This is a genomic window from Pseudomonas sp. Pme6b (assembly GCF_058129925.1).
In genome coordinates this window covers 4398905-5312875 of record NZ_CM176704.1, presented here as the reverse complement: position 1 = coordinate 5312875, position 913971 = coordinate 4398905, and the positions used below count along the sequence as shown (strand labels likewise).

The window sequence follows — 913971 nt, the reverse complement described above, 5'->3', positions numbered from 1 at the left end:
CTGATCGACGAGCTGGTTGCTGTGCGTCACTTGAACGAATTCACCGTCAAGGCACCAGCCGATGTCACCCTGATGGACGTTTCGCCCAAGCAGGTTGTGTCGGTAGCCGCATCGCTGATCCCGTTCCTCGAGCACGATGACGCCAACCGCGCATTGATGGGTTCGAACATGCAGCGTCAGGCTGTACCGACCCTGCGTGCCGACAAGCCGCTGGTAGGTACTGGCATGGAGCGCAACGTTGCCCGCGACTCCGGCGTTTGCGTCGTGGCTCGTCGTGGCGGCGTGATCGACTCTGTCGACGCCAGCCGTATCGTTGTTCGCGTTGCTGATGACGAAGTAGAAACAGGTGAAGCAGGTGTAGACATCTACAACCTGACCAAATACACCCGTTCGAACCAGAACACCTGCATCAACCAGCGTCCTCTGGTGAGCAAGGGTGACCGTGTTCAGCGTAGCGACATCATGGCTGACGGTCCGTCTACCGATATGGGTGAGCTGGCTCTGGGTCAGAACATGCGCATCGCGTTCATGGCCTGGAACGGTTTCAACTTCGAAGACTCCATCTGCCTCTCCGAGCGTGTAGTTCAAGAAGACCGCTTCACAACGATCCACATTCAGGAACTGACCTGTGTGGCTCGTGACACCAAGCTTGGGCCTGAAGAGATCACCGCCGACATCCCGAACGTGGGTGAAGCGGCTCTGAACAAGCTGGACGAAGCCGGTATCGTTTATGTAGGTGCCGAAGTTGGCGCTGGTGACATCCTGGTGGGCAAGGTCACTCCGAAAGGCGAGACCCAGCTGACTCCGGAAGAAAAACTGTTGCGCGCGATTTTCGGTGAGAAAGCAAGCGACGTTAAAGATACTTCCCTGCGCGTGCCGACCGGCACCAAGGGTACTGTCATTGACGTTCAGGTCTTCACCCGTGATGGCGTCGAGCGTGATGCGCGTGCCCTGTCCATCGAGAAGTCGCAACTCGACGAGATCCGCAAGGATCTGAACGAAGAGTTCCGTATTGTCGAAGGCGCTACTTTCGAACGTCTGCGCTCTGCGCTGGTGGGCCGTGTAGCTGAAGGCGGCGCTGGCCTCAAAAAGGGCCAGGAGATCACCAACGAAGTGCTCGATGGTCTTGAGCATGGTCAGTGGTTCAAACTGCGCATGGCTGAAGATGCTCTGAATGAGCAGCTTGAGAAAGCTCAGGCCTACATCGTTGATCGTCGCCGTCTTCTGGATGACAAGTTCGAAGACAAGAAACGCAAACTGCAGCAAGGCGATGACCTGGCTCCAGGCGTTCTGAAAATCGTCAAGGTCTACCTGGCAATCCGTCGTCGCATCCAGCCGGGCGACAAGATGGCCGGTCGTCACGGTAACAAGGGTGTGGTCTCCGTGATCATGCCGGTTGAAGACATGCCGCACGATGCCAATGGCACGCCGGTCGATATCGTCCTCAACCCGCTGGGCGTACCTTCGCGTATGAACGTTGGTCAGATTCTCGAAACTCACCTGGGCCTCGCGGCCAAAGGTCTGGGCGAGAAGATCAACCGCATGCTTGAAGAGCAGCGTAAAGTTGCTGAGCTGCGTAAGTTCCTCAACGAGATCTATAACGAAATCGGCGGTCGTCAGGAGTCTCTGGAAGACCTCACCGACAACGAGATTCTGGACCTCGCGAAGAACCTGCGTAACGGCGTACCGATGGCTACCCCGGTTTTCGACGGTGCCAAGGAAAGCGAAATCAAGGCAATGCTCAAGCTGGCAGATATGCCGGAAAGCGGCCAGATGCAGCTGTTCGACGGTCGTACCGGCAACAAGTTTGAACGTGCTGTAACGGTTGGCTACATGTACATGCTGAAGCTGAACCACTTGGTGGACGACAAGATGCACGCGCGTTCCACTGGTTCGTACAGCCTGGTTACCCAGCAGCCGCTGGGTGGTAAGGCACAGTTCGGTGGTCAGCGTTTCGGGGAGATGGAAGTGTGGGCGCTGGAAGCATACGGCGCGGCGTACACTCTGCAGGAAATGCTCACAGTGAAGTCGGACGATGTGAACGGTCGTACCAAGATGTACAAAAACATCGTGGACGGCGATCACCGTATGGAGCCGGGCATGCCCGAGTCTTTCAACGTGTTGATCAAAGAAATCCGTTCGCTCGGTATCGATATCGATCTGGAAACCGAATAACACGTGACGCGAATCGGGGGCAGGGCGGTATTGCCTGCTCCCTGCTCCGCCAGGAGGAAAAGCCTTGAAAGACCTACTGAATTTGCTGAAAAACCAGGGTCAAGTCGAAGAGTTCGACGCAATCCGTATCGGACTTGCATCGCCTGAGATGATCCGCTCTTGGTCGTTTGGTGAAGTTAAAAAGCCGGAAACCATCAACTACCGTACGTTCAAGCCTGAGCGTGACGGTCTGTTCTGCGCCAAGATCTTTGGCCCGGTAAAAGATTACGAGTGCCTGTGCGGTAAGTACAAGCGCCTGAAGCACCGTGGTGTCATCTGCGAAAAATGCGGTGTTGAAGTAGCACTGGCCAAGGTTCGTCGCGAGCGCATGGCTCACATCGAGCTGGCTTCGCCGGTTGCTCACATCTGGTTCCTAAAATCGCTGCCGTCCCGTATCGGTTTGCTGATGGACATGACCCTGCGTGATATCGAACGTGTTCTCTACTTCGAGAGCTATGTCGTTATCGATCCAGGCATGACTACCCTTGAAAAAGGTCAGCTGCTGAACGACGAGCAATACTTCGAAGCCCTCGAAGAGTTCGGTGATGACTTCGACGCCCGCATGGGTGCCGAGGCTGTCCGCGAACTGCTGCACGCTATTGATCTGGAGCACGAAATTGGCCGTCTGCGTGAAGAAATTCCGCAAACCAATTCCGAAACCAAAATCAAGAAGCTGTCCAAGCGTCTGAAATTGATGGAAGCCTTCCAGGGTTCCGGCAACCTCCCTGAGTGGATGGTGCTGACCGTTCTGCCGGTTCTACCGCCAGATCTGCGTCCTCTGGTTCCGCTTGACGGTGGCCGTTTCGCGACGTCCGACCTCAACGATCTGTATCGTCGAGTGATCAACCGTAACAACCGTCTGAAGCGTCTGCTGGATCTGTCTGCTCCCGACATCATCGTGCGCAACGAAAAGCGCATGCTGCAGGAAGCGGTCGATGCGCTGCTCGACAACGGTCGTCGCGGTCGTGCGATCACGGGTTCGAACAAGCGTCCTCTGAAGTCCCTGGCTGACATGATCAAGGGTAAGCAGGGTCGTTTCCGTCAGAACTTGCTCGGTAAGCGCGTTGACTACTCGGGCCGTTCGGTAATTACCGTAGGTCCGACCCTGCGTCTGCACCAGTGCGGTCTGCCGAAAAAAATGGCTCTCGAGCTGTTCAAGCCGTTCATCTTCGGCAAGCTGGAAATGCGTGGCCTGGCCACGACTATCAAAGCTGCCAAGAAGATGGTCGAGCGCGAGCTGCCAGAGGTCTGGGACGTTCTTGCTGAAGTAATTCGCGAACACCCGGTGCTTCTGAACCGCGCGCCAACGCTTCACCGTCTGGGCATCCAGGCGTTTGAACCAGTACTGATCGAAGGTAAGGCTATTCAGCTGCACCCGCTGGTCTGTGCTGCGTACAACGCCGACTTCGACGGCGACCAGATGGCCGTTCACGTACCTTTGACGCTGGAAGCCCAGCTCGAAGCGCGTGCACTGATGATGTCGACCAACAACATTCTGTCGCCAGCCAACGGTGAGCCAATCATCGTTCCTTCGCAGGACGTTGTACTGGGTCTGTATTACATGACTCGTGAAGCGATCAACGCCAAGGGCGAAGGTCGTGTGTTTGCGGACCTGCAGGAAGTCGACCGCGTATTCCGCGCCGGCGAAGCGGCTCTGCATGCCAAGGTCAAGGTTCGTATCCACGAAACGGTCAACGACCGTGACGGTGGCAGCGTCAAGAACACCCGTATCGTCGACACCACTGTCGGCCGTGCGCTGCTGTTCCAGGTGGTTCCGGCCGGCCTGTCCTACGACGTCGTCAACCAGCCTATGAAGAAGAAGGCGATCTCCAAGCTGATCAACCAGTGCTACCGCGTGGTTGGTTTGAAAGAGACCGTGATCTTCGCTGACCAGTTGATGTACACCGGTTTTGCCTACTCGACCATTTCGGGTGTTTCCATCGGCGTTAACGACTTCGTTATCCCGGATGAAAAAGCTCGCATCATCGACGCGGCCACCGAAGAAGTTAAAGAGATCGAAAGTCAGTACGCCTCCGGCCTGGTAACCCAGGGCGAGAAGTACAACAAGGTGATCGACCTCTGGTCCAAGGCCAACGACGAAGTGTCCAAGGCAATGATGTCGAACCTCTCGAAAGAGAAGGTCATCGATCGTCATGGCGTCGAAGTTGACCAGGAATCCTTCAACTCGATGTACATGATGGCTGACTCCGGTGCGCGTGGTTCTGCTGCCCAGATTCGTCAGTTGGCTGGTATGCGTGGTCTGATGGCCAAGCCTGACGGCTCCATCATCGAAACGCCGATTACTGCGAACTTCCGTGAAGGTTTGAGCGTACTTCAGTACTTCATCTCCACTCACGGTGCTCGTAAGGGTCTTGCGGATACCGCACTGAAAACCGCTAACTCCGGTTATCTGACTCGCCGTCTGGTAGACGTTGCTCAGGATCTGGTCGTTACCGAGGTGGATTGCGGTACCGAGCACGGTCTGCTGATGACTCCGCACATTGAAGGCGGTGACGTTGTAGAGCCGCTGGGTGAGCGCGTACTGGGTCGGGTTATCGCCCGTGACGTGTTCAAGCCGGGCACAGAAGACGTCATCGTTCCTGCTGGTACACTGGTAGACGAGAAGTGGGTCGAGTTCATCGAGCTGAACAGCATCGACGAAGTGATCGTTCGCTCGCCAATCAGCTGTGAAACGCGCTACGGCATCTGTGCCAAGTGCTACGGTCGCGACCTGGCTCGCGGTCACCAGGTTAACATCGGTGAAGCTGTCGGCGTAATCGCTGCACAGTCGATCGGTGAGCCGGGTACCCAGCTGACAATGCGTACGTTCCACATTGGTGGTGCGGCAAGCCGGACCTCGGCAGCCGACAGCGTTCAGGTGAAGAATGGCGGTACTGTCCGTCTTCACAACCTGAAGCACGTTGAGCGTGTTGACGGTCACCTGGTTGCGGTATCCCGCTCCGGTGAACTGGCCATCGCTGATGACTTCGGTCGCGAGCGTGAGCGTTACAAGCTGCCATACGGTGCAGTGATTTCGGTGAAGGAAGGCGACAAGGTCGACGCTGGTTCGATCGTGGCCAAGTGGGATCCGCACACTCACCCAATCGTTACCGAGATGAAAGGTACTGTTACCTACGTCGGCATGGAAGAAGGCATCACGATCAAGCGTCAGACAGACGAATTGACCGGTATGACCAACATTGAAGTGCTTGACGCCAAAGACCGTCCGGCTGCCGGCAAGGACATCCGTCCTGCTGTGAAGATGGTCGGTCTGGATGGCAAGGATCTGCTGTTGCCGGGTACTGACGTACCTGCTCAGTACTTCCTGCCGGCAAACGCCCTGGTCGGTGTGGCTGACGGTGCGCAGATCGCGATCGGTGATGTTATCGCACGTATTCCGCAGGAAACTTCGAAGACTCGTGACATCACCGGTGGTCTGCCGCGTGTTGCCGACCTGTTCGAAGCCCGTCGTCCGAAAGAGGCGTCGATCCTTGCAGAAGTCAGCGGTACCATCGCATTCGGTAAAGAGACCAAGGGCAAGCGCCGTCTGGTCATTACCCCGAACGACGGTAGCGATCCGTACGAAGAGCTGATTCCGAAGTGGCGTCACCTGAACGTCTTCGAAGGCGAACAAGTGAACCGCGGCGAAGTTATCTCCGACGGTCCTAGCGATCCACACGACATCCTGCGTCTGCTGGGTGTGAGTGCGCTGGCCAAGTACATCGTCAACGAGATTCAGGATGTATACCGCCTGCAAGGCGTGAAGATCAACGACAAGCACATCGAGACGATTCTGCGTCAGATGTTGCGCAAGGTTGAAATTGCCGAGTCTGGCGATTCCAGTTTCATCAAGGGCGACCAGATGGAATTGACTCACGTACTGGTAGAAAACGAGCGTCTGAGCACGGAAGACAAGTTTGTCTCCAAGTTCACTCGCGTGTTGCTGGGTATCACCAAGGCATCGCTGTCCACCGAGTCGTTCATCTCCGCGGCCTCCTTCCAGGAGACAACCCGCGTGCTGACCGAGGCGGCTGTGACTGGCAAGCGCGATTATCTGCGCGGCCTGAAGGAAAACGTGGTTGTGGGTCGTCTGATCCCGGCCGGTACCGGTCTGGCTTATCACAGCGAGCGCAAGCGTCGTCGTGAAATGGACAAACCGACCCGTGTCAGCGCGAGCGAAGTAGAAGCCGCTCTGACTGAAGCGTTGAACTCCAGCGGTAATTGAGACTAAAGCCTCGGCATTTTCATCTGGCAGACAGCACGTTTTCGTGTTGTTTGCCTCTTGAGGATGTCGGGGCTTTGTCTTGACTGGGGGCGGGATCCTCTTTAGACTCTTGTACCCCTAAATTTGGCGGGGCTTGTGCCCTGTCATTTGCTTTTCTTGTAAGACAATAGCGTCGCAAGACAACAGTGGAGCTAGTAGATGGCAACTATCAACCAGCTGGTACGTCAGCCGCGTAAGCGTATCGTCGAGAAATCCGACGTGCCTGCGCTGCAGAACTGCCCGCAACGTCGCGGTGTGTGCACTCGTGTGTATACCACCACGCCGAAAAAACCTAACTCGGCATTGCGTAAAGTCTGCCGTGTGCGCCTGACCAACGGTTTCGAGGTTTCCTCGTACATCGGTGGTGAAGGTCACAACCTGCAAGAGCACAGCGTGGTACTGATCCGTGGCGGTCGTGTAAAAGACTTGCCAGGTGTTCGTTATCACACCGTTCGTGGTTCTCTGGATACTTCCGGCGTTAAAGGCCGTAACCAGGGTCGCTCGAAATACGGTACCAAGAAGCCTAAATAGTTTTTGGCTTCTGTGTGAAATTGCAGATTTCTATTTTTCTGAGTCGATAAGAGTAAGGTCGGGCGCATCCCTTGCGGGATGGTGGTCCCGAGCTAACCTGAAGACCGTTTGAGGGCTTATCCATGCCAAGAAGACGCGTAGCAGCCAAGCGCGAAGTGCTTGACGATCCAAAATACGGCAGCCAGATCCTGGCCAAGTTCATGAACCACGTTATGGAAAGCGGCAAGAAAGCCGTTGCCGAGCGTATCGTTTATGGCGCGCTGGAAAAGGTTAAAGAACGCAAGAACAGCGACCCCCTGGAAATCTTCGAGAAAGCTCTCGACGCCATCGCTCCGCTGGTCGAAGTAAAGTCGCGCCGTGTAGGCGGTGCTACTTACCAGGTTCCTGTCGAAGTTCGTCCGTCCCGTCGTAATGCTCTGGCAATGCGTTGGCTGGTAGACTTCGCGCGCAAGCGCGGTGAGAAGTCAATGGCGCTGCGTTTGGCTGGCGAACTGCTGGACGCCGCCGAAGGTAAAGGTGCTGCGGTCAAGAAGCGTGAAGACGTGCACCGTATGGCTGAGGCCAACAAGGCTTTCTCGCACTACCGCTTCTAATTTCAGCGTCACTAATTTTGCGAGGGCTTTATGGCTCGTACTACTCCGATTGGCCGCTACCGTAACATTGGTATCGTTGCTCACGTGGATGCTGGTAAAACTACCACCACCGAGCGCGTCCTTTTTTACACCGGCAAAAGCCACAAAATGGGCGAGGTGCATGACGGCGCCGCGACCACGGACTGGATGGTTCAGGAGCAGGAGCGTGGTATTACCATTACTTCTGCTGCTATTACTGCCTTCTGGCAGGGTTCCGAGAAGCAACACAAAGACCAATACCGTTTCAACGTTATTGACACCCCGGGCCACGTTGACTTCACCATTGAAGTTGAGCGTTCCCTGCGTGTACTCGACGGCGCGGTCGTTGTGTTCTGTGGCACTTCCGGCGTAGAGCCGCAGTCCGAAACCGTATGGCGTCAGGCCAACAAGTACGGTGTTCCACGTATCGTTTACGTGAACAAGATGGACCGTGCTGGTGCAAACTTTCTGCGCGTAATCGCTCAGATCAAGCAGCGTCTGGGCCACACCCCGGTGCCGATCCAGTTGGCCATTGGTGCCGAAGACAACTTCCAGGGTCAGATCGATCTGATGTCCATGGAAGCTGTTTACTGGAACGATGCCGACAAGGGTATGGTTCCACGTCGTGAGCCTATCCCTGTTGAACTGCAGGAACTGGCTGACGAGTGGCGCAGCAACATGGTTGAGGCTGCTGCCGAAGCCAGCGAAGAGCTGATGAACAAATACCTCGAAGGTGAAGAGCTCACCAACGAGGAAATCAAGGCCGCTCTGCGTCAGCGTACTATCGCTGGTGAGATCGTTCTTGCTGTTTGCGGTTCTTCCTTCAAGAACAAGGGTGTTCCCCTGGTTCTCGACGCCGTGATCGACTACCTGCCGGCTCCGACCGACATTCCAGCTATCAAGGGTTCCGATCCTGATAACGAAGAAGTCCTGATGGAGCGTCATGCAGACGACAACGAGCCGTTCTCGGCTTTGGCGTTCAAGATCGCTACCGACCCATTCGTGGGTACCTTGACTTTCGTCCGCGTTTACTCGGGCGTGTTGGCATCCGGCGACGGCGTGATCAACTCGGTGAAAGGCAAGAAAGAGCGTGTGGGTCGTATGGTGCAAATGCACGCAAACGCCCGCGAAGAAATCAAGGAAGTTCGCGCTGGTGACATCGCGGCCTTGATCGGCATGAAGGACGTCACCACTGGTGAAACCTTGTGCAACGCTGACAAGCCAATCATCCTGGTTCGCATGGACTTCCCGGAGCCGGTTATTTCGGTTGCCGTTGAGCCAAAAACCAAGGATGACCAGGAAAAAATGGGTATCGCTCTGGGCAAACTTGCTCAGGAAGACCCTTCTTTCCGCGTCAAGACTGATGAAGAGACTGGTCAAACGATCATCTCTGGCATGGGCGAGCTGCACCTGGACATCCTGGTTGACCGGATGCGCCGTGAGTTCAACGTCGAAGCCAACATCGGCAAGCCTCAGGTTTCCTATCGTGAGCGCATCACGAAGAATTGTGAAATCGAAGGCAAGTTCGTTCGTCAATCCGGCGGTCGTGGCCAGTTCGGTCACTGCTGGATCCGTTTTGCACCTGCTGACGAAGGTCAGGAAGGTCTGCAATTCGTAAACGAAGTGGTAGGTGGTGTTGTTCCCAAGGAATACATCCCGGCTATCCAGAAGGGTATCGAAGAGCAGATGAAGAACGGCGTTGTTGCCGGCTATCCGCTGATCGGCCTGAAGGCTACCGTGTTTGATGGTTCCTACCATGACGTCGACTCGAACGAGATGGCGTTTAAGGTGGCTGCTTCCATGGCGACCAAGCAACTGGCCCAGAAGGGCGGTGGTGAGTTGCTTGAGCCGATCATGGCGGTAGAGGTTGTTACGCCTGAAGACTATATGGGTGACGTGATGGGCGACCTTAACCGTCGTCGCGGCATGATCCTGGGTATGGAAGATACGGTGTCCGGCAAAGTAATTCGTGCCGAGGTTCCGTTGGGTGAGATGTTCGGTTATGCGACCGACGTTCGCTCCATGTCCCAAGGTCGCGCAAGCTACTCTATGGAATTCAAAAAATACAATACAGCTCCGTCGCACATCGTCGAAACTGTAACCAAAAAACAAGGCTGATTCAGCGCCTTTAGGCTAGGAGTTATTTGTCGTGGCTAAAGAAAAATTTGATCGTTCCCTCCCGCACGTCAACGTTGGCACCATTGGTCACGTTGACCACGGTAAAACCACGCTGACCGCTGCTCTGACTCGCGTCTGCTCCGAAGTTTTCGGTTCGGCTCGTGTTGACTTCGACAAGATCGACAGCGCACCGGAAGAAAAAGCTCGTGGTATCACCATCAACACTGCGCACGTTGAATACAACTCGCTGACCCGTCACTACGCTCACGTTGACTGCCCAGGTCACGCTGACTACGTGAAGAACATGATCACCGGTGCTGCCCAGATGGACGGCGCTATCCTGGTTTGTTCGGCTGCTGATGGTCCGATGCCACAAACTCGTGAGCACATCCTGCTGTCCCGTCAGGTAGGCGTTCCGTACATCGTGGTCTTCCTGAACAAGGCTGACCTGGTAGACGACGCTGAGCTGCTGGAACTGGTTGAGATGGAAGTGCGCGATCTGCTGAGCACTTACGATTTCCCGGGCGACGACACTCCGATCATCATCGGTTCTGCTCGTATGGCTCTGGAAGGCAAAGACGACAACGAAATGGGCACCACTGCCGTTCGTAAACTGGTTGAAACACTGGACAGCTACATCCCAGAGCCAGTTCGTCTGACCGACAAGCCATTCCTGATGCCAATCGAAGACGTGTTCTCGATCTCCGGTCGCGGTACTGTTGTGACTGGTCGTGTTGAGCGCGGTATCGTCAAGGTTCAGGATCCACTGGAAATCGTTGGTCTGCGTGACACTACCGTCACCACCTGCACCGGTGTTGAAATGTTCCGCAAACTGCTCGACGAAGGTCGTGCTGGCGAGAACTGCGGCGTTCTGCTGCGTGGTACCAAGCGTGACGACGTTGAGCGTGGCCAGGTTCTGGTCAAGCCAGGCACCGTCAAGCCGCACACTCAGTTCGAAGCTGAAATCTACGTTCTGAGCAAAGAAGAAGGCGGTCGTCACACTCCGTTCTTCAAAGGCTACCGTCCACAGTTCTACTTCCGTACTACCGACGTAACTGGTAGCTGCGAACTGCCGGAAGGCGTAGAAATGGTTATGCCAGGTGATAACGTTAAAGTTTCCGTTACCCTGATCAAGCCAATCGCAATGGAAGACGGTCTGCGTTTCGCAATCCGTGAAGGCGGTCGTACCGTCGGCGCTGGCGTCGTGGCCAAAATCATCGCGTAAGCGTTGATTCCCAAAAAGAGCCCCCGCAACGCGGGGGCTTTTTTATTGGGTTGACACCTAGTGAGGTCGTCTATAGAATTGCGCCTCCTTTTAACGGGCGTATTGCGCTCGGTGGGAACAGCAATCTGGAGTCTGAATCCAATGCAAAACCAGCAAATCCGTATCAGGTTGAAGGCTTTTGACCATCGCCTGATCGACCAATCAACCCAGGAAATCGTGGAAACCGCGAAACGTACTGGTGCACAGGTGCGTGGTCCGATTCCACTGCCGACTCGTAAAGAGCGGTTCACCGTTCTGGTTTCTCCGCACGTCAACAAAGACGCGCGCGACCAGTATGAGATCCGTACTCACAAGCGTGTTCTGGACATTGTTCAGCCAACGGAAAAAACCGTTGATGCGCTTATGAAGCTTGATCTTGCGGCCGGTGTGGAAGTTCAGATCAGCCTCGGCTAAGACTTGGGTCTTAGTCGTGTAACGCTCTGAAATGGGCGGCCATAGCGGGTGAAAGCCCCGTACACTCATGAGGTTTACAACATGACTATTGGTGTAGTCGGTCGTAAATGCGGTATGACCCGTATTTTCACCGAAGAAGGTGTCTCCATTCCGGTCACGGTCATTGAGATCGAGCCGAATCGCGTCACTCAGTTCAAAACCGAAGAAACCGATGGCTATCGTGCAGTGCAAGTCACTGTCGGCGAGCGTCGTGCTTCGCGTGTTACAGCCGCTCAGGCTGGCCACTTCGCTAAGGCGAACGTTGCCGCCGGTCGTACCGTCATGGAATTCCGTCTTGAAGAAGGCGACTACCAGGCTGGCGATCAGATCAACGCTGAAATCTTCGCCGCTGGTCAACTGGTTGATGTAACCGGTCAGTCCAAGGGTAAAGGCTTCCAGGGTACGATCAAGCGTTGGAATTTCCGTGGTCAAGACAATACCCACGGTAACTCCGTCTCCCACCGCGTCCCAGGCTCTATCGGCCAGTGCCAGACTCCTGGTCGTGTATTCAAGGGCAAAAAAATGTCCGGTCATATGGGCGCTGAGCGCGTGACCGTGCAGTCCCTGGAAGTAGTGCGCGTGGACGCTGAACGCAATCTGTTGTTGGTCAAGGGTGCTGTTCCTGGCGCTACTGGCGGCAACCTGGTTGTACGTCCGGCAGCCAAGGCTCGCGGTTAAGGGGAAGCTGACATGCAATTAAATGTAAATGACGCTCAGGCAATCGAAGTTTCCGAACTGACATTTGGCGGCGAATTCAACGAGACGCTGGTTCACCAGGCAGTCGTGGCCTACATGGCTGGCGGTCGTCAGGGCAGCAAGCAGCAAAAGACCCGTTCCGACGTTCGTGGTGGCGGTAAGCGCCCTTGGCGTCAGAAAGGTACTGGCCGTGCTCGTGCCGGTACTATCCGTAGCCCAATCTGGCGTGGCGGCGGTGCCACTTTCGCAGCTCGTCCTCAGGATCACACTCAGAAGCTCAACAAGAAGATGTATCGCGCTGCTTTGCGCTCCATCCTTGCTGAACTGGTTCGTACTGATCGTCTGGTCGTGGTTCAGGACTTCGCTGTTGAAGCACCGAAAACCAAAGATCTGCTTAACAAGCTGACTGGCATGGGCCTGACTGACGTCCTGATCGTGTCTGACGCTGTTGACCAGAATCTGTACCTGGCTGCTCGTAACCTGCCACACGTTGATGTACGTGATGTTCAAGGTTCCGATCCAGTTAGTCTGATCGCATACGACAAGGTGTTGATCACCGTGTCGGCCGTGAAGAAATTCGAGGAGCTGCTGGGATGAACCAGGAACGCGTATTTAAAGTTCTGCTTGGTCCGCACGTTTCCGAAAAGGCTACGGTTCTTGCAGACAAAAAAGGTCAGTTCGTTTTCAAGGTTGCTACTGACGCAACCAAGCTGGAAATCAAGAAGGCCGTCGAAAGCCTGTTCAGCGTGAAAGTAGAGCGTGTTACTACCCTGAACGTTCTGGGTAAGAGCAAGCGCACTGCTCGCGGTCTGGGCAAGCGTAATGACTGGAAGAAGGCAGTTATCTCCCTTCAGCCAGGCCAAGATCTCGATTTCAGCAGCAGTGCTGAGTAAGGAAGGGGTGCATCATGGCAATCGTTAAATGCAAACCGACTTCCCCTGGCCGCCGTTTTGTGGTCAAGGTGGTCAACCAGGAGCTGCATAAAGGCGCTCCTCACGCACCGCTGCTCGAGAAAAAATCGAAGTCTGGTGGTCGTAACAACAATGGTCGTATTACTACCCGTCATATCGGTGGTGGCCATAAGCAGCATTATCGTCTGGTCGACTTCCGTCGCAACGACAAGGATGGCATCGCTGCCACCGTCGAGCGTATCGAATACGATCCAAACCGTACTGCTCACATTGCTCTGCTGCTTTACGCAGACGGCGAGCGCCGCTACATCATCGCCCCTAAAGGCGTGAGTGCTGGCGACCAGCTGATTGCAGGTGCTCTGGCACCAATCAAGCCGGGCAACGCTCTTCAACTGCGCAACATTCCAGTTGGTAGCACCGTACACGGCATCGAACTGAAGCCAGGTAAAGGCGCACAGATCGCTCGTTCCGCTGGTGCCTCGGCACAGCTGATCGCTCGTGAAGGTGTGTACGTAACCCTGCGTCTTCGCTCCGGTGAAATGCGTAAAGTACTGTCTGAGTGCCGTGCAACGCTGGGCGAAGTCTCGAACTCCGAGCACAGCCTTCGTTCGCTGGGTAAAGCGGGTGCCAAACGCTGGCGTGGCGTTCGCCCAACCGTTCGTGGTGTTGCCATGAACCCGGTTGACCACCCACATGGTGGTGGTGAAGGTCGTACCTCTGGTGGTCGTCATCCGGTATCGCTGTGGGGCTTCCCGACTAAGGGCGCGAAGACTCGTGGTAATAAGCGTACCGACAAAATGATCGTCCGTCGTCGCAAGTAAATAGAGGGATACGACAGTGCCACGTTCTCTGAAAAAAGGTCCTTTTATTGATCTTCACCTACTGAAGAAGATCGAAGTGGCGGCGGAAAAGAACGATCGCAAACCAGTTAAAACCTGGTCGCGTCGTTCGATGATCCTGCCACAAATGGTCGGTCTGACCATTGCAGTGCATAACGGTCGTCAACATGTTCCAGTTCTCGTGAACGAAGACATGGTCGGCCATAAACTAGGCGAGTTTGCCGGTACCCGCACATATCGTGGGCACGTGGCAGACAAGAAAGCCAAGCGTTAAGGGGTAAGGAACGATGGAAGTAGCCGCTAAGTTGTCGGGCGCTCGAATCTCCGCCCAGAAAGCCCGCTTGGTCGCCGACCAGATCCGCGGGAAGAAGGTGGGCGAAGCGCTCAACCTGTTGGCTTTCAGCAGTAAGAAAGCCGCCGAGATCCTGAAGAAAGTGCTGGAGTCGGCTGTAGCCAACGCCGAGCATAACGAAGGCGCAGACGTTGATGACCTTAAGGTCTCCACCGTTTTCGTCAACGAAGGGCGTTCGCTGAAGCGCATCATGCCACGTGCTAAAGGCCGTGCTGATCGCATCGTCAAGCGGTCTTGCCATATCACTGTCAAGGTTGCTGACAAGTAACGGAGTCGAAGAGATGGGTCAGAAAGTACATCCCATTGGCATTCGCCTGGGAATCGTCAAGGAGCACACCTCCGTCTGGTACGCAGACGGTCGGACTTATGCGGACTATTTGTTCGCTGATCTGAAAGTGCGTGAGTACCTCCAAGACAAATTAAAAAGCGCGTCCGTCAGCCGTATCGATATCCATCGTCCGGCTCAGACAGCACGTATCACCATCCACACCGCTCGTCCAGGTATCGTTATCGGGAAGAAAGGTGAAGATGTTGAGAAACTGCGTCAGGACCTGACCAAGCAAATGGGTGTGCCTGTGCACATCAATATCGAAGAGATCCGTAAGCCGGAGCTCGACGGTATGCTGGTTGCGCAGAGCGTAGCTCAGCAGCTGGAGCGTCGTGTAATGTTCCGTCGCGCTATGAAGCGCGCTGTTCAGAACGCCATGCGCATTGGTGCCAAAGGCATCAAAATCCAAGTGAGCGGTCGTCTCGGCGGTGCTGAAATCGCACGTACTGAATGGTATCGCGAAGGTCGTGTGCCACTGCACACCCTGCGTGCCGACATCGACTATGCCAACTACGAAGCTCACACCACTTACGGTGTGATCGGTGTAAAGGTTTGGATCTTCAAAGGCGAAGTAATTGGTGGTCGCCAAGAAGAACTGAAACCACAAGCACCAGCGCCTCGTAAAAAAGCTGCTAAGTAAGGGGTACGCCAAATGTTGCAACCAAAGCGTACGAAGTTCCGCAAGCAGATGACCGGCCACAACCGTGGTCTGGCACTGCGCGGTAGCAAAGTCAGCTTCGGCGAGTTCGCGCTGAAGTCTGTTGCTCGTGGTCGTCTCACCGCTCGTCAGATCGAGTCAGCGCGTCGTGCTCTGACCCGTCACGTTAAACGTGGCGGCAAGATCTGGATCCGTGTGTTCCCGGACAAGCCTGTTACCAAAAAGCCACTCGAAGTTCGGATGGGTAAAGGTAAGGGTAACGTGGAGTACTGGGTTGCCCAGATTCAGCCAGGCAAAGTCCTGTATGAAATCGAGGGTGTTACTGAAGAGCTGGCGCGTGAGGCTTTCGCCCTGGCTGCTGCAAAGCTGCCGCTCGCCACCTCCTTTGTTAAGCGGACGGTGATGTGATGAAAGCGAATGAACTTCGTGAAAAATCAGCACAGCAGTTGAACGAGCAACTGCTCGGCCTGCTGCGCGACCAGTTCAATCTGCGTATGCAGAAAGCAACTGGCCAGTTGGGGCAGTCTCATCTGCTCTCGCAAGTTAAGCGTGACATCGCTCGCGTGAAAACTGTGCTCAACCAGCAGGCAGGTAAGTAATCATGGCTGAAGCCGAAAAAACTGTCCGTACGCTGACTGGCCGTGTTGTCAGCGACAAGATGGACAAGACCATCACCGTTCTGATCGAGCGTCGCGTAAAGCACCCGATCTACGGTAAATACGTTAAGCGTTCGACTAAGCTGCACGCGCACGACGAAACCAACCAATGCCATATCGGCGACAAGGTCACGATTCGTGAAACTCGTCCGGTAGCCAAGACCAAGTCTTGGGCGTTGGTTGATATCCTCGAACGCGCTGTGGAAGTCTAAGGGCTAGGGGTCGGAGAAATTATATGATTCAGACTCAATCCATGCTCGATGTGGCCGATAACAGCGGCGCACGCCGCGTTATGTGCATCAAGGTGCTGGGTGGCTCCCATCGTCGTTACGCTGGTATCGGTGACATCATCAAAGTGACCGTCAAGGAAGCAATTCCGCGCGGTAAGGTGAAAAAAGGCCAGGTGATGACTGCAGTTGTAGTCCGCACTCGCCACGGTGTTCGTCGTGCAGACGGCTCCATCATCCGCTTTGACGGCAACGCTGCTGTTCTGTTGAACAACAAGCAAGAGCCGATCGGTACCCGTATCTTTGGGCCAGTGACCCGTGAACTTCGTACTGAGAAGTTCATGAAGATCGTCTCGCTCGCCCCTGAAGTGCTTTAAGGAGATCCGACATGCAAAAGATTCGTCGTGACGACGAGATCATCGTGATCGCCGGCAAAGACAAAGGTAAGCGCGGTAAGGTGCTCAAGGTTCTCGCTGACGACCGTCTGGTCGTTGGTGGGATCAACCTGGTGAAGCGTCATACCAAGCCAAACCCGATGTCGGGCGTACAGGGCGGTATCGTCGAGAAAGAAGCGCCACTGCACGCTTCCAACGTCGCCATTTTCAACGGCGCAACCAACAAGGCTGACCGCGTTGGTTTCAAAGTTGAAGACGGCAAGAAAATTCGTGTCTTCAAGTCGACCCAAAAAGCGGTTGATGCTTGAACACTGCTAGGTAGAAGACCATGGCACGACTAAAAGAGATTTACCGGAAGGAAATCGCTCCGAAACTTAAGGAAGAACTTAAGCTTTCGAACGTGATGGAAGTTCCGCGCGTTACCAAAATCACCCTGAACATGGGTCTGGGCGAAGCGATCGGCGACAAAAAAGTCATCGAGCACGCTGTTGCTGACCTGGAAAAGATCACCGGTCAAAAAGTCGTTGTGACTTACGCTCGGAAATCCATCGCTGGCTTTAAAGTCCGCGAAGGTTGGCCGATCGGCGTCAAAGTGACTCTGCGCCGCGATCGTATGTATGAATTCCTGGATCGTCTGCTGTCGATCTCCCTGCCTCGGGTTCGCGACTTCCGCGGCCTGAATGCCAAGTCCTTCGATGGTCGTGGTAACTACAGCATGGGCGTGAAAGAGCAGATCATTTTCCCGGAAATCGACTACGACAAGATCGATGCTCTCCGCGGTCTGGACATTACCCTGACCACCACTGCCAAGAACGATGACGAAGGCCGCGCATTGCTGCGTGCTTTCAAATTCCCGTTCCGCAACTGATTGGAGTAGGAAAATGGCCAAGAAGAGCATGAAAAACCGTGAGCTGAAGCGTCAGCTTACCGTTGCCAAGTACGCCAAGAAGCGTGCAGAGCTGAAAGCTATCATCGTTGATCTGAACGCAAGTCCAGAAGCACGTTGGGAAGCGACCGTAGCCCTGCAGAAGCAACCACGTGACGCAAGCGCTGCGCGCATGCGTAACCGTTGCCGCATCACTGGTCGTCCACACGGCGTCTACCGCAAGTTCGGCCTCGGCCGTAACAAGCTGCGTGAAGCAGCAATGCGTGGCGACGTTCCAGGTCTGGTTAAAGCCAGCTGGTAAGGCGCACCTCTCGCGCCCTCCCGCCGGCTACGCAAGTCACCGGTCGGGATGGTGCCTGAATTTGAATCAAGCCCCTTTTGGGGCTTGATTCATTTCCGGGGTAGGACTAGAATTGCCGGCTCGCCTGAGCCCGTGTTTTTACTTGCCCGGAAGTTCTCGGCGATCAAGCTGTAGCCGCAAGGCTAATTATTTTGTTTTAGGAGCGTCTAGCCCATGAGTATGCAGGACCCGTTAGCGGACATGCTAACTCGTATCCGTAATGCCCAGATGGCTGAAAAGCCCGTCGTAAGCATGCCATCTTCCACGTTGAAGGTTGCTGTAGCAAAAGTCCTGAAGGACGAAGGCTACATTGCGGGTTATCAGATCAGCAGCGAAGTTAAATCCTCGCTGTCCATCGAGCTTAAGTACTTCGAAGGCCGTCCGGTCATCGAAGAGGTTAAGCGCGTCAGCCGCCCAGGCTTGCGTCAGTACAAGTCCTCCGATGATCTGCCGAAAGTTCGTGGCGGTCTTGGTGTGTCTATCGTCTCCACCAGTAAAGGTGTGATGACGGATCGTGCTGCGCGCGCTGCCGGTGTCGGTGGCGAAGTGCTTTGCACTGTGTTCTAAGGGGGGATAAGCATGTCACGCGTCGCTAAGAACCCCGTTAAGCTGCCATCCGGCGTCGAAGTCAAACTCGTCGGCCAGCTGCTTTCGGTGAAGGGTGCCAAGGGCACTCTAGAACTGAACATCCATTCGTCCGTTGAGATTGTTGAAGAAGCTGGTGAGCTGCGTTTCGCTGCTCGCAATGGCGATCAACAAACCCGCGCAATGGCAGGCACCACTCGTGCACTGGTAAACAACATGGTCCAAGGCGTGAGCCAAGGCTTCGAGCGCAAGCTCCAGCTGGTCGGTGTTGGTTACAAGGCGCAAGCAAAAGGCACGGTACTGAACCTTGCACTTGGCTTCTCGCACCCAGTGGACTACGAATTGCCGAATGGCATCACCGCTGAGACCCCCAGCCAGACCGATATCCTGATTCGCGGTATCGATAAGCAGTTGGTTGGTCAAGTGGCCGCTGAGATCCGCGACTTCCGCTGTCCTGAGCCTTACAAAGGCAAAGGTGTGCGTTACGCAGACGAAGTCGTCCGCCGTAAAGAAGCCAAGAAGAAGTAGGGCATAGCAAATGACCGTCAAAAAAGTTACCCGACTGCGTCGCGCTCGCAAAGCACGCCTGAAAATGCACGAGCTAGAAGTCGTGCGTCTCTGCGTGCACCGCTCTTCGCAGCACATTTATGCCCAGGTCATCTCGGCCGACGGCAGCAAAGTCCTGGCAAGCGCCTCGACTTTGGACAAAGAACTGCGTGATGGCGCCACTGGCAACATCGACGCGGCCACTAAGGTTGGCAAGCTGGTCGCCGAGCGCGCGAAAGCCGCGGGTGTATCGCAAGTCGCTTTCGACCGTTCTGGCTTCAAGTACCACGGCCGTGTCAAAGCGCTGGCTGATGCTGCTCGTGAAGGCGGGCTGGAGTTCTAAGTTATGTCAAATCACGACCAAAAACGCGACGAAGGCTACATCGAGAAGCTGGTTCAAGTTAACCGCGTGGCCAAAACCGTAAAAGGCGGCCGTATCTTCACTTTCACTGCGTTGACCGTAGTGGGTGATGGTAAAGGGCGCGTTGGCTTCGGCCGTGGCAAGTCACGTGAAGTGCCTGCTGCGATCCAGAAGGCGATGGAAGCTGCTCGTCGCAACATGATTCAGGTTGATCTGAACGGCACTACCCTGCAGTACGCAATGAAGTCTGCTCATGGCGCCTCGAAGGTGTACATGCAGCCTGCTTCTGAAGGTACCGGTATCATCGCTGGCGGCGCTATGCGCGCAGTGCTGGAAGTTGCTGGTGTCCAGAACGTATTGGCCAAGTGCTACGGTTCGACTAACCCGGTAAACGTGGTTCACGCCACTTTCAAGGGTTTGAAGGGCATGCAGTCTCCTGAGTCCATCGCTGCCAAACGTGGCAAGCGTGTTGAGGAGATCATCTGATCATGGCTACCGTTAAAGTAACGCTGATCAAAAGCATGACCGGCCGCATCCCTAATCACAGATTGTGCATTAAGGGTTTGGGTCTGCGTCGCATCGGTCACACTGTAGAAGTCCTGGATACTCCCGAAAATCGCGGGATGATCAACAAGGCTTACTACATGCTGCGAGTCGAGGGTTAATCGATGAAACTCAATGATCTGAGTCCAGCGCCGGGTTCCCGTCGCGAAAAGCATCGTCCGGGCCGTGGTATCGGTAGCGGTTTGGGCAAGACCGGTGGCCGTGGCCACAAAGGTCAAAGCTCCCGCTCCGGTGGCACTATTGCTCCGGGCTTTGAGGGCGGCCAACAGCCGCTGCATCGTCGCCTGCCAAAATTCGGTTTCGTTTCCCTGAAAGCCATGGACCGCGCAGAAGTGCGTCTGTCCGAGCTGGCTAAAGTGGAAGGCGACATCGTAACTGTGCAGTCCCTGAAAGATGCCAACGTGATTAACCAGAACGTTCAGCGTGTGAAAATCATGCTGTCGGGCGAAGTTACTCGCGCTGTCACTATCAAGGGTATCGCCGCCACCAAAGGTGCGCGTGCGGCTATCGAAGCAGCTGGCGGCAAGTTCGAGGAATAAATGGCTAAGCAAGGTGCTCTCTCTGCGCTCGGCAAAGGCGGTATGTCTGAACTCTGGGCTCGTCTGCGTTTTCTGTTCCTGGCGATTATCGTCTACCGAATAGGCGCACACATCCCGGTTCCAGGTATTAACCCTGACCGACTCGCAGAACTGTTTCGACAGAATGAGGGGACCATTCTTAGCTTGTTCAACATGTTTTCCGGTGGCGCGCTGGAACGGATGAGCATCTTTGCGCTGGGGATCATGCCGTACATTTCGGCATCGATCATCATGCAGTTGATGACCGCCGTCAGCCCGCAACTGGAGCAGTTGAAGAAGGAAGGTGAAGCTGGCCGTCGCAAGATAAGCCAGTACACCCGCTATGGCACCGTTGTCCTGGCTCTTGTTCAAGCTATCGGCATGTCCGTTGGTCTGGCGAGTCAGGGCGTCGCGTTTTCTGGGGACCTGGGTTTCCACTTTGTGGCCGTAACTACCTTCGTGGCAGGTGCGATGTTCATGATGTGGCTGGGCGAGCAGATTACCGAGCGCGGTGTCGGCAACGGTATCTCGATGTTGATCTTCGCAGGTATCGTCGCTGGTCTTCCGAGAGCAATTGGGCAGTCTTTCGAGTCTGCGCGTCAGGGTGATATCAACATCTTCGCTCTGGTTGCTATCGGTTTGCTGGCGGTAGCGATCATCGGTTTCGTGGTGTTTATTGAGCGTGGTCAGCGTCGTATCGCTGTTCACTACGCCAAGCGTCAGCAGGGCCGCAAGGTCTTCGCTGCACAGACAAGCCACTTGCCGCTGAAAGTGAACATGGCTGGCGTTATTCCAGCCATTTTCGCGAGCAGCATTTTGCTGTTTCCGGCTTCGTTGGGGTCCTGGTTTGGTCAGTCTGAAGGTCTGGGCTGGTTGCAGGACATCTCGCAGTCGATCGCTCCTGGTCAGCCGTTGAATATTCTGCTGTTTAGTGCAGGGATTATTTTCTTCTGCTTCTTCTATACGGCGTTGATGTTCAATCCGAAAGACGTAGCGGAAAACCTGAAGAAGTCCGGTGCCTTTATTCCGGGTATTCGTCCAGGCGAGCAGTCGGCGCGCTATATTGATGGCGTTTTGACTCGCTTGACCATGTTCGGTGCTCTATATATGACGGCCGTGTGTCTGCTTCCCCAGTTTCTGGTGGTTGCGGCAAACGTACCGTTCTACCTTGGCGGGACCTCGTTGCTGATCGTGGTCGTGGTTGTGATGGACTTTATGTCGCAAGTGCAATCTCACCTCGTTTCGCACCAGTATGAATCCCTGATGAAGAAAGCCAACCTGAAGGGCTACGGTGGCAGCGGCGGTATGCTGCGCTGAAGCACCCCTAAGGTTCGAGGAGTTGGTGATGAAAGTTCGTGCATCGGTGAAAAAGCTGTGCCGTAACTGCAAGATTATTCGCCGCGAAGGTGTGGTTCGAGTAATTTGCAGCGCGGAACCACGTCATAAGCAGCGCCAAGGCTGATTGTGATTTGTGCTTAAGCCCAGCAGCTAGTGCGCTGCTGGGTTGATTATTTGTTACTACAGCGATATTATCTCGCGCCCTATTTCTTGGCTTCCGGGGCGTAGGTAGCTGTCAATTGGAGTCCCACTGAATGGCCCGTATTGCAGGCGTTAACATTCCAGATAACAAGCATACTGTTATCTCGCTGACCTACATCTATGGTGTTGGTCGCACCACTGCACAGAAAATTTGTGCAACCACCGGTGTAAACCCGGCGGTGAAAATCAAAGATCTGAGCGACGAGCAGATTGAACAGCTGCGTGGCGAAGTGGCGAAGTTCACCACTGAAGGTGACCTGCGTCGCGAAATCAACATGAAAATCAAGCGCTTGATGGACCTGGGCTGCTACCGCGGTCTGCGTCATCGTCGTGGTCTTCCAGTACGCGGTCAGCGTACCAAGACCAACGCGCGTACTCGCAAAGGTCCGCGTAAGCCGATCCGCAAGTAATCGCACCAGCGCAACGACAGGAATTTAGTCATGGCAAAACCTGCTGCTCGTCCTCGTAAAAAAGTTAAAAAGACAGTGGTTGATGGCATCGCCCACATCCACGCGTCGTTTAACAACACAATCGTCACCATTACCGATCGTCAAGGTAACGCTCTTTCGTGGGCTACCTCCGGCGGTTCGGGTTTCCGTGGTTCGCGCAAGTCCACCCCGTTCGCTGCTCAAGTAGCTGCTGAGCGTGCTGGTCAAGCTGCGCTGGAGTACGGTCTGAAGAACCTCGACGTCAATGTCAAGGGTCCAGGCCCAGGTCGTGAATCCGCTGTCCGTGCATTGAACGGCTGTGGCTATAAGATCGCCAGCATCACCGACGTGACGCCAATCCCGCACAACGGGTGCCGTCCGCCGAAGAAGCGCCGCGTGTAATCCAGGAGACTGTAAGAAATGGCTCGTTACATTGGTCCAAAATGCAAACTTGCTCGTCGTGAAGGCACCGATCTCTTTCTGAAGAGCGGCGTTCGCGCTATCGAATCCAAGTGCAACATCGAAGCAGCTCCAGGTATCCACGGCCAACGCCGCGGTCGCCAGTCCGATTACGGTACTCAGCTGCGTGAAAAGCAAAAAGTCCGTCGTATCTACGGCGTTCTCGAGCGTCAGTTCAGCGGCTACTACAAAGAAGCCGCCGGCAAGAAAGGTGCAACAGGCGAGAACCTGCTGCAACTGCTCGAATGCCGTCTGGACAACGTTGTATACCGCATGGGCTTCGGCTCGACGCGTGCCGAATCCCGTCAATTGGTTTCGCACAAGTCGGTCAGCGTAAACGGCAAAACCGTTAACGTTCCTTCTTATCAGGTTCGTGCTGGCGACGTTGTTGCTATCCGCGAAAAAGCTAAGAATCAGCTGCGTATTGTCCAGGCTCTCGATCTGTGTGCCCAACGTGGCCGCGTAGAATGGGTAGAAGTAGACACTGAGAAGAAATCGGGCGTTTTCAAGAACGTTCCAGCTCGCAGTGATCTATCCGCCGACATCAACGAAAGCCTGATTGTCGAGCTCTACTCCAAGTAAGGGCTAGAAAATAGGTGCATCCATGCAGATTTCGGTAAATGAGTTCCTGACACCCCGCCATATTGATGTGCAGGTTGTCAGTCCAACCCGCGCCAAGATCACTCTCGAGCCTCTCGAGCGTGGTTTCGGCCATACCCTGGGCAACGCGCTTCGCCGCATTTTGTTGTCCTCCATGCCCGGCTGTGCAGTAGTCGAGGCCGAGATTGACGGTGTACTCCATGAGTACAGCGCCATCGAAGGTGTACAGGAAGACGTCATTGAAATCCTGTTGAACCTTAAAGGTCTGGCTATCAAGCTGCACGGTCGAGACGAAGTTACGCTGACCTTGTCGAAGAAGGGTTCGGGGGTGGTTACCGCTGCCGATATTCAGCTGGATCATGATGTCGAGATCGTTAACCCCGATCACGTAATCGCTAACCTGGCGTCTAACGGCGTCTTGAACATGAAGCTCACCGTAGCTCGTGGTCGTGGTTATGAGCCGGCAGACTCGCGTCAAAGCGATGAAGACGAAAGCCGCAGCATTGGTCGCTTGCAGCTTGATTCTTCGTTCAGCCCGGTTCGCCGTATCGCATACGTGGTGGAAAACGCCCGTGTCGAGCAGCGTACTAACCTGGACAAGCTGGTTATTGATCTGGAAACCAACGGTACTCTGGACCCTGAAGAGGCTATCCGTCGCGCTGCAACCATCCTGCAACAGCAGCTGGCTGCGTTCGTGGACCTCAAAGGCGACAGCGAACCAGTGGTAATCGAACAGGAAGACGAGATCGATCCGATCCTGCTTCGTCCGGTTGACGATTTGGAACTGACCGTGCGTTCGGCCAACTGCCTTAAGGCGGAGAACATCTACTACATCGGCGATCTGATTCAGCGCACCGAAGTAGAGCTGTTGAAGACTCCGAACCTGGGCAAGAAATCCTTGACCGAGATCAAGGACGTTCTGGCTTCTCGTGGTCTCTCCCTCGGCATGCGCCTCGACAACTGGCCGCCGGCAAGTCTTAAGAAGGACGACAAGGCTACGGCCTGATCGTCGTAATCACCGAACGCGAGTTTGGTAAGGAATGAACCATGCGTCATCGTAAAAGTGGACGTCACCTGAGCCGTACCAGCTCTCACCGTAAAGCCATGTTTCAAAACATGGCGGTGTCGCTGTTCGAGCACGAGCTGATCAAAACTACCCTGCCGAAAGCCAAGGAACTGCGTCGCGTTGCCGAGCCGCTGATCACCCTGGCCAAGGAAGACAGCGTTGCTAACCGTCGTCTGGCTTTCGACCGTACTCGTTCGAAAGAAATCGTCGGCAAGCTGTTCAACGATCTGGGCAAGCGCTATGCAACCCGTCAGGGCGGCTACCTGCGTATCCTCAAGTGCGGTTTCCGCGCTGGCGACAACGCGCCAATGGCGTACGTCGAGTTGGTTGATCGTCCTGTCGGTGGCTCTGTAGAAGCCGCTGAATAAGACATCAGTTTGAACAAGAGACCGGGCCTTGCGCCCGGTTTTTTGTTGTCTGGGATTAAAAAAACCTATCGATAGTCATGGCTTAATGAATTCGATGCTGCAATAGTTTTCCACAATACTTCCTCTCAAGCCAATTAACCGGCTATACACGCCAGAGGAAGACTTACATGAGCCAGAAGACCCTTACGACCGCCAGCGGTGCACCAGTCGCCGACAACCAGAACTCCCGCTCGGCAGGCCCACGTGGTCCTTTACTGCTCGACGATTTCCACCTGATCGAAAAGCTTGCTCACTTCAACCGTGAGAATATTCCGGAACGTCGTGTACACGCCAAAGGATCGGGTGCTCATGGCACATTCACCGTTACCCGTGATATCAGCCAATACAGCAGCGCCAAGCTGTTCGATACGATCGGCAAGCAGACCCCGATTTTTCTACGTTTCTCCACTGTAGGTGGTGAGCGTGGCTCGGCGGATACCGAATGTGACCCGCGCGGCTTTGCAATCAAGTTTTACACCGAGGAAGGTAACTGGGACATCGTGGGTAACAACACGCCAGTGTTCTTTATCCGTGACCCGCTGAAATTTCCTGACTTCATCCACACGCAGAAACGTCTTCCGCAAACCAACCTGAAAAGTCCGCAAATGATGTGGGATTTCTGGTCGCACTCGCCTGAGGCGCTGCACCAGGTCACTATTCTGTTCTCGGACCGAGGCATCCCGGACGGCTATCGTCACATGCACGGCTTTGGTAGCCATACGTACAGCCTGATCAGCGCTGCAGGTGAGCGTCATTGGGTGAAGTGGCACTACAAGACCCGGCAGGGCATCAAGAACCTCACGCCAGCCGAGGCTGCGCGCATTGCGGGCACTGATCCCGATTACGCCCAGCGCGACCTGTTCACTGCTATCGAGAGGGGCGACTTCCCCAAGTGGCAGGTTTGCATTCAACTGATGAGCGAAGCCCAGGCTGCGAACCACCACGAGAACCCGTTCGACGTGACCAAGACCTGGTCGCAGAAAGAATATCCGCTGATTGAAGTCGGTGAACTGGAGCTGAACCGTAACCCGCTCAACTACTTTGCCGAGGTTGAGCAAGCAGCGTTTGGTCCCAGCAACATGGTGCCCGGTGTTGGTTTGTCGCCGGACCGCATGTTGCAAGGACGCGTGTTTGCGTACGCTGATGCACATCGTTATCGCGTAGGTACCAATCACCAGCAATTGCCGATCAATGCACCGAGGAACCCAGTGCATAGCTACCAGCGCGACGGGTCGATGGCCTTCGGTACCAATGGCGGGGCGGCTCCGAACTATGAGCCAAACAGCTATTCGGATGCACCGAAAGAAGATCCACGCTATGCAGAGCCTATGCTGACTTTGAGCGGTGCCGCAGTTCGTCATGATCATCGCGTGGACGGCGATTACTACAGTCAGACGGGCAAGTTGTTCATGAACCGCCCCGGGTTTCTCGGAGACCCTTTTGTTTGAGTCATGCCACCTGGGCAGACTCGGTGAGTTGCTGATAATAGATTGCTTCTGCTTCGACCGGTGGAATATGACCGATTGGCTCCAGCAGGCGGCGGTGATTGAACCAGTCCACCCATTTCAGGGTTTCCAGCTCCACCGCCCCCCGTGTGGGCCAAGAGCGTCGATGAATCACTTCAGCCTTGTAAAGACCATTGATGGTCTCAGCCAAAGCATTGTCGTAAGAGTCACCGACACTCCCGACCGATGGCTCAATACCGGCTTCGACAAGACGCTCGGTATAGCGAATGGACACGTACTGCACGCCACGGTCACTGTGGTGAATGAGTCCACCCTGCTTGACTGGGCGACGGGCGTAAAGGGCTTGCTCCAGTGCATCGAGTACAAAATCGGTACGCGCTGAACTGGACACCTTCCAACCGACGATGAATCGGGCAAAGACATCAATGATGAAGGCCACGTAAACAAAACCCTGCCAGGTACTGACGTAGGTAAAGTCCGATACCCATAGGGCGTTCGGGCACTCAGCCACAAACTGACGGTTGACATGATCCTGCGGGCACGGCCTGGCTTGGTCGCTGACCGTCGTCTTGACGGGCTTGCCGCGTACCACGCCTTGCAGGCCCAGCTCTCCCATCAGACGTTGCACCGTACAGCGGGCGACTTGCAGTCCGTCACGCAGCAATTGTCGCCAGACCTTGCGCACGCCATATACCTGGAAGTGCTCATCCCAGACTCGCTGGATGTGCTCACCCAGTTCCTGGTCACGCTGCGCACGCGCTGACTGCTGGCTGGGGTCAGCCTGCTGAGCAGCGTACCGGTAGTACGTCGACGGGGCGATTGGCAACACCTTGCAAATCGGCTCGACCCCGTAAGACTGGCGGTTTTCATCAATAAACGTCTTCATCGTTTGAATGGGCGGTCGAGCTCCGCCTGGGCAAAATAGGCTGAGGCCTTACGCAAGATCTCGTTAGCTTGACGCAACTGACGGTTCTCACGCTCCAAGAGCTTGACTCGCTCACGTTCGACTGTGCTCAGCCCATCACGCTGGCCGCTGTTGCGCTCAGATTGGCGAACCCACAGCCGTAATGTCTCGGGCGTGCAGCCGATCTTGGGGGCAATGGCACTGATGGTGGCCCACTGCGACTCGTACTCAGGAAGGTGTTCGAAAACCATCCTGATGGCCCGCTCACGGACCTCTGGGGAATACTTCGGTAGTTTTTTCATCGCTCCATCCTCTCAAAGGTTGGAGTCTCCGAGAAACCCGGGGCGGTTCATCAACCTGATGAGCGCTGATCAAAAAGCGCTGCTGATCAGTAACATTGCCGGCGCGATGGGTGGTGTTTCCAGTGACATCGTGCAGCGTCAGTTGCAGCATTTCTACAAGGCTGACCCGGCCTACGGGGAAGGCATTGCCAACGCTCTGGGTATAAAACTGGGCTGAGTCGAAGTGAGAAACAGAACCGCCCTCATTTGGGCGGTTTTTCGCTTCTTAACGGCGTAATTTCGCCACTTTTCGTCGGTTTATTGCGTTTTTCTCAGTGACCTTGCGCGGCGCTTGGTTCAAACTATCGGCTTTGAAGCAGGAGTCTGGTGCGATGCAAGGCCACCCCGAAGTAATCGATTATCTCAACACGTTGCTCACGGGCGAACTGGCGGCTCGTGACCAATATTTCGTTCACTCGCGCATGTACGAAGACTGGGGCTTTTCGAAGCTCTATGAGCGTATCAACCACGAGATGGAAGAAGAGGCACAACACGCTGATGCGCTGATGCGTCGTATCCTGATGCTTGAAGGCACGCCACGCATGCGTCCGGATGACTTGGATGTCGGCACCACAGTGCCTGAGATGCTCGCCAGCGATCTGCGTCTGGAATACAAGGTTCGTGCTGCGCTGTGCAAGGGCATCGAGCTTTGTGAGCTGCACGGTGACTACGTGACCCGTGAAATCCTGCGTGTGCAACTGGCCGATACGGAAGAAGACCACACTTATTGGCTTGAACAGCAGATGGGCTTGATCAAGTCCATTGGCCTGCAGAACTACCTGCAATCGCAGTTCTGATTCGATAGCCATAAAAAAGCTCCTGCACTTACGTGACAGGAGCTTTTTTGTACCTGGGTCTGACCGAAGCCAGACCCGTTTTCGCAACGCCGGTTAAGCCCTGTCTCTGATCAACAGAGGCTTCAGGTAATGCCCGGTGTACGACTGCTCCATCTCGGCGACCTGTTCAGGTGTGCCGGTCGCAATGATCTGCCCGCCTCTTGAACCGCCTTCCGGCCCCAGGTCCACCAGCCAGTCCGCCGTCTTGATGACATCCAGGTTGTGCTCGATCACCACCACTGTGTTGCCGTGGTCGCGTAGGCGATGCAATACATCCAGCAACTGCTGAATATCCGCGAAGTGCAGGCCCGTGGTCGGCTCGTCGAGGATGTACAGCGTTTTGCCAGTGTCACGCTTGGACAGCTCACGCGACAGCTTGACCCGCTGCGCCTCGCCGCCTGACAGGGTTGTCGCCGATTGCCCCAGCTTGATATAGGAAAGTCCTACATCCATCAGGGTTTGCAGCTTGCGCGCCAGTGCAGGAACGGCGTCGAAGAACTCACGCGCTTCCTCGATGGTCATCTCCAGCACTTCGTGTACGTTCTTGCCTTTGTACTTGATCTCAAGCGTTTCGCGGTTGTAACGCTTGCTCTTACACACATCGCAGGGCACGTAGATGTCCGGCAGAAAGTGCATCTCAACCTTGATCAGCCCGTCGCCCTGGCACGCCTCGCAGCGTCCGCCCTTGACGTTGAACGAGAACCGTCCCGGACCGTAGCCCCGTGAACGCGATTCCGGTACACCGGCAAACAGTTCACGAATCGGCGTGAACAGCCCGGTATAGGTCGCCGGGTTGGAGCGCGGCGTACGACCAATAGGGCTCTGGTCAATGTCGACGACCTTGTCCAGATGCTGCAGGCCATTGATGCTATCGTGGGCGGCCGCCTCAAGCGTCGTGGCACCGTTCAACGCCGTAGCGCTCAGCGGAAACAGTGTGTTGTTGATCAGCGTCGACTTGCCCGACCCGGAAACACCCGTCACGCAGGTCAGCAGACCAATCGGAATATCGAGATTGACGTTCTGCAGGTTGTTGCCACGCGCACCTTTGAGCGTCAGCGACAGCTTCTTGTTACGCGGCGTGCGCTTGGCGGGTACAGCAATCTTCACACGGCCCGACAGGTACTTGCCGGTCAGTGAGTCGGGATGCGACATCACTTCGTCCGGCGTACCTTCGGCAACGATATGACCACCATGCACACCCGCGCCCGGGCCGATGTCGACCACATAGTCGGCCAGGCGAATCGCATCTTCATCGTGCTCGACCACAATCACGGTGTTGCCTATGTCGCGCAGGTGCTTGAGCGTGCCCAGCAAACGATCGTTATCGCGCTGGTGCAGGCCAATGGACGGCTCATCGAGGATGTACATCACCCCGACCAGGCCCGCACCGATCTGGCTGGCCAGGCGGATACGCTGAGCCTCACCGCCGGACAGGGTGTCCGCGCTGCGATCCAGTGTCAGGTAATCCAAGCCCACGTTGACCAGAAACTGCAGACGCTCACGGATTTCCTTGAGAATCTTGTCGGCAATTTCGCCGCGCCGTCCGGTCAGCTTGAGCGTTTCGAAGTAATGCGTGGCATCGCCAATCGGCAGATTGGTCACCGCAGGCAAGGTCTTTTCACCTACCCACACATGGCGCGCCTCACGACGCAAGCGGGTACCTCGGCAATCAGGGCAGGGCTGCGTGCCCAGAAACTTGGCCAGCTCTTCACGCACAGTCGCTGATTCGGTTTCCCGGTAGCGACGTTCCAGATTCGGCACGATGCCTTCGAACGGGTGCGCGCGCTTGACGATATCGCCGCGGTCGTTCAGATAGCGGAAGTCGACACTCTGCGAGCCGCTGCCGTTGAGCAGAACTTTCTGCATGTCGGCCGGGATTTCTTTGAACGGCACTTCCAGACTGAAACCGTAGTGCTTGGATAGCGACCCCAGCATCTGGAAGTAATAGACGTTACGCCTGTCCCAGCCTCGTATCGCGCCTTCGGCAAGCGTCAACTCGGCATTTACCAGCCGCTTGATATCAAAGAACTGCTTTACGCCCAGACCGTCGCAGGTCGGGCATGCGCCGGCCGGGTTGTTGAAGGAGAACAGCTTCGGCTCCAGCTCGCTGATCGCATGGCCACAGATCGGGCAGGCGAAGCGGGCAGAGAAAATCACTTCTTCGCCCGGTTCATCGTCCATGGGCGCGACCAGCGCAATGCCGTCGGCCAGCTTCAAGGCGGTTTCAAAGGATTCCGCCAGGCGCTGCTGCAGATCGGCGCGGACCTTGAAACGGTCCACTACCACATCAATCGAGTGCTTCTTCTGCTTGTCCAGCTTCGGCAGCTCATCCAGCTCACACAGCTTGCCGTTGACCCGCGCGCGAACAAAACCTTGCGCGCGCAGCTCTTCAAAGACCGACAGATGTTCACCCTTGCGCTCACGGATAACCGGCGCAAGCAGCATCAACTTGCTGCCTTCGGGCTGGGTCAACACGAGATCGACCATCTGGCTGACGGTCTGCGCTTCCAGCGGGATATCGTGGTCCGGGCAGCGAGGCTGGCCGACGCGCGCATACAAAAGACGCAGGTAGTCGTAGATTTCGGTGATCGTCCCCACGGTCGAGCGCGGGTTATGCGAAGTAGACTTCTGCTCGATGGAAATCGCCGGCGACAGACCTTCGATCGTGTCGACGTCCGGTTTTTCCATCATCGACAGGAACTGCCGGGCGTAGGCAGACAGCGACTCGACATAACGGCGTTGCCCTTCGGCGTACAGCGTATCGAAAGCCAGTGAAGACTTGCCTGAGCCGGAGAGCCCGGTGATAACGATCAGTTTGTCGCGGGGAAGTGTCAGGTCAATATTTTTCAGGTTGTGGGTTCGTGCCCCACGTATCAGGATCTTGTCCACTGCGGCCTCGCTTGGCGGGCATAAACGACGGAGTATAAGGCTCCGAGCCATTACGCGGCAAAGCGTCGCGTATGTGCTGTACCACGATGGGACTGGTAGAATCGCCGCCGGTTCACACGAGGTTATTCCATGCACGATACCCACAGCGAGCGTATGAGTAGCGGCGAGACCCGCGCAGCAGGCGGTCTGGCCCTGGTGTTCGCGTTCCGCATGCTTGGCATGTTCATGGTTTTGCCGGTTCTGGCAACCTATGGCATGGACCTGGCGGGCGCGAGCCCTGCACTGATCGGTCTGGCGATTGGCGCTTATGGCCTGACCCAGGCAGTGCTGCAGATTCCGTTCGGGATCATTTCCGACCGTATCGGACGGCGACCGGTTATTTACCTTGGGCTGATCATTTTTGCGATTGGCAGCGTGGTGGCGGCAAATGCCGATTCGATCTGGGGAATCATCGCCGGGCGCATCCTGCAGGGTGCCGGCGCGATTTCCGCCGCGGTCATGGCCTTGCTCTCTGACCTGACCCGCGAACAGCATCGCACCAAGGCCATGGCCATGATCGGCATGACCATTGGTCTGTCGTTCGCCATCGCCATGGTGGTCGGCCCGGTGATCACCGGCATGTTCGGTCTTTCGGGATTGTTCCTGGCCACAGGCGGTATGGCCTTGCTTGGTCTTCTGATCGTCGCGTTTGTGGTGCCCAAGGCCAATGGCCCGTTGATGCACCGCGAATCCGGCGTTGCCAGACAGGCCCTTGGGGCGACCTTGCGTCATCCCGACCTGCTACGCCTGGATTTGGGTATCTTCGTGTTGCACGCCATGCTCATGTCGAGCTTCGTGGCGTTGCCGCTGGCGCTGGTCGAAAAAGCCGGTTTGCCCAAGGAAGAGCACTGGTGGGTCTACCTGACCGCCTTGCTGGTTTCCTTCTTCGCGATGATCCCGTTCATCATCTATGGCGAGAAGAAACGTCAAATGAAGCGCGTTCTGCTGGGCGCCGTCACAGTTTTAATGCTGGCTGAGCTATTCTTCTGGGCCTACGGCGACACGTTGCGGGCACTGGTCATCGGGACAGTGGTATTCTTCACTGCGTTCAACCTGCTGGAAGCGTCGTTGCCGTCGCTGATCAGCAAGGTTTCACCGGCCGGCGGAAAAGGCACGGCAATGGGAGTTTATTCCACCAGCCAGTTTCTTGGTTCGGCCGCAGGTGGGATACTGGGCGGCTGGTTGTTCCAGCACGGTGGGCTCGATGTGGTGTTCCTGGGTGGTGCAGCCATGGCCGCCGTCTGGCTCGCCTTCGCAGTGACCATGCGAGAACCGCCTTACGTGACCAGCCTACGTCTGCCGTTGTCGCCGCAGGCGCAGCGTGAAGCAGGCCTGGCAGAGCGTTTAATGTCCGTAGCAGGCGTGACAGATGCAGTGGTGGTTGCGGAAGAGGCAGCCATCTACATAAAACTCGACACAAAATTATTGGATCGTGCCTCTCTCGAAAAGCTGGTCAATCCAGCGTCAGAAGCGTGCGAAGCCTAGGAGAACGTTATGGCCCGTGGGGTTAACAAAGTCATATTGGTCGGTACATGCGGCCAGGATCCCGAAGTTCGCTACTTGCCTAACGGTAACGCCGTGACCAACCTGAGTCTGGCAACCAGCGAACAATGGACTGACAAGCAGAGCGGTCAGAAAGTCGAAAAGACCGAATGGCACCGCGTATCGATGTTCGGCAAGGTCGCCGAAATCGCTGGCGAATACCTGCGCAAGGGTTCGCAGGTGTACATCGAAGGCAAGCTGCAGACCCGCGAATGGGAAAAAGACGGCATCAAGCGTTACACCACTGAAATCGTCGTCGACATGCAGGGCACCATGCAACTGCTGGGCGGCCGTCCACAAGGCGACTCCCAACAAGGTCAGGGCGGCGGCAACTACAACCAGTCCGCACCGCGTCCACAGCAGTCGCGCCCTCAGCAATCGGCGCCGCAGCAGTCTGCACCTCAGCAGAACTACAACCAGCAGCCGCCACAGCGCGACTCGCGCCCGGCGCCGCAACAACAAGCGCCGCAGCCAGCTGCTGACTTTGATAGCTTTGATGATGATATTCCGTTCTGAAGTGTAGGTTCTTCAGAACAGTAAACATGTGAAGCGAAGCCATTGATTTGGCTTCGCTTTTTTATTGTTTACAGATTTTTGCGGGATAAGAGCTACATTTGTTAAGCGTTTACCTTTAGAAGGTGTAAACAAATGGCCCTCAATCCCTACGCGGTAAAGACACTCGTGTTGACTTCCGGGGAGCGCTTACCGGTGCTGATTGCAATGGCCACGGGTGCTCCCCTATTCGAGCCGTCTGTTTACGTGCTCAGCGAGATTCGGGCTACCAACAGAGCGAGCAATACGATTGACCAAGTCTTGCGGTCGATCATGGTATTGCAGCTATTCCTCGACTCGAGTGGGATTGATATTGAGCAGCGGATCCGACAGAGCAGAGTTTTTCGTCTAAGCGAGCTCGACGAACTTGTCCGGCACTGCAAGCGGCCTGTCGCTGATCAACTGAAGCGAAATTCAATTCCTCCTTCCCAGAAATCCGTTCGAAGAATCTCCGGGGAAAGTGTGCGCCTTGTTCAACGACAACCTGCACCAACTGAGGTGGCGGGCCATACCGCAGCTAACCGTATTCGGGTCATCCGCGACTATCTTGATTGGCTGGTGAGATACCACATGGCTCGCTATCACTCGGGTGCGGCTGAGGGTGAGCGGCTTTGGAATGAATGGACGTCCTGCAAAGATGCTCTGGACGCGCGGCTGCCACGTCATAAAGGCCGGAATACCGTCGGGCAGCGGGAAGGGCTTCAGCCACAGGTGGCGGAGCGACTTCTCAATATTACGTCGCCAACATCGCCGGAGAATCCTTGGAAAGGAGAAGGCACATGCATTCGAAACGCTCTGCTGGTGCGGTGGTTCTATGAGCTTGGCCTTCGTCGCGGCGAAGTGTTGAACGTAAAGATTCCCGACATTAACTTTCAGTCGGAGGAGCTGACGGTGGTCAGGCGAGCAGACGATCCGGAAGACCCTCGAAAGGACCAGCCACTGGTCAAGACCCGTGATCGAAAGATTCCGTTGTCCCCCGGCCTTTGCAAACTGACGTACGAATACATAACGAACACACGCCGAACCACTGAGGGCGCAAGACTTCACCCATTCCTGTTCATCGCCATGGGCACAGGTGCGCCTCTGTCGCTCAGTGCCGTAAATGCGATCTTCGCCGAACTTCGGAATGCATTTAATGGCGAGTTCGATGCTGTGACTCCGCATGTCTTCGCCACACGTGGAATGATCGCTTCTCGGAGATAATGGACATAGCGAAGGTCTCCGAAGCCGAAGAGGAGCGCATGCGTTCGTTCTTGATGGGGTGGGCACCGACCTCGAAGACCTCTGTCAATTACACCCGTCGGCACGTCCGGCTGAAAGCTCAGCAAGTGTCTTTGGCGATGCAAACTAAGCAAGTTGAGGGTGTACTGAGTGATGCCTGAAAAACCAGCGATTACCAGCCAACCGTTGGGTAGTCTGACCCTGCCACACACCGTGAAGGCGCTCAGCGGAGCAGTTTTCGATCCGAGAACCAAGCGCTGGACGTTCCATGATGGTCTCCACTCAATCAGTGTGAATTTCGAGAGGCTAAGGGAATGTGCGACAGATGAGTTAATCGCAGCTGCGAAATTTCCCTTGATGTGGTATGCCGAAAACGCGGAGGCGATGACGGTTGTAAGCCTGTTTGACCATTTTAGGCGATTGCTGGAATCGATATCTGCTGCTCAGGGTCGGCCGGTCAGCATCATCGATGCGCCGCCGCTCGCTAGCTTTCGAGCTTCCCTAACAAAGGAAACCGAGTGGAAGTTGGGAGCCTTGAGCGCCTTTTTCAAGAAATGGGAGGGTTTGGGCGTCCTTGGCGTGACGAAATCTGCCGTGCACTTTCTGAAAAGTATTCGCCTCAAAGGGAACCGCAAGGGCACTGCAGTCCTGACGATGGACCCGCTCAAAGGACCGCTTACTGAAATTGAGCGCTCGGCCACGCAAGTGGCACTGAACGATGCCTTTGCCGCCAGGACGATTGCTCTGGATGACTATCTTTTGGCCTGGCTTTGTTTGCTCTTGGGACAGAGGAACATCCAATACGCAATGTTGAAGGTAGGCGATGTCAGGGAAATTACGAAGGCTGATGGGGCTACCGAGTATGTACTTCGTGTGCCTAGGGTTAAGCAGGGGCGGGCGGAGGCCCGACGGGAGCAGTTCAAGGAGCGACTGATCACCCCCAGCATCGGAAAAATGCTCATAGACTACGCGAGTAGTGTGCGCACACGATTCGGGGATGGCGACGAGTTCACCATTGGGCCATCGCAAGCGCCGCTGTTTCCCCAAAAGAAGACGACAAAAAAAGTTCGTCCAGGTTTTCAGCAACACACTTCACCTAAGGAAATCGGTAACAGAGTCAGATCGGTTTTTGAGGCTTTGCGGGTGTATTCGGAGCGAACCGGCGAGCACATCAAAATTACCTCGAAACGGCTACGACATACAGTGGCAACGTCTGCGGCAAGAGAAGGCCATGGCGAGCTGATCATCGCTGAATTGCTCGACCACAGCGACACTCAAAATGTCGGAATCTATGTAAAGGCTACGCCGGAAATCATCGAGCGGATTGATCGTGCCGTGGCGCTTCGAATGGCTCCGCTCGCCCACGCCTTTGCGGGCGCCGTCATTATTAGCGAGTCAGCGGCAACCCGTGGCGATGACCCAACGAGCCGCATTGTCGACCCCCGCTTCGACGAAACTATGAAGCCAATGGGAAACTGTGGTCGCGACGGACCGTGTGGTTTTATGGGGCACTTACGTATAAAACCAGACGAAGTTCTTTTTCCTGAGGATTAATTCTATAGATTTGTCAGGTTGTGTCGAAAAGATAGGAATTTAAGCTCGATAGTTGCCACAGTCGACAGCCTTCAGTCGCAATTAATCCTGCTCGGCTGTGCTCGATTGCAGGTCGAAGCGGATGGGGGCAGGTCGAGGCCATTTCGATTGCAGGTCGTTACAACTACGCCCCAGCAGACGAGCAATCTCTCGCTGACTGAGATCTCGGTATTGTCCGATTTGAATGGCGACGCGTTCTTCTATGCTGAGTTCGGTATAAGACATTGCCGCACCTTACCTGAGGTAGGGGTGTTGCACTCAGTTTTTGCGGCCGCCTTTCCTTTTGAGTAGAGAACTATAATTCAATTACCGGGTTTTAGTGGTATCTCATTGGCATGAAATGCGGTATGTGATAGTTTAAATCTGAACGGTTTTTGCTAAAACCTTTGACTTTAAGGATAATCCAATGTGGAAGTTTAACAACTGGAGCAACAATCTAGATGCATACCGGAGACTCCAAGAGGCGCAAATCGGGACTGAAGAACTCCCTCCACTCGATAGCACTTTGACAGTTCATGCCGAGGGTATAGAGTCACAGGACCGGCAGAAAAGTCATCGGCACCTCATTCAGCAAGAAGAATACCGCGGCCGACATCTAGTTGAACAAGCAGAAATACAGGCTTATGCTCAGCACGTGCATTCAAAAACGCCAGAGATAATAGCAGGGATGCATTCTGTTCCCGAACACCTTGAAAATATATCGTTTAGAAATGGCGGCAGAAAAAATCCATATCCGGAGGATGAGGAACTCATCGCAAGGTTTCATATAAGCGCCGACGCTGGTGAGAGTAACGAGAACACCGTGCTAATTTACAAAAAACCCCTGACTAAGTTTAGCACTTGGCTCAGGATGGCCGGCAAGCCTGGTTTGCATGCCCGGCTGTTTGATGATGGACTAGCGGAGGACCTAAAAGAATTTGTAGCGCGGACGCAAAAATGGCATTTTCCATTAACGGTATTGAACTATCTTAGGGAGTCGGTCACTAACAAAAGTGGAGCGGTGACTATCCAGGGCTTCGATCGGGAGTCTATTCAAATTACAAATGAAGATGAATGGCTAATCAGTGAGGCTTTTCCCGAAGATGATGTGACCTCTAAAGGTTACTTAGGGAATCTCCGAACAAGTCCCGGTTATGCGAAAATCGCCTGACCACCTGATCCGAGCCTCCCATGAGCCAGATGAGCTTTTCCGATTTCGAATATGCCAGCAAGCGCAAGCAGACACGCCGCGAACGCTTCCTCGCCGAGATGGATCAGGTCGTCCCCTGGACAGGTCTGCTGGGCCTGATCGAACCGTTCTACCCCAAGGCCGGCGGTGGCAGAAAACCTTATCCGCTGGAAACCATGCTGCGCATTCACCTGCTGCAGAACTGGTTCTCCCTGAGTGATCCGGCCATGGAAGAAGCGCTCTACGAAATCACCCCCATGCGCCAGTTTGCACGCCTGACGTTGAGTGCGCCGATACCGGAAGACACCACGATCATGAACTTCCGGCACCTGCTGGAGAAACATCAACTGGCTCCTGCAATCCTCGCGGTCATCAACGGTTATTTGCAGGAAAAAGGCCTGTCGCTGCGCCAGGGCACCATCGTCGATGCCACCATTATTCATGCCCCAAGCTCGACCAAGAACAAAGACGGCGAGCGTGATCCCGAGATGCATCAGACAAAGAAGGGTAACCAGTATTTCTTCGGTATGAAGGCCCACATCGGCGCTGACGTTGAGTCTGGACTGGTTCATCACGTCCATGGCACTGCGGCCAATGTGGCCGATGTCACTCAAGTCGCCGAACTGCTCCACGGGGAAGAAAACGCGGTCTATGCGGACGCTGGCTACACCGGTGTCGAGAAGCGTGAAGAGCACGAAAATCGTAACGTGATCTGGCAAATCGCGGCGCGGCGCAGCACGTATTCCAAGCTGAACAAACGCAGCCTGTTGTACAAAGCCAAGCGCAAGATCGAGTACTGCAAAGCGCAGACACGCGCCAAGGTCGAGCATCCGTTTCGGGTCATCAAGCGCCAGTTTGGTTACGTGAAAGTACGCTTTCGTGGGCTGATGAAAAACACGGCCCAACTGACCACGCTGTTCGCCCTGTCGAACCTGTGGATGGCTCGAAAGCGACTAATGGGTTTGGGTGAGTTGCGCGCTTAACACGGAAAACCGAGCGAAAAACGCGCTCGACTCACACTGCATCAGACCGTTTTCAGAAAAATAGCGCTATGTGCCTGGCAAATTACGGCTTGCCACCGCTGCGCGGCAAGTTGATCGGAGCATCCTTAGATCACTTGAAACGCTTTAGCACATGGCTCGGTGAAAGGGGCGAACAAGGGTTGTGCGAAGAGGATAGCCTGCACTCGGGCCATTTGACAGCCCTGGCTAGAATGTACACCAAAGAAGCAACGGGCCGTGACAAGCTGGTTCCGGCACTGAAGCATCTGCGACACTTTGACCTTACAGGAGTTAAGGTGTATGCCGTCAAGAGAAACACCCGTGTGCTTCCAGAGGCCGATCGGCTACTCAGTGAGCGATTTGCAGTTTGGTTGAGAACGCAGGGATATGGCGGGAAGGTTAACCGTCGCGGTAAAGAAGATGGCGCCTCCGTGCAGGCAAGCTCATTGCGTTCGTTTAGTGCTTGGCTGCAACAGGAAAGGCACGCGCCGATATCCTTGGCGTCCCGTCTTCAAAACAGGGACGAAGGCTTGGATATCGAATTGGATCTCTATACGCATGCAAAGAGCGCGAGCTTTGCCAGGACTATGAGAACAACACTACGTCGAGCTCGGCAAATGGTGGCCGACTCCCAGACTGATTCCATCCACCATGTCTCCGGCTTTACCGGCTTCAGCCAATTGAGCCTGCATCCGTCTTGGCTTGAAAGCCAAGGTGGAGCGGAGCCATCCGCTTCGGGGGGATCCGTAAACCAGTACCCTGATTCACCAGCGAAATCCTCCTATTCTTCAATGTTTCCGCCCACACCTTTGAGTGGTTGGCCCCTGGTACCTCAAGACTCGTGGTCAGCCCAACTTGAGCACTCATCTGTTACGTTGCCAAATTCAGATTGGTCAGGTTGGGGCTGGGATCCAGATACGCCGCAGGCAATAACCGGGCCTTTACAGCAGCCTGATACAGAAATGTCGGACTCTATATTTGGCGATCTTTCTTCAATCAATTCCTTATCTTACCAGGACGTCACAGGTCCCTCTCAACAGCATGAAGTTTTAGATGTGGACAGTTCATCGTCTAGGGCTACCATTGACATTATCCAACGTTTGGCTAACGATCCTTGGCTTTGGGACAGTGACATCGTTAGATACACTAGATACGTTGAGGCAGAATTGCAAGGTCACCCTCGGGCGGCTCTACTGAATTTCGTTGATCCTCAACAAGTTCGACTTTTGGTAGAAGGAGACCAACGGCTACGCAATGAAGTTCTTCCTCATCTCACAGGCCGCAATACGCCACCGATTCTGCTAATGCCTGTAAATAATAATCAGCACTGGTCGCTGCTTTGCGTCAATAGACAAACAGGACAAGCCTTTCACTATGACTCAATGGTTTCCCCCGAGACAGCCCATCTCGCCACTAATACATCTCAGTACTTCTTGGCAAGACGAATAGCAATGAGTATGGGTGTAGCAAATGCCCCAATGGGCATGCCGATTGCTCGGCAGAGAGACACATACTCGTGCGCTGACCATGTTCTCACTGGAATTGAGGCATTAGCGCGCAGGACGGTTAGCGGCCAGATATTTCAACCTGAAGGTATGGACCTCAAAGGAGTTAGACCAAATCGGGATCATGTCGTCGAGATATTGAAACGAACCGAATAGTGCGCTGTGGAGGAAGATTTCGACCATTACGACGACTGAAATCAGCTTAAAGTACTTTAAAATCCGTTTTCTCAGGCGTCCCCTTGTATGCTCCCGGTTTTACGTTGAGTTCCAACGCGGACGATTGACCTAGGGTCTGTTCCCGTTTCACATTGGTAGCCACAGAAAAGCGCAGGCCATTGCTATGACGCTTTCATAGTTTCTCTTGAGTTTGTCAAATTGAGAAGCCACCGCCCGGAAATGCTTCAACCGGGCGAAGGCGTTTTCTACGAGATGTCGATTGCGATATAACCCTTTGTCCAGATCTGCGTTCCCTTTCAGAGAATTGCGCTTTCGTGGAATCACCACTTTGCTGCCTTGCTGCTCGACCTGAGCGCGTATCGCTTCAGTGTCGTAGCCCTTGTCCGCAATGATCACTTCTGCATCGGGCACCTTGGCAATCAACGAGGCCGCCTGCGAACAATCATTGGGCTGGCCTGTGGTCACGTCAAATGCAATAGGCAGCCCACAAGCGTCTACAGCCAGGTGAATCTTGCTGGTGTACCGGCTCGGCTTTTTCCGATGGCCTGGTCCTGCGTGCTGGCAGCACCTGCGCTGTGCTGATGAGCCTTGGCATAGCTGCCATCAATGAAGACCCACTCCATGAATCGCCCCGGATTCTCTAGACACCTTGCAAGCTCATTGCGTAACGTTTTTCAAACTCTACCGGTGACAGCTGATTGTTGAAACCATGGCGGCGTTTTGGGTTGTAGAACATCTCGATGTAATCGAACACATCACTACGAGCATCTTGCCGTGAGGTGTAGATTTTCCGCTTGATTCGTTCCCGTTTCAGAAGCTGGAAAAAGCTCTCAGCCACGGCGTTGTCATGATAATTGCCTCGGCGGCTCATGCTGGCAACCAAATTGTTTGCCTTCAAAAAACTGCGCCAATCGGAGCTGCTGTACTGGCTGCCCTGGTCGGAGTGAACCATCACCTCTTGTTTCGGTTTTCGCCTCCAAACCGCCATCAATAACGCATCAATGGCCAAATCACTGGTCATCTGCGACTTCATTGACCAGCCAACGACCTGACGAGAAAACAGATCCAGCACCACCGCCAAATACAGCCAGCCTTCATACGTACGAATGTAGGTGATGTCGGTGACCCAAACCTTGTTGGGTTCCACGACATCGAACTCGCGCTTCAGTAAATTGGGTGAGGCGACCGCTGGCTTACCGCCGTACTTTCCAGGGCGACGTCGATACCCTGTCTGAGAGCGCAGACCTTCAAGACGCATCAACCTCGCCACACGATGCCGACCACAATCTTCACCGACCTCGCGCAGGTCGTCATGGATTTTGCGATAGCCATAAACTCCGCCGCTCTCCAGCCACGAGTGCTTGATCAAACCGAGCAATCGCTGGTCGTCTTTAGCGCGTGCAGATTGCGGCTCAGACAACCAAGCGTAATAACCACTGGGATGGACTTTCAGCGTCAGGCAAAGCCGTCGAATGGAGTAGTCGCCCGCGCGCTGCTTGATAAAGGCGTACTTCAGCCGCACTCCTCGGCAAAGTACGCGGCGGCCTTTTTTAAGATGTCTCGCTCTTCAGTGACCCGCTTGAGTTCCGCTCGCAGACGACGCAGTTCAGCGTGCTGATCATCGTCTTGCTGCCGTTCTGCCTGAGGTTTGCTGTAGCGCTTTATCCAGGCATAGAGGCTATGCGTCGACACGCCAAGACGCGCCCGCCACATCAGCGACAGGCAGCTTCTTTTCGGTCACTTGATTGACCGCTTGGATTTTGAATTCTTCGGGATAACGTGGGTTGCTCATGGCACCTCCTGATTGGCCTCAGTTTAAGGCATGGAGGTGTCTACAAAACCCGGGGCGATTCAGAGGTGTCGTCTATCTTCACGGACACGTGTATGTATCGATTGGTTCCAGCTTTTCTATGGTCATCAACTTCTGCAGACTTTTTTAGTGCGCTGGTGTAGCTGCCTCTGGTTGAGCCAACTTTTGCTTTAACTTGGTGGGCGCTCAGAAGTTTTCCGTCTTTATATATTGCGAAGTCGTCGGTGCTGTCTAACTGTAGCTCGAAGTCTCTTACGCCTTCAGTGAGTAATTTTAAAGAGTAGTAGAGGGCAACTTTACCCTGATATACGAAACCACTCCATGATGAAATTGCGCTGTTTGGCTCTGCTAACTCGCTCAACGTGAAATCCCTTCGGTTGGTGCCTAGTGTCGCGATGATATCATTATGGGCGTAGCTGCCATACTCCGCTTTGATTGCATTTCTGGGCCCTGGCGCTTGGTTTTCTAGGCTCCGAGGAGGGCACCAGACTACTCACGGATTCGCGCTCTAACGCTTTCGAGTGGATTTCAACGCTTGGCCAGATCAGCGTTTGCTGAACGCAATTCGTAGGGTTGCGTTGTTGGGGTGGTTTTCCAACTACCACTGGATGCCAAAAGATGGTGGAGGAATTCTACCTCGCTTGGGAAACCCATTGCGACAAATGTGCGCCCGGGAATCCCATGGCCTGCTCCTGCAGTTGAAAAGGTCATTAACCGGGTGAGCGTGAGCGCGTTTTTGTGTCGTCTAGGACCGCCCAGACTTGGCAGTCGCGGTCCGGTTGCGGGCTAGCGGGCGACGAACTGAATCAGGAATATGTAAACAACTCGTGCCTCAAGTCTCGCTGTGTTTACGGTTTTTTGAAAGCTGTCACGCTGCTGAACTCTACAGGCCTGATCTAAAAGGAAATCTGCGTTGTTGACAGTTTTTTAGTGAGTAGAACCGTTCTAGGATATCGCTGGACCCTGCTGTTCAGGTCCAGACCCGGAGCCCCCGTTTATCGGGGGCTTCGTCGTTTTCAGGTATCAGAAAGCGCTGAACCACTATGGCAGCACTGCTGCCTTGACGCCTAAAACCGCGCATCCTTCTGTGTTTGCGCGTTTTCGAAACAATGCGCGATCACCCAGCTCGCCGGCTTCACCTCACCTCGCGGGCCAAACGCTAATGCCCGCTGTGCCAACGGCCCGTTGCTGGCCGTGGCGCCTGCAACATGCGGGCTGTCCCAAACACCCCACGTAACAACGGTAGATACCGAGCGCGTGGCAAGCACCACGTCGAGATACCGCTTATAAGTCGCTGCAACTGATCCATCACGATCTGCGATGGACCCCGTGAAGAGGCTGTCGTCGACGTCCAGTTCCGTGATGTGGATCGACAACCCCATATCACGCACTGCAAGAATAAAAAGGGAAAGGCCCGGACCAAATGTGTCGCCTGCACGCAGATGGGACTGAATGCCAAGGCCGTGTATCGGAATGCCGCGCTGCTTGAGCCCGCGCAGCAGGGCGAGCACGGCAGTGCGTTTGCTTTCGCCGTAATGGGTATCCTTTTCCAGGCCGTAATCGTTGTAGCAGAGCAGGGCGTCCGGGTCGGCCTTGTGCGCAGCCTTGAAGGCTATGTCCAGATAGCGAGGCCCGAGCATCTGATACCAGAATGAATTGCGCAGCCCGTCAGGCTGGCCATCCTCCAACTGGATGGCTTCGTTGACGACGTCCCATGCGCTGATGAGACCGCGATAATGGCTGGCGACGGTACTGATGTGCGCCGTCAGCACCGCTTCGGCGTTCTTCGGGGTGACGGTTTGGTGAACCCAGTCGGGTAAAGAGCGATGCCAGCAGAAAGTGTGGCCGCGCATACGCTGTTCATGCGCTTTCGCAAACCCCGCGATTGCGTCGGCGGGTGCGAAGTTGTAACGCTCTGGTTCGGGGTGGACGGTCTGCCACTTCAAGGCGTTTTCTGGCGCTACGATGCTGGCCTGACGGGCGACCAGTTGCCGATAGGCCGCATCGTCATTCAGCTTTGCCGGATCAACCGCAAAGCCGAACCGGATACCTTTCTCGGCTGCAGGCTGGCGCAATGCGGGAAAGGTTTCTGCCGCCAGCAGCCTGCTGTTGACGAAGGGCAGGCACGCCAGCAGCCGGACAAACGCAGTCAGAAAACTGCGTCGATTAGCCCGGCGCATTACGCACCAAAAATCTCCATCAACTCCTCACGCCCGACCATCACAGTCATTGACCCTTGCTTCTGCTCGCCTTCAATCGTGCACAGCAATCCAGCTTCTCGACAAATCACTGCGCCTGCCGCGATGTCCCACAGGCTGGTGAATTTCTCCATGTACCCATCCGTTTGCCCCAACGCGGCGAACGCCAGGCCTATGGTTGCGCAGCGATAGCCTGCCAGGCCCCAGCCCTGTCGGCGCAGGCTCAGGTGCAGTTTGCCCATCTCTTCGGCGTCCCAGCGGGTGTTTTCGCCGACGCCGGCGATGCGCAGGTGCTCGGGTGGTCGAGGGCGGACAAAAGGGACGCCGTTGCGCAGCAAGCCATCGCCCGTGCGGGCTGCGAGGGTGTAGCCCAATGCCGGGTAGGCGACGACGCCGATTTCGGGTTCACCTGCCGACATGTACGCCACCGCGATTCCCCACAATGGGGTGCCGCGCAGGTAGTTGCCGGTGCCGTCAATGGGGTCGATGACCCAGCCGTCGGTGATGAATTCGCCGCCCATTTCTTCGCCGAGGATTGTATCGTCGGGGAAGTGTTTGCTCAGTTCTGCACGCAGCAGTTGTTCCACTTCAAAGTCGGCACGAGAGACGAGGTCTTGCGCGCTTTTGGTGGTGATGTCGAGGGTGTGGCGGTCGTTAAAATACGCCATGGCCAGGCCAGTGGCCTTTTCTACAGCTTGCATGGCGACGCTGAGTCGGTTGTTCATTGCAGACAGCCTCCGTTCGGCAGGTTCAACAGGTCCGGGTAATCACTGAGAATCGACTGCGCGCCGTGTTCCAGCAGGTAACGCGCGCGTTTCGGGCTGTTGATGGTAGCCACGGCGAATTCGACGCCGCTGCTTTTCAGGCGAACAAGGTGATGGTCATCGAGCATGTCGTCAAGTACGTGAAGTATTCGGCAGTCATATTCGGCCAGCAAAGCGACCGGGTCAGCAGGCGCGACCACCGAGGCGATGGCCAGTGGTACGTCGTTCCACAAGCGGCGGGCGGCAGTTAGCGAGCGCACCGAAAAGCTGGAGACGAACAACCGATCATTGTCGGCGGGCCACAGGCTTTTGAGGATTGGCATCACCACTTCCGCCGTCTCGATATCGTCGCCAATGGTCGGTTTGAGTTCGACTTGCAAACCCAGATTGAGGCGCAGCGCGCAGGCCACGATCTCTTCGAAGGTCGGGATCTGCAGGCCCGCGAATTCAGGCGCGAACCAGCTGCCTGCGTCCAGTTTGCGGATGGCCTCAAGTTCGTGAAGCACGACAGCGCCGCGCCCGTTGGTGGTGCGGTCCAGCAAGTCGTCGTGAATCACGACAGGCTGGCCATCGCGGGTCAGCTTCACGTCGATCTCGACCCACTCGGCGCCGCACTCGGCGGCTTTCTCCAGGGCCAGCAGGGTATTTTCCGGCACGTAAGCCTTGGCACCACGATGGGCAATCAGGGACGAGCGGACGAGGGGCGCAGGTTTGAGCATGGCGGGTCACTTGGTGGTTTGGGAGAAGGAAACGAGCTGGCGTTGGCCACTCTCGATATCGAACAGCAAGGGCGCGGGATGGATGGTGAGTCGAATCTGGGTGCCGGGCATCAGATGCTGCCGTTCGGCGAGACTTACAACACAGCGTGTTCCGGCCAACTGGCAATACAGCAGGCTGTGGCTGCCGAGATTTTCGGAGGACTCCACGGTGGCGGTGACGCCTGTCTGGGCGAGCACGACGGTCTCGGGGCGCAGGCCCATCAGCCATTTGCCTGTCCGGTTGCTGGCAATGCCGAGTTTGATGGGCAGGCGTTGTCCGTCGGCCAGTATCAGAACATTGTCGTCCAGGCAGTGCACAGGCAGCAGGTTCATGGGCGGGGTGCCGATGAAGCTGGCGACGAATATGCTGGCGGGTTGATCGTAGATGTCGGTGGGCGTGCCGATCTGCTCGACATGGCCCTTGTTGAGAATCACCACACGCTCGGCGAGGGTCATGGCCTCGGTCTGATCATGGGTGACATACAGAATCGTCGCACCGGTCTGCTGGTGCAGATTACGAATCAACAGGCGCATTTCATGGCGCAGCGCGCTGTCCAGATTGCACAGCGGTTCATCGAATAGCAGCACCGGCGGTTTGCGGATCAGCGCCCGACCGATCGCAACGCGCTGACGCTGACCGCCGGAAAGCTCTCCGGGCTTGCGTTGCAGCAACTCCTCCAGCCCCAGCGAACTGGCACACTCGCGAATACGCTGTTCGCGCTCCTTGCGTGAGATGCGTGCCAGCTTCAGCGCGTAACCGATGTTGTCGGCGACGCTCATGTGCGGGTAGAGCGCGTAGTTCTGAAACACCATGGCGCAGCCGCGTTCTTTGGGCGGCAGACGCGTCACGTCGCGGCCACCCATCAGAATCTGCCCTTTGCTGACGTCCTCCAGCCCGGCGACCATGCGCAGCAACGTGGACTTGCCACACCCGGATGGGCCGAGGATGACGTTAAGCTCGCCCGCCTTGAAAACCAGATCGAGCCCATGAAGGATGTGCCCTGAGCCATAGGTTTTGTGCAGGCCCTTGAGGACGATATCCGGCGCGCAGGCAATAGGGGTGAGCGCGTTCATTTACCGACTCCGATCAGGCCTTTGACAAACCATCGCTGCATGAGCGCAATGACGAGGATGGGGGGTAGCATACTGACCACGGCGGCGGCCATCAGCAGGTTCCATTCGGGGACCTGGGTTGCATCGGTCGGCAGAAAGCTGGCGACGCCCAGCACCAGCGTGCGCATGTCCTCGCGATTGGTCGCGACCAGCGGCCACAGGTAGTCTTTCCACGCGCCGATGAACACCAGCGTGCCGAGTGCCGCGAAGTTGGTCTTCGACAGCGGCAGCAGAATGTCGACAAAAAAACGCCAGGGCCCGGCACCATCCATACGTGCAGCCTCGACCAGTTCGGCGGGCAGCGTCTGGTAAAACTGCCGGAACAGAAAGGTGCCGGTGGCTGAGGCAATCAGCGGCAAGGCGAGCCCGGTGTAGCTGTCGAGCAGGTTGATGGTCGGCACCGGCAGCCACTGGATGCCCAGCCATTGCAACAGGTTGCGTAGCGGTCCGAGCAGGTCGCTGGCCACCGCATACGTGGGGATGATGCGTACTTCCAGCGGCAGCAGCAGAGCGCCCAGCACGGCAAAGAAGATCACCGAGGTGTAGCGGCTGCGAAAGTACACCACGGCAAATGCTGTCAGCGCCGAAAGTGTCAGCTTGCCGATTACCACGAGCGTGGCGACCAGCAGGCTATTGCCCAGCAAGCGCAGCAGGTCGAGGCGTCGGGTGACTTGTTGCAGGTTCTCCAGCAGTTGGTCGCCGGGTATCAGCGCAAGGCCGTGGGCGAACAGTTGTGGGTTGCTCACAGTTGCCGAGCAGACTGCGACGTACAGCGGCCCCAGCGCGAACACCAAACCGAGCGTCAGTAGCAGATAAGCGCCCGTATCGAGCAAACGGTGACGCTCGATCATGCTTTCACCCCACGGCGCTGGAAGCGGGACAAGAGTTTGAACTGAGCGATGCTCAGCGCTACGACTGCAAGCAACATGAGCACTGACAGTGTCGACGAACCTGCCAGATCCAGGCCCATGAAACCGTCGGTGTAAATCTTGTAGGCCAGCACATTGGTGGTATCGCCGGGCCCGCCGTGGGTGAGGGTGTCGACCAGTCCGAAGCTGTTCGACAGGCTTTCCAGCAGGTCGATGACAAACATGAACAGCAGATAGGGCGCAATCAGCGGCAGCTGTATGTCGAGCATGCGTCGCAACGGGCCTGCTCCATCCAGTGCGGCGGCGGCGAGGTAGCCATCGGGGACGGACTTCAAGCTGGCGACCAGCATCACGAAGTTGAACGGCACCAGGCACCACGCATACGCCACGATCAGCAACAACATGCTCTGCATCGGGCTGGCGTAGGGTGCCCAGGTGCCGGGGGCAATCGCGTTAAGCCAGGCGAAAATACCCATCACCGGATTGGCCAGCACGTGAAAGACAATGCCGATGGTGGCGCCCGATACCGCGTAGGGCCAGATCAGCAGATTGCGAAACACTGCGTTGCCGCGCAGTTTCAGTTCAAGGCACAGCGCAAGCACCAGTGCGATGAGGATCGAAAGCACAACGCTCGACAGGCTGAACACCAGCGTCGAGCCTAGCGACGCGAGCACACCAGGGTCTTTCAACACTCGCCAATAGTTGCTCAGGCCGACAAAGATTTCGTTACCGCCGAAGGGCGGCACCAGATGAAACGACCACCAGATTGCCTGGACTGCAGGCCAATAAAAGAACAACCCGAGTACCAGCAATTGGGGCAGGGCAAACAGCTGCGCCAGGCGCGGTTGCGGAAAATGCGCACGAGGCTTCATGGCGTTGCCTCGTCTGACTCGTTGCTGGCCTGGGCCTGATGCATCTGCTGAAACAGACTGAGCAATTCGTTGGCACGCAGCGTTGTCTGACGCAGGGCGTGTTCAACGCTCTGGCGACCGGCGAGCGCGTTTTCCATTTCCTGCGACCAAACAAGACGCATCAGCGTGATAAAGCCGCAGCGCAAAGGCTTAGAAGGCTGGCCGTCAATGTCGTGAAGTGCCGCAAGCCCGACCATTACGGCCGACGGCTCTCTGCCTGCGGATTGCAACCGTGCCGCTGCCGCCTGAGTAACTGGCAGGTAGCCGGTCCGGGCACTGAACACCAACTGATTATCCGGTTGCAGTACGAACGCCAGAAACTCCGAGACCAGCCTGTAATCCCGAGCTGCATGCCCACGCATCACCCACAGCGAGGAACCTCCGGGAGCGTTGGTACGACGTTGGGTGTTGGCGTAAATCGGCAGTGCTGTGACATCGATATCGGATTTGAGCGTGCTGTGCACGATATTCCAGGCACCGGTGGAGTCGATCAGCATGGCGCAGTCGTCGGTGGCGAAAGCCAGCGCCTGTTGGCCGCTGCGGGTCGAATCCTCGTGCACCACCAGACCTTCGGCGGTCCATTGCGCCAGGTCGTTCATCAAGCGCAGGTGGGCACCTTTGTCGAACTGATAGCGTTCGGTGCCAGCGGCGCGAACCGCAACTTCGGTGCCTTGCGCTGCACTGGTCTGCTCCAGCCAGATCCACGGCGAAAATTCGCTGACGACAGGGCATGCGTGGCCGTTTTTCTTTAAGGCCCGCAAGGCGGTAGCAAATGCTTCCCAAGTGGCGGGGGGCTCGCTGATACCTGCCGCGGCCAGGGCATTTCGGTGCGTGTAGAGCACGGCGGTGGACGCCGCAAAAGGCTGGGCCGCCAGAGCGCCGTGATCATCGGAGTAATAGCGGCGCAAGGCTGGCAGAAAGGTGTCGTCGGAATAGGCCCTTTGATGACCGGCCATGATGGCCTCGACAGGCAGAGTGGCACCGCCCAGCAGCATGTCAGGCGTGGCCACGTCGTAAATTTCGACCAGCGCCGGGCCTATGCCTGCGCGGTACGCTGCGACGGTCTTCTGCAGCGTCTGCTCATAACTGCCCTGGCGGATACAGTGCAGGCGATCCCCATCCTCACGCTGCGCATTGAAGCTTCTGCACAAATCTGCGATGGCACTTCCGGCCGCGCCGCCGTGGCTATACCAGAACTCGGCGGGGGCGGCGAAGACCTGAGCAGCGAACGGCAGCAGCGCCAGCATGGAAAGCGTCTTACTGATGAAAGGCATGAGGACACCCACGAGAACTCAGTGCCATTTAATACAGCTTGTGTGTAGTATTTGTGACCTGCGCGACTTTTATTAAATTTTCATGATGGAAGTGTGCAATGGGTGGCGGGCGATACACTGCTTTACACGCCCACTGTTTTAATCCTCCCCTGATTTGTAGATTCCATGCCCCTCGACCTCGATACGCCACTTCATGCGCACCAACCGCTGAGCCTGAATGAACGCAAATTGCTGGATATCCTTCGCCGTCGAGGTGTGATCACCCGCGCCACGGTTTCGACCGAGATGGACCTGGCTCAGCAGTCGGTGCACCGCCTGATCGAAGAACTGATCAGCCGAGGCCTGCTGCGCAGCGGCGAGCGAGTGAAGAACGGCCGTGGTCAGCCCAGCCCGCGCATTGAGCTGGTCAACGAGGCGGTGTATGTCATCGGCGTATCGATCAATACCGATTCGGCAGTGGTCTGCATCGCCGATCTGGGCTGCAATGTGCTGGAACAGGTCACCTTGCGTACGCCGCCGTTGAGCCGCAACAGCACGCTGGATTCGTTTGATCAGACCATCGAACGCATGCTTCAGCGCAATGGCATCGAGGCGCAACGAGTGATTGGCATGGGCTTCGCCATCGCCGGTTTTTTTCTTGAGAACCGCCAGATCAACGCACCCGAACCGCTGCGCGATTGGTCATTGATTGACTTGCAACCGATACTCGAAGAGCGCTTCGGCATGCCGGTCTGGCTGGAAAACAACGCCACCACTGCGGCCATCGGTGAAAGCCTGGTGGGCGTGGGGGCCTGGGCCAGCAACTTCATCTACCTGTCGTTCAACTTCGGTTTCGGCGCAGGCGTGGTGATCAACGGCAAACCGTATTTCGGCAGCCACGGCAACGCGGGCGAGATCACCCTCTACAACGACGAAGAGTCGATAAACCGTCCGGCCTTGCGTTACCTGCTGGATGAATTGCATCAGAACGGCGTACAGGTAGATTCAATCGAAGACCTGCGCCTGCGCTTCGACCCTGACTGGCCCGGCGTGGACACCTGGCTGGCACGCGTCAAACCAACCCTGGATCGTCTGGTTAACGCACTGGCGGGCCTGTTCGATCCACAGGCGGTAGTGTTTGGCGGGCAATTACCGCCAGAGCTGGGCAGACGCCTGATTGCGGCAACGACTTTCTGGGGAGCCCACCGCTACAACGCGCCACCGCCTCGGCCTCAGTTATTGCTGAGTGAGACCAATGGCGATGCGGCGGCTATCGGTGCGGCACTGGTGCCGTTGAAAGAGCGGTTTTTTGTTTGATCTGTCGTCAGCAATAGCTCATTGCTGGGTACTGCACGTTGCGGCCAAGGCAATGGTCATGCAGAAGAAGCCACCTCGGCCTGTACAGTTCAAGACTATCGCGCAGCCGCGGCAGGCAGGTGTATGGGCTGGCCGATTAATATTTCTTCATGCAGTCGGTGCTTAAGATTCAAGGTTGTCGGCCGATCATACTGTATTACTGAGCTTAAGTTATTGCTCATCACCGTTGGGTAAGACGTTAGTCTGCATGTGGAGTTGACAAGTGAAGTTATGCCTGGGCTGCAAAGCTATAATGGTTGTCCTGTCGTTTTCCTTGTCAAATGTGGCCGCGTCTGAAGAACTTAAGGTTTACAATTTTTCGCCTGTCAATCAGTACAATCTTAATCTTTCAGCCAGTTTTTGGAATCCAATCATAAAGTATGTGTCCGACAAAAGCGGCGTGAATCTCACGCTGAAATTAGGGCGGACATCCTCTGATACAACAAGTTATGTGCTCGCGCAAGAAGTTGATTTCGCTTTTACTAACCATCTTTTTAGCCCGGAACGCGACAAGATGGGCTGGACGGTGTTTGGTCGCCGTGACGCGCCTGCCCTCGAGGGGCAGATCGTGGTACCTGCCGACTCGCCCATTCATAGCCTTTCGGAGCTAGAAGGCAAGGAAGTTGTGTATCCGGGACCGGAAGCGTTCATCGCTTATAAAGTCACAAACTCGGAATTGGTAAAGAAAGGGATCAGTACGTCTACCGTGTTTGCCGGAAACATGGATGGCGCTTTCAGCCAACTCTTTAGTGGCAAGGCTCAAGCGATGGGGGCCAACTCACAGCTTGTAAGTGGCTACACTGAGAGAGAAGGCAAGTCGTTCCGCGTGCTGTGGAGTTCGGCCTCGTTCAATGACCTGGCCCTCATGGCATCCCCTCGGGTTTCTAAAAAAGAACGTGATGCGGTAGCCAACGCATTTTTTAATATGCAAAACGATCCCGACGGTAGCAGGGTTCTTCGTGAGGCGACCGAGCTGGTCCATGCACCGGCACCGATTACCTTCATTCCTGCGACGGAAGCGGATTATGCGTCCTATCGTGATTTTTATAACAGTTTGCCAGCAAACCTTAAGTAAATAATTTCAACTTTAGCTGGAGAGGCTGTTAATGAATTTCTTTAAAAGCCTGCTGCCCAAATCACTGACGTCGCGAATACTGGCGATGTTGTCCATTCTGATACTGACTTTTTTGACGTCAGGGCTGGGGCTGTTTTATAAAAACCAGCTGCTTCAGCATATTGAAGAGATACAAGACACCGCTAACATGCTCATTGAGGTTGCCGCGCAAGCTGTAGAGGAAAGTGTTGTCATCGGTGATTACGACACCATCAAAAGGACCCTCGAAAAAACCTTGGCTCGCTCGCCGTTCAAGTCGGCCGTGTTCATTGACCTGTCGGGTGGCGTCATTCGCCTGCAGGCAGCCAGTGCGCCTGTTGGAAGGGGCCCTGCGTGGATAGAGTCCGAAGTCGCTGCGAGATTATTCGATGTCAATCGCCCGATTACGGTCGGCGGGAAAGATTATGGCGTGATGCGTCTGTCTTTTAATGCCGAGAGAATTGCTACCGAACTCTATAGCCTGGTGATTCAGGCGACACTGTTTGCAGTATTTTTTTTACTGATCAGTCTGATTTTAATGGGGTTCATGATCAAGCGTTCGCTTGCCCATCTGGGCAAACTTCATTCGTATGAGGCAGAAATCGCTTCAGGCGCAGTGGCCGCTGAAGCTATGTTGGTCGCTGATGCCCCCATGGAAATACAGGAGGCTATAAAAGCGGTAAACCGCACTGCCGCCAGTATGCGCAATCACTTTGGCCTGCGTATCGACTCGCTGATGAATACCTTGGTGCAGCATAAAAATGCCCTTGATGAAGTTTCAATCGTTTGCGAAGTTTCGGCCTCCGGACGTATCACCTACGTTAACGAACGATTCGTAAAAAGCTCGCAGCATTCGCGAGCTGAGCTTTTAGAGCTGAAGATCGATGAAGTCTGGACCGGCATGTCTTCAGCCTCTGAGCCGTGGCGATGGGTACCTGAAAATGAGGTGTGGAACGGTGAGGTCAGGCTTTCGGGGCGTACCGGTAAGGACGCATGGCATCGACGCACCATAATACCTATTCTCGATGACATGGGCGGCGTTGAAAAATATATTTGCATCGATATCGATATTACTGTTCGAAAGGAGTTTGAGGTCGCGATTCTGGATAACTCCAGAAGGCAAAACCTTATCGCCTTGTTTGGTCAGCAGGCATTGACAGAAGAAAACGTCAGTGCGCTGGGTGAGCTGGCAGCACTGACTGCTGCGCAAGGATTAACATTGAGCAAGGCGGCTTTATTAGTCGTTGATCGAGTGAGTCATGGGGTCATCCTCAACGCGGAGGTTGGCTTGAACCACGTGGAAGTCCGCAGTGGTTATCACAATGATTTTTTGAACGGTACAGCTTCTTCCACCGGGTGTGTCATTAATTCTGATACACCTGATAACAGGTACACGCTGCTGCCGGGTGAAACAGTGGAGGCTTGCGGTATTAGAAGTGGTCTAGAGATTGAGATATCCTGCAGGGAGGTTTTCAAGGGCGTTCTTGGGGTGTATGCCAGCACTGACTACTCCTTTACACGTGAAGATGTGAGCTACCTTCAAACACTTGCTAACCTGTTGGCCGCCGCGCTTGAGCGGTATGACGCCAAGAAAAAGCTAATCTATCTGGCCGAAAATGATTCGCTCACCCATCTGCCTAATCGCTGGTTTCTTAGCAATTATCTGCGCGAGATAATCAGTCGGAAAACGTCAGTGCCAGATGCAGTCAGCGTCATATTCATCGATTTGGACAGATTCAAAGCAGTGAATGACACCCTGGGGCATTCAGTGGGCGACCAATTGCTTATACAGGCGGGTCGACGCTTGAAAGACTGCATTGATGAAAACAGTGTGGTTGCGCGGCTGGGAGGCGACGAGTTTTCTATCGTCGTTACCCATCATGTTTATTCCGAAAGCCTTATAAAAGCCCTTGCGAACCATGTTGTTGAAGCGTTGGGGAAACCATTCAATCTGGGCGGTCAGGATGTATTTGTTTCAGCGAGTGTCGGTATTGCCAATTATCCGTTTGATGGGCGTGACACTGGCGTTATCCTGAAGAATGCGGATACCGCCATGTACCATGCGAAAAAAAGTGGCCGTAATAACTACAAGTTTTACAACGCCACAATGAATGAAAGTTTGGTTCGGCGCTTGCAAACTGAAACGCTATTGCGGGGTGCGCTTGATCGTGATGAGTTTATTCTACATTTTCAGCCAAAGGTCAGCCTCACCGATGGCAGGATAAGTGGTTTGGAGGCTTTGCTGCGGTGGAATCACCCGGAGCAGGGTATGGTTTCTCCGGCTGAGTTTATCCCTATTCTTGAGGACACTGGCCTGATAATTCCTGTCGGCGAGTGGGTTATCCGCAACGTCTGTGAAACCATAAAAAGCTGGGAAGAAAATAATGTCATGCAGGTACCGATCGCCATCAATCTGTCCGTCAGGCAGCTTCAGGTAAAAGGCCTGGCTGAGACCATCAAGCACATTGTTGAGGGGTACGGTATCAACCCCGCTCTTTTAGGGATGCTCCGATCAACTTGCCGCGCAGCGGTGGCAAGCCGTAATTTGCCAGGCACATAGCGCTATTTTTCTGAAAACGGTCTGATGCAGTGTGAGTCGAGCGCGTTTTTCGCTCGGTTTTCCGTGTTAAGCGCGCAACTCACCCAAACCCATTAGTCGCTTTCGAGCCATCCACAGGTTCGACAGGGCGAACAGCGTGGTCAGTTGGGCCGTGTTTTTCATCAGCCCACGAAAGCGTACTTTCACGTAACCAAACTGGCGCTTGATGACCCGAAACGGATGCTCGACCTTGGCGCGTGTCTGCGCTTTGCAGTACTCGATCTTGCGCTTGGCTTTGTACAACAGGCTGCGTTTGTTCAGCTTGGAATACGTGCTGCGCCGCGCCGCGATTTGCCAGATCACGTTACGATTTTCGTGCTCTTCACGCTTCTCGACACCGGTGTAGCCAGCGTCCGCATAGACCGCGTTTTCTTCCCCGTGGAGCAGTTCGGCGACTTGAGTGACATCGGCCACATTGGCCGCAGTGCCATGGACGTGATGAACCAGTCCAGACTCAACGTCAGCGCCGATGTGGGCCTTCATACCGAAGAAATACTGGTTACCCTTCTTTGTCTGATGCATCTCGGGATCACGCTCGCCGTCTTTGTTCTTGGTCGAGCTTGGGGCATGAATAATGGTGGCATCGACGATGGTGCCCTGGCGCAGCGACAGGCCTTTTTCCTGCAAATAACCGTTGATGACCGCGAGGATTGCAGGAGCCAGTTGATGTTTCTCCAGCAGGTGCCGGAAGTTCATGATCGTGGTGTCTTCCGGTATCGGCGCACTCAACGTCAGGCGTGCAAACTGGCGCATGGGGGTGATTTCGTAGAGCGCTTCTTCCATGGCCGGATCACTCAGGGAGAACCAGTTCTGCAGCAGGTGAATGCGCAGCATGGTTTCCAGCGGATAAGGTTTTCTGCCACCGCCGGCCTTGGGGTAGAACGGTTCGATCAGGCCCAGCAGACCTGTCCAGGGGACGACCTGATCCATCTCGGCGAGGAAGCGTTCGCGGCGTGTCTGCTTGCGCTTGCTGGCATATTCGAAATCGGAAAAGCTCATCTGGCTCATGGGAGGCTCGGATCAGGTGGTCAGGCGATTTTCGCATAACCGGGACTTGTTCGGAGATTCCCTAGCTACATGTTATGCCCGAACACAAAATTTCTGACAGTCTCGGCCCTCGCCTTAAACTATCCGCCGAGGGCCGTAAGTCAGAGCTAAGTGCTAACGCACAACCCCATCAACCCGAGCCCGCCCTTTAAACCGCCTTCTAACCCCAACAACCACAATCACCACCAACAACCCCACCACCACAAAAAAGATCGTATTAAACACCGGAAACGGCTGATCACGGCTCGTCACCGCTTCAACTTCGGTCACGTTGGGAAACATCGACAGGATCGTTATGCGCCAGCCGTAATAACGAATCAGTGCCAGTTGCTGGGAATCACGCGAGTAGCCCTGGGCTTTGGCCTGGATGTCGGCGGAGTCGAATTTGAAGTACCACGGGAAGCTCCAGCCGGTGTCTTCGTTGCGGTAGACCACGACTTTCTTGGTGTCCGGGTCTTCGGTGTTGATGAAGTACACGTCGCGGGTCGGGCCGTCTGCCGGGTTTTCGGCGTTGATGACGCCGTCGGCGTCCATTCTTTTGACTTCCACGCCGGTGATCATCACGACATCATGGCGCGGCAGGACGTAATAAAGGCTTAATGCGCCGATCCCGAGTGCCACGAATACCACAAGCCAAATCGACCTTCTCAGCCACTTCATACCAGCGTCCTCTGTTTAAAATTGCGTGACTTTGCCCTAATCCGAACATTTCGAAGCAAAACAGTTATTACAAAATTCGACAAGGCCGTTGCAGATGGCGTTGTCTTCCGGAGATTTACATGATTTGGTTCCTTGAAGGGCAGTCCAGCCAGCGTGAAGTGATCATGGGCGCGCGCGATGCGCTGCCTGCGTCGGTGCAGATTATCGCCTCCCATCGCCAGCAGCGCTCCGAAATTACCGGGCAGGCCCATGTGGCACTGCAAGAGCCGGTCGATAATGAAGAGCGTATCGACTGGGTGCTGGAGACCGCTCGCTCGCTGGGCGTCCGGACTATCGTCGCCGGGCGTATAGGCAGCTTTTACGAAGCGCAGCGTGCACGTTTTGTTGCCGAAGGTTTGGACCTCGTCACGGGCGGAACGTCCCAGCAGACCTTCATGGATGTCGATGACAAGAGCCGCTTCACTGCGGCGGCCGAGGCGGCGGGTCTGGCGTGCATTCCGGGAATCGCCGCGAGCAGCGCCGAGGAGTTGCAGGCGGCTTACGATTCGTTGTCGGTGTCTGGCGAGGTCTGTATCAAGCCGGTGGTCGGGATTTACGGACGGGGCTTCTGGCGCTTCAAGGCCGATGTCGATGATTTTCGCTGTTTCGCCAATCCGGATGCGCGTGAAACGACTTTTCAGGCGTACCTTAACGCTTACCGTCAGGCCGAGGGCGTTCCGGCGATGCTGTTGATGCCGTATATGCCCGGCAGTGAATGCTCGGTGGACATGGTCTGTGAGCACGGCAAGGCGGTTGCCTTTGTCGGGCGGCGCAAGGTAGGGCTGAATCAGACCTTCGAGCGTGACAGCGAGGCGGTGCAACTGGCGGTGCGCGCAGCGGAGCATTTTGCCTGCGACGGGCTGATCAATGTACAGACCCGTGACGACGCTGACGGCAAGCCGCGTTTGCTGGAAATCAACCCGCGTTACTCCGGCGGGATCGGTTATACGCGTGAAACCGGCGTCAACCTGCCGGGTATTTTTGCGACACGCCGTCTCGGCTTGAAAGAACCGGAAACACATTGGCTTGAGGATATCCGCGTGAAGGCCATCACGGTCGCTGTACGGGCCACGGTTTGATCGGGATAATAGATTTTTGCTATCACTAATCGCTCTTATCAGGGAGGATCGGGCATGAAGCTTCTTGCGCCAGGTGCAAACACTGCTTTAGCAAACGCCCACTGCACCTGGAATCTGGAGAGCGGCAAATCTTTGGTTTTTGGTGAGTACGCAGCGGTCGCTTTGCTGGCGGTCAACGACAAGCGCCAGCCCATGGGCGACCCGGCGCTGCTGCACCAGGAACAGAGCTGGATGGAGTGGAGCGGCGGCCCTCAGGATGTTGGCTGTACGCTTCGGCTGGACAGGCTCCCGGCTGGCAGTGATCGCGTGTTGTTGATGGTCTATGTATATGCAGCCATGGGGCCGGTCCGTGACGTTTCCAGCCTGCATCTCAAAGTGGATGCCGACATCGAGCATCGGCTGGATCTGCGCGATAACGGCGAAGCGGCGATCATCATCGGCGAGTTCTACAAGCGTAATGAACAGTGGAAATTCCGCGCGCTGAGCGAAGGCTCGGCGTATGGGTTGTCGGCGTTCGGGCGCAAGATCGGCCTGGACGTTGATGACCGTCACCCGCGCCACCCGTCCGGTGGCTCCAGTGGCGGGCCTCGGCATGAGTCGGCGACCGGCACGGCATTTGTGGTCGGCCCGGCGCACGTCATGACCTGTGCCCATGTCATCGAAGACATGGGCGTGTTCTACATCACTTCACTGGAAGGCCGTTACAAGGCCGAACCAGTGGTGATCGACCGTCGCAACGACATCGCGCTGCTGCGGGTGCAGGGCGCGCCGCCGTTGTCTCCGGTTACATTCCGGGACGGGCAGGGCTGTGAGCCGGGTGATACCGTAACGGTCCTGGGTTACCCGTTGGCGTCCATTTCCGGTGGCGGGCTGCAGGTGACGCAGGGCGGGATCTCCGGTCTGTTCGGTCTGCACAATGACGCCAGCCTGTTCCAGTTCACGGCACCGATTCAGCCAGGGTCCAGTGGCAGCCCGCTGTTTGACAACGGTGGCGCGGTGATCGGCATGGTGACATCCACCGTGCCGGACGGGCAAAACATGAACTTCGCAGTGAAGTCCGCACTGCTGCTGTCCTTTCTGCAGGCATGCCGTATCGATGCGCCGCATGCCCGCCCGGAAAGGTCGTACACCACCACAGAAATCTCACGCGCCGCACAGTCATCGTTATGGCTCGTTGAAGCTTCTCGCCAGTGACGTCGGTGTTGCCTGCTCAAGTGGCAGGCGTCTGGGGCTTCGGCCCCGTTACTCAGGAATTTATCAATGGACAGCAGCGCAGCTTTTTCCAACTCTACAAAGCTTCGTGCTGACCTGCTTCGTGGTCGTCTCGACGTCAGCGTCGACTCGTCCACTATTGCCCCGGATTCTCTGTTCGGCTTCGCTGAACGGCGCAACCCCAAGCGTGCATTTCTGTTCGTGTCCCGGGTGCTTGGGCGTCATATTCCCGCGCGTCCGGGCGTGATGCTGAAAAGTTTTCAGGACCTGGCGCACAAGATTCCGGCAGACCTGCCCGGCCCGGTGCTCGTCATCGGCATGGCCGAAACCGCAGTCGGTCTCGGTGCCGGCGTGCACCGTGCCTACAGCGCAACGCGATCTGATGCCTTGTATCTGGTCAGCACGCGCCATCCTACCGGCAGCGAGCTGTTCGCCCGCTTTGAAGAAGAGCACAGCCACGCCAGCGCTCACCTTATCCATCTGCCTGTCGATCCGGCGCTACGCGAGATGATGCTCGGCGCACGTTCGCTGGTGCTGGTCGATGACGAGGCGTCGACGGGCAAGACCTTCATCAATCTCCATCAGGCACTGGTCGAGGCCGGGCTGAGCAACATCGAGCGGGTGGTGACGTGTGTGCTTACCGACTGGTCGGCAGGTGCAGTCAGCACGTCGATGGGCGCAGTGGCCGAGCAGGTCTCGCTGTTGCAGGGGTCGTACTCTTTCGATGAAGACGTGAGCGCGCCATTGCCGGACATGCCTGAGGTTGGCACCGTGGCAATGGGCGACTGGTCGCTGGTGACCGCCAATGACTGGGGCCGGATGGGGGTGTTATCGGTTGCCGATACCCTGGCGCCAGGGCTTACCGTGCAAAAGGGTGAACGCGTTCTGGTGGTAGGCACCAGCGAGTTCGTCTGGCGGCCGTTTCTGCTGGCCGAGCGTCTGGAAAAAGCCGGTGCCGATGTGCATTTCAGCTCTACCAGCCGTTCACCGATTGCACTGGGGCATGCCATCGACCACGCACTGTCGTTCTCCGACAACTATGGCCTAGGCATCCCCAACTTCCTTTACAACGTGCGGCCGGGTCAGTTTGACCGGGTGCTGATCTGCACCGAAACCCCAAGGCAGGCCGTACCCGCCGAGCTTATCGAAGCGCTGAACGCCGAGGTTATCTGCGATGAGTAACGACCGCCCGCTGATCTTCGTCGATCTGGACGACACACTCTTCCAGACCGCCCGCAAAACGCCCGCGAACATTGAAAAACATGTCGCAACGCTGGATATCAGCGGTAACGCCAATGGCTACATGACTAACGTGCAGAAGTCCTTCGCGCACTGGCTGCTGGCGCATTCCGATGTGGTGCCGGTGACGGCGCGCAGTGTCGAGGCCTACAGCCGGGTCAAACTGCCGTTCACCGCAGGCGCAATCTGTTCGCACGGCGGTGTGATGCTCGATGTCATGGGGCGGCTGGACCAGGACTGGAACGAGCAGATGAAAAATACCCTGGCCAGCTATCAATCGCGGTTGCATGAATTGTCTGCCGCCACACTGGCGATTGGTCATGAGCTGGGCTTTTCACTGCGCGGCTGGGTGGTTGAAGAGGCGCAGCTGTTTCATTACGTGGTGACAAAGCATAACGAGAGCGATGACAGCGTGCTCAGCAAAGTACTGGCCGAAGTGCAGGCCCGCGGCTTGCTCGATGGCATGCACATCCACGGCAACGGCAACAACCTGGCCTTTCTGCCCGAGGGGCTGGCCAAGCGCTACGCGGTTCAGGAATGGCTGCGGCGCGACAAGGCCATCAATGGCGAACGCCCGGTGCTCGGTTTTGGCGACAGCATTACCGACCTGGGTTTCATGGACGAGTGCCACTGGTGGGCGACACCTGCCCGCAGTCAGTTGGCGAAAATGTTTGTCGGAGCAGAGCATGAGTGATCCCGTTCACGGGCTCGATACGGTCGGCAGTGGCAGTTATCTGTACGACGACGTGCATTTTCTGCTGCGCAGCGTTGCGATGCAGGCCACTAGCGTGGCGGAGAAGGAGCGCCTGATCCAGACACACCAGAAGCACTACTCGGAAATGATCAGCGAGGAGTCGCCTCCCAGCGCCGCTCACAAGGCGTTGTATGAGCGTGCACTCAGCCAGAACGGTTTGCGCATGGCCGATGACGTGCAAGCCCTGGCACAGGCGCTTGACCGCGAATGCACCGGCGCTGAAATCGTTCTGGTGTCGTTCGTGCGTGCCGGTTTGCCGCTGGGTGTGTTGTTGCGTCGGGCACTGATCGATCTGCACCGCGAAGCGCATCACTACGGCATCAGTATCGTGCGTGATCGCGGTATCGATAAAGTCGCGCTGGAGGCCATCATTCTGGCCCACGGCGCGCAGAACATCGTGTTTGTCGACGGCTGGACCGGCAAGGGCGCAATTTCGGGTGAAATCCGTCGCAGTCTGGCAGGTGACACGCGCTTCCCGAAAGAACCACGACTGGTAGTGCTGGCCGATCCCTGCGGCAGTGCCTGGCTGGCGGCGTCGGCAGAAGACTGGGTGATTCCGTCCGGTATTCTTGGCGCGACCGTGTCCGGGCTGGTGTCGCGCTCTATCTGGCCGACGGACGGCGGGCTGCATGGTTGTGTGGTTTACGAGCAATTGCAGGGCCACGACGTCACGCAGTCTTTTATTGAACACATCGACAGCCAGCGTCGTCAAAACAGTTCTACGCTCACGCTGACACCCTGGACGCTGACGCAGCGAGCCGGGCTCAAGGACGCTGCAACGCAGGTGGTCGACCGCTTGGCCGAGCGCTTTGATATCACTAACTTCAATCGCATCAAGCCGGGCATTGCCGAAGCCACTCGCGCGGTCATGCGCCGTGTTCCAGACCATGTGCTGGTACGCAATCGGGCGGACAGCGATGTGCAACTGCTGCTGCACCTGACCGAAAAAGCGGGGATTCCCGTTGAAGAAGTCGGCGATGTGCTGGGGCCTTATCGGGCAGTGACCATCATTCGGAGTCTGAGCTAATGGCCTTATTTTCGCCTTACGCGCTGGGGGCAACGCTGTACATGCCCGCCACCCGCGATGACATCGTCGATGTGGTGTTCGGTGAAAAGATTCCCGAACTGCGTTCGCTGGTCGTGTGCCTGGAAGATGCGGTGGCGCTGATTGATGTCGATACAGCGCTGGTCAACCTTCGCCAGGTGCTGACCCGCATTCAGGACCGTGGCGGCCGCCCGGCCAACGGTCCGCTGTTGTTCGTTCGTCCGAGAGATGCCGCAATGGCGCGGATTCTCAATGACTGGCCGCTGATGGCGCACGTTGATGGGTTCGTTGTCCCCAAGCTTTCGCTGAAAAGTCTGACGAGTTGGGAGCAGTCCGTTACCAACCCGGCGCTGGCGTTGATGCCTACACTGGAAACGCCGGAAGTGTTCGATCCGTCGGCAATGGTCGAACTTGGGCAAGCGCTGAAAGCCAGTCTATACGAGCGGATCATTGCGTTACGTATCGGTGGCAATGACCTGATGGGCTGTCTGGGGCTGCGCCGCAATCCGGCCATGACCCTGTATTCGACGCCCATGGGCTATGTGATCCCGATGCTGGCGGGAGTGATGGGTTCGCAGGGTTTTGCACTCACAGCGCCGGTGTTCGAGCAACTGGCCACACCTGACATTCTGGAACATGAACTGGCGCTGGATATTACCAATGGGTTGGTCGGTAAAACGGCAATTCACCCCTCGCAGGTCAATATCATTCAGAATGCACTACGCGTCAGTCTGGAGGACATGAACTCCGCCCGGATGATTTTGAACTCTGTGGCCCCCGCAGTGTTCAAGTACAACGATGCGATGTGTGAACCGGCTACCCATTACAAATGGGCAACCCACATCATGGAGCGCGCCAAATGGCATGGAGTGTTATCCGCACCCGCTTCGATCATGGATGCCAGCATTCGACTCGCTGAGGCAGTTAGCTAGATGATAGAACCTGACCTTGAAACCGTAGAACCTGATCTTGAACCTGTAGGACCTGATCTTGAAATCGAAGTGGAACAACGCCTGCTGGCTGTTTTCGATTTCGACGGAACCATCACCCGGCACGACAGCTTTGTGCCTTTTCTCAAGTTCGCCTTTGGGCAACGTGCGTTTTCCGTGCGCATGGCCCGCCTGGTGCTACCGAGCATCGGCTATCTCGCCAAGCGTGTGACCCGCGACGAACTGAAGGGCCGCCTTATAAAGGCGTTTCTCAGCGGCGTTGAAGTGCAATGGCTGCAGCAAAAGGCCGAGGCGTTCTGCCAGTCGCACTGGAACCGCCTGATGCGCCCGGCTGCGCTGGAGTCCATCGCCGCCGAAATCGAGAAGGGCGCCATTGTCACGCTATGTTCAGCATCGCCTGCTATGGTTCTGCAACCCTTCGCTGATCGCTTGAAAGTAGAGCTGATCGGCACCAATCTGGAAGTCATCGACGGCAAACTGACTGGATTGATCGAAGGCAGCAACTGCCGTTGCGATTCGAAAGTCGCACGCCTTGAAAGTGTTTATGGGCCGCTCACGCAGTTCCGGGTTCGTGCCTGGGGCGACACGCGGGGTGACCACGAATTGCTCGCCGCTGCTCAGGATGCGCACTGGCGTCTGTTCCATCCGACGTGGCGTCGAGGCCGTTATAAAGGCCCCGTTAACGCCAAGTTACACAATCCTGATGGCAATGATGGGCCAACACGGTAAGGCTGTAACACTTTTATCCGAATTCCGACGTTCACATGGAGCGAAAAATGGCACTCACTTTGGCAAAGAACCAGACGATCTCACTGGAGAAAACCGCTGGTACCGGCCTCAAGAAAGTCAGTATGGGCCTTGGATGGGACCCTGAAAAAGCCAGCGGTTTCTTCGGCAAGTTGCTCGGCGGTGGCGGCGGCGATATCGACCTGGATGCCTCCTGCATCATGCTCGACGCCGACAAGAAGCCCCTCGACCTGGTCTGGTTCCGCCAGTTGCAGTCGCGCGACGGTGCCATTCAACACTCGGGTGACAACCGTACCGGCGAAGGCGCGGGCGACGATGAAACCATCAGCGTTGATCTGGAAAAACTGCCGGCCACGGTCAAATACCTGGTGTTCACCGTCAACTCGTTCACCGGTCAGAATTTCGAAAAAGTCGCCAACGCCTACTGCCGCATTGTCGATCTGGGCAGCCGCAACGAACTGGGCCGCTTTGATCTGTCCGAGAAAGGCCAGCACACCGGCGTTGTGATGTCCTACCTGGCGCGCACCCCCGCAGGCTGGGATTTCACCGCAGTTGGTCAGGTTACCAACGGCCGTACTGCAGATGATCTGGTCGAACTGGCCATCGGAGCTGTACGCGCATGACCCAACTTGTCCCAGGCGCCAACGCGCCAGTCGCTGCCGGTCCGTTGACGGTCGAGGTCAGCTATTCCCCGCTGGCGGATGCGGATATCGACGTGTCTGCATTCCTGCTGACCGCCTCCGGCAAGGTGCGTGGCGATCAGGACATGTGTTTCTACGGCCAGAAAAGCGTCAACGGCGGTGCGGTCCAGCAGACGGAAGCGTCGGCCGGGCGTGCTGTGTTCAGCCTTGACCCGAGCCGTCTGGATTCAGTCATCGAGAAGGTCGCCCTGACGGCAACCATCTACGAGAACAAGGCCAGCTTTGGCAGCGTGTCACGGTTGGCGCTGAGCATCACTGGCGGTATCGAAGCCGATATCCCTACCAGCGGCATGAAAGAAACCGCATTGATTCTGGGCGAGTTTTATCTGCGTCAGGGCGCGTGGAAATTCCGCTGCGTCGCCCAGGGTTTTGCCGGCGGGCTTGAACCGCTGGCAAAAAACTTTGGCGTAGAGGTCGCAGCGCCCCAGGATCAACCTGCACCTGCACCTGCACCTGCACCTGTTCCCGCGCCTGCACCCAAGTCGACCGTCAGTTTGAGCAAGATCACGCTCGACAAGACCCGTGCTTCGATCAGCCTGGAGAAATCCAGCGCCGGTTTCGGTGAGATTCGGGTCAACCTGAACTGGAACCGTCGCAGCGACAGCAAGGGCGGCGGCTTCTTCTCGATGAAGAAGAGCAATGCCATCGACCTTGATGTAGGCTGCCTCTTCGAACTGCAGGATGGCCTGAAAGGCGCGGTCCAGGCGCTGGGCAATTCGTTCGGTTCGCTCAACACCGAGCCTTTCATCAAGTTGATGGGTGATGACCGTACCGGCTCGGTAAGCGATGGTGAGTGGCTGCATATCAATGGCGCGCACTGGAGCAAGATCCGTCGCATTCTGGTTTATGCGTTCATCTATGAAGGCGCGCCGAACTGGAAAGAAACCGACGGGGTTGTCACCATTCATGCGCCGGGCCAGCCACCCATCGAGGTTCGCCTCAACGAAGAGGGTGGTCGTCAGGGCATGTGTGCAATTGCCTTGCTGGAAAATGACAACGGCGCAGTCAAGGTGACCCGCCGGGTGGATTTCCACAATGGCCACAGCAACATGGACAAGGCCTATGGCTGGGGCATGCGCTGGGCTGCCGGTTCCAAGTAAACAATACCGTGGTATTTCTGGGCTGGCTGTGCCGCCTCATGGGAGATAGACATGCTGGACTGGTTGAAAACAAACGCAACGGCTGCTCGCGACAAGCTGGCTTCGGAAGTTTCGAAGTTCAAGAACCGCGAATTCATGGAAGCTGTGGTTTCCGGCTGTGCGCTGGTATCGGCCGCTGACGGCGATATCAGCTCCAGTGAAAAGCAGAAAATGGCTGGCTTCATCCAAAACTCTCAGGAACTGAAAGTTTTTGACATGAAGGAAGTCATCCAGGGTTTTCAGGAAGCGTGCTCCAAGTTCGAGTTCGATTTTGAAATTGGTCGTGCCGAAGCGTTGAAAACCATCGGCAAGATCAAAAAGAAAGAAGATGCCGCCCGTTTGCTGGTGCGCGTCTGCTGTGCTATCGGTGGCGCTGATGGCAGCTTCGACGAGAAAGAGCGGGAAGTCTGCCGCACGATCTGCCGAGAGCTTGGCCTGAACCCGTCCGATTTCGACCTGTAATTTTTTACCCTAAGGAACGCAGTTAAATGGAAAGCACCTCTCTAGGCTTCCCTCCACTCACGATGGCGGTTTTCGTCGGCCTGGCCATTACGGCCATGGCTATCGACATGTTCTCCCACCGGGGAAACAAGCCGATCACCCTCGCGCAAGCCTCGGCGTGGTCGATTTTCTGGGTCGCCATTTCGCTGGCTTTTGCCGGTTTCCTGTATGTGCAGCACGGCTCCGAAGTCGCCACGCTGTTCGTTACCGGTTACGCGCTGGAAAAAGTGCTGAGCGTCGACAACCTGTTTGTGTTCATGGCGTTGTTCTCCTGGTTCAAGATCCCGGATGGCCTGCGCCACCGCGTTCTGTACTGGGGCATCATCGGTGCCATCGTCTTCCGCGGCATCTTCGTCGCCATTGGTACAGGCCTGCTGGCTTTGGGGCCGTGGGTCGAAGTGGTGTTTGCGGTCATCGTTGCCTGGACCGCCATCATGATGCTCAGAGCGGGTGATGACGACGACGAAGAAGTCGACTACTCGCAACACATGGCGTATCGCTTCGCCAAGAAACTGTTCCCGGTATGGCCGAAGCTGCACGGCAGCAACTTCTTCGTCCGTCGCTCGGTACTGGAAGAAGAAGTCAAAAAACCGGAAAACGCCGGTATCACCCTGGCCGCCAAGGGCGCTCTGTTCGCGACCCCATTGTTCCTGTGTCTGGTTGTGGCTGAAATCTCCGACGTGCTGTTCGCGTTCGACTCCGTGCCGGCAATCATTGCAGTGAGCCGCGAGCCGCTGATCGTGTTCTCGGCCATGCTGTTCGCGATTCTTGGTCTGCGTACTCTGTACTTCGTTCTTGAAGCCCTCAAGCGCTATCTGGTGCATCTGGAGAAAGCGGTTATCGCCTTGCTGTTCTTCATCGCCATCAAACTGGGCCTCAACGCAACCAACCACCTGTTCCACCACGGTTACGAGATCAGCGCCAATACCAGCCTGCTGGTTGTGGTCGTCGTGTTGATCATCGGTATCGTTGCAAGCCTGCTCTTCCCGGGTAAAGAAGAATCCGCTGAAGAAAAAGCGTAAACACTGGATAAAGGAGATAACCGAATCATGGCTTTGACTCTGCAAAAAGGTGGCAACCTTTCGCTGTCGAAAACCGACCCTACCCTGACCAATGTACTGATTGGCCTGGGCTGGGATCCGCGTGCCACTGACGGCCAGGAATTTGACCTGGACGCCAGCGCATTTCTGCTGGGCGCCAATGGCAAGGTCCGCAGTGAAGCTGACTTCATTTTCTACAACCAGCTCAAGAGCGCCGATGGTTCCGTCGAACACACCGGTGACAACCGTACCGGTGCTGGTGATGGCGATGACGAAGTGCTCAAGGTCAATCTGACCAGCGTTCCTGCTGACGTGGACAAGATCGTCTTCGTTGTGACCATTCACGACGCTGACAGCCGCAAGCAGAACTTCGGTCAGGTGGGCGGCTCGTTTATCCGTGTGCTGAATGAAAAATCCAGCTCGGAAATCGTTCGCTACGACCTGGCGGAAGACGCCTCGACTGAAACCGCGATGATCTTCGCCGAGCTGTATCGCAACAATGGCGAGTGGAAATTCCGCGCAGTGGGTAGCGGCTTCGCCGGTGGCCTGAAAGCTGTGGCCAACTCTTTCGGCATGAATTTCTGATTCGCGCCTAACCATTTTTCCAGAAAGGATTACGAACATGGCAGTAAGTCTGAGTAAAGGCGGTAACGTTTCGCTGTCGAAAGAGGCTCCGGGCCTGACAGAAATCACCGTGGGCCTGGGCTGGGATCCACGTGTTACCGATGGCACCGAGTTCGACCTGGACGCATCGGTCTTCATCGTTGGTGAAAGTGGCAAGGTGTTGGATGACAACAGCTTCATTTTCTACAACAACAAGAAATCGGCCGATGGTTCGGTCGAGCACCTTGGCGATAACCGTTCCGGCGCTGGCGATGGTGATGACGAGTCGGTAAACGTCAAACTCACCGGTCTGGCTGCTGCGGTCAAGAAGCTGGTTTTTGCGGTCACTATCCACTCGGCTGAAGAGCGCAAGCAGAGCTTTGGTCAGGTGTCCAACGCTTACATTCGCGTTGTGAACAAGGCTGACGGCAAGGAAATCGCTCGTTACGACCTGTCGGAAGACGCGTCGACCGAAACCGCGATGATCTTCGGCGAGCTGTACCGCAATGGCGACGAGTTCAAGTTCAAGGCCATTGGTCAAGGCTTTGCAGGCGGTCTGAAGCCGTTGGCAGAAGCGCACGGCGTGGCAATCGGCTAAACCCCGAGCAGCGCACGATAAAAACCCCCGCCAGCAATGGCGGGGTTTTTTTATTGGGGCTGGTTACGAGGCTATCGTTGCGCACGCTCCAGCGTATGACGCATCTTGCGACGCTCTGCATCGCAAAGAGGACGCAGAGCGTCCGGAACGGCATGCGACGCGGAGCGTCGCACGATGGTTGAGATAGTTGAGATAGTCGTTCCGCAGGCTCCGGCTGGGAAAGCAGTTCTCGACGCTCTGCGTCGTACGATAGTTGAGAGCTCGATGCGCTACAAAATCCCTGCACCCTTTGCCGCTTTCAGCCAGTCGGGAAACTCTTCCATCAGCAGGTCATAAAGCTTTTCTTCCGGGATCTCGTCCAGCCGGTCGAGGGCGAAGAAGTTGCAGTTGTCGACAACGCGACCGCCCATGTCATCAAGTTTTCCAGAATGCCGTAACCGCGTCCGCCAAGGCCGACGAACTGCCAGAAGATCGGCAGCTTCGCCGCTTCGGTCATCAACCTGGTAATTTCGCGATCCTGATGCACGCCGCCGTCGCTGATGAACAGGATGTAGACCGGAGTCTTGTCACCGGACTTCTTGTAGTAGTCGATGACCATGCGCATTGCCTTGGGCTCATCGTTGATGCGTGCGCCCAGTTCCCAGTCTTTCCAGCCGCCATGATCGGTTTTGATGAAGTTCTGGAAGTTGCTCAGCGTCACCGCACTTAACTGCTGGGGCTTTGCTCCGAAGGCCCAGCAGTCCAGTGCGCCGTCGTCGTCGAAATGCACGGCAAGCGGAATCAGGCGATCTACCACTTCCTGAACATGACCGCGGGTGTACTGCGGGTTCATCGAACCGGACGCATCCAGTACCAGACCAACCCTGGCCTTGGTATCGGTCAGTCTGGCTTTTTCCAGGCTGACCTGAGCCTTTTTGGCCAGGCTTATCAATTGCGGTGCGGCGTCAGCGATTTTCTTTTCCAGCGAAATACGCGGGGGGGCTGCTGGCGGGGGTGCTGGAGCATCAGCCACTTCGCCGCCGAAATGCACCACCAGCGCGTCCAGCCCGGCGTTATAGCCCTGCAGATTGGAGGCGATGCGCCACTCGCCGTTCTTGCGATAGATATCGGCGACCATGATGGCTTTTTCGGCGGTGAAGGTTGCACCGGAGAACTCGCCGCGAACTACTTCGCGGCCCTGACTCTGGATGCTGAAATGGCTCGCCTGAATCTCGCTCATGGTGCCAGCGCCATCGATGGACGCAGTAAATACCAATCGCTCTATCGAGGCAGGCAAGCCCGCGAGCGATAGCTGAAAATCTCCGCCATTGACTTGTTTGACGCTGTTGCAGGGGCTGCTCGGCTGATTGAAGAAAACCATGTAGCGGTCGTCCGACAGCTTGCCGTTGGCATCGACGCCGAAGCAGACGTAATCAATGACCTGTGCGGACTTGATGGCAATCGACAGGGTGAGATCAGAGCCCTGAATCAGGCTGGACAGGGGAACACGTTGACCTTGAGTAATCTGCATGTCTCTTCCTTGGCAGTGAGGGCGCAGCATAGCCCTCGGTCGAATGACGAAGTGCTGACGTTAACGTTCGCTTCTGCCCACCCCTGCAGGCCCTGCTGCCAGCATGCGCCCGGCCAGTCGAGAGAAAGGCAGGCTTTGCAGCCACACAGTGCCAGGCCCGGTCAGCCTGGCGAAAAACACGCCTTCGCCGCCGAACAGCATCGACTTGATGCCGCCACCAACCATGCGGATATCGTAATCGACTGTCTGCGTCATGGCCGCCAGACAGCCGGTATCGACATCCAGCGATTCACCTGCCGCCAGCTCGATCTTGCGCACTGTGCCGCCCATGTGCACGAATACCCAGCCGTCGCCTTCCAGCTTTTGCAGAATGAAACCTTCGCCACCGAACAGGCCAGTGAGGATTTTTTTCTGAAACTGGATACCAATGGATACACCTTTAGCACCGGCCAGAAAGCTGTCCTTCTGGCAGATCAGTTTGCCGCCGAAATCACGCAGGTTCAGTGGCAGGATGGTGCCGGGGTAGGGCGCTGCAAACGCCACGCGTCCTTTGCCCGAACCCTGTTGCGAAAACACCGTGGTGAACAGGCTTTCGCCGGTCAGCATGCGTTTGCCTGCACCGAACAGCGAGCCCAGCAGCCCTGAAGACTGGTTTCTGCCGTCGCCGAAGATGGTTTCCATCTGCACGTCGCAGGTCTTGTACATCATCGCCCCGGCTTCGGCGACGGCGCTTTCGCCGGGATCAAGCTCCAGCTCGACAAATTGTGTTTCCGCACCATACAGCTTGAAGTCCACGCCATCGGTGGTCTGCGCCAGGCCATAGCCGCCCGAGGCGTTCGGGTCTGGCGTGAATGAGGGACGCTTGGCAGGAGGTGCAGGTGCCGCAGGTGTGGATGCCGCCTGTGCGGGCAGCCCGGACGGCCTCGGCTGGATCATGTCTGGCGTCGGGTCCGGGAAGGGCGTCACGCCGTCCTTCTTCATAGCGCGCACCTGCGCCACCTGATAGATCGGTTGCCAGTCCGGCATGCCCTGTTTCCAGCACCATGCGCCGGGTGACTCACGGGCAATCAGCCGTGCAGCGTCCGCATCCATCGGGCCAAGCTGTCGGCCCGCATTCATCACAAACCATTGTTCCAAAGCGTCTACTCCCGAGCGAATCGTGACAGTCGTTTGTGCGCGCGTTTTTGCGCGATATCAGAGGCTCAGGCGCATGGACAGGTCCACGGCCTTCACGTCCTTGGTCATCGCACCAATGGAAATGTAATCCACACCGGTCTCGGCAATCACCCGCAGGGTGTCGTCATTGATGCCGCCGCTGGCTTCCAGACGGGCGCGGCCTGCGGTCAGCCGCACGGCTTCGCGCATGTCATCGAGGCTGAGCTCATCGAGCATGATGATATCGGCACCTGCGTCCAGCGCCTGCTTGAGTTCACTAAGGCTTTCCACCTCGACTTCCACAGGCTTGCCCGGCGCAATCCGGTGGGCTGCCTCTACTGCCTGGGCAATGCCGCCACAGGCTGCGATATGGTTTTCCTTGATCAGAAACGCGTCGTAAAGACCGATGCGATGGTTATGACAGCCACCGCAGGTGACGGCGTATTTCTGCGCCAGGCGCAGGCCCGGCAGTGTCTTGCGGGTGTCCAGCAATTTGACCTGGGTGCCCGAGACCATGTCTGCGAAGTACTGCGCACGCGTGGCCACACCCGAAAGCATCTGCAGAAAATTGAGCGCGCTGCGTTCGCCGGTTAGCAGCGAGCGAGCCGGACCTTCCAGGTGAAACAGCGCCTGATTCGGGCTGACCCGGTCGCCATCGGTCACCTGCCAGTGCACCGCCACGCGAGGGTCCAGTTGGCGGAAGACCGTATCGACCCATGCGGTGCCGGCGATCACCGCTGCATCGCGGGAAATGATGGTGGCCTTGGCCAGCCGTTCCGCCGGAATCAATTGGGCGGTGATATCGCCGCTGCCGACATCCTCAAGCAATGCGCGGCGCACATTGGCTTCGATCTCGGCGGTCAGGTCGGCAATTCGTAAATTCGGCATAGCGGGCTCCAGTAGCAAAGTCGTCCGAGTATAAGGCACCGCACACCGCTAACCCACCTGCGGCGATGCTCCGGTGCAGCGTTGAGAACATGCAGTTGGTCGGTTTGGCAAATTCGTTTGCGATGGAAAGCGAATATCGCGGTCTATCGCAGCATATGAGTGCCTTGTCACAGTTCCAACGACAACCATAGAAGTGTCACTGGCGTTGATGACAAGTTTTGAAAGATAATCCGACTTGTAATTGACGTCATGACTTTGACGTTTTGCAAGGCCAAGCGGGTCGCTTCACAGTGCGAGGGTAGCAAGCCACGTTTGTGATGGGGTTCAGGTTGTTTCCTGTCAGGGGGTGTAATGCCGAACGACGAAAAAGTAGTGCCGTTGAGCAAACTGCTCCCCGCGCAGGGGGCCGGTACTCCTTTGGCCCGATTACCTGTTGTGTTGTTGCAGGTCCGCGACAAGGCGGCCCAGCAGCTCAAGGATGCGTTGCAGGCGCTGTTCGACAACGCCGACGATACGCTGTTCGAAATGGCTGACCGCGCCCGCAGCAATACTGATCAGAACATCTTCTTTGAAGCCATGCGCGACCTGCGCCTCAAGCGCAAAAGTATCGAGCGTGGCTTCCTCGACAAGTTTTATGAGTCTTTTCTGGCTTTGGGCCAGTATCAGATTCACGAGCCCGTGCTGCCCACCGCCGTGTCGTTCGATAAGCTGGCGCTGGTGCATAACGATGATCTCGAGAAGACCGTGGCTGTGGATGCTATGGTCAGCAAGGTCATGAGTCGTGACAGCCTCGCGCTGGGCCAGCTCACTGCACGCCTGAATGTTCTGATTCCGCAAGCTATCGCCGAGGATTCCAACCCGTTGGGTCCGGCAATGCTGTGCCGGTTTTTCCTCGATGCAGGACGTAGCCTTGGCGTCGAGATCAAGGTCAAGCTGATCATTCTCAAACTATTCGAGAAATACGTCCTGGCCAATACTGACCACCTTTATAGTGAAGCCAATCAACTGCTGATTGCCACGGGTGTGTTGCCGGACATGAAAGCACTGCCGGCCCGTCGATCGTCTGATCGGGCGGCTCCCAGGAATCGCGTCTCCGAGATGTCCGATCCTGCGCTGAATGAAGCCGCCGACAAGCTCGACAAGGGGGTGCAGGAGGTTTTCTCTGCCCTGCAGGAATTGTTGCTGCAGGTTCGCGGCAACCTTGCTCCGCGTCATGAGCCCAATGCCGAGGTTCGGCCGATTTCCAGCAGGGACCTGCTGCGCCTGCTTTCTCACCTGCAGCAGTACGTCCCGTCTCAAGACACCGCAGACGATTTTGACCTGCGCAATCAGCTGGAACAGTTGCTGACCCGAGTCAACGTCAAAACCGGCAAATTCAGGATTGTCGGCGGCGGCGACGAGGATGTGATCAACCTGATTGCCATGCTCTTCGAGTTTATCCTTGATGATCGCAACCTGACGCCTTCATTGCGTGCGCTGATCGGGCGCTTGCAGATTCCGATGCTTAAAGTAGCTGTGCTCGATAAAAGCTTTTTCAGCCGCGGCAGCCATCCGGCCCGCCGCCTGCTCAACGAAATTGCCACTGCCGCGCTGGGTTGGGGCAGCCGTGATGACTATCAGCGCGACTCGCTTTATCAGCGCGTCGAGCAGATCGTGCAGCGCCTGCTCAATGACTTTGTCGATGATCCGGCAATCTTCTCTGAATTGCTGGCGGATTTTCTGGCGTTCACCAGTGACGAACGTCGTCGCAGCGAGCTGCTTGAACAGCGCACCCGCGATGCCGAAGAGGGGCGCGCTCGTGCCGAACTGGCACGGCAGCAGGTGCAGCATGAGTTGAATCAGCGCCTGCTGGGCCGCACATTGCCGGAGATGGTTGTGCGTCTGCTGCAGGAAGCCTGGAGCAAGGTGCTTCTGCTGACCTGTCTCAAGCATGGCGAAGAGTCCAGCGAATGGCAGGCCGGACTGGCAACCATGGATGAGCTGATCTGGAGCGTCGAACAACATGACGACCCCCAGGCGCTGCAGCGCTTGCTCGAGCTGGTGCCCGGGCTGCTCAAGTCCCTGCGCGATGGCCTGACCAGCGCTGCGTTCGACCCGTTTGCCACCAGTGAATTCTTCAGCCAGCTGGAATCGCTGCACGTTCAGGCGTTCCAGCACTTCTCGCGCTTGCAGGAAGGTGGTGATGATGCACAAGGTGGTGATACGTCGTTGACAGGCGCACAGCTCGTTGAAAGCCCGCCGATGATGGCCGTTGTTGAAGAAATCGTTCTGGTCACCCCCGAAGAGCGGATGCTCAATGAGCCGACTGTGCAGCTGCCTGCCGACGATGCCGGTCTGCAGATGGTCGACAAATTGCGCGTCGGTTGCTGGGTCGAGATTCAGGAAGATGAAGAGCACAAGCTGCGCTGCAAACTGACCGCGATTGTCGAGCCGACCGGGCGCTATGTGTTCGTCAACCGAACCGGCATGAAGGTCCTGGAAAAGACCCGTACCGGTCTTGCCATCGAGTTTCGGCGCGGTGCCGTGCGGATTCTCGATGATGCGCTGCTGTTCGACCGGGCACTGGAATCGGTCATCAGCAACCTGCGCAAGCTCAAGGGTGCCTGATCGTTATCTGATTGACCGTCTTGCCGACGCTCCGCATTGGCATGCAGTTCGACGATCTGCGTCACACGTCTCTGGTGTATAGAGCGTGTTCCTACACCGCGGGTCAACGGCTAAACCTCCACATCCATTCCTGTCGCGGGCATAATCAGCGCCACTTATCCGCCCGTTCAAGGAGCGCTCATGCAACTGGACTCCGCAAGCGGCTGGTGCGATGGCGTACAGCATTGCCCTTCACCCAACTTCAATGCGCGGCCCGAAGGCGAAATCTCGCTGCTGGTCATCCACAACATCAGTCTGCCGCCTGCGCAATTCAAGACCGGCAAGGTGCAGGCTTTCTTTCAGAACCAGCTCGACAGCACCGAGCATCCCTACTTTGTGGGGATTGCCGATCTGCGCGTTTCAGCGCATTTTCTGATTGAACGTGATGGCGAGGTCATTCAGTTCGTCTCCTGTCTTGATCGCGCGTGGCACGCAGGGGTTTCCAGTTTTCAGGGTCGTGAGGGCTGTAATGACTTCTCTGTCGGCATTGAGCTGGAAGGAACTGACGAGCAGCCGTTCACCGAGGCGCAGTACCACGCTCTGATCGAGCTGACGCGTCAATTGCGTCAGGCTTTCGTGGCAATCACCCCCGAGCGCATCTGCGGTCACAGTGACATAGCGCCGGGACGCAAGACTGACCCAGGCCCCTTTTTCGACTGGGCCAGGTTTCAAGCGGCTTTGCTGGATTGATGTGAGGGACGAACAATGAGTTTTCTGGTGCTACTGCTGGCCGTTCTTGTCGAGAAGTTTTCGGCGCTGCGTCAGCGCGTTCAGCGTGACGGGCCCTGGCTGAAGGAACTGGCCAGGCTCGAAGCCAGCCCGCGGACGGCGGCACGTCCCTGGGTCATGCTGGCGCTGCTGGTTCTAGTGCCTGTCCTGCTGCTGCAACTGGCGCTGACCATCATCGGCTCGGTGGCTTATGGCTGGCTGGTCCTGCCTATCCACCTGCTGGTGCTGATCTACAGCCTGGGTCGGGTTGACCTGATCGCGGTACTCGGGCCGTTTCGTGATGCCTGCAGGCGTGGTGATACGCAGGCCGCGGTGCACGTGGCCGGGCGCGACATGGGTGTACAGGCAGATAACGGCGAGCAATTGCTGCACGGCGTGCAGGGCTACATGCTCTGGCAGGCGTTTCAGAGTTTCTTCGCCGTTATTTTCTGGTATTTCGTGCTCGGCCCGGTAGCGGCATTGGCCTACAGGCTGTTGGCGCTTGCCGCTGAACAGGGTACGACACCTGCACTGGTAGAGCGGGCAGGGCAACTGCGCCACGCCTTTGAATGGGTGCCGGTCAGGCTGCTCGCCGCAAGCTTTGCGCTGGTCGGCAACTTTGTAGCCGTGAGTCGCGTGATGTTGCACGAACTGCTCAACTGGAACATCAGCGCCGCACAGCTGATTACGCGTGTGGGTTGCGCTGCCAGCGAGGTGCCGCCGCCGGTGATCGGTCCGCAAGGTGTTACCGGTCTCGACATGCTCTGGGAGCTGCTGGTTCGTGCTGCGATTGTCTGGTACGCAGGGTTTGCGTTGTGGACCCTGTTGCGCTGATCGGCTCGGCAGTTTTGACCTAACGATTTTGACTTATGCGCTGGCCGTACGAGGCCAGCCGAACAGCTCGCAGGCGTTCTCGGTGCTCGCTTGGGCCAGGCGCTCAGAGGGGATCTTCATCAGGTCGGCGAGCGCTTGGCAAATGTCAGGCAAGTGCTGCGGACTGTTGCGCGTGTAGGGGTGCATGGCAGGTGCCATGTCCGGTGAGTCGGTTTCCAGCACGACGCTGTCCAGCGGCAGCTCGGCGATGACACGATGCATGCGCAGCGCCTGCGGCCATGTCGCTGCGCCGCCAAGGCCCAGTTTGAAGCCCAGCTTTATGTATTCACGCGCCTCTTCACGACTGCCTGCAAAGGCGTGAACGATGCCGCTGCGTTTGAGTTTGTGGCGTTTGAGAGCGGCAATTACGTCAGCGTGACTGCGGCGCACATGCAGCAGGGCGGGCAGCTTGAAGTCTGATGCCAATTGCAGTTGTGCTTCAAAGAGCTTCTGTTGACGTGGCTTGTCCGGATGCTCGACGTAATAATCCAGACCGATCTCGCCCACTGCACACAACTGCGGATGGCCTTGCAGACGCGTCAGCCAGTCCGCCAGCTCGTTCAGGTGTTCGGTCCGGTGCTCATCGATGTACACCGGATGCAGCCCGAAAGCTGCGTGCAGGGCAGGGTTTGCTTCGGTCAGCTCCCACAGCCGCTGCCAGTTGCGCTGATACACGCCGAGCACCACGATGCGCTGCACGCCGAGTGACAGACAGCTATCCAGAACCTGGGCGCGGTCGGCATCGAAGTCCGCAAAGTCCAGGTGGGTGTGGGTATCGATCAGCGTCACATTCACACCTCGTGAATACGTTGCTTGAAGGCGCGTGCAATGGCATGGACGCCAGGCTGATAAGTATCCTTCTCGATAGCGGCCAGGGCTAGTCGCAGCGCCGTGTCGGCGATCAACTGATGCTGCTGGGCCATGGCATTGACGGGCAACGGCAGGAAGTCCAGCAGTTGTGTATCGCCAAAGGTGCCCAGGTGCAATTGAGTCGATTGCAGTGCCTGACTTTGCAGCACATCGAACACGCCTTGCAGCAGCACATAGGACGTGGTGATCAGCGCATCGGGAAAATGCCCCTCACGCTGTAGCATCTCGGTCATCAAACGCTGGCCACACTGACGGCTGAACGCTTCGCCGTGCTCGATGATGGTGGCCCCGGTAAAGCCGTCGAGTGCATGTTCGAAGCCTGCGGCACGTGCGCGACTGATGCTCAGCTCAGGGCGTGCTCCGATCAGGGCGATGTGTCGCGGTCGGGTTTGCAAGAGGCTGCGAGTCAGTTGCAGGCTTGCGTCATGGTCGTCGCTGACTACCGAGCAGAAAAATTCGGGATTCATTTCCCGGTCGATGGCGATGATCGGCATGCCCTTGAGCTGCAAGTCGCGGTAGCTGTCGTCATCAGGTGGCAAGCAACTGGCGACCAGCAGTGCATCGCAACGTCGCGCACGGAAAAGCTGCAAGAGCTGCAGTTCGCTGACAGGGTCGTCATCGGAGCTGGCAATCAGCAGTTGATAGCCGAGACTGCGTGCGCCTTGTTCAAGCAGTTTGGCGATGCGCGCATAGCTGGGGTTTTCCAGGTCCGGCAGGATGAAGCCCAGCGTTTTGCTGTGACGGCTGCGCAGGCCCGCCGCTTGCGGGTTGGGTCGGAAGTCATGCTGCTCGACCACTGCCTTGACGCGCTCGACCGTTGCCGGGCTGATGCGTTGTTGTTCGGCCTTGCCATTGATCACGTAACTGGCCGTAGTGACAGAAACACCTGCCAGACGTGCGATATCGCTCAGTTTCACCCCGAAATTTCCTTTAGTCAGGTAAGTGGCTCTGGACAGTCGAATTATTTTTGCTATGACGATGATCTTTACACCAGACCGTAGGAAATTCCCATGTGCTTCAAGTATTTTGGGAAGTGTCCCACAGTGATCAGCCCGACTGGGCTTCAATGAATCCCTAGAATCGAGTAACGTGCCGGGCAATTGTAGATTAAACGATTCAGCACGCCTGTTGTCTGCTGCAATCGAGATGAAAGTGATGTGCGATACGATGTCCGGACAAGCATCGCTTGCATCCCCCCAAGCTGTCGATCACGTGATCGTCATTAAAACAAGAATCAGGTGGCGCCTTGGCGCTGCACAGGAGTCAAGGCAATGCTCGAACTCACTCTGGAGCAAATATCCATGGCCCGGTCGGCTGTGGATAAAACTGCCGCACTTAAGCTGATTGCCGACCACCTGGTCGCTGATGGCCTGGTTGCCGAGGGCTACCTCACCGGGCTGATGAGCCGTGAGCAGCAGGGCTCGACCTTTCTCGGTCAGGGCATCGCCATCCCGCACGGTACTCCCGAAACCCGCGATCTGGTGGTTACCACCGGTGTGCGTCTGATGCAGTTCCCCGAAGGGGTGGACTGGGGCGACGGGCAAATGGTCTATCTGGCGATTGGTATTGCGGCCAAGTCCGATGAGCACTTGCGTCTGCTGCAACTGTTGACCCGCGCATTGGGTGAAGAGGATCTGGGCCAGGCGCTGCGCGAAGCCAGGACGCCGGAAGACCTGCTCAAATTGTTACAGGGCGCACCTCAGGAACTGGCGCTCGACGCACAGATGATCAGCCTCGGCGTATCGGCCGACGATTTTGAAGAACTGGTCTGGCGCGGCGCACGCCTGCTGCGCAAAGCCGACTGCGTGAGCAACGGGTTCGCTGCCGTGCTGCAGCAGGTTGAAGCGTTGTCGCTGGGTGATGGCCTGTGGTGGCTGCACAGCGAGCAAACCGTCAAACGTCCGGGTCTGGCGTTCGTCACGCCGGACAAACCTATCCGCTATCTGGGCCAGCCGCTGACCGGTCTGTTCTGTCTCGCCAGTCTGGGTGAGGCGCATCAGGCGCTGCTGGAGCGTCTGTGCCTGTTGCTGATCGAAGGCCGTGGTCATGAGTTGGGCCACGCCACCAACAGTCGCGTTGTGCTGGAAGCTCTGGGCGGCGAAGTGCCTGCCGAATGGCCGACCCAGCGCGTCCAGCTGGCCAACGCCCACGGCCTGCACGCCCGCCCGGCGAAGATACTGGCGCAACTGGCCAAGGAATTTGACGGCGAGATCCGCATGCGCGTGCTGGAAAGCGGCGAATCTGCGGTGTCGGCCAAGAGCCTGAGCAAGCTGCTCAGCCTCGGCGCACGCCGTGGTCAGACGCTGGAGTTCATTGCCGAACCGACGATTGCCAACGACGCGTTGCCTGCCCTGATCGCCGCAGTGGAGCAGGGCCTGGGTGAAGAAGTCGAACCGTTGCCCGTTGCTTCAGAGGCTCAAGCTGCGCCAGCGCCTGCTGCTGTAGCCAAGCCGCTCAACGCCCCGGCTGCCGGCAGCGTGTTGCAGGCCGTGCCTGCTTCGCCGGGCATTGCTATCGGCCCGGCCCACGTTCAGGTGCTGCAAATCTTTGATTATCCGCAGCAGGGTGAGTCTGTGGCTGCCGAACGCGAGCGTCTGCACAAGGCGATCGGTGAAGTCCGCAGCGACATCGAAAACCTCATTCAGCGCAGCAAGTCCAAGGCTATCCGGGAAATCTTCATCACCCACCAGGAGATGCTCGAAGACCCGGAACTGACCAACGAAGTCGAGGCGCGCCTCAACAACGACGAAAGTGCGGCTGCGGCCTGGGCCACGGTCATCGAGACCGCTGCCGTTCAGCAGGAACAACTGCAGGACGCGCTGCTGGCCGAGCGTGCCGCCGACCTGCGTGATGTGGGGCGGCGCGTGCTGGCGCAGATCTGCGGCGTCGAAACCGTCGCAGCCCCGGACGAACCTTACATTCTGGTGATGGACGAAGTCGGCCCATCCGACGTAGCCCGTCTGGACCCGGCGCAGGTCGCTGGCATCCTCAATGCCCGTGGCGGCGCGACCGCGCACAGTGCCATCGTGGCGCGTGCGCTGGGCATTCCTGCCCTCGTCGGTGCCGGTGACGAAGTGCTGCTGCTCAAGCCGGGTACCGTGCTGCTGCTCGACAGCCAGCGCGGGCGGCTGACCGTCGCACCTGATGAAGCAACCCTGCAGCGCGCCGCTCAGGACCGCGATGCCCGCGAAGAGCGTCTCAAGGCCGCAGCGGCAGCGCGTATGGAGCCTGCTGTGACGCGTGACGGGCATGCCGTCGAAGTCTTCGCCAATATCGGCGATAGCACCGGGACGCCAGCGGCTGTGGAGCAGGGCGCGGAAGGCGTTGGCCTGCTGCGCACCGAGTTGCTGTTCATGGCGCATTCTCAGGCCCCCGATGAAGCGACGCAGGAAGCTGAATACCGTCGCGTGCTGACTGATCTGGGCGGCCGTCCGCTGGTGGTGCGTACGCTGGACGTGGGTGGCGACAAACCACTGCCTTACTGGCCGATCGCCAAAGAGGAAAACCCGTTCCTTGGCGTACGCGGTATCCGTCTGACCCTGCAACGCCCGGATGTGATGGAAAGCCAGTTGCGCGCCCTGTTACGCGCGGCAGACAGCAGCCCGTTGCGCATCATGTTCCCGATGATCGGCACGCTTGAAGAGTGGCGTCAGGCGCGGGAAATGACCGAGCGGTTGCGCGAGGAAATTCCGGTCAGCGACCTGCAACTGGGGATCATGATCGAAGTGCCATCGGCGGCGCTGATTGCCCCGGTGCTGGCCAAGGAAGTGGACTTCTTCAGCATCGGCACCAATGACCTGACGCAATACACCATGGCCATCGACCGTGGTCACCCGACGCTGTCGGCCCAGGCTGACGGCCTGCATCCATCGGTGCTGCAACTGATCGACATGACCGTGCGCGCTGCGCATGCCAACGGTAAATGGGTGGGCGTATGCGGCGAACTGGCCGCCGACCCGCTGGCGGTGCCGATTCTGGTCGGGCTGGGCGTGGATGAATTGAGTGTATCGGCGCGCAGCATTGGCGAGGTCAAGGCCTGCGTCCGTGAACTGACCCTGAGCAGCGCGCGCCAACTGGCGCAAAATGCGCTGACGGCGGGCAGCGCTGCCGAAGTCCGCGCGCTTGTGGAGGCTGTGTAATGGCTAAGATTCTTACCCTGACCATGAACCCGGCGCTGGACCTGACTGTGCAGTTGGGCCAGTTGGAGCTGGGTCAGGTCAACCGCAGCAATGCAATGCTCACTCACGCAGCGGGCAAAGGCCTGAATGTGGCGCAGGTGCTGGCTGACCTGGGTCATGACCTGACTGTTGCCGGTTTTCTCGGTGTCGACAACCAGCAAGCGTTCGAGGCGTTGTTCGAACGTCGCAACTTTGTTGACGAGTTCGTCCGCGTGCCAGGAGAAACCCGCAGCAATATCAAGCTGGCCGAAGGCAGTGGCCGCATCACCGACCTGAACGGCCCTGGCCCGCAGGTCAGTGAAGAGGCACAGCAAGCGCTGTTCGCCCGTGTGCAACAGATTGCATCAGGTTTCGACGTTGTGGTGGTTGCTGGCAGCCTGCCGCGTGGTGTCACGCCGGAGTGGCTGCACAAACTGTTGGTGATGCTCAAGGACCTCGGTCTGAAAGTAGCGCTGGACAGCAGCGGCCTGGCCCTGCGCGCCGGTCTTACCGCCGGGCCGTGGCTGATCAAGCCCAACACCGAAGAACTGGCCGATGCGCTCGACGCACCGATCATTTCCATCGCCGCGCAAGCCGAAGTGGCTGCTCGCCTGCACACGCAGGGCATCGAGCATGTGGTGATCTCTCAGGGCTCTGAAGGCGTGCACTGGTTCAGTCCAAGTGTGGCGCTGCACTCGCTGCCGCCCAAGGTCACAGTGGCCAGCACGGTAGGTGCTGGCGATTCGCTTCTGGCCGGCATGGTGCACGGGCTGATCAGCGCTCACGAGCCACAGAAGACCTTGCGCACTGCCACAGCGATTGCCGCCATGGCAGTGACCCAGATCGGTTTCGGTATCACCGATGCCGCGCAACTCAAACGGCTTGAAGGCGGCGTCACTGTACGCAGCCTTTCAGAACAATAAGAGAGGATCGTCATGAAGTTAGCCATAGTTACGGCCTGCCCGAACGGCAAGGTCAGCAGCGTACTCAGCGCACGATTGCTCGAAGCGGCGGCATTGCGCCAGGGCTGGGAAACCAGCGTCGAAATCATCGATCCCAACAAATCGGACCAGCAGTTGTCCGCTCAGGACATCGAAGCCGCCGATCTTGTCCTGGTGGTCAATACCGGTCCGGTGGACCTGAGCCGCTTTGTCGGCAAACGCCTGTTTCAGAATTCGCCTGCGCATGCGTTGCAGGATGTCGACAGTTTTCTGCAGCGCGCCGAGCGAGAAGCGCAGGTGCATGTGGCTTCCGAAGCCGCGGCGCCTCAGGCAAGCGGTGATACGGGCGCGCAACCGCGCATCGTTTCGATCACGGCTTGTCCGACCGGCGTCGCGCACACGTTCATGGCGGCCGAAGCGATCCAGCAGGCTGCCAAGCGTCTGAATTACGACCTGCAAGTCGAAACCCAAGGCTCGGTCGGCGCGCGCAACCCGCTCAGCGCCAAGGCCATTGCCGAGGCCGACGTGGTGCTGCTGGCTGCGGATATCGAGGTCAATACTGATCGTTTTGCCGGCAAGAAAATCTACCGTTGCGGCACCGGGATCGCGCTCAAGCAGTCCGAAGCAACGTTGAAAAAAGCCTTGGCAGAAGGCCAGGTCGAGTCCGACGAGGCTGTTGCCAAATCACCTGCCAGGCAAGAAAAGGCAGGTGTGTACAAGCACCTGCTGACCGGCGTGTCGTTCATGCTGCCGATGGTCGTGGCGGGCGGGCTGTTGATCGCTCTTTCCTTCGTGTTCGGTATCACCGCGTTCAAAGAGCAAGGCACGCTGGCGGCGGCCTTGATGCAGATCGGCGGGGAAGCTGCGTTCAAACTCATGGTTCCACTGCTGGCCGGTTACATCGCGTATTCGATTGCTGATCGCCCGGGGCTTGCGCCTGGCATGATCGGTGGTCTGCTGGCGAGTACGCTGGGTGCCGGCTTCATTGGCGGTATCATTGCCGGTTTTCTTGCCGGTTACAGTGCTACCGCGATCAACCGCTACGCACGCCTGCCAGCCAGCGTCGAAGCGCTCAAGCCGATTCTGATCATCCCGTTGCTGTCTAGCCTGTTCACCGGTCTGGTCATGATCTATGTGGTCGGCAAGCCGGTTGCGGGCATGCTGGAAGCCTTGACGCACTTCCTCGACAGCATGGGCACCACCAACGCCATCCTGCTGGGCGTGGTGCTCGGTGCAATGATGTGCGTCGACCTTGGTGGGCCGATCAACAAGGCGTCCTATGCGTTCTCGGTCGGTCTGCTGGCGTCCCAGAGCTATGCGCCGATGGCCACTGCCATGGCTGCCGGTATGGTGCCGCCCATCGGTATGGGCATCGCCACGATCCTGGCCCACCGCAAGTTCGCCCAGAGCGAGCGAGAGGCAGGCAAGGCGGCGTTCGTGCTGGGGCTGTGCTTCATCTCGGAAGGTGCCATTCCCTTCGCTGCAAAGGACCCGTTGCGGGTGATTCCGGCCAGTGTCGTGGGTGGCGCGCTGACCGGTGCATTGTCGATGTACTTCGGCTGTAAGCTGATGGCGCCACACGGCGGCCTGTTTGTGATGCTGATCCCCAACGCCATCAACCATGCGCTGTTGTATCTGCTGGCGATTATCGCCGGTAGCGTGCTGACCGGCGTGGTCTACGCGCTGATCAAGCGTCCAGAGCCGGTGGACATGGAAGTGGCGCCCGCAGGCGCCTGATTACCGGTTGCAAGCGCCCTCAGCGTGCCAGCGCGAGGGCAACCCCCTGGCCACCGCCGATGCACAGCGTGGCCAGGCCCTTCTTGGCATCGCGCCTGATCATCTCGTGCAGCAGTGTCACCAGCACGCGGCAGCCTGACGCGCCAATCGGGTGGCCAAGGGCGATGGCACCACCATTGACGTTGAGCTTTTGCGGGTCCAGCCCCAGTTCCTTGCCGACCGACAGCGACTGTGCGGCAAATGCTTCGTTGGCTTCGATCAGATCCAGTTCGTCCAGCGACCAGCCAGCCTTGTCCAGGCAGCGCCGGGTTGCACTGACCGGGCCGATGCCCATGATGGCCGGGTCTACACCTGCGTTGGCGTACGCGGCGACGCGCGCCAGCACTGGCAGGCCCAACTGCTCGGCTTTGGCCGCGCTCATCAGCATCACGGCGGCGGCACCGTCGTTGAGCGAAGACGCATTACCGGCGGTGACGGTGCCGTCCTTCATGAACGCAGGTTTGAGTTTGCCGAGTGTTTCAGCCGTGGTGCCAGCGCGAGGCTGTTCGTCAGTGGCGAAGGACAACGGCTCGCCCTTGCGCTGAGGGATCAGGATCGGAGTGATTTCATCGACAAAGCGTCCGCCTTCAATGGCCGCAATCGCTTTTTGCTGAGACAGGGCAGCGAACTGATCCTGGGCTTCACGGCTGATGTCGTACTGCTGCGCGAGGTTCTCGGCGGTGATGCCCATGTGGTAATCATTGAATGCATCCCACAGACCATCAGTGATCATGGTGTCGACCATGCTGGTATGGCCCATGCGCAAACCGGTGCGTGCGCCCGGCAGCGCGTAGTTGGACAGGCTCATGTTTTCCTGGCCGCCAGCAATGATGATTTCGGCATCACCGCAGCGAATCGCCTGGGTCGCCAGGTGCAGTGCCTTGAGGCCCGAGCCGCAGACCTTGTTCAGGGTCATGGCCGGTACCGAGAAGGGCAGGCCCGCCTTGATGGCAGCCTGTCGCGCCGGGTTCTGGCCTGCGCCGGCGGTCAGCACCTGGCCCATGATGACTTCATCGACTTGCGCGCCGTCCACGCCGGTTTGCGCCAGCAGTTGGCGAATGACTGCAGCGCCAAGATCTACAGCAGCAACGGCAGCCAGAGAACCCTGGAAACTGCCGACGGCGGTACGGGTGGCGGCGACGATAACGACGTCCTGCATGGTGCTGATCCTCATTGTTATTGAGGGCTCATGTTGGCACAGATAGGCAGGCAGGTTCCAACCGTGAACCGCTCGGTCACGTTTTGCCGAAAACCTTTAGGTAACGTCCATGCGGCGTCTGGCACGTTGCGCTGATCCGTCCTGCACGGCCCAACGCAAAATGGGCGCGGTGTTGTTGACGCCCAGGCGGATTATCCGGCGCTGCACGGGGCCTTGGGTAATGTCGAGCATTTCGCTCGCCCAGTCCGGCAGCAAGTCGATACCGGCACGCATCATCAATACACCGAAAGGCTTGGCCAGCCAGTTGGGCGCGGGGGCATCAAGCAGTAGGCGCAGCACTTCGTGACTGCGTTCGTCACACACCAGTTGCCCGCGAATGTCTGCCAGATAATCAGCGATGGCCTGACGTGAGCGCGGAACATTACCTGCCCCGAGCCGTTCGGCAACCAGCGCTGTTTCAGCGTAGTACGCGTCCTGATCGGTGAGCGACATATCCGGGTTGAGGTAGCGCAGATGGGCTGCGAGAAAGCTGCTGACTTCGGCCACATGCACCCAGGTCAGCAAATCCGGATCGCTGGCGGCATACGGCCGGCCATCGGGCGCGGTGCCGACGATATTGAGGTGAATGTTGCGCACCTTGTCGATCAGCCAGTTGGCATCTTGAGTGGAGCCGTAGGTGGTGCCGGACAGAAACTGCCCTGTACGCCGCAGGCGGCCGAGCATGTCCTGACGAAAGTTGGAGTGGTCCCAGATACCCGCCAGTGCCAGTGGGTGTAGCGCCTGCAACATCAAGGCGCTGATGCCGCCGACCAGCATGCTGGTGAAATCGCCGTGTACCTTCCAGCACACTGCCTGAGGACCAAACAGACCGGGGTCGCCCTTGGGGTTCTCCAGATCCAGCTGGCCCAGGGCTAGGCCGGTAAGGCTGATGACCTGGGTTTCGATGCGGGTGCGGATGAATTCCATGTCGTGCTCGTGCATCGGGAGGGCTTGGATAAAGCTGACTGAGGCTCGTTCGAAGCGCGGAGCGCTCATCGCCTGGCTGACTATCGTGCCGACGCTCCGCGTCGGCATGCAGTTCTGGACGCTTTGCTTCCTCTTTATGACGCAGAGCGTCACGTACGGCATTCCCACGCGGATCGTGGGAACGATGGTCATAACCATGAGAGGGACAAATCAGCCGCGGTGACGGCCGCGGAAGTAGTTGATCAGCCCTTGGGTCGATGCATCGTCAGCCGGCTCTTCGGTGCCGCCGGTCAGACGCTGGTACACGGCCTTGCCCATCTCCTTGCCCAGTTCCACGCCCCATTGGTCAAAGGCATTGGTGCCCCAGATCACGCTCTGCACGAACACCTTGTGCTCATACATCGCCACCAGTGCGCCAAGACGACGAGGGCTGATGCGTTCGACCACCAGGGTGTTGCTCGGACGGTTACCGGGGATGACCTTTTGCGGTGCCAGTTTCTGCACCTCTTCCTCGCTCATGCCCTTCTCGCGCAGCTCGGCTTCGGCTTCAGCGCGGGTCTTGCCCATCATCAGAGCCTGACTTTGTGACAGGCAGTTCGCGTACAGCCACTGGTGATGGTCGGCAACCGGGTTGAAGCTGACGATCGGCACGATGAAGTCGGCCGGAATCATCTGTGTGCCTTGATGCAGCAACTGGTGATAAGCATGCTGACCGTTGGCACCCACGCCGCCCCAGATGACCGGGCCGGTGTCGGTGGAGGTTGGCGTACCGTCCTGACGGACGCTCTTGCCGTTGGACTCCATGTCCAGTTGTTGCAGGTGTTTGGTGATGTTACGCAGGTAGTGGTCGTACGGCAGGATCGCGTGGCTTTGCGCATTCCAGAAGTTGCCGTACCAGACACCCAGCAGCGCCAGCAGCACCGGCATGTTCTGTTCGAAAGGGGCGCTCTGGAAATGCTGGTCCATCGTATAGGCGCCGGACAGCAGTTCCTTGAAGTTGGACATGCCGATAGCCAGCGCGATAGGCAGGCCGATGGCCGACCACAGCGAATAGCGACCGCCAACCCAGTCCCACATCGGGAAGATGTTTTCTTCACGGATGCCGAAGGCTACGGCCGCCGCGTTGTTGCTGGAAACCGCGATGAAGTGGCGATGCAGTTCAACTTCGGAGCCGCCCTGCGCCAGGTACCATGAGCGTGCAGCCTGAGCGTTTTTCAGGGTTTCCAGCGTGTTGAAGGACTTCGACGAGACGATGAAGAGTGTGGTCTCGGCGCGAATTTTCATCGACAGTTCATGAAACTCGCTGCCATCGATGTTCGCCAGGTAATGGCAACGCACACCTTTGTGCGCGTAGGCCACCAGCGCTTCGGAGACCAGCTCCGGGCCGAGGAACGAGCCGCCGATGCCGATGTTCACCACGTCGGTGATCGGCTTTTCAGTGTAACCGCGCCACAGGCCGTCATGGATGCGGCCGACCAGTTCGGTCATCTGATTGAGTACGCGGTGTACGTCCGGCATCACATCGACACCGTTGACTTTCAACTTGTCGCCGACCGGCCGGCGCAGAGCGGTGTGCAGCGCCGGGCGACCTTCGGATGAGTTGACCAGCTCGCCATCGTATTGAGCCTTGATAGCGTCCTTGAGGTTCACTTCGCCCGCTAGGCTGACCAACAGATCACGAGTTTCGGTGGTGATCAGGTTTTTGGAGTAGTCGAGAAACAGGCCGGCGCTGCTGAGGGTGAATTGGCTGAAGCGCTGCGGATCAGAATTGAACGCTTCGCGCATGCTGAAATTCTGCATGGACTGGCGGTGTTTGCTCAACGCTTGCCAGGCGGGCAGAGCGGTCACATCGGAAGGATTGCGGTAGTACGCCATCGCTGCGGGTTTCCTTTAACTGGTTCTGTCTTTGGATATTCTTGGGGCGAGGTCGCAAGCTTTCTCACGGGCTATACATAGCAGACTACCCTTCGCGTACCCGTTTGTCTGCGCCTCGCCTTACATGACCCCGGTACTTTTTCGCACACAAGAAACCGGGGCTTGCGCTCAAATGCTGTCGGTTGTGGTTCAGGCAACCTGTACCGGTATGGCATTGCCGGTGCGGCTTAGTTCATTGCCCCGGCGCATCCCGTCAGCTTCTGGTCAGGTGCAGATTGTCGATCAGGCGGGTTTTACCCAGGAATGCGGCGGCGAGGATGACCAAGTCGCGATTTTCGGCAGTGGTCGGACGCAGGCTGGTGGCGTCACGTATTTCCAGATAATCGATACGAAAACCGGCTGCCTCCAGTTGCTGCTTCTTGCTTGTCAGCAGTGCGTCGAAATCCTGCTCGCCTGCGCTGATCGCGTCGGCGGTCTGGCGGATGGCCTGATACAGCGCGGGTGCCGCAGCGCGCTGAGCTTCATTCAGATAACCGTTACGCGAGGACAGCGCCAAACCGTCGTCGGCACGCACGGTAGGTTCTCCGATGATCTGGATCGGCATGTTCAGGTCACGGACCATGGCGCGAATCACCGCCAGCTGCTGGAAGTCTTTTTCGCCGAAAATCGCCAGGTCTGGCTGCACCATATTGAAGAGCTTGCTGACGACCGTAGCAACGCCCTCGAAATGGCCGGGACGGCTCGCACCGCACAGGCCTTGCGACAGGTGTGGCACGCTGACCAGCGTCTGATCGGCCATGCCGTGCGGGTACATTTCCTCGACGCTGGGGGTGAACAGCAGGTTGCACCCGGCCTGCAGGAGTTTTTCCTGATCGGCCGCCAGGGTGCGAGGGTAAGTGGCCAAGTCTTCGTTGGGGCCGAACTGCAGCGGATTGACGAAAATGGTGGCGACCACGAAGTCGGCACGTTGGGCCGCCTTGGCGACCAGTGCGGCGTGGCCGCTGTGCAGGTTGCCCATGGTCGGCGTCAACGCGATCCGTTTGCCTTCGCTGCGTGCCCGCGCAACGGCGGCACGCAGTTCCTGTACGGTCTTTACTGTGTTCATGCCGAGAATCCGTGTTCAGTTGCTGGAAAGCTGACGTCTTTGACCGCGGCCACGTAGGCCCGGATAGCTGACTGGATATCGGGCTGACCGGTCATGAAGTTTTTCACGAACTTGGGCACGCGCCCGGTGATGGACAGGCCCAGCATGTCGTGCAGCACCAGTACCTGGCCGTCGGTAGCGCTGCCTGCGCCAATACCGATGACCGGAATTTTCACCGCCTGGGTGATTTCTTCGGCGAGTTCACTCGGCACGCACTCCAGAAGGATCATCGCTGCGCCCGCCTGTTCCAGCGCGATCGCGTCGGCACGCATCTGCCGTGCCTGTGCTTCCAGTCGACCCTGAACCTTGTAGCCGCCCAGTACGTTGACTGCCTGCGGCGTCAGGCCCATGTGTGCGCACACCGGGATGCCGCGTTCTGCCAGCAAACGGATCGACTCGCCAAGCCATGCAGCGCCTTCGACCTTGATCATGTGCGCACCTGCCTGCATCAGCGTCGCGCTGTTGATGAAGGTTTGCTCCAGCGTGGCGTTGGCCATGAACGGCAGGTCAGCGAGAATCATCGCGCCCTGATTACCGCGTTTGACACAGGCAACGTGGTACGCGGTTTCGGCGGTCGTGACGGGCAGGGTGCTGTCGTGACCTTGCAGGACCATGCCCAGCGAGTCGCCTATCAGCAGCACTTCGACACCGGCCTGGCAGGCGGTGTGGGCGAAGGTTGCGTCGTAGCAGGTCAGCATGGTGATTTTCTCACCTTTCTGTTTCATGGCCAGCAGCGACGTAACGGTTATGTTCGGCATGTAAGTCCTCCATCAGGCGCTGTGAAGACGGGTGTTCAGCGCGTGAGAGTCATCCTGGAAAAGCAGGCACACCGTCGTGTCGCGGTGTTTTGCAAAGGCCTGTTTCGCGCCCGTTCGCCTGTGGTGCGGCGGCGGGAGGCCTATCTTCGTGAGGAGGGGGCGTGAAGTCAATTGAAGGTGTTACCTGTGCGTCGGACCGGTTACACATGTGCGGTGACAGACAGGCTTTATGCCTCGGCGGGCAGGCGTTCAAGGCCCGTAAACGGGCAGTCGTCAAGTAGACGATCGAGTTCGCGTCCGTCGGCCAGCGTCAGGCCTGGGGCCAGCTCTGCCAGCGGGTACAGCACGAATGCCCGCGCCTGCATGTGGTAATGCGGTACCTTGAGGCGCGGTTCATCGATCAGGCGATTGCCGAACAGCAGAATGTCTAGGTCCAGCGTGCGAGGCCCCCAGCGTTCGTGGCGTTCGCGGCCCTGATCCAGCTCGATGGCCTGTAGCGCGTCAAGCAGGGTCAGTGGTGCCAGAGCAGTGTCGAGTGCTGCGACGGCGTTGGTAAAGCGCGGCTGGCCGGGCAGCAGCGAGTCGCTGACGTAGAACGATGACACGCCAGTCAGTTCACAGCCGGATAACTGCGCCATTGCCTTGAGGGCACTGCGCAGTTGCTCGGCCGGGTCAGCAAGATTACTGCCCAGGCCGATGTAAACGCGTTCAGTGGTCAACAGCGGTTTATTCACCGCTTTGCGCCTCGCCGGTGGTGCGCTTGCGTTTGGCACCGCTGTTACGACGACGCTTGCGTGGCGCTGCGCCCGCAGCTTCGGGCTTGTTGCTCAGGTCACGAATCATGTCGCGGCGTTCGCTGTCGTTGCAGTCCTGATAATCGGTCCACCACTGGCCCAGACCATCGGTCTGCTCGCCCGCAGTTTCACGCAACAGCAGGAAGTCGTAACCCGCACGGAATCTTGAGTTGTCCAGCAACAGGTCTGCACGTTTGCCCGAACGGCGCGGCAGGCGCTCCTGCATATCCCAGATCTCGCGGATCGGCAGCGTGAAGCGCTTTGGAATCGCGATGCGCTGGCATTGCTCGATAATCAGTTCGTGAGCGGCCTCCTGCATAGCTGCAATCGGTGGCATGCCGCGCTCCTGGGCGCGCAGTACCTTGGCCGGCAGGGCAGGCCAGAGCAGCGCGGCAAACAGGAATGCCGGCGTGACCGGTTTGTTCTGCTTGATGCGCAGGTCGGTGTTGATCAGGGCATTGCTGATCAGTGTATGGGTGTAGGTCGGGTTGTATTCCAGCGCCTTGGAACTGGCCGGGAACAGCGGTTCGAACAGCTCCAGGTCCACCAGCATTTCAAAGGTGGGAGCAGCATGCCCGGAGAGGAACAGTTTGAGCACTTCTTCGAACAGGCGTGCCGACGGAATATCGCGCAGCATCGGTGCCAGCGAGCGAATCGGTTGGGCGCTGTGCTTTTCGATGCCGAAGTCCAGCTTGGCAGCAAAGCGCACCGCACGCAGCATGCGCACCGGGTCTTCCTTGTAGCGTTGCTCGGGGTCGCCGATCAGGCGGATCAGACGGTTACGAATGTCGTGTACGCCATTGGCGTAATCCAGAACACGCTCGCTGACCGGATCGTAATACAGCGCGTTGATCGTGAAGTCGCGACGCTGGGCGTCCTCTTCAAGCGTGCCGTACACGTTGTCACGCAGAATGCGCCCGCTTTCATTGCGCGAGGACTGGTTGCTGTCCTCTTCTTCGTCATCCTGGGGATGATTGGCGCGGAAGGTCGCCACTTCGATGATTTCACGACCGAAATGGATATGCACCAGCTTGAACCTGCGGCCAATGATTCGCGCGTTGCGGAATTCGGCACGCACTTGTTCTGGCGTGGCGCTGGTGGCGACGTCGAAATCCTTGGGCGTGATGTTGAGCATCATGTCGCGTACACAGCCACCGACCAGATAGGCCTGGTAGCCAGCGTTCTGCAGGCGCTCGACGATATTAACGGCATAACGGCTGAACTGGCTGCGTTGCAGCGAATGCTGGCTGCTATTGAGCACTTCAGGCGTGGTACGCGTATGTTGCTGCGGTTTGCGCAGTGGGGAACGAAATGACTGGAACAACTTCTTCAGCATGGGATGCACTGTTTGAAGGAATATTCGGCCAAAAACGTGGAATGACCGCATGATGGGTGGGGATTCTAGCATTTAGTCGGGGGATGGTGTAGGAAGCTGTCGCGGAAGGGCAAACGATGGCGCGTATTAACGCTGGGGAAGCTACTGGGGGAGCCGAAGCTCCCCCAAAGTGTGTGCTCTTTATTATTGTTTTCTGTATGGGCTTCTTGTTTTTGTTGAGTGCCCATTCACGAGACCTTCGTCTGTGAAACCTCCCAATCGGGAGTCAAGAGCAAACGGATTGCTTTGGTCGCTGCGTTGCAATGATCATCCGATCCAACCAGTTCAGGCTCTACCTAAGGGTAGTTTTTGTTGTTCTCGGCCTGGTTGCGGGGCAAGCCCCAAATACAACTCCTCTCCAAAAGAATCAGTTAGCTGCGCCTCCGCCGTGTTGTTCTTGTTATGCGTGAGTCGATTCGTGTTGTTTTTATTATGGGTGTCGTACTGCTTGTTGTTTTTCTTGTACTAAGCATATAGCAGAAGCTGTGCCAACTTTTGCGAAGCCCCGTAAACCGGGCGTTTGCGGGCGAAAGGCGGTTGTTGTTGGCATAAAAAAGCCGGGTCTGCGTTACCGTAAGACCCGGCTTTTGTTACGTGAAGTGTTTGCGGTAACAGTTTCTACCCGCTCTGCGCACCGCGTGCCAGAGCCTTTACCGCTTTTTACGTCTCGTTGGCGACGCCCTTGCGACGCGGAATGCCCAGACGTTGCCGACGTTCCCACAGACACTTGCGACTGACGCCCAGTTTGCGCGCCAGCTCGGTTTCAGTCATGTGGTCCTGATGCTCCAGAACGAAGTGCTGGAAATAGTCCTCAAGCGACAGGTCTTCGGCCGGCTCATTGCCCGTCGAGCCGGAAGACCCCGGCAGCGGTGCCATGCCCATGTACTCGTCGTCATCCAGACCGTCGAGCTCGATGTCGATGCCCAGCAGGTCTGCGGTGATTTCCGGGTTTTCGCACAGGATCACCGAGCGCTCCACCGCATTTTCCAGTTCGCGTACGTTGCCTGGCCAGCTGTAATGGCGAATGGCTTGTTCGGCGTCGGGGGAAAACTTCAGGTCGTCGCGACCGACCTTGGCGCTCTGACGTACCAGAAACGCACGGGCGATTTCCAGAATATCGCTGCCACGCTCGCGCAGCGCGGGGAGTTTCAGGGCGATGACGTGCAGGCGGTAGAACAGGTCTTCACGAAACTCGCCATTTTTGGCCAGTGTCTTGAGGTCGCGGTGGGTTGCGGCAATCAGGCGTACGTCGACCTTTTGCGATTGCACCGAGCCGACACGACGAATCTCGCCTTCCTGCAAAACGCGCAGCAGGCGTGCCTGGGCTTCCAGAGGCAGCTCGCCGATTTCATCGAGAAACAGCGTGCCTCCGTCAGCAGCTTCGACCAGACCAGCACGACCTGCACTGGCTCCGGTGAATGCGCCTTTCTCGTGACCGAACAATTCAGACTCGATCAGCGATTCAGGGATGGCCGCACAGTTGACCGAGATCATCGGCGCCTTGGCACGGCGTGACAGGTTGTGCAGGGCGCGGGCGACCAGTTCTTTGCCGGTGCCCGACTCGCCCTGAACCAGAACATTGGAATCGGTCGGGGCCACTTTGCGGATCTTGCTGTAGAGATCCAGCATGGGCGGGCAAGAACCGATGATGCCGATCTCGCCATTATTATTCTGTGCCGGGCCTTTTTCAGCGCCGTTAGCCTTGGCAAGGGCGTTACGCTCGTCCTGAAGCCCCTTGACCGTCTGGCGATCACGCAGAATTCGTGAGACCGCCTGCAGCATTTCATCGTGATCGAAGGGTTTGGCGATGTAATCCACAGCCCCCATCTTCATCGAATCGACCGCTGAGCGCAGGCTGGCGTAACTGGTCATGATCAGCACCGGTTTGCCTTCGCCGAGCTTGATCAGTTCGGTACCCGGCGCGCCTGGCAGGCGCAGGTCGCTGACGATCAGATCAAAAGACGAAATGCTGAAGCGCTCCTGAGCTTCCTGAACGGAGCCGGCTTCACTGACTTCATACTGATTGCGTTCAAGCAGGCGACGCAGGGCTGAGCGGATAATCGTTTCGTCTTCGACGATCAAAATATGCGGCATTGATTCAGTTCTCTCGACGGTCTCGGTTCACGGTGGACGTCGCGTCGACATGACGTGGCAAGGTCACCCGAATACGGGTTCCACGCTGCTGCTCGGGATCGGCCGGGCTGTCGATAGTGATTTGTCCATAATGCTCTTCAACGATGGAATAGACCAGCGCGAGGCCAAGTCCGGTTCCTTCGCCAGGCTCCTTGGTAGTGAAGAACGGCTCGAACAATCGGTCCATGATTGCCTTTGAAATCCCACTGCCTTCGTCTTCGACGATCAGGTCCACCGTGTGCTCGGATACTTCGCTTCTGACCCTGACCGCACTGCCTGCAGGGGACGCATCGCGGGCATTGGAGAGCAGGTTGATCAGCACTTGTGCCAAGCGCTGCGGGTCGCCGACAGCCCAATGTTCGGGGTTGCACAGGTTATAGAAGTGTACTTCGAAATTGCGCCGGTTCAGCGCCAGCAGACCAATAGCATCCTGAGCCACCACAGCCAGACAAACGGCCTCGTCGCTGTGCTGATGAGCCCCCGCGTGGGCAAAGCTCATCAATGACTGGACAATGCGCGACACACGTTTGGTCTGTTCAAGTATCTGACTGCTGATTTCTTTCAGTTCGCCGTCTTCTTCACGCTCTTCACGCAGGTTTTGCGCGAGACAGGCAATGCCGGTGATCGGGTTGCCGATCTCGTGCGCCACGCCTGCTGCCAGTCGACCAATGCTGGCCAGCCGCTCTGAGTGCACCAGCTTGTCTTCAAGCATCTGCGTGTCGGTCAGGTCCTCGACCAGCACCACCAGGCCACTGTTGCCAGGGGCGAGAGGCTCGTTGATGGCCGCCTTGTGCAGGTTTAGCCAGCGGGTCTGGCCGTCCAGACCGAGTTTCTGCTTGTGCAGGTGCTCATCGGGCAGGCTGGCAAAGCCGGTCAGCAGGCTTTTCCAGGGTTCGGCAATGGTTTCCAGTCGCGAACCGACCACGCGCTGGGCGACGATGCCGGTCAGCTCTTCCATCGCCCTGTTCCACATCAGGATCTCCTGATCTTCGGCCAGCGAGCACACACCCATCGGCAGTTCCTGCAGGGTCTGGCGGTGGTAGCGGCGCAGGGCGTCGAGTTCGGCAGCAAGGCCGGTCAGGCGCGAGTGGTAGTCCTCAAGACGGCTTTCAATAAAATGTATGTCTTCGGTGACATATTTTTCGCTGCCCGATTTGTACGGCAGGAAGGTTTCCACCATGTCCTGGGCGACACTTGGCCCCATCAACCCGGACAGGTTGGCCTCGATCCTGTCGCGCAGGCGGCGCAGGGCATAAGGACGGCGCTCGTCGAATGGCAGGTACAGATCGCGCAGCGCCTGTTCGACTTCCTTCTGTGCGGCTTTCGCGCCCAGCGGCTTGGCCAGTTGGGTGGCGAATTCCTGGGGTGACACGGCATGCAATTCACGGCGTTGCGGGCGGCGCACGTTATCGACCGCGCAGGCCTCGGCGGCTCCGACTTCTTCAGGGCTGGCATTGGTGAACAGGGATATCAGGGTGAACAACAACACGTTGGCCGCGAGGGACGCGATAGCTGCCATGTGCCAGCTGGTGTCGTCCAGCACGTAGATCATGTTCAGCCAGGGGATATAAAAGCCCTGCAGGTTGCCGATCAGCGGCAGCAGCATGCTGACTGCCCAGACCGCAATGCCGGCCAGCAGGCCTGCGATGAAGCCTCGCCGGTTGGCGGTCGGCCAGTAAAGCACCGACAGTACGCCCGGCAGGAATTGCAGCGTCGCAACGAAAGCGACGATGCCGAGATTGGCCAGATCCTGCTGGGCACCGAGCAGCAGGTAGAAGCCGTAACCCAAGGCAATGATCGCCACGATCAGCCCGCGTCGCGTCCACTTCAGCCAGCGGTAGATGTTGCCCTCGGCTGGCGGCTGATAAAGCGGCAGCACCAGATGGTTGAGGGCCATGCCGGACAGCGCCAGCGTAGTCACGATGATCAGCCCGCTGGCCGCCGACAGCCCGCCGATATAGGCGAGCAGGGCCAGCGACTTGCTGTTGGCCGCGATACCGATCCCGAGGGTGAAGTATTCCGGGCTGGTCGTGGCCCCGAGTTTGAGCCCGGCCCAGAGGATCAGTGGGACAGCGAGGCTGATCAACAGCAGAAACAGTGGCAGCCCCCAACTGGCGCTGACCAGCGAGCGCGGGTTGAGGTTTTCAGTGAAGGTCATGTGATACATGTGCGGCATGACAATCGCCGAGGCGAAGAACACCAGCAGCAGGGTGCGCCAGGGGCCTTCCTGCAACGGCGTGTGCAGCGAGGCGAGGGCGGTCTGGTTCTGCAACAGCCACAGTTCCAGCTGTTGCGGGCCGTCGAACACGCCATACAAGGCGTACAGCCCGACACCGCCCAGTGCGATCAGCTTGATCAGCGATTCAAAGGCGATGGCGAATACCAGCCCTTCGTGCTTCTCACGGGTTGCGATGTGCCGTGAGCCAAAGAAAATAGTGAACAGGGTGATCAGCGCGCAAAACGCTACGGCCACCCGATCCTGCACCGGTTCGCGGGTCAGAATGCCGATGGAGTCGGCCACTGCCTGAATCTGCAAGGCCAGCAACGGCAGTACGCCGATCAACATGAATACGGTGGTCAGCGCACCAGCCCAGGTGCTGCGAAAGCGGAAGGCGAACAAATCGGCCAGCGATGAAAGCTGGTAGGTGCGGGTGATTCTGAGGATCGGGTAGAGCAGCACTGGCGCAAGCAGGAATGCACCGGAAACCCCCAGGTAGCTGGACAGAAAACCGTAGCCATACTGATAGGCCAGGCCGACCGTGCCATAAAACGCCCAGGCGCTGGCGTACACGCCCAGTGACAGGGTGTAGGTCAACGGATGACGGATGATCCAGCGTGGAATAAGGCCGTGCTCGCTGACCCAGGCTACACCGAACAGCACCAGCAGGTAGGCGGCGCTGACCATCAGCATCTGCGTCAGACTAAAGCTCATCGGCATCTCGCTGGCTCTGCAGAATGAAAGTCACCACGATCAGGATCAGCCACAGCATGTAGGGGCGATACCAGGCACCGGTCGCATCGATCCACCAGTCCATGATGGCTGGAGAGAACAGATAGATGCCTACCACCAGAAGCAAAACCAACCGGTATATGTACATCTGGTCTCCCTGTGCTGGTAGATGAGGAGCGGCATGTTAACGGATGCCGGATAACCTGAAAGCATACTTGCGTCGCAGTTTGCGGCGACCGCTCTGGATCAGTCTATCCGGGCTTCTTCAATATTGCGCAGTCTGGGGATCAGGTCGGCGTTCCAGTGGCGGATTCCCCAGGCAAGCACTTCCTGCGCGGTGCCATCGGTCATGTGCGTATCGAGTGGTTGCCCCAGTGCCCGCAATGCCCGAATCAGCAGAGGGGTGGCCTGTTCGGCCGGCAACGGTGGCGAGCGATAGGATTTGCCGAGCTTGTGGCCATCCGGCTGGGTGATCAGCGGCACATGCAGGTAGCGTGGCTGGGGCAAGCCCAGCAGTTCCTGCAAGTACAACTGGCGGGGCGTCGAGTCCAGCAGGTCGGCACCGCGCACGATATCGGTCACGCCTTGCCAGGCGTCATCGATTATCACGGCGAGCTGATAGGCATACAGGCCGTCGCGCCTGCGGATCACGAAGTCACCGCTTTCGCGTCCCAGGTGCATTTTGAATGTGCCCTGCACACGGTCTTCGAAGCGATATTCAAGCTCCGGGACCCGGATGCGGATTGCGGCATTCTCGGGCGCATGTCCCGCATTGCGGCAAAAACCGGGATACACGCCTTCAAACGGCTCGAGCTGTTTGCGCGAGCAGGTGCAGGCATAGGCCAGGCCATGATTGAACCAGCGCTGGAGTATTTCGGCGTAGGCATCATGGCGCTCGCTCTGCCGAGCCATCTCGCCATCCCATTCAAAGCCGTAGCGCTCAAGGGTTTCAAGAATCGCGGCTTGCGCGCCGGCCACCTCGCGCGGCGGGTCCAGGTCTTCCATGCGTAACAGCCACTGGCCGCCGACTGCGCGAGCGTCCAGATAGGACGCCAGCGCTGCGACCAACGAGCCAAAATGCAGATAACCACTGGGAGTCGGCGCAAAGCGCCCGATATAGGCCGGTTTTTTCATGGGCGGGATGTTACGGGTGGCTAGCTTGAGTGAGCAAGCGAAACGCGGTTGGTCTTCACGCGGACTCTCGTGACGATGTTCACTCTGCGCCGCGTTGCTCGTCCAAGACCGGACGCAGAGCGTCCAGAACGGCATGCGACGCGGAGCGTCGCACGATAGTTGAGATTATCGTTCCTCACGCTCCAGCGTAGGAATGCCGTGCGTGAAGCTCGGCGTCACAGATCTTTGCCGCACCGCACATTCAAGATCGGACGCAAATCCGGAACGACGAACCGAAGTGAAGCGTCGGCACGATAGTCAACGCGCGTATTGGCACGAGGGGCGTGATTCCAACAGGCACAAAAAAAGACGCCGAAGCGTCTTTTTCAGTCAAAGGCGGCCCCAGGTCACTTACCGACCTGTTTTTCCTTGATTTCAGCAAGTGTCTTGCAGTCGACGCACTGGTCGGCAGTCGGGCGCGCTTCAAGACGGCGAATGCCGATCTCTACGCCGCACGATTCACACCAGCCGTATTCTTCGTCCTTGATCAGTTGCAGCGTCTTGTCGATCTTCTTGATCAGCTTGCGTTCGCGGTCACGGGCACGAAGTTCGAGGCTGAACTCTTCTTCCTGACTGGCACGGTCGGCCGGGTCGGGAAAGTTGGCTGCTTCGTCCTTCATATGGTCTACCGTTCGGTCGACCTCTTGCATCAAGTCCTGCTTCCACTTGTTCAGGATCTTGGTGAAGTGCGCGCGCATGGGCTCGCTCATGTACTCCTCACCCTTTGTTTCCGGGTAGGGTGCAAAGCCGCCGATTAGATGGCTGTGTTGCTTTTCTGGGGTGGGCATGTCTGGACCGCCTCTCACTCTTCTAATCTATTGCGCAGGATTGTTCCATCACCGACACCCGTCGGCCCTGCAGCTGCAAGCGGGCGAACTTACCAGATCAAATCGGAGTGCGCTACTCCCGGTTGTCGAGCATGACGACGCCGTCCGCTTATAGAGATGGCTATTTCACATCTGCCCTTCACTTAAATGAACTCTAGTCGATGCGTACCGTCGTAGCTTTCTTTTATTCAGCATTCGACGGCTGGGTTTTTCAGCCCGTTAAAGCACCGTAGTGCGGTCGGTTCGGTAGAATCATGCCGCGTCGTCATGACAATCATGTTTTTAATACCCGCACCCATAAAGGAATATCCATGCCCCAGCCTTACAGTGCACGTAGTCGCGCCATCGAACCTTTTCATGTCATGGCGCTGCTGGCGCGTGCCAATGAACTGCAGGCAGCGGGTCATGACGTTATTCACCTTGAAATCGGCGAGCCCGATTTTACGACTGCGCAGCCCATCATCAAGGCTGGCCAGGCGGCGCTGGCAGACGGCAAGACTCGCTACACCGCCGCTCGTGGTCTTCCGCAACTGCGCGAAGCCATTTCCGGATTCTACGCCCGACGCTACGGCGTTGATATTGATCCCCAGCGCATTCTGGTCACTCCGGGCGGTTCGGGCGCGTTGTTGCTTGCCAGCAGCCTGTTGGTCGATCCGGGCAAGCATTGGTTGCTGGCCGACCCTGGCTACCCTTGCAATCGACACTTCCTGCGTTTGATCGAGGGCGAGGCGCAACTGGTGCCGGTCGGTCCGCAAGAACGCTATCAACTGAATCCCGAACTGGTGGCGGCTCACTGGAACCAGAACAGTGTCGGCGCACTGGTGGCATCGCCTGCCAATCCTACCGGCACGCTGCTGAATCGCGACGAACTGGCAGCCTTGTCACAAGCGCTGAAAGCTCGCAACGGCCACCTGGTGGTGGACGAGATCTACCATGGCCTGACCTACGGCGTGGAGGCCAGCAGTGTGCTGGAGGTGGATAACGAAGCGTTTGTTCTTAATAGTTTTTCAAAGTATTTCGGCATGACGGGCTGGCGCCTCGGCTGGCTGGTTGCACCACAAGACGCCGTGGCCGATCTGGAAAAACTGGCGCAGAACCTTTACATCAGCGCGCCAAGCATGGCGCAACATGCCGCGCTTGCCTGCTTTGAGCCTCAGACACTTGAAATATTCGAGCAGCGGCGCGCCGAGTTCGGCCGTCGCCGGGACTTCCTGTTGCCTGCGCTGCGCGAACTGGGTTTCGGTATTGCCGTCGAGCCGGAAGGGGCATTCTATTTGTACGCCGACATCTCGGCGTTTGGCGGCGATGCCTTCGCGTTCTGCCGGCATTTTCTGGAAACCGAGCATGTCGCTTTTACGCCAGGCCTGGACTTTGGTCGCCATCAGGCTGGGCATCATGTGCGCTTTGCCTATACACAGAGCCTGCCGCGCCTTCAGCAGGCAGTCGAGCGAATTGCTCGCGGTTTGCGTAGCTGGGGTGCCTGATGCGCTTTGCTCCGCAGCTTGAACAGGGTCGTCTGCTGACCCGTTACAAACGCTTTCTGGCTGATATCGAAACCGACAGCGGCGAGCTGTTGACCATTCACTGCCCCAACACCGGTTCGATGCTCAACTGCATGATGCCCGGTGGGCGTGTGTGGTTCAGCCGTTCAAGTGACCCGAAGCGCAAGCTGCCGGGCACTTGGGAAATCAGCGAGACGCCGCAGGGCAGGCTGGCCTGTATCAACACCGGGCGAGCCAATACGCTGGTTGAAGAGGCCTTGCGCGCCGGGGTTATCAGCGAACTCGAGGGGTTTACGACGCTCAAGCGCGAGGTGGCCTACGGGCAGGAAAAGAGTCGTGTGGACTTTCGCCTTGAATACCCTGATGGCTATCTGTATCTGGAAGTGAAAAGTGTCACGTTGGGTTTCGATGATTCCAGTGTCGCTGCGTTTCCCGACGCGGTTACCCAGCGTGGTGCGCGGCACTTGCGTGAACTGGCCACGCTGGCGCGCGGGGGCGTGCGGGCCGTGTTGTTGTATTGCGTCAACCTCACCGGTATCGACGCCGTGCGACCCGCAAAGGAGATCGATCCGGTTTACGCGGCTGCGTTGCGCGAAGCCATTGACGCTGGTGTGCAAATTCTTGCCTACGGTGTGGACCTGACGCCAGACGAAATTGTTATTGACCGACGACTGCAGGTGCACTGGCTGGATTGAAGCGTTCTGGGCGTGACGAGTCAGCCCTCGTCATCCTCCATGGACAGCGACACCCAGATCCCCTCAGCATCTTCACGGCTCTGGATTGCCGTCAATGACTGGCCTTCGCAGGGGCCGGCAACGCATTCGCCATTCTCGATCAGAAACAACGCCCCATGCGTAGCGCACCGGATCAGGCTGGCGCTGCTGTCGAGGAATTGATCCGGCTGCCATTCCAGGGCGATACCGCGATGCGGGCAGCGGTTTTTGTAGATGAACACTTCACCCTGACGACGTACTGCCAGCAATGCGTGTCCGCCTAGCTCGAAACCCCTGCTTTGGGCTTCGTGCAAGTGACTTGAGGTGCAAAGGAATTTCAAGAAGCCTCCACAGGCCTGTTTTTTGGGTAGACGCCTGACCTGGGTAGTCTGACAGCTTCTTTGGATTGTCGCGTTGTCGTACGCCGGGCTTGTTACAGGCTGCGTCAGTTTTTTCCTGTCTTCCTGTGGCTTTTTTCTCTGAGCATGGTGCTCACGCCTGCTGGCCTTCAAGCCCGTATATCGTTCTGCCTATGTTTTGCAGAGCGAATACGCCATGAAAGAGATGACAGCAGATGATGAGCGGCTGGCGCGTCAGGTCATAAGGCTGCTTGAGCTGTTTGCCCTCAATGCCGACGACACGGAGCAGCGCATCGTCGGCATTTGTCAGCGCGCATGGACGCCTGTGGGGCAGGTTGCCGCGGTCTGCGTGCAGCCGCGTTTCGTGTGTCTGGCACGTACCACCCTGGACCGTATGCAGGCGCATGACATCAAGGTTGTCGCCATAGTCAATTTCCCCCACGGCAGCAGCAACATTCAGTCAGTGACCTCGCAAGTTCGCGCTGCGCTGCTGTCCGGCGCGGACGAAATAGATGTCGTGTATCCCTTTCGCGCACTGCTCGGTGGGGACAGGCAGCCCGGTCTTGAGATGATATCGGCGTGCAGCTCATTGTGTGCAGGGCGGGTCAAACTCACCGCGACACTTGAAACCGGCGATCTGCGCGATTCCCAAATGATCCTCAATGCTTGCCGCGATGCGATTGTTTCGGGTGCCGACTTTATCAAGACCAGCACAGGCAAATCAGCCACCCACGTTACACCGCAGGCTGCACGGGTGATGCTCGAGTCCATCGCGGATGTCGGCGGGCAGGTTGGGTTGAAGGTTGCGGGAGGGATCCGGACGTTCGACGAGGCACGTTTTTACATGATGCTGACGCATGCCCGTTTTGGTCGGCAATGGATGAATGCCGGGCGCGTGCGGTTGGGTGGCTCAAGCTTGCTGGATGATTTGCTGGCCAGACTTGGCCTGTATGAGTCGTATGGCAATGGTTTTTGAGAGGCGGGTAGTTTTTTGAAGGACAAAAAAAGACCCGGCAAAGAGCCGGGTCAAAAACCGTGATTAGCCTGATGAGGAGATAATCTGAAAGTCCGAACCAAGGTCTTTCAGTTACCGTCCAGTCTCGCGACCGGATGTGATAATCATAACGATTCTCATTTGTAAGTCAACAGTTCTTTTGACCCTGTCCATGCTCTTCACCTGACAGCTATCCATAGGCCAAAAATGCCTTGCACGGCATAACGGCTGGCTGCGCATGGCCACGATATTTAGAGGGGGAGAGTTTCAGAAATGAAGCGACACAGCGCCAGCCTGACATGCATTGCGCATGCAGGCTGCGACGGTTTTACAGTTTTAGCGGGTGCGATAGCGCAGGCGCGTACCGAAATTTACCGACATCAGAATCTCGTCAGCCGAGAGCTCGGCGGGGAAGAACACGCCTGAAATCTGTGCGTGAGCGATGCTCGCACCTTCCATCGGCGTGTGCCGCAGGTCCAGGCCGCGAAGGTCGGCAGACCGGAAGTAGGCGTCGGTGAAATCGATACCGGCGGTGTCCAGTGCCCGCAGGTCCAGCCCTCGAAAGTCACCCCCGGCCATATCGATTGTGCCGGTTCGCGGTTTCTCCTGGTTGAAACCTTCGACATCATCTTTGCGCAGCAGCATATAAAGCGGTGAGTCGATCTGTTTGGGCTGGCTCATGATGGCCTCGGACATGTGGTTGCGTTGGAATTATGGCGCCATTATATCGCCATCATTGTGGGGCCGTGAAGCATTACCCGCTCAACGGCCATGTACCGGTTTTACAGCCCCGGCAGGCGCTGGCGCAGGTTGTCGATGAGACTGTCCAGCTCACTGCTGATGTGGGTGGCAACCTTCTTGCTGCGCAGCGTTTCCTCTGCGCTGAGCGGTTCGCGATTGGCCTGCTGGGCCTCGATGACTTCCAGGGTCGCGTCGGAAGGATCATTGTTCTGTGCCTGACGCTGGGCAAGCCAGCCAGCGATCACTGCCTGTGGAGCTTCGCAATCGAGGATCAGAAACGGCACGCCGGTGTTTTCGGCGACTTTCGCCGCTGCATCGCGCTGCTCATGCTTGAGGTAAGTGGCATCGATCACCACCGAGAAGCCCGCACGCAGGGTTATACCGGCAAGCTCGTGCAGGTGAGCATAGGTTGCATCGTTGGCTTGCGCGCCATACATCTCTTCAGCTCGCCCGGCAAACAGACGCTTGCGCTCTATGTCCGAACGCAGGCGAATGGCACCCAGCGATTCCACCAGGCGCATTGCGACATGACTTTTGCCGACGGCTGATACACCGTGGGTAATTGTCAGGAACGGTGAGGGAATGGCGCTGTAGCTTTCGGCCAGATTGGCGTAGTTGCGGTATTGACGAAGCGTCGCTGCGCGCTGTACACCGTCGGCGTCGGATGGCTGGCTGAACAGGGCCACTTTGGCACGAACCATCGCCCGATAAGCCTTGTAGAAATTCAGCAGTTCCAGGCCTGCGTAGTCGCCGGTGACTTCCAGGTATTGGCTGATCAGGCGCCGAGACAATGATTTCAGGCCACGGTCTTCAAGGTCCATTGCCAGGAAGCCGATGTCGGCGTACACGTCGGTCTTGCGGAACGGTTCGTTGAACTCGATGCAGTCAAACAGCACGACCTTGCCGTCAATCACTGTCGCGTTGCCCAGATGGATGTCGCCGTGGCATTCGCGGATGAATCCGTCGGCCTTGCGCTGAGCCAGCAGTGGCTTGAGCCGCGCAAAGCTCGACTCTGCCCACGCCTGCAGGGCATCGAGCTGTGCCAGGTCGGATTTTTCGCTGATCAGTGGACGAATCTGCTCAAAATTCTGTACCACAGGGGCCATCACGCTGTCTGGCGAGCCCAGTTCGCTTTCGGTTCCGACCTGCGGCGAGCTGAGGTGGAAGCCTGCGATCTGGCGCGCCAGTTCGTCGATATGCGCAGTGGTCACCTCGCCGTTGGCCTGCAGGGTGCTGAGCAGGCCGTCCTGTGAAAACTGCTTCATCTTCAAGGCGTATTCGATGACTTCGCCGTCGCCGCCCAATTGCGGCGCGTCGACGGTGCCGGTGATCGGCAGCACTTCGATGTAGAGGTCGTCGGTCAGGCGCTGATTGAGGCGCAGCTCTTCGTGGCAGAAATGCTTACGCAGAGCCAGCGTAGTAAAATCCAGGAAACCGAAGTTCATCGGCTTCTTGAATTTGTAGGCATACGGGCCAGTCAGCAGAACCCACGAAATGTGCGTTTCGATGAGCTGGAAATTCTCCACCGGATGTGGGAAAAGAGCAGGGTTCTGCAGGGCAGCGATCAAAGACTTGCTCACGGGCGATCCTTCAGGAATGTGTTCAAAATGTAAGTACGCGATGCCGCCATTATGGCCGCTTGGCGCGAGGCTGCAAACCGCTGACTCGGGCGTCTGTCGATCCTTGCTAAAGTGCGTATAATCCGCGCCCATGACTCGATCCCGCACCTCTCGTTCTCCTAAAAAGCAACCTCCTCGCAGCCTGAACAAGTGGCTGGGCTGGGCGTTGAAGCTCGGTATTGTCGGCCTGGTTCTGCTGGGCGGCCTGGCCATTTACCTCGATGCAATCGTTCAGGAGAAGTTCTCCGGCAAGCGCTGGACCATTCCGGCCAAGGTCTATGCACGACCGCTGGAGCTGTTCGTCGGACAGAAGCTGAGCCGCGATGATTTTCTCATCGAACTCGACGCCTTGGGTTATCGCCGCGAAAGCGTCGCGAATGGTCCTGGCGCTGCGGCGGTGAATGGCAATACCGTCGACCTCAACACGCGGGGTTTCCAGTTCTACGAAGGCACTGATGCGGCGCAGCAGGTGCGCGTGCGCTTTTCCGGTGATTACGTCGCCGACCTGTCGTCGGGCAATGGTGCCAAGCTTGCCGTGGCGCGGCTTGAGCCCTTGCTGATCGGCGGGCTTTACCCGAAGAACCTCGAAGACCGGATCCTGATCAAGCTTGATCAGGCACCGCCGTATCTGCTCGACGGGCTGGTGGCGGTCGAGGACCGCGATTTCTATCACCACTTCGGCGTGTCGCCCAAGTCCATTGCCCGGGCTATCTGGGTGAATACTTCGCAAGGGCAGATGCGCCAGGGCGGCAGTACGCTGACCCAGCAGCTGGTCAAGAACTTCTACCTGACCAACGAGCGCAGCCTGACCCGCAAGCTCACCGAGGCCATGATGGCGGTCTTGCTGGAGATCCATTACAGCAAGCAGGAAATTCTCGAGGCTTACCTCAATGAAGTGTTTGTCGGTCAGGACGGTCAACGTGCAGTGCACGGTTTCGGTCTGGCCAGTCAGTATTTCTTCAGCCAGCCGCTTTCCGAACTGAAGATTCATCAGGTGGCGATGCTGGTCGGGCTGGTCAAGGGGCCGTCCTTCTACAACCCGCGCCGCAATCCCGAGCGTGCTCTGGAGCGTCGTAATCTGGTGCTTGACCTGTTTGAGCAGCAAGGTGTGGCAACCCCCGAAGTGGTGGCCGCCGCGAAGAAATTGCCACTGGGTGTGACCAAGACCGGCACGCTCGCCGACAGCTCGTTCCCGGCTTTTCTGGATCTGGTCAAGCGCCAGTTACGCGAAGACTATCGCGATGAAGACTTGACCGAAGAAGGGCTGCGGATCTTTACCAGCTTTGATCCGATCCTGCAGATGAAGTCCCAGGCCGCTATGGACGACACGTTCAAAAAGCTCGCCGGGCGCAAGGGTGTTGATGAAGTAGAGGCGGGTATGGTCGTCACCAACCCGGAGACCGGTGAGGTGCAGGCGCTGATTGGCGGTCGCGAGGCCGGGTTCTCGGGTTTCAACCGGGCGATCGATGCAGTGCGTCCGATAGGCTCGCTGGTCAAGCCGGCTATTTACCTGACCGCACTGGAACGTCCGAGCCAGTACACGCTGACCAGCTGGATTGCCGACGAACTGTTTCAGGTCAAAGGCGCTGATGGCCAGATCTGGAAACCGCAGAACTACGATCACAAGTCGCATGGCAACATCTTTCTGTATCAAGGGCTGGCGCATTCCTACAACCTGTCGACTGCCAAGCTGGGCCTTGAACTGGGTATTCCAACTGTCTTCAAGACACTGGCCAAGCTGGGTGTAACGCGTGAGTGGCCTGCTTATCCGTCGATGCTGCTGGGTGCGGGCGGCTTGAGCCCGATGGAAGTCGCCACCATGTACCAGACCATCGCCAGCGGCGGGTTCAATACGCCGATGCGTGGTATTCGCAGTGTGCTGACCGCCGAAGGTGAACCGCTCAAGCGTTATCCGTTCAAGATCGAGCAGCGTTTCGACCCAGGTGCCATTTATCTGGTACAGAATGCGATGCAGCGGGTAATGCGCGAAGGGACGGGCAAATCTGTTTACAACGTGTTGCCAAGCTCGCTGAATCTGGCGGGCAAGACCGGCACCAGTAATGACTCGCGCGACAGCTGGTTCGCCGGTTTCAGTCAGGATCTGCTGGCCGTAGTGTGGATGGGCCGTGATGATAACGGCAAGACACCGTTTACTGGCGCCACTGGTGCCCTGCAGGTCTGGACCAGCTTTATGCGCAAGGCCAATCCGCTGCCGCTGGACATGGCGATGCCGGATAACGTCGTTCAGGCATGGGTCGATGCGCAGACAGGCCAGGGTTCTGATTCGAGCTGCCCGAATGCAGTGCAGATGCCGTATATTCGCGGCAGTGAGCCCCAGCCCGGCGCGACATGCGGCGGCGCTCCGGCACCTGCCACTGAGGTGATGGACTGGGTCAAGGGTTGGTTGAACTAGGCAATCGAGGTTTTGAAGTGAATAAATGGTGGATTCCAGCTTTAACGGCACTGGCCTTGCTGAACGGCTGCGCCAGTGTGGAACGCGGCTCGATTCCGGTCGTGGATTCGAGCTCCAAGGTGTCCAACGGCGAGCGCGCGGCAGCGTCGCGTAATGGCACTTACCGAACCAACACCGCCCCGGTTCAGCAGCCGCAAGCCGTGCCGCAGGATTCGGGTGTCGTGGTGATGGTGCCGGGCGCGGGTGGTGCCGATGCAGGGCAGAGCTTCTCTGCGCCGACCAGTCAGGCGCCGTTCAGTGTCAACACGCCGCCTGTCGACGCCGCTCCGGTCAATCAGGCCCCGATCAGCCCGGCTCCGGCGAACAACAGTTACAGCATGCCGGCTGCCTCTGCACCGACCGGGATTCCGTCCAGTGGCGGCGGTCTGTCAGAGGACGAGCAGCTTGACGGGCCGGTACTGGCGTTGCTGACCACGGCACAGCAACAGCAGAGCAGTGGCGACCTCAACGGCGCATCCTCAAGCCTGGAGCGCGCGCAGCGTGTCGCCCCGCGTGAGCCTCAGGTGCTTTATCGTCTGGCTCAGGTGCGTCTGGCTCAGGGCGACGCAGCCCAGGCCGAGCAACTGGCTCGTCGCGGTCTGACCTACGCCAACGGGCGTACCAGCCTTCAGGCCAGCCTTTGGGGGCTGATCGCCCAGTCTCGCGAAAAGCAGGGTGACGCGGCCGGTGCTGCGCTGGCTCGCCAAAAGGCTCGCTGATGGACGTACGTTTGCCTGAGGTGGCCGAGCAGTTGCTGTTGATAGAGCGCGAGTTGCGCGCGCTGGGCTGGTGGGATACGACGCCGCCCAGCGAGCAGGCGCTTGCCAGTCAGGAACCGTTCAGCGTCGATACGCTCGAGTTCGCGCAGTGGCTGCAATGGATCTTCCTGCCGCGCATGAAAGTCATCCTCGAGCGTGACCTGCCGCTGCCCAATGCGTCCGGCATTCTGGAGATGGCCGAGATGGTCTATGCCGGGCGCCTGAGTGAAACCCGGCTGCTGCAGCAGCATCTGGCACGGTTCGACCAGTTGATTACGGCCGCTCGCTGAGCCAATCCTCTAGCGACAGAATTCGCTGATGGCTTTCTCGGTTTCTTCGGTACGCGTCTTGCGGTTTTCTTCCGTAAGACGCCTCGATTCTCCTCCAACCTGCTCGCGCACTCGCGGATTGTTCTGCAACTGCGCAAGATTGGTGCGCAGGGTTTCGCAATTTTCCGCGCGTTTCGCTTCCTGAGCCTTCACCTGACTTTTGACTTTCTGGTCAATAGCGCGTTGCTGTGCAGCTCCGTCGTCCGCAGGAGTGCTGGGCGCAGAGGCTGGTGGCGGCGTCTGCACATTGATTTCCTGCACATGCTGGCCGGTGGGGGGTTGAGCATCAAAATGCGTCACGCCCTGAGCGTCGACCCACTTATAGATTGAGGCGGCCTGGCTGGTTGTGCTGAGGGCCAGTGCGGCGGCGAGAATCATCCAATGCATGTCGTGTCCTTGAGAGTCTGTGCTCACAGAAAACTACCATAACGGTGCATTTCAGTCCGAAACGGTGCGATTTCCCCGGTCCTCTGTCAAGAAAGCGCACGGATCACTTGACTTGAAGGGGGGGAATCACAACAATCCAAAGTTCGCTGTAGAAGGACTGCCAGAAGCAGACCCTCTCAGTAGATCATGAGGCGCACACCCGCGCCGACCTGTAACACCCGCAACGCGTTACCTCGCGCTGGGTGGGAATGTTCCGCAACACTCAGGGACCTCCCAATACTTGCTCAGTCAGTGCTGACGTAGTCGGCGACCACCGTCGCTCATGCTCTGCTGGCAGTAAACCTATTAAGACCCGTCCCGGAGTGGGCGGTATTCTGGCGTTTTAGAGGTGAACAACGTGGAGCTTTTATCTGGCGCTGAAATGGTCGTCCGCTTTTTGCGTGACGAAGGCGTTGAGCATATCTATGGGTACCCGGGCGGTGCCCTCCTGCATGTCTACGATGCCCTGTTCAAAGAACCGGCGGTAAGCCATATCCTTGTTCGCCACGAGCAGGCTGCCACGCACATGGCCGACGGCTATGCGCGGGCTACCGGCAAGGCGGGCGTGGTGCTGGTGACGTCCGGTCCAGGTGCAACCAATGCCATTACCGGTATCGCCACGGCGTACATGGACTCCATTCCGATGGTGGTTCTGTCTGGTCAGGTAGCGAGCACGCTGGTGGGTACCGATGCCTTCCAGGAGACCGACATGATCGGTATCTCCCGACCGATCGTGAAGCACAGCTTCATGATCAAGCACCCGTCGGAAATCCCGGAAGTCCTGAAAAAGGCTTTCTACCTGGCGCAGTCCGGTCGTCCGGGCCCTGTAGTAGTCGACATTCCGAAAGACATGACCAACCCGGCCGAGAAATTCGAATACGTCTTTCCAAAAAAAGCCAAGCTGCGCTCCTACAGCCCGGCGGTTCGTGGCCATTCCGGCCAGATCCGCAAAGCCGTCGAGATGCTGCTGGCGGCCAAGCGTCCTATCGTCTACGCCGGTGGCGGCGTGATCATGGGCAATGCGTCGGCGCAACTGACCGAACTGGCACAACTGCTCAACGCTCCGGTCACCAATACCCTGATGGGGCTTGGCTGCTATCCGGGCACGGATCGTCAGTTCGTCGGCATGCTCGGGATGCACGGCAGCTACACCGCCAACCTCGCGATGCACCACACCGATGTGATCCTGGCAGTCGGCGCGCGCTTCGATGACCGTGTCATTAACGGCGCCAGCAAGTTCTGCCCGAATGCCAAAATTATCCACATCGACATCGACCCGGCTTCGATCTCCAAGACCATCAAGGCGGACGTGCCTATCGTCGGTCCTGTCGAAAGCGTGCTGACCGAAATGGTCGCCACTTTGAAAGAGATCGGCGAGACACCTGACAAGGCATCCGTTGCCGCGTGGTGGAAGCAGATTGACGAGTGGCGCGGTGCGGGTGATCTGTTCCCGTACAACCGTGGCGATGGCACGGTCATCAAGCCGCAAGCCGTTATCGAAACGCTGTGCGAAGTCACCAAGGGCGACGCTTACGTCACCTCGGACGTTGGCCAGCATCAGATGTTCGCTGCGCAGTACTACCGTTTCAACAAGCCGAACCGCTGGATCAACTCGGGCGGTCTGGGCACGATGGGCTTTGGCTTCCCGGCTGCGATGGGCGTCAAACTGAGCTTTCCGGATGCGCACGTTGCCTGTGTGACCGGTGAAGGCAGTATCCAGATGAACATTCAGGAACTGTCGACCTGCCTGCAATACGGCTTGCCGGTGAAGATCATCCTGCTCAACAACGGTGTTCTGGGCATGGTCCGTCAGTGGCAGGACATGAGCTATGGCTCGCGTCACTCGCATTCCTACATGGAATCGCTGCCTGATTTCGTCAAGCTGGTCGAAGCCTATGGCCACGTTGGCATGCGTATCACTGACCTGAAGGACTTGAAGCCGAAGATGGAAGAAGCTTTTGCCATGACTGATCGTCTGGTGTTCATGGATATTCAGGTCGATGTGACCGAGCACGTCTACCCGATGCAGATCAAGGACGGCTCCATGCGCGATATGTGGTTGAGCAAGACGGAGCGGACATAATCATGCGCCATATCATTTCCCTGCTGCTGGAAAACGAACCGGGTGCATTGTCTCGCGTCGTCGGTCTGTTCTCCCAGCGCAACTACAACATCGAAAGCCTGACCGTTGCGCCGACCGAAGACCCGACCCTGTCGCGTCTGACGCTCACCACCGTAGGCCATGATGAGGTGATCGAGCAGATCACCAAGAACCTCAACAAACTTATCGAAGTGGTCAAGCTGGTCGACCTGTCGGAAAGCGCTCACATCGAGCGCGAACTGATGTTGGTCAAGGTCAAGGCCACTGGCGCGCAGCGTGCCGAGATCAAGCGCACCACGGATATTTTCCGCGGGCAGATCGTCGACGTGACCGCCAGCGTTTATACCGTGCAGCTGAGTGGCACGAGCGACAAACTGGACAGCTTCATTCAGGCCATCGGCACCGCCGCTATCCTGGAAACAGTACGCAGCGGCGTAACGGGCATTGCCCGTGGCGACAAAGTGCTGAGCATTTAAATCAATTAAGCAAATGGCCTGAACGGCCAAGATAACAGGGGATTTCCATGAAAGTTTTCTACGACAAAGACTGTGACCTTTCGATCATCCAGGGCAAAAAAGTCGCCATCATCGGTTACGGTTCGCAAGGCCACGCTCAAGCGTGCAACCTGAAAGACTCCGGCGTTGATGTCACTGTTGGCCTGCGTAAAGGTTCGGCTACTGTCGCCAAGGCCGAGGCTCATGGCCTGAAAGTGACTGATGTTGCTTCTGCCGTTGCTGCTGCCGACCTGGTCATGATCCTGACCCCGGACGAGTTTCAGTCCCAGCTGTACAAGAACGAAGTCGAGCCGAACCTGAAAAAGGGCGCAACACTGGCGTTCTCCCACGGCTTCGCGATTCACTACAACCAGGTTGTACCGCGCGCTGATCTCGACGTGATCATGATCGCGCCAAAAGCTCCAGGCCACACCGTACGTACCGAGTTCGTCAAGGGCGGCGGTATTCCTGACCTGATCGCGGTTTATCAGGATGCTTCCGGCAACGCCAAGAACGTTGCCCTGTCCTACGCTTCGGGCGTTGGCGGCGGCCGTACCGGCATCATCGAAACCACCTTCAAGGACGAGACTGAAACCGACCTGTTCGGCGAGCAGGCTGTTCTGTGCGGCGGTACTGTCGAGCTGGTAAAAGCTGGTTTCGAAACACTGGTTGAAGCTGGCTACGCGCCGGAAATGGCCTACTTCGAGTGCCTGCACGAACTGAAGCTGATCGTTGACCTCATGTACGAAGGCGGTATCGCCAACATGAACTACTCGATCTCCAACAACGCCGAATACGGCGAGTACGTGACCGGCCCTGAAGTCATCAACGCTGAATCCCGCCAGGCCATGCGCAACGCTCTGAAGCGCATCCAGGACGGTGAATACGCGAAGATGTTCATCAGCGAAGGCGCTACCGGCTACCCATCGATGACCGCCAAGCGTCGTAACAACGCTGCCCACGGCATCGAAATCATCGGCGAGAAACTGCGCTCGATGATGCCTTGGATCGCTGCGAACAAAATCGTCGACAAAGACAAGAACTAAGCTTTAGCTTCGCAAAAAAAAACGCGGCCAATCGGTCGCGTTTTTTCGTTATGGGTCAGGCTCTGGTATAAAGCTGCATCGTTTGCCGCCGAACCCTCGCGGCAGACCTCTGTCGAACCTTTTCATACCGCTGCAAGGTAATCTCCATGAGCGAACGTCCCGAGGAGCCCAACAAGGCCTCCGACGCTGAAAGTCTGCTACCTATCGATGAACATGTAGAAGAAGGGCATGACGCCGAAGGCCGGCAGGTCCGGCATCGCGGTATCTATCTGCTGCCCAACCTGTTTACCACTGCGAACCTGTTCGCTGGCTTTTACTCCATCATCAGTTCCATGAGCGCACAAAGCGCGATGAGCGCGGGTGATACCGCCGGCGCGAGCAAGTATTTCGCGTTCGCTGCCATTGCGATCTTCGTCGCCATGGTTCTCGACGGGCTGGATGGTCGCGTTGCGCGCATGACCAATACCCAGAGCGCGTTTGGTGCCGAGTACGATTCCCTCTCCGACATGGTCGCCTTTGGTGTGGCACCCGCGTTGCTGGCATTCGGTTGGGCATTGGGTGACATGGGCAAGGTGGGCTGGATGGTCGCCTTCATCTATGTGGCGGGCGCGGCATTGCGTCTGGCGCGCTTCAACACTCAGGTCGGCAAGGCTGACAAACGTTACTTCATCGGTTTGGCTAGCCCGGCTGCGGCAGGTGTTGTGGCCGGCACGGTCTGGGCGTTCAGTGATTTCGGGATTCAGGGTTCGAAGCTGTCGTTCCTGGTGGCCTTGCTGGTTGCGGCGGCAGGCATGCTGATGGTCAGCAACATCAAGTACAACAGCTTCAAGGAGCTGGACCTGAAAGGGCGTGTACCTTTTGTTGCGATTCTGGCCGTGGTGCTGGTGTTTGCCGTGGTATTCAGCGATCCGCCACGTATTCTGCTGCTGATATTCCTCGCCTATGCCCTGTCTGGACCGATTCAGTATCTATTGCGTCGCCGCAAGGCCTAGTCAATGATCTAATTTCCACCATACTCCGTAGTCTATTGGTGCATCAGTTCCCTGGCCTGCGGAGTCATCATGCTAATCAAGCTTCCTTCTTCGTCCGACTCCAAAGAGTCGGACGTCACGCCTGAATCCATCTATCTCTCGCGACGTACATTGCTCGGCGGCTCGCTTGCGGGTCTGGCCGTCACGGCACTGCCACGCTGGGCAAGCGCTGCAGACGCTTCGCGCTATGCGGATGTAGAGCCCGGGAAAGCGCCGGGCTGGTTTGCCGACAAGCTGCCTTCTACAAAATGGCAGGCGGTCAACGTCAAGGATGAGGCGATCACGCCGTTCAAGGACGCGACCCACTACAACAACTTCTACGAGTTTGGTACCGACAAGGGCGATCCGGCAAAGAATGCCGGTTCCTTGCAGACCGAACCGTGGAGCGTCGTGATCGATGGCGAAGTCGGCAAGCCGGGCCGCTATGTGCAGGAAGACTTCATGAAGCCTTATCAGCTGGAGGAGCGGATCTACAGGCTGCGCTGCGTCGAAGCCTGGTCGATGGTCATTCCCTGGATGGGCTTTCCTATATCTGCACTGCTTAAGCAGGTAGAGCCGACCTCTAAGGCCAAATACATTCGCTTCGAAACGCTTGAAGACCCAAAGTCCATGCCTGGGCAACGCTCTGACTTTGCCCTCATCGACTGGCCGTATGTAGAAGGACTGCGGCTGGATGAGGCGATGAATCCATTGGTGATTCTTGCGGTGGGCATGTATGGGCGTGAGTTGCCTAATCAGAACGGCGCGCCGCTGCGTTTGGTGGTGCCTTGGAAGTATGGCTTCAAGAGTGTGAAGTCAATTGTGCGTATCAGTCTGGTCAGTGAGCAGCCGAAGACCACATGGCAAAGCATTGCGGCAAATGAGTACGGCTTCTATGCCAACGTTAACCCAACGGTGGATCACCCTCGTTGGACTCAGGCCCGAGAGCGTCGCTTGCCGAGCGGCCTGTTCAGTCCGAATCTGCGCGACACGAAAATGTTCAACGGTTATGAGGAGGAGGTGGGTGCCTTGTATGCCGGTATGGATTTGCGGAAGGACTATTGATGCGATACCCGTTCTGGCGTCTGGCTGTATTTCTCGCCGCGTGCGTTGCGCCGGTCTGGTGGCTCTATCAGGCATGGATCTTTGCCTTGGGGCCTGATCCGGGCAAGGTTCTGGTAGAAGATTTCGGGCTAGCGACTCTGGTGATGTTGCTGATCACAATGTCCATGACGCCTTTGCAGCGCCTGACCGGCTGGCCGGGATGGATCGTTGTCCGTCGTCAACTGGGGTTGTGGTGTTTTGCTTATGTAGTGCTGCACATGACGATGTATGCGCTGTTCATCCTCGGGCTGGATTTAGGCCAGTTGGGCGTAGAGTTGGTAAAGCGTCCCTATATCATCGTGGGTGCGTTGGCGTTTCTCGGGCTGCTGGCTTTGGCTGTGACGTCCAATCGCTATAGTCAGCGTCGACTCGGAGCGCGCTGGAAGAAGCTACACCGGCTTATATATGTGATTCTGGGGCTGGGCTTGCTGCACATGTTCTGGATTGTCAGGGCTGACCTTAAGGAATGGGCGCTGTATGCGGGGATAGGCGCGTTCCTGTTGCTGCTGCGGATTCCAATGATTACAAGGCGAATCCCGCGTCCTGGAGGCTCTGCCGGGACAGGATCGAAGAAAGTTCAAAATAACGGTTGACGCCCTCTGTGATCTGTCTATAATTCGCCCCACTTCCGGCGCAGACGGAAACGAAAAATCCTTGTAGATCAATAGTTTACAAGGATTTGGAGTGAAGAGTCAGCGAGGAAGTAGGTCGAGTCAGCAGTGATCGACAGCGGTGAGAAAAAAGAGTTTGACACGCGGTTGTAACGCTGTAGAATTCGCCTCCCGCTGATGAGCAACTGAAGAGTTGATCGAAGCGCAAGTGGTTGAAGTTGCAAAGGAAACTTTGAAAGCTTCTTAAAATAACCGCTTGACAGATACAAGAGACGCTGTAGAATGCGCGCCTCGGTTGAGACGAAAGCTCTTAACCACCCGCTCTTTAACAACTGAATCAAGCAATTCGTGTGGGTGCTTGTGGTGTCAGACTGAAGTCAACAGATTATCAGCAGCCCAAGTTACTCCGCGAGAAATCAAAGATGTAACCAACGATTGCTGAGCCAAGTTTAGGGTTTTCTCAAAACCCAGTTAGATGTTTGAACTGAAGAGTTTGATCATGGCTCAGATTGAACGCTGGCGGCAGGCCTAACACATGCAAGTCGAGCGGCAGCACGGGTACTTGTACCTGGTGGCGAGCGGCGGACGGGTGAGTAATGCCTAGGAATCTGCCTGGTAGTGGGGGATAACGCTCGGAAACGGACGCTAATACCGCATACGCCCTACGGGAGAAAGCAGGGGACCTTCGGGCCTTGCGCTATCAGATGAGCCTAGGTCGGATTAGCTAGTTGGTGAGGTAATGGCTCACCAAGGCGACGATCCGTAACTGGTCTGAGAGGATGATCAGTCACACTGGAACTGAGACACGGTCCAGACTCCTACGGGAGGCAGCAGTGGGGAATATTGGACAATGGGCGAAAGCCTGATCCAGCCATGCCGCGTGTGTGAAGAAGGTCTTCGGATTGTAAAGCACTTTAAGTTGGGAGGAAGGGCAGTTACCTAATACGTGATTGTTTTGACGTTACCGACAGAATAAGCACCGGCTAACTCTGTGCCAGCAGCCGCGGTAATACAGAGGGTGCAAGCGTTAATCGGAATTACTGGGCGTAAAGCGCGCGTAGGTGGTTTGTTAAGTTGGATGTGAAATCCCCGGGCTCAACCTGGGAACTGCATCCAAAACTGGCAAGCTAGAGTATGGTAGAGGGTGGTGGAATTTCCTGTGTAGCGGTGAAATGCGTAGATATAGGAAGGAACACCAGTGGCGAAGGCGACCACCTGGACTGATACTGACACTGAGGTGCGAAAGCGTGGGGAGCAAACAGGATTAGATACCCTGGTAGTCCACGCCGTAAACGATGTCAACTAGCCGTTGGGAGCCTTGAGCTCTTAGTGGCGCAGCTAACGCATTAAGTTGACCGCCTGGGGAGTACGGCCGCAAGGTTAAAACTCAAATGAATTGACGGGGGCCCGCACAAGCGGTGGAGCATGTGGTTTAATTCGAAGCAACGCGAAGAACCTTACCAGGCCTTGACATCCAATGAACTTTCCAGAGATGGATTGGTGCCTTCGGGAGCATTGAGACAGGTGCTGCATGGCTGTCGTCAGCTCGTGTCGTGAGATGTTGGGTTAAGTCCCGTAACGAGCGCAACCCTTGTCCTTAGTTACCAGCACGTAATGGTGGGCACTCTAAGGAGACTGCCGGTGACAAACCGGAGGAAGGTGGGGATGACGTCAAGTCATCATGGCCCTTACGGCCTGGGCTACACACGTGCTACAATGGTCGGTACAGAGGGTTGCCAAGCCGCGAGGTGGAGCTAATCTCACAAAACCGATCGTAGTCCGGATCGCAGTCTGCAACTCGACTGCGTGAAGTCGGAATCGCTAGTAATCGCGAATCAGAATGTCGCGGTGAATACGTTCCCGGGCCTTGTACACACCGCCCGTCACACCATGGGAGTGGGTTGCACCAGAAGTAGCTAGTCTAACCTTCGGGGGGACGGTTACCACGGTGTGATTCATGACTGGGGTGAAGTCGTAACAAGGTAGCCGTAGGGGAACCTGCGGCTGGATCACCTCCTTAATCGACGACTCAGCTGCGCCATAAGCACCCACACGAATTGCTTGATTCATTGAAGAAGACGATTAGAAGCAGCTTTAAGCTCCAAGCTGATAGCTCAACGCTAGCGGCTACAAGCTCGAAATTGGGTCTGTAGCTCAGTTGGTTAGAGCGCACCCCTGATAAGGGTGAGGTCGGCAGTTCGAATCTGCCCAGACCCACCAATTTTGTGTGGGAAACGCCTGTAGAAATACGGGGCCATAGCTCAGCTGGGAGAGCGCCTGCCTTGCACGCAGGAGGTCAGCGGTTCGATCCCGCTTGGCTCCACCACTTACTGCTTCTGTTTGAAAGCTTAGAAATGAGCATTCCATTGATCCTGACGATCAGTGCATGAATGTTGATTTCTAGTCTTTGATTAGATCGTTCTTTAAAAATTTGGGTATGTGATAGAAAGAAATAGACCGGGCACCTCTTTCACTGGTGTGTGTCCGGGCTAAGGTAAAGTTTGTGAATGCAAACTTTCGGCGAATGTCGTCTTCACAGTATAACCAGATTGCTTGGGGTTATATGGTCAAGTGAAGAAGCGCATACGGTGGATGCCTTGGCAGTCAGAGGCGATGAAAGACGTGGTAGCCTGCGAAAAGCTTCGGGGAGTCGGCAAACAGACTGTGATCCGGAGATGTCTGAATGGGGGAACCCAGCCATCATAAGATGGTTATCTTGTACTGAATACATAGGTGCAAGAAGCGAACCAGGGGAACTGAAACATCTAAGTACCCTGAGGAAAAGAAATCAACCGAGATTCCCTTAGTAGTGGCGAGCGAACGGGGACCAGCCCTTAAGTTGTATTGAGATTAGCGGAACGTTCTGGAAAGGACGGCCATAGTGGGTGATAGCCCTGTACGCGAAAATCCCTTTGCAATGAAATCGAGTAGGACGGGGCACGAGAAACCTTGTCTGAATATGGGGGGACCATCCTCCAAGGCTAAATACTACTGACTGACCGATAGTGAACCAGTACCGTGAGGGAAAGGCGAAAAGAACCGCGGAGAGCGGAGTGAAATAGATCCTGAAACCGTATGCGTACAAGCAGTGGGAGCCCACTTTGTTGGGTGACTGCGTACCTTTTGTATAATGGGTCAGCGACTTATTTTCAGTGGCGAGCTTAACCGAATAGGGGAGGCGTAGCGAAAGCGAGTCTTAATAGGGCGTCTAGTCGCTGGGAATAGACCCGAAACCGGGCGATCTATCCATGGGCAGGTTGAAGGTTGGGTAACACTAACTGGAGGACCGAACCGACTACCGTTGAAAAGTTAGCGGATGACCTGTGGATCGGAGTGAAAGGCTAATCAAGCTCGGAGATAGCTGGTTCTCCTCGAAAGCTATTTAGGTAGCGCCTCATGTATCACTGTAGGGGGTAGAGCACTGTTTCGGCTAGGGGGTCATCCCGACTTACCAAACCGATGCAAACTCCGAATACCTACAAGTGCCGAGCATGGGAGACACACGGCGGGTGCTAACGTCCGTCGTGAAAAGGGAAACAACCCAGACCGTCAGCTAAGGTCCCAAAGTCATGGTTAAGTGGGAAACGATGTGGGAAGGCTTAGACAGCTAGGAGGTTGGCTTAGAAGCAGCCACCCTTTAAAGAAAGCGTAATAGCTCACTAGTCGAGTCGGCCTGCGCGGAAGATGTAACGGGGCTCAAACCATGCACCGAAGCTACGGGTATCATCTTTTGATGATGCGGTAGAGGAGCGTTCTGTAAGCCTGTGAAGGTGAGTTGAGAAGCTTGCTGGAGGTATCAGAAGTGCGAATGCTGACATGAGTAACGACAATGGGTGTGAAAAACACCCACGCCGAAAGACCAAGGTTTCCTGCGCAACGTTAATCGACGCAGGGTTAGTCGGTCCCTAAGGCGAGGCTGAAAAGCGTAGTCGATGGAAAACAGGTTAATATTCCTGTACTTCTGGTTATTGCGATGGAGGGACGGAGAAGGCTAGGCCAGCCTGGCGTTGGTTGTCCAGGTTTAAGGTGGTAGGCTGAGATCTTAGGTAAATCCGGGATCTCAAGGCCGAGAGCTGATGACGAGTGTTCTTTAGAACACGAAGTGGTTGATGCCATGCTTCCAAGAAAAGCTTCTAAGCTTCAGGTAACCAGGAACCGTACCCCAAACCGACACAGGTGGTTGGGTAGAGAATACCAAGGCGCTTGAGAGAACTCGGGTGAAGGAACTAGGCAAAATGGCACCGTAACTTCGGGAGAAGGTGCGCCGGTGAGGGTGAAGCATTTACTGCGTAAGCCCACGCCGGTCGAAGATACCAGGCCGCTGCGACTGTTTATTAAAAACACAGCACTCTGCAAACACGAAAGTGGACGTATAGGGTGTGACGCCTGCCCGGTGCCGGAAGGTTAATTGATGGGGTTAGCGCAAGCGAAGCTCTTGATCGAAGCCCCGGTAAACGGCGGCCGTAACTATAACGGTCCTAAGGTAGCGAAATTCCTTGTCGGGTAAGTTCCGACCTGCACGAATGGCGTAACGATGGCGGCGCTGTCTCCACCCGAGACTCAGTGAAATTGAAATCGCTGTGAAGATGCAGTGTATCCGCGGCTAGACGGAAAGACCCCGTGAACCTTTACTATAGCTTTGCACTGGACTTTGAATTTGCTTGTGTAGGATAGGTGGGAGGCTTTGAAGCGTGGACGCCAGTCTGCGTGGAGCCAACCTTGAAATACCACCCTGGCAACTTTGAGGTTCTAACTCAGGTCCGTTATCCGGATCGAGGACAGTGTATGGTGGGTAGTTTGACTGGGGCGGTCTCCTCCTAAAGAGTAACGGAGGAGTACGAAGGTGCGCTCAGACCGGTCGGAAATCGGTCGTAGAGTATAAAGGCAAAAGCGCGCTTGACTGCGAGACAGACACGTCGAGCAGGTACGAAAGTAGGTCTTAGTGATCCGGTGGTTCTGTATGGAAGGGCCATCGCTCAACGGATAAAAGGTACTCCGGGGATAACAGGCTGATACCGCCCAAGAGTTCATATCGACGGCGGTGTTTGGCACCTCGATGTCGGCTCATCACATCCTGGGGCTGAAGCCGGTCCCAAGGGTATGGCTGTTCGCCATTTAAAGTGGTACGCGAGCTGGGTTTAGAACGTCGTGAGACAGTTCGGTCCCTATCTGCCGTGGACGTTTGAGATTTGAGAGGGGCTGCTCCTAGTACGAGAGGACCGGAGTGGACGAACCTCTGGTGTTCCGGTTGTCACGCCAGTGGCATTGCCGGGTAGCTATGTTCGGAAAAGATAACCGCTGAAAGCATCTAAGCGGGAAACTTGCCTCAAGATGAGATCTCACTGGAACCTTGAGTTCCCTAAAGGGCCGTCGAAGACTACGACGTTGATAGGTTGGGTGTGTAAGCGCTGTGAGGCGTTGAGCTAACCAATACTAATTGCCCGTGAGGCTTGACCATATAACACCCAAGCAATTTGAGTGGACTTCCTGACAGGAGCATCAGATTGCGGTGACTGTGAAGATGACATGAACCGAAGGTTTGCGTCACAACCGCACCGAGCTATCACATACCCGATTTGCTGAAGCGCGCCGCATGGCACGATTCGGTACCCGAATTTCTTGACGACCATAGAACATTGGAACCACCTGATCCCATCCCGAACTCAGCAGTGAAACGATGTATCGCCGATGGTAGTGTGGGGTTTCCCCATGTGAGAGTAGGTCATCGTCAAGATTGAATTCCAGAAACCCTCATCGCTTATGCGTTGAGGGTTTTTGTTTGTCTGGGGTTCCACAAACCTCTGCATTGGAGCCAGGGATTCCCTCAGCTCAGTTGAACGCCCCCATGCCTGCCAATCTGCTACCGGGGCGCAGATGGAAGCTGCTCAGCACTGGCAGACTTCCATCCAACTGACGCGGCGCCCAACCAGTGTCCGAGACATCTTCAAAGTCAGCGTCGGTTACAGGCGTTGGCAATGCCCATGAGTTGTGGGCCATATCCAGTCCTTCGCTGTTTACGGTCAACCGTCCCTTGTAGGCAATATTGTTGAGCAGGTGGCCGAGAGGGATCAGCGAGCCGTCTGGCGCGATACCCGCCATGTTGTAGTTTGCGCCATTGGAAAAAGCCGTGTTGTTGATGAAGTCCAGTGCCAATGTATGGTGATTGGCGTAGAAACCGGCGGATTTGTTGTCGAAGGCAACTGAATTACGGACGATATGTTTCACACCATTGGGCACATACTTGCCACCGTATCCGCCCGCTTTGATGCCATTGCCGTTGCCCGCTTCGAGTTTGGTGTGCGTGCCAGGCAGGTAGCCTTGCTGCCATGTCCACGAGTTTTCGATGGTTACCGGCGAGAAGGCATTGATCAGGTCAAAGCCGTCGTCGGAATTGGCCCAGGCTCTGCAACCGCGAAATACGTTACCTGGATGCCCCGCCTTGATGTGTGCGCCGAAGCCGTCAGCGCTCTGACCTGCGCCGTTTGAGGTGTAAGGATCGTAGTTGTGGTGGGAGTCGGTATTGAGTACCAGGTTATAACCGCCGTTCTGAATGAACAGGCCTGGCCCCATGTTGTGATGCAAGTTGAGTTGCTCGAAAGTGTTGTGGCTGCCGCTGTTCCAGATACCCCAGGACTCGTGATTGAGATGGTTATCCGGCTGCTGCGGCACGCCCGTTACCTCCAGCCCCTTCAGGTGCAACCAGCTACCGGTAACGTTGAAGCCTTTGACGCGACAATCGTCTTTCATGGCCGAGAAATCAAACACCGGTGTTTCGCCCGGATAGGCCCAGTAACGTATAGGTTTGTTTTCGCTGCCGCTGTTGTTCAGGGTGATGGCATTGACGGTGTCTGTACGGGTAGCGCAGCTGTTGATGCCTGCTGTGTAGGTGTAGATTCCGCCGCGAAAATACACCGTGTCGCCGGCTTTTGCGGTTTGCTGCGCACGCATGATGGATTGCAATGGTGCGGCTTTTGTACCGGCAGCGTGATCATTGCCATTTGGGGCAACGTAATAGTCGGTTGCATGCGCTGTTGCAGCAACGGTCAGCAAGACCGTCAACAGTATGGTTTTCATGAGGTCACTCCAGGCCAGCGTCTCGTAATCGTATGCGTGTTTGCTGCACCCCATTGTGAATTCAATGAATAAAGAGTCTGTTTGTGCAAGGCCTGCACTATGGCCTCACTCAATTCGAAGACAATAAAAAAGGCCGCATTCTCATGCGGCCTTCTGACTACAGCTAACGACCCTTACGAAGCCAGCTCTGGAACCGCTGGTTTCACATCATCACGACGCTGAATGTATTTCCAGTCAGCCTCATCGATGTATATCCCGTTAGGCCCGCTGCCGCCTTCCAGGTCGATGGCAACGTGAGCCGAGACCTGTGGCTTCACACTTGCCAGAATCGGAACGAAGCCCAGTTGCAGGCTCGTTTCCAGCAGCGCAGCCTGGTTCTTCTCATCGATGTCTGCTGCTTCGTCCAGGTAATAAGGCAAGCGCACCCGACCAGCCTGATCCCGATCCATCAAGTGCAGCAACAGGTACATGTTGGTCAATGCCTTGATGGTCATCGTCGTGCCGTTGGACGCCGCGCCGTCGATATCGGTGTGGATAACCGGCTGACCATTGACCTTGGTGATCTCGAATGCAAGCTCGAACAAGTCCTTCAAGCCCAACTGGTTATGGTTGGCAGCCACAAGTCGCGCCAGATACTCCTTGGCCTCTTCGTTCTTGTTGTCCTGCTCGGCGCTCTGGCTCAGGTCGAAGACAGACAGCGTCTCGCCTTCTTCATATTGCCCGGCGCTGTGGATAATCTGGTCGATGTGCTTGAGTGCTTCCTTGTTCGGCGCGAGCACGATACGGAAGCTTGCCAGGTTAGAGACTTGACGCTTGTTGATCTCGCGGTTGAACAGCGCCAGTTGATGCTCAAGGCTATCGTAGTCGCTACGAATATTGCGCAGGGTGCGGGCGATGTCAGTAACCGCAGCGCGACGAGCCTTGCCCAGCGTAAGTGCCTCATCGGTACGGTGTGCGTAGGCATTGATCAGCAGTTGCAGGCGACGCTCCATGTCGTCCTCGCTGTCGAATTTGGCCACGCCCTTGAGGCGAACCTGGGCATACAGCGCTTCGATCTGCCCATCGCTGCGCAACAGACCTTGCCAGCTGTCCTGATAATCGTTGAGCAGTGGCAACAGGTTATCCATGGAATCATCAGTCGGGTCCATGAACGGCGTGCCGAACGGCAGATCCGCAGGCAACAACTGGCGGCGACGTAGCGCGTCGTCCAGCGTGCGTTGCTTGGATTCCATGTCACCAATCTGACGGGCGATCAGTTGCAGCTTGGCCGAGAGCTGCTGGACGCGTTCGGTGAATGCATCGCTGGAGCGTTTCAGTTCATCCTGAGCGGCTTCCATCTGCGCCAGCTCTTCCAGCTTGCCTGGCTCCTCCGCGCTCAAGGTCTGGCAGCGGCGGAAGTCTTCAAGTGCTTTTTGAGCATCCAGCACCTGTTGATACAGCGCCTCGGTGCGGGTCTTGCTCGCCGCGCGGTCGGCGGCCACAGCCTGCTGGGTTTTCAGTTGTTTGAGTTCTTTTTCCAGACGCCCTTTCTGATCGCGCAGCGCAGCACGATCGGCCAGCGCCTGCAGGGCAGGAGGCTCGATACTCGACAGGTTGATTGTCAGCCCCTGTACTGCAAACTGATCGCCCTTGAAGCCATCCAGAATGGTCTCCAGCGACTTGACCCACGCATCGCCATCATCCAGCGCAATACCTTGCTCACCCAACGGCAAGCTGAACAGTGCGCTGTTGAACAGACGCATCAGACGTTCTACGTCCGGCTGGGAGAACTCTTCACGCAGACGGGCGTAACTGTTGTTGTCCGCGTGGTCGAGCTGTTGCTTGACCGACTTGAGGCGTTTCTCCAGGTCGCGCAAACGCTCGTCCAGGTCTTCGGCGCTGAACTGCCGGGACTGGGCCAGCGCACCGGCCAGCTCATCGTGAGCATCCTTGGCTGCGAGCAGTTGCTGCTCCAGCACCTTGACGTCATCGACCAGCGCGAAACGATTCTTCAGCACCGACAGCTCGCCGACCCAGCGCTGGATACTGCTGATCTCGCGCTCCAGACGCATCAGTTCCTGAGTGCTGCTGCGCTGATCGTTCTGCATCTCATCCTGCTGAGCACGGTAATGCTCGGCCTGAGCGACCAGTTCTTCCTTGCGCGCGCCAGAGTAGTCCGACCAAGTGCCAAGCAGTGAATCAAGGATCGGCGACAGACGATGCAGTTTGCCGCGCAACAGATCACGCTGTTTGACCCCGGAAGCCAGTGCCTCGACCAGCGGGCCAGCCAGTACCAGCGAGTTGTAATCCTGTTCCATGCGCCGCACGTCGCGGAAAGCTTCTTCACAGGCGGCGATGTAGTCGACGCTGCCCGAACGCAGGCTGTGCTCGAACGCATCGAGAAACAGCTGCTTGAGTTTGGCTGCCGTGATTTCACGCATGTGCAGCAGGTTGATGAACAGCGCGCGGAAAGTCTTCAGGCTCTGCTCGCTGGTGGAGCGTAGCGGGATCAGGGTCAGGTCCAGCGGGATCGAGGTATGACCGCCGACCAGCAGGCGGCGCAACTCGTCCGGCTTGAGTTCGTAGGCTTTCAGGCCCTGGCTTTCCAGGTTGCTGAACAGCTCTTTCTGACGCAGGCAGGTGTCGTTCTTCTGGTAATGACCCAGGTCCAGCTCGCCGGCATAGGCAAAGAACTGGTGGCCGAAACCGCCACCCGGGCCGCGGCCTACCACGCCAATCACATGCGGGCCGTGGGGCAGGGAGACTTCCACCAGAATGTAACTGGTGTCGGTGGCAAAGTAGAAGCGCCGGGACTGCTCAAGGCTGTACTTGCCGAAGCTCATGTCCGACATGCGTGCCAGAATCGGGAATTGCAGAGCGTTGATCGAGGCGCTCTTGCCGAGGTTATTCGCGCCGTACACCGACAGCGGGTTTTCCAGCGGGAACAGGCCGAGGCTGTAACCGGCGGTGTTCAACAGGGCAAAGCGGCGGATGCCATAACGTTCCTGGCTCATGTGTCCATCTCCTGTCGTTGCTCATCGGCGATTGCCCGGGCAAGTGCCTCTTCCTCGGTTTCTTCACCGAATTCAGCCAGGTCCAGCGGGTCATCGGTTTCCAGCAGCTTCTCGTCGCTGTCGTCATCGATGAGCACAGGCGTTGGCAGTGGCAGGGCGCTATGCAGGCTGGCCGCCAGATCGCGGTCCTGTTGCACCGACAGGCATACATCGAGAAAACGGTGCATCGGCGGCAGGAAGCGGTAGATACCGACCTCTTCACTGGCAAAACCCAGTTGCGTCATGCGGCGCATGATCTTCTCTTCAAGCTCTTCCTGGGTCTGCACTTCCGCCTGAAGAAACAGGTCCCGGTACTTTTCCAGCATCGAAGGCAGTTCGTCACGGCCCAGACTGCCGCCATCCAGCACGGCCATCGGGTCGCGGCCCTGATCGGCCAGATGCTCGACGAGGATGAAGGTGAACAGCGCCAGACGCTGAGCGGTCTTGTTGACCTGCGCGGCAGCCAGTTCAGGCACGAAATAGTAGAAGCCACGGGTGTCGCAGATCAGTTCGTAGCCCAGTGCCTTGAACAGCGCGCGGTACTGGTCCTGGCAGTTGGAGAGTTGGGCATACAGCTCCGGGTCGCGGCGGCTGATGTGATAGCCCTTGAACAGCTCGCGAAAGATCGGCGCGAGCTGGGACATTTCGGATAGATCAAGATGCATGAACAGGGCTCTCGGAATGCTCTGGCTGCTCGTCTTTTGCGGCGAGCAGGGCAAAGGAGCGCAGGCTGACGCGGTGCTCCCGGGTGAAATATTCGCGACGCTCGAGGCGTTCACGGGCGAAGCGCTTGTCCCGCGACAACCGCGAGAACCAGTACAACAGCTCGTCGGTTTCGCCAGTCGGTTCCTGCTCCAGCAACCAGACCATCAGGTCAGGCATCGGCAGGGCGCTTTCGCAGCGTTCGAGCATTTCCTTGACCGTACGTGGCGCGCGGGGCGGTTCGCCCTTGCGTGTACCACTGGCCTTGGGGAATTTCGCAGGCTTGGGTTCAAAGCGCGCCAAGGCATAGACGTAAGCCTCGACCTGACTCGCGCTGCCCAGAAAGGTACTTTGCGGGCGGGTAAACAATGGCATGGCAGCCTGTGGCACTGCGTCCAGACCCTTGCGCCGAATCGCCGACAGGGCCAGCGCCGCGCCACGAGTCACCGCGTTGTGGCGACGTGCTTCCTCGCGCAGCGGCAACAGCAGCTCGCGTGCATGACGCAAGGTCAGCTGGGCGCTGGTCTGCATCTCCAGAATGCGCGCATGGGTGCGCAGCAGCATGTCGTCATCGACCAGATGACCGAGGCGTTGTTGCTCGGTCAGCAGGCGCAGCAGCACATTCTCGACCTTGCGCACACCCTGTTCGAAAGCGCCGTCGGCATTGACCAGTTGAATCATCGGCTCGACGTATTCATCCCAGGTGGCCAGAACTTCTGCATACCGCTGGCGCAAGGGGATCTGCCGGTCGCTGGTCTTGGCCCGGTCGGCGACCGCGACCAGTGCCTGTTCGTCGTTGGCGAGCTTCTTGAGAACGTCGCGCACGCGCATGTCCAGCAGCCGCAGCTGCCTGGCCAGATCATTGGCATCGCGAATATCGAACGCGTCCTGAATGTAACCGGCCAGGCGCTCCAGATGGCGCAGATAAGCCTCGATTTCCAGGCACAGGCCCAGCCGGTGCTCGCGGCGCAGGTAGGACAGGAAGTCATGGATCTGTGCGTTGAGCTCAAAGCGGTTCGGACTTTTCGCGACGGGCACCAGAATGTCCAGACGAATCCACACGTCCAGCAGGTTGGTGATGTCTTGCGGGGTGCTGTCCTGCTGCTGAGCGCCCAATTGCAGGCGCAGCTCGCTCAGGCTCAACGTACCCTGGTCGAAGTGTTCGCATAAGGGCTCGAGTAGCGCCCAGTGCTCGGCAAGGGCGCGCAGGACGCGCTTGGGTTCGATCATCGTTAGGCCGACTGTTGGCAAGTGAAAAGCGGCAATTGTACTGCATCAGTCGCCTGATATTTCACCTGCGGGCGATATGCTGCAGCGCAAAAAGGCGAACAACGCTAGAATTGCGCGCTTAACTTATCCACAGGTGGCTGACCCTTGCTCAACGAGTCCCGTCGCCGCGCTTATTTGACCGCCATGCAGGTGGTCAACTGGCTGCCGCGCACAGAACTGCCATTCGCCGCGCCCTCGCGTCCGGAGCTGCTTGCGCCGTTACCGCCGCCGGTCGAGGTGCAGAACATTGCGCCTGCTGCCGCGCCATCTGCGCACGCTGCGCCGGTCGAAGCTGCGAACGTGGTGCCGATCGCCCGGCAGCCCGAGCGCCCGAAGGTCGAGGTGCCGCGTCCGTCACTGGCCAGCACGCGCACAGTTGCCGCGGTCGAAGAGGTCGCGCCTGCGCAGCCAAAGGCTCCGGTTGTGCCGCCACCGCGTTTTGCCCTGCAATTGCTGCGTGCCGGCCGTTGCCTGCTGCTGGTAGAACTGACCACCGGCCAGCCGTTTCAGAGCCGCGATCCGTCCTACCTGCTGCTCAAGGACATGCTGCGCGCTGCCGGTCTGCCCGACAGCCCGCAGATTATCGGCGAACCGGTGCGCTGGCCGTTGCTGGTGCGCGGCCAGATGGATCAGGGCCCGGAAGCGGCGCGCGACTTCGTGCAAGGCTTTGTCGGTGCCCGGCTTGAGGACGAACCCTGTGCGTGCCTGTGGCTGATCGGTTTGCCTTCGATGAAGTTCGCCGGTGAAGCCGACGCCGAATCCTATAACCGCGAATTGCAGATCGAAGGTCTGGGCACTGCCTGGGCGTTGCCGGGTCTTGAATTAATGATGGACGAGCCTGAGCGCAAGGCCGATGTCTGGAAAGCCATGCGTCGGCTGATGACGCGCTGGAAATCGATCGATGAGTGATGCCGTAACCTTCCGCCCCATGACCGAAGCCGATATGGATGCGGTGCTGAAAATCGAATACGCAGCATTCAGCCATCCCTGGACACGCGGCATCTTTCTCGATGGCCTCAAGTCCTACGAGATCTGGCTGATGTTCGAAGGAGCGCAGCAGGTTGGACATGGTGTGATTCAGGTCATCATCGATGAAGCACATCTGCTCAACATCACCGTCAAACCTGAAAATCAGGGCCGTGGTCTTGGCTTGCTGCTGCTGGATCATCTGATGAAACGTGCTTATCAGCTAAACGCTCGGGAATGCTTTCTGGAGCTGCGTGACAGTAATCGTCCAGCCTATCGTCTGTATGAAAACTACGGTTTCAACGAGATAGGCCGGCGTCGCGATTACTACCCGGCAGTCGGCGGCCGCGAAGACGCTGTGGTCATGGCCTGTACGCTTTTCGAATAGTGCTGGCTGTCAGCGCTGGGTGTTGCCATCCAGCGGGTCAAGAATGGCCATCTCCTCTTCGTCGAGCCCGTTGCCACCACCGATGTCATCTTCATCGACTACCGTCAGGTCCAGGTCGGCAGGATCGTCTTCGCCCTGCTCGTTCGGTGAACGGGCACCGTCTTCGCGGATCAGGGTTTCCGGAGACAGATCGTCATCGGTCGAATGGTGATCGTCAGTCGAGGCACCGGTCAGGCCTGCCTCACGCACACGCTGATCCGGAATTTCATGTTGCAGTTCGTCTTCAGGGATAAGATCACCGATACGGGCAGGATCTTCTTCGTCGAAGTCGAGTGTTTCCATGGAGCCCATACGGTCTTCGTTATCGTCGATGGGGTCCGGTTCGGTAGCACCGAACGGACGGCGTGAATCGTTCATGGGAAATCCTCATTTCAGGTGGTCGTAAAAAATGGACCGGCCACGACTTTGAAGATTCCTTTTTGTTGACCGACGAGCTTCGGTGAATTTTGTCAGTAGTGGCAAATAGGCGTGACTTGAAGGATTCGACTCCAGTCCAAGGCTGGGCATCATTATCGAGGCGTCAAAGCATGAACGAGCTACAAGACCTGATTGATAACAATGCACGCTGGGCCGATGCGATAAAGCAGGAAGACCCAGAGTTTTTCGCCAAGCTGGCCCGCCAGCAAACACCTGAGTTCCTGTGGATCGGTTGTTCGGATGCACGTGTCCCGGCCAACGAGATCGTCGGCATGCTGCCCGGCGATCTGTTCGTCCATCGCAACGTGGCCAACGTTGTGTTGCACACCGACCTCAACTGCCTGTCAGTGATCCAGTACGCAGTGGACGTGTTGAAGGTCAAACACATTCTGGTGACGGGCCACTATGGTTGCGGCGGTGTACGCGCGTCCATGCAGGACCGCCAGTTCGGCCTGATCGACGGCTGGCTGCGCACGATTCGTGATTTGTATTACGAAAACCGTGAAGTGCTGGCCAAGCTGCCGACCGAGGAAGAACGTGTCGACCGTCTGTGCGAGCTGAACGTGATTCAGCAAGTGGCCAACGTCGGTCACACCAGCATTGTGCAGAACGCCTGGCACCGTGGGCAGAGCCTGTCTGTGCATGGCTGCATCTACGGCATCAAGGACGGTCGCTGGAAAAGCCTCGACGTGACCATCAGCGGTTTCGAGCAGTTGCCGCCGCAGTACCGTCTGCGTCCGCAGGACTGACAGCCGCCCTCAGGCTGCAGCATCGCCAGCCAGTCTGTTTTTGCGACGGCTGGTTGGCGACAGGCAGGTCATCACAGCACGAAGCGCTGCACCATCAGGTTCAGATCAGCCGCCAGCATCGACAGCGAATTGCTCGCCACGGTGGTCTGCTGCGCGCCTGACGCTGTCTGGCTCGACAGGTCGCGGATACTGCTCAGGTTGCGGTCTACTTCAGTCGCGACCTGAGCTTGCTGTTCTGCTGCACTGGCAATCAGCAGGTTGCGGTCGTTGATGGTGCCCGTTGAATGGATGATCACGGTCAATGCTTCGCCAGTTGATGCAGCTTGCTCAAGCGTCAGGCTGGCTTGCGTTGCCGTGTGGCGCAACGAGCTGGCCGTTTGCTGAGTGCTTTGCTGCACGCCGTTGATCAGCCCTTCGATTTCTGCTGTCGAGGCGCTGGTGCGTTGCGCCAGGGAACGAACCTCATCAGCCACCACGGCAAATCCGCGCCCGGCTTCGCCTGCCCGCGCTGCCTCAATGGCGGCGTTCAGGGCCAGCAGGTTGGTCTGGTTGGCGATCGCGCGAATCACATCGAGGATGCTGCTGATGCTCTGTGTGCGCTCGGCCAGTCCTTCAGCCTGATGCGAGGAGTCCAGCACGTTTTCAGTCAGTTGCTTGATCGAAAGAATCGTCGCCGACAGTTTTTCCTGCCCTTGCGCTGCCGCCTGGGTCGACGCCTTTGATTCGGTCACGGTGCTGCTGGCGTTGCCTGCCACTTCGATGGCCGCCTGACTCATCTGGTTGACGGCGACTGCGGCCTGCTCGATTTCGTTGTTCTGCAATTGCAGATTGAGCGCACTGGCTTCGGCAATGGTGCCCATCTCCTGAACCGACTGCGACAGCTGCGTCGCCGCTGCGTAGATCTGATCAATCGTGCCGTGCAGGTTGGTGCGCATGCGCCCCAGGGTGATCAGCAACTGCGCGGTCTCGTCCTTGCCATCCGGTATCCGGTGCTCTGTCAGATCACCATCGGCGATGGTGCTGGCAATGTGCAAAGCCTGGCGGACCGGGTGAATGATGCTGACGCTCAGACGCCAGGCCAGCAGCAGGGTCAGAGCCAATACGACGGCGATGGCGCTCAGCGCAATGATTCTCGCCTGCTCGTAACGGGTGCCTGCTGACTCTACGGCGGCGGCAGCGCTCTGTTTGTTCAGCTCGCGCAGCAACTGCACCTGCATGTCCATCAGGTCGCCTTGCAGCGCGAGCATGGTATTGGCCAGCATTCGGGCCTCATCCAGCTTGTTCTGCTCGATCAGCGTGATCTGATTCTGCAAGCCGGGCATGAACGCCTTATAGGCATCCTGCAACGCGACGATAGAGTCATGCTCAGTGCCCGATTGAACACGCGCAAGGTATTCCGAGAAACCTTTCTCGACTTCGTTCTTGAGCTGTTCGACATTGATCTTGCTGTTGATGACCGCACCTGGATCGTCGGCATTGGCGATCAGCCGGGTGGTCTCGCTGCGCAGTTTGACCAGGCCGATGGCGATGGCATCGGCCATGGCGATACTGGGCAGCGCACCACTCTCGACAGCTTCGCCCTGATTGCGGATCTCCTGCATCTGCAGCAGGCAGAAAGCCCCCAGCGCGACCATCAGCAGGGAAGTGAGGCCGAAACAGATCACTAGGCGCAGGGTAATCCTGAAGCGGCGCAATAGTGTTGGCGTTGTGGATTGCCGACGCAGGAAACGAGGCATAAATCTTTTCACGGCACACAACCCCTATAAACACGCAGACCTTCTCGGAGAGCCGTTTATAGGGAAGTTGTGTGATGTCTTTATGACATCTGATGTTTATATCGGAAACAGGTAACCCATCATGGCTGAGGCGCGCCGATTTCCTCCATCAGTTCATCCAGAAAACGCTTCAGCCGGTCGTGCCTGATCTTCGCCATCTGTGTCCCGGTGTCGGTTTGAAAGCTGTCGGCGAGGTGCAGCAGCTTGGTATGAAAATGGTCGGAGGCGAAGTTCCTGTCGTCATACGGGCGCTGGCTGGCATGCGGGTCGTTCGGTTCGTAAAGCTGTCTGCCCATCCGCCCTGATACGTAAAAGGTTCGAGCCACGCCGATCATGCCCAGAGAATCCAGGCGGTCGGCGTCCTGCAGAATTCGGGCTTCCAGCGTCAACGGAGTTATCGCCGCCGAGAAACTGTGCGCTTCGATAGCATGGGCAACTGAAGCGATACTTTCTTCGTCCCACCCCATCTCGGTAAGCAATTCGCTGGCCCGTGCTGCCGCCAGTCGCGAAGCGCTGGAGCGAAACGGTGAATCTTTCTCGACCGAAACACAGTCGTGTAACAGCGTGGCAGCGATCAGTACACGGGCATCGCCGCCTTCCCGGTCACGGATAGCGCAGACGTTTTTCCAGACGCGCAGCAAGTGCGAGACGTCGTGCGCGCCATCGATTTTCTCTGCATGAGTGTGCGGGATCAGCAGGCTGGCCAGATCCTGAAACGGGGCGAAGCTGGCGGCGGTCATGCGATGGTCCTCAGGCGTCTGTGCGGGTATCAGCATTACAGACAATGCCGCCCGATAAAACCCTGTCACTGGTCAAGAATATGACTGATCTGACCGGCAAGCAGCCCTGCGCCCTTGGCGTTGAGGTGATTGAAGTCCTTGTAGTACGAGTTCATATCGCCAATCAGGCATTGCTTGTCCTTGCAAAAGGCGTCATCCAGCGTGATCAACCTGATCTGCTTCGCCTGGCTGGCGTGCAGGAACAGCTCGCGAGTGAAGCGTTGCAACAGAGCATGTTTTTCGACTGGCACCGACAGTTCACTGATCCGCTGCAGTTTCTGCGCATCACTGTCCGAGGCGTCCCGGGCCAGGCGGTAGTAGAGACTCTCGGGGTTGATCAATTGCTGCGGCACCTGTGCGACGATGAATACCTCGGTGCCGATATCGCGGTAGGCCTTTATCGTGGTTTCAAGCGCCTGCCGGAACACTGCTCGCGAGGTTTCCCGATTTTTTTCCGGGTGGCTGCGGGAGGTCAGGAAATACTTGCTCATCTTCCGTTCGCCGTAATCGCCGTCGGTGTACAGCGTCCAGCGTGCCACCAGCACGACCTTTTTGATCTGCCGCTGCTTCACGTATTCAAACTCGCGATTGGCCAGCGCCTCGCATACCCCGGCAGGGTAGTTACCCTTGGCGATGTCCACGCCGAGCAAGGGCAGGCAACCGCCCAGACCTATGTGCGCGACGGTTCTGCCCAGATCCCGCGCGGCGGCGTCAAACGTCGATAACGGGGCCTCTGAGTGGCTGTCACCAAACAGAGCCATCTCCGGTACGACGTTGCTGTCGGCAAGACCAAACAGGCAAAAATCGACATTCCAGCCTTGGCTATCAAGGTTCCGGTCGCATTTTTCGCGTATCTGCGGGTCGACAAATGCCTGATGCATCGCCGGATCGACAGCGAAGCGCTGGCTAAAGCCGTTATTGAGATAGCCGACCAGCCCCAGCACGACAAATAGCGTGGAAGCAACGCCTGCCGAGGCGAAGATCTGACGGCGGTTGAATGCACCTGCCTTGCGAAAGGGCTGCTCGACGAAGCGCCAGCTCAGCCAGGCCAGCAGCAGCGAGAGCACGGTCAACGCCAGCATCTGCGGCAGGCCTGGCTCAATCAGGCTGCGCTGACGAGCGAAGGCAAAGACGGGCTGATGCCACAAATAGGCGCTGTAACTGATCATGCCGATCAGGACCGTTACCCGTGAACTCAGCGCGTTGCCGACCCAGGTCTGGCCATTGGCGAAGACAATGATCAATGCCGTACCCAGCACAGGCAGCAGCGCGTTGAGGCCAGGGAAGGGTGTACTGCTGTCGAAACAAACCACGGCATAACCAATCAGCAAAATCCCCAGTAGCGTCGCCGCCTGATCGAGATGGCTGGCGCTATCAACGCTACGCGGGCGCCAGACAAAGTAGAAGGCGATGAACGAGCCCGTCAGCAATTCCCAGGCGCGTGCAGGCAGCAGATAAAAAGCGTTACTGGCGTTATGACGCGCCCCCAGCTCCGCCAGCGCCAGGCTTGCCAGGGCAGCTGCGATCAGCAGCACAATCAGCCACTTGCGACCCATGCTCCAGGCCAGCATCAGTAGCGGTGGGAAAAACAGGTAGTACTGCTCCTCTACCGCGAGCGTCCAGGTGTGCAGCAAGGGTTTGAGTTCAGCGGTTGCGTCGAAATAGCCGCTTTCCAGCCAGAACAGTAGGTTGGAAGAGAAGGTCGGCACCGCCACCAGGCTTTTGGCGAAGTATTTCAGGTCAGACGGATCGAGCGTCAACCACGCGACAGGCAGGCAGACCAGCATCATCACGAACAGCGCCGGCAGAATGCGTCGGGCGCGCCGTTCGTAGAAATCGATCAGCGAGAATCTGCCGCTGAGCATCTGCGCAAGAATGATCGAGGTGATCAGATAGCCAGAGATCACAAAAAAGATGTCGACCCCCACGAATCCACCGCTGAATAACGGCAAACCCGCGTGATACAGGATGACCGGTATCACCGCGAGCGCGCGCAGGCCATCGATTTCGGGTCGATAGCCGAGCGCCGGGTTATGAGGAATGCCCATGAAGTGTGCTCGATACAGGAAGTGGTGAATGGCGGTAAATGCGCGCTGCAATAGCTACCGCCAACGCAGGGCGCAGGCGTTGGGGATGAAGGATCAGAAGGGAATCGAAGGAGAGAGTGATGTATTTTTTAGCTCAGGTATTCGCTCCTGTCCAATGGCTGAAGCCGGTTTATATCGACAGGTTTGCACCAGCGGATCAGCGTCTTCCAACCTGAAAGTGTAAAAGCCCTTTATAATTCATGGTTTTTACCCCTCGATGCGAGAACCATTGTGAGCTTACCGTCCTGCCCGAAATGCAATTCCGAATACACCTACGAAGACGGCAGCCTGCTGATCTGCCCGGAATGCGCCCATGAATGGTCTGCAGACGCTGCTGCAGCCGACGACGTGAAAGTCATCAAGGACTCCACGGGAAATGTGCTGCAGGACGGCGATACCATTACCGTGATCAAGGACCTGAAGGTCAAAGGCTCTTCGCTGGTGGTCAAGGTCGGTACCAAGGTCAAGAACATCCGTCTGGTCGATGGCGACCACGATATCGATTGCAAGATCGACGGCATCGGCGCAATGAAGCTGAAGTCGGAGTTCGTCCGCAAGGTTTGATTCTGTCGGGCAATGGCTTTAGCCTGAACGCCTCGCCGGTCCTTCGACTGGCGGGGCGTTCATGTTTCCGGGCGCGCCAGGGCTGTTTTTCCTGAACAGGTGAATACCGTGCCGACGACTACCCCCGCCCCGTACCTGAAACCCGATGAATGTGTCGTGCTGTTCGATGGCGTCTGCAAACTGTGCAATGGTGTGGTGAAGTTTCTGATTCGCCATGATCCGCACCAGCGTCTGCGCTTGGCCGCCGTACAGTCGGAGCAAGGGCAGGCATTGCTGAAGTGGGCCGGGCTGCCGCTCGACGATTTTCATACCATCGCAGTCATCGTTAACAATCGGGTGTTCGTACGCTCGGATGCCTTTCTGCACATCATGGGGCTGCTGCCTGCGCCTTGGCCGCTGCTGAAAGTGCTGGGTATTTTTCCACGCTTTCTAAGGGACTGGGCCTATAACCGTATCGCGCTCAACCGATATCGCCTGTTCGGGCGCTATGATCACTGTCTGTTGCCGTCGCCCGAGAACCGCCAGCGCTTCCTTGACGGCTGACGACCGGCGGTCATTTGTAAAGTCTGTCATGACTGTACGGGTTGTGATCCACTCTGGCGGTCCGTAGAATTCGTGTCATCTGGCTTCACTCCCCATATCCACAATAATCCACTTTGCACACTGCGCCCGATTCTGAAGGTCGAGCGGAGCGTTTTTGCGTTGGTTTTTCAGTGGGGGGCGAGCCGCGGTTTTCCATACAGGTGTCAGGCGTGCATGTTCATGCGTGGCGATCGGCCTTCGGGTCGGAACATTTTCAGGGCGTTGCGACTCTTGATAACTTCACCTCCAAACGAGCAAGCAGGTAGCTGGCTTGGCGTATTCGCGCTGGCCTTGGCGGCCTTCATTTTCAATACCACCGAGTTCGTGCCGATAGGTCTGCTGAGTAACATCGGCCAGAGCTTCGAGATGACCCCCGCCCAGGTCGGGCTGATGCTCACGATCTATGCCTGGGTTGTGTCGCTGATGTCGTTGCCGATGATGCTGGCGACGCGCAACATCGAGCGCCGCAAGTTGCTGATGTTCGTGTTCGGCCTGTTTGTGGTCAGCCATGTACTCTCCGCAATCTCCCCCAGCTTCGCGATCCTGCTGGTGAGTCGGGTCGGTATCGCCTTTGCACATGCGGTGTTCTGGTCGGTCACGGCGTCGCTGGCCGTGCGCATCGCACCGCCCGGCAAGCAGGTTCAGGCGCTTGGCCTGCTGGCGACCGGTACATCGCTGGCGATGGTGCTGGGTATTCCGCTGGGTCGCGTGCTGGGTGAAGCCCTGGGCTGGCGGACTACCTTTCTGGGCATCGCCGGCATCGCTGCGCTGGTAGTCTTCCTGTTGGCTCGCGCGCTGCCTTTGCTGCCCAGCCAGAACTCCGGCTCGTTGCGCAGCCTGCCGATCCTGTTCAAACGCCCACGGTTAATGGCGATCTACCTACTGACCGCGATTGTGGTGACCGCTCATTTCACCGCCTACAGCTATATCGAGCCGTTCACCCAGACTGTGTCCCGACTCAGCGGCGAAATGACCACGATTCTGCTGCTGGTCTTTGGCGGTGCAGGAATCATGGGCTCGATCATCTTCAGCCTGTTCAGCGACCGCTTCCCTAACGGGCTATTGATCACCGCCATTGGCACGCTGACCGTTTGCCTGCTCATGCTATTGCCACTCTCCGGCGATGCGACAGCGCTCGGCACGCTGACCATTATCTGGGGCATGGCGATCATGTGCTTCGGGCTGACCTTGCAAGCGCGTGTACTCTCGCTGGCACCGGATGCGACCGATGTGGCAATGGCGCTGTTCTCGGGCATCTTCAATATCGGTATTGGTGGCGGTGCGCTGCTCGGCAGCGTGGTCAGCAGCCATCTCGGGGTTGCCAATGTCGGTATTGTCGGCGGCCTGCTGGCCTTGGGCGGGTTGGGGTTGTGCTGCTTTACGACGCATTACTTCGGCAAAATCCCGCCTGCTACCGAGGTGCAGGCCGAGAGCAAATAGGGCGCGCATAAAAAAGCTCGCTGACCGCGCAATGCGATCAGCGAGCTTTTTGTTCTGGCCTCGGCGTCAGGCTTTAAGCCGGCCCAGCCACTCCAGCGACGTTCTCCAGACACAAATTCCGAGAAAATACGCCGACATCGCCAGCCACAGCCCCATGACCACAGGGCCGTTGTGCGGGTGGTTGATGATCAGCAGCGCGCTGGACAACAACCACACGGTGGTGACTGCGATGTTGATCGGCATGAAACGACGCACACGGAACGGGTGCAGAAACTTCATGCGCGTCAGGGTCAGCAATGCCAGGGCGATAATGGTGATAAACGTCAGCCACGGCGCGGGCGACAGAATGTAAAGGCACAGGGCAACTACGTTCCATGCCGCGGGAAAGCCCTGAAAGTAGTTGTCCTTGCTTTTCATGTCGACGTTGCAGAAGCAGAACAGCGACGACACCAGAATCACCGATACGCTGAGCAGCAACGTGTAATCCGGCACCGGTATGTAGCGATAGATGAACAGTGCCGGAATGAACACGTAGGTCAGATAGTCTATGACCAGGTCCAGCACCGAGCCATCGAAGTGCGGCAGTACCGATGTGGTATTGACCTTGCGAGCCAGTGAGCCGTCTACGCCATCCACGATCAGGGCAGCGCCCAGCCACAGCAGGCAGGCTTTGGGTTCGTTGTTGAACAAGGCAATGGTAGCCAGGAACGCAAGGACGACGCCGGTGGCGGTGAAGCCATGCGCGCCCCAAGCGTTGAGTCTGGCTATGCGTTGATTGGTTATCACGGGGGCGCTCTCCAGGAAATAATGCTTGCCAGGGTGTGCCGCAAACCTGACCGGTAGCAACTATCGACCCGGCAATTGCCGATAAGTTTAGCGGTGACTATCCCTTGTTTCCCGGTTACTTTCCAGAAAACCGCGATCTGTGTCAGACCGCTCGTCTCTGGAGTCTTGCGGTTCGACGAAACAGGTAGGCGCGTCACCGTTGGCATTGAGTTGGTTGATCAGGGTCGGCTGGCCCTGTTCATTGAACATTACCTGACCGACACCTGCCGAGTTCCATAAGCGTTCACCGGCCTTGCTGTGCTCGGGCATGCGCGGAACAACCTTCATAAGGCGGCGCTTGGTGAACCAGTTAAGAGGTGAGCGGGGGGAGTATAACCAGCGATTCAGCCGATCAAAAGTGTCCAGCAGACGACGGGGGAATTCATTCTTGATGCCACTGCTGGTGATTTGCCAGATGTGAGGCCCGCCACTGCGCTGACGGATCAGGATTTCGTAGACGAACGAGTAATGCACATCACCCGAGAGGATCACGTAATTGCCTGGGGTTCTGGAATGGCGAAAGATGTTCAGAATGACGTTGGCTGCGCCACGATGCGCCATCCAGTTTTCCGCATCGACCAGCAACGGGTAGCCGCACCAACTGAAGACACGCTGTATCGCCTCAATCAACTTGACGCCGAACACGGGGGCAGGTGACACGATAATCGCCGATTTATGGTCGATCAGCTCCTGTTGCAGTTCACTGAGCGCTTCCCAGTCCAACAGGCCGGACGGGTGATTGAAATTCGATTCACTGCGCCAGCGTCGGGTGCGCGTATCCAGTACCACCAGCGCCGGGCTGGTCGGCAGAACGTAATGCCACTGTTGAAACTTCAGCAAATGATCGATCAGCGCGTCCTGGGCCGTGCTGTCCAGCCAGTTATCCTTGCGCACAGCCGCTGCACTCAGTTCATGTACCTGCCGGACCAGGTCGTTGAGTGCGTCGGGATTGTTACCCCAGCCCTGGCAGAGCAGATAGGCGAGCAGGGCATTGCCGATGATGCGTTTCGAGAAGGGATGGCCGTACGCGGTTTCTTCCCAGTTTGCCGACAGGTTCCAGTCATCGGTGATGTCATGGTCGTCAAAAATCATCATGCACGGCAGGTGAGCCATCGCACGCGCCACGCCCTCAAGCCCCGCAGTGAAATCCTCGACCAGTTGCTGCTCTCTGGCATAACGCTCGACTTCGTCGGCTTCCAGATGCGGCTTGCCTGGCTCGATCAGGGTCCAGGGCGTGGGTGACCAGACCAGCAGGTACATCGCCACCACTTCCGCCAGAGTGACCAAATGGTTATCCGCGGTGCTGCTGGTAAATACCGGCTTGCTGGTGCCACCAAAGAACCGCTCACGCAGCGTGTCGTTGCTTTTCAGGGCGGGTAGCAGGTCGGCACGCTGGTAATAGCTGGCCGGGTGCGCATAAAGGCTGGTGCTGTCGTCGACAACAGCACCGTCGAGTTGCTCATCGAACAACCCCAGCCGTTCGATCAGCACATGAATGGCGCGCAGCATCGGCCCGGCGACATCGTCGGCGTAGATCTGATCGCCGCTCATCATCAACAGCGCAGGGCGTTGCAACGGGTCCTGGTTGTCGGCCAACAGGCGATCCACGCAGAGCAGACCCTCGGCCGCGCTGTGATGTGGCTTGCGACACGAGCCATGCAAGAGCTGATCAATGCTGCTGCGCACTACGAAATTCGGATAACGGGCACCGTCGTACAGCAGGTGCGGCGCCCACTCGGCGATACCGCCCGGTTCGCCATCTACCAACAGGTCGTAATCGATCCAGGTGTCCAGGGGCAGCTCGGCCTCCAGTTGCAGGTCGATCAGATGAATGAATGCGTGGCGACCTACTGCGACGATCTGGCATTGCTGATCGGTCAGTGAATGGTCGTTGAAGTCATCTGCTGCATTCTCAACGCCATGACGCAGACGCAGTATCAGCTTGAGCGGGCGCGAGCCCACCAGCCACAGTACCAGGCGGCCGGCTTCCTGGCGGCGTAACAGCGGACCGGCAAGGATGGACGGTAATGGACGTTTTTCGGCGGGCGAAGACGGCATCCTGATTCGTGGCTCTGACTGATCGTAGGCGGGAAATACTAACGCAGTCAGTGCGGGAAGTTCTTGTTACACCGCTGGGCCGTTACCTTAAGCCTGTTTCAAAGCATTGCGCCATTAGCCCTGAGCCCTTGGCGGCCAATCGGATGAATGTCACTTCAGTGGTGCTTGATGCTGCCGATAGACGCTTTATACAGAGCCTGAAGCTGCCGGTCCTCGAGCACCGCAGCCCAGCCTCAGCCAGCTGTTAAAACTAGAGATTTCTCCATGAACTGGTTCTACAACGCCAAGCTTTCCACCAAGCTGTTTATCTCATTTGCACTCTGCGCGGTTATCACCCTCGCGGTGGGCATGGTTGCCAGCCGGGGGATCGGTGAGCTTGCCAGCAACCTGAAACTTGCGTTCTCCAACAACCTGGTGTCGGTGTCGAAAACCAACGAGGCCACCATCAATGTTGTCGAGCAGAATCGTGATTTGTATCGCTTGCTTTCGGTCGCCGCCAGCGATGCGTCGCAAAGCGCGAAGGATGAAGTTCTCGCCAGCATGAAAAACAATCGCGCAGAAGCAGAAAAAGCTTACGCGACCTATCGTGCGACACCGCTTGAAGATGACGAGCGCGCTGCAGGTGATCAGATGGACAAGGACTGGCCCGTCTATCAGACGCTGGTCGATCGGGCTGCGGCTGTTGCCTTTTCCGGAGACGTTGCAGCCGCGAGGGCGCTGGTCGAAGGCGACGTTCGCAAGGCCTATCTGACCGTGATGGGTGAGCTGAACATCATAGTCGGCTCCAACAACCGTCAGATAGGCGAAGGTGCAATCGCCGCTGGAAAAACAGAATCATCGGCCAATCTCAATCTGTATATGGGTATCGGCATTGCCTTCGTGGCTGCTTTCCTTTTGGCACTGTTTATCAGTCGTGTGATCAGTTCGCCCATTTCCTCTGCCCTTGTCAGTGCGCAGCGCATTGCCGGTGGCGATTTGACCCAGCCGATCGTCAGCACTCACCGTGATGAAGCAGGCCTGATGCTTACTGCGCTCAGTGATATGCAGAACAGCCTGAAGAGCACTATCGGACAGATCTCCAGCGCTGCCGATCAGCTTGCTTCGGCTGCTGAAGAACTCAATGCCGTTACCGAAGAAGGCAGCCGTGGCCTGACGCGACAGAACGACGAGATTCAATTGGCTGCCACGGCGGTCACCGAAATGACCGCTGCGGTCGAAGAAGTGGCGCGTAACGCCATGTCTACCTCTGACGCCTCAAAGCGGACCAGTACCGAAGCGGCTACCGGGCGTGATCAGGCGCGTGATGCGGTCAGTGCGATCAATAACGTCAGCGCCGAGATCAGCAGCTCCACCTCAATGGTTGAAGAGCTTGCCGGGCGGGTTCGTGAGATTGGTCAGGTGCTGGACGTGATTCGTGGTATCGCCGAACAGACCAACCTGCTGGCCCTCAACGCCGCCATCGAGGCTGCGCGCGCCGGTGAACAGGGCCGCGGCTTTGCCGTGGTGGCCGACGAAGTACGTGCGCTTGCCGCTCGTACTCAGGCGTCCACAGGTGAAATCGAAACCATGATAGGCAGCGTGCAGGCCAGTGCCGATCAGGCTGTGCGAGCCATGGGTAACAGCCGTACCCTCGCCAGCAATACTCAATCCCTGGCTCAGGCCACCGGCCAGTCGCTGGAGCGCATTGCGCAGAGCATTGCCGAAATCAACGATCGCAACATGCTGATTGCTACCGCGTCCGAAGAGCAGTCGCACGTTGCGCGCGAGGTGGATCGCAACCTGATCAACATTCAGGACCTCTCCACCCAGACCGCTGCTGGCGCTCACCAGACCAGCGCTTCAAGTCAGGAGCTGTCTCGTCTGGCGATTTCCTTCAACAACCTGGTAGGCAAGTTCAAGGTCTGACGCAAGCGTCAGGACGCTGATACCGGCAGACGCTTCTGGAAAAAGAAGCGCTTGCTGCCGGGCGGATAGTCGTCAATCTGCCCGAACTCGGTGTAACCGTGGCGGCGATAGAAATCCGGAGCCTGGAAGTCGAAGGTATCCAGCCAGATCCCTGCACAGCCTTTCTCGACCGCAAGATCCTCAGCCATCTGCATCAAACGCGAGCCCATGCCTTGCCCCCGGGTTTGCTCCGGCACCACCAGCAACTCGATGAACAACCATTGATAAAGAATGCGTGCGTGCAGGCCACCGAGAATTTCCCGGGTCTGATCATCGCGAATGAACATCGCCACTTTCTCTGACTTGCCGTCACCCGCTTGCTCGGCGTTAAAGCGCTTCAGTGGTTCCAGAATCGCCAGGCGATCTTCTTCTGTAGGGTTGTTATTGACATCAATGTGAACGCTCATGCGCTGGCTCCTGGCCTTGGTTTGCGCGACGAGCTTAAAGCGGCCTGGATGTGGGGTAAAGCCGGGCCCTGCAAAGCGTCATTTCACGCAAAGCAAACACAGTTACGTCCGGCGCGCTTGGCGGCGTAGAGGGCATTGTCAGCAGCGCTGATCAGGTGGTCGGCAGTGGTCTGCGGCGCGGTTGCACACGCTACCCCCAGGCTTACAGTAACGAACGCGCTTTCGCCCAGCACCGGGTGCGGCAACTTGAGCGCCGCGACAGCGGCCTGCAGGGCGTCGGCCATTTCTCTGGCCTGTCCGGCATCGCCATTCATCAGAACCAGAACCTCTTCACCGCCAAAACGAAACGCCACGGCTCCATTTTCATGCGCGCTTTGCTGGATTTTCTGACAGAGCAACTTGAGGCAGGTATCGCCTTGTGGGTGTCCATAGTTGTCGTTGTAGGATTTGAAGTGATCGATGTCCAGCAGGATGATGGCCACGTCCGCCGGTGTTTTACGCGCGCTTTCCCAAACCGAGGTCATCACTTCGTCCTGATAGCGTCGATTGAACAGGCGGGTCAAACCATCGGTGCGTGCGAACTCCATCAACTGCACTTGCAGCAGGCGTCCGCGAAGCGCGAACAGATAGCTCATGCGGCTGGCGCGCTCCAGAAAATACGAAGCCATTAACAGCAGCGCTACCGTGGAGACGAACAGCACTGCATTGGCCTGCCAGATCACAAAGTCCGCGAAATTGGCAATGTAGGTTGTCACCAACTGGATGATCAGCATGCATGACATCGCGGCGGCTGCATGGCGCAGGGGCAATTGCTGGATCATGGTGCAATAGGCCATGATCAACAGCATGCCCAGTTGATAAAAGATTTGATACGGGCTCTGGCTGTGAATCATCACCAGCATGGGCATGAGCGAGCACAGTACCGTCGCGGTCGCAGCTGTCGTTTCCATTGCCCAGCGAGTGGAAAAGCGTTGCGCCAGCACTAACAGCACAATAAACATCGGCGTGATCAGGCACAGACGCCCCAGCGCCACATAGACAAATACATCCCGCAGAATCAACCAGTCACTGATCAGAAACAGGTTGTAGATCAGGCTGCCACCAATCCCCACCGCCGTCAGAAATTCGCGCCGCTGTGGCCTGGTTTCCGCCTGGTAGCGTCGCTCAAGCACACGGCTGAAGCGCAACGCACCCACACCTGAAGTAATCGTCTGCTCTACCTCCGCAAGGAGTTGTGCATCTTCAGGATTGGGGCGTTCAAGGGCGGAAACGAGCATGTGACACCGGTACATTAACATCGAGAGACATTAGGACATCACGAATGATGTCTTAGTGCTATTAGTGTGTAGTGTGTGGGTCTTGAAGGCGACCGGCGGTTCCTGTCGACTTTCCGGCAAGGCGTCAGGACGACTGCTGTTCTCCTTTTGGTCATCTGCGCTAGGGTAACCGCACGGTGAGAGTGGTAAACCGCACGGCCTACTTATCCTGTTCTGATATTTGTTCGGAGCAGCTCGCAAACATAACTTACTGAAAATGACTGCTTGCACATCAGATTCCGCATCTATAGTGATCATATGCTTCGACTCAAGCGCTGTGGGTTGCCTTCGAAGCGAGCGTGCCGAGCGTCATGAATGCACCTCGGCGTAATAAATGAAGTCGCGTCAGCCCGGACCGGAATCCCCTATTTATGAATGCACCTAGAGAATCTGTAATTATCACGGGTATCACTGGCCAGGATGGCGCTTACCTGACTCAGTTGCTGCTGGAAAAAGGTTATACGGTTTACGGCACCTACCGCCGTACCAGCTCGGTCAACTTCTGGCGTCTTGAAGAACTTGGCGTGGCCAGCCATCCGAATTTGCACCTTGTTGAACACGACCTGACTGACTTGAGTGCCAGTATTCGCTTGCTGCAAAAAGCCGAGCCCACCCAGATTTACAACCTGGCGGCGCAGAGCTTTGTTGGTGTTTCCTTCGACCAGCCGATAACGACTGCTGAAATTACCGGCCTGGGCGCAGTCAACCTGCTTGAAGCGATACGCATAGTGAACCCGAAAATACGCTTTTATCAGGCGTCCACTTCTGAAATGTTCGGCAAGGTGCAAGAAGTCCCACAGGTCGAAAGCACCTCGTTCTATCCTCGCAGTCCTTATGGTGTGGCCAAGCTTTACGCGCACTGGATGACGATCAACTATCGGGAGTCGTATGGGATCTTCGGTGTCAGCGGCATTCTGTTCAATCACGAGTCTCCTCTGCGGGGAAAAGAGTTTGTCACCCGCAAAATTACCGATTCTGCCGCACGTATTTCACTGGGTATGTCACAACTTCTGGAATTAGGCAATCTGGATGCCAGACGTGACTGGGGTTTTGCCAAGGAGTATGTCGAAGGCATGTGGCGCATGCTGCAAGCTGATGAGCCCGACTCATTCGTACTGGCCACCCATCGATCCGAAACCGTTCGAGACTTTGTGGCAATGGCCTTCAAGGCTGTCGATATTGACCTGGAGTGGAAAGGTAGCGCAGAGAACGAACAGGGCATTGATGCGGCCACGGGCAAAGCCCTTGTTCAAGTTAACCCAAGATTCTATCGCCCCTCTGAAGTGGAGCTGCTTATCGGCAACCCTGAAAAAGCCAGGAAGGTGCTTGGCTGGGAAGCGAACACTAGTCTCGAGCAGCTATGCCGGTTGATGGTGGATGCCGATCTGAAGCGTAACCAGCAGGGAACATCGTTTTAAGCGTCCCTCTTTCATACTCTAGTAGGTGTAGGGTGGGTGTTTCAGGCGTTGTTGATCGCAACGCCCCTCACGCATAAAACCGTTAGCTCAAGCCGTTGCAGCTATCTCATCGCGCCAGTAATTCAGCAGTGTTGTGAGTGTAGACTGCAGCGTTGTGGTGGGCGTCCAGCCAGTGACTTTCTGGATAGCGGAGTTATCACCGAACGCGCAGGGGATGTCAGATAACCGCATTCGTTCGGGATCGTTTATCACATCGATCCTCTCTGAGCTCAGTGCCATGAGCTGACTCAGTATTGCCTCGATACGGACGGGCTCGCCGCTGCAGATATTCAGGCATTGAGGATAGGCTTCCTGCCTGGTGGCCATGTCCAGCAGGGCGACGTAGGCATTGCACACATCACGCACATCGAGAAAGTCTCGCGCCGCTTGCAAGTTGCCGACTTTCAACTGTGGTGCTTGCTTGCCTGCTTCTATCAAGGCGATCTGACGAGCAAATGACGCGGTCGCGAAATCAGCCGATTGCCTGGCACCAATGTGATTGAACGGACGTACGACAATACCGTTCTGGCCACGACGAAAGTACTCATGAAAGGCCGCTTCGGCGGCAAGTTTGCTGGCGGCATAGGGATTCATGGGTTTGCAGACACTGTTTTCGTCGAGCGCAATACCCTGCTTGAATGCCTCGCCGTAGACTTCCGATGAGCTGACAAACAACACAAATGCCTGAGGGGCCTTGCGTTGCAATGCCTGTAGAAGGTTCACGCTGCCCATGACGTTGGTTTGCCAGGTGGCCAGAGGGTCCTGGAAACTGGTAGGCACATGCGTAATAGCCGCCAAATGCACAACGTGAGTGGGATTTGCCTGAGACACCACTTGCTCAAGGCCAGCGGCGTCGCGAATGTCACAATGCAGCGATTCGGCAGCATAAGCGGAGCGGGGAGAGTCAGGGCTCACCAATGCAACAATATGGTGCCCGGCGTGCTGCAGCTTACGGCACAGCATCTGCCCGACAAAACCGTTTGCACCGGTGATCAGAATGCGTCGCATCATTGAGGGTCCTTAATGGCGTTGCTGCAAGTAAGTGAGTCTAGCAGGCAATAGCTGGTCAGCCCGTTGTGACCTATGGCTCCTGCATTTTGTTTCGCCTTGCACATTCGTTATCAGCCTGCCCATTCAAGGTTCCGCAATTGCAGGCCCCGGTTATGCGGGGAACCCACATCAATTCAATCTGCCATCATCAGACGAAACGCCTTAATCCCGTCTACGCTTAGGCCGATACATACGTACAACCCACTACTGGTGCCGTCATGTTCAACACTCGCTTGAAAAAGGAATTACAGGCACAACACGCCGAGTTATCGATGTATCGGCAAATGCAGAAAGGGATGGACGCGCGTATGGTGTCGCTGAGTCTGGACGCCAACAACCGTATCGTCCATGCCAATGACAACTTCTTAAGGGCGCTTGGTTATTCTACCGACCAGTTGCTGGGCAAGGATCTGGACCAGATGGTGCCGTCCTACGTCAAACAGCTCGATTGCTACCGTAACCTCAAGCTGGCGGTGCAGAAAGGTGAGTCGGTGATCGACAACTACCGTTTTCTGCATGCCAACGGCAGTCTGGTGTGGATTCGTGCCATGTGGCAGCCGGTTTTGGATGACCAGGGCAAACTGGTGACCTTGCAATGCTACGGGTCGGACATCACCCAGACCGTCGAGACCGCTGCCGAGAACTCTGCGTTCATTCAGGCATTGCTGCGCTCTACCGCCGTGATCGAGTTCGATCTTGGCGGCCACGTGCTCACGGCCAATGATCAGTTTCTGCGTGGCATGGGTTACAGCCTGGCGCAGATCAAGGGCAAGCACCACAGCATGTTCTGTGATCCGGCTGAAACTTCACTGGCACCGTACCGGGAGTTCTGGGCGATGCTCAACCGCGGCGAGTTCGTCGCAGGGCGCTTCAAACGTATCGACAGCAGCGGGCGTGAGGTCTGGCTGGAGGCTACTTACAACCCGGTTCATGATGCTCAGGGCAAACTCTACAAGGTCGTCAAGTTCGCCACGCTGGTGACCGATCAGGTCGCCCGCGAAGATGAAGTCAGCCAGGCGGCCAGCGTGGCGTTTGAAATCTCCCAGCAGACCGACGTCAGCGCCCAGCGCGGCGCGGATGTGGTGCAGAACACTGTGCAGACCATGCGCAAGATATCCGAAGAGATGCAGTCGGCATCGTCGGGCATCGAAGCACTGGGCAAGCAGTCTCTGTTGATCAGCTCCATCGTGCAGACCATCGGCGGCATCGCCCAGCAGACCAACCTGCTGGCGCTCAATGCCGCCATCGAGGCCGCGCGCGCCGGTGAGCAGGGCAGGGGCTTTGCCGTGGTCGCCGATGAAGTCCGCCAACTGGCCGGCCGCACCAGCGCCGCGACCGAAGAGATCGTCAGCGTCGTGCAGCAAAACCAGTCGCTGGCCGATGAGGCGGTACGCGGCATGGCCAACAGCCGCACTCAGGCGGAACAGGGTCTTTTGCTGGCCAACGAGGCGGGCGCGGTGATCGTCGAGATTCAGGAGGGGGCCAAACAGGTGGTAGGCGCAGTGGGTCGGTTTGCCAATCAGTTGAAGTAGCAGCTGACGTCACTGTCGGTATTTCAGGTGTTGCAGGGCACGGACGACCGGCAACACCTGATAGCTCTGGCATCATTTTTGGACGGCAGGCAGAATGCGCCGCAGTTGGTCAGTGATCACCTTCGCACTCAAGTGTTGTGAATCACTGGTTCCACTCTGACAAGGATTGGTTGGATGCTGCTTGCTGTACTTACCGTTCTCAATGCCCTTTGCCTGATCGGTGGCTTGCTGTTCAACGCAGAGTTGTTGAACAAGGCTGGCGCCGATATTCCCCTCAAAAACCTGCAGGCGCTGGAAATATACGGGCAGAGCCTTGCCGCAGTGAGCGTGTGCCTGGCGGCCTGGCGCCTGTGTATCTGGGCTCATGGGAAATGGGGACATCAGCAGCATCTCATGCGCTCCATCCTGCTCAGTACCGTGGTACTGGCCCCGTTGACCTGGTGGGTTCAGGGTGTGGTCCCGGACGCGATTGCTGAAGCGTTTCCGGCCGATCTGCGGGTTTACAGCCTTTACGCCTACGTGACGAAAAAAGGCCTGCTCTACGATTCGGTGCAGATACCCGGCATTCCCTATCAGGAATATCGCGACAAGGGCGAGGGCAAGGCCTTCATCGCCAATCTTGGCGTACTCATGAGTGTTCAGGGCTCGTACGTCGAGCAGATTGGCCACAATTTTCAGGGCTTCGCCCAAACCGTCTTCAAGGGCTATACCCGACGCAACGCCGATAGGCTCTACAGCCGGCTGCAAGCGGAAGTCATCCCGGTCTTTGACGATATCGCCCGTGAATACGCAAAGGTAGAAGCCTTGCGGCGCTCTGGCGTAGCGGGCAATAAACGCAAACCGCTTGCCCTCCCGAACGCAGCCCTGCAACAGGACCCGCCGAGCGCCGAAGACTACGCGTTGGCGATGCCTTCAGGCCTGCGTACCCGTCAGGCGATGGCCAACACTGCGCAGGTGCGCGGCATGGCGCGTCAGGTCCTGGGCCCGCTCTACGTGGAAGGAATGGACCTGCTTGTCACGCCCAATCAGTTCAACACGTACCTCAATGGCATCGCCAGCAACATGGCCAGCGACGTTGCGCGCACTGATGTGCATGGCGCACAGAGCCTGAGCGTCCTCAAAAACATGTGGTTCGTACCCTGGTCGTTGCTGAGTGGTCTTTTCATGGGCGCGCTCAATATCGTCGGGTTGTTGTTGTCGACCGTCGAGCAGCGCGCGTTCATACAGAAGAGGCTTGTCGCCGTCAGAGCGGCAGCGGTGGCCCTGATCGTGATGGTTCCATTGCTCGCCGGCAACGCAATCATTCAATCGCCAGGCTATCGCACTGCGTTCAAGGACATCGAGGCCGGCCCGACCCTCATGGCCGGTGTCTTTCATTGGGCGATGTCTGCAGAAGCCATGTTGTACAACTTGACCAGACCTCTGCTCGACGCCGAGTGAAACGTTTCAAAAGGGAGCAAGCCCCGTGCGCAAGAAATTCGTTGCATCAATTCTGGCGGTAAGCATCGCCACCTCAGTCACCGGATGCGCGCAGATGGGCATCAGCAAGGAACAGGCGGGTACTGTGATCGGCGGTATCGCCGGTCTGGCGGTCGGTGCAACGATGGGCAAGGGTAACGGTCAGATCGCAGCCGCGCTGATCGTTGCAGGCATCGGCGGCTATATTGGTAACCGCATCGGTCAGTTGCTCGACGACAGGGATAAACAGGCACTGGCGCTGCGCACTCAGGAAGTTCTGAGTCAGCCCGCAACTCCTGTAGCGCAGCCCACGGCCATCTGGCGTTCCGATCACTCCAATGCAAGCGCCCGGATCACGCCAGGCCCGGAGTTCAAGGCGGTCCGGACCATCGATGTCAAACGCACGCCCAACATTCAGGGCGTGCCGTCGATGAAGCTTATCAATCAACCCTATGTCACCCGGTCTACTCAACGTGCGCTCTGCACCGAACATGAACGCTGACAAGGTGGGCAGCCTGCCGGGCAATACGCAATTCACTGCCGTGGGTTCTACCGGTGACTGGATTCTGGTGGGGCGCAAGGGCGTGACCGTGGGCTACGTGCACAAGGACTACGTGATGACGCAGTCCGATGCCGATACCAGAAAGAGGCTTGCTGCAGTCAGGTTCGATGATATGAATGTGTCGGCCAGCAAAGAGACTGAAGCATTCGATCTGGGCTCAATCTCTTCCTTGCCCTCTGGCAAAACAGCGGCCGAGACTACTTGTCGACCGCTTTCTGTAAGCCTGGAAGCCAACGGTGGCACCACTGAAAAGCAGGAGAACACATTCTGCAGGCAGGCCAATGATACGTGGGAGTTGATTTGACGCAGGGCCTCTACCGGGCAGTCAGTGCCGAATAACTGTTCATCAGGTTACGGTAGTTCGGGATCCGCTCGGACAGCAGGTTGCCCAGCCCTTCGATATCGTTGCGCCAGTCACCTTGCAGCTCACAGGCCACCGAGAACCAGTTCATCAACTGCGCACCTGCCTGGGTCATACGCGACCAGGCGGCTTGCTGGACAGTGGTGTTGAAGGTGCCGGATGCATCGGTGACCACGAAAACTTCAAAGCCTTCAGCCAGTGCCGACAGGGTCGGAAAGGTCACGCACACGTCAGTCACTACCCCGGCGATGATCAACTGCTTGCGGCCGGTCGCCTTGATCGCCTTTACAAAATCTTCGTTGTCCCAGGCGTTGATCTGGCCTGGACGGGCGATGTATGGCGCATCGGGGAACATGGCCTTGAGTTCCGGCACCAGCGGGCCGTTGGGGCCTTGTTCGAAACTGGTGGTGAGGATGGTCGGCAGTTCGAAGAAGCGGGCCAGGTCAGCCAGGGCCAGGACGTTATTCTTGAACTCGTTCGGCGTGAAGTCCTGTACCAGCGAGATCAGGCCTGTCTGATGATCGATCAGCAGCACGATGGCGTCATCTTTGTTCAGGCGGCTGTAAGGGGCGTTTTTCATGGTCAAGTCCTTTCGTTTGGGTAGGTGAGGTGTGGCGTTCAACGTGGGTTCAGATTAGTAGCTCACCGGAAAGGGAAAAAGCGCCTGACGCGCGTTTTACTGTCTCTTCACAGTGGACGATACTGTCCCAAGTGCTGCCCTCCCTACGAATCGCCTACCCAGAAACCGCCCCGGCCTTGCCAGCCTCCACCGCAAAGCGTTTGAGCGTCGACACACTGGCAGCGGGGTCGAGCACATCCGACACCACCTGGAAGCGGGTCAGCATCTGCTGCTCGCTGAGGTCCACCGCCACGTAGCCACGCTGGCGGCTGTCAAAGAACTTCACATGGGGGTTGAGCCCCAGAATGCTGTTGAAGGCGTCGAATGGCGGTCCGCTGGATGTCACCGAGGTGCCGACGAATTCAGTGGCGACGACGGCTGAGTCCGGATTGCCCGCATCGGCGTGCAGGTCGGTGGTCCAGAACGAATGGATATCGCCACCCCAGAACACCGGGTTGCGGGTCTGCTGGCGTTGCAGGGATGCCAGCATGCGCTCGCGGGTCGCCGCGTAGCCGTCCCAGCCGTCGGTCCAGTGGCCCAGCGCCTGCGTTTTGAGATTGCGCTGTTCCAGTGGAGCGACCAGCAAGTCCTGGGCAATGACATTCCATTGTCCAGGTGATTCAGCGAAGCTGCGGTCCAGCCAGGCTTCCTGTTCCCAGCCGAGCATGGTGCGTTTCGGGTCACTCAGATCCGGGCAGTCGCTGGGCGCTACGTAGCCTCGACGGCTGCCGTTGGCCTGGATGCATGCCTGTTCGGAGCGATATTGCCGACCGTCGAGTACATGGAAACGTGCCAGGCGGCCATAGTCCAGGTTCCGGTAAATACGCATGTCCGGTCCTTTGGGCAGGCTGCTCGCGCGCAAGGGCATGTGCTCGTAAAACGCCTGATAAGCGGCGGCTCTGCGACGTAGAAAGCTGTCCACCGGAACATTCGGGTCCTGGGACCACTGCGCCGCGTAGTCATTCTGTACTTCGTGATCGTCCCAGGTGGCCACGCTCGGCGCGCAGGCATGCAGCGCTTGCAGGTCAGGGTCGGTCTTGTACTGCGCGTATCGGTTGCGATAGCCCGCCAGGTCCATCGGGTCTGAGGTGGCATGGCGGCGCGGGAACTGTATGTTTGTGGGAGAAACGTTCATTTCATAGATGTAGTCGCCGAGAAAGAACACCATGTCAGGTCGCTCCGCAGCCAGGTGCCTGTAGGCGCTGAAATATCCCGCCTCCCAATGTGAACACGACACGAAGCCGAACCGTGCCGAGACCATGGCGGTTGCCAGCGGCGCAGTGCAGGCCTGACCCACGGCGCTTTGCGCGCCCAGACTTTCGAACTGATACCAATAGGGACGTCCAGGCTGCAAACCGCCCACTTCAATATGTACTGAATGAGCAAAGCGCGGTTGAGCGGTCGCTTGCCCCGTACGTACGACGCGAGTCATCGCTGCATCGCTGGCGATTTTCCAGCGTACTTCGACGGGTTTTTTCAGGCCGCCGTCGCCCGTGGCTGTCATCACCTGTGGCGCCAGGCGTGTCCAGATCACGAAGCCGTCAGGCAGCGGGTCGCCGGATGCCACGCCCAGCGTGAACGGATAATCGACACCTGCGCTGCGGGCAAACGGGCTGAGGATCGATAGCAGCGTGGCACCGGCCACGCCGGTAATGATGCGTCGGCGATCCGGATTGAAGTCAGTCATTGCGCGGCCTCTGCTGGTTCGTACTGCGAGCGCAACAGCCCGAACAGCAACATGTCTTTGAAAACACCGTTCTTCAAAAATGCTTCTTTCATACAGCCTTCATACGACAGTCCGCACTTCTCCAGCACCCTGGCGCTGGCCATGTTGTCGGCAAAGCACTGACCGGCGATGCGGTTGAGGTTCATGACGGTGAAGCCATGCATCAGCAAACCCTGCACCGCCTCGCTGGTGTAGCCCTGATTTCGGTAATCGGCACCGATCCAGTAACCCAGGTTGCCGCTGCGATGCGAGGTTGACAGGCGCAGTGAGACGACCCCGGTCAGTTCCCCGGTTTCCTGGGCATGAACCCCCAGGCTCAATGTTCGTCCAGCGGCGAATTGTTCCGGTGCATCGGCAATGAACGCCTGTGCATGCTCCAGGGTATAGGGCGAGGGGACTGTGGCCGTCATGTTCGCAATCACGGGGTCGTCAGCCAGTCGCGACAAGGCGCTGGACTGCTCGGCTCGCAACGGGCAGAGCAATAGTCGTGAGCTGCGGATACTGGGCATATCGAGACGCATCCCGGGTTTTCCGTTGAGTTGAATACTCAAGAATTGCCGCGTTTCCATGGCGTTTTTATGACGGCTGCGAGAAACATTTTAGTGCCATCAAAAGAGCTTACAAAGGCCATGTAACAGTCATGTAAACCTAACTGATCGGTCATATTCGGTTGCTAGATTCTCGGCCTCTGACAAGAAGGGCGGATGGTATGAGAACGTGGGACGAACCTAAAAAACGCAAGGCGCACATCGAACTGATCCCGATGATCGACGTGATGATGTTTCTGCTGGTTTTTTTCGTACTGGTCAGCCTGAACGTGATTCCGGCTCTGGGGATGAAAACCCAGCTGCCGAGCGCCAGCAGTTCACAGCAGCTCAAGCCGCAGAACAAATCGATCCTGACCCTGGGCCTCAACGGCGAATTACAGCTTGATGGCAAGGCGACCACAGTCGAGGCTCTGGTGCCTGCCTTGAAGGCGCTGGAAAAGCCCGATACTAAAACCACCATTATCGTCAACAGTGACAAGGGCGTTGAGGTCGCACGTCTGGTCGAGATCATGGACACCTTGCGTCTGGGTGGCTTTACCTCGGTCTCCATTGCCACGCGTAAATCCTGACCATGTATGTCCTGTTTCGTGTACGTCAGTGGCTCGCAGGCCTGCCAGCGCTGGTGGCGCTCATCGTGATTGTGATGGGGGTGCAGACGCGGGCCCTTAAGGTAGAGCCGGTTTATGACCAGTCAGCCGTGGAGCTGGCGTTGATCGAGCCTGAGCCTCCAGCGCCAGAGCCCGTGGTGCCGACCGAGCCGCTTCCGGTTCAGCCTGAAGAGCCGCCACCAAGGCCGCCCGTGGTGGAAAGCGAAGACGCCGAGCCTGCTCCGCCACCGCCCAAGCCCATGCCTAAACCTGTGCCCAAGCCCGTGCCCAAGCCCAAGCCGGAACCCAAGCCGCGCCCGGAACCGGTGCCCAAGCCAGCCCCGGCGCTAGTAAAGCCCGCCGAGCCGGTCCAGGCCCCCAGTAAGCCTGTGGCCAGCGCTGCCGTCGCGCCGCCTCAGCCACCGGCGCAGCCGAAAGTAGACACGCAGGGCCTCGAAGGCGGCTACCTCAAAGGGCTGCGTAACGATCTGGATGGCTACAAACAGTACCCGACCGGACGCCAGGCCTCACTGGAGCGTCCGAGCGGCGAAGTGGTGGTGTGGTTATTGGTTGATCGCCAGGGGCGAGTGCTGGACTCCGGCATTCAGACCCAGGCGTCCAGCATGCTGCTCAACCGCGCAGCAGCCAACAGTCTGCGACGCATCAAGCAAGTCAAACCGTTTCCCGAGCAAGCCTTCGGCGGGCGTAGCGAACAGCGCTTCACCGCCACCTTCAACTACAGCGTGCAATAGCACTGACAAGGAACAGAGTGATGAAGCTTTCCAGAATTCACCTTGCGTTGGTCGCCGCTGGCATGAGCCACGGCATGGCCATGGCTGATTCGAGTGCCAGTGACGTCGGCACCATTGGCGTACAAGGGAAGGCGACGGTTGGCGGTGGCTACATGGTTCAGGAGGAGAGCATCAAGGCGCGCTCCACGGTGACCAAGGAGGCGCTCGACAAGCAGACCGCAACAGGTAACGCGATCGATAAACTCAAGTACACGCCGGGCCTGAATATCTCCAGTGAAGATGCCACCGGCCTGTCGGGCTTTCGCTTTACCATGCGCGGCCTCAACTCCGATCAGGTCGGCATGTCGGTAGACGGTATGCCGATCAACGACTCTGGCAACTATGCACTGTAGTAAGTTAGGTGGAATGCTTCTGGGCTACGCTTATTCTGTCGACGTTCTGGGGGATTGGCCATGGCCTCTACTGCCTCTTATGAGCACGTGCTTCACCGCTACCCTAGCGTTCAGGAATGGCTGGAACTGCTCGGGAACCTGGGAAGAGCGCCGGCTACCTTGGAGGCGTATGGCCGGGGGTTAGCGCACTACCTGCTCCACTGCGAGGCCTCCAGTCTGGAGGCTGAATCCATCACATTTGAGCAAGTCACGCTCTACATCCGTCGGCTACTGCCCGGGCAAGAAAACGCGGTGGCGAACTCGACCTTGCACCAGCGCCTCACCGCGATCCGCCTGTGGTACGACCACCTGGTGTTTCAGGGGCGTTGCGCACAGAATCCGGTACCTCGCGGCCAGCACGGCCGCCTGTGTCAGATCCCTGGACATTCAGGGTTTGTGAGAGGGCTGGTGCCTCGCCTGATAAAGCTGCCCGACATCCCCACGGATGAGCAGTGGCGTTACTTTCTCAGCATTGCGGCCAGGTCGTCTATTCGTGATCGACTTATGCTCTCGTTGGCGTACTGCGGTGCGCTCCGTCGTGCCGAACTGGTGGGCCTGAGAATCGAAGACCTGGATCTCGCCCATCGACTCATTTCAGTGCGCGCAGAAACGACCAAAGGCCGACGCAGCCGTGTCGTGTGCTACAGCCCTGACATTGCGCCGATACTTGGGACGCATCTTCATGCCCTTCGTCTGGCCGGTCGGTCGAAAGGAGCCCTGTTTCGATCCGAGTCTGATCGCAATCGAGGTTCGGCACTCACGCGGTGGACGTGGAGTAAAACGGTAGAAAGATGGGCCAGAGACTCAAATCTGTCATGCCTTAGCACACACACTTTTCGTCATCTGCGACTCACGCATTTGGCTCGTGCGGGGTGGAAACTGCATGAGTTGACGGCCTATGCAGGTCACCGGGATCCGAAGACCACCTTGATTTATGTGCACCTGTCGGGCGCGGACCTGACTGCAAGATTGGCGCATTCGGTGGGTAGTCTGGACGCCCGACTGTTCGCTGAACTCTTCAAGTCGGAGTAATCGTCACGGGAGCATTATTGACCATGAGCTACGTGCCATTTGATGTGGATCATTATGAGCGTCAAGAGGAATTGTCGGATCTGGAGCGCACCGTACTCTCGAATCATCTCTGCCGTTCCGACTGGCCCTATCTGCGATCGATAATGCCTACGCTTATAAAGCCCTTGATTGACCTCGTCGCCCACAGCGGTGTTTCGGATCGATTAGCCGTTCCTTCAGTGGCGGCCATTCTTTGGCAGGTCAGCAAAACCGGTATGCCTTATTGGTGCTGGTCAGAAACGCAATGGCTCACTTTGCTTAACACCCGTGCCGGTTCTCGTCCCTATCTTGCTACAGTCGCTTACCATCTGGGCGGTTTCCATACGCCTCAACGCATTGCTAAATTTCGCCAATCTGCAATTTACGCATCATTTATTTTTGGACACGAGATATTCGAATCTGAACATGCTCGTTTAAGCGCGGAGTTAAAATCGCTGGGGTATAAGGCCCGTCACCTCGACCAATTCGTGACCAGTGTGCTCGGTGCACTGATGTTGGAAAACGGCGACCCCCGTCTTGAAACCTTCACCGAGGCGCTTTTGCTAAAAGGCCAAGCGCATCGAAGCGACGGTGTGGCAAGGTTGGTTGGAAAAGTTTCACACGGACTCGCCGCACTTGGGATTTTGGAAAAGCCATTGCGCATGCGCGGCTACGTGAGTTGGCGTGAAAAAAGTATTGAGGGTATCGATCCTGCCTGGGCGCGATGGTGTCGTCGATGGCGAGACACCTCCACCTTGCGTCCCCGCACTCGAGAAAGTAACTATAGCTTTATTTTGAGAACCGGCATCTGGCTAGCGCGTGAACAGCCTTTGGTGAGTTCACCTTTCGACTGGAGCATGTCGACCTGCGCCGCGTTTATTGCAGCAGTTGATAGGATGACGGTCGGTGAGTGGGCCCTGGAGTCGGCTCGTGATACTAAGTTAAAGGGGTTAGGTCAACCGATTGCTGCCAACTCAAAACGCCATTTTCTTCATGCCCTGCGGCGATTTTTTATCGACTGTGAGCTATGGGGATGGGGGCGTTTAAATTTCAGTCCGCGTCATCATTTGGCTACCCCGCTTACCGTCGCCTTCAATTCAGCGATCAACCCACGTGTGATTGACGACTCAAGCTGGCTCAAGTTGATTTGGGCCAGCCTGAACTTGGAGCGTAAGGACTTACTCTCGGAAATTCACTACCCCTTAGCGATGATGCAGGCTGTGGCTGTGGTGTGGACACACACCGGGCTACGCAATAATGAAATTATGCGACTGTCCATAGGGTGTGCGCATGCCCAGCCCCATGAGGTGGTACACGACGACGGAACCACAATTCCACCAGGGACCTTGTGCTACCTCGATATTCCAGCCAGCAAGACGTTCAAGGCTTTTGTCAAACCCGTGGCGGTGGTGGTTAAAGAGCGAATCGACGCCTGGCTTCAAGAAAGACCGGTGAACCAGGCACCGCTTATGGATGAACGAACCGGGGAGAAGGTTAGTTACCTGTTTCAATTTCGGGGCAAGCGCATGGGCGCGGGAGTCATCAACCGTACGATTATCCCGATGCTATGTGCAAAAGCAGGTGTCCCGCTAGACGACAGTCGGGGTCGTATTACCAGCCATCGGGGGCGCGCCTCGGTCGTGACTGCATTGGCGAGCGTTCCGCAGGGTATGTCGCTAATGGAGCTGATGCAGTGGTCTGGGCACAGTTCGCCCAGTTCTACGCTCCACTACATCCGCATCCGCCCCACCAAGCTGGCGGCAGCATTTGTTAAAGCGGATCAAATGTCGCACATGGTGTCAGTGCTTATCGACCACGACGTAATCGCGCGCCATTCATCTGATCCCTATACCTTTTATGATCTGGGCGATTCGTACTGTTCAAATCCGTTCTGGAGCAGTTGTCCCCATCGAATGGCGTGTGCCGGCTGTGATTTTAATGTTCCTAAAGCCAGCGCCCGAGCGCAGGCGTTGGAAAGTAAAACCTCCATCGGACATTATCTGGAGGCCGTGCCCCTGACGGCCGATGAGCGGGCTATTGTTGAAGGTGACCTGGCAAAATTGGATGGACTTATACGCAAGCTCGATGATGTGCCGACGCTGGATGGCAGAACACCCAGTCAAATCGAGGCGAAAAAAATTCGATAATCATGGGCGTCCTAATTCGGCGTTTGTCTTGATTCCTTTTGTGCGGAATGAGATGTAATTGTCCATACTTATCTCTCAAAGATATGCAAGCTCCGCCCGTAATCCCCCTGCGGGATCGGGAACAACAGAGACAGATAAGGCAGTAAAAAGACAGTGATCGGCGTCTTTCAACTTCTTTCAAATCCTCTGGACAACTCCCAATCAGTAATGCATCGATCATGTTCTGCTTGTTCCCACTGTGCCGCGTGAACATAGTGGTCCACAACCTCGTTTCCCAAAACCTCGCGCAGCCAGGCCGACTTCGAAGCAACTTCAGTAGCTGCTCGCAGCGTTTTGGGAATTTCTGGTAGCTGAGCATCCCGATAGCCATCCCCGACGAACGGCGATGGCAGATTCAGGTTCTCTTCAATACCCGACAGACCTGCGGCAATAAGGCCTGCGAACGCAAGGTAAGGGTTCAGATCCGCACCGCCTATACGGCACTCTGCTCGGACTGCGCTTGAACCTTCGCCACAGACACGGAAGCCAACTGTACGGTTGTCGTGGCTCCAGGCGACCTTGGTCGGTGCAAAGGTGTCCATCTGAAATCTCTTGTAGGAGTTGATATAGGGGGCCAACAAGAGGGTAATGTCTTTCGAATATTTCAGCAGACCTCCCAAGTAGCTTTTCATCAACGCAGACATACCGCTGGGGGCTGACGCATCGTAAAAAAGCGGCTTTCCGTCCAGAGACCAAAGTGATGAATGGACATGGCACGAGGAGCCGGCGAGCTCATAATTCCACTTGGCCATGAAGGTGATCGCCTTGCCATGCTGCGCCGCTATCTCTTTGCTACCGTGTTTGATGAGGACATGGTGATCTGCCATTAGCAAGGGATCAGCATAACGTACATTGATTTCTCCTTGACCCGCCCCGCCTTCTCCTTTGGTGCATTCAACTGAAACGCCTGCCCCGTAAAGTCCATTTCTAATCGGACGCATAACAGACTCTTGACGTGTCGTCGACAGGATATGGTAATCCTGATTATAGGTTCCGAATGTCTCCAGATTGTTGTAATTCTTTTTTGTTATTGCATCGTAAGTTTCATCAAACACATAAAATTCCAGCTCCGATGCGAAACCGGCGCACAGGCCCAAATCAGCTAATCGGCGCAACTGTTTCTGCAGAATTTGTCTAGGCGAATGAGCCGTAGGCTGGCCAGCGGCATCAAATATATCGCAGATTACTAGTGCGGTTGCATCCAGCCACGGCAGTGACCGCAGGGTTGACAAATCTGGCTTGAGAAGGAGATCTCCGTACCCTCTTTTCCAACTGGCACTGCTGTAACCTGGCACAGGCAGCATCTCCAAGTCATCGGCTAACAAGTAATTGCATGCGTGAGTTTCCTGATAGCCGTGCTGGACAAAAAATTGTGCGTGACAGCGCTTTCCCATAAATCTGCCCTGCATGTCAACCATGCAAACAAGTACCGTATCGATTGAACCAGAGGTAACTGCGCGTTGTAATTCTTCAAATGTCATATTTGTAATCCCACCAAGTGACCAAGGACGAGTTCTTATTTAAACTGGTTTTGCCAAGCGGCATTTGCAGGAAAAGCAGTGATACCCCTTCGACCAGGCCTTACGTTCCGGATCGCGAAACTTCCCCGATTGAAGGCGTGCGAGAGCTATCTTGACCAATGTCGTTCAAGTCGGCCGGTGTCGTTTGAGAAATCTGATTGATCCAATTTCCGAACAAGAGATGGGCGTGGCTGCGCCACTGATTTTTGGGGAGTAACGCTTCACAGTCCTCGGGAAAATAGTTTCTCGGACGATGAACGCATCTGCCTGCCTCTCTGTCGCGAAAATATTCATCCGCCAGTGAGTGCGAGTCATATTCGATATGATTGAAGAAATGAAGGGCGTGATGATTGGGGTCATCGAGCAAACATAAGCCAGTGTCTGGCGAGTCAATCAGAACGGATATACCGCTGTTGGTCGGGATATCGGTGTACCGCATCTCCGTCCAGCGTGAGACCGGGATGTTGAAGTCGTCAGATAACCCCTTCAGGTAAGGAGACTTGTTTTCGACGCCGTGATGCTTGAATACGCCAAAGGCTTTCTCATTCAGTGTGTACTTGGGCATGCCATGAAAATAATGCATAGCTGCCTGAGCCCCCCAGCAAATATTAAAGCATCGGTGAACGTTGGTTTGCGTCCACCGAAAAATGTGGGTTAGTTCATGCCAGTAATAAACTTGCTCGAAAGGAATCGTTTCGACCGGTGCTCCGGTCACAATGAACCCGTCAAACTTCTGTGCCTGGATATCGTGCCAATCTTGATAAAACGATGCTAGATGCTCGTGCGGCGTGTTTTTGGGTGAATGGCTAGTTATTTTGACCAGTGTCAGTTCGACTTGCAGCGGGGTAGACCCCAGCAAACGTGCGATCTGTATTTCTGTATCTATCTTGTTTGGCATAAGATTCAGCAAGCCTACGCGCAACGGCCGGTGAAGCGGACAGACCGTGCTGTCATTATTCATCACCATGACGCCTTCTGTCGCGAGTGTGTAACCTGCGGGTAAACCTTTGGGAACTATGATCGACATGGGCTTCCAGCCTCCTTTAGGTTTCGTGCCGTACACCGATAACTCATCGGCATTTCCATTACCGCCATCAGGAAAGCATCACCAGACAAAGCGCGACCGAGGCGTAAATAACTCCAGTTATCCGATTGATTATGGATTCGTTATTGAAGGCTGCGCGTGCCTTTTGCGCGAGGAACATGTAGCCGCCGTAGATCATCAGTGAAATAATCATGCCGACCAGGCTCAACGTTATCGCTTGATGGATGTACGACACATGTGGGCTGATGAAGGTAGGGTAAGTAAGCAAGGTCGCTAACCAGCCTTTCGGGTTGGTTAAAGCAACGAGCAGCGAATCGATAAACATCTGCCTTGGACTCGAAACGATAACATTTGTCTCGCTCGGAGACGGCTTTGCAAAGAAAGTGCTGATCGCAAGGTAGGCAAGATAGATTGCCCCAAGCCATCGCAGGTAATTCAGAACCCAAGGGTGATCGCGAATGATCAATCCGACACCCGAAAGCGCGACTACCGCGTGGATTGCGGTTGCCAACCCGAAACCAAATGAACAGGGGACTACCGTTTTTGTTCCATATTTGAGAGCTTGGGCGACGGCAAACGCGACGTTTGGGCCGGGCACAGCAACGGCCGACGTGAAAGCAACAATAAACAGGACCAGCAACTGTAAATCCATAAGTCCGCCAGACTCACACTGAATACATAATTAAAATAGATAAAGTACGCAACTCATTGAGTTGATTCACCCGATCCCCTTGGCGGTGGCCTTGTTGACTGGTAAGCCTGGCATGCACTTCCAAATGCTTTGAAAACCTTCTGACTTGTGACGTCGGTGGTCGCATGCCATTCAGGGTGCCATTGCACTGCGAGCTGGAATGTTGATGACGTCTTGTATGAAAGCGCTTCGATCACGCCGTCCGAGGCGACCGCCTCTATCTGCACACCGGCGCCTACTGTGGTGATGCCTTGGTTGTGCAATGAGTTAACGTATAGTTCAGAGCTTTCTACAATTGGCGACAGTCGTCCGACTGGCATGACGCTGATTGTATGTGTGGGAAGGTACTGTTGATCACGGGGCACGTTAGGCAGCTCACTGTGTGAAACGCTTTGAGTTAACGCCGATAAGTCGGGATGCAGCTTGCCGCCACGATGAACACTCATCTCTTGCAAGCCACGGCAGATGCCGAGAATCGGCATATCGAATTCGATCGCAACAGACAATGCAACACTCGAAAGACGATCCCTCGGCCGGTCCCGCTCGCCTGGAACAACATCGTCTGCGGTGCAATGCCAGGCCAGTTGTTTGTCGAAGATGTTCGGATCAAGATTCGATTCGTCGCCGGTCAACACGAGACCGTCAAGACGCCACATCACATCACGGAATTTGCGCAGGGTTTCTTCCCTGGACAGGTTGCCGTCGATGGTAGGGATGATCACGCACTCAACGGACGCGTAGCGTTCTAGTGCCTCAATATAACGCCGCCGCAACCAGTCACGGTGAACACCATCATGGAGTTGCCGATTTGCCGACACGCCGACTACAGCACGGGTCGCATCAAAATATTTGTTAGTCATTATGCCTGCTCCGGTGTGTCAGGCGATGCATGTTGCGCTTCGTAGAGACGCTTATTGCGGTCGAGCAATTGACTGATCACGCTGGGCTGCCCATTAGGCCCTGATACAAACAAACCGCCCCAGCACTTTGCGATCTCTGCATATTCCGGATCGCGCATACGGATCTCTTGTGCTCGTTTTAGCAGCCAAAATGGTACGCCTGGCGAAAGATGGTGCTCCAGATGATATTCGTCGAAGTTGACACCAAAGAGTACTCGCTCCATCAAGTTACCTTTTCTGTTTCGAGTGAGATAAATATTTTGGTTCTCTGTTTCGCACATTGGAGAGTGTTCGGCGATTTCAGTAAACCAACCCAGTATTTGAAACGTGGTCAAATAAGGAACCAACCAGAACAGAAGCAGCAGGTGCACGTTATCAGTCATGACGAAGCCAGCGATAACGGTTACCCAGAAGGCCACGAAGCCATAGGTGTCAATAACGGCACCGTGTTTATTAACGCTCTTGTCTTGCTTGTTCGAAATCAGAAAGCGGTTGTGCCACAGGTATTTCAAATAGCGCAGTGTGGCCCCGCCTAAAATAGCCTTCCAGACAATAGAAAACTTGTACTCCCGAGGCTTTCGAACCTCATAGACACCGGAAGCGATGAAGAATTGCAAATCCGGATCTTTTTCGGGATCGCCCAGATGCGGATGGTGAAGATGCACATGAGAAACGCGATAAGCCCAATGCCGCTGAAAAATCGGGTAGGCCGCAAATATTGTGCCTAGAAAGTGGTTCCACCACGTGTTTTTCGCGAGTATTCGATGTGCAGCATCATGCGAGATCGTCGTAAGTCCTCGCTGATGCGCGCCAATCATTAGCACAGCAATCGGGTAAAACCACTCACTGATGTTCAGCGTGACAAACACACAAGTCAGTATGACTAAGTAGTCTTTTAGTATATACAGCGCGCCGGTAATATTATCAGGCCTTAGTTTAGCCAACTCGCGCATGATGTCGCGAGAAAACTGAAATGTATTAAACCGTTTGTTGCGTAGCTTCCAGAAATCAGACGTTTCCATGAAGTTATCCTCCCTGCCGGATTGGCTGTCAAACGGCGTCGAGACCGCGCTTGATATCCTCAATCACGTCATTCACATTTTCGATACCGATGCAAAGACGGATTGATCCGTCAAATATACCTGCGGCTTCGCGCTGTGTTTTCGGAACGGTGGTGTGGGTTGTAGAGACGGGGTGCGTCACCAGTGTTCGCGCATCACCGACGTTCGATACGTGGTACATGAGCTTGATATTCTGAATGAACGTCCGACCTGCCGCCTCGCTGTCCAATTCAAACATGATCATTGCCCCATAACCGACATGAACGTCTACTAATTCATCCGTCATTTCGCGATCTTGTCCGGTGAAGAGTCCTGGATACGAAACACTCCTGACTTTGGGGTGCCGTTGCAGAAAATCTGCCACTATTGTGGCGTTTTCGCAGTGGCGCTGCATGCGTAAATGAAGTGTTTCCAAACCTTGAATTAATTGGAAACTCGAAAGCGGGCTAATCGCGGCACCGGTATCGCGAAGCCATGTCATGCGTGCTTTCAACAGGCAGGGGCTCCCACTCAGGTCGTCCAGTTGTTTAACAGCCTCACGCCAGAGTATTCCCCCGTGCGCCTCATCCGGCCCATTGAATAACGGGAAACGGTCAGAGTCGTCGAAGTCGAACGTGCCGTTATCGGTCACTAACCCACCGAGAGTAGTGCCATGGCCGCATATATACTTTGTCGCAGAGTAGGTTGTAATGGCGGCGCCAAGCTTAGCGGGACGGCACACCAGAGGCGTGGTCGTGTTATCCACGACTATGGGAATACCTAGGCGCTTGCCGATGTCGGAAAGTTTTCTGAGCGGTAAAGGTACAAGACACGGATTGGAAAAAATCTCGCCAAAGAAGGCAATGGTTCTATTATCGGCTTGCTGCTCAAACGACGAAGGCTCACGTGGGTCTGCTGATCGCGCTTCAATTCCAAGTCTTTTGAAGGTGTTAAATAATAAATTCCATGAGTTTCCATATAGATACTTTGAAACGACTATGTTATCGCCTGGACGCCCACTGCACAAATTTACCAGAGCAAGAAAAGTCGCAGCCTGCCCTGAGGCCACGGCCAAGGCATCAACTGCACCGTCGACAACTGCATACCGCTGTTCAAGAATGCGCGTAGTAGGGTTAATGATGCGTGTGTAAGTAAAACCGTCACTTTTTACATTGTAAATGTCTGCAATTCGGGCCAAGTCACCGTCAAGTTCGTAAGCTGTCGTTTGGTAAATAGGCACCGCGACGGCCTTGGTAGTGGGGTCGTGACGATAGCCCGCATGCAAAAGCGCCGTTTCCACAGACATACTGTTATCGTGAATAATGCGTGACATATTACAAGCTCCTTCTGACGAGTGCTGATCCAACACGTTCCGGTGCCATGGGTTTACTATTCGTTTTATCAAAAAACTCCCGAAATGCATCGCCTAGCAAACGTATCCACAGGGGTTTGATTGCTCCGATACATCCGACCCTAAAGCTGCGCGTCTGAGCATGCATTTTTGAATAGATGTAGAGGTTGTAATCTACGAGGTGCAGGTAAAGTTTATTGAAGTCTTTAGGGGTATCAATAATACCATTCGCAGTCAGCGCCAGACAAACGGGGGAGCGCACTTCAGCGCTCAACAGTGGCGACGCATAAGGTGTGGTTACGCGAATTATTTCGTCCCGCACTGAGCAGTAACGTTGCCCCCGATTAGCCACGCCTTCCAGACTCAACTCTTCCAGAGCTTTCGTACATGCCTGGACCACGTGCGTGGGAGGCGTCGATCTCCACTCTCCGGTCTGCTCAAGGCTTTTCCAGTGGTCACGGACATCAAGAACAAACGAACTCATTGAATGCTCTTTGGCCCTGAGCAAGTCGAGATTCGCTATGACGAACGCCACACCTGGCGGACCCTCAATGCATTTATTGCTGGACGTTATGAGTACATCGAAACGGGCTCTTTTTGCGCTGATATCGACGGCGCCGAAAGAACTCATTGCATCTATAATGGTTTTTATACCCCGCTGCGTTGCCAGATTAACGATGGCTTCGAGTGGATTGAGCACACCGGTGGTTGTTTCACAATGAACGAAACAGATGTGTGTAATCGATAGATCCTGCTCTAAGTAAGCGGCGATGTCGATGACTGACAGCGCCTCGTGACTCGGGGCTCTGATACAAACCGCCTGAACGCCCCGTAATTTCAGAATTTTCAGGATCCGCTCACCATAGATGCCGTTGATGCATACGAGCGGTCGATCAGACGACGAGATGAACGACGTCAATGCGGCCTCAATACCGTAAGTACCGCTACCCTGGACTGGCACTACCGAGTGCGAGCCACAGCCATCGATCAGATCTAAAATCCGCTCACGCATCAGAGCGGTAATGTTTTTGAACGCCTGATCACGTGATCCCATATCAAACTGCATCTGCGCTTTGACGTCGTCGGTTAACGACAATGGACCCGGTGTCATTAAGTAATGATGCTGCGTAGACATATAACATTCCTTATTATATGAGAGTCTGATCTTGGTTCAGCGTCAGTAGTCTTAATATGTATCGCGCATCTATTGACTAATAAAAGTAGAGCGCCCTCAAAAAGCTATCACCCTTAGAGACTTTCGAGAACGCGAATTTCCTCTGTATGTTAGCATGACCGATGCATGCTATTGGATCCAACTGCCCTTTGGTTACATGAACTTATTTCCTAAAGGTCTCCAGGTCAAGCTTTTCTATAGAACGTTTTTTCATATAGGCCAGTTAATCTGCCTGCAAGACTTGGCAACGAGCATCTTAGTATGTCGAATACAATATGATAGTTATTGAGCTAACTATGCTGCCTCTCTGATATCACAGCTTTCGCTTCGATGGTGAGCGGGGAATGCAATCTTTGTTCAAAAACCTTGACTCGTCGTATTTGAGGGGATAGCCTTAATCTGAGCCTGATATCGGATCCGATTTATGCGGGTATTTAGCTCTAACAACTAGGTAGGCGGAATATTGCGTTGGAATGATCGACGCGGTTGTATTTTGATGGTGGTTAAAGTCATGCTGATTGGCTTATTTGTTGGGCATATTTTCTTTCCCTGACAGAAATTTGGCTGTGCTTTGGAGCCTTAGGGTTGCTCTGAAGTAGGCATCTTGGATTTGGCGACTGCTGTGCACAGCTGTCGTTTCAGCTTTAGTTTAAAAATCGTAACCGGGCAGCACGTCAGGTTGAAGAGGATAGCGTCAGGTTATGGATGACCATTTTAATTCGCCCAGTATTGATATTTTGTACGACTACGGTCCCTTTCTGAAAAAGTGTGAAATGACGGGAGGCATAGGCAGCTATTCATCCGGAACTCCCACCCCTCGGGTAGCGATAGTCGGTGCCGGCATCAGTGGGCTGGTCGCTGCAACTGAACTATTACGCGCGGGAGTCAAGGACGTTATTTTATATGAATCGCGTGATCGGATCGGGGGGCGGGTATGGTCTCAAGTGTTCGATCAGACTCGTCCGCATTACATAGCAGAAATGGGTGCGATGCGCTTTCCTCCCAGCGCAACTGGCCTTTTCCACTACCTGAAAAAGTTTGGTATTTCAACGTCGACCACCTTTCCGGATCCTGGTGTGGTGGACACGGAGCTGCATTACCGTGGTAAACGCTACTACTGGCCAGCGGGCAAAAAGCCGCCCACATTATTCAGGCGAGTTTATGAGGGGTGGCAGTCTTTATTGCGCGATGGTTACCTCCTTGAAGGCGGTTCTTTAGTTGCCCCGCTGGACATTGCCTCCATGCTCAAGTCGGGTCGTTTGGAAGAGGCAGCGATCGCATGGCAGGGATGGCTCAATGTATTCCGAGATTGTTCATTCTACAACGCGATTGTCTGTATTTTCACCGGCCCCCACCCGCCAGGCGGTGACCAATGGGCTCGCCCTGAAGACTTTGAGCTGTTCGGCTCGCTTGGCATAGGCTCGGGTGGTTTTCTGCCAGTCTTTCAGGCTGGCTTCACGGAAATACTCCGGATGGTCATCAATGGATACCAAAGTGATCAGCGACTGATTCCGGACGGGATATCCAGTCTGGCCACGAGACTCGCTGATCAGGCATTTGACGGCAAAACGTTAAGGGAGCGCATTTGTTTTAGTCGGGTAGGCCGCATTTCCAGAGACTCTGAAAAAATCATCATCCAGACAACAGCAGGAGAACAGGGCTTATTTGATCGAGTGATTGTCACTAGCAGTAATCGAGCCATGCAAATGATTCATTGCCTCACGGACAGCGAGCGCTTCCTGAGTCGTGACGTCGCTCGTGCTGTCCGCGAAACCCACCTGACCGGATCATCGAAGCTTTTCATTCTCACCCGTACCAAATTCTGGATAAAAAACAAACTTCCGACCACCATCCAGTCGGACGGCTTGGTGCGCGGCGTCTATTGTCTGGATTATCAGCCCGATGAACCTGATGGCCACGGAGTTGTTCTGCTCAGTTACACGTGGGAAGACGACGCTCAAAAAATGCTGGCGATGTCTGACAAAAAGACACGTTGTCAGGTACTGGTTAATGACCTCGCTGCGATACATCCGACGTTCGCCAGTTATCTCCTGCCTGTTGAGGGGGATTATGAGCGGTATGTATTGCACCATGACTGGCTCACCGATCCCCATTCTGCGGGCGCTTTCAAACTCAATTACCCCGGCGAGGATGTTTACTCGCATCGATTGTTCTTTCAACCGATGACAGCGAACAGTCCCGATAAAGACACGGGGCTCTATCTGGCTGGCTGCAGTTGCTCTTTTGCCGGAGGGTGGATCGAAGGTGCTGTCCAGACAGCATTGAACAGTGCCTGTGCCGTGCTGCGCAGCACCGGAGGGCAGGTGTCAGAAGGCAACCCGCTTGACTGTATTAACGCCTCCTATCGCTATTAGCAGTCCTGAGAGAAGCGCTTATACAGGGAGAAGAGTATGCGCGAAATGATCACACTTGAATCGCTGTGCCGGGCATTGGCCGATGAACAGATTGCGGCTGAAGAGCTGCGCGGGCGGGCGCTCGACACTGAGACCCGCTTGACCCTTTTGAACTGTTTCATACGCGAGGGTGATGCGGTCAGCCAGTTTGGCGAGGCTGATCAAGCAAGGAAGGGTACTTCACTCTGGGGCGTGCCAGTTTCCTTCAAGGATAATATCTGTGTTCGCGGTCTGCCGTTGACGGCCGGGACGCGAGGGATGTCCGGTTTCATAGCTGATCAGGATGCTGCGATTGTCAGTCAACTCAAAGCCCTCGGGGCTGTGGTTGCTGGCAAGAACAATATGCACGAACTTAGTTTCGGGGTGACATCCATCAATCCTCATTGGGGAGCCGTGGGAAACCCCGTTGCCCCCGGGTATTGTGCCGGGGGCAGTAGTGGTGGAAGTGCCGCCGCAGTGGCAAGTGGAATCGTTCCGCTGTCGGTGGGGACCGATACGGGGGGCTCGATAAGAATACCGGCGGCTTTTTGCGGCATTACGGGCTTCAGACCCACTACTGGACGCTTGTCAACGGCAGGCATTATCCCTGTTTCTCATACAAAGGATTGCGTTGGGTTACTGACACGAACAGCAGGCGACGCCGAATTTGTGTATGGGCTGTTGTCAGGCAAGCAGCAGTCTTTTCCTCTGAGCAGGACGGGTCCCTGTCGAATCGGCCTACCGGTCTCCATGTGGTCTGATCTGGATGGCGAGGTGGAGAGGGCATGCGTTAATGCACTCAGCCTGCTGCGCAAGACAGGGTTCGAGTTTGTTGAAATTGATGATGCCGATATTGTGGAACTGAACCAGACACTCACGTTCACCGTTCCGCTTTACGAATTCTTTGCCGACTTTGCTCAGTCATTGCTCTCCTTGGGCTGGAAGCACGGTATCCATCATATTTTTGCGCAGGTTGATGATGCCAACGTAAAAGGCATCATCAATCACCATCTTGGAGAGGGCGCTATAAAACCGGCTCACTATTTGAGTTCACTGCAAAATGGCGAGCTGTTGAAAAGAAAAATGGATGAGCTATTTGCTCGTCATCATATCAAGCTCCTGGGGTATCCCACGGTACCTTGCCGGGTACCTCATCTGGATCATGCTGACCGACCAGAGTTTTTCAGTCAGGCCATTCGCAATACCGACCTGGCCAGCAACGCGATGCTCCCCTCTATAACGATTCCCGTCGGGCCGGAAGGGCGGTTGCCGGTCGGCTTGAGCTTTGACGCGCCCAGAGCGCGAGATGCTTTTTTACTGAGCAACGTGAGTCTTATAGAGAAAGTATTAAAGGGTTGAGGTTTCAGTTGCCGACGCTTGTTGACGGGGTGTCGCGGTGTCGGCGTTTATCTACGCAAACCGACGTCAGGAGTTTCGATGAGCGTTTCCGAAAGACGCGTCTCTAGGTTGTTTGATCCAGGTAGTTTCAAGGAGGACCTCGAGGGCCAGAACACCCATTTCATCTGCGGGGCAGGAACGATCCACTCAATCAAGACCTATGTTGCGATGAGTCGCGGTCGTGACTGCGAGTTTCAAAGCAGTCGGCAATGGAGTACGGCTCAGCAAATTATAAAAACGGTAGGTTTGGCACGAGCTGCTGAAGCCCCGCTTATCTATATTCAAGATAAAATCGGGGGTAATAATGATACTGAAGGCTTTGATACAGCCAGGGTTTTTTCTTCAGATATGTCAAGTTTGCTTCTTTCCCCGTCCGGGATGGGCAGCGTCAGCGCATCGCTGGCAGAGTTGGCAAAACTCAATTTGCTGATGTCCGTGATTTTAGGGCCGACATCAGGGCCTTTGGCGTTACCTGTGATGCTCGCCGATCTGGTGCTGATGACTCGTCGAGGAGCTCTGTGTATGGGACGACCTGACATGGTCAAGGCGATGCTCGCTCAACAGACCGATCTTTATTCCCTCGGCGGGTCCGATATCCACAGTACCGCGTCTGGGTCCGTGCACTTGGTTTTTGACGACGAGGCTGATCTGTTCGCCGATCTGAGAAAACTGCTCTTATATCTGATTGCTGGAAAAAGCTCGACGTACGGTGAGTTTTCAACCCCACTTGAAGTGGATTTCAACCGCCTGCTGCCCCCGTCTCATAATATTCCTTTTGATGTGCAGCATCTGGTACGTTCATTTGTCGATAGCGACAGCCTGATCGAAATCGGTGCCTCTCATGCGCCTGAGGTTTTAGTCGGGCTGGCCACCTTGCAAGGGCAGGTTTTTGCCGTGGTTGCCAACAACTCCGCGCATGGCGGCGGCGTCATCTACAAAAGGACCGCCCGTAAAATGATTCATGTCATTGAGCTGGCTGGGAAAATGAGCTTGCCCATTTTGTTTATCGCAGATATTCCTGGGATCATGATTGGGGAAGAGGCTGAACGCGATGGGATTTTTGCCGCTGTGGCAGATTTATTCAGAGCACATACCCGATGCAAGGTAAAAAAATTATTGTTGGTTGCTCGGAAGGCGTACACCGGTGGTGTTTATGCCATGAGCGGGCCAGGCTTTGAACCTGTCGCCGTGCTGGCCTATCCTGACGCCAATATAGGCGTTTTCAGTACCCTTACCATGGAAAAGATCATCAAGTCCTCAAGCATGACCGATGCGCAGAGAGCTGTGGTGTCCGCATTGGATGAAGAAATCAGATCTCCGCTATTGCTCAAAGAAAAGGGCTTGATTACCGATGTCATCAGTGTGCGAGATACACGGGAAGCAGTGTTCAAGTATCTGTTTCATTAGGAGTGTTCCCATCGACTTGCGGGCGCAGCACGGTGAGTCAAAATTTCTCAACTCGCGCCTACGCGCTGAAAGGCGAGCGATACATCGTGCAGTGGGGGCCTTGTCGCCTGGTCTACGTTGTCAAGCTCGAAACTTGCTCATACGGCAAAGCGAACAGCTTGGTCAGAGGGGCCTGTTTTTCATATGGAGGTCCTCAGGTTACGGACTGCGTCAAGTTGATTTTCCATTCCACATAAATTCCAACCTGCTGGGGGACCCGGAAAACATCGATCAGATCTTCGTCACCCAGGGCTCTGCCGAGAGTGACGGCCCGCACATCGGTTCCAGCGGTGGCAACATCGGTATTGTCACCATTCGGCCCACCAAGGAAACCGGCGCATTCGTCAAACAAAGTGCAGGCAGCAACGGTACTTACAAGACCTTTGCGCGGCTCAATACCGGTGAAATCAACGGGCTGAGCAACTGGCTGTCGATGTCTCACACCGAAGGCCAGAAATGGCGCGGTGACGGTGCCGTGCGCGCTGACAAGGTGGAGTGGAACAGCTTCTTCGACATGGGCTCGGGCAATACGGCCAACCTGATCCTCAAGTACCACGAGCAGGATAACAACAGCTACAGCCAGCTCACCAAGAGCCAGTTCCAGCAGAACGGGCGCAAGTTTGACCCCTATCCTTCGACTCCCGCGCTGGGCAGCAACGGCAAGCTGTCCAGTTATTACGAACTGGCGCAAAACCCGTTCCAGACGTTCACCGCCGTGCTCAATACCCAATTCAAACTGGCCGACAATCTGGCGCTTTCAGTCATCCCCTATTACTTCTGGGGCAACGGCAGCGGAGTAAACAGTTCCTCCTATGCGCTCAACCGCGGCTCGAATCAGAACGGTGTATTCGACCTGAGCAACTTGCCGACGGCTGCCGCTTATAACGCTGATGGCTCATCGACCACCGGCGTGTATTACCGACCTTCGCGCACCCAGACCTGGCGTCCGGGGATCACCACCAAGCTCAATTGGGATGTCAACGACGAGCACAGCGTGCAAGTCGGCTACTGGTATGAGCGTGCGCGTCAGTTGCAGACTCAGCCTTTCATTCGCCTGAAGAGCAACGGCAAGCCGGAAAGCATCTGGCCAGACTCGGATTACATGGTCGATGCCAACGGCAATGAGATCCAGGGCCGTGATCGCTATACCGTGACGCCTGCACAAAAAGTATGGGCTCAGGACACCTGGTATTTCGCCCCGGACTGGACGCTGATAGGCGGCCTGGCCTACATGAATGTCGAGCGTGAAGGCAATAACCACGGCAGCCTTACCGAGCGGCCGGAAAAACGTGACCAGACCTACAACAAGCTGCTGCCGAACGTAGGCCTCAAGTATCAGTTGGATGAGCGTGACCAGTTGTTCTACAGCCTGTCGCGCAACATGCGCATACCGCAGAACTACGTCCTTTATGACCCGGGCACCGGTTCCATCAACAGCAAGCCGGAGACCAGCTGGAACCATGAACTGGGCTGGCGCTTTACCGAACAGGACATGACGCTGGCCGCCACCCTGTTCTACATGCAGTTCAAGGACCGTCAGGTGTCATCAAAAGACATCAATGGTGACTTTGCCGACATCAATGCCGGTGCAGTCGATAACAGCGGGCTGGAACTGGAGTGGAGCGGCCTGCTGCCGCACCATTTCAATTACTACACCTCGTACACCTACACCCGTGCCAAACAGAAGGATGACCTGACCGTTTTCAATAACGGTGCCGCCATCGAGCTGCCTACCAGCGGCAAGCAGTTTGCCAACGTGCCGAAGAACATGCTGGCCGCCAACATCGGCTACGACGACGGCAGTTATTACGGCACCTTCGGAGCCAAGTTCACCAGCGAGCTGTATGGCGACCTGACCAACGACGAAAGCATTCCGGGGCGCACCATCTTCAATCTGGGCGCGGGCATCTATCTGCCGGTGAACAAGAAAATCGTCAAGGATGCCACCTTGCGTCTGAACGTCGACAACCTGTTCGACAAGGAGTACCTGGACGGCGTGTACACCACCAAGACCAACGCAGGTACATACAGCGGCTTCCGCGATGGCGACCCGGCGTACATCGTCGGCGTCGAGCGTACCGTTACCGTTTCTCTTGAAGCCAATTTCTAATCTTCATTGACCAGAGGTCTGTGCCATGGACATGAATCAGCTTCACGACATCACCTTCTATGTGATGTACGCCGCCATCGCGGTAGCGATCTTTGTCGCGATCGAACGGGGTATCTACTTTGCTTATGTACGCCGTCAGGCACGGGCGCTGCAAACGGCACTCAGTGCTTCGGTGAACAGTGAAAAGGATCTGCCGGAGGCGCTGACACGCCGGGCCGGTTTGCCGCTGAGCATGGTCCTGCCGGTGCTTGCGCAAAAAAATGCTCAGGGCTCGCGCAGGGATCTGGATGATGTCATCGAAACCCAGTACCTGAGCACTCGCGCGCCGCTGGCCCGCAGCCTCTGGCTGATCGAGACCATCACTACCGCTGCACCTCTGTTGGGGTTGCTGGGCACCATTCTGGGCATCATCGACACGTTCAAGGCGCTTGCCAGTGCCGGGGTGTCCGATCCCGGGCAGATTTCTGCCGGTATCGGCACGGCGCTGTTCGCGACCGGGCTGGGTATTGCCATCGCCTTGTTCTGCGTGGTCTTTCATAACTACTTTCAGGACAGCCTGGAACGCATCAACGATCAACTCAAGATCCTGTTGATCCGCGCTTCCAGCGGCGCACGGGTGCAGGATGAAACCGAGCATTCGGCTGCCCCGGTCCAACCGAAATACCGCACTGCCTGATCAACCTGCCGGCGTGTGCCCTTGGCATGCGCCTTCCTGCCTGCGTCCGGCGATGAGGCCCGCATGTTCTTTGATCTTCCAGGCCGTAGGGTACTTACGCGTTCCCGCGTCGTGATCGCAGCGTTACTGCTGACGAGTTCGTTTGCGCAGGCCGACTTCGCTATTCCAGGTTTCGAGCTGGTACACACCGTTCCGCTCGGAACCGACCTGCAGACGCCTGACCTGCGAGCGCCCGGCGAGGTCTGGCGTGAACTGTTCGATGGAGCCCGCAAGGGTATCGATATCGAGCAGTTCTATGCCGCAGACCATGCCGGTTCGGTGATGGACAAGGTGCTTGAAAGCCTGACTGCAGCGGGGCAGCGCGGGGTGAAAATCCGTTTTCTGCTGGAGGAAAAAGGCCTGAAAATGTCCGATCCGCAGACCCTTGAGCGGTTGCGGGCGATACCCAACCTCACCTTGCGCGTACTGCCATACGCCAAGCTCACGGGCAGCGGCATCATTCACGCCAAATTCATCGTCGTGGATGGCCGGCAGGCGTTCATAGGCAGTCAGAATTTCGATTGGCGCTCACTGGAGCACATCCATGAAACCGGCCTGCGCATCGACGAGCCGAATGTCGTGCGCCAGACGCAGGCCGTGTTCGATCAGGACTGGCTAGCCCAGGCCGCCATCGCCGAAGGCAAACCGATTCCGGTGCCACACTCGAACAAGAACGCTTTGCCCGCTGGCAACTATCTGGTCGCCAGTCCGCAGCGCTATAACCCGCCCGGCGTACTCGACTCCCAGACCGAGCTGCCGCGTTTGCTGGCGCAAGCCAGCCGCGAGGTTCGCGTCCAGTTACTGGATTACGCGCCCTTGTCCTACGGGCCTGACAAAACCCGGCCTTACTATGCGGTCATCGATAACGCCATACGTAGCGCCGCCGCTCGTGGCGTTTCGATCAAGCTCATGGTGTCGGACTGGAACACAGGCATGCCCGAAGTTGCCTATTTGAAGAGTCTGGCCCTGGTGCCCAACGTGCAGGTGCGCATCGTCACGCTGCCCGTAGCCGCCGAGGGTTTCATCCCGTATGCCCGCGTGATCCACAGCAAGACCATGGACATTGATGATCAGGTCGCATGGGTTGGCACCAGCAACTGGCTCGGCGGTTATCTCGACAACTCGCGCAACCTGGAAGTGGTGATGCACGACAGCACAATGGCCGAGCGCATCGGCGCTCTGCATGAGCAGCTATGGGATGGGCCGTATGCCAAACCAATCGACATCAACCGCGACTATCCGGAACCGCATCCGGGCCGGCCTTGACAGTAAACAGAGGGGCAGCCGGAAGGGCGACGCCGGGCGTTAAGCATGGCGGGTTGTATCGACAATCAGAATGCGTCTGGGTCCGGACGGAACAGGTCTGGCAAGGAGTCTGAAATGAGTTTGATCGTTCGTGCGATGGCAGACAGTGACTGGTCTTCGCTGGCTCAGATTTTTGAACAGCCGGTGTTCCGTTGGTGGACGCTTCGGATGCCATACCAGTCAATCAGCGACATAAAAAACTTGTTGAAGGTCGCAGCGCTTCAGGCCTTTCCCTGGTTGCCGAGCGCGATGGCATCGTTGTCGGGTGCGCCATGCTCTATCGCTTTCAGGGACGAAGGCAGCACGTAGCTGATTTCTGGATGGGGGTCGCAGACGGTCATCATCGCCAGGGCATTGGCGACGAATTATTGAAAGAGCTGTCTGCAACCGCCTGCCGATGGATGAATGTAAAACGCCTGGAGCTTACCGTCTTCGTTGATAACGAGCCTGCTATTGCGCTTTATAAAAAGAATGGCTTTGTCATAGAGGGGACGCACCGGAAATTTGCCTATCGGGATGGTGAGTACATAGATGCTTTCAGTATGGCGGCAGTCTACTGAAGTGCTCTGAATGGGGTGGCAGGAGCGGCCTTCAATAAACCCGCTCTTGATAGCAATATGCCCGGCTTTGGTGATGAATGAAGCTCCCCACTAGGCCCCTCTGCCCGCTTCAGCCACAATGACGCCTTTTACCCTCCAGCCTGCTGTGGGCTGTAAAAGGATTGCTGCTGATGATGCTCTCTTTCAAGCCATGGTTTCGGGGGCTGGCGCTGGCTTTGCCGCTGGCTGCCCTGCTGACCGCGTGTGACAAGTCCGATAAGCCGGTGACGCCGCCTGCACCGCCACACACCACTTATAGCCAGGCTGGTTGGGACGCGCTGCCAGCCGTGTCGGACGCCGACTTGCAAGCCGGGTTTGCCTCATGGCGCAGTGCGTGTGTTCGTCTGAAGGCTGATGCCGTGTGGGGACCGACCTGTGCGGCGGCGGGCAGCCTTGTGGCGGCTCCGGATGCGGCGCAGATCCGTACGTTTTTGCAGAGCCAGTTGCAGGTCTACAGCCTGCGCGCTGATGGCGGCAGTGCCGATGGCCTGATCACCGGTTATTACGAGCCTGTCTACCCTGGCAGCCTGACTCAGACCGCCACGGCTAACGTGCCGGTTTACGGCATTCCGGACGATCTGATCGTGGTCAATCTGGACAGCATTTATCCCGAACTCAAGGGCAAGCGCTTGCGCGGTCGGCTTGAGGGGCGGGTGCTCAAGCCTTACGACGATGCCGCGACGATCAACGCGCAGGGGTTGAATGCGCCGGTGATTGCCTGGCTGACCGACCCGATGGATGTGCAGTTCCTGCAGATTCAGGGCTCCGGGCGGGTGAGTCTGGAGGATGGCTCGCAGCTGCGTCTGGGCTATGCCGATCAGAACGGCCGCCCTTATCGCGCGATTGGTCGCTGGCTGGTGGAGCAGGGCCAGTTGAAGAAGGAAGACGTAACCATGGGCAGCATCGCAGCCTGGGCCAAAGCGCATCCGGAGCGGGTCAGCGAGTTGCTGGCCAGCAACTCCAGCTATGTGTTTTTTGCCCGTAACCCCGACAGCAATGAAGGCCCGCGCGGCTCGCTCAACGTGCCGCTGACACCGGGCTACAGCGTAGCCATCGATCGCAAGGTGATTCCTCTGGGTAGTCTGCTCTGGCTCTCCACCACACGGCCGGATGGAAGCAGCGTGGTGCGTCCGGTCGCGGCGCAGGACACGGGCGGTGCGATTGCCGGTGAAGTGCGCGCTGATCTGTTCTGGGGCACTGGCGATGAGGCCGGGAAGCTGGCAGGTGACATGAAACAGAAAGGCAATATCTGGTTGCTGTGGCCCAAGGGTATGGCGTTGCCGCAGACTGTCGATGCAGTATCTGCGCCCGCTGGCCACTGATTTAATTCGATCCTTCCCATTAGCGGCTATATATCCGATCCACTGGATATATAGCTGCTGGTGCGAAAAAACCTCGATTCAGCCCCGTTTGCCGCCGATTGTGTCCAGATCCACAATTTTCTAACGCCAATAAAATGTCGAAAAACGAGTGATTTACCGCTCATCGGTAAATTGTGGACGTCATATATCGGTTTTCTGACACTGTCACAGTGATATTGCACATTAGTATTAACGCTTTTCCACAGGGGGTGTGCTTGGCGGCCCCATTTGAGGTCGTACAGAATGAGTCGTGCTGACGATGTGGCCAATCTGTTTCAACGTTTCGGCGCGAGCTCTGACGGTTATCTGGAGATAGACAACAGCCTGGATTATCAGGAATCGTCTGTTTCCAGAACCCCGTCTGCTGCACTGCAGCGCGCGACCTCTCAGCCGTCTCTTGAGCAACCTTGTTCAACGCTGCCGGCGCAAAACAACTCGACTGCACCTGATTTGATAGCGCCCGATAAAACCAGGCGCATAGCCGCTGACACATTGGCGAAACTGCTCGCCGAGGCTGCTCAGGCGCGGCAGGCCGAGGCGCAGGCGCGTAACAACGAGGCACTGGCTCAGTCGATGGGCAAAGGCCAACTTTCCAGAACCCCGGCACACGTCATCGCGGTGGTGTCAGCCAAAGGCGGGGTGGGTAAAAGCACCTTGAGCGCGGCGCTGACCAGCCTGGTCAAAGTGCCAGGCGGGCAGACGCTGGCCATCGACCTCGACCCGCAAAACGCCTTGCAGCACCATCTCAACGCCAGCCCGGATGTGGCAGGCCTCGGTGGTGCCAGCCTGAGCGGCGAGAACTGGCGGGCCCTGTTACTGAGCGGGTCTGCTGACACGCAGCTGCTGGCGTATGGCGCGCTGCAGCTTGACGAGCGTCGTTCTCTGGAGCGTTTTCAGGAAAGTGACGCGCACTGGCTGGTTCGCCAGATTGCGCGCATGCAATTGAGTGCGCGCGACGTGGTGGTTCTCGACGTGCCGTGTGGTGATTTGCTCATGCTGGAACAGGCACTGAATGCCGCCAGCCAAGTGCTGGTCGTGCTCACCGCCGATGCGGCGTGCTACCTGACGCTGGACCAGATGCAGGGCTGGCTTGAGCCTGTGCTGGCCGGTCCGCAGCCGCCGGTCTGTCATTACGTCATCAATCAGTTCGATGCATCGCGCACGTTCAGTCGCGACATGCGCGATGTCATGGCAAAGCGTCTTGGCGGGCGTTTGCTGGGCATCGTGCACAAGGATAACGCGCTCGCAGAAGCGCTGGCTTACGGACACAACGCGGTACAGGTTCCGAGCGCCTCCCCAGGCACTCAGGACCTGCGCGTGCTGAGTCACTTGCTGATCACCAAACTGCTGACTCAGGACGTAGAAGAGACCCGATTGTCATGACTAACCTGTCGCTCGACGCGTCCCCACCCCGGACGCGCTCATCGCTGTGGCTGAATGCTTTGTCGGCAAGGTTCGGCCAGCAGTCCAGAACCCTGCGCCGCGCACTGAAAACCGTGGCCATTGTTGTCGGCCTGCTGCTGATGGCGCTGGTCGTCACCGTGCCTCTGGACCTCTACGCGCAGTGCTTTTTTGCCTTGGCCTGTTTTGCCGCGATGCTGGTGATTCGCAAGATGCCGGGGCGCATTTCGGTGCTGGCGCTGGTGACGCTGTCGTTGCTGGCGTCGTTTCGGTACATGTACTGGCGGCTGACCTCGACTCTTGATTTCGATAACTGGCTGGACAGCCTGCTGGGCTACGGGCTGATCGTCGCCGAGTTCTACACGCTGATCGTCATCGTGCTGGGTTATGTGCAGACCGCCTGGCCGCTGCACCGCAAGCCTGTGATCATGCCGAGCGATTCCAGTCAGTGGCCGACTGTGGATGTGTTTATCCCTTCGTACAACGAAGCGCTGAGCATCGTCAAACTGACCATTTTTGCGGCGCAGTCCATTGATTGGCCGCGAGACAAACTGCGTGTCTACGTACTTGATGACGGCCGCCGAGAAGACTTTCGCGAGTTCTGCGAGCAGATCGGTGTTGGCTACCTGACCCGTGAAAACAATTACCACGCCAAGGCCGGTAACCTGAACGAAGCGCTCAAGTCCACCGATGGCGAATACATCGCCATGTTTGATGCCGACCACGTGCCGACCCGCTCTTTTTTGCAGGTCGCCATGGGCTGGTTCCTCAAGGACCCGAAACTGGCGATGCTGCAGACGCCGCACTTTTTCTTCTCGCCTGACCCGTTCGAAAAGAACCTCGATACATTCCGCAGCGTGCCTAACGAGGGCGAGCTGTTTTACGGCCTGCTGCAGGACGGCAACGACCTGTGGAACGCGACTTTCTTCTGCGGCTCCTGTGCGGTGTTGCGGCGCTCGTCGTTGCTGGACATCGGTGGTGTGGCCACTGAAACCGTGACCGAGGATGCGCACACAGCGCTGAAGCTGAACCGGGCCGGCTACAACACGGCGTACCTTGCGATTCCCCAGGCGGCGGGGCTGGCGACGGAAAGTCTGTCACGTCATGTTGCCCAGCGTATTCGCTGGGCGCGGGGCATGGCGCAGATCTTTCGCACCGACAACCCGCTGCTGGGCAAAGGTCTGTCGCTGGGCCAGCGGCTGTGCTACGCCAACTCGATGCTGCACTTCTTTTACGGCTTGCCGCGTCTGGTATTTCTCACTGCGCCACTGGCCTACCTGCTGTTCGGCGCCGAGGTCATGCACGCCTCGGCGCTGATGATCACCGCCTATGTGTTGCCGCACCTTGCCCACGCCAGCCTGACCAATTCGCGGATTCAGGGCCGCTTCCGCCATTCGTTCTGGAACGAGGTCTACGAGGCGGTGCTGGCGTGGTACATCATGGGCCCGGTGCTGATGGCGCTGGTCAATCCGAAATTCGGTGGCTTCAACGTGACCGACAAGGGCGGAGTGGTCGAGGAGAAGTTTTTCGACTGGACGCTGGCGCGGCCTTACATCGTGCTGCTGACGCTGAACGCAGTGGTCTTCGCACTCGGTATCTATAGCCTCTACCAACTGGGCTGGAATAACGATGCGATCACCCTGACCATCGTCATCAACATGGCCTGGACGATCTACAACATCATCATCACCAGCGCTGCGATTGCGGTGGCCAGCGAGATCCGTCAGGTGCGCACCGAGCCCCGGGTCCAGGCCAGACTGCCGATTCGCGTTACCCGCGCCGATGGCGTGGTATTCGACGCCGTGACTCAGGATTTTTCCCAGACCGGCCTCGGACTGGTGATGCCCGCCGATTCGGGCATCGACAGTGGCGACAGCATCACGGTGTCGCTGTATCGCGGTACGCAGACCAGCCATTTCCCTGCCACGGTGATGTTCTGCCGCGACGGTTATCTGGGCACTCGTTTCGATGATCTGTCGCTGCGTCAGCAGAGCGAGCTGGTACGCCTGACCTTTGGCCGTGCCGACACCTGGGCCTCGACCTGGGGCCGCGGCAAGCCGGACACACCGCTGTCTGCGCTGCGCGAAGTCAGCCACATCGGTGTTCGTGGCGTCGTCGAGTTGCTCAAGGCCACTCGCAAGGATTTCAGCCGGTTACTGCCGACCCGTAAAAAAATCTCCCCACCTCCCGCAAATTGATGGATTGAGTAGTCATGACTAAACGGTATTTTCTCGGTGCCGAACGCTTCGCCGTTCGCCGCTCATGGGCCCTGTTGGCTTGTGCGTTGTCCGTGCTCTCCACCGGGATGTGGGCAAGCGCTGCTGAAACCACGGGTGCCAACGAGGGTTACAGCGTGACGCTGCAACAACTGGGGCGCAATTACCCGATGAACCTGCGCGGTGTGGAAGCCACCGACAGCGTCAACTTCAATGTGCGTGCCGATCAGGTGGTGACCGGCGCAAGCCTGTCGCTGAGCTACAGCTATTCGCCGGCGTTGCTGGCGGACCTGTCGCAGATCAACGTCATGATCAACGACGAAGTGGCCGCGACCCTTCCGTTGCCCAAGGAAGGTGCCGGCAAGCCGCAGACGCAGGTGATCGAGATTCCGCCGCAGATGATCACCGAGTTCAACCGCCTGAGCCTGCAGTTCATCGGCCATTACACGATGAGCTGCATTCCAGCCTCTGGGCACGGATCAACAACGACACGCGTCTGGATATCCGCGTGACGCCGTTCGCGTTGCCCAACGATCTGGCCATTTTGCCGCTGCCGTTCTTCGACCGTCGCGATGACCGTGACGTAAACCTGCCGGTGGTGATGGGCGCGGCACCCGATAACGCGACGCTCGAAGCTGCAGGCGCGCTGGCTTCATGGATTGGCGCGGCCAAGACCCGCTCGCGCATGGCCAGCTTCCCGGCGCACTTCAATGAGCTGCCGGCCAAGGGCAATGCGCTGGTATTGCTCAAGGGCGATGGTCCATTGCAGCTCGGCGCGCTGACGATGCCTGCGCCGAAAGGCCCGACCCTGACGATGGTGACCCATCCCAACGACCCGAACAGCAAGCTGTTGGTAATCACCGGGCGTGACTCGGCGGAACTCAAGCGGGCGGTCAATGCGCTGGTGGTCGGCGGTCAGAGCCTGGTCGGCAGCAGCGCATTGATCGAGCGTGTCGACCTGCTCGCGCCGCGCAAACCGTATGACGCGCCGAACTGGCTGCCCAGTGATCGGCCGATCAAACTGGGCGAGCTGATGCCTGCCAACAAACTCAACGTCTCCGGTTACGACCCGGGTGACATCACCGTGCCGTTGAACCTGCCGCCAGACCTGTTCAGCTGGCGTGAAGACGGCGTGCCGTTGAACCTCAAATACCGCTACACACCGCAGGAACGCTCGAACAATTCGTCGATCATGGTCAGCCTCAACGACACGCTGATCAAGGCCGAGCCGCTGCCGTCGATCGAGAACCTGAACAACTCGATCGTCTCGCGACTGACGGGCGGCGATGACACGATCAGCCGTGAAGCGCATGTGTACCTGCCGCTCAACTCCGTGGCCCTGCAATCGCGCCTGCAACTGCGCTACATGTTCGATTACCTCAAGCAGGGCGAATGTGGCGACATCATCATCGATAACATGCGCGGCAGCATCGATCCGGAATCGACGCTGGATTTCAGCGGTTACGACCACTTCATGGCCATGCCGAACCTGGGTGTGTTCAAGGATTCCGGGTTTCCGTTCACACGCCTGGCGGACCTGTCGCAGACCGCTGTGGTGCTGGCCGATCAGCCGAGTACTGAAGATGTCAGCGCTTACTTGAGCGTATTGGGCCGTTTCGGCGAATCGACCGGTTACCCGGCGACCGGTGTGTCGGTTATTCACGCTGCACAGATCGCCAGTGCCGCCGACAAGGACATTCTGGTCATGTCCTCGGGCAGCGATCAGCCGTTGCTCAAACAGTGGGCCGACCGTTTGCCGATTTCCGGCAATGCTCAGCAACAGGGCTTCGAGCTTTCCGATCTGGCCTTCCGTCTGCGCGACTGGATGAGCCCGGACCCGGATGAAAACCAGCGTCGGGCGCGGGTGGCCATGGCGTTTTCCAGTGACGCGCGCAGCACCTTCCTGACCGGTTTCGAATCGCCGCTGCACAAGGGGCGCAGTGTCGTGTTGATCTCCAGCGGTCAGCCCGGCGGCATGAGCGACGTTGCCCGTGCGCTGAGCAGCAGCGACAAGGTACAGGGCAGCCTGGTAGTGGTACGCGGCGATTCGGTCGAGGCGCTGGTTGCCGAGCAGAAGTACTACGTCGGTGACCTTGGGCCGATCAAATACGTGCAGTGGCTGATGTCGCGCAACGTGCTGTGGCTGCTGCTGGTGGTTGCTGTGGGTGTGGTGCTGGTGACCGGAGTTGCCTACCTGACCCTGCGCTCGCTCGCCAAGCGCCGTCTGGAGCAGGAATAAGCCATGCCGCTCCGTGCACTGAAACTGCGCCGCGCCTCGGGCTGGCTGGTCGGCCTGCTGGCGTCGGCGACCCTGACGCCGGTGTTGGCGAACAGCGCGTGCGATGCTGTGGCCTGGCCGTTCTGGCAGGACTATGCCACGCGCTATGTGCAGGCCGACGGCCGTATGCTGGAGTCGAGCCTGAAGGTCAACCACAGCACCTCCGAAGGTCAGTCCTACGGCATGCTCTTTGCTCTGGTGGCCAATGACCGCGCGCGCTTCGACGCGCTGTGGACGTGGACCGCCGCGAACATGATGGGGGCTGATGTCAAAACGCGTCTGCCGGGCTGGTTGTGGGGGCAGGGCAAGGATGGCAACTGGACGCTTCAGGACGCCAACTCCGCGTCCGATGCCGACCTGTGGATCGTCTACGCGCTGCTCGAAGCGGCGCGCGTCTGGCAGCACCCGGCCTATAGAGACGATGCGCTGGCCTTGCTCAAGAACGTGGAGTCGCGGCTGGTGGTCAATCTGCCGGGGCTCGGCAAAATGCTCCTGCCCGGCCCCGAAGGTTTCGCGCAGCCTGACCATCTATGGCGCTTGAACGCCAGCTACCTGCCTATTCCGCTGCTACGGCGCCTGGCGAAAGAAGCACCCGGCGGCCCATGGAAGGAAATTGCCGACAACACCGCGAAGCTGATCGACGCATCGAGCCCCAAGGGCTTTATCGCCGATTGGGTTGGCTACCGCGGGACCTCCCCGAAAAGCGGTCTGTTCGTGGTCGATCCGGTCACCGGCGAGCTGGGCAGCTATGACGCGATTCGCGTCTACCTCTGGGCGGGCATGACGCCTGCGTCCGACCCGTTGGCCGCGCGCTTGCTGGCGCGTCTCGACGGCATGGCGGTCAGCACGGCCTCCAGCGGCACGCCCCCGGAAAAAGTCCAGGTGATGAGTGGCATGAGCCAGGGCCAGGCTCCGTTTGGTTACTCGGCAGCGTTGCTGCCGTACTTCCAGGCCAAGGGTCAGACCTGGCTGGCCGAGCAGCAACAGCGCAGGGTCGAAGCCGGGGTCAGCCAGGCGCTGGCCCGTGACCCGAAAGACCGTACTGAACCGGCCTATTACAACCTCATTCTCAGCCTGTTTGCCTTGGGCTGGGTCGAAAAACGCTATCAGTTCCGTGAAGACGGAACCCTCAAATTATCCTGGGAGACGTCATGCCCGCGCGCCGCCACACGTTAGTCATCGGGTTGGTTGCCGCGATCGCAGCCAGCGTTTCTCAGGCTCAGGCCGCCACCGCCGAGGCGCAGTTGATCGAGCAGGGCCAGTACTGGCAGGCTCGCTCGAACCCGGTGCGGGCTGCCGAGGTCTGGCAGAAGGTGCTGCAGATCGACCCCAATCAGATCGACGCGTTGTATGGCATGGGGCTGATCGGCGTCAAACAGAACAAGCCGCAGCAGGCGCAGACTTACCTGGCTCGTCTGCAGGCCCTGTCGCCAGTGCCGTGGCAGTCGGTGCAACTGGAGCAGGACATCGCCCTCGCTCAGCCGCAGAATCAGGCCTTGCTGGATGAGGTCCGACGCCTCGCCGATGCCGGTGAGCGCGACAAGGCGACCGGGGTCTTTCGCCAACTGTTCAACGGCCGTTTGCCCGAGGGCACGATCGGGCGCGAGTACTACACCAACCTGGGGTTCAACAGCGCGGACTGGCCCGAAACGCGCAAGGGCTTTGAACGCCTGATGCGGCAGAACCCGGACGACTCGATTCTGGCGCTGTTCTTCGCCAAGCACCTGGCCCGCCGCGAAGACACCCGGGCCGAAGGGATCGCTGCGCTGGCGCGCCTGAGTAAGCACCCGGACATCGCCGGGGACGCCGATCAGAGCTGGCGCATGGCGCTGGTCTGGATCGGCCCGCCTGCGGCTGCGCAGGTGCCACTGTTCGACGCGTTTCTCAAGATTCATCCCGACGATCAGGAAATCCGCGACCAGTTGAACAAGGGCCGCCAGCAGAACACTAGCGGCGCTGCCTCAGGCTGGCAGCAGGACCCGTTGGTGGCGCGTGGCTTGAAGGCGCTGGAAAGAAATGATCACGCGGCGGCCGAAGAAGCCTTTGCCGCCCGCTTGAAAATCAAGGCGGACGATGTCGATGCGCTGGGCGGACTGGGCGTGGTGCGTCAGCAGCAGAACCGGCTGCCTGAAGCCGAACAATTGCTGACCCGCGCCACGCGCCACCCGGGCGGTGCGCGCTGGAAAAACGCGCTGGAAAACGTACAGCTCTGGACCTCGCTGCAACAAGCCCGTGATCTACAGGCCAAAGGACAGACCGGCAAGGCTCAAGCGTTGCTGGCGCAGGCGCAGCGGGAAAACCCTGACAACATCGACGTGCGTTTGACCCTGGCCGACGTGCAGGTGCAGGCAGGGCAACTGGACGCCGCGCAGGCAGGCTATCGTCAGGTGCTCGCGAGCCAGCGCGGCAATCCGCAAGCAATACGCGGGCTGATCAACGTGCTGGCCCAGCGTGGTCAGGCCGATGAAGCGCTACGCCTGCTCGACACATTGTCGCCGGGCGAACAGGCCAAACTGGGCGACAGCGGTCGCTTCAAGGCGCTGCGCTCCACACAAGTGGCGCGTCTGGCCGAGCAGCGTGGCGATGTTCGCGCTGCTCAGACGGCCTTGAAAGACGCGGTGAAGAGCGACCCGGACAATGTCTGGACGCGTTTTGACCTGGCGCGCCTGTACCTCAAGACCGACGAAGCGCCCAAGGCGCGCGTGCTGATCGACGAGCTGCTCAAGGCCCAGCCCAATAACATCGATGCGCTCTACACCAGCGCACTGCTGTCGGTGGAAATGGGCCAGTGGCAGGACGCGCAAACCACGTTTGCGCGCATCCCGGTGGATCAGCGCACGCCGGACATGAAAGCGCTCGCTGACGAAATCACCATGACCGTGCAGATCAATCTGGCCATCGGCATCGCCCGGCGCCGTCGGCCGATCTGATGCTGCAATACGCCGGTCTGCTGCTCGCAGCGGGTGATGATGTGCAGGTCAATGCGATCCTGCGCAACGTGCAGGGTCAGCCGATGAGCGCGCAGACCCGCAAACGCTTCGATGACCTTTTGTACCGCTACCGCATTCGCCAGGCCGATCTGCTGCGTGAGGGTGGAGATCTGGCGGGCGCGTACGACACGCTGGCACCGGCTTTGGCGCAGCGCCCGGACGACATTCAGGCGGTGTCGGCGTTCGCCCGGATGTACACCGCCAATGGCGACAGCGCTCGCGCGTTCGAGCTGTACAAACCGTTGTTGCAGCGTCAGCCCAATGACCCGCAAGTGCTGCTGGGCGCAGCTGATGCGGCGGTCAAAGCGCATGATTATGGCTTTGCCGAAAAAGCCCTGAGCCAGTTCCGCAAACTGGAGCGCAACGACCCGCAGACCCTGACCGAAGCCGCACGTATCTACCAGAGCATGGGGCAGACTGGCGCGGCCACCGAGTTGCTGCGCAAGGCCGTGGCCATCGAACAGAGTGAAAAGCAGCGCGTGATGGCTGCGCAGGCTGTGCCGACCAGCATAACGTCGTCCAACCCGTTTGCGGCGGGCGGTTCACGTAGCCTGGCGGCGGCTTCGGCGATTCCCGCCCCGGCTCAGGTGTCGTTGAGCGGTGGGAGAGCACTTGAAACAAGCAATGCGCTTGAAACATCTGCACCGCGTGACACGGCTTACCCCGGCCAGATCGCCGCACAACAGCCGCTGTCTGCCGCACGTGCGCAAAGCGTGCGCGGCAATCCGTTCATGGCAGCCACCGACCGCGATCAGGCCAGCAGCGCGCAGCAGGCGCTCAATCGTATTCTTGAGCAGCGCAGTGGCTTCGTCAGTCAGGGCCTGAGCGTGCGTAGCAATAACAGCGAGGCGGGTCTGAGCAAACTGACCGTGGTCGAGACCCCGCTTGAGATCAACGTGCCTGCCGGTGATAACCGGGTGGCCGTGCGCGTCACGCCGGTGTCGCTGAATGCTGGCAGCGTGAAATCCGATGCAAGTGCCCGTTTTGGCGGTGGCACCAGCGGTGCTGCAGGTTCGCAGAGCGACAAGGGTGTCGGTCTGGCGGTAGCGTTCGAGCGCCCCAAAGAAGGCCTCAAGGCCGATATCGGCACCACGCCGATGGGCTTCAAATACACCACGGTCGCGGGTGGCGCGAGTGTCGACCGGCCGTTGGGTGACAACCCGGACCTGCGCTACGGCCTCAACGTGTCACGGCGTCCGGTGACGGACAGCGTGACCTCGTTTGCCGGTTCCACCGACGAGCGCAGCGGCCTGTCCTGGGGCGGCGTCACGGCCAACGGCGGGCGTGGCCAGATCAGCTATGACGACCAGACCATCGGCGGTTATGGCTACGGCTCGTGGCACAAGCTGGTCGGCAACAACGTGAAATCCAATACCCGAGGCGAAGTGGGTGGCGGCGTTTACTGGTACCTGCGCAATGCCGAGGACAGCAAGCTGACCGCAGGCCTGAGCCTGATGGGCATGAGCTATGACAATGACCAGAGCTACTTCACTTACGGCCACGGTGGCTATTTCAGTCCGCAGAGCTTCTATGCCATCGGCGTGCCGGTGATGTGGGCACAGCGCACCGAGCGTTTCAGCTATCAGGTCAAGAGTTCGGTCGGGGTCCAGCACTTCAAGCAGGACGGTGCCGAATTCTTCCCCGACGACAGCACGCTGCAGGCCGCGTCCGGCCAGCGCTACACAGGGCAGAGCAAAACCGGAATTGGCTACAACCTGAGCGCGGCAGGCGAGTACAAGCTCGATTCCAGCCTGTTCATGGGGGCCAATCTGGGCCTGGACAATGCCCGTGACTATCGCCAGTTCAGCGGCGCGCTTTACCTGCGTTACATGTTCGAGGACATGACCGGCCCGATGGCACTGCCGGTCAGCCCTTACCGTTCACCTTATTCCAACTGATTTCTGGAGAATTCGATGCCTTCCGTTCTTGCCGGTATGACCCTTCTGGTCCTGGGAGAAAGCCACATGAGTCTGGCCGATCATCTGATGGAACCGCTGCACGACAACTTGACCAGGCAGGGCGCTATCGTGCATTCGATCGGTGCCTGTGGCGCGAGTGCCGGTGACTGGTTGATCACCAAAAAGGTCGATTGCGGGGCCGAGCAAAAAGGCAACGGCAAGATCGTCATCAAGGGACGTGACGCCACGACCACGCCCATCGGCGAGCTGATCGCGGCCGACAAGCCTGATCTGGTGGTGATCGTGATCGGCGACACAATGGCTTCCTATGACAAGCCTTCGTTTCCAAAGGCCTGGGCATGGCAAAGCGTCACCGGCCTGACCAAGGCGATTGCGGCCACGGGCACCAAGTGCGCCTGGGTCGGCCCTGCGTGGGGCAAGGTGGGCGGCATGTACCAGAAGAACGATGCACGTACCCAGTTGATGTCGCAGTTTCTGGCCAGCAACGTGGCGCCCTGCACGTACATCGACTCGCTGAGCTTCTCCAAACCGGGACAATGGATCACCACCGACGGTCAGCACTTTACCGTCGCCGGTTATAAATCCTGGGGCACCGCGATTGGCGATGCCTTGGGCAAACTCCCGGTCACCAGCGTCAGCGCAGCCGGAGCGAAGCAATGATCGCCCTGCGCCTGATGGCCGCTAGCGTCGCGGCCCTGTTGATCGGTGCTCAAGCGCAGGCGGCCGACATCGCCCTGTACCCGACAGGCCCGGCGCAGGATTCGGCGTTCATTCGCTTCGTCAATGCCACTGCCGCGCCGCTGCAAGTGGTTGCCCGGGAAGGCCAGGCACCGTTGCAACTGGACGCGGCAAAACCGGTGTCGCTGTTCTTTGCGGTGCAGGCCAGCAGCTCGATAAAAGGCACATTGATCAGCAGTGAGAAAAAGCTGCCGATGGACGTCAGCGTCGAGCCGGGCGAGTTCGCCACCGTCGTCCTCACCGTGCAGGCTGATGGCAGCCTTGCGCCGGTGACAGTGCGTGAGCAGCCTGATGATTTCAACGGTTTGAAGCCTTCGCTGGCGTTTTTCAGTCTGGATGCCGGTTGTGTGGAGGCAAGCCTGCGTCCGGCCGGTCGCACGGCTGATTTGTTCAAGGCGATCCCGACCGGTACGTTGCAGCGCCGCTCGATCAATCCGGTGAGCCTGTCGGTACAGCTGGTTTGCGCCAACGCCACTGTCGGCGCACCGCTGGATCTGGGGGAACTCAAGGCCGGTGAACGCTACAGCGTTTTGCTGGTGCCGTCCGCCACCGGACCGCGCCTGTTGTCGGCCACGGACACGCTGTCCAACTGATCGGGTTCTGTGGTCGTTATGGTATTCGCCTCGCTCGAGTTTCTGATGGTGTTCCTGCCGGCTTTTTTGCTGGCCTATGCCGCAAGCCCTGCGGCGTGGCGCAACGTCGTTCTGTTGATCGGCAGCTGGCTGTTCTACGGCTGGCTGAGCCCGCTGTTTCTGAGCCTGCACATCGTGTTGACGATCGTGGCCTGGGTCGGCGGTTTGCTGGTCGATCGGGCGCGGCAAGGCTCAACAGGGCGGGTGCGTCTGCTGGTGGCACTGATCGTGTTCAACACCGCCGTGCTGTGCTGGTACAAATACGCCAACATCGTCGCCGGCAGCTGGAATCAGCTGATCACGTATTACGGAGCTATGCCGCTGCAATGGCAGCGCGTGGCGTTACCGGCCGGGCTGTCGTTCATCGTGTTGCAGGCGATTTCCTATCTGGTGGATGTACATAGGCACACCGTGCCGGTCGAGCGCAGTTTCATCAATTACGCGACCTACATCTCGATGTTCGGCCACTCGATTGCCGGGCCGATCATCCGCTATGACTGGGTGCGCCGCGAGTTGGTGCAGCGTCATTTCAACCGCCTGAATTTCGCTCGGGGCGCACGCCGTTTCATGATCGGCATGAGCATGAAAGTGCTGGTGGCCGACACCTTGTCACCGTTGGTCGATGTGGCGTTTCACTTGCCCGAGCCGTCGCTGGCCGATGCCTGGATCGGCTGTCTGGCGTACTCGCTGCAACTGTTCTTCGACTTTGCCGGTTACAGCGCCATGGCCATCGGTCTTGGGCTGATGCTGGGCTTTCACTTTCCCGAAAACTTCAACCGGCCGTACCTGGCCAGCAGCATTCAGGACTTCTGGCGGCGCTGGCACCTGTCGCTGTCCAGCTGGTTGCGCGACTACCTGTACATTGCCTTGGGCGGCAACCGGCATGGCGTCTGGAACACCTATCGCAACCTGTTTCTGACCATGGCCATCGCAGGTCTGTGGCATGGCGGCGACAGCTGGAACTACCTGTTGTGGGGCGCGGCACATGGCGTGGCGCTGTGCGTGGATCGCGCCTGGTCGCGCTCCAGCCTGCCCACTGTTCCCAAACCATTGGCGCACGTGTTGACGCTGCTGTTTGTGTGCCTCGCCTGGACGCTGTTCCGCGCCCCGGACTTTACCACTGCGCTGACCATGTATGCCGGACAGTTCGGCCTGCATGGCCTGGGGCTGGGCGATGCACTGGCCGTAACCCTGCGCCCGGCGCACGGCATGGCGGCGCTGCTGGGCGTGGCCTGTGTGCTCGCGCCGTTGTTGCTGGTTCGCGTTGAGCAGCGTTTCGCCAGCCACCCTCTGTTCATAGCGGGCGCCCCATTGTGGCCGGTGGCCGGCTTTCTGTTGTCGTTCGCGCTGATTGCCAGCCGCGAGACAGTTCCTTTTCTTTACTTCCAGTTCTGAGGTCAGTGGCCATGACTGCTCCGTCTGCTGTACCGCCTCCGCCCAGCGAACTGGCCGTGCGCACCTGTGGCGTGGCGGGAATCACGCTGGTGGCTTTCATCGGCGTCGGCTTGCTGGCCTCGTGCATGCTGCTGGCCAGCGGCAAGGTCGAGTTGCTGCCCAAACCCCTGACCCTCGATGCAGCGCTGCATGGCGAGGTGACTCACAAACTGGCCAAGCAACTGTCAGGGACTTTTCTGGCGCAGCGCGCAGCGAATATCGAGCGTGGCGCAAGCTGGTTGCTGTTTCACGACACCGGTCCGCGGGTCCGTCAGGGGTGTCCGGGCTGGCTGTTCCTGACCGATGAATTCAGGCTCAATCGCGACGCGCAGGCCAATGCGCAACACAAGGCGCAGGCGGTTATCGATGTGCAACGAAGCCTGAAAAAGCGCGGCATCGACCTGCTGGTCGCCGTGGTGCCAGACAAAAGCCGCATTGCTGCCGCCCAACTGTGCGGGCTTTATCGCCCCGAGGTGCAGCAGGCCCGTGTTGTGCAATGGACCAACAGCCTGAAGGAAGCCGGTGTTGATACGTTGGACCTGACCACTACCCTGCAACCGCTGGGTGACACAGCGTACCTGCGTACCGACACACACTGGAGCGAAAGCGGTGCCAACGCGGCCGCCAGAGCGCTGGCACTGCACCTGCGCAAAGTCGGCTTTCAGGCCACTCCGCAACGGCAGTTTCAAACCAGCATCGCCCCGATTGCCGAGCGCCCCGGTGATCTGGTGCGTTTAGCGGGTCTCGACTGGCTACCGCTGTCGTTGCAACCCGTGCCGCAAAGCGTAGCCGCCACGCAAATCACCGAGCTTGCCAGTGAAGCAGCGGCAGGCGGCGACAACCTCGACGACCTGTTTGGCGACAGCAACCTGCCCAACGTCGCCTTGATCGGCACATCGTTCTCACGCAATTCGGGCTTTACCGGTTTTCTACAGCGCGAACTCGGCGCACCGATCGGCAGCTTCGCCAGGGACGGCGGCGAGTTCTCGGGTGCAGCCAACGTCTATTTCGACAACCTGGCCTTTCGCCAGACCCCGCCAAAGCTGGTGATCTGGGAAATCCCGGAGCGGGATCTGCAAACGGTTTATGAGGTGATCAACCTTCGGCCATAACGCTATCAAATTCGCACCTGACGCTATCGAACAACTGGCTGCCCTGTATCAATCTCATTTCAAACGCGGATCAACCACAAACTCCAGTTCCTTGGCCGTTGCCACAACGGCCAGGAATTCCGGGTGCTGGACGTTGAGCAGGTAATTCGATTCACGCGGGATGATCACGCTTGGCACGGCCAGTGCCAGGCTCTGACCCGAGGCAAGCCAGTCGTCGCCGAACGAGGCTGTTGCCGGTGGTGCGGGCTCTTCGCGCCAGTCTGGAGGCAGGGTGTCCGGCCGTGCATTGAGGATGTGCTCTTCGCCAATCTGCAGCTCAAGCATCGCGTAATGCCGGGCCACGCCAGCGTTGCCCAGGTGCACCAGCACTTCCAGCAGCGCCAGCGATTCGCTGCCTGCGCAGTACACGCAGGTGTTGCCTTTGCTGTTCCAGCGTCCGCCATAGAGCTTGGCGCCTTCACCGTCGAACGCCTGAGCCAGCCATTTGCGCTTTACCAGTCGATAGACTGCAATCACGCCACGACACCGTGTTCCAGCCGACCGATCAGGTCGAGCACTGCCTGCGCCTCGGCCGAGGTAGCGAGCATTTCCAGCGGCCTGCGATTGCCCAGCCCATAGACCGGGTTGGCCAGCCACAGACGGGTCGCTTCGGCATCGTCTTCGAACAGGTCCAGCGCCGCTTTGTAAAGCGCTGCCAGGCGGAACAGCCGATCGCTTTCCTCGGCATTGAAGCGGCGCACCTTGAGGCGTCGCTGCAAGGTGGCGGGAGCGATGCCCAGATGCTCGGCCAGGGTCGAGCGGTTCAGGTCGGTGTAATGCGCCAGACGCTCGAATACTTCATACGGCAAACCGTCGTGCAGCGCCGAGTACAGGCGCGTGCCACGGGCCGGAATACCCAGATGCTGCCAGAAATCGTCCTGCCGGGGCAGGGCCGGATGGTAGTCGCTTATGGGCAGAGACATGGACACACCTGTCTATCGAGTGATTGCTATTAAATCTATCACTTGATAATAGGCTGGTTTGGGTGGTCGCGGTAGTGATTTGCAGCAACAGAAAGCGACTTAAATTACAGAAACTGCAAACATCGCCGACTTAAGGCTATAGGTTTAGTTTGAATGTTGCTGATCGAGCGTTATAGGCTCAGTGTCAGTCGATTTCGATAGTGCTGTCGAACGTATACGTGCTGTCCGCCGTTGTCAGCCTGATTTTTTTGCAGTGAGAACCACACGATGTCCACGCTTGCACTATTGATATGCGATGACTCGAACATGGCGCGAAAGCAGCTTTTGCGTGCCCTGCCTGCTGATTGGGATGTATCGGTAACGCTCGCTACCCAGGGGCAGGAAGGTCTGGAAGCTATCCGTAAAGGCCAGGGCCAGGTGGTGCTGCTCGACCTGACCATGCCGGTGATGGACGGTTACCAGACCTTGACGGCGATTCGTGCCGAAAACCTCGACACCAAGGTGATTGTGGTGTCGGGTGACGTGCAGGACGAAGCGGTGCGCCGGGTCATGGAGCTGGGCGCGCTGGCGTTTCTGAAAAAACCTGCCGACCCGGACGAACTCAAGAGCACGCTGGAACGCCTGGGCCTGCTGGGCAAGCCGGCGGTTTCACCTGTTGCGCTGCCGGCCCTCAACAACAAGGGCGGGGTGATCAGCTTTCAGGATGCCTTCCGCGAAACCATCAACGTTGCCATGGGCCGCGCTGCTGCGTTGCTGGCCAAGGTGCTGGGCGTGTTCGTGCAGTTGCCGGTGCCCAACGTCAACATGCTCGAAGTCGGCGAGTTGCACATGGCGCTGGCCGATGCCCATGCTGATCAGCGTCTGACGGCGGTGTGTCAGGGCTACATCGGTGGCGGCATTGCAGGTGAAGCACTGCTGATTTTCCATGACTCGGAAATATCCGGCATGTCGAAACTGATGGGCGACGATAACTCCGACAGCTCCAACATGGAGATGCTTCTGGACCTGTCCACGATCCTGGTCGGTGCCTGCCTGAGCGGTATTGCCGAGCAGATCGACATCGCGTTTTCGCAAGGCCATCCACAGTTGCTGGGCGCGCAGGGTGGCATCGACGAGCTTATCCGCATCAATCAGCAACGCTGGAAAAAGACCCTGGCGGTTGAAATCAGTTACAGCGTGGAAGGCCACAACATTCATTTCGATCTGTTGATGCTGTTCACCGAAGATTCGGTCGAGCTGCTTACCAAAAAACTCGCCTACATGATGAGCTGACCCATGAGCAACGCTATCGAAATCAACGAGCTTCATTGGTTGCTGGCCGTCACGCAGAACATTGACGTAGGCATTGTGGTGCTGGACCTGAACTACCGGGTGACGGTCTGGAATACCTTCATGGAAAACCGTTCTGGCGTGGTGCCCTATGTGGCCATCGACAAGACCTTCTTCGAGTTGTTTCCGGAGGTTAACCGTCAATGGCTGAGCAAGAAAATCGATAACGTCGTGACCCTTGGTACACCGGCGTTCACCATCTGGGAACAGCGGCCGTATCTGGTGCGCTTCAAGAACTACCAGCCGATCACCGGGCACGAAGAGTTCATGTACCAGAACACCACGCTGTTTCCGCTGCGTTCAACCACCGGGGCGATCAGCCATGTGTGCCTGGTGATCTATGACGTCACCGACGTGGCAGCCAACCGCAATCAATTGCAGGCAGCCAATGACAAGCTGCAGCAACTGTCGGGTGCTGAACAAAAGTAAACGGCTGTCTGGCTCGTCGGGGCAGCAAAACCGCACTGCGGGCTTGATCCCGCTCGTGCTAGGATCGCGATTTTTCCGCTGACGCTCAGGGACATCATGCGACCTCAAGCCACCCTCACTGTTTTGCCTGTCGAGCGCCCGCTGGTCGGGCGCGTCAGCCCGCCGGGCTCCAAGTCGATCACCAACCGCGCATTGTTGCTGGCCGGGCTGGCCAAAGGCACCAGCCGCCTGACCGGCGCGCTGAAGAGTGACGACACCCGCGTGATGTCCGAAGCACTGCGTCTGATGGGCGTGCAGGTCGACGAGCCGGATGACAGCACCTTTGTGGTCACCAGCAGCGGGCACTGGCAGGCACCGCAGCAGGCGCTGTTTCTCGGCAACGCCGGGACCGCAACGCGCTTTCTGACCGCTGCACTGACCAACTTCGAAGGCGACTTTGTGGTCGACGGCGACGAGTACATGCGCAAGCGCCCGATCGGCCCGCTGGTCGATGCCTTGCAGCGCATGGGTGTGGAAGTCAGTGCGCCCAGCGGTTGCCCTCCGGTGGCGATCAAGGGCAAGGGCGGCCTGGAAGCCGGACGTATTGAAATCGATGGCAATCTGTCCAGCCAGTACGTGTCGGCGTTGCTGATGGCCGGAGCCTGCGGCAAGGGCCCGGTCGAAGTCGCCCTGACCGGCAGCGAGATTGGCGCACGTGGTTACGTCGACCTGACCCTGGCGGCCATGCAGGCCTTCGGCGCCGAGGTTCAGGCCATCGGCGAAACCGCCTGGAAAGTCTCGGCCACTGGTTATCGCGCTACGGACTTCCATATCGAGCCGGATGCATCGGCGGCCACCTACCTGTGGGCCGCGCAAGCATTGACCGAGGGCGATATCGACCTCGGCGTGGCCAGCGACGCATTCACTCAGCCTGATGCCCTGGCCAGTCAGATCATCGCTAGCTTCCCGAACATGCCTGCCGTGATCGACGGTTCGCAAATGCAGGACGCGATTCCGACCCTGGCGGTACTCGCCGCCTTCAACCGTCAGCCAGTGCGCTTTGTCGGCATCGCCAACCTGCGGGTCAAGGAATGTGACCGTATTTCAGCGCTATCCAACGGCCTGTGCGCCATCGCACCGGGCCTTGCGGTAGAAGAGGGCGACGATCTGCTGGTGCACGCCAACCCGGCGCTGGCAGGCACTACGGTAGATGCATTGATCGACACCCACTCCGACCATCGCATCGCCATGTGTTTTGCGCTGGCAGGCTTGAAGATCGCCGGTATCCGCATTCTCGACCCCGATTGCGTCGGCAAGACCTACCCGGGTTACTGGGATGCACTGGCTTCGCTGGGGGTGAGTGTTCAGCGCTGAGAGCAACTATGGAGCCGTTTTTCAGATCCCGAAGAACGGCTGCATCATCCGCGCCAGCAGCCCGTGAAAGCGCAGCCTTGATTCCGTCGCCAGTACGCAGATGCATTCCCGGTCAGGGTAGGCGACGGGCTGATGCTGGATGTGGCTGTCCAGATCGGCTACGTCATTGAGCCCGAACGCTCCCTGTATGTCGTGGTACGCGCCCTTGAGCACCATGGTCATCTCGCCGCTGTCGTGGCTGTGCACCGGCATGCTGACGCCGGGGGCGATTTTCAGCAGCATCAACTTGCCTTGTTCAATACCTTGCGCACGTACTCGTTGCACGCCAGGAACCAGTGTCTTCCACTTCAGTGTGCTCAGCTGTCGACCGAAATGCGCGTGCAGGCAGGCAGGTAGCAAGTCCGGGTCCTGATTGGCTGCCGGCATCGAATACATTGCCGGTTCAGCGCCCGTGTGCTGTTCATCGAGACGCGCGAGCATTGCCGACCTGCCCTTGAGTGGCACCACGCTGCTGATGTGCTGCTGCATCAACACACCGCCAATCTCTTCGGCCTGCCTGAGTCGCGCGCGGCACTCGGCACAGCGTTCGAGGTGCGCCGCAGTCACCACCGCGAGGACCTGCGACAGCGCTCCCGCTGCATAGCTGACCAGAGTCGCGTCATCCGGATGATGTCGTGGGCTCATCATTATTCCTCTATCCGCGAACGCAATTTTTGAAACGCCAGGCGCAGGCACGATTTCACCGTGCCCAGTGGCATACCAAGGCGTTCGGAAATTTCCCGATGGCTGAGCGCTTCGAAATACGACATGCGCAACACCCGGGCCTGATCGGGAGGCAGGTTCTGAATGGCAATGTTCAGTTGTTGCTCCTGACGCTGGCTATAATCGAGCGTTCGATCTACCGGGGCCTCCAGGCGCTCGAGTTGTTCCAGCGAATTCTGCACCTGCACCCAGCCGCGGTCCTTGCGCACGCTGTCGATGTAAAGGTTGCGGGCAATGCGAAACAGCCATGTTCCCAGGCTGGCCTTGGTCGGGTCGAAGGAGTCGGCCTTGTGCCACAGCTTGAGCAGCACTTCCTGCACCAATTCTTCAGCCTGCCCCTCCGGCACATTCAGCCCGGTCAGATAACGCAATAAGCGCGGCGCGAAGTAATCGTAGATGCGCATGAAGCTTTCGCGGTCCCTCTGGCGGGCCACGGCGGCGACTTCATCAATCCAAAGTCGGGTTATTGTCGATTCGCTGTGAGGGGGGGGCAAGTGACAGAAGATCCTGAGACTGGCAGTAGTGCGCATGATCCACCTTCTGATCACCATTGTCTGGTTTTGGTTCGCAATGCAGAGGTGTTACGCAACGGGATGGGGAGTGGATCACAGGATATGACGAGCGGCGTGGAGGAATTTTACAGGTGCGACCATGACAATGACCACGGGCCAGTCATGCAGACAGTCGCTGTCATTTCTGCCAGTAGCGCTATGAGCAGCTGGCTGCTTAACCTGTGATCTGGATGCTATCAAGGTCAGGGAGACCATTATGGACACTCACGTTGCACGTGCTTCATCTACGCTGGCCAAGCTGGCCTGTGTACTGCTGGTTATCATTTGTATGGGGCTTCTTTTTGCACCTTGGCGAGCTCAGGCTGAGGCTGTAAATCTGGTTACCTGTACAGGAACCCATACTACAAACTGGTCGCCAGGATTGACCAACACCAGTCAGACGATTGTTGTATCGACGACGAGCAGTTGGAACCCGTGTGTTTCGCTCTCATTCCCTTTGGTTACCAGCGCTTCGTCCAGCGAAAGCTTCCAGTCTACGTTTTCCTGCGAGTCGTTACTGCTACCAACATCCAGCAGAACATGGGTCATTAGCTGGAGCGATGGAGTCACCAGCACTTACAAGTTCAACGCGACGATCAATAATATTGGTACTTTGAACACGACCATTGTTGGTGTCGGGGTAATTGTGGATGGCCGTTATAAAGGCGCCAATGCGACAAGTACATTTTTACTTGGCAATCTTCAGTCAACGTTGAACGACAGCTGCAACACCGCCACCGGCGTTACCCGCGTCAGCGGTCTTTCAACGCTGTTGATTACCCCGTAACGACAGGCATGGAGCATGCACGCATAAAGCCTGCTACAAGGGCTTGTAGTGCAGACTGATCGTCAACTCCATCGACTCCCCCTGACGTAATAGGCTCAATCCCGGCCGCCCGGGCAAATGATGTGCGTTGACTGGGTGGCTTACCGGCTCAAAGCAAAAGAAACCCAACCCTGGCGGGCAGAACACCAGAAAGTAGTCGCTGCCGGTAGCCTGGCAGTGCAGTTCATAGCCCAGGTCCGGCTGGCTGATGAGGCTGCCGCCATCCCAACCGGTGAAACCGTTGTCCAGACGTGTGTCGGGCAGCGCGTTGCCGTGTCGGAAATCCCATTCTGCTGGCAGGTCCTGCAAGGCGCTGGGCAAACCGGCTTCGTCGCACAGCCATACCTGCGCAGCCTTGGCCTGCAAGCGTGTGTGAGGCGTGCGCGGCAGGTAAGGGTGCAAGCCCAGCCCGTGCCAGGCGGCACGACTGTCCAGGTGGGTAGTGGTCAGTTCGATGCTCAGCTTGCCGTCTTGCAGGGTGTAGCGCAGTTGCGCGCGGTAGGCGAACGGCGTCTGGCTGTCGAGTTGCAGGCAGACCTGCTCTGCGGTCTGCTCGATAACACTCCAGACCTGTTGCCAGGCGCTGCCATGAATCGGCAATGGGTCGTTGGCGCTGTTGGGGGCCAGTGCGAGCCAGCCATCCGGGGTGTCGAAACCGCCGTTGCCTATCCGGTTCGACCAGGGCGCCAGCGGGTAGCAGGCCAGTCGGCGAGGTGTACCGGCAGCCAGTGCCTGTTCGTCGCTCGGGCGCAGCAAGGGGTGCCCGCTGGCCAATATGGTCCAGTTGACGATACTGCCGCCGATGTTGGGGGCCAGTGTGAGGCGGGTCAGGCCATCTTCAAGGGTCAGTACGTTCGCGGGCATGATGCAAAACCTTCTTGGATGACGGGCTGGATGGTTGAGAGGCAGATGGCGTGGCGCGCCGCCAGGTCAGCAGGACGATACCGCTGACGACGATCAGCCCGCCGATGACCTGGCCGCTGCTGAGCAACTGATCGAGAATTAGCCAGCCGAACAGCAGGCTCGCCACCGGCTCGATATTCATCACCGGCGCATTGCGGGCGATGTCCAGCCGCGCCATGCAGATGAACAGCAGCGAAAAGCCCAACCCGTACAACACCACCAGACTGGCCAGCGCAGTCCAGCCGATGCGGCTTGCCGGCAGATCCACGCCACCGGGCAACAGGCCACTGGCACCGGCCAGCGCAGCCGCCGCGAACACCACGACCATGGTCAGCATACTGCGCACCGTGCCGCGCATGCTGGCCAGTTTGTTGTCGGTGATCCACAGCGCAAAGGCGAACACCACTGCTGCGGTAAACGCATAGGCGATACCTTCCAGCCACTGCGGTTCGTTGCTGCCAGGGTTTGACAGCCGCTGCGGCACATCCAGCGCCAGCGTCAGGCCGAACAGAATCAGTGCCATCAGACCAGCAGCACGTCGCGTGGGCCTGGCACCGCCGAGTGCCCAGGTCAACAGCGCCAGCAGAATCGGCGAGACGTTGACCACCAGCAATGCCAGCGCCAGGTGCTGGCAGGAAGACTGAGCTTTTCACGTTGCCAGAGCACCAGACTGACCAGCACCAGCAGGGTGACGCCGGAGCGGCAAAGAATGGCCAGCAGCAAGCCGGTGTCATGATCGAAAGCGATGCGCGCCGCAATGTGGTTGCCGGCAAACGAGCAGGCCAGCAATGCCAGGATCAGCACGGCGATGTGGCGGGGGAACAGGGCAGGGGCAGACATACGCAACCAGCCTCCTTGGCTGGACAACAGAGGTGCGTACCGGAGCGGTTTCAAGCGCTCCGGTAGCGTTGCAGCTGGAGACGTTAGAGCACGACGCTCGGCAGCCACAGTGAGATTGCGGGAATGTAGGTGACCAGCATCAGCACCACAAACAGCGCGACATAGAACGGCAGCAAGGCTTTCACGGTGGCTTCAATGGTGACTTTGCCCACCGCGGCACCGACGAACAGCACCGCACCCACCGGTGGTGTTATGAGCCCGATCCCCAGATTCACCAGCATGATCATGCCGAAGTGCACCGGGTCGACGCCGACACCGACGATGACCGGCAACAGGATCGGAGTCAGGATCAGAATCAGCGGGGCCATGTCCATCACGGTGCCCAGCAGCAGCAACATGACGTTAATGCACATCAGGATCACGTAGCGGTTATCTGACAGGGTCAGGAATGCCGTGGTGATCTTCATCGGGATTTCCATCAGCGTCAGGATGTAACCGAAGCTGGCGGCAAAACCGATGAGGATCATCACGATGGAAATGGTCCGTGCGGCCCGGTGCATCAGCTTGGGCAGATCGCGCCATTTGTAGTCGCTATAGATGAACATGGTGACGAAGAACGCCCAGAGCACGGCAATGGCTGCCGACTCGGTGGCAGTGAAAATCCCCGATAGAATGCCGCCGAGAATAATGACCATGGCCATCATGCCCCAAAGCGCTTCACCGGCAATTTTTAGTGCCTGGCGCAGCGGGATCACTTCACCGTTGGGGTAGTTGCGCTTGCGCGCGAAGATCATGCACAGGCCCATCATCACTGCGCTGAGCAACAGACCCGGCATGATCCCGGCCATGAACAGCGAAGCAATCGATACCGTACCGCCTGCCGCCAGTGAATAGAGCACCGAGTTATGGCTGGGTGGCGTCAGCAAGGCCTGAACCGAGCCGCTGACGGTCACTGCCGTCGAGAAGTCCCGAGGATAGCCGTTGCGTTCCATTTCCGGGATCAGCACTGAGCCTACCGAAGCGGTATCGGCCACCGAGGAACCCGAAATCGCGCCGAAGAAAGTGGATGCCACAATGTTGACCAGCGACAGCCCACCGCGCACGAAACCCACCAGCACAGCAGCAAAGGCGACCAGCCGTCGTGACATGCCGCCTTCGGCCATGATTGCCCCGGCCAGCACGAAGAATGGAATCGCCAGCAGCGAAAACTTGTTCACGCCGCCTGCAATCTGAATCATCAGCGCATCGGCCGGAATATCGATCCACCAGGCGCCTATCAGGGCCGAAAGCCCCAGCGCATAGGCAACAGGCATGCCGATTAGGATCAATGCTATGAAGCTGCCCAGCAGTATAAAAGCGTCCATTTATGCGGCACCTTCGCTTTCTTCAATGACATCGAAGCGCATCACCGCGCGATGACTCTGGTCGCCCAGAAACAGTCTTTCCAATACGAAAATCAGGGTTACGATGCCGCCGATGGGGATTGGCAGGTAAGTGATGCCGACCCTCAGAAACGGTAGCTCGCCGACAAACTGATTCCACGTGGTAGCGCACAGCTTGAAGCCCTTGAAGATCATGAACAGGGCCACGATTGCCATCAGGATCTGCACGACCATCGAGGCGCTGCGACGCACCTGTTGCGGCATACGGTCCACGGCCATCGAAACGGCCATATGTGCACCGGCGCGGTAACTGGCGGCAGCGCCGAAGAAGGTAAATACCACCATCAGCAAAATGGCCGTGGGTTCCGGCCAGCTGGAGCCGCTGCCGAGTATGTAACGGGCAAAGATGCCCCAGGGGATGATCAGGGTCATGATCAGCACCGACAGACCGGCAATGCCGATGCAGACCCGATAAATCGTGTCGTTGATGCGCAATAGCGTATTTTTCATTGGGCTCACCACTGCGGCGGCGAACGAGCTTTCACTCATTCGCGCAGCATAATCGGACAGGCTTATTGGGCCGCTTGGGTGCTCGGTGCAGCCAGTGCCGGATTGGTCTGGACCGCTTCGATGCGGCTGATCAAATCCTTGTAGGGCGCACCGAATTTGTCACGCACCGGCTGGGTGGCGTCGTAGAAGGCTTTCTTCTGCTCCGGCGTCAGGGTGATGAACTCCACGCCAGCAGCCTTGAGCTTGGTTTCGGCATCGGCTGACGACTTGTCCCACAGCGCGCGCTCCTCCATCTGCGCTTCACGCGCGAGCTTTTTCACCAGCGCCTGTTGCTCCGGCTTGAGCTTCTCCCAAGTGGCTTTCGCCATCACGATGGGCTCGGGCAGAATCAAGTGCTCGGTAATCGTGAAGAACTTCGCGTTCTGGTAGTGGTTGTGCTGGAAATAGGTCGGCGGGTTGTTTTCCGCACCATCGATCACGCCGGTTTGCAGGGCGCTGAAGATTTCGCCAGTGGCCATGGCGATGCCGTTACCGCCCATGTCGTTGATGGTTTCGATGAATACCGGGTTGCCCTGAACACGGATCTTCATGCCTTTGAGGTCGGAAATCTGGCGTACCGGTTTCTTCGTGTACAGGTTGCGGGTGCCGCCATCCATCCAGGCCAGTGCGACCATATTGAATTGCGAGTTGGTGATCTTGTCGAGAATTTCCTGGCCGATCTCGCCGTCGATAATCGTGCGCATGTGCGCTTGATCACGGAACACGAACGGCAGGTTGAAGACGTTGACGTCCGGCACGACCGGGCCGACGATGCCCAGGCTGACACGGGTCATCTGCACGGCACCACTCTGGACCTGTTCAACGACTTCCTTCTCGGAGCCGAGCACGCCGCCAGCGTACATCTTGAAGGTAATCTCGCCCTTGGATTGCTCTTCGAGCTTCTTGCCCATGTTCTGTTCCGCCACGACCGGCGCATAGCCTGCGGGGTGAACCTCGGCGAACTTGATTTTGACTTCTGCCTGAGCCATGCCTGACACGCAGAAGGCCAACGGAAGTGCAGCGATGAGAAGCTTGCGTTTGAAATCCATGGATATCTCCGATTTTGTTATTTTTGGTCGAGCTATGGGATTTTCGTTGGGCACTGTCAGCCCTGAAACACGGGTTCCTCCAGGCCTTTGACACCAGGGCGCAAAGCGAACAGACCACCGGCGAATGGGTGGTCGCTGATATCGCCACCCGGGCGAATGGACGTTACGAATAAGGTATCGAGATTGGGGCCGCCAAAAGCGCACATGGCCGGTTTTTTAACCGGCACGACCAGCGAGCGGTCGAGTTTTCCGTTGGGCGTAAAACGGTGGATCAGGCCCGCGTCATTGCCGCAGATCCAGTAGCAGCCATCGGTGTCGATTGCTGCACCGTCAGGGCGGCCCAGGTGGTGGTTCATGTCCACGAACAGGCGACGGTTGTGCGGCGTGCCGCTATCGGTGTCGTAATCGAAAGCCCAGATCTTCTGCACGCTGGGATGCGAGTCGGACAGGTACATGGTCTTGCCGTCCGGGCTGAACGCCAGGCCGTTGGGGACAATGAAGTCCTTTAAATGTGCATCGAGTGTCTTCTGCCCGGCGCTGTAGCGATACATCGCACCTACCACTGCGCCTGCTGCCATGTCCATCAGCATGGTGCCGGCCCAGAAGCGTCCTTGTCGGTCGCATCGGCCATCGTTGAAGCGCATGCCTGTCTGTGCATGTTCGACGCTTGCCAGAAGAGTACTGATCAGGCTGCCGTCTTCGCAGGGCTGCAGATGATAAATGCCGTCTTCCATCCCCGCAATCCAGCCGCCGCGGCTGTCGGCTGCGATGCAGGCCAGCATCTGCGGCGCTTTCCAGGTGCGTATGCTGCCGTCGGCGAAACTCCAGCGCTGCAGCGTACCTTTCGGAATATCTACCCAGTACAACGCCTGGTCACGTGCGCTCCAGACCGGGCTTTCGCCTGTGGCGTTTTGTGCATCGACAATCAGTTCGGCATCCATGACAGGTCGTATCTCCAACGTCTGCAAGCAGAGTTCTTCAACAGGTAGGGGCTGTTTATTGATCGCCGAAGGGGCCTGAGGCCACAAACGCACCGCCCTGATAAACCATCGCCGGGTCGTCAGCCGCAGGCTCCGGTTGGGCTTCAACCTTGGCGCGGAAAACTTCCGAGCTGTCTTTGGGGGTGTAGTCCAGTTTGCTGGCGAAACGGTTGTCCCACCATACGGTCTTGTTGTCCGAAACACCGTAGACCACGGTATGACCGACGTCTGGCGTGTACAGGGAGCGCTCGATCAACTGGGTCAGGTCGCCAAAGCTCAGCCAGGTGCTCATCATTCGACGGTTCTGCGGTTCAGGGAACGACGAGCCGATGCGGATGCTGACGGTTTGGATGCCGTAACGATCGAAGTAGAAGCTGGCCATGTCTTCGCCGTAGGACTTGGACAGACCGTAGTAGCTGTCCGGGCGGCGCGGGGAGTGCGCGTCGATGGTTTCGGTCTGCTTGTAGAAACCGATCACGTGGTTGGAACTGGCAAAGATCACGCGTTTCACGCCATGACGACGGGCCGCTTCGTAGATGTGGAACACACCGCAGATGTTGGCACCGAGGATTTCCTCGAACGGCCGTTCGACTGATACACCGCCGAAGTGCACTATCGCGTCCACACCTTCGATCAGGCGGTATACGGCGTCCTTGTCAGCCAGATCGCAGACCTGAACTTCTTCACTGTCGTCTACCGCCGGTGCCATCTCGGCAATGTCGGACAGGCGTAGCACGTTTGCGTAGGGGCGCAGTGTTTCGCGCAAGACCTTGCCCAAGCCACCTGCCGCACCGGTCAGCAGGAGGCGATTGAAGGGAGTTTGAGTGGTATGAGCCGATGCCATGAGAAAAGTCCCGATTGTTATTTTTGTCATCTGTTGTCGTATGACTTGCCGAATTATCGACACCGCATACGCTGATTGTCAACGCGGCCAAAGTATAAAAACGACCTGTGTGCCCGCCTGTGCAGACACATTTGTAACAAGGCAAAACCTGCCCCTGTAGATGGGCTTTCAGGCAGGCTTTGCCACAGGTTTCACAGCAGCGAAATAGGGTAGCTGATGAATACGCGGTTCTCGTCGAACTCATTGGTGCTGAAATCGCGACGCAGGCTGGAGTTGCGCCATTTGACGTTCAGGTTCTTGAGTGCACCGCTTTGTACGGTATACGCCAGTTCAGACTCTCGTCCCCATTCCTTGCCGTCGGTGATGTTGCCGGTATGCACATTGTCGCCGCTGATATAGCGGTTCATCAGGGTCAGGCCGGGTACGCCGAGCACTGCGAAGTTATAGTCATGGCGTAACTGCCAGGACTTCTCCTTGGCGTTGTCGTAACTGGAGTTGTAACTGTCGTTGGCCAGCGTGCCGCCGCTGGTGCCGTTGACGCGCATCCACGCCGTATCGCCGGTGAGCTTTTGCAGGCCGACATAGAACGTGCTGCCGCCATAGCGCGCCGAGAGCAATGCGTAAGCGGTCTTGTTGTCGAGGTCGCCGGCCAGTTTGTTTCCGTCTTCCTTGCCGATGAAGTAACCCAGGTTGGCCCCCAGGGTCCAGTCGCCGACCGGCTGGCTGTGCAGCAGGTTGAAAAACTGCTGCTGGTAGATGTCCTGCAGCTCCGAGTACCAGACACCTACCTGGGTATGCTTGTCGTTGAAGACATACTCGCCGCCGCCGAAGTTGAAGCGATCGGACGTGAACGCGCCTCGGCCGTTCATCGACATGTCTTCCATGCTTGCATCGTTGCGCGGGCTATTGCCGCGGAATTGCCCGCCATACAGCGTCAGGCCGTCGATTTCCTTGGACGTCACCTGGCCACCGCGGAAAGTCTGCGGCAACGAACGACCGTCATCGGAGCGCAGAATCGGCAGCACCGGCATCCATTCGCCGACTTTCAGTTCGGTTTTGGAAACCCGCGCCTTGCCTGCAACGCCGAGACGGCCGAAATCATCGGCCGGGCGACCGTCGCTGTGGATCGGCAGCAACTGAGTGCCCCCTGTGCCTTTGCCACCATCGAGCTTGAGCGAATACAGGCCCAGCACGTCAACCCCGAAACCGACCACTCCTTGGGTGAAGCCCGACTTGGCGTCGAGAATAAAGCTTTGTGTCCATTCCTCGGCTTTGCTCTGCGGAGCTGCGCTGTTGGGAAAGGCCGGGTTGGTGAAGTTGCGGTTGAAGTACGCATTACGCAGCGTAAGTGTGGCTTTGGTATCGTCGACGAAACCCTCTGCCATGCCGAGCATCGGGAAAATCAGTGTCATGCCGCCAACACCCATCAGGATGCGTGAGCGGGAGGTGTGAAATGTCATTATTGTTTTGCTCCCTTGTTTATCGAAACCGTCCTCTTTTCTGGCCGCGCGCAAGCAGCAGCCGACACCTTTGAGGATTACGTGATGCCTGTTGCCAGGCATGGCCTCGACCGACAGACGGCCGAGTACCGTTCGCCATGTATCAGCGAATGTTATGAATCTGAAAGGATGTCGGGTGCTGCGAAACTGTCGGAACAGATGAAGCTTCGATAATCGGTGGAGCAGACGTACAGACGAGAGTTTTCATGGTTGGCCCAGTCTTGTTTTTATTTTTGGCGTTATAGGTTGTCGTACAACCGCAGTGATATTTGCAGCGCAGTCTCGATTTGTCAACGCGCTGTTAGTCGAGGTTTACCGATTCACCTGATTTTAACCCCTCATAAAGCAGTGAATGATTTGGACTGAACGCTGCGTGCAACCGGGCAGTCCACCTCATAACCCCATTATTTTTTTGGAGCTGCTGCATGAATCGTTTTACCCAGAAAGTTGTTGTGGTGACCGGGGCCGGTTCCGGAATCGGCGAAGCCACCGCCAAGCGTTTTGCCCAAGAGGGTGCAAGAGTTGTACTGGTAGGCCGTAATCGCGACAAGCTGGACAAAGTCGCCGCGCAACTGGCGGGCGAAGGTCATTTGGTCCGTGCTACCGATGTGGCGGACCCAAGCGATGTGGAAGCGCTGTTCAAGGAAGTCGCCACGCACTTTGGGCGTCTGGATGTGCTGGTCAATAACGCCGGTATCGTCAAGTCCGGCAAAGTCACCGAGTTGGGCGTAGATGACTGGAAAGAACTGATGTCAGTGGACCTGGATGGCGTGTTCTATTGCACCCGTACCGCCATGCCGGCGCTGATCGCCAGTAAAGGCAACATCATCAACGTCTCGTCGGTTTCCGGCCTGGGCGGCGACTGGGGCATGAGCTTCTACAACGCGGCCAAAGGCGCAATCACCAATTTCACCCGCGCGCTGGCGATGGACCACGGTGCCGACGGTGTGCGCGTCAACGCCGTCTGCCCGTCACTGACTCGCAGCGAGCTGACTGAAGACATGCTCGGCGACAAGGCACTGATGGCCAAATTCATGGAGCGCATCCCGCTGGGACGTCCAGGCGAAGCTGAAGATGTCGGCGATGTCATCGCCTTTCTGGCAAGTGAAGACGCACGCTTCGTGACTGGCGTGAATTTGCCGGTGGATGGCGGATTGTCAGCGTCCAACGGACAGCCGCCGCAGGCGTGACTGTCAGGAGTGCAGAAACAATCAAGCCCGGTAAAGACCGGGCTTGATGTCAACGCTGGGTGATCAGATCCGGAAGTGGCTGACCATCGTTTGCAATTGCCCGCCCAGGCGCGCCAGTTCGACGCTGGAGGCAGCGGTTTCTTCGCTGGCCGAAGCGGTCTGCTCGGAGACATCGCGCACGTTGACGATGCTGCGGCTGATTTCCTCAGCTACGGCACTCTGCTCCTCGGCGGCGGCAGCGATCTGCTGGTTCATTGCCTGAATGTTGGAGACCGTCTGGGTAATACTGCCCAGCGATGTACCCGCCTGACGGCTGAGCTGTACGCTGCTGACGGTCAGTTCGCGGCTGCTGAGCATGATGCTGGACACTTGGCGCGTGCCGCTTTGCAGGGCTGCAACCAGTGTTTCAATCTCGACTGTGGACTGCTGCGTGCGTTGTGCCAGGCCGCGGACTTCGTCGGCAACCACGGCAAAACCACGCCCGGCTTCCCCGGCACGGGCCGCTTCGATGGCTGCGTTGAGGGCCAGCAGGTTGGTTTGTTCGGCCACAGCCTTGATGACGTCCATGACCTTGCCGATCTTGTCGCTTTCCTGCTCCAGCTGGTTCATGGCATCGGCCGAGCGACCCACTTCGTTGGCCAGACGCTCGATCTGCACAATCGCTTCGCCCACGACTTTGTCACCGTCGCGCGCTTCGCGGTCGGCGTTGGACGCTGCCTGCGAGGCCTGTTCGGCGTTACGAGCCACTTCTGCAACCGTTGCCGACATCTCATGCATGGCGGTGGCCACCTGGTCGGTTTCGACTTTCTGGCTGTTGACGCCGGCGCTGGTCTGCTCGGTAACCGCTGACAGCTCTTCGGCGGCACTGGCAATCTGCACAACGCTGTCGCGGATACCGCCAATCAGCTCGCGCAACGTGCTGCCCATGCGTTGAATGCCTTGCTGCAGAACGCCCAACTCGTCACGACGAGTGACTGCCAGGGTCTGGGTCAGGTCACCTGATGCAATACGGTCGACCACTGCCAGAGTTTCCTGCAATGGACGGGTAATCTGCCGGGTGATTATCACCGCTGCAATCATGCCCAGAATAATTGCCAGCAGCGTACAGGTGATCTGCGTGGTGCGAGCCTGTGCGCTTTCCTGATCGCGGCGATCCAGTTGCAGTTGGTACATGGCTTCGCTGATCTTGACGATATCCTGGCCCTGTACGGTCATCTCCTTACGAGCCTGAGCGATGTCGGCAGTTGCGGCCTTGAAGCTCTGCAGGGCTTTGCGGTACGCGGCCAACGAGGTTTCCAGCTGCTTGAGCTGATCAGCCTGGGTGCCGCTGAACGTCGTTTTCAGCGTGTCCAGATCCTTGATGGCAGAATCCAGCATTGCAACGGCGGTCTGTTCAGTTTCTGCCGTAGGGTTGGTGGTGTAGCCACGCACCTCATAACGCGCGAGCCTGAGGTTTTCCTTTGCATCGGTGACGATCTGGTATTGCTCGAACCGATTGGCATCGGCAGGGTCCATTTTTTTCACTTCAGCCTGAAGCAGCTCAAACACATCAATGCTTTTGTCAGCATTCGTGCTCAGCTCATCACGCGCCACAATGCTGGCCTTGTACCCGCCGCGCATGCTGTTCAGCGATTTCTGGTAGTCAGCGATCACCACTCCCAGTTGCTCGAGCATTTTCACGTTTTCGGGACTTTTGAACGAGGTCAGCAGCTTTTGCTGATAGTTCTTGAAGCCGTCCAGCGAGACCTGAACGGTCTCTGCGACTTTCTCGTCGCCGTCAGCGACCATGTATTGCAGACGGGTCACACGCAGTTTGGTCAACTGGGAGTTGAGCGAAGTAATGTCACTCATCCAGTTGCTGCGATTGATCAGTCCGCTCATGCTGGTCCAGCCAGTCAGCGCAAGAATCGCAGTAAAAACAAGTACTAGACGAAACCGAGGGCCAGTTTCATATTGACGCTGATGTTTGCAAACCAGCTACTCATTGAATTCTCCAACAACAGCCATTTAAAGCAGTAGAGCCCCTGAAAGGCATGGCATACAGGTCAGGGGCAGGGGGTGGTATACAGACACTATCGGCAGGTGGTGGCCAAGCTGAAATAAAAAAAAGAGAAAGTTTCAAAACGCTTGAAATACTTTTTCAGGCCCTATCGTTCACGGCAATGCACCGCTATAAAGAATCGCTGAAAAGACTGAAATAGAGCGCCGCCTCTCATAGGGTGCGGCAAAATATTGTCTATGCTCGCGACAGTGGAAACCTTACCCGCTTCAGGTTCATTGCTTTTGCAGTGCGTGACATTTTTACGTCACAAGTTGTTCTGGCATCTGAGCCTTCTTCCCGTCACGTTGAGATGCTTTGTCATGAATTTGAAGTTTCGTCATAAAATTCTTCTGGCTGCGGCCGGTGTTGTGGTGTTGGCCTTTGCCTTGTTCACCCTTTACAACGACTACCTGCAACGCACCACCATCAATCAGAACCTTGAGTCCTCGGTGGGCCAGGCGGGTCAGTTGACGGCCAGCAGCGTGCAGAACTGGCTGAGCGGACGCATTCTGGTGCTGGAAAACCTCACCCAGAACGTAGCCTTCCAAGGGGTCAATTCCGACCTGAGCGGACTGGTGTCGCAGTCTTCGCTGGTGTCGACCTTTCAGTTCACCTACGTCGGTGACAGCAAAGGTGTGTTCACCCAGCGGCCCAATGTCGATATGCCGGCTGGCTACGATCCACGTCAGCGGCCCTGGTACAGGTCCACCGTCGACGCCGGCAAAACCATTCTCAGCCCGCCTTATCTGGCTTCCGTGGGCGGCCTGGTGGTGACTATCGCCAGCCCGGTCAAGACTGCAGGCCAGATAACTGGCGTGGCTGGCGGTGACCTGAGCCTGGACACGCTGGTCAAGATCATCAACTCGGTGGAGTTCGGCGGGCTCGGTTACGCCTTTCTGGTCAGTGGGGACGGGCAGATCATTGTCAGCCCGGACAAGGAACAGGTGATGAAAAACCTCAAGGACGTCTACCCGGGCCAGCCCCTCAGTCTGGATGCGCGCCTGCGTGAGGTCACGCTCAATGGTCAGCAGAGGTTGCTGTCGTTTACCCCGATCACCGGGCTGCCTTCGGCCGACTGGTACATTGGTCTGTCGATCGACAAGGACAAGGCTTATGCACCGTTGAGCCAGTTCCGCAGCTCGGCGATGGTCGCCGTACTGATTGCGGTGGCCGTGATTGCCTTGCTGTTGAGCCTGCTGATCCGTGCGCTGATGCGGCCGCTGACCGACATGGGTCGTGCGATGCAGGACATCGCCCAGGGCGAGGGTGATCTGACCCGCCGTCTGAGCATTCAGGGCAAGGACGAGTTTGCCGAGCTGGGTGGCTCGTTCAATCAGTTCGTGGAGCGCGTGCACGCGTCCATCGCTGAGGTCTCCTCCGCAACACTGCAGGTGCATGACCTGTCGCAGCGAGTGGTCAATTCCTCCAACTCTTCAATCGTCGGCTTTGACGAGCAGAGCGCCCGTACCAACAGCGTTGCCGCTGCGATCAACGAACTGGGCGCGGCCACTCAGGAGATCGCCCGCAACGCCTCGGACGCTTCGATTCAGGCCAGTGAGGCCCGCACCCAGGCTGAAGACGGTCAGGTGGTGGTCGAAAAAACCATCCACGCCATGAGTACGTTGTCCGCCAAAATCAGCGACTCGTGCACGCAGATCGAGCAGCTTAACGCCAGTACCGACAACATCGGCCACATTCTGGACGTGATCAAAGGCATCTCGCAGCAAACCAACCTGCTGGCGCTCAACGCTGCCATCGAAGCGGCCCGTGCAGGTGAAGCCGGACGTGGTTTTGCCGTGGTTGCCGACGAGGTGCGCAACCTTGCTCATCGCACGCAGACATCGGCTGATGAAATTCACAAGATGATCGGCGGGCTGCAAACCGGGTCTCAGCATGCCGTGCTCAACATGAATGAAAGCCAGGTGTCGAGTCAGGAAAGTGTCGAAGTTGCCAATCAGGCGGGCAGTCGTCTGCGCGATGTAACGCGCCGCATTGGTGATATCGATGGCATGAACCAGTCGGTTGCTGCTGCCACGGAAGAGCAGACCGCGGTTGTGGAAACACTCAATATCGATATCAACCAGATCAACACACTTAATCAGCAAGGTGTGGCCAACCTTAATGAAACCCTCAAGGATTGTGCCGCGCTTTCGCAACAAGCCGGTCGTTTGAAGCAACTGGTCGACAGTTTCAAGATCTGACCGTACATCCAGTAACAGAGGTCGGACCCTTTATACGGGGTCCGACTATAAAAGCCTGCTCGGTGGCAGGCTTTTTTTCACAGATCTTTTTTAACCTCTTTATCGACATGCTTGTCAGCCTTGTGACGTTCCTTGTCATCATGCTTTGCACCTTTGTCGACCTCGTCAGCATCATGCTTGACGCCCTTGTCCACTTCTTTGGCGTCATGATCAACACCCTTATCCAGTTCACGGTTATCGTGTCGGACGCCCTTTTCCAACTCACTCTCTGCAAACGCCGCGGGCGCCACAGCGCCAGCGAGGAAGAGAGCGGCAGTCATTGAGAGTACGAGTTTGCGCATGTTTTGCTCCTTGTGAAAAATGCTGGCCCTTCATTAACCATCAATTTCCAGCATAGACCAGACAGACGACGTTGAGGGCTGTGATTCAGCTTCGCAAGCCAAGAAGTTTAAGCACCGTCAGTCCACATAAACATTCGGACTGTAGCTTCATTGCATCCTCGGGAATGCTATTGGTTTCAATCGACGAAATAGCCCTCCTTCAAAGTTTGATTTATTTTGGAAACGGCTCATCTGCCAATGGCGCAGCTTTCAAGGTGGCCCCATACTGACGGGCCTTACACTTACACGTGCTCTCACATTTTCCCTTGAGGCTAAAATGACTCTACCTCGTCCGATTGTCTCGACGGGCAATGCCGGATTTGACTCGATCCTTAAGGGTGGTCTACCGAGCAACAGGCTTTATTTACTCGAGGGTACGCCTGGAGCAGGAAAGACGACGCTGGGTCTCCAGTTCTTGCTCGATGGGGTGAAGGCCGGTGAGTCCGTGTTGTACATCACGCTTTCAGAAACCAGCGAAGAGCTTGAAAGCGTCGCTCACTCACATGGCTGGTCATTGGACGGCATTGATTTGTTTGAGTTTTCCTCAACAGAGGAAGTACTGGGCGATGAGTACGAGCAGTCTATCCTGCATCCGTGGGAGGCGGAGCTGGGCGATACCATCAAGCTTATTCAGCAGCGAGTCGATAAACTTCAGCCCAGACGGCTAGTCTTCGACAGCCTCTCCGAGATGCGGCTTCTGGCTCAGGATCCTCTGCGTTATCGTCGCCAGGTGTTGGCGCTCAAGCAATATTTTGCAGGTCGGGATATCACGGTCCTGCTTGTGGACGATCTCACGGCTTCTTCGGGTGAACGCGATAACCATCTGCATAGCTTATGCCACGGTGTGATCACGCTTGAGAGGCTGACGCTGGATTTCGGTGCCGCCCGCAGGCGACTTCAGGTGCAAAAGTTACGAGGCGTTGACTTTGTCGCAGGCTTTCATGACTTCACTATTCGCAGAGGTGGATTGGAGGTGTATCCGAGGTTGATTGCGGCCACTCACCATGTCCCATTCAGAGCGGAGCCTGTGCCTAGCGGTGTCAAGGAACTGGACGACTTGTTGGTCGGTGGCCCGCTCAGGGGAACCAGTACCTTGGTCACAGGGCCTGCTGGCTCTGGAAAGACCACCGTTACCCTTGCCTATCTGGCGGCAGCCTGCGCACGAGGTGAAAAATGCACCATCTACGAATTCGATGAGCGCATTGCTACTTTGATCTCCCGGGCAGACAGCATGGGCATGGAGTTAAGTCGCCACGTATCGAGCGGTCAGTTGATCATCCAGCAAATCGATCCTGCCGAGATTTCTCCCGGGGAATTTGCGTGGCGGGTTCGCACAGAGGTCGAAGAGCGCGGCAGTACCATGATCGTTGTCGATAGACTTAACGGCTACATGGCGGCGATGCCACAGGAACAGCAACTGATCTTGCAGATGCACGAGTTGCTTTCATACCTGAGCCAACTGGGCGTCGTTACGTTCTTGATCAATCCTCAGCATGGGCTGGTAGGGTCGATGTCAACCAACCTGAATATTTCCTATGTCGCGGACTCTGTCATCCTCATTCGTTTCTTCGAGGCGCAGGGACGTTTGCGCAAGGCCATCTCTGTTCTGAAACATCGCACCGGAGCCCATGAGGATGCGATTCGCGAACTCCGGATTGATTCCAGGGGTATTCGCGTCGGTGCGCCATTAGTCGATTTCCGCGGCGTGTTGACGGGTACTCCAGAGTATTTCGGTGCCAACCTTCCGCTGATGGAAGAGCGCAAGCGTGGCGACTGAGCAATTCTCTGAACGCAAAACCCTGATGATTGTGGCTCCCTTCAAGGGAGATGCAATCAGCCTCGGTAAACTGCTTGGCGATATTTACCCCGTTCAAGCTCACCACGACCTGGCCTCGCTTTCAATCGCTCTGGGTGAAAGCACTGGTCTGGTGATACTCACGGAGGAGAGCCTTTCCGGGGATGTGCTGAGTTTCGGAAACGCTTTGGACCGGCAACCGGGATGGTCGGAGATCCCCGTCATCTTGCTCGCGTCGAATAAAGGTCGTTCTGGGCGAGACACCGAGATGGCCAGGCGCAGGCTGCCAAAATCGGCAGGACATGTGATCGTCCTGGAGCGCCCTCTCAGCTCATCCTCGTTATTGAGCGCGATCGCCGCGGCCTGGCGAGCCCGTGAGCGTCAGTTCGAGATGCGGCAAAGTCTCACTCAATTGGCTGAAGAAAGAACCCGGTTGCAGATCCTGCTCGAAAATATTCCGGTTGGAGTGTGCTTCATGGACACACAAGGGACCTCCCTGGTGAGCAATCCTTTGTATCGCCAATATGTGCCGGAGAATGTGATTCCTTCCAGACAGACAGATGGCGCTGCACGATGGGTAGGGCTCGATGCGCAAGGTCAGCGCCTGGAGCCCGACATGTTCCCTGGTGCCAGAGCTCTGAGAGGCGATGCGGCAACCGGCGTGGACTTTTATCATCGCCAGGATGCAGGTCGGGAATCATGGATGCGTGTCAGTGCTGTACCTCTGTATGACGAAAAACTGAACCGCCCCGGGTTTCTCGGAGACTCCAACCTTTGAGAGGATGGAGCGATGAAAAAACTACCGAAGTATTCCCCAGAGGTCCGTGAGCGGGCCATCAGGATGGTTTTCGAACACCTTCCTGAGTACGAGTCGCAGTGGGCCACCATCAGTGCCATTGCCCCCAAGATCGGCTGCACGCCCGAGACATTACGGCTGTGGGTTCGCCAATCTGAGCGCAACAGCGGCCAGCGTGATGGGCTGAGCACAGTCGAACGTGAGCGAGTCAAGCTCTTGGAGCGTGAGAACCGTCAGTTGCGTCAAGCTAACGAGATCTTGCGTAAGGCCTCAGCCTATTTTGCCCAGGCGGAGCTCGACCGCCCATTCAAACGATGAAGACGTTTATTGATGAAAACCGCCAGTCTTACGGGGTCGAGCCGATTTGCAAGGTGTTGCCAATCGCCCCGTCGACGTACTACCGGTACGCTGCTCAGCAGGCTGACCCCAGCCAGCAGTCAGCGCGTGCGCAGCGTGACCAGGAACTGGGTGAGCACATCCAGCGAGTCTGGGATGAGCACTTCCAGGTATATGGCGTGCGCAAGGTCTGGCGACAATTGCTGCGTGACGGACTGCAAGTCGCCCGCTGTACGGTGCAACGTCTGATGGGAGAGCTGGGCCTGCAAGGCGTGGTACGCGGCAAGCCCGTCAAGACGACGGTCAGCGACCAAGCCAGGCCGTGCCCGCAGGATCATGTCAACCGTCAGTTTGTGGCTGAGTGCCCGAACGCCCTATGGGTATCGGACTTTACCTACGTCAGTACCTGGCAGGGTTTTGTTTACGTGGCCTTCATCATTGATGTCTTTGCCCGATTCATCGTCGGTTGGAAGGTGTCCAGTTCAGCGCGTACCGATTTTGTACTCGATGCACTGGAGCAAGCCCTTTACGCCCGTCGCCCAGTCAAGCAGGGTGGACTCATTCACCACAGTGACCGTGGCGTGCAGTACGTGTCCATTCGCTATACCGAGCGTCTTGTCGAAGCCGGTATTGAGCCATCGGTCGGGAGTGTCGGTGACTCTTACGACAATGCTTTGGCTGAGACCATCAATGGTCTTTACAAGGCTGAAGTGATTCATCGACGCTCTTGGCCCACACGGGGGGCGGTGGAGCTGGAAACCCTGAAATGGGTGGACTGGTTCAATCACCGCCGCCTGCTGGAGCCAATCGGTCATATTCCACCGGTCGAAGCAGAAGCAATCTATTATCAGCAACTCACCGAGTCTGCCCAGGTGGCATGACTCAAACAAAAGGGTCTCCGAGAAACCCGGGGCGGTTCAATCGAAGGTCAACTAGGTCGTGTGAGTCAGTCTTTGACTTGGTACCACTTATCTCAACTTGTCTCTCAAGCGGTGGATGAAAAGCTGTGGACAGAAAATCAGAAAATGAATTATGAGGTTCTGATTGGTCAGCTATTTCTCAATGCTAATTTTTCAGACGTTGAAAAAATAGCCTGGCTGCCGGACAAGCTGAATCAGTTGGATCTAGGGCTCAGCGCAGATGCGCTATTGGTATGCTTAGGCCATGAAGATAAAGCGGGGCCTGAGGGTGAGCCAATTGATTTTCACCTCATGAACATGTGGCGCAGTATCGATATGGGCGCTCCGGTGGCCCCGCTCGACCTTTATCTGGATCGCTGGACAACCATAAGCTCCTGTATCCTGGGTTGTAAGGTGTCTGTGTCCTTCCCGGTAAAGTCTCCATGCATTGAGTTAGCGCAGCAATTGCTTGCTGTGCTGGAGAGCTTCTGCGCACCGATGATGGCAGATCATGCAACGGCTACAGTACCCGCCGTGAACATTGATATCTTATTGGAAGATGAGGATGGCTTCATACTGCAGCACAGCTTCGACACCGCTGCGCAGGTGACCTCTGCTGAGATCCTCTGTTCACCGTTCAGCATTGCCAGTTTGACCGATGAACAACGAGATACGATCAGGCAATTTTACAGTGAGTTTTGCCTTCACTTTGTGTCCATTATTTGCCCTCAAATAAGCTGGTCGAAAATCGAAGAGATGCTGCGGAAAGACAAGGCCTTGGAGCGATCAGTTATCTTCAATTGTAATATTGGATTGGACAGCTATTTTATGGGGCGTAATGCTGTACTTGGCATCGAGTCTCATCAGGATGACGCCTTAGAATTTTACAAGCCAACTCGGCGCGTAACTTGGCATGAGCACCACAATATAGAACCTATGGACTGGCCCTCTAAATCTGATGAGCCTGAGGAGCGTCCAAAACATCCGTTTCAGTTTTCAACAATGAAGCATAGAGAGCTTAAAGTTGTTTCTATAATCCAAGAAAGCCTGTGGAGTCAAGCCGGCTGGAGGGGTTTAGGCTTTCAGACATGCGAAGGCGAAGTTCCAGTGCTGATATTCGGCTTCGAAAATGCCGCTATCGGACATAAGATATTTGAGAATATCGCAAAAACTATCGGAGACAAAGATTCCAACAATACCTTGCGCATCGCATTGATACGGGGTATTGACAGTCAGAACCCTGCGCATTATCGCGTGGCTGTTACAAGTAATCTTGAACGATTTTGTGATGGGGCTTCAAAAATCCAAACTGCACTGTCTAGGCTACATACCATGACGCCGAGTTCTTCTGGAAATATTGAAAGATTTTTGAAGGATTACGAAGTGCATAAGAAGTGTCATGTTGCTACGGTGAATGCCAAGGGTAAGCTCGTTAGCCATTTGATAACTTCTGGGGTTGTTGTCATGCATGCCTGGGAGATCGACGAAAACGACCAGGAGATTTCGGCTATTCAGCCTGACGACGATGTCTTTATTCCGATAAGCATGGAAAACCCTCCAATCAGCCGTGCGCTGGCGAAGATTCGATCATTTGAAGGCAGATGAGGGGTTGTGATCTGCCCCATGCATCCCATCAACGGCGCCGGGGAGCCTTGTGCCTTTGTGACGAACGACGTATTCAGATGAAGCCAGACTGATCCGAGCATCCGCTAATGGCCGAGAGCAAACTGTGACTAGATAGGTAGAGAGCCGCACATCCTGTGGAGCATTATCTTGATGCGATGGGCAAGGAATATTTTGTATTTCCAGTAAAGCGTCGACATCAAAAAGGGCCCGTCTGGGCCCTTTTTCAGGTGAAGCGGCTTTATTTCTTCAGCCATACCTCGACGACATCAGCGCCGTGTTGTTCACTGCTTTCATCTGTTCGTTACTCCAGTTGGCTCACGAGTGCAACCTGTTGATGTGTCGAGATATTGTTGAGCTGAAGCAGATCCTGCGCGCCGTAGTTGCGCGCTCGGCCGGATAGTTCATGCCACGTCCAGTTCCCGACAGTTTCGCCTTCCTGCGGAACCGCCAGTTTCAACAGGCTCACTTGATCAAGGCCGAGCAGGTTGTAATTTGCCCACAGCCTTCCGCCCACATCGAAGAGTGCCTTAGCGGCTTCGTTCCATTTCTCTTCCAGCACTGTTTGAGAAAGCCACAGGGCGTCGCGCTCTATGCCTCTGTGCTTTTCCTGTGCTTCGGCGATGTATCGATCCACGGTGAGCAGCTCCTGCTCCAGCGCGGATAGAATCAGGCCTTGTCGACGATCATGTTCGGCAGCGGTTGCCAGGTTTTTTGCGGCTTTTTGCGCATCGGCGTTGGCGGTCTTTTCGCCTTCGGTGTCGCCCCATGCGACGGCCTGTGCATACGCAGTCGCGGCGTTCGTTTCGGCCTGCCGGGCTTTGGCCATGTCCTCTACGGCCTGTTGTTTGATCTGTTCAAGACGGGTGCTGAGGCTCTGACGTTTTTCATTCAGCTCCTGCTCATCGGCTTTCCAGGTGTTCATGGCCTCGATGTAACCCGCCATCAAGGAATGGCTGTTGATAAGGGTCTCGCGGCGATTGATCTTCCGATCCAACAGGTCCGCATTGTGCTTGCGCGCATCGAAACGCGTTTTCAGCTCGTTGTACTTGTCGCGCAGTTCGCGCTCCTGGGCAGGCTCAATGGACTGCTCATTTTCCAGCGCTGCTTCAAAAGGCAGCATCTGGGTATGCAACTGATCAGCCTCTTTCAGCAGTTGATCGCGGCGGTCTTTCAGTTCTTGGATCTCGTTCATGTGTCTGGTCTCTGTTCAATTCGATAGGGAGTTGGTTGTGTGGCTGGCGAGGCCGGGAATCAGCCGGCGCTACCTCGATCAGCGGGGATGCACTCAGGCAGCCCGAGCCTCGCTTTCAGCCAATCCCGGAATCGTCTTCACGATGTAGCAACGTTGCGTGCCCAGCCCGGGCAAGCGCACCAGACTCGATGCCTTGCCGTCGTTCCCCGGCTCAATGACACCGCGCTGCAGCAGCTCCTTGTTCACCGCATTGATGTTCATGCCCCGGAAGATCTCCGAGCGCCAGGACTCGGGCAGCACGTAATACGTGTTGGTGGTGTGCAGGGCGTCGCCCAGACCGTGTTCCATCGTCTTGCGAAAGCCCAGCCGGTCGATGGTGCGCGGACCGTGTTCATCGATCTTTGCCGCTGCCGATTCCCAGCGGGTAAATCGGCTCTCGCCGAACCGCTCGATGACCTGGCGCAGTCGCGACACGATTGCGTCACCTTCGAAGTTACCGACGCCGCCACGCTCGTTCATCCATGCATTGAGGCACACCCGAGCAGCGGTGGTGGCTGTGCCGTCGGGCCAGCCAGTTATCCCCATCGCGGTGGCCAGCTCACCCGCTGCGGCGGCGAGGCCAAAGCGAGCGGCGGCACGGTGAGCTTGTCCGCTGGCCGACGCGGGTAACGATTGGGCGATAAAGCCTTCCAGCGTGCGGCGCAGGATGGCGGACCAAGCGTGGCGTTTGTCGGGCTCACACAGCGCTGTGAGAAAGGCGGTGAGCGGTGTGCCGTAGTATTTCGCGACTCGTGCTTTGAGTGCGTCGGACAGCGCTGCTGCATCATCGAAACCGTTCAGGGTATCGAACATGCCCAAGCCTTTGCTGGCATCGGCGGGAACGGCGAGCATGCGTACTTCCATGCCCGCTTTCAGCTCCTTGTTCGCTTCGGCCATGTGCTGGGCCAGCGTCTTCTCGCCAGTGGAGAGGAACAGCAAACGCCACTCCTGTACCTGCCGACCGGCCTGGCCTCGATCATTAGCCCGTGCCTTGCCAGTGCCATTGCCGAGCATGTAAACCGTCTCGCCGATGATGCGCGGATCGCACATGCCGATCTCATCCAGTACCAGAAGCCCGTCCGAGTGCGCAGCGGCGATGGATTCGAGTGCGTTGTCGGTCGAGCGCCAGGAACGTACCAGGCGCGGTCCGCCGTAGATCGATGCAGCGACCTGCAGGTGTGTGGTCTTGCCGCCCGAGCTGTCACCGTACAAGTGAAAGCCGCCCGACTCATGACCCAGCATGTGCAGCAGCGGGCCAGCGAGGGCCACGCCGACCACAAATGCCAGACGATGGTTTCCGATGCACAATGCGCCGATCTGCTCTTGCCATTGCTCAAGCGTGCCCGCCTCGCTGATCGGCGGAAGCTGAGAACCGGCCTCGTAGAAGTGCAGGTGTTCGCTGTGTACGCCGACCTGTTGTTCCGGCAGGAGAAAGGCGCTGTCGTGCCAGCCCAAGCGAGTGACCAGTCGAGCCCGTTGCGCGCTGTCGAAACCGCCGAGGTAACTCTGCAGGTCGTTACGTGCATTGCGGCCTGATCGACTGCCAGCCAGGCGCAGGCCCATGTCCACCAACGGGCCGAGTACGTCCTTGCCAAAATCGCCGGTCATGGTGCGCGCCGGAATGTTCCAGCGTTTCTTGGCTCCGTCGGGATCGTCGAACTCCACGAGCAAGCCCCAGTTGTGGCCTTTGTCGTCTCGGGTCCGGGCGAGGATTTCCAGAGGCGAACACACCGGGCGCGCTTCGCCGTCGTCGCCTGCGTAAAACACACCTTCGGGTGTCAGGCGAAAGCCACCGGGCATAAGGTCGTTTTTTGATTTCGCAGGGCGCTTGGCCGCTGGCTTTGCCTTCGCTTTCGGAGTGTGTTCGGGCTCCTCTGCTGCTGGTGTTTTCTCTTCCGCTCCAAACAGCTCGCCACTGCGCTCCAACTCGGCGAAATGGGCGGCTGTCCAGTCTTTGCCAGCGGCATCGGCGGCATCATCGCCGTCGTCCCATTGGCCACCTTTGGCGAAAGCGGCGCGTTCGTTTTTCATCGTAGGTTTGCGCTTGAATACCTCCAGCGCCATGACCCGGACTGAGCCTGCGCCTATTTCGCGCAGCTTGGTGGCGACAGCGTCCATGCAGGCTGTGCCGCTGGCGTCGTTGTCCGGCCACAACAGCACGTCGCGACCCTTGAGGGGTGTCAGGTCGGCTTTGTGCCAAGAGTTGGAACCGTTCGGCCAGCAGGTGGCCACGTAGTTCGGCATCAAATCAGCAGCTGCATCTGCGGCTTTTTCGCCCTCGCACAAGACCACCGGCGCATCGGCGCGCAGCGCCAGTTCATCCCGACGCAAAAGCGGTCGAGGTTCGGGCAGCCCTTGCCAGCGCCATTGGGTCGTTTCGCCGTCGCTGCGTTTGCACCAGGTCAGCGGCGCAAACACTTTCTTCGGTTTATCGTCTTCATCGGGGGCCAGGTCAAACCGGTACAACGCCATGAGCGGCTGGCCCTGATCATCGCGGTAAATCCAGACCTTGGACGGAGTGCCGTGCTGCCGATGTTTAACCGGGCACTTGTTCATCGCCTCAGTCGGGATCGGCTGAATGGCGATCCAGTCGGGGGCTTTGCTTTTGGCCGGTTCGGGCTTGGTCGGCGCGGAGTCAGCGGTTACGCCAAGCAAATCCGCCAGTTTGTTACAGGCCTCGACGTCAGTGCCGCCGTCGATGTAACGCACCAGGTCGATCAAATCGCCGCCCTTGTCGCCTGTTGCGAAGTCAGACCAGGTGCCTTTGCTAATACTGATTTTCAGAGAGCCCGCACGCTTGTCTGCGCGAGTGGGGTTTGCTGCGGTGTACTCCTTGCCGCCGTCTACTCGCTTCCCGTTGGGCAGCCAGTGAGCAAGGACCTTATCGATGTTGCGCAGTGCGGCAGTCTTTACCTGTGCGAACGAAGGGCGCTTTTTCGTGCCGGAGGCGCTCATGGGCGATCCTCCGTCGGGAACTGCAGGCTGGTGGTCACGTCATCAATGATGGCCTTGACCATATCGCCCAGGTAATGGGCAGCCCATGCAGCGCTGCTGTCGTCGTTCATCCCGGCTTGGAGCGTGAGTTTGTTGATGCAGTCAGTCAGCAGGGAGGCATGTTCCAGTGCCTCTTCGCACGAAATACCCGCATTGACGCTGAACAGTGCCTGATTTTGTGAGTTGCATTTGGCAAAGGTGGTGTGGCCTGCGGTGTTGCCTTGGAAAGCGCTCACAAGGCACCGCCTTGCGCAGGCTTGCGGCCCAGATCGTCCGCATGAAGCGCCAGAGTGCGTATCAAACCCAGCGTGCCGCGCACGTCCCAGAGGGCGGCGGCGATGACGTGGTTGGCCAAGCTCGGCCCGTCGTTTTCAAACTGATCTTCTAGCAGCAACAGCACCGAGCTGGCCCGGTCGACGGCGCAGGTGATGGCGTCGATGGGAATACCAGCGTCGGCTGCTGGGTTAACACAGAGCAGGTCTTCGGGCAGGGAGAAACTCAGGGCATTGTTCATTGGGCACCCCCTGCGGTTTCCAGAGCGCGTGCTTTGGTCATGTGAGCGTTGTAGCGGGCAAGGCGTGTAGCGAGGCTGGAATTGGCGTGTAAAGCGGCGAGAGCCATTGCGCGATGGGCAGCGGCGCGATTTTTGAACGGATTGAGACTGGGCATCTGGCAAAACTCCTATTGTTGAGGAGCTGCCACGGTTCGCCGTCAAACGAATTAGGGTGGCAGCTGTGTGTAGGTTGACGGACCGGGACAATAGGAACCCGGCAGACCCGAAGGTCTCCCACACACAGCCGCCATAAAACAGGAAAGCGGGCACAAAAAAAGCGCCTGCAATCGTAATGGGGGCGCCTGTGCGCCTATTGTTCATCGGGCCGTCAAACCCGGTCGCTGATTTTGCAGCGACGGCCAGAGAATAACGTCCGGTTTTGGGATGTGCAACTGTTTGAGCGACTTGCACTCGCGCTCGATGCGAAATACATTTGACGTGCATGTAGATTTACCTCAACGCCTCCGGTTGCCCCCGGAGGCGTTTTCATTTGTGCGTGCGCCGAACCTGCGACGTGATAGCCCGGTGTTCTGGCTCCAGATCGGGGCGAGCAGATTGGGGCGGGGAGGGCTCAAGCCACCTTTACTTCGGTATCAAAACAGCGGAGCGGGGACTTCGCCTTTCAGCCAGGCGAGAATTTTTCGATCTTCGTTACATCGGCGGCGGTGCATGACCGTCAGGTAGTCACGACGCTCGGCAATGCTCTGTTCGATGTAAGTCGCCCGGTCGTCTTGCAGACGCATTTCGCTGTGCAGCTTTTCGCTGTTGGCCTGTTCGGTGGCGAGATCGGTGGCCACGTAGTCCTGCCAAAACTTCGACTCATTGGCGAAGCCGCCAGACTGGTCGACCAGCCAGTAAGTCACCCAGTCATTGAGGCCGACCGTTCGCAATGCCCTACGGCGACCTTCCTTCATCGCGAAATGGCCAGTCCCATGCACGCTGGCGAACTCGCGGCGGATCGCATGCTTGCGAATCCACTCGGGCACATTCCAAGGGTTGGGTCTGAGAGGAAGAGCCAGGCCGTCTGCATTGAAAAAGATCGCTTCTTGCTCCAGGCCATTCCAGCTGACGCCCGCAATGGTGCGACTTTTCCAGTTGAGCTCGTCCGGCCTGTAGAGCTGGAACCCGATGCTGTAGGAGTCGATGAAAGGTCCGTCACCTTTTGGGATGCGATTGTTCATGCGGCCACCTGGTCGCGAGCAGCGATGCGGCCGCGCGCCCATGCCTGGACTTCGGAAAGCACCCAGGCGACAGGTGCGCCCCTTGATGTGCTGTCGCTGAGCTTGACGGGCTGTGGAAAGCAGGAGCCGGGCTGCTGCATGAGCTTGTAAATGGTTGAGCGCTTCATGCCCACAATTCCCTCTACCTCGCGCATGCGAATCAAGGTTGAGGCAGCGTCGAACAGCAGCGGAGCGTTGGCAGGTGTTTCGCGAGAGAACTCGGTTGCAGAGGTACTCATAGGGACAGCTCTCGATAGGTTTGGACTGACGAGAGCAATGATCTAGGCGAGGGATTTTAGCGGGCAGTTCACTTCCATTTGAAATTCTGGCTACAGGAGGTTGTGTTGCTTGAGAATCTCTTCAATCCTTTTACGTGTCAGCGGTTTCGACATTTCGAGAGTGGCCCAATCAGGACGATCGCTTTCCGGCTTGGTAACTTCTCTCTCAAACCAACGGTGCACGGTTGTGGTGACATAGCGACGCGACATGCCATTTTTCAGCAATCCAAGCGCGTAGTTCACGATAGCTTTATCACGCTGACTCATTTCGATTTTCCGATCTTTACCGCTGAGTACTCCCCCTTTTCGCCGAGTCGCCGCCTTGATGGCCTCAGCTACTGCGGGAGTTAGCTCGTCGTTGCGTAAGCTCGCCAGGTTCGTGATCGGCTCAAGGAATAGCGTATACAGATCAAGGGCGTTGATCCGTTCGTCTGGGCTCGCTTGCGATGACACGTACTCGCAGTAGAACTCCCACGGCCAGTCCGGCACCTTGCATGCCGGAGGGAAGGCATCTTGCTCGGCTGAGCGCATCCATTCACTTAGAGCTTCAAGTGCCTTTGCAGCGCAGGCCATTACATAGGCCGCGTGAGCTTGGTTATCTGTGGCGGAATCGCACCCGGTGAAATGACGAACCCAGTGGGCTACACGGGAGGACGCATCAGTCGAAGCGTACTGGAAAATTTGTTCTTCATGCTTGGTTGTGCGGATACACAAGGTGTCCAGGTCGCTATCGAACTCATCTGTTTGAATTCTTCGGCAGCATTTATCAATCAAGTTGCAGGCATCGATAATCTGCTCATCGCAAAGGCTGTAAAGTGGCTGAGCAGATAGATACCTGATCAGACTCGCCGTTGGTTTTGGCAGGGCATCTAGTTTTTGAACATGGTCTAACACCATGAGACCTGAACCTACGTCCATATCCCACGCCCTTTATTTGCGCAGTTAAGCCAGCGTGCAGCACGCTCTGTGCGACTCAGGAAGCGGCAGGCCACCAGCGGCAAAGGGGTCCCGGTCGTGTTACACGATTCAGCTACGTTACACACCGGGCGTAACTCTGATGCGATACGTGTAACTCTAAATAAATTCAATAAATTCAGATGGTTATGGTCTTTCGTTACACCTGAAACACGAGTTACACCGGTTTTGAGACGGGCACGGGTGTGGCCAATCATACTGCTTTCCCGAATTGTCCCTGAACAACATTACCCGCCGCGAGCTCATCAAGATGGTCGGCGTACCACTGCATCATTACAGCCCGTTGCTCCAGGTATTGAGCTTTGTTGTAAACGCCTCGTACGCCAGGCGCCTTGTGGCTCAGTTGAGACTCCACATGATCTGCGGGAAATCCGTGCTCATTGAGGATCGTGCTTGCGATATGTCGGAAGCCGTGTCCGGTCTGTCGGCCTTCGTACCCAAGACGTCTTAAGGCCATCAGGAAGACAGTATCGCTTCGGGGTTTGGTGCGGTCGCTTCGGCCAGGAAATAGAAGAGTGTATGACCCGGTGATTACGTAAAGTTGCTTGAGCGCGTCGATTGCCTGACGACTCAGTGGGACCAGATGCTCACGTCCCTTTTTGCGACCTTTTCGCTCAATCGGAACTGTCCATAGTTTTTTGGTTAAGTCGAACTCGGACCACGTCGCTTCGCGAAGCTCGCTAGGTCGAACGGCAAGTAACGTCAGAAGCTGTAGGCCAAGTTGAACGTCCTTTGCATGAGGATATGAGCTTATTGCCCTGAGCAGGGCGGGAAGCTCATCAGGCGAAACGTGGGCGTAGTTTTCAGCTTTACCAGAAGACAGAAATTTGTGAACACCTTCCAATGGGTTGTTCACGGCTCTGCCTGTCACACGAGCCAGGTCATAGACGTCTTTGCAATAAGCCCTGACCCTGCTCATCTGCTCAAGAATCCCTTGCTTCTCGAGACCTCTCAGCAGATCCATCCATTCCATCGACATAATCGAGATGAAAGGTCTTTTACCGAAAGATGGAAAAACGTGGCGCTCCAATGCGCCCATGACTCTTTTCGCTGTTCCTGCATCCCAGCTACTCATTCTGGATGCGTGCCACTCTCGTGCCATAGCCTCGAAGGTGTCGTTCGCGGCTTCAACATCAGCAGCCTTGCGGGCTTTTTTTGAGACGATGGGATTCTTCCCTTCGGATGCATCTGCTCGGAGCTCGCTCGCCTTCTGGCGTGCGAGGGCACCGCTGACTTCGGGGTATCCCCCTAGTCCAAGCCACGACCATTTGCCATCCGGTTTTTTGTAGCGCAGCTCCCATGACTTTTGACCATTTGGCTTGACCCTAAAGTAGAGACCAGAGCTATCCAGCTCTCTATACGCGCCAGCCTCAGGCTCAAGGCCTGCAAGGGTGGTGTCTGCGAGAGGGCGGCGTTTAATATCTGCGCGTTTCATCCATGTATGCCTCAGTTCAATTAATATTGAAGCATACACGTGGGCATACACGGCTGGGAAGGATAAGGGTAGACAGGGGTGGACAGCCAGACACAAGAAAGCCCGCACTGGGCGGGCTTCTTGGGGTGATTCATAGACTGCTGTGGACATCTATGGATCGGTACTTGGTGGCTACACAGGGACTTGAACCCCGGACCCCAGCATTATGAATGCTATGCTCTAACCAACTGAGCTATGTAGCCAAGTGGCGCGCATTATTCTCGGAGAACGCATATGTGTCAAGCGTTGTTGTGAAAAATAATTGCGTGCGATCAACCGGTTAGCTGGCTGCCCTCGCGCAAGGCAGGTTTTTCGGGCTTTTACCGGAACAGGGTGTCCATCAGCTCCATATCATCGAATTCTTCTACCCGCTCCAGCATCTCTGCCATGTCGCGCTGATCCCTGAGCCAGGCTTTAAGGCTTTTCGGGTCAGTCAGTGCGTCCAGTTCATCCTGTGCGTCGTCGAGGTGTTCACGTATGGCCTTGAGCTGCTTCACACATTTTGCATTGACCGTCTTGGGTCGGATGTCCTCATAGGGGTCCATCAGGAATTGTTCCCGGATCAGCATTTTGCGGTCGTGGATCTCGTCTTCCAGCTCTCTGAGTTGTTCGCTCAGGATACGGTTGAAGTGCTTCAGGCGTTTGTCGGTGATGTTGTCGATATGCGTCTGGTCGATCTGCTCGATCTCCATTTGCATTTGCAGCAGCGCCAGCAGGTTGTCATTTTCGTACGCTTCGTTGACCCGTTGCATGAGCGCCGTTTTCCGCTCGCGCTCATCGGCATCCTGCTCGCGGTCCGGGTGCAAGGCGCTGGCCAGTTTGCGGTAGATTTCGCGCAATGACTGGCTGCCTTCCGCCTCTTCCTGTTCACGGCGTATTTCGCTGGCAGTGGGCTTCTTCGGCTGTTGGGTGCTTTGCGCCTGTTCGGCCTGCTCGCGCAGTTTCTCTTCAATGTGCTGGGTCACATCATCTATGGAGTTCAGGTCGACATCGTCTCCCAGTTCCACGCCCAGCTCTTCTTCCAGCGAGGACTTGAACAGCTGGTTTTGCAGGCGCTCATCCTCGTCGTAATCGCTGCCGGTGTATTTGAGGTAGAGCTGCTTCAGTTCTTCATCGTGTTCGCCGCCCATGAGCGACATCGTCATGACACAGATGATTTCCAGCAACGTGGCTCTGTCTTTCTTGCTCAGACGGAACTGATCGAAGGCCACGTCGAGCAGGCGCAGCTTGGTAATTTCGTTTTCGGCCTGCTCGCTGAGCATCGGGACCAGCTCTTCGACCCAGAGCTTTTCGCAGGTTGTTGAAATAACAAGCCATTGCTGCAGAAGTTTGCGCCTGGTTTCGAGCTTTTCCATCAACGTGTTGAATTTCTTCTGACCGGCGCTCAGTTGAGGCCTGGACGGTTGCGCGACGATACGCGGTGAGGCGGGCGGTGTGGTCATGGCAAGACCTCCTTGACGAGGGGACCGCTAAGACGGGGTCAATCGGTTTGCCGAAGTTTACGTTTCCAGTGCTCTGTTAGGGATGAATATTTTGCTGCCCTGAAAGAGCCTTTCCAGCCTCGTGTACGGTCCGGTTCTTGCTTCAGTGTCGGCGGTACGTCAATTGCTGCGCCATATGGTACGAAAACCCATCATCGGCCGTGCTTTTCGTACCAATGTGAGGCGACACGTATCGCCATTGAAACAAGAACATGGCATTTTGCTGTTAGCGTTTTTTAAAAAAAAGCATCGCCTCTGTTTGCTCAGATCCGGCAGGTGTTCACGGGGAGTCGCAGGACATGAACAGTCTTCTGTCACCAGGCATGCGCCTGATGGGACATTTTGGTTTCGCTCGCAAGTTTCAGGTCTTGTTCCTGCTGTTCATGTTGCCGCTGGCGGGCAGCGCATGGGTCATCACCAAGGAGTACAGCAACAAGCTCGATGTCATTTCCGGCGAGCAATCGGGCGTGCGTCAGTTGCTGGCACTTGATGATCTGAATATTGAACTGGCTGCCCAGCGCGACCATGCCGCACGCTGGAAAGCTGCCGACATTCTGCGTGAACCGACCCCGGCTGCGAAAGCTGCGATGGCCAACGTCGATGCAGGCATCCCGCGTATCAGCAAAGCCCTGGAAGGCGTTGATGCCGCATTGAAGCGCGAAAACGCGCCTGCCGACACGATTAACCGTTTCAAGGCGCTTCAGGCGGCTGTTACCGGTCTGGACACTGCGTCATTGCGTACGGTGGGCTGGTGGCCCGATGGTTACGAGCGCTTCACGACGGTGCTGAACCTGGTTCAGGCGCTGCGCGAGCAAATCGCAATGGACAGCGGGTTGATTCTCGACCCCTGGCTTGAAACCTACATGCTCATGCAGCTTTCCACCCAGCAAGTACCGAATCTGATCGAGCGTATCGGCCGCCTGTCGAGTGTGGGGCAGACGTCAGTGGCATCGGGTCAGTTCAGCCTGCAGAGCCGCTTGCAGATGCGCGATCTGCGCGGTCGTATCGATGATTCCAAGGATCAGATGCAGAAGGCTGCCAGCCTGCTGTTATCCAAGCTCCCCGAACAGTTGCAGCCTTGGGCCGACAAGTACGCTGCGGTCAAACAGGTGCTGGAAACCGAACTGAAGGTCATTGATGACGGGGTTTTTGGCGGCAGCATCAAGCTCAAGCCGGAAGAGTTTGAAAAGAGCATCGACACCTTGACCGGCAGCACGGCGGATCTGCGCAGGCAGTCGCTTGATGCGCTCAATGGTCGCCTCGATTACTACCATGAAACCTCCAATATGGAGTTCATCCCGATGGCGGTGATCTTCTGTGTTCTGGTGATCATGGCTATCTATCTGTTCGCCTGCCTGCAATCCTCGATTCGTAACAGCGCCAGCGGCATTACCACGCTGGCTGAATCCATGCGTGACGGCAATCTGTGTGTCGAAGTGGCTGTGCAGGGGCGTGACGAGCTTGCCGCTATCAGCAGGGCGCTCAATGTTGCGGTTGTGCAGCTGCGTACCAGCCTGCTGGGCGTCAATCAGGAGACCGTACGCGTCGGCGATGCAGTGCTGACGCTGAATGCTCAGTCCAGTGGTACGCTGACCGAGGTCGAAGACCAGCAACAGCAGATCAGCCAGATCGCTGCGGCAGCAACCGAGCTGGCCGCTACTTCTCAAGGTGTGGCCAGAAGCTGTGAGCAGGCATCTGAAAGCGCAAGGCATACCCGGCGTATTGCCGAGCAAAGCAGCCAGGACAGCCAGCGCACCACCGATAGCATCCAGCAGCTCAATCAGCGTCTGACCGAAACCGCCGCCGCCCTGGGCCGGGTCAGCGAGCAGGGCCAACAGATTCAATCGGTGGTGGACGCCATTCGCGGTATCGCCGAGCAGACTAACCTGCTGGCGCTCAACGCGGCGATCGAAGCGGCGCGGGCAGGTGAGCAAGGGCGCGGGTTCGCGGTGGTTGCCGATGAAGTGCGCAGTCTGTCGCAACGCACGCAGGCCTCGACCGCTCAGATCGCCGGGACGGTCGACAGCTTGCGCTCCACCGTGACTCAGGCGGTGAACCTGATGGAAGCCGCCTGCGGACAGGCCGTCAACGATGCGCAGTCGGTAACCGGCCTGGGTGTTCGTCTGGGTGAAATCGCCACGGCAGTGCAGGGCGTTACCGATACGCTGGCGCAAATATCGACGGCCGTGGAGGAACAGGCATCGACCGCCGACGAGGTCAGCAGCAACATCCAGCAGGTCGATCAGGCAGCCGGGCGTTTGCTGGAAGGTGCGCGAGCGGTCAATCAGGCAGCGGATACCCTGAGCCAGGGCAGTCGGGCGTTGAATGACAATACGGCGCGGTTTCGATTGGGGTGATTGCGCGGCTTGCCACGTTAGACTGAAAACCCGGTGTGGCCATACCCAGCCGGTTTTTCCGTTTTTGTGGCCGTGATCTAAAAAGTTGGATCAGCGGATATGTATTCAACCATTTGATGACTGACGGGAGTCGACACAAGGCGTAAAATGCGCGGATTTTGCAGGCGAAAGGTTTCTTGAGAACGCAGCTCACCGAAAAACACAGGGCAGATGGTGTCAGCCCGCTAAAACGTCGAGGTTTATCCGAGTCGTCAGGCCATCCTCGCGTCGCTATATTGATGTGCACTTACAACGGGGCCGCGTACCTCCGTGAGCAGCTTGAATCGTTTTCCGCCCAGACCTTTCGCAACTGGGTTGTTTATGTTTCCGACGATGCATCGACTGATGACACCCTTGGCATACTTTCCGACTACCAGGCCCGCTGGGGGCGCGAGCGGCTGGTCATTTTCAGCGGGCCTTGCATGGGCTTTGCAGAGAATTTTGTCTCGCTGGTTCAGCGTTCTGAAATAAAAGCCGATTATTTCGCGTTCAGTGATCAGGATGACGTCTGGTTCAGCGACAAGCTAGAGAGAAGCGTAGGGCACCTTGAGCTACTGAAGCCCGATACACCGGCGCTTTACTGCTCCAGAACCCGGCTGGTCGATGCAGACTTGAAGGTCATCGGGGTTTCTCCGCTGTTCAAAAAAACGCCGTCTTTTAAAAATGCCTTGGTTCAGAGTCTGGCAGGTGCCAATACGATGCTGATCAACCAGGCGACCCGTGGTTTGTTGGCCAAATTGCCTGAACACGCTCCCCTGATCGCCCATGACTGGCTCACGTATCTTCTGGTTACAGGATGCGGCGGCCAAGTGTTCTACGACGCCGCCCCCTGCCTTTACTATCGCCAACACCGCGGAAACCTGATCGGGGCCAATGCGAGCACTCGAGAACGGTTGATACGATTTCGAAAAATGCTTTCGGGGCGATTTGCCAAGTGGAACGATGCCAATGTGGCGATCCTCAAGGACATGGAGTGTGTACTCACTGAGGAAAGCCGGCACGTACTGGAGTATTTTGAAAACGGTCGTAAGCAGCGTTTTTTCAAGCGCGTGTACACGCTTCGAAAATCCGGAATTCACCGGCAGACTGTGCAGGGCAATCTGAGCCTGATCCTGGCGGTGTGCCTGGACAGAGTTTGAGGTTGGATAACAATCTCCCTCAGCCGTTACGACCATTTAATGCTAGCGGAACGAGTTTCGGCGTTTACGTAAATCAGTAAGCCTCTGTTTTATCGGGTGCCTTGTATATCTGATAAGCCGAGTTAGGTGAATCCGTGACCGCTTCAAAATGGGTGTGAATGTATTCTTCAATCCATCGATGCGAATTTGAGAATCTGAGTTCTTCTCGTCCATCCATCGCCATGTTGAAGACTAATGCGAAACCGGGATCAGCCTTCTTTATGCGTTGAATTTCAGCTCGTTGAAAAGCCTCGCTTCGAGGCGAGAGTGCGTAAATTTCCCAGAGCGGCGCATCGCGCCCCAGCAAGGGATAAGCTCCCGGCCAGAAAGGTAACACCAGTACGCTTCTGCCCGCTGGAGCATAGCGATCGGTCAGATCCCTCAGAAGATGTACCGCTTCAGCCGTGCTGGGGTCCATGGACAGGCTCGATCCGGACACCTCTACCGAGGTCCATCCGTCTTGGGTGCGAGCAAGGACCCCGGGTTGCCAAGCGGCAAGAATGAATAAACTGACGACACTCGTAAGCAGGGCCAGTGCCCACTTTAAAGTTTCTGAGTGAAGTGTCCCTAGAGTAATAAAGATACCCAAGAGTAAAGGGTATATTCCCTGTGCGAGATGTCCCACGTCTGCTCGGGCGAAGGCATAGTGAGCATAAGGCAGCGTTGCGCAGGCAACGGCCACAAGTCCTGGAGGCACAGCGCGCCCCTTGATTCGCTCTTTGAATACCCACGCCAGTGCACCACTTCCAAATACTATCAACCCCATGAAGCACAGCCCGATCAGGAACCATCTTGTTTCGATGACGACTCCGGCAGTACCAAAACCCACCGTCCAGGGCCAAGGTATCGGAAGAGGTAAGTTCGTATTACCCTGCTCAAGCATGAAAACAATCGTATCGATGAACGCTGTAAAGTAGCCTGGTATAAAAAGGCACATGGCTAATACGGGAAGATAGCCAACTACTACACCCGCGGCCCAAGCCGCAGCGCCAGTCAAGCGGTTCTCGGGCGTCGGTGATTTAATTGCCAGCCAACCCATGGCTATCAGACTTGCCACAGCGGCATACACACCGTGGTTACGGCCGAACACGGCAGCGAGGCCGACGATGGCGCCGAGAAAAAAATAACGTTTTGTGTAAGGACTCAACAGCAGATAAGTTAGGCTGGCGACTATGATCATCGAGAGGGACATGTCAATGATCTTATGCCGCGGATACATCCAGGCCATGAGTGTGATAGCCGCGATGCACAGATAAGCAAGTCTTCTTGTCGTGTTAGATCTTAGCGCGATGGAAATTGTCCAGAGCCCTGCATAGACACCTAGCAGTTGAAACACTGCAACGGCTGCACGCAGGGCTACGATGCCTGTGTCACCCATAAGCGCAAAGAATCCCGCGGACCAGTAGTAGCGACCTGGGTCATAGGCCATGAAATCTCGAACTGGTACTTCTCCTTTGATGATCTGTTGAGCGCCGTACCACAGGTACCCTTCATCCCAAAGGTTAAATCCATCATGGCCCTGCCACAGAAAATTCCCCACGACAAAAGTAGCCGATATCAATAGCAGCATAAAGCTGTTTAGGGTTCGCTCTTTTGTTGCATTGTCCATAGTTTTCGGCCTTGAAGGTATAGCTGTCGTAAGGAGGCGAAGTGCTTTCTGGTTATTTGATGACTAGCAAGACTTTAGATTGACATAGGCTAGACGAGTTTTCTCCTGGTATTTCTAAAACCACGCTGTAGCCGCCTGATTCAAATGAAGACAGGTCTGCTTTGAATGAGAATCCGGACTTCAGAAGTTTATCGTTTTTGAATGCCTTTACCAAATCGGGACGATCAATAATGATCGGGTCTTTGAACGTGTCGGGAGCGCCTTTGTAGCCCGTCAGGCGGAGCCTGATTTCTTTGGGGGCTTCATTTTTTAATGGGTCGAAAGCCCACCCATTAAATTCAACCACTTCTCGATTGACGTAGATGCTCGCCCCTGTTTTTCCCGCGATCGAATCAATATTGCATTTGTCGAATGAATAGTGAGTGACTTTGGCATTTGGCGAGCTTGATGCATTATCTGATTTCTTATCACACCCAGAGATGATGGCTGATAGAAGGGTAAGAAAACAGATGGCCGTAAGGGTTTTGTACATGGTTTTTCCTTAGAGATATAGGGGTTGGAGTATGGGTTTATAAACGAGCCAACTTTTTTGCACATCTCGAATCCTGAACGGCCAATCCAAAGCAGTTGGTGCTTCTCCCTTGGGCATTGGCAGTAGTGTAGACGCATCAAGGTTTTATGGGGTTGCACGCTCTTCAAGGTGAAATACAGAGTGTGTGGGATCTACGTTTAGAAGACTTGCACTATCGTGACGCGGGTCCGGCTGAAAAGGCAAGTTTTGAAAGGATAAACGTAACGGGAAGTGTCAGTGCTATCGCTGCCAATGGTGCCAACCTTGCATCCAGTTTAAGTTGTTCGACCCAGCACCAAAGTATGGCCAGGCTCAAGCAATACTGGAAAGCGTATATAAGCGGCAATAGAATGACTGAACGCAGTCCCTGATGGCTCTTGAACACAAAAAAACGATTCATAATGTAGGCTAGTAATATTCCAGACACATAAGAAATCGTATAGCTTATGTTGTAGGATAGGAACATTAACAGAACAAGATAGAGTCCGTATGTCAGGGCGGTGTTGAAACCGCCTGACATCAGGAATCGGGCAAAATCCTGTTTTAAGAATTTTGAAACAGCCTGATTCATCATCGTGCTATTATTCAGCGTTTGCGATGAGGGTTTTAAATTCTTCGTAATTACGAATGTAGTCCCCTGCATCATAGTAATGTGAAGCAAATACTAACAGCACAGCATCCTGAGAGTAGCGATACTGAATACCCCATGTCATCGGCGGCAGGTGGATGCCCTGATTCGGCTTGTCGAGAATAAACTCTTCACGATTGACACCATCATCCGCTACAACATGAACAGAGCCCTTTACGGCAACCAGAAACTGGTGACAGAGACGGTGCGCGTGCTCGCCTCGGGTCTCGGCAGTCGGCACATCGTACACAAGAAAGTAACGCTCGGACTTGAAGGGCACCGATCGCTCGAATTCGCCCGCCGACAGACTACCGCGAATATCTGCCACTTCATTCATGGTGTGCAGGGTAACGTTTTTCACCGACGTGGCAGTTACGCCTGGCGCGACTTTTTCCGGACGTGTTTCGCTACTGGCATTGACAGGTTTGGCGTCCACGTAACCAATGATCTTGGCCGGATTGCCCACGACTATCGCATTGGGTGGTACAGAGCGTGTTACTACAGCGCCTGCACCGACCATGGCGTTGATGCCGATGGTGATACCCGGAAGAATCGTGCAGTTAGCGCCCAGTGAGGCACCTTTTCTGATGATGGTTCGGGCGAAACTCTGTGGATAGACCTTGCTGCGTGGGAACAGGTCATTGGTAAATGTGGCGTTAGGGCCGATGAAGACATCGTCTTCAATGGTGATGCCGTCCCATACCTGTACGCCGCATTTCAACGTCACCCGATCGCCGATGATAACGTCGTTCTCAATGAAAACGTTGTCACAGACGTTGCACTCACTACCAAGGCTTGCGCCTGGCAGGATATGCGCGAACGCCCACACTCGCGAATCTTTCCCGATATTCTCGGACTCGCACAGCGCGTGGCTGTGAACAAAGAAATCCTTACCGCTGCTCATGTGTTTCTCCAAATCCCTCGATCCGCATCGGGATAGCCAAGGGTCTATTCTTTGTATTTTCGTATGTGCGCCATGCATAAGAGCCGACGATTCCCAATCCCAGCAGGTTTAAACAGCCGAGGAAGGTAATGGCCAGCATGATCATTGCGTAGCCGGGTACTTCAATCCTGCCTTCAAGCTTGGCGATCAGTGTGAATACACCGAACAGTGCCGCAAATGTAGAGCCGAACGCGCCGACGCGGGTCAATATACGAATAGGCATATCCGTGAAGGAGAATACGCTGTCCATCAGGTAATTGACTTTTTTACGCAATGTCCACGCAGAAGTACCGTGGACCCGTTCCTGTCGGGTATAAGTGACTACCTCGCGGCGATAGCCCATCCAGAATATCTGTGCGATGAGAGAGCTGTGACGCTCTTCAAGGGTCAGCAGAGTATCCCGAAAAGCCTTGTTGCAGGCGAACATATCGACGCCGCCTGGCGGGATTTCAGGAATGACATAGCGACGATAAAAGCCCCAGAAAATCTTTGACGCCGTACGTGTTGCCCATGGGTCCTGACGACCTTCACGTACACCAACCACAACGTCGATATCGCCGCGCATCAGTACCGTGTTCATTTCCAGAACCAGTTCTGGCGGCTCCTGAAGATCTGCAGCCATTACCGCAAAACGGTCGCCAGTGCCATGCTGCAAACCCGTACGGATCGCCATGAATGATCCAAAGTTTCTGGACAGCAGGATCAGCTTGGACTTGAACGATTGTGACGGCAGTTGTTCCCTGAGTATTTCGTAACAGCGATCAGGGCTGCCGTCCACAACGAACACGACCTCCAGATCGTGTCCTAGCTGCTTATCAAGCGCCGTCACAGCAACGAGCAAGTCGGGCAGATTGCTCTCATTACGATAGACGGGAATGACCAACGTCAGCAAAATCATATCTCCTTGGAAAAGTGCGCAGTGACCGCAGCGATGACGCGATTGACTTCTTCATCGGTCAGGCCAGGGAAGCAGGGCAGGGAGATGACGGTATCGCATGTACGCTCGGTTACGTCCAGAGCCACGGACGGAACCACCGAGTAAGCCGGCTGCTTATGGTCGGCAATCGGATAGTGGATATCAGTGCTGACGGACTTCTCTTTGAGCGCAGCAGCCAGAGCAGTCCGATTTTTCGCGCGAATCACATAAAGATGTGCAACGTAGTCTTCCGATACTGAGGCTGGAAGTTCAATATCGAGCCCGGCGAAGGCTTCATTGTAGCGCTTGGCGATCGAGCGACGCTGCTCGTTCCAAGTATCCAGATGCGGCAACTTGATGCGCAGAATTGCGGCTTGCATCTCGTCGAGCCGGCTGTTGCGACCGCCTGGGATGGCAATGCGATACTTCTGGTCCCAGCCGTACTGGCGAAGCTGCCGAATGCGTGCTGCAAGAGCGTCATCACCGGTAACCACTGCGCCGCCGTCACCGAGAGCACCCAGGTTTTTAGTCGGGTAGAAGCTGAAGCAAGCAATTGTGCCGAAGCTACCAGCCTGCTTACCATTGCGTCGCGCGCCATGGGATTGTGCGCAGTCTTCAAGAACAGGAATACCGGCGGCAGAGGCGATCTTAACAATCTCTTCAATGTTTGCCAGTTGGCCGTACAAGTGCGTGACAATAATAGCCGCCGGCTTTTCCTTGGCAATCACTGCTTCCAGAGAGTTTTTGCACAGAGTCAACGTTGCTGGATCGACATCCGCATACACAGGAGTCGCGCCAACTGCATGAATAGCGGTGCTGCCGTAGAAGCCGGCGTTTGCTACGGCGACAACATGGTCACCCACGTCAACGCCCAGACCCTTGAGGGCAAGTTCCAGTGCATCAGAGCCGTTCGCCACGCTGATGCAATGTTGCACGCCTACGTAGGCAGCGAATTCTTCTTCGAACAGCTTTACTTCATTGCCTAAAACGTACCAGTGGCTGTCTAGCACGGCCTTCAGCGGCGTGGCGAAATCAAGTCCAGCGTTAGCTTTGATGGCCGAGAAAAGCGGAATATTTTCCATTGGGATTTCCATGATCAGTGAGACAAACGGCTGATGAATTCGCAGACATCAGGCATTGTAAAAATTTTGAAGGTCGAGGTGACAGTATAAAGTTTCAGGTCGCATTTGTCGGGAGGCAAGGCTGCGGGAATAATGCCTTCATAGCCGCTGCGAAGGGCCGTCTTGTCAGACAGCGCGCTGGCGACATCTGGCCGCTTGATCTCTATCCTGATTGCACCGACAACTTTTCCGCCCTCTACAGCGACGACGTATTCCGGCGAACCTTCAGATGCCGGTGGCACACTCCAGCCTCTCAGCAGCCAACCGTCAGACGTCTTTCTAACTTCGTCGATGGTGCCCGCCGCGGCAGACTGTCCGAACGGAGTCTTGATGAAAAACTCGCCGTTGGTAACCGCCAAACGTTCTGTCAACTGCGTGGCACTCAGGGTATCAGTATTCGAACTTCTACCCGCACCGCTTGCCAGAACTGCTTCTGTGACTGTTTTGCCAATGGCTGATTTCTGAATGTTCTTTGAACTCAGCGTGTTTTCATTCCAGGCAACCATGTTCGTCCACGCCATCCATGCCGCCACTACGATTAGCCATTTCAGGTGAAAACGGCTTGACCTGACATCTCTTGCAGACGACGCAGAGTTTTTGGCGCGAGCGTGGCTCATTGTGGCAAATGCTATGAGCAAGGCCAGAAACGGAATCGTGACGAACAGATACCGACCTTGCGGTTGAGGCAAAGAATTCTGCGATGCAACCAGACTGAGCAGGGTGATCGAAGGGAATAAGCCCAACATCATGACCAGTGGCAGCAGATAATTCAGTAGAAATATCCGCTTCTTATCACGTGAATATAAGCGCGCCGTCTGGATTATGGCTGCTGTCACGAGCAAAATAAATAATAGCGCCGCGCCCATATAATAGGTCGACGGTAAAAATATGCTCATCCAGCCGGTAGTTGAAAAATAGCTCGTTAGCGTAAGGCTGAGCCACGGAAGGACATTTTCCATATTGAACAGATGCCCGGAGCACCCGATGTAACATGTTCCGAAACCCGCAGCAGGGTTGTTCTTGTGCAAGGCAACGAAGTCAATCTGACCGGATATCCCTGATATCTCACCATACTTCATTAAGGTGACAAGCAGCATGGGCACGGAAACGATAGCCGCAACGATTACCATCGTCGGGAGATGGCGTCTCAGGCTCTTGCCACCCCAAAGGTGATGTGCGACAAGCATGACCACGACGAAGACCAAAGCGGGCAGCAAGTAGAGCTTTGCCAGGAACATCAGGCCGATTGCACCGCCCAGGTACAGCGCGGCCAGCTTGCTGGGTGCTTTCAAAAAGCCTAGAAGCGCACTGATCAGCAGCGCCACACTCATCAGCCCGAATGCGTCGCTGTTGAAATATGAAAAGACAAAAGAAACCTGAGGAATAAGGGCTATAACAAGCGCTGCAAGGGCTGCAGCTTTTTTTGGCATTCCAGCGCGATGCGCAATACGGAACAAGGCGCAAATAAATACTGCGCCCAGTATCCAGTTAAAACATCTTGCAGCCAGGTAACCCAGTTCGCCAGGTAACATCCAGCCTAAGCCGTAAGAAGTAGCCAGTGCGCCTAAGACATGGGGGAAGGGCAGGCCGTGGTACCAGAACTCGCCATGTTGCCAAGTATATCCCGAGATCGTTCCAGTGAACGCTTGAGCCGGCTCCGTAGCGCCCGGCAGCGAATGGAACGTTTTCAGGTATTCCAGCAAAAAGAAGTGCGTTGACTCATCAGGTGCACCATTAAAGGCAATTCCCGCCGACCAAACCGCCAGAAGGATGAAATAGGTAATGGCCAGCACTCGTTGGTAACGAGTGCTGGACCAGCCTGTTTGATGATCTGAATGATTAGTTTCAAACACGGGCGACCCTTAAGGCTGCAGAAAATGTCACAGCGCTGTATTGAGTGTTTTTGGCAACTGCGATCAATTTTTGAACCTTGGAGGCCAAGCCAGACCGAAATCTTCGTGATCAAGGGTTAAGTTCGGGCTATAGGCGTAATCCACCTGGATGTTCGGCCAGCGATTTTTGATGTAGCGAATCTCATGCCCAAATCGTTCCTGTTTCTGAGGCGTGTCCTCTAGACCGCGCGTCGCCGATTCATGGTGGTACAACTCAGAGAAAGGTGTCCAGACATTGAGATACCCTGCTTCCTGAACCCGTAAGCAGAAGTCCACATCATTGAATGCTATCTTCAAATGCTGCTCATCTAGCCCGCCTACCTCATCAAAAGTTGACTTTTTAATGATCAGGCATGCGGCCGTGACCGCCGAGAACTCCTGAATTAGCTCCGCTCTACAGAAATAGCCATGTGCACCTTTTGGAAGATACTTGTGTGCATGGCCGGCAACACCACCTATGCCCACCACAACACCACCATGTTGTAGTCTGTTGTCTGGGTACCAAAGCCTTGCGCCTACCGCTCCTACCTTCGGCTGCAACGCAATGGACACCATCTCGCTGAGCCAATCAGGTGTAATCACCTCAATATCGTTGTTGATGAGACCAATCAACTCACCTTTGGCGATACGCACAGCTCCGTTATTGAGAGCAGAGTAGTTAAACGGTCCATCATCTCGAAGTACGCGAATATTTTCTTCCTGATCGATTTGAGCAAAGTACTCCCGCGATTCGGGATCGTCAGAGCCGTTATCAATCAGAATGATTTCGTAATTTTTGTACGTCGTCAGGCTTTTGATGCTGTCGATACACTGCTTGACCAATGCGTGAGCATTCCTTGTCGGTATGACAAGTGTCACAAGAGGCAGCGTTGTCGGCAGGTTGTAGTGCACCCGGTACTGACCGGTAGGTAGCAACTCTGTCGAGCCAATCCGACCTTGACGTTCCAAATGCTCATCTAGAGCTTTAACGCCCGCCAATGCAGCATAAGGTTTTTCGTCGCCAGCCATCGCTGTACTGCCAGCGTGTATACGCCAGTGATAAAGCACGCGAGGAATGTGAATAATCTGGTCGCGCTTGAGTTTTTCTATGCAACGTAAGGCCAGGTCATAATCCTGAGCACCTTCGAAGCCTACCCGGAACTGCCCTACCTCGTTGACGAGATCACGACGATAGGCTCCGAGGTGACAAATCATATTTTGCGAACGAAACAGGAACTCGTTCCAGTCTGACTTGAAGTAGGGCGAGCTACGGTTGCCTTCGGTGTCAATCTTGTCCTCGTCCGAGTAAATCAATCCTGCATCCGGGTTTTCGCGAATGGTGCGAGCAATCCAGTAAAGCGCATGAGCAGGGAGAAGGTCATCATTGTCCATTAACGCAACAAAAAGACCTTTAGCGACGCCCAGTGCCGAGTTGCTGGCCTGCGAGATGTGACCATTGCTGCCACGGAAAACAACTTTGATGCGCTTGTCTTGCGCCTTCAAAGATTTCAGGTACTCGATCACCGCAGGATTTGTCGATGCATCGTCAGCGAGGCATAGCTCCCAATTGGTATAGAGCTGCGAGCGCACGCTGTCCACTGCTTCACGCAGAAGATCCAGTGGTGGGTTATACACCGGCATGATGATGGAAATGAGCGGGTACTCAATCCAGCGATTCATGTGCTCGTTGATACGATTGATTTCGGCTTCGCCCAACGTGTCGTAATATTGGACCCATCGAGAATAATCGTGTCGATCGGGCACTTCACGCGTCTCGCTTCCGACGAACGCATGCTGAGCTTCACCTTGAACCCAGCGAGCCTGTGCGATGACACCTGCGAGTCCCCTGAGACGCCAGACTTGGTAGGCCTTCTTTGCTGTACTGGAAAGTCCGCCTCCTCGCTGAACAATCAGTGGAATCGACGAAGCAAGACGTTTTGCACGGAAAAATGACCTGGTTATCTTCCTCAGCGGGGCAGTGGCTTTCCAACTGTACGAAGATTGCATCGCGATGATATGCAGGTTCAGGTTGTGAACATGCGTATCTTTGTCTACAAGTGCCAGACGGTGATTTTCCTGAGCTGCCAAAATCGCAATTTCAAGCTCTGTTAACTTGGCCTTATGCTTCTCTTGCGCCTCTCGGGTAGCGGCATCAATATCCGCTAGGGCCTGACGGTGCTCTGCCTGAATCTGAAGGTTTGCCGCTTCAAGATTTTCCATAGCAATACGGTGGTTTTCTTGAATCGCCAGATTTGCAGCCTCCCGTTCCTCCAGCGCGACTCGATGGTTTTCTTGAGAGGCAAGCTGTGCAGCTTCGAACTCTTCAAGAGCCAATCTGTGATGCTCCTTGGCCGCTTGGTGCGCAGCTTCGAGCTCTTCGAGGGCTAACAGATGCTTGTTTTGCACGGCCAGATTCTCAGCCTTGAGCTCTTCCAGAGCCAGGCGATGATTTTCCTCTATCGCAAGGTTCGCTACCTCGACGGCGTCTAAAGCTGAGCGGTCTTTAAGATTCAATCCCGATATAGACCCAAGCGCTAGCTTGAGCTCCTCTTCCTGTTGAAGGAGTCGCCCAGCGACCTGACCTTCAGTGAATAAAGTGAACGTAATCTGTATTTTGAACGACTTCCCCGCTAATAGCGAATTGAGATCAATGGGAAGCACAAGGTGCGGGTCATTGTCCAATGACATAAACATTGTACTGTCGTTCAGGTCATTAACGAATGTGGTCGTGCCCGCAGAGTCGAGAGGTGCACTGGCACTGTCACGCCACGACCATACTTCCGAATTGGCGTCATAAATAGCAATTGCGTCTACCGAAAAGGACTGACGAATATTGGTTGGGTCAAAACGAAGTGCCGCGCATCGGTAGGTCGCTGGGACTGTGAACACTAAGGTCTGGCGCCCATCGTGTACAAATTGACTGATCGTCCGCTCTTCTTTGAAGTCGCCCGCTGCATCACCTATATACAGCGTCGCCAGTCTAGGTGTCTTGTCTCCCAAGGCCCCCATTTTCTGAATGGTCGCTTCGGGTGACCAATTAAGAAAGCTCACAGCTTCACGGCCAGTGACTTTTTCTTGGAACATGGCCTCTAGTAGCGCATAGCGGTTCAGCGCTTGCTCGGTGATTTCAAGGCCCGCACTGCCAATCAACTCAACAATAAAATCACGCCTGTTGATCATGGCCGTGCTTGGGTGAAAGGGGACTTTATTCGCTATCAGCAGCAGCAGACCCCGCATTAGCAGATGACCGAGTTCGACGCCTCCCTTCATTTCCCATTCGATATCTATGAGATGTGGGTTGCCTTCACTGTCAATAATGATGTTTTGTGCAACTGCGTCAATATAATGGCCCGGTAAAAAAACGTCTACACTGTCCAGTTCGGTAGTACTGCCTTCAGTGGCCAAGAGCTGGCTTAGGCAATTTAGATAGGTCTTCAGAAAAGGGGTAAACGTTTCAACTGTCCAGTCTTCGGTTGTTGAGGCTTCAAGAAATTGCAGGCTGAGCAAATTGCCTTTTGCGTAGCCATGCGCTGCAGGAAGGATGAATCTGAATGGGTCATCCAGGCCGTCTGCTGCTTCAATAGTGCTGAGACGTTGGTATTGAACTTCAATGCCTGCAGGGGTGTCGACGAAAACCGCTGCCTTGCAGTACTCTGCATTGCGCCCTGTACTGTAGTGATACGCTAGGACATTGCTGGGGACTGCGTCGTACGGCTGGCATGAAGCGACGACCATAAACGAATTCGCGAGGTCCATGCCCAGATGATTCTCGATCACCACCGGCCAGGCTTTTTCAAGATTAAATGTGGTGTTCGAGGGTAACTGTGGATCTTTCCGAGTGTTCTGGCAGGCCAATGCAGCAGCGTCGAAATTATTGGCTTTGAAACCGTTTTCTGTGATCAGAGAATTGGGGATCTTGTAGTCCGGATAAGGAGATAGAAAGCTTGATGATGCAAAGCCAGCGAGGGCTATTAACTCATCCAGACCTTTGCGGCCAAATGTCTTAGGTTGGCGGCCTACATACCGGCCCTCAATACCGTACATAGCGACACCCACGTGATCCTCTGGCGCGCCGGCAAAATATTTGAGGCCAAGTTGGTTCTCAATGGCAATAAACAGATGTCCGTCAGGTTTGAGCAGCTTTTTAACTCGTTTCAGCATTCCCAGTGCAGGATCTTCATCATTGCTGAACATGCTGGCGTATTCGAGTACGCCGATGAGCGTTACTACGTCAAATTGCCGATCAATCTTCAGGTCATCGAATCGTTCAGCAAGCACCGTGACGTTATCCAGATCACGTGTTCTGCTCGCCGCGATTGCAGCTCGGCGTGGGCTACCTTCCAGCGCGAGCACGTCAGCACCCGCTTCGCCGAGGTAGCGGCTGATCGCACCGCAACCCGCGCCGATTTCGAGAACTGATTTACCTTTCAGAAGATGCTCGAAGGGGCGAAAGATATTTCCGCGGGTGGAACTAAGGTGATAGAGCTTTGGCCAGTCGGTACAGTAGTGCGGAAGCTCGCTCGACAGCACGGAGACATCGCTTGCGTCACGAACGATCTTCGCCAGCTCATTTTCCGAGCTATCGCCGTCACTGTAGGCAATGCCCTGATAATCAGTCCGCACCCATACAGATGTGTCTGTATCACGGAGGTAGCCATATCTATCAAGCTCAAACATCAACACGTACCGGTTCAATTTCCATAGAGGCACCCAGGTCTATCAAACCCAGAAGCTTTGGAGTGGGTTCTACAACGAAATGTATCGAATCATAGCGCCGGTCGTGAGGCACGATGTCTTCGCTTTGCCGAGAGGCGATACCGATGGAGATGAAGTAATCACCGGTCGCGAGCGCGTTTCTGAATTTCACACGCGCTTTTGCCTGTTTGCCAGCGCTGCCTATCAGGCCTGTGCCTTCGCAATCCTGCATGTAAGAGTTGGTGCCGTATACGGTGACACCCTCTTTGGTCTTGATCGTAAAGCCGATAATCGGGTTGACCACTGTACGATTGAAGTGCAAGGCCAGATCAAGAACGATTTCCTCGCCCGATTCAACGCTGTTGGGGAACTCCCTTCCCGATGCATTCATATGGAAGTCGAGCAGTGTTGCAGCTCCATCCCCCCAACGGTACTCATGAGGGTTGTAACCAGGCCTGCTCGCGTACACGTCTTCATCAAAACGCAACGCTATCTTGTCGGTTTCGACTGGGGCGGTTTCCACTCGCTCGGCTTCGGCGAGGTCCAGACTCTTGTCGGTGATAGGGCTCTTCTCACGCCCGAACAGAAGGTCCGTGTAGCGATTGATGACCGGGCGCGATTCGCCAATCATCTCGATCCTGCTCTTTTCCAGCAAAATAGCGCGATTACAGTGAGTGACCACTTGCTCGCTGGAGTGCGTGACGAGCAGGATGCTGGTGCCATTTTCTTTCAACTGCCTGAGGCGCTCGAAGCACTTGGCCTGAAATCGTGCATCGCCAACGGAAAGTGCTTCGTCCACGACAAGGATTTCCGGGTCGACCTGAGCCTGGACCGCAAATGCCAGGCGCACGGCCATGCCGCTTGAGTAGGATTTGACCGGCTGATCAAGGAACTCGCCAATATCGGCAAAGCCGGCGATCGCGTCAAAGCGCTCGTCTACTTCGTCACGCGTCAGTCCAAGCACTGCGGCGTTCAGATAAACGTTTTCACGGCCGGTAAACTCGGGGTTGAAGCCCGAACCTAGTTCTAGCAAGGCCGCTACCCGGCCGCGCGTATGAATCTCGCCGACAGTCGGGTTCAATGTTCCGCAGATGATCTGCAGCAAGGTTGACTTGCCTGAACCATTGCGGCCCACGATCCCGACTGTTTCGCCTTTGCCGACGTCGAAGCTGACGTCGCGCAGGGCCCAGAACTCCTTGCCATAGGTAGTGGTCGGCTGCCCTGACCAACGCTGAATTCTAGGCACCAAGGCTTGTTTCAAGCGGTCGTGGGGCTTGTCGTATGTGTAAAAACACTTCGAGACGTTTTGTACGCTGATAACCGGTTGATCAGATGACATCAGCGAATCCTTTACGTGTTTTTTGGAAAAACCAGAACCCCATGACAGCAATTACTGCGCCAATCAAGATGGCGAGACCCAGGCTGTCCCAATGCGGGAGGTTGCCGAACAGCAGTACGCTACGGCTCTCTTCGATAATGTAGGTTAGCGGGTTCATCTGCAGCCAAGGGCGATAGACTTCAGGAAGCGCCGCCACCGGGTAAAGAACCGGCGACAGAAACAGCAGAACGGTTGTCAGAACCGTAATGACCTGCGCGACGTCGCGCAAGTACACACCCAGGGATGCGAGAAACCAGCTGATCCCCAGCGTGCCAAGAATGAGCGGCACCAGAATCAGCGGAAACAACAGCGCCGTCCAGAAAAGCGTGTGCGAGATCAACAGTTGTGCGATCACCAGCACAATAAGGCTGATGCAGCTGTGGAAGAGCGCCGAACCCAAGGTGATAACCGGCAAAATCTCCAGAGGAAACACCACCTTCTTGACGTAATTGCTGTTACTCATCACCAAAGAAGGTGCTCTGTTCGCACACTCTGCAAACAACCCATGCACGATCATCCCGACGAACAACAGAATAGCGAAGCCACCTTTGCCGGTGTCGACTCCAACCCAACGCGCACTAAAGATTTCGGAGAATACGAAGGTATATACCGCCAGCATCAATACCGGATTAAAGAATGACCAAGCCAAGCCCATCACTGAGCCGCGGTAGCGGCCAATGACTTCTCGCTTGGTCATTTGCGAGATCAATGAGCGGTTGGTCCATAGACTGCTGACTAGCCGCAAAGGGCCCGCAGAAGGAGTTTTATGAGGGTTCATTAAGCGAACACCTCGGCGTCTTCGAATACGACGGCTTTCTGATCTTTGGCGGACAGGGAGGGCGCTTCGCTGAATGGCCAGTCTATGCCCACGGTGACGTCGTTCCAGGCGAGGCTGCGCTCATGTTCAGGCGCCCAGTAATCGGTGGTCTTGTAAAGGAACTCGGCGCTTTCGGACAGTACGACGAAGCCGTGGGCAAAGCCTTCCGGAATCCACAGTTGTTTTTTGTTTTCGGCGGTAAGATGCAGTCCCACCCATTTGCCGAAAGTTGGGGAGCTCTTGCGCAGGTCGACCGCAACGTCAAAGACTTCTCCAGCGGTGACTCGGACAAGCTTGCCCTGTGGTTGTTGAATTTGGTAATGCAAACCGCGAAGAACGCCCTTCACCGAACGCGAGTGATTGTCCTGAACGAACGTTACAGGCCGCCCAACGACCTCTTCGAATGCCTTCTGGTTGAAGCTTTCAAAGAAAAAACCGCGATCGTCGCCGAAAACCTTTGGCTCGAATACGATGACGTCTGGAATGGCGAGGCGTGTTGCATTCATAGGTAACGTATCTCCGGGATGCTCATCAGGGTCTGCTCATAAGGCCCTGGCTGGGGCAGGCGTGTGTTAAAAATCGCCTGCGCCATGGAATTTGATTGCGCCATTAAAACGCGCTTTACGACATCGAGGCTCATGGGCGTCGAGTGCGCCATAGACTGCCCACCTGGGCGGGAAATGTCTGCGCTGGATAAGGGGGTAGGCCTGTTATTACCGAGGGAGCGGGGCATGCATCGTCTATTTGTAGTTTTCCGACGTAGGTTCCGACGATGAGCAACACGAGGTCTTCATGGCAGGACGGTTTTACGAATTGAAGCACGTCCGGTATCTGAGCTCATGGCCGGGTGGGTGACTCGAGCCTTGTCATCCTTGGTTGGGCGGTACAAGTGACCCCACGTTCCGAGGCTGGTTCCTTTCACCCCGGTTACACTGCCTTCTTTGCGCTTTTGATACCGAAAACAAAGGTCTGCACATTAACATAAGCCGCCGCTGGAGAACATTCGGTGTCCTGCGAAATTAAGTGGTTTCAATGCTGTGAACGATACCCGGCCACGCGGCGGCTAACGACCTCTCTTGCTTTGGGCACAGATGTTGAAAACCAGTATTTTCAGAAGGTTGCGATGCCTGATCACTGGTTTAATCAGGCTATATCGCGCTGCCTGGGCCAGATAGGATACGAGTGGCTAATTGACGGTCAACGCTTGCTTAGCATTGCTGTAAGGCACGCGATAATGAAGAGGATCTTGTCTCTCGGTCTCCTGCGGCATTGCGGTGCCTTGAACGCGAGCTTCAGGAACGACAGCCGCGTACTCACGTGCTTTCCCGCAGGATGCAGTGGGCTGTCTCCGATCAACTGGCCAATCAGCAATACCTGTCCGGCCCACCAGCCGTCAGCAATTTTTTTCAGTCGACTGATGAGTGGAGCAAGTCCGGTATTGGCTCCAACCTGATTGTTGGCATGTTGACGGTAGTCCATGCTGGAAACCGGATCGATATGCCATCGGAAGCCGTGACTGCGGGCAAATGCGTAACAGTACCAGTCATGCAGACTCACAGCCTGAGCTGCATCCCAGTGGGAAAGGAGGGATGACTTGAAGGCATCTGCAAGCCGGCGATTCATCACATAGGTGCAGCCGGGACCGGCAGCTTCGAACAGATAGTCCCATTGAACCTGAGGCTGAGCCTTGTCCAGCAGTACGCGCTGCCCATCCGGCCAGAATGCGGTGACATTGCTTGAATAGGCATCATGATGACCCGGCACCAAAGCCGCTACGGCGCGCTGAAGCTTGTCCCGATCCCAGATATCATCCTGATCGGAGAACGCTATGTAATCGAATGTCGAGAAGTCGACATCCCGGATCAAGCGAAAGAAGTTACGTGACGCTCCGCCAAATCGTCCGGCCGGCGGTAGCAGGGAGATATTCGTATGGTGCTGAGCGTAGTCGGCACACCATGCTTCAGTGCCGTCCGTGGAGGTATCGACACTGATGAACACGCTGACGCAGATGTTTGTCTGCGTCAGGATTGAATCAAGTTGCGCCTTTATCCACGCCATACCGTTATAGGCTGCCAATAGCACGGCTACCTTGGGAAAAACAGATGACATACTGTTCGCAGCCTTGCGGTATGGGATAGAGGTTTGCAGTCTTAGAACGAGCCCAGATCCAGCAACTTCTGCAGATACTGGCCATACCCGGTCTTCTTCAGCTTCTGAGCCTGTTCACCCAACTGAGCGGCCGTAATCCAGCCGTTGGTGTAAGCGATCTCTTCCAGGCAGGCAACTTTCCAGCCCTGACGCTGCTCGATGGTGTGTACGAAATGGCTCGCTTCCAGCAGCGACTCGTGGGTGCCGGTGTCGAGCCAAGCGAAGCCACGACCGAGAATTTCTACGGTCAGGCTCTTTTGTTCGAGGTAAGCACGGTTCACGTCAGTGATTTCCAGCTCGCCGCGCTCGGAAGGCTTGATATTCTTCGCGATTTCGACAACCTGATTGTCGTAGAAGTACAGGCCGGTTACGGCATAGCTCGACTTCGGCGCTGCAGGCTTTTCTTCAATGCTCAAGGCGCGACCGGTTTCGTCGAACTCTACAACGCCAAAGCGCTCAGGGTCGGAAACGTGGTAACCGAAGACAGTAGCGCCGCTGGTCTGTTGGCTCGCCGAGCGCAGGTTGTCGGAGAAGTGCTGACCGTAAAAGATGTTGTCGCCCAGGATCAGGCAGCAAGGATCTTCACCGATGAACTCTTCGCCGATGATGAATGCTTGTGCCAGGCCATCAGGCGTTGGTTGCTCTGCGTAGGTGAGCTGAATGCCATATTGGCTGCCGTCACCCAGCAACTTGCGGAAGCTCGGTAAGTCTTCTGGTGTGGAGATGATCAGGACTTCACGCATACCTGCCAGCATCAGCACAGACAGAGGGTAGAAAATCATCGGCTTGTCGTAGATAGGCAGCATCTGCTTGGATACGCCAAGGGTAAGCGGGTGCAGACGAGTGCCCGAGCCGCCGGCCAGGATGATGCCTTTACGATTAATGGTGGTCATTTGTTCAGAGTTTCCATGAGCATTCGGGCTACACCACTTTGCCAGTCAGGCAGGTGCAGGGAAAAATTGTGGCGCAGCTTTTCTGTGTTCAGACGCGAATTCAGAGGGCGTTGCGCGGGTGTAGGGTATTCGATCGTGCCAATGGGATTGATCGTTTCTACCGCCAGGGGTTCCCCGTTGGCACGGGCGAAATCAATCACATACTGCGCGTAGGCATGCCATGACACTTCGCCGGCAGGTGCCAAGTTGTAGATGCCACACAGCTCCGGCTTAGCCAGCGTTTGAAGCAGGGCAGCCGTCGCTATGTCGGCCAGCAACTCTGCACCTGTAGGCGCTCCAATCTGATCGGCGATCACATTGAGCGTTGGGCGATCTTTCGCGAGGCGTAACATGGTTTTGGCAAAGTTGTTACCACGTGCCGCGTAAACCCAGCTGGTACGGAAGATCAGGTGCTTGCAGCCTGAGGCAGCTATAAGTTGCTCGCCTTCAAGTTTGGTTGCGCCGTAATAGTTGACCGGCGACACGACATCGCTTTCTTTCCATGCGGTGTTGCCCGAACCGTCGAACACATAGTCGGTCGAGTAATGAACCAATAGCGCGTCCAGCGTGCGAGCTTCTTCTGCCAGGACCTGACTGGCCAAGGCATTGACCCTGTGCGCGAGCTCACGCTCGGTTTCGGCCTTGTCGACAGCGGTATAGGCTGCGGCGTTGACGATAACCTGAGGTTTGACGCTGCGAATGGTATTGCGCAGGCTTTCCAGGTCAGACAGATCGCCACAAAGTTCGCCATAGGCCGTCGATACGGTATGGCGGTCAAGAGCAACTACTTCACCCACTACAGCGAGTGAACGTTGCAACTCCCAACCCACCTGGCCATTTTTGCCCAGCAGAAGAATTTTCATCATTTATCGGCGCGCGCTGTGTAGTTCTTGTCGATCCATTGCTGGTAGCTTCCGCTCTTTACATGAGCAACCCATTCAGGATTATCGAGGTACCACTGTACTGTTTTGCGAATACCCGATTCGAAGCTTTCTTCCGGCGTCCAGCCCAGCTCGCGCTGAATCTTGCTGGCATCGATAGCGTAGCGCAGGTCGTGGCCCGGGCGGTCCTGAACGTAAGTGATCAGGCTGGCGTGCGGACGATGGACTGAATCCGGGCGCAGTTGGTCGAGCAGCGCGCAAACGGTGTTGACCACCTCGATGTTCTGTTTCTCGTTGTGGCCACCAATGTTGTAGGTCTCGCCGATCTCGCCTTCGGTCACAACTTTGTACAGTGCGCGGGCATGGTCTTCGACATAGAGCCAGTCACGAACCTGATCGCCTTTTCCATAGATAGGCAGCGGCTTGCCTTCCAGTGCGTTGAGGATGATCAGTGGGATCAGCTTCTCCGGGAAATGGCATGGACCGTAGTTGTTCGAGCAGTTGGTTACCAGGGTCGGCAGGCCATAGGTGCGGCTCCAGGCGCGTACCAGGTGGTCGGAGCTGGCCTTGCTGGCCGAGTAGGGCGAGCTTGGCTGGTAAGGCGTTGTCTCGGTGAAGAGATCTTCCGGGCCTTCCAGGTCGCCATACACTTCGTCAGTCGAGATGTGGTGAAAGCGGAAGCTGGCTTTGCGCACTTCGTCCAGCTGGCTCCAGTAGCTGCGTGCTGCTTCAAGCAGTACATAGGTGCCTATGATATTGGTCTGGATGAACTCCGACGGACCCGTGATGGAGCGGTCTACGTGCGATTCGGCTGCCAAGTGCATCACAGCGTCAGGCTGGTGCTCTTTGAAAACCCGGTCCAGGTCTTCACGGTTGCAGATGTCCACGTGCTCAAAGGCATAACGCTCGCTTTGATCGGCCGACTGAAGTGATTCAAGATTGCCTGCGTACGTCAGTTTGTCGACATTGACGACTGAGTCGGCTGTATTGGCAATGATGTGCCGAATCACTGCCGAACCGATGAAACCAGCACCGCCTGTTACTAAGATCTTCAAAAGAGTATCTACCTTGGGTTATGACAAGGCTCTGCCCGGTCCGTGGAAACGATCGCTGATCAGTCGCCGTCTTGAAACATCTGCCTGCGTTAAACATGAATGTTTAAATGACGTGGATGAGCGGCGGTAAAAAAACGACATTTTACATAGAAAAATAGACATCCCCATCAAATAATTTGAGGGCGTCTGCAATCGTGTAGCCAACCGACGGTGCCAATGCCTGAAACGCGAAAGCCCCAGATAATGGGGCTTTCGTGATAGAGGAATCTGCACTTGCCGAGATCCCGCTGGACGCTGCCTATGGCCTACACATTAAACCTGAAATGCATCACATCACCATCCTTGACGATGTATTCCTTGCCTTCCAGACGCCACTTACCCGCTTCCTTGGCACCGGCTTCACCCTTGAACTGGATGAAGTCGTCATAGGCCACGACTTCGGCACGAATAAAGCCTTTTTCAAAGTCGGTGTGGATGACGCCTGCGGCCTGTGGTGCGGTGGCACCGACGCGGACGGTCCAGGCGCGGACTTCTTCGACACCTGCGGTGAAGTAGGTCTGCAGGTGAAGCATTTCGTAGCCAGCGCGAATAACGCGGTTCAGGCCGGGTTCTTCGAGGCCCAGCGCTTCGAGGAACATGTCTTTTTCTTCGCCGTCATCCAGTTCGGCGATTTCGGCTTCGATCTTGTTGCAGACCGGCACCAGCATTGCGCCTTCTTCTTCGGCGATGGCGCGGACCACGTCCAGCAACGGGTTGTTCTCGAAACCGTCTTCGGCAACGTTGGCAATGTACATGACCGGCTTGGTGGTCAGCAGGTGGAAACCACGGATGGTGGCCTTCTCGTCGTTGCTCATGCTCTTCATCAGGCTGCGTGCTGGCTTGCCTTCGCTGAAGTGGGCGATCAGTTGTTCAAGCAGGCCTTTCTGGACCACTGCGTCCTTGTCACCGCCCTTGGCATTGCGCGTGACCTTTTGCAGTTGCTTCTCGCAGCTGTCGAGGTCAGCGAAGATCAGTTCCAGATCGATGATCTCGATGTCGCGCTTGGGGTCGACGCTGTTGGAGACGTGAATCACGTTCTCGTCTTCAAAGCAGCGCACCACGTGAGCGATGGCGTCGGTCTCGCGGATGTTGGCGAGGAACTTGTTGCCCAGGCCTTCGCCTTTTGAGGCACCTGCCACCAGGCCTGCGATGTCGACGAACTCCATGGTGGTCGGCAGGATGCGTTTCGGGTTGACGATGGCTGCCAGGGCCGCCAGGCGCGGGTCAGGCATCGGCACGATGCCGCTGTTCGGTTCAATGGTGCAGAAGGGGAAGTTCTCGGCCGCAATACCAGATTTGGTCAGGGCGTTGAACAGGGTGGACTTGCCGACGTTAGGCAGGCCGACGATGCCGCAATTGAATCCCATGGTGTTTCCCCTCGAGTGATGTCAGGCCTTCTGGCTGTGCAGGTTTTTCATCGCCCGGTTCCATTCACCGGCGAAGATATCCGGCAGCACGCCGAGGGCAAAGTCGATACTGGCGTCCAGTTTTTCCTGTTCGGCGCGTGGCGCTCGACCCAGGACAAAGCCGGATACCTTGCTGGCATCGCCCGGGTGGCCGATGCCAAGCCGCAAGCGATGAAATGTGTTCTGGTTGCCGAGCTGCGCGATGATGTCGCGCAGGCCGTTATGACCGCCATGGCCGCCACCCACTTTGAGTTTGGCAACGCCCGGAGGCAGGTCCAGCTCGTCATGCGCCACCAGAATCGACTCAACCGGAATACGGTAGAAACCGGCGAGTGCCGCGACGGCCTGGCCGCTACGGTTCATGTAGGTGGTGGGGATCAGCAGACGAACGTCCTGACCCTGATGCGTAAAACGCCCGGTCAGGCCAAAGAATTTGCGCTCGGGAACGAGATTGACTCGCTGCGCCGCAGCAATACGCTCAACAAAGAAAGCCCCTGCGTTATGCCGGGTCTGTTCGTATTGAGCGCCTGGATTTCCCAGGCCCACGATCAGTTGTATGGCGGTCACGACAGGGGCTCTTCCTTTGGAGTTGAGGGTTAAACCGCTGACGACAGCGGCAATGTGGGCGAAAACTGCTCATTTACCATGATGTAAACTCAGCGATCTCGCCCGCTTTGCCTGCTATCGCTCGCGATGTTTCCTGAGCAACTCCGACGTTACCAAGTAATGAATTACTCGGCTGCGCCTTCTTCACCTTCTTCTGCTTCGTCTTTGACGATGCGCGGTGCGTGGACGTTGGCGATTGCCAGGTCAGTACCGTGTGCCAAGGCAACGAACTCGACGCCTTTAGGTGCTTTCAGCTCGGACAGGTGAACGTTGTCGCCCACTTCCAGCGCGCCCAGATCAACCTCGATGAACTCAGGCAGGTCTTTAGGCAGGCAGGTCACTTCCAGTTCAGTAGTAGTGTGCGAGATCTCGCCGCCTTTCTTGACTGGAGCTTCTTCGTTCAGGAAGTGGATCGGCACGATTGCGGTCAGTTTCTGGCCGGCAATAACGCGCACGAAGTCAGCGTGCATCACGTGGCCTTTGGCCGGGTGACGTTGCAGCGCCTTGATGATGACGTTCTGCTTCTGGCCGCCAACGTTCAGCTCGATGATGTGGCTGTAGGCCGCATCGTTTTCGAGCAGTTTGGCAACTTCCTTGGCCAGCATGCTGATGGACTCAGGGGCTTTGTCGCCACCGTAGACTACAGCTGGAACCAGGCTGGCGAGACGACGCAGGCGGCGGCTCGCACCTTTCCCCAGGTCGGAACGCTGTTCTGCATTCAGGGTAAATTCGTTCATGTTGTATCTCCAAATTAACCACATCCGCCGTTGCGTTTGCGACCAGCGCTTGGGCGGTATGGGCAAAAAAGCCCCGCCCTGACCGGATGTCAGGGCGGGGCGCTTTTCGTCTGCGTGATGTCAGTTAACGGAACATCGCGCTGATCGATTCTTCATTGCTGATGCGGCGAACCGCTTCGGCGACTACCGGCGCAATATCCAGTTGACGGATACGGCTGCAGGCTTGTGCTGCTGCGGACAACGGGATGGTGTTAGTGACCACCAGTTCGTCCAGCACGGAATTTTCAATGTTTTCGATCGCCCGGCCCGACAGCACAGGGTGTGTGCAGTAGGCAAAGACCTTGGCTGCGCCATGCTCTTTCAGGGCCTTGGCCGCGTGGCACAGGGTGCCGGCGGTGTCGACCATGTCATCGACCAGAATACAGGTACGCCCTTCGACATCACCGATGATATGCATCACTTCAGAGTGATTGGCTTTCTCACGGCGTTTGTCGATGATACCGAGATCGACACCCAGGGATTTAGCGACAGCACGTGCACGCACGACGCCGCCGATATCGGGGGAAACGATCATCAGGTTTTCAAAGCGCTGGTCTTCGATGTCATCCACCAGAACGGGGGAGCCGTAGATGTTATCTACCGGAATATCGAAGAAACCCTGGATCTGGTCAGCATGAAGATCAACCGTGAGAACACGGTCGATTCCCACCACGGTGAGCATATCAGCAACAACTTTCGCGCTGATGGCAACACGTGCGGAGCGCGGACGGCGATCCTGGCGGGCATAACCAAAGTAGGGAATCACAGCAGTGATTCGGGACGCTGAGGAGCGGCGGAAGGCATCAGCCATCACAACCAGTTCCATCAGGTTATCGTTCGTTGGTGCGCAAGTCGGCTGAATGATGAAGACGTCTTTACCGCGGACGTTTTCATTAATCTCAGTGCTGATTTCGCCGTCGGAAAATTTTCCGACAGAAACATCACCGAGTGGGATATGCAGCTGACGTACTACACGCCGAGCGAGATCGGGGTTGGCATTCCCCGTAAAGACCATCATCTTGGACACGCGCAGTACCTAGAGGCTGAGGGTAACCTGGATGAGTATAGAAAATGGCAGGGGCGGCTGGATTCGAACCAACGCATGGCAGGATCAAAACCTGCTGCCTTACCGCTTGGCGACGCCCCTGTATTGAATCAATCGAGTGCCTTGCACTCAATTCCTGTTACAGAATTTGCAGCTTGCGATGCAACATCGAAATGTTACTTCCTTTCGCTACGAACCCCGTAAGGGTCTCTGCAAGAAGGGCCGAGACTTTATCAGCTTCAGCTTTGTTTGGGAAGGCCCCAAACACACAACTTCCAGTTCCGGTTAATTTTGCTTCGGTAAAATTACCTAACAAATTCAAAGCGTTACGTACTTCTGGGTAACGCCTCTCTACAACCGCCTTACAGTCATTTCGACTGTTTCCCTTGGGAACGGGGCGCACTTTAATGGGCGGCGTGTCGCGTGTCAACAACGGATCTGAAAAAATTTCTGCTGTACTTACAGCGACTTGCGGAACGAGCACCAAATACCAGGGTTCTTCGGGGTCAACCGGGGTGAGAATTTCCCCGACACCCTCAGCAAATGCGGCGTGTCCACGGACAAAAACCGGTACATCAGCGCCCAGAGTCAGGCCCAGTTGCGCCAGACGATCTTCATCCCAGCCAAGCTGCCATAAATGATTCAGCGCCAGCAGTGTGGTGGCTGCATCCGAGCTGCCGCCGCCGATGCCGCCGCCCATGGGCAGGCGTTTTTCCAGCCAGATATCCATGCCCAGTGTGCAACCGGACTGTTTTTGCAGCGCGCGGGCGGCTTTGACGATCAGATTGCTGTCATGCGGGACGCCGGGTACATCGGTCTGCAGACAAATTTCGCCGTCCTGGCGAACGGTAAAGCCCAGTTCGTCACCGTAATCGAGAAACTGAAACAGCGTTTGCAGCTCATGGTAGCCGTCCGGACGGCGTCCCAGAATGTGCAGCATCAGGTTCAGCTTTGCCGGAGCAGGCAAAACCAGCTGGGCCTTGGCCATATCCTGTAATGCAGTCATGGTCATTGCCCCAGTTTGCGAGGCTGCCAGTCCTTGATGACCAGCGTGACATCGAGGTCCTGACCGTGCAGCTTGACGCGTTCGGGCAGCCAGTAGCCATTCTGTTCGACATAACTGAGGTATTCCACCTGCCAGCCGTCCTGTTCAAGGCTGGCCAGACGGCTGTCACCGTCGAGTGTCACGCTACTTTTGCTGTCCGGTGCCGGCAAGCCACGCACCCACCATACGAGGTGGGAAACCGGCAGTTTCCAGCCCAGTTGATCCTGAAGCAGTGTTTCCGGCGTTGTGGCTTCGTAGCGGCCTTGGTTGGCGACTTCAAGCGCGACAGTGCCGGGCCTGCCGGTCAGTCGTGCTGCGCCACGGCCAAGCGGACCGGACAAGCGGATATCGTAGTAATCCTGACGCTGCAGCCAGAACAGGGTGCCGCTGCCGGAGTCCTTCGGTGCACGAATACCGACCTTGCCGTTGATCTGCCAGCCATCGAGGCTGCTCAGTTGCTGTTTGTGTTCGCGCCATTGCGCGGGGTCGCCCTTGCCCTGAACGGCTTCGCGGGAAGTGAGACCGGCACAGCCGGTGAGCAGGGCGATGAGGCTGAATACGATTACGTGGCGCAAAAACATAACGTCAAAGGGTCTCTGAACCGGTCAAGCGTCGCAGTGTGCTGCGCAGGACGGTGCTGTCGGGTTGTTGTTCCAGGGCCTTGGCCCATACTTTCCGGGCTTCGCGCTGTTCGCCTTTGGCCCAGAGTACTTCGCCCAGATGTGCGGCTACTTCGTGGTCAGGGAAGCGTTCGAGCGCCTGGCGCAGGTAGCGTTCGGCAGCATCCAGATTGCCCATGCGGTAATTCACCCAGCCAAGGCTGTCGAGAACTGCCGGATCGTCGGGGCTGATCTGATGGGCTTTCTCGATCAGTTCGCGGGCTTCGGCGTAACGCGTGGTGCGATCGGAGAGGGTGTAGCCCAGTGCATTCAGCGCCATGGCGTTTTCCGGCTCGCGCTTGATGATGCTGCGCAGGTCTTTTTCCATCTGCGCCAGATCATTGCGCTTTTCAGCCAGCATGGCGCGGGTATAGAGCAGGTTGGCGTCGTCCGGGTATTGCTTGAGTGCCGTGTTCAGCACCTGCCAGCCGCGATCCAGTTGATCATTGCTGGTCAGGGTTTCGGCCTCGATCAGGTACAGCTGAATGGCGAAATCGGGCTGTTCGGCACGTGCTTCAGCCAGGCGTTTGGCAGCTTCTGCGCCGTTGCCATTGCTGACCAGAATATCGGCCTGGCGCAATTGAGCCGCCAGGAAGTCCGGGCCCGGTCCGACCTGAGCGTATTCGTTGAGCGCGCTTTGCGGGTCCTCGCGCTCTTCGTGGATGCGGCCGAGATTCAAATGCGCTGAGTCGACGTGTGCACCACGGGCGATCAGTTCTTCCAGGTAGCCAGCCGCTTCGTCCCAGGCCTTGGCTTCAAGGCACACCAGAGCCAGCGAGAAGCGCAGCTCGTCGTCGTCCGGATATTGCTGCAAAAGGGCGGAAAACTGCACTTTGGCGTCTTCCATGCGGTTTTGCTCGACGAGCATGCGCGCATACGTCAGGCGCAGGCGTTTGTCGTCCGGGTATCTCTTGAGGCTTTTTTCCAGCAGGGGCACCGCTTCCTTGCCTCGGTTCATGCTTTGCAGCAAGCGGGCATGCAGCAGGATGGGCGCGATTTCACCTTCTTTGGGCGGGTTGTCTTCCAGCAGCTTCAACGACTGTTCGGCGTCACCATTCTGCTGAAGCAACAGCGCCTTGCCGAAAATCAGCTGGCTGTTGTTCGGGTATTTGCCCAGCAACCGATCAAAACTTTTGAGCAGGCCGTTGCGGGTGTCCGGATCGGTTTCGGCCGCGGACAGTGCCAGAAAGTCGAAGTGCGTGTCGCCCTGACCCTGCAGGACTCTCTCCATGTACACCAGAGAATCGTCGTAACGTCCCGCGCGCGCCAGTTGAATGGCTGCGGCGCGTTGCGCTTCAAGGTCGGTCGGTGCGTTTCTTGCCCAGATCAGCGCGGTTTCCAGCGCAGACTGATCAGCGCCCATGTATTCGGCGATCTGATAGGCACGTTCGGAGACCCCCGGGTCCTGAGTCTTGATCGCCTGGGTCACGTAGTTATCCAGGGCGATGTCGAAGCGGTTGCGCTGGCCGGCCAGCTCCGCGCTCAACAGGCTGACCAGGGTGTCCTGAGTGAACGAACCATAGACCTTCGGCTTGGCTTCAGGAGCGGGAGGGGCGTCTTTCTGAGCGGGCACGGGCTGTGACGAGGCGGGGGCCATTGACTGGCAGCCGCCTAGAAAGGCAAGAGCAAGGAACAACGCGGAGGATCTATTCATATATAAGAAGGGCGGCTTACCTGCGGTGGGAGCATCATGACACAAGGCTGTTGGCAAAACCCACAGCCGTCGGAAAAACTGATGCAATGCGTGTGTTTGCAGTGTCGCGAGCCTGAAAACGCAGGCTGCGACGATCGATTGTAGTGGGACAATAATATGTGGTGGTTGTTCTGAGCTTATTGAAGTAGGACAATTACCGGCTTCACGTCACCACCTGCGACCCTGAATGGCCTTCCTTGCACTCGGTATCAATCATAAGACCGCCTCGGTCGACGTTCGCGAGCGCGTGGCATTTACCCCGGAACAGTTGGTGGAGGCGTTGCAGCAGCTTTGCCACCTGACCGAAAGTCGCGAGGCTGCGATTCTTTCAACCTGTAATCGCAGCGAGTTGTACATCGAGCACGAGCATCTCGGTGCGGACAGCATTCTTGCCTGGCTTGCCAATTACCATCACCTCAGCCTGGAAGAACTGCGCGCCAGCGCTTACGTCCATGAGGACGATGCCGCCGTGCGACACATGATGCGTGTCGCCTCGGGGCTCGACTCCCTGGTGCTCGGCGAGCCGCAGATTCTCGGCCAGATGAAGTCCGCGTATGCCGTTGCGCGCGAGGCCGGAACGGTCGGGCCGTTACTGGGACGTCTGTTTCAGGCCACGTTCAGCGCTGCCAAACAGGTGCGTACAGACACTGCAATTGGTGAAAACCCGGTGTCCGTGGCCTTCGCCGCGGTCAGTCTGGCCAAACAGATTTTCAGTGACCTGCAACGCAGTCAGGCCTTGTTGATCGGTGCGGGCGAGACCATTACTCTGGTCGCCCGGCATCTGCATGACCTGGGCGTCAAGCGTATCGTGGTTGCCAACCGTACGCTGGAGCGCGCCAGCATGCTGGCTGCCGAGTTCGGTGCCCATGCGGTGTTGCTCTCGGATATCCCGGCCGAGCTGGTCAACAGCGATATCGTGATCAGTTCCACCGCCAGCCAGTTGCCGATCCTGGGCAAGGGGGCCGTGGAAAGTGCGCTGAAACTGCGCAAGCATAAACCGATTTTCATGGTCGATATTGCCGTACCGCGGGATATCGAGCCTGAAGTCGGCGAACTGGACGACGTTTACCTGTACAGCGTTGATGATCTGCACGAAGTGGTGGCAGAAAATCTCAAGAGTCGCCAGGGGGCTGCACTGGCTGCCGAGCAGCTGGTCAGCGTGGGTGCCGAAGACTTCATGTCGCGGCTGCGCGAACTGGCGGCGGTCGATGTGTTGCGCGCCTATCGTCAGCAAAGCGAACGGCTGCGTGACGAAGAACTGAGCAAGGCGCAACGTATGCTGGCCAACGGTAGCAATGCCGAGGACGTATTGATCCAGCTGGCACGTGGTCTGACCAACAAATTGCTGCACGCACCCAGCGTGCAGCTCAAGAAGCTGTCTGCCGAAGGTCGCGTCGATGCGCTGGCCATGGCCCAGGAACTTTTTGCCCTCGGTGAGGGCTCGACGGATAAAACCCCGCAATGAAAGCTTCACTGCTCAATAAGCTGGATGTCCTCAGCGACCGTTTCGAGGAACTGACCGCGCTGCTCGGCGATGCCGAAGTGATCAGCGATCAGACACGCTTTCGCGCCTATTCCCGTGAGTACGCCGAAGTGGAGCCGGTCGTTGCGCTTTACCAACAGCTGATCAGGGTGCAGGGTGATCTGGAGGGCGCGCAGGCGCTGCTCAAGGACAGCGACCCGGACATGCGCGAAATGGCCGTCGAGGAAGTTCGCGAAACAAAACAGCAACTGGTCGAGCTGGAAGCGCAATTGCAGCGCATGTTGTTGCCCAAGGACCCGAACGACGGCCGCAACGTGTTTCTGGAGATCCGTGCGGGCACCGGCGGTGATGAAGCAGCGATCTTCTCCGGCGACCTGTTTCGCATGTACTCGCGTTACGCCGAGCGGCGTGGCTGGCGGGTGGAAATTCTGTCCGAAAACGAAGGCGAGCATGGCGGCTACAAGGAAGTCATTGCGCGCGTCGAGGGTGACAGCGTCTACGGCAAGCTGAAATTCGAGTCCGGCGCGCACCGTGTGCAGCGCGTGCCCGAGACCGAGTCGCAGGGTCGCATCCACACGTCTGCCTGTACGGTTGCAGTGCTGCCGGAGCCTGACGAGCAACAGGCGATCGAGATCAACCCGGCCGACCTGCGTGTCGACACCTATCGCTCCTCAGGGGCCGGTGGTCAGCACGTCAACAAAACCGACTCGGCGATCCGAATTACCCACTTGCCATCGGGTATTGTCGTCGAGTGCCAGGAAGAGCGTTCGCAGCACAAGAACAGGGCCCGGGCAATGTCCTGGCTATCTGCCAAACTGAATGATCAGCAGACCAGCGCGGCGGCCAACGCCATCGCCAGCGAGCGCAAGCTGCTCGTGGGGTCGGGTGATCGTTCCGAGCGTATTCGTACGTATAATTTCCCTCAAGGGCGAGTGACGGATCACCGCGTGAACCTGACTCTGTATTCGCTGGATGAAGTTCTGGCGGGCGGGGTCGATGCAGTGATAGAGCCGCTACTCGCTGAATATCAGGCTGATCAACTTGCGGCACTGGGTGAGTAAATGACCATCATCGCAAGTTTGTTAAGAAGCGCCGAGCTTCCCGATTCACCGACCGCGCGGCTCGACATAGAGCTGCTGCTGGCGGCAGCGCTGGGCAAACCGCGCAGCTTTCTGCACACCTGGCCTGAGCGCATCGTCAGCACCGAGGCTGCGCTGGCCTTTGCAGGTTATTTGCAGCGTCGACGCACGGGCGAACCGGTGGCTTACATTCTCGGTCAGCAAGGTTTCTGGAAGCTTGATCTGGAAGTAGCGCCGCATACCTTGATCCCGCGGCCAGAGACCGAAATGCTGGTCGAGGCGGCGCTGGAACTGGCGCCTGCGTTCGCGCCCGCCAAGGTACTTGACCTGGGCACCGGCACTGGGGCGATTGCGCTGGCGCTGGCCAACGAGCGCCAACAATGGAAAGTCACAGCGGTCGACCGTGTGCCTGAAGCGGTCGCGCTGGCCGAACGCAACCGGCAACGTTTGCAACTGGATAACGCCCATGTGCTCAACAGCCACTGGTTCAGTGCGCTGGAAGGGCGTCAGTTTGATCTGATCATTAGTAACCCGCCGTACATCGCCGACGCTGATCCGCATCTGTCGGCCGGTGACGTGCGCTTCGAGCCGAGCAGTGCGTTGACTGCCGGTTCCGACGGGCTGGACGATTTGCGCACGATCATTGCCGACGCGCCGGTGCACCTCAGCGCCGATGGCTGGCTGCTGCTGGAGCACGGTTACGATCAAGGCCCGGCGGTGCGCGAACTGTTGATCCGTCATGGTTTCGAGCGCATACAGACCCGCCGTGATCTGGGTGAGCACGAGCGCATCACGTTCGGATGCAAGCCGTGCTGAGTGATCAGGAGCTGCTGCGCTATAGTCGCCAGATTCTGCTGCAACACGTTGATATCGACGGCCAGCTGCGCCTCAAGCAAAGTCGCGCGCTGATCGTCGGCGTCGGCGGGCTTGGTTCGCCGGTGGCCCTTTATCTGGCCGCCGCAGGGGTCGGTGAACTGCATCTGGCGGATTTTGATCACGTCGACCTGACCAACCTGCAACGCCAGATCATTCATGATACCCAGAGCATCGGACAGGCCAAGGTAGATTCGGCTCTGGCCCGGCTCAAGGCGATCAATCCCGAGATCACTCTCGTCGCTCATCGCTCAGCGCTGGATACCGACTCACTGGAGGCGGCGGTGCAGGCTGTCGATCTGGTGCTGGATTGCTCGGATAATTTCGCCACCCGCGAAGCGGTCAATGCCACCTGTGTCGCTGCCGGCAAGCCGTTGGTCAGCGGTGCTGCCATTCGGCTTGAAGGGCAGTTGTCGGTGTTCGATCCGCGTCGTGCGGACAGCCCGTGTTATCACTGCCTGTACGGTCACGGCAGCGAAGCCGAACTGACCTGCAGCGAGGCCGGTGTCATCGGGCCGCTGGTTGGTCTGGTTGGCAGCCTGCAAGCACTGGAAGCCTTGAAGCTGCTGGCCGTTTTTGGCGAGCCAATGGTCGGGCGACTGTTATTGATTGATGCCTTGACTACCCGTTTCCGTGAACTGAAAGTCAAGCGCGACCCGGCGTGCAGCGTTTGCAGTGCAGCAAGCGGGCAGGGCGAACATGCCTGACATGCAGATGAGCCATGCCAGCGATGCGCCTGTCGCAATCTTCGATTCCGGGGTCGGTGGCCTTTCAGTGCTCAATGAAATCCGCCAGTTGCTGCCCAGCGAGTCACTGCTGTATCTGGCGGACTGCGGGCATATTCCTTATGGCGAAAAGACCCCTGAATTCATTACCGAACGGTGCCTGACAATTGCGGGATTCTTCCGCGAGCAGGGTGCCAAGGCACTGGTCGTCGCCTGCAACACCGCGACTGCGGCGGGCGTGGCGCACATTCGTCAACGCTACCCGGACTGGCCAATTGTGGGTATGGAACCTGCTGTCAAACCTGCTGCCGAGGCGACCCGCAGCGGTGTTGTCGGTGTGCTGGCGACTACCGGAACGCTACAAAGCGCCCGCTTTGCGGCGTTGCTGGACCGATTTGCCAACGATGTTCGGGTCGTGACCCAGCCGTGCCCAGGGCTGGTCGAACTGATCGAAACCGGTGATCTGCTCAGTCCGCAAATCCGTCAATTGCTGCTGCATTATGTCGAGCCGCTGCTGGCAGCGCGCTGTGACACGATCATTCTGGGCTGTACTCACTACCCGTTTCTCAAACCTTTGTTGCGGGAGATGCTTCCCGAATCGGTCACCCTGATCGACACCGGGGCTGCGGTAGCGCGTCAGTTACAGCGTCTTTTGTCGCGTTCCAGCCTTCTTGCCACTGGCGACGCGCGAGATACTGTGTATTGGTCTAGTGACATTCCGGACAATTTCAGAAAAATCCTACCTTTTTTGTCGCAAAGTCCTGGCAATGTGAGAAGCTTCCGTTTGTAAAAAAAACGTGAAAAAAGGCGCTTTTGGGGTGAACTAACGTCGCCTCCGCAGCTTCTATAAAAGCGGCTGATGAATTCCAACACTTTTCGTACAATTTAATATATTTAGGACGTTTCTCATGAAGAGACTCTTTTGCCTGGCCGTGATTGCGGCCGCTTTGGCAGGGCAAGCTTCAATCGCGCAGGCTGATGGTGTTGAGTTTTCGGTCGGTCAGACCGGCGAGTCGACCATGACTTATCGTCTGGGCGTGCAGTTCGATTGGGATAAAACCTGGCTGCAAAGCGACATCGGCCGTTTGACCGGCTACTGGGATGGCGCTTACACCTATTGGGATGGCAAGGACTACAAGGATAACCACAGCCTGTCGTTCTCCCCGGTTCTGGTCTACGAGTTCGGCAACGGCAACGTCAAGCCTTATGTAGAAGCCGGTATCGGCGTCTCGGTGTTCTCCAACACCCAGGTTGAAGATCGCAAGTTCGGTTCTGCCTTCAACTTCGAAGACCGCATTGGTTTCGGTCTGCGCTTCGCGGGCGGGCATGAAGTCGGCATCCGCGCGACTCACTATTCCAACGCCGGCATCAAAGAGCCGAACGACGGTATAGAAAGCTACGCACTGCACTACAAGATGCCGTTCTGATACATCAAGTTGACTATCGTGCCAATGCTCCGCGTTGGCACGCCGTTCGTGACGCTCTGCGTCACAGGTCTCCAGTCGGGCGCTGGCGGCAAGTGTAATGAGGTCAAGGCCTGAACGATGCTTGTATCTCGTACAGCTTGAAGTCGGCGTCCAGGCTTCGGAGTGTGACGCGGAGCGTCACGAACTGCATTACCACGCGGAGCGTGGGAACGATAATGAACGTCAAGTCAGCAGTATTTATTACAGATAAGCCGTCGCAATCCCTTTGCGTTCGTTCAGGCAGTCTTCTGCTCCGGCTTCGAACTCACGGCAGATCAGCGGGCGTTTCTCGTAGATCGTGCACATCATGGTGTTGCGATCCAGTGCTGCACACCAGCCGTCGTCCAGACGCAGCATGACCTCGCCACCCCACTCGTCGGTATCAATGTAGCGCTCAGGCACGCCCGTGTCGGTGATGAGCATCACTTCCAGTTGGCAACAGCAAGCTGTGCAGGTCGAGCAGGTGACTTCCGTTTCGCTGTGAATGTCTGCGAGCGGAATGAGCGTAGCGTTCAGAGCGTTTCTCCCGATTGTCTGGCTGCGCGTGCTGCCAGCCATTGCAGCAAGGGAAACAGCCCCGCCCAGACCAGCCCCAGCACCAGCATGCCAGGCCACACTCCGAGGGGAAGGTGGACCTGAGCCAGTTGTGAGCCGGCATAGTACGACATCGGGCCGCCAATAGCGCCCAGCACGGCGGCGCGCCATAGCGGCTTTGCGGTCCACGCCAGGCAATGATTGAGCGTCGTGCCCAGCACCGCCCACAAAACCGCCAGCCACAACGGCAGCAGGTAGCCGCCGCTGCCAAAGTCGAAAACACCGAGTGTCATCAAGGCACTGTCGAGCACGATACCGATTAACGTAACCGTCAGGATCAGCCGGCCTTCCGCTGCCCATGAGCTGGTCCACAGAAAATGCACCGCCAGCACGCCGACTGCAATCAGCAGCCAGTAACTGTTACCGCCCAATACGCAGGCGAACCAGCCGATCTGAAAGAGCAGCGCGTTGGCGATTGATTTAAGCATTGAAGCGCCCAAGCAAGGGTTCTCGCAGGGCATCGGGTTTGGCCAGGAGCAACTGCGCCGTACCGATGGTCCGCTCCAGAAAGCCGCCTTCGCAGTAGCACAGATAGAACTCCCACAGACGCAGAAAGTGTTCGTCGTACCCCAGTTCTGCCAGTTTGCCGTGGGCGTGTTTGAAGTTGTCGTGCCACAGGCGCAGCGTGCGCGCGTAGTGCAGGCCGAAATCTTCCATGTGCAGCAGGTTCATGTCGGTATCGCTGCCGACAATGTCCAGCATCTTCGCCACCGAGGGCAGAGCACCACCGGGGAAGATGTAGCGCTGGATGAAGTCCACATTGCGTTTGGCCTGAGCATAACGCTGCTCGCGGATGGTGATCGCCTGCAGCAGCATCATGCCGTTGCTTTTGAGCAGGTTCGCGCATTGCTTGAAGTACGTCGGCAGAAAACGATGGCCGACCGCTTCGATCATCTCGATGGACACCAGCTTGTCATATTCACCGGTCAGGTCCCGGTAGTCGGTCAGCAGCAGCGTGACGCGTTCCTGCAGGCCCAGTTCGATCAGGCGCTGCTCGGTGTAGGCGAACTGTTCTCTGGACAGGGTCGTGGTGGTCACCCGGCAGCCGTAATGCTGCGCAGCATAAATAGCCATGCTGCCCCAGCCGGTGCCGATTTCCAGCAGGTGATCGGTGGGTTTCAAGGCAAGTTTCTGGCAGATACGCTCAAGCTTGTTCAACTGCGCCTGTTCCAGCGTGTCGTCTTCGCTGAGGAACTGCGCGGCCGAATACATCATCGTCGGGTCGAGAAATTGCTCGAACAGCGTGTTGCCCAGGTCGTAATGGGCAGCGATGTTTTTCTGCGAGCCTTCGCGTGTATTGCGATTTAGCCAGTGCAGGGCATGAATGAACGGACGGGTCAGGCGAGCCACGCCGCCTTCCATTGCATCCAGCACGTCCAGATTGCTGACAAACACCCGCACCACTGCCGTCAGGTCCGGGGTAGTCCAGTAGCCGTGAATAAACGCCTCGCCAGCGCCGATGGAGCCGTTGCTGGCAACCATGCCCCATGCTGCCGAATCAAGAATGTGGATTTCAGCCTGAATCAGCGCGTTGTTCTTGCCGAACACATGGCGCTCACCCCGTTCGATAACCACCAACTGGCCGTTGCGCAGTCCTGCTAATTGCCGTAACACACCTCGGCGCAGGATATTGGCCGTCAGACCATTGGTGCCCAGATTGGCAGAAAAACTACTGCTACTGCTTTTCATGGCGTGAGTCCTTGGTTTGCGCGGCGGCAGCACGGTACTCGCCGTCGGCGGCCTGATGAGAAAAAATGGGTATGCGCTTGACCAGCAGACGCATCGCCTGCCAGTAAATCGCCAGACAGGTTTTGGCGGTCATCCACGGGTAAGCGATCAGGTAACGATGCAGCGTCTGGCGGCTGAGGTTCTGGCGGGTCAGGTTGAGCGTGGCGTCGAACATTTTCAGCTCGCCTTGCCAGTCAGCCATGTGCACACCAATCCGCTCGGCGGGCTGGCTGAAGCTCATACGGTATTCAAGGTCGCGCGGCAAAAACGGTGAAACGTGAAAGGCCTTGGCCACCGCGAAATACTGATGTCCTTCACCTGTCGCGGGCAGCACATAGCTGTAGCGTTCGCCCCATGGTGTGTTGGTGACTTCACAGAGAATGCCTGCCAATGTGCCGTCTGCCTCATGGCAGTAGAAAAAGCTTACCGGATTGAACGACAAGCCCCAGCTGCGTGCCTGGGTCAGCAGGCAGACACGACCTGATGGTACGCGGCCCAGCGCTTTGCCAACCTGCTCGCGGACCGCCTCTATGAGGCTCATGCCTTGCCCGGTCAGCGCTGGCAGGTAGTCACGTTCGCGGAACGAGAAGGGCGCGAAACGCTTTCTGCCAGCCAGCGGCGAAAGCCCCAGCACGCTGTCCTGCTCATCCAGATCCAGATAAAGCAGGCCTATCCGATAGGTGAACTCATGGGCACGCGGCGCAAACCGCCGGTGGCTGATCCAGCCACTGTAGAGCGCACTATTCAAAGCGTTTCACCAAACGCCTGAGCGACACGCAAGCCGCTGACCACGCCGTCTTCGTGAAAACCGTTGGCCCAGTACGCGCCGCAGTACCAGGTGTGGTCGACGCCATTGATTTCTTCCCAGCGCGCCTGCGCAGCGATTGCACCAAGGCTGTATTGCGGGTGCGCGTAACGGTAGCGGCCGAGGATTTTGGCCGGGTCGATGGCTGCGGTCTGGTTGAGGCTGACGCAGAAGGTTGTGTCGCTGTCGATCCCTTGCAGGATGTTCATGTCATAAGTGACGGCTGCCGATTGCTGTTCACTGCCGCCCAGCCGGTAGTTCCAGCTGGCCCAGGCCAGTTTGCGCTTGGGCAGCAGTCGCGTGTCGGTGTGCAGCACCACGTCGTTTTCGGCATAGCGCAGCGCGCCGAGAATCGACTGCTCGGCACTCGATGGCTGCGCCAGCAGGGCCAGTGCCTGATCGCTGTGGCAGGCAAACACCACCTTGTCGAAGCGTTCGATGCCCATGGCGCTGTGCAGCGTCACACCTTCGCTGTCGCGCTCGACCCGTGTAACCGGGCATGACAGACGAATCCGCTCGCGGAACGAGGCTGTCAACGGTTCGACATAACTTCTGGAGCCACCTTCGATCACGCACCATTGCGGCCGATGGGTGACCGAGAGCAGACCGTGATTCTTGAAAAAGCGCACGAAGAACTGCAGGGGAAAGCCGAGCATGTCGGCCAGCGACATCGACCAGATGGCCGCGCCCATGGGCACGATGTAATGATCGATGAAGCGCTGCCCGTAGCCGCCGCTCTTCAGGTACTCGCCCAACGAGGTGTCGGCCGCGATACGCTGGTTTTCCAGGTCGTCGACCGATTGACGATTGAAACGCAGGATATCGCGCAGCATGCCCCAGAACCTGGGCGACAGCAGGTTGCTGCGTTGGGCGAACAGACTGTTAAGGTTGTTGCCGTTATATTCCACGCCAGTGCGCGGATCATGCACCGAAAAGCTCATTTCGGCGGGCTTGAAGCCAACACCCAGCTGACTCAGCAGGCGAATGAAATTGGGGTAGGTCCAGTCGTTGAAGACAATGAAACCGGTGTCAATGGCGTAAGCCCGGCCTTCGACCTGCACGTCCACCGTATGGGTGTGCCCGCCGACCCAGTCGGAGGACTCAAACACTGTCACCTCATGCGCACGGTTGAGCAGGTAGGCACTGGTCAGGCCAGCGATCCCGCTACCAATGACGGCGATTTTCATTGCGCATCCTTATTCGACGACCCGGTCCGCGCCATACGTTTGCCGAGGGCCAGTCTGGCGCGTGCCGGGAGCATTGCCAGCGCGCGCATGCTGAAAATGAACAGCGCCGGGAACGCGATATCCAGTGGGCGTTTGTTGCGCCCCAGTTTGCTGGCGATATGTTTGGCGGCCTTCTCGACAGGCCAGCGCATCGGCATGGGGAAATCATTTTTCTGCGTCAGGGGCGTGTCGACGAATCCTGGGCTGACCACGGTCACGTCGATGTTCTCGCTGGCCAGGTCCAGACGCAGCGCTTCGAACAGATAACGCAGGCCGGCTTTCGAGGCGCCATAGGCTTCTGCGCGAGGTAGCGCCAGGTAGGTCACCGCACTGGCCACGCCGACCAGATGCGGCTGATGCCCCTTGCGTAGCAGCGGCAGTGCTTGCTCGATGCAATAACTGCTGGCCAGCAGGTTGGTGCGCACCACGCGCTCGACCATTGCCGCTTCGAACTGCCGCACGTCGATGTATTCACAGGTACCCGCGTTGAAGATGGCGGTGTCCAGCGCGCCCCATTGCTGCGCGATCAGGTCGGCCATGGCCTTGACCTGCGCAGGCTCGGTGATGTCGCCTGTCACCAGCAGCACCTGGGTCGGGTAAACAGTCGCCAGGTTCTGCAGCGGTTCAAGCGTACGGGCGGTCAACGCCAGCCGATGTCCGGCGTTGAGCAGTTCTTTGGCCAGCGCCAGACCAATGCCGCTGCTAGCTCCGGTCAACCAGATGCGTCGTGCAACAGGAGTGCTCATCCCAACCTCTTCTTCAGCCAATGGATGACTCGACCCATGACGGGCAGATGTTCGTAGAGCAATGCACCGGCATCGAAGTAATCCCGGTGTCGATAAACCTTGTCGTGCCACTTCAGGTGCGAACAGCCTTCGACACGAATCGTCCGGCCCCCAGCCAGACGCGGGTGCGAATAGCTCATGGTCCAGACCAGATAGCCCTCGCCGGGGCGCACTTCATCGAAGGCATGAAAGTCGAAGTGCAGATCCTGAACGTTGGCATACAGCTCGTCGAAATAACGTCGCATGGCGGCGAGGCCGTGGATGTCATGCATCGGGTCGCTGAACGACACGTCGTCGCTGTACAGCTCGGCGATCTGATCAAGGTTGTCCTTGTTCAGCGCGGCAAAACCTTCGGCGAAGCGATGCAGGAAATCAGTCATGTTCGATTCCCGCAGCGGGTTGGCGGGCCGGAAGCGCTTTGAACGCTGCCAGGGCGCGGGCGCGGCTTTTGCTCAGATCGACGATAGGTTTCGGGTAGTCGGCAGCATCAAACAGGCCGCCGATGGACGCGGGGTCATGAATCTGCTTTCTATTCAGATCCGCCAGTTCCGGCAGCCAGCGTTTGATGAACAGGCCTTCTGGGTCGAAGCGTTCCGACTGCGACAACGGATTGAAAATACGGAAGTAGGGCGCCGAGTCGGTGCCGGTGGACGAGCTCCACTGCCAGCCACCATTGTTCGACGCCAGGTCGCCGTCGATCAGGTGGCGCATGAAAAACCGCTCGCCCTCGCGCCAGTCGATCAACAGGTTTTTGGTGAGGAACATCGCAACGACCATCCTTAGCCGATTGTGCATCCATCCGGTTTCCAGCAACTGGCGCATCGCTGCGTCAATAATCGGCAGACCTGTACGCGCCTCTTGCCACGCCAGCAGTTCTTCGGGGGCATCGCGCCACTTCAACGCCTCGGTTTCCGGGCGGAAGGCACGATGCCGTGATACACGAGGGTAGCCGACCAGCGTGTGTTTATAAAACTCTCGCCATAATAGCTCGTTGATCCAGGTCACAGTGCCAACGTCGCCGGTCTCGAATTCCCCCTGGTTGCTGCCCAGCGCCGCATGCAGGCACTGGCGCGGCGAAATCACCCCTGCCGCCAGATACGCTGACAGCTGACTGGTGCCGGGTTTGGCGGGAAAGTCGCGTTCGGTCTTGTAGTAACTGATTTGCGCGTCGGCGAAGGTCGCCACGCGCCGCCTGGCTTCGGCCTCGCCTGCTGGCCACAGGTCACGTAATGCTTTCGAGGGCGTGGCAAAGCCCTCGACCTGATCAGGGATCGAGTCGCTCTTGATCGACAGTGATTGCTGCGCTTTGGGTGTGCGCACCGGCTGCGGCATGGCCTGGTGCATCCGGTTGTAGCAGACTTTCTTGAACTGAGTGAACACCTGGAAATAATTGCCGGTCTTGGTCAGTATGCTGCCCGGCTTGAACAACAGCTGATCAAGGTAACTGGTGACCTGCACACCGGCTTTTTCCAGCGCCTTTTGCACCGCCTGATCACGGCGTGTTTCGTTGATGCCGTATTCCTGATTGAGGTGCAGGCCTTCGACCTTGAACTGCGTGCACAGTGTCGACAGCACTTCAGGTGCCTGATCCCAAGTATCGGCCTCGCGAATCAACAGCGGTACGTTCAGCGCGCCCAGTGCCTTTTCCAGCTCGACCAGATTACGCAGCCAGAAATCCACCTTGCAGTCAGCGTCGTCGTGGCTGCGCCACTGTGCCGGGCTGAGCAGGTAAACCGCCAGCGTCGGACCGCGCTCCATGGCAGCGGTCAGGGCTGTATTATCGTGAACGCGCAGGTCGCTACGCAGCCAGATCAGTTGCATGAGAAGTCCTTAGATAAGTCCGAGCTTGCCCAGCTCGATCTGCGCGCTGAGTGCGTCGTGGGCAAGGGTCAGTCCAGCTATCTCGCTAGCCTGTACGAGCAGCTCGGCGTTATGGATCTGCACCGTTGGTCCGCTAAGCACCACAGGGCAGGTGATATTGGCCAGTAAACGGGGCAGTTGGGCCACATTCAGGGCTTTGCTGGAATACAGCAATATGCCACGTGGCTTAAGGTATTCCGCGGCCAGCGCCAGCTCACCGACCGGCAATGGCCAGTCGAACACCTCGACCGGGCAGTCGGCACTGCTCACCAGCCAGGCCGCGAGCCACAGGTGTGGTTCCAGCGGCAGATCGGACTGATTGACCAGCAGCAACGGGCTGCCATTGAGCTGGCGATTGTTGTGATAGATCCGCGCGCCAAACTTGCTGCGTAGCCAGGAGTAGAAAAATGTGCGCTCCAGTTGTGCGCCGAACTTGCCTTGCCAGCGCTGCTCCAGTTCGGCCAGCAGCGGCAACAGCAGCTGTTCGCACAATGTGCGCGGCGGGTACAGCGACATCGCCTGATTGAACACGTCATCGACCCGGCGTTCAGCCAGTTCGCCGATCGCCACCAGCAGGGTCTGACGCAAGGCGTCCCAGTCGTTGGTCGGCGGCAGGGCGTCCTGACGGTTGTCATCGATCAGGCCTTTGACCTGGCTCACGGAGACGCCACGGTTGAGCCAGGTCAGAATCTTCATGACGCGCTGCACATGCTCGTCCGAATACAGCCGATGGCCTTTGGCGGTGCGGTGCGGAACGATCAGTCCGTAACGGCGTTCCCAGGCACGCAAGGTAACGGCGTTGACGCCTGTCTGCCGTGCGACCTCGCGGATAGGCAGCCAGTCGCCCGGCACCTCTGTGTCTGTTTCATTCATGAGTCAAATCGCATTACGCAGGCTGAGGTTTTCCGGATGGGGCTGCATGTACACCTGCAGCGCTACATACGGATCCGGATGTTGGCGAAAGTGATGCTTGAGCAGGGTCAGCGGTACGATCAGGGGGACGATGCCCTGGTGATACTGGCTGATCACTTCCTGAATTTCCTGCTTGTCCTCGGCACTGATGGTTTGTTTCAAGTAGCCGCACAGGTGTTGCAGGACGTTGGTATGAGTGCGACGCGTTGCGCACTTCTTCAGCGCCGCCATCAGCTCGCTGAAATACAGCGGTGCGATTTCGTTCGGGTCGGTGCGGCCCATGCTGCCAAGCATTTTGCCCAGTGCCTTGTATTGCACCGGGTCATTGGCCATCAGCTGGTATTTGTAGCGCGAGTGAAATTCGGTCAGTGCACGCCGGGTGACGCCGTCTTTCAACAATTGCTGCCAGGCGGCATAGGCAAACACGCGGGTCACGAAATTTTCCCGCAGCACAGCGTCATTCAGACGCCCGTCTTCCTCGACCGGAAGGTTGGGGTGGCGCTCGCAAAAGGCCTGTGCGTAGATACCACGACCGCCACCGTCTACCGGGGCGCCGTTTTCGCGGTAGACCTTGACTCGCTCCAGGCCGCAGGACGGGGATTTCTGCATGAAAATGTAACCACAGATATCACCCAGCTCCTCGGCCATCTGTATGCCGTAATTGGCGAGCGCCTCGGTAATGTCCAGCTCACGATTGACGGTGCCCAGTGCCTTGGGGTTTTCCGCGTCGCCCACCAGCCTGATCGGCTCGCGCGGGATGCCCATGCCTATAGCGACCTCGGGGCACGCCTGGACGAAATCAAAATACTTGCTCAGTGCCCGCGTGCACAGATGGGACTCCTTGTGGCCGCCATTGAAACGAACCTCGGCACCTATCAGGCAGGCACTGATGCCGAGCTTGGGTTTTTCGATTGCGGACATTGGCATCGGTCACCTCTACAGAAGACTTGTACAGATATTTAGCGCTGTACAACTTGTCTTCATCATAGGGGGATAGGTGTACAAGTCAAATTCTTTGTAGAGGGTTTTGAAGACTGCTCTGAACTGGCCAGTGCCAAAGCTGCGTTCGCACGCATCCTGTGATGCAGAGCGTCACGAACTGCATGCCGACGCGGAGCATCGGCACGATAATCATCTGAATCCGGGCAAACCCGCTACTTCCAGCCCATCCGCCATGTATCCGCCTGCTGCAGCACCTGCCACGGCAGTCGTTCGCTGCGCTGGGTCAGCACGGCCTGCAGTTCGATTTCCAGCACAGTGCCTTCTTCATCCTTGAACAGCTCAGTCACCAGAAAATGTTTCTCCCGGTTGAGCGGGGTGGCTGCGGTCCATTTCGACAGCAGCAGTTTTCGAGGGTTGATCTGATTCATTGCAGGTGTTCCAGCAGTCGGCGTGCCGCTTCCTGACCACTCAGCCAGGCGCCTTCGACGCGACCCGAGAGGCACCAGTCGCCACAGACATAAATGCCCAGGTCGGCATCCGACAGCGCGCCCCATTCATGAGAGCCGGCAGGTCGTGCATACAGCCAGCGGTGCGCCAGGCTGAATACCGGCGCGGGCATGGCGCAATCGATCAATTCCGCAAATGCGCCGTGCAAGTGTTCGATAACCTGTTCTCTGGAGGCGTCGAGGTTCTGCCGGCTCCATTGGCTGGTGGCGTGCAGGACCCAGCTATCGAGCGTATCGTCGCGCCCCGGTTTGCTGCGGTTGCGGGCCAGCCAGTCAAGCGTGCTGTCCTGCACGAAGCAACCCTGCATGGGCGTTTGCAAGGGTGTTTCGAAGGCCAGGGCCACTGCCCAGGTCGGGTCCATCTTGACGCCTGCCACCACACTTGCCAGCTTCGGTGCGGCAGCCAGCAGAGCAGTGGCCTGCGGGGCCGGGGTGGCGATGATCACATGGCTGAAAGGGCCGTGGTTTTCGCCTTCGGCATCCAGCAGGTTCCAGTGCTGCTCCCCGCGAAACACATCGGTGATGCGGCACGAAAATGACACTGGCAAGTCGCCGCGCATGGCCCGGGTGATGGCGCTCATGCCTGGCTCGCCCACCCAGCGCACCTGCTCATCCGGCGATGGGCTGAGCCTGCCGCCGTGAAAGTTGTAGAGCAAGGGCGTCCACTCGGCGACGTGCCCTTGAGCCTGCCATTGCTTCACGGCGGTGGCGAAACGCCGGTCACGAGCGGTGAAATATTGTGCACCCATGTCCAGCGAACCTGCGTCGCTGCGCTTGCTGGACATTCGACCGCCGCTGCCGCGGCTTTTGTCGAAAAGGTGCACCTGATGCCCGGCTGATGTAAGCGCCTGGGCTGCTGAGAGTCCGGCGATACCGGTACCGATGATTGCGATAGGGACAGTCATAGGGGCCTCGTTACCTTGTCTGTACAGACTACGCCGTAGTTAAAACCTGTACAATCTTCTTCTTTGGTATAACTTGCAGTGGTTTTGGAATTTGCCTGTTGAGTCACATTGCTGCTTTGAGGGTCGAACGGGGCAGCCATAAAGGCAAGGGCCTCATGGCTGCGCTCCATTAAGCTGTGGCCTATGGTTCAACTGACAGTTTCGTTTTCCGGACAAGCGTCACGGAGATCGTCACTGGTAAAAATAAGACTACTCAATTGTCACGTACGCCACGCGAGGTTATCTGCCATGCACATATTGCTGACCGGTGGTACTGGTTTGATAGGACGAGCGCTCTGCCGTTTCTGGTCTGCTCAGGGCCATGAACTGACGGTATGGAGCCGAAAACCCGCCGATGTCGCCGAGCTATGCGGCGCCTCGGTGCGTGGCATTGCCAGCCTTGATGAGCTGGGTGCGCAGCCGGTGGATGCAATCGTCAATCTGGCGGGCGCGCCTATTGCGGATCGCCCCTGGACCCGCAAGCGTCGCCTGCTGCTGTGGGACAGCCGCATCGGGCTGACCGAACAACTGCTGACCTGGCTGGGCACCCGCTCGCAAAAACCTGCGCTGATGATTTCCGGTTCTGCGGTCGGCTGGTACGGCGACAGCGGCGAGCGTGAAATCGATGAAACTTCACTGCCTGCCAAAGAAGATTTTGCCAGTCAGCTGTGCAACGCCTGGGAGGAAACCGCGCAACGTGCCGAGTCGCTGGGTGTGCGCGTGGTGCTGATCCGTACCGGGCTGGTGCTGTCGGACCGCGCCGGCTTCCTGCAACGCCTGTTACCGCCCTTCAAATTCGGCATGGGCGGACCTATTGGCAATGGCAGGCAGTGGATGCCCTGGGTTCATATTGACGATCAAATTGCGGCGATTGATTTTCTGTTGAATCTGAATGAAGCAAAGGGTCCTTATAATGTTTGTGCGCCATCACCGGTGCGCAATCGTCAGTTTGCCAAGGCACTGGCAGGTATTCTGCATAGACCGGCATTCATGCCTATGCCTGCGCTGGCCCTGAAAGTATTGCTGGGCGAACTTTCGGTGCTGCTGCTCGGTGGTCAGCGTGCCCGGCCAGAGCGTTTGCAGAAAGCCGGTTTCACATTCAAGTACACCGAACTCGACACTGCCCTGCAGGATTTGCTGGGTCGCCACTGAACGCTTTGAAATAGGATGTTGCATGACCGATCACGCTTTGTTGCTGGTCAATCTGGGTTCGCCTGCTTCTACTCAAGTGGCAGATGTGCGCAGCTACCTGAACCAGTTCCTGATGGATCCTTATGTGATCGACCTGCCGTGGCCCGTTCGCAGGCTGTTGGTCTCGCTGATTCTGATCAAACGACCAGAGCAGTCCGCGCATGCCTATGCGTCCATCTGGTGGGATGAAGGTTCGCCGCTGGTGGTGCTGAGCAAGCGCCTGCAGCAGGCGATGAAAAAAGAGTGGTCGCACGGGCCGGTCGAGCTGGCGATGCGCTATGGCGAGCCGTCTATCGAAACGGTGCTGACGCGCCTGTCAGAGCAGGGCTTCAAGAAAGTCACTCTGGCGCCGCTCTATCCACAGTTTGCCGACAGCACAGTGACCACTGTGATCGAAGAGGCCAAGCGCGTGGTGCGCGCCAAATCGTTGAAGATGCAGTTCTCGGTTTTGCAGCCGTTCTACGATCAGCCTGAATACCTGAGTGCGCTGGTGGAGAGCGTGAGGCCGCATCTGGAACAACCTTACGACCACTTGTTGTTGAGTTTCCATGGTTTGCCCGAGCGGCATCTGCACAAGCTCGACCCGACCGGCAAGCACTGCCTCAAGGAAGATTGCTGCATGACCGCGCCGGCCGAAGTGCTTGCCACCTGCTACCGCGCCCAGTGCATACAATCGGCGGCGGCGTTCGCCAAGCGCATGGGCATTCCTGACGGCAAATGGTCTGTGTCGTTTCAGTCACGTCTGGGGCGTGCCAAGTGGATCGAACCCTACACCGAGGCGCGTCTCGACGAACTGGCTGCGCAGGGCGTGAAAAGGCTGCTGGTCATGTGCCCGGCATTTGTGGCTGACTGCATCGAGACCCTGGAAGAGATCGGCGACCGTGGTGCCGAGCAGTTCAAGGAAGCGGGGGGAGAGGAGCTGGTGCTGGTGCCGTGCCTGAACGACGACCCCAACTGGGCGAAAGAGCTGAACAGGCTTTGCGAGCGAGCGCCGTTGATGCTGTGATGCGCCGCACGCAATAGTCGCAGAACTATCGTTCTTCACGCTCCAGCGTGGGAATGCCTTGGGTGACGCTCTGCGTCACAGATCTGTGCAGCGCCACAGCTTCAAAATCGGACGCGAAGCGTCCAGAACGGCATGCCGACGCGGAGCGTCGCACGATAGTCAAACTATCGTGCCTCACGCTCCAGCCATTACAGCAACTGATCATCCGGCTTGTTGCGCTTCCAGCTGTCATGCCCCGGCAGGACCAGGTTGAGGATGATCGCGGTGATGGCGCACAGGGCGATGCCCTTCAGGCCAAAGTCGTTCGGGCCGTTGCCGGTGCCGATCAGTACGCCGCCGATTCCGAATACCAGCGTCACCGAGACGATGACCAGGTTGCGGGCTTCGGCTAGGTCGATCTTGTGGCGGATCAGCGTGTTCATCCCCACCGCTGCAATCGAACCGAACAGCAGGCACAGAATCCCGCCCATTACCGGCACCGGAATACTCTGCAGCAACGCACCGAACTTGCCGATGAATGCCAGTGTTATGGCGAAGAACGACGCCCAGATCATGATCTGCGGGTTGTAGTTCTTGGTCAGCATCACTGCGCCGGTCACTTCTGCGTAAGTGGTGTTGGGCGGACCGCCAAACAGGCCTGCGGCCGTCGTGGCGATGCCATCACCGAACAGCGTGCGATGCAGGCCCGGCTTTTTCAGGTAATCGCGCCCGGTCACACTGCCGACTGCGATCACGCCGCCGATGTGCTCGATGGCCGGGGCCAGAGCAACCGGGACGATGAACAGAATCGCCTGCCAGTTGAATTCCGGTGCGGTGAAGTGCGGCAGTGCCAGCCAGGCCGCGTCAGCAATCTTTTTCGTGTCGACCACGCCAAAGTAGAACGACAGCGCAAAGCCCACCAGCACACCTGAGATAATTGGCACCAGACGGAAAATCCCTTTGCCGAACACCGCCACGATCAATGTGGTCAGCAACGCTGGCATCGAAATCAGCATGGCGGTCTGATAAGGAATCAGCACTACGCCGTCGCCGGTCTTGCCCATCGCCATGTTGGCTGCAATCGGGGCCATGGCCAGACCGATGGAAATAATCACCGGCCCGATTACTACCGGAGGCAGCAGCCGGTCGATGAAACCGGTGCCCTTGATCTTCACCGCCAGACCGAGAAAGGTATAGACGAAGCCTGCCGCCATCACGCCACCCATGGTCGCGGCCAGACCGAACTGGCCCTTGGCGAGGATGATCGGGGTGATGAACGCAAAGCTCGAGGCCAGAAACACTGGTACCTGACGCCCGGTGACAATCTGGAACAACAATGTGCCAAGACCTGCCGTGAACAGCGCCACGTTTGGATCGAGCCCGGTGATCAGCGGCATCAATACCAGTGCGCCAAAGGCCACGAACAGCATTTGCGCGCCGGAAAGAATCGTGCGCCACAGTGGATCGTTGAACTCCTGCTGCGTCATCGGGTTACGCGTCCTTCTGTTTGGTGCCGAAAATCTTGTCACCGGCATCGCCCAAGCCCGGAATGATGTAACCGTGTTCGTTCAAACGCTCGTCGATGGAGGCGGTGTAGATCATTACATCCGGGTGTGCCTTCTCTACGGCCGCGATGCCTTCAGGTGCCGCGACCAGAACCATCGCGCGGATTTCCTTGCAGCCAGCCTTCTTCAGCAGGTCAATGGTGGCGACCATCGAGCTGCCGGTGGCCAGCATCGGGTCGATGATCATTGCCAGGCGCTCGTCGATTTCCGGCACCAGCTTTTCCAGATAGGTATGCGCCTGCAGGGTTTCTTCGTTGCGGGCCACGCCGACCGCGCTGACCTTGGCACCCGGAATCAGGCTGAGGACGCCGTCGAGCATGCCGATACCGGCGCGCAGGATCGGCACGACAGTGATTTTCTTGCCCGCGATTTTCTCGACTGAAACCGTACCGGCCCAGCCCTGAATGTCGTAGTTTTCCAGGGTCAGGTCGGCGGTGGCTTCGTAGGTCAGCAGTGCGCCGACTTCCTGAGCCAGCTCACGAAAATTCTTGGTGCTGATGTCGGCACGGCGCATAAGGCCGAGTTTGTGGCGGATCAGTGGGTGACGGATCTCACGAATAGGCATGGGGAAAGGCTCCAGCGGGGCAAAAATCGGTCTAGGTTAATCTATTCAGCTGTTACTGTCTTAAAGCACGTGCAGTATCGTTACGGAGCTTCGACGTTCGCGGCTTTTGCAAGACACTCGCAACGTTAGTCCAGAATCACTTGCTCTGGCTTGAACGGATGCGTACCTTTGCCCGCTTTTCTCAAACTGCCTTACCTGGAGAGCGTCATGTCCGCTGATCTCGAGCATATCCGTCAAATCATGCGCGAAGCCGACTGCCTGTACACCGAGGCCGAAGTGGATGCTGCCATTGCCCGCGTCGGCGCGCAGATCAATGCCGAACTGGCCGAACGCAACCCGGTTGTGTTCTGCGTGATGAATGGCGGCCTGATTTTCTCTGGCAAGCTGCTGACTCATCTGAATTTCCCGCTGGAAGCGTCCTACCTGCACGCAACACGCTATCGCAACGAAACCACTGGCGGCGATCTGTTCTGGAAAGCCAAACCCGAAGTCTCGTTCATCGACCGTGACGTGCTGATCATCGACGACATCCTCGATGAAGGCCACACCCTGGGCGCCATCATCGACTTCTGCAAACACGCCGGTGCCCGTGCTGTGCACACTGCCGTGCTGATCGATAAAGACCACGACCGCAAGGCCCGCCCGGACCTGAAGGCCGACTACGTAGGCCTGCCATGCATCGACCGTTACATCTTCGGTTTCGGTATGGACTACAAAGGCTACTGGCGTAATGCTGCCGGCATCTATGCCGTCAAAGGGATGTAAGGCATTCTGACGACCGCTTCTGCGAACAGGGGCGGTCGTCGATTCGCAATTATCTGGAAACCCTCAATGAAGCTACTGATTCCCGGCGCCGTGGCGTTGGTGCTGTTGTCTGGTCTGGCAGTTGCCGCACCTGCTGCGCCGGTTTCGGCCAGCCCCATGCACGATCAATACCTGCCGCCTGACGACCTGAGCCTGCGCGAAGGTGTGCCCGAGCAGCAACAGTTGATGCGTGTCACCGAGTACACCATCGTTGCCGGTAACCAGCGGCAATCCAGCCAGCAGCCGATTCCGGTTACTTCCCCTCTGTCGTTGCGCCTCAAGGGCAAGTCGCTGAACAAGGGCGCGTCCATTTCACAGGTGCTTGTGCACTTTGATGGCGGCGACAGCAAAAGCCTGAAAAAACCGACCTACGACGAGCCAACCAGCACCCTGACGCTTTATTACCCACTGGCCCAGTACCGCGTGCTGGTCGACTTGCTTCGCAACGAGAAGGTTTATTGCCAGTTCCTCAGTTACGCCAACGGGCATATCTGGGCCGATTTGCATACCACCTCTGCACGTGCGCGTTGAGCGCTGTGCTTGCCGAGGGGTAAACTGCCCGCCCGTGAAAGTGTCTGCGACCTGCTGGAGCCTGTAATGCGTAAAGATAAGAAGCAGCTGATTGGCGATGAGATCGGCGATGAGCAGATCAAACTGTTCCTCGACTTCGAGCCATATGATGCTACCTCGCCGTCGCTGCACAAACTGATCAAGGCCTACCGTGGGCTGCGCATCAACGATTTTGAGCGCTTTCTGGTTTTTTTCAGGGAAGCGGGCCACGACTTCGATGGCAAGGACGAGCACGGCAACGACTTCATTGCCCTGATCAAGGATCAGCGTAATGCCGATGAATACATCGAACTGATCGAAAAAGCCCGTAGTTGAAACCTGAATTTGGCTGAAACGCTTTTCAGGTGGGAGCGAACTTGTTCGCGAAGGCTTTATTTCGGACAATAAATCCTTTGTGAATGACGCGCCTCTTCGCGAGCAAGCTCGCTCCCACAGTAATATGTATTATCAGTTAATCAACCAACGTTTCAGCCCTATTTGCGCGCCTGATACGCCTTGCCGTAGTGCCGCTCCAGCCTGGACTGCAACAGCTCCAGGCCGATCGACATGATCCAGTACAGCACCGCTGCGGTGGTCAGCATTTCGATGTATCGATAGCTGGAGCGGCCATACGACTGGGCCAGAAACATCACCTCCCAGACGCCCATCACTGAAATCAGTGACGAATCCTTGAGCATGGAGATGAACTGGTTGGTGGTCGGCGGAATGATCGTGCGCATGGCCTGGGGCAGGGTGACGCGCCAGAATATCTGCGCCGGGCGCAATGCCAGGGCCAGTGCGGCTTCTCGCTGTCCGGCTGCGACGCCGATGATTCCAGCGCGAAAAATCTCGCTCAGGTAAGCCCCGTAGTTGAGCGACAACGCGATGACGCCCGCCGTGATGGCGCCGGGCACGATGCCCAGTTGCGGCAAGCCGAGATAGATCAGCAGAATCTGGATCAGCAGCGGCGTGCCGCGAAAGAACGACGCATAAAAGCTGGCGATGCCGAACGCCACGGCACTACTGGACAGCCTCGCCAACGCGGTGACAAAACCCAGCAGCACTGAAACCACAATCGAACACAGCGACACAAAAAGCGTCAGCGCAGCGCCTTGCAGGAAACCGTTGGGAGCCAGGTGCAGGCCGATCAGGTTGGGCAGTTTGTCGAGGATGATCGCAAGCTTCAGGTCGAAACTCAGAAAGAAGCCGGCGAACAGCACAAACATGACCAGCCAGGTCAGGTACAGCCGCGTACGGAAACCGAAAACTCGCTTGAGCAGGCCTTGATCAGCCTGCTCGGGTGGGCGCTGGGGCTGGAAAGAAGTCATTTGCTGATATCAGCACCGATCCACTTTTGCGACAGCTTGCTCAGCGTGCCGTCTTTCTTGAGTTCGGCGAACACTTCGCGAACCTTGGCGTCCCATTCCGGGTCGTCCTTTTCGATGGCCACGGAGTTGGGTTCTTCGTACAGCGTTTCGCCCGCCAGCTTGAAGCGCTTGTCCTGGTCCAGACGCGGTTTTGCCGTCACCAGATTGGTCAGTATGGCGTCCAGCCGCTTGCCAGCGCCCAGCCCCAGGTCTTGAAACGCCACATTGTCGTTGTCGTACGGGGCAATCTGCACGTCGTCGAACGGGTACTGCAATGGCTTGTCTTCCGCGCCATCAATGACCAGATTCTTGTTCAGGTAGCTTTCGTAGCTCGAGGCGCTGGTCAGGCCGACTTTCTTGCCGCTCAGGTCCTTGGCCGAATGAATGCGATCATCCGAGGCATTGACCACAATCACCGCAGGCGATGCGTAATACTCGACCGGGAAGTTGAAGACTTCAGCGCGTGCCTTGCTCGGGGTCATCGAGCAGACGCAGATGTCGTAACGGCCACTCCAGTGACCTGCTGCGATAACATCCCAAGAGGGTGTTTCGAGGCGCAACTTGACGCCCAGTTTCTGCGCCACAGCCTTGGCGACATCCACGTCGAAACCGTCCAGTTCGTTCTTGTCATTCAGGAAAGAAAAGGGCGGGTAACTTTCCATGAGGACGTTGACCAGCTCTTTGTTTTTCTGCACGCGATCCAGCGTGGCACCGGCCAGGGCTTGAGTGGAGGCAGCCAGAGTGACCAGGCCAATGCCCAGCAGAGCGCGATAATTCACAGATATCCCCTGAAAAAAGTTTTTGTAGTTTGATTAAAGGGCCGTATTAAATACGTTATACAAGACTGACTCATAATGAGTTTTTTTCATATACATATAAGCAGATCACATATGACGCAAGGCACAACTGTAATTCTTGATGGCGGCATGGGCCGTGAACTGCAGCGCCGCGGTGCCCCGTTTCGCCAGCCTGAATGGTCGGCTCTGGCATTGAGCGAGGCACCTGAGGCCGTCAGTGCGGTACACGCCGCTTACATCGAAAGTGGTGCTCAGGTCATCACCAGTAACAGCTATGCCGTCGTGCCTTTCCATATTGGTGAAGAGCGCTTTGCCCGTGAAGGTCAGGCACTGGCAGCGCTGGCCGGGCGACTGGCGCGTGAAACGGCCGACGCTTCCGGCGGGCGTGCACAGGTGGCAGGTTCCATTCCGCCATTGTTCGGCTCCTATCGCCCTGACCTGTACAAGCCGGAGCTGGCCGCCGATGTCCTGAGGCCGCTGGTGGCCGGCTTGTCGCCGTATGTCGATCTGTGGCTGGCCGAGACGCAAAGCTGCATTCTTGAAGCGCAAACCATCCGCGCCGGGCTGCTCAATGACGGCAAACCCGTTTACCCTTCAGGATGAAGACACCGATGAGGTGCCGCGGTTGCGTTCAGGCGAGTCCGTTGCCGACGCGGCAAAGGCTGCAGCCGGGATGGGCGTGGCGACGCTGCTGTTCAACTGCAGCCAGCCAGAGGTGATCGGCGGTGCAATCGATGCGGCGCGTGAGGTGTTCAAAGCCCTGAACGTCGACATTGCCATTGGTGCCTACGCCAACGCTTTCCCGCCGCAACCCAAGGACGCCAAGGCCAACGACGGTCTGGATGAGCTGCGCGAAGACCTTGACCCGCAGGGTTATCAACAGTGGGCGGCAGACTGGGTAACGCGCGGTGCCACGCACATCGGCGGCTGCTGCGGAATTGGTCCGGAGCACATCGCCGTATTGTCCAAAAGCCTCTGACTGACATTCGCAACAAAAAGCCCCGTGACTCGGCAGAGCCACGGGGCTTTTTGTTTATACAGCGTGTCAGATGCGCAGGGCTTTCATGACACCGCAATCAGCTCAGGCGAAACTCTGTTCCTGACTGCTTTTCTCGACCAGTTCCAGCGCCTCGTCATTCTGGGCGCTGACGCGGTTATACAACTGCGCGTCGGTTTCGAGGATCTTTTCCCGAGCCGGGAAAATCTCGTCGAGTTTGGCAGCCCACTCGGTGCGGGTTTTCTCCGGGAAGCAGCGTTCCAGCAGTTCCAGCATGATCGACACGGTGACAGAAGCCCCCGGCGAAGCACCCAGCAGGGCGGCCAGTGAGCCGTCCTTTGCGGACACCAGCTCGGTACCGAATTGCAGCACGCCGCCTTTTTTTGCATCTTTCTTGATGATCTGCACCCGCTGGCCGGCAATTTCGAGACGCCAGTCTTCGGCTTTCGCTTCCGGATAGAAGCGGCGCAGCGATTCCAGGCGTTGCTCCATCGATTGCATCACTTCGCTGACCAGGTACTTGGTCAGGTCCATGTTGTCACGGGCCACTGCCAGCATCGGTTTGATGTTGGCGACGCGTACCGATAACGGCAGGTCGAGAAACGAACCGTGCTTGAGGAACTTGGTGGTGAAGCCGGCATACGGTCCGAACAGCAGGGACTTCTTACCGTCGACTACGCGGGTGTCCAGGTGCGGCACCGACATGGGCGGCGAACCCACGGCTGCCTGGCTATAGACCTTGGCCTGATGGTGTTTGACCACTTCCGGGTTGTCGCAACGCAGCCACTGGCCGCTCACCGGGAAGCCACCAAAACCCTTGCTCTCTTCGATGCCCGACAGTTGCAGCAGCGGCAATGCTGCGCCACCTGCACCGAGGAATACGAATTTGGCATCTATCTCACGTGTGCCGCCACCATTCACGTCCTTGACGCTCACGGTCCAGCCTGCGCCATTGCGGGTCAGGTTGGTGACCCGGCTGCGGTACTTGATCTGCGTGCCCGGAGCGCTGGACAGATGGCTGAGCAGTTGATTGGTCAGTGCGCCAAAATTGACGTCGGTGCCGTTCATCATGCGTGTTGCGGCAATTCTTTCATCAGCAGGCCGCCCAGGCATCATCAGCGGCATCCACTCGGCCAGCTTTGCCTTGTCTTCGGTGTATTCCATCGACGAGAAGGCGTGATGCTTGCTCATGGCTTCAAAACGGGTCTTGAGGAACGAGATGCCGTTTTCGCCTTGCACAAAGCTCAGGTGCGGGACCGGATTGATGAAGGAACGGGCTGAACCGAAGGTGCCTTTGCGCGCCAGGTAAGCCCAGAACTGTTTCGAGACTTCGAACTGGGTGTTGATGTGCACCGCTTTCTTGATGTCGATGGAGCCATCAGCCGCAGGCGGCGTGTAGTTCAGCTCGCAAAGACCAGCGTGGCCGGTACCGGCGTTGTTCCACGGGTTGGAACTCTCCGCAGCACCGGAGTCCATCAGCTCAACGACTTCCAGCTTGAGGCCGGGGTCGAGCTCCTTGAGCAATACCGCCAGAGTGGCACTCATGATGCCCGCTCCGACCAGTACTACGTCGACTGCTTCGTTATGCGCCATTAACGCGTCTCCAAAATCTGCAGCACCAAATTGACGGCATACGATCCTGAGGCTGGTTGCCAGGTGTTCGGGGTCTGGATCAAAAGGGTGCCCTCGCTTTCCTGGCCAGGATCGCCTGACCGATTCTTCGCAATTTTCCGCATCTAAAGCGCAGGTCCCGGTCAGGCCCGGTCATGGTTCATCAATGTTTCATGAACGCATTTCCAGGCCCGCAAGGCCATTCGACCATCGTCAGGGAGCCCATCGCCCGATGGGCTCCTGTCGATGGCGTCAGGCTCCGGTCATGGAGGCGCAGTCGCGGTCAGTCCTGTTCAAGAGAGCCGGTTCAGAGGCTGATGGTGCATTTACAAACGCGTACCTATTCATTTGCTCGCCACACTCTTGTGAAGTAGTGAAACCCGTTTTTCACGTCCTTTTGGGAACGTGAACCAAACCTCAAAATGGCTGCGATGACAGCGCTGGCAGGTCAGGGGCACCAATAGTGAGGCGCTGGCGGGCGAGAAAGGTTCGATACGATTCGAGCATTCTTCACCTTTCATCGAGCACACTCGTGCGCACATGACCTGTGTGGGCGGCTCTCTGTGGGCAGTACGAAGGCGCTAATACGGCGATTAGCAATGCTGCGAGGCCCGATCAGGAGACGTCCTTATAATCGGGGGGAGATTATAGCGATGAAATGGCAGGAATTGATCGCTTTAAATGACTTTTATTCGCTGTCGGGTCAGGCGGTGAGCAACTTGCCGCGCGTTGAACGCGCGCTACGCTGCGCCACTCGGGCGCTGGCGGGCAGTGGCTGGTTCAGCCAGGCAAGTCGTTGCTCGTTCACTTCAACCCATTCGACGCCAGACGGTCGTTGCGCACAATGCTTGAATGCGCGGCAGATGCCCGTCTGATCAATGCGTGCGTAATGGCGATGCTGGTGGCGTGTGGTGAACAAAGACCGGAACAGATTCATGGCGCAGCTCCTGTGACGTGGGTGAGCGTCTGTGCGATGAGGGCGAGTCTGCCGACTGGATGTGACGCCCTGATTACATTGCGCTGCACGAATCATTGCCTGAGCTGCTGCCTGAACCCCGAGACGTGCCGAATGTCCGAGGCTTGACGGTCAGCGCCCTCTGGTTAGCGGCTGTTGCTGGCCGCTATACTGCGGCACATTCAGTGTCTGGCCCATGGAGAAATGAGCATGCTGCGTCGCATTTTGTTCGGTTTGCTTGCTGTAAGCAGTTTGACCCTGGTGGGCTGTGCCCACAGTCCGCAACAACTCAGCCCCACTCCCAAGCTCAACGCACAGCTTGCGGCCGTAGGACGTGGTCAGCCTGTAGTGGTGCGCGTAGTCGACGGCCGTCCTGGCCCGACGCTGGGCACGCGTGGCGGCATGTACCCGGAAACCAGCGCCATCAGCGTCAACGGTGCGGATATCGTTCCCAAGCTCCAGGCTCAGGCCGAGGCGGCAGTACGCCTGTTGGGCTTTACGCCGACTCAGGGTGGCAACGCTCCGCAGTTGACCGTGACCCTGGCAGACTTGAAGTACCAGTCGCCCAAAGAAGGTCTGTACGTGACTGAAGCCACCATCAGCTCGACATTCCGCGCTGACGTACGCAATAACGGTCGCAGCTACAGTGGGCGTTACGCAGCATCGCTGGATCAGCGTTTCGGCATGGCTCCGAATCAGGAAACCAACACCAAGCTGGTGAGTGACGTGTTGAGCGATGCACTGACCCGCGTCTTCCAGGACCCGACCATCGGTTCGACCCTGGCGCAGTAAGCTTCAGCGCTAGACAAAAAGCCCGGCCCTTGTTGAAGGGGCCGGGCTTTTTGCTTTATTCGGTATAGGCCGTGAGGCCGTTGTCAGGCTCAAGCTGCCTGCTGATAAAAATCCAGAAAACTGAAACCGGTGTTCTGATCCATATCCGGCAGGTCATGATGAACGTGCCCGCCCAGTGCACAATAGACCAGCCAGTGGCGGTCCTGAACGTTGAAGGCCAGACCGTCGATCAACTCCTGCTGTTCATCGCTCTGGGCGATGAGGTAAAGGCGATCCTGATTTTTTGCGTGCAGCATGACAAGCTCCAAAAAGAGGGAAGTCCGTTTCTCGAGGAGCCACACAATGAGGGTGTCACGTTACGCTTGGGTGACAGCAGCAGCGAATTGTCATGCAGGATGTTTCTGGGGCTGCATGAATATGCGGAGCACGGACCTGATACGTGCTCTCCCGTACACCTATCGTTCCTCACGCTCCAGCGTAGGAATGCCTTGGGTGACGCTCTGCGTCACGGCGCGCTGACGAGCGTCCAGAACGGCGTACCCACGCGGAGCATGGGCACGATAGACGTTCCGGTTCTTAAAGCGCCAACCCGGCCTTGACCCGATATTGGTTGCGTACCGGTATCGCGTACTGCTGAATCAGGTAAGGGCGATGCTCGGTCGGCACGCCTGCCAGGCGGCCTTCCCATTCATCTTTGGCGCGTTCGAGTTCGTCGGCCGCAAACACTGCGGACGCTGGCGGTACGTCGAGGCTCGGGTCGGCGTCGCTCCATTGCGCGTACGCCAGGTAATGCACCGGGAACAGACGATAGCCGCCGAGAATCTGCCGGTCCATTTCGATAGCCAGTTGCTTGGTGTCCTCGAAGTGCTCGGTGATCGGCGGCGCGAAGTTCACATGCACGCGACCTTTATAACCGGTGATGCCCAGTGCAATGCTCACGTCGTCTTCGCCCGGCGTCTTGGTGTATGAGCCGGTGGTCGCACGAATGTACAGCTCGCGCGCTTTGGCGCTGTCGCACGGATCGTACTCATAGCTGATCGAAACCGGGATCAGGTTCAGCGAACGAATCACGTCGCCAAACGGTTCATCCTTGCGGCTCATGTGAAACATCTTGAGGATCGCCGACTCGGTGCGGTCGTCACCATCCTTCGCGCGGCCTTCGGCCTGGGCGATCCAGATGGACTGGCAATCCTTGGTGATCGAGTGGTTGATATACGCCGACAGCAATTGGTAAGCCGCCATTTTCTCGCGCCGCCCGATAATCGAGCGGTGCACGATGAAGCTCTTGTTCAGGCGCATCAGATCGCTGACAAACGGCTTCTGCAGCAGGTTGTCGCCAATGGCAATGCGCGGAGTTGGCAGGCCTGCGTGGTACACGGCATAGTTGACGAACGCCGGGTCCATGACGATATCGCGGTGGTTGGCCAGAAACAGATAGGCACAACCGGACTTGAGCTGCTCGACGCCGGTATAGGTGACTCCGTCCGTAGCGCGCTCGATGGTGTGGTCGACGTAATATTCGACTTTGTCCTGCAGCGTGGCGACCGAGTCGATACCGGCAAACTCGCGACGCAGCTTGCGCGCCAAAGTCGGCTGCAGCAGCCAGCCGAATGCGCCCGCCAGGCGGGGAAAACGGAATCGGGTCAGAATTGCGAGAAAGGCTTTGTCGCTCAGCAGGCGTGCCAAGACGGCGGGGACTTCTGCATCGTTGTACGGTCGGATGGCATCAAATTCGCCCATCATGCTCTCTTGTTGGAATCGGATAGGGTAAAAAGAAGACGTACTTGTTAAAACAGCCTTCTGAAGAATGGGGCAATTATACGCATAACTGATCCCGGAGACCGTGATGCAGGAATTACAGAGTTACGACTGCCCTTATTGCGGCGAACCTGTCGAGGCCGTACTGGACCTGTCCGGTGGCGATCAACAGTACATTGAAGACTGTCCGGTCTGTTGCCGCCCGATCATTTTCGATCTGCAGACCGACGGCGAAGACTGGAACCTGGATGTTCGCAGCGAGAACGAGTGATGCAAAAGATCTACGAGCCCGAGAACCTCATGGAGGCCGAGTTGCTGCTGGCGATGCTCGCCAGCGAAGGCATCGAGGCGCATCTGGCCGGTCGCGACCTGCTCGGTGCGATGGGCGAGCTGCCGGGGCTGGGGCTTCTGGCGCTCAAGGTCGACGACGCACAGGTCGAACAGGCACGCGAGCTGATCACTGCGTACAATAGCGCTTCGCCCTTGTCTGGCGATGAGCCGGACGACTTTCCCGATGTACTGGTGTGCTGAGCACCTTCAATAGAGTCTGATTAGCCCCCATGTGTGGACGCTTCGCCCTGTTTCGCTGGACCCCTGCCTTTGCCGCCTTGCCCGGTTTTCCCGCCGACCAGCAGGCGCAATGGAACATTTCGCCAGCCGACTGGGTGTTGATCATGCGTGCCGCTGAAAACGAGGGCGGGATCGAGCTGGTGCGTGCGCGTTGGGGTTTGACCCCGGCCTGGCTCACCGATCTGTCGAAAACACCTGCCCATGCACGCGCCGAAACCGTGGCCGAGCAACCCATGTTTCGTGATGCCTTTACCCATCGCCGCTGCCTGCTGCCCGCCAACGGCTTTTACGAGTGGCGCGGCGCACTGCGCAAGCGTCCGTTCTGGCTGACGCCGGGGGAGGGCGCCGCGCTGTTTTTCGCCGCCATCTGGGAAGCCTATCCGGTGCAGGGGCATACGTACCTGAGCGTGGCGGTGGTCACGCAGGCGGCTGCGACTCAGCGTCGCCCGCTGATTCTGGATGCCAGCGGCCAGAAAGCCTGGCTGGCTGCCGACACACCGCTGCCGACCCTGCAAGCGTTGCTGGCAGCTCCGCAGACCGCATTGCGAGAGCGACCACTGGCCAATCTGGTCAACGATCCGAAGCTCAATGCACCTGAATGTCTGACGCCATTGAGTTAGACGGGCAGGGATAAGACCGATGAATCAGACAAATCCGATATCCGCCTTGAAGCGCATCTGATACAAACTGGACATACCTGCGGGAACCATCCACCTCTCTCAAAGACCAAGATGCCAGTTGGCCGGTATCTGGCGCAGAGATCTGCCCCGCAATGGCCGTTTCACAAACAAGGAGATTCACCATGCGTCAGTCATTTGCCCTCTGTGCCTTGAGCGCTGCGTTGCTGCTCGGCGGGTGTCAGGCAGTCAATACCACCAGTGGTGACTCGGTTGGTGTGGAGCGCAAGCAGTACATGTTCAGCATGCTCTCCACCGATGAAGTCAACAAAATGTACGCCCAGTCCTATCAGCAGACCGTCGGCGAAGCGACCAGCAAAGGTGTGCTGGATACCACCAGCGCCAACGCCAAACGTGTTCACGCAATCGCTGATCGGCTGATCGCCCAGGCCCCGAAACTGCGTCCTGATTCGGCTCAATGGCAGTGGGAAGTCAACCTGATCAAAAGTGACGAACTGAACGCCAACTGTGGTCCGGGCGGCAAGATCTTCGTTTACACCGGTCTGATCGACACCCTCAAGCTGAGCGACGATGAAATCGCTGCGGTCATGGGGCACGAGATCGCCCATGCCTTGCGTGAGCACGGGCGTGAGGCGATGTCCAAGGCTTACGGTGTGGCGATGGCCAAGCAGGGGGCGGGTGCCTTTCTGGGGCTTGGGCAAGACAGCCTGGCGTTGGCCGACACTGTGGTCAATTACAGCCTGACACTGCCCAATAGCCGCAGTAATGAAAACGAAGCCGACCTGATTGGCCTGGAGCTGGCTGCGCGTGCGGGTTACAACCCGAATGCGGCCATTACCCTGTGGCAGAAAATGACCCAGAACTCCGGGGGTTCGCAGCCAGAGTTCATGAGTACTCACCCGGCGTCGCAGAGTCGCATTGCTTCGCTGCAGGCCGCGATTCCCAAAGTGATGCCGCTGTATGAGGCAGCCCCCAAATCCTGATCGGCTGAAACACCCGTGGCGTTGCGTGTTTCGCAACGCCACGGGAATGCATCACACCCAGCCGCTGACCTGCATTGCCTTGTACACCGCCACCAGTGCCAGCACGAAAAACGCACAGGCAGCCAGGCGGCGAATCAGGGTCAATGGCAATTTCTCGGCGGCAAAATTGCCCGCCAGCACCACCGGCACGTTGGCCAGCAGCATGCCCACCGTGGTGCCGAGAATCACCAGCCACAGGTAGGAATACTGCGCTGCCAGCATGACTGTGGCGATCTGCGTCTTGTCACCGATTTCGGCGATGAAGAAGGTGATCAACGTAGTCATGAACGGGCCGAATTTACGTGCCGTGCTGGCTTCGTCATCGTCCATCTTGTCTGGAACCAGCGTCCACAGCGCCGTCGCCGTAAAGCTGGCCGCGAGGATCCAGTGCAGCACTGCGTCTGACAGGAAGCTGCTGAACCATGCACCTACAGCGCCTGCTGCCGCATGGTTGGCCAGCGTTGCGGCGACAATGCCCGCAATGATCGGCCAGGGTTTGCGAAAGCGTGCGGCGAGAATGAGTGCGAGCAATTGCGTCTTGTCACCGATTTCGGCGAGCGCAACCACAGCGGTAGGGATTAAGAATGATTCCAGCATCAGGTTTCCTAAGGGGCGGGTCGACACGGCTATGACACGTACGACCTCCCCGCCCCGGGTAAGGTGTTCGTGTCATAGGTCTTGTCAAACCACCGATCCGTCTGAGCGGATTCCGGGTCGCACGTACCATGGTCTGAGGACCAAGTATGTTGATACGTGCCGGACGAGCATGGCGCTCGTGGGAGACTACTCCCCTAGGACGGAGCGGATTTTGCCTCCGCAAAAACGTTTCGGCAAGTGCTTATTTCAGGAGCGTTTGGCGCTGTAGATTTTAAAACCGCTGCCCTGAGCCCTGACTTCACATTGCCCGACGTGCTCTTCGATCAGTGGCTGATAACGCAGAAAGTTATTCGCGACAAGGCGTAGTTCACCGCCTGATTTAAGATGTTGGCGTGCTTTTCTCAGCAGGTTTTCCGTTGCCATGTAGTCGGTATGAACCCCCACATGGAACGGCGGGTTGCTGAGAATCGTGTTCAAACCCATTGGCGCTGCGTCGATTCCGTCACCGGTCAGCACCTGGGCTTGCAGGCCATTGGCGGCGAGGGTCAGGCGCGAACTTGCGGTTGCGAACGCATCCACGTCCAGCATGATGACGTCGTTGTGCGGGTAGCGACGCTTGACCGCTGCACCGAGTACGCCGGCACCACAGCCGAAGTCGAGCAGGTTGCCGCTCGGCAGCTTGTCGATGTTTTCCAGCAAAAGCGCCGAACCACGATCAAGTCGGCCATGGCTGAAAACGCCGGGCAGGCTGACGACTGTGAGCGGGCCGTCCTGCAGGTCGATCTGGTAGGGCCTGGCGAGGCTTTCCAGCGTAACGGCTTGTGGTGCGTTCTCGACAGTGACCTGCCAGAGCTGGCAGTGGCGGGCACTGTCGAGCTTGCGCGCGCGGCCGAAGGGGCTCAGTTGCTTTGCAGCCGCTTCGATACCGCCACGTTTCTCGCCGACCAGAAACAACTCGCGCCCGGCCAGGCGTGAGGCCAAGGCGTTGAGCAGGTAGTCTGTCAGATCGCGGGCTTTGGGCAGGAACAGCACGGCGGCTTCGAAGGCGGCCTCTGGCGCTTCAACGCCGAAATCCACACGGCCCTCGAACCGCGCGTCCAGCGCGGCCTGATCACCGGCATGCCAGCACCATCCACGCGCGTCCGGCAGTTTTCCGAGCAGGTCATCGGCGGGCAGCCCGACCAGCAACAGCGAGCCCTGAAACAGCTCGGCCTGACGGAGTAACACTTCACTGCGCGGGTCCATGGAATGGCTCCTGAAAAAGCGCGCAGTCTAACAGGATATGGGGCAGGAGGACGCGGAGCGTCCGGAGCGGCATGCGACGCGGAGCGTCGCACGATATTCGAGATGATCGTTCCGCACGCTCCAGCGTGGGAATGCAGGTCTCGACGCTCTGCGTCGTCAAGAGGACGCAGAGCGTCCAGAAAGGCATGCGACGCGGAGCGCCGCACGATAATTGCGATGATCGTACGATAGTTGAGATTATCGTTCCGCACGCTCCAGCGTGGGAATGTAGTTCACGACGCTCTGCGTCGTCAAGAGGACGCGGAGCGTCCGGAACGGCATGCGACGCGGAGCGCCGCACGATAGTTGAGGTGATCGTTGCCAGTAACTGTTGCGCAGACATCAGACAGCGTAATCTGCCGGGTCTGACGTCAATCCTCCAGGAGGTCCCACATGTATTGGGCAGAATTTCTTACCGTTGCGCTGATCCACCTGCTGGCCGTCGCCAGCCCCGGTCCGGACTTCGCGGTGGTGGTGCGCGAAAGCGTCACGCATGGGCGCAAGGCCGGTACCTGGTCAGCGCTTGGTGTCGGCTCGGCTATTTTTCTCCATGTGGGCTATTCACTGCTGGGTATCGGGATTATCGTTTCCCAGTCCATCGTGCTGTTCAACGCGCTGAAATGGGCGGCAGCCGCGTACCTGCTGTACATCGGTATCAAGGCCCTGCGTGCCAGACCGGCTGCGGCGACGGGCGATGCCGCCATCAAGGCGATCCCGGGCGAGCGCACAGCAAAGAGTGCCTACATCAGCGGCTTCGTCACCAACGGCCTTAACCCCAAGGCCACGCTGTTTTTCCTCTCGCTGTTCACCGTAGTGATCAATCCGCACACGCCGCTGCTGGTGCAGGGCGGTTATGGGGTCTACCTCGCAGTGGCGACGGCCGCGTGGTTCTGCCTGGTGGCGCGGCTGTTCAGCCAGGCGCGGGTACGCGCGGGTTTTGCGCGCATGGGCCACTGGTTCGATCGGGCCATGGGCGGAGTGCTGGTCGCGCTGGGTATCAAACTGGCGTTCACTGAAGTGCACTGAAGCCTGCATTCAACAACGCTTTTGCCGAGCGTATACCGAGTATGAGTGCCTCTTTCAGGCAGCGAGAGGCGCTTCGAAAAAACATCCCTTTTACTGATTTCACTGGCAGGCGAGGGCTCTAGAGTCCATATTTCCAGCTCCGCCTGTGGACTTTGAAAAGGGACTCATATGTTACAGACTCGCGTTCTTGCGCCCGCCGATGGCGCTTACCAGTACCCTCTGTTGATCAAGCGCCTGCTGTCGTCCGGCAGTCGTTATGAAAAGACGCGTGAAATTATTTACCGCGACTCCGTTCGCTACACCTACCCGACCCTCAGCGAGCGCATCTGCCGCCTGGCTAACGTACTGACGGCGGCAGGCGTGAAAGCTGGCGACACCGTGGCGGTCATGGACTGGGACAGCCATCGCTATCTGGAATGCATGTTCGCCATCCCGATGATTGGCGCAGTGATCCACACCGTCAATGTGCGGCTATCGCCCGAGCAGATCGCCTACACCATCAATCATGCCGATGACCGGCTGGTGCTGATCAACAGCGAATTCACGGGCCTGTATCAGGCGATGTCCGGACATTTGACTACCGTTGAAAAGACCCTGTTGCTGACGGACCTGCCCGACAAGACCGCCGACCTGCCAAACCTCGTCGGCGAGTACGAGACCCTGCTGGCGGCAGCCAGCCCCGAGTACGCTTTCGAGGATTTCGACGAGAACTCGGTCGCGACCACGTTTTACACCACAGGCACCACGGGCAACCCCAAAGGCGTCTATTTCACCCATCGCCAGTTGGTGCTGCACACCATGGGCGTGGCGGCCATCCTGGGATGCGTCGAAAGTCCGCGGCAGTTGGGCAACGATGACGTCTATATGCCAATCACTCCGATGTTCCATGTGCATGCCTGGGGCATTCCCTATGTAGCGACCATGCTGGGCCTGAAACAGGTGTACCCCGGCCGCTACGAGCCCGAGTTGCTGGTAGAGCTTTGGCGCAAGGAGAAAGTGACCTTCTCGCATTGCGTGCCGACCATCCTGCAAATGCTGCTCAACGCCAAGTCTGCTCAGGATGCGGACTTTGGCGGCTGGAAAATCATCATTGGCGGCAGCTCGCTGAACCGCAGCCTGTATCAGGCAGCCAAGGCCAGAGGCATCCAGCTCAGCGCCGCGTATGGCATGTCTGAAACCGGGCCACTGATTTCTGTCGCGCACATCAACGACGAACTGAAGGCCAGCAGCGAAGACGAGCAGATTACCTACCGCATCAAGGCCGGTGTGCCTGGCATGCTGGTAGAAGCAGCCATCGTCGATCAGCAAGGCAACTTCCTTCCGGCCGATGGCGAAACCCAGGGTGAGCTGGTCCTGCGTGCGCCCTGGCTGACCGAAAGCTATTTCCGCGAGCCTGAGAAAGGTGCTGAGTTGTGGGCAGGCGGCTGGCTGCACACTGGCGATGTGGCAACGCTGGACGGTATGGGCTTCATCGATATTCGCGACCGTATCAAGGATGTGATCAAGACCGGCGGTGAATGGATTTCCTCGCTGGAGCTTGAAGACCTGTGCAGCCGGCATCCTGCTGTGCGCGAAGTAGCTGTGGTCGGTATCGCCGACCCGCAATGGGGTGAGCGGCCTTTTGCCTTGCTGGTGATTCGCGACGGCCATCAGCTTGATGCCAAGGGCTTGAAGGAGCATCTCAAACCGTTCGTCGAGCAAGGTCACATCAACAAGTGGGCAATTCCCAGCCAGATCGCGCTTGTTACTGAAATTCCCAAGACCAGCGTCGGCAAGCTCGACAAGAAGCGCATGCGTCTGGACATTGTGGAATGGCAGAACAGCAACAGCACATTCCTTTACACGCTGTGACACCTTCTTGTCTTGCCGCGCCCATCGGGCGCGGCAAGTGTCTGCGTCGCAGGTCCTGTTCTGCGACTTGCCAAATTTCCAATTTAATCCATCCTCCCCGCCACAGGTTTTTTAGCGGCCTTCCGGAAACGGGCGGGCCAGAGGCGTTGGTCCTGCAAATCACACTTTAGAGGGATCTAGCGTCAGGGCGTGCTGGATATAGTCAGCACAGGGAATGTGCAAGAGCGGAGCTGGCTGTGTGTAGTGATTCGAAGACAGAGTCGTTTTTGGATTTCCCCACTGCCATAACAATAAAACACAAGGAGTAGCGTCGATGACAAGCATACCCCCATTCTGGCGTCGGGCCAGGTTGCCTCTGGCCGTCAGCCTTGCTTCCTCGCTCGCCGGCCCGGCCTTTGGCGTGACCTTCAACGTCGGTGAGATCGAAGGCAGTTTCGACTCATCGCTGTCGGTAGGTGCCAGTTGGTCGACTGCAAACCCCAATAAAAACCTGATCGGTGCCAACAATGGCGGGCGTGGTCTGTCGCAGACCTCCGATGACGGCCATTTGAACTTCAAGCGTGGGGAAACGTTTTCGAAGATTTTCAAGGGCATCCATGACCTGGAACTCAAGTACGGCGATACCGGCGTGTTCCTGCGTGGCAAATACTGGTACGACTTTGAACTCAAGGATGAAAACCGCGAGTTCAAGGACATCAGCGACTCGGGCCGCAAAGAGGGCGCCAAGTCGTCCGGGTTCCAGTTGCTGGATGCGTTTGTGTACCACAACTATTCGATCGCTGATCAGCCAGGTGCCGTGCGCTTCGGCAAGCAGGTCATCAGTTGGGGTGAAAGTACCTTTATTCAGGGCGGCATCAACAGCGTCAACCCGGTCGATGTCTCGGCCTTTCGGCGTCCAGGCTCTGAAATCAAGGAAGGCCTGATTCCGGTCAACATGTTCTACCTGTCGCAAAGCCTGACCGACAACCTGTCTGCCGAGGGCTTCTACCAGCTGGAGTGGGACCAGACTGTCGTCGACAACTGCGGCACCTTCTTCTCGCAGCCGGACGTGATCGCCGATGGCTGCAACAACAACCTCGCGGTATTGCGCAGCCGCAGCGGCCTGAACAGTTCGCTGACGGCTGCCGGTTTGCCAGCAGGCGCACGCGGCGCGGTGTTCAACTCGTTGTCGCAGCAGGGCGTAGTGTTCGGTAACCCGGATGAGGGCGCTGTGGTGCGCCGTGGGCCTGACCGCGATGCGCGTGACAGTGGCCAGTTCGGCTTTGCCTTGCGTTACAACTTCGAGCCGCTGGATACCGAGTTCGGTGCCTATATGATGAATTACCACAGCCGGGCGCCGATCTTCAGCGGACGCGGCGGCTCGGCTGCTTCGTTCAGCCCTCAAGGCCTGGTGGGCTCGCTGGTCCGTAACGGTATACCGGCAGCAACGGCGACGCGACTCGCACCCACGCTACTGCCGGTTGTCGTGGCAGGCAACTCCAGTTACTACGTCGAATACCCGGAAGACATCCGTCTGTACGGTCTGAGCTTCTCGACCACCTTGCCTACCGGCACCGCGTGGAGCGGCGAGATCAGCTACCGCCCGAATGCACCGATTCAGGTCAACACCACCGACATCCTGTATTCGGGTATTTCGCCGCTCAACCCCAACGTTTCGCTGCTGAGCGGGCAGCCCAATACCGATCAGCCCGGTTATCGCCGCAAGGAAATCACTCAGTTGCAAACCACGTTCACCCAGTTCTTCGACCAGGTCATGGGCGCAGAGCGTCTGACGGTGGTCGGTGAAGTGGGCTGGACCCACGTGGGTGGCCTGGAAAGCACTTCCAAAATTCGCTACGGCCGTGACCCTGTGTACGGTCCTGGCCCGCTGCCTGGCGGCCAATGCGCGACGCTCAACGCAGGCACGCTGACCGGTGCCGAGCAGAACAACCTGACCCGTTATTGCGAAGACGACGGCTTTACCACGGCCAACTCCTGGGGCTACCGCGCCCGTGCCATCTGGGATTACAACAGTGTGTTTGCCGGGGTCAACCTCAAGCCGAGCGTGGCCTGGTCGCACGACCTCAAAGGCTATTCGCCGGGCCCTGGCGGCAACTTCGAAGAGGGACGCAAGGCCGTCAGCCTGGGGCTCGATGCCGAGTACCAGAACACCTACACCGCGAACCTTTCCTATACCAACTTCTTTGATGGCAAATACACCACGGTTGATGACCGGGATTTCGTGGCGCTCAGCTTTGGCATGAACTTCTAAGAGCATGGTTTTCAGGATGACGATGAATATGAAAATAACAAAAAGTCTGTTGCAAGCCGGGGTTCTGGGCATGTCGTTGCTGGCGACCAGCGTGATGGCGGCGGTCTCCGCCTCCGAAGCTGCAAAGCTGGGTACCTCGCTGACGCCGATGGGCGCTGAAAAGGCCGGCAATGCGGCCAACACCATCCCTGCCTGGAGCCCGCTGCCGAAAAATGCCGGAGCGGTGGACAGCAAAGGGTTCCTCGCCAACCCGTATGCCAGCGAAAAGCCGTTGTTTACCATCACCGCGGCCAATGTAGAGCAGTACAAGGACAAACTCGCACCGGGCCAGTACGCGATGTTCAAACGTTATCCGGACAGCTACCGGATTCCGGTCTACCCGACCCATCGCGGTGCCACCGTGCCGGATGAGGTGTTTGCCGCCATCAAAAAGAACGCGACGACCACCAAACTGGTCGGTGGCGGCAGCGGTCTGGAAAACTTCGATACGGCCATCCCGTTTCCGATCCCGGCCAGTGGCGTCGAGGTTATCTGGAACCACATCACCCGTTACCGGGGCGGCAGCGTCAAGCGTCTGGTTACCCAGGCCACGCCACAGCCCAATGGCTCGTACAGCCTGGTGTATTTCTCCGATCAATTCGTGTTTCGCGACAAGATGAGGGATTTCGATCCGAAAAACCCGGGCAACATCCTGTTCTACTTCAAACAGGAGGTGACCGCCCCAGCACGTCTGGCGGGCGGTGTGCTGCTGGTGCATGAAACCCTGGATCAGGTCGCCGAACCGCGCTCGGCATGGCTGTATAACGCCGGTCAGCGCCGTGTAAGGCGTGCGCCGCAGGTTTCGTATGACGGGCCGGGCACCGCGTCGGATGGTCTGCGTACTTCCGACAACCTGGACATGTACAACGGCGCGCCTGATCGCTATGACTGGAAACTGATCGGCAAGCAGGAAATGTACATCGCTTCCAACAGCCACAAGCTGGACGATCCGACGCTCAAGTACGCTGACATCATCAAGGCTGGCCATATCAACCAGGACTTGACCCGCTATGAGCTGCGTCGCGTCTGGCACGTGACCGCCACCCTCAAGGAAGGTCAGCGTCATATCTACGCCAAACGTGACTTCTTCATCGACGAAGACACCTGGCAGGCCGCCGTTATCGACCACTATGACGGCCGTGGCCAGCTGTGGCGCGTTGCCGAGGCACACTCGGAAAACTACTACGACAAACAAGTGCCTTGGTACGCGATTGAAACGCTGTACGACCTGCAATCCGGTCGCTACGTGGCACTGGGCATGAAAAACGAAGAGAAGAGGGCGTATGAGTTCGGCTTCACTGCCGGCACCAGCGACTTCACCCCCAACGCGCTGCGTCAGGAAGGGGTTCGTTGATACCTGACCGATACACGCTGTAAATCAATGTCATGGCCATGTGCTTGAAAAGCCCCTTTAATGGGGCTTTTTCACGTAGAGGACATGGTCTTATAAGCTGTAGGAATTTTGTTACAGTCTTTTCCGTGATGACCTTTCAAAAGAGGCGATTTACCCGCTAGTCTCCGAACACCGCTATGCCGCAACAACGATTTTCACACGAGCCGGCCATGACTGATCTGTCCCGAATGCAAGGGTTCGCAGACAGCGCGATTCCTGCGTTGGAGGGGCGATTTTTTCGCCCGCCACTCCCTGAGGGTTACGTCCCTCGTTCCCGCCTGTGCCAACGCCTCGAGGACGGGCTGAGCGGCAGGCTGCTGCTGGTATGCGCCCCGGCCGGGTTTGGCAAGAGTTCGCTGGCCGTCGAGTTCTGTCAGGGCTTGCCGGACAAATGGCAGAACGTATGGCTGGGGCTGAGCGCGCGGGACAGCGACTCGGGTCGTTTTCTGGAGCGTTTGCTGGGCAGCCTGCAGCAGTTTTTCCCGCAACTGGGCACGCAGGCAATGAGCCTGCTGAAAATGCGTCAGCGCCATCAGCCGTTCGCGTTCGAGGAATGGCTCGACGGTCTGCTCGACGAACTGGCCATGCACCTGATGCTGAGCAAACCGCTGCTGTTGGTGCTGGATGATTATCATCTGGCCCAAGGCCCGGTGCTTGACCGCTGCCTGCAGTTTTTTCTCAATCATTTGCCGGTTGGGCTGGTGGTCATGGTGACCAGCCGACAGCGCCCGGACTGGCACCTGGCACGCCTGCGTCTGACGCGCCAGTTGCTGGAAATCAACGAGCAGGATCTGCGCCTGACGCACGCGGAATCAATGGCAGTGCTGGACCGCCATAGCAGCTCGCTCGACAGTGAGGTGCTGCAAAACCTGATTCAGCGTAGCGAAGGCTGGGTGGCCGGGTTGCGATTCTGGTTGCTGGCAGCGTCTGAAGCGGGTGATGAAAGCGCCTTTTCGCAGGCGCTGCGCGGCAGTGAGGTGCTGATTCGCGAGTACCTGCTTGAAGAGGTGATCGACTGCCTGCCGACCGATGTTCAGGCGTTTCTTTATGACACTGCGTGTCTTGAGCGTTTTTGCGCCGGGCTGTGCGACGCCGCGCGGGACAGCCATGACAGCGTCGAGATGATCCGTTATCTACAGGCGCATCAGGTCTTTTTGGTGCCGCTGGACGAGCAGGGCCGCTGGTTTCGCTATCATCATCTGTTTTCCGAGCTGTTGCGCGCGCGTCAGGCTGGCGGCGCGCAACCGACCCGGCTGCACCTTAACGCCTGTCGCTGGTTCAGCACTCAGGGCCAGCTGGATGAAGCGGTGGAACAGGCATTGCGCGCCGGGCATCTGGATGTGGCCGCCAATCTGGTGCAGAGCCTCTCTGAAGAGCAATTGCTGGCCGAGCAGAATGTCGGCATGTTGCTGCGCTGGAAGATGGACTTGCCGGATGATCTGTTGACCAGCACGCCACGCTTGATTGTGCTCTACGCCTGGGCGCTGGGGCTGGCCTGCCAACTGGACGCCGCCGAGGAACTGGCCAATCAATTGAGCCGGTTCCTGCCAGCGCCCTCGGCGACTGCGCAAAAATCCATGCTCGCCCAGTGGCTGGCGCTCAGCGGCATCATCGCGCGTGGCCGTGGAGACAGTGAAAAGACCGAACGCTATTGCACTGAAGCCCTGCTGACCTTGCCGGAAAAACGCTATGGCCAACGGCTTGTCTGCCTGTCGACGCTGGCCAACCTTGCGGTTGCCAATGGTGATCTGTGGCGCGCCCGCGTGTTGAATCGTGATGCGCTGGAGCTGGCACAGCGGGTTGCCAATCCACTGTTCGAAGCGCTGGCGCATTACGATCGCGCCAGGGTCTTGCAGGCTCGAGGCGAAATTCTGCGTGCGCTTGACGAAGTACGCCGGGGGCAGCAGCGCCTCAAAGGGTTGTCCACCGTGCGCTTGTACGCAGTTCGCGCGCGCCTGACGCTGTATGAAGGCTATTTGCTGACCCTGCGCCTGCAAGTGGACCAAGGGCGGGTTTTATTGCTGGCCGGGCTGGCCGAAGCGCGCGCCTGTCGCGACATCAGTGTGCTGATCGGCCACTGCGTGATTGCCACCATGGAGGGCTGCGCCGGTCGGTTTGCCGAAGCTTTCGCCGAACTTGCCGAGGTCGAACGTTTGATGCACATCTGGGATGTGCCACCGATCTACTATCTGGCGATGGTGACTCTGGTGAAATGCGAATTGTGGCTGCTGCAAGGGCGCATGGACCTCGCCGAAGCCTGGTTGTTGCGCCTGACTCAGGCCTACAACGGCGAGCCGGGCGCTGCGGCCCCCGAGTGTCATCCGCAACTGCCACAACACATCGAATTGCAGCGTGCGGTGCTGGATCGACTGCAGGGTGATGATGTTGCCAGCGAGCAACGTTTGCAGGCGCTGGAGCGGCATGCCCGGGAGGTGGGCGCGCCACTGCTCGGGCTTATCGCGATGACTCAGCAGATAGGTCTGCTGCTGAGCCAGACGCGTCGCGACGAAGCGCGAGAGCTGCTGCTGCGCAGCCTGCAGTCAGCGGCCGGAGGGGCTCTGATCCCCTTCAAAACGCTACTGGGCGAGCACTCCCAGTGGCTGCATGAGCAACTGCTGCAACTGCCGTCCTGCAAGGTTCGCGAGGCCTTGCTGGAAGAGCTCCCGGCCTCCTGCACACCGACACCCGAGCCTGCGCATGACAGCGACTGCCTGAGTGTGCGTGAGCTGGGCGTACTGCATTTGATTGCACAGGGCTGTTCCAACCAGGAGATCAGCGAGCAACTGTTCATTTCCCTGCACACCGTCAAGACTCACGCCAGCCACATCAACAGCAAGCTAGGCGTCGAGCGGCGTACCCAGGCGGTGGCGAGGGCGAAGGCACTGGGCTTGCTGGGTTAGCCGGCAGGGCGACTCATCAACTGATCAGGCCGGGCTGCCCGCCCACAGCGTATCAACCTCTTCCATACCCCAGTCGGTCGGCGTTTCGATTTTGACGATCGCGTCCGGGTCGGCAAAACTGCCCAGATCGATGATCTGCGCGGCGAACGTCTTGCCGGTCCGCGCCGACATGAAGACCTTCACCCTCGGTTTCAGCAGCGACGCCTCACTTTGCTCGACCACAACGCCGAGACGCCCGCTTTCCAGACGCACCAGCGTACCGGTCGGGTATATGCCCACGGTCTTGACGAAGCTTTGAAACACCACATCATCAAAATGGCCTTTCCATGAAGCCATCTCGCGAATCGAATGGGCAACGCCCCAGCCCTTTTTGTAGGGGCGGTCGGAGGTAATGGCGTCATACACATCGCAGACTGCGGCCATGCGCGCAAAGATGCTGATCTGGTCGCCTTTCAGGCCGTGGGGATAGCCCGAGCCGTCGACCTTCTCATGGTGGTGCAAGCACACATCCATCACCGTCGCCGCCACGGGCTGATTTTCCTTGAGTATCTTCAGACCCAGTTCGGGGTGAGCCTTCATGATCTCGAATTCGTCATGGGTGAGGCGGCCCGGTTTATTGAGTACGTGCGGAGCAATCATCATTTTGCCGACATCGTGCATCAGCCCGGCCACACCCGCTTCGCGCACCTGATCATCAGGCAGGCCCATGCGTCTGGCGAGCGCGACCATCAACGCGCAGACCGCCACCGAATGCATGTAGGTGTACTCGTCGGACGTTTTCAAGCGTGACAGGCTGATCAGCGCATGCGGGTGGCGCAGGATCGAACTGGAGATTTCTTCCACCAGCAACTGCACGTTGTCGACATCCATCGCCTGGCCCATGCGGGCTTCGGTAAACATGGCCATGACGGCGTTTCTGGCTCTACCGCAAATGGCCCGGGCGCGCAGGACTTCCTTGTCCAGACTGGCTGGTGCGGTGTCATCTATGGAGGGTGCTGGTGCTGTTTGAGGTGCCTGTACACGGGTTTTTCCGGTTTCGATCCAGACTTCCCGGGTGCCCGATTGCTGGATGCGCTTGAGCACCTCGACGTCATCAAGCATGACTTCGACCAAGCCTATCCAGAATGGATCGTTGGTCCAGCGGCGACAGATTTTATGGATGTACATGCCAAGGGCAAGCTCAGCGACAGGGATTTTTTTCAGCATGCTTAGTCACCCGGGTGTGTTGGCACGGCAGGCAACGGGCAAGCGAAGAAAGCAGACGGCCAACTGCCAGATGAGGCCAGCAGAGTGCAAGGGCTACCGATCGACATGATTTCACCTCGTTGACTGCAAGGATCATCCTGATCTCAAGGTGCCAGTATAGGGCGCTGCCTGCGAAAAAATCTTGTCTATTTGTTGTGTCAGCAACCCGTCAGGCAGCCCGCAGTGCCCTGTGCAAAACAGGCGCAGTGTAGATTTCCTGACGCGTTCAAGTGCTGAAAAGCATCTTCAGGCAGCGGGTGCCGCACCTGGCAAGTGATGATACTGACGGGCAAAGTACACCAAGGCGTCTGACTCACCCTGATGCCTGATATCCAGCACTTGGCAAAAGAGAATGTCATGTGTGCCGACGCTGACGGATTGGGTCACCTTGCAGTCGAGGGCCAGTTTGGCGCTGTTCAGTATCGGCGCACCCGTCACTCCGCTTTCCCACTGGCCACCGTCAAAACGCTCCTGCTGTGAACGCTTGCCGCCGAACAGGTTGGAGAGGTCCTGCTGACCGTTGCCCAGTGTGTTGACGCACAACAGGCCGTTCTCGATGAAGGTTTCGTATACCGATGCGCTGCGATTGATACAAACCAGTAGCGTGGGAGGCTGGTCGGTCACGCTGCAAACCGCTGTCGCAGTAAAACCGGCGCGGCCGCCGGGGCCATCGGTGGTAATGACGTTGACGGCTGCAGCAAGGCTGGACATCGCATCGCGAAACGCCAGCTGGCTGACCGGGGCAGCAGGGAGGGTGGCAAGGGTTTCAGAGTCGGCATGCATGGTATGAGTCCTTTCAGGTCTGTGCGTTGAGAAAGTCGAGCAGGGTGCGTTGGAAGGGCAGTGGGTCGGTGATGTTCGAGGCGTGGCCGCCATATTCCAGCAACACCAGCCTGGCGTTGGGCAGTGCCTCGGCCAGATGTTGCGATTGTTGCCAGGGCACCAGCATGTCGTCGCGGTTGGCAATCAGCAGGGTCGGTGTCTGGATACGAGCCAGACTGGCCTCCACGTCGAAGGTTTGCAGTGCATGAATACGTCGCAGCAGGTTGTCGGTGTCGGGAAAATGCGCCAGCGCATGGGCCTCGTCATCGGCCAGCCGGGCACCGTTGGCGGCGATCCAGTCTGCCGGGTACAGAAACAGTGCCTGCGCTTGCACGTAGGCGTCCGGCCCGCTGTTCAACAACAGTTTTTTGCGCACTGAAAAGCAGCGCGCGCTGTGCGGGTTGGGGCTGCTCCACGCATTGATCAGCACCTGACTTTGCAACAATTCGGGGCGCAACAGCGCAATCTCCAGGCCCACCAGCCCGCCCAGCGCATGACCCATGAAATGGCAACGCTGGATATCGAGCGAGTCGAGCAGGGTCAGCAATTCCATGGCCATATGGCGGATCGAATAGTCTGCCGGCAAATCCGCAGGGCTGCGTCCAGTCCCGGCATGATCGTAGACCAGTACGTCATGGTCGCGGGTCAGCGCAGCCAGGTCATCCGCCCAGTAACGGCTGGATCCGCCCAACCCGGAACTGAGCACCAACAGGGGCGCATCGGCATGCTGACATCGATGAATTTCATGAAACATGCACGTTCTCCGGGTGGGCTTCAGGTCGGTTTTTAAGTCAGTGCTCAGCCAATGTGGGCGATGCTGGCGATCTCGATCAGGGCCTCGGGTTTCACCAGGCCGCACTGGATGCAGTAACGGGCCGGTTTCTCGCCCGCGAAGTATTCGGCGTACACCTCGTTGACCTTGGCGTAATCGGCCCAGTCGCGAATCATGATCATGTTGAAGGTGACATCGTCCATTGTCCCGCCAGCGGTTTCGACCACGCTTTTGATGGTTTCCAGCACATGACGGGTCTGGGCGGTCGCATCGCCGACATGCACCACATTGTTGTCCTTGTCGAACGGCAGGGTGCCGGAAACGTAGAGCACGCCATCGGCCATTGAACCCGGCACAAATGGAGCAATGGGCTTGGTGGTGCCAGCGGGAATAATCGCTTTCTTGGTCATGCGTATGTCCTCACGAAGGTTGCCCGACAGGGCTGAAAGTGGTGCAGAAGTCATCGACACTGGAAACCCAGCCGAAGAAGGTTTCGATGTTGAACAGCGCGGCTTGCTGAGCGAATTCGGGGCCTGCCTGATGGGTTGCATCCGCCAGCACCACGCCGAAGTACTCCAGGTGGAAACCGTCACGCAGGGTGGATTCAACGCAGACGTTGGTGGCGATGCCGGTGAACACCAGATTGCGAATGCCGCGGCTGCGCAACACGCTGTCGAAACTGGAATTGAAGAAGCCGCTGTAACGGATTTTCGGCACCACAATGTCGCCAGGCTGTGGCTTGAGTTCATCGACCAGTTGATAGTCCCATCCGCCTTTGGCCAGCAGTTGCCCTTCGAGCTCCGGGCGCTTGCGCATGGTTTTCAGGGCATTGGACTTATGCCAGTTCGGCGAGCCGGGCCCTCCCGCCTCGACATAGGCCGGGTCCCAGCCATTCTGAAAAAAGATCACCGGGATGCCTGCTGCACGCGCTGCGGCACAGGCCTTGTTGATATTGGCGATAACCGGCCCGGTGCTGCTGACATCGAACCCCGCAAGGTCCAGATAACCCCCCAGCGATGCGTAGGCGTTCTGCATGTCGACGACCACCAGCGCTGTTTCGCCGGGTTTCATGCGCAGCGGCTCGGGACGGGCGGGCAGCACACGGGCGGGTTGCCCGTCCGGCAGGTCGACGCCTGCGACAGTTGCCGAAGCATTCATCAGACCACCTCCTTGAGCTGCGCGATGTGCTTGCGACTGGTCATCAGCGGCTGGATTTTCTCGCCGAAATCCTCGACGCCTTTCACGAAGTCATCGAAGGTCAGCATCACGCCCTGAGTCCCCGGCACACTGGCGACTTCATCGAGCATTCGCGCCACGGTGGCCCAAGAGCCGACCAGCGTGCCCATGTTGATGTTGACCGCCGAGGTCGGGTCGGCCATCTGCCGCAGGTTCGAACCGGCGCTCTTATCCGCCGAGCCCTTCTCGCTCAACCAGGCGATGGCCTCTTCGTCGGCACCGTCCTTGATGTGCTCCCAGCGAGCCCTTGCCGCTTCATCGGTATCGTCGGCGATGATCATGAACAGCACGCAGGAGGTAACGTTGCGGCCGGTCTTTTCGTTGGCTTCGATCAGTTTCTGTGCGGTGGGCGCAAACGCAGTAGGGGTGTTCACGCCCTTGCCGAAGCAGAAGTTGTAATCGGCGTACTGCGCTGAGAAAGCCATGCCTGCTTCGCTTTGACCGGCGCAGATCAGCTTCATGTCGGCCTTTGGACGAGGGCTGACGCGGCAGTCCTGCATGCTGAAATGCTCGCCCTTGAAATCACTGCTGCCGGTGGCCCACAGGTCGCGCAGAACCTGGGCGTATTCGGCCAGGTATTCATAGCGGGTATGGAAGAACTCATCGCCGGGCCACAGGCCCATCTGCTCGTATTCGGGTTTCTGCCAGCCGGTGACCAGGTTGATCCCGAAGCGGCCATTGGAGATCGAATCGATGGTCGAGGCCATGCGTGCCGCGATGGCAGGTGGAATGGTCAGAGTGGCCACGGTGGCGAACAACTGGATCTTGCTGGTCACTGCCGCCAGCCCCGCCATCAGCGTGAAGGACTCCAGGTTGTGCTCCCAGAACTCTGTCTTGCCGCCGAAGCCGCGCAGTTTGATCATCGATAACGCAAAGTCGAAACCGTAGCCCTCGGCCGTCTGCACGATCTGTTTGTTCAGCTCGAAAGTCGGCATGTACTGCGGTGCGTTGCTGGAAATCAGCCAGCCGTTGTTGCCGATGGGGATGAAGATACCGATGTCCATATAAGGCCTCTCTGCGTTGGTCGATGCGTGCAAGAGCACTTGATTCATCTCTTAATTCGCCATTGCATTAAGCGGGCCATAAATTTTTATTGTTTTTATTCAATCGCTTAAAAATAAAACTCATTTTTTGCAGACCATTTGGTCTGAATCAGAGCACTTGGTTTGTGCAGGGCGCACGCAGATGGGGCAGAGCCGACCGGCTGGGTAACCCATATCGACAAAACAGCTGCGCCCGTTAAGATGCCCGCTCATTTCGGCATCACTGGATGGATGTGCGTGAACAAGAAACCTCCTGTGACGGAGCCCGCGAGCAAGCGCGGACGCAAGGTCAAGCCCGAAACCGTGGTCAAGACCACTCGCGAGCCCAGTGCTACTTCCCTGAAGCGGCGCATGCGCCTGATGGAAGGCAAGCGCACGCTGATTCTCGATGCGGCGCTGGAGATATTTTCCCGCTATGGCGTGCACGGCAGCAGCCTGGATCAGGTCGCGAGCCTGGCGGATGTTTCCAAGACCAACCTGCTGTATTACTTCAGCAGCAAGGATGATCTGTACCTCAACGTACTGCGTCAGTTGCTTGAAGTCTGGCTGAGCCCGCTGGTGCATTTCACTGCCGACAAGGAGCCGGTGCAGGCTATCGGTGCCTACATCAAGGCCAAGCTGGAAATGTCTCGCGATCACCCGGCCGAATCACGGCTGTTCTGTATGGAAGTGATGCAGGGCGCGCCGCTGATTCAGGGCGAGTTGCAGCACCCGTTGCGCGACACGGTGCAGGCCAAGGTGGCAGTCATTCAGCACTGGATCGACAATGGCCAGTTGGCCCCGATTAACCCGCACCATCTGATTTTCACCCTGTGGGCGACCACTCAGCATTACGCCGATTTCCGCACTCAGGTCGAGGCCGTGACCGGCAAGACGCTGGACGACCCGGTGTTTTTCGAAGAAGTGCTGGCGAGCCTGCGCAGCATGATCCTGGACGGCATCCTGCCGCGTACTGCCTGAAAAATTGCGCGGGCCCCGACACGCGCACCCTGGACGCGCAGCGAATGCAGGTCATGCACAAACCAAGTGCTCTGATTCAGACCATTTGATCTGTTCTGCGCGGTGAAATCGAGTCAGGCCGTTGTTCCATAGCGTTTTCCCGGTAGTGGCATGGATGCTGCTACGGCCTGAGAGTCGGCCAGGTGCTGCCCTCATCGGCCATTACCCTCAGGAAAACGTCTATGTACAAGAAACTGTTGCCCGGGACATTGTGTGCGGCTGTAGCGTTCGGGGCCGCCGGCTTCGCTCAGGCCGAGGGCTTGACCCTGAAGGGACCTGCGAAAATCGCCATGGTCTACATTAGCCCGCGCAATGATGGCGGCTGGACTCAGGCATTCGATGAGGCGCGCGTGAAGCTTGAAAAGGATCTGGACACAAAAATCCAGTTCGTTGAAAGCGTGCCCGAGAACGCCGCTGCCATTACCCCAGTGGTCGACCGGCTCATCGCGCGCGGTGCCAATATCATCGTCGGTACTGCATTCGGTTACTCAGATACCTTCCTTGCGCTGGCCAAAAAATACCCTGATGTCGCGTTCCTGAACGGCTCGGGCACCACCAACGCGGCGAACCTCGAATCGTTTTATGGCCGTACCTACGAGAGCCAGTACCTGTGCGGCATGGCCGCTGGTGCTGCGTCGAAAACCGGCAAGCTGGGCTTCGTCGCCGCCAACCCGTTCGGCCAGGTCAACTGGACCATCAACGCCTACGAACTGGGTGCCCGGCAGATCAATCCGAAAGCCACCGTCACTGTGGTTTATACCGGCGCCTGGAATGACCCGGTCAAGGAGCGCGCGGCAACCATGGCATTGATCGACAACGGCGTCGATGTGGTCGGCCAGCACGTCGACAGCCCGACACCGCAGATCGTCGCTCAGGAGCGCGGCATTCATGGCACCGGCCACCATCGGGATCTGAGCGAGTTTGCCCCCAAGGCAACCGTCTGTTCTTCGTTGTGGGTCTGGGACCGCTTCCTGGGGCCAGAGCTCAAAAAGGTCATCGCGGGCAACTGGACCCCGCCTGCCAACGGTGCACTGCTGTCGATGCAGCAGGGCGGCACCGATATCACGCTGAGCAAAGACCCGATCATTTCGAAAGACAATCGCAAGAAGATCATGGCCGAGCGTGACGAACTGCTGGCAGGCAGGAAAATCATCTACAGCGGACCGCTGGCGGACCGTGACGGCAAGGAGCGGGTTGCGGCCGGTCAGCAATTGTCTGACCCGGATCTGTGGAAAATGGACTGGTTTGTCGAAGGCGTGAAGACTCAGCAATGAGTCAGGTCAACGCGCTGCAACTCACTGGCATCAGTAAATCGTTCGATGGCTTCAAGGCGCTGATCGATGCCGACTTCACCGCCTGTTGGGGCGAAGTGCATGCGTTGCTGGGCGAGAACGGTGCAGGCAAGTCATCACTGATGAACATTGCAGCCGGGCTGTACGCACCGGAAACCGGCACGCTGCTGCTGGACGACAATCCGGTTCAGCTTCAGGGGCCCAGGGACGCCAGTCGTTACCGGATTGGCATGGTTCACCAGCATTTCAAGCTGGTGAAGCCCTTTACAGTGGCGCAGAACATTCTGTTGGCGCTGCCTGAGCAACCGGGCGAAGGCAGCTATCGAAAGCGTCTGCGTGCGCTGGAGCAAGAGATTGTCAGCAAGGCGGACGAACTGGGGTTTGCGATTGACCCGGCCCGGACCGTCGACAGCCTGTCGGTTGCCGAGCAGCAGCGCGTCGAGATTCTCAAGGTGCTGCTGGCCGGTGCGCGCATTCTGATCCTTGATGAGCCGACCGCAGTCCTGACCGATCAGGAGGCCGAACGTTTGCTGCTGACCGTTCAGGCCTTTGCGCGGCAGGGCGCTGCGGTGATTCTGGTGACGCACAAGATGGCCGACGTCAAACGCTATGCCGACCGTGTGACCGTGATGCGCGGCGGGCGCACCGTGCAGACTGTTGACCCGCAGAAGGTGAGTGTCGAGCAACTGGTGCAACTGACCGTGGGCGAGTCGGTGCCGGTCGCAGAACATCATTGCGCAACGCCTGGTGAGGTTCGTTTACAGGTACGCGATTTGCGCAGCGTCGGCAGCGGCGCACTCAACGGCGTGAACATGACCCTGCACGCCGGGCAGATCTACGGTATTGCAGGCGTTGGCGGCAATGGTCAGGCCGAACTGGCCAACGCATTGATGGGGCTGCCGCAGGCCACCGAGGGCGAAATCCACATGGCCTCTTTTGGCGACCTGCGCAGTGCGTCGGCTGATCAGCGTCGGCAACTGCGCATCGCTTCCATCCCGGCGGACCGCTACGGCGCGGCGCTGGCCGGATCGCTGTCGGTAGCCGAGAACTTCGGCATCGGCAACATCCATAGCGGGCAATACGGTTCTTTCTGGCGTCTGGGCTACAAGCGCCTGAAACAGGACGCGCAACGCGCAGTGGCGGACTTCGATGTGCAGGGCGTGCGCTCTCTCGATCAGAAAGCTGCACTGCTGTCGGGCGGCAACGCACAGAAACTGGTGATCGCCCGTGAATTCAGCCGCGACCCGCAATTGGTGCTGGTGCATAGCCCGAGCCGTGGCCTGGACGTGCGTGCCACACAGGCAGTGCATGCCCGCCTGCGCGCGGCACGCGATGCAGGCGCTGCGGTGCTGGTGATCAGCGAAGACCTGGACGAAGTATTGAGCCTGGCTGACCGTATCGGCGTAATGAACGGCGGGCGTGTCGTCGCCGAGTTCGATTACCCCGCTGACCGTCAGGCTATCGGCAAAGCGATGGTGAGCCATGAGTGACACAACTGCATTGCAACACACTGTTCCGGCACGCCAACCGTTGCTGTCGCGCCGCTACACGCTGGAACTTCGTCAGCAGACTGGCTGGCCCTTGCAGGCGCTGATCATAGCCCTGGCGTTGCTGGTCGGCCTGGCGATCTGTACCACTATCCTGATTCTTGCCGGGGTGCCTGCTGACGAGTTGCTCAACGAATTCGTCGTTCAAACGGTGTTCGATGCCCAAAACTTCAAGGCTGTGCTGTTTCAGGCGTCGCCGATGATTATGGTCGGCCTGGCCGGGTGCATGGCGTTTCGTGCGCGCTTCTGGAACCTGGGGCTGGAGGGCCAGATGATCTGGGGAGCGATTGGTGCCACGGCGATTTCGCTGTTCCAGGTGGGGCCGGAAGTTCTGCGCCTGCCGCTGATGATGGCGGCGGCTGTGATCTGCGGGTTGCTGTGGAGCCTGGGGCCGGTACTGTTGAAGCTCAAGTGGCAGGTCAACGAGATCATCTCGACCCTGATGCTCAATTACATCGCCGCCAACTTCCTTCTGCATCTGGTTTATGGCAGTTGGAAGGACCCGCGAGACAACTTTCCCTACTCGCCTGCGTTTCAAAGCTTTGAGCGTTTGCCTGATCTGTTTGCGGGGTATAACGCAGCGATCCCCCTGGCGCTGTTGGTCACCGGCCTGACCCTGTGGTTTGTCGGTGTCTCGCGGGCCGGGCTGTACCTGCGCTTCGTCGATGCCAACCCGAAGGTCGCCGGGGCTGTGGGTGTGCCGGTGCGCAAGATGATCATCGGCACTGTGCTGCTTTCAGGTGCACTGGCAGGGCTCGCAGGTTTCGTTGTGACGTCCGGGCAGGAAGGGCGCCTTACCCAGTCGTTCTATCAGGGCTACGGTTTTTCCGGGATTCTCATCGCCTTTCTGGCCCGCAATAACCCGGTGGCCGCCACCGTGGTCGCGCTGCTGATCGCCATGCTGTTCGTGGCCGGGCGCAACCTGCAGGTGTTCTATCAGATTCCGTTTTCGATGGTGCAACTGATCCAGGCAATCCTGGTGATCTGCGTCGCGTCGTCGGACTTTTTCATCCGCCATCGCCTGCGGCGCATTCAGGCAGGAGAACGTTGATGGAGCTTATTTCCCACTGGTTGGGCAGCGCACCGGATTTCGCCGTGCCGTTTGCGCTGGCCGCACTGGGCCTGATCCTCATCGAGCGCAGCGGTGTACTGGCGCTGGGCGTCGAGGGGCTGATGCTGGTCGGCGCATTGGCAGGCATCGGTATGCAGTTGAGCCTGGGCTCGCCTGGTCTTTCGCTGCTGGCGTCGATGGTGGCGGCAGGTCTGGTTTCGTTGCTGTTTGCGCTGATGGTGTTGGTGCTGCGGATCAATCAGGTGATTGCCGGCCTGGCGCTGGTGTTCTTCTGTCAGGGTTTGACCGGGCTGCTGGGTACGCTGCTTGGCTGGACCAACCGGCCAGTCAGCGGCTTGCAGGCGGTCGAGCTGTGGCCGTTGTCCGAGCTGCCTGTGGTGGGCCGGGTCTTTGTGCAGAACCCGTTGGTGTACCTGACCGTGGTGATTTTCATCGCGGTGGTCTGGCTGCTCGATCGTACGCGCACCGGGCTGCGTCTGCGCGCGGTCGGCGAGAACCCGCAGGCCGCCGATGCCGCAGGCATTTCTGTGTTGGGTTACCGCCTGGCGGCAATTGTCGCCGGTTCTGCATTGATGGGGCTGGCGGGCGGCTTCATTGCCGTACTCAGTACCAAGATGTGGATCGCGGACATGACAGGCGGACGCGGCTGGATTGCGGTTTCGCTGGTGATCTTCGCGCGCTGGTCGCCCTGGCGTGCGTTGGCCGGTGCTTTGCTGTTCGGTGGCATCGAGGCGCTGATTCCGCAATTGGCGGCTACGGGGGTGCGCCTGCCTCAGTATTTCGTCTTGATGACGCCCTACGCGGTCACGTTGTTGGTGATGGTCTGGGTGGCAAGCGTCAAGCGTCAATCCAGCAGTCAGCCGGGTGCGTTGGGCGAGCCTTATATTCGTGAGGAACGACGCTGAGCAAAACACGTCAAGCGCCGTAATACGGGCGGTTCAGCAGGGGTTAAGGAATTTTTGACAGCCGGCATGCTCTAATCCGGTTACCAGCGTTCGTCAAAACCAGGAGCTCCTGAATGTTTACCTCGCGTCGTTTGATCATTGTTGCCACCGCCGTAGCCATGCTGTCGGGCTGTGCAACATCCAATCCCTATGACAATCAAGGCCAGGCGCAAAGCTCCGGTGGCATGAGCAAAACAGCCAAGTACGGCGGACTCGGCGCATTGGCCGGTGCAGTAGCAGGTGCCGCCATCGACCACAATCATCGTGGCAAGGGCGCATTGATTGGTGCTGCCGTTGCGGGCGCTGCATCGGCGGGGTATGGCTATTACGCAGACAAGCAGGAAGCAGCATTGCGCGCGAGCATGGCCAATACTGGCGTCGAGGTGCAGCGTCAGGGCGACCAGATCAAACTGATCATGCCGGGTAACATCACGTTCGCAACGGACTCTTCGGCAATCGCCAGCAGCTTCTATTCGCCGCTCAACAACCTGGCGAATTCGCTCAAGCAGTTCAACCAGAACAACATTGAAATCGTCGGTTACACCGACAGCACCGGCAGCCGCCAGCACAACATGGACCTGTCGCAACAGCGCGCACAAAGCGTTGCGACGTACCTGACTTCGCAGGTCGTTGATCAATCGCACCTCTCCGTGCGAGGCGCGGGCCCCGACCAACCGATTGCCAGCAACGCCGATGTCAATGGCCGCGCCCAGAACCGCCGTGTCGAGGTAAACCTCAAGCCGATTCCGGGTCAGCAGTACTGATCAACAACGTTGCGTCGCGGGTTGGTTGAATGCGGGGCAAAGTGGGAGCGAGCTTGCTCGCGAAGGCGATGGCTAAAACGCTAGTTTTGCGGCGGCCTTTATGGCCTTTTCGCGAGCAAGCTCGCTCCCACGAGTCACTATCAATGCTGTGCTGGATACTGCTCATGCAGCCGGTCCAGCAGCCGGTCTTTTTCTTCCCATAGCGCATTGATCCACTGCTGGAATTCCAGGCGGTACTCGCCGTCCTGGTCGTAATTTTTGCCGAGAAACTGCTGCGGGATTTTGATCTCTTCGAAGTGGGCAACCACTTCCCTCACGTTACCGCACAGCAGGTCCCAGTAGCCGGGTTGTCCGCCAGGGTAATGGATGGTCACGTTGATGATCGACTCCAGCTGTTCGCCCATCGCATCGAGCACGAAGGCAATGCCGCCAGCCTTGGGTTTGAGCAAGTGGCGGAAGGGCGAGTTCTGCTGCGCGTGCTTACCGGCGGTGAAGCGCGTGCCTTCTGCGAAGTTGAAAATCCCCACCGGGTTGTGACGAAACTTCGCGCAGGTGCGGCGGGTGGTTTCCAGATCCTTGCCTTTCTTTTCCGGGTGTTTCGCAAGGTACGCCTTGGAGTAACGCTTCATGAACGGAAAACCCAACGCCCACCACGCCAGACCGATGATCGGGACCCAGATCAACTCCTGCTTGAGGAAGAATTTCAACGGACGAATGCGTCGGTTGAGCACGTATTGCAAGACCATGATGTCGACCCAGCTCTGGTGATTGCTGGTGACCAGATACGAGTGTTTGTAATCGAGCCCTTCCAGCCCGCTCAGGTGCCAGCGGGTGTGGCAGAGCAGTTTGATCCAGGCATTGTTGTTGCCTATCCAGGTTTCATGGATGTGGCTCATCAGCCAGTCGGTAAAGCGCTGTGCCGCAGAGAAGGGCAGGCAGATCTTGAGGATCGTGACCGCGAACAGCACCGTGCAACAGACGATGGTGTTCAGCGCCAATAACAGCGATGCGATGACGCCGCGCAACGGGGCAGGCAGGAAATCCATGAAGGAGATGGCTCCGGAAGTTGTCGAAAGCCGCAGATGGGTCTGCGGCATCATGAGTAGGCATCAGGACAGCGTGTCGGCCTGTATCGCCGTCAGTGCGATGGTATAGACGATGTCATCCACCTGTGCGCCACGTGGCAGGTCGTTCACCGGCTTGCGCAGGCCTTGCAGCATCGGGCCAAGGCTTACACAGTCGGCACTGCGTTGCACCGCCTTGTAGGTGGTATTGCCAGTATTGAGGTCCGGGAACACGAACACGTTGGCACGTCCTGCCACCGGGCTGTCCGGGGCCAGCTGTCGGGCGACATGTTCGTTGGCGGCCGCATCATACTGCAGCGGCCCGTCGATCAATAGATCGCGCCGGGTTTCCCGTGCCAGTTGCGTTGCTTCGCGGACCTTCTCCACTTCTTCGCCGCTGGCCGAGTTGCCGCTGGAATAGCTGATCATCGCTACCCGTGGCGAAATGCCGAACGCAGTGGCTGAGTCGGCGCTTTGCAAGGCGATCTCGGACAGCTCGCTGGCACTCGGATGCGGGTTCATGATGCAGTCGCCGTACATCAGCACCTGCTCGGGGAACAGCATGAAAAATACCGAAGACACCAGCGTGCAGCCCGGCGCGGTCTTGATCAGTTGCAGGGCCGGCCGGATGGTGTTGGCGGTGGAGTGAATGACGCCCGATACCAGCCCGTCGACTTCGTCCAGCGCCAGCATTACGGTGCCGATGACCACCGGGTCTTCGAGCTGTTGCTCGGCCATGGGCGCGTTCAGGCTTTTGTTTTTGCGCAGTTCCACCATCGGCGCAACATAGCGCTCGCGAATCAGCTCCGGGTCAAGAATCTCCAGCCCCGGTGGCAGCTCGATACCGTGTGCCTGAGCCACGGCCTGAACTTCCTCGGGTCTGGCCAGTAACACACAGCGCGCGATACCGCGCGCCTGGCAGATGGCCGCCGCCTGAATGGTCAGCGGTTCGTTGCCTTCGGGCAGGACAATACGCTTGTTGGCTGCCTGCGCTCGCTGGATCAGTTGATAGCGAAACACGGCAGGCGACAGGCGCAGCTCGCGGGGTGTTCCGCAGCGCTGGTGCAGCCAGCCGGCGTCCAGATGGCCGGCCACGAAATCGGTGATGTTTTCCGCGCGCTCGCGGTCATCGATGGGGATTTCCTTGTTTAACTGATTGAGCCGGTTTGCCGTGTCATAGGAACCGCTGCTGACCGACAGCACAGGCAGACCGGCCTGGAATGCACCTCGGCACAGTTCCATGATGCGCGGGTCGGGCACGGTATCGCTGGTCAGCAACAGGCCCGCCAGCGGTACGCCATTTATTGCCGCCAGGCTCACTGCCAGAATGATGTCGTCACGGTCGCCCGGCGTCACGACCAGCACGCCCGGCTTGAGCAGTGGAACGGTATTGAGCACCGTTCGGGCACAGATAATGATTCTGGACATGCGCCGCTGATCGTAATCGCCTGCGTTGAGTACCTGCGCGCCTAGCAATTCGGCCACATCACGAGTGCGCGGCGCATTGAGTTCAGCGCGATAGGGAATGCAGCCCAGCAGTCGGAAATCGCCACTGCGCAGCAGTGGAGAGTGCTCTTTCAGGCGAGAGGAGAAGACTTCCATGCTCTCTTCGGTGCGCACCTTGTTGAGTATCACGCCCAGCACCTTCGGGTCCTTGGGGCCACCAAACAGCTGGGCCTGCAATTCGACCCTGCCCGACAGCTCGGCAAGCACTTCGTTTTCCGGGGCAGAGACCAGAATGACGTCAGCATCCAGGCTCTTGGCCAGATGCAGATTGACCCGCGCGGCATAGCTCGCGCTGCGGGTCGGGACCATGCCTTCGACCACCAGCACGTCCTTGCCGACAGCTGCCTGTTGATAAAGATTGATGATCTCTTCGAGCAGTTCATCCAGTTGACCATCGCCGAGCATGCGCTCGACATGCGCCAGCCCCAGAGGCTTGGGCGGCTTCAGGCCGTGGGTGCGGGCCATCAGTTCGGTCGAGCGCTCGGGGCCCAGATCGCCGGGGTGCGGCTGGGCAATCGGTTTGAAAAAACCTACTTTCAAGCCTGCGCGCTCCAGTGTGCGCACCAGGCCCAGGCTGATAGAGGTCAACCCCACGCCGAAGTCAGTGGGGGCGATAAAAAAAGTCTGCATACTGGCTTCTCGATTGAGCAGTGCAAGGGTCGCAGCACATAGGGAACAGCTGCTGACCAAAAAAGTCCGGAAATCGTCTAACGCGATTTCTCTGCGGCAAGACTATCGTTATCTGCGGCGTTAGCACACCAGCCGCAGCGAAAGGCCTGACCTGTCATCTGTTGGCGTTTTATCGGGTCAAGAACCCAGGCTCGCGACTGCCATGGCGGCTGATGGCGCAGGTGCTGAGTGTGGCCGCAGGACAGCACGGCAATCCAGTGCCCTTCTTGATCCTGTTGCAAGTTGATAACAGTTGAACCTTCCATTCTGGGCCGTTTGTCAGAGTTGCGTTCGCTTTCGGGCGATTGCTTGGTTAAACTTGCTCGTTCTTCAATCTTAAGCAAAAGGTCTTGTCCCCATGCCGATCGCCGCCAATAAGGCTGTCTCCATTGACTATACCCTGACCAACGACGCTGGTGAGGTCATCGACAGCTCTGCCGGTGGTGCGCCGCTGGTTTACCTGCAAGGTGCAGGCAACATCATCCCGGGCCTGGAAAAGGCGCTGGAAGGCAAGGACGTCGGTGACGAGCTGAAGGTAGCCGTCGAGCCGGAAGATGCCTATGGTGAATACTCCGCCGAACTGGTCAGTACCCTGAGCGCCAGCATGTTCGAAGGTGTCGACAAACTCGAAGTCGGCATGCAGTTCCACGCATCCGGTCCGGACGGCGGCATGCAGATCGTGACCATCCGCGATCTGGACGGCGATGACGTTACTGTTGACGGCAACCACCCGCTCGCGGGCCAGCGCCTGAACTTCGACGTAAAGGTTGTGGCTATCCGCGATGCCAGTGAAGAAGAAATGGCTCACGGCCATGTTCACGGTGAAGGCGGTCATCAACACTGATTTGTGCTGCTAAGCTCAGGTCACTGAAAAGGCGCCCTGGCTGTTCTGCGATGACGACTTTCGTTACGCGTGCGGTCACGGTGCCTTTTTTCAGGCTGTGGCTTTGGGTTACTTGTTTCAAAAGGGGTTCTCATGAGTGCTTTTCACGACATCAAATTGAAAGCGCTGGGTGGTCAGGAACTGCCGATGGCGGGTTTTAAGAACAAAGTGGTTCTGGTGGTCAACGTCGCGTCCAAATGCGGGCTGACACCGCAATACGCAGCACTTGAAAACCTCTATCAGCAATACAAGGACAAGGGCCTGGAGATTCTCGGGCTGCCGTGCAACCAGTTTGCCGGGCAGGAACCGGGCAGCGAAAAAGAGATCGCCGAATTTTGCGAACTCAATTACGGCGTGACCTTTACGCTGGGTGAAAAACTCGACGTCAATGGCCCTGACCGGCATTCGCTTTATCGCCTGCTGGCTGGCGAAGGCGCCGAGTTTCCCGGGGATATCACCTGGAATTTCGAAAAGTTTCTGGTCGGCAAGAACGGTGGCGTGAGCGCGCGTTTCTCTCCGCGTACTGCACCGGATGATCCCGCAGTGATTCAGGCCATTGAAAAGGCCTTGGCACAAAGCTGATCACCTCGTCGAGGTAGCACCGGGTTAGCGTGTGCTTGCCCGGCTGTCTTGCGCCTTGGCGGCTTTTGCACTCAAATCAGCCAAATCAATAGTACTGGGCCAGCGCTGATGCCCAGCGATATTCTGCGCGCTTGATCCGGCGCTTGTCGCCGTATTGCAATCGACCATTTTTCCGGAGTTTCGCATGTCGGTAGAAGCCTTGTTTACGCCTTTCCGTCTGGGCAGCCTGGAATTGTCGTCGCGGGTGGTGATGGCACCCATGACCCGTTCGTTCTCGCCGGGACATGTACCCAACTCAAAGGTGATCGAGTACTACCGGCGTCGCGCGGCGGCAGGTGTCGGGCTGATTGTCACCGAAGGAACGACGGTCAACCACAAGGCTTCCAACGGCTACCCGAACGTTCCGCAGTTTTTTGGTGATGCGCCACTGGCGGGCTGGCGCAAGGTTGTTGAGGCGGTGCACGCAGAGGGTGGCAAGATCGTCCCGCAACTCTGGCACGTCGGTGCGGTTCGTCGTCCCGGTACCGAGCCGGACGGTAGCGTGCCTGCCTATGGGCCGATGGAGAAGGTCAAGGACGGTCAAGTGCTGGTGCATGGCATGAGCAAACAGGACATTGATGATGTTGTGGCCGCTTTTGCCCAGGCCGCTGTCGATGCCAAGGCGATTGGCATGGACGGTGTCGAAATTCATGGGGCCCACGGTTATCTGATTGATCAGTTCTTCTGGGAGGGCAGCAATCAGCGCAGTGACGAGTACGGTGGCAGCCTGGCCAACCGTTCGCGGTTTGCCATCGAGCTGATCAAGGCAGTGCGCGTCGCGGTAGGGGCGGACTACCCCATCATCTTCCGTTTCTCACAATGGAAACAGCAGGATTACACCGCACGTCTGGTGCAGACGCCCGAGGCGCTGGGCGAATTCCTGCAACCGCTGGCTGACGCCGGAGTGGATATCTTCCATTGCTCTACGCCTCGTTTCTGGGAAGCCGAGTTTGAAGGCTCTGACCTGAACCTCGCAGGCTGGACGCGCAAACTGACCGGTAAACCGACCATTACCGTCGGCAGTGTCGGGCTGGACGGTGAGTTTCTGCAGTTCATGGTCAACACCGATAAGGTCGCACAGCCGGCCAGCCTGGAAAATCTGCTGAAGCGGCTGGGCAACGACGAGTTTGATCTGGTTGCGGTGGGACGTGCCTTGCTGGTCGACCCGGACTGGGCATTGAAAGTGCGTGAGGGGCGCGAGCAGGACATCCTGCCATTCAGTCGAGAGGCACTGACGACACTGGCCTGATCTTATTGGTAGCTGCCTGCCTGGTCTCTTTGGTATTTACAGGTTTTTCGCCCGGGCAGGCCTCACGCAGTTGTCGTTCGAACTGATCGATGATCGCCGTCCAGCCCTGGCGACTGGCGTGTTGACGGGCATTGAGGCGCACCCGGCGCAACGTTTCGCTGTCTTCCAGCAACCAGCGTGCTGCGTCGATGAACGCCGCCTCGTCACCCGGCATGGCCAAGGCCCCATTGTGGCCATGACGAATATGCTGTCCGGCAGCGGCTTCGTCGTAAGCAACCACACCCAGCCCTGAGGCCAGCGCTTCAAGGACCACGTTGCCGAACGTTTCGGTCAGGCTGGGGAACAGAAACATATCTGCCGAGGCATAGTGCATGGCCAGCACTTCACCGCGCTGAGTGCCGCAGAAGATCGCATCCGGGATCTGCTGCTCAAGCTGCTGGCGCTGAGGCCCTTCGCCGACAACAATCAGTTTGATATTACGTTGCGGGTAACTGTCCTTGAGCGTTTCGAAGCTGACTTTGAGCAAGCCCAGGTTTTTCTCGGGTGCCAGGCGGCCGACGTGTATGACGCCGATATCACCTGCTTGCAGGCCCCAGCTTTCGCGCAGAGTCTGCGAACGCCTGGACGGGGTGAACAACTGGCTGTCGACGCCGCGAGACAGCAACTCGATCCTTTCAAAGCCGCGCCGCTCCAGTTCCACCTTCTGGCTGATGCTCGGCACCAGCGTCATGCGCGAGCGGTTGTGGAACCAGCGCAGGTAGTGGGTCAGCAGCCGGGTGATAAAACCCATGCCGTATTGCTGTGTGTACTGTGGAAAGTTGGTGTGAAAGCCACTGATCACCGCTATACCCAGACGCCGCGCTGCCCGTAGCGCCGACAGCCCCAGCGGGCCTTCAGTGGCGATGTACAACACATCCGGTCGACGCCGCTGCCAGCGGCGCAGCAGTTTGTGCATCGAAGACTGACCCCATTGCAACCCTGGATAGCCCGGTATCGGCCAGCCCCGGCACAGCAACAGGTCTTCTGCGGCACCTGCATGGGTCTCGTCATTCTGGCGCGGCCGAACCAGCTCGACCCGATGCCCGCGCAACCGCAACCCTTCACAAAGACGCCCCAGGGTATTGGCAACGCCGTTGATCTCGGGAATGAAGGTTTCAGTAATCAGGGTGACGTTAAGAATTTTGCTCATGAGAGCAGTTTCGGCTGGTTACATTTCGGTTATGTGGCGGTTGTGTGAACTTCAAGTGGCTTCACATCAACCGCCCCGATTCATCTCAATCGGCGATTTTCAGGATCGGCGATTCGCTCCATGGCTGCAGGTTTTGGCAGAAATCTCTGGTCGTCGACCACAGATCTGAGCTGCTCAAGGCTCATGTTTTCCATAAAAAAGGTCGAGCGGGGCTGGATATGTTTGCCTAGAGTGGCAGGTTCGGCCGCTGTAAGGTCTTCGACCCTCTGGCTCAATATCTGAGCAAACCTGCCTGATCGCGATTGCGGGAGTGTTTCAAGACCTGCAGGTCGGTTGGTATTGATGGGTTTGACTGTTGCGGTGTTTACGATGTTTTCCATTGCTCTATGGCTCCTGTTGTCTAGACGCAACAGAGCAAGCGCAATGCCAATATTGATATATTAGTTTGGTCCTACACGCTTGAGCCGAGTGGGCAGGGTGTTAATTTTTTTGGCCTACAGAGACGGCCTACATGAGATTTTTTGAAACGCTGGCAACGTTTGTTCTTTAGCGGCAACCGCTTGCCGACTGTCAGGTAGACGAGTTTGGTCATGGTTGTAAGGCTTGAGGTTTTTGTTTGTAGGAAGCTTCTTTATAGCTATATTTTTTGCAGGGTTTTGATTCGTCTGATAGCATTCGCTCTCTTTTCAAAGGGATATGAAATGTCAGATTTAATATATGCGCCACCGAAAGCCAGCCTGGAAAAAGATGAAACGGACAGTAGAGGTCCGGAATTTTATGTCGTGTCTCTAAAGAAATTCTTCATTCTGTATCTTTTGACATCGGGCTTTTTCGCGATTCACTGGTTTTATCGAAACTGGTCGCTGAACAAGAAATTTTCAGGCAGTAAGGTGTGGCCCGTTGCGCGTGTGATCTTCGCCGTTATTTACGCCTTTCCACTATTTCGCACTGTGGACAAAAGTCTGCGGCGACAGGGGCGTGGTCACATGGCGTACTGGGCGATTAGCGGCCTGGTGTTGCTGGCGTTGACTATTGCGGGGATGGTGCTTTCGCAAGGTGTTTCCGGGAATGTGCAATTCAAACCGGTCGGCGGCTGGCTGGTATGGGCGGTTCTGCTGGCCACTGCGCAAACATTTAATTTAATGCTGGTGCAGTCGAAGATGAATGCCGCGGCGCTTGATCCAGACGGAAGTACCAACTCAAGATTGACATGGGCCAATGGCCTATGGATTCTTGCCGGGTGTGCTATCTGGTTGATGAGTATACCGACCTACCTCTCTGCGTCTGCTGCAGCGTAGATACTACTGACGCCAATTGAAGTGCCGAACAGATCATTCATTACCTATTCGGCACTCTTTCAGGCTTTGTCGTCACTCAGCCAGTCAATCAGAGTAATCAGCCCAGGTCATTGACCAGTTGGCCGATCACTTCACCTACCTTGGCCAGGTCCGGAGCAGCCAGGCGATGTTCGTCGGCATACGAATACGCCACGCTGAACAGACCTGCTGTACGTGGGGAGTAAGACGGAGCGTCTTTCTCGAAAACACGATTGGTTGCTTCGGCGGTCAGGGAGCTGGAACTGATGACCAAACGTTCTTCCGGGTTATTTACGCCGTTGATGTAAACGTTGTCTGGATTGATCGACCATTCGGCCAGTTCACTGACCAGAAACGCACGAATTTTTTCTTCGATTGTGGCGTGTTTAGCGGCAAATGCAGCAGGGTTTACTGGAGTATTCATGATTTAACTTCCTTGTTAAGTTCATGTGTCGCATGTTCGATGGAAGCGGACTTCACATGAACGGGTTGTTTGAGGCTCTATTGAGCCTCAGTTGACAGGGCCTTGTGCGGTAAATATATATAGCGAGTGATTTTTATCAGATAGTCCGGGCCGTATTGCGCGGCCCGGTGATATTTCGGGGTTCAGCCTCGTGCCTGCGTCACCGGCAATGCATCCGCCCCGCGTTCGCGCACCCAGAACAATGTCGCACCGGCCACTGCGGCGGGCATCATCAGCAGGTTGACCACCGGGATCAGCAAGGCGACGTAGACAATGCCGCCGAAGCTCAGGCTTTGCCAGCGCTTGCTTTTCAGCCAGCCGAGCATTTCGTTCCAGCCCAGTTTGTGGTTGTCGGCGGGGTAGTCAATGTACTGGATCGCCATCATCCACACGCCGAACAACAGCCACAGCGGGGCGGCTATTATATTGGCCACAGGGATGAACGACAGAATGAACAGCCCGAGCATGCGCGGCAGCATATAGCCCAGCTTGCGGGCTTCGCGGGCCAGGGTACGTGGCACCATGGCCACCAGTTCGGCCCAGCTGAAATCCGGTGAATCGTCCACGCCACAAACCACGGCTTCGACTTTTTCGGAGAGAAACCCATTAAACGGCGCGGAGATGATGTTGGCGACCACGGTGAAGGTGAAAAACACCATCAGCAGGACCAGCACCACGAACAGCGGCCAGAGGATATAGCTGAGAAAGCTCAGCCAGTGAGGGAGCGTAGGCATGAAGGTGTCGACCCACAGCTCGAACTGGTGCACCGCCAGATAGATCAGGCCGCAGAACAACACCACATTGATGCTCAAGGGCAGCAGGACGAACAATCGCAAACCAGGACTGAGGACCAGTTTCAGTCCCTCTCTGAGGTATTGCGGGCCGGTAAGGGCGGGCGCGGGCATGGCAGTCTCCAGGTGCTTGAAAGGCGTGACCTTACCGGCTTTGTGATAGCCATGAAAGAGTTGATGGCTGTCGGCGCTCAGCACCATTCCCCGAGCCCTGAACGCGCTTGCCGGGGCCGGATGTTCGCGCGAGTACACTGCTGTCGGTCAGTCACCCTATAGAAGTGACCTATGGGGTGGATTGTGAAACGATATTTCCTTAACCTTTGCTACCCCGATAGGCTTGGCACCAATTTCAGGACCTGTCTCAGGAGTCAGAACTTTCAGGATCCGCCGAGTGAATGGCACTTCCCCAAGTGTTTCGGCGGTCCTTTTTTATCCAGCTGTTTCGATTGCGGCTTGAACAGTCGGTCGACAGGAGTGTGTCATGTCAGACGTACGTCATTCCCGAGTGATCATTCTCGGTTCCGGCCCTGCCGGTTACAGCGCTGCGGTTTACGCCGCCCGCGCCAACCTCAAGCCTCTGCTGATCACCGGCATGCAGGCTGGTGGTCAGTTGACCACCACCACTGAAGTCGACAACTGGCCGGGCGACCCCCATGGCCTGACCGGTCCGGCTCTGATGGAGCGTATGCGTGAGCATGCCGAGCGTTTCGAGACTGAAATCGTCTTCGACCACATCAACTCCGTTGATCTGGCCGGCAAGCCGTTCAGCCTTCAGGGCGATAGCGCAACCTACACCTGCGATGCACTGATCATCGCCACCGGTGCCAGCGCCCGTTACCTGGGCCTGCCTTCGGAAGAAGCGTTCATGGGCAAGGGGGTTTCTGCCTGCGCCACATGCGATGGCTTCTTCTACCGCAACCGTGAAGTCGCGGTAGTCGGTGGCGGTAACACGGCGGTGGAAGAAGCGCTGTATCTGGCCAACATCGCCAGCAAGGTGACTCTGGTTCACCGTCGCGAAACCTTTCGCGCCGAGAAGATCCTGATCGACAAGCTGCACGCACGTGTCGCCGAAGGCAAGATCGAGCTCAAGCTCAATGCCACGCTGGACGAGGTATTGGGTGACAACATGGGCGTGACCGGTGCGCGTCTGAAGAAGAATGACGGGACCAGTGACGAGCTGAAAGTCGACGGCGTATTCATCGCCATCGGCCACACGCCGAACACCTCGCTGTTCGAAGGGCAACTGGCTTTGAAAGATGGCTACATGGTTGTGCACGGTGGCCGTGAAGGCAATGCGACTGCTACCAGCGTTGAAGGTGTATTCGCGGCCGGTGATGTGGCTGACCACGTATACCGTCAGGCCATCACCTCGGCTGGTGCAGGCTGCATGGCGGCACTGGACGTCGAGCGTTATCTGGACGGTCTGGCAAACGCCACGTTCTGATTGGCGTCCCTCCAGGCCTCTGCAACCAGGTTCTCGTGCCAATGCGTTGGCACGAGAACCTGTCAGCTCAAGCCTTGCGCTTGAGCGGCTTTCACACCTGCCAGCCCATACTCGATCAGCGCACGGATATTGCCGTGGTCGCTGCCTTCAGGTGTGGCTTGCACCGAGCGGTAGTGCTCGCCAAATGCCAACAGTGCCTCTTCATCGCTCAAACCTTCCAGCAATGCCAGGCCTAGCGTCTTGCAAGACCCTTCGTTTTGCCCGGCAGCATTGTCGACGGCGCCGTTTCTGAACGGCCGAGGCTGATAATCGTAACTTTCTGCGATAAAGGCCAGGGTATCAGCGAACACATGCTCGCCGCTGCGCAGGCTGGTGCGCAGCGAGTTCAGATCAGTCATGTTTGGGTTCCTTGGCGAACGCCGCTTGTTGTTCGGCGTTTGCTTCTTTCTGGTATTGAGCTTTCCACTCGCTGTACGGCATGCCGTAAACCACCTCGCGAGCATCATCGAGGCTGATGTCGATGTGCTTTTCATCGGCGGCGGCCTTGTACCACTTGGACAGGCAGTTACGGCAGAAACCGGACAGGTTCATCAGGTCGATGTTCTGGACATCCTTGCGGCTGTCCAGATGCGCGACCAGGCGACGGAATGCTGCAGCTTCGAGTTCGAGGCGTTCTTGCTCGGTCATGACGGGCTCTTTTCAATAGACGGTTCGCGTCATGATAAGAGTTTCAGCGTTGACCGGCGAGCGTGATCGATACCGATTCGGCAAAGCGCAGCGCATGCGGCTTGTCGACTTCCACTTCTGCGTAGGTCACGGCCTTGTGGCTCATCACCAGGTCCAGCACTTCCTGTGTCAGTCTTTCCAGCAGAGCGAAGCGGTTACCCTCGACATGCTGAATGATGGCCTTGGTGATGGTGCGATAGTTGAGAGCATGCTCGATGTCGTTGTCGCGAACGGCTTCCTGTGCGGCGTAGAGAATAGTCAGATTGATCAGCACATCCTGCTTGTTGACGATTTCGTCTTCGTTGATACCGATATATGTGCGCAGGCGCAGGTCCTTGACCCGGATGCGCGCGGTGCCAGGTTCGAGTCTTGCCATTATTGTCTGCTCCGTCCGATCAATTGCAGAAACTCCATGCGGGTGGTGCTCGAGTCACGGAAGGCCCCCAGCATCACTGAAGTGTTCATGGTCGAATTCTGTTTTTCGACACCGTGCATCATCATGCACATGTGCTTTGCCTCGATGACCACGGCTACACCTGCCGCCCCCGTGACTTGCTGAATGGCATCGGCAATCTGCTTGGTCAGATTTTCCTGAATCTGCAGGCGGCGGGCAAACATGTCCACAATGCGCGCGATCTTCGACAGGCCCAGCACTTTGCCGGTAGGGATATAAGCCACATGCGCCTTGCCTATGAATGGCAACAGGTGGTGCTCGCAGAGTGAATACAGCTCGATATTCTGGACAATGACCATCTCATCATTGTCGGATGCGAACAGGGCGCCATTGACGATTTCGTCGACGCTCTGGGTGTAGCCGTGACACAGATACTGCATCGCTTTGGACGCGCGTTTCGGGGTGTCCAGAAGGCCTTCGCGGTCTGAATCTTCACCAAGGCCGAGCAGAATGTCTCGATAGTGCTGGGGCAGGGACGAACTCATCAGAATGTTCCTCGGGGCGGCTTACTTGACGTGCCGTCCGCCGTTTACGGTCAGTGTTGTGCCGGTGACATAGGTGCTGTCCAGAAGGTAACGCAGGCTCTGGTAGATCACTTCTGCACCAGGCTCTATGCCCAGAGCCGATTTGGCCAGGGCGTTGGCGCGGTAGGCCGCATCGTCCTTGGGTTGAAACATCAACAGCGCCGGTGCTATGCCGTTGACTTTGACAAGAGGGGCGAACCGGGCAGCGAAGGACAGCGTCAGGCTTTCCAGGCCGGCCTTGGTTGCGCAGTAGGCGATGTGCTTGCTGCTGCCCTTGCGGGTCACGTCATCGCTGATATGCACGATGTCAGCGACTTCACTGGCGGTCAGCAACGGCTCACAGTGCAGATTGATCAGGTAGGGTGCCAGCATATGTACGCTGAACATACGCGTGAAGTTATCCGCTTCCTCGCCCGGGGTTTCTGCCAGCCACTCGGATGCATTGTGTACAACGGCACGCAGGCTTGAAGTCTGGGTTTTCAGTAGATCGATGAACGCCATGATCCCGGTTTCGCACGAAAAATCGCCGTAGAGGGCCACCGCTCCGGCCTGGCGCAGTTCCGTCACGCTTGCGTGTTCAGTGCGATAACTGATGATAACCCGATGCCCATGCTCAAGCAGTCGCAAGGCGCAATGCAGGCCTACGCGCTGGCTGGCTCCGGTGATCAGAATCGGTGCAGAAGATAATGTCATCGACAGCTCATGTATCGGTTATCCACAGTGGACGGGGATTGTACGGTCGATTGCTTCTTCCGGTTTACAGGAAAAGTTATACCAGAGAATTTTTTTGTACAACCCTGGGCGGGAGCAAGCCTTTGCAAGGCAGCGTTGCAAGGCACTGCCCAAGGGCATGATGAAGAGGTGAGGTTGTCAGAGGCGGCGAAGACCTGTACCTAAGTGCGGGGGTGTACAGGTCTTTTCGATATTACCGAGGGGATGGCGACTGTGCCGGGCGCGCAGGTGCCGCTGGCGTGCTCTGCAGCCAGGGTGCGAGCAGGCGCGTGGACAGGGGAATGAACAGGTAGACCATCAGCGGGGTAAGCACCGCTGTACTGATCATGATGCGCGGCAACAGGTCCAGATGATTGAGCAGCGGGCCAAGCAAGAAATTGAAGATCAGTGACACGGGAAAAAACGCCAGCCAGATCGCGACAGCCTGTTTCCAGCGTGGCGGGCGCTGATCGATTGCGCCGAACCAGCCATCAATACCACTGACGCGATGTTCCGAGGGTTGCGCGAAAAGACCGCTGCCGCGCACCAGCCAGGAGCGTCGAGAGGCGGAATGCTCCCAGGCGTGCATGGTGTGCTCATCGGTAAAGCGGAAAATGATCTGAAATTCATCATCGCCAGGCGGAGGCGCCAGCACCCCGGAACCCAGATACCCCGGGAAATCCGTGGCCAACTGTTCGCCTTCGTGCAGCCAGGCCATCATTTCATGGTAACGACCCTGTGCCACGCGGCGGGCAACCATCAAGGTGACGGGTGAGGTAGACATTGTGTATCTCCGGTAGAGGCGTGAGATTCCCGGGTAGGGAGGTCACATGCCGCGATCCGGGGTGGTGGGTCGCGACAGCTTCACTTGAAAAGCAAGCAAGGATTATTCCTGAAACGCTGACGGACCGGTAGAGCTTTGCGGTGTTGGCTGATTACTTGTGCAGGGAAGGGTGCTTGCGGCGATGCTCTTGGAGGATGTACTGACGCAAGCGCTCGGCGTCGTCCTTGCCATGCTTGCTGAAGTGATAGGCACCGAAACTGTGTTCGGTCATTCGCTCCAGCTTGCCGCGCATTGGAATAGGGGCCTGACCTGGCGGGTTGAACCAGGCGGAAAAGTTTCTCGGCAGCTTGCCTTCCTTGCGGTACTCAAGCAGCACCCCCTTGAACGACAGCTCGTGAACCCAGAGCGCCGTCAATGCACCCTTTTCGGTCTCAAGCGGGATTGGCTCTTCAAGCACGAGCCGCCAGGGGCGAATCTTCGGGCCTTCCTCGAAAATACTCGGTGCGCCCAGTTCCAGATGCAGCGCATGGAATTCGTCCTCGACCAGATGCAGAGGGAAATTCATCTGCTGGTTTTCGAACTGCGCATGGATCGTGACCTGCTCGTGAGCAGCCAGACGTGTCAGCAGATCCTGAATCTGAACCCCGCCATTGACCAGAAGGCTACGCGTGCTGTCGCGCACGTTCAGCTTCGGATTGCGCTGCATGCTCTGGATAAAATCCAGTTCAGCCTGTGTGAGGAGAGAATCAGGTTGCATTGGCGGAAAGCTCGGTCTGACCGGTTATTGAGAACAAAGACCATTGATTCCGCAAGTTGTTCGGACCGCTCATCATATTTTTCCATTTTAATATTTCAACTTGGCTGTGCTTTTTCCGTGCCGGCCAAAGGCAAAAGGGTCCGTAGAAAATTCAGATGGCATTCTAGGGCATAATGTTTCACTTTTTTTCAGCTGCTGCAGGAATAGCCATGAAAGTTGCCATCGTGTGTGGAACGGTTTACGGATCGGCCGAAGAAGTTGCCAGACACGCCTCTGCACTGTTGCGTGCCGCTGGTCACGAAACACTCGTCAACCCTAGGCTCGCGTTGCCTGATGTGCTGGCTTTCGAGCCTCAGGCCATCCTTGCGGTGACGTCGACCACCGGGATGGGTGAGCTGCCCGACAACCTCATGCCTCTCTATTCAGAGCTTCGTGATCTTTTGCCTGGCCAACTGCGTGGCTTGCCGGGTGGTGTGATCGCATTGGGTGATGCCAGCTACGGCGACACCTTCTGTGCAGGCGGCGAGCAGATGCGTGAATTGTTCGCTGAACTGGGTGTGAATGAAGTGCAGGACATGCTGCGTCTGGACGGAAGTGAAAGCGTAACCCCGGAAACCGACGCCGAGCCTTGGCTGGCAGCGTTCATCAAACACCTGGGCTGAAATCATCCCGCTGCTTTATTGCGCATGATTCAGCACTGCGCGTGTTGATTGTGACTGGCAGGTACCTGGACGACACTCATCGCAACGTTTCCTTTGATCCTGGAGCCTGCGATGAGTGAGTCAGTGCGTTTTGAAGATAAAGTCGTGATTGTGACGGGCGCAGGAGGCGGGCTGGGAAGGGCTCATGCGCTGCTGTTTGCAAAGCACGGCGCGCGAGTAGTGGTCAACGACCTGGGCGGTTCTGCCCATGGCGAAGGGGCCAGCGCTTCTGCTGCTGATCGCGTTGTGGCCGAGATTCGTGAAGCCGGTGGCACCGCTGTGGCCAACCATGACTCGGTGACCGACGGCGGGCGCATAGTGCAACACGCGCTCGATGCCTTCGGTCGCATAGATGTGCTGGTCAACAACGCTGGCATCCTGCGCGACAAGACCTTCGCCAAAATGGAGGACGCCGACTGGGACCTGGTTTACCGCGTCCATGTCGAGGGCGCCTATAAGGTCACACATGCCGCCTGGCCATACCTGCGTGAGCAGAACTACGGGCGGGTGATTTTCACTTCATCGACATCCGGCATCTATGGCAATTTCGGCCAATCCAATTACGCAACCGCCAAGCTCGGGCTTTACGGACTGACTCGCACCCTCGCGCTGGAAGGCCGCAAGCACCGGATTTTCGTCAACGCCATAGCCCCGACCGGGGGCACGCGCATGACCGAGGGGCTTATTCCTGCCAACGTATTCGAGCTGCTCAAACCTGAACTGATCAGCCCGTTGGTGGTGTATCTGGGCAGCGAACAGTGTCAGGACAGTGGCGATCTGTTTGAAGTGGGCGGCGGCTGGATCGGCAAGGTCCGTTGGGAGCGCAGTCAGGGAGCATGCTTCGACCCCCAGGCGGGCTTCAGCCCGGAGGACGTTGCTGCACAATGGCAGACGATTGGTGATTTCGATCAAGCCGCGCACCCCGCCGACAATATCGAGGCGTTGAAAGAAATGATGGCCAATCTGCAAAAATACGCTAATTAAGCAGGTTCTGAGATATGCGGCGGCTTTGGAAAAGAAGTCTCTGTTTGGTGCACGACTTTATAACTGGTTAATTATTTATCGGAATTTTTACCGTGTTCTGTAAGAACTGTCTTTTGGCTTTGTAGGTTTGGTATGGATTTCTGTACAACTATTCATTAAGCAGCTTTTACTCCGATATGAAGTTTGAACACATTCATATAGGGAGTATCACGTGGGAAGAACAATGTGGGGTGACCTGCCACCGGTCACTGTTGCTGCGCCGCCTGAAAGACTCAAGCTCAAGAAGGCCGCAGCGCAGGTCAGTCAGGTGTTGCAGGAGGTCGGTGAGAATGCCGTTGCGCTCAACTCGCTGGCGATGGAAAAACGCAAGATGAAGCCACTGTTCAAGGGTTTCAACCCCGAACAGATTACGCCCAAGGATCTCAACAGGGCAGGAATGATCTTGTACAAGTTCGGGATGATCGACAATCATACGGCCGAACTCATGAGTCGAGCGGGCGATGAGTTCGACAAGAAAGGCAAGCTGGTCGACCCGAGCAAGGAAATCAATGCGCTGGAGTTCTTTGCCAATCGGATCATTGAAATGAAAGAAAAGGCAATGAGCGGAGACCCGTACGCCAAAGTGTTATTGCCTGATTACATTCGAACGATTCATATCATGCAGAATCTTCAAACGTTTGCCGAGTCTGGCGACAGTCACGAGATGCGCAAGATCAAGGATATGGAAAACAAGGGGCTGGTCAAAAAAACACCAAACGCCAAAGCGTGAGGGTGTCTTGATACTAAAACGTCCGGCAATAAAAAAGGCCGCTGCATGGATAGCCACGCAGCGGCCAAACAAAACGCAGGATCAAGGGAGCTTGCAAATCCACGTCGATTTAACGGGCGCAGGTTACCCGCCATCACTGTTCTGAAAAATCCCCGTACAGGATATGCAGCATTACCCGACAGGTAACAATTCGCGGGGAGTGTGCCAGTGGCTCAATGAACGCTGTGGTTCGCTGGCAACCGACTCAGGCGCTCGGCAAGCTCGATTCGTTGCAGTGGGTCTTCGCTGAGCAACAGCGCGCGTTCCAGGTCGAAACGTTCGGCCTGCGGGCATTCAAGGAGTTGATACAGGCTGGCACGGGCCAGGTGATCTCCGCTGGTTGCCTGACCCAGCTCGACGATGCGGTCGGCATCTTTGAGCGCAGCGAGAAAATCATCGTTGATCTGATGCAGATGCCGCAGGTTACGCGATAATCGCTGCAGCATGCTGGTGGGTGTGGCGCGTGTCATGTGTTCGGCGCGCAATTGCATGGTCGGGCCGAATTGCCGGATCAACAGCTCGCGGCAGTCTCTGGGGTAAAGCCTGCGCCCGCTGCAGGGGTCGAGCAAATGATCGGCACCTGGCACACGCAGCAGAAAGTGGCCTGGAAAGTTCACGCCCTCCAGCGCAATCTCCAGCCGCCGTGCTATCTCCAGCGCGATCAGTGCCAGCCCCAATGGCTGGCCGCGACGCTGCTGCACAACCTTGTGCAGCAGCGCCGAGTCGGGTTTGGGCGGGTTCCAGTCATCTTGCTGAAAACCCAGTGCATTGAGTTGTCGCAAAAGCAGTTGCGCGAGTTCGGGGGCAGGCAGGACCGGCAGCGCAGCGTCGATCTGGCGCTGTAACTGGTCCATGTCACTGATCACCGCATGCCGGGCAAAGTGTGCGTCATGCTCGCTCGACACCCATAGCGCTGCTTCAAACACCGAGGGCGGTGTCTGTTGCAGGCAGGCCAGGCAATGCTGACGTGGAGTCATCGACCGCTCCGTGCAACTGAAAATCCAGTAGGAAGACTCTTTGTAGCCCCGCGCGGGAATTTCGTCCAGCGCCAGTTGTTTCTACTTGTTCAGGGCTTTTATCAAGTCGGGCGTCACATAGTGCGGACCGTCGAACAGGTACAGCGGATAGCCATCGAAAGCCGCTATTTGCGGTTTCAGTTCGGCAGCCGTCGCCGGTCGGAAACCTCCACCCACTTGCGGGCGAAACGCTTCGACGATGATTCTGACGCGATTTTTGCCCAGCCGTTTACGTAACGCGTCTGCGTAGGTTCGGGCAACCGGAGCGGTGCGCGCATAGACACCCACACCGTCCTGAAAGAACACGCCGATATCGTCCGGCAGCCAGGTTTTCAGCCAGTCCGCAGTGGCGGCGGGGCCGATGTTGGCACCATCGTAGACGCTGATCCATAACGGCCTGGGCAGCTTCGCCAGCAGCGCGGGTAATTCCTTGGCACGACTCCAGCTGGGGTCGACCTCGGCCGGGAAATACCAGCCAGTGACATTAAGCGGCGTTTTCACTTTGGCCAGCTGTGCCGAAAGCACCGCCAACTGTTCGATATTGTCCCGTGAGCGGTTTTCGCTGAAGTACCCCGCCAGCCCGAGAATCACCTCCTGCGCCCAAGGCTCCTTGGCGATCCGCGCCCAGTCCGGCAGCACCGGCACGTTGGTCATCTGAGTACCTGGTATGAACGACTGGTCATCGACCGCCGTCCACTGCACGAGCAATTGCCGTGCGCCGAGTTTGTCCCAGTTGCCGCTTATGCCCACCGTTGCGTTATCCGGTTGCCAGACGATGCCGACAATTCCCGGCCCGCTGGGCTGTATCAGTTGATACAGCTCGCTGGAGGCGAGGGTCAGCGCACCTACCAGGGCGGCTGCCAGCGAGGTCTTGATCAATATTGTCTGTCGTAGCAGTGCGGCCAAAGCCTTCAAACATTACTCCCTGATGGATGACTCGCGATTGTCACCACGAGAATGTCATACGTGCGAACACGCCTTGTGCGCGGTCGTCGCCAAAGACTTTCTCGCGGTATTGCACCGAGAAGTCGACATACGACTGTGGCGCCTTGTACGTGTCCTCGCGAAACCAGTAGCGTACGCCGGTACCAACACCCAGCCCGCCAGCGTTACCGGATGACGTACTGCTGCGGCCCAGGCTGTCGACTTCGCTACGCATCTTTGAATCGTAGTCCACTGCGGCGACCACATGTGGAAACACCACCAGCCTGGGGCTGATGCTGTCCAGACGAAAGCTGCGTCCGACCTGCCATTCACTGTTGAAATAGTTGCGCTTGTCCTGCAAATAACGCCCACCTTCCGCATACAGCTGCGAGGTCCACCAACTGGGCACGTCGACACGCAAGTCAGTGCCGATGCTGGAGCCGTAGCCCAGACGTACCAGCCAGTCGCCATCGGCGTTGGAATTACCCAACGGAAAGGTGCGCTCAAAGGCACCGATGACGTTGACTGAGCTGAACGGCTTGACCCTGATCCCCAGCGCTCCCTGCAATGCATCCGCGCCGGTGTCGGAGTCGCCGTCCTTGCTCCACAACGTGTCGGTCACGCGCCCGTAAAGTTCGACGAAGCGTGCATTGCGGTAGCCCAATGGGCGCCAGAACACTTCGGTGCTGTTCTGCACACTGTCAGTGTTGCTGCTCGGTGCGCTGTTCAGGCCGCTGCCGCTGCTGGTGCTGGCACCGCGATACGTCGTGGTGTTGGTCAAACCCCATTCACGGGACAGGTCGGAGACGGCGCGTCGGGTATCGAACACCTGTTGCGCCGGCATCTGCAAATCACCGGCCTTTTGATAATCGAGCACGCGTTTGAAGTAGGCGATGGCCTGTGCATCGTCCGGTGTACGCATGGCGCTGTAGGCTGCGTCCTGAACTTCACGCGGCTTGAGTCCGGAGCTGCGGTCGACCCGTTTGAACTCGTCCAGCGCGCCACGATCGTCGCCCGCCTGGCTGAGGAAATAGGCAATCTGCACTTCATCGCCGGGTTGCAGTTCGCCCGCATCGCGAGCTTTCTGCAGACGTTGCAGTGCCTTACTCGGCTGGCCCATCGCTGCGTACAAGGAAGCTTGCTCGCGCAGGGGCAGATTACCCACGGCGAGTGCCTGAGCGAAGTCCTGACGCGCACCGTCCTGATCGCCCAGGCGTTGACGCATTTGTCCGCGCTGGACGAGCAGGGTGGCGTCGTTGCCATTGAGCGCCAGTGCTTCGGTAGCCGCAGAGCGCGCTTCGGCATATTGCCCCTGGGCAATCAGGGCGCTGACCAGCAGCTTTCGGTAAGCCATCTGTTTCGGAAAACTGCGAACAGCCTCCCGCGCCTCGCTGACAGCGGTGTCGTTATCTCCGCGTGCCAGTGCCTTATAACCCGAGGCTGCCTTATCGACTGCTGCCTGTTCCTGAATCGCTGCCAGCTGTGCTTCGTCCAGACGCTGCTGACGTTGCAGCGCCTCGATCAGCATCATGCGGTAATCAAGATTTTTCGGTGCCTGTGCGATGGCCTTGCGCGCATGGTTTGCCGAGCCGTCGTAGTCGCGATTGGCATACGCACGCAGCGCCTGATTGCCCTCCAGATAGCCCGGTTTTGGGCGAGCCTTGGGGAAGCGCTGAGGGTGATCTCGTCGGTATTTGTCGCGTTCGGCCAGGGCAATCAGATCGCGCAACTGATCGGCATCCGCACGCTGACGCAACGCTTCGCGCGCCTTGGCGATGGCCAGGTCGTAGTCCTTGCGGTTGTAGGCCATGTAGGCTTCGTTGGCGATGGCATAGGCGGGTCCGGTCAACGGCAGGGGCAGTGTTTCCGCCTGGCTGAGCGGTGCAACAAGACCCAGGCCGCTCACCAGCAGCGACAGGATGAAGGGGCGCTTCATAGTGGCTGCTCCGTTTGATCGTCAGATCGGTAATGGTTGTGCTGACGTGCCACAGCCTGTTCGATGGTTTCTCTGGACAGCACGCCGATGTCGACCAGGTAATCGCCGATCCGGCCATGCACATGCGGGCGGTAGCCGAGCATGGCTTTCTGGAACACTTCGCGGTCCAGCAGGCCTTGCTCGATCAGCAGATCGCCGAGCAGTGGCGCTCTGGCTGGAAGCGGCTGACCCTCGACCACCTGAAGCTGACGCAATTGCGCGACGATGTCGCTTTCACGGGCAATCAACTGCACCGGCTCGGCACCCAGTTGCTCGGTAATCTGTTGCAGACCGTCAGGCGGCAGCGGGCTGGCCACGGCAATTTCCTGGCGACCCAGCGCATTCATTTGCAACGGCACGACACGCCAGCGCAGGCAGAACTCATCGGCCAGCACATCGTTTGTCGCACGTTTGCCGGCAATGTCGAATACCCGTGGCAGGTCGTTCTGAAAAGCGATGGCCTCAGCCAGGGTTTCATCGTCGAGCCAGCCGTGGCTAAGCAAAATCCTGCCCAGCGGCAGCTGACGGGTCTGTTGTTCAGCCAGTGCGGTCTGCAGTTTTTCGTCGTTGATGGCCTGCCATGAGATCAGCACGCTGCCCAGACGACGTGGCGCGACGGCGACCAGATCGGTAGACGGAAAGTCATGCATGGTCTTGTCCCAGACCAGCTTGCGGTTGAGCACTTTGCCCACCAGAAACATGCGCCAGGCGCGTGCCGCAGCCATGAAGTTGACGAAGTTGCCCACCACCATGCGCGGTATGGACAACAAGCCATGCTGCCAGCCGTACAGAACAGTGGTGAAGTAGCAGCGGTGCAGAATTCGCCACAGCAATGCGATGCCGTTGGCCACCAGCAGGTACTGAATGAGGCCACTGGTTTCAAACGGTGTCGGAAAACTGGTGTTCCACAGGCCGCTGGAGCGCAGAACTATCAACGCCAGCAACTGAATCAGAATCGCATAAGCCAGGATACTGACGAACGAAGTCACTACGCCCTTGCGGTCCCGAAACAGCAGGTAACGGTTGGCCAGCGACCCGGTCCAGCCCATTTGCTCCCAGCCCTGCAGGCCGATGCCCAGAGTCCAGCGTGCTTTCTGGCGAAAGGCGGTACGGAAGGTGTCCGGGAAAAATTCACGCACACACAGCGGCATTTCCAGCATCGACTCATACGGCTTGCGGAACCACGATTTGCGCAACACCCGAAATTGCACAGGGAAGCGCACAAAGATCGCCTGCATGCCGTATTTCGCCAGCCGAGCGCCTACATCGTAGTCTTCGGTCAGGCTTTCGGTATTGAAGGGCTGGTTCTGGTTTTCATCGGCCAGCACCATCAGTGCACGTCGCGAGAAACAGGTGCCGACGCCCGCCGAAGGCACGGTGTCAGTCATGCTTTCGCGTACCACCAGATCCTTGCCGTGCCATTCGGCAAACTCGTCCATGTAGGTGCCGGCCACCCATTCGTACCAGTTGCGTTCCAGCGACACGACCGGTAACTGGATCATGTCCTTGCGTGGCAGCAGGTAATTGAACAGGCGCAGTTCAAGCGGGTGCAGTACATCTTCGCTGTCGTGCAGGATGGTCCCGGCAAACTGTACAGCGTGGGTTTTCTCATACAGAAAAATCGCCTGTATGACCCAGTTCAGGCAGTCGGCCTTGCAGGTCGGGCCGGCGTGCGGCACCTCCACGCGGTGCAATTGCTTGTAACGACGACGCATGCGCTCCACTTCATCGATGGTGCGCTGGTCGTTGATGTAGGTGCCGACGAACACTACGTAGTTCTGGTAATCGAGCGTCGACACCATGTTTTCGATCATCGGCGCGATGACGTCGTATTCCAGCCAGGCCGGGACCATGATCGCCAGCGGCTGCTCGTCGCGGGCAATCAACTGCTCGGCAGTCAGTGGCCGGTAGCGACGTTCGGCGGTGAACTTGCGGTACAGCCGCCTGGCCCAGTACCAGATATCGATGAACAGGTCATCGATACTCGATACCAGGATAATCAGCCCGACAACGATCGTCGCGACTTCCAGCACGCTGTAGTAATGGGCCAGCCAGTAAGGCCAATAGAGCGACGTCATTGCGGCGGCCCGTTACGAGCGATTGCGACGGGCGCTACGGCCAGCCAGCAACAGGATGAGAAAGAGTACGATGCCAGCCGGAATCAGCCACAGCAGCGATGGTTTGCGCCAGGCTTCGAGGCCAGTGCTTTGCTCGTCCTCGATCATCTGGCTGCCGGTCGGGTCCTTGGCGTCAAAGGTGGCGATCGGGCCGTTGTCAGCCAGCAGCGTGGCGTTGCCGCGCTCCAGCAGCAGCGGGCGCTCGAAAACCGGGGCCTGACCACCAAGCGTGCGATAGACCATACCGTGCTGGCCGCCCGCGTCGATCACTTGCAGCGAGGCCAGGTGGTTGAGGGATTTGAGGTCGAGCAGCGTCTGCTCTTTGTGATTGATCAGCAGATGCCCGTCGTTGCTGGCCTTGACCGACTCGGCGCCATCCCTGACTGGCAGTTCGAACGCCAGAAACGCTTTGGCGGGCGTCACGGCTACGCTGGCGTCATCGCTGACGCTGAGTTGCGCACGCAACGGCGAGACACCGGAAGCGCTGGCGACGCGGATCACTTGCGGCAGGCTGCTGGCCGGGCGCTCGAGATAGGCCTTGGGCACCATTATCTGGGTGTCCGTAGCGAAGCGTGCCGCCATGCCCGAGAAGTTTTCGTCGGGAGTGATCTTGTCCAGCACCACATGGCTGGTCGGCAATACCGAGATCGGGAACGCCTGCGGCGTCTCCAGGCACTGGTTGCTGACCGGCTGACGCTGGAACGAGACGCGCAAGGTGTTCTGCGCTGCCAGTGCATATTGCGGAATTCTTGCTTCGATGCGCTCTTTCTTGCCATCGGCAGTCAGTTGCATCGCACCAATCAGGTAGTCATTGAGAAACAGCGTCGCAACCGGTGGCGTTCCGGATGCACCGGGGGCCGCAGCGACATCAATCATCGCAGTTACCGGTACGCGCCCGTCATAGGCCACGCTGCCCAGCGGGAACGAGGCGCTCCAATCGGTTTTAGCCAGCACATCCACCGTGCCGGGCTTGCCGCCCAGGCGCGTCAGCGCAACGCGACCGTCTTCGCTGAGCGGCATCGCGGCTTCTTCGCCAATGGTCAGCTGACGATTGCGCGCCAGTTTGTTCCACGCTGAACTGAACAGGCCGATGGCCTTGTTCGCCGACTCCGGCTTGATCATCAGCAGCGCGCGATTGCCCAGCAGGGCCAGACTCACGTCCTCGGTGCTATTGGCGAGCGGTTGCTTGATATGACGTTCGCGCCACTGGCCCAGTGCGCTGGCCGCCGAAGCATCCAGACCCTGCACCTGCGCCTGGAGAGCGTCCATGGCGTCGTCGATTGCCTTGAGCAGTTGCGGATCGCTGATCGCCAGGTCGGCCTGCAACGCAGGTGTCTGGCCAAGCATCAACAATGCACCGATTTCCGCCGGGTCGCGCAGGGTGTATTGACCCTTGCCTTCGAGCCCTGCAAACGCCGGAATCTGCTTGAGTTCTGCCGGAATATTCAGGCCGCTCAGGTCCACGCTGTCCTGCACGGCAGGAAACGGCAGGATGCGTGCCTGTTTACCGATGCGTTCCAGCGCTACGCCCAGACGCCAGGCGGCGTCGTAGCTGGCGCTCGACAAGGTGCCGGGTGCGACCAACAGGCCAGGTTTGCCGGGCAGCGCGTTCCACGCTGCACCCACATCCTGCAACTGGCTGGCGTCATAGCCGTAAGTCAGGCGCGTGTGCGGATCGATGCGCAGCACATTGCCGATGGCGCGTTCGTCTTCGCAGAGCACTTTCGAGATCACAGAGGACCAGGCAATGCCCAGGCGCACCGAGCCGCTTTCCCGGGCTGCCTTGTCGACGCCCAGTACGGCGCTGGCATTACCCTGTTCTTCGTTGAGGCCCAGCGCGCGCACCGGATAACCGTCCAGCGACAGTAGCAGTGTGTTGCGGCCTGCTTCGCCATTCAGATAGCTGGCGTCAAAATTCAGCGTCGCATCCGTCAGCGGCACATTGGCGGGCACTGGCAGGTAAAGTTCACGGCGCGCATCAGTGGCATTGAGAATGATCGGGCGATCAATGCCCAGTTCCCTCAGCTCGATCACACGCTCCTGACGACTGTCGGCAGTGATTCGGTTGATCGCCTGGGTCAACGGGCTTTCGGCAGCCAGGGCAAACGCTGGCATCAGAGCCAGCAGGCTCATCCCGCAGGCAAGGACGTTCAGCGTGCCCATGTTTACGGCAACGGAAGATTTCATTGTGCAGATCTCGGTAAAGGCTCAAGGCCATTGGGTCTTGATACAGGCTGCCGGTCTGCTACAACGTTTTTCGGGCACTCGGTCTGAACCGGGTGCCCGTATCGTCTGCGGACTGCTTCCTGCGGATATGTTTGGTGTTCTTTTGCGCTACCTGCGCGTGTTCTCGCTAACCTGCCATCGAGCGCATCTGGTTATGCTGGTGCTGAGGCTGAGGCTGGATCAGCGTGTCGAGCTGCACATCGACCGGGTCGGTGCGATAACGCGGCAGCTCGGCGACAAATTCATCCACCGGACGACCCATCAGGGCATCGACGATGCGCGCACTGGCCTTGCCGTCGCCGTAAGGGTTGGCGGCATGGGAGGCTCTCTGCCATAGGGCGTCATCATCAAACAGGGCGTTCACGCCACGAATGATCGCGTCGGTCTCGGTGCCCACCAAGCGTACGGTACCCGCGGCGACTGCCTCGGGACGCTCGGTGACATCGCGCATGACCAGCACCGGCTTGCCCAGCGACGGCGCTTCTTCCTGCACGCCGCCGGAGTCGGTAAGGATGACGTGGGCGCGTTGCATAAGGCGCACGAACGACAGGTAATCCAGAGGCTTGATCAGGTGCACGTTGGGCAAGTCGCCCAGGTGCTCGGTGACCGGCCCCAGTACGTTGGGGTTCAGATGCACCGGGTAGACGATTTGTATGTCGTCGCGTCGGGCCAGTTCGCCCAGCGCCTTGCAGATATTCAGGAAGCCGTCGCCAAAATTCTCGCGCCGATGCCCGGTCACCACCAACACCCTGCGTTCAGGTACCAGAAATGAAAACTGGCGATCCAGTGCGTGGCGCAGCTGGCGGTTGCTGTCGATCCGCTGAGCGGTCAGGTGCAGGGCGTCGATCACTGTATTACCGGTCACGAACGAGATACCTTGCAGGCGCTAGCCCAGCACGTTGCGGCGCGACTCGGCCGTCGGTGCAAACAGATGATCGGAAATCAGATCGATGCAGCGGCGGTTCATCTCTTCAGGCCATGGCTGACGGATGTCACCGGTGCGCAAACCGGCTTCGACGTGGCCGATGGGGATGCGGCGATGAAAGGCCGACATGGCCGCCACCATTGCTGAGGTTGTGTCGCCATGAACCAGCACCCTGTCCGGTTTCATCTCGTCCAGAATCGGATCGATAGCCGCGTAAAGCGCCGCGGTCAGGGAGTTCAGCGTCTGATCGGGGCGCATCACATCAAGGCTGTAATCGGCTTTGAGCTCAAACATGTCCAGCACCTGTTGCAGCATGCTCTGATGCTGTCCGGTGATGCAGATTCTCGAATCGATACCCGGCTCTGCGGCCAGTGCTCTGACCAACGGAGCCATCTTGATGGCCTCTGGGCGAGTGCCGAATATGGAAAGGACCTTCATCCTGGGTTGCTGACCAGCCATTATTTCCTCCCGCGCTTTGAGCGCGCCGCGCAATAGCAAAGCAAGGCTGAGAGCAGCGTGGCCAGCTGGCGAGTTAATGAGTTTCTCGGGCGGGGAAGATCGGAGTGCATAGCTCGATATTCACTTCAATGTGATGTAGCAATGTGCCTTGTTACCCGGAATTGTCGGGATTATTAGCAGAACAAAATAATAAAGCAAAATGTTTTATTAACTATTTTTCAAAGAAATAGTTTTCAGGAACTTTGGTTTTTCAGGATGGTCAGTTCAGGGTTATAACTTTTGAAAAATCCGTTTTGCCCAATGAATACGGGGGGTTGCGGGCGCATGATAGAGTCGGTCAGGCTGTTTTCAAAGGTCGCTAATGTGCTGAAAGTCGCCATGATGGCAAAAAGTTCCAACAAAAATAGGCGTGCTGTGGCGTGCATCACTACAGCAGAATACTGACGCCTGATTAATGACAGGAAAAGCGAAGGGGTTCACAAAAATGGCGCTGATATAATGACAGTGTGGAACTTTGCTTTTGTATCGAGTTTGATGCGCTGCAGGTGAACGAGATGTTAAGGAATAGCTTACATACCGCTAAAGTTAGGTGAGCTGCACTATTGAGTTGTAGCAGCAATGCGGGCAGTTGCCCAGTTATTAAATGAGAATGATTAGCGAACCCCTCCGGATGAGGGGTCGCAGTGCAGAACGCAATCAGTCTTCTGACTCGGCAGGCTCCGACAGCTCACTGAGTGCAGTCGCGTTGTTTTTGAAGGCGGCGGCAAAGACGGCGCGATTTTTCGCCATGTAGATACTCGCATCCTCTGCATGCTTCTCCGAGATGCCCGGCACGTTCTTGATCAGGACGTCGGTGAGAAGCTCGGCCAGCTCAAGCATTTGATCGTGCGCATCGGCGAGTTTACGGTCCACGAAAGTAGTCTCCAGATCGCGGGTGCTGCGGTAAAGGGTTTCAACAGCCATTTTGGCCTCGTCGTGTTATCCAGTGTTGAAAGGGGCTAGACCCGGACGTTCAGCGCTTCACGCTCTGACCAGCGGGTATGCAAAAGCAGTGATCCTGCAAGACCAGCATGCCGGTCAGGTGTAGCGGGGCGCTGCATGCATATCCAAATGAGGGTCTGCATGAAGGCCGCTCTCCGACGCATCGGCGTTGAAGGTGATTTCTTGATTACTGTGTTTTTATACAGTAAAAAGGCTGCACCAATCAACCCCTCTCTGAATAGTGGCGTTTAAGCATCTTTTTTGCGCCGCAAATGTGCCTTGCGACAACCCGTCGCGCTCTCAACCATAGCCTATGGCCCTGTTCCTGCTTTAAAAAGCAGGCCACAAAGGTGTCACGAGTACCCGGCGTCATCCGGTCGGCATAAACGAAGGTTCAGAGGTAGAGCGTCATGGGAAACAAATGGGCAGTAAAGATAAGACACCGCGTGCATGGCCAGGCCGAGTCACTGGGTAATCTCTGCGTCGAGAGCTTTCACTTTCTGGCGCTGTTCGCGATTGGCGCGATCACTGCCTGGGCGTCAGTGGTTGCGTTCCTGGGCATGGTCGAGAAAGGCAACGTCACGGTCGATGACATCCTGCTGCTGTTCATCTACCTGGAACTGGGGGCGATGACCGGGATTTATTTCAAGACCAACCACATGCCCGTGCGCTTCCTGATCTACGTTGCGATCACTGCACTGACCCGCCTGCTGATTTCCGACGTGTCCCACCACAACCCGCCGGACATCGGCATCATCTACCTGTGTGGCGGCATTCTGCTGCTGGCGTTTGCAATTCTGGTGGTGCGCTACGCGTCTTACAAATACCCGTCGGCGAAGATTCCCGATTCGTCCAGCGCGGTCAAAGGCGCGGTGACGGAGGAGAAGGGCGAGATCTGATCGAGACACTCGCGGCATCGGTGATCGATGCCGCCAGCGTGTTGCATGGAAGTCGCTTGTCAGTTAAGCCACACACCGGCATGCCAGTGCCAGCCGTCTCCGGCGCTTTCCCAGTGCGGATGCACGTAGTGGTAGCCAGGTCGTTCCGCCTCCCAGTGACCATGAACCGGCACGAAACGCTGCCCGTTCCAGTGCCAGTAACCGCGCGCCCAGATGTAGCCGGGACGAGGCGCTGGTTCTACTTCGATTACCCGCTCAGGGGGTGGTTGCGGGGCGATGACTTCTTCGACGTATTCGTGATGTACGTGTGGTCGCTCATGGACTACCCGCTCTTCGACACAGCCTGACGCTATCGCAAGTGATGCGATCAATACCCCATACCTTAAGAACATGTTGCCTCCTCGGAATCATCCGCAGGTGCAGTGGCGCTGAACGCAGTGCCCAGTCGCTCGAATGTTTCTGCGCAAGAGTTGTTGTATCAGGATGTATCTGTACTTTTGCTGAAGAGGCGGGAGGGAGATTGATGGCGAATTGCCCGATTTTTCAGTCGTTGCAAGCTGCTTCAAGGGGCGTGTCGAGTATGGGATTTTTTTTGAAATTGGCGACCAGGCGACCGCGATATACGCTGCTGAAGATACTCAGTGAATGTATCTGATAAAAAACGGCATCAATAAATTCCATACCGATTCAGCGCCATCTAAGGCACTGAACCGGAAGAAGAGACCCCCCGTCAAACCCCGGCATTCACCGCAGCCTGACTCTGCGACCACAGACCATTGGCCGGACCGGGTGTTTTTTTCAGCGTGGCACCGTCGGTCATCGCTGCAAGAATCTTGATCGCGCTTTCGCCACGCTCGATGGCGATGCCGAATTGCACGCTTTCTATAAGCTTGCGCAGGCGTTGCGGGTCATTGCGTTGCGCTGCGCTGATCAGACGCTTGGCAACGACTCCGCATTCGTTGGACAGGGTCAGCATGATGCTGCCGTCCAGCCCTTGAATGCTCAGATTCACCCGATAGTCGGGGTGAAAAGTATCCGTGATCATCTGAAAAGGATTGTCCATATCATTCACCTGCTAAATGGTCTGCGTAAGTTGACCGGGTAATAGTCCTTTTGGTTCTCGACGACTGATCAGCGGTTGCGTTACTCCTTCGCTTGCTGCTGACAGGTTTGCTGTCGTCTTTCGCGTTGATGAGAGGTGTCGTTTAAGACGCTTTAACGCACCCACGGCGTGAGTCCGCGCCTGGAGGTGGCCGTCCTGATGGCCAGCCTCGTAGCGCGTACTACAGGACACTGCATGGTTCGGGCCATATTGCAGGGGTGATGCGCGAGAGGCCGCTGAACGGGAGCCCATTGCAGTTGCTTCACGGCTTACTCTGCTGCAATGCGAACCGGTCGATCCGGCCGGCAAACGTGCTCTCGAAAAGGGGAGGAGAACACTTCCCGGATATGGCCTGCTCCTTTCGCGACTGCAGTTTGCGTACGACTTTTTCGAGTGATTGTCTGACACTCCGACAACCGAATTCTGGCGTCAGAGATTCGTAAAGACGGGTCGAAACCGTACTCGCCTGCTGTCCAGGTCCTGACGTTGACCGTCTTGCTGCAGAGCGGCGGGATGAGTGTTGAACGCTTGTCGGCATGAAGGGCTGAGCCGACTGCTCATGTAGGCGAGCGGCTTGATTTTTTGCTCGCCGATGGCTGTCAGATGCAGCGCTCGGGCTGCCCGGTGCTGAATGTTAAATTCGATGGACGGCAGCCGGCGATCGAGATGGCTGCGAGGCGAGCGATGGTGCAAGGTGGCCAAAGCTGTGCAGCGAGCATTTGTGGTGCGCATTGATTGGGGCACAACCGCGTGTAGGGCACGCTGGTCGACAGATTGTCGGCGTGCGTGGAGCGTGCGCTTGCCCACTCATGGGGAACAATGCATGGCAAGCAAAAAGGGCGAACCGCTGCCGGTTCGCCCTTTTTTTGCAAAACGTGTCAGTGGAACATCAGGTCAGACGAGCGGCTTCTTTCTCCTGCTCTTTTTCCAGAAATTCTTCTTCGAGCAGCGCGTCCGGGCTGACCGGATCTTCATCCTGTTCGGCGATAATCGGTGCGGCACCTCGTTTGCCGCGCAGCTTGCCAAACAGATGCTCGAGGGCGTGATCGAGTTTTACAGCAGCGCCATCCACAGCCTGATCTACCGTATCGGCCTTGTGGGAAACAGAAATAGGTTGGTGTCCTTTGGGGCGAGCTTCCATCTGGCACTTGATGTCGTGCGGGCCAGGCTTGTCGCCGTTTTCGTCGCGGATGTGGACTTCCACGCGGGTCAGGTTTTCATCGTAGTGTTCGAGCGTGCTTTCAACGGTGGTACGAACCCACTCCTCCAGTCGGATACTGCTTTCGATGTGATTATCGCTATTGACCTGGATTTGCATAGTTAATCCTTATTAGGGCTTGCTCGTGCGAGGCTGGACTACGTGATTCCTTGCGGAATCGATTTCGTTTGCGCTCATTCACAGTGTTGGCGGCAATGGCCTGACAATTCAACCCCAATATGTAAGAAATATTTCGCAGCAAAAAATGGCCGCCCTGATTCAAGGCTGAGAATCAGGAGCGGACGCAGAGCGTCCAGAACGGCATCCCCACGCAGAGCGTGAGGAACGAGAGGTATCCGGGAGAACACTTCTCTCACGCTCTGGCGTCCTGGAACTAGAATGCGACTGACGTCTGTACGTACACCGTGCGCGGTTCGCCGACGTATTTGCCACGGTTGTTGTCGTCGAACGAGCGGGTGTAGTACTGGCGGTTGAAGATGTTCTTCATCCCGACCGCTACGTTGAGGTCCGACAATTGCGGGCCGAAATCGTAGTTGGCGCGGGTGCTGAACAGCATGTACCCAGGGATCTTGCCAGTGCTGCCATCGGCGCTCTCAGCCGCTGTGTTGGCGTTGTCGGCGAACTGGTCGCTCTGGAAAGAACTGTCAAAATTCAGCTTCCACGGCCCTTCGGTGTAGCTGACGCCCATCGTTCCTTTGTGTTTTGACGAGAACGGCACACGGTTGCCTTTGTTCGGGCCGTCTTCACGGATTGTCGCGTCAACGAAAGCGTAGCTCGCGTAGACATCGTAACCGGCCAATACCGGGCTCAGGCCTTCCAGCGCATAGTTGACGCTGGTCTCGATCCCCTGATGACGAGTCTCGCCGCGTGCAATCACGGTGTCGTTGGTCTGATTGCTGTCGTACTGGTTATCGAAGTTGATCAGGAATGCACCGATCTCGGCTCGCAGGTTGCCGTTGTCATAGCGCGTGCCGAGCTCCCAGGTGCGGGCTTTTTCCGGTTTGACTTCATCGCCGGTAACGCGGTTAGGCATCTGGCTGTACTGCACGCTGCCGAACGAGCCTTCGGTGTTGGCGTACAGGTTCCAGGTGTCGGTCAGGTGGTAAAGCACATTCAGCGCTGGCAGTGCGGTGCTGTAGTCGCCTTGATAGCGGGCGTTGGTCAGATTGTTGTTCTGCGCGGTGTCGATCATCTCGTAGCGAACGCCGGGCGTGATGGTCCACTTGCCGATGTCGATACGGTCATCGATGTAGAACGCATGCGCTTCAGTCGCGCCGCGGGTGTCACGGTCGTTGCGGCTGGCGGTAGTCGGCAGGTTGCCGGTCACCGGTTCGCGATAGCGCAGTTCGTGACCGGCTTCGTTGATGTAGCGGTAGCCGACGCCCACTTCATGCCAGGTCTCGCCCAGTGCAAAGCCTTGCGAGAAGCGCGTTTCCAGACCGCGTACCCAATATTCGCGGGGCGACAGGGAAACGAAGCTGCCCTGATCCAGATAGCCGCTGCGCAGGGTTTTGGTGAAGAACGTGTTGGCGGTGAAGACGCGGGCATCCTCTTCATAGCGGTAGCCGAAGTTGAACATGGTGCGACGGCCCCAGAACTTGTCCTTCAGACGCGTCGACTGGTACGGATCGGCATCGTAATCCCTGACGTTCAGGCCGCCGGGCATCTGCGCTTCGCCATCGTAATACTGCGCCATGGCATTGAGGCTGTTGGCTTCGTCGATCTGGTATTTGCCCTTGAGGATCAAGTCGTCGATCTGGGTATCGCTGTGCTCGCGCCAGTCACCGCCGCGTACGCCGGAATACAGAATCGCGCCGCCCAGACCATTGTCCGCCGTGCCGCCTGCCAGCAGGTTGCCGGTGGTCTTGAAGCCATCGTGGCTGGACGACGGGCTGGTTTCGGTCTGTATGCCGCCTTTGAGGGTGGGTGTGTCAGGGATGGCACGGGTCACGAAATTGACGATACCACCCACGTTCTGCGGGCCGTAACGCACAGCACCACCGCCACGCACCACGTCGACCGCGTCCATGTTGCCCATGCTGATCGGCGCGAAGGACAGCTGCGGTTGACCATAAGGTGCGAACGGCACCGGGATGCCGTCCATCAATACGGTGGAGCGTGACGCCAGACGCGGGTTGAGGCCACGAATGCCGAAGTTAAGCGCCATGTCGTGGCTGCCGGTGCCGTTGTTGTCCGGGGCGTTGACGCCCGGGATGCGATTGAGCACTTCACGCGCCGAGGTTGCGCCGACACGCTCGAATTCTTCACGACGGATCACATCACGTGCGCCGGGGTGTTCGAAAACGTTGGTCTGCTGCGCGGCACCCAGCCAGTCGCCGACCACGGTGGACACACCCAGCTCGATAGGCGCGCCAGCAGCATTGACCGGTTGCAGGGTGAAGCCGTTATTGCCGTCGGCCAGGGCCTGCAGCCCCGTCCCTTCGAGCAACGCATTGAGGCCCTGCTCGGGCGTGTACTGACCTTCCAGACCACGGCTCTTCAGACCGCTGGTGATTTGCGAACCGTAGGAAATCAACACGCCGGACTCTCGACCGAACTGGCTCAGCGCAGCTTCAAGCTCGCTTGGCGCAATGTGATACGCCTTGGGTGCCACCTCGGCAGCCTGCGCCATCGACAGACTGCCGACCGAAAGGCTGGCACCGAAAATGACATGGCGCAACGTACGCACCAGCGGTGAAAGTTGAGTAGGGCGGGGTGACATGCAGGAGTCCTTTGACCGGAAGGTTGAGAAATGCTTTCCCTGTCTGTCACGCGAGCAACAGAAAACGGCTCACGGGTTTTGAAATTATTTTTTCCGGGTTTGATTATCGTACCCGCGCCTCGCGTGGTGATGCGTTTGGCGACCCCCGGATCAGTGACAGGGCGAAGGAACCCGACGAAGTCGGGCCGGAAACAGGAGCGAGGGGCTTTGGTTACTTTGGCCCCTTCAAAGTAACTCGCCGAGGGGCGAAAAGGTGACTTGAGTCGAGCCGAAATCTCACTGAATCGCAGAGTTGTGTGACGCGGAGCGTCACGAACTGCATTACCACGCGGAGCGTGGGAACGATAGTCAGCGGAGTTTCAGTCCCGTCTTCCGGGCTCTCCAGGACGACTGTGTCACCATGAGCGCTGAGCGTATAAACGGGTAATCACGATCAAACCCGCGCCTGCACGCTTCACCCAATACCGGGTGAAGCGTTGTACATGCACAGGGAGGGCGAGTTCCAGCATGTCGAGGATGCGCTCGCTGTCGGCCAGCGGATAGCTGCCGGAGATCAACAGGTTGGCCACTTTCGCGTCGCAGTTCAAACGACCGCGTCGATAGCGACCCAGCTCCGCAAGGAAGTCGGAGAGCTTCATGCGCGACGCCACCAGCATCCCGTCCGCCCACGCGCCACTGCCCGCATCTATCGGTTTCACGCTGTCCCAGGCGTCACGACTGAAGGTCGCTTGCTGGCTGGCCCGCAGCATCAAACCCGGACCGCTCCTGCCGAGCGGGGCTATTTCAAGGGCTCCGGCAAACACCGCCAATTGCGTGCGCCCGTCCAGCTGGCGCAGGTTGAAACGGCTGGCCCCCGTCGACGCCCTGACCGTGCCTTCGGTGCTCAGCAGGCTCAGCGGGCGGCTGTCCGCCGAGGCGCTGATAAGGATTTCGCCCTGTAATAGCTTGATCAGGCGCTGCTGTGCATCGAAACGCACATCGACCGCGCTGGCCGTATTCAACTGCACCTGACTGCCATCGCTCAATGCCACCTTGCGCTGCTCGCCAACGCCACTGTTGTAGTCAGCCAGCAAGGGTTGCAGGGCGATCTGCTCGCGCAGGCTCCAGCCCGCTGCCGAGCCTGCGCCGAGCAACAACAGCAGTTTCAGAGCGTGCCGACGGCTGGCGGATTTCGGCGCATTGAGTGCCGCATGCGCCAGCGGCGAGGACAGCCCGCTGAGGCGCTGGTTGACCCGCTGCATGTGCGCCCAGGCCCGCTGATGTTCAGCGTTGCCATTGAGCCAGAGCTGCCAGGCCTGCTGACGACGCGCATCCAGCGTGCCTTCCTGCATTTCCAGAAGCCAGCCGACCGCTTGCTGCGCCACGCCAGGCGAGATGTCGGATTTGTTCAAGGACTCGTTGCTCGGGTTCATAAGGCGAAATAGCAGCGCAATGCGGCCTTGTTCAGATGGCGCTTGACCGTTGCGATGGAGATGCCCAGTTCGGCGGCAATCTGGCCGTGGCTCAACCCGTCGACCTGCGACATCAGGAACGCCCGCTTGACCAGCACCGGCAGGCCGTCCAGCAGTTGATCGAGTTCCACCAGGGTTTCGAGAATGATCGCCCGCTCTTCTTCCGAAGGTGCCACGCATTCCGGCAGCTCAGCCAGCGCCTGATAGTAGGCGTGCTCCAGGTCCTGACGCCGGTAGTGATTGCACAACACACGTTTGGCAATCGTCGTCAGAAAGGCGCGAGGCTCGATGATCTGCGGCGTATCGCGTGCGCCCAATACCTTGATGAAGGTGTCCTGGGCCAGATCCGCTGCGCTGTGTGGGCAGCCGAGCCTGCGCCGCAACCAGGTCGTCAGCCAGGTGTTGTGTGCCCTGTACAGGCTTTCGACAGTGTGATTGAGAGCGGAGTGGGCGATGGGCATCACAGGGAACAATCCACGGGGACTCGTTGATGGCGTGGATTCTGGCAGACTCTTTTGCGTATGAGAATATTTATCATTAATATTGCGGTTCATTTGTCCTGTTCAGGGACGAATGGCGCAAACAGCTGGCATTCATCGCGGCCTCTTCCCGAAGGCTGGTGATCCGGCTTCCCAGGTTTCACGAATCAATGAAGACCCTTTGATGGATGTCACCACCGCAAACGGTTCGCTGCCGGAAAAACGCATGGCGAAAGTCAGAAGCAAGGGCCTGACGGTTGCTTATCGGCTTGCCGTTACCTCGCGGGCGCTGGCAGCCGTGTTTGCCGGTTATCTGCTTGCGTCAGTGGTCAGCATCTGCGTCGCGCAGTGGCTGCCCATCCCCCGCGCCGAAGCAGTGGTGACCGGTATGATGCTGTCCTTTCTGGTTTATCTGGCCGCGGTGCTCTGGTGTTTTGCCTGTCGCACGGCGTTGCAGGCCTGGGTCGGAGTGCTGGCGCCGTGCGCATTGCTGGCGGCTGCCTGCGCCTGCGGTCGGTGGCTATTGTGAAAGAGGGTTTTCGTCAGTCGATGGCCTGGTTGCACACTTGGGTAGGCTTACTGTTCGGCTGGCTGTTGTTCGCTATTTTTCTGACCGGCACGCTTTCCTACTTCAAGGATGAGATTACCCAGTGGATGCAGCCGGAAATTCCGGTGCGCGCTCTGGATGCCGGTGCCAGCGTGCAGCGGGCTCAGGATTATCTGCAAAGCCACGCCGCCGGGGCTACGCGCTGGTTCATCAGTCTGCCGGACGAGCGCACGCCGGGCCTGACGGTTGGCTGGCTGCCCGAAGGCAAGCAGGGCCAGCGCAATAACTTCGTGCGCAAGCTGCTCGACCCGCAAACCGGCAGCGAGGTGCAGGCACGAGACACGCGCGGCGGTGATTTCTTCTACCGTTTTCACTATCAACTGCAGATGCCTTATCCCTGGGGGCGCTGGCTGGCGACGAGCGCCGCGATGGTGATGTTCGTTGCGTTGATCACCGGCATCATCATTCACAAAAAAGTCTTCAAGGAATTCTTCACGTTTCGTCCACGCAAGGGCCAGCGTTCCTGGCTGGATGGGCATAACGCGCTTGGCGTGCTGGTGTTGCCGTTCCATCTGATGATCACTTACAGCAGTCTGGTGATCTTCATGTCGATGGTGATGCCCGCGAGCATCCTCAGCCAGTACGACACGGTTCAGGCGTTCTACCGCGAAGCCTATCCGACCCCGGAAATGCTCAAGCGAGAAGGCAAACCTGCGCCGCTGGTGGCACTTGCGCCGTTGGTCAATGCGGCGAACGCGAAGTGGGACAGCGGGCAGGTGGGTCGGGTGATCGTCAATAATCCGGACGACAGCACCGCCACGGTTCTGCTGACGCGTGATGACAAGGGCAGCATCGTGCCGGATCGGGGCGGCGCGCTGACGTTCAGCGGGGCCAGCGGCGCGTTGCTGAACGAAGTACCCGAGCGCCCCGTTGCGCTGCTGATCTCCAGCGGGATGTACGGTCTGCATGTAGGCCATTTTGCCGAGCCGCTGCTGCGCTGGATGTACTTCATTTTCGGTGTCGCCGGAACCGCAATGATCGGCACCGGGCTGGTGATGTGGCTGGGCAAGCGTCAGCTCAAACACGCCAAAAACGGCGTGCTGCCACTGGAGTTGCGCCTGGTGGAAGTGCTGAACATCGCCAGCATGTCCGGGTTGATGATTGCCGTGGCCAGCTTCTTCTGGGCCAATCGTCTGCTGCCTTCGGGGTTCACCGGGCGTGCCGATTGGGAAGTCAGCGTGTTCTTCACATGCTGGGCGTTGTCAGTGGTGCACGCCCTGGTGCGCAAAGGGCGCAGCGCATGGCGCGAACAGCTGGGGCTGGGCGCGGTGCTGTTTGCCGGGCTGCCGCTGCTCGATCTGCTGACCAGCGGCCGCTATCTGCTGGGTTCGCTGATGTCGGGAAGCTGGGTAATGACGGCCTTTGACCTGACGGCGCTGGTCACCGGGCTGTTCCTTGGCTGTGCGGCACTGAAGTTCAAGGCTGTACCCGCCCGTAAAACATCCGGCGTTGCCTTGCAGCCCACACCTCGGGAGAGCCACTGATGCTGTTGGCTGCCTTGCTGTGCTACGTAGGGTTTACCTGCCTGTGCCTGTCCATGGCGCGCCATTACAGCGAACTGCTCAAGGGGCCGTTTACCGAACAGCGGCGTCGGGCGCTCAAGCTGGTTGGCTGGGGCGCGCTGCTGTTGTCGTCATGGGCGGCGGTTCAGGCTGATGGCTGGATGATGGGCACGGTGCACTGGTTCGCCGCATTGATGAGCAGTGCAGTGTTGCTGGTTGCGTTGCTGCCGTTCCGGCCGCGTTGGGTGCTGGCGCTGGCAGGATGCGGCGTGCTGCTCAGCCCGTTGGCAGCCGTGAGTCAATTATTGGCCTAACGCCAGCCGGTATTCGCCCGGTGTGGCGCCCACGGCCTGGCGAAACCGATTGCTGAAATGGCTGGCGCTGGCAAAGCCGCAGGCCAGCGCTATCTCGCCTAATGGCTTGCCGGTGCTGCGCAACAACTGGCGAGCCTGTTCGATACGTCGCGCCAATAAGTACTGGTGTGGCGGCAAGCCGAAGCTTTCGCGAAACATTCGCGCGAAGTGGTATTCCGACAGCGCGCACATGCCAGCCAGTTGACCGAGGCTCAGTGGATCGGCGAGGTGCATTTCGATGAAGTCCACCAGATGCCGTCGCAGGTGTGGTGCCAGGCCGCCTTTCAGGCGCAACCCCTCGCGCAACCCTACTTGACTGAGCAACGCATGGCTGACCATCTCGTGCGCCAGGCTGCTGGTCAGCAGACGCTCGCCGGGCTCTGCCCAGTTCAGGCGAATCAACTGCCGGAAGCGTGCTGCTTGTGCGGGGTCTTCCAGAAAGGTGTTTTCCCGCAGTTGCATCTCACGCGGCTCGCGATCCAGTAGTGTCACGCAGCCCAGCGCAAACTGTTCCGGGCTGAAATACAGATGCGCCAGACGGATCTCGCCGTTTACCACCCAGGCGGACTCATGACCGGCAGGCAAGATGCACAGCTTGCCCGGCGCACCCTTCTGGTCGGGTCTGCCGCGCCGAAAGGTCCCGGTGCCGTCCTCGATATAGCACGACAGCGTGTGGTGGGTCGGTGCGTGATATTCCTGCGAGTCATGCCGATTGTTCCACAACGCCGCCACCAACCCGTCGCCCAGCGGCGCGCTCTGCTCCAGATTGGCATTGGGTGAACTGTTCAGGGCCTGAAAGACCTGGATGGATTCAATGGCGGGCATGACGATTCCTCTAGGATTTGTATCCTACTCGCTGGCGACGCCGCTGCCAGTAGCGCCTGACGCAAATGCGCAAGATTGTGCAAGCGCTGGCAGAACGGCACGCAGCAGACTGATGGCTCATCAAGGAGCCTGCACCATGAACATTTCGCTTTATCTGCTGACTGTGCTGATCTGGGGTACGACCTGGATCGCCCTGAAACTTCAACTCGGCGATGTCGCGATTCCGGTATCGATCGTCTATCGCTTCGCGCTGGCGGCCCTGGTGCTGTTTGCATTCCTGCTGCTGACAAAGCGCTTGCAACCGGTCAATCGTCGCGGCCAGTTGATCTGTCTGGCGCAAGGTGTGTGCCTGTTCTGCGTCAACTTCATGTGTTTCTACACGGCCAGCCAATGGATACCCAGCGGCTTGATCGCGGTGGTGTTCTCGACTTCGACGCTGTGGAATGCGCTGAATGCGCGGGTATTCTTTCGCCAGAAAATCGCCGGTAATGTTATGGCCGGTGGTGCCATGGGCCTGATCGGTCTGGCGTGTCTGTTCTGGCCCGAGCTGTCCGGGCACAGCGCCAGCCGCGAGACCCTGATCGGTCTGGGCCTGGCCCTGCTGGGCACGCTGTGCTTCTCGGCGGGCAACATGCTGTCGAGCCTGCAACAGAAAGCCGGCCTGCGTCCGCTGACCACCAATGCGTGGGGAATGTTCTACGGGGCGACGATACTGGGGCTCTACTGCCTGCTGAACGGCACGCCGTTCACCTTCGAATGGAACACGCGTTACGTAGGCTCACTGCTGTTTCTGGTTATTCCCGGCTCGGTGATTGCGTTCACCGCCTACCTGACCCTGGTCGGGCGCATGGGGCCGGAACGCGCAGCTTATTGCACTGTGCTGTTCCCGATTGTGGCGCTGAACATCTCGACGTGGGTCGAAGGCTACCAGTGGACCGTGGCTGCCTTGCTCGGGCTTGTGCTGGTGATGGCGGGCAATGTGCTGGTGTTCAGGAAGACCAGGCCGGTTGCCGTCCTGGTCGGCGGCAAACTGGCCTGAGTCGATGTTCATACTCGGTTATAGAGCAGAAACGCCTTAGCCCTTCCACACCTGCGGATTGACCAGGTCCTGCGGCCGCTCGCCCAGCAACGCGTTGCGCAAGTTGTGGTAGGCGCGGTCGGCCATCGCCTGACGGGTTTCGGTGGTGGCTGAGCCGATATGCGGCAGGGTGACGGCGTTCTTGAGCTGGAACAGCGGCGATTCTTTCAGCGGTTCTTTTTCATAGACGTCCAGACCGGCACCGCGAATGGTGCCGTTCTGCAGGGCTTCGATCAGCGCAGGCTCGTCGACAATCGGGCCACGGGCGATGTTGATCAGGATGGCGCCGGGCTTCATCAGGCTCAACTCGCGACGGCCGATCAAATGTTTGGTCTTTTCGCTCAGTGGCACTACCAGGCAGACGAAATCCGCTTCGGCCAGCAGTTGGTCCAGGCTGCGAAACTGTGCGCCCAGTTCCTGTTCAAGTTCGGTCTTGCGGCTGTTGCCGCTGTACAGGATCGGCATGTTGAAGCCCAGACGACCACGGCGGGCGATGGCTGCGCCGATATTGCCCATGCCGACGATGCCCAGCGTCTTGCCGTGCACGTCGGTGCCGAAGTGCGGAGGCTCGATACTGCGTGTCCACTGTCCGGCCTTGGTGTAGGCGTCCAGTTCGGCGACGCGCCGGGCGCTGCTCATGATCAGCGAGAAGCCCAGGTCGGCGGTGCTCTCGGTCAGTACATCCGGCGTATTGGTGAGCAGAATGCCGCGCTCGCTCAGGTAGTCGACATCGTAGTTGTCGTAGCCCACCGAGATGCTGGAAACCACTTCCAGTTTCGCTGCGTTTTGCAGCTGCTCGCGACCCAGCTTGCGGCCGGAGCCGATCAGCCCGTGGGATTCAGGCAAGGCCTTATCAAACTGGGCGTTGATGTCGCCCAGCTTGGGGTTGGGCACGATCACGTTGAAGTCTTGCGCCAGGCGCTCGGCCATTTCTGGAGTAACACGGCTGAAGGCGAGTACGGTTTTTTTCATTGGGCATTCACTCTTGAGCGGTTGAATGAGTAGCACGCTAACATTCCTCTCCGCTCTTTGGCAGCCGCTTTTTACAGTTGTACGATGTCAGAACGAGGACTTGAGTGCCTGCACATGCAGATCCGCTTCATCGGCCGCGAGAATTTCCGGCAGGGAACCTCGCAGGTATTCGACCCAGGTTCTGATCTTGGCATCCAGATACTGGCGTGACGGATAGATGGCATACAGGTTCAGCTCCTGCGAGCGGTAATCGGACAATACGCGCACCAGTGTGCCGTTGCGCAGCCCCTCGATCGCCGAGTAGATCGGCAGAATGCCAATCCCCATGCCGCTGGAAATCGCAGTCTTCATCGCATCCGCAGAGTTGACCAGCAGCGGCGAGCTGTTGATGGTGACCATCTCCTGACCTTCCGGGCCATCGAACAGCCATTTGTCCAGCGGGAACACCGGGCTGACCAGGCGCAGACACGCATGATTCAGCAGGTCGGCAGGCTTGTGTGCCATACCGAAGGTTTTGACGTACTCGGGCGATGCACACACGATGCTGTAGGTAATGCCCAGCCGCTGAGACACAAAGCCCGAGTCTGCCAGTTCGCTGGCCAGCACGATCGACACGTCATAGCCTTCTTCCAGCAAGTCCGGCACGCGGTGGGTCATGGTCAGGTCGAACGCGACATCAGGGTGGTTGCGGCGATAACGGGCGATGGCGTCGATCACGTAATGCTGGCCGACGCCGGGCATCGAATGCACCTTTAGTTGCCCGGCGGGGCGGGCATGCGCGTCGCTGGCTTCGGCTTCTGCCTCTTCGACCGAGGCCAGAATCTGCTCGCAGCGCAACAAGTAGCGCTTGCCTGCTTCGGTGAGAGCAATGCGTCGAGTGGTGCGATTGAGCAGGCGCGTCTGTAAATGTGCTTCAAGGTTGGAGACCGCGCGCGAGACGTTGGCGGTGGTGGTATCCAGCACGGCGGCGGCAGCAGTGAAGCTGCCCGCTTGCGCCACGCAACTGAAGGCACGCATGTTTTGCAGGGTGTCCATGGGTACTTCTCTGAGTAGATGGCAAATTGTGACATGAAGTAACGGATGCATGTATCCAGACCAAAGGATTATCGCCGTTTCAGTAACAAAGATTCACAAATCTCCCCGCTTATCGCCGCGTCAAGCGCCGCCTAGAATCGCCGCCATTCAAGGTGTATTACCTCCGTTCGGGAACTCGCAGCTGTGCCGCGTCGCATCATCAGAGGGCTCTGGCCCGTCGGTATCCTGGCTTTTACGCTGGTCCTCAACGGCTGTATCGGAACACATGGAATCAAACCGCAGGGCAGTTTTCTGCACGCGGACAGCCTGGCCACCGATCAGGCGATTCAGAGCGCCGCCCTCGACGCCCATTGGCCCGCAGCGCAATGGTGGCGTGCCTATGGCGATGCGCAACTCAATCGCTGGGTCGATATTGCTACGCTTGGCAGCCCGGGTCTGGCGCTGGCCGCTGCCCGTGTGCGCCAGGCAAGAGCGATGGCGCAGATCGCCGAGTCATCCGAGTCGGTGCAGGGCAGTGCCAGCCTGATGCGCCACGACTGGCCCGAGGATCAGTTTTATGGTCCCGGAGCGCTGGCCGATACTCGCACCTGGGACAACAATGCGTCGTTGGGTCTGAGCTACGCGCTGGACCTCTGGGGACGTGAACGCAATGCCAGCGAGCAGGCCCTTGATCTGGCTCACGTGAGTGCTGCCGAGCAGCGTCAGGCGCAGCTCGAATTGCAGGAAAACGTGGTTCGCGCCTACATCCAGCTGTCCCTTGAATACGCCCGACTGGATATCGCCGAGGCAGCGCTGGCCCAGCAGCAACAGATACTCGATCTGGCGCAGCGTCGCCTCAAAGGCGGGATCGGCACGCATTTCGAAATCAGTCAGGCCGAAACGCCATTGCCCGAGGCCCACCGGCAGATTGATGCGCTGCAAGAGGCCATCGCCCTGAGCCGCAATCAGCTGGCTGCTCTGGCAGGCAAGGGGCCGGGAGAGGGCGCGGCGCTGCAACGGCCTGCGCTGTCGTTGCACACCGAGCTGAAGTTGCCGTCGGCATTGCCCGCTGAACTTCTGGGGCAGCGGCCTGATGTGGTGGCCGCTCGCTGGCAGGTTGCGGCGCAGGCGCGCGGTATCGATGTCGCGCATGCGGGCTTTTATCCCAATGTCGATCTGGTCGGCAGCCTGAGCTACATGGCCACGGGCGGCGGCATGCTGGAGTTTCTGACCGGCAGCAAGTTGGGTTACAAGGTCGGACCGGCCATCAGCCTGCCGATCTTCGACGGTGGACGCTTGCGGGCGGAACTGGGGCAGGCGTCGGCCGCTTATGACCAGGCCGTGGCGCATTACAACCAAACGCTGGTGATGGCGTTGAAAAGTATTTCCGACCAGCTTATTCGTCGCGCCTCGATGGACAAGCAACAGGCATTTGCCGCCGAGTCGGTAGCGTCGGCACAAAAGACCTACGACATCGCATTGTCCGGCACCGTGGTCGATGTGCCGGTGCACGACAATCAACGGGTAAAACGCGGCGATTTGCTGATGCAGATCGACCCGGAGCACTACCGGATCGCAGTCAAACAGGCGCAGGCGTTGCTGGCCTCACGCAAGGCGACGTGGGAGATGCGCAAGCTCAACGCGAAGCGCCGTGCCGACATGGATGAACTGGTCATCTCGGCAGAGAACCGTGACGACGCGAGCAATGTTGCCACCTCGGCGCTGGCCGATTACCAATTGGCGCAAGCGCAGCTGGAAGCGGCCGAACTGAACCTGTCCCGCACACGCGTGCTGGCGGCGGTGGACGGTTATGTCACCAACCTGAACGTGCATCGCGGCGACTATGCGCGTATCGGCGAAGCGAAGATGGCGGTGGTCGATATGAACTCGTTCTGGGTTTACGGTTTTTTCGAGGAAACCAAGCTGCCGCACCTTAACGTGGGCGATCCTGCCGATATGCAGTTGATGAGTGGCGAAGTGCTAAAAGGCCATGTCGAAAGCATCGCACGCGGTATCTACGACCGCGACAACCCGCAAAGTCGCGAATTGATCGCTGACGTGAACCCGACGTTCAACTGGGTGCGTCTGGCCCAGCGCGTACCGGTGCGTATTCATCTGGATTCCGTACCGGAAAGCGTATTGCTGGCGGCGGGGATGACCTGCACGGTGATTGTCAGGCCGCTAGACGGCTGATGATCGAGGACGCAGAGCGTCCAGAACGGCATGCGACGCGGAGCGCACGATAATTGCGATGATCGCTCCCTACGCTCCAGCATTGGGATTGACGAATCGGAGCGTCGCACGATAGGCAGGTGGTCGTTCCGCACGCTCCAGCGTGGGAATGCAGTTCGTGACGCTCTGCGTCACAAGTCGGTGTTCAATCCAAAGCGTTTTCTCAGGCCCATATCCAGTAGCCCTTTGGGCAGCAACCACGCCATCAGCGGCAGCAGGCGTGAGCCGTTGCCCAGGCGCAGCAGGCGTGGCGGATGGGTTTGTTGCACGGCTTTGAGCAGGTCGCGGGCAAATTCTGTAGCAGGAGTAGGGTTGTCCAGTGAAGCCTTTGCACGTGCGCGAATGCCTTCGCGGATAGGCCACCAGGGTGATTGTTCACTGATCAACTGTTCGGCTTCATGACTGGCATTTTTTGCGAAGCTTGACGCAATGGCGCCGGGCTGGACCTCCATCACCTGTACGCCAAATGGTGCCAACTCCAGACGTAGCGCATCGCTGAGGGCATGTACCGCGGCCTTGGAAGCACAGTAAGCACCTGCAAACGGGGTGACCAATACACCTGAAACGCTACCGATATTGACTACCAGGCCTTTGTTGCGACGCAGCGCCGCAAACAGCGCGCGGGTAACGCCGATGACGGAAAACACATTGGTTTCAAACTGCCGCTGCAAGGCCTCCACGCCGCCGTCGAGCAGCGGCCCCATCGCGCCATAGCCAGCGTTATTGATCAACACATCCAGACCGCTGTGCTCCAGCCCGGCGGCCAGTTGCTCCAGCGCCAGTCCGTCGTTGACATCCAGCTGCACGGCAATGAAGCCCGCGGCACTGAGTGCAGCGACATCCTCGGCCTTGCGTGCAGTGGCCCAGACTTCATAGCCAGTAGCTTTGAACGCATCGGCCAGTGCACGACCGATTCCGCTGGAACAGCCTGTAATCAAAGCGATGGGCATGAGGGAGATCCTTGTGATCAGTCCGAGAAGCTGCCTTGCAGATGTTCTGCGCGAAATTCCAGGGTTTGCGGGCGATAGCCATTGCGCAGTGCAGGCAGCGGCACGCAATCCTGCCACGTACCTTTGGCCTGAAGTTCGCCGGGGCCGCGGTAGCGTGCAGAGGTGTAGGTGTTGTCCGCCAGATTCACCGAGTCGCCGGGCGCATAGGCCGCGATCCGCCAGCGCAGCTCCTGCAATGCAACCTGGTTGGTATTGGTGATGCTGACCTGCAACGGACGATCTGCCGGGCAGTTTTGCGGATCGTAACTCAGGCGCATATCCAGACGCTCAAGCTGGCGTGTTTCCCGGCTGTCCTGCCAGATGACGATGGCCGCCACCGCCCCAAGCCCGACCGCCGCAGCCAGCGAGACGGGCAAGGCCTTCGCCGGGTAGCTGAGCAGAAGGATGAGCCAGGTCAGGATCAACAGGATGCCGATAAACATGCAGGTCTCCAGCAAAGGTAATGCTGGACATCCTACAGAACCTGGGAGGGGGACGTCGCGCAAATGAAAAGCCCCCGACAACTCTCTGCGTATAAATCTGCGCAAAGAGTTGTCGAGGGCTGTGTTACCTGTAGCGTGCAGCTAAAACCCTATCAACGAGCGATAGTTTGCGTCTTCACACCCGCTTCCAGCGCGTTCGAACGACCATAGATATCTTCGAAACGCTCGATATCGTCTTCGCCCAGGTAGCTGCCCGATTGCACTTCGATGATTTCCAACGGGATCTTGCCTGGGTTGCGCAGGCGGTGGACCGAGGCGATCGGGATGTAGGTGGACTGGTTTTCGGTGAGCAGGAACACGTTTTCGTCACAGGTGACCTGCGCAGTACCGGATACCACGATCCAGTGTTCGGCGCGGTGGTGGTGCATCTGCAGTGACAGGCAAGCGCCTGGCTTGACGGAGATGCGCTTGACCTGGAAGCGACCGCCCATGTCTACCGAATCGTAGGAGCCCCACGGACGGTACACTTCGAGGTGGTTCTGGGTCTCGGTGCGGCCCTGTTCGTTGAGGGTGGCGACCATCTGCTTGACGCCCTGGACCTTGTCCTTGTGGGCAATCATCATCGCGTCCTTGGTTTCGACGACCACGATGTTGTCCAGACCGATCACGGATACCAGTTTGCCGTTGCCGTGGATCATGCAGTTGCGGCTGTCCTGAATAACCACGTCGCCCTTGGTGACGTTGCCATTGGCGTCCTTGGCGTTGACTTCCCACAGCGACGACCAGCAGCCGACATCGCTCCAGCCAGCCGACAGCGGCACAACACAGGCGCGCTGGGTTTTTTCCATGACCGCGTAGTCGATGGAGTTGTCCGGGCAGCAAGCAAACGTGGATGAATCGATTTCCAGCGCATCGCCGTCCTGCACACTGCGCTCAAGGGTCAGCAGGCAGGTGTCGTAGATGTCCGGATCGTGCTTTTTCAGCTCTTCCAGGAAGCGGCTGGCGCGGAACAGGAACATGCCGCTGTTCCAGTAGTAACCACCGGCTTCGACGAATTCCCTGGCGCGTTTTTCGTCAGGCTTTTCGACGAACTGCGACACGCGGCTGACGCCTTCGGGCAGCAGGGCATCGGCGGTGGACTTGATGTAGCCATAGCCGGTTTCAGGCTTGTTGGCCGGTACGCCGAACAGCACCATTTCGCCGCGTTCTGCGGCTACGGTTGCCAGTGCCAGTGCGCGTTGCAGGGCTTTCTGGTCTTCGATGACGTGGTCGGCTGGCAGCACCAGCATCAGGCCGTCGTTGCTTTCGTTGACCAGCTTCATGGCGGTCAGGGCAACGGCTGGTGCCGTGTTGCGGCCGAACGGTTCCATGAGGATCGCCTGGGTTTCCAGGTTCAGCGCAGCGAGTTGCTCGTTGACGATGAAACGGTGGTCCTTGTTGCAGACCACGATAGGCTCCTGCATGCCTTCGAACACCAGACGCTCCAGGGTTTGCTGGAACAGGGTGTGCTCGCCGGTCAGTGCCAGGAACTGTTTAGGGAATTGTTTACGCGAAAGCGGCCAGAGTCGTGAACCACTACCGCCTGACAAGATAACTGGAATCATTTTGTTTCTCCAAAAGCATTCAATTAGGGCCGTACGAGGTGTCTGTCGTTTCTGTCTTGTTCTTGTTCCGCGCGGGTCGGTTCAGCGCTGATGCCCTGAACCGACCTGCATAATCCGTTTAGCGGGTTGCGACCGGTGGCTTGACCCACACTGGCGAGAGGCTGCTGCCACTGCCGGTGATGTAGAGCACAGCGGCTTCGCCACGCTCTAGTGCCACTGGTTTCACATCGGTGACTTTCTTGTCGCCGTCGTACAGCGCCAGGCTGACTTTGACCGGGTTTATCTCACGCTCGCCGGTGCCTTTGGCCGCTACAGCGTTGACCACTTCGGTCTTGCCGTCGGCGGTTTTCAGAGTCAGGGACTTGTCGCTGAGGTTCTGAACGCGAACCAGGGATTTCTGCTTGTTCTTGAACGGCGGCTCTTCAACCAGCTGCGGTTTGCCGCTGGCGTTGTTGACGATGGTGTAGTAGTGATCACCCGCCAGTTTCACCGGCAGGCTCTGGCTGCCCAGCTTGGCGGTGTAGTCGCCCTGTGGCATGAAGCTGAACGCAGTGCTGCCCAGTGGCGCGACTTCGTTGAGGTTGGTGTTGCCAACGGTGGCGCTGATTTCGGCGTTGCTGGCGTTGTAGACACGCACGAAGGTCGAGCCTTTTGGTGCGGTCGGGCCGTACAGGGCGGAGTCACCGGCGAAAGCTTGCAGGGACATCAGGCCCAGACCTGCGGCCATTGCGCAGGTTTTGAAAATGCGTTTTGCGGCCGAACGGTTGGCAGTAGTGTTAAAAGTCATGAGTCAGTCCTCTCAGTTTTGCGCCCGGTTGGGCGACTCGGATTGTTTGGCGTTGAGCGCCACGTTTTCTTGGGTGTCACGCGATTTCTTCAGCTCGGCGATCCACTTCGGATCGAACTCGCCAAGATCGTTGTGTGCCGGCAGGTAGCGCTCCGGGAATTCCCAGATCACCACTTGCGGCGGGGTGTTCTTGAAAGCATCGGTCTGCAGGTACTTGAGCATCGGCAGAATCGGGCCATGGCCGTCTTCGGCGTAGTTGACGACATCGCTGCGCAGCGCTTCTTTCAAGGCCCCGACGAAGTTCCAGTTAGGGTTGGCGCTGTAGCTGGTACCCACCAGACCCACCGGGATGTCGCTGTCTGCGAACAGTGCGTCACCGCCTGCCGCTTCGCCTGCTACCGGATCGGTACTGCGTTTCTGCAACTCGTCCGGCTTGGGCAGCATGTTGCTGAACAGCGGATCGAGCGGCAGGAATGTAGTCAGGTCACCTTTGTAGGCTTCGGTTCCCTTGGCTTGTGTGACGAACTGCTCAGGTTCGCCTTCCAGTGGTGTTTTCTGGGCAATCGCGGCGCTCAGTTGCTGCGCGGCGACTTCGGCACCCATTGGCGTCCAGTGGGTGTCGGTGCGCAGGAAAACCTGGCCCTGTTGCTTGGCAGCTTGCAGCGGTGCCAGCAGGTCCGGGGCAAAGATCCCGGCCTTGGCGACCTGAGCGTGGAACTGCTGATACAGGTCGGTGTGCAGGCTGGCAGGCTTGCTGTCACCGATGTGCTCCGGGTACAGACGGGTTTTTGCCGGAACAATCGCCAGGACCAGTTTGGTGCCCTGTTTTTCCAGCGCGTCACGCACACCCTGAATGATCGCCAGGTTGTCGGCTTCGTTCTGCTCGCCGTTGGCAACCGCGTCGAACTCTTCGTCGGTGTACAACCACTGGTCCTTGCCAAGCACAACACCCGGACGACCTTCGTTGAACAGTTTGAAGTCCAGCGCTGCCCACAGGTTGGTGCCCAGACGCTTGATCGGGAACTCATCGTCGTAATGAGTTTCCGCCGCCTTGGTCCACTTGCCGTTGAGCACGGTGGTCTCGGCCGAGGTCGAGAACGTGCTGAAACTGCGCAGCGACCAGACGCCCAGGACCAGCAGAATGGCCAGGAAGATGGCGATATAGAGGATTCGTAATGAACGGGTCATGTCAGGCTCCTCAGAACTGGAAGTAAAGGAACGGCGAGAAGCTTTGCGCCGAGAGTTTGAGAATCGAGGCCACGAACAGCAGCAGGATCAGTGCACGCATGGCGTAACGTGGCCAGTCGGCAACCCAGTACGCGGGCTGCACCTGGGCTTCGCTGCCCACGGTGTAGCCTGGCAGGTGCAGACTGCCGGGAGCATCGCCGGGAACGGCCTTGATGGTGCCCGGTTGTGCGGTCGCAGGACCGTCAGCCTTGGCGCTCTTGCCGGTGTCTTTTTCGCGGTTCTGGTAGAAGTCGCGCAGACCGAAGAACGCCAGCGTCAGATAAGCCACCACCAGTGTCGCAACTTGCAGACCGGTCAGGCTGGCGCGGTTGAGTTCCGAAAGCTGCCACTCGCCGAAGCTGAACATGGCGCTGTACATACGACCGGCGACATGCAGGTTTTCGGCGCGGAAGATGACCCAGCCTATGACCACCAGCAAGAAGGTCAGTGCCCAGCGAATCGGGTTGAAGCTGTAAGGCTTGGTGTTGATGCCGACCGCTTTCTCGATGGCCAGCCACATGCCGTGCCAGGCACCCCAGATGATGTAGGTGACGTTGGCACCGTGCCACAAACCGCCCAGCAGCATGGTCAGGAACAGGTTGCGATAAGTCGCGAACTTGCCGCCACGGTTGCCGCCCAGGGTGATGTACAGGTAGTCACGCAGCCAGGTGGACAGGCTGATGTGCCAGCGACGCCAGAACTCGGTGATCGACTGGCTGATGTAGGGCTGCTTGAAGTTTTCCATGAAGCGGAAACCCATCATCAGACCCAGACCAATGGCCATGTCGCTGTAACCGGAGAAGTCGAAGTACAACTGCGCGGTGTAGGCCAGTGCGCCCAGCCAGGCATCGCCGGTGGTCGGGTTCTGCAGAGCGAAGCAGTGGTCGGCGACCACGGCCAGGGTGTCGGCGATGAACACTTTCTTGATGAAGCCCTGCATGAAGCGCGTGGCACCTTCAGAGAACTTGTCCAGCGTGTGAGTGCGGTTGTTGAACTGGTCGGCCAGGTCGCGGAAACGCAGCACGGGGCCGGCGATCAAGTGCGGGAAGATCGCGACGAATGCAGCGAAGTCGATCAGGTTGCGCGTGGCCGGGGTGTCGCCGCGGTAAACGTCGATGATGTAGCTGATGGACTCGAAGACATAGAACGAGATACCGATCGGCAACAGCACGTGGGTCAGGATGAACGGTTCAAGACCCATCGAGGTCATGGCTGCGTTGATGCTGTCCACACCGAAGTTGGCGTATTTGAAGTAGCCCAGAATACACAGGTCCACGATTACGCCGAGCAGCAGCCAGCGCTGTGCCGGTTTGGTCCGCACACCTGCTGCGCCTACCTTTAGACCGATCCAGTAGTTCCAGACGGTCACGCCGACGAACAACGCCAGAAAGTCCACACGCCACCAGGCGTAGAAGATATAGCTGGCAATCAGCAACAGCAGATTGCGATAGCGTTGCCCGCTCAGGTAGTACAAGCCGAGGAAGATCGGCATGAACAGGAACAGGAACACGTTGGATGAGAAAACCATCCTTATCTCTCCGTTTGTCCAACATTCAAGGGCTCAAAGCCCCCCCAAACCCCCCGTTGAAATTGGGGGGTAAAACACGTCGCGTTACGGCTTGTCGGTGAAGCAGCTCAGGCGAGGTCCGGTCTCATGGATGCATCGCTTGGGCGTGGGGCTTCGCGGACAAGTCCGCTCCTACAAATAACAACAGTGAATCAGGAGCCGTCGTTATCGCCCTTGTCGCCTTTCTCGTGCGTTGGGTCGTAAACCTTGGTCAGGTCACCGCCCAGGCGGAAAGTCTTGAACGGCTGCTTTTCGTGTTTCTCTTCCAGCACATCCGGGCTGCAGGCGTAGAGCGAGCAGTACGGTTCGAGCCAGGCGAATTTCGGATCTTTCTTCAGGTCCGTCATGTCCTGTTTCTCGCCGTTGTGTTCAGCGAAAATCGAAGGATCCTTGACGCCGGCCAGCACACGGTCACCCAGGCGCTTCAAGGCACCATTGTTTTCCGGACGCAGATCGACACCGTTGGCCTGGGCGAAACTGGCGATCATCGCGAGCGGCGGCAGTGCGTAGTTGTGATACGACAGCGCGCGTTGACGACGCTTCATCTCGTTAGGCAGGAAACCGTCCTTGTCCACCTGATTGGCGGCGACCTTGTATTCCTTCACAGCCCAGTCGAAGAGGTCCTGTCGATTGGTGGCTACGGCGGTTGCCATCACTGACCAGGCGGCCCAGTACGAGTGGTTGTTGATTTTTTCCAGCGGCAGGTTGCTCCAGTCGCTGACCACCTGGTCGGCCAGCTTGCTGAACCATGCTTCGATGATCTTCGCGTCCTGCTGACGATTGGCCAGCGGATGCGACTCTGAGAACTTCAGACGCAGGTAGGCGGAGGACATGCTGCCCAGTGCCCATTTGCGCATTGACTTGCCGGTGTGGTTGAACTCGCGAGATTCCAGCGCATCGGCCTTGGCCCAGGTAGTCATAATGTTCAGCGCGCAATCGAGCTGTTCCGGACGACCGTCGCGCATGTACTGCATCACGACTTTGCTGACGCCGCGCTCAAGGTCGGTGATGTCCTTGGTCGCATCGCGAAAGGCTTCTTCCGACACGGCGTTGAGGGTCGCACGTGCCTTGTCCGAACCTTCGTACTTGCTGCGGAAAACCAGCTTGTCGGTGTACGGCTTTGGAATGGCTTCACAGCTGAAATTGTGATCGCCCGTCTTCATTTTTTCGATCGGGGCGTCATAGCCCTTGGGTGGAACCAGTGCGGCGGACGCACCCGTAGCCCAGGCCATCGATGACAGAATTGCCATCGACAGCAGGGTAGGGCGTATCAGTTTAGGAGTCTGCATAAGTCACCTCATAGTCCGGCTTGAGCGGTGTGTGTCGCAGCGCTCGGGAACACGTTGCGTTTGCATACTTTGGCTTCGACTTTCTGTGGTGCCGTGCCTGCTTCCGGTCCCTGGATCTCCAGCGCCAGCAATTGCTGGTTAGCCCAGTCCTCGTCTTCGCGCAGTTCGAACGCGAAGCGTCCGTCAGTATCGGACGTTTCCGGTTTTTCGATTTTCAGATCTTCGTGACGCCCGTTCATGTACCAGAGCCTGGCTTGAAGGACTTTCACCGAAGTATCGTCAAACTTGATATCGATCTGATTGCTGCCGTTGCGGATATCCTTGATGCCATTCTTGCCATTGACCAGCAATTCGTTGGTACCCGGCTTAAGCGTGGTGCTGGCGCTCATGACGGCAGGCTTGCCTTCACAGCCGTTGTCCAGCAGCGACATCATCTGGCGATAGATGGTCTCCTGATCCAGGCGATACAGCGGCGAGAATTCCCAGATGAGAATCTTCGGCGGACGCTTCTGGAAGTCTTCACTGCCCAGGTACTGCAGCATCGAACCTTCCAGACCACCACCAGGGAACGCTACGTTCAACACGTCGGCACCCATGTATTCCTGCAGGAAGCCAGCGAAGTTGTAGTTCTTGCCGCTGTGACTGGTGCCGACCAGCGTGATCTCCGGATTGCCGGAATCGCCGAACAGGTCACCGTCGCCCGCCTCACCCTTGGGTTCGGTGGTGAACTGATCCATGTACTGGATCGCATAGCTGGTGCCGCACAATTGACCCGCCATATTGTGCAAAGTGCCCGTTTTGCCCATGCGTCCGGAAATATGGCTTTCGAACTCACGCTTGGGGATGTCGCTGTAACCCGGAACCTTCTTCACGGTTTCAGCGACGATTTTCGCCGTGCGTTGTGCGCCGTAAGGCGTCCAGTGCTGGTCACCGCGGAAGTAGAAGTCATGCGCCTGCTGCTCGTTGGTCAACGGCGACAGGTCCGGGACCCAGTAACCCATCTTGCTGAAGCGGCCGAGCATGGCCTGATAGTTTTTCAGCGCCTTGTCGTAGTCGAACTTGTCGCGCTCAGCTGGAAACAGCTTGTTGCGATCTACCAGACCACGGGTCGGCTGATACACCACGACCAGTTCGACGCCTTTGCTTTTGAACGCATCGTGCAGTTCTTTCATGCGGCGGTAGCCGGCAGGCGTGGTGTCGAATTCGGTGCGCAGGTCTTCCTGAGTCCGGAACAGCCAGTCGCCCTGAGCCTGGACCAGTGTGGTGAAGTTCTGCTGATAACGCGTGGTGTAGTTTTTCGCGTCATGCGCGGCCGGGCACAGAGAGCAGCAAGGCTCGGCCTTGAACGTCGGCGCTTGCGAGTCGTCTGCCCGAGCGACACCAGCGGCGGCCATCAAGGCGGCGGTGAGGCTGGACAGGCTCAACAGCTTGATCAGATGTGCGTGCATAACAATACCCTTCCTCATTCCCGCAGCTCGGTCTGGCTTTCGACGGGGTCGATCAATACGGCTTTCTTCTGGCGTACCAGCAGGTCGAGGATTTCGTCCTGGCGCTCACCGAGCACGCCGTTGAGGCTGATACCGACTTCTTTGGTAGGCATCAGCATCGAGACGCGATACAGCTCGACACTCAGTGGCGAGTCAATGGACAGCGGGCCGGAACCATTGCTGGACAGTTCGCCGCCAACCATGATCAGCGAGACCTGAGCGTCGAACGGATCGAGCTCAATGTCGCGGTCGGTGTCGCTCAAGTCCTTGATGTGGCCGTAAACGCCCATCAGGCCGTTGCCCATGGCGACGTTCTCGTACAGCTTGATATTCACGCTGTTACGCACGCGGATACCGTGGCGGCGGTTGGCGATCACGCGATTGCCCCACAGCAGGTTGTTGCCGCTTTCGTACAGGGTGATGCCGTCAGTGTGGTTCTGGTAAATCTCGTTGTAGGCGACGATGTTGCCGACGCTGTTACGGTCCAGAACCACGCCGGACAATTTGTTGTTGTGGCTCTTGTTGCGGAAGATGAAGCTGTTGTCGACTTCCCGGGAAATGATGATCCCGTGCTTCTTCTTGGTCCCGTAAACGTCGTTTTCGGCGATGATCAGACCGTGCGAACGGTCGTGCGGGTCAATGCCGTAAATGATGTTGTCGCGGTAGGTGTTGCCTTTGACCACGAAATCGCGGGTTTCATAGCAGTAGAAGCCGTACCACATGTCCGAGAACTCTGAATCGATGATCCAGCCTGTCGGTTCGGCACGCTTGAGAATCTTCGCGGTGTTGGGTGTGTACTGGGAAATACTGATGCCATAGGACTTGCTCTGGTCGTAGCCCATGCTCGCCATTTTGGTATTGGCGATCCAGGTTTCCGAGCCACCCCAGGTCAACAGAAACGGACGAAACTCGTCAGGCTTGCGATAGGTCGCCAGGCTGTTGCGGGTTTCACTCCAGGCGTTGACCTGAGTGTGGGTGATCAGCATCTTGCCTTCGCTGACGATGAACGAACCTTTTTCCTGAGACAGACGCAATTCCTTGGTCTTGCTGTCGATCTCGAAGATCCCGGTCTCCTTGATCAGAATCGGCAGGCGCGCCACATAGACACCCGGCGACACTTCATTGAGAAACTGCTTGGGGACCTTTTTGGCCAGGTCCTGCAGGCTCACGTAGCCGTCGGAAATCATGATGGCCTGCGGGATGCCGCGCTGACGGTTGACCCATTCGGCCATCTTGTTATCGCCGCCGATGAATTCCTTCAGGCCGGTTTCTTCCATCATCCGCGATACAGTCACCTTACCCGGCTTGTTGCGCACGATCTTTTTCAAGGCGGCTTCTGCGGTATAGCCCTTGAGGTCTGGCAACACCGGCTTGGACATTTCCAAGGGCTCGGTCGGCGGGCTGGTGATGGTGTAGGTCTTGGCCTGGTGCAACTCCTTGACCACCGCCTTCTGTGCATCGGTTACGACAGGGGCGTTAGCCAGCGCCACACCGCTGGCCATCAGCAGAGCGCTGGTCAGCAGTGCGCTTTCGAGCAGGGCATGCGGCCAGCTTCGGCTACGCCCATTGCTTGTATGACTGTTCATCTCTGGCACTCCTTTGGCGGTTCGCATCAAAAGCGCCAGATGACGTCGACAACAGCGCGGTGCATGTATTCATCCACGCCGTTGTGATACGCATCGCCGGGCTTGAAGACACCTGCGCGCAAGCGCACCAGTGCCGAAGGTTCGTCGAACGACTGGCTGAGCGAGGCGGGCAGCAGGCCTTGTTTGAAGTACTTGGTCACGACCAGGTCCATTTCCTGACCCAGGTCCTTGCGCCCGTCTTCCAGCGGCAGCGAACTGAACGTGTTGCTGTTGCCGTTTTCACGCACTGCATTGATACCCGAGCCGCCAATACCGGTGTTGCCGTCCACTCGACGGAACTTGTGGTAGATCAGCGACGCATCGTATTCCTCGTTCATCTGCCAGGAGGCGAACAGCGAGCCGCTTTCCACGTTGGCCATTTCGCCCTGGAACGCTTCGCCGAAACGATGGATGCGCGAACGCGTGCCGGTCCAGTTCGAGCGGTTGCTCTCCAGACCGTTCTGGACGTAATCCTTGCTGGCGCGCGAGTAAGCCGCACCGACTTGCCATTGCGGGTCAAGACGCAGACGCAGACCCAGGTCAGTGGCCCAGCCATTCATGTCGCGGTCGTTTTTCTCGCCGGCGATGAACTGGTCGTTGCCTGCGGAAGTCACGCCGATTTCGTCGCGTGTACCGTTCAGCCAGGTCAGGCTGCCCCAGTAATTGAGCGGGTTGGTGTTGCGATAGTTGTAGGCATCGCTGTCGGCCTGCAGACCCAGCCAGGTCAGGTTGCCGTTGGACGTCTTGTCCAGATCATCCAGTTGCTCGCCCTGAGACTTGAGCTTGCCGTCGTCATGACTGTAATGAGCGCGCACGCCTGCCCAATGGCCGGGGGTCCACTGGTAGCTGGCGGAACCGAACAGGTGCTTGCGGTCTTCGTCGTCGGGTGCCAGTTCGGTCAGGTCGGTGCGGTATTCGCTGAAGCGCTGGGCGGCACCCAATTCGGCACGCAGCAAGGTGGTATCGAAGTTCCAGTTGATGGCCTCGATATTGGTGTCATGCCACTGACCATCGTCGTTGCGCAGACGCTGACGACCCACTTTGAGTATTTCGCCGGGGTAGGGCGTGAAGCCACTGTAGCCGATCCAGAATTCACGCAGCGCAGCATAGGACTTGTCGACTTCGCGTTCGCTGGCAGTGCCACGGGAGGTTTGCGTTCCGCTGCCGTCGCTGTTGCTCTGCTCCAGCGGGTCGGTCTGAATGGTGTCGGTGGCGGTGACCACCTGGCCCATGGCATAACCGCTCCAGTTGCCGCGCTCACCATAGACCCAAGGGCGCAGGTCCAGGCCCACACCGTTGACGTCGCCGCCCGAACGGGTGCCCAGATCGCGATCATCCTCGGCCTGTGCCGTGGCTTTCACTTCGATACCGAAATTCTGTTCTTCGGTCAGCGCTGCCAGCGTCGGGCAGGCCCACAACAGGGTGAAGCCAAGGCCCATGCCAGCAGCCATCAGGGGATTCAACTTCATAATGCTTCCTCACCGTCTTTTTCTTCTTGCAGGGCCTGCATCGCCATCGCGTTCTGAGTAGCGGTAGCGCCCCGGACTTTTTGCTCGCGTGCCAACAGGTCTTTGGCGGTGGCGAGCTTTTCAGGCGGCAGTTGTGTATTGAGGGCCTCGGCAAGCTCGGTCGCTTGCGGGGTCTGACTGGCCAGCGCCAGTTGCGCGAACACCCAGGCGTTGACCGGGTCGGGCATCGTGCCCTTGCCCTGCGAGAACAGTTGCGCGAGGGCGAAATCTGCGCTGTTCTGGCCACCACGGGCTGCGGTCAGCAACTCGTCCACGGCTTTTTGCGAGTACACCTGACCGAGGTAGCCACGGCGGTAGATCTGACCCAGGTAGTAATGGGCGGAAATCTCTGTTGCTGTGGCTTTCTTCAGGTGCTCCTCGGCCTTGAAGGCATCGGGCGTGACCCATTTGCCTTCGTAGTACAGGCGTCCAAGCAGCAGCTCGGCGCGAGGCTGATCGGCCGCGCGGCCGTTGTTCAGGTATTCCATCATCTTGTTGACGTCGCCCAGTTCGGGGAAGTCGTAAAGCAGTTTGGCCAGCGTTACCCACGAGACCGGGTAGCCAGGCGCAACGCTTTCCAGCAATTGCTGAGCGGTCTTTTCGTCTGGCGTACCGATGGTGGAGTCACCCAGTACACGCGCGACGCTGTCCACTCGTTGGGCATTGACGCGGCCAGCGGCGTAGTCGCTCTTGAGCTTTTCGATCAAGGCCGTGCGCTGCTCGGCCTGGCCGCGTGTCTGGTAGACAGTAGCCAGCTCGACGTAGCAGATATCCGTGGCTGACAGTGCCTGTTTGCAGATGCTCTCGACCTCATCGAGGTGTTGAGCATAAGTGCCTTGCGTGCGATACAGCAGCACCTGAGCCAGACCTGCCTCCGGATAACCGGCAGCGCGCCACTCACTGATCTTCTGTTGCGCATTCACTTCAGGGAAGGTGTGCGGGTATTGCAGATACAGCATCGCCAGCGGGATCAGGGTGCCGGATTCGCCATTGGCGAACGCCTTTTTCAGCAGGCCTTCGGCTTCGCGATGTTCGGCTTCGGTAGCGTCGGGCTTGGCCGCCAGCAGACGGCCCAGGCGCGACTGCGCCCGAGGGGAGATCTGCGCGGCAGCGCGGTAGGTAGCCTCGGCCTGCTTGAGCTGAGCCGGGTCGCGAGTCGCGACCTGAATATCAGCAAGGCCGACTTGCGCGTCGCTGTAGCCCAGGTCCGCCAGCTGCCGATAGTTCTGCTCCGCCAATGCAGTGTCGCCGTTTTTCAGGGCTTCATTGGCAAGGCGTTGATCAGGCAGGCCGGCACAGCCGCTCAGGCCGAGCGCGACGGCGAGGCTCAGTAGCGTGGGGGTAGACAGGCGTCGTAGTGGGCTGTTCATGGTTACAGACCCGCAGCCATTGCTTTATCGATCAGCCAGTTCACGGACGGGCCGCGATCGCTGACCACTTCGACAGGGCGACCGGCAAGCGAGCTGCTCAGGCTTTCGTCAGGCTTGATCTGCACGCGGATGTCAGTGGACAGGTCGGCGTCGCTGAGGTTGGTGCTGCTGACGATCTGACCGGTGCGCAGCTTGTCTTCGCCAGCGATCTGGAAGCTGACACGTGTGCCTGGCTTGACGTCGTTGAACTGGCGATAGGTGAAGCGAGCTTCAACAGTGGCCGGCGCGTTGCGTGGCACCAGTTGGAAGATCACCTGACCCTTGGACGCGAACTGACCGTCGGCAACCAGTTGGCGAGCTACGACGCAATCGCACGGGCTGGTCATTGTGCCGCTCATCTGCTTGCCATACAGCTCTTCGATCTTGGCGGGCTGCAGGTCTTCACCGGTCAGGCTGCCTTTGAGCATTTCCAGCATGCTGGTGTTGAAGGTTGCCAGTGGCGCGCCTTTGGCGGCTTCGCCATTCTGAGCGACCAGGCTTTGTACGGTACCTTCACGCGGCATGGTCACGTCCATGCTTGGAATGGTGACCAGACCGGCCGATGCATGGCTGACGAAGTACAGGCCGTAGATTGTCTTGAAGATGAAGCCGAAAGCGGCCAGACCGACAATGAACACGCCCAGGCTGAAGGTCACGGCGCGCAGGCGACCCATGGCGCTCATGCCGCTGTCCTTACCCTTGACCTTGCGTGCCTTGGTGAAGTTGTCGCGCTGCAGGGTGGCCAGCACTTCGCCCAGGGTGACGACTTCGCCGGACAGGTGCGAGGTGATCAGGTGGCGCAGGGTAGCGATGTCCTGAGGTTCCAGATTCTGGAACTGGCAACCGATGCGGTTGCTGGCGTTGTCGATCGAGCGCACCTGCAGATCGACGTCCATGGCCAGGCCAAGGTTGTCGATGATGAATTGCAGGCGTCCCTTGACGATCTGCCCTTCGCTGAATTTCTGCCCGGACGGAGCAACGAAGCTCAGGCCACCGGCCGACAGGTCTTCGATACGTACCAGTGGCGCGTTGGGCTGATCATTCAGCAGGCGCAGCTTGGCAGGGATCTTGATCCGCGCGTGTTGGCGCTGGGCTTCGGATTCATGTACGACGTTCGCATTCACGGCTGTATTCATGGCTAATTTTCCTACTTAAGCGATTAATCCGTTGGCCCGGTCAAACCATCGTCAACAGCACAGCGACGAAGATGGTGCCAGCCGAGAAAGTCATGGTTCGGGACGACCACGTGTTGAACCAGCCCTGAAAGCTGGCCATGTCGCGGCTTAGTTTGGTGTCCTGGCGTGTCCAGGACTGGCGGTCCAGGCGGAAGAAGACATAGATCTTCATCAGCGCGCCGACGATCTGGTTGTAATAGAGAATGATCGGGTAGGCAGGCCCGATTCTGTGTCCCGAGAGGGACAGCAGCAGGGTGAGGATCAGACGGGTCATGCCGATCCACAGCAGATACATCAACAGGAACGCGCCGCCATACTTGAAGCTGGCGATCAGGGCGACGGTCAGACCGAGGATGGAGGTCCACATCGACACACGCTGGTCGAACAGCACAATGCTGGTGAAAATCCCCAGGCGACGTACGCCCAGACCCAATGCACGCGAGTTCTGACGCAGGTTATTGCCGTACCAGCGATACATCAGCTTGCGGCTGGCCTTCAGGAAGCTCTTCTCGGGCGGGTGTTCCACGGTGTTGATCGCTGCGTCCGGCACGTAGAACGTGTCGTACCCCAGGCGCATCAGGCTGAACCAGCTGGACTTGTCGTCGCCGGTCAGGAAGCGGAAGGTGCCCAGACGCCAGTGATTGAGCGAGTCGCTTTCCACGTCGGCAATGAACTCGGGGTCGGTTACCACGGTTGCGCGGAACACTGACATGCGACCGGTCATGGTCAATACGCGTTTGGACAGGGCCATCGAGCACATGTTGATGTGACGCTGAGCGAAACGCAGCTTGTGCCACTCGCTCATGATGTAGCCGCCACGTACTTCACAGAACTCGTTGGTGGTCAGGCCGCCGACATTGTCGAACAGCTGGAACCACGGCACGGTCTTGGCGACCACACCTTCGTTGAGCACGGTGTCGCCGTCGATCACTGCAACCACGGCACGGCTGTCAGGCAAGTGACGCGAGATGGCGCGGAAGCCATAGGCCAGACCATCGCGCTTGCCGGTGCCCGGAATGCGTACGAAGTCCAGCTTGACGCGCTCCGGCGGGTTGAACTTCGCCCACATGCTCTTGACCAGCAGCTCATCGGACATTTCCACCAGCGAGCAGACGATAGTCGTCGGCAGGCCACAGTCGATGGCTTCGCGGATGACCGAGTTGTAGACCTGTGCGGTGGTCAGCGCGTCGATGCGGAAGCTGGTGACCATCAGAAACACATGGGACGGGTCTGCTGCACTGCCCAGCTTGCGAACCTTGCGGCGCAAGTGCGGGTAGACGATGTACAGGAAAATCATCCCGCGCACGAAGTGCGTGATCCCCATCGAGTAGCGCCAGATACCAACGGCACCAATCAGGAATATAAAGTTCTTCGACTGTGAGTCGAAGATACTGGTAGGCAATGCCGCGGCAAGGCCCATGAGTAAACTTAAATAGAACAGCCAACCTGCGGCCTGTAACAGGCCGTGCTTGAGCCTCTGCATAATCGTATCCCTAAGTCAGTTGCGAGCCTCAAGCCCCAGGCTGCAAGCACATTGCTTGAGCCTGTGGCCTGTGGCCTGGAGCCTGGCGCTTGTGGCTTGCGGCTGATTTACCAGCAGATACCTTCGGCGCGACCGTCTTCGCTGGTGGCGTTGGTCATGAAACCCACCAGATCGATGACGCGCTTGCCTTCGGGAGTCTTGTTGGCGAGGGCGCGGAAACGCTCATCGCGGTTGCCAAGGATGATCACGTCAGAGTCGTTGATGACCTGATCGAAGTCCGAATTCAGCAGCGACGATACGTGCGGAATCTTGGATTCGATGTAGTCCTTGTTGGCACCGTGAACGCGTGCATATTCGACGTTGCTGTCGAAGATGCTCAGGTCGAAGCCCTTACCGATCAGCATTTCGGCCAGTTCTACCAGCGGGCTTTCGCGCAGGTCGTCAGTACCTGCCTTGAAGCTCAGGCCCAACAGTGCAACCTTGCGGGTGTCGTAGCTGGCAACCATGTCGAAAGCGTTCTGCACTTGCGAGGTGTTGCTGCGCATCAGCGAGTTGAGCAACGGCGCTTCGACATCCAGGCTGCTGGCGCGGTAGGTCAGGGCGCGAACGTCTTTTGGCAGGCAGGAGCCGCCGAATGCGAAGCCTGGGCGCATGTAGTACTGGGACAGGTTCAGCGCCTTGTCCTGGCAGACCACGTCCATCACTTCACGACCATCGACGCCGACGGCCTTGGCAATGTTGCCGATTTCGTTGGCGAAAGTAACCTTGGTGGCGTGCCACACGTTGCAGGTGTACTTGATCATTTCGGCAACGGCGATGTCCTTACGGATGATCGGTGCGTCGAGTTCTTCGTACAGCGATTGCAGTACGTCGCCCGAGGCTTTATCGAACTCGCCGATCACGGTCATTGGCGGCAGATCGTAGTCCTTGATTGCGGTACTTTCACGCAGGAACTCAGGGTTTACGGCGACACCGAAATCAACACCGGCTTTTTTGCCGGAGCAGTCTTCCAGAATCGGGATGACCACGTTGGCAACCGTGCCTGGCAACACAGTACTGCGAACAACGATCGTGTGGCGGGTGGCTTTGTCACGCAGGACATAGCCGATTTCGCGGCATACCGACTCGATGTAATCGAGTTCCAGATCGCCGTTCTTCTTGCTCGGCGTACCGACACAGATCATCGACAGGTCAGTGGCGCGAATGGCTTCGGCGAAGTCGGTAGTGCCGCGCAGTTTTCCGGTACTGATACCTTTCTGCAGCAGCTCTTCCAGACCTGGTTCAACGATAGGTGATTTGCCGTTGTTGATCAGATCGATCTTGGTGCTGGAAATATCCACACCAACTACATCGTGACCGCGGGCAGACAGGCAACCGGCACAGACTGCACCGACATAACCCAAACCAAATATGCTGATACGCATCGTATTCTCCTCGATTTTTCACGCCATAAATTGGCTGGATATTAATTTTGGCCAGCAGATGTCACGCGCCATCCTTTACGGCTAACAACGCCGTGGAACTAACGCAGGCATATTTAATGAGTGAGTGCCCAAATAGGTGAGGCGAACTCAAATGACACTAAGTACAAGCGGCAAGTGACCTGTCCGGTGGGCAGGGCCCTGCTCTCCTTGGATGCAGTAAACCACTCCTGTTTGACGATTGACGGCGGACCTCGTTCGGAAAGCCTCTGACTAGAGCCTTGGCTGACCTTGTCGAATCCTGCGCATCACACCTGTTGGGCGCTTCGCCTGTCTACAACATCAACTAGTGATGTGAGTTTAGTTCTGGTACCTGACGCCAGCGTTACATGAACCTGGCTTCCCTGTCGGTAACTTCCCATTTTTCCAGTCGACCTGTAAGTGATCTCTTACACGTCAGCCCAGAATTGTTACGGGATGTAGGAGCGTAGGAATTCGCATTTAGTTCCGGGCCACTCGTCCTGATTTGCGGATTTTGCTGTATCCAGTTTGTGACAGGGGCAGTATCGCGGTGATGGCGTTTTTCTTAAAAGCCTTATTGCGCGGGGATTTCAGCGGGGTAGATATGAAAGTGCTACTACTGCAAAAAGCCAAAAAGCCACTACGTAAAAAAGTGGATTTTTTTTGATGAAAAAATCAGGCGAGATTGCGTCGTCGAAAAGTTGACGTTTATCTGGCGTCACGATGTTGGCATTTGCTGTTGGATCGTAGGACAGGTCGTGTAACAGCGATGCGTTACACGACGGTTACAGTGTCTAGTCTTCTACGACGTTGCGCAAAAACACCAACTTGTCGCGCGTCGATTGCTCACGGTTATAACGATAGCCCTGAACATCGAACGCCTGTAACGCTTCGGGGCTGTTGATACGTTCCTCAATGACGAAACGGCTCATCATGCCGCGCGCTTTCTTGGCATAGAAGCTGATGATCTTGTACTGACCGTTCTTGAAGTCCTTGAACTCGGTGTCAATGATCCGGGCTTTGAGCGCTGAACGTTTGACCGCAGAAAAGTACTCGGTAGACGCAAGATTGAGCAGCAGGTCGTCGCCCTGGGCTGCCAGCGCTTCATTCAACCATTCGCTGATCTGCGTGCCCCAGAACGCGTAGAGATCCTTGCCGCGAGCGTTTGCCAGTCGCGTCCCCATTTCCAGGCGATAGGGCTGCATCAGGTCCAGCGGGCGCAGCAGCCCATAAAGGCCGGACAGCATGCGCAGGTGATCCTGTGCATAGTCGAGCTGCGCGTCGCTTAGTGTTTCGGCTTGCAGGCCGGTATACACATCGCCCTTGAAGGCCAGCAGCGCCTGCTTGGCATTGTCGAGCGTGAAGGCCGGGTTCCAGCTTCCGAAGCGTGCCGCGTTCAGCCCGGCAAGCTTGTCGGACAGGTGCATCAGTTCGCTGATCTGCGCTGGCGTCAGTTCACGCAGTTGGGTGATCAACTCCTGAGAGTGATCCAGATACTGCGGCTGAGTGAAGCGTCCGGTAGTGGGCGGGGTCTCGAAATCGAGGGTTTTTGCCGGGGAAATCACCATCAGCATGAAGTCGTCTCCTTTGATCGTCCGGGGATTCTAGGGGCTGATGGCCCACGACTCCAGCTATGGTGGCGATAGAGTCAGGCCGTGTGTGCCACGTCAGCATGCCATGCGGCTTTGTATGCGCTCCGACATAAGAAGCCAGGCTCATATCAGCTATAGTGGCGCGCTGGTCATGATGTTAATGGTTGATCGAGAGGGCATCGGGTTTGCGTATTGTTTTAGCAGTGTGTGCAGGTCTGTTCTGGCTCCAGGCGCAGGCGGCAGTGCCGGTCACTGCCACCATAGACCGCAGTGTGTGGCCCGAGCGCCTTGAAACGCCGGGGTTGTTCGACGTCGCGTCGCGCGCGGAAATCCTCGCCTTTGCCCACGAACTGTACCTCAGCGAGAAGCTGGACGAGGAAGGGCTCAAGCAGCGCCTCGGCCTGCGCTTCGTCAACGTGCCTTCGTTGAACGTGGTCCGCCATCGTCTGTGGCTGCGCTTGCTGGAAAACTATCAGAATGCTCAAAAGAGCTGCGAGCAGGATGCCAACTTCTGCGTGCTGGTCGAGGACATGGACCAGTTACGTCAGCGTGCTGAAGAGTTTCAGGTGTCGAACGACTCGTTCTACGCCAACTGGGCCAGACCCGGCGCCGTGTTCCATCAGCGTTATTTGAACGAGCTGCTATTCATGGCTGCCTTGTTCCCGCAGACCAGCAGCGAGATCGAGCGCTACAACTCTGATGAGATGAGTGGCGACGAGATGCCGGACCGCACCTTCATGCTCAATTTCGAAAGCGGCCCGAGCCCGGTCGATGGCGGAACCGACTGGTTGGTCGACTTCATGCGTCAGCAGAAGATGACCGCCACCTTCTTTGTGCTGGGCAAAAGCCTTCAGGAACGCCTCGACAGCACATCGACCACAAGCTTGCAGGCGCTGTATCGCCAGCAGTGCGTGGGCATTCAAGGGTGGGAGTATCGTTCGCATAGCCAGTGGCTGGACTGGCAGGGTTCAGTGCAACGCAGTGCGGCACTGGTTCAGCGTGTGCTGCCGGATAATTTCGTGCCGCTGTTTCGCCCGCCTTACGGCCATCGGCGGGCCGACAGCGGCGACTTCTTCCGCGCCGAGCATTTACGCGTGTCATTGTGGAACATCGATGCCGAGGACAATACCGGGCGGCTTTCGGCAGAGCAGGTTGGCGACCGCGTACTAACCCTCATGCTGCTCTGGCGCAAGGGCACGGTGGTCTTCCACGACGTGGCCAACAAGGCGCAGTCTGCACTGCCATTGCTGCTGGCCAATACCGCGCAAAGCGAGTTGATCTGGGACGATTGCCGGAATATCTCTGAAAGCCCCGTAGAACAAGGGCCGCAGAGCAGTGAAGAGGCTGCGCCCGAGGGGGAATGAAGGCAGATTCGGCGTGGGCGGACTTCCGACTTTAAACGTGCTGTGTACGTCCGCCAAGCTCTATTCGTCAGGCTGTGAAATAAACTTCAAAAAACTGTCAAAGAGCTTTTTTCTGTCATCCCTTTTGCTGTATTACGAATACAGACCGCCGAAACCTGCAACACAGGTGGCGTCTTCCAAGACCCACCTTGAGCGACATTTCTCCCCTGCCTGAAGGGAAGAATCCGGCGGCCTTTTCGTGGCGCAGTACTGTCGTGGTTCTGCGTCGCCCGGCTTCTACAAAGGTGAGCGAGTATGGATGACCACGGACGCACCCCTTCCACTAACCAGCCAATCCTTTACGTGCTCGATACCAACGTATTGATCCATGATCCAAACGCACTGCTGAATTTCGAAGAACACCACGTCGCCATCCCCATGACGGTTCTGGAGGAACTGGACAAACTCAAGGCCGGTAAACATTCGGTTGCTGCCGAGTGTCGCCAGGCCATCCGCCTGATCGACAAGACCCTCGGCGAGGCTAACCCTGAAGAAGTTGAAAAGGGCGTGCCGATTGACCGCGGGACCGGTGTTTTCAAAGGTTTTCTGTCGATTTTGATGAGCAAGCGCGAGGAACCCAACAGCCTGCTGCCCGAGCACCTCAACGACAACATCATCATCAACCAATTGATCGACCTGCATGCGCGCAACAAGGACTTGAGCGTGGTGCTGGTGACCAAAGACATTAACATGCGCCTCAAGGCGCGCGCCTGCGGCATTGCGGCCGAAGATTACAGCACCGACCAGCTGGTCGACGACGTTTCGCTGTTGTCGCGTGGCTACCACGACATGACCGGTTCGTTCTGGGACCGCGTCAACAAGGTCGACACCCGTCAGGAGCGTGGCCGTACCTGGCACCGCGTGCAGCTCAATGAAATGCTGCCTGCGGTTCATATCAACGAGTTTATTGTCGATGAACAGGGCTTCGTAGGCTGGATCAAGGGCGTCAAGAACGACGAACTGCTGATTCTGGATATGCATCAGGAGCCACTGCTGCATCAGGAGGCCTGGGGCCTGAAACCGCGTGATATCTATCAGGGGCTGGCGTTGTTCGCACTGCTCGACCCGGATATTCATCTGGTCAACCTGTCCGGTGCCGCTGGTTCGGGTAAAACCATTCTGGCGTTGGCGGCTGCCATCGAGCAGACCATGGTCACCAAGCGTTATCGGCGCATCATCGCTACCCGTAGCGTTCAGGGCCTGGATCAGGAGATTGGCTTCCTGCCCGGCACCGAGGCGGAAAAGATGGAGCCTTGGCTTGGCGCGATCACCGACAACCTTGAAGCCCTGCACATGGATGATGAAAACACTCATGGCAGTGTCGACTACATCCTCAGCAAGGTGCCGTTGCAGTTCAAATCCCTCAACTACATTCGAGGTCGCAGCTTCCAGCAAAGCCTGATTCTGATCGATGAATGCCAGAACCTGACCCCGCACCAGATGAAAACCATCATCACCCGTGCCGGCGCCGGTTCCAAAGTGGTCTGCCTGGGCAACCTGGCGCAGATCGACACCCCTTACCTGTCAGCCACCAGTTCCGGGCTGACCTACCTGACGGAGCGCTTCAAGGACTTCCCTAACGGCGTGCATATCACCTTGCAAGGCGTGCCACGCTCGATACTGGCCGAATACGCGGAGAGTCATCTTTAGCTGAAAAGCAGCTGTAAGCTTCAAGCTATTAGCTTCAAGTGGGGGACTTCGGTGTACGAGAGCCCTCACTTGCAGCTTTTGATTATCGCGCCCATGCGCCAAGCTTATCGTCACACACAAGTTCGCTTCTGGCCGAAAGGCGTAGGAGCGAACTTGTTCGCGAAAGCTATATTGTGGGCGATAAATCATTTGTGCATGTACAGCCCTCTTCGCGAACTTGTTCGCTCCTACGCCCTCCGGGCAGAAGCCAGGATTTTCGTACGCTTTAAAACCTGTGTATAACGCCGGGCACTTTCAGCTTGTAGCTTGCAGCTTGCAGCTTGCAGCTGCCACACTTCTTGCTTCTGCCAAGGAGTAACGTTGTGCTCACTCATCTCGATTCCCAAGGGCGCGCCAATATGGTCGACGTTACGGATAAAGCCGTGACGTCCCGTGAGGCGGTGGCCGAAGCAGTGGTGCGTATGCTGCCCACCACGCTGCAAATGATTGTCAGCGGCGGTCATCCCAAAGGGGATGTATTTGCTGTCGCACGCATTGCCGGCATTCAGGCGGCAAAGAAAACCAGTGATCTTATCCCGCTCTGCCATCCATTGATGCTCACCAGCATCAAGGTTCACCTCGCCGCTGACGGCGATGATGCGGTGCGTATTACCGCGAGCTGCAAGCTGGCCGGGCAGACCGGTGTGGAAATGGAAGCCCTGACCGCTGCCAGCATTGCGGCGCTGACAATTTACGATATGTGCAAGGCGGTCGATCGCGGCATGGTCATCGAGTCGGTTCGGCTGCTGGAAAAGCTCGGCGGCAAGAGCGGTCACTTCATTGCCGATCAGACACAGGTATCACCATGAAGATCCAGGTTCAGTATTTTGCCCGCTACCGTGAAGTCCTGGGCTTGGACAGCGAGTCTGTCGAAGGCGAGTTCGCCACGCTGGACACGCTGCGCCAAGCGCTGTTGCAGCGTGGCGAGGCCTGGCAGGTCCTTGCCGAGCAGAACCTGATGTGTGCCCGCAACCAGGAACTGTGCAAGCCGACCGAGCCGCTGTCTGATGGTGATGAAGTCGCATTCTTTCCGCCCGTGACCGGAGGCTGAACATGACCATTCGCGTTCAGGCTGCGGCGTTCGACCCCGGCAATGAAGTCAACGCGTTGCATGCGGCCAACCTCGGCATCGGCGCGGTGGTCAGTTTTGTCGGCTATGTGCGGGACTTCAACGAGGGTCGCGAGGTGTCAGGCATGTTTCTGGAGCATTATCCGGGCATGACCGAAAAGGCACTGGCAAAAATCGTTACCGAGGCCGAACAGCGCTGGCCGTTGCTGCGTGTCGATGTGCTGCATCGGGTGGGAGCGCTGGAGCCCGGCGAGCCGATAGTATTCGTGGGCGTTGCCAGCGCTCACCGGCAGGCAGCGTTCGAAGCCTGCGATTTCGTCATGGACTACCTCAAGACCCGCGCGCCGTTCTGGAAGAAGGAAAAGACTTCCGAGGGACCGCAGTGGGTTGAAGGCCGCGATAGCGATCAGGCAGCAGCCCGGCGCTGGTAGTCGTTGGTCGTTGCGCCCATCTTTTTCCCTGAAAGTCTGACCTTCCGCTTTTTATATCGTCTATTTGCATCTTTCTTGGTAAAGAAAGATGGCTTCGGGCTATCATGCGCAGCCGCGAAAAGGCGGCCTGTTGGCTTTGCCCAATCCTATTCAATAACTGTCCGAACGTGATCGCGTTTTGCGAGCCACGTTGCGGGCAGTTTTTCGTAAACGCTCGGAGCAGAATGTGAAGAAACTTCAGCAGGTTTTGGTTTCAGGGATGACGACAGCGGCTTTATTGCTGGTTGCTGGTTGTGCAACGGAAAGCTCGCGGGCGCTGCCTGTGACAAAGGTTGAAAGTGCTGGAGTTGCCTATGCCGGTGTGCGCTATCCGGTTGCGGTCGGCAAGTTCGATAACCGCTCCAGCTATATGCGCGGGATCTTTTTCGATGGCGTCGATCGTCTTGGTGGTCAAGCCAAGACCATCCTGATCACCCACATGCAGCAAACCAACCGGTTCAATGTGCTGGATCGCGACAACATGGAGGAGATCAAGCAGGAAGCCGCTATTAAATCTACCGCCCAGCGTCTGAAGGGTGCTGACTACGTGGTGACCGGCGACGTGACCGAGTTCGGTCGCAAGGAAGTCGGCGATCAGCAACTGTTCGGCCTGCTGGGCCGCGGCAAATCCCAGATTGCCTACGCGAAAGTCGCGTTGAACATCGTCAATATCAGCACTTCGGAAGTGGTGTACTCGACTCAGGGCGCAGGCGAGTTCGAGCTTTCCAACCGTGAAGTCGTCGGCTTTGGCGGCACCGCCAGTTATGACTCGACACTCAACGGCAAGGTTCTCGACCTGGCCATGCGCGAAGCCGTCAACAACATGGTGCGTGCGCTCGACAGCGGTGCCTGGAAACCGACTGCCAACTGATATTTCAAAAGGGAATTTGTTGTGTTCATGAATCGTTTTAATGTTTCGTTGCGCGGTGTCGCAATGCTTTTAGTCGCCGGCGCGTGCCTGACGGGCTGTGTCCAACAGCCGAAAACCTTGTACCAGTGGGGCAGTTACCAGCCTGAGGTGTACGAGTATTTCAAAGGCGAGTCCAAGGAAGCCCAGGTCGCCAAGCTCGAAGAAGACCTGCAGAAAATCCGCTCTACCAACGCAACGCCGCCACCGGGCTACCATGCTCAGTTGGGCATGCTATACGGCAGTATTGGCAAGGATGACCAGATGGTTCAGGAGTTGCGCACGGAAAAGGCACTGTTTCCCGAGTCGGCCACTTATATGGACTTCCTGCTCAAGAACGCCCACGCAGGAGTCGTCAAATGAACCTCTCTTATCTGAAAGTTGCTGTAAGCCTGTTTGCCGTTGCCCTGCTGTCGGGTTGCGTTACCCCGCCAACGGTGGACTACTCGGCCTTCAAGGAAAGCAAACCGCGTTCGATTCTGGTACTGCCGCCGGTCAACGAATCGCCTGACGTCAAAGCGACGTACAGCACCTTCTCGCAGGTGACCTACCCGCTGGCCGAGTCGGGCTACTACGTGTTGCCTGTGGCGCTGGTTGACGAGACATTTCGCAACAACGGCCTGACCAACGCCAATGATATTCAGGCGACATCGCCCGCCAAGCTGCGTGAGATCTTCGGAGCCGATGCCGCGATGTACATCACGGTCAAGCAATACGGCACCAGTTATGTGGTCATCAGTAGCCAGACCGTCGTGACGGTCACGGCAAAGCTGGTTGATCTGCGCACCGGTACTGCGCTGTGGACGGGTACCGCGTCGGCGTCCAGTGAAGAGGGCGGCAACAACAGCGGTGGCGGTCTGGTGGGTATGCTGATTACCGCGGCGGTCAAGCAGATCATCAACAGTTCGACCGATGCCGGTCATCCCATCGCCGGGATAGCCAGCAACCGACTGCTCACTGCTGGTCGGCCGGCGGGCCTGCTTTACGGTCCACGTTCGCCGAAATACGGTACTGACTGACCCTCACGCTGCTGATTTCCGGCAGGCACAAAAAAAGCGCAGCCCCGTAAAGGCTGCGCTTTTTTGTTGATCGCACGTGTCAGGTCGTTTGCCGCACCACTGCCCTGAGCAGGTGGGTCGGCGGTGTTTCACAACTGATCTTGCGACCCAGCTTCTCTTCGATGGCGGGCAACTGGTAGGAGTCGTCTTCGCCGGCGAAGCTGATGGAGACGCCATCTGCACCTGCGCGACCGGTACGGCCGATGCGGTGCACGTAGTCGTCCGGCACCTCTGGCAGGGTGAAGTTGATCACGTGGCTGATGCCGTCAATGTGGATACCACGACCGGCCACATCGGTGGCGACCAGTACGCGGATCTTGCCTTCGCGGAAGCCTTCAAGGGTCTTGATGCGCTTGTGCTGCGGCACATCGCCCGACAGTTGCGCGGCATTGACGCCATCGCGTACCAAGCGCTCTTCGATGCGTCGCACCTCGTCCTTGCGGTTGGCAAAGACCATCACTCGTTCCCAGCCGTTGTCGGTGACCAGGTTATAGAGCAGCTTGTACTTGTCGGCACCGGCAACGGCATAGATATGCTGTTCGACGTTGTCACTGGCGACGTTCAACGATTCGATTTCGACGATGGAAGGGTCTGTCGTCCATTGTTTGGCGAGGTTCATCACGTCTTCGGTGAAGGTCGCGGAGAACAGCAGGGTCTGGCGTTCACCCTTGTGCGGGGTTTGGCGGATGATCTGACGCACCTGCGGGATGAAACCCATGTCGAGCATGCGGTCGGCTTCGTCCAGGACCATAACTTCGACCATGTCCAGATGCACTTCGCCGCGCTGGTTGAAGTCCAGCAGGCGGCCAGGCGTGGCCACCAGAATATCGCAGTGCCGTGCTTCAAGTTGTTTGAGCTGCTTGTCGAAATCCATGCCACCGACGAACGTCATGACGTTCAGGTTGGTGTATTTGGTCAGGTCGGCAGCGTCCTTGGCGATCTGCACCACCAGTTCGCGAGTGGGCGCAATGATCAGCGCTCGGGGCTCACCCATGTAACGTTCGGCTGGCGGTGGCGTCTGGGTCAGTTGCTCGATGATCGAGATCAGGAACGCAGCGGTCTTGCCGGTACCGGTCTGGGCGCGACCGATCGCGTCCTTGCCTTTGAGCGTGAAGCCCAGTACGCCCGCCTGAATCGGTGTGCAGTACGGGAAACCAAGGTCCTGAATCGCGTGCATCAGTTCAGGCGCAAGGTTGAAATCGTGGAAGCGGGTCTTGCCTTCCTGTGGTTCGACGACGAAATCTTCGAGTTTCCATGCTGGCGCAGGCGGTTTTACCACGCGCTCACGACGCGGGCGCTCGGCCCTTGGCTTGTCGGTGCGCGGTGCTCTGGCTTTGGAGGGCTCGTTGACGGTGTCCGAAAGCTGAGTCTGGGCATGATCCGGTATGTCGCCTGCGGCAGCGGGGGAGGCGGGAATAAAGGCTGTCGGACCAGGCGCGCGCTGCTCAGCCTCACTTTTACCGAACATCTTTTTAAGTGCTTTGAGCACGGTCATCTCATCAATTGGTTAAGGAATGTACGCCGAGCAGTGTAAAGCAAGAACCGTGCTCGGCGTAGTGCCATCCGTGGCGAGCTACAAAAGCGGTCAGTTGCATGCGGGCCCATTGCGCTTCAGCGCAGCTTGTCAGCCAGCCAGACGCCGATGTCATGGATTTCCTGCGGTAACACTTGGTGCCCCATTGTGTACTCTTGCCATTGAGCGGTTACACCCTGAGCCTTGAGGTGCTCGTACACCGTCCGGCCCATGGGGTTGTGCACCACTTCGTCGTGCTGGCCATGCAGGCAGTAGGCAGGGATGCGCTGTTGGCTGGCAGACAGCGTCATCTCATTGCTGAATGTCGGGGCATAAGTGGACAGCGCGAGGACGCCGCCCAGCGGACCCTGCCAGCGTCTATAGCCCGCGTGTAACACCACCGCGCCGCCTTGGGAAAAGCCTGCCAGAAATATCCGTGACGGGTCGATGCCGCTGTCGCGTTGTTGCTCGATCAGGTCCAGCACCTTTTGTGCCGAGGCTTCCATCTGATCGTGATCAATGGCGCGGGCCTCGGAACTCATGGCCTTGATGTCGTACCAGCTTGGCATTTCATAGCCGCCGTTGACCGTTACGGCGCGTGTCGGTGCCTGAGGCAGGACGAAACGTGTAGTCGTCAGCGACTCCTGCAGCATCTCGGCGACCGGAAGAAAATCATAGCGGTCGGCGCCCAACCCGTGCAGCCAGATAACGCAGGCATCCGCGGTGCCTGAAGGTTGGATGATCAAAGGTTCGCTCATGTCTGCTCCATTTGTGTGCGCTGGCTCATTTAGAGCGCATTAATAGGGTGCGCGGTTAGATTAAAAATGAAAGAAGATGTCGCAAGGTTACAAGTTTTTGTCTTGACCTGTCGCTAATTCGACTTAGCCAGCATGCTGGTACGGGCTTTGCTACAGCAGGACTGGAGTCGAGTCGCTCACATCGTTCGGTAACACTATAAGGCTATTACTTATAGCGATCGAAAAGCAGCTCGGGAGTCCATGCGTCAGGATTCGCGGCACGATTCAACCTGTACCGCTCCGGTCCAGGAAAATCATGGGGTTTCAGTCCACGGGGCCGATTCTGAATGATGAAGACGAATGACGGGATGATCCTGCAGACGATTCGTGATTCAGGCCCAGCGTTGCATGACCCAAAAATAAGCCAGCACGGGTCATTAGCGCCTCACAAAGGTGCGACGCGACTGAGACACCTACACAACAAAGAGCAAACTGGAGGTTTTTGAATGAAGATGTTGAAATCCACCCTGGCTGTCGTCACCGCCCTGGCCGCATTTGGTGTAACCGGGGCTGCCAACGCCGGTGCCACCCTTGACGCTATTCAGAAGAAAGGTTTTGTTCAGTGCGGCGTCAGCGATGGCCTGCCAGGGTTCTCCGTTCCGGACTCCACCGGCAAGATCACTGGTATTGACGCTGATGTCTGCCGCGCCGTTGCAGCCGCTGTGTTCGGCGACGCCACCAAGGTCAAGTTCAGCCAGTTGAACGCCAAGGAGCGCTTCACCGCATTGCAATCCGGCGAGATCGATATCCTTTCGCGTAACACCACCTGGACCAGTTCCCGTGATGCGGGCATGGGCCTGGTGTTCACCGGCGTTACCTACTACGACGGTATCGGCTTCCTGGTAAACAACAAGCTGGGCGTGAAAAGCGCCAAGGAACTGGACGGTGCAACCATCTGCATCCAGGCCGGTACCACCACCGAGCTGAACGTCTCCGACTACTTCCGTTCGAACGGCCTGAAATACACCCCGATCACCTTCGACACCTCTGACGAAAGCGCCAAGTCGCTGGAAGGCGGCCGTTGCGACGTGTTGACTTCCGACCAGTCGCAGCTCTACGCACAGCGCAGCAAGCTGGCCAAGCCGGACGATTACATTGTTCTGCCTGAAGTGATCTCCAAGGAGCCTCTGGGCCCTGTCGTGCGTAAAGGCGACGAAGACTGGTTCTCGATCGTTCGATGGACCCTGTTCGCCATGCTCAACGCCGAGGAAGCCAAAATCACTTCCAAGAACGTTGAAGCTGAAGCCAAGTCGACCAAGAACCCTGACGTAGCCCGTATGCTGGGCGCCGACGGTACTTACGGCAAGGACCTCAAGCTGCCGAAAGACTGGGTCGTGCAGATCGTCAAGCAGGTCGGTAACTACGGCGAAGTGTTTGAACGCAACCTGGGCGAAGGCACCCCGCTGAAAATCAAGCGCGGCCAGAACGCTCTGTGGAATGCTGGCGGCATTCAGTACGCTCCACCTATTCGTTGATTGACCCGGCGCCCGGCAGGCTTCCCAGCCTGTCGGGCGTTGTTCTGTTGGATTTTTCCTGGGGCATTTCATGGAAAAGCAAATCGTCGCACCCAAGCAAAAGCTCTCTCTGAGCGATCCGAAAGTGCGCGCGTGGTTATTTCAGATCATCACTGTCGTGGCGGTGATCGCGTTGGGCTGGTTCATCTTCGACAATACCCAGACCAACCTGCAACACCGTGGTATTACCTCGGGTTTCGGCTTTCTTGAGAACAGTGCCGGTTTCGGTATTGCTCAACACCTGATCGACTACAGCGAAGCGGACAGTTATGCCCGCGTATTCGTCATCGGCCTGCTGAATACCTTGCTGGTGTCGGTTATCGGTATTGTCCTGGCGACCTTGCTGGGCTTTGTCATTGGTGTCGCTCGCCTGTCTCCGAACTGGATGATCAGCAAGCTGGCAACCGTTTATGTCGAAGTCTTCCGCAACATTCCGCCACTGCTGCAGATCCTCTTCTGGTACACCGCCGTATTCCTCACGCTGCCTGGTCCGCGTCAGGCGCATGGTTATCTGGACATGTTCTTCGTCAGCAGCCGCGGGCTGAATATGCCCAGAGCGTTGCCAGCCGAAGGTGCATGGGCGTTTCTGATCAGCATCGTGGTTGCCGTGATAGCGATCGTGATGATGGTGCGCTGGGCCAACAAGCGCTTCGAAGCCACTGGCCAGCCGTTTCACAAGTTCTGGGTCGGTCTGGCGTTGTTGCTGGTGATCCCGGGCCTGAGCATGCTGGTCTTCGGCAGCCCGGTGCATTGGGAACTGCCGCAACTGAAGGGCTTCAACTTCACCGGTGGCTGGGTGCTGATCCCGGAACTGATCTCCCTGACCCTGGCACTGACCATCTACACGGCGGCGTTCATCGCTGAAATCGTGCGTTCCGGCATCAAGTCGGTCAGTCACGGTCAGACCGAAGCTGCCCGCTCGCTGGGGCTGCGCCCCGGGCCAACGCTGCGCAAGGTCATCATTCCGCAGGCGCTGCGAGTGATCATTCCACCGTTGACCAGTCAGTTCCTGAACCTGGCGAAGAACTCTTCGCTGGCAGCAGCCATCGGTTATCCGGAAATGGTTTCACTGTTCGCCGGTACGGTGCTCAACCAGACCGGACAGGCCATTGAAGTCATTGCCATCACCATGAGTGTGTACCTGGCGATCAGTATCAGCATTTCCCTGCTGATGAACTGGTACAACAAGCGCATTGCGCTGATCGAGCGGTGAGGAAACGCGCATGACGACTCATACTTTCAAACCTGATATGCCACCACCGGGCAAAGTGTTCGGCCCGATGGCGTGGCTGCGGCAGAACCTGTTCTCCAGCTGGATCAACACCCTGCTGACCCTGTTCTCGCTCTACCTGATCTATCTGGTCGTTCCGCCGATCATCAGTTGGGCTCTACTGGACGCCAACTGGGTCGGCACGACCAAGGAAGACTGCACCAAGGCGGGCGCCTGCTGGGTGTTCATCGAGCAGCGCTTCGGCCAGTTCATGTACGGCTACTTCCCCAATGAGCTGCGCTGGCGGGTCGACCTGACCGCCGTCCTGGCGATTGTCGGTGCTGCGCCGCTGTTCATCTCGAAGTTTCAGCGCAAGGCTGTCTACGGTATTGCCTTTCTGGTGATTTACCCGATTGTTGCCTTCTACCTGCTGCACGGCGGTGCTTTTGGTCTGACCAACGTACCGACCAGCCAGTGGGGCGGCCTGATGCTGACCCTGGTGATTGCCACCGTGGGTATCGTCGGTGCCTTGCCGCTGGGTATTTTGCTGGCGCTCGGCCGTCGCTCCAACATGCCGGCTGTGCGTGTGGTATGCGTAACGTTTATCGAGTTCTGGCGCGGCGTGCCGCTGATCACTGTGCTGTTCATGTCGTCGGTGATGCTGCCGCTGTTCATGCCCGAAGGGATGAACTTCGACAAACTGCTGCGGGCGTTGATCGGCGTGATTCTGTTCCAGTCGGCGTACATCGCCGAAGTGGTACGCGGCGGCATGCAGGCCATCCCCAAGGGCCAGTATGAAGCCGCCTCGGCCATGGGCCTGGGTTACTGGCGCAGCATGGGTCTGGTGATTTTGCCGCAGGCGTTGAAGATGGTCATTCCCGGCATCGTCAACACCTTCATTGCCTTGTTCAAAGACACCAGTCTGGTGATCATTATCGGCCTGTTCGACCTGCTCAACAGCGTCAAGCAAGCTACCGCCGACCCGGCATGGCTGGGTATGGCCACTGAAGGCTATGTCTTCGCGGCCCTGGTGTTCTGGATCTTCTGTTTCGGTATGTCCCGCTATTCCATGCATTTGGAACGTAAGCTGGACACAGGCCACAAGCGTTAGGAGTTTTGTGATGAGTGAAGTTATCAATAAGCCTCTGGGCGCTGAAGGCATGATCCGCATGGAGGGCGTCCACAAGTGGTACGGCCAGTTCCATGTACTCAAGGACATCAACCTGAACGTGCGTCAGGGCGAACGTATCGTGCTGTGCGGCCCATCGGGTTCGGGCAAATCGACCACCATTCGTTGCCTCAACCGTCTGGAAGAGCACCAGCAGGGCCGTATCATCGTCGACGGTACCGAGCTGACTTCCGACTTGAAGCAGATCGAGACCATCCGCCGTGAAGTCGGCATGGTGTTTCAGCATTTCAACCTGTTCCCGCACCTGACCATCCTGCAGAACTGCACGCTGGCACCGATGTGGGTACGCAACATGCCGAAAAAGAAAGCCGAAGAAATCGCCATGCATTATCTGGAGCGTGTGCGTATTCCGGAGCAGGCCCACAAGTTCCCGGGTCAGCTTTCCGGTGGTCAGCAGCAGCGTGTGGCGATTGCCCGTGCCTTGTGCATGAAGCCGAAAATCATGCTGTTCGATGAACCGACTTCGGCTCTTGACCCGGAAATGGTCAAGGAAGTGCTCGACACCATGGTTGGCCTGGCTGAAGAAGGCATGACCATGTTGTGCGTGACTCACGAGATGGGCTTTGCCCGTACCGTGGCGAACCGGGTTATCTTCATGGACAAAGGCGAAATCGTCGAACAGGCCGCGCCTAACGACTTCTTCGACAACCCGCAAAGCGATCGTACCAAGCTGTTCCTCAGTCAGATCATTCACTGAGTCAGTAGCTGCCAAACGGAAAACCGGGCCATGTGCCCGGTTTTTTTTGCCTGCATTTGCCATGCATCTTGTATGCAATTCTGGCTGAACCTTGTATTCGCGATGATTCTCCAACAGGATACCGCCCCCCTGAAAAGGGTCGACATACCTGATTACCGAGAAACCGATGACTGCCAAGGCTCAATCCAGCCCCCAACCGATTACCGATCAAGCCCATCCTGTTCTAAAGCGCCCCTGGCTGTTGCTGCTGGGTCTGGTGCTGGTCGCCCTCAACCTGCGCCCCGCGTTATCCAGCGTTGCGCCGTTGCTTAACGAGGTGTCCGCAAGCCTTGGGATGTCGGCTGCCGAAGCTGGTCTGCTGACCACCTTGCCGGTGTTGTGTCTGGGCCTGTTCGCGCCATTGGCACCGATTCTTGCCCGGCGTTTTGGCAGTGAACGGGTGGTTTTGGTGGTGCTCCTGACACTGGCGTCGGGTCTGGCAGTACGCAGCCTGTTCGGCGAAGTCGGCCTGTTTACCGGCAGCCTGCTGGCGGGCGCGAGCATTGGGGTCATCGGCGTATTGTTGCCCGGTATCGTCAAGCGCGATTTCCCGCACAAGGCCGGGGCAATGACCGGTGTCTACACCATGGCGCTGTGCCTGGGCGCTGCGATTGCAGCCGGTTCGACGGTGCCGCTGAGCCAGTACGTCGGCGACAGCTGGCAAATAGGTCTGGGTTTCTGGCTGATTCCGGCGTTGATTGCGGCGCTGTTCTGGTTTCCACAAGCACGTGAAATGCATGGCTCACATCGCGATGTCTATCGAGTTCGCGGTCTGTTGCGTGACCCGCTGGCGTGGCAGGTCACGCTGTACATGGGCCTGCAATCGTCGCTGTCGTACATTGTCTTCGGCTGGCTGCCCTCGATTCTCATCGGTCGCGGCCTGACGCCGACCCAGGCCGGTCTGCTGCTGTCCGGCTCGATCATCGCGCAAGTCATCAGCGCCCTGGCGGTGCCCTATCTGGCCACACGCGGCAAGGATCAGCGTCTGGCGATCATGCTGGTCATGTCGCTCACACTGACCGGGCTGTTCGGCTGCCTGTACGCTCCGCTCGGCGGGCTGTGGGGCTGGGCGATCCTGCTGGGGATCGGGCAGGGCGGCACGTTCAGCCTGGCGCTGGCCTTGATCGTCCTGCGCTCGCGCGACTCACATGTCGCCGCCAATCTGTCGAGCATGGCGCAAGGCTTTGGCTACACCATCGCCTCGACCGGCCCGTTTGCCGTGGGCGTGGTGCATGACATGACCGGCAGCTGGAGCGCGATTGGCTGGATCTTCGCGGTACTCGGGCTGGGCGCCATCATCGCGGGCATGGGTGCCGGTCGGGCGCTGCAGGTGCAGGTCAGTAGCGAGAAGGTTTGATTTTCGATGATTGTTGATCGTTCGGACCGGGCTTGAGCTGCTTCAGGTCTGAGCCAGATTGGCCAGGGCCCATTGTTCGGCACTGGTGACGCTCAGCCCTGATTTCGCGTTGTAGGTACGGGCGACGTCCCATGCCACGCCTCGGCCCATGGCAAAGACCGCCCGGTATTTGCGCAGATTGTCATCCGGCATTTCCGTCAGATCGGCCTGCAGCTGCGCAACACTCCATACGTGCCGCTCGATGTCGCGCCCCGTGACACGCTCCACAAGATCGGCCAGCCCGGCGTACGTCAATGTGTCGCCAGAGGTGTACACCACCTGATTCACAATGCGCGGCTCGTGCATCACGATGGCAGCAGTCAGCCTGCCAATGTCCTCTGCGGTCGTGACTGTCACGGCCGTATCGAGGCTGCCCAGCGCATTGATCCGACCGCCTTGCAGATCGACGACACCGAACGCGGGTTCGAACAGGAAGCTTGTAAACATACCGGTCGAAACGATTACCCATTCGGTTTGCTGCTGGGCGCGCAGCTTTTCTCGCACATCGAGTTGCTCATCGAACAGATCCTGAGGGCTGCCCCAGCCGATAAGGTCGTAGTCAACGCCGAACTGCCAGGGCAGGTAGCGTTTTATGCCGGCCTTGAGCGCCGCATCGGTCAGTTTGCGCTGAGTGCCCCGGCCAGCGGCAAAACCCGCACAACTGATTACCGTGTCGTAGCGCTTCATGACAGTGGCTAGTTCGTCCACGGTGGCGTCGGCCAGATCGGCGGTTTCGATGGCAATGTTCAGCGCGCGGATTTCTTCGATTTCCACACGTTTGGCGGGCGCTTGAGTGCTCAAGCTGCTCTGGCGTAGCAGCACGGCAATGCTCAAGTCATATGCTCCGGCCTTCTCGACAAGCCCTCGCAGCACGGCGAGCCCAAGCTCTCCTGCGCCTATTACCAGAATGCGTTGTTTGACGTTTGCGTTATCGGCTTGCATGGTGACCCCTTTGGACAGTCTTTCAATTCAGGCGGGAGAGATGCTGGCATGCCTGTCGACATACAAAAAGTAGGCACATCGGTGATACCGGGCGGGCTGGACGCGCAGGAAGTGGTCAGACGCTCCGAAGCGGCCTGTGCTGCGCTCAGCGATGATGAGGATGGTCTCAAGCGCGATATTCTCGGCCACGCCGGAAACCGCTGGTCATTGGGCGTGGTACATGCCCTCGGCGTCAGCAGCCCTTTGCGCCATGCCCAATTGCGCCGAAAGCTGCACGGCGTCACCCAGCGCATGCTCACTCATACTTTGCGCCAGCTTGAACAGGACGGGTTGATCACCCGCCATGACTACTGCGAGAAGCCGCTCAGGGTGGAATATTCGTTGACCGACCTGGGCATGGGGCTGCTGGTACAAATGATTCCGCTGTGGACTTGGGTGATTGAAAATTCAGAGGCGTTCAGTGCAGCGCGAAATCGTTATCCGGACAGGTAAAAGTGATGGCTGATGCGCCATCAACCCTCGCCATTTTCAGCGGCGCCGCTTATCGTGCACGGATAATTCGCTAGGGGATGTGCACGCATGAACTACGAGGAACAAAGTCAGGCCAACAGCGCACTGATCACCCGCTTTTATGAGGCGTTTGCGCAGCTGGATGCCGAGGCGATGAGTGCCTGTTATACCGATGACGTGCTGTTTAGTGACCCGGCATTTGGTGAATTGCGCGGGCCTCAGGTAGGCGACATGTGGCGCATGCTGACTTCCCGGGCGAAAAATTTCTCGGTGGTCTTCGATCAGGTGCGTGCCGATGATCGGGCGGGCACTGCGCATTGGGTGGCGACCTATCTGTTCAGTCAGACCGGGCGCACGGTGGTCAACGATATTGAGGCCCGATTCGTGTTCCGCGATGGCAAGATCTGCGAGCATCGCGATAATTTCGATATGTGGCGCTGGTCGCGTCAGGCCTTGGGTTTGAAGGGCCTGTTGCTTGGCTGGACGCCTTTGGTACGCAATGCCGTCAGGGCTCAGGCGCTCAAGGGTCTGAAGACCTTTTCAGAGAATCGCCGTGCCTGAGGTTGCCAGCACCGCGAGTGCGCCGACTTCCGAACAGGCAGTCGGCAAACCCTGGTTTGTCTATCTGGTGCGCGCTGCCAACGGCTCGCTGTACTGTGGCATCAGTGATGATCCGCAGCGCCGATTCGCTATGCACCAGAGCGGCAAGGGCGCGCGCTTTTTCTCTTCGAGCCCGGCAATGGCCCTGGTCTACGTCGAACAGTGGCCCAGCAAGGGTGAGGCGTTGCGTCAGGAGCGGCTGATCAAGAAACTCAGAAAAAGCGCCAAAGAGGCACTGGCAGCCAGTTACGCCTGATCCCCGATCCATGAGCGTGATGTCGTGCCATCAGCTTGAGTCTGTGGGCGGGCAGGGTGCTGCGGGTTAAGCTGTGTGCTTCCCGAGTGCGCAGAGGCTGAACATGTCCGAGTTGATTCTTCACCATTACCCCACGTCACTGTTTGCCGAAAAAGCCCGCCTGATGCTGGGTTTCAAAGGCCTCACATGGCGCTCGGTGACGATCCCGTCGATCATGCCCAAGCCCGACCTGACCGCGCTGACAGGCGGTTATCGCAGGACGCCGGTGTTGCAGGCTGGCGCAGATATCTACTGCGACACGGCACTGATGGCGCGCCGCCTTGAGCAGGAAAAGGCTTCGCCAGCGTTTTATCCGCAAGGTCAGGAGTTTTCGGTTGCCGGTCTGGCCGCCTGGGCTGATTCGGTGCTGTTCCTGCATGCCGTGAGCCTGGTGTTTCAGCCCGAATCGATGGCTGTAAGGTTTGCCAAGGTGCCGCCAGACGCTGCCAAGGCGTTCATTGCCGACCGATCCACGCTGTTCAACGGTGGCACGGCTTCACGCCCGCCTGTCGAGCAGGTCAAGCATCAATGGCCCACGCTGATGTCGCGTCTGGAGTTGCAGCTGTCGCACGGTGGTGATTTTCTGTTTGGCGTACCTTCGATTGCCGATTTTTCGGTTGCTCATACGCTGTGGTTTCTCAAGCAGACGCCAGTGACTGCGCACTTTGTCGATGATTATCCGGGTGTCAGTGCCTGGCTTGATCGCGTTCTGGGGTTTGGGCACGGCACGTTCAGCGACCTGAGTTCGGCTGATGCCATTGAAATCGCCAGAAACGCAACGCCTGCGCCCCTGCCCGACGAAGTCTTTGTTGATCCGAATGGCTTCAAGGCGGGCGACCAGGTCGCTGTCTCGGCAGTCGACTATGGCGTTGAGGCGGTTGAGGGTGAATTGATCTTTACCGGGCGCGAAGAGTTGATCCTGCGCCGCGAAGATAAACGCGCTGGCGTCGTGCATGTGCACTTCCCGAGAATGGGATTTCGGGTCGAGAAGCGCTGAAGTTTACGAAGCTCTGCGTCGCACGCCGTTCTGGACGCTCTGCGTCCTCTCTTGAGTGTGCAGTGCGGCAAAGGTCTGTGACGCGGAGCTTTGGCACGTTATTCCAGGCTATTTCAATGCTGCCAGTATCTGATCCGGGTCGAATCCCCGGATCAAGGTGCCGTTGACGTCGATCAGCGGTATGCCTCTGCCACCCAGTGCTTCGTAGGCCTTGCGGCCTTCTTCGGACTTCTCGATGTCGAACTCCTGATACGCAATCCCTTTGCTGTCGAGAAAGCGCCGCGTCTGTTTGCAGTAGCCACACCAGTCAGTGGCGTACATCACCACTTTCGCCTGGCTGTAGCTCTGCGCAACGCTCGCTGGCGGCGGGTTGACGAAATTCTCGATCTTGCCCCAGTTCTGATAAACCACCACAACCAGCATGATCAGCGCGAACTTCTTGAGGGTGCGTATCAGCATGTCGGTTACCGTCGCTTCAACTGATCGGTCAGTTGGGTCGGCAGCCCCTTGATGATCAGGGTGCCTGCAGTTTCGTCGTACTCGATCTTGTCACCCAGCAGGTGAGCCTCGAAGCTGATCGACAGTCCTTCGGCGCGTCCCGTGAAGCGGCGGAACTGGTTGAGGGTGCGCTTATCCGCCGGTATTTCCGGGGACAGGCCGTAATCCTTGTTGCGGATGTGATCATAAAACGCGCGCGGACGCTCTTCGTCGATCAGTTCGGACAGTTCTTCCAGGCCCATCGGCTCGCCCATCTTGCTCTGGCTGCTGGCGTAATCGACCAGGGTCTTGGTCTTCTCGCGGGCTGACTCCTCCGGCAGGTCTTCACTTTCAACAAAGTCACTGAAGGCCTTGAGCAGGGTGCGGGTTTCGCCGGGCCCATCAACGCCTTCCTGGCAACCGATGAAGTCGCGGAAGTACTCGGAAACCTTCTTGCCGTTCTTGCCCTTGATGAACGAAATGTATTGCTTGGACTGTTTGTTGTTCTGCCATTCCGACAGGTTGATCCGCGCAGCAAGGTGCAACTGGCCCAGGTCCAGGTGGCGCGAAGGGGTGACGTCCAGCTCGGCATTCACTGCCACGCCTTCGCTGTGGTGCAGCAGGGCGATGGCCAGGTAGTCGGTCATGCCCTGCTGATAATGGGCAAACAACACATGGCCACCGACGGAAAGATTGGATTCTTCCATCAGCTTCTGCAGATGCTCGACCGCTGTGCGCGAGAACGCGGTGAAGTCGTTGCCACCGTCCAGATACTCTTTCAGCCAGCCGCTGAACGGGTGTGCGCCGGATTCTGGATGGAACAGGCCCCATGCCTTGCCTTGTTTGGCGTTGTAGCTCTCGTTGAGGTCGGCCAGCATGTTCTCGATGGCCTGGGACTCAGCGAGTTCGGAGTCGCGTGCATGGAGAACAGCGGGCGTACCGTCGGGTTTTTTATCGATCAGGTGGACGATGCAATGACGGATCGGCATGGGCTTCTCGGCTGAAAAAGGTGAAGAGCGTGCAGCTCGTTGCAAGACGGCAAGTGTAACGCACGCGTGCGCCACTTGGCCCCGGACAGGCTGGTTTTCGCCAGCAGGGCGTGTTTGCTGGATGTTTTTTGTGCAATTGGCATTAAAACCTGACCAAAAGGATAGGTAGAGGCGGATATTTGTCCGGCTCTGTGCTAGTTTTGCGCGGTCTTGCGCACTTAGCGCGTCAAGCATGCAGTTAGCGCACACGTAGGTCGAACCATTGCCCGGTTTCAGTATCTACACTTTCGCGATTAATCGTGGCTGCTAGCGGGTGGCCAGGTTCATTGCCTGGCCACGGGCCGACGTTGCGCTCTGCAATCCAAATGAATTTGATAGGGAAGGAACACCACCATGGCTCTTACTAAAGACCAATTGATCGCCGATATCGCTGAAGCTATCGACGCGCCAAAAACCACCGCGCGTAATGCTCTTGAGCAATTGGGCCAAATTGTTGCCGACCAATTGGAAAACGGCGTGGAAATCACTTTGCCAGGTATCGGCAAACTGAAAGTTGCAGAGCGTCCGGCTCGCACTGGCCGCAACCCTTCGACTGGCGCTGCCATCGAAATCGCTGCCAAGAAAGTTATCAAGTTCGTACCAGCCAAAGTGCTGACCGACTCGATCAACAAGTAAGCAACCGCTTGCTGTGAAAAAGCCGTGCACCGGTTAACCGGGCACGGCTTTTTTGTGGCCGTCTGATCACAGATCTGTGCCGCACGGCACACTCAAGAGAGGACGCAGAGCGTCCAGAACGGCATGCCGACGCAGAGCGTCGCACGATAGTCGAGTTTACGGCCTGCCGACGCGGCGTCGTACGGTAGTTGAGATTATCGTTCCTCACGCTCCAGCGTGGGAATGCCTTGCGTGACGCTCCGCGTCACAGATCTGTGCCGCACTGCATACTCAAGAGAGGACGCAGAGCGTCCAGAACGGCATGCGACGCGGAGCGTCGCACGATGATCGAGATTAAGGCCTGCCGACGCGGAGCGTCGCACGATAGTCGAGGCTAAGGCATGTCGGCGGAGCGTCGTACGGTAGTTGAGGTTATCGTTCCTCACGCTCCAGTGAACTGCCCCCAAGAAGTTGGACACCAATCCGACCTCACGGGGGTGTTCAAATGGGTAAGTATTCAGAGCAGTTCAAGCTCACTGTCGTCAAAGCGTATCTTGAAGACAACATGGGCTTTCGTATGGTAGCCCGCCAGTTCTCGATCGATTTCAGCCTGCTTCGACGCTGGGTCGCTAACTACAAGAGTCATGGTCACACCGGCCATCGCAAGCCTGGTCTTCGATACAGCGAAGCTTTCAAGCGCTCAGTGCTTGAGCACAGGCGTGAACACAAGCTATCGCTCCGTCAGGCCGCTGCGCATTTTGGTATCGGGGATCCCGGCCAAATAGTCATTTGGGAAAAGCGGCATTACAGTAGCGGTACAGCCCCGTATGTTCCTGCCAGAAGAAAGCCTGTCGCCATGCCAAAGAAGCCTTATCCCGCCAAACCAGTAACCGCCGACGATACGCAGAAGACGCGCGACCAGTTGATGAGCGAGCTTGAATATCTGCGCATGGAGAACGCTTACCTAAAAAAGTTGGAAGAGCTGAAGGAGCAGAAACGACGGCAACCGAAAAAGCCCTGAGCATCAAGCAACTGAGGGGCCGGTTCCCGCTTTGCGCTCTGCTGAGGCTGGCGGGCTTGGCACGCAGCACGTTTTACTATCAGGTTCAGGTGCAATCCAGACCCGATCCCTATGCTGCTTTGAAACAGTTAGTCGAAAGCATTTACCACGAGGAGAAAGGCCTTTATGGCGCTCGGCGTATCACGGCGGTCATTCGCACTGCAGGTATTTTGGTCAACAAGAAGGTTGTAGAACGACTGATGGCAGAACTGGGCCTGCGATCAGTGGTGCGCCCCAAAAAATACCGCTCCTATAAGGGCGTAATCGGAACCATTGCGCCGAATTTGCTGGAGCGCAATTTCAGCGCGCAACGCCCGAACCAGAAGTGGGTGACCGATGTGACTGAGTTCAAGGTAGGCAATCGAAAGCTGTATCTCTCACCCGTGATGGACTTGTACAACGGTGAAATCGTGGCGTATGAAGTGTCGACAAGGCCGAGCTTTGAGCTGGTCACCAGCATGCTGGACAAGGCGCTTCAGCAGTTGCAGGACGAGCCGAAGCTTGTGATGCACTCGGACCAGGGCTGGCAGTATCAACACGCGCAGTATCGCCATAAGCTATCGGTACGAGGCGTCAAACAAAGCATGTCCCGTAAGGGCAACTGCCTGGACAATGCGGCAATGGAAAGCTTTTTCGGTACACTGAAATCCGAGTTTTTCTACCTGAAACAGTTTGAAAGCATCGATGAGTTGAAAGCAGGTCTGGATGAGTACATCCACTACTACAACCATGACCGCATCAAGCTGAAGCTCAACGGCCAAAGCCCCGTAAAATACAGGGCTCAGGCGGCAAGCTAAAACCGTCCAACTTTTGGGGGGCAGTTCACCAGCGTGGGAATGCCTTGCGTGACGCTCCGCGTCACAGATCTGTGCCGCACTGCATACTCAAGAGAGGACGCAGAGCGTCCAGAACGGCATGCGACGCGGAGCGTCGCACGATGATCGAGATTAAGGCCTGCCGACGCGGAGCGTCGCACGATAGTCGAGTTTACGGCCTGCCGACGCGGCGTCGTACGGTAGTTGAGATTATCGTTCCTCACGCACCAGCGTGGGAATGCCTTGCGTGACGCTCCGCGTCACAGATCTGTGCCGCACTGCATACTCAAGAGAGGACGCAGAGCGTCCAGAACGGCATGCGACGCGGAGCGTCGCACGATAGTCGAGATTACGGCATGTCGGCGTGGCGCCGCACGATAGTCGATGCGGCACGATAGCCCTATCAGTGGGGTGTGCGCTGTGCCTTGTCGAGGAATGTCCAGGCCACGAAGCGGCTTTGTTTCTGGCCCTGGCCCATCTCGATGACTTTCACCTCACGCGCGCCGGCTTTTTTCAGGGCGCTCTGGATCGGTGGCAGGTTGGATGCCTTGGACACCAAGGTGCTGAACCATACCACCTGGCTTGGCAATGTGGCGCTTTCCTGAATCAGTCGGGTCACGAAGCCGATCTCGCCGCCTTCGCACCACAGCTCCTGAGATTGCCCACCGAAGTTGAGAACCGGCAGCTTGCGCTTGGGATCAGCCTTGCCCAGTGCGCGCCATTTTCGTTGGCTGCCACGCTGCGCCTCATCCAGCGAGGCATGGAAAGGAGGGTTGCAGAGGCTCACGTGGAAGCGTTCGCTGCTGTCGAGTAACCCGAGCAGGATCTGCTTGCGGTTGTCCTGCTGGCGCACGCTGATGGCCTTGCTGAGGCCATTGGCTTTGATGATCGTGGTAGCCGCCGCGATGGCCGTGCTGTCGATGTCCGACCCAACGAACTGCCAGCCATAGTCGCTATGCCCCAGCAGCGGGTAGATGCAATTGGCTCCGGTGCCGATATCCAGCGCCTTGATGGATGCGCCGCGTGGGATCACGCCTTCATTGTCCTCGGCCAGCAAGTCGGCGAGGAAGTGCAGGTAGTCCGCACGCCCTGGAATAGGCGGGCACAGGTAATCGGCCGGAATGTCCCAATGGGCGATGCCATAGAACGCTTTGAGCAGCGCGCGATTGAACACCCGCACCGCCTGCGGATCGGCAAAGTCGATGCTTTCCTTGCCATACGGATTGAGTATCACGAAGGCTGCCAGCTCGGGGCTGGATTTGATCAGCTTCGCAAAGTCGTAATGACCCTGATGACGATTGCGCGGGTGCAAGGTGGCCTTTTCACGCGGCGCAGCAGGTTTGGCTGGCCGCTGAGGCTTTTTGCGCGGAGGTTTGCGGGTATCGGTCATGGGTTCGATGGTCAGCCGTGATGTCGAGTACAGAAATTCAGATAACAAAAAGCCAGCCCATAATCGGGCTGGCTTTTCTGGCCACCTTACAGGCTGGCGATGCGGGCGTGTTGCTCGGCCAGCTTGCCCAGTGCCTGTTCGGCTTCGGTCAGCTTGGCGCGTTCCTTGGCGATGACTTCAGGCGGTGCCTTGTCGACGAAGGCGGCGTTGGACAGCTTGCCGCCGACGCGTTGCACTTCGCCTTGCAGGCGCTGGATTTCCTTGTCCAGACGCGCCAGTTCGGCCCCTTTGTCGATCAGCCCGGCCATCGGCACCAGCACTTCCATGTCACCCACCAGCGCAGTGGCCGACAGTGGCGCTTCTGCACCCTCGGTCAGTACGGTCATCGATTCCAGCTTGGCGAGCTTCTTGAGCAGGTAATCGTTTTCGCTCAAACGACGCTGATCCTCGGCACTCACATTCTTGAGGAACAGTTGCAGCGGCTTGCCCGGGCCGATGTTCATCTCGCCACGGATGTTACGCACGGCGAGCATCAGGCCCTTGAGCCATTCGATATCGTCTTCGGCCGCCTGGTCAATGCGTGCTTCGTTGGCCACTGGCCAGGGTTGCAGCATGATGGTCTTGCCTTCTGCGCCCGCCAGCGGCGCAAGGCGCTGCCAGATTTCTTCGGTGATGAACGGCATGAACGGGTGCGCAAGGCGCAGCGCGACTTCGAGCACGCGGACCAGTGTACGGCGTGTGCCACGCTGACGTTCGACCGGTGCGGTTTCATCCCACAGCACAGGCTTGGACAGCTCCAGATACCAGTCGCAATACTGGTTCCAGATGAACTCGTACAGCGCCTGGGCCGCGAGGTCGAAGCGGAACTGATCCAGTTGGCGGGTCACTTCGGCTTCCGTGCGCTGCAATTGCGAGATGATCCAGCGATCAGCCAGCGACAGTTCGACAGCTTCGCCGTTCTGGCCGCAGTCTTCGCCTTTGTCCAGCACGTAGCGCGCAGCGTTCCAGATCTTGTTGCAGAAGTTGCGATAGCCTTCGACGCGGCCCATGTCGAACTTGATGTCGCGACCTGTGGACGCCAGCGAGCAGAAGGTAAAGCGCAGGGCGTCGGTGCCGTAGCTGGCGATGCCGTCGGCGAACTCCTGGCGGGTCTGCTTCTCGATCTTCTTCGCCAGTTGCGGCTGCATCAAACCACTGGTGCGTTTCTCTACCAGCGTTTCGAGGTCGATACCGTCGACGATGTCCAGCGGGTCAAGCACGTTGCCCTTGGACTTGGACATCTTCTGGCCCTGACCGTCGCGCACCAGACCATGCACATAGACGGTCTTGAACGGGACTTGCGGCGTACCGTCCTCGTTCTTCACCAGGTGCATGGTGAGCATGATCATCCGGGCGACCCAGAAGAAAATGATGTCGAAGCCAGTGACCAGTACGTCGGTGGAGTGGAAGGTCTCCAGTGCCTTGGTCTTTTCCGGCCAGCCGAGCGTGGAGAAGGTCCACAGGCCCGAGCTGAACCAGGTGTCCAGTACGTCGTTGTCCTGCTGCAGCGCGATTTCCGGCCCCAGGTTGTTTTTCGCCCGGACCTCGGTTTCGTCGCGGCCAACGTAAACCTTGCCGGACTCGTCGTACCAGGCCGGAATGCGGTGGCCCCACCACAGCTGACGGCTGATGCACCAGTCCTGGATGTCGCGCATCCACGAGAAGTACATGTTTTCGTACTGCTTGGGCACGAACGCGATGCGGCCGTCTTCGACAGCGGCAATCGCAGGCTCGGCCAGCGGTTTGGTGGAGACATACCACTGATCGGTCAGCCACGGCTCGATGATGGTGCCGGAACGGTCGCCTTTCGGCACCTTCAGGGCGTGATCATCGACGCTGACCAGCAGGCCGGCGGCATCAAACGCAGCAACGATCTGCTTGCGCGCTTCAAAGCGGTCGAGACCGGCGTAGTCCGCAGGCAGGCTGCCGTCGACGCTTTCGTTCAGCGTGCCATCAAGGTTGAAAACCTGAGCAGCAGCGAGAACGTTGGCATTCTTGTCGAAGATGTTCAGCAGCGGCAGGTTGTGGCGTTTGCCGACTTCATAGTCGTTGAAGTCATGCGCCGGGGTGATTTTCACGCAGCCGGTGCCGAATTCAGGGTCGCAGTAGTCGTCCGCGATGATCGGGATGCGGCGGCCTACCAGCGGCAGTTCGACGAACTTGCCGATCAATGCCTTGTAGCGCTCGTCCTGTGGGTTCACCGCAACGGCGGCGTCACCGAGCATGGTTTCCGGGCGAGTGGTGGCAACGATCAGGTAATCCAGACCTTCGGCGGTTTTTGCACCGTCGGCCAGCGGATAGCGCAGGTTCCACAGATGGCCTTTCTCGTCGTGGTTCTCCACTTCAAGGTCGGAAATCGCGGTGTGCAGCTTGGTGTCCCAGTTGACCAGACGCTTGCCACGGTAAATGAGGCCGTCTTCATGCAGGCGCACGAAGGCCTCCTTCACGGCGTCGGACAGGCCGTCGTCCATGGTGAAGCGCTCGCGGCTCCAGTCCACGGACGAGCCCAGACGGCGGATCTGACGGCTGATGTTGCCGCCGGACTCGGCTTTCCATTCCCAGATCTTGTCCAGAAACTTCTCGCGGCCCAGCTCATGACGGCTTATGCCTTGCGCTTCAAGACGACGCTCCACCAGCATCTGCGTGGCGATACCGGCGTGGTCGGTGCCCGGTTGCCACAGCGTGTTGCGACCCTGCATGCGACGGAAACGGATCAGGGCGTCCATGATCGCGTTATTGAAACCGTGGCCCATGTGCAGGCTGCCGGTGACGTTCGGCGGCGGGATCATGATGGTGTACGAGTCACCCACGCCTTGCGGAGCGAAGTAGTTCTCGGACTCCCAGGTCTGGTACCAGGAAGTTTCGATGGCGTGCGGCTGGTAAGTCTTGTCCATGCGCGGCGGGAACCTGTGGCATTGATTCGGAAACCGGTAAGTATAGACCTGACGGCAAGCGACAAGCCATAAGCGCCGGGCCACAACTGGCAGATCTGTCAGTTGGCGGCGAGTGGAGCAAGGGGCATGATCCGGTGTTCAAGTATCGATCGCAGGGCGAATGCGGCCATGAACAAGACTTCGGAAAGCAGGCGCGTACTGTGCCGATATCTCTATGACGCGCTGGATCGTATTGCCGTCGTCGACCCCGGAGCACAGGGTGCAGTGTCGCGTTTTTATCAAAAGAACCGTTTGACGGTCGAGATACAGGGCGCAACGCGTCGCCGTGTATTTCACGGTGAAAACCTTTTGTTAGCGGAGTATGAGACTGAAGGCGCTATCGCCCGGACGGACCTTCTGGCCACCGACCTGCAAAGCAGTGTATTGCATGCTTTGAGTTCGGAGGGGCACCAGCCGCTGGGCTATAGCCCTTACGGACATCGCTTGCCGGGCGGCCCCTTTTCCGGTTTCAACGGCGAGCGTGCGGACCCTGTGACCGGGCATTACCTGCTGGGTAACGGCTATCGCGCTTTCAACCCGGTGCTGATGCGATTCAATAGCCCGGACACCCTGAGTCCATTTGGACGGGGAGACCTGAATGCGTATGCCTACTGTCAGGGGGATCCGGTGAATCGGAGTGATCCTGATGGGCATATTTCATCGTTCAGGGTGCTTGGGCTGACTATGTTCCCCGGTAAAAAGTTTGCTTTTCAAAGGCTGCCGAACGAAATGGTTGCACAGGTGCTCACGTACCTGCCGTTAAAAGATGCAGCCGCACTGGCTTCAACGTCCTCGACGATGAGCAGCAGAGTATCGGGGCTGTCAAAAAAGCCATGGATTGATGTAATGGATCCAGACGCACTGTTGACCATCAACAAGGTTGCGAAAGGCGATACGGGCCTTTCGCCCGCCGTGCTCAGGACTGACGCCTTCAAAGCACAGTTTGAAAAGGCAGTGTCGAACATCACCTTACAGACAAATGAAAAAATCAGGATTGTTAGTCGTCAGGCACAATCAATTCTTGATGACGTGGCGCGTGTGCCGAATGCCAGTTACTCCCAATTTCAAAATGCGGTAGCTCGTAATCGGCGAGCGTATGCGGCGTCCACCGAAATACTGGAAAGTATTGATGGGGTAGTGGCCGAGCATAGGCGATTGAACGCAGAGTGGAATTCACTTATTCATCGTGAGGCAGACACCGGACGATTAGCAGCCAGGATCCGCTCCACATTGAATTCTCGATAACAGCGTATCCACGCGCATACGAGCCAGTTTCCTAACCACACACTTCACTTCTGCTGGGCCAATAACCGCTCCAGCCTTGCCTCCAGCCGACGCTTGATTTCAGCCTCGATGTGAGGGGCGAAGTCGGCGATCACGTCCTGCAGGATCAACTGCGCGGCGGCACGCAATTCGTTGTCCAGATGCAGCAGGGCATCCGGGTTCGGCAGTGCTTGAGGCTGGGCAGGCTGTTGAACGGTCTGAAGCTGCTCGACAGGTGCGGCTAGCACATCAGGCGTCAGCGTCGGGATGTCGTCTTCGTCGAAGTCCTGTTGATAAGTCGCGTCGGGGCGAGCGCCGACCACATCGAACAACAGGGGAATCTGGCCTTCCGGACGAGCCGGGTCGTTCGGCAGCGGGGAGTGTGCGGGGTCATCGCCGAGCAATTGGCGGATCGATTCCAGATCGTTCAGCAAATGCGCGGATTCAGCTTTTTTTGAAGTATCCATCGTGTCCTCAAAGGCGCTGCAGTCGGTGATCTTGCGGAGGATAGCCCTGTTCGCGATAGGAACGGAAACTCTCGCGTGCGGCAAGACGTATGGCGGGGTCTTCGACAACGACTTCGGCCACGCGGGCGAAACGTTTGAAGAAGGCCGGAATGCTCAGGTCGAGGTTGACCAGCAGGTCACTGTGTTCGCCCGAGTCGTCGCCCAGGCCCAGTACCACGGCAGCATCGTGATCGCTCTCGGCGTCGCCATGGGGTAGAAACACTTCACCTCTGAAACGCCAGAGCCGGGCATCGAGGTCCTCACGCTGCGCTGCATCGCTGCAATGCAGATAGACCTTGTGGCCCAAACGCCAGGCTTTTTCCGTGAGTTTGCAGGCAAAGTCCAGGCGCGCGGCAGGATCGGCGCTGGGCAGGATGTAAAAATCGACTTGGGTCATACAGGTTCCAGAACCAGTGGCGTATCGACCGTGAAGCCGACACGCCAGGGTGTCTTTTTATACGCCAGCGCGGTCGAGCAGGTACTGGGTCAGCAGCGGAACCGGACGTCCGGTGGCGCCTTTTTCCTTGCCGCCGCTCAGCCATGCAGTGCCGGCGATGTCCAGGTGAGCCCAGTCATAGGCCTTGGTGAAGCGCGACAGGAAGCAGGCCGCCGTGATGGTGCCGCCTTTCGGGCCACCGATATTGGCGATGTCGGCGAACGGGCTGTCGAGCTGCTCCTGGTACTCATCGAACAACGGCAACTGCCAGGCACGGTCATCCGCCTGTTTGCCCGCGTCGAGCAACTGATTGATCAGCGCGTCATTGTTGCCCAGCAGGCCGGAAGTGTGGCCGCCCAGCGCAACCACGCACGCGCCGGTGAGAGTGGCGATGTCGATGACTGCCTGTGGCTTGAAGCGTTCGGCGTAGGTCAGTGCATCGCACAGCACCAGACGGCCTTCAGCGTCGGTGTTGAGAATTTCGACCGTCTGGCCACTCATGGTAGTGACGATGTCGCCGGGACGTGTCGCGGTGCCGCTCGGCATGTTTTCGGCGCAGGCCAGAATACACACCAGATTGATCGGCAGTTTCAGTTCCAGTACGGCGCGCAGGGTACCGAATACGCTGGCAGCGCCGCACATGTCGAACTTCATCTCGTCCATGCCCGAGGCAGGCTTGATACTGATGCCGCCGGTGTCGAACGTAATGCCTTTACCGACCAGCACGAAGGGCTGATCACCTTTTTTGGCACCCTGATAGTTCATGACGATCAGGCGAGGTGGCTGGGCGCTGCCCTGAGCCACCGCGAGGAAAGAGCCCATGCCCAGTTCGGCCAGTTTCTTCTCGTCGTGAACTTCCACTTTCAGATTCTTGTGTGCCTTGCCCAGCGCCTTGGCTTCTTCGCCCAGGTAGGTCGGGTGGCAGATGTTAGGTGGCAGATTGCCCAGGTCGCGGGTCAGTGCCATGCCGGTGGCGATAGCCTTGGCGTGAGTGGAAGCGCGCTCGATGTCAGCTATGCGTACCTTGTCGGTCAGCAGGGTGATTTTTTTCAGGGCGCGAACTTCGGCTTTCTGGGTCTTGAAGCGGTCGAAGACGTATTCGCCATCCGCCAGGGCCTCGACCAGCAGACGAGCCGTGCCGTAGGTGTCGCGGTTTTTCACTGACAGGTCATCGAGCGCAATCGCAGCGTCGCTGCCGCCCAGGCCTTTGAGGCAGGTCAGTGTTGCACCGACGATTTTTTTCAGCTGGCGGTCCGACAGTTCACCTTCCTTGCCGGTACCGATCAGCAGAACGCGCTCTGCCTTGATGTTGGGCAGGTTGTGCAGCAGCAGGCTCTGACCGACCTTGCCCGCCAGATCACCGCGTTTGAGAATGAGGGAGATGGCTCCGCCGCTGAGGATATCGACAGCCTGGGCAGCACCAACCAGTACACGGCTTTCGCCGACGGTGACCACCAGCGTTGCGGTTTTCAAGGTTTCTGGGCTTACGCTTTTAACAACCAATTCCATGTGGGGTCCCCGAGTAGACGATGAGAGTCGCAATATGAATGATGTACGCGGGATGGCCTGAGTGTTTTCAAGGTGGATGCCCGCGGTAAGCCTTGCAGTTTGACCCCGCTGCACGACTGCTGACAACCCCGTAGAGCCGCCTGCTTTGCGTGTATGTGCGAACTATCCCCGGTGCGCAGTGACAGAAACACACAATCACAGGATAATGCCGCATATTTTTTGATGCCCACGCCTTTTGCCGGCGTGAATCTCTGGTTGCCGTGGCTCACAATTTTTCCCTGTTTGGCTGCCTGAGCCTGACAACTCTGGAGTGTCTGGTTTGATTGTCTTCCGTTATCTGTCCCGAGAAGTGCTGCTTACCTTGAGCGCGGTCAGCGCCGTGCTGCTGGTGTTCATCATGAGCGGACGCTTCATCAAGTACCTGGCGCAGGCCGCGTCCGGTGCGCTCGATCCGGGCGTGCTGTTCCTGATCATGGGCTTCCGCCTGCCAGGCTTTCTGCAGGTAATTCTGCCGCTGGGCCTGTTCCTCGGCATTCTCATGGCTTACGGGCGCCTGTACCTGGAAAGTGAAATGACCGTGCTGGCAGCCACCGGCATGAGTCAGCAACGGCTGCTTGCCATCACCATGGGGCCTGCCACGCTGGTCGGGCTGTTGGTCGCCTGGCTGAGTTTCAGTCTGGCTCCACAGGGCGCTACCCAGTTTTCGCTGCTGATCAACAAGCAGGACGCCATGACCGAGTTCGACACGCTGGTGCCGGGCCGTTTTCAGGCGCTGCGTGACGGTACACGTATCACTTACACCAAGGAACTGTCGGAAGACCGCTCGCAACTGGCTGGTGTGTTCATCTCTGAAAAACGCATGTCCGGCGACAAGAGCAAGGACAACGGTATTACCGTGCTGGTGGCAGAGAAGGGTCATCAGGAGGTAAGGCCCAATGGCAGTCGCTTCCTGATCCTCGAAAACGGCTACCGCTACGATGGCAATCCTGGTGCGGCTGATTACCGTGTGATCAAGTACGACACCTACGGGGCGATGCTGCCCAAGCCGGAAATCAGTGAAGAAATCACCGACCGTGAGGCCATTCCGACCAGCGAACTGATCGGCAACCCGGCACCGCGCTCTGTCGCCGAGCTGCAATGGCGTATTTCGCTGCCGCTGTCGGTGTTCATCGTCACGTTGATGGCTATTCCGTTGTCGCGCGTCAATCCGCGTCAGGGCCGTTACCTGAAGCTGCTGCCGGCGATCCTTCTGTACATGTCTTATCTGGCCATTCTGATCTCGGTGCGCAGTTCGCTGGAGAAGGGCAAGCTGCCGCTCAGCCTGGGCATGTGGTGGGTGCATGGCATCTACCTGTCCATTGGCCTGCTGTTGTTCTATTGGGAGCCTCTGCGTCTGAAGATGGCGAGTCGTCGCAGCGTCACGGAGGTGACTCGTGGTCAAGCTTGATCGATACATCGGTAAAAGCGTATTGCTGGCGATTCTTGCGGTTCTGGGAATCATTCTAGGGCTGGTTTCATTGTTCGCGTTCATCGACGAGATGGGTGATATCAGTGACACCTACACACTGGCGGATGCCCTCAGCTACGTCATGCTGACCGCGCCGCGGCGTGTCTACGACACCCTGCCAATGGCTGCCCTGATCGGTTGCCTCATTGGTCTGGGTACGCTGGCCAGTAGCAGCGAACTGACCATCATGCGTGCAGCAGGTGTGTCCATCGGGCGCATCGTCTGGGCGGTCATGAAGCCGATGCTGCTATTGATGGTTGCCGGTGTACTGGTCGGCGAGTACGTGGCTCCCTACGCCGAGAACCAGGCTCAGGCCGCTCGCTCGCTGGCTCAGGGCTCGGGTGATGCGCAGAGCGCCAGGCATGGTCTTTGGCACCGTCAGGGTGACGAATTCATCCACATCAACACCGTCCAGCCCAATGGTCTGATGCTTGGCGTGACACGTTACCGTTTCGACGATCAACGCCACATGCTGACGTCCAGCTTTGCCAAAGAGGCCAATTTCAAGACCGATTACTGGGAGTTGAAGGACGTCAGTACCACGCATTTCAATGACGGCCGTACCGAGGTCATCAATACGCCGGTCGAGCGCTGGGATGTAGCGTTGAGCCCGCAATTGCTGAGCACAGTGATCATGCCGCCCGAGTCGCTTTCGATCAGCGGTCTCTGGAACTACGCGCATTATCTGGCTGATCAGGGCTTGAGCAATGGCCGCTACTGGCTGGCGTTCTGGACCAAGGTATTGCAACCGGCTGTGACAGTAGCGCTGGTGCTGATGGCAATCTCGTTCATCTTCGGCCCGCTGCGTTCGGTTACGCTGGGGCAGCGCGTGTTCACGGGGGTGGTGGTCGGCTTTACCTTCCGCATCATTCAGGACCTGCTTGGTCCTTCCAGCCTGCTGTTCGGTTTCCCGCCGTTGCTGGCCGTGCTGATGCCTGCTGCAGCCTGTGCGCTGGCCGGTGTGTATCTGCTGCGCCGCGCCGGATAGCGTCGTGTAGCCGCAGTGAAAAAGCCGACCTTGAGTCGGCTTTTTCATGGGCGTACTCATGTACTTGCCGAGCGGAATCGCACATATAAAAAAGCCTCTGACATTGCTGTCAGAGGCTTTCTGTACGTACGAGAGTGTGTCGTATCAGGCTTCGGCTTGAACTTCGTCAGCCTGCATGCCTTTTTGGCCCTGCACGGCAACGAAGGTAACTTTCTGGCCTTCTTTCAGGCTTTTGAAGCCGTTACCCTGAATGGCGCGGAAGTGTACGAACAGATCCGGCCCGCTCTCAGGAGTGATAAAACCAAAACCTTTTTCATCGTTGAACCACTTGACGGTACCGCTCTGACGATCAGCCATTTTCTTATTTCCTTGACGCTTGACTTGAATTGGTTACAGCCTCTTTCACACGAAAGAGCACTGGGGCTGGTTGCAGGAAGTAAGAAACGTAGAACGGGTTGTAGCAAACCTAGAGCTACTGCCCAGGTCCAGATTCGGCGACCCATGCAAACACAGTCCGGAAACTCTACGCCAACTCTCGTTACAAATACAACCCCCCCCTGCCTTGTACCCTGTTTCCGGGGGGTAGAGCCTTATGCCCGGCGTGTTTGCCTGCTGTGCACGGTGTTTGGTCTGTCATAACATTTTGCACTTTATAGGTGCATTTTTGGCATATACAACAGACTGTTCACTCGGTTGAAACACGGCCGAAACAGTAGTGTGTAACAGCACCTGCGCAACAGCGAAGTATTGCTGTTTTTTTGACGCCGTTGTTTAGCCGCGAAAGTAACGTTGTGCAACGAAAGGCATTTTTGCAACGCGCATGGGCACTTTCTTGCCGCGCACCATTGCCCAGACCTGTGTATCCAGCGCGGTGTAAGCGTTGTTCAAATAACCCATGGCCAGCGGGCCAGCCAGGCTCGGGCCAAAACCGCCGCTGCAGACAGTGCCGATGACAGCGCCCTGTTCATCGACGATTTCTGTGCCCTCACGCACTGGCGTGCGCTCTTCGGGAAGCAGGCCGACACGTTTTTTGGCGACACCGTTCTGTTGCTGGGCAAAGACATGCTCTGCTCCCGGGAAGCCGCCTGCACGTGCACCGTCTGCGCGACGCACTTTGGAAATAGCCCATAACAGGCTGGCCTCTACGGGGGAGGTGTCGGTGTCCATGTCATGACCGTACAGGCACAGACCTGCTTCCAGTCGCAGCGAATCACGTGCGCCCAAACCGATCGGGGCAACTTCCGGTTCTTCCAGCAGGCGGCGCGCCAGGGCTTCAGCCTGTTCGGCCGGGACTGAAATTTCATAGCCGTCTTCGCCGGTATAGCCCGAGCGGCTGACATAGCATTGAACGTCCAGCAGCTTGACGCTGGCGAACTGCATGAAGGTCATCTTCGCCACTTCCGGCGCAAGGCGCGCCAGCACCGTGACAGCGGCCGGACCTTGCAGGGCGAGCAGGGCGCGTTCTTCGAACAGCGGTTCGATAGTGCAATGCCCCGCCAGGTGCTTGCGCAAGTGCGCCAGGTCCTGATTCTTGCAGGCCGCGTTGACCACCAGCATCAGTTGATCATTACCGAGATTGGCAACCATCAGGTCATCGAGAATGCCGCCAGCATCGTTGGTGAACATCGCATAGCGTTGCATGCCGACTGACAGGTCAATGATGTCCACTGGCACCAGGGCCTCAAGGGCCTTGGCAGCATCTGTACCGGTAAGACGAATCTGGCCCATGTGCGAGACATCGAACAGGCCGGCCTGCGCGCGAGTGTGCAAATGTTCTTTCATTACGCCAGCCGGGTATTGCACGGGCATGTCGTAACCGGCGAAGGGCACCATCTTCGCGCCGAGTTCGCGGTGAAGGGCGTGCAGGGGAGTGGTCAGCAGGGTTTCTGTGGACATGTTCAATTCCTTGTTGAGCGGGCCATGCAGAACGGCATTGCCTGCGCACACTCACTATCGAGTGCGCACAGGCATGCCAGGGCACGGGCTATCAGGCTTCCTGATAGCTCTCGATGGACGGGCAGGCACAGACCAGATTGCGGTCGCCGAAGACGTTGTCGACACGGCCGACCGGAGGCCAGTACTTGTTCTCGATCAACGAATCAACCGGATACACCGCCTGTTCGCGGCTGTAAGGATGGCTCCACTGGCCGACGATTTCCGCAGCGGTGTGCGGTGCGTTTTTCAACGGGTTGTCGTCTTTGTCCAGTGTGCCGTTTTCAACCGCGCGTATTTCTTCACGGATCTTGATCATGGCGTCGCAGAAACGGTCCAGTTCCTCTCTGGACTCGCTCTCGGTCGGCTCGATCATCAAGGTCCCGGCAACCGGGAACGACATGGTCGGGGCATGGAAGCCAAAGTCGATCAGACGCTTGGCCACGTCATCGACGCTGATGCCGCTGCTGTCCTTGATAGGGCGCAGGTCAAGGATGCATTCGTGGGCAACCAGCCCGTTGGTGCCGGTGTACAGCACCGGGTAGTGCTCTTCCAGGCGGCGCGAAATGTAGTTGGCGTTGAGGATCGCCAGTTGCGAAGCGCGTTTCAGGCCTTCGCCGCCCATCATGCGGATGTACATCCAGGTGATTGGCAGGATGCTGGCGCTGCCGAACGGGGCTGCGCAGACTGCGCCTTCCTTGCGCTCCATGCGTGCATGGCCCGGCATGAACGGGGCGAGATGGGATTTGACGCCGATCGGACCAACGCCTGGGCCACCGCCGCCGTGCGGAATGCAGAAGGTCTTGTGCAGGTTGAGGTGCGATACATCGCCACCGAATTTGCCCGGAGCGCACAGGCCGACCATGGCGTTCATGTTGGCGCCGTCGATGTAGACCTGACCGCCGTTGTCATGAACGATGCCGCAGATTTCACGGATGCCTTCTTCGAAAACGCCGTGGGTCGACGGGTAGGTGATCATGATCGCCGCAAGCTGGTCGCGGTGTTGAACGGCCTTGGCGCGCAGGTCTTCGATATCGACGTTGCCACGTGCATCGCAGGCGGTGACCACGACACGCATACCGGCCATGTTGGCTGTGGCCGGGTTGGTGCCGTGTGCCGATGAAGGGATCAGGCAGATATCGCGATGCTCATCGCCACGGCTCTGGTGATAAGCGCGGATGGCCAGCAGGCCGGCATATTCACCCTGGGAGCCGGCGTTCGGTTGCAGCGAGATTGCGTCATAGCCGGTGGCCGCACAGAGCATGGCCTCTAGCTCGTCGGTCAATTGTTGATACCCGGCACTTTGCTCGGCCGGGGCGAACGGGTGCAGGTTGCCGAATTCGGCCCAGGTCACCGGGATCATTTCGCTGGCGGCGTTGAGCTTCATGGTGCACGAGCCCAGTGGAATCATGGTGCGGTCCAGCGCCAGGTCCTTGTCGGCCAGCTTGCGCAGGTAGCGCATCAGTTCGGTTTCAGAGTGGTAGCGGTTGAACACCGGGTGGCTGAGGATTGCCGACTGGCGCAGCAGTGCAGCGGGCAGGCGCGACGGGACGCTGGCTGCCAGTGCGGTGAAGTCCGGCAGGTTCTGACCGTCGCTGGCGAAGATTTCCCACAGCGTTTCAACTGCCGACTGCGAGGTGGTTTCGTCCAGTGACAGACCCAGGTGCTGGTCGTCGATTTCACGCAGGTTGATGTGCCTGGCGCGAGCCGCTGCGTGCAGCGCCGCGGTCCTGCTGCCGGTGTTCAGGGTCAGGCTGTCGAAGAAGAATGCCTGCTCGGCCTTCAGACCCAGCGTACTCAAGCCTTCGGCAAGGATCGCGGTCAACTGGTGAACGCGTTTGGCGATCTGTGTCAGGCCGCGCGGGCCGTGGTAGACGGCATACATGCTGGCGATGTTGGCCAGCAGCACCTGCGCAGTGCAAATGTTGCTGGTGGCCTTTTCGCGACGAATATGCTGTTCGCGGGTCTGCATGGCCAGACGCAGGGCCTGCTTGCCGTGACGGTCCACCGATACGCCGACCAGGCGGCCCGGCATGTCGCGCTTGAAGGCATCGCGGGTTGAGAAGTAAGCCGCATGCGGGCCGCCGAAGCCCAGCGGTACACCGAAGCGTTGTGCGCTGCCGATGGCCACGTCGGCGCCAAATTCGCCTGGCGGGGTCAGCAACGTCAGTGCCAGCAAGTCGGCAGCCACGGCGACCAGCGCGTTGGCAGCATGGAAACGTTCGACCAGCTCGCGGTAATCGAACACGTCGCCGTTGCTGGCCGGGTATTGCAGCAACGCGCCAAAGTAATCGCTGACGTCGCCCAACTCGGCTTCGTCCGCCACCACAACAGTAATGCCCAATGGCTCGGCACGGGTACGCAACACATCAAGTGTCTGCGGGTGGCAGTGGCTGGACGCGAAAAACTGTTGGCTAGCCTTGTTTTTGCTCAAACGTTTGCAAAAGGTCATTGCCTCGGCGGCCGCGGTGGCTTCGTCGAGCAGAGAGGCGTTGGCAATCGGCAGGCCGGTCAGGTCGCTGATCAGCGTCTGGAAATTGAGCAGTGACTCCAGACGGCCTTGGGAAATCTCCGGCTGGTATGGGGTATAGGCGGTGTACCAGGCCGGGTTTTCCAGCAGGTTGCGCAAGATCGGTGCCGGCGTGTGGGTGTTGTAGTAACCCTGGCCGATGTAGGTCTTGAACAGTTGATTCTTGCCGGCGATGGCCTTGATGGACGCCAGCGCATCGGCTTCGCTCTGCCCGGCAGGCAGGTCCAGCACGCTGGTGCCCTTGATGCTTTCCGGGATAACGCTTTCGCTCAGCGCTTCAATGGAGTCGAAACCCAGCGTCTGCAACATGGCCTGCTCGTCGGCAGCGCGCGGGCCAATGTGACGGGCGATGAATTCGTTGGCAGTGGTCAGTTCAATACGGTCAGTCATGGCGTGCTCCTCAGGCTTGGGCGTTGGCTTTGATCAGGCGGTCGTAGGCGTCCTGATCCAGCAGGCCGTGGATGGCGTCGGCATCCTGTGGAATGAAACGAAAAAACCAGCCTGCACCGAGAGCGTCTTCATTGACCAGCTCCGGCGTGTCATCGAGGACTGAATTGACCTCGACCACTTCACCGTCCAGCGGCATATTGATGCTGCTGGCGGCTTTCACCGATTCCACCACTGACACTTCAGCGTGTTGAGTGTAGGCCTGCAAATCCGGGAGCTGCACGAAGACTACGTCGCCCAGCGACTCTTGCGCATAGGGCGTGATGCCGACCGTAATGCTGCCGTCGGCTTCGGCACGCAGCCATTCATGGTCAACGGTGAATCGCAACTCGCTCATACAAACTCCTCGGAGAACAGCGCTCGCGCAGCACGCGAACAATATGAGCTATGGCTAAGCAATTTAGCGGCCATGTTTTATTTTTTCATATAAATCAAATAGTTACTGATTATTAGGTCAGTACGGTCGATTTCATCTGTAGCGAAATCGCTACACCGTTCACGTATTTGAAAATACGTGCCTGATCAAGGCCTTGATGCAAGCGGAGTAAGCTGTAATGGAGTGAAATCATTACAGTGGAACGATTTCGTTGCGAGGCGAGGGGCGTTACTGCACCCAGCCAGCGCACAGCGCTGACCGGGTGGTCGTTCATGACGCAGGCTTAAGGCTTGGGCGTGGTAGCGGCTACTGAAATATTACCTGCTTCCCACTGCGACTCGCGCGCATCCAGTGCAACAGCAATGGCTTGCACCTTGGTGGATGAAAGCTCCGACGGCAGTGGATCCAGACCCGCACTGGCGAAAATCTGGCCGTAAGCGTTGCGCAGGTCGGCATACGCCAGGTCGCGACGCAGATCAGCCTGCAGGGTGTTCAGTTCGCCCTGGATCAGATCCAGCTCGCCCAGACCGGCTGCCTGATAGCGATTGCGCAGTTGACCGACGATCTGGCTGTCGATGCTCGACAGCTGTTGGCTGGTTTTGAACTGGCGCAACGCCTCGTTGTAGTTGGCGTTGGCCACGTAGAGCTGGGCCAGTACGGCAATGGACATTGCCTGACGACGCGCAGTAGCGACTTCTTCGCCGGCCTTGGCGACGTCAATGGCGGCGGGTGCCGACAGCACATTGAACAGGTTCCAGGTGACTTTTACGCCCAGATCAGCCCATTTGTCGTTGACCAGAAACGAGTTGCTGTCGTAATGGCCGCCTGCCGAGAACTCCAGGCCCGGCAGCATGCGCAGCATGGCCTTGCGGGTTTCGGCCGAGCTGATACGGGTTTGGTAATCCTGTTCGCGCAGTTCGGGACGGCTGGCCAGGGCTTCGGTTTCCAGGCGTGCCATGTCGACCTTGAGTTGCGGAATCGAGTAGTCGTCCGGCGTCGCCAGCTTCAGATCGGTGCCCAGTGGCAGGTTGATCAGGGTCGCCAGTTCGGTCTTGGCCAGTGAAAGCGCCTTGCGCTGTTCTTCAAGCTGACGCGTCGCCTGGATCAGCGAGCGCTGATAACCCAGTGCCTGTACCGGGTCACCCACACGCTGCTGGCTCATTTGCTGGCTGTTGTCCTGCGCTTTCTCGACACGAGCCATCAAGCTGTCGATCTGCTTGAGCATGCGCTCGGCGGCGACGGCGCGCCAATAGGCTGAACGCACGTCTTGAACGATGGTGTTGATCACCTTGCGGCGGCGTTCCTGAACGATCAGGCGCTGGTCGCCTTGCTGTTTGGCGCTGATGTAGCTGACACCGAAGTCGAGTACGTTCCACACCATGGTCAGGTCGGCGACACGACGGCTGCGATCCTGCGAGGTTGAAGGTTCGAGGGACTGGGTTCCGGTCTCGACGCTTTCACTGCTCGATGCGCTGACGTTACTGCGTCCGGCATAGCCCGCTGAAAGAGCCATGCGCGGCAGCATGTCGAAGCTGGCGAGGTCCAACTGACGTTTGGCCAGGGCTTCTTCCATGATTTTCAGACGCGCTTCAAGGTTGTACTTCACCGCGCGGGCCATGGCTTGGTGCAGGGTCAATGCACCGTTCAATGGCTCTTGATCCTTGTACATCAGTTGCAGATCGCTTTTGGCGCGCTGCTCGCTGACGCTTCGGTCGATAGGCTGGCTGGTAACAGCGCAACCACTCACTACCAGCGCCAGCAGACTGATGCTGAACAACTTCTGACTTCTTTTCATGCTCCGACCGCCCCTAGCTCTAGCTACCGCATTCTTTTTTATGAGCGCCGTACAGCTACGACGCATTACCAAACCCTGTTTCAGGCTTGCGCTTCACTTACACCGACTTCCCCTAAAGCCCATGCCAGTGCGCGCAGTTTTTCTTGCTCGTTATCAGTGATCTGTTGCAACTGCTGACCCAGCGTCAGCGCGCCGAAACCGGCCTGGATGCTTTGTGATGAGTCTCGCAGGCCGTTGCTGCCAGCGCTGTTGAAGGCGCCCGCCGTCGAGCTGTCCGTCGCGGATTCGCGGGAAAACAGCGTCGACAGCGTACTGCTGCCGAACACGCTGCCTTCGCCGCTATTGAAGCCTGTGAACCCGGAGCCCGGGCCGCCTACGCTGCTGGAGTCGAACACCTGGGCAATGAAGCTGGGTGCCAGGGCACGGTTGGTGATGAAGATATTGCCCACAGGCGGCAGATCACCGCCGGTAGTGCGCTGTTCGAACAACGGCGAGAAGCTCAACGGCGAACCCAGATTGCCGGTTGGCGGACCGAACAGCGCTGGCTGCAGTGGCAGATTGGGTGGGTTGACCAGCGGTGCTGGCGCGTCTATCCGGAACTGCGGGTCTCCGGTCAGCGACGTGGTCGTGATGGCGTAGTTGGGAGACAGCGCGATGCCTGTCCCTGCGTTGCCTGCCCGGTCAGTCACTGTGCTGCTGTCCAGCACAATGAAGTTGCTCGGGTCAGTGACGTTCGCAGTCGGCGTCAGGGTCGCGGTCCAGGTGGCTCCGCCATCGCTGCTGGCCAGGTTGGACAGCGTGCCGTTGGCCACGCTGACATCCGCCAGCGTGAAGTTATTCACCGGCTCGCTGAAGGCAAAAGTCACCAGTGATGTCTGACCCGTCGCCAGGTTTGGATTGGCGATGGAAATGTTCGCTGTCGGACGCTGGTTATCGATGCTGTAGTTGCTGGACAGCGCGACTGTTGTGCCCGCGTTGCCGGCCAGATCATTGACTCTGCCGCTGTCCAGAACGATGAAGTTGTTGGCTGCGGTGATATTGGCATCCGGTGTCAGCGTTGCCGTCCAGGTGAGGCCGCCGTCGCCGCTGCTCAGGCCGGACAGGCTGCCGTTGCCGACACTGATGTCCGACAGATCGAAATTGGTCACGCGCTCGCTGAAGGCGAAGGTCACCAGCGAGGTTTGACCGATGGCCAGGTTCGGATTGGCGACGGTGATGGTCGCAGTCGGGCGCTGAGTATCGATGGTGTAGTTGTTCGAGGCCGTGGTGCCGCTGCCGGTATTGCCCGACGCATTGGTCACGCCAGTGTTATCCAGCGTGATCAGGTTGCTTGCATCGGTCACGTTTGCGTTTGGTGTGAAGGTGGCAGTCCAGGTGATGCCTCCATCGCTGCTGGAAACCGCGCTGAGCGTGCCATTGGCGACACTCAGGTCGGCGTTGCTGAACCCGCTGACCGCCTGACTGAACGTGAACGTGACCAGAGACGTTTCGCCTGCGGACAGTGCATTGTCGGCCACCAAGATGGTGGCGGAAGGTCTGGTCGTGTCGACGGTGAAACTTGCCGAACTGATGATGCCGCTGCCCGCGTTGCCCGCCAGGTCGGTGACACCTGCGCTGTTCAGGCTGATCTGCCCGGTGCTGGCATTCACGTTTGCGTTTGGTGTGAAGGTGGCAGTCCAGGTGATGCCGCCGTCATTGCTGCTGACCGTGCTCAGCGTACCGTTCGGTACGTTCAGGTCGCTGTTGTCGAAACCACTGACTGCCTCACTGAAGGTGATAGTAACCAGTGAGGTTTCACCCGCCGAAAGGGCGTTGTCTGCTATTACGATGCTGGCAGTCGGTCGCGTCTGGTCGATGGTGTAGTTATTGGAGAGCGTCAGGCCGCTGCCCACGTTACCGGCCAGGTCAGTCACACCGCCATTGTTCAGCGTCACCGAGTTGCTTGCGCTGCTAATGCCTGAGGTTGGGGTTAGCGTTGCCGTCCAGGTAATACCGCCATCGCTGCTGCTGACCGCGCTCAGGGTGCCGTTGGCAATGTTCAGGTCCGCATTGGTGAAACCGCTGACCGCTTCGCTGAAGGTGATCGTTACCAGAGAGGTTTCACCGACGGCCAGCGCATTGTCGGCCACCACAATGGTCGCGGTCGGGCGCAGTGTGTCGATGGCGTAGTTGTTCGAGGACGTGACGCCGCTGCCGGTATTGCCCGAGGCATTGGTGAACCCTGTGTTGTCCAGGGTCACGAGGTTGCTTGCGTCGGTGACATTGGCGTTCGGTGTGAAGGTCGCGGTCCAGGTGATACCGCCGTCGCTACTGCTGACCGCACTCAACGTACCGTTCTCGACCGTCAGGTCGGCGTTGTTGAAACCGCTGACCGCTTCGCTGAAGGTGATGGTGACCAGCGAGGTTTCACCTGCGGTCAAGGCATTGTCCGACATTGTGATACTCGCAGTCGGGCGTACTGTGTCGATGGCGTAATTGTTCGAGGTGCTCAGCCCGCTGCCTGCGTTACCCGCCTGATCGGCCACGCCAGCGTTGTTCAGCGTCACCGAATTGCTGTTGCTGGTAATACCTGCTGTCGGCGTCAGGGTTGCCGTCCAGGTAACACCGCCATCGCTGCTGCTCACCGTGCTCAGGGTGCCATTGCTGATGGTCAGGTCGGCGTTGGTAAAGCCGGTCACCGCCTCGCTGAAGGTGATGGTCACCAGCGAAGTTTCACCGATGGCCAGCGCGTTGTCGGCCACTACGATGCTGGCCGTCGGGCGCTGGGTGTCGATGGCGTAATTGTTGGAACTGATTGTGCCGGTGCCTGCGTTGCCGGAAGCATTGGCAACGCCGCTCGCATCCAGCGTGATCAGGTTGGTGGTGTCGGTTACGTTTGCGGTTGGCGTGAGGGTCGCGGTCCAGGTGACGCCGCCGTCGCTGCTGCTCACCGCGCTCAAGGTGCCATTGGCGACGGTCAGGTCGGCATTGGTGAACCCGGTTACGGCCTCGCTGAAGGTAATCGTCACCAGCGAGGTTTCACCCGCGGAAAGGGCGCTGTCGGCCACAACCACTGTGGCACTCGGGCGCACGGTGTCGATGGTGAAGTTGCCCGAGTTGCTGGTGCCGGACCCGGCATTGCCAGCCAGATCCGTTACACCTGCGTTGCTCAGGGTGATCACGTTGGTGGTGTCGTTGACGTTGTTGTTCGGCGTGTAGGTCGCCGTCCAGGTGATGCCGCCGTCGCTGCTGGTGACGGTGCTCAAGGTGCCGTTGGGCACTGTCAGGTCGGCGTTGGTGAAACCACTGACGGCCTCGCTGAAGGTAATCGTCACCAGTGAGGTTTCACCGGCCGTGAGACTGGCGTCTGCCACCAGAATGCTTGCGGTCGGGCGCTGGGTATCGATGGCGTAATTGTTCGAGGTTGTGGTTCCCGAACCCGTGTTGCCCGCCGCATCGGTGACCCCTGTGTTGTCCAGGGTGATCACGTTGGTGCTGTCGGTAATGTTGTTGGTCGGCGTGAATGTCGCGGTCCAGACAATATTGTTGCTGGTGGTCACGGCACTCAGGGTGCCGTTGACGACGGTCAGGTCCGCGTTGGTGAAACCGGACACCGCCTCACTGAAGGTGATGGTGACCTGCGAGGTTTCACCAATGCTCAGGGAGTTGTCCGCCAGCACGATGGTTGCGGTCGGGCGCGACGTGTCGATGGCGTAATTGTTGGACGTGGCAGTGCCTGAACCGGCGTTTCCGGACAGATCCTGCACGCCTGCCCGGTTCAGGCTGATCTGGTTGGTGGTGCTGGTCAGGTTGGCGGTCGGCGTCAGGGTCGCGGTCCAGGTTTTGCCGCCGTCACTGCTGCTCACAGCGGTCAATGTGCCATTGGCGACCGAGATGTCGGTGTTGTCGAAGCCGGTAACCGCTTCACTGAACGTAAAGGTGACCAGTGATGTTTCACCCGCCGCCAGTGCGGTGTCTGCTACCACGACAGTCACTGTCGGCGGAACGGTATCGGACACTGCGTAGTTGTTGGAGGTCACTGTCCCGGTACCGATATTGCCGGCTGAGTCCTGCACCGCCGATAACGGCAGGCTGATTGCATTGGAATTGGCGGAAGTATTGCTGGAGGCCGTAAGAGTGGCTGTCCAGGTAATGTTATTGGTGGTCACCAGGTTGCTCAACGTACCGTTGGGCACGGTGATTTCGGAGATTTCCAGGCCGAAGACCGGCTCACTGAACGTGAAGGTGACCGCCGATGTGCCACCCGAACTCAGCGACGAATTGGCAATCACGATGCTGGTGCCCGTTGGTGCCGTCGTGTCTGAGGTGTAGGTGGCGTTGAGCGTGCCGCCGTCGTTGAAGATATTAGTGACGGCGGTAGGCGAGGAGCCATTGGTGCCGCCGCTGGTCGCTTGTCCGCCAGATCCGCTGCCACCCACGTTGCCAGTCATCGCCGAGTTATTGCTGGAAGTGATGTTGACCGTGCCTTTGTTCCAGATCGCGCCGATGCCACGGCCACCGTTGCCACCAATCGTGCCGCCGCCGCCACCACCACCGCCTGCACCGATGTTGTTGCTGATGGTCGACGTGCCGATGATCGCCAGAGTGCCGGTCGAGGCGTTGTAAATGCCGCCAACTGCCGAGCCGCCTCTGCCCCCATTGGCGTCAAACCCAGAGCCGCCGCCACCCCCACCGATGGTCCGACCTCCGCTGGTCGCGGTGCCGCCTGCGCCGCCGTTGGTGTAACCGACAGGCGTGCCATTCCCTCCTGCGCCGCCTCCTGAGGAGTTACCGCCTTGGCCGGCCAGGTAAGCAGTGCTGAACGATGCCCCGTTGCCGCCGGTATTGGCTGACGGGGCGGTGGATGTATAGGTGCCGGCACTGCCACCCGCAGCACCGTTCTGCCCGCCGATGCCGCCGCCGCCACCACCCACGTTTGGCGAGTTGACGCCACCGCCACCGCCACCACCCGCTGCCGAGTTGGCAGTGACGGTGACATTGCGCAGCGTGAGGTTGCCGGCGTTGTTGATTCCGCCGCCCAGTGCATCAGAGGCCGCAATGGTCGCACCACTGCTGGCGCCCGCCGTGCTGGCCACGCCTCGGGTAATGATCACGCCATCAAGTGTGGCTGTGACCCCGGAATTGACCCGGATCACGCTGGTTCTGTTCTGCCCATCGAGGGTGACGTCAGCGACGCCGTCGTTGTTCAGGTCGCCGTCGATGGTGATGTTCTTGCTGACTACCAGCTGGCTTTGCAGCGCGACGGTCATGCCGGTCGAAAAGGTTACGATATCGCCGTTCTGGGCATTGGTCAGCGCGTCACGCAAGCTGCCTGCGCCGGTGTTGCTGGTGGAGGTGACCGTAAACGTTGCCAGCCCCCACTGGTAAGCGTCCATAGACTGTCGCGAAAGGGCGCTGACGCTTTCAATGCTGCCGGTGGCGATTTCCAGATCCCAGTCGCCACCCGCGCCGGTGCGGTTAGTGGACGCAGCAACATCGCGGCCAGTCAGGGTTGCCAGCGAGTCGACAAAGCTCAGGCCGGTGTCGCCCTCGGCGGTGTTGCAGGCGTAGATCAGAATATCGCCACCAACATTCATGTCGTTGCCGATTTCGGCCAGCAGGGCGCTGCGTTGCGCGATGTTGTCCGCGGAAACATAGCTGTTGCCCAGCCAAAGGTCGCCGGAGTTGCCGTGCGCAATGATCTGCACTGAGCTGACGCCCTGATGAGACCCCAGGTAATCGGCAATCTGTTGCAGGCCATCCTTGGTGGCGTCCAGTTCGACCACTTGCGCACCGGGCGCAACGCCCGCCAGCAGGCTGGCCGAATCCTTCACCCGTGAATCGACAAATACGACGGTGGTGCCGGGCACGGCGGCAGGCGTTGCAGCCACGTCCGAAGAGGCTGGCGCTTGCGCATGATGGTCGTTGCTGGCGCTGTTGGCCTGCTCGGCGCTTTTGGCCGATGCGTCGGGCGTGGGCTGGCTGTCCGGCTGGGCCGCTTCAGCAACGGTGGCTGCGACCGCACCGTCGAACAGCATGCGCGGTTCGAGAGACATGATCATGGGGGAAACGGGTGAGGTTGCACTCGAAGGTGCCCGCTTTGCAGTCCGCGATTTTTGTTTATTCCACCACATGTTGCTCACCAGAGATCGAACGTTACGAGTGATAAAACCGCAGTCAGTTAACGGCGGCGTCTGATTTCATGCGGATGACATTGGCTGCGCTGGCAGACCCGTCATTCCAGAACGACAACTTTGAATACTGCTCGAACAGGTCGGGCGGCAGGATGGTGGGCCTTTGCTCCAGCGCAACGCGCGGCTTGACCTTGTGCAAGCCTGATACGCCCAGCGCATCGTCGAACTGCGGGGCGTCATAGGCGAGGTTGTTGAAGTCGTGTTCAAACCACGGTTCTTCGATGAAGTCGTAGACCAGCCGTATGACCCGTTCCGGGGCCTGGGACAGCAGTTCGTAATCGATCAACAGAATCGAGTCGGCATGCTCGCCGTAATAGGCTTCCTTGAGCGATGCCCAGGCAAAGCCCACCAGACGATTGCGCTGCGCCAGCGTCTCGACCCGGCTGTAGACCGTATTGCGTTCCACGTCATCGTTGAACAGCTTGGTGTTTTCAAAAGGGTTGGCGCGGTACAAACGCTCGATACTGTCCATGACCCAGGCGACGTTACGCACGCAGGCAATCACTTTGCTTTGCGGGAACAGGTCCATGAGCGCGGGCAGGCGTGAACACCAGCCACGGTTTGTATCGAACACCACGTCTTTAGCGGCCTTGTCGGCGTAGTAGGACTCGAAAACACCGCGCAACAAGCGACGACGCACATCGGTGTTGATCACTGAGGAGAATTCACTGCCAGCGCTGCACTGGCCAAGAATACTGGAGAAAAGAGAGCCAACCGGGCTGCTCATACCCGCATGAAAGCGCGGGTTTTGCAGGAGAATGGCTGATAGCAGGGTGGAGCCCGATCGTGGCAAACCTGCAATGAAGTGGAATTTTTGCATCCATGCGCCCCGGAAAAACAACTGTTTATACGAGTGTGTGAACTACGTAACAAAGTGCATTCATATGCCAGTAGTTCGACAGGAGCCAGCATGTCTTGAGGGATGGGAGGGGTAAAAAAGCTGATGCAGCGTTCTCCCTCCCGGTTTTATTAGGGTTTTCCCGATGAAAGAATGATGAGTATCAGATGAGCGGTAGTGAACTTTCCGACAACGACTGTTGAATGTCACTGGATGTGCGACGGATAACGGTCATTTGCAAAAACATTTACACACTGAAAACTGCGTCTACGCTTCTATCCTGCCACCTGCCACCTGCCACCTGCCACCTGCCACCTGCCACCTGCCACCTGCCACCTGCCACCTGCCACCTGTGGACCGTGCTCCGGTGGATCGAAGTTTCCCATGACATAGAAGAAGGATGAGGGTGTATGGAAGTTTTTATGGGTTCGATCATGACGTTTGGCTTTCCGTTTGCGCCTGCTGGCTGGATGCAATGCAATGGACAAACATTGAACATCAGTCAGTACAACGCCTTGTACGCACTATTGGGCGTCATTTATGGAGGGAATCCCTCGCAGAACTTCATGTTGCCCAATCTTCAAGGCCGGGTGCCGATAAATCAGGGGACCGGGGTCAACCTCACCAACCGGGTGATCGGCTCTGTATCGGGTGTTGAGAAGGTCACTGTGGCCATCGCCAACATGCCTGCACACGTGCACCAGATGAGCACGCTGACCGCAAACACCACCATCACATTGGCCAACCCGGCAGTGACCGGGGCGACCATCGCGCCCACCACAGACAATGCGTTCATAGGCGCTTCCACTAGCGGACCGACCTCCGCCAATATCTTTTCGCCCAATGCAGGCACCGCACCTGTCGTGCAGAAGGGCGTCAGTACCGCCATCACCGGAACCATGCAGCCCGTCGGAGGCAGCCTGCCTATCGACAGCATGAACCCGTTCCTGGTGGTGAACTTCAGTATCGCCCTGCAGGGTCTTTTCCCTACCAGGGACTGATCTGACACGAGTCCAGGGACGGGCTCTTCCCACTCATTTCACTGGAGATGCGTCATGCTGCAAGACGTTACCGTTGAACACTTCCAGAGCCTGCTGGGTAATACCTGCCAGTTGCAAATGAGCGACGGCAGCCAGTTGCCTGTGCATGTCGCCTCAGTGGCCGAAAAACCGCAGGCACGAGCCGCCCGGCAACAGCGTATGCCGTTCAACGTTTTACTTGAGTCACTTGAGCCCAGCGAGTTTGTCGATGGGGCCTGTGCTATCGAACTGCCGGAGCTGGGCCTGCTACAGAATGTGTTCGTCTCTCGTGTTCCCGCCATGGGCCGCGACGAGAACCTGGCCTACTACTGCATAAGCTTCAACTGATCAAAAGGCAGCGGTCTGGCCTGGATACCAGATCAGTCTCGCCGCTGCCACATCCTGCTCTTCAACCTGAAACCCCAGCGCCAGATATTGCTGGCGAGCATGCGGGTTGTTGGCCCAGACCACTGTTGCCACCGGGCAGCGGATCTGTTCGGCGGCCTGCTGCACACCCTGCAAAACGTTGCGCCCGTAGCCCTTGCCGCGCGCTGCCGGAATGAACGCCAGATACAGCACGCGTATCTCGTTGTGTCCGAAATCTGTGACCAGCGCACCGATGGGCGTGCCGAGCTTTTCAATCACGTAGCGCATGGCGTTGGGGAAGTTTTCTCCCTGCCCTAGATCCTGCACGCGAAACTGCTGGGCGATGACGTCTTCAACCTGATCGCGTTCGCCGTCGATCAATTGCAGATCGGGCCGCGCCGAGTGGTAGAGCATCTGCAGAAAGGCAGTGTCGGTTTCTCTCGATGGCCTTACAACCAGTCCGTCGAGGTTGGCGAAAGGTTTTTTTGTCATCAGGGCTGTCCTCTGTCCATGTGTCAGCTTCAGAACCCGCTTTCACGCACTCCAAGAGCGGCAAGCCTGCGCCAGGTTGCGCCCAGCAGGGATTCACTACGACCGTCCAGCACCGCGACGCCGCGCAAAGGCTGAGACGGTGCTGCGGTATTGTCGACCAGTCTAAGGCGTACACCATACTGGCCCTGTACCGGTTCGGCGCGCTGATTTTCGTCGCGCCGCACGGCAATCGGTCCGTGGTGATCGGAACTCAACGCCTCTTGATCCAGCCACGCCACGCCGTTGGCATCGACTTCCTGAAGCTCCACGAGCAGCGACTCACGCATCGGATCATCGGCAATAAAGCGTCCGCGATCACCAGGTGCGATACGCCACAGCGCGTTCTCGGCCACGTAACCGCGAATTCGCGTGCCTTCCTCGACAATCCTCAACAGCGGGTCTCTGGTTGAAACCCAGCGACCTTCGCTCAACTGGGGCAGCAGGTCGCGCACCTGCCCGGCCTTGGGAGCGCGTAACAGCAGACGTTCGCGTTGTGCAGCCAGGCCGCGATACTCGGCAACGGCTTCGGCCAGACGCTGTTCGAGAATCCCGGCATCGGCGGCGGTCTCGCTGCGGCCCGCCTGACGGCGCATCTGCAACTGCAAAATGTTGATTTCACGGCGCACGATACTTTGCCGCGAGTCGATATCCGGAGATTCCAGTTCCATCAGCACGGCGCCTTGTTCGACCTTCTGGCCGTCGTGCACATTGACCTGCCTGACTCTCGCAGCGGCCGGGGCATGAATGGCCGTCACGCTTTCTGCTTCAAGCATGACCGGCAACTCGACACTGCTGTGCCACGGCACGATGAGCAACAAGAGCAGTGCCAGCAAGCCTGTCGCACTGAGCAGCACACGGGGTGCGTACGCCTGTTCGCGGTATGACCACCAGTGGCGACATTCCTTGAAAATCGGCAGGAAAATGAACCAGCCCAACTCCACCAGCATCAGGAAAATCCCCAGCAACTTGAAAAACAGATGGTAGACCGCCAGCGCGATGCCAAAAAACAATGCTGCACGCCACAACCAGGACAGATACCCCCACCACAGCAGACGACGCTGCATGGCCGCTGACCACGGCTCCGGTGCGGGAAGGCCGTAGCCGAACAGCGCCTCGCGCAGTCGCCAGCGACACAGGGCAAAAGCCCGGCCCTGAAGATTGTCGACTTCCCAAAAATCGCTGATCAGAAAGTAACCATCAAAGCGCATGAACGGGTTGAGGTTGACCACCACAGTGGTCAGCCACGTCGCGCTGGCGAGCATGAATGCTGCGGTGCGCGCCGGTCCGTCGGGCAGCAGTGACCAGGCCAGCAAGGCGATACATGCCAGCAGCATTTCCGCCAGCACGCCACCCGCGCCGATCAGCAGTCGGGCGCGGCGATCGTTGACCCGCCAGGCATCGCTGACATCGGTATAGAACAACGGCAACAGGACCATGAACGCCACGCCCATGCTCTGTACCCGGCATCCGGCACGCTTGGCCATGAATGCGTGGCCGAACTCATGGCAGAGTTTGGCGAAAAACAGCGCTATACCGAATGCCAGCGCGCCACCCAGGCTGAACAGGTGGGGAAAGGTCCCGATGAAGCGTTGCCAGTCCCGGGCTACCAGAAAAATTCCCAGCCCCAGCGTGAGCGGCAGCCCGTAGCGCAGTAATCCTGAGCCATAGCGCGCCAGCCACGGCCAGACGCGGTTTAGAAATGCGTCAGGACGCCAGAGCGGAATCCGGAAGAACAGATATTGATGCAAGAGCATCTGCCACAGCCCATGACGTGCCGCTGCGGCCTTGTAGGCGTAGCTGGCGCGCTGTTCCGGGTCGCGCGCTGCGATCAGGTCATGGCCGCGCAAGAAACGCAGCAACTCGTCAATCTCGGTGTCGCCCAACGGCAGGCCCGGCTCGCGGTTGGCCGCTTGCAGCACCTGTGAAGCATCACCCAGCGCCCAATGACGCAACAGGCGAATGGCCTGGGTGCCAAGCTTGAAATAGCGACCGCGCACCGGGTCGGCCAAGGTCCAGCGTGGCGAACCGTCAAGGGCTGGGGCGGCAGGTGTAAGCTGCAAATCTGCACGCAGGTTGGGCAGGTTCATTACAGGCCTACACTTTGACGCAGGCCGGCAAGAGGGCGACGCAGCAGGTACAGCGCCAGTGGAGCACGGTCGCCGAATACCTTGGCTGTGCCACGCAGCCCGATCCGGGGTGGCGGCGAATCGAGAAAGCTGGCATCCAGACGATACGCCAGCTGCCCGCCGGGAGTGGGCTGGGCCTCATAGGCTGCTCGCTCAAGGCGGGCGGCATGCCGTTGCAGCGGGTCGCTGTCCAGAAACAATGCGATTTCGGCATCCGGTTGCAGGGCGATGGCGTCGCCAACTGCCAGCTCGATGCGCAGCTCGGCCTGAGTCGGGTCGGCAATTTCCAGCAGACGCTCGCCGGTCTGCACCGGCTTGCCGAGCCAGCGCTGGGCATCGGCAAATACCGCGATACCGTCGCGTTCGGCGCGCACTTCACTGCGTTTAAGCAGTTCACGGGCATAATCGCGCTCGGCACGCTTCTGCTCGACACGGGCCGCCAGCAGGTCGATTCGTGAACTGGATTCGGCATCGGCGAAAGAGCGCTGCGAGTTGGCTTTCAGTTCCGCTTCGGCAACGCCCAGTGCCCGTTCGGCTACATCAGCCTGAGCCTTGAGGGTAGTGTTCTCGAAACGCAGCAGCAGGTCCCCGGTCTTGACGACCTGATTGGGCTTGACCAGAAACTCGGCCACCACGCCATCCAGCGGCGCAGCCACCACGCGTCCGCCCAGCGGTACGACTTCGGCGGGTGCCAGTACCGACTGACGCACCGGAATCATCAGGCACAGCAGCGCCAGCATCACCAGCAAGGCCTGACGCTTGCGGTTGAAACGCAAGCGCCACGGTTTTCCGGGCTGCAAGGCGAGCCAGGCATGGCTGCAGGTATCGCCCAGTTGTGCCAGCAGGATTTGCTCTGCGGGTGTCCACGGCGTGTCGCGGGCCAGCCACAGGCCGCCAAACACCTCACCTTTACGGTCTTGCAGCGGCAGCCAGAAAACATGCGGTGCCGACAGGCTGTTCCAGTCATCGCGTACCGATGCACTGAGTGAATCCATGTGCACGACGCGCGCCGGTTTGACCTGCTCCAGTTTCAGCAACTGGCCGACGGCATGTTCGACAAAGGCCACGAACGGCGCATTGGGTTCGATGATGCTGACTCCCGTCACTGAGCGCACCTTGCCGGCGATCACCAGCGCTGCGTGGCGATAGCCGAACAACCCCTGGCTGTCGTTGACCAGGCTGTACGCCAGTTGATCTATCGCAGGTGCGGCGCGGGTCAGCCGTTCAAGGTCGAGAAACTGCGCGAAAACCCGTTCAACCGCGCCGGATGCGGGGGCGTTCACTTGAGCTCCGCAAAATGTGCAGTACCGTTCATGCCTCCCAGCAGGCCCTCCGCTTTGGGCAGGCTGGCGATCAGCAGCAATGTCTGGCTGCCTTCATCGATACGCGCACCGAGGCGCTTGACGGTGGCGGTCAGCGGCTGACCGGTCTCGTCGGGAACGAAGCTGAAGGTTTGTCCGGGCTTGAGTCTGCTCATCCAGCGCGAGGGCACCAGCAGGTGAATTTCCAGCGTGCGGTTGTCGACGATTTCGAGCATCGGCGTACCGGCTGCGACACTCTCGTAACGTTTCACCTTGCGCTCGACGACTTGCCCGTCGTAGGGCGCAACCACGCTGCAGCGCTTGATCTGTACCTGATAGACGCCAGACTGCGCCTGAGTTTCGGAAAGCTTTGCCTCGGCACGTGCCACCTCGAAACGACCCACCGAGTTGAGCGCCGCCAGTTGCCGGTTGTGCGCCAGTTCCTCGCTGGCACCACGGCTGGCTGCCTGCGCGGCATTGAGCTGAGCCTGGTAGGCCGAACAGTCAAAGCGGGCGAGGGTATCGCCTTTGTTGAAAGACTCGCCTTCCTGGAAAGGCAGGTCAGTAATACGGCCGGACAACTCGCTGGCGAGGACAGCCTGATTGGTTGCGCGCAATACGCCCCGCGCTTCGCTGGACGAGGTGGGTGTACTGGCTGCTGCGTTGTCCTCGATCAGTCCGGCATCGCTCGGCGTTTGCGCCTGAGCCAGCCCCGCTACACTTAGCATCCCTAAAAGTACAGCTGGCAAACACCGCATGCAGCGAACTCCTTCAAAAATGGCATGATCGGCAGCTCCTGTGCCGACTATGCTGTGTCACCCGACGCGGCTTGCCGGTGATCGAAGAAAGACCTCGAGCTCTCCAAGTGGCAGCGGCTTGCTGATCAGGTAACCCTGGATTTGATCGCAATGGTTTTCACGCAGAAACGCCAGTTGCTCGGGTGTTTCCACACCTTCGGCGATAACCTTCAGGTCGAGGCTGTGAGCCAGTTCAATGATGGCTCTGGCAATGGCCGCGTCCTGTGGGTTGCTGGTCACTTCGCGAATGAATGCGATATCGATTTTAAGCTTGTCGATAGGGAATCGGCGCAAGTAGGCCAGACTTGAATAGCCGGTGCCGAAATCGTCGATGGAAATACTCACGCCATTGGCGCGTAGCGCACCCAGGGTAGCGATGGTGTGAGAGGTGTTTTCCATCAACGAGCTTTCCGTCAGTTCGACCTCCAGCCACTGCGGCGCAACCTTGTGTTTCTCAAGTGCCTGACGAATGTCGGCCACCAGACTGCTGCTGGAAATCTGCTGCCCGGAGATGTTGACTGCCACCTGAAAAGAGCCCAGCCCGGAACGTTGCCAGCGCGCAATCTGCGCGCAAACGCTGTCGACGACCCAGTTGCCGACTTCACCGATCAACCCCAGACTTTCCAGCACCGGAACGAATACGGCGGGCGAAATGCCTGACTGACCAGGGCGCGGCCAGCGCAGCAAGGCTTCAAGCCCGCATACCTGGTTTTCAGCCAGGTTGAGTTTAGGCTGGTAGACAATCTCGAACGCCTGTTTTTGCACGGCGTCACGCAAGGCCGCTTCGAGGTCCAGGCGTGCCGAGACGTCAGCGTTCATCTGCGCGGTATAGAACCGATAGGTGTCCGGGCCTATTTTTTTAGCACTGTTCATTGCGGTGTAGGCGTGTTTGATCAGCTCGCGAGAGTCTTCGCCGTCCTCCGGATAAAGTGCGATGCCGATACTGGCGGTCATGACGATACTCTGGCCTTCCAACTGAAAAGGCACGCGCAATGCGTTGCGAATGCGGTCCAGTGTCTGGCGGGTATCGGCCTGGCCGTCACGAAGCATCAGAATCAGTGCAAACTGATCGCCATCCACACGGCCAAGGGTGTCGCTGGCGTTGAGGCACTCCGACAGGCGGTGGCTGACTTCCAGCAGCACCTCGTCGCCCAGTACATGCCCCCAGGTTTCGTTGATGTTCTTGAAGCCATCCAGATTCACCGTCAGTGCCGCCAGCTTCCAGCGGCTGATGGCCGCCTGGGTCACGCCCATTTGCAGGCTGGTAAAAAACAGGTCCCGATTGGGCAGGCCGGTCAGTGCGTCGTAGTGGGCCATGGTCAGCAGGCGCTGATCGCTTTCCTTGCGCCGGGTGATGTCGCGGACGATGCCGACGATGACCCAGTCCTCGCCGGTACGATAGGCCTGGCGATGGATCTCTACCTCGACATCGCGTCCGCTCTTGTCGCGAATCTGGGTTTCCAGTGGTTCGCTGGGGCCTTTGCCGGCGATGATCTGGTCGTACACGACCTCAAGCTGCTCCATGGACGTTTCGCCCAGTTCGGCAGGCGTCTTGTGTGAAAGCTCCTCGGCGGTGTAGCCGAGCAATTGGCAGGCGCGGCGGTTGAATTCGATCAGGCTCATGGTGTTGCGGTTGATCAGGAAAATCGCGTCTTCGGAAGCGTCCATCACCGTGCGAAAGCGCTCGAGATCAATGGTGCGCTGCTGCAACTGGTCTTCGAGGATCAGGCTGTGGTTTTTCAGGTAGTCGCCAAACGCCTTGAGGCGCAGCAGGTTACGCACACGTAACCATAGCTCGGCGCTGTCCACCGGTTTGTTGAGGTATTCCTCGGCACCGGCTTCCAGCCCTGACAAACGCGCACTTTGCTCGTCGAGTGCCGAGAGCATGATGATCGGTATATTGGCGGTGCTCTTGCTGGCCTTGAGCTGACTGGCGACTTCGTAACCGTCCATGCCCGGCATCATGATGTCCAGCAGGATCAGGTCAGGCGCTTGTAGTTCGACCATGGCCAGCCCCAGCTCGCCCGATTCCGCAGTCAGCGTCCGATAACCCTGATTCTGCAGCAGAACCTCCAGCAGGTCCCGGACATGGACATCGTCATCGATAATCAGGATGGTTGCGGCGCTCTGGGTCATATCGAATGCTCAGGTAATTGGCTGTTGAGGCAGTTTTTTTTCCAGCAGGGTGTCAATAACCCGGTACAGCTCCTTGTAGCGCAATGGTTTGATGATGTAAGCGTTGCAGCCCGCCAGACGGATCTTTTCCTTGTCTTCCTTCATGGCCATTGCGGTCAAGGCGACCACCGGGATCGCGGCTGTGCCGGCGTCTTTCTTCAACAGCGCGGTGGCACTCAGGCCGTCCATTTCCGGCAGGTGAATATCCATCAGAATCAGGTCGGGCTGACGCTCACGGGCCAGTTTCAGGCCTGTTTCAGCATCGACTGCCGACAGTACGCTGTGACCGGCGCTGGTCAATAACAGCTTCGTCAGGCGCATATTCGCCGCATTGTCTTCAATGATCAGGATCTGGGCCATCGTGCCTCCTCGCATTCAGGCGGGCGGATGGGCAGCCAGACCACAAAGCGTGCGCCGAGGTCCTTGACGCTTGCGACCGCGACGCAGCCGCCATGCAGTTCGGTCAGCTGCTTGACCATCGCCAGGCCCAGTCCGGTGCCCTCGAATTTGCGTGCCAGACCACTGTCGATCTGACTGAAGGCTTTGAACAGTTTGTTCATATCGCTTTGGGCGATACCGATTCCTGTGTCGCTTACGCTCAGTTCCAGAAACTGCTCGTAGTCACCGGAAGGCAATGGAAACGTGTGTGCTGGCCAGTCACCCTCGATGACGCCTGTCCGGGCAAATGACACTTGGCGCACTGCCAGCGTCACCCAGCCGCCGGGTTCGCTGAATTTCACTGCGTTGGCCAGCAAATTGTAGACAATCTGCTTGGTCTTGCGCCGATCCAGCTCAAGCAGACCGAAGTCGGCTTCGGTTTCCAGTTTCAACTGGATGCGTTGCAGGGCGGCTTGCTCGCGAACGATCAGCAGGCTGTTGCTCAGCAATTCGTCCAGATCGACCGGTTCAAGCTCCAGCGTCATCATTCCGGCTTCGACCTTGGACAGGTCGAGAATGTCGTTAATCAGCGAGAGCAGATGCTGGCCGCTGTTGAAGATATCGCCGATGTACCGTCGCTGGGCATCGGTCATGTTGCCGACCATACCGTCCTTGAGCGCCTCGGAAAAACCGATGACGGCGTTCAGCGGTGTGCGCAACTCGTGGGACATGGTGGCAAGGAACTCGGACTTCATATGGCTGGCGTGTTCCAGCTCGACGTTTTTTTCTTCCAGCGTGCGTTCGAAGCGCTTGCGCTCGGTCACGTCCCGGGCGGCAGCGAAGACACCCTTGAGCTTGCGGTCCCGGTCATGAAAAGTCGCAGCGTTGTAGGACACCACGGTTTCGGTGCCGTCGTAGGCACGCACGGTGAGTTCGTAGTCGCTGACCTTATGTTCGCTGAGCACGCGTTTGATCGCGGCATCTGCACTCGCCGGGTCTGTGAAGAAGTTTTTGCAGGGCGCGCCGATCAACTCATCACGGGTGCGCGCGGTCAGCGCCATCATCTGCTTGTTGACGTCGGAAATGATGCCTTGCGGGTCGGTCATCATCAGCGCGTCGATGTTCGATTCGATCAGCGAGCGGGTGTAGAACTGCTGGTCACGCAACCGCTGGTCCAGTAGAGCCTGGGCTTCCTCTTCCTGCTTGCGCGCGGTGTTGTCGATGCCGATCAGTAGATAACCAATGATGGTTTCGGCGCTGTCTCGCAGTGAAGTGACCGACACCATGGCCGACAAGCGGCTGCCGTCCTTGCGGATGTAGGTCAATTCGTAGATGTCTTCGATGCCACGCGAAGCCTTGAATACCAGTGCCTCAAAGCCCGGCGTGATGGGCGTGTTCAGTTCATGGCTGAGCGCTGCCGCGCGGATGATCAGCTCGGCGGGGTCGGAGATATCTGCCGGCGTGATTTTGTCGACCACATCTTCGGAGTGGTAACCGAGCATGCGTTCGGCACCCACGTTGAATATCTGGATGACGCCGTGTTCGTCGGTCGCGATGCTGGAGAAGTAGGCGCTGTTGAAAATCGCGTCCTGCAGCGCGCCGGTTTTGAGCAGGATTTTCTGACGGCGAGATTCGACGATTTTTTCAGCACGAGACTGAGAGTCGGCAAGCGGGCGGTCTGCTGGCGGGGTTGACATATCACTTCCCGGTACTACCTGACCTTTCTGCCATTACGGCCGTAATCACACTTACGGACATCCACTCAAATGGATGATAAGAGGTTTGTGGACCATACCAGATCAGTATCGGCAGATTAGTTATTAAATGAATCTTTTCGGAATATATTTTCGATAAATGGCGTCAATAGATTAGCGCTTGCCCGGTATTCCATATTTTCGCAGTCGATGAGCGATGGCGGTGTGCGATGTATGCAGACGCGCGGCCAACTGACGGGTAGATGGGTAGTCTGCGTAGAGTTTTTCCAGCAGATTTCTTTCAAATGCCTCGACGGCATGTTCGAGGCTGTCCACGGGGCTGTCGTGCGGATGCGCAACTGCAGTGCCTGCGATATCCAGATCGCCTATATCCACTTGAGTGTGTTCGCAGATGGCGGCAGCACGGAAAATCACGTTCTGCAATTGACGAACATTGCCCGGCCAGCGATTGCCCAGCAGAGCAGGGTAGGTGCCGTGCGCAAGCCTGCACACTGGACGCTGAATCTGCGCGCAGGCCTGTTCCATGAAGTAGCGGGCCAGCAGCAGAATGTCCTGCCCGCGTTCGCGCAGCGGCGGTACCTCGAGATTGAGGACGTTGAGGCGGTAGAAAAGGTCTTCACGGAAAGTGCCTTCGCTGACCATTTTTTCCAGATCGCGGTGGGTAGCGCTGAGGATACGCACATTGACCCTGACCTCCCGGTCTCCACCGACACGCCGGAAGCTGCCATCGTTGAGAAAGCGCAGCAGTTTGGCTTGCAGATAAGGCGACATTTCGCCGATTTCATCAAGAAACACGGTGCCCTGATTGGCCAGTTCCATCAGCCCCGGCTTGCCACCGCGCTGGGCACCGGTGAAGGCGCCCGGGGCATAACCGAACAGTTCGCTTTCAGCCAGGTTTTCCGGCAGCGCCGCGCAGTTCAGTGCCAGGAATGGCTCGCCGTGACGCGCGCTGCTGGCGTGGCAAGCCCGCGCTACCAGTTCTTTACCGGTGCCGGTCTCACCTTGAATCAGCAACGGTGCATCCAGCGCCGCCACACGTTGCGCGCGCGCCTTGAGGGTGCGGATTGCGGCTGACTCGCCGAGCAGCGAATCGAAACCTTCGGCGTGATCGTGATGCAGCGCCGACAGGCGCTCACCGATACGGCTGGGCAGGTACAGGGTAATCAGCGCACCCGCCTCGGTGATCGGGGTGGCATCCAGCAACAGCGCTTCACCGTTGAGGGTGATTTCGCGCAGTGGCAGTCGAAAGCTGTTTTCCAGCAATGCTGCTTGCAGACCGGGGTCGGCGAACAGTTCAGCAATGGGTTCGCCCGCAGGTTCCCGGCCGATCAGTGCGATCAACGCGGGATTGGCCAGCAGCACATGCCCGGCGCTGTCCAGTGCCAGTACCGGGTCGGTCATGGCGGCGAGCAGCGCGTCCAGTTGCAGATGGCGGCGCTGACCCGGCAGGATGTCGACCACAGTGATTGCTTCTACCCCACGAACCCGAAACAGCGCGTCCTTGAGTTCTTCGAGCATCTGGTGGCTGAGGGTCGGCGCGTCGATATAGACATTGGGCGGTACCATCTCCACGGCATCCAGATTCAGATTGCGTCCACCCAGGATCGCCAGCACTTCCTGGGTGATACCGACGCGGTCGATGAAGCTGACATGGATGCGCATGAGGCGTTGACGGTTCGCGGATTAGAAGGCGGCAAGTATGCCTTGTAGCGGCAGGTTTGGTGAAATCCGGTGGTGGGCATGAGCACGATAGTGTTCTCCCGGGCAACTATCGTTCCTCACGCTCCAGCGTGGGAATGCCCTTCTTGACGCTCTGCGTCATGGATTTACGCCACGCTGTTTATTCAGGAGAGGACGCAGAGCGTCCGGAACGGCATGCCCACGCGGAGCATGGGCACGAGAGTGTTCTCCGGACCTCGTGCTCCCGTTGCCAAGAGGAGCCTGGCGCTTACTCCAGATGCTCCGGCTTGACCGGGTCGCCTGATTTGGCGTGGAGTTTGTCGCGAATGTCCGCGAACATTCGGTCGTAGTCCTTGTGCTGGGCGATGGGCAGTGCGGCCGAGTTGGGCAAGCCGTGTCTGATCGCGATGCGACTGGCGTCATGGGCGAAGTTGAAGGCGAGGTCACGGGGCAGTTGGAACTGCTCTTCGAACGGCTTGCCGTTGATTTCGCCCTGCATGGTGAAGTGCATGGACGTGCCTTGCTTGGGATCTTCCTCCACGTTGTAGCGCAAGTGGATGTCGTAGCTGATATCCGACGGTTGAAGCGCCACGTGGGTGAGGTGCAGATGGCCTGGCTCGTACATGAAGTGACTCCATCAAGTGTTGAGTGTGTTCAGTCTGACACTCCTCGCGACCGGACGGTTCAGCCTCGTGCAGGGTGCCGCTCGCATCATGCCTGCGCTCAACGATCGATCTTGTCCGGTTCCGGCCTCGACCATATCCACAGATTACCCAGCGCCATACCGGTAAGAGCCAGATAAAGCCACCAGGCGTGGCCGATCAGGCTCAGCATCACCACGGCGCAGACCAGCATGCTGATGGTGGCGCTGATCTTGGCCTTGCGGGCGACCAGTCTGCCGTTGCGCCAGTTGTGCAGAATCGGGCCGAACACACGATGGTTTTCCAGCCAGGCATTCAGACGCGGCGAGCTGCGTGTCGCCGCCCAGGCCGCCAGCAGAATGAACTCGGTGGTCGGCAAGCCGGGAATGAAGATCGCGACAATGCCGATGCCGAGGGCGACATAGGCGAGGATGCCGTATAAAAGGCGCGAGAGTTTTGAGCCGGGTGGTTTGTACGTCATGGTCTCTACAGGCAGGTTCGGGGAGCCCGGCCAGCTTAACAGCACCGGGCGCTTTTTCATGCCTGTGCCATGTCTGCAACCGGGGCATCGGCGTAGGCGTGTTGCAGCAGGACATTGAAACGCTCGAATGCGGCAATGGCGCCTCGATCAAGTGCTGCTTCCTGCTCGGCGGTCAGCGACAGCTCGTCAAGCGTCCTGACAAAGGTCTTCCAGCCTGCTGCGCGGCCTCCGGCAGGCTCGCTCAGATGCCGGGCACCAAAGCTGTGGCTCAGGTTCAAGGCTTCAGCACGTTTGATCAGGAATGCAGCACCCAGCTTGGAACCTTCGGAAACAAATAGCCAGCCGAGCGCTTCTGCGGTGCTCGGCGTTTGTACTGCGCCAGCCACCGGCAGGGGAAGATCCATGTTCAGGTCGGCAAGATCCGCCCCGGCCTGTTCTGCGCGGCAGCGGGCCGGCAGGTCGTTGATGATCGCCCCTAGCGCAGGCTCGTTGTACAGGCTTTGCAGTTCCGTCTGAAAAAGGTATTGAGCAACCACGAAGCGAGCGTAGCTGGCCAAGGTTTCAAACGGCGCATGTGCCTTGACCGCCTTGTCGAGCTGTTCGTGCGGCGCGTGGGTAATCTGATTCAGGCGTTGCGAACGCAGAGTCGGTCGGTTCTGATCAAGGGTCATCGAGTTCTTCCTTGCTGAAAAAGGGGGCTTGTTGAATAGACGAATAGCTGCACCCGAAAGCGTAAAAAAGCCTGCCGCCGATGTGCTCGGCGACGGGCTTTACGCTACTTTCGGGTTCATATGTCCCACACCACGTTGACGCTGAAGTTGCGTCCCGGTTGGGTCAGGCGATCCAGATTAGCGGGCGCCGTCACACCAGCTTCGCCCACGCCGTCGTAGCCGCGCACATCATCCCAGCGCCAGTATTTCTTGTCGGTCAGGTTGTACAGACCCGCATTGACGGTCACATCGTTGCTGACCTAGTAGTAGCCGCTCAGGTCCAGAATGCCGTAGCCCGGGGTCTTGAATTGACTGGAGGTGCCGTCCGGCGTGTGGAAATTGCTGTCATCCACGCGATTCTTGCGCTTGACCAGCGTCCAGCTCAGCAGGCCGCCGTAGTCATTCTGGTCATAGCCCAGGCCGATCACACCGGTCAGCGGGTTGACGCTGTTGATTGGCTCGCCTGTATCGTTGTTGCGGCCCTGCACGTAGGCAACCGATGCCTGGCTGTAGAGACCGTTTGGCGCACCGATGCTGTCGAGATTGATGCGCCCTTTGAATTCCGCGCCCTTCATGGTTGCGTGCTTGATGTTGTTGGACTGGAACGTGAGTTCGCTGTAACCGGGGGTGATGGCGTCCTCGTTGATGAAGTCACGGTATTTGTTGTAGAACACCGCGATGTCGAACGAGCCCGCTTCGAAGCGACCGCGTAAACCGGTTTCATAGCTTTTGCTGGTTTCCGGCTCCAGGTTCGGATTGGGCTCAACCACGTAGCCTGCCGTCGGGTTTTCGAAGCGTCCATAAAGTGACTTGGCCGACGGTGTGCGGAAACCTTCGGCATACTGGCCGTACCAGGTGTAGGCGTCGCTGAATGCATAAGTCACACCGAACTTGGGCGACAAGCGATGCCATGTCCGCGTTTCGTCGTTGCCCTGACCTGGGTCGGCCAGGCTGACCGACCTGAGAAATTCTGGCGTGAACTTCGGGTCGAGTGTGGTGTGGTCATAACGCACGCCGGGCATGAAGGTCCAGTCGTTCCAACTGATCTGATCCTGGGCGAACAGCGCATAGCTGGTGATGGTCGGGTCCGGGAAATCGCTCGTCGCGGCCAGACGGTCGCTCGGGCTGTCTGCACCGACCACGCGGCAGGAGCCGAATACGCGTGCACAGGTCCCGCTGCCGCTGCGCAGCCCGGTGACTTTCTGCTGCTTTACCGTCGTACCGTAGGTCAGCACATGGTCCGTGCTGGCGATAGAGAATGCCTTGTCCAGTTGGGCATCGAATACCCACTGCTTTTCCTGATAGTGCGTGTCGCGATCACGAATGACATCTCGGGAAAACGGAAAGTACCGCTCCCGGGTGTTTTGATCAGTCTTTGCGGTCTGGTAATTCAGGCTCCACTTGAGGTTGTCGACCAGCAGGCTATCGACGGCGAAGCTGTTTTCGACCCCGAAGCGCTCGCGGGTGATGGTGTCGTTACCCTCGCGCGATTGATACATGCCCAGCCCGCTGCCGTTGGTGAACGGCCCGCCTACTGCGCTTTTCAGGTTGCTGTCGCGGTCGTCCTTGTACTTTTCGTAGGCCAGAGCCAGACGCGAACCGTCGGTATAATTCCAGCCCAGCTTGGCCAGCACGTTGGTGCTGCGCGCATCCTCAGGGTTGGCTTCGGTGCGGCTCAGGCCTGTGCCACCTGTTTCGCCATAGGATTCGGTCTCATGACCATTGCGCTGGCTCACGTGCAGCAAGCCGTCAAACTCGCCCTGACGGCCTGCGACAGTGGCCGAGTTCAACCAGCTTTCGTCTGCCGAGCTGTAACCGGTCTTGAGGCGTGCGCCGACATCCTTGCCGGGCTTGATGATGTCATCCGGGTCCAGCGTGTAATAACTGACCACCCCACCAATTGCGCTGCTGCCGTACAGGGCCGAGGCCGGACCGCGGAGGATTTCCACGCGCTTGACGATCTCCGGGTCGACATAGTTGCGATGGGTCTGCGCATAAGGACCGGTGAAAAAGCTGTCGGGGACTTCCACGCCATCGACCTGAGTCAGTATCCGGTTGCCGTCAATGCCGCGGATGTTATAGCCGGTTGTGCCTGCGCGCTGGCCTGCGCCGCCCACCGAAACCCCCGGCTCGTAGCGCACCAGATCACGGATGGTGTTGACGTTGCTGCGGTCCAGTTCTTCACGGGAATGCACGCTGACGGTGCTTGGTACCGTGGCGACATCCTGTGCCTGACGCGTGGCGCTGACGGTGATCTGATCGAGGGCCATGACGCCGACGGTTGCGGTGCGCCTTTCCAGCACTACATTGTTGTTACCCAGATTGCGATAGCTCAGCGAGCTGCCGGCCAGCAGGGTGTCCAGCGCCTGCGCAGGTCTCAGGTTGCCGCGGGCACCCTGGGAGGTGACGTTTTGCGCGAGATCCGATGACACGCCCACCTGCCAGCCGGTGATGCGGCTGAATTCATTGAGTGCCGACACCAGCGATTGCTGGCCAATCGAGAAGTTGTAGGTGCCTGCCGAACGTGCCGCCTGGGTGCTTTCACTGGCAGCACTGGCGTTGACCGTCTGTAGACTGGCGCCCAGCACTGCAAGTGTCAGCAGAGATAGCGTGAGCCGTACGCATGGTTGGGCGGCAGGCGTGAACGTGGATGACATCGGTAGCGCTCCCTGGGGTGTTGCTCGTTATAGTGTTTACAAACCGTTTCAAAATGAGAATCAGTTGCATTGGCTATAGCTAGACGAACGGGCAGTCGCTATCGAGTAAAAAAACTTTTCTTCAGTTGAGAATCACCAGCGCGGGCATTTCGTGAAGGCTTGCCGAGGTGATCTGTGCCAGCGACCGCACCACGTCGAGCGGGTTGTCCAGGCGATAGTTTCCGGTCACCGCCACACGATCCAGTTGCGGGTTGGTGTTGATGATCCAGCCGGGATAGTAACGACGCAGCTCGGTCAGCACTTCGCTCAGCGGACGGTTGTCGAAGATCAGTCGACCCTGCACCCAAGCGAAATCCCTGACCGGGTCAAGCTTTTCACGATGCCCGAAGCCAGCAGGCCCCACGCGAACGCTTTCTCCGGCCCCCAGGCTGACGCTGGAGTCGCCGCGTGTGGCACGCACGTCGACAGCGCCGCGCTGCACTTTTACCTGGGCAACGCCGTTCAGATAACGCACGGAAAATTCGGTGCTGTTGGCACTCATGCGCACCGGTCCGGCTTCGATTTCCAGTGGCACGCCCGCTCTGGAACTGACATCGAAGAATGCTTCGCCTTGCAGCATGCGAGCAGAGCGCCGCTGTTCACCTACCTGACTGGAGAACGCCGAGTCGGTGTTGAGCAGCACTTTCGAGCCGTCTGCCAGTTCCAGGCGCTGGCGCTCACCCACTATCGTCAGGTGATCGGCCTGAAGGCGCAGCGGCAGATTGCTGAAACTGAACAGCCCCAACAGCAACACCGCTGCAGTGGCGAGAGGTTTCCATTGCGCACGGACACGTTGCCACGCCGATGGCTTGCGGGGTTGCGCGATGCTTTCGGCGGCGTGCTGAACCGGCTGTGAATTCCAGAGTGTCCGGGCCTTATCGAAGGCGCGTGCGTGTTCCGGATCGGCGTTCAGCCATTCCTGAAAACGGGCAAGCCGGGTGGCGTCTGCGCCTTCCAGTTCGACCAGCCAGGTCAGTGCCTGATCCATTGCAGCATTGCTCAACACGTCCTGCGCAATCGCGTGCGGGCGTTCGGTTCTCGGGGCCACAGTGTTCCTCGGCAATCCTGAAACTGTATCGATAAGAGTCTGGCAGCGTGCGGCAGGGTTCAGGGCGGGTCAAGTCTTGAGAGGACGCCTACGCAGATGGCCATGATCAGTTTCAGTTCTTTCTGGACAGTACTGGCGGAGACCTGAAGCTGCTCGGCGATTTCCAGATAACTGCGGCCATCGAGGCGGCTGAGGGTAAAGATTTTCTGCTGACGCGGGCTCAACGTACTCAGGCTGGCACTCAGGTTTTCAAGCAGGCGCTTGGCATGCGCAGCGTCCTCAGGCGAGCCCATCTGGGCTACGACGCTTTCGAGTTGGGCGGGTGAGACATCTTCGAGCATGGTCCGGCCATGAATACGCCGCGCACGCAAATGATCCAGCGCCAGGTTGCGGGCGGTCTGAAAGACGAAGGGTTCAAGGTGGTCGACGGGGTGTTCGGTCAATGCACGGCTGACGCGCAGCCAGGTTTCCTGAAGCAGGTCTTCGGCAGCGTTTTGGTTGCCGACCATGCGTTGCAGGGTGCGTAGCAGAACCGGGCGCTGGGCCAGAAAGACATCGTTGAAGCGTGACTGCGACACAGAGAGGCCCGACCAGAGATGTGAGCAAATGATAATGCTTCTCATCTTTTGGTCGGGTCAAGCCTGCATCTGTAAATAATTATCTTACGCTGCTGCCCACTGCGACGCTGAATTTACTCGGCGTTGTGCAGCGCCAGGCAGTTGTCGAGCATGCGATTGGAGAACGCCCATTCGTTGTCGTACCACGACAGTACCTTGAGCAACTTGCCACTGACCTTGGTGTGATTGGCGTCGAAAATCGACGACAACGGGTTGTGATTGAAGTCGTGGGAAACCAGCGGCAGGGCGTTGTAGCCCAGCACCTTGGAATGCTGGCTGGCTTCTTTCAGCAGCGCGTTGACTTCATCGACTGTGGTTTCGCGCTTCAGGGTCACGGTCAGGTCGACCAGCGAAACGTTGATGACCGGTACGCGTACCGCCATGCCGGTGAGTTTGCCTGCCAGCTCCGGCAGTACCAGGCCCACTGCTTCGGCAGCGCCGGTCTTACTCGGGATCATCGACTGCGTCGCCGAGCGGGCGCGGTACGGATCGGTGTGATAGACATCGATCAGGTTCTGGTCGTTGGTGTAGGCATGGATGGTGGTCATCAGGCCATTTTCGATCCCCAGTTCACGGTGCAGTACCTGGGCGACCGGGGCCAGGCAATTGGTGGTGCAGGATGCACTGGAGATGATCTGGTGCGACTGACGCAGCGTGTCGTGGTTGACACCATAGACGATGGTGGCATCGGCACCGCTGGCCGGGGCGGAGATAATGACCTTGCGGGCACCGGCAGTAAGGTGCGCTGCGGCCTTGTCACGGCTGGTGAACAGGCCGGTGCACTCGAACACTACATCAATGTCCTGCGCCTTCCACGGCAGCTCGGCCGGATTGCGAATGGCACTGACCGAAATACGGTCACCATTGACGGTCAGGCTATCCTTGTCGCACTCGACCGTGCCGCTGAAAGGGCCGTGTACGGTGTCGAAGCGCAGCAGGTGTGCGTTCATTTCGCTGTCGCCAAGATCGTTGATGGCGACGACCTGCAGGTCCTGGCGGTAGCCTTGGGTATACAGTGCGCGTAGGACGTTGCGGCCGATGCGGCCAAAACCGTTGATTGCGATACGAAGAGTCATACAGCCGTCCTTCTGAATTTGTTGTTGGAATTACAAGATTATTCTCATAGAAATAGAAAACAAGCCTTTTTAGTGGCAATATTTTGTTTTATCTACAACTACAAGCCTGAAAGGCCCTCCCGGTTGATCGAGATCAGGGTTCTGCTCCCCGCCCGTCACTGCTCGAAAACCGGAACCGTCTTTACGGGTGACCTTAGACGTTAGCCTGGAGTTCATCACATGCATCCCCGCGTCCTTGAAGTAACCGAGCGACTCATCGCCCGCAGTCGCGATACCCGTCAGCGCTACCTTCAATTGATTCGCGGCGCAGCGAGCGATGGCCCGATGCGCGGCAAGCTTCAATGTGCCAACTTTGCTCACGGCGTCGCTGCCTGCGGGCCAGAAGACAAGCAAAGCCTGCGTCTGATGAACGCCGCCAACGTGGCAATCGTCTCCTCCTACAACGAGATGCTCTCGGCGCATCAACCCTACGAACACTTTCCTGCCCAGATCAAACAGGCTTTACGTGACATTGGTTCGGTCGGTCAGTTTGCCGGCGGCGTGCCTGCCATGTGCGATGGCGTGACCCAGGGTGAACCGGGTATGGAGCTGGCCATTGCCAGTCGCGAAGTGATTGCCATGTCCACGGCAGTTGCTTTGTCACACAATATGTTCGACGCCGCGATGATGCTGGGTATCTGCGACAAGATCGTCCCTGGCTTGATGATGGGCGCACTGCGTTTTGGTCATCTGCCGACCATCTTCGTGCCGGGCGGACCGATGGTTTCAGGTATCTCCAACAAGGAAAAAGCCGACGTACGGCAGCGTTACGCGGAAGGCAAGGCCAGCCGTGAAGAGTTGCTCGACTCGGAAATGAAGTCCTATCACGGTCCGGGAACCTGCACCTTCTACGGTACCGCCAACACCAATCAGTTATTGATGGAAGTCATGGGCATGCACCTTCCCGGTGCCTCGTTCGTCAATCCCTACACACCACTGCGCGATGCACTGACCGCCGAAGCAGCTCGCCAGGTGACGCGTCTGACCATGCAAAGCGGCAGCTTCATGCCGATCGGCGAAATCGTCGACGAGCGCTCGCTGGTCAACTCCATCGTTGCCCTGCACGCCACTGGCGGCTCGACCAACCACACGCTGCACATGCCGGCGATTGCCCAGGCCGCGGGCATTCAACTGACCTGGCAGGACATGGCCGACCTGTCGGAAGTGGTGCCAACCCTGAGTCACGTCTACCCCAACGGCAAAGCCGATATCAACCACTTCCAGGCGGCTGGCGGCATGTCGTTCCTGATCCGTGAGTTGCTGGCTGCCGGTTTGTTGCACGAAAACGTCAATACCGTGGCCGGTTACGGCTTGAGCCGCTACACCAAAGAGCCATTCCTGGAGGATGGCAAGCTGGTCTGGCGCGAAGGACCGCTTGAAAGCCTTGATGAAAACATTTTGCGTCCGGTCGCCCGTCCGTTCTCGCCGGAAGGTGGTCTGCGGGTCATGGAGGGCAACCTGGGCCGTGGTGTGATGAAAGTCTCCGCAGTGGCCCCGGAGCATCAGATCGTCGAAGCGCCAGCCAAGGTCTTTCAGGATCAGAAGGAGCTGGCCGATGCGTTCAAGGCCGGTGAACTGGAGTGCGATTTCGTCGCCGTGATGCGCTTCCAGGGGCCGCGCTGCAACGGCATGCCCGAGTTGCACAAGATGACGCCGTTTCTGGGTGTTCTGCAGGACCGTGGTTTCAAGGTGGCGCTGGTCACCGACGGACGCATGTCGGGCGCGTCGGGCAAGATCCCGGCGGCCATTCATGTCTGCCCTGAAGCGTTTGATGGTGGCCCGTTGGCACTGGTGCGCGATGGTGATGTGATCCGTGTGGATGGCGTAAAAGGCACGTTACAAGTTCTGGTCGAAGCGTCAGAATTGGCCGCCAGAGAACCGGCTATCAACCAGATCGACAACAGTGTCGGCTGTGGCCGCGAGCTCTTTGGATTCATGCGCATGGCCTTCAGCTCCGCAGAGCAGGGTGCCAGCGCCTTTACTTCTAGTCTGGAGACGCTCAAGTGAAGTTGGCCCTGGTCGGTGATATAGGCGGTACCAATGCACGTTTTGCCATTTGGGAAGACGACACGCTGCATTCTGTCCGGGTATTCCCGACCATTGACTATGCCGGCCCGGAAAAGGCCATCGAAGTCTATCTGCAGGACCTTGAATTGCAGCGCGGTGATATCAGCCACGTATGCCTTGCCGTGGCCGGACCGGTGGATGGCGATTTTTTCCAGTTCACCAACAGCCACTGGCAGTTGAGCCGTGAGGCATTTTGCGCCGACCTGAAAGTCGATCACCTGCTGCTGATCAACGACTTCACCGCCATGGCGCTGGGCATGACCCGGCTCAAGGAAGATGAATACCTGACGGTTTGCCCTGGCGCTGGCAAGCCTGATCGGCCGCGTGTGGTGGTCGGGCCGGGTACCGGGCTGGGCATCGGTACGCTGATCAAGCTTGACGGCAGTCGCTGGCTGGCGCTGCCGGGCGAGGGCGGGCATGCTGACCTGCCAATCGGCACCGCACGCGAGGCCCTGTTATGGACACGCCTGATGGCTGAGCATGAGCATGTCAGCGCTGAAGTGGTACTCAGTGGCGCGGGCTTGCTGTTGCTCTATCAGGTCAGTTGCGCCCTGGACGATATCGAGCCAGTGCTCAAGTCGCCTGCGGCTGTCACCTCGGCAGCGCTGGCGGGCGACCCGGTAGCCGCAGCCGTGCTGGAGCAGTTCTGTGTGTTTCTCGGCAGGGTGGTGGGCAACAATGTGCTGACCCTGGGCAGCCTGGGCGGCGTGTACATTGTTGGCGGCGTGGTGCCGCGCTTCACTGAGTTCTTCATCAACAGCGGTTTCAAGCGCGCCATGGCCGAGAAGGGCGTGATGAGCGACTATTTCAAGAACCTGCCGGTCTGGCTGGTGACCGCCGAGTACCCTGGCCTGATGGGCTCAGGCGTCGCTCTGCAACAGGCCTTCGGTTCGCAGATCTGAGCAGCATCCCATAACAACAAAGATTCACCGTCAAACAAGGACGCCTCAATTTGAGTTCAGTCAGTAAATCGATCCTGCTGGTGGATGACGATCAGGAGATTCGCGAGTTGCTTGACACCTACCTGAGTCGTGCCGGTTTTCAGGTGCGCACGGTGGGTGATGGCGCTGATTTTCGCCGCGCCTTCAACGAAGAACCCAGTGATTTGCTGATCCTTGATGTGATGCTGCCCCATGAAGACGGTTTCAGTCTGTGCAAATGGATCCGTCAGCATCCGCGCCAGCCGCATGTGCCGATCATCATGTTGACCGCCAGTTCGGACGAAGCCGATCGGGTCATCGGCCTGGAATTGGGCGCTGATGATTATCTGGGCAAGCCGTTCAGCCCGCGTGAGCTGCAAGCGCGTATCAAGGCACTGTTGAGGCGCGCACAGTTCGGTCAGGAGCGTCCTGGCGGCGATGTCATTCTGTTCGACGAATGGCGGCTGGACATGGTCAGTCACAGGTTGTTTCACAATGACGGCGAAGAAGTGATTCTGTCCGGTGCCGACTTTGCGCTGCTCAAGCTGTTTCTCGACAACCCCCAGCAGATTCTCGACCGCGACACTATCGGCAATGCCACACGCGGGCGTGAGCTGATGCCGCTGGAGCGGATCGTCGACATGGCGGTCAGTCGGCTGCGTCAGCGTCTCCGCGATACTGGCAAGTCGCCGCGCCTGATCCGTACCATTCGCGGCAGTGGTTATCTGCTGGCCGCGAACGTCAACTCGCAAGCGGGCAACGGCTATTAACTCGCCGGTGGCAGGAGCGAAAAGAACCGGCCTGCCACTGCCGCGCTCATTGCTGGGGCGCATGCTGCTGTTGACGTTACTGGCGGTTCTGCTGGCTCAGACACTGTCCAGTGTGATCTGGCTGTCACAGTTGCGCGCCACACAGACCGAAGGGCTGGTGACCAGCGCGCGCAGCCTCGCTTACTCGATGGCCGCCAGTGTCAGTTACTTTCGCTCATTGCCGCTGGCCTACCGGCCCATGGTGCTGGATCAACTGCGCAGTATGGGCGGCACCCGTTTCGTCGTCTCGCTCAACGATCACCCGTTGGATATGCAGATCATGCAGCCCACGCCTCGCAAACAGGCGGTGCTGGACGTGGTGGGCGAGGTATTGCGCCAGCGTCTGGGCAATGGGCCGGACATCACCGTGTGGTTTGCGCGGCCTGATGAACTGCGCATTTTCAACAGCGGCCTGAAGCTCGATGAACTGCCGCGTTCCTGGGCGCATTACGCGCTGACACTTGAACCGGTGAACCCGCCGGTGCTGGTCACGCAAATCGAAATGGCGCCCGGTGAATGGTTCTACATTGCCTCTCTGCTGCCTGAGCCATACACCTCGCTGGAGGAGCAGGAGCTGCCCCTTCAGCAGGTTTCATTCATCGTCCTGACCAGCATGTTTTTGCTGTTGTTCATCGGTTTGCTGGTGCATTGGCAGAGCCGGCCGCTCAAACGCCTGGCGCGGGCCGCACGGGACATGTCACTGGGCGCGGACGTCGAGCCGGTGGTCGAGGGCGGCGGCAGCGAGGTGATCGAGGTCAGCCGTGCGTTCAACGCCATGCGCACCCGTATCAGCCGCTACCTGACCGAACGGGGTCAGTTGTTCAGTGCCATCTCGCATGATCTGCGCACGCCCATCACCCGGCTGCGGTTGCGTGTCGAGCTGCTGGAAGATGAGCACCTGCAGCGTAAATTCAGTCGCGATCTGGACGAGCTGGAATTGCTGGTCAAAGGCGCGCTGCAGTGCGTCAAGGACACCGATATTCATGAAAACATCGAGCCGGTGGACCTCAATGCACTGCTTGATTGCCTGGTCGAGCCCTGGCTGCTTGCTGACGGCAATGGGCGGGTCACGCAGCAAGGCGAGGCTCAGGCTGCCTATCCCGGCAAGCCGTTGGCGCTGCGGCGCTGTATGGGCAACCTGATCGACAATGCCCTTAAATATGGCCATCGCGCTCATCTGAAAGTCGAGGATAACGCCACGGCTTTCGTCCTGCATGTGGATGACGAAGGGCCTGGTGTGCCCGAACAACGTCTCGAACACGTTTTCGAACCGCATTTCCGTCTGGCAGGCAATCAGCAGCAGGGCTACGGTCTGGGCCTGGGTATCGCGCGCAACATTGCCCACAGTCACGGTGGCGAAGTCAGCCTGCAGAACCTGCGTGAGGGTGGGTTGCGGGTAACGTTGTACCTGCCGAGAACTGCGGAATGACGCGCTGCACAGTGGCTTTTAGCTAGCGATTGCACCGGGAGTTCAATTGTCACCATCCTGTGACAATCGCGCGTCCCTTCGTTACTGTCGGCGCTTCAGGCTTGGTTAGACTCCTACGAAGCGCAAGCATCAGACTTGCTCATGCATAACAACAAGAAAGGTCAATTCGATGAATTCCATGTCACGTCTCGCTGTTGTCATCTCTCTCGCTTCGTTGTTCCCTCTGAGCGCTACTGCCGCTGAATCCAAAGGCACTGTAGAAGTTGTGCACTGGTGGACGTCGGGTGGCGAAAAGGCTGCGGTCGATGTTCTGAAAGCTCAGGTTGAAAAGGACGGCTTTACCTGGAAGGGCGATGGCATCAGTGGTGGCGGCGGTGCCGCTGCCATGACAGTGCTTAAAAGCCGAGCAATGGCAAGTAACCCTCCCGGCGCTGCGCAGATCAAAGGACCGGATATTCAGGACTGGGCCAAAATGGGATTGCTCGACACTGACGCGTTGAAAGACGTCGCCAAAGCCGAGAAGTGGGACTCTCTGCTGGATAAGAAAGTCTCCGACACCGTTAAGTATGACGGCGATTACGTTGCCGTGCCGGTGAACATCCACCGCGTCAACTGGCTGTGGATCAACCCTGAAGTTTTCAAGAAGGCTGGCATTGACAAGGCTCCCACCACCCTAGAAGAATTCTACGCTGCGGGCGACAAGCTGAAAAAAGCCGGTTTCATTCCGTTGGCACACGGCGGTCAGCCTTGGCAGGACAGTACCGTGTTTGAAGCCGTTGTACTGTCGGTCATGGGCGCTGATGGCTACAAGAAGGCGCTGGTCGACCTCGACAAAGGCGCACTGACCGGCGAGGGCATGGTCAAGTCGCTGACTGAGCTGAAAAAGGTCGCCACCTACATGGATGTCGATGGCAAGGGCCAGGACTGGAACCTGGAAGCTGCCAAGGTCATCAACGGCAAGGCTGGCATGCAGATCATGGGTGACTGGGCCAAGAGCGAATGGACCGCCGCCAAGAAAGTCGCCGGCAAGGATTACCAGTGCGTAGCCTTCCCGGGTACCGACAAGGCATTCACTTACAACATCGACTCGCTGGCGGTGTTCAAGCAGAAAGACAAAGGCACCACTGCCGCTCAGCAGGACCTGGCCAAGGTCGCGATGGGTGAGGACTTCCAGAAAGTCTTCAGCATCAACAAGGGTTCGATCCCGGTTCGCCAGGACATGCTAGCCGACATGGACAAGTATGGCTTTGATTCCTGCGCCCAGACCGCTGCCAAGGACTTCCTGGCCGACGCGAAGACCGGTGGCCTTCAGCCAAGCATGGCGCACAACATGGCGACTTCGCTGGCAGTTCAGGGTGCCTTCTTTGACGTGATCGCCAACTACATCAATGACCCGAAAGCCGACCCGGCAGAAACAGCCAAGAAGCTCGCTACCGCGGTCAAATCAGTCCAGTGATTGGTCTTTAATAGCCTGTAACCGCCGTCCGTGGTGTTGAAATCCGTCGTTGATTTCTCCCACGGCCTCGGCCTTGATTCGACACACCTGATGGGAAACGCCCGATGAGCTCTGTCGCTGCGATCAGCAAAGCCTCGCCAATGGATGCGCTGCAACGCTGGCTACCTAAACTGGTGCTGGCCCCCAGCATGTTCATCGTGCTGGTTGGTTTTTACGGGTACATATTGTGGACGTTCGTTCTGTCGTTCACTAACTCGACGTTTCTGCCTACTTACAGTTGGGCCGGTCTGGCGCAATATTCGCGACTGATGGACAACGACCGTTGGTGGGTGGCGAGCAAAAACCTCGCTGTGTTTGGCGGTATGTTCATCGCGATCAGCCTGGTGATCGGTGTACTGCTGGCAATTCTGCTGGATCAGCGTATCCGTCGTGAAGGCGTGATTCGCACTATTTATCTGTACCCGATGGCGCTGTCTATGATCGTCACCGGGACCGCCTGGAAGTGGTTGCTCAACCCCGGCCTGGGCCTGGACAAGATGCTGCGCGACTGGGGGTGGGAAGGCTTTCGTCTGGACTGGCTGATTGATTCCGACCGGGTTATTTATTGCCTGGTCATTGCTGCGGTGTGGCAATCGTCCGGCTTTGTAATGGCTCTGTTTCTGGCAGGGCTGCGCGGTGTGGATCAGTCGATCATCCGTGCTTCGCAAATGGATGGCGCCAGTTTGCCAATGATCTACTGGCGCGTGGTGCTGCCAAGTCTGCGTCCGGTTTTCTTCAGCGCAATCATGATTCTGGCGCACATTGCCATCAAGAGCTTCGATCTGGTAGCCGCTATGACGGCCGGCGGCCCCGGCTATTCTTCGGACCTGCCCGCTATGTTCATGTATTCCTTTACATTCAGTCGTGGCCAGATGGGTATGGGCTCGGCGAGTGCGATTCTGATGCTCGGCGCGATTCTGGCGATTCTGGTGCCGTACCTGTATTCCGAGCTGAGGGCCAAGCGCCATGACTAGTCATGTTGAAAAACCGGGCATCAGCGTCAGCCGTGTTCTGATTTACGCCGTGCTGATACTGGCCTGTCTGATTTATCTGGTGCCGTTGGTAGTGATGTTGCTGACAAGCTTCAAGACTCCCGAAGACATCGGCACCGGTAACCTGCTGAGCTGGCCAAGCGTGATCACTGTCATTGGCTGGATCAAGGCCTGGGATATCGTTGACGGCTACTTCTGGAACTCGATCAAGATTACGGTCCCGGCGGTGGTCATTTCCACGTCGATCGGCGCACTCAACGGTTATGTGCTGTCGATGTGGCGCTTCAAGGGCTCGGAGTTGTTCTTCGGCCTGTTGCTGTTCGGCTGTTTTCTGCCCTTTCAGACCGTACTGCTGCCAGCGTCCTACACTCTCGGCAAGATGGGGCTGGCCAGTACGACCGTCGGGCTGGTGTTCGTCCATGTGGTCTACGGGCTGGCGTTCACCACGCTATTCTTCCGTAATTACTACGTCAGCATTCCTGATGCACTGGTCAAGGCGGCGCGTCTGGACGGTGCCGGGTTTTTCACGATCTTCGGCCGCATCATTCTGCCGATGTCCACGCCCATCGTGATGGTCTGCCTGATCTGGCAATTCACCCAGATATGGAACGATTTCCTGTTCGGCGTTGTGTTCTCCAGCGGCGATTCTCAGCCGATCACTGTGGCTCTGAACAATCTGGTCAACACCAGCACAGGTGCCAAGGAATACAACGTTGACATGGCGGCGGCGATGATTGCCGGCCTGCCGACACTGCTGGTCTACGTACTGGCTGGCAAGTATTTCCTGCGTGGGCTCACTGCCGGCGCGGTCAAGGGGTAATCATGGCGACTCTCGAATTACGCAACGTCAACAAGACCTACGGCAGCAACTTGCCGGACACGCTCAAGAACATCGACCTGTCGATCAAGGATGGCGAGTTTCTGATTCTGGTCGGCCCTTCCGGCTGTGGCAAATCCACCTTGATGAACTGCATTGCCGGTCTGGAAAGCATCAGCGGCGGTGAGATTCTCATCGATGGCCAGGACGTCAGCAGCACCAGCCCCAAGGACCGCGACATCGCGATGGTCTTTCAGTCCTATGCCCTTTACCCGACCATGAGCGTGCGTGAAAACATCGCGTTCGGGCTGAAGATCCGCAAGATGCCGCAAGTCGACATCGACGCGGAAGTGGCTCGTGTAGCCAAGCTGTTGCAGATCGAGCACTTGCTCAATCGCAAGCCGGGCCAGATGTCCGGTGGCCAGCAGCAGCGTGTCGCGATGGGTCGTGCCCTGGCGCGTCGTCCCAAGATCTACCTGTTCGATGAGCCGTTGTCCAACCTCGATGCCAAGTTGCGCGTCGAGATGCGTACCGAAATGAAACTGATGCACCAGCGCCTTAAAACCACCACCGTCTATGTGACCCATGATCAGATCGAGGCCATGACGCTGGGCGACAAGGTCGCGGTCATGAAGGACGGTATCGTTCAGCAATTCGGTACGCCCAAGCAGATTTACACCGATCCGGCCAACCTGTTCGTCGCCAGTTTCATCGGTTCGCCGCCGATGAACTTCATCCCGCTGCGTCTGCAACGCAAGGATGGCCAATTGATTGCGCTGCTCGACAGTGGTCAGGCGCGTTGCGAGCTGCCGGTCGGGGTATCCGATGCCGGGCTGGAAGATCGAGAAGTCATTCTCGGTATCCGGCCGGAACAGATTATGCTTGCTGGCGCTGAGTCGAATGGCATGCCGACCATCCGTGCCGAGGTCCAGGTGACCGAGCCTACCGGGCCGGACACGCTGGTGTTCGTCACGCTCAATCAGAGCAAGGTCTGCTGTCGCCTTGCGCCTGATGTCGCACCGCAGGTGGGCGAAAGTCTGACCCTGCAGTTCGACCCTTCCAGGGTGCTGATTTTCGATGCTCAGAGCGGTGAGCGTCTTGGAGTTCTGGGAGCACCACCTTTGGCTGAACGTGCAAACAATGTTCCAGTTGAGCCGCAAGTGATAAATTGATTCAGCACCGAGCATCGCTGGCCGGCTGTCTACTGCCACAATGACGCGGCCGACCGGCGAAAACGAAGCAGTGAATGAAGCAAAACGTCTACCAAAGCTAATAACAATAAAACGAGGATTGATGGGATGAAGAAGATCAACAAAGGTAAATCGCTTTCCCGGTTCCAGTTGGTAAGCACGCTGTCGGTGTTGGGTGCGATGGGGCTGGCAGGCAGCGTTCATGCTGCCGACGCATTTTCTGTCGATTCACCGTGGATGACCGGCGACTGGAACGGCAAGCGTACCGAACTGCTCGACAAGGGCTATGACTTCTCGCTGGAATACGTTTCCGAGATGGCCAGCAACATCAAGGGCGGTTACAACGACGACAAGACCGGCCGCTACAGCGACCAGTTCGCGCTGGGCATGAAAGTCGATTTGCAGAAGGCTTTCGGCTGGCAGGACGCAGAGTTCAAGCTGGCAATCACCGAACGTAGCGGGCGCAACATCTCCAACGACCGGATCGGCGACCCTCGTGCCGGTACCCTCAGTTCCTCCCAGGAAGTCTGGGGTCGCGGCCAGACCTGGCGTCTGACGCAAATGTGGATCAAGCAGAAGTACTTTGACGGCGCGCTGGACGTCAAGGCTGGTCGTTTCGGACCGGGCGAAGACTTCAACAGCTTCCCTTGCGATTTCCAGAACCTGTCGTTCTGCGGCTCGCAGGTCGGTAACTATGTGAACACCTGGTACAACTGGCCAATCAGCCAGTGGGCCTTGCGCGTGAAGTACAACATCACGCCGGAAGTGTATGCACAGGTCGGCGTCTATGAGCAGAACCCGTCCAACCTCGAAACCGGTAACGGCTTCAAACTCAGCGGCAGCGGCACCAAAGGTATGATCCTGCCGGTTGAACTGGTCTGGACCCCGACCGTCAATTCGTTGCCCGGTGAATACCGTGTCGGCTTCTACAAGAGCACGCCCAACGCCGACGATGTCTATGAAGACGTTAACGGTCAGCCACAGGCAGCTACCGGCGCTGCGTTCAAGTCGCATGACAGCAAGCACGGCTGGTGGGTTGTTGCTCAGCAACAGCTGACGACTCACGATGGCGATGCATCGCGCGGCCTGAGCATTTTTGCCAACGCTACCGTGCACGACAAGGCCACCAATTTCGTCGATAACTACCAGCAGATCGGTTTCACGTACAAAGGTCCGTTCAACTCGCGTCCGAAAGATGACATCGGTATCGGTATCGCCCGTATCCACGTCAACGACGATGTGCAGGATCGTGTGCGTCTGGCCAACCAGATCAGCGGCATCAACGACTACGACAACCCTGGCTACCTGCCGGTCCAGAGCACTGAGTACAACTCGGAAATCTACTACGGCTTCCACGTTACCAACTGGCTGACCGTGCGTCCCAACCTGCAGTACGTCAAGCACCCTGGCGGTGTAGATCAGGTTGATGACGCGATTGTGGCGGGCATCAAGATCCAGTCGAAGTTCTGAGTACTGATTGACGCGTAACGCGATCAAAGGTCGTGTGTGCTTTGCGGGCAGCCTGGCTGCCCGTTTTTTTTGGCTTGATCCTTTTATTTTTCAGGGACGCGATTGGCGATGACCTCTCTCGACGCGCAACTGCCTGAACATCCATTGCAACGCTTCTTCCGATCCCGACGTGCCAGACCCACTTTCGAGTGGGAGCGTCACCAACTGCGCGATGTACTGGTTATCGATCATCCGCAGTGTCAGGCGGTCTTCAGTCGCCAGGGCGCGCAGTTGCTGCATTTTCAGCCGCAAGGCCAGAAACCCTGGCTCTGGTGCGCTGCACAATGGCCGCAGGTGGGGGCGATTCGGGGTGGCGTGCCAGTGTGCTGGCCCTGGTATGGCCGACACCCCGGTGAAAGCGGCTGGCCGGCACACGGCTGGGGACGCTTGCTGGACTGGAAACTGATCGACAGCAGCGAGAGCGAAAAGGGCGTCAGCCTGCACTGGCGCTTGCAGCTGTGGGACTGGCAGGTCGACCTGCATGCCGAGCTGGGGCAGGGCATGGAGTTGCGTCTGAGCACACGCCACGAGGACAGTGAGCCGTGTCATTTCAGCCATGCGCTGCATGCGTACTGGCGGATTGGCGATGTGGCTGAAGTCGCGCTTGAGGGCCTTGATGGGGCGCAGGGTTATGACGAACTCAGCCGACAGGTCTGCCAGCAACAAGGCGAATTACGTGTGGCAGGCGGCTGCCAGCGAGTCTTCGAACATGCCGGTGCCTTGCAACTGCAGGACCCGACCTGGCAGCGCAGGCTGAACATCGACACCGGCGACAGCGCCAATACCGTGGTCTGGCACCCCGGCAACAGACCGCTACTGGGAGTGTGTGGCAGCGAGACCGCAGGCTTTGTGCGCGTGGAAGCCGCTTCGGCTTCCGGCGACGCCTTCAGCCTGCAACCGGGCGAGCAGGTGCAACTCAAATTGCAGGCCAGCCTGGCGGGGTGATTTGCGTGTGACGCGGAGCGTCACGAACTGCATGCCGACGCGGAGCGTCGGCACGATAGTCAAGACCGCAGTCATTGCCGAAAAAGCGCTTTTCTATCGCGATGGAACAGACAACGCAGAGTGCGACGTTAGTGACGGCTGAGTCCTGGCGCTGATCCGGGGGATGCGAGGCAGGACGCCGAGCAAGCCGCATCGGGCCAAGGATGGCCCGTTGCGGCGACCCCCGGATCAGTGACAGGGCGAAGGAACCCGACGAAGTCGGGCCGGAAACAGGAGCGAGGGGATTTGCCTACTTTGGCCCCATCAAAGTAGGTCGCCGAGGGGCGAAAAGGTGAATCGAGTCGAGCCGAAATCTCGCTGAATCGCAGAACTGTGTGACGCAGAGCGTCACGAAGGGCATTACCACGCGGAGCGTGGGAACGAGAATCTGAGTCGAACGCCAATCCATTTGATGTCACAGATAGTGATATCTGAATCGTGCCTTTAACAAACTGCTCTAAGCGCTTTTCAACCACGATGGCACAGACAACGCAGAGTGCGACGTTAGTGACGGCTGAGTCCTGGCGCTGATCCGGGGGATGCGAGGCAGGACGCCGAGCAAGCCGCATCGGGCCAAGGATGGCCCGTTGTGGCGACCCCCGGATCAGTGACAGGGCGAAGGAACCCGACGAAGTCGGGCCGGAAACAGGAGCGAGGGGATTTGGTTACTTTGGCCCCATCGAAGTAACTCGCCGAGGGGCGAAAAGGTGAATCGAGTCGAGCCGAAATCTCACTGAATCGCAGAACTGTGTGACGCAGAGCGTCACGAAAGGCATTACCACGCGGAGCGTGAGAACGAGAATCTGAGTCGAACGCCAATTCACCTGAAGTCACAGAACCGCTGTGTGACGCTGAGCGTCACGAACTGCATGCCGACGCGGAGCGTCGGCACGATAGTGATATCTGAATCGTGCCTTTAACCAAACTGCTCTAAGCGCTTTTCAACCACGATGGCACTGACGACGCAGAGTGCGACGTTAGTGACGGCTGAGTCCTGGCGCTGATCCGGGGAATGCGAGGCAGGAGGCCGAGCAAGCCGCATCGGGCCAAGGATGGCCCGTTGCGGCGACCCCCGGATCAGTGACAGGGCGAAGGAACCCGACGAAGTCGGGCCGGAAACAGGAGCGAGGGGCTTTGGTTACTTTGGCCCCATCAAAGTAACTCGCCGAGGGGCGAAAAGGTGAATCGAGTCGAGCCGAAATCTCGCTGAATCGCAGAACTGTGTGACGCAGAGCGTCACGAAGGGCATTACCACGCGGAGCGTGGGAACGAGAATCTGAGCCGAACACCAATTCACCTGAAGTCACAGAACCGCTGTGTGACGCTGAGCGTCACGAACTGCATGCCGACGCGGAGCGTCGGCACGATAGTGATATCTGAATCGTGCCTTTAACCAAACTGCTCTAAGCGCTTTTCAACCACGATGGCACTGACGACGCAGAGTGCGACGTTAGTGACGGCTGAGTCCTGGCGCTGATCCGGGGAATGCGAGGCAGGAGGCCGAGCAAGCCGCATCGGGCCAAGGATGGCCCGTTGCGGCGACCCCCGGATCAGTGACAGGGCGAAGGAACCCGACGAAGTCGGGCCGGAAACAGGAGCGAGGGGCTTTGGTTACTTTGGCCCCATCAAAGTAACTCGCCGAGGGGCGAAAAGGTGAATCGAGTCGAGCCGAAATCTCACTGAATCGCAGAACTGTGTGACGCAGAGCGTCACGAAAGGCATTACGACGCGGAGCGTGGGAACGAGAATCTGAGTCGAACGCCAATTCACCTGAAGTCACAGAACCGCTGTGTGACGCAGAGCGTCACGAAAGGCATTACGACGCGGAGCGTGGGAACGAGAATCTGAGTCGAACACCAATTCACCTGAAGTCACAGAACCGCTGTGTGACGCAGAGCGTCACGAAAGGCATTACTACGCAGGGTGAACGATAGTCAACGACACCCAGTCAGCCCTGATCCTCGATCGGATAGCGGCTGTCATTCAGGCTTTCCTTGATCTTGCGCAGGTGCGGCTGGAAGTCAACGCCGCGGCGCAGGGTCATGCCGGTGGCCAGCACATCAAGAACGGTGAGCTGGATGATCCGCGAGGTCATCGGCATGTAGATGTCCGTGTCTTCCGGCAATGGAATGTTCAGGCTCACAGTGCTGGCCTGCGCCAGTGGCGAGCCAGCGGCGGTCAGGCCCAGCACCGAAGCGCCATTTGCACGGGCGATGCGGGCCACTTCCACCAGCTCGCGCGTGCGCCCGGTGTAGGAAATGATCACGAACAATTCGCCGGTATGGGCCACCGACGCAATCATCCGTTGCATCAGCACATCGGCATGCGCCGTGACCGCCAGGTTGAAACGGAAGAATTTGTGCTGCGCATCAAGCGCCACCGGCGCCGAGGCACCCAGCCCGAAAAAGTGGATCTGCCGTGCCTGGATCAGCATGTCCACGGACTTGCTGATCAGCGCCGGGTCCAGTTGCTGGCATGCGCTGTCGAGCGAAGCAATGGCGCTACCGAAAATCTTCTGGGTATAGGCCTCGGGATTGTCGTCGGCTTCCACAGCGCGGCTGACATAGGCTGCGCCGCTTGCCAGGCTCTGGGCCAGTTGCAGTTTGAGCTCCGGATAACCGCTGACGCTGAACGAACGGCAGAAGCGGTTGACCGTCGGTTCGCTGACCTTGGCGGCCTGGGCAAGCGCTGCAATGCTCAGCCGCGTTGCCATCTGCGGGTTGAGCAGGATCACTTCGGCCACCTTGCGCTCGGCCTTGTTCAACTCATCGAGTCGGCCCTGGATTTGCTCCAGGAGGTTTCTTACGCGGTCCATTCAAAGTCCTTGTCGGGGGCTGATTCACCAACGGTTTTGGCCTGAGCTTTTTTTAGCTCTTTAGCCTGTAGCAAAGGTGGCCTATCGTACTGAGGGCCTGTGTTGATCACCACTGGAATATGCTTTTAGGCAGAATGTTGTGGTTATTACTACATATGGCCTTGAGTAACGCCTTTAAAAAAGGTATTTGTAGCCTAACTTGATAAAAGAACCAACATTATGCCCTTGATTACGGTTGAACCGTGCACATTTGCCCTGTTTGGTGCCCTGGGGGACCTGGCGGTACGCAAGCTGTTCCCGGCTCTTTATCAGCTTGATCGCGCTGGACTGCTGCACGAAGACACAAAAATTCTTGCCCTGGCGCGTGAACCCGGCGACGAACAGTCGCATCTGGCGTATATCGAAAAATCCATGCGCCGCTTCATTCCCGAGGCCGAACTCGAGCCCGACAACCTGGGCCGGTTTCTGGCGCGCCTCAGCTACCTGCATGTCGACTTCCTCAAGGCCGAGGATTACGTCGCACTCGCCGAGCGCGTCGGCAATGCCGAAACCTTGATCGCCTATTTCGCCACACCCGCCTCGGTCTACGGTGCCATCTGCGAGAACCTTGCGTCGGTCAACCTCGCTGAGCGCACGCGTGCCGTACTGGAAAAACCCATCGGTCACGACCTGGCCTCTTCGCGCCGGGTCAATGACGCTGTTGCGCAGTTTTTCCCGGAAAACCGCGTTTATCGTATCGACCACTATCTGGGCAAGGACACGGTACAGAACCTCATCGCTCTGCGCTTCGCCAACAGCCTGTTCGAAACCCAGTGGAACCAGAACCATATTTCGCACGTGGAGATCACGGTGGCCGAGAAGGTCGGCATCGAGGGCCGTTGGGGCTACTTCGATCAGGCCGGTCAATTGCGCGACATGATTCAGAACCACTTGCTGCAACTGCTTTGCCTGATCGCCATGGACCCGCCCAGCGATCTGTCGGCAGACAGTATTCGCGACGAGAAGGTCAAGGTGCTCAAGGCGCTGGCACCGTTCACGCCCGAGCGTCTGGCGACCCAGGTGGTGCGTGGCCAGTACACCGCTGGCTACAGCGAAGGCAAGGCGGTGCCGGGTTATCTGGAGGAAGAGAACTCCAACACCCAGAGCGATACTGAAACCTTCGTCGCGCTGCGTGCCGATATCCGCAACTGGCGCTGGTCGGGTACGCCGTTTTATCTGCGTACCGGCAAGCGCATGCCGCAGAAAATGTCGCAGATCGTGATCCATTTCAAAGAGCCGCCGCACTACATCTTCGCGCCTGAACAGCGTTTGCAGATCAGCAACCGCCTGATCATTCGCCTGCAGCCCGACGAAGGTATTTCCTTGCAGGTGATGACCAAGGACCAGGGGCTGGACAAAGGCATGCAGCTGCGCAGCGGGCCCTTGCAACTGAATTTTTCCGACACCTACCGCAGCGCTCGTGTCCCCGACGCTTATGAGCGGTTGTTGCTGGAAGTCATGCGTGGCAATCAGAACCTGTTTGTCCGCAAAGATGAAATCGAGTACGCCTGGCAATGGTGCGATCAGTTGATCGCTGGCTGGAAGAAGGCGGGCGACGCGCCCAAGCCTTATCCGGCCGGAACCTGGGGGCCAATGAGCTCCATTGCCCTGATTACTCGTGACGGGAGATCCTGGTATGGCGATATGTGACCTTGAGCTGCCAGCAGGGCTGGTAGCACGTGATTTCGACACACCGCAGCAACTGGCTGATGCGCTGGCTGCCAACGTCGCCGAGCGCCTGAAGCAGGCAATTGGCGAAAACGGTCTGGCGACCCTGGTGGTGTCCGGTGGTCGCAGTCCTGTGGCCTTTTTCAAGAGCCTGGCCGTGCAGCCGCTGGACTGGTCGAAAGTAGTCATCAGCCTGGCTGACGAGCGTTTCGTGCCGACCGAGCATGCCGACAGCAATGCGGGCCTGCTGCAGCGCCACTTGCTGCAGGGTCCTGTGGCGAAGGCGAAGTTTCTGGGGTTGTACAGCGTGGCGGGCAGTGTCGAGGAGGCAGCGCTGGCTGCCGATCAGGCGCTGGCCGAGCTGCCACCGATTGATGTATTGATTCTGGGCATGGGCGACGACGGGCATACCGCGTCGCTGTTCCCTGGTAGCCCGAACCTGAAAGAAGCCCTTGATCTGCAAGGTGAGCGCCGCTGCCTGCCGATGCTCGCACCGAGCGTGCCGCATCAGCGCCTGACCCTGACCCGCCGCCTGTTGGCGTCGGCACGTTCGCCGATCCTGTCGGTGTCCGGCCAGGCCAAACTCGACACCCTGCGCACCGCGCTGGCGGGCGATGACCTTGCCGAGATGCCGGTGCGTGCGTTTCTCAACCCGTCTCTCGAGATTTACTGGTGCCCATAAGCAAAGGAAACGTCGCCATGACACAGAACGAAAATAATCAGCCGCTCATCAGCATGGCGAACAAGATTGCCCAGATTGACGAACTCTGCGCCAAGGCAAAGATTCTGCCGGTCATCACCATTGCCCGTGATCAGGATGTGCTGCCTCTGGCCGATGCTCTGGCCGCTGGCGGCATGACTGCACTGGAAGTTACGCTGCGCTCGGCGTTCGGTCTGAGCGCCATCCGTATTCTGCGTGAGCAGCGCCCGGAGCTGTGTGTGGGCGCCGGCACCATTCTGGACCGCAAGATGCTGGCGGACGCCGAGGCGGCAGGTTCGCAGTTCATTGTGACCCCTGGCAGCACGCAAGACCTGCTGCAAGCCGCAGTCGACAGCCCGCTGCCCCTTTTGCCGGGCGTCAGCAGTGCTTCGGAAATCATGGTCGGTTATGCCATGGGCTATCGCCGCTTCAAGCTGTTTCCGGCCGAGATCAGCGGCGGTGTGGCGGCAATCAAAGCCCTGGGCGGACCTTTCAATGAGGTGCGTTTCTGCCCGACTGGCGGCGTCAACGAGCAGAACCTGAAGAGCTACATGGCCTTGCCCAACGTCATGTGCGTGGGCGGGACCTGGATGATTGATAACGCCTGGGTCAAGAATGGCGACTGGGGCCGCATACAGGAAGCCACTGCGCAGGCAATGGCGTTGTTTGACTGATTTTCAGGATTTCGGAGTCAGCCCCTTTGCGGCTGACTCCGGCAAGGAAGTTGTTGTTGGTTGTATGGCTTTTCGGTGCTCCCTGGTCCGGAGCACCGTTTTTTTCTCCCCCGGACCGCCTCTTTGTTTATCCCTTGTCCTTGAACGACTGACGCGGACGTGTGCGCAATGGGTCCAATAGCGCGCCAAGGCCGTTGTGATCGATTTCCTGCATCAATGCCAGCAAACCTCCCAGTTCACCTTTCGGAAAGCCTTCTCGCGCGAACCAGTTCAGATAATGACCTGGCAAATCGGCGATCAGCCGTCCTTTATATTTGCCAAACGGCATTTCCTGCGTCACCAATAACCTGAGTTTCTCCGGGTTCACCTGCAAGCCTCCCATCAATACATGTCGAACAGCACGATACGTGCATTCTGCATGCAGGCCAAACGACAGATCATGCAGAAGTCACGAACAGCCAATTGTGAAAATTTCATAACTCATTGATTTTAAACAATTATCTCCATATAAAAAACTGGCACGGTGTCTGCAATTACCTATACATCGAACACTTTCGTATCAACCTGCCATTAGGTAATTATCAAATGACTGATATCAACAAAGAAACGATCTCTATCCTGAATGACCTGATCGAAACCAGCAAAGACGGTGAAGAAGGTTTCCGTACCAGCGCAGAACACGCAAAAAGCGCTCAGGTAAAATCGTTCCTTGCCAATCGTTCCACTGAAGTGGCTGCAGCCGTTCGTGAACTGCAAGCTGAAGTGACCGCACTGGGTGGCAAGCCTGAAGATTCTTCCAGCGTGTCTGGCGCACTGCATCGCGCATGGGTCAACCTGAAGTCGATGGTGACTTCGGATGACGACAAGGCTGTACTGGAAGAAGTCGAAAAAGGCGAAGACGTTGCCAAGAAGGCTTATCGCGAAGCGCTGGAAAAAGCCCGTGCCAAGAACGTTTCCCCTAACGTTATTGCGCTGATTGAAAAGCAGCAGGCTGGCGTTCTGGCCAACCACGACAAAGTAAAAGCACTGCGTGACGCAGCACGTGCAGCCCACGCCGCATCGTAATTCGATGTTGCAGCGGTAGCCGAAAACGCCAGCCAGTCTGGCGTTTTTTTATGCCCGCCGGTAGCTCATCAAACCTGATCAGTCATCTCTCTGGCAACCGAACTGCGATGCTCTACGCGGTTACGACCCTTGTGTTTGGCCTGATAAAGCGCCTTGTCGGCTATTCCGAAAAACGCCTCCAGTTTGTCTCCCTGACGCACCATCTCTGAAACGACACCGATACTCACGGTGATGGGCTGTTGTGCACCCGGAAACAGCGGCAGTGATTCAGCTGCCTTGCGGATCTGTTCGGCAATCATCATGGCTCCCGGCAAGTCGGTTTCCGGCAGCACTACCACAAACTCCTCGCCGCCATAGCGTGCAACCCGGTCACCGGGGCGACGGATATTGAAGGAGATGGTTTGTGCAATCAGGCGCAGTGCTTCGTCACCGCCCTGATGACCATGACGCTCGTTGAATGCCTTGAAATGGTCTACGTCGATCATCAGTAAAGACAGCTGTTTGCCTGAGCGCTGTGCCCGCGCCCATTCGGTTTCCATGGCTTCGTCAAGCTGGCGACGATTATCGAGCCCTGTCAAACCGTCCGTTGCAGCCAGGCTGGCCAGTGCATCCTCAGCGCGATGGCGTCGTCGCAACTCGCGACACAGCAGCCATGTCAGCCACAGGATTCCGAGACACAGTACGCTGGTAGCGGAGCCGACCAGCCAGGCATTGCGCCGCCATACGGCATACACCTCATCCTCGGACTGACCGATCACGACAACCAGCGGCAGATTGCCGACCCGGGAAAACGTATACAGCCGACGAGCGTTCAACTGCGTCGACATGGCAGCAAAGCTGCCATGTCCTTCCTGAAGTATGCGCTGAAAGTTGGGGCTGTGGCTGTAATCCTTGCCAATCAGATCTTCACCCTCCAGATCGGGGTAGCGGACGATCAGGATGCCTGCGGTATTGATCAGGTTGATACTGCTGCCGACGCCCAGATTCTGGCTCATGAACAAGTGTTTGAAATACACCAGTCGCATGGCCGCACTTACCATTCCGGTGAACTCTCCATTGGGGCCTGACATGCGACGGCTGAAACTGATGCACCAGTCCTTGTAACCCCAACGGCTTTTTTACGGTGCACTGACGTGCAGACCCAGCGAAGGGTCCGCCTTGTGGTCTTTGAAATAGGAGCGGTCGGAGAAGTTGTCGTTTCGAGGGATGACGGACAGTGAGTCAGCCAGGATGGCGCCCTTGTTATCGAGCAATACCAGATCGCCTTTGAAAGACGCCGCAGTGGAGCGATCAAACAGGACAAGTTGTCGCAGTTCAGGTGACAGGTCCTGAAGGTCCGGACGCTGCCATGCGCTGATCATGCCTTGCAGGGACGAGTCGTAAAGTTCTGCGTTATGCATGACGTCGGCATCAATCAATTGCACGATATTGGCCGCCGCACGCGCGGCAGTCTGCGCTGCGTCGTCACTCTCCCGGGCCAGTAAAGACGCCACAATCCCCAGTATGGCGAACATTGACAGTGAGCTGCCAAAGATCAGCATGAGTTCCGGTCGGGTCCATTTGAGCCGGTCTTGCCGAGATGACGCAAACAACATCATTGGTTGTTCTACCTGCAGACGAATGAATCTTGATAAATGGTTAAGACAGTTATCATTATTTTTATGCTTTGAATGCTGGGTGTATAGCACGCTCCTTATAGCCTCATATGAATGGAATGTGAATAAAGCAAGTGTATTTAAAATGATGCGAACAGACGCACACGGACGACTGTAAAAAACAGGGGGGAGTAATTTATTTCTTGAAGGGATCAGCGGGGCAGCTGTATGCCGAACGTATTGACACCCTTGTCGCTGTTCACGAACACGGTGCCGCCGTGCATCAATGCAATGGCCTTGACGATGGCCAGCCCCAGGCCATGATTGGCGCCGCTGTTGCTGCGTGAGGCATCGACCCGATAAAAACGCTCGAACAGCCTGGGCAAATGTTCCGGGGCTATCTGCACGCCAGGATTGGTCACGCTGATACTCACATCGGCATCGCGCGACTCGATAGTTACCTCGATGACCTGACCGGCGTCGGTATGTTGCACGGCGTTGTGCAGCAGGTTGATCAACGCGCGGCGCAAGTGGGGCTTTTCAATCGGCGCGCTGGCGTCGCCCTGAACCCGGACTTGTACGTGGGCATCTTCCAGAATGAAATCCAGGTAATCCAGCGTGGTGGCGACTTCGTCTGCCAGTGACGCGCAGGTCTGTGCTTTGACCTTGGTGCCTTGATCCGCGCTGGCCAGAAACAGCATGTCGTTGATGATCGAGCGCAAACGCTCCAGCTCTTCGAGGTTTGATTGCAACACCTCGAAATAATGCTCGGCAGAGCGGCCGCGGGTCAGCGCCACCTGGGTCTGGCCGATAAGGTTGGTCAGCGGTGAGCGAAGCTCATGTGCCACATCGGCATTGAACGACTCGAGTCTTGAGTAGGCCTGCTCGACCCGTTCCAGCGTGGAGTTGAACGAGGCTACGAACTGTTCAAGCTCCGGTGGCAGCGGCGACAGCTGCAAGCGTCCGGACAGCCGTGGCGGGGCGAGCTTCTGGACTTCCTGCGATAGGCTGGTCAACGGACGCAGGCCAATACGCGCGACCCAGTAACCAAGCGCCGAAGCCAGCAAAATACCCAGCGTGGCCAGGCTGATCAGCGCGACCAGCAGCGAGTGTTGGGTATGCCAGAATGTCTCGGTATCGATGGCGGTCAGAAAACGCAGTGCCGGGCGCTGTTCCTTGGCCGGGAATTCGCTGACCAGCACCTTGAATGCGAACGGGTGATCGGCCAGCTTCAGGTCATGCATACCCGGTGCGCCTTGCGCGAAACGACGAATGTTCGCGTCCGGGTTGCCGAATTCGTACAGCGGGTTGTCGCTGACTACCCAGAAACGCAAGCGCTTGTCTTCCTCGCTGAGCAACTCCAGTTTTGCCTTGATCTTGCCCCAGTGCTCCGGGTTGCCGAAACGTCCGACAGCCGATTCCAGAACACTGTAGCGCGCATCGACTTCGGCACGCGGCAACAGGTCCAGGCTCTTGTCGACCTGCAGGTACAAGGCCCAGCCGATCAGCAGGAATACCACCAGTGCCACCAGCGCGAACAGCCCGCTGAGGCGCAGGGCGATCGAATCAACCCGCACTGCGGTTCTCCAGCACGTAGCCCATGCCACGAATGGTGTGCAGCAGTTTGTGTTCGTGAGGACCGTCCAGCTTGGCCCGCAAGCGTTTGATCGCGACTTCGACCACGTTGGTATCACTGTCGAAGTTGATGTCCCAGACCATCTCGGCGATTGATGTCTTGGAGAGGATGTCGCCCTGGCGTCTGGCCAGCACGCTGAGCAGCGAAAACTCCTTGGCGGTCAGGTCCAGACGCATTCCGGCGCGGGTCGCCTTGCGGCTGATCAGGTCGATCCACAGGTCGGCGATGGTGATCTGCACCGGTTCGTGGCCGCCGCTGCGGCGGGTCAGGGCCTGCAGGCGGGCGACCAGTTCCAGAAAGGAAAACGGTTTGCCGAGATAGTCATCGGCACCTTCGCGCAGGCCGCGAATGCGGTCATCGACCTGCTCGCGAGCGGTCAGCATGATGACGGGCGTCTGCTTGCGCGCACGCAACGCACGCAACACGCCAAAGCCGTCCAGGCCGGGCAACATCACATCAAGAATGATGATCGCGTGGTCGTTCTCCAGCGCCAGATGCAGACCTTCGATGCCATCGCGCGCCACGTCGACGGCGTAGCCCTGTTCGGTCAGGCCGCGACGCAGGTAGTCTGCGGTTTTCTCTTCGTCTTCGATAATCAGCACGCGCATCGGGTGACTCTCACTTGTGAAGGACCAGCGCGGGTGCGGCGGGCGCCGGGTGGCGTTTATGAAACAGCCGCTCCAGTTGCAGGTAAATGACCGGCGTAGTGAACAGGGTCAGCATCTGGCTCACCAGCAGGCCGCCGACCACTGCGATACCCAGCGGTTGACGCAGTTCGGCACCGACCCCGAAACCCAGCATCAGCGGCAGTGCGCCGAGCAGGGCGGCAAGGGTGGTCATGATAATCGGTCGGAAGCGGGTAATGCAGGCCTCATAAATGGCCTCCTGTGGCGACAGGCCCTGCTCACGCTGCGCTTGCAGGGCAAAGTCCACGAGCAGAATGCCGTTCTTCTTGACGATGCCGATCAGCAGCACGATGCCGATCAGGGCCATGATCGAGAAGTCCTGCCCCATCATCCATAGCAGCAACAGCGCGCCGATACCTGCCGAGGGCAGGGTGGAGATAATGGTCAGCGGATGCACGAAGCTTTCATAAAGCACACCCAGAATGATGTACACCGCCACCAGCGCGGCGAGAATCAGCCACGGCTGGTTGGCCAGCGAACTCTGGAATGCCTGCGCCGCACCCTGAAAACTGCCGATGATCGAGGCGGGCATGCCGATCTCTTTCTTGGCCTGATCGAGCATGCTTACCGCGTCGCCCAGCGCGACTCCGGGCGCCAGGTTGAATGACAGGTTGGCAGCCGGGAACATACCGTCGTGGCTGATCGACAGCGGGCCCATGCGCGGCGCACTGACTTTGGCCAGCGCCGAAAGTGGCACCATTTCATTGGTCAGCGGTGAGCGCAGGTAGAAGTAAGCCAGGCTTTCGGCCTTGCCACGCTGCTGGGCGTCCAGTTCGAGGATCACCTTGTACTGGTTGACCTCGGTCTGGTATTCGCTGATCTGCCGCTGGCCGAACGCATCGTACAGCGCCTGATCGACGTCGGCGGTGGTCAGGCCGAATCGCGCGGCAGCACTGCGATCAATATCGATATGGGTGACGCTGCCGCCCAGTTGCAAGTCGTTGGACATATCGCGAAACGCCGGATTGCTACGCAGCTTTTCAGTCAGCCGTTGCGTCCAGGTGTTGAGCAATTCGCCGTCGTTGCTCTTGAGCACGTACTGATACTGACTGCGACTCGGCCCGGAACTCAGGTTGATGTCCTGCCCGGCGCGCAGATACAGAACGATGCCGGGGACCTTTGCCAGTTTGGGGCGCAGGCGGTCAATGAACTCACTGACCGACACATCGCGTTCAGAGCGCGGTTTGAGCGAGATCCAGAAGCGACCGTTGGCGATGGTCTGGTTGCTGCCTGACACACCGACTGAATGAGAGAACGCCAGCACTGCCGGGTCTGCACCGACGATTTTTGCCAGTTGCAGGTGTTTTTCCACCATGTCCGGGTAGGAAATGTCGGCAGCGGCCTCGGTGGTGCCGAGTGCAAAAGCAGTGTCCTGAACCGGAAAGAAGCCCTTGGGTATGAGGATGTAGCCGACCACCGCAAGCGCCAGGGTCAGGCCGAACACGCCGAGCATCAGTCGCTGATGGGCCAGCGCCTTACGCAAGCCTCGATCGTAGGAAGCCAGCAAACGTTCACCGAAGCCCGGTTTCTGATGCGGGTTGTGCGTGGGGGCGCGCATGAACAATGCCGCAAGGGTCGGCGCCAGGGTCAGGGAGACGACCACCGAAATCAGAATGGTCGCAGTGGCGGTCAGGGCGAATTCCTTGAACAGTCGCCCGACCACGCCGCCCATGAACAACAGCGGGATGAACGCCGCCACCAGCGAGAAACTGATCGACACCACGGTAAAACCGATTTCCCCCGAGCCTTTTATGGCAGCCTCGCGCATGCCTTGTCCGGCTTCAAGGTGGCGATGGATGTTCTCCACCACCACGATAGCGTCGTCCACCACGAACCCGACCGCGACCACGATGGCTACCAATGTCAGGTTGTTCAGGCTGAAGCCGAACAGGTACATCATCGCAAAGCTGGCGATCAGCGATACCCCGAGCACCGCGCTGACGATCAGCGTGGCCGACAGCTGGCGCAGAAACAGTGCCATGACCGCCACCACCAGCAGCACCGCGATCATCAGGGTCAGTTCCACTTCGTGCAGCGAGGCACGAATGGTGCGGGTCCGGTCGTTGAGTACCGAGACGTCAACGGTGGCCGGGAGCATTTCCTGCAACCGTGGCAGTTCACGCTGGATGCGGTCCACGGTGTCGACAATGTTGGCGCCCGGCTGACGAAAAATAGCGATGTTGACGCCTTGCTGGTCGCCGGACCAGGCCTTGACGTAGGCGTTTTCCGAACCCGCGACCACCCGCGCCACATCCTTGAGCTGGACGGGGGCGCCGTTCTTGTAGGAAACGATCAGTTGCGCGTAGTCCTGCGGCTTGAACAACTGGTCGTTGGACGACAGTGTCGAAATGCTGTCCTTGCCGTATAAGGCACCTTTGGCCAGGTTAAGGCTGGTCTGTTGCACCGCCAGGCGAATGTCGGCCAGGGTCAGCCCCAGCGCGGCCAGTTTTTCGGGGGCGGCCTGCACACGAATCGCTGGCCTTTGCTGGCCGGTGATGAACACCTGGCCCACGCCTTCGATCTGGCTGAGCTGGCGCGCCAGGATGGTTTCGGTGACGTCGCTCAATTCGGTGCCGGGGATCAGACTGGAACTCACACTGAGGATCAGCACCGGGCTGTCGGCCGGGTTGACCTTGCGCCAGGTTGGCAGACTGGGCAGATCGGCCGGCAGGCGTCCGGCTGCGGTATTGATGGCGGCCTGGACTTCCTGGGCCGCAGTGTCGATGCTTTTGTTGAGGGTGAACTGCAGCGTAAGGTTGGTGGAGCCCAGTGCGCTGCTGGAGGTCATCTGGGTCATGCCCGGTATCGCACTGAACTGCACTTCCAGTGGCGTGGCAACCGAAGACGCCATGGTTTCCGGGCTGGCACCGGGCAGCTGCGCGGTAACCTGTATGGTCGGGAACTCCGCTTCCGGCAACGGCGCAATCGGCAGTCGTGGAAAGGCAATGCCCCCTAGCAGTACCAGTGCGAAGGTCAATAACAAGGTGGCCACCGGGTGGTCGATGCACCACGCCGATACCGAGCCTCGGCCACTCATCGTGCGTGCTCCACTTGCGCGCTTGCCACATCCGGGGCGGGTGCGCTGACCACTTCGACAGTTGCCCCCGGCCGCAGCCGCGACTGGCCGTCGCTGACCAGTACATCTCCGGCGTTTGGCCCGCTGATCAACGTCTGCTCGCTGTCCTGATAAAGCACCTTGACCGGTACGACTTCCACTTTTTTATCAGCAGTCAGTCGATAGACGAAGTGCTGATCGATGCCGCGCTGCACTACTTGTGGCGGTACCTTGAGCGAGTTGAGTTCGACACCGGTCTGGATCTTCACCGTGACCAACTGCCCAGGCCAGAGTTGTTCGCCGGGGTTTTTGAATTGAGCCTTGGCGCGGATCGTGCCGGTGGTTGCCGAAACCTGATTGTCGATCAGCGAAAGCGTGCCTTCACCCAAAAGCAGTCCGTTGGCCGCACCGTCGCCCTGATACGCCTTGACAGTCGCAGCGCTACGCTCGGCAATCAGCCCCTGCAGGGTCGGTAACATCTGCTGAGGCAGAGAGAATTCCACCGCAATCGGGTCAATCTGTGTCACCGAAAACAGACCGGTAGCATCGCTGACGCGCAGGAAGTTGCCTTCATCGACATTGCGGATGCCGACCCTGCCAGTGACCGGCGAGCGAATCTGGGTGTAGGAGAGCTGCACCTGTGAGGCGTTGATGCTCGCTTCGTTGCCTTTCGCTGTGGCTTCGAGTTGCCTGACCAGTGCCTGCTGCTGATCGAATGTCTGGCGCGAAATGCCATTGTCCTGAGTGAGTTGGCGATAGCGCTTCAGGTCCAGTTGCGCGCCATCAAGCTGCGCCTTGCTCTGCGCCAGCTGCGCGCGTGCCTGCTCCAGCGAGGCGCGGATCGATCGATCATCCAGCGTCGCCAGCAACTCGCCGGCCTTGACCTGTTGACCTTCCTTGACCAGCACGCGCGTCAGTACGCCATCTACCTGAGGACGGATCACCACACTTTGCAGTGACAGCACCGAACCGATACCTGTGACGAAACGTGGTACGTCCTCAATGCTGACCGTGATCACCTTCACAGGCACCGCAGTCACGGAGTTTTTCGGGAGTGTAGCGGGGCGTGTCAGTTTCCATCCGGCAATGGCCGCGCAGGCTATCAGCAGGACTACAGCGGTGACGGTCAGGGTCTGTCTGCGCATATGAAGAAAACGCCAAATGTCGGTACGGGAGTAATATTTTTTTAGGGCTTCCTTATAGCCTGCAAACCCGGTCAGCAGAATGACTTTTAGCTGTCACGTTTGTCAGGAAGCCTCCACCGCGCATGGCGTGCAGTCAAGAAAATCCGCTAACGGACGATATCTATGTTGAAGAGATATTTGTCCAGATGTTTATAAAGTCCTAAGAGTTTTCCTACATTTTCCTAGGTCGGCTTCTGGCAGCTAATTCTCCCATCAACTTAACTCACTGTATGAGCCTATGAGTGGAGAACGCCATGAACAGTAAAAAATCGACCTGGAAATTTATGTTGAGGTGTTTGTTTCTTCGTCAAGGTTTGGGGGCCGTCATGGTGTCGATTCCCTTGCTGGCTGCGCCTGCTTTTTCATGGGCAAAGGACGGCGCATTGACGTTGCATGGCAGTATCGTCAACAGCAGTTGCGTGATTTCCGACATTAATGTGAATACGCCTGTTGCTCATGCGCGCATTTTGCAAGTTGCACCGGGCATCAATATGCAGGTGAGCACTGAACACAATGCATGTGGTGATCAGGCCGTGCCCTTTGTCGCGCAGTATCAGGTACTTCCGGTCGCCGAGACCGACGGCGAGGCCCTGCAGGCCCGCGCTGGAGTCATCACGTTGAGCTATCAATAAATACAGATCTGTATTATTTTTTCGACCGGACTGTCACCCACGCTTAAGTGACGGTCCGGTGTCCGGTCAGCCCTTTCAAAACTGAAAGCGCCGTGATTTAAAACATCGGCGCCACACTGTTTAACAGCCGTAATTAGACTACTTGCGCAAGACGCCTGGTTATTCCTACAGACCTGTCCTGCGTGTCGTGTTGTGTTGTCTGCGGGTTAAAAGTTATCCAGCTGACAGCATCGAAATAGGTCTGGATCTATAGTGCTCACCGTCCGATAGCGGGCACACACAACATAACACAAGGAAGGTCGTTAGCATGAAAAAGCTTTCTCTTACATTGGCAGTTCTGGGCGTAATGGGCGTTGGCATGGCGGGTAACGTCAGTGCAGCGAACAACGGAAAAATGGTCTTCAATGGGACACTGACCAATATCTCCTGCGATGTGGGACCGGGCACAGGCGTCAGTTCGGGCACCAACCCTGGCGAAATCAATGTCGACCTGGGTAACGTTTCCTTCTCCGATATTGGTGTATCGAGTGAAAGTCGATTCGAAACGGCTGCGCCTATTCAGCTGCTGGTCAACTGTAGCGCGGGCGCAGATCAATACAGCATGGTCAAGATGCGCCTTACTGCCCGTAACGGCAGCGGCCTGGACAATAACGATGCCAAACTTCTGCGCACCACCGGCGCGGCAGATGGTGTCGGTATCGGCCTGCTCAATACCTCCAGCGTTCTGATGGACCTGAGCGGTGCTGAAACCGTCGACACCACGCTCATCAAGGATGGTGCCGGCGGCGCGACTGCTGAAATAAATTTTGGCGCGGTCTATGTGCTTAACGGCACGCCGACCAATCCGGGTAATGCCGATGGCTTCCTGCCGTTCGTGATGGATTACGAGTAACCGTGTCGGACAGGGCGGGCACGGCTCGCCCTGTCCCTTATCGAATTCAAGGCGAACGCCAGTATGTTTCCTGTTTTTTTTCGCTACACGATGCTTGTTGCGCTAGTGTGCTGTGCGTCCTCTGTTCAGGCGGGCATCGTATTGAATACGACGCGTGTCATTTATCAGGGTAATGAAAAAGAGGTCAGTCTGGGTGTTCATAACAGTGGCGGGGGAGAGATTCTCCTGCAGTCCTGGCTTGAATCTCCGACAGTGGCGACCAACAAGACTGATAACAACGACACCCCAGCGTATTTGCCTTTTATCGTCACGCCTGCGCTGACGCGCATGGCCGGAGGTGGCAAGCAACTGTTGCGCATCATTCATTCCGGTGCAGACATGCCCACTGATCGTGAATCAGTGTTATGGCTCAATGTGCAGGAAATCCCCCAGACTGCTGCCGAGAACACACTGCAGATTGCGATACGTCAGCGCATAAAAGTGTTCTTTCGGCCTGACGGTTTGCAGGGCGATCCGCAGCAGGCACCTGAACAGCTGAACTGGCAATCAATCGATAACGCGGGTGTGCAGGTGGAAAATCCAGGGCCCTATCACGTGTCCATGCTGAGGATTTCCATACGCCAACACGATAGTGAACTTGCCCGTCTCGACAGTCAGATGCTTGCCCCCCATCAACAGCTGCGTATCCCGTTGCTGCACACACCGGGAAGTGCGCCGTTGCTGGTGAGTTTCGTGAGTATCAATGACTACGGCGGGCAAGTGCCTTATCAAGTGACACTGGCCGATAAAGAACCGGGTCATGCCCACAAGGCCTTGCCTCGGTAACCTGCCACATCACACATCAGCGTTAACTGTTCAAACCGTTGGGCCTGCGTGACAAACCGGCCCGGCAGACCTGCGTCTGTGTAAAGGATTGCGCGGCGCGCGCGACAGCCGAAGTAGAGTGAAGACCGCTATGGAATGGCGCAAAAAAGATCACAAGGGAGTCATTGCACAGTTCGCTCTGCCTCACCCACGACACTGTCCGCTGGGTATCGGCCTGGGGTTGACGTTGATGTTTTCGCTCAGCGCGTTCGCAGCCTCGCCTGGCGGTACTCGGGCTGACGGGACAGTCAAATTCAATACGGCATTTATCCAGGGAAGCGATCAACCACCTGACCTCCAGGAGTTTCTGCGTACCAACAGCGTACTGCCCGGCACTTATCGGGTTGATATTTACGTCAATCGCAAACTGAGCGGCAGGCGAGATATCGCCTTTTCAAAAAATCGGGTGTCAGGCCTGATTGAACCCTGTCTGTCGCTTGAAATGCTACAGAGCTTCGGTCTGGACCTGAGTCGCCTGCCTTCAGATGAAGGCGCTGCTCAGGGCTGTTTCGATTTGCCTGCGCGTGTCGAGTTTGCGCGCGTCGACTATCAGTCCGGTGCGCTGCGACTCACTATCAGTGTGCCGCAAGCCGTTATGTCGCGGGGCGCTCGCGGTTATGTTTCACCGGAGCTTTGGGATCAGGGTGAGACGGCAGGTTTTATCAATTACAACGCCAATGGCAGCAGACGCCGTAACAAGGGTCTGGAAACGGACCAGTATTATCTCGGGATGCGAAATGGCCTGAACCTCGGGGCCTGGCGATTGCGCAATGAGTCCTCGCTGGTCGGCGGCAGTGATCGGCCCTGGCGTTATCGCAGCAATCGTACTTTCGCGCAGCGTGACATCACTTTCCTGAAAAGCCAGTTCACGGTGGGGGAGACCTTCAGCGACTCGCAGGTTTTCGACAGTGTTCGCTTCAAGGGCGCAGCACTGGCTTCTGACGATGGCATGCTGTCCGACAGCGAGCGCGCCTATGCCCCGGTCATCCGCGGGATTGCCGAGACCAACGCGACGGTGGAAGTTCGTCAGAACGGTTTTCTGCTGTACAGCGGCAGTGTTTCACCGGGGCCTTTCGAAATGGCCGATATCTACCCCAGTGGTTCCAACGGTGATTTGTCGGTGTCGGTCATTGAGGCCGATGGGCGCGTACGGACTTTTACCCAGGCCTACGCATCGCTGCCGATCATGGTCCCCTGGGGATCCTTGCGCTACAGCCTGGCCGTCGGGCAGGTCGATAACAGTAATGATGTTCAAGCCTCTCCCGACTTTGCCAGCACAGCCCTGATCTATGGGCTTTCCGAGCGGATTACCGGGTTTGGGGGGCTGCAGCTGGCCGAAGATTATCAGGCCGCGAATATAGGTGCCGGGATCAATACCGGCCAGAGCATACGGGTGCGCTATGCCAACACGCTGGACGTTACCGACACCACTCTGGCCGTGGCAGGTTACCGCTATTCCACTGAAGCGTACCGGACCCTGAGCCAGCACATCAGCGATACCGACCCGCAGAGACATGCGCTGTCCACTGGCCTGGCTCGGGATCGGCTTGAGCTAAGTGTTACCCAGATAGTGTCGAGCCACGCCGCATCGCTGAGTCTGACCGCTTCCGAGCAGCGCTACTGGAATCTGCCCGGCAAGACCCGGCAACTTTATCTGTCCTATAACGCTGCCTGGCAGACCGTCAATTACAGCCTGTCCATTGAACGCAACGAGGACTTCGGGCGAAACGGTGAAGCGAGCACCGACAATCGTGTTGCCTTGAGCGTGACCCTGCCACTCGGATCGAGCCCTGGTTCGTCGCGACTGTCTTTCAATGCCGTGCGCGACAGCACCGGTGAGTACAACGCTCAGACCGGGCTCAACGGCCAGGTGCTGGGGGATCGTGATACGTTTTATTCGGTACAGGCCGGGCATGACAGCAGCTCCGGCAGTTTCGGTGCCGGGAAGATCAGTACCACCACCGGGTTCGGTCGCTTCGAGGCAGGTTATAGCCAGGGCCAGGACTACGATGCATTCAGCCTGTCTGCGGCGGGTTCGCTGGTGGCTCACCCCGGAGGTGTGAACCTGGGGCAGGCGCTGGGTGAAACCTTCGCCCTGGTTCAGGTTCCGGACGTCAGCGGGGCTCGGTTGAAGTCCTTCAGTAACGTCGAAACCGCAGGCAACGGCTATGCGGTTCTGCCCTATGCGCAGGCCTACCGAACCAATTGGGTCAGCCTGGATACCCGCCAGTTGGGTGCTGATGTCGACCTGGAAAATGCCATCACCCAGCTCGTACCGCGCCGGGGAGCGATACCGTTGGTGCGCTTCAAAGCCGTTGTGGGCCGCCGGGTCCAGTTTGAACTGGTGCGCGCCGACGGCAGCAAGGTACCGCTGGGTGCCAGTGTCGAGGATGAACAGGGCAGGGCGCTGGCGGTGGTCGACCCTGGCAGTCAGGCGCTGGTGCTCAGTGAGCAGGATGTCGGCAGCTTGCGGGTTCGCTGGTCTGATCAAAGTTGTCAGGCAGCATTCTCGCTGCCGCCCAGAGATCCGACCCGTGCCTACGAGCGGATCAGGGTGACATGCCAATGAGCGCCCTTGCTGATTCATGCCCGGCAATGTTGGCGGTGCTGCTGCTGATGGGCAGCGTTGGCGCACAAGGGGCTATTTCGCTGAGCGGAACACGGCTGGTCTTTGATGGCCAGTATCACGAAGCCAGTATCGAGGTGCGCAATCGAGGTGATTCGGAGGCGCTTTTTCAGGCCTGGCTAAGTGATGCCCAGGATGACGACGACACTCCACTGGTTCGGCGTAGAACGCTGCCGTTCGTGGTCACGCCGCCGCTTTCACGTCTGCCGGGCGGCGGCAGGCAGGTCCTGCGCGTTTTATATCAGGGCACAGGCATGCCGCAGGGGCGCGAGTCGCTGCTGCATTTGTATGTGCTTGAGGTGCCTCGACGGCAGGCAGGCACTCGTCAGTTGAATGTCGCCGTGCGTCAGCGCATCAATGTGTTTTACCGGCCCGTTGGTCTAGAGGGGGATCCGGCTGACACTGGCGCAAAGTTGCAGTGGACACTGACCCATGACGAGGCAGGCGTTTCCTTGCTGACGGTCCGTAACCCAATGCCTTATCACGTGTCTCTGCAAGCGTTGCGCATTGACGCTGTTCAACTCAGCGAGTACCTGCTGCTGGCACCGGGCGCCCATTTTGAAATGGTTGTACCAGCGAGCGTTCTGCCCTCCGCAACCCATCGTTTTTCATACAAGGCGCTGACCGACTATGGCGGTCAGCGTACTTATTGCACACCGCTCAAGGGGCAGGCGGCCTTTACGGCCCGCTTGCTGGAGCCCCATTCCTTTCAGGACGAATGCTGATATGAAACGACTGTCTGCCAGACGCTGGCTGCTATCCACTGTGGTGTTGCTGATGCTGAATCCGGCCTCCGTCTTCGCGTTGGTCTGTACCACTCAAGGGGGCGGTGAAACCGAAATTCACGATGATCTGGGCAGTACGGTGGCGATTCCGGAGTCGATTCCCAACGGGGAAGTGGTGTGGCGTTCCGAGCCTGTGAATGTTCAGGTCGAATGTGCCAAGGACGGCTCGCAGTCTGTCGAGGAAGAGATTTTCATCTACCTGAACCCGGACAATCGTTTGATCGGTCAGGGTATCCGCGCTGGCATGACACTTCAGGGTACCGATCATCTGCAAGGCAGCGGACGGGTCAGTACCGGGAGCTACTTGCCGGCCTGCCATGAAGGCGACAGCAATATCGAAAATTGTCCAAAGGTGCGCTTCAATCTGGCGTTTTCCGTGTTTATTCAGAAGTTCGGCGCAACACCACCCTCTGGCGTGGCAAGTGATCTGCTGGATTACCGGTTTTTTCAACTGGGTGGTGCGACGGACTCAAGCCGGGTGCCGGGGCGCAGCCTCAGTTACGTGATCAACAACCTGCGGGGCCTGCGGTTCGTGGCCTGCGACGCCGACCTGCAAGTGCTCCCCGAAACCGTGGAGTTCGGCGACGTTGCCATACACCAAGTGACCATTGGCAAGGTAATCGCCACGCAGACATTTTCTTTGCTGACCAGTCGTGCGTGCGATTCGCCGTTCAGCATTGATGCGCGTTTCAGGCCGGTGACAGGCAATCTGTCCGGCGAACTGCTCGTTCCCTCCGGCAATGACTCGCTGGGGATTCGTATTGCCAGCGCTGTCAGTGGCCAGCCATTACGTTACAACGAGCCGTTCCATCTGGCAGAACTGCTGGGTGAAACCAACGCTGCCAGTGCTGACTTCAATGCGCAGTTGCTGTGGAATTCCAATACACCGACGCCGGGACCTTTCAATGCCGAGATCATGGTCGATCTGTTCTACAAATGACGGCGACAGGAGGCTCGGGCGGTTACGCGGCGATTGATGTATGCTGCGCGACCGCGGGCATGTGCCCGGCCAATTCGACTTTCTGGTGACACCATGACCACTCCTGAACAACCCCCTGTTCAAGACGCCGCAGCCGACTCCGTCGCAGACACTGAAAAGAAGGCTGTCATTGCGCCTTTCAGCTTTCCGTTCAAGCCTTCGGAGTTTGCTCAGGCCAAAAAGGAACCCGCATGGCATCAGAAAGCCAACAAGCATGGCCATCACAAGACCCCTGGCGTAGCCCCGGCGGGCACGCGCAGATCGATGGGCAAGCGCTGATCGCGTGAGTAATCCTGTTCAGGCTGCCTGCAAGGGTATGAACAGGTAGGAAACCGGCTCCCGATCCGTAACGTCGGCACCCTCCTGTTGCAGGGTGTCCAGAACCTGCTTTCCCGCCACATGAAATTCCCAGTGCGAGTCATTGGGTTGCATATCATGCGCACGGTTTGCGACCTCCGCGATGGCGGTCGCAAATGCGTTCATGTCTGGCAGATACGCGACGAAGCCGTTGCCCTTGAGGGCGGTGGTGCGTATGCCCAGTTTCTGGCAGATCAACTGTTTGGTCTCTATCTCATCCCGATCGGCCTGACGGGATTGTTCGATCAAGTCCATCAACTGCGTATCAACCAGCCTGTCGCCAATGATCAGGTCGGGGCCCTGCTCCCAGGACTCTGGCGGGCAGCCCTTGGTTTCGGGGCGCAAGGGAATGTGCGGATTGATTTCCATCGGATAGATCCGGCACACCAGCGGCCTGCGCTCGTAAATGCGACACAGGTTTTTCTCGTCAAGATTACGGCAACGCCCAACGTTGTAGGCCGCGAAGGTGATCGCCACAAAGGCTGTGGTGCTGCCGCTGTTCACCTGCGTCGAGCGACGGCTGGCATGGGTCAGTTGGGTCTCGGACACGCCATAGCCATTGCTTAGAAACGCTTCGGTCAAGACAATCACGTTGCCGCCGTCTGCCGCCCATTGCGCGGCTTCGCCGAGCGTGAGAGGCACGTGGTGGTCGGTGCAGCAACCGCCGCAACCCACACAGGAAAACTTGGTGTCCATTGTCTCGATGACCCTTTCAGAGCTGCGCGCCGAGCGACAACAATTGGTCACTCTCCCGGCTGATGCAGCTCGAGAAGCAAGTTGTGCGCCAGTCGCTGGTTGAGTCAACGGGCCCGTCAGGCTTCGGGGATATCGAAACGTTTCAGGTAGGACATCCCTGATTTCTCGTAAAGACGCCGTGCCTTGAGGTTGTTTTCCATGACGTGAAGATCGACCGCTGCTTCGCCACACTTACTCAAATGGGCGAACAGGTGGTTGAGCAGAGCGGAACCGATCCCGCTATGTCGCACATCGGGATGCACGACCAGGTCTTTGATGAATGCGCTGGTCCAGCAGACGATCACGCCCACCACTGTTTCGTCGAGCATGGCCAGAAAGCACCGCGACGTGTCGAATTCAGGGTCTTGTTCGAAGGCAGCTCGCCAGTGCGGATAATCCGGCACACTGCCTGTCGCGCTGGCATGACCCAATTTCAGCAGGCGGTGAACCTCTGGGGCTTGCTCAAGGGTGAAAGGTCGCGGCAGGACGCGCGGTGGCCAGACCGCGGATGGTACTGGCAAGGCGAGAGTCCGACGCATCAGCCAGTAGTGTCCGGCAGATGCATCGGTCAGGTTCGGACGTTGCGTCGGTGCGCGCTCCGGGATCAGAGCCCTTGGGCGACCACCGTACGTGCGGCCTCGATCAGGCATTTGGTCAGCTCGGGTGACGAGAACTTGGTCAGCACAGCGTTGGCACCGGCGATCTGCGACTTCTCGCTGTTCATCGCGCTGTCGAGCGAGGTGTGCAAGAGGATATACAGATCGCTGAAGTCGGGCGTGTCGCGAAGAGTACGGGTGAGCGCGTAGCCATCCATCTCCGACATCTCGATGTCGGAAACCACCACGTTGATCTGCCGATCAGTACCTTGAAGATCCAGCAGAACGTCGATGGCTTCCTTGGCACTGCGCGCCGTGTGGCATTCGATGCCCAGATTGCGCAAGGTGATGATCGACTGCTGCAGGGCAACCTGGCTGTCATCGACGACCAGAATTCGCGCCTTGCTGAGCATTTCGGCATCCTCTTTGGCCAGCTCCGTCGACTGCACGACGATTTGCCCCGGAGCAATACCGTGAATCACTTTTTCGATATCCAGAACCTGTACCAGCACGCCATCGACCTGAGTGACCCCGGTGATGAACGATTTGCTGCTCGACCCATAGGGTGGAGGACGGATATCGGTGGTCAGGCAGTGCACAATCTTGCTCACGGCCTGAACGTGCAGGCCCTGTTTGGAGCGGCTGACGTCGGTAACGATCAGGCAGCCACCGTCGGGATCGGCCAGAGGGCGCTCACCGATTGCACGACTCAGGTCAATGACCGACAGTGATGAGCCGCGCAACGTGGCGATACCTTTGACGTGCGGGTGCGATTCGGGAAGATGGGTCAGGGGAGGGCAGGGAATGATCTCACTGACCTTGAGCAGGTTGATCGCCATCAGCTTGCCGCTGCGCAACGTGAAGAGGAGCAGCGAAAGTGAATCTGCTCGGACGTTCTTGGACATATGAACCTTCTGGCTGTAGGTGTTTCGTCGCCTGGAAGCGGCAAACAACTTTCTATGACAGGTTATCGACCTGCGACGAGCAGGCTTGAGGATTTTTAACGGACGGCTGGCCGCGCCGCTCGCTGGTCCTTGAAAGTTGTTTCAACACGTAACGGCAGCCGGCATGAGCTGCCAGTGCAAGCGTGAATAGTGGCAGTCTGGCTCCGGTCCAGTCAAACCGGGCGAGATGCGGCACACTGTCGCTCTGCGCATTCCGACAGTCAGCGTCGCAGGTTCGTACGCGACTGTGCTTTGACATCAGCATGCCCTGCGGCAAAATACCGCAGCTATATATAGAAGAGGTGGTGCGACATAGTGACGCACCCTCTATATATAGAAGCGTTTTTCATCCAGCCCTTGGCGAAGACCGCCTGGTTGATCGCACAGGCACTACTCAGACCATCCAGCGGGCAAATGTGCCCGTATAGCTGGCGAGCGCTTGAGTTGCAGAATCAGACAGATGATCATCGCGCACGCTTCGGTACGGTCGGGCCGTGCACTCCTGTTTCAGGCTTCGCCCTTACATTGCAGGGCGTTGACCAACCACCTCATCAGTTCAGTAAGGTATGTGAATGAGCGACAACACGTTGTACCTGGGACGCGAAAAGCGCTTTCTGGTTTTGCTGGGGATTATCTGCCTGGCTCTGATCGGCGGTGCCCTGTACATGCAGATCGTGCTGGGCGAGGCGCCTTGCCCGCTATGCATCCTGCAGCGCTACGCACTGCTGTTCATCGCCATTTTTGCGTTCATCGGCGCTGCCATGTCCGGACGTCGCGGCGTTACGGTGTGTGAAACGCTGGTCACCCTCAGCGCATTGGGCGGAATTGCCGCGGCCGGTCGGCATGTATGGATACTTGCCCATCCGTCCGACAGTTGCGGTATCGACGTCCTGCAACCGATCGTTGATGGCCTGCCATTGGCTACACTGTTCCCAACAGGGTTTCAGGTCAGCGGTTTCTGTACGACGCCGTATCCGCCGGTCCTCGGATTATCACTCGCGCAATGGGCGCTGGCAGCGTTTGTCCTGACTGCAGTTCTGGTACCGGCGTGCATCATTCGTAACCGCCGCAAACCTTACTAAATACAGGGGCTTTCGAGAAAAAAGCCCAGTGATTACGGGGCTTTTTTTGGGTGAAATGACGTGTTTGGAGGGTGATTGTTACGAATTGAGAGAATAACTGTTACAAAATTAGGCATAGTCATTAAAAATTTACGTATCTACAATCCCCACCACTTGTCGTCCAGCCTGGCTGAACGATCAGCATTTTGAGGCTTGGAGCACTCTGAACAGGCAGCGCAACGCTTGCCTCTGAGGGCGTATGATGGCCGCGTCGAAAGCGTCTGCCCGATATTTTGGGCAGTTCCAGCAACTCAAAAAACAAGAATCCATAGCTAAACCCGGACTTGTCGATATGCCGCTGTGCGTACTGGCAGGCCCTTGTTCAATTCAAAAAAATTAGCCGGCACTGGCAGGGCGAAGTGTTGGCGGTCGAAACCCAACTGCACCGCGCAAGCTGCTTTTAGAGGTCGTGAAATGAGTAAAAAAAGGTACCCCAGGTTTTTTGGCTTCTTGGCCCTTTTCTGTATGCTTTTGCTCAGTGGATGCGATGGCGTACCTCTGCTCGATCCAAAAGGGCAGGTGGGTATCGAGCAGCGGAACCTGATCGTAATCGCTACGTTGCTGATGCTGATTGTCGTGATCCCGGTCATTCTGATGACCCTGATCTTCGCATGGGAGTATCGCGCTTCGAACAAGGCCGCCAAGTACACGCCGGACTGGTCCCACTCCACCAAGATCGAAATCGCAGTCTGGGGCGTACCCATGCTGCTGCTGGTCTTCCTGGGGTACATCACTTACGTCTCTACTCACTCGCTGGACCCTTACCGTCCGCTTGAGTCGGACGTGAAGCCGATCACCATTCAGGCGATCTCGGTCGACTGGAAGTGGGTATTCGTCTATCCGGACTACGGCATCGCCACGGTCAACAAGATCGTGTTCCCGGCCAAGACCCCGATCAATTTCCAGGTTACCTCGGACAGCGTGATGAACTCCTTTTTCATCCCTGGTCTGGGCGGTCAGATCTACGCAATGGCGGGCATGCACACCAAGCTGCACCTGATTGCCAACGAAAATCACGAATTCAACGGTATTTCGGCCAACTACAGTGGCGCGGGCTTTACCGGTATGAAGTTCAAGGCTATCGCCACCAGCCAGGCTGATTTCGACAGCTGGGTCAGCGAAGTCAAGAGCTCACCTAAAAAGCTTGGCACGGCCGAATACGCCGAGTTGATCAAGCCGAGCGAACGCAACCCTGTCGAACTCTTTTCCTCGGTCACCCCGAACCTGTTCCAGATCGTCATCGACAAGTATGAAGGTATGAATCCAGGCAAGAAGGTTGTTGCTGGTGAGAAGGAAGTGGCCGGTGACGCTGGTGCGGAAAAAGGCAAAAATTCAGCTGCTGGGGCAGAGGAGTAAACGATGTTTGGCAAATTAAGTCTGGAAGCGGTGCCGTTCCACGAGCCGATAGTCATGGTGACACTTGCCATGATCGCGCTCGGCGGCATTGCGGTTGTCGGGTTGATCACCTATTTCCGCAAGTGGACGTACTTGTGGTCTGAATGGCTGACCTCTGTCGACCACAAGAAAATCGGCGTGATGTACATCGTCGTTGCCATGGTCATGCTGCTGCGCGGTTTTGCCGACGCCATCATGATGCGTACCCAACTGGCGATGGCCCAGAACGGTTCCGAAGGGTTCCTTCCGCCTGAGCACTATGACCAGATCTTCACCGCTCACGGTGTGATCATGATCATCTTCATGGCGATGCCGTTCTTCACAGGTCTGATGAACATCGTTCTGCCTCTGCAGATCGGCGCTCGCGACGTGGCGTTCCCGTTCCTGAACTCCCTGAGCTTCTGGCTGCTGGTCGCAGGTATGCTGCTGATCAACATCTCCCTGGGTGTCGGTGAATTCGCCAAGACCGGCTGGGTTGCGTATCCACCTCTTTCCGGGTTGCAATACAGTCCTGGCGTAGGGGTTGACTACTACATCTGGGCGCTACAGTTATCCGGGTTAGGTACGACGCTGACGGGGGTCAACTTCCTCGTGACCGTTCTGAAGATGCGTACCCCTGGCATGAAACTGATGGACATGCCGATCTTCACCTGGACCTGCACCTGGGCAAACATCCTGATCGTGGCTTCGTTCCCGATCCTGACCGCTACCCTGGCGTTCCTGACCCTTGACCGCTACCTGGACTTCCACATTTTCACGAACGAAATGGGCGGCAACCCCATGATGTACGTGAACCTGTTCTGGGCGTGGGGTCACCCTGAGGTGTACATCCTGATCCTGCCGGCTTTCGGCGTGTTCTCGGAAGTCATCTCCACGTTCTCCGGCAAGCGTCTGTTCGGCCACAAGTCGATGATCTTCGCCTCCGGTGCGATCTGTATCCTGGGCTTCATGGTCTGGCTGCACCACTTCTTCACGATGGGTGCGGGTGCCAACGTCAACGCCTTCTTCGGCCTGGCGACGATGCTTATCGCGATCCCGACGGGTGTGAAGCTATTCAACTGGCTGTTCACCATGTATCAAGGGCGTCTGCGCTTTACCGCGCCAGTACTCTGGACCCTGGGCTTCATGGTCACCTTCTCGATCGGCGGTATGACCGGCGTTCTGTTGGCGATTCCAGGTGCTGACTTCGTACTGCACAACAGCCTGTTCGTAATCGCTCACTTCCACAACGTCATCATCGGCGGTGCGGTATTCGGTTACATCGCCGGCTTCGCGTTCTGGTTCCCTAAAGCGTTCGGCTTCACCCTGAACGAGAAGTGGGGCAAGGCAGCGTTCTGGTTCTGGATCGTCGGCTTCTTCGTCGCGTTCATGCCGCTTTACGCGCTGGGCTTCCTGGGCATGACCCGTCGTCTGAACGCTACCGACATGCCAGAGTGGAACATCTACCTGGACGTCGCGCTGTTCGGTGCCGTGCTGATCGCCATGGGTATAGCTTCGCAGCTGATCCAGCTGTTCGTGAGTATCCGTGACCGCGACAACAACCGCGATCTGACCGGTGACCCATGGAATGGCCATACCCTGGAGTGGTCCACTTCTTCGCCACCGCCGTTCTACAACTTTGCCGAACTGCCAAAGGCTGACGACATCGACGCGTTCACCGATGCAAAACGTGCCGGCACCGCTTACAAGGTTCCTGCCCGCTACTCGGCGATCCACATGCCTAACAACACTGCAACCGGCCTGTACATGGGTATGTTGCTGACGGTCTTCGGCTTCGCATTCATCTGGCACATCTGGTGGCTGGTAGGCGCAAGCCTGGTGGCGACCATTGCAGTCTTCGTTGCTCACGCTGTCCGTGACGACCAGGGTTATATGGTGCCGGCTGAAGATGTAGCGCGTATTGAAGGTGAGCATCACAAGGTCCTGGCGGCCAACGGTGCATACACTCCTGTCAAGTCCTCGCTGGAACAGGTTTAAACAATGTCAAATATTGCAATCAACTCCGGAGCCCACGATCACGGTCACGACCATGATCATGGGCATGACGATCACCACGACAGCGGTGGCATGACGGTCTACGGCTTCTGGCTGTACCTGATGACTGACTGCGTGTTGTTCGCCTCGTTCTTCGCGGTGTACGCCGTGATGGTCAACAGTGTCGCGGGTGGCCCGTCGGGCCAGGACATCTTCCTGCTGCCATTCGTGGCTGTGGAAACCGCGTTCCTGCTGGTCAGTAGTATCACCTACGGCTTCGCCATGCTGGCGTTGTACAAGGGCAAGAAAAGCCAGGTTCTTGGCTGGCTGGCCCTGACCTTCCTGTGTGGTGCTGCGTTTATCGGTATGGAAATCTATGAATTCCATCACCTGATCCACGAAGGCTACGGTCCGAGCCGCAGCGGCTTCCTGTCAGCGTTCTTCGCGCTGGTAGGCCTGCACGGCGCACACGTGACCAGCGGTCTGATCTGGATGGCGATCATGATGTTCCAGGTCCAGAAAAAGGGCCTGACCAACACCAACAAGACTCGCCTGAGCTGCCTCAGCCTGTTCTGGCACTTCCTGGACGTTGTCTGGATCGGCGTGTTCACCGTTGTCTATCTGATGGGAGCTTTGTAATGTCAAATTCGCATCACTCCGCTGAAGACAATAGTCACGGCTCAGTGAAGTCGTACATCATCGGTTTCGTACTGTCGATCATCCTGACCGCCATTCCGTTTGCCCTGGTGATGTCGCCGTCGCTGCCGAAGGACATGACGATTGCAATCGTTCTGGTCTTCGCGATCATCCAGATCCTGGTGCACCTGCATTACTTCCTGCACCTGGATTTCACGAGCGTGCAGCGCAACAACGTGATGGCCTTCGCCTTTACCACGATGGTTATCGTCCTGCTGGTTGGCCTGTCGCTGTGGATCATTTTCAGCGTCCACCGCGAAATGATGGCGCATTGAGGAATACCAGATGTCACTGAAGCACTTTATCCAAATCACCAAGCCGGGGATCATTTTCGGTAACGTGCTTTCGGTGGCAGGTGGCTTTTTTCTGGCTTCCAAGGGAAATATCGACTTCGGCGTCTTCCTCGCTGCAGTAATCGGTACTTCCCTGGTCGTTGCGTCTGGTTGCGTGTTCAATAACTGCATCGATCGCGATATCGATCAGCGTATGGAAAGGACCCGTAACCGGGTCCTGGTGCAGGGCCTGGTTTCATTGAAACTGGCGCTGCTCTACGCAACCATACTCGGCGTTGCGGGCGTTGCCCTGCTGTACACCGAGGCCAACCCGTTGGCTGCCTTGTTTGCGGTCATTGGGTTTGTGATCTATGTCGGCCTTTACAGCCTGTACCTGAAACGCAGATCGGTTCACGGCACGCTTGTGGGCAGTCTCTCGGGGGCCATGCCTCCAGTGATCGGCTACTGCGCAGTGACCAACAGCTTCGACTTTGCGGCCCTGACGCTACTGGTGATGTTCAGCCTGTGGCAGATGCCGCATTCATATGCGATCGCCATCTTCCGTTTCAATGACTATCGTGCGGCGAAAATTCCGGTACTGCCGGTCAAGCGCGGCATTCTGGTCACCAAGCGCCACATCATGCTCTACATTCTGGCGTTCCTCGTGGCGACCCTGATGTTGACCGTAGGTGGTTATGCGGGCCTCAACTACCTGGCTGTTGCAGCAGGCATGGGGATGTACTGGTTGTACATGGCCTGGAAGGGTTACAAAGCCGTTGACGATACTGTCTGGGCTCGCAAGCTGTTCGTGTTTTCTATCTTCACCATCACTGCCTTGAGCGTGATGATGTCGGTGGACTTTCAGGTGACAAAAGAATTGTTGGTGACCTACGCCTTCTGATTTTCACCTGATGCACAAACCGAAACCCCGTTCTGCGAAGAACGGGGGTTTTTTTCGGATACAATCTACACTTGATGAATGTTCGGCGGTGGCAGCATTTTTTGCGGTCGGATATGCCTCGTTATAGGGCGTTTGTGACCTTCCATAGAAAAAACGGGCTGTTTACCGCATTTCGAACGCCTGTTATGGATAACCCGTTTCCCGAGCCCGTCAGGGCCGATAATGATTATGGCTATTACCCCATGATGCCCTCAGAAAGTCAGAGCCTCACGCCTCAACCCCTGGTCTCGATCGTCGCCCCTTGCTATAACGCCGAGCGCTTCCTTGAAGCTGCCCTTCAGAGCATCTTTGCTCAGGACTACGGTAATTTTGAAGTCATCATCGTTGACGATGGTTCGACCGACAACAGCATCGCGATGCTTGAGTCATTGCAGGCGCGTTACCCGTTCCAGCTCTATCGCCAAGCCAACCAGGGGGTCAGTGCCGCTCTCAATCATGGCCTGCGACATGCGAAAGGCGTCTATCTGTCCACACCGGACCTCGATGACATCATGCTCCCGTTTTCGCTGCGTATCCGTGCGCAGTATCTCGACGAGTCCCCCGAAGTCGGCTGCGTAGGCGCACTGATCAGCTACATGGACTGCGACGGCAACACGATCAAATGCCAATCGCGCGACTATATCGAACGGCTGACATTCGACGACGTGTTGCGCGGTGCGGTCGTTGTCGGGGCGCCGGTGGCCCTGTATCGGATGCAGGCCATGCGCGACGCGAACGGCTACGATCCGGAGATAAAGGTTCAGGATTTCCAGGCCACGCTGAGAATTGCCCGCCTGGGCTATGAAATGCATGTGATCCCCGAAGTCGTGACACGCTATCGACGTCACCCCAACAACCTTTCACGCAAGTACAAGGTGCTGCTTGAGGCTGATCTCAAAAGTATCGAGCCCTACCGTGAGCATCCCGAATATCAGAGTGGCCGCACTCAAGTCGTCAACAAGGCATTGAAATACGCCGCTGTCGCGGATAAGCGATACGCCTGGAAACTACTGCTCTCTATCCCGTTTAAATATGCCGATCGTACAACCTGGCGGCGTTGCAAGCGTTTAATTTTCAGCTACCGGTAGCGCGGTGAGGCTGTTTGAAATGGAATTTATTCAAGGTAACCATGAAAATCATCGAGCTTCTGAAGGCAAGGAAAGTGCGCAGGCAACTGCGCAAAATGGACAAGCTGGAACGGCATGCCGAAAAAATCAGGTTGAAGTATCCGCGTGCGGTGGTAGGGGTGGGTACTTACGGGGTGCCGGAGATTGTCGATTTTGGTGATGACGCAATACTGAGGGTAGGTGCTTACACCTCGATTGCCGAGGGGGTGAAGATCCTGCTGGGCGGCGAACACCGCACCGACTGGATCACGACTTATCCGTTTCCGGCGATGGCCGAGCAAGTGGCGGATATCAAGGATTACGCTCCCAGCAAAGGCGATGTCGTGATTGGCAGTGACTGCTGGATATGCGCCAACGCTGTCATTGTTTCGGGCGTTAACATCGGCCACGGTGCAATCGTTGCCGCTGGTGCGATGGGTGTCAGGGATGTGGCCCCCTATTCGGTTGTGGGGGGCAACCCCTGCAAGTTCATCCGCTGGCGTTTTGAAGAGGATGTTCGCGACCTGTTGTTACAAACTGCCTGGTGGGACTGGCCGATGGAGGAGGTCAAGGCCGTAGCGCGAACGTTGTGCAGTTCTGACATGGATGCCTTTCTCGGCTACGTTCGCCAGCGTCAGGCATCGGCAACGCAGTCGGCCATTGGTTAGGACTCAGTTGATGACTGGGTGTGGACGTGCGTCAGAAATGCCATGTCGGTTTGCATTTATTTCGAGCCTCAGGGCCTGAATGATCTGGCAGAATAAGGCATTGGCCTGACTCGTCCAGGCAGTCGCTAAAATGATAGAGGGCGTTATGAGTCAAGAAAGCATCAACTGGGACACTCTGGGTTTCGATTACATCAAGACTGACAAGCGCTACCTTTCTCATTGGCGCGACGGCGCCTGGGATCAGGGGTCGCTGACCGAGGACAACACGCTGCATATCAGCGAGGGTTCGACCGCGCTGCATTATGGTCAGCAGTGCTTCGAAGGTCTCAAGGCCTATCGCTGCAAGGATGGCTCGATCAATCTTTTCCGTCCCGATCAGAACGCGCAGCGCATGCAGCGCAGTTGTTCTCGTCTGTTGATGCCTCATGTACCGACTGATGTGTTCATCGAGGCCTGCAAACAGGTCGTCAAGGCCAACGAACGTTTCATCCCGCCATATGGTTCAGGCGGCGCGTTGTATCTGCGCCCGTTCGTGATTGGTGTGGGTGACAACATCGGCGTGCGTACGGCCCCGGAGTTCATCTTTTCGATCTTCTGCATCCCGGTGGGCGCCTATTTCAAGGGCGGCCTGAAGCCAAACAATTTCGTGATTTCCGGGTATGACCGCGCTGCGCCCAATGGCACCGGGGCTGCCAAGGTTGGTGGCAACTATGCCGCCAGCCTGATGCCCGGCTCTGAAGCCAAGAAACACAGTTTTGCCGATTGCATCTATCTCGACCCGCAGACCCATTCCAAGATCGAGGAAGTGGGTTCGGCAAACTTCTTTGCCATCACCAATGATGATGTGTTCCTGACGCCGAAATCACCGTCGGTGCTGCCGGGCATCACCCGCCTGTCGTTGATCGAACTGGCAAAATCCCGTCTTGGCCTGACGGTCGAGGAGGGCGATGTATTCATCGACCAGCTCGACACCTTCAAGGAAGCGGGCGCTTGCGGTACGGCTGCGGTGATCACTCCGATTGGCGGGATTTCCTACAAGGACAAGCTGCATGTGTTCTACAGCCAGACCGAAGTCGGTCCGGTCACTCAGCGTCTGTACAAGGAATTGACCGGCGTGCAATCCGGTGACATCGAGGCGCCAGCCGGCTGGATCGTCAAAGCCTGATAGCTTGACCTGTATCGTTCCAGCGCCATGCGCTGGGACGATCACTGGATGCATGCTCAAGGTGCAGCGGCTTTCCCTTCCTCGACCAGGTCTTTCGCTGGGCCCAACACAATCGCCAGATGCCGCAAGTCATCGACTTCCAGGCCATAACTCTTGCCCGATGGACTTTGCGTGACCGTTCCCAGTGCATATACCGTGAAGAACTTCACGTCATCCGCGTGGCTTAACAACTCACTGATATAGCGGCTTGAACGGTAGGCCTGCATTTGCGCGGGCGATACGTAAAGCGTTACCAGTTTGCCGTCGATACGGTCAAAAAACCTGAACTTGAACCCCAGCCCGTAACGTTGCTCAATCAACCCTCCACCAAATAGCACACGGCCGTTGTAACCCGTTTGCGCGTACTTGATATGGCGGAAATACCCGCGTAGCGACACTTCGCCCTGACCGGGAATTCTCAGTTTCAACAGCTTGAAATCGTCCAGTGACAACTCGGCCTTGGCCTGTCGATAGCTGTCTACCAGGCGCTCCAGGTTGTTGGTGCGGGTTTCGCTGTAGCGGGCGGCCTTGGGTGATGCGGGTTCGGTCAAAGGCTGGCTGACGATGGGCTGCAGATTGCCTGCACCGGCTTTTTCTTCCCCGGACTTCTCTTTGACCGGTGCTTTGAGCGTCGGGTCGAATATGTCGATGTAGTCATCCAGCTTGCGCTTGGCCTGGCGCACACGCGTCTGAGCATCTGTTTCTTCGACACGAACGTCCGGCTTTTCGTCTGCGCTCTCATCCACCCACTCACACTCCGGATGGTGATCGTAGTGCGGGTTGGCGCGGAAGTGCGCAGCAACGAAGGTTGGGTTGTCCTGTGGTTTCACGTCATAGCGAACCCCGGTCACCTTTGCCCCCATTGCCCTGCAAGCCTCATTCGAGCAGAGAAACTCGAAGCGTTTGCGTGGCGGCTCCTGAGAGAAGTATTCGCGTCGGGCAGCCGCGATTGACAGCTCTTGCTGCAACTCGACACAGAATGCGCGTGTGATAGGTTTGCCGGGCTTCATGCGTGTAGTCCTTGTTCGTCCAGAACACCACGCTATTTCAGGCGCAACGGGCTTGCAACAGAATATGTACGCAGACGCGGATATAGGACGGCTAGGTCCGGAATTTGCGCACTCTGCGCGCTGTAGCAGCGCACAGAGTGTGCCTCGCATCAGGACAGACGGAAGCGCCCGACGATATTGTTCAGGTCCAGAGCCAGCGTCGACAATTCACGGCTCGCGCTGCTGGTCTGCTGTGCACCTGATGAAGATTGCGCAGACAGGTCACGAATGTTCACCAGATTGCGGTCCACTTCCCGCGCAACGTGTGCCTGTTGTTGTGCGGCGCTGGCGATGACCAGATTGAGGTCGTTGATTTCACTGACTGCTGTACTGATGACGCTCAGAGAATCATTGGCACCCTCGGCGATACTGAGCGTGTCGCTGGCCAGTTCCGTGTTGCTGCGCATGGAGCTCACCGCCCGATCAGTGCCGTTCTGAATATTGCTGACCAGGCGCTCGATTTCGCTGGTTGATTGCTGAGTGCGGTGCGCCAAGGCACGCACTTCATCCGCCACCACAGCAAATCCGCGTCCGGCTTCACCCGCTCGCGCTGCCTCAATAGCAGCGTTGAGGGCCAGCAGGTTGGTTTGCTCGGCGAGACCACGGATCACATCCAGAACCTTGCCGATGTCGCGCGACTGATCAGCCAGCTCGCCAATTAGCACGGCTGTTTTCTGTACGTCGGTGCTCATGGTATTGATTGCGCTGACGGTCTTCTTAACCAGCCCCAGACCTGCTTGTGCTGCGCTGGTCGCGTTGCTTGAAGAGCGTGCGGTGTGTTCGGCATTACGCGCCACTTCTTCTACCGCACTGGTCATTTCATTGACGGCAGTCGCGGCCTGGTCAATCTCGTTGTTCTGTCGCTGGATGCCCTGAACCCCGTCTTCAGTGATGGCGGTCATCTCTTCAGCAGCGGCAGCCAGCTGGGTCGCTGAGTTTGAAATCTGTTGCAGGGTGTCCCGCAGTTGAGTCTGCATGGCAACCACGGCAGCGGCGACGCTGGTGTTGTCATTGGCATTGACCTTGATAGTACTGCTCAGATCGCCTCTGGCGATGGTGCGGGTAATGGTGGCCACCGTATCCGGTTCGCCACCTATGGCTGCCAGAATGCTGCGTATGGTCAGTAGTGTCACCACGACACCCAGCACCGCAATCAAAAGTGTGGCGGTGATGGACAGGTTGTTGGTCCGGGTAGCACTTGCTTCCTGAGCATCAAAGCGCTCGCCTGCCTTCTGTTTGCCTTGCTCGCGCAGGGTTTGCAGGGTTTTGAAGACCTGCTCGGCGAAGGGTTTGACCTCGGTGCGATTGATGTTGGTGGCGGCGGCGATATCACCCGTCTGGATAACGCTCGTCTGGTGCCGCATACCATCACGCAACTTAGTGTAGTCGCGCTGCAACTGCTGGGTCAGCGTGACATCCAGCGTTTCAGCGGTGTTCTTGCCGAGCAGAACGGTCAGCTCATCAAGCTTGGCAAAAGCGGCCTCGTTCTCGTTTTTCCAGCCCGCAGTCTGCTCCGGATTGCCGATGGCGATCATGCGCAGGATATTGATGTCCACACGGGTCAGTGCACCGTCGATATTGTTCACGGCCTCGGTGGCCAGAAAATCCCGGTTGTACAAAGCGTCGACATTCTCAGTGGATGTCTTGAGTGTATGGATCATGAAAAACGACAAAGCGATAAACGCAACGATGATGGCGAAGGTCGAGGCCATCAATCGTTGTTTTATATTGAAACCGCCATGAGGCGCTTGAGTTCGGGACATGAAAGTTCCTCTTTAGGGTTTGTTCGCCTGCTGAATCGGGACCTTGCGAATGCATCGCTGGCCATCAACTATCGGCGTCTCGAACTCAAGCTTTAGGTATGGTGGCTAAATGATACTTTTTACAGTTGCGTAGGCACTGCCAGCCATTCCCCGAGCGCCTGCTGATACTCGCCAGTGGCCTTGCTCAAATGCAGCCATTGGTCAACGTAGCTTTTCCAGGTCACATCATCGCGGGGCAACAGGTAGGCCTTTTCGCCGTATTGCATGTACGCGGTCGGGTTGACCGCACACAAGCCAGGCATACGTTTCTGCTGATAAAGCGCTTCGGAGGCATCGGTGATCATCACGTCAGCCTTCTTGTCCAGCAGTTCCTGGAAGATGGTCTTGTTGTCGTGAAATGCCAGAGACGCCTTCGGCAGATGAGCGCGCGCGAAGGCTTCATTGGTGCCGCCAGCAGGTTCTATCAAGCGCACCGAGGGCTGATTGATCTGCTCGACCGTCTCGTACATGGCCTTGTCTTCACAGCGCACCAGGGGAATCTTGCCATCGACATCAAGCGTATTGCTGAAGAAGGCTTTCTTCTGGCGTTCCAGGCTGACCGAGATGCCGCCCATGCCTATGTCGCATTTGCCGGCAACCATGTCCGGCATCAGGTTTTTCCAGGTGGTAGGCACCCACCGCACGTTAACTCCCAGGCTCTTGGCCAGCGAGCGTGCCATGGTGATATCGATGCCTTCGTATTCACCGTCTTCGCGCAGCAGGGTATAGGGCTTGTAATCGCCAGTCGTGCAGACTGCCAACTGGCCGGCTTGCAGAACCTTGTCCAGATGCGAGGTGGATTCCTGAGCCTGAGCCATGCCTGTCATGCCCAGCAGCAGGGCGGTGAATGCGCTGTATTTAAGGTTCATCATGAGTCTGAGTGCTCTCAGCCGTGCAGTCGGTTTTGTTGGAGTCGACAGATTGCTTCATTTGTCAGGCCGATGTGAAGCTGTAATGAAATAGGCGTTCAGATGTACGGGCATAAATCAGGGGTTGAACATTTCGTAAAAAAGCGTAATGTTGTGCCCCATGATTCTTGAGCAAATCAAAGCGGTCGGCAATGACACTCGCATGTTGATCATGGAGTGGCTGAAAAACCCGCAAGCCCATTTCCCTCCACAGGACCACGGTGATCCGGCGATAGGCGTGTGCGTCTCGCACATTCAGGCCAAGGCCAGTCTGTCGGCTTCCACCGCGTCTGCGCACCTGGCGATTCTGCAACGCGCCGGGCTGGTTCAGGCAACAAGGATCGGCAAATGGACTTATTTTCGCCGCGACGAGCTAGCCATCGACCGGTTTGCCGATCGGCTCAAGAAAGAACTATGACCCTTTAGCGTTACTTACACATTTCGTCATTTTGCGTAATGTTGAATTGATAGGAGATTGACCATGAGCAATACAACCATCTACGTGCAGGCTGGCGGCGGCTACGATCAGGTCAGTGTTGGCGAAAGCGAAGTACTGGCACCGAAAGCCGGTGAGATCACTGTGCGTCTGCACGCAAATTCGCTCAACTATCACGACTTCGCAGTCGTCACCGGCATGTGGGCACCGACTGAAAAACGCATTCCCATGGCCGATGGCGCAGGCGTGGTAACCGCAGTAGGCGAGGGCGTCAGCGAGTTCGCTGTCGGCGACTCTGTCGTCAGCACGTTCTTCCCTGAGTGGATCAGCGGCGAGCCGCTGGTTGAAGGTTTCGTCACTGTGCCGGGCGACGGCGTTGACGGTTATGCCCGCGAGCAAGTGACTGCCCGTGCCACCTCATTCACCCACGCGCCACTGGGTTATACTCATGCCGAAGCGTCCACGCTGACCACCGCAGGCTTGACCGCGTGGCGCGCGCTGATGGTCGATGATGCGTTGAAAGCTGGTGATACCGTTCTGGTGCAAGGCACTGGCGGTGTATCGATTTTCGCGTTGCAGTTCGCCAAGATGGTGGGTGCGACCGTTATCGCGACGTCGTCGAGTGATGAAAAGCTGGAGCGTCTGAAAGCCATGGGCGCCGACCACCTGATCAACTACCGCAAGGACAGCAACTGGGGCGAGACGGCCCGCAAGCTGACTGGCGGCCGTGGTGTTGATCACATCATCGACGTGGGCGGCCCCTCGACATTGCAGCACTCCATGACAGCCGCACGGGTCGCTGGACATATCTCGGTCATCGGCATTCTGAGCGGTGTCGCCGGTCAGCTGGAATTCGTCCCGGCACTGGTCAAGCAACTGCGCATGCAGGGTGTATTGGTGGGTAGCCGCACCCAGCAGCAGGACATGATCCGCGCCATTGATGCCAATGGCATGCGTCCGGTCATGGATCGCTCCTTCCCGATGACCGACATTGTCGAGGCGTTCCGTTATCAGGAAACCAATCAGCATTTCGGCAAGATCTGCCTGGATATCTGAGTGGCGCCCCTGCGCCCATAGCTGAGCGCAAGTCAACGTCGCTGGTCTGCCAACTTTGGTGATGGCAGGCCAGTCGAGACGTTTTGCATAACTTTCCCCGGTCATCTTTTTGCATCAAGTGCGTTGGTCTGTGGTCACACCCTCTGTGACATCAAGGACGTTGCGTGGCATGCCGCTTCACGCTGCCCGTCGCGACGTTCAATCCGATTACCAGATCAGGGACGCATTGAAATCATGAAACCTCATCTTTGGCTAGGCCTGCTTGGCGTTTTCTCCCTCAGTGTCCAGGCTGCATCGCTGGACGTTCCCATCAATCTGGTCAGCGCTGACGGCGCGCCCAAACCTGTTGGCAACGTGACGGTGAGCGAAACACAGTACGGCTTGCTGTTTACCCCGAATCTGAAAGACTTGCCTGCGGGCATTCACGGTTTTCACGTACATGAAAATGGCAGCTGCGACGCCGGTACGAAGGACGGCAAGAAGGTCGCTGCGCTGGCCGCAGGCGGTCACTTTGACCCGGCCAAAACCGGCAAGCATCTGGGGCCTTACGCTGATGGCCATCTAGGCGATCTGCCTGCGTTGTACGTTAACGCCGACGGCACTGCAAACTATCCGGTACTGGCACCACGGTTGAAGAAAATCTCCGAAATCAAAGGCCATGCGCTGATGGTTCATGCGGGCGGCGACAACCATTCCGACCACCCTGCACCCTTGGGCGGTGGCGGTGATCGTGCAGCCTGTGGCGTGATCTGATGCGCCGTGCCTGTGTCCGGTTCGGGTGCAGGCATTTCGCGACCGATCAGCATCACCAGCGTTACAACTGGCCGTCAGTGCGTTCCTGAGAGTCAGGCGCGCCATAGGGGTCGCAAGTGGTTATCTATCATCCAGTGAGGTTGTCCGGGCTGAATACAGACGCCGCCAACCCAGCGCGCTTGATGGCAGTAGTTGGGCCAATAGGCTTTTGCGGCCAATACTTGCTGTCCCAGCGGGGTTAGCCTGAGCGAGCGGCGAGGCCATTCAAGTTGGGGGTCTGATTCGATCAGTAGCGCGGTCGGAGAATCAATCAAGGGGCGCATCATCGCGTGAAACATCATGTCGCCCAGAAACGGTAAAGGCTCGCGCTTGTCCGTCAGCTCAGCAAACACTTGGCCGAAGGTCATTGACCCGGCTTCGCTGATGCACTGCAACGACAGGCGCTCGGTGAGTGACAAGCCGTCTTCGACGCCTGGTAATTCCTGTAGCTGACGTAACAGGGCCGGGGCAAGGCAGGGTAATGATGGTTGCGAGGTGTGGGCCAGTTCGGCGAGGGCAACCGGCGAGGCGTTGCAGTAAGCCGCCCATGTCTGGCGGGCCAGATGCAGCATTTCTTTGGTCATCGCCTTGCGCTGCGGCCACAGCCAGGCAAGCAGGTCGGGCGCCAGTTGGCCAATGCCGATGAAGCGCTGGACGCCTGGAATCTGGCTCACCTGAATAATTTCAAGCCTGGCAGGCAGCTGCTCAAGGGTTGACAGCGTCCTGATCAGGAAAAGCTGATCGTAGGCATCTGCCTCGCACCACAGCACGCAGTGATCGGCACTGCTCATTTGCTGCAGGTCGGTGTATTCATCATCAAACCGGCGTGCGACATCCGTAAGGCTCAGCCCGAATGCCTGGCTGATGTACTGACTGCGCGCTGCCTGATATGCCTTTTCAGGCACAGCCTGAACCGGCCCCATGCACAAAGGGTCTGTCAGCATCTTGAACGAGCCTTTGAAGCCCGCGAGCTTGAGCGTATGGGCAATGTCGCTGCCGCATCGCCAATGCACGGTTTGCGCTTCGTCGCTTGCTTCGAAATCCGGATTCCGGGCTGCGAAGTCGACTGCATCGACATGGGCCTTTAGCCTGGGCCAGCTGCTGAAGCCCAATTGCCTCGCGATCAGCCATTGGGCATCAGATAAGGTCGGCGCCGTTTTGTCGAGCAGGATGGGCTGATCAGGTGCAGTGCCGTCTTTCATCCGCAGCAGAAGCTCTTTGGCACGCTTACGCTGCTGTTCGAGGTTGATACGGCCGTGATGGGACGAGGACGTTTTATTGCTGGGCATACGATCTCCTTGCAAAAACCTTGTCCGCTTGAAGGTCGGGAGTCGTAGTGACGGAATATCGAATCAGAATCCTGGGCGCAGCCCTTTCCGCGGTAGGTGGCGTAGATGGCGCCACGCCGGAATATAGGTAATCGGATGGGTGATTGCAACTCGGTCAGGTTGTATTGATCACGTGTGTTTCAAGGCACATTGATCATTCGAGCCCTTTAAGGCATTGCCTCATTTCAAAGCGGGGATTCTCGCATCATTGCTCATGGTGTAAGTTTGAAATCTTACTGATCAAGTGGTCAGAATTTTTGCGTGCTGTACCTGCCAAGGAATGCCCTGAACAATGAACCTTTCACTCAAGCAACTGGCCGCAACCGCGCTGATAATGGCCAGCCTTTCGTCCTTCACCTGCGTGGCGAATGCCAACGTCACTGCACAACAGAGCACGATCATTCTCAAGACTTTCAATGAGAAATCGGTCACGGATTTCAGGCAGTTTCTGAAAAGTCTGTCCGGCACTGATGGTGTCAAAGCTGCTGATTTTGGCCCGGCCATCAACACCTTTCTCGACAACAAAACACTTTCCGACGCACAACGGAATGACATTCATCGCCTGCTCGGTCTGTATACCCGGTTGAAGTATGGCAATGCGGCAACCGACACATTGCGTGAGCTGGTCGCCATTCCAACCGCCCGTGTTGACGGCGTTGCCCAGCATGAAAACCCGGAGTTCATCAAGATCGCCAACGCGATCAAAGGCCTTGCCGAACGCTTCGATCTGAAGTTTCGCAACGTCGATAACCGTGTTTATGAAGTCTCGCTCGACGGGGTGGGCGATGAAGTCGTGGGCATTCACGTCCATGCCGATGTTGTACCGGTCACGCCGGAAAACTGGGTGTTGCCGGACGGCACGCGGCTCGATCCGTTCAAGGTTACATTGATTGGTGATCGCCTGTATGGGCGTGGCACCGAAGACGATAAGAATGGCATTGTCGTGGCGCTCTATGCCATGAAGGTCATCAAGGAAGAAAAGCTGCCGCTGGCCAGAAACTTCAAGTTGCTGATCGATACAACTGAAGAGACCACGGGTGACGCAATCCCCTACTATTTTGAACGCAACCCGACGCCTGGTTACAACCTGGCGCTGGATGGCAGCTACCCGGTTGTCATCGCGGAAAAAGGTTATGGGACGGTCATGGCCAGTTTCGCGCGACGCAACGCTGACGGCGAGGGTGCTGAAATCGTTTCGATGACCGGAGGTGCGGCCACCAACCAGATTCCATCGAAATCGGTCGCTACTCTGTTAACCGACAAGCCTGCGCAACTGGCTGCCAGCCTGCAACAGGCCGGTGCGGATTACGTGAAAAGCAATGGCGGCAATTTCGCGGTCGATGCCAGCGTCGACGGCAATGACGTCAAGCTGACAGTGACGGGTGTTTCCGCGCACTCATCGGCGCCCCAGTCTGGAGTCAACCCGGTTGCGAGGATGCTTGACTTCATCAACAGCCTTCAAGGCAAGGTCGCGCTCAGACATAATCAGATTACTGACGCTGCTCGCTATGCAGCCGACAACTGGGGCCTTGATTATCTGGGCAACAAGTTGGGCGTTGGTTTCTCCGACGAGTTCATGGGGCCGCTGACCGCTTCTCTTACCTATGTCGCGATGGATGAAACAGCGTTCAAACTTGCGGTCAACTTGCGCGTGCCCAAGGGCAGGTCTCCGGAAGAGCTCAAATCCGAAATCTCCGAAAAACTTGCAGCGTGGAGCGTGAAAACCGGCATCAAGCCTGCGTTCGACTATTCCATTGCCAAGCCGATGTACCGCAATCCAGAGGGCGAATGGGTCAGGGCGCTGCTTGCGGTTGCCAGCGAAAATCTGGGTATGGAACATGCGTTCGGCACCTCGGCTGGCGCGACGTCGGTACATGAACTGCCCAATGGCGTGCAGTTCGGTCTGGCGAGGCCCGAAGTCAAATATACCGGCCACACGGACAACGAGTTCAAGACGACCGGACAGTTTCTGCTGGACCTGCAGATCGTTACCGAAATGATGGCGAGCATCGGTCAGTTACCGAAACTCTGATTTAACGTCCGGGCCTGTCAGGGCAGGTCCGGTTTCGATGAGTGATTGTTTGATCGCGCGTTATTACGCGACTGGCCTAGTGATTGGTAGTGGCACAGCGACGTTGTCTTCCCACCCAGTGTTCTCGCGAACAAGGATTTACCCATGAAAACGCTCTTTGCATTTGCACTGACCTTTGCTGCCGTTTGTGCGGCAAGCAGTAGCGTCAATGCGGCGGTACTGTCTGTACCCGCAAACTCTCAAGAAAGTACCACCAGCAACGGCAAGCTTCAGCCCCCCGTCAAGTACGCCACTGTCTGGGCTGACGAGACAGGGGCCACTCATGTCGAGCATTGCCGTATCGAGGGGCTGGAATTCAAAAGTTACGCGCCACCTGCCGAGCCTCAGTGGATCGGAGTATCGCCCGACGAAGTAGAAAGTATTGCCTACGCGGTACTGCCGCCGGGGTACGTCGGCAGTTGGCACCATGCGCCGGGCCCTCAGTGGGTGATCACCTTACAGGGTCAGTGGTCTGTGGAGACCACCGATGGCACGGTATTGGTTCAGGGCCCCGGGGAAATGCAGTTCAATGCCGACAGCAGCTCCAAAGCAAGGCCTGGCGACAACAGGGTCGGGCATCTGACTCGTACCGTGGGTGATCAGCCCAACGTTCAGCTCATCGTGAAACTCAAGCCGGATGCTGCCGCCAAACGTTCTTCTGGCCGATGTGCCTACTGATCAATTGGGACGAAATGCATGAATCGAGTCTTCCGTCATCCAGGCAAGAAAACCACTTCGCTCGTGTTGGCGGGCGCGCTTCTCGCCGCAGGCGCAGTGGTGGCTTCAGACGCGTCGCCAGTCACGGTGGTTGCCAGTAATCCGCGGTTTGCTGCACTCATCCAGCCCGGCGCGCAGGCACAAGTGCTTACCGCCGATGCGCAGTGGGCGGAAGGCCCTTTGTGTTTGACCGACGGTCGGTTGATCTGGAGTGATGTGAAGGCGAACAAGGTCATGAGCTGGAAAGAGCATGACGGCGTCACTGTATGGCTCGACTCCGCCGATTATCAGAACGGGCATGCTCTGGATGCCGAAGGCCGAGTCATCGCCGCATCCCATGGCGAACGCGCAATAGTACGACAGGAGGCGGATGGTCAATGGCGCACAGTGGTCGACGGTACGAGGGCAAGCGTTTGAACAGCCCGAATGACGTCGTGGTCGATAAGCGCGGTGGTATCTGGTTCAGTGATCCAACCTTCGGCGTGTTGAACAAGGCTGAAAGTTATGGCGGCAAACCGGAGCAGGGCGGCGAGTATGTATACCGCTACGATCCGGAACAAAACCAACTGGTAAGGTTGAATACCCCGGGACTTCATTCGCCGAACGGTCTGCGTTTTCACCCGATCAAAGCTTGCTGTATGTCGCCGACTCGCAACTGGCGCATGATTTCAAGAATCCGAAACTGGCACACAGCATCCGGGTGTATCAGGTGCGCGACGGGGCGCTGAGTAACGGCAAGGTGTTTGCCGAGATTGCCCCCGGCATCCCTGACGGACTCAAGGTCGACGCGCAGGGCAACGTCTGGAGCAGCAGCAAAGAGGGCATTCAGGTGTTCTCTGCCAGCGGCGAGTTGCTGGGGAAAATAAAGGTGACGGCGAAAGACACCGGCAATCTTGCATTCTGTTCTACCGGTTCACAGCACTGGATTTACATCACCGCTGCCAACAAGGTGTTGAGAATACCCGTTCTTGTTGGTGGTAGTCGGCCGTAAAGCGTCCGTCACGGTGAGATACCAATAGCGCCGTACGGTATTCCTGAAGACTCCGCTCGTAGCCAACCTCAATAAATCGTGTCGTCTGCCTGTGCGATATCGACACGGTTGCGGCCCAGGCGCTTGGCCTGATAGAGCGCTTTGTCTGCACGCTGAATCAGGCTTGCCGCTGTTTCTCCCGGGCTGAGTTGCGCAACTCCCAGAGAAATAGTCACTGAGCCTGTATTCGGTATCAACAGACCCTCAACGCCCTCGCGAATGCGATCGGCCAATTCAGCGGCATGATCCAGTGAGCTATCGGGCACGAGTATCAGAAACTCTTCTCCTCCCCATCGAGCCGCGACATCCTGCAGGCGGATCCGTTGTTTAAGGATGACTGCAACGCTGGTCAATACCCTGTCGCCAGCAGGGTGGCCGTATCGGTCATTGACCGATTTGAAATGATCGATGTCGCCGATGATAAGACTGAACGGCTTGCCCGATATTCGCGCGGTATCGATGAGCCGCTCAAGAGTGTGTTCCGCCGCCCTTCGGTTGTTCAGCCCGGTCAGCGGGTCGCTGTGAGCAATCTCCAGCAACTTCTGTTCACGGCCCAGCCTCGTGGTTACATCCTGGCTGATGCTGACGTAATGCGTGATGGTTCCTTCCAGGTTACACAGCGGGGAAATGCTGTGTTCTGCGTAGAACAGAGAGCCATCCTTGCGCTTGTTGATAAAGGTAGTACGAAAGGGCGTACCACTGGCCAGCGCTTCATTGAATTGCGCATAAAACATCTCATCATGTTTACCCGAGCTAAGCACTCGCGGGTTTTCGCCGATTATTTCCGACGCGCTGTAACCGGTGATGTGCTGAAAGGCCTCATTGGCAAAAACGATAGTGGCGTTGCAATCGGTAATCATGATCGGATCAAGCGCGGCGTTCAGCGCCTGAGCCAGCAAATGCTGTTCGCGCTCTGCTCGAATGCGCGGGCTGATGTTTTGCTGCACCGATACAAAGTTGCAAACCGCACCCGCATCGTCGCGCACCGGGGAAATTTTCCACTCGACGACATAGGGGCTTCCATCCGCGCGGTAATTGACTGTCGACCCTTCGAAAAAGAGGCTTTCGCTCAAACACTGACGCATACGCTCGATCACCTGACGATCGGTGTCGGGTCCTTGCAGGATCCGTGGCGAAAGGCCGATCAATGCCTCTGCTGCGTAGCCGGTCATCGCGCAGAATGCCGGGTTGACATACACAATGAAAGGGCCGCCATTGGTCAGATTGGCATCGGTGATCAAAACGGCATTGAATGACTGCTCGACAACTGCTTCAAGCAAGGCCAGGCGCTGGCTGGATGAGGTCATCTGATGTCCTGTCGAGTGATCCGTTGAATTGATCGCGGCTCTGATCAGATGATGGGTGACGCGATGCCGGGCGGGTAGTAAGTGCAGTGAGTTGGACCGCAAGCACCAAGCCTTGTTGCACAGGCACTATACCCACATGACTAAAATGATTTATTGCGCGCGTGACGACGATATCCAGTGCACTGCCGGGCGTTTGCGACCGTGGGGCTGATAGGTACGCTGTTGTTGTGGCATTGGCTGGTGTGAAACGGGGTTGTCCGCATCGGTAAAATGGCTGCTTGTACGAAAGGAATTGGCGCAGAGAGGTCTCTCGTTTGCGCCACATCTGCTAAACAAGGTTTAATCTGTCTCGTGTCGAAAAGCATTTTTTCGGGCTACTATGAAGTCGTTCACGCTCACCTAAGCACAAGGACCAGGAGGATTCATGCCTAAAGCCGTCAACAAAGCATTGTCTGAAGAGGCCACTCAAGAGCTTGAAGCTCGGATCCCGGCTCAGGCTTCTCTTGCGACACGGATGGCTTACGAAAAAGCCAAGGCAGCTGGTCGTACCGTTGTGCTTTCCAAGGGCGGATTTATCGTTGCCGAACGAGCTGACGGTACCGAGCAAATTGTTTGTGCTTCCAAACCCCGTCGCAGCGTGAAGGCTGGAGTTTGCTTCAAAATCGGCTCTGGGGCGTCCGCCAGTGCCGGTTCCTAGACTCCGTGTATTTGCAGGGCCAAACGGCTCTGGCAAAAGCACCATTAAGCGTCTTCTTGATCCTGATTTAATCTATATATACGTTAATGCTGACGACCTGGAACGTGAGGCGGGAGAGAACGGTTTCATAGACCTCTCGCCTTTCTCCGTGAGCCTCGATCAGCAAGCGTTTCAAGACTTTTTTACTTCTCATCCGTTGATCGTCAGAGAACAGCTGGGGGCTCAGGCTGAGCATTTCACTGTTGTCGGTCAATCCCTGATGATCGACGCGATCCAGATAAATTCGTACCACTCATCGGTCGTCGCTGATTTCATCCGGCATCAATTGCTTGAACAAGCCGCCAGCTTCACTTTTGAAACGGTTATGTCAGACCGCTCCAAGGTTGATTTCATCAAGAAAGCCAGGTCGTTGGGATACCGCACATACTTGTATTTCGTTTCAACCGAGGCCCCGGAAATCAATATCAACCGGGTTGCCATTCGTGTTGGCGAAGGAGGGCACGACGTTAAGCCAGAAACGATACGTGCTCGTTATCATAGGTGTCTGGCACTGCTTCCTGAGGCCATTCAAGCGTCAAGTCGAGCGTACTTGTTTGACAACTCCGGGGCGGAGGCAGAACTTGAAGTTGAAATCACCGACGCCTTGGCAGTGGAGTACAAATTCGATGATGTGACCGAATGGTGCAGCTCGGCAATTGATGCACTTGACCAGCTTGTCACTCACAGCTGACAGACACTGCAGACCGCAACAGACCTCATGACCTCCTCCAGAGCTTCCGACCTTCACGTCCTCGGCACATTCCTGCCTGACACCGAGCGACTAGGCCCAGCTCCGCACTGCAGGTTCGCTGGTTTTCAGATAATCAACGGCCTATCGATGGTGAGGCAGTGGCGTCAGGCAGGTGATATCCAGCGCAATGTTGTTCATGTTTTACGCCCGGACAGTTCTAGATGGCCGTCGCAACTCAACAGCGCCTGTAATCTTTCCTGGCCGACGTCGACCGGAACTATCCACCAGTGGGTACGATTGTCGTAACGGGCGCCGTCAGGAATGGTTGAACCGCCCCGGGTTTCTCGGAGACCCTTTTGTTTGAGTCATGCCACCTGGGCAGACTCGGTGAGTTGCTGATAATAGATTGCTTCTGCTTCGACCGGTGGAATATGACCGATTGGCTCCAGCAGGCGGCGGTGATTGAACCAGTCCACCCATTTCAGGGTTTCCAGCTCCACCGCCCCCCGTGTGGGCCAAGAGCGTCGATGAATCACTTCAGCCTTGTAAAGACCATTGATGGTCTCAGCCAAAGCATTGTCGTAAGAGTCACCGACACTCCCGACCGATGGCTCAATACCGGCTTCGACAAGACGCTCGGTATAGCGAATGGACACGTACTGCACGCCACGGTCACTGTGGTGAATGAGTCCACCCTGCTTGACTGGGCGACGGGCGTAAAGGGCTTGCTCCAGTGCATCGAGTACAAAATCGGTACGCGCTGAACTGGACACCTTCCAACCGACGATGAATCGGGCAAAGACATCAATGATGAAGGCCACGTAAACAAAACCCTGCCAGGTACTGACGTAGGTAAAGTCCGATACCCATAGGGCGTTCGGGCACTCAGCCACAAACTGACGGTTGACATGATCCTGCGGGCACGGCCTGGCTTGGTCGCTGACCGTCGTCTTGACGGGCTTGCCGCGTACCACGCCTTGCAGGCCCAGCTCTCCCATCAGACGTTGCACCGTACAGCGGGCGACTTGCAGTCCGTCACGCAGCAATTGTCGCCAGACCTTGCGCACGCCATATACCTGGAAGTGCTCATCCCAGACTCGCTGGATGTGCTCACCCAGTTCCTGGTCACGCTGCGCACGCGCTGACTGCTGGCTGGGGTCAGCCTGCTGAGCAGCGTACCGGTAGTACGTCGACGGGGCGATTGGCAACACCTTGCAAATCGGCTCGACCCCGTAAGACTGGCGGTTTTCATCAATAAACGTCTTCATCGTTTGAATGGGCGGTCGAGCTCCGCCTGGGCAAAATAGGCTGAGGCCTTACGCAAGATCTCGTTAGCTTGACGCAACTGACGGTTCTCACGCTCCAAGAGCTTGACTCGCTCACGTTCGACTGTGCTCAGCCCATCACGCTGGCCGCTGTTGCGCTCAGATTGGCGAACCCACAGCCGTAATGTCTCGGGCGTGCAGCCGATCTTGGGGGCAATGGCACTGATGGTGGCCCACTGCGACTCGTACTCAGGAAGGTGTTCGAAAACCATCCTGATGGCCCGCTCACGGACCTCTGGGGAATACTTCGGTAGTTTTTTCATCGCTCCATCCTCTCAAAGGTTGGAGTCTCCGAGAAACCCGGGGCGGTTCAGGTCACGGCTTTACCGGCTTTTGGTGGATGTTTGTCAAAATACGCGTTGATGGATTCAGCAAAAAAATTCGCATCTTTGTCAGGGCATTGCATTTCGTCGCCATCACCACTTTGCGCCAGCCATGCAACCGAGAGGATCAACAGCACCAACAGTACGGCTCGTGTCATTGTGGGCTTCCATTTCCGGAAAGTGCCGAGGATAGCGTTAATAGCTGAACAACGACGAGCACGCTGTTTTCCTCTGAAAGGCGTTTTGTCCAACTCACGTATCGCAAGCCTGCCACCGGTGTACCATGTCTGACTTTTTCGCACCTGAGGATGCGGCTGCCATGCGTGAGTTTCTAGAGGTTTTTCGTAATCGCGCACTGGACGTCATGTCATCCGCTTTGCCCGCCCAACCGCTTCTTGAAGATTTTGCCATTGCGCTGCAAGTCAGATTGCCGGGTGCCGTCGTCGGCATCAACGTGCTGGATAAGGCCGGCAGAACATTTCGTCAATCTATTTTCCCGAACCTGCCGTCCGATTTTTCTCAAGCTCTGGTGGGTAACATCATCACCGGCAAGCGCGGCTCATGTGGACTAGGCATATTGACCGGGAAAACCATCGACGTTCCGGACGTGGCAAACGACCCGCGCTTTTCGCAAGAGTGGAAAGCGCTCTTCGCCCGACATGATCTGCACGCGATGATTTCGATTCCGGCACTGAGCGCTGATAACAACGCCCAGGGAAGTATCGCAATCATCCATCCGCTGGGCATGTCGCTGACTGTTGAACAGCGCGAGTTTCTGCAATTGGCATCATCGTTATGTGCGCGTATCTGTGCGTATAGCAGGTCGCAGGAATCCAACGCGCTTATTCTGGGCGAGCTTGAGCACCGTATTCGAAATCTGTTTCTGACGATTGGCGGTGTCGCCAATCTGACCTTAAAACGACACCCCGACGTAAGGCAGTTTCGGGCGGTGTTTAGCGAGCGGCTGATAATGATGCATCGCGCGCACTCGCTGGCACTGAGCACGTGCGAAATCGAAATGGCTGCCTTACTGCAGGAAATGCTCGCGCCTTATCAAAAAGACTGTGCTATCAGTTTTTCCGGCCCTGATGTTTTGCTGACCCAGGAGGCCGCATCGGCGCTGGCACTGGTGATACATGAGCTGTGTACCAACGCCACCAAGTACGGCTCGCTGTCTCGGGAAGCGGGAGAACTGAATGTGCAGTGGGGGATTGTTGCGCAGGGCAGTGATGACCTCGAGCCTGTTTTCAGGCTGGTCTGGGCGGAGAGCGGCGGCCCGCAAGTCGATCAGCCGAGCCGCAAGGGTTATGGCACGGCGATGATCAAGGGCAGCCTGAGTAATGCGTTTGATGGTTCGGCAACGTTCTTCTACGAACCGGTCGGGCTGAGGTGCGAGATATCCGCACCGTTCACCGGCAAACTCGGCAGAAGCAGCTGATAACCGTCAACGCTTCATGCCTCATGCCGCCGCCGCGCATCACTGAGCATCGATATCGTCAGCTTGCGCACTTCGAGTTTGCTGATTTCCACATGAGAGCGCAGTAGCAGCAGCGCTTCGTCCCGTTTGCGTGCCTGCAATGCATTGAGGATCGCGGCGTGCTCCAGATAGGTATGTTCGATACGGGCGCTTTTGAAGAAGTCCAGCCTGCGCACGATGCGAATGCGCTCGGTCACTTCCTGATGAACACGAGCCATTTCCAGATTGCCCGAGGCGGCCACCAGTTGGGTGTGAAACTGCTCATCGAGGTCGGCGACCACTTGCATGTCTATCTGCCACTGGCTGCGATCAATCAGCCAGTGCTGACGCAGCACATTGAGTTCCGGATGCACTTCGTGGGATGCACAGATACGTTCGACCGCAGCACATTCAAGCACGATGCGCAGATCGTACAGCTGGTCGATCTGGTCGAAATCCAGCGGCTTGACTGACCAGCCCCGTCGAAACTCGACGTCCAGATAACCCTCTCGCTGCAGCCGGTACAACGCGTCACGCACCGGCGTGCGTGAGACCTGATAACGATCAGCCAGCTGGGTTTCAGTGAAGCGGTCGTAGGGCAGTAGATAGAAGTCGAAGATCTCCTGCTTGAGCCGACGATAGACGTCTTCTGCCAGCGCGTTGGTGGTGTTGGGGGAATTCAAGGGCGTGGCTCCAGGCTGCTCAGGTCAATGCTGACATGTGCCGCAACGACTTTCCAGCCGCCGTCCAGGCGTGCCCAGGTTTGCATCTGCCGTCCCAGACGCTCAGTAACGCCATCGTGAAACTCGGTGCTGACGGTGGCGAAGTCTTCACCGAAGGTGCTCACCACGGTGCGCAATAACGTGCGACCGGGCCCGACTGGCTGACAGTGGCGTCGATAGCGCGCGATGGCTTCGGCACCGTGCAGGTTTTCCGCGACGCCATAGCGAACGGTCTGTTCGGAATTCCAGAAATACGCATCCAGTGTGGTCAGCTCGTTGGCCAGCAGGGCGCGCTCGTAATCAGTGAAAGCGTGGGTCACTTCGGCGACGATGTGCGCAAGATTGATGTCCATCAGGGTGTACTCCTTGTTTGCAGGGCCTGTTGCAGATCGGCCAGCGACGCTGCACGCCCGACAATCGCGTTTTGTGCGGTGATCATGTCCAGCGTGGCTTGTTTGAAGGTTGGGAAATAGCTTTCGGTCGCATCCTCGATCAGCAGGCAGCGATAACCCCGATCACTGGCTTCGCGCATGCTGGTCTGCACGCAAACTTCGGTGGTAACGCCTGCGAAGATCAAATGCGTGATGCCAGCGTCGGTCAGCCGCTGATGCAGGTCGGTGGCGAAGAACATGCCCTTGCCGGGTTTGTCGATGACCCACTCGCAGGCGAGCGGCGTCAGGCTGTCGATAATCTGATTGCCGGGTTCGCCGCGAATCAGGATGCGGCCCATCGGGCCAGAGTCGCCGATGCGCAGGCCTGGTGAGCCGTGGGCCAGCTTGGCGGGCGGGCAGTCGGCAAGGTCCGCGCTGTGTGATTCACGAGTATGTATGACCACTATGCCCTGATCACGGGCCAGCGCCAGCAGTTGTTGCACCGATGGCACGATGGCCTGCAACGGTGCGACATCGTTGCCCAGCGCGGCACCAAAGCCGCCGGGTTCGAGGAAGTCGCGCTGCATGTCGATGATCACCACAGCGGCACAGGAGGGGGCGAACGTGAAACAGTCCGGACGCGCATTGACGCTGATCATGCCGGTTCTCCGGCCAACTGCTCGGCACCGGCCATGTGTCGACCCAACTCGGTTCGATCAGCGGCCGCTGCGCTGGTTTCAAAAACCAGTTCGCCGTCATGAATGACCACGATGCGGTCTGCCAGGCTCAGCAGCTCGTCGAGGTCTTCACTGAGCAGCAGGACCGCTGTGCCGCTGTTACGTGCGTCAATCAGGCGCTGGTGGATAAGCGCGACGCTGGCAAAGTCCAGGCCGAATACCGGATTGGCGACGATCAGCACCGCGACGTCAGGGGGCAGTTCTCGCGCCAGTACGGCACGCTGCACATTGCCTCCCGACAAGGTGCCGATAGGGCGGTTCGGGTCGTTGGGCGAGACCTTGAACTGTTCGATCAATGTGCGTGCCTGTGCGCCTATTGCACGACGATCAAGACGCCAGCCCTGACGGCACAGTGGCGCCTGGTCGAAGTTGCGCAGGGCCAGATTGTCGGCCACGCTGAAATTGCCGATACAGGCGTTGCGCAAGGGCTCCTCGGGCAGGCTGAATACGCGCAGGCGCTGCATTTGTTCACGCTGCACATGGTAGGGCTGGCCATCGACCGATATCTGTCCGGCACTGAATGGTCGCTGGCCGAGCAGGGCTTCGGTGAGTTCGCGCTGGCCGTTACCGGAAATACCCGCAACCCCGACGATCTCTCCCGGCTGCACCGCCAGAGAAAGGTTTTTCACCGCCAGCGTGCCTTTGTCGCCAGGAACATCCAGACCTGCCACCTGCAACTGCGGCGGACGAGCCGCCATCACCGGGCGCTCGGTGCTAACCCCGCGCACCTGTGCGTCGCCCATCATCCACGCTGCCATCTGTTGTGTGGTGGTGTCAGCCACTGCTGCGCTGCCCACCCAGCGACCTTTGCGCAGCACAGTAACGTCATCGGCATAGGTGCTAACCTCGCGAAACTTGTGGGTGATCATCAGCACGGTGAGTTCACCGCGATGCGCCATCGCCTGCATCAGCCCCAGCACTTCATCGGCCTCTTGCGGCGTGAGTACCGAGGTCGGTTCATCGAGAATGATCAGCCGACGCTGCAGATACAACTGCTTGAGGATTTCCAGTTTCTGTTTTTCACCGGCGGCCAGGCTGCTGACCGGCCGATGGATATCCAGACGAAAAGGCATCTTTGCCATGAAGGCTTCGAGACGCTCGTGCTCGCGGGTCCAGTTGATACGCCACGGCAGATCACCGCGTGAGAGCACCAGGTTTTCAGCCACGCTCAGGCCCGGCGCGACGGTGAAGTGCTGATACACCATGCCGATATGCAACTGATGAGAATCGCGCGGGGTGCTGATCGAATGCTCGCGGTTGTTGACCAGAATACTGCCCGATTGCAGCGGGCTGTAGCCGATGATGCCTTTGATCAGCGTGCTTTTGCCGGCGCCGTTCTCGCCGAGCAGGGCGTGGACGGTGCCGGCGCGGACCTTGAACGACACCTCGTCGAGTGCGCGAAACGTACCGAAATGCTTGCTGGCACCAATCGTCTCAAGGCTTGGGGCGTGCATGTTCATGCTCCAAACAGGTCGCGAAACATTGAGGAATGTCCCACTGCGCCGAACACACCGCCCTGCATTTTGACCATGCTCAGTGCCGCCGCATGGTTGGCGGGATCGGTCGCGCCGCAGCAGTCTTCCAGCAGCAGGCACTCGAAGCCGCGGTCATTGGCTTCGCGCATGGTGGTGTGCACGCAGACGTCGGTGGTGATGCCGGTCAGGATCAGGTTGTCGATGCCGCGTGTGCGCAGGATCAGTTCCAGATCGGTGGCGCAGAAGGAGCCTTTGCCGGGTTTGTCGATAATGATTTCGCCAGGCAATGGTGCCAGTTCTTCGATGATTTCCCAGCCCGGTTCGCCACGCACCAGAATCTTGCCGCACGGGCCAGGGTCGCCAATGCCGGCACCGATGCGTTGCGAGCGCCAGCGTTTGTTGGCTGGCAAGTCACTGAGGTCCGGGCGGTGGCCTTCTCGGGTATGAATAATGGTGAAGCCGAGCGGGCGCATCACCGCCAACAGTGCCTTGATCGGCTCGATGGGCGCACGGGTCAGCGACAGGTCGTAACCCATGCTGTCGACGTAGCCGCCGACGCCACAAAAATCGGTCTGCATGTCGATGACGATCAGCGCGGTGTTGTGCGCATGCAATTGCCCGTTCCAGGGCCAGGGGTAGGGCGCCGATGCAATATGACGTTCGCTCACGGTGTTATTCCTTCCAGCTGCTGGGGGTGGGTTTGAAGTCACGCTGGGGAGCCGCAAAACCGCACGAGCCGCCATCGGTATGTACGACATCGCCTTCCCACGGCAGACGGTACTGGCCTGCGGTCAGATCATGCATATAGGTGTAAGGACAGTCGCGCGCGCCACCCTTGACCGCCACATAGCCGCGATGGCCGAATTGATAGATATTGTTCTCCACGCCCCAGTGCACACGGGCCTCACGGACCAGATCGGGGCGTAGTTCGCAGCAGACGATTTCGTCGGCCCGACCGCCGCCTTCAGCCATGATCGTGCCGTCGAAATCGACGAACATGGCCTCGCCCATGGAATCGAACGTGCCGTCGGAGCCACACATACAGACGCTTGCGGTCTGCATCAGGTTGGTGAAGGCATTGCTCTGGTTGGTGATCTTCCACGAGTGACGGATCGGTGCGGTGTAACCCGCGGTGCGCAGCATGATGTCGGCACCCTTGTAGGCGCACTCGCGGGCCATTTCCGGAAACATGCCGTCGTGACAGATGATCAGCGCCAGCTTGCTGCCACGCGGCCCATCGCAGACCGGAATACCCAGATCGCCAGGTTCCCAGGGCTCGACCGGCACCCACGGATGGAGCTTGCGGTAATACAGGCGAATCTCGCCGAGATCGTCGACGATCAGGCCGCTGTTGAATGGATTGCCGTGCGGGTTGGCCTCCATGATCGAGAAACAACCCCATATGTGCTGCTCCCGGCACGCCTCGCGCAGCGCCATTACTTCCGGCCCGTCGAGGCTGCACATGATCTCTGGCGCGGTGCTCATCGACAGGCCATGCAAGGAGTACTCGGGAAACACGATCAGGTCCATGCCCGGATTGCTGCGTCGCGCCTTGGCCACCATGCTGACCACTTTCTGCGTTTGTGCCCACAACGCCTCACGGGTGTGCGGATCAGGCAGCGCCAGTTGCGCCAGGCCGATCACCACACCATTGGGCGACTTGTTCAAACCACCAAGACCACTGGCCATGTGCATGCCTCCTCGAAAAGATCAGTTCATCGCGTCAGGCTGAGCTCGCCAGGTGCGCCGTTCAGGGTGCGACCACGGCGGCAAGTGGCATACATCACCACCAGCGTCAGCGCATAAGGTGCTGCGGCAAACAGGTAGTAGCCGGTGCTGATACCGACCGCTTGCAGGGCCGGGCCGATGGCTCCGGCAGCGCCGAACAGCAACGACGCCCACAGGCACGCCAGTGGACGCCAGCGGGCAAAGATCACCAGCGCGACGGCCATCAATCCTTGCCCGCTGGACAGCCCTTCATTCCAGCTGCCGGGGTAGTAAAGCGACAGGTAAGCGCCGCCTATTCCGGCCAATCCGCCGCCGACCGCTGTCGCCAGAATGCGCACCTTGAGCGGTCGATAGCCCAGCGCCTGAGCGGTTTCGGCGTGGTCTCCGACCAGGCGCAGCATCAGCCCCCAGCGTGTGGTGCGCAGCCCCCAGTGCAGTACGAATGCCAGCGCTGCGCCGACGAAGAACAGCACATTGATTTTCAGCGCCGAACGCACCCGTTCTTCGTCGCTCCAGGCACCCAGCGCCAATGAAGGCAGCATGGGCGCTTGCGGCTGGATAAACGCCTTGCCTAGAAAAAACGCCAGCCCGGTGCCGAGCAGAATCAGCGCGATGCCGAACGCGATGTCGTTGACCCGAGGTAACGAGCACGCCAAGCCGTGCAGCAGCCCCAATAAAATGCCGACCCCGGCGGCAGCGCCAAGGCCCAGCCACGCCGAGCCGCTCAGGCACGCCACGGCGTATCCGGACATCGCGCCGGCAACCAGAATGCCTTCCAGCCCCAGATTGATCCGGCCACTTTTCTCGGTCAGGCATTCGCCCAGGCTGACGAACAAAAAAGGTGTGCCGACGCGGATAGCTCCGGCTAGCAGGGCGAGGAGAAAGGTAGTCAGGTCGATATCAGCCATGTTGCAGTGCTCCCTTGTCGAGTGACGCGGGCGACGCCGTCAGCCTGATCTTCCAGGCGGCGATACGCCCACCCAGGGCTTCCCAGAGCAGCAGATTGGTGAACAGCAGACCTTCAAGAATCAGCGTGGTGGCGTCTGGCAGGCCAAGCCGTCGTTGCAGCAGCCCACCACTGGCTTCCAGACCACCCAGCAAAATGGCACAAACGATAATGGCCAGCGGATGATGGCGTGCGGCAAAGGCGACCAGGATGCCGCTGGTGCCGTAGCCGGCAATCAGCGCGGCGTTGGCGCTGCCCTGCACAGCAGTGACCTCGAACATTCCGGCCAGACCCGCTGCCGCGCCGCCCAGCAGGCAACTAAGCAGGATCAAGCGGTCTACCGGAAGACCGATCATCAACGCCGTGCGTACGTTGCCGCCGACCACGGCGAGGGCAAAACCCTTGATGCTGTGGCGCACCAGCACATAGGCCAGCAGACACGCGACCACGCCCGCCACCAGTCCCCAATGCACCTCGAAACCGTCGCTGATCGTGCCGAGCCTATAGGCATCGTCCAGCGGTGGAGTCGAAGGCTTGTTCAGGCTTGCCGGATCGCGTAACGGCCCTTCCACCAACTGCCGGAACAGCGCCAGAGCGATGTAGGAAAGCAGCAGACTGCTGATCGTTTCGTTGACTCCGCGACGCTGGCGCATCCAGCCACTCAGACCGATCCACAGCGCGCCGACGCTCATTGCGGCCAGGGCCATGCAGACGAGCATCACCCCGGGTGACAAAGGGCCGAGCCACAAGGGTGTCACTGCCGCTGCCAGACCGCCCAGTACCAGCGCGCCTTCGCCGCCAATAATGATCAGCCCGGCCCGGGCGGGCAGGGCCACACAGAGTGCGGTCAACATCAATGGCGCTGCACGCTGCAAGGTATTTTCCAGGGCGAACCATGAACCAAACGCGCCTTCGCCGACCAGTTGCAGGGCTTGCCAGGCAGGTTTGCCCTGAACCGCCAGAAACAGCCCGAACAGCACGCACGAGGAAAACACCGCCAACACCGTAGGCAGCCCCGGCAACAGCGCGCTGGCGAGGCGACGCAGACTAATGGATAGGCTCATGAACATTCCTCAGAGCTGGCCAAGTACACCTTCGACCAGGTAATTCATGCTCTCCAGGGCGATGTCGGTCTGGCCTTGTGACACACCATCGGCAATCACCACTGCGCCTTTGTTGTCCTTGAGCGGGCCTTTGAAGATCACGAACTGCCCGGCCATCATTTGCGCCTTGATGGCATCCGCTTTCTGTTTGGCGTCGTCTGTTACCGCAGGCCCATAGGCGGAAGTCTTGACGAAGCCTTCCTTGAGCCCGCCACGCAGGAAGTTGATCATCGGCGCGCCGCTCTGGGCTGCCGCGACATGGGCGCGATAAGGTGTTTCCCAATTCCATTCGGCACCGGTCAGGTAACCTTTTGGTGCCAGCGCGGCCTGGCTGGCGTGGTAGCCACAGGTCATCACACCGCGCTTTTCAGCCGTCTCGACGATCACCTTGGGGCCGTCGACATGACAGGTAAGTACGTCACAGCCCTGGTCGATCAGGCCGTTGGCAGCTTCTGCTTCCTTGACCGGCAGCGACCAGTCACCGGTGAAGATCACCGTGGTCACGATGCTCGGGTCGACCGAGCGGGCACCCATGGCGAACGCGTTCAGGTTGCGCAGTACCTGAGGCACAGGCTTGGCGGCCACGAAACCGAGTTTTTTGCTCTTGCTCATGTGCCCGGCTATCACGCCGTTCAGGTATTGCGCTTCGTCGATGTAACCGAAAAAGCTGCCCGCGTTGATCGGGTCCTTACCTTTCTGCCAGAGGCCGCCGCAATGCGCGAAGCGCACGTCCGGGTACTTTTTCGCGACCTTGACCACATGCGGCTCGAAGTAGCCGAATGAGGTCGGGAAAATCAGTGTCGCACCGTCCTGACGGATCATGGCTTCCATGGTCTTCTGCACGGCCACGGTTTCCGGGACGTTTTCCTCTTCGATCACTTTGACGTTGGGCAGCGTCTTGATGATGGCTGCTGCTTGGGCGTGGGCCTGGTTGTAGCCAAAGTCGTCGCGAGCGCCGACGTAGATGAAACCCACCACCAGCGGCGCGTCGGCTGAGTAGGCACGACCAAACGGCAGTGCTGCGCTCAGGCCGATAATGCCTGCCAACTTGATGAAACTGCGACGATCAACGTTCGACATGCGTGCTACCCCTGATCAATGAGCGATGGAAGATGTGTGCGCGGCGCGGTAGGCGCGCCAGCCTTTGAAATCAGTGATGTCCAGCGCGCCCTCAAGGCCGGCTGGCTCACAGATGAAACCCTTGACCCACTGGCCGTCGGCCAATTGCAGAGAACCGATGCCCAATGGCGCGGGAATCGCGGCGACGAAGGCCCCGAACAGGTTCAGCGGCATTTCCCAGACCTCGACTTCGATGCGCTCGCCCTGTTCAGGCACACGCACCAAGCCCGGCTTCGGTGGCGAAGTCCCGGCCAGTGCATACAACCGGTAATCTGCGCTGGTGGTTGTGGTACGCAGCAGACGGGCACTGCCTTCGAGCAATTGCCAGTTGAGCGGCTGGCCGACGAGGTGCGCGCCGACAACCGCGACCTGCACGACAGGGCTGTTGCGGGGCAGGGGTGCCATCGCGACGGCTTCGCTCTGGTCTGCCTTGCCGAAGAGTGGCTGCCAGGCTGCGGCTATTTCTGCCAGGCGTTGGTCGGCACCAGCGGGGCCGATCAGCGTGATGCCTGCAGGCAAACCGTCGGCACGGCGCTCTGTCGGGACGGCGAGGGCGCACATATTCATCAGGTTAACGAAGTTGGTGTAATAGCCGAGCTGTGAATTGAGCTCGACCGGGTTGGCGAGCACTGCATCAATGGTCGGCATGCAGGGCGCCGTCGGGACCACCAGCACATCGACCCCGGCCAGCAATTGCTGGGCTGTTCGCGTCAGTTCCGCCAGTCGATAGCGGGCATTGAATGTGTCCACGGCATCAAACGAAGCGGCGCTCTGCAGGATGCCGCGCACCACTTGATGAATATCGTCAGCATGGGTGGTAAAGAATCTGCCTACTGCTGCCCGCCGCTCGGCCACCCATGGGCCTTGGTACAGCAGGGCCGCGGCCTCGGCGAAGACATCGAAGTCGATGGGTTCGATAGTCACCAGCGGGTCGCTTTGCAGGGCTTCCAGGGTTTTGATGTAAGCCGTTTGCGCCTGAGCATCACCGAAGAACTCGCAGTGCCTTGGCACCGCGACACGCCGAGCCCTGCGCTGCACCGCCAATGCCTGCACGGCCACACTGGCCGGGTCGAGCGGATCGTAAGCCGCGATGACCTGCGCCACTTGCCAGGCTTGTAGCACATCCCCGGCAAATATCGACGGGCAGTCCAGCGTGCGGCAGGCAGGCACGACGCCTCGGCTGCTGAACAGGCCAAGGCTGGGCTTGAGCCCCACGATACCGTTGAAACCGGCGGGTACTCTGCCTGATCCTGCCGTGTCCGTGCCCAGTGCAAAACTCACGTAGCCACGCGCGACGGCAACCGCCGAGCCGGAGCTTGAACCGCCGCTGACGTAGGCCGGGTCGTGGGCATTGCGCACGGCCCCGTAGGGCGAGCGGACACCCACCAGACCGGTGGCGAATTGATCGAGATTGGTCTTGCCCATCAGTATCGCGCCACTGTCGAGCAGTAGCTGGACGACGTGAGCATTTTCCTTGGGCGTGTAGGCGAAAGCCGGGCACGCAGCCGTGGTCGGCATTCCGGCCACGTCAAAATTGTCCTTGACCGCAAACGGCACGCCGAACAGCGGCAGTTGCTCATAGACCGAATCGCCCGCTTCTGCGGCAATGCTTTCCAGTGTCTTCGCCCTTTCAAGAAGCTGCGTCACGGGCACGCGATGAATCCAGACTTCCGCCCGGTCATCCGCATCGATGTGCGCCGTCAGGGTTTGCACAAGTGCCGTCAGGGTTGTTTGACCTGAATGTAACGCCGACTGAAGTTGGGAAATATCGAGTGCGGTCATAGTGGTGTTCATTCATGTATACAAGATGAGCTGGCACGTTTGCACGTTATGGGCCAAGGTTGACCGAAGGCGGATTGGCAGGGGATTAAAGGCTGTTAGCGAAGTTTTTTGACGCAGTCATGCGTCATCTTTGCGCTTGAACGCGGCAATGTGCACAACGATGGATCACGGCATATCCATTGTGCAGGCAGTGGTGGCGTCAGCCGGACAACCGGTTTATCGGTCTCCGCTGACGTTAATGCGTTTGCCTCAACTCTGGCAGAACCTGATGCGGTTGCCGAACGGATCGCAGACTTCAAGTACCTGGCCCCAGCCCTGCTGAACAATGTCGGGTCGTGCATAACCGTACTGCTTGCCAAGCAGCTCATCGCGCAATTGCTCGATGTTTTGAGTGGGAATAAACACCGCAGCCCCCGGACAGGCGTCGCCGTGATGTTCGGAAAGGTGCAAATGCAGGCCATTGCGGCTGATCCCCAGATACAACGGCAGATCGGCCTCGAAACGATGCTCGAATTCGACGCTGAAACCGAGAAAGTCGAGGTAGAACTCACGCGCTTTGCGTTCGTCGAACATCCGCAGGATCGGGATGGCACTGTCGAAAGTCACAGTGGCTTGCTCGGTCGTGGACATGACTATTCCTTTATTGAAAACGATCGATTGTTTGATGTTTGCAGGCGATGCATGTTTGCTGACCCGAACTTGCCATCCAGGGCCTAAGCCTGATGCGGTCAGGCCGCAGGTTTGACCGGAAATGAGACGAAAGGCTTTATCTCCTTCAAGACGAACATGCTCTGCATCTCTTTAATCCCGGGGAGCCTTCTGACCACCGTCATGGCGAAGTCGGCAAAAGAATCCAGGTCGCGTGCCACCACCTGAAGCAGAAAGTCGGCATCTCCGCCGATGCTGTAGCACGCCACGACGTTCTCCAGTTGCATGACTTCCTGCTCGAATTTTCTTGCCTCGGCTTCACTGTGAGAGTCGATGCTGACCCGAATGAACACCATGACACCCAGCCCGATCTTGCGACGGTCCAGCACCGCTCTGTAACCCAGCACATAGCGATGCTCTTCAAGTTGTTTGACCCGTCGCCAGCAGGGCGAGGCAGACATGCCGATCTGATCGGCCAGGGTCTGATTGGTGATCCGGCCGTCCTGTTGCAGGGCCGTGAGGATCCTCATATCAATTGAGCTTAACGTCGGTGAGGTCATAAATACCGTTACTCCGCCTGGATGGGGAAACTTATACCGATTTCAGCCGCTCAGCCAGTAAGAACAGGTGATTTTTTCCGGCTTCAAGCGCGTAGTATTTTTGAACATGGAGCTTGAGCAGGCTCTGTATTCAAGCTGGCTGTTACATTTCAAGGAGTGCTACATGCTGGATCTGACTCAGGTTCTTACGTACTCGGCAGCGCTGGGCATTGCCGCAGCCATTCCCGGCCCTGGCATGGCTGCGCTGGTTGCGCGCAGTGTCAGTGGCGGTGCGCTGTCAGGCTTCTGCCTGCTGGCCGGTCTCATCCTGGGGGATCTGACCTATCTGTCATTTGCGGTATTCGGCCTTGCAATGATTGCCGAACACTTCAATGCGTTGTTTCAGGTCGTGCGTTGGGGGGCCGCGATTTATTTGTGCTACCTGGCCTGGCAGTTCTGGTTCGCAGACCATCAAGCCATAGAAATCGGAAAATCAGCAAAGAAAAAAGAGTTGCTGTCTGCGGTCGCTTCAGGATTGACCATCACCTTGGGCAACCCCAAGACCATTGCCTTTTATCTGGCGCTTTTACCGTTGGTCATCAATCTCGAAACGGTTTCTTTGCAGACGTGGGGGTTGGTTCTGGTGCCGCTGACTGTACTGGTACTGCTGGGGGTAGGGGCAGTGTTCATATTTGCCGCATTGCGCATTCGACATTTATTGTCGAGTGAGCGTGCTCAAAGGAAACTGTTTCGCGGTGCGGCAGCAATCATGGTAGCGGCGGCAGCGTCGATGCTGGTGCGCTGATCTGCCTGGAGGGTAGATGAGGCCGTTGATGGCCTCATCCGGTCAGCCGTTACAGCTCCTTTTTCAGATGCTTCTCGATCTGCTCAAGCGATTTGCCTTTGGTTTCCGGAAGGCACAGGAAGACAAATATCAACGAGCCGACGTTGATGGCCGCAAAGATGAAGAACGTCGGGTTGCCGATGGTATCGACTGCAATCGGGAAGGTGAATGCCACCGATGCGTTGAACAGCCATTGCATCGATACCGCTGTGCCGGTCAGCAATCCGCGCACCTGCATCGGGAACAATTCCGACATCAGCAGCCAGTAGACCGGCGAGATGCACATCTGCATGAACAGCAGGAACACCAGAATGCAGGCGAGGGCGGTGTAGCTCTGGGTCAGGTTCTGCGGCATGAATTGCAACACGCAACCCAGCGCTGCCTGCATCAGGATGACCATCACCAGCCCGGTCATCAGCAAGTGCCGACGGCCATAACGGCCAATCGCCCAAATGCCGAGCAGGGTCGCGATAACCGATACCACGCCGTTGCCGATGGTGGCGGTCAGCGCGGCGTTGGTGCCCATGCCGGTATTCTTGAGAATGATCGGGGTGTAGTACATAAAGGCGTTAACGCCTGTGAGCTGCGCGGTAAAGCCTAGACCGATGCCGATCAGCAACAACTTGATCACCCAGCCCTGACGCAGCAACTCCCTGGCTTTCGGGCGGTGACGAGCCTCCTCGTCCTGCGCTTTCATCTCGTCCACTTCGCGCTGCGCATCCTGCTTGTTGGTGCGCAGTTGCTCCAGCACATCCTGCGCTTCATCGAAGCGGCCTTTGGACGCCAGCCAGCGCGGCGACGGCGGTACGAAGAATGTACCGACCAGCAGCAACACTCCCGGGACCATGGCGATGGCCAGCATGTAGCGCCAGATGCCAGGTGTGTGCAGCAGAGCGGCCATGACCGCGCTTAGAACGTAGGCGAGCAACTGGCCGCTGACGATCATCAGTTCGTTACGGCTGACCAGTCGCGCACGACGCGACGGCCCGGCGATTTCGGCAATGAACACCGGCACCGTAGCCGAGCCGCCACCCACTGCGATACCCAGCAGGAAGCGCGCAGCAACCATGAACGGAATGGAAGGCGCGATGGCCGTGCCCAGTGCGCCAGCAATGAACAGCACCGACAACAGGCGCAAGGTCAGACGGCGTCCGAAACGGTCGGAGATGTAGCCGCTGGCAAGCGAGCCAAACGCAGCGCCGACGATCAGTGAGGCGGTGATCATTCCTTCGCTGTAGGCATCCAGGCCCAGCCCGCCCTGATCGGTGGGGAGCGTCATGAAAGGCAATGCACCGGCGATGATGCCGGTGTCATAGCCGAACGCCAGCGCACCCATGGTGGCCACGAGCACGGATATAAAAATGAGTCGATTCGGTGAAGCGCTTTGCCGACCTTGCGGATCGGCCGCTGCTGAGGTGCTACTTGAAGACATGAATCTGAAGTCCTTCGTTTGAAACCAGCGTCGCGCCAGTACGTAGATGTCAGGCTTAGGGCGATGTGTTGCGCGCTAGTTCCCTACAAACCCGGTCGGGATTGAATTCTTGAAGGCGCTCTGCGTGCGAGGATGGCTGAAACGATTAACTGCGTCTGGTCATAATGACCATATTTTTCCATTTTTTTGGTCAATAAGACTCAGTCTTTTTGACTGGTAAGTCTGCTATTAATTGATTTTAAAGAGGTTTTTATCTGGCACGCGCGTTGCTCTGACTCCATGAACGAAACTGCACACTCTGGAGTGGATCATGCTCAGCACTGCCCATCGCGACATCATCAAAGCCACCGTACCGATCCTTGAAACAGGCGGCGAGGCACTGACCACTCATTTCTATCGCATCATGCTCGATGAATATCCTCAGGTTCGTCCGCTGTTCAATCAGGCCAACCAGGCTAGTGGCGCACAGCCACGGGCGCTGGCCAATGCGGTGTTGATGTACGCGCGCAATATTGATCGCCTCGAAAACCTCGGGCCGCTGGCGGCGCAGATCGTCAACAAACATGTCGCGCTGCAGATACTGCCGGAGCATTATCCGGTTGTCGGTGCCTGCCTGCTGCGCGCCATTCGCGAAGTGCTGGGCGCAGAGATCGCAACGGATGCAGTGATCGATGCATGGGCTGCGGCGTATCAGCAACTGGCTGACATGCTGATCAATGCCGAGCGCGATGTGTATGAAAGCATCGCCGCAGCACCGGGTGGCTGGCGTGGCGGACGGCTGTTCAAGGTTGTTCGCAAGGTGCCGGAAAGCAGCGAGATCATGTCGTTCTACCTGCAGCCTGTTGATGGTAAACCGGTCATCGCGCACAAGCCCGGTCAGTACATCGGTATCCGGTTGAACACCGAAGGCGGAGAAATTCGTAGAAATTACTCGCTCTCTGCGCCTGCCAACGGTGTGAGCTATCGCATCAGCGTCAAGCGAGAGCAGGGGGGCGTTGCGTCCGGTTACCTGCACGATCAGGTCGCAGTGGACGACACCGTAGAATTGTTCCCGCCCTCTGGCGAGTTCGTGCTTGTCGAAGGCAGCAAACCGCTGGTACTGATCAGCGGCGGTGTCGGCATCACCCCGACGCTGGCCATGGCGGAAGCGGCGTTGCAGGCAGGTGGCCGACACGTCGTGTTTATCCACTACGCGCGTAATGCCAGCGTGCAGGCGTTCCAGGCGGTCATTGATGATTGGCGCGAGCGATATGCGCAGTTTGCGGCGCACGTGGTTTACAGCGAAGCTACGGCCGGTGATGTACCGGCAAATACCGTGACGGGGCTTGCTTCGACGGAGCATCTGCAGCAATGGTTGCCGGAGGACACGGATGTCGAGGCATACTTTCTTGGTCCGAAGCCGTTCATGGTGTTCATCAAGCGCGCGCTGCACGAGCTGGGTGTTCCGGACCGGCAGAGCCATTATGAGTTTTTTGGTCCGGCCGAGGCGTTGGCCTGAGCGCATTCAGATGCGCAGAAGCGCATATCTTTTGAAGCATCCCCTTAAAAAGGCTGCTTCAAGTATTTTTTGAACAGGAGGGCGCACCATGAATCTGGCCGAGCAATATCGAGCTTACATCGCCTGTCTTAACGAACGCCGCTGGCAGGATCTCGGCGATTTCGTCGACGACGATGTGCAATACAACGGCGAGCGGATCAGCGTGGCCGGCTACCGGGCGATGCTGGAAAACGACGTCAGGATTATCCCTGACCTGCGTTTCAACATTGACTTGCTGGTGGTTGAGGCGTCACAGGTTGCTGCCCGCCTGATATTCAACTGCTCGCCGCAGGGGCGATTTCTGGGGCTGGATGCGCATGGCCAGCGTATTACCTTTTCTGAAAACGTGTTCTACACATTCAGCGACGGCAAGATTGTCAGCGTCTGGTCGGTCATTGATAAAGCCGCAGTGGAGCGAGAACTTCGTGGCGGGCCAGCGGCCGTCTCCAGTGACAGAGGCGCCTGAAATTTTCATCGGTGCCTAGCTCATCAGCGCAGTCTTTCCGGCACGCTCGTGGAAGTAACAGCATTTCAGGGCACTCCCCGGTGGCAGCGCAGTCTTTTCTAGACACTTTCACCCCGCGGAGCCCGACATGATCACTGTCCACCACCTGAACAACTCACGTTCGCAGCGCATTTTGTGGCTGCTCGAAGAGCTCGACCTGCCCTACGAGATCAAGCGTTATCAGCGCGACCCGAAAACCAACCTTGCGCCACCCGAGCTCAAGACCGTGCATCCGCTGGGCAAATCACCTGTCATCGAAGATGGCCCGCATGTCGTCATCGAGTCCGGTGCCATTGTCGACTACCTGATTCGCCGTCATGGCGACGGTCGTCTGCAGCCGGACCCGGCCAGCGCTACCTACGATGAGTACGTGCAATGGCTGCATTTCGCGGAAGGCTCGGCCATTCTCCCGCTGATGCTCAACCTGTACGTAGGACGTCTGGGTGACGCTGGCGCACCGCTGCATCCGCGAATCCAGTCAGAGCTGGCCAATTATCTGGGTTACCTGAACGACTCTCTGGGGTTGACGCCTTATCTGTTGGGAGAAGATCTGAGTGGCGCGGATATTCAGATGAGCTTCATTGGCGAGTTCGCCAAGGCTCAGGGAATGCTGCAGCCGTACCCGAATGTGACGGCGTGGGTTGAAAGACTGCAGAGCAGGCCTGCGTACCGCAAGGCTTTGGAGCAGGGTGGGGAATATTCTTTCGCCAAGTAACCGCCATGCCAGAGGCGTTTGCGCCGCGCATAGTCACGAGAAGTGTTCTCCCGGACACCTCTCGTTCCCATGCTCCAGCGTGGTAACGCAGCCCGGAACGGCATGCGACGCGGAGCGCCGCACGATAGTTGCGATGATCGTTCCGCACGCTCTGCGTCGCCAAGGCGCGTACGTTGCCGGTCAGCCTTCGGACAGGCTTATCGAGTCCTGATCCGCTTCGGCCGCCAGCTTCAAGCGGTCGGCCTTGCTGATGTATTTGGCCTTGCTCTGCGGGGCCAGTTTTGCGCTGGCCTTTTTTGCGTGGGCTTTCAGTAGCTGCTGTATTTTTTTACGACGATTCATGCTCTTCAACTCGCTTGCAGATGCGTGGATGATACCAGCTGGAATATCTGCTCATACACGCGTCGATTACCCTACGTTTCCAACCATCTGCCACAGCGACGCCCCGACACCGGTGATGCTCTCTCCGGCAATCAGGCCTGCCGCTGCGGTAATGGCGAAGCGTTCTGTAAGGGACGGCCAGCGACAGTTCACCAGCCAGGTGAGCACCGCGCCAAGGGCCATCATCAGAGATACTGAGGCTGGCAGGACAAAAGCCAGGCCCAGGGCGGCGGCGCTCGGCATGTACCGGGTGCGATGGGCGGGTAACGTGCTGTCGAGGATGCCCAGCAACAACCCCGCCAGCCCGCCGATGAAAATTGCCCAGCGGATACTCGCTGACAATGAATCCAGGCCGTGGGTCAGCGTTTGCGCGACGGCTTTCCAGGTGGCTACCGCCGGGGCGGGCCATTCTTCGGTAAGCAGCATCGATTGCGGGTCCGGGATCAGCGCCATGTAAGCCAGGACGCCGACGATGCTGCCGACGAAAATCCCCAGTGTCTGGGCGATCAACTGTTTACGCGGTGTGGCGCCAATCGCCCGGCCGACCTTGAAGTCGTTCATCAGGTCCGTGCATTGCCCGGCAGAACCTCCGGCCGTGTTGGCGCTCATCAGGTTGATCGGCACCTGCCCGGGCGCGACGATGCCGAAGCTCAGTTGGGATAACTGCCCGATTGCCCCAATGGGAGGAATGCCGGTGGCACCGACCACTCGAGCCGCCACGGCCGCCAGGCAGATTGCCAGGGGAATGGTCAGCAACGCCATCCACAGGTTAATGCCGAACAACAGCGCCTGCAGGCTAACGACCAATATGATCGCCAGTACGAAACCGGCGGCAGGCCCTGCCTTTGGCATTGACCACGTCGTCCCGCCACTGGCTCTGGTGGATTTGTGCAGTGCCCACAAACGAATCACCAATGAGGCCAGGGTCGAGCAGACCATCAGGCTTACACCCGGCCACAGCAACCATTCCACCAGTGCTGCGAACTGCGGGCCGCTGCTGTCGGCCGGTAATATCACCAGCCCCTGTTCCAGCAGCCACGGCCCCACGCCGCCCCAGGCCAGCAGAGCACCGAGCAGCAGGGTCATGCCGACGCGAATGCCGATAATTGCGCCAAACCCCACCAGCAGCAGCGAAGGGTCGGCGGTAAAGGTCAGACGCTCCAGGTGAGCGCTCGGCGACCAGCGCGGGAAGGCCCATATGAACGTGTCGACCCACTTGGCCAGCGCAGACAGCAACGCGGTGCTGAGCAGCACCTTCAAGCGTATTGCGGCTTCGCGCCCATGGTTGTAGATGTGTAGCAGGGTTTCCAGAGTGGCCATGCCTTCGGGAAACTTCAGCGACTTGTCGTTGAGCAGTGATGGGCGCAAGTACCAGGCAATCCAGATCCCCAGAAAACTTACCGAAAAGACCCAGGCGATCATCGGGACGGCATCCAGTTGCTGACCGGTCAGCAAGGTATAAGCCGGAATCGGCGCGACCAGCCCACCGGAAATGATCGACGCAGCCGCCGACGCCACGGTCTGATTGATGTTGCTCTCATGCAGCGTCCACGGTAGGTGCGCGGACGAACGCTTTGACAGGCCTTGCCATATCGCATAACCGATCAACAAGGCGATGATCGACATATTGAACGACCAGCCAATCTTCAACCCGGAGTACACATTGGAAGGTGTCAACAGGATACCGAGCACGACCCCGGTAATGACCGCGCGCAGACTAAGTTCACGCTCGACAGGACTGGCAAGAGGGATCGATGGCGAGGTTGAAAGCATGCGAGTTCCTTTCGGCAATGAGACAAGGCAACCTATAAAGTGAGCGTCATATCGGCCGAAGGTTCATATGGCAGGCTTCGTTGTTGAGTGGCGTTAAGGCATCCGTTTGTCCCGATCTTTGCCGACCGGCTACGCAGGGTGCCTGTTGCGGGAGCATCAGAAATCAGACTCTTAGAAGGACATCGCCACGCGCCCTCTGATGAATTACAGGCGGTGAACCAGAATATCCAGCCCCTCGCCAGTGTGTGGAGTCTGGAAGTAGCGCGTGATCAGCCTGAACTCCGCATCTGTAGCCGCAAAGTCATGCTCTGCTGTTTCGTTACGAGCATGCAGTCTGGCAAGGCAAATATCATCTTCCACATCGAGATAGTGCAGTCGATGCTTAACCTGAGCGTCTTCAGCCAGGCTGCGAAGCCATTGGCGGTCTGCAAGCGTATTGGCTGGGAAATCCAGAACCACGCACATGCCGGACTTCAGCATGTCGATGACCAGAGGGCCGATGATGTCGCGAATCCGATGGGCCAGACGCACGTAGTCCGCCACTGATTTGATCTCGTCAGGGTAGAGCCGAGAGAGCCATTGATCTTCACTGAGCAGGATCGCTGAATGCTCGGTCGCGATTGATTTTGCCAGTGTCGATTTACCGGATGCGATCTTGCCGCACAGCAGGTGAAGTTTCGTGGCGAGCATCAAGGCGTGTCCCTTTTCCAGTCTTAAGGTGTGCATTCCTGAGCAGAGGCGAGGCCGTGACCCTGCGGGAGCCTCTCAGCCAAGCACATTCAGCGCATCATTGAAATGGCACTCGCGATCGTCACCGCAACATGCGCGTCATTCTAGTCGCATAACCCTGCGGCGATCATCCTGCGAACGGCGCGGGCAATATCTTGCGTCGCCTGTCCGGTCTGCTCGCCTGGCAACTGATCGAACATATGCGGCACGCCTGGATAGACGTGCATTTCAACAGGCACTCCCGAACGCGACAGGGTCAGTGCGAATGCCAGGTCCTCTTCAAGAAACAGATCGAGTGCGCCAACGCAGATGAAAGTGGGCGGCAGATCGCTCAGGTCGGTGGCCAGTGCGGGGGAGAACAGGGTCTTGCGATCATCGTCCAGTGCGTAGGCACCGCGCAGGCTTTCCCAGCAAAAATGATTGGCCTGGCGCGACCAGCTGAAAGTGCCGGTAGTCGGGTTGGCTGGCGGAGCGTCAGGCGCGCCAGTGCGGTGATCGAGCATGGGGTAGATCAGCACCAGACCGGCGAGTGTCCGCAGCCCTTTGTTTCTTGCCAGCAGAGCGAGCGCGGCAGCAAGCCCGCCGCCGGCGCTGTGGCCCATGATCACCAGGTTACCGGTGTTCATGCCCAGCGTCGGCCCGTGGCTGAATATCCACTCCAGCGCTGCGTAACAGTCTTCCAGCGGGATCGGGAATGGATGCTCGGGGGCGAGCCGATAATCGACAGCGACGATGATTGCCTTGAGCTCGACGGCTAGCTCTGCGAGGTAATCATCGGCCATCTCCGGGCTGCCCAGAACAAAGCCGCCACCGTGGATATACAGGATGACGGGGGGGGGGTGGGGTGTTCAAGCGGCGGGCCGGGCCGGTAAAGGCATAACCTGATGCCGACGTCCGAAACGCCTGTGGTCCAGTGCTGCTCGCTACGGGCCGCAGTGGCTGCCGTCCAGGCGGCACCGACGCGAGCCCTGATCCCGGGCAGGGTCTGATGTGTCCAGCTACCCGCAGGCTCATCCATGAACGAGTGATAGGCCGGGTCCAGCAATTCATTTGCGTTCAACGGTTGTCCCCGATGCGCAGGAGGTAGGAAAGTGCCCTGTGCACCTTCAGTGCCTAGAGCCAGGCTTTGATCTGCGTGCAGACTGCCGGCGTGGAAATGCCATAACGATCATGCAGTGTAGGCAGCGCTCCAGCGTCGAGAAAAGCGTCCGGCAGGGCGATCTGCCTGAAGGTCGGTGTAACGCCATTGCGCAGCAACACCGTCGCCACTGCTTCGCCCAGCCCGCCGATAATCGAGTGGTTTTCGGCGGTCACCACCAGACGGCCTGGTTTTCTGGCTTCCGCCAGAATGGTCTGCTCGTCCAGCGGCTTGATGGTCGGCACGTGCAGCACCGCAACATCGACACCGTCGGCCTGGAGTGCCTTGGCCGCTTCCAGGGCACGCATGGTCATCAGGCCGGTGGAGATGATCAGCACGTCGTTGCCGGTGCGCAGGGTCTTGGCTTTGCCGATCTCGAATGTGTAACCGTATTCGTCCAGCACCAAGGGCACGTTACCGCGCAGCAGGCGCATGTACACCGGGCCCTGATGCGCTGCGATCGCAGGGACCGCCTGTTCTATTTCCAGTGCATCACAGGGGTCGACGATCATCAGGTTGGGCATGGCGCGAAAGATCGCCAGGTCATCGGTGGCCTGATGGCTGGGGCCGTAGCCGGTGGTCAGGCCCGGCAGGCCGCAGACGATTTTGACGTTGAGGTTGTCCTCGGCAATCGCCATGCAGATGAAGTCGTAGGCGCGACGCGAGGCGAACACCGCATAAGTGGTCGCAAACGGTACGAAGCCTTCCCGAGCCATGCCCGCAGCCGCGCTCATCAGCAACTGTTCGGCCATGCCCATTTGGTAGAAACGTTCAGGGTGCGCTTTGGCGAAGATATGCAGGTCGGTGTATTTCGACAGGTCAGCCGACAGCCCGACGATATCCTGACGTTGCTCCGCGAGCGCCGCCAATGCATGACCGAACGGAGCCGGGCGGGTGGCCTGACCCTCGGAGGCGATGGACGCGATCATCGCCGAGGTAGTGAGTTTTTTCTTCGGGGCAACGGACGGAGCCGAGGTGTTATTGGCAGAGCTCATACGGTTTTCCCCTCGTCGAGGTTGTTCAGTGCGACGTCCCATTCGTGCTCATCCACGCGGATGAAGTGGGTCTTTTCACGGGTTTCCAGAAACGCCACGCCCTTGCCCATTTTCGTGTCGCAGATGATGACCCTGGGCTGAGCGCCGACGTGTTGGCGGGCCGCGTCGAAGGCTGCGACCAGTGCGTTCAAGTCGTTGCCGTCGACGCGCTGGGTAAACCAGCCAAACGCCTGCCAGCGATCCACGATAGGTTCGAAAGCCAGCACTTCACTGGAGTGGCCATCGGCCTGCTGGTTATTCACATCGACGATCGCGATCAGGTTGTCGAGTTTCCAGTGCGAGGCGGACATGGCCGCTTCCCAGGTCGAGCCTTCGTTCAGCTCGCCGTCCGACAGCAGGTTGTAAACGAAAGATCTTGAGGCCTTGCGCTTCAGCCCCAGGCAGGCACCTACCGCAATGCCCAGACCATGACCTAGCGAACCGCCGGTTATTTCCATTCCGGGGGTGTAAGTCGCCATCCCGGACATGGGCAAACGGCTGTCATCCGAGCCGTAGGTTTCCAGTTCATCGAGCGGGACGATTTCCGCCTCTATCAATGCCGCGTACAGCGCAATGGCATAGTGGCCGATCGACAGATAAAAGCGGTCGCGCTGCTCCCATTCAGGGTCTTCAGGCCGATAGTTCAGCGCGTGAAAATAGGACACGGCGAGCAGGTCCGCAGCGCCCAGTGCCTGTCCGACATAACCCTGGCCCTGAACCTGGCCCATGCGTAATGCGTGCCGGCGAATGTTATGGGCACGCTGCGCCAGCGAGGTTGAAGGCGCAGATAAAGTAGTGGCTGTCATGGTGATTACTCCGTTGACTCAACGATTGACCGAGGCGGCAGGGATGCGCAGCACCAGATAGGCGCCGATGAACAGCACGCCAGTAATCAGGTACATGCCAATGGCGCTTGAGCCGGTCGTGGTGGTGATCCAGCCGATCAGGTAGGGCGAACAGAAGCCCGCGAGATTGGCGAAACTGTTGATTCCGGCGATCCCGGCGGCCGCCGATACCCCGCCCAGCAGGGTGGTAGGCAGCATCCAGAACAGCGACGATGCCGAGAGAATGCCTGCTGCGGCGAGGCACAGGCTGAGCACCGACAGCAGCAGATTGCCGCCGAACAGCGCTGCCAGGCTCAGCCCGAGCGCGCCTGCGATCATCGGCCCGACCAGGTGCCAGCGGCGTTCTCGATGCTTGTCGCCGCTGCGCCCCATCAACAGCATCACGACGATTGCGCACAGGTAGGGAAGGCTGGTCATCAGGCCGATATGCAGCGGGTCGGAAACGCCTGCATTGCGAATCAGCGTCGGCAACCAGAAGGTGATCGCGTACTGGCCCATCACCACGCAGAAGTAGATGCATGCCAGCAGCCACAGACGCTTGTCGCGAATGAAGGCGCCTACCGACGCGTGTACCACTTTCTGGCTGTTGTCCTCTTGCAGTTCCTTGTTGACCAATTCCTTTTCTTCAGCAGACAGCCATGTCGCCTGATGCACGCCATCCTTCAGATAGCTCAGTACCAACAAGCCGACGATCACCGTCGGGATCGCTTCAAGGACGAACATCCATTGCCAGCCGGCCCAGCCATGAACGCCTGCGAAGCGGGTCATGATGTAGCCCGACAGCGGACCGCCGATCATGCCGGACAGCGGGATGGCGATGAACCAGAGCACGGTCATGCGCGCGCGGCGATAAGAGGGGAACCAGTACGTCAGGTACAGCAGCAGGCCCGGTGCCAGACCGGCTTCCGCCACGCCGAGCAGAAAGCGCAGGGCATAGAACTGCCAGGCGGTTTCGACAAAGGCGAAGAGGGCGGAAATGATGCCCCAGGAGATCATGATGCGGGCGATCCAGCGTCTTGCCCCGACGCGATGAAGGATCAGGTTGCTGGGCACTTCGCAGAGGAAATAGCCGATGAAGAACATGCCGGCACCGAGGCCGTAGACGGTCTCGCTGAACGACAGGTCGTTCATCATCTGCAGCTTGGCGAAGCCGACATTGACACGGTCCAGGTACGCGCACAGGTAGCACAGCATCAGGAACGGCATCAGTCGCCAGGCGGTCTTGCGGTAGGCATTGGCGCGCGTGGTCGACACCGCGTCGAGGGTCATGGTGGTTATCATGATGGTCTGATCTCTTGTTTTTATAGACCGCCAGGCATTCGCCCGGCGTATCGTCGATCCAGAACAAACACGGGCTGTTTGCCAGCCCGTCCACACGCGGTCAGTGAATCAGCATGCCGCCGTTCACATCCAGCGTGATACCGGTGAGATAGGACGACAGGTCGCTGGCCAGAAACAGCGCGGCATTGGCCACGTCCTGCGCTGCGCCCAGGCGGCCCAGCGGAATGCCGTCGATGATCGCGTGGCGTCGCTCATCCTGCATCAGACCGCCGGTGATATCGGTATGAATCAGGCCGGGGGCGATGGAATTGACACGCACCTGATCAGGCCCGAATTCACGTGCCATCGCCTTGCCCAGCCCCAGCACGCCGGCTTTCGCTGCACTGTAGTGAGGGCCACCGAAAATGCCTCCGCCACGCTGGGCGGAAACCGAAGACATGCAGACGATGCTGCCCGAGGATTGGGCGCGCATGGTCGGGATCACCGCTTGCGACATGAGCAGAGTGCCGCGCAGGCTGACGTCGAGCACCTTGTCGTAATCGCCAGGGCGGATGTCCAGAGTCTTGATGGGCTGTGTGATACCCGCGTTATTCACCAGAATGTCAATACGACCGTAGTGCGCGATGATTTTGCTGACGGCTTCGTGAACCTGTTTTTCATCGGCGACGTTGGCTGCCACGCCCAAGTGGCCTTCACCCAACGCGGCAGCGGCATCGTGTGCAGCGGATTCGTCCAGATCGATAATGACCACGCGTGCGCCATGGCGGGCGAACGTGACCGCGGTTGCGCGACCGATACCGCGCTCCGACGCCGCGCCGGTGATGACTGCGATTTTGCCTTGAAGAAGCATGAGGGATACCTCTGATTATTGTTGTTGGGTTCGATTCGGGTGATCGATGACTTCAGAGTGTTCCCGGTGCCGGTTCTGAGCAATGCCGCAAAAATCACTGGGTGCTGAAAAAAATTCACCTCTCGTCAATCCGCAATACCAGTGGTTGAATGCATGAAACTCGAATAATCGGACACATCGGAGTGTTCATGCAGCCTGATGACGATGCACCTCTGAGCCTGCCACCGCTGAAAGCGCTTCAGGCCTTCGAACAGACTGCCCGCTTCGGCAATCTGGCCAGAGCAGCCGAGGTCCTGGACCTGACACCCTCGGCAGTCAGTCACCAACTGGCCAGACTGGAGGCTTTGATCGGACGGCAATTGTTCGTCCGGGCCGCGCGTGGTGTCACGCTCACGCCGGTCGGCGAGCAGTATCTGAAAGATGTCTCGGGGGTGTTGCACAGCCTTGCCGTCGCGACCGAACGTGCGGCAAGCGATGTCAGTCTCGATTGCTTGCGCCTGCATTCCGCGCCCAGTTTCGGGCTGCTCTGGCTAATGCCGAGGCTGGAGGCGTTTCGGGTAAGCCACCCGGATATCCAGATCAACCTGTCGTGCTCTTATGAGTCGCTGCATTTCAGCCGGGACAAGATCGATGTCGATATCCGTCATGGCAGACCAAACTGGCCGAGCTACGAAGTGCGCACCCTGCGTGACGAGAAATTCGCTGTGCTGGCGTCTCCGCAACTGCTGGCGCGTCGCCCGGTGCACAGCGCAGCGGACTTGCTCGACCGCGAATTGATTCTCTCCGAAGCCACGTTGCTCAAATGGCCCGAATGGTTTGCCCGGCATGGACTGGCTCGCCCGGAAAAGCCTTATGCGCTGAGTTTCGACCGTTCGTACATGACGCTGGAAGCCGCCAGTCACGGCTTGGGTTTTGCGCTGGAAAGCACCTTGCTGGCGCAAAAGTATCTGGGCACTGGCGAACTGATCGAAGTTGCGCCTCAAGAATTGACTGCACCGGTTGCAGCGCATCATCTGGTCTTTCCCAGGGCCCATTCCGGCTTCCCCAGAGTCAGAAGATTTCTTGAATGGATGGAGCATGAGTTAGGGCAGGGGTTTGTGTTTTGAGCCGCCCCGCTTATGTTTTAGCCTCTTTGCCAAGCGTGAGCATGGCATAGGGCATGGCTTCATTCTCATGCGGTCTGAATAAGCCTCACCATGGAGATGTCATCATTTATGGAAAATAAACTGGTTTCCAGGACCGCAGTCGTTACCGGCGCGGCTCAAGGCATCGGTGCCGCCATTGCAAAACTCTTTGTGCAACAAGGCTGCTTCGTTTACGTCACTGATATTAACGACGACCTTGGTAATGCGGTTGCAGGCAACTCGATTCATCCAGCGGCCATCCTCACCCCCATGTGGGAACCCATGTTAGGTAGCGATGCCGGTCGTGAGGAACGAATGGCTGCGCTGGTTCAAGACACTCCGCTCAGGCGATTCGGAATGCCTGAAGAAGTGGCCGCTCTGGCCTTGCTGCTCGCGTCGGATGACGCCACCTACATCACGGGCAGTGAGTTCAACATTGAGGGTGGTCTGTTGGCTGGGACGGCTGCTACTCCGGCAGTCCTGAACGACAGCTAAACTAGGGACATTAAGATCGCGCCTGCGAAAGACAGTTTTTTACCGATTCTGTTGAATAAGTCGTCTACCAATGATCAGCCCGTTTGAGAAAACCAGTTTTTTCAACACAGCCGGCCCAAAGCTGCCCTTCGCGGGGAAAAAAATCATGGCTAAGTGCTACCGGTCGCAAAATACCGCAGCGGTGATGCTTGATAATCGTTTTTCTGAGAGACTGAAATTCGACAAATACGAAAAGAGAGTCGCGCTTCAGTAACTCTTTTCCTCCTTCAATTTGAACCACGCCGCGGAACAGGATTCTGCGGCCGTTGGGAGATCCGTTTGCTTAATGTCCCCAAGGATCTGATCGGTGATGACCGCCTGTCTCATGTGCTGAGTGCCAGCGAGAGACTGACCTGTGCGGCCTCGGTGGAGGAGGTCGTCGCTGTGTTGAGGGACACGGCGCGCGCTGCGGTAGGCGCGGAGGGCATTGCGGTCGTCATAGAAAATGAAGGCCGCTGTTCTTATGTAGCCGAAGATGCGGTCTCTCCCCTTTGGCAAGGACAGAGCTTCCTGATTGACCATTGTGTATCTGGTTGGACGATGCGCCATGGTGAGACGGTTGCGATCCGTGACGTTTGGCTCGATCCACGCATCCCGCAGGACGCTTACGCGCCGACCTTTGTCCGAAGCCTCGTGATGGTGCCCATCGGTAGACCTGTTCCGTTCTCGGCGCTTGGCGCTTACTGGTCCGATGTTCGCGATCATGATCCCGATACGATCAAACTGTTGGAAAGTCTGGCGCGACTGGCAACCATCGCAATCGAGAATGCGCGCCTGACCCAGGCACGCAATCGCGGGGCGGCACTAAGGACCACTCAGAATCGAATCCTGGAGCTGGCTGTAGAAGTAACAACCCTGAACGTTACCCTGGATGCAATCGTCCGCGAAGTGGAAGCGCTGTCAACGTCGGGATTCGTGGGGAGCATCGTGCTCCTGGATGAAGACATGTATCACGTGGAGCATTGTGCCGGCCCGAGTCTGCCTGACGCTTACACTGACGCTCTCAATGCCATTGCTGTCGCCCCGTTCCAGGGCTACCAGAGCGCATTAATGGCAGTGGCCGACATCATGATCGACCCACGCTGGAGCGAGTTCCGCGATCTGGCCGTCGGACATGGGCTGCTCGTCTGCTGGTCGGTTCCTATCCGTTCGGCGCAGGGCGCACTGCTCGGTGCGTTCGTCCTGTACCACCGTGAGCTGCGTGAGCCATTGCCAGCGGATATTGAGATCATCAACTTCGTGGCTCATACGGTCGGACTGATTGTTCACCGTGCACGAACGGATTCCGCGATCCGTATCAGCGAGTCGAGATTGCGTCTTGCCGTCGACCACGCCGATGTGGGTTTCTGGGACGTGGATCTGGTTCATGACACGCTGGTTTGGCCTTCACAAACCAAGGCGATGTTCGGCATCTCGGCTAACGTGAAGGTCACGTTGCAAGATTTCTATGATGGTTTGCACCCCGAGGATCGTGATGCGACGATCGACGCCTTCCTGGCGGCCGCAGATCCAGAGCGTCGCGCGCTCTACGAGGTCGACTACCGCACGGTTGGCCGAGAGGACGGCATCGTTCGCTGGATCGCGGCAAAGGGGCGCGGGGTGTTCAATGCAGCCGGTGTCTGTTTGCGCGTCACCGGCACCGCAATCGAAATCACTGCTCGCAAGGCTGCCGAGGAGGAGTTGAGGGAGCTTAACGACACCCTTGAAAGGCGAATTGTCCAGGCCATCGCCGAGCGCGAGGAGGTCCAGCAGACGCTGCGCCAGAGCCAGAAGATGGAAGCAATGGGGCAGCTTACCGGCGGCGTTGCGCATGACTTCAATAACCTGCTCACGCCCATTGTGGGCACGCTCGATCTGCTTCTGCGACGTGGCGTGGGTGGCGATCGAGAGCAACGTCTCATCTCGGGCGCAATGCAATCGGCGGAGCGTGCCAAGACGCTGGTACAGAGACTGCTAGCCTTCGCGCGCCGTCAGCCGTTGCAGACGGTTCCGGTCGATGTGGCCAAATTGCTGAGCGATATGGGCGATCTGGTGGCCAGAACGGCCGGGCCGAAAATCAAAGTGGTCGTCGACGCTCCAGAGAATCTGCCCGCTGCCATTGCCGATCAAAACCAGCTGGAGATGGCTGTTCTCAACCTTTCTGTGAACGCGCGTGACGCGATGATCGGGGGCGGCACCCTGTGCATATCTGCCGGTACGGTGCTGGTAGGCGATGGGCATCGTTCGAAGCTGCCGAAAGGCGAATACCTCTGTTTAACCGTCGCAGATACGGGCACTGGCATGGACGCTGCCACGCTTGGCCGAGCGGTGGAGCCATTCTTCTCCACAAAGGGTGTCGGCAAAGGGACTGGTCTGGGTCTTTCGATGGTGCATGGGCTGGCATCACAATTGAACGGTGCTCTCACGATTCAGAGTTCGCCAGGTTTCGGGACGAAAGTGGAGCTGTGGTTGCCGCGCAGCATGACCGTGCCAGCAGCGGCTTTGCACATTGTCGAGGCGTCAGAGCCGCAATTGACGCGCGGGATCGCGCTGCTGGTCGACGATGAGGAACTGGTACGGGCAAGCACCTGTTACATGCTGGCCGAGCTGGGTTACCGCGTGATCGAGGCCGGGTCAGGTGAAGAGGCCATGCAACTGATAGCCAACGGGCAGGCATTTGATCTGCTGATCACTGACCACCTCATGCCGGGTATCAACGGGACCGATCTGGCCCGGGTGGTCCGCTCCTCAAGGCCTGGAACCGCGGTCCTTCTGGTCTCCGGGTATGCCGAACGTGAGGGCCTTGATCCGGATCTTCCGCGGCTCACAAAGCCGTTTCGCAAAAGCGAACTTGCAGCATGCCTTGCCCCGCTTCACGGCAAGGGCGGCGGCCCCGCGTCAGAAGCTTATGGCTTGGCACCCTGACCTTCGCCAGAGTACGGGGTGAAGGCCGTCGTTCCTGTCAGCTCGGCTTTGGCAGTCAATGATGTGCCGCTCATCCCAGGCTACGGCCTCGCACCTGCCGACGGGATGATCATCGACGCTACGCCTCTAAACCTCCTTGGGCTGTGAAAATTTGCAGGGTTGGCCGCTAGCGCTTATATCCGCCCCTCAAACGGCCAGCCGATGCGCTTTCCAAGCATCACCGTCCTCGCTTTGCGAGCCTGTCCACAGCAGCTGCTTTTCCGGCGCACTAAACATCGAACGCAGGTTTTTTTCGATGGTGTTGCACAAGTCTTCCATGCGAATCTGGTGCTGACTGCTGCCGAAGGGCGCTTGCAGGTCGGTGCCGATACGGTCCATTGCCAGTAGGAGGCAGCCGACTACTGTGGATATCGCCGGGGTGAACCAGCCCAGGGTGGTTACCATGCTCAGTGGCATGATGACGCAGAACAAGGTGCTGAACAGCTTCGGAAAATAGACGTACGGGTAGGGCAGAGGTGTGTTGGCGATGCGTTCCATGCCGCCCTGGCAGTTGGACAGTTCGACCATGGTCGACTCCAGTCGTGCCAGACGAATGCTGTCGATGCGTCCCGCTGCAAACTCTTCGGAGATGATGGCTGCCGAGCCGTTCAGAATGTCATTGGGAAAGTTATTGCTATCAGAGGCCCGACGAATTTCGGCGTCCGACAACAGTCCGTCGAGTTTTGCGGTGCCGACATCGCCTTTGAGATGGGCCCGCAGTGCCCGCAGGTAGGCCACGTGGCGATGAAACAGCACTTCTTTCACCGAGTTGTTGCGATCATCGGTATTACCTTCAATCAGTGTAATCACCTGGCGGCCAAAGCTGCGTGAGCTATTGACCATCGCGCCCCACAACGTACGCGCTTCCCACCAGCGGTTGTAGGCACTTGTGTTGCGAAAGCTGATCAGCACGATCAATGCCGAGCAAAGCAGCGTGAGAGGCATCAGCGGGAAATCGATGCCCTTGCCTTCGATCAGCATGACATCCATCGTCACAGCCAGGTCCCAGAGCAGAAGCCAGAACAGCGACCAGCCAACATAGGTCACTGTTCTGCTGATGCACCGCCATTTTTTTTCGAAAAGACCCGTCATTACGGCACTCCCTTGCTGGGTTGGAAAAAGGCTGTGCATGTTCATTGAACACGCTATGCCGCGAACTTACGCCGCTTGCCTTAAAGCCCGCTTAATTTCCAGGTGCGTAATCTTCAACACGGTTTGCTGTGCTGTTTCGGCTGGAGCCTTTGAGTTCGGCATGCACAGGTCATGCACTGGAACCGTCAACGGATCCGGGACCACACAGCCTTTGTCGATCCTGTTCAATTGGCGGGTAGCCGGACGTTTCGCTGTTTCTGGCGTTGTTTGATCGACACTTCGCTGCATTGCTTTCGCGCAACTACTCGTTCCGGACAAGCCCGCCTCAGCGTTTTGCTGTTCAAACTCCGTAGACCGAGAGGGAATTTCCATGCACATCAACCGATCCGCCCCACAACCGCCCGGTATCGAGATGGAGAGCTTTCGAATCGCGTCTGACGCGCCTCTTGCTTCCAGTTCTGTGCGGTCCGTCAGCTCCGGTGCGCAGGACAATCTGCATGCGATTACTGATTACCTGAAGGATCATGTGTTCGCTGCACACAAATTGCCGTTGACCGACTCATTGGAGGACCACGCTGCCATTCATGCTCATAACGAGCAGATCGATGCGCTGATCGATGCGCGCGCCAGGCGTTTGAGCGAGCAGGGCGAAACCCGTGCAAGCATCGGAGAAACATTTGCCAAGGCGGAAAAGTTCGACCGATTGGCGACTACGGCATCAAGCGCGTTACGGGCCACGCCATTTGCCGCGGCTTCGGTGCTTCAGTACATGCAACCGGCGATTAACAAGGGCGATTGGCTACCTGCTCCACTCAAGCCGCTAACCCCGTTTATTTCCGGGGCGCTGTCGGGAGCGATGGACCAGGTGGGCACCAAGATGATGGATCGCGCGACGGGTGATCTGCATTATCTGAGCACCTCGCCGGACAGGCATCCATGATGCGATGGCTACTTCCGTGAAACGCCACTCGCCAGGGCTTGGCAGGCAGGTTGTGGACATGGGGATTGCGGTGCAAACGTACTCGGCGCGCAACGCAGTACGCACGGTATTGGCGCCGGCACTGGCGTCCAGACCAGCAGTCCAGAGTGCTGTTGACATCAGCGTGTCGGCGGCGGGTGGTCTGGCTGCCAACGCAGGCTTTGGCAACCGCATGCTCAGTGTGCAGTCGCGCGATCACCTGCGTGGTGGTGCATTCGTGCTCGGCCTGAAGGATAAAGAGCCCAAGGCTGACCTGAATGAAGAAACCGACTGGCTCGATGCTTACAACGCGATCAAGTCGGCCAGCTACTCAGGTGCGGCGCTTAACGCTGGCAAGCGGATGGCCGGCCTGCCACTGGACATCGCGACTGACGGGCTCAAGGCGGTGAGAAGTCTGGTCTCGGCAACCGGTCTGGTACAAAACGGTGTTGCCTTGGCGGGCGGTTTCGCAGGGGGAGGCAAGTTGCAGGAGATGGCGACGAAAAACATTACCCATCCGGCGACCAGTGCTGCGGTCAGTCAGTTGACCAACCTGGCGGGTTCGGCAGGCGTTTTCGCAGGCTGGACCACCGCTGCACTGGCGACTGACCCTGCGGTTAAAAAAGCCGAGTCGTTCATACAGGACACGGTGAAGTCGACTGCGTCCAGTACGACAGGTTATGTCGCCGACCAGACCGTAAAACTGGCGAAAACCGTCAAAGACAAAGGCGGGGAAGCGCTCGTCAATACCGGTGCCAGCTTGCGCAACACGGTCAATAACCTGCGTCATCGTCCCGCTCGTGAAGCGGATATCGAAGAGGGTGGTATTGCGGCTTCTCCAAGTGAAACACCGTTTCAGCCTGGGCGGTCGTAAGCAAACTGTAAGTTGCAATTAGACGGTAAAAAGGGGTGGGCTCAACGAGTGAGGCCACCCCTTTTTTCCAGCTGTCCGGTTGGGATTCAAAGCTCTGTGTGTTGGGTCGAGGCCTTGGTTTTATCATAGGCATGTTTGACATCGGTCATGGCGATGTTGCTGGTCTCCAGCTGCAGGTCTTCGCTGTCGCTTTTTACCAGTGCGAACTTGCCGTGATTAGCGTCTACACCGTCCAGCTTGATATTCATGTCATCAAACTGCTTTTCACCATTGGTGCGAACCAGCGTTCCGAAATTGTTGGCTTCGAAACCAGTGATGTTCAAATGAGTGTTCGCGTTAAGTTGGACAACCTTATCGTCTGCGTTTTCAGCACTGCTGTTTTTGATTTGCAGATTGGTCACCTTTGCGCCTCCCTCGCCCTTGACGGTGATCATGTCCTCCCCGACGTTTTCGGCGTGCACGTTATCGATGGTGACTTGCTGGGCGTCCTTGGCTTTCACGTGTATGCCATCCACTTCGTTCTCACCCAGGTTAGCGTTTTTCAAGGTGGCGCCTTCTGCCAGTTCGAACAAAGGCTTCTGGTTTTCGCTCTGGTCTCCGTTACCCATCGACTTGTCGGCGGTGAAGGTTGCGCCGTGTGCGTCATAGACTGTGTTGGCAGCGACTTTGATGGTGTCTTTCACCACAATGACCTTGCCTGCCTGGTCGTTGGCGCCCGCTGTATCCGAAACCGGACCCGTGCCTGAGGTATGGTTGGGGTTGGCCAGTTGCGGTGTGATTTGCGGTGTTACGCCACCATCGTTCTCGCTGCTGCCTTCGACAGAAGGCGTGTTGCCACCTGTTGCAGTGGGTGCAGGGCTATCGCCGCCGTCACCGCCTGTTGCAGTCGGCGTATCGCCACCGCCATCGCCCGTTGCGGCTAGCGTACTGCCGTCACCGCTGTCCCCGCTATCGGTTGAAGGCGTACCGAGCCCGCCATTGTTCTGAAAAGGGTCCTGCCACTCGCTCGAGTCCTGATCTGTGTCCTGTTTTTTATTAAGGTTCATGAGCATCTGCAGCAGTGAAACAATCAATGCACTGAACAGCTTGATGAGGTTGGACTCGGGGTTTGCTGTGTTGTTGGCATCCTGCGGGCTCTGCACGCTGTTGTCAGGTTGCCCGAAACTGACGTTTTTCGGTGCGGCGCTGTTGAACAGCATGGCACCAGCGTCTACGGCCTGTGGGGCGTTCTCATCGTGGAAGGTGTTTGTCTGCGGGCTTTTTTCACTCAGCGCCGAGAAGTCCAGCGCGGCTGACGTGGGTTGGTAGGGTGTGGGGGTGATACCGATGCTCATGATGTTTTACCTCGATGGGGTGGACATATGAACCAGCGTCGTCTTCCGGATTTACCAGCGTCGGTCGCCGTGTCCCTGTCAGTTCTATAGGTCGACGAGGAATTCGCCAGATGTCGCTCGAAGTGAGTGGCAAAGCGAGGTGAGCGGTTCCCGTTGAGACTGTCAGAAATTTTGTGTTCGGGCATAACATGTAGCTAGAGGTGCATGTATGCCGACCAAAAAGAAGTCCGCCAATGCAACAGCGAGGGAGTTGCCCTCGATTCCCCAAGAGCTGATCGAGCAGTTTGTTAAAGGCCCGATGAGCGCCGAAGCCATTCAAGACGCGTCCATGGCGTTCAAGAAGGCTCTGATCGAGCGTGCGCTAGGCGCCGAGCTGGGTCACCACCTTGGTTACCCTCAGGGCGCGGAGCGCCCTGAGGAGTCGACCAATCAGCGTAATGGCAAAAGCAGCAAGACGGTTCTGACCGACGACGGGCCGCTTCGCCTGGATATCCCCAGAGACCGCGATGGTAGCTTCGCCCCGATCCTGATTCCCAAGCACGAACGACGTTTTACAGGCTTCGACGACAAGATAATTGCCATGTACGCCCGGGGCATGACGGTGCGTGAGATCCGCGCTTTTCTATCTGAGCAGTATGGAACTAACGTGTCCCATGACTTCATCAGCTCAGTCACCGATGCGGTCATGGAAGAGGTGGGCACTTGGCAGCAACGACCCTTGGAACCGATGTATCCGGTGATCTTCTTCGATGCGTTACGGGTCAAAATCCGGGACGAGGGGTTAGTGTGCAACAAGGCTATTTATCTGGCGCTGGGGGTATTACCTGATGGCACGCGCGACATTCTGGGTATATGGATCGAGAGCACCGAGGGTGCCAAGTTTTGGATGAAGGTGTTCAACGACCTCAAGACTCGTGGCGTTGAAGATGTTCTGATCGCCGTCACGGATGGCCTCAAAGGAATACCGGAGGCGTTGGGGGCGGTTTTTCCTGCCACGACGCTGCAAACCTGCATCGTGCATCTGATCCGCAACAGCTTGGACTATGCCGCTTGGGATAAACGTCGGGCACTGGCCAAAGCACTCAAGCCGATCTACCAGGCGATCAATGCAGATGTGGCTGAGCAAGAGCTTAACGCCTTTGAAGCGGGCCCCTGGGGCAAGCAGTATCCGACTGTGGTTGCTGCATGGCGTCGCGCCTGGGATCGGGTTATACCGTTTTTTGTTTTCCCGGCGGGCATCCGCAAAGTGGTTTACACGACCAATGCCATCGAGAGCATCAATGCCCAGTTACGCAAGATCATCAAGACTCGAGGGCACTTCCCGACCGATGAGGCCGCGACGAAACTGATATGGCTTGGGTTGCGCAACATCACCGCCAACTGGGGTCATGCGGCACACGACTGGAAAGTGGCAATGAATCAATTTGCGATCCTGTACGGAGACCGATTTACCAGACCGAGCTGGTAAAACAAGGGCCTGCCTGACGGCAGGCCCTAACCAGCCCGAACACAAAAAAACTGATACTCCCTTCCCGTTTCGCCGCTATTGATGGCGATGTTTTCAATACGCCATCCCTGGTGCGCTTGACGAGCACACGGAACCAAAACGCCTTTACATTCGACTCAGTGCGGAACACACCGACAGAAAAACGGTGTGGTCTCATATCGCACTCAGAGGCCGTGAAATGAACAATAATGACTCGTACCACACCCTGATAAATGAAATCTGCGCGCTCAGCCTTATTTCCACGCCTGAACGTTTTTACGAGTCTGCCAATTTCAAAATCAGCGAAGTGGACTTCACACTTCAGTATCAGGATCGCGATGAGGGCCGTGCTGTTTTGATTTACGGCGACATGGGAGCGTTGCCGACACGCAATCGTGACGCTGCATTGCTGGCGTTGATGGACATTAATTTTCATATGTTCTCGGGTGCCCATAGCCCGGTTTTCTCCTGGAATGCTCAGACCAGTCGGGTATTGCTTATGGGTTCCGTGAGCCTGGAGCGAGCCTCTGCCGAAGGCGTGCTGCTGTTGATGAAGTCGTTCGCTGATTTGGCGAACGAGTGGCGCGAGCATGGGTTCATCGGGCGGGTCAAAACAGCAGGTGCCCCGGTTGAGCAGCCTGTTGCCACGGCAGCCAAACGCGAGAGCCTGTCGGCCTCAGGGAGGTTTCAATGAACACTCCGCGAATCGGTGGATCGGGCGGCATCGAGCTGGCCCGGATAAACCAGCAGCACGATGCTATTTCCGCCCAGACCGCTCACCCGAATGCAGTGACGCCAGGCATGAATCCGCCGCTGACTCCCATCAGGCAAGGCCGCACGCAGCAGAAAGCTCGGCTACCGGTGCCGCGCGGCTGAATGTTGCGGCGCGACACACGCAGCTTTTGCAGGCCTTCAAGGCTGAGCCTGCGACGGCTCCGGTCAGCGGCGCGCCGATGATCAGCTCGCGTGCCGCGTTATTGATTGGCAGCTTGCTGCAAGCTGAAAAGCTGCCTTTTGAAGTCATGGCCGAGCGTCTCTCCCCTGAGCGCTATCAACTGAAGCAGTTTCATGGTTCGGACTTGCAACAACTGCTGGACAAGTTTACCCAGCCGGGTCAGGCCCCCGACAAAGCCGAAGTCGGTCAACTGATCAAGGGCTTCGCGCAATCGGTCGCCGATCAACTGGAGCACTTTCAGTTGATGCATGACGCTACGCCCACCAAGACAGGCCCGCATGCCAACGAGGATCGGGCGACTCTTGCCGTCAGTCAGACAGCCGTTGGCGAGTACGCCGGTCGTGCGAGCAAGGCAATCGGCGAAGGGCTGGGCAAAGGCATCGTGTCGCTGGATGATCACATCGCTGCACTGGATGTGAGCCTGCAAAGTGCCGAAGAGGGCGCCAAGGACGCTTTGCACGCTAACAGACAGGCGCTGGTTGATGCGAAAACCACTCTGGTCGGCCTGCACGCCGATTTCGTCAAGTCGCCAGAGGCCAAACGCCTTGCTTCGGTCGCCGCACATACACAACTGGACACCGTCGTCAGTGATCTTGTCACTGCCCGCAACTCGGTTGGCGGCTGGAAAGGTGCCGGGCCGGTTGTTGCGGCTGCGGTTCCGCAGTTCATGTCGTCAATGACGCACCTGGGTTATGTGCGTTTGTCTACCAGTGACAAGCTGCGAGAGGAGGTGCCTGAGACCAGCAGCGACGCCAGCATGCTCAAGGCGGCGATAACCGGAATGGTCGCGGGCATTGCCCACGAGACAGTCAACAGCGTAGTGAAACCGGTGTTTCAGGCTGCCTTGCAGAAGACTGGCCTGAACGAGCGCTTGAACATGGTGCCACTCAAGGCTATCGATACCAATTCGGTGATTCCTGACCCCTTCGAACTGAAAAGCGAGCACGGTGAGCTGATCAGAAAAACGCCCGAGGAAATCGCTCAGGACAAGGCTTTCGTCAAGGGCGAACGCGCGGTGCTGAACCAGAAGAAGGTCCAGGGTTCGTCCACCCATCCGGTGGGTGAACTGATGGCTTACAGTGCCTTTGGTGGTTCACAGGCCGTGCGCCAGATGCTCAACGATTTACACCAGATCAATGGTCAGACGCTGAGTGCAAGAGCCTTGGCATCCGGCTTTGGCGGGGCGGTGTCTGCCAGTTCGCAAACGCTTTTGCAGTTGAAGTCGACGTATGTCGATCCCGCAGAGCGCAAAATTCCGGTAGTCACGCCAGACCGAGCCGAGACAGAGCTGAAAAAGGACCTGGCCAAAGGTATGGACCTGCGCGAAGCCTCGGTACGTACCACGTTCTACAGCAAGGCAATATCGGGTATTCAGAGCTCGGCGCTGACCTCGGCACTGCCGCCCGTGACAGCCCAGCCGGAAGGCGCGCGGGGTACGCTCAGTGCGGGGAATATCCTGCGCAATATGGCTCTGGCCGCAAAGGGCTCGATTTCCTATCTGTCCACGCGTTACGCCAACCAGTCTGTCACCGCCGAAGCCAAGGCGTTGAAGGATGCGGGGATGGGAGGCGCAACGCCGATGCTGGATCGTACCGAAACAGCCTTGAACAACATCCGCCACCCGAACAGGGCATCGCTGCCACATACCTTCCAGCCGAGCACGTTGAGCGGTATTCCAAGGGCTATGGAAAGCGCTTATCACATGGGCCGAGGCGCGTTGCAGCTGCCAACCCAGATCGCCGTGGACACGGTTCGAGTGTTGGCAGACGGTGCGCTGAACGGCGTGTCGTCAGCACGCGCTGCGCTTACGCCAGCAAAACCGCCTGAAGCTCGCGGGTCCGTCGACGAGCTCCGGAACACGGCCCCAACGCCGCCATCCAGCCCCACAGTGCAGCGGCCGGCACCCTCCGTTCCGTTTGACGACGAGCAGTTGCGGGCGCTCGAAGAAGGCTTGCTCGCTCCGCGTTGATTCCAACGCCGGGCACAGTCCGTACCTGTCTGCTGTCCGGCTGATTCAGACTGCTTTAACTTTAAAGGACTATAACGATGACACCCGATTTTGCCCGCTTCATCAACGCTCTGGGCGTCCAACTCGGTACATCACTGGCCTTGCAGAATGGCGTATGCGCCCTTTACGACGGCCAGAACAACGAAGCGGCGGTCATCGAATTGCCCGAGCACAGCGAAATGGTCGTCTTTCATTGCCGAGTAGGCCGTTGTCCGGAGCGTTCCACTGATCTACAGCGCCTGTTGAGCCTGAACTTCGACGTCGCCCGTTTGCACGGTTGCTGGTTTGCTGTCGATCAGGGCGATGTACGTCTATGCGCCCAGCGTGAACTGGCATCGCTCGATGAGCCGGCGTTCTGCGACGTGACTCGCGGCTTCATTTCCCAGGCTCGTGAGGCTCGCGCATTTCTACAGGCTTGAATAAAAAAGCGCCGCGTAAAAGCGGCGCTTTTTTCACTGTTTGCGTTTTCAGCTTTTCAGTTCAAACCCTTCTTGCTTCAACTTGCTCGCCGCTTCCTTGAGCGACGCCGATGGCCGCGACAACTCGCCGTCAAAGGTGTAACCAATCGGTTTGTCCTGGTCTGCGCCATAAATGAAGTTGATGCGCCCCAGCGTTTTAGTGACGCTCATATTCGCTCCGCTGTTATAGCTGACCAAGGGGGTGGGTGAGGTGAAGTTTTCAGCCTGAGTCGCGGTGTGGAATACCACCAGGCGCTTGATGCGCATCTGGTTGCGGTCTCCCAGAAGGGCGGAGAAGTCGCTTTGGGTCATGGTGCCGTCCAGGCTACCTTCGTCGATTTTATCGACCAGCGAGTCCTTCGGTTCCAGCCGTACGCGCGCCAGTGTCCCTATGCTGCCCTCCATGTCCTTGAGCATGGCGCGGAGTTTCGGGTCCTGGCGCATGAACTCGGCAACCCTGGCCGCATTGCCGGGGGCGCTCGCTTCACGCACTGAGCCCATGATTTTGGTGAGTATGCTTTCACTGCTCAGGCCGGAGAGGTTGGTTTTGCTGGTCTCAAAACGTGCGTTATCCATCACGCTGTGCTTATTGACTGATGCCCGATGCTCGACCGCCCCGCGTTTCAGACCACGAAGCGCTTTGTACTGCTTGTCGTTCTGCCATTGAGTGTCGGCAAACAGTTCTTCAAGGCCGTCGAGGTGCGCCTGAATAACCTCATCCGGTTTCTTGCCTGCGTAACGCGCATTCAGCGGGTCGGCCAGTTCGGCCAGTTTTGCTTTGGTCGTGCTGTCCTTGAATGCCTCGCCGAGGCTTTTAGACAGCTTGCCCAAACCTTCGGTGGTTATCGGCTTGGCGACGTTATAGCGAAACTTGACCCGTTTGACAGTCCTGTTCTCTACGCTGAAATTGACCGCTACTCCCAGATTGTTGGCGGCTGACTGTGACGCGGGCGTCGGTCCCGGGGCGGAGGCCGGTGTGCCTGTGGGGGCCGTGTGGGTGCCGCCGATCTGCCCGCGAAGCTGCCCGCCAAGCGTTGCGTTGTTGAGAAAACGCGGGCGGTTCTTGCCGCCTTCGCGCAACTCGGTCTTGTCGTTTTTCTGGGTCAACGAGTAATCGGTGTAGGTCATCAGGTTAACGGTGATGTTCGCCGCGAATCCGCCGCGTACCACCGCAGAGAACGAATTGCTATTGGGATCGGCATCCGGGTCTCTGTCTTCGGTCAGGTTTATCCCAGAGCGTAGATCGGCAGTTCCGCCCGCCGTAAGGTCGAAGTTGAATCGCCGAGCCTGGTAGGTCTCATGGTCTACTGCTTTTTTAAGCACCTGCAATGGATTCAGCTTGCCTTCAAACAGGTCGTCGACGAATGCGTCGATGTCTTCATCCGGAACATTGAAGACCACGCCGGCACGTTGGCTGGCAGCGACGGTGGCTGTCACGTCCACGCCCAGGCGAAAGTTGGGGGTCAATGTGCGGTTGTTACCGACGTCGACACTACGAGCAGGATGGTTTTCGTCAAAAAAGCCCGGCCAGTAGTCTTTGCCGGCACCGAAGCCACCGCTTACGTTTCCCGCACCTTCGCTGATCAGGTACAGGGTAACGCCGCCCTCGCAACGCTCGGCATTGAGTATGTAGTTACGGTTGCCGGTGGTACCTGCCGTTGGCCATATTCCTGTGGCCTTGTCGGCAAGAATGATGAACGGGGTGGTAAGGTTCAGTCCGTAACTGCGTTGCAGCCCGATTTCATCGTCGCCATGCTCCAGTTGCTTGAGCATGCTTTTGAATTTCCCGGCCAGTTCCGCCTGGTCCTTGCTGCCTGTGGCTGCGCGCATGTTGACGCTCACCGCATGATCAGCTTTTTTGAATGACTTGAGGAATGTCTTGACCGCTTCATAACCGCTTTCCAGCGCTTTGTTATCGGTAAAGCCCATGTCTGTAACCACCTTGACCGGGTTTTCGCCGTAAGTCACATCACGCAGCGTCGCCAGTTTGTTTTGTAACGGATCTATGTCGGCTTGCGGCGGTAGCTGTTCGACCTCGTCGAGCAGCGCGCCGAGGCTTTTCAGCGTGACCAGATCCAGCGCCAGACGCGCTTTACTCAGGCCATGCTCCTCACTGGCATCGCGGCGCTGCCCCAAGGGTACATCGGCTTTCTGGTGGCTGAGTTTCAGCCCTTGATACTTCAGCGTGCCGAGTAACTTTTTGGTGGGGTTTTCAGCAGACGGAGCAACTTGAGTCAAGGCGTCCTGAAGCTCCTTGACCAGGTCATGTCCAGAGCTTTTGAAGTTGAGCTTTGTGCCCAGCTCAGCAAGTTTCTTGCCGAACTGGGTGCGCACCGACGGCTTGGCCAACTCACCGTGCTGGTTAAGAATGCCATCTTGTTGCCTGAGGTTTTTCACCTTGCCATAGCTTTGGCCGATAGACATCAGCGCCGTATAGCTGTGATTTTCCAGCTCTTCGCGCAGGGTTTCCAGTTCCTTGACCAACGTAGCGCCTTGAGGCCCCAGTTTTGATTCCAGTGCGGCAATGCGCGCTTTCAAATCCTTGCCCGGGGCTGGCGGCCTGCCGCCGGACTCATTGATCAGCTCCAACTGCTTGAACAGCATGGACTCGGTTTCATAAACCTCATTCAGACCCAGACGACCGTGGTGGCGATGTTGAATACTGTTGCCAACGTTCTTCATCCAGCGGGGCACTTCTGCGGTGTTTTTGTAGACGTTGGCGCGCATGAATTCGCGGGTGCTGGCTTTTTTGGATTTCTCCACACCGCTGCGCCCGAATGCATTGATGTCCATTCTGAGCGTCAGCCCGGTTTTTGGAATTCGCCAGGTCTTGTTCGATCCCGTGATTCGCGAGTGCACATCATTCAAACCGTTTTCTTCTACCGGGCGCTGCTCGAAAGCTTGCCATTTGCCTGCACTGAGCCGCATCAGACCCTGGCCCTCGGCGTCTTCGACCTGGGCGCTGAGCACGTTGTCGTCATTGGCGAAAAGTGCCTTGACCGGCTGACCCCCAGGTAGGGCAACCGGCGTCCAGCGGGCGCGCATCTGATCCCCCAGCTTTGTCGATTGCCAAGCTTCCTTGGGCAGGCAATAAAGCCCGCCGGTACTGGTGAGCGCATGAAGGTTCTGTTTTTCATCCAGAGCAAGGCTCTTGATATCGCCTTCCAGGCCGGGGATATCGAGAGTGACGGGTTTGTGATCCTTGCTGTGGGCGGTCAGCTTGTTCTGGTCATCAAGGGCGACGAAGCTTTTGTTGCTGACCATTGCAAAGGCTGTGATCACCCGGTCGTCGAGGCCTTCGATTTCCTTGCCCATCTCGACTGTTGTCGAGCGCGCGGTCTGGGCCAGCGCTGTGTTGTGGTCAAAGGCCATGTTGGGGTGTTCAGGAGTCACCTTGAGCGCGTGCAGTTTGCCGCCCTTGAGCACATAGGCGTTACTGTCGGCACCGCGTTGCAGGCGGTCAATATCTTTTATACCGGCGTCTTTCCAGCATTCGGGCGTCGCATCCCAGCGCTGAATGCGTCCTTCGCTCAGGCCAACCAGACCCGCACGATCAAGGTTGAGCCGGTCAGCGGCGGTGGGCGCCGGGGGCATGGTCAGCCCGCGATTGTTGCTCAGTACCAGAGCATTGGTCAGGTTCCAGCCGCTTTCCAGTTTTGAATCCTGCTCATTGAGTGCGTGGGAGTGAATCTCGCCCTGGCGGTTTTTGATCAATGCATGCACACGGCCGTCATCCCCGTTGATGAATCCGGTGACGCTGTCGTGGCCACCCAGCGGCAGGCCTGCCAGTTGAAAGTTTGCCTGATCGGGCGTCAGCTTCAATTGCGGGTCATTGCTTTCAAATGCACTACGGTCCGCGCTGTAAAGTCTGCCTTGGGTGTCTGCTATGAACAGCTTGTTGTCGCTCAGGCCGACCGCAGCCGCTTGCGCCTTGCCGCCGTCGAGTTCGAGCGCTTTTGTTTTCTTCTCGGTCAGATCGCCAATCACCGGGCTCATGTCTGTGAGCAGGATCGCCTGAGTCTCCTTGCCGCTGAGCAATGCCGCTCTGTTGTCCGGTGCCACCGAAAATGACTGCAGATCCTTGACTTCGATGTGCGGCATGAAAGGGCTCGTGAGGTCGACTACCACATCGTCGCTTTTCGCATAGACCGAGCCGTTGCCGCCTGTGGCCAGACTATTGAAAGCAATGTCCTCCGTGCCTTCAGGCGCTTTCCAGCGAGCACTGAGCGGGTCGAACTGATAGAGCCGGTCTTCATGCACACGCATACGCTCGCCGTCGTGCCTGAGAAGCACGCCGGTGATGTGAGCGATGTGCGCCTTGCCGGGCAACTCTTGAGTCTTGCGTCCGCTGGCGGTGTCGATGTGAATGTTGCCGTCTTCACGCTCCAGTTTCACCGCTGGCGGTTTCTTTCCTTCTATATGCAGTGCTTCTTTGCTGCTGCGGATCAAGGCTAGCGAACTGTCGTCCTGCGCCAGGTGCAGCAGGTGCCCGTTGGCCTGTAGCAACTGATGGCCGTGCACGCCGTCTTTGCTTTGATGGGCCAGGTAGGTTTGCATGGGGGTGGCGAGAATGGAATCCAGCAATGGGGCCAGGCCGGGAGTATTGAACGTGGAGAAGTCAGGCTTTCCCTTGGCGTCCAGTTGAATGCTGCCTTGTGGCTCTGAGTTGCGAACCAGTTTTTCGTCTTTCAGCTCGAAACGGCCTCCGTTGCTGCGCGTCATCATCGATTGCCGAGAACTCTGGAGCGTCGCCGGCTCGTCCGGGTCTTGGGCTTTGGTGCCGGAAGTGCTGGCGCCGCTATGCCCCGCACGCGTCACTGGCTGGCGCGTATCCTCCAGGTCATCAAGACTATTGCTCGATAACTGAGATACAGGCGCTTTGTCTTTGGCTGTCTTCGAATTTGAAGTGGGCTGTGAAGGCTTGACGTTTTTTACGGTGGGAGGCGTGGCCGCTTTCTGCTGCGGTGCCTTGGATTTCTGGAACAGTTTGCTGACGTTCTTCAGCGCTCGCTTGCCGACACTGCTCAGTGAGTGCGAGGAGCGTTGTTTGGGTTGTTCGATTTTTTGCTGTAGATCCGTTGCAGCGTTCGTGTTTGCCGGGACTGGCGGCTGAATGATGCTCCCGGTGTTGCGGTGGATCGATGATGAATGCACGGTGAATCTCCCTCTCCATGTGCCACTGATGACAGCCTGATGCAAAGCTTGGAAATTCATTCATTGGCTGAGTGGCACCTGATAATGGAGGGTTCCATCGCAAATACTTATGGCTGAAATGATTCAGCAAGATGCCTGGCGCGGCTGATATCGGTTTCAAAGGGAACCGTAACAGTGAACGTGCCACGTAGGATGGACACGTTCAGGACATTCCTCCCATGCCCGCCGTTGCCTCCATCGTATCGAGCCCCCGCTTGCTGGCTCGCGCTATTCAAATCGCTGTCCTCGCCCTGGGCTCGCTGTGTGTGGGTTGTCAGTCTGTGGACTACTCAGCACCCCGGCAGGAACGCAATCCGCGGCTGGTTACGGGCCTGGTCTACTGGGGAGGAGATGATCAGGAAGGTGCGCGGGCGGCAGAGAAAATTTCCGATTTGCCCGTCTATAACGGCGAGGACGTGTGGCAGCGAGTTGCGCAACGCAGCAGGCTGGCCGATGGCCAGGGTATGAATGAGCGTATCGCTCGCCAGCGCGATTGGCTGCTGAGCAATCGTGGGTTTATCAGTGGGGCAAGTGTCCGGGCCAGCCCCTATCTGCATTTTATTGTCGAGCGCCTGGACGAGCGCAACATGCCGTTGGAGCTGGCGCTGTTGCCAATGATCGAAAGCTCCTACAACCCGATGGCCAATTCACCGGCTGCGGCGGCTGGCCTGTGGCAATTCATGCCTTCTACCGGGCGCAGCTTCAATCTTTATCAAAGCGCTACGTACGACGCTCGCCGTGACGTGGTGGCCTCAAGCAAGGCAGCGATGGATTACCTGACCCGCCTGCATGATCAGTTCAATAATGACTGGCTGCTGGCACTGGCGGCCTACAACTCGGGCGAAGGCACAGTCGGCCGGGCGATTGAGGCCAATCGGCGGCGCGGACTACCTGTTGATTACTGGCACCTGAATTTGCCCAGGGAAACCCTGGATTACGTGCCCAGGCTGCTGGCGCTCTCGCTGATCGTGCGCAACGCCGCTACCTATGGTGTAAAACTCACCCCGGTCGCCAATACGCCATATTTTGACGTGGTCGAACTCAACCATGCGGTAGACCTGACCCAGCTTGCGGCCACTGCGGGTGTGGATGAGGGCCAGTTGCTGAGACTCAACTCGGCGTTTCTGCGCAAAAAAACGCCAGATGGACCAGGGCGGTTGCTGTTGCCCAAGACTCAGAAGCAAGTGCTGACAGCCGGTATCGCGCGAATAACCGGGGAATCTCCTGTGACTACGGGCACCCCTCAGCGCATTGATAAGCCTGTGGTCGAACACTTGGCATTACCCCAGACGGCACAGCCGGTGAGGGTGGTCGAGCGAACGCCGGTGCCCAGGCCAGCGCAGCCGGTTGAGGTAGCTGAACGGGCACCTGTGCCCAACCCAGTGGAACCCATGCGGGTAGCAGAGCAGTCTTCTGCGCCGCAAACACCACCCTTGGTACCGGCTGTCGAGCATAAAGAGCCGCCGATGACCCCGCGGACACCGGCAAGGGAGGCATTATCGGTGCCTAGCGTGGTACAAGTCGGGCGCTACGTGGATGACCGCTCGTCGCCTCGCAGGCGTGATGATATCGAGGATCGTACGGGCCCGCGCGAGCTGCCAAGCGGCCCGCGTATCGTGGTCTATGCCAGCGGGTCACGCTAATAACCTGCGGTTTTAAAGCCGGATGTATAACAAAATCACCTGAAAAATGCCCTTTTTTGGTGCTTTTTCTTGTTGGCGTTTCGGTGTGACTCGCCGTTAAGACGCTATATTTCAACGCTGATACGTCCTTGTTTTTGTTCTCGTTCGTGGCAGGTAGCCATGAACTTTTTACGCTCGCAGACTATTTTTGCTGAACTTTTTTAAAGTTTTGTAAGCTAGTGCTTACACACATTTAGAAACATTCTTCCGTGATGACGAGGTATCACCGTTCGTTATGGTCACCGCCTTTGGCGTGGTGACAGCTTGCGATTGACGGATTGTCCTACACTGAATCCTTTCAGTTAACTATCTCTTCGATCAAATTTTGAGACCGCATGCCATGAAACCCACCCGTTCGGATAGCCGAATGGGTGGGTGGCAAAAAGCTATCTAGTTTCGAGCCCAAAAACCGGGAGGATTTTGTAACCCTCCATGCCAAGGGTGAGCGGCGTTCGGAAAACCGAATGTATAAAAACCCATGAGTCACCCTGTCGAGCGTTACGTGTAACGTCTTCCGTTCCCCATCAGTAAGTTAAGTTTCAATGTCGAACTTTTCGTTTTGGTCAGGTAGTTTGTTAAGTTTATTTTCCTTGAAAGGGGACTGCTTGAGTATGGGTTTCCCGTTTTAATTTCTTTCAGCCCGTTATTAAGTGAGCCCTTGTAAAACGGCCTATAACGTTAAATTTATTTTTATAAGTCGAGTGACTTTTCTGTGAAGTTTTTTTAATAATAAACCGTGTGGTTATATAGTTTTTTGCCAGGGTCCAGGACGGGGCAGTGCGGTTAACTCCCCGGAAGCCGGGGGTTTTAGCGTTTTTTGAGCGGTAAGCGCTTGATCGGAATAGAGTATCGATAGATTAAACTAATCATCCCAACAGTCTGGCTCTATGCGGGTGTTGCTCGTCATATGACGATATTACTATGATAATAATTCTCAACTTTGTGAGCTTTTTCTCATTTCATGGGGAACTAAATTACTATATGTGTGCCTTGTAAGACGTGGTATTAATAGTCCGCTTGCCACCCACAGTGAGAGTGATCGATGAGCACAGACATTGATAAGGGCGTCCGAGAGTATTGGGACGTAACTGCATTATCCGCTGGTCATCAAATTGTAATGAACAGCGCGTTTCTTGATATGGACTTACTGCTGTGCGGGGAAACCGGGACGGGTAAAGACACCCTGGCCAATCGCATTCATGAGCTGTCCAGCAGGTCCGGGCCCTTTGTCGGCATGAACTGCGCCGCCATCCCCGAATCGTTGGCAGAAAGCCAGTTATTCGGTGTCGTCAATGGCGCATTTACCGGTGTCTGCCGCGCTCGCGAGGGCTACATCGAAGCGTCCAGCGGCGGTACGCTTTACCTCGATGAAATCGACAGTATGCCGCCTAGCCTCCAGGCCAAGTTACTTCGCGTTCTGGAGAGCCGGGGGGTCGAGCGGCTGGGCTCAACCGAATTCATTCCACTGGATCTGCGCGTGATTGCTTCCGCCCAGCGCCCTCTGGATGAACTGGTGGAACAAGGACTTTTTCGTCGCGACCTGTTTTTTCGGCTCAACGTGCTGACGCTTCACTTGCCAGCCTTGCGCAAACGTCGCGAACAGATCCTGCCATTGTTCGACCAGTTCACCCAGGAGATTGCCGCTGAGTTCCAACGTCCCGTTCCTGTACTGGACAACGGTCGTGTGCAGATCCTGCTCAGCCATGACTGGCCGGGCAACGTGCGCGAACTGAAATCCGCAGCCAAGCGGTTTGTATTGGGGTTCCCGCTGCTGGGGGCCGAGCCAATGGATGCGCGCGATCCGGTGACAGGTCTGCGCATGCAGATGCGCGTGATCGAAAAGATGCTTATTCAGGATGCGTTGAAACGGCATCGACACAATGTCGACGCCGTGCTTCAGGAGCTCGAACTGCCGAGACGTACGCTTTACCACCGCATGAAGGAGTTGGGAGTTGCTGCATAGATCGCAGCAACGGCTGGAGTCCAAAAAGCTGATGTCTCGGGGGTCATGTGATGGATCTTGATGAGGGGTTTGATGACGACCTGGACGAGGAGCGTGTTCCAAATCTGGGGATCGTCGCTGAAAGCATTTCGCAACTCGGTATCGATGTGTTGCTGTCAGGCGAGACCGGGACTGGCAAAGACACTATTGCCCAGCGCATTCACACAATGTCTGGCCGTAAAGGTCGCCTGGTTGCGATGAATTGCGCTGCGATTCCGGAGTCGCTGGCAGAGAGTGAGCTGTTTGGAGTGGTCAGCGGTGCGTACACCGGTGCTGACCGCTCCAGAGTCGGCTACATCGAAGCGGCACAAGGCGGAACGCTGTATCTGGATGAGATCGACAGCATGCCGCTCAGCCTGCAGGCCAAGCTGCTGAGGGTGCTGGAAACCCGAGCACTGGAACGACTGGGTTCGACATCGACGATCAAGCTGGATGTCTGCGTGATCGCTTCGGCCCAGTCGTCTCTGGATGATGCCGTCGAGCAGGGGAAATTTCGTCGGGATCTGTACTTTCGCCTTAACGTGTTGACACTCCAGCTGCCACCCTTGCGCACACAGCCTGAGCGCATTCTGCCCTTGTTCAAGCGCTTTATGGCCGCGGCTGCCAAAGAACTGGACGTCGCCTCTGCCGATGTCTGTCCGCTGCTTCAGCAGGTGCTGTTGGGGCATGAGTGGCCCGGCAATATCCGTGAGCTCAAGGCTGCTGCAAAGCGCCATGTATTGGGTTTCCCGGTGTTGGGTGTCGACCCGCAGAGTGAAGAACACTTGGCCTGTGGGCTCAAATCCCAGCTGAGGGCGATTGAAAAGGCCCTGATTCAACAGTCACTCAAGCGCCACCGTAACTGCATTGATGCGGCAAGCCTGGAGCTGGACATGCCACGCCGCACGCTCTATCGACGTATCAAGGAGTTGCAGATCTGATTTTTTGCAGAGCGCTGGAACCGATTTAAGGGTCGTTACCACCTATATGTACCAAGCAATTACGCTGGTACAGACCAAGGGGTATCACGTTATGAGCATCATAAGTTCTCTGACTAACGCGGGTCGCGGTGTCGTTAACACAGTGGGTGGCGCTGCGCAGGGTATCAACAGCGTCAAGAGCAGCGCCGACCGCAACATTGCACTGACCAAAAACACGGGCAGCACTGACAGTATCGACGCTACCCGCTCGAGCATCAGTAAAGGTGATGCAAAAAGCTCCGAGCTTGACGGCACTGCGAACGAAGAGAACGGCCTGCTGCGTGAGACGAGCATGCTGGCGGGCTTCGAAGACAAGAAAGAAGCCCTTTCCAACCAAATCGTTGCGAGCAAGATCCGGAACTCGGTCGTCCAGTTCTGATTTCTTGAATGCCCCCTTCACACAGAGGGGGCTGCTACTTTGAGGAGGTTGTGATGCAGAGTCTCAGTCTTAACAGCAGCACGCTGCAAAGCCCGGCGATGGCGCTCGTTGTGATCCGTCCTGAAACCGAGACAACCGGGCCGAGTACATCCAGCCGGGCGCTTCAGGAAGTGATTGCGCAGCTTGCCCAGGAGCTGACTCACAATGGTCAACTGGACGAGAGTTCGCCATTGGGCAAGTTGCTCGGCAAAGCGATGGCCGCAAGTGGCAAGGCTGGCGGCGGCCTCGAGGACATCAAGGCTGCGCTGGACGCGCTTATCCACGAAAAGCTGGGCGACAATTTTGGCGCTTCTGCCGACAACGCCTCGGATACCGGACAACCCGACTTGATGACACAGGTGCTCAATGGCCTGGCCAAGTCGATGCTGAATGATCTTCTGACCAAGCAGGATGACGGAACTCGTTTTTCCGAGGACGACATGCCGATGCTGAAAAAGATCGCGGAGTTCATGGACGACAACCCCGCACAGTTTCCCAAACCGGACTCGGGTTCGTGGGTGAACGAACTCAAGGAAGATAACTTCCTCGACGGCGACGAAACAGCGCAGTTCCGCTCGGCACTCGACATCATCGGCCAGCAATTGGGCAGTCAACAGAATGCAGCCGGCGGTCTGGCGGGCGATGGCGGTAGCAGCGGTGGTGGCCTGGGCAGCCCTGTGAGCAATACGGAAAATTCGCCTGGTTCACTGGGTGATCCGCTTATCGACGCTAACACCGGCCCCGCCAGCAACAGCAATTCCAATGGTGATGTGGGCCAGTTGATCGGTGAGCTGATAGACCGGGGACTGCAATCGGTATTGGCCGGTGGCGGCTTGGGAACACCTGTGAGCACCGCCAATACTGCCCTTGTGCCTGGCGGCGAACAGCCGAATCAGGACCTGGGTCAGTTACTCGGTGGCTTGTTGCAGAAAGGTCTGGAAGCGACGCTTCAGGATGCTGGCCAGACCGGGACCGGCGTGCAGTCCAGCGCTGCTCAAGTTGCCTTGCTGCTGGTCAACATGCTGCTGCAAAGCACTAAAAACCAGGCTGCTGCCTGACTGATACCCGCCTGACGGAGAACTCAAGTGACCGTTTCCCACCTTGGTAATGTTAAAAACATCTCGCCGGAACTTGGGCAGGATGTGCCACAAGGGCTCGTTTCAGAACCTCCCCAGGCGGATGTCGATATCTTCACCGCCGCAACGCGCCCGGATAATGTTTCAAGCGGTGCACCGCTTTCCGAGCATATCGCCAGCGCGATTTCCGGCGGTCTGGGCGAAACCGAAAAAATGTCCCAGCAAGCCATGCGCTCCATGAAAAAGGCCTCGGGCAGCGGAGAGGCACTGGATATCGCGGCGATGACTCGCACATTGTCGCAATGCTCGCTGCAGACAGCGCTCACGACCAAAGTCGTCAGCAAGACTGCGCAGGCAATCGACAAGCTGACCAACCTGCAGTAGAGGTTCTCGTGAAATTTCTGAGCGCAGGGCTGCTGTTGTTTTGCATGTTGTTGCTTGGCGGGTGCAGTGATGAAACCGATCTTTTCACTGGCTTGTCCGAGCAGGACTCCAACGAGGTGGTTGCACGCCTTGCGGATCAGCACATCGATGCGCGCAAGCGCCTTGAAAAGACCGGTGTCGTGGTTACGGTCGCAACCAGCGACATGAACCGCGCCGTACGTGTGCTTAACGCTGCCGGCCTGCCACGCCAGTCGCGCGCCAGTCTGGGCGACATCTTCAAGAAAGAAGGGGTCATCTCGACTCCTCTCGAAGAGCGTGCCCGCTACATCTATGCCCTGTCTCAGGAGCTTGAAGCCACGTTGTCGCAGATAGACGGTGTCATCGTGGCCAGAGTGCATGTGGTGCTGCCGGAGCGCATCGCTCCGGGCGAGCCGGTGCAACCTGCTTCCGCGGCCGTATTCATCAAGCACTCGGCTGCGCTGGACCCGGACAGTGTGCGTGGGCGTATTCAGCAGATGGTCGCCAGCAGCATCCCCGGCATGTCTGCGCAATCGGCAGAATCGAAGAAATTTTCCATCGTTTTTGTACCGGCCACCGAGTTTCAGGAAACGACGCAATGGGCCAGCTTCGGACCGTTCGAGCTCGACAGCGAAGAGTTGCCGTTCTGGCACCTGATGCTTTGGCTGGTACCGGCCGGTGTTGTCGTATTGCTGCTGATTATTGCGCTGCTGCTGCGCAGTGACTGGCGTGCCGCGCTGCTTCGTCGGATCGGGTTCGGCGCGCGGAGTCGCTCAACCGTACCGGCGCGTGCCTGATGGAGCTGATTGCCGAGGACCACTGGGTTCAATGGTGGTGCAACCCCTGGCAGTTTGCGCATCCGGACTGGCAAAGCCGTTTTGCCTTGAACTGCGGCCTGACACTCAGTGACTGTGATGGGCTGATAGCCAGTCGTCACAGCGTATTTTTGCAGAGTGTCGGCATTGAACCCGATCAACCGCCGATGCCTGCTGAGCCGGTGTTGCGCTGGCTGGCGCTGACACCTTTACAGCGTGAGCAGGCGCTGGATCTGGCCCGGCGCATCTGCTTTTGCCGAAATGAAAGCGATGGCGCTGACGGGCAATGGTGCTGGGCGCTGACCAAAGCGCTGCGTCCCGGCGTCTGGCTGGAACTTGCCAACGAAGACCCTCGCTTGCTGTTGGGGGCCTGGCTGGGGCCTGAGTATTGGTCGCGATTGCGTCTGGCCTGGGCGCCAGATGAGCTTCCCGACACCCCGTGCGAGGCACCCGAGAATAAACTTCAGACGATGTGGCAGGCCATTTTATGGCGTGTCACGGCGGTTTGAATTCGATCCGGTTCGCTCTGTATCAGGAATTCCCCATGCTCGCCAAACGCAGTATTACGCTGACTGCCACTGCGCTTCTGCCTGAACCTGTGCTGCGTCGTGAAGACATTGCCAACAGCCTGCTGGCTCGTGATGTTCTAGCCGACGCGCAGCGCCAGGCAGAGCAAATGCTGGTTCTCGAACAACAGAAGGCCGACCTTGTGCATCAGCAGGCGCTGGCCAGCTTCTGGGAAAACGCCAATGCGTTCCTCGCTGAACTGCAGGTGCAGCGTGAAGTGTTACAGCAGCAAGCAATGGCTGCCGTAGAGGAATTGCTCAGCGAGTCGCTTCGGCACCTGCTTGACGACACGACGCTGGCCGAGCGCGCCAGGGCACTGGTGAAAAATCTCGCGGCCAGTCAGCTCAACGAAGCGGTGGCGACCCTCAGCGTTCATCCCGACATGGCCGAGCCGGTCGCCGAGTGGCTGGCTGACAGCCGGTTTGCCCAATACTGGCAGCTTAAGCGCGACGCATCGCTGACCACCGAACGCCTGCGTCTGAGCGATGCCAATGGCGCGTTCGACATCGATTGGGCGACGCTGCGCAACGGGCTGGCAGGCCGTGACTCGTCTGCCTGAAACAGGCTCTTGCGCCGAAAATGGAACCGCTCCAGCCGTTTGCTCCACTCAAGGTTTGAACCTTCCTGCTGGAGTAAAAGGACATGATAAGTTTCAAATCTCTGCAAAATAACCTCGACAGCACGCTGAATCGCGCCTTGTCCGACGTGGATGACGTGCTTGAGGGTGGCAACGGACATTTCACTGCCGATGACATTGATGCCTTCGGTGAGGCAAGTCAGCAAGCCGCTGTCAGTTCCAACATCGCTGACCAGTGCCAGCAAGCCGGCTACAAAATGACCAAAAATGTCATCGATGGATTTCAGTGAGTTCGCTGAGGTCGTCGGCCAGTGGTGTGATCAGCGTCCAGCGACTGCGCTGGACTGCTGGGTCGACGACGCCAACGTCCGCCTGGAAGTGGTTGGTCATGGAATACGTTGCAGCATTGAGCTGCTCGATCCCTACGATGCCAATGACTCCCAACGCATCGAGGCGTTGCTCAGCCACGGGGGTGCCAGCCTTGCGTGTGCCTGTGATGGCGCCTTCGCCATTGATCCGCAGACCCGCTGCATAGTCCTGGTCACCTGGATACCCAACCCCTGCAACCTCGCCGATCTACTCGATCGCCTTGAAAGCCTGGCCAATCAGCGTGCGGCCTTGCTCAGCCTGATGCAGACCACCATTGGCGACATGACGCCCGCGATATCCGGGCGCACGACCCTCAATCACCGGCAACCGGGAGTTTGAAATGCGCAAGGCCTTGATGTGGTTGCCTTTATTGTTGATCGGGTTGACCCCTGTTACATGGGCGGTCACCCCCGAAGCCTGGAAACACACGGCTTACGCCTACGACGCCCGGCAGACTGAACTGACCACGGCGCTGGCTGACTTTGCCAAAGAGTTCGGCATGGCGCTGGACATGCCGTCCATTCCAGGAACGCTCGATGGCCGGATTCGTGCCCAGAGCCCGGAAGAGTTTCTCGACCGGCTTGGTCAGGAATACCACTTCCAGTGGTTTGTCTATAACGACACGCTCTACGTCAGCCCGTCCAGCGAACACACCTCGGCGCGCGTAGAAGTCTCATCCGATGCGGTAGATGACTTGCAGACGGCGTTGACTGATGTAGGCCTGCTGGATAAACGCTTTGGCTGGGGCGTCCTGCCTAACGAGGGTGTGGTGCTGGTTCGCGGCCCGGCAAAATACGTGGAACTGGTTCGTGACTACAGCAAAAAAGTCGAGACGCCGGAAAAGGGCGACAAGCAAGACATTGTTGTGTTTCCGCTCAAATACGCCAACGCGTCGGACCGGACCATTCGTTATCGTGATCAACAACTGACGGTAGCGGGTGTCGCCAGCATTCTTCAGGATTTGCTCGACACGCGTTCTCGCGGCGAAGCCATCAATGGCATCAACCTGTTGGGGCACGGTGGCGCAAATGCCGGACTCGCGGGTGGCGACGCGGACACTCAAAGCCTGCCTCTGGATTCCAGCGGCATCGATACCGGCGCCTTGCAACAGGGCCTTGATCGGGTGTTGAGCTATGGCAGCGGCAGCAAGAAATCCGGGAAAAGCCGTTCCGGTGGCCGCGCGAACATTCGTGTAACAGCCGATGTACGCAACAACGCGGTACTGATTTATGACTTGCCGTCGCGCAAGCCGATGTACGAGAAACTCATCAAGGAACTGGACGTCTCACGCAACCTGATCGAAATCGATGCGGTGATCCTCGACATTGATCGCAACGAGCTGGCGGAGCTCTCCAGTCGCTGGAATTTCAACGCAGGCAGCGTCGGCGGAGGCGTCAACCTGTTCGACGCGGGCACCAGTTCGACGATGTTCATTCAGAACGCGGGCAAGTTTTCTGCAGAGTTGCATGCGCTGGAAGGCAACGGTTCAGCGTCCGTGATCGGCAACCCATCCATTCTTACCCTGGAAAATCAGCCGGCTGTCATTGACTTCAGCCGGACTGAATACATCACGGCGACGTCAGAACGCGTCGCCAATATCGAGCCCATCACCGCCGGGACCAGTCTGCAGGTGATCCCGCGTTCACTGGACCACGATGGCAAGCCTCAGGTGCAACTGATTGTCGACATTGAAGACGGCCAGATCGATATCTCCGATATCAACGATACGCAACCCAGTGTGCGCAAAGGCAACGTCAGCACCCAGGCCGTCATCGCCGAACATGGTTCGCTGGTGATCGGCGGTTTCCACGGGCTGGAAGCCAATGACAAGGTCCACAAGATTCCCTTGCTGGGCGACATTCCCTACATCGGCAAGCTGTTGTTCCAGTCCCGCAGCCGTGAACTGAGCCAGCGCGAACGTCTGTTCATTCTGACGCCGCGGCTGATTGGTGATCAGGTCAACCCGGCTCGCTATGTGCAAAACGGTAACCCGCATGACGTCGATGATCAGATGAAAAGGATCAAGGAGCGACGCGACGGTGGAGAGTTGCCGACCCGCGGCGATGTCCAGAAGGTCTTCACGCAGATGGTCGATGGAACTGCCCCCGTGGGTATGCGCACCGGCGAAACACTGCCATTTGAAACTGATAGCCTTTGTGATCCGGGCGCGGGGCTGACGCTCGACGCTCAACGTTCGCAGTGGTACGCCAGAAAGGATTGGGGTGTTGCGGTTGTCGTGGCGCACAACAATACCGACAAACCGGTACGTATCGACGAGAGCCGCTGCGGCGGTCGCTGGGTCATCGGTGTTGCCGCCTGGCCTCACGCCTGGCTGCAACCGGGTGAAGAGAGCGAGGTGTATATCGCTGTGCGCCAGCCACAGATATCGAAAATGGCGAAAGAGAGTCGGCCATCACTGCTCAAGGGAGCGAAACCATGAAGATCAGTAGCATTGCAGTTGTGCTGGTGCTGTTCGCTACCCTGTCGGGGTGTGCCACCCATGGATGTACGGGAGTTGCCTGCAAACGTCCGGACTCCACAAACCGCGAACTGGTCATCTGGTGGCCGCCGGACATGCGCGACGGTCTGGACGACCAGGACCACGAGCGGGATTACACAGTCGTGAAGTTAAAGGATTAGAAATGATTGAGGTAAAGGAAAAAGCGGCGTTCTACTACAACGTCGCTGCCCAGAGTCCTGCTGTCTGGCCGGTGGCAAACGGAGTGTCCTTCGTCAGTCGGCGCGAGCATCATGACTGGGGCATCGCGCTGCACATCGAAGGGCGTGCGCTGCGTCCCGAGCAACTGAGAGAGGCGCTGCAAATGAGGTTCTCAGAGGCCGAGCGGTTCCGTAACTACGTTCTGTTTCTGGATGTACAGCGTGATTTTGTAGTGTGGCATGCCGTAAGCGACGCGCCGGATGCCGTCACCAACCTGGATGACATACGGCGACATGAGTTGATGCTGGCAGGCCTGGAACACCTGGCTTAGGCAATTCTGCCAGCATGAAAGAAGACCGCCCCTGCAGAGGAGGCGGTTTTTTTTTGGGGCAACTGAAAGAGGCAAGCTACAAGGTAAGCGTTAAGCGTCCGGGCATCACACCTTGCGTGATGAAACCGGTTGGCACTTAGAGGTTTTTCCTGGTTTCTCGATTCGGAGCCGCAGCGCGTCAAAGTCAGTTCAGGCTTGGGCAGATAGCTCACGCAGTGCTCGCCTGATAACCCCCCCGCCCGGGGATTAGCCGAGTGCTCCCCCTGAGGTACTGTGTCAAACTATGTCGTTTTTACCCGTAGCTCCTGGTTTCGTTAGGGGCTTTTTCATGCTCAGGACGAGTCATTCAAGATGTTGATGAAGCTGGCGCCGAAGAAGCGGCGCAACCCGCGTAATTTCTACCTAGGTATCGCTGCGGTGCTCCTGGTTGCCGGGATTGGGCGCTATTTCTCGCTCAAGGCAGAGCAGGAGAAGGTGGCCCAACAGGCTCTGCTTGTCGAGCGCCTCGCCCAGTTGGACGCGACCCTGCCAAAGCAACTGGATGCAATTACCACCCTTGAGTACGTGGGTTTGAGGTACGGTGACACGATCTTCTACCGCTACAGGATCGACTTGCCAGCTAGCAGCCTCTCCGAGGAACGCAAGGCCAGCATGGAGGCGAGAATACGTCTTGGTCTGGACCAACTGGCCTGCAAGGAACCGCAGTTGCTGGCTATGATGCGCAGGTTCAAGTTTCACCAGGAGCATAGCTACCTGGCCAGGGACAGCACGCTCTTTTCCATTGAACTTCACCCTGAACAGTTGAGCTGCCCAGGGTGAAGCCGATAATGGGAGCCGTCGCTCGTTCTTCGCCTCACGCCATTCCCTGAACCGCAAGCGTTCAGCAACTCCGTCTTGCATGACTGAAACGGCATCCGCTTATGCGGCAGCAGTTGATCAACTTCACTCGGCTGCGGCGTCGGTAGGTATGTGAGGACATCCTTCAGATAAGTGTACGGATCATGCCGATTGAGCTACGTTGAGTGCAGCGCTGGCGATGGAGGCTCCGGCTTGCAGCTCCCAGCTTAAAGCTCCACCTCAACCTGAATCACTTCATCGGTGATTTCATCCAGCTGGCGAACCACTTTGTAGATGTGCCCGACAGCTTGCAGCGTGGGGCGAGGGATGTATTTGCCCACCTTGGCGCGGTACAGCGTTCTTGTCAGCCAGATGCTCTGCACCACCGGGATACCGGCCTTTTTGGCCCGAGCAATCAGCGCCAGCGCTTCCTCGTCCTCACCCTTGCAATGAATCAGCGGCAGAGGCGTCTCGCCTGGCCGGTAATACAGCGCCACCGCGTAGTGCGTCGGGTTGACCAGCAGCATGTCTGCTTCCTCCACCGGATTGGGGGCGGCGCTGGGCTCCTGGTTGAGGATTTCATGGGACAGTTGTCGACGATGGCCTTTGACATGAGGATCGCCTTCGGACTGTTTGTATTCTTTTTTGATGTCCTCGTGGCTCATGCGCAGCTTCTTGGCGTGAAAGTATTTCTGCATGGCGAAGTCGACCATGGCGACGACCAGCAGCAACCCCAGAATCACGCGCAAAATATGACGAAAGAGTTCGACCAATGCGTGCCAGTACGTCGTCAGATCGCTGTTGGCCAGCAGGATAAGAGCGCCCAGCGCGGGCTTGACCTGCATGTACAAGGTCGCGCCAATGGCAACAGCCTTGAGGATACTGAGCAGCAGGTTGAGGATGTTCTGCCCGGAAAACATCTGCTTGGCATGCGAGAAGGGGTTGATCTTGTTGATGTCCAGCTTCAAGGCCTTGGGCGCGAACAGAAAGCCGATCTGCATCCAGCTGCTGACCAGGCGCATCAACATGGCCATGCCGACGCTGCATAACGTGAAGCTGAGCAACACGGAAAGGCCTTCGCTGGCGATCAGCTCGACGGATGCAGCGAAGCTCCGGTCAATACCTTTGAAAGACAGTGCGAGCAAGGCCTGCAACCGGTCGACGCTGTCATCGGCCAGGCCCAGGGTGATTTCACTGACGACCATCAGTACCAGCAGTTTGCCAAGGTCCTGACTCTGCCCCACCTGACCTTTTTCGCGAGCGTCACGTATCTGTTTGGGGGTAGCCTTTTCGGTTTTTTCACTCACGGCACTTGCACCAGAAGCGCCAGCAGCGACTTCAGATCAACCAGCTTCAACAGTTGACCGGTGCCCAGCTCCAGCAGCGTTGGCAGGTAGATCAACAGAAAGGCCAGGCCGGCCATGCTTTTGGCTGGCATGGCCAGAATCGATACGTTCAGTTGCTGTGCATACAGGCCGATGATCGCAAACGCGGCTTCGATCAACAGTAGCAGGGCAATGAAGGGCGCGGCATACAACAGCATGTGTTGCATGGTCTGGTTGAGCTGTTCCAGAAAGACGTCCAGACCGCCTGCGGTCATGCCCGGCAGCCAGGCAGTCGGTGGCCAGACGCTGTAGCTGTCCCAGATGACCTGAGTGATGAGTGAAAGACCGCCAGTGAGAATCACCAGCATGATCAGGGTTTCCTGAAACAAATCGCCCAGCGGTGTGGCGTCCGGACCGAGGGCCGGGTTCAACTGGCCACCGCTGAGCGCCCCGCGCTGACTGTCGAGCAGGGCGCCGACCGAGGCAAACATCCAGAACGGCGCATACAGCAACAGCCCCAATAGCGTGCCCAGTACCGCCTCTTTGATCATCAGGCCGCCGATGGCAAACCAGTTATCGTCAAGAGAACCCAGCGCGCGGCTGATTGCGGGGGCCGGGACCATCGCCAGCACGGCCACTACCGCATAGCGCAGCGGGCCTTTCAGGTATTTGAAACAGAAGGCTGGCACCAGAAGCATGCACGGCAGCAGGCGCGCCATCGCCAGACCCATGCCCAGCATGAATTGAAACGCTTCGTGGGCGTCGAAGGGCATTTAGTGATTGACCCCGGACCGTGCAATCAGGTCGAAAGCCATATTGATGAACTGAATCAGCTCGACGCCGATCCAGCGGCCGGTCATGGCCAGGGTCAGCCCGACCGCCCCGAGCTTGATGCCGAAGGGCAGCGTCTGATCCTGAATCTGCATGAGTGCCTGCAGCAGCGAGGTGAGCACCCCGACCAGCACAGCGACACCCAGCGGCGGAGCGGTCAGGATGACGACCAGAAACATGCCTTGCTTGAACAACGCCAACGCTTCCATGGCCGCCTCACATATACGAATAGAAGAGGCTGTCGAGCAGGCGGGACCAACCCGACACCAGCACGAACAGCAGCAGCTTGAGCGGCAACGACAGGGTCATCGGCGAGACCATCTGCATGCCCAGGGCCAGTAGCAGGTTGGAGACAATCAGGTCGATGACGATGAAAGGGATATAGATCAGAAAACCGATCTCGAAACCGGCCTGCAGTTCCGACAGCACAAAGGCCGGAATCGCCAGCAACAGGTCGTTTTTGTTGGCCTGATCGGCCATTTCCTTGGGCCACATACGCTGGGTATTTTCCAGCAGATGGGCGACCACATCCGGGTCGGTATTGCGCGTCATGAAGCGTTGCAGTGGCTCGATCACTGTTTTCAGACTGCTCTGCAGCTTGTCGGCGCTGCCCAGTTCCAGCGGGTGTTCATGGACCCGCTGCTGGATCTCATGCGCCACCGGGGCCATGACGAACATGGTTGCGGCCAGGGCGATGCCGTACAGGGCCATGTTCGGCGGCACCTGCTGAACGCCAATTGCGTTGCGGGTGATCAGCAGGGTCATGGCGATTTTCAGAAAGGCGGTGCAGACAATCAACAGAAAGGGGATCAGTGACAGCGAGCCGAGAAACAGCGCCAGCATGATCGGGTTTACGCCCTCCATGATCATGATCGGGTCACCAGGCGGGTAATCTGCAGACCCAGGCGACCCTCGACATCCACCAGCTCACCCTCGGCCACCACCTGTTCGCCATGGCACAACGTCGCGTGCCCCGGCGAAATGCCGGTGACTTCAAGGATAGTCCCGGCATCCAGCCGGCGCAGTTCGGCGAGCGTCAGCCTGAGCTCGCCGCAACGCAGGGTCAGGTCCAGTGCCAGCGAATCGAGTGCCGGGGGCTCGTCCTGTTCTTCCTGCGCTGCGTGATCGTCCGGTTCGGCCGTCGCATACCCGGATGGCTCGCCGTCTTCTTCTTCGGACCAGTGCTGTTCAGTCGATGGGTCTTCATAGTCGTCGAGCATCTCGACATCTTCCTGATACAGATCTTCAGTACTCATGGTGGCGGTGCTCCTCATGACTGAGCCGCAAAAAAAGACGCTGCGCGTGCTGGTCGGTCTGCGCCGCCCATTGCCGTCCTGCCAGGCTCAGGAACCCTTGACCGGCGCTGTCGAACTGGCAGTGGGCGGGCAGTACCACGTCACCGGGGCGCAGCGAGGCGATTTGTTCCCGGGTCAGCGACATTTCACCGATGATCAGGGGGCTGGCCACTGACCAGGACTCGTCCACAGTGCGCGTGCGGGCTTGCCAGGACGCTGATCGCAGCAGCCTGAGCAGTGTGTCGGGCGTTGCATGCAAGTGCGCGTGAAGCTGCTCACCACCACGCCGTATCTGAACCCGGCAGCCCAGGGTGGGTGCTTGCGGTTTGTTGTGCAGGGGTTCGACCGGTGCCAGCAGTCGGGCAATGGTCGGGCTCAGACGTTGATTGAACAGCTGCCAGTACCAGGCTTGTTGCTCGCCCCCGAGCGTAAAGGGGATATCGCCCAGCAGGCTGAGCAGCGCTTCGGCGTCGCTCAGCAACAGGGGCCCGATGGCTGTGCTCAGCCAGACAGCACCTGCCGGTTCGCCTGTGTCGGCAAGCAGTGGCAACAGGGTCAGTTCGGCGTCCTGACCTGCGGCGCTGAAGCCCAGGCTCTGACCGGCACCCAGCTCACGCGTGGCCTGAGCCAGCAGGGCATCGACCTTGCGCAGACGCAGCGCGCTCATGCTGCAAGATCTTCATGCAGGTCCAGCTCAACGTCATGGCCGAGTGCCCGCGACAGTGAGTCACGGCATGCGCCGGTATGACCCTGCAAACGTTTCAGAACGTCGCGACGGGCGAAGCCCAGCTGGATGCTCCAACGGTGTTCGGTTTTTTCGGCATTGACGCGTACTGTCCCCAGGCTGGGCATCAGCAGGGTAAACGCCAGCGGGCCGGCGGGCTGTTCGGGCAAGCGCTGCGCCAGCTCGTCGATCAATTGGGTCGGTACATTTTCGGCGTGTGCGGGGAGGGCGATGCTGCTGCCGCCGAAACCTTGCTGATCAGGCTCTTCACCGACCTGAGGTATCAGCAGTTGGGAAAAGAACAGGCCGTCGGCGCTCTCCGGTGTCTCTGTCGCCGAACGGTTTTGTGCGAAGCGGACCTTCGGCATGTCGGTACGCGTTGTGCTGCCAAAAGCCGGTGGCTTGTCATCAGCCTTGTCCGGTGCGCGCTGCGTGGGCGCAGAAGGCGGTGTGGCATGCACTACGGGTGGTGCCGTTGGCGCTTTGGCCGGGTGTTTGATCGGTGCGGTCATCGTCACTTAACCTTCTTCGTTGAGCGTCTCCTCCATGCAGGCGAGTTTCTCGACCGCCCGCTGAGACGCTTTGGCTTGCAGGCGCTTCTGCTCAAGCAACGCCTGCTGTTCGGCTACCCGCAATTGCTGTTGCTGCACGTCCTGCCGAATACAGGCCAGGCGGTCGAGCATGTGTTTTTCTTTCTCATGCCATCGGTCGATATCGTTCGGGCTGATGGTCTTTTCCAGGTGTTCCTGAGACAGGCCCTCGCGACGCCGCTTGTGGTTGTCACGTTCCTGATCCAGCGATGCCCGTGTTTTTGATAAGTGGTCGAGCATCGATTTCAGTTCCACCTGCGCGTGGCGATGAGCCCGTTCAGCGCTCGCCTGACGATGCTGGCGCAGCGGGGTCAGCAAGCTGATCACCTGTTCCAGTGCTGCTCGCTGCGGATCGTCTTCCAGTGTGTCTTCCATCGTTACTCCGGCAGTCTGGAAGTGAGCCGCAGCAACCCGTCCAGGGTTTCCTGCAAGGGCACCGGCTCACGCAGGTCCTGGCGCAGAAATTCGTTGATGTCGTCATTCAGTTGCACCGCGCAATCGGTCACCGGGTCTGCACCGGCCTGGTATTCGCCCAGCCGCAGGAGCATTTCCACTTGTTTGTAGGCAGCCAGTAGCTGGCGCAGACGATTGTTCGCTCGCTGGTGTTCGCGGCCGGTGACATTGCTGAGGATCCGGCTGATGCTGGCGGATACGTCAATGGCGGGGTAATGCCCGCGCTCGGCCAGCTTGCGGGACAGCACGATGTGCCCGTCGAGCAGTGAACGCACTTCATCCGCCACCGGATCGTTCATCGAGTCCTGCTCGATCAGCACGGTGTAGAGTGCGGTGATCGAGCCGTTCTCGCTCATGCCGGCGCGCTCGACCAGGCGTGGCAGCAAGGTGTAAACCGAGGGTGGCAGGCCGCCACGCCCCAACGGTTCGCCCGAGGCAATCCCTATCTCCCGCTGCGCACGGGCAAACCGGGTCAGGGAGTCGAGCAGCAACAGCACTTTCTGGCCTCGTGCGCGGAATGCTTCGGCGATAGCGGTCGCGGTGAACGCTGCGCGTGCGCGCTCCATGCTTGAGCGATCAGAGGTGGCACAGACCAGCACCGAGCGGGCGCGTAGGGTTTCGTCCAGTTCATGGTCGAGAAACTCGCGCAGCTCGCGGCCCCGTTCGCCGATCAGCCCGAAGACGATGACATCGCAGCCCATGTTGCGGGCCAGTTCGGCCATCAGTGTGGTCTTGCCACAGCCAGCACCGGCGAACAGCCCCACACGTTGACCCTCGCCCAGAAGAATGGCGCTGTCGATGGCGCGTACCCCGGTGGGCAGGGCGTTGGTAATGCGCGGGCGCTGGGTGGGCGGCAAGGCGTCGGCGATCACCGGCAGTGTTTCGCGACGATCATCCGACCCGGCAAAAGCACCGAGGCAATCACCGAGCAGTGGACGTCCGAAGCCATCCAGGACGCAGCCCAGCAAACTGTCGTCAACGCCAATCCTGTGGGCGATGCCCAGCGGGCGGATCGGAGCACCGACCTGGATTCCGTCGGGTGCGCCCAAGGCGCTGAGCAGCGTACATTCCTGAGTGAAACCGACGATTTCAGCCAGCAGAAAACTGCCGTCGGCTTTGCTCACCTCGCAAAGATCGCCCACCTTGGCCGCAGGAATCTTGCATTCCAGCAGAATCCCGCGCACTGCACTGACCCGGCCACTGACGCGCACGGCGCTGTAGTCACGCAAGCGTGCTGCGTGGGCGTCTTTCCACTGGCTCAGTGCAGCATTCACCAGTTCACCTCAATGTGCCGATTGCCGTCGAATTGCAGGCGCTGATTGTCGATTCGCGTCAGGCGCAAGCCATCCACCTCGTCACCCACATAAATACGGCGGCCGTCTGCAGTCACCAGATGCGCATGCGGGCCGGTCATGATTTGAACCACCACGAAGGGCAGGGCGCTGCGTGTGCTGGCGACGTTGTCGAACACCGTCACCGGCGACTCATAGCGGTCCTTGAAACGCTGCAGCATGCGTTGATAGACCAGCAGGGATTCCTCTTTGAGATCGCCGTTGAGCACCAGCCCCTCGGCTGTTTCTTCCACGCTGACATCGGTCAGCAGCCGGTCGCTGAGCATAGTGCCCAACTGATGGCGTACCGCATCCGCGCTGGTCAGGCGTATGCGTTTATCGGCCGCGGGTTTGATGATCTTTGCCGGTGTAGGAGATGTCTCTACCGGTGCCTCTGCTGTGACCGAGGCCATGTGGCCGGGGCTTTGGTCCATTGCAATGGCGGGCGGGCGGGTCAGGCTCCAGGCGCTGCCGATGACGCCCACCAGCAAGCCGGCGATGATCCCTGTGGTACGGATGAGCGATTGCGAGCGCGACTTGACCTTTTTCAGCGGCACATCATTGCGCACAGGCTCGGGGTCGGCCTGTGGCTGTTTCGGGATGACCGCTGGCACTGAAGGCCACTCATCGCCTGCGGGCGAAACGCACAGCCACACTGAGCCCAACAAGAATGCAGTGTTGAGTGTCAGATCAATACCGGGCCGGGCGTTACCCTCTTCGTCGCACACCGCGCCTTCTTCAGCGTTCAGTGTCCAGCTGTCGTCCAGGCGTTGCAGGCGGCAATGCAGGCTTTCCACTCCTGCGTCGTCCAGTGCCAGATCGTGTTGCGCGGCAGAGCCAATCGACCATTGCTCGCCCACCAGTGGCAAGGCTGCGCCTTGGTGCTGACCGTTCAGTACGCGTAATTCAAACATCTGAAAGTCTCCCTTTGCTCAAGCCTGAAAGGCTCAAGCTGCGTGCTCGTTGTCCATTGGCTCAAGATCGTCTTCAAGGTCGAAGCGACCCATTACCTTGACCTTGGCCGCGTTGCTGATTTCTGCGAAAGACAGTACGGGAACGTGATAGAACTCCTCCCTCAACAAGGTCCGCAGTGGGCTGCGCAGGTCCTGCGCGACCAGCAGTACCGCCTGTTCGGGCGCGCGCACCGGAAATGCGATATTCATTTGTTGCACGAGCATCTGGCTGATCTCGTTACTCAGTGCGAAGAACGTTTCGGTCTGTGTCTGGCGCAGACCGTCGCGCAGCAAGCCCTCGCTTTCCGGCGTGAGCAGCCACACCTGCAGGCCTTCGGCACCGCAATACTGGTGGTAGATCTGCGATTTGAGCGCGATGCGCACGTAGTCGGTCAGCACGTTGGTATCGCGTTCATGCTGGCAATGCTCGATCAGGGTCTCGGCGATCAGCCGTATGGCTCTGAGCGGTACGCGCTCCGACGCGAGACGTTGCAGAACCGCCGAGAAGCGCGTCAGCGTGAGCACTCGCTGTATCTCTTGTGAAAGCTCCGGCTGCTCGGATTCCAGCCAGCTGAGGATGGCTTTGGTCTCCTGCAAGCCGATGAACTGAGGCGCGCAGGACTGCAATGCGCGTTCCATGCGTTCGACGATCAGGGTCATGGCGCTGACCGGGTTCAGCTCACCGCACTGCTCGGCGGGCAACCACACCCATTGATCTTCCTGGCGGTCGGTATTGCCCGGAATCGCCGCCGGGAGGTTTTCACCACCCAGTTGGCGGGCGTCCACGGCGACATGGGACTGGGTAAATGTCGCCTTGAGCATGGGTACGTCGTAGACGGTGAAGCGAAACTCGTCCGGAGGAAGATGATCGGCATGTTCAATGATGAACGACGGCAGGGTCAGACCGTATTGCACCACCAGTCTATTGCGTCGCCGACGTATTTCGCTGATCAGTGCCTCTATCTGTGCGCTGTCCTGGCCAGGGTGAAACTGCAGGACGAACTGCCGACTCGGTGAGAAGGTACGCAGGTCTTCCTTGCCGTTCATTTCCGGGGCGACGGCAGTGGCGCGTTGTTCGTTGGGCTTGGGTTTTGCCCGTTGCAACTGCAGCATGCCCCCGGCACCGCAGATGATCGCGATGGTGATGAATACTCCCGTGGGCATACCCGGCAGAGCCGCGAAGCCGAGCATGGCCACTGCGGCGATGATCCATGCCTTGGGCTGGCTGGTAATCTGTTCGGCGATTTCACGGCCAATGTTGGCCTCCGCGCCAGCCTCGGTATTGGGTACGCGGGTGATGATCATGCCGCAGGTTACGGAGATCAGTAGCGCCGGGATCTGTGCAATCAGGCCGTCACCGATGGTCAGCACGGTGTACAGCTGCAACGCATCGCCCGCGCTCATATTGTGCTGCAACACGCCGATGGAAATACCGCCGATCATGTTGATGGCAACGATGATCAGGCTGGCAATGGCATCACCGTTGACGAACTTCATCGCGCCGTCCATAGCACCGAACAACTGACTTTCCTTGTTCAGCTCAGCGCGGCGATTGCGCGCCTCCTGAACGGTTATCAGGTTGGCACGCAGGTCACTGTCGATGGACATCTGCTTGCCGGGCATAGCGTCCAGCGTAAACCGCGCGCCGACCTCGGCGACCCGTTCCGAACCTTTGGTGATAACCAGAAAGTTGACCACTGTCAGGATCAGAAAGATCACCAGGCCCACCGCCAGGTTGCCACCCACCACGAATTGGCCGAAGGCTTCGACAATGTGCCCGGCGTCCTGATTGAGCAGGATCAATCGTGTTGTGGAAATCGACAGCGCCAGACGAAACATGGTGGTCAGCAACAGCACGGCCGGAAAGGTCGAGAATGCCAGCGGTCTTGGCAAATGCATCGCCAGCATGATCAGCAGGCACGAGATACAGATGTTCACCGCGATCAACACATCAACCAGCCCGGTGGGCAGGGGGGTGATCATCATGAAGACAATGGCGATGACGAAGAATGCGCCGACCAGCTCTGACCGGCGCATGGCCGACAGGGCAATCATGTTCAGAAAGTTGATGACTTGATTCATCCGGCAAGCCCCTCAAAAAGCTGCTTCTGTTCCTGTTGAGTCAGTTCTGCCATCAGGGTGAGCAGGTTATTCAGCGCAGCCTGGCGGCTTTTCATGTCCTTCCAGAGCAGGATGGGCAATTGCATCAGCATCGGCCGCAAGCCATTGAGAAATGCCAGCTGGTTCTTGAGCCTGGCACCGCCGATGTGTTGAGTCAGTTGCAGGGTCTGGTTCACGTTCATTCCATTGGCCGTCAGGGTCAGCAAGTGTTTGAGAAAGGCTGGCGGATCCACCTTCAGGTCAGGGTTCTTGTTGCGCATGCGCCCAAGCAGGTGTTCACAACCGCGCAACAACGTCGTCACGTGGCGTGCCGTGGTCAGCCCGTGCATCAATGTGCGCAGCTGTTCATGAGATGCCGAAGGGGTAATCGCCGAGAGATCGTCGGCAATGGCTCTGCGCATGTCGCGCAGATTGAGGTCGAAGTCTCCGGTCTCTTCCTGCTCGTTGATCAAGGCTTCGATCAGGCCGGTCACGTTTGGCTGTCCGGAAACCGCTACGCCATAAAGGTTGCGCAACGCGGCACGGCGTTTGTTGTCGACGTTCTGCCGCCCGAACGCCCTGGCAGTATTAATGCCTGCCCGGGCGTGTGGTCCGAACTTGCGTCGCAACTGTTTCAGCGTTTGGGTGAGCGCCACGTACTCGCCTTCAGCGCCATCTTCCTCAGCCTGTTTGCGTGCCGCTTGCAGCACCACGTGGGCCTTGGCCGCATCGCCATCGGCAAATTCCAGAACCTGTTCCAGTTCTGTGTCGTTCTCTTGCAGCAGTTTTTTGCGCAGCAGCCTCGCGGCGTTATCCAGACCGGTATCGTTGGCGCTCATCAACAACTGATAGAGCTCACCCAGTTTGACGGCCCGTGATTGCAGTGCATTTCTGCTTGCGATCAGTTCGCGCTGGCGCAGTATCCGGCTGTTTTGCACCAGTGCTGCGGCGAAGCGCGAGACCTGTTGCGATGACGTGCCTTTTTCCGACGACAGGGTCCCGGGAATCGCTCGCGCAGCGGGCGTGACGGCGCGAATCGGCGTGACCGTGTGGGTTGGCAATATAGGCGGGGCGACGATTTTCATAGGACGGTTCTGAGCCTGGTCATGACCGCTGAGTGGGGCCTGGCCAGGATTCGGTTCCCTTGTAAAAGGGGCTGACGCGTTTGTGCCAAAAGCTGTAGTGATAAAAACGGCGTTGCGCAAAAAAATGTATTACAAAGAATTACAAATTTTAAAATAATTATATAAATCAGTAACTTAAATAATTATTTTGGCTGGCACGGTTATCGCTATAGGGCTTGCACACCATTAAATTAAGGTAAGCCCATGTTTCCGAACCTAGTGATCCTTGATGCAACCCAGCCACGCCAGGACTCTTCGTCTGCCGGTATCCGTCAACTGACGGCTGATCAGATACAGATGCTCAGAGCGTTCATTCAGAAGCGCGTAATGAACCCGGATGATGTCGATGACATCTTGCAATGCGTATTTCTGGAGGCCCTGCGCAACGAGCACAAGTTTCAACATGCCAGCAAGCCGCAGACCTGGTTGTGTGGTATTGCGTTGAACCTGATCCGTAATCACTTCCGCAAAATGTATCGCCAGCCCTATCAGGAAAGCTGGGAAGACGACGTTCATTCAGGGCTGGAATGGAATGGCGATATCACTCATCAGGTAGACGGGCACAGGCAATTGGCACGCGTCATCGCAGCCATTGATTGCTTGCCGTCGAACATGCAAAAGGTCCTGGAAGTGTCGCTGGAGATGGATGGCAATTATCAGGATACGGCGAACACGCTCGGCGTTCCGATTGGCACTGTGCGCTCGCGACTGTCCCGGGCACGGGTGCAATTGAAGCAGCAGATTGACCCGTTCGCCTGAGTGGATATCTGTCTGGAACCAACTCGCACGCAAAACCACACAGTTGCCATCCTTCACCACTTGGATGGCAACCATGCGTATATCCAGTTCTCCCAGTCCTGCCCTCGGCAGCATCGTGAATCAACCCACCTCTGGCGAACTGGCTGCTGAGACGCCATTAGCCAAAGCCTCGCTCACGCAGAGCAGCGCAGGTGGTGATCAGGCCTTTGTGCAGTTCGGCCAGGCCAACGACAATACATCTTTCTTTTCTGATGCCGAGCAAAGCGGCTCATCGCTGATGAGTCTGCTGACTCGCAGCAGTAGTAGCGAGAGCACCTCCAGCGTTGATCAGGACAGTGATCAGGTGTCCCCAATGACATCGGTCTCAACAGCCAGCGCGTCACCTGCGGCGGCTGCCTCCGACCCGGCAAATGCTCCCAGCGCTACCGATGCCGCGTTTCTCGATAACTCCGAATACTCTTCGCCCGAGGCCCTCAAGCGCTGGGATCCGATGGTCGCCCATCTGCCGCCCGAAGAACGCGAGCAGGCGGCAAAAGAACTCAACCGGCCGATTGCGGCCGCCTGGATGGCCAGAGAGCACGGCCCCAATGCTGACAAGGCGATGGCGTTCATCAACGCCAACCCTGCGTTGAAGACGGCTGTGGACGTCGGCAAGGATGGCGGTAATGCGGATGGGAAAATCACCAACAAAGACCTCAAGGCGTTCGCCAAAAATATGGAGAAGGCGGCCGACAATGCCGACAAGGACTTGGCCAAGTACATGGAAGATAACCCCGGCGCTGATCCTCAATCCCTTGAAATGGTGCGCAGCGCAGCGGTGATGCGCGCCAATATGCCGTTGGCGACGGCAGCCGACCCTCATCATGCCGTTGGGGCGCCTGACAAAACCGATGTCGATGGTAATGTCAGCGCCGAGGGTCTGAAAGCGCTGATTAAAAGTAACCCCGGGTTGTCAGGTACGCTCAAACAGTCGTCCAACATGTGGTCGCAGGCGGGCTTCCTCAGCCAGGTGGATGAAGCCGGTCTGACCGGGCGCAAGAAGGCTGCGCATAGCCCCGACCAGGTGTTCGATGCGTCCAATATGAGCGAGTGGATCAGGAAGAGCGCCCCCAAAAATGGTGGCCAGTTCGCCAGCATGCTCAGCGACGCCGCGACGTTGAATTCGGTAGCCGGTATCGATATCAGCAAACTCAACGCTCAGGTTTTCGAGAAGCCCAAGGCTTACACCGGCGCGCAGAAGGCCGCTGTGATGATCAAGTTGCAGCAGACTCAGCAGAGCGTGATAGCCGGGCGGGATTTGCGCAATACCGAGAAGACCGAGGCGGGCCTTAATGAGCGAATCGCTCAGTTGCAAGCCGATCCCGATGTTCAGGAGTACCTCAACAAAAGCATTCCCGAACAGGAGCGCAGCCTGGTCAGCAGCGATTCGGCGCTGCAAAAGGCCGTGACTGAGCAGGTTCAAAACGTCAACAGCGGAAAGGCCTTGCAAACCGACCTGGCAACCGCAGACAAGGCCGTCGGCAAACACAACCCCGACCCCGATTACAGCGGCGCCATCACCGGCCTGTCGGCTCAACTGCAACTGCAAAAAGACCTGTTTCCCGATGCCCAAGTGCCCACTGCCCAGCAAGTATTCAACAACCAGCCTGATGAAGTGCAAACGAAGATTGCCGATTCCTACGTTCGCAACTTCAGCGAAGGTGGCGCACTGAAGCAATTGCTTGGCCAGAAAAAGGCCGATGCCAGCGAAGCCCTGCAAACCGCAGACAACCAGAAAGCGGCCTATGAAAGTGTGCTGCCCGCTGATTTCGTTGAAGGCGAGCATGAAAACTACACGACCAGCACATTGAATGAGCTGCAGAACTCCAAAAAAGGCCGCAAGTTTCTGGAAGGCAAAAGTGATGAAGAGGGCGGCCCCTCGCTGTTGGCTCAGCTTGCTGATGCCGGGGCGGGCGGCAAGGTGCTGAACTCAGTCATGGGCTTTGCATCGGTATCCACCATGCTCGCCAACGGCGACAAGCTTGGCGCGACGCAGGCCATTTACGACAGCACGAAGCTGGGCGCCGAGGCGATCAAGGGAGGGGTCGACGCCGGGGCGAAGATGATGGGCCGCGAGGCCTCCGCCGGTCTCGGGCGTCTGGGCGGGCAGATGATCGGCCGCGCTGTCGGCCTGGTCGCCGGCGAAGCCACAGGGCTTGCCGCAGGCGCGGCACTGGGTGCTGCAATCCCGGTTATCGGCTGGGCCATCGACGGTGCCATGGCCTTGGGCTTTGGTATCTCGGCGATCATTGATGCGGTCAAGAAGCACAAGGCGCAGAAGGCGTTCGATCATAACGTTGACCCGGTGCTGGATCAGTTCGGGATTGACCGGGCGCATTGATGCAATGGAGCAGGGCGGCGGCCTTATCTTCCGTCCTGGTCCGTGAATGCATTGTTTTGCAGGCTTCGATGATTAATACCCTGCCTGGGGAATTGATTTATCGACCTCGTCAATTCGTACATTTTTCAGCACGCCGAGGTGTATTAATGACTGACCGATTATACAAAACTGTTCTTGCCGACTTATCAACGTCATTGACGATGCAACCCTTGGTATTCGACGACACAGGCGCTTGTGATCTGGTGGTCGATGAAGAGATTGCGCTGAAAGTGGTCGTGGACCACGTATTCCAGCGCCTGCTGCTGATCGGGCTGATGGACATTTCCCCTGATCTTCCCTTGAAGCGTTTGTTGAGTGGCGCACTTAACCCTCTGTTCAATGATGGACCCGGGCTGGGGTGGCATGCAGGCAGCGAGCTGTATATCGGCTTTAAGGCAATTCCCAGAGAGAAGGTGAGTGTGGTGACGCTGAAGCAGGCGATCGCTGAACTTGTAGAGTGGATAAAAACGTGGCGCGACGCGCATTGAAAGAGGATGAGTCATGAACCCGATACAAACACGTTTCTCTAACGTCGAAGCGCTTAGACATTCAGAGGTGGATGTACAGGAACTCAAAGCACACGGTCAAATAGAAGTGGGTGGCAAATGCTACGACATTCGCGCTGCTGCCAATAACGACCTGACTGTCCAGCGTTCTGACAAACAGATGACGATGAGCAAGTTTTTCAAAAAAGCAGGGTTAAGTGGGAGTTCCGGCAGTCAGTCCGATCAAATTGCCCAGGTACTCAATGAAAAGCGCGGCCCCCGCCGGTCCCCGTCTTATACGCCAGGGGCAGACCCATCTGGGTCGTATGCCATTGAACATCGAAGAGGGGCAAGGCAGTTCGGCCACCACGTCCGTCCAGAAAAGCGGGCTGCCCAATGGCCGCCTGGTAAACAGCAGTATTTTGCAATGGGCCGAAAAGGCGAAAGCCAATGGCAATACAAGTTCCGGTGCTCTTTATCAGATCTACGCAAAAGAACTCCCGCGTGTAGAACTGCTGCCACGCGCTGAGCACAGGGCGTGTTTGGCTCATATGTATAAGCAGAACGCTAAGGACGGTATCAGTATTTGGCCGCAGTTTCTGGATGGAGTGCGTGGGGTGCAGCTAAAACATGACACAAAAGAGTTCATGATGAACAACCCCAAAGCAGCGGACGAGTTCTACAAGATTGAACGTTCGGGCGCGCAATTTCCTGATGAGGCTGTCAAGGCTCGCCTGACGATAAATGTCAAACCTCAATTCCAGAAGGCCATGGTCGACGCAGCGGTCAGGTTGACTGCTGAGCGTCACGATATCATTACTGCCAAAGTGGCAGGTCCTGCAAAGATTGGCACGCTTACAGATGCTGCGGTTTTCTATGTCGGCGGAGATTTTTCCTCTGCGCAGACACTTGCAAAAGAGCTTCAGGCACTGCTCCCTGAAGATGCGTTTATCAATCATACGCCAGCGGGAATGCAATCCATGGGCAAGGGACTGTGTTACGCCGAGCGTACACCGCAGGACAGGACAAGCCACGGAATGTCGCGCGCCAGCATAATCGAGTCTGCATTGGCAGATACCAGCATGTTGTCACTGGAGAAGAAGCTGCGTAATGCTTTCAAGAGCGCCGGATACAATCCCGACAACCCTGCGTTCAGGTTGGAATGAGTATGAATTGCTGAACATCCCAAAGGCGCGGGCGCAGGAAAACGGAACTGAGGGGGCTATTCTCAGGCGTATCCTTCCTTTGCTTGAACACAGGCTTGCCGAGAATCTGTTTCATGGTTCCAGACAGCCTGCCCTGACAGAGAACGGCGTTTTTAGAGATTGAGCCAAACAGATCTTTTCAGGAGATGCATGCGGTAAACGACAACAAACCACTTTCCACCAGACGAACAAAAAACCTTGAATTTCAAGGTCTTTTTTCAAAGGTGGTGCCCCGAGGGAGAATCGAACTCCCACTTCTTTCGAAAACGGATTTTGAATCCGCCGCGTCTACCAATTCCGCCATCAGGGCTCAATGGCGGCGAAGTATAAGGATGAGTTTTCCGTTGGTCAACAGGGATTTACGCAGGTTTTTTACTAATGCCGCCAAACCGGATAAACTTCCCGGCCCTGCTAAACGAACCCGATCATGCGCGTCGCTGACTTTACCTTCGAACTCCCCGATTCCCTGATTGCTCGCCATCCACTGGCCGAGCGTCGCAGTAGTCGTCTGTTGACCCTCGACGGGCCGACTGGCGCGCTGGCACATCGTCAATTCACTGATTTGCTTGAGCATTTGCGCCCGGGCGATTTGATGGTGTTCAACAATACCCGTGTGATTCCCGCGCGGCTGTTCGGGCAGAAGGCGTCCGGCGGCAAGCTGGAGATTCTGGTCGAGCGCGTGCTGGACAGCCATCGTGTGCTGGCGCATGTGCGTTCCAGCAAGTCGCCCAAGCCTGGCTCGTCGATTCTGATCGATGGCGGTGGCGAGGCCGAGATGGTTGCGCGGCATGACGCGCTGTTCGAGCTGCGCTTTGCCGAAGAGGTTCTGCCGTTGCTGGAGCGTGTCGGCCATATGCCGTTGCCTCCTTATATAGACCGACCGGATGAGGGCGCGGACCGCGAGCGCTATCAGACTGTTTACGCGCAGCGTGCAGGCGCTGTGGCTGCACCAACTGCCGGCCTGCATTTCGATCAGCCGCTGCTGGAGGCGATCGCCGCCAAGGGCGTCGAGACTGCGTTCGTCACGCTGCACGTCGGCGCGGGTACATTCCAGCCGGTGCGCGTCGAGCAGATCGAAGATCACCACATGCACAGCGAATGGCTGGAAGTTGGCCAGGACGTGGTCGACGCTGTGGCCGCGTGCCGTGCACGGGGCGGGCGAGTGGTTGCCGTCGGGACCACCAGCGTGCGCTCGCTGGAGAGTGCGGCGCGTGACGGCGAACTGAAGCCGTTCAGCGGCGATACCGACATCTTCATCTATCCAGGCCGGCCGTTTCACGTGGTCGATGCCCTGGTGACCAATTTCCATTTGCCTGAATCCACGCTGTTGATGCTGGTTTCGGCGTTCGCCGGTTATCCCGAGACGATGGCGGCTTATGCTGCGGCCATCGAGCACGGCTACCGCTTCTTCAGTTACGGTGATGCGATGTTCATCACCCGCAATCCCGCGCCGACGGCCCCACAGGAATCGGCACCAGAGGATCACGCATGAGTCGCACCTGTCGTATGTCTTTCGAATTGCTGGCCACCGACGGCAAGGCCCGTCGCGGCCGGCTGACCTTTCCGCGTGGTGTGGTGGAGACCCCGGCGTTCATGCCGGTGGGCACCTATGGCACGGTCAAGGGCATGCTGCCCCGTGATATCGAGGCGACCGGCGCGCAGATGATTCTGGGCAACACGTTTCATCTGTGGCTGCGTCCGGGTACCGAAGTCATCAAGGGCCACGGCGACCTGCACGATTTCATGCAGTGGAAGGGGCCGATTCTGACCGACTCCGGCGGCTTTCAGGTGTTCAGCCTGGGCGCCATGCGCAAGATCAAGGAGGAGGGCGTGACCTTCGCCTCGCCGGTCGATGGTGCCAAGGTGTTCATGGGCCCTGAAGAGTCGATGCAGGTTCAGCGTGATCTGGGCTCGGACGTCGTGATGATCTTCGACGAATGCACGCCGTACCCGGCCGACGAAGATGTGGCGCGTGTCTCCATGGAGCTGTCGTTGCGTTGGGCCAAGCGCTCCAAGATCGCGCATGGCGAAAACACTGCTGCGTTGTTCGGCATCGTTCAGGGCGGGATGCACGAGAACCTGCGCAAGCGCTCGCTGGAAGGCCTGGACGAGATCGGCTTTGACGGTCTGGCGATCGGCGGTCTGTCGGTGGGCGAACCCAAGCACGAGATGATCAAGGTGCTGGACTACCTGCCAGGCCTCATGCCGGCAGACAAACCTCGTTACCTGATGGGTGTAGGCAAGCCGGAAGATCTGGTCGAAGGTGTGCGCCGTGGCGTCGACATGTTCGACTGCGTGATGCCCACCCGCAACGCCCGCAACGGCCATCTGTTCACTGATACCGGTGTATTGAAAATCCGTAACGCGTTCCATCGCCACGACAATTCGCCGCTGGACCCGACCTGCGATTGCTACACCTGCAAGAACTTCTCGCGCGCTTATCTGCATCACCTGGACAAGTGCGGGGAAATGCTGGGGAGCATGCTCAATACAATCCATAATTTGCGGCACTACCAGCTGCTTATGGCTGGTTTGCGCGAGGCTATTCAACAGGGTACATTGGCCGCCTTCGTCGATGCCTTCTATGCCAAACGCGGTCTTCCAACGCCGCCTCTGGGTTGAAACAGAACGAGTTTTTCCTGCTTTTTATACTAATTATGTAACTGGAGCGACAAATGAGCTTTTTCATCTCTCCCGCTTTTGCGGATGCTGCTGCACCGGCTGCCGGTCCTGCGGGCAGTGGTTTCGAGTGGATTTTCCTGGTCGGCTTCCTGGTCATCTTCTACCTGATGATCTGGCGTCCACAGGCCAAGCGCGCCAAAGAGCAGAAAAACCTGCTGGGCAACCTGCAGAAAGGCGATGAAGTTGTGACCAGCGGCGGCATCGCGGGCAAGATCAACAAAGTGACCGACGACTTCGTGGTCATCGAAGTGTCTGACACCGTTGAGCTGAAAATCCAGAAGGGCGCCATCGCGGCCACTCTGCCAAAAGGCACCCTGAAAGCGATCTGAGCAGTAACTTTTTACCCATCGACGGGGCGCGCAAGGCGCCCCGCGTTTTAAGCGGGCGGCGTGATGCTGAACAAATACCCTCTGTGGAAATACATACTGATCCTGGCGGTGCTGGTGGTCGGTTTTATTTATTCCGCACCCAATCTCTACCCTGATGATTCTGCCATCCAGATCAGCGGTGCAAGCACTGCACTGCAAGTCAATCAGGCAGACGTGGATCGTGCAGCCAAGGCGCTTGCCGATGCAGGCATCTCGGTCAAGGCTTCTTCTCTGGCCGAGAATGGCAAGGGCGGTTTGTTGCGTCTGAGCAAGCAGGAAGACCAGTTGCCAGCCAAGGATGTCGTGCGCAAGGCGCTGGGTGACGACTATGTCGTTGCGCTGAACCTGGCGCGTACCACGCCGACCTGGTTGCGTAACCTGGGTGCAAGCCCGATGAAGCTCGGTCTCGACCTTTCCGGTGGTGTGCACTTCCTGCTGGAAGTCGACATGGACAAGGCGATCGATGCACGTCTGAAAGTCTACGAAGGCGAAGTCAAATCCCTGTTGCGCAAGGAAAAGGTGCGTTATCGCAGCCTGCCGCAGCTGGGCAATGTGATTCAGCTGGGCTTTAGCGATGACGCAGAGCGCGAACAGGCTCGTGCACTGGTGCGCAAGACCTTCACCGATTTCGAAATCACGCCTGCCGAGCTGAACGGTATTCCCGTGCTGCGCATGGCGCTGACCCCGGCCAAACTGGCCGAGATTCGCGAATACTCGATCAAGCAGAACCTGACTACCGTGCGTAACCGGGTCAACGAGCTGGGTGTTGCCGAGCCGCTGGTTCAGCGCCAGGGTGCCAATCGCATCGTGGTCGAGCTGCCGGGTGTGCAGGACACGGCCGAAGCCAAGCGTATTCTGGGCAAGACCGCCAACCTCGAATTCCGTCTGGGGGCAGGCCCGGATGATTCGAAAGGCACCACCGAAATGTTCGAATTCCGCGAAGGCGGTCGTCCGGCAGCGGCGGTGGAGCGTGGTCTGATCATCACCGGCGATCAGGTGACTGACGCCAAGGCCAGCTTCGACGAACATGGCCGTCCACAGGTGAACATCAATCTTGATGGCCACGGTGGCGAGCTGATGAGCCGCGCAACCCGCAGCAATGTGGGTCGCAGCATGGCGGTGATCTTCATCGAGCAGCGTCCGACCACCACCTACACCAAACAGATGGTCAACGGCGTCGAAAAAGACGTGCCGGTGCAGACCTTCAAGGAAGAAAAGAAAATCATTAGTCTGGCGACCATTCAGTCGCCGCTGGGCAGTCAGTTCCGGATTACCGGTCTGAACGGTCAGGGTGAGTCTTCCGAGCTGGCGCTGCTGTTGCGTGCCGGTGGTCTGGCGGCGCCGATGTACTTCGCTGAAGAGCGCACCATCGGTCCTAGCCTGGGTGCCGACAACATCACCAAGGGTATCGACGCTTCCCTGTGGGGCATGCTGTTCGTCTCGCTGTTCATCATGGCGATCTACCGCTTCTTCGGTCTGATCGCGACCGTCGCACTGGCCTTGAACATGGTCATGCTGCTGGCACTGATGTCCTTGCTGGGTGCAACACTGACCCTGCCAGGTATCGCCGGTATCGTGTTGACCATGGGTATGGCGGTGGATGCCAACGTGCTGATCTTCTCGCGTATTCGTGAAGAGATCGCCAATGGCATGACGGTCCAGCGCGCTATCAACGAAGGTTTCGATCGTGCCTACACGGCGATCCTCGACGCCAACCTGACGACGCTGCTGGTCGGCGGCATTCTCTTTGCGATGGGCACCGGCCCGGTCAAAGGGTTTGCGGTGACCATGTCGCTCGGGATCTTTACCTCGATGTTCACGGCCATCATGGTGACCCGCGCTATGGTCAACCTGATCTACGGCGGTCGTGACTTCAAGAAGTTGTGGATTTAAGGGGCTGCCATGTTACGTACCATCAACTTCATGGGCGTTCGCAATGTTGCGTTCGCCATCACGATGCTCCTTACCGCACTGGCGCTGTTCAGCTGGTTCCATAAAGGGCTCAACTTTGGTCTGGACTTCACTGGCGGTACGCTCATCGAGCTGACCTACGAGCGTCCAGCCGATCTGGGCAAGGTGCGCCAGGAGCTGGTTTCGGCGGGCTATCACGAAGCCGTTGTTCAGAGCTTTGGTGCCACCACTGACTTACTGGTGCGCATGCCGGGTGAAGACCCGCAACTGGGCACTCAGGTGGCCGAAGCGCTGCGCAAGGCCGGTGCCGATAACCCGGCAGTGGTCAAGCGTGTCGAGTTCGTCGGCCCGCAGGTCGGTGAAGAGCTGCGCGATCAGGGCGGCCTCGGCATGCTGATGGCGCTGGGCGGTGTTCTGATCTACCTGGCATTCCGCTTCCAGTGGAAATTCGCAGTCGGGGCGATCGTCTCGCTGATTCACGACGTGGTGGTGACGATGGGGATCCTGTCGTTCTTCCAGATCACCTTCGACCTGACGGTGCTGGCGGCGGTGCTGGCGATCATCGGCTACTCGCTGAACGACACCATTGTGGTCTTCGACCGGGTACGCGAAAACTTCCGCCTGCTGCGCAAGGCTTCGTTGATCGAGAACATCAACATCTCCACCACGCAGACACTGCTGCGCACCATTGCCACCTCGGTTTCGACCCTGTTGGCGATTGTTGCACTGTGGGCGTTTGGCGGCGACAGCCTGGAAGGCTTCTCCATCGCATTGTTCATCGGTGTTCTGGCGGGTACTTACTCGTCCATCTACATCGCTAACGTGGTGCTGATCTGGCTGAACCTGACCACTGAGGACCTGATTCCTCCAGTGGTCGTCGAGAAGGCTGACGACCTCCCGTAGGTCCGGCCATCATAAAAAAGGCGCGAGTGCTGAACTCGCGCCTTTTTTTATGCTCCAAGGCTAGGCATTGCGCAGCCATGCTGCGTTTCGATTGGTCAGGAGGTTCAAGTGAACAAGTCTATGCTTGTTGGTGCTGTGTTAGGTGCTGCTGTCGTGACTGCTGGCGGCGCCGTTGCCACCTATAGCTTGGTCAAGGGTGGTCCTGAGTATGCGGATGTATTGGCAGTAGAGCCGATCAACCAGCAGATCAAAACCCCCCGTGAAGTTTGCAAGGACGTAACCGTTACTCGTCAGGCGCCGGTCAAGGACCAGCATCAGATCGTAGGTAGCGTTATTGGCGCGGTTGCCGGTGGTTTGCTGGGTAACCAGATCGGTGGCGGTAACGGCAAGAAGATCGCTACAGTCGCGGGTGCGGTAGGTGGTGGTTATGCGGGCAACAAGGTTCAGGAAGGCATGCAGGAGCGTGATACCTACACCACTACGCAGAACCGCTGCACGACGGTCAACGATGTGAGCGACAAGGTTGTGGGCTACAACGTCAAATACAAGTTGAACGAGAAAGTGGGTCAGGTTCGTATGGAACGTGATCCGGGCAGCCAGATTCCGGTCGACAAGAATGGTCAGCTGATATTGGGTCAGGCGCAGTAACGCCAGCCGCTGCGCTTTAGAAGACATAAAAAAACCGGCTTTCGCCGGTTTTTTTACGTCTGCAGCTTAGCGTTTGAGCGAAGGCGGCAGGTGCGGTGCGATTGCGGTCAGTACGGCCTTGAAGCATTTGGTGTTGCCGGCAACGATATGGCCTTTCTCGAGGAAGTCGTGACCGCCGGTGAAATCGCTGACCAGACCGCCTGCTTCCTGAATCAGCAGAGCGCCTGCTGCCATGTCCCATTCGGACAGGCCCGACTCCCAGAACGCATCGAAACGACCGGCAGCTACGTAAGCCAGATCGAGGCTTGCAGCGCCTGCGCGACGGATGCCGGCGGTCTGGCCTACCAGGCTGCGGAACATGCCCAGGTAGTTTTCGATGTTGTCCATCTGGTTGTCACGGAACGGGAAGCCGGTGCCCAGCAGTGCGCCTTCCAGGCTCTTGCGCTGGCTGACGCGCAGACGGCGACCGTTCAGGGCTGCGCCACGACCACGGCTGGCGGTGAATTCTTCCTGGCGGACCGGGTCGAGAACCACGGCGTGCTCAAGGCGGCCGCGGTATTTGCAGGCGATGCTGACGGCAAAGTGCGGAATGCCACGAACGAAGTTGGTGGTGCCGTCCAGTGGGTCGATGATCCACAGGTAGTCGGTGCCTTCGCCGCTGCCTTCGTGCAGGCCGCTTTCTTCGCCGAGAATGCCGTGAGTCGGGTAGGCCTTGCGCAGAGCGGTGATGATGCTTTGCTCGGCAGCTCGGTCGATCTCTGTGACGTAGTCTTTGGCTTCTTTTTCGTCAACCTTGATGGTATCCAGGCGCTCGATGGAGCGGAAAATCAATTCGCTGGCGCTGCGGGCGGCGCGCAGCGCGATATTCAGCATGGGCTGCATGGATAATTCACCTAAGGTTGTTAAAGAGAGCCGGGCATTCTATGGGCTGATTCGAATTATTTCCAGCCTTGCGTGGTTACGGTTGTCGGGTTCGTGTGGATTTTTTCATGTCGCAAGCGGTCAGTTCCGATCTTCCGGCCCGCACAGCTTCATAGCGTTAGTCGAACCGTTTCTGTAAGATTTGCCCCCCTAATTCGCGTCAGTGAGCGTTCGCTTTGTTGCAGAACATTCGTGTTGTCCTGGTCGGCACTACCCATCCCGGAAATATCGGCGGGGCCGCTCGCGCCATGAAAAACATGGGGCTTTCGCGTCTGGTGCTTGTCGATCCGCGCATCTTTCCTTCGCCTGATGCCGATGCGCGTGCGTCAGGCGCCACCGATATTCTTGAAAGTGCAAAGGTTGTTGCGACTCTTGAAGACGCGTTGGTCGGCTGTCGTCTGGTGCTCGGTACCAGTGCGCGTGATCGCAGTTTGCCGTGGCCGTTGCTCGATCCGCGCGCTTCCGGTGAAAAAGTCATCGAGCAGGCCGGAGAGGGCGCGGAAGTGGCGCTGGTTTTCGGTCGCGAGCACGCCGGCCTGACCAATGAAGAACTGCAGCGTTGCCACTTCCATGTGCACATCCCGTCGGACCCCGGGTTCAGCTCGCTGAACCTCGCCGCGGCTGTGCAGGTGCTCAGCTACGAAGTGCGCATGGCCTGGCTGGCGGCTTCGGCACACTCAGAGCAGGGCGAAACGCCCAAGGCAGTCTCGGCGCATAACGCCGAGCTGGCGACGATGGATGAGATGGAAGGCTTTTACACGCATCTTGAAGCCACGCTTGTGGCCATCGGTTTCCTTGATCCGGAAAAACCACGTCATCTGATGGCGCGACTGCGCAGGCTATACGGGCGTAGCGAGGTCGAGCGATCCGAACTGAGTATCCTGCGCGGTGTGCTCACCGAAACCCAGAAAGCCGCACGCGGTGAGCCCTACAAGCGGAAGGATCAGTAATGTTCAAGCGTCTGCGAGAAGACATTCAAAGCGTATTCCATCGTGACCCTGCTGCGCGCAACGCCTTTGAGGTGCTGACCTGCTATCCGGGCATGCATGCCATCTGGCTGCACCGCTTTGCGCACATTCTGTGGCGCAACGGCTGGAAGTGGCTCGCGCGGCTGGTCTCCAATTTCGGTCGCTGGATGACCGGTATCGAGATCCACCCGGGGGCGCGCATCGGTCGCCGTTTTTTCATCGACCACGGCATGGGCATCGTGATCGGCGAAACCGCCGAGATCGGCAATGACGTAACGCTTTACCAGGGCGTGACCCTGGGCGGTACCAGCTGGAATGTCGGCAAGCGTCACCCGACGCTGGAAGATGGCGTAGTGGTCGGGGCGGGTGCCAAGGTGCTCGGGCCGTTCACAGTGGGTGCCGGTGCCAAGATTGGTTCCAACGCAGTGGTGACCAAGGCGGTGCCTGCGGGGGCAACTGCCGTGGGTATTCCGGGGCGCATCATCGTCAAGTCCGACGATGAAACCGAAGCCCGGCGCAAGGTCATGGCTGAAAAGCTCGGTTTCGACGCGTACGGCGTCAGCGCCGACATGCCGGACCCTATCGCTCGCGCCATTGGCCAGTTGCTCGACCATTTGCAGGCTGTCGACGGCCGTCTTGAGGGCATGTGCGATGCGCTCGGCAGGCTGGGCAGTGATTATTGCGCCAAAGACCTTCCCGAGCTGCGTGATGAAGTATTCGACTGCGTCAAGGATCGCCACGAAGACAAGGTTGGCTAGGCGACACGGCGGCGTGACGCGTGCCATTACGCCGCACCTTTGCTATGATGCAGCCCGCGCTTTTCGCTAATCCCGACTGTTTTACTTGGTCTAATAGTTGACTCTTTTACTCGGGAATAGCATACTCGCTGTCATTCCGAACCTCTGCGGTATACGCCATGCGACTGACTACTAAAGGCCGATACGCTGTAACAGCCATGCTTGACCTGGCGTTGCACGCGCAGAACGGGCCAGTGTCTCTGGCCGACATCTCCGAGCGGCAGGGTATTTCCCTGTCCTACCTCGAGCAGCTGTTCGCCAAGCTGCGTCGCGGCAATCTGGTTTCCAGTGTTCGTGGTCCAGGTGGTGGTTACCAGCTGTCGCGCGACATGAAAGGCATCCAGGTTGCTCAAGTCGTCGATGCAGTCAATGAATCGGTCGACGCCACGCGGTGTCAGGGTCTGGGCGATTGCCACGCTGGCGATACCTGCCTGACCCACCACTTGTGGTGTGACCTGAGCCAGCAGATTCACGAATTTCTAAGCGGTATCAGCTTGGCGGATCTTGTCACTCGCCGTGAGGTACAAGAAGTCGCTCAGCGCCAGGATATGCGCCGTGGTCATAACCACATGTCGCAACTGGGTAAGATCGAAACGTCCGCCGTCGAATGAACGCAGATGAATGAGCGGTGCGCCTGCCTGATAGGAGAGCTTCAATGAAATTGCCAATTTACCTCGACTACTCCGCGACGACCCCGGTCGATCCGCGTGTCGCGCAGAAAATGATCGATTGCCTGACCGTCGAAGGAAACTTCGGCAACCCGGCCTCGCGCTCCCACGTCTTTGGCTGGAAAGCCGAAGAAGCGGTCGAGAACGCTCGTCGTCAGGTCGCTGATCTGGTCAACGCCGATCCGCGCGAAATCGTCTGGACCTCGGGTGCCACTGAATCCAACAACCTGGCTATTAAAGGTGTTGCGCATTTCTACGCCAGCAAAGGCAAGCACCTGATCACGTCGAAGGTCGAACACAAGGCTGTCCTCGACACCACTCGCCAGCTGGAACGCGAAGGTTTCGAAGTTACCTACATCGAGCCAGGTGAAGACGGTCTGATCACGCCTGCCATGATTGAAGCGGCACTGCGCGACGACACCATCCTGGTTTCGATCATGCATGTGAACAACGAGATCGGCACCATCAACGATATCGCTGCGATCGGTGAACTGACCCGTTCGCGTGGCGTGCTGTTCCACGTTGACGGCGCGCAGTCGACCGGCAAGGTTGAAATCGATCTGACCAGCCTCAAGGTTGACCTCATGTCGTTCTCGGCGCACAAGACCTATGGTCCTAAAGGTATCGGCGCGCTCTACGTCAGCCGCAAGCCGCGTGTTCGCCTTGAAGCGACCATGCACGGCGGTGGTCACGAGCGTGGCATGCGTTCCGGCACCCTGGCGACCCACCAGATCGTCGGTATGGGCGAAGCATTCCGCATTGCCAAGGAAGAAATGGCTGCTGAAAACGTGCGCATCAAGGCACTCAGCGATCGTTTCTTCAAGCAGGTCGAAAATCTGGAAGAGCTGTACGTCAACGGCAGCCTGACTGCACGCGTACCGCACAACCTGAACCTGAGCTTCAACTACGTCGAAGGCGAGTCGCTGATCATGGCGCTCAAGGATCTGGCGGTATCGTCCGGTTCGGCCTGTACCTCGGCCTCGCTTGAGCCTTCGTATGTGCTGCGTGCCCTGGGTCGCAACGATGAGCTGGCGCACAGCTCGATTCGTTTCACCTTCGGCCGTTTCAGCACTGAAGAAGAAATCGATTACGCCGCGCAGAAGGTTTGCGAGGCTGTCACCCGGCTGCGCACACTTTCGCCGCTGTGGGACATGTTCAAAGACGGCGTCGACATCTCCAAGATCGAGTGGGCGGCGCACTAATTTAAAGTCGCCTCCAACACAGGTCATGTGCAATTGCGCGTGACCTGCAGAGCGGCTCCCTGATGTGAGAGGAATAGAATCATGGCTTACAGCGAAAAGGTCATCGACCACTACGAGAACCCACGTAACGTCGGCAAGATGAACGCGGAAGATCCTGATGTCGGCACCGGCATGGTCGGCGCTCCAGCGTGCGGCGACGTAATGCGTTTGCAGATCAAGGTCAACGAGCAGGGCGTTATCGAAGACGCCAAGTTCAAGACCTACGGCTGCGGTTCGGCCATTGCTTCCAGCTCGCTGGCGACCGAGTGGATGAAAGGCAAGACTCTGGATGAAGCAGAGACCATCAAGAACACTCAGCTGGCTGAAGAGCTGGCGCTGCCGCCGGTCAAGATTCACTGCTCGGTACTCGCTGAAGACGCCATCAAGGCCGCCGTTCGCGATTACAAGCAGAAGAAAGGTCTGCTGTAAGCAGGCAGGCTTTTCAAGAGAAGCTTGCAACAGAGTCAACTGCAACAGGCTAATGCAACAGGCTAAGGAGTTCCGATGGCTATCAGCATGACAGAAGCTGCCGCTAACCACGTACGACGTTCCCTTGAGGGACGCGGCAAGGGTGATGGCGTTCGTCTGGGTGTTCGCACCACAGGCTGTTCAGGTCTTGCCTATGTGCTTGAGTTCGTCGATGAGGCGGCTGGCGAAGACACTGTGTTTGAAATGCACGGCGTCAAGGTGATCATTGACCCGAAAAGTCTGGTCTATCTGGATGGCACCGAGCTCGACTTCGTGCGTGAAGGGTTGAATGAAGGCTTCAAGTTCAACAACCCCAACTCGCGCGGTGAGTGCGGCTGTGGCGAAAGCTTCAACGTCTGAGGCTTTTATTGTGGGTACTCCCTGTCACTTCGCCCTGTTCGATCTCAAGCCCGAGTTTCAGCTTGATCTTGACCAGCTGGCCACGCGCTACCGTGAGCTTGCGCGTAACGTGCATCCGGATCGCTTTGCGGATGCCCCCGAGCGTGAGCAGCGTGTGGCGCTGGAGCGCTCGGCCAGTCTCAACGAGGCCTATCAGACCCTGAAAAGCCCGCCGAAAAGGGCGCGCTACCTGCTGGCAATGAACGGCAACGAAGTGCCGCTCGAAGTCACGGCGCATGATCCCGAGTTTCTTCTGCAGCAGATGCAATTGCGCGAAGACCTCGAGGACTTGCAGGAAGAGGCTGATCTCGCCGGCGTTGCGACCTTCAAGCGTCAGCTCAAGGTCGCTCAGGACGAGCTGAACCAGAGCTTCGCGGCCTGTTGGAATGATGCTGCACAACGCGAGCACGCTGAAAAGCTGATGCGGCGTATGCAGTTTCTCGACAAGCTCTCTCACGAAGTGCGCCAGTTAGAAGAGCGCCTCGACGATTAACCCCGCGCGGCTTCGGCCGCGCGCCAGTGATTATTCTGAACAGCATGGCTTTACTGCAGATCGCCGAACCCGGCCTGAGTCCTCAACCGCACCAGCGTCGTCTGGCTGTGGGTATCGACCTGGGCACCACCAATTCTCTGGTTGCTGCAGTACGCAGCGGCCTGTCCGAACCGCTGGCCGATGCAGAGGGGCAGGTCATTCTGCCGTCTGCCGTGCGCTATCACGCTGATCGTGTCGAAGTAGGGCAGTCAGCGAAGATCGCCGCCTCCCAGGATCCGTTCAATACCGTTCTGTCAGTCAAGCGCCTCATGGGGCGCGGGCTGACTGACGTCAAGCAATTGGGCGAGCAACTGCCGTACCGGTTTGTTGGCGGTGAGTCGCACATGCCGTTCATCGACACCGTGCAGGGGCCGAAAAGTCCTGTTGAAGTGTCTGCCGACATTCTCAAGGTCCTGCGCGAACGCGCCGAGTCCACGCTGGGTGGCGAACTGGTGGGGGCGGTGATTACCGTGCCTGCTTATTTCGACGACTCTCAGCGCCAGGCGACCAAGGATGCCGCCAGACTTGCCGGCCTCAATGTGTTGCGCCTGCTTAATGAGCCAACGGCTGCTGCCGTTGCCTATGGTCTGGATCAGAAAGCCGAAGGCGTGGTTGCCATCTATGATCTGGGCGGCGGAACCTTCGACATCTCGATCCTGCGCCTGACCGGCGGTGTGTTTGAAGTACTGGCCACTGGCGGGGATACCGCTCTGGGTGGCGATGACTTCGATCATGCGATAGCCAACTGGATTGTCACTGATGCCGGTCTGTCTGCGGATATCGACCCTTCCGCGCAACGCAGCCTGCTGCAGGCTGCCTGCTCGGCCAAGGAAGCGCTGACTGACGCCGAGTCTGTCGAGGTCGCCTACGGTGACTGGCGTGGCACGCTGACCCGCGAGGCGCTCAATGCGCTGATCGAGCCTATGGTCGCGCGCAGTCTCAAGGCCTGTCGTCGTGCGGTGCGTGATACCGGTATCGAGCTTGAAGAAGTCGAGGCGGTGGTCATGGTCGGCGGTTCGACCCAAGTTCCACGCGTACGCGAAGCGGTGGCCGAGCTGTTCGGTCGTCAGCCATTGACCCAGATTGACCCGGATCAAGTGGTGGCCATCGGGGCTGCGATCCAGGCCGATACGCTGGCAGGCAACAAGCGTGACGGTGGCGAACTGCTATTGCTCGATGTGATTCCGCTCTCGCTGGGGCTGGAAACCATGGGCGGGCTGATGGAGAAGGTCATTCCGCGCAACACCACCATCCCTGTCGCGCGTGGTCAGGAATTCACCACGTACAAGGACGGCCAGACGGCCATGAAGATTCATGTTCTGCAGGGCGAGCGCGAGTTGATCAGTGACTGCCGTTCCCTTGCACGTTTCGAATTGCGCGGCATTCCGCCGATGGTCGCGGGTGCGGCAAAGATTCGTGTCACCTTCCAGGTTGATGCTGACGGTCTGCTCAGCGTTTCGGCGCGTGAAATGGGCTCGGGTATCGAGTCGAGCATTCAGGTCAAGCCTTCCTACGGGCTGACCGATGACGAAGTCACCCGCATGCTCAAGGACTCCTTCGAGTATGCCGGCGACGATAAGGTCGCTCGTGTGCTGCGCGAGCACCAGGTTGACGCCGAGCGCTTGCTCGAAGCGGTTCAAGGTGCCCTTGAGGCTGATGGTGAGCGTCTTCTCGACGAAGAAGAGCGCCTGGTCATCAACCTGCAGATGAACGAATTACGTGAATTGATGCAAGGCACCGATGGTTATGCCATCGAGCAGCAGACCAAGCGTCTGTCGCAGGTGACCGATGCATTTGCTGCCCGACGCCTCGATTCGACGGTAAAAGCCGCACTGGCCGGGCGCAACTTGAATGAGATTGAGGAATAACTGATGCCGCAGGTGATTTTTCTGCCCCACGCCGAGCATTGTCCGGACGGGCTGGTTGTAGAAGTGGAGCCGGGCACGTCTATTCTCGAGATTGCCCACGAGCACCACATCGAGATTGAAAGCGCCTGTGGTGGCGTGTGTGCCTGTACCACCTGTCACTGCGTCATTCGCGAAGGCTTCAATTCGCTCAATGAAGCGGACGAGCTGGAAGAAGACATGCTCGACAAAGCCTGGGGCCTGGAAGCGCAATCGCGTCTGTCCTGTCAGGCCATTGTCGGCAACGAAGACCTCACGGTCGAAATACCCAAGTATTCGCTCAACCACGCCGCTGAAGCGCCACACTGATTCAAGGATTGCTCATGAGTCTCAAATGGGTTGATGTGCAGGAAATCGCCATCCAGCTGGCTGAAAGCCACCCGGATGTCGATCCGCTGACTGTGAGTTTTCCCATGCTGCGTAATCTGGTCATGGCCTTGCCCGAGTTCGATGACCACCCGGACCGTAGTGGGGAAAAGGTTCTCGAGGCGATCCAGGGGTTATGGATCGAAGAGGCCGATTGACGTTCAGTAACGTACGCAGTTAGGCAATACACCAGAACCCGCGTATAATTCGCGGGTTTAATTTTTCGCTTCAATCACTGCTTCTGGAGTTTCACCATGGCTGTTCAACGTACTTTCTCCATCATCAAGCCTGACGCCGTTGCCAAGAACGTAATCGGCGAGATCACCACTCGTTTCGAAAAAGCCGGTCTGCGCGTTGTCGCTTCCAAGCTGAAGCAACTGTCCAAGGCCGAAGCTGAAGGTTTCTACGCTGAGCACAGCGCTCGCGGTTTCTTCGGCGACCTGGTTGCCTTCATGATCTCCGGCCCGGTTGTCGTTCAGGTTCTGGAAGGTGAAAACGCTATCGCTCTGAACCGTGAGCTGATGGGCGCTACCAACCCTAAAGAAGCTGCTGCCGGCACCATCCGCGCTGATTTCGCTGACTCCATCGACGCCAACGCTGTTCATGGCTCCGATTCGGAAGCAGCCGCCGCTCGCGAAATCTCGTACTTCTTCGCAGCTACCGAAGTAACCGCTCGCTAAGTCATTTTTGACTGACGAGTGAAGGGTGAATTCATGATTGCATCGACTGGTAAAACCAACCTGCTGGGGCTGACTCAACAGGAAATGGAGAAATTCTTCGACTCTATCGGGGAGAAGCGCTTCCGTGCCGGTCAGGTCATGAAGTGGATTCACCACTTCGGCGTCGACGATTTCGACGCGATGACGAACGTCAGCAAGGCCCTGCGCGAAAAGCTCAAGGCCTGTGCCGAAGTTCGCGGTCCCGAAGTGGTCAGCGAGGACATCTCCAGCGACGGCACCCGTAAATGGGTGGTGCGCGTAGAGTCCGGCAGCTGTGTCGAGACCGTCTATATCCCGCAGGGCAAGCGTGGCACCTTGTGTGTTTCGTCCCAGGCGGGCTGTGCCCTGGATTGCAGTTTCTGCTCCACCGGCAAGCAAGGCTTCAACAGCAACCTCACCGCCGCCGAAGTCATCGGTCAGGTGTGGATTGCCAACAAATCCTTTGGCAGCGTACCGGCGACCGTCGACCGTGCCATCACCAACGTGGTGATGATGGGCATGGGTGAGCCGCTGCTGAACTTCGACAATGTCATTGCTGCCATGCATCTGATGATGGATGACCTGGGGTATGGCATTTCCAAGCGCCGGGTGACCTTGTCCACCTCCGGCGTGGTACCGATGATCGATGAGCTTTCCAAGCATATCGACGTTTCCCTGGCCTTGTCGCTGCACGCGCCGAACGATGCGCTGCGTAACCAGTTGGTGCCGATCAACAAGAAATACCCGCTGCAAATGCTCCTTGATTCCTGCCGCCGTTACATGTCCAGTCTGGGCGAAAAGCGTGTGCTCACCATTGAATACACCATGCTCAAGGACATCAACGACAAGGTTGAACACGCCGTCGAGATGATCGAGCTGCTCAAGGACACGCCTTGCAAGATCAACCTGATCCCGTTCAACCCGTTTCCGCACTCCGGTTACGAGCGTCCCAGCAATAACGCGATCCGTCGTTTTCAGGACCTGTTGCATCAGGCTGGTTATAACGTCACTGTGCGCACCACGCGCGGTGAAGACATTGATGCAGCATGCGGCCAGCTGGTCGGGCAGGTGATGGACCGTACACGCCGTAGTGAACGCTACATTGCTGTGCGTGAGTTGAGCGCCGAGGCCGAGACGGCCCCGGTTGCGGCGACTCGAACCTGACTGCCAACCTGATCGAGAGAGACTCCATGTCTGTGCGTGCCTCGCTGTTGCTATGTGTTGTCATGTTGCTGACGGCGTGCGTATCCACCGGCAACGTCAACCCGATGACAACGGCGCAGGGGCGCGAGGAAGCGCGCAGAGCGTACGTGCAGCTTGGGCTGGGTTACTTTCAGCAGGGGCAGACCGAGCGCGCCAAGGTTCCGCTGAAAAAGGCGCTCGAGCTCGACAGTTCCGACGCGCAGGCCAATGCCGCACTGGCGCTGGTGTTCCAGACCGAGATGGAGCCGGAGCTTGCAGAGCAGTACTTTCGCAAGGCGCTGGCTTCCAGTAACAACGAAACACGCATCGTCAATAATTACGGCAGTTTTCTGTTCGAACAAAAGCGTTACAAGGAAGCCTACGAGCGTTTTGAACAGGCCGCTGCCGACAACCTGTATCCTGAGCGGTCGCGAGTCTTTGAGAGCCTGGGCATGACTTCGCTGAAGCTGGGTAATCGCGAGCAGGCCCGTGAGCATTTTACCAAGGCGTTGCGCCTGGACCGCCAGTTGCCAAGGTCCTTGCTGGAAATGGCGCAGATATCCTACGAAGACAAGCAATATGTGCCGGCGCGTGATTATTACGACCGTTTTAGCCAACTCAGCGAGCAAAATGCACGTAGTCTATTGCTCGGTACACGCCTGGCGAAGATCTATGATGATCGTAACAAGGCGGCCAGTTTTGGTCTGCTGTTGAAAAGACTCTATCCCGGTACGCCGGAATATCAGCAATACCTGTCGGAGCAATGATGAAAGCGGCGCATCCCGAAGTTGTAGCAACCACCCGCGTGAACCCTGGAGAAACCCTGCGCCAGGTCCGCGAGAGCAGGAGCTGGTCGCTGCCAGATGTGGCTTTGAGACTGAACCTCACCGTGACCTCCCTGAGCAATCTGGAGAACGGACATTTTGAAAAGCTGCCTGGGCATACGTTTGCCCGGGGGTATGTACGCGCCTACGCCAAGCTGCTTGACCTCGATCAGGCGGCGCTGGTCGAACAGTTCGACCAGTTCACCGGCACCGATGGCAAGGGCAGTTCGGTCCACGCATTGGGCCGTATCGAAGAGCCGGTCAGGCTGTCACACAACATCCTGCGTATCGTCAGCCTGTTGTTGCTGGTGCTTCTGGTCGGTGGCGGTTTCTTCTGGTGGCAGGATCAGGCTTCTCTGCGTGGCAGGGACCAGTCCGGGCTGAACATGGAGCACGTCGAGGTCGAAAGCGCCGACGGCACCACTCAGATTCACCCGCTGGACGAGCCGGAAGAGCCCGCAGTGGCCGAAACGCCTAATGCCGGACAGACTTCGCTGCCGTTGAACACCGGTGCGCCTGCCAGTGAATCTCCGAGCGCGACGCCTGCTGCTCCTACTGCAGGTGTTACGAGTCATGCGCCTGCGCAGACACAGACACCGGCCGCCACTACGCCGCCTGCAAATGCTCCACAAGCGCCTGTTGCTGCGCCGACCGTACCGTCGATGCCGACCGCACCAGCCGAGCAGCCAGCGCCAGTCATGGCCGGGGCCGGTCAGATTACTGTGCAGTTCGTCGCCGATTGCTGGACCCAGGTCACTGACGGAAACGGCAAGGTGCTGGTCAGCGGCCTTAAGCGCAAGGGCGACAGCCTGGATGTCAGCGGCAAGCCGCCATTGACGCTGCGCCTGGGCTACGCACGCGGCGCGCAGGTCAGCTACAACGGTCAGCCTGTAGACGTGGCACCTTTTACCAGCGGCGAAACTGCTCGCCTGAAGCTAGGGCAATAAGTCATGCACGGCGAATCTCCAATCAAGCGTCGCGAATCCCGAAAAATATGGGTCGGTTCCGTACCGGTCGGCGGTGATGCGCCGATTGCCGTGCAGAGCATGACCAACAGCGATACCAACGATGTTGCGGCCACCGTCGCCCAGATCAACCGTCTGGAAGCTGCCGGTGTCGACATCGTGCGTGTTTCTGTACCGGACATGGACGCTGCCGAAGCCTTTGGTCGCATCAAGCAACTGGTCAAAGTGCCATTGGTCGCCGACATCCACTTCGACTATCGCATCGCCCTGCGTGTGGCGGAGCTGGACGTCGACTGTCTGCGTATCAACCCGGGCAATATCGGTCGTGAAGACCGGGTGCGGGCCGTGGTCGATGCTGCGCGTGATCGCGGTATTCCGATCCGCATCGGCGTCAACGCCGGGTCGCTGGAAAAAGACCTGCAGAAGAAGTACGGCGAGCCGACGCCAGAGGCGTTGGTGGAGTCTGCGTTGCGCCACGTCGAGCACCTGGAGCGCCTGAACTTTCAGGACTTCAAGGTCAGCGTCAAGGCGTCCGATGTGTTCATGGCCGTCGCAGCCTACCGCCTGCTGGCCAAACAGATCGTCCAGCCTCTGCATCTGGGTATCACCGAAGCTGGCGGCTTGCGTTCAGGCACGGTGAAATCGGCTGTCGGTCTTGGAATGCTGCTTGCCGAAGGAATTGGCGATACTATCCGCATCTCGCTGGCTGCTGATCCGGTCGAGGAAGTGAAAGTCGGGTACGACATCCTCAAATCGTTGCGCCTTCGTTCCCGTGGTATCAACTTCATCGCCTGCCCGAGCTGCTCGCGGCAGAACTTCGATGTGGTCAAGACCATGAACGAGCTTGAAGGTCGCCTTGAAGATTTGCTGGTGCCGCTTGATGTCGCAGTGATCGGTTGTGTAGTCAACGGTCCGGGCGAGGCCAAGGAAGCGCATATCGGCCTGACTGGTGGTACGCCGAACCTGATTTACATCGACGGCAAGCCTGCGCAGAAACTGACCAACGACAATCTCGTGGACGAGCTTGAACGCTTGATTCGCGAGAAAGCGGCTGAAAAGGCCGAAGCTGACGCATCTGTCATCGTGCGCGGCTAACCAGGATTGCTAAGGATTTTCTGTGAGTAAGTCTCTACAAGCCATTCGTGGCATGAACGACATCCTGCCCGAGCAGACGCCGCTGTGGCGCCACTTCGAAGGCACCGTTTCACGTCTGCTGGATAACTACGGTTACCGGCAGATTCGTATGCCTATCGTCGAATTCACCGAGCTGTTCAAGCGCTCCATCGGTGAAGTGACCGATATCGTCGAGAAGGAAATGTACACCTTCGCCGATCGCAACGGCGACTCCCTGACCCTGCGTCCGGAAGGTACTGCTGCCTGTGTGCGTGCGGTCCTGGAGCACGGCATCACCGGTGGCGGTCAGGTTCAGAAACTGTGGTACATCGGGCCGATGTTTCGTCACGAGCGTCCACAGAAAGGCCGTTATCGCCAGTTTCACCAGATTGGTGTCGAGGTCTTCAATCTTGACGGTCCGGACATCGATGCCGAACTGATCGTCATGACCTGGCGCCTGTGGGGCATGCTGGGCATTCGCAATGCGGTCAAGCTTGAACTCAACAGCCTGGGCACCAGCGAAGCGCGTGCGCGTTATCGTGATGCGCTGGTCGAGTTTCTGTCGGCACGTCTTGATCAACTCGACGAAGACAGCCAGCGTCGTCTGAAAACCAATCCGCTGCGCGTGCTGGACACCAAACACCCTGAAACCCAGGCTGTGCTGGTCGATGCTCCAAAGCTGGCAGATTATCTGGATGACGAATCCCGCGTTCACTTCGAAGGCCTGAAGGCCCGTCTGGACGCAGCCGGCATTCCTTATGTCATCAACCCGAAGCTGGTTCGCGGGCTGGATTATTACAGCAAGACCGTTTTCGAGTGGGTTACCGACCAATTGGGTGCTCAGGGTACGGTCTGTGCAGGCGGTCGTTATGACGGTCTGGTCGAGCAGATGGGCGGCAAGCCGACGACCGGCGTTGGTTTCGCGATGGGTATCGAGCGTCTGGTTCTGTTGCTTGAAACCCTCGGGCAGGTCCCGGAAGAAATTGCCCGTCAGGTCGATGTTTACCTGTGCGCCTTTGGCGAAGCAGCTGAGCTGGCTGCGCTGGCTCTCACCGAAAAGGTGCGCGATCAGTTGCCGAGCCTGCGTTTGCAGGTCAACGCCGGTGCCGGCAGCTTCAAAAGCCAGTTCAAGAAAGCCGACAAGAGCGGTGCGCTGTATGCGCTGATTCTCGGTGAAGAAGAACTGGCGGCAAAGGTCATTGGCGTCAAACCCCTGCGCGGTCAGGGTGAACAACAAAATATTGCCTGGGACGCTCTGTCAGAGCACCTGGCCTCCTGCGTTGTGCAGGGTTGAAGCTGATTTAACAGCCGTTTAGCGAATAGGAGTATTGGGGTGTCGGGTACCGAAGATGAAGAGCTGGCGGTAATGAAGGACTGGTGGCAGCGTAACGGCAAACCCCTGTTGACCGGTGGTCTGCTTGCGTTGGTCGTGGTCTTGGGTTGGCAGTTCTGGCACAGGTATCAGGCCAGCCAGTCGCAAGGCGCCTCGATGCTTTATCAGCAATTGCTGGAAACCGCACTGACGCCCAGTGGCCAGGCAGACACCGCACGTGTCGCCGAGATATCCGGCAAACTGAAAAGCGAATTCGGTGGCACTACCTATGCACAGTTCGGTAGCCTGTTCGTCGCCAAGGTGGCGGTCGATGCCGGTAAGCTGGACGATGCTGCAGCCGAGCTGAAAACCGTGGCCGACAAGCCTGCCAATGACACGCTGGGCGAGATTGCCCGTCAGCGTCTGGCTCGCGTGCTGGCTGCGCAGAACAAGACCGATGACGCGCTGAAGCTGCTCGACGGCGATGCCGACAAGGCCTTCCTCGCCAGTCGTGAAGAACTCAAGGGTGACCTGCTGGTACAGCTGGGTCGTACCGACGAGGCATATGCTGCATACCAAAAGGCCAAATCCGCTCTGTCCGAAGACGCAGCAGTGGGTGGCCTGCAAATGAAGCTCGACGATTTGGCGAAAGGGGATGCGTGACGTGATTCGTTGGAAACATGCAGCATTGCTGGCTCTGGCCATTCTGGCCGCGGGTTGCAGCAGCAACAGCAAAAAGGAATTGCCTCCGGCCGAGCTGACCGACTTCAAAGAAGAAGTGGTTCTGCACAAGCAATGGAGCCGTTCCGTCGGCGACGGTCAGGGCAAGACGTACAACATGCTCGTGCCAGCCATCGATGGCGATCGCATCTACGCGGCTGACGTCACTGGCGAAGTCGTATCGCTGGATCGTCTGACCGGTGATGTGATCTGGAAGAAAGATCTCGATCTGCCGGTTTCCGGTGCAGTCGGCGTGGGCTATGGCCTGGTGATGATCGGTACCCTCAAGGGTGAAGTCATTGCCATGGACGCCACCTCCGGTGAGGAAAAGTGGCGCGCTCGCGTGACCAGCGAAGTGCTGGCTCCGCCTGCCACCAACGGTTCTGTGGTAGTGGTTCAGACTCAGGATGACCGTATTGTCGGTTTCGATGCCTCCACAGGTTCCCAGCTCTGGATTTACGAAAGCACCCCAGCGGTGCTGACCCTGCGTGGTACCGGTGCTCCACTTGCAACCAATCGTCTCGCCGTGGCGGGTCTGTCGACCGGTAAGGTCGTCGCGCTGGACATTACCAACGGCGTGCCTGTCTGGGAGCAGCGTGTTGCTATCCCGCAAGGTCGCTCGGAACTGGATCGTGTCGTGGATATCGACGGCGGCCTGTTGCTGTCCGGCGGTACACTGTACGTCGCTACCTATCAGGGTCGCGTCGCCGGTCTGGACCTGGAAAGCGGTCGTGTGCTCTGGCAGCGTGATGCCTCTAGCTACTCGGGCGTTGCCCAGGGCTTTGGCAGCGTTTACGCAACCCTGGCCTCCGGCACTGTTGAAGGTATCGACGAGCGTTCGTCCTCTGCACTGTGGAGCAACGAATCACTGGCTCGCCGCCAGCTCGGCGCGCCGGAAGTGTATTCCAGCTATGTAGCGGTCGGTGACATGGAAGGCTACCTGCACCTGTTGAGCCAGGTGGACGGTCGTTTTGTCGGTCGCGAACGTATCGACAGCGACGGCCTGCGTGCTCGTCCGCTGGTGGTTGGGGACATGATTTACGTGTATGGCAACAGCGGCAAACTGGAAGCCCTGACCATCAAGCAATAAGTGTCCATGCCCGGGGCCGATGGCCCCGGGTGCCTTTGCTTCGGCAAGGCTGCGGTGCCTTTATGGCATCGCCCCGAACTCCGGCCGCTGCCCTGCAGCGGCTTTTGTATTTTCTGAAATAACGAAGTGGAGAGCCGCATGGTTCCCGTAATCGCCCTGGTGGGTCGACCGAACGTCGGCAAGTCCACCATGTTCAACCGCCTGACCAGGACTCGCGACGCCATTGTCGGTGATCTGTCCGGTCTTACCCGTGATCGCCAATACGGAGAGGCGAAGTGGCAAGGGCGCTCCTATATTCTGATCGACACCGGCGGTATTTCCGGTGACGAGCATGGCATGGACGAAAAGATGGCCGAGCAGTCGCTGCTGGCCATTGAAGAAGCCGATGTGGTGCTGTTTCTGGTGGACGCCCGTGCGGGCTACACCGCTGCTGATCAGATGATTGGTGAGCACCTGCGCAAGCGCAACAAGCGTTCCTACGTGGTTGCCAACAAGATCGACAACATCGACGAAAACCTGGCACGTGCCGAGTTCAGCCCGATGGGTCTGGGCGACGCCATTCCGGTGGCTGGTGCCCATGGTCGTGGCATCTCGCAGATGCTCGAAATCGCCCTGCGGGAGTTTCCCAAGGACGAAGACGAGCTGGAAGAGGGCGAGGAGGTCGAGGAAGTTGCCGAAGGTCAGGAAGCCAAGCGCATTCCTGGTCCAAGCGAAAAAGACGGCATCAAGATCGCAATCATCGGGCGTCCCAACGTCGGCAAATCGACGCTGGTCAACCGAATGCTGGGTGAAGACCGGGTTATCGTCTATGACGAGCCAGGCACCACGCGCGACAGTATCTACATTCCCTTCGAGCGTAATGAAGAGAAGTACACGCTGATCGACACTGCCGGTGTGCGCAAGCGCGGCAAGATCCACGAGGAAGTTGAAAAGTTCTCGGTGGTCAAGACGCTGCAGGCCATCAAGGACGCCAACGTGGTGATCTTTGTGATGGACGCCCGCGAAGGTGTGGTCGACCACGACCTGAACCTGCTGGGCTTCGCCCTTGAAGCGGGTCGTGCGCTGGTCATCGCGCTGAACAAGTGGGACGGCATGACGCCGGGCGAACGCGATTTCGTGAAGATCGAGCTGGAGCGCCGGTTGTTCTTCGTCGACTTCGCCGACATCCACTTCATCTCCGCACTGCACGGCACGGGCGTGGGCAACCTGTATCAGTCGGTACAGAACTCGTTCAAGTCTGCGGTAACCCGCTGGCCAACCAGCCGCCTGACCCAGATTCTCGAAGATGCGGTCAGCGAGCATGCGCCACCGATGGTCGGCAGCCGCCGCATCAAGCTGCGCTACGCTCACCTGGGCGGCGCCAACCCGCCGCTGATCGTGATCCACGGTAACCAGGTCGAGAAAGTACCCAAGTCCTACGTTCGTTACCTGGAAAACACTTACCGGCGTGTGCTCAAACTGGTCGGTACGCCGATCCGTATCGAGTTCAAGGGCGGCGAGAACCCGTATGAAGGCAACAAGAACACGCTCACCGACCGTCAGGTCAACAAGAAGCGTCGGATGATGTCGCACCACAAGAAGGCCGACAAGAAGCGCCGCGACAAGCGCTGAGTCAGCATCTGGAAAAAGGCGCTTCGGCGCCTTTTTTTGTGTCCGTTTAATGGGCTATCCTGCCTGACCCCGTGCCGCCCGGTGCCGGGAGATTGCAGGGAAAGGGTTCCATGATCGACAGCAAGTTGCCCAACGTGGGCACCACTATCTTCACCGTCATGTCACAGCTGGCCGCCGAAACCGGAGCTATCAACCTGTCCCAGGGGTTTCCTGATTTTGACGGGCCGCAGGCGCTGCGTGATGCGGTTTGCCGACATATCACTCAAGGCCATAACCAATACTCACCGATGACCGGGCTGCCTGCGCTTCGTCAGCAAGTTGCGGCAAAGATCGCCCGCAGCTATGGGCGTACGGTCAATGCGGACACTGAAATCACTATTACACCGGGTGCCATCCAGGCGATTTTCTGCGCGATCCATAGCGTTATTCGCGCTGGCGACGAAGTGATCATTTTTGACCCTTGCTATGACAGCTACGAGCCCGCTGTCGAGCTGGCCGGTGGGCGCTGCGTCCATGTGCAACTGGGGCTGGATGACTTCTCCATCGACTGGCAAAAGCTCAGCGATGCGTTAAGCCCGCGTACACGCATGATTGTCATCAATAGCCCGCACAACCCGAGCGGTGCCCTGATCAGTCGTGCAGAGCTTGATCGACTGGCTGCGCTGATCGCCGATCGTGATATCTACCTGCTTAGCGATGAAGTTTATGAACACCTGGTCTTCGATGGCGCGCGCCATGTCAGCGTGCTTGATCACGAGGCACTGTATCAGCGCGCCTTCGTCGTCAGCTCGTTCGGCAAGACATATCACGTCACAGGCTGGAAAACCGGTTACGTGGTCGCGCCGCCCGCGCTGACTTCCGAACTGCGCAAGGTGCATCAGTACGTCAGTTTCTGTGGTGTCACGCCATTGCAGTATGCGCTGGCCGATTTCATGGCCGAGCACCCTGAGCATGTCGATGAGCTGCCAGGCTTCTATCAGGCCAAGCGCGACTTTTTCTGTGGTCATCTGGCTGAATCGCGTTTCAGCTTCCGGCCTGTTGGCGGTACTTATTTCCAGTTGGTCGATTATTCGCAGATACGGCCTGACCTGAATGACGTGGACATGGCGCTGTGGATGACCCGTGAACACGGTGTGGCGAGCATTCCGATTTCTGTGTTCTACCAGAGCCCTCCAGCAGGCCAGCGTCTGATTCGCCTGTGCTTCGCCAAGCAAGAGGACACGTTGCGTCAGGCGGCGGAGAAACTATGCGCGATATAAGCGAACTGCCAAACCTGAACCTTGCGCTGATTCAGACGACTCTGGCATGGCATGATCGGGAGGCCAATCTGGAGCATTTCGAGCACTTGCTGGGCCAGGCGCATGGCGCTGATCTGGTGATCCTGCCTGAAATGTTCACCACCGGGTTCTCGATGGAGTCCGAGGCGCTGGCTGAGCCTGAGGCAGGTCCTACATCGACCTGGCTGTTGGCGCAGGCTAAGCGGATCAATGCGGTGGTGACCGGCAGCGTCATCATTCGCGCTGCCGATGGCACTTATCGCAACCGTCTGCTGTGGGCGCGACCGGAGGGTGAGTTGCTGCATTATGACAAGCGTCACTTGTTTCGTATGGCGGGTGAACACGAACACTACACGCCGGGCGAGCGTCAGGTGATGTTTGAGCTTAATGGGTGGCGTATTCGCCCGCTGATCTGCTACGACCTGCGCTTTCCGGTCTGGAGCCGTGACGCCGAAAGTACCGACCTGTTGCTGTACACCGCCAACTGGCCAGGCGCGCGACGTCTGCACTGGAACCGCCTGCTGCCCGCCAGGGCCATCGAAAACCTGTGCTACGTTGCCGCGGTCAATCGGGTAGGGTCGGACGGGAAGGGCTTTGCGTACACCGGTGACAGTCAGGTTCTGGATTTTCAAGGCGAGAGCCTGTTGGGGGCAGGCGAAGCGGATGGAGTGTTCAGGGCGACGTTAAGCGCGGCAGACTTACAAGCCTATCGCACACGCTTTCCAGCCGGTCTGGACGCTGACTCTTTTAATATTCAATAAAAATTACTTCAGAATGTTACGAGTCGGCCGATAGCGTGTGCAGGCAACCTGGAGACCGCCATGATTACCATCAATACGTCCACATTGAACAGCTATTCAAGCCCGTTGACCCTAGCGGTTAAATCTACCGACGCAGAGGCAATCAAGTCTGCAACTACCACGACTGAAACAGAGAAGACCTCTGATCAGGCCTCGACCGAAGGCGGTAAGGCCGGAGCGGCCGGTGGTGGGGGCAGCGTTGGCGGCTCCAGCAAATCGGCTCTTAATCAGACGATCGAACAGATAAAGCAGCAGATCAAGGACGCCCAGAAGCAACTGGCTCAACAGCAGGCGCAATTGGCTGCCGCTCAAAGCGGTAATGGCACTGCGGAAGAAAAGGCCCAGAAAGCCATGGCGATTCAGGGTCAGATTGCGTCCACCAGCGCTAACCTGCAGACCTTGCAGGCATCGTTGTTGCAGCTGGAGACTGAAGGTGGCGTGAATACCACTGCCTGATGTCCTGGCACGGATGATGGTCGTGCCGACGCGCCGCGTCGGCATGCGGTGCTTACGTTACGGGTCTGCTCCCGGCTATGTGGTGCGCGCAGATCTGTGACGCAGAGCGTCACGACAGGCGTTCCCACGCTGGAGCGTGCGGAACGATAACCTGACTATCGTGCGACGCTCTGCGTCGGATCTTGAGTGTGCGGCTTGGCGCAGATCTGTGACGCAAAGCGTCACAGCACCCAGAGCCCTTACTCGTTCACATTCATGAACTTGCGTGCCCACTCTACGTAGTCTTCAGGCTGCGTATAGGTGTGGGTCAATTCGGTAGCGCTCATGTTCGACTCGCTGCCCAGAATCTGGCGTTGCTCGCGTAAGCAGTCGTAGGTGGCTTTGATTGCGGCAAAGTACGCAGCGTGGCCATGCACGCAGACTCGCACGCCCATCTCGGCAAGACGCGCATTGTCGTGCAGCTCAGGGTTGCCGTAGGTCACCAGCATCAGCGGTACGGTCACGCCTTCGGATATCTGTGCCAGGTGATCAAAGTCACGAATGCCGACGATGGTAATGCCGTCAGCCCCGGCAGCCTGATACTGCTGAACCCGACTGATGGCTTCCTGAACCGGGATGATCGCCGCGTTGGTTCGAGCGAAAATCGACATCTCCGGGTCGACACGTGCCTCCAGTGCTGCGCGGATCTTGCCAACACCTTCAGCCGTGGAAATCAGGTCAGTGGATTTGCGTCCGAACTGCGCAGGCAGCAGGGTATCTTCAATCGTCAACGCCGAGATGCCGGCGCGTTCCAGTTCAACAACGGTACGCATGACGTTAAGGGCATTGCCATAACCATGGTCTGCGTCCGCGATAACCGGCAGTTGCGCAACGCGGCCGATGCGCGTGGCCTGTTCAACGAACTCGCTCAGGGTGATCAGTGCGAAGTCAGGTGCTGCCAGTACTTGCAGCGATGCGACAGAACCGCCGAGGATGCCTACTTCAAAGCCCAGATCCGCTGCGATTCGCGCTGACATGGGGTCGAATACCGAGGCGGTGTGAAAGCACGAGTTCGACGAGGTAAGCGCACGGAAACTGCGGCGCAAATCTTGATGGGAAGCCTTGGGCATAATCGCTCCAAATGTGATTGGATCAGCTCAGCGTACCGAGGCCGATAGTAATTTCAATGCACGGTGGGTCTGCCCGAGCATTCTTTTCGTCCGGAAATCAATGCAATAGTCGTCTTGGTTTTATAGGAAAGATGTAGCTGGCAGGTAAGTCCGGATGGGCATCGTCAGCATATGAATTGCTGTTGGATGTTGGCCCGTCCTGGAATAAAGGCAGCATGCTACCACAGCATAAATGAAAAAGATTATGCCGAAACAGGCAGGGTCATGCGTGGAATGCAAGAGGCTGGCGAGGAGGGGAGTCGCGCGCTCGGTTTGGGTGAGGATGGCGAACTGGCGTCCGCCATCCTGCCTGTAGACTCAGGCGGCCTTGGCTTGTGTCTGGCTCAACGAGCGGTTCAGTGCGCTGAACAGTGCCCGGAAGCTGGCGGTGGTAATGTTTTCATCAATACCCACGCCATGCACGGCACGCTCGCCATTCACGCGCAGTTCGATGTAGGCAGCGGCTTTGGCCGTGGTGCCCGAGCCAATGGCGTGCTCGTTGTAGTCCATGATCTCCACGGCAACTGGCAGACCGGCGACCAGCGCTTCCAGAGCGCCTTTGCCCTTGCCGCGCCAATGCTGGGTTTCACCGTCCACATGCACTTCGGCATCGACCGCACTGTTGCCGTTCTCCTCCTGCAACTTGTGGCTGATCAGCGCGTAAGGTGTGTTGGCTTGCAGGTATTCACGGCGCAACAGCGAATGAATCTGCTGAGCGGACATCTCCAGGCCCAGACGATCGGTTTCACCCTGAACTACCTGGCTGAACTCGATCTGCATACGGCGCGGCAGGGAAATGCCATATTCCTGCTCCAGCAGGTAAGTGATGCCACCTTTGCCTGACTGGCTGTTGACGCGAATCACCGCCTCGTAGCTACGGCCAATGTCGGCGGGGTCAATCGGCAGGTAAGGCACTTCCCACAGCTCGCCGTCCTTCTGCTGGGTGAAGCCCTTGCGGATGGCGTCCTGGTGCGAACCGGAGAACGCGGTGTGTACCAGGTCGCCAACGTACGGGTGACGTGGATGAACCGGAATCTGGTTGCACTCTTCGACGACCTTACGCACACCGTCGATATCCGAGAAGTCCAGCTCCGGGTCGATGCCCTGGGTGTAGAGGTTCAATGCAACGGTGACCAGATCGACGTTGCCGGTCCGCTCGCCGTTACCGAACAGGCAGCCTTCGACGCGATCCGCACCGGCCATCAGGCCCAGCTCGGTAGCAGCGACGCCTGTACCACGGTCGTTATGGGTGTGCAGGCTGATCAGCACGCTGTCGCGGCGGGTGATGTTGCGGCCGAACCATTCGATCTGGTCAGCGTAAATGTTGGGTGTCGCCACTTCCACGGTGGCCGGGAGGTTGAGGATCACCTTGTTCTCGGGCGTCGGGTTCCACACCTCGATCACCGCATCGCAGACTTCCTTGGCGAATTCCAGCTCGGTCGCACTGAAGGTTTCCGGCGAGTACTCGAAGGTCCACTGGGTTTCAGGCTGTTGTGCTGCATATTTGACGAAAAGCTTGGCCGCGTTGACCGCGATCTCTTTCACCCCGGCCTTGTCCTGATTGAAGACGATGCGGCGGAACGACGGGCTGGTCGCGTTATACAGGTGGACGATGGCTTTCTTCGCGCCACGCAGCGATTCGAACGTGCGAGCGATCAGGTCTTCGCGAGCCTGGGTCAGCACCTGAATGGTGGTGTCATCCGGGATATGGCCGTCTTCGATCAGGGTACGCACGAAATCGAAGTCAGTCTGCGAAGCTGATGGAAAGGATGCCTCGATTTCCTTGACGCCAACGCTGACCAGGATTTTCCAGAAGCGCAGTTTCTTGGCCGCGTCCATTGGTTCGATCAACGACTGGTTGCCGTCGCGCAGGTCGGAGCTGCACCAGATCGGCGCTGCATCGATGGTCTTCGAAGGCCAGGTGCGGTCAGGCAGATCGATGGTCGGGAATGCGCGGTACTTCTTCGATGGGTCTTTGAGCATGGTCATCAGGAAATCCTTTTGTATTCACGGGGCCGGGTTAGGGTCGGCCTTCCGTTCTAAAAAGCACAGGGGTTGCGAACACAGGGGCGAGGCACAGCAATCTAGCCTGGCAGTCGGGCGCTGACCAGGCTGAGGCACCGATGTTGGCGCAACAGAATAAGGGTTTGAGAGGTTTTCATGAGCCCAACCGTAACCATTGGAATGAATGATGGCAAGCACTTGAAAAAGATTAGGATAAATTCTCGAAAATACGCCGTTATCGATTTTTTATAGCGGGTTATGAGCTTTTATTTGCTGGTTATTGTTGGTCGAAAGCGATGTGCGCAAAGAACGACTGTCGTTGGCAAGCGCCTTAGCGCTTGCTGACGAAAAGTGTTACGGCTGAAACGCGCCGATGAAGATTGCCGGGTCCACGCGCGCATCGTTGAGGCTGACGTTCCAGTGCATGTGCGGGCCGGTTGCGCGACCTGTAGCACCGACCTTGCCGACCACGCCGCCACGAGGGACCAGATCACCGACTTTCACATCGATTTTCGACATGTGGCAAAACATGCTGATGAAGCCTTGGCCGTGGTCAACGAATACAGTGTTGCCATTGAAAAAGTAATTACCGGTCAGGATGACCTTGCCCGCAGCCGGAGATTTGATCGGCGTGCCTGCCGGTACAGCGAAATCCAGTCCTGAGTGCGGGTTGCGCTCCTCGCCGTTGAAGAATCTACGTACGCCGAACCTGCTCGATAGCGGTCCGTTGACTGGCTTGTCCAGAATCAGGTTGCTCGGCGTTCCGGGGCTGAAGCTGCGGTAGGCGCGTAGCTGTTCAGCCAGTTCGCCCTCGATACGCTTGTTGTCTTCAGGGTTTGGGTTCACCTGACGTTTGTTTTTGAGCGTGATGTGCTGTTCCGGGTATTTCTTGCTGCCGACAGTGAAGTTCAGCGTGCGCCCGCCCGAGGTCACTTGTTGAGTGCCGGGTTTGACCGTTAACGGGATGCCGACGATGGCCAGCCATCGCGTGCCCTGTGCCTTGACCACCAGCACCGGTTTGCCTTGATAGGTGGCGGTCGGAGCCTGAGCGCCAGTGCCCAGATCGACAACCGCCACGCCGCCTGGCACCGGTTTGTCGAGTGCGCGGGTAATAAAGCTGTCAGCGTGAGCGGGAAGACAGAGCAGCAGGGCGAACAGCGGGGCAATAAAACGTAGCATCAGGCAGTCAGTCCAGAAGGGAGAGGGTCACGGGTGTGAGGTGATTGTCTTCAACGCGCACTTGCAGTTCGCCTTCGCCGAGCCTGGCGGTAAGCCGTTGGCCCGTTTGCGTCTGTGCCGCGCTGCGGATCGCGTGGCCGCGCTCGTCGAGCAGGATGCTGTAACCGCGTCCCAGTGTGGCGAGCGGGCTGACCACGTTGAGGGTCTGCACCTGACTTTGCAGTTGCAGCTTGCGTGCCTTGATCTGTTCACGAATGGCTCGCGGCAGACGCTCGGCCAAGGCATCCAGACGCTGACGCAGAAAACCCAGGGTTCGGCCCGGATGCTGTGCAGCTAGACGGCTCTGCATATGGGCGAGACGCACCTGACGTTGGTGCATGTTCTGTTCGAAAGCGCGGCGCAGGCGCATGTCCAGGTCGTCCAGCCGTTGCGACTGCTGACGCAAGCGCTCGCCAGGATGACGCAGACGCCGCGAAATGCCCTCAAGACGCAAGCGCTCGCGCATCAGTCGATCCTGCATACGGCTCACCAGTCGGCGGTGCAGGCTGTCGACGCGTCGATGCAGGTCACTGGAGTCCGGAGCGAGCAGTTCGGCGGCAGCGGAGGGCGTCGGCGCTCGTACGTCGGCCACGAAATCGCTGATGGAAACATCGGTTTCATGTCCAACAGCACTGACAATCGGCGTCACGCACGCGTCGATGGCGCGGGCGACAGCTTCTTCGTTGAAGCACCACAGGTCCTCCAGCGATCCACCACCACGGGCGAGTATCAGTGCATCGAAGCCTCTGCTGTCGGCCAGTTTCAGTGCGCGGACAATCTGGTTGATCGCCTCACGCCCCTGAACGGCGGTGGGGATCAATGTCAGTTCGACCCTCGGTGCGCGGCGGCGGAACACACTAATGATGTCGCGGATTACCGCGCCGGTCGGTGAGCTGATGATGCCGATACGTTGCGGATGCAACGGCAAGGCAACCTTGCGCTCGGCGCTGAACAGGCCTTCGTCGCTGAGCTTGGCTTTCAACGCATCGAATGCCAGGCGCAACGCACCATCACCGGCAGGTTCCACCGTGTCGAGAATCAGCTGGTAGTCGCCACGGCCTTCAAACAGCGACACCTTGCCGCGCACCTTGACCTGCAAGCCGTCCTTGAGCGCCTGACGCACACGCGCCGCGCTCTGCCGGAACAGTGCGCAACGCACTTGCGCGCCAGAGTCCTTCAGCGTGAAGTACACATGGCCAGACGCCGGGCGAGAGAGGTTGGATATCTCGCCTTCGACCCAGATACTGCTGAACACGTCCTCCAGCAACACCCGCGCACGGCCGTTGAGCTGGCTGACAGTAAGGACTTCCCGGTCGAGGCCGAGTCTTGCGAAAGGGTCTTTGATCATGTCGGGCATCATAATGGCAATGCCGGTCTGGCGCACGGGTCCGTAGCGCCACTTCGATCATGATTTCACCTTGACCAGAATCATCAGCCTATTAAGCTGCGGCCTCGAACAGCTTTAAGCGACGCTCCGTTATGAACACCCAAAGCATTATCGTCCCGCAAATTTCCACTTTTCCCGGGCACGAGGCCAGGGCGCGGCTGATTCTGCGCTGGCTGGTCAAGCTCGATGTAGTCGAGCCGGAGCTGACGACATGCGGGCGCACCTATAACAAGATGGCCTACGCCGTGGCACCCGGAGCGAGAAGGGTAGTAAAGCACCCCGATGCCTTGCCTTTCGGGCAAACAGTCAATGGTCTGGAAATCGTCACCAAGCGCTGCATCTATACCCCGCTGAACGACTTTGCCGAAGAGGCCGGTTGCCCGAAGTGTCGTCGCGAAGTGGGGGAGGCGCTGTTCGACAGCCTGGAAGACTGGATGCCCGGTCACACCGATAATTTTACCTGCCCCGAATGCCGCCACGAAGATGACATCAACGGCTTTCTTTTTCTCGACGCCTGCGGGTTTTCCAACCTCGGTTTCATCTTCAATAACTGGCTGGATGCGTCGTTCACGCAGACCTTTCTGGATGACTTCGCCGAACGTCTGGATCGCCCGGTCTCCTGCGTTAATGTGCGTCTATAAACAGCTTTGATAATAGGCTGAGGTTTACATTGAGCCGGGCGGGGTCTGTGGGTATAATGGCGCGCTTCCAATTTCCCGCCCGGGAGCCCCCGCGATGCTGCGTATCAGTCAAGAAGCCCTTACATTCGACGACATTCTCCTTGTGCCCGGTTATTCCGAGGTACTTCCCAACGAAGTCAGTCTGAAAACCCGTTTGACCCGTGGCATCGAGCTGAATATACCTTTGGTCTCTGCTGCAATGGATACAGTCACCGAGGCCCGTCTGGCAATTGCCATGGCCCAGGAAGGCGGTATCGGTATCATCCACAAGAACATGACCATCGAGCAGCAAGCAGCCGAAGTGCGCAAGGTCAAGAAGTTCGAGGCTGGTGTCGTCAAGGACCCGATCACGATCGAAGCCGATGCCACTGTTCGTGATCTGTTCGAACTTACCCGCATGCACAACATTTCCGGCGTACCGGTGCTGCACAATGGCGACCTGGTCGGCATCGTGACGTCCCGCGACGTACGCTTCGAAAACCGTCTTGATGTCCCTGTCCGCGAAGTGATGACGCCTAAAGAGCGTCTGGTCACCGTGCGTGAAGGTGCCGACAAGAACGAAGTGCGTGAGCTGCTGCACAAACACCGTCTGGAAAAAGTCCTGATCGTGGATGCCCACTTCGCGCTCAAGGGCATGATGACCGTCAAGGACATCGAAAAAGCCAAGGCTTATCCGCTGGCCAGCAAGGACGATCAGGCTCGCCTGCGCGTCGGCGCTGCTGTCGGTACCGGCAAGGACACCGGCGAGCGCGTCACTGCGCTGGTCGCTGCCGGCGTTGACGTTGTTGTGGTCGACACCGCTCACGGCCATTCCAAAGGCGTGATCGACCGCGTTCGCTGGGTCAAGGAAAACTTCCCTCAGGTGCAGGTCATCGGCGGCAACATCGCCACTGGCGAAGCTGCGAAGGCTCTGGTTGCTGCAGGCGCCGATGCAGTCAAGGTCGGTATCGGCCCAGGCTCCATCTGCACCACGCGCATCGTTGCCGGTGTCGGCGTGCCGCAGATCAGCGCCATCGCCAATGTTTCCGCAGCCCTTGAAGGCACAGGCGTGCCGATGATCGCCGATGGCGGCATCCGCTTCTCCGGTGACCTGTCCAAGGCCATCGTGGCCGGTGCCTCCTGCGTGATGATGGGTTCGATGTTCGCCGGTACTGAAGAAGCACCAGGCGAGATCGAACTGTTCCAGGGCCGTTCCTACAAGGCCTATCGCGGCATGGGTTCGCTGGGTGCGATGTCCCAGGCGCAAGGCTCGTCCGATCGCTATTTCCAGGACTCGTCCGCAGGTGCCGAGAAACTGGTGCCGGAAGGTATCGAAGGCCGTGTGGCCTACAAAGGTCCGTTGTCGGCCATCATCCATCAGTTGATGGGCGGTCTGCGTTCCTCCATGGGTTACACCGGCAGTGCCGACATCGAGCAGATGCGCACCAAGCCCGAGTTCGTTCGCATTACCGGCGCAGGCATGGCTGAATCCCACGTCCATGATGTGCAGATCACCAAGGAAGCGCCGAACTATCGCGTTGGTTGATCCGGACTGCATCGTGGTGTGCGCCGCGATGCAGGCCAACACTTTTTATAGCCGGGGCTGTTGACGCAGCCCCGTGTCGTTTCTGTTTTTTGACGAGAATGAGTCATGGCCCTCGACATTCACGCCCACCGTATCCTGATCCTCGACTTCGGTTCCCAGTACACCCAGCTGATCGCCCGCCGCGTGCGTGAAATCGGCGTGTATTGCGAGCTGCATCCGTTTGACATGGACGACGAAGCGATTCGCGAATTCGCTCCAAAAGGCGTGATCCTCGCCGGCGGCCCCGAGTCCGTACACGAAGCCAACAGCCCACGCTGCCCGCAAGCAGTATTTGACCTGGGTGTGCCGGTGTTCGGTATCTGCTACGGCATGCAGACCATGGCCGAGCAGTTGGGCGGCAAGGTTGCCGGTTCCGAGCTGCGCGAGTTCGGCTACGCTCGCGTTGACGTAGTCGGCAAAAGCCGTCTGCTCGATGGTATCGAAGACCATATCGACGCCGACGGCCTGTTTGGCCTCGACGTATGGATGAGTCACGGTGACAAGGTCACCAAACTGCCGGAAGACTTCCACATTCTGGCCAGTACCCCGAGCTGCCCGATTGCCGGTATGGCTGACGACGCTCGCGGTTACTACGGCGTGCAGTTCCACCCGGAAGTGACCCACACCAAGCAGGGCGGTCGCATCCTGTCGCGCTTCATCCTCGACATCTGCGGCTGTGAAGCGCTGTGGACCCCGTCGAAGATTGCTGAAGACGCTATCGCTCAGGTTCGCGCCCAGGTAGGCACCGACAACGTCCTGCTGGGCCTGTCCGGCGGCGTTGACTCGTCTGTCGTTGCCGCGTTGCTGCACAAGGCCATCGGCGATCAACTGACCTGCGTATTCGTCGACAACGGCCTGCTGCGTCTGCATGAAGGCGAGCAAGTGATGGCCATGTTCGCCGAGAACATGGGCGTCAAGGTGATCCGCGCCAACGCCGAAGAGCGGTTCCTGAACAACCTGGAAGGCGAGAGCGATCCAGAGAAGAAGCGCAAGATCATCGGCCGCACCTTCATCGACGTGTTCGATGCCGAGTCCTGCAAGCTGGACAACATCAAGTACCTGGCGCAAGGCACCATCTACCCGGACGTGATCGAGTCGGCTGGCGCGAAAAGCGGCAAGGCCCACGTCATCAAGTCGCACCACAACGTGGGCGGCCTGCCGGAAGAAATGAACCTCAAGCTGGTCGAGCCACTGCGCGAGCTGTTCAAGGACGAAGTCCGCCGCCTGGGCCTCGAACTCGGCCTGCCGTACGACATGGTCTACCGCCACCCATTCCCAGGCCCAGGCCTGGGCGTGCGCATCCTCGGCGAAGTGAAGAAGGAATACGCCGACCTCCTGCGTCGTGCCGACCACATCTTCATCGAAGAACTGCGCAAGGCCGACTGGTATCACAAAGTCAGCCAGGCGTTCGTGGTGTTCCAGCCGGTTAAATCGGTTGGCGTGGTCGGCGACGGCCGCCGCTACGCCTGGGTCGTCGCGCTGCGCGCTGTCGAAACCATCGACTTCATGACCGCTCGTTGGGCGCACCTGCCTTATGAGCTGCTGGAGACGGTGAGTGGCCGGATCATCAATGAGATCGAAGGGATCTCGCGGGTGACTTATGACGTGTCGAGCAAGCCGCCGGCTACTATTGAGTGGGAATGATTGGACGTCCGGCATTGTCCGGCACCAACTAGCAAGAAATGCTCTGGAGCCCGCGTAATTGCGGGCTTTTGGCTTTTTGGGTCTGGCAAGTTCTGGCAGCTTTGTGCATCGCCAAGCACCGTGTTTGTATGGCATGGTACGGGGCATTGACTGAACCAAATGCCATGTTCGGTGCTCGATACCATGTCGCCCTAGTAGGGCAGGGCATGGTATCAAATCTCATCATCAGCCCGGTTTCATTGGGTTTTATCGTGGTGCATGAGTGCTTTTCTGAGCATGGTATTTTTTCAATGGAATCCGTAACTGCCATGCTGACCGATACCAAGCTGCGTAACCTCAAACCGCAAGAAAAACTCTACAAGGTGAACGACCGTGACGGGCTGTACGTGGCCGTCACTGCTGCCGGTTCCATCTCCTTTCGTTACAACTACTCAATCAATGGCCGTCAGGAGACCATCACGTTCGGTCGTTATGGCGTGGGTGGCATCACACTTGCGGAAGCCAGAGAGCGCTTGGGCGAGGCTAAAAAAATGGTTTCGGCGGGTAAGTCACCTGCCAAAGAGAAAGCCCGTGCCAAGGCACGCATCAAAGGGGCAGAGACGTTTGATGCGTGGGCGGAGAAATGGCTGCGTGGGTATCAGATGGCTGACTCGACGCGTGACATGCGCCGATCGGTTTACGAGCGCGAGCTAAAGCCGCACTTCGGTAATCAGAAACTGGTGGAAATCAATCATGAGGATCTGCGTACCCTGACAGATGCAATTGTGGAGCGTGGAGCTCCAGCCACGGCCGTGCACTCCCGCGAGATTGTGATGCAGGTGTTCCGATGGGCGATAGAGCGTGGCCAGAAGGTTGAGAATCCGGCCGATCTGGTGCGTCCTGCAAGCATCGCTAAATTCGAGCCACGCGATCGCGCTCTAGGGCCTGACGAAATCGCGTTGATGTATCAGTACCTGGACCGCATCGGCACTGCCTCATCCGTGAGAGTCGCCGCTAAGCTGCTGTTACTGACCATGGTTCGCAAAAGTGAATTGACCAACGCTACCTGGAACGAAATCAATTTCAGCGAAGCCCTGTGGACTATTCCGAAAGAGCGGATGAAGCGGCGCAATCCCCATTTGGTGTTCTTATCTCAGCAGGCGCTGGATTTCTTCATTGCTCTGAAGACGTTTGCCGGTGGTTCGGATTATGTCTTTCCCTCTCGGTACGATTCTGATTTGCCGATGAGTACCGCGACGATCAATCAGGTGCTGACGCTGACCTACCGGCTTGCGCAGAAAGAAGGGCAGCCGTTGAGCAAGTTCGGACCGCATGATTTGAGGCGCACAGCGAGCACGCTGCTGCATGAGGCGGGTTACAACTCAGATTGGATTGAGAAGTGCCTTGCGCACGAGCAGAAGGGCGTACGGGCCGTTTACAACAAGGCTGAATACGCGATCAGCGTCGGGCGATGTTGCAGGATTGGGCGGATATGATTGACGAGTGGACGCTCAAACGACCACGTCCAAGCAATGGCGGAAAAAAATGAAACTAGAGCTTTGAGCTTTTATGGTGATGCCTGCTTTCCAGACCGTCGCTTGATGGCCGCAGAAACAGCTTGGCGTGATACGCCAAGCTGCCGGGCGATTTCAGCCTGACTTGTAATTCCTTGCATCAACAGATCATCTATCGTGCTAGTTGGTGACTTCAGTGCTTGGAGAAGGCGGTATGCCTCTTTTCTGACCTCGGCATGGGTCTCGATATCCCAGCTTGGAAGGAAAGCAGCTTCTTGAGACCAGATTTTTGCAATCAAATCCTCATAATCCAGCACGAACCTCCTATCGCGTTGGTAAGCGCGGCGTGCCTCATCGCTACGTCGCGGATTGTGGGCCTCACAATAGAGTTTGCTCGGTTTAGCTGACCCCTCTGGTTGGCCGGGTAGGGCCGCAGGCCTTAGTAATTCACCGTGTTGCGCCCAAGTAGAAACGAGCATTCGGCGCTCCACGTGCTCACGAAATGCTGTTATCGAAAAGTCCCCGCGTAATTCCTGAATGTCACAGTACTTCGACAACATTCGAGGGGGCTCATACCTGCCGAACTCCCCATTCAATGCCCGTTCGTATCGATCCACCAAGGCATCGGCTTTTTTCTGAGCTTCGGTGCGAACAGACTCCGTTAATGGAACTGCTTTGATATTCCCGCGCTTTAGGCGCTTGAAGACTTTCGGCGCCGCGATGCTGATCACATATTCGGTGGAGCGCCAACATAGCTCGCAGAAGCACCACTCGTATCGGTTACTCAACTTGGCCCGGATGCGATCCGACGATGTGTCGCTCTCTCTAACCAGCATTTGCAAAAGCGGGTCGTAGGTGCTCGACGTTTTTAAGTGTTTTCCCATCCTCCGATGATAGCTCTGATTGACAACCAAATTCTAACTTTTTTGCGCCCTGGTTCTGGCGCTCGAAGGCATTGTCAAGCATCTGACAACTTCGAAGGAAAGCGACCCCATGGAGACCAAACCAAAGAGCAAGACACTCATCAACCGTAAGAAATTGCATGCGATGATCCCGCTAGCAGAGCGCACGATCTACAACATGGAGCAGCGGGGCGAATTCCCGCGCCGTATTGCGTTAACCAGTCGAAATGTCGCTTGGGATTTGGCTGAAGTCGAAGAATGGATTGATGCGTGCAAGGCTTCTGGCCCAGCTCCCAGACCCGGAATTGGAGCCTGAATAGTGTGGGTCGGGCCCGACTCAGGGCCCATGCCGCAGCCGCATGTGCGAACTTCCCGCGCTCAACTTCAACGTTCACAGCTTGCGCTGTTCAGCTCTCAGGACGAGGCGCAGATGTACCATGACAGCAACAGGAGCGGGTTCTTCTCGCTACTGGTTGACGTTCGTGGCGAAAAGCGTCAATCGTCCCACCGGCTCGCGGATATGCCCACCATACTCAATCTGGTGGACAACACTCGCGATACTTGGATGTCTCAGGCCGAATTCATCCGCCCCAATCGCCGGGTAGTGAACCTCGCTCGCCTGGGGTTGTTGTTCACCGATCTTGATACCTACCGCATACCCGCGCTGGCAGGCCGCACGCCTGACCAACTGGCGGCATCGGTGCTCTATTTCTGCGCGGAAGATGGTCTACCTGCACCGTCTGTGCTGATCTACAGCGGCCGGGGCATCCAAGCGAAATGGCTACTCGATGGCACTATCCCGCGTCACGCTTTGCCACGCTGGAATGCGTGCCAGCGCTACCTAGTGGATCGCCTCGCACATGTCGGTGCCGATCCGATGGCCAAAGATGCAAGCCGCGTTCTACGGACCATCGAGACAGTCAACAGCAAGAGCGGTGAAGTCTGCCGCGTTGTTCACGTCACGAACGACACCGACGGGCAGCCCGTCCGCTATAACTTCGAGTATCTAGCTGATGTCCTGCTACCAACCGCTCGCTGGACAATCGAGCAGCAACGGCAGGAGCAGACAGAGCGGGCCAAGCGCAAATCCAGGCGTTTCCTTTTGGTGCCCGGTGGCAAGACTGCGAATTCCACGTCATCCGGACACTCAGCCCACCAACATCCGGACACTCGTTCCACGCTTATCCGGACAGGCAGTCGGAGCGCAGCGACGCAGGTTTGCATTGTTAGTCTGAAGCCCCTGCCGCCGTCAATTTCGTTGCGCGCCTGCGCATCGATTCACCCTTCAGTTCAATTCGATAAGCGTTATGCACCAGCCGGTCGAGGATCGCATCGCCCAAGGTCGGATCGCCGATCAACGCATGCCATTTGTCCACTGGCATTTGGCTGGTCACCAGCGTCGAGCGGTTGCCGTAGCGGTCGTCCAGCAGCTCAAGCATGTCGCGCCGTTGCGCGGCGGTAAACGGTGCCAGGCCCCAGTCGTCCAGGATCAGCAGGTCAGTCTTGGCGTAGCCGGCCATCAATTTGGCGAAGCGGCCATCGCCGTGGGCCAGGCCTAGTTCTTCCATCAAGCGCGGCAGACGCAGATAGCGCACGCTGTAACCGTCGCGGCAGGCTTTGTGAGCCAGCGCGCAGGCAAGCCAGGTTTTACCTACGCCCGTCGGCCCGCCGATGATCAGGTTCAGGCCATCGCGCAGCCATTGGCCGCTGCCCAGTTGCAGGATCAAGGCCTTATCCAGGCCACGCGGGCTGCGGTAGTCGATGTCTTCCAGGCAGGCGTTGTGGCGCAGCCGCGCGGCTTTGAGGCGGGTGGTCAGGCGGGCGTCTTCGCGCTCGGTCAGCTCGCGATCGACCATCAGACCGAAGCGTTCGTCGAAGCTCAGATCATTGATATCAGGCGTTGCGTGTTGTTCGCCCAGCGACTTGATCATGCCGTGCAGGCGCAAGGTTTGTAGCTTGTCGAGCGTTGGATTCGGTAGCATTTCGAAGCTCCTTTCTCAGGTCAGTGGTAGTAGCCCGGGCCACGCAGGTTGATGTGCTCGTCAGGCAGCAGCGGCAGGTTTTGCTGGGCCAGCGGCAGGCGCTCCAGCCCTTGGCGCAGGATCGACTCGAGGCTTTTGTAGCTGCATGCGCCCAGTGCCAGCGCACGCTGGCACGCGGCTTCCAGCCGCGCTTCGCCGTGCTGTTTGCTCAGGCGCAGGATGCCCAGGCAGGCGCGGAAGCCGTGTTGCGGATGGATTCGGCGTTCGAGGATGTAGGTGATGACGCCGGCGGTGTTAGGCCCGGTCTGCTCTGCCCAGCGGATCAGCCGTTGCGGTGTCCATTCGGCGTGCTCGCGGTGGCTCTTGGGCATGTGCTCGGTTTGGGTGGTGTGGCGGCCTTTGTGCTGCGAGCGAAGGTGGCTGGCCACGCGCTGGTTGGCGTGGAAGCACTCGACGGTCTGGGCCGTGAGCCGCACTTCGACTTGGTGCTTCACCAGCTGGTACGGCACCGAGTAAAAGTGGCCATCGACCTCAACGTGATAGTCGATATGGACGCGTACCTTTTTCCATTCGGCATAGACGTACGGGTGTTCCGGCAGGCCTTCCAGGGCCGGTTGGTCGATGGCCTCGAAGGCTGACCGGCGTGAGCCGGGCAGCTTTTTGAAGGGCTTGTGGTTGAGGCGATCCAGCAGTAGCGCGATGGCTGTGTTGAGTTCGCCAAGCGAGAAGAACTGGCGGTTGCGCAGCACCGCCAGGATCCAGCGTTCGACCACTTGCACGCCGACTTCGACCTTGGCTTTGTCCTTGGGCTTGCGCGAGCGAGCAGGCAAGACGGCGACGCCGTAATGCTCGGCCAGATCGCGGTAGCTGGGGTTGATATCCGGCTCGTAACGGTGCGCTTTAGTCACGCCACTGCGCAGATTATCGGGCACCAGGATCTGCGTTGTGCCGCCGAAAAAAGCAAAGCATCGGACGTGCGAGCCCAGCCAGTCGGGCAGTTTCTGCGACCAGGTGGCCTCGGCAAAGGTGTAGCTGGACGCGCCGAGAACGGCGACGAAGATCTGAGCCTGACGGATCTCGCCGGTTTGTCGGTCGATGACCGGCGCTGTTTGCCCGGCGTAATCGACGAACAGCTTTTCGCCAGCACGATGCTCCTGGCGCATGACCACGTCGACCTTGGCGGTCCAAAGGCGGTAGTGCTCGCAGAACCAGCTGTATTGGAAGCCTTGCGGGTGAGCGAGTCGATATTCCTGCCAGAGCAAGGCCAAAGTGACGCCGGGGCGGCGCAACTCCGCGTGTACCCATGCCCAGTCAGGCATTGGGCGCTGGTCGGTCGGCACTGGCACTGCCGGTGGAAACAGCCGTCGATTCAACTCCGCGTCAGAAATATCGATGGGCCACTGAAGCCCACTGGCGGCGAACCGGCAAAGGTAATCCCCTGCACTCGAATGGCCGATGGATAAGCTGGCGGCGATCTTGCGCACGGACAGGCCAGCGTCGAACTTTAGGCGTAGTACCTCTCGGATTTTATGCATGGATAAACGCTCCACGACGACCTCTTCGCTTCGAAAAAAGAGGTCGATAGTAGTGAATAGTCCTGCGTTGCTGCCTGCCTGAAAGTGTCCGGATGGCCGTGGAATCGGTGTCCAGATGCTTGTGGAATGAGTGTCCGGATCAGCATGGAATCAGTGTCCGGATGTTGGTGGAATGGGTGTCCGGATAGTCGTGGAATCCGCAGGCAAGACTGACAATCTACACGGATTCTCAGGCCGCAAGCTCGCGTGGGACCGCCTCGAAGACCTGCGCAAGCTCGCTGAGCTGCGCGGTGGTGTCAGCGAAGGCAGCCGGATGAAACACCTGTTTTGGCGCTTGAACTTCCTGTTGTTGTCCGGTGCAACCAACAGCAAACAGATGTATCACGAAGCCTCAGCGCTGGCCCGTGAGCTAGATCCGCAATGGAATAGCCGCTCCAAAGAGCTGATGACCTTGTTCAGCAAGGCCAAAGCTTACGAATCCGGCGAGCGGGTCAACTTCGGAGGCAGGGACTATCCATCGCTATACACGCCCAAGAACGATACCCTCATAAACCTGTTTGGAATCACTACGGATGAGCAACGGCAGCTCAAGACGATCATCAGTTCGGAGATGGCCCGAGAGCGTGATAGGAAGCGCCACGAGATCCGTAGGCGCGCCGCCGGAGTCAGAGACCGAGAAACCTACCTCGAAGCGGCTAACGCCAAGTTGGTAAAGGCGCAAGCCCTCAGAGCTGAAGGTTTGAGCGTGCGAGCAATCGCCAAGCAAATGGGCGTATCAGTTATGGCTGTGTCGAGGTACATAAACACCCCATAAAATCAGTGTACCAAGTCCGTCCGTATTACTAATGGCGAAGCCTCCGGGCATTTGGATGGTCGCTTGTTTTCGCTGAGTTAGAGGGCGTCTGGTCATTGGTCTGCACCTGAGCATCAGTACGCATTGCCACTGTTTTAACGCCTGCATCGAATTGACCGGCAAGCTGAACGGAGTTGATCGAGGCAGAATGGGTCAATTACTGATTCTACAAACCTCAACCTGGTAGCCCATTGCACCGAGCCTTTGGGCGAACTGCCGGAAGTTAACCTTTGAGAAAAATGGTACGTGCAAGGTCTCGTTGGGTTGCATGATAGCGAAAACGATTCTGTTGCGCGGTTGTGTGACAGGATTGAAGGAAAACTGGAAACTACCCAATTCCGCCAGATAGCCGTTCACCTGAGTAACAACGTCTGGGGCATTGATAAGGGCTTCAGCGGACACATAGGCCTGGGAAAAGAGATGGCTCAGCACGCTCGACGATGAGTACTTCTTGACGTGGATGATGTGGTGATCCGGCGTCAGCAGGTCACAAAATTCGAATGGGCCGCCAGCGCCCATCAACCTCACTAATTTCTGGTCCAGCAGATAGAAGTTTATGTTATCTGCGATGCGTCTTAGGTAAGCGCCCTCGTGGTCGGTGCCATACGGAGGAAACACCAGGTTGCATGGAACTGCAGCGTCAAAGAAGCGATTCACTTGCTCAGTGTAATCGCGGTCTATCTGGTACCAATCACCCTCGCTGAGCAAATAGATTTTTCCCTCGTGCTCGATCTCCGCCTCAAGGCACGTATACAGAGGCCACGTGGCAATACGGTGCTCATCTGCCCCGTAAATGTTGGCGCTGATTGAAAACTGACCCACCCTGCCGATTGAAAATTGACCCAGGACGGATTGCTGATTTTTGCCCCAGCAATTGTGGATAAGCTTAGCAGCAGTGTTCCGATTGAAGACGCATCAAGCCCCACCGCATGCAGCAGGGCATTTATGGTGCGGATCAAAATGGCTCATCGTCCTCGATATCATTTCCGTCCTTTCGCTTTCGTTCGCGTGTTTTGATCTTTGTCTGGGCAGCCAATGTGCTGTGTTGTAGGCGGTAGGACTCGTTGCCCGTTTCGACGATGTGGCAGTGGTGTGTCAGCCGATCCAGCAACGCGGTGGTCATCTTGGCGTCGCCAAACACACTCGACCATTCCGAGAAGCTCAGGTTGGTGGTGATGACCACGCTGGTGTGTTCGTACAGTTTGGACAGCAGGTGAAATAACAGGGCGCCACCGCTTTGGCTGAAGGGCAAATATCCGAGTTCATCCAGTATCACCAGGTCTGTGCGCAGCAGTGCCTGGGCGATTCGCCCTGCCTTGCCATCGTACTTCTCACGCTCCAGCAGATTCACCAGATCCACCGTGGAAAAGAAGCGCACGCGTTTGTTGTAGGCCGTGATTCCGGATACAGCCAAGGCACTGGCCAGGTGTGTTTTCCCGGTGCCAGGGCCGCCGATGAACACGACATTCTGCGCGGTTTCAGTGAACGCCAAGCTGGATAGATCGCTGACCAGCCGGGCATCAGCGCTGGAAGCGCTGAAGTCAAAGCCAGCTAAGTCACGGTGCATGGGGAGTTTTGCCATGTTCATCTGATGATTCACCGAGCGCACCGCGCGATCCGCATGTTCCTGCTGAAGCAGATGTTCCAGCAGCCATTTCGATGAAGCCGTCGACGCTGTTCCTTGAGAGACCAGTTCTTCCCAAGCACTGGCCATGCCGTGCAGGCGCAGTTCTTTGAGTTCAGTCATTAGGTCACGCATTGCGATTCTCCTCATCGGTCGTACGGAGCCGGTCGTAGCGTGCTGTATTGGCAACCGGCGCCACTTTGAGTTGCAGGCTGGTTTCTACACAGGGAGGTGGTGCGGTGGAGGTCAGGCGGGCAACGACATTGAGGATGTGATCGGCGCTCAGACTTCCCGATTCAAGTACCAGCTCCACCGCCACCAGCACTGGTTCGAGACCGGCGATGGGCACAGCAGCCAGTACCTGCATCATGATTCGATCACCGTTGGTGTGACGCCTCAGTCCGCGTTTAAGAAGCTGTAACGGTTTTGGCAGATCAGCAAATGGAGCGCCATTGCGCAGTGCACCAGGCTTGCGTTCGATGAGTGGGATGTAGTGCTGCCAGTCAAAACCGATCTGATCTCGATCAAAGAGGCGCTCGTGACTGGCGATCACCGTTTCGTCGGCAATGACCACGATTCGCGAAGGGTACAAACGGCTGCTGACCCATTGACCCACACGCTCGCAAGGCACCGAATAACGATTGCGCGCCACGCTGATCAGGCAGGTGCTAGAGACACGGACGGTGCGTTCCACGTAGCCATCAAAGGCCGTCGGCATCGGCATCATTTCAGCCTGCTCCAGCTCCAGGACTTCTGCCACCGTCAAACCGTTGTACTGCGGATGTACAAGTTCAGCCCAGAGCGTACGACAGCGTTGGCCGAGCCAGACGTTCAGCTCCTCGAAGGTATGGAACATGCAATTTTGAGCATCGAGCCAGATTCGCCTCCGGCTGTCTTGCACGTTCTTTTCGACGATGCCTTTCTCCCAGCCAGAGGCCACGTTGCAGAAGTCCGGATCGAACAGATAGTGCGCGCACATCACGGAAAACCGGGCATTGACCGTGCGGCCTTTGCCTTTGTTAACCTTGTCGACAGCCGTTTTCATGTTGTCGTAGATGCCGCGACGTGGCACGCCACCCAACGCTCCAAACGAACGTGTATGGGCATCAAACAGCATCTCGTGGCCTTGACTGGGGTACGCAACCAACCAGAACGCGCGACTTGCGCACAGCTTCATATGGGAGACCTGGATACGTCGAAACAGGCCACCGATCAGCAGGCCTTCTTCGCTCCAGTCAAACTGAAAGGCCTCACCGAGGGCAAAAGTCAGCGGTACAAAAGCGCGTACAGACTTGCCTTGCTCGCACCGCCAAGAGCGGACAAACGCCGTGAGCTGGCTGTAACCGCCGTCATAACCCTCGGCCTTGATCTGCTCAAAAAGTGCCTTGGCGCTCCTACGGTTGTGTTTTGGCCGGAACGAATCAGCCTTGAGCGCCTGCTCTAAGGTCTCGTGAAAAGGGTTGAGCTTATTGAAGGATGCGCACCGTTGGTACGCTGGTTGATTGGCTTCGGGCGCTCTGACCCATTTTCGGATGGTGTTTCTCGACAGCCCGGTACGCTTGGCTATCTGATGCAGCGAGAGCTTGTCGCGGAAGTACATCCGCCGGATTTTTCCCAACATTTCCATGCTGATCACCCTGTGTTCTCCTGCTCAAAAAGTGAGCAGAAGCAGTTGAACACCTGGGTCAGTTTTCAGTCGGCAGAACAGCCTCTACTGGGTCAGTTTTCGGTCAGCGGCAACAGCTGGCCGCCCTGAAGTACGCGAAGCAGGGTGGCTTGCACGGCCAACGGAAGCTCGCCGATCTCATCCAGGAACAGCGTGCCGGTGCTGGCCACTTCAAATTTACCCAGCCGATTTTCGATGGCCCCCGAAAAGGCGCCTTTGACGTGCCCGAAAAGCTCGCTTTCGACCAGGTGCTCAGGAAGCGCGGCGCAATTGACCGTGATGAACGGTTTGTCCGCTCGCGCCGAGAGATCGTGTAGCCGCTGGGCAACCAGTTCTTTACCTACTCCGGTTTCGCCGGTAATCAACACCGTGAGGTCGCTTGAAGCGACCAGATCGATTTCAGAGATGAGTTGCCTGAAACTGTCGCTGTTGCCGATCATTTCAGGCTTGGGCCTGCGTGCAGAGAGTCGGTAGGCTTCTGCCCGTTTCCGTTCTCCGGCAACGGTGCGCAACAGATCATCGAATTGGGAGGCCGCCACGACGGTCGCCGCCGCGAACACGGCAAAGGTCTCGACGGTTTGCAGATCCTGCTCAGTGAACTGCCCAACGGTCAGGGCGTCCAGGGTCAGAACCCCCCAGGTTTTGTCATTGATCCGCAATGAGCAACCCATGCAGTCGTGCACGGGCAAGGCGCTTGAACCGATCAGTCCGTCATAGGGGTCCGGGAGATCACAGTTTGAGGGGAACAGCACGGCCCCCTTGGCTTCAATGATCGCGTTCAGTCGAGGATGGTTGGCGACACGGTAGCGTCGGGCCATTGCGTCACTGGCCAAGCCGTGCGCTGCGACAGGAATAAGTTCGCCCCGCTCCAGGCGCAATAATGCCAGAGCATCCGAGGGGACAAGCTCTCGCAACGCATCCAGCACGCGGTAATAACGGTGTTCGGCAGACAGCTCTACGGCTAAATCACCCAAGAGAGGAAGGAGGGCGTGCAACGCCTTCAACTGATGAGTCGAAATGACATCTTTTTTCACGGATCAGGTCTTAATAACACAGTCATAAAGACTCTATATGCCTTCGAATTGCTGTTTTACAAGGCTTTTATGCCTGGCACGGCGGTTGCTCTAGCCAAGGGGATAGATGCTTACCTTCTGGAGCCCACCATGCTGACCTCAGCCCAGCGCGACATCATCAAAGCAACTGTGCCTCTGCTAGAAACCGGAGGGGAAGCGCTGATCACGTATTTTTATAAACTCATGCTCGACATGCACCCTGAAGTGCGTCCGTTGTTTAATCAGGCGAATCAAGCTAACGGGTCGCAGCCCCGTGCGCTTGCCAATGGCGTGCTGATGTACGCGAGGAACATCGACAGGCTCGAAAACCTGGGCGGGCCGGCGAGCCAGATAATCAACAAGCATGTGGCACTGCAGATACTTCCCCAGCATTACCCTATAGTCGGCGCCTGCCTTTTGCAGGCTATCCGCGAGGTACTGGGCGCAGAAACCGCAACAGATGAAGTCATCGCAGCGTGGGCCGCAGCCTATCAACAGCTCGCAGACATCCTCATTGCCGGTGAGCGGAGTGCCTACGACGCCATCGCTGCTGCACCGGGCGGCTGGCGGGGTGCGCGTCCGTTCACCGTCCAGAGAAAGGTGGCCGAAAGCGCTGAAATTACGTCGTTTTATCTTGCGCCTACTGATCATCAGCCCGTTATCAAGCACAAGGCCGGACAGTACATCGGCGTGCGGCTCATGATCGATGGCCAAGAGGTGCGACGTAACTACTCGTTGAGTGAGCAGGCTGACGGTGTTTTATACCGAATCAGCGTCAAGCGTGAGCAGGGCGGGCTCGCGTCTACTTATCTGCACGATCATGTGGAAGAGGGAAGCACGCTCGATGTGTTCCCTCCTTCCGGGAATTTCACACTTAGCGACCATACCAGGCCACTACTACTTATCAGCGGCGGCGTCGGTATCACGCCAACGCTGGCAATGGCCGAGCAAGCGCTGGAGTCCGGCGAACGACCAGTCACCTTCATTCACTATGCGCGTAATGGTCAGGCGCATGCGTTCTCAGTCCTCTTGCGAGACTGGCAACAACGCTATCCGCTGTTCAAGGCGCATGTCGTTTACGCGGAGCGGGCCGATCATGAGGTCTACACGCCGGACGCCATTGGCTTTCCCTCAATCACTCACCTTGAAAAATGGCTGCCTGCCGACCGCGATGTCGACGCTTATTTTCTGGGCCCCACACCCTTCATGGCATTCATGAAACGGGCCTTGAAGGATCTGGGAGTGCCAGAGAATCAGGCCCGGTATGAGTTTTTCGGCCCGGCGCAAGCCTTGGCGTGAAGTTGAAAGGCAAACATCTGACCAGGCAACAGAGCTGTTGACGCACGGTGCTTCAAGCCAAGTGCAATCGCACATACCTCCAGATCAGCGGCTAAAACATCCGTATTTGTTTTAGCCGATTTGGCTGGAAAGCAATAGTTGAGATCAAAGTGATGCACAACCAGCCGTTACCGGCACAAAATAATCAAGGTCAAAGCTTGCTATGGTCTGCTATCGCTGCGGCCATGGTGATGGCCATTGGCATGGGCTTTGGACGTTTTGCCTATACCGGTGTCTACCCTGCGATGGTTCACGAGGGCATAGTGAGCCTGCATGACGGGACATTGGCTGCATCAGCCAATTATGCCGGATACCTGTTAGGCGCTTTACTGGCTGCGCGCTTATCAAGCGGTCATTCACGCAAGTGGGTAATCGTGTCTATCCTCGCCAGCGTGGTAGGTCTGATTGCGCTGGCCTATATCGCACAGCCTTGGTTGATTATCAGCATTCGAGGCGTGGCAGGGCTGTTCAGTGCGCTGTCCATGATCGCTGTATCGCAGTGGTTATTGCAGCACAAGGGGCATCATGAGGGGGCCCCCATACTCTTTTCAGGAGTGGGCATAGGAATCTTCCTTTCAGCAGAAATACTGGCTATTGCTCAAGGCGTCGGATTCAACAGTTTCAACCTGTGGCTTACGCTGGGCGTGAGCAGCGCCGTACTAAGCGGCATTGCCATAAAGAAGCTGGATAAAAGCCCCACCCATTTGATGGCCCCTTCAGTGAGTGATGCTTCTGGGCGTCATATGCCATTAGGAGCATGGCCTTTGATTGCGGTCTATGGTTTGGCGGGTTTTGGCTACATTATCACGGCGACGTACCTTCCCATGCTGGTAAAAAGTGCCTTTGAAGATATGAACCCTGTTCACATCTGGGCTGTTTTCGGTCTTGGAGCCGCACCTTCCTGTTACCTCTGGCACAAACTTCACTTGAGATTTGGCACTCACGTTGCGCTCCGTGCAAACCTCCTGCTTCAAGCGTTCGGTGTCATTCTGCCTGTCATATCACCTAGCGTGGCGGGATACGTGGGCAGTGCGTTAATTGTCGGCGGAACATTCATGGGTACCGTAACCATAGCGATGCCCGCCGCAAAACGAGTGTCACACACGATTAAGCACAATCTTATCGCTGTCATGACTGCAGCCTACGGCATAGGTCAAATCATTGGCCCCTTATTAGCGAGCTACCTGTTCGCATACAGCGGCTCGTTCAACACTTCGCTGATCGCTGCGGGCGTTGGCCTGGTGCTCTCAACACTGCTGACCGTTCGATTTCCTTCACCGCTCCAGACAGATAGGTAGTTACATGAACAATACTGATTTCTGGACCAACATAGGGGTCCGGCTACCCATTATTCAGGCGCCGATGGTTGGCGTTTCAACTCCAACTCTTGCCGCCGAAGTTAGTAACGCAGGAGCCCTTGGATCAATCGGCCTTGGCGCTAGCACCCCGGACCAGGCACGAGCCCTTATAAGACGGACGCGCGAGCTAACTGACCAACCGTTCAACGTGAACATGTTCTGCCACAGCCCCGCTCGTTTTAACCAAGCGCAGAACGATGCCTGGCTGGCCTATAGTGCAAAATGGTTCGCCGAGTTCGATGCAGCGCCTCCTCAGGAAATACGCGAGATTTATACAAGCTTCCTGAGTGACCGGGCGATGCTTGAAGTGCTATTAGCCGAGCGGCCCGCTGTAGTCAGCTTTCACTTCGGCACACCCGAATCAGCATGGGTAGCTGAGCTGCGAGAGACGGGCATCGTTACACTGGGTTGTGCCACCACGCTCAAGGAAGCACAAATGCTTCAGAAGACAGGTGTAGACGCCATTGTCGCGCAAGGCTATGAGGCAGGAGGGCACCGTGGCGTATTCGACGATGCGCCTGATCAGGACCACGAGCTTGGGTTGTTCCCATTGACTCGCATGCTGACAACACACATAGGCTTACCGGTGATCGCAGCCGGTGGGATCATGGACGGCGCAGGCATTAAAGCGGCATTGGCACTGGGGGCCATAGGTGTACAAATGGGAACCGCCTTTATCCTGTGCCCCGAGTCCTCAGCTTCGCCCGAGCATCGCGCAGCGCTTGTCTGCGCAAGAGCCCATGAAACTCGAGTAACCAGCTATGTATCCGGCCGTCCTGCCCGTGGCTTGGCGAATCGTCTGTACCTGGAAAGCAGCGAACAAAAAATCCCTGTCCCAGCCGAATATCCGTTGGCTTATGACGTGGCCAAAGCACTGCATGCCGCCGCTGTTCTCAAAGGCTGTCATGATTTTGCCGCTCAATGGGCCGGGCAAGGGGCGCCGCTTGCACGCGCGCTACCTGCAGCAGAATTGATCAAAACCCTGGTGGAAGAGATGCGTTGAGCGTCTACATCCACACTCATCCTGTAGAGAGACAATCAATGCCATTGCTGAAAATTGATGTATATAGAAGGCCGCTCGGACCAAGAAATCGAGATGCTGCTGGACACTATCCATGAAGCCATGGTGAACGCATTCCAAGTCCCTGAGCGTGACCGTTACCAAGTGTTGAATGAACACAAAGCGAATCGACTGATCATTCAGGATACTGGTCTTGGGTTTACCCGGTCTGACAAAATGGTTGTCATCACCGTCATTAGCAGACCGCGTGCAGCAGAAATGAAAAAGCGGTTTTATGCCCTTATAGCAGAAGGGTTAGAGCGCAACTGCGGCATCGAAGCAGAGGACGTCATGGTTTCGATAGTCATAAACAGTGACGAAGACTGGAGTTTCGGTCTGGGGCGCGCTCAATTTCTAACAGGCGAGCTATAACAGTAATTCCGCAGACTAACCTCTGCGGAGTTTGTCAGTGCTTATGAGCTCGTCCGCAGACGGTCGGGCTCACAGGGCAGGCATTACTCACGACGGTGACGCCGGGCATGGTACAGAGGCGGGTAACTGGAAAGACTTTGTCGAGAAGGGCTACTCAGCCTTGAAGGGCGATCATCGTCTGGATAAGACCAGTGATTCACATGTTCGAGCGATGGTTCAAACAAGGATAATGTTCAGGCGTTTGCAGGGGAGTTGGGTAAAAAACTCTGGCATTTGCCTGGCATCAGTAATGTGCTGGTCGCAGTAGATAAGTCGAAAGTCGTATTGGCGGGTGCGGTGAAAGCCGGTGCAGGTGCTGCGATCGAGACCAGCATTGCGGCTGCTGAGGGCGCGCGAACGATAAAGCTCGCCACGAGCCTTTCAAAATCACATTCAGGTGTTGCTTTGTCCGTATTTTGCGGGCAAAACGATAACATCCAGGCACACGCGAACTCGTAAAAACAGGCAAACTTCACTTCAGGGTTCTGGCGTACGGTTGCGGGATCTCTCAGCAGGACAACCTGCTGAGCGTATTTCAGTAAAAGGCCTGCCGACACCGAGGCCGTTAACTCTCAACTCCATCAAGGACGAGCAATGGCTTCCAACTATCCTACGCCAGGTGTATACATCAATGAAGTTAACGGCTTTGCCAACTCGGTGGTGCCAATAGCCACTGCAGTGCCTGCTTTTATCGGCTACACACCGAGAGCGGATTACCAGGGCGAGTCGTATTACAACAAGCCTCAGAAGATCTCTTCGTTCATGGAGTTCCAGGCCTTTTTCATGCTGGACAACCTGCCGCCGCCTGCTGATCCTGCCAGGCAGTACAGTCCGGAGTATTACCTGGTTCAACAGAAGGAGCTGCCGACATCCGGCGAATACCTGACGCTGAACAATCAGTATTATTCCATCCTTCCAGACCCGAGTACGATCTACTACCTCTACAACAGCGTGCGCCTCTTCTATCAGAATGGCGGTGGTGATGCTTACATCGTGGCGGTCGGTCCCTATGGCCCGCCCAGCAAAAAACCTGCGACCGACCCGGCTGCTCCGGTAATCAATCCCAACGTCCAGCTGGCTGATCTGCAGCGCGGGCTGGCCCTGCTCAAGAATGAGCTGGAGCCGACAATGTATATCTGCCCCGAGGCAACGCTGTTGTCTGTGGCCGACAATGGCACATTGATGCAGGGTATGTTGTTGCAGGCACAGGAAATGGGCACTGCGATGTGCATATTCGACGTCATTGGCGGTGCCAACCCCGACCCTATCCTTTATACCCAGGACATCCAGACCTTCCGCGACAGCACAGGCAACACCGGGCTCGAGTACGGCGCCAGCTACTACCCGTTTATCGGCACCACGATCATGCAGCAGCCGGACATCGACTTCACCAATCTGTTTGGCGGCGATACGACTCAACTGGCTCCTTTGCTGAATCCGCCATCGGCACCCAATGCTGCGGTCGCCGCCCTGCTTGAGATGATCCAGAAGCCACCAGCCGACCCGATGACAAACAGTCAGTTGCAGGCCGCGCTGCTTGTCGCCAGTCCGCTCTACAGTCAGATTGTCACGCACGTGTTGTCGAGCGCCAACACGTTGCCTCCAAGCGGCGCCATCGCGGGAGTCTATACCGTCAACGACAATAACAACGGGGTGTGGGGTGCACCTGCAAACGTCAGCATCGTCGGGGTCGCCAGCCTGCCTATTTGCTTGTCGGACTCGCAACAGGAGCCGCTCAACATCGATGCCGTTTCCGGAAAATCGGTTAACGCCATTCGTTTTTTCAACGGCCAGGGCATTTTGATCTGGGGGGCTCGCACGTTGGATGGCAACAGCCAGGACTGGCGTTACGTATCCGTGCGCAGGACCATGACCTTCCTTGAACAGTCGGTCAAGCTGGCCGCACGCCAATACATCTTTAGCCCGAATACGTCCGACACCTGGTTGGCGGTTAAAAGCATGATCACCAGTTTCCTGATGGGGGTCTGGAGGTCAGGTGGTTTGCAGGGCTCGTCGCCTGCGGATGCCTTTCAGGTCAACGTCGGGCTGGGCAGTACCATGACGGCCGATGATGTGCTCAATGGCTACTTGCGCGTTTCCGTTCTTGTGGCGACCGTCAGACCTGCTGAATTTCTGGTCATCATGTTCCAGCAAGAGCAGGCGAAGTCTGCCTGACAGGAGCACTCAGCAACGCTCGGCTTTATTTACTGACGATTGAGTGCCTGGAGCAAAAAGCACGGATGCCAACAATCCTTGCTTGAAGATTTCCGCAACTCATCGTGTTCTGCCCACTCACCCGAAACCGTGGCGACTCTATCTATGTTCAAACGCATTCTGTCCGCTCTCAGTGGCAAAAAGTCTCCAGCGCCTGCGGAGACTCGCGTTAGGCACTCTGATGCAGCAGCGCCGGAGTTAAATGAGGGCGAGTTGATCACCGTTTATGACAGCCACGGACGCGAGATAAAGATCACGCGCAACGAGTGGCGCGACAAGGTGTTTCTGCCCAACCTGCAACAGCAGTGGGGCAGTGCGGATGAACTCTACAGCCTGATTGTCTCGGGTTTGAGCGACGGGTTTGCGGCTGATCTGCTTCCTGCGGCCAAGCGCTTGGTAGAAATCGACGATAACCCTGAGCGCAGTTATGTTGTTCACGCAATCGTGCTGATGCACAACGCTCAGCTTGATGCTGCTGCAGCCACCCTGCGGGCCGGGATGGCGAAAGTCGGCGTGTCGGGAATCATTCTGACCAATCTGGCCAAGGTGTTTGCCGTGCGTGGTGAGCAATCAGTTGCAGAGGCAACGCTATGGCAGGCGGTTGAAGCCGACCCGAATCAAGAGAATGGTGTGATGTGGTGGCTGAGCATCCAGCAGGAGCGGGGCGGCGAGGCGGCCTATCTCGCTGCTCTTCACACAGTAGCGGCGTTGCCGGGCAGTTGGCGTGCGCAGCTGTGGATGGCGCGGCATTACCTGCAACAGCAGAACGTCGAGCAGGCGCGCGTGCTGTATGAAGAAGTGTTGGCAGGTGGCCAGTTCGACCGAAGCGCGCTGCAGATGATCTCGGGGGATCTGGGCAACAATGGCCACATCCCGCTGATCGTCGAGCTTGTCGGGCCTGCTTATGATGAGCACAAACATGATTCGACGGCAGGTCTCAACTTGCTGCGTGCCTATCAGGAGCTGGGCAGGGTGGATGAAGGCGAGGCGTTGCTTACTCGCTTGTATGCACTCGGCTTTGCACCAATCAAAAGTCACCTTGACCAGTTTGCGCACGCTTTCGAGGACGTGCGCAGGCAGGAAGACAAAGGCGTTCCGATTGATCCTGCCAGCGTGACGATCAATACCGTGGCGCTTACCAAGCCGGTCTGGCACTACGGTTTGCGCAATGCTGACTGGCTCTTCGCGCAAAAACCGGAAGGTGCGCCAGAAATTGGTTTCTTCGCCTTGTCCAAAATCATGGAGAAAGCAGAACCTGCCGAATCGCAGCGCGAGGATGATATCGGGCGCTATACGCGTGCCATCCCTCTTTACATGGCTGAGTCGGTTCACTACTGGAATGACTATGCAGCCAATTGTTATGTCCAGGTCGCGGAGGGTGCGGGGCCGGTTGTATCGGGGGTTGAAGTCGACGGCAACACATTGTTCGATATCGTCCCGCCAACGACGAAGTATTTCGTCACGGGCGAGGTGGGTTGTTCGGGTGAGGGCGATCAGGCCCAGTGGCGGATTTCACTGAGCCTGTGGAACTGCACGAGCCGCGCCCGGCAAACCGTTGAAAACGGTAGTGCAGGCAAAGCGGAACTTGGCGGGCTGGTACTTGATCTTCAACAGCGCTTGCTGGGCGGTATCGGGCTCACGCGTGAGCAACCACTGGATGTGTTTTACCGGCAGCCCACCGCTGAGGTCTTGCCGGTGTATCTGACCCAGTTGGGCCAATCATTCATGCTGACGTTGCTTGCGAACGACCATTTACCCAAGTCGTCGATGTGGGGCGAACGCGCGATGCTCGAATGGCCCCTGAATATGGCGCTCCAGTGGCCTGAGATAGAAACCGCAAAACTGATGTACCTCTCCGGGTTGGGAAAGGCTTTCGATTACAAGTCGGAAACAGTGGCCGAGCACAAGCAACGAAGCCTGCAAGTGCTGAGCGAACTGGAACGGGCGAACAGCCCGGCATCGCGCCTCGCACCGCTGATATGGAAAGGGTTTGGCATGCAGGCAGAGTTGCAGGGTCACCGCGCCAATGTACCGCCTGATGCAGAGCCGGCATATATCGAATGGCTGGAGCGGGTTAGTCAGTCGTAGCGGGGTTAATTGATGCAAAAAGCCGGAGTGGGCGTCACTGCCTTGCCCGGCTTTTTTACGCCTCAACTTCAGTTCGTGGTATCCACCCTTATCTTTACGCAAATGCAGGTGTATCGTATTCGCCCCTCGCATTTGCTCGCAGATGCGCTCAGTCGTCGTTTTCGAGGTCCCGCCGTTCATGTCCTTTACCCGTCGTCAGATCCTCACAGGCATCGCCGGTCTTGCTGTAGTCGGCCTTGGCGCGGGTGGTGCTTCGCGTTACTGGATGGGGCGTCGTGAGTCGCAAGCGGGTTCGGACTTCGTGCTGATCGCTGCACCGCTGGATATAGAACTGGTCTCTGGCCACAAGACACCTGCCTGGGCGTTTGGCGGTTCTGCGCCGGGCACCGAATTGCGGGTGCGGCAGGGCGAGTGGTTGCGCTTGCGCTTCATCAACCAGCTGCCGGTCGAGACGACCATTCACTGGCATGGCATCCGCTTGCCGCTGGAGATGGACGGCGTGCCATACGTTTCTCAGTTGCCAGTGAAGCCGGGCGAATATTTCGATTACAAATTCCGTGTGCCGGATGCCGGTAGCTATTGGTATCACCCGCACGTCAGCAGCAGTGAAGAGCTGGGCCGCGGGTTGGTCGGGCCGCTGATCGTTGAAGAGCGCGAGCCCACCGGTTTCGCCCATGAGCGCACGGTCAGCCTGAAAAGCTGGCATGTGGATGAAGTTGGCGCGTTTACCGAGTTCAGCGTGCTGCGTGAGGCGGCACGTGAAGGTACGGCGGGGCGGCTTTCGACATTGAATGGTGTTCCGCAGGCGGTCATTGAATTGCCTGCTGGGCAGATTACCCGTGTGCGCTTGCTCAACCTCGACAATACCGTGACCTACCGCCTCAACCTGCCGGACGCCGAGGCGCAGATTTATGCGCTGGATGGCAACCCGGTCACGCCGCGGCTGTTTGGCGACGAGTACTGGCTGGGGCCGGGCATGCGCATCTGTCTGGCAATCAAGGCACCGCCTGTGGGTGAGGAAATTTCATTGCGTAACGGCCCGGTGCGTTTGGGGACATTTCGGTCAGTCGCCAATAACGAAGCGCCCGGTCAATGGCCACCTGAGCTGCCGGCCAATCCGGTGGCCGAGCCGGATATGGATAACGCCGAGAAGATCAATTTCAACTTCGAATGGGTGGGCTCAATGTCGGTCAACATCGACAACGGCAAGCCGCCCAGCTTGTGGCAGATCAACGGCGAAGCGTGGGACATTACCGACAAGACTTGCGCCGACCGGCCTATCGCCAAATTGAAGTTGGGCAAGAGCTACATCTTTGAATTGAAGAACATGACTCAGTATCAACACCCGATTCACTTGCACGGCATGAGTTTCAAGGTGATCGCGTCCAATCGGCGCAAGATCATCCCGTACTTTACCGACACGTTCTTGCTGGGCCGCAACGAGCGGGCGCGGGTCGCGCTGGTGGCGGATAACCCCGGTGTGTGGATGTTCCACTGCCATGTGATCGATCACATGGAAACTGGTCTCATGGCCGCCATCGAGGTGTCGTGATGCGTCAGCCGCAAATCATCGACCGCAGCAAGGATCAGGACTTCATGCGCGAGGCACTGGCGCTCGCCGCGCAAGGCGCATTGCTGGGCGAAGTGCCAGTCGGTGCAGTCGTGGTGCAGAACGGCGAGATCATTGGTCGTGGTTACAATTGCCCGATCAGCGCAAGCGACCCCAGTGCGCATGCCGAAATGGTCGCTATTCGTGATGCCGCCAGGGCGCTGGACAATTATCGGCTGTCAGGCAGTACGCTTTACGTGACGCTGGAACCATGCAGCATGTGCGCCGGGTTGATCGTGCATTCGCGGGTGGCGCGCGTGGTTTACGGCGCGCTTGAGCCCAAGGCAGGCATCGTTCAAAGCCAGGGGCAGTTTTTCAGTCAGGGCTTTCTCAATCACCGCGTGCTGTTTGAGGGCGGGGTATTGGGCGAGGAATGCGGGGCAATGCTGAGCGAGTTTTTCAGAATGCGCCGGGCGGCCAAGGATGCAGACAAAAACCAGGGCGGCGTTTAGAGCGCAGGCTTGTCCGGGCTGCTGCCTGAAGCAGGTGCAGGCGGCGCAGGCGGTTGGGTCTTGTCGACGCCGGGAACATGCAGGTTGCCATCGGCGACCTGGCTGCCCTCAAGCTGAGGCTGCGTGACCCAGGTCAGAATGTCGTAATAGCGACGAATGTTGGCAACGAAATGTACCGGCTCGCCGCCTCGGGCGTAGCCGTAACGTGTCTTGCTGTACCACTTCTTCTGCGCCAGACGCGGCAGCATTTTTTTCACGTCCAGCCATTTATCAGGATTCAGCCCCTCGTTCTGGGCCAATTTGCGCGCATCTTCGAGGTGACCGCTGCCAATGTTGTAGGACGCGAGAGCTAGCCAAGTGCGATCTGGCTCTTTAATCGAGTCGTCCAGCTGATCCTTTACATAGGCAAAATACTTTGCCCCGCCCTGAATGCTCTGTCTCGCGTCGAGCCTGTTGGTCACGCCCATCGCCTGAGCGGTGTTCTGGGTCAGCATCATCAGGCCGCGCACACCGGTTTTCGAGGTAACGGCCGGTTGCCACATTGATTCCTGATAGCCGATGGCGGCCAGCAATCTCCAGTCGACCTGTTCTTTCTTGGCCGATGTCTGAAAGTGTTTCTCGTATTTGGGCAGGCGTTCCTGCAAATGCTGGGCAAAGGTATAGGCGCCAACGTAGCCAAGTACATCGACGTGGCCGTAGTAACGGTCTTTCAGACGTTGCAGCGTGCCATTCTTCTCGACCTTGTCGAGGTAAGCGTTGATTTCGTTGAGCAGGCTGTTGTCTTCGCCCGGTGCAACCACCCAGCGTTGTTCGCGGGCTTCGCCCAGGTCGAAGGCTACACGCACGTTGGGAAAGTACACCTGGTTCATCGCCAGCTCGTTGGAGTCGACCAGCGTCAGGTCAATCTGGCCTTCATCGACCATACGCAGGAGATCGACGACCTCGACCGCGTCCGACTCTTCATATTCAAGGCCGGGATTCTGCGCCTTGAGTGCCGCAAGCTGCTCGGCATGCGCGCTACCTTTCAGGACCACGATACGTTTACCCACCAGGTCGCCCGGGTCGGTGGGACGCGACTGGCCGTTGCGGTAGACAACCTGAGGGGTCACTTCCAGATAAGAGTGCGAGAAACGCGCCTGTTGCTTGCGCTTTGGCGTCTCGATCAGGCCCGCAGCACCCAGGACCGGACCGCCCGGTTTGTTCATCTGGTCGAACAGATCGTCCAGATTGTCGGCCGTTTCGATCTTCAGTTCGACGCCCAGATCGTCGGCGAAACGCTTGACCAGCTCGTATTCGAAGCCGGTTTCGCCGTTGCGATCCTGAAAATAAGTCGCCGGGCTGTTACGGGTGATCACCCGCAGCACGCCGTCCTCCTTGACTCGCTCCAGTGTGGTGGGTTTCTCCACACAGGCGCCGAGCATCAGGAAGAGTCCGGTTGCGATGAGCCACTTGGCGCAACGTGGGCGGAAATCTGGTCTGAAGAACATCGGTGCAGTATACGCAAAGCGCACCGGGCGCCATATCTCGACAGTGAAGCCTGCGTCTGATAGGCGAGGGGGTTTTACAGGCATTTTCAGACTTTTTTTGCGTGGAGCGACATTCGGGCGCACCCGATGCCGCCGTTTTGGGTGATCAAAGGCCCGCTTTAGGCTAGAATGTGCGGCCTCAAAGCACACCCCCTTCTCGAGGCTGTCCCGAAGATGTTGATCCTGCGCGGTGCTCCTGCCCTTTCTGCCTTCCGCCACAGCAAATTACTAGAACAACTGAAACAAAAAGTTTCAGCTGTCAGTGGCTTGTACGCCGAATTCGCCCACTTCGCGGACGTCAACGACGTTCTTACCAGCGAAGAACAGCAGGTTCTCGACCGTCTCCTGAAATACGGCCCCAGCGTGCCGGTTCAAGAGCCGAGCGGCCGTCTGTTTCTGGTGTTGCCGCGTCTTGGCACCATTTCACCTTGGTCGAGCAAGGCCAGCGACATCGCCCGAAATTGCGGCCTGACGAAAATCCAGCGCATCGAGCGCGGGATTGCCTTCTATGTAGAAGGTCAGTTCAGTGAGGCCCAGGCTCAGGCAATCGCCGACAGCCTGCACGACCGCATGACGCAACTGGTGTTGGGCGATCACGAGCAGGCCGCTAGCCTGTTCAGCCACGCCCAGCCCAAACCGCTGACCGCGGTGGACATTCTGGGTGGCGGTCGCGCGGCGCTGGAAAAAGCCAACGTCGAACTGGGCCTGGCCCTCGCTGAAGATGAAATCGATTACCTGATCACCAGCTTCAACGGTCTCGGGCGCAACCCGCACGACATCGAGCTGATGATGTTTGCCCAGGCAAACTCCGAGCACTGCCGTCACAAGATTTTCAACGCCAGTTGGGATATCGACGGCCAGAGCCAGGAAAAAAGCCTGTTCGGCATGATCAAGAACACCTATCAGATGCACAGCGAAGGCGTGCTGTCCGCCTACAAGGACAACGCTTCGGTGATCGTCGGCAACGTTGCCGGCCGCTTCTTCCCGGACCCGGAAACCCGCCAGTACGGCGCGGTGCAGGAGCCGGTGCATATTCTGATGAAGGTCGAAACTCACAATCACCCGACTGCCATTGCGCCGTTTCCTGGCGCAGCGACCGGTTCCGGCGGCGAGATTCGCGACGAAGGTGCAACCGGTCGCGGTGCCAAGCCCAAGGCAGGTCTGACCGGTTTCACCGTGTCCAACCTGCAGATTCCCGGTTTCGTGCAACCTTGGGAAGTGCCGTACGGCAAGCCCGAGCGCATCGTCACTGCGCTGGACATCATGATCGAAGGCCCGCTGGGCGGCGCGGCGTTCAACAACGAGTTCGGCCGTCCGGCGCTGACCGGCTACTTCCGTACCTTTGAGCAGTCCATTACCACGCCGCACGGCGATGAGGTTCGTGGTTATCACAAGCCGATCATGCTGGCTGGCGGTATGGGCAACATCCGCGAAGATCACGTCCAGAAGGGCGAGATCACTGTGGGTTCCAAACTGATCGTGCTGGGTGGCCCGGCAATGCTGATCGGCCTGGGCGGCGGCGCGGCGTCTTCGATGGCGACCGGTACAAGTTCTGCCGACCTGGATTTCGCTTCGGTTCAGCGTGAAAACCCTGAGATGGAGCGTCGCTGCCAGGAAGTGATCGACCGCTGCTGGCAGCTGGGCGACCGTAACCCGATCAGCTTCATCCATGACGTCGGTGCCGGTGGTCTGTCCAACGCCTTCCCCGAACTGGTCAACGATGGCGATCGTGGTGGGCGTTTCGAACTGCGTAACGTGCCCAACGACGAGCCGGGCATGGCCCCGCTGGAAATCTGGAGCAACGAATCCCAGGAGCGTTACGTGCTGGCCGTCGGCGTCGAAGATTTCGACCGTTTCAAGGCCATCTGCGAGCGCGAGCGCTGCCCGTTTGCGGTTGTCGGCGAGGCCACCGCCGAGCCGCAATTGACCGTGACTGACAGCCATTTTGGCAACAGCCCGGTGGACATGCCGCTGGAAGTGTTGCTGGGCAAGGCGCCGCGCATGCACCGTTCGGTCGAGCGCGAAGCCGAGATCGGCGATGACTTCGACCCGAGCACGCTGGATATCGAAGAAAGCGTGCAACGCGTACTGCGTCACCCGGCAGTTGCCAGCAAAAGCTTCCTGATCACCATTGGTGACCGCAGCATTACCGGTCTGGTTGCTCGCGATCAGATGGTCGGCCCGTGGCAGGTGCCTGTGGCTGACTGCGCAGTGACCGCTACCAGCTTCGACGTCAACACCGGCGAAGCCATGGCAATGGGCGAGCGCACGCCGCTGGCTCTTCTGGATGCTCCGGCTTCGGGCCGTATGGCGATCGGCGAAACGCTGACCAACATTGCGGCCTCACGTATTGAAAAGCTGTCTGACATCAAACTGTCGGCCAACTGGATGTCGGCTGCCGGTCATCCCGGAGAAGACGCGCGTCTTTATGACACCGTGAAAGCGGTGGGCATGGAGCTGTGTCCGGAGCTGGGTATTACCATCCCGGTGGGCAAGGACTCGATGTCCATGAAAACCCGCTGGAGCGATGAAGGCACTGAGAAGAGCGTGACTTCGCCGCTGTCGCTGATCGTGACCGGCTTTGCACCAGTGGTCGACATTCGTCAGACCCTGACGCCCGAGCTGCGCATGGACAAAGGCATCACTGACCTGATCCTGATCGATCTGGGCCGTGGTCAGAACCGCATGGGCGCTTCTATTCTCGCACAGACCCACGGCAAACTGGGTCGTGTGGCACCAGACGTCGATGACGCTGAAGACCTCAAAGCCTTCTTCGCCGTGATTCAGGGCCTCAATTCAGACGGTCATATCCTCTCCTATCATGACCGTTCCGACGGTGGTCTGCTGGTCAGCACGCTGGAAATGGCCTTTGCCGGTCACTGCGGCCTGAACCTGCACCTCGACGGTGTGGCCGACAACGTTTCCGAGCTAAGCGCGATCCTCTTCAACGAAGAGCTCGGCGCGGTCATCCAGGTGCGTCAGGACGCGACTCCGCTGGTGCTGGCGCAATTCAGCGCTGCCGGTCTGGAAGATTGCGTTGCGGTGATCGGTCAGCCGATCAACAACGACGAAGTCTCGATCAGTTTCCACGGCGAGCCGGTCTTCAGCGGCCAGCGCCGCCTGCTGCAACGTCAGTGGGCCGAGACCAGCTACCAGATCCAGCGCCTTCGCGATAACGCTGAATGCGCTGATCAGGAATTCGATGCGCTGCTGGAAGAAGACAATCCGGGCCTGACCGTCAAACTGGGCTTCGACGTTAACGAAGACATCGCTGCGCCGTACATCAAGACGGGCGTCCGCCCTCAGGTTGCCGTGCTGCGCGAGCAGGGTGTCAACGGTCAGGTCGAGATGGCGGCAGCCTTTGATCGCGCAGGCTTCAATGCGATTGACGTGCACATGAGCGACATCCTTGCCGGTCGTGTCGACTTGAACGACTTCAAGGGCATGGTTGCCTGTGGCGGCTTCTCCTATGGCGACGTGCTGGGTGCCGGTGAAGGCTGGGCCAAGTCGGCACTGTTCAATAGCCGCGCCCGCGATGCGTTCCAGGGCTTCTTCGAGCGTGCCGACAGCTTCACGCTGGGTGTGTGCAACGGTTGCCAGATGCTGTCCAACCTGCACGAGCTGATTCCGGGCAGCGAGTTCTGGCCCCATTTCGTGCGTAACCGCTCCGAGCAGTTCGAAGCGCGCGTGGCAATGGTTCAGGTTCAGGAGTCGGCGTCGATCTTCCTGCAAGGCATGGCCGGTTCGCGCATGCCAATCGCTATCGCTCACGGTGAAGGTCACGCAGAGTTCCGCAATGACGACGCGCTGCTTGAGGCGGACGTGTCCGGTACTGTGGCACTGCGCTTCGTCGATAACCACGGCAAGGTCACTGAAACCTACCCGGCCAACCCGAACGGCTCGCCGCGCGGTATCGGCGGCATGACCACCCTGGACGGTCGCGTGACGATCATGATGCCGCACCCGGAACGCGTGTTCCGCGCGGTGCAGAACTCGTGGCGTCCCGAGGACTGGAACGAGGACGCTGCCTGGATGCGCATGTTCCGCAACGCGCGGGCCTGGGTTAACTAAGGCGCGTGTACAAGCTCGCCTTCTTTGTTCCGCCGAGCCATGTGGACGAGGTCAAGAGCGCTGTATTCGCTGCTGGTGCAGGGCGAATCGGCGCTTACGATCACTGTTCATGGCAAGTGCTCGGCCAGGGCCAGTTCCGCCCGCTGGATGGCAGTCAGCCATTTGTCGGGCAGAGTGGAGTGGTCGAATCAGTGGAGGAATGGAAGGTCGAGCTGGTCGTGGCTGATGATCTGATTCGGCAAGCAGTGTTGGCTCTCAAGCAGAGCCATCCCTACGAAACGCCTGCTTACGAGGTATGGCGGCTGGCAGAGTTCTGAGGCGCTGCACTGGCCTCTTCGCGAGCAAGCTAAGCGTCGCCTGGCCGCTCCCACGATGTATAACGATTGACAGCTATCGTGCGACGCTCCGCGTCGGCATGCCGCTCTGGACGCTCTACGTCCAATCCTGACTGCTCGCTGCAATGATCAAGGCCGAATCTCGATCATCGTCCCGTCTCTCACCAGATCCCATATCTCCCGCATGTCGTTGTTCTTCAGCGCGATGCATCCGTTGGTCCAGTCCAGCGTGTGGAAGTACCATTCCGGGTACTCTTCATCCACCGGCGTGCCGTGAATCATGATCATGCTGCCCGGTTTCACGCCTTCGCGACGTGCCCGTGCCGAGTCCGAAATGTTCGGGTAGGAAATGTGCATCGACAGGTTGTAGTTATTGCTGGGCTTGCGCCAGTCGAGCCAGTAGAAACCTTCTGGCGTGCGTTGGTCGCCTTCCTGCAATTTGGTGCCCTTGGGGTTCTTGCCCAGAGAAATTCGATAGGTCTTCAGCGCCTCGCCACCGCTGATCAGTTGCAACTGGCGAACCGATTTAAGCACCAGCACCTTGTCGATCGGTTTGCTGGCAATACTCTCGGTATTGATGACTTTATTGTTGATGATTTTCTGTTCGCTGCCCTTGGGCACGATGGTCTGGGTAAACGCAGCCTGCGAAAGCGGTACGAATGACATACAAAAGAAGGCGAACAACCAGCGCATTACGATTTCCCTGAAGATGCTTCTTTCTATAAAAAGCGCCGATATTGTGTGCGACCCTGACTTTCAGGTGTCCAGCAACGGACGTGACGGGGGAAGGGCGCTGGTATGAACCGGGTAAACCTGCCGACGCCGATCCGCGAAGAAGTATTCTAGGGTACGCCCGACTGTCATGAAAGCCAGGTCCGACCACGGAATGTCGGCTTCGTCGAATAACTGCACTTCAAGACTCTCGATTCCTGCCGCAAACGCCTCAGTCGCCATTTCTGCCCGATAGAACACATGCACCTGATTGATATGCGGAACGTCGATCAACGTGTACAGATGCAGCTCGGTCAGAGTGGCGCATGCTTCCTCGATGGTTTCGCGCCGGGCGGCCTGTTCGATGGTTTCGCCGTTTTCCATAAAACCTGCCGGCAGTGTCCAGAAGCCCAGGCGCGGTTCTATGGCCCTGCGGCACAGCAGGACCTTGTCGCCCAGCGTCACCAGACAGCCCGCCACGATGTTCGGATTCTGGTAATGAATGGTGTGACAATGCTCGCAGACATACCGCAATCGGCTGTCGCCTTCGGGAATACGCTGGATAACGGGGTTGCCACACTGGCTGCAAAATTTCATGGGGTCAGTCGATAGTGAACGCAGTCGCTATCTTGGCCTGTCGTGCTGCGGCTCGGCAACCCTCTGTGTGACAGGAGTTGCCTTGCGAGGGGTTGGGCGCAACCTCGCTTTGGTGCATGATGCCAGACAGGCAACAGATCGAGATTTCCCATGCTGGATGAGCTACTTCGCCGTGTAGTCAGTCATACGCCCGAAACCCTCGACTCGGATCGACGATTCCCCGAGGCGGCTGTTTTGGTGCCTGTCACCCGCAGTGAGCAACCCGAGCTGATTTTGACCTTGCGTGCCAGTGGTCTGTCGACACATGGTGGCGAAGTGGCTTTTCCGGGGGGGCGACGCGATCCAGGCGACCCGGACCTGATTTTTACTGCCCTGCGCGAGGCCGAGGAAGAAATCGGACTGCCTCCCGGGCTGGTCGAAGTAGTCGGCCCGTTAAGCCCGCTCATCTCCAAACATGGCATCAAAGTCACGCCGTATGTCGGTGTCATACCTGACTTTGTCGAATACCAGCCCAATGACGGCGAGATCGCGGCGGTGTTCAGCGTACCGCTGGAGTTCTTCCGTCAGGACACCCGTGAACACACGCACCGCATCGATTACGAAGGCCGCAGTTGGTACGTGCCCAGTTACCGTTACGGCGGGTACAAGATCTGGGGGCTTGCCGCGATCATGATCGTCGAGCTGGTCAATGTGCTGTACGACAGCAAAATCAGTCTGCATCATCCGCCTGAACGCTCGACCACCTGAACCTGAGTGGCCTGCAGCAGAAGTGCTGTCCACAGAAAGTGCTTTTCATAACAATCCGTACCCATGAGTACGACCCGCCTGAGGAGGCTGCATGAAATATCGCCTGGGGGAATCCCGTGTCCAGACCGACCCGCAGAGCTGGGTTGCTCCCAATGCAGTCCTGATCGGCAATGTCAGGCTGGAAGCCGGGGCAAGTGTGTGGTTCAACGCGGTGTTGCGTGGCGACAACGAGCTGATCCATATCGGTGAAAACAGTAACGTGCAGGATGGCACAGTAATGCACACCGACATGGGCTCGCCCCTGAGCATCGGCAAGAGCGTGACCATTGGGCATAACGCGATGTTGCATGGCTGCAGCGTTGACGATTACAGCCTGATCGGCATCAACGCGGTCATCCTCAACGGGGCGAAAATTGGTAAATACTGCATCATCGGCGCCAATTCGTTGATCGGAGAAAACAAGGTCATTCCCGACGGGTCGCTGGTCATGGGGTCGCCGGGTAAAGTGGTGCGCGAACTCACCGACGTGCAGAAGAAAATGCTGGAAGCCAGCGCCGCCCATTACGTACACAATGCCCAGCGTTACGCCCGTGACCTGGTTGTGCAGGAAGAGTGATGAGCACTGATACCCCGATTGAAAAGCCGGTCCGTTCTCCCTGCGTGAGCATTTGTGCGCTCGATGAGCAGGATATATGCACTGGTTGCCAGCGAACCGTGAGCGAGATCACCCGGTGGAGCCGGATGAGCAACGACGAGCGCCGTGTTGTGCTCGGGCTGTGCGACGAGCGCGCCAGGGCCAGCGGGTTGATGTGGACGGTGGGCGGGGCACGCTGACGTTCCCATGGCCTTACAGGAGCGAACTTGCTCGTAAAGAGGCCGGTGCAGTAGAAAAATTTGCTGCGTTTGGAATATAGCCTTCGCGAACAAGCTCGCTCCCACAGGTTATCCGTGGGCTTTGCGGGAGCGAACTTGCTCGTAAAGAGGCCGGTGCAGTAGAAGAATTTGCTGCGTTTGGAATATAGCCTTCGCGAACAAGTTCGCTCCCACAGGTTATCCGTGGGCTTTGTGGGAGCGAACTTGCTCGTAAAGAGGCCGGTACAGTAGAAGAATTTGCTGCGTTTGGAATATAGCCTTCGCGAACAAGTTCGCTCCCACAGGTTATCCGTGGGCTTTGCGGGAGCGAACTTGCTCGTCAAGAGGCCGGTGCAGTAGAAAAATTTGCTGCGTTTGGAATATAGCCTTCGCGAACAAGTTCGCTCCCACAGGTTATCCGTGGGCGTTGTGGGAGCGAACTTGCTCGTCAAGAGGCCGGTGCAGTAGAAAAATTTGCTGCGTTTGGAATATAGCCTTCGCGAACAAGTTCGCTCCCGCAGGTTATCCGTGGGCGTTGTGGGAGCGAACTTGCTCGTCAAGAGGCCGGTGCAGTAGAAAAATTTGCTGCGTTTGGAATATAGCCTTCGCGAACAAGTTCGCTCCCACAGGTTATCCGTGGTCGTTGTGGGAGCGAACTTGTTCGCGAAGAGGCCGGTGCAGTCGATGCATTATCTTCGTCAGAAATAGCGCTTTCGCCTACGCCTGGGCACGGTCCTTGCCCGCGTTTGCTATCATTGCCGCTCGCTTGCACAGGCCCAAACCCTCCATGCTTTTCCTGATCGCTTACATCGGCAGTGTCGTGCTGATCAACTTCGCCTTCTCCAGTGCGCCGCATCTGGACATCATCTGGTCTGCCTGGGGCGGGCTGGTGTTTGTGCTGCGCGATATGGTGCAGATTCGCTTTGGTCATGGCGCGATCATCGCCATGCTGGTGGCGCTGGTACTTTCGTATGTCACCAGCGATCCGACCATTGCCCTGGCCAGCGCCATTGCGTTCGCGGTCTCCGAGTGCATTGACTGGCTGGTGTTCAGTATTACCAGGCGCCCGTTGCGTGACCGGTTATGGATCAGCTCGGCACTCAGTATTCCGCTGGATACCTTTATCTTCTTCGGCATGATCGACGCCCTGACTGCACCAGTTGTGCTCACTGCACTGGCATCGAAGTTCGCCGGCGTGACCCTGGTCTGGATGATCATGGCCTGGCGAGCGCGCAACAATGCTTGTCCGGGCTGAGCGCCCATTTACCGGGGCTTCGTGGTAAATTGCGCGCCTTTCTCCACAGCGGTTGCTTGCATAAGGCAGGCAGCCCTCGATATCTGCTTCACGAGGACCTGAGATGACTCAAATCGGAACTCCACTGTCGCCCACCGCGACTCGCGTACTGTTCTGCGGCAGCGGCGAACTGGGCAAGGAAGTCGTGATCGAGCTGCAGCGCCTTGGCGTTGAAGTGATCGCTGTTGACCGTTATGAGAACGCGCCCGCGATGCAGGTTGCTCATCGCAGCCATGTGATCAACATGCTCGACGGTGCTGCGTTGCGTGCAGTCATCGAGGCCGAGAAGCCGGATTTCATCGTTCCGGAAATCGAAGCCATCGCCACCGCAACCCTGGTTGAGCTTGAGGCCGAAGGCTTCACCGTGATCCCGACCGCGCGCGCCGCGCAACTGACCATGAACCGTGAAGGCATTCGTCGTCTGGCGGCCGAAGAGCTGAAGCTGCCAACTTCGCCTTACCACTTTGCCGACACCTTCGAGGCGTACAGCAAGGCGGTCGAAGACCTCGGTTTCCCTTGCGTGGTCAAGCCAGTCATGAGTTCGTCGGGCAAAGGGCAGAGCCTGCTCAAGAGCGCTGATGACGTGCAGAAAGCCTGGGATTACGCGCAGGAAGGCGGTCGCGCTGGCAAGGGCCGCGTCATTGTCGAAGGTTTCATCGACTTCGATTACGAAATCACCCTGCTGACCGTGCGTCACATCGGTGGCACCACGTTCTGCGCGCCGGTTGGCCATCGCCAGGAGAAGGGCGACTATCAGGAATCCTGGCAGCCGCAGGCCATGAGCCCGGTAGCGTTGGCGGAGTCCGAGCGTGTTGCAAGGGCAGTGACCGAGGCATTGGGTGGTCGTGGCATGTTTGGCGTCGAGCTGTTCATCAAGGGCGATCAAGTGTGGTTCAGCGAAGTCTCGCCGCGCCCGCACGACACCGGTCTGGTCACCCTGATTTCTCAGGACCTGTCGCAGTTTGCCCTGCACGCTCGCGCGATTCTCGGCCTGCCGATCCCGTTGATCCGCCAGTTCGGGCCATCTGCTTCCGCAGTGATTCTGGTCGAAGGCCAGTCCACTCAGACCGCTTTCGCTAACCTCGGCGCGGCGCTGGCCGAGCCTGACACCGCGTTGCGCCTGTTCGGCAAACCGGAAGTCAACGGTCAACGCCGCATGGGCGTTGCCCTGGCTCGCGATGAGTCCATCGAAGCCGCGCGGGCCAAAGCGACCCGAGCATCGCAAGCGGTAGACGTAAAGTTGTAAGGGTGCAGCTGCAAGCTACAAGCAGGAGTGTGGTACTCTTGCTTGCAGCTTGAGGCTTATAGCTCCCTATCCCGAGTTTCCTTCAGGCTCAACACCGCCAGCACGCTTATCAGCGCAGCTGCAGATACATACCCGCCCACCCAGCTCAAGCCGCCCATCGCCACCAGTTTCTGAGCGAAGAAGGGGGCAACCGACGCGCCGACGATTCCGCCCAGGTTGTACGCCGCCGATGCGCCTGTGTAGCGAACCTGTGTCGGGAACAGCTCTGGCAGCAGTGCGCCCATGGGGGCAAACGTAATGCCCATCAGAAACAGCTCGATGCACAGAAACAACGCCACAGCCCAGGTGCTGCCGTGGGTTAACAGTGGTTCCATGGTGAAACCTGACAGAATCGCCAGCACACCGCCAACAATCAGTACCGGCTTGCGCCCGAAGCGGTCGCTTGCCAGTGCCGCCAATGGGGTGGCAGCCGCCATGAACAGCACCGCAAAGCACAGCAGCCCCAGAAACGTTTCACGGGTATAGCCCAGCGTGGCCACACCGTAACTCAATGAAAACACCGTCGAGATATAAAACAGCGCATAACAGACGACCATCGACGCTGCACCAAGCAGCATGGGCCTCCAGTGCTGGCTGAAGGTTTCCACGATCGGCAGGCTGACGCGTTGGTGATGGGCCATGGCCTTGGCGAAGATCGGAGTTTCTTCCAGCTTCAGGCGCACATACAGCCCGACCATGACCAGCACGGCGCTGAGCAGAAACGGGATTCGCCAGCCCCACGCGCGAAACTGCTCGTCGCTCAGGGTCATGGCCAGTGCCAGAAACAGGCCATTGGCGGCCAGAAAACCGATTGAAGGTCCCAACTGTGGAAACATGCCGAACCAGGCGCGTTTGCCTTTCGGGGCGTTCTCGGTCGCCAGAAGCGCAGCGCCACCCCATTCCCCGCCCAGGCCAAGCCCCTGACCGAAGCGCAGTACACATAGCAGAATCGGTGCCCACGCGCCGATAGTCGCGTAACCGGGCAATACGCCGATCAGCGTGGTGCAGATACCCATCAGCAGCAGAGACGCCACCAGGGTCGATTTACGCCCGATCCGGTCGCCAAAATGACCGAACAGCGCCGACCCGAGCGGGCGTGCGAGAAAGGCGATACCGAAGGTCAGAAATGACGACAGCATCTGTGCCGTACCTGAGGTCTGCGGGAAAAACACCGGACCTATCACCAGCGCGGCGGCAGTGGCGTAAACGTAAAAGTCGTAGAACTCGATAGCTGTGCCGATGAAGCTGGCTGTGGCGACGCGGGTTGCCGAATTCACCGGATTTACGGACTCGGTATTATTTTCGCGAGAGAGCGGGGTGCTGGTCATGCGGATTCCCTGGCTGTCGACTCGCCGGGCGGCAAGGACCGTGCTCCGGCTAGCATTCATTATTGTGATTGTGGGTAAAGCGTCGAGCAGAGTAACCCGAATGGGTCGAGAGACAAGGGTATCGCCGGGATCTATTTGAAGGCAGAAATCTATTTGAAGGTGCGAACGAGGGTGTTCTGCCACATAGCCACGCGCTTGACGCGATTGTCTTCGGTCTCGAGAATTTCCAGCCGGTAAGGCCCTATTTTCAGGCAGACCGGAGCCTCTGGAATGGTTTCCAGTGCTTCGGTAACCAACCCGTTAACGGTTTTCGGACCATCCGAAGGCAGGTGCCAGCCAAGGCTTTTATTGAGTTCGCGAATGGATGCAGCACCCTCTACCTCAAGGCGTCCGTCTTCCTGTTGCTTGACGTGGGGATTGTCCAGCCGCTGCTCGCTTTCGAATTCGCCGACGATTTCTTCAAGAATGTCTTCAAGGGTGACGATACCCAGCACTTCCCCGTACTCATCAACCACCACGCCGAGGCGGCGCTGCTGTTTGTGGAAATTCAGCAACTGCAACTGCAACGGAGTGCTTTCCGGAACGAAATAAGGCTCGTAGCAGACTGCCAGCAACTGCTCTTTGGTCAGTGTGCCTTTGGGCAGCAGGTGGCTGATGTCGCGTGTATTGATGACGCCTTGAACCTGATTTATGTCGTTGTGATAGACCGGCAGGCGCGTGTGACGTGAAATGATCAGGCGCTCGATGATCAGCTCCATCGGATCATCAAGGTTGACGCCATCCACCTCGTTGCGCGGTATCAGGATGTCATTGACCGTTATGCTGTCCAGTGCGCGGATGCCCGACAGCACGCTGGCGCGCGGATAATGCTCGTGAACAATGTCGTGGCGGTTGGTTTTCTGCACATCGTCTTCAAAGTTCTGCTCCTGTTGCTGCACTTGGCGTGACAGAAACGGGCGCAGCAGCGTCTTGGCGAGCACGTTGAACACGTAGGCCAGCGGCCAGACGATCTTCATTGGAATGCGCAGTACGCCATTGCCCAGTAGCAGTGTCGAGACAGGGTGACGGTTCGCCAGGCGGCGCGGTATGTATTCGGCGAACACCAGCATGACGCTCACGGTACCCAGCCATGCCACGGTCGGGCCGTTGTAGAACCAGTAATTGGCAGCAATCAGTGTTGCGATTACGGTAATCAGCACTCTTATCAGCGTATTGCCCAGGATCAGGCTGTTCAGGTTGAACGCCAGCTCGGGAAGCGGCGCGGCCTTGTCCGAACGGCTGGCGGCGCGCATTGCCTTGAGTTGGTGGTGCGCGGCTTCGACTGACGTCAGCAGACCAGCCCAGAGCATAAGGAGGGCGAGAACGCCAAGCAGTGGGCCAAGGGGCAGATTATCCATGATCAGGGCCCGTCAGATGTGCAGGATGAATTCGCGTACCAGCTTGCTGCCGAAGTAGGCGAGCATCAGCAGGCAGAAGCCGCCCAGGGTCCAGCGAATGGCTTTGTGACCTCGCCATCCAAGGCGGTTGCGCCCCCACAGCAGTACGCTGAATACGACCCAGGCCAGGCAAGCCAGCAGGGTCTTGTGCACCAGATGCTGGGCAAACAGGTTTTCAACGAACAGCCAGCCGGAAATCAGCGACAGCGAAAGCAGCGTCCAGCCAGCCCAGAGGAAGCCGAACAAAAGGCTTTCCATGGTTTGCAGCGGCGGGAAGTTCTTGATCAGTCCGGAAGGGTGCTTGTGCTTGAGTCGGTAGTCCTGCAACAGCAACAGCAACGCCTGGAATACGGCAATGGTGAACATTCCGTAAGCCAGCAGCGACAGCAGTATATGGCTCAGGATGCCGGGTTCTTCCATGATCGGCTGTACGGTGCCGCTGGGGGCGAACTGAGCCAGCAGCACGGTCACCATTCCCAATGGGAACAGCAGCACCAGCAGGTTTTCCACCGGAATACGTGACGTGGCGATCAGAGTCACAACGATCACTGACGCGGCGATCAGGCTGGCCGAGTTGAAAAAGTCCAGACCCAGGCCGACGGAATGCGTCAGTTGGGAAAACAGACCGATGGCGTGTGCGATCACCGCCAGCGTACCGAGCAAGCAAAGCAGCCGCTTGTCGGGCTTGACGGCCTGGCTCAGGCGCAGGCTCTGATAGACGGTCGCAGCGGCGTACAGAACGGCGGCGGCGAGGCTGGGAAGCAGGCTGGGTGGCAAAGGGGACATAGATCCTGATGGACGGGCCTGAAAAGACGTTGAGTTTGGCATATAACCGGCAAATCACGAAAGACCACAGAAGCAGACTGCGTGGTGTCCGTGCGGCGGAGTCTTCGCTATAATCCGCGACCTGCTCAAGCCGCAGGCTCGCCGAGCGCCATTTCTGCATTACGGGCCGGGCCGCATCAACCGGGGTTCGACGAGAGCCTGAAAGGATCGCGCATGTTTGAAAACCTGACTGACCGCCTCTCGCAGACGCTGCGCCATGTTACTGGCAAGGCCAAGCTGAACGAGGACAACATCAAAGATACCTTGCGCGAAGTGCGTATGGCGTTGCTTGAAGCCGACGTCGCCTTGCCGGTGGTCAAAGACTTCGTCAACAACGTCAAGGAGCGCGCCGTCGGCACCGAGGTGTCGCGCAGCCTGACGCCAGGCCAGGCGTTCGTGAAGATCGTCCAGGCCGAACTCGAAAGCCTGATGGGCGCTGCCAACGAAGATCTGGTGCTCAATGTCACGCCGCCTGCCGTCATCCTCATGGCGGGCCTGCAGGGTGCGGGTAAAACCACCACCGCTGGCAAGCTGGCGCGCTTCCTTAAAGAGCGCAAGAAGAAAACCGTGATGGTGGTGTCGGTCGACGTCTACCGTCCTGCCGCCATCAAGCAGCTCGAAACCCTGGCCAACGACATCGGTGTGACGTTCTTCGCCTCCGATATCAGCCAGAAGCCGGTCGACATCGCCCTGGCGGCCATTAAAGAAGCCAAGCTCAAGTTCATTGACGTGGTCATCGTCGATACCGCCGGTCGTCTGCACGTCGATGTCGAGATGATGGGCGAGATTCAGGCGCTGCATGCTGCGACCAAGCCAGCTGAAACGCTGTTCGTGGTCGATGCCATGACCGGTCAGGATGCGGCCAACACCGCCAAGGCCTTCGGTGATGCACTGCCGCTGACCGGTGTGATCCTCACCAAGGTCGACGGTGATGCTCGCGGTGGTGCGGCCCTGTCGGTGCGTGCAATTACCGGCAAGCCGATCAAGTTCATCGGTATGGGCGAGAAGAGCGAGGCGCTGGAGCCGTTCCACCCAGATCGTATCGCTTCGCGAATCCTTGGCATGGGCGATGTGCTCAGCCTTATCGAGCAGGCTGAACAGACTCTCGACAAGGATAAAGCCGACAAACTGGCGAAAAAGCTCAAGAAAGGCAAAGGCTTCGATCTCGAAGACTTCCGCGATCAGCTGCAGCAGATGAAAAACATGGGCGGCCTTGGCGGCCTCATGGACAAGCTGCCAAGCATCGGCGGCGTCAATCTGGCGCAGATGGGCAATGCCCAGGGCGCGGCCGAGAAGCAGTTCAAGCAGATGGAAGCCATCATCAACTCGATGACGCCTGGCGAACGCCGTGACCCGGACCTGATCAGCGGCTCGCGCAAGCGCCGTATTGCAATGGGCTCGGGTACCCAGGTGCAGGACATCGGGCGTCTGATCAAGCAGCATAAACAGATGCAGAAGATGATGAAGAAGTTCTCCGCCAAGGGCGGAATGGCAAAAATGATGCGCGGCATGGGCGGAATGCTCCCCGGCGGCGGCATGCCAAAAATGTAATTGCGTCGCGTGCAAGCTTCTTTGCACGCGTCCCACACGGGGGGCGACCCCCGGTCAGCCCGCGTTATGCGGGCTTTTACCTGCTGTCATACCGACAGCGCCCTCGCAAATCTGGAAGGCATGCCGATAGGCGCCGGAAAAAGACATTTGCAAAAGTCGGGATATTCCTTAGAATATGCGGCCTTTCGGGCACCTATGCCCGCTGTGCATCTTAGATTTGCAGCACCGACTACAGGAACGATGTTCAATGCTAACCATCCGTCTTGCCCTTGGCGGCTCCAAAAAGCGCCCGTTTTACCACTTGACCGTAACCGACAGCCGCAACGCTCGTGACGGTTCCCACAAGGAACAGGTTGGTTTCTTCAACCCGGTTGCCCGTGGTCAGGAAATCCGTCTGTCCGTTAACGAAGAACGCGTCAACTACTGGTTGAGCGTTGGTGCACAAACTTCCGAGCGCGTTGCCCAGCTGCTCAAAGAGCACAACAAGACCAAGGCCGCGGCCTGAGTCTTATGAACGCGACGCCTGCATCTGCCGACGATCTGATCGTCATTGGCAAGATTTACTCGGTTCATGGCGTTCGCGGCGAAGTGAAGGTCTTTTCCTTTACTGATCCGATTGGAAACCTGTTGGACTACAAAACCTGGACGCTTCGGCGCGAAGGCAGCGTTGAGAAACAGGTGGAGCTGGTCAGCGGACGCTTGCAAAGCAAGTTTCTGGTCGCAAAGCTCAAAGGTCTCGATGATCGTGAAGAAGCTCGTCTTCTCTCCGGTTACGAAATCTGCGTGCCGCGTAACCTGTTCCCTGATCTGGACGATGGCGAGTACTACTGGTACCAGCTTGAAGGCCTCAAGGTCATCGACCAACTCGGGCAACTGCTCGGGAAAATCGATCACCTGCTCGAAACCGGTTCGAACGATGTAATGGTTGTAAAGCCCTGCGCGGGTAGCCTGGATGATCGTGAACGCCTGTTGCCCTATACGGAGCAATGTGTGTTGGCAATCGATATGGCTGCTGGCGAGATGAAGGTGGATTGGGACGCGGACTTCTGAATGCCATGGCCAGCCTGCGCATAGAAGTCATCAGTCTGTTTCCCGAGATGTTTTCCGCCATCAGCGAATACGGCATTACCAGCCGTGCGGTGAAACAAGGGCTGTTGCAGCTGACTTGTTGGAATCCGCGGGATTACACCACTGATCGCCATCACACTGTGGATGATCGCCCATTTGGCGGTGGTCCTGGCATGGTGATGAAGATCAAGCCCCTCGAAGATGCTCTGGTTCAGGCCAGGCAAGCGGCAGGGGATGCGGCGAAGGTTATTTACCTGTCGCCACAAGGCCGTCAGCTGAATCAGTCTGCGGTACGCGAACTGGCGCAGGAGGAAGCGATTATCCTCATCGCCGGTCGTTATGAAGGCATTGACGAGCGTTTTATTGATGCTCATGTCGATGAAGAGTGGTCGATTGGTGACTATGTTCTTTCCGGTGGCGAGCTGCCGGCTATGGTCCTGATTGACGCGGTTACGCGGCTGCTGCCTGGAGCTTTAGGGCATGTGGACTCCGCGGAGGAAGATTCCTTCACGGACGGTCTGCTGGATTGCCCGCACTACACCCGACCTGAGGTGTATGCGGATCAGCGTGTTCCCGACGTGTTGCTAAGTGGCAATCACGCGCACATCCGGCGTTGGCGTTTACAGCAGTCCCTTGGGCGGACCTATGAACGACGCGCTGATCTTCTGGAAAGCCGCTCGCTTTCTGGAGAAGAGAAGAAGCTGCTGGCGGAATACATCCGCGAGCGGGACGATAGTTAACGTATCGATGGTCGATCCATACGGATTACCTTAGGAGCACCAGCATGACTAACAAAATCATTCTTGCCCTCGAAGCAGAGCAGATGACCAAAGAGATCCCTACCTTTGCACCAGGCGACACCATCGTCGTTCAGGTTAAAGTGAAGGAAGGCGACCGCGCTCGTCTGCAAGCATTCGAAGGCGTTGTAATTGCCAAGCGTAACCGTGGCGTGAACAGCGCTTTCACTGTTCGTAAAATCTCCAACGGTGTTGGCGTTGAGCGTACTTTCCAGACTTATAGCCCGCAAATCGACAGCATGGCTGTGAAACGTCGCGGTGACGTTCGCAAGGCCAAACTGTACTACCTGCGTGACCTGTCCGGTAAAGCAGCGCGCATCAAGGAAAAACTGTCCTGATACAGTTTTTCGATGCATAAAAAAGGCAGCCTTCGGGCTGCCTTTTTGCTATCTGATGTTTGAAAATTCGTCTTCGGCGTATCACGCACATACTGAGTTGAAATGGCTGCCATCGACCACCCGCTGATTGACCGGTTTCTGGATGCGCTCTGGCTTGAAAAGGGGCTGTCCGATAACACCCGCGATTCCTACCGCAGCGACCTGGCGCTGTTCAACGGCTGGCTGCAGGAGCGCAACGTCGATCTGCCCAGTGCCGGACGCGAGGTCATCCTCGATCATCTTGCGTGGCGCGTTGAAAATGCCTACAAACCGCGCTCCACGGCGCGTTTCCTGTCCGGCGCACGTGGCTTCTACCGCTACCTGCTGCGCGAAAAGCTGATTTCCGTCGATCCCACCCTGCAGATCGACATGCCTCAGTTGGGCAAGCCATTGCCCAAGTCACTCTCCGAAGCCGACGTCGAAGCGCTGCTGGCAGCACCCGACCTGAGTGAGCCCATCGGCGAGCGTGACCGTGCCATGCTTGAAGTGCTGTATGCCTGCGGTCTGCGCGTGACCGAACTGATCAGCCTGACACTGGAACAGGTCAACCTGCGCCAGGGCGTACTGCGGGTGATGGGCAAAGGCAGCAAGGAACGGCTGGTGCCCATGGGCGAAGAGGCCATCGTCTGGGTCGAGCGCTACCTGCGCGGTGCCCGCGACGAGCTACTGGGCGGGAAACCCAGCGACGTACTGTTCCCCAGCACTCGCGGCGACCAGATGACCCGTCAGACCTTCTGGCACCGCATAAAGCATCAGGCAACGGTTGCGGGCATCGGAAAATCCCTGTCACCGCATACCCTGCGCCACGCCTTCGCCACCCATCTGCTTAATCACGGAGCTGACTTGCGTGTAGTGCAGATGTTGCTGGGGCACAGCGATCTTTCGACGACCCAGATTTATACCCATGTGGCACGGGCGCGGTTGCAGGAGATGCATGCGAAGCATCATCCGCGGGGTTAGTGGGCTGGTGGTATTGGAGCCTAAGCAAACTGAATGTCGGTTTTGCTGAAGCGTTCGCTGACAACGGGGGCTGCAAAGGCCCCCATTCCGATCTGCGCAGGAAAAATCTCTAATCCATCCTGGAAACATCCCGAGTGACGACGGCCTGTCGGCCCCGCGAGCCTTATGTGGTAGGCTTTGCCGGTTTCGCATATCAAGGCTGGCGCTCCTTTTTTCGACCGCCGCCATTCTGCCCGTCGTCATAGAAGTTTTCAGGCTTCTGCTCCAGATTTCTCCGCCGCCGCTTCATGCCGGTCGGCACCGTCAGTATGTCTGCTTTGGATGGTACAGCCCTCGGTATCATCAGTATCATCACCCGAGCGGTTGCACGGTATGCATGTGACGCGTCATCCTCGAGGTTGATGTTCTGATATCACTGGCACGGACGAGTGCGACTATTTTTAAGAGGGGTTATCTCCAATCGTTCTTGAGGCGTGCGGATAAAGTTTCTTCGGGCAGCTACTATCAGGATGGGGTTATCTGAAACTCACTATCAAGGATGATTGATATGACTGACGAAAAAAAAGGACGTTCATTTCTGGCGACGCTAGACCTCAAGGACGGTACCAAGCTGGGGTTTTCCAAACTTAATGCGAGAGGATACGAAGCGGAAGGGGTCGAGGAACTCTGTGCCAATTCATTGCTCACACAATCGATCAAGATTCGCTTTGAACCCAATGATGAGGGCTACTACGTCATGTTTTTCAAAGGGTTCGCGGCGCCGGATAAAGTTTCGTTAACGCCTGAAGATCCAATAAAGACCGTTGCGTACCTGACCGATGCGGATCCGGTCTATATGCAAGAAGAAAAGGTGTTTAAATCTGCCTCTCCGTCTGATGTTGCCTCAAATACAGACCATGCTTCAGTGTCTGTTTCAGATGACAAAACGCTGCTGCCTGAAAACCAAACAACGGCCTCTCAACCTCCAGAGCAAGAGTCGCCCATCTATTTAGCCGTTGGCGCCAGCGGCTGGGTCCATAAAACAAAAGAATCTGGAAGTGCTTACCTGGCCGGAATATCAGATTGTGGAGGCAGTAAGTTCTCGATTGACCGCACAGACGCTCAAGACGTTTATTTGAAGTCGTGGCGAAGCAAGAACTTCATGCAGACTTACAAACGTGAAGACTTTCCAAATGGCGCATGGTTCGCATGGATGACTGATTGCGATGGCACAGATGCGGTGCTGAAACTGACGATCATTGAACGCTATAACGCCGATGGTTCAGTCAGAACATAGAGCGTGAGTGAAGCGTTCGCTGACAATGGGGGCTACAAAGGTCCCCATTCCGATCTGCGCAGGAAAAATCTCTAATCCATCCTGGAAACATCCCGAGTGACGACGGCCTGTCGGCCCCGCGAGCCTTATGTGGTAGGCTTTGCCGGTTTCGCATATCAAGGCTGGCGCGCCTTTTTTCGACTGCCGCCAGTCTGCCCGTCGTTATAGGAGTTTTCATGCGTTTGCCCCAGATTTTCGCTGCCGCCGCTTTACTGCTGGCCGGCACATTCAGTATGTCTGCCCTGGCTGATGCAGCCCCCGACCAAGCCATCCGCAAGACCCTCGATTCGCTGGAATTGCAGTTGCCGGTCGAGAGTATTTCGCCGAGCCCGCTCAACGGTCTTTATGAAGTGAAGCTCAAGGGCGGTCGTGTGCTGTATGCCAGTGCCGACGGCCAGTTCGTGGTTCAGGGCTACCTGTTTCAGGTGCAGAACGGCAAGCCGGTCAACCTGACCGAGAAGACCGAACGTCTGGCCATTGCCAAGACCATCAACGCCATTCCGCTTTCTGAAATGGTGATCTACCCGGCGGTGGGCGAGACCAAATCGCACATCACGGTATTCACCGACACTACCTGCCCGTATTGCCACAAACTGCACGAAGAAGTCGGGCAGTTGAACAAAATGGGCGTTGAAGTCCGTTACATGGCATTCCCGCGCCAAGGCCTGGGTTCTCCGGGTGACGAGCAGTTGCAGGCCGTGTGGTGTTCCAAGGACCGCAAAAGCGCCATGGACCGCATGGTAGACGGCAAGGACATCAAGGCCGCCAAGTGCGACAATCCGGTGAGCAAGCAATATGAGCTGGGTCAGTCGATCGGCGTCAACGGCACCCCGGCGATTGTCCTCGCCGACGGTCAGGTGATTCCGGGCTATCAGCCTGCTGCTCAGGTTGCCAAACTGGCAATGGGCGCCAAATAACGCTTTGTCACATCAGCATGCTTCATATGAGCATGCGCTACACGAGGCCGTGTTTTTGGCGCCTCTTCACATTTGTAGCCGCATGGCAACGTGCGGCGGATTTCACGGCTGATCAAGCATCAGCTGTTTTTCGGGGAGTTCATCAGTGAAACCGGTCAAAGTAGGCATATGTGGGCTGGGTACTGTCGGTGGCGGTACTTTCAATGTACTTCAGCGTAACGCCGAGGAGATCGCCCGCCGTGCCGGGCGAGGAATCGAAGTTGCGCAAATTGCGGTTCGTACACCAAACCCCAACTACCAGATTGCCGGTACGCCTACTACCAGTGATGTGTTTGCCGTTGCGACCAACCCTGAAATCGACATCGTCGTTGAATTGATCGGTGGCTACACCATCGCCCGTGATCTGGTGCTCAAGGCCATCGAGCATGGCAAGCACGTAGTGACCGCCAACAAGGCGCTGATCGCGGTTCACGGCAACGAAATTTTCGCCAAAGCGCGTGAAAAGGGCGTAATCGTTGCTTTTGAAGCAGCTGTCGCTGGCGGCATCCCGGTCATCAAAGCCATTCGCGAAGGGCTGTCGGCAAACCGTATCAATTGGGTTGCAGGCATTATCAACGGCACTGGCAACTTCATCCTCACCGAAATGCGCGAGAAGGGCCGTACCTTCCCGGATGTTCTGGCCGAAGCCCAGGCGCTGGGTTATGCCGAGGCCGATCCGACCTTCGACGTTGAGGGTATCGATGCAGCGCACAAGCTGACCATTCTGGCCTCCATTGCCTTCGGCATCCCATTGCAGTTCGACAAGGCCTACACCGAAGGCATCACCAAACTGACCACCGCCGACGTGAACTACGCTGAAGCGCTGGGCTATCGCATCAAGCACCTGGGCGTTGCACGCAGCACGGCCCAGGGTATCGAGCTGCGCGTACACCCGACGCTGATCCCGGCCGATCGTCTTATTGCCAACGTCAACGGCGTGATGAACGCGGTGATGGTCAATGGCGATGCGTCCGGCTCGACGCTGTTCTACGGTGCCGGTGCCGGTATGGAGCCTACGGCTTCCTCGGTAGTGGCCGATCTGGTGGACGTGGTGCGGGCGATGACATCCGATCCGGAAAACCGTGTGCCGCATCTGGCCTTCCAGCCCGATTCGCTGTCCGCGCACCCGATTCTGCCGATCGAAGCCTGTGAAAGTGCCTACTACCTGCGCATCCAGGCCAAGGATCACCCGGGCGTGCTGGCCCAGGTGGCGAGTATCCTGTCCGAGCGCGGCATCAACATAGAGTCGATCATGCAAAAGGAAGTCGAGGAGCACGATGGTCTGGTGCCGATGATCCTGTTGACGCACCGTGTTGTGGAGCAGCGCATCAATGACGCCATTCAGGCCCTGGAAGCTCTTCAGGACGTGGTTGGCCCGGTGGTTCGTATTCGCGTAGAACATCTTAATTAACACCAGCTGCGAGCCGTCAGCTTCAAGCTACAAGTCAGACGCCAGTCGTTTTGAGCTTGACGCTTGAAGCTTGAGGCTTTCAGCTCAAACCAAAGGTTTGATCCCATGCGCTATATCAGTACTCGCGGCCAGGCGCCGGCCCTGAACTTCGAAGATGTGCTGTTGACTGGTCTGGCCAGCGACGGCGGTCTGTATGTGCCGGAAAACCTGCCACGCTTCACTCAGGAAGAGATCGCCTCCTGGGCCGGTCTGCCGTATCACGAACTTGCCTTTCGGGTGATGCGCCCATTTGTGGCTGGCAGCATCCCGGATGCCGATTTCAAGAAGATTCTTGAAGAGACCTACGGTGTCTTCGCCCACAGTGCTGTGGCACCGTTGCGTCAGTTGAATGGCAACGAGTGGGTACTTGAGCTGTTCCACGGTCCTACCCTGGCGTTCAAGGACTTCGCGCTGCAATTGCTCGGTCGCTTGCTGGACTACGTGCTGGCCAAGCGTGGCGAGCGTGTGGTGATCATCGGCGCTACCTCGGGTGACACCGGCTCTGCAGCCATCGAAGGCTGCCGTCGCTGTGACAACGTCGACATCTTCATTCTGCACCCGAACAATCGGGTATCGGATGTCCAGCGCCGGCAGATGACCACCATCTTTGGCGACAACATCCACAATATTGCAGTAGAAGGCAACTTCGACGACTGCCAGGAAATGGTCAAGGCCAGCTTCGCCGATCAGGGCTTCCTGAAGGGCACGCGTCTGGTCGCCGTCAACTCGATCAACTGGGCGCGAATCATGGCCCAGATCGTCTACTACTTCCATGCATCGCTGCAGTTGGGCGGTCCCGCGCGCTCGGTATCGTTCTCGGTTCCGACCGGCAACTTCGGCGATATCTTTGCCGGTTACCTGGCACGCAACATGGGGCTGCCGGTCAATCAACTGATCGTCGCCACCAACCGCAACGACATTCTGCACCGTTTCATGAGCGGCAATCAGTACGTCAAGGAAACCCTGCACGCTACGTTGTCGCCTTCCATGGACATCATGGTGTCGTCGAACTTCGAACGCCTGTTGTTCGATATGCACGGTCGCAACGGTTCTGCCATTGCCGAGTTGATGAGCACGTTCAGGCAGGGCGGCGGTTTCAGTGTCGAAGAAGAGCGCTGGACCGAAACCCGCAAACTGTTCGATTCGCTGGCAGTCAGCGACGAGGACACCTGCACGACCATTGCTGAAGTGTTTGCCAGCACCGGCGAACTGCTTGATCCGCATACCGCTATCGGGGTGAAGGCTGCTCGCGAATGCCGTCGCAGCCTGGACACGCCGATGGTGATTCTGGGTACGGCGCATCCGGTCAAGTTTCCGGAGGCAGTGGAGAAGGCCGGTGTAGGAAAAGCGCTTGAGCTACCTGCACATTTGTCTGATTTGTTCGAGCGTGACGAGCGCTGCACTGTGCTGCCAAATGACCTGAAAGCCATACAGGCATTTGTCAGCCAGCATGGCAATCGCGGCAAACCGCTCTGACAGAAGCGTCGTGTAACAACTTAAGGCCCGCCACTTGGCGGGCCTTTCTGTTTCTACGTGCCAAACTTCGCTGGTTTTCGAACCATAGAGTTGGGTCATTTGTAGTGAAGCAGGCAAGCATGCAAAGCGTAGTCAGGGAGGCAGACAGCACATTGAGAGGCCGCGCGTGGCGCATGGCATGCATGTTGTTGGCGCTGGTTTTTGTCGGGCCAGCCGATGCGGCGCAAAGCTTGCCGTTTACCCTGACAGCCCCTTTCGTGGCTTCAGCGGATCTGGCCCTGGCAGATCAGGATCGTGCCTGGCTCGATCAACGCAAGGTACTTCGGGTCGGCATTGCGATTGCCGACTACGAGCCGATTGATATCACCAGTGACCGCAACCGTTATCAGGGCATCAGTGCCGACTATCTGGGGTTGGTCAGCGACCAGTTGAACATTCCGGTGCAGGTGACCGGGTTTGCCAGGCGTGACGAGGCCATCGAGGCATTGCACGACGGCAAGATAGACCTGCTGACCAGCGCCAATGGCTTTGAGCGGGGCGTGAAAGGGCTGTCGTTCTCAACCGAATACATGCCTGACCGATCTGTTGTCGTTGGTCGTGGCAACGATCTGAGCCCGCCGCCAAGCCTGGCCGGCAAGAAGGTTGTGCTGCTTGATGGCTATGCCGACTCGGACGTCGCTCACCGCGTTTATCCTGACAGCGAGCTGATTATCGCGCCTAACCTCTACAGTGCTCTGGAGGCCCTGAGCCAAGGCGAGGTCGACGCTTTTATCGGCAACGAAGTCATTGTCCGGGCCTACACCGCCCTGCGTCCTTATCTCGGATTGCAGATCAAGTTCGAAAGCCGGTTGCCTCCGGTAGGGTTTTCTTTTGCAGTGCGTGACGATGAGCAGCGCTTGCTGACCTTCATCAATCGTGCGCTGGACAGTATTGAACCGTCGATCGGTCGTGAAGTGCTCGGCCGCTGGACGATGGGGCTGGGCGCTGACGTGGAGGGACAACGCATTCGCCTTACCGGTGCCGAGCGGCGCTGGCTGCTCAAGCATCCGAGCGTGACCATCGCCACCACACAGCATCCGCCGTACATCTACAAAGACAAGAATGGCCAATGGGTGGGGCTGAACGCAGATGTGCTGTCCCGTATCTCACGCATGACCGGGTTGCAGTTTGTCCATCAGGAAGTGCCTTCCACGCAGCAGAGCATTGAAATGCTGCGTGCCGGTCTTGCCGAGATGAACACCTCGCTTGCAGAAAATGCCGAGCGTCGGCGGTTTCTGGACTTTACCTATTCCTTCGGAGGCAACAGCTGGATGTTCGTGGTGCGCTCCGAGCGCTCATCCCGAGTATCGCTCGACAGTCTGGCCGGTAAAGTGCTGGCACTGCCTGCCCGGCATGCGCTCGAGGACCTGATCAGGCGCGAGCACCCCTTGATCCAGCTGCGTCTGTTGGACACCTACGACCAGGCCCGCGCCCTGGTGGAAAGCGGTGTTGCCGACGCGACCATTCAGAATGAAGTAGGTGCCTACCTGTTCCCGGCCGGGCAACTGAAGGTCGCCCGCAGTGTCGATGGCCAATGGTCACCCGACAGGTTTTCGGTGATCAAGACCCAGCCCGAACTGCTGGGCATTCTGAATAAGGCGCTGGAAGAGTTCCCGGTGGCCGAGTTGCGCTCGATCCGCTTGAAGTGGCTGGGCTCGGCACTGCCTCAGCCTTCGCTCTGGGGGCGGATACCGCAGTGGGTATTCTGGGTACTGGCCCTGGCCTTACTGACCGGGCTGGTGTCACTGGTCTGGAGCAGTCGCCTCAAGGTACAGATTCGCCAGCGCCTCAAGGCTGAAAGGCAGCTCAATGACCAGCTGGCCTTCAAACACGCCTTGTTCGATGGTATCCCCAATCCGATTTATGTTCGCGATCTCAAGGGACGACTGATTTCCTGCAACCGTAGCTACGAGCAGAGCCTTGGCATCAGTTTCGAGCAGATGAATGGTCGACGCCTTACGGATGTCAATCTGATACCGCGTGCATTGGCTGAGCAGATGCATACCGACTACCTCAACTTGCTGGAAAATCACCAGCCAGTCTTTTCCGACCGCACCATCGAACTGTCCGGAAAACGCATGGACGTCTGGCAATGGACGGTCCCTTTCTTCGCTGCCGACGGACAGCTGCAGGGGTTGCTGGGCGGCTGGGTCGATATCACCGAGCGCAAGCGGCTTGAGCAGCAGCTCCAGGAAGCAATGCGTCTGGCCGCTCAGGCCAACGAGGCGAAGAGTGTCTTTCTGGCCAGCATGAGTCATGAAATTCGTACCCCAATGGGTGCAATCATCGGTTTGCTGGAGCTGGAATGCGCACACGCTTTACGCAAGGGGCATACACCGTCGCAAGGCTTGCAGGTCGCCCATCGCTCGGCTACGGAGCTGGTGGCACTGATTGGCGAAAGTCTTGATTTGGCCAGAATCGAAGCGGGCGGCATGCAGTTGTCATTGACAGTCACATCCTTGCAGGCTCTTTTCGAGGGCGTAATCGAGCTTTTTTCAGCGCAGGCCCGGGAAAAGGACCTGGAACTGCGGCTGGAATTCTCCGAACAGGCTCAGGGCGATTACTGGCTTGACCCGCTGAGGCTGCGTCAGGTGCTGCATAACGTCTTGGGCAACGCCTTGAAATTCACCCGGCAAGGGTCGGTCGTCTTGAGGGTGGCGGCGCTGGATGACTCATCGCGTGTACGCATCGGTATCCAGGACAGTGGCGAAGGTATCGAGCCAGAGCGTCAACAGCAGATATTCCAGCCCTTTACTCAGGCCAGCGATGACACTGCCGCACATTACGGTGGGAGTGGGCTGGGACTGAGCATCACTCGGCAGTTGGTGCAGTTGATGAAGGGCGATATCAGCCTGCACAGCTCGCCGGGCGAGGGTACGCTGGTCAACATCGATTTGCCGCTGGTCAGGGTGAGCGAGCCGGTTTTGCCCTCCTGCGATGTCCCGGATGCACCTGTGGATACGCGCAGCCTTCGCTTGTTGGTGGTCGATGACATGTCGGCCAATCGGCTGGTGTTGACCCGCCAGCTGGAGTTTCTTGGTCATCAGGTGGTGGCTGTCGAAGATGGCAAGGCTGCGCTGTCGAGGTGGTGCGAAGAGCCGTTCGATGCGGTCATCACCGACTGCAACATGCCGGGTATCAGCGGTTATGCATTGACCGAAGCCATTCGACAGATCGAAGAGAAAGAGCAGCGCCGGCGCTGCCCGGTCATTGGCTGTACCGCTAACGCAATGAGCGACGAGGCTGCACGGTGTGAGCAGGCGGGGATGGACGGTCTGCTGATCAAACCGCTTTCCCTGGCGCGTCTGGCCCAGGAGCTGGCGGATCGGGTACGTGAGCCGACGTTCGACATCAGCACGCTGCAAAACATGACCCGGGCCAACCCGGAACAGATGCAACGGTTGTTGGGCGAGTTGTGGAAGAATCTCAGGCATGAACACGCCTTGCTGGAGCCTGCGGTGCTGGCAAATGACTGGAACACCTTGAGCGCTTGCCTGCATCGGCTCAAGGGCGCGGCGAGTCTGGTTGACGCAGTGCCGTTGGCCAAGGCGTGCGCGGCGCTCGATGAAAGTGTGCGGCTTGAGTGTGTGGCCAGTGTGCCTGAGCGCTGGTTGGCGCTGGAGGCTGCGATGACCGGCCTGCGCGCTGATATCGAGTTGCAATTGGTGGCAGTGCCCGACATTGCACCGGCTTGCGATTGATGCTTGCTGAAAAAAACGTTAATCGCTACCGGGTTTAGGACATGTCCTATGGGGCATGCGTGCGGGAGGAGCTACAGTAAGTGTTCCCCTGAGCCGCTGGCTCTGACTCCCGTAGGCGTGACCGTGCACTCACTCAAGGTTCTGATTCTCGAAGACCATCCTTTCCAGCTGATGGCTCTGCACCAGATGCTCAACGCCAATCAGGTGTTCGATGTGCTGGCTGCCGAGAGCGTTGAGGTTGCCAGGCTTTCCCTGCAAAGCCGTGGTCCTGTCGACATTGCTATCTGTGACTTGCAGATGGACGGCCCCGACGGCCTTGAGCTGATCCGCTTTATGGCCGAAAACGGGTTGGCGAGGGCTCTGATCATTGTCAGCAGTTCAGCTGCCTGCGTGCTGGAAGGTGTTGCGCAGCTGGCGCTCAGCCAAGGCTTGGAAGTGTTGGGGTATGTGCAAAAACCTGCTTCGGCCGCTGTACTCCATGACCTGCTTGAGGCGTACGGGCCAGGCCGTGCCGGGAGTGCACCACAGTCACCGGTAAAGCGTGCGTTCGGGGCACTGTCTGCCGTGGAGTTGTTTGATCCGAAAGACAATATGCCCATAGACGTTGCGTCTGTTGCCGAACAGTGGATTGCCTATTTTCAACCCAAGGTGAATCTGCAGGGCAAGTTGCTGGGTGTCGAGGCGCTGGTCCGCTGGCAGCACCCCACACATGGCTTGCTGGCTCCCGGACGATTCATGGACGCCATCGAAGCTGAGGAACTGACCGTTGCGTTGACCTGGCGTATGCTGGATCAGGCCCTGCAGTTCTCTGCACAGTTCATGCGCGAGCAGGGCGAAGTACTCTCGGTTGCGGTCAATATCGACCCGCAAGTGCTGCAACAGGCGGATTTCGCCGGGCAGATCATGCAGGCGCTCACCCGTCACAGCGTGCCGGCAACTGCGCTGACCCTGGAGATTCTCGAACAGGATGCCGCCCGCCCGGAAACCTGGCAGATGGAGGGCCTGTTGAGGTTATGCATGCAGGGCTGCAAATTGTCTATCGATGACTTTGGCATGGGCGCTTCGAACATCGACAGGCTCCTGCAGTTGCCCTTCAGCGAGTTGAAGATGCCGACCGAGTTTGTACGTGGCATGGCCGACGATGCGCGCAAGTCTGCAGTGGTGGCTGGAGCCATGCTCATGGCACAGCGGCTGTCCATGTCGGTAGTGGTGGAGGGGGTCGAAACGATTGACGACTTTCACAGCCTGCTGGCATTGGGCAACCCGGCCATTCAGGGTTATTTCATTGCGCGTCCGATGCCTTCATCAGAGTTGGTGCGCTGGGCCGCCGAGCGCGAGTCTCATCTGCAGGCCATGCTGACAGACGGCCGGCCTCAGGACATGCCGCTTTCCTGCAAATAAATGAACAGTGCCGCGTCGTTGGCCAGACCGAGCTTGCGCATGGCCGCGACTTTCTGTGCGCTGACAGTCTGTTTGCTGCGATTGAGCTGCGCAGCGATCTGGCCGACGGTATGACCGGCCGAGAGCAGGCGTAACACCTCCAGCTCCCTGGGCGACAATTTTTCTGCCGGCAACAGCGCGTCAGGGCCGTACTGACGCGCTTCTATCAGCACCCTGCGCACGGAATCGGCGACAAAAAACTCACCGCGCTGCACGCCCCTGATGGCAGCTGGCAGTTCTCCGGCAAGGCTGGCCTTGCTCAACAGGCCCCGCACGTTAAGGTCCAGCATGGACTGAAAAAGTCCGGCATTGCTCAGTGTTGTTACAACGATCACCGGCAATGCCGGAAAATCCCGGTGTATGCGCTGCAAAAGACGCAAGCCATCGTTCTGCAGTTCGACCGGCATCATGAAATCAGTCACCAGCACATCGCAGGGATGGCGCGCGAGTACCTGTAGCAGTTCATCCGGATTACAGGCTTCGGCGACAACGGTAGCCAGATCGTCCTGTTCCAGTACGACACGCAGGCCGATGAGAAAAATAGGGTGGTCATCAGCCACGATGACGCGCAACGGGCGATCAGTGGAATCGCTCAAGGTGTGGCTCCATCAAAAAGGCTGACTGGTATTACAGACGACAGCGTTGTTTAACGCAGTGATCAATAGCATAGGCACCTTGTAGGAGGCGTAGCGTAATTATGTTGAGTTTTCCTACAAGCCCACTTCCTGTCGCCATTGGCCTCCGGTTTTTTCCTTGTCACATTCAACAGGCATGCTCGAAATGACAGACCGGTGCTGTGATCAGGCGATAGAAAGAACTTTCTGCTGTCGCCGACGGTCATTGGTTAGCACCTTTGCATTCAAACTGTTGAGTGGTGATCCGGATGGAAAATATCAGCTTACTGCTAAGCGAAGCGCTGGCTCCTTATCAGGCCACTATTGGCCCGGCGGGTACTCGGGGCGAACGTCTGGTTACTCTTAAGGATAAAGCGGGCGTCTGTGTGATCGAGCGTACATTCGGCGCTGATCAACTGAGCGACAAGCGTCAGCTCACCGACGTGGTAGACGGCCTGCGCCGGGATTTGATGGTCGCCGAAGGTCGAATCGAACCCTGCGTCATTGCCGCGATGCGCAATGCTGCAATCAGCCGAACGTTTGTCGGCACTCCGTCTTTTGCTTAACAGTTGCTTAACAGTTATCTGACTCGCGTCAACGATGTCGGAACCTGACGCGCTCGTCGCACTCCTATCCATTACGTCAGGTTTGATCATTGTGCTCCGGTGATCGAAGGTTGGCGTACTGACCATCATGGTCATGTTTACCCCGGGCAGGTCCCCCTCTGCCCGGGGTTTCTTTTAGGTGGTCAGTTCTTCTCGAACAGCGCTTTGACGTCTTCCAGGTAGCTTGCCCGTTGCTCGGGGTCCAGCCACCGCGCGTAAAAGCCCATCAGGCTGCTTTCGCGCAACGTACGCATCTCGCGGTTGATCTGTGCGAGGCTTTTTTGCCTTCAGGTGAGTTGCTGCAACTGATATAGACGAATTGGTAGGCGGGGTTGCCCATGATCGGCAAGAAGGCCAGTTCATCCGGCCTGATACCTTGTTGCATGGCCTGATAGCGTGCTTCCGGCCAGAAACTGATAAAGGCTTGCAGGCGCCCCAGGCGTTCCATTTGCAGAAGGCTGCCGGTGGCATCGTTACCGTAATGGAGCACCAGCGCATCTTCGTTGACACCTTGCAGCGTATGGTCGATCAGTTCGCCATAGCTGCGTTCGGCGACTATGCCCAATTTGATCGCCCGGGTGGCCATAAGCGCCGCGAAGTCGATTTTTCCGTCCTCGACATACGGCTCGAACGTCGACATGTCTTCCTTGCGTACAATCAGGCCGCTGCTGAATATGGCGCCGATCGGTATGGAGAAGAGCAGGGTTCTGGCTCGCTCCTCAGTCCACAGCATCGTGGGATCACAACTCAGATACGTGGCGTCGTTAAGCATCTGCAGGCCCCTGGCACGATTGACGCGCATTAGCACGTGATCGTATTCGGGCATTCGCGCAGTTAACAAAGGCATGAGCTGATCAATAGCACCTTGCCCGCGCATGACTCCGGAAAAAATCGTCGAAGGTGGTATGTCGCGCATCAGCCAGGTCAATGTCTCCCTTGCCTGGCTGGCGCATGACAGGGCAGCCAGCGACAGGGCGAGCATCAATCGAGCCGCTGTGCAGTACGAGGCAGGAAGGGACATTCGCTGGTTTCATCCTCGAAAAAGATTCAGCAAACTGGAGTAGAGTGGCAGCTCTTTGAGTGGCGCTGCGCCTGTGGCGTCACATTCAAGTGCTTCGGCAGTCCCTTGCCGGGATCCAGGTACTCGGAGCAGATCGTCTATAAAGCCAATCTGTATCAGAATTTTGTTTCAGGCTATCGATTTTTGTATAGCCCGCAAGCAGTAGCAATTGCATCCCCTGCGCGAGCAAGTTCGTTCACAGGCCCGGCATCGGTTAGACTTGCCGTCTTACCTCCAGACTCTAGAAGCCCGTTCATGGCCCAGCCGTCCACGACCTACAAATTCGAACTCAACCTCACCGACCTCGATCGCGGAGTGTATGAGAGCGTCAAACAGACCATTGCCCGCCATCCTTCGGAAACTGAAGAACGCATGACCGTGCGCCTGCTGGCCTATGCCTTCTGGTACAACGAACAATTGTCGTTCGGTCGCGGCCTGTCTGATGTGGACGAACCCGCACTGTGGGAAAAAAGCCTGGATGATCGGGTTCTGCACTGGATTGAAGTCGGACAGCCGGATGCCGACCGCCTGACCTGGTGCTCGCGTCGCACCGAACGCACCAGCCTGCTTGCCTACGGCAGCTTGCGCGTTTGGGAAGGCAAGGTCATCCCGGCGATCAAGAACCTGAAAAACGTCAATATTGCCGCCGTCCCACAGGACGTGCTGGAAGTGCTGGCCAAGGATATGCCGCGGGTCATCAAGTGGGATGTGATGATCAGTGAAGGAACGGTGTTCGTCACCGACGACCGTGGCCAGCATGAAGTCCAGTTGCAATGGCTTGCGGGCGAACGCGGCTGACAGCCGCCGGTTCCGATCGAAAAAACATTCATCGACACTGCAAAGAGAATCAGCTGACCCGCATGCGCATCGAACCCCGTCTATTGCCTGATACCTTGCCGTTTCTCGGCGACCTGCCGCCCTTGCTCACTCGTCTTTATGCTGCAAGGGGCGTGGCCTGCGAGGCCGAGCTGGACAAAAGCCTGACGCGGTTGATCCCTTATCAGCAACTCAAGGGAATCGATGCTGCGGTAGATCTGCTGGTAACGGCGCTGCAGGAGGGTCAGCGTATGCTGATTGTCGGTGATTTCGATGCCGACGGTGCGACTGCCAGCACCGTGGGTGTTCTGGGGCTGCGCCTGCTGGGCGCGGCGCACGTCGATTATCTGGTGCCTAACCGTTTTGAGTACGGTTATGGCCTGACGCCGGAAATCGTCGAAGTGGCGTTGCAGCGCGAGCCTCAGCTATTGATCACCGTGGATAACGGCATTTCGAGCGTCGAGGGTGTGGCCGCTGCCAAGGCGGCAGGCTTGCAGGTACTGGTCACCGACCACCATTTGCCGGGTCACGAGCTTCCGGCGGCAGACGCCATCGTCAACCCCAACCAGCCAGGCTGTACCTTTCCCAGCAAATCGCTGGCCGGTGTCGGGGTTATTTTCTATGTGTTGATGGCCTTGCGTGCGCGTTTGCGGGACACCGGCTGGTTCGAGAGCAACCAGCGTGCCCAGCCCAACCTGGGTGAGCTTCTGGACCTGGTCGCGCTGGGCAGCGTGGCCGATGTCGTGCCGCTCGACGCCAACAACCGCATTCTGGTGCACCAAGGCCTGATGCGTATTCGTGCTGGCCGTGCCCGGCCCGGGCTGCGCGCGATTCTTGAGGTTGCACGGCGTGAGTCTTCGCGCATCACCTCTACTGATCTGGGGTTTATTATCGGGCCACGCCTGAACGCGGCGGGGCGCCTGGACGATATGAGCCTGGGCATTGAATGCCTGCTCTGCGACGACCCGACACTGGCGCGAGAAATGGCCGTGCAACTGGACGAATTGAACCAGGATCGCAAATCCATTGAGCAGGGCATGCAGCGTGAAGCGCTCGCGCAGCTCAAGGACCTGCCGCTGGAGTCCATGCCGTTCGGCCTGTGCCTGTTCGATGCCGAATGGCATCAGGGTGTCATCGGTATCCTGGCCTCGCGCCTCAAGGAGCGCTACCACCGACCTACCATCGCGTTCGCCAGTGCCGCGGAGGGCGTGCTCAAAGGCTCGGCTCGCTCGGTGCCGGGGTTTCACATTCGCGATGCGCTGGACGCTGTGGCGGCCAGTCATCCGCATCTGATCAGCAAGTTCGGCGGCCACGCCATGGCGGCAGGTCTCTCGCTGCCTGAAGAGAATTTCCCGGCGTTTGCCGAAGCGTTCGACCTGGAAGTGCGTCGTCAGCTCGACGAGCAGGACTTGACCGGACGTCTGCTGTCTGACGGTTCGCTGGCCGTCGAGGAATTCCATCTGGAACTGGCCCGCGCACTGCGCAACGCCGGTCCCTGGGGACAGCACTTCCCCGAGCCCTTGTTCCACGGCATATTCCAGCTTGTCGAACAGCGGGTGGTGGGCGAGCGTCACTTGAAGATGGTGCTCAAGACCGAGTGCGGCAGCGTCAAGCTCGATGGCATTGCGTTCGGCGTCGACCGCGACATCTGGCCCAACCCCAACATTCGCTGGGTCGAACTGGCCTACAAACTGGACCTCAACGAGTTTCGTGGCAACGAAACCGTGCAGTTGATGGTGGTGCACATCGCGCCACGCTGACAATCAGCAGGAACCCCTCTCGCTACCGGGTTGTCGACAACAGACTGTCTGCAAAACCTGTTCATTGAATGAACGGGGCCTGGACACCTGATTTTTCATTACGAGAGGTTGCCATGAGCCTGCTGCTTGAACCCTACACCCTGCGCCAATTGACCCTTCGCAACCGTATCGCAGTCTCGCCGATGTGCCAGTATTCCAGTGTCGACGGCCTGGCCAACGACTGGCATCTGGTTCATCTGGGAAGCCGAGCAGTTGGCGGCGCCGGCCTGGTCATCACTGAAGCGATGGCTGTGACGCCGGACGGCCGCATAACCCCCGAAGACCTGGGGCTTTGGAATGATGAACAGATCGAGCCGCTGCAACGCATTACCCGCTTTATCAATGCTCAGGGTGCGGTGGCTGGCATCCAGCTGGCGCACGCCGGTCGCAAGGCCAGCACCTGGCGCCCGTGGCTTGGCAAGCACGGCAGCATTTCCCTCAATGAAGGCGGCTGGACTCCGGTCGGGCCTTCGGCAATTGCTTTTGATCCGCAGCACACGGCGCCTGTGCAACTGAGCGAAACGCAGATTCAGGAACTGATCAAGGCGTTTGTCGATTCCGCACGGCGCGCCCTGACCGCAGGCTTCAAGGTGGTAGAAATTCACGCGGCCCACGGTTATCTGCTGCACCAGTTCCTGTCGCCATTGAGCAACCAGCGCACTGACCAATACGGTGGTTCATTCGAGAACCGCATTCGCCTGACGCTGCAAGTCACCCAAGCGGTGCGCGCAGTGTGGCCTGAAGAGCTGCCGTTGTTCGTTCGCGTGTCCGCCACCGACTGGGTGGAAGACGGCTGGAACGCCGATGAAACGGTAGAGTTGGCGCGCCGTCTGAAGGCGCTGGGTACCGACCTGATCGATGTGTCGTCGGGCGGCACGTCAGCCAACGCAGAAATTCCGGTTGGCCCCGGCTACCAGACGCGTTTTGCCGAACGGGTTCGCAAAGAGTCCGAAATCGCTACAGGGACGGTAGGCATGATTACTGATCCGGCCCAGGCAGAGCATATTCTGCGTACCGGGCAGGCCGATATCATCCTGCTTGCGCGTGAGTTGCTGCGTGATCCGTACTGGCCGCTGCGTGCCGATGAAGACCTGGGCGGGCGTCTGGCGACCTGGCCCGCACAGTACCAACGCGCCACACATCGGGATCAGCCGATTCATGAGTCTGATCTGCGGGATTGATGCCCGTTCGGTTTACGAAAGGAAGCAGCCAATAAGTGAGCGCCGCAGGGCGCTCATTTTTATTCGCCTTCCAGCAGTTCGGTGACGCGTCCGATCAGTTCGGCAATGGCAAAAGGCTTGGGCAGTACATGCATGCCAGGTTCAAGCGTATCGTGGGCCAGCGCCGCGTTTTCAGCATAGCCGGTCACAAACAGTATTTTCAGGTCGGGCCGAACATCCCGGGCGGCGTCTGCGACCTGACGACCGTTCATGCCGCCTGGCAGACCGACGTCGGTAATCAACAGGTCGATAGCCGCTTTGGACTGCAGAATGGTCAGAGCATCGGCACCTCGCTCGGCCTGCAAAATGGTATAGCCAAGGTCTTCAAGCAACTCGGCAATCAGCAGGCGCACAGCGGGCTCGTCATCAACGACCAGAATGGTTTCATCGCTGATGCCAGGTGCGGGTACTTGTAAAGGGCTGTCCTCAAGTGCCACCGCTTCAGGCTCACCTTCATGCATCGGCAGCAGGATGCAGACTTTCGAGCCCTCTCCAACGTTTGAGGTGATGTTGACGCCGCCTCCGGACTGCCGTGCAAAGCCGTAAATCATCGACAGCCCCAGGCCCGTCCCCATGCCTAACGGTTTGGTGGTGAAGAACGGATCGAAGGCCCGTGCCATGACATCTTTGTCCATGCCCGTGCCTGTATCGCTGACGCATAACTCCACGTAACGACCTGCGGGCAACTGATACCTCGCCGCTGCGGCTGCATTCAGATGACGGTTGCCGGTCTGAATCAGCAGCTGCCCGCCGTCGGGCATGGCGTCCTTGGCGTTGATACATAAATTGAGCAGCGAGTTTTCCAACTGATGCGGGTCCACCAGGGTCGACCACAGCCCTCGTGAAGCAATGACCTGCATATCGATGGCAGGGCCCACGGTACGCCGGATCAGTTCATCCATGCCCCCCACCAGAAGGTCGATATCCGTCGCCTTGGGGGCCAGTGTCTGACGGCGCGAGAATGCCAGCAGGCGGTGCGTCAGGGAGGCTGCACGTCTTGAGCCCTCCAGTGCTGCATTGATATAGCGATCCAGCTCCGTGAAGCGCTCCTGTCTGATCCTCGACAGGAGCAACTCCATGTTGCCGGTCACGCCCATCAGCAGATTGTTGAAGTCATGTGCCAAACCGCCGGTCAACTGCCCGACCGCTTCCATTTTCTGCGCTTGAATCAGTGCTTCTTCGGCAATACGCAATGCTTCGATGCGATCTTTCTCGTGGGTCAGATGCTTGCCCAGCGCAAAAATGATTCCATTGCCTGGCGCAGCGGTCCAGCCGAACCAGTGATAGGTCCCGTCCACATGCCGGTAGCGATTCTCGAACAGCGGCAAAACATGATTGATGGTGTGTTTCAGGGCATCCTCGGTATTACGCACATCATCGGGATGCAGCAGGCTCATGATCGAGCTGCCCAGCAGCTCTTGTTCAGTGTGGCCCAGCAGTACTGTCCAGGCTGGGTTCACCCGCAGGAAAATGCCGTTGAAATCGAGTATCGCCAGCGGATCCGGGGAAATCTCCCAGAATGTATCCAGCTCCAGGGTCCGCTGTGCCAGCCTGGCGGTCTGCCGCCGTTCCAGATTTACCAGATCCTCGATCAGTTTCAGGCGTTCGCGCTCACTGTCCTGCAACGCTTGCTGACTGAGGACATGCTCGGTGGTTTCGTTGGTGATGCAAAACATGCCAACGATCATCCCTTGCTCGTCGATCACCGGCGAGAAGGAGAATGACCACCATGTCTGCTCGACCTCACCATAGCGCGCCATGCTCAGCGGCATGTCCTTGTAATGGCACGGCTTGCCGGCGTATGCATCGATGACCAGTGGCGCGACCTGATCCCACACATCAGCCCAGAGGTCCGGAATAAGCGCGCCAATGGCGTTATCCTTACGCGGGCCGAGGATGGGGGTATAAGCATCATTATGGAAAAACACCAGCTCCGGTCCCCAGAGCAGATACATCGATTCCGGCGAATTCAGAATCAGATTCAGGGTGTTTTTCAGCGATACCGGCCAATGCTCGATGGGTCCGAGTGGTGTCTGGCTCCAGTCCTTTGATCGGATAATCCCGGCAGCCGTGCCGTTAGCTGTCGGGAAACCAGTGGGCGATATCACTTCAGGCAAGCTCCTGACGGTATGCGTCTTGCGTTCATATGGGTGTACTTAAGGTTGATCGATCTGGACGAGCAGTCTTTTTAACTGCTTTTCGTACCGACTGCTCCACTATTGACCCCTTATCAGAGCCGCGCGTTGCACGTGTTTCGCTGATATCGGGAATGATTGGATGAATGGGGCTGGTCGGGAATCGTAACATCCGGAAGCACACCGGGAATCTTGAGTCAGTGACTTCCTGTCAACTTATTGGTCAATCACTCATGTGACAAACCTTGTAGGAGGCTTTCTGTGAATACGCGTGGCTTACTCGATCAGTTGCTCAAATCCGGACAAAGCATGTTGCAGGACAAGGCTAACGGCAAATCCGGCAAGCAGTCTTCGGGCAGCGATTCATTGATCAATGGTCTGGGCAGCCTGCTCGGCGGCGGTAAAGGCCAAGGGACCTCCCAGAGCGGTCTTGGCGGTCTGCTGTCCGGCGCCGGTGGCGGTGCGCTGGCTGCAGGTGCCATGAGCCTTCTGCGCGGCAAACGGTCGCGCAGTATGGGCGGTAAGGTGCTGACTTACGGAGGCTTGGCGGCATTGGGCGTACTGGCCTATAAGGCCTATAACAACTGGCAGTCCAGTCAGGGCCTCGTTGGTCAGCGTGAGCCGCAAACCATTGATCGCTTGCCCGAGGCTGAAGCCGAGCAGCACAGCCAGGCCATCCTGCGTGCCCTGGTCGCCGCTGCAAAAGCCGATGGTCATGTGGATGAGCGTGAGCGAGAACTGATCGAGGGCGAGTTCAGCAAATTGAACAGCGATCAGGCGCTTCAGCAATGGCTTCAGGCCGAGCTGAACAAACCGCTGGACCCGGCAGAAGTGGCTCGCGCCGCGACCACGCCTGAAATGGCGGCGGAAATGTATATTGCCAGTGTCATGCTGGTGGATGAAGAGCATTTCATGGAGCGCGCCTATCTCGATGAGCTGGCGCGCCAGTTGAAACTGGAGCCCGGTCTCAAGTCCGAACTGGAAGCACAGGTGCGGGGCGCCGAGTAAGCAGCCACGTCCGCTGCCGGGCCGCCTGGCGCACTGTGCGTCAGGCGGCCCATGCCATCAATGATGCTCCAGCCCCTCGGCGTTGGTCAGCTCCCTTATCAGCATTGTTTGCTGTGCCTTGAAGCTGGCTTCGAATTCGCGAATGCGTTTTTCGTATTCCGGATTGTCCAGGCTGATGTTGCGCTGTTCGAATTCGTCGGTGAGTCGGGTCAGGTCAGTCCTGTAAATACGTTCGAGTGCATCGAACCGTCCAGCATAGGTTTCGCGCAGATAGTTGATCCAGTAATCCTGCTGCTCGGCGAAGCGCAGGAATGGTTCGCCTTGTTCTCCGGACTGCACGCGAAGCAGGGCTGTATCGAACTCACCCGGCCTGATGGCGGCGTGGGCCTGATACAACATGCCTTCCGGTGGTACGGGCAGGTCCAGCGCGCTTGCCCAGTGTATGCGATACGCCAGACGGACTTCAGCTTCATCGCGGCTCCCGGTCTGCTCTCGGGCAGCAGCATCCAGTTCGGACAGGCGATAAAGGCGGGTTGTCAGCCTGTACAGCAGTGCACCTCGCTGCTCCGGCACAACATCGTGCAGTGACTGACGAATGAACACCATCACCTCCATCTGGTTGAACTCCAGCAGGATGCCGTCCGGGCAGGTGTTGTTGTCACGGAACAGCCTGAGTGGTTCTTCGGCGATAGCACTCAGGGTCATTCCCAGTTGAGGGTCCTGACTCACCGCGCCGAGTACTCGCCAGACGCGCTCCTGCAGTGCTGCCCGGTTGGCCGTATTGCGATAGTCGGCACTGTGGCGCAGCGAACCGATCAGGTCCAATAGCCTTCGGTTGTGGTCGCTGATCTCCAGTTGCTCCCAGAGCGCACGCCGCGCGGCGATGAGCGGGCTGCTGTCGTCCAGCCAGGGTTCGGCAGTCACTGGCTCTGGAGTCGATGCCCGACTGTCTTCTGACTCGTAGTCTGATATCGATGAGTCCGAATCATGCTGCTCCGTCCAGTCCATCGCTGCGAGTTCGGGTGGCAGGTCCATGTCAAAGGTGAAAGAGCGTCCATAGCTTTCTGAAAAGTGTGCTCGACGCATGCTGTCTTCGGAAAGCGGGTTGTTCAGCAAGCTTATTTCCGTGTGCGCAGATTCGCTGCCGGGATTGGCCAGAATATGCTCCGGCAAGTCAGTAATCAGATTGCCCTCCAGCAGGAGCGTCCCCAGATGTGCTGGAATCATGTCATTCACCCAGGTCGGCCATTCGGTTAATCCGACGTTATTGAGTGATAGCCAGTTGAGCGCGGTATTGCTAAGGGCAGACAGATCGCTGATCGCACCCATCCGGTTGCCATCCAGTTCCAGCCTTGCAAGCGTCGGAATGCGGCTGAAGAAATCGATGTGCTTTTGCTCGATCACCATTCCCTGGTCAATCAGCAATAGCGAACGAAGTGATCGAAGTTCAAGCAGCGCCGGAGGCAGTTGCAGCAGCGGTGCGACATGCCCGTTCATTTCCAGTGAGTTCAGATCAGTCATACGGCGCAGCAACTGGTCCAGATCAGATCCCGTAGCCGTGACTCTGCTCAGGCGCAGATAGCGTATCTGACGATAGAAGAACTCCGGCAGCTGGCGGGGAAAGTCGGCCAGCGAAAGGTTTTCCAGGCGCAGTGGACGGTGGATTTGCCCCAGGCTGAACGCTCGCCAGTGATCAGTCAGTATCCTGCCGATCTCGCGGCGGGCTTCGATGGTCCGTTCACTCGTAATGGCCAGCGAATTTGAGGCGTGTGTCCACTGATCAAGCGCGGCAGATAATTTGGCACCTTCGCGCAATTGCATGTTTATAGCGGCTTGCACAGCCAGCGGCGTGTCCATCAGGAAGCGAAACGAACAGTCGGGTACAGCCTCGTTGATGCGTGCGTGCATCACCGTATGCCTGGACAGGCTGTTGCCGCGCAAATCGATCAGGGTCTGATGCTCGGGGTTGAGGGGATTGTCGAGGATCCAGTCCGGCAGTTCGGTCAGGTTGTTATGAGCCACCGACAGCTCACGAATATTGTTCGGGATTATGTCCGTCAGCCAGGAAGGCCAGCGGTGCATGCCGACTCGCTCCAGTATCAACCGGTCAAGATGCAGCCAGCCAAGGTCCATCGGCAGCAAGCTGACCAGCCGGTTGCCGCTGAGGTTCAGCGACCTGAGATCAGGCATATCGCGCAAGTGGTCCATCTGCGCCTGATCCAGAAAAATGCTCTGGTTTATCAGTCCCAGTTCAGTAAGTTGCGGCAGCACACTGGACACTTGCTGGGGCAGGTTGAGGAAGGCCGATAGCTGCGGATCCGCACCGGCGCCGGGTTCGCCGACCAGAATGAGTGAGCGCGTGTGGGGGAAGCGTTGCAGAAAGTGTCCAAGTTCGAAGCTGTTGGTCAACTGTCTGGGTAGATCCGTGGCTACCGGTGTTGAAAGCTCTGCGCCCGGGCGAACTCGGGGTTCGATCGAGATATTCTCCAGATAGAGTCCGCTCACCCGCGCGTATACAAAATCTGGTAGGTGTCGTGGGAAGTCAGTCAGGGATACCTGCTGCAGATACAGTGGCTCAAGCGTTCGTCCGATTTCAGGCAGGTTATTGATGCGCCAGTGGTTCCAGATCGCCTCGCTGATACGCGCCCGGCTATCGATATGCGCCTGACTCATGGGGGGCATTGCCACGACTTCAAAGGTCCAGGCGTCAAGACTTTCCCGCAGCATGATTTGCTCGCCCAGCAGGCTGTTGAGTCGTTCATCGATAGCCCGATTATCCCTGCCTGTGTGGCGCAGGCGGCTGAGAATGTCTTCGGGGAACGCGTCTTCCAGTTCCAGCAAACGGATCTTGTCCAGCAGACTTTCATCGGTCATATGCCAGTCGGTTCTGCCATTACCGCTCAAGGGATAACCAAGGCGGCCATCGGCCAGACGCATGGGGGACTTGGAGCCGGGTTTGAGCGCCTGCATGTTCAGCAGTGGCGCGAGAGTCTGGCGAGGCAGAGGGTTTTTCTGAATCAGAGCCTCCAGCGCCTGCCCCTGGCCGGTATGGGCAAAACCCAATTGGCTGCGCTCGGCATCGGGCAGGGCGTGAAGTACGGATGAATACAGATCGTCCAGCCCGTGCAGGTGCTGATCGTCAGCGTCACGGGTCTCATAACGATTGCCATCTTTGAACAGCACCTTGCGAACGGGAGCCTCCTGAGCCCCGATACTGTAGAGCAGTTGGCCGCCAAAGAAGCGATTGTGCACCTCCAACCTGACCTGAGAAGGCCATTGCGCAAGGGCTTCAAGGCTGTGCAGGGCAAGGCAATCGGTATCTGCGCTGGATACCGAGGTCAGGTAAAGGCCCTCATAGGCTCGTGCCAGCCGTACTTGCTGCAAATAGGCACTGGCTTCTTCGGCCATGCGTAAGGGTACGCGGCGCTCTGTAGTGAGTTGTAGCCGCTCGGCTGGCGAGGCGTGGCTGGCCAATTCCTCGACAACCAGCGGCGGCAGGCCGGCAAACGCCTGCTGGAGGGTTTGCGCGCCGTCCGTATCAGCGACTTTCAGGGCGCGGTAACGTGATTCGAACAACCAGGCTCTGGTTGTCCGGGCACGCGCCACCAATTGTGCGCGTAAAGCGATCAGCCGCGGTGCGATGCCCGGCTGACCCGCACCGAACTCTTCGTTGAGCAGAGTCCGGATTTCGATGTTGTTCAGTTTTTCCAGGACCTGGCGCAGGGCATCTGGCTGATCGGCACGAATATGCATGTCGAGGGGGGCAGCAGCGCCAGACTGCTGCGCCGCAACGAACCGATGGAGCGTGTTGCCTTGGGCATCCACCAGCACCAGAGCGCGATTGTTCGGCCAGCCAGGGTCATGGCTCAGCAGTTCAAGTTGGAGGGGCGCTGCTGCGTCTGCATCGTTGGCTTCCATCTGCTCTATGAAACGATCAATTTCCTGATCCAGCCTGAAACGGCGCGCTGTGTCTTCGAGCAAGGCCGGTGGGCGGAGCTGATCAGCCAGTGCCTGGCGCATCACGGATTCAGGCGTATTGCTGACCTTCAGGATGCGTCTGGCTGCGCTGTCGGAAAACGCTTCGCTGGAATACCCCAACCGTCGGAACAGCGACAGGCCTTCCATCTCCAGCGGGCGATCAAGTTCATGCAGCCATGCTCCCGCGCCGTTGTGGCGCAGGGCGGGTTGATAGCCGTGCGGGTTGGCTGGGTGCTCTATCAGATAACCATCGCCGGTCGGGGCAGGGCTCACCGAATAGGTGCGTCCTTCAAGTGGCAGCCACTGCTTGCCTTGCCATGTATACAGGCCTGTGGCGTTGGGCAGCAGACCCTTTGGCAGCACGATGTCATGGCTAAAGGGTGTCAGGTCCGGTTTCCAGAGACGAGTCATTCCACTCGGTAATTCCACGGGTTTGAGGCCGTTTACGAACTCGGGCACCTGTATCGCAGGTATGCCTGCTGAGCCCGTCGCCGCAGCGCCAAGGGCCGACATCAGGGCAATATTCTCCACCACGTCGAACAGGTAGGTGAGCGCCTGCTGTTTTTCGTCCTTGGCCCAGCTTTCTATGCCCTCATAGACTTCATGGGCCAACTGAATGGCTGTGACGGCCATCATCACTTCGCCCAGTACCGGAACGACAAAAGCGGCGATGTTCAAGACGTCGAAGGCTTTGTCCTTAAAGTACTGCACACGCTCGTCGACAGTTTTCTGGTCCTGCGCCGCCGTTGGCACGCCATGAAACAGCGCATTTTCCTTCAACGCTGCACGTTTGCGATCGTACAGGGCCTCCGGCAAGGGGCCTTGCAGAGGAGTCTCTCTCAGGTCCAGCCGGGCGTTTCGGTCCGCTTCACGTTCCAGCCACTGGCGCTCGAAGAACCCCCCTTTCTTGACTTTGGGGTGCAGACGCTCGGACAGCTTTTCAAACAAGGCACTTCGATGGCGCGCCGGTATGAAACGCATGAAAAAATTCAGATATCCATCGATGAACATCCGGTCGCGCAACGAGTTTATAAACGCCTCGACCGAGTCGTATTCCTTCAATGGCGCAACCGGATCGTCTGGAATGTAGACGACAATTTTTTCTGCCTGAGTTGCCATGTCGCGGTCTTTGCCAATAACGAACGGGCCGTCAAGTTCGACATCCCCCAGGCACAGCACGCTGCAGTTGACCGGCCTGTTATCAAGTCGGACGTTTTGCTTGCTGTCGAGAATATCCAGTAACGCGCCCTGCAATGGCGGGCTGACAAGTTCCTGCAGGGAGGCAATCTGCAGTTGAAGCCGGATGGACGATGACTGAAGTTTCAGGAAGTCCTTGCGCAGCCTGGATGCCGCAGCGTCCGCCGTTTCTTCGGGTGTCGAAGGTGCATTGAAGACGGACTCCAGGTGGGTCTGGTATTTACCGCCCAGGTCCAGCTCGCGGCACATCGCTGCGAACCCGGTCGCAGATATCGGCAAGGACTGGCCGGCGATCTGTTGACCGATGATTTCAAAGGCGGAAAACACCTGAGCCTCTATGCCCGAGTCCGAATCCATCGCGCCAGGCGCGGTTTCCCACTTTTCGAAATTCTGCAGCGCAGCCTTGAGCAGGCTCTGACAGGCGGCCCTCAAGGCAATGTTGGCTTGAGTGATGGGGTCTCGGGATGCCGCCTGGAACGACTGGTCGACCCTGGCCCGGCTGGCGTGAAACAGCCAGGTCCGGGCGACGTCGACGTCCAGACCGAAGCGGTCCTTGATCGCCGCCGTCAGAAGAGGGGTCGCGAAGTCTTCCAGTGTCGAGAGGCGATCAAGCGTCGGACGAACCTTTTGTTCATTCTGGCGATGCTCGGCATAGAGCTGCTGAAGTTTATCGACTTGCTCCGGGCTGGACGTGCGCGCGCTCGTCAGCCATTGCAAGGGGCGTCCGGAGGTTTTGCGCAGAGTTGCATGGGTTGACGGTTCTGCGTCAAGCAGCCATCGGGGTGATTTATCTTTTATAAGTTGCACATGCGGGGCGGCAGGTGCCTTGCCCGGCGAAGTTTGGTCCAGCATTGAAGTGCCTTGTCGTGAGTGAGCAGGCGACAAAGCTTACGTTTGAGGTCAGGCCGGCAAGTGCTAACTATTTATCGGCTGCACAGGTTCCTGACGTGTTGTGTTCAAGTAGTGGTGGCAAGTGCCGACAAGAAGGCAGGAAAGCGGGTTAATGAGCAGGTGCCATGATTTGGTTTTTCATTCCCCGTGTACCGGTTGACGGCTGGGCTATACTCACGCCGCTTGGACCGCTCGTCGGTCCGCTTCTTGAACACGGCCCGATGCCGTCGTTGAACTCTTGAGGGCTGACTGTGAAGAACTGGACCTTGCGCCAACGGATTCTGGCGAGTTTCGCCGTCATCATCGCAATCATGCTGTTGATGGTCGTTGTATCTTATTCACGACTGTTGTCCATCGAGTCCAGCGAGGAAGATGTCCGTCTTGATGCGTTACCCGGTGTCTACTACAGCACGCTGGTGCGCAGCGCATGGGGCGAAAGTTACATCCGCACCCTGGAGCTGATTGCCGAAGGGCAGGGGCGTGCGCTGACCAAGCAGGAAAAGGACCAGTTTCAGGGGTTTGACGAAAACCTGCAGGCACAGATGAACGGCTACAAGAAGTCCATCTTCGATGATGCAGACAGAGACAGCTTCGCGCTTTTCGAAAAGCGCCGCGAAACCTATTCGCGCATGCTCGCCGATGTTCACGGCAAGTACGATAGCGGCGACTACGCAGGCGCGCGCGCCGAATTCTATGGCGAAGTGAACCCGGTCTGGCTCACGGGCCGCAAGCAGCTCAATGATCTCATCGTGGCCAATAAACAGCTGGCTGATCAGGCCACCGCCAACATTGTCAACGCCGTGCTGGCTGCCAAGATCAGCATGATCCTGTCGCTGCTGGTGGCAGTGCTGGCGGCTGCGGCCTGCGGGCTGCTGCTGATGCGTTCGATCATGGCACCGATGCAACTGATCGTGCGGATTCTGGACATCATGCGTACCGGAGATCTGAGCACCCGCCTGAACCTGTCCCGCAAGGACGAGTTCAATGCGGTCGAAACCGGCTTCAACGACATGATGACCGAGCTGACTGCGCTGGTTGCGCAGGCCCAGCGTTCTTCGGTGCAGGTAACGACTTCTGTCACTGAAATCGCTGCGACTTCCCGCCAGCAGCAGGCCACCGCTACCGAGACCGCGGCAACCACCACCGAGATCGGCGCGACCTCGCGGGAAATTGCTGCCACCTCGCGCGACCTGGTGCGAACCATGACCGAAGTCACCTCCGCAGCAGACCAGGCGTCGATTCTCGCCGGTTCCGGCCAGCAGGGGCTGGCACGCATGGAAGACACCATGCATCAGGTGATGGGCGCTGCCAATCTGGTCAACGCCAAACTGGCGATCCTCAACGAGAAGGCCGGCAACATCAATCAGGTCGTCGTTACCATCGTCAAGGTGGCCGACCAGACCAACCTGCTGTCGCTTAACGCGGCCATCGAGGCCGAGAAGGCGGGTGAGTACGGCCGTGGTTTCGCGGTGGTCGCCACCGAAGTGCGGCGCCTCGCCGACCAGACCGCTGTCGCCACCTATGACATTGAACAAATGGTGCAGGAAATCCAGTCGGCGGTTTCCGCAGGCGTTATGGGCATGGACAAGTTTTCCGAAGAAGTGCGCCGTGGCATGTTCGAGGTCACTCAGGTCGGCGAGCAGTTGTCGCAGATCATTCAGCAGGTACAGGCGTTGGCGCCCCGTGTGCTGATGGTCAATGAAGGTATGCAGGCTCAGGCTACCGGTGCCGAACAGATCAATCAGGCGCTGGTGCAACTGGCGGATGCCAGCAGCCAGACTGTCGAATCTCTGCGTCAAGCCAGTTTCGCCATCGACGAGTTGAGTCAGGTCGCGGTCGGGCTGCGCGGTGGCGTTTCGCGATTCAAGGTCTGAACACTCCAATGACGGATCAATCGCCGAGGCGCAACGGCACGCCACTGACCACCAGCAAACTCTTTCTGCTGTTTTGCATCGGCGAAGACCGCTATGCACTGGACGCGACAGAGATTGCCGAGATCCTGCCTCGCGTGAAACTCAAGGCAATTGCCCAGGCTCCGCACTGGGTGGCGGGGATCTTTGCCCATCGCGGCGAGATCGTGCCGGTGATTGACATCAGTGCACTGAACTCCGGTCAGCCAGCGCGCTTGCGCACCAGCACCCGCATGGTTCTGGTGCATTATCGGCACGACGACGCGCACCCGGCGCAATTACTCGGGCTGATTCTGGAGCAGGCCACCGAAACGCTGCGTTGCCCGGTGTCACAGTTCAAGGCGTACGGGCTGGACAATCGCCTGTCACCTTACCTGGGGCCGGTTCGGGAGGATGAGCAGGGGCTGCTGCAATGGATTCACGTTCAGGAACTGTTGAGCGAGCCGGTTCGCGAGTTGTTGTACCCGGTGCCGCCAATCGACCTCGAACTGCTTGAGGACGCGCCATGAAGGTCGACGATTCACGCTTCTTCAGCTTCCTCAAGGAGCGTATCGGGCTGGATGTGACCTCGGTCGGCGAGGCGATCATCGAGCGTGCCTTGCGTCAGCGTGCGACGGCCGCCCATTGCCCCGACAGTGATGCGTACTGGCACCTTCTGGTGTCGTCGCCTCAAGAACAGCAGGCGCTGATCGAGGCGGTGATCGTTCCTGAAACCTGGTTTTTTCGCTACCCGGAATCGTTCGTCACACTGGGCATGCTGGCCCGTGAACGTATAGCGAGCCTTGCCGGTGTGCGCCCGTTGCGTATTCTCAGCCTGCCGTGCTCGACCGGCGAGGAACCCTATTCGATTGCCATGGCGTTATTCGATGCGGGAGTCGATGCCAGGCAGTTCAAGGTCGATGCCATTGATATCAGCCCTTTTTCGATTGCCAAGGCCGAGCACGGCATCTATGGCAAGAACTCGTTCCGGGGCAGCGACACCGGTTTTCGCGAGCGGTATTTCAACCCGGTCGCTGACGGGTTTGAAATCGCCGACAGTGTGCGCGCCTGTGTGAGTTTTCAGGCTGGCAACCTGCTCGATCCGAAACTGGCTTCGCAGGTCGCCTATGACATCGTTTTCTGCCGCAATCTGGTGATCTATTTTGATCGGCAGACCCAGCAACATGTGTTCAAGGTCCTCAAGCAACTGACCCGGGAAGACGGCCTGCTGTTCATCGGGCCGGCGGAGGGCAACCTGCTGGCAGGTATTGGCATGCGCTCGATCGGTATTGCGCAATCATTTGCCTTCCGGCATGCGCCAATCGAACCGACAGCTCCGGCTCCGGCTTGGAGCCCGGCTCCGGTAACCGCCCCGGTTGCACCGCGCCCGGCCCCCGATGCACCTGCCAGAGCGCCTGCGCCACGACCTGTCGCACGAACGTCCGCAGCGTTTGCGCCCATCGTCAAGCCGGTTGCTGTCACTGGCAATAGCGAGGTTTCGGCGCTGCTCGACAGGATTGCCGGCCTGGCCAACGAAGGCAAAAGTGCCGAGGCGCAGGCTGCCTGCGAGCGCTATCTGCAACAGCATGAGCCGGTTGCACAGGTGTTTTACTGGCTGGGCCTGCTCAGCGAAGTAGAAGGCAGCGTGGCGCAGGCTCAGGGTTTCTATCGCAAGGCGTTGTACCTGCAACCGCAGCACTCCGAATCGCTGGCCCAACTGGCTGCGTTGCTGGCCGCCCAGGGCGACAGTGCCGGGGCCCGGCGCTTGCAGGACCGTGCTGCACGTGGCGCGAATAAACAAGGAAACCATTGATGACGGGTGTGTCCGGTTTTTCCAGTCTTACCCATGACCAAGCCCTGGATATCGATGACTGCTGGAACCGTATCGGTATTCACGGTGATCGTTCCTGCCCGTTGCTTGAAGAGCACATACACTGTCGCAACTGCGCGGTTTATTCTGCGGCGGCCACTCGTCTGCTGGACCGCTACGCACTGGCCCAGGAATCGCATGAGCAGTTTCAGGGCTCTGTATTGCTACGCGACATACAGACCCGCTCCATCCTGGTATTTCGTCTTGGCGAAGAGTGGCTGGGGCTGGCTTCCCGCTGCCTCTCGGAGGTCGCCCCCAGCCAGACCATCCATTCGCTGCCGCACCAGCGCTCGCGTGCGATGCTGGGTGTCGCCAACGTACGAGGTGCTCTGGTAGCGTGCATATCGCTGGTCGAGCTGCTAGGGCTGGACAGCAATGCAGCGAGTGACCAGTCGGCGCGGGTGGTTCCGCGCATGTTGATCGTTGCTGCTGAAGGCGGCCCGGTCGTGGTACCGGTGGACGAGGTAGACGGCATTCACGCCATTGACGAGCGTGAGCTGGAAGCCGCTTCTGCGTCCGGTACTCATGCCAACGCCCGTTTTACTCGCGGCGTTCTGCAATGGAAAGGCCGAAGCCTGCGTTGGCTGGACGAAGAAGAGTTGTTGTCGGCGGTGCACCGGAGCCTTACATGACGCCAGATCAAATGCGTGACGCCTCACTGTTTGAACTGTTCACGCTGGAAGCCGATGCGCAGACCCAGGTATTGAGTGCGGGCCTGCTGGCGCTTGAGCGTAACCCGACCCAGGCGGATCAGCTGGAAGCCTGCATGCGGGCGGCACATTCGCTCAAGGGCGCGGCGCGCATTGTCGGCGTCGATTTCGGTGTGAGCGTTGCGCATGTGATGGAAGACTGTCTGGTCAGCGCGCAAGAAGGCCGTCTATTGCTGCAGGCCGAGCACATTGATGCGCTGCTGTCCGGCACTGACCTGTTGATGCGTATCGCTACGCCAGGCGGTAATAGCGTCGGTCAGCCCGATATCGACAGTTATGTTGAAAGGCTCAACGCGCTGCTGGCCTCCGGTGCTGGCGCAGCGCGCACGGTCAATACGCCGCTGCCTGACCCGGCCTCGGACGCATTGCTGGCCAGCGCGATGCAGCAGCTTGAGTCTTCAGCCCAAGGGGCTGAGCCAGTAATCAACCCTGTCCCTGATCCACTGACAGCAGAGCCGCGTCCGCCATCCAGGTCCGCCGCCAAGCCGGCTCCGGCTCCGGCTCCGGAACCGGAAGCACCTTTTACCCCCTTGCGTGAACGTCGAGTGGCCGAGGGCGGCGAGCGTGTTTTGCGGGTCACTGCCGAGCGTTTGAACGGGCTATTGGACATGTCCAGCAAATCGCTGGTCGAGACCCAGCGACTCAAGCCGCTGTTGGCCGGTATGCAGCGCCTCAAACGCTTGCAAAGCAGCAGCGACCGCGCGCTTGAAGTGCTGGGTGCGAGCTTTGGCGAAGAAGGCCCCCCGGCTGATGTGCAAAAAGCCCTGGAAGATGCACGTAACCTGCTGTCCCAGGCGCAACAGGTGCTGGTCCAGCAAACCGCAGAGCTGGATGAGTTTGGCTGGCAGTCGGCGCAGCGCGCGCAGCTGCTGTATGACACCGCACTGGCCTGCCGCATGCGGCCCTTCGCCGATGTGCTGAACGGTCAGGCGCGCATGGTCCGCGATTTGGGGCGTGAGTTGGGTAAACAGGTACGTCTGCAGATTGAAGGGGAGAAGACCCAGGTCGACCGCGATGTACTGGAAAAGCTTGATGCGCCGCTGACCCATCTGTTGCGCAACGCGGTGGACCACGGCATCGAGTCGCCCGAAAAACGCGCGGCGTCGGGCAAGGACCCTGAAGGTCTGATTCGTCTGCAGGCATCGCATCAGGCTGGTTTGCTGGTCGTTGAGTTGAGTGACGACGGTGGCGGCGTAGACCTGGAGCGTTTGCGCCAGAGCATTGTTGAACGCAAGCTTTCGCCAGCAGAAACCGCCGCGCAGTTGAGCGAGGAGGAACTGCTGAGTTTTCTGTTTCTGCCGGGTTTCAGCATGCGCGACAAGGTCACGCAAATTTCCGGTCGTGGTGTCGGGCTTGATGCTGTGCAGCATATGGTTCGCCAGATGCACGGCAGTGTCGAGCTGCAGCAGTGGACGGGCGAGGGCAGTCGTTTCAGGATTGAAATGCCGCTGACGCTTTCAGTAGTGCGTAGCCTGGTGGTGGAAGTGGGCGGAGAAGCCTATGCCTTCCCTCTGGCCCATATCGAGCGCATGCGCGACTTGCAGCCGGATGATATTTTGCAACTGGAAGGGCGTCAGCACTTCTGGGATGAAGAGCGCCATGTCGGTCTGGTCTCGGCCAGTCAGTTATTGAATCGGCCGCCCGCCCAGAATGCCGGCGAAGCGCTCAAGGTTGTGGTTATTCGCGAGCGTGATGCAGTTTATGGCGTAGCCGTCGAACGCTTCATCGGTGAGCGTACGCTGGTGGTGATGCCGCTCGATGCGCGGCTGGGCAAGGTTCAGGACGTTTCGGCGGGGGCCTTGCTCGATGACGGTTCGGTGGTGTTGATCGTTGATGTAGAAGACATGCTGCGCTCGGTGGAAAAACTCCTGAATACCGGACGCCTGGAGCGTATTGACCGGCGCAACCGTCAGGTCGACCATGTATCGCGTAAACGGGTTCTCGTGGTCGATGACTCTTTGACTGTTCGCGAGCTGGAACGCAAGCTGCTGGTCGGTCGCGGTTACGAAGTATCGGTTGCCGTGGACGGGATGGACGGCTGGAATGCCCTGCGTGCCGGGGACTTCGATCTGCTCATCACCGACATCGACATGCCGCGCATGGACGGTATAGAACTGGTGACGTTGCTGCGCCGTGATACCCGTTTGCAGTCATTGCCGGTCATGGTTGTTTCCTACAAGGATCGTGAAGAAGACCGACGCCGCGGCCTGGACGCCGGAGCGGATTACTACCTGGCCAAAGCCAGTTTCCACGATGATGCCTTGCTCGACGCTGTTGTCGAATTGATAGGAGACGCGCAAGGATGAAGATTGCCATCGTCAACGACATGCCCATGGCCATCGAAGCCCTGCGTCGCGCGCTGGCCTTCGAGCCCGCGCACCAGATCATATGGGTGGCGTCCAATGGTGCCGATGCCGTGCAGCGCTGCGTCGAGCAGACCCCGGACCTGATCCTGATGGACCTGATCATGCCGGTGATGGATGGCGTAGAGGCCACCCGTCGGATCATGGCCGAAACACCCTGCGCTATTGTCATCGTGACCGTCGACCGCGAGCAGAACATGCGTCGCGTATTCGAAGCGATGGGGCATGGTGCGCTGGATGTGGTGGATACGCCTGCCATCGGCGGTCCTAACCCCAAAGAGGCGGCAGCACCCCTGCTGCGCAAGATACTCAATATCGACTGGCTGATCGGTCAGCGTGTCGGCCGCGAGCATGTGGTGGCTGCGCCGAGATCGGAGCCGGCGAGGCGCGACAGGCTCGTTGCCATCGGCTCCTCGGCGGGCGGCCCCGCGGCGCTGGAGATCCTCCTGAAGGGGCTTCCGGTGAGCTTTCCGGCAGCGATCGTCCTTGTGCAGCATGTTGATCAGGTGTTCGCGGCCGGTATGGCGGAGTGGTTGAGTTCCGCTTCCGGCCTGCCCGTGCGGTTGGCAAAGGAAGGCGAAACGCCGCAGCCAGGGGTGGTGCTGCTGGCCGGAACCAATCATCATATTCGTTTGCTCAAGGACGGTACGCTGGCGTATACCGCAGAGCCAGTGAATGAAGTCTACAGGCCCTCGATCGATGTGTTTTTCGAGAGCGTAACCCGTTATTGGAGTGGTGAGGCAGTCGGCGTTCTACTGACCGGCATGGGGCGCGATGGTGCGCAGGGACTCAAGGCAATGCGGGAGCGAGGTTTTCTGACCATCGCCCAGGATCAGGCAAGTTCTGCTGTGTATGGCATGCCCAAAGCGGCTGCAGCCATTGATGCTGCTGTTGAGATACGTCCGCTGCCCGCCATTGCCCCTCGCTTGGTCGAGGTATTTACTCAATGACTGCTCAGGTGCATTCACCTGTGGTCGGCGATCAGGAGAAACACTATGCATGACCTGCAGACGGATGAGATCAAGACCCCGGATGAGAACACCGCCATGGTGCTTCTGGTTGATGATCAGGCCATGATTGGCGAGGCTGTCCGGCGTGGGCTGGCTGGCCACGAATCGATCGACTTCCACTTTTGCGCCGACCCGCATCAGGCAATTGCCCAGGCCGTGCAGATTAAACCGACCGTGATTCTTCAGGATCTGGTCATGCCGGGCCTCGACGGTCTGACGCTGGTTCGCGAGTACCGCAGCAACCCGTTGACCCGCGATATCCCGATCATCGTGTTGTCCACCAAGGAAGACCCGCTGATCAAGAGCGCCGCGTTCTCGGCCGGGGCCAACGATTATCTGGTCAAACTGCCGGACAACATCGAACTGGTGGCGCGCATTCGCTACCACTCGCGCTCCTATATGACACTGTTGCAGCGTGACGAAGCCTATCGTGCCCTGCGGGTCAGCCAGCAACAGTTGCTTGACACCAACCTGGTGCTGCAACGCCTTATGAACTCCGATGGCCTGACGGGGCTGTCCAATCGCCGCCATTTCGATGAGTACCTCGAGCTGGAGTGGCGGCGTGCCATTCGCGATCAGGCGCAGTTGTCGCTGCTGATGATCGATGTCGACTACTTCAAGGCTTACAACGACAACTTCGGGCACCTGGAGGGCGACGAGGCCCTGCGTCAGGTGGCGAAAGCCATCCGCAACAGTTGCAGTCGCCCGTCCGACTTGCCCGCGCGCTACGGCGGCGAGGAGTTTGCCATGGTCCTGCCCAATACCTCTCCGGGCGGGGCGCGTCTGCTGGCTGAAAAACTGCGCCAGAGCGTGTCAGGCATGAATATCCCGCATATCGCTCCAACGCCGGGTTCCAGCCTTACCGTAAGTATTGGCGTCGCTACCGTGACGCCGCAGGTCGGGATGCACAGCCGTCAGCTGATTCTGGATGCCGACAAGGGGCTTTATCTGGCCAAGAACAACGGACGCAATCAGGTTGCGGCAGGCTGACGCCGCCAGTGGCCGGTAAAATAGGCCTCACAACGCCTGCTCGACGGGCTGCTTTCGTGGTCTTGCCTGGGGTATACTCGTCGGCTTTGAAAATTTCGCCTGCGAGTGCTGCCTACCATGGAAATCAACCCGATCCTAAACAGCATCAAGGATTTGTCCGAGCGCTCCGAAACCATTCGGGGGTATCTTTGACTACGATCACAAACATGATCGTCTGACCGAAGTCAACCGCGAGCTCGAAGATCCAAACGTCTGGAACAACCCGACCTACGCCCAGGAACTGGGGCGTGAGCGCTCCCTGCTGGCGCAGATCGTAGAAACCCTGGACGAAATGTCCTCGGGTCTGGCCGATGCCAAAGACCTGTTGCTGATGTCTGCCGAAGAAGACCAGGCCGCCGTCGATGACGTCGCCGCCGAAGTCGAGCGCCTGCGCGAATCGCTGGAAAAGCTCGAATTCCGTCGCATGTTCAGTGGCGAGATGGACCCCAACAACGCCTACCTGGATATCCAGGCCGGTTCCGGCGGCACCGAAGCGCAGGACTGGGCCAACATTCTGCTGCGCATGTACCTGCGTTGGGCTGACAAGCGCGGTTTCGACGCCACCATCATGGAGCTGTCTGCCGGTGAAGTCGCTGGTATCAAGGGCGCTACCGTGCACATCAAGGGTGAATACGCCTTTGGCTGGCTGCGTACCGAGATCGGCGTTCACCGTCTGGTGCGCAAGAGCCCGTTCGACTCCGGCAACCGTCGCCACACCTCGTTCTCGGCCGTGTTCGTTTCGCCGGAAATCGATGACAACATCGAAATCGACATCAACCCGTCGGACCTGCGCATCGATACCTACCGCTCCTCCGGGGCCGGTGGTCAGCACGTAAACACCACAGACTCGGCGGTTCGTATCACCCACGTTCCGACCAACACCGTGGTCAGTTGCCAGAACGAACGTTCCCAGCATGCGAACAAGGACACCGCCATGAAAATGCTGCGGGCCCGTTTGTATGAGCAGGAAGTGCAGAAGCGCAATGCAGCGTCCCAGGCGCTCGAAGACACCAAGTCCGATATCGGTTGGGGTCATCAGATTCGTTCCTATGTGCTGGACGCCTCGCGTATCAAGGACCTGCGGACCAACATCGAACGCAGCGACTGCGACAAGGTGCTTGATGGCGATATCGACGAATACCTGATCGCGAGCCTCAAGCAAGGGCTGTAAACCGTCAGCCGACACCTCAAGTCCCTCGTCGCAAGACGAGGGCGAACCTGTGATGGAATATTTAAAGACATGAGCGACCAACAACTCGACCCGCAAGCCCTGCAACAGGAAGAAAACACCCTGATCGCCCTGCGCAAGGAAAAGCTTGCTGCAGGCCGTGCCAAGGGTCAGGCCTTCCCCAACGACTTCCGCCGCGACAGCTACTGCAACGACTTGCAGAAACAGTACGTCGACAAGACCAAGGAAGAACTGGCAGAGGCAGCGATTCCGGTCAAGGTCGCCGGTCGCATCATGCTCAACCGTGGCTCTTTCATGGTGATCCAGGACATGACCGGGCGTATCCAGGTCTATGTCAACCGCAAGACCCTGCCTGAAGAAACCCTGGCCGAGGTGAAAACCTGGGACCTGGGCGACATCATTGCTGCCGAAGGCACCCTGGCACGCTCCGGCAAGGGCGACCTGTACGTCGAGATGACCACCGTTCGCCTGCTGACCAAGTCGCTGCGTCCGCTGCCCGACAAGCACAATGGCCTGACCGACACCGAGCAGCGCTATCGCCAGCGTTACGTCGACCTGATCGTCAACGAAGACGTGCGCGAAACCTTCCGTGTGCGCTCGCAGGTTATCGCTCACATTCGCAGCTTCCTGATGAAGCGCGACTTCCTTGAAGTCGAAACGCCGATGCTGCAGACCATTCCCGGCGGTGCGGCAGCCAAGCCGTTCGAAACCCATCACAACGCGCTGGACATGGAAATGTTCCTGCGCATTGCGCCGGAGTTGTACCTCAAGCGTCTGGTGGTCGGTGGTTTCGAGAAAGTCTTCGAGATCAACCGCAACTTCCGTAACGAGGGCGTTTCGACCCGGCACAACCCCGAGTTCACCATGCTCGAGTTCTACCAGGCCTACGCCGATTACGAAGACAACATGGACCTGACCGAGGAGCTGTTCCGCGAACTGGCTCAACTGGTTCTGGGCACCACCGACGTGCCTTACGGCGACAAGGTGTTCCACTTCGGCGAACCGTTCGTGCGCCTGTCGGTGTTCGACTCGATCCTCAAGTACAACCCGGATCTGACCGCTGCCGATCTGCAGGACGTCGACAAGGCTCGTGCCATTGCCAAAAAGGCCGGTGCCAAGGTGTTCGGCTTCGAAGGCCTGGGCAAATTGCAGGTGATGATTTTCGAAGAGCTGGTCGAGCACAAGCTGGAACAGCCGCACTTCATTACTCAGTACCCGTTCGAAGTGTCTCCGCTGGCGCGTCGCAATGACGAAAACCCGAGCGTAACCGACCGTTTCGAGTTGTTCATCGGCGGCCGTGAAATCGCCAACGCCTATTCCGAGCTCAACGACGCCGAAGATCAGGCCGAACGTTTCCAGGCTCAGGTAGCCGACAAGGATGCCGGTGACGACGAAGCCATGCACTACGACGCCGACTTCGTCCGCGCGCTGGAGTACGGCATGCCGCCGACGGCAGGCGAGGGGATCGGTATCGACCGGTTGGTGATGCTGCTCACCGACTCGCCATCGATCCGCGACGTCATTCTGTTCCCGCACATGCGCCCGCAAGCGTAATCAATGAAAAAACAGCCGCCTTCAATGGGCGGCTTTTTTTTAGGTGTTTTTCAGGACGATTCAAAAAGGAAGCTGTCGTGACGATTGCCAGAGAAGGGGCCGCCGGAGTAGCGAGCGCGGTGGCCAAAAGTGTCAAGTTTCAAGGCCGCAAGGCGGCCCGCGAAGGCAGTGAACAACGCAGACAGGTCATTCTCGATGCGGCCATGCGCATCGTGGTGCGCGACGGCGTGCGCGCTGTACGTCATCGCGCAGTGGCCGCTGAGGCCAGCGTACCGCTGTCGGCAACCACCTATTACTTCAAGGACATCAATGACCTGCTCACCGATGCCTTTGCCCAGTATGTACAGCGCAGTGCCGATTACCTGGCGCGGCTTTGGCAGAACACTGAAGGTATTCTGCGTGAGATGATGAGCCGCAGTTCGGGCAGCCCGACCGACCGTTTTCGGCTGGCTGACGATATTGCGCGTATGGTGATGGAGCATATCCGGCATCAATTGCTGACCCGGCGCGACTACCTGATTGCCGAACAGGCGTTCTACCACGAAGCGCTGATCAACCCGCGTCTGACCCCGCTGGTGATGGCCCATCAGGAAATTCTGCTGCAGGGCAGTTGTCAGTTCTTTCAGGTGATTGGTTCGTTGCAGCCGTATCAGGACGCTCAGGTATTGACGGGGCTAATCCGGCGCATTGAGTATCAAGGCCTGCTGCATGGCCCACAGCGTCAGGCGGACGAAGAAATGCTCTGTATTCTGACCCGGCAGATGCGTCTGGTTTTGGGAACGCCGCAGCCGGTTCGAGGGTGACTATACTTCGTTCGACGTGCTCTGGGTCGGCGGTTCAGACGGCTTGACGACCCTGCCAATTTCGATATTTTCCAGCGGTGGCGTGTTCTCATGCCGCCGAGCAGTAGCGAAACAGCCAGCCAAGGAGTACCGGTGGACGAGTATCAACAGACTATTCGTGCGTTATCGGATCGGATCGTCGTTGCACAGACGCCGATCCGCATTCTGGATGCAGTTAAATGGGATGAGACAGTTCGCAAGGACTTTCTGGCCGCCAAGGGCAAGGCGCTTCCTGCCGTGGACCGTGCCTATTACGAAAACCGTCCGCTGGGCTTTGATTCGGTCGCCTTGAAGCAAGAGTTTCAGAACATCGAGCGGGATGTAACGCGTCAACTCGGGCAGTTCAACCCGGTCGGGCAGATCATGCGCCGCATGTGCCGTGAGTACCGCATGGTGGTGCGTATGCTCGAGGCCCGCGGTACGTCCGACTTCGGCCTGATTTCGCAGGAGCTGTATGGCGCTGCGTCCGATGCCTTTCACGCCGGTGACCCGACGCTGGCCGATCTGGGCCTGATGCTCTCGGATTACCTGAACAACATTGCCGGACGCGGCGACCTGAAGGACGAGCCGAAAACGCTCACGGCCAAGGACGCTGTCTCGCTGCTGCAATCGCGTTTGAACCGTGTGTTCGGTGAGGCCGAGGAGACCATCCGGGTTTTCGAGTCCGACGGTATCGTCGCTGACGCGGCCGCGGGTGCCGACTACATCAAAATCCGCACCGACGCGATGTTCAATGAGCGTGATGTACGGGCGCTGGAGGTTCACGAAGGGCTGGTACACGTCGGCACCACGTTGAACGGGCAAAACCAGCCGATCTGTACGTTCCTGTCCAAAGGTCCGCCTTCATCGACGGTGACTCAGGAAGGCCTGGCGATTCTCATGGAAGTCATCGCCTTCGCCTCCTACCCCAGCCGTTTGCGCAAGCTGACCAATCGTACTCGTGCCATTCACATGGCCGAGCAGGGCGCTGATTTTCTGCAGGTGTTCGAGTTCTACCGCGAGCAGGGCTTCGGCATGTCGGAGAGCTACGGCAACGCCAGTCGCGTATTCCGCGGCTCGGTGCCCAACGGCTTGCCGTTCACTAAAGACCTGTCCTATCTGAAAGGCTTCATCATGGTCTACAACTACATTCAGCTGGCCGTGCGCAAGGGCAAGCTTGAACAGGTGCCGCTGCTGTTCTGCGGCAAGACCACGCTGGAAGACATGCGTACCTTGCGCCAACTGGTAGATGAAGGGCTGGTGGTGGCACCCAAATACCTGCCTGAGCAGTTCCGTGACATGAACGCGCTATCGGCCTGGATGTGCTTCTCCAACTTCCTCAACCACCTGAGCCTGGACCGTATCGAAGCGGACTACTCGAATATTTTGTAGGCCGAACTGACTATCGTGCCAATGCGCCGCGCTGCACAGTCAGGATCGGACGCAGAGCGTCCAGAACGGCATTCCCACGCTGGAGCGTGAGGAACGATAATCTTGTAACTATCGTGCCATTGCTCTGCGCCAGCACGGCGGTGATGTGGCGATGAAAACAGCAAGGAAACCCCATTTGAAACTGCTCGGAATCTTCACCCTGTTCCTCGCACTTACCGGTTGCAGTTCGATGCTGTTCTACCCCGAGCAAGGTGTTCCGTTCACACCAGACAAGGCTCGTTTACAGTATCAGGACGTGAACCTCACCGCCGCCGATGGTACGCGCCTGCATGGCTGGTGGCTGCCCGCGAAAGAGAGTGTGCCGGTCAAGGGTACGGTGCTGCATCTGCATGGCAACGGCGGCAATCTGTCCTGGCACCTTGGCGGCGTCTGGTGGTTGCCCGAGCAGGGTTATCAGGTGCTGATGGTGGATTACCGCGGTTATGGCGAGTCGCAGGGCGAACCGAGCCTGCCGGCGGTCTATCAGGATGTTCAGGCCGCTTTCGACTGGTTGAACACTGCACCGCAAGTGCAAGGCAAACCCCTTATGGTTCTGGGGCAAAGCATTGGTGGAGCGCTGGCGGTGCACTACTTGTCAGAACACCCGCAGGAGCGCTCGCGGCTCAAGGCGTTGGTGTTGGACAGCGTGCCGGCCAGCTATCGCAGCGTCGCGCGAAACTCGCTGAGCAAGTCGTGGCTGACCTGGCCGTTGAAGACGCCCTTGTCCTGGCTGATCCCGGAGGCTGACAGTGCCGTCAACGGCCTGCCACGATTGGCCGGCACACCGATGCTGATCTTTCACAGCATGGACGACACACTGGTGCCGCTCGCCAACGGTATCGAGCTGTACAAGGCCGCGCCTCCACCGCGCGTATTGCAATTGACCCGTGGTGAGCACGTACAGACGTTCGCAGACCCTCTCTGGCGTCAGGTGATGCTGCGCTATCTGGACGACCCGATGCATTTCAATGGCTTGCGTCGCCTTGCGCAAGTGCCCGACTACCCGACCCCTGCTACACCGCCAGCGCCATGAGCCGCGACCGTAACGTCAACGGCATGATTCTCAGCGCTGTCGGTGCAGTCATCGGCACCGTCGGCTGTCTGTGGTTTTACGGCTACCTGCACTTCGCAAAGCCTGAGGATGCATTGCTGCTCGGCGAATTCACTCTGCTCAAGACCGTGCCAGGCGAGGACTACAAGATCGCCGCGACGCCAGCTGTCGAGGTGGCGCAATGCGTTGATGGCGTGCTGGTGCTGTTCGACACATCGCGAAAGGGCTTGTCGGGCGTGTTGATCGATGACCACAGGCAAGCGGTGCGGTGCATCGGCCAGCAGACGCCACAGCAATAAACAAGGCGATAAATTTTCGGCATTAAAAAGCCCCGCCTGTATGCGCAGGCGGGGCTTCAGTGCAGCGGCTCAGTCGCTTATTTCATCGACGAGCGCGGTGCAACAGGCTGGTTGTCGTTGGAGATGGTGACTTCCACACGACGGTTCATGGCACGGCCCGAGTTGCTGGTGTTGTCAGCAACCGGATATTCCTTGCCGTAACCCATGGTCACAACGCGTGCTGGATCTACACCCATACGTACCAGTGCCATGCGAACCGAATTGGCGCGGCGCTCGGAAAGCGACTGGTTGTAGGAAGCAGAACCTGTGCTGTCGGTGTAGCCTTCAACGATCACTTTGCGATCAGGGTTTTCCTGAAGGAAAGCAGCCAGCTTGCCGATGTCGCCTTGAGCGGTCGGCTTCAGATCGGCCTTGTTGTAGTCGAACAGCACGTCACCGAAAGTCACCAGCGTACCGCGTTCGGTCTGCTTGGCGTTCAGGCTGTTCTTCAGCGCAGCGATCTGAGCATCACGAGCTTCCAGGCGTGCCTTGGCGCGGTCGGCAGAAGCATTCTGCAGAGCAGCTTCGGAGGTGCGCAGGGCGATGGTCTGCTTGGCCAGCTCTACGCGCTGGTTGGTCAGATAAGACAGTTGGTCAACTTTCTTGACGTCATCATCGTTACGGAAAGCCTGTTCTGCCTTGGCCAGCCATTCGCTGGCGTCTTTGGTTTCAAGCGCCGCGACTTTGGTAGCTTCCGGGTTGGTCTGCAGCGCGGTGAAGTTGCTGCGGGCCTGTTCCAGATTAGGGTTAGGCTTGGTTGCACAGGCTGCCAGGGCAACACTCATGGCCAGCAGAGCAGGGATCATCAATTGTTTACGCATAATAGGGTCGTCCTTTAATCAGTTACGAATTCATGAAAACAGAAAGGGTTCAGGGCAATCACTGCACCTGACGCAGGCCTTCTTCACGGAGTTCGTTGACGCCCTGACGAGCATCCTGCACAGCCTTGGCAGCTTTGGCGGCCTGAGATTTGCGTTCTGCTACACGAGCGTCCCACTCGGCTTGTTCAGCCAGGCGGCGAGCTTCGTCGTACTTGTGATCCTGCATGGCCAGATCAGCTTCTTTGAGCTTGTCCTGAGCCGACTTCATTTCCACCGCTGCGAATTCGGTACCGCCGGCGCTGACAGCGCTGTTGACGGCCGATTGCGAAACTGCATATTGCTCGGATGGCGGGTTACCTGCGCAACCGGCGAGGATAAAGGTGCTACCGAGCGCCAGCGCAGCCAGCTTGAGACCGCGCAGGCCTTTGAACTTGGTTTTGGCAGTTAAGGTGTTCATGGTGATCAACTCCATTGTCTGACTCCGAACGTGGTTATCCATGACAGTTGTTGCATCAAGTCCGGGCATGAGGTCGTACAACCGCCTGCTGCCTTTCGGGCTTTCCTGTAATGGTTAAAGGCTCCGACCTGCGCTGTTTTTGAATAGTTCAGATAAATATCTACTGTGTGGTCAGGAATTTTCAGGGGGCTTCAGGAAGCGGTCAGCATGTCGATCGGCATGTGAGCGGACGTCGCTGCAGGATTAATCAGGCGTTGAGGCGCGGCTTTTTGTTGAACCATTTGTCCAATTGCAGGCTTTTGGTGCACTGTTGGCAATGCGGATTCGAATTCACGTACGCCCGCGCTGTTTTGCGGGTACGCAACTGAGCCCAGACAAAAAACGGGAGAGGAACGATGGCCGATATCGATGCGCGTCTGCGCGAAGACGTTCACCTGCTGGGTGAGCTGTTGGGTAACACGATTCGTGAGCAGCGAGGCGCTGAATTCCTCGACAAGATCGAACGTATTCGCAAAGGCGCCAAGGCGGGCAGGCGCGGTTCTGCAGAAGGTGCCGAGCAACTCAGCGCCAGTGTCGACGGGTTGGGTGATGACGAACTCCTGCCTGTGGCCCGTGCGTTCAACCAGTTTCTCAACCTGGCCAATATTGCCGAGCAGTATCAGCTCATGCATCGCCGTGACGATACCCAGCCTCTGCCCTTTGAGTCGCGGGTGTTGCCCGAGCTGCTTGACCGCCTGAAAACGGAAGGTCACACGCCTGATGCCTTGGCGCGCCAACTGAGCAAGCTGGAAATCGAGCTGGTGTTGACGGCTCACCCCACCGAAGTTGCGCGCCGTACGCTCATTCAGAAATACGACGCCATCGCTGCGCAGTTGGCCGCGCTCGATCATCGCGACCTCAACAGCACCGAGCGCGCACAGATTACCTCGCGCTTGCAGCGTCTGATCGCCGAGGCCTGGCATACCGAAGAGATACGGCGTATCCGTCCCACGCCGGTTGATGAGGCCAAATGGGGTTTTGCGGTTATCGAGCACTCCCTCTGGCACGCAATTCCGAACTACCTGCGCAAGGCTGACCATGCACTGCACGCAGCGACCGGCTTGCATTTGCCGCTGGAAGCCGCGCCGATCCGCTTTGCCTCGTGGATGGGCGGAGACCGTGACGGCAACCCGAACGTCACGGCCAAAGTTACCCGTGAAGTGTTGTTGCTGGCGCGCTGGATGGCGGCTGACCTGTATCTGCGTGATGTGGATAACCTGGCCGCAGAGCTGTCGATGCAACAGGCCAGCGACGCCTTGCGGGCCAGCGTCGGTGACAGTGCCGAGCCTTATCGGGCAGAACTCAAGCGTCTGCGTGAGCGCCTGCGCGCGACGCGCAATTGGGCCAACGCCTCATTGAGCGAGACCTTGCCTGCGCCTGAAGCGGTGCTGCGAGACAACCGCGAGCTGCTGGACCCGCTGCTGCTGTGCTTCCAGTCGCTGCATGAGTGCGGCATGGGCGTGATTGCCGACGGGCCGCTTCTGGATTGCCTGCGCCGTGCCGTCACGTTCGGCCTGTTTCTGGTGCGTCTGGATGTCCGCCAGGACTCCAGTCGCCACTGTGCGGCGATGACTGAAATTACCGATTATCTGGGGTTGGGTCGCTACGAAGAGTGGGACGAGCAGACCCGCATCGACTTTCTGTTGCGCGAACTGAACAACCGCAGGCCGTTGCTGCCAAGCTACTTCAAACCGGCAGCCGACACCGCAGAAGTGCTGGCAACCTGCAGGGTAGTGGCAGCAGCTCCGGCAGCGTCGCTGGGCTCTTACGTCATTTCGATGGCAGGTTCGGCATCCGACGTGCTGGCCGTGCAGTTGCTGCTCAAGGAATCCGGGCTGCAACGGCCGATGCGTGTGGTGCCGTTGTTCGAGACCCTAGCTGACCTCGACAACGCCGGGCCGGTGATCGAGACGCTGCTCGGCTTGCCTGGCTATCGTTCGCGTCTGCACGGCCCGCAGGAAGTCATGATCGGTTATTCCGACTCGGCCAAGGACGCGGGCACTACGGCGGCGGCCTGGGCCCAGTACCGCGCGCAGGAAAAGCTGGTGGAGATCTGTCGCGAACAGCAGGTCGAACTGCTGCTGTTTCATGGTCGCGGCGGTACGGTTGGTCGTGGTGGCGGCCCCGCGCATGCGGCGATTCTGTCGCAGCCGCCAGGTTCGGTAGCCGGGCGCTTCCGGACCACCGAGCAAGGGGAAATGATTCGTTTCAAATTCGGCCTGCCGGACATCGCCGAACAGAACCTCAATCTCTATCTGGCAGCGGTGCTGGAAGCGACCCTGCTGCCGCCACCACCTCCGCAACCGTCTTGGCGGACGATGATGGACCAAATGGCCGCTGACGGGGTCAGCGCCTATCGCGCGGTAGTGCGCGAGAACCCTGAGTTCGTCGAGTATTTCCGTCAGGCAACGCCCGAGCAGGAACTGGGGCGCCTGCCACTCGGCAGTCGCCCGGCCAAGCGCCGCGAAGGTGGCGTGGAAAGCCTGCGCGCCATTCCGTGGATCTTCGCCTGGACGCAGACGCGTTTGATGCTGCCCGCCTGGTTGGGTTGGGAAGCCGCGCTGAGCAAGGCTCTGGAGCGTGGTGAGGGTACGGTGCTGGCGCAAATGCGCGAACAGTGGCCGTTTTTCAGAACCCGCATCGACATGCTGGAAATGGTCCTTGCCAAAGCTGATTCGGACATTGCCCGACTCTATGACGAACGTCTGGTCAGTGCTGAGCTGCAACATTTGGGCGCACATTTACGCGACCTATTGTCGCAGGCGTGCAATGTGGTTCTGGGGCTGACCGGGCAGAAGCAACTCCTGGCACACAGCCCTGAAACGCTGGAATTCATCAGTCTGCGCAACACCTATCTCGACCCGTTGCATTTGCTCCAGGCCGAGCTGCTGTCCCGCTCCCGCAGTCGCGAAGCCAGTCTGGACAGCCCTCTGGAACTGGCGCTGCTGGTGTCTGTAGCCGGGATCGCTGCTGGTCTGCGTAACACTGGTTGAGCACGCGCGTTACTTTAATTGCCGGGCCGTTTTGGCCCGGCATTGGCAAGACCGGGTTTGCAGGTTGGCCTGCCGGAAACGTTGATACAGATCACGCCGCTCGACAATCGGGGCGCGCAAGCCGGTGCGCACGCGGTTAATGCGACTTTTGGCGGCTTGTGCGGCCTCGGTCGGCTGTGTATCTTGATCAGCCTTTCGGCCTGTTGGCCTGATTATTTTTAGATTGGCCCCCGAGGCGAATCCGTTGATTTCACTATAAAAATTTTGAGGAGCATGACGATGCGCGTGATTCTGCTAGGAGCTCCCGGGGCCGGTAAAGGTACTCAGGCAAAATTCATCACTGAAAAGTTCGGCATCCCGCAGGTTTCGACAGGCGACATGCTGCGCGCTGCAGTCAAGGCTGAAACCGAGCTTGGCCTGAAGGCCAAGAGCGTCATGGACTCGGGTGGTCTGGTTTCCGATGACCTGATCATTGGTCTGATCAAGGATCGTCTGGCCCAGCCGGATTGTGCGAACGGCGTTCTGTTCGACGGCTTCCCGCGCACCATTCCTCAGGCCGAAGCCCTGTTGAAAGCAGGTCTGGAAATCGACCACGTGCTGGAAATCGCCGTTGATGACGAAGAAATCGTCAAGCGCATGTCGGGCCGCCGGGTTCACGAAGGCTCTGGTCGCATCTATCACACCATCTTCAACCCGCCGAAAGTCGAGGGTATCGATGATGTGACTGGCGAACCGCTGCTGCAGCGCAAGGACGACGTCGAAGAGACCGTGCGCCATCGCCTGTCGGTCTACCATGCCCAGACCAAGCCGCTGGTCGAGTTCTACAGCAAGCTGGAAGCGAAGGATGGCAAGCCCAAGTGCAGCCATATTCCTGGCGTCGGCTCGGTTGAAGAGATCACTGCAAAAGTACTGGAAGCCCTGAAGTAAGACTTTCAGTCTGAACAATAAATGGCCCGCTTGCGGGCCATTTGTCATTTATACTGCTGCACTTTTTCACCCTGACCATGACGGAAACACCGATGACCACCTTGCTGGCCCTGGACACCGCCACTGAAGCCTGCTCGGTCGCTTTGCTGCACGACGGCAAAGTGCTGAGCCACTACGAGGTGATCCCGCGCCTGCATGCCCAGCGGCTGCTGCCGATGATCAAGGACCTGCTGGCCGAGGCGGGTATCGCGATGTCGGCGCTGGATGCCATCGCGTTCGGGCGCGGCCCTGGCGCTTTCACCGGCGTGCGCATTGCCATTGGCGTCGTGCAAGGTCTGGCATTTGCGCTGGAGCGCCCGGTATTGCCTGTTTCCAATCTTGCCGTGCTGGCCCAGCGTGCCTTTCGTGAGCATGGCGTGTCTCAGGTGGCATCGGCCATTGATGCGCGCATGGATGAGGTGTACTGGGGTTGCTATCACGAGACAGCCGGGGAGATGCGTCTGCTCGGCAACGAGGCGGTCATGGCACCCGAATTGGCAACGCTACCTGCGCACGCCAGTGGACAATGGTTTGGTGCCGGTACCGGCTGGGGCTATGCCGAGCGCATTCCGGTGAGTCTTGCCGGGCATGACGCAGGCATGCTGCCCCATGCGCAGGACTTGTTGACGCTGGCGTCCTTCGCCTGGACGCGTGGTGAAGCGCTGCCAGCCGACGACGCCCAACCTGTCTACCTGCGGGACAAGGTTGCAACGCCCAAAGCGCGTTGATGTGATTGGCGTCAAGGCACGCCATAGTGTTCTGCTGTCATGCCCGTCCAAGTCATGCTATTCCGTCTATAGCTGGAAAAATATCAATTCACCAGCTACCGTTTATCGTCTGAATGGTCTTTAATCTCATTTGGCGAAAACAATTTGCAATATGTGTGGTCTAGTTATCGTTAAGCAATTTGCGAACTACAAGGCAGTAACGCTAAATTGCCACTATCGACGCCGAGTATATAATCGATGCGCATAGACGGAACCTCATCACGCTCTTACCCCATCAAGCGCAAGCCGCAGAAAACGCCTTCGACCGTTGAAGGCTCTTTCGAGGAAGTCGTAGTTGATGCCGAGTTGCCGCCGCCTCCTGCGCAGGCTCGTCGCGATGCGGGTGACTCACCGATAGGCAGCACTGCCAATGTGCCTGCGCGTCCGCAAGACATCATTTTCCCGCGCTCCATGAGCTCTCGTGTCGCTCACGCACTGGCCAGCTACCTGACCACCGCCAGCTTTGTCGATTGGGACCTTGAAGTATCGGGGCTCGATCTTCACGTTTGACTGTGTCTCGCCTGCCTTACTACCTCGGTTGTCCGTCATGGAGTGAAAACGCCTGGCGAGACTCGTTGTACCCGGAAGACGCCCGCCCCAATGATTTCCTGAATCTCTACACTCAGGTATTCAACGCTGTCGAAGGCAACACCACATTCTATGCCCGTCCCGCTGCCACAACGGTGCAACGCTGGGCAGAAACGATGCCCGACGATTTTCGTTTCACCGCCAAATTCCATAAAGACATCAGTCATAACGGCGACCTTCGTGAGCAGGTGGGCGCCGCTGAGGAATTCATCCGTCTGCTTGCGCCTCTGGGCGGGCGGATCGCACCGTTCTGGCTGCAGTTGCCCGCCAGCTTTACACCGCAGCGTCTGGCCGAGCTGGCCGGTTTTCTTGATGAACTCAATGTGCCGCTCGCCGTAGAAGTGCGCAACATGGCGTTTTTCATGAAGGGTGATGAAGAGCGCATGCTCAATCGCCTGCTGCTGGATCGAGGCGTCGAGCGCATCTGTCTCGACTCCCGGGCATTGTTCAGCTGTGTCTCGAGCGATCCCGCAGTCCTGCACGCGCAATCGAAAAAGCCCAAGGTGCCGCCTCGTCCGGCTGCGCTGACGCTGTTTCCCCAGGTCCGTTTCATCGGCGGTCCTGACCTGGAGGCCAATGATCAGTTTTTGGTGCAGTGGGTGGAAAAGGTCGCCGTGTGGATCGAAGAGGGGCGCACGCCTTATGTCTTCCTGCACACCCCTGACAACATCAAGGCTGCCGAGCAGGCCATGCGTTTTCACCAGCAACTGATGGCGCGATTGCCTGGCTTGCCGGCATTGTTCGAGCTGGATCGCGGGCCTCAGGTGGAACAGTTGGGCTTGCTCTGAGGTCTTCCAGGTGTGGGCTGACAGAGCCCGACCTTGTGGAGAGCCCGCTAATGGATTCGCAACTGCGCTGTTTGCTTGCCATTTACAAACCCTTCTTCAAATTCACCCCTGTTGTCTGGGGCATGGGCTGAGCATGCGTGTGCTTCTGGTATTCCTGCTGAGCTGTGCAATGGGGGCGTTCGCAGTCTGGCGAGGCTGGGTCGATGTGCCTGCGCGCTGGAACCCCTGGGCGCCTTTGGATGTGCGGGCCGAGCCCAATTTTCTGACGTCTTACAAGCTGTCACGACTGCACAACGACCCTGCGCTGTGCGACCAGGTGCTGAGTACGTCCGGGCTGCGTTTCAGTCGTCAGGCCGACAGTGAACCTTCTGCTCGCTGCCCTCTGGAAAATACCCTGCGCATTCAGGGCGGCGACGTGGCGCTGAGCAGCAGTTTCCTGGCCAGTTGCCCATTGGCGGTGGCCTATGCGCTGTTCGATATCCACACCTTGCAGCCCGCTGCCCAAGCGGTTTTCGGTCAGCGGGTAGCGCGGATCGATCACTTGGGCAGCTTTGCCTGCCGCAATATCTACAATCGCGCCAACGGCCGGCTCAGTCAGCACGCGACCGCCAATGCACTGGATATGGCAGGTCTTCGCCTCGCAGACGGTCAGCGCATCGGTGTTCTCAAGGACTGGAACGACGAAGGGGACAAGGGGCGTTTTCTGAGGCTGTTACGTGACGGTGCCTGCAAAAATTTCAGTACGGTGCTCGGGCCTGAGTACAACGCGGCGCATCGCGATCATTTTCACGTCGACATGGGGCGCTGGTCGGTGTGTAGGTAGCGGGCCTGTAAGCTGCCGGCAAGAGCATTGGGGCTTATGCCGCCATCCGCAGATTCTGCAGGATCAGCGGGCGAGCCCAGCCGTTCTCGTAGTCGAACTGGCGTTGTTGGGCAGCAATGGTCTGCTCATCCAGAGGCAGGGCAGGCTTGTCGGCCAGTTCCCATTCGAATTCGGCGATTGGCAGGTGCAATGGGCGCGGTTGAGGGCCGGGGCCCGGGTTGACGCTGTCGCTGTACGGGTTCAGAACGGTAGGGCGTACCCAGTGGCTCTCGAATTCCAGATGACGTTGTTGTTCGATCAGCTCAGCCATGCTGAAGGGCTCGGCAGGCGGCGGCAGCAAGTCAAGGTCGAACTCGGCAATCGGCAGGAACAGCGGCTCAGGTGGTTTGACCTCGGTGTCGGTGACCGGGCAGGCACGTTGCTCGACAATCTTGCTCAGGGTTTTTGCGCCAGCGACCGGTTCGCCTGTTTCAACATCCACTTCAACGGCCGTCGGGTGCACCGGCACGGGAGTGCTTTCACTGACCTGATCCGCCATCGCTCGGGCAAATGCATCCGACCACAGCTGCGTCACACCACCCAGTGTGCGGCTGTTGCGAACGCTAAAGTCGCCTGAGTGCGACAAATAGCCGATGGATGATTGAACAATCTCTGACATAGCGATCAGTACTGGCCTTGGGTCTGGCAAAATGCCGGATACTTGGTTATCGGCAGACTTTGCCGATCATTAACAATTTTTGAGTGTGTGGGCGTAATGATTGAGCAGCAAACAGGCAGTCGTATCCGGGTCGAAGCGCTCGCGGTCGCAGGGCAGGAGCAGGCGGAGCATTGGGCGCAGCGTCTAGGCTTGCCGTTGAACGGCGCGGAAGCTGATTTTGCGTTGCAATCGACCGACGATGGCCTGCAATTGCAGCAGTTGGGCGACGATGCGCCTGGCGCTGTGCGAGTTGATTTTGTCGAGGGTGCAGTGGCACATCGTCGTCTGTTTGGCGGTGGCACCGGGCAAATGATTGCCAAGGCCGTCGGTATTCAGCCAGGCGTTCGTCCCAGCGTGCTGGATGCCACGGCAGGTTTGGGCAAGGATGCGTTCGTGCTGGCAAGTCTTGGTTGCGAGCTGAGCCTGATCGAGCGTCAGCCGATTATTGCTGCACTGCTGGAAGACGGTCTGGCGCGCGGACGCGATGATCGTGATGTGGGTGCGATCGTTGCCCGGATGCATTTGTTGACCGGCAACTCCATTGAAATCATTCGTGGCTGGACAGCGGAGCCGCCGCAGGTCATTTACCTCGACCCGATGTTCCCGCATCGGGAGAAAACCGCTCTGGTCAAAAAGGAAATGCGCCTGTTCCGGCCTCTGGTCGGCGATGACATGGATGCGCCTGCATTGCTGGAAGCGGCTCTTGCGCTTGCCACCCACCGTGTTGTGGTCAAACGCCCGCGCAAGGCCCCCTGCATTGACGGGCCAAAGCCAGGTTATGCGCTGGATGGAAAATCCAGCCGCTACGACATCTACCCGAAGAAGGCCTTGAAGCCTAAGGCAGTCAAAGACGATAGCGGTGCATAGCGCCTGTAGCGTCGACGGCCTGAGCCCGAATCAAACGCAGATGCGCCCGTGAATACAGGCGCTAACCCTGCACTCAAAGTGCGCCAAATACCTTCTTCGCCAGGCCTGTAGCGGCCGCCGCCGGGTTGGCGCGAATACTTTCTTCCTGTTTTGCAATCATCTCGAACAGCCCGTTCAGCGCTTGTTCGGTCACGTAGCTTTCAAGGTTGGCATTTTTGCTGTCCAGCGCGCCAAATGCCGCCGCCTTGCCGGCGAATGCGTTGTACTTCTGTGCCAGACCGACTTGATCGGTAGATTTCTTGACGATAGGCAGGAATTTGGCGCGGATCTGTTCGCGGCTGGTGCTGTTGAGGTACTGGGTGGCCGAGTCCTTCCCGCCGCTTAAAATGGCCTTGGCGTCGGTCACGCTCATCTTTTTCACGGCGTCTACCAACAACGCCTGAGCCTGAGGCACTGCAGCTTCGGCGGCCTGGTTCATGCTGGTTTCCAGCTGATCGACCTGAGCACCCATGCCAAGCATTTTCATTTTTTTCGCGACCTGACCGAGTTTGCCTGGCAGCTCGATACGCACCGCTTCATTCTTGCTGAAACCGCCGGGAACACCGAGCTGTTTGACCGCGACCTGTGCGCCTTGGGTCAGCGCGTCTTTGAGACCACCGGTCGCATCCGATTGCGAGAGGTCGTTCAGCGACAGGGCGAAGACGTTGGCCGACAGCAGCAGCCCGGCGCATAGACCAGCGAAGGTGAACGAAAAGCGAGGCATGAGAGCGTCCTTGTGAGAAGTGGGTACGGGATCAAGCGTATCAGGAACTTGCGGTATCCACCCGAAGCCTGAAAGAAACAGTGCTGTTTAGTGCCGATGGAAATGATGCGGTGTGCAACAACAAAAACATCAACGGCGCGTTGAAAACGCGCCGTTGATGAAAGCCTTTGCAGCGAAGAACAATCAACCGTTCACTTGAATGACCTTGATCTTCAGACCGCTCTGATCCTGCGGTATAGCCCAGTTCAAACGGCAATGGCACTTGCTGGGTAATCTGTGTTTCGCTGGCGTCAATGACAGTGGCTGGCGCGTCAGCCAGGTTGATGTCACTCAGGGTGACAATCAACTTGCAGCCAGTTGGCAGAGAGCGGCGTGGCAGGTAATAAACTTCACCCTGAAGACGTACCAGGGGTTCGCTGGACATTTCAATTTCCTTATTGAGTGTGATGAGTACCAGTCATGGGTACAAACCACACCTTAGCAGCGGCCGGGGAGCATAAAACACGTGTCTAAAGATCCCCGGCTAATTGCGGAAAAGCCCTACGCTACCCCTTCACCATTTCCCGCATCCTGCTCTTCTTCATTGCTGTGTAACGCCACTTGCCGTATCGACAGACGGATTTCGGCCGGTAACACCCGCTTGGCCGCACCTTCTGCCAGTTCGCCCAGCATCGGGTGATAGCTCAGCTTGCCGGCGCTGTCCTTGCGCAGCACGCCCAGGTCCAGCAAGGTCTGGATGAAGTGCCTGAATAGACTCTTGTCGAAGAACTCTGGTGCATTAAGGCCATGCAGAATAGACAGGCGCTGGGCCATGACCGTACACAGGTCTTCCAGCTGCTCGGCGCTCAACGTGTTCTGTCCACTGTTGAGCAACAAGGCGATTGCCATGTAGAAGCGCTGCAGGGTCTGCGCGATGGCCCGTGACAACAGGGTCAGCAGCACGAACTCGCGGGAGCTGGGCTCCGGACGCACATAGACGTCCTTTTTGAAGCGCAGCAAGCCTTGCTCGACGAACGCAGCCAGCCATTGATCGACCACCTCATCCAGCTCGCTCAGCGGCCAGCGAATGAACAATTCAGATTGCAGGAACGGGTACAGCGCACGCGTGTAGCGCAGGATCTGTTCGCGGCTCATGCGCGACGAGCTCTGGAAAAAGCTGGCCAGCAATGAGGGCAGGGCAAAGATGTGCAAGACGTTGTTGCGGTAGTACGTCATCAGGACTGCATTCTGTTCGTTGAGGTACAGAATTTTGCCCAATGCATCTTTTTGTTCGGCGAGCAGGTCCATGCCTTTGACGTGCTCGATCAGCGAGCGCCCGTCGCCTTCCGGCAACGTGGTGTGCGGCGAGTAAGGTACGGCGCGCAGCAGCGTCAGGTAAAGGTCGAGAACACGCTCCATGGCCTGATCGTCCAGCGCGAGCCTTTGCGTTGACAGCAAGGCCACAGCAACCAGGTTCATCGGGTTGACGGCGGCGGCTTCATTCAGGTGCTGGGCCACACGTTCACCCAGCCTATGAGTGGTTTCGCTCAGCCATTCCGGGCGAAATTGCGGTGCCAGCGCCTGCTCGCGCCAGTCCGGTTGTTCGCCGTCAAGAAATTCGGCCAGCTTGATGGGGGCACCGAAGTTCACCGATACCTGGCCGAAACGCTGCTTCAGCGCACCGATGACTTTGAATATGTCGAAGATCGACTCTTTCTTCTTGGTCGCTCCGCGCAATTCGCCCAGATAGGTACGGCCTTCCAGCACGCGCTCATAGCCGATGTACACCGGAACGAACACAATCGGCATCCGCGAGTTGCGCAGGAAGCTGCGCAGGGTGATGGCGAGCATGCCGGTTTTCGGTTGCAACATGCGCCCGGTCCGCGAGCGACCGCCTTCGACAAAGTATTCGACCGGGAAACCCTTGATGAACAGTGTGTGCAGGTACTCGGTGAAAACCGCTGTATACAGCGGGTTGCCCTTGAATGTGCGGCGCATGAAAAACGCCCCGCCACGGCGCAGCAGGCTGCCGACGACCGGCATGTTCAGGTTGATGCCGGCAGCGATGTGCGGCGGCGTGAGCCCGTTGCGAAACAACAGATAGGACAGCAGCAGGTAATCGATATGGCTGCGGTGGCAAGGGACGTAAATGACTTCATGCCCTGGCGCCACTTCCTGCACGCCTTCGATGTGGCTGACTTTGATGCCGTCGTAAATCTTGTTCCAGAACCAGCTGAGGACGACTTCCATGAAACGGATGACGGAATAGGTGTAGTCCGAGGCGATCTCGTTGCCGTAGCTCAGCGCCCGGTCCCGTGCCTTGTCCTGCGTAATGTTCTCCCGTTCGGCTTCTTCGATGATCGCCTGCTTGACCAGCGGCTCGTCCAGCAGCCCTTTGACCACGGTGCGCCGGTGCGAAACGTCCGGGCCGATGACCGCGCTTTTCAGGTTGCGAAAGTGCACGCGCAGAAGACGCTGGGTCATGCGCAGGGTCAGTTCGTAACCTTTGTTTTCACCCACCAGCTCGCGCATGTGAATGGGCGCGGAAAACTGTACACGGGTCTTGCGACCCAGAATCAGAATGCTGACCAGACGACGCAAGCGACCGGTCACTGCCCAGCTGTCGGCGAACAGCAGTTTCCAGGCGCTGGACTCGCGGTCAGGTGACTGCCCCCAGAACACACTGACCGGGATGATCTGCGCATCTTCGCCGGGATTCTGGCTCACGGCTGCGACCAGACGCTCCAGTGTCGGCGGTGCGCCGCGCTTGTCCTGGCGGCCAAGCCAGTCAGGCGCCGGAGTCAGGTAAAAGAATGCAGCTGGCTCTATCAGGTTGCCGACCGCTATCGACAATACGGGGCGAGGCAGGCCAGCCTTGCGACATTCGGTGTCGATCACCGCCAGATCGCTGATCGACGGCGACTGCAGGGCATAGAACACCGGACGGCTACGGTCCAGGTTGAGCGTAAAAGACGACTGATTGATGGTTTCCGAGCGCACCCAGAGATACAACAATCGGCGCAGGGTGCCGAACACAAGACGACGGAACGGAGAACGGGTCATACGGCTTCTGCTGAGTAAGGGACGGGCGACTGCCCGAGATGGGCGTCAGTGTGACGTATCCCGAAGCGATCGGCAAAAAGCCTGGTGTTTGTAGAAGAGTAAAGACTGAGCGGCCACCTTCGAGAGCCACGACGGCACATCCTGATGCCGTCGCTGCAAAAGGCTTACGAGGTGCGCCAGGTGATTTCTTCCTCGCCATCGGCGCTGACGCGTATCCAGCGGTCGGCGGTTTCATCGCTTTCTTCTTCAACCCAGGTGCCGGGTGCGCAGCGCACTTCGACGTTCAAGACTTTGAATGCCGCACGGGCGCAGGCGATGTCGTCTTCCCACGGGGTCTGATCGCTGTCCAGATGCAGACTGTTCCATTTACCGACTGCTTTGGGCAGCCAGGTTACGGTCACATTGCCGGCCTTGCACTTCCAGGTCTGGCCTTTCTGGTTCCAGTCACTGCACGGGCCCAGGGCGACGCTCAACCATTGGGCGATGGCCTTGTGGTCGACGTCTTCGTCTTTCAGGTAAATCTCGATATCGGGTTGGCGCATGGGTGCCTCTGTTGAATGCTTATTGCAGCACGAAATAATCGTAGCGCATGGAAACGGTGACCTTGAAAGGTCCTGATTGCTCAATGACGGCAGTCCGGCGCTCGGCGCTGGCGCGCCACCCGTGAGGCGTCATGGCCAGCAGATCGGCACGGGACTGGCCGTCGATCAGCTTCAGCGTATAGCGCAGGGTTTCGCTGTGTTGCAACTGCATGCCGGGTGGCACCAGAGACAGGTGCTTGTCGTCGGCATAATCGCGGACCTCATCATAAAGCTGCTGACGCAGTTCCATGAGATGTTCGCTGGTCGGGCCGACCCGCATCAGTCCGCCGCCAGGCGTCAGCAAGCGCTTGGCTTCAAGCCAGTCCAGCGGGCTGAACACACTGGCCAGAAACTGACAGCTGGCATCCGGCAAGGGAACACGGGCCATGCTGGCAACCATCCAGGTCAGCCTGGGGTCACGACGGCAGGCGCGTTTCACGGCTTCGCGGGAGATGTCCAGCGCATAGCCGTCGGCATGGGGCAGGGCCTCGGCTATTTGCGCGGTGTAATAACCTTCGCCGCAGCCGATGTCCAGCCAGTGCGCGGGGGAGCGCTCGGCGGCCAGTTCAGCCAGCCGCCGGGCTACCGGGGCGTAATGCCCGGCGTTGAGGAAGTCCCGCCGTGCTTCAACCATGGCCTGATTGTCGCCGGGGTCGCGGCTGTTCTTGTGCTGCACCGGCAACAGGTTCAGATACCCCTGACGTGCACGGTCGAAGCGGTGGTTGGCCGGGCATACCACGCCGTTGTCGGCGGTACTGAGCGGCGCAGAGCAGATCGGGCAGGTCAGCATCAGGCGAGCAACTTGACCAGGGTCTGGTAGTAGATCTCGGTCAGCACGTCGAGATCGCTGGCCAGAATCCGCTCGTTGACCTGGTGAATCGTCGCGTTGACCGGCCCCAGTTCAACCACTTGCGTACCCAGGGTCGCGATGAAACGGCCGTCGGAGGTTCCGCCGCTGGTCGAGGCTTTGGTGTCACGGCCCGTGACGCTTTTGATGCTGGACGACACGGCGTCCAGCAATGCGCCCGGCTCGGTCAGGAACGGCAGGCCGGACAACGCCCAGTTCACATGCCAGTCCAGCTCATGCTTGTCGAGGATGGCGGCGACACGCTGCTGCAAGCCTTCGACGGTCGACTCGGTCGAAAAACGGAAGTTGAATACTGCCACCAGATCACCCGGGATGACATTGGTTGCACCCGTGCCGGCGTTCAGGTTGGAGATCTGGAAGCTGGTTGGCGGGAAGAAATCGTTGCCATGGTCCCAGTGCTCTGCAGCCAGTTCGGCAAGTGCCGGAACTGCAAGGTGAATAGGGTTCTTCGCCAGATGCGGGTAAGCCACATGGCCCTGTTTGCCGCGCACGGTGAGGGTGGCGCCCAGCGAGCCACGACGCCCGTTCTTGACCACATCGCCCACCAGCGTGGTGCTCGAAGGTTCGCCGACGATGCACCAGTCCAGACGCTCCTTGCGCGCTGCCAGACGTTCGACGACAGCCTTGGTGCCGTGGTGCGCCGGGCCTTCTTCGTCACTGGTGATCAGGAATGCCACCGAACCCTTGTGATTCGGGTGATCGGCTACAAAGCGCTCGGCGGCCACGAGCATGGCTGCCAGGCTGCCTTTCATGTCCGCTGCACCGCGTCCGCAGAGCATGCCGTGCTCGTCGATCAACGCATCGAACGGGTCGTTCTGCCAGTTCTCCACCGGGCCGGTAGGGACCACGTCCGTATGACCTGCGAAACACAGTACCGGGCCGTCGGTAGTGCCGTGTGTGGCCCAGAAGTTATCGACGTCTTCGATACGCATGGGCTCCAGCTTGAAGCCGGCATTGCCCAGGCGTTGCATCATCACTGCCTGACAGTCGGCATCGACCGGCGTCACTGACGGGCGGCGGATCAGATCGCAGGCAAGTTGAAGGGTGGGCGACAGGTCGGTAGGGGCAGTCATGTACAGAACTCCGGTAGCAAGACTTTGGGCGCGAAAAGGCGGATATCTTAAAGCAAAACGACGACCTGGGGCCGTCGTTTATTGTGTGCTGTGGATATGTCAAGCAGTCGACAGCGCAGGGTGGGTCGCGTGAGCAGACAGGACGGCCATAATGATGGCTGCCAGATAAGGGAGGGATTGTGCGAACAGCATGGCTATCCAGAATCTCGGGCCCGGACCGGAAGTCTCGTCTCTTATTTGCTCGCGGGTCGGACAAATATGTTTGTAGAGGCTTTGCGCGGAGCGAAAGGGGTTATATGAGAGGCCCGAGATAGTTTTTGCCCCGTCAGCCCTGATTTCGACGGGGCGACAAGCCGGGTGCCTTAACCCCCTACAAACCCCTATAATGCGCGCCGGTTTTTGAGGTATTGATCATGAGCGCAGAAGATCCACGTTTCGCTGGCATCGCCCGTTTGTACGGCATTGAAGGCCTGGCGCGCCTGCGCGCGGCTCATGTGGCAGTGGTCGGTATCGGCGGCGTGGGCTCGTGGGCGGCGGAAGCCATGGCACGCAGTGGTGTGGGCGAGATTTCGCTGTTTGACATGGACGACGTCTGTGTCAGCAACAGCAACCGCCAATTGCATGCACTGGACAGCACAGTCGGTCGGCCGAAGGTTGAAGTGATGGCCGAGCGGATTCGCGCGATCAATCCTGATTGCATCGTGCATGCGGTTTCTGATTTCGTGACCCGCGACACGATGGCTGAGTGCATCACCCCGGACATGGATTTCGTGATCGACTGTATCGACAGCGTCAACGCCAAGGCAGCACTGATTTCGTGGTGTAAGCGGCGCAAGATCCAGATGGTCACCACCGGTGGTGCCGGTGGGCAGATTGATCCAACCCTGATTCAGATCGCCGACTTGAACCGCACGTTCAACGACCCGCTGGCCTCCAAGGTACGTTCCACCCTGCGTAGCGACTATGGCTTTTCGCGCACGCCTAACCGCCACTACAGCGTGCCTTGTGTGTTCTCCAGCGAACAGCTGCGCTATCCCAAGCCTGATGGCAGTATTTGCCTGGAAAAGAGGTTCGTCGGTGAGGGTGTAAAGCTCGACTGTGCAGGCGGCTTCGGCGCGGTGATGATGGTCACTGCCACGTTCGGCATGGTCGCCGCCACGCGTGCAGTGGACAAGCTGGTTGCAGGTGCGCGACGGCCTTCGGAGCGGGTCAAGCCAGCGGTTGCAACGCCCGATCAGGCTTGAGTCAGCTGACGCATCTTCTGTAGCACGGCATTCAGGCCGTTGCTGCGTGACGGTGAGAGCTGGCGACCAAGGCCCAACTGATCGAACCAGTCAGACAAGTCCACGGCTTCCAGCTCCGGGGCCGACAGACCGTTAACGCGGGCCAGCAGTAGCGCCACCAGACCTCGAATCAGCCGGGCGTCGCTGCTGGCCCGGAACAGCCAGGCTCCTGCGCTGACTTCGCCCGTCAGCCAGACCTTGCTTTCACAGCCGTGTACCAGATTGTCGTCCGTCTTTTCTTCGTCGCTCAACGAGGGGAGGCGATCCCCCCATTGCATGAGCAAGCGTGCGCGCTGTTCCCAGCTCTGTGGCTGGGAAAAGCTGTCGAGCGCGGTCTGCGCCAATGCGGGGAGAGTCATCGAAGCAGCTCCAGTGCCTGATCCAGTGCGCTGAAAAACCGCAGCAAGTCATCTGAATCATTGTAGAGCGCAAGTGAAACACGAATTGCGCTGGGCAGACCGAGTGTATCGAACAGTGGCATCGCGCAGTGACGACCAGCGCGCACGGCAATACCCTGTTCGGTCAGCAAATGAGCCAGATCGGCGTTGTGTATGCCGTCCACGACGAAACTGGCCAGTGCCAGGTCCGGTGAGCCCAATACCTGAATACCTTCACGCCTTTGCAGGCCTTCAAGCAGGCGACGGTGCAGATTTGCTTCGTGTTCCGCGACCGCCTGATGATCAAGGCTTTCCAGGTAAGCCAGCGTAGCGCCCAGACCGATCACGCTGGCGATGGGCGGGGTGCCCGCTTCAAAGCCCAGCGGGGCCGGGCGAAATTTCGCGTGTTGATAATCGGCGGTCAGCACCATCTCGCCGCCGAACTGCCAGTGCGTCAGGTTCGGTAGCGCGTCGCTGCGTCCGTACAGCACACCTAGCCCTTCCGGACCATAAAGCTTGTGGCTGGAAAACACATAAAAGTCGCAGCCCAGTGCCTGTACATCGTGGCGTCCATGCACCACACCTTGTGATCCGTCCACGACCGTGAGCGCACCTTGCGCTTTCGCCAGTGCGATAAGGCGGGCGAGCGGCTGCCAAGTGCCGAGCACGTTGGACAGCTGACTGACTGCGAGCAGACGCGTGCGAGGGCCGATCAGACTGGCCGCAGCATGGCAGTCGATTACACCATCGGGATCGAGCGGCAGTATCACCAGTTTCAGGCCGCGGCGCTGAGCCAGTTGCTGCCACGGCAGCAGGTTGGCGTGATGTTCCAGTGCGCTAATGGCGATCTCGTCGCCCGCAGTGAAACTATGCTCCAACCCATAGGCCAGCAGGTTGAGCGCAGAAGTGGCCCCGTGGGTAAAGATGATTTGTCCGCTCTCGCCGGCATTCAGCCAGTGCGCGGCCTTGCCACGGCTGGCTTCAAACGCCTGGGTGGCGTGTGCGCCCGGCAGATGCTGGGCACGATGCACGTTGGCGGCACCGTTGACGTAGTAATGAGTCAGGGCATCGATCAGCGCCTGGGGTTTTTGTGTGGTGGCGGCGTTGTCCAGATAGGTCTGGCCTTGCCGTTGCAGGGCGGCGATAGCGGGGAAGTCGCCACGCCAGGGAGAAATGAGGGGCATTGTTCGTCCAGCGTGTGGAGGCGGGTTCAAGGCCGCAGCCTTGAACCCACACACAGCATCAGTTATGAGCGTGCAGTGCTTCGTTCAGCTCGATGGCCGACTTGTGGGTTTTGCATTCCACTGCGCCGGTCTGCGAGTTGCGACGGAACAACAGGTCGTTCTGGCCTGCCAGCTCGCGTGCCTTGACGATCTTGACCAGTTCGTTGTTTTCATCGAGCAGCGCGACCTTGGTGCCGGCGGTCACATACAGACCCGATTCCACGGTATTGCGATCGCCCAGCGGAATACCGATGCCGGCGTTGGCACCGATCAGGCAGCCTTCGCCAACCTTGATGATGATGTTGCCGCCACCCGACAGCGTACCCATGGTCGAGCAGCCGCCACCCAGATCCGAGCCCTTGCCGACGAATACGCCTGCAGAAACGCGGCCTTCGATCATGCCCGGGCCTTCGGTGCCGCCATTGAAGTTGACGAAGCCTTCGTGCATGACGGTGGTGCCTTCGCCGATGTAAGCGCCCAGACGTACGCGAGCACTGTCAGCGATACGAACGCCGCTCGGTACGACGTAGTCGGTCATTTTCGGGAATTTGTCGACCGAGAACACTTCCAGCAGTTCGCCTTTAAGGCGTGCTTCAAGCTGACGTTCGGCCAATTCGGCGAGATCGACCGCGCCCTGGCTGGTCCAGGCTACGTTTGGCAGCAACGGGAAGATACCTGCCAGGTTCAGGCCGTGTGGCTTGACCAGGCGATGCGACAGCAGGTGCAGCTTGAGGTAAGCCTCTGGAGTCGACGTCAGGGTTGCGTCTTCAGCCAGCAGGGTGGCAACCAGCGGCTTCTGGCTTTCCGCCAGACGAGTCAGCAGCGCGGCCTGGGTCGCGTCCACGGATTTGACCGCCTCGGCCAGCTTGTATGCCAGGTCTACATTGAAGGTGATTGCCTGATTGCCGTTGGTGTAACCCAGAACAGGCGCGATGGCCGCGACCAGTTCTACGGAAGGATTGATCAGCGGCTGAGCGTAAAATACTTCGAGCCATGAGCCTTGACGATTTTGAGTGCCGACGCCGAAGGCCAGGCTGAACAGGGTAGTGGACATGTAAATACCTCTTGGCTTTATCAAGGGGCTTTCAGTAGCGCTCTGGCTTACTGTAAAGCCGCTGCATACAGGTCGGGCTTGAAGCCGATCAGGGTTTTATTGCCCAGATCAAGCACCGGACGCTTGATCATGGACGGCTGCGCGAGCATCAGTTCTATGGCTTTCGCTTGATCGAGATCGGCCTTTTGTCCGTCATCGAGCTTGCGAAAGGTAGTGCCTGCGCGGTTCAGCACGACCTGCCAGCCGTGTTCATTGCACCACTGCGCGAGGTGTTCCCGGTCGATGCCCTGTGTCTTGTAGTCATGAAAATCGTAGCTCACGGAATTATCGTCGAGCCAGGTGCGGGCCTTCTTCATGGTGTCGCAGGCTTTGATGCCAAATAGAGTGTAAGTCATCGTTTTGGGGTGGGGTGGCTGATCTTGCTCGATACTCCCCACTTTCTCTCCTCGCAATTTAGCCGGGTATTATGCCACGTCAGACCGCTTCGTGTTATGACAGCGCTGGTACAGAGACTGAACAAAAACTAGATAATAACCCTAACTGTCATTAAGAAAACTTCACCCTTCCACGCTTGAGTGGCACGCCCGGGCGGGCAATTATTGCTTTCCATTTAAAGGCTGGGTGCGTTATGTCTGAACAAGAGAAGAAGCGTCAAGAAGCGCTTGTCCGGCAACGTTATTACAGGGAACGTCAACGTGCCGAGGGATTCAAGCAAAGTACGATCTGGATTCATGGTGAGGCTGAGACGCAAGGCAGGCTGGCCGCACGTGAAGGAAAACCGTTGCTGCCCATGCAGTCCCATGACCCGGTAAGCTGGGCGGTCGGGTGGGTTGCGGAAAAACTGCGAACACGACAGTGACCGGTAGCGCTCTAAAGCCCTCGCGCCACACGGGGTGAAGTACGTGGCGCGATGTCTCAAATGCGGTTGCTGGCTAATTCGGCAGGGTAGCGGCCAGCGCATTGCAGGCACTGCTTGCGCATTACTGCCTGACGATCAGTATTTTCTTTACGATGCCTTGTCAGTTCGCCTCGAACTTTGAGTTTTTCCGGTCCCCGTATATGGAACCCATCACTTTGATGTCGTTAGGGCTGAGCGTTTTGCCAGTGTTGATGATTTCGAAGTCGCCAAGGGTCAGGCCGTTGGGAATGTCGTAATGCATGACGGAATCACGGTCGTAAGCCGAATGGTAGAAATCAGCAGCTTCGTACTTGTCGAAAAAATTGGTATTGATTTCTTCGTCAGTCAATCCGGATTGTAAAAGCAGGGGGCGTAGAAGCGGTTCGTTCCAGGGAATGTTTGCCTGAGGATGCTGGTGCTCGTGAACTGCTCCCAAGGCGTGCCCGAATTCATGGAGCACGATGCGCGTCAAGTCCGGCATGGGTTTCAGGTCTGCCGTGAACAGCTCCTTGACGTTGAATTCCATGGTGGCTTCATTCTGCTCGGCCAACAGGGCATCAGTCCCTATGGCGCTCCAGTTCAGATGCTCGTTGAAACCGATTCGGATATCGCTGGCCCCGCCTGTCACGAACTCGAATTTCAGATTTATGTGAGGCAGCCATTTCTTTGCAGCTTCGACAACGGGGGTTGTCAGAATGGCAGGAGGGTCTTTCTGAAAAAGCATTTTCAGGGTCCGCCCACGTGCCCAGTATTTGCTGAACGAAACCAGAAGACGCGCCATGTGCGTTGACTCTTCGCAGCCATGGCGTGCTCCTGATTCGTAGGCAGGAGTGATTGCTGCGTTGGCGGGGTTTTCGCGAATGGCGGTTTCGTACGAGGCCTGATGATTCGTTGCGCTGCGCATGGCGCAGGATGCAGGCAGCTTCAGGCTCTGTGTGGTGGGTGCGGACATGTGATCGACCTTCATCGTAGTTCGCTTCCTTTCAGGAAGGCTGGAAAATGAAGGTTGAAGGTACGTTTGTGCAAGGTGTAGCAGGTGGTAACTAATTACCCCCGCCACACATCAAAGGCGGCGGGGCTGTCTTCCTGAGGTTTCGCTGTTTATTTGCTCAGGAATGCGCGGATACGTTCGGCGGCTTCGACGCACTCGGCCAGAGGTGCAACGAGCGCCAGGCGAACCCGGCCGGCACCCGGGTTGACGCCATCCACCTCGCGGGAAAGGTACGAACCCGGTACTGCAGTCACATGCTGATCGATGAACAGGTCTCGGCAAAATGCAGCATCATCGGTGCCTACATTCGGCCACAGGTAAAACCCCCCGTCCGGGCGCTGGACGTCGAGCACTGGCGCGAGGATGTCGAGCACAGCATCGAATTTTTCACGGTACAAGTCACGGTTCGCGCGTACGTGCTCCTCGTCATTCCAGGCAGCAATGCTCGCCAGCTGAGTCTGTACCGGCATGGCGCAGCCGTGATACGTGCGATACAGCAGGAAGGCCTTGAGAATGTCGGCATCACCTGCCACAAAACCTGAACGCAGACCCGGCAGGTTGGAGCGCTTGGACAGGCTGTGGAACACCACGCAACGCTTGAAATCCTGGCGACCCAGCTCGACGCAGGCGCTGAGCAAGCCAGGTGGTGGAGCCTGCTCATCGAAGTACAGCTCGCTGTAGCATTCGTCCGCAGCAATGACAAAGTCATGTTTGTCGGCCAGGGCGATGAGTTTTTTCAGGGTTTCAACAGGAATAAGTGCTCCGGTCGGGTTACCCGGCGAGCACAGGAACAGGATCTGGCAGCGCTTCCAGGTTTCCGCGCTGACTGCGTCGAAATCGGGATTGAAACCGTTGTCGCTCAGGCATGGCAGGTAGTGAGGCTGGGCTCCGGCCAGAAAGGCGGCACCTTCATAGATCTGATAAAACGGGTTCGGGCTGATCACCAGGCCGTCATCGCTACGATTGACTACTGTCTGGGTGAAGGCGAACAGCGCTTCGCGTGTGCCATTGACCGGCAATACATTGCGCGCCGGATCGATCCAGCCCTGTGGTACGCCGAATCGACGGTTGCACCAGCCGGCAATGGCTTCGCGCAGCGCCGGGATACCCAGCGTGGTCGGGTAAACCGCCATCTGATCGAGGTTGTCTGCGAGTGTCTTGGCCACAAAATCGGGTGAGCGGTGCTTCGGCTCACCAATCGACAATGCAACAGGGCGCTTTTCCGGGTTGGGCGTTACGCCGGCCAGCAAGGCGCGCAGATTCTCGAAAGGGTAAGGCTGAAGCAGTTGCATGGCGTTATTCATGGGGAGTGTTCCTCAATGGACTGCGTTGAGTCGATTCGTTTGGCCGAGTGCTCATATGCTGATTCGCAAATCATGGCCGGGCTCTGAGTTGACGCTCAGTTGCTTGACGATTGCGTCCTGCAACTGGCTGCACAGCTGTGGGTCGGACAGCGGATGATTATTCGCGTCGGTGATGAAAAACACGTCTTCCACGCGTTCGCCCAGGGTCGCAATCTTGGCATTCTGCAATGACAGATCGAACTCCAGGAAGATCTTGCCAATGCGCGCCAGCAGGCCGGGGCGGTCAGGTGCCAGCAGTTCAAGTACCGTCACAGGACGCTGGGCGTCGTTGTGAATGGTGACTTGCGGTGCGAACGCAAAGTGCTTGAGCTGACGAGGCACGCGGCGCTTGATGATCGTCGGGTAATCATCCGGGTTGCGCAGCGCTTCGGTCAGGCCGTTGCGGATTTCCTGAACGCGTTCCGGGTTGTCGCCGATCGAACCGCCTTCGTTATCGAGGACGATATAGGTGTCGAGTGTGAATTTGCTGCTGGACGTGATAATGCGCGCGTCATGAATGTTCAGGTTCAACTGGTCCATCGCCGCCACGGTCACAGCGAAGAAATCATGCTGGTCAGGGGCGTAAATGAATATTTGCGTCCCGCCTTCGAATTCCCGCTGAGTGGTTTCCTTGATCAGCACCAGCGGGCCGCCGTCGGCTGGCTGCTGCAGGATGGCATCGCTGTGCCAGGCAACATCGCCAGCGGTGTGACGCAGGAAATAATCGTCTCCCAGCGCTGACCAGAGTTGCTCGACATCGTCAGGGTCAGTGCCGTTGCGTACCAGGATGTCCAGCGCTGCGGTCTGGGTGCGACGAATCTGCTCCTCGCGATCAACCGGGTTTTCCAGGCCGCGGCGCAAGGCGCGCTTGGTTTCGGTGTACAACTGGCGCAGCAGGCTGGCGCGCCACGAATTCCAGAGGGTCGGGTTGGTCGCGTTGATGTCGGCAACGGTCAGCACATACAGATAGTCCAGGTGCACTTCGTCGCCGACGAACTGGGCGAAATCGTGGATGACCTGGGGATCTGAAAGGTCCTTGCGCTGTGCGGTGGTCGACATGACCAGATGGTTGCTCACCAGCCAGACAATAAGACGGGTGTCCCAGTCAGGCAGATGATGGCGCGTACCGAACGCCTGTGCATCTATTGCGCCCAGCTCCGAGTGATCGCCGCCACGGCCCTTGCCAATGTCGTGGTACAGCCCGGCCAGGTAGATCAGTTCCGGCTTTGGCAGTCGAGCCATTATTTTGCTTGCCAGCGGAAATTTTTCGGACACTTCTGTGTATTGCAGCTTGCGCAGGTGCTTGATCAGATTCAGCGTGTGCGCATCGACGGTATAGATGTGGAACAGGTCATGCTGCATCTGCCCGACGATATGGCCGAATTCCGGCAGATACAGCCCTAGAATGCCGTAGCGGTTCATCCGGCGCAGGTTGCGATGAATGCCTGTCTCGCACTTGAACAGCTCGATGAACAGGCTGGTGTTACGGATATCGTTACGGAAATCATCGTTGATCAGGTGCCGGTGTTCACGCAGCAAACGAATGGTGTCGGCGCGCACGCCCTTTATCTCGGGATGTTGGGCCATGAGCACGAAAATCTCGATCATGGCAAACGGGGTGCGCTTGAAAACGTTCGGGTTGGTGGCTTCTATATAGCCGTCGTGCAGCTGGAAGCGCGAATTGATCGGCTGCGCTGTGCCGCTGTCGTCGGAAAGAATCACTTCTTCGAAATGCTGGATAATCAGATCGCTGAGTTCGGCGATGCTCATGACCACACGGTAATACTTCTGCATGAAACGCTCGATGGCGAGCTTGGCGTCACTGTCTTCATAGCCCAGCAAGCCTGCGATGCGGACCTGATAATCGAACAGAAGCCGATCTTCTGATCGTCCGGCCAGCATGTGCAGCGCATAGCGCACTTTCCAGAGAAACTCCTGGGAGGAGGCCAGCAGGGCGTTTTCACTGCCCAGCAGGAAGCCTTCGCCTGCCAGTGCATGCAGATTCAACGTGCCGTACTGGCGTCGCGCAACCCACAGAATGGTCTGAATGTCGCGCAGGCCGCCGGGCGAGCCCTTGACGTTGGGTTCCAGGTTGTATTCGGTATCGTTGTACTTGTGATGACGCTTTTTCTGTTCGGCGTGCTTGGCAAGAAAGAACTCCTTGCTCGGCCACATATGCTGCGTACTGGTGACTTCCAGCATGCGTTGGCGCAGATGCTCGGGACCTGCAATGGTGCGGCTTTCCATCAGGTTGGTGATGACAGTCAGGTCGGCCAGGCCTTCCTGTGCACATTCATTGACAGAGCGCACGCTTTGCCCGACCTCCAGACCGATGTCCCAGAGCAGTGTCAGAAACCGCTCGATAGGTTCGCGAAAAATTTCGTGGTCATCACTGTCCAGCAGGATCAGCAGGTCAATGTCCGAGTACGGATGCAGTTCGCCGCGCCCGTAGCCGCCCACTGCAAGCAGGGCGATATCGGCATCTTCGCTCCATTCGAACTGATCCCAGGCCTTCTGCAGGATGTTATCTACAAACCATGCCCGGTCTTCTATCAGTCGCCGAATGTCTCGCCCTGACCTGAAGCGATCATCAAGGACGTCTTTCGCCCTGCGGATAGCCTTCTTGAACGCAGCGATGGGGCTGGCTTTCAAGGCCAGTTCGGCCTGGAACTGGCCACGATCGAACAAGTCTGGATCTACTTGCGGCATGGAGCAGTATTCCTCATGTCGGGTCGGGTGTTCAGTCGTGCAGCCTCCGGTCAGGGGGCTTTTTGTGCAATAGTGTCGTCACTGCGTAAAGTGAAGATTTCGTAACCGTCAGCGGTTACCAGCAGCGTGTGCTCCCATTGCGCCGAGAGCTTGCGGTCCTTGGTGATCGCCGTCCAGCCATCGCCAAGGATCTTGGTTTCAGGGCGTCCCTGGTTGATCATCGGCTCGATGGTGAAGGTCATGCCTTCCTGCAGTTCGATACCGGTTCCAGCCTCGCCGAAGTGCATGACCTGCGGCTCTTCATGAAACACCTTGCCGATGCCGTGACCACAGAACTCCCGAACCACAGAGAAACCATTCTTTTCAGCGTGTTTCTGAATAACGGCGCCGATGTCGCCCAGGCGAGTGCCGGGTTTGACGATTTCGATAGCCTTATACAGACACTCTTGAGTTACTTTCGACAGACGCTCGGCCCATACCGGAACGGTGCCGACATGGAACATCCTGCTGGTGTCCCCGTGGTACCCGTCCTTTATGACGGTAACGTCAATGTTGAGCGAGTCGCCGTTCTTCAGCTTCTTGTCGCTCGGGATGCCGTGGCAGACTACCTGATTGATCGAGGTGCAGATCGACTTGGGGAAGCCTTTGTAGTTCAGCGGGGCAGGGATGGCCTGTTGCTCGTTGACGATGTAATCGTGGCAGAGGCGGTCCAGCTCTTCGGTGGTTACACCGGGCTTTACGTGAGGCGCTATCATTTCCAGAACATCGGCGGCCAGGCGACCGGCGATGCGCATCTTTTCGATGTCTTCCGGGGTTTTGAGGGTGATGGTCATACAGAATCTCTCGGCGTGGCTGGCACGCGGTTGGTGCGCAAAGGCGTAATTCTATCAGACCGCCGGTGCCGGGTAATCATCGCTTCCTTCTATAGGCAGCGGATGCGGCTTTAAAAGCACCGCAAAACAAGAACTTGATGGGAGTTCCGTTCTCTTCCCTTTTGTGATATAAAATGCGCCGCTTTCCAAGGTCCGTCCTTGAAGCACAAACCCACACACGTGTCGACACGATGACCTGGGTGCCCTTGGCAGATGCCATTGGTTGGTCATTGGGATACGTGGAGGCCTAACCCGACTTATCAAGGAACTATCATGTCCCAAGTCAATATGCGCGATATGCTGAAGGCCGGTGTGCACTTCGGTCACCAAACCCGTTACTGGAACCCGAAAATGGGTAAGTACATTTTCGGCGCGCGTAACAAGATTCACATCATCAACCTTGAAAAAACCCTGCCTATGTTCAACGAAGCTCTGACTTTCGTTGAGCGCCTGGCTTCGGGCAAAAACAAGATTCTGTTCGTCGGCACCAAGCGTTCCGCTGGCAAAATCGTTGCTGAAGAAGCAGCACGTTGCGGTTCGCCGTACGTCGACCATCGCTGGTTGGGTGGCATGCTGACCAACTTCAAGACCATCCGTCAGTCGATCAAACGTCTGCGCGAGCTGGAAGTACAGTCCGAAGACGGTACTTTCGCCAAGCTGACCAAGAAAGAAGCCCTGATGCGCACCCGTGATCTGGAAAAACTGGATCGCAGCCTGGGTGGTATCAAGGATATGGGCGGTCTGCCAGACGCACTGTTCGTTATCGACGTTGATCACGAGCGCATCGCGATCACCGAAGCCAACAAGCTGGGCATCCCGGTTATCGGCGTTGTCGATACCAACAGCAGCCCGGAAGGCGTTGACTACATCATCCCGGGCAACGATGACGCCATTCGCGCCATCCAGCTGTACATGGGTTCGATGGCTGACGCTGTTATCCGTGGTCGTAACAATGTTGCTGGCGGCACCGACGTATTCGTCGAAGAAGCTCCAGCTGCAGCTGCTGTAGAAGGCTGAGTACAAACGCCTGGCGTTTACTCAGTACGCGAAAAGGGGGCTTAGCCCCCTTTTTGCCACCTAGGAAATGATTTGTCGGTCTGTAGCTATGACCTTGCTGTCATGTGTTGCTGCCACCCTGATTTTTCAAGAATTGCACGCCCGGCGAGCCGGGTGGAATGGTTGAAGACCTATCCAAGAGGATTTTGAAATGGCAGAGATTACTGCAGCGTTGGTCAAAGAACTGCGCGAGCGTACCGGCGAAGGCATGATGGACTGCAAAAAGGCCTTGACCAAGGCTGGCGGCGACATCGAAAAAGCAATCGACGATATGCGTGCTTCCGGCGCGATCAAGGCCGCCAAGAAAGCAGGCAACGTTGCTGCTGAAGGCGCGATCGCCATCAAGGATGACGGCAAGGCTGCTGTCATCATCGAAGTCAACTCGCAGACCGACTTCCTGGCTCTGCAGGACGACTTCAAGGCTTTCGTTGCTGCAAGCGTCGAAAAAGCCTTTGCTGACAAGCTGACTGATGTCGCTCCGCTGATCGAAGCTCAGGAAGCTGCACGTCTGGTGCTGGTCGGCAAGGTTGGCGAAAACGTCAACATCCGCCGCCTGAAGCGTATCGAGGGCGACGTTGTAGGTACTTACCTGCACGGCAACAAGATCGGTGTGGTAGTTACCCTCAAAGGTGGCAACGTCGAGCTGGCTAAAGATATCGCCATGCACGTAGCGGCAAGCAACCCCGAGTTCCTGTTCCCTTCGGAAGTGTCTGCCGAAGCGATCGAGCGCGAGAAAAACGTCTTCCTGCAACTGAACGAAGACAAGATCAAAGGCAAGCCAGCTGAAATCGTTGAAAAAATGGTTGGCGGCCGTATCACCAAGTTCCTGGCTGAAGCCAGCCTTGTCGAGCAGGCGTTCGTCAAGAACCCGGAAGTCAAGGTCGGTGATCTGGCCAAGAAAGCCGGTGCTGAAATCGTTTCCTTCACCTACTTCAAAGTAGGCGACGGCATCGAGAAGCCAGTTGATAACTTCGCTGACGAAGTGGCTGCACAGCTGGCTGCTGCCAAGCAGTAAGACGGTTTTTCAACTGTCGCCCCAAAGAGGCTGCCCGCTCACGCGTGCGGCCTCTTTGTCGAAAGAGAAAAGGAAATTTTCCTTGGAGATTGTGCTCACAAGGCTGCATTCTCCCGACGCTCGCAGAGCGTCAAGCTAAAGTAAGCGCAGGCTTGAAATAGCCAGCACAGATTTTTTTCAGAAAACGCCGCAGGAGAGATTCGCAATGGCTCAGCAGGGCAGTGGTTATCAGGCTCGCTATAAACGCATTCTACTCAAGCTCAGCGGTGAGGCCCTCATGGGCTCGGAAGAGTTCGGCATTGACCCCAAGGTGCTGGACCGTATGGCGCTGGAAGTCGGCCAGCTGGTCGGTATCGGTGTTCAGGTCGGTCTGGTGATCGGCGGCGGTAACCTTTTCCGTGGCGCAGCCTTGAGTGCTGCGGGTATGGATCGGGTAACAGGCGACCACATGGGCATGCTGGCCACTGTGATGAACGCCCTGGCAATGCGCGATGCGCTGGAGCGCGCTAATATCACGGCCATCGTGATGTCGGCCATTTCCATGCTGGGTGTGACCGATCATTATGATCGCCGCAAGGCCATGCGCCATCTCAGCGCCAAGGAAGTGGTGATTTTTGCTGCGGGTACGGGTAATCCGTTCTTTACGACCGATTCGGCTGCCTGCCTGCGCGCGATCGAGATCGACGCCGATGTAGTGCTCAAGGCCACCAAGGTGGATGGCGTGTATACCGCAGATCCGTTCAAGGACCCGAATGCCGAGAAGTTCGATCATCTGACTTACGATGAAGTGCTGGATCGCAAGTTGGGCGTGATGGATCTGACCGCAATCTGCCTGTGTCGCGATCACAAGATGCCATTGCGCGTCTTCAACATGAACAAGCCGGGTGCCCTTCTGAATATCGTCCATGGTGGCGCTGAAGGGACCCTGATCGAGGAAGCCCAACAATGATCAACGAAATCAAGAAAGACGCTCAGACCCGCATGCAGAAGAGTCTGGAGTCGCTGAACCACGCGTTCACCCGAATCCGCACCGGCAAGGCGCACCCGAGCATTCTGGGTGGTGTCATGGTCCCTTATTATGGTGCCGATACGCCGCTGAGTCAGGTTGCCAACGTGACCGTCAAGGACTCGCGCACTCTTCAGGTCGTGGCGTTCGAGCGTAATATGCTTGCTGCTGTCGACAAGGCTATCCAGAGCTCAGGTCTGGGCTTCAATCCGACCAACCTGGGTGAGCTGCTGCTGATCTCCATGCCTGCTCTGACCGAGGAAACCCGCAAGGGCTTCACCAAGCAGGCACGCGACGCCGCTGAAGACGCTCGTGTTGCTGTACGCAACATTCGTCGTGACGCCCTGAGCCAGTTGAAAGATCTGGTCAAGGAGAAGGAAATCAGCGAAGACGAAGAGCGTCGCGCGGCGGACGACGTGCAAAAGCTGACTGACAAATTCGTTGCTGAAATCGAAGTTGCTGTCAAGCAGAAAGAAGCTGATCTGATGGCTGTTTAAGGTTTCGGACGCTTTCATGGAAAAGATAAAACCGGCCGTGCCGTCTTCGGTACCGCGCCATGTCGCGATTATCATGGACGGTAATAATCGCTGGGCCAAGAAGCGCCTGCTGCCAGGCGTTGCTGGCCATAAGGCGGGCGTCGACGCTGTGCGGGCCGTTATCGAGGTGTGTGCCGAAGCCAAGGTCGAGGTGCTGACACTGTTCGCGTTCTCCAGTGAAAACTGGCAGCGCCCGGCCGAAGAGGTTGGTGCGCTGATGGAGCTTTTCTTCACGGCGCTACGCCGTGAAACCAAGCGCCTGAACGAGAACGACATCAGCCTGCGGATCATTGGCGACCGCTCGCGCTTTCATCCCGAGCTGCAGGCTGCAATGCGCGAGGCGGAAGTGCGTACGTCCGGCAATAGCCGTTTCGTGCTGCAGATCGCTGCCAACTACGGTGGGCAATGGGACATCGCACAGGCTGCCCAGCGGCTGGCGCGCGAGGTTCAGGCCGGGCATCTGCAACCGGAGGATATAACCCCCGAGCTGCTGCAGACCTGTCTGGCAACGGGCGATCTGCCGTTGCCGGACCTGTGCATTCGCACCGGTGGCGAGCACCGCATCAGTAACTTCCTGCTTTGGCAGCTGGCCTACGCCGAGCTGTACTTCTCCGACCTGTTCTGGCCGGACTTCAAACACGATGCCATGCGCGCCGCGCTGGCAGATTTCGCTTCTCGCCAACGTCGCTTCGGTAAAACCAGCGAACAGGTAGAAGCTGGAGCCCGGGCTTAATGCTGAAACAACGGATCATCACGGCACTCATTCTGTTGCCGATCGCCTTGTGTGGTTTTTTCCTGCTGACCGGCATGTATTTCGCCCTGTTCATCGGGGTTGTTGTCGTGCTGGGTGCCTGGGAATGGGCGCGGCTCGCAGGTTTTGCTGCGCAGTCGATGCGCATCGGTTATGCGGCTGTGGTCGCAATTCTGCTATTCCTCATGTACCTGCTGCCAGGGTTGGAGCCCTGGGTGCTCGTCGCTGCAGTCATCTGGTGGGGCGTGGCGACCTTTCTGGTTCTTACCTATCCAGACTCCAGTAGCCACTGGGCAAGCGCGGCCTGCAAGCTGGTGATCGGTCTTTTGATTTTGCTGCCTGCCTGGCAGGGGTTGGTGCTGATCAAGCAGTGGCCGCTGGGTAACTGGCTGATTCTGTCAGTGATGGTGCTGGTCTGGGCTGCCGACATCGGCGCCTATTTCTCCGGCAAGGCTTTCGGCAAGCGCAAACTGGCCCCCAAGGTAAGTCCGGGCAAGAGCTGGGAAGGCGTATACGGCGGTCTTGCGGTCAGTCTGGGCATCACGGCCGCTGTGGGCGTTTCTCGTGACTGGACGGTTGCTCAGTTCATCGCCGGGCTTCTTGGCGCTGCTGTGATTGTGTTCATCTCCGTAATTGGCGACCTGACTGAAAGCATGTTCAAGCGCCAGTCAGGGGTCAAGGACAGCAGCAACCTGCTGCCTGGACACGGCGGTGTGCTGGACCGTATCGACAGCCTTACTGCGGCCATTCCGGTATTTGCGGTTCTGCTCTGGGCCGCCGACTGGGGTGTCATGTGAGTGGGCCGCAACACATCACCATTCTGGGTGCAACAGGCTCTATCGGTCTGAGCACTCTGGATGTCGTCGCACGTCATCCTTCGCTTTATCAGGTGTTCGCGCTTACGGGCTTCAGTCGTCTGGATGAGTTGCTGGCCCTGTGCGTCCGACATACCCCGCAATACGCCGTGGTTCCCGATCAGTTCGTCGCCCGTAAATTGCAGGACTACCTTGCTGTGGCCGGGCTCGACACCCGGGTTCTGGTGGGCGAGGGCGGTCTGTGTGAAGTGGCTGCGCACCCGCGCGTGGACGCTGTCATGGCCGCCATTGTCGGCGCTGCCGGTCTGCGCCCAACACTGGCTGCGGTCGAGGCGGGCAAGAAGGTCTTGCTGGCCAACAAGGAAGCGCTGGTCATGTCCGGCGACCTGTTTATGCAGGCTGTTCGGCAGAGCGGCGCAGTGCTGCTGCCCATCGACAGTGAGCACAATGCGATTTTCCAGTGCCTGCCGGGCGATTTTGCTCGCGGGCTTGGTGCTGTGGGTGTCAGGCGGATCATGTTGACGGCCTCGGGCGGGCCTTTCCGCGAAACCCCGCTCGAACAGTTGCAGAATGTAACGCCCGAACAGGCCTGCGCGCATCCTGTCTGGTCGATGGGGCGCAAGATTTCCGTTGATTCGGCGACCATGATGAACAAGGGGCTCGAGCTGATCGAAGCCTGCTGGTTGTTCGATGCACGTCCGGATCAGGTCGAGGTGGTCATCCATCCACAGAGCGTGATCCACTCGCTGGTCGATTATGTTGATGGCTCTGTACTCGCTCAATTGGGCAATCCCGACATGCGCACGCCCATCGCCAATGCATTGGCCTGGCCTGAACGTGTAGACTCTGGCGTTGCGCCTCTGGATCTGTTCCGTATCGGCCAGCTTGATTTTCAAAAGCCGGACGAGGAGCGTTTCCCCTGCCTGCGGCTGGCGCGTCATGCGGCAGAGGCTGGAGGCAGTGCGCCTGCCATGCTTAACGCAGCCAATGAAGTGGCTGTCGCTGCATTCCTCGATGGGCGTATCCGTTACCTGGAAATCGCCGGTATTATCGAGGAGGTTCTGAATCATGAGCCTGTGACTGCGGTCGAAGGGCTCGACGCGGTGTTTGCCGCGGATGCAAAAGCGCGTTTGCTCGCGGGCCAATGGCTTGAAAGAAACGCGCGATAGCGATCTGATGACCCGTCAGGATTTGAATGAAAGGGTCGATGTGGTGCGTCAACGGCAGGCTTTGAAGTCTGCGATAATTAACACACTGGCCGACCAGTCGGTACCCGGAGAAGGCTGATGAGCGCTTTATACATGATTCTCGGCACCCTGATAGCGTTGGGCGTGCTGGTGACCTTCCACGAATTCGGCCACTTCTGGGTGGCCAGGCGTTGCGGCGTCAAGGTGCTGCGTTTTTCGGTGGGCTTCGGCACGCCTCTTCTGCGTTGGAGTGATCGTCAGGGTACCGAGTACGTGGTCGCTGCAATTCCGCTGGGTGGCTATGTCAAAATGCTCGACGAGCGCGAAGGCAATGTCCCGCCCGAGCTTGCCGATCAGTCGTTCAACCGCAAGACCGTCGGGCAGCGTATCGCAATCGTGATCGCAGGCCCGACAGCCAATTTCCTGTTGGCCATCGCGTTTTTCTGGGTGCTGGCGATGATGGGCAGCGAGCAGGTTCGTCCGGTTATCGGTGCCGTGGAGTCCGGAAGCATCGCTCAGCAGGCGGGTCTGACTGCCGGGCAGGAAATCGTCGCAGTCGACGGGGAGCCGACGTCGGGCTGGGCGGGGGTCAATCTGCAACTGGTCCGCCGTCTGGGTGAAAGCGGCACCATCGCTTTGAAGCTCAGGGATCAGGGTTCGACGGTCGACACGTCTCGTGAGCTGGTGCTCAATGACTGGCTCCGGGGGGCTGAAGAGCCTGATCCGATCAAGTCGCTGGGTATTCGTCCGTGGCGCCCGGCCTTGTTGCCGGTGCTGGCAGAGATCGACCCGAAAGGTCCGGCGCAGAGTGCCGGGCTTAAAACCGGAGATCGCCTGATTTCGATGGACGGTCAGCCGCTCAATGAGTGGCAGCAGGTTGTTGACCGGGTACGCGAGCGCCCTGAAGCAAAAGTATCGCTGCGCATCGAGCGTGACGGTGTACAAATGGACGTCCCTGTAACCCTCTCCGCGAAAGGCGAAGGCAAGGCGGCCGCAGGTTATCTGGGGGCTGGCGTTAAAGCTGTCGATTGGCCACCGGAAATGCTGCGCGAGGTCAGCTACGGTCCTTTCGCCGCGATGGGTGAGGGGATAAAGCGCACGTGGAACATGAGCGTGCTGACCCTGGACTCACTGAAGAAAATGTTGTTCGGCGAGCTCTCGGTAAAAAACTTGAGTGGACCGATAACCATTGCTAAAGTGGCGGGCGCTTCGGCCCAGTCGGGCATCGGAGATTTTCTGAACTTCCTCGCTTATCTGAGTATTAGCCTGGGTGTTCTGAATCTGCTGCCCATTCCCGTCTTGGACGGGGGGCATTTGCTGTTTTATCTGATCGAGTGGGCGCGTGGTCGTCCCCTTTCGGAAAAGGTTCAAGGTTGGGGGGCACAGATCGGTATCAGTCTGGTAGTGGGCGTAATGTTGCTCGCGCTGGTCAACGATCTGGGCCGACTGTAACGCTTTGCCGAGTTGCGAATCTGCCGCATTTTGCGGCAGTTTGTTTATTGCCAGTTGGAATAAGAAAGGACTTCATGAAACGTCTGCTGCTAACTGCGGTTCTTTCCGCACTGATGATCGCTGAAGTTCACGCCGAGTCCTTCACCATCTCCGATATTCGTGTCAATGGCCTCCAGCGGGTATCCGCCGGCAGTGTTTTTGGTGCGTTGCCGCTGAACGTAGGCGAGCAGGCGGACGATGGTCGTTTGGTCGATGCTACCCGTTCGCTGTTCAAAACCGGTTTCTTTCAAGATATCCAGCTGGGTCGCGATGGCAACGTACTCGTCATCAACGTCGTCGAGCGTCCTTCGGTTGCAAGTATCGAAATCGAAGGCAACAAGGCCATCTCCACCGAAGACCTGATGAAGGGGCTGAAACAGTCCGGTCTGGCCGAGGGTGAAATTTTCCAGCGTGCAACCCTTGAAGGTGTGCGTAACGAGCTGCAACGCCAATACGTTGCCCAGGGCCGTTACTCTGCTGAGGTTGACGCCGAGGTCGTTCCACAGCCGCGCAACCGCGTAGGCCTGAAAATCAACATCAATGAAGGCACCGTCGCCTCCATTCAGCATATCAACGTGGTGGGCAACACGGTCTTTTCCGACGAAGACCTGACCGACCTGTTCGAGCTCAAGACCAGCAACTGGCTGTCGTTCTTCAAGAATGATGACAAGTACGCCCGTGAAAAGCTGTCGGGTGACCTTGAGCGTCTGCGTTCGTACTACCTCGATCGCGGCTATATCAACATGGATATCGCCTCGACCCAGGTCTCGATCACGCCGGACAAGAAGAACGTGTACATCACGGTCAACATCAACGAAGGCGAAAAATACAGCGTCAAGTCGGTCAAACTCAGCGGTGACCTGAAGGTTCCTGAAGACCAGGTCAAGTCTCTGCTGCTGGTACAGCCGGGTCAGGTGTTCTCGCGTAAGGTCATGACTACCACGTCCGAATTGATCACCCGTCGTCTGGGTAACGAAGGCTACACCTTCGCCAACGTCAACGGCGTGCCGACCCCGAACAACGAAGACCACACGGTCGACATCACCTTCGTGGTCGATCCTGGCAAGCGTGCCTACGTCAACCGCATCAACTACCGCGGTAACACCAAGTCGGAAGATGAAGTGCTGCGTCGCGAAATGCGTCAGATGGAAGGCGGCTGGGCCTCGACCTACCTGATCGACCAGTCGAAAACCCGTCTGGATCGTCTGGGCTTCTTCAAGGAAGTCAACGTCGAGACTCCACCTGTTCCAGGCACCGACGATCAGGTCGATGTGAACTACGCCGTTGAAGAGCAGGCGTCCGGTTCGATCACCGCCAGCGTCGGCTTCGCGCAAAGCGCCGGTCTGATCCTCGGTGGTTCGATCAGCCAGAACAACTTCCTCGGTACCGGTAACAAGGTCAGCATTGGCCTGACCCGCAGCGAATACCAGAGCCGTTACAACTTCAGTTACGTCGATCCGTACTACACGCCGGACGGTGTCAGCCTGGGTTACAGCGCGTTCTACCGCACCACCAACTACGATGACCTCGACGTTGATGTTGCAAGCTACGCGGTAGACAGCCTGGGTGCCGGTATCAACCTTGGCTACCCGATCAGCGAAACCTCGCGCCTGACCTACGGCCTGACCGTGCAGCAGGATGAGATCAAGACCGGCAAGTACACCGTTGACGAGATCTTCGACTTTGTTGAAAAAGAAGGCGACAAGTACCTGAACTTCAAGGGCTCGGTCGGCTGGTCTGAATCGACTCTGAACAAAGGCGTACTGGCGACCCGTGGTCATTCGCAAAGCCTGGTGTTCGAATCTACCTTACCGGGCAGCGACCTGTCGTTCTTCAAGCTGGATTACCGTGCGCAGTACTTCCACCCGATCACCGATAACTACACTCTGCGTCTGCACACAGAGCTAGGTTATGGCGACGGCTACGGTTCGACCTCGGGTCTGCCGTTCTACGAGAACTACTATGCCGGTGGTTTCAACTCGGTTCGTGGCTTCAAGGACAGCACGCTTGGTCCGCGCAGCACGCCTAGTAACGGTTCCAAACCCGGTACGTTGGCCGATCCGGACCAGGATCCACTGCCGTTCGGTGGTAATGCCCTGGTGCAGGGTGGCGTAGAAGTCATGTTCCCGCTGCCATTCGTCAAGGACCAGCGTTCCCTGCGCACCTCCGTGTTCTGGGATGTCGGCAACGTATTTGATACAAACTGCGATTCCAGCAGGAAGACAGCCAGTGGCAAAAACGTCGAATGCAACAACATCGACCTTTCCGGCATGGCCAGCTCTGTGGGTATCGGTGTCACCTGGATCACTGCGCTCGGCCCTCTGAGCTTCGCCTTGGCGATGCCGATCAAGAAGCCGGACGACGAAGCAGAAACTCAGGTCTTCCAATTCTCCCTGGGTCAGACTTTCTAAGCGTCTGATCTTTGATAACGCAACGAATTTTGTAGGAGTTGTATTGTGCGTAAGTTGACTCAATTGGTACTGCTGGCAACCGTTCTGGTCGCAAGCCCTGCATTTGCCGACATGAAAATTGCCGTACTGAACTATCAGATGGCCTTGCTGGAATCTGATGCTGCCAAGAAATACGCTGTTGATGCCGAGAAAAAATTCGGTCCGCAACTGACCAAGCTGAAGAGCCTGGAAAGCAGCGCCAAGGGTATCCAGGACCGTCTGGTCAGCGGCGGCGACAAGATGGCTCAGCCTGAGCGCGAGCGTCTGGAGCTTGAATTCAAGCAAAAGGCTCGTGACTTCCAGTTCCAGTCCAAGGAACTGAACGAAGCCAAGGCTGTTGCTGACCGTGAAATGCTCAAGCAGTTGAAGCCAAAACTGGATCAGGCTGTTGAAGAAGTCATCAAGAAAGGTGGTTTCGACCTGGTCTTCGAGCGCGGTGCAGTGATTGACGTCAAGCCTCAATACGACGTTACTCGCCAGGTCATCGAGCGCATGAACCAGCTGAAGTAACCATGAGCATAACCATCAAGCTCGGCCAATTGGCCGAGTTCCTTGGCGCTACGCTACGTGGCGACAAGTACAAGGACATCACCGGGCTGGCTGCTTTACAAGAAGCCGGCCCTGGTCAAATCAGTTTCCTGGCAAAATCTCAATACCGTAAATTTCTGGTCGATGCCCAGGCTGCTGCCGTGCTGCTAAAGCCCGCAGATGCCGACAGCTACACCGGAGATGCGCTATTGGTCCCGGATCCTTACCTGGCCTATGCGCGCATTTCGCACTTTTTTGACCCCAAGCCCAAAAGCGTGGCTGGCGTTCATCCGACGGCAGTGATTGCCGACGATGCTGAGGTTGATCCTGCCGCCAGTATTGGCGCTTTCGTCGTTATCGAGAGCGGTGCCCGTATTGCAGCCGATGTCACCATTGGTGCGCACAGCTTCATCGGTGCGCGTTGCGAAATCGGTGAAGGTGGCTGGCTGGCCCCGCGGGTAACGCTTTATCACGATGTGCGCATCGGCAAACGTGTGGTCATTCAGTCGGGCGCGGTGCTGGGCGGTGAAGGTTTCGGCTTTGCCAATGAGAAGGGTGTCTGGCAGAAAATTGCACAAATCGGTGGCGTCACTTTGGGTGATGACGTCGAGATCGGCGTTAATACGGCGATCGATCGCGGTGCTCTGGCCGATACGCGAATTGGCAACGGCGTGAAACTGGACAACCAGATTCAGATTGCCCACAACGTACAGGTTGGCGATCACACAGCGATGGCTGCGTGTGTTGGCATCTCCGGAAGCACCATAATCGGCAAGCACTGCATGCTGGCCGGCGGTGTCGGCCTGGTAGGGCATATCGAAATCTGTGATGGTGTTTTCATCACCGGCATGACGATGGTGACGCATTCCATTACCGAGCCGGGTTCGTACTCGTCCGGTACTGCCATGCAGCCGGCCGCCGAGTGGCGCAAGAGTGCAGCTCGTCTGCGCAAGATCGATGATATGGCGCGACGTCTGCAAAAGCTTGAAAAGGCTGTAGAGACGGTGACCTGCGCCGATAATCGATCATCTGATGGCTGATACCTTTTTAATATCAAGCGTGCACAGTCGATAAACTGCCTCCTTGATGTAGAGGGGTGCTGCGCAGTCGCGACGCACCCCTAATCTTTACTACAGGCTTCCCCTCGAAATGATGGACATCAAAGAAATTCGCGAATACCTGCCTCATCGTTACCCGTTCCTGCTGGTGGACCGTGTGACCGAGCTGGATATCGAGAACAAGAACATTCGCGCCTACAAGAATGTCAGCGTCAACGAGCCTTTTTTCAACGGCCACTTCCCCGAGCATCCCATCATGCCGGGTGTGCTGATCATCGAAGCTATGGCGCAGGCTGCCGGTATTCTTGCGTTCAAGATGCTCGACTCCAAGCCGTCAGACGGTACGCTCTATTATTTCGTCGGTTCTGACAAACTGCGTTTCCGTCAACCGGTTCTGCCGGGCGACCAGCTGGTTCTTGAAGCGAAGTTCCTGAGCAGCAAGCGTCAGATCTGGAAGTTCGAGTGCAAGGCTACAGTTGACGGCAAGGCGGTATGCTCTGCCGAAATCATCTGTGCGGAACGTAAACTATGAGTTTGATTGACCCTCGCGCAATCATCGATCCGACGGCCATTCTGGCCGACAACGTTGAGGTTGGCCCCTGGTCGATCATCGGAGCCGGTGTGGAAATTGGCGAGGGTACAGTCGTCGGTCCTCATGTTGTCCTTAAGGGACCCACCAGGATCGGCAAGCACAATCGCATCTACCAGTTCTCATCGGTGGGCGAAGACACGCCTGATCTGAAATACAAGGGCGAGGAAACCCGTCTTGTCATCGGTGATCACAATGTGATCCGTGAAGGTGTGACCATCCACCGCGGGACTGTTCAGGACCGTGCCGAAACCACGCTGGGCGATCACAACCTGATCATGGCTTATGCACACATCGGCCATGACAGTGTGATCGGCAACCACGTGATACTGGTCAACAACACCGCGCTGGCAGGCCACGTTCATGTCGATGACTGGGCCATCCTGTCCGGTTTTACTCTTGTGCATCAGTTCTGCCATATCGGTGCTCACAGCTTTTCCGGCATGGGTACGGCCATCGGCAAGGACGTTCCGGCGTTCGTGACGGTGTTTGGCAACCCGGCCGAAGCGCGCAGCATGAATTTCGAGGGCATGCGCCGTCGTGGTTTTTCCGAAGAAGCCATTCATGCGCTGCGCAGAGCCTACAAGACAGTCTATCGTCAGGGGCTGACCATCGCTCAGGCGGCGGCCGACCTTGCCGAGCCGGCGGCGCAGTTCCCTGAAGTGGCCGTATTCCTTCAGTCTATCCAGACGTCGACCCGCGGTATCATTCGCTAATCATGACCAAGCCATTATGTATCGCTCTGGTCGCTGGTGAAGCATCCGGCGATATCCTCGGGTCCGGCCTGATGCGCCCCCTCAAGGTGCGCCATCCCGATATCCGTTTCATCGGCGTGGGTGGCCCGTTGATGGAGGCTGAGGGCATGCAGTCCTACTTCCCGATGGAGCGCCTGTCGGTGATGGGGCTGGTCGAGGTGCTTGGCAGGCTGCGTGAGCTGCTGGCCCGTCGCAAGCTGCTGGTACAGACCCTCATCAATGAAAAGCCGGACGTCTTCATCGGCATCGATGCCCCCGACTTCACACTCAATATCGAACTTCAGCTACGCCGCGCGGGCATCAAGACCGTGCACTATGTCAGCCCGTCAGTCTGGGCCTGGCGTCAGAAGCGTGTGCTGAAGATTCGTGAAGGCTGTGATCTGATGCTGACATTGTTGCCATTCGAAGCCCGTTTCTATGAAGAGAAGGGCGTACCGGTACGCTTTGTCGGTCACCCGCTGGCAGACACCATCCCTCTGGAGTCAGATCGCGCCGCAGCCCGCGCAGGGCTTGGCCTTGCTCAGGAAGCGCCCGTTGTTGCGTTAATGCCGGGCAGCCGGGGCGGCGAAGTAGGTCGTCTGGGCGGTTTGTTTTTCGATGCTGCCGAGCTTCTTCTCGCCCAGCGCCCTGGCTTGCGCTTCGTACTGCCCTGCGCCAGTCCTCAGCGACGGGCTCAGGTAGAGCAGCTGTTACAAGGCCGCAATCTGCCAGTCACGCTGCTCGACGGGCGGTCGCATGTGGCGCTGGCAGCATGCGATGCGGTACTGATCGCCTCCGGCACCGCGACTCTGGAAGCCCTGCTTTACAAGCGGCCTATGGTGGTGGCCTACCGTCTGGCACCGCTGACCTTCTGGATACTCAAGCGGATGGTCAAAAGCCCTTACGTGTCGCTGCCTAACCTGCTTGCCCAGCGCCTGCTGGTGCCAGAACTGCTGCAGGATGACGCCACCCCCGAAGTGTTGGCGCGGACGCTGCTGCCGCTGATCGACGACGGTCAGGCGCAAACCGCAGGCTTTGATGCCATTCACCGTATTCTGCGCCGAGATGCGTCCAATCAGGCCGCCGACGCGGTGTTGAGCCTGCTCGGCCAGTCGTCTTCACAGTGAGGTCGCCCATCATGCAAACAGGTCTGGATTTCACACTCGTCGAGGATCTGGTAGCAGGTGTTGATGAAGTAGGCCGTGGCCCGCTGTGCGGCGCGGTTGTAACGGCGGCAGTCATTCTCGACCCTGCCCGACCTATTCTCGGGCTCAACGACTCAAAGAAGCTGACTGAAGCCCGGCGCGAAAAACTCTACGTCGAAATTCAGGAGAAGGCCCTGTGCTGGTTCATTGCCCGGGCTGAAGTTGAAGAAATCGACCAATTGAATATTTTGCACGCCACGATGCTGGCCATGAAACGTGCCGTCGAGGGGCTGAGTATCACGCCGAAGCTGGCGCTCATCGACGGTAACCGTTGCCCGCAGTTGTCAGTGCCTTCTGCGCCGGTTGTAAAGGGCGACTCCAGGGTGCCTGCCATCGCGGCCGCGTCGATTCTCGCCAAGGTCAGCCGGGATCGGGAAATGGCAGCGTTCGAACTCATCTATCCGGGTTATGGCATCGGTGGGCACAAGGGTTATCCTACGCCGGTGCACCTGGAGGCATTGGCCCGGCTCGGACCTACGCCCATTCACCGACGCTCCTTTGCACCTGTGCGTGCAGCCCATGAAGCGCGAGCATCCATAATGATCGGCGGGTCGATCCCGCTGCCAGTCGGTTTATTGCAGGACTGACGTTTCATCCCGGGCCCGTTACAATCCTGCCCTTCGTTTTTTGTATTTTCGCGTTTTATAGGATCACCATGCCGGCTTCTTTCGTTCATCTACGCCTGCACACCGAATACTCGCTGGTTGACGGTCTGGTCCGGGTCAAACCGTTGATCAAGGCGCTGACTGGCATGAACATGCCTGCCGTGGCGGTGACCGACCAGAACAACATGTGTTCGCTGGTCAAGTTCTACAAGGCCGCGCAAGGCTCGGGTATCAAGCCAATCTGTGGTGTCGACTTGTGGCTGGCGGGCAGGGATGAAGACGCTGCGCTCAGTCGCATCAGCCTGCTGGCCATGAATGCCCAGGGCTATCGGAACCTGACCGAACTGATTTCCCGTGGTTTTATCGAAGGCCAGCGCAACGGCCAGATCGTCATCCAGCGCCAATGGGTCGCGCAGGCCAGTGAAGGCGTGATTGCGCTTTCTGCTGCAAAGGAAGGCGAGATCGGCATGGCGCTGCTCGGCGGCAACCCCGGCGAGGCGGACGAACTGCTGCGCGAATGGATGGCGGTATTTCCCGATCGTTTCTATATCGAAGTGCAGCGCACCAATCGCAACAATGACGAAGAGCATTTGCATGCCGCTGTTGCCTTGGCCGAACGCCACGGTGCGCCGCTGGTTGCGACCAACGATGTGCGTTTCATCAAGCAGACTGACTTCGAAGCCCACGAGACTCGCGTTTGTATTGGCGAAGGCCGGGCGCTGGACGATCCGCGTCGTTCGCATAACTACAGCGATCAGCAATACCTGAAAAGCCCGGAAGAAATGGCCGAGCTGTTCAGCGACCTGCCCGAGGCGCTGGAAAACACCGTCGAGATCGCCAAGCGCTGTAACATCGACGTTAAGCTGGGCACTCACTTTTTGCCCAACTTCCCGATTCCTGATGGCATGACCATCGATGAGTATTTCCGCAAGGTCTCGTTCGATGGTCTCGAAGAGCGTCTTGCCGTCCTGTTGCCCAAGGACACCACCGAAGATTACGAAGCCAAGCGTCAGGTGTATGTCGACCGGCTGAATTTCGAGCTGGATATCATCATCCAGATGGGCTTTCCCGGCTACTTCCTTATCGTGATGGACTTCATCCAGTGGGCCAAGAGCAACGGCGTACCGGTGGGGCCGGGTCGTGGTTCGGGTGCCGGATCGCTGGTTGCCTATGTGCAGAAGATCACCGACCTCGACCCGCTGGAATACGACCTGCTGTTCGAACGCTTCCTGAACCCGGAGCGGGTTTCAATGCCCGACTTCGACGTCGACTTCTGCATGGACGGCCGTGATCGGGTGATCGAATACGTGGCCGAGAAATACGGTCGCAATGCGGTCAGCCAGATCATCACCTTCGGTTCCATGGCCGCCAAGGCAGTGGTGCGTGACGTGGCGCGGGTGCAGGGCAAGTCTTACGGGCTGGCTGATCGTCTGTCGAAGATGATCCCGTTCGAAGTCGGCATGACCCTCGAAAAGGCCTACGAGCAGGAAGAAATTCTTCGCGACTTCCTCAAGGTTGATGAGGAGGCTGCAGAAATCTGGGAGATGGCGCTCAAGCTTGAAGGCATTGTGCGTAACGTCGGTAAGCACGCCGGTGGTGTGGTTATTGCCCCGACCAAGCTGACCGACTTTTCGCCGATCTATTGCGACGAGGCCGGTGACGGCCTGGTAACCCAGTTCGACAAGGACGATGTCGAGGCGGCGGGGCTGGTGAAGTTCGACTTCCTCGGTCTGCGTACCCTGACCATCATCGACTGGGCGCTCAAGACCATCAACCGCGACCGCGCCAAGGTCAACGAAGAGCCGCTGGACATCGCGTTCATCCCGCTCGATGACATGCCGACCTATCAGTTGTTGCAGCGTGCCGAAACCACTGCGGTGTTCCAGCTCGAGTCGCGCGGCATGAAAGAGCTGATCAAAAAGCTCAAGCCCGACTGCCTGGAAGACCTTATCGCACTGGTAGCACTGTTCCGTCCCGGCCCGCTGCAATCGGGCATGGTGGACGACTTCATCAACCGCAAACACGGTCGTGCAGAGCTGTCCTACCCGCACGTCGATTATCAGTACGAAGGCCTGAAGCCGGTACTGGCACCGACCTATGGCATCATTCTGTATCAGGAACAGGTGATGCAGATCGCCCAGGTCATGGCCGGTTACACCCTCGGCGGTGCGGACATGCTGCGTCGCGCAATGGGCAAGAAAAAGCCCGAGGAAATGGCCAAGCAGCGCGGTGGTTTCATCGAGGGTTGCAAGACCAATAACATCGACCCGGACCTTGCCGGTAACATCTTCGACCTGGTGGAAAAATTCGCCGGTTACGGCTTCAACAAATCCCACTCGGCTGCCTACGGACTTGTGTCGTACCAGACCGCCTGGCTGAAGACCCACTACCCGGCGCCGTTCATGGCTGCCGTGTTGTCGGCGGATATGCACAACACCGACAAGGTCGTGACCTTGATCGAAGAAGTGCGCACGATGAAGCTGCGCCTCGACGCGCCGGACGTGAACACCTCGGAGTTCAAGTTCACGGTAAGCGACGATGGCCGCATTCTTTACGGGCTTGGCGCCATCAAAGGGGTGGGCGAGGGCCCGGTCGAAGCGATTACCGATGCGCGTCAGAACGGGCCGTTCAAGGACCTGTTCGATTTCTGCGCCCGCGTCGATCTCAAGCGGGTCAACAAGCGAACGCTGGATGGTCTGATTCGCAGCGGTGCGCTGGATCGTCTCGGGCCGTACTTCGAACTGGAACCCAAGGCCTATCAGGCCAACATTGATCGTAACCGCTCGGTGCTGCTTGCCGCGCTGGAAGAAGCCATTCAGGCGGCAGAGCAGACCGCGCGCAGCCACGACAGTGGTCACGCAGACCTGTTTGGCGGCCTGTTCGTTGAAGCGGATGCCGATGTTTACGCCAATCATCGTAAGACCCGCGAGCTGAGCCTCAAGGACCGTCTGCGCGGTGAAAAGGAAACCCTGGGCCTGTACCTGACCGGTCACCCGATCGATGAATATGAAGGCGAGATTCGCCGCTTCGCTCGTCAGCGCATCATCGACCTCAAGCCCGCCAGAGACACCCAGACGGTGGCCGGCCTGATCATTGCCTTGCGCGTAATGAAGAACAAGAAGGGCGACAAGATGGGGTTCATTACCCTGGACGATCGCTCTGCACGCATTGAAGCATCACTGTTTGCCGAAGCGTTTCATTCGGCTCAATCACTGCTGCAGACCGATGCTATGGTGGTGGTCGAAGGCGAAGTCAGTAATGATGACTTCTCCGGGGGGCTGCGGTTGCGCGCCAAGCGGGTCATGAGTATCGAAGATGCGCGCACCAATCTGGCCGAGAGCCTGCGAGTGACGGTACGCGCCGAAGCACTCAAGGGCGACCGGCTGCGCTGGTTGGGTGATCTGTGCAAGCGCCATCGCGGTGCCTGTCCGATCACAGTGGACTACACGGGGCAGGACGCCCGTGCATTGCTGCAATTGGGAGAAGCATGGCGGATTGATCCCGCTGACAGCTTGATTCAAGCTCTGCGTGACCAGTTCGGACGTGAGAACGTCTTTCTCCAGTATCGTTGAACGTCGCAGGCTCGACTTGCGCTCAACCCTGAATTTTAATTTCGACCTGAACGCGCCGGTTCCGAACAGGAACGGCGCAGACGGATCAACCGGCCGGCCTCTTGGCCGTCGACCCAAGACGGATGCCTATGAACCCGAATTTTCTTGATTTCGAACAGCCTATCGCTGACTTGCAGGCCAAAATCGAAGAACTGCGCTTGGTGGGTAACGACAACTCGCTGAACATCGGCGACGAGATCTCCCGGCTGCAAGACAAGAGCAAGACGCTTACCGAAAGCATCTTCGGCAACCTGACCAGCTGGCAGATCGCGCGCATGGCACGCCATCCGCGTCGTCCCTACACGCTGGACTACATCGAAAACATCTTTACCGAGTTCGATGAGCTGCACGGTGATCGTCATTTCTCCGATGACGCAGCAATCGTCGGCGGTATTGCCCGTCTCGACGGCCAGCCGGTCATGGTTATCGGCCACCAGAAAGGTCGTGAAGTGCGCGAGAAGGTTCGTCGCAACTTCGGCATGCCGCGTCCCGAGGGCTATCGCAAGGCTTGCCGTCTGATGGAGATGGCCGAACGCTTCAAGATGCCGATTCTGACCTTCATTGACACACCGGGTGCCTACCCTGGTATCGACGCGGAAGAGCGCAACCAGAGCGAAGCGATTGCCTGGAACCTGCGCGTGATGGCCCGTCTCAAGACGCCGATCATCGCTACCGTTATCGGCGAAGGCGGTTCCGGTGGTGCGCTGGCCATTGGCGTCTGTGATCAGTTGAACATGCTGCAGTATTCGACCTACGCGGTAATCTCTCCGGAAGGCTGCGCGTCGATTCTGTGGAAAACCGCCGAGAAGGCACCGGATGCTGCCGAAGCCATGGGTATCACCGCTGACCGCCTGAAAGGATTGGGTATCGTCGACAAGGTCATCGCCGAACCACTGGGTGGCGCGCATCGTGATCCGGTCGCCGCCGCTGCCTTGATTCGCGAAGAGTTGAGCAGTCAGCTGGCGATGCTCAAGGAGTTCGATAACGATGAGCTGCTGGCCCGCCGTTATGACCGCTTGATGAGCTACGGTCTGTAAGCTGCGTCGCCACGATCGTTCCCACGTCTTGCGGGCTTCTGCCCGAAAGGCGTGGGAGCGAACCGCGCGACACTTCGTTTGTTCGCGAAAGGGCTGGCTTGAGCATTGAACCGTTCAGTGCGTGAATAAGCGAAGTTCGGTGAGAAACACCAATGACCACCTCCACACACAGCGGTCATGACCTTCCTGCCAGGCTCCTTCAGGCTTTGGTTCCCTGGCGCAACGCGCCAACCTGGCATATCGGCTTTTCCGGTGGCCTCGATTCCACGGTGCTGTTGCATCTTCTGGCTAAGCTCGCCAAGTGCGAAAGCCTGCCTGTCTTACACGCCATTCATGTTCATCACGGCCTGCAGGCCGCTGCCAATGCGTGGCCTGAACATTGTCGGCGGGTTTGTCAGGCGCTGGGTGTGGCATTTGAGCTGGTTCGGGTACACGTCGATCCTGGTGCGAGCATCGAGCAGGCTGCCCGGCAGGCGCGTTACACCGCGTTCACTGACAGGCTGGCTGAGGGGGATGTGTTGCTCACCGGCCAGCACCGTGACGATCAGGCCGAGACCCTGCTGTTCCGTCTGCTGCGCGGCGCTGGTGTACGCGGTCTGGCTGCCATGCCCGGTCAGCGAATTCTGGGGCGTGGGCATTTGGTGCGACCGCTGTTGGCAGTGTCTCGTGTCGAACTTGAAGGCTACGCACATCAGCACGGTCTGCATTGGGTCGAAGACCCGAGCAACGACGACTCTCGGTTCTCGCGCAACTTCTTGCGCAGTGACGTGCTGCCATTGCTGACCTCAAGATGGCCTCAGGCATCGATCAGTTTGGCGCGCACGGCGTGCCACCTCGGCGAAGCACAGCAATTGCTGGACGAGCTTGCGGTGCAGGATCTGGCCGGTGCCCAGGCCACGACACCATTTGCCTGGCTTGGTTTGCCGGTGCTGAGCATTGGCCCGCTTGCCGTGCTGTCCGCAGCAAGGCAGCGCAATGCATTGCGCCACTGGCTTGCGCCGCTGACGCGTCTGCCGGATACCGATCACTGGGCTGGCTGGGAGGCATTGCGCGACGCAGCGCAGGATGCCCGTCCGCTGTGGCGGCTTGCCGATGGCGAGCTGCACAGGGCGCAGGGCTGCATCTGGTGGGTGCCCGCTGACTGGGAGCATGTCCGTCACCCGGTAACAGACTGGCCCGACTGCCGCACACCGTTGCACTTGCCGGGCAATGGCTGGGTAAGCATTGAAGGTGATGCGCCGTGTGGCGCTCTGCAAATCCGCTACCGGCAGGGAGGAGAGGTGATGCACCTCGGCGGACGCGGCAGTCGTGATCTAAAACGGCTGCTAAATGAGCAGGCTGTACCGGTTTTTCTGCGCGGCAGATTGCCGCTGCTCTACTGTGATAATGACCTGCTGGCCGTCGCCAACCTGCCTGGACTGGACGGTTCGCCCAATGAAAGCTGGCGTTTGCACTGGGTTGTACCGACCAGCGACCAAAGTTTGAGCTGAAAGGCCCTTTCAGGTAGACTACGCTCCCTTCTTGATACAACTTCTGTTGGTTCTTTTGAAACAACGCAAGTTGCCGGTTACCAACCAGTGTTTGCTGGGTAATTCTTAAAATGTAGCGCACACCACACTGGCTTCGGCCGGTCGGTTTCAACGCAGCAGTTTGGGAGTGCACCGTGAATTTTGTCGGTAATCGGGGGCTTCGGCCTTCCTTCGCTATCCCCGGCGGCTCTGACCGCTTTAACGCAGACTTCTAGGGTTTTTCATGACGCGCTACATCTTCGTCACGGGCGGTGTTGTTTCTTCATTGGGGAAAGGCATTGCCTCGGCTTCATTGGCGGCCATCCTGGAGGCGCGGGGACTCAAGGTCACCATGCTCAAACTGGATCCCTACATCAACGTGGACCCAGGCACCATGAGCCCGTTCCAGCACGGTGAGGTGTTCGTCACTCACGACGGCGCCGAGACCGACCTGGACCTTGGTCACTACGAGCGGTTCATCCGCACCACCATGACCCAGAACAACAACTTCACCACCGGCCGTGTGTACGAACACGTCCTGCGCAAAGAGCGCCGTGGTGATTATCTGGGGGCGACCATTCAGGTCATTCCGCATATCACCGACGAAATCAAGCGCCGCATCATCAAGGGTGCAGGCGATGCCGATGTGGCGCTGGTCGAAATCGGCGGCACGGTGGGTGACATCGAGTCGCAGCCGTTCCTCGAGGCCATCCGCCAGTTGCGTTTCGAAGTCGGCGCACGCCGCGCGATGCTGATGCACCTGACGCTGGTGCCGTACATCGCTACTGCCGGCGAGACCAAGACCAAGCCGACTCAGCATTCGGTGAAGGAATTACGCTCCATCGGTCTGCAGCCTGATGTGCTGGTCTGCCGCTCCGACCACCCGATCGACGTGTCGTCGCGTCGCAAGATCGCTCAGTTCACCAACGTTGAAGAGCGTGCGGTTATCGCCCTTGAAGACGCGGACACCATCTACAAGATCCCGGGCATCCTGCATTCGCAAGGCCTGGACGATTTTGTGGTCGAGCGCTTTGGCCTGCAATGTGAGGGTGCCGATCTGTCCGAGTGGGACAAGGTCGTCGACGCCAAGCTCAACCCCGAGCACGAAGTCACCATCGCGATGGTCGGCAAATACATGGAACTGCTCGACGCCTACAAGTCGTTGATCGAAGCCATGAGCCACGCCGGCATCACCAACCGTACCAAGGTGAACCTGCGTTATATCGATTCCGAAGACATCGAAAACCAGGGCACCGGCCTGCTTGAAGGCGTGGATGCGATTCTGGTTCCAGGCGGCTTTGGCCTGCGTGGGGTCGAGGGCAAGATCACTGCCGTCCAGTTTGCACGGGAAAACAAGGTTCCGTATCTGGGCATCTGCCTGGGCATGCAAGTGGCGGTCATCGAGTTCGCACGTAACGTGCTGGGCTGGAAAGACGCCAACTCCACCGAGTTCAACCGTACCAGCGCGCACGCCGTGGTGGGTCTCATCACCGAGTGGGAAGATGCCACTGGTGCAGTCGAAACCCGTACCGAAAGTTCCGATCTGGGCGGCACCATGCGTCTTGGGGCGCAGGATTGCCAGCTTGAAGCTGGTTCGCTGGTACACGACTGCTACCGCAAGGACGTGATTGTCGAGCGTCATCGTCATCGCTACGAAGTGAACAACAATCTGCTGCCACAACTGATCGAGGCTGGACTGAAGATTTCCGGTCGCTCCGGCGACGGTGCGCTGGTTGAAGTGGTCGAAGCACCGGATCATCCATGGTTCGTCGCTTGCCAGTTCCACCCGGAATTCACTTCCACGCCCCGTGACGGTCATCCGCTGTTCAGCGGTTTCGTCAAGGCTGCACTGGCTCAACATCAGAAAAACTCCTGACAGGGACTTCACACATGGCTCAGAAAACAATTCGCGTAGGTTCGATCGAGATCGCCAACGACAAGCCAATGGTGCTGTTCGGCGGCATGAACGTACTCGAGTCCCGGGATATGGCCATGCAGGTCTGTGAAGAGTACGTAAGGGTGACCGAAAAGCTCGGTATCCCTTATGTGTTCAAAGCCAGCTTCGACAAGGCCAACCGCTCTTCGGTGAATTCCTACCGCGGGCCGGGCCTTGAAGAGGGCATGCGTATTTTCGAAGAGATCAAGCGCACCTTCAACGTGCCGCTGATCACCGACGTGCACGAGCCTCATCAGGCGGCCGTGGTTGCTGAAGTGTGCGACATCATCCAGTTGCCGGCCTTCCTGTCGCGTCAGACCGATCTGGTCGTTGCGATGGCGAAGACCGGAGCAGTCATCAACATCAAGAAAGCCCAGTTTCTCGCACCTCAGGAAATGAAACACATCCTGACCAAGTGCGAAGAGGCGGGTAATGATCAGTTGATTCTCTGCGAGCGGGGTTCCAGCTTCGGTTACAACAATCTGGTGGTGGACATGCTCGGCTTCGGCGTCATGAAGCAGTTCGAATACCCGATCCTGTTCGATGTGACACACGCCCTGCAAATGCCGGGTGGTCGCTCCGATTCTGCCGGTGGCCGCCGCGCTCAGGTCCTGGATCTGGCCAAGGCCGGCATCAGCCAGAATCTGGCCGGCCTGTTCCTTGAAGCGCATCCGGACCCTGACAACGCCAAATGCGACGGCCCGTGTGCCCTGCGTCTGGACAAGCTGGAGCCGTTCCTGGCCCAGCTCAAGTCACTGGATGAACTTGTCAAAAGTTTTCCGATCGTAGAGACCGCTTGAACAGGGTTCTCCGGTAAAGTGCCGTTCCCCGTCATTCGTGACGGGGTTGTCGCATTCAGACCTGCCTTTTTTTGCGTCTGACTGCGAGCATTGTTTTCCCAGCTGCGTCGTTTTCGTCAATCTTGGAGTGTTTACAACAATGGCAAAAATCGTCGACATCAAAGGTCGTGAAGTTCTCGACTCCCGTGGCAATCCCACTGTAGAAGCAGATGTGGTCCTCGATAACGGCATCGTTGGCAGCGCCTGCGCGCCGTCTGGTGCTTCAACCGGCTCGCGCGAAGCGCTGGAGCTGCGTGATGGCGACAAGAGTCGTTACATGGGCAAGGGCGTTCTGAAGGCTGTAGCCAACATCAACGGCCCTATCCGTGACCTGCTTCTGGGCAAGGACCCGGTTGACCAGAAGGCTCTGGATCACGCGATGATCAAGCTGGACGGCACCGAGAACAAGGCAAGCCTGGGTGCAAACGCAATTCTTGCGGTCTCCCTGGCAGCTGCCAAGGCGGCGGCTCAGGATCAGGATCTGCCGTTGTACGCGCACATCGCCAACCTCAATGGCACACCGGGCGTGTACTCCATGCCGGTGCCGATGATGAACATCATCAACGGTGGCGAGCATGCTGATAACAACATCGACATCCAGGAATTCATGATCCAGCCTGTCGGCGCCAAAACCTTCGCTGAAGGCCTGCGCTGGGGCACCGAGATTTTCCATCACCTCAAGGCAGTGCTCAAGGCGCGTGGCCTGAACACCGCTGTTGGCGACGAAGGCGGTTTCTCGCCTAACCTGGCGTCCAACAAGGAAGCGCTCGACGCTATTGCCGAAGCCGTCGCCAATGCGGGTTACACGCTGGGCACCGACGTGACCCTGGCGCTGGACTGCGCGGCGAGCGAGTTCTACAAGAACGGCAAGTACAAACTCAGCGAAGAGGGCGAGTACAGCTCCGCCGAGTTTGCCGAATACCTTGCCGAGCTGACGCGCAAGCACCCGATCATTTCCATTGAAGACGGTCTGGACGAGTCCGATTGGGATGGCTGGAAAGTTCTCACCGACAAGATCGGCGAGAAAGTCCAACTGGTCGGTGACGACCTGTTCGTAACCAACACCAAGATCCTGAAAGAAGGCATCGACAAGAAGATCGCCAACTCGATTCTGATCAAGTTCAACCAGATCGGCTCCCTGACCGAAACGCTGGAAGCCATTCAGATGGCCAAAGCTGCCGGTTACACTGCGATCATCTCTCACCGTTCCGGCGAAACCGAAGACTCGACCATTGCCGACCTGGCTGTGGGCACGTCTGCCGGTCAGATCAAAACCGGTTCGCTGTGCCGCTCCGACCGCGTCTCCAAGTACAACCAACTGCTGCGCATCGAGGAGCAATTGGGCTCCAAGGCCGCGTATCGTGGTCGTGCCGAGTTTCGCGGTTGAGCCATAGATGGTAAAAAGACGCAGAGTGCTGCACAGACTCGAGTCACCTGACTTGCCTGCGCAGCTCCGATGCTGACGCTCCGCGGTAATCTGGAGTGATTGAGCCTGGCTTATGTCAGGCTCAATGCCCTCAGTCGTTTGTTGTTCACGTTGGCTCTGCTGTCTTTTTTACTGGGTACCTGATATTTCAATGCGCAGTCCTAACTGGTTGTTCCTCGTCCTGCTCCTGTTGCTGGCTGGCTTGCAGTACCGCCTTTGGGTCGGTAACGGAAGCCTTGCGCAAGTGGCCAGCCTGACTCAGCAGATTGCCGACCAGCACGCTGAGAATGAGGTGCTGCTGGAGCGCAACCGCGTGCTTGATGCCGAGGTCATGGAGTTGAAAAAGGGTCTGGAAACCGTCGAAGAACGTGCCCGACATGAGCTCGGCATGGTCAAGGACGGCGAAACCCTTTACCAGCTCGCGCAATAATCAAGTTGGTGCCATGAAAGACTTTCTTCCTGCCTTCTGGGCAGTGATACCTGCTGCGGGCATTGGTGCTCGCATGGCAGCTGACCGTCCCAAGCAATATTTGCAACTGGGCGGCCTGACAATTCTTGAACACAGCCTGCTTTGCTTTCTCGATCACCCTCGGCTCAAGGGCCTGGTGATCAGTCTGGCTGTGGACGACCCTTACTGGGCTGCATTGCCCTGCGCTAAAGATGCCCGCATTCAACGAGTGGATGGCGGCAGCGAGCGTTCAGGCTCGGTGCTCAATGCGCTTCTGCACCTGCCTGCGCAGGGCGCGAGTGACAATGACTGGGTGCTGGTGCATGACGCTGCGCGTCCTAATCTGGCGCGCAGTGATCTGGATAATCTGCTCGGTGAGCTGGCTGACGACCCGGTTGGCGGCCTGCTGGCCGTACCGGCTCGCGATACCCTCAAGCGTGCCGACAGCAGTGGTCGCGTGCTTGAAACTGTCGACCGGAGCCTGATCTGGCAAGCATTCACGCCGCAGATGTTTCGCCTTGGGGCCCTGCATCGCGCCCTGGCGGACAGCCTGGTGTCGAACGTGAACATCACCGATGAGGCATCGGCCATCGAGTGGGCGGGGCAGTCGCCACGCCTGATCGAAGGGCGGTCCGATAACATCAAGGTCACTCGCCCCAAGGATCTTGAATGGTTGCGTCAACGCCGCACTGAGTTCGGCCATTAGCTACTGGCGATACTCATCGCGCATCGCCAATCCTTCTTTAAGATAGTCCACCAGCTTGCGTACCTTGGGCGACAGGTGCCTTTGCTGCGGATAGAGCGCCCAAACGGCAGTATTGGGCGGTTGATGGGCTTCCAGCAATGAAACCAGCGTTCCGTCATTGAGGTGTTTCTGCACGTAATAGTCCGGCAACTGACACAGGCCAACCCCATGTAGCGCGGCATCCAGCACCGCCTGACCGCTGTTGCAGCGCCAGTTGCCCTGTACTCTCTGAGAAAACTCGCGGCCATTCTGCTGAAGTTGCCAGGTATCGCTGCCCCCGACCAGACAGTTGTGGCGATTCAGTTCCGACAGGCTGTGAGGTCGCCCGTAGCGTTCAATGTAGGAAGGCGCAGCACACAGATACATTTGCCGTGGCGCGAGGCGGGTTGCAACCATGCGCGAATCCTGTAGCCGGCCAAGGCGAATCGCCAGATCCATCCCTTCATGCACCAGATCAAGCGTTTCGTTGCTCAGCTCAATGTCGACCCGCAAGTGCGGATACAGGTCCATGAAGCGTGTCACCAGGGGCGTGATGAAGCGCTCGCCATAAGCCACAGCGCAGGTCATGCGCAGCAACCCTTTTGGCTCGCTGGCCAGATCGCCTACAGCGCGCAGTGCTTCTTCGCGGCCGTCCTGCAAACGTTGGCAGTGATGCAAAAAAGTTTGACCAGCCTCGGTCAGCGCGACCTTGCGCGTGCTGCGATAAAGCAAACGGGTTTGCAGTCGTTCTTCAAGGCGCACGATCTGGCGGCTGATGTGTGACGAGGAAACCCCAAGCCTTTGTGCTGCCGCTGTGAACTGGCCACATTCAGCGACCGCAACGAATTCGTCCAGACCTTCCCAGCGATTGATGTGCATGGATTATCCCTGTACAGCATTAATGTTTTGCTTTTAGCCGTATTACTCGCCAATTGGCACTGTACTACACTGCAAACCTTGTTTTTACCCGTCGGAGAAGTTTGATGATCAAGTCGCGCGCTGCTGTCGCTTTTGAAGCCAAAAAGCCATTGGAGATCGTTGAAGTCGATGTCGCCATGCCCAAGGCCGGAGAAGTGCTGCTCAAAGTAGTGGCTTCCGGCGTCTGCCATACCGATGCCTACACACTTTCCGGTGCCGATCCCGAAGGGATTTTCCCATCGATCCTCGGCCACGAAGGCGGTGCGATTGTCGAAGCCATTGGCGAAGGTGTCACCTCTGTCGCGGTCGGTGATCACGTTATTCCGCTGTACACCCCGGAATGCCGCCAGTGCAAATTCTGCCGTTCGGGCAAGACCAACCTGTGTCAGGCGATTCGTGCCACGCAGGGTAAAGGCCTGATGCCGGATGGCACCACGCGTTTTTCCTACAAGGGCGAGCCGATTTTCCACTACATGGGCACTTCGACCTTCTCCGAATACACCGTACTGCCGGAAATCTCGGTGGCCAAAATCGACAAACAGGCACCGCTGGAAAAAGTCTGCCTGCTGGGTTGTGGTGTCACCACCGGTATCGGTGCGGTGCTCAACACTGCCAAGGTCAAGCCTGGCGATACCGTAGCGATCTTCGGTCTGGGCGGTATCGGCCTCTCAGCGTTGATCGGCGCGGTCAAAGCCAAAGCGTCTCGAATCATCGCCATTGATATCAACCCGGCCAAGTTCGAGATCGCCAAACAGTTGGGCGCGACTGACTGCGTCAATCCGAAAGATTTCGACCGTCCTATTCAGGAAGTCATTGTTGACATGACCGATGGCGGCGTCGACTTCTCGTTTGAGTGCATCGGTAATGTGCAACTGATGCGTGCAGCGCTGGAATCCTGCCACAAGGGCTGGGGCGAGTCGGTCATTATCGGCGTGGCCGGTGCCGGTCAGGAAATCTCTACCCGTCCGTTCCAGCTGGTGACAGGACGCGTCTGGCGCGGTTCGGCATTTGGTGGCGTGCGTGGCCGCACCGAACTGCCAAGCTATGTCGACATGGCGCAGACCGGTGAAATCCCGCTGGACACGTTCATCACCCATACCATGGGCCTGGAAGACATCAACAAGGCGTTCGACCTGATGCATGAAGGCAAAAGCATCCGCACCGTCATTCATTTTTGAGGAGCAGCGGCAAGCGGCAAGCACGAAGATTTGTTACATGCTTGTAGCTTGCCGCTTGCAACTGGAGGAAGCGACATGCCTTTGGAAAATATTTCCTGCCAGAAAAGCTTCGGCGGCTGGCACAAGCGTTACAAACACCACTCTCAAGTACTGGGTTGTGACATGGTGTTTGCGGTCTATCTGCCGCCCCAGGCAGAGCAGGGCAGCAAGCTCCCGGTGCTGTACTGGTTGTCCGGTCTGACCTGCACCGACGAGAACTTCATGCAGAAAGCCGCCGCTCACCGGCTCGCTGCCGAGCTGGGCATTATTATCGTGGCATCCGACACCAGCCCGCGCGGTGCCGACGTAGCAGACGACCCTGAGGGTGCCTGGGACTTCGGTCAAGGGGCAGGCTTCTATCTCAATGCCACCGAACAGCCATATGCGCGGCATTACCAGATGCATGATTACGTCGTCAGGGAGCTGCCAGCCCTTATCGAAGAGCACTTCCCGGCGTCAGAGGCGCGCAGTATCAGCGGGCACTCGATGGGCGGGCATGGGGCGCTGGTCTGCGCACTGCGCAATCCCGGTCGCTACAGGTCGGTATCGGCGTTCTCGCCGATCAGCAATCCGATTGACTGCCCGTGGGGGCAAAAGGCGTTCTCCCGTTATCTGGGTGAAGACCGTTCGCGTTGGCGCGAGTGGGATGCCAGTGTGTTGATTGGGCAAGCGTCGGAAAAACTGCCGACGCTGGTGGATCAGGGTGATCGTGATGACTTTCTGGTCAATCAGCTCAAGCCTGAAGTTCTGGTTCAGGCCGCCAAGGCTGCGAACTATCCGCTGACCTTGCGGATGCAGCCAGGTTATGACCACAGCTATTTCTTCATCGCCAGCTTCATCGAAGACCATCTAAGGCATCACGCTGAAGCCTTGAACAGCTAACGAGCGCCAAAGCAGGTAGAATCACGCCCTGACTTTTTTCAGGGCGTTTTTTTATGCGTATTGGCCATGGCTATGATGTGCACCGTTTCGCTGAAGGCGACTTCATTACCTTGGGCGGCGTGCGGATTGCACACGGGTTCGGCCTGCTGGCCCATTCCGATGGCGATGTCCTGCTGCATGCCCTGAGCGATGCGCTTTTGGGTGCCGCGGCACTGGGCGATATCGGCAAGCACTTTCCTGACACCGATCCGCAGTTCAAAGGTGCCGACAGCCGCGTGCTGCTGCGTCATGTCCTCAAGCAGATCCACGGCAAAGGCTGGAAAGTCGGTAATGTCGACGCCACCATCGTTGCCCAGGCACCGAAAATGGCACCGCATATCGATGCCATGCGTGCCTTGATCGCTGAAGATCTACAGGTTGAGCTGGACCAGGTGAACGTGAAAGCGACAACGACAGAAAAACTCGGCTTTACCGGACGTGAAGAAGGCATCGCGGTGCATGCCGTTGCGTTGTTGCTGCGCGCATGAATGAACTTGAACTGCTTGGCCCCAGGGCCTACGGCGATGCACTGGGTCGTGCAGCCCTCAAGGCGACTGCCGAAGACTTTCAGGTCGACGAAGTGCTGGACATTCCGCTTTCAGGCGATGGCGAGCATTTATGGCTGTGGGTCGAAAAACGCGGCCTGAATACCGAAGAGGCGGCACGTCGGCTGGCCCGGGCCGCGGGGGTGCAGTTGCGTACGGTCAGCTATGCCGGTCTCAAGGACCGCCAGGCACTGACCCGCCAGTGGTTCAGCATTCAACTGCCGGGCAAGGCCGATCCTGATCTGTCGGCCGCGCAGGACGATACGCTGCAGATTCTCAAAAGCACTCGACACAAGCGCAAGCTGCAACGCGGTGCTCACGCTGCGAATGGCTTTACGTTGCGGCTTACGCAACTGGATGCTGATACGGACGCTTTGAACCAGCGCCTTGAAATAATTGCCCGGCAGGGCATCCCCAACTACTTTGGTACGCAGCGTTTCGGTTATCAGGGCGGAAATCTTGGCGAGGCACGCGATTACGCTGCCCGCAAAGCGCTGCCTGAGCAACGTGCGGTGCGTTCGCGATTGTTATCCACAGCGCGCAGCTACCTGTTCAATCGGGTTCTGGCAGCCCGCGTTGCCGATGGCAGCTGGGAAAAGGCTCAGGTAGGGGATCTGCTCGCTTTCACCGACAGCCGCAGCTTTTTTCCGGCGGGTGTTGATGAGTGCAGCGATCCTCGGCTGGCGATTCTCGATCTGCACCCTACCGGGCCGCAGTGGGGTGAAGGCCCTTCGCCAGCCGGTGGCGCGACGGCAGAACTGGAAAATGCCATCGCCAATGATGAGTCTGCGTTGCGTGACTGGCTGGTCAGAGCGGGCATGGCGCACGAACGACGCATCCTGCGACTGCCCATTGGGCGGCTGACGTGGCATTATCCCGAATCTGACATTCTGCAACTGGAATTCGTCCTTCCGCCCGGATGCTTCGCCACCGTTTTAGTGCGCGAACTCATTGATCTGGTGCCGGTTGGGCAGACGGACAGCCCATGCGTATTCTGATATCAAATGATGACGGGGTGAACGCGCCCGGTCTTGTCGCGCTCCATGCGGCGCTGGCGGACTATGCCGAGTGCGTGGTGATCGCCCCTGATCAGGACAAAAGCGGTGCCAGCAGTTCCCTGACACTCGACCGGCCCTTGCACCCACATACACTGGCCAATGGCTTCATCAGTCTCAATGGTACGCCGGCCGACTGCGTGCATCTGGGGATTCATGGGTTATTGGAGCATCAACCGGACATGGTGGTTTCAGGTATCAACCTGGGTGCCAATCTGGGCGACGATGTACTGTATTCCGGAACGGTCGCTGCAGCGCTTGAAGGGCGTTTTCTGCAGCGTCCGTCGTTTGCCTTTTCGTTTTTGTCACGTCAGCCGGATAATCTGGCGACGGCGGCGCATTATGCGCGTTTGCTGGTCGAGGCCCATGAGCAACTCGACCTGCCACCCCGCACGGTACTGAACGTGAATATTCCGAACCTGCCGCTTGAGCATATCCGCGGCATTCAACTGACCCGACTGGGGCACCGTGCCCGTGCTGCGGCGCCGGTAAAGGTTGTCGACCCGCGTGGTCGTGCCGGCTACTGGATTGCCGCTGCCGGCGATGTAGAGGACGGCGGTGCTGGCACCGACTTCCATGCGGTGATACAGGGTTACGTATCGATTACACCGTTGCAGCTGGATCGAACTTATCAGGACGGATTCAGCAGCCTGAATACCTGGCTGGAGGGTCTTCGTTGATGTCGCGCGAGCAGGATGATCTATTGCGTCGCGGGATCGGGATGACCTCGCAGCGCACCCGTGAACGTCTGATCCAGCGCCTCTGCGAAGAGGGTATTTCCAACCAGCGGGTGCTGGACGTCATTCGCAAGACGCCCCGGCATCTGTTTGTCGATGAAGCGCTGGCGCATCGCGCTTATGAAGACACAGCGCTGCCCATCGGCCACAACCAGACGATTTCCCAGCCTTACATGGTCGCGCGGATGAGCGAGCTGCTATTGGCAGCAGGTCCGCTGGACAAGGTCATGGAGATCGGTACAGGGTCGGGCTACCAAACCGCGGTGCTGGCGCAGCTGGTGGAGCGTGTATTTTCGGTCGAGCGTATCAAAGTCCTTCAGGACCGCGCCAAGGAGCGTCTGGTCGAGCTCAATCTGCGTAATGTGGTTTTCCGCTGGGGCGACGGCTGGGAAGGCTGGCCTGCTCTGGCACCTTATAACGGCATTATCGTCACGGCAGTGGCAACCGACGTACCGCAGGCGCTGCTTGATCAACTGGCACCTGGAGGTCGGCTGGTCATACCGGTGGGTTCGGGAGAGGTTCAGCAATTGATGCTGATCATCCGTGAAGAAAACGGTTTTTCCCGGCACGTACTGGGGGCTGTGCGCTTCGTGCCACTGCTCAACGGGCCAATCGCGTGAAGATTGTCTGCGGTAAACAGTGAATTCTGGCTTCAGTCATTGGTCTACAGCGCGCGGCCCGGAATGTTGAATGGCCTGATGGCATCATTCCATGTAGCTGATTGATACATAACAACGTTTTTTCAACGGTTAATCACTGGCTGCCCGTCGCTATTACGGCACAATAGGCATCTTTTTTGAATTCAGTCACCAGTAAAGGGAGTGGCGGGTGAGTCTCACAGTCATTCAGCAGCTCAGGTCTTCAAGAAGTTATCAGCGTCTGGTGATTGGCATTGCTCTCAGTGTCCTTTTGGTCGGCTGCTCCAGCACGCCTTCAGGCGGTGTTCGTGTCGTTGATCGTAACGGTAATGCCGTTGCCCAGCGCCCGACGGTAACCACCGGCCAATACGTGGTCAGGCGCGGTGACACGCTTTTTTCTATTGCATTCCGTTACGGCTGGGACTGGAAAGCGCTGGCTGCCCGTAATCAGATCCCCGAGCCGTTTACCATCAAGCCAGGTCAGACAATTCGCTTTGACGGGCGCTCCTCTTCAACGCAGGACGTAGCGTCGACTTCTGGCGCAGGACGTCCGGTGACCTCTACATCAACCAGCACCAGCAGTTCCGGATCCGTCAAAACTACGGTTATTTCCAAGCCTGTTGCGGTTGTACCTGTGGTAATACCTCCTTCTGCGACCACCGGGACAGGCCCGGCCGGCAAGTCTCCGACGGGTTGGACCTGGCCTTCAAGTGGCATTTTGATAGGAAAATTTTCCTCAAACGGCAGTTTGAATAAAGGAATTGATATCGCTGGTGATTTGGGACAGCCTGTTTTGGCAGCGTCTGATGGTTCAGTTGTTTACGCCGGAAGTGGATTACGGGGCTACGGCGAATTGATCATCATCAAACACAGCGATACCTACGTCAGTGCCTACGGTCATAATCGCAGGCTTTTGGTACGGGAAGGTCAACAGGTCAAGGCAGGGCAAACGATTGCCGAGATGGGGTCAACAGGAACTGACCGGGTGAAACTGCATTTTGAGATTCGCCGCCAAGGGAAACCTGTAGATCCATTGGGATTTTTGCCACGTCGTTGATAGTTGCCAGCCTGTTCCGGGCGTATTAGGAACAGGCTCAAGTGTTGCCATGGAATCAGGCGATACTGGAGCTTGAGGTCGAACTCACCAAAGGACTAAAACAATGGCTCTTGGCAACGAAGCGCCGGAGTTTGACATCGATGATGAAGTGCTCCTTATGGAAGCCGGCATTGTCCTGAAGGAAGCGTCAAACGAGAAGCAGCCACCCGCTGCCTCCGGACGCGCCAAGGTCAAGCATTCAACATCGCTCAAACAACACAAGTACATTGACTACACGCGGGCGCTTGATGCTACCCAGCTGTACCTCAATGAAATCGGTTTTTCTCCTCTACTATCCCCGGAAGAAGAAGTTCATTTTGCGCGTCTGTCGCAAAGTGGAGACCCGGCCGGGCGCAAACGCATGATTGAAAGCAATCTGCGTCTGGTAGTTAAAATTGCCAGACGTTATGTCAATCGTGGGCTGTCATTGCTTGACCTGATCGAGGAGGGCAACCTGGGGTTGATTCGGGCGGTTGAAAAATTCGACCCTGAACGCGGCTTTCGTTTTTCCACCTACGCCACCTGGTGGATTCGCCAGACCATCGAACGCGCGATCATGAATCAGACCCGGACCATCCGGCTGCCGATTCACGTCGTCAAGGAGCTGAATGTTTATCTGCGCGCGGCCCGAGAGCTGACCCAGAAGCTGGATCATGAACCTTCTCCCGAAGAAATCGCCAATCTGCTGGAAAAACCGGTAGGTGAGGTCAAGCGCATGCTCGGTCTCAACGAGCGTGTCTCGTCGGTGGACGTCTCGCTGGGGCCTGATTCGGACAAGACGCTGCTCGACACCTTGACCGACGATCGTCCGACCGACCCCTGTGAGCTGCTGCAGGACGATGATCTGTCCCATAGCATCGATCAATGGTTGTCTGAGTTGACCGAGAAGCAACGGGAGGTTGTCATCCGTCGCTTTGGCTTGCGCGGACATGAAAGCAGCACACTTGAAGATGTAGGGCTTGAGATCGGTCTGACGCGTGAGCGGGTCAGGCAGATTCAGGTTGAAGGGCTCAAGCGCCTGCGTGAGATCCTTGAAAAAAACGGCTTGTCCAGCGAGTCTCTCTTCCAGTAACCAACCCCTCGTAATGTCAATCCAGGGCCGATATAACACAGAGTGTGTATATCGGCCTTTTTATATGTCTTTCGTTATTTGAATGTCGTAGGTCAATGCGCCTGCTCGGCCTTTCAGCTTTCAAAGCCTGTAAGTCATTGCGTACGGTTGTTGTAAGTCATTCAGGTAACAACAGTGAGGCTTGTCGCCAAACAGCTGTGTTTACGGATTTAACACGTTGTTTTAAATAGAGATTATATTTTTAAGGTGATTGACATGGAAATATCCTGGAGCGTTTGAGGTGTTGCTCTGCGGGTTTAAATCTCTAATATCGAAGCTGTGCCAACGGACAGGCGCAGGCCATCAAGGATGACGGTCAAGGACATCGCAGGATGCGATTCATCAGGATGATGACAACGGAATACAGGGATCAGGGATAAAATGTGGGCGGGTCATACCGCCCCTTTTTTTATCTGCAGAAAACCGGACAGATTCAACAAAAAAGGGTATCCGTCCGGCGAAGTCATCTACCCAGCCCTTCAAAGCCAAGACATGGTGTGCACTTAAATTTTAGTGGACACCATTTCTAGCCTTTTAAGCGGGTCTTTCATGCAGCCACAACGCCGTTCCTACTCCAAATCCTTCAAGGCCCATGTCATTCAAGAGTGCGCCCAGCCCGGGGCCTCGATTGCCAATGTCGCGCTGAGCCACAGCCTTAACGCGAACCTCGTCCATAAATTGATTCGAGTGCAAACGCAGAAAGCCATGGCGCTGCAACCTGCGTTCATTCCGTTACCCTTGCAGCTAGCCGGAGCAAATTCGCAGGTTGCGTTATCGACTATCTGTCTCGAAATCCCACATCCGCGCGGCACCGTCAAAGTGAACTGGCCGACCGAAAGCGCTGACGCCTGCGCCACCTTTCTGCGAGACCTGTTGCGATGATCCGCATCGACGCCATCTGGCTCGCCACCGAGCCCATGGACATGCGCGCTGGTACCGACACTGCTCTGGCGCGGGTGGTCGCGGTGTTCGGTGCGGCGCAGCCGCACTGTGCTTATCTGTTTGCCAACCGCCGCGCAAATCGAATGAAAGTGCTGGTGAACGATGGGTTGGGTATCTGGCTGGCGGCGCGCCGCCTGCATCATGGCAAGTTCTTCTGGCCGGGTTCTCGACGCGGCTCTCAGATGGAATTAGGTGGAGAACAACTGCATGCCTTGGTGCTGGGTTTGCCTTGGCAAAGAGTCGGGCAAGGTAGCGTAATTTCCATCATATAACGCCTGCCACGACCAGCTAGGCCGTGCAATTGTCCAATGAGCCTATCGTCGCTTTTAGGCTGTTCTGGCAAAATCGGCAGCATGACTTCGCTTCCTAATCTCGACCACTTAAGCCCTGAACAACTGCGTGCTCTGGCGGCGGAGTTGATGCAGCGTGTCGAGAACCTCGATCAGAAAGTCGAGACAATGGGTAAGCAAATCCACCATCACAAAACGGTCAACGAGAAACTGGCCCACGAGATCGCGCAGCTCAAGCGCTTCAAGTTTGCCAAGCGCAGCGAGCAACTAAGCCCGGATCAGGCCAGCCTGCTTGATGACCTGACCGACACCGATATCGCGGCCATCGAAACCGAGCTTGAAGCGCTGCGACCCGCGCCTGTTTCGAGCGAGGCTCGGCGAAAACCTAAACGTACCGCCTTGCCGCCGCAGTTTCCGCGCACCCTGATCCACCACGAACCCTGTAACAGCCACTGCCAGTGCGGCTGCGTCCTCAAGCGCATTGGCGAGGATGTCAGCGAGAAGCTCGACTACACGCCGGGCGTGTTCACCGTGGAGCGTCACATCTGTGGCAAGTGGGTATGCGATCAGTGCGAAACCCTGATCCAGGCACCGGTTCCGGCGCAGGTCATCGACAAGGGCATCCCGACCGCCGGCTTGCTAGCCCACGTGATGATCGCAAAGTTCGCCGACCATTTACCGCTCTATCGTCAGGAGTCGATTTTTGGTCGGGCCGGTCTGGCCATTGCCCGCTCGACCTTGGCGCAATGGGTCGGCAGCTGTGGCGTGCAGTTGCAGCCGCTGGCCGATGCCTTGCACGATGCTGTTCTTGAACATGGCGTAATCCACGCCGATGAAACGCCGGTGCAGATGCTTACGCCGGGCGCAAAGAAAACCCATTGCGCGTATATCTGGGCCTACGCCACCTGCCAGTTCTCGGACTTGGCAGCGGTCGTTTACGACTTCAGCCAGAGCCGCTCCGGAGAAAATGCACGCAACTTCCTGCAAGGCTGGAAAGGCAAGCTGGTCTGTGATGATTTTGGCGGCTACAAGGCCAGCTTCGAACCCGGCGTCACCGAGATTGGCTGCATGGCCCATGCACGGCGCAAGTTCTTCGAGCTGCACGCCACGAACAAGAGCCAGCTCGCCGAACAGGCCTTGCGCTACATCCAGTTGCTTTACGAAATCGAGAGTGAAGTCCGCCACTTGCAACCTGATTTACGCCGCCGAATACGCCAAGAAAGGGCCGTGCCGGTGATGGATGCCTTGCATGCCTGGATGATCGCCCAACGCCAACTTGTGCCCGATGGCTCGGCTATCGCCAAAGCTTTGGATTACAGCCTGAAACGCTGGACGGCGCTGTCGCGCTATCTCGATGACGGGGCTGTACCCATTGACAATAATTGGTGCGAGAACCAGATCCGACCATGGGCGTTGGGTCGCAAGAACTGGCTATTTGCAGGTTCACTGCGCAGCGGCAAACGGGCAGCGGCGATAATGAGTTTGATCCAATCGGCGCGACTCAATGGGCATGATCCGTATGTTTATTTGAAGGACGTCCTCAGGCGCCTACCGACGCAGCGGGCGAGTGAGATCGATCACTTGCTGCCGCATAAGTGGGGACTTAAATGACGCACCTTGAGCAGTAGTCAATTCTGGGGTATAGCTGCTCGGTGGTCATGATCCGCTCAGAATCCGTCAACAAATTCCTGAATGAGGAAATCGACAAACGCGCGTGCTTTGGAGGAGATTTGCCGGGAGCTCGGATAAATAGCCCAGACAGCGCGGCTTTGTTCGAGAGCAAAAGAGGAAAGGACTTCGACCAGATCCCCTTTATTCAAGGACGCTCGGGCATTCCATAGCGATATGGAAGCGATCCCCAGCCCTTCTACAGCCGCTATTCGAGCAGCTTCCCCGCAGTTGACTCTAAAAGAGCCGTTAATAATAGAAAATGGATTGCGTGCGTTACCGGCGAAGTGCCAGCGATTCTCTTCTCCTAATGTAATGCAATCGTGGCGGCTCAAATCTTCGGGCTCTCCCGGCTCACCTTTTTGCTCAAGGTAGGCCGGGGACGCGCAAAGGATACGGGTGTCGTTTCCAAGCTTGCGCGCCACATGTGTTGAGTCCTTCAGTGCGGCGATGCGAATGGCCACATCAATGCCGATCTCCGTTAAGTTTTGCACTTCATCCGAAAGCACCAGGTCTATTTTCAGATTTGGATGGCTTCTTAGAAAGCGAGTCACCGCAGGCATCAAACAGACCCTGGCGAAAGAGCCGGGGGCGGAGATACGCAATACGCGTTTAGGCGTCTCCTGGCTCTTCACAGTCGTAAAATAAGCTTCGTCCACAGCGGCTATGATACGAGAAGCATGAGGCAGGAAAAGCGCACCGTCCTCTGTAAGGGTCACCTGCCTTGTCGTGCGATGCAGCAACCGCATGCCCAATGACTTCTCGAGCTTGGCGAGTTTTTGACTCGCTACCGAAGGCACCAGCCCTAACTCCGCCCCAGCAGCGGTGATGTTTCCCATTTCCATGGATCTGACAAACAGGTTCAACGCTTGAATATCCATGGGCTGGCCCCGCTCAGCGTGTCTGCACCGGTGTTGCGTTGATCTTCACTCGCATCAAACTATAGGGTTTTTCTCGTAAATCCTTGCCACCATGAAATCCCGCCTGGCGATGGAGTTGGTTGGCAGTGAAGTAAAGGTAACCGTCAGTTCCCACAGAGAGTGTGTCCGGCCACAGTATGCGTGGATCGTGAACGACCGTCTGCCAACTGCCATCGGGCAGGCGCTTGCGAATACTGTTGTCTTCATAGTCGCCAGCGTAGACAGCACCTTCGCTGTCAGCCTCCAGCCCGTCCGATGGCCCTTTTTCGCCCAGATCCTTAACTGCATCGGTGAGCTGTTGCTCGGTGACGTTCGGGTCGCGCAAGAGCTTTGTAGATACCGAATACAGGTGGCGGCTGGACAGTGGGCAGAAATACAGAGTCTGGCGATCCGCCGACAGAGCAATACCGTCAGAAGCAACGGCAAATGGCTTGCTGCTTCCATCGGCATTGCGAACTCTCAGCAGTTGACCTTCAACCCTTGGCACAAAGTCTGGATCAGCTGATGTCGATGCCGCGCCACTCAAACGCCGTACTGCTTTACCCGTGGCAATGTCCATGACAATGATTGCGCCCGGCCCACTAAGAGAGGAGTCGGTGATGTAAATGACGCCTTCCTTACCGGCACTGAAGTCAAAACGCATGTCGTTGACGTAGGTGCTGGGCAACACGACATTTTCAGGAAAGACCAACGTCTTGACGACCTTGTTGGTGTGAAGATCAACGGCCACCAACTTGGCGCCACCCGCGAGCGGCTTGGAGAATTCGGGTGCAGCGGTATCAAGGATCCACAGGTGCCCTAAGCCATCAGCAACAATACTCTGGACGCTGATGAAACCCTTTTCCGGATGCTGCAGGTCAGCCTGGTTCAGCGCAACATCGGGATAAGGCACCACCTTGCCGTCGCGTAATTCCCCGACAGTGAACGGCACTTTGTCGCCCCAACGGGGGAAGTTGACAAAAATGCGTCCCTTTTCACTGATGCTGACGCCCGTTGGCATAGCGTCGTGAAATGCGAAAACCTGTTCAATCTTTCCCTGAGGCTGGTCTTTTGGGAGATTGCTGAGCACAGCAGCCTGGGTAGACTGACTACTGAAAGCGACCATCAAGGCCACGGACGTCCACAAAATTGATTTTTTAAAAGCCAAAACAGATCTCCTTGGCCTACTTCAGGCGGGCCAATATCGAATAGTGAGACTGGCCTCGTCTCGTGGCCAGGCGGGCATACTGACGGGTATATTGCGACGTAAAAAGCCGGTAAATTCACCAGCACTTTCACTCGAAAAGAGAAAATGATGCGACTGGGCGACTTGAAGCTGTTTGTGCGCACTGTAAAGCTTGGAAGCTTCTCCAACGCGGCACGCGAGGCCGACCTTTTGCCGGGACAAGTCAGCGCTGCCATAAAGCGTCTGGAGCGCGAATTGGGTATCCGCTTGTTCGCCCGCTCCACCCGTAGTTTGCGTCTGACTGGAGAGGGGGAAACGTACCTCCCCAGCGCGATTACCGCATTGGAAGCCCTGGCTCAGGGGCAGGAGAGATTGCACGGTGAAGGCAACCAATTGCAGGGGATATTGCAGGTCGCCGCGCCATCTGATCTAGGCAGAAACGTGTTGTTATCCTGCTTCAGCCAATTTCGCAAAGAACACCCACAGCTTACTTTGCGCCTGCTGATTTCTGATCGGCTGGCCAATGTTTTCCGTGACCCAGTCGACATCGCCATCCGTTATGGCTGCGCGGAAGATGCGAGCTACGTAGAACGGCCTTTGGCCGCCTGGAATCGACGGGTGCTGGTTGCATCACCGGCTTACCTTTCCCGTCATGGTAGGCCGGCCATGCTGGAAGATCTGAGTCATCATTCCTGCCTTCTGTACATGCTCAATGAGCACGTCTATGACAATTGGAAGTTTGGGCAGCAGAAGATTCCTGTCAAAGGCCTATTGCTGAGTGACGATGCAGATGTCGTTAGACTTTGGGCGATTGCAGGCGAAGGGATCGCGTACAAGTCCTGGCTTGATGTCCGCGAGGATGTGCTTAGCGGTCGTCTGGAAATTTTGCTTGCACAGCATCTTGGGGAATTGAGTCCGTTAAATCTGGTCTGTCCGCACCGCAAGCAATACTCGCCGGCAGTACGGCAGTTGCACCAGATGCTTAGCCGCCATTTAGCGCCCTTCGCTGCGGATATGGCCGCAGCGTTGGCGAATGCCGAAATCCCTGACTCGACTGCGTAATTAGTTGCTTGTAAGGGTGATGCCTGAGGTTTGATTCTTGAAAGGCGAGTTCTGAATTCGTTGATTGCTGACTACTGGGGTATGGCGTTGAGGGGTAGTTTTGATTGGGCAGAAGTTCTGCAAACACGGGAGTATCAGTTTTTTTGTGTTCGGGCTGGTTAGGGCCTGCCGTCAGGCAGGCCCTTGTTTTACCAGCTCGGTCTGGTAAATCGGTCTCCGTACAGGATCGCAAATTGATTCATTGCCACTTTCCAGTCGTGTGCCGCATGACCCCAGTTGGCGGTGATGTTGCGCAACCCAAGCCATATCAGTTTCGTCGCGGCCTCATCGGTCGGGAAGTGCCCTCGAGTCTTGATGATCTTGCGTAACTGGGCATTGATGCTCTCGATGGCATTGGTCGTGTAAACCACTTTGCGGATGCCCGCCGGGAAAACAAAAAACGGTATAACCCGATCCCAGGCGCGACGCCATGCAGCAACCACAGTCGGATACTGAACCGCCCCGGGTTTCTCGGAGACTCCAACCTTTGAGAGGATGGAGCGATGAAAAAACTACCGAAGTATTCCCCAGAGGTCCGTGAGCGGGCCATCAGGATGGTTTTCGAACACCTTCCTGAGTACGAGTCGCAGTGGGCCACCATCAGTGCCATTGCCCCCAAGATCGGCTGCACGCCCGAGACATTACGGCTGTGGGTTCGCCAATCTGAGCGCAACAGCGGCCAGCGTGATGGGCTGAGCACAGTCGAACGTGAGCGAGTCAAGCTCTTGGAGCGTGAGAACCGTCAGTTGCGTCAAGCTAACGAGATCTTGCGTAAGGCCTCAGCCTATTTTGCCCAGGCGGAGCTCGACCGCCCATTCAAACGATGAAGACGTTTATTGATGAAAACCGCCAGTCTTACGGGGTCGAGCCGATTTGCAAGGTGTTGCCAATCGCCCCGTCGACGTACTACCGGTACGCTGCTCAGCAGGCTGACCCCAGCCAGCAGTCAGCGCGTGCGCAGCGTGACCAGGAACTGGGTGAGCACATCCAGCGAGTCTGGGATGAGCACTTCCAGGTATATGGCGTGCGCAAGGTCTGGCGACAATTGCTGCGTGACGGACTGCAAGTCGCCCGCTGTACGGTGCAACGTCTGATGGGAGAGCTGGGCCTGCAAGGCGTGGTACGCGGCAAGCCCGTCAAGACGACGGTCAGCGACCAAGCCAGGCCGTGCCCGCAGGATCATGTCAACCGTCAGTTTGTGGCTGAGTGCCCGAACGCCCTATGGGTATCGGACTTTACCTACGTCAGTACCTGGCAGGGTTTTGTTTACGTGGCCTTCATCATTGATGTCTTTGCCCGATTCATCGTCGGTTGGAAGGTGTCCAGTTCAGCGCGTACCGATTTTGTACTCGATGCACTGGAGCAAGCCCTTTACGCCCGTCGCCCAGTCAAGCAGGGTGGACTCATTCACCACAGTGACCGTGGCGTGCAGTACGTGTCCATTCGCTATACCGAGCGTCTTGTCGAAGCCGGTATTGAGCCATCGGTCGGGAGTGTCGGTGACTCTTACGACAATGCTTTGGCTGAGACCATCAATGGTCTTTACAAGGCTGAAGTGATTCATCGACGCTCTTGGCCCACACGGGGGGCGGTGGAGCTGGAAACCCTGAAATGGGTGGACTGGTTCAATCACCGCCGCCTGCTGGAGCCAATCGGTCATATTCCACCGGTCGAAGCAGAAGCAATCTATTATCAGCAACTCACCGAGTCTGCCCAGGTGGCATGACTCAAACAAAAGGGTCTCCGAGAAACCCGGGGCGGTTCAATACTGCTTGCCCCAGGGGCCCGCTTCAAAGGCGTTAAGCTCTTGCTCAGCCACATCTGCATTGATCGCCTGGTAGATCGGCTTGAGTGCTTTGGCCAGTGCCCGACGTTTATCCCAAGCGGCATAGTCCAAGCTGTTGCGGATCAGATGCACGATGCAGGTTTGCAGCGTCGTGGCAGGAAAAACCGCCCCCAACGCCTCCGGTATTCCTTTGAGGCCATCCGTGACGGCGATCAGAACATCTTCAACGCCACGAGTCTTGAGGTCGTTGAACACCTTCATCCAAAACTTGGCACCCTCGGTGCTCTCGATCCATATACCCAGAATGTCGCGCGTGCCATCAGGTAATACCCCCAGCGCCAGATAAATAGCCTTGTTGCACACTAACCCCTCGTCCCGGATTTTGACCCGTAACGCATCGAAGAAGATCACCGGATACATCGGTTCCAAGGGTCGTTGCTGCCAAGTGCCCACCTCTTCCATGACCGCATCGGTGACTGAGCTGATGAAGTCATGGGACACGTTAGTTCCATACTGCTCAGATAGAAAAGCGCGGATCTCACGCACCGTCATGCCCCGGGCGTACATGGCAATTATCTTGTCGTCGAAGCCTGTAAAACGTCGTTCGTGCTTGGGAATCAGGATCGGGGCGAAGCTACCATCGCGGTCTCTGGGGATATCCAGGCGAAGCGGCCCGTCGTCGGTCAGAACCGTCTTGCTGCTTTTGCCATTACGCTGATTGGTCGACTCCTCAGGGCGCTCCGCGCCCTGAGGGTAACCAAGGTGGTGACCCAGCTCGGCGCCTAGCGCACGCTCGATCAGAGCCTTCTTGAACGCCATGGACGCGTCTTGAATGGCTTCGGCGCTCATCGGGCCTTTAACAAACTGCTCGATCAGCTCTTGGGGAATCGAGGGCAACTCCCTCGCTGTTGCATTGGCGGACTTCTTTTTGGTCGGCATACATGCACCTCTAGCTACATGTTATGCCCGAACACAAAATTTCTGACAGTCTCCCATATCCCCAAATCACGATAGCGGGGAGCGGGGAGCGATGGAACACTACCCCATTCCAAAAACCTTCAAATCCCAACCTCAACGCTCTCTCGTCCAGTCAGCTGTGACTTGGCTCATAGTCCCCCCCCTCAACCCCACCCGCATATCCGCCCCACTAGGCTGCTGATACAAACTCAACCCGAACTCCGGCATCACCGTAATCAGATAATCGAAAATATCCCCCTGTATGCGCTCGTACTCCACCCACACCGTCGTGCGGGTGAAGCAGTAGATTTCCAGCGGGATGCCCTGCGAAGTAGGCTCCAGCTGGCGAACCATGCAGGTCATGCCTGGATTGATGTCGACGTGGCTTTTCAGGTACGCCAGGGCGTAGGCGCGGAAGGTGCCGATGTTGGTCATGCGTCGGCGGTTGGCGGACATTTGTGCGACGTTGCCTTGTGCCTGGTTCCAAGCCAGTAATTCGGCCTGTTTGCGGCCGATGTAGTCGGTGAGCAGGTGGATTTGCATCAGTTGTTGTTCTTCATCGTCACGCACGAAGCGCACGCCGCTGGCGTCGATGAACAGGCTGCGCTTGATGCGTCGCCCGCCTGATTGCTGCATGCCGCGCCAGTTGCGGAACGACTCGGACATCAAGCGCCAGGTGGGGATGGAGACGATGGTTTTGTCGAAGTTCTGCACTTTGACGGTGTGCAGGGTGATGTCCACCACATCGCCGTCCGCGCCGACCTGCGGCATTTCGATCCAGTCGCCGACGCGCAGCATGTCGTTGCTGGTCAACTGCACACTGGCGACGAAGGAGAGCAGGGTGTCCTTGTAGACCAGCAGGATGACCGCCGACATGGCGCCCAGGCCGGACAGCAGTAGCAGGGGCGAACGGTCGATCAGTGTGGCGACGATGATGATCCCGGCGAAGACGTACAGGATCATCTTCGACAGTTGCACGTAACCCTTGATGGAGCGCGTGCGGGCGTGTTCAGTGCGCGCGTAGATGTCCAGCAGGGCGTTGAGCAGGGTGCCGATGGCTAATGTCATGAACAGGATGGTGAACGCCATGGCGATGTTGCCGATCACGTTGCGGCCCGCAGTGCTCAGGCCCGGGACCAGCGTGAGGCCGAACTGAATGACCAGCGACGGCACCATCTGCGCCAGTCGGTGAAAGACCTTGTTGTGGCGGAAGTCGTTGACCCAGTGCAGGGACGGCTGACGGCCGAGCATCTTCACCGCGTACAGGACCACAAAGCGCGCGACACGACCAAGTACCAGCGCGGCGGTCAGCAACAGGACCAGTGCCAGCCCGGTGCGTACCCACGGGTGCTGGTCGAGCATGTCCCAGAGTTCCTGGGTCTTGAGCCAAAGCGAGTGAATATCCATAAAAGCATCGGGCCCGTTGCGCGAAGAGGGGGCGTGATTAAAACATTTACCGGGTCGGACGGGGCGGCCCGTCAGCACAAAGTGCACGTTGGGCAATGAATTCAAATTGTATTGATTGCTGAAGTAGACTCATCGCTCATTATCAAAGGAGTTGCGTCTTGCACCTATCCATCGTTCAACGCTGTGCGTCACGTCTTGGGTTGCAGGCCTTGTTGGTACTGGTCGGTCTGGCCTCGTCGACACTGGTCAGTGCCGCCGGCGCGTTACCGACCTACGGTGAAATGGACGCTGCAGGGTTCGCGGGCTCGCCCCGGGAGAACTACGCCCTGCAGGACTTTTCCGATAAATACCGTGCGACGCTGGATATTTCCGCCAAGGACGATGTGTTTCGTCCCGGCGTCATCAACGTGTACGACAAGGCCAGCGGTGCGGCCTTGATCCGCGTGCAGTCCGATGAGCTGGTACTTGGCACTGACCCGAAAACCGGCAAGGTCAAAACCAACGTGCACGAGTTGCCCTATGGCGAACAGAGCGTGCTGATCTATAAGGATTTCAACTTCGATGGCATCAAGGACCTGGCCTTGATGGACGGGCAGAACAGCTGCTATCACGGCCCCTCGTATCAGGTCTTTCTTGGCACTGCCGATGGTTTCCGGCACAGCGATTCGTTCACCGAACTGGCGCAAAACAACTGCGGCCTGTTCAGCGTGGATGAGAAAGCCCACAAGATCGAGACCATGACCAAAAGTGGTTGCTGCTGGCACCAGATGTCCACTTACGGCATCCATAACGGTGAGCTGGTTCTGGAGACGCAAACAGTCATTGAACACACCGGCGGTTCGGGGCTGCCGACTGAAACAGTCAGTCGCAACCAGAATGGCAAGATGACGCACACCACCAGCATCGTCTGGGAGGAAGACCAGCAGCGTGAGATTCTTCTGCCGTTCAGGCTCGCGCCGTCCGGCAAGCGCATTGTGTTGTTCCGTTCAGGGGACGCAAGCCCGGTCTTCTACGCAGCCTTGGACAGCAAGAATCAGGTCGGGCTGCTGTTTCCCCAGGCTGAAGGTGAGCAACTGAAGTACGACGCTGCCAGTCACGTATTGAGCTTCGTGCGCGGCGACACCGCTTACCGGATCGTGGGTGACGCAAAGGGTGCGCCCACCGCCATGCAAGTGGTGGTGCGTGGCAAGACCACCGACCTGAAACTGCTTGCCGAGCCTGCTCAAGGTTCGCTGAACAAGGTCGCGGATGCGTTGAAAGCCGTGCAGTAATCAGGCGGCGGGGTGCTAGCCCCGATACCTCACCGCCTCAACAAACGCGCTGAACGCCGGCGACGCTTGTCGCCGGTTCGGGTAGTACAAGTGAAAGCCTTCGAAATACGGGCTCCAGTCGACCAGCACTTCTTTCAAACGGCCGCTGGCGATGTGCGGCTCGGCCATGGAGTCCGGCACGTAGGCCAGGCCCACGCCGTCCAGTGCGGCGTTGAGGACGTGGATCATGCTGTTCGACGTGAATTGCCCGCTGACCCGTATGTTGAGCTTGCGGCTGTCCTTCTCGAACTCCCAGGCGTAGCAACTGCCGTTTGGCGAGTGGCGGATGTTGATGCAGGTGTGTTGAGTCAGGTCCTGAGGCTGCAGCGGGACGGGATGTCGCTCGAAGTAGGCCGGCGAGCCGACCACTGACAAGCGCCAGTCAGGCCCCAGGCGCACGGCGATCATGTCCTTGCTGATGGATTCACCCAGACGGATGCCTGCATCGAAACGTTCGCTGACAATATTGGTGAAGCCGTAGTCGATGCAGATCTCGATCTGAATATCCGGGTATTGCGCGAGAAACCCTGCAAGTATGGGCCGGATAATGCCTTCGGCGGCGTCATCGGAGCAGGTAATGCGAATGGTGCCGGCGGGCTTGTCGCGCAGTTCGCCCAGCACTTCAACTTCTGCGGCAATTTGATCCAGCAGCGGCCCGATCGAGCGCATCAGCCTTTCGCCTGCTTCGGTCGGGGCCACGTTGCGGGTGGTTCTCGCCAGTAGGCGCAGGCCCATGCGCTCTTCAAGGCCCCTCATGGTGTGGCTCAGGGCTGAAGGCGTAACGCCCAGTCTGGTCGCGGCCTTGGTAAAGCTCTGATCGCGTGCCACCTGCAGGAAGGCTTGCAGGTCATTGAGTTTCGGTGTGCTCATTGCTGAGTATCTCTCACAAGCGCGTGGAAATTACGCCGTCTAATAATCCTAATACCTTTGCCCTAACCTGTGCCGACTCATTTTTAACGTCGCCAGGTCAGGACGCATGCAAGCATTTGATTCAACCCTGAAGCAGTCCGAAATAACCACTCATCCGCCAGCCTGGGGCGCCGTGTTTTCGATGGCGCTGTGTGTGGTGGTGCTGATTGCTTCGGAGTTCATGCCAGTCAGCCTGCTGACGCCGATCGCGCAGGATCTCGGCATCAACCAGGGCCAGGCAGGGCAGGCAATATCGATCTCGGGTTTCTTTGCAGTATTGACCAGCCTGCTGAACACACCGCTGACCAGGCATCTTGACCGCAAACCGGTCCTGCTGGGCTTCAGCCTGCTGTTGCTGGTGTCCGGGGTGATCGTCACGCTGGCCTCCAACGGCTGGTTATTCATGACGGGACGTGCATTGCTCGGGATTGCCATTGGCGGTTTCTGGTCGATGTCGACCGCTACCGTGATGAAGCTGGTGCCGAAGCAATCGGTCGCCAAGGGCCTGGCACTGATCAACGGCGGCAATGCGCTGGCGGCGACGGTCGCCGCGCCATTGGGCAGCTTCATGGGCCAGTACATCGGTTGGCGCGGGGCGTTTTTCCTGGTTATCCCGCTCGCGGCGCTGGCGTTTGCCTGGCAGTGGCTGAGCCTGCCGGCCATGCGCAGTCAGCCGAACAACCGGGCACGCAATCCGTTCCGCCTGCTGCGTAACCCGCAAGTGGCCGTCGGCATGAGCGCGATCCTGTTGCTGTTCATGGGCCAGTTCGCCGTCTTCACCTACCTGCGCCCGTTTCTGGAAGAGATCACCGGGGTCAGCGTCAACGCGTTGTCCCTGATGCTTTTGGTGTTGGGAGCCAGCGGGCTGGTCGGCACCTACCTGATCGGCAGGCTGCTGCACACAGGCCTGTATGCCTGCCTGATCGCCATTCCGTTGCTGATGGCGGTGCTGGCTGTGGCGCTGACCGGCCTGGGCCATTCACCTCAGTCCGTCGCCATTGTGCTTGCCGTCTGGGGGTTGATTGCCACACCTGCGCCGGTCGCCTGGGGCCTCTGGTTGAGCCGCACGCTGCCCGACGATGCCGAGGCAGGCGGCGGCCTGATGGTGGCGACCATTCAATTGGCGATCACCGCCGGTGCCGGCATCGGTGGCGCGCTGTTCGACAGCCTCGGTTGGTGGAGCCCGTTCGCATTCGGTGGCGTGTTACTGGCGTGTTCGGCCGCGCTGGCCTGGACGGCGCGAGACAACGCGTCTCTGCAGGAAAGCAACACCGGTCAGGGCCGGGCAGATAAACGCGGGTCAATTTCTCAACGAGGTAACACGCCATGAAAAAGATTCTTTTGATGCTTGGGTTTTTAATCAGCTCATATGCTGCGACAGGAGCAGACATGTCTCACGGTGCCGATAATTTCTACACAAGCGACAAGGTCGTTGCGCAAAAAGTGCTGTTCAACAACCAGTACAAGATGAAAGTTGCGGGCAACCTGTTTATACCCAAAGGCTCGAACCCGAACGTTAAAGCTCCGGCAATCATCGTCGGCCATCCGATGGGGGCGGTGAAGGAGCAAAGCGCCAATCTCTACGCGCAGAAACTGGCCGAGCAGGGGTTTGTCACCTTGTCGCTGGACCTGTCGTTCTGGGGCGAGAGCGAAGGCCTGCCGCGTAACGCCGTTTCACCGGATATGTACGCCGAAGACTTCAGCGCCGCAGTGGATTTCCTGAGCACGCAGACCTTCGTGGACAAAAAACGAATCGGCGTTCTGGGAATTTGCGGCAGCGGCAGCTTTGTCATCAGTGCCGCGAAGATCGACCCGCGCATGAAAGCCATCGCCACGGTGAGCATGTATGACATGGGCGCCGCCAACCGCAACGGCCTGAAACACTCGCAGACGCTGGCGCAGCGCAAGAAGATCATCGAGCAGGCGGCACTGCAACGCGACGTGGAATACAGCGGTGGCGATACGGCCTACACCAGCGGCACTGTACACAAACTGACTGACAAATCCGGCCCGATCGAACGCGAGTTCTATGATTTCTATCGCACGCCACGGGGCGAGTTCACGCCTGAAGGCCAGTCCCCCGAACTGACCACTCACCCGACGCTGACCAGCAACGTCAAGTTCATGAACTTCTATCCGTTCAACGACATCGAGACGATATCGCCACGCCCGATGCTGTTCATCGCCGGTTCAAAGGCGCACTCTCTGGAGTTCAGCGAGGAAGCGTACAAACTGGCCGGCCAGCCCAAGCAATTGATCATCGTGCCAGAGGCCGGGCATGTGGATCTTTACGATCGGGTCGATCTCATCCCGTTCGACAAGCTGGGCGAGTTTTTCAAGAACAACCTGAAGTAATCCGCGCTGAAAGCGCTACGCATGAAAAGGCCCTGCACAAGCAGGGCTTTTTTGTTATCGGTCACTGGTGGTTTCAAATCTGCCTAAAGATCCGCAGGCTCATCCTCATCGCGAAGGTGAATGTCCAGCCCCTGCCGACCCGCTGCAAGATGAGGACGCAATGTCAGCGCCGGGATCTCGTAGTCACCGTCGTTCTGCCTGCGAAACGGCAAGGGCTCAAGGGTGAACAGGGTATCCAGGCGGTTGCCGTAATCGGCGCAAATGCGGGCAAATGTTGCGCTGTCCACTTTGCCTGCCCGGTACACGGGGAAGGGCGCGAGCACCTCGAAGCCTGGATAGAACAGGATGCCGTGCTGGATAGGAAAGAGCACGTCGTTCAGCGCTCCGTTTACGCCACGCTCGCTGTAGTGGGACTCCCAGCCGCCCATGGTCACCGTCAGCATGGCGCGCTTGCCTGCCAGCGTTCCCTCACCGTATCGATCACCCCAGTGATGGTCGCTGTGCTCGCCCACGCCGTAGGCGAAGCCACAGGCGTACACCCGCTCTATCCAGCCTTTCATGATCGCCGGCATCGAAAACCACCAAAGCGGAAACTGAAATATGACGGCGTCTGCCCAGAGCAATCTGGCCTGTTCGGCCTCGATGTCCGGCGGTTGAATACCGGCGGCAAATACGCGTTGCGACTCAAGGGCAGGGTCAAAGCGGCTGCTGCTCTCAAGGCCAGGTGCATCGTTGGCGTCGATTGTCGCCTTCCAGCCCATCTGGTAAAGGTCGGACACCTGCACCTGATGGCCTTTGCTCTGCAGATGATCGACTGCGAAGTCTTTCAACGACCCATTCAGCGAGCGCGGTTCGGGGTGGGCGTAGACAATAAGTACGTTCATGAGGGGCTCCGGTTTGTCTGTCATGAGGCAACGCTACAGACTCGATCGGGTATGCTGGAAATCAATCTCCCAAACACTGGGTATTTGCATGAACAATACCTTGCGGCGTATCGACCTCAATTTGCTGATCACGCTGGATGCATTGCTCTCGGAGCAGAACGTGACCCGCGCGGCGCATCGGCTGAACCTGACTCAGCCGACGGTCAGCCTGCAATTGGGCAGGCTGAGGCAGGTACTGGATGATCCATTGCTGTTGCCGGGACCGCGGGGCATGACCCCGACTGCGCGGGCTGAACAACTGCGCGAACCGCTCAGGCAGGCGCTTGCAGCGCTGGAGTCCGCTTTGCTGCCCGGCCGGGATTTCGATCCGGCAAAGGCCGATCACACCTGGCGCGTGGCCGCCAGCGACTACGCGACCATCGCGTTGATATGGCCGTCGCTCGGCAGGTTGCGCAGCAGTGCACCGGGCACGCGCCTGGCCCTGTTGAACAAGCACCCGGTCAGCCTTGCCGCGGATCTCGAAAGCGGTCGACTGGATCTGGCGTTGCACACCCGCGATGAGGCGCCGCCCAAGCTGCGTCAGCGGTCGTTGATCCATGAACGTTATGTGCTTGCTGCCCGGCATGATCATCCGGATTTTGTGCAGCCCGTATCGCTGACACGTTTCTGTGAGCTGGAGCATGCGGTCATGTCTCTCAACGGCGGCGGGTTCGCTGGAAGCACCGATCAGGCCCTGGCGGCGCAGGGGTTAAGCAGACGGGTCGTGTTGTCGGCGCCGCATTTCGGCTCGCTGGTATCTGCACTGGTCTGCAGCGACCTGGTTGCTGTAGTACCCGAACGGCTGGTGCGCGCCCAGCCGACGCTTGTGGTTCAGGAACCGCCGCTTTCGATTTCCGGGTTTGAAATGCTCATGCTGTGGCCTGAGCGTTTGCACCGTGATCCGGCTCATATGTGGCTGCGAGAACTGATGGCTTTGGCCATTGATTGAGCCGTGCGGCGCTCATGATTCAAGCCCGCAGCCTGCGTTCGCGTAACGCACTCAAACACTCGCGCCCCGCAGCCTCGGCGGTTTGCAGCACTGTCTGGCTGTTGTCCTCGGTGATCCAGGTCAGCAGCCGGACCTGCCCCGTCGCCTGGCTGCCGCCGTGCATGCGAGACAGGGTTTCACGTTGTTTGAGCATGGCTTTCATGCGGGTGGCGAGCATGAAGATATCGTCGATGAAACCGTCTTCGACGTTGTCGTGATGCTCGATGCCAAGCCCCGTGGCGTCGTGGTCGATACGCAGGTGGTAGTGCATGGCCCCGGTTGCATCCTCGCTGCCGAACAGCGCGATGACGAAGCCTTTGCCCAGCAGTGAGCGCAGGGCGTGCTGGATGATTTCCTGCACATCGGGGGTGATCTGCCTGACTTCGCGGCTCATGTAACAGCTCCTGAACTGATTCGTAGTACCAGGCAGTATTCAATGGCTGGATGTTAAGTGCGGTCCGGGCCAGGTAATGCTGGGTAAAGACCTCCTGATTCATGCTTAAAGGTCAGTGTTTCAAAAGGTCTGGCCCAGCGAGAACTGGAACACCTGGGTCTCGGCGTCTTCGGGCTTTTTGATCGGCACGGCGAGATCGAAGCTCAACGGGCCGAGCGGCGAGTACCAGGTCACGCCGACGCCGACCGAACTGGCCATCTGGTCGATATTGATGTTGCCGCAGTTCTGCGTGGTGCTCAGGTAGCACTTGTCGGCGTAGACCGTGCCGAAGTCCCAGAACAGCGAGGTGCGCAGGGATTTCTGGTCTTTGACGAAAGGCATCGGGAACAGGTATTCCATGCCACCGGTGATCAGGATGTTGCCGCCCAGCGCTTCTGTGTCGCGGTCCGAGTAGTAGATTTGCCCCTGACTGGCGTAGGTGCCGGTGGCCGGGGTATTGCGTGGTCCCAGCGTACCGTCCTTGAAGCCGCGCACAGTGGCCTGGCCGCCCGCCGTATAGTTTTCGTAGAACGGCAGGCCGTCGGTTTCGCCGTAACCGTTGCCGTAGCCCAGTTTGGTGTGCAGGCGCAGCGAGGTGGTGTCGCTGAGCGGCAGGAAGGTCTGGCCGTTGTAGTCGAGTTTGTAGAACTGCAGGTCACTGCCCGGCACGGTGCTGGTCAGGGTCAGGCTTTGTGAATGACCGCGAGTGGCCAGCACGCCTTTGTTGAGGGTCGATTCCGACCAGCCGATGCTAGCCTTGAGGTTGGTGAATGACGAGCCCTCACGCTCGATGAAGTCATAGATCTCGTCGGCGCTGTAGCTGCCGGGGTCGAGGGTGTCGTGCTGGATCGACAAACCGTAGGTCAGGCGCGAGGTTTCGCTGATCGGATAGCCGAGGTTGACCCCCGCACCGACGCTGTTGAGCGAGTAGTAGGACACCTCGTCATCATCGTCGTAATACTTGCTGTAATCAGTGGCGTTGTAGAAAACGTTGTAGCCCAGGCTCACCCCGTCAGGCGTGAAGTATGGGTTGGTGAATGCAAAGTTGTACTTGGTCTGGTACTCGGAGCGCGTCATGCCGAGGCTGGCGAAGTTACCGGTGCCGAGGATGTTGTTCTGCGAGATCGAGCCCCCGAGTATCAGCCCGGCGCTTTGGGCAAAGCCTACGCTGGCGGTGATATTGCCCGAGGCCTGTTCTTCCACGGCGTAGTTGATGTCCACTTGGTCGTCGGTACCGGGGACAGCAGGCGTTTCGACGTTTACTTCCTTGAAGAAACCCAGACGCTCCAGACGCACCTTCGACTGGTCGATCAGGTAGGTCGACGCCCAGCCTCCTTCCATCTGGCGCATCTCGCGGCGCAGCACTTCATCGGCAGTCTTGGTGTTGCCGCGAAAGTTGATGCGGTTTGCGTAGGCCCGCTTGCCGGGGTCGACCATAAAGCTGATGTCTACGGTATGGTCGGCATCGTTGGCTTTCGGCACACCGTTGACGTTGGCGAAGGTATAGCCATCGTTGCCCAGGCGGCGGGTGATCAGATTGGTGGTATCGGTCATGACCTTGCGTGAAAACACCTGGCCCGGTTTGACCAGAATCAGTTGTTCAAGCTGAGCCTGCGGCACTTTCAGGTCACCGCCCAGCTTGACGCTGCCCACGGTGTACCGTTCGCCTTCGGTGATATTGACGGTAATGAACACGCCTTTCTTGTCAGGCGTCAGCGATACCTGCGTCGAGTTGATATCCATGTTGATGTAGCCGCGGTCCAGGTACCACGAACGCAAGCGTTCCAGGTCACCGGAGAGTTTTTCGCGGGCGTACTTGTCATCGTTCTTGAAAAACGACAGCCAGTTACTGGTCTTGAGCTGAAACTGGTCGGCCAGCTCCTCATCTGAAAACACCGTGTTGCCGACCACATTGATGTGCTGGATGGACGCCACGGTGCCTTCATCGATGGTGATTTTCAGCGCGATGCGGTTACGCGGTGCAGGTAACGCTTCGGTATCGACCGAGGCACTGTAGCGGCCTTGAGCAACGTACTGACGTTGCAGTTCATTGCGCACACCTTCCAGAGTGGCGCGCTGGAAGATTTCACCTTCACTGAGCCCCGACTGCTTCAGCCCCTTCATCAGGTCTTCCGTGCTGATTGCCTTGTTGCCGATAATCTCGATGCTCGCGATGGACGGGCGTTCGACGACATTGATCACCAGCACGTTGCCGTCGCGGGCAACGTTGATGTCTTGAAAGAAACCGGTCTTGAACAGTGAGCGCGACGCGTCGGCCAGACGCTGTTCATCGGCCTGATCGCCGACATTGAGCGGCAGCGCAGCGAATACGCTGCCGGCAGACACGCGTTGCAGGCCGTTGACGCGGATGTCCGAGATGGAAAAAGTGTCGGCGTGTGCCAGCGGGACGCTGAATAACAGGCAGAACGATAGAAACAGACGCGAAGAAATCATCAAACCCTTTCCAGAAAGCGGCGACAAAGGCATTTGAGCGCTGCCGATGACACGCCAGAAAGGGCCGGTCCGGCAGGCGCTGTTGGCTGCGCAGCATAGGGGGAGGGCATGTTGGGGACGGTTAACGGGGTGTAAGGTTAGGTAAAGATCATCAGGCCTGGCTGACACGCTGCAGCGGTGCCGGGATAATCGGCAACCACCAATCAAGGGCCTGCCATGACTCGCGTATTGCTTGTCGACGATGATCGGGAACTGACCGAAATGCTCAGCCAGTACCTGACCCGTGAAAGCTTCACTGTGACCTGCACCAACAGTGCGGAAGAAGGGGAAATCGAGGCGCTGTCCGGTCGTCACGACATTGTTGTGCTCGACATAATGATGCCACGCATGTCCGGAATCGAAGTGCTTCGGCGCATCCGCGCGCAAAGCCAGGTGCCGGTGATTCTGCTGACGGCCCGTGGCGACAATATCGACCGTATTTCCGGGCTGGAGCTGGGCGCTGACGATTACGTGCCCAAGCCCAGTTCACCGGGCGAACTGGTAGCGCGTCTGCGGGCGATCATGCGCCGGGTGAGGGCGGTGCCGGTGGTCGAGACGGTCAGGGAGGTGATTCAGGCCGGTGACTTGACGCTCTGGCCGGGCAAACGTGAAGCACGCTGGCAGGGCGTCACGCTGGAGCTGACCGGCAACGAATTCTGCCTGCTGGAGGAGCTGGCGCGTCATGCCGGGCAACTGGTCAGCAAGCAGAATCTGTCGATGAACGCACTGGGGCGGCCGCTGGCCCGCTATGACCGCAGCATCGATGTGCACATCAGCAGCATTCGCCACAAACTCGGGCCGCGCAACGATAACCAGAGCTGGATACAGAGCGTACGCAATCTGGGCTACCTGTTGATTACGCCATGAGGCCGAGCAGGTTATTCTGGAAGCTGTTTCTGGCGTTCTGGCTGGCGACCAGCCTGACCTTCATGGTCGGTGCGGGCTTGTTCATGCTGTCCCGGTCAGGACCGGGCGACCCCTCGTTCAGCACCGTGTTCGACAACGAAGTACGCATGCTTCAACAGTCGGGCATTCCCGCAGGGCAGGCGTTGCTCGATGCCTGGCAGCCTGACGGGCAGGACCGGGTCGGGCTGTACGATGAAAAGGGCCGGTTGCTTGCGGGCAAGCCGGTAGATAATCCGCGTTTCGAAATGGCCGTGCACACAAGGGAAGGCACAGTCGTAAACATCAGGGCCACCCAACGGCCCAACCACGAAGATCGGCCTTCCCACCTTAACCCACTGATCACCGGCACCTTCATGAGTGCGCTGTTCAGCTGGTTCCTCAGCGCCTATCTGGTGGCACCGCTGATTAAGTTGCGTGAGGCGATGGGCAAGGTCGCCAGAGGTCGTTTCGACACCAGGGTGAAACCCGACATGGGCCGCCGGCGCGATGAAATCGTCGATCTGGCCGAGGACTGCGACCGTATGGCCAATCAGCTCAAGGTCATGGCCGACTCTCAGCAGCAACTGCTGCATGACATTTCCCATGAGCTGCGTTCACCGCTGACCCGCATGAGCGCCGCCATTGGCCTTTTGCGCCAGGCGCCGACGCAACTGGACATGCTCGAGCGGATCGAGCGCGAGTCGGAACGGATGGACGCACTCATCGAGGAGCTGCTGACCCTGGCGCGCATGCAGAGCGATGCCGAAAGCCTGGAGCGAGAGACGGTCCATGTCATCAGCCTGCTGGCCGCCATCGTCGAGGATGCCGCGTTCGAGGCTGGCCTGAAACAGTGTCGGGTCAGGCTGCAGGCCCCCGAACCTTTTGTGGCACAGGTCGACAGCGAATTGCTTTACCGGGCATTCGAAAACGTGATTCGCAACGCGGTTCGTCATACGGCGGTGGGCACTGATGTGGTGGTGGTTGCCAATGTTCAGGCGCAGCCGCCGTGCTTGACGGTCAATGTCATTGATCAGGGGCCGGGCGTGGACGACGATTGCCTGCAACGTATTTTTCAGCCCTTCGAGCGTGGCCCGGACAATACTGCGCAAGGCTTCGGTCTGGGCCTGGCCATCGCGCTGCGTGCCGTTGAAATGCACGGTGGCCAGATTGCTGCGCGCAATCGGCCGGGCGGTGGCTTGGTTGTGGATATTGTGCTGCCGGTGTGCTGAGGCGTGCTGGTTGATCACCTTCAGCGGTTCGATTGTGCTGCTTGCGGCGGTGCTTCACCGGGCAATTCATAAACAAAATCGACCTTTGGTGGTAAAGAAACTCGGCCCCGGCGCTCGAAACCGTTACGCTATGCAGCTGTATTTTTGTTTTTCGTCGAGGTAGCACCCGTGTTTTCCGAATTCGCCCTGCACGAACGCCTGCTTAAAGCTGTGGCCGAGCTTAAATTTGTCGAGCCTACGCCCGTGCAGGCGGCCGCCATTCCGCTCGCACTGCAAGGGCGCGACCTGCGGGTGACTGCGCAAACCGGTAGCGGCAAGACCGCCGCATTTGTGCTGCCGATCCTCAACCGTCTGATCGGCCCGGCCAAGGTTCGTGTCGACATCCGTGCGGTGATCCTGCTGCCGACCCGTGAGCTGGCTCAGCAGACGCTCAAGGAAGTCGAGCGCTTCTCGCAGTTCACCTTCGTCAAGGCCGGCCTGATCACCGGTGGCGAGGACTTCAAGGTTCAGGCCGCGATGCTGCGCAAGGTGCCGGACATTCTGATCGGCACGCCGGGTCGTCTGCTGGAGCAGTTGAACGCAGGCAATCTGGACCTCAAGCACGTTGAAGTACTGGTACTGGACGAAGCCGACCGCATGCTGGACATGGGCTTCTCTGAAGACGTCGAGCGTCTGGCAGGCGAATGTGCCGGTCGCGAGCAGACCATGCTGTTCTCCGCAACCACCGGTGGTGCCGGCCTGCGTGAAATGATCGGCAAGGTGCTCAAGGATCCGCAGCATCTGCAAGTGAACAGCGTCAGTGAGCTGGCTTCCGGCACACGCCACCAGATCATCACCGCCGATCACAACGTGCATAAAGAGCAGGTGCTGAACTGGCTGCTGGCCAACGAGACCTACCAGAAAGCCATTATTTTCACCAACACCAAGGCGATGGCCGACCGTTTGTACGGCCGTCTGGTTGCACTGGAATACAAGGCGTTCGTGCTGCACGGCGACAAGGACCAGAAGGACCGCAAGGCGGCCATCGACCGTCTGAAGCAGGGCGGTGCCAAGATCATGGTCGCGACCGATGTGGCGGCTCGCGGTCTTGATGTTGAAGGTCTGGACATGGTGATCAACTTCGACATGCCGCGCAGCGGTGACGATTACGTCCACCGCGTCGGTCGTACCGGCCGTGCGGGTAGCGACGGTCTGGCGATCTCGCTGATCTGTCATGGCGACTGGAACCTGATGTCGAGCGTCGAGCGCTACCTCAAGCAGAGCTTTGAGCGTCGTGTCATCAAGGAAGTCAAAGGCACCTACGGCGGGCCGAAGAAGGTCAAGGCATCGGGCAAGGCTGTAGGCGTGAAGAAGAAAAAGACTGACGCCAAGGGCGACAAGAAAAAGACAGCGGCCAAGGGGCCGACCAAGCGCAAGACGGTCAACCGTCCCAAGTCCGATCTGGTCAGCCAGGACGGCATGGCGCCGCTGAAAAAACGCAGCACCCCGGCCCCGGCTGCCGAGTGATTGCCATGATCGCTCCCGCGCAGGCGGGAGCGATCAGCTTCTCCTCTGTCTGTCACCTGTGCAGAACAACCCCCCGTTATACCTTCCAGCAGCTTCTCTGAACCGCGACAAACCCCGCAGGTCACATTTTCTGAGTCGTATGCCTGTGGCTGGATGTCATGGGCGATCAATCCATGCTGGACGGAGGTTTAGAAAAATGACTTACAACTGGGACCTTATCGAGCGTTTGTTGCACGAAGTGCAGAACGACGGCACCAAATCGACAGCCACTGAGTTTGAGACACTGCTTAATCGCGGTTACATCGAACCTCGTCCTGGCGAGGAGGGCGGTGATGGCTCGAGCTACATGCTGACAAAGCGCGGCGCAAGCCTGCTTTCTTTGATCGACAGCAGCATTCCGGGAAATGATCACCCTCGTCAGGTACTGAATGAGCAGGCAGGCGACCCGCTTGACCCCGCACTCTTCGACACCATCGCTAAAAAGCCACAGATTGCCTGATACCCGAGATGCTCTGCGTGCCGGTTCAAGACCGGACGCAGAGCGTCCAGAGCGGCATGCGACGCGGAGCGGCGCACGATAGTTGTGGTGAGATGGCTATCGTTCCGCACGCTCCCGCTTGGGAGTGCCGAGGGTGAAGCTCTGCGTCACAATTCTGCGCCGCACTGCACACGCATGTCTGGGCGTAGAGCATGGGCGCGTTAGCTGCCGATCGTTCCTCACGCTCCCGCGTGAGAATGCCTTGGGTGACGCTCCGCGTCACTATTTTGCGCCGCACCACACACGCATGTCTGGGCGTAGAGCATGGGCGCGTTAGCTGCCGATCGTTCCTCACGCTCCCGCGTGGGAATGCCTTGGGTGACGCTCCGCGTCACGATTTTGCTCCGCACCGCACACGCATGTCTGGGCGTAGAGCATGGGCGCGTTAGCTGCCGATCGTTCCTCACGCTCCCGCGTGGGAATGCCTTGGGTGACGCTCCGCGTCACGATTTTGCTCCGCACCGCACACGCATGTCTGGGCGTAGAGCATGGGCGCGTTAGCTGCCGATCGTTCCTCACGCTCCCGCGTGGGAATGCCTTGGGTGACGCTCCGCGTCACGATTTTGCTCCGCACCGCACGCGCATGTCTGGGCGCAGGTGGCACGACAGCGGGAGGGCGCGATGGTGGGAGTGCTATCGGATCACTGCTGTGACTTGAGGCAATCCAGGTCAGTGAAGTCCTTGCGCATGTCGGCAATGCGGCTCAGCAGTTTTGCACGCTGTTCCGGTGTGCTCATGGCGGTAACGTCGACAATCAACGATATCGCTGCCTTCTCGGTCTGGTCATAGGCCTTGCGGTACTCGGGCGTCCAGAAGGTCTCACGGTCTTGCAACAGTGCGGCGATGCGCTGCGGAAAATCGCTTGCCTGACGTTGTTGCACCGTAGCCAGAAACAGGTTCTGCCAGCGAGTACGGTTTTCAATCCACGCCTTGTTTTGCTCGCCAAGCGAGGCGGACCAAGCCTGAATCCGGTCTTTCTGCGCCTGATTCAGCTTGCCTATCCATGGCGTCAGGCGTTTTTGCATGCGGTCGGCGCGCTCGGCAACCTGGCGTTCCAGTGGTTGCTCAAGGTATTTGTTTTCACGTTTACGCTGATCCTTGGCAAACGACTCCTGCATCTCTTGCACTTGCTTGTCATCAAAGCGCGAGAGCAATTCCACAGCAGACGGGGTAATTTCCTTCGAGATTTTCGCTATCGCCTCTTTGGCTTCGCGAGTGCGGGCCTCCAGCCCCTCGTACGTCACCTGGTCGGTTTTGACCATATCCTCAAGCTTGTCCAGCCAGGTCAGATACTCCGGTAACTGGGTACTGCAATGCCAGCTCAAGTGTTGCTTGAGGCGCACATCCAGCCAGCTTTTCTGTTCCGAATTCATGTCCAGGTAGTCGCTGAGCGTCCACGGGATGATGACGTCGAGATTGCGATACGCCAGTCCAACCTGATTGCATCCTGCAAGCAGCGCAACGGTCATCAACAGGGTGATGAGGGCTTTGAATAAAGACTGCATGACAACTCCTTGGCGTACTGACGTGCAGTAGAGGAGTGTAGCGTCTGGCAGTTCAACCGGTTTGAGCCTTTAAAAGAACGAGCGCACCGCTTTGAGCGTAAACGTCCCTTCACAGCGCGCGTTGTGGCCGCTGTAGACACTGCAATCGCCGCCGCTCAGGCTTGAGCCGCTGTAGATGAGGTTCATGTCAATGCCCAGCCAGGGGCGTGACAGGTTCAGCGACCAGTCGTTGAAACCGTTGATCAACCCGCCGTCGGCGGAAGACTGCGGGGTATCAAACTGATGATTGGCGTATTGCATGCGCACGCCCACCCCCAGTTGCTCGATAGCCCCCAGGTCGACAAATACCGTGCTGTCGCGTGTGCCAACATCGTTACTGAATGCTGCGCCGATGCGGCTGTTTCGCATGCGCAGTCCGGCGTAGAACTCGTGACTGTCGATCTGGCTGGTATCGGGGTAGCTGTAACGAATCATCCCCAGTTCATAGCCCAAGGTATTATCGAAGGGTTTCTTGAAGCCCATGTAGGAGTCAAGTTCCATCCCTGAATCGGAAGCAAAACCCATGTTTGGTGCCCATTGGCCGAAGTAGAAGCCGCTCTCGTGGGTCAGGTCCAGTCCGCCATGAAAAGAGCCCGAGCCGCCGCTGGGCGTCACAAGGCCTTGCGCCATGCTGCGCGTGGGCGTAGTTGCCAGTTTCAGGTCGAAGTCGCCCAAATCCCGCTCCAGAACCTGGGCAGAGACGGACTGACAGACAAGCATGGCGCTGAAAGACAGCACATGTAAGCGATGGCTGAGCATGGCTCACTCCTTGATCTGCGAGGAGTGTGGTCAGGGATGGCGTATCGAAAATGGCTCAGGAGCCGACACAAGCCGCGAGCTAGAGCCTCGCAAGGATACCGTTGAAATTGGCCGAGGGCGCACCGTTCGTCGATCCGTTGTGTGTCAGTTAGCCGCAGTGGTGCGCGCCGAGGGGATGACCAGGCCGCGAATCACTACCAGCGCCTGTTGAAATGACGGGTAGCCGCTCTTGGCAACGTCCAGTTGGGAGTACTCGGCCTGGTAACGTTCAGCAAGCTTCGGGTCGCTGACGCTCAGCTGTTGCGAGAGCAGGGCGATGGCCAGTGGATGCTTGTGCTTTGCCGCAGTCTGCAGCAGTTCGATAATCTGTTTTTGATCGGCCTGCTGGCGGATCAACAGTACGGCCTGGTAGAACTCGGCTTCGCCCGATGCGTCGTCGAGTGCGGCACGGCGCAGCATGGCTTCGGCCAGCTCGTAGTTTTCGCGGTCGTCTTCGCTGATCAGCAACTTGGCCTGGAGCATGTCGTTCTGATAAAGCAGATGCCCCGCCCGGCATGGGCTGTCGGTGAGCTGGCTGTCATTGGGACCGTTTTCGCAGTGGTGCGATGCGCAGCCGCCAAGGTAGACAAGTGCGCCGAAAAGCATCCAGTTCTTCATTCGAGCATTCCACAAAGGAGATAACGTCCAGAGCGTGAACCAGCTCGTGGTCATAGTGATATCAGAGGAGAGAGTAGCAGCGTGACCGGAAGAATATCCAGCGAAGGATCGTCAATCTAGCGCCTTGAGCGTCAAGGCGCATAGAGATCGACAGGCAGGGCGCGGTTTTACTTTTTACCGAGATTGATCTGCTTGGAAGGTGCGAAGGTCTGGCCACTCACGCCTTTGGCAATTTGCTGGATTTCACCGCCGGACTTCAGGAAAGCTGCAATCTGCGCGTTGATCGAATCGCTCGTTTCAACGGCTGGGGCGGGTTTGGCTTTCGAGTGGGATGCTTTGATACGCATGGCTGCCATTTACCTTCATAAACGTAATACGGCCAGCCAGAGTACAGGAAACGCTTGATTATTGCTTGGCAAATATGGCATTCGCCCGAGGTCGGCCGTTTGGCGGAGCTGCCTGGGCTCTGCGCGATTTAAATCTAACACTCTGTTTTAAAAGACAAGTTTATGACTGGTAGCCTTTGTGCTGCCCGAGCGCGTCAATCCGTTTCGATCGGGGAAGCTGACGAGTGGAGGCTATGTCGGCACCTTCTGCCACGCGGCGCGAACCCGGCGGTAAAGTCGGGTAGAATGCCGCCCACGCAATGAGGGTATCTGGAAATGGCTTTAATCGGGCGCTACAACAGCTTGCAAATCGTCAAGCACACGAACTTCGGTCTGTATCTGGACGGTGCGCAGGATGGTGAAATCCTTCTGCCCAATCGGTACATCCCCAAGGATATTCCTACTGAAGATGAAGACTGGCTCAATGTGTTCATCTATCTGGACAGCGAAGACAAGCTGATCGCCACCACTGAAAAACCCAAAGTGCAGGTCGGTGAGTTTGCCAGCCTCAAGGTGGTTGAAGTCAACAGCATCGGCGTGTTCCTCGACTGGGGCCTGCCCAAGGACCTGTTGCTGCCGTACTCCGAAGAGAAGCGTACCTTGCAGGCCGGTGAATACTGCGTGGTTCATGTTTACCTCGATAAGCACACGCGGCGCATCACCGCCACCGCGCGCCTGGATCGCTACCTGGACAAAACCCCGGCCAGTTACAGCGTCGGCCAGGAGGTTGACCTGCTGGTCGCCGAAGCGACCGATATGGGTTTCAAGGCAATTATCAACAACAAGCATTGGGGCTTGATTCACAAGAACGAAGTGTTCAAGTTCATGCGCGCCGGCAAGCAGGAAAAGGGCTACATCAAGGAAATCCGTGCCGACGGCAATATCAGCCTGAGCCTGCAGCCGGTGGGCGCAGAAGCAGCGAGCAGCCTGAATTCGAAAATTCTCTCAAAGCTGCGTGAGAACAACGGTACATTGCCAGTCAGCGACAAAAGCGATCCGCAGGTCATCAGCGGCCTGTTTGGGGTCAGCAAAGGTAACTTCAAGAAAGCTATCGGTGCGTTGTACAAACAGGGGCAGATCGTGATTCACGCTGACCGTATCGACCTGGTCTGATATATCGCCCGGGCCCGGAATTTCATCAAGGACGTCCCATGAAAAGAATACTCACGGCTTACCTCGGCACGTTACTGGCGTTTCTGATCCTCGACGGGTTGTGGCTGGGCGTCCTCATGGGGCCGACCTACCGTGAATGGCTCGGACCGCTGATGCTTGCCACGCCCGTGGCTGGGCCTGCAATAGCGTTCTATCTGCTCTACGGGGCAGGCGTCGTGGTTTTCGGCGTAATGCCCGCGTTCAGAGAGCAGCGACTGAGCCGTGCGACCTTGTTCAGCGGGCTGCTGGGGCTGGTTGCCTACGGTACTTATGACCTGACCAACTGGGCCACCTTGCAGGGCTGGCCTGCGCAACTGGCGCTGATAGACCTTGCGTGGGGTACGGTGGTGTCGGCATTGGCCGGGACGGCGGGGTATCTGGCGGTGCGTCGGTTTACGTGAAGCGGCAGGCCGGGATGAGGTTGCCGATTGGCAACTTTCATCCCGAGCCGTGCGGGAACGTGACGACTGCTGGTGGAGCTATTTTTGCAAGAAGGCGGCAAAACCCAGGTTGCTGCCCTTGGGGCGCATGTCCTTGAGGAATGAATCCTTGTCGGCGCTCAGCTCCAGGCTGACGGTCGGCTTGCGTTTGTCCGCATTGCGCACTTCAAGGCCTTCCATGTGATCGCGCATGAACACCGTGGTCACTTTCAGGTGCAGCAACTGGTCGGTTTCAGGTGTGTGCAGCAGCAAGTGCAGCCATTCGTACTGACCCACTTGCAGGCGCGGCACAGGCAGGTCGAACCACCAGATGTTTCTTTTTGGGTCCAGCACGGCGAAGTGCGTGTTATTGACGCCGAGCACCGCGCCGCCCAAGTCCTGGTTTCTGCGTGCAATGGCCAGCTTTTTATCGAGTTTCATAACGTTCCTGTGCATCGGTTTGTTCAGCGTGTCGGCCCTGCCGGACAACAGTGGCGCGCATTCTCGCACAAACTTCGATGCAAACTCGCCGTCGGCGGCGCTAAAAACGCGCCATTGCAAATGGCAGACGAGTGGCATCAGCCGGCCAGAAAATAGTTGAAACTCTTCGCGACAGCCGCAGGTCAACCATTTTGTCGAGTACGACATCCGATTCCAGCGCGGTCTTCAGACCCAGGAGATTCACGATGAGCAGCACCAGCGATAAAGCCAAAGGTATGGCCAACGAAGCCGTTGGTAACGTCAAGCAGGCTGTTGGCAAGGCTACCGACAACACCAAACTGCGGGCTGAAGGCAAGGCGCAAGAGCTGAAAGGCGAAGGCCAGCAAGCCAAAGGCAAAGCCAAGGACGCGATCAAGAAGGGCGTGGACAAGGCTTGAGTCGATGGGTCCCGGGGCTTTCATTCCGGGATCAGGCAAGACCGATAACGGCCATCCGCGGATGGCCGTTATGCTTTCTGCTCTGCGGGACTGAAACCTTTCACGACCTGTCCAGTCAATGTGCCATCGGTATTCGCATCTCTGCGCCACATACGGGACACTGCATGCATGAAGTACCGGTTTTCAGGATGTGAGGTTTTCCAGTAAGGGAGCGAGAGGAAGCGCCATGATTTTCCCCCATTTGCGTAAATTGAAAGTCAGCAAGGTGCTGGTGAGAACCGTCAACGAGTTCCTCGACGACGAGATGTCCACCTACGCCTCGGCACTGGCTTATCAGATGCTGTTCTCTCTGTTTCCGTTTCTGCTGTTTCTGATCGCATTGATCGGCTTTCTGCACCTGCCGGACTTTTTTTCCTGGTTGCGGCTGCAATCGGAATTCCTCTTGCCGCCCCAGGCGCTCGAGCAGGTCAACCCGGTCATCGACCAGTTGCAACAGTCCAAGGGTGGCCTGCTGTCCATCGGTATCGTGATCGCGCTGTGGACTGCTTCAGCAGGTGTGCGCCTGATGATGAGTGCCATGAACGCTGCCTACGACGTGGTCGAAGGGCGGCCTATCTGGAAGCGCCTCCCGCTGTCGATCCTGTATACCGTAGGCATTGCCGGCATGTTGCTCGCGGCCGCAGCTTTCATGGTGCTGGGGCCGCAAGTGATGAACTGGATTGCAGCCCAGATCGGCATGGAAGACTTCATCGTGACGCTGTGGACCATCCTGCGCTGGCCGGCGATCATCATTCTGCTGATGGTTGCGGTGGCGCTGATCTATTACGTGATGCCTGACGTCAAACAGGAGTTTCGCTTTATTACCCCAGGCTCGGTGCTGGCGGTGGTGGTATGGATCGTTGCTTCACTGGCGTTTGGTTTTTACGTCAAGACCTTTGCCGATTACAACGCCATGTACGGCAGTATCGGCGCGATCATTGTCCTGCTGCTGTACTTCTACATTTCGGCTGCCGTGCTGTTGTTGGGGGCTGAAATGAATGCGGTGATCGAACATATGTCCGCCGAAGGCAAGGACGCAGGCGAGAAGGAAGCCGGTGACGGGCTGGGCGAGGAAAGCAGCGAAACAGGCAAACAGCACGTTTCCGGCCTGGGCCGCGATCACTCGGTGCCACTGCAGAAGGCTGACGAAACCTGATCGCGTTCTGTGGCAAGATTGCTTTTTAGGCAAGGAACACGCAGCCATGATCCGTAGCATCCTGAAAATGGGCGATGAGCGCCTGTTGCGCATCGCCCCTCCGGTGCCCGCAGACATGTTCGGCAGCAGCGAACTCAACACGCTGATTGCCGATATGTTCGAGACCATGCACAGCGTGGGCGGTGTGGGCCTTGCCGCACCGCAGATCGGCATTGATCTGCAACTGGTCATTTTCGGTTTCGAGCGCAGTGAGCGCTATCCCCAGGCCGAGGCGGTCCCTCAGACCATCCTGCTCAACCCGCTGATTACCCCATTGAACCCGAGCCTGGAAGAAGGTTGGGAAGGGTGTCTGTCGGTGCCGGGGTTACGGGGTATGGTGAACCGTTACCAGAGCATTCGCTACGAAGGTTTCGACCCTGACGGCCAGCGGATCGAGCGTGTTGCCCATGGATTTCATGCGCGGGTCGTGCAGCATGAATGCGACCACCTGATTGGTCGTCTCTACCCGTCGCGCATTACCGATTTCAGCAAGTTCGGCTTCATGGACGTAATGTTCCCGGACATGGACCCCAATGCCGATGAGTGATCTTCCGGCGGCTCTGCAAAACCGTCAGGCTTCCCGACAGAGCGCAATCAGCGGTTTGCTGCGGCTGTAGCGCATGAATTTCTCGCCGAGGGTGTGTGGCAGACGTTGTGCTGTTTCAAACCCGGCAAGCTGGTAAAAACCCAGCAAATCAGGATGGCAGAACAGCCACACCGGCCCGGCCAGCGGTTGCAGCGCGGCATCGATCAAGCTTCGCGCCACTGTCTTCCCGCGCATGGGGGGCGCTACGAACAGCCCGGTCAGCCAATGTCCCTCAGCGACGGGCGTCAGGCACAAGGCACCGATGATTTCTGCCTGCTTCGCCACCCACGCCTGCCCCTTGCTGGCCGCACGCATCGATGACTGATGCTCGCGGTAAAACTTGCCCAACAGCGGGCGGCACGCATCGGGTAACGGGTAAAAGCGGATTTCAGACATCGCGGACGGGCTCGGTACGTGGGCTGCGCATCATACAGAGGCTAAAGCCGTGACAACTAATCGCCAAGGGCTGCTGTCGATAGTTTCAGACCCGTTTTTTTTCGCGCCATTTGAGGTGAGCATGAAATCGATAACACGACTGTTGGGCTGTTCACTTCTGGCGCTGGGGCTGCTTGGGCAGACAGCAGGGGCGGCTGAAAAAAACGCGCCTATCCAGTTCGGTGCGCTCACTTGGGAAAGTGGCAGCCTGATCACCGAGGTGCTGCGTACCCTTGTCGAGAAAGGCTATGGCTACCGTACTGATACCTTGCCCGGCAGCACCGTCAGCCTGGAAACTGCGCTGGCGAAAAACGACATTCAGGTGATCGCTGAAGAGTGGACCGGACGCAGCCCTGTGTGGGTCAAGGCTGAAGCTGACGGCAAGGTGCTCGGCCTGGGCAACATCGTCAAAGGCGCGACCGAAGGCTGGTGGGTGCCTGAGTACGTGATCAAGGGCGATGCCGCCAAAGGTATCAAACCTGTAGCGCCCGATCTGAAGTCTGTCGCTGACCTGGCGCGCTACAAGGACGTTTTCAAAGACCCTGAATCGCCCGACAAGGGCCGTTTTCTGAACAGCCCGAGCGGTTGGACTTCGGAGATCGTCAACACCCAGAAGCTCAAGGCTTATGGCTTGACAGACAGCTTCGTCAACTTTCGCACCGGCTCGGGCGCGGCGCTGGACGCCGAAGTCGCATCGGCCATCCGCCGTGGCAAACCAGTGCTGTTCTATTACTGGTCACCCACACCCCTGCTGGGCAAGTACAAGCTGATCAAGCTGGAAGAGCCCGCTTTCGATGCAGAAGCCTGGAAAACCCTGACCGACGCCAGTAATCCCAACCCGCGTGGCACCTCTTCGCTGGCGGCGACGCTGTCTATTGGTGTGTCGGCAGAATTCAGCAAGCAATACCCTGAGTTGGTGAGTGTCTTCAAAAACGTCGATTTTCCGATTGATCTGCTCAACCGGACATTGGGTGAAATGAGTGACAAACATGAGGACCCCGGCGTGGCCGCCGCCAGGTTCCTCAAGCAGCACCCCGAGGTCTGGAAAGCCTGGTTGCCGGCCGATGTTGCCGCCAAAGTCAGTCACAGCCTTTGACCGTTGCGCTGCAAGGATCATGGAAGGGGCATAGCTGATAACGTCATCAATGGCCGGTATACGACGTGTCGGGTGGTAAAGCTCTGCCGAGCTGTTAAGTTCAGGGCTCAGTCAATTCATGCTCAGGAGGAGCCATGGCTGATTACATCCAGGGCTCGCGAGGTGCGTGGCAGACCTGTCTGGCACTCATGGCCTGCCTATGCCTGGACGCGCTGCACCCGGTCAATGCTGAAGAAGCGGATGACATGGCGCTGGCGTTGGTGGAACAGCGAAATCTGGGCGAAGGTCTGGCGTGGCTGGGTTATCAGGTCGCCTCGCGCACAGCGACGTTTGCCGGTATCGTGCAAGCAATTGGCAAGACCGAAGCTCAGGAACTGGTGCAAAAAGAGTTGCAGCGCCTGCAACCTGAGTATCAATCGCAATGGGACCGCAATCTGGCAGCGGCCTATGCCCATTCATTTACGGCCGAGGAATTGCGTTCGCTCAATCAGGGCGAGGACTCGCCTTCCATGGTGAGCAGATTCAGAGCCAGAAACACCCAGGTCAGTGCCGACATGAAAGCCCGGTCCTCGGAGCTGCTGGGACAATTCGTAAGTCGTGCGCTGGGCAACGCTCAGGCAGCACTGCAACGCTGACATCCATTCGATGATATGAGGCAAAACCATGGACGCATTCATGCAGGCTGCAATCGATGAGGCACAACTAGGGCTGAAGGAAGGTGGAATCCCCATCGGTTCGGTCATTGTTCACGAGGGCAAGATCATTGGTCGGGGGCATAACCGCCGTGTGCAAGAGGGCAGTGCAACCAGGCACGGCGAAATGGATGCCCTCGAAAACGCCGGTCGCCAACCGGCCCGCGTGTACCGTGACGCGGTGCTCTATACCACGCTGTCTCCTTGTGCGATGTGCAGCGGGGCGATCCTGCTCTACGGCATTCGCAAGGTGATCGTCGGCGAGAACCAGTCGTTCATGGGCGAGGAAGAACTCCTACGCTCGCGTGGCGTGCAGATCGAGGTGCTTGATAACCAGGAGTGCAAGCACATGATGCAGGGCTTCATCGCCAGCAAGCCTGAGTTGTGGAACGAAGATATCGGCGAGTAAGGGGGGTGAAACCTCCAGGTCATGAGTCCGAGAACGGGCTCGGACCAGCGCAATTGCCACAATAGTCATCGCGATACTTGCCTGCCGTGCCAATGCTCTGCGTTGGCATGCCTTTGGTGAGATTCTGCGTCACACATCCTCAGCCTGGCGAGGCAGCGTGCATAACCGACGCTCAGGCCTCAATGCCCCGACCCTGATCATCGATCAATAATCTTCTTCCGCTCCGGACTTAAAGTGCTGTTTGTGCCACTAGTGTGCCTTTAACGGTGATAATCTCCTCTCATCATCATTACGGTATGCACAACAGGCCGGTTGCCTGTTTATTTTCGGAGCCCGATATGTCGGTCCAACAGCGCAATAACGTCAATATCGTGGGCGACGGACCGGCCACTCTGATTTTTGCTCATGGATTCGGCTGTGATCAGCACATGTGGCGCTTCATGGCTCCGCACTTCGCCGAACGCTTCAAGGTTATTCTGTTCGACCTGGTAGGCAGCGGAGATTCCGACGTGTCGGCCTGGTACCCGCACAAATATGCGTCGCTCAAGGGCTATGCAAGCGACTTGCTGGAACTGGTCGACGAGTTCGCCGGAAACGGCCCGGTTGTGCATGTCGGTCATTCGGTCAGTTGCATGATTGCGGTGCTTGCTGAACTGCAGTCGCCCGGCCGGTTCGACGGCCATATCATGGTGGGTCCATCGCCCCATTACCTCAACGACGGTGATTACGTCGGCGGCTTCACTCGCGCTGATATCGATTCGTTGCTTGAGACGCTGGAAAGCAATTACCTGGGCTGGTCCAGCACCATGGCGCCGACACTCATGGGCGCCTCTGACCGGCCTGAACTGGGTGAAGAGCTTGCCAGCAGCTTCTGTCGTACCAATGCCGAGATTGCCAGGCAGTTTGCCCGCGTAACCTTTCTTTCCGACCATCGTGCCGATGTCGCGAAACTCAAAAGCAAGACGCTGATCATGCAAAGCAGCGATGATCTGGTGGTGCCGGTGCAGGTTGGCGAGTACCTGCACCGTGTCATTGCCGATAGCACCTTGCACATGATCGACAATGTTGGGCATTACCCGCACATGAGCGCGCCGCAGCAATGCATAACCGCCATGAATCAGTTTCTGGCGTCTTACGAGAGCGCTGCACATGACGGTTGAACAGGTGAGTCTGCCAGTGACAGAAGACCTGTACGAACATGCGGCCTGCGGTCTGTTGGTTACCTTGCCCAATGGCACCATTGAGCGTGCCAATCTGACGTTCTGCCGTTGGCTGGGCCTTGAACGTGAAACTGTTCTGGGTCGCCGCTTTCAAGACCTGCTGAGTCTGGCAGGCAAAGTCTTCCTGCAAACCCACTGGGCGCCGCTGTTACAGACCCAGGGGTCGATTGCCGAGGTCAAGGTTGAATTGATCCATGCCGGTGGCCGCGCCATTCCCATGATGCTCAATGCCGTACGCCGCGAGCATCCGACCGGGGTTTTACATGAAGTGGCGGTGTTCATGGCCGAGGAGCGCAACAAGTACGAACGTGAACTGCTTGCTGCGCGCAAGATCGCCGAAGAGCTGTTGCAGCAACAGATGACTGTTCAGACAGAACTTACCTCGGCACGCAATCGCCTGCGTCTGGCTCACGCCGAGGCGGAAATACGGGCCATTTTTGCCGAGCAGATGATTGGCATCGTCAGCCACGACCTGCGTAACCCGCTGGCGGCAATCAAGATGGCGGCCGGGCTGCTGGAGCGCACGCAACTCGAGTCGCGACAAGAACGAATCCTCGGGCACATCCACCACTCCACTGACCGGGCCGACCGCATGATTGTGGATCTGCTGGATTTTACTCATGCCCGCGTCGGCAGCGGTATTGCCGTGGTCCCTCAGGCTATCGATCTGCACGCGGTTGTTGCTCGAGGCGTCGAAGAGCTGCGCCAGGTTTTCCCGCACAGGGTGCTGACGCATCGCAGCGAAGGACAGGGTGCGTGCTCGGCGGATCCGGATCGTCTCCTGCAAATGCTCGGCAATCTGGTGAGCAACGCCATCAACTATGGCACGGACGGCAGCGAGGTTTTGATCACGTCGTCCTTCGATACCTGGCTGATCAAGCTGTCGGTGCACAACGTCGGCGAACCCATACCGATGGAGAAGGTGGACGACCTGTACGAACCGGTCGTACGGGTGGTCAGCGACAGTGACGAAACCCGCACAGTCGGGCTTGGCCTGTTCATTGTTCGTGAGATTGTTCGAGCCCATCTGGGTGAGGTGACGGTTCGCTCGTCGGTTGAGGAGGGTACAACGTTCACAGTGGCCTTCCCGCGCCCTCCTGCATGAGTGAACGTACGGCCAGGTTTTTTTCGGTCAACGTGGCGTATTCACGGGTGCACAATGATCGTTACAGACCTAAACTAAACGCTGCGCCATTACCTCAAGGCTGATACAGGTTCTCCATGCGGCAATCCATTTCAAATGATGTAGCCAAGATAAGCCGGATCAGCGCGGTTCCGGCCATCCTGCAAGTCATCACCGAATCAACCGGCCTGGGCTTTGCCGCCGTGGCGCGTGTCACCGAAAGTACCTGGATGGCTTGCGCGGTTCTGGACAAGCTGGATTTTGGTTTGAAACCCGGCGGCGAGCTGGAACTCAGCAGCACAATCTGCCACGAGATTCGCAGCTCCCACAAGGCTGTGGTGATTGATCATGTCGCTGAGGATCCGCTGTTTTGTGAGCACCATACGCCGCGGTTATACAACTTCCAGAGTTACATATCGGTACCGATCTTCCTCTCCAATGGCACCTTTTTCGGCACTATCTGTGCGCTGGACCCCAAACCCGCCAAGCTGACGGGTACCCCCATCGAGTCGATGATGGCGTCTTTTGCGCGTCTTCTGGCACTGCAGATCGAGGCCGAGGAAAACCTGCAGCAAGTGCGTGAAGACCTTCTGGCCGAGCGTGAGGTGGCAGAGCTGCGCGAGCAGTTCATCGCCGTTCTGGGGCACGACCTGCGCAACCCTTTGTTTGCCATCAATGCCAGTGCCGAATTGCTGCTGCGTCGGCCACTGGATGAAAAGGCCCTGCAAGTCGTGCAACACATCCTGACGTCTGGCAAACGCGCCTCACAACTGGTCGACGACGTGCTCGACTTTGCCCGCGGCCGGATGGGGCATGGTATTCCGCTGAGCATGCATGATGCACACGGGCTGGATGAAACGCTTGAGCATGTTGTGTCAGAGATACGCCGCGTTCACCCGTCCCGGCTGATCAAGTCGGATATAAAGATGCTGGAGCGTATTCGCTGCGACCACGAGCGGATCGCACAATTGCTGTCCAATCTGGTGTCCAACGCGATCAGTCACGGTGATCCCCAAAGCCCGGTCGAGGTGACAGCGGGAGTGCGCGGTGATCTGTTTCTACTCAGCGTTACCAATCAGGGCGAGCCGATACCCGAGTCCGTTCGTTCGCAGTTGTTCCTCCCTTACTCACGGCCAATCACTGACGAGCCGCAAGCCGGGCTAGGCCTGGGGCTCTATATCGCCAGCGAAATAGCCCTGGCGCATGGCGGTACGCTTGAAGTGTGCTCGACACAAGAGCAGGGTACTGTCTTCACGTTCAGGATGCCTTTGAAGTCGGCGTAGATACGCCCGCAAACCACGATGTGTGACCTGTGCGTGGCGCTCCTTGCCCTGCGCCAGGGCCAAGCCTGCGTGGCGTCGCGCATGGCTGAAGGTATGCGCTTTGACCATCCTTGTTACAAACTCTCACACCGCTATGCTTGCTCATCGACACTGTCGGGCCGAACCTGAGGCCTGGGCTGCCGTCAAAGGCCTGAGTCTTCACGGTTACCCCGCAGTTTCACCTTTGCCAAGAGGTAGTGATGAACAGTTTTTTGCGCAATCTTGTAGGGGGCGTGCTGGTTGCGTCATGTGGCATCGGTGCTGTTCAGGCGCAGACACTGCCAAACAGCACACTCAACAACGGCGCCAGCAGCAACCCCTATAACAGCCCGATCAAGCGCTCCAACCCCAACAGCCGTCAGGGCACCGAGTCAATCACGCCCCGCGCGCCCGGCTCCAATATTGCGCCTCCTGTGCGCAGGCCTACGCTGGAGAACGGCGGTATCGGCAACGGCTACCCCACGCGCCAGAATGCTCCGCGTCCCTCTACGCCGACAACCGACCCCAGCCGCGCCAACTGAATCTTCAACCAAGCGAGCCCGTTTCACCGCGGGACGTCGACTCAATGCATAAGGAAACGCTCATGCTTAGAAAAACCCTGATCGCCACTTGGTGTGCTGCTGCCATTCTGAGCCTGCCGCTGACGGCAAGCGCCGCCCCGGAAACCTACAAAAGCGAACAAGGCACCGTCACGGTCACCCCGGTTGCCGAAGGTCTGGATCACCCATGGGCACTGGCATTTCTGCCTGACAAGCAGGGCATTCTGGTGACGGAGCGCTCCGGCAACCTGCGTATCGTGTCGGCGGACGGCAAATTATCCGAGCCGCTTTCCGGTGTGCCGCAAGTCTGGGCAAGAAAACAGGGTGGGCTGCTCGACGTCGTGCTTTCCCCGGACTTCGCCAAGGACCGCATGGTCTACCTGACCTACTCCGAAGGCAGTGGCAAAACCGCTGCCGAGGGAGATACTGCGGGTACTGCGGCAGGGCGTGGTCGTCTGTCCAAAGACATGACCCGTCTGGAAGACTTCGAGGTTATCTTCCGTCAGCAACCAAAACTCTCGGTGGGCAACCACTTCGGCGCGCGGATGGTATTCGATCGCGACGGTTATCTGTTTATCGCGCTGGGCGAGAACAACGATCGTCCCACTGCGCAAGACCTGGACAAGCTGCAAGGCAAGATCGTACGTATCTATCCGGATGGTAGTGTGCCGAAAGACAACCCTTTTGTCGGGCAGAAAAACGTCCGGCCCGAGATCTGGTCCTACGGCCATCGCAACCAGCAGGGCGCAGCGCTCAACCCGTGGACCGGTACGTTGTGGACCAACGAGCATGGGCCCAAGGGCGGCGATGAATTGAACATCATCGAACGTGGCCAGAATTACGGCTGGCCGATTGCGACCCACGGTATCAATTATTCGGGCGAGCCGATTCCGGAAGCCAAAGGCAAGTTTGTCGAAGGCACAAAAGTACCGTTTCAGGTCTGGGAAGTGTCACCGGGCATCAGCGGTATGGCGTTCTATGACCACAGCCTGTTCAAGGCGTGGGATCACAATCTGTTCATCGGCGCGCTGGCCACTGAGGAATTGATCAGGCTGCAATTTGATGGCGACAAGATCGTTCATGAAGAACGGCTGTTGAAAGGCATGAAACAGCGGATACGCGATGTGCGTCAGGGGCCGGACGGTTACTTGTATTTGTTGACGGATGAAGACAAGGGGAAGTTACTGAAAGTCGGGTTGGCTCAGTAATAACCTGTTAAACCTTTGAAAAAGAAAATTCCCACAATGTAGTGGGAGTTTTCTTATGGTTTCTCGGTGCGATAACTGTTGGGGCAGTCGGATCAGTTATCCTTTGCGTCACGTACCACTTCGCCCGTCTTGGCATCGACGTCGTAGTTCCATTCCACACCCTTGGCGTCTTTCAGTTCGATCTTATAGACCAGGCGGCCGTCGCGTTCTTTTTCCAGCTCGGTATCGTGGACCGTGAAGCCTGTGTGCTTGGCAACGGCCTGCTTGTTGAACTGTTCAAAGTCACCCAATGCCTGAGACTTGTAAAGGCGGATCACTTCATCGGGACCAACGTCGGCCTGGGCGGCATCTGCAACAGCAGTGAGGGCAACAGCGGCGAAGACGGCAGGCATAAGTTTCATAGGGTATTCCTTTCTGATTGATCTGTTTCAATGGATTCGTGACACGCTGATTGGTTCAGCGGTTTTGTTGAATTCAGATTAGCCACACTTACTTAATTCATGCTTAATTATTCCGGTGCGCAACGTTTTTTGCGGTGGCTTCTTTCCCTGATACGTAAGTAGAGTTTTTCCGCGTCATTCGTTTACCGGCAGACCGTCACGCAAAGGTTGAAAAAAACCGGCAGTGAACGTAAAAGGTTGGCCCCCTGCCGGAAGGTGCATCGCGTCTGTCCAGGCACCTGTCCTTGCGGAGTCTGATCGATGAGTACGCCCTACCGACCTGCCATGCGTCATGCCTGGCGATTGTTACCGTTGGGCATGGCTGTTGCCTCGCAGCTAATGGCTGCGGATCCGCTCACTCTGGACGCGGTCAACGTGACCGGGTTCAGCGAACAGGAAGGTGCCAGCGACTATAAAGCTGGTCGGGCGTCGATTTACGGGTTTGATCAGGCTTCGCTGCTGGATACGCCTGCCTCGGTTTCAGTGTTCAGCGAAGCGCTGATCAAGGACCGTCAGGCAAAACTGCTGAGTGACGTGCTGCGCAACGATGCCTCGGTCGGCGACGGCTATGCGCCGGTAGGCTATTACGAAAACTTTGTGGTGCGCGGCTTCTCATTGAACGCGGCCAACAGTTATCGCATCAACGGCCGCAGCATTGCCGGCGAGCAGAACGTGGCGCTGGAGAACAAGCAGCAGGTCGAGTTGCTCAAGGGGCTGTCCGGCTTGCAGAGCGGCGTTTCAGAGCCCGGTGGTGTCATTAACTATCAGACCAAGCGCGCGCAGGATGTCCGGTCGGTAACGGTCTCTACCAACGAACACGGCGAGCGCTACCTCGCGACCGATGTCGGCGGCTGGTTCGGCAGCGAACAGCAGTTCGGGCTGCGCGCCAACCTGGCCCATGAAGACATTCGCTCGTACGTCGAGCACGCCGACGGCCAGCGTGATTTCGCCTCGCTGGCCTTCGACTGGAACATCAGCGAGCGCGCCTTGCTGCAACTCGACATCGAGTATCAGAGCAAAGAGCAGCGCTCTGTGCCCGGTTATCAATTGCTCGGCGGCACGGTGCTGCCTCACGACGCCTCGCCACGCAAGCTGCTGGGCTATCAAAACTGGTCCAATCCGGTGGGCATCGACTCGCTGAACATGAGCGGGCGTTTCGAATACCGGTTCAACGACAGCTGGAAGGGCAGCCTGAGTGCGTCGCGCAGTCGCGTGGTCATTGATGACTACAGCGCCTTTGCGTGGGGCTGTTACGGCTCGGCCAGCTGCGCAGCCGAAGCGGTACCCAACCACTTCAGCGCTGAGGGTGGCTACGACATCTACGACTTCCGCAGCCCGGACGACACGCGCCGTAACGACGAGGTCGAAGCGGCAATGTCCGGTACGTTCAATACCGGATCACTGGGGCACGAGCTGACCTTCGGCACCAGCGCCTACCGCCGCACCGTGGACACGCGCGGGACCTTCAATGAATTCGTCGGCTCGGGCACGATCAACGAGTCGCCTGAATCGGTGGCACCGTCGCCTTTGACACTGCCACATACCGAGCGCCGTCTGGACAGCCGCCAGTACGGGCTGTTTATCACCGACCGGATCAGTTTCAACGAGCACTGGCAGACCGTGCTGGGCGGGCGACAAGTGCGGCTCGACGAGCAGGCGTTTACCGAAGACGGCAGCGACGCAAGACACACCGAGCGTTACGTGTTCCTGCCGCAGGCGGCATTGATCTACAAACCGGTGGACAACGTTTCGCTCTACACCAGCTACAGCAAAGGCCTCTCGCTGGGCGGGACAGCTGCCTGGTTCACTACCAACGCCAGTGAAATTCTTGCGCCCACCGTGTCTCGACAACTGGAAGCGGGTATCAAGTATGACTGGCAGCGTATGAGCCTGACGGCCGCAGTGTTTCAAGCCCGTCAGGCTTACCAGTATTCCAGGCCCAACGATGACGGCACGTTTACCTATGTGCAGCAAGGCGAGCAGAAAAACACCGGGCTTGAACTGGGCGCGAGTGGCTGGGTGACCGACCGCCTGCAGATATCCGCCAGTGCGGCGGCCATCCGGGCGCGAGTCGAGGGCAGCGGCACCGAGGCCTATGACGATCATCAGGCCCTCAATGTGCCCAAATACCGTGGCACCCTGCAAGCGGACTATAGCCTGCCGGTGCCCGGGCTCGCCTTACTCGGCGGGATGCAGTACAGCGCCAGCAAGTACGCTGACCGTGAAGGCTCCGTGCAGGTCAATGACTACACACTGTTCAATATCGGCAGCCGTTACAGCACCCGAATCAGCGGCTACGACACTGTCGTGCGCCTGACCGTCGACAACCTCTTCGACAAACGCTACTGGCGTGATGCCGGGGAGTATCTGGGTGACGACTACCTATTCATGGGCGCACCCAGAACGGCAAGATTGTCGGCCACCGTCAACTTTTAGTGGGCGGGCTCTACTGCACGGAGCGTTGGCACGATCGTCGGGATTCTCGTTCCACACGCTCCAGCGTGGGAGTGCAGTTCACGACGCTCTGCGTCGTCAAGAGGACGCGGAGCGTCCAGAAATGGCATGCGACGCGGAGCGCCGCACGATAGTTGAAGTGATCGTTCCTCACGCTCCAGCGTGGGAGTGCAGTTCACGACGCTCTGCGTCGTCAAGAGGACGCGGAGCGTCCAGAAACGGCATGCGACGCGGAGCGCCGCACGATAGTTGAAGTGATCGTTCCACACGCTCCAGCGTGGGGGAGTGCAGTTCACGACGCTCTGCGTCGTCAAGAGGACGCGGAGCGTCCAGAAACGGCATGCGACGCGGAGCGCCGCACGATAGTTGAAGTGATCGTTCCTCACGCTCCAGCGTGGGAATGCAGTTCACGACGCTCTGCGTCGTCAAGAGGACGCGGAGCGTCCAGAAATGGCATGCGACGCGGAGCGCCGCACGATAGTTGAAGTGATCGTTCCTCACGCTCCAGCGTGGGAGTGAAGTTCATGACGCTCTGCGTCGTCAAGAGGACGCGGAGCGTCCAGAAACGACATGCGACGCGGAGCGCCGCACGATAGTTGCGATCATCGTTCCCGCTACAGGCCTCAGCTCCGTATCAGTGCGCCCGCAAGCTTTGCTATTCTTCGCGCCCTGTGAGCGCCAGGCGCTTTTTTCAGCCATGTTTCGGGGGCTTCATGACGGCCATCGTTCAATCCACTCCCCAGCCCTTCAGCAGAGCCGACTACAAGACCCTGGGTCTTGCGGCGCTGGGTGGCGCGCTGGAAATCTACGACTTCATTATCTTCGTATTCTTTGCGCTGACCCTCAGCCAGCTGTTTTTTCCGCCCGACATGCCCGAGTGGCTGCGTCTGCTGCAAAGCTTCGGGATCTTCGTGACAGGCTATCTCGCACGCCCGCTGGGCGGCATTCTGATGGCGCATTTTGCCGACCGGCTGGGACGCAAGCGGGTGTTCAGCCTGAGTATTCTGATGATGGCCCTGCCTTGTCTGCTGATCGGCATCATGCCCACCTACGCACAGATTGGTTACTGGGCGCCGCTGGTGCTGCTGGCGTTACGCATTCTGCAGGGCGCAGCGGTCGGCGGCGAGGTACCCAGTGCCTGGGTCTTCGTGGCAGAGCACGCACCCCAGGGGCATCGCGGCTACGCACTCGGGGTTTTGCAAGCCGGTCTGACGTTTGGATACCTGCTCGGTGCGCTGACCGCAACATGGCTGGCAAGGGTCTTCAGCCCGGGTGAGATCCTTGACTGGGCGTGGCGCATTCCGTTTCTGCTTGGCGGCGTTTTCGGTGTAGTGGGCGTCTGGCTGCGTCGCTGGCTGAACGAAACGCCAGTGTTCATCGCAATGCACGCCCAGCGTGAAAACCTGCCTGCACTGCCGCTTGGCCAGGTCCTGCGCGATCATCGCCAATCCTTGCTGCCTGCCGCGCTGTTGACGTTTGTGCTGACGTCCGCGGTGGTCGTGCTGGTGGTGATTACCCCGACGGTCATGCAGCAGCGCTTCGGGATCAGCGCCAGCAATACCTTCGCCCTGAGCGCAGTGGGCATCGTCTTCCTCAATATCGGCTGCGTGCTGGCAGGCATGCTGGTTGACCGCATCGGTGCGTGGCGCGGGGTCATCATCTACAGCCTGCTGCTGCCGCTGGGTATAGGCGTGCTTTACGCCAGCCTCATCCAGCAATGGATGCCGCTGGGTATCGCCTACGCCATTGCAGGGCTGGCCTGCGGGGTTGTCGGCGTGGTGCCTTCGGTGATGGTCGGACTGTTCCCTGCGAACATTCGTGTGTCAGGCATCTCGTTCACTTACAACATTGCCTACGCTTTTTGGGCGAGTACCACGCCATTGCTGCTCATCGCGCTGATGCCCTGGAATATCTGGGTTTGCGTGCTTTACAGCCTGGTCATGGGGATTGTGGGTCTGACGACCGCAGCGGTATTCGGCCTGCGCCGGGGTGTAGTGGTAGATGACCTTGCAACCGGCAGAAGCGGATAGCGCCAAGCCTGTTCCTGCTGGCGCGCCTCTTTCTCGCACTCAGCCGCTCATCTCTGTGGGCGGTTTTCGCAAATGAAACATATCAAGAAAGTTCCTCAAGTCAGGCGCTGTCAATTGTAACAAGTGATTGTAATTCTGTTTGCTCAAGTCTATCTTGCGCCCCTCTATATTATTTTTATTTATTGAGCTGGTGTGCTCTTGCCTGCCACGATTCCAACGTGGCTCGGCTGGCGGGTTATTTATGATTTCATTAAATTGATAGTCGTAATTTTTCTGTATTTTCTGTAGGAGATTTCTTCAGTCGTTTATTAATTAACGATTATTCTTACAGGTCTTTGTTTTTGGCAAGGTTTTGGTTTTTATTCGGGTTTAATGAAAAACAATACTAAATAAAATGATTTCTGTGCCGATTTACTTTTTAGGTCATGGAAGACGAGTGTAAGAAACATCCTACAAATTTGCTCTAGGGCAAAATGATGGCAAGGGGAAGTAGTATGGAGGTGACAATGAGAGAGCAAGAGGTTCTTGGCCTGCTGTTGCAGGGCTGTACGAACAAGGAAATCGCCAGGCAGCTCCGTATCAGTGACTATACGGTTCGCGATCACGTGTCTTCGCTACTAAGAAAGAGCCGTGTAAAGACCCGTGTCGAGCTTATGGCGCGTTGTGTTTCTATCTTGCTTCCGGGAAAAAGTAACCGACCCCCTACATCTGTCGGATTGCGTAACGAGTCAGCACATACATAATGTGTCTTGTCACAGAATATATCTTGTCAGGGCGATCAGCGTTATCGGGATAGCGCCCCAAGGTCAATAATCTCAATGTTGCACTACGGTTGCTTTTCGGTGTTCGGCTATCTGGCTGCCCGGAACAGGGGATTTCTGAAGTTCGTCCTTACGGCAAACCGTAAAGAATAAAAAGGAGCAATCATGACTGTTTGTTTTGTTCGGGGCCGGTCTGAGTCCGATCAGTCATTGCGGTTGGATCCGCATCGGCCCGGTTTGAATCTCACAACAGACTTCCATCGCCTGGCAACCCGTCAGTCGGCACTTTCGGTGACGCAACTTGCCGAGCAACAGCAAAAACTGTCCGGCCCCGTTGGCCTGTTTGCCAAACTCTGCCGACAGGTTCGCTCGCATGGACGCCAGGCCCCGTTGATCGAAGAGGTCGAGCGGCTTGAGGGGCGCAAGCGCAAGTGGCTGGCCGAGCAGGCTGTACAGTTCATCCTGGGCTTGCACGGCCGCCGGCCAGCGGTCGACAACCCGTTCAAAGGCCTGTTGCGCGAAGACCTGTGTTGCATCGTGTTCGATGACGCATCGCTGCACACGCTGGTCGAGCGTTACACTGCCGGTGAAGCACTGCGGCACCAGGACAGTGAGTACTTCGTCAAACTCATTGCCACCACACGGAACACAGTCGAGCGACGAATCGTCTTCCACGGCCTGCTCGAACACTTCGACCGATTACTGCCGATCGAAAAGAGCATCTACCCGCTCAATTATCGCACCACCCAGCTTGCCCATCTGGAGCAGGATGAACCGCCCCGGGTTTCTCGGAGACTCCAACCTTTGAGAGGATGGAGCGATGAAAAAACTACCGAAGTATTCCCCAGAGGTCCGTGAGCGGGCCATCAGGATGGTTTTCGAACACCTTCCTGAGTACGAGTCGCAGTGGGCCACCATCAGTGCCATTGCCCCCAAGATCGGCTGCACGCCCGAGACATTACGGCTGTGGGTTCGCCAATCTGAGCGCAACAGCGGCCAGCGTGATGGGCTGAGCACAGTCGAACGTGAGCGAGTCAAGCTCTTGGAGCGTGAGAACCGTCAGTTGCGTCAAGCTAACGAGATCTTGCGTAAGGCCTCAGCCTATTTTGCCCAGGCGGAGCTCGACCGCCCATTCAAACGATGAAGACGTTTATTGATGAAAACCGCCAGTCTTACGGGGTCGAGCCGATTTGCAAGGTGTTGCCAATCGCCCCGTCGACGTACTACCGGTACGCTGCTCAGCAGGCTGACCCCAGCCAGCAGTCAGCGCGTGCGCAGCGTGACCAGGAACTGGGTGAGCACATCCAGCGAGTCTGGGATGAGCACTTCCAGGTATATGGCGTGCGCAAGGTCTGGCGACAATTGCTGCGTGACGGACTGCAAGTCGCCCGCTGTACGGTGCAACGTCTGATGGGAGAGCTGGGCCTGCAAGGCGTGGTACGCGGCAAGCCCGTCAAGACGACGGTCAGCGACCAAGCCAGGCCGTGCCCGCAGGATCATGTCAACCGTCAGTTTGTGGCTGAGTGCCCGAACGCCCTATGGGTATCGGACTTTACCTACGTCAGTACCTGGCAGGGTTTTGTTTACGTGGCCTTCATCATTGATGTCTTTGCCCGATTCATCGTCGGTTGGAAGGTGTCCAGTTCAGCGCGTACCGATTTTGTACTCGATGCACTGGAGCAAGCCCTTTACGCCCGTCGCCCAGTCAAGCAGGGTGGACTCATTCACCACAGTGACCGTGGCGTGCAGTACGTGTCCATTCGCTATACCGAGCGTCTTGTCGAAGCCGGTATTGAGCCATCGGTCGGGAGTGTCGGTGACTCTTACGACAATGCTTTGGCTGAGACCATCAATGGTCTTTACAAGGCTGAAGTGATTCATCGACGCTCTTGGCCCACACGGGGGGCGGTGGAGCTGGAAACCCTGAAATGGGTGGACTGGTTCAATCACCGCCGCCTGCTGGAGCCAATCGGTCATATTCCACCGGTCGAAGCAGAAGCAATCTATTATCAGCAACTCACCGAGTCTGCCCAGGTGGCATGACTCAAACAAAAGGGTCTCCGAGAAACCCGGGGCGGTTCAGTATTATTGAGGGAAGCGCTTTAACAACGACACGGCTGGATCAGGGTTTTATTCGTTTTATCACGGACAAAGACTACGGTGCCCTTGGTCACAACCACTTTGAGTTCATGGAAAAAGTCATCAATCGTTTTTCGACGTCGGGGGAAAGGGACCAGCAACTTGGACCTGACTATGCTACCTATAAAAGCCAGAAAAACGACTACATTAGAACTCTGTCAAAGGAAAAGTACGCCCCTGGCGAGGGTGACATTCGGGAAACCGGCATACCCGCTCAAAAAACCACAAAACCCAAGGAAATCACCCTGGAAAGCCTGCGAGAAGACATGCGCAACTCGTTCATGAAGGCGATGGGCATCAAGAACTTCTCATCCCTGTTTGACGTTCTGTTCAAGAACCGGCGTTGACCGGTCAGGCATCGGCACTCAGTGGCTGGAGCTCTGACGGCATATCCTGAGCGCTGGCCACGCAGTTGCGACCGGTGCTTTTGGCGAGGTACAGCGCCTTGTCTGCTTCGTGCAACCAGGATGAGGCATCCGGCAGTTCAGGAGAGTAGGCGGCTATGCCGATACTGAGGCTGACCTTGAGATCGCGCTGCAGAGAGTAGGTCATTTCATCTATCGCCAGACGCGTGCGCTCCAGGATTTCCCGCGCTTGAAACAAGTGGGTGTCCGGCAGAATGACGCAGAACTCATCCCCGCCACAACGTCCGATCAGATCCGAGTCACGCAGGTTTTCCATCAGTGCTTCACTGATGTTCTGCAGCACTGTATCGCCCATGAGGTGGCCATAGGTATCGTTGATGACTTTGAAATGGTCAATGTCGATCAGTGCGATGACGCACTGCTGATGCTGGTTCTGGCTTTTTACGTACTCCAGATCAAGCAGGTCTTTCCATGCGCCATGATTGAGCAGTCCAGTGAGGCTGTCGGTGCGGCTTATTTTGCGCAGGATGTTGCGATGCTCCCAGAGCTTCAGGGTGACCTGATGGCTCATCCAGCCGATGAAAATAGGGTAAATCACCAGTACGGGAAGGCAGGCGTAGATCTGTGCCATGTTGCCATGCAGATTGACAGCAGGGTTGAGCAAGGCCAGCGAGATCAGTACACCCAGTGCCTGTGCGCACAAGCCTTGCAGCATCAGGCGTGGCCCGGCAGCAGCCATGTTATGCATGGCCATCATCGCGATGACCGTAACGCCGGGAACGGCACTGAAGCCCATCGCGCCAATCCAGAACCCGCCCATCAGCGAATCGAAGAGCAGATTGCGCCATTCAGCCTGATAGGGTTCGCGCGACTTTTTCGCAATCTGGTAAGCAACATGTGGCCAGACCAAGGCATTGAGCAGTGCCAGCGTCCAAAGCCAGTGTGCGGCATTCACGTAATACAAAGACACAGCGACAGTAATAAAGCCAACGCTGACACCGAGAGATCTCGGCGCGTAGATCCGCTTGGCGAATGCCAGTCCCTTGCGGTGATATGAGCTCATAGTTCCTTACCGGACATAACGTCTTGAATCGGTCAGAAACCATGACTCCTTGACCGAAAGGCTGGAGTTTGAGCGTTCGACAGTGTCATGGGAAGAGCATTTTGCAGTGCTGTGTCAATTAGCTGCACATTGGGAAGGCTTGCATGTTTCGGAGTCAATTAACTGACAAAAACAGCCAGGAAACAGGTTCAAAAATATGACGAAACACACAAGCAGCGGCACACTGGAATAACCGGGCAGTGTAGTTGCGTCTTTGCAAAAGTACTGCCCGGTGACATCCGGCTAATCGAGCCGGGCCAGGTTATGCGGCTGCCTTGTTTTTCTGAATCCCGGTCATCCAGGCGACAGCAATGGCCAGCAATGCAACGACGGCTGCGACATATCCAACTGCATTCAGGCCCAGATGCTCAATGGTCAGACCGCCAATGATCGATCCCAGACCTATACCTGCGTTGGCGGCCGAGACGTTCAAGGTTCCTGCCAGTGCCTGAGCCTGCGGTGCCGCTTTCATCACCCTGATCTGACAGATAGGGAACAACGCTGTGTGGGCAATACCCCAAATCACCAGCACCACGGCCAGTAACGGCATCGAGCCTGCGGCAGGTACGCTTGCGGTCATGCCCAGCGCCAGCAGCAGCGCAAACACCATGGTTGAGCCCAGCGGGCTGCGGTCCACATACCGGCCACCCAACGCATTGCCGATCAGGCCGACTGCACCAAAGCCCATTAACCACCAACCTACTTGAGCCGACTCGATACCTGCGATGCGTTCCAGCGTATCTGCCAGGTAGGTGTAGGCGCCAAACATGGCAGTGAACAGCAAAATGGACAGTAGCAGGTTGGCGAGGAACAGCGGATCTCGCAGGATTTTTGCCTGCTCGGCGAGGCCTACCTTTGCGGTAGGTTCAATACGTGGCATCGACAACGCCAGCAGCACTGCCATTAATGCAGACAGCAGCGTCAGCGCCCAGAACGCGCCGCGCCAGCCCACTGCATCGGCAAATACTGTGCCCAGCGGGATGCCGAACAGCATGGCTGCAGAGATACCGAGGTAGACCTGCGCCACAGCCTTGCCAGCGCGCTTCGGTCCGGCCAGCAGGCTTGCGGTTTCACTGGCGGTGCCCCAGAACACCGGCAACGCCAATGCTGGAATGAATCGCGCCAGTGCCAGTACCCAGATGTTGCTCGACACCGCAGCCAGAGCGTTGGAGGCCGCGAAAATCAGCAGGATGACGATGAACGTACGCTTGCGGTCCAGGTGCGAAAGCATGGCTGTCAGCGGCGGGCCAAACAGCATCACCGTGAAGGCGAATAGCGTGACCAGCAAACCGGCAGTAGAAATGGAAATTCCCAGATCGCGGGCCAGTGAAGGCAGCAGTCCTATGATGAGAAATTCAGTGGTAACGATTACGAAGCCAGCCAGCGCCAGGATCGCGATGGACAAGCCAGCACCGGTCGAGCTTTCGCTCTTGGTGCCGGAGGCGGCAGTTTCCAGAGACGGCATGATACGAACCCATAAAAAATAAGTTCGCCAGCTTATTGCAGAAAATGATTCCTATCTTTGGCAAATATTCCGTACATTGTGGACTTAAATTCACTAATTGGTCTTCCATGTGCTGTCCACTGACCGCCTCAAGGGCATCGAAACGTTTGTCGCCGTTGCCAATGCTGGGAGCTTTACGGCAGCCGCTGACCGCTTGAGTCTGACTAATTCCGCAGTCAGCAAAAGCGTTGCACGCCTGGAAAGCCGCCTGGGCATGCGTCTGTTCGAGCGCACTACCCGAAGTCTGGCGCTGACCGAGGAGGGTGCGGCCTATCATGCGGTATGCACGCGCATGCTTGCCGACCTGGAGGCTGCCGAAACCGCGCTGGCGGCGCAGCTTACAGAGCCCGCCGGACAACTGCGTATCGATCTGCCTGCGACCTTTGGTCGTTTGCACGCGCTGCCGCTGATCCTCGCCTTCACCGGGCAGCATCACAAGCTGCGTCCGCGGATAACCTTCACTGATCGTTTCGTTGACATTCTTGAGGAAGGTATCGACCTGGCCGTGCGCATCGGCGGTCCTGCTGTCTGGCCAGCGGGCGTGGCGCACCGTTACCTGGGCACCGAGCGGGTGATCTTTTGTGCTGCACCGGCTTATCTGGAGCGCCACGGCGTACCGACGACGTTCGAGGACCTTGCCAGTCACGCATGTATTCTGTTTGGTCGTGGCGATGGCAGCACCAGCCCTTGGTTGTTTGTTGACGACCAAGGGCAGCGTGAGGCTCGCGCTGTCGAAGCGCGGCTGGTTATCGGCAACGGCGAAGCCCAGGTGGCTGCGGTGACTTCGGCGTGGGGCATTGCGCAGCTGGCGACCTGGCTGATCAGGGAGCAGTTGCAGCGTGGCGAGTTGGTGGAGATCCTTCCACAACTGGCCACTGACGGTTTGGCGCTGCATCTGGCCTGGCCGCGCAACCGCGAGTCATTGCCCAAGGTGCAGGCGCTGGTCGAGCGACTGTCAGAGGCGTTGCGGGTGGATTAAGCCATACTGGTCAGAGCCACCCGATGCTCGAATCATTCGCCTATGACGGCCTTCACCAGCGCTGCGTGTTCCTTCGGGTTTTTCGCGTTGGAGACCACGTTGAGCACGGCTGCGCGGGCACCCGAAGCGGCAATGATCGATGTGCTCAGAACCTGGGCGTCGCTCATGGTCGCGGAGGTATCCAGCTGCCGTACACCCAGACCGTTCTTCTTGACGATCTTCTTGTCACCCAGCTTTTTGAAGTCTTTGTAGCCGGTACTCTGCTGGGCAAGTATCCCGGTGACCAGGCCATCAAGCACTACGCCGTCGTTGTCGCTGGCCTGCACGCCCATTGGCATAGGCGTCTCGGTAACGATTAGCACGCGCTTTTCAGCGGCATTGGTGTAGAGCGCACCCGTCACCCCCTGAGCCTTGGCCTTCGCGTCAATCTCGGGCATCTCGCCCTGCACGTAGCCCGCAGGAATGGTAAACGCCAGTTTGCCACCCAGCAGCGAAGCCTTTTGTACCGCAGCGGCAGCAGGCGCGGCGGCCTGGGGCTTGGTCGCGGCCTGAACGCTGACCATGCTCTGGCAGGCTGCCAGTGCGACACACACAACGATTGCCTTGAAACCGAAAGACCGCATGGAAATTCCTTTTTTGTCTGTTAAATGGAGATGTATCGAGGCCTGTGTGCCCGAGGAATGTGAGTGGCCCGGCAGGTAAAAGTGCCCATAAAAAAACGGCCAGCAGGATCACTCCGGCTGGCCGTCCTTTATTGCGTTTCGCTTACTCGGCGATCTGCAGTTTGCGCGACTCGGTATAGACGTAACGCACTTTCTCGTACTCGAATGGCGAGTTCAGCTGGCCATAACGGAAGCTGGTGACATACCGGCGATCAATCGCACGCAGCACGGTGATTTCCGGATGGTCGTCGCTGACTTCGGCAACGTTCAGGAAGTTGATCTGGTTTTCAGCCGTGTAGTCAAACAGCATACCGCCCGTGTCACGCAGGTTCGATGGACCGAACAATGGCAACACCAGATAAGGGCCGGCAGGAACACCATAAAAGCCCAGCGTCTGGCCGAAGTCTTCGCTCTGGCGCGGCAGGCCCATCATGGTCGCCGGGTCCCAAAGACCGGCGATGCCGATGGTGGTGTTGAGCAGCAGACGACCGGTTGTGTCCAGCGAACGCTCACCCTTGAACTGCAGCAGGCTGTTCAGCAGGTTGGAGACGTCGCCCAGGTTGCTGAAAAAGTTGCTCACGCCGCTGCGCACGAAGCCGGGTGTGATGTAGCGATAGCCGTCCACGACCGGCAGGAACACCCATTCATCAAAGCGGTAGTTGAAGTGGTACACCCGACGGTTCCAGGATTCCAGCGGGTCGTAGACTTCCAGCGCGTTAATGGAGGCGCGCTCGAATTCACGCTGATCCAGCCCCGGGTTGAATTGCAGCGACTTCAGCGGCTGGGTGAAACCGTCAGCATCGGTCTGACGGGCCACAGTAGCCGGGTGTTGAGCCTTGTTGCTGGTATCCGCGTCAGCGGCCTGGACTGTGCCGGCACAGAGCAGAGCGGCAAGAAGTAAAAGACGTTTAGCCACGGAAAAACTCCAGCATGGCGTCGGTGTTGACGCGGTAATTAAGGTTGCCGCAATGCCCGCCGTACGGATAAACGGTCAGACGATCCCCGAAGGTCTTGCGCAGGAAGCCCAGATCACCCGAGCCCAGAATCACATCGTCAGCGTTGTGCATGACGGCAATCTTGGTGTTGCTGTGCAGGTAATCCTTGAGTGCGTAAAGACTGACCTGGTCGACCAGTTGCAGCAGGCTACCGCCGTCAGTGCGGGCGCGCCACATCGGAATGACCTGTTCGGTCAGGTAGCAATCGAAGTCGCATTGCAGGGCACGCTTGAGGAACGGCGTCAGGCTGGTGCCTTCAGAGATAGGGAATTTTGGTGGCGTGATCAGGCCGCGGCGGTTGATCAGGTCCGAGGTGAACGCGATGTCGGCCGACGAGAAGCGGAACGAGGTACCGATCAGCATCGCCATCTGCTCATTGGTCAGGTGCTGCTTGGACTGCTGAAAGTCGAACAGCAGTGCATCGTTGAGGTCGATGTAACCCTTTTGCCGGAAGTAACGGGTCAGCTTGGCCAGCACCAGCTCGTAGAACGTGGTGGTGTTGTTGATGCCCTTGACGTTGGTCTGCACCAGTTTGTCGAGGTTGCTGATCGAGGTGTAAAGGTTGACCGGCGGGTTGAGCAGCAGCACTTTCTTGAAGTTGAAGCTGCGGCGGGTTTCATCCAGTTTGCTGACGAAGGCGGCATTCAGTGCGCCGAGGCTGTAACCGGTCAGGTAATAGTCGGTCACCGGCAGTTGCGCCTGCTGGGCACGAATGGCCTGCATGACGCGATAAATGTCTTCTGCGTCGTCGGTGGAGACGCCAGGAGTGGCGAAGCGCGAGGCCGAGCTCATGAAGTCATAGCTGGTGGGCGAAGACAGCTGCACCACGTGGTAGCCCGCGCCGTAATAGAGTTTTTTCAGGAATTCATTGATGGTGCTGTTATACGGCGCGCCTGTGCCGGCAATCAGGAAGATCAGCGGGGCGGCATGGTCCTGCTTCGCCAGGCGATAGTGCAGCTTTTTTACCGCCCAGAAGTTGTCCGGCAGGGTGAACTCGCGCTCGGGATGCAGGTTCAGGGTGTAGACGTCCTGATCGATGTCTTCATCGTCAGGCAGATCGGGGCGCAGATCAGGCGGTGTGGTCGCAATGGTCGCTTCAAACGGATTAGTCAGCGGGTAGCCATAGATGGCAGAGTCGACGGTGGTTGCCAGAGCGGACGCACTTAAACACAAGCCACCTATAACGGTAGCGAAGCGCAGAAAACGGAGCATGACTAAATCCCTTGGGAAAGAAGTGCTGATGAGATACGCAGGCTATGACCAAGGTGTAGTGCCAAAGTGCCGCATCCACCGGTTAACCGTGTAAATTATGACGGAACAATACACGTTCTTTGGATTTTGCAATGCAGTTATGCGGTTTATTTTTCGCAGGCGACGTAGATTGGCTCGGTTTGACCATACAGGCGGGGGACTGACTGCCGCTACATGCCGCTACGCTGCAGCTTCCTGGGGACGAAAAACACAAAGGAGAGCCGTAGCTCTCCTCCAATGTGTTTTACCTGCTCTTTTTATTGTTGTAGGGCGGCCTGTTATTGTTGTTGGCGGCCAGTCCCTTTACAGCGTTGTTGGGCGACCCCCATTCGGGGTCAAGAGCAAACGTATTTTTTTGAGCGCTGACTCGCTTTAATCACCTGTCTGCACAACATCGTGATCCCACCGGTTCGGGAGCTACCTGAAGGTAGTTTTATTGTTCTCTGTCCGGTCGCGAGGCCTTTCACCGAAAGGTCCCTGTAAAGCTGATCCACTCCAAAAAAATCTGTTAGCTGCGCCTCTGTCCGTTTTGTTCTTGTTATGTCAGAGCCGTTACGTCTTGTTTTTATTGGTTTGCCGCTTCGTTTCTTGTTTTTGTTGTACAAGAGAGATAGCAGAAGCTGTGCCAACTTTTCAAAGTGCTTTTAAAACAAAGATTTAGCTGTTCTGCGGGAAGAGGTGAGTGGGCTGCGCTGGAAAAACTGTTCCCGTGTTACCCGTTCGGGCCGGTGGATGTGAGTCGGCGGTAACACATCCTGTTTCGTTTTATAAAACGAGCAGGCTGAGACGTTTTTCAGCAGCGCTTGTCGCTGATGACTGCATGTTGTCGTTTCCCGTTGCCCGAGTGTCGTAGCCAGAGCATGTCTGCTTGCCCGGCAGGTTGATGATGACGGTGGCAATTTGCTGCGTGTCACTGCGCGTGGCGGCGATCAGAGCGCAGCGTGCCCCGAAACTGGACGCTCAGCGTTATACATCAGCCCCGGAGAGCCCGGGAAGTGATGCTTTCAAGCTTCTGCCCGCAGGGCGTGGGAGCGAACTTGTTCGCGAAAGGGCCGGTACAATCTCTGAATATGCATCGTCTGAGATACAGCCTTCGCGAACAAGTTCGCTCCCACGGCCTTCAGCCAGCATCACAAGCAACGTGTGTATGACGATGAGAGCCAAGCGTGGGTGTGCGCTTGAAAACAACGTTGACGAAGCCCGACAACCGTCGGTGCAGACTTCCGGGGAAGCGACAATGATGATGCGAAAAATACTGGGGGCGGGTGCCGCTCTGGTGCTTGCTGTCAGCTCCACGCTGGCGATTGCTGAAACCAAGACCCTGACCATCGGCTATGTGGAAGGCTGGTCCGACAGCGTCGCCACCACCTTCGTGGCTTCCGAAGTGATCAAGCAGAAGCTTGGCTACGACGTCAAACTGCAATCGGTCGCGGCCGGGATCATGTGGCAGGCCGTGGCCACCGACAAGCTCGACCTGATGTTGTCTGCCTGGCTTCCGGGCACTCACGGCGAGTACTACACCAAGTACAAGGATCAGGTCGTCAACTACGGGCCCAACTTCAAGGACGCCAAGATCGGCCTGATCGTGCCTGAATACGTGAAAGCCAAAACCATCGAAGACCTCAAGACCGATGCTTCCTTCAACAAGAAGATCACGGGGATCGATGCCGGTTCAGGGGTTATGCTCAAGACAGATCAGGCCATCAAGGATTACGGTCTGGACGGTTACAAACTGCAGGCGAGTTCCGGCGCAGGCATGATTGCCGAACTGACTCGTGCGGAGAAAGCGCAGAAAGCCATCGTCGTCACCGGCTGGGTGCCGCACTGGATGTTCGCCAAGTGGAAACTGCGTTTCCTGGAAGACCCTAAAGGCGTTTACGGTGCAGCTGAAACCGTCGACAACGTCGCCAGCCTTGGCCTGGAGAAAAAAGCCCCCGAGGTCGTGGCCTTTCTGAAAAAATTCCAGTGGGCATCCAAGGATGAAATCGGTGAAGTGATGCTGGCGATTCAGGACGGTGCCAAACCTGAAGCCGCTGCCAAGGACTGGGTAGCCAAGCACCCGGATCGGGTCGCCGCATGGACCGCTAAATAGTTCTGCAGCCCTCTGCAAAAGCCGTTTCAAGGCCGTCTGGTGCCATCGCCAGACGGCCTTTGCCTTTTCTGGATTACGGTATTTTCTGCACAGGCTGACTTGTGGCGGACCTGTGCCGTGCAAAGAGGTTCATCTGCGGCTAGTGTCGTTCTAATACTAAGGTCGTCTGGAGTGCGCGCCGGACCCGACTAAAGTGCGTTACGTGACATCTCATCTGTGCTGCGAGGACAAAAACAATGAACGACAGCATTTACCTCTCGATTCAAAACAGCCCGCGTTTCAAGGAGCTGGTATCCAAAAGAGAGCGGTTCGCCTGGATTCTCTCGGCGATCATGCTTGGCCTGTATGCGGCCTTTATTCTTTTGATTGCGTACGGACCCCATATTCTGGGGGCCAAGTTGAGCCCGACTTCAACCATTACCTGGGGAATGCCGATAGGCGTAGGGCTGATCCTCTCCGCGTTTGTGCTGACCGCCATCTATGTTCGCCGTGCCAATGGTGAATTCGATGATTTGAACAACGCCATCCTGAAGGAGGCTCAGCAATGATCCGGCGCCTATCAGCAGCACTTGGCCTGGCCACATTCGCGCCGACTCTCTGGGCGGCAGACGCATTGACGGGCGCCGTGCAGAAGCAACCCCTTAACATCGCCGCGATTGTCATGTTCGTGGTATTCGTCGCCTTCACGCTGTACATCACCTACTGGGCGTCGAAAAAGAACAAGACCGCGTCGGACTACTACTCGGCAGGCGGCAAGATCACCGGTTTCCAGAACGGTCTGGCAATTGCCGGTGATTACATGTCGGCAGCGTCCTTTCTGGGTATTTCCGCACTGGTCTACACCTCCGGCTACGACGGCCTGATCTACTCGATCGGCTTTCTGGTGGGCTGGCCGATCATTCTGTTCCTGATCGCCGAACGCTTGCGTAACCTGGGTAAATACACATTTGCCGACGTTGCGTCGTATCGCCTCAAGCAAAAGGAAATTCGCACCTTGTCCGCCTGCGGCTCGCTGGTGGTAGTGGCGTTCTACCTGATTGCGCAAATGGTCGGTGCCGGCAAGCTGATCCAGCTGCTGTTCGGTCTGGACTACATGGTTGCGGTGGTACTGGTCGGCATCCTGATGTGCCTTTACGTATTGTTCGGCGGCATGCTGGCCACTACCTGGGTGCAGATCATCAAGGCGGTCATGTTGCTGTCCGGTGCGTCGTTCATGGCCCTGATGGTTATGAAACACGTTAACTTCGACTTCAACATGCTGTTCTCCGAGGCGATCAAGGTTCACCCTAAAGGTGAAGCGATCATGAGCCCTGGCGGTCTGGTGAAAGACCCGATTTCAGCGTTCTCGCTGGGTCTGGCGCTGATGTTCGGTACTGCTGGCCTACCGCACATTCTGATGCGCTTCTTCACCGTGAGCGATGCCAAGGAAGCCCGCAAGTCCGTGCTGTACGCAACCGGCTTCATCGGCTACTTCTACATCCTGACCTTTATCATCGGTTTTGGCGCGATCCTGCTGGTCAGCACCAACCCGGCGTTCAAGGATGCAGCGGGTGTTTTGCTGGGCGGTAACAACATGGCAGCGGTTCACCTGGCCGATGCTGTCGGTGGCAGCCTGTTCCTGGGCTTCATCTCGGCAGTCGCCTTCGCCACCATTCTGGCAGTGGTTGCCGGTCTGACCCTGGCAGGTGCTTCGGCGGTCTCCCATGACCTGTATGCCAGCGTGATCAAAGCGGGCAAGGCCAACGAGAAAGACGAGATCCGTATCTCGAAAATCACCACCATTGCGCTGGCAGTCGTGGCGATCCTTCTGGGTATTGCCTTCGAAAGTCAGAACATCGCGTTCATGGTGGGTCTGGCGTTCTCGGTCGCTGCAAGCTGCAACTTCCCGATCCTGCTGCTTTCCATGTACTGGAAAAACCTGACCACCCGTGGCGCCATGATTGGTGGCTGGATGGGCCTGATCAGCGCCGTGGTGCTGATGATCCTGGGGCCAACCATCTGGGTGCAGATACTGCATCACGAGAAAGCCATTTTCCCTTACGAATACCCGGCGCTGTTTTCTATCGCCATCGCCTTCGTAGGTATCTGGTTCTTCTCCATCACCGACAAGTCGAAAGCGGCAGAGGGCGAGCGCGCCTTGTTCTACCCGCAATTCGTCCGGTCACAAACAGGCCTGGGTGCCAGCGGTGCGGTTTCGCACTAAGTGCTGAAGCAGTAAATGAAGCAGCCTTCGGGCTGCTTTTTCATGGGCCATAAAAAAGCCCCGCCTGGAGAGGCGGGGCTTTTGCCTGTTGCTTGAAGCAACAGGTTATATCTTGCCGAGCAATACCAGAATCAGCAGGATCACCAGGATAGTACCGATGATGCCCGACGGACCGTAGCCCCAGCTGCGCGAGTGCGGGAATACCGGCAGACCGCCAACCAGCAACAGAATCAGAACGATGATAAGAATAGTGCCGATGCCCATGATGAGTTCCCTCTTTCATTTAAGTTAGTTAACAGATGCAGTACAGAATTTCATACCCAACGGCACTGAATTTGCCTGCTTGACTCATCGGACTACGGCCACTCGGGAAAGGTTTCATCTATTTTTAATAATTTCTTACATATCTAAAAAATCATTAAAATCATGGACTTGATGTGTTTTTGTCCGACAATAATTCGGGTCTAGTTGATGGAAAGTGCCTGAAATGATCTTAAAAATCATTGAACTAAATGACGTGAAAATTCTCCGCTGATTTGCACAGATGACCTGATTGAAATCCAGCAGGGGGCGCGCAGATGTTTTATCGAGTGGCGGCAGATGCCGTGGTCGCGTTTCATCTACTGTTCATCGTATTCGTGCTGTTCGGCGGTCTGCTGGTAGTGAGCAGGCCGTGGCTGGCATTACTACACGTTCCGGCAGTTGCGTGGGGGGCTGCGGTTGAGTTTCTGCATCTGTACTGCCCACTGACACCGCTGGAAAACACACTGCGCCGCACAGCCGGTGAGCAAGGATATGACGGCGGCTTCGTCGAGCATTATCTGATTCCGCTGATCTACCCTGTCGGGCTTACGCCGGGCATACAGCTGTGGCTGGGGGGCATTGTGCTGTTGGTCAATGTGTCGGTGTACGGCCTGTTATTGATGCGTTTCGTATCACGCGTGCGGCATTCATGAGCTTCGGGTTTGCTCCAGGCATTCAGCGCCTTGATGGTGGGATTGTAGGGCCCCGGCTGTGATTACACTCAGGCAACTCCTGCACATCACAAGGCACTCGGCTATGCAAAACCGCATCATGATTACTGGCGCCGGCTCAGGTCTGGGTCGTGAAATTGCACTGCGCTGGGCGCGCGAAGGCTGGCGGCTGGCGCTGTCGGACATCAACGATGCCGGTCTGCAGGAGACCCTGACGCTGGTGCGCGAGGCGGGTGGTGACGGGTTCGTTCAGCGTTGCGATGTTCGCGATTACAGTCAGCTCACGGCGTTTGCTCAGGCATGTGAAGAGCGACTGGGCGGCATCGACATCATCGTCAACAACGCGGGCGTGGCATCGGGTGGCTTCTTCAACGAGCTGTCGCTGGAAGACTGGGACTGGCAGATCGCGATCAACCTGATGGGGGTCGTCAAAGGCTGCAAGGCGTTTTTGCCTATGTTGCAGGCCAGCAAAGGCAAAATCATCAACATTGCGTCGATGGCCGCGTTGATGCAGGCCCCGGCGATGAGCAATTACAACGTCGCCAAGGCAGGGGTTGTGGCACTTTCCGAAAGCCTGCTGGTTGAAGTGCATGATCAGGGCGTCGCCGTGCATGTGGTTTGTCCGTCGTTCTTTCAGACCAACTTGCTGGATTCGTTTCGAGGCCCGACGCCTGCCATGAAAGCGCAGATCGGCAGACTGCTGGAGAAGTCACCGATCACTGCCGCAGATATTGCCGACTACATCTTCAGGCAAGTAGCCGCAGGCGAGTTCATGATCCTGCCCCACGAGGAAGGCCGAATGGCCTGGGACCTGAAGCGCAACCAGCCACAGGCGATGTATGACGAAATGACCATCATGTGCGCAAAGATGCGCGCCAAGGCGCAGAAAGGGCATGCCTGACACAGCTCAAAAGCGGACGCGAGCATCTCACTATCGTGCGACGTTTCGGGCCGGAATGCCGTTGCGTACGTTGACTATCGTGCGACGCTCCGCGTCGCATGCCGTTCCGGATGCTCTGCGTCCTCTTGAGCGACGTGTTCAAGGTCATCAGGGTCATGACCGCGCTGTTTTCTGATAGGGTTACGCCCCTCTTTTAAGCCCCTTTCAGCGAGTCCATCGTGCTCAATTACCTGTGGTTCTTTCTCGCAGCCCTGTTCGAGATATTCGGCTGCTATGCCTTCTGGCTATGGCTGCGCCAAGGCAAAAGCGCGCTGTGGGTCATTCCGGCACTCATCAGCCTGACACTGTTCGCGCTGTTGCTGACACGTGTGGAAGCGGCCTATGCAGGGCGAGCCTATGCGGCGTATGGCGGGATTTACATCGTCGCGTCGATTGCCGGCTGGGGCTGGTCGAGCGGGTCAGGCCGCTGGGTACGGACTGGCTGGGGCTGGCTTTCTGCGTGATCGGCGCCACCATCATCCTGCTGGGGCCGCGCTGGTCTGCTGCATGAAAACTGCGGCTGCCAGCGATATTTCCTACAGATTTAGCTAGAAAGTAAGACCCTTCCTTCAGTCTTTTCCGATGCGTTTGAAGGGCGTTACTGATTTGCCATCAGCGCATTGAAGCGCTCGGTTTCGCGATGCACCCTGCCTTTTTGCGCAACGAGAAGGGTGGGAAAAATGCTGGTACTGACGCGGGAAATTGGTGAAACGTTTTCAATCGGTGATGACATCACCGTGCAGATTCTGGGTATCAACGGCAATCAGGTGAGGCTCGGGATCAATGCCCCGAAAGACATCAAGGTTCACCGAGCCGAGGTCTACAAGCGCATCGCCAACAAACTTTCGCAACAAGCGACAACGCCGCTTCAATAGGCGACGTTGTTCGCCTCATTGAAAAACCGATTCAGGCCCGCCCAAGGTTATTGAAAAAACTCCTTGGGCACATCGTGCTTGAGCATCAACTGACATTGCTGACTCTCAAGATCGAAAAAGATCACCGCCTGGCCTTTGGTCAGCGCATGTCGCACACGCAGCACGCGGGTTTGCAGAGGTGTTTCGTCGCCATTATCGGTGCCCTCACGGGTGACGAAATCCTCGATCAGGCGGGTGAGGGTGTCGGGTTCCAGTTGGTCGTAGGGGATCAGCATGGCGGTTCTCGTGTCGATGAGCAGCGATGATAGAACTGCGGTGCCAGGCACCGCAATTCACAGGCCCTCAACTTTCCTCGCGATTCTGCCCGATCAGGCTGTCGACCGGTGGCACACGGGTGTCGGATTCCATCTGCGCATCATGTTCGATCTGATGGCTGAACCGCTCCAGTGAACTCTGGGCCGGTTTGGCATCGCTGGCGAACACAGGTGGGCTCAATATGTAAGCACCCAGCAGTTTGCTCAGCGCTGCCAGGCTATCGATGTGCGTGCGCTCATAACCGTGAGTCGCGTCGCAGCCGAAGGCCAGCAGGGCCGTGCGTATGTCGTGCCCTGACGTCACTGCCGAATGCGCATCGCTGTAGTAATAGCGAAACAGGTCACGGCGTACCGGCAGTTCGTTCTCTACGCCCAGACGCAGCAAGTGGCGGGACAGATGGTAGTCGTACGGACCGCCCGAGTCCTGCATCGCCACGCTCACCGCGTGCTCGCTGGAGTGCTGGCCCGGTGCAACCGGCGCGATGTCGATACCGACGAACTCGCTCACGTCCCAAGGCAGTACGCCCGCTGCGCCCGTACCGGTTTCTTCGGTGATGGTGAACAGCGGGTGGCAATCGATCAACGGCTCTGCACCGCTGTCGACAATGGATTTCAGCGCCGCAAGCAGCGCCGCGACACCGGCCTTGTCATCCAGATGGCGTGCACTGATGTGACCGCTCTCGGTGAACTCCGGCAGCGGGTCGAACGCCACAAAGTCGCCGATACCGATGCCCAGCGATTCGCAGTCGGCACGTGTGGTGCAATAGGCATCCAGACGCAGCTCGACGTGGTCCCAACTGATCGGCATCTCGTCGACGGCGGTATTGAACGCATGACCGGACGCCATCAACGGCAGAACGCTGCCACGAATCACGCCCGTGTCGGTGAATACACTGACACGGCTGCCCTCGGCAAACCGGCTTGACCAGCAACCGACTGCCGCCAGTGCCAGGCGGCCGTTGTCTTTGACTTCCCGAACGCTGGCACCGATGGTGTCCAGGTGCGCCGATACCGCACGGTCAGGGCTATTCTGCTTGCCCTTGAGGGTGGCGCGGATCGTGCCGCGGCGGGTCAGTTCGAACGGGATGCCCAGTTCTTCAAGACGCTCGGCCACGTAACGCACGATAGTGTCGGTAAAACCGGTCGGGCTTGGAATCGCGAGCATTTCCAACAAAACTTTCTGCAGGTATTTCAGATCCGGATCGGGGATATTTGCAGGGGTCATGGATGCTCCTTATGGAACAGTTGCAAGCCACAAGGCCGCAAGGGCTGATAGCCCTTTTGCAGCCTGTGTCCGCAACTGCGATCAGATATGCACAGGCAGGCTGTGCGGAAACAACAGATCGACGAAACGTTCGGCGGTGGGTTGTGGTTCATGGTTGGCAAGGCCCACGCGTTCATTGGCTTCGATGAACACGTACTCGGGCTGATCGGCGGCCGGCACCATCAGGTCCAGGCCGACGACCGGGATGTCCAGAGCCCGGGCTGCACGTACTGCTGCATCGCTGAGCACCGGGTGCAGAATGGCCGTGACATCTTCAAGGCAGCCACCGGTGTGCAAGTTTGCAGCGCGGCGCACGGCCAGACGCTGATCCATCGGCAGGATATCGGCATACTCAAAACCGGCCTCGCGCACTGTGCGCTCGGTCTCCTGGTCCATCGGAATACGGCTTTCGCCATCAGTCGCGGCGGCACGGCGACGGCTCTGGGCCTCGATCAACTGTTTGATGGTATGGCGTCCATCACCAATGACCTCAGCCGGACGACGGATCGCTGCAGCCACCACCTGAAAGCCGATCACCACGATGCGCAGGTCGAGGCCTTCATGAAAGCTTTCCAGAATGACGCGCGTGTCGAACCGACGGGCCTGTTCGATAGCGCTCTGAACGTCTTCGATGGTCCGCAGATCGACGGCGACACCCTGGCCTTGCTCGCCATCCAGCGGCTTGACCACGATTTGCCCGTGCTCTTCAAGAAACGCAAGGTTGTCGTCTGCACTGCCTGCCCGCTGCTGTGCGGGCAAGCGCAGGCCTGCAGCCTTCAACGCTCGATGGGTCAGGCTTTTGTCCTGACACAGGGTCATGCTCACCGCGCTGGTCAGATCGCTCAACGACTCGCGGCAGCGGATCCGCCGACCACCATAGCTGAGGGTAAACAGGCCGGCATCCGCGTCATCCACCTGTACGTCAATGCCACGACGATGGGCTTCCTCGACGATGATTCGCGCATATGGATTGAAATCCGCCTGCGGACCTGGGCCGAGGAACAACGACTCGTTGATGCCGTTCTTGCGCTTGATGGCGAAGGTCGGCAGGTTACGGAAATTCAGCTTGGCGTACAGCGCCTTGGCCTGATCGTTGTCATGCAACACCGACAGATCAAGGTAGCTCAGACCGCGGCTCATGAAGTGCTCGATCAAATGCCGCACCAGCACTTCACCCACGCCGGGACGTGTGCATTGCGGGTCAACCGCCAGGCACCAGAGGCTGCTGCCTTTTTCCGGATCATTGAAGGCTTTCTGATGATCAAGGCCCATGACGCTGCCGATGATCGTGTTGCTGCCCTCATCTTCGGCCACCCAATATACCGGGCCACCTTCATGACGCGGCGTGAGCAGGGCCGGGTCGATGGGCAACATGCCGCGTGCCAGATACAGGTTATTGATGGCTTGCCAGTCCGCTTCGTTATGCGCCCGGCGGATGCGATACCCGCGAAACACCCGGTGCGCCGGTCGGTAGTCGCTGAACCACAGACGAAGCGTGTCCGACGGGTCGAGAAACAACTGCTGCGGCGATTGCGCCAATACCTGCTGCGGCGCCGCCACATACAAGGCAATGTCACGCTCGCCGGGCTTTTCGTTGAGCAGGTCCTGGGCCAGTGCTGCCGGATCAGGGTAAGTGTGACCGATCAGCAAGCGACCCCAGCCACAATGCAGCGCCAAAGGCTCTGCGTCTATCTGGCTGCCATCTTCGGCAAGACGCGCTTGCAGACGTTCGTACGAGGGCGACTGGCCACGCAACAAGCGCTGGCTATAAGTCGTCGCGTTCTGTTTCATCAATCACAGTCCTTGTTCGCTGAGCCACAGGTTCAGCGCTGCCAGTTGCCACAGCTTGGAGCCGCGCAATGGCGTGAGCTGGCCCTCTGGGTTGGTCAGCAACTTATCGACCATGGCCGGATTGAACAGGCCGCGGTCCTGACTGGAGTCGGTCAACAGTTCACGCACCCAGTTGAGGGTGTCGCCCTGCAAGTGCTTGAGGCCGGGAACCGGGAAGTAGCCCTTCTTGCGGTCGATCACTTCCGAAGGAATGACCAGACGCGCCGCTTCTTTCAACACTTGCTTGCCGCCATCAGGCAATTTGAACTTGCCCGGAATACGCGCAGACAGCTCAACCAGACGGTAGTCAAGGAACGGTGTACGCGCTTCCAGGCCCCAGGCCATGGTCATGTTGTCGACTCGTTTGACCGGGTCATCGACCAGCATCACCGTACTGTCTAGGCGCAACGCCTTGTCGACCGCGGCGCTGGCGCCGTGCTGGGCGAAATGATCGCGAACGAAATCACCGGCTGCGTCGTTGGCTGTGCGCCACTTCGGCTGCACCGTCTCGGCATATTCCGCATAGCTGCGGTCGACAAACGCATCGCGGTAGGCCGCAACCGGGTCGCTCGCGCCGTCTACTTGTGGGTACCAGTGGTAACCGGCAAACAGTTCGTCAGCGCCCTGGCCGCTCTGTACCACCTTGCAATGCTTGGACACTTCACGCGACAGCAGGTAGAAGGCGATGCAATCGTGGCTGACCATCGGCTCGCTCATGGCGCGGAACGCCGCAGGCAGCTGTTCGATGATCTCGCTTTCCTGAATACGCAACTGGTGGTGGCGTGTGCCGTAATGCTTGGCGATCAAGTCGGAATACTGAAATTCGTCGCCACGCTCGCCACCGGCATCCTGAAAGCCGATAGAGAAGGTCGACAGGTCTTCTACCCCCACTTCACGCAACAGGCCGACCAGCATGCTGGAGTCGACACCGCCGGAAAGCAGCACGCCGACGTCTACCGCGGCACGCTGACGAATCGCCACTGCTTCACGGGTGCTGTCCAATACGCGGTCGCGCCAGTCTTCGAGCGTGAGGTTTTTCTCGTCTTCATGAGGACCGTAAGGCAGGGTCCACCAGACTTTCTGCTCGACCTTGCCGCTGGCGTCGATGCGCATCCAGCTGGCTGGCGGCAACTTCTCGACGCCCGCCAGCAGCGTGCGCGGGGCAGGCACCACAGCGTGGAAGTTGAGGTAATGGTTGAGCGCCACCGGATCAAGCATTCCGCTGATATCACCACCCTTGAGCAGGGCAGGCAGCGAAGACGCGAAGCGCAGGCGCTTGTCGGTTTTCGACAGGTACAACGGCTTTACGCCGAGGCGGTCACGGGCGATGAACAGCTGCTTGCTGTCACGCTCCCAGATGGCGAAGGCGAACATACCATTGAGCTTGGGCAGCATGTCTGCGCCCCAAGCGTGATAGCCCTTGAGCAACACCTCGGTGTCGCCACCGGAATGGAACTGATAGCCAAGGCTTTCCAACTCGGCACGCAATTCCGGGAAGTTATAAATCGCACCGTTGAAGGCCATGGACAGGCCCAGGTGACTGTCGATCATCGGCTGCGCCGAGCCATCCGACAGGTCCATGATTTTCAGACGGCGATGACCAAGGGCAACCGGCCCCTGGCTGTGAAACCCCCACGCATCCGGGCCGCGAGGCGCCAGCTCATGGGTAATGCGCTCAACAGCGGCCAGGTCCGCTGGTTGATGGTCGAAACGTAATTCACCTGCTAATCCGCACATAAGTCCTTACCGGGTTTCCGTTGGGGAGGTGACTGAGAAAGTGCAGTCACCCAGAAACTGACCCAGTGCGGGCATGGTAGTTTTAGATCAAAAAGTTATAAGCGTTTGAGATATATCCCTTGCTGCAGCCCGGCGGGTGCGACTGGACCTATCAAGATTGCTAGTGATGGTTCAATGCCCAGGCAGCGCATGATTCAGCCAAATAGCACCTGCTGCTACCAGGACGGGATAGTGCAATGGACGCAAACACTTGGGTTTCGATGAGGGAAATAAACTCTGAGCGGGATCTGATCGCGGGGGAGAATCTACAGATCACTCTTATCAATACCGCAAGGGGAGAACCGGTAGAAACCGTTCGGTTCTCTCCGACGCCTGCAGTGGGGCAGTACGAGTGGACGAAAGCTTTCGCAGATCACATCAACGCTACGGCCGTGCACCTACGTGCAGGCGTCCGGCAGACCGATGGGACATTCAAGACCGAGCACAGCAGTTACTTGAATAAAATATGGACAGATTCAGCGCCTGATCGTGTTGCGCTCACCACCGCATGCCGTTTCAATCAGTGGTCGGATCTATATACAGTCAACGCGGTAGGCGCGTTGCCTGAAGGTACAACTATCACGTGTAATCTTCTCAACAAGTCGACAGGCGACTGAACCGCCCCGGGTTTCTCGGAGACTCCAACCTTTGAGAGGATGGAGCGATGAAAAAACTACCGAAGTATTCCCCAGAGGTCCGTGAGCGGGCCATCAGGATGGTTTTCGAACACCTTCCTGAGTACGAGTCGCAGTGGGCCACCATCAGTGCCATTGCCCCCAAGATCGGCTGCACGCCCGAGACATTACGGCTGTGGGTTCGCCAATCTGAGCGCAACAGCGGCCAGCGTGATGGGCTGAGCACAGTCGAACGTGAGCGAGTCAAGCTCTTGGAGCGTGAGAACCGTCAGTTGCGTCAAGCTAACGAGATCTTGCGTAAGGCCTCAGCCTATTTTGCCCAGGCGGAGCTCGACCGCCCATTCAAACGATGAAGACGTTTATTGATGAAAACCGCCAGTCTTACGGGGTCGAGCCGATTTGCAAGGTGTTGCCAATCGCCCCGTCGACGTACTACCGGTACGCTGCTCAGCAGGCTGACCCCAGCCAGCAGTCAGCGCGTGCGCAGCGTGACCAGGAACTGGGTGAGCACATCCAGCGAGTCTGGGATGAGCACTTCCAGGTATATGGCGTGCGCAAGGTCTGGCGACAATTGCTGCGTGACGGACTGCAAGTCGCCCGCTGTACGGTGCAACGTCTGATGGGAGAGCTGGGCCTGCAAGGCGTGGTACGCGGCAAGCCCGTCAAGACGACGGTCAGCGACCAAGCCAGGCCGTGCCCGCAGGATCATGTCAACCGTCAGTTTGTGGCTGAGTGCCCGAACGCCCTATGGGTATCGGACTTTACCTACGTCAGTACCTGGCAGGGTTTTGTTTACGTGGCCTTCATCATTGATGTCTTTGCCCGATTCATCGTCGGTTGGAAGGTGTCCAGTTCAGCGCGTACCGATTTTGTACTCGATGCACTGGAGCAAGCCCTTTACGCCCGTCGCCCAGTCAAGCAGGGTGGACTCATTCACCACAGTGACCGTGGCGTGCAGTACGTGTCCATTCGCTATACCGAGCGTCTTGTCGAAGCCGGTATTGAGCCATCGGTCGGGAGTGTCGGTGACTCTTACGACAATGCTTTGGCTGAGACCATCAATGGTCTTTACAAGGCTGAAGTGATTCATCGACGCTCTTGGCCCACACGGGGGGCGGTGGAGCTGGAAACCCTGAAATGGGTGGACTGGTTCAATCACCGCCGCCTGCTGGAGCCAATCGGTCATATTCCACCGGTCGAAGCAGAAGCAATCTATTATCAGCAACTCACCGAGTCTGCCCAGGTGGCATGACTCAAACAAAAGGGTCTCCGAGAAACCCGGGGCGGTTCATCCTTCCAATGCTCACATTGCGAAATGGGCTGAAGTACTGTTGCCCTTTGCAGATACTGCCAACAAAGAAGCACTCAATGAATTGATTCGACGCACAATTGGCGATGAATCAAACAACCAATACTACAGCGGTGGACGTCTTTTTTGGGTCAATGACTATCTGGCCCATATCGGCTCTCACTACTGTGTGTGGGCCAAGGCGATTTCCACTCGTACAGTGGGTGGAGAAAGTGGCAACGGCGAGAACCCGAAAGGTTATTACATGGGCGCGGGCACCTGCTTTCTGACTCATCATGGCAAAGAGTATGAGGGCATCCAGCCGGTCTGGGACTGGCAACGTCTACCGGGTACGACCGTCGAACAAGTTCCGAATTTCAAATGGCCCAATACTGCCTGGGGGGTAAACATGTGGGGATCTCACGACTTTGCAGGAGGCGTGAGTGATGGAAAGAGAACCCTTCTGTCCATGGAGTTGTCCAGAAAAAACGTGACTCATGCCTATAAGACGGTCATGGCGACCGATGATCGTGTGACTTGCATGGGGACCGGAATTGATACTCGCTCTGTCATGTTTCCGGTGGTTACCTGTGTCAATCAGTGCATTGCACGTGGTCCGGTGAGGTACCTGACGATCGACAATCAAGAGCATACACTTGAGCAGGGCTCGCTGACGGCTGACAATATTCAGGCCGTTTACCATGATGGCTTCGTCTATACGCTGGCATATTTCCGCTCTCGCCCTACCGTGACTATCGAGGTGAAAAGCCGCAGCGGTGCCTGGTCTGACATCAATATCAACGGCTCCCCCTATACGGTGACACTGCCTGTTTTTTCGCTTTGTATCCACCATCAAAAAGGTGAGAACGGCTCTTACTGCTATAGCGTCAGTCCTTCAGAAGATCTCTTGGACGGGGCGCTCCTGCCAACAGCTACCGTATTCGAAGCCGGCATGGCTGATGAACACATCGTGTACGATGGCGAGGCCGTAATGGTAAGTTGTTTCGATGCGGAGTTAACGCGCAGATGGGCGCAGGAAGCCGGCCATGGCTTCTATCCGGAACAACCGTGCGTTTATATTGCAGAACAGCAGGACGCGCAGGTTAAATTGACCTGCGCCGACCCCACGCAGACCCTGGAAAACTTGGCATTTGTCATCAAGGCAGATGAGCGGGGCACGCCACTGGTCAGGCTGGTAGTACGCCTGCCGCAGGGTGATGAACGAGGGCGCTCTGTAACCGTCAACTTCTTGATTGATTAGTTGATGTCCGCAAGGAGAAGAGACGGGTATCAATAGCCCGTCATCTCCAGATACCCGACTCCCTCCTGGCTACCGCTGAACCTCACCGGGCCTTCCCAGTAGGGAATACTGGTGCCCATCCAGGCCTTGGAATTCAGCGCTTCGGTGGTGATGTTCAGGTTCCTGCCGGGAATTTTGATTGCCCAACGGGTCGGTACCTGATGCTCGCCTATTGAGGTCTCCGTGAGTGGTTCAAGGCCGATTTCATTGGCGTGCAGCAAACTTGTCGTGCCATCGGCGCTGATCCAGTTGCCGGTCAGGTAGGGTGTGCCGTCCTTGTGGCGGATGCGGTAAAGCATCAAGCGGTCGCCGCCTGCCAGTTGCAGCGAGAACCAGTCCCAGCCGCTCTGGTTGGCGGTCAGTGGCTGGCTGCTCCACTCCCGGTCCAGCCAGGCGTTACCGGTGACTTGATAGGTTTTTCCTTCAATTAGCACACTGCCTTTGGCGTCGAAGAAAGGCTGGCTGTAGTAGTACGACGCCTGGCCCGCTTCCGATTTCTGGCTGTAGCCTTGTTCGCCCTGCAACACCAGCGGCTTACTGGAGGTCAGGTGCAGGTCGTAGCGGAAATCCTTGCCGCTTGCCTTGAGTTGCATCGATGCGAGCGGGTCTCCGGTTTGAGCAGTGCTTGTGAATGCCCAATCGTCGATCCACGCCGAGAAGGGCGCCGACGTCACGTTTGCCTGGCCGACTCCACCCCGTGCATAACGCTCTGCCACGTAATGGCCGCTGCTTGATGTGGCTGCTGCATGGCCCAGCCAGATCGTGCCTTCGTTCCAGCCACTGCCGGTCTGTTGGCCGGGTCGCAGGGCATTGCGGAACAAGGTCCACTGCACGCCGAGCTGCTGGCCCGCGTCGTCCTTGAGGGTGGCGGTGATGTACCACCACTCGATACGAAAGCCGGGGTGCTGGCCGTGGTCCTGCGGGAATGAAAAGACCTTGCCGGGTGTCACCTGCGCATAGCTGTCGGCCGTATTGCCCAGACCGGCGAAACCGCTTTCAGGCTGCGGTTTGTCGTCGCAGGCGGTGAGCAGCGCTGCGACGACCAGCGGCATCAGCCATTTACTGTTCATTGGCGAATGTCCTGATTAGATCCGCTGGACGGCTGCGATACAACTTCAGCAGCGGCCAGGCCGAGGCCAGCAAAGTCGCCAGCATCGCCAGTGCCATCAAGTGCATAAGTTGCAGCGGGAACACCTGAAGCGGCAGGCGCCAGCCAAAGGCGCGAACGTTGATCACCGCATCCAGGCACCAGGCCAGTAACAGCCCCAGTGGTAGCGCGAGCACCAGTGTCAGGACCGCCAGCAGCCAGGTCTGTCCCAGGTTGAGCAGCATCAGTTGCCGTCGCGTGACACCCAGCGCCCACAATGGGGCGAGCTGCCCGAGGCGGCTCTGGCTCTGGGTCAGCAGGCTGATGAACAGCGCCACGCCAGCCACGCCCAGTGTCAGGCTGTTGAGTGCGGCAGTGGCGGCAAACGTACGTTCAAAGACCTGGCTCGACCACCCCTCGAGCTGGCTCTGATCGATGATGTGATTATCGTCCAGCTTGAAACGCGCTTGCAGCCGGGTGACCAGCGACGGGATTGTCGCCTGATCGACCCTCAGGTTGAAACGCACCGGCATCGATTGCGGCCAGTGGGCGAGCAGGTGCCGGGAGTTGACCAGCAGATGGCCCTTGGGGTTGCCATAGTCGGCATAGATCCCGACGATGCGTGGGGTCCACTTGCCAGTGGGCACCGGGATACTCAGCGTATCTTCCAGCCCCAGTTGAAGGCGGCGGGCCAATTGTTCGCTGAGCATGACTGTGTCTTCATCGCGCAACAGATTCCACGGATCACCGGCGACGGATTCCAGCAACGCCCAATGCTGGCGATAGGTGTCGTGATCGATAACGCCAAACAGGTCCGCAGGCCAGCCCTGAACTTGCACCGGCACTTGCCAGTTGGGCAGCACGGCGCCGATATCCTGTTGCTGGCTCAGCCAGGTGTTCAGCGGCTCGGCCTGCTCCGGATTCTGCGGGCTGACATACAGTTCGGCGGTCAGGCGTTGCTCCAGCCAACTGTTGAACGTCTGACGAAAACCCGACGTCATGCTGCCTGCGCCGATGTTCGCGGCCATCGCCAGCAGCAGGGCCATCAGCGCCAGACTCAGGGCGGGCAACTGTTGACGGCAATCCGCCAGAAACCACTGCCCGAGCACCGAGCGGCTGCGCGTCAACAGACCGCCAAGCATGGTGTCCAGCAAAACCGGCAGGGCCAGCGCGGCACTGAGCAGCAGGGCGGACATCATCACAAACCCCAGCATCAGACTGGTGCCGAATAACAGCGCGCTCACGCCCACCAACGCGCCCAGCACCGCCACCCACGCCTGGCGCTGCAACCATCGCGCATGCGCTTGCTGCCATGCCTGGGCATCGGCCAGTGCCAGCAACGGCAGGCGCGCAGCCCGCAACAGGCTATTGGCACCGGCCAGCAACGCGCCAAGCAGACTCAGGCCGATACCGCTCAGCCACCACCACAGACTGAGGTTCAACTGGCCGGCGACTTCCGCGCCGTACAAGCCGCGCAGACTGGCCGCGACATCCGGCAATAACAGGCTGGCCAACAGATAGCCGCTGACCACGCCGAAAATACCGCCCAACAGAGCCAGTGCGCCCAACTCTACGCCCAGCGCAGCTATCAACAGGCGTGCGCTGACGCCACAGGCACGCAAGTTACGCAACAGCCCACGGCGCTGTTCGAGGGCCAGGCCAATGGCCGCGTGGACAATGAACAGGCCGACGATGAAGGACAGCACCCCGAGCGCATTCAGATTGAGGTGGAAGCTTTCGGTGAGACGCTCCAGATTGTTTTCTTCGCCGCTTTTCTTGATCACCAGCAGGTCATTCAGGGCTGCCGGTAGCGCAGGGTTTTGCCGGGCAAAATCCTTGGCCAGCAGCATTCCGGACAATTGCCCCGGCTGGCCCAATAACGGTTGCGCAAAGCCTATGTCAGTCAGCAAAACGCCGGGCGCCATGTCGAGTTTAGCGTGCAAGGGGGGCAGCGGAACGCCGGTTTCGGTCAACGGTTGCTGGCCTTCTTCGAGCCCCAGCGCTTGCAGGGTCTGCGGCGCAATCCAGGTCATGCCCGGCGGCGTGAGGAAGTCCACGACCTGTTCGGCGTTCAGCGTCTGCCCGGCCAGTGTCGAGCCGGTCGGCAAAGTCACCGGCTCGATACCCATCAGTTGCAGGCGACGGTCTTCGCGCCCTTGAAGCACGATACGGCCTTGCAGCATGGGCGATACGGGCCAGCCTTCGCGGCGCAACCCGATAAACAATGCCTGCGGGAACAGCCCGCCGCTGCTGGCGGCGATACGGGTCTGCGGCTCGCCGCCAATCAGCTGGCTGGCGCGCTGGTAGCTTTCCCGTGCCTGACTATTGAGCGCCTGCACGCCGGTCAGCAGTGCGGTGGCCAGCCACAGGCCGGTCAGCACGCTGAAAAACTGCACGGGGTGACGTCGCCAGTGGCTCAGCAATGCGCGCAGCGTCCAGTAGAAAACCCGCATCAGCGCTCGCCTTCGACAGCCAGACGACCGAGATGCAGCACCACTTTGCGCGCCAGTCGGTCAGCGACCCGCGGGCTGTGGGTGACCATCAACAGGCTAGTGGGGCTGTCGGCGAGCACATCCAGCAGCAGTTGCAGCACTTCGTCGCTGGTGGTCTCGTCGAGATTGCCGGTGGGCTCGTCAGCCAGCAGCAGGCTGGGCCGTGAAGCGAGGGCGCGACCTATCGCTACCCGCTGCTGTTGTCCGCCGGACAGTTGCTCGGGATAGCGATTCAGCAGCGTGCCCAGACCCAGACGCTCGATCAGGCGCGCCTGCCAGAGCGCATCGAATCGCCCGGCCAGCCGTGCCTGGAACGCCAGATTGTCAGCGATTTTCAGGCTGCCAATCAGGTTGAACTGCTGAAACACCAGACCGATTTCAGTCCGCCGCCAGTTCGCCAGCTGGCTTTCGTTCATCAGGTCCAGACGCTGGCCTGCAACCTCGATGCTGCCGTCATCGACCTGATCAAGGCCCGCGACCAGATGCAGCAAGGTGCTTTTGCCACTGCCGGATTCGCCCATCAACGCCAGGCTTTCGCCCTGTGTCAGGTGCAGGTCCACGCCCTTTAATACATTCAGCGGCCCCTGTGCCGTGGTGTAGCGCTTGAATACGTTTCGCACTTGCAGCATGAGCGGCTCAATGGTTCTGACTGAGTTAAAAGATTAGCGCCTGAGCGCAAGCGCGTCGCGACCAGATATCAGCTATCGTGCGACGCTCCGCGTCGTCATGCCGTTCAGGACGCTCTGCGTCCTCTTTGCTACGCAGAGCGTCGCGACCTGCATTCCCGAACGACAATCATAAAGCTACTTCCCGCCGCCGCGAATCAGCCCGCGCAGGGCAAACCGGTTAGGGTGACAGGCTTCGGCAACGCTACGCGGCAAGGGCAGAGGTTCGTTATCGAGCCAGGCGGCGATCAGTTCGCCACACAGCGGCGCGGTGATCAGCCCGCGCGAACCGTGGCCGCTGTTGACGTACAGGCCGTCCAGCCACGGGCAGGCGATGTTGGGCACCTGGCGCGCGTCCTTGCCCAGGGCAGCATAGGCCTGAAGGAATGCTTCGCGATCGGCCAGCGGCCCGACGATGGGCAGGTAGTCCGGGCTTGTACAGCGAAAGGCTGCGCGACCCTGCAATTGCTCGGGCGACAAATCGGCGGTCTCGAGGCGTGAAGTGAGGTCTTCTGAAATCTCCCGCAACAGCCCCAGATTGTCCAGATGATCGGCCAGGTTGAGGGTCAGATCAGTACTGCTGAAATCGAAACTGGCACCCAGTGTATGTTCGCCCAGACGCGCCGGAGCCACATAACCCTCGGCGCACACCACACTGCGCAATGCCGCGCTGGCCTGAGTCTGCGGCAAACGGGTGATCTGCCCGCGGATGCGTTTGAGCGGTAAATCGGCGCTCTGCGAAAACTGCTTGATATCCGCCGCCCCGGCCAGCACGACGACTGGCGCGCTGGCGATCAGTTGCTCTGCGTTCCAGGCCTGCCATTGACCTTCCACACGTCGCAGTTGCAACGCCTGATGATGAGTCATCAGACGAATATTCGGGTGCTCGACCTGCGCATTGCACAAGGCAGGCGGGTGCACCCAGCCGCCTTCGGGGTAAAACAGCCCGCCACTGTTCAGCGCAACGCCGCTTTGCGCCTCGGCTGCCGGTTGGTCGAGCAAGCGCAGGAGGGATTCGGGGAAAGCATCGACCAGTTGTTTCTGGCGTTGTGCCTCCGTGTCGTCGAAGGTCAGTTGCAGCACGCCGCAAGCGTCCCAGTCGACACCGCGCTGCAAGCGTTCAAGCAGCCTTCGCGTGTGGCCAAAACCACTGAGGATCAACTGTGAAAGCGCTGTGCCATGCGCCGATAACTTCAGGTACAGCGCGCCCTGCGGGTTGCCGGATGCTTCCTGCGCCGGTGCGGCGTGGCGCTCCAGCAGGCTGACCTGCCAACCCCGCTGCGCCAGGCTCTGCGCCGTGGCGCAGCCTGCCAGCCCTGCGCCGATCACCAGCGCCTTGCGCTCGCCGCTAATCGGAGCGGGGCGGGCGAACCAGGGTTTGGCGGCAGGAGAGGGTGCAGCATCTTCAGGCCAGGCGATAAACGCGCCGCGCAGCACTTCCCATTTATGACCGATGCCCGGCACCCGCTTCATTTTGAAGCCTGCTGCGTTCAGCGAGCGCCGCACCCAGCCGGTGCTGGTAAACGTGCCTATCGTGGCGCTCGGTGCAGACAGGCGCGCCAGTTCGGCAAACAGTTCGGGTGTCCACATTTCCGGGTTTTTCGCTGGCGCAAACCCGTCGAGAAACCACGCATCAATCTGCCCGTCCAGCTGCGGCAGCATCTGCAGCGCGTCACCAATCAGCAGGGTCAGGGTCACGCGGCCGTCATCGAATACCAGACGCTGAAAGCCTTCATGCACAGCCACATATTGATCGAGCAATTGACCCGCGAACGGCCACAGCTCTGGCCACAACGCCAGGGCACGCTGCAGGTCGGCGCGGCTCAGCGGGTATTTCTCGACGCTGACGAACTGCAGGCGCGCATTGGCGGGCGCGCACTCGTCGAACAACTGCCAGGCACAGAGGAAATTCAGCCCGGTGCCGAATCCGGTTTCACCAATGATCAGCCTGCCGTCCTCCGGCAGCTCGCTGAAACGCCGACGCAGGTCGTTCTGGACCAGAAACACATGGCGCGTCTCGTCCAGACCGGACTCGGTGGAAAAGTAGACATCGGAGAAATCGCGGGAACGCGGGTTGCCTTGTTCGTCCCAGTCTATCCGGGCGTGGCGGGTAATGGTCATGTCAGGCTCAGCGGTGGCAGTGGGCGCATTTTAGCCGTGTGCGAGGATAAAAGTGCGATCACTGCTGCGCCGATTGACCGATGCCCGCAATCGGTGGTCAGAATGCTCACTGAGGGTTGTCCACCGGGCGTTCTCTGAGCCATCCCCAATCAGGAGTTGTGCATGTTTGAATCCGCTGAAATCGGTCATGCCATTGACGACGAGACCTACGAAGCTGCTTTGCCCGAGTTGCGCGAAGCCTTGCTGGAAGCGCAGATAGACCTGCACGAGCAGGCCGGTCGGCAGATCATCGTATTGATCAACGGCATAGAGGGCGCAGGCAAGGGCGAGACCGTCAAACTGCTCAGCGAATGGATGGACCCGCGCCTGATCGAGGTACGCACCTTCGATCAGCAGACCGACGAAGAGCTGGCCCATCCACCCGCCTGGCGTTACTGGCGACAACTGCCTGCCAAGGGGCGCATGGGAATCTTCTTTGGTAACTGGTATAGCCAGATGTTGCAGGGCAGGGTCCACGGGCGTTTCAAGGACGCGGTGCTCGATCAGGCCATCAGCGGTGCCGAGCGATTGGAAAAGATGCTCTGCGATGAAGGCGCGCTGATCTTCAAGTTCTGGTTTCACCTGTCAAAAAAACAGATGAAGCTGCGCCTCAAGACCCTCAAGGATGATCCGCTGCACAGCTGGCGCATCAGCCCGCTGGACTGGCAACAGTCCAAGACTTACGACAAGTTCGTGCGCTTCGGTGAGCGGGTGCTGCGTCGTACCAGCCGCGAATATGCGCCTTGGCATGTGATCGAAGGCGTGGACGCCAATTACCGCAGCCTGACGGTCGGCCGTCTGCTGCTGGAAGGCATGCAGGCCGCGCTGAACAAAGTCGAGCCCGAGCCCGCTGCGCTCACCGTTGGCCCGTTGGCGATCCATGACAATGAGTTGACCCTGCTGGACAGCCTCGACCTGAGCCTGCACCTGAGCAAGGACGACTACCAACAGCAGCTCATCACCGAGCAGGCTCGCCTGTCCGGCAACATGCGCGACAAACGCATGAAAAGCCATGCACTGGTGGCCGTGTTCGAAGGCAACGACGCGGCAGGCAAGGGCGGCGCGATACGTCGTGTTGCAGCGGCGCTCGACCCGCGTCAGTACGCTATCGTACCGATTGCTGCACCGACTCAGGATGAACGTGCTCAGCCGTATTTGTGGCGTTTCTGGCGGCAGATACCGGCGCGCGGCAAATTCACTATTTTTGACCGCTCGTGGTACGGCCGGGTGTTGGTCGAGCGGGTCGAGGGCTTTTGCAGCGAGTCCGACTGGAAGCGCGCTTACGCCGAAATCAATGACTTCGAAGAGCAGCTCACGGACGCAGGCATTGTGGTGGTCAAATTCTGGCTGGCCATCGATCAGCAGACCCAGCTGGAACGTTTTCAAGAGCGCGAAAAGATCCCGTTCAAGCGTTACAAGATCACCGAAGACGACTGGCGCAACCGCAAGAAATGGCCGGATTACCGCCAGGCAGTGGGCGACATGGTGGATCGCACCAGCACCGAAATTGCGCCGTGGACACTGATCGAGGCCAACGACAAGCGCTGGGCGAGGGTCAAGGTGTTACGCACGATCAACGAGGCGCTGGAAAAGGCGTTTAGTAAAGACAAGAAGAAGTGATCGTCTGAACCGCGTGCCTGTCTGCATCGGCACTGGCGGGCGCAGCGGGGCATCATTTGCGAGGCGGGCGCGTTTTCTGCCTGATGATGTAAATGGTCACCAGCACCGCGCTGGTCAGCATGAAAGTTCGTGCCCAAGGCTGTGCGATCAGGTAGCACGACAGGCTGATGCTCAGCCACATCAGGCCGATTGCGTACACCTTGCCCTTGAGCGGGATGCCGTTGCCTTCAAGGTAGTCTCGAATCCATGGGCCAAGCCGCGGGTGGTCGACCAGCCAGTGGTAGAAACGTGGAGAGCTGCGCGCGAAGCATGCAGCTGCCAGCAGCAGAAAGGGCGTGGTGGGCAGCACCGGCAGGAATATCCCGATGACGCCCGATACCACGCTCAACCAGCCAACCGCTATCAGCAGATAGCGCACCGAGCGGTGACGGCTGGTGCGCGGTGGGTCTTGCGCCATAGGCGCAGACTCAGTGGTGGCGGGGCTTGAGGATCGCCGGCTTTTCGTCCGGAGCCTGGCAGAGCAGGTACAGGGCGGTCAGTGCTTCGGGGATCTGCACGATCATGTCGTCCATCAGGTTGGCGTCCTGGGCGATGTCGGCGAACTCCGGCTGCTCGTCGAACAGACCCGAACCGACCATGATCGGCAGGAGCATTTCGCTGACTTCTTCCTCGGCACTTTCGAACCAGGCGTTTTCACGCAGGAACACGCCTTCCATGAAGCCGATGCACCAGCCACGCAGGTCCGAATCATCCGGATCGTCGCCCAGGTCGAGATCACACGGCAGTTCGAACTCTTCGTCCGACGCCAGCTGGCGGGCAATGTGTGCCTTGAGTGCGATCAGCGTGGCTTCGACCTCTGTCTGTTGCGCCTCGCTGCTGTACTGCGGCGGCTCGGAGAACAGCGCGTCGATCCACTCGCGCTCCGGCACGTCTTCGGCACAGATGGACAGGGCGGTCAGGTAGCCATGAGCGGCCACGTAGTCCAGTGCTTCTTCGTGCAGTTCATCTGCATCGAGGAAGACTTGCAGGCGGGTTAATTGCTCAGCGAAGGACATGGAAGCGCTACCTTGAAAATAAACGATGCTGGATTCTAGGCCCTGAGCGTCCTTGGCGCCAGCGCGCAGGCCAATTGCGGTTAATTTCGACCGCTCATGTCCGAGCCATCCATTGCTCCCGAGCGCTCGGGTATACTCCCCCGTTTTGCAGTGCAGCAGGATATTCCGGGGTTTTTATGCTTGAGCAGGCACAACGCGTACTTAAAGACATCTTCGGTTACGACAGCTTTCGTGGTCGCCAGGGTGCCATTATCGAGCGTGTAGCCAACGGTGGCGATGCACTGGTGCTGATGCCGACCGGTGGTGGCAAGTCCCTGTGTTTTCAGGTGCCGGGGCTGTTGCGTGAGGGGCTCTGTGTGGTCGTCTCGCCGCTCATTGCGCTGATGGACGATCAGGTCGCCACGCTGGATGAACTCGGTGTGTCCGCTGCTGCGCTCAACTCCACCCTCAGTGCCGAGCAACAGCGCGAACTGGCTAACCGCATTCGCCTGGGCGAAGTGAAAATGCTCTACCTCGCCCCGGAGCGCTTGGTGCAGCCGCGCATGCTGTCGTTCCTGCAAAACCTTCAAATTGCCCTGTTTGCCATTGATGAAGCGCACTGCGTATCGCAATGGGGTCATGATTTCCGCCCTGAGTACCTGCAACTGGGGCAACTGGCCGAGCTGTTTCCGGATGTGCCGCGCATTGCGCTGACTGCCACCGCCGACAAGCGTACCCGTGAAGAAATCGTCACGCGCCTGCACCTGCAGAACGCCGAGCGCTTTCTGTCCAGCTTCGACCGGCCAAACATCTTCTATCGCATCGTGCCCAAGGAACAGCCGCGCAAACAGCTGCTGGCGTTCCTCTCCGAACGGCGCAGCGATGCTGGCATTGTCTACTGCCTGTCGCGCAAGAAAGTCGATGAAGTGGCCGTATTTCTGAGCGAAAACGGCTATCCCGCGCTGCCGTATCACGCCGGGCTGCCCTCGGAAACACGTGCTGCCAACCAGAAACGCTTCCTTAATGAGGAAGGGCTGATCATGGTGGCGACCATCGCGTTCGGCATGGGCATCGACAAACCCAACGTGCGTTTTGTTGCGCACATGGACCTGCCCAAATCGCTTGAGGCCTACTATCAGGAAACCGGCCGGGCCGGGCGTGATGGCCTGCCTGCCGATGCCTGGATGGCTTACGGTCTGCAAGACGTGCTGATGCTCAAGCAGATGTTGCAGAACTCCGAAGGTGACGAGCGCCATAAGCGTCTGGAGCAGCACAAGCTCGACGCCATGCTCGCCCTGTGCGAAGAAACCCGTTGCCGCCGACAGACCCTGCTGGCCTATTTCGACGAAGACATGCCCAAGCCATGCGGGCATTGCGACAATTGCGTCGATGGCGTGCAGACCTGGGATGCCACCGAGCCTGCGCGTCAGGCGCTGTCGGCCATCTACCGTACCGGCCAGCGTTATGGCGTCGGTCATCTGGTCGATGTGCTGCTGGGCAAATCCAACGACAAGGTAGAAAGCTTCGGCCATCAGCATCTGTCGGTGTTCGGGGTCGGCAAGGCACGCACCGAGGCCGAGTGGCGCTCGCTGTTCCGCCAACTGGTGGCGCGCGGGCTGGCAGACATCGACCTTGAAGGCTATGGCGGCCTGCGCTTGAGCGACACGTGCCGGCCTTTGCTGCGTGGCGAAGTTACTCTGGAACTGCGCCGCGACCTCAAGCCACAAACCACTTCAAAGAGCAGTTCCGGCAGCCCGGCGAGCCAACTGGTGCGCGGCGAAGAGCGCGAGCAGTGGGAGGCCTTGCGTGCCTTGCGGCGCAAGCTGGCCGAGGAACATGCCGTGCCGCCTTACGTCATTTTCCCGGACTCGACCCTGCTGGAAATGCTGCGCAGCAAACCCGGATCAATGGCCGAGATGGCCCGAGTGGGCGGCGTGGGCGCGCGCAAGCTGGAGCGTTACGGCGAGGCCTTTCTTGAAGTGCTCAGTGGCAAGGCCGAGGCACCACGGGTGGTGGCCGATGTACGCCACGAGCTGATCAGCCTGGCGCGTGCCGGTATGACCCCCACGCAGATTGCCGGTCAGTTGCAGTGCTCGGAAAAGAATGTCTACACCCTGTTGGCCGAGGCCATCGGCAAGCAGCAGCTGTCCATCGAGCAGGCACTGGACTTACCGGAAGACCTGTTGGGCGAGGTTCAGGATGCCTTTCTCGATGGCGAAGGAGAACTACCACCGGTGTCGGCGATTGCCGAGCAGTTTGCCGGGCGGGTGCCGGAGGGCGTTTTGTATTGCGTGCGAGCGGCGTTGCAATCGGAATTTGAGGTATAACAGCGTGCGACGAAACGTCACCGTCCCGCGCTTGCCTGAACATAAGGACCATGCTTAGCTCGCTAATAATTAGTTTGAATCATGAGTTTCCTTATGCCATTGACTGATGAACACCGTTTCGGGATGCAACTCGGACATCTCACCCGGGGCTGGCGCGCCGAACTGGATCGTCGGCTTGCCGATCTTGGCCTGTCTCAGGCGCGTTGGCTGGTCCTGCTGCACCTCGCCCGGTTCACCGAGCCGCCCACCCAGCGCGAGCTTGCGCAAAGCGTGGGCGTCGAAGGGCCGACCCTGGCGCGTTTGCTCGACAGTCTTGAAAAGCAGGGCCTGGTTCAGCGCCAGGCGGTGGTCGAGGATCGACGCGCGAAAAAGATCCTGCTCAGTGATACTGCCTTGCCACTGATTGAAAAGATTGAAACCATCGCCAATGTGCTGCGTATCGAGCTGTTCGAGGGCGTGAGCGAGGAAGATTTGCGCGTCAGCATGCGGGTGCACTCGCAGATTCTGGCCAATCTGGAAAGATCCTGAGACGAAGCCGGGCGTTCTCAACCATAATCGTGCAACGGATACTGAAGTCCAACTGATTACGTGAGAAGCCTGCTGTGGTTTCTATAAGGGTTCGCATGCTGAAGAGTTCACTGGCTGCTGTCGAAGGTGCAGGTCGCAGGGCGCGCGGGGTGTTTTGCAAGAGCGTCATAGCGGCGTCATTGCTGGCCTGCTCTACGCTGGCGTCTGCGTTGGGGCTGGGTGAAATCACCCTGCACTCGGCGCTCAACCAGCCGCTGAATGCCGAGATCCAGCTGCTGGAGACTGGTGGTCTGAGCAACGAAGATGTTGTCGCCAGGCTCGCGTCGCCCGAGGCTTTTGCCAAGGCGGGCATAGAGCGGGTGTTCTTTCTCAACGACCTGCGCTTCACCCCTGTGCTGCGCGGCGATCGCGGCGTGATCCGGGTGGTATCCACTAAACCGGTCACCGAACCCTACCTGAGTTTTCTCGTCCAGTTGGCGCGGCCGAATGGCGATTTGCTGCACGAATATACGGTGTTGCTTGATCCTGCCACCTCACCGCAAGGTCTGGCCGCCACGCGCAGCCGCAACACGCAACGTTCGACGGCCTCGGCGCAGGAAAGCCGCATGCCGGTCGCGCCACCGGCCGCCGTGCAGGGCAAGCATTACACGGTTGCCAATGGCGATACCCTGAATGGCATTGCCAGCCGCTTACAAGGGCCGGGCAACAAGGTTTCGGCAAGCCAGCTGGCAGACGGCATTCGTTTGCTCAATCCGCAGGCATTCGCGGCGGGCGCCGGTTCCGCGCTTAAAGTTGGCCAGGATTTGTTGCTGCCCGATTCCGCGATATTGCCAAGTGCCGCTGCGCCTGCCGCCAGCCCGGAGGCGTCGTCACCCAAGCCTGCCGAGTTGCAGCGCACCGCCGAGCAACTGTCGGCGGCCGCCATTGAAAACCAGCAACTGGCTCAATCGCTGGAGGCGCTCAAAGCCCAGACTCAAGAACTGCAAGAGCAGATGAGTGGCAAGGACAAGCAAATCACCGCGCTGCGCAGTGATCTTGCCGTTGCGCAATCCGCTGCCCGACCTGCCACGCCTGCCGCACCTGCAATAACTCCGGCTACTCCTGCTCAAGCGGCCGCTGCCCCGACGCCAGGCACCGATTCATTCCTGAGCCTGCCGATACTGCTTGCTGCCGTGTTGATTGTGCTTCTGCTTGTAGCGTTTGCTTATTCGAGACGACGCCAGCAGCGCAAACAGTCCGCAGCACCTGCTGTTGCGCCGGATGAGCAACTGATCAAACCTGCTCAGGCGACCATGCTTCCGGTGTTCGAAGTGCCCGCCGTTGCGCCACAGCCCGTGGTGCAGCCACCACCGACCCCGGCAGCGACCAAACCACCGGCAGCGCAACGTTCGGCTGGCTCTACGCCGGATGCGCTGGACGGCGTCAGCATTTACATCGCCTACGGGCGCTTTACCGAGGCGATGGGCATTCTGCGCAGCGCCCTGGAAAAGCAGCCGGAGCGTGATGACATTCGCATCCGCTTGCTGGAATTGCTGGCGGAGCAGGGCGACGGCAGCGGTTTTGTTCGGGAAGAGCAATCAGCGCTGGAGCACGGTGTTGATCCGCAGACCATTCAAGACATCCGCGACCGCTTTCCACAAATCAAGGCCGCCGAAGTTGCGCCTGTGGCGGCGGTCGTCCCTGCCGCTGCGGTCGCGGCTACCACGCTGTCTTTCGAAAAGTCCGAGCCCGAGCCAGAGTCTGCCGCCTATCTGCAGCCCGACCTGGAGCCTGAACCCGCGGCGCAGCTGGACGAAACCGCCGCAGCGGCGCTGAATTCGCAGGACGAGTTTCAGTTGAACCTCGATGACCTGTCGATGGATGCCGACTGGGATCTGGTCGATCCGTTCGACAGCCCGCCGCCGCGCATCAAGCCAGCAGCGGCGACTGCTGCGCCAGCGCCCGCTGACGTCGACCCTGGTTTTTCTTCGGACCTGACTCAACTGCCGGAAGTCTTTGAGCTCTCGGATGAGCAGTTCCTCAGTGATTTCTCCGAGCCCGATGTCATCGAGCCCATCGAAGTGGTGGCACCTGCCGCCGCTGACGACCTGAGCGATGACTTTCTCGACAGTTTCATGAGCGACGACGCAGAGTTCGACCTGCTGGACCTTGAAGAGCCACCACTCAGCCAGATCAATCAGGCGCAGGTGCTGATCGAGGAGGGCGATCTCGAGTCGGCTCGTGAAATTCTGCAACAGGTCATTGCCGAGTCCGACGAGGAGCATCGGCGCATGGCGCGGGAACTGTTGGCGGGCATCAGCTGAACCCGTTGTTTTCTTGAGCAGGCGTGACCGGTCTGGCGTTTAACGAAAGATCGGCCGAATGCCCCGGCATTTCGGATACGCCACGCAGCCCCAGAACTCACCGGCATTCTTGCCGGTGCGGGCCACCTTGATCACCATGGTTTTTTTACAGTGCGGACACGCGGGCGCTGCGGGCGCTGCGGGCTCTGCCGGCAGCTTTGGCGTGGCCGGTTCATGACGCTTTTCCGGGCGTTTGGCGCGGCTGGTTTTGACAGGCTTTTGCGGTTGCGGTGAATGCACTGCGGGTTTGGTGGGCTGCGCATGCTGTTGCTGATCCGCTGTCTGGCCGGCAACCCTGCTCAGTAGCCTGCGAAATATGCGGATCAATGCCGCCAGAGCAGATGTCGTGTTGCGTGCCATAAAGGTGCCTTGAGTCGCGTCGCGTTCAGGGGCGGCATGGTGCAGGCATCCTCGTCAGGACGCAAACTCCTACTTGGCGATCATGCCCGTCTGCTGTTCCCCGCCCCACCTAATTGCCGCCTGTGGCTAAAGCCCTGAGTTTTGTGGGCGATAACAGTGCACGAGGACTGCCGGTTGCCACCCTGAAAGGTTGTGCTACACCTTCAGCACACGCCCGGCATATCAAGCATTATCACGGAGTGAATTATTAATGCGCGTCAACATGCCTATCACGCAGACTGAACGGACTTTCCCGGCATCTGAACGCCTCATCTCCACCACCGACCTCAATAGCCACATTACCTACTGCAACGATGCCTTCGTCGCGTTGAGCGGTTTTACCCGCGAAGAACTGGTCGGCCAGCCGCATAACCTTGTGCGCCATCCGGATATGCCAGCTTCGGTGTTCGCCCATATGTGGGAAACCATCAAGCAGGGCAAGCCGTGGATGGGCGTGGTCAAGAATCGCTCCAAGCAAGGTGATTATTACTGGGTCAGCGCCTACGTGACGGCGGTGTATGAAAACGGTCGAATCGTCGGCTATGAGTCCGTACGCTCGTTGCCGACCCGCGACCAGGTTCGTCGGGCAGAAGCATTGTATGCACGGCTGCGTGCTGGTAAGTCGGCGGTGTCGGCAACCAGCTCGGCGGCCTATCACTTGGTTCGCCAGCTACCGATGATCCTCTGCGCCCTGGCACTCGCTGTCGGCGTCTACCTGCTGGACGATCTGCCTTCGATCATCATGATTCCGATCGTGATGGTGGTGTTGGGCGGTTTTCTGGAAATGCGTCAGCGCCGCAGCATTCGCAGCACCCTCGAAGAACACCCCAAAGCGTTCACCAGTTCTTTGGTTGCGCTGACCTACAGCGACAACCGTGGCCCGCAGGCGCAACTCGATCTGGCCATGCTCAGCGAAGAAGCCCGCCTGCAAACCGCTTTGACGCGCCTGGCCGATACCGGCGAGAGCGTACGCCAGCACGCCGGGCGTTCTGCGCAACTGTCGTTGCGTCAGGCCGAGTCGCTGGACCAGCAGCGCAGTGAGGCGGATCAATCGGCTACGGCCATCAATCAGATGGCGGCGACCATTCAGGAAGTGACCCACAACGTACAGAACACCGCCCACGCCGCCGAGGAAGCCGACAAGCTGGCGCAACAGGGGCGTGGTCTGGCCGATGAAAGCCTGCTGGCGATTCGGCACATGGCCAACTCGGTCTCCGACATCGGCAACGCAGTGGGTGAACTGGCCAGCGCGACGCAGTCAATCGGCAGCGTGGTTGACGTGATCACCTCCATCGCTCAACAAACCAACCTGCTGGCGCTCAATGCGGCCATCGAAGCGGCCCGTGCCGGTGAGCAGGGGCGTGGCTTTGCGGTGGTGGCCGATGAGGTTCGCTCGCTGGCTTCCCGTACGCAGTCCTCGACCGAGCAGATTCAGCAAATCATCACCTCGCTGCGTGATGGTGCCGACCGTGCGGTGCAGACCGCCAACAAAGGCGAGCAGATCTCCCAGGAAAGCGTCGCCAGCGTCGAAGCCGTGCAGAAGGCCCTGGACGGCATCAGCCAGTCGGTGACCCGCATCACCGGCATGAGCCAGCAAATGGCCTCGGCATCCGAAGAACAGAGCCACGTTGCGGAAAACATCAGCCAGCAGATTACCCGTATCGCGCAACTCTGCGACGAGAGTGCCAGCCAGGCGCAGCAAGGCTCGCAGATCAGCAGCGAACTGGAAGAAATGGCGCAGTACCTGCACAGCCTGGCCGAGCGGTTCAGTCGCTAAGCATGCGCAGAGGACGCAGAGCGTCCGGAACGGCATTACCACGCGTAGCGTGGTAACGAGAATTGGGGGGATTGCGCCTGGGTGCGTTCACACTACAACCCCACGGACCTCAGCCTGACCTCAGAAGGCGTAGCCCGAAGAGGACGCAGAGCGTCCGGAACGGCATTACCACGCGGAGCGTGGTAACGAGAGTTGGGGGTATTGCGCCTGGTTGCGTTCACACAGCAACCCCGCTACCCAGACCCCAGCCTGACCTCAGAAGACGTAGCCCGAAGAGGACGCAGAGCGTCCGGAACGGCATTACCACGCGGAGCGTGGTAACGAGAGTTGGGGTATTGCGGCTGCGTGCGTTTACACAAAACCCAACCCCACCACCTATCGTGCCCATCGCTCCGCGTGGGTATGCAGTTCATGACGCTCCGCGTCATCTGTTTGCCGTAACGCAGACTCCATTTGGGTGATTATCAATTGTTGTCGGACAATTATTGGTATATCCGAATAAATAAGGCGCTTAACTGAAGTTGTTGAAGATATTGGCTGGAAAACTAGAAAAAGTGGAGGGCGTGCAATTAAATTGCCACTACTCAATTTAATTACCTCCATATCAAAAAAACAGACAAACTCAATACATTCAAACGGATATCACTTAACTATATATCCAGTAATGCATTATCCTTATGTCCTGAAACTTGTATCAGAATTGAAATAAATCTGTTGCCAAGTGCATAACTGCAGACTATGTTCTGGAATCGCTCAATGAAGAGCCGACCATTATCAGGTGTGCAGGGATGCGAAAGTCCAAGCGTTTGGGTGCTGTCCGTTATTCGTTTAAGCCTGTAGCAAGCGGTGCTCTTTGTGCGTTGTCTTTTACGTTTGGCTGCTCTGCCTACGCGGATTATGTCGAGCAGGGCAAACCGGGTGACGCTGCCAGTTGGCGTTCGGCAGAATTCCAGAGCGACTGGGGCCTGGGGCGTATTCAGGCTGATCAGGCCTACGCCGCTGGCATCACTGGCGCAGGCGTCAAGATCGGTGCGCTGGACTCAGGTTTCGACCCGTCCCACCCGGAAGCCACGCCATCCCGCTACCACGCAGTCACCGCTACCGGCACTTACGTTGACGGCTCGCCGTTCAGCATCACCGGCGCCATCAACCCGAACAACGACACCCACGGCACGCACGTCACCGGCACCATGGGCGCGGCGCGCGATGGCGTCGGCGTGCATGGCGTGGCGTACAACGCACAGATCTACGTCGGCAACACCAATCAGAACGACAGCTTCCTGTTCGGCCCGAGCCCGGACCCGCAGTATTTCAAGGCGGTGTATGGGGCGCTGGCGGATGCCGGAGTACGCGCCATCAACAACAGCTGGGGCAGCCAGCCATCCGACGTGACCTACGCCACCGAGGCAGGTGTGCGTGCGGCCTACGCTCAGCACTACAACCGTGGAACCTGGCTGGACGAAGCGGCGAACGTCTCGCGCAAGGGCGTGATAAACGTGTTCAGTGCAGGCAACAGCGGTTACGCCAATGCCAGCGTGCGGGCGTCGTTGCCGTATTTCGAGCCAGACCTCGAAGGCCACTGGCTGGCTGTGTCTGGCCTCGACAGCAGCAACGGTCAGCGCTACAACCAGTGTGGCCTGTCCAAATACTGGTGCATCACCACGCCCGGGCGACTGATCAACGGCACCGTGCCCGGCGGCGGTTACGGGATCAAGTCCGGCACCTCGATGTCTGCACCGCACGCCACCGGGGCGCTGGCACTGGTGATGGAACGCTTCCCGTACCTGAATAACGAGCAGGCGCTGCAAGTGTTGCTGACCACCGCCACCCAGCTCGATGGCTCGGTCACTCAGGCACCGACCAACAGCGTGGGCTGGGGCGTGGCCGATCTTGAGCGGGCGATGCGCGGTCCCGGTCAATTGCTCGGCACCTTCGACGCCAACCTGGGTGCCGGTGTGAGTGATGTATGGAGCAACGATATTTCCGATCAGGCGCTGCTTCAGCGTCAGGCCGAAGACACTGCCGAGCAGGCCACCTGGCAGCAAACCCTGATCAGCAAAGGCTGGCAAAACGGCGTTGCCAGTACCGCCAGCCAGCAGGATCAGGCCGATTACGCCACCGGCACCGCGCGTGCCGCCGCAGCCGCTCAGCGTCAGTACCAAGGTAGCCTGGTCAAATCCGGTGCCGGTCGACTGATTCTGCAAGGCGCCAACACCTACCGAGGCGATACCCTGGTCAATGGCGGCTTGCTGTCGGTCAACGGCTCGCTGGTTTCCGCTGTGCAGGTCAATGCGGGCGGCACGCTGGGCGGTAACGGCCAGATCGGTGGGCTGACAGCGCGCAGTGGCGGTATCGTTGCGCCGGGTAATTCCATCGGTACGTTGCAGGTCAACGGTGATGTCACCCTGCAACCGGGTTCGACCTACGCCGTTGAGCTTTCGCCCACCGCCAGTGACCGCATCGTCGCCACCGGAAGCGCCACCGTGTCAGGCGCGAACATGACGCTGGCGCTGGAGAACGCGACGCCGGTGGCCTTGAGTTCTGCACCGATCCAAAGCGTCGTAGGTCGCCAGTACAACGTGCTGCAAGCCGCCAATGGCGTGAACGGCCAGTTCGGCTCAGTGACTTCGAACTACGCGTTTTTGGGTGGCCGACTCGACTACGCAGCCAACGGCGTCGCGCTGAACGTCGAGCAAACCAGCGCATTCAGCAGCGTTGCCCAAACCCCGAATCAATCTGCCGTAGCAACCGCTGCCGAACAGCTTGGCGCAGGCAACGCGGTGTACGAAAACCTGTTGCTGACTCAAAGCGCAGCTGCTGCCCGAGACAGCTTTCAGCAACTGTCCGGCGAGATCTACCCGGCCATTGGCAGCGTGCTGATCAACGACAGCCGGCAGATCCGCGATGCAGTGGGTGAGCGTCTCGGGACCAGCGTATTCGGCACTGATGGCAATACGGCCGCGCAAGACAATGTCTGGATCAAAGCCCTGGGTGCCTGGGGCAAGACCGACTCGCGTGACGATACCGCCGGTTACACCACCTCGATTGGCGGCCTGCTGGCCGGTGTCGATGGCAACCTTGCCGATGACACACGTCTGGGCGTGGTCGCGGGCTACAGCGACAGCTCATTGAACATGGGCTCCGGCATGCATTCCCGGGCTTCGGTGGACAGCTACCACCTGGGCGCTTACCTCGGCCATGAAATCGGCGCACTGCGCCTGACCCTGGGCGGCGCGCACAGTTGGCATCGTATCGACGCACAACGCGACGTACAGGTCGGCGGTGCTGCTGGCAAAGAGAAAACCAAACACGATGCCCAGAGCACGCAAGTGTTTACCGAGGCGGCGTATCGCATCCACTTGCAACCCGCGACCCTCGAGCCGTTCGCCAATCTGGCCTACGTCCACCTCAACACCGACAGCTTCTCCGAGAAGGGTGACGCGGCGGCGCTGTCTGCCGGTAGCGATAACCGCGATGCGGTGCTGAGCACTCTCGGTGTACGGGCGCTGAAAACCATCGCGATCAGCGACCGACAGAAAATCGACCTGTCGGGCAGCCTCGGCTGGCATCACAACCTGAGCGACACCTCGTCCGAACAACACCTGGCCTTCGCCAGCGCCGGCAACAGCTTCAACGTACAAAGCGTCTCCATGGACCGCGACGCCGCCGTAGTCGGTGCCCGCGCCAGCCTGGCGTTGGGCAAGGATGCACGCATCAACCTGGACTACAACGGCTTGCTCGGTGCACGGGATAAAACCCACGGCGTGGGCTTGTCGCTGGATTGGCAGTTCTGATGTGGGATGCCTGCGGGGTGCAGTAGCCCCGCAGGCAATACCTATCGTGCCACTGCTCCGCGTTGGCACGCATTTCGTGACGCTCCCGCGTCACATCCAAGCCATCACGCGAATGCTGGATCACTCATAAGTCCAAGCTTCTGCCCGCAGGGCGTAGGAGCAACCGGGGCGGCGATCCGCATTGCTCGCGATATGCCGGGAACCGGCAGCAAAACCTGTGCATGCGGTACATCAGGCACAACCGAGGTGACCTTTTCAGGGCCGCTTCGCAACCGTCGTAACTTCTTCCTAAAACTCCCTATTTTGAGGGGTAGAAGCCTGCTCTCCGGGCTTGCCAAGGCTCGTATCCAGACTGCGCGGAGATTCTGGCCAAGTTCAGCTTCACACCTGCACCACACGCGGGAAACCGGAGTCAGTCAACGGCTGCTTTTGAGCCGCCAAAGCGGTTGTACGAATTTTCCGAATTTTTGCGGGCTTCATGTACCCCTCGGATTTTTTTACACTTCTTCTGTTAAGTTGCTCAGGCAGAGCTGTATCAAGAGTTGTCAGGGAGACACTGAATGTTCTTTTTTCACATGCTGCCCTCATGGGATGACATACGGCGAAAGCTTGATCGTGATATCGCGCCCTACAGAGGGGGCCATTTTCGCACGCATCGAAATGAACCCGTCCCGTCGCCCGCGCTGATCATTCGCCGCTTCAATTGTGTCAGGTCCGCGTTCGACCGCGCCGAATCGGAGGCTTGTCGCATACTGGGACAACGTTTCGTTGACCTCGACATCTCCAGCATCATCAAGGACTTGATCGATGTAGTCGCCCAGATGGCCATGATCGTCGTGGGCAGTGCTTTTGTCGGAGGAGTAGCCGGTGCAAGCGCGGGCGCGCTTTTTTTCGGGGTAGGTGCTGCTCCCGGTGGTTTAATGGGCGCTACATTAGGGGCGCAGGCCAGCACTTTCATACTGGGGATTCTTGGTCTGGAGTCCATCGCTGAATCCGTCATCGATGGCTTTCCGCGCATCATTCATTACTACACTCGTGGTATCAGCACAGCATGGCAAGGCCCCCGCGAACAAGGGTGGAGCTCCTTCATGGGAGACGATCCGGTCGCACAGAACAGCGCGGTTCAGGAAATCGCACAAGGGCACGTTGAGGTTGTGATTCTGCTATTGGGCGCGATGGTTCAGTACATCACACGCGGCCGCGGTAACGCTCGTGCCTTGGCAAATGAAATGCGGGCCAGCGCCAAAGGCGAGCGACTGGGCCAGTGGATGCTTGAGCATGAGGATGAGCTGAAGAAGCGACCTGATTTGCAGGGGCCGGAGCCGCGTAGGGGGGCGCTGGAACCTCAAGAGGCTTTGTCAACAAATCGCTCAAAGACCGCAGACGCAGCTAAACCAGACGCAATTGATCAAAAAACTGTTTCAAGCAAGATAGATGCAAAACAATTAGATCTTGTGACGGGCCACCCCAACGCACACTCCCTAAGTGTTCACGGTGGTAAAGTCTCTGATGGAGACCTAATGCTCCGGGCAAAATCAGCCATTAAGCCGAACGGAGACGTCGGCCCGTCAGTACCGCCTTTATCATCGGCTTTCCACAGCGATGAATTATTGATTTTTGCTGACCAAACCATTAGGAATGGTGGAGCTTTGGAAAGGGCTATAGCGCGCCAGCCAGGCCAGGATGTCATAAGGGTTACGGCTCAAGACGCAGGCGATATCGGCGTTGATCTTGGAAGAGGTTTCAAGAGGGTATTGCCCACTGGCAACATCCTTAAAAACCTTGAGACAAATGGCGCTCCAGAAAAGTTTGAAAATTTGCGAAGTATAGAAGGTTTGTATCAGTATAATCCCAGCAAGAAAAACTGGGAGACAATTACTATCTTTCCAGCACCTGCTCCCTAAAAAGGTAAGGCATTTATGAAATATGAAAATGTTCGACACATGCTAAAGACTGTTTTTTGTTCGGATTTTAATCTGGCAGAAGACGTTGCTATAGGTATATATGTTAATAGTCTTAATTCTAGTGGAAAAACAGATGAGATGAGGTATGAGTTAGCTGAGTGTCTTCATGATCAAAATGTTTCTTGGCGAGACATGTTAGTAAATGATGAGTACGAGGTCTTGGATTTTGAAACTGAGCAGGAAGCTAAGGATTATATTAAAAGGATTCTTTGGCAGCCATTGGATAAAAAAACCAATTGAAATTTACGAGGCGTTCGTAGGAACTTGAGTGGTCGTATGAAGAGGAGTTGTCAGGCAGTTTTCATAGCTCCTACAGGCGCATCTAAGGTCATAGGCGATTATGGATGGGAGTTTAATAGTCTTGAAAGGCTTCCTGAAAGTATCGGAGAGTATTTGGTTAGGTATTTGGGTCTTAAGTTTGAAGAGGAATACGCAGGCATCAAGAAATATACAAATAGTCAGATAAATATGTCGATTTTTCTTGATGGCAATAATGAGGTTGAGAGTATCTATTTTCAAGCGTTCGAAAGTTTCTTGGCGGAAATTTATAAGGCATGCCAAAATGAAGCGGTTTTTTCAGGGGCGGAAATATTTATTCCCGAGGAAATGAAAAGCTTTTAGTTGTAAAGGGGTATGTGTCTCACTGAAGTTTTGCAATGGTGAAATCGATGGCTCGGCAAAAGCCAAGGCTCAGGATTTTAAATGTTTGTTAAACAGTGTGAATGGATCTCAAAAGATGCTCTGGAAACAATGCTGACAATCGGTGATGCTGAAACTCAGTGCGTAGCTTTTTGTCATCCATATCATATGAATGTCGGGGACATGCTGCTAGAGCCTGTCCTTGCGATATCAATAAAAAATATATGCAAGATGGCGGCAGGCTCTCAGCCATACGTACTACGTATTGACGATGGATTCGTTCATGAAATTCTGGCTGAGGTGGTTAGTTTTGAAAAATCGCTGGTGATTGTAGGTCAACTCACTATTGAGTTGGATGATGTTCTACCCGGAGATATCGACGTCGGAGATATGATAAGTTTTTCCTGTGAGCGTCTTGATGTGATTTCCTGACTTTTAAAAGTGGCATTGCCAAGATGATAGTTTGTATCACCTGTCTTCATTGCACTGCACACTCTGAATTGGACACAGAACCTCCCAGCATCACCACCACTCAGAGCGCTCGTTGTTATACATAAGTCTGTTTTCGATTCTGGCAGAAGGTTTAGGGAATCTCCGAACAAGTCCCGGTTATGCGAAAATCGCCTGACCACCTGATCCGAGCCTCCCATGAGCCAGATGAGCTTTTCCGATTTCGAATATGCCAGCAAGCGCAAGCAGACACGCCGCGAACGCTTCCTCGCCGAGATGGATCAGGTCGTCCCCTGGACAGGTCTGCTGGGCCTGATCGAACCGTTCTACCCCAAGGCCGGCGGTGGCAGAAAACCTTATCCGCTGGAAACCATGCTGCGCATTCACCTGCTGCAGAACTGGTTCTCCCTGAGTGATCCGGCCATGGAAGAAGCGCTCTACGAAATCACCCCCATGCGCCAGTTTGCACGCCTGACGTTGAGTGCGCCGATACCGGAAGACACCACGATCATGAACTTCCGGCACCTGCTGGAGAAACATCAACTGGCTCCTGCAATCCTCGCGGTCATCAACGGTTATTTGCAGGAAAAAGGCCTGTCGCTGCGCCAGGGCACCATCGTCGATGCCACCATTATTCATGCCCCAAGCTCGACCAAGAACAAAGACGGCGAGCGTGATCCCGAGATGCATCAGACAAAGAAGGGTAACCAGTATTTCTTCGGTATGAAGGCCCACATCGGCGCTGACGTTGAGTCTGGACTGGTTCATCACGTCCATGGCACTGCGGCCAATGTGGCCGATGTCACTCAAGTCGCCGAACTGCTCCACGGGGAAGAAAACGCGGTCTATGCGGACGCTGGCTACACCGGTGTCGAGAAGCGTGAAGAGCACGAAAATCGTAACGTGATCTGGCAAATCGCGGCGCGGCGCAGCACGTATTCCAAGCTGAACAAACGCAGCCTGTTGTACAAAGCCAAGCGCAAGATCGAGTACTGCAAAGCGCAGACACGCGCCAAGGTCGAGCATCCGTTTCGGGTCATCAAGCGCCAGTTTGGTTACGTGAAAGTACGCTTTCGTGGGCTGATGAAAAACACGGCCCAACTGACCACGCTGTTCGCCCTGTCGAACCTGTGGATGGCTCGAAAGCGACTAATGGGTTTGGGTGAGTTGCGCGCTTAACACGGAAAACCGAGCGAAAAACGCGCTCGACTCACACTGCATCAGACCGTTTTCAGAAAAATAGCGCTATGTGCCTGGCAAATTACGGCTTGCCACCGCTGCGCGGCAAGTTGATCGGAGCATCCTTAGGTCACCCCCACTGCGGTTAAATCTATTCTGCTATGTCTTTTTTGGCCCCTTTTCCAGACCCACTCGAATTTTTGTATAGCGACAAGCGCATCCACGTGCTACCCATATGGCGACCCTCGCTATGACAAAAACTTCACACATCTCAAAATGCCCTCCCACGATGTGAGAACACCCAGGCAAGGACTCTGCTAAAGAATTGGTGGCCTATTGGTATCATGGTAAAACCTTGCAACAGACACTCGTTTGCACTCGCTAAGGAATAGCCATGAAAAAGACAGGGACAGGCTTCGTCGCCATACTCGCATTACTCTGTGCCTTCTCCGCAAACGCCCGAGAAACCCAAGTCACAGACGCCTCAATCGTCAAAGCCATCATCCAGGAATCCATCGACAGCTACCCCGGCAACTGCCCGTGCCTCTACAACTCTGCCCGTAATGGCAGCCAATGTGGCAAACGCAGCGCTTACAGCCGCAAAGGCGGCTACGCACCCATCTGCTACAAGGATGACGTCACCAAAGAAATGATCAGCGACTACCGACGCCGTCTGAAAGACTGATTCTGTAAAAACACGATGGTCGTCACCCAGCGTCGCGACCATCAAGCCACATTCAACCCAACCGAGAGACAGGCAACACAGCCCGCCACCACGACTTTGCCAAGCGGTGCGGCCGTGCATCGACCTGCATCTGCGGATGCGCCAACACCATAGGCATGTCCCGCAACCGTATCCACGGCTCGCCGTGCCAGTGCAACATACTCACCGACAAACCCGGCCACTGCAGCATGCTCAGGTGCGGCGTGCAGTCATCAAACGGCAACTGCCCATCCCGCAACGCAGGCACCACCTCATTGGTAATCCACTGCCGCAACCCACGATTCTCCGCGTGATAGTGATGCACCATCATCGCGTACGCCCCCGACTCACTGACCATCAGCTCTGGCTGTGCTTCGCCGTGCAGGTCGAGCGTGATCATCCGGTGCTGGTCAGCATCCAGCTTGCGCAGCGTCCGCTCGTTCAACGGCCAGCCGATCATGCGACCGAGATCTCGGGCACTGAACCAGGGTTGGTTTTCTAGGAGGAGGGCGAGGAGTTGGCGGTTGTGGCGGTGGAAGGGGGTTGGGGTGAAACCGGCACACACCTCGCGCCGCTGACGAGCACTGGCCTGAAATAGATTGCTTAACATGCTGACCTCTACGTATGAACTGAAATGACGTTAAAGACCAACGTAGAGCGGGCGTAAGAAAACCCAACTGAGCGGATCAGCAAAGCCGAGATTCCCCGTTCAATTAGAACGATTGGAATCTGAAGCTATGCGTGAACTCACTACATCTACGTTGGGTGTTTCTTAGGCACCGGCGCATACCATACCGACGCTGGCAACGTGTCGATATCGGACTGGGGAGGGAGGGGGTGTCAGGGAATTCCGATCTTCAGGCGAGGTATGGGGCTCAGCAACTCATATCGTTCCAACGCTCCGCGTAGGAATGCAGTTCGCGAGGGAGTATCAGTTTTTTTGTGTTCGGGCTGGTTAGGGCCTGCCGTCAGGCAGGCCCTTGTTTTACCAGCTCGGTCTGGTAAATCGGTCTCCGTACAGGATCGCAAATTGATTCATTGCCACTTTCCAGTCGTGTGCCGCATGACCCCAGTTGGCGGTGATGTTGCGCAACCCAAGCCATATCAGTTTCGTCGCGGCCTCATCGGTCGGGAAGTGCCCTCGAGTCTTGATGATCTTGCGTAACTGGGCATTGATGCTCTCGATGGCATTGGTCGTGTAAACCACTTTGCGGATGCCCGCCGGGAAAACAAAAAACGGTATAACCCGATCCCAGGCGCGACGCCATGCAGCAACCACAGTCGGATACTGCTTGCCCCAGGGGCCCGCTTCAAAGGCGTTAAGCTCTTGCTCAGCCACATCTGCATTGATCGCCTGGTAGATCGGCTTGAGTGCTTTGGCCAGTGCCCGACGTTTATCCCAAGCGGCATAGTCCAAGCTGTTGCGGATCAGATGCACGATGCAGGTTTGCAGCGTCGTGGCAGGAAAAACCGCCCCCAACGCCTCCGGTATTCCTTTGAGGCCATCCGTGACGGCGATCAGAACATCTTCAACGCCACGAGTCTTGAGGTCGTTGAACACCTTCATCCAAAACTTGGCACCCTCGGTGCTCTCGATCCATATACCCAGAATGTCGCGCGTGCCATCAGGTAATACCCCCAGCGCCAGATAAATAGCCTTGTTGCACACTAACCCCTCGTCCCGGATTTTGACCCGTAACGCATCGAAGAAGATCACCGGATACATCGGTTCCAAGGGTCGTTGCTGCCAAGTGCCCACCTCTTCCATGACCGCATCGGTGACTGAGCTGATGAAGTCATGGGACACGTTAGTTCCATACTGCTCAGATAGAAAAGCGCGGATCTCACGCACCGTCATGCCCCGGGCGTACATGGCAATTATCTTGTCGTCGAAGCCTGTAAAACGTCGTTCGTGCTTGGGAATCAGGATCGGGGCGAAGCTACCATCGCGGTCTCTGGGGATATCCAGGCGAAGCGGCCCGTCGTCGGTCAGAACCGTCTTGCTGCTTTTGCCATTACGCTGATTGGTCGACTCCTCAGGGCGCTCCGCGCCCTGAGGGTAACCAAGGTGGTGACCCAGCTCGGCGCCTAGCGCACGCTCGATCAGAGCCTTCTTGAACGCCATGGACGCGTCTTGAATGGCTTCGGCGCTCATCGGGCCTTTAACAAACTGCTCGATCAGCTCTTGGGGAATCGAGGGCAACTCCCTCGCTGTTGCATTGGCGGACTTCTTTTTGGTCGGCATACATGCACCTCTAGCTACATGTTATGCCCGAACACAAAATTTCTGACAGTCTCGTTCGCGACGCTCTGCGTCGCATTCTCAGGGCTGCTACATAAATACGACACCACCGAGGCTTCGCTTTACCCATGCCGGCAATCTAGATACTGTTGTCGGACTTTTCCTACAAGGACGTTCGGCAATGCCTTCGCTCAATCAGATTTTCTTCGGTCCGCCCGGTACGGGGAAAACCTACGCCACAGTCGAAGCGACGTTGCAGATCCTTGATCAGCCTTTTCTTGCTAAGAATGCTGGTAGCCGATCAGCATTAAAAGCTCGGTTTGACGAGCTGCTCGCAGCAGGCGACGTGCGCTTTGTGACCTTTCATCAGAGCTTCAGCTACGAAGACTTTGTTGAAGGGCTTCGCGCTACGACTGACGAGCAAGGTCAGATCCGTTACGAAGTGGTATCTGGCGTCTTCAAGAGCCTCTGTGAGTCAATTGCGAGTGAACTGAGCGGAAAATACCGAGCATTCAAGGTCGGTGATCGCTACGGCACAGGCTACAAAGTGACCCGCGCCACGCCTGACGTCGTTGAGATAGAGAAGCCCCAAGGTAAACACCTTCCCATCGGCATGAGTCTGCTGAATACACTCGCTTCTTATGTAGACGCTGGCACCTTCACAATCGAAGAACTGGGCAATGGCCGCTGGGACAAGAAAGTGCCGGGCTCCGTCCTCGATCCGTTTTTGGTGAACGGCTACAAGAACTTCTTGCCATCAATGGTCGAGCACATGCTGGGCAAAAACGAGGAGGGCTTATTTGAGCCTGCCCCTATTCAGCATAGCGACGCCAAAGTGCTGATCATTGATGAGATCAACCGAGGCAACGTCTCGCGCATCTTCGGTGAGCTGATTACGCTCATCGAGCCTTCCAAGCGAGCGGGCGCCGATGAGGCTCTGGAAGTCATGCTGCCTTACTCGAAAGAGCGTTTCAGCATCCCCGGCAACATCCATCTGATCGGCACCATGAACACCGCTGACCGATCATTGGCCGCGTTAGACATTGCCCTGCGTCGTCGCTTCACCTTCATCGAAGTCCCGCCAAATCCAGAATTGCTTGATGAAGTAGAGGTTGATGGCATCGCCATCGACGAATTGCTCAGCGTGATGAATCAACGCATAGCGGCCCTGCTTGATCGAGACCACTGCCTTGGCCACGCTTACTTTATGCCGCTCAAGGATGAGCCTACGTTGGAGCGGTTGGAAGGCATCTTCCGCGAGCAAATCCTGCCGCTGCTTCAGGAGTATTTCTTCGAAGATTGGCAGCGCATTCAGTGGGTTCTCAACGATCAGCGCAAGGCCCCGGAAAATAGTTTTCTGATTCAGCCGAGCCAAGACCTCATTGCGTTGTTTGGGGATACGGTCACGGTTGGCCAGAGCAATGAGCGTTGGGAGTTGAATCTGCCAGCGTTCCAGAAGATTGAATCGTACCTGGGTGTGATTGATCACAACCTGAAAGTCGGTGCGCCGCTGGAAGTAAAAAACGTTAGAACGGATGGGGTAGATATAAGGCAGTCTGCCGATGGTCGCATCGATGTGTATCGCGGAGGTCAGCACATTAAGCCTGCAAAGCCACTGTTGCGCGAGCTTGCGAGCAAGCACGGCATCTCCATTACGTCCGCGTTGGGTACCGCGCTGAATACGCGAAGCCTCGGACGCAAGATCATCAAGTTTCTCAGCGAGCAGCAGGGGTGAAGACCACTGTCACGGTCCGAGAATATGCTCGGCTGACTACCAGCAATATTCCCAACCCGACGCTTGATGTAGCCCAAGTGTCTACCACTGCTTTCGACTGGCTGTGCGAAACCAGTTCCCGCTTTAGCAAGGCTGGCGCAGCGCTGGTTCAAGTCGAAGGCCGCCGCTGGCTTAAACTCGACAACTACGTTGGCGCGCTGGAAACACCCTGCGGCACGCGGATCGAAATCTTACCCAAGCACTTCGAACAAGGTGACTGCATCCAGCAAAGCCGTGCTTTGCTCCGGCGTATGATTCAGAAGTCTTTGGACCTACCAACCCGTAAGGTCGGCGCAACCGCGTTACAGCGCTTCGATGCGCCGTTGACCGAATGGGTGATGAGCAGCTTTCTAGAAGCGCTCGACCACCTCATCAAACGCGGCCTTCGCTTCGACTACCAACGAGTCGAAGAGGAGCAGCGATATTTGCGCGGCCAACTCAACACCGCCCGCCAAATGCGCCAACCACCTGGCCGACAACACCACTTTCAAGTCCGCCACGACATATTCCTACCCGACCGGGCCGAGAACCGCCTTCTCAAAACAGCGTTAGACATCGTTTGTAAAACTACTCAAGACCCCAGTAATTGGCGTCTCTCCCACGAACTGCGCTCGTTGTTGCTAGAAATCCCAAACAGCCGAGACACCACTCAAGATTTCAAACAGTGGCGTCACGACCGGCTCATGGCTCATTACCAGCCTGTGAAGCCGTGGTGCGAGCTCATCATCCAACAGCAAACGCCACTGGCGATTGCGGGCGAATGGCAGGGCATAAGTCTGCTGTTCCCGATGGAGAAACTGTTCGAGCGCTACGTGGCTGCTTGCCTGAAGGATTCACTGTCGCCAGATGCGACGCTGTATACCCAGCGCAGTAGTGAGTATCTGTGTACTCATCAGGGTAAAAAAGTTTTTCAGTTACGGCCCGATCTGATGATCACTCAGGGAGAGAAGAGCTGGGTTTTGGACACCAAATGGAAGCGGCTGGACAGCGAGCTTGGCAGCAAAAATTATGGCCTGAGCCAGGCTGATTTTTATCAACTGTTTGCGTATGGGCAGAAGTATTTAGGCGGGCAGGGGGATTTGGTGCTGATTTATCCGAAGCGTGGGGCGTTTCAGGAGACGTTGCCGGTTTTTGAGTTTTCGGAGGGGTTGAGGTTGTGGGGGGTGCCGTTTGATTTAGATATGGGGTTGCCGAAATATTTTTTGAGTGGGTTCCATATATTATTTTGTTATGATCATTTGAAAACTGGGTTCTCAAATGATCATTAGGTGGGTTGTTTTAAACGGGTAATTTAATAGGCTTTTTGAAATCGCAAAGAATTCCAGGTAAGCACTCTCTGACATCATATATTACGTCTTTTAATAACTGCTCCTGGCTGCTGGGAAAGTCTCTATATTGATGAAATAGGAAATTTCTTATGGAGTAGAAGTATTCTTCAAAAGTAGTGCCTTCACTACGCCCCATCAGCTTTAGTAAAATGTTACAGGACGTTTTTAGATTGGCGAGTGTTCCGTGCTGCTTCGAATACTCAGTGGCCAAAAGTCCAATACGTTTTTTTTCTGAACTTATACGTTGTGCTTTTTCCAAAGCTTCTTTTGCTTTAGATGAATCACCTGCTGCAATAATAAGATCGTCTACTATTCTTGACTGTTCCGTTTGGTATATTTCCTCAAGTAGGAGTTCAAAAATCTGATAGATGTAGAAAAAACAAAGTAGCGGTTTTGTTTCGTAGGCAAATGCGGAATGCAACAACGAGTCAATCACCTGATGATTGCCAAGGTCAGATGAGGTGACTTTTAGATATATTTTATCGCCTTCCGGGTCAGTGCCTTTGAGCGTGATGTCGTCAGGTGATGTGTTAGTGAGTCTCACATATCCGTGCCTGATTAGACTAGGAGTTACTCTTTCAATTTCAAATATCTGATTTGCTAGTAATGTTTCCTTACTTATTATAAGTATTGCAGTGCTAGGGTGAAATAAGTCGGAAAATCTAAGCTGCAAGCTGGAACTCAAATCCGGCTTTTTGATAAAGATTGAATCATTTATGCTCGATATAGAGTTTTTTATAGCGGCAAAAGCATATTTTTGAAAGTGAACATTATCAGCAAAATCATGATCTGCAGAATCATGATCTGCAGAATCAAGAGCATTTACAGGTATACACCAACCTATACGCGCTTTTCTTGAGTCATCATAAATTTGGTAGATGTGATTCTCTAAAATGTCCTTTTTTGCGAGAAAAAAAACTTCAAATTCTTTGTTGGAGAATTCGCAGTTTAGTGTCAGTGGGGTTGACAGGAGAATGTCTTCGTAAAGTCCTTTGCTATCGGATAACTTAAATCCCTCGTCACTATAGCTAACCAACTGAAGCTCTAGTTCCTCGCCGGATATAATAGCCTTTATCGTCATGATTTGGCAGTCCGTTACATGTTCTGCGATTGATATTTTCTTAAAGCACTTTTGGCTGCTTCAGTAAGATCTTTATAGCTGTCTGTATCTTTGTTGAAGATATCTCTGAAGTAAAAGCTAAAAAAAGTCCGTTGTGCGTTACCAATTTTGCTGGTGTTGTTTTTAAGCCAGTCTAAAGAATTGTTTATTTCCTCAAGAAACTCTTCTGGGTCGTCTACCTCAAGCTTAGAGGTTGTACTAATAATTTCTTCTATATCTGATATTACTTCAAAGTCAATCAGCTTTCCGATTGCAGCACCAAAGCCGGACATTGCCTGAGGTTTTTTGAATATCTGAACAGCGCTCTTGCCGAAAGGAGATTTATTCTTCTCTAGGTATATATCTGTAACCTCAGCTCCGTCGCATAGCTCTATTGCTTTCGATGTGAACAAATAAAGCGCATTTAGATATTTTTCAAATAGCTTAGATGATTGGTCCTCTTTAGAAAGTTTTTCTAAGCTATTAATGTTTTCTAAAACATCTGCTTTATCTATAGGTAGTTCGTCTCGATCTAAGTAGGCGTTAAAGCCTTCAATAACATCTTTAAAGTTATATTGGTTGTGCTTGTTTGCTGCCTTGCCGTCCGCTTCTCTAACTAATTCTACACCTTGTATAGAGGTTCCAAGATAATCTAGATACAGTATTTCAATCTGTTGGCGCAGAGACATCGGAGTTTGTCCGGTGTTAAGTGTTAACATTCGATACAAAATGCCTAAGCGGTTAAGGCCAATATAGATTTCCACTCTTAATCTGGCATTCTCTAACTTCTTGATTCCGGCCTCATCTTTGTTGGAGCGTAGATCATCGAGTAAGTCAAGTATGGTATGAGTTCTCTGTAAGCCATCTAAAATTACTAAGTTGTCAGAGTTTTCTTGAATTTGCGATATAAGCTTTTCCTCGGCTTTTTCGTCATATTTTTCTGCGCCTGATGTAAGTGCGAGAACTACCGGCGGTATAACGCACTCGCGCATAAGATCATGCTTTAATAGCGCATACACGGTTTTAGAGGATCTGACGCGTTTACGTTGAAATATGTTGTTTTTAAGCACATTTTTAATGAGAGCTTCATATTCTGAGATCGAAACTTCTACAAGTACATTTGATGCTTCGATTCTTGCATCGTATAAATGTGAGGCAATTTTCATTTTTCTTCCCTGTCGTGTTGTTAACAAGATTGCGCTACGATAATCGCTTATGGCGTTAAATTTTGCTAGTGCTCCGACTCACAAAAAAGCCAGGTAGCTTTCGCACCTGGCTTTTTTTAACGCTTATAACTCTTCTATCCCATCAATCCCAGCTCAACGCCCCACCAGTCTGATACTCAATAACCCGCGTCTCAAAGAAGTTCTTCTCTTTCTTCAAGTCCATAATTTCACTCATCCAAGGGAACGGATTCGTCGTCCCCGGATATTCTTCCTTCAGTCCAATCTGGCTCAAGCGGCGGTTAGCGATGAATTTCAGATAGTCTTCCATCATCGCCGCGTTCATGCCCAGCACGCCGCGAGGCATGGTGTCGCGGGCGTATTCGATTTCCAGCTGGGTGCCTTGCAGGATCATCTGCGTGGCTTCTTCTTTCATCTCGGCATCCCACAGGTGTGGGTTTTCGATTTTGATCTGGTTGATCACGTCGATGCCGAAGTTCAGGTGCATGGACTCGTCGCGCAGGATGTACTGGAACTGCTCGGCGACGCCGGTCATCTTGTTGCGGCGGCCCATGGAGAGGATCTGGGTGAAGCCGCAATAGAAGAAGATGCCTTCCAGTACGCAGTAGTAAGCGATCAGGTTGCGCAGCAACTCTTTGTCGGTTTCGACGGTGCCGGTTTCGAACTTCGGATCGGAGATCGAACGGGTGTACTTCAGGCCCCAGGCCGCTTTTTTAGCGACCGATGGGATCTCGTGGTACATGTTGAAGATCTCGCCTTCATCCATGGCCAGCGATTCGATGCAGTACTGGTAGGCGTGGGTGTGGATCGCTTCTTCGAAGGCCTGGCGCAGGATGTACTGGCGGCACTCCGGGTTGGTGATCAGGCGGTACACGGCCAGCACCAGGTTGTTGGCAACCAGCGAGTCGGCAGTGGAGAAGAAGCCCAGGTTGCGCATGACGATGCGGCGCTCGTCGTCGGTCAGGCCTTCCGGGTTTTTCCAGAGGGCGATGTCGGCGGTCATGTTGACTTCTTGCGGCATCCAGTGGTTTGCGCAACCGTCCAGGTACTTCTGCCAGGCCCAGTCGTACTTGAAAGGTACGAGCTGATTGAGGTCGGCGCGGCAGTTGATCATCATTTTTTCGTCAACGGCGACGCGGGCGCTGGCGCCTTCGAGCTCGGCCAGGCCTTCAGCGACGTCCAGTGCGTCCAGCGCTTTCTTGGCGCGGATCAGGGCAGCGGAGTCGGCGGCTGTAACGGCGCGGGCTTCTTGTGCAGCCAGGCCACCGGCGCTGTCGAGGCGGTCCATGTTGGCTTCGTTGGCGTGACCGGCGTTGGTCGCTTTGGCGACTACTTCGCCGTCTTCCTTATCGAATTCGTCCCAGCTCAGCATGGTGATGAGGCTCCTGCTTAGGGGTCGCCTTGGCGCCCGTGATTAGATTTCAAGATGTGGTGCGCCGACGTCAGGTGGAAGACGAAGGCACTGGAGTATGGGAATTACCTGATTACTGATGCTGCGATTGACCGGCTATTTGGTGGTCGGTCGTTCGCTCGATTTGCTGCCGTGGCAACGCCCGACAGGCGAGCAAAGCGAATGATCTGGATTGCTTTGAGGTGAGCCAGCTTTGCGTATGCAAATGGTCATTTGAGTACCCTGAAGCGAGCGCGGGATTATACAGATTTTGCCCGGCACTTGGTTATCCATGAGTAATTTTCGGCGAGAGCTTCACGCTTTTTCTTACCCGTTTCAACATCGGATCGGATCAGGCTAAAACACAGGGAAAATTCAGGCGAATCCCTTATCTAGTGTTTTTTACATTTCGAAACGCAGGATATAGTGTCTGCTGATTTTGGGCAACAGGGTACTTTGTCGCACGTAGACTGTGTTTTCACCGACTCGTAATCGGCAGGTTTTTTGGGCGCTAAGGCCACTGGGCTTCTTGGCGTGATCAGGCCATTGAAGGGAGGGTTGATGGTCGGCTTCAGCGCTAAATTTGGCTGCACATTTAACACGTGAATCGATGAATGGTTCAGGTTTCTGGCAAGATAGGCTTTCCGATACAGCGCTCAAACACGTTTATAAGCGGACCATATTCGCAATCCACCGCATAGATATTCGCTTGCATCCATTCCTCTGCTTCTACTGCCCACCAGCTGATTTCGTATCCTGCGTTCATGATGAGATGTTCGAACAATACTCGCTGGGCCCTGCCATTGCCCTCTCTGAAGGGATGAATGACATTCAGATCACCGAAAGCTTCGGCGCTGGCGTTTACAAGCTGTTCTCGTTCCAGCTCTTGAAGCCAGTTTACGTTAGCGAGAGGAGCAAATATTTTTTTCGCCTCAGGCTCGATGCGGGTTGTCGTGCAGAAACGGGTATTCCCTTTGGATATGTCTACAGTGCGTAGCTCTCCCGCCCAGTCGTAAAGATCTGCGAACAGAAGGCGATGAAGGTATTTCAGGTACGAGAGATCGTATGGAGGCGGTGCAAACTCGATTAGACTCAAAGCGACTTCAGACAGTGCGCGCTCCGCATCTGACAGTAGATCATCGCTAGTCAAGTTCAAGCGGTTTTTCAAAATAGACGTGCCGGGATAGCAGTATGGATCCTGGTTAGCCCCATATTTATCGAGCATCAGGCCTGTTTGTTACGGTAAGTTTTCAACAGCTCTTCGCGAGTCGGAAGAGGACGCTCGGCATCGAGCGGCGTGCAGTCATAACCTTCCAAGCGCAAGCTGGCTGCATAATTGGATCGCCGCACCTTGGCAAAGTGAGCTTTTTTGGCTTGAATTGAGAGCGTCGGCATGGTTGAGACTCTGATTTCGTTAAGGTGTCAGTGTAGCTAAAAAATGAAGAGTGTTGGAGGGGGGCTGATTGCTGATGTCGTAAGAGGAATCAGCTCTGGCCTTCAGCTGGGCGGAAAGTCCTCCCCGGCAATGTATGTCGGGGAGGATAAATTCAAGCGTCGAGCTTGTGTGTCCAGCGTGGAAGCCCAGATGCGGATAGATAGTTCACAAGGTGGGGCGATCCAAAAAATCGGATGCCAGCACCTACTTTGTACGCAAGGGCGGACTGATCAACACGTAGTCCAGCGTTGCGAGCGGCGGCTGTAAGCTGTGCCAGCAGACTATCGTTGTCCCCATTGATGGCTTTCGCGTCGAACACCGCAAAATTAATCCATGTACCAGTAGTAGAACGCTCTTTGACGTGTGCCATGTTGATTTTCATTATGGCGTCCTCAGCGTTTTGGGGATTGTGAAACAAGCGATGCCGCGAGGGCTTTGCTCGTTTGGCTGTATTTATCGCTTTGCAGCACATTTCCTGCGATATGCTCCATTCTCTCGCCCGTCTGCTTGCCTGAGCTCGCTTGAGCTAGAGCCGATGCTGCCAAACTCTTGGCTATGGCCGAGGTACTAGATGACCGGAGGGTCTCAGAGGCTAGGTGTGCTAAAGATACGGATGTCACTTTGGTGTTGGTTCCCATAAGGGAGCTCCTTTGGATTAAATAAAATTTCACACCCAAAGGAGACCGCCGAGCAGGGAGCCATTGACGCGAAGGTCTGTATTTGGCTCAATGCACGTCCTTTGGGGGCATTCGTATTGCATGGCTCTGGACGGAGCGGGTGATTGCGTTGGGTCTCCACAACTTTTGCGCAATCGCTCGCTAGCTTCTCCATCACCTTGTCCAGCTTCGGACTCTTCAGAAAAGCACCATTTTTCAGCGTGCCTAACTCATATTGAGAGATTTCTAGGTATAACCATCTAGGCTAGGCCATGGCTTTCACTGTCCATCTTTCAATCGTTTCATTTCGTGATTGTCTTTCGGGTTCTATCCACTCTGCTGTGTGATGAATTTTTCGGACTTGAGAAGAGCTCTAAGCAAGTGCCCCGTTCTCAGGGGCACCGCAGTTACTTTCTTACTGGCAAGCCTCACAATCCGGCTCGTCGATTGCGCAAGCCTTTGGCACTGGGGCCGGGCCGGCCGGTGCTGCTTCGGTTGGGCGTGGGGCGGTGATCGCCGAGTCGTCCGGGCCGTGGCCGCCGCTCGATACTGCGTTGAGCTTGCCGGTGTTGACGGTGGACTTCTCGGTGCTGGTCGCGGCCAGGGCACGGAGGTAGTAGGTGGTTTTCAGACCACGGTACCAGGCCATGCGGTAGGTCACGTCCAGCTTCTTGCCCGAAGCGCCAGCGATGTACAGGTTCAGCGACTGAGCCTGGTCGATCCACTTCTGACGACGGCTTGCCGCGTCGACGATCCACTTGGTGTCCACTTCGAAAGCAGTCGCGTAAAGCTCCTTGAGCTCCTGCGGGATGCGCTCGATCTGTTGTACCGAACCGTCGTAGTACTTCAGGTCGTTGATCATGACCGAGTCCCACAGGTCGCGAGCCTTGAGGTCGCGAACCAGGTACGGGTTGATCACGGTGAATTCGCCGGACAGGTTCGATTTCACGTAGAGGTTCTGATAGGTCGGTTCGATCGACTGCGACACGCCAGTGATGTTGGCGATGGTGGCGGTCGGTGCGATGGCCATGATGTTCGAGTTACGGATACCTTTCTGCACACGGGCACGAACCGGCGCCCAGTCCAGGGTTTCCTTCAGGTCGACATCGATATACTTCTCGCCACGCTGCTCGATCAGGATCTGTTGCGAATCCAGCGGCAGGATGCCTTTGGACCACAGCGAACCCTGGAACGTCTCGTAGGCACCGCGCTCGTCGGCCAGGTCGCAGGACGCCTGGATGGCGTAGTAGCTGACGGCTTCCATGGACGTGTCGGCGAACTGCACCGCAGCATCGGAACCGTACGGGATGTGTTGCAGGTACAGCGCATCCTGGAAGCCCATGATGCCCAGGCCGACCGGACGGTGGCGCAGGTTGGAGTTCTTGGCCTGCGGCACGGAGTAGTAGTTGATGTCGATAACGTTATCGAGCATGCGCACTGCTACATCGACGGTGCGCTTGAGCTTGTCGGTATCAAGCTTGCCGTTGACGATGTGGTTCGGCAGGTTGATCGAGCCCAGGTTGCAGACCGCGATCTCGTCCTTGTTGGTGTTCAGGGTGATCTCGGTGCACAGGTTCGAGCTGTGAACCACGCCCACGTGCTGCTGCGGGCTGCGCAGGTTGCACGGGTCCTTGAAGGTCAGCCATGGGTGGCCGGTTTCGAACAGCATCGAGAGCATCTTGCGCCACAGATCCTTGGCCTGGATGGTCTTGAACAGTTTGATCTTGCCTGGGTATTCGGTCAGCGCTTCGTAGTACTCGTAACGCTCCTGGAAGGCCTTGCCGGTCAGGTCGTGCAGGTCCGGTACTTCGGATGGCGAGAACAGGGTCCACGGGCCGTCGTCGAAGACGCGCTTCATGAACAGGTCAGGGATCCAGTTGGCGGTGTTCATGTCGTGGGTACGACGACGATCATCACCGGTGTTCTTGCGCAGCTCGATGAACTCTTCGATGTCCATGTGCCAGGTTTCCAGGTAGGCACAGACAGCGCCCTTGCGCTTGCCGCCCTGGTTGACCGCAACGGCGGTGTCGTTGACCACTTTCAGGAACGGTACGACGCCTTGCGACTTGCCGTTGGTGCCCTTGATGTACGAGCCCAGCGCACGAACCGGCGTCCAGTCGTTGCCCAGGCCGCCTGCGAATTTGGACAGCATGGCGTTGTCGTGGATCGCGTGGTAGATGCCCGACAGGTCATCCGGCACGGTGGTCAGGTAGCAGCTGGACAGCTGTGGACGCAGGGTACCGGCGTTGAACAGCGTCGGGGTCGAGGACATGTAGTCGAACGACGACAGCAGGTTGTAGAACTCGATGGCGCGGTCTTCACGGGCTTTCTCTTCGATTGCCAGGCCCATGGCCACGCGCATGAAGAAGATCTGCGGCAGTTCGAAACGCACGCCATCCTTATGGATGAAGTAACGGTCGTACAGGGTTTGCAGGCCCAGGTAGGTGAACTGCTGATCGCGCTCGTGGTTGATGGCCTTGCCGAGTTTTTCGAGGTCGAATTCGGCCAGCACAGGGTTGAGCAGTTCGAACTTGATACCGGTGGCGACGTAGGCAGGCAGCGCCTTGGCGTACAGGTCGGCCATTTCGTGGTGGGTGGCGCTGTCGGCGACACCGAGGAAACCCAGACCTTCGGCGCGCAGGGTGTCCATCAGCAGGCGGGCGGTGACGAACGAGTAGTTCGGCTCACGCTCGACCAGGGTACGTGCGGTCATGACCAGTGCGGTGTTGACGTCTTTCAGCGCCACGCCGTCATACAGGTTTTTCAGGGTTTCGGTCTGGATCAGGTTGGCGTCGACTTCAGCCAGGCCTTCACACGCTTCGGTAACGATGGTGTTCAGGCGACCCATGTCCAGCGGCGCAAAGCTGCCGTCGGCGAGGGTGATGCGGATCGACGGGTGAGCCTGGACCTGATCTTCAGGGGCACGAACGGCACGCTCCTTGGCGCGCGAATCGCGGTAGATGACGTAGTCGCGAGCCACTTTCTGCTCGCCGGCACGCATCAGCGCCAGTTCGACCTGATCCTGGATTTCTTCGATGTGGATGGTGCCGCCCGAAGGCATGCGCCGTTTGAACGTGGCGCTGACCTGTTCGGTCAGGCGTGCAACGGTGTCGTGGATGCGCGACGAGGCGGCAGCGTTGCCGCCCTCAACTGCAAGAAACGCCTTGGTGATGGCAACGGTGATCTTGTCATCCGTGTAAGGAACGACAGTGCCGTTACGCTTGATCACGCGCAGTTGACCGGGAGCAGTGGCAGACAGGTCCTGTGGGGTCTGGCTGGCCTGCGGCGCGCCGGTCGGCGAGTTCTCGCGAGTTGTGTCTGTTTGCATGTGTGACTCCACGTTCCTTTAAGTTTGTTCGGGCATTGCTGCCCACCGTTTCGTTTCGAGCAGTAAGTCGCAAAAGGCGACTCAGGGGCTCCAAAACGAAGGTGGAAGCGGGAGGTACAGCCGCTTCCAGGTTTTGAAGCCAAAAAGGACCGGGCTGTGCCCGATCCTTTGAAAATCTGATGAAGAATGCGTGTTCGATGTTGCAAAACGTATACGGGATGGCTCTGGCTCAAGCGCGAGCGGTTTGGGTGCCTAAACCGGCTTGAAGTTCAACCCCTCAGACGCAACAAAAATGCTTGAATTTCCCATTTGAGTTGTGCTGGTGTTTTTGCGAAAAACCCCACATGTAGGGTGTGTCTCGTCGCCGGGCTACAAGATAATGCGTTTTGGACATGAATTGCAACGCACCGCCTGTGGATAAAGTGTGTGTAGTTTGTGTATGAATCGCACACCATGCGTGTAGGCCGCATAACTACTGGATCGTGACCGTTTGTCACCGATTTCTGTAGGTACTGGCGACAGGTTGCTGATTTTTGAGGGCGCGAACCCTATCACAAAAAAACGCTGCTGCAAGACCTGTCTGGCATGTGATGTGCTAAGCCGCGTCGGGTGTCGTGCGAGGCGGGCGGCGGTTGCTACACTCGCCTGCGACGCGGTGCCGCAACCCTTGTTTTGAATAACAACAATGGGTCAATCACAACAAGGGGAGGTTGCTTTGGAGCCACACACCTGGCATGTACTGATTGTCGAAGATGACCAGCGACTGGCCGAGCTGACCAGCGATTACCTGCACAACAACGGCCTGCGCGTAAGTATTGAGGGCAATGGCGCGCTGGCGGCAGCGCGAATCATTGCCGAACAGCCGGATCTGGTGATTCTTGACCTGATGCTGCCCGGCGAGGACGGTTTCAGTATCTGTCGCTCGGTACGTGACCGTTACGACGGGCCGATTCTGATGCTCACCGCGCGCACTGATGACACCGATCATATTCAGGGGCTCGATACCGGGGCTGACGATTTCGTCTGCAAACCGGTGCATCCGCGCGTGCTGCTGGCGCGTATTCATGCCTTGCTGCGCCGCAGTGAAGCGCCACAGGTGCCTGCTGCAGAGCTGCGGCGGCTGGTGTTCGGCCCGCTGGTGGTGGACAACGCCCTGCGCGAGGCCTGGCTGCGCGAGCAGAGCATCGAGCTGACCGGCGCCGAGTTCGACCTGCTGTGGCTGCTGGTGGCCAATGCCGGGCGCACGCTGTCCCGCGAGGAAATCTTCACTGCGCTGCGCGGTGTGGGTTATGACGGGCAGGATCGTTCTATCGATGTGCGTATCTCACGCATCCGCCCGAAAATCGGCGACGACCCCATCCACCCGCGTCTGATCAAGACCGTGCGCAGCAAGGGCTATCTGTTTGTGCCCGAAGCGGCGCAGGACATGAGCGGCCACGTGTTCAGCGGCTGACCTTATGAACTCGATCTTTCTGCGGATCTACGGCGGCATGCTCGGCGTACTGGTGCTGGTCGCGCTGCTTGGCGTGTTCGCCCTGCACGTGCTTAATCAGTCGCGCGGCGAGCAATACCGCGAACGTCTGGCCCACGGCACCTTTACGGTGATGGCCGACAATCTGGTGCCGCTCGATGGCATCGAACGGCGCCGCGCCCTGGCGATCTGGGAGCGCTTGCTGGGCATTCCCCTCAGCCTGCAAAGCATCGAGCAGGCTGGACTGGACAGCGGCGCGCGCGGTCGTCTGGCGCGTGGGCAGGTGGTGGTCGAGCAGATCGGCCCGCACGCCGCCAGGGTCTATCGTCAGTTGAGCGACAAGGAACCGCTGCTGCTGAGCGGCGAGGTGCAGCAGATCACCGAGCAACTGGCGCGAGCCACTATTTACCTGCTGATCGACGAGCTGGTGCGCTTTCCGGTCGATGAGCAACCGGCACGCCTGCAAGCCCTGCGCATCGACAAGGGCTTTGGTTTCGACTTGCATCTACTGGCGCTGGACCAGGCTGACCTGGACGATGACCAGCGCCGCCGCATCTATGAAGGCGACACGGTGATGGCGCTGGGCAAGGGCGGCGACTCGATCCGCGTGCTGGCCGGAATCGTCGACACCAACTGGGTGCTGGAAATCGGCCCGCTGTATCAGATGAACCCCTATCCGCTGCACTGGCTGCTGGTGATCGCCTTGATGGGCCTGTGTTTTATCGGTCTGGTGGTGTACTTGCTGGTGCGGCGTCTGGAGCGGCGCGTGTTGGAGCTGGAAGCTGCAGCGACGCAGATCGCCCAAGGCAGCCTGCAAACCCGCGTGCCGACCGAGGGTTCCGACTCGGTGGGGCGGGTGGCGGCGGCGTTCAACAGCATGGCCGAGCACCTGCAACGCTCGCTGATGATCCAGCGCGAGTTGGTGCGCGCGGTGTCTCACGAGCTACGCACGCCGGTTGCACGCTTGCGTTTCGGTCTGGAGATGGTCAGCGACGCCACCACTCCCGAGGCGCGGCGCAAATACATGCGCGGCATGGACAGCGATATTCAGGACCTCGACAAACTGGTCGATGAAATGCTCACTTACGCGCGCCTTGAGCAAGGCGCGCCGACCCTGAACTTCCAGCGTGTCGATCTGGATGCGCTGATCGATCAGGTGATCGCCGAACTGGCACCCTTGCGCGCCGATGTGCGGGTTTCACGGGGCGAATGTTTGACCTCTGAAGAGGGCGAAGCCGCCTGGGTCGAGGCAGAACCGCGTTATCTGCATCGTGCGGTACAGAACCTGGTGAGCAATGCGATGCGCCATGCGGAAAACGAGGTGTGTATCAGTTATCGACTGGAGGCGCAGCAGTGCCGTATCGATGTGGACGATGACGGTCCCGGCGTTCCGGAAGAGGCATGGGAGCAGATTTTCACGCCGTTCATGCGTATCGATGACAGCCGCACCCGAGCGTCAGGCGGGCATGGGCTGGGCCTGTCGATTGTGCGGCGGATCATCCATTGGCACGAAGGTCGCGCGCTGATCGGGCGCAGCGCCAGCCTGGGTGGCGCGTGTTTCAGCCTGTCCTGGCCGCGTACGCAGGTGCCGCGTTGAGTGCTCAGCTGTTCAGTGGTCCGCTTGAGCGCTTCGGGCAGACGTTGCTGGCGGCAGATGATTCGCGCCCTGATTCGCGCCCTGTAGTGGCGTTGTCTGATCTGCTGCAAGCCGAGCGGCTTGATCAGTTACTGCTGAGCATTTACGGGCCGCAGTTGATGCCCAGCCAATTGCCGGTGCTGGTGTCGCAATGGGCCAAGTTTTACTTCATGCAGGTTATTCCGCCGGTGCTGGTTGCCAGTCTGGTGCATGGCTGGCATTGGCCGTTGGCGTTGGAGCAGGTCGCACTGGCAGTGGATGAACGTGGCCTGCCGAATGGCGTTCGTTTGGCGGGTGAGGGAGAGGCCTGGCGGGGCATTCCGGCTGATCCGTTTCAACAGTTTGCCGGATTGCTTGATGACAATCTGCAGCCCTTTATTGCCGCATTGAGCGCCTATGGCGGGCTGCCCTGCGCGGTGTTGTGGAGCAGCGCGGGGGATTATCTGGAAGGCTGTCTTGTGCAACTGGCCACGTGCAGCACTGTGTCATTGGCGCCAGGGCTGGCGCTGTTGAGCGAGAGGAAAAGGCCGGATGGGCGGGCCAATCCTCTGTTTCAGGCGGTGCGTTATGTTGTGCAGGCGCAGGGTGATGAGCCGCGCAGGCAACGTCGTGTGTGCTGCCTGAGTCATCGGGTGGAGTGGGTCGGGCGTTGCGAGCATTGTCCGCTGCCCGGCTGATCAGCCTTCGACTGCGACCAGACTCAACAGATGATCACCCAGCACACTGAACTGGCCGTCGAGTTCCTTGCCTGCGTGCCATTCAGTGGACAGATCGATGAGCAGGCGCAAGCGCGCGCTGCCGTCGGCGGACCATTCAAGCAGTTGCGCGTCTTCAAAATAGAAGCGCTTTTGCACGATGGGATAGAGCGCCTTGAACAACGCTTCCTTGATCGAAAAGGTCAGGGTCACGCGCAGCGCGACTTGATCCTGCGCGCCTGCTGCCATGTCGGCCAGCTCGGCAGCCGTCAGAATTTCCCCGGCCAGTCGCGAGGCACGCTCATGGCTCAGCAGGTTTTCCGTGTCCAGCCCCAGTCCGCGCCATTGCCGCTTGTGCGCCACCACAGCGGCGGCCCAGCCGGTGCTGTGGGTGATCGAGCCACAGACATCAGCGGGCCAGGCTGGCGCACGGTCTTCACCCACAGCAGGAACATGCAGACGGCCATCCAGTTGGCGCATGGCTTCGCGGGCACAGAGACGACCGGCGAGGAATTCAGTCTGACGTTTGGCCACCGAACGCTGAATGCTCGCCGGCATTTGCAGCTCACAACGCTGAAAGTCGCCGTCGACCAGCTTGAGCGGATCGAACCGCCCACTGACCAGCACCGCGCCCGGCAGCGCATGCGGCAACGGCCAGTGCTGAACGAGTTCGGGGCAGCAGACGGGGAGGTCGGGTAATTGAGTCATGGGCGGCATTTTGCCGGGGGAACGGGTTTGAGGGAAGGGCACTGGTAACATCCGCGTCCTCTTGACGACGCAGAGCGTCGAGAACTGCATTCCCATGCTGGAGCGTGCGGAATGATCGTAACTATCGTGCGTCGCTCTGCGTCGCATGCCGTTCCGGACGCTCCGCGTCCTCTTGGCGACGCAGAGCGTCGCGACGTGCATTACCACGCTGGAGCGTGCGGAACGAGAATCCAGCTATCGTGCGACGCTCCGTGCAGAAGGAGCATCTGTTACTCAACCAAATATCTTCTTGAAGAACACCTGCATGTCTGACCAGGAGCTCTGGTCGGCAGCCTTGTCGTAGCCGATGTCCGGGCCGCCGTGGTCGCCGTGGCTCAGGCGGTCGGCGTCGGGGTTGGTGAAGCCGTGTTTGGCACCGTCGATGCTGACGAATTTGTAGTCTGCCTTGGCGTCGTCCATTTCCTTTTTGAACGCCGCAACGTTTTCAGCGGTGACCATGCTGTCCTTGGCGCCGTGCTCGACCAGCATCGGCACTTTGATGCCCGGTTTGGCCGGGGTATTGGTGACCAGTGCGCCGTGGAAGCTCACTACGCCCAGCAACGGTTCGCCGCGCCGCGCCGCGTCCAGCACGATCTTGCCGCCGAAGCAGTAACCGATCGCTGCAATTTTTTTCGGGTCGGTCTGAGGTTGCTTCTTCAATTGCTCCAGCCCGGCAGCAAAGCGCTTGTCAGCCGCATCGCTGTCCTTCAGCGCAGCCTGCATGAATGCCATCGCGTCCTTCGGGTGCTCGGTGTTCTTGCCTTCGCCGTACATGTCGATGGCCATGGCGCTATAGCCCAGTGCAGCCAGGTCGCGGGCGCGGCGCTTGGCGTAGTCGTTCAGGCCCCACCACTCGTGAACCACCAGAATACCTGGGCGTGGACCTTTTACCGCGTCGTCGTAAGCGTAGTAACCCACCAGTTTGGTTCCGTCGGCACTCTTGTAATCGATCTGCTCGGTCTTGATAGCTGCCTGAGCGAGTCCGGTCAGGCCCATCATGATCATTGCAATCCACACACGCATGGTCAGCTCCTTTTGATAGTTTGAGGTCGCAAACAACCATAGCCGATTCCGCTGCATCCGGTGTAGATGACTGTTCAGCGCCGGTTCATGGCGTGTTCAGTCGGGGTTCAGCCCGGCGCGATTACTGTTGGGCCGTACCTTGACAGCGTCCCCGAGCGCAAAAGGAGTCGATATGTTGAATCTCAACAAGTTTTTCCTGGCCTTGGCTTTTCTGGGTGGCAGCGCCGCAGCGCAGGCGGGCGATGGTCGGCTTGACGTGGCTCGTATCGAGTTCGGCAAGACCAGCGAAAGGCTTGATGACGCCAACAGCTGGGGGCATGCGCTCGGGGAACAGGCACATACCAATGTTTCTGTGGGCACACTTTATTCACCGCCGGTTTACGGCACCCTGACAGGGACTCACAATGGTGTGCCTGTCAGCCGCGAAATCCTGCTGGGCAGCTATGATGTGACACAACACGTGCCCGTCAGCGCCCGCCTGTTGAGTACTGATGCGACGATGTCGTTTCATTCTTTGTCTTGAGGCTGCGATTGTGCCTGGGAGAGCTGCATGAAGTTGTTGGTAGTTGAGGATGAAGCGCTGCTGCGCCACCACCTGCGAACCCGTCTGACCGAAGCGGGACATGTGGTGGAAGCGGTGGCCAACGCTGAGGAAGCGTTGTATCAGGTCACGCAATTCAATCACGACCTGGCCGTGATCGATCTGGGCTTGCCGGGCATCGGTGGGCTGGACCTGATTCGGCAGTTGCGCACAGTGGGCAAGGCGTTTCCGATTCTGATCCTGACCGCGCGCGGCAATTGGCAGGACAAGGTCGAAGGGCTGGCGGCCGGCGCTGACGACTACGTGGTCAAACCCTTCCAGTTCGAAGAACTGGAAGCGCGGCTCAACGCCTTGTTGCGGCGTTCCAGCGGCTTCATTCAGTCCACCATCACGGCTGGCCCGCTGCTGCTGGACCTCAATCGCAAGCACGCCGCGCTGGCTGAACAACCGCTGGCGCTGACCGCCTACGAATACCGCATCCTCGAATACCTGATGCTCCATCACCAGCAGGTAGTGCCCAAAGAGCGCCTGATGGAGCAACTGTATCCTGATGACGACGAGCGCGACCCAAACGTGATCGAAGTGCTGGTCGGCCGCCTGCGTCGCAAGCTGGACAGCAACGTGGCGTTCAAACCTATCGAAACCGTGCGCGGCATGGGCTACCTGTTCAATGAGCGCTGTACGTGATTCGTTCGCTTCGCCTGCGCCTGATGCTGGGTGCCGCCACTCTGGCGGTGATCTTCATGCTGCTGATGCTGCCTGCTTTGCAGGGGGCGTTCAGCCTGGCGCTGCGCGGGGCGATAGAGCAACGCCTGGCTTCCGACGTGACCACCATGATTTCTGCGGCGCGCGTCGAAGACGGCCATCTATTGATGCCGTCTGTGCTGCCGGGCGAACAGTTCAACCTGCCGGGCAGTCGTCTGCTGGGCTACATCTATAACCGCCAGGGGCAGATGGTCTGGCGCTCACTGTCCACCGAAGGCGAGAACATCGACTACCGCCCGCAGTATGACGGGCAGGGCAGCGAGTTCACCAAGATCAAGGGAATCAATGGCGATGAGTATTTCGTCTATGACGTCGAGATCCGGCTGCTCGGCGGGCGCAATGCCGCGTTCAGTATCGTCGCCGTGCAGCCCTTGCGCGGCTATCAGGAAACCATCGACGGTTTGCGCCGCAAGCTCTATCTGGGCTTTGGCGCAGCACTGGCGGTGCTGCTCGGGTTGCTGTGGATGGGCCTGACCTGGGGGTTGCGTGCCTTGCGCGGCTTGAGCCAGGAACTGGATCAGGTGGAAGCCGGCGTGCGCGACAGCCTGAGCGAGGAGCATCCCAGCGAACTGCTGCGTCTGACCGACTCGCTCAACCGCCTGCTGCGCAGCGAACGTGAACAGCGGATTCGTTACCGTGATTCGCTGGATGACCTGGCCCACAGCCTGAAAACACCGCTGGCGGTCTTGCAAGGGGTCAGCGAAAACATCGCCAAGCGCCCCGAAGATGTCGAGCAGGCGTGGGTGCTGCAATCGCAGATCGAGCGCATGAGCCAACAGATTGGCTATCAACTGCAACGGGCTAGCCTGCGCAAGAGCGGTCTGGTGCGGCACCATGTCATGCTGCGGCCTGTGGTCGAAAGCCTGTGCAACACACTCGACAAGGTGTATCGCGACAAACAGGTCAAGGCCACGCTGGACCTGCCGGAGCATTGTCAGGTGCACATGGAAGAGGGCGCGTTGCTGGAAATGCTCGGCAACCTGCTGGAAAACGCCTATCGGCTATGCCTGAGCGAAGTACGCGTGAGCTTTACCCGCTCAGCGGACGGCGATGAACTGTGCATCGAAGACGACGGCCCCGGCGTCCCGCAAAGCCAGCGTGCGCGCATTCTTGAACGTGGCGAACGCCTGGACCGCCAGAACCCTGGGCAAGGCATTGGTCTGGCGGTGGTCAAGGACATCATCGAAAGCTACGGCGCACAACTGACCCTGGGCGATTCCCCGCTGGGCGGCGCGGCGTTCAGGATTCATTTCCTGGCGCAGTGAGGGTGTGTTCGTCCAGTGTCAAGAGCGGACGCAGAGCGTCCAGAACAGCATGCCAACGCGGAGCATTGGCACGATAGTGTTATCACACCTGTCGTTCCTCACGCTCCAGCGTGGGAATGCCGTGCGTGACGCTCTGCGTCACACCTCTGCGCGTCACCAGGTACTCCAGTCACCACAGAAAGACGGCGGATACCCGCCACTGTGTGCCCATTTTTCCCACCATACGGCGGAAAACCGCCACGTCTTTTTCGGATTGCGTCTACCGTTACCCGTCTGCGCCTTGTAATGCGGGTTTTTGATGGCTATTTGATTCTATGGCACGCCTATTGCTATCTACATGGCAGAGGCCTGCCTTGCGCAGCTCGACAAAACAAATCCCTCCAGTGCAGGAGGGTTAGCGCTTTATAGGCTCGCGTGCATCAGGTGAAGATGCCGACGACGCCCTTGAGGAAAACTGCAATGACGACTCGTCAGCCCATCTACAAATCCCTCTATTTTCAGGTAATCGTTGCGATTGTCATCGGTATCCTGATCGGTCACTTCTACCCGGACACCGGCAAGGCTCTAAAGCCGCTGGGTGACGGGTTTATCAAACTGATCAAGATGGTTATCGCGCCGATCATCTTCTGTACCGTCGTCAGCGGCATCGCCGGCATGCAGAACATGAAGTCGGTCGGCAAGACCGGCGGTTATGCGCTGCTGTACTTCGAGATCGTTTCGACCATCGCTCTGCTGATCGGTCTGATCGTGGTCAACGTGGTTCAGCCGGGTGCCGGCATGAACATCGACGTCAGCACGCTCGACGCATCCAAGATCGCGGCTTACGTCACTGCCGGCCAGGATCAGAGCATCGTCGGCTTCATCCTCAACGTGATTCCGAACACCATCGTCGGCGCGTTTGCCAACGGCGATATCCTGCAAGTCCTGATGTTCTCGGTGATCTTCGGCTTCGCCCTGCATCGTCTGGGTTCGTACGGCAAGCCGGTTCTGGACTTCATCGATCGCTTCGCCCACGTGATGTTCAACATCATCAACATGATCATGAAGCTGGCGCCCATCGGTGCGTTCGGTGCCATGGCCTTCACCATCGGTGCCTACGGCGTAAGCTCGCTGGTGCAGCTGGGTCAGTTGATGATCTGCTTCTACATTACTTGCGCGCTGTTCGTGGTGCTGGTGCTGGGTGCCATCTGCCGCGCTCACGGTTTCAGCGTCTTCAAGCTGATTCGTTACATCCGTGAAGAGCTGTTGATCGTACTGGGTACTTCCTCGTCGGAATCGGCCCTGCCACGCATGCTGATCAAGATGGAGCGTCTGGGCGCCAAAAAATCTGTCGTGGGTCTGGTTATCCCGACGGGTTACTCGTTCAACCTCGACGGTACGTCGATCTACCTGACCATGGCTGCCGTGTTCATCGCTCAGGCGACCAACACGCACATGGACATCACCCACCAGATCACTTTGTTGCTGGTGTTGCTGCTGTCCTCCAAGGGTGCTGCTGGCGTAACCGGTAGCGGCTTCATAGTTCTGGCTGCAACCCTGTCGGCTGTCGGCCACCTGCCGGTTGCCGGTCTGGCGCTGATTCTGGGTATCGACCGCTTCATGTCCGAAGCCCGCGCCCTGACCAACCTGGTCGGTAACGCTGTTGCCACTGTTGTGGTTGCCAAGTGGGTCGGCGAGCTGGACACCGACAAGCTGCAGTCCGAGCTGACTTCCGGTGGCTCTGCCATTTTGGAAACCCGTCCTGAAGACGACCTCGGCGTTGCCGAAGGCCCGACTCCAGCCGGTGCGGTGAATACCACCAAAACCGTCTGATTAACCGTCAGGCCATAAAAAACCCATCTTCGGATGGGTTTTTTTATGCCTGTCGTTTGTCTGGGGAGTTATTCCGTGCGCGTCTCGCCGCTGAACACCAATGGCTCGCGGCAGCGGCGGCAAAGGTAGCGCCGGCCCTTGCGAACCATGCTGTGACGCTGGGCAGTGAACGGAAAGTCGCTGTCCGGGCAAGGGCAGCGGTAGATGTAACGGATCACGCTGCGTCGCTTGACGGCGTAGGTGTGGCAGCGGTTGGGTGGCAGTTCATAGACGCCGCGCATGATCAGTTGCCATTCTTCGCCATGTGGCTGGATGCTGCCGCCAAACAGCTGGTGGGCAATCAGGTGCGCGACTTCGTGCGGCACGGTCTGGCGCAGGAAGTCTTCGGCGTTTTCCTTGTAGAGCTGCGGATTGAAGCGCAGCAGGTTTTCGTGCAGGTGAGCGACACCAGCCTTCTGGCCGCGCAACTGGAAACTGACCACTGGGCGTTTGAAGGTGCGCTTGAAGAAGGTTTCGGCTTGTTGGTAACAGGTTTCAACGCGTGAATTGAGTTGGTCGGGCATGCTTTAGGATTCTCCAGTGCGCCAAGTATGCCGCAATGTGACTACGCTCTGAAAATGCTGGCCGCCCGGTGGTCGTTTTTGATCAAGGGCGATTGCCAGTCTGAACAGCACGCGCGCGGCATATTTAACCAAAGGTCGGTTATAGGTAAAATGCCCGGCTTTTCTCAAGCTACCGTCAGCGGATATTTCCATACATGGGCACCCTTTCAGTCAATCAGAACAAACTGCAGAAACGTCTGCGTCGGCTGGCCGGCGAGGCGGTTGCCGACTTCAACATGATCGAAGAGGGTGACAAGGTCATGGTCTGCCTGTCCGGCGGCAAGGACAGTTACACCATGCTCGATGTGCTGATGCACTTGCAGAAAGTCGCGCCGATCAAATTCGACATCGTGGCCGTCAACATGGACCAGAAGCAGCCTGGCTTCCCCGAGCACGTGCTGCCTGCGTATCTGAAAGAGCTGGGTATCGAGTACCACATCGTCGAGAAAGACACGTATTCAGTGGTCAAGGAATTGATTCCTGAAGGCAAGACGACCTGTTCGCTGTGTTCACGGCTGCGTCGTGGCACGCTGTATACCTTCGCTGATGAAATAGGTGCTACCAAGATGGCACTGGGGCATCATCGAGACGATATCGTCGAGACGTTCTTCCTCAACATGTTTTTCAACGGCTCGCTCAAGGCCATGCCACCCAAGCTGCGTGCCGACGATGGCCGTAACGTGGTGATTCGTCCATTGGCGTATTGCCATGAAAAGGACATTCAGGCCTATTCAGACCTTAAACAGTTTCCGATCATCCCGTGCAACCTCTGCGGCTCTCAGGAGAACCTGCAACGTCAGGTGGTCAAGGACATGTTGATCGACTGGGAGCGCAAGACACCGGGTCGCACGGAAAGCATCTTCCGCGCCCTGCAGAACGTACAGCCCTCGCAACTGGCTGATCGCAACCTGTTCGACTTCAGCAACCTGCGCATCGACGAAACCGCTGCGTCGCGGTTCGTCAATGTGGTGAATATCTGACGGTGCTCAGTGGTTGACGGTGAACGCCAGCATGGCTGACAGCTGGCACATCGGCCGACCGCTTTCTGCGTGCCATTGGTTGAAGACGTCCTGCACAATCGCCTGATCGCGTTTGCTGGTAGGCACGCGGTCGACGATATCCTGCGCGTTCAGCGCGGCCACCACGTCCCAGGTCGGAATGAAGGTGTCCTTGCCGATCATGCGCAGAAAGCGTGGCGCTGACAGTCCGCCCATCTGGTTGCCGTGTTTGGCAATGTACTGCCACAAGCCGGTGATGTTATCGACCGGCCACTCGGCGATGAATTTGCCGAAACTGCCGTGCTCCTGTTCGATGTCCAGAACCAGCTGTGCATTGCGCGGCACGCTCTTGAGTTTGCCCAGGTGGCGGATGATGCGCGCATCCTGCATCAGCCGCTCCAGGTGATCAGCCCCCATCAGCACGACTTTTTCCGGGTCGAAGCGGAAGAAGACCTCCTCGAACGCCGGCCATTTAGAGTCCACCAGACTGTGTTTCAGGCCTGCACGAAACACGCGCAGGGCCATGGTCGACAGATAGCGGTCGGCGCTGATGGCTTGCAGTTGTTTCGGTGTCTTCGGGGTGGGCAGGTGGGCTTCCAGTGCTTTGGCGGAGCCGAATCGATTCAGGCAATACTCGTTCAGCCATTTGTAGTCTTGCATCGGTTCTCCAAAGAAATTCAACAGGCAGGTCAAGGGTTCAGACCGACCCTTGCGCTGCAAGTTTGCGATTTAACTGAAAGCGTCAGACCACGCCCTGCCGATTCAGCTGCGTGTTGTGTCCAGCTGCAAGGCGGTTTTGGCCAGGCGCTGGCCCAGTGCACGGCACAGGTCAGTCTCATGGCGGTCCAGCGCGCGCTTGCCATCGGCACCGGCGTGATGACTGGCACCATAAGGCGTGCCACCCCCTGCGGTTTCCAGCAGCGCCGATTCGCTGTAGGGCAGACCCATGATCAGCATGCCGTGGTGCAGCAACGGCAGCAGCATCGACATCAGCGTGGTTTCCTGGCCGCCGTGCAGACTGGCAGTGGAGGTGAAGACGCCTGCGGGTTTGCCGACCAGTGCGCCGGTCAGCCAAAGGTTGCTGGTACCGTCGAGAAAGTATTTCAGCGGGGCGGCCATGTTGCCGAAGCGCGTCGGGCTGCCCAGCGCCAGGCCTGAGCAGTTTTTCAGGTTGTCGAGGGTCGCGTACAGCGCGCCGTTTTCCGGGATCTCAGGGGCGGTCGCTTCGCAGTCGGCGGAAACGGCAGGAACGGTGCGCAGCCGAGCTTCCATGCCGCCCAGCTCGATACCGCGGGCAATCTGCCGGGCCATTTCGCTGGTGGAACCGTTGCGGCTGTAATAGAGGACCAGAATGTAAGGTGTGCTCACGGCAGCAGCTCCAGGATGTTCTCGGGTGGGCGGCCAATCACAGCCTTGTCGCCAGCGACCAGAATCGGCCGCTCGATCAGTTTGGGGTGCGCGGCCATGGCGGCGATCAGTTGCTCGTCGCTCAGGCTCGGGTCGGCCAGGTTGAGTTGCTTGTAATCGTCTTCGCCGGTACGCAACAGTTGCCGGGCAGTGATGCCCAGCTTGCCGAGCAGGTCACGCAAACGCTCTGCGTCGGGCGGGGTTTCCAGGTACAGGACGATATCGGGCGTCAGGCCGCGGGCCTGAAGCAGTTCCAGCGCGCCGCGGGATTTGCTGCAGCGCGGGTTGTGATACAGCGTCAGATCGGTCATTTGCACGTCGCATCTTGTGTGGGGTGGCGTATTCTAACCAGCGATGGCACTGTCCGACATATCGAATGGTCAATAGTCGTAGCCTGGATATAAGTGATTGCAGGTTGAACGGGGCGAGGAAGGAAACAAATGGCAAGGCGATTAACAGCAGCAGTGATACTTTTCGGCAGCTTGCTGCTCAGCGGATGTGGCGTGGACCTGGGCACTGACCAGAACGGCCAGAAGGTGGCCAGCGAGCGAATCAAGGGGCATTGGCTGGTGGTGAACTACTGGGCCGAATGGTGTGGCCCGTGCCGTACCGAGGTGCCGGAATTCAACGCATTGTCCGAACAGCTCAAGGACAAGAAGGTCACGGTGCTGGGTGTCAACTTTGACAACCTGCAGGGCGATGAGTTGAAAAGCGCTGCCAACGCACTGGGTATCAAATTCACCGTGCTGGCTCAGGACCCTGCCGAGCAGTACAGCCTGCCGCCCTCCGAAGCGCTGCCGGTGACCTACATCATCGACGACAAGGGCAAGATGCGCGAGCAACTGCTCGGTGAGCAGTCAGCCGCCACCGTGATCCAGAAGCTCAAGGCATTGCGCGGGGAGGGGTGATCGGATCGATTTTCGACGCTCTGCGCCGTAACGAGGACGCGGAGCGTCCAGAACGGCATGCGACGCGGAGCGCCGCACGATAGTGCAATGCGCGAGCAGTCGGCTGTTATCCAGGCGTTGCGCGGGGCGTCGCAGGATAGTGATCGTTCCCTACGCTCCAGCGTGGGAATGCAGTTCTAGACGCTCTGCGTCGCAAGTTACGCGGAGCTTCGGATCAGCTATCTTCCAGCCAGAAGCGCAGCGGCTTGCCTTGGGCTGGCCACAGGCGCAGTTGCTCGATGGGCGAGATGTCCCAGCGTTGCACGCTGCTGATGGCTTTGATGAAGCGTTGTTCCTGCTCCATCAGCGCGGGGGCGCACATCTTGCGGGTTTTGCCCACCGGACCGAAACTGATGCTGTGATCGTTCAGCGTATAGGGCGCAAACCAGTGGTTGCAGCCCGCATTGCCATACGCACGGCCATCGGCACCCAGCGTCATGGTCAAGCGACTGTTATCGATCAGCGGACGTTCGCCTATCCACTCCGTTACATAACTGTGATCCTGCTGGATCGGCAGCGGGTCAGCGGTACAACCGGCCAGCAGCGCGCCGCCGATCAGGCTCAGGAGCGCAAACTGTTTCATGCCGCTTTCTCCTGGCACTTCTTGCAGAGGTGCTTCTCGCCTTCGGTTTTCCAGCCCAGCTCCGCGATGCGCGCGATGGCGGCAGGTTTCTGCGCCTTGACGCCCAGCTTGCTCTCTACCATGAACTCGAAGTTCAGTTCGGCGGCGCAGCTGTCGCAATTCACTTTCCACTGATGAATCGCCAACTCATCGAACACCGGACCTTTGGCCACTGCAATCCATTGGCCCGGCGGGTTGATCAGGTGCCGGACTTTCTCGACGGTCAGGCGCATGTGCAGGCTTTTGCTGCCTTTGATCGTCACCAGCAACTGGTCGTTGTCATGAATCGAGCCGCCGTTACCGGTGACTTGATAGCGACCGGGTGCCAAAGTGCGGCATTCGGTCAATGTGTGCTGCGGGTTGAGCATGCTGTAGCGAAAATCGTGTTCGACCATGGGTCCTCCAAAATTGCGCGCATCCTATCATGCTCCACGCCTTCAGGATCGGACGCCGGGCACCCGCACCAGCATTGCTGCGCTGGAGTGTGAGGAGCGAACGGTGCCATCACGCGGTCACCCGTGCCTCGGCTTCCAGACGAATGATGGCTTTGTCCAGATCGTCCAGAGCCGCTTCGGTGTGCGCGGCGTTCTGCTTGAGCAGGGTCTCGGCGCGTTGACAGGCGGTGCGCAGTTGCGGGACGCCGCAGTAGCGCGTTGCGCCGTGCAGACGGTGAATGCGCTCGATCAACGCCTGTACATCCTGGTTGGCCCGCGCCACACGGATGGCCTCGCGGTCGGCGGCCAGCGAGGCCAGCAGCATGGCCAGCATGTCGGCGGCTAGATCCGCCTTGCCCGCAGCCAAGCGCAGCCCTTCCTCATGATCGAGCACCAGCGGCCCGACGTGCACGTCAGGTGCTTCGTTCTGGCGTTCCGGCGCCGGGTTGCGCAGTGCCAGCCCCGTCCACTTGAGGACCACCTGCGCCAGCTGTCGCTCGCTGATCGGTTTGGTCAGGTAGTCATCCATGCCACTTTGCAGCAGCGAGCGTTTTTCATTGGCCATCGCGTGGGCGGTAAGTGCCACGATCGGCAGTGAGCTCTGGTTGCGTTCAGCTTCCCAGGCACGAATCGCCTCGGTGGCCTGACGCCCGTCCATACCGGGCATCTGCACGTCCATCAACACCAGATCGAACGCTTCCTGCTGCACCGCATTGACCGCTGCATAGCCGCCCTCGACGGCCACGACTTCTGCGCCCATGTCTTCGAGCAGGGTCTGCACCAGCAGCAGGTTGGCCGGGTTGTCATCTACGCACAGCACCCGCGGCGCGCGGCTCGACAACGGCGGACCAATGTCGGCGCGGATCGCCCGCGGCGCGATCAGTTCGGACAGCGCTTTTTGCAGTTTGCGGGTACAGGCGGGCTTGGCCTGCAATTGCGTGTAGACATCGTGGACCGCCAACTGGAACAGCGCGTGCTCGGTGGTCGGGCACAGCACCATGACTTTGCAGTTGAGGTTTTCCAGGTCCCAGATGTGCTGGCGCAGCCGTTCCGGGGAAATTTCCAGCGCCGTCACGCCGAGCACCGCCAGATCGATAGCCAACGGGGTCTCGTGCGCCGCCGTCACCCCGTTGAGCAGATTTTCCAGGTTGTTGAACACGATGGTTTGTAGGCCGCAGTCTTCCAACTGATGCTCCAGCGCCTGCCGCGCCAGGTCATGGTGTTCAAGCACTGCTGCGCGTAGCCCTCCCAGCGGGATATTGAACGATTCTTCCTTGTCTTCGCGGGCCTTGGGCAGTTTCAGGCTGATCCAGAATTCCGAACCTTCGCCCGGCGTGCTGTCGACACCGATTTCGCCGCCCATCTGTTCGATCAGGCGCTTGGAAATCACCAGACCCAGACCCGTGCCGCCCGGCTGGCGGGAGAGCGAGTTGTCGGCCTGGCTGAACGCCTGGAACAGCGCCCGCACATCCTGACTGGACAGGCCGATGCCGGTGTCCTGCACGCTGATGCGCAATTGCGCGTGCTCTTCGGTTTCGTCTTCAAGCATGGCACGGGCGACGATGGTGCCTTCGCGGGTGAATTTGATCGCGTTGCTGACCAGGTTGGTCAGAATCTGCCGCAGGCGCAACGGGTCGCCGGACAGCGCCAGTGGTGTATCGCGGTACACCAGACTGACCAGTTCCAGCTGTTTGGCATGCGCCGCCGGGGCGAGGATGGTCAAGGTGTCCTGCAGCAGATCACGCAGGTTGAACGGGATGTTGTCGAGCACCAGCTTGCCAGCCTCGATCTTCGAAAAGTCGAGAATCTCGTTGATGATGCTCAACAGGTTGTCGGCCGACTTCTCGATGGTGCCCAGGTAGTCGAACTGACGCGGCGTCAGCTCGCTTTTTTGCAGCAAATGGGTGAAACCCAGAATGCCATTGAGCGGCGTGCGGATTTCGTGGCTCATGTTGGCCAGGAATTCGGACTTGATCCGGCTTGCTTCAAGGGCTTCCTTGCGCGCCAGGTCCAGCTCGATGTTCTGGATTTCGATGGTTTCCAGATTCTGGCGTACATCCTCGGTCGCCTGATCGATGCTCAGTTGCAGCTCTTCCTGCGCGTTCTGCAAGGTCGCCGCCATGCGATTGATGCCTGACGCCAGTTCGTCCAGCTCCCGACTGCCCAGCGGCGGCAGGCGGGTTTCGAGATTGCCGTCCTTGAGCTGCGACACTGCCTGTTTGATCTGGCTCATCGGCCCGTTGATGGTGCGGCTCATGCGTACTGCAAGAGTCGCGGTGCAGGCCAGCCCGGTCAGGATCAGCAGCAGGCTGGCAAACAGGCTTCGATAGCCGCGCAACAGCGTGCCGTTATGGGATATTTCAAGTTCGACCCAGCCCAGCAGGGTGTCGGCTTCGGCCGGAATGATCGGGCTGGTCAGGTGGCGTTGATTGCCGAATACCGGGAGCAAATAACGCGTGGCGTCGGTGCCGGTCGAATTGAGCAACTGCGAGCCGCTGCCAATCGGCGAAGGGCTGATCATGGTCGGTCCGGCGTGGGCCAGTGGCGTGCGATCGACGTCGAGAAACGACACGGCGCGCACGTCGGTCTGCTCCAGGGTCTGGGTCGCGATGCGGCTTAGCAGGACCTTGTCCTTGCGCCCCAATGCGTTGGCGGCCAATGGTGCCAGATCCTGGGCGATCATTTCGCCGCGTTGCAGCAACTGGCTTTGCAGTTCGCTCAACTGCATCCAGGTGAAATAACCACCAAGCATTGCGGCCATCAGGCTGGCAGGCAAAATAGTCAGTAGCAGCACACGGCCTTTTATACCCAGCTTGGTCAGCACGCTCGTTCTCCGGCAACACGTATCAGTCCGTCGATATCAGGCATCGGCTGCCTGGCTGTATCGGCACAAGGGGTTGAGTTTAGCCATTTACCGCCAGCATGGGCCACCTAACTCTCTGTGCAGGGCTAGGCCGCAGTGGAAAAAACAGTGTTTATTCTTTTTGGGAATAAGCAGCGCACTTTGCGTGATATGGGCTTTGGCCGTTTGCCGTTATGATAGGCACCCCCCGCAGTCTGGATTGCGAAGACGCCATGACCCTGCAGTATCAAACCATTGCCGATTGCGTCGGCAACACTCCGCTGGTGCGTCTGCAACGCATGGCGGGTAATACCAGCAATACCCTCCTGTTGAAGCTTGAAGGTAATAACCCCGCTGGCTCGGTAAAAGACCGTCCGGCCCTGTCGATGATCACCCGTGCCGAGTTGCGCGGCCAGATCCATCCGGGTGACACGCTGATCGAAGCCACTTCCGGCAATACCGGGATCGCACTGGCCATGGCCGCAGCGATAAAGGGTTACCGGATGATTCTGATCATGCCGGACAACTCCAGTGCCGAACGCAAGGCCGCGATGACCGCCTACGGTGCCGAGCTGATTTCGGTCAGTAAGGACGAGGGCATGGAAGGTGCCCGTGATCTGGCCGAGCGCATGCAGGCCGAAGGCCGCGGCAAGGTGCTCGATCAATTCGCCAATGGCGACAATCCCGAGGCGCATTACACGTCCACCGGTCCGGAAATCTGGCGGCAGACGGGCGGTACCGTGACCCATTTCGTCAGCTCGATGGGCACCACCGGCACCATCATGGGCACCTCACGCTACCTCAAGGAGCAAAATCCCGAGGTGCAGATCGTCGGTCTGCAACCGATGGAGGGCGCTTCGATCCCCGGTATTCGCCGCTGGCCGCATGAATACCTGCCGAAAATCTATCAGTCGGACCGTGTCGACCGCATCATCGACATGGGCCAGACCGAGGCCGAAGACACCATGCGCCGACTGGCGCGCGAAGAAGGCATCTTCTGTGGTGTGTCGTCCGGCGGCTCGGTCGCTGGGGCACTGCGCATTTCCCGTGAAGTAGAAAATGCCGTGATTGTGGCGATCATCTGTGACCGAGGCGACCGCTACCTGTCGACCGGCATCTACGATTCGCCCAACTGATGGCCAAACATGAACGAGGTCTGCGCTTTCAGCCCACGGGCGGCGTCAAGACCGTGCAGATTCCTGCCGGTAAAAAACAGCGGCTGACTATCGAGCGCCTGTCCGATGACGGTCGCGGTATCGCTTTTCTTGACGGCAAGACCTGGTTTGTCGCTGGCAGTCTGGCGGGCGAGGAGGTCGAGGCGCGGGTGCTAAATGCGCGCGGCAAGGTCGTCGAGGCGCGCACCGAGCGGGTCTTCAACGCCAGCACCATGCGTCGCGCTCCGGCCTGTGAGTATTTCGGTCGCTGCGGCGGCTGCAGTGTTCAGCATGTGCCCCACGAAGAACAGCTTGCCCTGAAACAGCGCATGCTCGCCGAGCAATTGTTGCGCGTGGCGAATGCTGTGCCGGATGAATGGGCGGCACCTTTGAGCGGTGCCGAGCTGGCCTATCGCCGACGCGCGCGGGTCGCGGTTCGCTGGGATGCCAAGGCCAAAAGGCTGGACGTGGGGTTCCGCGCAGCCGCCAGTCAGGACATCGTCAGCATCGAACACTGTCCGGTGCTGGTACAGGCCTTGCAACCCATCATGAATGAGTTGCCTGGCATGCTGAAAAACTTCAGCAAACCGCAGGCGCTGGGTCACGTCGAGCTGTTCAGTGGGGTTGCGACTGCCGTGTTGTTGCGCCACACCGCGCCGCTTGCCGAGGCCGACCTGGCGCTGTTGCAGGCGTTTTGCTCCAAGCACGGCGCGCAGCTGTGGCTGCAGGGCGACGGCGAGCCCCAACCGGCCAGCCCCGGCGATACGCTGGGCTACCGGCTGGAGCCGTGGAACCTGCAACTGGCCTGGCGACCGGGAGATTTCATTCAGGTCAACGCGGCGGTTAACACCGCGATGATCGAGCAGGCTCTGCAATGGCTGGCGCCTGCCAAAGATGAACGGGTAATGGACCTGTTTTGCGGTCTGGGCAATTTTGCCTTGCCACTGGCGGGTCTGGCGAAGGAAGTGGTGGCGGTCGAAGGCGTTGCGACCATGGTCGAGCGTGCAGCCGTGAACGCAATGAGTAATGATCTGCACAATGTGCAGTTTTTTCAGGCGGATCTTTCCCAGCCGCTGACACACGCCGACTGGGCGGCGGAAGGGTTTTCTGCGGTACTCTTGGACCCACCGCGTGACGGGGCCTTTGAAGTGGTTCGCCAGATCAGAAAAACGGGTGCCCGGCGACTGCTTTATGTTTCATGCAACCCGGCAACTTTGGCTCGTGACACGGTCGAACTGATCAGTCAGGGCTACCGATTAAAACGTGCCGGAATCCTCGATATGTTTCCACAGACGGCGCATGTCGAGGCGATGGCTTTATTTGAAATGAGTAAGTGAGCAGCGTTCACTGGATCGAGGTCGCTGCTGACAGGGAACCTCATTTAATCCGACTGGCCCGCGAATGCCGGTCCTTGCTTGCCCGGCAAGTGGCATTCGCTCAGAAGGCTGGCGACTGATGGCGCTATTCATCGCGCCGTAGGGAAGGTAAGCAGCATGGTACAGGTGAGAGCGAACCAGCCGATAAACACAGACGGCAGTATCAATCTCGACGCGTGGCTCGATCATATTGTCAGCGTCGACCTGGTCCTGGACCGGGAAGTCATGAAACAGGCCTGTGAGTTTGCCCGGCAAGCCGAGCAGAACGACAAGGCCCACAAGAATCACTGGGCAGAGGGCACCTCCAGTTTCCAGACCGGTCTGGAAATCGCGGAGATCCTCGCTGACCTCAAGCTGGATCAGGACTCGCTGGTTGCGGCGGTCATTTACCGCGGCGTGCGTGAAGGTGTCATCCCTTTGCCGGAAGTCGAGCAGCGTTTCGGCGCGACGGTCGCCAAACTGATCGACGGCGTGCTGCGCATGGCCGCGATCAGCGCCAGTCTCAGCCCTCGTCAATCTCTGGTGCTAGGCAGTCAGGCGCAGGTCGAAAACCTGCGCAAGATGCTCGTGGCGATGGTCGACGACGTTCGCGTTGCGCTGATCAAGCTGGCCGAGCGCACTTGCGCGATTCGTGCGGTAAAGAACGCCGACGACGAGAAACGCAACCGTGTGGCCCGGGAAGTCTTCGACATCTACGCGCCGCTGGCCCATCGTCTGGGTATCGGGCATATCAAGTGGGAGCTGGAAGACCTTTCTTTCCGCTACCTGGAGCCTGATCAGTACAAGCAGATCGCCAAGCTGCTGCATGAGCGCCGGCTGGACCGCGAGCGCTTCATCAGCGATGTCATGTCCCAGCTCGACAACGAACTGCAAGCCACCGGCGTGACGGCTGACATCAGTGGCCGAGCCAAACATATCTATTCCATCTGGCGCAAAATGCAGCGCAAAGGCCTGGCATTCAGCCAGATCTATGACGTGCGCGCGTTGCGTGTACTGGTCCCGGAAATGCGCGATTGCTATACCGCGCTGGGCATTGTGCACACCTTGTGGCGGCATATTCCCAAAGAGTTCGACGATTACATCGCCAACCCCAAGGAAAATGGCTATCGCTCGCTGCACACAGCGGTCATCGGGCCGGAAGGCAAGGTACTGGAAGTGCAGATACGCACCCACGCCATGCACGAAGAGGCCGAACTGGGCGTTTGCGCGCACTGGCGTTATAAAGGCACTGACGTCAAATCTGGCTCCAATCATTACGAAGAGAAAATTTCCTGGCTGCGTCAGGTACTTGAGTGGCATGAAGAGCTGGGTGACATTGGTGGCCTGGCAGATCAGCTGCGGGTTGATATCGAGCCTGACCGGGTCTACGTCTTCACCCCTGACGGCCACGCCATCGACCTGCCCAAGGGTGCGACACCGCTGGACTTTGCCTATCGGGTGCACACCGAAATCGGCCATAACTGCCGTGGTGCGAAGATCAACGGCCGCATCGTACCGCTCAACTACAGCCTGCAGACCGGCGAGCAGGTCGAGATCATCACCAGCAAGCACGGCACGCCGAGCCGTGACTGGCTGAACTCCAACCTCGGTTACATCACGACCTCGCGGGCGCGCGCCAAGATTGTTCACTGGTTCAAATTGCAGGCCCGCGACCAGAACGTTGCGGCCGGTAAAACCCTTATCGAACGCGAACTGGCGCGCCTTGCATTGCCGCAGGTCGACTTCGACAAGCTGGCGGACAAGGCCAACCACAAGACCGCCGACGACATGTTTGCCGCCTTGGGCGCGGGTGATCTGCGTCTGGCGCAACTGGTCAATCTGGCTCAGCAGGAGGTTGAACCTGATCGCGTCAATGAACAGCTGGAACTGATCCCGCGCAAGGCTACGGGCTACAAGCCTGGCAAGCGTGGCGATATTCAGATTCAGGGCGTTGGCAACCTGATGACACAGATGGCCGGTTGCTGCCAGCCGCTGCCGGGCGATGCGATTGTCGGTTACATCACCCAGGGCCGTGGCGTCAGCATTCACCGTCAGGATTGCGCTTCGGTGCTGCAACTGGGTGGTCGCGAGCCCGAGCGGATCATTCAGGTCAGCTGGGGGCCGGTGCCGGTACTCACGTATCCGGTGGACATCATCATTCGCGCCTACGACCGTTCCGGCCTGCTGCGTGACGTCACCCAAGTGCTGCTCAACGAGCGTATCAACGTACTGGCGGTCAACACCCGTTCGAACAAGGAAGACAACACAGCGCTCATGTCGCTGACCATCGAGATTCCGGGTCTGGACGCGCTGGGACGGTTGCTGGGGCGTATTTCCCAGTTGCCGAACATCATTGAAACTCGCAGGAACAGGACGCCATAAGCGTTGCCTGCGCTCACAGGGAGCCCCATGTATACAGTTCAAGACCTGCTGAACCTCATGGCCCGGCTGCGTGATCCGCAGTCTGGCTGCCCGTGGGACCTGAAGCAGACCTACGCCAGCATCGTGCCGCATACGCTGGAAGAAGCCTACGAAGTGGCCGATGCCATCGAGCAGGGCGACCTCGACCATCTGAAGGGCGAACTGGGAGACCTGCTGTTTCAGGTGGTCTTCTATGCTCAGTTGGCCAAGGAAGAAGGCCGGTTTGAATTCGACGACGTCATCGACGGTATTACCCGCAAGTTGCTGCGTCGCCATCCGCACGTGTTTCCGACCGGCGAGTTGTACGCGCCGGCAGAAACGCCGTGCCTGACCGACGAGCAGGTCAACCAGCGCTGGGACGAGATCAAGGCCGAGGAACGTGCCGAAAAGTCTGGCGCCCCCGAGCAGTTGTCGCTGCTCGATGACGTGCCGGTGGCCTTGCCTGCGTTGAGTCGTGCCGCCAAACTGCAGAAGCGCGCTTCGCAGGTCGGCTTCGACTGGCCTGCAGCGTTGCCGGTGGTCGACAAGGTACGTGAAGAACTCGATGAAATTCTCGAAGCCATGGTCGACAATGACGCCGAAGGCATTGCCGAGGAAGTCGGCGATCTGCTGTTCAGCGTCGTGAACCTGGCCCGGCACCTTAAAGTTGACCCGGAAACTGCGCTACGCTCGGCCAATAGCAAGTTCGACAGACGCTTCCGATTCATTGAACAGGCCTTGCGCCACATCCAGCGTCCTATCGAAGCGTGCTCGCTCGAAGAAATGGACGCATTGTGGGGTGAAGCCAAACGTCAGGAAAAGAGCACACCCGGCTGCGGCTGAGTGTGCGGTAACGGTATAAGTGAGTAGACAATGAGCCTTTCCCTTCGCGATCAGTTGCTCAAGGCAGGTCTGGTCAACCAAAAGCAGGCCAAGCAGGTCGGCAAAGAAAAGCAGAAAGAGCAGCGTCTGGTGCACAAGGGTCAGGCCCAGGCCGACGACTCGCAAAAGCGCGCGGCTCAGGAAGCCATGGCCGAGAAGGCCAAGCGTGACCAGGAGCTGAACCGTCAGCAGCAGGAGAAGGTCGAGCAGAAGGCCCGTGCTGCTCAGGTCAAACAACTGATCGAGGTGTCGCGTCTGCCCAAGCTGATTACCGAGGATTACTACAACTTCGTTGACGACAAGAAGGTCAAGCGGATCTCGGTCAACGCGTTGGTGCGCAACAAGCTCAGCAGCGGTTCGCTGGCCATCGTTCACCACGGTGGCGGTTACGAGATCATTCCGCGTGAGGCTGCGCTGAAGATCCAGGAGCGCGACCCGCGCCGTATCGTGTTGCTCAGCACCCCGACCGAAGCGCCAGATGCCGACGATCCGTACGCTGCGTATCAGGTGCCTGACGACCTGATGTGGTAACGCGCTGACCGGTCAAAACAAAACCCGCATTCAGCGGGTTTTGTCGTTTATTGTTCTGGGTGGTTGCGGTTCAGGGAAGTCGCTTAGTGGTTGCCCTGGCTTTCCAGTGCTTCCAGCTCTTCCTTGTAGCGTAGAGCATCGGACTCTACGTGGAACATACCGACAAGTTGGTCCTGTTGATGCACGTCCCAGATCTGGATGCCGTCGGCAACGGCTTCGTGAGAGAGGTGGGCGTCGTCGCGTTCAGTAACTCTGACAGTCATAGTAGTAAGCTCCTGACTTTGATGGCCTGAATGGTTAGGCCTCTGGATACTGCGGCGATGTGTCGCAGGACTCTTTTATAGAATTTGTTAGCTGCCTAAGTAAATAGCCTGTTCAGGTTCCCGAGTGAGCAAAAAATGGTCGTTTGCCTACAGCCCTTGCATGGCGAGGCTTGCAGCTTGGTTGCGGCAAAGTGAAGGATTTTTCATGTGCCTTTAGCGGTGCAAAAAGATGACGCGGAGCGTCAAGAACGGCATTCCCACGCGGAGCGTAGGGAACGATAGGTGTCCGTATAGCGCGAGGTTCGGCGTCGGCACTCCGTAGGGCGCGCCAGGGGTCCGGGAGAGCACCGCCACTATCGTGCGATGCTCTGCGTCGGCATGCCGTTCTGGACGCTCTGCGTCCTCTTGTTTGCAGCCAATAAAAAGCCCCGCTAATAAGCGGGGCTCTGTATGGCAAGCGGTCAGGGCAATCAGCTGCCTTTGACGGCCTTGCCGTTCACGGTGCCGTCGAGCAGCACGATGTTGTATTCCTTACCGTCGGTTTCGACCTGTTGCAGGCGCACTAGCAGGTAATCCCAGTCCTTGGCGAACCACAGCACGGTGGTGCGCTTGCTTTGCGTCGGGTCACGCACGCGCTCGACCTTGATCGCATCGACCTGGCCAGTCTTGGTGGTAACCTTTTCCGAGCCCAGTACGCGGAAGTCGTAGGTGTCTACTTCATCACCGTCGACCACCTGGTAGCTCATGCTCTTCTTGCCATCAGCGATGTCGTGTTGCAACGCCAGCTGATACGTGGACTTGTCGAGGATGCCACGGTTGAGCGGCAGCTTGATCGCATCGCCACGGTCGGTGCCGGTGACGAACTTGGTGTTCCAGTCGAACGCCAGATCAACCTTCTTGGATTTGCCCAGGCCGCTGCGCTCGAAGCTGTAGGTCTGTGGCAGCAAGGTTTCCTTGTCGACCTTCAGTGTGCTGACTTCCGTCAGGCTGGCAATCATCATCGAGGCCTTGAAGCTCAGGGTCCAGGTGCCATTGGCTCCTGCTTCCAGGCTGCGTTCAGCCGTGCCGCTCATGGGCAGCTGTTTCCAGTCGGCGGTGTAGCTGGCGGAGAAGGGTTGAAGTTCTGCGGCCTGTACGGCAGGCAATGCGAGCAGAGCGAAAGCGAAGAGCAGAGCGCGACGCATAATATCTCCTAATGTCGAATCAGATGGCCGCTGGCCGGGAGTAACTGGCTATCCAGTAACGCACCTTGTTCACCAAGGCTCAGTCGGCCCTCGGCAAACCAGCGAATGGCCAGTGGGTAAATACGGTGCTCTTGAACATGAACCCGTTGCGCGAGCGTTGTGGGCGTGTCGTGCAACTGTACCGAAATAACTGCCTGTACGACCAGTGGGCCGCCATCGAGTTCCTCGGTGACGAAATGCACGCTGCAGCCATGCTCGGTGTCACCAGCTTCCAGCGCACGCTTGTGCGTGTGCAAGCCTTTATAACGCGGCAGCAGGGAAGGGTGAATATTCAGAAGGCGGCCATGGAAGTGGCGCACGAAGCCTGCGCTGAGAATGCGCATGAATCCGGCCAGTACCACCAACTGTGGCTGGAAAGTGTCGATCAGTTCGATCAGCGCTGCATCGAAGGCTTCACGGCCTTCGTAGGCAGTGTGATCCAGCACGCAGGCTTCGATGCCTGCGTCCCTGGCGCGTTGCAGGCCGAACGCATCGGCGCGGTTGGACATCACCGCGCGGATACGGACCGGGCTGGACCCGTCCTTGAAACTGTCGATCATCGCTTGCAGGTTGCCGCCGGTGCCGGACAGCAGCACCACGACATCGCAGATGGCTGGCATCAATGCGCCTTGAGGTTTTTCAGCTCGACTTGTGCTGCACCTTCGGCAGCAGTGGCGATCTGACCGATCACCCATGGCTGCTCGCCAGCTTCGCGCAGAACCTTCAGCGCGGCTTCAACGTGTTCCTGAGCAACGCAGATAACCATGCCCACGCCGCAGTTCAGCACGCGGTGCATTTCGTTTTCAGCGACGTTGCCTTGCTGCTGCAGCCAGTCGAAAACGGCCGGACGCTGCCAGCTGGCGACGTCGACAACGGCCTGAGCGCCCTGCGGCAGAACACGCGGGATGTTGTCGAGCAGGCCGCCACCGGTGATGTGGGCCATGGCCTTGACCGCGCCGGTTTCCTTGATCAGCTTGAGCAGCGGCTTGACGTAGATGCGGGTGGGTGCCATCAGCAGCTCGGTCAATGGCTTGCCGTCCAGCTGGATGCTTTCGATATCGGCACCGGCCACTTCGATGATCTTGCGGATCAGCGAATAACCGTTGGAGTGCGGGCCGGACGATGGCAGAGCGAGCAGGGCATCACCGGCAGCGACTTTCGAACCGTCGATGATCTCGGCCTTTTCCACGACGCCGACGCAGAAGCCAGCCAGGTCGTAGTCTTCGCCTTCGTACATGCCCGGCATTTCAGCGGTTTCGCCGCCGACCAGCGAGCAGCCAGCCAGTTCGCAGCCAGCGCCGATGCCGGTGACGACCTGGGCAGCGGTGTCGACGTTCAGCTTGCCGGTGGCGTAGTAATCGAGGAAGAACAGCGGCTCTGCACCGCAGACCACCAGGTCATTGACGCACATGGCGACCAGATCGATGCCGATGGTGTCGTGCTTGTTCAGGTTCAGGGCCAGACGCAGCTTGGTGCCCACGCCGTCAGTGCCGGAAACCAGGACCGGTTGCTTGTAGCCGGCCGGGATTTCGCAGAGGGCGCCGAAGCCTCCCAGGCCGCCCATGACTTCCGGACGCTTGGTGCGCTTGGCGACGCTCTTGATGCGTTCGACCAATGCTTCACCGGCGTCGATGTCTACACCGGCGTCTTTATAGCTCAGGGAGGGTTGCTTGCTCATAGAAAATCCAGGCCTTTAGGGGGGATTCGGAGGTATCGACCGCTGCGTTGGGACCCGTTCAGCACCGCGCTGTCATGCGGTGGTAATGTTGGGCCGTGGCGATTGCCGGTCTGCGAAGGCGCGCGATTTTATCAGGCTTGCTCCCCAGGGGCCATCCTTGCGCCGACAACAGGGCGGTGTTGCGCCAAATAAACCTGATCCGGCAGCTCCGGTCAGTGCGAGTGCCGCCGTTTAAGGTGTACTTTATGCGCAAATTGAATGATTGGTGGTTCAAGGCTGTCCCAGACTTGTACACCTCCTGAAACAGCTTCTTTTTACTTTTTTCCGTTCGGGAACTGTCCATGCGTTTTTCCAGAGTTCTTCTAGTCGGCTGTCTGTCCCTGATCAGCCTCCCCAGCCTTGCCGAAACGGTCAGCAACCTTTATCAGGTCCGCGAGCCGGTGACTGGTCAGTCGCCCGATGAGCGCACACGGGCCACCCAGGCCGCGGTCGAAACGCTGGTGCTGCGCCTGACCGGTGACGCCAAGGCCGCGCAGGGTTCGGCCATCGCCGCGCTGCGCAAAGATCCGCAGCAAATCATCAGCCAGTACGGCTATGAGGCCGGTCCGCCTGAAACCCTGCTGGTGGACTTCGATCCAGCGACCACCGACCGTGCGTTGCGTGATGCCGGCCTGTCGATCTGGGGCAGCAATCGCCCGTCGATCCTCGGCTGGTGGCTGAACGACTCGGTCGAAGGCTCGAATCTGGTCGGTGACGGTCAGGCTGCCGCCGAACCGCTGCGCCGCGCTGCGCAACACCGCGGTTTGCCGCTGCGTCTGCCGCTGGCTGATTTGAGCGAGCAGGGCGTCGGTAACGCCAAGACACTGGAAGGCACTGATGCCGCACCGCTCAAGGAAGCCTCCGAGCGTTACGGTGCTGACGCGATACTGGCGGTGCACGCCAAGGAAGATGCAGGCCAGTGGCAGGGCAAATGGCGCTTGTGGCTGGGTGATCAGCGTGAGCAGGGCACCGCGACCGGGGCTACTTCCGAAGCCTTGGCAGACGCTGTGCTGCTGTCGGTCAGCCAGCGTCTGGCCCCACGTTTCGTCGCCAAGCCCGGTGCCTCGACGGGCCTGTTGGTGCAGGTTCAGGGCATGACACTGGAGCGCTATGCACAACTGCTTCAGTTACTTGATCCGTTCGGCGTGCGTCTGAGTTCTGTTGACGGCGATAAAGTGGTGTTTGAGGTCAGTGGCAGCACCGATCAGCTACGCTCGCAGTTGTCGCTGGCCAAATTGCAGGAAGTGCCCGCAGCCGAGGCAGCCGCTGCCGCAACGCCGCCTGCTGCGCCTGTCGATGCGACTGCGCCGGTTGCGCCAGCCAATGGAGCTGCTGCTGTTCCGGCACCTGCGCCCGCAGCGATGATTGTTCCGGCGTCTGCACCACAGCTTTATTTCCGCTGGTAAACCGGCAAAGCGCTTTTCCATTGGATTGAGGGATGTTGATGACTGATACACGGCGTTGGTTCTGGATCGGCGGCCTGGCCTTGCTGGTCGCATTCGTGGTGCTGTTGCACACGATCCTCACCCCTTTTCTGGTGGCGCTGCTGCTGGCCTACATGGGCGATCCACTGGTGGATCGTCTGGAGCGCGCCGGGCTGTCCAGAACCTTGAGCGTGGTGGCGGTGTTCGGTCTGTTCACGCTGGTGCTGATGGCCTTGCTGCTGGTGCTGGTGCCGATGCTGGCCAAGCAGTTGTTTCGTCTCTATGAGCTGGCCCCGCAGATCCTCGACTGGCTGCAACACTCGGCGTTGCCGTGGGTGCAGGCCAAGTTCGGTCTGGCAGACGGGTTCTGGAAGTTCGACAAGATCAAGGCAGCCATCTCCGAGCACATGGGGCAGGCTGGGGATATCGTCTCTGTGGTGCTGTCTCAGGCTACGGCGTCGAGCCTGGCGCTGATCGGCTGGCTGACCAATCTGGTGCTGATCCCGGTGGTGTGTTTCTACCTGTTGCGTGACTGGGACATCATGACCGGCAAGATCCGCGGTCTGCTGCCGCGTCAGCGTGAAGGTCAAATCGTCAAGCTGGCGGGCGAGTGCCACGAGGTGCTGGGCGCGTTCATACGTGGGCAGTTGCTGGTCATGGTCGGTCTCGGAGTGATCTACGCGGCCGGTCTGATGCTGGTCGGGCTGGAACTGGGCCTGTTGATCGGGGTGATCGCCGGTCTGGCTGCCATCGTGCCTTATATGGGCTTTGTGATCGGCATTGGTTCAGCGCTGGTCGCCGGGTTGTTCCAGTTTGGCGGCGACCTGTACCCGATGATGGGGATTGTTGCGGTGTTCATGATCGGTCAGGCCCTCGAAGGTATGGTGCTGACGCCATTACTGGTAGGGGATCGCATCGGTCTGCACCCGGTGGCGGTGATCTTCGCGATTCTGGCGGGTGGCGAGCTGTTCGGTTTCACCGGCATTCTGCTGGCGTTGCCGGTCGCTGCAGTGATCATGGTGCTGGTGCGCCACATGCACGACGTTTATAAAGACTCGGAAATCTATGCAGGTGCGGAAGATCCCGAGCTGTAAGGGCATCGCACGCCTCTTCACTGCCCGGTGAAGAGGCTTGTGCAGGCAATGCATGCATCACCTCAAAACGCCCTTTCTCGACCCGCGCTTTACGCACCCTGACGCAAACCTTTGATTTTGCTTGAGGTCTGTCGCATTGTGCGACCCGCTTCACGGGTATAAACTTTGCGCTCTTTACACAGAGGCCCTTGACGGTTTGCATGAGCCGTTAGTCAGCATGAAACCGATTCAGCTGCCCCTGAGTGTGCGTCTGCGTGATGACGCCACTTTCGTCAATTACTATCCAGGCGCCAATGCCGCTGCACTCGGCTATGTCGAGCGGCTGTGCGAAGCCGACGCTGGGTGGACGGAAAGCCTCATCTATCTGTGGGGCAAGGATGGAGTAGGGCGCACGCACCTGCTTCAGGCTGCGTGCCTGCGTTTCGAGCAGCTGGGCGAACCTGCGGTGTATCTGCCGCTTGCCGAAGTTATCGATGAAGGTATCGAGCTGTTCGACCATCTTGAACAGTACGAACTGGTGTGCCTGGATGACCTGCAAGCCATTGTCGGCAAGCCGGAGTGGGAAGAAGCCCTGTTTCACCTGTTCAACCGTTTGCGTGACAGCGGGCGTCGTCTGCTCATTGCAGCGTCCAAATCGCCCCGCGAACTGCCGGTCAAACTCCCCGATCTGAAATCCCGTCTGACCATGGCCCTGGTATTCCAGATGCGCGGCCTGTCCGACGAAGACAAGCTGCGTGCGCTGCAACTGCGTGCATCACGGCGCGGCCTGCACCTGACCGATGAGGTAGGCCATTTCATTCTGACGCGTGGTACACGCAGCATGAGCGCGCTGTTCGAATTGCTTGAGCGCCTTGATCAGGCGTCACTCCAGGAAAAGCGCAAGCTGACCATTCCCTTTCTTAAAGAGACGCTGGGGTGGTAGATCAGGCGCTGTTGATGCAAACGGCTGCAGCCTTGCGCCATGCACAACGGATTCTGGTGATCACCGGGGCAGGCCTGTCGGCTGATTCGGGCTTGCCGACCTATCGCGGCGTCGGCGGGCTGTACAACGGCAAGACCGACGACGGCCTGCCTATAGAAATGGCCCTGTCCGGGCCAATGCTGCGCCGTGACCCCGAGCTGTGCTGGAAGTACATCGCTGAACTGGGCAGGGCGTGCCTGGGTGGCGAGCCGAATATCGCGCATTACGCCATCGCCCAGTTGCAACGCATCAAGCCCGAGTGCTGGGTGCTGACCCAGAATGTCGACGGTTATCACCGTGCGGCGGGCAGCCCGCCAGAGCGCCTGATAGAAATTCACGGGCAGCTCTCGCCACTGTTTTGCCAATCCTGCGGCGCTGAAGATCCGCAATTGAGTGAGCACTTGCAGCGTCCTTTGCCCCCTTTATGCTCGGCATGTAGTGGCGTTATGCGACCGCCCGTCGTTCTTTTTCAGGAAATGCTCCCTGAAAGAGCACTGGAAACACTGTATGAACAACTGGCTAAAGGCTATGACGCAGTCCTGAGTATCGGTACCACGGCAAGCTTCCCCTACATTCATGAACCGGTCATTCGCACCAGAGTTTCCGGGGGTTTTACGGCGGAAATCAATCCGCAGCCGACCGATCACAGCGCGCAGATGGACGTCTTTTTGCAGTGCCGGGCAGCACATGTCATGGCGGAACTCATAAGTCACATCTAGTTCGATTGAATTTGCAAATCACCTTCATAAAAGGCATAGTCTCGCCATCTTAACTAGTCAGCCACGGTTGTGCCCATGCAGGTTGTTCGCTTCGCACCCCTCGTGCCTCTCGCACTCGTTACATTCCTCTTCGGTTGCTCGGCCAATATGCCGGTCGCACAGCAAGAACAGGCTCAGCCCGTTGCTCGTTATCAGAGCGCGGCAAACGCTCAGTCCGCAGCACGTCGCGCCGACTCCGCAGCCTTGCAGGACGAGATTGCCACCGAAGACGAGCTTGCTCACTTCGCCGACAACAAGTCCTACCAGCTGCCGGTTCTGGCCGACAGCATCCTGGAACGTGGCAAGTCCCTGATCGGCACTCGTTACAAGTTCGGCGGCACATCGACTTCCTCGGGTTTCGATTGCAGCGGCTTCATTGGTTACCTGTTTCGCGAAGAGGCTGGCATGAGCCTGCCGCGCTCCACGCGTGAAATGATCAACGTTGACGCACCGCTGGTATCGCGTAAAAACCTTCAGCCTGGCGATGTGCTGTTCTTCAGTACCCGTGGCCGTGGTCGCGTAAGCCATGCAGCGATCTACGCCGGTAACCAGCAGTTCATTCACTCCAGCAGCCGTCGCAGTGGCGGTGTACGCATCGACAGCCTCGATGACGCCTACTGGAGCAAGACCTTTATCGAGGCCAAGCGGCCTCTGGCAATGGCGCCAGGTACAGTCGCTGTGAAGTCGACGCCTGATGCCACGCAGACAACGGCGATGACTTCGACTACAGTCAAGACCGCGCCAAAGCGGCGTAAATAAAATAGAACGCGCAGAACAAGACCTTCGGGTCTTTCTGCGTTTTTGAGCTTCTCGGCAGCGTAAGCCGCATCCGGATAGGTTGTTGTGGTTATGTCGATTGCGTTGCGCCTGATAGTCATCTCTGTTGCTGCGTTACTGGGTGCCTGCGCCAGTGCGCCGCCACCGCCCAAAGCTCCCCGGGTCGTTCAGCGTCCGGTGGTCACTGCTCCCCCTCAGATTCTTTCTCCGGCTGCCGAAGACGTGCTGTTTCGTGCGTTGGGACTGGTTGGCACGCCTTATCGCTGGGGTGGCAACACGCCTGACTCCGGTTTTGATTGCAGCGGTCTTATAGGTTATGTCTATCGTGATGCCGCGGGCATTTCCCTGCCGCGTTCCACGCGCGAGATGATCGTGATGGGTGCGCCGAATATCCGTCGCGAGCAATTGCAGTCAGGAGATCTGGTGTTCTTCGCCACCTCGGGCGGCTCGCAGGTGTCCCACGCGGGCATCTACGTCGGCGAAGGCCGCTTCGTACATGCCCCGGCCAGCGGCGGCACGGTCAAGCTCGACAGCCTCGACAAGCCTTACTGGCAGAAAGCCTACCTCAACGCCAAGCGCGTCATTCAGCCGTCCAGTCTGGCGCAGATTCGGCCATAGCGCGTCGCCTGCTCGCGGTCTGACCAGAAATTATCGTGCGACGCTCCGCGTCGCATGCCTTTCCGGACGCTCTGCGTTCTCTTGCGACGCAGAGCGTCGAGACCTGCATTCCCACGCTGGAGCGTGCGGAACGATAACTCGACTACCGTACTGCGCTCTGCGTCGACATGCCTTTCCAGGCGTGCGGAACGATCATCGCAACTATCGTGCGACGCAGAGCGTCGAGAACTGCATTACCACGCTGGAGCGTGCGGAACGATAACTCAACTAACGTACGACGCTCTGCGTCAACCCTCTACGCTCGGCGTTATTGAGCTGCCTTGGCCGAGGTCACGCGCCAGATTTTGTTGCCGACATCGTCTGCCACCAGCAAGCCGCCGCGCTGATCATTGACCACGCCAACCGGGCGGCCCATAGGCTTTTTCGTCTTTGTTGAGGAAACCGGTCAGCACATCGACTGGAGCGCCGTTGGGCTTGCCGCCGCTGAAGGGCACGAACACCACTTTATAGCCGCTGTGCGGTTTGCGGTTCCATGAGCCGTGCTGGCCAATGAACAGGCCTTCGTTGAACGGCGCCGCCAGCGTCTTGCCATCGGCGAATACCAACCCTAACGAGGCCGTATGCGGGCCGACTGCGTAATCCGGTGCGATGGCCTTGGCGACCAGTGCCGGGTTCTGCGGTTTGACGCGCTCGTCGACATGCTGGCCGTAGTAGCTGTAGGGCCAGCCGTAGAAAGCGCCATCCTGCACCGAGGTCACGTAGTCTGGCACCAGGTCGCTGCCGATTTCGTCACGCTCGTTGACCGCCGTCCACAGCTTGCCGGTTTTGGGTTCCCAGTCCATGCCGTTGGGGTTGCGAAGGCCCGAGGCGAAAATGCGGTGGTTGCCGGTGGCAGCGTCCACTTCCCAGATGGCTGCACGACCTTCTTCCTTGTCCATGCCGTTCTCGGCCACGTTGCTGTTGGAGCCCACTGTGACGTACAGCTTGCTGCCATCCTTGCTGGCAATGACGTTTTTGGTCCAGTGGTGGTTGAGCGTGCCGCCCGGCAGATCGACCACTTTGGTCGGCTGCGCGCTGATCGAGGTCTGGCCCGCTTCATACGGGAAGCTGATCAGGCGGTCGGTGTCGGCGACATAGAGCTTGTTGCCCACTAGCGTCATGCCAAACGGCGAATTGAGGTTTTGCAGGAACACGGTGCGGGTCTCTGCGACGCCGTCCTTGTCCACGTCGCGCAGCAGAGTAATGCGGTTGGCGCTTGGCACGCCCGCACCGGCGCGGCCCATGACTTTTTCCATTACCCAGCCGCGAATACCTTTGGAATCATCCGGTTTGGCCGGGGAATTGGTTTCCGCCACCAGCACGTCGCCATTGGGCAATACATACAGCCAGCGCGGGTGGTCCAGGTTTTCGGCGAACGCTGCCACCTGTGTGCCCGGCGCGGCGACCGGTTTTGCGCCTTTTTCCCAGCCTACGGCAGGGGCGATGTTGACGGTCGGGATCAGCGTCTTGTTAGGCTCCGGCAGTTTGGGCGATGGGCCTGTTCCATCCGAGACTTGCAGGGTCGAAGACTCGCCGCAGGCAGCGAGGCCACCGGCAACCAGAAGCAACACTGCGTAGTGGAGTCTGAGTCTGAACATGGTGAATCTCCATAAACAAGGGCGTGGTCCGATAATTGATAGAGGCACTGCGAACCGTCTGGGTTCAATCACGTTTCACAGCGTCGGTGTCGATTGACGCTCCCAGCCCAACCCTCTACCCTTCGCGGTTTGTTTCAGGTGCTCTGCAATCCTTGATTGGCAGGGTGAAACAGGGAAGCCGGTGTGGATCAATCGATCCGATCCCGGCGCTGCCCCCGCAACGGTAAATGAGTCAAGGCTGTGCCTGACGCCACTGTGTTTCGACATGGGAAGGCGCGCAGCCGGGGTAACCCGCTCATGAGCCCGGAGACCGGCCTGAACCACTCAATGGCATCACGGAGGGTGATGCTCTGTGCAGGCCGTTGCCGTGCTGTCCAGTGCTGTCCTTCCGTCTGTTGTCGACTGCCACGAGCGGAGAACCCGGATGAACGAATCCCCCGAACGCGACGAACGCCATCTGGCGCGCATGCTGCGCAAGAAAGCCGTGATGGACGAGCGCATTGCCAGCTCACCCAACGAGTGCGGCCTGCTGCTGGTCTTGACCGGCAACGGCAAAGGCAAGAGCAGCTCGGCATTCGGCATGCTTGCCAGGGCCATGGGCCACGACATGCAGTGCGGCGTGGTGCAGTTCATCAAGGGCCGCAACAGCACTGGCGAAGAAATGTTTTTCCGCCGTTTCCCCGAGCAGGTGCGCTATCACGTGATGGGCGAGGGCTTCACCTGGGAAACCCAGGATCGCCAGCGTGACATTGCCGCTGCCGAAGCCGCCTGGGCCGTGTCTCGGGAAATGCTTCGCGACCCGGCCATTGGTCTGGTGGTGCTCGACGAACTGAACATTGCCCTCAAGCATGGTTACCTCGACCTTGAACAAGTGCTGAGTGACCTGCAGGCCCGCCCACCTATGCAGCATGTGCTGGTGACCGGCCGCGGTGCCAAACCCGAATTGATCGACCTGGCTGATACGGTTTCCGATATCGGCGTGGTCAAGCACGCGTTTCAGGCCGGTATCCGGGCGCAGAAAGGTATCGAGCTGTGAATAATCCTTTATTGGGCGCACTGCAATGAGAGCACTGCAATGAGAGCTCCGCGCGATTGCCCGGCGGTTTTGATCGCCGCGCCTGCCTCCGGGCAAGGTAAGACTACCGTCACCGCGGCACTGGCACGTTTGCACCGCAACCAGGGCCGCAAGGTCCGGGTGTTCAAGTGCGGGCCGGATTTTCTCGACCCGATGATTCTTGAGCGGGCCAGCGGCGCACCGGTCTACCAGCTGGACATGTGGATGGTCGGTGCCGACGAAAGCCGTCGCCTGTTGTGGGAAGCCGCAGATGAGGCAGACCTGATCCTGATCGAAGGCGTCATGGGGTTGTTCGACGGCACACCGTCCAGCGCTGATCTGGCCCGCCACTTTGGCGTACCGGTGTTGGGGGTGATCGACGGCACGGCTATGGCGCAGACGTTTGGCGCGCTGGCGCTCGGGCTGGCGCGTTATCAGCCGGATCTGCCGTTTGCCGGCGTGCTGGCCAATCGGGTTGGCACGGTACGCCACGCGCAGTTGCTGGAAAACAGTCTGACCGAAGGCCTGCGCTGGTATGGCGCACTGTCCCGGGAAGTCGGTTTCGAATTGCCCAGCCGCCATCTGGGGCTGGTCCAGGCCAGCGAACTCAATGATCTGGATGTGCGGCTGGACATGGCTGCCGCCGCGCTGGCCAGCACCTGCGAAGTGGCCTTGCCGCCAGCCGTAACCTTTACCGCGCCCGACCCGGTTCAGGTCGAGCCGTTGCTCAGCGGTGTGCGCATCGCCATTGCCCGCGACGAGGCCTTTGCCTTTCTGTACGGCGCAAGCCTGGACCTGCTGCGAAACATGGGCGCAGAGCTGAGTTTCTTCTCGCCGATCCATGACCGCGAGCTGCCCGACGCCGACAGCCTGTACCTGCCGGGTGGCTACCCGGAGTTGCACCACGTTGCTTTGGCGGAAAACCTGACGATGCAGGCATCGATCAGGGCGCACCATATCGCTGGCAAGCCGATTCTGGCCGAGTGCGGCGGCATGCTTTATTTACTCGAAGCCCTGAGCGATGTGGAGGGCGTGCGCGCCGAACTGGTCGGCTTGCTGTCCGGTGAGGCGGTCATGCAGAAGCGTCTGGCGGCGCTGGCCTTGCAAGCGGTTGAATTGCCCGAGGGCACGCTGCACGGTCACACGTATCACCATTCGCTGACCAGCACCGAGTTGCAGCCGATTGCCCGTGGCGTCAGCCCCAACGGCGGGCGTGGCGCAGAGGCAGTCTACCGCCTGGGTCGTCTGACCGCGTCCTACGTGCATTTCTATTTCCCTTCCTGCCCTCAGGCGATTGCGGCGCTGTTCAAACCATGACCGAACAAGCGTTCAGCCCTGAAGAGCGGGCTGCGGTGTACCGGGCCATCGCCGAGCGTCGCGACATGCGCCACTTCGTCGGCGGCACGGTGGCGCCCGAGTTGCTGGCGCGCTTGCTGGAAGCCGCACACCAGGCACCCAGTGTCGGGCTGATGCAGCCGTGGCGCTTCATTCGCATCAGCGATCCGGCGTTGCGCGGAAAAATGCAGGCGCATGTAGAAGAAGAACGTATCCGCACTGCCCAGGCGTTGGGCGAGCGCACCGACGAGTTCATGAAGCTCAAGGTCGAAGGCATCAACGACTGCGCAGAAGTGCTGGTCGCCGCGCTGATGGAAGGGCGTGAGCAACACATTTTCGGGCGTCGCACCTTGCCCGAAATGGACATGGCATCGCTGTCCTGCGCGATCCAGAACCTGTGGCTGGCATCGCGTGCAGAAGGCCTGGGCATGGGCTGGGTGTCGCTGTTCGACCCCGAGGCATTGGCCGAACTGCTGGGCATGCCTGACGGCGCGAAGCCGCTGGCGATCATTTGCCTGGGGCCGGTCAAGGAGTTCTATCCTGCGCCAATGCTGGTGATGGAAGGCTGGGCGCAGGCGCGTCCGCTGCACGAGCTGCTGTACGAGAATCAATGGGGAGTGAGTCAATGAGTGTGGCGCTGTTGAGCGTCGCCGGTGTGGCGCTGGACGCGTTGCTCGGTGAACCAAAACGATGGCATCCGCTGGTGGCGTTCGGGCGTTTTGCCAGCCGTGTCGAGCAGCGTTTCAATAGCGGTGGCCGTGGCTGGCGCAGTCATGGCGTTACCGCCTGGGTTATCACCGTAGTGCCGTTGACGCTGCTGGCCACGCTACTGAGCTGGTTGCCCGGTATTGGCTGGCTGGTCGAGATTCTGGCGCTGTATGGCGCGCTGGGCATGCGCAGCCTGGGCGAACATGTTCAGCCGGTGGCGCAAGCGTTGCGCAGTGACGATCTGGTCGAGGCACGCCAGCGGGTCGGTTATCTGGTCAGTCGCCAGACCAGCGAACTGGATGCCACCGAAGTGGCTCGCGCGGCTACCGAATCAGTGCTGGAGAACGGCAGTGATGCGGTGTTCGCCGCGCTGTTCTGGTTTGTCGTGGCCGGTGCGCCCGGCGTGGTGCTGTACCGGCTGAGCAACACGCTGGACGCCATGTGGGGCTACCGCAACGAGCGCTTCGAGCGTTTCGGCTGGGCTGCGGCGAAGATCGACGATCTGCTCAACTACCTTCCTGCACGCCTTGTGGCATTGACTTACGCCTTGCTGGGCAAGACCCGGCTGGCGCTGCGCTGCTGGCGTAAGCAGGCCCCGGCCTGGGACAGTCCGAATGCAGGTCCGGTGATGGCCGCTGGCGCGGGTGCGCTGGGTGTCGAACTGGGTGGGGCGGCGATCTATCACGGCGAGCTGCATCAGCGTCCGCAATTGGGTGAAGGTGCACCTGCCGATGCAGACTCCATTGATCGCGGCTGGCAACTGGTGCAGCGCGGCGTCTGGTTGTGGTTGCTGGTCATATGCGTGGTAGCTGAATTCTATGCTTGAGCACGGCGGTCGGTTGCGCGCCGCAGCGCAGCATTACGGTATCGAACTGGCTGACTGGCTGGACCTGTCCACGGGCATCGCGCCCTGGTCGTGGCCCATCCCGGAGATTCCGACGCGTGCCTGGGCGCGGTTGCCCGAGACCGACGATGGCCTGGAATCGGCGGCCTGCCGCTATTACGGCGTACCTCGCTTATTGCCGGTGTCCGGCTCACAGGCTGCGATTCAAGCGTTACCGCGGGTACGCAGCGGAGGTCGGGTTGGCGTGCTGTCGCCCTGCTACGCCGAGCATGCACATGCATGGCGCAAGAACGGCTTCGTGGTCCGCGAGGTAGGCGAGCAGGAGGTCGAATACTTTCTCGACTCTCTTGATGTGCTGGTGGTGGTCAACCCGAACAATCCGACCGGCCTGCACCTGAGCGCCGAGCGCCTGCTGGAATGGCATGCACGACTGGCCGAGCGCGGTGGCTGGCTGGTCGTCGATGAAGCGTTTATGGATAACACGCCGGGCCTTAGCCTGGCTGCCGAAACGTGGCGCACCGGGCTGATTGTGCTGCGCTCGTTCGGCAAGTTTTTTGGCCTGGCCGGTGTCAGGCTCGGTTTTGTCATGGCCGAGCGGGTATTGCTGAGGATGCTGGCGCAGGAAATCGGCCCATGGTCGGTCAGTGGGCCAACCCGGATCATCGGTCAGGTGTGCCTCAATGATCAGGAAGGGCAGGCCCGTCAGCGTGAACGCAGCGAGCAGGCTCGCGAGCGTCTGGTGGCCTTGCTTGACCAGTACGGTCTGAGCCCGCAGGGCGGCTGTGCGCTGTTTCAGTGGCGCATGACCCCTGAAGCGCAAACGCTCTATGAGTTTTGTGCGCAGCGTGGCGTGCTGTTGCGCCTGTTCAAAGGTGACACCCCCGAGTCGTCCAGCCTGCGCTTCGGTCTGCCCCGCGACGAGGCCGACTGGCTGCGTTTGCACACTGTTCTGCTTGAATACCGCAAGGAATACCCATGACCACGCTGATGGTACAAGGCACCACCTCCGACGCCGGCAAAAGCACACTGGTGACGGCACTGTGCCGCTGGCTGACCCGACAGGGCGTCAAGGTCGTGCCATTCAAACCGCAGAACATGGCGCTCAACAGCGCTGTAACGGCGGACGGCGGCGAGATCGGCCGCGCCCAGGCGGTGCAGGCGCAGGCGTGCTTTCTGGAGCCGCACACTGACATGAACCCGGTGCTGCTCAAGCCCAACAGTGATACGGGTGCGCAGGTGATCATTCACGGCCGTGCGGTCACCACCATGAACGCGGTGGCTTATCACGGCTACAAAGAGATCGCCATGCAGGCGGTGCTGGAATCCCATCGGCGCCTGGGTGAAAGATACCCGGTGATCGTGGTCGAGGGCGCGGGCTCTCCGGCCGAGATCAACCTGCGCGCCAACGATATCGCCAACATGGGCTTTGCCGAGGCGGTCGACTGCCCGGTGCTATTGATTGCCGACATCAATCGCGGCGGGGTGTTTGCCCATCTGGTCGGCACGCTGGAGTTGCTGTCGCCCAGCGAACAGGCGCGGGTCAAGGGGTTCATCATCAACCGTTTTCGCGGCGACATCGCCTTGCTGCAACCGGGCCTGGACTGGCTGGAAGCACGCACCGGCAAGCCGGTGGTTGGCGTGCTGCCCTACGTGATGGACCTGCACCTGGAAGCCGAAGACGGCCTGGACCAGCGTCAGACCGACAAGGTCGAGCATGTGCTGAACGTGGTGGTGCCAGTGCTACCGCGCATCAGTAACCACACCGATTTCGACCCGCTGCGCCTGCACCCTCAGGTCAATCTGCAGTTCATCGGTCCCGGCCAGGCGATTCCTCCTGCTGACCTGATCATTCTGCCCGGCTCGAAAAGCGTGCGCAGCGATCTGAACTACCTGCGCAGCCATGGCTGGGACACCGCCATCGAGCGGCATTTGCGTTATGGCGGCAAGCTGATGGGGATCTGCGGCGGCCTGCAAATGCTCGGTGAGCAGGTGCACGATCCTCTCGGGCTGGAAGGCGCAGCCGGGTCCAGCGCCGGGTTTGGCCTAATGGCAATGAGCACGGTGCTGGAAGCGGAAAAGCAACTGCGCAATGTGCGCGGTCGTCTGACCCTGGAAGACGCCGAGGTCAGCGGCTACGAAATTCATGCCGGGGTAACGACAGGGCCGGCGCTGGAGCAGGCTGCCGTGCAACTGGACGACGGGCGTTGCGATGGCGCGCAGAGTGTCGACGGGCAGGTGCTCGGGACTTACCTGCACGGCCTGTTCGAATCACCTGCGGCCTGTAGCGCGTTACTGCGCTGGGCGGGGTTGGCGAACGTGCAGTCCGTCGACTATCACGCCCTGCGCGAGCGCGACATAGAACGTCTGGCGGACCTGGTGGAAAAACACCTGGACGGCCCATTGCTTCGCGAACTGTGTGGCCTGGAGGCGAACTGAATGCTGCAATTGATCCTCGGCGGCGCGCGTTCCGGCAAGAGTCGCCTGGCGGAAAAACTGGCCGCCGACAGCACGCTGAAGGTGACCTACATCGCCACCAGTCAGCCTCTCGATGGCGAAATGAATCAGCGTGTTGCGAGCCATCGCGCACGCCGTCCCGAGCACTGGGGGTTGGTCGAAGAGCCGATCGAGCTGGCGCGGGTGCTGCGCGAAAATGCGGCGCCCGATTGCTGCCTGCTAGTCGATTGCCTGACCCTCTGGCTGACCAATCTGCTGATGCTCGACAACCCCGAGCGCCTGCTTCAAGAACGTGAATCCCTGCTCGACAGCCTTGCCGGGCTGCTGGGTGAAATCATTTTTGTCAGCAACGAAACCGGGCTTGGCGTCGTGCCGCTCGGCGAACTGACCCGTCGCTATGTCGATGAAGCCGGCCTGTTGCATCAGGCGCTGGCCGAGCGTTGCCAGCGTGTCGTGTTGACCGTTGCCGGCTTGCCCCTGACGTTGAAAGGAACCGCGCTATGAGTAATTCCTGGTGGCTCAAGCCTGCACAGGCCATTGATGTACCGATGCGCGAGGCGGCACTGGCCCGTCAGCAACAGTTGACCAAGCCGGCGGGTTCGCTGGCACAACTGGAGCGTCTGGCGGTACAGCTTGCCAGCCTGCAAGGGCGCGAGCGTCCGGCTGCCGACAAATTGTGGATCGCGATCTTTGCCGGCGATCATGGTGTGGTGGCCGAAGGTGTATCGGCCTATCTACAGGAAGTCACCGGCCAGATGCTGCATAACTTCGTCAACGGTGGCGCAGCGATCAGCGTGCTGGCGCGCCAGCTCTCGGCGCAGCTGGACGTGGTGGATCTGGGTACCGTGGCGCCTCTGGATTTGCCGGGCGTGCGTCATTTGCGCATCGGCGCGGGCACCGCCAATTTCGCCCACGGGCCAGCCATGAGCGCCGAACAGGGGCTTGCTGCTCTACAGGCCGGGCGCGACAGCGTGTTGCGCGCCAAGGCGGTCGGCACCGAGCTGTTTATCGGTGGCGAGATGGGCATCGGCAATACCACGGCGGCCAGCGCCGTCGCCTGCTCGGTGCTGGAATGTGCCGCGCCGTTGCTGGTCGGTCCCGGCACCGGGCTGAACGCCGAGGGCATCGAGCACAAGACCCGTGTCATCGAACGCGCACTGGCGCTGCATGCCGAGCAGGCCGGCGACCCGCTACACAGCCTGTTCTGCCTGGGTGGTTTCGAGATTGCCGCGCTGACCGGCGCTTATCTGGCCTGTGCGCAGGAAGGCATCGTGGCGCTGGTCGACGGTTTCATTTGCAGCGTGGCCGCCCTGGTGGCGGTGCGCCTGAATCCGTCTTGCCGCAACTGGCTGTTGTTCGGCCACCGTGGCGCCGAACCGGGCCACCGGCACTTGCTGGAAACGCTACAGGCCGAACCGCTGCTGGACCTCGGCTTGCGTCTGGGCGAGGGCAGTGGCGCAGCGTTGGCGGTGCCGTTGGTGCGTCTGGCCTGCGAGCTGCACAACGGCATGGCAACGTTTGCCGAAGCGGCAGTGGCGGATCGCCCCGCATGACCTTGCGTCTGGACTTGCTGCGTCATGGCGAAACAGAGCTGGGCGGTGGTCTGCGCGGCAGCCTCGACGATGCTCTGACCGAACTCGGCTGGCAGCAGATGCGTGCGGCAGTGGCCAATGGCGGTCCCTGGGAACGGATTGTCAGCTCGCCTTTGCAGCGCTGTGCACGTTTTTCCGAAGAGCTGGCGCAGCGCCTGTCGCTGCCCATGCAACTGGAGCCGGGTTTACAGGAGCTGCATTTCGGCGACTGGGAAGGCCACAGCCCTGCGCAGCTTATGGAAACCGATGCCGAAGGCTTGGGCCTGTTCTGGGCCGATCCCTACGCCTTCACGCCGCCCAATGGCGAGCCAGTGATCGATTTTTCGACACGGGTGCTGAATGCGGTGGCGCGTCTGCATAAGGCGTATGCCGATGAACGCGTGTTGCTGGTCAGTCACGGTGGTGTGATGCGTCTGCTGCTGGCGCAGGCGCGTGGGCTGCCGCGCGAGCAACTGTTGCAGGTAGTGGTCGGCCATGGCGCACTGCTGTCGATTCAGGTCGCTGCTGATGGCGTAATCACGGAGGTCTGAGATGCTGCCGTTCTGGATCGCCCTGCAATTTCTCGGCAGCCTGCCGATTCGTCTGCCCGGCATGCCGCGCCCGGAAGAGCTTGGGCGTTCGTTGTTGTTCTACCCGCTGGTAGGCGTGGTGTTCGGCATGCTGCTGCTGGGTTTCAGCGCGCAACTCAGTGGTACGCCGCTCATGCTGCATGCCGCGCTGGTACTCAGCGCCTGGGTGCTGCTCAGTGGCGGCTTGCATCTGGACGGTCTGGCCGACAGTGCCGACGCCTGGCTGGGCGGTTTTGGTGATCGCGAACGTACCTTGCAGATCATGAAGGACCCGCGTAGCGGGCCGATTGCCGTGGTCACGCTGGTGCTGGTGCTGCTGCTCAAATTTGCAGCGATTCTGGCGCTGATCGAAAGTCACAGCAGTATCGGGCTGCTGTTGGCGCCGCTGATCGGACGCGCTGCCATGCTTGGGCTTTTTCTGGGAACGCCGTATGTGCGTTCCGGGGGATTGGGGCAGGCGCTCGCCGATCACCTGCCGCGTGGCCCTGGACGCAAGGTTTTGGCCGCCACTGCCATTGCGTGCGTGCTGCTCGCCGGCTGGTCAGGGGTAGCTGTATTGCTGGTCTGCGCCGTTTGTTTCTTCTGGCTGCGGCAGTTGATGATGCGCCGTCTGGGCGGCTGCACCGGCGATACGGCCGGGGCATTGCTCGAGCTGCTGGAATTGGCGGTGCTGCTGACGCTGGCGCTGCTTTGAGACCCTGCACAACGCTTTGTTGACAGCTTTTACCGGCAGCGCGTAGCTTCGCGATTCGCAGGTAAAACCATGTAACAAAGTGCAGGGAGCTTAACCATGACATCGATCTGGCGTACCAGCGGCTGGGTTCTGCTGGGCAGTGCGTTGATCCTTGCGCTTTCGCTGGGCACGCGGCACGGTTTCGGCCTGTTTCTGGCGCCCATGAGCGCGGATTTTGGCTGGGGGCGTGAGGTCTTTGCCTTTGCCATCGCCTTGCAGAACCTTATGTGGGGTCTGGCGCAGCCGTTCGCCGGGGCGCTGGCAGATCGATTTGGAGCGGCCAAAGTCGTCTTCGTTGGCGGTGTGCTGTATGCGGCAGGGCTGTTGTGCATGAGTATGGCTGATTCGTCTCTGAGTCTTTCCCTTAGTGCTGGTTTGCTGATCGGTATTGGTCTGTCCGGCACGTCTTTTTCGGTCATTCTGGGTGTCGTCGGGCGCGCGCTGCCTGCGGAAAAACGCAGCATGGGCATGGGGATCGCCAGCGCGGCGGGTTCATTCGGCCAGTTCGCCATGTTGCCCGGCACACTGGGTTTGATCAGCTGGTTGGGCTGGTCCGGTGCCTTGCTGGTGCTGGGCGTAATGGTGGCGCTGATCCTGCCCTTGGTAGGCATGCTCAAGGATACGCCGAGCGTGTCTACCGGTATCGAGCTGACGCTGGGCGAGGCGCTGCGTGAAGCCTGCTCGCATTCGGGGTTCTGGCTGCTGGCACTGGGTTTCTTCGTCTGTGGCTTTCAAGTGGTGTTCATCGGCGTGCACCTGCCAGCCTATCTGGTGGATCAACACTTGCCCGCCAAGGTCGGTACAACGGTGCTGGCCTTGATCGGGTTGTTCAATATCTTTGGCACCTACACCGCTGGCTGGTTGGGCGGGCGCATGTCCAAACCTCGACTGTTGACCGCGCTTTATCTGTTGCGCGCTGTGGTGATCGTGTTGTTTCTCTGGATTCCGCTGAGCCAGACCACTGCCTATCTGTTCGGCGTAGCAATGGGCCTGCTGTGGCTGTCGACTGTGCCGCTGACCAACGGCACGGTCGCGACACTGTTTGGTGTGCGTAACCTGTCGATGCTGGGCGGTATCGTCTTTCTGTTTCACCAGTTAGGTGCATTCCTTGGCGGCTGGCTCGGCGGGCTGGTGTATGACCGCACCGGCAACTACGACCTCGTCTGGCAAGTCTCGATACTGCTGAGTCTGCTGGCCGCCGCGTTGAACTGGCCGGTGCGTGAGCGCCCGGTGGCCAGGTTGCAGGCGCAGGGTAGCCTGGCATGAGCCGTCGCTGGCCCCTACTGGCGGCGGTGCTCGCAGGCGCGGTGGTGTTGGGGCTGGTCTGGTGGGCCTGGCAGCACGTTGGGCTGGCTGCGTTGCAACTGGGAATGGGCGCTTGCTAGGCAGACAGCCTGGCATGGGGTAGCGTGTCGACAAACGACAACATTATCCAGGGCCGCCATGATGAACATTCGCTTTGTTTCGATACCTCTTCTGCTGCTGGCCATGAGTGGCGCTGCAATGGCTGCCGACTGTCCGCCGCTGCTGCAGGGCGAGTTGCCCAAGCTGCGCGCCAAGGAAAACATCGACCTGTGCAAACGCTTTGCCGGCAAGCCGCTGGTGGTGGTCAACACCGCCAGTTTCTGTGGCTTTGCCCCGCAGTTCAAAGGGCTTGAAGAGCTGAGTCAGCGCTACAAGGGGCAGGGGCTTGAGGTGTTGGGCGTGCCGTCCAATGACTTCAAACAGGAAGCCAAGGATGGTGAGGAGACCGCCAGGGTCTGCTACGTCAATTACGGCGTGACTTTCACCATGACCGAGCCGCAGGCCGTGCGCGGCGATGATGCGACCCATTTGTTCAAGGTGCTGGCCGAGCAAAGCAGTGCGCCGCGCTGGAATTTTTACAAGTACGTGGTTGATCGCCAGGGTAAGGTCATTGCCAACTTCTCCAGCATGACCAAGCCGGATGATCCTGAGCTGATCGCAGCCATTGAAAAGGCGATTGCGTCGAAGCCTTAGGGCGGGCTTGAGTGTTGTCTGAATCTGCCTGACATCGTAGAAGCCTTGTGTGACGCTGAGCGCCACAAAGAGGACGCAGAGCGTCCAGAACTGCATGCCGAC

The 913971-nt window shown here is 57.9% G+C and carries 797 protein-coding genes, 5 tRNA genes, 3 rRNA genes, 40 pseudogenes, 2 riboswitches and 6 other annotated features (1 of these 853 running past the window's edge); of the genes and pseudogenes, 478 read left to right on the top strand and 367 right to left on the bottom strand.

Annotation, left to right across the window (positions count from 1 at the left end; translation table 11 throughout):
* The 35 genes and pseudogenes from rpoB to AC4ANE_RS23985 all read left to right on the top strand — a co-directional run.
* Positions 1–2175 carry the 3' portion of a DNA-directed RNA polymerase subunit beta gene (gene rpoB, locus AC4ANE_RS24155; RefSeq protein WP_003317110.1) on the top strand. It extends 1899 nt beyond the left edge of the window, so only the last 2175 of its 4074 coding nucleotides appear in the window; its start codon lies beyond the left edge, outside the window; its stop codon occupies positions 2173–2175.
* Between the two features lie 64 nt (positions 2176–2239).
* Positions 2240–6439, top strand: a complete 4200-nt coding sequence (gene rpoC, locus AC4ANE_RS24150; RefSeq protein ID WP_002555495.1) for a DNA-directed RNA polymerase subunit beta' — start codon at positions 2240–2242, stop codon at positions 6437–6439.
* Positions 6440–6637: 198 nt separating this feature from the next.
* A complete protein-coding gene (gene rpsL, locus AC4ANE_RS24145) occupies positions 6638–7009 on the top strand; it encodes a 30S ribosomal protein S12 (RefSeq protein ID WP_002555494.1) in 372 nt (123 codons plus the stop codon).
* 122 nt (positions 7010–7131) lie between these two features.
* Positions 7132–7602: a 30S ribosomal protein S7 gene (gene rpsG / locus AC4ANE_RS24140; RefSeq protein ID WP_002555493.1), complete on the top strand. Its 471-nt coding sequence runs from the start codon at positions 7132–7134 to the stop codon at positions 7600–7602.
* Positions 7603–7632: 30 nt separating this feature from the next.
* On the top strand, positions 7633–9738 hold the full coding sequence (gene fusA / locus AC4ANE_RS24135; RefSeq protein ID WP_031596243.1) for an elongation factor G: 2106 nt from the start codon (positions 7633–7635) through the stop codon (positions 9736–9738).
* Positions 9739–9769: 31 nt separating this feature from the next.
* A complete protein-coding gene (tuf, locus tag AC4ANE_RS24130; protein ID WP_004658287.1) occupies positions 9770–10963 on the top strand; it encodes an elongation factor Tu in 1194 nt (397 codons plus the stop codon).
* A 141-nt stretch (positions 10964–11104) separates the two neighbouring features.
* On the top strand, positions 11105–11416 hold the full coding sequence (gene rpsJ, locus AC4ANE_RS24125; protein ID WP_002555491.1) for a 30S ribosomal protein S10: 312 nt from the start codon (positions 11105–11107) through the stop codon (positions 11414–11416).
* An 81-nt stretch (positions 11417–11497) separates the two neighbouring features.
* Positions 11498–12133 (top strand): 50S ribosomal protein L3, encoded by a 636-nt coding sequence (rplC, locus tag AC4ANE_RS24120; RefSeq protein ID WP_002555490.1) that lies wholly within the window; start codon positions 11498–11500, stop codon positions 12131–12133.
* A gap of 12 nt (positions 12134–12145) precedes the next feature.
* A complete protein-coding gene (gene rplD, locus AC4ANE_RS24115) occupies positions 12146–12748 on the top strand; it encodes a 50S ribosomal protein L4 (RefSeq protein ID WP_460408558.1) in 603 nt (200 codons plus the stop codon).
* Positions 12745–13044: a 50S ribosomal protein L23 gene (gene rplW, locus AC4ANE_RS24110; protein ID WP_002555488.1), complete on the top strand. Its 300-nt coding sequence runs from the start codon at positions 12745–12747 to the stop codon at positions 13042–13044. Before rplD ends, rplW begins: the two co-directional genes overlap by 4 nt.
* 14 nt (positions 13045–13058) lie before the next feature.
* Positions 13059–13883, top strand: a complete 825-nt coding sequence (rplB, locus tag AC4ANE_RS24105; protein ID WP_002555487.1) for a 50S ribosomal protein L2 — start codon at positions 13059–13061, stop codon at positions 13881–13883.
* Between the two features lie 16 nt (positions 13884–13899).
* Positions 13900–14175: a 30S ribosomal protein S19 gene (rpsS, locus tag AC4ANE_RS24100; protein WP_002555486.1), complete on the top strand. Its 276-nt coding sequence runs from the start codon at positions 13900–13902 to the stop codon at positions 14173–14175.
* Positions 14176–14188: 13 nt separating this feature from the next.
* Positions 14189–14521 (top strand): 50S ribosomal protein L22, encoded by a 333-nt coding sequence (gene rplV / locus AC4ANE_RS24095; protein ID WP_002555485.1) that lies wholly within the window; start codon positions 14189–14191, stop codon positions 14519–14521.
* 13 nt (positions 14522–14534) lie between these two features.
* Positions 14535–15221, top strand: a complete 687-nt coding sequence (gene rpsC / locus AC4ANE_RS24090; RefSeq protein ID WP_003176422.1) for a 30S ribosomal protein S3 — start codon at positions 14535–14537, stop codon at positions 15219–15221.
* Between the two features lie 12 nt (positions 15222–15233).
* Positions 15234–15647 carry a 50S ribosomal protein L16 gene (gene rplP / locus AC4ANE_RS24085; protein ID WP_002555482.1) on the top strand — a complete coding sequence of 138 codons (414 nt, stop codon included), beginning with the start codon at positions 15234–15236 and terminating at the stop codon, positions 15645–15647.
* Positions 15647–15838, top strand: coding sequence for a 50S ribosomal protein L29 (gene rpmC / locus AC4ANE_RS24080; protein WP_002555481.1), 192 nt, complete (start codon positions 15647–15649; stop codon positions 15836–15838). Before rplP ends, rpmC begins: the two co-directional genes overlap by 1 nt.
* A gap of 2 nt (positions 15839–15840) precedes the next feature.
* A complete protein-coding gene (rpsQ, locus tag AC4ANE_RS24075; RefSeq protein ID WP_002555480.1) occupies positions 15841–16107 on the top strand; it encodes a 30S ribosomal protein S17 in 267 nt (88 codons plus the stop codon).
* Between the two features lie 23 nt (positions 16108–16130).
* Positions 16131–16499 (top strand): 50S ribosomal protein L14, encoded by a 369-nt coding sequence (rplN, locus tag AC4ANE_RS24070; RefSeq protein ID WP_002555479.1) that lies wholly within the window; start codon positions 16131–16133, stop codon positions 16497–16499.
* A gap of 11 nt (positions 16500–16510) precedes the next feature.
* Entirely contained in the window at positions 16511–16825 is a 315-nt protein-coding gene (gene rplX, locus AC4ANE_RS24065) for a 50S ribosomal protein L24 (RefSeq protein WP_002555478.1), read from the top strand.
* Between the two features lie 20 nt (positions 16826–16845).
* Positions 16846–17385, top strand: coding sequence for a 50S ribosomal protein L5 (gene rplE, locus AC4ANE_RS24060; protein ID WP_002555477.1), 540 nt, complete (start codon positions 16846–16848; stop codon positions 17383–17385).
* Positions 17386–17398: 13 nt separating this feature from the next.
* Complete coding sequence (gene rpsN, locus AC4ANE_RS24055; RefSeq protein WP_002555476.1) at positions 17399–17704, top strand: 30S ribosomal protein S14; 306 nt, start codon at positions 17399–17401, stop codon at positions 17702–17704.
* A 213-nt stretch (positions 17705–17917) separates the two neighbouring features.
* Positions 17918–18310: a 30S ribosomal protein S8 gene (gene rpsH / locus AC4ANE_RS24050; protein WP_002555475.1), complete on the top strand. Its 393-nt coding sequence runs from the start codon at positions 17918–17920 to the stop codon at positions 18308–18310.
* 12 nt (positions 18311–18322) lie between these two features.
* Positions 18323–18856: a 50S ribosomal protein L6 gene (gene rplF / locus AC4ANE_RS24045; protein ID WP_031596255.1), complete on the top strand. Its 534-nt coding sequence runs from the start codon at positions 18323–18325 to the stop codon at positions 18854–18856.
* Positions 18857–18866: 10 nt separating this feature from the next.
* On the top strand, positions 18867–19217 hold the full coding sequence (gene rplR / locus AC4ANE_RS24040; protein WP_002555473.1) for a 50S ribosomal protein L18: 351 nt from the start codon (positions 18867–18869) through the stop codon (positions 19215–19217).
* 3 nt (positions 19218–19220) lie between these two features.
* Entirely contained in the window at positions 19221–19721 is a 501-nt protein-coding gene (rpsE, locus tag AC4ANE_RS24035; protein ID WP_003317099.1) for a 30S ribosomal protein S5, read from the top strand.
* A gap of 2 nt (positions 19722–19723) precedes the next feature.
* Positions 19724–19900, top strand: a complete 177-nt coding sequence (gene rpmD, locus AC4ANE_RS24030) for a 50S ribosomal protein L30 (protein WP_002555471.1) — start codon at positions 19724–19726, stop codon at positions 19898–19900.
* Positions 19901–19903: 3 nt separating this feature from the next.
* Positions 19904–20338 carry a 50S ribosomal protein L15 gene (gene rplO / locus AC4ANE_RS24025; protein ID WP_002555470.1) on the top strand — a complete coding sequence of 145 codons (435 nt, stop codon included), beginning with the start codon at positions 19904–19906 and terminating at the stop codon, positions 20336–20338.
* Positions 20339–21673 (top strand): preprotein translocase subunit SecY, encoded by a 1335-nt coding sequence (secY, locus tag AC4ANE_RS24020; protein WP_002555469.1) that lies wholly within the window; start codon positions 20339–20341, stop codon positions 21671–21673.
* A gap of 28 nt (positions 21674–21701) precedes the next feature.
* Entirely contained in the window at positions 21702–21818 is a 117-nt protein-coding gene (rpmJ, locus tag AC4ANE_RS24015) for a 50S ribosomal protein L36 (protein WP_002555468.1), read from the top strand.
* A 130-nt stretch (positions 21819–21948) separates the two neighbouring features.
* Positions 21949–22305 carry a 30S ribosomal protein S13 gene (rpsM, locus tag AC4ANE_RS24010; protein ID WP_002555467.1) on the top strand — a complete coding sequence of 119 codons (357 nt, stop codon included), beginning with the start codon at positions 21949–21951 and terminating at the stop codon, positions 22303–22305.
* A gap of 30 nt (positions 22306–22335) precedes the next feature.
* A complete protein-coding gene (gene rpsK, locus AC4ANE_RS24005) occupies positions 22336–22725 on the top strand; it encodes a 30S ribosomal protein S11 (protein ID WP_002555466.1) in 390 nt (129 codons plus the stop codon).
* 18 nt (positions 22726–22743) lie between these two features.
* Positions 22744–23364 (top strand): 30S ribosomal protein S4, encoded by a 621-nt coding sequence (rpsD, locus tag AC4ANE_RS24000; protein ID WP_002555465.1) that lies wholly within the window; start codon positions 22744–22746, stop codon positions 23362–23364.
* 22 nt (positions 23365–23386) lie between these two features.
* Entirely contained in the window at positions 23387–24388 is a 1002-nt protein-coding gene (locus tag AC4ANE_RS23995) for a DNA-directed RNA polymerase subunit alpha (protein WP_002555464.1), read from the top strand.
* A gap of 41 nt (positions 24389–24429) precedes the next feature.
* Complete coding sequence (gene rplQ, locus AC4ANE_RS23990; RefSeq protein WP_002555463.1) at positions 24430–24816, top strand: 50S ribosomal protein L17; 387 nt, start codon at positions 24430–24432, stop codon at positions 24814–24816.
* Positions 24817–24983: 167 nt separating this feature from the next.
* A pseudogene (locus AC4ANE_RS23985) lies at positions 24984–26264 on the top strand (catalase); the annotation flags it as partial.
* Between the two features lie 40 nt (positions 26265–26304).
* On the opposite strand, the gene AC4ANE_RS23980 reads toward AC4ANE_RS23985, so the two are convergent.
* Positions 26305–27527 (bottom strand): IS3-like element IS51 family transposase gene (locus tag AC4ANE_RS23980; RefSeq protein WP_095178853.1). Its coding sequence is split into 2 segments (ribosomal slippage): positions 26305–27242 and positions 27242–27527, totalling 1224 coding nucleotides; the frame shifts between segments, so codons are not numbered across the junction.
* Positions 27133–27249, bottom strand: a sequence feature (AL1L pseudoknot). Its footprint overlaps the gene before it by 117 nt.
* Positions 27528–27567: 40 nt before the next feature.
* Here AC4ANE_RS23980 and AC4ANE_RS23975 point away from each other — a divergent pair.
* Positions 27568–27744, top strand: a pseudogene (locus AC4ANE_RS23975) (catalase-related domain-containing protein); the annotation flags it as partial.
* A gap of 154 nt (positions 27745–27898) precedes the next feature.
* A complete protein-coding gene (bfr, locus tag AC4ANE_RS23970; RefSeq protein ID WP_002555461.1) occupies positions 27899–28363 on the top strand; it encodes a bacterioferritin in 465 nt (154 codons plus the stop codon).
* A 93-nt stretch (positions 28364–28456) separates the two neighbouring features.
* Here bfr and uvrA read toward each other — a convergent pair whose 3' ends face one another.
* Positions 28457–31291 (bottom strand): excinuclease ABC subunit UvrA, encoded by a 2835-nt coding sequence (gene uvrA / locus AC4ANE_RS23965; protein WP_002555460.1) that lies wholly within the window; start codon positions 31289–31291, stop codon positions 28457–28459.
* 129 nt (positions 31292–31420) lie between these two features.
* Between uvrA and AC4ANE_RS23960 the strand changes: the two genes are divergently transcribed.
* The 4 genes from AC4ANE_RS23960 to AC4ANE_RS23945 all read left to right on the top strand — a co-directional run bounded on the left by AC4ANE_RS23960 (position 31421) and on the right by AC4ANE_RS23945 (position 36199).
* Positions 31421–32815 carry an MFS transporter gene (locus AC4ANE_RS23960; protein ID WP_002555459.1) on the top strand — a complete coding sequence of 465 codons (1395 nt, stop codon included), beginning with the start codon at positions 31421–31423 and terminating at the stop codon, positions 32813–32815.
* A gap of 9 nt (positions 32816–32824) precedes the next feature.
* Complete coding sequence (locus tag AC4ANE_RS23955) at positions 32825–33388, top strand: single-stranded DNA-binding protein (RefSeq protein ID WP_002555458.1); 564 nt, start codon at positions 32825–32827, stop codon at positions 33386–33388.
* 132 nt (positions 33389–33520) lie between these two features.
* Complete coding sequence (locus AC4ANE_RS23950; RefSeq protein WP_002555457.1) at positions 33521–34627, top strand: site-specific integrase; 1107 nt, start codon at positions 33521–33523, stop codon at positions 34625–34627.
* A 171-nt stretch (positions 34628–34798) separates the two neighbouring features.
* Positions 34799–36199 (top strand): site-specific integrase, encoded by a 1401-nt coding sequence (locus AC4ANE_RS23945; RefSeq protein WP_044424009.1) that lies wholly within the window; start codon positions 34799–34801, stop codon positions 36197–36199.
* Between the two features lie 162 nt (positions 36200–36361).
* Here the strand turns inward: AC4ANE_RS23945 and AC4ANE_RS23940 are convergent.
* Positions 36362–36463 (bottom strand): annotated as a pseudogene (locus AC4ANE_RS23940) (helix-turn-helix domain-containing protein); the annotation flags it as partial.
* Positions 36464–36644: 181 nt separating this feature from the next.
* Here AC4ANE_RS23940 and AC4ANE_RS23935 point away from each other — a divergent pair.
* The 3 genes from AC4ANE_RS23935 to AC4ANE_RS23925 all read left to right on the top strand — a co-directional run bounded on the left by AC4ANE_RS23935 (position 36645) and on the right by AC4ANE_RS23925 (position 40068).
* The gene (locus AC4ANE_RS23935) at positions 36645–37388 is read left to right on the top strand and encodes a hypothetical protein (protein ID WP_460408557.1); all 744 of its coding nucleotides are present in this window, start codon (positions 36645–36647) and stop codon (positions 37386–37388) included.
* A gap of 20 nt (positions 37389–37408) precedes the next feature.
* Complete coding sequence (locus AC4ANE_RS23930; protein WP_044424202.1) at positions 37409–38389, top strand: IS5 family transposase; 981 nt, start codon at positions 37409–37411, stop codon at positions 38387–38389.
* Positions 38390–38457: 68 nt separating this feature from the next.
* Positions 38458–40068 (top strand): Ulp1 family isopeptidase, encoded by a 1611-nt coding sequence (locus AC4ANE_RS23925; RefSeq protein WP_460408555.1) that lies wholly within the window; start codon positions 38458–38460, stop codon positions 40066–40068.
* Between the two features lie 147 nt (positions 40069–40215).
* On the opposite strand, the pseudogene AC4ANE_RS23920 reads toward AC4ANE_RS23925, so the two are convergent.
* The 10 genes and pseudogenes from AC4ANE_RS23920 to AC4ANE_RS23875 all read right to left on the bottom strand — a co-directional run.
* Positions 40216–40712: pseudogene (locus AC4ANE_RS23920) on the bottom strand (IS5 family transposase); the annotation flags it as partial.
* Positions 40713–40729: 17 nt separating this feature from the next.
* A pseudogene (locus tag AC4ANE_RS23915) lies at positions 40730–41881 on the bottom strand (IS3-like element ISPsy29 family transposase).
* Between the two features lie 40 nt (positions 41882–41921).
* Positions 41922–42260 (bottom strand): hypothetical protein, encoded by a 339-nt coding sequence (locus AC4ANE_RS23910; protein ID WP_058886618.1) that lies wholly within the window; start codon positions 42258–42260, stop codon positions 41922–41924.
* Positions 42261–42966: 706 nt separating this feature from the next.
* The gene (locus AC4ANE_RS23905; RefSeq protein WP_031597938.1) at positions 42967–44079 is read right to left on the bottom strand and encodes an endo-1,4-beta-xylanase; all 1113 of its coding nucleotides are present in this window, start codon (positions 44077–44079) and stop codon (positions 42967–42969) included.
* Complete coding sequence (locus AC4ANE_RS23900) at positions 44079–44822, bottom strand: inositol monophosphatase family protein (RefSeq protein WP_002555452.1); 744 nt, start codon at positions 44820–44822, stop codon at positions 44079–44081. The genes AC4ANE_RS23905 and AC4ANE_RS23900 overlap by 1 nt, the downstream gene beginning before the upstream one ends.
* On the bottom strand, positions 44819–45580 hold the full coding sequence (locus AC4ANE_RS23895; RefSeq protein ID WP_002555451.1) for a glycerophosphoryl diester phosphodiesterase: 762 nt from the start codon (positions 45578–45580) through the stop codon (positions 44819–44821). Before AC4ANE_RS23895 ends, AC4ANE_RS23900 begins: the two co-directional genes overlap by 4 nt.
* A 6-nt stretch (positions 45581–45586) precedes the next feature.
* Positions 45587–46693, bottom strand: coding sequence for an ABC transporter ATP-binding protein (locus AC4ANE_RS23890; RefSeq protein WP_002555450.1), 1107 nt, complete (start codon positions 46691–46693; stop codon positions 45587–45589).
* Complete coding sequence (locus AC4ANE_RS23885; protein ID WP_002555449.1) at positions 46690–47583, bottom strand: ABC transporter permease subunit; 894 nt, start codon at positions 47581–47583, stop codon at positions 46690–46692. Before AC4ANE_RS23885 ends, AC4ANE_RS23890 begins: the two co-directional genes overlap by 4 nt.
* Positions 47580–48473 (bottom strand): carbohydrate ABC transporter permease, encoded by an 894-nt coding sequence (locus tag AC4ANE_RS23880; protein WP_460408554.1) that lies wholly within the window; start codon positions 48471–48473, stop codon positions 47580–47582. Before AC4ANE_RS23880 ends, AC4ANE_RS23885 begins: the two co-directional genes overlap by 4 nt.
* Positions 48470–49786 (bottom strand): extracellular solute-binding protein, encoded by a 1317-nt coding sequence (locus AC4ANE_RS23875; protein WP_031597936.1) that lies wholly within the window; start codon positions 49784–49786, stop codon positions 48470–48472. Before AC4ANE_RS23875 ends, AC4ANE_RS23880 begins: the two co-directional genes overlap by 4 nt.
* A gap of 165 nt (positions 49787–49951) precedes the next feature.
* Between AC4ANE_RS23875 and AC4ANE_RS23870 the strand changes: the two genes are divergently transcribed.
* The 3 genes from AC4ANE_RS23870 (at position 49952) to AC4ANE_RS23860 (ending at position 54774) form a co-directional block, all read left to right on the top strand.
* Positions 49952–51082 (top strand): ROK family transcriptional regulator, encoded by a 1131-nt coding sequence (locus AC4ANE_RS23870; RefSeq protein ID WP_031597933.1) that lies wholly within the window; start codon positions 49952–49954, stop codon positions 51080–51082.
* Between the two features lie 292 nt (positions 51083–51374).
* Complete coding sequence (locus tag AC4ANE_RS23865; protein WP_031597931.1) at positions 51375–52196, top strand: phosphate/phosphite/phosphonate ABC transporter substrate-binding protein; 822 nt, start codon at positions 51375–51377, stop codon at positions 52194–52196.
* Between the two features lie 31 nt (positions 52197–52227).
* The gene (locus tag AC4ANE_RS23860; RefSeq protein WP_230851539.1) at positions 52228–54774 is read left to right on the top strand and encodes a putative bifunctional diguanylate cyclase/phosphodiesterase; all 2547 of its coding nucleotides are present in this window, start codon (positions 52228–52230) and stop codon (positions 54772–54774) included.
* Positions 54775–54840: 66 nt separating this feature from the next.
* On the opposite strand, the gene AC4ANE_RS23855 is transcribed toward AC4ANE_RS23860, so the two are convergent.
* Together AC4ANE_RS23855 and AC4ANE_RS23850 are read right to left on the bottom strand one after the other, a co-directional pair.
* Entirely contained in the window at positions 54841–55821 is a 981-nt protein-coding gene (locus AC4ANE_RS23855; protein WP_044424202.1) for an IS5 family transposase, read from the bottom strand.
* Positions 55822–55974: 153 nt separating this feature from the next.
* On the bottom strand, positions 55975–56520 hold the full coding sequence (locus tag AC4ANE_RS23850) for a DUF1523 family protein (protein WP_002552026.1): 546 nt from the start codon (positions 56518–56520) through the stop codon (positions 55975–55977).
* Positions 56521–56639: 119 nt separating this feature from the next.
* Here AC4ANE_RS23850 and AC4ANE_RS23845 point away from each other — a divergent pair, with 119 nt between their 5' ends.
* The 13 genes from AC4ANE_RS23845 to AC4ANE_RS23785 all read left to right on the top strand — a co-directional run bounded on the left by AC4ANE_RS23845 (position 56640) and on the right by AC4ANE_RS23785 (position 68167).
* The gene (locus AC4ANE_RS23845) at positions 56640–57638 is read left to right on the top strand and encodes an ATP-grasp domain-containing protein (protein ID WP_002552027.1); all 999 of its coding nucleotides are present in this window, start codon (positions 56640–56642) and stop codon (positions 57636–57638) included.
* 54 nt (positions 57639–57692) lie between these two features.
* Positions 57693–58832 carry a trypsin-like peptidase domain-containing protein gene (locus tag AC4ANE_RS23840; RefSeq protein ID WP_002552028.1) on the top strand — a complete coding sequence of 380 codons (1140 nt, stop codon included), beginning with the start codon at positions 57693–57695 and terminating at the stop codon, positions 58830–58832.
* A gap of 66 nt (positions 58833–58898) precedes the next feature.
* Complete coding sequence (locus tag AC4ANE_RS23835) at positions 58899–60032, top strand: phosphoribosyltransferase domain-containing protein (RefSeq protein WP_460408552.1); 1134 nt, start codon at positions 58899–58901, stop codon at positions 60030–60032.
* Positions 60025–60783 (top strand): HAD family hydrolase, encoded by a 759-nt coding sequence (locus AC4ANE_RS23830; protein WP_002552030.1) that lies wholly within the window; start codon positions 60025–60027, stop codon positions 60781–60783. Before AC4ANE_RS23835 ends, AC4ANE_RS23830 begins: the two co-directional genes overlap by 8 nt.
* Entirely contained in the window at positions 60776–61870 is a 1095-nt protein-coding gene (locus AC4ANE_RS23825; RefSeq protein ID WP_005732342.1) for a cysteine protease StiP family protein, read from the top strand. The genes AC4ANE_RS23830 and AC4ANE_RS23825 overlap by 8 nt, the downstream gene beginning before the upstream one ends.
* Entirely contained in the window at positions 61870–62820 is a 951-nt protein-coding gene (locus tag AC4ANE_RS23820; RefSeq protein WP_002552032.1) for an HpcH/HpaI aldolase/citrate lyase family protein, read from the top strand. The genes AC4ANE_RS23825 and AC4ANE_RS23820 overlap by 1 nt, the downstream gene beginning before the upstream one ends.
* Positions 62821–63567, top strand: coding sequence for an HAD-IB family hydrolase (locus AC4ANE_RS23815; protein WP_002552033.1), 747 nt, complete (start codon positions 62821–62823; stop codon positions 63565–63567). It begins immediately after the preceding gene.
* Positions 63568–63614: 47 nt separating this feature from the next.
* The gene (locus AC4ANE_RS23810) at positions 63615–64208 is read left to right on the top strand and encodes a TerD family protein (RefSeq protein WP_002552034.1); all 594 of its coding nucleotides are present in this window, start codon (positions 63615–63617) and stop codon (positions 64206–64208) included.
* Positions 64205–65386, top strand: coding sequence for a TerD family protein (locus AC4ANE_RS23805; RefSeq protein ID WP_122272636.1), 1182 nt, complete (start codon positions 64205–64207; stop codon positions 65384–65386). Before AC4ANE_RS23810 ends, AC4ANE_RS23805 begins: the two co-directional genes overlap by 4 nt.
* Positions 65387–65437: 51 nt before the next feature.
* Positions 65438–65887 (top strand): tellurite resistance TerB family protein, encoded by a 450-nt coding sequence (locus AC4ANE_RS23800; RefSeq protein WP_002552036.1) that lies wholly within the window; start codon positions 65438–65440, stop codon positions 65885–65887.
* A gap of 26 nt (positions 65888–65913) precedes the next feature.
* On the top strand, positions 65914–66948 hold the full coding sequence (locus tag AC4ANE_RS23795) for a TerC/Alx family metal homeostasis membrane protein (RefSeq protein WP_005732348.1): 1035 nt from the start codon (positions 65914–65916) through the stop codon (positions 66946–66948).
* A 27-nt stretch (positions 66949–66975) separates the two neighbouring features.
* On the top strand, positions 66976–67551 hold the full coding sequence (locus tag AC4ANE_RS23790; RefSeq protein ID WP_002552038.1) for a TerD family protein: 576 nt from the start codon (positions 66976–66978) through the stop codon (positions 67549–67551).
* A 37-nt stretch (positions 67552–67588) separates the two neighbouring features.
* Complete coding sequence (locus AC4ANE_RS23785) at positions 67589–68167, top strand: TerD family protein (protein WP_002552039.1); 579 nt, start codon at positions 67589–67591, stop codon at positions 68165–68167.
* A gap of 269 nt (positions 68168–68436) precedes the next feature.
* Here AC4ANE_RS23785 and AC4ANE_RS23780 read toward each other — a convergent pair.
* The 3 genes and pseudogenes from AC4ANE_RS23780 to nadC form a co-directional block, all read right to left on the bottom strand.
* Positions 68437–69677, bottom strand: a pseudogene (locus AC4ANE_RS23780) (VWA domain-containing protein).
* A 60-nt stretch (positions 69678–69737) separates the two neighbouring features.
* Positions 69738–70814: a TIGR00266 family protein gene (locus AC4ANE_RS23775; RefSeq protein WP_002552041.1), complete on the bottom strand. Its 1077-nt coding sequence runs from the start codon at positions 70812–70814 to the stop codon at positions 69738–69740.
* A gap of 57 nt (positions 70815–70871) precedes the next feature.
* Positions 70872–71720 carry a carboxylating nicotinate-nucleotide diphosphorylase gene (nadC, locus tag AC4ANE_RS23770; protein WP_002552042.1) on the bottom strand — a complete coding sequence of 283 codons (849 nt, stop codon included), beginning with the start codon at positions 71718–71720 and terminating at the stop codon, positions 70872–70874.
* Positions 71721–72071: 351 nt separating this feature from the next.
* Here nadC and AC4ANE_RS23765 point away from each other — a divergent pair, with 351 nt between their 5' ends.
* The 3 genes from AC4ANE_RS23765 (at position 72072) to ampE (ending at position 75908) form a co-directional block, all read left to right on the top strand.
* Entirely contained in the window at positions 72072–74327 is a 2256-nt protein-coding gene (locus AC4ANE_RS23765) for a DUF1631 domain-containing protein (protein WP_002552043.1), read from the top strand.
* A gap of 180 nt (positions 74328–74507) precedes the next feature.
* On the top strand, positions 74508–75056 hold the full coding sequence (gene ampD / locus AC4ANE_RS23760; RefSeq protein WP_002552044.1) for a 1,6-anhydro-N-acetylmuramyl-L-alanine amidase AmpD: 549 nt from the start codon (positions 74508–74510) through the stop codon (positions 75054–75056).
* Between the two features lie 15 nt (positions 75057–75071).
* On the top strand, positions 75072–75908 hold the full coding sequence (ampE, locus tag AC4ANE_RS23755) for a regulatory signaling modulator protein AmpE (protein ID WP_002552045.1): 837 nt from the start codon (positions 75072–75074) through the stop codon (positions 75906–75908).
* 33 nt (positions 75909–75941) lie between these two features.
* Here ampE and AC4ANE_RS23750 read toward each other — a convergent pair whose 3' ends face one another.
* Positions 75942–76742, bottom strand: coding sequence for a TatD family hydrolase (locus AC4ANE_RS23750; RefSeq protein WP_031596376.1), 801 nt, complete (start codon positions 76740–76742; stop codon positions 75942–75944).
* Positions 76739–77734 (bottom strand): catabolite repressor/activator, encoded by a 996-nt coding sequence (gene cra / locus AC4ANE_RS23745; RefSeq protein ID WP_004658635.1) that lies wholly within the window; start codon positions 77732–77734, stop codon positions 76739–76741. Before cra ends, AC4ANE_RS23750 begins: the two co-directional genes overlap by 4 nt.
* A gap of 354 nt (positions 77735–78088) precedes the next feature.
* Between cra and ptsP the strand changes: the two genes are divergently transcribed.
* The 3 genes from ptsP to AC4ANE_RS23730 are packed head-to-tail and all read left to right on the top strand — an operon-like array spanning position 78089 to position 83652.
* Positions 78089–80956, top strand: a complete 2868-nt coding sequence (gene ptsP / locus AC4ANE_RS23740) for a phosphoenolpyruvate--protein phosphotransferase (protein WP_031596377.1) — start codon at positions 78089–78091, stop codon at positions 80954–80956.
* On the top strand, positions 80956–81897 hold the full coding sequence (gene pfkB / locus AC4ANE_RS23735; RefSeq protein WP_002552049.1) for a 1-phosphofructokinase: 942 nt from the start codon (positions 80956–80958) through the stop codon (positions 81895–81897). The genes ptsP and pfkB overlap by 1 nt, the downstream gene beginning before the upstream one ends.
* Before the next feature lie 12 nt (positions 81898–81909).
* On the top strand, positions 81910–83652 hold the full coding sequence (locus tag AC4ANE_RS23730) for a PTS fructose-like transporter subunit IIB (RefSeq protein ID WP_031596378.1): 1743 nt from the start codon (positions 81910–81912) through the stop codon (positions 83650–83652).
* A gap of 19 nt (positions 83653–83671) precedes the next feature.
* Here AC4ANE_RS23730 and AC4ANE_RS23725 read toward each other — a convergent pair whose 3' ends face one another.
* The 12 genes from AC4ANE_RS23725 to dksA form a co-directional block, all read right to left on the bottom strand.
* Positions 83672–84850 carry an acetyl-CoA C-acetyltransferase gene (locus AC4ANE_RS23725; protein ID WP_002552051.1) on the bottom strand — a complete coding sequence of 393 codons (1179 nt, stop codon included), beginning with the start codon at positions 84848–84850 and terminating at the stop codon, positions 83672–83674.
* Positions 84851–84946: 96 nt separating this feature from the next.
* Positions 84947–85816, bottom strand: a complete 870-nt coding sequence (locus tag AC4ANE_RS23720) for an oxygenase MpaB family protein (protein ID WP_002552052.1) — start codon at positions 85814–85816, stop codon at positions 84947–84949.
* A gap of 210 nt (positions 85817–86026) precedes the next feature.
* A complete protein-coding gene (gene pgi / locus AC4ANE_RS23715) occupies positions 86027–87691 on the bottom strand; it encodes a glucose-6-phosphate isomerase (protein WP_002552053.1) in 1665 nt (554 codons plus the stop codon).
* A gap of 253 nt (positions 87692–87944) precedes the next feature.
* Positions 87945–88796, bottom strand: a complete 852-nt coding sequence (gene panC, locus AC4ANE_RS23710; protein ID WP_031596380.1) for a pantoate--beta-alanine ligase — start codon at positions 88794–88796, stop codon at positions 87945–87947.
* The gene (panB, locus tag AC4ANE_RS23705) at positions 88793–89593 is read right to left on the bottom strand and encodes a 3-methyl-2-oxobutanoate hydroxymethyltransferase (RefSeq protein ID WP_002552055.1); all 801 of its coding nucleotides are present in this window, start codon (positions 89591–89593) and stop codon (positions 88793–88795) included. The genes panC and panB overlap by 4 nt, the downstream gene beginning before the upstream one ends.
* A gap of 227 nt (positions 89594–89820) precedes the next feature.
* A complete protein-coding gene (gene folK / locus AC4ANE_RS23700) occupies positions 89821–90327 on the bottom strand; it encodes a 2-amino-4-hydroxy-6-hydroxymethyldihydropteridine diphosphokinase (protein WP_002552056.1) in 507 nt (168 codons plus the stop codon).
* Positions 90320–91723: a polynucleotide adenylyltransferase PcnB gene (locus AC4ANE_RS23695; RefSeq protein ID WP_002552057.1), complete on the bottom strand. Its 1404-nt coding sequence runs from the start codon at positions 91721–91723 to the stop codon at positions 90320–90322. Before AC4ANE_RS23695 ends, folK begins: the two co-directional genes overlap by 8 nt.
* 699 nt (positions 91724–92422) lie before the next feature.
* On the bottom strand, positions 92423–93856 hold the full coding sequence (locus tag AC4ANE_RS23690) for a sigma-54-dependent transcriptional regulator (protein ID WP_002552058.1): 1434 nt from the start codon (positions 93854–93856) through the stop codon (positions 92423–92425).
* 4 nt (positions 93857–93860) lie between these two features.
* Positions 93861–96833, bottom strand: coding sequence for a sensor histidine kinase (locus AC4ANE_RS23685; protein WP_002552059.1), 2973 nt, complete (start codon positions 96831–96833; stop codon positions 93861–93863).
* On the bottom strand, positions 96817–96993 hold the full coding sequence (locus AC4ANE_RS23680; RefSeq protein WP_002552060.1) for a hypothetical protein: 177 nt from the start codon (positions 96991–96993) through the stop codon (positions 96817–96819). The genes AC4ANE_RS23685 and AC4ANE_RS23680 overlap by 17 nt, the downstream gene beginning before the upstream one ends.
* 98 nt (positions 96994–97091) lie before the next feature.
* Complete coding sequence (gene gluQRS / locus AC4ANE_RS23675; protein ID WP_002552061.1) at positions 97092–97979, bottom strand: tRNA glutamyl-Q(34) synthetase GluQRS; 888 nt, start codon at positions 97977–97979, stop codon at positions 97092–97094.
* 386 nt (positions 97980–98365) lie between these two features.
* Positions 98366–98806, bottom strand: coding sequence for an RNA polymerase-binding protein DksA (gene dksA, locus AC4ANE_RS23670; RefSeq protein ID WP_002552063.1), 441 nt, complete (start codon positions 98804–98806; stop codon positions 98366–98368).
* A gap of 350 nt (positions 98807–99156) precedes the next feature.
* On the opposite strand from dksA, the gene AC4ANE_RS23665 reads away from it, so the two are divergent.
* Both AC4ANE_RS23665 and sfsA read left to right on the top strand, forming a co-directional pair.
* Positions 99157–100329 carry a pyridoxal phosphate-dependent aminotransferase gene (locus tag AC4ANE_RS23665; protein WP_002552064.1) on the top strand — a complete coding sequence of 391 codons (1173 nt, stop codon included), beginning with the start codon at positions 99157–99159 and terminating at the stop codon, positions 100327–100329.
* Complete coding sequence (gene sfsA / locus AC4ANE_RS23660) at positions 100329–101042, top strand: DNA/RNA nuclease SfsA (protein ID WP_002552065.1); 714 nt, start codon at positions 100329–100331, stop codon at positions 101040–101042. The genes AC4ANE_RS23665 and sfsA overlap by 1 nt, the downstream gene beginning before the upstream one ends.
* A gap of 20 nt (positions 101043–101062) precedes the next feature.
* Here sfsA and AC4ANE_RS23655 read toward each other — a convergent pair whose 3' ends face one another.
* Positions 101063–101401 carry a Rieske (2Fe-2S) protein gene (locus tag AC4ANE_RS23655; protein ID WP_002552066.1) on the bottom strand — a complete coding sequence of 113 codons (339 nt, stop codon included), beginning with the start codon at positions 101399–101401 and terminating at the stop codon, positions 101063–101065.
* 214 nt (positions 101402–101615) lie between these two features.
* Here AC4ANE_RS23655 and deoC point away from each other — a divergent pair, with 214 nt between their 5' ends.
* Positions 101616–102395 (top strand): deoxyribose-phosphate aldolase, encoded by a 780-nt coding sequence (gene deoC / locus AC4ANE_RS23650; RefSeq protein WP_002552067.1) that lies wholly within the window; start codon positions 101616–101618, stop codon positions 102393–102395.
* A gap of 354 nt (positions 102396–102749) precedes the next feature.
* On the opposite strand, the gene AC4ANE_RS23645 is transcribed toward deoC, so the two are convergent.
* Together AC4ANE_RS23645 and AC4ANE_RS23640 are read right to left on the bottom strand one after the other, a co-directional pair.
* The gene (locus AC4ANE_RS23645) at positions 102750–103094 is read right to left on the bottom strand and encodes a pentapeptide repeat-containing protein (RefSeq protein ID WP_002552068.1); all 345 of its coding nucleotides are present in this window, start codon (positions 103092–103094) and stop codon (positions 102750–102752) included.
* A 101-nt stretch (positions 103095–103195) separates the two neighbouring features.
* The gene (locus AC4ANE_RS23640) at positions 103196–104734 is read right to left on the bottom strand and encodes a bifunctional aminoglycoside phosphotransferase/ATP-binding protein (RefSeq protein WP_002552069.1); all 1539 of its coding nucleotides are present in this window, start codon (positions 104732–104734) and stop codon (positions 103196–103198) included.
* Positions 104735–104864: 130 nt separating this feature from the next.
* Between AC4ANE_RS23640 and mrcB the strand changes: the two genes are divergently transcribed.
* Genes mrcB through AC4ANE_RS23625 form a run of 3 tightly spaced genes read left to right on the top strand, consistent with a single transcriptional unit; the run spans position 104865 to position 108273 of the window.
* On the top strand, positions 104865–107186 hold the full coding sequence (gene mrcB, locus AC4ANE_RS23635; RefSeq protein WP_002552070.1) for a penicillin-binding protein 1B: 2322 nt from the start codon (positions 104865–104867) through the stop codon (positions 107184–107186).
* A 17-nt stretch (positions 107187–107203) separates the two neighbouring features.
* Positions 107204–107944 (top strand): tetratricopeptide repeat protein, encoded by a 741-nt coding sequence (locus AC4ANE_RS23630; protein WP_004658615.1) that lies wholly within the window; start codon positions 107204–107206, stop codon positions 107942–107944.
* Complete coding sequence (locus AC4ANE_RS23625) at positions 107944–108273, top strand: YqcC family protein (RefSeq protein WP_002552072.1); 330 nt, start codon at positions 107944–107946, stop codon at positions 108271–108273. Before AC4ANE_RS23630 ends, AC4ANE_RS23625 begins: the two co-directional genes overlap by 1 nt.
* Before the next feature lie 9 nt (positions 108274–108282).
* Here AC4ANE_RS23625 and AC4ANE_RS23620 read toward each other — a convergent pair whose 3' ends face one another.
* Complete coding sequence (locus AC4ANE_RS23620; protein ID WP_002552073.1) at positions 108283–108699, bottom strand: DUF4124 domain-containing protein; 417 nt, start codon at positions 108697–108699, stop codon at positions 108283–108285.
* A gap of 397 nt (positions 108700–109096) precedes the next feature.
* Here AC4ANE_RS23620 and AC4ANE_RS23615 point away from each other — a divergent pair, with 397 nt between their 5' ends.
* The 11 genes from AC4ANE_RS23615 (at position 109097) to rrf (ending at position 120838) form a co-directional block, all read left to right on the top strand.
* Positions 109097–110821: an acetolactate synthase 3 large subunit gene (locus tag AC4ANE_RS23615; RefSeq protein ID WP_002552074.1), complete on the top strand. Its 1725-nt coding sequence runs from the start codon at positions 109097–109099 to the stop codon at positions 110819–110821.
* A 2-nt stretch (positions 110822–110823) separates the two neighbouring features.
* Complete coding sequence (ilvN, locus tag AC4ANE_RS23610; protein ID WP_002552075.1) at positions 110824–111315, top strand: acetolactate synthase small subunit; 492 nt, start codon at positions 110824–110826, stop codon at positions 111313–111315.
* A 47-nt stretch (positions 111316–111362) separates the two neighbouring features.
* The gene (gene ilvC, locus AC4ANE_RS23605; protein ID WP_002552076.1) at positions 111363–112379 is read left to right on the top strand and encodes a ketol-acid reductoisomerase; all 1017 of its coding nucleotides are present in this window, start codon (positions 111363–111365) and stop codon (positions 112377–112379) included.
* Positions 112380–112525: 146 nt separating this feature from the next.
* Positions 112526–113371 carry a CDP-diacylglycerol--serine O-phosphatidyltransferase gene (gene pssA / locus AC4ANE_RS23600; RefSeq protein ID WP_002552077.1) on the top strand — a complete coding sequence of 282 codons (846 nt, stop codon included), beginning with the start codon at positions 112526–112528 and terminating at the stop codon, positions 113369–113371.
* A 69-nt stretch (positions 113372–113440) separates the two neighbouring features.
* Positions 113441–114454 carry a protein-methionine-sulfoxide reductase catalytic subunit MsrP gene (gene msrP, locus AC4ANE_RS23595; protein WP_460408551.1) on the top strand — a complete coding sequence of 338 codons (1014 nt, stop codon included), beginning with the start codon at positions 113441–113443 and terminating at the stop codon, positions 114452–114454.
* Positions 114454–115086: a protein-methionine-sulfoxide reductase heme-binding subunit MsrQ gene (gene msrQ, locus AC4ANE_RS23590; protein ID WP_031598457.1), complete on the top strand. Its 633-nt coding sequence runs from the start codon at positions 114454–114456 to the stop codon at positions 115084–115086. Before msrP ends, msrQ begins: the two co-directional genes overlap by 1 nt.
* 499 nt (positions 115087–115585) lie before the next feature.
* Positions 115586–117124: ribosomal RNA gene (locus AC4ANE_RS23585) — 16S ribosomal RNA — on the top strand.
* Positions 117125–117247: 123 nt separating this feature from the next.
* Positions 117248–117324: transfer RNA gene (locus AC4ANE_RS23580), tRNA-Ile, on the top strand.
* Positions 117325–117354: 30 nt separating this feature from the next.
* Positions 117355–117430, top strand: a tRNA-Ala gene (locus tag AC4ANE_RS23575).
* A 239-nt stretch (positions 117431–117669) separates the two neighbouring features.
* Positions 117670–120562: ribosomal RNA gene (locus tag AC4ANE_RS23570) — 23S ribosomal RNA — on the top strand.
* A 160-nt stretch (positions 120563–120722) separates the two neighbouring features.
* A 5S ribosomal RNA gene (rrf, locus tag AC4ANE_RS23565) occupies positions 120723–120838 on the top strand.
* Together the 16S, 23S and 5S rRNA genes with 2 tRNA genes alongside form the textbook arrangement of a ribosomal RNA operon.
* Positions 120839–120933: 95 nt before the next feature.
* Here rrf and AC4ANE_RS23560 read toward each other — a convergent pair.
* The 4 genes from AC4ANE_RS23560 to mksB form a co-directional block, all read right to left on the bottom strand.
* On the bottom strand, positions 120934–122178 hold the full coding sequence (locus AC4ANE_RS23560) for a right-handed parallel beta-helix repeat-containing protein (RefSeq protein ID WP_460408550.1): 1245 nt from the start codon (positions 122176–122178) through the stop codon (positions 120934–120936).
* Positions 122179–122351: 173 nt separating this feature from the next.
* Positions 122352–125171: an Mks condensin complex protein MksF gene (gene mksF / locus AC4ANE_RS23555; protein WP_002552080.1), complete on the bottom strand. Its 2820-nt coding sequence runs from the start codon at positions 125169–125171 to the stop codon at positions 122352–122354.
* Complete coding sequence (gene mksE, locus AC4ANE_RS23550) at positions 125168–125875, bottom strand: Mks condensin complex protein MksE (RefSeq protein ID WP_002552081.1); 708 nt, start codon at positions 125873–125875, stop codon at positions 125168–125170. Before mksE ends, mksF begins: the two co-directional genes overlap by 4 nt.
* Positions 125865–127142, bottom strand: coding sequence for an Mks condensin complex protein MksB (gene mksB, locus AC4ANE_RS23545; RefSeq protein WP_002552082.1), 1278 nt, complete (start codon positions 127140–127142; stop codon positions 125865–125867). Before mksB ends, mksE begins: the two co-directional genes overlap by 11 nt.
* A gap of 144 nt (positions 127143–127286) precedes the next feature.
* Here mksB and AC4ANE_RS23540 point away from each other — a divergent pair, with 144 nt between their 5' ends.
* On the top strand, positions 127287–128090 hold the full coding sequence (locus AC4ANE_RS23540) for a hypothetical protein (protein WP_002552083.1): 804 nt from the start codon (positions 127287–127289) through the stop codon (positions 128088–128090).
* Complete coding sequence (gene rimI / locus AC4ANE_RS23535) at positions 128083–128535, top strand: ribosomal protein S18-alanine N-acetyltransferase (RefSeq protein WP_002552084.1); 453 nt, start codon at positions 128083–128085, stop codon at positions 128533–128535. Before AC4ANE_RS23540 ends, rimI begins: the two co-directional genes overlap by 8 nt.
* Positions 128536–128544: 9 nt before the next feature.
* On the opposite strand, the gene AC4ANE_RS23530 is transcribed toward rimI, so the two are convergent.
* Positions 128545–128952 (bottom strand): hypothetical protein, encoded by a 408-nt coding sequence (locus AC4ANE_RS23530; protein WP_002552085.1) that lies wholly within the window; start codon positions 128950–128952, stop codon positions 128545–128547.
* A gap of 170 nt (positions 128953–129122) precedes the next feature.
* Between AC4ANE_RS23530 and can the strand changes: the two genes are divergently transcribed.
* Entirely contained in the window at positions 129123–129761 is a 639-nt protein-coding gene (can, locus tag AC4ANE_RS23525; protein WP_002552086.1) for a carbonate dehydratase, read from the top strand.
* Between the two features lie 71 nt (positions 129762–129832).
* On the opposite strand, the gene AC4ANE_RS23520 is transcribed toward can, so the two are convergent.
* From AC4ANE_RS23520 to AC4ANE_RS23505, 4 genes and pseudogenes are all read right to left on the bottom strand, one after another.
* Positions 129833–130621 (bottom strand): methyl-accepting chemotaxis protein, encoded by a 789-nt coding sequence (locus tag AC4ANE_RS23520; protein ID WP_369812072.1) that lies wholly within the window; start codon positions 130619–130621, stop codon positions 129833–129835.
* A 69-nt stretch (positions 130622–130690) separates the two neighbouring features.
* A pseudogene (locus tag AC4ANE_RS23515) lies at positions 130691–131497 on the bottom strand (MCP four helix bundle domain-containing protein); the annotation flags it as partial.
* Positions 131498–131616: 119 nt separating this feature from the next.
* Positions 131617–132276 (bottom strand): HD domain-containing protein, encoded by a 660-nt coding sequence (locus tag AC4ANE_RS23510; protein ID WP_002552088.1) that lies wholly within the window; start codon positions 132274–132276, stop codon positions 131617–131619.
* Positions 132277–132341: 65 nt separating this feature from the next.
* Positions 132342–134363, bottom strand: a complete 2022-nt coding sequence (locus AC4ANE_RS23505) for an acyltransferase family protein (RefSeq protein WP_031596646.1) — start codon at positions 134361–134363, stop codon at positions 132342–132344.
* A 270-nt stretch (positions 134364–134633) separates the two neighbouring features.
* Between AC4ANE_RS23505 and AC4ANE_RS23500 the strand changes: the two genes are divergently transcribed.
* The 3 genes from AC4ANE_RS23500 to AC4ANE_RS23490 all read left to right on the top strand — a co-directional run bounded on the left by AC4ANE_RS23500 (position 134634) and on the right by AC4ANE_RS23490 (position 136988).
* Positions 134634–134966, top strand: a complete 333-nt coding sequence (locus AC4ANE_RS23500; RefSeq protein WP_002552090.1) for a zinc ribbon domain-containing protein YjdM — start codon at positions 134634–134636, stop codon at positions 134964–134966.
* 108 nt (positions 134967–135074) lie between these two features.
* A complete protein-coding gene (locus AC4ANE_RS23495) occupies positions 135075–135509 on the top strand; it encodes a thiol-disulfide oxidoreductase DCC family protein (protein WP_002552091.1) in 435 nt (144 codons plus the stop codon).
* A gap of 270 nt (positions 135510–135779) precedes the next feature.
* Positions 135780–136988 (top strand): sugar transporter, encoded by a 1209-nt coding sequence (locus tag AC4ANE_RS23490; RefSeq protein ID WP_031596642.1) that lies wholly within the window; start codon positions 135780–135782, stop codon positions 136986–136988.
* A 66-nt stretch (positions 136989–137054) separates the two neighbouring features.
* On the opposite strand, the gene pcsA is transcribed toward AC4ANE_RS23490, so the two are convergent.
* Together pcsA and AC4ANE_RS23480 are read right to left on the bottom strand one after the other, a co-directional pair.
* Positions 137055–137774 (bottom strand): phosphatidylcholine synthase, encoded by a 720-nt coding sequence (gene pcsA, locus AC4ANE_RS23485; protein WP_002552093.1) that lies wholly within the window; start codon positions 137772–137774, stop codon positions 137055–137057.
* Positions 137775–137861: 87 nt separating this feature from the next.
* Entirely contained in the window at positions 137862–139871 is a 2010-nt protein-coding gene (locus AC4ANE_RS23480; protein WP_002552094.1) for an alkaline phosphatase D family protein, read from the bottom strand.
* A gap of 264 nt (positions 139872–140135) precedes the next feature.
* On the opposite strand from AC4ANE_RS23480, the pseudogene AC4ANE_RS23475 reads away from it, so the two are divergent.
* Both AC4ANE_RS23475 and AC4ANE_RS23470 read left to right on the top strand, forming a co-directional pair.
* Positions 140136–140918: pseudogene (locus AC4ANE_RS23475) on the top strand (MCP four helix bundle domain-containing protein); the annotation flags it as partial.
* Positions 140892–141776, top strand: a complete 885-nt coding sequence (locus tag AC4ANE_RS23470; protein WP_404944462.1) for a methyl-accepting chemotaxis protein — start codon at positions 140892–140894, stop codon at positions 141774–141776. The pseudogene AC4ANE_RS23475 and the gene AC4ANE_RS23470, both read left to right, overlap by 27 nt.
* A gap of 8 nt (positions 141777–141784) precedes the next feature.
* On the opposite strand, the gene AC4ANE_RS23465 is transcribed toward AC4ANE_RS23470, so the two are convergent.
* Both AC4ANE_RS23465 and AC4ANE_RS23460 read right to left on the bottom strand, forming a co-directional pair.
* Positions 141785–142222, bottom strand: coding sequence for a GNAT family N-acetyltransferase (locus AC4ANE_RS23465; protein WP_002552096.1), 438 nt, complete (start codon positions 142220–142222; stop codon positions 141785–141787).
* A gap of 83 nt (positions 142223–142305) precedes the next feature.
* Positions 142306–143499 (bottom strand): GGDEF domain-containing protein, encoded by a 1194-nt coding sequence (locus AC4ANE_RS23460; protein ID WP_002552097.1) that lies wholly within the window; start codon positions 143497–143499, stop codon positions 142306–142308.
* A gap of 410 nt (positions 143500–143909) precedes the next feature.
* On the opposite strand from AC4ANE_RS23460, the gene gmd reads away from it, so the two are divergent.
* Complete coding sequence (gene gmd / locus AC4ANE_RS23455; RefSeq protein WP_002552098.1) at positions 143910–144956, top strand: GDP-mannose 4,6-dehydratase; 1047 nt, start codon at positions 143910–143912, stop codon at positions 144954–144956.
* Positions 144957–145043: 87 nt separating this feature from the next.
* Here gmd and AC4ANE_RS23450 read toward each other — a convergent pair whose 3' ends face one another.
* On the bottom strand, positions 145044–146003 hold the full coding sequence (locus AC4ANE_RS23450; RefSeq protein WP_002552099.1) for a GDP-mannose 4,6-dehydratase: 960 nt from the start codon (positions 146001–146003) through the stop codon (positions 145044–145046).
* Between the two features lie 260 nt (positions 146004–146263).
* Here AC4ANE_RS23450 and AC4ANE_RS23445 point away from each other — a divergent pair.
* The 4 genes and pseudogenes from AC4ANE_RS23445 to AC4ANE_RS23430 all read left to right on the top strand — a co-directional run.
* Positions 146264–146980 (top strand): annotated as a pseudogene (locus tag AC4ANE_RS23445) (PAS domain-containing protein); the annotation flags it as partial.
* Between the two features lie 42 nt (positions 146981–147022).
* Entirely contained in the window at positions 147023–147577 is a 555-nt protein-coding gene (locus AC4ANE_RS23440; RefSeq protein ID WP_369812071.1) for a methyl-accepting chemotaxis protein, read from the top strand.
* 174 nt (positions 147578–147751) lie between these two features.
* On the top strand, positions 147752–149017 hold the full coding sequence (locus AC4ANE_RS23435) for a hypothetical protein (RefSeq protein ID WP_057425191.1): 1266 nt from the start codon (positions 147752–147754) through the stop codon (positions 149015–149017).
* Between the two features lie 25 nt (positions 149018–149042).
* A pseudogene (locus AC4ANE_RS23430) lies at positions 149043–149901 on the top strand (SH3 domain-containing protein).
* A 10-nt stretch (positions 149902–149911) separates the two neighbouring features.
* On the opposite strand, the gene ycaC reads toward AC4ANE_RS23430, so the two are convergent.
* The 3 genes from ycaC to AC4ANE_RS23415 form a co-directional block, all read right to left on the bottom strand.
* Positions 149912–150538: an isochorismate family cysteine hydrolase YcaC gene (ycaC, locus tag AC4ANE_RS23425; RefSeq protein ID WP_005777887.1), complete on the bottom strand. Its 627-nt coding sequence runs from the start codon at positions 150536–150538 to the stop codon at positions 149912–149914.
* Between the two features lie 154 nt (positions 150539–150692).
* Positions 150693–152264, bottom strand: coding sequence for an alkaline phosphatase D family protein (locus tag AC4ANE_RS23420; RefSeq protein ID WP_031596636.1), 1572 nt, complete (start codon positions 152262–152264; stop codon positions 150693–150695).
* Complete coding sequence (locus tag AC4ANE_RS23415; RefSeq protein ID WP_002552106.1) at positions 152261–152824, bottom strand: GNAT family N-acetyltransferase; 564 nt, start codon at positions 152822–152824, stop codon at positions 152261–152263. Before AC4ANE_RS23415 ends, AC4ANE_RS23420 begins: the two co-directional genes overlap by 4 nt.
* 188 nt (positions 152825–153012) lie before the next feature.
* Between AC4ANE_RS23415 and AC4ANE_RS23410 the strand changes: the two genes are divergently transcribed.
* The 5 genes and pseudogenes from AC4ANE_RS23410 to AC4ANE_RS23390 all read left to right on the top strand — a co-directional run bounded on the left by AC4ANE_RS23410 (position 153013) and on the right by AC4ANE_RS23390 (position 157818).
* The gene (locus AC4ANE_RS23410) at positions 153013–153420 is read left to right on the top strand and encodes an ExbD/TolR family protein (RefSeq protein ID WP_002552107.1); all 408 of its coding nucleotides are present in this window, start codon (positions 153013–153015) and stop codon (positions 153418–153420) included.
* Positions 153421–153422: 2 nt separating this feature from the next.
* Positions 153423–154190: an energy transducer TonB family protein gene (locus AC4ANE_RS23405; protein ID WP_044423823.1), complete on the top strand. Its 768-nt coding sequence runs from the start codon at positions 153423–153425 to the stop codon at positions 154188–154190.
* A gap of 20 nt (positions 154191–154210) precedes the next feature.
* A pseudogene (locus tag AC4ANE_RS23400) lies at positions 154211–154579 on the top strand (Plug domain-containing protein); the annotation flags it as partial.
* A gap of 63 nt (positions 154580–154642) precedes the next feature.
* Positions 154643–155653 carry a tyrosine-type recombinase/integrase gene (locus AC4ANE_RS23395; protein ID WP_031596629.1) on the top strand — a complete coding sequence of 337 codons (1011 nt, stop codon included), beginning with the start codon at positions 154643–154645 and terminating at the stop codon, positions 155651–155653.
* A 23-nt stretch (positions 155654–155676) separates the two neighbouring features.
* Positions 155677–157818: a site-specific integrase gene (locus AC4ANE_RS23390; RefSeq protein ID WP_044423822.1), complete on the top strand. Its 2142-nt coding sequence runs from the start codon at positions 155677–155679 to the stop codon at positions 157816–157818.
* A 167-nt stretch (positions 157819–157985) separates the two neighbouring features.
* Here the strand turns inward: AC4ANE_RS23390 and AC4ANE_RS23385 are convergent, their stop codons facing one another.
* From AC4ANE_RS23385 to AC4ANE_RS23355, 7 genes are all read right to left on the bottom strand, one after another.
* On the bottom strand, positions 157986–159338 hold the full coding sequence (locus tag AC4ANE_RS23385) for a glutamine synthetase family protein (RefSeq protein ID WP_002556119.1): 1353 nt from the start codon (positions 159336–159338) through the stop codon (positions 157986–157988).
* A 100-nt stretch (positions 159339–159438) separates the two neighbouring features.
* Positions 159439–160404, bottom strand: coding sequence for a homoserine O-succinyltransferase (locus AC4ANE_RS23380; protein WP_031595893.1), 966 nt, complete (start codon positions 160402–160404; stop codon positions 159439–159441).
* Positions 160405–160471: 67 nt separating this feature from the next.
* Positions 160472–161074, bottom strand: a complete 603-nt coding sequence (locus AC4ANE_RS23375; protein ID WP_031595892.1) for a LysE family translocator — start codon at positions 161072–161074, stop codon at positions 160472–160474.
* 53 nt (positions 161075–161127) lie between these two features.
* Entirely contained in the window at positions 161128–161973 is an 846-nt protein-coding gene (locus AC4ANE_RS23370) for a gamma-glutamyl-gamma-aminobutyrate hydrolase family protein (RefSeq protein ID WP_002556122.1), read from the bottom strand.
* Positions 161973–163034 (bottom strand): fatty acid desaturase family protein, encoded by a 1062-nt coding sequence (locus tag AC4ANE_RS23365; protein ID WP_031595891.1) that lies wholly within the window; start codon positions 163032–163034, stop codon positions 161973–161975. The genes AC4ANE_RS23370 and AC4ANE_RS23365 overlap by 1 nt, the downstream gene beginning before the upstream one ends.
* 28 nt (positions 163035–163062) lie before the next feature.
* The gene (locus AC4ANE_RS23360; protein ID WP_031595890.1) at positions 163063–164385 is read right to left on the bottom strand and encodes an O-acetylhomoserine aminocarboxypropyltransferase/cysteine synthase family protein; all 1323 of its coding nucleotides are present in this window, start codon (positions 164383–164385) and stop codon (positions 163063–163065) included.
* A 1-nt stretch (position 164386) separates the two neighbouring features.
* Positions 164387–165538, bottom strand: coding sequence for a 2-aminoethylphosphonate--pyruvate transaminase (locus tag AC4ANE_RS23355; protein ID WP_460408547.1), 1152 nt, complete (start codon positions 165536–165538; stop codon positions 164387–164389).
* Between the two features lie 740 nt (positions 165539–166278).
* Here AC4ANE_RS23355 and iaaM point away from each other — a divergent pair.
* The 17 genes and pseudogenes from iaaM to AC4ANE_RS23270 all read left to right on the top strand — a co-directional run bounded on the left by iaaM (position 166279) and on the right by AC4ANE_RS23270 (position 191624).
* Positions 166279–167952 carry a tryptophan 2-monooxygenase gene (iaaM, locus tag AC4ANE_RS23350; protein ID WP_031595889.1) on the top strand — a complete coding sequence of 558 codons (1674 nt, stop codon included), beginning with the start codon at positions 166279–166281 and terminating at the stop codon, positions 167950–167952.
* Positions 167953–167988: 36 nt separating this feature from the next.
* Complete coding sequence (locus AC4ANE_RS23345; protein ID WP_002556126.1) at positions 167989–169329, top strand: amidase family protein; 1341 nt, start codon at positions 167989–167991, stop codon at positions 169327–169329.
* 78 nt (positions 169330–169407) lie between these two features.
* Entirely contained in the window at positions 169408–170775 is a 1368-nt protein-coding gene (locus AC4ANE_RS23340; protein ID WP_002556127.1) for a carboxyl transferase domain-containing protein, read from the top strand.
* A 226-nt stretch (positions 170776–171001) separates the two neighbouring features.
* Positions 171002–172924: pseudogene (locus AC4ANE_RS23335) on the top strand (TonB-dependent receptor); the annotation flags it as partial.
* Positions 172925–172949: 25 nt separating this feature from the next.
* Positions 172950–173600, top strand: coding sequence for a MotA/TolQ/ExbB proton channel family protein (locus tag AC4ANE_RS23330; protein ID WP_002556129.1), 651 nt, complete (start codon positions 172950–172952; stop codon positions 173598–173600).
* 63 nt (positions 173601–173663) lie between these two features.
* Positions 173664–174905 carry a phospholipase D-like domain-containing protein gene (locus AC4ANE_RS23325; RefSeq protein ID WP_002556130.1) on the top strand — a complete coding sequence of 414 codons (1242 nt, stop codon included), beginning with the start codon at positions 173664–173666 and terminating at the stop codon, positions 174903–174905.
* 114 nt (positions 174906–175019) lie between these two features.
* Positions 175020–175504 (top strand): annotated as a pseudogene (locus AC4ANE_RS23320) (GNAT family N-acetyltransferase).
* Positions 175505–175674: 170 nt separating this feature from the next.
* The gene (gene mltA / locus AC4ANE_RS23315) at positions 175675–176865 is read left to right on the top strand and encodes a murein transglycosylase A (RefSeq protein ID WP_031595884.1); all 1191 of its coding nucleotides are present in this window, start codon (positions 175675–175677) and stop codon (positions 176863–176865) included.
* 282 nt (positions 176866–177147) lie between these two features.
* Positions 177148–178287 carry a cellulose biosynthesis protein BcsQ gene (gene bcsQ / locus AC4ANE_RS23310; RefSeq protein ID WP_002556132.1) on the top strand — a complete coding sequence of 380 codons (1140 nt, stop codon included), beginning with the start codon at positions 177148–177150 and terminating at the stop codon, positions 178285–178287.
* Positions 178284–180503: a UDP-forming cellulose synthase catalytic subunit gene (gene bcsA, locus AC4ANE_RS23305; protein ID WP_002556133.1), complete on the top strand. Its 2220-nt coding sequence runs from the start codon at positions 178284–178286 to the stop codon at positions 180501–180503. The genes bcsQ and bcsA overlap by 4 nt, the downstream gene beginning before the upstream one ends.
* Positions 180504–180691: 188 nt before the next feature.
* A pseudogene (gene bcsB, locus AC4ANE_RS23300) lies at positions 180692–182760 on the top strand (cellulose biosynthesis cyclic di-GMP-binding regulatory protein BcsB).
* A 3-nt stretch (positions 182761–182763) separates the two neighbouring features.
* Positions 182764–183975, top strand: coding sequence for a cellulose synthase complex periplasmic endoglucanase BcsZ (gene bcsZ, locus AC4ANE_RS23295; protein WP_002556135.1), 1212 nt, complete (start codon positions 182764–182766; stop codon positions 183973–183975).
* A pseudogene (locus AC4ANE_RS23290) lies at positions 183951–187687 on the top strand (cellulose biosynthesis protein BcsC). Before bcsZ ends, AC4ANE_RS23290 begins: the two are co-directional and overlap by 25 nt.
* 15 nt (positions 187688–187702) lie before the next feature.
* The gene (locus AC4ANE_RS23285; protein WP_002556137.1) at positions 187703–188368 is read left to right on the top strand and encodes an SGNH/GDSL hydrolase family protein; all 666 of its coding nucleotides are present in this window, start codon (positions 187703–187705) and stop codon (positions 188366–188368) included.
* Complete coding sequence (locus AC4ANE_RS23280) at positions 188365–189039, top strand: alginate O-acetyltransferase AlgF (protein ID WP_460408545.1); 675 nt, start codon at positions 188365–188367, stop codon at positions 189037–189039. The genes AC4ANE_RS23285 and AC4ANE_RS23280 overlap by 4 nt, the downstream gene beginning before the upstream one ends.
* 18 nt (positions 189040–189057) lie before the next feature.
* Positions 189058–190473, top strand: a complete 1416-nt coding sequence (locus tag AC4ANE_RS23275) for an MBOAT family O-acyltransferase (protein ID WP_002556139.1) — start codon at positions 189058–189060, stop codon at positions 190471–190473.
* 11 nt (positions 190474–190484) lie between these two features.
* Positions 190485–191624, top strand: coding sequence for an alginate O-acetyltransferase AlgX-related protein (locus AC4ANE_RS23270; RefSeq protein ID WP_002556140.1), 1140 nt, complete (start codon positions 190485–190487; stop codon positions 191622–191624).
* Between the two features lie 54 nt (positions 191625–191678).
* Here the strand turns inward: AC4ANE_RS23270 and AC4ANE_RS23265 are convergent, their stop codons facing one another.
* Complete coding sequence (locus AC4ANE_RS23265; RefSeq protein WP_002556141.1) at positions 191679–192140, bottom strand: RES family NAD+ phosphorylase; 462 nt, start codon at positions 192138–192140, stop codon at positions 191679–191681.
* Positions 192137–192586 (bottom strand): DUF2384 domain-containing protein, encoded by a 450-nt coding sequence (locus AC4ANE_RS23260; protein ID WP_002556142.1) that lies wholly within the window; start codon positions 192584–192586, stop codon positions 192137–192139. The genes AC4ANE_RS23265 and AC4ANE_RS23260 overlap by 4 nt, the downstream gene beginning before the upstream one ends.
* Before the next feature lie 267 nt (positions 192587–192853).
* On the opposite strand from AC4ANE_RS23260, the gene AC4ANE_RS23255 reads away from it, so the two are divergent.
* From AC4ANE_RS23255 to aroA, 3 genes are all read left to right on the top strand, one after another.
* A complete protein-coding gene (locus AC4ANE_RS23255; RefSeq protein ID WP_002556143.1) occupies positions 192854–193858 on the top strand; it encodes a response regulator in 1005 nt (334 codons plus the stop codon).
* A gap of 3 nt (positions 193859–193861) precedes the next feature.
* Positions 193862–194344, top strand: coding sequence for a PAS domain-containing protein (locus tag AC4ANE_RS23250; protein ID WP_002556144.1), 483 nt, complete (start codon positions 193862–193864; stop codon positions 194342–194344).
* A gap of 96 nt (positions 194345–194440) precedes the next feature.
* The gene (gene aroA, locus AC4ANE_RS23245; protein ID WP_002556145.1) at positions 194441–195697 is read left to right on the top strand and encodes a 3-phosphoshikimate 1-carboxyvinyltransferase; all 1257 of its coding nucleotides are present in this window, start codon (positions 194441–194443) and stop codon (positions 195695–195697) included.
* A gap of 21 nt (positions 195698–195718) precedes the next feature.
* Here the strand turns inward: aroA and AC4ANE_RS23240 are convergent, their stop codons facing one another.
* Both AC4ANE_RS23240 and AC4ANE_RS23235 read right to left on the bottom strand, forming a co-directional pair.
* Positions 195719–196381 (bottom strand): ChrR family anti-sigma-E factor, encoded by a 663-nt coding sequence (locus AC4ANE_RS23240; RefSeq protein ID WP_002556146.1) that lies wholly within the window; start codon positions 196379–196381, stop codon positions 195719–195721.
* A 2-nt stretch (positions 196382–196383) separates the two neighbouring features.
* Positions 196384–196893: a sigma-70 family RNA polymerase sigma factor gene (locus tag AC4ANE_RS23235; RefSeq protein WP_031595881.1), complete on the bottom strand. Its 510-nt coding sequence runs from the start codon at positions 196891–196893 to the stop codon at positions 196384–196386.
* 334 nt (positions 196894–197227) lie between these two features.
* Between AC4ANE_RS23235 and AC4ANE_RS23230 the strand changes: the two genes are divergently transcribed.
* The gene (locus AC4ANE_RS23230; protein WP_002556148.1) at positions 197228–197797 is read left to right on the top strand and encodes a hypothetical protein; all 570 of its coding nucleotides are present in this window, start codon (positions 197228–197230) and stop codon (positions 197795–197797) included.
* A 33-nt stretch (positions 197798–197830) separates the two neighbouring features.
* Here AC4ANE_RS23230 and AC4ANE_RS23225 read toward each other — a convergent pair whose 3' ends face one another.
* The 8 genes and pseudogenes from AC4ANE_RS23225 to AC4ANE_RS23190 form a co-directional block, all read right to left on the bottom strand.
* Positions 197831–198700, bottom strand: a complete 870-nt coding sequence (locus tag AC4ANE_RS23225; RefSeq protein ID WP_002556149.1) for an aldose 1-epimerase — start codon at positions 198698–198700, stop codon at positions 197831–197833.
* Positions 198675–199579 (bottom strand): annotated as a pseudogene (locus AC4ANE_RS23220) (DMT family transporter). Before AC4ANE_RS23220 ends, AC4ANE_RS23225 begins: the two are co-directional and overlap by 26 nt.
* 83 nt (positions 199580–199662) lie before the next feature.
* Positions 199663–200943 carry a TRAP transporter large permease gene (locus tag AC4ANE_RS23215; RefSeq protein ID WP_002556152.1) on the bottom strand — a complete coding sequence of 427 codons (1281 nt, stop codon included), beginning with the start codon at positions 200941–200943 and terminating at the stop codon, positions 199663–199665.
* Complete coding sequence (locus tag AC4ANE_RS23210) at positions 200944–201471, bottom strand: TRAP transporter small permease (RefSeq protein ID WP_002556153.1); 528 nt, start codon at positions 201469–201471, stop codon at positions 200944–200946.
* Between the two features lie 62 nt (positions 201472–201533).
* On the bottom strand, positions 201534–202559 hold the full coding sequence (locus AC4ANE_RS23205) for a TRAP transporter substrate-binding protein (RefSeq protein WP_002556154.1): 1026 nt from the start codon (positions 202557–202559) through the stop codon (positions 201534–201536).
* A 56-nt stretch (positions 202560–202615) separates the two neighbouring features.
* Positions 202616–203500 (bottom strand): glucurono-1,5-lactonase, encoded by an 885-nt coding sequence (locus AC4ANE_RS23200; protein WP_002556155.1) that lies wholly within the window; start codon positions 203498–203500, stop codon positions 202616–202618.
* A 55-nt stretch (positions 203501–203555) separates the two neighbouring features.
* Positions 203556–204383: an NAD-dependent epimerase/dehydratase family protein gene (locus tag AC4ANE_RS23195; RefSeq protein ID WP_031595880.1), complete on the bottom strand. Its 828-nt coding sequence runs from the start codon at positions 204381–204383 to the stop codon at positions 203556–203558.
* Positions 204384–204574: 191 nt separating this feature from the next.
* The gene (locus tag AC4ANE_RS23190; protein ID WP_031595879.1) at positions 204575–205843 is read right to left on the bottom strand and encodes an OprD family porin; all 1269 of its coding nucleotides are present in this window, start codon (positions 205841–205843) and stop codon (positions 204575–204577) included.
* A 464-nt stretch (positions 205844–206307) separates the two neighbouring features.
* On the opposite strand from AC4ANE_RS23190, the gene budC reads away from it, so the two are divergent.
* Complete coding sequence (gene budC / locus AC4ANE_RS23185) at positions 206308–207072, top strand: meso-2,3-butanediol dehydrogenase (protein WP_002556158.1); 765 nt, start codon at positions 206308–206310, stop codon at positions 207070–207072.
* A 63-nt stretch (positions 207073–207135) separates the two neighbouring features.
* Here the strand turns inward: budC and AC4ANE_RS23180 are convergent, their stop codons facing one another.
* On the bottom strand, positions 207136–207840 hold the full coding sequence (locus AC4ANE_RS23180; protein ID WP_369812070.1) for a methyl-accepting chemotaxis protein: 705 nt from the start codon (positions 207838–207840) through the stop codon (positions 207136–207138).
* A gap of 198 nt (positions 207841–208038) precedes the next feature.
* Positions 208039–209057, bottom strand: a pseudogene (locus AC4ANE_RS23175) (methyl-accepting chemotaxis protein); the annotation flags it as partial.
* Between the two features lie 253 nt (positions 209058–209310).
* On the opposite strand from AC4ANE_RS23175, the pseudogene AC4ANE_RS23170 reads away from it, so the two are divergent.
* Positions 209311–210408, top strand: a pseudogene (locus AC4ANE_RS23170) (cache domain-containing protein); the annotation flags it as partial.
* 45 nt (positions 210409–210453) lie between these two features.
* Positions 210454–211314, top strand: coding sequence for a methyl-accepting chemotaxis protein (locus tag AC4ANE_RS23165; protein WP_369812069.1), 861 nt, complete (start codon positions 210454–210456; stop codon positions 211312–211314).
* A gap of 77 nt (positions 211315–211391) precedes the next feature.
* Here AC4ANE_RS23165 and AC4ANE_RS23160 read toward each other — a convergent pair whose 3' ends face one another.
* Complete coding sequence (locus AC4ANE_RS23160; protein WP_005747060.1) at positions 211392–211655, bottom strand: hypothetical protein; 264 nt, start codon at positions 211653–211655, stop codon at positions 211392–211394.
* A 316-nt stretch (positions 211656–211971) separates the two neighbouring features.
* On the opposite strand from AC4ANE_RS23160, the gene AC4ANE_RS23155 reads away from it, so the two are divergent.
* From AC4ANE_RS23155 to AC4ANE_RS23140, 4 genes are all read left to right on the top strand, one after another.
* Positions 211972–213471: an ATPase domain-containing protein gene (locus AC4ANE_RS23155; protein ID WP_057446336.1), complete on the top strand. Its 1500-nt coding sequence runs from the start codon at positions 211972–211974 to the stop codon at positions 213469–213471.
* Complete coding sequence (locus tag AC4ANE_RS23150; protein WP_460408543.1) at positions 213461–214267, top strand: hypothetical protein; 807 nt, start codon at positions 213461–213463, stop codon at positions 214265–214267. The genes AC4ANE_RS23155 and AC4ANE_RS23150 overlap by 11 nt, the downstream gene beginning before the upstream one ends.
* A gap of 12 nt (positions 214268–214279) precedes the next feature.
* Positions 214280–215502, top strand: a protein-coding gene (locus AC4ANE_RS23145; RefSeq protein ID WP_095178853.1) for an IS3-like element IS51 family transposase whose coding sequence is annotated in 2 segments (ribosomal slippage) — positions 214280–214565 and positions 214565–215502 — 1224 coding nt in all. Because the reading frame shifts where the segments join, the coding sequence is not laid out codon by codon here.
* Positions 214558–214674: a sequence feature (AL1L pseudoknot), on the top strand. (Overlaps the previous gene by 117 nt.)
* A gap of 60 nt (positions 215503–215562) precedes the next feature.
* The gene (locus AC4ANE_RS23140) at positions 215563–217125 is read left to right on the top strand and encodes a hypothetical protein (RefSeq protein WP_460408541.1); all 1563 of its coding nucleotides are present in this window, start codon (positions 215563–215565) and stop codon (positions 217123–217125) included.
* Positions 217126–217447: 322 nt separating this feature from the next.
* Here AC4ANE_RS23140 and AC4ANE_RS23135 read toward each other — a convergent pair whose 3' ends face one another.
* The 11 genes and pseudogenes from AC4ANE_RS23135 to AC4ANE_RS23085 form a co-directional block, all read right to left on the bottom strand.
* Positions 217448–218338 carry a hypothetical protein gene (locus tag AC4ANE_RS23135; protein WP_002552109.1) on the bottom strand — a complete coding sequence of 297 codons (891 nt, stop codon included), beginning with the start codon at positions 218336–218338 and terminating at the stop codon, positions 217448–217450.
* A gap of 93 nt (positions 218339–218431) precedes the next feature.
* Positions 218432–221332: a DUF927 domain-containing protein gene (locus AC4ANE_RS23130; protein ID WP_002552110.1), complete on the bottom strand. Its 2901-nt coding sequence runs from the start codon at positions 221330–221332 to the stop codon at positions 218432–218434.
* Entirely contained in the window at positions 221329–221607 is a 279-nt protein-coding gene (locus AC4ANE_RS23125) for a DUF3077 domain-containing protein (RefSeq protein ID WP_002552111.1), read from the bottom strand. The genes AC4ANE_RS23130 and AC4ANE_RS23125 overlap by 4 nt, the downstream gene beginning before the upstream one ends.
* Entirely contained in the window at positions 221604–221885 is a 282-nt protein-coding gene (locus AC4ANE_RS23120; RefSeq protein ID WP_057442812.1) for a hypothetical protein, read from the bottom strand. The genes AC4ANE_RS23125 and AC4ANE_RS23120 overlap by 4 nt, the downstream gene beginning before the upstream one ends.
* Positions 221882–222040: a hypothetical protein gene (locus AC4ANE_RS23115; RefSeq protein ID WP_002552112.1), complete on the bottom strand. Its 159-nt coding sequence runs from the start codon at positions 222038–222040 to the stop codon at positions 221882–221884. Before AC4ANE_RS23115 ends, AC4ANE_RS23120 begins: the two co-directional genes overlap by 4 nt.
* 455 nt (positions 222041–222495) lie before the next feature.
* Positions 222496–223105 (bottom strand): annotated as a pseudogene (locus AC4ANE_RS23110) (hypothetical protein).
* Complete coding sequence (locus tag AC4ANE_RS23105; protein WP_002552114.1) at positions 223102–223383, bottom strand: helix-turn-helix transcriptional regulator; 282 nt, start codon at positions 223381–223383, stop codon at positions 223102–223104. The pseudogene AC4ANE_RS23110 and the gene AC4ANE_RS23105 overlap by 4 nt, the downstream one beginning before the upstream one ends.
* Before the next feature lie 90 nt (positions 223384–223473).
* A complete protein-coding gene (locus AC4ANE_RS23100; protein WP_031598275.1) occupies positions 223474–224319 on the bottom strand; it encodes a hypothetical protein in 846 nt (281 codons plus the stop codon).
* A gap of 271 nt (positions 224320–224590) precedes the next feature.
* Positions 224591–225832, bottom strand: a complete 1242-nt coding sequence (locus tag AC4ANE_RS23095; protein WP_005771380.1) for a tyrosine-type recombinase/integrase — start codon at positions 225830–225832, stop codon at positions 224591–224593.
* A 165-nt stretch (positions 225833–225997) separates the two neighbouring features.
* Positions 225998–226074, bottom strand: a tRNA-Met gene (locus tag AC4ANE_RS23090).
* A 117-nt stretch (positions 226075–226191) separates the two neighbouring features.
* Entirely contained in the window at positions 226192–227313 is a 1122-nt protein-coding gene (locus AC4ANE_RS23085) for a J domain-containing protein (RefSeq protein WP_002552117.1), read from the bottom strand.
* A 338-nt stretch (positions 227314–227651) separates the two neighbouring features.
* On the opposite strand from AC4ANE_RS23085, the gene AC4ANE_RS23080 reads away from it, so the two are divergent.
* Together AC4ANE_RS23080 and AC4ANE_RS23075 are read left to right on the top strand one after the other, a co-directional pair.
* Positions 227652–229709, top strand: a complete 2058-nt coding sequence (locus AC4ANE_RS23080; RefSeq protein WP_002552118.1) for a methyl-accepting chemotaxis protein — start codon at positions 227652–227654, stop codon at positions 229707–229709.
* 176 nt (positions 229710–229885) lie between these two features.
* Positions 229886–230887 carry a glycosyltransferase family 2 protein gene (locus AC4ANE_RS23075; protein ID WP_002552119.1) on the top strand — a complete coding sequence of 334 codons (1002 nt, stop codon included), beginning with the start codon at positions 229886–229888 and terminating at the stop codon, positions 230885–230887.
* A 73-nt stretch (positions 230888–230960) separates the two neighbouring features.
* Here the strand turns inward: AC4ANE_RS23075 and AC4ANE_RS23070 are convergent, their stop codons facing one another.
* The 23 genes from AC4ANE_RS23070 to AC4ANE_RS22960 form a co-directional block, all read right to left on the bottom strand.
* Positions 230961–232535, bottom strand: a complete 1575-nt coding sequence (locus AC4ANE_RS23070) for a membrane protein (RefSeq protein WP_002552120.1) — start codon at positions 232533–232535, stop codon at positions 230961–230963.
* A gap of 52 nt (positions 232536–232587) precedes the next feature.
* Positions 232588–233067, bottom strand: a complete 480-nt coding sequence (locus tag AC4ANE_RS23065; RefSeq protein WP_002552121.1) for a hypothetical protein — start codon at positions 233065–233067, stop codon at positions 232588–232590.
* 211 nt (positions 233068–233278) lie between these two features.
* On the bottom strand, positions 233279–233680 hold the full coding sequence (locus AC4ANE_RS23060; protein WP_003365666.1) for a GtrA family protein: 402 nt from the start codon (positions 233678–233680) through the stop codon (positions 233279–233281).
* 7 nt (positions 233681–233687) lie between these two features.
* Complete coding sequence (locus AC4ANE_RS23055; protein ID WP_002552122.1) at positions 233688–234638, bottom strand: WxcM-like domain-containing protein; 951 nt, start codon at positions 234636–234638, stop codon at positions 233688–233690.
* Entirely contained in the window at positions 234625–235575 is a 951-nt protein-coding gene (locus tag AC4ANE_RS23050; RefSeq protein ID WP_002552123.1) for a glycosyltransferase family 2 protein, read from the bottom strand. Before AC4ANE_RS23050 ends, AC4ANE_RS23055 begins: the two co-directional genes overlap by 14 nt.
* Entirely contained in the window at positions 235572–236675 is a 1104-nt protein-coding gene (locus AC4ANE_RS23045) for a DegT/DnrJ/EryC1/StrS family aminotransferase (protein WP_031596082.1), read from the bottom strand. The genes AC4ANE_RS23050 and AC4ANE_RS23045 overlap by 4 nt, the downstream gene beginning before the upstream one ends.
* 14 nt (positions 236676–236689) lie before the next feature.
* Positions 236690–238567, bottom strand: a complete 1878-nt coding sequence (locus AC4ANE_RS23040; protein ID WP_002552125.1) for a glycosyltransferase family 39 protein — start codon at positions 238565–238567, stop codon at positions 236690–236692.
* 63 nt (positions 238568–238630) lie between these two features.
* Complete coding sequence (locus tag AC4ANE_RS23035) at positions 238631–243262, bottom strand: glycosyltransferase (RefSeq protein ID WP_460408539.1); 4632 nt, start codon at positions 243260–243262, stop codon at positions 238631–238633.
* Positions 243255–244619: an ABC transporter ATP-binding protein gene (locus AC4ANE_RS23030; RefSeq protein ID WP_002552127.1), complete on the bottom strand. Its 1365-nt coding sequence runs from the start codon at positions 244617–244619 to the stop codon at positions 243255–243257. The genes AC4ANE_RS23035 and AC4ANE_RS23030 overlap by 8 nt, the downstream gene beginning before the upstream one ends.
* Positions 244609–245436 (bottom strand): ABC transporter permease, encoded by an 828-nt coding sequence (locus AC4ANE_RS23025; RefSeq protein WP_002552128.1) that lies wholly within the window; start codon positions 245434–245436, stop codon positions 244609–244611. Before AC4ANE_RS23025 ends, AC4ANE_RS23030 begins: the two co-directional genes overlap by 11 nt.
* Complete coding sequence (rfbC, locus tag AC4ANE_RS23020) at positions 245436–245981, bottom strand: dTDP-4-dehydrorhamnose 3,5-epimerase (RefSeq protein ID WP_002552129.1); 546 nt, start codon at positions 245979–245981, stop codon at positions 245436–245438. The genes AC4ANE_RS23025 and rfbC overlap by 1 nt, the downstream gene beginning before the upstream one ends.
* Positions 245982–246672: 691 nt before the next feature.
* A complete protein-coding gene (locus tag AC4ANE_RS23015) occupies positions 246673–247584 on the bottom strand; it encodes a glycosyltransferase family 2 protein (RefSeq protein ID WP_002552130.1) in 912 nt (303 codons plus the stop codon).
* Between the two features lie 41 nt (positions 247585–247625).
* Entirely contained in the window at positions 247626–248516 is an 891-nt protein-coding gene (rfbA, locus tag AC4ANE_RS23010; protein WP_002552131.1) for a glucose-1-phosphate thymidylyltransferase RfbA, read from the bottom strand.
* Complete coding sequence (rfbD, locus tag AC4ANE_RS23005; protein WP_002552132.1) at positions 248513–249418, bottom strand: dTDP-4-dehydrorhamnose reductase; 906 nt, start codon at positions 249416–249418, stop codon at positions 248513–248515. The genes rfbA and rfbD overlap by 4 nt, the downstream gene beginning before the upstream one ends.
* Positions 249418–250491, bottom strand: a complete 1074-nt coding sequence (gene rfbB / locus AC4ANE_RS23000; RefSeq protein WP_002552133.1) for a dTDP-glucose 4,6-dehydratase — start codon at positions 250489–250491, stop codon at positions 249418–249420. The genes rfbD and rfbB overlap by 1 nt, the downstream gene beginning before the upstream one ends.
* A 305-nt stretch (positions 250492–250796) precedes the next feature.
* Positions 250797–251897: a redox-regulated ATPase YchF gene (ychF, locus tag AC4ANE_RS22995; RefSeq protein WP_004663905.1), complete on the bottom strand. Its 1101-nt coding sequence runs from the start codon at positions 251895–251897 to the stop codon at positions 250797–250799.
* Positions 251898–251918: 21 nt separating this feature from the next.
* Positions 251919–252503 (bottom strand): aminoacyl-tRNA hydrolase, encoded by a 585-nt coding sequence (pth, locus tag AC4ANE_RS22990; protein ID WP_002552143.1) that lies wholly within the window; start codon positions 252501–252503, stop codon positions 251919–251921.
* A gap of 164 nt (positions 252504–252667) precedes the next feature.
* Complete coding sequence (locus AC4ANE_RS22985) at positions 252668–253279, bottom strand: 50S ribosomal protein L25/general stress protein Ctc (RefSeq protein ID WP_002552144.1); 612 nt, start codon at positions 253277–253279, stop codon at positions 252668–252670.
* 124 nt (positions 253280–253403) lie between these two features.
* Positions 253404–254345 carry a ribose-phosphate pyrophosphokinase gene (locus AC4ANE_RS22980; RefSeq protein WP_002552145.1) on the bottom strand — a complete coding sequence of 314 codons (942 nt, stop codon included), beginning with the start codon at positions 254343–254345 and terminating at the stop codon, positions 253404–253406.
* A gap of 45 nt (positions 254346–254390) precedes the next feature.
* Positions 254391–254465: transfer RNA gene (locus tag AC4ANE_RS22975), tRNA-Gln, on the bottom strand.
* A 37-nt stretch (positions 254466–254502) separates the two neighbouring features.
* Entirely contained in the window at positions 254503–255351 is an 849-nt protein-coding gene (ispE, locus tag AC4ANE_RS22970) for a 4-(cytidine 5'-diphospho)-2-C-methyl-D-erythritol kinase (RefSeq protein ID WP_002552146.1), read from the bottom strand.
* A gap of 20 nt (positions 255352–255371) precedes the next feature.
* Positions 255372–255989 (bottom strand): lipoprotein insertase outer membrane protein LolB, encoded by a 618-nt coding sequence (gene lolB, locus AC4ANE_RS22965; RefSeq protein WP_002552147.1) that lies wholly within the window; start codon positions 255987–255989, stop codon positions 255372–255374.
* 4 nt (positions 255990–255993) lie between these two features.
* Positions 255994–257721 (bottom strand): tetratricopeptide repeat protein, encoded by a 1728-nt coding sequence (locus tag AC4ANE_RS22960; RefSeq protein WP_460408538.1) that lies wholly within the window; start codon positions 257719–257721, stop codon positions 255994–255996.
* A gap of 226 nt (positions 257722–257947) precedes the next feature.
* Here AC4ANE_RS22960 and hemA point away from each other — a divergent pair, with 226 nt between their 5' ends.
* From hemA to AC4ANE_RS22930, 6 genes are all read left to right on the top strand, one after another.
* On the top strand, positions 257948–259225 hold the full coding sequence (gene hemA / locus AC4ANE_RS22955; protein WP_002552149.1) for a glutamyl-tRNA reductase: 1278 nt from the start codon (positions 257948–257950) through the stop codon (positions 259223–259225).
* Positions 259222–260304, top strand: a complete 1083-nt coding sequence (prfA, locus tag AC4ANE_RS22950; protein WP_002552150.1) for a peptide chain release factor 1 — start codon at positions 259222–259224, stop codon at positions 260302–260304. The genes hemA and prfA overlap by 4 nt, the downstream gene beginning before the upstream one ends.
* The gene (prmC, locus tag AC4ANE_RS22945; RefSeq protein WP_002552151.1) at positions 260305–261138 is read left to right on the top strand and encodes a peptide chain release factor N(5)-glutamine methyltransferase; all 834 of its coding nucleotides are present in this window, start codon (positions 260305–260307) and stop codon (positions 261136–261138) included.
* Positions 261132–261902, top strand: coding sequence for a molybdopterin-synthase adenylyltransferase MoeB (locus AC4ANE_RS22940; RefSeq protein ID WP_161806813.1), 771 nt, complete (start codon positions 261132–261134; stop codon positions 261900–261902). The genes prmC and AC4ANE_RS22940 overlap by 7 nt, the downstream gene beginning before the upstream one ends.
* Positions 261895–262710 carry a glutamate racemase gene (gene murI / locus AC4ANE_RS22935; protein ID WP_002552153.1) on the top strand — a complete coding sequence of 272 codons (816 nt, stop codon included), beginning with the start codon at positions 261895–261897 and terminating at the stop codon, positions 262708–262710. Before AC4ANE_RS22940 ends, murI begins: the two co-directional genes overlap by 8 nt.
* 118 nt (positions 262711–262828) lie before the next feature.
* Positions 262829–263347 carry an acyloxyacyl hydrolase gene (locus tag AC4ANE_RS22930; RefSeq protein ID WP_002552154.1) on the top strand — a complete coding sequence of 173 codons (519 nt, stop codon included), beginning with the start codon at positions 262829–262831 and terminating at the stop codon, positions 263345–263347.
* 240 nt (positions 263348–263587) lie between these two features.
* On the opposite strand, the gene AC4ANE_RS22925 is transcribed toward AC4ANE_RS22930, so the two are convergent.
* The 12 genes from AC4ANE_RS22925 to AC4ANE_RS22870 all read right to left on the bottom strand — a co-directional run bounded on the left by AC4ANE_RS22925 (position 263588) and on the right by AC4ANE_RS22870 (position 273649).
* A complete protein-coding gene (locus AC4ANE_RS22925; protein ID WP_460408537.1) occupies positions 263588–263944 on the bottom strand; it encodes a YkgJ family cysteine cluster protein in 357 nt (118 codons plus the stop codon).
* Positions 263899–264408, bottom strand: a complete 510-nt coding sequence (locus AC4ANE_RS22920; RefSeq protein WP_002552155.1) for a DUF2878 domain-containing protein — start codon at positions 264406–264408, stop codon at positions 263899–263901. The genes AC4ANE_RS22925 and AC4ANE_RS22920 overlap by 46 nt, the downstream gene beginning before the upstream one ends.
* Complete coding sequence (locus AC4ANE_RS22915; protein WP_002552156.1) at positions 264401–265669, bottom strand: SAM-dependent methyltransferase; 1269 nt, start codon at positions 265667–265669, stop codon at positions 264401–264403. Before AC4ANE_RS22915 ends, AC4ANE_RS22920 begins: the two co-directional genes overlap by 8 nt.
* Positions 265656–266456: a DUF1365 domain-containing protein gene (locus tag AC4ANE_RS22910; RefSeq protein ID WP_002552157.1), complete on the bottom strand. Its 801-nt coding sequence runs from the start codon at positions 266454–266456 to the stop codon at positions 265656–265658. Before AC4ANE_RS22910 ends, AC4ANE_RS22915 begins: the two co-directional genes overlap by 14 nt.
* Positions 266453–267700, bottom strand: coding sequence for an NAD(P)/FAD-dependent oxidoreductase (locus AC4ANE_RS22905; RefSeq protein ID WP_002552158.1), 1248 nt, complete (start codon positions 267698–267700; stop codon positions 266453–266455). The genes AC4ANE_RS22910 and AC4ANE_RS22905 overlap by 4 nt, the downstream gene beginning before the upstream one ends.
* A complete protein-coding gene (locus tag AC4ANE_RS22900; protein ID WP_002552159.1) occupies positions 267697–268485 on the bottom strand; it encodes an SDR family NAD(P)-dependent oxidoreductase in 789 nt (262 codons plus the stop codon). The genes AC4ANE_RS22905 and AC4ANE_RS22900 overlap by 4 nt, the downstream gene beginning before the upstream one ends.
* Positions 268482–268904, bottom strand: a complete 423-nt coding sequence (locus AC4ANE_RS22895; protein WP_002552160.1) for a nuclear transport factor 2 family protein — start codon at positions 268902–268904, stop codon at positions 268482–268484. Before AC4ANE_RS22895 ends, AC4ANE_RS22900 begins: the two co-directional genes overlap by 4 nt.
* On the bottom strand, positions 268897–270345 hold the full coding sequence (gene phrB, locus AC4ANE_RS22890; protein WP_002552161.1) for a deoxyribodipyrimidine photo-lyase: 1449 nt from the start codon (positions 270343–270345) through the stop codon (positions 268897–268899). The genes AC4ANE_RS22895 and phrB overlap by 8 nt, the downstream gene beginning before the upstream one ends.
* 9 nt (positions 270346–270354) lie before the next feature.
* A complete protein-coding gene (locus AC4ANE_RS22885) occupies positions 270355–271257 on the bottom strand; it encodes a MerR family transcriptional regulator (RefSeq protein WP_002552162.1) in 903 nt (300 codons plus the stop codon).
* 3 nt (positions 271258–271260) lie between these two features.
* Complete coding sequence (locus tag AC4ANE_RS22880; RefSeq protein WP_460408535.1) at positions 271261–272217, bottom strand: YbgA family protein; 957 nt, start codon at positions 272215–272217, stop codon at positions 271261–271263.
* Positions 272218–272450: 233 nt separating this feature from the next.
* A complete protein-coding gene (locus AC4ANE_RS22875) occupies positions 272451–272666 on the bottom strand; it encodes a TIGR02450 family Trp-rich protein (protein WP_002552164.1) in 216 nt (71 codons plus the stop codon).
* Entirely contained in the window at positions 272663–273649 is a 987-nt protein-coding gene (locus AC4ANE_RS22870; protein WP_002552165.1) for an NAD(P)/FAD-dependent oxidoreductase, read from the bottom strand. Before AC4ANE_RS22870 ends, AC4ANE_RS22875 begins: the two co-directional genes overlap by 4 nt.
* 288 nt (positions 273650–273937) lie before the next feature.
* Here AC4ANE_RS22870 and AC4ANE_RS22865 point away from each other — a divergent pair, with 288 nt between their 5' ends.
* Positions 273938–274840 carry a TIGR01777 family oxidoreductase gene (locus AC4ANE_RS22865; RefSeq protein WP_002552166.1) on the top strand — a complete coding sequence of 301 codons (903 nt, stop codon included), beginning with the start codon at positions 273938–273940 and terminating at the stop codon, positions 274838–274840.
* Between the two features lie 22 nt (positions 274841–274862).
* Complete coding sequence (gene hemH, locus AC4ANE_RS22860; RefSeq protein WP_002552167.1) at positions 274863–275885, top strand: ferrochelatase; 1023 nt, start codon at positions 274863–274865, stop codon at positions 275883–275885.
* A gap of 188 nt (positions 275886–276073) precedes the next feature.
* Here hemH and AC4ANE_RS22855 read toward each other — a convergent pair whose 3' ends face one another.
* Together AC4ANE_RS22855 and upp are read right to left on the bottom strand one after the other, a co-directional pair.
* Entirely contained in the window at positions 276074–277351 is a 1278-nt protein-coding gene (locus AC4ANE_RS22855; protein WP_002552169.1) for a uracil-xanthine permease family protein, read from the bottom strand.
* Positions 277352–277355: 4 nt separating this feature from the next.
* Positions 277356–277994: a uracil phosphoribosyltransferase gene (gene upp, locus AC4ANE_RS22850; protein ID WP_002552170.1), complete on the bottom strand. Its 639-nt coding sequence runs from the start codon at positions 277992–277994 to the stop codon at positions 277356–277358.
* Positions 277995–278201: 207 nt separating this feature from the next.
* Here upp and AC4ANE_RS22845 point away from each other — a divergent pair, with 207 nt between their 5' ends.
* From AC4ANE_RS22845 to AC4ANE_RS22835, 3 genes are all read left to right on the top strand, one after another.
* Entirely contained in the window at positions 278202–278759 is a 558-nt protein-coding gene (locus AC4ANE_RS22845) for a hypoxanthine-guanine phosphoribosyltransferase (protein WP_002552171.1), read from the top strand.
* Between the two features lie 66 nt (positions 278760–278825).
* A complete protein-coding gene (locus tag AC4ANE_RS22840) occupies positions 278826–279329 on the top strand; it encodes a hypothetical protein (RefSeq protein ID WP_002552172.1) in 504 nt (167 codons plus the stop codon).
* 66 nt (positions 279330–279395) lie between these two features.
* Positions 279396–279683 (top strand): PA4642 family protein, encoded by a 288-nt coding sequence (locus AC4ANE_RS22835; protein ID WP_002552173.1) that lies wholly within the window; start codon positions 279396–279398, stop codon positions 279681–279683.
* Between the two features lie 158 nt (positions 279684–279841).
* Here the strand turns inward: AC4ANE_RS22835 and AC4ANE_RS22830 are convergent, their stop codons facing one another.
* Positions 279842–280675 carry an amino acid ABC transporter permease gene (locus AC4ANE_RS22830; protein ID WP_005746208.1) on the bottom strand — a complete coding sequence of 278 codons (834 nt, stop codon included), beginning with the start codon at positions 280673–280675 and terminating at the stop codon, positions 279842–279844.
* On the bottom strand, positions 280672–281493 hold the full coding sequence (locus AC4ANE_RS22825; RefSeq protein ID WP_002552174.1) for an ABC transporter substrate-binding protein: 822 nt from the start codon (positions 281491–281493) through the stop codon (positions 280672–280674). Before AC4ANE_RS22825 ends, AC4ANE_RS22830 begins: the two co-directional genes overlap by 4 nt.
* A gap of 111 nt (positions 281494–281604) precedes the next feature.
* Between AC4ANE_RS22825 and AC4ANE_RS22820 the strand changes: the two are divergent.
* Positions 281605–282490, top strand: a pseudogene (locus tag AC4ANE_RS22820) (homocysteine S-methyltransferase family protein).
* A gap of 102 nt (positions 282491–282592) precedes the next feature.
* Here AC4ANE_RS22820 and mqo read toward each other — a convergent pair.
* Positions 282593–284101, bottom strand: coding sequence for a malate dehydrogenase (quinone) (gene mqo / locus AC4ANE_RS22815; protein WP_002552176.1), 1509 nt, complete (start codon positions 284099–284101; stop codon positions 282593–282595).
* Positions 284102–284822: 721 nt separating this feature from the next.
* Positions 284823–285056 carry a hypothetical protein gene (locus AC4ANE_RS22810; RefSeq protein WP_031597641.1) on the bottom strand — a complete coding sequence of 78 codons (234 nt, stop codon included), beginning with the start codon at positions 285054–285056 and terminating at the stop codon, positions 284823–284825.
* A 228-nt stretch (positions 285057–285284) separates the two neighbouring features.
* On the opposite strand from AC4ANE_RS22810, the gene AC4ANE_RS22805 reads away from it, so the two are divergent.
* Complete coding sequence (locus AC4ANE_RS22805) at positions 285285–285866, top strand: YajG family lipoprotein (protein ID WP_002552178.1); 582 nt, start codon at positions 285285–285287, stop codon at positions 285864–285866.
* A gap of 89 nt (positions 285867–285955) precedes the next feature.
* Here the strand turns inward: AC4ANE_RS22805 and AC4ANE_RS22800 are convergent, their stop codons facing one another.
* Both AC4ANE_RS22800 and AC4ANE_RS22795 read right to left on the bottom strand, forming a co-directional pair.
* The gene (locus AC4ANE_RS22800) at positions 285956–286162 is read right to left on the bottom strand and encodes a hypothetical protein (RefSeq protein WP_002552179.1); all 207 of its coding nucleotides are present in this window, start codon (positions 286160–286162) and stop codon (positions 285956–285958) included.
* 280 nt (positions 286163–286442) lie between these two features.
* Positions 286443–287606 carry a 1-acyl-sn-glycerol-3-phosphate acyltransferase gene (locus AC4ANE_RS22795; RefSeq protein WP_002552180.1) on the bottom strand — a complete coding sequence of 388 codons (1164 nt, stop codon included), beginning with the start codon at positions 287604–287606 and terminating at the stop codon, positions 286443–286445.
* A gap of 106 nt (positions 287607–287712) precedes the next feature.
* On the opposite strand from AC4ANE_RS22795, the gene AC4ANE_RS22790 reads away from it, so the two are divergent.
* The 4 genes from AC4ANE_RS22790 (at position 287713) to AC4ANE_RS22775 (ending at position 289815) form a co-directional block, all read left to right on the top strand.
* The gene (locus AC4ANE_RS22790) at positions 287713–287895 is read left to right on the top strand and encodes a CPXCG motif-containing cysteine-rich protein (RefSeq protein WP_002552181.1); all 183 of its coding nucleotides are present in this window, start codon (positions 287713–287715) and stop codon (positions 287893–287895) included.
* On the top strand, positions 287895–288155 hold the full coding sequence (locus AC4ANE_RS22785) for a putative signal transducing protein (protein WP_002552182.1): 261 nt from the start codon (positions 287895–287897) through the stop codon (positions 288153–288155). The genes AC4ANE_RS22790 and AC4ANE_RS22785 overlap by 1 nt, the downstream gene beginning before the upstream one ends.
* Positions 288156–288184: 29 nt before the next feature.
* Positions 288185–288814 carry an SOS response-associated peptidase gene (locus AC4ANE_RS22780; RefSeq protein ID WP_002552183.1) on the top strand — a complete coding sequence of 210 codons (630 nt, stop codon included), beginning with the start codon at positions 288185–288187 and terminating at the stop codon, positions 288812–288814.
* Positions 288815–288996: 182 nt separating this feature from the next.
* Positions 288997–289815, top strand: coding sequence for a M48 family metallopeptidase (locus tag AC4ANE_RS22775; protein WP_031597635.1), 819 nt, complete (start codon positions 288997–288999; stop codon positions 289813–289815).
* 51 nt (positions 289816–289866) lie between these two features.
* Here the strand turns inward: AC4ANE_RS22775 and AC4ANE_RS22770 are convergent, their stop codons facing one another.
* Positions 289867–290451, bottom strand: coding sequence for a TMEM165/GDT1 family protein (locus AC4ANE_RS22770; protein WP_002552184.1), 585 nt, complete (start codon positions 290449–290451; stop codon positions 289867–289869).
* A 69-nt stretch (positions 290452–290520) separates the two neighbouring features.
* A riboswitch (yybP-ykoY riboswitch) is annotated at positions 290521–290659 on the bottom strand.
* A 38-nt stretch (positions 290660–290697) separates the two neighbouring features.
* Entirely contained in the window at positions 290698–291696 is a 999-nt protein-coding gene (locus AC4ANE_RS22765; RefSeq protein WP_002552185.1) for a methyltransferase, read from the bottom strand.
* Between the two features lie 432 nt (positions 291697–292128).
* On the opposite strand from AC4ANE_RS22765, the gene AC4ANE_RS22760 reads away from it, so the two are divergent.
* The 5 genes from AC4ANE_RS22760 (at position 292129) to AC4ANE_RS22740 (ending at position 301195) form a co-directional block, all read left to right on the top strand.
* A complete protein-coding gene (locus tag AC4ANE_RS22760) occupies positions 292129–292761 on the top strand; it encodes a LysE family translocator (RefSeq protein ID WP_002552186.1) in 633 nt (210 codons plus the stop codon).
* Positions 292762–292929: 168 nt separating this feature from the next.
* Entirely contained in the window at positions 292930–294612 is a 1683-nt protein-coding gene (locus AC4ANE_RS22755) for a fatty acid--CoA ligase (RefSeq protein WP_002552187.1), read from the top strand.
* A gap of 313 nt (positions 294613–294925) precedes the next feature.
* Entirely contained in the window at positions 294926–296863 is a 1938-nt protein-coding gene (locus AC4ANE_RS22750; protein WP_002552188.1) for a DUF1302 domain-containing protein, read from the top strand.
* A gap of 28 nt (positions 296864–296891) precedes the next feature.
* On the top strand, positions 296892–298256 hold the full coding sequence (locus AC4ANE_RS22745) for a DUF1329 domain-containing protein (RefSeq protein WP_005746200.1): 1365 nt from the start codon (positions 296892–296894) through the stop codon (positions 298254–298256).
* A gap of 209 nt (positions 298257–298465) precedes the next feature.
* A complete protein-coding gene (locus AC4ANE_RS22740) occupies positions 298466–301195 on the top strand; it encodes a winged helix-turn-helix domain-containing protein (protein WP_002552190.1) in 2730 nt (909 codons plus the stop codon).
* A 24-nt stretch (positions 301196–301219) separates the two neighbouring features.
* On the opposite strand, the gene AC4ANE_RS22735 is transcribed toward AC4ANE_RS22740, so the two are convergent.
* The 6 genes from AC4ANE_RS22735 to rutA all read right to left on the bottom strand — a co-directional run bounded on the left by AC4ANE_RS22735 (position 301220) and on the right by rutA (position 306274).
* Positions 301220–302401, bottom strand: a complete 1182-nt coding sequence (locus AC4ANE_RS22735) for a cyclic di-GMP phosphodiesterase (protein WP_005733226.1) — start codon at positions 302399–302401, stop codon at positions 301220–301222.
* A 285-nt stretch (positions 302402–302686) separates the two neighbouring features.
* Complete coding sequence (gene rutF / locus AC4ANE_RS22730) at positions 302687–303223, bottom strand: NADH-dependent FMN reductase RutF (RefSeq protein ID WP_002552192.1); 537 nt, start codon at positions 303221–303223, stop codon at positions 302687–302689.
* A gap of 13 nt (positions 303224–303236) precedes the next feature.
* Positions 303237–304016, bottom strand: coding sequence for a pyrimidine utilization protein D (rutD, locus tag AC4ANE_RS22725; RefSeq protein WP_002552193.1), 780 nt, complete (start codon positions 304014–304016; stop codon positions 303237–303239).
* A 44-nt stretch (positions 304017–304060) separates the two neighbouring features.
* Positions 304061–304444, bottom strand: coding sequence for a pyrimidine utilization protein C (rutC, locus tag AC4ANE_RS22720; protein ID WP_002552194.1), 384 nt, complete (start codon positions 304442–304444; stop codon positions 304061–304063).
* Positions 304445–304454: 10 nt separating this feature from the next.
* Entirely contained in the window at positions 304455–305192 is a 738-nt protein-coding gene (gene rutB, locus AC4ANE_RS22715) for a pyrimidine utilization protein B (RefSeq protein ID WP_002552195.1), read from the bottom strand.
* Positions 305192–306274: a pyrimidine utilization protein A gene (gene rutA / locus AC4ANE_RS22710; RefSeq protein WP_002552196.1), complete on the bottom strand. Its 1083-nt coding sequence runs from the start codon at positions 306272–306274 to the stop codon at positions 305192–305194. The genes rutB and rutA overlap by 1 nt, the downstream gene beginning before the upstream one ends.
* Positions 306275–306544: 270 nt before the next feature.
* On the opposite strand from rutA, the gene rutR reads away from it, so the two are divergent.
* From rutR to AC4ANE_RS22680, 6 genes are all read left to right on the top strand, one after another.
* A complete protein-coding gene (gene rutR / locus AC4ANE_RS22705) occupies positions 306545–307273 on the top strand; it encodes a pyrimidine utilization regulatory protein R (protein WP_031595175.1) in 729 nt (242 codons plus the stop codon).
* A 221-nt stretch (positions 307274–307494) separates the two neighbouring features.
* The gene (locus AC4ANE_RS22700; protein ID WP_002552197.1) at positions 307495–308586 is read left to right on the top strand and encodes a BMP family ABC transporter substrate-binding protein; all 1092 of its coding nucleotides are present in this window, start codon (positions 307495–307497) and stop codon (positions 308584–308586) included.
* Positions 308583–310094 carry an ABC transporter ATP-binding protein gene (locus AC4ANE_RS22695; RefSeq protein ID WP_002552198.1) on the top strand — a complete coding sequence of 504 codons (1512 nt, stop codon included), beginning with the start codon at positions 308583–308585 and terminating at the stop codon, positions 310092–310094. Before AC4ANE_RS22700 ends, AC4ANE_RS22695 begins: the two co-directional genes overlap by 4 nt.
* Entirely contained in the window at positions 310087–311202 is a 1116-nt protein-coding gene (locus AC4ANE_RS22690; RefSeq protein ID WP_002552199.1) for an ABC transporter permease, read from the top strand. Before AC4ANE_RS22695 ends, AC4ANE_RS22690 begins: the two co-directional genes overlap by 8 nt.
* Complete coding sequence (locus AC4ANE_RS22685; RefSeq protein ID WP_002552200.1) at positions 311202–312128, top strand: ABC transporter permease; 927 nt, start codon at positions 311202–311204, stop codon at positions 312126–312128. The genes AC4ANE_RS22690 and AC4ANE_RS22685 overlap by 1 nt, the downstream gene beginning before the upstream one ends.
* Before the next feature lie 113 nt (positions 312129–312241).
* On the top strand, positions 312242–312931 hold the full coding sequence (locus AC4ANE_RS22680; RefSeq protein WP_002552201.1) for a YiaD family glycine zipper/OmpA-like lipoprotein: 690 nt from the start codon (positions 312242–312244) through the stop codon (positions 312929–312931).
* A 140-nt stretch (positions 312932–313071) separates the two neighbouring features.
* On the opposite strand, the gene yihG is transcribed toward AC4ANE_RS22680, so the two are convergent.
* The 3 genes from yihG to AC4ANE_RS22665 all read right to left on the bottom strand — a co-directional run bounded on the left by yihG (position 313072) and on the right by AC4ANE_RS22665 (position 316514).
* Positions 313072–313977 carry a 1-acylglycerol-3-phosphate O-acyltransferase, YihG family gene (yihG, locus tag AC4ANE_RS22675; RefSeq protein WP_002552202.1) on the bottom strand — a complete coding sequence of 302 codons (906 nt, stop codon included), beginning with the start codon at positions 313975–313977 and terminating at the stop codon, positions 313072–313074.
* 63 nt (positions 313978–314040) lie between these two features.
* A complete protein-coding gene (gene pta / locus AC4ANE_RS22670; protein ID WP_002552203.1) occupies positions 314041–316131 on the bottom strand; it encodes a phosphate acetyltransferase in 2091 nt (696 codons plus the stop codon).
* Positions 316132–316208: 77 nt separating this feature from the next.
* Positions 316209–316514: a DUF3565 domain-containing protein gene (locus AC4ANE_RS22665; RefSeq protein WP_005733216.1), complete on the bottom strand. Its 306-nt coding sequence runs from the start codon at positions 316512–316514 to the stop codon at positions 316209–316211.
* Between the two features lie 14 nt (positions 316515–316528).
* Here AC4ANE_RS22665 and AC4ANE_RS22660 point away from each other — a divergent pair, with 14 nt between their 5' ends.
* From AC4ANE_RS22660 to AC4ANE_RS22650, 3 genes are all read left to right on the top strand, one after another.
* A complete protein-coding gene (locus AC4ANE_RS22660) occupies positions 316529–317014 on the top strand; it encodes an FKBP-type peptidyl-prolyl cis-trans isomerase (RefSeq protein ID WP_002552205.1) in 486 nt (161 codons plus the stop codon).
* Between the two features lie 132 nt (positions 317015–317146).
* Positions 317147–317635: a glutathione peroxidase gene (locus AC4ANE_RS22655; protein WP_002552206.1), complete on the top strand. Its 489-nt coding sequence runs from the start codon at positions 317147–317149 to the stop codon at positions 317633–317635.
* 184 nt (positions 317636–317819) lie between these two features.
* Complete coding sequence (locus tag AC4ANE_RS22650; protein ID WP_031595172.1) at positions 317820–318923, top strand: NADH:flavin oxidoreductase; 1104 nt, start codon at positions 317820–317822, stop codon at positions 318921–318923.
* Here the strand turns inward: AC4ANE_RS22650 and AC4ANE_RS22645 are convergent.
* Complete coding sequence (locus tag AC4ANE_RS22645) at positions 318892–320112, bottom strand: glycosyltransferase family 4 protein (RefSeq protein WP_002552207.1); 1221 nt, start codon at positions 320110–320112, stop codon at positions 318892–318894. The two genes, AC4ANE_RS22650 and AC4ANE_RS22645, sit on opposite strands and share 32 nt — an antisense overlap.
* An 80-nt stretch (positions 320113–320192) precedes the next feature.
* Positions 320193–320492, bottom strand: coding sequence for a hypothetical protein (locus AC4ANE_RS22640; protein ID WP_031595170.1), 300 nt, complete (start codon positions 320490–320492; stop codon positions 320193–320195).
* Positions 320493–320813: 321 nt separating this feature from the next.
* Between AC4ANE_RS22640 and AC4ANE_RS22635 the strand changes: the two genes are divergently transcribed.
* Complete coding sequence (locus tag AC4ANE_RS22635; RefSeq protein WP_002552208.1) at positions 320814–321410, top strand: hypothetical protein; 597 nt, start codon at positions 320814–320816, stop codon at positions 321408–321410.
* A 97-nt stretch (positions 321411–321507) separates the two neighbouring features.
* Here AC4ANE_RS22635 and AC4ANE_RS22630 read toward each other — a convergent pair whose 3' ends face one another.
* Entirely contained in the window at positions 321508–321852 is a 345-nt protein-coding gene (locus AC4ANE_RS22630) for a hypothetical protein (RefSeq protein ID WP_002552209.1), read from the bottom strand.
* A gap of 182 nt (positions 321853–322034) precedes the next feature.
* Positions 322035–322796: a sulfate transporter CysZ gene (gene cysZ, locus AC4ANE_RS22625; RefSeq protein ID WP_460408532.1), complete on the bottom strand. Its 762-nt coding sequence runs from the start codon at positions 322794–322796 to the stop codon at positions 322035–322037.
* 367 nt (positions 322797–323163) lie between these two features.
* On the opposite strand from cysZ, the gene trxB reads away from it, so the two are divergent.
* A complete protein-coding gene (trxB, locus tag AC4ANE_RS22620) occupies positions 323164–324126 on the top strand; it encodes a thioredoxin-disulfide reductase (RefSeq protein WP_002552211.1) in 963 nt (320 codons plus the stop codon).
* Between the two features lie 62 nt (positions 324127–324188).
* Here trxB and AC4ANE_RS22615 read toward each other — a convergent pair whose 3' ends face one another.
* The 7 genes from AC4ANE_RS22615 to AC4ANE_RS22585 all read right to left on the bottom strand — a co-directional run bounded on the left by AC4ANE_RS22615 (position 324189) and on the right by AC4ANE_RS22585 (position 328082).
* On the bottom strand, positions 324189–324524 hold the full coding sequence (locus tag AC4ANE_RS22615; protein WP_002552212.1) for a HopJ type III effector protein: 336 nt from the start codon (positions 324522–324524) through the stop codon (positions 324189–324191).
* Entirely contained in the window at positions 324517–324813 is a 297-nt protein-coding gene (locus AC4ANE_RS22610; RefSeq protein WP_002552213.1) for a DUF1244 domain-containing protein, read from the bottom strand. Before AC4ANE_RS22610 ends, AC4ANE_RS22615 begins: the two co-directional genes overlap by 8 nt.
* A gap of 43 nt (positions 324814–324856) precedes the next feature.
* Positions 324857–325228, bottom strand: a complete 372-nt coding sequence (folX, locus tag AC4ANE_RS22605) for a dihydroneopterin triphosphate 2'-epimerase (RefSeq protein ID WP_002552214.1) — start codon at positions 325226–325228, stop codon at positions 324857–324859.
* Positions 325228–325791, bottom strand: a complete 564-nt coding sequence (folE, locus tag AC4ANE_RS22600; RefSeq protein WP_031595168.1) for a GTP cyclohydrolase I FolE — start codon at positions 325789–325791, stop codon at positions 325228–325230. Before folE ends, folX begins: the two co-directional genes overlap by 1 nt.
* A 21-nt stretch (positions 325792–325812) precedes the next feature.
* Positions 325813–326523: a dihydromonapterin reductase gene (gene folM / locus AC4ANE_RS22595; protein WP_002552216.1), complete on the bottom strand. Its 711-nt coding sequence runs from the start codon at positions 326521–326523 to the stop codon at positions 325813–325815.
* A gap of 232 nt (positions 326524–326755) precedes the next feature.
* Positions 326756–327325 carry a putative antibiotic biosynthesis monooxygenase gene (locus AC4ANE_RS22590; protein WP_002552217.1) on the bottom strand — a complete coding sequence of 190 codons (570 nt, stop codon included), beginning with the start codon at positions 327323–327325 and terminating at the stop codon, positions 326756–326758.
* 151 nt (positions 327326–327476) lie between these two features.
* Positions 327477–328082, bottom strand: a complete 606-nt coding sequence (locus AC4ANE_RS22585; RefSeq protein WP_002552218.1) for a hypothetical protein — start codon at positions 328080–328082, stop codon at positions 327477–327479.
* Between the two features lie 209 nt (positions 328083–328291).
* On the opposite strand from AC4ANE_RS22585, the gene AC4ANE_RS22580 reads away from it, so the two are divergent.
* The 3 genes from AC4ANE_RS22580 to AC4ANE_RS22570 all read left to right on the top strand — a co-directional run bounded on the left by AC4ANE_RS22580 (position 328292) and on the right by AC4ANE_RS22570 (position 330536).
* The gene (locus tag AC4ANE_RS22580) at positions 328292–328744 is read left to right on the top strand and encodes a flavodoxin (RefSeq protein ID WP_002552219.1); all 453 of its coding nucleotides are present in this window, start codon (positions 328292–328294) and stop codon (positions 328742–328744) included.
* Positions 328745–328855: 111 nt separating this feature from the next.
* The gene (locus AC4ANE_RS22575; RefSeq protein WP_005733204.1) at positions 328856–329767 is read left to right on the top strand and encodes an SDR family oxidoreductase; all 912 of its coding nucleotides are present in this window, start codon (positions 328856–328858) and stop codon (positions 329765–329767) included.
* A 223-nt stretch (positions 329768–329990) separates the two neighbouring features.
* On the top strand, positions 329991–330536 hold the full coding sequence (locus AC4ANE_RS22570; protein ID WP_002552220.1) for a hypothetical protein: 546 nt from the start codon (positions 329991–329993) through the stop codon (positions 330534–330536).
* A 212-nt stretch (positions 330537–330748) separates the two neighbouring features.
* Here AC4ANE_RS22570 and AC4ANE_RS22565 read toward each other — a convergent pair whose 3' ends face one another.
* The 8 genes and pseudogenes from AC4ANE_RS22565 to AC4ANE_RS22530 form a co-directional block, all read right to left on the bottom strand.
* Complete coding sequence (locus tag AC4ANE_RS22565) at positions 330749–331552, bottom strand: SirB1 family protein (protein WP_002552221.1); 804 nt, start codon at positions 331550–331552, stop codon at positions 330749–330751.
* Between the two features lie 81 nt (positions 331553–331633).
* The gene (locus tag AC4ANE_RS22560; RefSeq protein WP_002552222.1) at positions 331634–332506 is read right to left on the bottom strand and encodes an alpha-amylase family protein; all 873 of its coding nucleotides are present in this window, start codon (positions 332504–332506) and stop codon (positions 331634–331636) included.
* A 31-nt stretch (positions 332507–332537) separates the two neighbouring features.
* A complete protein-coding gene (locus AC4ANE_RS22555) occupies positions 332538–334451 on the bottom strand; it encodes a bacteriophage N4 adsorption protein A (RefSeq protein WP_002552223.1) in 1914 nt (637 codons plus the stop codon).
* Positions 334448–336568: a glycosyl transferase family protein gene (locus AC4ANE_RS22550; protein ID WP_002552224.1), complete on the bottom strand. Its 2121-nt coding sequence runs from the start codon at positions 336566–336568 to the stop codon at positions 334448–334450. The genes AC4ANE_RS22555 and AC4ANE_RS22550 overlap by 4 nt, the downstream gene beginning before the upstream one ends.
* A 12-nt stretch (positions 336569–336580) precedes the next feature.
* Complete coding sequence (locus AC4ANE_RS22545) at positions 336581–338794, bottom strand: cellulose biosynthesis cyclic di-GMP-binding regulatory protein BcsB (RefSeq protein ID WP_002552225.1); 2214 nt, start codon at positions 338792–338794, stop codon at positions 336581–336583.
* A 166-nt stretch (positions 338795–338960) separates the two neighbouring features.
* Positions 338961–340217 (bottom strand): annotated as a pseudogene (wecB, locus tag AC4ANE_RS22540) (non-hydrolyzing UDP-N-acetylglucosamine 2-epimerase).
* A 233-nt stretch (positions 340218–340450) separates the two neighbouring features.
* Positions 340451–340642, bottom strand: coding sequence for a hypothetical protein (locus AC4ANE_RS22535; protein WP_031595162.1), 192 nt, complete (start codon positions 340640–340642; stop codon positions 340451–340453).
* A gap of 271 nt (positions 340643–340913) precedes the next feature.
* Positions 340914–341180, bottom strand: coding sequence for a YebG family protein (locus AC4ANE_RS22530; protein WP_002552227.1), 267 nt, complete (start codon positions 341178–341180; stop codon positions 340914–340916).
* Between the two features lie 428 nt (positions 341181–341608).
* Between AC4ANE_RS22530 and AC4ANE_RS22525 the strand changes: the two genes are divergently transcribed.
* Positions 341609–342097, top strand: a complete 489-nt coding sequence (locus AC4ANE_RS22525) for a phosphate-starvation-inducible protein PsiE (protein ID WP_002552228.1) — start codon at positions 341609–341611, stop codon at positions 342095–342097.
* Positions 342098–342156: 59 nt separating this feature from the next.
* On the opposite strand, the gene AC4ANE_RS22520 is transcribed toward AC4ANE_RS22525, so the two are convergent.
* From AC4ANE_RS22520 to AC4ANE_RS22495, 6 genes and pseudogenes are all read right to left on the bottom strand, one after another.
* Positions 342157–342489: a YXWGXW repeat-containing protein gene (locus AC4ANE_RS22520; RefSeq protein WP_002552229.1), complete on the bottom strand. Its 333-nt coding sequence runs from the start codon at positions 342487–342489 to the stop codon at positions 342157–342159.
* 338 nt (positions 342490–342827) lie between these two features.
* Entirely contained in the window at positions 342828–343160 is a 333-nt protein-coding gene (locus AC4ANE_RS22515; RefSeq protein ID WP_002552230.1) for a DUF3509 domain-containing protein, read from the bottom strand.
* A 928-nt stretch (positions 343161–344088) separates the two neighbouring features.
* A complete protein-coding gene (locus AC4ANE_RS22510) occupies positions 344089–344517 on the bottom strand; it encodes an HPF/RaiA family ribosome-associated protein (RefSeq protein WP_002552231.1) in 429 nt (142 codons plus the stop codon).
* 274 nt (positions 344518–344791) lie between these two features.
* Complete coding sequence (fecA, locus tag AC4ANE_RS22505) at positions 344792–347140, bottom strand: TonB-dependent Fe(3+) dicitrate receptor FecA (protein WP_002552232.1); 2349 nt, start codon at positions 347138–347140, stop codon at positions 344792–344794.
* A gap of 433 nt (positions 347141–347573) precedes the next feature.
* Positions 347574–348552: pseudogene (locus tag AC4ANE_RS22500) on the bottom strand (FecR domain-containing protein).
* Positions 348549–349052 carry a sigma-70 family RNA polymerase sigma factor gene (locus tag AC4ANE_RS22495; RefSeq protein ID WP_005746036.1) on the bottom strand — a complete coding sequence of 168 codons (504 nt, stop codon included), beginning with the start codon at positions 349050–349052 and terminating at the stop codon, positions 348549–348551. Before AC4ANE_RS22495 ends, AC4ANE_RS22500 begins: the two are co-directional and overlap by 4 nt.
* A gap of 202 nt (positions 349053–349254) precedes the next feature.
* Here AC4ANE_RS22495 and AC4ANE_RS22490 point away from each other — a divergent pair, with 202 nt between their 5' ends.
* The 3 genes from AC4ANE_RS22490 to AC4ANE_RS22480 are packed head-to-tail and all read left to right on the top strand — an operon-like array spanning position 349255 to position 351493.
* Positions 349255–349599: a DUF3649 domain-containing protein gene (locus tag AC4ANE_RS22490; RefSeq protein WP_031595155.1), complete on the top strand. Its 345-nt coding sequence runs from the start codon at positions 349255–349257 to the stop codon at positions 349597–349599.
* A 20-nt stretch (positions 349600–349619) separates the two neighbouring features.
* Complete coding sequence (locus AC4ANE_RS22485; protein ID WP_031595153.1) at positions 349620–351161, top strand: PepSY-associated TM helix domain-containing protein; 1542 nt, start codon at positions 349620–349622, stop codon at positions 351159–351161.
* Complete coding sequence (locus AC4ANE_RS22480; RefSeq protein ID WP_002552236.1) at positions 351161–351493, top strand: DUF3325 domain-containing protein; 333 nt, start codon at positions 351161–351163, stop codon at positions 351491–351493. Before AC4ANE_RS22485 ends, AC4ANE_RS22480 begins: the two co-directional genes overlap by 1 nt.
* Here the strand turns inward: AC4ANE_RS22480 and AC4ANE_RS22475 are convergent.
* On the bottom strand, positions 351482–352357 hold the full coding sequence (locus tag AC4ANE_RS22475) for an AraC family transcriptional regulator (protein ID WP_002552237.1): 876 nt from the start codon (positions 352355–352357) through the stop codon (positions 351482–351484). The two genes, AC4ANE_RS22480 and AC4ANE_RS22475, sit on opposite strands and share 12 nt — an antisense overlap.
* Positions 352358–352493: 136 nt before the next feature.
* On the opposite strand from AC4ANE_RS22475, the gene AC4ANE_RS22470 reads away from it, so the two are divergent.
* Positions 352494–353396 (top strand): DMT family transporter, encoded by a 903-nt coding sequence (locus AC4ANE_RS22470; RefSeq protein WP_002552238.1) that lies wholly within the window; start codon positions 352494–352496, stop codon positions 353394–353396.
* A gap of 36 nt (positions 353397–353432) precedes the next feature.
* On the opposite strand, the gene AC4ANE_RS22465 is transcribed toward AC4ANE_RS22470, so the two are convergent.
* Together AC4ANE_RS22465 and AC4ANE_RS22460 are read right to left on the bottom strand one after the other, a co-directional pair.
* Positions 353433–354407 (bottom strand): 2-hydroxyacid dehydrogenase, encoded by a 975-nt coding sequence (locus AC4ANE_RS22465; protein WP_002552239.1) that lies wholly within the window; start codon positions 354405–354407, stop codon positions 353433–353435.
* A gap of 87 nt (positions 354408–354494) precedes the next feature.
* Positions 354495–355442, bottom strand: coding sequence for a LysR family transcriptional regulator (locus AC4ANE_RS22460; RefSeq protein WP_002552240.1), 948 nt, complete (start codon positions 355440–355442; stop codon positions 354495–354497).
* 183 nt (positions 355443–355625) lie between these two features.
* Between AC4ANE_RS22460 and AC4ANE_RS22455 the strand changes: the two genes are divergently transcribed.
* A complete protein-coding gene (locus AC4ANE_RS22455; RefSeq protein WP_460408531.1) occupies positions 355626–357614 on the top strand; it encodes an efflux transporter outer membrane subunit in 1989 nt (662 codons plus the stop codon).
* A gap of 170 nt (positions 357615–357784) precedes the next feature.
* Here the strand turns inward: AC4ANE_RS22455 and AC4ANE_RS22450 are convergent, their stop codons facing one another.
* The 15 genes from AC4ANE_RS22450 to yaaA all read right to left on the bottom strand — a co-directional run bounded on the left by AC4ANE_RS22450 (position 357785) and on the right by yaaA (position 377262).
* Entirely contained in the window at positions 357785–358603 is an 819-nt protein-coding gene (locus tag AC4ANE_RS22450) for an SDR family oxidoreductase (protein ID WP_002552245.1), read from the bottom strand.
* A 17-nt stretch (positions 358604–358620) separates the two neighbouring features.
* Positions 358621–359085, bottom strand: a complete 465-nt coding sequence (locus tag AC4ANE_RS22445; RefSeq protein WP_002552246.1) for a hypothetical protein — start codon at positions 359083–359085, stop codon at positions 358621–358623.
* Between the two features lie 152 nt (positions 359086–359237).
* Positions 359238–360689, bottom strand: coding sequence for a mannose-1-phosphate guanylyltransferase/mannose-6-phosphate isomerase (locus tag AC4ANE_RS22440; RefSeq protein WP_460408529.1), 1452 nt, complete (start codon positions 360687–360689; stop codon positions 359238–359240).
* 118 nt (positions 360690–360807) lie between these two features.
* The gene (locus AC4ANE_RS22435) at positions 360808–361476 is read right to left on the bottom strand and encodes an alginate O-acetyltransferase AlgF (RefSeq protein WP_002552248.1); all 669 of its coding nucleotides are present in this window, start codon (positions 361474–361476) and stop codon (positions 360808–360810) included.
* A gap of 12 nt (positions 361477–361488) precedes the next feature.
* Positions 361489–362664: an alginate O-acetyltransferase gene (locus tag AC4ANE_RS22430; RefSeq protein ID WP_031595142.1), complete on the bottom strand. Its 1176-nt coding sequence runs from the start codon at positions 362662–362664 to the stop codon at positions 361489–361491.
* Between the two features lie 10 nt (positions 362665–362674).
* The gene (locus AC4ANE_RS22425; RefSeq protein ID WP_005732684.1) at positions 362675–364231 is read right to left on the bottom strand and encodes an MBOAT family O-acyltransferase; all 1557 of its coding nucleotides are present in this window, start codon (positions 364229–364231) and stop codon (positions 362675–362677) included.
* A 191-nt stretch (positions 364232–364422) separates the two neighbouring features.
* Positions 364423–365559, bottom strand: coding sequence for a mannuronate-specific alginate lyase (locus AC4ANE_RS22420; RefSeq protein ID WP_002552250.1), 1137 nt, complete (start codon positions 365557–365559; stop codon positions 364423–364425).
* 8 nt (positions 365560–365567) lie between these two features.
* On the bottom strand, positions 365568–367007 hold the full coding sequence (locus AC4ANE_RS22415) for an alginate O-acetyltransferase AlgX-related protein (RefSeq protein ID WP_002552251.1): 1440 nt from the start codon (positions 367005–367007) through the stop codon (positions 365568–365570).
* Positions 367008–367021: 14 nt separating this feature from the next.
* Positions 367022–368632: a mannuronan 5-epimerase AlgG gene (algG, locus tag AC4ANE_RS22410; RefSeq protein ID WP_031595140.1), complete on the bottom strand. Its 1611-nt coding sequence runs from the start codon at positions 368630–368632 to the stop codon at positions 367022–367024.
* Between the two features lie 26 nt (positions 368633–368658).
* The gene (locus tag AC4ANE_RS22405) at positions 368659–370140 is read right to left on the bottom strand and encodes an alginate export family protein (RefSeq protein WP_002552252.1); all 1482 of its coding nucleotides are present in this window, start codon (positions 370138–370140) and stop codon (positions 368659–368661) included.
* Positions 370137–371549, bottom strand: a complete 1413-nt coding sequence (algK, locus tag AC4ANE_RS22400; RefSeq protein WP_002552253.1) for an alginate biosynthesis TPR repeat lipoprotein AlgK — start codon at positions 371547–371549, stop codon at positions 370137–370139. The genes AC4ANE_RS22405 and algK overlap by 4 nt, the downstream gene beginning before the upstream one ends.
* A gap of 2 nt (positions 371550–371551) precedes the next feature.
* A complete protein-coding gene (locus AC4ANE_RS22395) occupies positions 371552–372724 on the bottom strand; it encodes an alginate biosynthesis protein Alg44 (RefSeq protein ID WP_002552254.1) in 1173 nt (390 codons plus the stop codon).
* Between the two features lie 40 nt (positions 372725–372764).
* Complete coding sequence (alg8, locus tag AC4ANE_RS22390) at positions 372765–374246, bottom strand: mannuronan synthase (protein ID WP_002552255.1); 1482 nt, start codon at positions 374244–374246, stop codon at positions 372765–372767.
* Between the two features lie 107 nt (positions 374247–374353).
* Entirely contained in the window at positions 374354–375670 is a 1317-nt protein-coding gene (locus tag AC4ANE_RS22385) for a nucleotide sugar dehydrogenase (RefSeq protein ID WP_002552256.1), read from the bottom strand.
* A gap of 812 nt (positions 375671–376482) precedes the next feature.
* Positions 376483–377262: a peroxide stress protein YaaA gene (gene yaaA / locus AC4ANE_RS22380; RefSeq protein ID WP_002552257.1), complete on the bottom strand. Its 780-nt coding sequence runs from the start codon at positions 377260–377262 to the stop codon at positions 376483–376485.
* A gap of 203 nt (positions 377263–377465) precedes the next feature.
* Between yaaA and AC4ANE_RS22375 the strand changes: the two genes are divergently transcribed.
* The 8 genes from AC4ANE_RS22375 to AC4ANE_RS22340 all read left to right on the top strand — a co-directional run bounded on the left by AC4ANE_RS22375 (position 377466) and on the right by AC4ANE_RS22340 (position 383837).
* Positions 377466–378644: a polysaccharide deacetylase family protein gene (locus AC4ANE_RS22375; protein WP_002552258.1), complete on the top strand. Its 1179-nt coding sequence runs from the start codon at positions 377466–377468 to the stop codon at positions 378642–378644.
* 294 nt (positions 378645–378938) lie between these two features.
* Complete coding sequence (locus AC4ANE_RS22370; protein WP_002552259.1) at positions 378939–380333, top strand: PhoH family protein; 1395 nt, start codon at positions 378939–378941, stop codon at positions 380331–380333.
* Between the two features lie 362 nt (positions 380334–380695).
* Positions 380696–381181: a cyclic pyranopterin monophosphate synthase MoaC gene (moaC, locus tag AC4ANE_RS22365; RefSeq protein ID WP_002552260.1), complete on the top strand. Its 486-nt coding sequence runs from the start codon at positions 380696–380698 to the stop codon at positions 381179–381181.
* On the top strand, positions 381178–381423 hold the full coding sequence (moaD, locus tag AC4ANE_RS22360) for a molybdopterin converting factor subunit 1 (protein ID WP_002552261.1): 246 nt from the start codon (positions 381178–381180) through the stop codon (positions 381421–381423). Before moaC ends, moaD begins: the two co-directional genes overlap by 4 nt.
* Before the next feature lie 2 nt (positions 381424–381425).
* On the top strand, positions 381426–381872 hold the full coding sequence (moaE, locus tag AC4ANE_RS22355; RefSeq protein WP_002552262.1) for a molybdopterin synthase catalytic subunit MoaE: 447 nt from the start codon (positions 381426–381428) through the stop codon (positions 381870–381872).
* 259 nt (positions 381873–382131) lie between these two features.
* A complete protein-coding gene (locus tag AC4ANE_RS22350; RefSeq protein WP_460408528.1) occupies positions 382132–382782 on the top strand; it encodes a CsgG/HfaB family protein in 651 nt (216 codons plus the stop codon).
* 27 nt (positions 382783–382809) lie between these two features.
* Positions 382810–383181 (top strand): DUF4810 domain-containing protein, encoded by a 372-nt coding sequence (locus AC4ANE_RS22345; protein ID WP_004658309.1) that lies wholly within the window; start codon positions 382810–382812, stop codon positions 383179–383181.
* Complete coding sequence (locus AC4ANE_RS22340) at positions 383178–383837, top strand: DUF799 domain-containing protein (RefSeq protein WP_002552265.1); 660 nt, start codon at positions 383178–383180, stop codon at positions 383835–383837. Before AC4ANE_RS22345 ends, AC4ANE_RS22340 begins: the two co-directional genes overlap by 4 nt.
* Positions 383838–383916: 79 nt before the next feature.
* Here the strand turns inward: AC4ANE_RS22340 and rhlB are convergent, their stop codons facing one another.
* Positions 383917–385371, bottom strand: coding sequence for an ATP-dependent RNA helicase RhlB (gene rhlB, locus AC4ANE_RS22335; RefSeq protein ID WP_002552266.1), 1455 nt, complete (start codon positions 385369–385371; stop codon positions 383917–383919).
* 116 nt (positions 385372–385487) lie between these two features.
* Positions 385488–386147, bottom strand: a complete 660-nt coding sequence (locus tag AC4ANE_RS22330; protein ID WP_002552267.1) for an alpha/beta hydrolase — start codon at positions 386145–386147, stop codon at positions 385488–385490.
* A 485-nt stretch (positions 386148–386632) separates the two neighbouring features.
* On the opposite strand from AC4ANE_RS22330, the gene AC4ANE_RS22325 reads away from it, so the two are divergent.
* The 5 genes from AC4ANE_RS22325 (at position 386633) to AC4ANE_RS22305 (ending at position 392192) form a co-directional block, all read left to right on the top strand.
* On the top strand, positions 386633–387661 hold the full coding sequence (locus tag AC4ANE_RS22325) for an amino acid ABC transporter substrate-binding protein (protein ID WP_002552268.1): 1029 nt from the start codon (positions 386633–386635) through the stop codon (positions 387659–387661).
* A gap of 70 nt (positions 387662–387731) precedes the next feature.
* Complete coding sequence (locus AC4ANE_RS22320; protein WP_002552269.1) at positions 387732–388913, top strand: amino acid ABC transporter permease; 1182 nt, start codon at positions 387732–387734, stop codon at positions 388911–388913.
* Positions 388914–388923: 10 nt separating this feature from the next.
* Positions 388924–390021, top strand: a complete 1098-nt coding sequence (locus tag AC4ANE_RS22315) for an amino acid ABC transporter permease (protein WP_002552270.1) — start codon at positions 388924–388926, stop codon at positions 390019–390021.
* Between the two features lie 10 nt (positions 390022–390031).
* Positions 390032–390796 (top strand): amino acid ABC transporter ATP-binding protein, encoded by a 765-nt coding sequence (locus AC4ANE_RS22310; protein ID WP_003365366.1) that lies wholly within the window; start codon positions 390032–390034, stop codon positions 390794–390796.
* 166 nt (positions 390797–390962) lie between these two features.
* A complete protein-coding gene (locus tag AC4ANE_RS22305) occupies positions 390963–392192 on the top strand; it encodes a CynX/NimT family MFS transporter (RefSeq protein WP_002552271.1) in 1230 nt (409 codons plus the stop codon).
* Positions 392193–392234: 42 nt separating this feature from the next.
* On the opposite strand, the gene AC4ANE_RS22300 is transcribed toward AC4ANE_RS22305, so the two are convergent.
* Positions 392235–393173, bottom strand: a complete 939-nt coding sequence (locus AC4ANE_RS22300; protein WP_002552272.1) for an aromatic alcohol reductase — start codon at positions 393171–393173, stop codon at positions 392235–392237.
* A gap of 48 nt (positions 393174–393221) precedes the next feature.
* Between AC4ANE_RS22300 and AC4ANE_RS22295 the strand changes: the two genes are divergently transcribed.
* The 4 genes from AC4ANE_RS22295 (at position 393222) to AC4ANE_RS22280 (ending at position 395575) form a co-directional block, all read left to right on the top strand.
* Complete coding sequence (locus tag AC4ANE_RS22295) at positions 393222–393665, top strand: winged helix-turn-helix transcriptional regulator (RefSeq protein WP_005732705.1); 444 nt, start codon at positions 393222–393224, stop codon at positions 393663–393665.
* A gap of 87 nt (positions 393666–393752) precedes the next feature.
* Positions 393753–394244 (top strand): nuclear transport factor 2 family protein, encoded by a 492-nt coding sequence (locus AC4ANE_RS22290; RefSeq protein WP_002552274.1) that lies wholly within the window; start codon positions 393753–393755, stop codon positions 394242–394244.
* The gene (locus AC4ANE_RS22285; protein ID WP_002552275.1) at positions 394237–394539 is read left to right on the top strand and encodes a GIY-YIG nuclease family protein; all 303 of its coding nucleotides are present in this window, start codon (positions 394237–394239) and stop codon (positions 394537–394539) included. The genes AC4ANE_RS22290 and AC4ANE_RS22285 overlap by 8 nt, the downstream gene beginning before the upstream one ends.
* 103 nt (positions 394540–394642) lie before the next feature.
* Positions 394643–395575, top strand: coding sequence for a glutathione S-transferase family protein (locus AC4ANE_RS22280; protein WP_460408527.1), 933 nt, complete (start codon positions 394643–394645; stop codon positions 395573–395575).
* A gap of 108 nt (positions 395576–395683) precedes the next feature.
* On the opposite strand, the gene AC4ANE_RS22275 is transcribed toward AC4ANE_RS22280, so the two are convergent.
* A complete protein-coding gene (locus AC4ANE_RS22275) occupies positions 395684–396034 on the bottom strand; it encodes a glutaredoxin family protein (protein ID WP_002552277.1) in 351 nt (116 codons plus the stop codon).
* 5 nt (positions 396035–396039) lie between these two features.
* The gene (gene yejK, locus AC4ANE_RS22270; protein WP_002552278.1) at positions 396040–397041 is read right to left on the bottom strand and encodes a nucleoid-associated protein YejK; all 1002 of its coding nucleotides are present in this window, start codon (positions 397039–397041) and stop codon (positions 396040–396042) included.
* Positions 397042–397434: 393 nt separating this feature from the next.
* Between yejK and AC4ANE_RS22265 the strand changes: the two genes are divergently transcribed.
* Entirely contained in the window at positions 397435–397716 is a 282-nt protein-coding gene (locus AC4ANE_RS22265) for an HU family DNA-binding protein (RefSeq protein ID WP_002552279.1), read from the top strand.
* 484 nt (positions 397717–398200) lie between these two features.
* A protein-coding gene (locus AC4ANE_RS22260; RefSeq protein WP_095077641.1) for an IS3 family transposase occupies positions 398201–399552 on the top strand; the annotation gives its coding sequence in 2 pieces (ribosomal slippage) (positions 398201–398660 and positions 398660–399552; 1353 coding nt in all).
* 421 nt (positions 399553–399973) lie between these two features.
* On the opposite strand, the gene rlmF is transcribed toward AC4ANE_RS22260, so the two are convergent.
* On the bottom strand, positions 399974–400960 hold the full coding sequence (gene rlmF / locus AC4ANE_RS22255; RefSeq protein WP_044320192.1) for a 23S rRNA (adenine(1618)-N(6))-methyltransferase RlmF: 987 nt from the start codon (positions 400958–400960) through the stop codon (positions 399974–399976).
* A gap of 86 nt (positions 400961–401046) precedes the next feature.
* Positions 401047–403893 carry a valine--tRNA ligase gene (locus AC4ANE_RS22250; protein WP_002552281.1) on the bottom strand — a complete coding sequence of 949 codons (2847 nt, stop codon included), beginning with the start codon at positions 403891–403893 and terminating at the stop codon, positions 401047–401049.
* A gap of 168 nt (positions 403894–404061) precedes the next feature.
* On the opposite strand from AC4ANE_RS22250, the gene AC4ANE_RS22245 reads away from it, so the two are divergent.
* Positions 404062–405177, top strand: coding sequence for an RHS repeat-associated core domain-containing protein (locus AC4ANE_RS22245; RefSeq protein WP_031595936.1), 1116 nt, complete (start codon positions 404062–404064; stop codon positions 405175–405177).
* Between the two features lie 44 nt (positions 405178–405221).
* Here the strand turns inward: AC4ANE_RS22245 and AC4ANE_RS22240 are convergent, their stop codons facing one another.
* Genes AC4ANE_RS22240 through AC4ANE_RS22230 form a run of 3 tightly spaced genes read right to left on the bottom strand, consistent with a single transcriptional unit; the run spans position 405222 to position 407646 of the window.
* Complete coding sequence (locus AC4ANE_RS22240) at positions 405222–405662, bottom strand: hypothetical protein (protein WP_002552283.1); 441 nt, start codon at positions 405660–405662, stop codon at positions 405222–405224.
* Between the two features lie 7 nt (positions 405663–405669).
* Positions 405670–406098, bottom strand: a complete 429-nt coding sequence (locus AC4ANE_RS22235; protein WP_002552284.1) for a DNA polymerase III subunit chi — start codon at positions 406096–406098, stop codon at positions 405670–405672.
* Positions 406099–406155: 57 nt separating this feature from the next.
* Positions 406156–407646 carry a leucyl aminopeptidase gene (locus AC4ANE_RS22230; protein ID WP_002552285.1) on the bottom strand — a complete coding sequence of 497 codons (1491 nt, stop codon included), beginning with the start codon at positions 407644–407646 and terminating at the stop codon, positions 406156–406158.
* A gap of 319 nt (positions 407647–407965) precedes the next feature.
* Between AC4ANE_RS22230 and lptF (AC4ANE_RS22225) the strand changes: the two genes are divergently transcribed.
* The gene (gene lptF / locus AC4ANE_RS22225; RefSeq protein ID WP_002552286.1) at positions 407966–409093 is read left to right on the top strand and encodes an LPS export ABC transporter permease LptF; all 1128 of its coding nucleotides are present in this window, start codon (positions 407966–407968) and stop codon (positions 409091–409093) included.
* A complete protein-coding gene (gene lptG, locus AC4ANE_RS22220; protein ID WP_002552287.1) occupies positions 409080–410141 on the top strand; it encodes an LPS export ABC transporter permease LptG in 1062 nt (353 codons plus the stop codon). Before lptF (AC4ANE_RS22225) ends, lptG begins: the two co-directional genes overlap by 14 nt.
* A gap of 144 nt (positions 410142–410285) precedes the next feature.
* Here the strand turns inward: lptG and AC4ANE_RS22215 are convergent, their stop codons facing one another.
* From AC4ANE_RS22215 to AC4ANE_RS22185, 7 genes are all read right to left on the bottom strand, one after another.
* Positions 410286–410498: a cold-shock protein gene (locus AC4ANE_RS22215; protein ID WP_002552288.1), complete on the bottom strand. Its 213-nt coding sequence runs from the start codon at positions 410496–410498 to the stop codon at positions 410286–410288.
* 414 nt (positions 410499–410912) lie between these two features.
* Positions 410913–412037, bottom strand: a complete 1125-nt coding sequence (gene gcvT / locus AC4ANE_RS22210; RefSeq protein ID WP_002552289.1) for a glycine cleavage system aminomethyltransferase GcvT — start codon at positions 412035–412037, stop codon at positions 410913–410915.
* A gap of 91 nt (positions 412038–412128) precedes the next feature.
* On the bottom strand, positions 412129–414993 hold the full coding sequence (gene gcvP, locus AC4ANE_RS22205) for an aminomethyl-transferring glycine dehydrogenase (protein ID WP_002552290.1): 2865 nt from the start codon (positions 414991–414993) through the stop codon (positions 412129–412131).
* A 10-nt stretch (positions 414994–415003) separates the two neighbouring features.
* Complete coding sequence (gcvH, locus tag AC4ANE_RS22200) at positions 415004–415387, bottom strand: glycine cleavage system protein GcvH (protein ID WP_002552291.1); 384 nt, start codon at positions 415385–415387, stop codon at positions 415004–415006.
* A 322-nt stretch (positions 415388–415709) separates the two neighbouring features.
* A complete protein-coding gene (locus AC4ANE_RS22195) occupies positions 415710–417203 on the bottom strand; it encodes a TolC family protein (RefSeq protein ID WP_031595939.1) in 1494 nt (497 codons plus the stop codon).
* 98 nt (positions 417204–417301) lie between these two features.
* Positions 417302–423238 carry an Ig-like domain-containing protein gene (locus tag AC4ANE_RS22190; protein WP_460409009.1) on the bottom strand — a complete coding sequence of 1979 codons (5937 nt, stop codon included), beginning with the start codon at positions 423236–423238 and terminating at the stop codon, positions 417302–417304.
* Positions 423239–423377: 139 nt separating this feature from the next.
* The gene (locus AC4ANE_RS22185) at positions 423378–424214 is read right to left on the bottom strand and encodes a sulfotransferase family protein (protein WP_002552296.1); all 837 of its coding nucleotides are present in this window, start codon (positions 424212–424214) and stop codon (positions 423378–423380) included.
* Positions 424215–424642: 428 nt separating this feature from the next.
* Between AC4ANE_RS22185 and AC4ANE_RS22180 the strand changes: the two genes are divergently transcribed.
* Positions 424643–425233, top strand: a complete 591-nt coding sequence (locus AC4ANE_RS22180; protein ID WP_002552297.1) for a phage tail protein — start codon at positions 424643–424645, stop codon at positions 425231–425233.
* Between the two features lie 54 nt (positions 425234–425287).
* Positions 425288–425599 (top strand): DUF6916 family protein, encoded by a 312-nt coding sequence (locus tag AC4ANE_RS22175; protein ID WP_031595941.1) that lies wholly within the window; start codon positions 425288–425290, stop codon positions 425597–425599.
* Here the strand turns inward: AC4ANE_RS22175 and AC4ANE_RS22170 are convergent, their stop codons facing one another.
* The 15 genes and pseudogenes from AC4ANE_RS22170 to gap all read right to left on the bottom strand — a co-directional run bounded on the left by AC4ANE_RS22170 (position 425600) and on the right by gap (position 443589).
* Positions 425600–426109 carry a GNAT family N-acetyltransferase gene (locus AC4ANE_RS22170; RefSeq protein ID WP_002552299.1) on the bottom strand — a complete coding sequence of 170 codons (510 nt, stop codon included), beginning with the start codon at positions 426107–426109 and terminating at the stop codon, positions 425600–425602.
* 29 nt (positions 426110–426138) lie between these two features.
* Complete coding sequence (locus tag AC4ANE_RS22165; RefSeq protein WP_002552300.1) at positions 426139–428235, bottom strand: site-2 protease family protein; 2097 nt, start codon at positions 428233–428235, stop codon at positions 426139–426141.
* Entirely contained in the window at positions 428235–429557 is a 1323-nt protein-coding gene (locus AC4ANE_RS22160; RefSeq protein ID WP_002552301.1) for an efflux RND transporter periplasmic adaptor subunit, read from the bottom strand. The genes AC4ANE_RS22165 and AC4ANE_RS22160 overlap by 1 nt, the downstream gene beginning before the upstream one ends.
* On the bottom strand, positions 429554–430303 hold the full coding sequence (locus tag AC4ANE_RS22155; protein ID WP_031595942.1) for an efflux RND transporter periplasmic adaptor subunit: 750 nt from the start codon (positions 430301–430303) through the stop codon (positions 429554–429556). Before AC4ANE_RS22155 ends, AC4ANE_RS22160 begins: the two co-directional genes overlap by 4 nt.
* Before the next feature lie 87 nt (positions 430304–430390).
* Positions 430391–432508 (bottom strand): putative bifunctional diguanylate cyclase/phosphodiesterase, encoded by a 2118-nt coding sequence (locus AC4ANE_RS22150; protein WP_002552303.1) that lies wholly within the window; start codon positions 432506–432508, stop codon positions 430391–430393.
* Between the two features lie 9 nt (positions 432509–432517).
* Positions 432518–432907 (bottom strand): response regulator, encoded by a 390-nt coding sequence (locus AC4ANE_RS22145; protein WP_002552304.1) that lies wholly within the window; start codon positions 432905–432907, stop codon positions 432518–432520.
* Positions 432892–434622, bottom strand: a complete 1731-nt coding sequence (locus tag AC4ANE_RS22140) for a PAS domain-containing sensor histidine kinase (RefSeq protein ID WP_031595943.1) — start codon at positions 434620–434622, stop codon at positions 432892–432894. The genes AC4ANE_RS22145 and AC4ANE_RS22140 overlap by 16 nt, the downstream gene beginning before the upstream one ends.
* A 171-nt stretch (positions 434623–434793) precedes the next feature.
* Entirely contained in the window at positions 434794–436302 is a 1509-nt protein-coding gene (locus AC4ANE_RS22135) for a sigma-54-dependent transcriptional regulator (RefSeq protein WP_002552306.1), read from the bottom strand.
* Between the two features lie 286 nt (positions 436303–436588).
* Positions 436589–436945, bottom strand: coding sequence for a DUF5064 family protein (locus tag AC4ANE_RS22130; protein ID WP_002552307.1), 357 nt, complete (start codon positions 436943–436945; stop codon positions 436589–436591).
* Positions 436946–437043: 98 nt separating this feature from the next.
* Complete coding sequence (locus AC4ANE_RS22125) at positions 437044–437502, bottom strand: YbaN family protein (protein WP_002552308.1); 459 nt, start codon at positions 437500–437502, stop codon at positions 437044–437046.
* The gene (locus tag AC4ANE_RS22120; RefSeq protein WP_002552309.1) at positions 437499–438113 is read right to left on the bottom strand and encodes a biliverdin-producing heme oxygenase; all 615 of its coding nucleotides are present in this window, start codon (positions 438111–438113) and stop codon (positions 437499–437501) included. The genes AC4ANE_RS22125 and AC4ANE_RS22120 overlap by 4 nt, the downstream gene beginning before the upstream one ends.
* A 116-nt stretch (positions 438114–438229) precedes the next feature.
* Positions 438230–440809, bottom strand: a pseudogene (locus AC4ANE_RS22115) (TonB-dependent receptor).
* Between the two features lie 121 nt (positions 440810–440930).
* Positions 440931–441896, bottom strand: coding sequence for a FecR family protein (locus AC4ANE_RS22110; RefSeq protein WP_002552312.1), 966 nt, complete (start codon positions 441894–441896; stop codon positions 440931–440933).
* Between the two features lie 59 nt (positions 441897–441955).
* A complete protein-coding gene (locus tag AC4ANE_RS22105) occupies positions 441956–442474 on the bottom strand; it encodes an RNA polymerase sigma factor (RefSeq protein ID WP_002552313.1) in 519 nt (172 codons plus the stop codon).
* Positions 442475–442587: 113 nt separating this feature from the next.
* The gene (gene gap, locus AC4ANE_RS22100) at positions 442588–443589 is read right to left on the bottom strand and encodes a type I glyceraldehyde-3-phosphate dehydrogenase (RefSeq protein ID WP_002552314.1); all 1002 of its coding nucleotides are present in this window, start codon (positions 443587–443589) and stop codon (positions 442588–442590) included.
* A 219-nt stretch (positions 443590–443808) separates the two neighbouring features.
* Between gap and edd the strand changes: the two genes are divergently transcribed.
* The 10 genes from edd (at position 443809) to AC4ANE_RS22050 (ending at position 455801) form a co-directional block, all read left to right on the top strand.
* Entirely contained in the window at positions 443809–445635 is a 1827-nt protein-coding gene (edd, locus tag AC4ANE_RS22095) for a phosphogluconate dehydratase (protein WP_002552315.1), read from the top strand.
* Positions 445632–446597 carry a glucokinase gene (locus tag AC4ANE_RS22090; protein ID WP_002552316.1) on the top strand — a complete coding sequence of 322 codons (966 nt, stop codon included), beginning with the start codon at positions 445632–445634 and terminating at the stop codon, positions 446595–446597. The genes edd and AC4ANE_RS22090 overlap by 4 nt, the downstream gene beginning before the upstream one ends.
* 50 nt (positions 446598–446647) lie before the next feature.
* Complete coding sequence (locus tag AC4ANE_RS22085; protein ID WP_002552317.1) at positions 446648–447385, top strand: response regulator; 738 nt, start codon at positions 446648–446650, stop codon at positions 447383–447385.
* A 61-nt stretch (positions 447386–447446) separates the two neighbouring features.
* On the top strand, positions 447447–448853 hold the full coding sequence (locus tag AC4ANE_RS22080) for an ATP-binding protein (protein ID WP_002552318.1): 1407 nt from the start codon (positions 447447–447449) through the stop codon (positions 448851–448853).
* A 169-nt stretch (positions 448854–449022) separates the two neighbouring features.
* On the top strand, positions 449023–450309 hold the full coding sequence (locus AC4ANE_RS22075) for an ABC transporter substrate-binding protein (protein ID WP_460408524.1): 1287 nt from the start codon (positions 449023–449025) through the stop codon (positions 450307–450309).
* A 104-nt stretch (positions 450310–450413) separates the two neighbouring features.
* A complete protein-coding gene (locus AC4ANE_RS22070; RefSeq protein ID WP_002552320.1) occupies positions 450414–451322 on the top strand; it encodes a carbohydrate ABC transporter permease in 909 nt (302 codons plus the stop codon).
* Positions 451315–452160, top strand: a complete 846-nt coding sequence (locus AC4ANE_RS22065; protein WP_002552321.1) for a carbohydrate ABC transporter permease — start codon at positions 451315–451317, stop codon at positions 452158–452160. The genes AC4ANE_RS22070 and AC4ANE_RS22065 overlap by 8 nt, the downstream gene beginning before the upstream one ends.
* A 2-nt stretch (positions 452161–452162) precedes the next feature.
* A complete protein-coding gene (locus AC4ANE_RS22060; RefSeq protein ID WP_031598683.1) occupies positions 452163–453329 on the top strand; it encodes an ABC transporter ATP-binding protein in 1167 nt (388 codons plus the stop codon).
* 126 nt (positions 453330–453455) lie between these two features.
* Positions 453456–454817 carry a carbohydrate porin gene (locus AC4ANE_RS22055; protein WP_002552322.1) on the top strand — a complete coding sequence of 454 codons (1362 nt, stop codon included), beginning with the start codon at positions 453456–453458 and terminating at the stop codon, positions 454815–454817.
* Positions 454818–454925: 108 nt separating this feature from the next.
* Positions 454926–455801 (top strand): D-hexose-6-phosphate mutarotase, encoded by an 876-nt coding sequence (locus AC4ANE_RS22050; RefSeq protein WP_002552323.1) that lies wholly within the window; start codon positions 454926–454928, stop codon positions 455799–455801.
* A 1987-nt stretch (positions 455802–457788) separates the two neighbouring features.
* Here AC4ANE_RS22050 and AC4ANE_RS22045 read toward each other — a convergent pair.
* Complete coding sequence (locus AC4ANE_RS22045) at positions 457789–458655, bottom strand: MurR/RpiR family transcriptional regulator (RefSeq protein WP_002552324.1); 867 nt, start codon at positions 458653–458655, stop codon at positions 457789–457791.
* A 219-nt stretch (positions 458656–458874) separates the two neighbouring features.
* On the opposite strand from AC4ANE_RS22045, the gene zwf reads away from it, so the two are divergent.
* From zwf to AC4ANE_RS22030, 3 genes are read left to right on the top strand one after another with little or no spacing between them, the layout of a single operon-like run.
* Positions 458875–460344: a glucose-6-phosphate dehydrogenase gene (gene zwf / locus AC4ANE_RS22040; protein WP_005732729.1), complete on the top strand. Its 1470-nt coding sequence runs from the start codon at positions 458875–458877 to the stop codon at positions 460342–460344.
* Positions 460331–461044, top strand: coding sequence for a 6-phosphogluconolactonase (pgl, locus tag AC4ANE_RS22035; RefSeq protein ID WP_002552326.1), 714 nt, complete (start codon positions 460331–460333; stop codon positions 461042–461044). The genes zwf and pgl overlap by 14 nt, the downstream gene beginning before the upstream one ends.
* A gap of 17 nt (positions 461045–461061) precedes the next feature.
* Positions 461062–461736, top strand: a complete 675-nt coding sequence (locus AC4ANE_RS22030) for a bifunctional 4-hydroxy-2-oxoglutarate aldolase/2-dehydro-3-deoxy-phosphogluconate aldolase (protein ID WP_460408522.1) — start codon at positions 461062–461064, stop codon at positions 461734–461736.
* 127 nt (positions 461737–461863) lie between these two features.
* Here the strand turns inward: AC4ANE_RS22030 and AC4ANE_RS22025 are convergent, their stop codons facing one another.
* Positions 461864–462118, bottom strand: coding sequence for a DUF3820 family protein (locus AC4ANE_RS22025; RefSeq protein WP_004656040.1), 255 nt, complete (start codon positions 462116–462118; stop codon positions 461864–461866).
* A 203-nt stretch (positions 462119–462321) separates the two neighbouring features.
* On the opposite strand from AC4ANE_RS22025, the gene AC4ANE_RS22020 reads away from it, so the two are divergent.
* A complete protein-coding gene (locus AC4ANE_RS22020; protein WP_002552329.1) occupies positions 462322–462801 on the top strand; it encodes a PA2169 family four-helix-bundle protein in 480 nt (159 codons plus the stop codon).
* A gap of 68 nt (positions 462802–462869) precedes the next feature.
* On the opposite strand, the pseudogene AC4ANE_RS22015 reads toward AC4ANE_RS22020, so the two are convergent.
* From AC4ANE_RS22015 to AC4ANE_RS21995, 5 genes and pseudogenes are all read right to left on the bottom strand, one after another.
* Positions 462870–464399: pseudogene (locus AC4ANE_RS22015) on the bottom strand (sensor domain-containing diguanylate cyclase).
* A 209-nt stretch (positions 464400–464608) separates the two neighbouring features.
* The gene (locus AC4ANE_RS22010) at positions 464609–465973 is read right to left on the bottom strand and encodes a heavy metal sensor histidine kinase (protein WP_002552330.1); all 1365 of its coding nucleotides are present in this window, start codon (positions 465971–465973) and stop codon (positions 464609–464611) included.
* Positions 465963–466640 (bottom strand): heavy metal response regulator transcription factor, encoded by a 678-nt coding sequence (locus tag AC4ANE_RS22005; protein WP_002552331.1) that lies wholly within the window; start codon positions 466638–466640, stop codon positions 465963–465965. Before AC4ANE_RS22005 ends, AC4ANE_RS22010 begins: the two co-directional genes overlap by 11 nt.
* A gap of 10 nt (positions 466641–466650) precedes the next feature.
* On the bottom strand, positions 466651–469755 hold the full coding sequence (locus AC4ANE_RS22000) for a multidrug efflux RND transporter permease subunit (protein WP_031597848.1): 3105 nt from the start codon (positions 469753–469755) through the stop codon (positions 466651–466653).
* Positions 469752–470918: an efflux RND transporter periplasmic adaptor subunit gene (locus AC4ANE_RS21995; protein ID WP_460408521.1), complete on the bottom strand. Its 1167-nt coding sequence runs from the start codon at positions 470916–470918 to the stop codon at positions 469752–469754. Before AC4ANE_RS21995 ends, AC4ANE_RS22000 begins: the two co-directional genes overlap by 4 nt.
* Positions 470919–471211: 293 nt before the next feature.
* On the opposite strand from AC4ANE_RS21995, the gene AC4ANE_RS21990 reads away from it, so the two are divergent.
* From AC4ANE_RS21990 to AC4ANE_RS21960, 7 genes are all read left to right on the top strand, one after another.
* Positions 471212–471589: a hypothetical protein gene (locus tag AC4ANE_RS21990; RefSeq protein ID WP_002552333.1), complete on the top strand. Its 378-nt coding sequence runs from the start codon at positions 471212–471214 to the stop codon at positions 471587–471589.
* A 307-nt stretch (positions 471590–471896) separates the two neighbouring features.
* A complete protein-coding gene (locus AC4ANE_RS21985) occupies positions 471897–472481 on the top strand; it encodes a fimbrial protein (RefSeq protein ID WP_002552334.1) in 585 nt (194 codons plus the stop codon).
* A 63-nt stretch (positions 472482–472544) separates the two neighbouring features.
* Positions 472545–473306 (top strand): fimbrial biogenesis chaperone, encoded by a 762-nt coding sequence (locus AC4ANE_RS21980; protein WP_002552335.1) that lies wholly within the window; start codon positions 472545–472547, stop codon positions 473304–473306.
* 130 nt (positions 473307–473436) lie between these two features.
* Positions 473437–475914 (top strand): fimbria/pilus outer membrane usher protein, encoded by a 2478-nt coding sequence (locus AC4ANE_RS21975; protein ID WP_080718885.1) that lies wholly within the window; start codon positions 473437–473439, stop codon positions 475912–475914.
* The gene (locus tag AC4ANE_RS21970; protein ID WP_005730128.1) at positions 475911–476696 is read left to right on the top strand and encodes a fimbrial biogenesis chaperone; all 786 of its coding nucleotides are present in this window, start codon (positions 475911–475913) and stop codon (positions 476694–476696) included. The genes AC4ANE_RS21975 and AC4ANE_RS21970 overlap by 4 nt, the downstream gene beginning before the upstream one ends.
* Position 476697: 1 nt before the next feature.
* Complete coding sequence (locus AC4ANE_RS21965) at positions 476698–477696, top strand: fimbrial protein (RefSeq protein WP_002552337.1); 999 nt, start codon at positions 476698–476700, stop codon at positions 477694–477696.
* A 93-nt stretch (positions 477697–477789) separates the two neighbouring features.
* Complete coding sequence (locus AC4ANE_RS21960; protein WP_002552338.1) at positions 477790–478014, top strand: hypothetical protein; 225 nt, start codon at positions 477790–477792, stop codon at positions 478012–478014.
* A gap of 18 nt (positions 478015–478032) precedes the next feature.
* On the opposite strand, the gene AC4ANE_RS21955 is transcribed toward AC4ANE_RS21960, so the two are convergent.
* From AC4ANE_RS21955 to AC4ANE_RS21945, 3 genes are all read right to left on the bottom strand, one after another.
* Positions 478033–478788 carry a YkgJ family cysteine cluster protein gene (locus AC4ANE_RS21955; protein ID WP_002552339.1) on the bottom strand — a complete coding sequence of 252 codons (756 nt, stop codon included), beginning with the start codon at positions 478786–478788 and terminating at the stop codon, positions 478033–478035.
* 116 nt (positions 478789–478904) lie between these two features.
* A complete protein-coding gene (locus AC4ANE_RS21950; RefSeq protein ID WP_031595610.1) occupies positions 478905–479366 on the bottom strand; it encodes a GNAT family N-acetyltransferase in 462 nt (153 codons plus the stop codon).
* 65 nt (positions 479367–479431) lie between these two features.
* Entirely contained in the window at positions 479432–480328 is an 897-nt protein-coding gene (locus AC4ANE_RS21945) for a chemotaxis protein (protein ID WP_031595611.1), read from the bottom strand.
* A gap of 611 nt (positions 480329–480939) precedes the next feature.
* On the opposite strand from AC4ANE_RS21945, the gene AC4ANE_RS21940 reads away from it, so the two are divergent.
* From AC4ANE_RS21940 to AC4ANE_RS21900, 9 genes are all read left to right on the top strand, one after another.
* The gene (locus AC4ANE_RS21940; RefSeq protein ID WP_002552341.1) at positions 480940–481449 is read left to right on the top strand and encodes a disulfide bond formation protein B; all 510 of its coding nucleotides are present in this window, start codon (positions 480940–480942) and stop codon (positions 481447–481449) included.
* Between the two features lie 453 nt (positions 481450–481902).
* Complete coding sequence (gene cyoA, locus AC4ANE_RS21935; protein ID WP_460408518.1) at positions 481903–482844, top strand: ubiquinol oxidase subunit II; 942 nt, start codon at positions 481903–481905, stop codon at positions 482842–482844.
* Positions 482845–482847: 3 nt separating this feature from the next.
* Positions 482848–484860 carry a cytochrome o ubiquinol oxidase subunit I gene (gene cyoB, locus AC4ANE_RS21930; RefSeq protein ID WP_004656083.1) on the top strand — a complete coding sequence of 671 codons (2013 nt, stop codon included), beginning with the start codon at positions 482848–482850 and terminating at the stop codon, positions 484858–484860.
* Positions 484861–484863: 3 nt separating this feature from the next.
* Positions 484864–485496 carry a cytochrome o ubiquinol oxidase subunit III gene (locus AC4ANE_RS21925; RefSeq protein WP_002552344.1) on the top strand — a complete coding sequence of 211 codons (633 nt, stop codon included), beginning with the start codon at positions 484864–484866 and terminating at the stop codon, positions 485494–485496.
* Positions 485496–485828, top strand: coding sequence for a cytochrome o ubiquinol oxidase subunit IV (cyoD, locus tag AC4ANE_RS21920; protein WP_002552345.1), 333 nt, complete (start codon positions 485496–485498; stop codon positions 485826–485828). The genes AC4ANE_RS21925 and cyoD overlap by 1 nt, the downstream gene beginning before the upstream one ends.
* 10 nt (positions 485829–485838) lie before the next feature.
* Positions 485839–486726, top strand: coding sequence for a heme o synthase (cyoE, locus tag AC4ANE_RS21915; RefSeq protein WP_002552346.1), 888 nt, complete (start codon positions 485839–485841; stop codon positions 486724–486726).
* A 242-nt stretch (positions 486727–486968) separates the two neighbouring features.
* Positions 486969–487853: a glycosyltransferase family 2 protein gene (locus AC4ANE_RS21910; RefSeq protein ID WP_460409008.1), complete on the top strand. Its 885-nt coding sequence runs from the start codon at positions 486969–486971 to the stop codon at positions 487851–487853.
* A gap of 41 nt (positions 487854–487894) precedes the next feature.
* Positions 487895–488539: a CatB-related O-acetyltransferase gene (locus AC4ANE_RS21905; protein ID WP_002552348.1), complete on the top strand. Its 645-nt coding sequence runs from the start codon at positions 487895–487897 to the stop codon at positions 488537–488539.
* 145 nt (positions 488540–488684) lie between these two features.
* Entirely contained in the window at positions 488685–489704 is a 1020-nt protein-coding gene (locus AC4ANE_RS21900; RefSeq protein WP_002552349.1) for a branched-chain amino acid aminotransferase, read from the top strand.
* Between the two features lie 56 nt (positions 489705–489760).
* On the opposite strand, the gene AC4ANE_RS21895 is transcribed toward AC4ANE_RS21900, so the two are convergent.
* The 3 genes from AC4ANE_RS21895 to AC4ANE_RS21885 form a co-directional block, all read right to left on the bottom strand.
* Positions 489761–490753, bottom strand: a complete 993-nt coding sequence (locus AC4ANE_RS21895) for a hypothetical protein (RefSeq protein ID WP_002552350.1) — start codon at positions 490751–490753, stop codon at positions 489761–489763.
* A gap of 149 nt (positions 490754–490902) precedes the next feature.
* Positions 490903–492555, bottom strand: coding sequence for a methyl-accepting chemotaxis protein (locus AC4ANE_RS21890; RefSeq protein WP_002552351.1), 1653 nt, complete (start codon positions 492553–492555; stop codon positions 490903–490905).
* A gap of 119 nt (positions 492556–492674) precedes the next feature.
* Complete coding sequence (locus tag AC4ANE_RS21885; protein ID WP_002552352.1) at positions 492675–493466, bottom strand: transporter substrate-binding domain-containing protein; 792 nt, start codon at positions 493464–493466, stop codon at positions 492675–492677.
* Positions 493467–493611: 145 nt separating this feature from the next.
* Between AC4ANE_RS21885 and AC4ANE_RS21880 the strand changes: the two genes are divergently transcribed.
* The 3 genes from AC4ANE_RS21880 to sodC all read left to right on the top strand — a co-directional run bounded on the left by AC4ANE_RS21880 (position 493612) and on the right by sodC (position 495747).
* Entirely contained in the window at positions 493612–493920 is a 309-nt protein-coding gene (locus tag AC4ANE_RS21880; protein ID WP_016980457.1) for an ArsR/SmtB family transcription factor, read from the top strand.
* 63 nt (positions 493921–493983) lie between these two features.
* Positions 493984–494994, top strand: coding sequence for a zinc-dependent alcohol dehydrogenase family protein (locus AC4ANE_RS21875; RefSeq protein ID WP_002552354.1), 1011 nt, complete (start codon positions 493984–493986; stop codon positions 494992–494994).
* A gap of 234 nt (positions 494995–495228) precedes the next feature.
* Entirely contained in the window at positions 495229–495747 is a 519-nt protein-coding gene (sodC, locus tag AC4ANE_RS21870; RefSeq protein ID WP_002552355.1) for a superoxide dismutase family protein, read from the top strand.
* 92 nt (positions 495748–495839) lie between these two features.
* Here the strand turns inward: sodC and AC4ANE_RS21865 are convergent, their stop codons facing one another.
* On the bottom strand, positions 495840–497075 hold the full coding sequence (locus AC4ANE_RS21865; protein WP_002552356.1) for a DUF1835 domain-containing protein: 1236 nt from the start codon (positions 497073–497075) through the stop codon (positions 495840–495842).
* A 331-nt stretch (positions 497076–497406) separates the two neighbouring features.
* On the opposite strand from AC4ANE_RS21865, the gene AC4ANE_RS21860 reads away from it, so the two are divergent.
* The 3 genes and pseudogenes from AC4ANE_RS21860 to AC4ANE_RS21850 all read left to right on the top strand — a co-directional run bounded on the left by AC4ANE_RS21860 (position 497407) and on the right by AC4ANE_RS21850 (position 500893).
* Complete coding sequence (locus AC4ANE_RS21860; RefSeq protein ID WP_002552357.1) at positions 497407–499146, top strand: dipeptidase; 1740 nt, start codon at positions 497407–497409, stop codon at positions 499144–499146.
* Between the two features lie 144 nt (positions 499147–499290).
* Positions 499291–499863, top strand: a complete 573-nt coding sequence (locus tag AC4ANE_RS21855) for a cupin domain-containing protein (protein WP_002552358.1) — start codon at positions 499291–499293, stop codon at positions 499861–499863.
* A gap of 18 nt (positions 499864–499881) precedes the next feature.
* Positions 499882–500893, top strand: a pseudogene (locus AC4ANE_RS21850) (SMP-30/gluconolactonase/LRE family protein).
* A gap of 68 nt (positions 500894–500961) precedes the next feature.
* On the opposite strand, the gene AC4ANE_RS21845 reads toward AC4ANE_RS21850, so the two are convergent.
* Entirely contained in the window at positions 500962–502239 is a 1278-nt protein-coding gene (locus tag AC4ANE_RS21845; protein ID WP_002552361.1) for a sensor domain-containing diguanylate cyclase, read from the bottom strand.
* Positions 502240–502663: 424 nt separating this feature from the next.
* On the opposite strand from AC4ANE_RS21845, the gene AC4ANE_RS21840 reads away from it, so the two are divergent.
* Both AC4ANE_RS21840 and AC4ANE_RS21835 read left to right on the top strand, forming a co-directional pair.
* Positions 502664–502936 (top strand): hypothetical protein, encoded by a 273-nt coding sequence (locus AC4ANE_RS21840; protein WP_002552362.1) that lies wholly within the window; start codon positions 502664–502666, stop codon positions 502934–502936.
* Positions 502923–503666: an ATPase gene (locus AC4ANE_RS21835; RefSeq protein WP_031595620.1), complete on the top strand. Its 744-nt coding sequence runs from the start codon at positions 502923–502925 to the stop codon at positions 503664–503666. The genes AC4ANE_RS21840 and AC4ANE_RS21835 overlap by 14 nt, the downstream gene beginning before the upstream one ends.
* A gap of 365 nt (positions 503667–504031) precedes the next feature.
* Here AC4ANE_RS21835 and AC4ANE_RS21830 read toward each other — a convergent pair.
* A protein-coding gene (locus tag AC4ANE_RS21830; protein WP_095178853.1) for an IS3-like element IS51 family transposase occupies positions 504032–505254 on the bottom strand; the annotation gives its coding sequence in 2 pieces (ribosomal slippage) (positions 504032–504969 and positions 504969–505254; 1224 coding nt in all).
* Positions 504860–504976: a sequence feature (AL1L pseudoknot), on the bottom strand. It overlaps the preceding gene by 117 nt.
* A gap of 50 nt (positions 505255–505304) precedes the next feature.
* A pseudogene (locus AC4ANE_RS21825) lies at positions 505305–505505 on the bottom strand (hypothetical protein); the annotation flags it as partial.
* A gap of 128 nt (positions 505506–505633) precedes the next feature.
* Here AC4ANE_RS21825 and AC4ANE_RS21820 point away from each other — a divergent pair.
* On the top strand, positions 505634–506752 hold the full coding sequence (locus AC4ANE_RS21820; RefSeq protein WP_031595624.1) for an HWE histidine kinase domain-containing protein: 1119 nt from the start codon (positions 505634–505636) through the stop codon (positions 506750–506752).
* 14 nt (positions 506753–506766) lie between these two features.
* On the opposite strand, the gene AC4ANE_RS21815 is transcribed toward AC4ANE_RS21820, so the two are convergent.
* The 12 genes from AC4ANE_RS21815 to AC4ANE_RS21760 all read right to left on the bottom strand — a co-directional run bounded on the left by AC4ANE_RS21815 (position 506767) and on the right by AC4ANE_RS21760 (position 517961).
* Positions 506767–507453: a GntR family transcriptional regulator gene (locus AC4ANE_RS21815; protein ID WP_002552364.1), complete on the bottom strand. Its 687-nt coding sequence runs from the start codon at positions 507451–507453 to the stop codon at positions 506767–506769.
* The gene (gene hpxZ, locus AC4ANE_RS21810) at positions 507450–507845 is read right to left on the bottom strand and encodes an oxalurate catabolism protein HpxZ (RefSeq protein ID WP_002552365.1); all 396 of its coding nucleotides are present in this window, start codon (positions 507843–507845) and stop codon (positions 507450–507452) included. The genes AC4ANE_RS21815 and hpxZ overlap by 4 nt, the downstream gene beginning before the upstream one ends.
* Positions 507845–508522: a cysteine hydrolase family protein gene (locus tag AC4ANE_RS21805; RefSeq protein ID WP_002552366.1), complete on the bottom strand. Its 678-nt coding sequence runs from the start codon at positions 508520–508522 to the stop codon at positions 507845–507847. Before AC4ANE_RS21805 ends, hpxZ begins: the two co-directional genes overlap by 1 nt.
* A complete protein-coding gene (locus tag AC4ANE_RS21800) occupies positions 508519–510060 on the bottom strand; it encodes an ABC transporter ATP-binding protein (protein ID WP_460408516.1) in 1542 nt (513 codons plus the stop codon). The genes AC4ANE_RS21805 and AC4ANE_RS21800 overlap by 4 nt, the downstream gene beginning before the upstream one ends.
* Positions 510057–510743, bottom strand: a complete 687-nt coding sequence (gene biuH, locus AC4ANE_RS21795) for a biuret amidohydrolase (protein WP_031595628.1) — start codon at positions 510741–510743, stop codon at positions 510057–510059. Before biuH ends, AC4ANE_RS21800 begins: the two co-directional genes overlap by 4 nt.
* A gap of 4 nt (positions 510744–510747) precedes the next feature.
* On the bottom strand, positions 510748–511764 hold the full coding sequence (locus AC4ANE_RS21790; RefSeq protein ID WP_002552370.1) for a formamidase: 1017 nt from the start codon (positions 511762–511764) through the stop codon (positions 510748–510750).
* Between the two features lie 26 nt (positions 511765–511790).
* A complete protein-coding gene (locus AC4ANE_RS21785; protein ID WP_002552371.1) occupies positions 511791–512711 on the bottom strand; it encodes an ABC transporter permease in 921 nt (306 codons plus the stop codon).
* Positions 512704–513813, bottom strand: coding sequence for an ABC transporter permease (locus AC4ANE_RS21780; protein ID WP_002552372.1), 1110 nt, complete (start codon positions 513811–513813; stop codon positions 512704–512706). Before AC4ANE_RS21780 ends, AC4ANE_RS21785 begins: the two co-directional genes overlap by 8 nt.
* 9 nt (positions 513814–513822) lie before the next feature.
* Entirely contained in the window at positions 513823–514932 is a 1110-nt protein-coding gene (locus AC4ANE_RS21775) for a BMP family ABC transporter substrate-binding protein (protein ID WP_002552373.1), read from the bottom strand.
* Positions 514933–514947: 15 nt separating this feature from the next.
* Positions 514948–516753 (bottom strand): allophanate hydrolase, encoded by a 1806-nt coding sequence (gene atzF / locus AC4ANE_RS21770; RefSeq protein ID WP_002552374.1) that lies wholly within the window; start codon positions 516751–516753, stop codon positions 514948–514950.
* A gap of 249 nt (positions 516754–517002) precedes the next feature.
* Positions 517003–517383 carry a glyoxalase superfamily protein gene (locus AC4ANE_RS21765; protein ID WP_002552375.1) on the bottom strand — a complete coding sequence of 127 codons (381 nt, stop codon included), beginning with the start codon at positions 517381–517383 and terminating at the stop codon, positions 517003–517005.
* A 98-nt stretch (positions 517384–517481) separates the two neighbouring features.
* Entirely contained in the window at positions 517482–517961 is a 480-nt protein-coding gene (locus AC4ANE_RS21760; protein ID WP_002552376.1) for an Lrp/AsnC family transcriptional regulator, read from the bottom strand.
* A gap of 163 nt (positions 517962–518124) precedes the next feature.
* On the opposite strand from AC4ANE_RS21760, the gene AC4ANE_RS21755 reads away from it, so the two are divergent.
* On the top strand, positions 518125–518745 hold the full coding sequence (locus AC4ANE_RS21755; protein WP_002552377.1) for a LysE family translocator: 621 nt from the start codon (positions 518125–518127) through the stop codon (positions 518743–518745).
* A gap of 49 nt (positions 518746–518794) precedes the next feature.
* Here the strand turns inward: AC4ANE_RS21755 and AC4ANE_RS21750 are convergent, their stop codons facing one another.
* A complete protein-coding gene (locus AC4ANE_RS21750; protein WP_002552378.1) occupies positions 518795–520216 on the bottom strand; it encodes a sugar porter family MFS transporter in 1422 nt (473 codons plus the stop codon).
* 310 nt (positions 520217–520526) lie between these two features.
* Between AC4ANE_RS21750 and hmpA (AC4ANE_RS21745) the strand changes: the two genes are divergently transcribed.
* The 3 genes from hmpA (AC4ANE_RS21745) to AC4ANE_RS21735 all read left to right on the top strand — a co-directional run bounded on the left by hmpA (AC4ANE_RS21745) (position 520527) and on the right by AC4ANE_RS21735 (position 522973).
* Positions 520527–521714 (top strand): NO-inducible flavohemoprotein, encoded by a 1188-nt coding sequence (gene hmpA / locus AC4ANE_RS21745; RefSeq protein ID WP_031595633.1) that lies wholly within the window; start codon positions 520527–520529, stop codon positions 521712–521714.
* 88 nt (positions 521715–521802) lie between these two features.
* A complete protein-coding gene (locus AC4ANE_RS21740; protein ID WP_002552380.1) occupies positions 521803–522219 on the top strand; it encodes an ester cyclase in 417 nt (138 codons plus the stop codon).
* A gap of 127 nt (positions 522220–522346) precedes the next feature.
* Positions 522347–522973 carry a glutathione S-transferase family protein gene (locus AC4ANE_RS21735; RefSeq protein WP_002552381.1) on the top strand — a complete coding sequence of 209 codons (627 nt, stop codon included), beginning with the start codon at positions 522347–522349 and terminating at the stop codon, positions 522971–522973.
* A 180-nt stretch (positions 522974–523153) separates the two neighbouring features.
* Here AC4ANE_RS21735 and AC4ANE_RS21730 read toward each other — a convergent pair whose 3' ends face one another.
* From AC4ANE_RS21730 to AC4ANE_RS21695, 8 genes and pseudogenes are all read right to left on the bottom strand, one after another.
* Positions 523154–523315 (bottom strand): DUF2986 domain-containing protein, encoded by a 162-nt coding sequence (locus AC4ANE_RS21730; protein ID WP_002552382.1) that lies wholly within the window; start codon positions 523313–523315, stop codon positions 523154–523156.
* Positions 523316–523381: 66 nt separating this feature from the next.
* A complete protein-coding gene (locus AC4ANE_RS21725) occupies positions 523382–525127 on the bottom strand; it encodes an OPT family oligopeptide transporter (protein WP_002552383.1) in 1746 nt (581 codons plus the stop codon).
* A 204-nt stretch (positions 525128–525331) separates the two neighbouring features.
* Complete coding sequence (locus AC4ANE_RS21720; RefSeq protein WP_031595635.1) at positions 525332–525817, bottom strand: P-loop nucleotide/nucleoside kinase family protein; 486 nt, start codon at positions 525815–525817, stop codon at positions 525332–525334.
* Positions 525818–525960: 143 nt separating this feature from the next.
* A pseudogene (locus AC4ANE_RS21715) lies at positions 525961–526916 on the bottom strand (alpha/beta hydrolase).
* Between the two features lie 53 nt (positions 526917–526969).
* A complete protein-coding gene (locus tag AC4ANE_RS21710) occupies positions 526970–527989 on the bottom strand; it encodes a transketolase family protein (RefSeq protein WP_011167980.1) in 1020 nt (339 codons plus the stop codon).
* Entirely contained in the window at positions 527986–528834 is an 849-nt protein-coding gene (locus tag AC4ANE_RS21705; RefSeq protein ID WP_005743283.1) for a transketolase, read from the bottom strand. The genes AC4ANE_RS21710 and AC4ANE_RS21705 overlap by 4 nt, the downstream gene beginning before the upstream one ends.
* An 18-nt stretch (positions 528835–528852) precedes the next feature.
* Positions 528853–530154 carry an MFS transporter gene (locus tag AC4ANE_RS21700; RefSeq protein ID WP_044323372.1) on the bottom strand — a complete coding sequence of 434 codons (1302 nt, stop codon included), beginning with the start codon at positions 530152–530154 and terminating at the stop codon, positions 528853–528855.
* Between the two features lie 100 nt (positions 530155–530254).
* Positions 530255–531004, bottom strand: coding sequence for an SDR family NAD(P)-dependent oxidoreductase (locus AC4ANE_RS21695; RefSeq protein WP_002552388.1), 750 nt, complete (start codon positions 531002–531004; stop codon positions 530255–530257).
* Between the two features lie 188 nt (positions 531005–531192).
* On the opposite strand from AC4ANE_RS21695, the gene AC4ANE_RS21690 reads away from it, so the two are divergent.
* The 3 genes from AC4ANE_RS21690 (at position 531193) to AC4ANE_RS21680 (ending at position 535566) form a co-directional block, all read left to right on the top strand.
* Positions 531193–532110, top strand: coding sequence for a LysR substrate-binding domain-containing protein (locus AC4ANE_RS21690; protein ID WP_002552389.1), 918 nt, complete (start codon positions 531193–531195; stop codon positions 532108–532110).
* A gap of 108 nt (positions 532111–532218) precedes the next feature.
* Positions 532219–532623: an SDR family oxidoreductase gene (locus AC4ANE_RS21685; RefSeq protein ID WP_002552390.1), complete on the top strand. Its 405-nt coding sequence runs from the start codon at positions 532219–532221 to the stop codon at positions 532621–532623.
* A 423-nt stretch (positions 532624–533046) separates the two neighbouring features.
* Positions 533047–535566, top strand: a complete 2520-nt coding sequence (locus AC4ANE_RS21680) for a GAF domain-containing hybrid sensor histidine kinase/response regulator (protein WP_002552391.1) — start codon at positions 533047–533049, stop codon at positions 535564–535566.
* 186 nt (positions 535567–535752) lie between these two features.
* Here the strand turns inward: AC4ANE_RS21680 and AC4ANE_RS21675 are convergent, their stop codons facing one another.
* Positions 535753–536697, bottom strand: coding sequence for a bestrophin family protein (locus AC4ANE_RS21675; protein ID WP_002552392.1), 945 nt, complete (start codon positions 536695–536697; stop codon positions 535753–535755).
* A gap of 460 nt (positions 536698–537157) precedes the next feature.
* On the opposite strand from AC4ANE_RS21675, the pseudogene AC4ANE_RS21670 reads away from it, so the two are divergent.
* Positions 537158–538529, top strand: a pseudogene (locus AC4ANE_RS21670) (type III effector).
* Between the two features lie 86 nt (positions 538530–538615).
* Here AC4ANE_RS21670 and AC4ANE_RS21665 read toward each other — a convergent pair.
* A complete protein-coding gene (locus tag AC4ANE_RS21665) occupies positions 538616–539863 on the bottom strand; it encodes a pectate lyase (RefSeq protein ID WP_002552393.1) in 1248 nt (415 codons plus the stop codon).
* A 208-nt stretch (positions 539864–540071) separates the two neighbouring features.
* Between AC4ANE_RS21665 and AC4ANE_RS21660 the strand changes: the two genes are divergently transcribed.
* The 4 genes and pseudogenes from AC4ANE_RS21660 (at position 540072) to AC4ANE_RS21645 (ending at position 544731) form a co-directional block, all read left to right on the top strand.
* Entirely contained in the window at positions 540072–541331 is a 1260-nt protein-coding gene (locus AC4ANE_RS21660) for an IS256-like element ISPsy17 family transposase (protein ID WP_054082596.1), read from the top strand.
* A 217-nt stretch (positions 541332–541548) separates the two neighbouring features.
* Positions 541549–542043, top strand: a complete 495-nt coding sequence (locus AC4ANE_RS21655; RefSeq protein WP_002552394.1) for a CesT family type III secretion system chaperone — start codon at positions 541549–541551, stop codon at positions 542041–542043.
* A pseudogene (locus tag AC4ANE_RS21650) lies at positions 542040–544273 on the top strand (restriction endonuclease). The gene AC4ANE_RS21655 and the pseudogene AC4ANE_RS21650 overlap by 4 nt, the downstream one beginning before the upstream one ends.
* A gap of 77 nt (positions 544274–544350) precedes the next feature.
* Positions 544351–544731, top strand: a complete 381-nt coding sequence (locus AC4ANE_RS21645) for a type III secretion system chaperone (protein WP_044423728.1) — start codon at positions 544351–544353, stop codon at positions 544729–544731.
* Between the two features lie 48 nt (positions 544732–544779).
* Here the strand turns inward: AC4ANE_RS21645 and AC4ANE_RS21640 are convergent, their stop codons facing one another.
* The gene (locus AC4ANE_RS21640) at positions 544780–549924 is read right to left on the bottom strand and encodes an AvrE-family type 3 secretion system effector (RefSeq protein WP_122234367.1); all 5145 of its coding nucleotides are present in this window, start codon (positions 549922–549924) and stop codon (positions 544780–544782) included.
* Positions 549925–550142: 218 nt separating this feature from the next.
* Here AC4ANE_RS21640 and AC4ANE_RS21635 point away from each other — a divergent pair, with 218 nt between their 5' ends.
* The 15 genes from AC4ANE_RS21635 (at position 550143) to AC4ANE_RS21565 (ending at position 562639) form a co-directional block, all read left to right on the top strand.
* Complete coding sequence (locus AC4ANE_RS21635; RefSeq protein WP_002552397.1) at positions 550143–551606, top strand: transglycosylase SLT domain-containing protein; 1464 nt, start codon at positions 550143–550145, stop codon at positions 551604–551606.
* 1081 nt (positions 551607–552687) lie between these two features.
* The gene (locus tag AC4ANE_RS21630) at positions 552688–553608 is read left to right on the top strand and encodes a sigma 54-interacting transcriptional regulator (RefSeq protein ID WP_002552398.1); all 921 of its coding nucleotides are present in this window, start codon (positions 552688–552690) and stop codon (positions 553606–553608) included.
* 50 nt (positions 553609–553658) lie between these two features.
* Positions 553659–554567 carry a sigma 54-interacting transcriptional regulator gene (locus AC4ANE_RS21625; protein WP_002552399.1) on the top strand — a complete coding sequence of 303 codons (909 nt, stop codon included), beginning with the start codon at positions 553659–553661 and terminating at the stop codon, positions 554565–554567.
* Positions 554568–554658: 91 nt separating this feature from the next.
* Positions 554659–554985: a type III secretion system major pilin HrpA gene (locus tag AC4ANE_RS21620; protein WP_002552400.1), complete on the top strand. Its 327-nt coding sequence runs from the start codon at positions 554659–554661 to the stop codon at positions 554983–554985.
* 53 nt (positions 554986–555038) lie between these two features.
* Positions 555039–556082 (top strand): type III secretion system effector HrpZ, encoded by a 1044-nt coding sequence (gene hrpZ, locus AC4ANE_RS21615; protein WP_002552401.1) that lies wholly within the window; start codon positions 555039–555041, stop codon positions 556080–556082.
* 27 nt (positions 556083–556109) lie between these two features.
* Entirely contained in the window at positions 556110–556484 is a 375-nt protein-coding gene (gene sctI / locus AC4ANE_RS21610) for a type III secretion system inner rod subunit SctI (RefSeq protein ID WP_002552402.1), read from the top strand.
* An 8-nt stretch (positions 556485–556492) separates the two neighbouring features.
* Positions 556493–557299, top strand: a complete 807-nt coding sequence (gene sctJ, locus AC4ANE_RS21605) for a type III secretion system inner membrane ring lipoprotein SctJ (RefSeq protein WP_002552403.1) — start codon at positions 556493–556495, stop codon at positions 557297–557299.
* Positions 557299–557826, top strand: a complete 528-nt coding sequence (locus AC4ANE_RS21600) for a hypothetical protein (RefSeq protein ID WP_002552404.1) — start codon at positions 557299–557301, stop codon at positions 557824–557826. Before sctJ ends, AC4ANE_RS21600 begins: the two co-directional genes overlap by 1 nt.
* Positions 557827–557861: 35 nt before the next feature.
* Complete coding sequence (gene sctL / locus AC4ANE_RS21595) at positions 557862–558443, top strand: type III secretion system stator protein SctL (RefSeq protein WP_002552405.1); 582 nt, start codon at positions 557862–557864, stop codon at positions 558441–558443.
* Between the two features lie 83 nt (positions 558444–558526).
* Positions 558527–558751: a type III secretion protein gene (locus tag AC4ANE_RS21590; protein ID WP_002552406.1), complete on the top strand. Its 225-nt coding sequence runs from the start codon at positions 558527–558529 to the stop codon at positions 558749–558751.
* On the top strand, positions 558738–559169 hold the full coding sequence (locus AC4ANE_RS21585; protein ID WP_002552407.1) for a type III secretion system protein HrpG: 432 nt from the start codon (positions 558738–558740) through the stop codon (positions 559167–559169). Before AC4ANE_RS21590 ends, AC4ANE_RS21585 begins: the two co-directional genes overlap by 14 nt.
* Position 559170: 1 nt before the next feature.
* Complete coding sequence (gene sctC, locus AC4ANE_RS21580) at positions 559171–561270, top strand: type III secretion system outer membrane ring subunit SctC (protein ID WP_002552408.1); 2100 nt, start codon at positions 559171–559173, stop codon at positions 561268–561270.
* Complete coding sequence (gene hrpT, locus AC4ANE_RS21575; protein ID WP_002552409.1) at positions 561267–561470, top strand: HrpT family type III secretion system protein; 204 nt, start codon at positions 561267–561269, stop codon at positions 561468–561470. The genes sctC and hrpT overlap by 4 nt, the downstream gene beginning before the upstream one ends.
* Positions 561471–561472: 2 nt before the next feature.
* Positions 561473–561820: a hypothetical protein gene (locus tag AC4ANE_RS21570; protein WP_031595343.1), complete on the top strand. Its 348-nt coding sequence runs from the start codon at positions 561473–561475 to the stop codon at positions 561818–561820.
* A 351-nt stretch (positions 561821–562171) separates the two neighbouring features.
* On the top strand, positions 562172–562639 hold the full coding sequence (locus AC4ANE_RS21565) for a hypothetical protein (RefSeq protein WP_002552411.1): 468 nt from the start codon (positions 562172–562174) through the stop codon (positions 562637–562639).
* A gap of 89 nt (positions 562640–562728) precedes the next feature.
* On the opposite strand, the pseudogene AC4ANE_RS21560 reads toward AC4ANE_RS21565, so the two are convergent.
* The 13 genes and pseudogenes from AC4ANE_RS21560 to sctW all read right to left on the bottom strand — a co-directional run.
* Positions 562729–562833 (bottom strand): annotated as a pseudogene (locus AC4ANE_RS21560) (transposase domain-containing protein); the annotation flags it as partial.
* Between the two features lie 51 nt (positions 562834–562884).
* Positions 562885–563964 carry a type III secretion system export apparatus subunit SctU gene (sctU, locus tag AC4ANE_RS21555; RefSeq protein WP_004666089.1) on the bottom strand — a complete coding sequence of 360 codons (1080 nt, stop codon included), beginning with the start codon at positions 563962–563964 and terminating at the stop codon, positions 562885–562887.
* A complete protein-coding gene (sctT, locus tag AC4ANE_RS21550; protein ID WP_002552412.1) occupies positions 563961–564755 on the bottom strand; it encodes a type III secretion system export apparatus subunit SctT in 795 nt (264 codons plus the stop codon). The genes sctU and sctT overlap by 4 nt, the downstream gene beginning before the upstream one ends.
* Complete coding sequence (gene sctS / locus AC4ANE_RS21545; protein ID WP_002552413.1) at positions 564756–565022, bottom strand: type III secretion system export apparatus subunit SctS; 267 nt, start codon at positions 565020–565022, stop codon at positions 564756–564758. It abuts the gene before it with no gap.
* A 7-nt stretch (positions 565023–565029) separates the two neighbouring features.
* Positions 565030–565683: a type III secretion system export apparatus subunit SctR gene (gene sctR / locus AC4ANE_RS21540; RefSeq protein ID WP_002552414.1), complete on the bottom strand. Its 654-nt coding sequence runs from the start codon at positions 565681–565683 to the stop codon at positions 565030–565032.
* The gene (locus tag AC4ANE_RS21535) at positions 565680–566069 is read right to left on the bottom strand and encodes a FliM/FliN family flagellar motor switch protein (RefSeq protein ID WP_002552415.1); all 390 of its coding nucleotides are present in this window, start codon (positions 566067–566069) and stop codon (positions 565680–565682) included. The genes sctR and AC4ANE_RS21535 overlap by 4 nt, the downstream gene beginning before the upstream one ends.
* A complete protein-coding gene (locus tag AC4ANE_RS21530; RefSeq protein WP_002552416.1) occupies positions 566059–566775 on the bottom strand; it encodes a hypothetical protein in 717 nt (238 codons plus the stop codon). Before AC4ANE_RS21530 ends, AC4ANE_RS21535 begins: the two co-directional genes overlap by 11 nt.
* Positions 566772–567344, bottom strand: a complete 573-nt coding sequence (locus AC4ANE_RS21525; protein ID WP_002552417.1) for a type III secretion system HrpP C-terminal domain-containing protein — start codon at positions 567342–567344, stop codon at positions 566772–566774. The genes AC4ANE_RS21530 and AC4ANE_RS21525 overlap by 4 nt, the downstream gene beginning before the upstream one ends.
* Before the next feature lie 6 nt (positions 567345–567350).
* Positions 567351–567797 carry a YscO family type III secretion system apparatus protein gene (locus AC4ANE_RS21520; RefSeq protein WP_002552418.1) on the bottom strand — a complete coding sequence of 149 codons (447 nt, stop codon included), beginning with the start codon at positions 567795–567797 and terminating at the stop codon, positions 567351–567353.
* Between the two features lie 2 nt (positions 567798–567799).
* Positions 567800–569149 carry a FliI/YscN family ATPase gene (locus AC4ANE_RS21515; RefSeq protein ID WP_002552419.1) on the bottom strand — a complete coding sequence of 450 codons (1350 nt, stop codon included), beginning with the start codon at positions 569147–569149 and terminating at the stop codon, positions 567800–567802.
* Positions 569146–570120, bottom strand: a complete 975-nt coding sequence (gene sctD / locus AC4ANE_RS21510; protein ID WP_010203248.1) for a type III secretion system inner membrane ring subunit SctD — start codon at positions 570118–570120, stop codon at positions 569146–569148. Before sctD ends, AC4ANE_RS21515 begins: the two co-directional genes overlap by 4 nt.
* A 33-nt stretch (positions 570121–570153) precedes the next feature.
* Entirely contained in the window at positions 570154–572241 is a 2088-nt protein-coding gene (sctV, locus tag AC4ANE_RS21505) for a type III secretion system export apparatus subunit SctV (protein WP_002552421.1), read from the bottom strand.
* The gene (gene sctW / locus AC4ANE_RS21500) at positions 572238–573344 is read right to left on the bottom strand and encodes a type III secretion system gatekeeper subunit SctW (RefSeq protein WP_002552422.1); all 1107 of its coding nucleotides are present in this window, start codon (positions 573342–573344) and stop codon (positions 572238–572240) included. Before sctW ends, sctV begins: the two co-directional genes overlap by 4 nt.
* 243 nt (positions 573345–573587) lie before the next feature.
* Here sctW and AC4ANE_RS21495 point away from each other — a divergent pair, with 243 nt between their 5' ends.
* The 4 genes from AC4ANE_RS21495 (at position 573588) to AC4ANE_RS21480 (ending at position 578212) form a co-directional block, all read left to right on the top strand.
* Entirely contained in the window at positions 573588–574142 is a 555-nt protein-coding gene (locus AC4ANE_RS21495) for an RNA polymerase sigma factor (RefSeq protein ID WP_002552423.1), read from the top strand.
* A gap of 73 nt (positions 574143–574215) precedes the next feature.
* Entirely contained in the window at positions 574216–576522 is a 2307-nt protein-coding gene (locus AC4ANE_RS21490; RefSeq protein WP_460408514.1) for a type III effector HrpK domain-containing protein, read from the top strand.
* Between the two features lie 146 nt (positions 576523–576668).
* Positions 576669–577049 carry a type III secretion system chaperone gene (locus AC4ANE_RS21485; protein WP_032074428.1) on the top strand — a complete coding sequence of 127 codons (381 nt, stop codon included), beginning with the start codon at positions 576669–576671 and terminating at the stop codon, positions 577047–577049.
* A gap of 260 nt (positions 577050–577309) precedes the next feature.
* Positions 577310–578212 (top strand): T3SS effector HopA1 family protein, encoded by a 903-nt coding sequence (locus AC4ANE_RS21480; RefSeq protein WP_223227167.1) that lies wholly within the window; start codon positions 577310–577312, stop codon positions 578210–578212.
* A 264-nt stretch (positions 578213–578476) separates the two neighbouring features.
* On the opposite strand, the gene AC4ANE_RS21475 is transcribed toward AC4ANE_RS21480, so the two are convergent.
* Positions 578477–578561 (bottom strand) — tRNA-Leu (locus AC4ANE_RS21475).
* A 117-nt stretch (positions 578562–578678) separates the two neighbouring features.
* Here AC4ANE_RS21475 and queA point away from each other — a divergent pair.
* From queA to AC4ANE_RS21445, 6 genes are all read left to right on the top strand, one after another.
* Complete coding sequence (gene queA / locus AC4ANE_RS21470) at positions 578679–579743, top strand: tRNA preQ1(34) S-adenosylmethionine ribosyltransferase-isomerase QueA (RefSeq protein WP_002552466.1); 1065 nt, start codon at positions 578679–578681, stop codon at positions 579741–579743.
* A gap of 14 nt (positions 579744–579757) precedes the next feature.
* Positions 579758–580873 carry a tRNA guanosine(34) transglycosylase Tgt gene (tgt, locus tag AC4ANE_RS21465; protein ID WP_003365111.1) on the top strand — a complete coding sequence of 372 codons (1116 nt, stop codon included), beginning with the start codon at positions 579758–579760 and terminating at the stop codon, positions 580871–580873.
* Positions 580874–580926: 53 nt separating this feature from the next.
* Positions 580927–581262: a preprotein translocase subunit YajC gene (yajC, locus tag AC4ANE_RS21460; protein ID WP_002552468.1), complete on the top strand. Its 336-nt coding sequence runs from the start codon at positions 580927–580929 to the stop codon at positions 581260–581262.
* Positions 581263–581325: 63 nt separating this feature from the next.
* The gene (gene secD, locus AC4ANE_RS21455) at positions 581326–583194 is read left to right on the top strand and encodes a protein translocase subunit SecD (RefSeq protein ID WP_004666080.1); all 1869 of its coding nucleotides are present in this window, start codon (positions 581326–581328) and stop codon (positions 583192–583194) included.
* A gap of 9 nt (positions 583195–583203) precedes the next feature.
* Positions 583204–584115: a protein translocase subunit SecF gene (secF, locus tag AC4ANE_RS21450; RefSeq protein WP_002552470.1), complete on the top strand. Its 912-nt coding sequence runs from the start codon at positions 583204–583206 to the stop codon at positions 584113–584115.
* Positions 584116–584223: 108 nt separating this feature from the next.
* Positions 584224–584763, top strand: coding sequence for a glycine zipper 2TM domain-containing protein (locus AC4ANE_RS21445; RefSeq protein ID WP_002552471.1), 540 nt, complete (start codon positions 584224–584226; stop codon positions 584761–584763).
* Between the two features lie 66 nt (positions 584764–584829).
* Here the strand turns inward: AC4ANE_RS21445 and suhB are convergent, their stop codons facing one another.
* A complete protein-coding gene (suhB, locus tag AC4ANE_RS21440) occupies positions 584830–585645 on the bottom strand; it encodes a type III secretion system regulator SuhB (RefSeq protein WP_002552472.1) in 816 nt (271 codons plus the stop codon).
* Between the two features lie 215 nt (positions 585646–585860).
* Here suhB and trmJ point away from each other — a divergent pair, with 215 nt between their 5' ends.
* The 22 genes from trmJ (at position 585861) to AC4ANE_RS21330 (ending at position 605075) form a co-directional block, all read left to right on the top strand.
* Entirely contained in the window at positions 585861–586634 is a 774-nt protein-coding gene (trmJ, locus tag AC4ANE_RS21435; protein ID WP_005734184.1) for a tRNA (cytosine(32)/uridine(32)-2'-O)-methyltransferase TrmJ, read from the top strand.
* The gene (gene cysE, locus AC4ANE_RS21430) at positions 586634–587410 is read left to right on the top strand and encodes a serine O-acetyltransferase (protein ID WP_002552473.1); all 777 of its coding nucleotides are present in this window, start codon (positions 586634–586636) and stop codon (positions 587408–587410) included. The genes trmJ and cysE overlap by 1 nt, the downstream gene beginning before the upstream one ends.
* Before the next feature lie 158 nt (positions 587411–587568).
* On the top strand, positions 587569–588060 hold the full coding sequence (gene iscR / locus AC4ANE_RS21425) for a Fe-S cluster assembly transcriptional regulator IscR (RefSeq protein WP_002552474.1): 492 nt from the start codon (positions 587569–587571) through the stop codon (positions 588058–588060).
* A gap of 44 nt (positions 588061–588104) precedes the next feature.
* On the top strand, positions 588105–589319 hold the full coding sequence (locus AC4ANE_RS21420) for an IscS subfamily cysteine desulfurase (protein WP_002552475.1): 1215 nt from the start codon (positions 588105–588107) through the stop codon (positions 589317–589319).
* An 81-nt stretch (positions 589320–589400) separates the two neighbouring features.
* Positions 589401–589787 (top strand): Fe-S cluster assembly scaffold IscU, encoded by a 387-nt coding sequence (iscU, locus tag AC4ANE_RS21415; RefSeq protein WP_002552476.1) that lies wholly within the window; start codon positions 589401–589403, stop codon positions 589785–589787.
* A 75-nt stretch (positions 589788–589862) separates the two neighbouring features.
* Positions 589863–590186, top strand: coding sequence for an iron-sulfur cluster assembly protein IscA (gene iscA, locus AC4ANE_RS21410; protein WP_002552477.1), 324 nt, complete (start codon positions 589863–589865; stop codon positions 590184–590186).
* A gap of 10 nt (positions 590187–590196) precedes the next feature.
* Positions 590197–590718, top strand: a complete 522-nt coding sequence (gene hscB, locus AC4ANE_RS21405) for a co-chaperone HscB (protein WP_460408513.1) — start codon at positions 590197–590199, stop codon at positions 590716–590718.
* Positions 590719–590762: 44 nt separating this feature from the next.
* Complete coding sequence (gene hscA, locus AC4ANE_RS21400) at positions 590763–592625, top strand: Fe-S protein assembly chaperone HscA (RefSeq protein WP_002552479.1); 1863 nt, start codon at positions 590763–590765, stop codon at positions 592623–592625.
* A gap of 3 nt (positions 592626–592628) precedes the next feature.
* Complete coding sequence (gene fdx, locus AC4ANE_RS21395) at positions 592629–592970, top strand: ISC system 2Fe-2S type ferredoxin (RefSeq protein WP_002552480.1); 342 nt, start codon at positions 592629–592631, stop codon at positions 592968–592970.
* Between the two features lie 14 nt (positions 592971–592984).
* Positions 592985–593185, top strand: a complete 201-nt coding sequence (gene iscX, locus AC4ANE_RS21390) for a Fe-S cluster assembly protein IscX (RefSeq protein WP_460408512.1) — start codon at positions 592985–592987, stop codon at positions 593183–593185.
* 96 nt (positions 593186–593281) lie between these two features.
* Complete coding sequence (gene ndk / locus AC4ANE_RS21385; protein ID WP_002552482.1) at positions 593282–593707, top strand: nucleoside-diphosphate kinase; 426 nt, start codon at positions 593282–593284, stop codon at positions 593705–593707.
* Positions 593708–593740: 33 nt separating this feature from the next.
* The gene (rlmN, locus tag AC4ANE_RS21380; protein WP_002552483.1) at positions 593741–594889 is read left to right on the top strand and encodes a dual-specificity RNA methyltransferase RlmN; all 1149 of its coding nucleotides are present in this window, start codon (positions 593741–593743) and stop codon (positions 594887–594889) included.
* Positions 594890–594915: 26 nt separating this feature from the next.
* The gene (gene pilW / locus AC4ANE_RS21375) at positions 594916–595674 is read left to right on the top strand and encodes a type IV pilus biogenesis/stability protein PilW (RefSeq protein WP_002552484.1); all 759 of its coding nucleotides are present in this window, start codon (positions 594916–594918) and stop codon (positions 595672–595674) included.
* Positions 595674–596678: a RodZ domain-containing protein gene (locus tag AC4ANE_RS21370; RefSeq protein ID WP_002552485.1), complete on the top strand. Its 1005-nt coding sequence runs from the start codon at positions 595674–595676 to the stop codon at positions 596676–596678. The genes pilW and AC4ANE_RS21370 overlap by 1 nt, the downstream gene beginning before the upstream one ends.
* Positions 596679–596681: 3 nt before the next feature.
* On the top strand, positions 596682–597791 hold the full coding sequence (gene ispG / locus AC4ANE_RS21365) for a flavodoxin-dependent (E)-4-hydroxy-3-methylbut-2-enyl-diphosphate synthase (RefSeq protein WP_031597363.1): 1110 nt from the start codon (positions 596682–596684) through the stop codon (positions 597789–597791).
* Between the two features lie 22 nt (positions 597792–597813).
* The gene (hisS, locus tag AC4ANE_RS21360; protein ID WP_002552487.1) at positions 597814–599103 is read left to right on the top strand and encodes a histidine--tRNA ligase; all 1290 of its coding nucleotides are present in this window, start codon (positions 597814–597816) and stop codon (positions 599101–599103) included.
* 39 nt (positions 599104–599142) lie between these two features.
* The gene (locus tag AC4ANE_RS21355) at positions 599143–599784 is read left to right on the top strand and encodes a YfgM family protein (RefSeq protein WP_002552488.1); all 642 of its coding nucleotides are present in this window, start codon (positions 599143–599145) and stop codon (positions 599782–599784) included.
* A complete protein-coding gene (gene bamB, locus AC4ANE_RS21350) occupies positions 599777–600931 on the top strand; it encodes an outer membrane protein assembly factor BamB (RefSeq protein WP_003409122.1) in 1155 nt (384 codons plus the stop codon). Before AC4ANE_RS21355 ends, bamB begins: the two co-directional genes overlap by 8 nt.
* 138 nt (positions 600932–601069) lie before the next feature.
* A complete protein-coding gene (gene der / locus AC4ANE_RS21345) occupies positions 601070–602542 on the top strand; it encodes a ribosome biogenesis GTPase Der (protein ID WP_002552490.1) in 1473 nt (490 codons plus the stop codon).
* A gap of 110 nt (positions 602543–602652) precedes the next feature.
* Positions 602653–603801, top strand: a complete 1149-nt coding sequence (locus tag AC4ANE_RS21340) for a pyridoxal phosphate-dependent aminotransferase (protein WP_460408510.1) — start codon at positions 602653–602655, stop codon at positions 603799–603801.
* Positions 603789–604580: an amidohydrolase gene (locus AC4ANE_RS21335; protein ID WP_002552492.1), complete on the top strand. Its 792-nt coding sequence runs from the start codon at positions 603789–603791 to the stop codon at positions 604578–604580. Before AC4ANE_RS21340 ends, AC4ANE_RS21335 begins: the two co-directional genes overlap by 13 nt.
* A gap of 60 nt (positions 604581–604640) precedes the next feature.
* Positions 604641–605075 (top strand): hypothetical protein, encoded by a 435-nt coding sequence (locus AC4ANE_RS21330; protein WP_002552493.1) that lies wholly within the window; start codon positions 604641–604643, stop codon positions 605073–605075.
* 239 nt (positions 605076–605314) lie between these two features.
* Here the strand turns inward: AC4ANE_RS21330 and AC4ANE_RS21325 are convergent, their stop codons facing one another.
* The 4 genes from AC4ANE_RS21325 to xseA all read right to left on the bottom strand — a co-directional run bounded on the left by AC4ANE_RS21325 (position 605315) and on the right by xseA (position 610793).
* Complete coding sequence (locus AC4ANE_RS21325; RefSeq protein ID WP_002552494.1) at positions 605315–606184, bottom strand: isocitrate lyase/PEP mutase family protein; 870 nt, start codon at positions 606182–606184, stop codon at positions 605315–605317.
* A gap of 357 nt (positions 606185–606541) precedes the next feature.
* On the bottom strand, positions 606542–608212 hold the full coding sequence (leuA, locus tag AC4ANE_RS21320) for a 2-isopropylmalate synthase (protein ID WP_002552495.1): 1671 nt from the start codon (positions 608210–608212) through the stop codon (positions 606542–606544).
* Between the two features lie 369 nt (positions 608213–608581).
* The gene (locus AC4ANE_RS21315; RefSeq protein WP_002552496.1) at positions 608582–609406 is read right to left on the bottom strand and encodes a peptidoglycan DD-metalloendopeptidase family protein; all 825 of its coding nucleotides are present in this window, start codon (positions 609404–609406) and stop codon (positions 608582–608584) included.
* A gap of 7 nt (positions 609407–609413) precedes the next feature.
* Positions 609414–610793, bottom strand: coding sequence for an exodeoxyribonuclease VII large subunit (gene xseA / locus AC4ANE_RS21310; protein WP_002552497.1), 1380 nt, complete (start codon positions 610791–610793; stop codon positions 609414–609416).
* A 131-nt stretch (positions 610794–610924) separates the two neighbouring features.
* Here xseA and AC4ANE_RS21305 point away from each other — a divergent pair, with 131 nt between their 5' ends.
* From AC4ANE_RS21305 to AC4ANE_RS21290, 4 genes and pseudogenes are all read left to right on the top strand, one after another.
* On the top strand, positions 610925–611473 hold the full coding sequence (locus tag AC4ANE_RS21305) for a hypothetical protein (RefSeq protein WP_002552498.1): 549 nt from the start codon (positions 610925–610927) through the stop codon (positions 611471–611473).
* 94 nt (positions 611474–611567) lie between these two features.
* Positions 611568–613037, top strand: a complete 1470-nt coding sequence (gene guaB, locus AC4ANE_RS21300) for an IMP dehydrogenase (protein ID WP_002552499.1) — start codon at positions 611568–611570, stop codon at positions 613035–613037.
* 105 nt (positions 613038–613142) lie between these two features.
* On the top strand, positions 613143–614720 hold the full coding sequence (gene guaA / locus AC4ANE_RS21295; protein WP_002552500.1) for a glutamine-hydrolyzing GMP synthase: 1578 nt from the start codon (positions 613143–613145) through the stop codon (positions 614718–614720).
* Positions 614721–615028: 308 nt separating this feature from the next.
* A pseudogene (locus AC4ANE_RS21290) lies at positions 615029–616248 on the top strand (tyrosine-type recombinase/integrase).
* 18 nt (positions 616249–616266) lie between these two features.
* Here the strand turns inward: AC4ANE_RS21290 and AC4ANE_RS21285 are convergent.
* Entirely contained in the window at positions 616267–617127 is an 861-nt protein-coding gene (locus tag AC4ANE_RS21285) for a helix-turn-helix domain-containing protein (protein ID WP_002556173.1), read from the bottom strand.
* A 79-nt stretch (positions 617128–617206) separates the two neighbouring features.
* Between AC4ANE_RS21285 and AC4ANE_RS21280 the strand changes: the two genes are divergently transcribed.
* A complete protein-coding gene (locus AC4ANE_RS21280) occupies positions 617207–617431 on the top strand; it encodes a helix-turn-helix transcriptional regulator (protein WP_031597374.1) in 225 nt (74 codons plus the stop codon).
* Between the two features lie 910 nt (positions 617432–618341).
* Here AC4ANE_RS21280 and istB (AC4ANE_RS21275) read toward each other — a convergent pair.
* Both istB (AC4ANE_RS21275) and istA (AC4ANE_RS21270) read right to left on the bottom strand, forming a co-directional pair.
* Complete coding sequence (gene istB / locus AC4ANE_RS21275; protein ID WP_002552598.1) at positions 618342–619097, bottom strand: IS21-like element ISPsy14 family helper ATPase IstB; 756 nt, start codon at positions 619095–619097, stop codon at positions 618342–618344.
* Between the two features lie 20 nt (positions 619098–619117).
* A complete protein-coding gene (istA, locus tag AC4ANE_RS21270) occupies positions 619118–620632 on the bottom strand; it encodes an IS21 family transposase (RefSeq protein WP_082301208.1) in 1515 nt (504 codons plus the stop codon).
* Between the two features lie 172 nt (positions 620633–620804).
* Here istA (AC4ANE_RS21270) and AC4ANE_RS21265 point away from each other — a divergent pair, with 172 nt between their 5' ends.
* Entirely contained in the window at positions 620805–621446 is a 642-nt protein-coding gene (locus AC4ANE_RS21265; protein WP_460384497.1) for a hypothetical protein, read from the top strand.
* A 192-nt stretch (positions 621447–621638) separates the two neighbouring features.
* Here AC4ANE_RS21265 and AC4ANE_RS21260 read toward each other — a convergent pair whose 3' ends face one another.
* From AC4ANE_RS21260 to AC4ANE_RS21245, 4 genes and pseudogenes are all read right to left on the bottom strand, one after another.
* Positions 621639–622307: a TIGR04141 family sporadically distributed protein gene (locus AC4ANE_RS21260; protein ID WP_460408509.1), complete on the bottom strand. Its 669-nt coding sequence runs from the start codon at positions 622305–622307 to the stop codon at positions 621639–621641.
* Positions 622308–622440: 133 nt separating this feature from the next.
* Positions 622441–623244, bottom strand: coding sequence for an IS21-like element ISPsy20 family helper ATPase IstB (istB, locus tag AC4ANE_RS21255; RefSeq protein ID WP_031598096.1), 804 nt, complete (start codon positions 623242–623244; stop codon positions 622441–622443).
* A complete protein-coding gene (gene istA / locus AC4ANE_RS21250) occupies positions 623237–624736 on the bottom strand; it encodes an IS21-like element ISPsy20 family transposase (RefSeq protein ID WP_122302115.1) in 1500 nt (499 codons plus the stop codon). The genes istB (AC4ANE_RS21255) and istA (AC4ANE_RS21250) overlap by 8 nt, the downstream gene beginning before the upstream one ends.
* 113 nt (positions 624737–624849) lie before the next feature.
* A pseudogene (locus tag AC4ANE_RS21245) lies at positions 624850–625809 on the bottom strand (sigma 54-interacting transcriptional regulator); the annotation flags it as partial.
* A 129-nt stretch (positions 625810–625938) separates the two neighbouring features.
* Here AC4ANE_RS21245 and hmpA (AC4ANE_RS21240) point away from each other — a divergent pair.
* The 9 genes from hmpA (AC4ANE_RS21240) to tadA all read left to right on the top strand — a co-directional run bounded on the left by hmpA (AC4ANE_RS21240) (position 625939) and on the right by tadA (position 636357).
* Positions 625939–627126: an NO-inducible flavohemoprotein gene (gene hmpA / locus AC4ANE_RS21240; RefSeq protein ID WP_057425446.1), complete on the top strand. Its 1188-nt coding sequence runs from the start codon at positions 625939–625941 to the stop codon at positions 627124–627126.
* Between the two features lie 152 nt (positions 627127–627278).
* Entirely contained in the window at positions 627279–628463 is a 1185-nt protein-coding gene (locus AC4ANE_RS21235; RefSeq protein WP_044321350.1) for a YbfB/YjiJ family MFS transporter, read from the top strand.
* 4 nt (positions 628464–628467) lie between these two features.
* On the top strand, positions 628468–629526 hold the full coding sequence (locus AC4ANE_RS21230; protein ID WP_002552503.1) for an NAD(P)H-dependent flavin oxidoreductase: 1059 nt from the start codon (positions 628468–628470) through the stop codon (positions 629524–629526).
* 93 nt (positions 629527–629619) lie between these two features.
* On the top strand, positions 629620–629955 hold the full coding sequence (locus AC4ANE_RS21225) for a tautomerase family protein (protein ID WP_235805484.1): 336 nt from the start codon (positions 629620–629622) through the stop codon (positions 629953–629955).
* 252 nt (positions 629956–630207) lie between these two features.
* Positions 630208–630453, top strand: coding sequence for a hypothetical protein (locus tag AC4ANE_RS21220; RefSeq protein WP_044323872.1), 246 nt, complete (start codon positions 630208–630210; stop codon positions 630451–630453).
* A gap of 135 nt (positions 630454–630588) precedes the next feature.
* A complete protein-coding gene (locus AC4ANE_RS21215; protein ID WP_031596205.1) occupies positions 630589–632169 on the top strand; it encodes a phage tail sheath family protein in 1581 nt (526 codons plus the stop codon).
* Between the two features lie 144 nt (positions 632170–632313).
* Positions 632314–634296 (top strand): tetratricopeptide repeat protein, encoded by a 1983-nt coding sequence (locus tag AC4ANE_RS21210; RefSeq protein ID WP_002552505.1) that lies wholly within the window; start codon positions 632314–632316, stop codon positions 634294–634296.
* A 178-nt stretch (positions 634297–634474) separates the two neighbouring features.
* Entirely contained in the window at positions 634475–635848 is a 1374-nt protein-coding gene (locus AC4ANE_RS21205) for a multicopper oxidase family protein (RefSeq protein ID WP_002552506.1), read from the top strand.
* Positions 635848–636357 (top strand): tRNA adenosine(34) deaminase TadA, encoded by a 510-nt coding sequence (gene tadA / locus AC4ANE_RS21200; protein WP_002552507.1) that lies wholly within the window; start codon positions 635848–635850, stop codon positions 636355–636357. Before AC4ANE_RS21205 ends, tadA begins: the two co-directional genes overlap by 1 nt.
* Here the strand turns inward: tadA and mltF are convergent.
* On the bottom strand, positions 636354–637844 hold the full coding sequence (gene mltF, locus AC4ANE_RS21195) for a membrane-bound lytic murein transglycosylase MltF (protein ID WP_002552508.1): 1491 nt from the start codon (positions 637842–637844) through the stop codon (positions 636354–636356). The two genes, tadA and mltF, sit on opposite strands and share 4 nt — an antisense overlap.
* 213 nt (positions 637845–638057) lie before the next feature.
* Between mltF and purL the strand changes: the two genes are divergently transcribed.
* Positions 638058–641954 carry a phosphoribosylformylglycinamidine synthase gene (gene purL / locus AC4ANE_RS21190; protein ID WP_460408507.1) on the top strand — a complete coding sequence of 1299 codons (3897 nt, stop codon included), beginning with the start codon at positions 638058–638060 and terminating at the stop codon, positions 641952–641954.
* 5 nt (positions 641955–641959) lie between these two features.
* Entirely contained in the window at positions 641960–642271 is a 312-nt protein-coding gene (locus AC4ANE_RS21185; RefSeq protein ID WP_002552510.1) for a YqfO family protein, read from the top strand.
* Positions 642272–642418: 147 nt separating this feature from the next.
* Here the strand turns inward: AC4ANE_RS21185 and AC4ANE_RS21180 are convergent.
* Positions 642419–642841 (bottom strand): annotated as a pseudogene (locus AC4ANE_RS21180) (L,D-transpeptidase family protein); the annotation flags it as partial.
* Positions 642842–643045: 204 nt separating this feature from the next.
* Entirely contained in the window at positions 643046–643597 is a 552-nt protein-coding gene (locus AC4ANE_RS21175) for an NUDIX hydrolase (RefSeq protein WP_002552512.1), read from the bottom strand.
* Between the two features lie 150 nt (positions 643598–643747).
* Between AC4ANE_RS21175 and AC4ANE_RS21170 the strand changes: the two genes are divergently transcribed.
* The 5 genes from AC4ANE_RS21170 (at position 643748) to purT (ending at position 647736) form a co-directional block, all read left to right on the top strand.
* Positions 643748–644344: a CoA pyrophosphatase gene (locus AC4ANE_RS21170; RefSeq protein WP_031596212.1), complete on the top strand. Its 597-nt coding sequence runs from the start codon at positions 643748–643750 to the stop codon at positions 644342–644344.
* 91 nt (positions 644345–644435) lie between these two features.
* Positions 644436–644960, top strand: a complete 525-nt coding sequence (locus tag AC4ANE_RS21165; protein WP_002552513.1) for a gamma carbonic anhydrase family protein — start codon at positions 644436–644438, stop codon at positions 644958–644960.
* Positions 644960–645178, top strand: a complete 219-nt coding sequence (locus AC4ANE_RS21160) for a DUF1289 domain-containing protein (RefSeq protein WP_002552514.1) — start codon at positions 644960–644962, stop codon at positions 645176–645178. Before AC4ANE_RS21165 ends, AC4ANE_RS21160 begins: the two co-directional genes overlap by 1 nt.
* A gap of 805 nt (positions 645179–645983) precedes the next feature.
* Positions 645984–646451, top strand: coding sequence for a hypothetical protein (locus tag AC4ANE_RS21155; protein WP_002552515.1), 468 nt, complete (start codon positions 645984–645986; stop codon positions 646449–646451).
* A 103-nt stretch (positions 646452–646554) separates the two neighbouring features.
* Positions 646555–647736, top strand: coding sequence for a formate-dependent phosphoribosylglycinamide formyltransferase (gene purT, locus AC4ANE_RS21150; RefSeq protein ID WP_002552516.1), 1182 nt, complete (start codon positions 646555–646557; stop codon positions 647734–647736).
* A gap of 56 nt (positions 647737–647792) precedes the next feature.
* Here the strand turns inward: purT and AC4ANE_RS21145 are convergent, their stop codons facing one another.
* The 3 genes from AC4ANE_RS21145 to AC4ANE_RS21135 all read right to left on the bottom strand — a co-directional run bounded on the left by AC4ANE_RS21145 (position 647793) and on the right by AC4ANE_RS21135 (position 651325).
* A complete protein-coding gene (locus tag AC4ANE_RS21145; protein ID WP_002552517.1) occupies positions 647793–649103 on the bottom strand; it encodes an MFS transporter in 1311 nt (436 codons plus the stop codon).
* A 149-nt stretch (positions 649104–649252) separates the two neighbouring features.
* Positions 649253–650500 (bottom strand): CNNM domain-containing protein, encoded by a 1248-nt coding sequence (locus AC4ANE_RS21140; protein ID WP_002552518.1) that lies wholly within the window; start codon positions 650498–650500, stop codon positions 649253–649255.
* 12 nt (positions 650501–650512) lie between these two features.
* Complete coding sequence (locus tag AC4ANE_RS21135) at positions 650513–651325, bottom strand: cytochrome C assembly family protein (RefSeq protein ID WP_002552519.1); 813 nt, start codon at positions 651323–651325, stop codon at positions 650513–650515.
* 213 nt (positions 651326–651538) lie between these two features.
* Between AC4ANE_RS21135 and ffh the strand changes: the two genes are divergently transcribed.
* From ffh to AC4ANE_RS21075, 12 genes are all read left to right on the top strand, one after another.
* Positions 651539–652915 carry a signal recognition particle protein gene (ffh, locus tag AC4ANE_RS21130; protein WP_002552520.1) on the top strand — a complete coding sequence of 459 codons (1377 nt, stop codon included), beginning with the start codon at positions 651539–651541 and terminating at the stop codon, positions 652913–652915.
* 247 nt (positions 652916–653162) lie between these two features.
* A complete protein-coding gene (gene rpsP / locus AC4ANE_RS21125) occupies positions 653163–653420 on the top strand; it encodes a 30S ribosomal protein S16 (protein WP_002552521.1) in 258 nt (85 codons plus the stop codon).
* A 5-nt stretch (positions 653421–653425) separates the two neighbouring features.
* Entirely contained in the window at positions 653426–653965 is a 540-nt protein-coding gene (gene rimM, locus AC4ANE_RS21120) for a ribosome maturation factor RimM (RefSeq protein ID WP_002552522.1), read from the top strand.
* Positions 653966–653970: 5 nt separating this feature from the next.
* Positions 653971–654723 carry a tRNA (guanosine(37)-N1)-methyltransferase TrmD gene (gene trmD, locus AC4ANE_RS21115; RefSeq protein ID WP_002552523.1) on the top strand — a complete coding sequence of 251 codons (753 nt, stop codon included), beginning with the start codon at positions 653971–653973 and terminating at the stop codon, positions 654721–654723.
* Positions 654724–654767: 44 nt separating this feature from the next.
* Positions 654768–655118: a 50S ribosomal protein L19 gene (gene rplS / locus AC4ANE_RS21110; protein ID WP_002552524.1), complete on the top strand. Its 351-nt coding sequence runs from the start codon at positions 654768–654770 to the stop codon at positions 655116–655118.
* 102 nt (positions 655119–655220) lie between these two features.
* On the top strand, positions 655221–656117 hold the full coding sequence (xerD, locus tag AC4ANE_RS21105) for a site-specific tyrosine recombinase XerD (RefSeq protein WP_002552525.1): 897 nt from the start codon (positions 655221–655223) through the stop codon (positions 656115–656117).
* 547 nt (positions 656118–656664) lie between these two features.
* A complete protein-coding gene (locus AC4ANE_RS21100) occupies positions 656665–657393 on the top strand; it encodes a hypothetical protein (protein ID WP_031596216.1) in 729 nt (242 codons plus the stop codon).
* Positions 657394–657608: 215 nt separating this feature from the next.
* On the top strand, positions 657609–658349 hold the full coding sequence (gene dsbC / locus AC4ANE_RS21095; RefSeq protein ID WP_002552526.1) for a bifunctional protein-disulfide isomerase/oxidoreductase DsbC: 741 nt from the start codon (positions 657609–657611) through the stop codon (positions 658347–658349).
* A gap of 145 nt (positions 658350–658494) precedes the next feature.
* Entirely contained in the window at positions 658495–659799 is a 1305-nt protein-coding gene (locus AC4ANE_RS21090) for a homoserine dehydrogenase (protein ID WP_031596217.1), read from the top strand.
* A 105-nt stretch (positions 659800–659904) separates the two neighbouring features.
* On the top strand, positions 659905–661314 hold the full coding sequence (thrC, locus tag AC4ANE_RS21085) for a threonine synthase (protein ID WP_002552528.1): 1410 nt from the start codon (positions 659905–659907) through the stop codon (positions 661312–661314).
* A 182-nt stretch (positions 661315–661496) separates the two neighbouring features.
* Complete coding sequence (locus tag AC4ANE_RS21080) at positions 661497–665054, top strand: ATP-binding protein (RefSeq protein ID WP_161938534.1); 3558 nt, start codon at positions 661497–661499, stop codon at positions 665052–665054.
* A 123-nt stretch (positions 665055–665177) separates the two neighbouring features.
* Complete coding sequence (locus AC4ANE_RS21075) at positions 665178–666455, top strand: EAL domain-containing response regulator (protein WP_460408505.1); 1278 nt, start codon at positions 665178–665180, stop codon at positions 666453–666455.
* Here AC4ANE_RS21075 and AC4ANE_RS21070 read toward each other — a convergent pair.
* A complete protein-coding gene (locus AC4ANE_RS21070; RefSeq protein ID WP_002552531.1) occupies positions 666428–667090 on the bottom strand; it encodes a response regulator in 663 nt (220 codons plus the stop codon). The genes AC4ANE_RS21075 and AC4ANE_RS21070 overlap by 28 nt on opposite strands.
* 287 nt (positions 667091–667377) lie before the next feature.
* On the opposite strand from AC4ANE_RS21070, the gene AC4ANE_RS21065 reads away from it, so the two are divergent.
* Positions 667378–667674: a DUF3509 domain-containing protein gene (locus AC4ANE_RS21065; RefSeq protein WP_002554776.1), complete on the top strand. Its 297-nt coding sequence runs from the start codon at positions 667378–667380 to the stop codon at positions 667672–667674.
* A gap of 182 nt (positions 667675–667856) precedes the next feature.
* On the opposite strand, the pseudogene AC4ANE_RS21060 reads toward AC4ANE_RS21065, so the two are convergent.
* A pseudogene (locus AC4ANE_RS21060) lies at positions 667857–668695 on the bottom strand (TIGR02285 family protein).
* A gap of 333 nt (positions 668696–669028) precedes the next feature.
* Here AC4ANE_RS21060 and AC4ANE_RS21055 point away from each other — a divergent pair.
* The 3 genes from AC4ANE_RS21055 (at position 669029) to AC4ANE_RS21045 (ending at position 672569) form a co-directional block, all read left to right on the top strand.
* On the top strand, positions 669029–669571 hold the full coding sequence (locus AC4ANE_RS21055) for a YaeQ family protein (RefSeq protein WP_002554774.1): 543 nt from the start codon (positions 669029–669031) through the stop codon (positions 669569–669571).
* Positions 669572–669633: 62 nt separating this feature from the next.
* Positions 669634–671349, top strand: coding sequence for a single-stranded-DNA-specific exonuclease RecJ (recJ, locus tag AC4ANE_RS21050; protein ID WP_002554773.1), 1716 nt, complete (start codon positions 669634–669636; stop codon positions 671347–671349).
* Between the two features lie 113 nt (positions 671350–671462).
* A complete protein-coding gene (locus AC4ANE_RS21045) occupies positions 671463–672569 on the top strand; it encodes an NADH:flavin oxidoreductase/NADH oxidase (RefSeq protein ID WP_002554772.1) in 1107 nt (368 codons plus the stop codon).
* A gap of 59 nt (positions 672570–672628) precedes the next feature.
* Here AC4ANE_RS21045 and AC4ANE_RS21040 read toward each other — a convergent pair whose 3' ends face one another.
* Positions 672629–674716: a hybrid sensor histidine kinase/response regulator gene (locus AC4ANE_RS21040; protein ID WP_002554771.1), complete on the bottom strand. Its 2088-nt coding sequence runs from the start codon at positions 674714–674716 to the stop codon at positions 672629–672631.
* A 288-nt stretch (positions 674717–675004) separates the two neighbouring features.
* Here AC4ANE_RS21040 and AC4ANE_RS21035 point away from each other — a divergent pair, with 288 nt between their 5' ends.
* Positions 675005–675751 (top strand): tellurite resistance TerB family protein, encoded by a 747-nt coding sequence (locus tag AC4ANE_RS21035; protein ID WP_002554770.1) that lies wholly within the window; start codon positions 675005–675007, stop codon positions 675749–675751.
* A 57-nt stretch (positions 675752–675808) separates the two neighbouring features.
* On the opposite strand, the gene AC4ANE_RS21030 is transcribed toward AC4ANE_RS21035, so the two are convergent.
* Complete coding sequence (locus tag AC4ANE_RS21030) at positions 675809–681778, bottom strand: NEL-type E3 ubiquitin ligase domain-containing protein (protein WP_002554769.1); 5970 nt, start codon at positions 681776–681778, stop codon at positions 675809–675811.
* Positions 681779–682068: 290 nt separating this feature from the next.
* Between AC4ANE_RS21030 and AC4ANE_RS21025 the strand changes: the two genes are divergently transcribed.
* The 13 genes from AC4ANE_RS21025 to AC4ANE_RS20965 all read left to right on the top strand — a co-directional run bounded on the left by AC4ANE_RS21025 (position 682069) and on the right by AC4ANE_RS20965 (position 697033).
* The gene (locus AC4ANE_RS21025; RefSeq protein WP_002554768.1) at positions 682069–683691 is read left to right on the top strand and encodes a methyl-accepting chemotaxis protein; all 1623 of its coding nucleotides are present in this window, start codon (positions 682069–682071) and stop codon (positions 683689–683691) included.
* 8 nt (positions 683692–683699) lie between these two features.
* Positions 683700–684236 carry a chemotaxis protein CheW gene (locus AC4ANE_RS21020; protein WP_002554767.1) on the top strand — a complete coding sequence of 179 codons (537 nt, stop codon included), beginning with the start codon at positions 683700–683702 and terminating at the stop codon, positions 684234–684236.
* Positions 684233–685519 (top strand): CheR family methyltransferase, encoded by a 1287-nt coding sequence (locus AC4ANE_RS21015; protein ID WP_002554766.1) that lies wholly within the window; start codon positions 684233–684235, stop codon positions 685517–685519. Before AC4ANE_RS21020 ends, AC4ANE_RS21015 begins: the two co-directional genes overlap by 4 nt.
* Positions 685519–686208, top strand: coding sequence for a chemotaxis protein CheW (locus AC4ANE_RS21010; RefSeq protein ID WP_002554765.1), 690 nt, complete (start codon positions 685519–685521; stop codon positions 686206–686208). The genes AC4ANE_RS21015 and AC4ANE_RS21010 overlap by 1 nt, the downstream gene beginning before the upstream one ends.
* Positions 686205–688592: a hybrid sensor histidine kinase/response regulator gene (locus AC4ANE_RS21005; RefSeq protein WP_002554764.1), complete on the top strand. Its 2388-nt coding sequence runs from the start codon at positions 686205–686207 to the stop codon at positions 688590–688592. The genes AC4ANE_RS21010 and AC4ANE_RS21005 overlap by 4 nt, the downstream gene beginning before the upstream one ends.
* Positions 688589–689599, top strand: coding sequence for a chemotaxis response regulator protein-glutamate methylesterase (locus tag AC4ANE_RS21000; RefSeq protein ID WP_004666042.1), 1011 nt, complete (start codon positions 688589–688591; stop codon positions 689597–689599). The genes AC4ANE_RS21005 and AC4ANE_RS21000 overlap by 4 nt, the downstream gene beginning before the upstream one ends.
* Before the next feature lie 45 nt (positions 689600–689644).
* Entirely contained in the window at positions 689645–690649 is a 1005-nt protein-coding gene (locus AC4ANE_RS20995; RefSeq protein WP_002554762.1) for a response regulator, read from the top strand.
* Positions 690650–690766: 117 nt separating this feature from the next.
* Positions 690767–691859, top strand: a protein-coding gene (prfB, locus tag AC4ANE_RS20990) for a peptide chain release factor 2 (RefSeq protein ID WP_122253179.1) whose coding sequence is annotated in 2 segments (ribosomal slippage) — positions 690767–690838 and positions 690840–691859 — 1092 coding nt in all. Because the reading frame shifts where the segments join, the coding sequence is not laid out codon by codon here.
* Between the two features lie 69 nt (positions 691860–691928).
* Entirely contained in the window at positions 691929–693431 is a 1503-nt protein-coding gene (lysS, locus tag AC4ANE_RS20985) for a lysine--tRNA ligase (RefSeq protein WP_002554760.1), read from the top strand.
* Positions 693432–693508: 77 nt separating this feature from the next.
* The gene (locus tag AC4ANE_RS20980) at positions 693509–694234 is read left to right on the top strand and encodes a TetR/AcrR family transcriptional regulator (RefSeq protein ID WP_002554759.1); all 726 of its coding nucleotides are present in this window, start codon (positions 693509–693511) and stop codon (positions 694232–694234) included.
* Between the two features lie 90 nt (positions 694235–694324).
* Positions 694325–695644: a flavohemoglobin expression-modulating QEGLA motif protein gene (locus tag AC4ANE_RS20975; RefSeq protein ID WP_170947351.1), complete on the top strand. Its 1320-nt coding sequence runs from the start codon at positions 694325–694327 to the stop codon at positions 695642–695644.
* A gap of 175 nt (positions 695645–695819) precedes the next feature.
* A complete protein-coding gene (locus tag AC4ANE_RS20970) occupies positions 695820–696716 on the top strand; it encodes an alpha/beta hydrolase (RefSeq protein ID WP_002554757.1) in 897 nt (298 codons plus the stop codon).
* Entirely contained in the window at positions 696713–697033 is a 321-nt protein-coding gene (locus tag AC4ANE_RS20965) for a PA3694 family proteiin (RefSeq protein WP_002554756.1), read from the top strand. Before AC4ANE_RS20970 ends, AC4ANE_RS20965 begins: the two co-directional genes overlap by 4 nt.
* 77 nt (positions 697034–697110) lie before the next feature.
* On the opposite strand, the gene lptF (AC4ANE_RS20960) is transcribed toward AC4ANE_RS20965, so the two are convergent.
* Entirely contained in the window at positions 697111–697893 is a 783-nt protein-coding gene (gene lptF, locus AC4ANE_RS20960) for a lipotoxin F family OmpA-related lipoprotein LptF (protein WP_002554755.1), read from the bottom strand.
* A gap of 58 nt (positions 697894–697951) precedes the next feature.
* Positions 697952–698365 (bottom strand): DUF4398 domain-containing protein, encoded by a 414-nt coding sequence (locus AC4ANE_RS20955; RefSeq protein WP_004657980.1) that lies wholly within the window; start codon positions 698363–698365, stop codon positions 697952–697954.
* A 380-nt stretch (positions 698366–698745) separates the two neighbouring features.
* Between AC4ANE_RS20955 and ppc the strand changes: the two genes are divergently transcribed.
* The 6 genes from ppc to AC4ANE_RS20925 all read left to right on the top strand — a co-directional run bounded on the left by ppc (position 698746) and on the right by AC4ANE_RS20925 (position 705314).
* Positions 698746–701382: a phosphoenolpyruvate carboxylase gene (gene ppc, locus AC4ANE_RS20950; protein ID WP_002554753.1), complete on the top strand. Its 2637-nt coding sequence runs from the start codon at positions 698746–698748 to the stop codon at positions 701380–701382.
* A gap of 279 nt (positions 701383–701661) precedes the next feature.
* Entirely contained in the window at positions 701662–702309 is a 648-nt protein-coding gene (gene adk, locus AC4ANE_RS20945; RefSeq protein WP_002554752.1) for an adenylate kinase, read from the top strand.
* A gap of 92 nt (positions 702310–702401) precedes the next feature.
* Positions 702402–703076 (top strand): tRNA (adenosine(37)-N6)-threonylcarbamoyltransferase complex dimerization subunit type 1 TsaB, encoded by a 675-nt coding sequence (gene tsaB, locus AC4ANE_RS20940; RefSeq protein ID WP_002554751.1) that lies wholly within the window; start codon positions 702402–702404, stop codon positions 703074–703076.
* A gap of 237 nt (positions 703077–703313) precedes the next feature.
* Positions 703314–703625, top strand: a complete 312-nt coding sequence (locus AC4ANE_RS20935) for a hypothetical protein (protein WP_002554750.1) — start codon at positions 703314–703316, stop codon at positions 703623–703625.
* A 2-nt stretch (positions 703626–703627) separates the two neighbouring features.
* Positions 703628–704491, top strand: a complete 864-nt coding sequence (locus AC4ANE_RS20930) for a DUF72 domain-containing protein (RefSeq protein WP_002554749.1) — start codon at positions 703628–703630, stop codon at positions 704489–704491.
* Positions 704492–704624: 133 nt separating this feature from the next.
* Positions 704625–705314: an extensin-like domain-containing protein gene (locus AC4ANE_RS20925; protein ID WP_031596299.1), complete on the top strand. Its 690-nt coding sequence runs from the start codon at positions 704625–704627 to the stop codon at positions 705312–705314.
* Positions 705315–705348: 34 nt separating this feature from the next.
* Here AC4ANE_RS20925 and AC4ANE_RS20920 read toward each other — a convergent pair whose 3' ends face one another.
* A complete protein-coding gene (locus AC4ANE_RS20920) occupies positions 705349–705972 on the bottom strand; it encodes a hypothetical protein (protein ID WP_002554747.1) in 624 nt (207 codons plus the stop codon).
* A 96-nt stretch (positions 705973–706068) separates the two neighbouring features.
* Between AC4ANE_RS20920 and AC4ANE_RS20915 the strand changes: the two genes are divergently transcribed.
* Complete coding sequence (locus tag AC4ANE_RS20915) at positions 706069–706878, top strand: class I SAM-dependent methyltransferase (RefSeq protein WP_002554746.1); 810 nt, start codon at positions 706069–706071, stop codon at positions 706876–706878.
* Positions 706879–706951: 73 nt separating this feature from the next.
* Here AC4ANE_RS20915 and AC4ANE_RS20910 read toward each other — a convergent pair whose 3' ends face one another.
* The 6 genes from AC4ANE_RS20910 to dapE all read right to left on the bottom strand — a co-directional run bounded on the left by AC4ANE_RS20910 (position 706952) and on the right by dapE (position 713205).
* Entirely contained in the window at positions 706952–707641 is a 690-nt protein-coding gene (locus AC4ANE_RS20910) for a DUF4197 domain-containing protein (protein ID WP_002554745.1), read from the bottom strand.
* Positions 707642–707681: 40 nt separating this feature from the next.
* A complete protein-coding gene (locus AC4ANE_RS20905; protein ID WP_002554744.1) occupies positions 707682–708065 on the bottom strand; it encodes a YbaY family lipoprotein in 384 nt (127 codons plus the stop codon).
* A 116-nt stretch (positions 708066–708181) separates the two neighbouring features.
* Positions 708182–710683 carry a glycerol-3-phosphate 1-O-acyltransferase PlsB gene (gene plsB, locus AC4ANE_RS20900; protein ID WP_002554743.1) on the bottom strand — a complete coding sequence of 834 codons (2502 nt, stop codon included), beginning with the start codon at positions 710681–710683 and terminating at the stop codon, positions 708182–708184.
* A 164-nt stretch (positions 710684–710847) separates the two neighbouring features.
* Positions 710848–711225 (bottom strand): hypothetical protein, encoded by a 378-nt coding sequence (locus AC4ANE_RS20895; protein ID WP_002554742.1) that lies wholly within the window; start codon positions 711223–711225, stop codon positions 710848–710850.
* Positions 711226–711244: 19 nt separating this feature from the next.
* On the bottom strand, positions 711245–712054 hold the full coding sequence (locus AC4ANE_RS20890) for a putative RNA methyltransferase (RefSeq protein ID WP_002554741.1): 810 nt from the start codon (positions 712052–712054) through the stop codon (positions 711245–711247).
* Entirely contained in the window at positions 712054–713205 is a 1152-nt protein-coding gene (gene dapE, locus AC4ANE_RS20885; protein WP_002554740.1) for a succinyl-diaminopimelate desuccinylase, read from the bottom strand. Before dapE ends, AC4ANE_RS20890 begins: the two co-directional genes overlap by 1 nt.
* Positions 713206–713618: 413 nt before the next feature.
* On the opposite strand from dapE, the gene tcdA reads away from it, so the two are divergent.
* Positions 713619–714449, top strand: a complete 831-nt coding sequence (gene tcdA / locus AC4ANE_RS20880) for a tRNA cyclic N6-threonylcarbamoyladenosine(37) synthase TcdA (RefSeq protein WP_031596301.1) — start codon at positions 713619–713621, stop codon at positions 714447–714449.
* Here the strand turns inward: tcdA and AC4ANE_RS20875 are convergent.
* The 4 genes from AC4ANE_RS20875 to AC4ANE_RS20860 are packed head-to-tail and all read right to left on the bottom strand — an operon-like array spanning position 714440 to position 717537.
* Positions 714440–714847, bottom strand: a complete 408-nt coding sequence (locus tag AC4ANE_RS20875; protein ID WP_002554738.1) for a SufE family protein — start codon at positions 714845–714847, stop codon at positions 714440–714442. The genes tcdA and AC4ANE_RS20875 overlap by 10 nt on opposite strands.
* Entirely contained in the window at positions 714844–716049 is a 1206-nt protein-coding gene (locus AC4ANE_RS20870) for an aminotransferase class V-fold PLP-dependent enzyme (protein WP_002554737.1), read from the bottom strand. Before AC4ANE_RS20870 ends, AC4ANE_RS20875 begins: the two co-directional genes overlap by 4 nt.
* Positions 716050–716107: 58 nt before the next feature.
* A complete protein-coding gene (gene dapD, locus AC4ANE_RS20865) occupies positions 716108–717142 on the bottom strand; it encodes a 2,3,4,5-tetrahydropyridine-2,6-dicarboxylate N-succinyltransferase (protein ID WP_002554736.1) in 1035 nt (344 codons plus the stop codon).
* Positions 717143–717189: 47 nt separating this feature from the next.
* Complete coding sequence (locus tag AC4ANE_RS20860; RefSeq protein ID WP_002554735.1) at positions 717190–717537, bottom strand: ArsC family reductase; 348 nt, start codon at positions 717535–717537, stop codon at positions 717190–717192.
* A 233-nt stretch (positions 717538–717770) separates the two neighbouring features.
* On the opposite strand from AC4ANE_RS20860, the gene AC4ANE_RS20855 reads away from it, so the two are divergent.
* Positions 717771–718001 carry a hypothetical protein gene (locus AC4ANE_RS20855; protein WP_004657963.1) on the top strand — a complete coding sequence of 77 codons (231 nt, stop codon included), beginning with the start codon at positions 717771–717773 and terminating at the stop codon, positions 717999–718001.
* A gap of 160 nt (positions 718002–718161) precedes the next feature.
* Here AC4ANE_RS20855 and AC4ANE_RS20850 read toward each other — a convergent pair whose 3' ends face one another.
* The 4 genes from AC4ANE_RS20850 to map form a co-directional block, all read right to left on the bottom strand.
* A complete protein-coding gene (locus AC4ANE_RS20850) occupies positions 718162–719007 on the bottom strand; it encodes a matrixin family metalloprotease (RefSeq protein WP_002554734.1) in 846 nt (281 codons plus the stop codon).
* Positions 719008–719141: 134 nt separating this feature from the next.
* Entirely contained in the window at positions 719142–720335 is a 1194-nt protein-coding gene (gene dapC, locus AC4ANE_RS20845) for a succinyldiaminopimelate transaminase (protein ID WP_460408502.1), read from the bottom strand.
* 51 nt (positions 720336–720386) lie between these two features.
* Positions 720387–723083 (bottom strand): [protein-PII] uridylyltransferase, encoded by a 2697-nt coding sequence (locus AC4ANE_RS20840; RefSeq protein ID WP_002554732.1) that lies wholly within the window; start codon positions 723081–723083, stop codon positions 720387–720389.
* A 50-nt stretch (positions 723084–723133) separates the two neighbouring features.
* Positions 723134–723916, bottom strand: a complete 783-nt coding sequence (gene map, locus AC4ANE_RS20835) for a type I methionyl aminopeptidase (protein ID WP_002554731.1) — start codon at positions 723914–723916, stop codon at positions 723134–723136.
* Between the two features lie 312 nt (positions 723917–724228).
* On the opposite strand from map, the gene rpsB reads away from it, so the two are divergent.
* The 23 genes from rpsB to ispD all read left to right on the top strand — a co-directional run bounded on the left by rpsB (position 724229) and on the right by ispD (position 750492).
* Positions 724229–724972, top strand: a complete 744-nt coding sequence (rpsB, locus tag AC4ANE_RS20830; protein WP_002554730.1) for a 30S ribosomal protein S2 — start codon at positions 724229–724231, stop codon at positions 724970–724972.
* Positions 724973–725162: 190 nt separating this feature from the next.
* Entirely contained in the window at positions 725163–726026 is an 864-nt protein-coding gene (gene tsf / locus AC4ANE_RS20825) for a translation elongation factor Ts (protein ID WP_002554729.1), read from the top strand.
* Between the two features lie 205 nt (positions 726027–726231).
* Positions 726232–726975 carry a UMP kinase gene (gene pyrH, locus AC4ANE_RS20820; RefSeq protein WP_002554728.1) on the top strand — a complete coding sequence of 248 codons (744 nt, stop codon included), beginning with the start codon at positions 726232–726234 and terminating at the stop codon, positions 726973–726975.
* The gene (frr, locus tag AC4ANE_RS20815; protein WP_031596309.1) at positions 726972–727529 is read left to right on the top strand and encodes a ribosome recycling factor; all 558 of its coding nucleotides are present in this window, start codon (positions 726972–726974) and stop codon (positions 727527–727529) included. The genes pyrH and frr overlap by 4 nt, the downstream gene beginning before the upstream one ends.
* Positions 727530–727545: 16 nt before the next feature.
* Positions 727546–728301 carry a polyprenyl diphosphate synthase gene (gene uppS, locus AC4ANE_RS20810; RefSeq protein ID WP_002554726.1) on the top strand — a complete coding sequence of 252 codons (756 nt, stop codon included), beginning with the start codon at positions 727546–727548 and terminating at the stop codon, positions 728299–728301.
* Positions 728301–729116, top strand: a complete 816-nt coding sequence (locus tag AC4ANE_RS20805; protein WP_004657951.1) for a phosphatidate cytidylyltransferase — start codon at positions 728301–728303, stop codon at positions 729114–729116. The genes uppS and AC4ANE_RS20805 overlap by 1 nt, the downstream gene beginning before the upstream one ends.
* Positions 729113–730303 carry a 1-deoxy-D-xylulose-5-phosphate reductoisomerase gene (gene ispC, locus AC4ANE_RS20800; protein WP_002554725.1) on the top strand — a complete coding sequence of 397 codons (1191 nt, stop codon included), beginning with the start codon at positions 729113–729115 and terminating at the stop codon, positions 730301–730303. Before AC4ANE_RS20805 ends, ispC begins: the two co-directional genes overlap by 4 nt.
* 117 nt (positions 730304–730420) lie before the next feature.
* On the top strand, positions 730421–731773 hold the full coding sequence (gene rseP, locus AC4ANE_RS20795) for a sigma E protease regulator RseP (RefSeq protein ID WP_031598543.1): 1353 nt from the start codon (positions 730421–730423) through the stop codon (positions 731771–731773).
* Positions 731774–731847: 74 nt separating this feature from the next.
* Complete coding sequence (bamA, locus tag AC4ANE_RS20790; protein ID WP_002554722.1) at positions 731848–734223, top strand: outer membrane protein assembly factor BamA; 2376 nt, start codon at positions 731848–731850, stop codon at positions 734221–734223.
* Between the two features lie 45 nt (positions 734224–734268).
* The gene (locus AC4ANE_RS20785; RefSeq protein ID WP_002554721.1) at positions 734269–734772 is read left to right on the top strand and encodes an OmpH/Skp family outer membrane protein; all 504 of its coding nucleotides are present in this window, start codon (positions 734269–734271) and stop codon (positions 734770–734772) included.
* A gap of 2 nt (positions 734773–734774) precedes the next feature.
* The gene (lpxD, locus tag AC4ANE_RS20780) at positions 734775–735830 is read left to right on the top strand and encodes a UDP-3-O-(3-hydroxymyristoyl)glucosamine N-acyltransferase (RefSeq protein ID WP_002554720.1); all 1056 of its coding nucleotides are present in this window, start codon (positions 734775–734777) and stop codon (positions 735828–735830) included.
* A gap of 109 nt (positions 735831–735939) precedes the next feature.
* The gene (gene fabZ / locus AC4ANE_RS20775; protein WP_002554719.1) at positions 735940–736380 is read left to right on the top strand and encodes a 3-hydroxyacyl-ACP dehydratase FabZ; all 441 of its coding nucleotides are present in this window, start codon (positions 735940–735942) and stop codon (positions 736378–736380) included.
* The gene (gene lpxA / locus AC4ANE_RS20770; RefSeq protein ID WP_002554718.1) at positions 736377–737153 is read left to right on the top strand and encodes an acyl-ACP--UDP-N-acetylglucosamine O-acyltransferase; all 777 of its coding nucleotides are present in this window, start codon (positions 736377–736379) and stop codon (positions 737151–737153) included. The genes fabZ and lpxA overlap by 4 nt, the downstream gene beginning before the upstream one ends.
* Positions 737154–737155: 2 nt before the next feature.
* The gene (gene lpxB / locus AC4ANE_RS20765; RefSeq protein ID WP_002554717.1) at positions 737156–738298 is read left to right on the top strand and encodes a lipid-A-disaccharide synthase; all 1143 of its coding nucleotides are present in this window, start codon (positions 737156–737158) and stop codon (positions 738296–738298) included.
* Positions 738299–738309: 11 nt separating this feature from the next.
* Positions 738310–738963, top strand: coding sequence for a ribonuclease HII (gene rnhB, locus AC4ANE_RS20760; RefSeq protein ID WP_002554716.1), 654 nt, complete (start codon positions 738310–738312; stop codon positions 738961–738963).
* A 68-nt stretch (positions 738964–739031) separates the two neighbouring features.
* Entirely contained in the window at positions 739032–742553 is a 3522-nt protein-coding gene (gene dnaE, locus AC4ANE_RS20755) for a DNA polymerase III subunit alpha (protein WP_002554715.1), read from the top strand.
* 128 nt (positions 742554–742681) lie between these two features.
* A complete protein-coding gene (gene accA, locus AC4ANE_RS20750) occupies positions 742682–743629 on the top strand; it encodes an acetyl-CoA carboxylase carboxyl transferase subunit alpha (protein WP_002554714.1) in 948 nt (315 codons plus the stop codon).
* 152 nt (positions 743630–743781) lie between these two features.
* Positions 743782–745119, top strand: coding sequence for a tRNA lysidine(34) synthetase TilS (gene tilS / locus AC4ANE_RS20745; protein WP_002554713.1), 1338 nt, complete (start codon positions 743782–743784; stop codon positions 745117–745119).
* A 262-nt stretch (positions 745120–745381) separates the two neighbouring features.
* Entirely contained in the window at positions 745382–747013 is a 1632-nt protein-coding gene (pyrG, locus tag AC4ANE_RS20740; protein ID WP_002554712.1) for a CTP synthase, read from the top strand.
* A 14-nt stretch (positions 747014–747027) separates the two neighbouring features.
* Positions 747028–747873 carry a 3-deoxy-8-phosphooctulonate synthase gene (gene kdsA / locus AC4ANE_RS20735; protein WP_004666021.1) on the top strand — a complete coding sequence of 282 codons (846 nt, stop codon included), beginning with the start codon at positions 747028–747030 and terminating at the stop codon, positions 747871–747873.
* A gap of 139 nt (positions 747874–748012) precedes the next feature.
* A complete protein-coding gene (eno, locus tag AC4ANE_RS20730; protein ID WP_002554711.1) occupies positions 748013–749299 on the top strand; it encodes a phosphopyruvate hydratase in 1287 nt (428 codons plus the stop codon).
* A gap of 190 nt (positions 749300–749489) precedes the next feature.
* On the top strand, positions 749490–749768 hold the full coding sequence (gene ftsB / locus AC4ANE_RS20725; RefSeq protein ID WP_002554710.1) for a cell division protein FtsB: 279 nt from the start codon (positions 749490–749492) through the stop codon (positions 749766–749768).
* Between the two features lie 13 nt (positions 749769–749781).
* Complete coding sequence (ispD, locus tag AC4ANE_RS20720; protein ID WP_460408500.1) at positions 749782–750492, top strand: 2-C-methyl-D-erythritol 4-phosphate cytidylyltransferase; 711 nt, start codon at positions 749782–749784, stop codon at positions 750490–750492.
* On the opposite strand, the gene AC4ANE_RS20715 is transcribed toward ispD, so the two are convergent.
* A complete protein-coding gene (locus tag AC4ANE_RS20715) occupies positions 750493–751383 on the bottom strand; it encodes a LysR family transcriptional regulator (RefSeq protein ID WP_170947352.1) in 891 nt (296 codons plus the stop codon).
* A 110-nt stretch (positions 751384–751493) separates the two neighbouring features.
* Between AC4ANE_RS20715 and AC4ANE_RS20710 the strand changes: the two genes are divergently transcribed.
* The 11 genes from AC4ANE_RS20710 to tnpC all read left to right on the top strand — a co-directional run bounded on the left by AC4ANE_RS20710 (position 751494) and on the right by tnpC (position 761591).
* Complete coding sequence (locus tag AC4ANE_RS20710; RefSeq protein ID WP_002554707.1) at positions 751494–752606, top strand: S-(hydroxymethyl)glutathione dehydrogenase/class III alcohol dehydrogenase; 1113 nt, start codon at positions 751494–751496, stop codon at positions 752604–752606.
* Positions 752607–752681: 75 nt separating this feature from the next.
* The gene (gene fghA, locus AC4ANE_RS20705) at positions 752682–753527 is read left to right on the top strand and encodes an S-formylglutathione hydrolase (protein ID WP_002554706.1); all 846 of its coding nucleotides are present in this window, start codon (positions 752682–752684) and stop codon (positions 753525–753527) included.
* A 53-nt stretch (positions 753528–753580) separates the two neighbouring features.
* Positions 753581–754054: a 2-C-methyl-D-erythritol 2,4-cyclodiphosphate synthase gene (gene ispF, locus AC4ANE_RS20700; RefSeq protein ID WP_002554705.1), complete on the top strand. Its 474-nt coding sequence runs from the start codon at positions 753581–753583 to the stop codon at positions 754052–754054.
* The gene (truD, locus tag AC4ANE_RS20695; protein WP_002554704.1) at positions 754051–755109 is read left to right on the top strand and encodes a tRNA pseudouridine(13) synthase TruD; all 1059 of its coding nucleotides are present in this window, start codon (positions 754051–754053) and stop codon (positions 755107–755109) included. The genes ispF and truD overlap by 4 nt, the downstream gene beginning before the upstream one ends.
* Positions 755097–755846: a 5'/3'-nucleotidase SurE gene (surE, locus tag AC4ANE_RS20690; protein WP_002554703.1), complete on the top strand. Its 750-nt coding sequence runs from the start codon at positions 755097–755099 to the stop codon at positions 755844–755846. The genes truD and surE overlap by 13 nt, the downstream gene beginning before the upstream one ends.
* Before the next feature lie 41 nt (positions 755847–755887).
* Entirely contained in the window at positions 755888–756523 is a 636-nt protein-coding gene (locus AC4ANE_RS20685; RefSeq protein ID WP_002554702.1) for a protein-L-isoaspartate(D-aspartate) O-methyltransferase, read from the top strand.
* A gap of 208 nt (positions 756524–756731) precedes the next feature.
* Entirely contained in the window at positions 756732–757598 is an 867-nt protein-coding gene (locus AC4ANE_RS20680; protein WP_002554701.1) for a peptidoglycan DD-metalloendopeptidase family protein, read from the top strand.
* A 103-nt stretch (positions 757599–757701) separates the two neighbouring features.
* Positions 757702–758709, top strand: a complete 1008-nt coding sequence (gene rpoS / locus AC4ANE_RS20675) for an RNA polymerase sigma factor RpoS (protein ID WP_002554700.1) — start codon at positions 757702–757704, stop codon at positions 758707–758709.
* Between the two features lie 588 nt (positions 758710–759297).
* Positions 759298–759630: an IS66-like element accessory protein TnpA gene (tnpA, locus tag AC4ANE_RS20670; RefSeq protein WP_031597256.1), complete on the top strand. Its 333-nt coding sequence runs from the start codon at positions 759298–759300 to the stop codon at positions 759628–759630.
* Positions 759627–759962 (top strand): IS66 family insertion sequence element accessory protein TnpB, encoded by a 336-nt coding sequence (gene tnpB / locus AC4ANE_RS20665; protein ID WP_002554698.1) that lies wholly within the window; start codon positions 759627–759629, stop codon positions 759960–759962. The genes tnpA and tnpB overlap by 4 nt, the downstream gene beginning before the upstream one ends.
* An 81-nt stretch (positions 759963–760043) precedes the next feature.
* Positions 760044–761591, top strand: coding sequence for an IS66 family transposase (gene tnpC, locus AC4ANE_RS20660; protein ID WP_460408498.1), 1548 nt, complete (start codon positions 760044–760046; stop codon positions 761589–761591).
* A 56-nt stretch (positions 761592–761647) separates the two neighbouring features.
* Here the strand turns inward: tnpC and AC4ANE_RS20655 are convergent, their stop codons facing one another.
* Positions 761648–762529: a LysR family transcriptional regulator gene (locus AC4ANE_RS20655; protein WP_031597258.1), complete on the bottom strand. Its 882-nt coding sequence runs from the start codon at positions 762527–762529 to the stop codon at positions 761648–761650.
* A 13-nt stretch (positions 762530–762542) separates the two neighbouring features.
* A complete protein-coding gene (locus AC4ANE_RS20650; protein WP_044322563.1) occupies positions 762543–763673 on the bottom strand; it encodes an L-dopachrome tautomerase-related protein in 1131 nt (376 codons plus the stop codon).
* 186 nt (positions 763674–763859) lie between these two features.
* Here AC4ANE_RS20650 and AC4ANE_RS20645 point away from each other — a divergent pair, with 186 nt between their 5' ends.
* Positions 763860–764795, top strand: coding sequence for a LysR family transcriptional regulator (locus AC4ANE_RS20645; RefSeq protein WP_044322562.1), 936 nt, complete (start codon positions 763860–763862; stop codon positions 764793–764795).
* A 188-nt stretch (positions 764796–764983) separates the two neighbouring features.
* Here the strand turns inward: AC4ANE_RS20645 and AC4ANE_RS20640 are convergent.
* Positions 764984–765292: pseudogene (locus AC4ANE_RS20640) on the bottom strand (transposase); the annotation flags it as partial.
* 45 nt (positions 765293–765337) lie between these two features.
* Between AC4ANE_RS20640 and AC4ANE_RS20635 the strand changes: the two are divergent.
* Positions 765338–766560, top strand: a protein-coding gene (locus AC4ANE_RS20635) for an IS3-like element IS51 family transposase (RefSeq protein WP_095178853.1) whose coding sequence is annotated in 2 segments (ribosomal slippage) — positions 765338–765623 and positions 765623–766560 — 1224 coding nt in all. Because the reading frame shifts where the segments join, the coding sequence is not laid out codon by codon here.
* Positions 765616–765732 (top strand) — a sequence feature (AL1L pseudoknot). Its footprint overlaps the gene before it by 117 nt.
* Positions 766561–766599: 39 nt before the next feature.
* Here AC4ANE_RS20635 and AC4ANE_RS20630 read toward each other — a convergent pair.
* Both AC4ANE_RS20630 and AC4ANE_RS20625 read right to left on the bottom strand, forming a co-directional pair.
* Positions 766600–767559, bottom strand: a pseudogene (locus AC4ANE_RS20630) (IS256-like element ISPsy17 family transposase); the annotation flags it as partial.
* Positions 767560–767691: 132 nt separating this feature from the next.
* Positions 767692–768984 carry a mechanosensitive ion channel family protein gene (locus tag AC4ANE_RS20625; RefSeq protein WP_081050569.1) on the bottom strand — a complete coding sequence of 431 codons (1293 nt, stop codon included), beginning with the start codon at positions 768982–768984 and terminating at the stop codon, positions 767692–767694.
* Positions 768985–769142: 158 nt separating this feature from the next.
* Between AC4ANE_RS20625 and AC4ANE_RS20620 the strand changes: the two genes are divergently transcribed.
* Entirely contained in the window at positions 769143–770255 is a 1113-nt protein-coding gene (locus AC4ANE_RS20620) for an XAC2610-related protein (protein ID WP_031596398.1), read from the top strand.
* Positions 770256–770270: 15 nt separating this feature from the next.
* On the opposite strand, the gene AC4ANE_RS20615 is transcribed toward AC4ANE_RS20620, so the two are convergent.
* Positions 770271–771164: a LysR family transcriptional regulator gene (locus AC4ANE_RS20615; RefSeq protein WP_460408496.1), complete on the bottom strand. Its 894-nt coding sequence runs from the start codon at positions 771162–771164 to the stop codon at positions 770271–770273.
* A 106-nt stretch (positions 771165–771270) separates the two neighbouring features.
* Between AC4ANE_RS20615 and AC4ANE_RS20610 the strand changes: the two genes are divergently transcribed.
* Both AC4ANE_RS20610 and AC4ANE_RS20605 read left to right on the top strand, forming a co-directional pair.
* Positions 771271–772533 (top strand): MFS transporter, encoded by a 1263-nt coding sequence (locus AC4ANE_RS20610; protein WP_002554416.1) that lies wholly within the window; start codon positions 771271–771273, stop codon positions 772531–772533.
* On the top strand, positions 772530–773558 hold the full coding sequence (locus AC4ANE_RS20605; RefSeq protein ID WP_002554415.1) for an alpha/beta hydrolase: 1029 nt from the start codon (positions 772530–772532) through the stop codon (positions 773556–773558). Before AC4ANE_RS20610 ends, AC4ANE_RS20605 begins: the two co-directional genes overlap by 4 nt.
* 83 nt (positions 773559–773641) lie before the next feature.
* On the opposite strand, the gene AC4ANE_RS20600 is transcribed toward AC4ANE_RS20605, so the two are convergent.
* Positions 773642–774442 (bottom strand): NAD(P)H-dependent oxidoreductase, encoded by an 801-nt coding sequence (locus AC4ANE_RS20600; RefSeq protein WP_002554414.1) that lies wholly within the window; start codon positions 774440–774442, stop codon positions 773642–773644.
* Between the two features lie 88 nt (positions 774443–774530).
* Between AC4ANE_RS20600 and AC4ANE_RS20595 the strand changes: the two genes are divergently transcribed.
* On the top strand, positions 774531–775430 hold the full coding sequence (locus AC4ANE_RS20595; RefSeq protein WP_002554413.1) for a LysR family transcriptional regulator: 900 nt from the start codon (positions 774531–774533) through the stop codon (positions 775428–775430).
* A gap of 19 nt (positions 775431–775449) precedes the next feature.
* On the opposite strand, the gene AC4ANE_RS20590 is transcribed toward AC4ANE_RS20595, so the two are convergent.
* Positions 775450–775863: a hypothetical protein gene (locus AC4ANE_RS20590; protein ID WP_005734013.1), complete on the bottom strand. Its 414-nt coding sequence runs from the start codon at positions 775861–775863 to the stop codon at positions 775450–775452.
* A 120-nt stretch (positions 775864–775983) separates the two neighbouring features.
* On the bottom strand, positions 775984–778356 hold the full coding sequence (bamA, locus tag AC4ANE_RS20585; RefSeq protein WP_002554411.1) for an outer membrane protein assembly factor BamA: 2373 nt from the start codon (positions 778354–778356) through the stop codon (positions 775984–775986).
* A gap of 216 nt (positions 778357–778572) precedes the next feature.
* Between bamA (AC4ANE_RS20585) and AC4ANE_RS20580 the strand changes: the two genes are divergently transcribed.
* The 4 genes from AC4ANE_RS20580 (at position 778573) to AC4ANE_RS20565 (ending at position 782514) form a co-directional block, all read left to right on the top strand.
* The gene (locus AC4ANE_RS20580; protein ID WP_002554410.1) at positions 778573–779262 is read left to right on the top strand and encodes a response regulator transcription factor; all 690 of its coding nucleotides are present in this window, start codon (positions 778573–778575) and stop codon (positions 779260–779262) included.
* Positions 779259–780509: a HAMP domain-containing sensor histidine kinase gene (locus AC4ANE_RS20575; protein ID WP_002554409.1), complete on the top strand. Its 1251-nt coding sequence runs from the start codon at positions 779259–779261 to the stop codon at positions 780507–780509. The genes AC4ANE_RS20580 and AC4ANE_RS20575 overlap by 4 nt, the downstream gene beginning before the upstream one ends.
* A gap of 168 nt (positions 780510–780677) precedes the next feature.
* On the top strand, positions 780678–782015 hold the full coding sequence (locus AC4ANE_RS20570; RefSeq protein ID WP_002554408.1) for a DEAD/DEAH box helicase: 1338 nt from the start codon (positions 780678–780680) through the stop codon (positions 782013–782015).
* Positions 782016–782211: 196 nt separating this feature from the next.
* Positions 782212–782514, top strand: coding sequence for a hypothetical protein (locus AC4ANE_RS20565; RefSeq protein WP_002554407.1), 303 nt, complete (start codon positions 782212–782214; stop codon positions 782512–782514).
* Between the two features lie 680 nt (positions 782515–783194).
* Here the strand turns inward: AC4ANE_RS20565 and AC4ANE_RS20560 are convergent.
* The 4 genes from AC4ANE_RS20560 to AC4ANE_RS20545 all read right to left on the bottom strand — a co-directional run bounded on the left by AC4ANE_RS20560 (position 783195) and on the right by AC4ANE_RS20545 (position 785869).
* Positions 783195–784058, bottom strand: a complete 864-nt coding sequence (locus tag AC4ANE_RS20560; RefSeq protein WP_002554406.1) for a DUF6279 family lipoprotein — start codon at positions 784056–784058, stop codon at positions 783195–783197.
* A gap of 69 nt (positions 784059–784127) precedes the next feature.
* A complete protein-coding gene (locus AC4ANE_RS20555; RefSeq protein ID WP_005734007.1) occupies positions 784128–784856 on the bottom strand; it encodes a TorF family putative porin in 729 nt (242 codons plus the stop codon).
* 144 nt (positions 784857–785000) lie between these two features.
* Positions 785001–785513, bottom strand: a complete 513-nt coding sequence (locus tag AC4ANE_RS20550; protein ID WP_004657591.1) for a hypothetical protein — start codon at positions 785511–785513, stop codon at positions 785001–785003.
* Positions 785514–785680: 167 nt separating this feature from the next.
* Positions 785681–785869: a PFL_1563 family small protein gene (locus AC4ANE_RS20545; protein WP_002554403.1), complete on the bottom strand. Its 189-nt coding sequence runs from the start codon at positions 785867–785869 to the stop codon at positions 785681–785683.
* Between the two features lie 306 nt (positions 785870–786175).
* Here AC4ANE_RS20545 and AC4ANE_RS20540 point away from each other — a divergent pair, with 306 nt between their 5' ends.
* Positions 786176–787012: a CvfB family protein gene (locus tag AC4ANE_RS20540; protein WP_002554402.1), complete on the top strand. Its 837-nt coding sequence runs from the start codon at positions 786176–786178 to the stop codon at positions 787010–787012.
* Positions 787013–787050: 38 nt separating this feature from the next.
* Positions 787051–787452, top strand: a complete 402-nt coding sequence (locus AC4ANE_RS20535; protein ID WP_460408494.1) for a DUF2177 family protein — start codon at positions 787051–787053, stop codon at positions 787450–787452.
* A 78-nt stretch (positions 787453–787530) separates the two neighbouring features.
* Here AC4ANE_RS20535 and AC4ANE_RS20530 read toward each other — a convergent pair whose 3' ends face one another.
* Entirely contained in the window at positions 787531–787911 is a 381-nt protein-coding gene (locus AC4ANE_RS20530; RefSeq protein WP_002554400.1) for a hypothetical protein, read from the bottom strand.
* Between the two features lie 245 nt (positions 787912–788156).
* Here AC4ANE_RS20530 and AC4ANE_RS20525 point away from each other — a divergent pair, with 245 nt between their 5' ends.
* The 3 genes from AC4ANE_RS20525 (at position 788157) to def (ending at position 790129) form a co-directional block, all read left to right on the top strand.
* Positions 788157–788348, top strand: coding sequence for a CsbD family protein (locus AC4ANE_RS20525; protein WP_002554399.1), 192 nt, complete (start codon positions 788157–788159; stop codon positions 788346–788348).
* Between the two features lie 226 nt (positions 788349–788574).
* Entirely contained in the window at positions 788575–789543 is a 969-nt protein-coding gene (locus AC4ANE_RS20520; protein ID WP_002554398.1) for a YihY/virulence factor BrkB family protein, read from the top strand.
* Positions 789544–789589: 46 nt separating this feature from the next.
* Positions 789590–790129 carry a peptide deformylase gene (gene def, locus AC4ANE_RS20515; protein WP_002554397.1) on the top strand — a complete coding sequence of 180 codons (540 nt, stop codon included), beginning with the start codon at positions 789590–789592 and terminating at the stop codon, positions 790127–790129.
* 24 nt (positions 790130–790153) lie between these two features.
* Here def and AC4ANE_RS20510 read toward each other — a convergent pair whose 3' ends face one another.
* A complete protein-coding gene (locus AC4ANE_RS20510; protein ID WP_002554396.1) occupies positions 790154–790564 on the bottom strand; it encodes a GNAT family N-acetyltransferase in 411 nt (136 codons plus the stop codon).
* A gap of 121 nt (positions 790565–790685) precedes the next feature.
* Between AC4ANE_RS20510 and AC4ANE_RS20505 the strand changes: the two genes are divergently transcribed.
* The 8 genes from AC4ANE_RS20505 to AC4ANE_RS20470 all read left to right on the top strand — a co-directional run bounded on the left by AC4ANE_RS20505 (position 790686) and on the right by AC4ANE_RS20470 (position 798212).
* The gene (locus AC4ANE_RS20505) at positions 790686–791699 is read left to right on the top strand and encodes an ABC transporter substrate-binding protein (RefSeq protein ID WP_002554395.1); all 1014 of its coding nucleotides are present in this window, start codon (positions 790686–790688) and stop codon (positions 791697–791699) included.
* A 134-nt stretch (positions 791700–791833) separates the two neighbouring features.
* Positions 791834–792334, top strand: coding sequence for a hypothetical protein (locus AC4ANE_RS20500; protein ID WP_002554394.1), 501 nt, complete (start codon positions 791834–791836; stop codon positions 792332–792334).
* Between the two features lie 28 nt (positions 792335–792362).
* Entirely contained in the window at positions 792363–792800 is a 438-nt protein-coding gene (locus tag AC4ANE_RS20495; protein WP_002554393.1) for a nucleoside deaminase, read from the top strand.
* A gap of 338 nt (positions 792801–793138) precedes the next feature.
* Positions 793139–793960 (top strand): alpha/beta fold hydrolase, encoded by an 822-nt coding sequence (locus AC4ANE_RS20490; RefSeq protein ID WP_002554392.1) that lies wholly within the window; start codon positions 793139–793141, stop codon positions 793958–793960.
* Entirely contained in the window at positions 793950–795125 is a 1176-nt protein-coding gene (locus AC4ANE_RS20485; protein ID WP_002554391.1) for a PAS domain-containing sensor histidine kinase, read from the top strand. The genes AC4ANE_RS20490 and AC4ANE_RS20485 overlap by 11 nt, the downstream gene beginning before the upstream one ends.
* A gap of 116 nt (positions 795126–795241) precedes the next feature.
* Entirely contained in the window at positions 795242–796426 is a 1185-nt protein-coding gene (locus AC4ANE_RS20480; RefSeq protein ID WP_005734000.1) for a GAF domain-containing sensor histidine kinase, read from the top strand.
* A 239-nt stretch (positions 796427–796665) separates the two neighbouring features.
* Complete coding sequence (locus AC4ANE_RS20475; protein WP_002552537.1) at positions 796666–796986, top strand: hypothetical protein; 321 nt, start codon at positions 796666–796668, stop codon at positions 796984–796986.
* Positions 796987–797048: 62 nt separating this feature from the next.
* On the top strand, positions 797049–798212 hold the full coding sequence (locus tag AC4ANE_RS20470; protein WP_002552538.1) for a PQQ-dependent sugar dehydrogenase: 1164 nt from the start codon (positions 797049–797051) through the stop codon (positions 798210–798212).
* A 92-nt stretch (positions 798213–798304) separates the two neighbouring features.
* On the opposite strand, the gene AC4ANE_RS20465 is transcribed toward AC4ANE_RS20470, so the two are convergent.
* The gene (locus tag AC4ANE_RS20465) at positions 798305–798613 is read right to left on the bottom strand and encodes a PepSY domain-containing protein (protein ID WP_002552539.1); all 309 of its coding nucleotides are present in this window, start codon (positions 798611–798613) and stop codon (positions 798305–798307) included.
* Positions 798614–798913: 300 nt separating this feature from the next.
* Here AC4ANE_RS20465 and AC4ANE_RS20460 point away from each other — a divergent pair, with 300 nt between their 5' ends.
* The 6 genes and pseudogenes from AC4ANE_RS20460 to AC4ANE_RS20435 form a co-directional block, all read left to right on the top strand.
* Complete coding sequence (locus tag AC4ANE_RS20460; RefSeq protein ID WP_031596402.1) at positions 798914–801088, top strand: TonB-dependent siderophore receptor; 2175 nt, start codon at positions 798914–798916, stop codon at positions 801086–801088.
* Positions 801089–801819: 731 nt separating this feature from the next.
* Positions 801820–803136 carry an MFS transporter gene (locus AC4ANE_RS20455; RefSeq protein WP_002552541.1) on the top strand — a complete coding sequence of 439 codons (1317 nt, stop codon included), beginning with the start codon at positions 801820–801822 and terminating at the stop codon, positions 803134–803136.
* Between the two features lie 473 nt (positions 803137–803609).
* Positions 803610–803879: a helix-turn-helix domain-containing protein gene (locus AC4ANE_RS20450; protein ID WP_004657623.1), complete on the top strand. Its 270-nt coding sequence runs from the start codon at positions 803610–803612 to the stop codon at positions 803877–803879.
* 183 nt (positions 803880–804062) lie between these two features.
* Positions 804063–804755, top strand: a complete 693-nt coding sequence (locus AC4ANE_RS20445) for a hypothetical protein (protein WP_460408492.1) — start codon at positions 804063–804065, stop codon at positions 804753–804755.
* Positions 804718–805940, top strand: a protein-coding gene (locus AC4ANE_RS20440; RefSeq protein ID WP_095178853.1) for an IS3-like element IS51 family transposase whose coding sequence is annotated in 2 segments (ribosomal slippage) — positions 804718–805003 and positions 805003–805940 — 1224 coding nt in all. Because the reading frame shifts where the segments join, the coding sequence is not laid out codon by codon here. The genes AC4ANE_RS20445 and AC4ANE_RS20440 overlap by 38 nt, the downstream gene beginning before the upstream one ends.
* Positions 804996–805112 (top strand) — a sequence feature (AL1L pseudoknot). (Overlaps the previous gene by 117 nt.)
* A 41-nt stretch (positions 805941–805981) precedes the next feature.
* Positions 805982–806383 (top strand): annotated as a pseudogene (locus AC4ANE_RS20435) (hypothetical protein); the annotation flags it as partial.
* A gap of 4 nt (positions 806384–806387) precedes the next feature.
* On the opposite strand, the gene AC4ANE_RS20430 reads toward AC4ANE_RS20435, so the two are convergent.
* A complete protein-coding gene (locus AC4ANE_RS20430; protein WP_002552545.1) occupies positions 806388–807464 on the bottom strand; it encodes a diguanylate cyclase in 1077 nt (358 codons plus the stop codon).
* A gap of 301 nt (positions 807465–807765) precedes the next feature.
* On the bottom strand, positions 807766–808968 hold the full coding sequence (locus AC4ANE_RS20425; protein ID WP_002552546.1) for an MFS transporter: 1203 nt from the start codon (positions 808966–808968) through the stop codon (positions 807766–807768).
* A 109-nt stretch (positions 808969–809077) separates the two neighbouring features.
* Between AC4ANE_RS20425 and AC4ANE_RS20420 the strand changes: the two genes are divergently transcribed.
* Positions 809078–809986 (top strand): LysR family transcriptional regulator, encoded by a 909-nt coding sequence (locus tag AC4ANE_RS20420; protein WP_002552547.1) that lies wholly within the window; start codon positions 809078–809080, stop codon positions 809984–809986.
* Positions 809987–810018: 32 nt separating this feature from the next.
* On the opposite strand, the gene AC4ANE_RS20415 is transcribed toward AC4ANE_RS20420, so the two are convergent.
* From AC4ANE_RS20415 to AC4ANE_RS20405, 3 genes are all read right to left on the bottom strand, one after another.
* Positions 810019–810609 (bottom strand): DcrB/PsbP domain-containing protein, encoded by a 591-nt coding sequence (locus AC4ANE_RS20415; protein ID WP_002552548.1) that lies wholly within the window; start codon positions 810607–810609, stop codon positions 810019–810021.
* A gap of 142 nt (positions 810610–810751) precedes the next feature.
* A complete protein-coding gene (locus AC4ANE_RS20410) occupies positions 810752–811564 on the bottom strand; it encodes an MlaA family lipoprotein (protein ID WP_005733992.1) in 813 nt (270 codons plus the stop codon).
* A complete protein-coding gene (locus AC4ANE_RS20405) occupies positions 811557–812855 on the bottom strand; it encodes a serine/threonine protein kinase (protein ID WP_031598501.1) in 1299 nt (432 codons plus the stop codon). Before AC4ANE_RS20405 ends, AC4ANE_RS20410 begins: the two co-directional genes overlap by 8 nt.
* 1276 nt (positions 812856–814131) lie before the next feature.
* Here AC4ANE_RS20405 and AC4ANE_RS20400 point away from each other — a divergent pair.
* The 3 genes from AC4ANE_RS20400 to AC4ANE_RS20390 all read left to right on the top strand — a co-directional run bounded on the left by AC4ANE_RS20400 (position 814132) and on the right by AC4ANE_RS20390 (position 817189).
* Positions 814132–814986 carry a glycine betaine ABC transporter substrate-binding protein gene (locus AC4ANE_RS20400; protein ID WP_002552551.1) on the top strand — a complete coding sequence of 285 codons (855 nt, stop codon included), beginning with the start codon at positions 814132–814134 and terminating at the stop codon, positions 814984–814986.
* Positions 814987–815222: 236 nt separating this feature from the next.
* Positions 815223–815534, top strand: a complete 312-nt coding sequence (locus AC4ANE_RS20395) for a DUF485 domain-containing protein (protein ID WP_002552552.1) — start codon at positions 815223–815225, stop codon at positions 815532–815534.
* A complete protein-coding gene (locus tag AC4ANE_RS20390) occupies positions 815531–817189 on the top strand; it encodes a cation acetate symporter (protein ID WP_031597943.1) in 1659 nt (552 codons plus the stop codon). Before AC4ANE_RS20395 ends, AC4ANE_RS20390 begins: the two co-directional genes overlap by 4 nt.
* 105 nt (positions 817190–817294) lie before the next feature.
* On the opposite strand, the gene AC4ANE_RS20385 is transcribed toward AC4ANE_RS20390, so the two are convergent.
* The gene (locus AC4ANE_RS20385) at positions 817295–817453 is read right to left on the bottom strand and encodes a DUF3309 family protein (protein WP_002552554.1); all 159 of its coding nucleotides are present in this window, start codon (positions 817451–817453) and stop codon (positions 817295–817297) included.
* Between the two features lie 314 nt (positions 817454–817767).
* Between AC4ANE_RS20385 and AC4ANE_RS20380 the strand changes: the two genes are divergently transcribed.
* The 4 genes and pseudogenes from AC4ANE_RS20380 (at position 817768) to csrA (ending at position 819978) form a co-directional block, all read left to right on the top strand.
* Entirely contained in the window at positions 817768–818145 is a 378-nt protein-coding gene (locus tag AC4ANE_RS20380; protein WP_002552555.1) for a DUF2784 domain-containing protein, read from the top strand.
* 103 nt (positions 818146–818248) lie between these two features.
* Positions 818249–819064: an SDR family oxidoreductase gene (locus AC4ANE_RS20375; RefSeq protein WP_002552556.1), complete on the top strand. Its 816-nt coding sequence runs from the start codon at positions 818249–818251 to the stop codon at positions 819062–819064.
* A gap of 218 nt (positions 819065–819282) precedes the next feature.
* Positions 819283–819614 (top strand): annotated as a pseudogene (locus tag AC4ANE_RS20370) (YnfA family protein).
* A gap of 169 nt (positions 819615–819783) precedes the next feature.
* On the top strand, positions 819784–819978 hold the full coding sequence (gene csrA / locus AC4ANE_RS20365) for a carbon storage regulator CsrA (RefSeq protein WP_002552557.1): 195 nt from the start codon (positions 819784–819786) through the stop codon (positions 819976–819978).
* 47 nt (positions 819979–820025) lie between these two features.
* Here csrA and AC4ANE_RS20360 read toward each other — a convergent pair whose 3' ends face one another.
* From AC4ANE_RS20360 to AC4ANE_RS20345, 4 genes are all read right to left on the bottom strand, one after another.
* The gene (locus AC4ANE_RS20360; RefSeq protein WP_002552558.1) at positions 820026–820253 is read right to left on the bottom strand and encodes a YheU family protein; all 228 of its coding nucleotides are present in this window, start codon (positions 820251–820253) and stop codon (positions 820026–820028) included.
* Positions 820254–820320: 67 nt separating this feature from the next.
* Positions 820321–821517 carry an osmoprotectant NAGGN system M42 family peptidase gene (locus tag AC4ANE_RS20355; protein WP_002552559.1) on the bottom strand — a complete coding sequence of 399 codons (1197 nt, stop codon included), beginning with the start codon at positions 821515–821517 and terminating at the stop codon, positions 820321–820323.
* A gap of 81 nt (positions 821518–821598) precedes the next feature.
* The gene (ngg, locus tag AC4ANE_RS20350) at positions 821599–823347 is read right to left on the bottom strand and encodes an N-acetylglutaminylglutamine synthetase (protein WP_002552560.1); all 1749 of its coding nucleotides are present in this window, start codon (positions 823345–823347) and stop codon (positions 821599–821601) included.
* A 3-nt stretch (positions 823348–823350) separates the two neighbouring features.
* Positions 823351–825123 carry an N-acetylglutaminylglutamine amidotransferase gene (locus AC4ANE_RS20345; protein ID WP_031597946.1) on the bottom strand — a complete coding sequence of 591 codons (1773 nt, stop codon included), beginning with the start codon at positions 825121–825123 and terminating at the stop codon, positions 823351–823353.
* A gap of 236 nt (positions 825124–825359) precedes the next feature.
* Between AC4ANE_RS20345 and AC4ANE_RS20340 the strand changes: the two genes are divergently transcribed.
* The 3 genes from AC4ANE_RS20340 (at position 825360) to AC4ANE_RS20330 (ending at position 828346) form a co-directional block, all read left to right on the top strand.
* A complete protein-coding gene (locus tag AC4ANE_RS20340; RefSeq protein WP_460408489.1) occupies positions 825360–825779 on the top strand; it encodes a hypothetical protein in 420 nt (139 codons plus the stop codon).
* A 47-nt stretch (positions 825780–825826) separates the two neighbouring features.
* Positions 825827–827049, top strand: a protein-coding gene (locus AC4ANE_RS20335; protein WP_095178853.1) for an IS3-like element IS51 family transposase whose coding sequence is annotated in 2 segments (ribosomal slippage) — positions 825827–826112 and positions 826112–827049 — 1224 coding nt in all. Because the reading frame shifts where the segments join, the coding sequence is not laid out codon by codon here.
* Positions 826105–826221 (top strand) — a sequence feature (AL1L pseudoknot). Its footprint overlaps the gene before it by 117 nt.
* 79 nt (positions 827050–827128) lie before the next feature.
* On the top strand, positions 827129–828346 hold the full coding sequence (locus AC4ANE_RS20330; RefSeq protein WP_460408487.1) for a polysaccharide lyase family 8 super-sandwich domain-containing protein: 1218 nt from the start codon (positions 827129–827131) through the stop codon (positions 828344–828346).
* A 29-nt stretch (positions 828347–828375) separates the two neighbouring features.
* On the opposite strand, the gene AC4ANE_RS20325 is transcribed toward AC4ANE_RS20330, so the two are convergent.
* The 4 genes from AC4ANE_RS20325 to mnmC all read right to left on the bottom strand — a co-directional run bounded on the left by AC4ANE_RS20325 (position 828376) and on the right by mnmC (position 834750).
* The gene (locus AC4ANE_RS20325; protein WP_002552563.1) at positions 828376–829455 is read right to left on the bottom strand and encodes a lipocalin-like domain-containing protein; all 1080 of its coding nucleotides are present in this window, start codon (positions 829453–829455) and stop codon (positions 828376–828378) included.
* Positions 829445–831925, bottom strand: coding sequence for an ABC transporter permease (locus AC4ANE_RS20320; RefSeq protein ID WP_031597177.1), 2481 nt, complete (start codon positions 831923–831925; stop codon positions 829445–829447). The genes AC4ANE_RS20325 and AC4ANE_RS20320 overlap by 11 nt, the downstream gene beginning before the upstream one ends.
* Entirely contained in the window at positions 831925–832593 is a 669-nt protein-coding gene (locus AC4ANE_RS20315) for an ABC transporter ATP-binding protein (RefSeq protein ID WP_002552565.1), read from the bottom strand. Before AC4ANE_RS20315 ends, AC4ANE_RS20320 begins: the two co-directional genes overlap by 1 nt.
* A gap of 174 nt (positions 832594–832767) precedes the next feature.
* Positions 832768–834750: a bifunctional tRNA (5-methylaminomethyl-2-thiouridine)(34)-methyltransferase MnmC2/FAD-dependent 5-carboxymethylaminomethyl-2-thiouridine(34) oxidoreductase MnmC1 gene (gene mnmC, locus AC4ANE_RS20310; protein WP_002552566.1), complete on the bottom strand. Its 1983-nt coding sequence runs from the start codon at positions 834748–834750 to the stop codon at positions 832768–832770.
* 162 nt (positions 834751–834912) lie between these two features.
* Between mnmC and pap the strand changes: the two genes are divergently transcribed.
* Positions 834913–836409, top strand: a complete 1497-nt coding sequence (gene pap, locus AC4ANE_RS20305; protein WP_057425619.1) for a polyphosphate:AMP phosphotransferase — start codon at positions 834913–834915, stop codon at positions 836407–836409.
* A 52-nt stretch (positions 836410–836461) separates the two neighbouring features.
* Here the strand turns inward: pap and AC4ANE_RS20300 are convergent, their stop codons facing one another.
* The gene (locus AC4ANE_RS20300; protein ID WP_031597181.1) at positions 836462–836866 is read right to left on the bottom strand and encodes a YbaN family protein; all 405 of its coding nucleotides are present in this window, start codon (positions 836864–836866) and stop codon (positions 836462–836464) included.
* 10 nt (positions 836867–836876) lie between these two features.
* Positions 836877–837464, bottom strand: a complete 588-nt coding sequence (locus AC4ANE_RS20295) for a UPF0149 family protein (protein ID WP_002552569.1) — start codon at positions 837462–837464, stop codon at positions 836877–836879.
* 176 nt (positions 837465–837640) lie between these two features.
* Here AC4ANE_RS20295 and recQ point away from each other — a divergent pair, with 176 nt between their 5' ends.
* From recQ to AC4ANE_RS20280, 3 genes are all read left to right on the top strand, one after another.
* Entirely contained in the window at positions 837641–839770 is a 2130-nt protein-coding gene (gene recQ / locus AC4ANE_RS20290) for a DNA helicase RecQ (RefSeq protein WP_016980791.1), read from the top strand.
* Between the two features lie 93 nt (positions 839771–839863).
* Positions 839864–840298, top strand: a complete 435-nt coding sequence (locus AC4ANE_RS20285) for a MarR family transcriptional regulator (protein WP_002552570.1) — start codon at positions 839864–839866, stop codon at positions 840296–840298.
* Positions 840299–840393: 95 nt separating this feature from the next.
* Positions 840394–842601 (top strand): motility hub landmark protein FimV, encoded by a 2208-nt coding sequence (locus AC4ANE_RS20280; RefSeq protein ID WP_031597183.1) that lies wholly within the window; start codon positions 840394–840396, stop codon positions 842599–842601.
* A gap of 39 nt (positions 842602–842640) precedes the next feature.
* Here AC4ANE_RS20280 and AC4ANE_RS20275 read toward each other — a convergent pair whose 3' ends face one another.
* On the bottom strand, positions 842641–843000 hold the full coding sequence (locus tag AC4ANE_RS20275) for a topoisomerase DNA-binding C4 zinc finger domain-containing protein (protein ID WP_031597185.1): 360 nt from the start codon (positions 842998–843000) through the stop codon (positions 842641–842643).
* A gap of 250 nt (positions 843001–843250) precedes the next feature.
* Here AC4ANE_RS20275 and AC4ANE_RS20270 point away from each other — a divergent pair.
* The 9 genes and pseudogenes from AC4ANE_RS20270 to AC4ANE_RS20230 all read left to right on the top strand — a co-directional run.
* Positions 843251–843532, top strand: a pseudogene (locus AC4ANE_RS20270) (PAS domain-containing protein); the annotation flags it as partial.
* A 249-nt stretch (positions 843533–843781) separates the two neighbouring features.
* A complete protein-coding gene (locus AC4ANE_RS20265) occupies positions 843782–844816 on the top strand; it encodes a methyl-accepting chemotaxis protein (protein WP_410477273.1) in 1035 nt (344 codons plus the stop codon).
* A 788-nt stretch (positions 844817–845604) separates the two neighbouring features.
* Complete coding sequence (gene eprS / locus AC4ANE_RS20260; RefSeq protein ID WP_002552574.1) at positions 845605–848610, top strand: autotransporter serine peptidase EprS; 3006 nt, start codon at positions 845605–845607, stop codon at positions 848608–848610.
* Positions 848611–849170: 560 nt separating this feature from the next.
* Positions 849171–850514, top strand: a complete 1344-nt coding sequence (locus tag AC4ANE_RS20255) for a DUF6861 domain-containing protein (protein ID WP_002552575.1) — start codon at positions 849171–849173, stop codon at positions 850512–850514.
* Between the two features lie 15 nt (positions 850515–850529).
* Positions 850530–850814, top strand: coding sequence for a hypothetical protein (locus tag AC4ANE_RS20250; protein WP_031597187.1), 285 nt, complete (start codon positions 850530–850532; stop codon positions 850812–850814).
* A 24-nt stretch (positions 850815–850838) separates the two neighbouring features.
* Positions 850839–851195 (top strand): hypothetical protein, encoded by a 357-nt coding sequence (locus AC4ANE_RS20245; RefSeq protein WP_080718969.1) that lies wholly within the window; start codon positions 850839–850841, stop codon positions 851193–851195.
* 81 nt (positions 851196–851276) lie between these two features.
* Positions 851277–851645: a hypothetical protein gene (locus AC4ANE_RS20240; RefSeq protein ID WP_080718970.1), complete on the top strand. Its 369-nt coding sequence runs from the start codon at positions 851277–851279 to the stop codon at positions 851643–851645.
* Positions 851646–851861: 216 nt separating this feature from the next.
* Complete coding sequence (locus tag AC4ANE_RS20235; protein ID WP_044424202.1) at positions 851862–852842, top strand: IS5 family transposase; 981 nt, start codon at positions 851862–851864, stop codon at positions 852840–852842.
* 394 nt (positions 852843–853236) lie between these two features.
* Positions 853237–853527: a hypothetical protein gene (locus AC4ANE_RS20230; RefSeq protein ID WP_002554645.1), complete on the top strand. Its 291-nt coding sequence runs from the start codon at positions 853237–853239 to the stop codon at positions 853525–853527.
* A gap of 52 nt (positions 853528–853579) precedes the next feature.
* Here the strand turns inward: AC4ANE_RS20230 and AC4ANE_RS20225 are convergent, their stop codons facing one another.
* Positions 853580–854155, bottom strand: a complete 576-nt coding sequence (locus AC4ANE_RS20225) for a BRO-N domain-containing protein (RefSeq protein WP_002554644.1) — start codon at positions 854153–854155, stop codon at positions 853580–853582.
* Positions 854156–854530: 375 nt separating this feature from the next.
* The gene (locus AC4ANE_RS20220; RefSeq protein WP_054082596.1) at positions 854531–855790 is read right to left on the bottom strand and encodes an IS256-like element ISPsy17 family transposase; all 1260 of its coding nucleotides are present in this window, start codon (positions 855788–855790) and stop codon (positions 854531–854533) included.
* 178 nt (positions 855791–855968) lie between these two features.
* Between AC4ANE_RS20220 and AC4ANE_RS20215 the strand changes: the two genes are divergently transcribed.
* Both AC4ANE_RS20215 and AC4ANE_RS20210 read left to right on the top strand, forming a co-directional pair.
* On the top strand, positions 855969–857522 hold the full coding sequence (locus AC4ANE_RS20215) for an McrB family protein (RefSeq protein WP_460408485.1): 1554 nt from the start codon (positions 855969–855971) through the stop codon (positions 857520–857522).
* Complete coding sequence (locus AC4ANE_RS20210) at positions 857519–858829, top strand: McrC family protein (protein ID WP_002554642.1); 1311 nt, start codon at positions 857519–857521, stop codon at positions 858827–858829. Before AC4ANE_RS20215 ends, AC4ANE_RS20210 begins: the two co-directional genes overlap by 4 nt.
* Positions 858830–858839: 10 nt before the next feature.
* Here AC4ANE_RS20210 and AC4ANE_RS20205 read toward each other — a convergent pair whose 3' ends face one another.
* From AC4ANE_RS20205 to AC4ANE_RS20170, 8 genes are all read right to left on the bottom strand, one after another.
* Positions 858840–859970: a hypothetical protein gene (locus AC4ANE_RS20205; protein WP_460408484.1), complete on the bottom strand. Its 1131-nt coding sequence runs from the start codon at positions 859968–859970 to the stop codon at positions 858840–858842.
* A gap of 14 nt (positions 859971–859984) precedes the next feature.
* Positions 859985–861154: a GmrSD restriction endonuclease domain-containing protein gene (locus AC4ANE_RS20200; protein WP_031597242.1), complete on the bottom strand. Its 1170-nt coding sequence runs from the start codon at positions 861152–861154 to the stop codon at positions 859985–859987.
* Between the two features lie 142 nt (positions 861155–861296).
* Positions 861297–862544, bottom strand: a complete 1248-nt coding sequence (locus tag AC4ANE_RS20195; protein WP_002554639.1) for a ribonucleotide-diphosphate reductase subunit beta — start codon at positions 862542–862544, stop codon at positions 861297–861299.
* 637 nt (positions 862545–863181) lie between these two features.
* Positions 863182–863787 (bottom strand): Fic/DOC family protein, encoded by a 606-nt coding sequence (locus AC4ANE_RS20190; protein ID WP_002554638.1) that lies wholly within the window; start codon positions 863785–863787, stop codon positions 863182–863184.
* Positions 863787–863957 (bottom strand): YhfG family protein, encoded by a 171-nt coding sequence (locus tag AC4ANE_RS20185; protein ID WP_002554637.1) that lies wholly within the window; start codon positions 863955–863957, stop codon positions 863787–863789. Before AC4ANE_RS20185 ends, AC4ANE_RS20190 begins: the two co-directional genes overlap by 1 nt.
* Positions 863958–864109: 152 nt before the next feature.
* Complete coding sequence (locus AC4ANE_RS20180; protein ID WP_031597244.1) at positions 864110–864379, bottom strand: hypothetical protein; 270 nt, start codon at positions 864377–864379, stop codon at positions 864110–864112.
* A 10-nt stretch (positions 864380–864389) separates the two neighbouring features.
* Entirely contained in the window at positions 864390–864635 is a 246-nt protein-coding gene (locus AC4ANE_RS20175) for a hypothetical protein (protein ID WP_080438558.1), read from the bottom strand.
* Between the two features lie 433 nt (positions 864636–865068).
* On the bottom strand, positions 865069–867981 hold the full coding sequence (locus tag AC4ANE_RS20170; RefSeq protein WP_002554636.1) for a ribonucleoside-diphosphate reductase subunit alpha: 2913 nt from the start codon (positions 867979–867981) through the stop codon (positions 865069–865071).
* A 685-nt stretch (positions 867982–868666) separates the two neighbouring features.
* On the opposite strand from AC4ANE_RS20170, the gene AC4ANE_RS20165 reads away from it, so the two are divergent.
* From AC4ANE_RS20165 to fhuF, 3 genes are read left to right on the top strand one after another with little or no spacing between them, the layout of a single operon-like run.
* Positions 868667–869434: a response regulator gene (locus AC4ANE_RS20165; protein WP_031597245.1), complete on the top strand. Its 768-nt coding sequence runs from the start codon at positions 868667–868669 to the stop codon at positions 869432–869434.
* A 4-nt stretch (positions 869435–869438) separates the two neighbouring features.
* Positions 869439–871049 (top strand): ATP-binding protein, encoded by a 1611-nt coding sequence (locus AC4ANE_RS20160; protein ID WP_002554634.1) that lies wholly within the window; start codon positions 869439–869441, stop codon positions 871047–871049.
* Positions 871007–871765: a siderophore-iron reductase FhuF gene (gene fhuF / locus AC4ANE_RS20155; protein WP_002554633.1), complete on the top strand. Its 759-nt coding sequence runs from the start codon at positions 871007–871009 to the stop codon at positions 871763–871765. Before AC4ANE_RS20160 ends, fhuF begins: the two co-directional genes overlap by 43 nt.
* On the opposite strand, the gene AC4ANE_RS20150 is transcribed toward fhuF, so the two are convergent.
* Positions 871766–872491, bottom strand: a complete 726-nt coding sequence (locus tag AC4ANE_RS20150; protein WP_002554632.1) for a 4'-phosphopantetheinyl transferase family protein — start codon at positions 872489–872491, stop codon at positions 871766–871768.
* Positions 872492–872764: 273 nt separating this feature from the next.
* Complete coding sequence (locus AC4ANE_RS20145; RefSeq protein ID WP_002554631.1) at positions 872765–873553, bottom strand: dienelactone hydrolase family protein; 789 nt, start codon at positions 873551–873553, stop codon at positions 872765–872767.
* Between the two features lie 172 nt (positions 873554–873725).
* On the opposite strand from AC4ANE_RS20145, the gene AC4ANE_RS20140 reads away from it, so the two are divergent.
* From AC4ANE_RS20140 to AC4ANE_RS20125, 4 genes are all read left to right on the top strand, one after another.
* On the top strand, positions 873726–874076 hold the full coding sequence (locus AC4ANE_RS20140; protein WP_002554630.1) for a hypothetical protein: 351 nt from the start codon (positions 873726–873728) through the stop codon (positions 874074–874076).
* 27 nt (positions 874077–874103) lie between these two features.
* Positions 874104–874781 (top strand): response regulator, encoded by a 678-nt coding sequence (locus AC4ANE_RS20135; RefSeq protein ID WP_002554629.1) that lies wholly within the window; start codon positions 874104–874106, stop codon positions 874779–874781.
* Positions 874778–876124 (top strand): ATP-binding protein, encoded by a 1347-nt coding sequence (locus AC4ANE_RS20130; RefSeq protein WP_002554628.1) that lies wholly within the window; start codon positions 874778–874780, stop codon positions 876122–876124. Before AC4ANE_RS20135 ends, AC4ANE_RS20130 begins: the two co-directional genes overlap by 4 nt.
* A 459-nt stretch (positions 876125–876583) precedes the next feature.
* Positions 876584–877936 carry a dicarboxylate/amino acid:cation symporter gene (locus AC4ANE_RS20125; protein WP_002554627.1) on the top strand — a complete coding sequence of 451 codons (1353 nt, stop codon included), beginning with the start codon at positions 876584–876586 and terminating at the stop codon, positions 877934–877936.
* Positions 877937–878004: 68 nt separating this feature from the next.
* Here AC4ANE_RS20125 and AC4ANE_RS20120 read toward each other — a convergent pair whose 3' ends face one another.
* Positions 878005–878499 (bottom strand): SprT family zinc-dependent metalloprotease, encoded by a 495-nt coding sequence (locus AC4ANE_RS20120; protein WP_002554626.1) that lies wholly within the window; start codon positions 878497–878499, stop codon positions 878005–878007.
* A 194-nt stretch (positions 878500–878693) separates the two neighbouring features.
* Here AC4ANE_RS20120 and ttcA point away from each other — a divergent pair, with 194 nt between their 5' ends.
* Positions 878694–879518, top strand: coding sequence for a tRNA 2-thiocytidine(32) synthetase TtcA (gene ttcA, locus AC4ANE_RS20115; protein WP_002554625.1), 825 nt, complete (start codon positions 878694–878696; stop codon positions 879516–879518).
* Positions 879519–879524: 6 nt separating this feature from the next.
* Here the strand turns inward: ttcA and AC4ANE_RS20110 are convergent, their stop codons facing one another.
* The 3 genes from AC4ANE_RS20110 to arsC all read right to left on the bottom strand — a co-directional run bounded on the left by AC4ANE_RS20110 (position 879525) and on the right by arsC (position 881254).
* On the bottom strand, positions 879525–880196 hold the full coding sequence (locus AC4ANE_RS20110) for a DNA-3-methyladenine glycosylase I (RefSeq protein ID WP_002554624.1): 672 nt from the start codon (positions 880194–880196) through the stop codon (positions 879525–879527).
* Between the two features lie 102 nt (positions 880197–880298).
* Positions 880299–880904, bottom strand: coding sequence for an NAD(P)H:quinone oxidoreductase (gene wrbA, locus AC4ANE_RS20105; RefSeq protein WP_031597249.1), 606 nt, complete (start codon positions 880902–880904; stop codon positions 880299–880301).
* The gene (arsC, locus tag AC4ANE_RS20100) at positions 880901–881254 is read right to left on the bottom strand and encodes an arsenate reductase (glutaredoxin) (protein ID WP_002554622.1); all 354 of its coding nucleotides are present in this window, start codon (positions 881252–881254) and stop codon (positions 880901–880903) included. The genes wrbA and arsC overlap by 4 nt, the downstream gene beginning before the upstream one ends.
* 129 nt (positions 881255–881383) lie before the next feature.
* Here arsC and AC4ANE_RS20095 point away from each other — a divergent pair, with 129 nt between their 5' ends.
* Positions 881384–881851, top strand: a complete 468-nt coding sequence (locus tag AC4ANE_RS20095; protein WP_002554621.1) for a TlpA disulfide reductase family protein — start codon at positions 881384–881386, stop codon at positions 881849–881851.
* A gap of 214 nt (positions 881852–882065) precedes the next feature.
* Here the strand turns inward: AC4ANE_RS20095 and AC4ANE_RS20090 are convergent, their stop codons facing one another.
* From AC4ANE_RS20090 to AC4ANE_RS20080, 3 genes are all read right to left on the bottom strand, one after another.
* A complete protein-coding gene (locus AC4ANE_RS20090) occupies positions 882066–882473 on the bottom strand; it encodes an META domain-containing protein (RefSeq protein ID WP_002554620.1) in 408 nt (135 codons plus the stop codon).
* The gene (locus tag AC4ANE_RS20085) at positions 882470–882907 is read right to left on the bottom strand and encodes a hypothetical protein (RefSeq protein WP_002554619.1); all 438 of its coding nucleotides are present in this window, start codon (positions 882905–882907) and stop codon (positions 882470–882472) included. The genes AC4ANE_RS20090 and AC4ANE_RS20085 overlap by 4 nt, the downstream gene beginning before the upstream one ends.
* Before the next feature lie 109 nt (positions 882908–883016).
* Positions 883017–885770 carry a response regulator gene (locus tag AC4ANE_RS20080; RefSeq protein WP_031597663.1) on the bottom strand — a complete coding sequence of 918 codons (2754 nt, stop codon included), beginning with the start codon at positions 885768–885770 and terminating at the stop codon, positions 883017–883019.
* A 251-nt stretch (positions 885771–886021) separates the two neighbouring features.
* Here AC4ANE_RS20080 and cysM point away from each other — a divergent pair, with 251 nt between their 5' ends.
* The 5 genes from cysM (at position 886022) to AC4ANE_RS20055 (ending at position 892110) form a co-directional block, all read left to right on the top strand.
* Positions 886022–886924 (top strand): cysteine synthase CysM, encoded by a 903-nt coding sequence (gene cysM, locus AC4ANE_RS20075; protein ID WP_002554618.1) that lies wholly within the window; start codon positions 886022–886024, stop codon positions 886922–886924.
* Positions 886924–888279: a 23S rRNA (uracil(1939)-C(5))-methyltransferase RlmD gene (rlmD, locus tag AC4ANE_RS20070; RefSeq protein WP_031597665.1), complete on the top strand. Its 1356-nt coding sequence runs from the start codon at positions 886924–886926 to the stop codon at positions 888277–888279. Before cysM ends, rlmD begins: the two co-directional genes overlap by 1 nt.
* A gap of 156 nt (positions 888280–888435) precedes the next feature.
* Positions 888436–890679: a GTP diphosphokinase gene (gene relA, locus AC4ANE_RS20065; protein WP_002554616.1), complete on the top strand. Its 2244-nt coding sequence runs from the start codon at positions 888436–888438 to the stop codon at positions 890677–890679.
* Between the two features lie 27 nt (positions 890680–890706).
* Positions 890707–891540 (top strand): nucleoside triphosphate pyrophosphohydrolase, encoded by an 834-nt coding sequence (mazG, locus tag AC4ANE_RS20060; RefSeq protein WP_002554615.1) that lies wholly within the window; start codon positions 890707–890709, stop codon positions 891538–891540.
* A gap of 30 nt (positions 891541–891570) precedes the next feature.
* Positions 891571–892110, top strand: coding sequence for a DUF2058 domain-containing protein (locus AC4ANE_RS20055; RefSeq protein WP_002554614.1), 540 nt, complete (start codon positions 891571–891573; stop codon positions 892108–892110).
* Positions 892111–892193: 83 nt separating this feature from the next.
* Here the strand turns inward: AC4ANE_RS20055 and AC4ANE_RS20050 are convergent, their stop codons facing one another.
* From AC4ANE_RS20050 to purM, 4 genes are all read right to left on the bottom strand, one after another.
* Positions 892194–892373, bottom strand: a complete 180-nt coding sequence (locus AC4ANE_RS20050; RefSeq protein ID WP_002554613.1) for a hypothetical protein — start codon at positions 892371–892373, stop codon at positions 892194–892196.
* 470 nt (positions 892374–892843) lie between these two features.
* Entirely contained in the window at positions 892844–893557 is a 714-nt protein-coding gene (locus AC4ANE_RS20045; protein WP_002554612.1) for a DUF3108 domain-containing protein, read from the bottom strand.
* A gap of 8 nt (positions 893558–893565) precedes the next feature.
* Positions 893566–894216, bottom strand: coding sequence for a phosphoribosylglycinamide formyltransferase (gene purN / locus AC4ANE_RS20040; RefSeq protein ID WP_460408482.1), 651 nt, complete (start codon positions 894214–894216; stop codon positions 893566–893568).
* Positions 894216–895274: a phosphoribosylformylglycinamidine cyclo-ligase gene (gene purM, locus AC4ANE_RS20035; protein WP_002554610.1), complete on the bottom strand. Its 1059-nt coding sequence runs from the start codon at positions 895272–895274 to the stop codon at positions 894216–894218. The genes purN and purM overlap by 1 nt, the downstream gene beginning before the upstream one ends.
* A 341-nt stretch (positions 895275–895615) precedes the next feature.
* Here purM and AC4ANE_RS20030 point away from each other — a divergent pair, with 341 nt between their 5' ends.
* From AC4ANE_RS20030 to AC4ANE_RS20005, 6 genes are all read left to right on the top strand, one after another.
* On the top strand, positions 895616–896719 hold the full coding sequence (locus tag AC4ANE_RS20030) for a DUF2066 domain-containing protein (protein ID WP_002554609.1): 1104 nt from the start codon (positions 895616–895618) through the stop codon (positions 896717–896719).
* 38 nt (positions 896720–896757) lie between these two features.
* Complete coding sequence (locus AC4ANE_RS20025) at positions 896758–897831, top strand: AI-2E family transporter (RefSeq protein ID WP_002554608.1); 1074 nt, start codon at positions 896758–896760, stop codon at positions 897829–897831.
* A 217-nt stretch (positions 897832–898048) separates the two neighbouring features.
* Complete coding sequence (gene hda, locus AC4ANE_RS20020; RefSeq protein ID WP_002554607.1) at positions 898049–898753, top strand: DnaA regulatory inactivator Hda; 705 nt, start codon at positions 898049–898051, stop codon at positions 898751–898753.
* The gene (locus tag AC4ANE_RS20015) at positions 898747–899511 is read left to right on the top strand and encodes an NAD-dependent deacylase (protein ID WP_002554606.1); all 765 of its coding nucleotides are present in this window, start codon (positions 898747–898749) and stop codon (positions 899509–899511) included. Before hda ends, AC4ANE_RS20015 begins: the two co-directional genes overlap by 7 nt.
* A 75-nt stretch (positions 899512–899586) precedes the next feature.
* A complete protein-coding gene (locus tag AC4ANE_RS20010) occupies positions 899587–900309 on the top strand; it encodes a C40 family peptidase (protein ID WP_031596372.1) in 723 nt (240 codons plus the stop codon).
* Between the two features lie 90 nt (positions 900310–900399).
* Complete coding sequence (locus AC4ANE_RS20005; protein ID WP_004657225.1) at positions 900400–900945, top strand: C40 family peptidase; 546 nt, start codon at positions 900400–900402, stop codon at positions 900943–900945.
* 307 nt (positions 900946–901252) lie between these two features.
* Here AC4ANE_RS20005 and AC4ANE_RS20000 read toward each other — a convergent pair.
* A pseudogene (locus AC4ANE_RS20000) lies at positions 901253–902582 on the bottom strand (PQQ-dependent sugar dehydrogenase).
* Positions 902583–902701: 119 nt separating this feature from the next.
* Positions 902702–902915, top strand: a riboswitch (cobalamin riboswitch).
* Positions 902916–903006: 91 nt separating this feature from the next.
* On the opposite strand from AC4ANE_RS20000, the gene cobO reads away from it, so the two are divergent.
* From cobO to AC4ANE_RS19935, 13 genes are all read left to right on the top strand, one after another.
* On the top strand, positions 903007–903618 hold the full coding sequence (gene cobO / locus AC4ANE_RS19995) for a cob(I)yrinic acid a,c-diamide adenosyltransferase (protein ID WP_002554602.1): 612 nt from the start codon (positions 903007–903009) through the stop codon (positions 903616–903618).
* A 39-nt stretch (positions 903619–903657) separates the two neighbouring features.
* Positions 903658–904953: a cobyrinic acid a,c-diamide synthase CobB gene (locus tag AC4ANE_RS19990; protein ID WP_002554601.1), complete on the top strand. Its 1296-nt coding sequence runs from the start codon at positions 903658–903660 to the stop codon at positions 904951–904953.
* Entirely contained in the window at positions 904950–905600 is a 651-nt protein-coding gene (gene bluB / locus AC4ANE_RS19985) for a 5,6-dimethylbenzimidazole synthase (protein WP_002554600.1), read from the top strand. Before AC4ANE_RS19990 ends, bluB begins: the two co-directional genes overlap by 4 nt.
* Positions 905597–906505 (top strand): adenosylcobinamide-phosphate synthase CbiB, encoded by a 909-nt coding sequence (gene cbiB, locus AC4ANE_RS19980; RefSeq protein ID WP_002554599.1) that lies wholly within the window; start codon positions 905597–905599, stop codon positions 906503–906505. The genes bluB and cbiB overlap by 4 nt, the downstream gene beginning before the upstream one ends.
* Positions 906498–907502 (top strand): threonine-phosphate decarboxylase CobD, encoded by a 1005-nt coding sequence (gene cobD / locus AC4ANE_RS19975; protein ID WP_031596369.1) that lies wholly within the window; start codon positions 906498–906500, stop codon positions 907500–907502. Before cbiB ends, cobD begins: the two co-directional genes overlap by 8 nt.
* Positions 907499–908959: a cobyric acid synthase gene (locus AC4ANE_RS19970; protein ID WP_002554597.1), complete on the top strand. Its 1461-nt coding sequence runs from the start codon at positions 907499–907501 to the stop codon at positions 908957–908959. Before cobD ends, AC4ANE_RS19970 begins: the two co-directional genes overlap by 4 nt.
* On the top strand, positions 908960–909481 hold the full coding sequence (cobU, locus tag AC4ANE_RS19965; protein ID WP_002554596.1) for a bifunctional adenosylcobinamide kinase/adenosylcobinamide-phosphate guanylyltransferase: 522 nt from the start codon (positions 908960–908962) through the stop codon (positions 909479–909481).
* Entirely contained in the window at positions 909478–910530 is a 1053-nt protein-coding gene (cobT, locus tag AC4ANE_RS19960; protein ID WP_460408480.1) for a nicotinate-nucleotide--dimethylbenzimidazole phosphoribosyltransferase, read from the top strand. Before cobU ends, cobT begins: the two co-directional genes overlap by 4 nt.
* Complete coding sequence (gene cobC / locus AC4ANE_RS19955; RefSeq protein ID WP_002554594.1) at positions 910527–911099, top strand: alpha-ribazole phosphatase family protein; 573 nt, start codon at positions 910527–910529, stop codon at positions 911097–911099. Before cobT ends, cobC begins: the two co-directional genes overlap by 4 nt.
* 1 nt (position 911100) lies before the next feature.
* The gene (locus AC4ANE_RS19950) at positions 911101–911832 is read left to right on the top strand and encodes an adenosylcobinamide-GDP ribazoletransferase (protein ID WP_002554593.1); all 732 of its coding nucleotides are present in this window, start codon (positions 911101–911103) and stop codon (positions 911830–911832) included.
* 96 nt (positions 911833–911928) lie between these two features.
* Entirely contained in the window at positions 911929–913137 is a 1209-nt protein-coding gene (locus AC4ANE_RS19945; RefSeq protein ID WP_002554592.1) for an MFS transporter, read from the top strand.
* Positions 913134–913256: a hypothetical protein gene (locus AC4ANE_RS19940; protein ID WP_002554591.1), complete on the top strand. Its 123-nt coding sequence runs from the start codon at positions 913134–913136 to the stop codon at positions 913254–913256. The genes AC4ANE_RS19945 and AC4ANE_RS19940 overlap by 4 nt, the downstream gene beginning before the upstream one ends.
* A 61-nt stretch (positions 913257–913317) precedes the next feature.
* Positions 913318–913869 carry a glutathione peroxidase gene (locus AC4ANE_RS19935; protein ID WP_460409005.1) on the top strand — a complete coding sequence of 184 codons (552 nt, stop codon included), beginning with the start codon at positions 913318–913320 and terminating at the stop codon, positions 913867–913869.
* Positions 913870–913971: the final 102 nt, after the last annotated feature.

What these genes read in the sequence shown, in the direction of transcription:
- AC4ANE_RS20390 (WP_031597943.1), top strand. Translation starts at nt 815,531, where the DNA reads ATGATCCGGCGCCTATCAGCAGCACTTGGCCTGGCCACATTCGCGCCG.
- AC4ANE_RS22870 (WP_002552165.1), bottom strand. Translation starts at nt 273,649, where the DNA reads ATGACTGTCCCTATCGCAATCATCGGTACCGGTATCGCCGGACTCTCA.
- AC4ANE_RS20590 (WP_005734013.1), bottom strand. Translation starts at nt 775,863, where the DNA reads ATGAGCCGCGAAGTCAGGCAGATCACCCCCGATGTGCAGGAAATCATC.
- AC4ANE_RS20355 (WP_002552559.1), bottom strand. Translation starts at nt 821,517, where the DNA reads ATGACCCCTGCAAATATCCCCGATCCGGATCTGAAATACCTGCAGAAA.
- ampE (WP_002552045.1), top strand. Translation starts at nt 75,072, where the DNA reads ATGAGTTTTCTGGTGCTACTGCTGGCCGTTCTTGTCGAGAAGTTTTCG.
- tnpC (WP_460408498.1), top strand. Translation starts at nt 760,044, where the DNA reads ATGACTTCGCTTCCTAATCTCGACCACTTAAGCCCTGAACAACTGCGT.
- AC4ANE_RS20490 (WP_002554392.1), top strand. Translation starts at nt 793,139, where the DNA reads ATGTCGGTCCAACAGCGCAATAACGTCAATATCGTGGGCGACGGACCG.
- AC4ANE_RS21030 (WP_002554769.1), bottom strand. Translation starts at nt 681,778, where the DNA reads ATGCTGGACCAAACTTCGCCGGGCAAGGCACCTGCCGCCCCGCATGTG.
- AC4ANE_RS23560 (WP_460408550.1), bottom strand. Translation starts at nt 122,178, where the DNA reads ATGAAAACCATACTGTTGACGGTCTTGCTGACCGTTGCTGCAACAGCG.
- AC4ANE_RS20050 (WP_002554613.1), bottom strand. Translation starts at nt 892,373, where the DNA reads ATGACTGTCAGAGTTACTGAACGCGACGACGCCCACCTCTCTCACGAA.
- AC4ANE_RS22185 (WP_002552296.1), bottom strand. Translation starts at nt 424,214, where the DNA reads ATGCAAAAATTCCACTTCATTGCAGGTTTGCCACGATCGGGCTCCACC.
- AC4ANE_RS21790 (WP_002552370.1), bottom strand. Translation starts at nt 511,764, where the DNA reads ATGGCCAGTGGTCTTGGTGGTTTGAACAAGTCGCCCAATGGTGTGGTG.
- AC4ANE_RS22045 (WP_002552324.1), bottom strand. Translation starts at nt 458,655, where the DNA reads ATGGACCGCGTAAGAAACCTCCTGGAGCAAATCCAGGGCCGACTCGAT.
- xerD (WP_002552525.1), top strand. Translation starts at nt 655,221, where the DNA reads ATGGCTGCCATCGACCACCCGCTGATTGACCGGTTTCTGGATGCGCTC.
- AC4ANE_RS23240 (WP_002556146.1), bottom strand. Translation starts at nt 196,381, where the DNA reads ATGAGCCCACGACATCATCCGGATGACGCGACTCTGGTCAGCTATGCA.
- AC4ANE_RS23835 (WP_460408552.1), top strand. Translation starts at nt 58,899, where the DNA reads ATGGACAGCAGCGCAGCTTTTTCCAACTCTACAAAGCTTCGTGCTGAC.
- AC4ANE_RS20445 (WP_460408492.1), top strand. Translation starts at nt 804,063, where the DNA reads ATGACTGTTTGTTTTGTTCGGGGCCGGTCTGAGTCCGATCAGTCATTG.
- rutD (WP_002552193.1), bottom strand. Translation starts at nt 304,016, where the DNA reads ATGTTTCATGAAATTCATCGATGTCAGCATGCCGATGCGCCCCTGTTG.
- hscA (WP_002552479.1), top strand. Translation starts at nt 590,763, where the DNA reads ATGGCTTTACTGCAGATCGCCGAACCCGGCCTGAGTCCTCAACCGCAC.
- gcvT (WP_002552289.1), bottom strand. Translation starts at nt 412,037, where the DNA reads ATGTCCACAGAAACCCTGCTGACCACTCCCCTGCACGCCCTTCACCGC.
- AC4ANE_RS21840 (WP_002552362.1), top strand. Translation starts at nt 502,664, where the DNA reads ATGCCTAAAGCCGTCAACAAAGCATTGTCTGAAGAGGCCACTCAAGAG.
- AC4ANE_RS22175 (WP_031595941.1), top strand. Translation starts at nt 425,288, where the DNA reads ATGCTGCAAGACGTTACCGTTGAACACTTCCAGAGCCTGCTGGGTAAT.
- AC4ANE_RS22580 (WP_002552219.1), top strand. Translation starts at nt 328,292, where the DNA reads ATGAAAGTTGCCATCGTGTGTGGAACGGTTTACGGATCGGCCGAAGAA.
- AC4ANE_RS20400 (WP_002552551.1), top strand. Translation starts at nt 814,132, where the DNA reads ATGATGATGCGAAAAATACTGGGGGCGGGTGCCGCTCTGGTGCTTGCT.
- AC4ANE_RS21895 (WP_002552350.1), bottom strand. Translation starts at nt 490,753, where the DNA reads ATGAAGCCCGGCAAACCTATCACACGCGCATTCTGTGTCGAGTTGCAG.
- AC4ANE_RS21370 (WP_002552485.1), top strand. Translation starts at nt 595,674, where the DNA reads ATGAAAGCGGCGCATCCCGAAGTTGTAGCAACCACCCGCGTGAACCCT.
- dsbC (WP_002552526.1), top strand. Translation starts at nt 657,609, where the DNA reads ATGCGTTTGCCCCAGATTTTCGCTGCCGCCGCTTTACTGCTGGCCGGC.
- AC4ANE_RS23415 (WP_002552106.1), bottom strand. Translation starts at nt 152,824, where the DNA reads ATGCGTCTCGATATGCCCAGTATCCGCAGCTCACGACTATTGCTCTGC.
- lolB (WP_002552147.1), bottom strand. Translation starts at nt 255,989, where the DNA reads ATGTTTTTGCGCCACGTAATCGTATTCAGCCTCATCGCCCTGCTCACC.
- hmpA (WP_031595633.1), top strand. Translation starts at nt 520,527, where the DNA reads ATGCTCAGCACTGCCCATCGCGACATCATCAAAGCCACCGTACCGATC.
- AC4ANE_RS23370 (WP_002556122.1), bottom strand. Translation starts at nt 161,973, where the DNA reads ATGACTAACAAATATTTTGATGCGACCCGTGCTGTAGTCGGCGTGTCG.
- AC4ANE_RS20405 (WP_031598501.1), bottom strand. Translation starts at nt 812,855, where the DNA reads ATGCTCCGTTTTCTGCGCTTCGCTACCGTTATAGGTGGCTTGTGTTTA.
- bfr (WP_002555461.1), top strand. Translation starts at nt 27,899, where the DNA reads ATGCAAGGCCACCCCGAAGTAATCGATTATCTCAACACGTTGCTCACG.
- AC4ANE_RS21005 (WP_002554764.1), top strand. Translation starts at nt 686,205, where the DNA reads ATGACGCCAGATCAAATGCGTGACGCCTCACTGTTTGAACTGTTCACG.
- AC4ANE_RS22490 (WP_031595155.1), top strand. Translation starts at nt 349,255, where the DNA reads ATGGATGTCACCACCGCAAACGGTTCGCTGCCGGAAAAACGCATGGCG.
- AC4ANE_RS21055 (WP_002554774.1), top strand. Translation starts at nt 669,029, where the DNA reads ATGGCCCAGCCGTCCACGACCTACAAATTCGAACTCAACCTCACCGAC.
- AC4ANE_RS20920 (WP_002554747.1), bottom strand. Translation starts at nt 705,972, where the DNA reads ATGTCAGAGATTGTTCAATCATCCATCGGCTATTTGTCGCACTCAGGC.
- AC4ANE_RS20255 (WP_002552575.1), top strand. Translation starts at nt 849,171, where the DNA reads ATGTTCTTTTTTCACATGCTGCCCTCATGGGATGACATACGGCGAAAG.
- AC4ANE_RS21160 (WP_002552514.1), top strand. Translation starts at nt 644,960, where the DNA reads ATGAGCACTGATACCCCGATTGAAAAGCCGGTCCGTTCTCCCTGCGTG.
- AC4ANE_RS21155 (WP_002552515.1), top strand. Translation starts at nt 645,984, where the DNA reads ATGCTTTTCCTGATCGCTTACATCGGCAGTGTCGTGCTGATCAACTTC.
- AC4ANE_RS23795 (WP_005732348.1), top strand. Translation starts at nt 65,914, where the DNA reads ATGGAAAGCACCTCTCTAGGCTTCCCTCCACTCACGATGGCGGTTTTC.
- AC4ANE_RS22735 (WP_005733226.1), bottom strand. Translation starts at nt 302,401, where the DNA reads ATGCTGAAAAAAATCCCTGTCGCTGAGCTTGCCCTTGGCATGTACATC.
- AC4ANE_RS21685 (WP_002552390.1), top strand. Translation starts at nt 532,219, where the DNA reads ATGGAAAATAAACTGGTTTCCAGGACCGCAGTCGTTACCGGCGCGGCT.
- AC4ANE_RS21170 (WP_031596212.1), top strand. Translation starts at nt 643,748, where the DNA reads ATGCTGGATGAGCTACTTCGCCGTGTAGTCAGTCATACGCCCGAAACC.
- AC4ANE_RS22080 (WP_002552318.1), top strand. Translation starts at nt 447,447, where the DNA reads ATGCTGCTGTTGACGTTACTGGCGGTTCTGCTGGCTCAGACACTGTCC.
- AC4ANE_RS21700 (WP_044323372.1), bottom strand. Translation starts at nt 530,154, where the DNA reads ATGATAACCACCATGACCCTCGACGCGGTGTCGACCACGCGCGCCAAT.
- ychF (WP_004663905.1), bottom strand. Translation starts at nt 251,897, where the DNA reads ATGGGATTCAATTGCGGCATCGTCGGCCTGCCTAACGTCGGCAAGTCC.
- AC4ANE_RS20685 (WP_002554702.1), top strand. Translation starts at nt 755,888, where the DNA reads ATGACCTCGCAGCGCACCCGTGAACGTCTGATCCAGCGCCTCTGCGAA.
- rplW (WP_002555488.1), top strand. Translation starts at nt 12,745, where the DNA reads ATGAACCAGGAACGCGTATTTAAAGTTCTGCTTGGTCCGCACGTTTCC.
- rlmF (WP_044320192.1), bottom strand. Translation starts at nt 400,960, where the DNA reads ATGACCGATACCCGCAAACCTCCGCGCAAAAAGCCTCAGCGGCCAGCC.
- AC4ANE_RS23645 (WP_002552068.1), bottom strand. Translation starts at nt 103,094, where the DNA reads ATGAGCCAGCCCAAACAGATCGACTCACCGCTTTATATGCTGCTGCGC.
- AC4ANE_RS22075 (WP_460408524.1), top strand. Translation starts at nt 449,023, where the DNA reads ATGAATTCCATGTCACGTCTCGCTGTTGTCATCTCTCTCGCTTCGTTG.
- AC4ANE_RS22130 (WP_002552307.1), bottom strand. Translation starts at nt 436,945, where the DNA reads ATGTACGAGCCAGGCCATCTGCACCTCACCCACGTGGCGCTTCAACCG.
- rpsJ (WP_002555491.1), top strand. Translation starts at nt 11,105, where the DNA reads ATGCAAAACCAGCAAATCCGTATCAGGTTGAAGGCTTTTGACCATCGC.
- AC4ANE_RS23275 (WP_002556139.1), top strand. Translation starts at nt 189,058, where the DNA reads ATGGTATTCGCCTCGCTCGAGTTTCTGATGGTGTTCCTGCCGGCTTTT.
- thrC (WP_002552528.1), top strand. Translation starts at nt 659,905, where the DNA reads ATGCGCTATATCAGTACTCGCGGCCAGGCGCCGGCCCTGAACTTCGAA.
- rutF (WP_002552192.1), bottom strand. Translation starts at nt 303,223, where the DNA reads ATGCATGCCGACTCTGAAACCCTTGCCACCCTCCCTGCTGCCCCGGTC.
- AC4ANE_RS23195 (WP_031595880.1), bottom strand. Translation starts at nt 204,383, where the DNA reads ATGGCATCGGCTCATACCACTCAAACTCCCTTCAATCGCCTCCTGCTG.
- lpxD (WP_002554720.1), top strand. Translation starts at nt 734,775, where the DNA reads ATGAGCATAACCATCAAGCTCGGCCAATTGGCCGAGTTCCTTGGCGCT.
- AC4ANE_RS23375 (WP_031595892.1), bottom strand. Translation starts at nt 161,074, where the DNA reads ATGGATTTACAGTTGCTGGTCCTGTTTATTGTTGCTTTCACGTCGGCC.
- rpsE (WP_003317099.1), top strand. Translation starts at nt 19,221, where the DNA reads ATGTCAAATCACGACCAAAAACGCGACGAAGGCTACATCGAGAAGCTG.
- AC4ANE_RS20225 (WP_002554644.1), bottom strand. Translation starts at nt 854,155, where the DNA reads ATGTTAAGCAATCTATTTCAGGCCAGTGCTCGTCAGCGGCGCGAGGTG.
- AC4ANE_RS23360 (WP_031595890.1), bottom strand. Translation starts at nt 164,385, where the DNA reads ATGTCACGCATTATTCACGATAACAGTATGTCTGTGGAAACGGCGCTT.
- AC4ANE_RS20145 (WP_002554631.1), bottom strand. Translation starts at nt 873,553, where the DNA reads ATGCGTGTGTGGATTGCAATGATCATGATGGGCCTGACCGGACTCGCT.
- phrB (WP_002552161.1), bottom strand. Translation starts at nt 270,345, where the DNA reads ATGCAACTGATCTGGCTGCGTAGCGACCTGCGCGTTCACGATAATACA.
- pyrH (WP_002554728.1), top strand. Translation starts at nt 726,232, where the DNA reads ATGGCTCAGCAGGGCAGTGGTTATCAGGCTCGCTATAAACGCATTCTA.
- AC4ANE_RS20160 (WP_002554634.1), top strand. Translation starts at nt 869,439, where the DNA reads ATGAACTCGATCTTTCTGCGGATCTACGGCGGCATGCTCGGCGTACTG.
- rfbA (WP_002552131.1), bottom strand. Translation starts at nt 248,516, where the DNA reads ATGACCACCATTAATCGTAAAGGCATCATCCTGGCCGGCGGCTCGGGC.
- AC4ANE_RS23365 (WP_031595891.1), bottom strand. Translation starts at nt 163,034, where the DNA reads ATGGAAACGTCTGATTTCTGGAAGCTACGCAACAAACGGTTTAATACA.
- sctC (WP_002552408.1), top strand. Translation starts at nt 559,171, where the DNA reads ATGCGCAAGGCCTTGATGTGGTTGCCTTTATTGTTGATCGGGTTGACC.
- hpxZ (WP_002552365.1), bottom strand. Translation starts at nt 507,845, where the DNA reads ATGGACATCAATCTTGCGCACATCGTCGCCGAAGTGACCCACGCTTTC.
- bcsZ (WP_002556135.1), top strand. Translation starts at nt 182,764, where the DNA reads ATGCCGCTCCGTGCACTGAAACTGCGCCGCGCCTCGGGCTGGCTGGTC.
- rpsG (WP_002555493.1), top strand. Translation starts at nt 7,132, where the DNA reads ATGCCAAGAAGACGCGTAGCAGCCAAGCGCGAAGTGCTTGACGATCCA.
- sfsA (WP_002552065.1), top strand. Translation starts at nt 100,329, where the DNA reads ATGCGCTTTGCTCCGCAGCTTGAACAGGGTCGTCTGCTGACCCGTTAC.
- AC4ANE_RS23065 (WP_002552121.1), bottom strand. Translation starts at nt 233,067, where the DNA reads ATGTACAAAACCCTTACGGCCATCTGTTTTCTTACCCTTCTATCAGCC.
- AC4ANE_RS22445 (WP_002552246.1), bottom strand. Translation starts at nt 359,085, where the DNA reads ATGTTTATCGGCATCCTGTTGATCCTGACCTGGCTCATCCTTCTGCTC.
- AC4ANE_RS23665 (WP_002552064.1), top strand. Translation starts at nt 99,157, where the DNA reads ATGCCCCAGCCTTACAGTGCACGTAGTCGCGCCATCGAACCTTTTCAT.
- AC4ANE_RS23765 (WP_002552043.1), top strand. Translation starts at nt 72,072, where the DNA reads ATGCCGAACGACGAAAAAGTAGTGCCGTTGAGCAAACTGCTCCCCGCG.
- AC4ANE_RS20855 (WP_004657963.1), top strand. Translation starts at nt 717,771, where the DNA reads ATGTCTGAACAAGAGAAGAAGCGTCAAGAAGCGCTTGTCCGGCAACGT.
- AC4ANE_RS22510 (WP_002552231.1), bottom strand. Translation starts at nt 344,517, where the DNA reads ATGCAAATCCAGGTCAATAGCGATAATCACATCGAAAGCAGTATCCGA.
- AC4ANE_RS23380 (WP_031595893.1), bottom strand. Translation starts at nt 160,404, where the DNA reads ATGTCGATCATAGTTCCCAAAGGTTTACCCGCAGGTTACACACTCGCG.
- AC4ANE_RS20580 (WP_002554410.1), top strand. Translation starts at nt 778,573, where the DNA reads ATGACTCGCGTATTGCTTGTCGACGATGATCGGGAACTGACCGAAATG.
- AC4ANE_RS21635 (WP_002552397.1), top strand. Translation starts at nt 550,143, where the DNA reads ATGCCCGCCGTTGCCTCCATCGTATCGAGCCCCCGCTTGCTGGCTCGC.
- AC4ANE_RS20415 (WP_002552548.1), bottom strand. Translation starts at nt 810,609, where the DNA reads ATGCGGTCTTTCGGTTTCAAGGCAATCGTTGTGTGTGTCGCACTGGCA.
- AC4ANE_RS20140 (WP_002554630.1), top strand. Translation starts at nt 873,726, where the DNA reads ATGTTGAATCTCAACAAGTTTTTCCTGGCCTTGGCTTTTCTGGGTGGC.
- AC4ANE_RS19935 (WP_460409005.1), top strand. Translation starts at nt 913,318, where the DNA reads ATGAACATTCGCTTTGTTTCGATACCTCTTCTGCTGCTGGCCATGAGT.
- AC4ANE_RS20840 (WP_002554732.1), bottom strand. Translation starts at nt 723,083, where the DNA reads ATGCCGCAAGTAGATCCAGACTTGTTCGATCGTGGCCAGTTCCAGGCC.
- AC4ANE_RS22770 (WP_002552184.1), bottom strand. Translation starts at nt 290,451, where the DNA reads ATGCTGGAATCATTCTTAATCCCTACCGCTGTGGTTGCGCTCGCCGAA.
- AC4ANE_RS20205 (WP_460408484.1), bottom strand. Translation starts at nt 859,970, where the DNA reads ATGACGATAAAGGCTATTATATCCGGCGAGGAACTAGAGCTTCAGTTG.
- AC4ANE_RS20030 (WP_002554609.1), top strand. Translation starts at nt 895,616, where the DNA reads ATGCGTTTTTCCAGAGTTCTTCTAGTCGGCTGTCTGTCCCTGATCAGC.
- AC4ANE_RS21675 (WP_002552392.1), bottom strand. Translation starts at nt 536,697, where the DNA reads ATGACGGGTCTTTTCGAAAAAAAATGGCGGTGCATCAGCAGAACAGTG.
- AC4ANE_RS22525 (WP_002552228.1), top strand. Translation starts at nt 341,609, where the DNA reads ATGGGAAACAAATGGGCAGTAAAGATAAGACACCGCGTGCATGGCCAG.
- AC4ANE_RS22855 (WP_002552169.1), bottom strand. Translation starts at nt 277,351, where the DNA reads ATGACGCAGCAGGAGTTCAACGATCCACTGTGGCGCACGATTCTTTCC.
- AC4ANE_RS23520 (WP_369812072.1), bottom strand. Translation starts at nt 130,621, where the DNA reads ATGGGCACCATTGCCGAAGCCAGTGCGCTCAATCTGCAATTGCAGAAC.
- hrpT (WP_002552409.1), top strand. Translation starts at nt 561,267, where the DNA reads ATGAAGATCAGTAGCATTGCAGTTGTGCTGGTGCTGTTCGCTACCCTG.
- AC4ANE_RS23720 (WP_002552052.1), bottom strand. Translation starts at nt 85,816, where the DNA reads ATGGAATTCATCCGCACCCGCATCGAAACCCAGGTCATCAGCCTTACC.
- AC4ANE_RS22055 (WP_002552322.1), top strand. Translation starts at nt 453,456, where the DNA reads ATGAAGAAGATCAACAAAGGTAAATCGCTTTCCCGGTTCCAGTTGGTA.
- sctV (WP_002552421.1), bottom strand. Translation starts at nt 572,241, where the DNA reads ATGAATCAAGTCATCAACTTTCTGAACATGATTGCCCTGTCGGCCATG.
- AC4ANE_RS20150 (WP_002554632.1), bottom strand. Translation starts at nt 872,491, where the DNA reads ATGACTCAATTACCCGACCTCCCCGTCTGCTGCCCCGAACTCGTTCAG.
- AC4ANE_RS19950 (WP_002554593.1), top strand. Translation starts at nt 911,101, where the DNA reads ATGCTGCCGTTCTGGATCGCCCTGCAATTTCTCGGCAGCCTGCCGATT.
- AC4ANE_RS21905 (WP_002552348.1), top strand. Translation starts at nt 487,895, where the DNA reads ATGAAAATCATCGAGCTTCTGAAGGCAAGGAAAGTGCGCAGGCAACTG.
- bluB (WP_002554600.1), top strand. Translation starts at nt 904,950, where the DNA reads ATGACCGAACAAGCGTTCAGCCCTGAAGAGCGGGCTGCGGTGTACCGG.
- pfkB (WP_002552049.1), top strand. Translation starts at nt 80,956, where the DNA reads ATGGCTAAGATTCTTACCCTGACCATGAACCCGGCGCTGGACCTGACT.
- AC4ANE_RS21820 (WP_031595624.1), top strand. Translation starts at nt 505,634, where the DNA reads ATGCGTGAGTTTCTAGAGGTTTTTCGTAATCGCGCACTGGACGTCATG.
- AC4ANE_RS22350 (WP_460408528.1), top strand. Translation starts at nt 382,132, where the DNA reads ATGACGACAGCGGCTTTATTGCTGGTTGCTGGTTGTGCAACGGAAAGC.
- AC4ANE_RS23200 (WP_002556155.1), bottom strand. Translation starts at nt 203,500, where the DNA reads ATGGATGCCGAACTGATTGTCGATGCACAAAACGCCACAGGCGAAAGC.
- cobU (WP_002554596.1), top strand. Translation starts at nt 908,960, where the DNA reads ATGCTGCAATTGATCCTCGGCGGCGCGCGTTCCGGCAAGAGTCGCCTG.
- AC4ANE_RS20915 (WP_002554746.1), top strand. Translation starts at nt 706,069, where the DNA reads ATGATTGAGCAGCAAACAGGCAGTCGTATCCGGGTCGAAGCGCTCGCG.
- AC4ANE_RS20280 (WP_031597183.1), top strand. Translation starts at nt 840,394, where the DNA reads ATGCTGAAGAGTTCACTGGCTGCTGTCGAAGGTGCAGGTCGCAGGGCG.
- rplB (WP_002555487.1), top strand. Translation starts at nt 13,059, where the DNA reads ATGGCAATCGTTAAATGCAAACCGACTTCCCCTGGCCGCCGTTTTGTG.
- AC4ANE_RS22655 (WP_002552206.1), top strand. Translation starts at nt 317,147, where the DNA reads ATGAGTGCTTTTCACGACATCAAATTGAAAGCGCTGGGTGGTCAGGAA.
- bcsQ (WP_002556132.1), top strand. Translation starts at nt 177,148, where the DNA reads ATGAGTCGTGCTGACGATGTGGCCAATCTGTTTCAACGTTTCGGCGCG.
- AC4ANE_RS23790 (WP_002552038.1), top strand. Translation starts at nt 66,976, where the DNA reads ATGGCTTTGACTCTGCAAAAAGGTGGCAACCTTTCGCTGTCGAAAACC.
- AC4ANE_RS23805 (WP_122272636.1), top strand. Translation starts at nt 64,205, where the DNA reads ATGACCCAACTTGTCCCAGGCGCCAACGCGCCAGTCGCTGCCGGTCCG.
- AC4ANE_RS21990 (WP_002552333.1), top strand. Translation starts at nt 471,212, where the DNA reads ATGAACAGTAAAAAATCGACCTGGAAATTTATGTTGAGGTGTTTGTTT.
- AC4ANE_RS21875 (WP_002552354.1), top strand. Translation starts at nt 493,984, where the DNA reads ATGAGCAATACAACCATCTACGTGCAGGCTGGCGGCGGCTACGATCAG.
- mazG (WP_002554615.1), top strand. Translation starts at nt 890,707, where the DNA reads ATGTATACAGTTCAAGACCTGCTGAACCTCATGGCCCGGCTGCGTGAT.
- AC4ANE_RS22250 (WP_002552281.1), bottom strand. Translation starts at nt 403,893, where the DNA reads ATGGACAAGACTTACCAGCCGCACGCCATCGAAACTTCCTGGTACCAG.
- cysM (WP_002554618.1), top strand. Translation starts at nt 886,022, where the DNA reads ATGACCCTGCAGTATCAAACCATTGCCGATTGCGTCGGCAACACTCCG.
- fghA (WP_002554706.1), top strand. Translation starts at nt 752,682, where the DNA reads ATGCCTTTGGAAAATATTTCCTGCCAGAAAAGCTTCGGCGGCTGGCAC.
- AC4ANE_RS22460 (WP_002552240.1), bottom strand. Translation starts at nt 355,442, where the DNA reads ATGGACACCCTGCAAAACATGCGTGCCTTCAGTTGCGTGGCGCAAGCG.
- AC4ANE_RS23870 (WP_031597933.1), top strand. Translation starts at nt 49,952, where the DNA reads ATGCCCCTCGACCTCGATACGCCACTTCATGCGCACCAACCGCTGAGC.
- rimI (WP_002552084.1), top strand. Translation starts at nt 128,083, where the DNA reads ATGAGTGATGCCGTAACCTTCCGCCCCATGACCGAAGCCGATATGGAT.
- AC4ANE_RS21325 (WP_002552494.1), bottom strand. Translation starts at nt 606,184, where the DNA reads ATGCCCAAGGCTTCCCATCAAGATTTGCGCCGCAGTTTCCGTGCGCTT.
- AC4ANE_RS21980 (WP_002552335.1), top strand. Translation starts at nt 472,545, where the DNA reads ATGTTTCCTGTTTTTTTTCGCTACACGATGCTTGTTGCGCTAGTGTGC.
- AC4ANE_RS23025 (WP_002552128.1), bottom strand. Translation starts at nt 245,436, where the DNA reads ATGAACCCTCATAAAACTCCTTCTGCGGGCCCTTTGCGGCTAGTCAGC.
- AC4ANE_RS22765 (WP_002552185.1), bottom strand. Translation starts at nt 291,696, where the DNA reads ATGGACCCGCGCAGTGAAGTGTTACTCCGTCAGGCCGAGCTGTTTCAG.
- AC4ANE_RS20005 (WP_004657225.1), top strand. Translation starts at nt 900,400, where the DNA reads ATGTCGATTGCGTTGCGCCTGATAGTCATCTCTGTTGCTGCGTTACTG.
- frr (WP_031596309.1), top strand. Translation starts at nt 726,972, where the DNA reads ATGATCAACGAAATCAAGAAAGACGCTCAGACCCGCATGCAGAAGAGT.
- lysS (WP_002554760.1), top strand. Translation starts at nt 691,929, where the DNA reads ATGAGCGACCAACAACTCGACCCGCAAGCCCTGCAACAGGAAGAAAAC.
- msrP (WP_460408551.1), top strand. Translation starts at nt 113,441, where the DNA reads ATGCTAATCAAGCTTCCTTCTTCGTCCGACTCCAAAGAGTCGGACGTC.
- AC4ANE_RS21655 (WP_002552394.1), top strand. Translation starts at nt 541,549, where the DNA reads ATGAACAATAATGACTCGTACCACACCCTGATAAATGAAATCTGCGCG.
- AC4ANE_RS21750 (WP_002552378.1), bottom strand. Translation starts at nt 520,216, where the DNA reads ATGTCTTCAAGTAGCACCTCAGCAGCGGCCGATCCGCAAGGTCGGCAA.
- trxB (WP_002552211.1), top strand. Translation starts at nt 323,164, where the DNA reads ATGTCAGACGTACGTCATTCCCGAGTGATCATTCTCGGTTCCGGCCCT.
- AC4ANE_RS23950 (WP_002555457.1), top strand. Translation starts at nt 33,521, where the DNA reads ATGGCCCTCAATCCCTACGCGGTAAAGACACTCGTGTTGACTTCCGGG.
- AC4ANE_RS21215 (WP_031596205.1), top strand. Translation starts at nt 630,589, where the DNA reads ATGGCTTCCAACTATCCTACGCCAGGTGTATACATCAATGAAGTTAAC.
- secD (WP_004666080.1), top strand. Translation starts at nt 581,326, where the DNA reads ATGCTGAACAAATACCCTCTGTGGAAATACATACTGATCCTGGCGGTG.
- fdx (WP_002552480.1), top strand. Translation starts at nt 592,629, where the DNA reads ATGCCGCAGGTGATTTTTCTGCCCCACGCCGAGCATTGTCCGGACGGG.
- AC4ANE_RS20955 (WP_004657980.1), bottom strand. Translation starts at nt 698,365, where the DNA reads ATGGAGTTGATCACCATGAACACCTTAACTGCCAAAACCAAGTTCAAA.
- AC4ANE_RS20025 (WP_002554608.1), top strand. Translation starts at nt 896,758, where the DNA reads ATGACTGATACACGGCGTTGGTTCTGGATCGGCGGCCTGGCCTTGCTG.
- rimM (WP_002552522.1), top strand. Translation starts at nt 653,426, where the DNA reads ATGAACGCGACGCCTGCATCTGCCGACGATCTGATCGTCATTGGCAAG.
- cobT (WP_460408480.1), top strand. Translation starts at nt 909,478, where the DNA reads ATGAGTAATTCCTGGTGGCTCAAGCCTGCACAGGCCATTGATGTACCG.
- AC4ANE_RS22775 (WP_031597635.1), top strand. Translation starts at nt 288,997, where the DNA reads ATGCGTCAGTCATTTGCCCTCTGTGCCTTGAGCGCTGCGTTGCTGCTC.
- leuA (WP_002552495.1), bottom strand. Translation starts at nt 608,212, where the DNA reads ATGACCATGCTCAAAGACCCATCGAAGAAGTACCGCGCATTCCCGACC.
- AC4ANE_RS23105 (WP_002552114.1), bottom strand. Translation starts at nt 223,383, where the DNA reads ATGAGTACCTCTGCAACCGAGTTCTCTCGCGAAACACCTGCCAACGCT.
- AC4ANE_RS21600 (WP_002552404.1), top strand. Translation starts at nt 557,299, where the DNA reads ATGGAGCTGATTGCCGAGGACCACTGGGTTCAATGGTGGTGCAACCCC.
- AC4ANE_RS22265 (WP_002552279.1), top strand. Translation starts at nt 397,435, where the DNA reads ATGGCTCTTACTAAAGACCAATTGATCGCCGATATCGCTGAAGCTATC.
- AC4ANE_RS23925 (WP_460408555.1), top strand. Translation starts at nt 38,458, where the DNA reads ATGTGCCTGGCAAATTACGGCTTGCCACCGCTGCGCGGCAAGTTGATC.
- AC4ANE_RS20565 (WP_002554407.1), top strand. Translation starts at nt 782,212, where the DNA reads ATGACTTACAACTGGGACCTTATCGAGCGTTTGTTGCACGAAGTGCAG.
- AC4ANE_RS21740 (WP_002552380.1), top strand. Translation starts at nt 521,803, where the DNA reads ATGAATCTGGCCGAGCAATATCGAGCTTACATCGCCTGTCTTAACGAA.
- AC4ANE_RS21020 (WP_002554767.1), top strand. Translation starts at nt 683,700, where the DNA reads ATGACGGATCAATCGCCGAGGCGCAACGGCACGCCACTGACCACCAGC.
- AC4ANE_RS21535 (WP_002552415.1), bottom strand. Translation starts at nt 566,069, where the DNA reads ATGAGTACTGAAGATCTGTATCAGGAAGATGTCGAGATGCTCGACGAC.
- AC4ANE_RS20110 (WP_002554624.1), bottom strand. Translation starts at nt 880,196, where the DNA reads ATGCAAGACTACAAATGGCTGAACGAGTATTGCCTGAATCGATTCGGC.
- dapE (WP_002554740.1), bottom strand. Translation starts at nt 713,205, where the DNA reads ATGACTGCCCCTACCGACCTGTCGCCCACCCTTCAACTTGCCTGCGAT.
- AC4ANE_RS20460 (WP_031596402.1), top strand. Translation starts at nt 798,914, where the DNA reads ATGAGTACGCCCTACCGACCTGCCATGCGTCATGCCTGGCGATTGTTA.
- AC4ANE_RS20090 (WP_002554620.1), bottom strand. Translation starts at nt 882,473, where the DNA reads ATGAAACAGTTTGCGCTCCTGAGCCTGATCGGCGGCGCGCTGCTGGCC.
- AC4ANE_RS20850 (WP_002554734.1), bottom strand. Translation starts at nt 719,007, where the DNA reads ATGAAGGTCGATCACATGTCCGCACCCACCACACAGAGCCTGAAGCTG.
- AC4ANE_RS20340 (WP_460408489.1), top strand. Translation starts at nt 825,360, where the DNA reads ATGGACGCAAACACTTGGGTTTCGATGAGGGAAATAAACTCTGAGCGG.
- cysE (WP_002552473.1), top strand. Translation starts at nt 586,634, where the DNA reads ATGTTCAAGCGTCTGCGAGAAGACATTCAAAGCGTATTCCATCGTGAC.
- iscU (WP_002552476.1), top strand. Translation starts at nt 589,401, where the DNA reads ATGGCTTACAGCGAAAAGGTCATCGACCACTACGAGAACCCACGTAAC.
- AC4ANE_RS20375 (WP_002552556.1), top strand. Translation starts at nt 818,249, where the DNA reads ATGCAAAACCGCATCATGATTACTGGCGCCGGCTCAGGTCTGGGTCGT.
- surE (WP_002554703.1), top strand. Translation starts at nt 755,097, where the DNA reads ATGCGTATTCTGATATCAAATGATGACGGGGTGAACGCGCCCGGTCTT.
- AC4ANE_RS19970 (WP_002554597.1), top strand. Translation starts at nt 907,499, where the DNA reads ATGACCACGCTGATGGTACAAGGCACCACCTCCGACGCCGGCAAAAGC.
- AC4ANE_RS21065 (WP_002554776.1), top strand. Translation starts at nt 667,378, where the DNA reads ATGGAAAATATCAGCTTACTGCTAAGCGAAGCGCTGGCTCCTTATCAG.
- AC4ANE_RS22000 (WP_031597848.1), bottom strand. Translation starts at nt 469,755, where the DNA reads ATGAGTGGCCGAGGCTCGGTATCGGCGTGGTGCATCGACCACCCGGTG.
- AC4ANE_RS21625 (WP_002552399.1), top strand. Translation starts at nt 553,659, where the DNA reads ATGGATCTTGATGAGGGGTTTGATGACGACCTGGACGAGGAGCGTGTT.
- AC4ANE_RS23960 (WP_002555459.1), top strand. Translation starts at nt 31,421, where the DNA reads ATGCACGATACCCACAGCGAGCGTATGAGTAGCGGCGAGACCCGCGCA.
- mqo (WP_002552176.1), bottom strand. Translation starts at nt 284,101, where the DNA reads ATGGCGCATAACGAAGCAGTCGACGTAGTACTGGTCGGAGCGGGCATC.
- AC4ANE_RS20520 (WP_002554398.1), top strand. Translation starts at nt 788,575, where the DNA reads ATGATTTTCCCCCATTTGCGTAAATTGAAAGTCAGCAAGGTGCTGGTG.
- yajC (WP_002552468.1), top strand. Translation starts at nt 580,927, where the DNA reads ATGAGCTTTTTCATCTCTCCCGCTTTTGCGGATGCTGCTGCACCGGCT.
- gcvH (WP_002552291.1), bottom strand. Translation starts at nt 415,387, where the DNA reads ATGAGCGAGTTGCGATTCACCGTTGACCATGAATGGCTGCGTGCCGAA.
- AC4ANE_RS22315 (WP_002552270.1), top strand. Translation starts at nt 388,924, where the DNA reads ATGACGACTCATACTTTCAAACCTGATATGCCACCACCGGGCAAAGTG.
- prmC (WP_002552151.1), top strand. Translation starts at nt 260,305, where the DNA reads ATGACCATCATCGCAAGTTTGTTAAGAAGCGCCGAGCTTCCCGATTCA.
- AC4ANE_RS23530 (WP_002552085.1), bottom strand. Translation starts at nt 128,952, where the DNA reads ATGAACGATTCACGCCGTCCGTTCGGTGCTACCGAACCGGACCCCATC.
- recQ (WP_016980791.1), top strand. Translation starts at nt 837,641, where the DNA reads ATGCTTGAGCAGGCACAACGCGTACTTAAAGACATCTTCGGTTACGAC.
- algK (WP_002552253.1), bottom strand. Translation starts at nt 371,549, where the DNA reads ATGAACAGCCCACTACGACGCCTGTCTACCCCCACGCTACTGAGCCTC.
- AC4ANE_RS22215 (WP_002552288.1), bottom strand. Translation starts at nt 410,498, where the DNA reads ATGGCTGATCGTCAGAGCGGTACCGTCAAGTGGTTCAACGATGAAAAA.
- AC4ANE_RS23250 (WP_002556144.1), top strand. Translation starts at nt 193,862, where the DNA reads ATGAGCAACGCTATCGAAATCAACGAGCTTCATTGGTTGCTGGCCGTC.
- AC4ANE_RS20325 (WP_002552563.1), bottom strand. Translation starts at nt 829,455, where the DNA reads ATGAACAGTAAATGGCTGATGCCGCTGGTCGTCGCAGCGCTGCTCACC.
- AC4ANE_RS22755 (WP_002552187.1), top strand. Translation starts at nt 292,930, where the DNA reads ATGTTACAGACTCGCGTTCTTGCGCCCGCCGATGGCGCTTACCAGTAC.
- AC4ANE_RS21725 (WP_002552383.1), bottom strand. Translation starts at nt 525,127, where the DNA reads ATGCTTTCAACCTCGCCATCGATCCCTCTTGCCAGTCCTGTCGAGCGT.
- def (WP_002554397.1), top strand. Translation starts at nt 789,590, where the DNA reads ATGATCCGTAGCATCCTGAAAATGGGCGATGAGCGCCTGTTGCGCATC.
- AC4ANE_RS22535 (WP_031595162.1), bottom strand. Translation starts at nt 340,642, where the DNA reads ATGCACGCCACAGCACGCCTATTTTTGTTGGAACTTTTTGCCATCATG.
- rplX (WP_002555478.1), top strand. Translation starts at nt 16,511, where the DNA reads ATGCAAAAGATTCGTCGTGACGACGAGATCATCGTGATCGCCGGCAAA.
- AC4ANE_RS22275 (WP_002552277.1), bottom strand. Translation starts at nt 396,034, where the DNA reads ATGCTGATACGCACCCTCAAGAAGTTCGCGCTGATCATGCTGGTTGTG.
- AC4ANE_RS21805 (WP_002552366.1), bottom strand. Translation starts at nt 508,522, where the DNA reads ATGATCAGCGTCAATGCGCGTCCGGACTGTTTCACGTTCGCCCCCTCC.
- AC4ANE_RS23405 (WP_044423823.1), top strand. Translation starts at nt 153,423, where the DNA reads ATGTATGTCCTGTTTCGTGTACGTCAGTGGCTCGCAGGCCTGCCAGCG.
- AC4ANE_RS22840 (WP_002552172.1), top strand. Translation starts at nt 278,826, where the DNA reads ATGAAGCTACTGATTCCCGGCGCCGTGGCGTTGGTGCTGTTGTCTGGT.
- AC4ANE_RS23830 (WP_002552030.1), top strand. Translation starts at nt 60,025, where the DNA reads ATGAGTAACGACCGCCCGCTGATCTTCGTCGATCTGGACGACACACTC.
- gap (WP_002552314.1), bottom strand. Translation starts at nt 443,589, where the DNA reads ATGACTCTTCGTATCGCAATCAACGGTTTTGGCCGCATCGGCCGCAAC.
- AC4ANE_RS23395 (WP_031596629.1), top strand. Translation starts at nt 154,643, where the DNA reads ATGGCCTCTACTGCCTCTTATGAGCACGTGCTTCACCGCTACCCTAGC.
- AC4ANE_RS20710 (WP_002554707.1), top strand. Translation starts at nt 751,494, where the DNA reads ATGATCAAGTCGCGCGCTGCTGTCGCTTTTGAAGCCAAAAAGCCATTG.
- AC4ANE_RS22305 (WP_002552271.1), top strand. Translation starts at nt 390,963, where the DNA reads ATGACTGCCAAGGCTCAATCCAGCCCCCAACCGATTACCGATCAAGCC.
- AC4ANE_RS22005 (WP_002552331.1), bottom strand. Translation starts at nt 466,640, where the DNA reads ATGCGCGTGCTGATTATCGAAGACGAAGAGAAAACCGCAGACTACCTG.
- rpsL (WP_002555494.1), top strand. Translation starts at nt 6,638, where the DNA reads ATGGCAACTATCAACCAGCTGGTACGTCAGCCGCGTAAGCGTATCGTC.
- rpmD (WP_002555471.1), top strand. Translation starts at nt 19,724, where the DNA reads ATGGCTACCGTTAAAGTAACGCTGATCAAAAGCATGACCGGCCGCATC.
- AC4ANE_RS23410 (WP_002552107.1), top strand. Translation starts at nt 153,013, where the DNA reads ATGAGAACGTGGGACGAACCTAAAAAACGCAAGGCGCACATCGAACTG.
- AC4ANE_RS23060 (WP_003365666.1), bottom strand. Translation starts at nt 233,680, where the DNA reads ATGATGAATCAGGCTGTTTCAAAATTCTTAAAACAGGATTTTGCCCGA.
- AC4ANE_RS23095 (WP_005771380.1), bottom strand. Translation starts at nt 225,832, where the DNA reads ATGAAACGCGCAGATATTAAACGCCGCCCTCTCGCAGACACCACCCTT.
- AC4ANE_RS21690 (WP_002552389.1), top strand. Translation starts at nt 531,193, where the DNA reads ATGCAGCCTGATGACGATGCACCTCTGAGCCTGCCACCGCTGAAAGCG.
- AC4ANE_RS20010 (WP_031596372.1), top strand. Translation starts at nt 899,587, where the DNA reads ATGCAGGTTGTTCGCTTCGCACCCCTCGTGCCTCTCGCACTCGTTACA.
- AC4ANE_RS21265 (WP_460384497.1), top strand. Translation starts at nt 620,805, where the DNA reads ATGGGTGTCCGGATAGTCGTGGAATCCGCAGGCAAGACTGACAATCTA.
- moaD (WP_002552261.1), top strand. Translation starts at nt 381,178, where the DNA reads ATGAAGATCCAGGTTCAGTATTTTGCCCGCTACCGTGAAGTCCTGGGC.
- secF (WP_002552470.1), top strand. Translation starts at nt 583,204, where the DNA reads ATGTTACGTACCATCAACTTCATGGGCGTTCGCAATGTTGCGTTCGCC.
- rpoS (WP_002554700.1), top strand. Translation starts at nt 757,702, where the DNA reads ATGGCTCTTGGCAACGAAGCGCCGGAGTTTGACATCGATGATGAAGTG.
- AC4ANE_RS20170 (WP_002554636.1), bottom strand. Translation starts at nt 867,981, where the DNA reads ATGCAAACAGACACAACTCGCGAGAACTCGCCGACCGGCGCGCCGCAG.
- moaE (WP_002552262.1), top strand. Translation starts at nt 381,426, where the DNA reads ATGACCATTCGCGTTCAGGCTGCGGCGTTCGACCCCGGCAATGAAGTC.
- AC4ANE_RS21695 (WP_002552388.1), bottom strand. Translation starts at nt 531,004, where the DNA reads ATGCTTCTTCAAGGCAAAATCGCAGTCATCACCGGCGCGGCGTCGGAG.
- mnmC (WP_002552566.1), bottom strand. Translation starts at nt 834,750, where the DNA reads ATGACCATTACCCGCCACGCCCGGATAGACTGGGACGAACAAGGCAAC.
- AC4ANE_RS20480 (WP_005734000.1), top strand. Translation starts at nt 795,242, where the DNA reads ATGCGGCAATCCATTTCAAATGATGTAGCCAAGATAAGCCGGATCAGC.
- ispG (WP_031597363.1), top strand. Translation starts at nt 596,682, where the DNA reads ATGCACGGCGAATCTCCAATCAAGCGTCGCGAATCCCGAAAAATATGG.
- ptsP (WP_031596377.1), top strand. Translation starts at nt 78,089, where the DNA reads ATGCTCGAACTCACTCTGGAGCAAATATCCATGGCCCGGTCGGCTGTG.
- istA (WP_082301208.1), bottom strand. Translation starts at nt 620,632, where the DNA reads ATGCATAAAATCCGAGAGGTACTACGCCTAAAGTTCGACGCTGGCCTG.
- murI (WP_002552153.1), top strand. Translation starts at nt 261,895, where the DNA reads ATGCCTGACATGCAGATGAGCCATGCCAGCGATGCGCCTGTCGCAATC.
- rplV (WP_002555485.1), top strand. Translation starts at nt 14,189, where the DNA reads ATGGAAGTAGCCGCTAAGTTGTCGGGCGCTCGAATCTCCGCCCAGAAA.
- recJ (WP_002554773.1), top strand. Translation starts at nt 669,634, where the DNA reads ATGCGCATCGAACCCCGTCTATTGCCTGATACCTTGCCGTTTCTCGGC.
- sctD (WP_010203248.1), bottom strand. Translation starts at nt 570,120, where the DNA reads ATGTTTGAATTACGCGTACTGAACGGTCAGCACCAAGGCGCAGCCTTG.
- gmd (WP_002552098.1), top strand. Translation starts at nt 143,910, where the DNA reads ATGAATGCACCTAGAGAATCTGTAATTATCACGGGTATCACTGGCCAG.
- AC4ANE_RS23840 (WP_002552028.1), top strand. Translation starts at nt 57,693, where the DNA reads ATGAAGCTTCTTGCGCCAGGTGCAAACACTGCTTTAGCAAACGCCCAC.
- AC4ANE_RS20315 (WP_002552565.1), bottom strand. Translation starts at nt 832,593, where the DNA reads ATGCTGCAAGTGCGAAACGTATTCAAGCGCTACACCACGGCACAGGGG.
- mrcB (WP_002552070.1), top strand. Translation starts at nt 104,865, where the DNA reads ATGACTCGATCCCGCACCTCTCGTTCTCCTAAAAAGCAACCTCCTCGC.
- rplF (WP_031596255.1), top strand. Translation starts at nt 18,323, where the DNA reads ATGTCACGCGTCGCTAAGAACCCCGTTAAGCTGCCATCCGGCGTCGAA.
- mltA (WP_031595884.1), top strand. Translation starts at nt 175,675, where the DNA reads ATGATGCTCTCTTTCAAGCCATGGTTTCGGGGGCTGGCGCTGGCTTTG.
- AC4ANE_RS23285 (WP_002556137.1), top strand. Translation starts at nt 187,703, where the DNA reads ATGCCTTCCGTTCTTGCCGGTATGACCCTTCTGGTCCTGGGAGAAAGC.
- iscA (WP_002552477.1), top strand. Translation starts at nt 589,863, where the DNA reads ATGGCTATCAGCATGACAGAAGCTGCCGCTAACCACGTACGACGTTCC.
- AC4ANE_RS22320 (WP_002552269.1), top strand. Translation starts at nt 387,732, where the DNA reads ATGGAAAAGCAAATCGTCGCACCCAAGCAAAAGCTCTCTCTGAGCGAT.
- AC4ANE_RS21925 (WP_002552344.1), top strand. Translation starts at nt 484,864, where the DNA reads ATGTCAAATATTGCAATCAACTCCGGAGCCCACGATCACGGTCACGAC.
- AC4ANE_RS20055 (WP_002554614.1), top strand. Translation starts at nt 891,571, where the DNA reads ATGAGCCTTTCCCTTCGCGATCAGTTGCTCAAGGCAGGTCTGGTCAAC.
- tadA (WP_002552507.1), top strand. Translation starts at nt 635,848, where the DNA reads ATGCGTCAGCCGCAAATCATCGACCGCAGCAAGGATCAGGACTTCATG.
- AC4ANE_RS20195 (WP_002554639.1), bottom strand. Translation starts at nt 862,544, where the DNA reads ATGCTGAGCTGGGACGAATTCGATAAGGAAGACGGCGAAGTAGTCGCC.
- AC4ANE_RS21985 (WP_002552334.1), top strand. Translation starts at nt 471,897, where the DNA reads ATGAAAAAGCTTTCTCTTACATTGGCAGTTCTGGGCGTAATGGGCGTT.
- AC4ANE_RS23875 (WP_031597936.1), bottom strand. Translation starts at nt 49,786, where the DNA reads ATGCCTTTCATCAGTAAGACGCTTTCCATGCTGGCGCTGCTGCCGTTC.
- AC4ANE_RS22295 (WP_005732705.1), top strand. Translation starts at nt 393,222, where the DNA reads ATGCCTGTCGACATACAAAAAGTAGGCACATCGGTGATACCGGGCGGG.
- purT (WP_002552516.1), top strand. Translation starts at nt 646,555, where the DNA reads ATGACTCAAATCGGAACTCCACTGTCGCCCACCGCGACTCGCGTACTG.
- AC4ANE_RS23355 (WP_460408547.1), bottom strand. Translation starts at nt 165,538, where the DNA reads ATGTCTACGCAGCATCATTACTTAATGACACCGGGTCCATTGTCGTTA.
- AC4ANE_RS20540 (WP_002554402.1), top strand. Translation starts at nt 786,176, where the DNA reads ATGGCTTTAATCGGGCGCTACAACAGCTTGCAAATCGTCAAGCACACG.
- AC4ANE_RS20575 (WP_002554409.1), top strand. Translation starts at nt 779,259, where the DNA reads ATGAGGCCGAGCAGGTTATTCTGGAAGCTGTTTCTGGCGTTCTGGCTG.
- rpsH (WP_002555475.1), top strand. Translation starts at nt 17,918, where the DNA reads ATGAGTATGCAGGACCCGTTAGCGGACATGCTAACTCGTATCCGTAAT.
- AC4ANE_RS23865 (WP_031597931.1), top strand. Translation starts at nt 51,375, where the DNA reads ATGGTTGTCCTGTCGTTTTCCTTGTCAAATGTGGCCGCGTCTGAAGAA.
- AC4ANE_RS22135 (WP_002552306.1), bottom strand. Translation starts at nt 436,302, where the DNA reads ATGCGCATCCATGTCAGCTTCATCGACCGCGTCGGTATCACCCAGGAA.
- AC4ANE_RS21660 (WP_054082596.1), top strand. Translation starts at nt 540,072, where the DNA reads ATGCCGACCAAAAAGAAGTCCGCCAATGCAACAGCGAGGGAGTTGCCC.
- lpxA (WP_002554718.1), top strand. Translation starts at nt 736,377, where the DNA reads ATGAGTTTGATTGACCCTCGCGCAATCATCGATCCGACGGCCATTCTG.
- AC4ANE_RS23390 (WP_044423822.1), top strand. Translation starts at nt 155,677, where the DNA reads ATGAGCTACGTGCCATTTGATGTGGATCATTATGAGCGTCAAGAGGAA.
- AC4ANE_RS20605 (WP_002554415.1), top strand. Translation starts at nt 772,530, where the DNA reads ATGAAAAAGATTCTTTTGATGCTTGGGTTTTTAATCAGCTCATATGCT.
- AC4ANE_RS23180 (WP_369812070.1), bottom strand. Translation starts at nt 207,840, where the DNA reads ATGTCGGCAACGGTTGCAGAAGTGGCTCGTAACGCCGAACAGGCCTCG.
- AC4ANE_RS23895 (WP_002555451.1), bottom strand. Translation starts at nt 45,580, where the DNA reads ATGCTCAAACCTGCGCCCCTCGTCCGCTCGTCCCTGATTGCCCATCGT.
- AC4ANE_RS21730 (WP_002552382.1), bottom strand. Translation starts at nt 523,315, where the DNA reads ATGAATCGTCGTAAAAAAATACAGCAGCTACTGAAAGCCCACGCAAAA.
- AC4ANE_RS22325 (WP_002552268.1), top strand. Translation starts at nt 386,633, where the DNA reads ATGAAGATGTTGAAATCCACCCTGGCTGTCGTCACCGCCCTGGCCGCA.
- AC4ANE_RS22905 (WP_002552158.1), bottom strand. Translation starts at nt 267,700, where the DNA reads ATGAAAATCGCCGTCATTGGTAGCGGGATCGCTGGCCTGACCAGTGCC.
- AC4ANE_RS20085 (WP_002554619.1), bottom strand. Translation starts at nt 882,907, where the DNA reads ATGGTCGAACACGATTTTCGCTACAGCATGCTCAACCCGCAGCACACA.
- rpsP (WP_002552521.1), top strand. Translation starts at nt 653,163, where the DNA reads ATGCTAACCATCCGTCTTGCCCTTGGCGGCTCCAAAAAGCGCCCGTTT.
- eno (WP_002554711.1), top strand. Translation starts at nt 748,013, where the DNA reads ATGGCAAAAATCGTCGACATCAAAGGTCGTGAAGTTCTCGACTCCCGT.
- AC4ANE_RS20465 (WP_002552539.1), bottom strand. Translation starts at nt 798,613, where the DNA reads ATGAAACTTATGCCTGCCGTCTTCGCCGCTGTTGCCCTCACTGCTGTT.
- AC4ANE_RS23280 (WP_460408545.1), top strand. Translation starts at nt 188,365, where the DNA reads ATGATCGCCCTGCGCCTGATGGCCGCTAGCGTCGCGGCCCTGTTGATC.
- msrQ (WP_031598457.1), top strand. Translation starts at nt 114,454, where the DNA reads ATGCGATACCCGTTCTGGCGTCTGGCTGTATTTCTCGCCGCGTGCGTT.
- AC4ANE_RS21165 (WP_002552513.1), top strand. Translation starts at nt 644,436, where the DNA reads ATGAAATATCGCCTGGGGGAATCCCGTGTCCAGACCGACCCGCAGAGC.
- AC4ANE_RS21955 (WP_002552339.1), bottom strand. Translation starts at nt 478,788, where the DNA reads ATGGACACCAAGTTTTCCTGTGTGGGTTGCGGCGGTTGCTGCACCGAC.
- cobC (WP_002554594.1), top strand. Translation starts at nt 910,527, where the DNA reads ATGACCTTGCGTCTGGACTTGCTGCGTCATGGCGAAACAGAGCTGGGC.
- ffh (WP_002552520.1), top strand. Translation starts at nt 651,539, where the DNA reads ATGTTTGAAAACCTGACTGACCGCCTCTCGCAGACGCTGCGCCATGTT.
- AC4ANE_RS20965 (WP_002554756.1), top strand. Translation starts at nt 696,713, where the DNA reads ATGAGCCGCGACCGTAACGTCAACGGCATGATTCTCAGCGCTGTCGGT.
- AC4ANE_RS20250 (WP_031597187.1), top strand. Translation starts at nt 850,530, where the DNA reads ATGAAATATGAAAATGTTCGACACATGCTAAAGACTGTTTTTTGTTCG.
- AC4ANE_RS22895 (WP_002552160.1), bottom strand. Translation starts at nt 268,904, where the DNA reads ATGACTGATTTCCTGCATCGCTTCGCCGAAGGTTTTGCCGCGCTGAAC.
- AC4ANE_RS23945 (WP_044424009.1), top strand. Translation starts at nt 34,799, where the DNA reads ATGCCTGAAAAACCAGCGATTACCAGCCAACCGTTGGGTAGTCTGACC.
- iscX (WP_460408512.1), top strand. Translation starts at nt 592,985, where the DNA reads ATGAGTCTCAAATGGGTTGATGTGCAGGAAATCGCCATCCAGCTGGCT.
- AC4ANE_RS22985 (WP_002552144.1), bottom strand. Translation starts at nt 253,279, where the DNA reads ATGAACGAATTTACCCTGAATGCAGAACAGCGTTCCGACCTGGGGAAA.
- AC4ANE_RS21490 (WP_460408514.1), top strand. Translation starts at nt 574,216, where the DNA reads ATGCGTATATCCAGTTCTCCCAGTCCTGCCCTCGGCAGCATCGTGAAT.
- ftsB (WP_002554710.1), top strand. Translation starts at nt 749,490, where the DNA reads ATGCGCAGTCCTAACTGGTTGTTCCTCGTCCTGCTCCTGTTGCTGGCT.
- AC4ANE_RS23190 (WP_031595879.1), bottom strand. Translation starts at nt 205,843, where the DNA reads ATGACATTTCACACCTCCCGCTCACGCATCCTGATGGGTGTTGGCGGC.
- gluQRS (WP_002552061.1), bottom strand. Translation starts at nt 97,979, where the DNA reads ATGAAAAAACCGGCCTATATCGGGCGCTTTGCGCCGACTCCCAGTGGT.
- yihG (WP_002552202.1), bottom strand. Translation starts at nt 313,977, where the DNA reads ATGGATTTCCTGCCTGCCCCGTTGCGCGGCGTCATCGCATCGCTGTTA.
- rplC (WP_002555490.1), top strand. Translation starts at nt 11,498, where the DNA reads ATGACTATTGGTGTAGTCGGTCGTAAATGCGGTATGACCCGTATTTTC.
- AC4ANE_RS23260 (WP_002556142.1), bottom strand. Translation starts at nt 192,586, where the DNA reads ATGTCTCTGCCCATAAGCGACTACCATCCGGCCCTGCCCCGGCAGGAC.
- AC4ANE_RS22845 (WP_002552171.1), top strand. Translation starts at nt 278,202, where the DNA reads ATGTCCGCTGATCTCGAGCATATCCGTCAAATCATGCGCGAAGCCGAC.
- AC4ANE_RS23855 (WP_044424202.1), bottom strand. Translation starts at nt 55,821, where the DNA reads ATGAGCCAGATGAGCTTTTCCGATTTCGAATATGCCAGCAAGCGCAAG.
- AC4ANE_RS21945 (WP_031595611.1), bottom strand. Translation starts at nt 480,328, where the DNA reads ATGTCCAAGAACGTCCGAGCAGATTCACTTTCGCTGCTCCTCTTCACG.
- panB (WP_002552055.1), bottom strand. Translation starts at nt 89,593, where the DNA reads ATGCCGAACATAACCGTTACGTCGCTGCTGGCCATGAAACAGAAAGGT.
- AC4ANE_RS21175 (WP_002552512.1), bottom strand. Translation starts at nt 643,597, where the DNA reads ATGAAATTTTGCAGCCAGTGTGGCAACCCCGTTATCCAGCGTATTCCC.
- istA (WP_122302115.1), bottom strand. Translation starts at nt 624,736, where the DNA reads ATGGAAATGTTGGGAAAAATCCGGCGGATGTACTTCCGCGACAAGCTC.
- AC4ANE_RS22610 (WP_002552213.1), bottom strand. Translation starts at nt 324,813, where the DNA reads ATGACCGAGCAAGAACGCCTCGAACTCGAAGCTGCAGCATTCCGTCGC.
- AC4ANE_RS22405 (WP_002552252.1), bottom strand. Translation starts at nt 370,140, where the DNA reads ATGAAGTTGAATCCCCTGATGGCTGCTGGCATGGGCCTTGGCTTCACC.
- iaaM (WP_031595889.1), top strand. Translation starts at nt 166,279, where the DNA reads ATGGATGACCATTTTAATTCGCCCAGTATTGATATTTTGTACGACTAC.
- AC4ANE_RS21280 (WP_031597374.1), top strand. Translation starts at nt 617,207, where the DNA reads ATGGAGACCAAACCAAAGAGCAAGACACTCATCAACCGTAAGAAATTG.
- AC4ANE_RS22830 (WP_005746208.1), bottom strand. Translation starts at nt 280,675, where the DNA reads ATGACTTCTTTCCAGCCCCAGCGCCCACCCGAGCAGGCTGATCAAGGC.
- rhlB (WP_002552266.1), bottom strand. Translation starts at nt 385,371, where the DNA reads ATGACCGTGCTCAAAGCACTTAAAAAGATGTTCGGTAAAAGTGAGGCT.
- cyoE (WP_002552346.1), top strand. Translation starts at nt 485,839, where the DNA reads ATGTCACTGAAGCACTTTATCCAAATCACCAAGCCGGGGATCATTTTC.
- AC4ANE_RS20595 (WP_002554413.1), top strand. Translation starts at nt 774,531, where the DNA reads ATGAACAATACCTTGCGGCGTATCGACCTCAATTTGCTGATCACGCTG.
- AC4ANE_RS23055 (WP_002552122.1), bottom strand. Translation starts at nt 234,638, where the DNA reads ATGAGCAGCGGTAAGGATTTCTTTGTTCACAGCCACGCGCTGTGCGAG.
- AC4ANE_RS20530 (WP_002554400.1), bottom strand. Translation starts at nt 787,911, where the DNA reads ATGAAACTCGATAAAAAGCTGGCCATTGCACGCAGAAACCAGGACTTG.
- AC4ANE_RS23270 (WP_002556140.1), top strand. Translation starts at nt 190,485, where the DNA reads ATGACTGCTCCGTCTGCTGTACCGCCTCCGCCCAGCGAACTGGCCGTG.
- AC4ANE_RS20190 (WP_002554638.1), bottom strand. Translation starts at nt 863,787, where the DNA reads ATGCTCGATAAATATGGGGCTAACCAGGATCCATACTGCTATCCCGGC.
- upp (WP_002552170.1), bottom strand. Translation starts at nt 277,994, where the DNA reads ATGCCTATTCGTGAGATCCGTCACCCACTGATCCGCCACAAACTCGGC.
- AC4ANE_RS20500 (WP_002554394.1), top strand. Translation starts at nt 791,834, where the DNA reads ATGGCTGATTACATCCAGGGCTCGCGAGGTGCGTGGCAGACCTGTCTG.
- tsf (WP_002554729.1), top strand. Translation starts at nt 725,163, where the DNA reads ATGGCAGAGATTACTGCAGCGTTGGTCAAAGAACTGCGCGAGCGTACC.
- AC4ANE_RS20875 (WP_002554738.1), bottom strand. Translation starts at nt 714,847, where the DNA reads ATGACTCTCCCCGCATTGGCGCAGACCGCGCTCGACAGCTTTTCCCAG.
- iscR (WP_002552474.1), top strand. Translation starts at nt 587,569, where the DNA reads ATGCGACTGACTACTAAAGGCCGATACGCTGTAACAGCCATGCTTGAC.
- AC4ANE_RS22630 (WP_002552209.1), bottom strand. Translation starts at nt 321,852, where the DNA reads ATGAATACTCCAGTAAACCCTGCTGCATTTGCCGCTAAACACGCCACA.
- relA (WP_002554616.1), top strand. Translation starts at nt 888,436, where the DNA reads ATGGTACAGGTGAGAGCGAACCAGCCGATAAACACAGACGGCAGTATC.
- AC4ANE_RS23325 (WP_002556130.1), top strand. Translation starts at nt 173,664, where the DNA reads ATGTTCTTTGATCTTCCAGGCCGTAGGGTACTTACGCGTTCCCGCGTC.
- AC4ANE_RS21570 (WP_031595343.1), top strand. Translation starts at nt 561,473, where the DNA reads ATGATTGAGGTAAAGGAAAAAGCGGCGTTCTACTACAACGTCGCTGCC.
- AC4ANE_RS20555 (WP_005734007.1), bottom strand. Translation starts at nt 784,856, where the DNA reads ATGCTCAGCCATCGCTTACATGTGCTGTCTTTCAGCGCCATGCTTGTC.
- AC4ANE_RS23225 (WP_002556149.1), bottom strand. Translation starts at nt 198,700, where the DNA reads ATGCCCGCGAACGTACTGACCCTTGAAGATGGCCTGACCCGCCTCACA.
- AC4ANE_RS23725 (WP_002552051.1), bottom strand. Translation starts at nt 84,850, where the DNA reads ATGCAGGACGTCGTTATCGTCGCCGCCACCCGTACCGCCGTCGGCAGT.
- AC4ANE_RS22435 (WP_002552248.1), bottom strand. Translation starts at nt 361,476, where the DNA reads ATGACTTTTAACACTACTGCCAACCGTTCGGCCGCAAAACGCATTTTC.
- AC4ANE_RS22555 (WP_002552223.1), bottom strand. Translation starts at nt 334,451, where the DNA reads ATGAAGCGCCCCTTCATCCTGTCGCTGCTGGTGAGCGGCCTGGGTCTT.
- pap (WP_057425619.1), top strand. Translation starts at nt 834,913, where the DNA reads ATGTTTGAATCCGCTGAAATCGGTCATGCCATTGACGACGAGACCTAC.
- AC4ANE_RS23905 (WP_031597938.1), bottom strand. Translation starts at nt 44,079, where the DNA reads ATGCGCCGGGCTAATCGACGCAGTTTTCTGACTGCGTTTGTCCGGCTG.
- AC4ANE_RS20265 (WP_410477273.1), top strand. Translation starts at nt 843,782, where the DNA reads ATGATTCCGATCGTGATGGTGGTGTTGGGCGGTTTTCTGGAAATGCGT.
- AC4ANE_RS21705 (WP_005743283.1), bottom strand. Translation starts at nt 528,834, where the DNA reads ATGACAGCCACTACTTTATCTGCGCCTTCAACCTCGCTGGCGCAGCGT.
- AC4ANE_RS21970 (WP_005730128.1), top strand. Translation starts at nt 475,911, where the DNA reads ATGAGCGCCCTTGCTGATTCATGCCCGGCAATGTTGGCGGTGCTGCTG.
- AC4ANE_RS21960 (WP_002552338.1), top strand. Translation starts at nt 477,790, where the DNA reads ATGACCACTCCTGAACAACCCCCTGTTCAAGACGCCGCAGCCGACTCC.
- nadC (WP_002552042.1), bottom strand. Translation starts at nt 71,720, where the DNA reads ATGCCGAATTTACGAATTGCCGACCTGACCGCCGAGATCGAAGCCAAT.
- cbiB (WP_002554599.1), top strand. Translation starts at nt 905,597, where the DNA reads ATGAGTGTGGCGCTGTTGAGCGTCGCCGGTGTGGCGCTGGACGCGTTG.
- AC4ANE_RS22645 (WP_002552207.1), bottom strand. Translation starts at nt 320,112, where the DNA reads ATGAGCAAAATTCTTAACGTCACCCTGATTACTGAAACCTTCATTCCC.
- AC4ANE_RS22590 (WP_002552217.1), bottom strand. Translation starts at nt 327,325, where the DNA reads ATGTCTACCTCACCCGTCACCTTGATGGTTGCCCGCCGCGTGGCACAG.
- mltF (WP_002552508.1), bottom strand. Translation starts at nt 637,844, where the DNA reads ATGTTCTTCAGACCAGATTTCCGCCCACGTTGCGCCAAGTGGCTCATC.
- AC4ANE_RS23470 (WP_404944462.1), top strand. Translation starts at nt 140,892, where the DNA reads ATGCTTACTGCGCTCAGTGATATGCAGAACAGCCTGAAGAGCACTATC.
- tnpA (WP_031597256.1), top strand. Translation starts at nt 759,298, where the DNA reads ATGCAGCCACAACGCCGTTCCTACTCCAAATCCTTCAAGGCCCATGTC.
- AC4ANE_RS20380 (WP_002552555.1), top strand. Translation starts at nt 817,768, where the DNA reads ATGTTTTATCGAGTGGCGGCAGATGCCGTGGTCGCGTTTCATCTACTG.
- AC4ANE_RS22750 (WP_002552188.1), top strand. Translation starts at nt 294,926, where the DNA reads ATGACAAGCATACCCCCATTCTGGCGTCGGGCCAGGTTGCCTCTGGCC.
- AC4ANE_RS23035 (WP_460408539.1), bottom strand. Translation starts at nt 243,262, where the DNA reads ATGTTTGAGCTTGATAGATATGGCTACCTCCGTGATACAGACACATCT.
- AC4ANE_RS21845 (WP_002552361.1), bottom strand. Translation starts at nt 502,239, where the DNA reads ATGACCTCATCCAGCCAGCGCCTGGCCTTGCTTGAAGCAGTTGTCGAG.
- cyoD (WP_002552345.1), top strand. Translation starts at nt 485,496, where the DNA reads ATGTCAAATTCGCATCACTCCGCTGAAGACAATAGTCACGGCTCAGTG.
- AC4ANE_RS20475 (WP_002552537.1), top strand. Translation starts at nt 796,666, where the DNA reads ATGAACAGTTTTTTGCGCAATCTTGTAGGGGGCGTGCTGGTTGCGTCA.
- AC4ANE_RS22640 (WP_031595170.1), bottom strand. Translation starts at nt 320,492, where the DNA reads ATGGAAAACATCGTAAACACCGCAACAGTCAAACCCATCAATACCAAC.
- AC4ANE_RS23100 (WP_031598275.1), bottom strand. Translation starts at nt 224,319, where the DNA reads ATGGTGTTAGACCATGTTCAAAAACTAGATGCCCTGCCAAAACCAACG.
- AC4ANE_RS22180 (WP_002552297.1), top strand. Translation starts at nt 424,643, where the DNA reads ATGGAAGTTTTTATGGGTTCGATCATGACGTTTGGCTTTCCGTTTGCG.
- AC4ANE_RS23695 (WP_002552057.1), bottom strand. Translation starts at nt 91,723, where the DNA reads ATGCTGAAGAAGTTGTTCCAGTCATTTCGTTCCCCACTGCGCAAACCG.
- AC4ANE_RS23815 (WP_002552033.1), top strand. Translation starts at nt 62,821, where the DNA reads ATGATAGAACCTGACCTTGAAACCGTAGAACCTGATCTTGAACCTGTA.
- AC4ANE_RS22395 (WP_002552254.1), bottom strand. Translation starts at nt 372,724, where the DNA reads ATGAATACAGCCGTGAATGCGAACGTCGTACATGAATCCGAAGCCCAG.
- AC4ANE_RS21530 (WP_002552416.1), bottom strand. Translation starts at nt 566,775, where the DNA reads ATGAGCGCGCTGCGTCTGCGCAAGGTCGATGCCCTGCTGGCTCAGGCC.
- AC4ANE_RS20295 (WP_002552569.1), bottom strand. Translation starts at nt 837,464, where the DNA reads ATGTCCTTCGCTGAGCAATTAACCCGCCTGCAAGTCTTCCTCGATGCA.
- cyoA (WP_460408518.1), top strand. Translation starts at nt 481,903, where the DNA reads ATGAGTAAAAAAAGGTACCCCAGGTTTTTTGGCTTCTTGGCCCTTTTC.
- rfbD (WP_002552132.1), bottom strand. Translation starts at nt 249,418, where the DNA reads ATGAAAATTCTTCTGCTGGGCAAAAATGGCCAGGTGGGTTGGGAGTTG.
- rplD (WP_460408558.1), top strand. Translation starts at nt 12,146, where the DNA reads ATGCAATTAAATGTAAATGACGCTCAGGCAATCGAAGTTTCCGAACTG.
- AC4ANE_RS20135 (WP_002554629.1), top strand. Translation starts at nt 874,104, where the DNA reads ATGAAGTTGTTGGTAGTTGAGGATGAAGCGCTGCTGCGCCACCACCTG.
- AC4ANE_RS23890 (WP_002555450.1), bottom strand. Translation starts at nt 46,693, where the DNA reads ATGAACGCGCTCACCCCTATTGCCTGCGCGCCGGATATCGTCCTCAAG.
- purL (WP_460408507.1), top strand. Translation starts at nt 638,058, where the DNA reads ATGTTGATCCTGCGCGGTGCTCCTGCCCTTTCTGCCTTCCGCCACAGC.
- AC4ANE_RS20220 (WP_054082596.1), bottom strand. Translation starts at nt 855,790, where the DNA reads ATGCCGACCAAAAAGAAGTCCGCCAATGCAACAGCGAGGGAGTTGCCC.
- AC4ANE_RS22585 (WP_002552218.1), bottom strand. Translation starts at nt 328,082, where the DNA reads ATGCAACCTGATTCTCTCCTCACACAGGCTGAACTGGATTTTATCCAG.
- AC4ANE_RS20655 (WP_031597258.1), bottom strand. Translation starts at nt 762,529, where the DNA reads ATGGATATTCAAGCGTTGAACCTGTTTGTCAGATCCATGGAAATGGGA.
- AC4ANE_RS22470 (WP_002552238.1), top strand. Translation starts at nt 352,494, where the DNA reads ATGAACATTTCGCTTTATCTGCTGACTGTGCTGATCTGGGGTACGACC.
- AC4ANE_RS21315 (WP_002552496.1), bottom strand. Translation starts at nt 609,406, where the DNA reads ATGCTACGTTTTATTGCCCCGCTGTTCGCCCTGCTGCTCTGTCTTCCC.
- AC4ANE_RS22430 (WP_031595142.1), bottom strand. Translation starts at nt 362,664, where the DNA reads ATGACCCGTTCATTACGAATCCTCTATATCGCCATCTTCCTGGCCATT.
- AC4ANE_RS23115 (WP_002552112.1), bottom strand. Translation starts at nt 222,040, where the DNA reads ATGCCCAGTCTCAATCCGTTCAAAAATCGCGCCGCTGCCCATCGCGCA.
- AC4ANE_RS23205 (WP_002556154.1), bottom strand. Translation starts at nt 202,559, where the DNA reads ATGGATTTCAAACGCAAGCTTCTCATCGCTGCACTTCCGTTGGCCTTC.
- AC4ANE_RS21780 (WP_002552372.1), bottom strand. Translation starts at nt 513,813, where the DNA reads ATGAGCCTATCCATTAGTCTGCGTCGCCTCGCCAGCGCGCTGTTGCCG.
- AC4ANE_RS21520 (WP_002552418.1), bottom strand. Translation starts at nt 567,797, where the DNA reads ATGGAAGACACACTGGAAGACGATCCGCAGCGAGCAGCACTGGAACAG.
- ispE (WP_002552146.1), bottom strand. Translation starts at nt 255,351, where the DNA reads ATGGCCAAGGCCCAGCTGGTTTTGCCTGCTCCGGCAAAGCTGAACCTG.
- atzF (WP_002552374.1), bottom strand. Translation starts at nt 516,753, where the DNA reads ATGACCGCACTCGATATTTCCCAACTTCAGTCGGCGTTACATTCAGGT.
- rlmN (WP_002552483.1), top strand. Translation starts at nt 593,741, where the DNA reads ATGATTGCATCGACTGGTAAAACCAACCTGCTGGGGCTGACTCAACAG.
- AC4ANE_RS23435 (WP_057425191.1), top strand. Translation starts at nt 147,752, where the DNA reads ATGCTGCTTGCTGTACTTACCGTTCTCAATGCCCTTTGCCTGATCGGT.
- AC4ANE_RS22145 (WP_002552304.1), bottom strand. Translation starts at nt 432,907, where the DNA reads ATGGCCCAGATCCTGATCATTGAAGACAATGCGGCGAATATGCGCCTG.
- sctR (WP_002552414.1), bottom strand. Translation starts at nt 565,683, where the DNA reads ATGATCATGGAGGGCGTAAACCCGATCATGCTGGCGCTGTTTCTCGGC.
- map (WP_002554731.1), bottom strand. Translation starts at nt 723,916, where the DNA reads ATGACCATCACCCTCAAAACCCCGGAAGACATCGAAAAGATGCGCATC.
- AC4ANE_RS23450 (WP_002552099.1), bottom strand. Translation starts at nt 146,003, where the DNA reads ATGCGACGCATTCTGATCACCGGTGCAAACGGTTTTGTCGGGCAGATG.
- sctS (WP_002552413.1), bottom strand. Translation starts at nt 565,022, where the DNA reads ATGGAAGCGTTGGCGTTGTTCAAGCAAGGCATGTTTCTGGTCGTCATC.
- rnhB (WP_002554716.1), top strand. Translation starts at nt 738,310, where the DNA reads ATGCAAACAGGTCTGGATTTCACACTCGTCGAGGATCTGGTAGCAGGT.
- AC4ANE_RS21590 (WP_002552406.1), top strand. Translation starts at nt 558,527, where the DNA reads ATGATAAGTTTCAAATCTCTGCAAAATAACCTCGACAGCACGCTGAAT.
- AC4ANE_RS22690 (WP_002552199.1), top strand. Translation starts at nt 310,087, where the DNA reads ATGAGTGACACAACTGCATTGCAACACACTGTTCCGGCACGCCAACCG.
- rpsK (WP_002555466.1), top strand. Translation starts at nt 22,336, where the DNA reads ATGGCAAAACCTGCTGCTCGTCCTCGTAAAAAAGTTAAAAAGACAGTG.
- AC4ANE_RS22230 (WP_002552285.1), bottom strand. Translation starts at nt 407,646, where the DNA reads ATGGAATTGGTTGTTAAAAGCGTAAGCCCAGAAACCTTGAAAACCGCA.
- rplO (WP_002555470.1), top strand. Translation starts at nt 19,904, where the DNA reads ATGAAACTCAATGATCTGAGTCCAGCGCCGGGTTCCCGTCGCGAAAAG.
- AC4ANE_RS21145 (WP_002552517.1), bottom strand. Translation starts at nt 649,103, where the DNA reads ATGACCAGCACCCCGCTCTCTCGCGAAAATAATACCGAGTCCGTAAAT.
- AC4ANE_RS23930 (WP_044424202.1), top strand. Translation starts at nt 37,409, where the DNA reads ATGAGCCAGATGAGCTTTTCCGATTTCGAATATGCCAGCAAGCGCAAG.
- AC4ANE_RS22565 (WP_002552221.1), bottom strand. Translation starts at nt 331,552, where the DNA reads ATGACTCCACGTCAGCATTGCCTGGCCTGCCTGCAACAGACACCGCCC.
- pgl (WP_002552326.1), top strand. Translation starts at nt 460,331, where the DNA reads ATGGCGATATGTGACCTTGAGCTGCCAGCAGGGCTGGTAGCACGTGAT.
- AC4ANE_RS21140 (WP_002552518.1), bottom strand. Translation starts at nt 650,500, where the DNA reads ATGGATAATCTGCCCCTTGGCCCACTGCTTGGCGTTCTCGCCCTCCTT.
- algG (WP_031595140.1), bottom strand. Translation starts at nt 368,632, where the DNA reads ATGAACAGTCATACAAGCAATGGGCGTAGCCGAAGCTGGCCGCATGCC.
- rseP (WP_031598543.1), top strand. Translation starts at nt 730,421, where the DNA reads ATGAGCGCTTTATACATGATTCTCGGCACCCTGATAGCGTTGGGCGTG.
- AC4ANE_RS21335 (WP_002552492.1), top strand. Translation starts at nt 603,789, where the DNA reads ATGCGCGATATAAGCGAACTGCCAAACCTGAACCTTGCGCTGATTCAG.
- fecA (WP_002552232.1), bottom strand. Translation starts at nt 347,140, where the DNA reads ATGTCACCCCGCCCTACTCAACTTTCACCGCTGGTGCGTACGTTGCGC.
- AC4ANE_RS20615 (WP_460408496.1), bottom strand. Translation starts at nt 771,164, where the DNA reads ATGAGCACACCGAAACTCAATGACCTGCAAGCCTTCCTGCAGGTGGCA.
- AC4ANE_RS22800 (WP_002552179.1), bottom strand. Translation starts at nt 286,162, where the DNA reads ATGCTGCACGCAAAAAATCAGGATCGCCTTTACCTCATCGCCCAGAGC.
- AC4ANE_RS20975 (WP_170947351.1), top strand. Translation starts at nt 694,325, where the DNA reads ATGCCGCCGAGCAGTAGCGAAACAGCCAGCCAAGGAGTACCGGTGGAC.
- hemA (WP_002552149.1), top strand. Translation starts at nt 257,948, where the DNA reads ATGGCCTTCCTTGCACTCGGTATCAATCATAAGACCGCCTCGGTCGAC.
- AC4ANE_RS20180 (WP_031597244.1), bottom strand. Translation starts at nt 864,379, where the DNA reads ATGAAAATCAACATGGCACACGTCAAAGAGCGTTCTACTACTGGTACA.
- AC4ANE_RS23120 (WP_057442812.1), bottom strand. Translation starts at nt 221,885, where the DNA reads ATGAACAATGCCCTGAGTTTCTCCCTGCCCGAAGACCTGCTCTGTGTT.
- cysZ (WP_460408532.1), bottom strand. Translation starts at nt 322,796, where the DNA reads ATGCCCGCGCCCGCCCTTACCGGCCCGCAATACCTCAGAGAGGGACTG.
- AC4ANE_RS23465 (WP_002552096.1), bottom strand. Translation starts at nt 142,222, where the DNA reads ATGAGCGTTCACATTGATGTCAATAACAACCCTACAGAAGAAGATCGC.
- AC4ANE_RS22120 (WP_002552309.1), bottom strand. Translation starts at nt 438,113, where the DNA reads ATGACCCTTGATCAGAACCGACCGACTCTGCGTTCGCAACGCCTGAAT.
- AC4ANE_RS23460 (WP_002552097.1), bottom strand. Translation starts at nt 143,499, where the DNA reads ATGCTCGTTTCCGCCCTTGAACGCCCCAATCCTGAAGATGCACAACTC.
- AC4ANE_RS21900 (WP_002552349.1), top strand. Translation starts at nt 488,685, where the DNA reads ATGAGTCAAGAAAGCATCAACTGGGACACTCTGGGTTTCGATTACATC.
- AC4ANE_RS23860 (WP_230851539.1), top strand. Translation starts at nt 52,228, where the DNA reads ATGAATTTCTTTAAAAGCCTGCTGCCCAAATCACTGACGTCGCGAATA.
- AC4ANE_RS19990 (WP_002554601.1), top strand. Translation starts at nt 903,658, where the DNA reads ATGAGAGCTCCGCGCGATTGCCCGGCGGTTTTGATCGCCGCGCCTGCC.
- AC4ANE_RS23015 (WP_002552130.1), bottom strand. Translation starts at nt 247,584, where the DNA reads ATGTCATCTGTTTTTCCCAAGGTAGCCGTGCTATTGGCAGCCTATAAC.
- AC4ANE_RS21330 (WP_002552493.1), top strand. Translation starts at nt 604,641, where the DNA reads ATGATTACCATCAATACGTCCACATTGAACAGCTATTCAAGCCCGTTG.
- bamA (WP_002554722.1), top strand. Translation starts at nt 731,848, where the DNA reads ATGAAACGTCTGCTGCTAACTGCGGTTCTTTCCGCACTGATGATCGCT.
- lptF (WP_002554755.1), bottom strand. Translation starts at nt 697,893, where the DNA reads ATGCGTAAACAATTGATGATCCCTGCTCTGCTGGCCATGAGTGTTGCC.
- AC4ANE_RS23690 (WP_002552058.1), bottom strand. Translation starts at nt 93,856, where the DNA reads ATGCCGCATATTTTGATCGTCGAAGACGAAACGATTATCCGCTCAGCC.
- AC4ANE_RS23505 (WP_031596646.1), bottom strand. Translation starts at nt 134,363, where the DNA reads ATGGGCATTCCTCATAACCCGGCGCTCGGCTATCGACCCGAAATCGAT.
- AC4ANE_RS22515 (WP_002552230.1), bottom strand. Translation starts at nt 343,160, where the DNA reads ATGGACAATCCTTTTCAGATGATCACGGATACTTTTCACCCCGACTAT.
- AC4ANE_RS20385 (WP_002552554.1), bottom strand. Translation starts at nt 817,453, where the DNA reads ATGGGCATCGGCACTATTCTTATCATCGTTCTGATTCTGTTGCTGGTT.
- rplQ (WP_002555463.1), top strand. Translation starts at nt 24,430, where the DNA reads ATGCGTCATCGTAAAAGTGGACGTCACCTGAGCCGTACCAGCTCTCAC.
- AC4ANE_RS22280 (WP_460408527.1), top strand. Translation starts at nt 394,643, where the DNA reads ATGTCCGAGTTGATTCTTCACCATTACCCCACGTCACTGTTTGCCGAA.
- AC4ANE_RS20395 (WP_002552552.1), top strand. Translation starts at nt 815,223, where the DNA reads ATGAACGACAGCATTTACCTCTCGATTCAAAACAGCCCGCGTTTCAAG.
- AC4ANE_RS22330 (WP_002552267.1), bottom strand. Translation starts at nt 386,147, where the DNA reads ATGAGCGAACCTTTGATCATCCAACCTTCAGGCACCGCGGATGCCTGC.
- folE (WP_031595168.1), bottom strand. Translation starts at nt 325,791, where the DNA reads ATGAGTTCGTCCCTGCCCCAGCACTATCGAGACATTCTGCTCGGCCTT.
- AC4ANE_RS20505 (WP_002554395.1), top strand. Translation starts at nt 790,686, where the DNA reads ATGAAATCGATAACACGACTGTTGGGCTGTTCACTTCTGGCGCTGGGG.
- AC4ANE_RS21080 (WP_161938534.1), top strand. Translation starts at nt 661,497, where the DNA reads ATGTTGTTGGCGCTGGTTTTTGTCGGGCCAGCCGATGCGGCGCAAAGC.
- AC4ANE_RS20805 (WP_004657951.1), top strand. Translation starts at nt 728,301, where the DNA reads ATGCTGAAACAACGGATCATCACGGCACTCATTCTGTTGCCGATCGCC.
- AC4ANE_RS22020 (WP_002552329.1), top strand. Translation starts at nt 462,322, where the DNA reads ATGACTGATATCAACAAAGAAACGATCTCTATCCTGAATGACCTGATC.
- sctW (WP_002552422.1), bottom strand. Translation starts at nt 573,344, where the DNA reads ATGAAAATCGTCGCCCCGCCTATATTGCCAACCCACACGGTCACGCCG.
- AC4ANE_RS21760 (WP_002552376.1), bottom strand. Translation starts at nt 517,961, where the DNA reads ATGACCTCACCGACGTTAAGCTCAATTGATATGAGGATCCTCACGGCC.
- deoC (WP_002552067.1), top strand. Translation starts at nt 101,616, where the DNA reads ATGAAAGAGATGACAGCAGATGATGAGCGGCTGGCGCGTCAGGTCATA.
- AC4ANE_RS22310 (WP_003365366.1), top strand. Translation starts at nt 390,032, where the DNA reads ATGAGTGAAGTTATCAATAAGCCTCTGGGCGCTGAAGGCATGATCCGC.
- AC4ANE_RS22865 (WP_002552166.1), top strand. Translation starts at nt 273,938, where the DNA reads ATGCACATATTGCTGACCGGTGGTACTGGTTTGATAGGACGAGCGCTC.
- AC4ANE_RS23845 (WP_002552027.1), top strand. Translation starts at nt 56,640, where the DNA reads ATGATTTGGTTCCTTGAAGGGCAGTCCAGCCAGCGTGAAGTGATCATG.
- AC4ANE_RS22440 (WP_460408529.1), bottom strand. Translation starts at nt 360,689, where the DNA reads ATGATTCCAGTTATCTTGTCAGGCGGTAGTGGTTCACGACTCTGGCCG.
- ppc (WP_002554753.1), top strand. Translation starts at nt 698,746, where the DNA reads ATGGCCGATATCGATGCGCGTCTGCGCGAAGACGTTCACCTGCTGGGT.
- AC4ANE_RS23230 (WP_002556148.1), top strand. Translation starts at nt 197,228, where the DNA reads ATGGACACTCACGTTGCACGTGCTTCATCTACGCTGGCCAAGCTGGCC.
- AC4ANE_RS19945 (WP_002554592.1), top strand. Translation starts at nt 911,929, where the DNA reads ATGACATCGATCTGGCGTACCAGCGGCTGGGTTCTGCTGGGCAGTGCG.
- AC4ANE_RS21225 (WP_235805484.1), top strand. Translation starts at nt 629,620, where the DNA reads ATGCTGCTGGACACTATCCATGAAGCCATGGTGAACGCATTCCAAGTC.
- AC4ANE_RS21420 (WP_002552475.1), top strand. Translation starts at nt 588,105, where the DNA reads ATGAAATTGCCAATTTACCTCGACTACTCCGCGACGACCCCGGTCGAT.
- cobO (WP_002554602.1), top strand. Translation starts at nt 903,007, where the DNA reads ATGAACGAATCCCCCGAACGCGACGAACGCCATCTGGCGCGCATGCTG.
- folX (WP_002552214.1), bottom strand. Translation starts at nt 325,228, where the DNA reads ATGGCAAGACTCGAACCTGGCACCGCGCGCATCCGGGTCAAGGACCTG.
- AC4ANE_RS21910 (WP_460409008.1), top strand. Translation starts at nt 486,969, where the DNA reads ATGATGCCCTCAGAAAGTCAGAGCCTCACGCCTCAACCCCTGGTCTCG.
- AC4ANE_RS22880 (WP_460408535.1), bottom strand. Translation starts at nt 272,217, where the DNA reads ATGTCCGCAATCGAAAAACCCAAGCTCGGCATCAGTGCCTGCCTGATA.
- AC4ANE_RS20275 (WP_031597185.1), bottom strand. Translation starts at nt 843,000, where the DNA reads ATGGCACGCAACACGACATCTGCTCTGGCGGCATTGATCCGCATATTT.
- yejK (WP_002552278.1), bottom strand. Translation starts at nt 397,041, where the DNA reads ATGCCGATCCGTCATTGCATCGTCCACCTGATCGATAAAAAACCCGAC.
- AC4ANE_RS22520 (WP_002552229.1), bottom strand. Translation starts at nt 342,489, where the DNA reads ATGTTCTTAAGGTATGGGGTATTGATCGCATCACTTGCGATAGCGTCA.
- AC4ANE_RS21785 (WP_002552371.1), bottom strand. Translation starts at nt 512,711, where the DNA reads ATGGCTGATATCGACCTGACTACCTTTCTCCTCGCCCTGCTAGCCGGA.
- guaA (WP_002552500.1), top strand. Translation starts at nt 613,143, where the DNA reads ATGGCCCTCGACATTCACGCCCACCGTATCCTGATCCTCGACTTCGGT.
- AC4ANE_RS22740 (WP_002552190.1), top strand. Translation starts at nt 298,466, where the DNA reads ATGACTGATCTGTCCCGAATGCAAGGGTTCGCAGACAGCGCGATTCCT.
- AC4ANE_RS22930 (WP_002552154.1), top strand. Translation starts at nt 262,829, where the DNA reads ATGAAGAGACTCTTTTGCCTGGCCGTGATTGCGGCCGCTTTGGCAGGG.
- AC4ANE_RS21485 (WP_032074428.1), top strand. Translation starts at nt 576,669, where the DNA reads ATGACTGACCGATTATACAAAACTGTTCTTGCCGACTTATCAACGTCA.
- AC4ANE_RS23340 (WP_002556127.1), top strand. Translation starts at nt 169,408, where the DNA reads ATGAGCGTTTCCGAAAGACGCGTCTCTAGGTTGTTTGATCCAGGTAGT.
- AC4ANE_RS21235 (WP_044321350.1), top strand. Translation starts at nt 627,279, where the DNA reads ATGCACAACCAGCCGTTACCGGCACAAAATAATCAAGGTCAAAGCTTG.
- AC4ANE_RS22240 (WP_002552283.1), bottom strand. Translation starts at nt 405,662, where the DNA reads ATGGATACTTCAAAAAAAGCTGAATCCGCGCATTTGCTGAACGATCTG.
- AC4ANE_RS21565 (WP_002552411.1), top strand. Translation starts at nt 562,172, where the DNA reads ATGTTGATGAAGCTGGCGCCGAAGAAGCGGCGCAACCCGCGTAATTTC.
- AC4ANE_RS23330 (WP_002556129.1), top strand. Translation starts at nt 172,950, where the DNA reads ATGGACATGAATCAGCTTCACGACATCACCTTCTATGTGATGTACGCC.
- tnpB (WP_002554698.1), top strand. Translation starts at nt 759,627, where the DNA reads ATGATCCGCATCGACGCCATCTGGCTCGCCACCGAGCCCATGGACATG.
- mksE (WP_002552081.1), bottom strand. Translation starts at nt 125,875, where the DNA reads ATGCATCTTGATCTATCCGAAATGTCCCAGCTCGCGCCGATCTTTCGC.
- budC (WP_002556158.1), top strand. Translation starts at nt 206,308, where the DNA reads ATGAATCGTTTTACCCAGAAAGTTGTTGTGGTGACCGGGGCCGGTTCC.
- AC4ANE_RS20890 (WP_002554741.1), bottom strand. Translation starts at nt 712,054, where the DNA reads ATGCTGACCTGCCCGATCTGCTCTGCGCCGCTCAGTACCGCCGACAAC.
- AC4ANE_RS22300 (WP_002552272.1), bottom strand. Translation starts at nt 393,173, where the DNA reads ATGCAAGCCGATAACGCAAACGTCAAACAACGCATTCTGGTAATAGGC.
- AC4ANE_RS20345 (WP_031597946.1), bottom strand. Translation starts at nt 825,123, where the DNA reads ATGTGCGGATTAGCAGGTGAATTACGTTTCGACCATCAACCAGCGGAC.
- AC4ANE_RS22635 (WP_002552208.1), top strand. Translation starts at nt 320,814, where the DNA reads ATGTCAGATTTAATATATGCGCCACCGAAAGCCAGCCTGGAAAAAGAT.
- uppS (WP_002554726.1), top strand. Translation starts at nt 727,546, where the DNA reads ATGGAAAAGATAAAACCGGCCGTGCCGTCTTCGGTACCGCGCCATGTC.
- AC4ANE_RS23130 (WP_002552110.1), bottom strand. Translation starts at nt 221,332, where the DNA reads ATGAGCGCCTCCGGCACGAAAAAGCGCCCTTCGTTCGCACAGGTAAAG.
- lpxB (WP_002554717.1), top strand. Translation starts at nt 737,156, where the DNA reads ATGACCAAGCCATTATGTATCGCTCTGGTCGCTGGTGAAGCATCCGGC.
- rutB (WP_002552195.1), bottom strand. Translation starts at nt 305,192, where the DNA reads ATGAATGCTTCGGCAACTGTCGCAGGCGTCGACCTGCCGGACGGGCAA.
- ndk (WP_002552482.1), top strand. Translation starts at nt 593,282, where the DNA reads ATGGCTGTTCAACGTACTTTCTCCATCATCAAGCCTGACGCCGTTGCC.
- ngg (WP_002552560.1), bottom strand. Translation starts at nt 823,347, where the DNA reads ATGAAACAGAACGCGACGACTTATAGCCAGCGCTTGTTGCGTGGCCAG.
- AC4ANE_RS21305 (WP_002552498.1), top strand. Translation starts at nt 610,925, where the DNA reads ATGAACACCCAAAGCATTATCGTCCCGCAAATTTCCACTTTTCCCGGG.
- AC4ANE_RS20560 (WP_002554406.1), bottom strand. Translation starts at nt 784,058, where the DNA reads ATGCAGTCTTTATTCAAAGCCCTCATCACCCTGTTGATGACCGTTGCG.
- AC4ANE_RS23420 (WP_031596636.1), bottom strand. Translation starts at nt 152,264, where the DNA reads ATGACTGACTTCAATCCGGATCGCCGACGCATCATTACCGGCGTGGCC.
- AC4ANE_RS20425 (WP_002552546.1), bottom strand. Translation starts at nt 808,968, where the DNA reads ATGCCGTCTCTGGAAACTGCCGCCTCCGGCACCAAGAGCGAAAGCTCG.
- ttcA (WP_002554625.1), top strand. Translation starts at nt 878,694, where the DNA reads ATGGGCACCCTTTCAGTCAATCAGAACAAACTGCAGAAACGTCTGCGT.
- alg8 (WP_002552255.1), bottom strand. Translation starts at nt 374,246, where the DNA reads ATGCAGAGGCTCAAGCACGGCCTGTTACAGGCCGCAGGTTGGCTGTTC.
- AC4ANE_RS20485 (WP_002554391.1), top strand. Translation starts at nt 793,950, where the DNA reads ATGACGGTTGAACAGGTGAGTCTGCCAGTGACAGAAGACCTGTACGAA.
- AC4ANE_RS21480 (WP_223227167.1), top strand. Translation starts at nt 577,310, where the DNA reads ATGAAAAGCGCGGCCCCCGCCGGTCCCCGTCTTATACGCCAGGGGCAG.
- AC4ANE_RS21015 (WP_002554766.1), top strand. Translation starts at nt 684,233, where the DNA reads ATGAAGGTCGACGATTCACGCTTCTTCAGCTTCCTCAAGGAGCGTATC.
- rutR (WP_031595175.1), top strand. Translation starts at nt 306,545, where the DNA reads ATGTGCGTGAACAAGAAACCTCCTGTGACGGAGCCCGCGAGCAAGCGC.
- AC4ANE_RS22745 (WP_005746200.1), top strand. Translation starts at nt 296,892, where the DNA reads ATGAAAATAACAAAAAGTCTGTTGCAAGCCGGGGTTCTGGGCATGTCG.
- AC4ANE_RS22070 (WP_002552320.1), top strand. Translation starts at nt 450,414, where the DNA reads ATGAGCTCTGTCGCTGCGATCAGCAAAGCCTCGCCAATGGATGCGCTG.
- fabZ (WP_002554719.1), top strand. Translation starts at nt 735,940, where the DNA reads ATGATGGACATCAAAGAAATTCGCGAATACCTGCCTCATCGTTACCCG.
- gcvP (WP_002552290.1), bottom strand. Translation starts at nt 414,993, where the DNA reads ATGACTGACCGTATTGAACTGACCACTGCCAACGAATTCATCGCCCGT.
- tilS (WP_002554713.1), top strand. Translation starts at nt 743,782, where the DNA reads ATGACCACCTCCACACACAGCGGTCATGACCTTCCTGCCAGGCTCCTT.
- kdsA (WP_004666021.1), top strand. Translation starts at nt 747,028, where the DNA reads ATGGCTCAGAAAACAATTCGCGTAGGTTCGATCGAGATCGCCAACGAC.
- AC4ANE_RS20535 (WP_460408494.1), top strand. Translation starts at nt 787,051, where the DNA reads ATGAAAAGAATACTCACGGCTTACCTCGGCACGTTACTGGCGTTTCTG.
- trmD (WP_002552523.1), top strand. Translation starts at nt 653,971, where the DNA reads ATGGCCAGCCTGCGCATAGAAGTCATCAGTCTGTTTCCCGAGATGTTT.
- AC4ANE_RS20870 (WP_002554737.1), bottom strand. Translation starts at nt 716,049, where the DNA reads ATGCCCCTCATTTCTCCCTGGCGTGGCGACTTCCCCGCTATCGCCGCC.
- AC4ANE_RS20545 (WP_002554403.1), bottom strand. Translation starts at nt 785,869, where the DNA reads ATGGCAGCCATGCGTATCAAAGCATCCCACTCGAAAGCCAAACCCGCC.
- AC4ANE_RS22425 (WP_005732684.1), bottom strand. Translation starts at nt 364,231, where the DNA reads ATGGTTTTCTCATCCAACGTGTTCCTGTTCCTGTTCATGCCGATCTTC.
- AC4ANE_RS23680 (WP_002552060.1), bottom strand. Translation starts at nt 96,993, where the DNA reads ATGTACATATACCGGTTGGTTTTGCTTCTGGTGGTAGGCATCTATCTG.
- AC4ANE_RS23800 (WP_002552036.1), top strand. Translation starts at nt 65,438, where the DNA reads ATGCTGGACTGGTTGAAAACAAACGCAACGGCTGCTCGCGACAAGCTG.
- AC4ANE_RS21585 (WP_002552407.1), top strand. Translation starts at nt 558,738, where the DNA reads ATGGATTTCAGTGAGTTCGCTGAGGTCGTCGGCCAGTGGTGTGATCAG.
- suhB (WP_002552472.1), bottom strand. Translation starts at nt 585,645, where the DNA reads ATGCAGCCCATGCTGAATATCGCGCTGCGCGCCGCCCGCAGCGCCAGC.
- AC4ANE_RS22835 (WP_002552173.1), top strand. Translation starts at nt 279,396, where the DNA reads ATGCGTAAAGATAAGAAGCAGCTGATTGGCGATGAGATCGGCGATGAG.
- ispD (WP_460408500.1), top strand. Translation starts at nt 749,782, where the DNA reads ATGAAAGACTTTCTTCCTGCCTTCTGGGCAGTGATACCTGCTGCGGGC.
- AC4ANE_RS23155 (WP_057446336.1), top strand. Translation starts at nt 211,972, where the DNA reads ATGACTCTACCTCGTCCGATTGTCTCGACGGGCAATGCCGGATTTGAC.
- AC4ANE_RS20045 (WP_002554612.1), bottom strand. Translation starts at nt 893,557, where the DNA reads ATGCGTCGCGCTCTGCTCTTCGCTTTCGCTCTGCTCGCATTGCCTGCC.
- ampD (WP_002552044.1), top strand. Translation starts at nt 74,508, where the DNA reads ATGCAACTGGACTCCGCAAGCGGCTGGTGCGATGGCGTACAGCATTGC.
- AC4ANE_RS21010 (WP_002554765.1), top strand. Translation starts at nt 685,519, where the DNA reads ATGACGGGTGTGTCCGGTTTTTCCAGTCTTACCCATGACCAAGCCCTG.
- xseA (WP_002552497.1), bottom strand. Translation starts at nt 610,793, where the DNA reads ATGATCAAAGACCCTTTCGCAAGACTCGGCCTCGACCGGGAAGTCCTT.
- AC4ANE_RS20430 (WP_002552545.1), bottom strand. Translation starts at nt 807,464, where the DNA reads ATGAGCTCATATCACCGCAAGGGACTGGCATTCGCCAAGCGGATCTAC.
- rpmJ (WP_002555468.1), top strand. Translation starts at nt 21,702, where the DNA reads ATGAAAGTTCGTGCATCGGTGAAAAAGCTGTGCCGTAACTGCAAGATT.
- AC4ANE_RS22805 (WP_002552178.1), top strand. Translation starts at nt 285,285, where the DNA reads ATGCTGCGTCGCATTTTGTTCGGTTTGCTTGCTGTAAGCAGTTTGACC.
- AC4ANE_RS22050 (WP_002552323.1), top strand. Translation starts at nt 454,926, where the DNA reads ATGACCTCTCTCGACGCGCAACTGCCTGAACATCCATTGCAACGCTTC.
- zwf (WP_005732729.1), top strand. Translation starts at nt 458,875, where the DNA reads ATGCCCTTGATTACGGTTGAACCGTGCACATTTGCCCTGTTTGGTGCC.
- AC4ANE_RS22125 (WP_002552308.1), bottom strand. Translation starts at nt 437,502, where the DNA reads ATGAAAAAGCGCCCGGTGCTGTTAAGCTGGCCGGGCTCCCCGAACCTG.
- AC4ANE_RS21645 (WP_044423728.1), top strand. Translation starts at nt 544,351, where the DNA reads ATGACACCCGATTTTGCCCGCTTCATCAACGCTCTGGGCGTCCAACTC.
- AC4ANE_RS22790 (WP_002552181.1), top strand. Translation starts at nt 287,713, where the DNA reads ATGCAGGAATTACAGAGTTACGACTGCCCTTATTGCGGCGAACCTGTC.
- AC4ANE_RS21720 (WP_031595635.1), bottom strand. Translation starts at nt 525,817, where the DNA reads ATGCTCGCCACGAAACTTCACCTGCTGTGCGGCAAGATCGCATCCGGT.
- eprS (WP_002552574.1), top strand. Translation starts at nt 845,605, where the DNA reads ATGCGAAAGTCCAAGCGTTTGGGTGCTGTCCGTTATTCGTTTAAGCCT.
- AC4ANE_RS21995 (WP_460408521.1), bottom strand. Translation starts at nt 470,918, where the DNA reads ATGCGCAGACAGACCCTGACCGTCACCGCTGTAGTCCTGCTGATAGCC.
- AC4ANE_RS22030 (WP_460408522.1), top strand. Translation starts at nt 461,062, where the DNA reads ATGACACAGAACGAAAATAATCAGCCGCTCATCAGCATGGCGAACAAG.
- hmpA (WP_057425446.1), top strand. Translation starts at nt 625,939, where the DNA reads ATGCTGACCTCAGCCCAGCGCGACATCATCAAAGCAACTGTGCCTCTG.
- AC4ANE_RS20600 (WP_002554414.1), bottom strand. Translation starts at nt 774,442, where the DNA reads ATGAACGTACTTATTGTCTACGCCCACCCCGAACCGCGCTCGCTGAAT.
- AC4ANE_RS23135 (WP_002552109.1), bottom strand. Translation starts at nt 218,338, where the DNA reads ATGAACGAGATCCAAGAACTGAAAGACCGCCGCGATCAACTGCTGAAA.
- AC4ANE_RS20360 (WP_002552558.1), bottom strand. Translation starts at nt 820,253, where the DNA reads ATGCTGATCCCCTACGACCAACTGGAACCCGACACCCTCACCCGCCTG.
- AC4ANE_RS20120 (WP_002554626.1), bottom strand. Translation starts at nt 878,499, where the DNA reads ATGCCCGACCAACTCAATTCACGCGTTGAAACCTGTTACCAACAAGCC.
- plsB (WP_002554743.1), bottom strand. Translation starts at nt 710,683, where the DNA reads ATGACCCGTTCTCCGTTCCGTCGTCTTGTGTTCGGCACCCTGCGCCGA.
- AC4ANE_RS21975 (WP_080718885.1), top strand. Translation starts at nt 473,437, where the DNA reads ATGGAATGGCGCAAAAAAGATCACAAGGGAGTCATTGCACAGTTCGCT.
- AC4ANE_RS23210 (WP_002556153.1), bottom strand. Translation starts at nt 201,471, where the DNA reads ATGAAAAATACGCTATTGCGCATCAACGACACGATTTATCGGGTCTGC.
- folM (WP_002552216.1), bottom strand. Translation starts at nt 326,523, where the DNA reads ATGACATTATCTTCTGCACCGATTCTGATCACCGGAGCCAGCCAGCGC.
- queA (WP_002552466.1), top strand. Translation starts at nt 578,679, where the DNA reads ATGCGCGTCGCTGACTTTACCTTCGAACTCCCCGATTCCCTGATTGCT.
- dksA (WP_002552063.1), bottom strand. Translation starts at nt 98,806, where the DNA reads ATGCCCACCCCAGAAAAGCAACACAGCCATCTAATCGGCGGCTTTGCA.
- AC4ANE_RS20470 (WP_002552538.1), top strand. Translation starts at nt 797,049, where the DNA reads ATGCTTAGAAAAACCCTGATCGCCACTTGGTGTGCTGCTGCCATTCTG.
- AC4ANE_RS20995 (WP_002554762.1), top strand. Translation starts at nt 689,645, where the DNA reads ATGCATGACCTGCAGACGGATGAGATCAAGACCCCGGATGAGAACACC.
- AC4ANE_RS21665 (WP_002552393.1), bottom strand. Translation starts at nt 539,863, where the DNA reads ATGAGCATCGGTATCACCCCCACACCCTACCAACCCACGTCAGCCGCG.
- AC4ANE_RS22150 (WP_002552303.1), bottom strand. Translation starts at nt 432,508, where the DNA reads ATGACCCAGAGCGCCGCAACCATCCTGATTATCGATGACGATGTCCAT.
- rplE (WP_002555477.1), top strand. Translation starts at nt 16,846, where the DNA reads ATGGCACGACTAAAAGAGATTTACCGGAAGGAAATCGCTCCGAAACTT.
- AC4ANE_RS21940 (WP_002552341.1), top strand. Translation starts at nt 480,940, where the DNA reads ATGAGCGACAACACGTTGTACCTGGGACGCGAAAAGCGCTTTCTGGTT.
- AC4ANE_RS20510 (WP_002554396.1), bottom strand. Translation starts at nt 790,564, where the DNA reads ATGTCTGAAATCCGCTTTTACCCGTTACCCGATGCGTGCCGCCCGCTG.
- AC4ANE_RS23785 (WP_002552039.1), top strand. Translation starts at nt 67,589, where the DNA reads ATGGCAGTAAGTCTGAGTAAAGGCGGTAACGTTTCGCTGTCGAAAGAG.
- AC4ANE_RS21865 (WP_002552356.1), bottom strand. Translation starts at nt 497,075, where the DNA reads ATGCCCAGCAATAAAACGTCCTCGTCCCATCACGGCCGTATCAACCTC.
- AC4ANE_RS21710 (WP_011167980.1), bottom strand. Translation starts at nt 527,989, where the DNA reads ATGAGCTCTGCCAATAACACCTCGGCTCCGTCCGTTGCCCCGAAGAAA.
- AC4ANE_RS23730 (WP_031596378.1), top strand. Translation starts at nt 81,910, where the DNA reads ATGAAGTTAGCCATAGTTACGGCCTGCCCGAACGGCAAGGTCAGCAGC.
- AC4ANE_RS20860 (WP_002554735.1), bottom strand. Translation starts at nt 717,537, where the DNA reads ATGACTTACACTCTATTTGGCATCAAAGCCTGCGACACCATGAAGAAG.
- AC4ANE_RS21735 (WP_002552381.1), top strand. Translation starts at nt 522,347, where the DNA reads ATGATCACTGTCCACCACCTGAACAACTCACGTTCGCAGCGCATTTTG.
- AC4ANE_RS23085 (WP_002552117.1), bottom strand. Translation starts at nt 227,313, where the DNA reads ATGACCACACCGCCCGCCTCACCGCGTATCGTCGCGCAACCGTCCAGG.
- AC4ANE_RS22960 (WP_460408538.1), bottom strand. Translation starts at nt 257,721, where the DNA reads ATGAATAGATCCTCCGCGTTGTTCCTTGCTCTTGCCTTTCTAGGCGGC.
- AC4ANE_RS22795 (WP_002552180.1), bottom strand. Translation starts at nt 287,606, where the DNA reads ATGGGCGAATTTGATGCCATCCGACCGTACAACGATGCAGAAGTCCCC.
- AC4ANE_RS20610 (WP_002554416.1), top strand. Translation starts at nt 771,271, where the DNA reads ATGCAAGCATTTGATTCAACCCTGAAGCAGTCCGAAATAACCACTCAT.
- AC4ANE_RS20175 (WP_080438558.1), bottom strand. Translation starts at nt 864,635, where the DNA reads ATGGGAACCAACACCAAAGTGACATCCGTATCTTTAGCACACCTAGCC.
- rfbC (WP_002552129.1), bottom strand. Translation starts at nt 245,981, where the DNA reads ATGAATGCAACACGCCTCGCCATTCCAGACGTCATCGTATTCGAGCCA.
- AC4ANE_RS23160 (WP_005747060.1), bottom strand. Translation starts at nt 211,655, where the DNA reads ATGCGCAAACTCGTACTCTCAATGACTGCCGCTCTCTTCCTCGCTGGC.
- AC4ANE_RS22480 (WP_002552236.1), top strand. Translation starts at nt 351,161, where the DNA reads ATGCTGTTGGCTGCCTTGCTGTGCTACGTAGGGTTTACCTGCCTGTGC.
- AC4ANE_RS22065 (WP_002552321.1), top strand. Translation starts at nt 451,315, where the DNA reads ATGACTAGTCATGTTGAAAAACCGGGCATCAGCGTCAGCCGTGTTCTG.
- AC4ANE_RS23510 (WP_002552088.1), bottom strand. Translation starts at nt 132,276, where the DNA reads ATGACCGCCGCCAGCTTCGCCCCGTTTCAGGATCTGGCCAGCCTGCTG.
- AC4ANE_RS22475 (WP_002552237.1), bottom strand. Translation starts at nt 352,357, where the DNA reads ATGCCCGCCATTGAATCCATCCAGGTCTTTCAGGCCCTGAACAGTTCA.
- AC4ANE_RS20550 (WP_004657591.1), bottom strand. Translation starts at nt 785,513, where the DNA reads ATGAAGAACTGGATGCTTTTCGGCGCACTTGTCTACCTTGGCGGCTGC.
- AC4ANE_RS21230 (WP_002552503.1), top strand. Translation starts at nt 628,468, where the DNA reads ATGAACAATACTGATTTCTGGACCAACATAGGGGTCCGGCTACCCATT.
- pssA (WP_002552077.1), top strand. Translation starts at nt 112,526, where the DNA reads ATGAGCGAACGTCCCGAGGAGCCCAACAAGGCCTCCGACGCTGAAAGT.
- AC4ANE_RS22660 (WP_002552205.1), top strand. Translation starts at nt 316,529, where the DNA reads ATGCCGATCGCCGCCAATAAGGCTGTCTCCATTGACTATACCCTGACC.
- AC4ANE_RS22140 (WP_031595943.1), bottom strand. Translation starts at nt 434,622, where the DNA reads ATGTCAACCCCGCCAGCAGACCGCCCGCTTGCCGACTCTCAGTCTCGT.
- AC4ANE_RS20165 (WP_031597245.1), top strand. Translation starts at nt 868,667, where the DNA reads ATGGGTCAATCACAACAAGGGGAGGTTGCTTTGGAGCCACACACCTGG.
- AC4ANE_RS23030 (WP_002552127.1), bottom strand. Translation starts at nt 244,619, where the DNA reads ATGTCATCTGATCAACCGGTTATCAGCGTACAAAACGTCTCGAAGTGT.
- rplS (WP_002552524.1), top strand. Translation starts at nt 654,768, where the DNA reads ATGACTAACAAAATCATTCTTGCCCTCGAAGCAGAGCAGATGACCAAA.
- rpsM (WP_002555467.1), top strand. Translation starts at nt 21,949, where the DNA reads ATGGCCCGTATTGCAGGCGTTAACATTCCAGATAACAAGCATACTGTT.
- AC4ANE_RS22570 (WP_002552220.1), top strand. Translation starts at nt 329,991, where the DNA reads ATGTGGGGTGACCTGCCACCGGTCACTGTTGCTGCGCCGCCTGAAAGA.
- AC4ANE_RS22700 (WP_002552197.1), top strand. Translation starts at nt 307,495, where the DNA reads ATGTACAAGAAACTGTTGCCCGGGACATTGTGTGCGGCTGTAGCGTTC.
- AC4ANE_RS21135 (WP_002552519.1), bottom strand. Translation starts at nt 651,325, where the DNA reads ATGTCCCCTTTGCCACCCAGCCTGCTTCCCAGCCTCGCCGCCGCCGTT.
- AC4ANE_RS22915 (WP_002552156.1), bottom strand. Translation starts at nt 265,669, where the DNA reads ATGAAAAGCAGTAGCAGTAGTTTTTCTGCCAATCTGGGCACCAATGGT.
- rpsB (WP_002554730.1), top strand. Translation starts at nt 724,229, where the DNA reads ATGTCCCAAGTCAATATGCGCGATATGCTGAAGGCCGGTGTGCACTTC.
- cobD (WP_031596369.1), top strand. Translation starts at nt 906,498, where the DNA reads ATGCTTGAGCACGGCGGTCGGTTGCGCGCCGCAGCGCAGCATTACGGT.
- AC4ANE_RS20300 (WP_031597181.1), bottom strand. Translation starts at nt 836,866, where the DNA reads ATGGCGCAAGACCCACCGCGCACCAGCCGTCACCGCTCGGTGCGCTAT.
- pyrG (WP_002554712.1), top strand. Translation starts at nt 745,382, where the DNA reads ATGACGCGCTACATCTTCGTCACGGGCGGTGTTGTTTCTTCATTGGGG.
- ilvN (WP_002552075.1), top strand. Translation starts at nt 110,824, where the DNA reads ATGCGCCATATCATTTCCCTGCTGCTGGAAAACGAACCGGGTGCATTG.
- AC4ANE_RS20200 (WP_031597242.1), bottom strand. Translation starts at nt 861,154, where the DNA reads ATGAAAATTGCCTCACATTTATACGATGCAAGAATCGAAGCATCAAAT.
- AC4ANE_RS21100 (WP_031596216.1), top strand. Translation starts at nt 656,665, where the DNA reads ATGACTGACGAAAAAAAAGGACGTTCATTTCTGGCGACGCTAGACCTC.
- AC4ANE_RS22875 (WP_002552164.1), bottom strand. Translation starts at nt 272,666, where the DNA reads ATGAATCAGATCAACCCTCGAAAACTGCTGCTGTCGAAATGGACCGCA.
- AC4ANE_RS22190 (WP_460409009.1), bottom strand. Translation starts at nt 423,238, where the DNA reads ATGCTGTTCGACGGTGCGGTCGCAGCCACCGTTGCTGAAGCGGCCCAG.
- AC4ANE_RS22340 (WP_002552265.1), top strand. Translation starts at nt 383,178, where the DNA reads ATGAACCTCTCTTATCTGAAAGTTGCTGTAAGCCTGTTTGCCGTTGCC.
- purM (WP_002554610.1), bottom strand. Translation starts at nt 895,274, where the DNA reads ATGAGCAAGCAACCCTCCCTGAGCTATAAAGACGCCGGTGTAGACATC.
- AC4ANE_RS23045 (WP_031596082.1), bottom strand. Translation starts at nt 236,675, where the DNA reads ATGGAAAATATTCCGCTTTTCTCGGCCATCAAAGCTAACGCTGGACTT.
- AC4ANE_RS20645 (WP_044322562.1), top strand. Translation starts at nt 763,860, where the DNA reads ATGATGCGACTGGGCGACTTGAAGCTGTTTGTGCGCACTGTAAAGCTT.
- ycaC (WP_005777887.1), bottom strand. Translation starts at nt 150,538, where the DNA reads ATGAAAAACGCCCCTTACAGCCGCCTGAACAAAGATGACGCCATCGTG.
- AC4ANE_RS22780 (WP_002552183.1), top strand. Translation starts at nt 288,185, where the DNA reads ATGTGTGGACGCTTCGCCCTGTTTCGCTGGACCCCTGCCTTTGCCGCC.
- AC4ANE_RS22415 (WP_002552251.1), bottom strand. Translation starts at nt 367,007, where the DNA reads ATGCACGCACATCTGATCAAGCTGTTGAGCCTGTCCAGCCTCACCGCC.
- AC4ANE_RS21860 (WP_002552357.1), top strand. Translation starts at nt 497,407, where the DNA reads ATGAACCTTTCACTCAAGCAACTGGCCGCAACCGCGCTGATAATGGCC.
- rpsD (WP_002555465.1), top strand. Translation starts at nt 22,744, where the DNA reads ATGGCTCGTTACATTGGTCCAAAATGCAAACTTGCTCGTCGTGAAGGC.
- AC4ANE_RS20625 (WP_081050569.1), bottom strand. Translation starts at nt 768,984, where the DNA reads ATGGATATTCACTCGCTTTGGCTCAAGACCCAGGAACTCTGGGACATG.
- AC4ANE_RS22575 (WP_005733204.1), top strand. Translation starts at nt 328,856, where the DNA reads ATGAGTGAGTCAGTGCGTTTTGAAGATAAAGTCGTGATTGTGACGGGC.
- mksB (WP_002552082.1), bottom strand. Translation starts at nt 127,142, where the DNA reads ATGATCGAACCCAAGCGCGTCCTGCGCGCCCTTGCCGAGCACTGGGCG.
- cyoB (WP_004656083.1), top strand. Translation starts at nt 482,848, where the DNA reads ATGTTTGGCAAATTAAGTCTGGAAGCGGTGCCGTTCCACGAGCCGATA.
- AC4ANE_RS20285 (WP_002552570.1), top strand. Translation starts at nt 839,864, where the DNA reads ATGCCATTGACTGATGAACACCGTTTCGGGATGCAACTCGGACATCTC.
- yaaA (WP_002552257.1), bottom strand. Translation starts at nt 377,262, where the DNA reads ATGCTGATGGTGATTTCCCCGGCAAAAACCCTCGATTTCGAGACCCCG.
- AC4ANE_RS22290 (WP_002552274.1), top strand. Translation starts at nt 393,753, where the DNA reads ATGAACTACGAGGAACAAAGTCAGGCCAACAGCGCACTGATCACCCGC.
- AC4ANE_RS23885 (WP_002555449.1), bottom strand. Translation starts at nt 47,583, where the DNA reads ATGATCGAGCGTCACCGTTTGCTCGATACGGGCGCTTATCTGCTACTG.
- AC4ANE_RS22025 (WP_004656040.1), bottom strand. Translation starts at nt 462,118, where the DNA reads ATGGGAGGCTTGCAGGTGAACCCGGAGAAACTCAGGTTATTGGTGACG.
- AC4ANE_RS20240 (WP_080718970.1), top strand. Translation starts at nt 851,277, where the DNA reads ATGTTTGTTAAACAGTGTGAATGGATCTCAAAAGATGCTCTGGAAACA.
- AC4ANE_RS21755 (WP_002552377.1), top strand. Translation starts at nt 518,125, where the DNA reads ATGCTGGATCTGACTCAGGTTCTTACGTACTCGGCAGCGCTGGGCATT.
- sodC (WP_002552355.1), top strand. Translation starts at nt 495,229, where the DNA reads ATGAAACCTCATCTTTGGCTAGGCCTGCTTGGCGTTTTCTCCCTCAGT.
- AC4ANE_RS20125 (WP_002554627.1), top strand. Translation starts at nt 876,584, where the DNA reads ATGACGACTCGTCAGCCCATCTACAAATCCCTCTATTTTCAGGTAATC.
- mksF (WP_002552080.1), bottom strand. Translation starts at nt 125,171, where the DNA reads ATGAGCCAGGAACGTTATGGCATCCGCCGCTTTGCCCTGTTGAACACC.
- AC4ANE_RS22385 (WP_002552256.1), bottom strand. Translation starts at nt 375,670, where the DNA reads ATGCGTATCAGCATATTTGGTTTGGGTTATGTCGGTGCAGTCTGTGCC.
- arsC (WP_002554622.1), bottom strand. Translation starts at nt 881,254, where the DNA reads ATGACCGATCTGACGCTGTATCACAACCCGCGCTGCAGCAAATCCCGC.
- AC4ANE_RS23050 (WP_002552123.1), bottom strand. Translation starts at nt 235,575, where the DNA reads ATGATTTTGCTGACGTTGGTCATTCCCGTCTATCGTAATGAGAGCAAT.
- AC4ANE_RS20895 (WP_002554742.1), bottom strand. Translation starts at nt 711,225, where the DNA reads ATGCGCCAACCCGATATCGAGATTTACCTGAAAGACGAAGACGTCGAC.
- AC4ANE_RS23080 (WP_002552118.1), top strand. Translation starts at nt 227,652, where the DNA reads ATGAACAGTCTTCTGTCACCAGGCATGCGCCTGATGGGACATTTTGGT.
- sctL (WP_002552405.1), top strand. Translation starts at nt 557,862, where the DNA reads ATGCTCGCCAAACGCAGTATTACGCTGACTGCCACTGCGCTTCTGCCT.
- AC4ANE_RS22615 (WP_002552212.1), bottom strand. Translation starts at nt 324,524, where the DNA reads ATGACTGATCTGAACTCGCTGCGCACCAGCCTGCGCAGCGGCGAGCAT.
- AC4ANE_RS21525 (WP_002552417.1), bottom strand. Translation starts at nt 567,344, where the DNA reads ATGACCGCACCGATCAAACACCCGGCCAAAGCGCCAACGGCACCACCC.
- AC4ANE_RS21340 (WP_460408510.1), top strand. Translation starts at nt 602,653, where the DNA reads ATGATCGACAGCAAGTTGCCCAACGTGGGCACCACTATCTTCACCGTC.
- truD (WP_002554704.1), top strand. Translation starts at nt 754,051, where the DNA reads ATGAATGAACTTGAACTGCTTGGCCCCAGGGCCTACGGCGATGCACTG.
- hda (WP_002554607.1), top strand. Translation starts at nt 898,049, where the DNA reads ATGAAACCGATTCAGCTGCCCCTGAGTGTGCGTCTGCGTGATGACGCC.
- AC4ANE_RS21210 (WP_002552505.1), top strand. Translation starts at nt 632,314, where the DNA reads ATGTTCAAACGCATTCTGTCCGCTCTCAGTGGCAAAAAGTCTCCAGCG.
- AC4ANE_RS23825 (WP_005732342.1), top strand. Translation starts at nt 60,776, where the DNA reads ATGAGTGATCCCGTTCACGGGCTCGATACGGTCGGCAGTGGCAGTTAT.
- AC4ANE_RS21855 (WP_002552358.1), top strand. Translation starts at nt 499,291, where the DNA reads ATGAAAACGCTCTTTGCATTTGCACTGACCTTTGCTGCCGTTTGTGCG.
- aroA (WP_002556145.1), top strand. Translation starts at nt 194,441, where the DNA reads ATGCGACCTCAAGCCACCCTCACTGTTTTGCCTGTCGAGCGCCCGCTG.
- prfA (WP_002552150.1), top strand. Translation starts at nt 259,222, where the DNA reads ATGAAAGCTTCACTGCTCAATAAGCTGGATGTCCTCAGCGACCGTTTC.
- AC4ANE_RS23255 (WP_002556143.1), top strand. Translation starts at nt 192,854, where the DNA reads ATGTCCACGCTTGCACTATTGATATGCGATGACTCGAACATGGCGCGA.
- AC4ANE_RS20230 (WP_002554645.1), top strand. Translation starts at nt 853,237, where the DNA reads ATGAAAAAGACAGGGACAGGCTTCGTCGCCATACTCGCATTACTCTGT.
- edd (WP_002552315.1), top strand. Translation starts at nt 443,809, where the DNA reads ATGCATCCCCGCGTCCTTGAAGTAACCGAGCGACTCATCGCCCGCAGT.
- AC4ANE_RS22530 (WP_002552227.1), bottom strand. Translation starts at nt 341,180, where the DNA reads ATGGCTGTTGAAACCCTTTACCGCAGCACCCGCGATCTGGAGACTACT.
- AC4ANE_RS22885 (WP_002552162.1), bottom strand. Translation starts at nt 271,257, where the DNA reads ATGAATGAAACAGACACAGAGGTGCCGGGCGACTGGCTGCCTATCCGC.
- AC4ANE_RS23480 (WP_002552094.1), bottom strand. Translation starts at nt 139,871, where the DNA reads ATGCCGTCTTCGCCCGCCGAAAAACGTCCATTACCGTCCATCCTTGCC.
- AC4ANE_RS20450 (WP_004657623.1), top strand. Translation starts at nt 803,610, where the DNA reads ATGATGGCAAGGGGAAGTAGTATGGAGGTGACAATGAGAGAGCAAGAG.
- ispF (WP_002554705.1), top strand. Translation starts at nt 753,581, where the DNA reads ATGCGTATTGGCCATGGCTATGATGTGCACCGTTTCGCTGAAGGCGAC.
- hrpZ (WP_002552401.1), top strand. Translation starts at nt 555,039, where the DNA reads ATGCAGAGTCTCAGTCTTAACAGCAGCACGCTGCAAAGCCCGGCGATG.
- AC4ANE_RS20905 (WP_002554744.1), bottom strand. Translation starts at nt 708,065, where the DNA reads ATGTCCAGCGAACCCCTGGTACGTCTTCAGGGTGAAGTTTATTACCTG.
- AC4ANE_RS21965 (WP_002552337.1), top strand. Translation starts at nt 476,698, where the DNA reads ATGAAACGACTGTCTGCCAGACGCTGGCTGCTATCCACTGTGGTGTTG.
- AC4ANE_RS23955 (WP_002555458.1), top strand. Translation starts at nt 32,825, where the DNA reads ATGGCCCGTGGGGTTAACAAAGTCATATTGGTCGGTACATGCGGCCAG.
- AC4ANE_RS22170 (WP_002552299.1), bottom strand. Translation starts at nt 426,109, where the DNA reads ATGACAAAAAAACCTTTCGCCAACCTCGACGGACTGGTTGTAAGGCCA.
- AC4ANE_RS20650 (WP_044322563.1), bottom strand. Translation starts at nt 763,673, where the DNA reads ATGGTCGCTTTCAGTAGTCAGTCTACCCAGGCTGCTGTGCTCAGCAAT.
- AC4ANE_RS22450 (WP_002552245.1), bottom strand. Translation starts at nt 358,603, where the DNA reads ATGCCCATCGCTTTGATTACAGGCTGTTCCAGCGGAATCGGTCGTGCA.
- rpsQ (WP_002555480.1), top strand. Translation starts at nt 15,841, where the DNA reads ATGGCTGAAGCCGAAAAAACTGTCCGTACGCTGACTGGCCGTGTTGTC.
- accA (WP_002554714.1), top strand. Translation starts at nt 742,682, where the DNA reads ATGAACCCGAATTTTCTTGATTTCGAACAGCCTATCGCTGACTTGCAG.
- AC4ANE_RS22810 (WP_031597641.1), bottom strand. Translation starts at nt 285,056, where the DNA reads ATGAATCTGTTCCGGTCTTTGTTCACCACACGCCACCAGCATCGCCAT.
- purN (WP_460408482.1), bottom strand. Translation starts at nt 894,216, where the DNA reads ATGCCAGCCATCTGCGATGTCGTGGTGCTGCTGTCCGGCACCGGCGGC.
- bcsA (WP_002556133.1), top strand. Translation starts at nt 178,284, where the DNA reads ATGACTAACCTGTCGCTCGACGCGTCCCCACCCCGGACGCGCTCATCG.
- AC4ANE_RS21950 (WP_031595610.1), bottom strand. Translation starts at nt 479,366, where the DNA reads ATGCGTCGGACTCTCGCCTTGCCAGTACCATCCGCGGTCTGGCCACCG.
- AC4ANE_RS21630 (WP_002552398.1), top strand. Translation starts at nt 552,688, where the DNA reads ATGAGCACAGACATTGATAAGGGCGTCCGAGAGTATTGGGACGTAACT.
- rlmD (WP_031597665.1), top strand. Translation starts at nt 886,924, where the DNA reads ATGGCCAAACATGAACGAGGTCTGCGCTTTCAGCCCACGGGCGGCGTC.
- hemH (WP_002552167.1), top strand. Translation starts at nt 274,863, where the DNA reads ATGACCGATCACGCTTTGTTGCTGGTCAATCTGGGTTCGCCTGCTTCT.
- AC4ANE_RS21000 (WP_004666042.1), top strand. Translation starts at nt 688,589, where the DNA reads ATGAAGATTGCCATCGTCAACGACATGCCCATGGCCATCGAAGCCCTG.
- AC4ANE_RS22420 (WP_002552250.1), bottom strand. Translation starts at nt 365,559, where the DNA reads ATGCAGACTCCTAAACTGATACGCCCTACCCTGCTGTCGATGGCAATT.
- tsaB (WP_002554751.1), top strand. Translation starts at nt 702,402, where the DNA reads ATGACCACCTTGCTGGCCCTGGACACCGCCACTGAAGCCTGCTCGGTC.
- rplR (WP_002555473.1), top strand. Translation starts at nt 18,867, where the DNA reads ATGACCGTCAAAAAAGTTACCCGACTGCGTCGCGCTCGCAAAGCACGC.
- AC4ANE_RS22685 (WP_002552200.1), top strand. Translation starts at nt 311,202, where the DNA reads ATGGAGCTTATTTCCCACTGGTTGGGCAGCGCACCGGATTTCGCCGTG.
- AC4ANE_RS19940 (WP_002554591.1), top strand. Translation starts at nt 913,134, where the DNA reads ATGAGCCGTCGCTGGCCCCTACTGGCGGCGGTGCTCGCAGGCGCGGTG.
- AC4ANE_RS21885 (WP_002552352.1), bottom strand. Translation starts at nt 493,466, where the DNA reads ATGATGAACCTTAAATACAGCGCATTCACCGCCCTGCTGCTGGGCATG.
- AC4ANE_RS22495 (WP_005746036.1), bottom strand. Translation starts at nt 349,052, where the DNA reads ATGCCCATCGCCCACTCCGCTCTCAATCACACTGTCGAAAGCCTGTAC.
- AC4ANE_RS20910 (WP_002554745.1), bottom strand. Translation starts at nt 707,641, where the DNA reads ATGCCTCGCTTTTCGTTCACCTTCGCTGGTCTATGCGCCGGGCTGCTG.
- AC4ANE_RS21205 (WP_002552506.1), top strand. Translation starts at nt 634,475, where the DNA reads ATGTCCTTTACCCGTCGTCAGATCCTCACAGGCATCGCCGGTCTTGCT.
- AC4ANE_RS20215 (WP_460408485.1), top strand. Translation starts at nt 855,969, where the DNA reads ATGCCTTCGCTCAATCAGATTTTCTTCGGTCCGCCCGGTACGGGGAAA.
- AC4ANE_RS20495 (WP_002554393.1), top strand. Translation starts at nt 792,363, where the DNA reads ATGGACGCATTCATGCAGGCTGCAATCGATGAGGCACAACTAGGGCTG.
- AC4ANE_RS21495 (WP_002552423.1), top strand. Translation starts at nt 573,588, where the DNA reads ATGTTTCCGAACCTAGTGATCCTTGATGCAACCCAGCCACGCCAGGAC.
- AC4ANE_RS22695 (WP_002552198.1), top strand. Translation starts at nt 308,583, where the DNA reads ATGAGTCAGGTCAACGCGCTGCAACTCACTGGCATCAGTAAATCGTTC.
- AC4ANE_RS22235 (WP_002552284.1), bottom strand. Translation starts at nt 406,098, where the DNA reads ATGACCCAAGTCGATTTTTACATCCTGCCCAGCGCCGATCCTGCCGCG.
- AC4ANE_RS23215 (WP_002556152.1), bottom strand. Translation starts at nt 200,943, where the DNA reads ATGGACGCTTTTATACTGCTGGGCAGCTTCATAGCATTGATCCTAATC.
- pgi (WP_002552053.1), bottom strand. Translation starts at nt 87,691, where the DNA reads ATGGCGTACTACCGCAATCCTTCCGATGTGACCGCTCTGCCCGCCTGG.
- dnaE (WP_002554715.1), top strand. Translation starts at nt 739,032, where the DNA reads ATGCCGGCTTCTTTCGTTCATCTACGCCTGCACACCGAATACTCGCTG.
- rplN (WP_002555479.1), top strand. Translation starts at nt 16,131, where the DNA reads ATGATTCAGACTCAATCCATGCTCGATGTGGCCGATAACAGCGGCGCA.
- AC4ANE_RS21880 (WP_016980457.1), top strand. Translation starts at nt 493,612, where the DNA reads ATGTTGTGCCCCATGATTCTTGAGCAAATCAAAGCGGTCGGCAATGAC.
- AC4ANE_RS22370 (WP_002552259.1), top strand. Translation starts at nt 378,939, where the DNA reads ATGGATGACCACGGACGCACCCCTTCCACTAACCAGCCAATCCTTTAC.
- bamB (WP_003409122.1), top strand. Translation starts at nt 599,777, where the DNA reads ATGCGTGACGTGATTCGTTGGAAACATGCAGCATTGCTGGCTCTGGCC.
- AC4ANE_RS22165 (WP_002552300.1), bottom strand. Translation starts at nt 428,235, where the DNA reads ATGAACCTGCCCAACCTGCGTGCAGATTTGCAGCTTACACCTGCCGCC.
- AC4ANE_RS20925 (WP_031596299.1), top strand. Translation starts at nt 704,625, where the DNA reads ATGCGTGTGCTTCTGGTATTCCTGCTGAGCTGTGCAATGGGGGCGTTC.
- guaB (WP_002552499.1), top strand. Translation starts at nt 611,568, where the DNA reads ATGCTGCGTATCAGTCAAGAAGCCCTTACATTCGACGACATTCTCCTT.
- adk (WP_002554752.1), top strand. Translation starts at nt 701,662, where the DNA reads ATGCGCGTGATTCTGCTAGGAGCTCCCGGGGCCGGTAAAGGTACTCAG.
- AC4ANE_RS21045 (WP_002554772.1), top strand. Translation starts at nt 671,463, where the DNA reads ATGAGCCTGCTGCTTGAACCCTACACCCTGCGCCAATTGACCCTTCGC.
- rpmC (WP_002555481.1), top strand. Translation starts at nt 15,647, where the DNA reads ATGAAAGCGAATGAACTTCGTGAAAAATCAGCACAGCAGTTGAACGAG.
- AC4ANE_RS22785 (WP_002552182.1), top strand. Translation starts at nt 287,895, where the DNA reads ATGCAAAAGATCTACGAGCCCGAGAACCTCATGGAGGCCGAGTTGCTG.
- AC4ANE_RS22345 (WP_004658309.1), top strand. Translation starts at nt 382,810, where the DNA reads ATGAATCGTTTTAATGTTTCGTTGCGCGGTGTCGCAATGCTTTTAGTC.
- can (WP_002552086.1), top strand. Translation starts at nt 129,123, where the DNA reads ATGAACGAGCTACAAGACCTGATTGATAACAATGCACGCTGGGCCGAT.
- AC4ANE_RS22485 (WP_031595153.1), top strand. Translation starts at nt 349,620, where the DNA reads ATGGCCTGGTTGCACACTTGGGTAGGCTTACTGTTCGGCTGGCTGTTG.
- AC4ANE_RS21890 (WP_002552351.1), bottom strand. Translation starts at nt 492,555, where the DNA reads ATGTCCCGAACTCAAGCGCCTCATGGCGGTTTCAATATAAAACAACGA.
- AC4ANE_RS23935 (WP_460408557.1), top strand. Translation starts at nt 36,645, where the DNA reads ATGTGGAAGTTTAACAACTGGAGCAACAATCTAGATGCATACCGGAGA.
- AC4ANE_RS21775 (WP_002552373.1), bottom strand. Translation starts at nt 514,932, where the DNA reads ATGTCGAACGTTGATCGTCGCAGTTTCATCAAGTTGGCAGGCATTATC.
- pta (WP_002552203.1), bottom strand. Translation starts at nt 316,131, where the DNA reads ATGCAGACTTTTTTTATCGCCCCCACTGACTTCGGCGTGGGGTTGACC.
- AC4ANE_RS22550 (WP_002552224.1), bottom strand. Translation starts at nt 336,568, where the DNA reads ATGACGTCGCTCTATTGGCCTTACTGGCTGGCCCATTACTACAGCGTG.
- der (WP_002552490.1), top strand. Translation starts at nt 601,070, where the DNA reads ATGGTTCCCGTAATCGCCCTGGTGGGTCGACCGAACGTCGGCAAGTCC.
- istB (WP_002552598.1), bottom strand. Translation starts at nt 619,097, where the DNA reads ATGCTACCGAATCCAACGCTCGACAAGCTACAAACCTTGCGCCTGCAC.
- tcdA (WP_031596301.1), top strand. Translation starts at nt 713,619, where the DNA reads ATGAGCGCAGAAGATCCACGTTTCGCTGGCATCGCCCGTTTGTACGGC.
- rpsN (WP_002555476.1), top strand. Translation starts at nt 17,399, where the DNA reads ATGGCCAAGAAGAGCATGAAAAACCGTGAGCTGAAGCGTCAGCTTACC.
- sctT (WP_002552412.1), bottom strand. Translation starts at nt 564,755, where the DNA reads ATGCCCTTCGACGCCCACGAAGCGTTTCAATTCATGCTGGGCATGGGT.
- AC4ANE_RS23810 (WP_002552034.1), top strand. Translation starts at nt 63,615, where the DNA reads ATGGCACTCACTTTGGCAAAGAACCAGACGATCTCACTGGAGAAAACC.
- AC4ANE_RS21765 (WP_002552375.1), bottom strand. Translation starts at nt 517,383, where the DNA reads ATGTCCACGACCGAGCAAGCCACTGTGACTTTCGACAGTGCCATCCCG.
- AC4ANE_RS23880 (WP_460408554.1), bottom strand. Translation starts at nt 48,473, where the DNA reads ATGAAGCCTCGTGCGCATTTTCCGCAACCGCGCCTGGCGCAGCTGTTT.
- dapD (WP_002554736.1), bottom strand. Translation starts at nt 717,142, where the DNA reads ATGTCCACTACCCTGTTCAGCCTGGCCTTCGGCGTCGGCACTCAAAAT.
- AC4ANE_RS22760 (WP_002552186.1), top strand. Translation starts at nt 292,129, where the DNA reads ATGTATTGGGCAGAATTTCTTACCGTTGCGCTGATCCACCTGCTGGCC.
- ilvC (WP_002552076.1), top strand. Translation starts at nt 111,363, where the DNA reads ATGAAAGTTTTCTACGACAAAGACTGTGACCTTTCGATCATCCAGGGC.
- AC4ANE_RS21800 (WP_460408516.1), bottom strand. Translation starts at nt 510,060, where the DNA reads ATGAACATGCACGCCCCAAGCCTTGAGACGATTGGTGCCAGCAAGCAT.
- AC4ANE_RS21620 (WP_002552400.1), top strand. Translation starts at nt 554,659, where the DNA reads ATGAGCATCATAAGTTCTCTGACTAACGCGGGTCGCGGTGTCGTTAAC.
- AC4ANE_RS23995 (WP_002555464.1), top strand. Translation starts at nt 23,387, where the DNA reads ATGCAGATTTCGGTAAATGAGTTCCTGACACCCCGCCATATTGATGTG.
- secY (WP_002555469.1), top strand. Translation starts at nt 20,339, where the DNA reads ATGGCTAAGCAAGGTGCTCTCTCTGCGCTCGGCAAAGGCGGTATGTCT.
- AC4ANE_RS20935 (WP_002554750.1), top strand. Translation starts at nt 703,314, where the DNA reads ATGCGCATAGACGGAACCTCATCACGCTCTTACCCCATCAAGCGCAAG.
- rutC (WP_002552194.1), bottom strand. Translation starts at nt 304,444, where the DNA reads ATGACCAAGAAAGCGATTATTCCCGCTGGCACCACCAAGCCCATTGCT.
- rplP (WP_002555482.1), top strand. Translation starts at nt 15,234, where the DNA reads ATGTTGCAACCAAAGCGTACGAAGTTCCGCAAGCAGATGACCGGCCAC.
- AC4ANE_RS23850 (WP_002552026.1), bottom strand. Translation starts at nt 56,520, where the DNA reads ATGAAGTGGCTGAGAAGGTCGATTTGGCTTGTGGTATTCGTGGCACTC.
- AC4ANE_RS20525 (WP_002554399.1), top strand. Translation starts at nt 788,157, where the DNA reads ATGAGCAGCACCAGCGATAAAGCCAAAGGTATGGCCAACGAAGCCGTT.
- AC4ANE_RS22680 (WP_002552201.1), top strand. Translation starts at nt 312,242, where the DNA reads ATGTTTACCTCGCGTCGTTTGATCATTGTTGCCACCGCCGTAGCCATG.
- panC (WP_031596380.1), bottom strand. Translation starts at nt 88,796, where the DNA reads ATGAACACAGTAAAGACCGTACAGGAACTGCGTGCCGCCGTTGCGCGG.
- rutA (WP_002552196.1), bottom strand. Translation starts at nt 306,274, where the DNA reads ATGGACATCGGTATCTTCATCCCCATCGGCAACAACGGCTGGCTGATT.
- AC4ANE_RS20235 (WP_044424202.1), top strand. Translation starts at nt 851,862, where the DNA reads ATGAGCCAGATGAGCTTTTCCGATTTCGAATATGCCAGCAAGCGCAAG.
- dapC (WP_460408502.1), bottom strand. Translation starts at nt 720,335, where the DNA reads ATGAATAACGCCATGCAACTGCTTCAGCCTTACCCTTTCGAGAATCTG.
- AC4ANE_RS22245 (WP_031595936.1), top strand. Translation starts at nt 404,062, where the DNA reads ATGAACAAGACTTCGGAAAGCAGGCGCGTACTGTGCCGATATCTCTAT.
- AC4ANE_RS23625 (WP_002552072.1), top strand. Translation starts at nt 107,944, where the DNA reads ATGGACGTACGTTTGCCTGAGGTGGCCGAGCAGTTGCTGTTGATAGAG.
- AC4ANE_RS22900 (WP_002552159.1), bottom strand. Translation starts at nt 268,485, where the DNA reads ATGAGCACTCCTGTTGCACGACGCATCTGGTTGACCGGAGCTAGCAGC.
- AC4ANE_RS23685 (WP_002552059.1), bottom strand. Translation starts at nt 96,833, where the DNA reads ATGCCGATGAGCTTTAGTCTGACGCAGATGCTGATGGTCAGCGCCGCC.
- tgt (WP_003365111.1), top strand. Translation starts at nt 579,758, where the DNA reads ATGTCTTTCGAATTGCTGGCCACCGACGGCAAGGCCCGTCGCGGCCGG.
- bamA (WP_002554411.1), bottom strand. Translation starts at nt 778,356, where the DNA reads ATGATTTCTTCGCGTCTGTTTCTATCGTTCTGCCTGTTATTCAGCGTC.
- AC4ANE_RS23345 (WP_002556126.1), top strand. Translation starts at nt 167,989, where the DNA reads ATGCGCGAAATGATCACACTTGAATCGCTGTGCCGGGCATTGGCCGAT.
- csrA (WP_002552557.1), top strand. Translation starts at nt 819,784, where the DNA reads ATGCTGGTACTGACGCGGGAAATTGGTGAAACGTTTTCAATCGGTGAT.
- AC4ANE_RS20095 (WP_002554621.1), top strand. Translation starts at nt 881,384, where the DNA reads ATGGCAAGGCGATTAACAGCAGCAGTGATACTTTTCGGCAGCTTGCTG.
- pilW (WP_002552484.1), top strand. Translation starts at nt 594,916, where the DNA reads ATGTCTGTGCGTGCCTCGCTGTTGCTATGTGTTGTCATGTTGCTGACG.
- AC4ANE_RS23385 (WP_002556119.1), bottom strand. Translation starts at nt 159,338, where the DNA reads ATGACATTTGAAGAATTACAACGCGCAGTTACCTCTGGTTCAATCGAT.
- AC4ANE_RS20185 (WP_002554637.1), bottom strand. Translation starts at nt 863,957, where the DNA reads ATGCCGACGCTCTCAATTCAAGCCAAAAAAGCTCACTTTGCCAAGGTG.
- AC4ANE_RS22545 (WP_002552225.1), bottom strand. Translation starts at nt 338,794, where the DNA reads ATGAAATCTTCCGTTGCCGTAAACATGGGCACGCTGAACGTCCTTGCC.
- AC4ANE_RS22925 (WP_460408537.1), bottom strand. Translation starts at nt 263,944, where the DNA reads ATGGCTGGCAGCACGCGCAGCCAGACAATCGGGAGAAACGCTCTGAAC.
- AC4ANE_RS23070 (WP_002552120.1), bottom strand. Translation starts at nt 232,535, where the DNA reads ATGGACAATGCAACAAAAGAGCGAACCCTAAACAGCTTTATGCTGCTA.
- rpsC (WP_003176422.1), top strand. Translation starts at nt 14,535, where the DNA reads ATGGGTCAGAAAGTACATCCCATTGGCATTCGCCTGGGAATCGTCAAG.
- AC4ANE_RS22465 (WP_002552239.1), bottom strand. Translation starts at nt 354,407, where the DNA reads ATGAAAAAAACCGTACTCGCCTTCAGCCGTGTTACTCCAGAAATGGCC.
- AC4ANE_RS22060 (WP_031598683.1), top strand. Translation starts at nt 452,163, where the DNA reads ATGGCGACTCTCGAATTACGCAACGTCAACAAGACCTACGGCAGCAAC.
- AC4ANE_RS22920 (WP_002552155.1), bottom strand. Translation starts at nt 264,408, where the DNA reads ATGCTTAAATCAATCGCCAACGCGCTGCTCTTTCAGATCGGCTGGTTC.
- istB (WP_031598096.1), bottom strand. Translation starts at nt 623,244, where the DNA reads ATGCGTGACCTAATGACTGAACTCAAAGAACTGCGCCTGCACGGCATG.
- AC4ANE_RS20455 (WP_002552541.1), top strand. Translation starts at nt 801,820, where the DNA reads ATGACGGCCATCGTTCAATCCACTCCCCAGCCCTTCAGCAGAGCCGAC.
- AC4ANE_RS20320 (WP_031597177.1), bottom strand. Translation starts at nt 831,925, where the DNA reads ATGCGGGTTTTCTACTGGACGCTGCGCGCATTGCTGAGCCACTGGCGA.
- AC4ANE_RS22155 (WP_031595942.1), bottom strand. Translation starts at nt 430,303, where the DNA reads ATGCTAAGTGTAGCGGGGCTGGCTCAGGCGCAAACGCCGAGCGATGCC.
- fusA (WP_031596243.1), top strand. Translation starts at nt 7,633, where the DNA reads ATGGCTCGTACTACTCCGATTGGCCGCTACCGTAACATTGGTATCGTT.
- AC4ANE_RS23900 (WP_002555452.1), bottom strand. Translation starts at nt 44,822, where the DNA reads ATGAACAACCGACTCAGCGTCGCCATGCAAGCTGTAGAAAAGGCCACT.
- AC4ANE_RS22650 (WP_031595172.1), top strand. Translation starts at nt 317,820, where the DNA reads ATGTCGGTAGAAGCCTTGTTTACGCCTTTCCGTCTGGGCAGCCTGGAA.
- AC4ANE_RS23820 (WP_002552032.1), top strand. Translation starts at nt 61,870, where the DNA reads ATGGCCTTATTTTCGCCTTACGCGCTGGGGGCAACGCTGTACATGCCC.
- AC4ANE_RS23620 (WP_002552073.1), bottom strand. Translation starts at nt 108,699, where the DNA reads ATGCATTGGATGATTCTCGCCGCCGCACTGGCCCTCAGCACAACCAGC.